The sequence below is a fragment of the Micromonospora fluostatini genome, from assembly GCF_050410825.1.
In the GTDB taxonomy this organism is placed as follows: Bacteria; Actinomycetota; Actinomycetes; order Mycobacteriales; family Micromonosporaceae; genus Micromonospora; species Micromonospora rosaria.
In genome coordinates, this window is sequence record NZ_CP191251.1 from 5244533 (window position 1) to 6167278 (window position 922746).

Here is a 922746-nt window from a genome sequence, read left to right on the forward strand (position 1 = left end):
GCGGGGGCAGCCACACCTGGTGGGCGGGCTGGCCCCGGCCCTTGATCCGGTCGATCAGCACGTCCAGCATGGCCACGGTACGGCCCTCGGCGGCCTGCTCCGGCTCCGGCGCGGTCTCCACCTCCAGCTCGGGCGCGGGGGCGGGCACGAAGTCCACCCCGTACGGCACGATCCGGCGTCGTACCATCGCCCGCGACACCGGGGCGCTCTCCCCCGGCGCCCGGTACGGCCCGGAGACGTACGCGGCCCGGAACCGCAGCATCGTGCTGGTGTCGGTCTTCAGGTACCCGTGGCCGGGGGCGTTGGGCAGCTCGTACGCGTCCGGCACGCCGAGCACGATCCGGCTCTCCACGGCGGAGAAGGTGCGCAGGCCGATCCGGTACGACAGGTGGGTGTCCAGGCCGCGCAGCTTCCCCTCCTCCAGCCGCTGCGAGGCGAGGAGCAGGTGCACGCCGAGCGACCGGCCGAGCCGGCCGATCATCACGAACAGGTCGATGAAGTCCGGCTTGGCGGCGAGCAGCTCGCTGAACTCGTCACAGATGATCAGCAGGCTGGGCATCGGCTCCAGCGGCTCCCCGGCCGCCCGCGCCTTCTCGTAGTCGAACCGGGAGACGTAGTTGCCGGCCGCCCGCAGCACCTCCTGGCGGCGGGTCATCTCGCCGGCCAGGGCGTCGCGCATCCGGTCGACCAGGGGCAGCTCGTCGGCCAGGTTGGTGATCACGGCGCTGGTGTGCGGGAGCGCCTCCAGCGAGGCGAAGGTCGCGCCGCCCTTGAAGTCGACCAGGACGAAGTTCAGCTCCGCCGAGGAGTGGGTCACGGCGAGCGCGCCGACGATGGTGCGCAGCAGCTCGCTCTTGCCGGACCCGGTCGCGCCGATGACCAGGCCGTGCGGGCCCATGCCCTCGTGCGCGGACTCCTTGAAGTCCAGTTCGACCACGTTGCCGTCGGGCCCGACGCCGAGCGGGATGCGCAGCCGGTCCCGGTGGCCGCGCGGCTGCCAGGTCTGCCGCACGTCCACCGTGGCGGCGTCGCCGACCCCGAGCAGGTCCGGCAGCTCCGTGCTGCGGGCCAGCGGCTCCTCCGCGGTCGCCTGCTGCTGGGAGAGCCGGTACGGGGCGAGCTGCCGGGCCAGCCCCTCGGCCGCCGCCGCCCCGAGCCGGTCCGGGCGGCCCAGCCGGGACGAGGAGGTACCCCGGACCAGTTCCAGGCTGCTGCCGTCGCCGGTGTCGAGGCAGAGCAGCCACCGGCCGGCGTCCCGGGGCACCGTCCCGGAGAGGTCGACGACGGTGGTGCCGAGCAGGCCGTGCCCGGTGAGCTGGCAGGTCGCCGCGATCTCGCCGCCGTCGACCACCACCACCAGGTGCGGCGCGGTGGTCAGCGGCTTGGCCTCGGGGGTGAACCGGGGCCGGCCGGCCAGCAGGTCGGCGAGGGCCTCCTCGGCCTCGGCGAGGCTGCCGAAGACCAGCCGGCGGGCACCGGCGGCGTCGGTCCGCGAGGTGTGCTGGGTGTGCGGCAGCCACTTCACCCACTCCCAGGCCGCCTGCCGGTCGGGGGCGGCCACCACGACCACGACCAGGTCGTCGGGGGCGTGGAAGGTGGCGAGCTGGGCCAGCGCGGCCCGGGTCAGGTCGAGCACCGGCTCCCGCTCGCCGCGCAGCACCACCCGGCTGAACGCCCGGACGGAGAGCGCGGTGGGCAGGTCGGGCACCGTCGAGTGGGCCCGGACGAACCGGCGCAGCGCGATGGCGCTCATCGGTTCGAGGTCCTCGACCGGCTTCGTCTCCGGCGGCACGATCTCCACCGCCAGCCGCTGCGGCCCGGTGGCGACCCGCGCCTCACCGAAGTCGTCCTCGGTGACCCGGCGCTCCCACATCCGCCGCGACGCGGCGATCGACCAGAGCGCGTCCGGCTCGGGGTGCCGCCAGGCCATCGCCGCCCGCTGCTGCTCGGCCGCCCGCCGGGTGCGCCGGCGCATCTGGGCGAGGTACCGCATGTAGTCCCGGCGCTCGGCGTTCAGCTCCGCCTTGTCGTTGTTGCCGGTGGCCAGCGAACCGATCGCCATGCCCAGCATGGACACGCCGAAGAGACCACCCGCGACGTACGTCATCATGCCGCCGCCCCGCCCGGCGTAGAGGAAGGCCATCGCGCCGACCCCGCAGATCATCGGCAGGATCATCAGGAGCTGGCCCATCCCCCGGGGGGTCGGCTCGGGCAGCTCCGGAGGGGACTCCAGCAGCACCTCGCCGCGCGGCAGGGCGGGGCCCGGTTGGCGTGGAAGCCGGCGGAACACCACCGTGCTCACGGCTGTCTCCTCCCCCAGAAGCGGCCCGCCCACGATGCGCGGCGGCCGGGGCCGCGACCGGGGTGGCGGCGGCCCCCGGGTGGCGCGTGACCGGCCGGAGTCGTCGGGTGGGCATCGTACGTGCCCGCCATCGTAGGTAATCTCCCGTGGGCGTCGTGGACCCACGGGGGCGATGCCGCCGGTCACGGTGGATCGCAGGAGCGCACGAGGAGGCCGCAGTGGCGACGAGGACGCCGACCGGCGGGCTGAGCCGGATCACCGTCGTGGCGCCCAGGACCCGGATGGATCTGGCCCTGCCCTCCGACGTCCCGCTCGCCGACCTGCTGCCCACCCTGCTGCGGTACGCCGGTGAGGACCTGGCCGACGAGGGCGCCCGGCACGGCGGCTGGAGCCTGGCCCGGCTGGGCGGCCCGCCGCTGGACGGCGGCCGGACCGCCGCGCAGCTCGGCGTCCGCGACGGCGAGGTGCTCTACTTCAACCCCCGGATCTCGGCGGCCCCCGAGATCGTCTTCGACGACGTGGTGGACGCCGTCGCCACCGCCACCAACCAGCGCGCCGGCGCGTGGCAGGTCGGCACCACCCGGTCCTTCGGGCTGCTGCTCGCGGCGGCGGCGCTGGGCGCCGGGGCCCTCGTCGCGCTGACCGCCGGGCCGCCGCACCTGCCCGGCGCGGTGACCGGGCTGCTGCTCGCGGTCGTCCTGGTGGTCGGCGCGGCCGTGCTGTCGCGGGCCGCCGGGGACAGCCGTACCGGCGTCGTGCTGGCCACGGTGGGCCTCGGGTACGCGGCGGTCGGTGGCCTGCTGCTGCTCGCCGGGGACCGGCCGCTGCACGAGCTGGCCGCCCCGGACGTGCTGTTCGCCGGCACCGCGGTGGTGGTCTTCGGCGCGGTGGCGGCGCTGGCCGTCGGCGACCGGTTGCCGCTGTTCTTCGGCGCGGTGGCGATCGGCGCGGCGGTCGTCGGCGGGGCGCTGCTCGCCCTGCTCTTCGACATCGGGGCGCCGGCCGCCTCGGCGGTGGTCGCGGCGGTCGCGTTCGGCACCGTGCCGATGCTGCCGATGACGGCGTACCGGCTGGCCCGGCTGCCCATCCCGTCCATCCCGACCGGACCGGACGACCTGAAGAGCGACACCGAGTCCGTCGACGGCCGGCAGGTGCTCCAGCTCAGCGAGCGTGCCGACGAGTTCCTCACCGGCCTGCTCTGGACGGTGTCGCTGCTGGTGCTCGGCACCGAGGTCGTCCTCGCCCTGGACGGGCGGCTGCCGGCGGTGCTGCTCGGCCTGGTGCTGGCCCTGCTGTCGCTGCTGCGGGCCCGCCCGTTCCTCGGCCGGGCGCAGCGGATCCCGGTGCTGGTCGCCGGGACCGCCGGGCTGGGCCTGACCGCGTACGCCCTCTTCGCCGGGGGATCGCTCGCGGTCCGGCTGGGCCTGGTCGTCGGCGGGCTGGTGCTGGTGGCGGTGATCAGCCTGGTCTACGGGCTCACCGTGGCCGGCAAGCGGATCTCCCCGGTGTGGGGCCGCACCCTGGACATCGTCGAGATCCTGCTGATCGTGGCGTTGGTCCCGCTGGCCTGCTGGGTCTGCGGCGTCTACGAGTGGATCGTCCACCTGCGCCCGTGACCCGCCGCCACCCGCCGCGCCCGGCACCGGTCCGCTGCCGGCCCGCCGCGCCGGCTCAGGACGCGGCCCGCTGGTGTCAGGTGCCGGGGGCGATGGTGCCGGCGGCCGTGCCCACCGGCGCGGTGGCGTAGACGCCCGGCCCGTGCTGGCCGTCCAGCGGGCGGGCCGGGGTGCCGTGCCGCCGGGCCAGCTCCCGGACCACCTTCACCAGCGCCTCGACGTGGTTGTCCATGGCGGCCACCCGCAGCAGCGGGGGCACCGGCCGGCCGCCCGGGACGACCACGGTCGCCAGCGTGTGCGAGGGGGCCGAGGTCCCGGTCACCACGTCCACCAGGCCGGCCAGCGGTGCGCCGGAGCGGACCCGCAGGGTCAGGCAGCGCTGGCTCCACCCGCCGCCGGCCAGCCCGGTCCAGGTCTCCGTCGGCGGCTCGGCGGTCAGGTCCAGCCCGGCGGCGGCGAGCACGGCGGCCCGCAGCCCGTCCCGATCCAGCACCTGGTGGTGCAGGCCGGCCGCGGTGAGCGCCTTGCCGAGCCGGCCGATCCCGGCGGCCACCGTCCGGTGCACGCCGGCCACGCCCCCGCCCCGGCTCACCGCCTCGTTGCGGGCGTGCGGCACGGAGATCCGCAGCGCCACCCAGACCGTCCGGTGCGCGGCCGGCGGCGCACCCGGGGTCGGGTACCAGACCAGGGTGTGCGAGACCACCTGGGCCAGGGTGACCGGGCCGACGAAGTCGCGCAGCACCGCCAGGGCCCGGTCCACCACGGCCGCCGGCACCGAGCCGGCCGCCGCCTGCGGACCGGCGGTGAGGGCCACCGCCGCGAACCAGCCCCGGCCGTCCCGCCCGATACCCATCCGGGTGCCCCGCTCGGTCAGCTCGACGACCGACAGCTCCGGGGCGAGGGCGGCCAGCCGGGGATCGGCGGTGCCGTCGGCGACGGCGGCACGGGCGCTGCGGCGGCGGTTGCGCAGCCGGCGGCGCAGCATCACGTCCTCGTACCACCACCGGCCGCCCCGGCGGCCGAAGAGCGCGGCGAGCAGGAGCACCGCCAGGGTCGTCGCCACGCCGAACAACCAGCCCGGCCCGGTCGAGGCCACCCAGACGCCGAGGAGGCACAGCTCCAGCGCGACGAGCTGACCGACCACCACCGGGCCCATCCGGCCCTGGCGACGCCGGTCGCTCGGCGACACCGGCCGGTCGGGCGTAGCCGAGGGGGGCCCGGCGCTACGACCGGGGGGCGCCTGCACCTGCGTCATCGGCGAACGTCCCTTCTGGGGCTCGGGGTCGACGGTCGGATCCGGTCGGCGTCGACCCCCGTGGGGCCCGGGGTCCTGCCGACGGCCCCTTATCGTAGGGAAGCCCACGGCGGCCGACGGACCTGCTCGCCGTGGCTCGACCCCCGTCGGAGGTGTGCATGCGGACCCGCCGCGACCAGGTGCAGGCGTACCGGTTCGTCACCCGCCGGATCGTCTCCGCCCTGCTGGCCGGCGACCCGGAGACCCCCAACCTGCCGATGCGGCGGCTCGGCCTGGCGGTCTTCGGCAGCGTGATCGCCGCCGCCGTGGTGCTCGGCGGGGTCGGCGCGTACGGGCAGCTCACCGGCAACGCCGCCCCGCTGGAGTCGAACACGCTGGTGATCGAACGGGAGACCGGCGCGACGTACGTCTTCCTCGACGGGCGGCTGCACCCCACGCTCAACTACGCCTCCGCCCGGCTGATCCTCGGCGACGCGCAGCCGACGGTCCGGACCATGTCCCAGGCGTCCATCGCGGACCGGCCCCGGGGCAGGGCGGTCGGCATCGTCGGGGCTCCCGACGCGCTCCCCGGCCCGAAGGCGCTGACCGGACTGCCCTGGTCGGTCTGCGACGTGCCCGACCCGGCCAACCCGCGCCGGTCGTACACCCGGGTGGTGATCGACCGGCCGCTGGCCGGCGGCACGCCGCTGGCGGAGCGGGGCATGCTGGTCTCCGTCGACGACGAGCGGTACCTGCTCACCCGCGACACCCGGCTGCGGGTCTCCGGCGGTGACCAGGCGCTCACCGCGCTGCGGATGGCCAGCGCGCCCACCGTCCGGCTGAGCGAGCAACTGCTCAACGCCATCCCGGCCGGCCCGGTGCTGCGCAAGCCGTCGATCAGCGGGCAGGGCGACACCACCGGCACCCTGGTCGGCGACGGGCCGGGGCGGATCGGTCAGGTGTACCGGGCCGCCGGCGAGCACTACGTGCTGACCCGGGACGGGCTCGTCTCGATCAGCGAGATCAGCGCCCTGCTGCTGCTCAGCGACGGTGGCCGGGTCACCGACATCACCCCCGACCAGGCCGGTCGGCTGCTGGTCCGGCAGCAGGTGGACGCCGAGGGGCTGCCGCCGACCCTGCCGGAGCTGCACCCGGCCCGCAGCGGCGAGACGGTCGTCTGCGCGACGTACCGGCAGGGCGTCGACGGCGCTCCGGCGGGCACCCGGATCGAGGTGTTCGACCGGCCACCGGCCGAACTCGCCCCGGACGCGGCCGACGTCACGCAGGTCCGGCAGGGGGCGCGGGACGCGGTACGCACCGCCGAGAGCGTGCTGCTGCCCGGTGGCAAGGGGGTGCTCGTCCAGGCCGGACAGGGGGCCGGCGAGGGGGCCGGCGCGGCTCCGGGCGCGACCGTCTACCTGATCAACGAGCAGGGGCTGCGGTACCCGCTCGGCGCGGACGCGCTCACCGCCCTCGGGTACGAGGGGGTGACCCCGACGGTGGTGCCCGCCTCGTTGCTGGCCCTCGTGCCGACCGGCCCCGTCCTGGACCGGGAGCGGGCGTTGAGCTTCTTCGAGCCGGCCGCCGCCGAGCCCGGCCCGAGCGCCGGACCGGCGACGACCACCACCGGCGGCTGACCGGCCCTGGTGGAGCCCGGCCCGGCCCCGGCGGGGCCGGCTGCGGCGGGTCGGCGGGGCTGGCCGGGGTGGACTAACCTGTGGCTGGTCAGAGGTTGGCGACGAACGACGGGGATGCTGCCATGACCGGTCGCACGACAGTCGACGTACTGTCCTTGGAGGACTTCCACCGGCGGTTGGCCGGTCGCCTCGCCGAGGCCGAGAGCGTGCTGCGCAAGCTCAGCACCGAGTTGCAGTGCCGGCCGCCCGCGCTCGGCACCTTCACGGACGCGACCAGCAACGCCCGGCACTACTCCGAGGTGCAGTCCTCCTACCAGGAGCGGGCCGAGCGGCTCCGGGACGCGGTGCGGGCCGCCCAGACCGCGACCCAGACCATCCTGGCGAACTACCAGACCACCGAGGCACGCAACCGGGCCAACTCCCGGGACATCGCCGCCGTCCTCGACGGCGTCGAGGACGCCCTGGAGGAGAAGCGCGATGTCTGAGTACACCCAACGCTACGAGCCGGTCAGCCACCAGCAACTGTACGACGGCGTCCGGGCCGGCGACCCCGAGCAGATCGAGGGCCTCGCCACCGGGTGGAGCACGATGCGGGACACCCTCAACGACCTGAGCCGGAGCCTCGACGGCGACCTGGAGGGGCTCGCCGGCACCTGGAGCGGCGCGGCCGGGCAGGAGTTCCAGCGGCGGCTGACGCTGATCGTCCGGTACGCCGAGACACTGGCCGAGGGGATGGCCGACGTCCGGCAGGGGCTGTCCACGATGTCCGGCCAGCTCCGCACGGCCAAGCAGGACGCGGAGAGCCCCGAGGAGACCGACGACCACGACAAGGCCATCTCCGGCGCGGCCAAGGGCGCGATCTTCGGGCTGCCCGGCGCGGCGATCGGCGGGTTCCTCGGCCACCAGCAGGACAAGGCCGAGCGGGAGAAGGCGCACCAGCGGATGGTGCAGCTCGTGGCGGGCCTGGCCGCCAGCTACGACCTCACCGCCGCCACCCAGCTCGTCACCCCGCCGGTCCCGCCCACCGACCTGCCCGGCGGGGTGGACGGCGACCGGCCCACGCCGCGCGGCGGGCCGGGGGTGCAGACGCCGACGGCCGCCCCCACCACGGGCCTCGCCGGCCCCGGCGCGACGGCGACGACCGGGCCGGGCACCACCGCGCACGGTTTCGAGTCGACGGGCACGACCGGCTCCGGCGGGGGCGGCGTCACCACCGGCGGGACCACTCCGGTGACCGCGTTCGACCCCACCGGGCCGGGCAGTTCGCTGGCCGGCGCGGGGGCGTCGCCCGACGGCACCGTCCTGGCCGGCACCACCCCGGGCACCGGCGCCCCGGGCGCGGGCTCCGGCTCGGGCCTGCTGCTCGGCGCGGGTGCGGTCGCCGCCGGCGGGGTCCTCGGCACCGGCGCGCTCGCCGGCTCCGGGCGGGCCCCGGTGACGCCGGCGGCCCGACCGGCCGGTGCCGTCGCCGGCCTGGACAACCGTTCGGCGATGGGCACCGGCCGCCTGGCGGGCGGCCGGGCGGGCGCGGAGGGCGGTGCCCACCGGCCCGGCGCGACCGGTAACTCCCCGGCGCACCGCTCCGGCATGGTGGGCGGCACCGCCAACCGGGCCGGCGTGCTCGGCGGCCGGGGCAGCGGCGACCAGGAGGACCCGGACGGCCGGCTGACCTGGCTGACCGAGGACGAGATGGTGTGGCAGGACGCCCGGTCCACCGCCCCGGCGGTGCTCGACGGGAACTGAACCGTCACGACCTCACCGGCGGCGCTCCCGTGACCGGGGGCGCCGCCGGTCGTCGTCCGGCCTCCTCCGATCGTCCATGTCGGACAGTGGTACCGGTCACGTGATCCACTCCGTGCGTCCGGCTGCGGCGGTGGCGCCCGGGAGATAGGTTGGTCGGGTGCCGCCCATGACGTCCGCCCGCCCCCGTGGCCGGGCGACGCTGCGCGCGTTGCGGGATCTGACCCGCCTGGCGGTCACCCTCCTGGTGCTCGCCATCGGTCTCAGCGGCGCGACCGCCGCGCTGGCCGGTGCGCCCTCCGCCGCCACGGCCGCTCCGGGCGTGTCGACCGGCCGCGTCGCCGAGCTGCGGCCGGACACCTCGACGGTGGTGCGGGAGGCCGAGCCGGCCCCGCAGCCGCCGGCCACCACGGACGACACCGTCTCCGCCCCGCCGGCCGCCGTCCGCGCGCCGTCCCCCGTGACGGTCGCGGCCCCGCCCCCGGGTGTTCCCGGCCGGCGCGGCCCACCCTCGGCCTGACCGGCCGCCACCGCGCACGGCGGTACGCACCGGTGCCGACGGCGGACCCGCCGGGCACCAGGCACCGTCGCGGTGACCGTCGTCGCCGCCCCCGCGCCGGCCAACCCTCCCGCCGTCGGACCGACGGCCCCCGGCCCGCCACCGGGCCACCCGACCGTCCTCCCCTCCTTCGAGTCCGAGGTGCTGGTGATGCAGACCGTCCGCTCCGCCGTACTGATCGACGTCCCGCAGGCCGCCGTGATCTGGCTGGTCCTCCTCGCCGTGGTCGGGGTGACCGTCGCCGCGCTGCTCGTCGTCCGCCCGGGTCGGCGTCGGCTCGACGTCGCCGGCCGGATCCGCGAGGCCGCCATGCCGGGCCGCCTGGAGGAGGCCGAGGAGGAGCGGGAGCGGCAACGGTACGCGCAGGAGGTGGCGGTGGCCGCCGAGCGGGCGGGCACCACCGCCCAGCGGCGGCGTACCGAGTGGCTGGCCGCCCAGGAGGCGGTGGAGGCCGCCTGGCAGGCGTACCAGGAGGCGGAGGAGGACGTCCGCCGGTTGACCGCCGCCGCCGCGATGCCCCTGCCCCGGACCGCCCGCACCCCCGCCGAGTACGCCGACCGTGAGCGGTTCCTGCACCGGACGGCGCAGGAGGCGTACCGGCGGCAGGAGCTGTCGGCGGAACAGCTCGGTGACGCCCTCGCGTACCGCAACGGGTGGGACCCGCGCCGGCACCCGGTGGAGCAGGAGCTGTTCCTGCGCCGGGCGGTACGGGACAACCTGCTCGCCCGGCACGAGGCCGCCCGTGCGCAGGAGCAGGCCGCCTGGCGGGCCGCCGAGTTGGCCGTCGCCGCCGCGGGGAGCCTGCGTGCCGAGGCCTTCGCCGCCACCGAGCCGGCCCCGGCCACGGAGTCCTCGCTGCTGCCCGGCTCCGACACGGCGGAGTTCCCGGTGACCGTCCGGGAGAGCACGCCGCCCGCCCGGGGCGCCGCCGTTCCCGTCTACTGACCGTCCCGACACCGGTTCGGACACTGGCCGGTATCGGACGGGTCCGATGGGCGCGGGGTGTCGTCCGGTTCCGCTAGCGTGGGGAGCATGTCCCAGGAGACGTGGCTGCTGGTCGTGCTCGGCGGCATCGTGGCGCTCGCCACCCTCGCCGGTGCGGTGGTGTTGGCGGTGCGGGTGGTCCGCACCCGGCGGATGCTCGGCAGCCTGGGGGCCAGCGGAAAGGTCGCCTTCTACGGCGCGCTGGCCTACACGGTCCTCCCGGTGGACCTGCTCCCCGACCCGATCTACCTGGACGACATCGGGGTGCTGGCCGCCGCGCTGATCTACCTGACCCGGCTGGCCCGGCGGCGCGGGGTCACCGACCGGCCGGTCTCCGGCGTGCCGGACGCGGGCCGGGTGCAGCGACCCGTGCCATGATCGGGTCATGCCACGACGGGTCGACCACCGCCTGGAACCACACGACGACCGGGTCACCCGGTTCTGCCAGGAACGGCACCTGGCCACCCTGACCACACCGCGCCCGGACGGCACCCCGCACGTCGTGCCGGTCGGGGTCACCTACGACGCCGACGCCGGCCTGGCCCGGGTGATCACCTCACGGAGTTCCCGCAAGGCCCGGCACGTGGCCGCGACGCCCGACGCCCCGGTGGCCGTCTGCCACGTCGACGGGCGACGCTGGCTGACCATCGAGGGCCGCGCGGTGGTCCGCGCCGAGCCGGACGCGGTGGCCGAGGCCGAGCGCCGGTACACCGAGCGGTACGGGACGCCACGGCCGAACCCGGAGCGGGTGGTCATCGAGATCACCGTCACCCGGCTCCTCGGCAACCTGTAGGTGTAAGGAAGGGCCCCCTGTTAACGCATTCGGTATAGCAGGGGCCCCTTCCACACCACTGTGCCCGAACGGCCGCTGGGCCTGACGGCGCGCCGGCTCAGGGCTCGGGTGCCACCTGGACCCCGGTGACCACGTCGAACACCGTGATCGCCTCCATCGGGCAGGAGTCGGCCGCGTCCCGTACCGCCTCGTCCGGCTGGATCCGTTCGGCCAGCGGCTGGGACAGGCCGTCATCCAGCGCGAAGTGGGACGGCGCGGTGCTCGCGCAGATCCCGGCACCGATGCACAGGCTCCCGTCGACCCGTACCCGCCACCCGTTCTCCCCCATTCGGTACACCCCTCCTACCAGGACACCGGCAACGCGGTCAGCCCGCGTACCAGTAGGCCGGACTTCCAGGTCAACTCCGACTCCGGGACCGCCAACCGCAGCCCCGGGGCCCGCTCCAGCAACGTCTCCAGCACCACCTGAAGCTCCATCCGGGCGAGCTGCGCGCCGACGCAGTGGTGCGCCCCGTGCCCGAACCCCAGGTGCGGGTTGACCGCCCGGGTCAGGTCGAGGGTGTCCGGGTCGGTGAAGACGGTCTCGTCCCGGTTGGCCGAGGCGATCGAGACGAGCACCGGCTCACCGGCCCGCACCAGCACCCCGCCCAGCTCCACGTCCTCCAGGGCGTACCGGGCGAAGCCGGCGGTCGCGCCCAGCGGCACGTACCGCATCAGCTCCTCCACCGCGCTCGGCACCAGGCCCGGCTCGGCACGCAGCCGCGCCCACCCCTGCTCGGCGGTGAGCAGCACGTACACGAAGTTGGGGATCTGGGTCACGGTGGTCTCGTGGCCGGCGGCGAGCAGCCCTCCGGCGAGCTGGACCATCTCGTCCTCGGTGAGCCGGTCGGCGTCGGCGTCCCGGGCCTGCGCCATCGCGGTGAGCAGGTCGTCGGCCGGCTCCCGCCGACGCTGCTCGATCAGGCCGGTCATGTACCCGAAGAGGTTGTCCAGGTACCGCTGGACCTGCTCGCCGCTGAGCGAGGTGGTCGAGACGATCGCCTCCGACCAGGTGTGGAACTTGTCCTGGTCGGTCACGGGGACGCCGAGCAGGTCGCAGATCACCCGGATCGGCAGCGGGGTGGCGACGTGCGCCACCAGGTCCGCCGGGGGGCCGGCGGCGAGCATCCCGTCGACGAGTTCGTGCGCGGTCGCCCGGGTGCGGGTGCGGAGCTGCTCGACCCGGCGGGCGGTGAACGCCTTGGCGACCAGTCGGCGCAGCCGGGTGTGCTCCGGCGGGTCCATGCCGAGGATGCCGTTGTCCTGTCGCCGTTCGGTGTTGCGCGGCTCGTCGCGGCCGGCGGCTGCGGCCCGGCTGAACCGGGCGTCGCCGAGCACCGTCCGCACGTCGGCGTGCCGGGTGGCCAGCCAGACCGGCTCGCCGTACGGCAGGCGGACCCGGACCAGCGGCTCCTCCCGGCGCAGCCGGGCGTAGCGGGGGTCGAGGTCGAGGCGCTCGGGGGGACTGAAGGGGTAGCTGGGCGGGGTCGCCACGTGGGATGCACCGGTCAACGAGGACTCCCTGTCGTCTCCGGCACCGCGCGACGGTGGCGCCGGTCCGTCGTCATGACTCGACGGCGAGTCATGCCCCGACTGCGCATGGTAGCGACCCGCGTCGATCCTGACCAGGCCCCCGCCCCGTTCCGCGACCGCACGGTCACCGAACGGAAACCTCCGACGGGTGCCCGCACCGGGCCGACCGGGTGTCGGACCGGCACGGGCCGGGTAACCACCCGCCCGGACATCGAGGAGGTTCGGCGTGACGCAGGACGACTCTCCCGGCCGTACGCCCGAGCCGGTGGCGCACGGGGCGGGGCCCCGGCAGACCTGGGCGGCCCTGCCCTGGCTGGTCCGTACGGCGGTGGTGTGGAGCGCGTGCCTGGTGGTCGTGGCGGCCGGGCTCTACCTGGTGGGGAAGATCGCGGTCCTGCTGGCCCCGCTGGCGATCGCGCTGGCCGCCACCGTCTTCCTCACCGCCCTGCTCGACCCGGTGCTGTTGCTGCTGCGCCGGCTGCTGCTGCCGGCCGCGCTGGCCGCCCTGCTCACGGTGCTGTTCCTGCTCGGCATCCTGGTCGGCGTCGGCGCGCTGGTCTGGAACCTGACCGCGAACCAGTTCGGCGAGCTGAGCCGGGAACTGGGGCAGGGCCTGCAACGGTCCCGGGACTTCGTGACCTCCACCCTGCCGGTCACCGACGAGCAACTGGACCGGCTGATCGAGCAGGGCAGCCAGGCGTTCGGCCAGGGCACGGTGGACCCGCTCGCCGGGGCGCGGACCGTCGGCGAGGTGCTCGGCGCCGCGCTGCTCGCCCTGGTGCTGCTCTTCTTCCTGCTCAAGGACGGGCGGTCGATGTGGCAGTGGGTGCTGCGCCGCACGACCGGCCCGAACCGGGAGGTCGCCGCCGAGGCGGGCCGGACGGGCTGGCGGACGCTGGGCGCGTACAGCCGGGGCACGATGATGATCGCCGCGATCGACGCCGTCGGCATCGGGCTGGCCCTGGTGCTGCTCGGGGTGCCGCTGGCCCTCCCGCTGGCGCTGATCACGTTCTTCGGCGCGTTCGTCCCGATCATCGGGGCCACCGTGGCCGGGGCCGTCGCGGTCCTCGTCGCCCTCGCCGCCAACGGACCGACCAGCGCACTGCTCGCCCTGGGCGCGGTCATCCTGGTCCAGCAGACCGAGGGGAACCTGCTGGAGCCGCTGATCATGAAGCGCCAGGTCCGGCTGCACCCGGCGGTGATCCTGGTGGTGGTCACCGGCGGCACCCTGCTCGGCGGGATCGCCGGGGCGTTCGTCTCGGTGCCGATCGCGGCGGTGACCTACCGGGTCGTCGACACCGTGCAGCGCCACCGGGCGGAGGCCGCCCGCGCCGGGTCGGGCCGGTCCGAGGAGAGCCGCCCCCAGCCGGGCGGGTCCGAGGGCAGCCGCCCCCAGCCGGGCGGGTCCGAGGGTGGCCGCGCTCAGCCGAGCTGACCGGCGAACCAGTCGGCCGCGTGGTCGGCGACCTGCTCCAGGGTGCCGGGCTCCTCGAACAGGTGGGTCGCGCCGGGGACCACCCGCAGCTCACCCACCCCCTCGGGGAGCAGCGCCAGCGCCTCCTCGTTGAGCGTCCGCACCTGCTCGTCCAAGCCCCCGACCAGCAGCAACGTCCGGGCCCGCACCTGGGACAGGGCGGGGCCGGCCAGGTCCGGCCGGCCACCCCGGGAGACCACGGCGGCCACCCGGTCGGACCGGTTCGCCGCGGCGACCAGCGCGGCGGCGGCACCGGTACTGGCTCCGAAGAGCCCCACCCGGAGCCGGGCGAGGGTCGGTTCGGTCCGCATCCAGTCCACGATCGCGGTCAACCGGTCGCCGAGCAGACCGATGTCGAACCGCAGCTCGGCGGTGCGCTCGTCCACCCGCTCCTCCTCGGGGGTGAGCAGGTCGACCAGGACGGTGCCGAGCGACCGCCCGTTGAGCACCCGGGCGACGGCCGTGTTGCGCGGGCTGTGCCGGGAGCTGCCGCTGCCGTGCGCGAACAACACCACGCCGGTGGCATCGGCGGGTACCACCAGGTCGGCCGGCAGGCCGGCACCAGCCACCGGGATCGTCACCGCGCTGCTGAGCGTGTCCATCCGCGTCCTCCCGACCGCCGGTCCCGAGCCCGGCTGTGGCTGGGGCTTACCCGCCCGGAGCGCCGGATTCACCCGTTGCCTTGACGCCGACGACAAGGTCTAGCGTGGCGAACAGGCACTGTTGAGGGGGATCGGATGCGGATCGGCGAACTGGCTGAACGCGCCGGTACGAGCACCCGCGCGCTGCGTTACTACGAGGCGCACGGGCTGGTCCGGGCGGAGCGGGGTGCCAACGGCTACCGCCGGTACGACGAGGCGGAGCTGCGGGTGGTCCGCGAGATCCGGGCCCTGCTGGCCGTGGGGTTCGGCCTCGACGACATCCGTCCGTTCGTGGCCTGCCTGCGCGCGGGCAACGCGTCCGGGGACGTCTGTCCCGATTCGGTGGCCGTGCTGCGGCGCAAGCTCGCCGAGGTGGACGCGTACCTCGACCGGCTCGGCACGGTCCGGCGGCAGTTGCAGACCCAGCTCACCGAGGCGATCGCACACCGGGAGGAACAATGTCCGCACCGCCGACCCCAGCCCTGCCCGCGGTAACCGACGACACCTTCGCCACAGCCGTGCTGGCTGGCGACCGACCGGTGGTGGTCGACTTCTGGGCGCAGTGGTGCCCGCCCTGCCACGCGATCTCCCGCAGCCTCGCCGAACTCGCCGAGGAGTTCGCCGGCCGGCTGCGGGTGGTCACCCTGAACACCGACGAGAACCCGGACAGCACCCGGGCCTACCGGGTGCTGTCCCTGCCGACCCTGCTGGTCTTCGACCGGGGCGAGGTGGTCGGTTCGATCGTCGGCTCCCGCCCGAAGCAGCACCTGCGGTCAGCGCTGAGCCGCCACCTCCCGCCCGTGGTCGGGTAGCCGGCGGGCGGGCCGGTTTGCCCGGCAGCCGGACGGGTAGCCGGCAGGCGTCCAGGGAGCGCAGCGAGCAGAGCGCGGGGGATCTTTCGATGGCGAAGCAGCAGGGTAAGTCCAGGAAGCAGGACGACCGCAACCAGCGCGAGCCGGCCGAGAAGCCCGACCGGGACTGGGCGGACGAGGCCGCGCAGGCGCGGACCGCCGACGATCCCCGGGCGGTGGCGCCCCACGACGCCGCCGGCCGCCCCTCCATCGGCAAACCCTGACCCAGCGGTTAAGAAGGGGCCCCTGCTCTACCGGATGCGTTAACAGGGGGCCCTTCCTTACACCTACATGGGCGTCGGGGGCGGGTGCAGCAGCGGCGCCCGGCCGGCGGGCTGCTCCGGGACCGGCGCGATCGGCTCGGCCGGCGGGTTGGGCAGGGTGGTCGGCTCATCGCAGGTGACCGTCACGGTCCGGCCGTGGTGCCGCAGCTCCAGCACGGAATCCGGGCTGCCGGCCCGCAGCGCGTACGAGGTCTGGTGCGGGCGGACGTCCACCCGCAGCCGCAGGTGCCGCCACTGGAGGGAGAACTCCAACCGGGTCAGCCGGCTGGGCAGCCGGGGCGCGAAGGAGAGCGTCCCGTCGTGGTCACGCAGCCCACCGAAGCCGGCGACCAGGGCGATCCAGGCGCCGGCCAGGGACGCCATGTGCACCCCGTCGCGGGTGTTCTCGTTGAGGTCGTGCAGGTCCATCAGGGCCGCCTCGCGCAGGTAGCTGTGGGCCAGCTCTGGGTGGCCCACCTCGGCGGCGAGGACCGCCTGGGTGCAGGCGGAAAGGGACGAGTCCCGCACGGTACGGCGCTCGTAGTAGGCGAAGTTGCGCATCTTCTCCGGCCCGGTGAACGCGTCCCCGCGCCAGTGCATCGCCAGCACCAGGTCCGCCTGCTTCACCACCTGCTTGCGGTACAGGTCGAAGTACGGGTAGTGCAGCAGCAGCGGGTACTTCTCCGCCGGGGTGTGCTCGAAGTCCCACTCCTGCAACCGGGTGAAGCCCTCGACCTGCTCGTGCACCGCCGTCTCGTCGTCGTACGGGATGGTCATGGCCTGCGCGGCGTCCCGCCAGGCGGCGGCCTCCTCCTCGGTCACCCCGAGGTCGAGCGCCTCGTCGCGCAGCCGCATCGCCACCTCGGCGGCGGTGAGCAGGTTCCGCTGCGCCATCAGGTTGGTGTAGACGTTGTCGTTCTTCACCGCCGTGTACTCGTCGGGGCCGGTGACCCCGTCGACGTGGAACCCGCCGTGCCGGTCGTGGTGGCCCAGCGACAGCCACAGCCGGGCGGTCTCCACCAGCAGCTCCAGCCCGATCTCCCGCTCCAGCTCGGTGTCCCCGGTGGCCAGCACGTACCGGCGCAGCGCGTCGGCGACGTCGGCGGCGATGTGGAAGGCCGCCGTCCCCGCCGGCCAGTACGCCGACGACTCGGGCCCCTCGATGGTGCGCCAGGGGAAGGCCGCCCCGTGCAGGTTCAGCGTCCGGGCCCGGTCCCGGGCCTGTTCCAGGGTGGAGTGCCGCCAGAACAGGGCGTCCCGGACCGCGTGCGGCTGGGTGTAGGTGAGCACCGGCAGCACGAACATCTCGGTGTCCCAGAAGGCGTGCCCGTCGTACCCGGGCCCGGTCAGGCCCTTGGCGGCGATCGGCCGGCGCTCGGCCCGCGCGCCGGCCTGGAGCACGTGGAACATGCCGAAGCGGACCGCCTGCTGCACCTCCGGGTCGCCCTCGACCACCACGTCGGCGGCGTCCCAGAACTCGTCGAGGTACTCCCGCTGGGCCTGGCGCAGGCCGTCCCAACCGTCGAGCCGGGCCGCCGCGAGGGCCGCGCCGACCTGGTCGCGCAGCGCCGGCAGCGACCGCCGGCTGGACCAGCCGTAGGTCAGGTACTTCACCACCCGCAGCTTCTGGCCGGGGGCGAGCACGCAGCCGACCGTGGTCCGGACCCAGTCCTCGTACCCCTCGCTGTCGACGGTGGTGCGCTCCGGGCCGTCCACCTCGTGGGCCATGGCCGCGGCCACCCGCAGGCCGGAGACCTTGGTGCGGTGGATCAGCAGGCCACCGTCGGCGGTGGTCAGCTCCTCCTCGGCCTGCAGGGGCGATTCGAGTACGGCCGCCACCCGGGGGTCGCGGCTCTGCGCCGGCAACGTCTCGTTGGCCACCAGTTCGGACTGGAGGATCAGCCGCAGCGGGCTGTCCACCGCCTCCACCTCGTAGCTGATCGCGGCGACCGAGCGCTGGGTGAACGAGACCAGCCGGGTGCTGCGCACCTTCACCTCCCGGCCGGCCGGGGAGCGCCAGTGCAGCCGCCGGTGCAGGGTGCCGGCGCGCAGGTCGAGGATCCGCTCGTGGTCGATGAGTTCGCCGTACCGCACGTCGAGCGGTTCATCGTCGACGAGCAGCCGGATCAGCTTGCCGTTGGTGACGTTGACGATGGTCTGCCCGGACTCGGGGAACCCGAACCCCGCCTCGGCGTACGGCAGCGGGCGCAGTTCGTAGAAGGAGTTGAGGTAGGTGCCGGGCAGGCCGTGCGGCTCCCCCTCGTCCAGGTTGCCGCGCAGCCCGACGTGCCCGTTGGAGAGCGCGAAGACCGACTCGGACTGGGCGAGCACGTCCATGTCCAGCCGGACCTCCCGGACGTGCCACGGCTCGACCGGATACGCCCGTTCGCGGATCACGCGCTGGTCCCCCCGTCCACCGGGGCCGCGACCTCGCCGCCCAGCAGGTCCGCGAGGTCGTCGACGACGACGTCCGCGCCGTGCGCCCGCAGTTCGTCGGCCTGGCCGGCCCGGTCCACCCCGATGACGTACCCGAACCCGCCGGCCCGCCCGGCGGCCACCCCGGCCTGCGCGTCCTCGAAGACGGCGGCGTGGGCCGGCGCCACCCCGAGCAGTTCGGCGGCGCGCAGGAAGGTGTCCGGGTGGGGTTTGCCGCGCAGCCCCTCGGCCCGCGCGACGAGGCCGTCCACCCGTACCTCCAGCAGCGGGGCCAGGCCGGCGGCGGTGACCACCTCCCGGCAGTTGGCGCTGGCCGAGACGACCGCCCGGCGCAGCCCGGCGGCGGCCACCTGCTCCAGGTACGTCACCGAGCCCGGGTAGACGTCGACCCCGTCGCTGCGCAGCCGGTCGAGCAGCACGACGTTCTTGTGGTTGCCGACGCCGTGCACGGTCGCCGCGTCCGGCGGGTCGTCCGGCTCCCCCTCGGGCAGCACGATCCCCCGGGAGGCGAGGAAGGCGCGCACCCCGTCGGCGCGCGGCCGGCCGTCGACGTACCGGTGGTAGTCCGGGCCGGGGTCGAACGGCCGGAACGGCTCGCCGGTGGCCTCCGCGCGGGCGCGCAGCACCCCGTCGAAGGTCTGCTTCCAGGCCGCGTTGTGCACCCGGGCGGTCTGCGTCAGCACACCGTCGAGATCGAAGAGACAGGCGGTCACGTGAGCGGGTAGACCCAGCACGTCTCGACACTATCCATCCGGATCACCCCCCAAACACCGATGGTGCAAGGAAGGGCCCCCTATTAACGCTTACGGTATAGAAGGGCACCCCTCTCACACCCCGCACGGCAGGACCTGCCGCGTGGGCTCCCGGAGGAGCCACCGGGGAGGGCTACCCGGGGGTCGGGTGCACGAGGTGGTGGTACTGCACCTCGTACATGTGTCCGGCCTTCACCATCACGGTCGCCTCGATCGGGCGGCGGCCGTCGGCGTAGACGACCCGGAACGTCCGCATGATCGAGATGTCCGGCGGTAGCTCCAGGGTGGTGAACTCCTCGGGGGTCGGCGGGCGCGTCGAGAGCTGGTCGACGAACTCGTGGGGCGTGATCCCCAGGTCGGTGAGGGCGCGCGGCGTGCCGCCCTTGATGCGCCGCGTCTCGGCGAGCGCGGTCCCGCGCGCGATGTCGGCCGGATAGTAGGAGTGCACCAGCTCGGCGGGTTCGTCGTCGAGTCGCATGAGCTGCTTGCGCAGCACCGCCACCTCGCCGTCGCCGAGGCCGAACGCGAGTCGGACCTGGGCGGGTGGGACCACCTCGGCGACGTGCAGCAGGTCGACCGATCCGGTGAGCCCGCGCCGTTCGGCCTCACTGAGCCAGGGGTACGGCTGCCCGGCCGGCGCAGGGGTGATGAAGGCGGCTGGTGTGACGACGTGCTGCGGTCGTTCCCGGACGAACACGCCCTTGCCCGGCGCGCTGTCGGCGTAGCCCTCACGCTTGAGGACGGCGACGGCGTTCTGCACGGTCTGGTTGGGGACGCCGTACTCCTGCTGTAACTGCGCGGTGCTCGGCAGCCTGCTGCCCGGCGGCAGGTCCTTGGAAAGGATCATCGCCCGCAGGTCGGCGGCGATCTGCTGGTGACGGGAACGCGGGTCCTTGCCGGGTCGGGGCATGGTCACGCCCCGGTCTGGTACCGGAGGTGCCGGCCGGCGGCGATCATGGTCATGACGCTGTACTCGAACGGGGTGCCGGCCGCGTCGAACGTGAGCCGGGTGAGCACGATCACCGGGTCCCGCTCGGAGATGCGGAGTTCATGTCCCCGCTCGACGACACCACCCGGGCCGTACCCGACCGTCGGCGGCGGCGGTGACGGTGGTCACCGCCAGCCGACGTCGATCCGGTCGCCGCGCTCGTCGAAGAAGTGCACCGCGTCCATCCGTACCGAGACGGCCAGCGGGTGCCCGCCGGCCACCGCCGGGTACGGGGCCAGCCGGACCGCCAGTTCGGCCGGGCGGCGGTGGTGCCGGCCGGGGTCGCTGAGCACGCTGCCCCGGGCCCCGTCACCGGCGGCGGGGACCGTCGCCGTACCGACCGACCGCCCCGCGAGCCGCTGCACGACCTGCCCGAACCGGCGCAGTCCCCGCTCGCCGGGCAGGCCGGTGGCGACCGGACCGGCCATCTCGTCCACCACGATCGCGGTGGCCCCGATGTCGAGGTACGCCAGCGACTCGTGCCCGTGGTGCTCCAGGTAGCGGATGCGGCCCCGGAGCACCTCGCCGGGGGCGTCCGGGGCGACCGGGGTCAGCGCCTCGGCGCGCATTCCGACCACGATCCGCTCCCCGTGGTAGTGCGCGACGGTCCGGCTGCGGATGTCCGACCAGGGCAGGTACAGCGACTGCTCACCGAGCTTGAGCTGGACGTACCGGTCCAGGTGCACGTAGACGGAGGCCTCCAGCAGGTTCATCCGGGGGCTGCCGAGGAAGGCCGCGACGTAGAGGGTGGCCGGTCGGCCGTACACCTGGGTGGGGGTGCCGACGTCCTGGAGGACGCCGCGCCGCATGATCGCCACCCGGTCGGCCATGGTCAGCGCCTCGGCCTGGTCGTGCGTGACGTAGATGGTGGTGACGCCCAACTGCCGGGTGAGCGCGGAGATCTCGGCGCGCAGTTCGGCGCGGAGCCCGCTGTCCAGATTGGACAACGGCTCGTCCATCAGGAACAGGCCGGGCCGGCGGACGATCGCCCGGCCCATCGCCACCCGCTGCCGCTGGCCGCCGGAGAGCTGGCTCGGCCTGCGGCCCAGCACGTCACCGATGCCCAGCGCGCTGGCCACGTCGGCGACCCGCTCGTCGCGGGGGTTCGGCTCGATCCCGGCCAGCCGCAACGGGAAGGCGATGTTCTCCGCCACGGTCATGTGCGGGTAGAGCGCGAAGTCCTGGAAGACCATGGCGACCCGCCGCTCACCGGGCGGCAGGTCGTTGGCCAGTTCCCCGTCGAGCAGGACCGCGCCCGAGGTCGGTTCCTCCAGGCCGGCGACCATCCGGAGCACGGTGGACTTCCCGCACCCCGACGGGCCGAGCAGCACCATGAACTCGCCGTCGGTCACGTCGAGATTGACGTTGTCGACCGCGCGTGCTCCGCCCGGGAACACCTTGGTGACGTCCTTCAGCGCGACGGTGGTCACCGTCTCCTCCCAAAGCTGCTCGCCCGATTCGGAAATGACTGTGACCAGGATCATCCGTTCCGCACATCGGGTAAACGTGCCATGTTGGGCTCGTGACAGCTTTATTACCTGTTACCGACCGGTACCAGGGTGCGGCCGCTCGCCGAGGAAGACCCGGCGCACCACCCGCTCGGCCGCGTGCCCGTCGTCGAGGGCGCAGAACCGGGCCCGGAACCGGCGTCGCGCCGCCTCCGCCGCCGGTGACCGCACCGCCCCCGACCGGAACAGGTCGAGCAGCCCGGCGAAGTCCGTCGCCACCGCCCCCGGCGGCTCGGCGGTGACGTCGACGTAGACCCCCCGGGTCAGGCGGTACGCCGCCCAGTCCGGCGCGTAGACCACGATCGGACGGTCCAGCACGGCGTAGTCGAACATCGCCGACGAGTAGTCGGTGACCAGCACGTCGGCGGCCAGGTACACCTCCTCCACCCGGTCGTGGTCGGTGACGTCGAGCACCCGGCCGGACCCCGTCTCCACCTCCGACGCCCGGTCACCCGGCTCCCGGTCGTGGAAGTAGTGGCTGCGCAGCAGCACCCGGGCCCCGGGCCCGAGCACGTCGAGCAGCGCCGCCGGGCGGAACGGCGGGCGGTACCCGGGCAGGTGCTCCCGGTGCGTCGGGGCGTAGAGCACCACCGGCTCGTCCCCGGTCACCCCGAACCGCGCCCGGAGCCGGCGTACCTCCTCGGCGGTCGCGGTGACCAGCCGGTCGTTGCGCGGGTACCCGTACTCCAGGGTGGTGTACCCGGCCGGGTACGCCCGCTCCCACTGCTGGGTGGAGAAGCTGTTCGCGGTGACGCTGTAGTCCCAGCGGTCCACCCGGCGCAGCAGGGCGGCGAAGTCCATCCCGGGCGCCCCGAGCGGGTACCGCTGCTGGTCCAGCCCCATCACCTTGACCGGGGTGCCGTGGTGGGTCTGCACGTGCACCGAGCCGGGGCGCTTGCGCACGGCGTCGGGGAAGTTGACGTTGTTGACCAGCCAGCGGGCCCGCGCCAGCACCCGGTGGTACGCACGGCTGCCCGCCACCACGTACTCGACCCCGGCGGGCAGGGTGTGCACCCGGTCCCGCCGGACGATCCACACCCCCCGGACCTGCGGCGCGAGCCGGCGGGCCGCCTCGTACACGGCCGCCGGGTTGCAGGCGTACCCCCGGTACCAGTAGGCGGCGTAGACGGCCAGCGCCGGGTCGAGCGGCCGGCGCAGTTCGGCCCGGTAGTAGGCGTACCCGGCGGCGTCCCGGGCGGTACGGGCCAGCGGGACGGCCCGCCGGCCCGCCGCGCGCACCCCCCGGCCGGCGGTGTCCCGGACCCGCCCGGCCACCCGCAGGGCGGTGAAGGTCCGCCAGTGGCCGCCGGCCACCAGCCGCTGCTTGAGCCCCGGCACCCCGGGCGGCACCGGGTAGCCGGCCGGTGGCCGCCAGCGCCGCATCGCGGCGGTGATCCGGGCGAAGAAGACCGGGCGCAGGTGCGGGTCGATCCGCTCCCCGTTGCCGAGCACGGTCAGGCAGTGCCAGACCATCCGCTCGTAGACCGCCGGCCACAGGTCGTCCAGGGCGGGTCGCCGCGCGACCAGCCACCGGAACACCCGGTCCCACTGGTCGAAGACCTCGACGTGCCGCTCGTCGCGGGTCCGGGTGATCGCCCCGGCCCGCCGCTGGCGGTAGTTGACGCAGACCCGGTCCAGCGCCGCGATCCGCCCGGCGGCCAGCAGGGTCGGGTACGTGAACGACACGTCCTCGTACCAGCCGGGGGCGAAGCGCAGCCCCTGGTCGAGCAGGAGGTCCCGGCGCAGCACCCGGTTCCAGGCGACGTGCAGCAGCCGCAGCACCTCCGGCCGGTCCCGCAGGGCGAAGGTGCCCGTCCCCACCCCGCCGGGCAGCACCCGGGCCCACGCGCTGGGGCTGGCGGAGTCGTCCCAGTGCCGCCGGACGTGGTCGACCAGCAGCACGTCCGGGGTGCCGGCGCGCAGCCGGGCCGCCACCGCCGGTAGGCACTCCGGTGCCAGCCAGTCGTCGGAGTCGAGGAACCAGACGTACTCCCCGCCGGCCCGGTCCAGCCCGGCGTTGCGGGCCGGGCCGAGACCGACGTTCTCGGGCAGCCGGAGCACCCGGACCCGGGGGTCGCGCTCGGCGTACCCGGCGAGGATCTCCCCACCGGCGTCGGGCGAGCAGTCGTCGACCCCGATCACCTCGAGGTCGGTGAACGGCTGGTCGAGGATCGAGTCCAGGCACTCGCGCAGGTACGCCTGCACCCGGTAGGCCGGCACGACGAAACTGATCAGGGTCATCGGCCGGCCCCCTCACCTCAGCCGGGCGGGCGGCTCCCCACGGCCAGCGGACCGGCCGCCGGCCGGGTGGCGTGGGCCGGCCGGACCACCCAGGCCAGGACCACACTCGCGAAGAAGCCCACCAGAAGGTACACACCGAGTGTAGCCAGGCCAATGCTGGCAATTCCGGCTATCGCCGCCACCGTCAGCAGCGCAGAGCGCCCCTCCCAGCCCAGCGTCCCCCCGTGCAGCGGGGGCGCGGCCTGCCGCTTCTCCAACCGGGCGACCAGGTCGTAGTGGTGCAGGGTCAGCACGAAGACGTACCCGAAGACCAGCCAGGCGGGCGCACCGGCGACCACCCCGACCGCGATCGCGAACAGGTACTCCCCGGCCCGCAACGCCGCCGGCACCAGCCAGTCCAGCGGGCCGTTGTGCGCCGCCCCCGCGCCCAGCCCGGCGAGCAGCAGCACCAGCAGCACGGCCGGCACCACCCAGCGCAACCCGGCCGACCCGGTGACCAGCGCGGCCACCAGCAGCCCGGCCGACCCGAGCGCCCCGAGCACCGCCAGGGTCAGCGGCCCCACCGGGCGCAGCACCGGCAGCCGGGCCGCCAGCGGACCGTCGTCGCGGTGCAGCGTCGCGTCGACGGTGTCCAGCACCGGCACCCACATCCAGCGGGCCCGCAGGGTCCGCAGCGCGCCCGTGTAGGCGAACGCCAGCGTCCCCCAGACCAGCACGGCCAGCAGCGCCACCCGGGGGCTGAACAGCGCGGTGGCGAGCGCGATCAACGCCCACCGCTCGCCGATCGGGAAGACCACCGTCCGCTTCAACCAGTACGACACCGAGCCCGTGTCCGCCTGCACCCGGGTCGACGCGGCGTTCAGCTTGTCGCCGATCCCGCCCCCACCGCCGCCGACCGTCTTGGGCCGGCGGGCCGCCTCGTCGTGCAGCACCCCGTACCAGGCGTCGGTCATGTGCCGGACGGTCTGCAGGGTCATCGCGGCGATGGCCAGCGCCCAGCCGTACTCGACGCCGGCCGCCGTGGCGCCGTACCCGAGCCCGGCGTAGACCAGGTACTCCTTGGCGCGGTCGGCCATGGTGTCCAGCCAGCCGCCCCAGGCGCTGAAGTGCCGGGTGTAGCGGGCCAACTGCCCGTCCACGCAGTCCAGCACGAACCCGAGGTAGAGCAGCACCCCGCCGAGGACCAGCGCGGGGCGGTCCCCGGTGGCGAAGAGCAGCGCGGCGGCCGCCGCGAAGGCCACCGAGATCATGGTGACCGTGGTCGGGCCCAGCCCGAGCCGGGCACACGCCTTCGTCACGTACGGCGACCAGGTGCTGACGAAGTACGTGGTGAAGAAGTCGTCCTTCTCCTTCACCGACAGCCGCAGCTCGGCCCGGTCCTCGTCGACCGCCGCCACGGCGGCGTTGGCGGCGGCCAGCCCGGCGGCGTCGTCGACCCGGTGCGCGACGAGCAGGCGTACCCGGTGGGCGAAGGTCAGGGTGCCGAGCGCGGTGAGGCCGGCGAAGAGCCGGTCCACCGCGGGCCCGGCCGCCGGGCCGACCCCGGCGAGCCCGGTCGCGGCGGCACGGGCGGCGGCGGCCAGCGTCGGCAGGTCCCCGGCACCCACCCGGACCGCGCCACCGAAGATCCCGGTGGCCGCGCCGTCGAGCTGCGTCGGCGGCCCGGCGTCGACCACCTGGCCGCGCTCCTCCCGCACCGCCGTCCGGCCGGAGCCGGGCGGGTCGGTGAGGACCAGCGCCACGGTCGGCCCGACCGGACTGGTGGCCAGGTGCCGCAGGACGGCGGTGTGCGCGACCAGGTCGGCGCCGCTGACGATCACCGGCCCCCTCGCGTCGTCCACCAGGGCGGCCAGTTCCCCCAGGTCGGCGGCGAAGCGCACGTCGCGCGCCCCGGCGGCACGCCACTGCGTCGCCAGCCGGTCGGCGAGCCGCTGACCCGAGTCCGTGGGCAGGCCCGCCGCGGGCGCACCGGCGGCGAGCACGATCGCGAGGGTCACCGGGCAACCGCGTCGTGGTACGCGGCCAGCGCCTCGGCCACCGTGCCGTCCACGGTGAGCCGGCCGGCGTCGAGGTAGAGCCCTCGACGGCAGAACCGGGTCAGGTCCTTTTCGTTGTGTGACACCAGCACCAGTGTGCGTCCCTCCCCGAGAAGTCGGTCGATCGTCGCATAGCACCGCTGGCGGAACTCCGCGTCCCCGACCGCGGTCACCTCGTCCATCAACAGGATCGGATGCGGCAGGTGGGAGATGATGGCGAACCCGAGGCGGACCTTCATCCCCGACGAGTAGTGCCGTACCGCCGTGTCGATGGCCCGTTCCACCTGCTCACCGGCGAACGACACGATCTCGTCGAAGTGCCGCCGCAGGTAGCCGGTGGAGAGCCCGTGCAGCCCGCCGACCAGGTACAGGTTCTCCCGGCCGGTCAGGTCGTTGGAGAAGCCGGCGGAGAGTTCCAGCAGCGGGGCGACGTCCGCGCGGACCCGGATCCGCCCCTCGTCGGGGATCAGCACCCCGGCGATCAGCCGCAGCAGGGTGCTCTTGCCGGTGCCGTTGCGCCCGATCACCCCGACCGTGTCCCCGGGCGCGACCTGGAACGACACGTCCCGCAGCGGCCAGAACCGGCCGGTGCCCGCGCCCGCGTTCCGGCGGATGAGCAGGTCGCGCAGCCGCAGTTGCCGGCGACGGTTGCGGACGAACTGGATGCCGAGGTGCTCCGCCTCGATGATCGGCCCGCTCATCACAGTTCCTTGAGCACCGCGGGTTCGAGCCGGCGGAACGCCCACCAGCCGGCGACCAGCACCAGCAGGCTCACCGCCACCGTGGTCGCCAGCAGCCGGGCCGGGGGGAACTCGTCGGGGTACCAGACCGCGTGGTGCAGTTGGAAGATCCCCACCAGCGGGTTCAGCTCGTACCCGGTCTTGAGCCAGCCGGGCAGGTCGGAGTCGCGGACCAGGGCCAGCGGGTAGATGATCGGGGTGGCGTAGAAGAGCACCCGGATCACCAGCCGCATGAACCGCTCGATGTCGCGCATCAGCACGTTGAACGCCGACAGCAGCAGCGCCAGCCCGATCAGCAGGGTGGCCTGGACCAGCACCGCCAGCGGCAGCGCGAGCAGCGACCAGCCCGGGTCGATCTTGCCCTGGGCGGCGTAGAAGGCGGCGATCGCGGCCAGGATCGGCAGGCCGGCGGCGTACTCGGCGAACCGGCCGGTGACCCGGCCGATCGGGAACGCCTGCCGGGGCACGTTCATCGTGGTGATCAACCGCGCCTGGCCGGTCAGCGCGTTGGTCGCCTCGCTCAGCGCCGAACTGGTCCACATCCAGGCGAAGATCCCGGTGATCAGGAACAACGGGTACGAGTCGGCCGCCTCGCCGAGGTGCCGGCCGGTGTCCCGGGAGTAGAGCACGCCGAAGACGAACCAGTAGATCGCGCCCATGCCGAGCGGCTCGATCAGCGACCAGAAGTAGCCGAGGAGGGACTGCTGGTACTTCACCGCGAGGTCCCGCTTGACCAGGATGCGCAGCGCGTTGCGGTGCGACCACAACGCCCCGACGCCAGACGTCACCGTCGCCTCCTCGTTGACCGCGACACAGGCTAGCAGCAGGCCCGGGGGCCGAGCCGGGGCTTCGCCGAGATGCGGCGCGGGCGGGAGCCGGCCCGATGCGGCCGGGAGTCGGCCGGGCACGGCCGGGGTAAGCACCTACGGGTACCGGGGTGACGGCTCCACCCTGCGGCCGAGGGCGCGGCGGTGGCCCGTTCCTACCGTGGAACCAGAGGCGGCGTGACGCCGCAGAGTGGGAGACGACGATGAGTCGCAAACTGGTCCGGCCCCGGGAGGGGCGCATGTTCGCCGGTGTCTGCGCCGGCCTGGCCCAGCGGTTCGGCATGTCGGCCGGGATGGTCCGGCTGCTGTTCCTGCTGTCCCTGCTCCTGCCCGGCACCCAGGTGATCATCTATCTGGTGCTCTGGGTGCTGATGCCGAACGAGGACCGCTACGCCATGCGCGCCGGGTACTGACCGCCGGGCCGCCCCGGCCTGAAACCACCCGGTGTGCCCCCGTGACCCGAGCGCCCGCCCCGTCGTCGGGGCGGGCGCCGCCTGTCGGGCCGTCGCCGGTCAGGGCGCGGTGTACGTGATGGTCACCGTCTGGTAGCCGAGCGAGCGGAGCAGCCCTTCCAGCATCTTGCGGGTGTTCTCCTCGGCGCGGGCGCCGAGACCGCTGTCCCGGGCGGCGGCGGTGATCCGCTCCTCGGCCATCCGGTACACCTGCTGCTGCCGGTTGGGGTCGCCCTCGATCAGGTCACCGATCCGGTTGAGCAGCCCCCGCTCCTGGGCGACGACGTAGCTCTTCTCCATGTCGAGGTTGGTCTTGCCGAGCTGCGGGGCGGGCAGCTTGATCTCCACCGACGTGTTGTCCGCCGAGGTGACCACCGCCCCCTCACCGATCCGCCCGAAGTCGACGTACGCCTCGACGCTGCCGCTGCCCACGAAGAGGGTGCGCTCGTTGAGCAGGAAGTCCGGCACGTTGCGCCGGTCGTTCTGCAGGTCGACGACGACCTGGAAGTTGCCCTCGGCGGCCACGTACCGGCTGAGGTCCTGGATCGACTTGAGCAGCGGCGGCTGGGTGCGGTCGGTCTGCTCCTGCGCGAACGGGTTGCGGAAGTTCGGCAGGATGCCCGTGGTCTGCACGCCGAGCAGCACCACCACCGCCACCGCGGCGGCACCGAGCACCGCGAGCAGGCCACGCACCGGCCCGCGCGAGCCACCGGACGGGGCCGGTGGCGGACCGTCGTACCGGGCACCGGAGCCGGGCTCCGGGAACGTGCTGGTGGGCTCGTCGACACTGTCTCGTGGCATGCCCCTCACCGTCCTCCTGGCGAGTAACGTCACCTGAGGAGACGGTACGTCCCCGGTACGACACTCGCGCGCCGAGCGCCCGAACCGGACAGTCGCCCCTGGTCAGGCGAACGCGGAGAGCCCGGTGAGGCGCTGGCCGACGACCAGTTGGTGGATCTCCGAGGTGCCCTCGTAGGTGAGCACGCTCTCCAGGTTGTTGGCGTGCCGCATCACCGGGTACTCGCCGGAGACGCCGTTCGCGCCGAGGATGGTCCGGCACTGCCGGGCGATGGCCAGCGCCTCCCGCACGTTGTTCAGCTTGCCCACGCTGACCTGGTCGGGTCGGACCCCGGCCCCGTCGGCGAGCCGCCCCAGGTGCAGCGCCAGCAACTGGCCCTTCTGCAACTCCACCACCATGTCGGCGAGCTTGGCCTGGGTGAGCTGGAAACCGGCCAGCGGCCGGCCGAACTGGGTGCGGGTGGTCGCGTACGTCAGGGTGGTGGCCAGGCAGTCGCGGGCCGCGCCGAGCGCACCCCAGACGATGCCGTACCGGGCCTCGGTGAGGCAGCTCAACGGGGCCTTCAACCCCTCCGCGCCGGGCAGCCGCGCGTCCGCCGGCAGCCGCACGTCGTCGAGGACGATCTCCCCGGTCGACGAGGCGCGCAGGGACATCTTGCGGCGGATCTCCCGCGCCGTCACCCCCGGCGTGTCCATCGGCACGACGAACCCGCGGACGCCCTCCTCGGCCCGCGCCCAGACCACCGCGACCTCGGCGACCGGCGCGTTCGTGATCCACATCTTGCCGCCGGTGAGCACCCAGTCGTCGCCGTCGCGGCGGGCCCGGGTGGCCATCGAGGCCGGGTCGGAGCCGTGGTCCGGCTCGGTCAGCCCGAAACAGCCGATCGCCTCGCCGGCCGTCATCGCGGGCAGCCACCGCTGCTTCTGCTCCTCGCTGCCGTACCGCCAGATCGCGTACATGGCCAGCGAGCCCTGCACCGAGACCAGCGACCGGACACCCGAGTCGCCCGCCTCCAGCTCCAGGCAGGCCAGCCCGTACGCGACAGCGGAGGCCCCGGCGCAGCCGTACCCGGTCAGGTGCATGCCGAGCAGCCCCAGCCGGCCGAACTCGCGGGCCAGGTCGCGCACCGGCACCTCGCCCCGCTCGTACCAGTCGGCGACGGACGGGCGTACCCGGTCGTCGACGACCTGGCGCACGACGGCGCGGATCTGCCGCTCCTCGGTGTCGAGGGCGGAGTCCAGGGCCAGCAGGTCGAGCGGGTCGGTCACTCCGGCGCCCCGGCGAGGACGAACACCCGCGCGTGGATCTGGTTGCGCTGCTGGAGGGCGGCGCGCAGGGCGCGGTGCAGCCCGTCCTCCAGGTAGAGCCCGCCGTTCCACTGCACCACGTGCGGGAAGAGGTCGCCGTAGAAGGTGGAGTCCTCGGCGAGGAGCTTGTCCAGCGCCAACTCCCGCTTGGTGGTGATGAGCTGGTCCAGCCGCAGCGGCCGGGGTGGGATCTCCGCCCACTGCTTCAGGGTGAGGTTGTGCTCCGGGTAGGGCCGCCCGTCCCGGACCGCTCTGAAGATCACGACGGCACGCACCCCTCCCCGTGACCGGACCGACCCGCGACTCCGGGCCGGGTCGCGGGCTGGCACCGCGCGACGCGGCACCGATGACCCTGCCAGCCTAACCGGCCCTGCCACACCCCGTTCCGCTCCCTCACGCCGGGCCCGCCGGCCTCGGGCGACCGGACGGGCCCGGCCCGGCGGGCGGCAGCCCCGGCCCGGTGGAGCGCCACCGGCGGACGCCACCGGGTCACCGCCACCGCCCCCGGTGGACCACCTCGTCGACCGGCCGCCGCCCCCGCCGCAGCGACGGTGACCGGTGGTCGGGCGCCCGGTAACCGACGGTGATCGCGCCGACCGGGTCGTACTCCGCCGGCACGCCGAACGCCGCCCGGTACGCCCCGGTCCGCTGCGGCGGGATGCCGAAGAAGCACGCCCCCAGCCCCTCGTCGACGGCGGTCAGCAGCATCAGCAGCGCCGCGAAGCCGGTGTCGACGTACCAGTACGGCACCGGCCAGCGGGCCGTCGCGCGGTCCGTCCAGCCCTTGTCCGGCTCGGCGTACCGCTCCAGGTAGGCCGCGCGGTGGGCGTGCGGCACGACGATCAGCGGGGCCCGCCGCATCCCGGCCAGCCAGCGTTCCCGGCCGCCGCCCTCCGGGGTGGCCACCGACCAGAACCGGTCCCGGTCCGCCGGGGTCTCCAGCACCAGGAACCCCCAGCCCTGGGCGAACCCGGCCGACGGGGCACGGGTCGCGTGGTCGAGCAGCCGGTCCACCACCTCGGGCGGGACGGGCCGGTCCGGGTCGTAGTTGCGCACCATCCGGCGACGCCGGACGACCTCGGCGAACTCCATGTCGCTGCCGCCCCGGCCCGGTCAGGCTCCGGGGCGGATGCCCCAGACCCCGCGCCAGGTCGCGCCGGGCGCCAACTCGATCACGTCCCGGCCGGACCGGAACGCGTCGGGCGGGCAGGTCATCGGCTCGACCGCCACCGAGCGGCGGTGCCGCTTGCCGGTCAGGGCGTCCCCGGTGAACACCTGCCACCAGCCGAACTCCCGGTCGGCCCAGATCCGGACGCCGGCCGAGCCCTCCGGGCCGGCCAGGGTCACCGACGACCCGCCGTCGTCGTCCCGGACCAGCTCGCCGAAGGTCGTGTCGAGCTGGGCCCCGCCGATCCGGCGCGGCGCGGTGTAGTCGTGCTCGGTGCCGGCCACCAGGCTCGCGCCCACCGGCAGCAGCCGGCCGTCCACCACCAGGCGGCGGTGCGCCGGCACCCGCATGGTCAGGTCGTCCACGGCCACCCCGGGCAGTTGCAGGTACGGGTGGACGGAGAAGCCGAACGGGGCCGCCGTGGTGGCGAGGTTCGTCGCCTCGTGCTCGACCCGCAGCCCGTCCGCCCCGACGCTCCACCGGCCCCGGACCCGCAGCGCCCACGGGTACGCCGGGTGGGGCGGGAGGTCGTACTCCACGGTGACCGCGTCGTCGGCCTGCTCGACCAGCCGCCACCGCACCCAGTTGACCAGGCCGTGCAGGGCCACGTGCCGGGCCGGCTCGGTCAGCGGCAACTGGTACGTCTCGTCACCCACCGTGTAGACGCCGTCCCGGATCCGGTTCGGCCACGGGGCGAGCACCTGGCCGGCGCTGCCGGGGCAGATCTCGTCCGGCTCGTACCCGTCGAGATAGTCGGCCCCGTCGTGGCGGTACGCCCGCAGACCACCGCCCACCTCGACGATGACGGCCTCGTGACCGGCGGCGGCAATGGTCCACTGTGCCCCGGACGCAGGGCGCGGCTCGACGTTGTTCATGTCGGGGACCTTAACCGGTCGGTGCCGCTGCGCGCTCGGCACGTCACCTTCCGTCCCGACCACCGGGTCACCGGCGGTAGCGACGCAGCGGGTCACCGGCGGTAGCGGCGCAGCGGGTCACCGGCGGTAGCGACGCAGCGCCGGGAAGGCGACCGCCAGCAGCACGGTCAGCACCAGCGCCAGCAGTCCACCGCCGACCCAGGCCACCCCGGCGCCCAGGAACCCGGCCGTCGCGCCGGCCCGCAGTTCGCCGAGGCGCGGCCCGCCCGCGACCACCGCGAGGTTGACCCCCTGGAGCCGGCCGCGCAGCCGGTCCGGCGCGTAGACCAGCAGCATGGACTGTCGCAGCACCGCGCTGACCAGGTCGGCGAGGCCGGCGACGGCGAGCAGGACGACCATCAGCCACAGGTTCCGGGCCAGTCCGGCCAGGGCGATGGCCGTGGCCCAGCCGACCACGGCCAGCACCAGGGCGAGGCCCTGCCGGTGCAGCCGGCCGATCCAGCCGGAGGTGAGCCCGCCGAGCATCGCCCCGATCGCCATCGCGCTGTAGAGCCAGCCGACGGCCGCGCCGTCGCCGAACCGCTCCTGGGCCACCTCGGGGAAGAGCGCCCGGGGCATGGCCAGGATCATCGCGATCAGGTCGATGGCGAAGGAGAGCAGCAGGACCGGGGTGGTGGTCAGGTAGCGCAGGCCGTCAACGACCCCGCCCAGCCCGCCCCGGTGCGCCTCCCCCTCGGCGACCGGCTCCGGCGGCATCGCCGGCAGCCGCAGAGTGGCCGTGATCAGCCCGAGGAAGAGCAGGGCGTCCAGCCCGTACGCGATCGGCAGGCCGGTGTCGGTGCCCCAGACGGCGAAGACCAGCCCGGCGCCGAGCGGCCCGATCACCGCCGCGGCGGTGAAGGTGGTGAAGTTCAGCGTCATCGCCGCCGGCAGCAGTTCCGCCGGGAGGATCCGGGGCAGCGCCGCGCTGCGCGCCGGTGAGCTGATCGCGAAGGCGGTGGAGTGCACGGTGACCAGCGCCAGCAGCAGCGCCGGGCTGCCCACCCCGAGCAGGGCCTGGGCCAGCAGCGCCAGCACCGACGCCCAGAGCAGCACCGAGCCGACCAGCAGCACCCGCCGCCGGTCGCGGGCGTCGGCCACCGCGCCGGCCCAGAGCCCGAAGACCAGCAGCGGTACGAACGACGCCACGCCCAGCAGGCCGACCCAGAACGAGTCCTGGGTGAGCGCGTACATCTCCACCGGGACGGCCACCGCGGTCATCTGGAAGCCGAACATGGCGATCGCGTTGCCGAGCCACAGCCGCCGGTACGTCGGCACCCGCAGCGGGCTCAGGTCGATGGCCCAGCGCCGGGCGGTGCTCGACCGGCCCGGCTTGACGGCGGTCACGGGGCGAGCCGCTCGGTGACCCACTCCCCGGGCGCGGCCAGCCGGTAGCGCAGCCGGTCGTGCATCCGGTCGGGCCGGCCCTGCCAGAACTCCACCGCGTCGGGCCGCACCCGCAGCCCGCCCCAGTGCGGCGGGGCGGGGACCGGCTCGACGTCGGCGAACCGCCGCTGGACCTCCTGGTAGCGCTCCTCCAGCACCGACCGGTCGGCGACCACGCTCGACTGGGTGCTGGCCCAGGCGCCGAGTTGCGAGCCGCGCGGCCGGCTGGCGAAGTACGCCTCGGTCTCGGCCCGGTCCAGCCGGTCCACCCGGCCGGTGACCACCACCTGCCGCTGCATCCCGAACCACGGGAAGACCAGACTGGCGTACGGGTTGGCCGCGAGGTCGCCGCCCTTGCGGGAGGCGTAGTTGGTGAAGAACACGAAGCCCGCCGGGTCGTACCCCTTGAGCAGCACGGTCCGGCCGCTGGGCCGGCCGTCGGCGTCGGCGGTGCCGACCACCATCGCGTTCGGCTCGGGGAGCGCGGCGGCGACCGCGTCGTGGAACCAGCGGTCGAACTGGGTGTGCCAGTCGGCCGCCAGATCGCCCCAGGAAAGCGTTTTCTCCTCGGCATACTCGTTGCGCATCCCGGCTGGCCTCACTGTGTCCCCCGTCACATCGCCGCCCGTCCACCGCACCCGGATCGCCCCCCATCACGCTGACCAGCGCTTTCCGCCGTGTGTTACCGGGGCGTTGCCGAGTGGCACGGGCCCGGGTGTCGTACGTAGCACACTCGCCGTGGGTCGCAAACCCGGTTGTCCAGCAGGCAAGATGTCACGAACACATCCATGAGCCGCACCGGCGCCCGAGGGCGGGCGCACCGACGAAGCCGCGGGAGAGAGCACATGGCCGACTTCAAACCCGGACTGGAGGGCGTCGTCGCCTTCGAGACCGTGATCGCCGAACCCGACCGCGAGGGCGGTGCCCTGCGCTACCGCGGGGTCGACATCGAGGACCTGATCGGCCAGGTCTCCTTCGGCAACGTCTGGGCGCTGCTGGTCGACGGCCGGTTCGGCCCCGGCCTGCCGCCGGCCGAGCCGTTCCCGGTGCCGGTGCACTCCGGCGACATCCGGGTCGACGTGCAGTCCGCCGTGGCGATGCTCGCCCCGTACTGGGGGCTCGACCAGTTCCTCGACATCTCGAACGAGCAGGCCCGCGCGGACCTGGCCCGGGTCTCGGTGACGGCGCTGTCCTTCGTCGCCCAGTCCGCCCGGGGCCTCGGCCTGCCGGCCGTGCCGCAGAAGGAGATCGACAAGGCGGAGACCATCGTCGAGCGGTTCATGAAGCGCTGGCGGGGCGAGCCCGACCCCCGGCACGTCAAGGCCGTCGACGCGTACTTCATCTCCGCCGCCGAGCACGGCCTGAACGCCTCCACCTTCACCGCCCGGATCGTCGCCTCCACCGGCGCGGACGCCGCCGCCTGCATCTCGTCGGGCATCGGCGCGCTCTCCGGGCCGCTGCACGGCGGCGCCCCGTCGCGGGTGCTCAGCATGCTGGAGGCGGTGGAGCGCAGCGGCGACGCCGAGGGGTACGTGAAGAGCGTGCTGGACCGGGGCGAGCGGCTGATGGGCTTCGGGCACCGGGTCTACCGGGCCGAGGACCCGCGCGCCCGGGTGCTCCGGCGCACCGCCCGGGAGCTGGGCGCGCCCCGCTTCGAGGTGGCCGAGGCGCTGGAGCGGGCCGCGCTGGCCGAGTTGCAGGCCCGCCGCCCGGACCGGGTGCTCGCCACCAACGTCGAGTTCTGGTCCGCCGTGGTGCTGGACTTCGCCGAGGTGCCGGCGCACATGTTCACCTCGATGTTCACCTGCGCCCGGATGGGCGGCTGGAGCGCGCACATCCTGGAGCAGAAGAAGCTCGGCCGGCTGGTCCGCCCCTCCGCCCGGTACGTCGGCCCCGGCCCGCGCAAGCCGCAGGAGGTCGACGGCTGGGACGCCGTCCCGCACGGCGTGTAAGGAAGGGCCCCCTCCTAACGCCTACGGTCGAGAAGGGCACCCTTCTCACACCCCCGCAGGAACCCCCGCCCCACCTGCGGGGACAGCGCCCTGTGGCGCAGGACTCAGGGTGTGTTGGACACCTCAGCACCGGGGACGGGACCAGCCGCCGGCCGGCCCGTCCCGGGTGCGAGGATGGGGACTCGGCAGTGCCGCCAGACCTGGCCCGGATCCGGCCCACCGTGCGCCGAGGCGTACGTGCCGCCGACGGTCCGCGCCGGCCAGCTCACCCGGGCCCCCGCCCATGCGGAAGGATCTTCGATAACCGTGGCTGACGTTTCGACCATCCGGATTCCTGACGACATCAAGCCCGCCGACGGGCGGTTCGGCTGCGGGCCGTCCAAGGTCCGTCCGGCGGCCGTCTCCGCCCTCGCCGACGTGGCGACCAGCGTCCTGGGCACCTCGCACCGGCAGAAGACCGTCCGTGACCAGGTGGCCCGGCTGCGGTCCGGCATCGCCGAGTTCTTCTCCCTCCCCGAGGGGTACGAGGTCGTCATCGGCAACGGTGGCACCACCGCCTTCTGGGAGGTCGCCACCTTCGGGCTGGTCCGGGACCGGGCCCAGTTCGCCAGCTTCGGCGAGTTCGGCGCGAAGTTCGCCAAGTCGGTCAAGGACGCGCCCTTCCTCGGTGAGCCGACCGTCCGCAAGGCCGACCCGGGCAGCGCCCCGGCGCTGGCCGCCGAGGCCGGGGTGGACGTCTACGCCACCCCGCAGAACGAGACCTCGACCGGCGTCGCGGTGCCGATCAGCCGGGTGGCCGGCGCGGACCCGGGCTCGCTGCTGCTGGTCGACGCCACCTCCGGCGCGGGCGGGCTGGACGTCAACGTCGGCGAGACCGACGTCTACTACTTCGCCCCGCAGAAGTGCTTCGGCTCCGACGGTGGCCTCTGGCTGGCCCTGATGTCGCCGGCCGCGCTGGAGCGGGCCGCCGAGATCAAGGGCTCGGGTCGGTACATCCCGGCCTTCCTCGACCTGGTCACCGCGATCGACAACTCGCGGCTGGAGCAGACGTACAACACGCCGGCGCTGGCCACCATCTTCCTGGCCGCCGAGCAGACCGACTGGATGAACTCCCAGGGCGGGCTGGCCTGGGCGGCGAAGCGCACGGCGGAGAGCGCCGGGATCGTCTACGGCTGGGCCGAGCGCTCCACCGTGGCGACGCCCTTCGTCACCGACCCCGCCCTGCGGTCGAACGTGGTCGCCACCATCGACTTCGCCGACGGGGTGGACGCCGCCGCGATCGCCAAGGCGCTGCGCGCCAACGGCATCGTGGACACCGAGCCGTACCGGAAGCTGGGCCGCAACCAGCTCCGGGTGGCGCTCTTCCCGGCCGTCGAGCCGACCGACGTGGAGGCGCTCACCGCGTCGATCGACTACGTCGTCGAGCGCCTGTAGCGCCGCGCGGTCTCGTCACCCGGCATCGACGAGGCGTACCGTCGAAGGGGCCGCCGCCGACCGCCGGACGGCGGCCCCGACTGACTGATCAGGCTGGTCATCCACGACATGCGGGCGTGGCGTCCCACAACCTGACCCGGATGGGCGTACCGTGGGGCGAGACGCCCGGGTGGCCGACTCGTGGCGTGCGGCCAGCGAAGCGGGACGGAGGCAACGCTATGCGCCCAGTACGCTTCGTCGCCCTCTCCGAGGACGGCCAGGCTCTGGTGCTCGCCGACGAGGTCGGGCGACTGCTCGCCCTGCCCATCGACGAACGGGTCGCCACGGCGATGCACGCCGAGCCCGGCAGCACCCCGCCGCTGACCGTGGCGTCGGCCGGGCCCGCCGCCGACCCGGTGCCGTCGCTCTCCCCCCGGGACATCCAGGCCAAGATCCGGGCCGGCGAGTCCGCCGAGGACGTCGCCCGGATCGCCGGCGTGCCGGTCGACCGGGTCCTGCGCTACGCCGGGCCGGTGCTCCAGGAGCGGGCCATGCTCGCCCAGCACGCCCGTCGCACCCGGCTCAAGGGCGCGGAGAAGCCCACCCCGCTCGCCGAGGTGGTCAACGGCCGGCTGGCCCAGCACGGCATCGACACGGAGAAGATCTCCTGGGACGCCTGGCGGCGCGACGACGGCACCTGGCGGATCGTCGCCACCTGGCCGTCCGGCAAGGCCACCGCCCAGGCCGTCTGGGACCTGGACAAGACCCGCCAGCAGGTCGCCCCGCACGACGACATGGCACAGTACCTCTGCGCCGAGCGGCCCACCCCGATCCTCGGGCAGGAGCCGGCACCGGAGCGGGGCGGACACGCCCTGCCCGGCCCGTCGCGCGGCGAGCCGAGCCGGGGCGGTGGGCACGGCCTGCCGACGCCCGCCGAGCCGGGCCGCCCCGGGCGGGACCCGATCCGGGCCGGCCGGGACGCCCTGCTCGCCTCGCTCGACCGGCCGCTCGGCTCGACCTCCGGCCGGGGCCTGGAGCCGCGTACCCCGGCCGCGCTGGCCGGGCCGGACCAGTCCCGGCAGCGGGCCGTCAGCGGTGGGGCCGCCGCCCTGCTCGGCGGCGGCCAGGGTTCCGCGTTCGACGACGACTCCGACGCGCCGAAGGAGGTCCCGGCCGTGCCGTCGCTGGCGGTGCTCCGGCCCCGGCGCACGGGCGCGGCGACGGCGGCGACCGAGTCGACCGAGGGTGCCGGCAAGCCGCGCAAGCGCCTGCCGAGCTGGGACGACGTCCTGTTCGGCAGCGGCCCGGCGGCCCGCGAGTCCTCCTGACCCCTCGCCGGGCCCACCGCCGGCCCGGCGCACCGGGTCCCGCGCGCCCTCGCCCTGTCCGGCGTGCTCAGAGGGGCCAGGTGGCGAGCCGCCGGTAGCCCGGCTCGACGCCGGGCCGGCTCTGCACCAGCACCAGTTCGGCGGCCGGCCAGGGTGGCCCGAGGTAGCTGTCCAGGGCCGCCCGGTCGGCCTCGACGTCGGCGTGCGGCATCCGGTCGGCGGGGCGGGCGATGGTCAGGTGCGGCCGGAACGGCTTGTCGTCGGCGGGCACGCCGATCGCGGCCAGTCCGGTGCGGACCGTGCCGGCCAGGGTCACCAGGCGGGGCAGGTCACCACGCACGTCCACCCAGAGCACGGTGGTACGCCCCCAGCCGAACCGGCCGCCACCGCCCAGCCGCAGCACCGGCGGCCCCTGCGCCCCGCCCCGGGTCCGCTCGGCGGCGAGGCCGAGCGCGTGCTCCACCCCGGGCAGCCGCTCCGACCCGACGTCGCCGAGGAAGGCCAGGGTCAGGTGCGCCCGGGTCGGGTCGGCCAGCCGGACGTTCGTGCCCGCGGCGGCGGCCACGCCCACCCGGAGCCGGGCCACCTCGGCGACGAGATGCTCAACCGCGCCAGGGGGTGGGAAGACCCCGACGAAGAGCCTCAACCGGAGCCGCCCGTCGCCAGGACCAGCGCCGCCGGCGGGGTCACCGGTGCCGCTCGCCCTGCTCGGCCCGGGCGGCGGGCAGCGCGATCCCGGCCCGGTGCAGCAGGCCCTCCACCCGGACCCGCTCGATCTCCAGGTCGACGCCGGTCAGCTCGGTCAGGTGCTCGTCGATGCCGAGCGCCCGGCAGGCGGCCCGCAGCCGGCTGTCGTACGCCTCGACCGTGCCGCCCTTCCAGACGGCGGCCCGGCCGACGGCCGTGGTCCGGTGGGTGCCGAGGGTGCGCAGTTCGGCGACGATCTGTTCGAGTGGGAGGCGGTCCTCCCGGTCGAGTTCACGCAGGTCGATGTCGCGGGTGAGCGCGTCCGCCCCGACCGCCCGGTCCAGCCGGGCGATGGTCCGTCGTTCCCGGCGGCGTTCCCGCCACTCGGAGACCGCGCAGACCAGCCGGTCGAGGATCTCGTCGGCGCAGAAGACCAGGGCGATCAACACCGGCAGGCAGGCCGCCGCGAAGAGAGCCAGGATCACCCAGAGTGTTCGATCGACTCCCACGCATCGACGCTACGGCCCGCACGCGGCGACCGCTACCGCTTTCTTGCCATCCGCGACCTCCAGTTCCGCCGCCACCGCCCCATGCGCCCCAGCAGCACCATCCGCCCCACCAGCCCCTCGGCCCCACCGCAGCGACCTCAGCCGCCGGACCGGCAGCGACCTCAGTGGCGGGCCAGCAGCCCAGCAGCCTCACCGGTCCGGGAGACGACGTAGAAGCGCGGGATGGGCAGCATCCGTATCCGCAGCCGGGCTCCGTCGCGGCGGAGCTGCCAGGCCAACGCCAGCAGGGTGGCGGCCAGTGAGAGCAGGCCACCGGTCCAGATGCTCGCCCCGGCGCCGAAGGTCTCCGCGACCCAGCCGATCAGCGGGGCGCCGACCGGGTTGGTGCCGAGGAAGACGAGCACCCAGAGCGCCATCACCCGCCCCCGGAAGGCGGCGTCGACCCCGAGCTGGACCCGCTGGTTGGCGGCCTGCGCGAAGTAGACCATGAAGAAGCCGGTCGGCAGCAGCAGGAGCACCACCATCCAGTACGCCGGGGCCAGCCCGACCATGGTGCCGAAGACCGCGACCCCGACGGCCGCGCCGAGCACCACCCACACCGAGGGGCGGCTGCGCCGCCCGGTGCCGGCGAGCGCTCCCGCCAGCGCGCCGACCGCCAGGGCGGTGCTGAACAGGCCGAAGGTGGCGGCCCCGGTGTTGAAGACCGTCTTGGCCAGCGCCGCGAGGGTGAGCTGGAAGTTGAACAGCGTCATCCCGACCACCGACATCACCGCCATCGGCAACAGCAGGTCGGGACGGCGCCAGACGTACCGGAGCCCGTCGACCACCTTCGCCGAGTCGCGCTCCTCCAGGGGCGGCAGGGCCGGACGGTGCAGTTCGGCCGAACGCATCCGGACCACGTTGACCAGCGGGGCGATCGAGCTGAGCGCGGTGACCAGGAAGACCGGCCCGACGTCGACGGCGGCGATGGCCAGGCCGGCCACGGCGGGGCCGATGATCCGGGCCGAGTTGAACACGGCCGCGCTCAGCGACAGCGCGTTGGGCAGCAGCGAGGTGCCGACGAGTTCGGAGACGAACGCCTGCCGGACCGGCGTCTCCACCGCGTTCGCCACGCCGAGCAGGGCGGCGAAGGCGAAGACGTGCCAGAGCTGGACCAGGTCGGTGATGACCAGCAGGGCCATGGCCAGCGCCAGCACGCTCCAGAACGCGTTGGCGACGAAGAGCAGCATCCGCTTGTCGTACCGGTCGGCGAGCCGCCCGGAGAGGAGCGTGAGCAGGAGTACCGGGGTGAACTGGAGGGCCACCACCACGCCGAGCGCGGTGGCGGAGTCGTCCGAGAGCTCGAGCACGAGCCAGTCCTGGGCGACGAACATCATCCAGACGCCGATCAGCTTGATCAACTGCCCGGCGGCGAAGAGTCGGTAGTTACGGACCTGTAGGGACTGGAACATCGTGCTCAACCTGGCCTGCACTCTTGGTGCGCCTCCTCGGCTCGTACGCGTCATCGACGGCGGACGGCGCGGCGCGGTGGCGCGGGCGCGCGAGGGCACGCGCGGGCTCGGCCCGTCGGTACGGGCACGGCCCGGTGGTCCGGGCGCGGTCGGGCGCGGTCAGGCGCGGGCCAGCCCCTGGAGGATCTCGGCGGCCCGCCGTAGCGTGTCCCGGTCCTCCTCGGCGAGTGCGGCCAGCCGGTCGGCCAGCCACTCGTCACGGGCCCGTTCGAACTGGTCGAGCACCGTCTGACCCCCGTCGGTCACGGCCAGGATGACCTGCCGTCCGTCGGTCGGGTGGGGGGTACGCCGCACGAGGCCGCGTTCCTCCAACTTCCCGACGATCCTGGACATCGTGGGTGGTTGCACCCGTTCGATGTCGGCCAGTTCCCGAGGGGTCAGCGCGCCCGCCAGCCGGATGCTGGTGAGCGCGGAGAGCTGGGTGACCGTCAGGTCACCGACCGGCCGGGCCTGGCGGACCCGTCGATTCAGCCTGGTGATCGCATCACGCAACTGGGGAGCCAGTTGCGCCGGTGGCACGCGTCTCGCCGTCACCGTCCGCTCCGTCACGATAGTTAGCCTAACTAACAAGCATGGCCGAGGAGCCATGATGAGACCATGCTCACCCAGCGCCCGAAACGGGAACGGGCCGGGGCACCCCGTACGGAGCCCCGGCCCGGTCGATCCCTTACCGCGGCACCTCTTACAGCAGCACGGACTCGATCGGCCCGCGCAGGAAGTACAGGACGAAGAGCGCGGCCACCGCGTACAGCAGCGGGTGCACCTCCCGCGCCTTGCCCCGGGCCAGCTTCATGACCACGTACACGATCAGGCCGGCGCCGATGCCGTTGGAGATCGAGTAGGTGAACGGCATCAGCACGATGGTGAGGAAGGCCGGGATGGCGATCTCGTAGTCCGACCAGTCGATGGTCCGCACCGCCGTCATCATCAGGAAGCCGACCACCACCAGGGCGGTCGAGGCCGCCTCGAACGGCACGATCACCACCAGCGGGGCGAAGAACATCGCCAGCAGGAACAGCGCCCCGGTGACCAGGTTCGCCGCCCCGGTCCGGGCCCCCTCCGCGACCCCGGCCGCGCTCTCCACGTACGCCGTGTTGCTGGAGACGCTCGCCGTGCCACCGGCCACCGCGCCGATCGAGTCGACCAGCAGGATCTCCTTCGCCCGGGGCGGGGTGCCCTGCTCGTCGAGCATGCTCCCCTCCTGACCGACCGCGACCATCGTGCCCATGGTGTCGAAGAAGTCCGTGATCAACAGCGTGAAGACGAACATCAGCACGACCAGCCAGCCGGCCCGGCTCCACGAGTCGAGCACGTTGAAGTTGCCGAGCAGGGACAGGTCCGGCACGTCCACGACCGTCGTCGGGATCTCCGGCACGTTCAGCGACCAGCCCTTGGGGTTGGACACCCCGTCCACCACCGACGGGCCGATGTTGAACAGCGCCTGCATGACGATCGCCAACGCGGTCGCGGAGAGGATGCCGATCAGGATCGCCCCCCGGACCCGGCGGACCACCAGCACCAGGGTCAGCAGCAGCCCCACCACGAAGACCAGCATCGGCCAGCTCACCAGCTTGCCGCCGATGCCCAGCCCGACCGGCACGGTGGTGTTCGCCGCGTCCGGGATGCGCCGGACGAAACCGGAGTCGACCAGACCGATGATGGTCAGGAACAGCCCGATGCCGACCCCGATCGCGGTCTTCATCTGGGTGGGCACCGACCGGAACACCGCCGTCCGCAGGCCGGTGAGCACCAGCACCGCGATGATCACACCCTCGATCACCACCAGGCCCATCGCGTCCGCCCAGGTCATCTCCGGGGCGATCTCGTACGCGACCAGCGCGTTGACGCCGAGGCCGGCGGCGACCGCCAGCGGGAACCGGCCCACCACGCCCATCAGGATGGTCATCAGGCCGGCGACCAGCGCGGTCGCCGCCGCCAGCGCCGGCATGGCCAGCCGCTGACCGTCGCCGTCCACGGCCGCGCCGAGGATCAACGGGTTGAGCACCACGATGTACGCCATCGTGAAGAACGTCGCCAGGCCGCCGCGGACCTCCCGACCCAGCGTCGAGCCACGCGCGGTGATCTCGAAGTACCGGTCGAAGCCGTTGCGGGGATGAGCGGGATCGGGCGCGACGCCCTTGTCGGGCGGTGCTACTGCCATCGGGTCCTCACACTGATCATCGATTGGTCGCGCGCATCGTCGCAGATCGACGGCGGGCGGGAAAGGTGGATCGCGTACCCTCGGTGCCGTGGCACAGGATCAGATGCCGCGGCCCGAGCCGCTCGACCCGCCGATGGTCCCGTTCGCGGTCGCCGGGCTCGTCGCCTGGGCGGCGGCCGGTCTGGTCCTGCTCCTCTTCCGGGACTGGCTGGCCGAGCACGGGCACGAGAACTGGCTGTGGACCTGCCTGGCCGGTTTTCTGTGGGGCTTCCCCGGTTTGGCGGTGATGATGCGGCACGACGCGAAACGGCGTCGCCGCCGGGCCGCCGCCGGCCTGGACTAGCTCAGCACCGGCCAGCCCGCCGGCTGCCGGTCAGGAGTGCCCGTACGGCTCCGCCGGCTCGGCGGACTCCACTGAGCCGGGCGCCCGGCTCACCGACACCGGCTCCACGGCGCTGTCGTCGTACACCGTGGGCAGCTCGTCCACCGGGGTCTCCCCCGTCTCGACCAGCGTCTCCGAGTGCGCGCCGCACCCGTGGTCGGCGCTGACCACCCGGCCGTCGTCGGGGGCGTAGAAGTTGCCGCACGCCCCGAAGGACTGCCGCAGCGCACCGGCCAGCGGCAGGTAGAAGCCGCAACTGCCGCAGCGGGCGGCGGTCGGCGCGGCGACCGAGATCGGGGCGGCGGGACCGTGGTCACCGTCGTACCACCGCTGGGCCGCCTCGGACCGGCCCTCCCGGGAGAGCACCCGGGGACGCCCCAGACCCAGCTCCCAGGCGACCTCCTCGACCGCCGGGTCGTCGGAGAGGACGTACCCGGGGGCGAGCCGGTCGTCGTCCGCCGGGGTGGGGAGCAGGTCGCCGGGGCCGAGGTCACCGGGCTTGAGCCGCTCCTGCCAGGGCAGCCAGCCGGGGGCCAGCAGCGCGTCCGGGCCGGGCAGCAGCACCGTCTCGCAGATCGTCACCTTGCGGCTGCGCGGCACCCGGGTGACGGTCACCCCCCACTGCCAGCCCCGGTACCCGGCGAGCCGGCACTCGAAGTAGTGCGTGACGAGCCGTTCACCCTCGGCGACGGCCTTCAGGTGATCGCCGACGTCGTCGGGCCCCACCTCGGTGATGCCGGCACGGGCCGCCTCCACGGCGGCGGCGCAGACCTGGTCGAGGCGGGCGGCGCGGGTGCTGGCGGGCCTGGTCACCCGTCCATTGTTCCCCATGGGCGGTACCGGCTGACAGGGACTCCCCGGCAACGTTCTTGCGACGGTGGTGCGCACTCGGGGGGCGGATGGGCGAGGATGGTGCACATGCCGCTGTTCTCCCGCTCCGAGCGGTCCGTACTCGGGCGGACCGTCGGCACCGGCATCCGCGCCACCCGGCTGCTGTTCCGGGGCTCGGTCAGCTCCGGACGCTGGGTCACCCGGCAGGCCGGGCAGGCCCGCACGCGGGGCGCCGGGGGCGAGACCGGGATGGTCCGCCTGTTCGACCTGCACGCCGTCTCCTGCGCCGGGGACACCCTGATCGCGATCGGCCTGGCCGGCACGATCTTCTTCAACGTCCCGCTGGGCGAGGCCCGCAGCAAGGTCGCGCTCTACCTGCTGGTGACGATGGTGCCGTTCGCCATGCTGGCGCCCGTGGTCGGCCCCCTGCTCGACCACTTCCGGCACGGCCGACGGTACGCGCTGGCCGTCACCATGCTGGGGCGGGCCTTCCTGGCCTGGTTGATCTCCGACTACATCCACGGGTTCGGTCTCTACCCGGCGGCGTTCGGGGTCCTCGCGCTCTCCCGCGCCTACGGGGTGGCCCGGTCGGCGGCGGTGCCCCGGCTGCTGCCCGAGGGGCTCGGGCTCTCCCAGGTCGGCGCCCGCGCCAGCGTCTACGGCACGATCGCCGGCGCGCTGGTGGCCCCGATCGGGCTGGCCGCGTTCTGGTTCGGCCCGCAGTGGCCGCTCCGGGTCGCCTCGGTGATCTTCCTGGTCGGCATGGTCATCGCGTTGCGGCTGCCCCCGAAGGCGGACTCCGAGCCACCGGAACGGGTCCCCCGCCCGCTGCGGGCGCTGCGCAGCGACCGGGACCGGCCGCTGGGCCGGGGACGGCCGGCGGGCCGGCTGGTGATCGCCACCCTCGCCGGAGCCGCGACGCTGCGCGCGCTCTACGGCTTCCTGCTGCTCTTCCTGGCGTTCGCGCTCAAAAAGGGTGACCTGGACACCAGCGTCCTCGGCCGGGACCTAAGTCCGGAGGTCGCGCTCGGCCTGGTCGGTGGGGCGCTCGCCACCGGCACCTTCCTCGCCACCGCGATCGGGACCCGGCTGCGCATCCACCGGCCCGCCGCGATCCAGTCCAGCGGCATCATCGTCGTGGCCGGGGTGGCGATCCTCGCCACGCTGAGCTTCTCGCTCGCCATGGTCGCCCTGCTCTGCCTGGTCACCGCCATGATGAGCGGCATCGCCAAGCTCGCCGTGGACGCGTCGATCCAGGAACGCATCCCGGAGCGGCTCCGGGCGAGTTCGTTCGCCCACTCGGAGACCGCGCTGATGCTCGCCTTCGTCGCCGGTGGCGGGCTCGGCCTCGTACCCTTCGACGGCCGGACCGGAATCGCGGTGGTCGCCGCCGTCGGCGTGCTCGCCGCCGCCCGGGGCGTGGTGGTGGCCCGCCGGCTCCGCGCCGAACGGCTGCTCGGCCGTCCCCTGGCCGACGACGAACTCACCGCCGCCACCGAGACCGGCGGGACCGCCGCCACCGACGACACCGCCGGCGAGGGCACCGCCAGCGAGGGCACCGGCAGCGGCGGGGACACCGACGATCCCACCCCCACGTCACCCGCTCCGGCCGGCAGCCGGAGCGAGCCGGTGGACGACGACGCCCCGCTCGCCCCACCCGGCTACCACATCTACCGCCCGTCCTCCGCCGTCGGCGGCTCCGGCGGCGCCGACGACGGCAACCGCCGCGAGGCCCCGGGCCCGCTGGCGTGAGAGGGCCATCCCCCGCGAAGGCGGGTGCCACCGTGGCGGGAGCCGGTGCCGCCCTGGCGGGAGCCGGTGCTCACGTGACGGCCGGACTGCTCGTGGTGACGGCGGTTCCGGTGGAGGCGGAGGCCGTCCGGGCGGGCCTGACCGACCCGACGGTGACGGTCGCGCCGGTCGGCGTCGGCCCGGCCGCCGCCGGCGCCGCCACCGCCCGGCTCCTCGCGCTCGCCGAGGCCGCCGGCCGCCCCTACCGGGCGGTGATCAGTGCGGGAGTGGCCGGCGGCTTCACCGGCCGGGTGGCCGTCGGTGCCACCGTCCTCGGTGACCGCAGCATCGCGGCCGACCTGGGCGCCGAGTCGCCGGAGGGGTTCCTCCCGGTCGACGAGCTGGGCATGCCACCGGAGGTGCTCGGCGGCGGCAGCGACCTCCCCGCCGACCCGGCGCTCCTGGCCGGCCTGCGGGCCCGGCTACCCCGGGCGGCCGTCGGCCCGGTGCTGACGGTCAGCACGGTGACCGGCACCGCCGCCAGCACCGCGACGCTGACCGCCCGGCACCCGACCGCCGTGGCCGAGGCCATGGAGGGGTACGGCGTCGCCGTCGCCGCCGCCCACGCCGGTCTCCCCTTCGCCGAACTCCGCACCATCTCCAACCCGATCGGCCCGCGCGACCGGTCGGCGTGGCGGATGCGGGAGGCGCTCACCGCGCTGACGGCTGCCGGGGCGGCGCTGGGGGCGTCCTGAGCCGCATCTCCGCCGGCCGGCCCGCCTCGATCCGGAACCCGCAGGCGAGCAGGAGATCGATCCCGTTCCCGACCGCCAGCGCGTACGCGCCGCCGACGCCCCGGCGGACCATCTCGTCGGCCAGCGCCGTGACCAGACGCCGCCCGATCCCGAGCCTCCGGTGCTCCGCCACGACCAGACATCCGTCGAGCACCAACTCCCGCTCCGCCTCGGCACCGGAGCCGACGTCGAGGTAGGGGCTCCGCTCGTGCGCCCGCAACTCGCCGAGCAGCGTGCCGTCCGGAAGCTCTGCGACGAAACGCCAGGACGTGTCGGGCAAACCACCCCCGGTGACCCGACGCACCACCACCTCGCGGCGGACCTGCTCCGCCCGACGGCGCGCGTCCCGGTAACCCCGGTTTCGCTCGTACGTCGCCGCGGGCAGCCTCAACGGCCACCGCTTCGGGGGCAGGTTGTACCAGTGCGCCCACCACGCGCCGGGCCAGTCCTTCGGCTCCCGCACCGGCCAGACGTCCAGGTGCGCCGGATACCGGCGACCGGCCTCGTCCCGCAGTTCCTCGTGCGGCACCCGAGGCAGCGCCGGCGGACCGCCGGCTTCCCCGCGCTCACCGGGCAGGTCGATGGTCAGTTCCCCACCGACGGCCCGTACCAACCGTTCCACGGTGCGCAACCGGGGATCGGCGCCCTGTCCCGCCTCCAGCCGGGCGATGGTGCTCTTCGGCACCCCCGACCGCGCCGCCAGTTCCCGCTGGCTCAGGTCGGCCCGCCGGCGCAACGCGCGCAGGGCGGCACCGACATCCAACGCGCTCGTCGCCCCTATCACCCGTCGATGGTGCTGCCCCGGCCACCCGCCACGCCACCCCACACCGACAGCCTGTGGAAAACCTGTGGATAACCCGCTCCACCGCACGACGATGTCCTTGTGGGCATCCTTTCGAGCTGCCCCGTCTAGAGGACCGCCGGACCAACCGACGCCACCGACCACCAGGCGCGCCCCCGCCCAACCGACGGCCACCCGACCAGCCGGCGTCCTGACCACCAGACGCCCCGACCAACGGACGTTCCGGCCATCAGAAGCCCCGACCACCAGACGCCCGACCACCAGAGGCCCCGGCCAACCGACGCCCCGACCACCGACGCCCCGACCCACCGGACGCCCCGACCCACGGACGTCCCGACCACCAGACGCCCGGCCACCAGAGGCCACGACCAACGCACGTCCCGACCACCAGGTGCCCCGACCCACCGACGGCCCCCGGCGAGCCAGGCCACCCGACAATCCGCGAGCCTGGCTGCCCCGTCGTTAGGGGCAGTTCGAAAGGATGTCGGAACTACATGCCCGCCTTCCCCTTCCCCCGGTCCGGCGTCGGGCAGCCGCCGACAGCGGGGGGCGGGGGGCCGGGGGGTGGAGAGCGGGGCGTGAGCCTGGCGGGAGTTACCGTGGGGGCGTGGCGCTCTCCCTGGCGATCTCGCCCTGCCCCAACGACACGTTCGTCTTCCACGCGCTGGTGCACGGGCGGGTGCCCGGGGCGCCGCCGGTCGAGGTGACCTACGCGGACGTGGACGTGACCAACACGGCTGCCGAGCGGGGGGCGTTCGACCTGGTCAAGGTGAGTTACGCCGCGCTGCCCTGGCTGCTCGACGACTACCATCTGCTGCCCTGCGGCGGGGCGCTCGGGCGGGGCTGCGGGCCGTTGGTGCTCACCCGGGGCGACCGCCCGAGCACCGACCTCAGCGGGGCGACCGTCGCGGTGCCGGGTGACCGGACCACGGCGTACCTGCTGTTCCGGCTCTGGTCGGCGGAGCGGCCACCGGCGCGGATCGAGGTGGTGCCGTTCCACGAGATCATGCCGGGGGTGGCCGCCGGCCGGTACGACGCCGGGCTGGTGATCCACGAGGCGCGGTTCACGTACCCCCGGCACGGCCTGACCGCCCTGGTGGACCTGGGCGAGTGGTGGGAGGCCGACACCGGCCTCCCGATCCCGCTCGGCGCGATCCTGGCCCGGCGCGGCCGGGTCGACCCGGAGGCCGCCGCCGGGTGGATCCGCGAATCCGTCCGGCAGGCGTGGGCCGACCCGGCCGCCAGCCGTGGGTACGTCCTGACGCACGCCCAGGAGATGGAGCCGGACGTGGTGGACCGGCACATCGGCCTGTACGTCAACGAGTTCACCGCGGACCTGGGCGAGGCCGGACACGCCGCCGTGGCGGCGCTGCTGGATCGCGCCGCCGACGCCGGGCTGGTGCCTCAGACCTCCAGTTCGCGGGCCACCGCGTGGACGAGCTGAGCGATCTTCTGCGCCGTCTTGCGATCCGGGAACCGGCCCCGGCGCAGGTCCGGCTGGACCTTCGCCTCCAGCACCTTGATCATGTCCTCGACCAGGCCGTGCAGCTCCTCGGCCGGGCGGCGACGCAGCTCGGCCACCGACGGCGGGGCGTCGAGCAGCTTGACCCCCATCGCCTGGACGCCCCGACGGCTGTCCACCACGCTGAAGTCGACCCGCTGCCCGCCCTTGAGGTCGGTGACGCCCGCCGGCAGCGCAACCTTGGGCAGGAAGACGTCGCCACCTTCGTCACTGGTGACAAACCCGTATCCCTTGGTCGCGTCGTACCACTTCACTCGACCCGTCGGCACCTTCAGATCCCCTGCTTCGCTCGAACGACTACTCCTGCAAGGCTAGCCGGAGCACGTCTGCCAGCGCCGCCGGGAATCCGGTGAGATCATCCAGCACCAGTTCCGCCCCGGCGGCCCGCAACTCCTCCGCCGAGCAGGGCCCGGTGGCGACCGCGAGCCCCGGCACCCCGGCCGTCCGGGCGGCCACCATGTCGGCGACGTGGTCGCCCACGTAGTGGGTCGCCCCGTGGGTGCGTAGCGCGGTCGCCTTCTGCTCGGCGAACAGGTCACCGTCCACCTCGTCGACGGCCAGGCCGAGGTGGTCCAGGTGCAGCCGGGCGAGGCTGCCCATCTTCGCGGTGACCACCAGCACCCGGCCACCCTGGGCGTGCACCGCCTCGATCGCCGCGACCGCGCCGGGCATCGGCACGGTCGGCGTGATCGCGTACGCCGGGTACAGCTCCCGGTAGGCCAGCGCGGCGGCCTCCACCTGCTCGGCCGGGAACCAGTGGGCCAGTTCGGTACGCAGCGGGGGACCCAGGCGGGACACCACGGCGTCGACGTCGACGTACACGCCGGTACGGGCGCTCAACGCCCGGAACGTGGCGGCGATGCCGGGGCGCGAGTCGACCAGGGTCATGTCGAGGTCGAAGCCGACCGTCAGAAGGGGCATGCCGCGACGGTACCTCCCGGCACCGGTCCTCCCCGGATGTCCGAGGGGCGCGGGGGCCCTCCGGCGGGCTAGCGTGGAACGACGATGACCACCTCACTCGCGGACCACCTGCGGTCGCTGCCCGACGACTCCCTCGCCGCGCTCCTCCAGCAGCGGCCGGACCTGGTCGTACCGGTCCCGGCCGACCTCGGCGCGCTCGCCACCCGGGCCCGGTCGCGGGTGTCGGTGGCGCGTGCCCTCGACGGGCTGGACCAGTTCACCCTCCAGATCCTCGACGCCGCCCGACTGACCCGGCACCCCGACGAGGGCACCACCACCGTCGAGGCGGTGCTCGCCACGGCCACCGCCGGGCCGAACCCGCCCGCCCCCGACGCCGTCCGCGCCACGCTGCGCCGGCTGCGCGACCTGTTCCTGCTGTACGGCCCGGAGGGCGGCCTGCGGGTGGTCGAGTCGGTCGACGAGGTGTCGCCGTACCCGGCGGGTCTCGGCCGACCCGCGTCGGAGCTGGACCCGGCGACGGCGGCGCTCTGCGCGGACCCGGCGAAGCTGCGCCGGACGGTGCTGGCCGCGCCGGCCTCGGCGCGGGCGATCCTGGACCGGCTGGCCGCCGGACCGCCGGTGGGCAGCGTCCCGCCGGGCGCGTTGCAGGCCCCGGCGACCGGCACGGAGGGCAGCGTCCCGCCGGACCCCACCAACGGCGGCGCGCCCACCGGCTCCCCGGTGCGCTGGCTGGTCGACAACCGGCTGCTGGTGCTGGTCTCCGGCGGTCGGGCCGGCGCGACCGGCACCGTGGAGCTGCCCCGGGAGGTGGGGCTGCTGCTGCGGCGGGACACCGGCCCGCTCGGCCCGCTGCGGACCGCCCCGCCGCCGGTCGCCACCGCGCCGCGCGAGCCGAAGGCCGTCGACTCCGCCGGAGCCGGGCAGGCCATGGAGGTGGTCCGGCACACCGAGGCGCTGCTGGAGCAGCTCTCCGTCGAGCCGGTACCGCTGCTGCGCTCGGGTGGCCTGGGCGTCCGCGAGCTGCGCCGGCTGGCCCGCGCCGTCGGGCTGGACGAGCCGACCACCGCCCTGCTGCTGGAGGTGGCGTACGCGGCGGCGCTCCTCGGCGAGCTGGACCTGCCCGGGGCCACCGCCGGCCGGTACGGGGCCGACCAGCAGGTGCTGCCCACCGCCGGGTACGAGGTGTGGCGCACCGGCTCCCTGGCCCAGCGCTGGGAGCAGCTCGCCCGGGGCTGGCTGGCGATGTCCCGGCAGGCCGGGCTGGTCGGCCAGCGCGACGACCGGGACCGCCCGATCACGGTGCTCTCCGCCGAGGCGGAACGGGCCGGCGCGCCGGCCGCCCGGCGGGCCGTCCTCGGGGTGCTCGCCGACCTGACGCCGGCGACCGCCCCCACCGTCGACGAGGTGCTGGCGCTGCTGGAGTGGCACGCGCCCCGGCGCAGCCGGGGCCGGGAGGCCGCGCACCGGCAGGTGCTCACCGAGGCGGCCACGCTGGGCGTGACCGGGCTGGGGGCGCTCACCTCGTACGGCCGGCTGCTGCTGGCCGAGGTCACCGCCGCCGACGAGCGGGGTCAGGAGGACCCGTTGGGGCTGCTCGCCGAGGGGGCGGGCGGGGAGCCGTCGACCGCCGTGCGGGCGCTGGACGCGCTGCTGCCCGCCCCGGTGGACCACTTCCTCGTCCAGGCCGACCTGACCGTGGTGGTCCCCGGGCCGCCCGAGCCGGCGCTCGCCGGGGAGTTGGAGGCGGTCGCCGAGCCCGAGTCGGCCGGCGGGGCCAGCGTGCACCGGGTCACCACGGCGAGCGTCCGGCGGGCGCTGGACGCCGGGTACTCCGGTGACGACCTGCACGCCCTCTTCGCCCGCCGGTCCCGGACCCCGGTGCCGCAGGGGTTGACGTACCTGATCGACGACGTGGCCCGCCGGCACGGCGGACTGCGGGCCGGCTCGGCCGGCGGGTACCTGCGCAGCGACGACGAGGCGCTGCTGGCCGAGGTGCTCGCCGACCGCCGCCTGGAGTCACTGGCGCTGCGCCGGCTCGCCCCGACCGTGCTGGTCACCCCGTACCAGAGCAAGCTGCTGCTGACCACGCTGCGCGACGCCGGGTACGCACCGGTGCCGGAGGACGCCAGCGGCGCGGCGGTGTTGGCCCGGCCGAAGACCCGGCGCGCGCCGACCCGGGTGCCGGCGTCCCGGGCGGTGGACCCGCTGGCCACCCCGCGCCTGGCCATGCCCCGCCTGCTCGGTGTGGTGGAGCAGATCCGGCGCGGGGAGGCGGCGGCGCGGGCGGCCCGGCGGGCCCCCGCCTCGGTCCGCACCGCCGTCGGGGCGCGGACCGGACCGGTGCCGGTGCACAGCCACGCCGACGCGATCGCCGTGCTGCAACAGGCGGTCCGGGACAAGGCGCGGGTCTGGGTGGGGTACGTCGACGCACACGGGGCGACCGCGTCCCGGCTGGTCCGGCCGGTGTCGATCGGCGCCGGCTACCTGCGGGCGGAGGACGAGCGCACGGAGATGCTGCACACCTTCGCCCTGCACCGGATCACCGCCGCCGTGCGGGAGAAGTAGCGGCCCACGCCCCGGGCGGGACGACCGGGTCAGCGGCGGCTGCGCCGGTAGCTGCCGATGATGGTCACCGCCACCAGCAGGGCGGAACCGGCGCCGGCGGCCTCCCCGACCGACGCGACGAAGCCCTGTTGGAGCACCAGCCACCCGAAGAGGAACCAGCCGAACAGGACGACCGCGGCGCAGCCGTACGCGACCACGGTGGCGGTGGACACCTCGTCGGTGACGCGCCGGTCCTTGCCGGGGATCGCCTCGCGGTCGACCGTCATCGTCCCTGCCCTCCCCCGTCCGTCCGGCATCGACCCTTCCAGAGTGTCACCGGTGGGGCCGAAGTGACAGGGCAGGACGCGCGACGTGTCGGGACCCGGTCCGTCGACAGGTCGACCGGGGCGTGCCGTTCGCCCCCGTTGCCGTCGCGTGGCACCGGCCGGACCGGCGACCCCTGTCCCCCGGCCGGGCCGGTGCCGCGCGCGCGAACGTGCACGCCCCGGCCCGACCTGCCGCCCCGGCCAGCGACGCCGGGCGTCCTGGACCGCGGCCTTCGTCTTTCTAGACGCCTGCGGGACCACGCAGGTTGCCCCGCACGCGCGGTTTTCCCGGCCTCCCCCGGATCCGTGCAACACTGGTGGGTCGGCCTGAAGACCTGGCGAAAGGACCCCGGGGTGAGCGGTGGACCACTGATCGTGCAGTCGGACAAGACCCTGCTGCTGGAGATCGACCACCCCGACGCCCAGGCCTGCCGGATGGCGATCGCCCCCTTCGCGGAGCTGGAGCGCTCCCCCGAGCACGTGCACACGTACCGGCTGACCCCGCTGGGGCTGTGGAACGCCCGCGCCGCCGGGCACGACGCCGAGGGCGTGGTCGACGCCCTGATCACGTACTCCCGCTACCCGGTGCCGCACGCGCTGCTGGTCGACGTGGCGGAGACCATGGACCGGTACGGCCGGCTCCAGGTCGCCAACGACCCGGTGCACGGCCTCGTCCTGCGCGGCCTGGACCGGCTGGTGCTGATCGAGGTCGCCAAGAGCAAGAAGCTCGCCGGGATGCTCGGCGCGAAGATCGACGACGACACCATCGCGGTGCACCCGTCCGAGCGGGGGCGGCTCAAGCAGGCGCTGCTCAAGCTCGGCTGGCCGGCGGAGGACCTGGCCGGGTACGTCGACGGCGAGGCGCACCCGATCGAGCTGGCCGAGGCCGGCAAGGACGGCGGGAAGCCGTGGACCCTGCGGTCGTACCAGCGGGAGGCGGTGGAGGCGTTCTGGGCCGGCGGGTCGGGCGTGGTGGTGCTGCCGTGCGGCGCGGGCAAGACGCTGGTCGGGGCGGCGGCGATGGCCGAGGCGAAGGCGACCACGCTGATCCTGGTCACCAACACGGTCGCCGGCCGGCAGTGGAAGCGGGAGCTGATCGCGCGCACCTCGCTGACCGAGGACGAGATCGGCGAGTACTCGGGCGAGCGTAAGGAGATCCGCCCGGTGACCATCGCCACGTACCAGGTGCTCACCTCGCGCCGCAAGGGCGCCTTCACCCACCTGGACCTCTTCGGGGCCCGTGACTGGGGGCTGGTCGTCTACGACGAGGTGCACCTGCTCCCCGCGCCGATCTTCCGGTTCACCGCGGACCTGCAGGCCCGCCGCCGGCTCGGCCTGACCGCCACCCTGGTCCGGGAGGACGGCCGGGAGGGCGACGTGTTCAGCCTGATCGGCCCGAAGCGGTACGACGCGCCGTGGAAGGACATCGAGGCGCAGGGCTGGATCGCCCCGGCCGAGTGCACCGAGGTCCGGGTCACCCTGACCGACGCGGAGCGGCTGGCGTACGCGACGGCGGAGGCCGAGGAGCGGTACCGGATGGCGGCGACCGCCCGCACCAAACTCCCGGTGGTCCGCGCCCTGGTGCGGCGGCACGCCGACGACCAGGTGCTGGTGATCGGCGGCTACATCGACCAGCTCCACCAGCTCGGCGAGTACCTGGACGCCCCGATCGTGCAGGGCTCCACCACCAACAAGGAACGGGAACGGCTCTTCGACGCGTTCCGGGCCGGCGAGATCCGTACCCTGGTCATCTCGAAGGTGGGCAACTTCTCCATCGACCTGCCGGAGGCGGCGGTGGCGATCCAGGTCTCGGGGACCTTCGGTTCCCGGCAGGAGGAGGCGCAGCGTCTCGGCCGGGTGCTGCGCCCGAAGGCGGACCGCCGGCAGGCGCACTTCTACACGGTGGTCTCCCGGGACACCATCGACACCGAGTACGCCGCCCACCGGCAGCGCTTCCTCGCCGAGCAGGGGTACGCGTACACGATCGTCGACGCCGACGACGTCCTCGGCCCCTCCCTACCCACCGTCGACTGAACCTCCCGGCGGGCATCGCCGGTGCCGGCCGGGCGTCTTCGCCAACTGTTCACCGCCGCGACAGCCGGTGCTCGACCGTGCGTGTCAGCCTCCGTCCGAATCCGAACAGACGGAGGATCAGTGACAGCGAAACGATCGTTCCCCGCGATGGCGGTGGCCGGCGCCACGGTCGCCGCCCTCGCCGTCACGGGCACGGCCCAGGCCGGCACCGGCTCCGTGCCCCCGGGGCCGGCGAAGTTCTTCGACCGCACCGCCACCTACCCGGTCTTCGAGAACCGCCCCGCCGGTGAGGACCCGGCCACCGAGACGGTGGCCGAGATCTCGGCGGTCAGCGGCGACGGCCGTACCCTGGTCTACACCGACGCGGCGGCCCGCCGGATCGGCTTCCTCGACATCTCCCGGGCCGAGCGACCGCGCGGGCTCGGCACCCTCTCCCTGGCCGGGCTCGGCGACGCCGAGGACGAGCCCACCTCGGTCGCCGTGGTCGGCCGGCACGTCCTGGTCGTGGTGAACACCAGCGCGAGCTACACCGAGCCGTCCGGCCGGGTCGACGTGATCGACCTCGACACCCGGGAGCGGGTCCGCAGCCTCGACCTGGGCGGCCAGCCCGACTCGATCGCGGTCAGCGCGAACAAGCGGTACGCGGCGATCGCCATTGAGAACGAGCGGGACGAGGAGGCCACCCCGCCCGGCGGCGAGGAGGGCGACCTGCCCCAGGCCCCGGCCGGGTTCGTGCAGATCCTGGACCTGCCGGCCGGTGACCCGGCCGGGTGGGGGCTGCGGACCGTACCGCTGACCGCCGCCGACGGCAGCGCCCTGCCCGTGCTGGCCGCCGCCGGGATCACCGAGCCCACCGACCCGGAGCCGGAGTACGTCTCGATCAACCGGGGCAACCAGCTCGCGGTGACCCTCCAGGAGAACAACGGCATCGTCCTGGTGGACCTGCCCAGTGGCCGGATCACCGGGGCGTTCTCCGCCGGCACCGCCTCGGTGGACCGGATCGACACGGTCGAGGACGGGATCATCGACCTGACCGGCAGCATCACCGACGTGCCCCGGGAGCCGGACGCGGTGGCCTGGCTGGACAACCGGTACCTGGCGACCGCGAACGAGGGCGACTGGCGGGGCGGCACCCGGGGCTGGACGATCTTCGACAGCCGGACCGGTGAGGTGACCTGGGACGCCGGCAACAGCTTCGAGTGGCTGGCGGTCCGGCACGGCCTGCACAACGAGGACCGCTCGGAGAACAAGGGCACCGAGCCGGAAGGGCTCTCCGTCGCCGAGTACGGCGCGACCCGGTACGCCTTCGTCGGCTCGGAGCGGAGCAACTTCGTCGCCGTCTACGACGTGACCCGGCCGACCCGCCCGGTGTTCCGGCAGGTGCTGCCCACCACGAACGGGCCGGAGGGGCTGCTGCCGATCCCGTCGCGGGGCCTGCTCGCCATCTCCAGCGAGACCGACGAGGCGGCGGTGGGCGTACGCGCCTCGGTGTCGCTGTTCCGGCTCGGCGAGGACACTCCCGCCTTCCCGAGCCTCGTCTCCGCCCCGGACGCCACCGGCGCGCCGATCGGCTGGGGTGCCCTCGGTGCCCTCTCCGCCGTCCCGAAGCGCCCCCACCTGCTGTACAGCGTGACCGACGCGGCGTACGCCACCACCAGCATCGTCACCATCAACACCCGGCAGAGCCCGGCGGTGGTCAACGACGTGCTGCCGGTCCGCGACGAGCGGGGCGAGCCGGTCGGGTACGACGCGGAGGGGATCTTCGCCCGCCCGCAGGGCGGCTTCTGGCTGGCCGTCGAGGGGGCCACCGGCCCGGAGAACAAGCTGGTCCGGCTGGACGCCGACGGGGTGACCCGGCAGGTCGTCCCGCTCCCCGCCGACGTGGCCGCCGGGCTGGGCCGGCAGGGCTTCGAGGGGGTCACCGCCACCATGGAGCGCGGCCGGGAGATCGTCTGGGCGGTGCTCCAGCGCGAGGTCGCCACCGACCCGGCCGGCGTGGTCCGGATCGGCCGGTACGACGTGACCGCCGGGACGTGGAGCTGGTTCGGCTACCGGCTCGCCCGCACCGACGTACCCGGTGACTGGATCGGGCTGTCCGAGGTGACCGTGGTCGGCGACCGGCTCGCCGTCATCGAGCGGGACAAGCTGAACGGTCCGGCCGCCCGGGTCAAGCGGATCTACACGGTGGAGCTGCCCACCGGCCCGGCCACCCCCGGCCGGCTGCGGGTCCTGCCGAAGCAGCTCGCCGTGAACGTGCTGCCGGCGCTGCGCGCCACCAACGGCTGGACGCAGGAGAAACTGGAGGGGCTGGCCGTGGCCGGCAACGGCCAGGTGTACGCGGTCACCGACAACGACGGCGTCCAGGATGCCACCGGCGAGACGGTGCTGCTCCGCCTCGGCCCCGCCGGCACGGTCTTCGGGCCGCGCTGACCCGACCGTTCGCTGAACGGCCCGTCGGGCCTGACCCGTCGACGATCCGGCCGGCCCGGTGCGCTCCGCACCGGGCCGGCCGTCCTCGTTCAACGGACCCGGCTGACCTTGCTCGGCGGCGACCAGCGGCCGGTCAGAGGACCCGGGTGACCTGCTCGGCGGCGACCAGCGCGTCCCGGCGGGCCGGGTCGATGTCCGCGCAGAGCACCACCGACGCCCCCGCGAACAGCGGGGTCAGCAGCCACTTCACCGGATGCTCGTGCTCGGCGGCGTCGACCAGCAACCGGTCACCGGCCCGCAGGTCGAACTGGTCGGCCAGGGCATGCGCGAGCCGCCCCCACTCGCCGTAGCTGGTGCCGTCCGGGCTGGCCGGGTCGTCCGGGTGGATGGCGTGGTGCGCGGGCGGGGCGTCGGTGTGCCGGCGCACCTCGGCGGACCAGTCGAGCCAGCCCACCGGCACCTCGGACAGCGGCTGCGGCCCGGTGCCGACCAGGTACCGGTGCACCCCGTCGGGGACGTCCTCCAGCCAGTCGTCGAGGCGTTCCGGCGTGACGAAGACCGCGTCGTACGGCCGGTCGCCGCCCGGCTCCAGCACCGACAGGCCGGCGGTGGCCCGGGGGTGGAACGACACCGCCATTCCCACCGACCAGGCCCCGAGCAGCACCGCGGCGGTACGCCAGTGCGGCGGCAACAGCACCGCCACCCGGCTGCCCGGGGTCAGCCCGCACCCGTCCCGCAGCAGCCCGGCCGTCCGGGCCGCCCAGCCGCCCAGGTCGGCGGCGGTCAGGTCGACCCGTTCCCCGGTCCGGTCGTCGAGGTAGGTCAGCAGCGGCCGGTCGAGCCCGTCGACCGGACCGGCGGCGGTGAGCATGGGCGGTGCGGCGTTCATCCGGTACGTCCTCCCGACGGGCACCCAGGGTGCGGCCACGGTCACGGCCGGATCAGCCTACGCCGGGGCGTCGAGCGGATCGCGTGCGCCGAGCGGATCGCGCGACCCGGTGTCCAGCGCCTCGGCGAGGTTGCCGATCCCGGCGCGGATCATCGTCCCGTACCCGTCGTCCGGCAGGGCGTCGACCGTCTCCCGGGCCAGGTCCAGGTGCCGGCGGGCCGGCCCGACCTCGCCGAGCCGGCGGTACCCGTCGGCGAGGTTCAGGTGCAGCGACGGCAGCAGGCCCCGGACCTGCCACGATCCGTGGAAGCGTCGGGCCCGCTCGTCGGTCAGGTCGGTGACGGCGGCGAGGGCCCTCCGGTCCCAGGCCAGTTCCGCCGCCACGCTCTCCTGAAGGTCGGCCAGGTAGTGCGCGATGGTGCAGCGGTGCAGGGCGTCGCCGTCCGGGCCGACCCGGGTCCAGAGCGCGTCGAGCGCGTCGCGGGCCGCCGCCCGGTGGCCGGAGGTGCCGAGTTCGACGGCTTGGCGGACCGCCGTCATCGTCTCGTCGGACTCGTCGTGGGTAGCTGCTTCGTCCTGACTGGCTGCGCTGGTCATGTGGTCAGGGTGGCCCCTCGACCAGGACGAGGGTCAAGCCACCGGCGGGCGGTGACCTGACCCTCGTCCCGAGTCGCGGAGCGGGGCGCTAGTTGCGGAACCTGAAGTACGCCCACGCGCTGTTGGTGGGCTCGCTCGCGGTGTTGCCGCCGAACTTGGCCAGGATCCGGTAGTTGACGCCGACCTTCCGCTTCCCGGTCCAGGTGTACGTGCCCTGGCTGGACGAGTTCAGCTTGTGGCAGCCACTGGTCGTCACCGTGCGCCACGCGCCGGACCGGTACTCCTGCACCGTGTGGTACATGCAGGCGCTCTTGGCCGACGGCGAGACCCAACTCTTCGCCACCGGGTTGCCCTTGTAGTGGAAGATCCGGTAGTTGCCCGACTTCGTGTAGGAGGGGGAGACCAGGGCGACGTCCACCTTCGCCGGGGTCTTCACCACGGTGGTCACCGTGACGGGCGCGTGCCGGTGGTCCCCGGTGAAGGTCGCGGTGTACGTGGTCCGCTTGTGGATCAGGTCGGTGGCCGTCAGGTTGCCCGACGAGTTCACCGTGCCGCACTTGAGAGTCCTCCGCCCCTCGCCGTGGGACTGGGCGTACAGGCAGACCTGCCGGTTGGTGTACGTCTTGCCCAGGTTCGCGGTCACGGTGACCGTCGGCGCCCAGTTCTTCGGGTCCGCCTTGGTGGTCAGCTTCAGCGTGGTCGGGTCGTGCGTGACCCGCACGCCGGCCGACTTGCTGCTTCCCGTGGTCAGGCTGTCCCCGGCGTACGTCGCGGTGTAGGTGACGGTGCCTCCGACCGGCGGGGCGTCGGTGAACGAGAACGCCCCGGTGCTGGTGGAGGCGGTGACCGCAGGCAGCGTCCGGGTACCGGACGCGTCCTTGCGCGTCACCTGGACCGTCCACGGCGGCGGTACGGGCGCACCGGTGATCGTCAGCTTCCCGCTGACGGTGAGCTTCGCGGCGCGCTTGACCGTGCTCGGGGCGGTGAGCGTGAGCGCCGACGTGGCACCGGTCACCCAGAGCCGGGCGGACGTGCTGGCCGGGGCGAGGGTCTCACTGCCCGGGTAGGTGACGGTGTAGACGTTCTCGCCGGGGCGGGTCGGCCAGTCGTTCACCGTGAACCGACCGTTGGCGTCGGCGAGGACGTCGGGCAGGCCCCAGGTGCCCACGGCGTCCTTCCGCTTGACCTGTAGCCGCTGCGGCGTGAGTGGGTCGAGGTACTGCCGCGACAGCGATCCGGTGAGCTGCACCGTTCGCCCCTCGACAGTGGACGGGGCGTGCAGGGAGAGCCAGGTCGCGCCCCGGGTGTACTCCGACAGCACGTGCAGCGTCGGGTTCCGTCCGTACTGATCGGTCAGGACGGCGTGCAGCGTGGTGGTGCCGCCGCCGGCCGCGACGCCGGCCCGGATCACCCGGGCGGTTCGCGGGAACTCGTAGGTGCGGATGCCCCTGCCGTCAGCCCGCACGACGTGGACCCTCGGGTCGGTCTCGAGGACACTGTTGGCCCCGAGGATCACGTAGGCGCCGTCCGGGGAGGTCGTCACGCTGACCGGAGTGTCGCCGCCGTAGTAGCGGCGCACCGGGGACAGGTCCGCCGTCGAGTACGCCGGATGGTAGTCGGCGGGGTTGAGCAGGCCGTCGTCGTTGCGGATCGCGGAGCAGGCCAGGACGAACTGTCCGCCGTCGGGCGACAGCGAGGCGTCCTCCAGGCCGAGGCACTCCCGCCACGACTCGTCGGACCCGAGCCGTCGCGGGGTCTCCCACGAGACGTCCAGCAGCGTCACCTGGGTGGGCGCGAGGCTGGACCGTGGGCCGGTCCGGTCCACCGCCAGCAGCAGATAATCGCTGGACGTGCTGCCGCGCAGCACCGGCGGCGCGGTGTACTCCCCGCCGAGGGGCAGGCCCAGGCTCACGGTTCCGCCCGAGGGGCCCACCGCGAGCGAGCCCAGCCCGAACCCGGGAGCGGCGCAGCCGTACCCGAAGTAGATCTTCCCGAGCGCCCAGGCGAGCCGGGTCGGGCAGGTGTTCGCGCCGGTCGGGTACCGCCGCGTCTCGGTCAACGTCTTGGTGTCGAAGACGGCGACGGCGTCGGCGTCGGCCAGCGCGACGTAGAGCGTGGCACCGTCCGGGCTCAGCAGCAGCCCGCTGGCCCCCGGCAGCCCGCCGATGGTCCGCTGGTAGCCACCGGACAGGTCACTGACCCGCACCCCGGAGCGGCCCCGCCCGAGACTGAAGTACAGCCGGCGGTTCGTCGAGTCGACGACCATCTCGTCGACGGTCTCGACCCCGAGCCCGACCTGGCCCGCCGGCACCGGTGGCACGACCACCGGCGGCACCGCCGCCGCGGAGCCCGGCGACACAACGAACAGTGCGGCACCGAGTACCGCGATCATGAGGCGTGCGATCGGCTTCCGCCGCACGTCCCACCTCCCCACCCGTGCGATGGACGACCGGCATGAGCGCCGATCCTGGGGAAGCCTAGGGCTACCGGTGACCCGCACGGGGACCGGAGTGGATCACCGTTACCCGCTCGTGTTGCGTCATCCTCCACGTGCGACCCGATGCCTGGGCCCGACCACGATCAGTGTGCGTCTTCCGACGCGACACGCCGGTGAAGGCGTCGGAGAACGCGCGACGCTCGGCGGCTGTCACTCCTCGATCGCGCCGCCGACCGCGCGCAGGTGCTCCCGGAAGGTCAACGCGGGCCGGTCCCGCCGCGCGGCGAGGTAGTCGGCGAACCGTACCTGCGCGCGCAGGGTGTCCCCCGCACGGATCCGGTCCGCCTGCCGGCGCTCGGTGTCCCGGATCGACTCAGCCACGCTTAGCACCTCGTCGGCCCGGTCCGACGGCAGGAACAGCACCCCGTCGTCGTCGCCGAGCACCAGGTCGGCCCGGCCCACCGGCCAACCGCCGACCGTGGCGGTGTCGAGGGCGTCCGCCGGGCGGGGGTCGAGCCGCTGCGGACCGGCCGGGGTCGCGCCGAGACTGAACAGCGGCAGCCCGATCGCCCGCACGTCGGCGGTGTCCCGGTGCAGCCCCCACACGACCAACCCGGCCAGCCCCGCCCCCTGCGCCTCCAGCACCACCAGGTCACCCACGCAGGCCTCGTCGAGTCGGCCACCGTTGTCGACCACCAGCACGTCGCCCGGCTCCGCCGACTGGTACGCCTCCAGGAAGATGTCCACGCTGCCGACGTGCCGGGCGGGCAGCACCCGGCCGGCCAGCCGGTCACCCGGTTCGACGGCCCGCAGCGCGGCGGGCGCGCAGCGCAGCGGCACCCCGGCCCGCAGGCAGCCGTCCGCCACGTGCGCGGTGGTCAGCCCGGAAAATCGGGTACGAAGCTCGTGATTGTCCATCGGTGGCGGGCCCCTTCCGTCAGGCGATCGTCTTGGCGAACCACAGTTGGGCGTACGGGTCCTCGTTGAACGGCGCGACCTCCTGGTAGCCGGCCGACCGGTACAGCCGCGCCGCCTCGGGCAGCGCCGTGTTGGAGTCCAGCCGCAGCAGGTTCGCCCCGTGCTCGACGGCGGTGCTCTCCAACTCGGCCACCAGCCGCCGTCCCAGGCCCAGCCCGCGCATCGACGCGGCGACCCACACCCGCTTGATCTCCGCCACCCCCTCCCCCCGGAACACGAGCCCACCGCAGCCGACCGGCTCGCCGTGCAGCCGCGCGACCAGCAGCAGACCGGCCGGCGGTGAGAGGTGCGCGGGGTGCGCGGTGCCCAGGTCGAAGCCGCCCGGGAACCGCCGGTCCAGCTCGGCCGCGTACGCCCGCAGGCAGTGCCGGGCGTCGGCGTGCGCCGGATCCGTGGCGGTCACCTCCACCAGGGAGGCAACGAAGAGCCGTTCCACCTCGGCCATCGCCACGACCAGCCGGTCCCGCTGCCCGTCGTCGAGCGGGCGCAGAATCGAGGCGGCCAGCTCGTCGGAGCGTACGTCCAGCTCGGCGCGCTCGACGGCCCCGGCCGGGGTGAGCCGGATCCGGCGTACCCGGGCGTCGGTCCCGTCGGCCTCGACCACGACGAGGCCGTCGGTCTCCAGGGCGCGCAGCAGTCGGCTGAGGTACCCGGAGTCCAGGTCGAGCCGGGCCCGCAGGGCGCGCACCTCGATCCCCTCCGGGCCGATCTCCCACAGCACCCGGCTCTGCCCCAGCGACCGCTCCCGCGCCAGGTAGGCGTCGTTGAGGACGCCGATGCGCTGGGTCACCGTCCGATTGAACCGTCGGACCCGCCCGACCAGACCTGAATCCATTCCCTGACCTTAGTCAGATAATACGAAGCACGGAAGCCCCGCAAGCTCCCCGCGCACCCGGAGAGGAGTACTAGCGTCAGGGACACCCGGACCAGACCCGACGCCTCATGTCTCCGAGAAGCCCAGCGACAACAGCCCTCCGCGCCTGTCGAGCTGACTCGTTGACGACATCAGTTTCGACAGACTCGGAGGCTTTGACCGCCGGGGTCGACGACGAGAGGGCGACGACGGGCTGATCGCGAATCCCGCCCTAGTGCTCGGCGACGAAGACGCCTCGGCCGGGGCGCCCCACCAGAACGCCTTGCTTGCGCAGGGTGGCCCAGGCGCGGTTGATGGTCGACGGGGAGACGTCGTACCTGGCCGCAAGCACGCGCGCCGACGGAAGCTGAGTGCCCGGTGGCCACTCGCCTGTCTCGATGCAGTCCATCAGTTCGGCGAGTAGCTCGTCCATGGTGGGTGGGATAGGCACGGCAGCAGGCCCCTTGCGAGTCGGTTGGCCCCGCCAGTATCAATCAGCACTGGAGACATAGGCAAAGGCCATGGCCATCCCGATAGAGATGACAAAGGTTGTTATGAAGCAACCTTGACAGAGGTGGTGAGCGCCCGTACGGTCGCTTTCAGTGATGGGGTGCCTGCGGTCGGTTGGCGCTTTCCGTGGTGGTGGCCCGTCACGTCGGCACTACTCCCCCGCCCGGGGCGGCCGGACCATCCCCCGGCCCGGCCGCCCCGGGGTCCCGAGACGCGCCCTGCCGCCGTACCGCCGATCGAGGCTGCGTCGGCAGGTCCACCCCCACCGACCATGGAAGGCGGCACCGAGATGCGACTCCTGCGCCGACTCCTACCCGTACCCGATCCGGAGGTGCCGGACCGGCGCGGACCCGCCGGCCGGCACCGGGCGGCGACCCACCGGGTGCCGCTGCGGCCGTGGCAGGTCCGGCACCGGTGGTTCACGGTACGGCGGCGTGGGCTCGACCCGGCCGAGGTGCACGAGTTCCTGGACCGGGTGGCCGACGAGTTGAGCGTGGCGCAGGTCGCGGTGGCGGCGCTGCGGGAGGAGAACGCCCGGATCAAGGCGACGCTGCGGCGCTGGCAGTCCGCCCAGGCCGCCGGCCACTACGAGTTGGCGGGCGGGCGGTGAGTGGCCGGAACGGCGGCCGGTGGGTCATCCACCTGCCGATCGGCGTACCCGATCTGCTCCGGGCCCGGGTCTTCGCGCGGACCGCCACCCGGCTGCTGCTCCAGCTCAGCCGCACCGTGGACGTCGGCGAGGTAACCGTGTCCCGCGAGGACGAGCAGGGCGTACACCATCGGGTGTTCTGCGACCGGCTGCTGGCCGGCGGCGGCCGGTGCGCCCTGCCCACCGAGCACCGCGCGCCCTGCACCGCCCGCCGCAACCAGCGCCCCTACCGCGACGGTCGCGCCTGGTAGATGCGCGGCAGGGATCGACCGAAGACATCGACCTTGGTACGCCTGCCGTCGACCTCCGGCCGTTACCCGGGCGGTGGTCGGGGCTGGACAGTGAGGCGGTGACGCCACCCGGGAACCCGCAGACCGACCTCGACAGTTTGGCGGACGCACCGGCGCGGGGGCGGTTCCGCCGGGTCGCGCCGGTGCTCGCCCTGCTCGTGCTCGCCCCGTTCGCCGCCGAGTGCTCCTGGGGCGGCTTCACCGTGGTCGACTTTCCGCTCGTCGTGGCCTTCCTCGGCCCGCTGTACGGCGGTGCGGCGGTGCTGATCCGGGAGACCGCCCGCCGCACCGGTCGGGGCTGGCCGACGATCGCGCTGCTCGCCGCCGCGTTCGGGGTGGTCCAGGCCGGCCTGGTCGACCAGTCGCTGTTCAACCCGGGGTTCCTGGACGACACCGAGTTCGCCGGGGACCGGGCCGTCGCCGACCGGACCCGGGTACCGGTGCTCGACGTCAGCGTGCAGCAGGCGTTCAGCTTCCTCGGCAACCACGTGGCGCTGAGCATCTGCGCGCCGATCGCGATCGTCGAGTCCTTCGTCTCCCCGGACCGTCGGCACCAGCCCTGGCTACGCTGGCCCGGCCTGCTCGTCGTCGGCGTGCTCTACCTGCTCGGCAGCCTGATGATCTTCGCCGACGACACGGACGGCCGGAAGGGCTTCCAGCTCGGCACGGTTCAGCTCGTCGTCGCGGTGCTGGTGACGCTGGCGCTCGTCGCCGCCGCGCTGCTGCCCCGCTGGCGGCGCGACCGCCGCCGGCCGGCACTGGCCGGTGGTCTGTCGGGTGGGTGGGCGGTGGCTGCGGGTCCGCTGTGGGTCGGGGTGCTCGGCTGCGCGCTGCATTTGACCGCCGACCTGGTGCCCGGCTGGGCGGGCGTGGCGCTGCGGACGGTTCTCACCGGCGTGGTCGTCGCGGTGGTGGTCCGCTGGTCGCGGCGGCCCGGCTGGGACCAGCGGCACGTGCTGGCCGGCTGGTCGGCGGGGGTGGTCGCCGCTGCCACGTTCGCGTACCTCGTGCCGCCGTACAAGGCCGCGTCGCCGGCCCTGGCGCTGCTCAGCGACGTCGCCGTCAGCGTGGTCCTGGCCGCCGTCCTGCTCGGCGCGTGCCTCCGCCTCCGCGCGCCCCGCCCCCACCGGGCGGCCGGCTCCCTACGCTGAGTAGTGTTTGGAAGGGGCCCTTCCTATACAGAAAACGTTAATAGGGGGCCCCTCCTTACACCTCAGGGCCGGGGGTGAGGAGGTCGGCCAGGAGGTCGCCGTGGTGGTCGGCGCGGTCGAGGACCTCGGCGGGGGTGTACGGCCTCGTCGCGGGGCGCTTGCCGGCGGCCCCGGCCTCGACCTCGTCCCAGGTGAGCGGGGCGGAGACGGCGGGCGTGGGCTGGGCGCGGAGCGAATATGGGGCCACGGTCGTCTTCGCCGCGTTGTTCTGGCTCCAGTCGATGAAGATTTTTCCGGGGCGGAGGTTCTTCGCCATCCTGGACACGATCAACTGTGGATGCGCCTGTTCCAGCTCCTGGGCGACCCGTCGGGCGTAGCCGGAGACGACGTCGGCGGACTGGGTGCCGGCGACCGGGCAGCAGAGCTGCATGCCCTTCTTGCCGGAGGTCTTCGGGTACGCCTGCACCCCGTCGCGCGCCAGCCGGTCACGCAGCAGCAGCGCCACCCGGCAGCACTGACGCAGCGTCGCCGGGGAGCCCGGGTCCAGGTCGACGACGAGCAGGTCGGGGTGCTCGCCGATCCGCCACTGCGGGGTGTGCAGTTCCAGGGCGGCGAGGTTGGCCAGCCAGACCAGGGTGGGCAGGTCGTCGGCGACGACGTAGTCGATGGTCTCCCGCCCCTTGCTGGAGCCGGGCGCGGGCAGGGTCGCCACCCGTACCCAGTCGGGGGTGGCCGCCGGGGCGTTTTTCTCGAAGAAGGAGCCGCCGTCGACCCCGTTCGGGTACCGGATCCGGGTGAGCGCCCGGTCGGCCAGGTGCGGCAGGAGCACCGGGGCGATCCGGGTGTAGTAGTCGATCACCTCACCCTTGGTGAACCCGGCCGCCGGGTAGAGCACCTTGTCGAGGTTGGACAGGTCCAGTGACCGGCCCTGCACCTCGACCCGCAACCGCTCACCCGGCATCCGGCACCTCCCCGGCCGGCTTGTCGGGCCGCAGGCGCAGGACGCGGGGGAAGCGCAGCCGCCCGTCCGGGGTCCGCTGGCCGTACTTGACCTCGACGACCACGGTGGGGGTCACCCAGATCGCGCCCCGGGCGTCCTCCCGGGGTACGTCACCGGCGAAGGGTGAGGTGGTGGCGCGCAGCGGCTCCAGTTCGCGCAGGAGTTGGCGTTCCAGGGCCGCGCCGATGCCCCCGCCGACCCGGCCCCGGTAGGTGAGCCGCCCGTCGGGGCCGGGCACGCCGACCAGCAGCCCGCCGATCTTCCGCGCCCCCGGCCGCCAGCCGCCCACCACGAAGTCCCCGGTGACCTCCAGTTTGACCTTGACCCAGTCCGGCGAACGGAGCCCCGGCCGGTAGGGCGAGTCGACCCGCTTGGCGAGCACCCCCTCCAGCCCGTGCTCGCCCGCCGCGTGGAAGGTGGCCGGGCCGTCCGGGAAGTCCGGCGGCACCGCCCAGCGGCTGCCGGCCAGCCCCAACGCTTCCAGGGCCGCCCGCCGCTCCCGGTAGGGCCGCCCGGTCAGGTCCGCGCCCCGCAACCGCAGCAGATCAAAGATCATGTACGTGACCGGGGCGACCGCCGCGAGCCGGGCCGCCCGGCCCCGGTCCCGCACGTGCATCCGTTCCGCCAGGGCGGTGAACGAGGGTGCCCCGGACTCGCCGAAGAGCACCACCTCCCCGTCGAGGAGGGCGTCGTCGACCGGCTCGGTGAGCGCCGCCAACTGCTCGGGCAGGGTCGCCAACTCCGGGTACGCGATGGTGATCTCCGCTCCGGAGCGGGCGTACAGGTGTTGCCGGCCGCCCGCGACGTCGGCCAGCGCGCGTACCCCGTCCCACTTGAACTCGTACGCCCAGCCGGCGCCGGCCGGCAGCGGACCGGTCATCGCGAGCATCGGCTTGAGCGGCGCGCCGGGCACCTCTCGGACTGTAGTTACCTGCGGAAGTCCGCGCGTCACCTTCGATCATTTGCCATCCTGAGCAGGGCGTTTGCCATCCCGAGCAGGGGCGGCGAGCAGGGCGGGAGTGAAGGGGCGCGGCATGCGGGCCATCTGGAAGGGCGCGGTCTCGTTCGGGCTGGTGTCGATCGCCGTCAAGCTCTACTCGGCCACCGAGGAGAAGGACATCCGCTTCCACCAGGTGCACCGCGAGGACGGCGGCCGGATCCGGTACAAGCGCACCTGCCAAATCTGCGGCGAGGAGGTCAGCTACGACGACATCGCCAAGGGGTACGACATCGGTGGCGGCGAGATGGTCATTCTCACCGACGAGGATTTCGCCGACCTGCCGTTGGCCAGCTCCCGCGCCATCGACGTGCTGGAGTTCGTCCCGGCCGAGCAGGTCGACCCGATCCTCTACAACAAGGCGTACTTCCTGGAGCCGGAGGGGACGGCGACCAAGCCGTACGTGCTGCTGCGGGACGCGCTGACCGACTCGGAGCGGGTGGCCATCGTGAAGGTGGCGCTGCGCCAGCGGGAACAGCTCGCCACCCTGCGGGTACGTGAGGGGGTGCTGCTGCTCAACACGATGCTCTGGCCGGACGAGGTGCGTACCCCCGATTTCGGTTTCCTCGGCGAGGACCTGAAGGTCCGGCCGCCGGAGCTGGCGATGGCCAGCTCGCTGATCGACTCGATGGCCGGCGAGTTCCAGCCGGAGGTCTTCACCGACGACTACCGGGCCGCCTTGCAGGAGGTCATCGACGCCAAGGTGGAGGGGCGCGAGGTCGTCGCGCCGGAGGAGGTGGAGGAGGCCCCGGCCGCCGCCGTGGACCTTATGGCCGCGCTGAAGGCGTCCGTCGAGCGGGCCCGCGCCGCCCGGGGCGAGGGCGAGCCCGCCGGCCGGGCGGCCGGTGGTGGGGGTGCGGGCGGTGGTGGTGCGGGCGAGCCGACCCCGATCACCTCGGCCCGCTCGGCGCAGAAGAGCGCGGGTACCGCCAGGAAGGCCCCGGCGAAGAAGGCCGCCGAGAAGGAGACCCCGGCGAAGGAGGCCGGAGCCGCCGCGAAGAAGGCCGGTGGGCGCAAGGCCGCCGACGGGCAGGCGGGCGCCCCGAGGGGCACCGCCAAGAAGGCCCAGCCGGCGAAGAAGGCCGCCGAGAAGAAGGCGGCGAAGACCCCGGCGAAGAAGGCCCCCCGCAAGACCGCCTGACGGCGCCCTGCTGCCCGCCGCCCGCACGGTGATCGTGGTTAGGAAGGGGCCCTTCCTCTACCGAAAGCGTTAACAGGGGGCCCTTCCTTGCACCTCAGCCGCGGCCGAGTTTGTGGGTGGGGGTGATCCGGACGATCACCCGCTCCTCGCCGGCCTGCCGGAACGGGTAGCTGTCCTGACCGAGGTACTTCTGCGCCAGCTTGTCGATGTGCGCGTCGGCGCCCTCGGTGACGAGCTCGGCGGTGCCCTTGACCCAGAGGGTGCGGAAGTCGTCCGCCTTGTCCACCACCGAGACCGCGACCACCGGGTTGCGCGCGATGTTGTTGTACTTCTGTCGCCCCTTGGCGGTGTTGAACACGATGTGCTCCCCGTCGGTGTCCACCCAGACCGGGGTCACGTGCGGGCTTCCGTCCGGCTCGACGGTGGCCACGTGCGCGAGTTGCGGCTCGGTCAGCAGGGCGATATCGGCATCGGTGAGGATCGTCATGCCGGAAACCTACCCCCGACCCACCAGGATCATCGGCAAAACGGGCCTCACGGTCACCACCGGCCACGATCGATCGTCGGCAGTACGCCGCCCACCAGGTACCGTGTGTCGGCGACGGCGTCCGGCGCCCGGACGCACCCACCTTCTCAGCAGGGAGTCGACGACGTGAGCGAGCGGACGGCGGGCGGGCAGGAGAGCAAGGCACGGCGGCGGCTGGCCGAACAGCTTGCCGCGCAGAAGGCGGCCGAGGCCAAACGCCGCCGGCAGGCATGGCTGGGCGCGGGTGCCGGCCTGGCCGTGGTGGCGATCCTGATCGGTGTCTTCGTCGCCGTCGGCCAGGGTGGCGACGACGACGCCAGCAACCAGGCGGCGGACTCCCCGTCGGCCTCCGCCGACCCGGCCAACCCGGCCGATCCGGGGGCCCCGAGCGCCCCGCCCGCGCCCCAGCTTCCCGAGGGCGCCGACCCGGCGCTGGGCACCAAGCCGACGGTGACGGCGGGCGAGGGTGAGCTGAAGGAACTCAAGGTCACCCCGCTGATCGAGGGCACCGGCGCGGAGGTCAAGTCCGGCCAGAGCATCACCACCAACTACGTGGGCGTCTTCTACGCCGACGGCAAGGAGTTCGACTCCTCGTGGGAGCGGGGCGAGCCGGCCACCTTCGCCATCGGCGTGGGGCAGGTCATCAAGGGCTGGGACCAGGGCCTGGTCGGGGTGAAGGTGGGCAGCCGGGTGCAGCTCGACCTCCCCGCCGACCTGGCGTACGGCAACGACGCGTCGGGCGGCCGGCCGACCGGTCCGCTGCGCTTCGTGGTGGACGTCCTCGCCGCCCAGTGAGTGCGCGCCCGGGCGGCCGGGCAGGGACAACGGGGACCGGGCGGGACCAGGGCTAGTGCCCCGGTTCCGCCCGGTTTCGTCATCGGGGGTCGATGCTGTGGCCCACAATCCGCTTCCGGCACGTCACCCGGCGGCAGTAGGTTCGGCATCGACCGGGCGGTCCACCGCCCGTACCGACCGGCAGGTGGAGGTGCACGTGGTGGCGCTGGAGGAGACGAGGCGTACCGCCCGGCTGATGTGGACACACGTCGAGCCGGCACACGCGGTGACCTACTTCCACCCCCGGTCCCGGGCCGCGTACGAGGCGGTCGGGCTGCGCGGCTACTGGCGGGGCTACTTCGCCGGCCGGGCCGCCCCGCTCGGCGAGGTCGGGGCCGCCCCGGTGACCGCCGCGTTCTTCGTCTTCGCCCCGCACATGGTGTCCCGGGCGCTGCCGGCGGTCTGGTCGCTGGCCACTCCGCAGGAGGCGTTGCGGGCCCGGCTGACCGGGGCCGTGCAGGCGCTGGCCGAGCTGACCTACGAGCTGCCCGAGGCGCACCTCGCCGAGACCGCCGAGTTGCTGGAGGCAGCCGCCTCGGCGGTGGACGACGCCGGCCGGGTGCTCGGCGCGGCCAACGCCGCCCTCCCGGCGGCCGAGTACCCGCTGGCCCGGCTCTGGCAGGCGGCCACCACGCTGCGCGAGCACCGGGGCGGGGGGCACGTCGCGGCGCTGGTCGCCGCCGGTCTGGACCCGGTCGAGGCGCTCGCCTGGCGGGTCGCCCTGGACATGTCGGCGCAGAACCTGCTCCTGCGGGGCTGGTCCGAGCAGGAGTGCCGGGCGGCGCGGGAGCGGCTCGTCGCGCGGGGCTGGCTCACCCCGGACGGGCAGCCGACCGAGGCGGGGCGGGCCGGGTTCCGGGCCGTCGAGGACGCCACCGACCTGGCCGCCGCCCGGCCCTGGCAGGCGCTGGGCGCGGCGCGGACCGACCGGCTGCGGGAACTGCTCGACCCGATCGCCCACCGCTGCCACACCGTCATCCCGTCCGACAGCCCGATCGGCCTGCCGCCCCGGGCGGCCTGAGCACCACAGCCGGCCCCGCCGACCCGGCCCCCGCACCGGGCTGGGCGGATCGGGCACGGGTCGGGCAGGATGGGGGCGTGGTGGATGCGGTGATCTTCGACCTGGACGGCGTGATCGTGGACTCCGAGCCGGTCTGGGAGGAGGTCCGCCGGGAGTACGTGGCGACGCACGGGGGCACCTGGCAGCCGGACACCCAGCGCCGGCTGATGGGGATGAGCACCGGCGAGTGGGCCGCGTACCTCAGTGGTGAACTGGGCGTGGACCGGACCGCCGAGCAGGTCGCCACGGAGGTCGTCGACGAGATGGCCCGGCGGTACGCGACCCGGGTGCCGGTGATCGACGGCGCCGACCAGGTGGTCCGCCGGATCGCCGCGCGGTGGCCGTTGGGGTTGGCCAGCTCCTCGCCCACCCGGCTGATCGCGGCGGCGCTGGCCGCCACGGAGCTGACCGGCAGCTTCCGCACCACCCTCTCCACCGAGCGGACCGAGCGGGGCAAGCCCGCCCCGGACGTGTACCTCGCCGTCGCCGAGCGGCTCGGCGTCGACCCGGCCCGCTGCGCCGCGATCGAGGACTCCTCCAACGGGGTACGGTCGGCGGCTGCCGCCGGGATGCGGGTGGTGGCGGTGCCGCACGGGGCGTACCCGTTGGACCCGGACGCCGAGCGGCTCGCGGCGGTGGTCCTGTCGACGGTGGCCGACCTGACCCCGGAGGTCGTCGACCGGCTCGGGTGAGCCCGCCCCCGACGCGGGCTTCGGCCGCCGGTCCCGCCTGCGTGGGGGAACGTCGGCCGAACCGGGTACGCGGAGCCGCCCGCCCGCCTACCGTCGAGGTCATGAGGGCTGTGGTGTACAACGGGCCGCACAACGTCTCCGTCGACGAGGTCGAGGATCCGCGGATCCAGGATCCGAACGACGTCATCGTCAAGATCACGACCACCGCGATCTGCGGCTCGGATCTGCACATGTACGAGGGCCGGACGGATGCCGAGCCGGGCATCGTCTTCGGCCACGAGAACATGGGCACGATCGTGGAGACCGGTCCCGGCGTGGCCAGCCTGCGCAAGGGTGACCGGGTCTCCATGCCGTTCAACGTGGCCTGCGGGTTCTGCCGCAACTGCCGGGCCGGCAAGACCGGCTTCTGCCTGACCGTGAACCCCGGTTTCCCCGGGGGCGCGTACGGCTACGTGTCGATGGGCCCGTACCGGGGCGGGCAGGCCGAGTACCTGCGGGTGCCGTTCGCCGACTTCAACTGCCTGAAGCTGCCCCCGGGCACCGAGAACGAGAACGACTTCGCGATGCTCGCCGACATCTTCCCGACCGGGTACCACGGGGTCGCGATGAGCGAACTGCGGCCGGGCGAGAACATCACCGTCATGGGCGGCGGGCCGGTCGGGCTGATGGCCGCGTACTCGGCCATGCTGATGGGCGCGGCCGAGGTGTTCGTGGTCGACAAGGTGCCGGACCGGCTCCGGCTGGCCGAGTCCATCGGGGCCACCCCGATCGACTTCTCGACCGGTGACGCGGTGCAGCAGATCCTGGACCGCACCGACGGGGTCGGCACCGACCGGGGCGTGGACGCGGTCGGCTACCAGGCACACGGGCAGGGCGGGGAGGAGCATCCGGCGGCGGTGCTGAACAGCCTCGTCGACGTGGTCCGGGCGACCGGCATGATCGGCGTGATCGGCCTCTACCTGGCGCACGACCCGGGTGCGCCGGACGAGCACTCCGGCCGGGGCGAGCTGCTGTTCAAGATGGGCAAGTTCTTCGAGAAGGGCCTGCGGATGGGGACCGGGCAGGCCAACGTCAAGGCGTACAACGAGTACCTGCGCAACATGATCATCGCGGGGCGGGCCACGCCGAGCTTCGTGGTCAGCAAGGAGTTGCCGCTGGAGGCGGCGCCGGACGCGTACGAGCGCTTCGACCGCCGCGAGGCGGGCTACTCGAAGGTGGTGCTGAAGCCGGCCGCCTGACCCGGACCCCGGTCCCCCCGGGGTCGCGCCGGGCGGACGTCAGGTGGGCCGCCGGGCGGTGACGGCGCAGAGCGGGACGGTGGCGGCGGGCGGGGCGGCCGTCTCGACGGCCCAGCCGGCGGCGGTCAGCCGGCCGGTCAGCCGCCCGACGATCAGCGGGATCCGGTCCGCGTGCGGGGGCTGGTGGACCAGGTGCACCACGCCGCCGGGGGCCAGCAGGCGGGGCAGCAGAGCGTACTCCGGCCCGGCGGGCCGGGCCCAGAAGAGGTTGACGTCCACCGCGAGGATCCGGTCGAACGGCCCGTCGGCCGGGCCGAGGTCGGCCAGCTCGGCCACCCGGAAGGTCGCCCGGCCGTCGGCCACCTCCGCCGCGTTGCGGCGCCCGGCCTCGCGGACCGCGACCGGAGAGCGGTCGACGGCGAGCAGCCGCCCGGCGGTGAGCCGTCGGCAGATCAGCCCGGCGGCGACGCCCCGCCCGCAGCCGACCTCCAGCACCCGGTCGGCGGGGCGCAGGCCCAGCCCGGCCACCGCCCAGCTCAGCCGCTGCGGCACCGGTGCGTCCGTCACCCGCCCGACCCTAGCCGCCACCCCCGACACCCCCACCCCGCCGACGTCCGGCATGACCGGGGACGTTCCGGGTACCGCGATGCCGACGGGAGGTACGCCGATGAGAGCGATCGTGTACGAGCGCGGCGGTGACGTCTCGGTGCTCCGGCTGGTCGACCGGCCGGTGCCCGAGCCCGGACCGGGTGAGGTGCTGGTGCGCCTCGCCGTCGCCGGGGTCAACCCGACCGACTGGAAGTCCCGCCAACAGGGGCCCTCGGCGGGCGGCTGGCAGATCCCCGGGCAGGACGGCGCCGGGGTGGTGGAGGCGGTCGGCGAGGGCGTCGACCGGGCGCTGACCGGCGAACGGATGTGGGTGTGGGAGGCCGCCTGGCAGCGGCCGTGGGGCACCGCCGCCGAGTACACGGTGGTCCCGGTCCGGCAGGCGGTACCCCTCGGGGACGCCTCCTTCGACCTGGGGGCCTGCCTCGGTATCCCGTTCCTGACCGCGCACCGCTGCCTGACCGCCGGGGAGTTCGTGCCGGACGCGCTGCACGCGGGGGCGTTGGCCGACCACACGGTGCTGGTCCAGGGCGGTGCGGGGGCGGTGGGCAACGCCGCGATCCAGCTCGCCCGCTGGGCGGACGCCACCGTCGTCGCCACCGTCAGCAGCCCGGAGAAGGCGCAGCTCGCGGCGGCGGCCGGCGCCGACCACGTGATCAACTACCGGGAACAGGACGTGGTGGCCGAGGTCCGGGCCATCGCCCCCGAGGGGGTGCACACGGTCGTCGAGGTCTCCGCCGCGCGCAACGCCGCGACCGACGTCCAGGTGCTCCGCGGCGGCGGTGCGGTCTGCGTGTACGCCGACGACGGCGGCGACGAGGTGACCCTGCCGATCCGCCCGCTGATGGTGCCGAACGCCCGCTGGCAGTTCGTCCTGGTCTACACCGAGCCGAAGGCGGCCAAGGCGCAGGCGGTGACCGACGTGGCCGCGGCCGTGGCCCAGGGGGCGATCCGGGTCGGCGAGGCGGCCGGGCTGCCGCTGCACCACCACCCCCTCGACGCGACGGCCGCCGCGCACCGGGCGGTGGAGAACTCGGTGGTCGGCCGGGTGCTGCTCACCACCACCAGCGAGTGACCGACCTGGGGCTACGGCGACCCGGGAACCCGGGCGGGGCCGATTTCCCGGTCGGCCCGGCGAAAGTGAATGAGTTTCGCAACAATGGGACTGCGGGCACATCCCGCAGAAAACGGGCGGCCCCGGCGCGGTGCGAACGCCGGGGCCGCCCTTTCCGGGGAGGGGTGTCAGGAGTGCGCCCCTACCCGTCAAGGCGACGTGTCGCCTGAGAACGTTACGGCGCGGACAGCTCCCGTACGTCCAGCCCGCCGTCGGCGTACCTCGATCGGACGACCTTCTTGTCGAACTTGCCCACGCTGGTCCTCGGCACCGCGTCGACGAACGCCCACCGCTCGGGCACCTGCCAGCGGGCCACCTGCCCGGCGAGGAAGTCCCGCAGCTCCTCGACCGTGACCGTGACCCCCTCGCGGACGACCACGGTGGCCAGCGGCCGTTCGTCCCAGCGGGGATCCGGGACACCCACCACGCACGCCTCCCGCACGGCCGGGTGGGCCATCAGCGCGTTCTCCAGCTCCACCGACGAGATCCACTCCCCACCGGACTTGATCACGTCCTTGGCCCGGTCGGTGAGGGTGATGAAGCCGTCGGGCGTAAGGGTGCCCACGTCACCGGTGCGCAGCCAGAGACCTGGAGCGGGGCGTCCATCATCGTGCTACGCATGGGTAACAAGCTAGTGTCGCCGGTCACATCTTGGGAACCCCGGAATTCGCACCGGCACCGGGAACCCTTCGTAGATTGTCCGGGTGAGCATCTCCTGGGCCGACTCGTACGTCGGGCAACTACGCGCGCTGGCCGGTGACCGGACCCTGATGTTCGTCGGCGCCCGCGCCGTGGTCCGCGACAACGCGGGCCGGGTGCTGCTGATCCGTCGGTCGGACAACGCGCAGTGGGCCCTGCCGGCCGGCGCGATGGAACTGGGCGAGTCGATCGGCGACTGCGCCGTCCGCGAGGTCCGCGAGGAGACCGGGCTGCGCGCCCTGCGGGTCAGCGCCTTCGCCCTCTACACCGGACCGGACCGGATCCAGACCAACATGTACGGTCACACGTACCAGGTCCTCACCACCGCCTTCCGGGTGGACGAGTGGGACGGGCAGTTGGCCCGGGTCACCGACGAGACCACCGACGCCGGCTTCTTCCGGCCGGGGCAGTTCCCCGAGCCGCTGTCCCGTTCGGTCCCGGAGACCCTCGCCGACCTGGACGTCTTCGAGCAGACCAACCGCCTCATCCTCAAGTAGCCCCCGCTGGCGGCGGCGCGGGTCAAATCATGGTCTGGCTCTTGGACTCCATGTCGGCGGCGGCCTCGCCCCGGGACTCCGTCGCCAGCGGCTTGCCCCCGGCCGGCGGGGCCTCGCCGCCGAGCGGGCCGGTGCCGCCGGTCGCCCCCTCCGGCCCCGCGCCCCGCAACTGGTCGTCGGGCAGGGTCACGGTCACCAGCACCGCCACCACGGCCAGGATGGCGGCGGTCAGGAAGACCAGGTGCAACGACTCGACGAAGGCCGCCTGGATCGCCCCGCGCACCGGGCCGGGCAGCGCCAGGATGGCCTCCGGCGCGTTGATCGAGATGCCGGTGCCGCCCCGGGCCGCGACCTCGGCGGCCTGGTCCGGCGGAAGCTGGGCGATCGCGCCGGGCAGCCGGTCGGCGAGTTCGGTGCCGAGACGGGCGGAGAGCACCGCGCCGAGGATCGCCACCCCGAACGAGCCGCCCAGGGAGCGGAAGAAGGTCGCCGACGAGGTACCCGCGCCCAGGTCACGCGGGTCCACCGAGTTCTGCACGCCGAGGATCAGCGACTGCATGCAGAGCCCCAGCCCGACACCGATCACCACCATGAACCCGAAGGCCACCCAGAGCGAACTCTCCACCCGCAGCCGGGTGAAGAGCAGCATCCCGACCAGCAGCACCACCGCGCCGGCCACCGGGAACCACTTGTACCGGCCGAGCCGGCTCATCGCCCGCCCGGTGAGGACCGAGGTCACGATGATGCCGGCCATCATCGGCAGCATCAGCAGACCGCTGCGGGTCGGCGAGGCGCCCTTGACGATCTGGAGGTACAACGGGATGAAGATGATCGACCCGAACATCACCAGCCCGAGGACGAACCCGGCCGCGTTCGCCAGGCAGAAGGTCCGCCCCCGGAACAGCCGCAGCGGCAGGATCGGCTCGGCGGTCCGCGCCTCCTGGAGGACGAAGAGCACCGCCAGCACCGCGCCGGCCACGAAGAGCCCGACGATCACCGCGCTCCCCCAGGGGTACGAGGTCCCGCCCCAGCTCAACGCGAGCAGCAGGCAGCTCACCCCGGCCACCAGCAACGCCGCGCCCACCCAGTCGACGCGGTGCTCCCGCCGGGTGAACGGGACCAGCCGGAGCACCCGGGCGCAGACCGCGATCGCCAGGATCGCCAGGGGCACGTTCAGATAGAAGATCCACCGCCAGTTGGTCTCGGCGAAGTACCCCCCGACCAGTGGGCCGGCCACCGACGACACGCCGAAGACCGCCCCGAACAGACCCTGGTAACGGCCCCGCTCCCGGGGCGACACCACGTCCGAGATGATGGTGAAGGCGAGCGTCATCAACCCGCCCGCGCCCACGCCCTGCACGCCCCGGGTGACGATCAACTGGGTCATGTCCTGTGACAGTCCGGCCAGCAGCGAGCCGAGCAGGAACGTGCCGATGGAGAAGAGGAAGACCGGCCGGCGGCCGTACAGGTCGGCCATCTTGCCGTACAACGGGGTGGAGGCGGTGGAGGCGAGCAGGTAGGCGGTCACCACCCACGAGTAGTGGTCGATCCCGCCCAGTTCGCCGACGATGGTGGGCAGCGCCGTCCCGACGATCGTCTGGTCCAGCGCGGCCAGCAGCATCCCGGTCATCAACCCCGCCATGAGCAGGCGGATCTGCCGGTCGTTCAACACCGGATGAGCCTGGGTCGTCACCCCGCCCGGTTTCCCGGCTCACCAGGAGTATGCGTACCGCTGGTCCTCGCGCCCGTGGCGCTCGTGCCGGTGGCAGACGTCGGGGCGGGGACCGGCTGGTCCCCGCCCCGACGACATGTCAGCCCGCTCAGCGCCGGCCGTTCGGCTCAGTGCCGGCCCTCGGCGAACTCCTCGACGATCTTGGCGCAGAACGCCGGCAGGTCGTCCGGCTTCCGGCTGCTGACCAGGCCGTTGTCCGTCACGACCGCCTCGTCCACCCAGTTCGCCCCGGCGTTGGTGAGGTCGGTGCGCAGGCTCGGCCAGGAGGTCATCCGCCGGCCGGACACCACGCCGGCCTCGATCATGGTCCACGGGCCGTGGCAGATCACCCCGACCGGCTTGCCGGCGTCGAAGAACGCCTTGACGAAGCCGACCGCGTCCGGGTCGGTACGCAGGAAGTCCGGGTTCGCCACCCCGCCGGGCAACACCAGCCCGTCGAACCGGGCCGGGTCCGCGTCCGCGGCGGTCACGTCCACGTCGTACGTGCTGGACTGGTCCAGGTGGTTGAAGGCCTGGATCGAACCGGGCTTCAGGGAGACCAGTTCGACCGTGGCGCCCGCCTCCTCGACCGCCTCCCGGGGCCGGACGTACTCGACCTCCTCGACGCCGTCGGCGGCCAGGAACGCGATCCGCTTGCCCTGGAGTGTCGTCGCTGCCATCTCGGGTCTCCTCTCGTCTCGTCGGGAAACCGTTCCCTCCGCTCTCGGGAGAACCGTTCCCTCCGTCGGATGGCGGAAACCCGGCGCCCACGGTGGTCCCCGCCACGAGGCACCCACCGCGCACCGCCCGGTGAGAAACCGGTGAGGAAGGGGCCCTTCCTCTACCAGAAGCGTTAACAGGGTGCCCTTCCTTTCAGGTTTGAGTGGGGTGGGGCGGGGGACCCGGGCGGCATGGCGCACGCAGCAGCGGAACAGCACCGGCTCGCCACCGTCGTGCAGAGCTGGCTGGGACGGCCGGTACTCGTCATCGGGGACGCCATGCTCGACGACTGGCGGTTCGCCGACTCGGAGCGCCTCTGCCGCGAGGCACCCGCCCCGGTGCTCACCCTGCGGCGGCGGATCTCGGCGGCCGGCGGCGCGGCGAACACCGCCGTGAACGTCGCCGCCCTCGGCGGGCGGGCGGTGCTCGTCGCCCCGGTCGGGGCGGACGCCGCCGGGGACGAAGTGCACGACTGCCTGGACCGGGCGGGCGTGTGGGACCGTACCGTCAACGAGCCGGGCCGGCCGACGCCGGTGAAGCGGCGGATGCTCGCCGGCAACCAGATCCTGCTCCGGGAGGACTCCGGCGACCCCGAGGACGCGCTCACCGCCGACGGGGTGGCCCGGCTGCTCACCGCGCTGGACTGCGCCACCGAGGAGTTGCGGGCCGCCTCGGGTGGGGTGCAGCCCACCCTGGTCGTCTGCGACTACGGGCTGGGCGCCCTGCCCGCCCCGGTACGGGCCTGGCTGATCGCCGCCCGGGACCGGTACGCGACCGTCGCGCTGGACGCCCACGACCTGGCCGACTGGCACGGGCTCGCCCCCACGGTGGTGACCCCGAGCTTCGCCGAGGCGACCCGGCTGCTGGCCCGCGCCGGCACCACCGGCGGACGTGGCCCCGGTGGACGTGGCCCCGGTGGACCGGGCGGACCCGGCGGCGACGCAGCGGGCACCGGCGCCCACGGGGCCGGAATCCCCAACGACCTGCACCTGGACCACCCCGACCACGACCCGGCCGACGGCCCGTCGGAGCTGACCGTCGGGGCCGCCCCCGGCGGTGCCGGCACCCGGGACAGCGCCGCTGCCGGGGCACCCACCGGCGACGCCGGTCCCCGGGACAGCACCCTCGCCGGTGACACCGGCATCCCGGACACGGTTGCCACCGGGGCCGCCGGCCGTCGGGCCGCAGCCGCCGCGACGGTGCCGGAGCCGGGTGCCCGGGTCGCCGGCGCACCCCGGGGGGAGCCGGTGCCGGGTGAGGACCGGGTGGCGATGACCGGTGACGGGCTGAGCGTGACCGGTACCGGGGTGACGGTGAGCACCGGGGCCGGCGAGGGGGTCGACCGGGCCGTGCTGGCCGAGTCGCGGCTGGCCGAACTGCGCGCGCACACCGGGGCCGACGTGGTGGCGGTGACCCTGGACACCGAGGGCGCGATCGTCGGCGGGCCGGAGGGGACGTCCCGGCGCAGCCACAGCACGCCCGTGCCGGCCAGCCACGCGGTGGGGGCCGGGGACGTGTACCTGGCCGCGATGACCCTGGCCCTGGCCGCCGAGGCGCCGCTGCCGATCGCCGCGCAACTGGCCCAGCTCGCCGCCACGATCACCGTCTCCGAGACCGGCACCTGCGTCTGCCGCCGGGAGGACCTGCTCGGCGCGCTCGGCGACCAACCGGCGACCGACGTCCGGCCGGGGCTGGTCGAGCCGCGCGAGTTGGCGGAGATCGTCGCCGGGCACCGGGAGGCGGGGCGCTCGGTGGTCTTCACCAACGGCTGCTTCGACGTGCTGCACCCCGGGCACGTCCGCTACCTGGAACAGGCGCGGGCCCTCGGTGACCTGCTGGTGGTGGCGGTCAACTCGGACGACAGCGTCCGGCGGCTCAAGGGCGCGGACCGGCCGGTGAACCCGGTCGAGGACCGGGTCACCCTGCTCGCCGCGCTGTCCTGCGTGGACCACGTGGTGGTCTTCGAGGAGGACTCACCGGCCGGGCTGATCGGCCTGATCCGCCCCGACGTGTACGTCAAGGGCGGCGACTACCCGCCCGAGCTGGTCCCCGAGGCCCCGCTGGTCCGCCGGCTCGGCGGTCAGGTCCGCACCCTCGGGTACGTGCCGGACCGGTCCACGTCGGCGATCATCGAGCGGATCCGGGCGCACCACCGCAGTGCCGCCGGCCCGCCGACGGGCGAGGGTACGCCGGCGGCGGGGACCGTACCGAGCACCCCGTCGTGACCCGGCCCCTCGACCTGGGCACCGTCGACGGGTTCCGCCGGGAGCGACGGCTCGACGTGCTCGTCCCCACCCGCAACCGCCCCGCCGAACTGGCGGTCACCCTGGCCGGGCTGGCCGGCCAGGAGGACGTACCCGGGTTCGGGGTGGTGGTCAGCGACCAGTCCGACGACGAACCGGCGTACGCCCACCCGGCGGCGGCCACCATGGTCCGGGCGCTGCGGCACCGGGGCCACCCGGTGCTGCTCACCCGGCGGCTGCCCCGCCGGGGACTGGCCGAGCACCGGGCGTACCTGCTGGCCGCGTCGGCGGCCCGGTACGTGCTCTGCCTCGACGACGACGTCTGGCTGGAACCGGGCGCCCTGCGCCGGCTGGTCACCGCGCTCGACGAGCTGGGCTGCGGCTTCGTCGGCAACGCCGTGCACGGGCTCTCCTACCTCGACGACGTCCGCCCGCAGGCGCACCGCCACTACGAGGAGTGGACCGGGCGGCCGGTCCCGGAGCGGGTCCGCCCCGGCACCCCCGCCTGGGACCGGGCCCAGATCCACTCGGCGGCGAACCTGCTGCACGTCACCGCCGGGCTCGACCTGCCGGCGGGCACCTGGCGGGCGTACAAGGTCTCCTGGATCGGCGGCTGCGTGCTGTACGACCGGGCGAAGCTGGTCGACTCCGGCGGCTTCGAGTTCTGGCGACGGGTGCCGGCGAACCACCAGGGCGAGGACGTCGCCGCGCAGCTCACGATGTTGGCGCGGCACGGTGGCGCGGGCGTCCTGCCCAGCGGCGCGTACCACCTGGAGTCGCCCACCACCGTCACCGACCGCGACGTCGAAGCCTGGCAGGCCGTCCTGTAAGGAAGGGCCCCCTGTTAACCCATACGGTAGAGAAGGGAACCCTTCTCACCACCCCGCCCAGCGGGCGGCGCGGCGGGCGGGCGGCGCGGCGGGCGGGCGGCGGGGTTACGGGAGGAGTTCCCGGGCGGCTTCCAGCACCTCGGCGACCGGTACGTCGGTGACGAACGAGTCCCGGTGCGGGCAGTCCCCGCTGCCCTCCCGGTGCGGGTAGACGCCCCGGGTGCAGTCGACGCCGCAGACCGGGCAGTGCACGGTCCAGGAGACGATGGGCCGGTGCCGGCCGCGCTGGAGCTGACCGCCGTTGATCAGGTTGCCCACCCAGTAGACGCCGACCGTCGGGGTGCCCACCGCCGCCGCCAGGTGCAGCGGGCCGGTGTCGTTGGAGACCACCAGGGCGCAGTCGGCGTAACAGGCGGCCAGCGCGCCCAGGCCCAGGGTGCCGACCAGCGGCCGGACGGGGGCCCGCGCGGCGGTTACCAGCCGCTCCACCGTGTCCCGCTCGGCCGGCGTACCGGTGACCAGCACCTCGTACCCCTCGGTGGCCAACTCCCGGGCGACCTCGGCGAACCGGTCGGCGGGCCAGCGGCGGCGGGTGTCGGAGGCCCCGGGGTGCAGCGCCACCCGGGGGCGGCCCGCCGCACCGAGCGCGGCGTGCGCCTCGGCCCGGTCGGCGTCGGTCACCGCCAGGGTCGGTACGACCGTGGTCGCCGGGGCCCCGACCAGCGCCGCCACCTCCAGGTAGCGGAGCACCTCGTGCTGGTAGTAGACGTACCGTACCCAGCGGTCCAGCGGCGGCGCGTCCTCGGCGCGCAGCCCGGCGGTCACCCGGGCACCCAGCCCGGTCACCACCGGGTTGGAGTTGGCCCCGCCCCCGTGCAACTGCAACGCCAGGTCGAAGCGTTCCGCGCGGGCCGCCGCCAGGAAGTCGGTCATCCCGCCCTCGGGTTCGCCGGGGTCCGGCACCCGGATGCCGGGAGCCGGCGGCACCACCAGCACCCGGTCGACCGGGCCGGGCCGGTCGCGACAGAGCTCCGCGTGCCACGGCGCGCCGAGCAGCACGATCTCCGCCGCCGGGTACGCGGCCCGCAGCGCGTCGAGCGCGGGCAGGACGAAAATGAAGTCACCGAGCGCGTTGGCCCGCAGGACGGCGATCCGCTCCACGTCCGGCACGACGTCGCCGGCCGGACCGAGCAGGGACGGGCTGGCCATGCCGTCCGGTCACCGCCGGTCCGGGCCGGCGGCGAGCGTACCCGGTTGGTGCAGTTCGCGGTCGGCGGCCGGGTCGGCGGGCACGACCGGCGCGGCACGACCGGCCGGGGGCTGGTCGGCACGGGCGCGCGGGGAGCCGCCGACGATGATGGTGCGGGGCGTCGGGCGGGCGGCCCGGGGCAGCCGGACCCGCAGCAGGCCGTGGTCCATCACCGCGTCGATGCCGTCCGGGTCGATCCGGGCCGGCAGGTCGACCCGGTACTCGAAGCCGCGCGTCTCGAAGCCGCCCGGGATGCCCTGGTCGGCGTTGACCTCGGCCTCGGACCGGGCCCGGACGCACAGTTCGCGGTCGTCCAGCTCGACGGCGACCTCCTCGGGCGCCACCCCGGGCAGCCGGACGATCACCTCCCAGCCCTCGGGGACCTCGATCAGCTCGACCTCCGGCGGGCCGGACCGCCCGCCGACCAGGCGACTCAGCTCGGAGCGCAGCGACTGGAGTTCGCCCACCGGGTCCCAGCCCTGCTGGCGACGCCAGCCCGCTGCGCTCACCGGGACTCGCCGATCCGGGTGCCGGCCACGCCGCCCGCCCGCAGCGAGCTGGGCGCGTCCAGGTGCGCGTCCCGGTCCACCCCGACGCCGAGCCGGTCGACCAGTTCGCCGCCGAGCCAGGCGCTGACGCCGAGGATGCCCAGGCCGACCACCTCGATGGCGATCAACGCGCCACCGGCGGCCCGGGAGTCGGCGTTGAGCCGTACCGCCCAGACGGCGGCGAAGAGCAGGATCACCGCGACGTTCGCGGCGGCGTGGGTCAGCGCCACCCGCTTGGCCCGGGTACCGGAGGGGATCGCCAGCAGGTCGAACAGCCCGGCGCTGGCGGCGAGCAGCCCACCGACCAGGCCGACGGTGAGGTTCCAGTACGCGACCTCACCGAGGAAGTCCGGCCCGCCCACCGTGTCGATGACGTCGAAGAGCACGGTGGTGACGAGCAGGGCGACCGGGAACATCACCAGCATCGGGTGGACGGGGTGGCCCAGCACCTTCAGTCGGCTCTCCATCGGGGCCTCCAACCGCCTCGGGCGTCGCCTTGCCGCCCGTACCCCCGATCGTCGGGGGTAAACGTCGGGCCGGCCGGCGACCTGGACTGGACGACGGTGCGCCGAGCCGGACCGGGCGCGGACACCGCCACCGAGATCAACGCGCGTGGACCGGCCCCGTGACGCCTGCGCCGCCGCCCGCCGGGGGCCACCCGCTCGGCATCACCCGACCGGGGTCGTGGGACGGGTTTTCCGATATCCGAAGAACCTTCCGGCCCTACCGTGAGCTTACGCCAGGAAAGGGCGTTTTATCCCTTGGCCGAAGGCTGGCGTGACCCGATCGAGAGGCTACGACCATGCACGACCTTTCCCGTCGAAAACTGCTCACCACGACGGCCGCCGTCGGTGCCGGGGCGCTCGTGCCGGCCATCGTCTCCGGGGGCGTCCCGGGTGCCGCCGCCGACAGCGGCCCGGTGTCACCCCCCGGCCGGGACCGCCCGACCCCCGGCTGGGACGGCCCGCCGGCCGAACTCACCGGCCGTGTCGTCCGCCCCGGCGACCCCGACTACCCGAGCGCCAGCCTCGGCTGGGACGAGTTGTTCGAGCACTATCCGCTGGTCATCGTCTTCGCCCAGGAGACCCGGGACGTCGTCAACGCCCTCGCCTGGTCGCGGCAGAACGACGTCGCGCTGCGGGTGCGCAGCGGCCGGCACAGCCTGGAAGGCTGGTCGAACGTCGACAACGGCATCGTGATCGACGTCAGCGAACTGAAGTCGACCGAGATCGACGCCGCCGCCCGTACCGCGAAGGTCGGCGCCGGGCTCAACCAGCTGGAGGCGGTGACCGCGCTCGGGCAGCAGAACCTCGCGGTGACGACGGGTACCGAGGGCAGCGTGGGCCTCTCCGGCGCGACCCTCGGCGGCGGCTTCGGCTTCCTCACCCGGTACCTCGGCATGGCCTGCGACAGCCTGATCGGGGCGGAGATCGTCGTCGCGTCCGGCACACACGGCGCGAAGGCGATCGAGGTGGACCTGGACGACCACGAGGACCTGCTCTGGGCGCTGCGCGGCGCGGGCAACGGCAACTTCGGGATCGTCACCTCCCTCACCTACCGGGTGACACCACTGCAGAGCGTCGCCTACCTCCAGGCCACCTGGACGGGCCTCGGCGACCTGCGGGGGGTCTTCGACACCTGGCAGCGCACGGCACCCTTCGCCGACCACCGCCTCGGCACCCAGGTGGAGATCCACAAATCCCAGATCCTGCTGTTCGCGGTTCTCGCCGAGGGGTCGGCGGTCGAGGTGAAGGAGTTGCTGAAGCCGGTGCTGTCGGTCGGCAGCCCACAGGTCACGGTGCAGACCGGCGGGTGGGGCGAGATCTACGCCGGATTCCAGATCCCGACCTCGGACGAGCCCGCGAACTGGAAGTTCTTCTCGCAGTTCACCAACAAGCCGTTCCCGAGGGAGGCGATCGAGGTGATCAGCGCGTTCATGGCGGACGCCCCCACGGAGGACAGCAACTTCTTCACCCAGGCGTTCGGCACCGGGGCGCAGGCACGCGCCCCGCGCGGTGGCTCGGCCTTCCCCCACCGCGACGCGCTCTTCTACTCCGAGCCGGGCGCCGGCTGGGGTACCCGGGGCGTGCCGAACAGCGGGGACGCCCTCACCCCGGTCGCCCAGGCGTGGATCGCCGAGTTCAGCCAGGCCCTGCGCCCGTACGTGCACGGCGCGTACGTCAACGTGCCGAACATCGGGATGCAGGACTGGGAGACCGCCTACTGGGGCCGCAACGTCGACCGGCTCCGCCGGATCAAGGCGAAGTACGACCCGCACAACATCTTCCAGTACGAGCAGAGCATCCCACCCGCGACCTGCTGACCTGCCTGTCGAGCCGTTCACCCTCGACAAGAAAACACCCCATACTGCTGCAATACACCCCTCACCTGCTGCCGTCGGAACCCGCGAAACAGATGTTGGAAGATTTCGGCCCCCAGAGGGGCCACGCGGCTCCAAGATCTCGCCGAGCCAGATCGGCGAGGGAGCAGTAGCGCACGGTTCGGGGCACTGTTGATCGTTGCGGGACCCGGAATGCCCTCTGACCACCGGTCGTTCGCCGGAGGCCAGGGGGCCTTCCCGCACCGGGCCGCCGGACGGAATCGACCGTGGAGAGAAGCCGGATCAGGCGAATCACCCGTCGCCACGGATGCGGGCGTGCAGGTGCATGTCGTGCCGGCCGTCGGAGTGGATGGCGTCGCTACGCTTGGTGCCCTCCAAGAGGAACCCGGCTTTGGCGGCGACCCGGCAGGACACCTGGTTGCGGGTCGAGTGCTCCAGGTAAAAACGATGGAAACCGGCCTCGCCGAGTGCCCAGGCGCTCAGGGCCGTCAGCGCCCGGGAGGCCACGCCGGCTCCGCGAGCGGCCGGCAGCACCCAGTACATGCACCCTGTGACACCGTCATCGAGGTTCATGCCGCCCATGGCGATGCGCCCCAGCACCTCACCGCCGCCGCGCGTCACCGCCCAACTCGCGCCCGTCTCCTGCTCCCAGGCCCGGCGATACCGTTCGAACCACTCACGCACCTGATCCTCGGATGCGGGTTGGCGAGTGTGCCAGTGCTGGATCTCGGGGTCCCGGTACGCGGCGAAGAAGACCGATGCATCGGAAGGCTCCCACGGTCGCAACAGCAGGCCGCCCTGGGCAGGAAGCACCGGTTGCGGACCTGCGGCGAGGGTGCCGGCGGGAATGGCAGGTGGCGTCGAAAGAGGGAAACGCACCCGCAGAGCATCCCACCTGCTACCTGCTGACCCGGTCCCCCTGATGCGCGGCGAAGACGTCGCCGTGGTGCGTCTGCTAGGCAGGGCGTTGCGGAGACGACCGGCGCGGGTCGCCACGTTCGGTGATGTGGGCGTACCGTTCGGTGTGGCGGTCCCGCCGGTTGTAGCGGTCGGCGGGCCGCCGCCCAGACCGTTACCTGGGAGATGACCATGACTCGACCGACCACCGGCGAGCACCTCGCCCGGCTCCGCCGCCAAGCCAGCCTCACTCAGGAGCAGCTCGCCGAGCGCTCCGGAATTGGCGTTGAGACCATCCGCAAGCTGGAGCAGGGTGTCCGCCAGTCATCGCGCCTGGACACCCTGCACGCACTCGCCCGCGCCCTCGCCGTACCCACCAGCACGCTGGTGGGCGACCAGGCCGAGGCCGCCGCACGTGCCGAGCCGGATCACCGTCCGCTGTCCCTCGCTGAGATCCGCCGCGCAGTCGCCCCGGTCCGAGGGCTCGGCGGCGCTGCGCTGGCCGCGCCCGTCGACGAGCCGCCCACGGTGGATGTGCTGCGGGCGCGGCTGCACCACGCCGACCGGGCGTACCAGGCCGACGACTACGCCACCGCGCTCAGCGCCCTACCGGGACTGCTGCTCGACGCCCGCGCCCGCGCCGGCCTGGCTGATGACACCGACAGGCCCGCCGCGTACGTGCTCCTCGCCCGCACCCAGCACCTCGCGGGGAACCTGCTCATCCAGTTGCGGGCCGGGGACCTGGCGCAGACCGCCCTCTCGGGTGCCCTGGACGCCGCCGAACGGGCTGGCGACAAGGTCGTGGCGGCCACCGTGATGCAGGGGCAGTGCTGGTTGCTGATGAGACAGGGTCGGCTGGGCGAGGCCGCCGAGCTGGCCGTCCTGACCGCCGACCAGATCGAACCAAAGTTCAGCCGGGCCACGCCGGCCGAGCTGGCCGCATGGGGCTGGCTGGTGATGTCCGCCGCCGCCGCGTACGCCCGCGACAACGAACCGGGCACCGCCACCGAGCTGGTCGACGCCGCAGCCGCAGCCGCGGCCCGGCTTGGTGACCGCACCCCGGCCAGCGAACACCTGATGATGGTCTCCGGGTTCACTGCCGGCAAGGTCCAGATGCAGCGGGCGGAGAACGCGGTCGTCGCCGGCGATCCGGTCCGGGCGCTGGAGCTGGCCGCTCTGGTGCCGCACGGACCGACGCCGGTCGGGTCGAGCTGGCAGCGTCACCGCCTGGACGTCGCGTGGTCCCACGCCCAGCGGCGGCAGTACGGCGAGGCGACCGCCGTGCTGTCGGAGCTGCGGGCGCTCGCTCCTGCCTGGCTACGGCACCAGCGGTACGCGCGGGACATCGTGCAGTCGATCTCGAATGGCCGGCGGCGGGCGATGTCGACGGAGCTGGCCGACCTGGCGTCGTTGGTGGGGTACACAGGCTGACCGGGTGACTAGTACGTCGCGTACCAGTTAGGGCGGGGCGGGCTGGTTCTGGTTGATACGCACCCTGGTCGCGGGCCAGCGGTGTTGACAGCCTGTGCATGGGCTGTTCACCGGCTGTACCACCTGTCAGCCGGGGCCCGGTGGCGGCGGGTCTCTGTGTCCCAGCGATGTGTGCGACCCGCCGCCACCCCCGATCCCTGGGGTGCGGGCCGTCTCGGAGCCGCCCCCGGCTATCAGTCACAGGGGATGGCGATGATCAGACGTACCCGCGAGAAAGCTGAACCGCCGGCTCCCGGGCCGGACGGTCAGGCCGAGACCGAACGCTCTCAAGCCGACGACCGGCCCCCGGCCGAGTCCGCACCCGCCGGACGCCGGATCGGCCGGAGGTCTCTTTGATGAGCATCGACGAAGAGGTCGACCCGTTCTCCGTGGCCATCGTCGCCCGCCGCGTGCTGTCCACACACGAGGCGGGACGGCCCTGCTGGCGGTGCACCGGGGACACCGTCGCCGACTGTACGGAGCTTGCCTGGTTCCGGGACCAGGTGGCAGCACGGTGAGCGAGGTCCCGATAGGCCGGCGGGTGGCGTACTGGCGGAGCCGGCGGAACATGTCACAGCAGCAGTTCGCCGACCGGCTCGGCAAGTCCAAGAGCTGGGTGGACAAGGTCGAACGCGGCGTGCGGTCCCTCGACCGGGTGTCGGTGATCCACGACGTCGCCCAGATACTCGCCCTCGACCCCGAGATCCTGCTCGCCGGTGACCACCGCCCCGAGCCAACGCAGTCTCCTGCCGAGGCGGCGGACGGCGTCCAGGCCGTCCGGGCGGCGCTGACCCGGCACCCCGCCCTGACGGCCCGCCCGACCGCACCGGCACCCGAACCCGACCGGTACCGGACACGCATCGCACACGCCGACGCGGTGTACGGACACGGCCGGTACGAGGTGCTGCTCGAACTCCTGCCCGGCCTGCTCCACGACAGCCACCGGATGGCGGTCGACCAACAGGTCCAGGCGTACCGGCTCACCACCCTGGCCCTGGTGAAACTCGGCGTGGTCGACCTGGCATGGCTGGCCGCCGACCGGGGCCTGGCCGTCGCCGCCAGCACGGATGATCCGCTACTGGCGGCCGTCGCCGCCGCGCCACTCGGCCAGGCCCTGCGCGCCGCCGGCCGCCACCGCCAGGCCTTCGAGACAGCGATCGTCAGCGCACACCAGATCGCACCACTCACTGACGAAGCCGGCACGCCCGCCGAACGGGCCGCGTGCGTGATGCTGCTGCTCCAGGCCGCGCTCGCCGCCGCCGAACACCGCGACCGGCCGACGGTGACCGAACTCCTGGACGACGCACACGGGATGACCGAGCCGTCCGGGGCAGAGCGCGCGGCCGTCGCGGCCGCCCGAATCGCCGCAGCGGCAGCGCTGGGCGAGGGTCGGAGCGCTGTCGACCTGCACGAAGACCTCACGGCCGGCCCCGGATGGCCGCTGCTGCCCCTCGAACACCGGGCCGCGCACCTCGTCGACGTCGCACCGGCTTACGTGCTGGCCGGTGACCTGGTCGCCGCCGGCCGGGCACTGCTGGACGCGGACCGGCTCGCGCCCGCAGAGGTTCGGGTCCGGCCGACTGGTCGCACGACCCTGGCCAGGATGCTGGCCCGCACCGACCGGCCGGATCCGCTCCTGCTGGCGCTCGCGGATGCCGCCGGCGTGGGCGCTGCCCGATGAGCGTGCTGAGGGTGCCGGCCGGCACCCGGCTGTCGCTCGCCGCCGGCGAGTGGGCGAGCCACCTGGGTCTGCCCGGAGCGACGCCGCTGGAGGTGCGGACCGTGGCGGTGCAGGGGGTGGCCGACCCACCGGCACCGGTCGGCATGCTGTGGGTGCGCGGGCATCTGCCGGAGTGCTCAGGGCCGGGCGCGTGTGCGCGGTCATGGTGCGTGCGGGTCGCCGTACGCCTGGACGTGCTCTACGACGCGGTGGCCGGTGGCCCAGATCAGGCGGTTGTCCACCCGCCGGTTCCCGACCGGTAGTGCACCGGTTCGTACACTGTTGATCTCTGCGAGACACGGAAAGACCCTCTGACCTTTGGGTGTTTACCCAGGTCAGAGGGTCTTCCCTCACCGAGCCGCCTGACGGAATCGAACCGTCGACCTACGCATTACGAGTGCGTCGCTCTAGCCGACTGAGCTAAGGCGGCAACGATCGTCAAGTGTACGGCACGGAGCGCCCCCGGGCCGAGCGGGATCCCCGTATCCACGGCGGGCCGGACAGCGGACCCGCCGGGCGTCGGTCGGCGGACAGCGGTTCCCAGGAAGCGGCACTACGCTGCGCCGGGTGAGCGACGATTCCACCCCCGTCGTCGACCCGGACGACCCGCACGCCAGCGAGGCGGCCGGTGGCCGGCCGGCGCACCGGCCGCGTACCACCGACCCGCGTGAGCTGGGGTTCACGCCCCGCAAGCCGGTGCCGTGGCTCGCGCCGCTGCTGCTGATCAGCACCGGGCTGCGGACCCTGCTGGCCATGCTGTTCGGGGCGTACCTGGACAAGCGGGAACTGCAACGGGCCTTCGGCGACGGGGTGTCCCGGCAGGTGGGGCCGGACGGCGGGCTCTGGCTCGACTACGTCGCCGACCTGGGCGACGGCTTCAACGCCACGTACTCGGTGGCCTACCTGCTCGCCCAGCGGGAGCTGACCGTCGACGGGCACCGGCTGCCCCGGGCGCAGACCCTGGTGATGGGCGGTGACCAGGTCTACCCGTCGGCCGGCTACGAGGCGTACGAGGACCGGTGCAAGGGGCCGTACCAGGCCGCCCTGCCGGCCACCCCGCCCGAGCGGCCCACCCTCTTCGCGGTCCCCGGCAACCACGACTGGTACGACGGGCTGACCGCGTTCCTGCGCCTGTTCGTGCGGACCCGGGACCGGCACTTCGGCGGCTGGGGCACCGGCCAGACCCGGTCGTACTTCGCCGTCCAGCTACCGGCCGACTGGTGGCTGCTGGGGCTGGACGACCAGTCCGGCTCCTACCTGGACGACCCGCAGCTCACCTACTTCCACCAGGTGGCCGGGCGGCTCGGCCCGCACTCCCGGGTGATCCTGGCCGTGCCCGCGCCGACCTGGGTCAAGGCCGTGCAGGACCGGACCGCGTACGACTCGATCGACTACTTCATCCGCACGGTGATCGCGCCGACCGGGGCCCGGGTCCGCCTGATCCTCACCGGCGACTCGCACCACTATGCCCGGTACTCCGGCCCGGACCGGCAGTTGATCACCTGCGGCGGCGGTGGGGCGTACCTCTCCCCCACCCACCGGCTGCCCGAGCGGATCGAGGTGCCGCCCCGGGACACCTTCTCCCGCCGGGCCAGCAAGACCCGTGAGTACGAGCTGGCCGGCCGGTACCCGGAGGCGGCCCGGTCCCGGCGGTACGGCTGGGGCGTCTTCGCCCGGCTGCCCCGCCGCAACCCGGGTTTCGCCACCCTGCTCGGCATCCTGCACACGCTGCTGATGCTCGCCATGGCCGGGGTCGCGGCCAACGACGTGGACAGCACCGACCAGCGGCTGTTCAGCGTCCCGCTGGTGATCATGCTGGTGGTGACCCTGCTCGGGGCGGCCCTCTTCGCCAAGCCGCCGACCGCCAGCGGCAACCGGCAGGCCCGGCACTGGATCCTCGGCACCGGCCACGGCCTGGCGCACATCGGGCTGGCCGCCGCCGGCACCTGGGCCTGGCTGAGCCTGCCCGTCCACGACTGGGTCTGGCCGCTGCCCGCGCTCGCCGCGGCGGTGCTGTACGGCCCGGTCGCCGGGCTGGTGGCCACCCAGGTCGTGGCCGGGTACCTGCTGCTCGCCGGGACGTTCGGGGTGAACCTGAACGAGCTCTTCGCCGGGCAGGGCATCGAGGACGCCAAGGCGTTCCTGCGGATCAGGATCGACCCGGACGGGACGCTGACCGTGTACCCGATCGCCGTCGACCGGGTGGCCCGGCGCTGGCGGGTCAACCCCGACCCCGACCCCGAGTCGTCCTGGCTGGTCCCCGCCGGCCCGCTGCGGCCCCGGCTGGCCGAACCGCCGGTCGTCGTCGCCCCGACGGCCACCCCGGCAGCGGCCCACCCGACGGGCGGGGGTCAGGACAGGTAGTTCCGTACGCCGGTCAGCGGGCCACGCTCTGCGGGCCCGACTGGTCCCGGCTGTCGTAGGCGCGACGGGAGCCGCAGACGTCGGCACGGGAGCACATGGAGCGCGAGCCGTCGGCGTCCAGACGCACGGTGACGGCGTCGCGGGGGACGCTGTGGCCGACCACCTTGCCCTCGCCCTCCGGAGTGGAGACCCGGGCACCGATCGCCGGGGCGGACTCCTGGAACTTCGCGTACAGCGGGTGCTCGTACTTGAGGCAGCACATCAGCCGGCCGCACGCCCCGGAGATCCGCAGCGGGTTCAGCGGGAGGTCCTGGTCCTTGGCCATCCGGATGGTCACCGGCTCGAAGTCGTTGAGGAAGGTCGCGCAGCACAGGTCCCGGCCGCAGGATCCGATCCCGCCCTGCACCCGGGCCGAGTCCCGGGCGGAGAGCTGGCGCAGCTCCACCCGGCAGTGCAGGGTGGCGCCCAGGTCCCGGACGAGGGAGCGGAAGTCCACCCGGTGCGGCGCGGTGAAGTAGATCGTGGTCCGGTCGCTGCCGCCCTCCCCGGTGGAGAGGACGTGGTCGACCGCCACCACCTTCATCGGCAGGCCGTGCTCCCGGATCAGCCGCTTCGCGGCGACCTTCGCCTCGGCCTTGCGCCGCCGCAGCGTCTCGTCCCGGCGCAGGTCCTCCTCGCGGGCCAGCCCGGCCAGCCGGGGGAAGCCGTCGGTGTCGTCGGTGACCCACTGGGCGGCCCAGACGCACTCGGCCACCTCGGGCCCGTCGTCGGTCGGCACCAGCACCTTGTCGCCGACCTGCGGGCGCAGCTCCCCCGGGTCGAGGTAGTACAGCCGCCCGTACCGGTTGAAGCTGACCGCGCAGAGCATGCCCATGCCCCCACCCTACGACGCGCCGACCCGACCCGTCCGGACAGGTGTGGCCGGACGGTCACCCCCCGCGACGATCCACGGTGATCGAATCGACCGACCCGAGTGTCGAGCCGCCGTCCGGCACCGGCCCGCTCGACCCGACGGCCGGTCCCGGCTCGCCCGGACGGCTGAATCATGGTGCGGCGGGGAGACAGCGGACCGTCGGCGGCGTTGAGTGGAGGCAGGCCTGCGGGGAATGCAGGAAAGGGCCGCGGCGTCGCGCCCCGTCCACCGGGAACCTCGGACGGGCTGCGCGACGCCGCGCCACTCCACCGTGGACGGGCCGGGTCACCAGCCCAGCCGGGTCGGGGTGTCGGGGCGCACCGGACGCTCGACCGGCGGACGCCAGGGCGCGGGGCCGAGGCTCGGCGACCACTCCCGCAGCAGCGTCTCCGCGCCGTCGTAGGCCACCGAGAGCACCGCGAGCACCCGGCGGGCGATCTCGGCCGCCTCGGCGGCACCGGCCCGACCCGACCCCGGCTCCCGTTCGGCCGCCCGGGGCGAGGTGGCCGCCACCACCGCCACCGCCTCGGTCGAGCCCAGCACCTCGGCGAGGGTCCGGGCCAGCGCGGCCCGGCTGCCGTCCACCCAGTCGGCGAGCGCGTCGGCGTACCCGGCGGTGGACTCCAGCCTGCCGACCAGGCTGTCCGGCCCCTCGTCGAGATGCCGCAGCAGGGCGGACCGGGACTGCCCGTACGCCGAGGCGGCCGGACCGGACCAGGCGACCGGGTCGGTGAGCGTGGCGCTGGCCTGGTCGTACCCCCGGACGAGCCGGCGCACCGCGTGGCCGGCGGTGGTCAGCGGCGCCGGGTGCAGGTCGAGGAAGCCACGGACCGCCTCCCCCGGCAGCACCTGGAGCCGGCGCAGCAGCGGCCAGACGGGGTGCCCCTCCGGCGCTCCGGCGGCGAGCAGTGTGTCGACCCGGCGCAGCAGGTCCAGCCCCGGCTCGGCGAGGCGGTCCAGGGCGTCCATCACCGCTCCCCGCGCCACCGGTGGCCGACGGCGTCGACGCCGGCCAGCCGGTGCCCCGGGACGTCCACGCCGGCCGGGCGGTGCGCCGGGCCGGTCGGGCGGAACCCGGTGACCTCCGCGCCGGGCGAGTGGCCCGGGCCGGTCAACCGGTCCCGGGCGGCGGCGTCGGTGTCGGCGTACCGCTCGGCGGCCTCCCGCACCGCGATGGCGGCGGCGGCCAGCCGGGCGGCGGCGGCCTCGGCCTCCCGGGCCCGCTCGTCGGTCGCGGCGGTCCACCGGCGGTGCAGGGCCCGGCCGATCTCGCCGGGGCGACCGGCGGCGTCCGCACCGAAGGCCGGGTGGGCCGGGTCGGTGGCGGTCACCCGGCGGGCCAGGTCGGTCAGGGTGACGCTCGCCTCGTCGAGGCGGGCCGCGAGGGCGCGCAGCGGCTCCATCTCAGGCCCCCGCGAGCGGCCGGTAGGCGGCGAAGGTCTCGTTGTGCAGCTTCTCCCGGGCCCACTGGGCGGCGTCGGCGGCGGCGGTGATGGCGGACCGCACGGAGGCGGCGACGGCACGCGGGTCCCGGGAGTGCAGCGGGCCGAGGAAGCGCACGTCGGTGATCCGGCCGTCGGCGGCCACCACCACCTCGACCAGCCCGTCCGGCGACCGGACGGTGACCTCGACCGTCGCCACCGCCTGGTCGAACTCGGCCTGGAGGGTCTCGATCCGGCGGTACCGCCGCACCGCCTCCTCGATCCAGGCCTCGTCGATCTCCCCCCGCGGCATCGGCGACCCCTCCCCGGCACTGCCTCACGCAGCGTGCCACCGCCGTCACGGCGACATCACCGGGGACCGTACCGCACACCAATTGCACCTGTCGATGCCTGTGGACAGCCGGGCGGCCGGCCCGGACCGAGGGGTCACCGCCGCCGGCCCGAGGAGTCATCCCTTCCTGACCGAGCAGTCAGCTTTCGGGGGCGGTGGGCGGCCGTCCGGGACGGCCCGCGCGGGACGTCAGCCCTTCCAGAGGGCGAGCATCATCGCCTCCACCGCGATCCGCGGCTTGACGTTCGCCGCGATCGCCGTCCGGCAGGTCAGGACCGCCTCCAGCCGGCGCAACGCGCCCTCGGCCGCCCACTTGCGCGCCCCCGCCCCGGCCAGCTCGGCGGTGTCGGCGTGCACCGGCGCGACGGGCGCGCCGACCGCGGCGGTCAGCGCGTCCCGGTAGAACCCGGCCAGGTCGACCAGGGCCCGGTCCAGGGCGTCCCGCTGGGCCCGGGTGGCCCGCGACTTCTGCCGCTTCTCCAGCTCCTTGATCTGCCCGGCGCTGCCGCGGGCCGCCCCGGCCGCGCCCCGCCCGGTGCCGCCCGCGCCGAGCGCGGTCTGCAACGCGGCCTTCTCGGCGGCGTCGACCTCGGCCACCGCCGCCTCGGCCTCCGCCTCGGCGGCCTCGATCAGCGCCGACGCCGCGTCGAGGGCCGCGCCGACCCCGGTCAGCCGGCGGGGCACCGCCAGCACCGCCGCCCGCCGCTGCTGGGCCTGCGGGTCCCGGGCCAGCAGCCGGGCCCGCTCGACGTCCCCCTGCGCGGCGGCAGCCGCCCACCCGGCCGCCTCCGGGTCGATGCCGTCCCGGGCGACCAGCACCTCGGCCACCGCGCCGGACGGCGGCTGCCGCAGCGGCACCAGCCGGCACCGCGACCGGATGGTCACCGAGACGTCCTCCGGGTGGGTGGACGGGGCGCAGAGCAGGAAGACCGTCCGGGGCGGCGGCTCCTCGATCGCCTTGAGCAGGGCGTTCCCGGCCGCCTCGGTGAGCCGGTCGGCGTCGGTCACCACGACCACCTGCCACCGCCCGCCGGACGGGGTGCTGGCCGCGCGCAGCACCAGGGCCCGCATCTCGGTGACCCCGATGGAGAGCCCCTCCGGCACCACCAGCCGGACGTCGGCGTGGGTGCCGGCCAGGGTGGTGTGGCAGCCGGGGCACTCGCCGCACCCGGTGCCGTGCACGCACTGGAGGGCGGCGGCGAAGGCGCGGGCGGCGACCGACCGGCCCGACCCCGGGGGCCCGGTGAAGATCCAGGCGTGGGTCATCCCGGCCCCGGGGGCGGCGGTGCCCTGGAGCACACCGGCGGCGGCCGTGGCGGCCCGACGCAGGGTGTCGACCGCCTCGTCCTGCCCGACCAGCTCGGCGAAGACGTCGGGCATCAGGTCCGGTGCCTCACGGTCACCAACTCCTCGTCGGATAACTCCGGCCGCCCGGGGGTCTCCGGCGGCTCGGTCGGGCGGGGCCTGACCAGGCCCTCCGGCTCGGCCAGCAGCTCGTCGACGCGGCGGGCGACCAGCTCGGCGATCTCCTCGGCCGGGCGGGACGCGTCCAGCACCAGGTACCGCTTCGGGTCGGCGGCGGCCAGGTCGAGGAAGGCGTACCGGACCCGCTCGTGGAAGGCGACCGACTCGGCCTCCAGCCGGTCGGCGTCCGCGCTGCGCGCGGCGACCCGGGACAGGCCGGTCCGCGGATCGACGTCGAGGAGCACCACCAGGTCGGGCTTGAGCCCGCCGGTGGCCCAGGAGGAGAGCCAGGAGACCTCGTCCACCGGCAGGGTCCGCCCGGCCCCCTGGTACGCCAGGGACGAGTCGACGTACCGGTCGCTGATCACCACCGCGCCCCGGACCAGGGCGGGCCGGACCACGGTCGCCACGTGGTGCGCCCGGTCGGCGGCGTAGAGCAGCGCCTCGGCGCGCGGTGACGGCGCGTCGGCCGAGGTGGTGCCCAGCAGCAGGGCGCGGATCCGCTCGCCGACCCCGGTGGCGCCCGGCTCCCGGGTCACCAGCACCTCCCGGCCCTGCCCGTCGAGCCGCCCGGCCAGCTGGCTGACCTGGGTCGACTTGCCGGCGCCCTCGCCGCCCTCGAAGACCACGAAGAGCCCGGCGGAGACGAACGGCTCGGCCGGCATCAGCGGGCGGCCCCGGATCGAGCCCCACAGGTCGGCGAGGACCGGCACCCCCTTCTTGTCGTCCATCTGGCCGAACGCGCTGATCCCGGCGAAGATCCCGGCCGCACCGGCGGCGAGCAGCAGCAGGCGGGTCGAGGAGACGGAGATGCCCAGGTCGACGATGTTCAGCTCGCGCGAGCCGCCGACCCCGGCGAGCAGGCTGCTCAGGCCGATCGCCAGGATCAGCACCATCCGGGTGCCGATCTGGACCACCGCGAAGACCCGGCCGCGCACCTCGTCGGCGATCTCCCCGCCGAGCAGGGTGGTGCCGGCGAGGAAGGCCATCCCCGCGCCCGCGCCGACCAGGACCGCCCCGACCATCGCCATCGACAGGTGGATGGCGAACGCCAGGGTCATCACGGACGCGCTGGCCAGCACGATGCTCATGCCGAACCACCGGCGGCGGGACATGTCCCGCACGATCATCGGGCCGAGCCCGATGCCGAGCGCCAGCCCGATGAAGATCGCCCCGAAGAGCAGGAAGAACGCGGCGTCACCGGCGCCCAGCGAGTTGGCGAAGAAGCGGGCGGTACCGATCACGATGCCGCCGCCGGCGAAGGCGCCGAAGATGCCCAGCACCAGACCCCGGACCAGCGGCGTCTGCCCGATGAACCGCCAGCCGTCGAGGAACTGGCGCACCATGGTCTGCTCGGTGCGTTCCTGCTCGCTGGCGCGGCTCTGGCTGATCTCCTTGATGCCGAAGGCGACCACCAGCGCGGTGGCCAGCCGGGAGAGGGCGTTGAACCAGAGCGCCAACTGCGCCGGCTCGGCCCAGTCGGGCAGGTCGCCGCCGCTCAGCCCCCGGACGCTGGCGTCGAGCACCGCGATCACCAGCGCGGCGAGCACCGGGGTGAGACCGTACGTGGTGATCAGGGTGAGCTGGTTCGCCGCCTCCAGCCGGGCCCGGGGGATCAGGTTGGGGACCGCGGCCTCCTTGGCCGGGATCCAGAGCAGGGTGACCGTCTCGATCAGGAAGGTCGCCACGGTGGCCCAGCCGACCACCACCGGCCCGCTGGCGCCGAGCAGGGCGACCAGCGGGATCGAGGCGAACAGCAGGAACCGCAGCACGTCGCAGATGACCATCGTCCAGCGCCGGTCGAACCGGTCGGCGAAGACGCCCGCGATCGGCCCGAGCACCAGCGCGGGGAGCAGCCGGATGGCGATGACGATGCCGAACGCCGCACCCTGGGCGGTGCTGCCCTGCACCTGGGCGGCGGCGAAGACCGAGGTGGCGAGCAGGCCCAGCCAGTCACCGAAGGAGGCCGCGCCGAGCACGATCCAGAGCCGGCGGAACGGCCGGATCCGCAGCACCGAGCGGATGCCCGCGTACCCGGAGAGGTCGGCCTTGCCGGCGGCCGGCGCACCGCCGGGCTGCCGGGTCGACTCGCCGGTGGGCTGGTCGGTGGCTCCGGCGTCGCTGGTCGGCGACACGCCGGACGGCTCGCCGTGCTGCTGGCTGTCGATGGCCGTACCTCCGCGTGCCGGCCCATCGCTGGGCGCCCCGGTGGAACACTCTAGTCCCGGTGGGGAGTCGCCCCGCCGCGACATTGCCTGCTCGCCGCAGCCTAGGTGGCCGCCGCCACCACCCGCAGCCCGGCAGAGGTGAGGGTATTTCGCATTACCGTCTCGACAGTTAGCGTGCACCAGTGACCACTGAACGTGACAAACTTCGCGAGCGACTCGAACGGGCGACGGCCCATCTCGACCCGCCGTACGCGGTGGTCGACCTCGCGGCCTTCGACGCGAACGCGGTCGCCCTGACCGACCGGGCGGCGGGCAAGCCGCTCCGGCTGGCCAGCAAGTCGATCCGCAGCCGGGCGCTGGTTGGCCGGGCCCTGGGGCGGCCCGGCTGGCGGGGCGTGATGGCGTTCACCCTGGCCGAGGCGATCTGGCTGGCCCGCAGCGGGGTGACCGACGACGTGCTGGTGGCGTACCCCACCGTCGACCGGGCGGCGCTGGCCGAGCTGACCGGCGACGCCACGCTCGCCCGGACCGTCACCCTGATGGTGGACGACCCCGGGCAGCTCGACCTGGTCGACGCCGTCCGCGCCCCGGCCGGTCGCCCCGAGGTACGGGTCTGCCTCGACCTGGACGCCTCCTGGCGGCCCCTCGGCGCACGGGTGCACATCGGGGTCCGCCGGTCCCCCGTGCACTCCGCGCGGGCGGCCGGCGCGTTCGCCGCCGCCGTCACCCGGCGGCCCGGGTTCACGCTGGTCGGGCTGATGGCGTACGAGGCGCAGATCGCCGGCCTCGGCGACGCGCCCCCCGGGCAGGCCGCGCTGGGCGCCGCGATCCGGGCCGTGCAGCGCCGGTCGTACCGGGAACTGCTGGCCCGCCGGGGCGCGGCGGTGCGCGCCGTCCGCGAACACGCCGACCTGGAGTTCGTCAACGGCGGCGGCACCGGCAGCGTGGCGGCCACCAGCGCCGATCCCGCGGTCACCGAGGTCACCGCGGGGTCCGGCCTGTACGGGCCGGCGCTGTTCGACGGGTACCGGGGCTGGCGTCCCACCCCGGCGGCCTACTTCGCCTGCGCGGTGGTCCGTCGCCCGACGCCCGGGATGGTCACCGTGCACGGCGGTGGGTGGGTCGCCTCCGGCCCGCCCGCCACCAGCCGGCTGCCCACCCCGTGGCTGCCGGCGGGGCTGCGGATGGTCGGATCCGAGGGCGCCGGGGAGGTGCAGACCCCGCTCACCGGCCCCGGGGCGGTGGGGCTACGGGTGGGCGACCGGGTCTGGTTCCGCCACGCCAAGGCCGGTGAGCTGTGCGAACGGGTCAACGAGCTGCACCTGGTCGTGGGCGACGAGGTGGTCGACACCGTGCCCACCTACCGGGGCGAGGGGCGGGCGTTCCTCTGACCGGCGGTGGAACACTCGGGACCGGCCTACCCGGTGCCGGCGGGTGGTCAGCCGGGCGGGGTGCGCTCGGCCGGGGCGTCGACCTGCCGGTGCAGGTACTCCCGGATCAGCGCCTTGGCCTCGGTCAGCACCCGCTCGTCCCCGTCCGGCGACCGGCGGAAGGCCAGCTTGATCAGGGCGTCCGCGGCCTCGACGGCGATCTCCAGGATGAAGCGCAGCCGGGGCTCGTCGGCGATGCCGAAGCGCTCGATCAGCACCCGGGCGAGCTGGTCGGCGATCACACCGTTGTTGTCCCGCTTCTCGTCGAGCAGGTGCAGGTCCACCACGTCGCCGAAGTGGAGGGTACGGAACCCCGGGACCGTCCGGTGCATCGTGATGTACTCGTCGATCCCCGCGTCGACCCCGTCCCACCAGTGGGTGAGGTCGTCGGAGGCGAAGCGCTCGTCGAGCCGCTGGAGGTAGGACTCGATGGTCCGCAGGGTCAGCGCCTGCACGATCGCCCGCTTGTCCGGGAAGAACTGGTAGACGGAACCGATCGCCACCTCGGCACGCTCGGCGAGCAGGGTCGTGGTCAGGCCCTCGTACCCCACCTCGTCGACCAGCTCGGCGCAGGCGTCCAGCATCCGCTGGACCCGAGCGACGCTTCGACCCTGCACCGGTACCCGGCGCAGCGGCCCGGTCGTGGCGGCTGGTGTGGACACTCGGCGCCACCCCCCTTCGACGGATGAACATATCTGCACGTCACGACTGTGTGACTACCGGTTCTAACGAGCCGACCTCGATTGCGGTATTTACCAGGCACAACGTTCCTGTTATGAAGACGGTTCATATTCACTTCGAGGAGTTCCGATGGCCGGTACCGCCGCACCGCGTGTCGACTGGTCGAACTGGGCGGGCAACCAGCGGGCCACCGCCGCCGCCGTGCTGCGCCCCGGCTCCGCCGAGGAGGTCGCCGAGGCCGTCCGGACCGCCGTCGCCCGGGGCCACCGGATCCGCCCGGTCGGCAGCGGCCACTCCTTCACCGCCCTCGCCACCACCGACGGGTACCGCCTGGAACCGTCCCGCCCCGGCGCTGGCGGCACCGGCGGCCCGGACGCCGACCCGCCCCGTGCCGGGATTGAGATCGACGCCGCACGGCGGCAGGTCACCGTACCGGCCGGGCTCACCCTACGGGAGTTGAACGGTCTGCTCGCCCGGCACGGCCTGGCCATGCCGAACCTGGGCGACATCGACGCGCAGACCGTCGCCGGGGCGATCTCCACGGGCACCCACGGCACCGGGGCGGCACTCGGCTGCCTGTCCACCACCGTCACGGCGCTGACCCTGGTCACCGGCACCGGCGAGGTGCTGCGCTGTTCCGCCGACGAGCACCCGGACGCCTTCGCCGCCGCCCGGGTCTCCCTCGGCGCGCTGGGCGTCCTGGTCGACGTGACCCTCCAGTGCGTCGACGCCTTCGTGCTGCACGCCCACGACCGCCCCGACCGGCTCACCACCGTCCTGGCCGACCTGCCGGCGCTGGTCGAGGCGCACGACCACGTCGAGTTCTTCTGGTTCCCCTACACCGACCGGGTGCAGGTCAAGACCAACGACCGGGTACCGGCCGACGACCGGCCGCTGCCCCGGTGGCGCGGCTGGCTGGACGACGACTTCCTCGCCAACACCGTCTTCGGCGGGGCCTGCCGGCTCGGCCGGGCGCTGCCGGCGCTGGCCCCGACGCTCAGCGCGGTCACCACCCGCGCGCTGGGCGAACGCCACTACACCGGCCGGTCCGACCGGGTCTTCTGCAGCCCGCGCCGGATCCGCTTCACCGAAATGGAGTACGCGCTCCCGCGCGCCGCCCTCCCCGAGGCGCTCGACGCGCTCCGGCGCATCGTCGACGGCCTGCCCTTCCGGGTGCTCTTCCCCGCCGAGGTACGGTTCACCGCCGCCGACGACATCTGGCTGTCGCACAGCCACGGCCGGGACTCGGCGTACGTCGCCGTGCACCAGTACGTCGGCATGCCGTACGAGCCGTACTTCCGCGCCTTCGAGCAGGTGGCGACCGGTCTCGGTGGCCGGCCGCACTGGGGCAAGCTGCACTGGCGCGACGCCGCCTCGCTCGCCGGGGCGTACCCCCGGTTCGCCGACTTCCAACGCCTCCGCGACCGCCTCGACCCGCACCGCGTCCTCGCCAACCCCCACCTGGAGCACATCCTCGGCCCCTGACAACCGGAGAGCGAGCCGGAGCCGGAGCCGGAGCCGGGAAGATCTTGGAGGAAAACGGCCCTTGCGGGGGCCGTTTCCAAGGTCCTCACACGGGAGGGGGTCAGGCGGACCAGCCGGCTTGGCGGAGGGCGGCGCGGAGTTGGGTGAGGACCTGGTCGGGGTGGGCTCGGAGCGCCCAGACCGGGAAGCGGAGCACCCGGTCGCCGTCGATCCAGAGGTCGTTCTGGCGACGCATGTCCGACCATGCCGTCTGCGGGTCGAGGTGCTGCCCACCGTCGATCTCCACGTGCACCCGCCACTGCTCGAAGTACGCGTCAAGGTAGCGGCGGCGGCCAGCCGAGTCCCGGCGTACCCATTGCCGGGTCGGCTCGGGCAGCCCGGCCCGCCGGACCAGGCCGAGGAAGTCCAACTCGGCCAGGGAGTGCGCGCCACCGGCCGCGTCGGTGGCGATCTCCAGGATCGGCCTCCGACGGTTGGCCCGGGGCAGACGGTCGAGCACCCGGTGCAGATCGTCCCCGCCCACCAGGCGTTGCTGGAAGCCGGCGGCGATCACGGCCCGCGCCCGGGCGTCGCTGTCGGCCCACTGTGCCGCGTCGATGAGCGACCGGGCCGGCCTGGTCCGACGGGGCGTACCGATGTCGAGCACATCCTCGGCCGGCAGCCGGGTCGTGCGGTGGAGCCGCACACCCGGCGGCAGCGGGCCGCGCCGACGGTCGGCGGGCAGCAGCAGGTGAACGACCTTAGTCGAGAAGCCGCGCAGGCCACCCGCCTCGGCGGCGGTCAGCCCGCCGAGCACCGCCTCCGGCCCGGCCGCCAGCACCGCGATCCAGCGGAGTTGGGCCGCACTGACCGGGCCGCTGTGCGTGACGAAGACCGCTCGGTGGACCTGCCGCCAGCGGCGGGTGGCCACCCGGTGCCGGATCGCCTTGCGGGACAGGTACCGACCGGCCTGGTCGAGAGCGATCACGTCCTCCTGCTGACAGAGCAGCCAGGTCAACTCGTCGGCGGTGTCACCGGGCAAGGCCCGCCCCCACCCCGCACCTGTCCAGCCAGCACCCGCACCGGTCGCCACCGGCCCACCCTGCCCAACCGCGCCCGTTCTCCGCTGCCCCTGTGGACAACGCACCGCCCAGCAAGAAGACCTTGGAAGAATGTGGCCCTTCGAGGGGCCGATTCCTTCCAAGGTCTTCCGCTGGGACAGGGTCAGTCGGTGGGGGTGGTGGCCTTCCTGGGGGCGGCCTTCTTGGCGGGGGTGGCCTTCTTGGCGGCCTTCGTCGGGGTGGCCTTGCCGGCGGTCGCCCCGGTCACCTTCGCGGTGGTCGTCTTCGTGGTGGTGGACTTGGCGGCCGTGGTCTTCTTGGCGACGGTGGTCTTCTTGGCCGCGGCCTTCTTGACGGCCTTCTTCTTCGGCGCCGGCCCCTTCGCCCGCTTCTCGGCGAGCATCTCGGCGGCCTCCTCGATGGTCAGCGCCTCCGGGGTCTGCCCGCGCCGCAGCGAGACGTTGGTCTCCCCGTCGGTGACGTACGGGCCGAACCGGCCGTCCTTGATGACCAGTGGCTTCTCGGTGGCCGGGTCGACGCCCATCTCCCGCAGCGGGGGCGCGGCGGCCCGACGCTGGCGGGTCTTCGGGGCGGCCAGCAGCGCCAGCGCCTCGTCCAGCGTGACGGTGAACATCTTGTCTTCCGAGTCCAGCGAGCGGAACTCGTCACCACGCTTGACGTACGGGCCGTAGCGACCGTTGTTGGCGAACACCTCCGCGCCGTCCGGCGCGACCCCGACCAGCCGGGGCAGGCTGAGCAACTGCAACGCCTGGTCGAAGGTGAGCGAGTCCGGCGACTGCGAGCGCAGCAGCGACGACTTCCGCTCGCCGCTGGAGACGTACGGGCCGTACCGGCCGGACTTGAGCACGATCGGCTCCCCGGTCGCCGGGTCGTCGCCGAGCTTGCGCTCGCCCCCACCGCCGAGGAACAGCTCGTGCACCTTCTCCGGGGTCAACTCGTCCGGGGCCAGCCCCTCGGGGATCGGGGCCCGGTCGCCCTGGGCGCCGCCCTCCTCGCCCTCCGCCGGGGCCGCCGGCTCCCCGCCGGGCAGCTCCCGCTGGAGGTACGGCCCGTACCGGCCGACCCGGACGACGACCTCGCGCCCCTCCTCGTCGGTGTGCAGCGGGATCGAGTTGACGCTGCGCGCGTCGATCTCGCTGAGGTTCTCGGTGACCAGCTTCTTCAGCCCGCCCGAGCGGGCGATGGTCTGGTCCCCGGCCCCGTTGGTGCTGCCGAAGTAGAACGAGGTCAGGAAGTCGACGGCGGCGTGGTCGCCCCCGGCGATCTCGTCCAGCTCGTTCTCCATGCTGGCGGTGAAGTCGTAGTCGATCAGGCGCGGGTAGTGCCGCTCCATCAGCCCGATCACCGCGAACGCGAGGAACGACGGGATCATCGCCTGGCCGCGCTTGACCACGTACCCCCGGTCCTGGATGGTCTGCATGATCGAGGCGTACGTGGACGGACGCCCGATGCCCAGCTCCTCCAGGGCCTTGACCAGCGACGCCTCGGTGTACCGCGACGGCGGCTGGGTGTGGTGCTCCTGCGCGGCCAGCTCGTCGGCGGTGAGCGGCTGGTCCTTGACCAGGTTCGGCAGCCGGCGCTCGGCGTCCTCCGCCTCGGCGTTCTCGTCGTCGCTGGACTCGACGTAGGCGCGCAGGAAGCCCGGGTCGGTGATGGTCTTGCCGGTGGCGCCGAAGTCGGCCTCCTCCTGGGCGGAGGAGACCGCGCGGATGCGCACCGAGACGCTGGAGCCGACCGCGTCGGTCATCTGCGAGGCGATGGTCCGCCGCCAGATCAGCTCGTAGAGCTTGAACTCCTCGGTGGAGAGTTCGTTGGCGACCTCGCCCGGGGTGCGGAAGTTGTCCCCGGCGGGGCGGATCGCCTCGTGCGCCTCCTGGGCGTTCTTCACCTTGCCGGTGTAGCGGCGCGGCTCCGGCGGCACGCTGCGCTCGCCGTACAGCTCGACAATCTGCCGGCGGGCCGCCGCGATGGCGGTCTCCGACAGGTTCACCGAGTCGGTCCGCATGTAGGTGATGTAGCCGTTCTCGTAGAGCCGCTGCGCGGTGCGCATCGTCTGCTGCGACGAGAACCGCAGCTTACGGGCCGCCTCCTGCTGCAAGGTGGAGGTGATGAACGGCGCGTACGGCCGGCGGCGGTACGGCTTCTCCTCGACCCGGGTGACGGTGAACGGCCGGCCCTCCAGCCGGGCGGCCAGCCCCCGGGCGCCCCCGGCGTCCAGGTGCACCACCCCGGCGCCCGGCCGGACCCGGCCCGTGGTCGGCTCGAAGTCCTTGCCGGCGGCGATCCGGTCGCCGTTCAGCGCGACCAGGGTCGCGTTGAAGGTACGCGGCCCGTCCCCGGGCTGGACCACCGCGAGGGTGGCCAGGATGTCCCAGTACTCGGCGGAGCGGAACGCCATCCGCTGCCGCTCCCGCTCGACCACGATCCGGGTCGCCACGGACTGCACCCGGCCCGCCGAGAGCTTCGGCATGACCTTCTTCCACAGCACCGGGGAGACCTCGTAGCCGTAGAGGCGGTCGAGGATGCGCCGGGCCTCCTGGGCGTCGACCAGGTCCCGGTCGATCTCCCGGGGGTTGGCGACGGCGGCCTGGATCGCCGGCTTGGTGATCTCGTGGAAGACCATCCGCTTGACCGGCACCTTGGGCTTGAGGGTCTCCACCAGGTGCCAGGCGATCGCCTCGCCCTCGCGGTCCTCGTCCGTGGCCAGGAGGATCTCGTCGACCTCCTTGGCGAGCTTGGTCAGCTTGCTGATCTGCTGCCGGCGGTCCGGGGAGACCACGTAGAGGGCGTGGAAACCGTTGTCGACGTCGACCCCGAGCCGGGCCCACGGCTCGCCCTTGTACTTGGCGGGCACGTCGGCGGCGTTGCGCGGCAGGTCGCGGACGTGACCGAAGCTGGCCTCCACGACGTACCCCGGGCCGAGGTAGCCCGAGATCGTCTTGGCCTTCGCCGGTGACTCGACGATGACCAGACGGGTGGTCCTGGCGTTGCTCGGCACGTTACTCCCCGACCTCACTCCTGCTCGTGGCCCATCGACTGATCATGATGATCAGGCGCGGACCGCCTCCGGGCCACCGGCGGTCCGGACGTCCAACGTAACGCGTTGTCCGCGTTTCGGGTTTCGCGGGCGGTGACCCGTCCCGCCACGGTGGTGGCGGCCGACGTCACCGGGGCCCGCCCGTCCCGAACGGCGCCACCGTACACCGTGAGTAGGGCACGCAGTGGGTGAGCGCGACGAAACCGGGCCCCCGGCTGAGCCACGACCTGCCCATCTTCTGTCGCAAACCAGCCTCCCGGCTGTCCCCCATCGGACACCCCCACCCTCGTTCGACCCGGTTGATCAGGATTTGTGCGACACCCGGTCCGGTCTGCCCGAGGCGAACTTCGTCATCACCGCTCCGGGGCGGGGACCGGGGTGGGTGGCGGGCCGGGCGGTGGCGTGGGCCAGTGCGTGGGCGGCACGGTGGGCGGGGGGTCGCCGACCAGTTCGGCCAGGCGGGCCACGCGACGACGACCGGTGATCCGGTACGCCGGGCCGCCGGCCGCCGCGTCGAGGAGCACCCCGGGCAGGCCGACGGCGGCCAGCGCGGCACCGACCGGCGCCCAGCCGCCCTCGTCGGCGCCGAGCCCGAGCCGGAACCCCGCCGGGTCGGCGCTGCCCGCCGCCGCCAGCCAGAGGCGCAGCCGCCGGCCGTTGAGGTGGAACCCGGCGGGCGGGCGCTGGACGCCGCCGCGCAGCCAGGCCACCGCGAGCGGAGCCAGGGTGCTGGCGTACGAGGTGCGGACGGCGTACTGCCCGCCGACCGGTTCCCAGGTGGCGGAGATCCCACGGCGGGCAAGCTCGGCCACCAGGACGTGCACCCGCCAGGCGTCGTCCAGCACGATCGCCAGTCGGGCCGTACCGCCCATCCGGACCACCTCACCCGGCCCGGCGAGCAGGCCGGCGAGATCGGCCACGGCGGGCTCGGCCGCCTCCGCGCCGAACAGCGAGAGCTGCCGCCCGCCGGCCTCGGTCCCGGCGGGCGGGCGGTGGGACCCGGGGGCCGACTGCCGGGGCGACGGAGGTGCGACGGGCCGGACGGGCTCAGCCGGGAGCGGCCCGGCCGGGTCTAGCGGAAGCTCCGGGGCCGGACCGGCTACGGGTTCGGGCTGCGTCAGCGACACTCCGGGACCTCGTCGAAGGCCTGCTTGAGCTCTGTCGAGTGCAACCGGCTGGTGTCCAGGGCACTCGCGTCGTACTCCTCGTTGAGCGTCGCCACGGCGGACCGGACCCCCTCGTAGAACGCCTCGGGTTCGCTGGTGCTCAGCCCGTCGATGGTGTCCCGGGCCCGACCGTACGCGTCCCGCACCTTGCCGAGCGAGGCGCGGAAGCCGGTGGAGACCTCCTCGCCCTGGTCGGCCCGGGGCACCCCGGCCTCCGCCACCTTGCGGCGGGCGGTCTCGCTCGCCTCGGCCGCGCCGGCGAAGAGTCGAACCAGATTCTCCTTCGCCTGCGCGGGGGTGGTCTGCGCGGTCATCTGCTGCTGGGTGCTGCTGGTCAACTTGCTGATCTCCGCCCGCCAGGGCGCGAGCGCCTCGCAGACCGAGGCGGCCCAGGCCCGGGGGGCGGGACCGCTGGCACAGCCGGCGAGCGCCAGGAGCGTGGCCAGGAGCACCGTCAGCTTTCCGGCGGCTGTCGCCCGGCAGGTACGCATGCGTTGCAGGGTACGGCCTCCGGCGGCACCCGCCACCCGTCAGGTTTGCCGGGGTACCCCGGCGACCCGTCCGTCCCGGGGCCCGGCCGGGGCCCGGTGGAGCCCGGTCGGGCCCCGGCCGGTGCTGGTCGGCCGGGGCCCGGCACGGGTGCCGTGCTCCGCGGGGTGCCGGAGTCAGGCGGTGACCGTCTCCGGCCGCTGGTCGGAGTGGCCGGCACCGGCGTCGTCGGCGTCGGACATCGCCACCCCCTTGCGCTTGCTGAAGACCACCGCCGCGACGACGATCAGCGTCGCCACCACGGCGATGCCGATCCGCAGCGCGGTGTTGCGGTCGTCGCCGACGCTCCAGGCCACCACGGCCGGGGCGATCAGCAGCGAGACCAGGTTCATCACCTTGATCAGCGGGTTGATCGCCGGCCCGGCGGTGTCCTTGAACGGGTCACCGACGGTGTCCCCGATGACCGTCGCGGAGTGCGCCTCGGAGCCCTTGCCGCCGTACGCGCCGTCCTCGACCATCTTCTTGGCGTTGTCCCAGGCCCCGCCCGAGTTGGCCAGGAAGACCGCCATCAGCGTGCCCGCGCCGATCGCGCCGGCCAGGTACGCGGCCAGCGCACCCGGGCCGAGGCCGAAGCCGACCGCGATCGGGGCGAGGATGGCGAGCAGGCCCGGGGTCATCAGCTCGCGCTGCGCGTCCCGGGTGCAGATGTCGACCACCTTGCCGTACTCGGGGCGCTGGCTGCGGTCCATGATCCCGGGCAGTTCGCGGAACTGCCGGCGGACCTCCATCACCACGGCCCCGGCCGAGCGGGACACCGCGTTGACGGCGAGCCCGGAGAAGAGGAACACCACCGCCGCGCCGATGATCAGGCCGACCAGGTTGCGTGGGTTCGCCACGTTCAGCGAGTTGAGGATCTCCGCGCCGACGTCCCCGACCCCCGCGTCGGCGTACGCGGTGCGCAGGGTGTCGGTGTACGACCCGAACAGCGCGGTCGCGGCGAGCACGGCGGTGGCGATGGCGATGCCCTTGGTGATCGCCTTGGTGGTGTTGCCGACCGCGTCGAGCTCGGTGAGCGTCCGGGCACCGTGCTCGTCGATGTCACCGGACATCTCGGCCACGCCCTGGGCGTTGTCGGAGATCGGGCCGAAGGTGTCCATCGCGACGATCACGCCGACGGTGGTGAGCAGCCCGGTGCCGGCCAGCGCGACGGCGAACAGGGACAGCGTGATCGACCCGCCGCCGAGCAGGAACGCGCCGAAGACCCCGGCGCCGATCAGCAGCGCGGAGTAGACCGCCGACTCCAGGCCGACGCTGATACCGGCGAGGATGACGGTGGCCGGGCCGGTCTGCGAGCTCTTGCCGATGTCCTGCACCGGCCGCCGGTTGGTCTCGGTGAAGTAGCCGGTCAGCGCCTGGATCGCGGCGGCCAGCACGATGCCGATGACCACGGCGGCGATGACGGTGCCGCGCGGGCCGAGCGGCGGGTCGCCGCCGTCGACGCCCAGCGTCGTGCGCCACTGCTCGCCGAGCTGGTCGGCCCAGGCCGGCTGGAGGTACACGAAGGAGGCGACGGCCACCAGCACGGCGGAGATCACGGCGGAGGAGTAGAAGGCCCGGTTGATCGCGGTCAGGCCGTTGCGGTCCGAGGCGCGCAGCCGGGTGATGAAGACGCCGACGATCGCGACCAGCACGCCGATGGTGGAGATGATCAGCGGGAGGACCAGGCCCTCGTTGCCGAACGCCGCACGGCCCAGGATCAGCGCGGCGACCAGGGTGACCGCGTACGACTCGAAGAGGTCGGCGGCCATGCCGGCGCAGTCGCCGACGTTGTCGCCCACGTTGTCGGCGATGGTGGCCGCGTTACGCGGGTCGTCCTCCGGGATGCCCTGCTCGACCTTGCCGACCAGGTCCGCGCCGACGTCGGCGGCCTTGGTGAAGATGCCGCCGCCGACCCGCATGAACATGGCGAGCAGGGCGGCGCCGAAGCCGAAGCCCTCCAGCACGGTGGGCGCGTCGCCCCGGTACAGCAGGACCACCACGGCCGCGCCGACCAGGCCGAGCCCGACGGTGAGGAAGCCCACCACCCCGCCGGTCCGGAACGCGATCTTCATGGCCGCCTCGCGGCCCCCTTCGCGTTCCCGGGCGGCGGCGGCGACCCGCAGGTTCGCCCGCGTGGCCAGCCACATCCCGGCGCCGCCGATGAACGCGCTGAACAGCGCGCCGACCACGAAGAACGCCGACCGTCCGATCTTGACGAGCGTCTCGCTGCCGGCGGTGTCGTGCACCGGCAGCAGGAAGAGCAACACCACGGCGATGACCACGAAGATCGCCAGCGTCCGGAACTGTCGCAGCAGGTACGCCGAGGCGCCCTCCTGGACGGCTCCGGAGATCTCCTGCATGTTGGTGGTGCCCGTGCCCGCTGCCAGGACGGTCCTGGTCAAAGTGGCGGCGAAGACGAGCGCCACCAACGCGACAACCGCGGCGATGACGACGTACGTCAGATTGGCACCGGTGAGGGAGAGCTCGCCACCTTGGGCGGCCAGAGTCCCGGACATCTATGTCCTCCTGTACCGTGCACTCGCGCCGACGGTGGAGACGCACCGACCGACGCCCGGATGCGAAAGTGCAAGCGCGCCGGCCTGCCCTGGCGGACCAGCGACCGGCACCGATACCCGCTGGTTGCGGGTCGGATCACTTGCTGACAACCCGGGTACTGTAGCCCCACATCGTGTTGGAGGTCACACCGAGGGGGCGCGCGGCGGCGATGATCTTCATCGCTGTGTTAGATGAGAAAATCTGATATAGCGGTGACCGCGACGACACGGACCGTGTTCGCCGGTCCGGCGGGTGGATCAGCGAGGCGCACCCCGACCGGCCAGGCGTGGGTCAGCGGCCGACCGGCCAGGCGTGGGTCAGCGGCCGACCGGCCAGGCGTGGGTCAGCGGCCGACCGGGCGAACGTGGGTCAGCGGCCGACCGGCCAGACCATCCGGACCTCGGTGCCGATGCCCTCGTCGACCGGGCGCACCTGAAGATCCTCGACGAAGCCGGCGAGCAGGGCGAACCCGACGCCGGTGGTGAGCGCCTCGTCGGTCAGCGACTCGTTGGCCAGTTCGTCCGGCGGGAGCGCGGTCAGGCCGATGCTCGCCTCGATCGGGGCCCGGTCCACCACCCGGACCGCGTACGCCGCGCCGTCGGACATCTCCACCAGCACCGGATCGGGCAGGCCGTACTGGCGGTGCAGGGCGACCGCCCGGGTGCACGCCTCACCGATCGCCAGGCGCACCTCGTCGAGCAGGTCCTCGCGGACCCCGGCCCGTCGCGCCACGGCGACCCCGACCAGGCGGGCGGTGCGGACGTGCACCGGTGCGGGCGAAAAGGAGAGCCGGACCGTCGCCATCACGCGCCGGTGCCGGTCGGGTCGGCGTCGACCGCCGCGTCGACCGTGGCATGCAACGGGAAGACCTGGTCCAGCGCGGTGATCCGGAAGATCTTGAGCAGCGGCTCCTTGTCGCAGACCAGGGCGAACGTACCGCCGATCGAGCGGAGCCGCTTGAGCGCGCCGACCAGGACCCCGAGGCCGGTCGAGTCGAGGAAGTCCACCCGGCCGAGGTCGACCACGATCCGGTGCGCCCCACCGTCGATCAGCTCCAGGAGCCGTTCCCGCAGGCGGGGCGCGGTGTAGACGTCCACCTCGCCGCCGACGGAGAGCACCGTGTGCTCCCCCACGGTGTGGGTCGCCAGCGACAGCTCCATCGGTCCTCCTCGCATGCGCCGTAAACTCTCCTGGGCATCTAACCATCCCGCGCCGCACCCGCCCCGGCGAGCGTCGGCCGCTCCTCCATACCCAGGGCCCCAGCTTTCAACTCCGAACGCCAGTGCGAGAGTGCAGGACGTGACCTCCGCAGCCACCCGAGCCGGCAGCGAGCGGGCGCCGGTGGCGCCGCCCGTCGACCTGCTGCGCCGACTCCGCGCCCGGGGCGCCGGCGACCCGGTCACCCACGTCGAGCGGGTGCCGGCCCGGCCCGGCGTACCCGTACCCTGGCCCGACTGGACGCCCGAGGAGCTGCGGGCGGCCTTCGCGGGGCGCGGCGTGGTCGAGCCGTGGCGGCACCAGGCCGAGGCGGCGGACCTGGCGTACGGCGGACGGCACGTGGTGGTCGCCACCGGCACCGCCTCCGGCAAGTCGCTGGCGTACCTGCTGCCCGCGCTGGCCACCCTGCTCACCGACCCCCGGGCCACGGTGCTCTACCTGGCCCCGACCAAGGCCCTCGCCGCCGACCAGTTGCGCGCCGTCGCCGCCCTGGACCTGCCCGGGGTACGCCCGGCCTGTTACGACGGCGACACCCCGCGCGCCGAGCGGGAGTGGATCCGCCGGCACTCCCGGTTCGTGCTGACCAACCCGGACATGCTGCACCACGGCATCCTGCCCGGGCACGCCCAGTGGTCCGGCTTCCTGCGCCGGCTGACGTACGTGATCGTCGACGAGTGCCACACCTACCGGGGCGTCTTCGGCTCGCACGTGGCGCACGTGCTGCGCCGGTTGCGCCGCCGGTGCGCCGCGCCGCCCCGCTCGGCGGCCCGACCGGTCGTGGCACCCCGGCCACCGGTGGTGGCCGACCGGTCGTCGCTGCCGACCGGCGTTCCCCGCCAGGGCGGCACCGCCGCCGTTGGCGTCGGGTCGGCCGGCGGGCCGGTCTTCGTGCTGGCGTCGGCCACCTCGGGCGATCCGGCGACCACGGCCGGGCGGCTCACCGGGCTGCCGGTGACCGCGGTGACCGAGGACGCCTCACCGCGCGGCGGGGTCACCTTCGCGCTCTGGGAGCCGCCCCTGCTGCCGCCGGACGCCGCCGTCGAGCCGGCCGGGGCGGACCTCACCCAGGTCCGCCGGTCGGCGCTGCGGGAGACCGCCGACCTGCTCGCCGACACGGTCGCCGAGGGGGTACGCACGCTCGCCTTCGTCCGGTCCCGGCGCGGCGCCGAGGTGGTCGCGGCCAACGCCCGCCGGGCACTCGACGAGGCGGTACCCGGGCTCGGCGGCCGGGTCGCCGCCTACCGCGCCGGGTACCTGCGCGAGGAGCGGCGCGAGTTGGAGCGGGCCCTGCTCGACGGGGAGCTGCTCGGGCTCGCCTCCACCAACGCGCTGGAGCTCGGCGTCGACCTGGTCGGGCTGGACGCGGTGCTGATCTGCGGCTGGCCGGGCACCCGGGCGTCGCTCTGGCAGCAGGCCGGGCGGGCCGGCCGCTCCGGTGGGGAGGCCCTGGCCGTGCTGGTGGCCCGGGACGACCCGCTCGACACGTACCTGGTGCACCACCCCGACGCGCTGTTCGGGCGGCCCGTCGAGGCGACCGTGCTCGACCCGGCCAACCCGTACGTGCTCGGCCCGCAGCTCGCCTGCGCGGCGGCCGAGGCTCCGCTGACCCCGGCCGACCTGGATCTCTTCGGCGCGGGCGCGAAGGAGGCGGTGGACGCGCTGGTCGAGACGGGGGCGCTGCGGGCCCGCCCGACCGGCTGGTACTGGCGGCACCGGGAACGTCCCGAGGTGGACCTGCGGGGCGAGGGCGGCGCGCCGGTAGACGTGGTGGAGGCGGCGACCGGCCGGCTGCTCGGCACCGTCGACAGCGGCTCGTCGCACTTCCTGCTCCACCCCGGCGCGGTCTACCTGCACCAGGGCGTCTCGTACGTGGTCGACGAGCTGGACCTCGCCGACGGGTGCGCGCTGGTGCACCCGGAGGAGCCGGACTGGTCCACCCACGCGCGGGACGTCACCTCGCTGTCGGTGGTCTCCGTCCGGTCGTACGTGGACGCCGGCCCGGTCGGGCTCTTCCTCGGCGAGGTGGACGTGACCAGCCAGGTGGTGTCGTACCAGCGTCGCCGGATCGCCTCCGGCGAGGTGATCGACACCCGCCCGCTGGACCTGCCCACCCGGGAACTGCGGACCGTCGCGGTCTGGTTCACCGTGTCGCCGCAGGCGCTGGCCGCCGCCGGGGTGGACCCGCCGGACGTCCCGGGTGCGCTGCACGCCGCCGAGCACGCCGCGATCGGGTTGCTGCCGCTGATGGCCACCTGCGACCGGTGGGACATCGGCGGGCTCTCCACGGCCGTGCACGCCGACACCGAGGCGCCGACGGTCTTCGTGTACGACGGGCACCCGGGCGGGGCGGGCTTCGCCGAGCGGGCGTACGGGACGGCCGGGGACTGGCTGCGGGCCACCCGGGACGCGATCGCGGAGTGCGGGTGCGAGTCGGGGTGCCCGTCCTGCGTCCAGTCGCCGAAGTGCGGCAACGGCAACAACCCGCTGGGCAAGGCGGAGGCCGTCCGGGTCCTGGACGTGGTCCTGGCGCACCTCGGGGCCGCCGCCCCGGCCGGGGCTGACCGGCCGGGCCGGGGGGCCGGGGCCGCAGGGCCGGCGGGAACGGACGGCGTGCCGCAGGCATAGATCGACCCCGGGATGGGCATTGGGGGCATGGGAGCGCTTCCATCGACGGTGGCGCACCCCTGACCACCGCCGAGCTCGCCGTGTTTCCCGGAGGAGGAGTCGTGGCCGACACCATCGCCGAGACCGTTGACCTGCTGTACACGATCGACCAGGAACACCTCACCCCCGACCAGCAGATCGCGCTCGGGGCCGCGTTGGCCGCCCTGGCCCAGGCGGAACGGCTGGACCAGATCAGCGAACGGCTGCGCAGCATCCACCAGGTGCTCAACACCTGGCTGATGCGGTCGGCGGTCGACGGCGGACGCTGACCACCGGTGTGACCCCACCAGCCGCCGCCCCGGCGGCCCACAGCCCCGCCGCCCTGCCGCCCGGCGGCCCATAGTTCCGCCGTCCTGCCGCCCACAGCAGTCCCGGCGGCCCGGCCCGGCCGTCGGCGACCACGGGGGCTGGCGGGCGGTGCGCCGGGACCTGTGCGAGACTCCGGCGCACCATTCCTGAGGAGACTTCGATGCAGCCAGACCCCCTGCAGAGCCTGCACCAGTTCCACATCCGGCAGCGCATCCGGATGATGGTCAACCAGTACGAGGTGCACGCCGTGGCCCCGGACGGCAGCGAGGGCGGGCTGCTGGCGTTCGCCCAGCAGAAGCGGCTCGCCTTCAAGGAGCAGGTGACCATCTACACCGACGACTCCAAGCAGCAGCCCCTGCTCGGGTTCAAGGCGCGGCAGCGGCTCGACCTCGCCGCCACGTACGACGTCACCGACGCCGCCGGCAACCCGATCGGCCTGTTCCGCAAGGACTTCGCCCAGTCGCTGCTGCGCTCGACCTGGCACCTGGAGCAGCCCGGCCTGCCGGCGGTCAGCGGCCAGGAGCGGAGCATGCCGGTGGCGGTGCTGCGGCGGTTCGTCGACTCGCTGTCCTGGCTGCCGTACCACTTCGACTTCGTCGCCGGGGGCCAGCCGGTCTTCTCGGTGGTCAAGAAGTGGGGGTTGCGCGACCGGTACGTGGTGGAGATCCAGCACCCGCAGGTCGACCGGCGGATGGTGATCGCCATGGCGATCGCGTTGGACGCCCTGCAGGGACGCTGACCAACCCGGCCCGGCCCGCCGCCGGACCGGCTCCGGCGGTGGCGGGTCACCGGGGGTGGCGGGTCACCGGGGGGTGGTTTGCCGCCAGCCGCGCGACCGGGCCGTCACCCGCTCCGCCTCGGCGCTGTCCCGGACGGCACCGAGCCAGCGCCACGAGGGGTCGTCGGGCACCGAACCGTCCTCGATCATCCGGGCGAGCGGGGGCAGGCCGGTGGGCTCCACGTGGGCCCGCAACCGGGCCCCGACCATCCCGCCCCGCCCCTTGGCGTCGGGAAAGACCCGCAGGTCGGCCACGTCCGACCAGGGCAACAGTCGGCCCGCCGGGCCGCCGTGGGGCAGCCCGACGCCGTGCGGACAGAGCCGGGCGGCCGACCCGGCCGCCGGGCCACCGGCGGACCGCAGTCCGCCCCGGGCCACGCCGCGCGACCCGCGCCGGGTCAGCGCCGGCAGCAGCAGCACCGCGACGATGACGACGGGCCAGAGCACGGCGACCACCTTGCCGGCCGTGCTCAGCTCCCGGAAGCCGCCCCACAGCGTGGGCGCCCACAGGGCGGCCACGCCGACCACGAAGGCCAGCAGCAACAGCAGCCACCACGGTTTCCTCGGGTCGCGGTACTCGCGCAGTCCGATCACTTCGTCACAGTCGTGCATGGGCCCGCCTCCGATCCGCAGCCGACGGTAACCGATGCCCGCCCACGATGGGGACCACCCACGGTTCCCTTCCATGGGAAACCCAGCATGGAGGGCCGGTGGTGACGACCCGGTACATTGGCGCGGACTCGAAGACGGGCGGTCCCGGACCGTCCACACGCGGCGGGGGATGTGACTTGTACCCGGACAGCTCTCACGAACTCGACCGAGCGTTGCGGATCTCGGCGGATCTCCAGCGCAAGGCGGAGGATTTCCAGTCCCGCCTGGCCGACGTGACCGGCCAGGGCGGCGACGACAGTGGCCTGGTCCAGTTGACCGTCGGCCTCGGCGGGTCGTTGACCGACGTCTACGTCGACCCCCGGGCGATGCGCTTCGCCTCGCAGGACCTGGCGGACGCGTTCCGGCAGGCCCACCAGGTGGCGACGCAGAACCTCCAGGAGCGGATGGCGCAGGCGCAGCGCGAGGCGTTCGGCGACGAGCTGCTCACCGGGCTGCTCGACGGCAGCCGTACGCCCGACTCGGTGTTCGGGGAGATGCGCCGGACCGCCGAGACCGGCATCGACGGCTCCCTGGACGAGATTGAGCGGCTGCGCCGCCGCCTCGGCTGATCCCCTCGACGGCTGCGCTGATCCTCGGCGGCGGCTGATCCTCGGCGGTCACTGAATGTCAACGGTCACTGACTGTCGACGGTCGCTGGTTGTCGGCGGCGGACGGTGGAGCCGGGCGGGTCGCCCGGCTCCACCGCACGTCAGTTGCCGGGCTGGTCGGGCGCGTTGGCATCGTCGTAGCTGACCGGCTCTTCCTTCTTCGGGGAGATGAACTGGTTGGGCGCGCTCCAGTTGATCTCCACCTGCTCCAGTTTCGCGCTCTTGTCGTCGATGTTGAGCACCATCGGGCCGCCCACCATGCCGAGCAGTGCGGCACCCGCGAAGGTGCCGAACGCCGCGTTCGCGGTGGCCAGCTTGGTCAGCCACGTCTGGAGCACGGTGGCCAGCCCGTTCACGATGCTCTCGGCAGAGATCCGGATGGCGGGACCGGCCGGCGTGAACTGCGCGGCGAGCACCATGACGGCGAGCGCCAGGGTGAGCGCGGCGACCACGGCGGCGTACGCCCAGAACAAGGCGTACGCGCCGGCCACCGCGACCATCCCCCCGCCGACCAGTCCGGCGCTGGCCTGCACGTTGGCCAACTCCTTGCCGATCTCCTTGAGCTTGTTCTCCAGGGCGTCGAAGTCGTCGGCCGTCCAGCCCTCCTTGGCCTTGTTCATCGCGTCGTCCAGCTTGGCCTGGATCTGCGACAACTCGGTGCCCACCTCGGTCGACCAGGTCACCCCGGCCCGGAACATCGCTGGTACGTCGGCGACCGCCACGCTGAGGATGAGCGCCAGGCGGATGCCGTTGACCAGGGTGAAGGAGGCGGCCCGCGCCTCGCCGACGGCCAGCGTCATGGCGGCGACGGCCGCCGGGTTCGGTGAAGTCATCTGTCGGTCCCCCGGTCCGTCACTTGTCGCCGTAGCGGACGGTGTTGTTGAGTTCGGCCTCCTGCCACGCGGGCGCGACCCGGGTCCGCAGGGTGACCGCCACGTCGGTCATGGTCTCGGAGTACGTGTCGAGGAAGCCCATGAAGTCGTCGATGATCCCGTTGTAGGCGATCTGGAGCGGGATCCCCGCCAGCCCGAAGCCGGGAAAACCGTCGACCCGGCACTCCTCGATCTTCCGCTTCGCCGTGGTGACCTGTTCTTTGACGTCCTTGTCGAGGTCACCGGCCAGCCCGGTGATCGCCTCGGATGTGACGTGTCGCTGGATACCCACGCGTTGTCGTCCTCCCCGCAGTTCGATGACGATGACCGAGGTGAGCGTAGCGACCGCCCGCCCCGCCGGCGGTCAGGAGCGCACCGGGCCGGCGCGGGCGGTCACCACGGCGATCCGGGTCAGGCCGGGCAACGGGGTGACGCTCACCTGCACGGTCACCTGGACGTCCAGCCCGTCGACCCGGCACGCGGTCAGCCGTCCGCCGTTCGCGGCGGCGACGGTCTCGGCCCACCGGCACGCGTCCGAGGGGCCCTGGGCCACGACACCGGCACCCGCCAGCGCACCGACGTCCGCCGCCACCCCGGCCCGCTGCCGGGCCACCCCGGCCGCACCGACGGCCGCACCGAACGTTCCGAACAGGACGAAGACCAGCCCCACCGCCAGCAGGCAGACGCTGGCGCCACCCCGCTCACCGCAGCGGGCCAGCGCGGTGACCGGCCCGGCGGGGGCGGGCCCCGGGCCCCCGGTCACGGGACCGCCCCCGGTACGCCCGGTTCCACCGCAGCGACCACGGTGGCCGTCACGGTGAGCCGGGGCAACCGGGCGCCGAGCGCCCGTACCGGCGCGCGTACCGTCGCGGTGACCTGGTCGCCCTCGACGCTGACGGCGATGTCGGCGCCGACGGGCGCCGTCCGTGCTCCGGCCTGCGGCCCGTCCGCGCCCCGGGAGGCGGCCAGCGCCGCCTCCCGGGCCGCGCCGAGGCTGGCCGCCTTCGTGGTCACCGCGTCGACGGCGGTCAGCCCGGCCAGGAGCAGCAGCAGGAGCGCCGGCAGGCCGGCCGCCAATTCGGCGGTGAACGAGCCCCGGTCGTCCCCGGCCCACCGGCGCCGAATCACTGCAGGGCCCGGTCGATCACCCCGGTCAGCGCGGTCTGCACGCTGTCGGAGGTGAGCACCTTGAGCAGGAGCCCGGCGAAGGCCACGGCGGCCAGCGTGCCCACCGCGTACTCGGCGGTGTTCATCCCGGCGTCGCCGCGCAGGCGGGCGAAGAGCTTGCGCACGTCTTTCCCCTCTCTCGAAACGGTTTCAGAGCACGTCGCCGAGGACGGCGACGATCACCGGCACCAGACCGGCGAGAATGAAGGCCGGCAGGAAGCACAGCCCCAGCGGCAGCACGATCAGGACTCCGGCCCGGCGCGCCGACTCCTCCATGGCGGTGGACCGGTCGGCGCGCAGGTCGTCGGCGAGCCGGGTCAACGCACCGGTCAGGGCCGCGCCGCTGCTCGACGACCGGAGGGCCGCCGACACCAACCGGTCCGCCCCGGACACCGGGGTCAGGTACGCCCAGGCCTCGTCGGGCTCGCCACCGAGGGTCAACGTCCGGCCGACCCGCCCGAGCCGGTCACCGAGCGGGCCGCCGAGCGCCTCGGCGACGGCCAGGACAGAGCGGTCCACCGGCGCGCCCGCCCGCATCGCCGCCGCCAGGAGATCCGCCGCGAGTGGCAGGTCGGCGACTTCCCGAAGCCGCCGTTCGCGGGCGGCCGGCGTCTCGATCCGGCGGAGCAGCCGGTCGAGCAGTACCGCCGTGGGCAGCGCGCCGACCGGCCCGAGCCAGCCGCCGACGAGCACCGCCACGGCCAGCCCGCCGAGGCCCGCCGCCAGACGGATCCGGTCCGGCGGCCAGCGGACGGCACGGGTACCGACGCCCGCTGCGATGTCGGGCGGCTCCGGCTGGCTCGGTGCGGGCACCGCGCTGCCGGCCGGCGGGTGCCGGAGACGACGCAGGCGGCGCAGCGGACGCCGCGAGACACCGACCGCCACCACGAGTCCGGCCAGCACGGCGAGACCGCCGACGAGCAGCGTCCCCCGGGACATCACGCGGCCCGGCCCGGCATCGCGGTGAGCTTGTCCGCCCAGATCAACCCGATGGCCTGGAGGGCGACGGTGAGGAGGGTGCAGGCGGCGCCGACCGGGGTGTGCAGCAGGATCGCGACCGGGTCGACGCCGATCCCGTACCCCAGTCCGATCCCGCCGAGGGGCAGCGCGGCGAGCAGCCACGCGGTGGCCCGGGCGCCGGCCGCCTGCGCCGCCGCAGCGGCCAACCCCCGGTCGCCGAGTCGGGTGTCCGCCTCGATGCGTTCCAGCAACTCGGCCAGGGGCGCACCGGTCCGTTCGGCGAGGTGCACGGCGGCGGTGGTCAACCGGTCCACCCGGTCGGCATCGCCGCCCGCCGCACCAGTGGGATCGGGCAGCGCGGCCACCGGTACCGGGAGACCGGCCCGCAGGTCCGCCGCGAGGCCGCAGAGCTGGTCCAGACGACGCCGTCGGGCCTGATCGGCCTGCCGGGCGGCCCGCCGTCGCAGCAGGGCACGCGCTCCCAGCAGGCCGTACCCGGCGAGGGCCACCGCCGCGACGGGACCGGCCAGCACCCCGCCGACCACCGCACCGGTGAGCCCGGTCAGCAGCAGCGCCCGTCTCGGTGCGCCGGCGAGCGTGGCACCCCACCGACCCGCCCACGCTGCCCAGCCGGTGCCGTTGGGTGCCTGCGGCGGGCCCGACCGGTTGTCCGCCCCCGCCCGCCTGGCACCGGCGGCCCACTGACGGGAACCCGCCGGGGGCGCTGCGATCCGCACGTCGTCGGCGGGCGGCCGGCTCCCGGCGACGTTGCCCGGCTCCGCCGCCGACGGACCGCCCCGGAGCAGACCGACCACCGGCGGTCGACCGTCGGTACGTGGACGACGCGGGTCGTGCCGACCGGGTGGCCGGACCGGCCCGGCACCGCCGGGCGGCCGAACGGCACCGGCGGCAGCGGTCGACCGGGCGGACGCGGGAGTACCGGTGACGGCAGCGTGGCCCGGCCGGGCGGACGCGGAGGTGCCGGTGACGACAGCGTGGTTGGACCGGGCGGACACGGGCACACCGGCAGCCCGGGAGGGCGTGGGCAGGTCGGCAGCCCGGGAGGGCGTGGGCAGGTCGGCAGCCTGGGACGGCGTGGCGGCACCGGCGGCGCGGGAGGGCGCGGGAATGCCGGCCGATTGGGCCGGGGCGGGAGGATCGAGGTGGGCGTCGGGGATCCGGCGCAGCTCGGCGACCCAGTGCACGAGCGGGTCGGTGGCGTTGTCCCGGCGGGCCCACCGGAGCAGGCGGCCCACCCGACGGGCCGCCGGACGACGGGCCGGGTCGACCGACGCCTGGCCGGCGCGGCGGCCGGACCAGGCCAGGCGTACGGGCCACGTCAGCAGGGCGGCCGCCAGGACGGCACCGGCGACGAGCCAGACCGTGTTGGTCATGCGGCACCCGACCGACCGGCCGGACCCAGCACCGGGGGCACCGGCACCTCGCGGGCCCGTAGCAACGCGGCCAGGGTGCCGGCGGCCGGACCGGGGCCCTGCCCTCGGGTCCAGGCCGGAACGGCGACGACCAGCCGGTCCGGCCCCTGCGGCAGCAGCAGGCAGACCGACTCCAGCAGCCGCCCTCGGGCGCCCCGACGGACCTGGAGCAGCACCTGCAACGCGGCGGCCACCTGGGCGTGCAGCGCCGCCCGGGGCAGCCCGCCCAACAGCCCGAGCGCCTCCAGCCGGGCCGGCACGTCGGCCGGCGCGTTGGCGTGCAGGGTTCCCGCGCCGCCGTCGTGGCCGGTGTTCAGGGCGGCGAGCAGGTCGACCACCTCGGCACCCCGGCACTCCCCCACCACGAGCCGGTCCGGTCGCATCCGCAGGGCCTGCCGGACCAGGTCGTTGAGCCCGACCGCGCCGGAACCCTCCACGTTGGAGGTGCGGGCCTGGAGCCCCACGACGTGCGGGTGCACCGGGTACAGCTCCGCCGCGTCCTCCACCAGCACGATCCGTTCGGTCGGCGGCACCAAACCGAGCAGGGTGTTGAGCAGAGTCGTCTTGCCCGAACCGGTGCCACCGGTGACCAGGTAGGCGAGCCGGGCGGCCACCACGGCGGCGAGCACCGGCCCCACCGGGGCGGGGACCGTCCCCTGCCGGACCAACTCGTCGAGGGTGAACGGCCGTTGCCGGAAGGTCCGCAGCGACAGGTACGGCCCGTCGGTCGCCACCGGCGGCAGGACCGCGTGCAGCCGGGTGCCGTCGGGCAGCCGGGCGTCCGCGTACGGGACGCCGTCGTCCAGGCGCCGACCCGCGCCGGCCGCGAGCCGCTGCGCCAGCCGGCGTACGTCGTCGACGGTGCCCATCGGCACGGCCACCTGGTGCAGGCCCCGACCCCGGTCGACCCACACCCGGGTTCCATTCACGAGTACGTCGGTGACCTCGGCGTCGTGGAGCAGCGGGGCGAGCGGGCCGGCGCCCACCAGGTCGTCGTGCACCCGGTCGGCCATCCGGAGCACCGCCGTGTCGCCGAGGACGGCGGCGGTGGGCTCGGCGCGTACCGCGGAGACGATCGCGGCGGCGGTGACCGGGGTGGCCTCGGCGGCGAACCGTTGCCGGACCCGCGCGGAGAGCGCCCGAGGGTCGGCCGGGCCGCTCATCAGGCCGCCCCCGTCGCCGACCGGCCGGTCACCTCGGCGACGAGACGCTGGCAGAGCACGGCGAGCGGGCCCCGCCCGGCGGCAGCCGGCGCCTCGCCCCGTTCCAGGCCACGACACAGGGCCGGCTCGGGGCGCAGCGTGCCGGCCAGCGGCAGGCCCAGTACCCGGGCGATCTCGGCGGCCTTGAGCCGCCCCGGCGCGGGCCCCCGCACGATCACCGACAGGTGCGCGCAGTGCGGGGCCGCGACGGCGACCACCCGGGCCGCCGCCGCGGTGGCCCGCAGCTCGGCCGGGACGACCAGGTACGCCTGGTCGGCGGCCTGGAGGGCGATCACGGCGGCGTCGTCGAACTGGCGGGGCAGGTCGACGACGACGAAGTCCCGCCCCCGGCGGGCGGCGTCCAGCGCGGCGGCCATCGCCGGCGCGGGCAGGTTGAGCAGCTCGCCCCGGTCCCAGGAGAGCACCACCAGGTCACCGCGACTGGGCAGGGCACCCACCAGCGCCGGTGGGTCGACCCGGCCGTCGGCGTCACTGAGCGCCGGCCAGCGCAGCCCTTCCAGTTGCTCCCAGCCGAGCACCAGGTCCAGCCCGCCGCCGAGCGGATCGGCGTCGACGAGGAGGGTGCGCTGCCGGGCGCGGGCGGCGGTGACCGCCAGGCCACCGGCGAGCACGCTGGCCCCGGCGCCGCCGCGTCCGCCGAGCACGGCGACCATCCGGGCGGCCCCGGTCGGCTGGCCCGGAGCGCACTCGGCGAGCCGGTCGACCAGCCACGGCTCGGCGGCGGGCAGGGTGGCGACGTGTTCGGCCCCGACGAGTTCGGCGACCTCCCAGCCCGGATCCGGCTCCCTGGTCCGGCCGACCAGGACCAGCCGGGGCCGGCGCGGCAGCCGGGCCCGCAGGCAGGACTGCGCCTGGTCGCTGCCGACCAGCACCAGGGGCGCCGGCAGCCAACGGGCCCGCGCGGCGGCCGGGTCCGCGGCCACGTCGACCTCGGTCCCCCCGGCGGCGGCGAGGCGGAGCAGGTCGTCGAGCAAATCCTCGTCGGCGGTCACCACCAACGGCCGTCGTGGGGTCGGTGTGACGGAGGTACGGGGCGGCATCGCGGCCTCCAGGGGTACGGCTGGCAGAGGGCCCACCCTCCCGCCGGACCCGGACACTCCGCCGCCCCGCGGCCCTCGCCTGTGGATAACTCAGTCGGCTGTGGATGAAGCCCGCAGCGGCAGTGGATCTGGTATGGCAGCGAGGGATTGCATAGGATCCCCGGGCCGGGTCCGCCGAAGCCCCTGCTTCCGGCCGGACGGTTCAGCGCTCCTTGCCGACCTGCCACGACAGGTCGCACCGCTCACTCGGGATCGGGGTTCATGGCGCACGCACCGGACGACGCACACGGCGTTCCGCATCCAGCACCCGACGCTCGACCTCCCCGGACCGACCCCGCCGTCCGACCGGCGACACTGCCCGGCAACGGTGCCGGCGAGGGCGACCGGTGGACGTCCGACGCGACGGTGGACCAACCGGCTCCGGCCACCGAACGGAGCGGCCTGGACCTGGTACCCGCCCTGGTGGCGGTCGGCCTGCTCGCGGCGCTGGCGATCGGGGTGCTGCCGTTCGTCACCGGCCCGAAGCAGTCGGACTTCCAGCCGCTGGCCGACCCGCCGATCGCCATCGTCGGCGCGGACGGCGTCGAGCCCACATCCGCACCGACGTACTCGCCGGGTCCGGCGTCCGCGTCCGGTCGGGCGACCCCGGCCCCGAGCCAGTCCGTGCCCCCGGCCGACCGGTCCGCGTCACCCGCGCCGTCCGGGTCGGCTCCCGCCCCCTCGACCCGGGCGACGTCCGCCGCACCGACCGCGTCACGGCAGCAGCCGCCCCTCGACCCGCCTCCGAGCGGGCCCGGCGCACAGACCTCGCCCACCCCGTCACGGCAGGCGACCACCCCGCCGACGACCCCGGAACTCGCCGCCCTGCCGCCGCACCGGGAGGTTCTGCTCCGGTCGGTCGACGGCGGAACGGAGACGTACGTCGAGTTCGTGAACGCCCGGTCGGAGCCGGTGGTGGTCCACTGGCTGGACCACCGGGGCCACCGCCAGCGGTACCGGACCCTGGATCCGGGGCAGCGGTACCGGCAGCGCACGTACGTCGGTCACCCGTGGCTGGTCACCACCGCCCGGGGCTGGGGGCTGGCCTGTTTCCAGCCGCAGGCCGGGACGGCCACCGCCGTCGTCCGGTGAGCCGGACACGACTGCGGTGGGCGCGTTCGGATCCGACCTGACACCTCGCTTACAAGCTCTGTGCAGCGTGTCCGCGCCCGTACGCGAGCGGTCGCACGCTCGGAGTCCCGTCCGTCTCCGCGTCGGGGGTCTGTCATGGCTGCTCGCTGGTTGATGACGTCTCACGGCGTCTCGTGCCCCGTGTGTGCCCCACACCGCAGGGAACGACCCGCCGTCCGACCTCTGGCAGACTGCCGCTATGCCTTCCGCCCCGGAGTCGTGGACCATCCAGCACTTCTCACAGGCCAACCCGGCAGGCTTCGGTCAAGACAGCGTCCCGGCGCTGCTGCGTCGCATCGCAGACAGCATTGAAGAACGGCCTGGCATCGAGGTCCAGGACGTCATCCTGCACAGCGAGGTGACGGCTGACGGCAACTGGTGGTCGGCCACCGTCTACTTCCATGAACCGTCGCTCTAGCGGAATCCGGCGTACAGGTCGACTCGTCCGTCGCCCACCAGGCCAGCCACTGCCACAAGGCGGCTGAAGTTGAAGCGGAACTAACAGGGGTCTTCCCATGACCTGCGAGGACGTGCCTGCGGCGCTGGCCAGGACCGTCCAGGGCTTCACATCGTTGGTCGCTCCCTGACGTCGTTTCACGCTGTCGTGTGCCCCCTGTGTGCCCCAGCCCCGTCGGCCGCCCAACTACCACCGGCTCCGCGACAATGGCCGCGTGCTCACGTACGTCCGTTGGTACCGGCCCGATGACGACCTTGGAACTACGACGAGCTGGATGCTGATCGGTGGGCGCTGCGCCACGTTGAGCTACGCGGATCGGACGGGATCTCCGGACGCACGTCCTGCCCAAATGGGGTGACTGGCCGCTCGGCAAGGTCGACTTCGATGATCCTCCGGACGGCGGTTCAGGCGCGGCTGATCGCCGAGAACCCCGCCGAAGGCGTCCGGCTGCCCCGCGACCGGTCTGCCGCCGGTGCCGGGCTCCGCTGGGGTGAGTGCGCCGGGCTGACCTGGTCGTCGGTGGATCTCGACCGGGCCTCGTTGCGGGTCGTCCAGGTCGCCGAGGAGACCCACGGCGGGATCGTGCTGCGCCCGTACCCGAAGAGTCGCGCCGGCGTGCGGACCGTGCCGCTGCCCGGCTTCCTCCTGGCCGCGCTCCGCGACCTGCTCGCCGCCGCCGACGACCCGGACCCGCGCACCCTGGTCTTCCGCGACCGGGTCGGGCGTCCCCTGCGGCGGTCGAACTTCCGGCGTCGGGTCTGGCGGCCCTCCCTCGTCCGCGCCGGCCTGCTCGGCCAGGTCGTCGACGCCGGTCCGTACCGGTACCGCGCCGTCTGGGCCGACGAGGACGGCGTCGAGTGGTCCGCCGAGTTCACCACCGAACAACCGGTACACCCACACGCCGGACGACTACGCGGCGCGCGTCCTGGAGGCGTTCGACGGCTCTGCTGCCTCCCTGCCGCCTCCGGCAGGCGGAAAGCCCCCTACGAGCCTTCTCGACGGGGCGAAGGACGACCTGTGAGCTGCGGTGGCGCGCTCCCAGCGCAAAGGGACGACCCCCGTCGGGGGGAGACGGGGGTCGTCGGGTGGTTCGGCTCCGGGGGGGTTGAGCCGAACCCACTCAGCGGTTACGGGGGGTGCAACCGCCGAGGGTCTGATTCCGAAGCGGAAAATCTAGAAACTTGCTTTGAGGACTAGCATGCCTGAGCACACAGGCGCACGTCGAGTGGTGTTACCTCCACTCCCTGCAAATTCCCGCTCGCAGAGTGTGACGACGATCACTGGTATGCGTGATATTGTGGGCCCTTCCCCGCAGATCGGCGTAACCATCGGGCCCCGGGCACCCGCCGACCATAGACCATCGGGCTAGACTTTCGCGCCGTGGGCCGAAGTGCCGCTTTTTTCGATCTGGACAAGACCGTCATCGCCAAGTCGAGCGCCCTGGCGTTCGGTCGGCCGTTCTACCGGGACGGGCTGATCACCCGGCGTGACGTGGTCAAGTCTGCGTACGCGCAGTTGATGTTCCGGCTGGGCGGGACGGACGAGCAGACCATGGCCCGCACCCGGGACTACCTGGCCACCCTCTGCAAGGGCTGGCAGGTGGAACAGGTCCGCCAGATCGTCGCGGAGACGCTGCACGAGCTGATCAACCCCTACGTGTACGCCGAGGCCGCGGTGCTGATCGAGGAGCACCGGGCGGCCGGGCGGGACGTGGTGCTGGTCTCCGCCTCCGGCGAGGAGATGGTCCGGCCGATCGGCGAACTGCTGGGCATCACCGACGTGATCGCCACCCGGATGGCGGTCGAGGACGGCCGGTACAGCGGCGAGGTCGAGTTCTACGCGGCCGGTCCGAGCAAGGTCGACGGGGTCCGTGAGCTGGCCACCGAGCGGGGGTACGACCTCGCCGACTCGTACGCCTACTCCGACTCGTACAGCGACCGGCCGCTGCTGGAGTGCGTCGGCCATCCGACCGTGGTCAACCCGGACCGGGCGCTGCGCAAGCTGGCCACCGAGAACGCCTGGCCGGTGCTGGAGTTCCGCAACCCGGTCCCGCTCGGCCGGCGGCTGCGGGAACGGCCCGCCGTGCCGGTCGCCGCCGCCGCGCTCGGCGTCGGGGTGGGCGTGGCCATCGGGATCGCCTGGTACGGCCGGCACCGGCGCACCCGGGTAGCGGCCGGCACCTGAGGCACCGACGGGGCGGACCGCAGCCAGGCGGGCCCGCGCGATCCTGCCGGCGGACGAAACGCGGGCCGGGACCGGTCGGCGGCAGAGGCGGTCGGGTGGCGCGGTCAGGTGGCGGCGAGGATCTCGTCGCCGATCGCGGTGAGCTGGTCGACCCCGATCTCGACGGCGGTCGCGTAGTGCCGCAGCCAGGAGCGCAGCCCGTCCGGGGTGCCGGTGGCGAAGGCACCGGCCGCGCCGACGTACTCCGGTTCCCGCTCGTGGTGGCCGACGTCGACGGCGAGCAGGCCGCGCGGGTCGAAGCCGGTGGACATCAGCACCAGCCGCGCGGCGCCCCGCGCCACCACCGGGGAGGGCCCGGCGAACGGCCGCAGCGCCAGCAGCTCGCCGTGCACCACGGCGGCCAGCACCAGCGGGGAGACCGTCGTGCCGCCCGCGACCAGGCCGGCCAGCGCGTCCAGGCGCGCGCCGACCACCGGATCGGCGACCGGCCGCCCCAGCTCCCCCTCGGGTACGACCTCGCGGGCGGCGAGCACGTGCAGCCGGGCCAGCACCTGTCGGGGCGCCTTCGACCAGCGTTCGGTCAGGCCGGGCAGCGCTCCGGCCACCCGCAGCGCCCCCTGGAGCACCGGGTCGGTGACCGTGCCGGCCCGGACCGTCTCCCGGTCGTGGGCGTACCCCTGCAGCGCGGTGCTGGCCACGGCGGACCGCAGGCTGACCTCGGCCGCGACCTGGCCACCGTGCCGGCGCAACGCGCGGTGCCGCAGCGCCTGGTCGAACCGTTCGCGGGCCCGGTCGACGGCGGGTGCGATGTCGGCGAGCGCGAGCAGCGGGGCGAGCGGGTCGGCGGTCACCCCGCCACGCTAGCGAACCCCCGGCGACCGCCCCCGCCTCCGGGGTGAGAAGGGGACCCTTCTCTACCGTATGCGTTAACAGGGGGCCCCTCCTTACAGCTCGGCGCGTGGTGTCGGCCGCTCGGCGCGGTCCGGGCCGCACCGGTCGCCTGGGCGGGGCCGCCCGGCTAACCTCAGCGTCAGTGAGACGCAGGTCACGTGAGCGGAGAAGGAGCATGGCATGAGTGGTGAGGCACTGGCCAACCTGCTGAACGAGACGAGGCAGTTTCCGCCGCCGGCCGAACTCGCCGCGAACGCCAACGTGACCGCCGAGGCGTACGAGGAGGCGGCGGCGGACCGGCTGGGTTTCTGGGCGCGGCAGGCCGAGCGGCTGACCTGGAACACGCCCTGGGAGCAGGTGCTGGACTGGTCGAACCCGCCGTTCGCGAAGTGGTTCGTCGGCGGTCGGTTGAACGTGGCGTACAACTGCCTGGACCGGCACGTCGAGGCAGGCCGGGGTGACAAGGTGGCGATCCACTGGGAGGGCGAGCCGGGGGACACCCGTACCGTCACCTACGCCGACCTGCACAAGCTCACCTGCCAGGCGGCCAACGCGCTGACCGACCTCGGGGTGCGCGCGGGCGACCGGGTGGCGATCTACCTGCCGATGGTGCCGGAGGCGGCGGTCGCGATGCTGGCCTGTGCCCGGATCGGCGCCACGCACAGCGTGGTCTTCGGCGGGTTCTCGGCCGACTCGCTGAGCAACCGGATCCAGGACGCCAGCGCCAAGGTGGTGATCACGGCGGACGGCGGCTACCGGCGGGGCAAGCCGTCGGCGCTGAAGCCGACCGTGGACGAGGCGGTGGCGAACTGCCCGTCGGTGGAGCACGTGCTGGTGCTGCGCCGCACCGGCGAGGAGGTGGCCTGGACGGCGAAGGACCACTGGTGGCACGAGACGGTGGAGACCGCGTCGGCCGAGCACACGGCGCAGCCGTTCGACGCCGAGCACCCGCTGTTCATCCTGTACACCAGCGGGACCACCGCCCGTCCCAAGGGCATCCTGCACACCACCGGGGGCTACCTGACCCAGGCGGCGTACACCACGCACGCGGTCTTCGACCTGAAGCCGGAGACCGACGTGTACTGGTGCACCGCCGACATCGGCTGGGTCACCGGGCACTCCTACATCGTGTACGGCCCGCTGGCCAACGGCGCGACCCAGGTGATGTACGAGGGCACCCCGGACACCCCGCACAAGGGCCGGTTCTGGGAGATCGTCGACCGGTACGGGGTGAGCATCCTGTACACCGCTCCGACGCTGATCCGGACCATGATGAAGTGGGGCGACGAGATCCCCGCCGGGTACGACCTCTCCTCGCTGCGCCTGCTCGGCAGCGTCGGCGAGCCGATCAACCCCGAGGCGTGGATGTGGTACCGGCAGCACGTCGGCCGGGGTGAACTGCCGATCGTGGACACCTGGTGGCAGACCGAGACCGGGGCGATGATGATCACCCCGTTGCCGGGGGTGACCGCCGCGAAGCCGGGCAGCGCGATGTCCCCGCTGCCCGGGGTGGTCGCCGACGTGGTGGACGACCAGGGCGCGTCGGTGCCCAACGGCGGTGGCGGCTACCTGGTGCTGCGTGACCCGTGGCCGTCGATGCTGCGCACCATCTGGGGCGACGACGACCGGTTCGTCGACACGTACTGGTCCCGGTTCGGGGCCGGGGCGGGCAGTGGCGACGAGTGGATCTACTTCGCCGGGGACGGCGCGAAGAAGGACGACGACGGGCACATCTGGCTGCTCGGCCGGGTGGACGACGTGATGCTGGTGTCCGGGCACAACATCTCCACCACCGAGGTGGAGTCGGCCCTGGTCAGCCACCCGTCGGTGGCGGAGGCGGCGGTGGTCGGCGCGACCGACCCGACGACCGGCCAGGCGATCGTCGCGTTCGCCATCCCGCGCGGCAACGCGGACGCCCAGGGCGAGGCGGGCGAGCGGCTCATCGCCGACCTGCGCACCCACGTGGCGAAGACGCTCGGCCCGATCGCCAAGCCCCGGCAGATCATGCTGGTGCCGGAGTTGCCGAAGACCCGGTCCGGAAAGATCATGCGCCGGCTGCTGCGGGACGTGGCGGAGAACCGGTCGCTCGGCGACGTCACCACGTTGCAGGACTCCTCGGTGATGGAGCTGATCTCCTCCGGGATGCAGGGCGGCAAGTCCGACGAGGACTGACGAACGGAAGAATCCCGGTCGTACCGGTAAATGAGTGGCGGTCCGCACGCGGGCCGCCACTCACCGTTTTTGGGTGAATACGCAAATCCCAGCAATGGGAAGCAGAGAGTCGTGAGAGCGACACAGAACGTCAATCCGGCCTGCTGCCTGGGGTGATGTGACGGACATCGACGAGGCTCACAAAATCTTGCAACAAATCGACGTGTCCTTCTTCCCACCCGTCCCACCAGTGTCTATGTTCACCATGTGTCCCACGAGTGGGATCAATTTCCGCCGGCTCGTACAACCCCCGTAGGGCCGGTTCCCTCACACCGGAGGTACCACGTGCGCAAAGTCGCAGTGGGTCTGCTCGGGCTCTCGCTGACAGCGACGGGACTGGTCGCGGCCTCGTCCGCCACCGCCGCGCCCCAGCCGGACTCGCCGGTGGCCGCCCCGTCGGCCGCTGAGTCCGCTCACGCCGAGCACGACCTGCCCAACCCGCTGGAGGACAAGCGGCGCGCGCTGCGCCAGAAGGGGCTCAGCGACGTCCTTTCCGGCCGGCTCGAGACCCAGCGGATCAACGGCAGCACCGTCGTGAAGGTCGGCGAGGCCGCCGGCAGCCCGACCGGGGCCGCGACCGCCCGGTCCGCCCGGGTGGGTGCCGGCAAGCAGAAGGACCAGTACGTCGAGCTGTCCCGCGAGCAGACCGACGAGATCTTCGTGATCCTGGCCGAGTTCGGCAACGAACGGCACCCGGACTACCCGGACAAGGACACCAACCCGAGCGTCCCGGGGCCGACCAAGTTCGACGGGCCGCTGCACAACGAGATCCCGGAGCCGAACCGCGCGGTGGACAACTCCACCGTCTGGCAGCCGGACTACAGCCGTGAGTACTTCGAGAAGCTCTACTTCGGCACCGGACGCGGCGACGAGTCGGTCAAGCAGTACTACGAGGCCCAGTCGTCGGGTCGCTACAGCGTCGACGGCACGGTCACCAACTGGGTCAAGGTCAAGTACAACGAGGCCCGCTACGGCCGGTCCAGCGACCCGAAGGGCGACGACGACCCGACAGGCGATCCCGCCGTCTGCTCCGACAACGTCTGCGACAACGTCTGGGACCTGGTCCGCGACGCGGCCAACCAGTGGGTCGTCGACCAGAAGGCCCAGGGCCGGACCGACGCCCAGATCGCCGCGGACGTCAAGGCGATGGACAAGTGGGACCGGTACGACCACGACGGCGACGGTGACTTCAACGAGCCGGACGGGTACATCGACCACTTCCAGATCGTGCACGCCGGTGGCGACATGGCCGACGGCGACCCGATCCAGGGCGAGGACGCCATCTGGAGCCACCGGTGGTACGCCTACAACACGCAGATCGGCCAGACCGGCCCGCCGAGCTTCCCGGCCGGTGGCACGCAGATCGGCAACACCGGCGTCTGGATCGGTGACTACACCATCCAGCCGGAGAACGGTGGCCGCAGCGTCTTCTACCACGAGTACGCGCACGACCTCGGCCTGCCGGACGACTACAACATCCTCAGCGGCGGGGACAACAACAACGAGCACTGGACCCTGATGGCCCAGAGCCGCCTCGGTGGCAAGAACGACGGCGGCATCGGTGAGCGCGGCGGCGACCTCGGCGCCTGGAACAAGCTCCAGCTCGGTTGGCTCGACTACGAGGTGGTCGTCGCCGGCCAGAAGAAGACCCTGAACCTCGGCCCGCAGGAGTACAACTCCGACAAGCCGCAGGCCGCGGTGGTCGTCCTGCCGCAGCGGGAGTACACCTTCGACAACGGCGCGCCGTTCGAGGGGACCAAGCAGTTCTTCTCGGGCAACGACGACGACCTCAACAACACGCTCACCAAGACGGTCGACCTGACCGGCAAGTCGTCGGCGGCGCTGACCCTCAAGGGCCGCTACGACATCGAGGAGAACTACGACTACCTGTTCTTCGAGGCGTCGGTGGACGGCGGCACGACCTGGACGTCCCTGGCCGGCACGGTGAACGGGGCGCCCATCCCGCCGATCTCCAACTCTGACCCGCGGCCGGCCCTGGACGGTAGCAGCGGCGGCGAGTGGGTCGACATCAACCTCCCGCTGGACTTCGCCGCCGGCCAGGTGACGCAGGTCCGGCTCCGGTACCAGACCGACGGCGGGGTCTCCAGCGGTGGCTTCTTCGGTGACGCCCTGACGGTGACCGCCGACGGGACGGCCGTCTCCGTCGACGGCGGCGAGAGCGGCCCGGGTGACTGGACCCTGCGCGGGTGGAGCATCGTCGAGGAGACCTACACCCGGCTCTTCGACAACTACTACATCGCGGGGCACCGGTCGTACGTCTCGTACGACAAGTACCTCAAGACCGGCCCGTACTTCTTCGGGTACGCGAACACCAAGCCCGACTACGTGGACCACTACGCGTACCAGGAGGGCCTGCTGATCTCGTACTGGAACACCCGCTGGGCGGACAACGACACCTTCGCCCACCCGGGTGAGGGCCGGAACCTGATCATCGACTCCCGGCCCCAGCCGATCTACAACCTGACCGGGCAGCCGTGGCGGTCCCGGATCCAGGTGTACGACGCCCCGTTCAGCCTGCGCAAGGCGGACTCGTTCACCCTGCACCTGAACAGCCAGCCGCAGTACATCCGTGGCCAGGCGGCCCAGCCGCTGTTCGACGACACCAAGAAGTACTGGTACGCGGAGCTGCCGAACCACGGCGTCAAGCTCCCCGCCACCGGTACCAAGATCCGGGTCGTCGAGGAGAACGGCACCTCCCTGAAGGTCCGCTTCTCCTGAGTCACTGATCGGTCGCACGACCAGCGCTGCCCGGGCGGGTTCAACCGCCCGGGCAGCGCCCGTTCAGGGCCGGTCAGCGGCCCTCCGGGGGGCGGTCCCGGCCACCACCGGGGTTGGCGCGTGGGCGGGGCTGCGCGGGGGTCCTAGGCTGTCAACCATGACCGAGCAGCGTCGCGGCCCCGTCGACGAGTCCTGCGTGCTGACCGACGGGCCGTGGACGCACCGGTTCGTCGGCGCGAACGGCAGTCGGTTCCACGTCGTCGAGGCGGGGACCGGCCCCCTGGTGCTCTTCCTGCACGGCTTCCCCGAGCACTGGTGGGCGTGGCACGAGATGCTGCCGGCGGTGGCCGACGCGGGTTTCCGGGCGGTCGCCGTCGACCTGCGGGGCTACGGCGCCAGCGACAAGCCACCCCGGGGGTACGACGGGTACACCCTCGCCGCCGACATCGCCGGCCTGATCCGGGCGATGGGCGAGCGCTCCGCGACCGTGGTCGGCACCGGGGCCGGCGGCATGGTGGCCTGGACGGTGGCGTCGTTCCACCCGTCCCTGGTCCGGCGGCTGGTGGTGCTCGGCGCGCCACACCCGCTGCGGCTGCGCGCGGCGATCTTCGCCGACCCGCGCGGGCAGTTCGCCGCCTCCACCCCGGCCCTGAAGTTCCAGATCCCCCGGTACGAACACGTGCTGACCCGCGACGACGCCGCCGCGGTGGAGGAGATGCTGCGCCGCTGGGGCGGCCCCCGCTGGGTGGCCGGGCCGGACTTCGCCGGGTACGCCCGGCACTACCGGGACGCGATGCAGATCCCGCAGGCCGCGTTCTGCGCGCTGGAGGGCTACCGCTGGGCGTTCCGCTCGGTGCTGCGACTGCACGGGTACCGCTTCGTCAAGCTGATGCAGCGGCCCCTGGTCACCCCGACGCTGCACCTGCACGGCGCGCTGGACCTCGCCTCGCTGCCGCGTACCGCCCAGGGCTCCGGCCGGTACGTCACCGCCCCGTACGAGTGGCGGCTCCTTGACGACGTGGGCCACTTCCCGCACCTGGAGGCCCGCGAGGTGGTGCTCGGCGAGGTCCTGCGCTGGACGAAGTCCTGACCCGGCCGGCCCCGGCCGGGCTGGCTCAGAGCCGTTGCTCGCGCAGGTCGGCGACGTCGCTGCGGGGCGCCCAGCCCTGGTAGACGCCGAAGTCGAAGACCTCCAGGCCCATCGCCCGGGCCACCGGCCACCGTCCACCGGTGTACTCGACCCGCAGCCAGCCGTCGTGCTCGGCCAGCACGATGAAGGGCTGTCCCTGCCAGGTGCACGTCGTCCGCACGTACGCCAGGTCCTCGACGTCGCGGGCGGGCAGCACCCGCACGTACCGGCCCGGCCGGACCTCCTCGAACCCGTCCCCGGGCTCGGGCTGGTACAGCCGGACGTCGTCGCCGTCCGGGCTGGCCTGGTACTCCCGCCCGCGCCACCGGGCGACGTAACCGTCGCGCATCAGCCGTCACCGCCCCTGATCACAGCACCGACCCGGGTCACGAGGCACCGGCCCGGCGCCAGAGCAGGGCGTCGGTGTCCAGGACGGCGACCACCCGTTCGGTGCCGTCCGCGCCGATCCGGCAGAGCTGGGCCCCGTGCGGGAGCCGCGCGCTGTCCACCTTGAACTCGGCGACCACGTCGCTGCTCTCCCCCGGCGCGAAGCCGTTGCCCCGGAACGGGGGCCGCTCGATCACCCAGCCCTCCATCGCCCGCATGGCGTCCTCGTTCTGCCCCCCGTACGGGATGCGGTAGAGGCTCGGCCGGTGCGCCGGCCACCGCAGCACGTAGATCTCGTCCGCGTCCCGGGCGAAGGGCGATTCGGGGTACGCCAGCCCGAGCGCGTCGTGCAGGTGCGCCGGGGTGGTCAGGTGGGCCAGTTCGCTGGCCCGGTGCACGAAGCCGGACACCCGGTCGTAGCCGCGCTCCAGGTAGTAGGCGAGCTGGCTCGGGGCCACCGCCTTCTGCATGACCACCGGCCGGTTGGGGTCGTCGGACGGGGCGGGACGCGGCCGGCTCACCGGCTCGTCGGCCCCGACCCGCTCCGGCTGCTCCGGCTCGGGTCCGGTGTCGTCGCCCAGCCCCACCTCGGCGGCCCAGTTGGCCAGCCCGACGATCTGCTCGCCGGGCAGCTTCGCGCCGATCGGCGTGCCGGGGTTGACCGCGAACGACCAGTCCTCGTCGGGCCAGCGCCGGATCAACTGGACGAACTTCACCAGCACCGTCTCGACCGTCACCGTGTGGTGGTCGGTGAGCCGCTCCGGCGAGGTGTGCACCACCACGTACGGTTCGCCGTCGAGCCGCTCGGTACGCCACACGAAGCCCGGCTCACCGGGCCGGCTGCCGGGCGCGGAGTCCGGCGCGACCGGCAGCAGCACCCGGGCCAGCAACAGGGTGGAGAGGAAGCTGTCGGTGCTGCCACTACCGGCGGCGGCCAGCAGCTCCTCCTCGACGTCGTTCGCCGGCTGGAACGCCGCCGCCTCCGCAGCCGCAGCCTCCGCAGCCGCCACCTCCGCAGCCGCAGCCTCCGCAGCCTCCGCCTCCGCGGCTGCCGTCTCTGCGGCTGCCGTCTCCGCGGCCCGCACGTCTGCTCCGGCCCCGTCCCCGCCGGTCACCGGGCCTGCCGCCGAAGCGGGCGCGACGGCCGGCTCGACCGGCTCGGGCGGGGCGGCCAGGTCGACGGCCCCCGCCAGCGGCTGGTCGGTCGCCTCGTCGGCCAGAGAGTCCGGGTGGGACGGTGACACCGGGTGGAACGGTGACACCGGGTGGAACGGTGACACCGGGTGGGACGGTGGCACCGGGTGGGACGGTGGCACCGGGGCGGCTGGGGCCGCCGGATCGGCCGGGGGCGCCGGCTCCGTCCCGAGGGCCGGATCGAGGTTCCCGACGCCGGGCCAGGCACCGGTCGCCGCTGCGGATCCGTCCGCCGGGACGTCCCGGGCCTCGACGATCGTGCCCTCGATCACGATGGGGGTGAAGGTCCGACCGGACGCGGGTGCCCCGGAGACCGGCGCGGCGGCCGACCCGCCCAGCTCCTGGGTCGGCTCCGCCGGTTGCCCCGGGGTCGGCTCCGGAGCAGCGCTCCGCTCCGGGCCCGCCGGGTCGATCGACTGCCGCCGCGCCGCCGCCGGTTCCCACAGGCTGCCCGCCCCGGCACCGGTGTCCGGTGCCCCGGCGGCGGCCCGCTCCGGGCCGGTGGCCGACGTGCCGACGCCGCCGGTGGTCACGCCCGGCACGGCCGACGGCGACGTGGCCACCGTGCCCGATGCCACCGTGCCCGATGCCGACGTGGCCGGTGGCGACGTGCCGAGTGCCGACGTGTCCGATGGCGAGGTGCCCGACGGCGAGGTGCCCGGTGCGGGCGTGACCGACGTGGACGGTGCCGACGCGGCCGGTGCCGACGCGGACGGTGCCGACGCGGACGGTGCCGACGCGGACGGTGCTGGTGGAGCCGCCGTGCCGAGCCAGGCCGTCCGTTCGCCGGCACTGCCCGGCCCGCCACCGGCCGTCCCGGCCCCGCCGACCGGGCTCGTCGGAGCGGCCGGGCTCGTCGGGCTGATGGGGGCGTCCGCCGCCGGTGCGCCGGACGAGGGTTGCCAGGCCGCGAAGGGGCGGGTGACCTCCGCCATCGGCGAGGACTCGGCCCGCGACACGGTCAGCGGGCGGGTGACCTCCTCCGGCGGGGTACCCGGCCGGAAAGCCCGGCCGGTCTCCTGCTCCGTCGGTCGACGGGCGGGCAGCGGCAGGGCCCGGGTCGCCTCCTCGGCCGCCACGTCGGGCCGCGACGCCCGGGTCGGCTCCGCCGGGGTACCGGGCCGCAACGCCCTCGTGGCCTCCTCGTCCGCCGGCCCGGACGGGACCGCGCGGGTGGGCTTTCCGACCGCCGGCCCGAACGGCATCGCCCGGGTCGGCTCCTCCGCCGTCGGTCCGGCGTGGAACGCGCGGGTCGGTTCGCCGGCCGACCCGGCCGCGAAGGGCCTGGTGGCCTCCTCGTCGGCCGGACCGAACTGGAAGGCCCGGGTCGGCTCGTCGCCACCGGCCGGCCCGGCGGGTCGACGTCGGGGGAACGGCTGGCCGCCGAGACCGCTGCGGGACGGTGGGTTGGCCCGCTGGGTGGGGCGGGGCGGCTCGACCGCCGGGGCACGTCGGGGCGACGGCTCGAACAGCGACGGTTCGCCGCCGGGACGCCGGGGGTCGGGGCGCGGCTCCGCCGGTGCGGGCCGGCTGCTCGCCGCCGAACTGCTCGGCCTGGTCAGCCAGCCGTTGACCGGCGGCGGGGCGGCGCGGCCGGGGTCGGTCGCCGGGGTGCCCGGGGCCGGCGCGGCGGCGGAGCCCCGCGACGGCCCGTCGGGGTACGGCACGGCCTCCGGCTCGCGACGCTCACCCCCGTGCGGAGCGGAGCTGCCGTACCGTGGCGGGCCGGCACCCCCGGCGGCCGTGGGCTGGCCGGGATTCCCGGTCAGGGGATGGGCGGGGCTCTCCATGGGTGGGCCGTAGCGCGACGGCGGGGGCGGCTCACCGGCCCCCCGCGTCGGCAGGTGCGGCCGGGCCGACGCCGTCGCGGGTCCGGCGTCCACCGGGACCGACGCGCTCGACGGGTACGGCCCGACGGTGGCCGCAGGTCGGGGCATCGCCGTCGTCGGCGGCTCCTCGGGCCGGTCGGTGGGGGCCGGCGGAACGGCCGGGTTACGCGCGGCCGGCGCGACCGGGGTGTCCCGGCCGGCGGGGTTGACGCCGGCCCGGGCGCGGGCCAGCGACTCCACCCGTTCCAGCCGGGCCCGGGCGCCCATGGTGCGGCCGGGCAACCGGACGTCGCCCCGGGAGAGCTGGGCCACGAACCAGGCGGGCAGGTACCCCTCGATGGGCAGGCCCGGGTTCACCGCGAGCCACCACTCGTGGTTGGGCCAGCCGGTGGCCAGTTCGGCGTAGCCGGAGCGACGGCTGGCGCCGGCGTTCTCCCCAAGGGACGCCCGCAGGGCGGCGGCGGAGGTGAACGCGAGCACGTGGGTCCGACCGCCGGTGGTCCAGGTGCCCCAGCCGGCCGCCGGGCCGGCGGTCGTCTGGGAGACGGGCAGCAGCAGGTCGGTCCGGGCGAGGATCTGGAAGTACAGCTCCTGGTCGCTGGCGCGCAACGCGTCGCGCATCGCCACCTCGGCCTCGGTGGCCGGCTCCCATCCGGTCACGGCCACCTCTCCTCCCGCGCGCGAGCCATAGGCATCGCCTAACAACCTACAAGGTAGTAACAAGATCACAATGGCAAGGCCGGCAGCGGTCCGTGCACCGACCACACAGGCGATAACATCCTGTTCCGGAGCCGACACGAGGCGGAGGCGATCGATGTTCCGGTGCGCCGTGCGGCCGGTTCTGACCGCCCTGGCCGCGCTGGCCACGGCCGTCCCGGGCACCGCACCACCGGCCCACGCCGACGCCCCGCCGGCCGCCGCTGCGAGCCCCGTCACCATCCTCGCCGACGGCCCGTCGGGCCTCGCGGGCGGGCCGGTGCCGGCGGGCCGCGCCGCGCCGGGGTGCGCCAGCCCGGTCGCCCCGGCCCGACCGGTCGCCGAGGCCCCGTGGCCCCAGCGACGGTACGCGCCGGACCGGTTGTCGCCACTGGCCACCGGGGACGGGGTGACCGTGGCCGTGGTGGATTCCGGAGTCGACCGGCGGCACCCCCAGTTGGCCGGGCGGGTCCTCGACGGCACCGACCTGCTCGACCCGGGCGGCGACGGCACCCGCGACTGCGCCGGGCACGGCACCGGCGTGGCGAGCATCATCGCCGCCGCCCCGCACCCCGGGGTGGCCTTCCGGGGGCTCGCGCCCCGCGCCCGGATCCTGCCGGTACGGGTCAGCGAGCAGCAGGTGGTCGAGGGCCGGGAGTCGGGGCGTACGGTCGGCGCGGCGGAGTTCGCCCGGGCGATCCGGTGGGCGGTGGACCGGGGCGCCGACGTGATCAACCTGTCCGTGGTGCTGTACGTCGACGACCCGGCGGTCCGCTCGGCGGTCGGGTACGCCGTCGACCGGAACGTGGTCGTGGTGGCCGCCGCCGGGAACCTGCACGACAGCGGCGACCCGGTGCCGTACCCGGCCGCGTACGACGGGGTGCTCGGGGTGGGCGCGATCGACCCCTCGGGGACCCGCGCCGACTTCTCGCAGACCGGGTCGTACGTGGACCTGGTCGCCCCGGGCAGCGACGTGCTGCTCGCCGCGCCCGGCCAGGGCCACCGGCGGGCCGAGGGGACCAGCTACGCGGCCCCCTTCGTGGCGGCCACCGCCGCGCTGGTGCGGCAGTACCGGCCCCGGCTGAGCGCCGCCGAGGTGGCGCGCCGCCTGCTCGCCACCGCCGATCCCGCCCCGGGCGGCGGAGCCGGGTACGGGGTGGGGGTGCTGAACCCGTACCGGGCCGTGGTGGAGACCGCCGGGGCGCCGGACGCCCGGCCCGCGCCGGCACTGGCCCTGGCCGACGACGAACCCGACCCGGCGCTGGTGGCCCGGCAGGCCCGCCGGGCGGCGGCCCGGGACCGGGCGGTGCTGGTCGCCACGGTCACGGCGGCGGGTGTGGCCGGCGTCGTGCTGCTCGCCGTGGTGCTGCCGCGCGGCCTGCGTCGCCGGTGGCGGCCCGCCGGGCCGACCTGAGCCGCCTCCGCCCGAGGTCCCCGGCCCGGCCCGCAGCCGGAGGGCCGCCGGACCGGCGGCCAGCCCACCGGGGCGACCCCGGCGGGCTCGTTCTGGTCATTCGGATGGGGGTGGGGTGGTGGCACCGGGCGGCACCACCACCGCCGTCACTGGAACAGGCCGACGTTGCGCTTCTCCGTGTTGAGGTAGTCCGCCGCGGAGTCGTCCACGGCGACCTTGATGTCGCGCAGCATGGCCTGGAGGTCCTGCGAGGCCGAGCGCCACCGCGACTGCCGGACCTGGTAGGCCTGCTGGGCCTCGCCGGCCCAACTGGCGACCAGCGGCGCGGCGTCCCGTTCCAACTGCCCGAGCTGCGAGTCGAGCGTGTTCAACGCCCGCTGGATGTCCGCGCTGGCCTGTTGCAGCGCGGCGAAGTTGACGACCAGCACACCATTGTCCATCGGGTGGTTCCCCTTTTCGGTCCGGGCGAGACTCCCGTGGCGGGAGGGCACCTCGCGGCGACTAGAGCGGAAGCTGGATGCCGCCCCGGTTGGTGCCGGCGACCCGGCCGGCGGCCTCGGAGTCGGAGACGTCGTACTGCTGGCCGGCGGTGCGGATCGCCTGCGCGGTCTCCCGCAGGGCCCGCTGCAACGCGGCCTGGTCCTGCGACCACTGCTGCTTGACCTGCGCGAAGGACCTGCCGCCGGCACCACGCCAGGCCTGCTGGAGCACCTCCAGCTCGGCCATCAGGCCGCTGAGCATGCTCTGCAACGACTGGTCCACCTGGTCGAACTTCGCGGCGGTCGTCTGCATCACCGCGGCTTCCGCCTGGGTCTGGGACACCCGGAGGTCACCTCTCCTTCTCGGTCCTGGTCGGCCGGGCGGCGCGTCCACGGGCGGACCCACCGGTCGCACCCGCGGCGGGTACGGGTCGGCACGAGTTCGTCGCTGACGGTAGCCGGCCGATCGCGGTTGTGCTACCCCGGGTGCTCTCCTGTGGACAACGGACCGGCCGTCCGGGCCCTACGATGGGCCGCATCGACAGACGCCACCGGACGATCGGCACAGGAGGCGCGGTGACGGCGACCACGACCGGCCCGCCGACCCAGGCGGTTCGGCAGCCCCTCCCCGCACAGTGGATGCCCGGCGGTCACCGGCCGGACGCGCGGATCCGCGCGGGTCAACTCGTCGCCGTCCAGGTGGCGCTGGCGGTGCCGGTCGCCGCGCTGGGACGGGGCACCGGGCCGGTGCTGGCCGCCCTGGCCGGGGCCGGCCTGCTGGTCGGCGGTGCCTGGATCCGGCTGCGGGGCCGGTGGCTCTTCGAGTGGCTGGTCGTCGGGCTCGGGTACGCCACCCGCCGGCGGGCGCTGCCCGCCACCTCCGGCCCGGCCGACCTGCTGGACCTGGTCTCCCCCGGCGCGCGGCTGCGCTCGGTGGAACTGGGTGGCGGCCCGGCCGCCGTGGTGGACGACGCGACCGGGCTGAGCGTCCTGCTGGACGTGGGCGACCCGGGCGACCTGCTCGGCGGCGGCCGGCAACGGCTGCCCGCCCCGGTGAGCCTGCTGCCCCCGGCCACCGTCGACAGCCCACCGGTCCGGATCCAACTGCTGCTCAGCGGCGTTGCGGCACCGACCGCGACCGCCGGGGGCGCGACGGCGGCGACGTCGTACCGGCAGCTCACCGACGGGCGGCTGCCCGCCCAGGGCCGGGCGGTGCTGGCGGTCCGGGTGTTGCGGGCCGACGGGTGGTCCGACGAGGACCTGCGCCGGGCGCTGGCCGGGGTGCTCCGGCGGATCGTCCGCCGGCTCGGCCCGGTGCCCGCCCGACCGCTCGGGGAGCACGCCGCGCTGCGCGTCCTCGCCGAGTGCGCCCACCTCGACGACGGCCAGCCGACGCAGGAGACCTGGCAGGCGGTCCGGACCGGCCCGCTGGTGCAGGCCACCTTCCGGCTGCGCCGCTGGCCGGACCTGCGGGCCGACGGCGGGCGTCGGCTGGTCTCCCGGATGCTCGCCCTGCCGGCGGCGGCGACCACCGTCACGCTCTCCGCCGGCCCCCGCGCGGCCACCACCCGCACCCAGCTCACCGTGCGGGTGGCCGGGTGGACGACGGCCGAGTTGGAGACGGCCGGGGCCGCGCTGCGACGGCTGGTGACGACGCTCGGGGGCGAGGTACGCCGGCTCGACGGGGAGCACCTGACCGGGCTGGCCGGGACGCTCCCGATCGCGGTCTCCGGGTTCGGCCCGCCGACCGGTGGGCCCGGCACCGGGGAGCCGGAGCAGGAGTTGGAGCTGACCCTGGACGACGCGGGTCTGATGATGGGCGCCAACCGGCACGGCGGCGCGTTGACCGTCCGGGTCTTCCGGCCCGAGCCCACCCGGATCGTGCTGGTCGGCGGGGTCCGCGCGGCCCAACTGATGGCCCTGCGGGCGATGGCGCTGGGCGCCCGGGTGGCGGTCCAGACCAGCCGGCCCCGGGCGTGGGAGTCGTTCGTCCGGGGCGTGGGCTCGCCCGGCGGCGCCATCCCGGTGCTGCCGCCGGGCCGGGCGCCGGGCGGGCCGCCGGGCTCGCCGCTGCGACCGCTGCTGCTGGTGGTCGACGCCGGCCCGGTGCCGGCCGACCCCGGGCCCGGTCCGGCCTGGCAGACCAGCCTCGTCGTCCGGGACGAGTTGACCGTCGCGGACGTCGACTCGCTGGGTCGCGCCGACCTGGCGGTGCTGCAACCGCTCGACGCCGGCGAGGCGGCGCTGGCCGGCACCGCGCTGGGGCTCGGCGGGTCGGCGGGGTGGCTGACCCGGATCCGGGAGGACATGGTCGCCGTGGTCAACCGGCGTGCGCTGCGCTGGGCGCTGCTCTCCCCGACCCCGATCGAGTCGCAGGTGGTCGGCCGGCCCGCCCGCCGCTGAGTTAGAGATCGTTCGCAGGTCCGTGGCACCATCCCGGCCATGGATTCGTTGAAAGGTCTTCTGATCAGGCTCGGTTCGACAGTCGTGGCCCTGTGGCTGGCCACCCTGGTGATCCCGGGCATCGACCTGCCGGCGGCGTCGACCACCGAGACGGTCGTCACGCTGGTCCTCGTGTCGGTCATCTTCGGGGTGGTCAACGCGGTGCTCCAGCCGATCATCAAGGTGGTGGGCTGCGGCTTCTACCTGCTGACGCTCGGCCTGATCGCGCTGGTGGTGAACGGTCTGCTCTTCCTGCTCACCGGGTGGATCGCCGGTCAGGTCGGGCTGCCGTTCGAGGTGGACGGCTTCTGGCCGGCGGCGGTGCTCGGCGCGCTCTTCGTCGGCGTGGTCACCTGGGTGCTGGGCGCCCTGCTGGACCGGGACTGATCCGCCGCCCCGCCCCGGCCACCTGACGGAAATTGACTGGTGGCCGGGGACGGGGCGCGGGCTAGCGTGACCGGGTGACCGACCTGACCCGCGACGACGGCTACCTGCTCAGCACCGACCCGCAGCGCCTCGACCTGGACCTGGTGCACCACTGGCTCAGCACCGACGCGTACTGGGCGTTGGGGCGGGACCGGGAGACGACGCGGCGGGCCTTCGCCGGCTCGATCCCCTTCGGCGTCTACCGCCCGGGGGACGGCCGGCAGGTGGCGGTGGGGCGGGTGATCAGCGACGGGGCCCTCTTCGCCTACCTCTGCGACGTGTACGTCGACCGCGCCGAGCGGGGTCGCGGCCTGGGCACCTGGCTGGCCGGTACGGTCCGGGACCACCTGGCCTGCCTCGGCGTACGGCGGATCCTGCTGGCCACCGTCGACGCGCACGGGTTGTACGCGAAGCTCGGCTTCGCCCCGGTGCACCCGGAGCACTGGATGGAGTACGACCAGCGGGTGAGCCCGGTCACCGGAAAGGAACAGGACCCCGGCTCACCCCTTACGGTGTCGACGTGACCGAGCTTCGCCTGGGCTACCTGTACGGGATCGCCGCCTACCTGTGCTGGGGTTTCTTCCCGCTGTACTGGCGGCTGCTGCGCCCGACCAGCCCGCTGGAGGTCCTCGCCCACCGGATCGTCTGGTCGGTGGTCTTCGTCGCGCTGCTGCTGGCCGCCCTGCGCAACCTCGGCTTCCTGCGGTCGCTGCTGCGCCGGCCCCGGACCCTCGCCGGGATCTTCCTGGCCGCCGTGCTGATCGCGGTCAACTGGGGCACCTACATCTACGGTGTCGACTCCGAGCGGGTGGTGGAGACCGCCCTCGGGTACTTCATCACCCCGCTGGTGGCGGTGCTGCTCGGCGTGACGGCGCTCGGGGAGCGGCTGCGGGTCGCCCAGTGGGTGGCGCTCGGCCTCGGCGGCGTGGCCGTGGTGGTGCTCACCGTGGACTACGGCCGGCTGCCGTACCTGGCCCTGCTGCTGGCCGCCAGCTTCGCCACGTACAGCCTGGTGAAGAAGCAGCTCAAGCTGCCGGCCGCCGAGGGGCTGCTGGTCGAGTCGGCCGCCCTGGCGCTGCCCGCGGCGGGGTACCTGGGCTGGCTGGCCTGGTCGTCGGAGCTGACCCTGGGGCAGGTCTCCACCGGGCACACCGTGCTGCTGATCCTGGCCGGCGCGGTCACCGCCATCCCGCTGCTGCTCTTCGCCGGGGCGGCGAACCGGCTGCCGCTGAGCACCCTCGGGCTGTTGCAGTACCTGGCCCCGATCCTCCAGCTCGCCTGCGGGGTACTGATCTTCCACGAGCCGATGCCGCCGGCCCGGATCGCCGGTTTCGTGCTGGTCTGGCTGGCGCTGATCGCCTTCACCCTGGACGCGCTGCGGCAGACCCGCCGCCGCGCCACCCGCCCGACGGCGTCGGCCGTCGTCGAGGTCCCCGCCCCCCGCTGACCAGGGTGCCCGCCGCACGCGTCGGCCGCGCGGCCGACCAGCACGGGGCCGCTCAGCGGACGTCGTAGCCGAGCACCGGGGTACCGTCGGCGCGGAGCAGTTCGAGCCGGACCAGTTCCGCCCCGGTGAACCGGGTCGTGCCGGTCAGCCGCAGGTCGTCCCCGGGGGCGGCCAGCCAGGAGCCGATCTGCTCCGTGGCGCCGTCCGGGCCGTGCGCCACCAGCCGGAAGGTGTACGCCTTGCCGTGACCGGCACCCGCGTCGTACCCGCAGCGCATGGTCACCTCGGTACCCCAGCCGGTGGCGGTCAGCCCGATCTCGGCGGAGACCGGTACCGCCCCGGCCACCGGCTGCATCGCCACCATCCGGATCTCCGGCGGCGGTGGGCCGGCCCCCCCGTCCGGCAGCAGGGTCGCCGCACCGAAGCCGACGACCAGGGCGACGGCGGCGGCGACCAGCCCCGTGCCGAGGTACCGGCGTCGGTGACGCCGCCGCTCGACCTGCCGGCGGTCCCGCGCGGCGTCCAGCAGCACGGGCACCCGGGAGGGCTCCACCGGTGGCGGCAGGAACTGGTCCAGGGCGTTCGGGTCGAGCCGGCTGAGCAGGCCGGGCAGCACGGCGATCTCCGCCACCGCCTCCCGGCAGGCCGCGCAGCCGGACAGGTGCCGCTCGTACGCGGCCCGCTCCCCCGGCGGCAGCGCCCCCAGCACGTACGCGCCGTCGTCGAACGCGAACTCGCACCCGGTCATCCCGTGACTCCCATCTCGGCCAGGACCAACCGTAGTGAGCGCAGCGCGTAGTGGGTGCGGGACTTCACGGTGCCCGGCGGCACGCCCAGCCGGGTGGCCGCCTCGGTCACCGAGCGGCCCTGGTAGAAGCACTCGACCAGCACCTCGCGGTGGGTCGGGCTGAGCCGGTTCAGAGCCTCGGCGACGGTCCAGGCTTCCACCGCACGCTCCGTCTCGTCGACCGCCGGGGGCGGTTCGGGCAGCTCGTCGGTGTAGACCTCACCGACCCGGCTGGACCGCCGCCGCCAGGCGTCGATGGCCAGGTTCCGGGCGGTGGTGAAGAGCCAGGCCCGGACCGAGCCGCGCCGGGGGTCCAGCGACGCCGGGTGTCGCCAGGCCCGCAGCAGGGTCTCCTGCACCAGGTCCTCGGCGCGTTGCCGGTCCCCGTTGACCAGACGCAGAGCGTGCGCGAAGAGCGCCTCCGCGTGCTCGTCGTGGAGCGCGCGGAGCAGGTGGGCGTCGTGGTCGCTGATGGCGGTCTCCTGACTCCGACGAGTCCTGCCGGTGCGTTCCCCGGGAGATACGTACCGCGACCCGCAACGGTTCAGCCCAGCTCAGCCCGGCTGCCCCGGAACAGGTGTTCACATCCGGTTCACGTCGAGGCTGACGACCGCTCACCGCGCCCTGGCAACGTCCGGCCGGTGCACGACGGATGTTGATCCGGCGCGTCTCGACCCCTTCTCCAGGAGGCTCTTCCATGAGCGACCGCCCTCGGCTGCTCCCCCTGCTGGGCACCCCCCGCCACGGCAGCCGCGATGCGATGACCTGCCTGTACCGATGCGGCAACGCCTGTGACCACCCGGTGCCCAACCAGTCCGACAACCCGTACTTCGGGGACCTGGTCCAGGCCGAGGTCTCCCGGCGCAACGTGGTCCGGGCCGGCGCGGTCGGCGCGCTGGTCCTCGGCTTCGGTGGCGCCGCCGCGGCGGGCGCGGCCCCGGCCGCCGCCGCGCCGGCCGCCCCGGCGACCCCGGTGCTGCCCGAGGTCAGCGACTTCGCCGCCCCCGCGCGGAACACCGGCAGCGGCGCGTTGACCTTCAAGTCGATCCCGCCGAACCGGCTCGACACCCTGGTCGTGCCGAACGGGTACGACCACTCGGTGGTCCTGCGCTGGGGTGACCCGGTGGTGCCCGACGCCCCGGCCTTCGACCTGCACCGGCAGACCGCCGCGCGGCAGTCGAAGCAGTTCGGCTACAACAACGACTACGTCGGGGTGCTCCCGCTGGACCGGCAGGGCCGGCGGGCGCTGCTCGTGGTCAACCACGAGTACACCAACGAGGACCTGATGTTCCCCGGCTTCACCACCTTCGACGCCATGACGGTGGAGCAGGTCCGGGTGGCGATGGCCGCGCACGGCATGTCCGTGGTGGAGATCGAGCGGGTCGACGGCACCGGCGAGTGGCAGGTGGTCACCAAGGGCCGCCGCCCGTACAACCGGCGGGTCACCGCGCACAACACCCGGTTCGACGTGACCGGCCCGGCGGCCGGCTCCCCGTGGCTGAAGACCGCCGCCGACCAGCGTGGCAAGGTGGTCATCGGCACGCTGAACAACTGCGCCGGCGGGATGACCCCGTGGGGCACGATCCTCTCCGGCGAGGAGAACTTCAACCAGTACTTCGTCGGCGGCGACGCGGTGGCCGACGACGTCAAGCCGAAGCTGGCCCGGTACGGCATCTCCACCACCGCCCGGTACCCGAGTGGCAGCCGCAAGTGGGAGCGCGCCGACGAGCGGTTCGACCTGGCGAAGCACCCGAACGAGGCGAACCGGTTCGGCTGGATCGTCGAGATCGACCCGTTCGACCCGGAGAGCCGGCCGCGCAAGCACACCGCGCTGGGCCGGTTCAAGCACGAGGGCGCGAACGTGATCGTCGCCGGCGACGGGCGCGTCGTGGCGTACATGGGTGACGACGAGCGCTTCGACTACCTGTACAAGTTCGTCTCCGACAAGAAGTACCGCCGGGGCGACTCCTGGGCCGCCCGGCAGCACAACCTGAGTCTGCTGGAGTCCGGCACCCTCTACGTGGCCAAGCTGGAGCAGACCAGCGCCGCCGAGATCGACGGTTCCGGCAGGCTCCCCGCCGACGGGGCGTTCGACGGCCGGGGCCGGTGGATCAAGCTGGTCAGCGGCACCCGCTCGTTCGTGCCCGGGATGACCGCCGCCGAGGTGCTGGTCTTCACCCGGCTCGCCGCCGACACGGTCGGGGCGACCAAGATGGACCGCCCGGAGGACGTCGAGCCGAGCCTGCGCACCGGCAAGGTGTACGTGGCGCTGACCAACAACAGCGAGCGCGGCGCGGCCGGGCGGCCCCCGGCGGACGAGGCCAACCCGCGCAACAGCAACCGGCACGGTCAGATCCTGGAGCTGGTCGAGGACGGCAACGACAACACCTCGGACACCTTCGCCTGGTCGCTGCCGATCGTCTGCGGTGACCCGGCCGACCCGTCGACCTACTTCGGCGGGTACGACAAGACGAAGGTCTCCCCGATCTCCTGCCCGGACAACGTCGCCTTCGACGCCGCCGGCAACCTCTGGATCTCCACCGACGGCAACGCGCTGGGCAGCAACGACGGCCTCTTCGCCACCGCCGTGGAGGGACCGGAGCGGGGTCACCTCAAGCAGTTCCTCACCGTGCCGATCGGCGCGGAGACCTGCGGCCCGTTCATCACCGGCGACAACCGTTCGGTCTTCGTGGCCGTGCAGCACCCGGGCGAGCTGACCGGGGCCTCCGTGGAGAACCCGGCCTCCAACTGGCCCGACGGCGACATCGCCAAGCCGGGCGTGGTGGTCGCCTGGCGGCTCGACGGCGGTCCGATCGGAAGCTGAACCCGCCCGCACGGTAAGGAGGGGCCCCTTCTTAACACCCAGGTGTTAACAAGGGGCCCCTCCTTACGTCCTCACTGGTCGGTGGCGAGGCCTTCGGCGATCGCGCGGGCCACGGTGAGCAGCTTGGCGCGGACCACCCGGGCCGAGGTCATCATCTCGCTGGCCGGCAGCGCGCAGGCCAGCACCGTCCGGCGTTCCATGTCCTTGTCCGGGGCGATCAGCACCGCCGCACAGGCCACCCCCTGCCGGAACTGCCCCAACTCCAACTGCATCCCGCGCCGGTCACCGGCGGCCACGTCCACCTCGAACGCCTCCGGGCTGGTCAGCGTCGCCGAGGTGAACGCCCGCATGCCGTACTCGCGCAGGTACCGCTGGCGCTGTTCGGTGGTGAGCGTGGCCAGCAACGCCTTGCCGAGCGCGGTGGCGTGCGCCCCCTCGTCGAACCCGGGGACCAGGTCCTCCAGGTACGGCGAGCGGGGGCCCTCGGCGACCGCGGTGACCGCCACCTGACCGCCGACGAACCGGCCCAGGTAGTGGCTGTAGCCGGTGTCGAGCGCCGCCCGGCGCAGGCACTCGCCCACCACGGGCGGGCCCCGGAACGCGGTCACCAACTCGCGGTACCGGTCGGCGACCTCCAACCCCACGATGTACGTACCGTCCTCGCGCCGGATCACGTAGCCCTCGTAGGCCAGGGTCCGAACCAGGTGGTACGTGGTCGCCACGGTCAACTCGCAGCGCCGGGCGATCTGCTTGACGGTCAGTCCGCGCGGGGCACGGCCGACCGCTTCGAGCACTCGTAGCGCGCGGGACACACTCCGGATGAGGTCCGAAGGCTCCGCCAGGGGGTCGCGCACAACCACCTCCGCCGCCGGGGGACTTACACCATATGAAAAACCGGCCCTCTGCGAAATGCCTGTTCGGGTCGAGGATGCCAGATCGATATCGACAGCGCGTACACCGGTGGCGACGATCCGTGGTCCGAACGTCGTTCACGTAGGTTGGCCTGCATCATGACCGCCACCGTGTCGCACCCCGCCCCCGTCCGGCCGGTCCGGGCCAGCCTCGGCGCCACCGCCGTCACGATCGCCTGTGTCCTGCCGGTCTTCCTGGTCGGCGGGCTCGCCGTGCAGATGGGCGCCGACCTCGGGTTCTCCCCCGCCGGGCTGGGGCTGGCCGTCTCGGCGTACTTCGGGATCAGCGCCCTGGCGTCGGTGCCCACCGGCGCGCTGGTCGAGCGGTACGGCCCGGCCGTGGTCTCCCGGTGCGGCATCCTGCTCTCCGCCGGTTCGCTGCTGGCGATCGCGGCCCTGGCCCTGTCGTACCCGGCGCTGGTGGTGCTGCTCGGGCTCAGCGCCACGGCGAACGCCCTCGGCCAACTGGCCAGCAACTCCGCGCTGGCCCGGCACGTGCCGCCCCGCCGGCAGGGGCTGTCGTTCGGGGTGAAGCAGGCCGCCATCCCGATCTCCACGCTGCTGGCCGGCGTGGCGGTGCCGACGGTCGCGCTGACCGCCGGCTGGCGGTGGGCGTTCGTGGTGGCCGCCGGGGCGGCGCTGGCCGCCCTGCCCGCCGTCACCACCGAACGGGCTCCCGCACGTCGGGCCGGCGTCACCCGCGCCGGTCCGGTCAGCACCGGCCTGGTGATGGTCGGGGTGGCGGCCACCCTCGCGGCGGGCGCCGCCAACGCCCTGGGCACGTTCGTGGTGGACGCCTCGGTCACCCGGGGGCTCGATCCGGGGCTCGCCGGGCTGACCCTCACCCTCGGCAGCGCGGTCTGCGTGGCCGCCCGGATCGGCGCCGGCTGGCTCGCCGACCGCCGCGCCAGCGGCCACCTCGTGCTGATCGCCGGCATGCTCGTGGTCGGCGCGGGCGGGCTGGGCCTGCTCGCCGTGACCGGCCCGGTCCCCCTGGTGGTCGGCGTGGTACTCGGCTTCGGGCTCGGCTGGGCCTGGCCGGGGCTGATGACCTTCGCGGTGGTCCGGCTCCATCCGCAGGCCCCGGCCGCCGCCACCTCGATCACCCAGACCGGGGTGTACGCCGGCGGCGGCCTCGGTCCGCTCGTCTTCGGCACGGTCGCCCACCAGTGGGGTTACCCGACCATGTGGAGCGGCGCGGCGGCGGCCATGCTCCTGGCCACCCTGCTCATGCTCGTCGCCCACCGCCTCCTGGCCGCCCGCAGCGGCGCAGCCGCCGATGCCGGGGTGGTCGGGTAGCCCTCCGCCCCCGCCCGGGCGCTCGCCGGCCGCTGGGGCCACCCGGGCGCACGTGTCTTCTTCGACACACATACCTGGCAGGAATATTTATACCGCTCAGGTATGTGGCTCAATCGGGCAGTCGCCCCGGCCGGGCAACGACGGCCCGGCGGGCGGGCAGCGCGGGTGGGGTCAGCTCGTCCGGTCGGCGACGAAGTCGCAGAGCGACTCCAGGGCCTGCCGGGCCGGTGTCTCCGGCAGCGGGGCCAGCCGGGTACGAGCCTCCTCGGCGTAGCTGCGGACGGTCTCCCGGGCCCGCTTGAGCGCCGGGCTCTCCCGCAGCAGGCCGAGCGCCTCGGCGTGCAGGGCGTCGTCGGTGACCGGGCCGGTGGCGAGGATCTCCCGGAGCCGGACCGAGGCCGCGTCGGAGTCGTCGGCGGCGAGCGCGTAGAGCACCGGCAACGTCGGGACGCCCTCCCGCAGGTCCGTCCCCGGTGTCTTGCCCGACTGGATCGACTCCGAGGCGATGTCCAGCAGGTCGTCGGAGAGCTGGAAGGCCACCCCGATGGTCTCGCCGTACCCGGCGAGGGCCTCGATGTGCTCCGGGGCCGCGCCGCCGAACATCCCGCCGAAGCGGGCCGAGGTGGCGATCAGGGAGCCGGTCTTGTCGCCGATCACCTGGAGGTAGTGCCCGACCGGGTCGTCGCCCTCGCGGGGGCCGACGGTCTCGGCGATCTGCCCGTGCACCAGGCGGGCGAAGGTGCGGGCCTGCAGGCGTACCGCCTCGGGGCCCAGGTCGGCCGCGATGTCGGCGGCGCGGGCGAAGAGGTAGTCGCCGACCAGGATGGCGACCGAGTTCGTCCACCGGGAGTTGGCGCTCGGCGCGCCCCGGCGGACGGCGGCCTCGTCCATCACGTCGTCGTGGTACAGCGTGGCCAGGTGGGTGAGCTCCATCACCACGGCGGCCGGCACGACCTCCGGGCCGGCCGGATCGCCGAACTGCGCGCCGAGCGCCACCAGCAGCGGCCGGAACCGCTTACCCCCGGCCTCCACCAGGTGCCGGGCCGCCTCCGTGACGAACGGGTCGGCGCTGGCCACGCTCGCCCGTAGGTCCGCCTCGACGGTGTCGAGCACACCCAGCACGGACGACTCGACGCGGGGATCGGCGATGCTGAGCCCGAGCGCGCCGAACTGACCCGTGCCCGACCGACTCCGACGACCGCCGGAGCCGGTGGCACCTGAACGCTCGCCAGCCGGATTCACCACGTCTCCCACCATGCCACATTGGCTCTACCTGCTCCGGTCCGGGGAGCCCGCTCGTGGCCCGCGCGACTCCCCCCGGGTACCGGCCCGGACCGCGTCCCGAGCGCCTCACCTGCACGGTGCGGCGACGGCGACGGCGACGGGGCCGGGCGCGCTGGCGCCCGGCCCCGTCGCCGTCGGTCGTCGCGTCAGCGGACGAACTCGGCCGCCCCGTTCGCCAGGTCGAGCAGCGGACCGGGCGCCACCCCGAGGACCAGGGTGGCGGCCACCCCGATCGTCAGGGCCGCCGCGGTCAGGCCGCCCGGCACGGTGACCGTCGGGGTGGCGTCACCCGGCTCGGAGAGCCACATCATCACCACGACCCGCAGGTACGGGAAGGCCAGCACCATGCTGGTCAGCACACCGGCGATCACCAGCCACGCCTGGTCGGCGTCGAGCGCCGGGGCGAAGACCGCGAACTTGCTGACGAAACCGCTGGTCAGCGGGATACCGGCGAAGGCCAGCAGGATGAAGGTGAAGATCCCGGCGTAGAACGGCGAGCGCTTGCCCAGCCCGGCCCAGCGGGACAGGTGGGTCGCCTCCCCGTCGGCGTCCCGGACCAGGGTCACCACGGCGAACGCCGCCAGCACCGAGAAGCCGTACGCGACGAGGTAGAACATCGTCCCCGACAGGCCGTCGCGGGTCGGGGCCAGCACGCCCACCAGCAGGTACCCGGCGTTGGCGATGGACGAGTACGCCAGCAGCCGCTTGATGTCGGTCTGGGTCACCGCCAGCACCGCGCCCACCAGCATGGTGAGCACCGCCACCGCACCGAGCACCGGGGTGAAGTCCCAGGCGGCGTCGGCGAAGGCGACGTGGAAGACCCGCAGCAGGGCGCCGAAGGCGGCGACCTTGGTGCAGGCGGCCATGAAGCCGGTGATCGGCGTCGGGGCGCCCTGGTACACGTCCGGGGTCCAGACGTGGAACGGGGCCGCCGCCGCCTTGAACAGCAGGCCGATCGCGATCAGCGCCATCCCGGCGAAGAGCAGCAGGTCGCTGGCGGGCGACTCGCTCACCGCGGCGTGGATGGTGGCGAAGTCGACGTTCGCCGGCCGGCCCGGGATGCCGGCGGTGAAGCCGTACACCAGGGCGACGCCGAACAGGAAGAACGCCGAGGCGTACGCGCCGAGCAGGAAGTACTTCATCGCCGCTTCCTGGCTCAGCAGCCGCCGGCGACGGGCCAGCGCGCAGAGCAGGTACAGCGGCAGGGAGAAGACCTCCAGCGCGATGAACATGGTCAGCAGGTCGTTCGCCGCCACGAAGATCAGCATGCCGCCGATGGCGAAGGTGGTCAGCGGGTACACCTCGGTCGCCCCGGCGCGCCCCTCGGCCTGCCGGCGGTCCTCCGGGGACTCGGCGGTGACGGCGGCCTGGGCGACGAACGCCCCGCCCCGCTCCACCGACCGCTCACCGATCAGCAGCAGCGCCATCGCCGCCAGGACCAGGATCGCGCCCTGGAGGAAGAGCGTCGGCCCGTCCACGGCGATCGTCCAGCCGGCGGTGATCACCCGCTCCTCGGACCCGTCGATGATCCGCAGGTTCGCGTTGCGGATCACCATCAGCAGCGCCAGCAGCACCGAGCCCAGGGCCAGCACGAGCTGGGTCACGTGCCGGTACACCCGGGGCACGAAGGCCTCGACCAGCACGCCGATGACGGCGGCCCCCATCAGGATCAGGATCGGAGCCAGCGCCGTGTAGTCGATCGACGGCAGCGTGAGCTCGTTCATCGGGCAGTCCTTTCATCCGCGACTGCGGAGCTCGCCAGCTCGGTCCGCACGCTCACCGGGAGGCCTCCTGGACGCCGCCGACCGTCGGAGCGGGGTCGGTCCTGCCGATGTCGGTCATGGTCGCCTGGACGGCGGGGTTGATCACGTCGGTGACCGGCTTCGGGTAGAAGCCGAGCACGATGATCAGGACGATCAGCGGAGCGACGACGACCTTCTCCCGCAGGTTCAGGTCCTTGCGCATCCCCTCGATCTCGGTCAGCGCCGGGTTGAGCGTGCCCTGCGTGGTGCGCTGCACCATCCACAGCACGTACGCCGCCGCCAGGATGATGCCCAGCGTGGCGATCACCGCGACCGGCTTGTTCACCGTGAAGGTGCCGATCAGCACCAGGAACTCGGAGACGAACGGCGCGGTGCCGGGCAGCGCCAGCGAGGCCAGACCGGCGAAGAAGAGCACCCCGGCCAGCACCGGGACCAGCTTGCCGGCCCCGCCGAAGTCGCTGATCAGCGCCGAGCCGCGCCGGGCCACCAGCATCCCCACCACCAGGAAGAGCAGACCGGTGGCGAGGCCGTGGTTGAGCATGTAGAGCACCGCGCCGGTGCCGGCCTGGGTGGTGAAGGCGAAGATGCCGACCCCGATGAAGCCGAAGTGGGCGATCGAGGTGTACGACACCAACCGCTTGAGATCGTTCTGCCCGACCGCCAGCAGCGCGGCGTAGATGATGCCGATCACGCCCAGCGCCAGCGCGTACGGGGCGAACCACTTCGCCGCCTCGGGGAACAGCGGCAGGCAGTACCGCAGGATGCCGAACGTGCCGACCTTGTCCAGCACGCCGACCAGCAGCGCGGCGGCCCCGGCCGGGGCGGCCCCACCGGCGTCCGGCAGCCAGGTGTGGAACGGGAAGAACGGCGCCTTGATCGCGAAGGCGACGAAGAAGCCCAGGAAGAGCCAGCGCTCGGTGCCGGTGGTGATGTCCACCTGGCTCAGCGCCACCCAGTCGAAGGTCTTGCCGCCGACCACCCAGAGGCCGATCACGGCGGCGAGCATGAACAGACCGCCGACCAGCGAGTACAGGAAGAACTTCACCGCCGCGTACTGCCGCTGGTGGCCGCCGTAGCTGCCGATCAGGAAGTACATCGGCACCAGCATGACCTCGAAGAACACGTAGAACAGGAAGATGTCGGCGGCGGCGAAGACGCCGATCATCGTGGTTTCGAGGACGAGCAGCAGCGCGAAGTAGACCGGCACGGAGCGCTTCGAGGTCTCCGCGTCGTGCCAGGAGGCCAGGATCACCAGCGGCACCAGGATCGCGATCAGCATCAGCATGACCAGCGCGATGCCGTCGGCGGCGAAGGTGAAGTTCACCCCCCAGTTCGGGATCCACGGGTACGACTCGCGGAACTGGAACCGGTCACCGTCGACCTGGAAGGTGACCCACATGGCCACCGAGAGCGCCAGCACGAGCAGCGACCAGCCCAGCGCGACCTGCTTGGCCAGGACCGGGCGGCTGCGTGGCAGGAGAACCACGACCAGGGCACCGACCAGCGGTGCCACGGTCAGCACCGAGAGGAACGGGAAGTTGGACATTATGCGGCCTTACCTCCGTCGTCACAGCGTGGTCCGCCGGCGGGGGCCGCCGGGAAGAGGTCGATCACGCCAGCCACCCCGCCTGTACGGCCAGGAACGCCGCCACCACCAGCAACGCGCCGGTGAGGATGGACGTCGCGTACGACCGGACGAAGCCGGTCTGGAGTCGCCGGAGCCGACCCGAGCCGCCCCCGATCCCGGCGGCGAGCCCGTTGACCAGACCGTCGATGCCCCGGTTGTCCAGGTACACCAGGGCCCGGGTGAGGAAGATGCCGGGCTTCTCGAAGACCGCCACGTTGAAGGCGTCGGTGTACAGGTTCTTCCGGGCCGCGGTGACCACGACCCCGGCGGGCTGCGGGCTGGTCGCGGTGCCGTTGCGGAACAGGTACCAGGCCAGCAGGACACCCAGTGCGGTGACCAGCAGCGAGATCACGGTGACCGCGGTGTGCGACAGGACGGCGTCGTGGTGCTCCTCCGCGCCGCCCAGCCCGGCGGTGGCGGTCAGCCAGTCCGGCACCGAGGTGGCGAGCAGGAAACCGGCCCCGAGCGACCCGATCCCGAGCAGGATCAGCGGCACCGTCATCAGCAGCGGGGACTCGTGCGGGTGGTCGATGTCCTCGGTCCACCGCTTCGGCCCGTGGAAGGTGAGCCAGTACAGCCGGGTCATGTAGAAGGCGGTCAGCCCGGCGCCGAGCACCGCCGCCCCGCCGAAGAGCCAGGACGTCCAGTCACCCCGGGCGAAGGCCGCCGCGATGATCGGCTCCTTCGAGAAGAAGCCGGAGAACGGGAACATGCCGATGATGGCCAGCCAGCCCGCCATGAAGGTCAACCAGGTGATCTTCATGTACTTGGAGAGCCCGCCGAAGCGGCGGATGTCCACCTGGTCCTTCATGCCGTGCATCACCGAGCCGGCACCGAGGAACATGTTGGCCTTGAAGAAGCCGTGCGCCAGCAGGTGCACGATGGCCAGCGCGTACGCCGCGCCGCCGAGGCCGACACCGAGGAACATGTAGCCGATCTGGCTGACCGTGGACCAGGCCAGCACCCGCTTGATGTCGTCCTTCGCCGCGCCGATGATGCAGCCGATCAGCAGGGTCAGCGCACCGACGCTGACCACCACGAGCTGGAGCGTCGAGTTCGCCGAGAAGACCGGGTTGGAGCGGGCGATCAGGTAGACGCCGGCGGTGACCATGGTGGCCGCGTGGATCAGGGCCGACACCGGGGTCGGGCCCTCCATCGCGTCGGGCAGCCAGGCCTGGAGCGGGAACTGACCGGACTTGCCGGCCGCGCCGAGCAGCAGGAGCAGCCCCATCACCAGCACGGTGGTCGCGGTCAGGCCGCCCACCGAGTTGAACACCTCGTCGTACTGGGTGGTGCCCAGGGTGGCGAACATGATGAAGATCGCGATGGCCAGGCCGGCGTCGCCGACCCGGTTCATCAGGAACGCCTTCTTGCCGGCCGTGGCGGCGGCGGGCCGCTCGGTCCAGAAGGAGATCAGCAGGTACGACGCCAGACCGACGCCCTCCCAGCCGAAGTAGAGCATCACGTAGTTGTTGCCGAGCACCAGCAGCAGCATGGCGGCGACGAAGAGGTTGAAGTACGCGAAGAACCGTCGCCGGCCCTCGTCGTGCGCCATGTACTCGACCGCGTACAGGTGGATCAGGAAGCCGACCCCGGTGATCAGCAGGACGAACACCGCGGCGAGCGGGTCGTAGAGCAGACCGAAGTCGACCCGGAAGTCACCGACCGCGATGAAGTCCCAGAGGCTCAGCTCGACGGACCTGTTCTCCAGCCCACGGAGCTGGAAGAAGAAGCTGAGGCCGAGCACGAAGGCGGCGCCGACGGCGGCCACCCCGAGCCAGTGCCCCCACCGGTCGGCGCGCTTCCCGAGCAGCAGCAGGATCGCCGCGCTGAGCAGCGGGATCGCCACCAGCAACCACACGTTGCCCAGCAGCCCGTCCGCCGGGGCGTAGGCGACGGTTCCGGCCGGCTCGGCGGCCTGGGCGTACGTCAGAATGTGCTCCACCGGTGGGCCCCTCAGTACTTCAGCAGGTTGGCGTCGTCGACGCTGGCCGAGCGACGGGTCCGGAAGATCGACATGATGATCGCGAGACCGACCACGACCTCGGCCGCCGCCACCACCATCACGAAGAACGCCATGATCTGGCCGTTCAGGTCACCGTTGATCCGGCTGAAGGTGACCAGCGCGAGGTTGGCCGCGTTCAGCATCAGCTCGACGCACATGAACAGCACGATCGCGTTGCGTCGGACCAGCACCCCGACCGCGCCGATGGTGAAGAGGATCGAGGCGAGGACCAGGTAGTAGTTCGGCTCGACCGAGAAGAAGCCTTCCATCAGCCGGCCGCCCTTCCGTTCGCGACTGCGGGGCTGCGCTCCGCTGCACTCCTCGCGCTCACCGTTCGGTCCCCTTCAACGTGGTCTCCTCGGCGGTCAGCTCACGCAGCGGCAGGATGTCGGGCGTGCTCTGGTCGCTCAGCTTGCCGTCCGGCAGCCGGGCCGGGGTGGCCACCGAGGAGGAGGTGGCGAAGACACCGGGGCCGGGCTTCGGGCCGGGGTAGTTGCCCGGTGCGAAGCGCGCCTTCATGGTGGCCACCTGGTCGCGCTTGTCCTCCTTGCGCCGCTCCAGGTGGGCCAGGAGCATCCCGCCGATGGTCGCGGTGATCAGCAGCGCGGCGGTCAGCTCGAAGGCGAAGACGTAGTCGGTGTAGAGCAGGCTGCCGATGGCGTGCACGTTGCCGATCTCGTTGGCCTCTTCCAGCCCGACCGGCACACCGCCCTCGGTGGCCCGGTAGACCCCGCTGCCGAGCAGCAGGGCGAACCCGATGCCCAGCCCGATCGCGGCGACCCGCTGGCCGCGCAGCACCTCGATCAGCGAGTCGGAGGCGTCCCGGCCGACCAGCATCAGCACGAACAGGAAGAGCATCATGATCGCGCCGGTGTAGACGATGATCTGCGTCATCCCGATGAACGGCCCCGCCTGGAGCACGTAGAACACGCCCAGGCTCAGCATCGTCAGCACCAGCCAGAGCGCCGAGTGCACGGCGTTGCGGGCCAGCACCATCCCGAACGCGCCGAGCAGCGCCAGCGGGGCGAGGATCCAGAAGGTCACCGCCTCGCCGCCGGAGACCGCGGCCGAGGCGGCGAGCGCCGTCTGCGTGGTCATGCCTTCTCTCCCTTGCCGGACGCGGCGCGGTCGGCAGCCTGCTCAGCACCGGGGAAGGTGACCCCGGGGTGCTCCTCGACGCGGTACCGGCCCGGCCCCATCGGGGAGGTCTCCGCACCGGCGGAGGTACCCGGGTTGGTCAGCGCCCCGACGTAGTAGTCCTTCTCGCTGTCACCCAGGTGCATCGGGTGCGGCGGCTGCTCCATCCCGGGCAGCAGCGGCGCGAGCAGCTGCTCCTTGGTGAAGATCAGGTCCTGCCGGTTGTCCCGGGCCAGCTCGTACTCGTTGCTCATGGTGAGCGACCGGGTCGGGCAGGCCTCGATGCAGAGTCCGCAGAAGATGCACCGGGCGTAGTTGATCTGGTAGACGCTGGCGTACCGCTCACCCGGCGAGAAGCGCTGCTCGTCGGTGTTGTCGCCACCCTCCACGAAGATCGCGTCGGCCGGGCAGGCCCAGGCGCACAACTCGCAGCCGATGCACTTCTCCAGCCCGTCCGGGTGCCGGTTGAGGATGTGCCGCCCGTGGTAGCGCGGCGCCGGGGTCGGCGGCTTGAAGGGGTAGTCGGTGGTGACGACCTTCCTGAACATGTGCGAGAAGGTGACCCCGAAGCCCTTGAACGTTCCGGTGATCGCGCCCACGTCACACCTCCCTGGAGTCCTGGCCGGCGGCGACGTTGGCCGGCTCCCGCTCGGCGACCACGCGCTTGGTGCGCGGGCTCGGTGGTACCTGCAGGTCCATCGGGGGCAGCGGGAAGCTGCCGTGCGGCCGGCTGTCGACCTGCTCCTGGACCGTCGGCTTCGGCTGCGGCCGGCGGCTCGGCCAGAACAGCGCCGCCAGCATCAGCACCCCGGCCACGAGGCCGTACGCGATCAGCCGGTCGGTGCGCTCCCAGCCCTGGGTCTTGAGGAAGCCGGCCAGGCCCACGATGTAGACCAGGTTGACCGGGATCAGGACCTTCCAGCCGAGGCGCATGAACTGGTCGTAGCGCATCCGGGGGAGCGTGCCGCGCAGCCAGACGAAGACGAAGACCAGCGCGATCACCTTGCCGAGGAACCAGAGCATCGGCCACCAGCCGGAGTTGGCGCCCTCCCAGATGGTGATCGGCCACGGGGCGTGCCAGCCGCCGAGGAAGAGCGTCACGGTGAAGGCCGACATGGTGACCATCGCGACGTACTCGCTGAGCATGAAGAGCGCGAACTTCAGCGAGCTGTACTCGGTCATGAAGCCCGCGACCAGCTCCGACTCCGCCTCGGGCAGGTCGAACGGCGCGCGGTTGGTCTCCCCGACGATCGAGATGAAGAAGATCACGAAGCTCGGGAAGAGCAGGATCGCGTACCAGCCGGGCATCGGCACCGCGAGACCGAAGAGTTCCACCTCCGGGCCGCTGCCCTGCGCGGAGACGATCTCGCTCGTCGACATCGTGCCGGAGAGCATGAACACGGCCACGATCGACAGGCCCAGCGCCACCTCGTACGAGATGAGCTGGGCGCTGGAGCGCAGGCCGCCCAGCACCGGGTACGTGGAGCCGGAGGCCCAGCCGCCGAGCACGATGCCGTACACGGCCAGCGAGGAGAAGGCCAGCACCACCAGCACCGCCACCGGGACGTCGGTCACCTGCAACGGCGTCTGGTGGCCGAAGATGCTCACCATCGGCCCGAACGGGATGACCGAGAGCGCGGTGACCGCGCAGACCACCGAGATGACCGGCGCGAAGAAGTAGACGACCTTGTCCGCCGACTTCGGGAGGATGTCCTCCTTGAAGGCCATCTTCAGGCCGTCGGCGAGGGTCTGCAGCAGACCGAACGGGCCGACCTGGTTGGGGCCGGGCCGTACCGCCATGCGGGCCACGACCCGGCGCTCGAACCAGACGCCGAGCAGGGTGGCGAGCACCGCGAAGACGAAGGCGAAGAGGATCTTGATGAGCACCAGCCACCAGGGGTCCTGGCCGAAGTCGGCCAGCGACGGATCCTGCGCCAGGACGATCGGACTCACTGCACGCCCCCTTCGGCGGCCGGTACGGAGATCCGCACCACGGTGCCGGACGTCGCGCCGAGGCTGCGCCGCACCGTCGAACCGGGTGAGTTGGTCGGCAGCCAGACGACCCCGTCCGGCATCTCGGTGATCGCCGCCGGCAGGGTGACCGCCCCGCGCTCGGTGCCCACCGTGACCGCGTCGCCGTCGGCGACCCCGAGCGACTCGGCGGTGCCCTTGCCCAGCCGGACCACCGGCGGGCGGGCGGTGCCACCCAGGTGCTCGTCACCGTCGGTGAGGCTGCCCAGGTCGAGGAGCTGGTGCCAGGTGGCCAGCACGGCCTCGCCAGCACCGGGCTCCGGCACCGTGGCGGGCTCCACCAGCGGCGAGCCGGGCCGGGCGATCCGGGTCTGCGGCAGCCCGCCGAGCTCCCGGCGGACGCTGGGCACGTCGGCGGTGCCGAGCCGGACGTCGAGCTGGGCGGCGAGCGCGTCCAGCACCCGACCGTCGGTCATCGCCGTGGTGCTCAGCACCGCGTCGAAGGGGCGCAGCCGGCCCTCCCAGTCCAGGAAGCTGCCGGCCTTCTCCACCACCGGGGCGACCGGGAAGACCACGTCCGCCCGCCGGGCCACCGCGCTGAGCCGCAGCTCCAGGCTGACCAGGAAGGGCACCGCGTCGAGGGCCTGCTCGGCCAGGCGCGGGTCGGCCAGGTCGGCCGGGTCGACCCCGGCCACCACCAGCGCGCCGAGCTGACCGTTGGCCGCCGCGGTGAGGATGCCGTCGGTGTCCCGCCCGGCCTGGCTGGGGATCACGCCGGCCGGGATGTCCCAGGCCTCGCCCAGTTCGGCGCGGGCGCCGGGCTCGGTGACCAGCCGGCCACCGGGGAGCAGGTTGGGCAGGCAGCCGGTGTCGACCGCGCCCCGGTCCCCGGCGCGGCGCGGCACCCAGGCCAGCTTCGCCCCGGTCCGCCGGGCGACGTCCGCCGCCGCCGACAGGCCGCCGGGCACCTGGCCCAGCCGCTCGCCGACGATCAGGATCGCGCCCGGGGTGCCGAGGGCCTCGGCGACCGTGGCGTGCTCGGCGAGCACGCTGGCCTCCTCGCCCGGCACCACCCGGGCCAGCTTGGCACCGAGCTTCTCCAGGCCCCGGGTGGCGAACGGCGCGATCGCGTAGAGCTTGATCTTCTTCTTCAGGTACGCCTTGCGCAGCCGCAGGAAGAGGATCGGGCACTCCTCCTCCGGCTCCAGGCCGACCAGGACCACCGCCGGGGCGTTCTCGACGTCGGCGTAGGTGACGTCGGTGATCCCGGCGACGTTGCTGGCCAGGAAGTCGGCCTCCTCGCGGGAGACCGGCCGGGCCCGGAAGTCGATGTCGTTGGTGTTCAGGGCGACCCGGGCGAACTTGGCGTACGCGTAGGCGTCCTCGACGGTGAGCCGGCCACCGGTCAGCACCGCCGTGCCCCGGGCGCCGTCCCGGGCGGCCCGCAGCCCCTCGGCGGCCACCGAGAAGGCCTCGCTCCAGGACGCCTCGCGCAGCTCACCGGTCTGCCGGTCGCGGACCAGCGGGGTGGTGAGCCGGTCGTTGGCGCGGGCGTACTGGAAGCCCCAGCGGCCCTTGTCGCAGTTCCACTCCTCGTTGACCTGCGCGTCGTCGCCGGCCAGCCGGCGCAGCACCTTGCCCCGCCGCCAGTCGGTGCGCTGGGCGCAGCCGGCCGAGCAGTGCTCGCAGACGCTCGGGCTGGAGACCAGGTCGAACGGCCGGGCCCGGAAGCGGTACTGCGCGCCGGTGAGGGCGCCCACCGGGCAGATCTGCACGGTGTTGCCGGAGAAGTACGAGTTGAACGGGACGTCCCCCTCGGTGCCCTCCTCGCCGTACGCCTCGTCCCGGTAGATGTTGATCTCCTCGGCGGACGACCGGCCCATCAGGTCGATGAACTTGTCGCCGGCGATCTCCTCGGAGAACCGGGTGCAGCGCTGGCAGAGCACGCACCGCTCGCGGTCGAGCAGCACCTGGGTGCTGATCGGCAGCGGCTTCGGGTACTCCCGCTTGTGCTCGTGGAACCGGGAGTCGGTCCGCCCGGTGGACATCGCCTGGTTCTGCAGGGGGCACTCGCCGCCCTTGTCGCACATCGGGCAGTCCAGCGGGTGGTTGAGCAGGAGCAGCTCCATCACCCCCTCCTGCGCCTTCTTGGCGACCGGGGAGGTGAGCTGGGTCTTCACCACCATGCCCTCGGCGACCGTCTGGGTGCAGGAGGCCACCGGCTTGCGCTGGCCCTCCACGTCGACCAGGCACTGCCGGCAGGCGCCGGCCGGGGCCAGCAGCGGGTGGTCGCAGAACCGGGGGATCGCGATCCCCATCTGCTCGGCGACCCGGATCAGCAGCGCCCCCTTCGGCGCGGTGACCTCGACCCCGTCGATCGTGAGCGTGACGGTCTCGACCTGCTTCGCTACGTCCGTCATTAGTGGGCTCCCACCAACTGCTTGTCGGACAGCCTCGGCGCGGTCCGGCCCTCGATGTAGTCGAGGTAGTCCTGCTTGAAGTACTTCAACGAGGACGTGACCGAGCTGGTCGCACCGTCGCCCAGACCGCAGAACGACCGGCCGAGGACGTTGTCGCAGGTGTCCAGCAGGGTGTCCAGGTCCTCGTGGGTGCCCTGGCCGGCGAGGATCCGCCGGTACACCCGGACCATCCAGTAGTTGCCCTCGCGGCACGGGGTGCACTTGCCGCACGACTCGTGGTGGTAGAACTCCAGCCACCGGTACGTCGCGTAGACCGGGCAGTCCTGGTCGGAGAAGATCTGGGTGGCCGTGGTGCCCAGGATCGAGCCGGCCGCCGCCACCCCCTCGAAGTCCATCGGCACGTCCAGGTGCTCGGCGGTGAGCAGCGGCGTGGACGAGCCACCCGGGGTCCAGAACTTCAGGTTGTGCCCCGGCTGCATCCCGCCGGCCAGCTCGATCAGCTCGCGCAGCGTGATGCCGAGCCCGCACTCGAACTGGCCGGGGTTGGCGATCCGGCCGGAGAGCGAGTAGATCATCGGGCCGGCGGACTTCTCCGTGCCCATCGACTTCCACCAGGCCGCGCCGCCCGCCACGATGTACGGCACGCTGGCGATGGTGCCGACGTTGTTCACCACCGTCGGGCTGGCGTACAGGCCGTGGGTCGCCGGGAACGGCGGGCGGAGCCGGGGCTGACCCCGGAAGCCCTCCAGCGAGTCCAGCAGCGCGGTCTCCTCACCGCAGATGTACGCCCCGGCGCCGGAGTGCACCACCAGGTCCAGGTCGAACCCGGAGCGGAGGATGTTCTTGCCGAGGTACCCCTTGGCGTACGCCTCCTGGACGGCGTTGCGCAGCCGCCGGGCGGCGTGCACCGCCTCGCCCCGGATGTAGATGTACGCCCGGTTGGCCCGGATCGCGTACGAGGCGATGATGACCCCCTCGACCAGCGAGTGCGGGTCGTGGGTCATCAGCGGCAGGTCCTTGCAGGTGCCCGGCTCCCCCTCGTCGGCGTTGACCACGAGGTAGTGCGGCTTGCCGTCGCCCTGCGGGATGAAGCCCCACTTGAGACCGGTCGGGAAGCCGGCGCCGCCCCGGCCCCGCAGGCCGGAGTCCTTGACGAGCTGGATCAGGTCGTCCGGGTGGGCCTTGAGCGCCTTGCGCAGCGCCGCGTAGCCGTCCAGCCGCTCGTAGGTGCCGATCCGCCAGGCGTCCGGCGAGAGCCAGCGCTTGGTCAGCACCGGAGTGAGCTTGGCCAGCGTCTCCGGTCGCGGAGAAGTCACTTCTGGGACCCCCTGTCGCTGCTGGCGGCGGCGCCGGTGGCCGACTCCGCCTCCCTGAGGTTGCGGTCCTGGGCCTCGGTGGAGTCACCGGCCGGCTTGCCGTCCCCGGCGGGGGCGTTCGACGCCGCACCGGCGGCCTCCGCCTCCCGTGCGTCCCGGGGCGCCGGGGGTGCCCCGTCCACCGGCACCTTCGTGCCGGGCGCGTCCGGCACCGCGGTCCGGGCGTCCGGCTGCCGGGTCTCGGCGGCGCGGACCTCCGGTGACTTGTCGTCCGGGGCCTTGACGTCGGGGGCGGTGCTGCCGGTCGCCTCGGCGGAGCGGGCCGGCTGCCCCGCACCCGTGGCCGGGGCGGGCTGCGCGGACGCCTTGGCCGGCTCGGCGGCCTTGGCCTTCGCCGCCGCCCGGTCGGCCTCCGCCTTGCTCGGGATCGGCGTGTTCGGGTCGAAGCCCGGCACCGAGATGCCGTGCTGCTGCGCCAGCCGCAGCCCACGCAGGGTCGGCTCCCCCGGTACGCCGTCGGCGACCGCGCCGTCGCGCTCGTCGGCGAAACCGGCGAGCTGGACCGCCATCTCCTTCAGCGTGCAGAGCCGGGCGCCCCGGCTCGGCTGGGGCCGGCCACCGGCGCGCAGCTCGTCGACCACGCCCAGCGCGGTCTGCGGGTCCACACCGTCGAAGAAGTCGTAGTTGACGGTCATCACCGGGCCGTAGTCGCAGGCCGCGAGACACTCGGCGTGCTCCAGGGTGATCTTCCCGTCGGCGGTGGTCTCGTCGTGCCCGACGCCGAGGTGCTCGGTGAGGGTGTCGTAGACCTCCTGCCCGCCGAGCACGTTGCACATGGTGTTGGTGCAGACGCTGACCAGGTAGTCACCGGTCGGCCGGCGCTTGTACATGGTGTAGAAGGTGGCGACCGCACCGACCTGGGCCTTGTTCAGGCCGAGCACCTCGGCGCAGAACTCCACGCCGGCCGGGGAGACGTACCCCTCCTCCGACTGCACCAGGTGCAGCAGCGGCAGCAGCGCGGACCGGGAACGGTCGGCCGGATAGCGCGCGATGATCTCCCGCGCCCGAGCCCGCGTCTCGTCAGTGAACGTCGTCGTCATCGGTGTCGCCTTCCGTTCGCGACTGCGCCATCCTCAGCCCGCGACTGCGGGGCTCGCTCCGCTCGCTCCTCGCGCGAGCGGATGGGGCTCGCAAGCTCACTCCTCGCGCTCACCGGTCACAACCACCCATCACGGGGTCCAGCGAGGCGCCGCCGGCGATCACGTCGGCGATCAGACCGCCCTCGGCCATCGCCGGCAGGGCCTGGAGATTGACGAAGCTCGGCTCCCGGTAGTGCACCCGGTACGGGCGGGTGCCGCCGTCGGAGACCGCGTGCACGCCCAGCTCGCCCCGGGGTGCCTCGATCCCGACGTACACCTGGCCCGGCGGGACCCGGAAGCCCTCGGTGACCAGCTTGAAGTGGTGGATCAGCGACTCCATCGACTGGCCCATGATCTTGGCGACGTGCTCCAGCGAGTTGCCCATGCCGTCGACACCGATGGCGAGCTGCGCCGGCCAGGCGATCTTCTTGTCGGCGACCATCACCGGGCCCGGCTTGAGCCGGTCCACGGCCTGTTCGATGAGCTTCAACGACTCCCGGATCTCGGCCAGCCGGACCAGGTACCGGCCCCAGACGTCGCCGTCGGAGTGGGTCGGCACGTCGAACTCGTACGTCTCGTAGCCGCAGTACGGCATGGTCTTGCGCAGGTCCCAGGCGAGGCCGGCGGAGCGCAGCACCGGACCGGTGACGCCCAGCGCCAGGCAACCGGTGACGTCCAGCACCGCGACGTTCTTCGTCCGCTCCAGCCAGATCGGCTGCCCGGAGAGCAGGTCCTCGTACTCCTTGAGCCGCTTGGGCATCATGGCGAGGAACTCGCGGATCTTGACGACCGCCTCGTCCGGCACGTCCTGCGCCACGCCGCCCGGCCGGACGTACGCGTGGTTCATCCGCAGGCCGGTGACCATCTCGAAGATGTCGAGGATGTACTCCCGCTCGCGGAAGCCGTACAGCATCATCGACAGCGCGCCGAGCTCCATGCCGGTGGTGGCCAGCCAGATCAGGTGCGAGGAGATCCGGTTGAGCTCCATCATCAGGACCCGGATCGTGGTGGCCCGCTCGGTGATCTGCTCCTCAATGCCGAGCAGCTTCTCCACCGCCAGGCTGTACGCCGTCTCGTTGAAGATCGGCGCGAGGTAGTCCATCCGGGTCACGAAGGTCGAGCCCTGGACCCAGTTGCGGTACTCCAGGTTCTTCTCGATGCCGGTGTGCAGGTAGCCGACGACGGTACGGGCCTCGCGGACCGTCTCACCCTCCAGCTCCAGGATGATCCGGAGCACGCCGTGCGTCGACGGGTGCTGCGGCCCCATGTTGACGACGATCCGGCCCTCGGTGATCGGGTCGACGGCCGAGACCAGCTCGTCCCAGTCCCCGCCGGTGACGGTGAAGACCCGCCCCTCGGTGGTCTCGCGCTCGGTGGCGTAACTCACTGGTAGGACCTCCTCTGGTCCGGCGGGGGGATCTCGGCGCCCTTGTACTCCACGGGCACGCCGCCCAGCGGGTAGTCCTTGCGCTGCGGGTGGCCCTCCCAGTCGTCCGGCATGAGGATGCGGGTCAGGGCGGGGTGACCGTCGAAGAGGACGCCGAACATGTCGTACGTCTCGCGCTCCTGCCAGTCGGCCGTCGGGTAGACGCCGGTCACGCTGGGCACGTGCGGGTCCTCGGCGCTCACCGCGACCTCCAGCCGCACCATCCGGCGGTAGGTCATCGAGGTGAGGTGGTAGACCACGTGCAGCCGGCGGGCGTCGGCACCGAGGTAGTCGACCCCGGAGACCGACGAGCACAGCTCGAAGCGCAGCGCCAGGTCGTCCCGCATCACCTGGCAGACCTCGGCGATCCGCTCGGCGCGCACGTGCAGGGTCAGCTCGCCCCGGTCGACCACGACCTTCTCGATCGCGTCGTTGAACTCCGGGTACGCCTCCTCCAGCGCGTCGCGGACCTCGTCGAAGTAGCCGCCGTACGGCCGGGGCGACTCCTCGATCGGGTTGCGCGGGCGGACCAGGCCGCCGAAGCCGGAGGTGTCCCCGGTGCCCTGGATGCCGAACATGCCCTGACCGGCCGGGCTGGCCGGCGGGTACTCGGCCGGCGCGGTGCCGCTCGCCCCGGCCGGGGTGACCGGCACGGGCACGTTGGCCGCACCGGGCTTCTTGTCCTCGGGCATCAAGCTCACTTCCCGTTCCCGTACCGGAGGTGGTTCTGCGCCTTCATCCAGTTCTCGATCCGCAACTGCTCCTCGCGGCCCTCCTGGACCGCCTTGGTCCACTCGGCACGGCGGGCCTTGTCGCTGCGGTACGACGAGGGCATCGAGCCGTACGGCACGACCGGGACGTCACCGCGCGCCCGGCGGGCCTCCAGCATCTTGCGGCCGTTCGGGCCCAGCGGCTCCTGGCCGATCTTCTCGCGCAGCTTGAGGATGGCGTCGATGAGCATCTCCGGCCGGGGCGGGCAGCCCGGCAGGTACATGTCGACCGGGACGACGTGGTCGACGCCCTGCACGATGGCGTAGTTGTTGAACATGCCGCCGCTGCTGGCGCAGACGCCCATCGAGAGCACCCACCGGGGCTCGGCCATCTGGTCGTAGATCTGGCGCAGCACCGGGGCCATCTTCTGGCTTACCCGGCCGGCGACGATCATCAGGTCGGCCTGGCGGGGCGAGGCGCGGAAGACCTCCATGCCCCAGCGGCCGAGGTCGTAGTGCGGCGCACCGGCGGCCATCATCTCGATGGCGCAGCAGGCCAGGCCGAACGTGGCGCCCCAGACCGACGACTTGCGCGACCAGTTGACCAGCTTCTCCACCGAGGTGAGCAGGACACCGGCGGGAAGTTTCTCCTCGATACCCATTGCCGTTCCTCCCTCAGTCCCAGTCCAGGCCGCCGCGCCGCCACTCGTAGGCGTACGCGACGAAGATCGCTCCGATGAAGACGGACATGACCATGAAGCCGAACATCGGCAGCATGTCGAAGGAGACCGCCCAGGGGTACAGGAAGATCATTTCGACGTCGAAGACGATGAAGAGCATCGCGGTCAGGTAGAACTTGATCGGGAAGCGGCTGCCCCCGACCGGCTGGGGGCTGGGCTCGATGCCGCACTCGTACGCCTCGAGTTTGGCCTTGTTGAGACGCCGGGGGCCGGCGAGACGGGCGCCGGCCACGGAGAACAGCGCGAACGCCGCGGCGAGGGCGAACAGCCCGATGATGGGTGCGTAAGGCGAGAGCGACATGATTTTCTCCTGCTCGTCCTTCCCTGCCCTCGGTGGTTGGCGAAATCACACTATTCACGTCCCGCGCGGCGTCCGTCGCCGGGGGTCGGCCCTGCGGCCCGTTGCGGGACTGACCCGCAGGTCAGGCGGTCACACGGCGGGTGCCGCGCGGGTCATCGCGTTGATGACCCGGTCCATCGCGTCCCCGCCGCGCGGGTCGGTCAGGTTGGCCAGCAGCTTCAGCACGAAGCGCATCAGCAGCGGGTGCGGCATCCCGTGCTTGGTCGCCAACCGCATGATCTCCGGCCGGCCGATCAGCTTCACGAAGATGCCACCGAGCCGGTAGTAGCCGCCGAACCGGTCCTTGAGCACCTGCGGGTACGCCAGCAGCGCCCGCTCCCGCTCGGCAGCGGCCGACCGGGCCAGCGCCTGCACCGCGACCTCCGCGGCCAGTTCGCCGGACTCCATCGCGTACGCGATGCCTTCGCCGTTGAAGGGGTTGACCATCCCGCCGGAGTCGCCGACCAGCAGCACCCCACGGGTGTAGTGCGGGACCCGGTTGAAGCCCATCGGCAGGGCCGCACCGAGGATCGGCCCCTCGGCGTTCGCCTCGTCGGCCAGCCCCCAGTCCGCCGGGGTGTTCGCCAGCCACTCGGTGAGCAGCCGGCGGTAGTTCGTCTTGCCGAAGGCCTTGGAGGAGTTGAGGATGCCGAGGCCGACGTTGACCCGGCCGTCCCCGAGGCCGAAGATCCAGCCGTACCCGGGCAGCAGCGCCTCGTTGCCCTTGGCCCGCAGCTCGAGCCAGGACTCCAGGTAGTCGTCGTCGTGCCGGGCCGGCGAGCGGTAGTAGCGGCGCACGGCCACGCCGATCGGGCGGTCCTCCCGCTTGGCCAGGCCGAGGGCGAGCGGGAACCGGCCGGAGACGCCGTCGGCGGCCACCACCAGGGGCGCGTGGAAGGTGGCGGGCTCCTTGTCCGGGCCCACCTCGGCCGTCACGCCGATCACCCGGTCGTTCGCGCCGAGCACCGGACCGACCACGTTGACGCCGGTGCGCAGCTTGGCGCCGGCCGCGACCGCCCGCTGGGCGAGCAGGTCGTCGAAGTCGAGCCGGGTCCGCACCAGGCCGTAGTTGGGGTAGCTGGCCAGGTCCGGCCAGTCGAGTTCGAGGCGTACGCCGCCGCCGATGACCCGCAGGCCCCGGTTCTGCAACCAGCCCGCCTCGGGCGAGGTGTCCACGCCCATCCGGATCAACTGCCGCACGGCCCGGGGCGTCAGCCCGTCCCCGCAGACCTTCTCCCGGGGGAACTCGGTCTTCTCCAGCAGCAGCACCCGGACGCCGTGGCGGGCCAGGTGGTACGCGGTCGCCGAGCCACCGGGGCCGGCGCCCACGACGATCACGTCGGCGTCGTTCTCCACCGCGGTCATCTCGCACCTCCTCCCGCACGCTCGTGAAATGCTTCACAAGCCCAGACGGGGGAAAGTCTATGACCGCCACGACACGCGGGACGGGTTAGGCATACCTAAGTAACCGAGGTGACGGCGGGTGACAAGGCCCGGCACCCCGATTTCTCCCCGATTTCCGCGCGGTTTCGGGTGGCAGCAGCGCGAGACAGCGACCTCCGCCGATACGGTCCGGGTCGCCGACGAGGGGTCAGTGGTGACCGCCGGTGACGATGTCGGCGTCCACGTCCCGCCGGATCGCCTCCGGCAGATGCTCGCGGAGCCCGCCCCCGGCAGCCCGGTCGAGGGCGGCCAGCACCTCGGAGACGACCTGACGGACCTCCACCGGGTCGGCCCCGGCCAACTCCCTGAGCTGAGCCACCAGCTCGGCGGCGTCGTCCTCGGTGGCCGGCTCACCGGCCGACGGGTCTACTCCGGTCATGTCACCCACTTTATCGAACAAAATGGACAATTTCCCCATATGTCGATAATCAGCAGCACACCGTCGGCGCGCGCCCCGGCTCGACCGGCTCGGCCACCGTGGTGCCCTGCGCGCGGTGACCGCGACAAGAGGGCGACGACGAGCTACCCGCCGACGACCGGAAGCGTCGGGCCGGCCAGGGCGCTCAGGGCCGGGTCGCGCGGTGCAGGGCGACGATCCCGCCGCTCAGGTTCCGCCACGCCACCCGCCGCCACCCGGCCCCACCGATCCGGTCGGCCAGACCGGCCTGGTCTGGCCAGGCCCGGATCGACTCGGCCAGGTAGACGTACGCCTCCGGGTTGCTGGCGACCGCGCGGGCCACCGCCGGCAGCGACCGCATCAGGTACGACAGGTACACCGTGCGGAACGCCGGGTTGACCGGGGTGCTGAACTCGCAGACCACCAGGCGGCCACCGGGCCGGGTCACCCGGGCCAGTTCCCGCAGCGCGGCGTCGGTGTCCGTGACGTTGCGCAACGCGAAGGAGATGGTCACCGCGTCGAAGCTGGCGTCGGCGAAGGGCAGCCGCAGGGCGTCCCCGGCCAGCAGCGGCACCTCCGGGCGGGCCTGCCGGCCGGCGGCCAGCATGCCGAGGGAGAGGTCGAGCCCGACGGCGTGCGCCCCGGACTGGGCCAGCTCCTGCGTGGAGACCCCGGTGCCGGCACCCACGTCGAGCACCCGCTCGCCGGGGAGCAACCCCAGGGCGGCCCGGGTGGCCCGCCGCCAGAAGCGGTCCTGACCGAAGGAGAGCACCGTGTTGGTCAGGTCGTAACGTGCCGCCACCCCGTCGAACATCGCGGCGACCTCGTGCGGCTGCTTGTCCAGGCTGGCGCGCTGGCCCTGCGGGGTACGGCTCACCCCTCCACTCTGCCAGCCCCGCCCCCACCCCGCCCACGGGGGGCGGTAAGGAAGGGCCCCCTGTTAACGCTTTCTGTATAGGAAGGGCCCCTTCCAAACACCTCGGCGGCGCGCAGACAGTCGGGGCGGGATGGTCACCCATCCCGCCCCGACTGCGGTGCGTTATGTGAACGGCCCGCGCGGGCCGATGGAGGACGAACCTCAGTTGCTGGACTTCTCGTCGGCGGGGGCCACCATGACCACCCGACGACGCCGGGCGACCAGGAACATCGCCCCACCGGCGAGCAGGACCGCCCCGCCGATGCCGCCGATCAGGCCGGCCTGCGGGCCGGTCACCGGCAGACCCGGCTCCTCACCGCCACCGCCACTGCCACCACGGGCAGCGACGATGACAGCGTAACCATCGGTGTTGTCGCTCGGGTCGACGTCCTCGGCGTTGATGCCGACGGCGTTCTTCGGCACCGCCTTCGCCGCGGTGCGCAGGGGCATCGGCTTGCCGGCGATCGGCTCGACGGTCACCGTGCCACCGGTCAGGCTGCCGGCCTTCACGTCCTCGCCGACGCTGAGCAGGTGGAAGAACTCGTACCCGGAGTAGACCTTGTCGTCCTCGTCCTCGTCCTGCTCCAGCGGGACCAGGGGGAGGTTGTCGTAGGTGCAGACGGCCGAGGCCCGGTCCGCACCGTACTCGCAGGCCTCCTCGGTCTCGGTGAAGGTCACGCCCTTGGGCAGCTTGACCGAGACGGTGATCCCACCGGCGGTGCGGTCACCCTGGTTGACGGTGACGTACTCCAGCCGGCCGGTCTCCCCGGCGTGCAGGTCGCCGACCACCCGGATCTCGCCGCCCTCGACCGTGACCGCCTGCTTGACGTCAGCGGCGAGCACGGTCAGGTCCGGCCCGTTCTGGTCGGTCAGCTCGACGGTGGCGGAGGCGCGGTTGTTCTCCTTGTTGGTGTCGTCCGGCGAGGAGACGGTCACCGAGATGGGCGCCGAGTAGGTCCCCTCCAGCTCCTCGAACTTGAACAGCGCGAGCGGGACCTCCAGGGTCTCCCCGGGGCCGGGCAGCTCGTCGCGCGGGACGTCACAGGTCCACAGGGTCGGCTTGTCGAGGTCACCCTCCAGCTCGCACTCCTCCAGGAACGGAAGCGCGAGGACCCGGTTGAAGTCCACCTTCGACACGTCGGTGGTCACCGAGGCCGAACCGGGGGTGTTCGTGCCCAGGTTGGTGATCTTGGCGAACGCGACCTTGCCCTGGGTGTTCGCGGCGACCCGGGTACCGACCAGCTCGATGGAGAGGTCCGTCTCGCTGCCGGAGGCGTAGGCCGGCGCGCCGAGCGCGGTGAACGTGCCGGAGGCGAGCAGGACGGCAGCGCCGAGCCGCGCCAACGGGCGGTTACGGAAGATCATGAAGGATTTCCCCCGGGGGGTGGGAAGATAAGGTATGCGCGGCACGCTAGCGGCCGGCGATCACCTTCGCCACCCCGCTCGGCCAGGGTTCACCACCTGCCCGCTTAAGGATCACTTAAGGATTGTCCGGTATTGACGGAGATGCTGCCGACCGCCGGGGTGACTGGTCCCCCGAACGGTCAGCAGGAAAGCTATCTTCGACCGGCCAACCCTACCGGTACGCATGATCATCCGGGTGGTCAGTTCACCGGGGTCAGCGGGAGCGACCGGCCGGCCCCACCGCCGGGCAGGGCGATCGAGGAGAAGTGCGACACCACCCGCTCGTCGACCGGGTCGTCGGCGGGGGTGTGGTGCACGGCCAGCCGACGGTAGAGGGTGTCACGCTGGGCCGGGATCCGGTCGGCGGTGCGGATCATGGAGATCAGCTCGTGCAGGTTCGACCGGTGCCGGGCACCGGCCGAGGAGATGACGTTCTCCTCCAGCATGATCGACCCGAGGTCGTCGACCCCCATGTGCAGGCTGAGCTGCCCGACGTCCTTGCCGGTGGTGAGCCAGGACGCCTGCAGGTGCGGCACGGTCTCGAAGAAGAGCCGGGCCACCGCGACCAGCCGCAGGTACTCCAGGGTCGTCGCCTGGGTACGGCCCTTCAGGTGGTTGTTCTCCGGCTGGTACGTCCACGGGATGAACGCCCGGAACCCGCCCGTCCGGTCCTGCACGTCGCGGATCATCCGCAGGTGCTCGATCCGCTCGGCGTTGGTCTCGCCGGTGCCCATCATCATCGTCGCGGTCGACTCCAGGCCCTGCCGGTGCGCCAACTCCATGACCTCCAGCCAGCGCTCACCGGACTCCTTGAGCGGCGCGATCGCCCTGCGGGGCCGCTCGGGGAGCATCTCCGCGCCGGCCCCGGCGATCGAGTCCAGCCCGGCCGTCCTGATCCGGGCGATCGCCTCGTCCAGGCTCACGCCGGAGACCTTGGCCATGTGCAGGATCTCGCTCGGCCCGATCGAGTGGATGGCGAGCTGCGGGTACGCCTGCTTGACCGAGGAGAAGAGCGCCTCGTAGTACTCCACGCCGTAGTCCGGGTGGTGCCCGCCCTGGAGCATCACCTGCGTGGCGCCCAGCTCGACCGCCTCGCCGCAGCGGCGCAGGATCTCCTCGGTGGAGTGGGTCCACCCGTCCTTGTGCTTCGGCGCCCGGTAGAAGGCACAGAACTTGCACGCCGTCACGCAGACGTTGGTGTAGTTGATGTTGCGATCGATCAGGTACGTGACAACGTTGTCCGGGTACCGCCGCCGCCGGACCGCGTCCGCCGCCTCCCCCAGGGCGTGGAAGGGCGCCTCGGTGTAGAGCAGCAGCGCCTCCTCGGGCGTGATCCGCCCACCGTCCGCGCCGCGCTGCAGGATGTCGTCGATCTCCCGGCTCCTCGTCACGCCTCCGAGCGTACGCCGACGGCCCGCCACCGCCGTAGCGGGCGCTGCCAGCTGTGACCCAGGTCGGGCGGTGCGGGTGGCCGGGCCCGTGGAACGGTCGCGGCGGCTCGCCGGACACCTGTTCGCGTCCTGTCGAGCTGCCCCATCCGTAGGACCGCCCCGGCGGTGGCACCCGCCCGCGTGCCCCGTCTGTGCGGGCAGTTCGACAGGGCGTACGACGCATCACCCAGCCCCGAAGCGCGAGCGCCGCAGGCCGGGATCAGGCGTCGTAGTCGACGGTGAGGGTGTCGGTGGTGGGGGTGGACTGGCAGGTCAGCACGTACCCGGCGGCCACCTCGTCGGGCTCCAGGGCGTAGTTGCGGGCCATCGTCACGGCCCCGTCGACGACCTTCGCCCGGCAGGTCGAGCAGACCCCGCCCTTGCAGGCGTAGGGCAGCTCGCCGCGGACCTTCAGCGCCGCGTCCAGCACCCGCTCGTCGCGGCCCATGGTGAACGTGGACGAGCGCCCGTCCAGCACGATCGTGACCTCGGCGCCGGTGCCCGGCTGGTCGGCGGGGCGGCGGACCGGCTCCGGCGGGGTGTCGACGAAGAACAGCTCGCTGTGCACCGCCGACTCGGGCACCCCGCGCGCGGCCAGCACCGCCTTGGCGTCCACCACCAGCCCGTACGGGCCGCAGAGGAACCACTCGGCGATCTCGTCGGCGGGGACGAGCGTGTCCAGCAGCCGGGTCAGCCGGTCGGCGTCGACCCGCCCGGACAGCAGCGGCGACTCGCCCGGCTCCCGGGACAGCACGTGCACCAGGTGCAGCCGGGTCGGGTACCGGTCCTTCAGGTCGGCCAGCTCCTCGGCGAACATCACGGTGTTCGCCGTGCGGTTGCCGTACACCAGGGTGAAGGTGCTGGCCGGCTCGACGGCCAGCGCGGTGGCGACCAGCGCGAGCACCGGCGTGATCCCGGAACCGGCGACCACCGCGCCGTAGCGGCGCACCCGGTCCGGGGCGAACGCCGTGGTGAAGTGCCCCAGCGGGGGCAGCACCTCGACGGTGTCGCCGCTGCGCAGCACGCCGCAGGCGTAGGCGGAGAAGGCGCCGCCGGGCACCTCCCGCACCCCGATCCGCAACCGGCCGTGCCGGGCCAGCTCCTCCGGCGTGGAGCAGATCGAGTACGACCGGCGCACGTCCCCGCCGGCCGCGTCGCCGGCCCCGGCGGGACGCCGCACGGTCAGGTGCTGACCGGCGGCGAAGGCGAAGACGGCCCGCAACTCCTCGGGTACGGCGAAGGTGACCGCCACGGCGTCGGCGGTGAGCCGGTCGACGGCGGCCACGGGCAGCGGGTGGAAGACCGGCCGGCGGCGGACCGGGCGGGTGATGGTGACAGTCACAGCGCCTTCACATGGTCGAAGGGTTCCCGGCAGGAGCGGCACCGCCACAACGCCTTGCAGGCGGTGGAGCCGAACCGGCTGACCTGCTCGGTCTCCGGCGCACCGCAGTGCGGGCAGCGGACCGCGAGGGTCAGCGGCACCACCGCGCGCCCGGTCCCGCCGGCCGGCGGGGGTGGGGCGATCCCGGCGGCGGCGAGCTTGGCCCGGCCGGCGTCGGAGATCCAGTCGGTGCTCCAGGCCGGGCTGTGCACCGTCCGCACCTCGACGTCCGGGTGCCCGGCGGCGGTGAGCGCGTGGCGGATGTCGGCCCGGATCACGTCCATCGCCGGGCAGCCGGTGTAGGTCGGCGTGATCGTCACGGTGACCCGGCCGGTGGCCGCGTCCTGCTCCACCGACCGCAGGATGCCGAGGTCGTCGATGGTGACCACCCGGATCTCGGGGTCCACCACCGCCGCCACGGCCGCCCGCACGTCTACCATCGGGCGCCCGGGTGGGCCCGGTGCAGCACCTGCATCTCGGCGAGCAGGTACGACAGGTGTTCGGTGTGCACCCCGTCGCGCCCGCCGCCCGGGGCCCAGCCGTCCGCCGGGCGGGTCAGCGTCGCCGTGGCGAGCACCGGCTCGACCGCGCCCAGCCACTCCTCCCGCAGCGTCGACGGGGCCGCCGCGATCCCCCGCTCGGCCACGCGGGCGGCCAGCTCGTCGGTGGCGAACAGCTCGTGGGTGTACGGCCAGACCTCGTCCACCGCCGCCTGCATCCGGCGGTGCGACTCCTCGGTGCCGTCGCCGAGCCGCCGCACCCAGAGGGCGGCGTGGTCGACGTGGTACGCCGACTCCTTGCGGGCCTTGGCCGCGATCGCGGCGAGCCGCTCGTCGGTGGAGGTGACCAGCCGGTCGTACCGGATGCGCTGGTACGCGGCGAGGCAGAACAGCTTCGCCATGGTGACGGCGAAGTCGCCGTTGGGCAGTTCGACCAGGAGACAGTTGCGGAACTCGCGGTCACCCCGCAGGTACGCCAGCGCGTCCTCGTCCCGGCCGGCACCCTCCAGCTCACCCGCGTACGACAGCAGCAGGCGGGCCGCGCCGAGCTGGTCCAGCGCGATGTTGGCCAGCGCGACGTCCTCCTCCATCTCCGGGGCGCGGGAGGTCCACTCGGCCAGCCGCTGCGCGGCGACCAGCGCGTCGTCACCGAGCCGCAGGACGAACTCGAACAGGTCGCTCACAGGTGGGCCACCCCGTCCGGCACCTCGTAGAAGGTCGGGTGCCGGTACACCTTGTCGGCCGCCGGGTCGAAGAAGGCGTCCTTCTCGTCCGGGCTGGAGGCGGTGATCGCCCCGGCCGGCACCACCCAGATCGACACCCCCTCCTGACGGCGGGTGTAGAGGTCCCGGGCGTTGCGCAGGGCCAGCTCGGCGTCGGGGGCGTGCAGGCTGCCGACGTGGTTGTGGGACAACCCGCGCCGGGCCCGGACGAATACCTCCCAGAGCGGCACCGCCCGCTCGCTGCGCTCGCTCATGCCGCCACCTCGCCGTGCTCGCTCATGCCGCCACCCTCTCCTGCTCCTCGGCGCGCTTGGCGGCGTACGCCGTGGCGGCCTCGCGGACCCAGGCGCCGTCGGCGTGGGCCCGCCGCCGGTGCTCGATCCGCTGCCGGTTGCACGGCCCGTTGCCCTTGATCACCCGCATCAGCTCGTCGTAGTCGGGCTGGGTGTAGTCGTACGCCTGGCGCTCGTCGTTCCAGCGCAGGTCGGGATCGGGGAGCCGGACCCCCAGGATCTCCGCCTGCTGCACGCACATGTCCACGAAGCGCTGCCGCAGCTCGTCGTTGGAGAACCGCTTGATCTTCCAGGCCATGGACTGCTCCGAGTGGGTGGAGTCGGAGTCCGGCGGGCCGAACATCGCCAGCGACGGGTACCACCAGCGGTCCACCGCGTCCTGGGCCATCGCCCGCTGGGCCTCGGTGCCGTGCGCCAGCGTGTGCAGGATCTCGTACCCCTGCCGCTGGTGGAACGACTCCTCCTTGCAGACCCGGATCATCGCCCGCGCGTACGGCCCGTAGGAGCAGCGGCACAGCGGCACCTGGTTGACGATCGCGGCCCCGTCCACCAGCCAGCCGATCGCGCCGACGTCGGCCCAGGTCAGGGTGGGGTAGTTGAAGATCGAGCTGTACTTCTGCCGGCCGGCGAGGAGCAGGTCGACCAGCTCCTCCCGGGTCACCCCGAGGGTCTCCGCCGCCGCGTACAGGTAGAGGCCGTGGCCGGCCTCGTCCTGGACCTTGGCGAGCAGGATCGCCTTGCGTTTGAGCGAGGGGGCGCGGCTGATCCAGTTCCCCTCCGGCTGCATCCCGATGATCTCGGAGTGGGCGTGCTGGGCGATCTGCCGGATCAGCGTCCGGCGGTACGCCTCCGGCATCCAGTCGCGTGGCTCGATCTTCTGGTCCGCCTCGATGACCCCGGCGAAGTACGTCGGGAGATCCTCGGCGGACTCCGCGACGACACCCCGCCGGTCGCGCGTGGCGGCCCGACGCAGGGCCTCCTCCGCCGCCTCGACCTCACCGAGCAGGCCACCGCCGGGCGCGTCCGCCGGACCGAAGTCGTTGCCATACATGCCGACAAGTGTTACAGCTCGCACCTCGGAGCACCAGAGGGTGTAACAGAATTCCGAAGAGCCTTTCCGTCTCAGGGCGACCGACGCAGCGCGCGACGACGGCGCAAACCTATGAAGTAGGTCACGGAACGAAGGTGAATCCGCGCAAGCGCCGCAAACCGGTCCGATCTCCCGAGCTCCGGGCGCGTCGCCGACCGCCGGGCACTGCCGCCGGACCGGTCCGGACGTAAGCTTTGCCGGTCACACCGAGCGGCTGACGACAACCGTCGGCACGACCCAGGCCATCCCCCGGCCAGGAGGCGCGACCTGCCGTTCGGCAAGCCCGTCCGGTCTCCCCCGGCCCTGACCACAGGGAGTTCACCCACTCATGCGATCTCGCGTGATCATGGTGCTCGCCGTCGTGTTCGCCCTGCTCGGCGGCGTCCTGGTGGTGCCGACCGCGTACGCCCGCCTCACCGGCGACACCGGCAGCCCCGGCGACGGTGGCGTGGCGTGGACTCCGCCGGAGCCGACCGCCCCACCCCCGCCGACCCTCGCGGCCGGGCCGGTGTCGGTGGACTTCAAGGGGGAGTTCTTCTCCTGGGCCCTGCTGGACCGGGCCACCGGTGAGATCGCCGGGGCGGAGAACATGGCGAAGACCAACTCGACCGAGTCCATGATCAAGGCATGGTTCGCCGCCGAATACCTGCGCGAACTCGGGGACGCCCCGGTCCCGGAGCGGGGCCGGCGGAACATCTCCGCGGCCATCCGGGACAGCGACGACGACGCCGCCAACCGGCTGTACGACGCAGCCGGGCGGCAGGCCACCATTCGCCGGATGGTCCAGACCTGCGACCTGACCGACACCCGCCCCGGCCGGGTTCCGGGCTACATCGGCTGGTGGAGCTTCACCGAGATGTCCGCCCGGGACGCCGTCCGGCTCGGGAACTGCCTCGCCGACGGACGGGCCGCCGGGCCGACGCACACCGGGTTCCTGCTCGACGAGATGAGCAAGGTCCGGGGCAGCACCGACCCGGCGGACCAGCAGGCCCGGCAGGGCGGCGGGCGCTGGGGGATCATCGACGGTCTGCCCGAGTCGATCGTTGAGCAGGGCAGGGTCAGCATCAAGAACGGCTGGACCCCGTTGAACTACGACGGCAACTGGCACGTGAACTGTCTTGCCGTCACCGAGAAGTGGAGCCTCGCCGTGCTGCTGCGCTACCCCCAGTCACGAGGGCTGGACTACGGCGCCGACGTCTGCGCCAGCGTCGCCACCCAACTGGTCACCCCGCAGCCCGGCGCCGCGCTCAAGATCCCGCAGCAGCCGGTGGGCAAGCTCTGATGGCCGGCGACCGGCGCTCCCGCCGCCGCGACGGCGGCACCTCGCCGCTGCAACTCTTCGCCATCGCCGCCGTGCTGCTGGGCCTGGTCCTGGTCTCGCTGCGGCTGTTGCCGGGCTCCCCGCTGGCCTCCACCGCCGTCGCCCGCTGGGGCGACAGCCCCGAGAGCGCCACCCGCGCCGACGAGGCCCCCACCACCCGCAGCACGCGCCCCACGCCGAAGCCCAGCCCCTCCCTGGAGCCGCTGCCGTTCGACCTCAGCACCACCGAGGTCGACCTCGACCTGGACGGCTGGTGGAGCTGGAGCGTCATGGACACCCGGACCGGCACGATCACCGGCTCCGAGAACATGTCCGAGACCAGCACCACCGCGTCGCTGATCAAGGCCTGGATCGTGGCCGACTACCTGCGGCGCACCGACGACGACGGCCGTACCCCCACCGACGCCAAGCTCGCCGACCTCACGCTGATCATCCGGGACAGCGACAACACCCGGACCGAGCGGCTCTACACCGAGGTCGGCCGCTCCGCCTCGATCAAGCGGATGGTCTCCATCTGCGACATGACCGACAGCAGCCCCGCCGCCGACAGGGGCTGGAGCCGGACCAACCTCTCCACCCGGGACACCACCCGGCTGGGCAAGTGCATCGCCGACGGTGACGCCGCCGGGCCGGAGTGGACCGACTGGCTGCTCAAGGAGATGCGCCTGGTCCGGGGGGTCGGCGACTTCGGCATCCGCAAGGCGTTCCCCACCAGCGAGCGCAAGCAGATCGCGATCAAGAACGGCTGGGTCGACCGTACCCAGGAGCAGGAGATCCACGTCAACTGCCTCGCCGTCGCCGACGACTGGACCATGGGCGTGATGGTCCGGTACCCGATCAACCGGGGCTACGAGTACGGCATGGACAACTGCCAGAAGATCACCGAAGCCCTGCTCCGCGTGTAAGGAAGGGCCCCTTGTTAACGCCTGCGGTAGAGAAGGGAACCCTTCTCACACCGTGAGGCGGCGGGCGCGGCGGCAGCGGGCACCGAAGGCAGTGGCGGGCGCGGCTCAGCCGGTGAAGAAGGCCGGGCCGCCGGAGGGCAGCGGCGGGGCGGCACCCAGCGCCGCCGCCCGGCCGGCGAACTCGCGCAACCCGGCCACCTGCCGGTCGCCGAGGGAGAAGTCCAGCACCCGGAAGTACGACGCCAGCGTCGCCGCGTCGAACGGCTCCCAGCGGGCGGCGGCCTCGGCGACCTGGTCCAGCTCGGCCAGGCAGAGGTCCCGGGAGCGCAGGAACGCCTCGTGCACCTCCTTGACCAGGCCCGGGTGGGCGGCGGCGAACTCCCGGCGGACCGCCCAGACGGCGAAGACCATCGGCAGGCCGGTCCACTCCCGCCAGGCCTGCCCCAGGTCGGTGACCTCCAGCCCGCGCCGGGGCGCCTCGTAGAGCGCCCGCAGCGCCACGTCACCGATCAGCACCCCGGCGTCGGCCTCCAGCAGCATCTGGGTCAGGTCCGGCGGGCAGCGGAAGTACTCCGGGCGCACCCCGTACCGCTCGCCGAGCAGCAACTGGGCCAGCAGGACCCCGGTGCGGGAGGTGGAGCCGAGCGCGACCTTGCCGTTGTCGAGGTCGGCCAGCGGCCGGGTGGAGACGACGTTCACCGAGAGCACCGGGCCGTCGCTGCCGACCGCGAGGTCCGGCAGGAGCAGCAGGTCGTCGGCGTGCCGCAGGTACTCGACGTGGGAGATCGGCCCGATGTCCAGGTCCCCGGCGACGAGCGCGGCACTGAGCCGGTCCGGGGAGTCCTTGTGCAGGTCGACGTCGATCAGCGCACCGGACCGCATGAGCCCCCAGTAGATCGGCAGGCAGTTGAGGAACTGGATGTGTCCGACCCGTGGGCGGGCGATGCGCTCAGCCATGCCCCGACCGTAACCCCGCCGGTCCCGGCGGGCCCGACCGGCGGGTACCGGAGTGGCCCACCCCGCACCCGACCCGCCAGCGGCCCGCGCTCCGGGGCGAGGCCGACGCGGCCGGCGCGGAGGCGCACCGCCGGCCGTCCGGGCGAGCACCACGGCGATCCGGGGCGGCACCGCGCCGCAGGGGTAGCGGTACCCGGGTGGGGCTCTTAACACCGACATCGACGACACCGGTCGGTCACCCGGTTACTGAGCAGCCACGACATATCTTCGTCATTTGTCGATAACAACTGTCACGACCACCCGAAATGGTGGACGAACAGGCCGGAAACCGGAGCCCGTCCGACACGCCGTGGAAATTGCGCGCAGGCAACTCGGGTGAGCTAACGCACAGCGCCCGCCACCACCCCGTCCATGCTGGTCAGAACGATATCGACGTTAATCGAGAAACGATCCGGCTTGACACCGCACCACCCCGCGAGCAGGCTTGCAAACGTCACCGGTGGGAGCGCTTCCACACATTTGTCACAAGCCCCGGTGACGCGCAGGTTAATTGCACCCCACGGCCACGAGCAGGGGCCCACCGACCGACCCGAAACGACGACCGACCCGGGCAATCCGGCCTGGACGATCCGACCAGCAGCCGTCGCCTACCCGACACCCACGCAGGTCAACTAGCAGACACAGCCTTCAGAACCGATGGACCACGGTGTGCGGCCCGCAGCCTCACCCGCCGCTCACCGCTGCCCAAAAACGGCGCGGAAAGGATCGTAGATTGACTTCCAGCGTGACCGAGGCCCCTTCGTCAGGATTAAGCGAGTACACCGGTCGGGGCATCTATCTGCACGCCCACGGAAAGCAGTACATCGACTGCGCCTCGGGGACCTTCAATCTCTCTCTCGGCTATTCCGCGAAAGAGGTCGTCGACGCGCTGCACGCCCAGCTCGACCGGTGCCTGCACCTCTCCTCGGACTTCACCAGGGAGAAGTCTCTGGAGATATTCGAGATGATGCGTGAGTTCCTGCCGCCGCACATCGGCGCGTTCTGGTTCCGCGACATCACCGGGTCCGGCGCCACCGAGGGCGCGATCCGGATCGCGCAGAAGGCCACCGGCAAGTCGGACATCTTCTCGCTGTTCCTGTCCCACCACGGGCAGACCGTCGGCGCGACCGGCGTCTCCGGCAACGCCTTCCGGCACCGCAGCTTCTCGTTGCCCTTCGCCAACTCCGTCAAGATCCCTGCCCCGGACTGCGCGAACTGCTTCTACTCGCAGCGCCCCGACCGGTGCGGGATGCTCTGCGCGACCCGCCTGGAGGACTTCGTCGAGTACGCCTCCAGCGGGCAGGTCGCCGCGCTGATCGTCGAGCCGGTGCTCGGCAACGGCGGCAACATCGTGCCCCCGCCCGGATACTTCCGGGTGCTCCGGGAGACCTGTGACAAGCTCGGTGTCCTGATCATCGCCGACGAGGTGCAGACCGGCTTCGGCCGTACCGGATCGTTCTTCGCCTCGACCGGGTTCGCCCAGGAGCTGCGGCCGGACATCATCACCTTCGCCAAGGGCGCCGGCGGGGTCGGCATTCCGGTCGCCGGGGTGCTGATGCGACCGGAACTCGACGTCCTCGAACCGTGGGAGCACTCGACCACCTCGGGGGCGAACCCGCTCGCCCTGGTGGCGTTGGAGGAGACCGTCCGGTACCTGCGCGACCACCGGGTCCTGGAGAACGTCGCCACGGTCGGCGGCCCGCTGCACCAGGGCCTGACCGACCTGGCCCGCCGGTTCCCGAACGTGTCGAACGTCCGGGGGGTCGGCCTCATGCAGGCCTTCGACCTGCCGACCAGCCTGGACGTCCAGTCCTTCATCCGGGTGGCCCGGGAGCACGGCCTCATCGTGCGCGGCAGCCGGTACGGCTTCGGCCGGACCGTCAAGATCCGGCCCCCACTGATCATCACCCCGGACGAGGTACGGGAACTCCTCGTCCGGCTCAGCGACGCGCTCCGCACCTACGAGAGGGAGGGTCGGCCGTGAAGGCGCTCACCTACCACGCCGCCTGGGACGTCGAACTGCGCGACGTACCCGATCTGCACGCCGTCGCCGACGACGACGTGGTGGTCGACATCCGGTACTGCGGGATCTGCGGCACCGACCTCGGCATCGTCTCCGGCAGCTACCCGGTGGCGGTGAGCGGGGTGACCCTCGGCCACGAGGCGAGCGGGATCGTGGCCGAGGTCGGCCCGGCGGTGACCGAGGTCGCCGTCGGCGACCGGGTGGTGATCAACCCGACGCCGTACTGCGGGCGGTGCCGGATGTGCCGGACCCAGCGCATCAACCACTGCGTCAACAAGCACGGCACGGAGAGCGGGGTCAGCTACGACGGGGCGTTCGCCGGCCGGTACCGGACCACCTCCGCCTTCGTGCACCGGCTGCCCGACCACGTCTCGCTGAAGGCGGCGGCGCTGACCGAGCCGCTGAGCTGCGTCCTGGCCGGGGTCCGGAAGATCCAGCCACCGTCGCTGGCCGCGAACACGTACGTCTTCGGGGCCGGGCCGCTCGGGCTGCTCTACGCCTGGGCGCTGTCGCTGCGGGGCCTGACCCCGGTGGTGGTCGAGCACTCCCCGGCCCGGCTCGCCTTCGCCCAGGACCGGCTCCCCGAGGGGGTACGGGCGTACGCCTCGCTCGACGCGGCCCGGACGGACTTCTTCGGTGACCCGTTGGCCCCGCTGGACGTGGTGGTCGACACCACCTCGGTCCTGCTGGAGCAGTTGTTCCCGGAGCTGGCCTGCGGCGGGACGTACATGTCGATCGGGTTGAAGCGGCAGCTCGCCTCGATCGACACCATGTTGCTGGCCGACCGGAGCCTGTCGGTGATCGGCTCGATCGACTCCCTGCACGGGTCCTTCGTGGAGGCGTTCCACCTGGTCACCTCCGGCCGGATCCCGACCGGGCGGCTGGTCAGCCACGTGGTGCCGCTGGCCGACTACCCGAAGGGCTTCGCCGCGCTGGGCTGCGACCTCGACGCCCGCCGCTTCGGCCCGACCGACGAGAGCAGTTGCAAGGTGCTGCTCGCCCCGGGAGACCTCGGTGAGTGACCCGCAGCGCGCCGCTCCCGGACCCGCCGGCCCGAAGGTCAGCGTGGTGGTGCCGTACCGGGACCGGCTGGACAACCTGCGGCTCGCCCTGGCCGCGCTCGCCGACCAGACCCTGCCCACCGACGAGTTCGAGGTTGTCCTCGGCGTCCTCGAACTCGACGACGCCTACCTGGCGCTGTGCCGGGAGTACACCGACCGGCTGCGGATCGTCTCGGTGCTCGCCGACCGCCCGTGGCAGGTCGGTTACGCCCGCAACCTCGCGCTGCGGGCGGCCACCGGCGAGGTGCTGGTGCTGATGGACGTGGACATGGCGCTGCCCGCGCACTGCCTGGCCGACCTGTACGACCGGCACTTCGCCGCCGGGCAGCGGATCTGCCTGGTCGGGCAGATGATCGACTACGACAACAACACCGGGGACGTGGTCGAGGTCGACGTCCGGCCGTACGAGCACTACCGGACGGTGCTCGACGACCTGGCCGCCGGTGGCCCGGTCGAGGCCGACCCCCGGCTCACCGCCCGGCACGTGATCCCCTGGTCGTTCGCCTGGACCGCGCTGATCGCGCTGCCCCGGGCCCTGGTCACCGCGCACGACCTCACCTTCGACCCGAACTTCCACGGGTACGGGGTGGAGGACCTGGAGTGGGCGTACCGGGTGGCCCGGACCGGGACGCCGATCACGGTGGGCCGGGACTTCTGGGGCGTGCACCTGCCGCACCTGCGCAGCGTCGCGGCGAACCGGCGCACCGAGGGCCCCAACTACCGGTACTTCCTCGGCAAGTGGCCGGCGCACGACGTCGAGCTCGCCTGCGCGCTGGGCGACTTCGAGGCCAACGAGGCGTACCCGGAGTTCCGCCGGGCAATCGAGGACGCCGCCGGCATCCCGGGCGGCTCCCTGGCGGTGGTGCGGGCCACCGCCGCCGGGGAGCACCACCTGGTCGTCGGGGTACCCGTCGACGCCGCCGGCCGGTGGGCCGAGGTCTCCGCTCTGGTCGGGCCGGACTCGGCGGTCGAGGTGCTGCCGATCGCCGGGGTGGCCCTGCCGTACGCCGACGACACCGTGCACCGCTGCACGGTGCTGCCGGCGGCGGCCCGCCTGCCCGGGGCGTACCGGAAACGGGTGTTCGCCGAGGCGGAGCGGGTCAGCGCCACGCCGGTCCGGCTGCTGGCGAGCCGGCCGTGACCGCCGCGACGACCGCGACCAGCACGACCACCGGAACCGGGTTGGCGCGGCACCTGCTCGCGGTCGCCGTCCGGGCCGCCGAGGCCGGTGGCGCGGAGTTGCGCCGCCGGGCCGGCCGGACCCGGCTGCTCGGGCACAAGTCCACCGGCACCGACCCGGTCACCGAGGCGGACCTGGCCAGCGAGGACGCCGTGATCCGGGTGCTCGGCGCGGAACGGCCGGCGGACGGCCTGCTCGGCGAGGAGGGCACCGTCCGGGCCGGCACCAGCGGCCTGCGCTGGGTGGTCGACCCGCTCGACGGCACCACCAACTACCTGTACGGCCTGCCGGACTTCGCGGTCAGCGTCGCCTGCGAACGGCGGACCGGCCGGCCGGACGGCCCCGGGCACTGGCTGGCGGTGGCCGGGGTGGTGCACGACCCGGTACGCGGCGAGACGTTCACCGCCGTGCGCGGCGAGGGTGCCCGGCTCGACGGGGCACCGATCGCCGTCACCGACCCGGTCGACCTGGCCGGGGCGCTGGTCGCCACCGGTTTCGGCTACGGCTCGGCGTCCCGGGCCCGACAGGCGGCCACCGCGCACCGGCTGCTCCCGGCGGTCCGGGACATCCGCAGCAACGGCAGCGCCGCGCTGACCCTCTGCTGGGTCGCCGCCGGCCGCTACGACGCGTACTACGAGGACGAGTTGGCCCGCTGGGACTGGGCCGCCGGGGCGCTCGTCGCCCGCGAGGCGGGGGCCCGGGTCACCGCCCTGGGCAGCGGGGTGCTGGTCGCCGCGCCCGCCCTGCACCACGACCTGTCCCGGCTCGTCGCCGCCCCGCCCGGCACCTCCAACGTCGACCAGGAAGCAGGTACCCGATGACCTCCTACCGGCTCCAACAGACCACCGACCGGGACCCCTGGTACCTCCCGGTGCTCTACGTCGCCTTCCTCACCCTGGCCGTGGTCTTCGCCGTCTGGCGGACCGTGGTGGCCAACTGGGGGGTCTGGTTCGGGCCGCTGGCCTGGGCGGCGGAGATGTTCGGCCTGTTCACCTCGATCCTCTTCGTGGTCAGCCTGCGCCGCGCCGTCCGGCCGGTGCCCCGGGTGGTGACCGGGACGACGAAGACGGTCGACATCCTCATCCCCACCCTCAACGAACCCCTCTCCGTGCTGGAGCCCACGGTCATCGGGGCGACCCGGGTCCGGGGCGTCCGCCGGGTCCTCGTCCTCGACGACGCGGCCCGCGACGAGGTACGCGAGCTGGCCGACCGGTACGGCGCGGGGTACCTGGCCCGCACCGAGCGCGGCGGGGCCAAGGCCGGCAACCTGAACGCCGGGCTCACCGCGACCGACGCCGAGTTCGTCGTCACCCTCGACGCGGACCACGTGCCGCTGCCGGAGCTGATCGAGCAGACCATCGGGTACTTCGACGACCCGCAGGTGGCGGTCGTGCAGTCCCCGCAGTCGTTCTACAACACCGAGTCGTTCACCTTCCGCCGCCGGCGCGGCGACGACGCCGGCTGGCACGAGCAGGCCATGTTCTACGGGGGCATCCAGCCCACCAAGAACCGCACCAACAGCGCGATCTACACCGGTACCTCGGCGATGCTGCGGCGCAGCGCGCTCGACACCACCGGCGGCTTCGCCCCGGACACCCCCACCGAAGACATCCACACCTCGCTGCGGCTGCACGCCCGGGGCTGGCGCTCGGTCTACCTGCGTACCCCGCTGGCGTACGGGCTGGAGGTGGAGAACCTGGAGGAGTACTACCGGACCCGCCGCCGGTGGGCCTCGGGGAGCCTGCGCCTGCTGTTCCGCAACCCGGACTCGCCCCTGTGGGTACGCGGTCTCACCCTCTCCCAGCGGCTGAACTACCTCAGCGCCCTGGTCACCCACCTCCAGGGGCTGAACCGGGTGGCGTACCTGGTCGCGCCGATCGCGGCGGTCCTGACCGGGGTGGCCCCGGTCTCCGGCCCGTACGCCGTGTACGGCTTCGCCTTCCTGACCTTCATGGTGCTGTCGATCGTCACCGTCGTGCTGTTCGGCCGGGGCAACTACCACCTGGTGCACAGCGAGGCGTTCGGCGTCGCCGACACCCTGCCCATGATCGACGCCCTGCGGGACCTGGCCGGTGGGGAACGCGGGTTCGGGGTGAGCCGCAAGCGCACCGGCCGCGCCAGCGGCACCGGGCTGACCTGGGCGTACCGCGCCTTCGCCGCGGTCAACCTGGGCGGACTCGGGCTCGCGGTGACCCGGCTGGCGCAGGGCGAGCACGTGGTCATCGCCGCCTGGTCGGCCGCGTTCCTCACGCTCAGCTCGGCGTACGCCCTGGCCTTCCTGGTGACCATGGAACGGTACGAGCGGCGGATCGGGGCACCGGCGTACCTCCGGCTCACCCCGGAGGAGCTGTACCAGCACGTGGTGGGCCTGTCCACCACCGCCGCCGGCGGCCCGGTCCGGTCGGCGCCGGCTCCCACGGCCCCCGCCCCGCAACCGCTGGCCGCCGCGTAACCGCCTGCCCGCCCGCCCACCCCGGTTTGGAAGGGCCCCCTCCTCTACCGAATGCGTTAACAGGGGGCCCTTCCTTGCACAGCATCCATGATGGAGAGAGGCTGCTGACATGACCACGCTCGGTGCCGTCTTCCTGCCCCAACTTCCGCCCGAACGGCTGCGTGCCGTGGTGCGCGCCGCCGACGAGGCGGGCCTCGACGAGTTGTGGCTCTGGGAGGACTGCTTCCTCGCCAGCGGCATCGCCAGCGCGGCGGCGGCGCTGGCCTGGTCGGACCGGCTCCGGGTGGGGGTGGGGCTGCTGCCCGTACCGCTGCGCAACGTGGCGCTGACCGCGATGGAGACGGCGACCCTGCACCGGCTCTTCCCCGACCGGGTGCACGTCGGGGTCGGGCACGGGGTACAGGAGTGGATGGGGCAGGTGGGGGCCCGGGTGGAGTCCCCGGTCACCCTGCTCCGGGAGTACGTGACGGCGCTGCGCGGCCTGCTCGCCGGCCGCCGGCTCACCCGCAACGGCCGGTACGTCCGCCTCGACGAGGTGGCCCTGGACTGGCCGCCGGCCGCACCCGTACCGATCCGGGTCGGCGCGGTGGGGCCGCGCACCCTGCGCCTGGCCGGGGAGATCGCCGACGGCACCATCCTCACCGGCGGTACCACCCCGGACCGGCTCCGTGCCGCCCGCGCCCTGGTCGAGGAGGGTCGCCGCGCCGTGGGGCGGACCGACCCGCACCCGGTCACCGTCTACCTGCACGCGGCGACCGGCCCGGACGCCGACGCGCGGATGGAGCGGGAACGGGCCCGCTGGGGGTACGACTCGACCACCCACCGGGCGGCCACCGGCGACGCGGCGACGATCGCGGCCGAGGTACGGCGCTGGGCGGCCGCCGGGGCCGACACGGTGGTGCTGCAACCCACCCCCGACGACCCCGACCCGGAGGGTTTCGTCCGGTTCGTCGCCCAGGAGGTCCGCCCCCTGGTCACCGCGACCCCCGACGGTTCCACTGGCCGGACTTGTCCCCGACCACCAGAAGAATCGCCGACCGCCACGGATTGAAGACGAACAGGATTCTGATCTCGGTCCGCCCGGCGGTGCGTCGACCGGTGGACCTGACAGCGGCGACAACAGCCCGGGACGGGCACCCCGGAGCCCGCCCCTTTCGAACTGCCCCATCTGTGCGACCACGTTTACGCCCGACAGCACACCGCACTACCGCCCGCCCCCCGCCACCGCCCCTCGCCCCTGCGGAGAAGGTCCGACCAGGGGCACCGAACGCCGGCAGGGCCGCCCCAGGACCGTCGCGGCGGCCACCAGCCACAGGTCGTGATCGTTTCAGCACCGCGGCCGGCAGTGGGTACCGGATCCGACGCCCACACCCGCGGACGTCGTACGCTCTCCGCTCTCACCGGGTTGCCGCGCCCTGCCCCGTCTGTGAGGGCAGCTCTACAGGAGGACGAGGGTCACCACACCGACAAGCCCGAGGCGAGGCGCCACCGCCGACCTTGACCACCGGTTAGTTCGAAGCAAGCAGGACGACCGGGGCGAGAGGGGAGCAAATCTCCGGTACCGGAAATCGGTCGCCGGGGGCGTGCGCTGCGCGTACCATCGACGGCCGCGCGGCAACGCCGCGTCCACCTGCACGGGCACAGCCGACACCACCTGAGATGGAGCGCCGGGCGGCCACCTCGATCGACGGACCCTCCGGCCGCAGGTCGGGGGGCGTCAGCGTCTGCGAAAGGTCCGCCCGATGGCCCAGTCAGTCGAACCGACCGCCCCGCCCCCGCACACCGCCGACCGCGCGGGGAGCCGGCACACCGCCGACCGCCCGGAGCGCGGGCTCGCCACGGCCCTCGCCGCCGAGCAGGCGCACCTGGCGACCTCCCGCGCCGCGCTGGCTCGGATGCGCGAGCGGGCCGAGGCGCTCTTCTCCACCGGCCAGCACGTCGCCGGTGACCCCTACGCGGCGGAGACGCTGGGCCGGACACTGTCCCGCCGGGTCGCCGAACTGGCCGACCAGCCCGACACCCCGCTCTTCTTCGGTCGGCTCACCTTCGCCGACGCGGAGCACCACGTGGGGCGGCGGCACGTCACCGACGACCTCGGTGAGCCGCTGGTGCTGGACTGGCGGGCGCCGCTGTCCCGGCTCTTCTACCGGGCCAGCGCCCGGGACCCGCAGGGGGTGACGGTCCGCCGCCGGTTCGGCTTCGACCGGGGCGAGCTGACCAGCTTCGAGGACGAGCACCTGGGCCGGGGCGAGGAGCTGGGCACGGCCAGCCGGATCCTCACCGGCGAGATCGAACGGCCCCGGGTCGGGCCGATGCGGGACATCGTCGCCACCATCCAGCCCGAGCAGGACGAGCTGGTCCGGGCCGACCTGGAGACCTCGCTCTGCGTGCAGGGCGCGCCGGGCACCGGGAAGACGGCGGTCGGGCTGCACCGGGCCGCGTACCTGCTCTACCTGCACCGGGAACGGCTGCGCCGGTCGGGGGTGCTGGTGGTCGGGCCGAACCGGGCCTTCCTGGCGTACATCGCCGCCGTGCTGCCCGCCCTCGGCGAGGTCGAGGTCGCCCAGACCACGGTGGAGGAGCTGGTCGCCCGGGTGCCGGTACGCGCGGTCGACGCCCCGGAGGTGGCCGCGCTCAAGCACGACGTCCGGCTGGCCGAGGTGCTCCGCCGGGCGGTCGAGGCGCGGGTCAGCGGGGCGACCGAGCCGATCGTGGTCTCCGACGGGTCGTTCCGCTGGCGGATCGGGGTGGACCCGCTGCGCCGGATCGTCGAGGAGACCCGTCGGGAGGGGCTGCCGTACGCCACCGGTCGGGAGCGGGTCCGGGCCCGGGTGGTGGCGCTGCTCCAGTTGCAGGCCGAGTCCCGGCGGGCGGAGTCACCCGGCGACGCCTGGCTGCGCCGAATGGGCCGGTGCCGACCGGTGACCGACTTCCTGGACGCGGCCTGGCCGGCGCTCACCCCGGAGGGGCTGCTGCACCTGCTCTACACCGACCCGCAGGTGCTGGCCACGGCGGCCGACGGGCTGCTCACCCCGGCCGAGCAGGAGCTGCTCCGCGCGGGCCGGCCAGGCCGGACGCCGAAGGCGACCCGCTGGACGGCCGCCGACGCGGTCCTCGTCGACGAGGCCGCCGGGCTGCTGGAACGGCCGGCCGGGTTCGGGCACGTGGTGGTCGACGAGGCACAGGATCTCTCCCCGATGCAGTGCCGGGCCATCGCCCGGCGCAGCGAGCACGGGTCGCTCACCCTCCTCGGCGACCTGGCCCAGGGCACCGCCCCGTGGTCCGCCACCGACTGGCGGGAGTCCCTGGCCCACCTGGGCAAGCCGGACGCGGCGGTGGTGCCGCTGACCGTCGGGTTCCGGGTACCCGCCGCCGTGGTCGCGCTGGCGAACCGGCTGCTCCCGGCGCTCGCCGTCGACGTACCGCCGGCCGAGTCGCTGCGCCGCGACGGCGCGCTCGACGTGCGTACCGTGCCGGACCTGGTGGCGGCGACGGTGGCCGAGGTGCGGGCGGCGCTGACGCACGACGGGTCGGTCGGGGTGGTCGCCGCCGACGACGCGGTGGACCGGCTCCGCGCGGCGCTCGCCGCCGCCGGGGTCGAGACCGCGACCGCCGACGACGTCGAGGCCGCCACGCGGGTCACCGTGGTCGGCGCGACCGCCGTCAAGGGCCTGGAGTACGACCAGGTGGTGGCCGTCGAACCGGCCGCGATCGTGGCGGCCGAGCCGCGCGGACTGCACCGGCTGTACGTGGTGCTGACCCGGGCGGTCTCCCGGCTGACCGTGCTGCACACCGCGCCGCTGCCCGGCCCGCTCGTCGACGCACCGACCGCCCCGACCCGCTGAGCCGCCCCGGACCGCTGTACGGCGGGACGACGTCGCAACGGGGGGTGGTCCGGCGTCCGCCGGTCGGGCCGGTCGCCCGCCGTACCCGAACGAACTGCGCGGTTCGCCTGCGGCGGACCACGCGGCGATGCCACGATGCCGGCAAGGGGCGGGGCCACCGGGCACCGCCCGCCGGGAGGGGGCAGCGTGCAGACCGTACCGCCGGGAACCCCCTGCTGGGCGGACCTGGCCACACCCGACCTGGCGGACGCGAAGCGGTTCTACGCCGCGCTGTTCGACTGGACCGGCCGGGTCGCGCCGCAACCGGAGGCGGGCGGGTACACCACCTTCCTCCGGGAGGGGCTGGCCGCCGCCGGGGCCGGGCCGCCGGCCACCCCGGACCAGGTGCCGATCTGGTCCACCTACGTGGCCACCGACGACGCCGACCTGGTCGCCACCCGGGTCACGGAGGCCGGCGGGCAGGTGGTGGTCCCCCCGCTGGAGATCTTCGACCAGGGGCGGATGGCGGTCTTCGCCGATCCGGCCGGCGCGGCGTTCAGCGTCTGGCAGCCGATGGCGATGCGCGGCGCCGAGGTGTTCAACGTCCCCGGCGCGCTGAGCTGGACCGAGCTGGTCACCCCCGACCCGGAGGGCGCGAAGACCTTCTACGAGCTGGTCTTCGGCTGGCAGCCGGAGGAGCACCCGACGGACCCGACCAACTACACCGGCTGGCGGCTCGGGGACCGGGTGGTCGCCGGGATGATGCCGCCGCTGGGCGACGGGTTCCCGGCCGACCTGCCGGCGTACTGGGCGGTCTACTTCGCCGTGGCCGACGCCGACGACGCCGCGAGGCGCGCCACCGAGCTGGGCGGTGACGTCCTGGTGCCGGCCCGGGACATCCAGACCGGCCGGATCGCCGCCCTCCGCGACCCGCAGGGCGCCCTCTTCTCGGTGGTCGCCCTCCGCGAGTGAAAGGAGGGGCCCCTTATTAACGCTTACGGTAGAGAAGGGAACCCCTCTCACCACCGGACTGTTAATAAGGGGCCCTTCCTTACCCTCGGCGGCGGACCGGGACCACCAGGGGGCCGTGCTCTCCCTGGACGACCCGGACGGTGGCCCGGTAGTGCGCGGCCAGCAACTCCTCGGTGAGCACCGCCCGGGGCGGCCCGACGGCGGCCACCCGGCCGGCGGAGAACAGCACCAACCGGTCGGCGTACTCCCCGGCGATGGAGAGGTCGTGCATGGTGGCCAGGACGGTCAGCCCGTGCTCCCGGCGGAGCTGGTCGACCAGCTCCAGCACCTCCTGCTGGTGACCGATGTCCAGGGCGCTGGTCGGCTCGTCGAGCAGCAGCAGGGTGGCGCCCTGGGCCAGCGCCCGGGCCAGGAAGACCCGCTGCCGTTCCCCGCCGGAGAGGGTGGCCAACTCCCGGTCGGCGAAGCCGCGCAGGTCCAGCCGGCCCAGCACGTCGTCCACCGCTGCCAGGTCGGCGGCGGTCTCCCGCCCCAGCGGCGGGATGTACGGGGTCCGGCCGAGCAGGACGTAGTCCAGCACCGCCATCCCGGGCGGGACGACCGGGGACTGCGGCACGGTCGCCACCACCCGGGCCCGCTCCCGGCGCCGCAGCGCCTCGCTGGGCGTACCGAAGAGGGAGATGGCGCCGGGCGCGGGCAGCAGGCCGCCGACGGCGCGCAGCAGGGTCGACTTGCCGGCGCCGTTCGGGCCGATCACGGTGACCCACTCGCCGGCCGCGACGGTCAGCTCCACCCCGGTCAGCACCGGCACCCCACCGAGGGCCACCTGCAACCCCCGCACCTCGACGGCCGGCGGCCCGCCGGGCGACGGGGGCGGCCCGCCGGGGGCGGTGGGGGCGGTGGGGTCGTCGGTCATGCCAGCATCCGGCGGGCGGTCCGCAGCACCAGGACGAAGAAGGGGCCGCCGAGCAACGCGGTGACCACTCCGATCGGGACCTCGCCCGGGGCGGCGGCGGTCCGGGCGACCACGTCGGTCAGCGCCAGGAAGGCCCCGCCGAAGAGCAACGAGAGCGGCAGGATCACCCGGTAGCTCGCGCCGGCGAGCAGCCGGACGGTGTGCGGGACGATGATCCCGACGAAGCCGATCAGGCCGGTGGCGGAGACCGCCGCGGCGGTGCCCAGCGAGGCGGCGGCGATGAGCAGGTACCGGGAGCGTTGCGGGTGCAGCCCGAGGCTGCCGGCCTCGTCGTCGCCGAGGGAGAGCACGTCCAACTCCCGCCGGTGCAGCAGCACCACCACCACGGTCACCACGAAGTACGGCAGGACCAGCCGCACGTCGCCCCAGCCTGCGGTGGCCAGCCGCCCGAGCAGCCAGGAGTACACCTGCTGGATGCTGTCGGCGTTGCGTTGCAGCAGGTACGTCTGACCGGCGGAGAGGAACGCGGAGACCGCCACCCCGGCGAGGATCAACGTCGCCGGGGACCGCCCACGCCCCCCGGCGGAGCCGAGCAGGTACGTCATCAGCACCGCACCGAGCGCGCCGACGAAGGCGGCCAGCGGGATGGTCATCGGCAGCCGGCCGGGCTCACCGCCGGCGCCCAGGGCGATCGCCGCGGTGACCGCCAGCCCGGCCCCGGCCGCCACCCCCAGCAGGTACGGGTCGGCCAGCGGGTTGCGGAACACGCCCTGGTAGCAGCCGCCGGCCAGGGCGAGCAGCCCGCCGACGAGCAGCCCGAGCACCACCCGGGGCAGCCGCAGCTCGGTGACGATGGCGATCTCGCGCTCGGTCAGCCCGCTCTCCAGGCGCACCCCGGGCAGGAGGTTGAGCAGTTCCAGGGCGACGCTCCCGGGCGGGAGGCTGACCGGGCCGAGGGCGACCCCGGCGACGAGTGTGACGCCGACCGCGACGAGGCCGGCGACCAGCCAGCGCGCCCGGAGTCCGGCGGGTGCGGCGGCCGGGCGCGCGGGGCGGTCCGCCGACGCGACCCGGCCGGGCCGGAGCCGGTTCAAGGTCGGTTCGGCCCGGCGTCCCACGACCACCTCGACGGCGACCGTCCGGCCCCGGCGGACGGTGCCCTCCTCCCGGCGGGACGGGGGGCCCCGCCGAGCCGGCCGGAGGCTGTCAGGATCACGCCGGGACCTTGGCGACCGCGCCGACGATCGCCCGCAGCAGCTCCACCACGCGCGGTCCCCAGCGGGAGGCGATGTCGTCGTCGAGCGCAACGACCTGGTTGTTCTTCACCGCCGAGAGGCTGGACCAGCCGCTGCGCGCCGCGACCGTCTGCGGCGACTGCTGGCAGCACCTGGTGTCGGCGAGGAAGATGAAGTCCGGGTCGGCCTTGACGATCATCTCCTGGGAGAGCTGCGGGTAGCCGCCCTTGTTGCCGTCCGGGTCCGCCGGGTCGGCGATGTTCTCCAGCCCGAGCTGCGTGTACAGCGAGCCGATGTAGGTCCTGCTGGTCACGCTGTACAGCTCCGGGCCCAGCTCGTGGTAGTAGGTGAGCTTTCCGGACCGCTGCGGCAGGTCCTTGAGCAGGGCGGCGATCTCGTCCTGCATCCGCTTGGTGACCTCGGCGGCGGCCTCGGTGTGGCCGGTGAGCCGGCCCAGGTCGGTGATCTGCTGGTACGTGTCGTCGAGGGTGGCCGCCGCCGGGGTCATGAAGACCGGGACCTTCAGCCGGGTGAGCTGGTCCACGATCTTGTTCATGTCGTTGGAGAGGACCACCAGGTCGGGGTTCTTCGCGACGATCGCCTCGGCGTTCGGCTGGAACCCGGACAGGTCGGTCCTCGGCGCCTCCGGCGGGTGGTTCGACTGCTCGTCGACGGCGGTGACCTGCGCGCCCGCGCCGATCGCGAAGAGCATCTCGGTGGCGGTGGCGGCGAGCGAGACGATCCGCTCGGGCCGCTGCTCCAGGGTGAGGTCGCCGATCGTGACCGGGTAGGCGGCGGCACCGCCGGGGCTCGCGCCGCCCGCCGGCTCCTCGGCGGTGTCCTGCGCGCAGGCACCGAGGGCGAGCGCGGCGACCGCGATCACCGCGGTGAACAACCGGGGGGTACGTCTGGACATCCGATGCCTCCTGTCGGTCGAGGAGTGGTGGTGCTTCGCCGACAGGGAGGGGGCCCGCCCGTCCGCGAGGCGCCCTTCCTCGAGAGCGCGGTTCGCGACCGCGCCGCAGGCGACCTGGCTCGTCCCCGGGGCGCGGGGCGGACGGGGGTGTCCGCGGGGCAGCGGGGCATCGCAGTTGCGGGACAGCGCCGGTTTCGCACCGGCTTCGCTGCGCACGATCGGTAGCACGGTAGCGCACCCGGTACCGAGATCGTCACCGCAGGTTCCGGCGGGTGACCTGAGCTGCCGCCGGGCGCGGGGCGGTGGGGGTCCCGCCGGCACGGGACCCCCACCGGTGTCGGGTCACGGCGTCCGGCCGGACGCCACCACGGTCAGCAGTACTGCGCCTGCTTGCCGATGACCCGGTACGCGCAGTCGGCGTACTCGCTGATCAGCAGCACCGCCTCCCGGTTGCGGGAGGTCTGCGCCGGGATCACCTCGTCGGGCGGGTAGAAGCCGCCGCCGGAGGCCGAGCCGGGGTACATCTCGAAGGTGTACGCCCAGATCCCGTGCTGCCCCCACATCCAGTCGATGCTGTCGCCGTCGGTGATGTAGAGGTCGCTGGACTGCTGCGGGGTGTAGCCGTTGGTGGCGGCCATCTGCCGGCCCAGCGTGGCGAAGGTGTTGTACTGGTCGGCCGTCATCCCGGTGGTGGTGTTGCTGTACGTGTAGCCGAACGGCCAGAGCACCAGCTGGGAGTAGGTGTGGAAGTCGATGTTCGCCTTGATCTGCTGCACCCCGCCGACGACGCGGCTGTTGACGAAGGTGCGCAGCGCGGCGGTCTCCGGCGCGGAGAAGGCGGCCGGGCCCCGGTACGTGTCCGAGGAGGGCGAGCCCGACGAGCCGCCGCAGCAGCCCCAGCGGTACGACCAGTTGCGGTTCAGGTCGGTGCCGACGAAGGACGAGCCGCTGTTCGGCTGCCGGTTCTTCCGCCAGGAGCGGTACGAGCCGGTGGCGATGTCGTACTCGCTGCCGTCCGGGTTGACCGTCGGCACGATCCAGAGCTCACGGGTGTTGACGATGTTGGTGACCCGGGAGTCGGTGCCGTACGAGTCGGTGAAGAGGTTCAGCAGGTAGATCGCCATCTCGACGGTGAGGTGCTCGCGGGCGTGCTGCTGGGAGTTGAACAGGACCTCCGGCTCGTTCTCGTCGGTGCCGACGTTGTCGGAGATCTTCACCGCCATCAGGTCCCGGCCCTCGTACGAGCGGCCGATGCTGATCTTGCGGGCGATGGTCGGGTGGTCCGCGACGACCTTGTTCACGACGGCGGTCAGCTCCGCGTAGTCGTGGTAGTTGCTGTCGGCCGGCGGGAAACCCATGATGCTGACGCCGTCCGTGCCGTGGTCGTGGCCGGGCGCGGCGGGAGCCTCCTCCAGCCGGAAGCCCAGCCGGGTGATCGCGGCGGCCTCGGCCCGGGTGGCGGAGACGTGCAGCACCCCGTGCTCGACGTAGTCGATCGCCGCGCCGGTGCCGGACACGGCGGTGCGGTCGGCGACCGTGCGCGGACCGAGCACCCGGTACTGGACCGGGGCCGAGCCGGCGTCCCGGTCCGGGGCGGGGCGGGCGGAGACCGGCGCGGTCAGGGTGGTCACCAGGGCCAGCCCGGTGACCACGGCCAGCGTCAGCCGGCGACGGAGGGGGATACGGATCATGCGAGCCTCCTCGGGCGCCGGGTGCCGCGGTGTGCGGCAACCTCCGGCATCCACTCACATGGTCATATCAACATCTGTCACTGGAGCAATCATCCCGACCGCATCCTCATTCCGGCAACAACCTTCGCCGCGAAGGGTCGGACGCGAAAATAAGTGACGAACCGGCTACCCTCGGTCAGCGGTCCCGTCTCCGCTGCCGGACTTGCCGGCCGCGTCGTCACCGGCACGCCCGTCAGCCGCGCCGCCACCGGCGCCGGGCTCGTCGTCGCCGGCCAGGGCGGAGCGGAGTCGCTCCTTCTCGCTCCGGCGGCGCTCCGCCGCGCCGGCCATCTCCTCGGCCATCTCGTCCCGCCAGCCCCGCAGCAGGAAGAAGGAGAGCGCGGCCGAGAAGAGCAACGCCAGCAGCAACCTCAGGAACAGGCTCATCTCGACGAACCAGAGCGCCGCGAGCACCACGACGAACAGCCCGATCCGGCCCAGCGTGTACTTCGCCGCCGCGCTCACGTTGCCACTCCTTCGTCACGCCGCCGGGCCCACGCCCGACGCCACCTCCACCGCCCGGCCCGCGCCCGGCGCAACCCCCACGCCGCCGGGCCCGCGCCCGGCGCGACGGTCAGCCGGTCCGGTTGGCCAACCAGCGCACGCCGGGGAACCAGACCAGGGCGAACACCACGGTCCAGGCCGCCGCCCCCAGCGCGCCGGAGGCCAGCGGCGGGAGCCCGGCGGAGAGCCCGGCCACCAGCAACCCGCTGACCACGGCGGTCGCCACGGCCACCAGCGCCGCGGTCACCCGGGCCGCGCCGAACTCCCAGGCCCGGAAGTCGTCCCAGAACAACCAGGCCGGCAGGATGACCGCCAGCCACCCGTTGGCCCGGCCGAACTCCGCCGCGCCGATGCTGGCGAAGACGGCGTCGAACAGGACCAACGCCAGCACACCGATCACCACGCCGGCGAGACTCACCCCGAGCAGGTCGCCCAGGGTGAGGATGCGCCCCTGGTCGTCCCGTCGGGGAAATCCGCTCCGCTCACTCATACCGAGGTTCAGGGTACGCGGCCGTCAGGCCCAGACCTGCTGCGGCTCGGCCCGCCGCTGCGCGAGCGAGGGCGCCGGGTCGTACTCCCGGACCACCTCGTAGCGGGTGTTGCGCTCCACCGGCTGGAAACCGGCGTCCCAGATCAGGTGCAGCAGGTCGTCCCGGTGCATCGTGTTCGGGGTGCCGTACGAGTCGGCGTCATGGGTGATCTTGTATTCCACCACCGAGCCGTCCAGGTCGTCGACGCCGAAGTTCAGCGACATCTGGGCCACCGACAGCCCGTGCATGACCCAGAAGCACTTCACGTGCGGAACGTTGTCGAAGAGCAGCCGGGAGACGGCGAAGGTCTTCAGCGACTCGGCCGGCGCGGCCATCGTGGTCCGGGCCTGGATCCGGTTACGGATCTTGCCGTCCGCAGAGTCGACGAAGTCGTGCTGGTAGCGCAGCGGGATGAAGACCACGAAACCACCGGTCTCGTCCTGGAGCTCACGCAGTCGCAGCACGTGGTCGACCCGGTGCCGGGGCTCCTCGATGTGGCCGTAGAGCATCGTCGACGGGGTCTTCATGCCCTTGGCGTGGGCCAGCCGGTGGATCCGCGACCAGTCCTCCCAGTGGCAGGCGTGGTCCACGATGTGCTGGCGGACCTCCCAGTCGAAGATCTCCGCGCCGCCACCGGTCAGCGACTCCAGGCCGGCGTCCATCAGCTCGTCGAGGATCTCGTCGGCGGTCAGCCCGCTGATCTTCTCGAACCACTGCACCTCGGTCGCGGTGAACGCCTTCAACTTCACCTTCGGCAGGGCGGCCTTCAGCTCGCGCAGCACCTTGGGGTAGTACCGCCAGGGCAGGGTGGGGTGCAGGCCGTTGACGATGTGCAGCTCGGTGAGCTGCTCGTCCTCCATCTCCTTGGCCTTGCGGACCGCCTCGTCGATGCGCATCGTGTACGCGTCCTTCTCGCCCGGCTTGCGCTGGAACGAGCAGTACGCGCAGGAGGCGGAGCAGACGTTGGTCAGGTTCAGGTGCCGGTTCACGTTGAACATGACCCGTTCGCCGTTGCGCTCGGTGCGCCGGTGCTGCGCCAGCCGCCCGAGCCAGGCGAGGTCGTCGCTGTCGTAGAGGGCGACACCGTCCTCCCGGCTCAGCCGCTCCCCGGCGTACACCTTCGCTTCCAGCTCACGCTTGAGTCCGGCGTCCATCGCAAGCCACGTCCTTCCACCTGGGTCCCGGTCGAGCCTACGTCGACCGGCCGAACACGTCTCGGCACGGTCGGGCACATCACCGGTTCTCAGGTTCCTGTAACCCGCTCGCATATCGACATCGCCGTTCCGGTGCGGTAGGACAGGTTGGGGGACGACACAACACCGGCGACGTCCCCAGCCGTCGCGTCACCATGCGCGACCAGCGGGACGAGGAGCAGGATGGTCGACAGCGGGCACGGGCGGCGACGGACACGACGGCGCCCGGTGGTCTCCCCGGTACTCCGACCGAGGCTCTGGGCCGCGCTCCTCGGCGCGGTCGCCACGGCGGTGCTGACCGCCCCGGCGTACGCGGACCCCTCACTGCCCAGCACCGTGCCCGACAGCGGGTCGCGGCCGGTCGTCACCGGTGGCCTGCACCTGCCGGGCGGATTGACCGCGCCGGGGGTGCCGACCCTGCCGGGGACGCCGACCACGGTCCAGCCCGCCAACCTGATCTCCGGCCCGCTGGCCGCCCAGATCACCGCCGCGCAGACCCAGCTCGGCCTGCTCGGTGACCAACTGCTCGGCCTGGAACAGCAGCGCACCGAGGCCGAGGCGCAGCTCGCCACCGCCAAGCAGAACCGGGAACTCGCCCAGCAGGCGCTCGCCCAGGCCCAGCAGAAGGCCGACCAGGCCGCGGCGGACACCCTCAAGGCCGCCGCCGCGCTGCCCGCCGGTGAGTTCGGCCAGGACCTGCACCACCTCAGCCAGCTCCAGCGGATCTCCCGGGGTGACAAGGCGCCCGGCGCCACCACCGCCACCGGCGGTGAGCTGACCCGGGCCCGCGCCGGTGACCAGGCGACCGCGCAGGCGCTGGTCGCGGCCGAGTCGCGGGCCCAGGGCATCCGCGAGCAGTACGCCGCCATCGACAAGGAGCGGCGCACCCAGGAGACGAAGCTCCTCCAGCTCCGCAGGGACAACTCCACGCAGCTCGTCGAGCTGGAACGGCAGCAGGACGCCGCCGAGCAGCAGCTCGGCTCGGAGTACGTCAACGGTGGCAGCGCCGCCGGGATGACCGCCCACCCGCGCGCCATGGCCGCAGTCCGGTACGCCCTGGCCCAGCGGGGCGACCCGTACGTCTGGGCGGCCGAGGGGCCGGACGCCTTCGACTGCTCCGGCCTGGTCTGGGCCGCGTACCGGTCGAAGGGCGCCGACTACCGCGACCTGCCCCGGGTCTCCCGGGACCAGTACTACGCCACCCGCTCCCGCACCGTGGCGCGCACCGCCCTGCTCCCCGGCGACCTGGTCTTCTTCGCCTCGGGCAGCAGTTGGCGGACGATCCACCACATGGGCATGTACATCGGTGACGGGAAGATGGTCCACGCGCCCACCACCGGCGACGTGGTGAAGATCTCCCCGGTGCGGTGGTCGCGGCTGTTCGCGGCGACCCGGGTCATCGGCGCGGTGCCGGCCGCCGACCGGCCGGACACCACCCCGCCGACGCCGAAGCCGACCCCCAAGCCGACGCCGAAGCCCACCCCGAAGCCGTCCACGTCGCCGAAGCCGATCCCCACCCCGAAGCCGACGAGCCCGAGCCCCACGCCGAAGCCCACCAGCCCGAGTCCGACCCCGAAGCCGACGAGCCCCAGCCCGACGCCGAAGCCCAGCGAGTCGAGCAGCCCGCCGCCGTCGCCGACGGTCACGCCGAGCACGTCGGTCGAGGCCTCGCCCTCGGACCCGGCCGACGAGGCGGCCACGCCGGAGCCGAGCACCAGCGGCGACTGAACGCCGGCCGAGCCGACCGGGCACCGGCCCGCGCCGACCGGGCCCGGCCCACCCCGACGGGGCACCGGCCGGGAGACTGGGCCGGCTGGTCGGACGCAACGGTCCACTCCGGCTGTGCTGTCGGGCGGGAGTATGGCACCGTGACACCCAGGCACTCCCGGCTCCGCTGTCCAGGAGCCGGGTGCGGGATCGGTGCGGAGGACGAGCATGGGCGAGCAGCAGGTTCCGGTGGAGACGGCCGACCCCGGATCCGCGCCCGAACCGGACGACCGGGCCGGCAAAGTGGCACCGACCGGGCGCGCGTCCGTGCCGGCGCCGGCCCTGGTGACCGGGGTCGCGTCCGACCGGCCCGCCGACCCGTCCGGTGAGCCGCCGGCCGCCGCCGGCACCGCTGCGGAGGCCGGGGCCGGCCCGGGTGGCGGCAGCTTCCCGGGTGCCGGCGTCGCCGCTAGTGGTGTGGCCCGCGCCCGGGTCAGTGTCGTGAATCGGACAGGCCCCTCACCGGATTCCCCCACCGCCCGCCCGGGTGGCGGAACCACGTACCGGGCGACGGCCTCCGCGCCGGACTCCCGTGCCACGGCCCCGGCGGGCGATGCCGCCACCCCCGACGGCACGGCCGAGGCCCCAGGACCGGCCGACCACCCCGCCGGGCCGACCCCGCCGGCCGGCACCGGACCGGCCCGCGCCACCGCGTCCGCCGCCGTACCGGGCCAGCGGACCGGGCGGCCCGAGGGCGGCGCGGCCCGCGCCAGTGCCTCGGTCCCCGGCGCGCAGCGGGTCTCGGCCACCGAGGCGGCGGCCGGCACCCCGGTCAGCGGGGCCAAGGTGTACCGGTCGGCCCCGGTCGACCCGGAGCCGGCCCCGCCGACCCCCGCACCCGCCCCGACTCCGAAACCCGAACCAGCCCCGGCACCGGAGCCGACACCGACTCCGGCACCCGGGCCGGTCCCGACCCCCGAGCCGGTGGAACCGCCGACGCCCGGCAGGCCGGCACCGGCCCCGACGCCCGTCCCGAGCCCCGTTCCGCCGGTCCCCACTCCACCGGTCCCCACTCCACCGGGGCCGACCCCACCGGGTCCGGTACCGCCGGTGCCCGGCCCGCCGGTCCCCCCACCCGGTCCGGCGATCCCACCGCCACCACCGCCGCCCGGTCCGATGCCGGCACCGCCCTTCCCACCCCCGCCCGCCACGGCGGCGGCCGTCGCCCGCGCCAGCGTCCCGACCGCCGGGCCGCCGGCCGCCCCGCCACCGGTCTCCGGAGCGCCCACCTCGACGCCACCCGCCGCCCCGGCGCTCCCGAGCACCCCGTGGGGAGACCCGCCCCCCACCACCCCGATCCCGGCCGCCCCGACCTCCGGCGCTCCGGCCTCCGCCGCTCCGGCCTCCGGAGCCGCGACCTCCGGCGCTCCGACCTCCGGCACTCCGGGCTTCGGTGCCCCGACTTCCGGTGCCGCGACCTTCGGCGGGCCGGGCTTCGGTGCCCCGACTTCCGGTGCTCCGGCCTTCGGCGCCCCGGTGCCCGGCGCTCCCGGCTTCGGGGCGTCGGTCCCCGGCGCTCCGGCCCCGACCGTCTCCTGGGGCGGGCACACGTCCACCGCACCGGCGGCTCCGGGTGGTGGGGTCACCGGCCCGGCCGGCGTGCCCCCGCCCACCCCGGTCACCGGCGCGGCCAGCATCCCCCCGCCCACCCCGGTCAGCGGCCCGGCGGCGAACCCCGCCTGGTCGGCGTCGCCCGGCGCCGGCGGCCGGTACGACGGCGGGCCGGACCTGGCCACCGCCGCGTACGGCAGCGTCACCGACGGGCCCGGGTTCAACACGGTCGCGTTCCCGGTGGGCAACCCGGTGGAGAACTCCGGCTCGCTGACCGGGCACATCCTCTCCCAGGGCTGGTCCGACCCGCCGAACCAGCGGTCCCGCAACACCCGGGTGGTGGTCGTGCTGACCGTCTCCCTCGCCCTGCTGGTCGGGGTCAGCGTGCTGGTGTTCCTGCTCGCCAGCGACCTGATGAGCGGACTCTTCGACGGCCTGCTGGGCTGACCGGGGGCGCGGTCGGGCGGTGAGTCCGCCCACTACCGCCCGACGGCCTCGTGGCGTATCTGCGACACCGCCGTACACTTGTCGTGATCACTGACCCGGCGCGCCCGTGCGCGCCCCTGGGCGATCTTGCTGGCGAACCGGCGGCGCTGTCAGCCGCAGCGGGCCATCGCGAAGATGCGCCCCGCTCGAAAGGCATTACTTGACCACCTTTGCTGATCCCAGCACGCTCCCGTCCGCCTTCGACCGCCCGGCGACCCCGGACGACAGCACCGACTTCGCCACCCTGGGGCTGCCGCAGCCGTTGGTCCGGGCCCTGGCCCGGCAGGACATCACCACCCCGTTCGAAATCCAGCGGGCCACCCTGCCGGACGCCCTCGCCGGCCGTGACGTCCTCGGCCGGGGGCAGACCGGCTCCGGCAAGACCCTCGCCTTCGGCCTGCCGGTGCTCGCCCGGGTCGCCGCCGGGGAGCGGGCCCGGCCGCTGCACCCCCGGGCCCTCGTGCTGGTCCCCACCCGGGAACTCGCCATGCAGGTCAACGACGCCCTGGTCCCGCTCGGCAAGGCGGTCGGGGTGTTCCTCAAGACCGCCGTCGGCGGGGTGCCGTACGACCGGCAGATCGACGCGCTGCGGCGCGGCGTGGAGGTCGTCGTGGCCACCCCGGGCCGGCTCGCCGACCTGATCGCCCGGCAGGTCTGCCGCCTGGACGACGTCGAGGTGACCGTCCTCGACGAGGCCGACCAGATGGCCGACATGGGCTTCCTGCCCGAGGTCACCGACCTGCTGGCGAAGACCCCGGCCACGGCCCAGCGACTGCTCTTCTCGGCCACCCTGGACGGCGACGTCGACGCCCTCGTCCAGCGGTTCATGACCGATCCGGTGACGCACTCCACCGCCCCGCCCACCGCGACCGTGTCCACCATGGACCACCACATGCTGCTGATCCCGCCGCACGACAAGTTCGCGGTGGCCGCGTCGATCGCCGCCCGGGACGGCCGGACCATGGTCTTCGCTCGTACCCAGCTCGGCGTCGACCGGCTGGTCGAGCAGCTCGCGGCGGTCGGCGTACGGGCCGGCGGGCTGCACGGCGGCAAGACCCAGCGGATGCGTACCCGTACCCTGGCCGAGTTCCGCGAGGGCCGGATGAACGTCCTGGTCGCCACCGACGTGGCCGCCCGGGGCATCCACGTGGACGGGGTCTCGCTGGTCCTGCACGTCGACCCGCCGAAGGACCCGAAGGACTACCTGCACCGGGCCGGGCGGACCGCCCGCGCCGGCGAGTCGGGCGCGGTGGCCACCCTGGTCCTGCCCAAGCAGCGCCGGACCACCCTCGCCATGCTGGAGAAGGCCGGGGTCGACCCGGAGCAGACCAAGGTACGGGCCGGTGACCCGGCGTTGGCCGAGCTGATCGGCGCCCGCGAGCCGAGCGGCGTACCGGTCCGCGACGAGCCCTCGCCCCGCCGGCCCGGCGGCCGGCGCTTCGGCGACCCGGCCGACGGCCGACGTCACGGCGAGTCGGGCGGTCGTCGCTACGGCGGCCCGGAGGCCCGGCCCGGACGGCAGTACGACGGCCCCGGCCAGCGCGGCCACCAGGGCCCCGGCCAGGACGGCCGGCACGAGTACCGCTCGGGGGACCGGCCGGGACGGCGGTTCGACGACCGGGGTGCCGGCGACCGGCCGTGGCGCGACCGTACCCCGGTGGACCGCCCCCGCGACGAGCGCCGCCACGGCGACGCGCCCCAGGGCGAACGGCGCTACGGCGACGCGCCCCAGCGTGAACGGCGCTACGGCGACGCGCCCCAGCGTGAACGGCGTTACGGCGACGCGCCCCAGGGTGAGCGCCGCTACGGCGATCGCGCCCACGGGGAGCGCCACTTCGGCGACCGGTCGCAGGGCGAGCGGCGTTACGGCGACCGGCCCCGGGATGAGCGCCGCTTCACCGACCGCCCGCAGGGCGAGCGGCGCTACGGCGACCGGGCCGAACGGGCGGGCGACCCCCGGGGTGAGCGGCGGAGCGGCTTCCGACCGGAGGGTCGTGGCCGGGACGACCGGCCCCGTGACGACCGGCGCGGCTTCGGCGGGCGACCGCCGGCGCGTACCCACTGACACCGGCCAGCGCACGACCGGCCGACTCCCGGGCCGCCCCAGGGTGGGCGCCCGGGGGCGGCCCGACGCCGTCGCGGAGACGCCTCCGCGACGGCGTTCGCGCATCACCTGCCGGCGGCGGCCAGGTGGCGTAACGTCCGGAACCATGGCGAAGTCGCTCTTCTGGCGCCGGACGGACACCGCCGGTGCCGAGCACGCCCTCGTCGGCGACGACCAGGGCCTGGCCGCGCGCGGCACCCAACTGGCCGTGGACCCGCTCCCCTACACCTGCCGGTACACGCTCACCACCGGTGCCGACTGGGGCACCGAACGGGTCGAGGTGGAGACGCAGGGCGCGGACTGGCTGCGCAGCCTGCGGCTGGACCGGTCCGCCGACGGGTGGCGGGTGACCACCCACGAGGAGGGCGACCTGGACCGGGTCCTCGCCGCCGCCGGTCACCCGACCGCCGGTCTGCCCGGCACCGACGACCCGGATCGGCTGGCCGACGCGGTCGACGTCGACCTGGGTGGCTCCGCACTCTTCAACATCCTGCCGGTACGCCGGCTCGGGCTGACCGAAGCCCCGGCCGGCACCGAGCACCGGATCACGGTCGCCTGGGTACTCGTGCCGGGCCTGCTGGTGATCCCCGCCGAGCAGGTCTACACCGCCGCCGGTCCGGGGCGGGTCCGGTTCGCCAGCGAGTCGTTCACCGCCGACCTGGACGTCGACCCGGCCGGCTACGTGCTGCGCTACCCCGGCCTGGCCGAACGCGTCACCACCGACTGAGCCGGCCGCCACCACGCGACACCACCGGCTGAGCCGGCCGCCCACCCACCGGCCGCCCGCCGGCCCGCCGCGCGGCACTCAACGGGGTGTGTGAGAAGGGTTCCCTTCTCGACCGTATGCGTTAAGAAGGGGCCCTTCCTTTCACCCCGGCCAGGTGCCGGTGTGCAGGAAGCGGTCGAGGGTGGCCAGGTGCGGGGCGAGGTCGAGGCCCTGGGCGGCGACCCAGTCGTCGGCGTAGTAGCTGTCCGCGTACCGGTCACCGGCGTCGCAGATCAGGGTCACCACCGAGCCGGTACGGCCGGCGGCCAGCATCTCGGCGATCAGCCCGAAGGCGCCCCAGAGGTTGGTACCGGTCGAGCCGCCCACCCGCCGGCCGAGGACGGTCGAGCCGGCGCGCATCGCCGCCAGCGAGGCCGCGTCGGGGACCTGGACCATCCGGTCCACCACGGCGGGGAGGAAGGACGCCTCCACGGTGGGCCGGCCGATGCCCTCGATGCGGGAGCCCCGGCCGGTGCGCAGCGACCAGTCCCCGGCCTGCCAGGCCGGGTAGAACGCGGAGTTCTCCGGGTCGACCACGCAGAGTTTGGTCGGCAGCCGCCGGAACCGGGCGTACCGGCCGATGGTGGCGCTGGTCCCTCCGGTGCCGGCCCCGACCACGATCCAGTCCGGTACGGGGTGCCGCTCCAGCGCCAACTGGGCGTAGATCGATTCGGCGATGTTGTTGTTGCCCCGCCAGTCGGTGGCCCGCTCGGCGTAGGTGAACTGGTCCATGAAGTGCCCGCCGGAGTCCTCGGCCAGCCAGCGGGCCTCCAGCACCACCCGCGCCGGGTCCTGCACCAGGTGGCACCGGCCGCCCTGGAACTCGATCTGGGCGATCTTCTCCGGCGAGGTGGAGGCCGGCATCACCGCGATGAACGGCAGCCCCAGCATCCGCGCGAAGTACGCCTCCGAGACGGCGGTCGACCCGGAGGAGGCCTCGACGATGGTGGTGCCGGAGCCGATCCAGCCGTTGCAGAGCCCGTACAGGAACAGGGAGCGGGCGAGCCGGTGCTTGAGCGAGCCGGTCGGGTGCACCGACTCGTCCTTGAGGTACAGGTCGATCCCCCAGGCCCGGGGGAGCGGGAAGGGCAGCAGGTGGGTGTCGGCGGACCGGTTGGCGTCGGCCTCGACGGCGGCGATGGCCTCGGTGACCCACGCTCGGCTGGCCTCGCCGCCCCGGTCCAGATGTGTCACCCGGAAAACGTAACAAGTATTTGAGTTCTACTCACCTTCGGCCACGGCCGGGGGCGGGTCAGGCGGGTGGCGCGGGCACCGGCTGGGGGCGGTTCTCCCACTTGGTGGAGAGGGCGACGGCGGTCCGGGTGGAGGCCACCCCGGGGGTCCGGTTCAGCCGGACGATGAGCTGCTCCAGCTCGGCGATGGTGCCCACCCGCGCCTTGAGCAGGAAGGACTCGACGCCGGCCATGAAGTAGCAGGACTCGATCTCGGGCATCGCCCGGAACGCCTCCAGCACGTCGTCGGTGTCACCGCCGGAGTCCTCGACGATCCCGATCAGGGCGGTCACACCCAGCCCGATCGCCTCCGGTGACACCTCGGCCCGGTACCCCCGGACCACGCCGCTGGCCTCCAGCTTGCCGACGCGCTCGTGCACCGCCGGGGCGGAGAGCCCGACCTGACGGGCCAGCTCGGCGTAGGAGAGCCGGGCGTTGCCGCGCAGCAGTTCGAGAAGGCTCTGGTCGATCGCGTCCACGGCCTACAGACCCTAACGGTACGGGCGGACCGGCCGGCACGCGGCTGCCGGCGCGGCTGACCGCGAGTCGCCGCCCGCCGACCTTCGGTGAGCAGGAGATGCGGTCGGTACCATTGACGAACTTCCCACTCCGTGCATTTTTCACGTTTGGCGGACAGGCCTGGTCGCCGGTGCTGTAATTGCCATACGTCCCTCATGACGGCTCTGGGCTCGCACCAGCCGGGGGCAGTGTGTTCAGCCGAGGGCTTCGTCGACGCGAGGAGGGGGCTGTGGACACTGGAGATCGCCTGCTGACACCGGGTGAGGTCGCCGCGCTGTTTCGGGTGGACCCGAAGACTGTGACGAGATGGGCGGCGGCCGGCCGGATAGGCAGCATCCGGACTCCAGGTGGGCATCGTCGGTTTCGGGAATCCGAGGTACGAGCCCTGCTGGAAGGCGAGGGCATGCTGGACGAGGCGGAGGACGTCGGCAAGCCACGCAACGTGGGCCCGGCGACCTCGACCGGGCCGGGGCCGGCCAACGCCGGCATGTACTGACACCGGCGCGGAGCCGGGTCCGTGGTCGGGCCGGTCGTGGGGCCGGGCCCGGCCCCGCTTCCGGCGGGACCGCTCTGCGGGCCGGGTCGTCCGTCGCGGGACGTTGGCCAGGTCCGCCTTCCCGACAGCCATCGTCGGGGCACCGGCCGCCGGGGGCAGCGCGCTCAGGCGCGGGCCGCGCCCAGCTCGCCGGACCAGCGCCGGAAGAGGGTGTGCGGCACCCCGAGCGCGTCCAGCACCTTGCCCGCCACGAAGTCGACCAGTTGCGCGGCCGACGCCGCCGCCCCGGCTCCGTAGAAGCCGGGGCTGGCCGGGAGCACCACCGCACCGGCGTCGTGCAGCGCGATCAGGTGCTCCAGGTGGCTGCGGGTCACCGGGGTCTCCCGGGGCACCACCACCACCGGGCGGCGCTCCTTGAGGTTGACCTCGGCGGCCCGCTGCAACAGGTCCTTGGAGAGCCCGATGGCGATGCCGGCGCAGGCGGCGGTGCTGGCCGGGACGACCGCCATGCCGCGTACCCGGTAGGAGCCGCTGCTCGGCCCGGCCGCCAGGTCACCGGCGGGCCAGTGCCGGACGTCGGCGTCGGCCAGGTCCCGGTCGAGCCAGGTGGCGAGGTCGGTGGCCCAGTGCCCGTCCCGGAACGGCCGACCGGTCTCGTCGAGAATGGTCAGTCGGGCCGCCCGGGAGACGATCAGGTCCACCGGCGCACCGGCGTCGAGCAGTCCGCGTACGACGGCCGCCGCGTACGGGGTGCCGGACGCACCGGAGACCCCGACCACCCATGGTTCGCGCATACCGTCAAGCCTGCCTGGTGCCGTCGGCCGCCCGGCGGCCACCCCCCGTCGACCCGTACCCGTATCCGCTGGTCATCGTGGGGCTCATGTGCCCGCATGTCCGGCTCCGCCGGGCGCCTGGCATGCTGCGGGGGCGATCGGGGCCGTACGGGGAGGACACCCATGGTCGACGAGATCCTCCGGAAGCTGGCGGCCGACTGCCCCCTGCCGTCCCGCTGCGCGACCCAGGTGGACGACGTGCAGCGGTGGTCGACCGGCCGGCTCGGCGAGCTGGGGTTGCCGCTGGACGCCACCGCCCTGCGCCGGCTGGACCGGGCCCGGTTCGCCGGGTACGCCTGCCGGCTCTACCCGGACGCCAGCGTCGCCGACCTCCGGGTGATCACCGTCCTCTTCACCTGGTTCTTCCTGGTGGACGACGCCTGCGACGGGCCGGCCGCGCTGCCGCCGGAGCGGATCCGCGCCCTGCGCGACGGGACGCTGTACCTGCTGCGCCACGGTCCCCGGCTGCCGCACCCGGGCGTCCCCGGCCCGCTGCGCCGGCTCCTGGTGCAGGCGTGGCGGGAGCCCCGACGCCGGATGCCGTACCACTGGCGGGTGCGGTTCGCCGACGCGGTCGCGCACCACCTCGACGGCGTCTGGCGGGAGGCGGTGAACCGGACCGAGGGGCACACCCCCGGTGTCGACGAGTACGTGCGCCTGCGTCGGGCCACCTCGGCGGCGTACGTGTCGTACCCGCTGGTCGAGTTCGTCGCCGGCCGGCCGCTACCGGAGCCGGTGTACCACCACCCGGCCCTGCGTCGGGTCGGCGACCTCGGCAACGACCTGCTCTCCTGGTACAACGACCTGGCCTCGCTGGAGCGGGACCGGCTCACCTCCGGCGGGCAGAACCTGGTCCTTGCGGTCGCCGCCGAGCGGCGGGTGCCGGTCGCCGCCGCCGTGGAGCTGGTCGCCGAGCGGTGGCGGGCGGCCATGGACCGGTTCCTCACCCTGCGCGCCGAGGTGCCGTCGTTCGGGCCGGCGCTGGACGCGGCGGTCACCGCCCACCTCGACGGGGTCGGGCACGCCGTCCGGGGCACCATCGACTGGACCCTCGAAAGCGCCCGCTACGGCAAGGAAGGGCCCCCTGTTAACGCTTCCGGTAGAGCAGGGGCCCCTTCCTAACACCGGCACCGGGCACACCGGCACGGGCCGGGGGCGACCGGGCATTCCGGCACCGGCCGGGGGCGACCGGGCCGGCGGACCGTCAGGGGCGCAGGCCGAGCCGGACCACCAGGTCCAGCAGGGCGAAGACGAACAGCGCGATGCCGACGAACCCGTTGGCGGTGAAGAACGCCCGGTTGACCCGGCTCAGGTCGGTCGGGGTGACCACCACGTGCTGGTACCCGAAGGCGACCGCGGTGAGCGCCAGGCCGACCCACCAGAGCCAGCCGAAGCCGACCAGGATCCCGAACCAGACGAAGAGCCCGAACGTCACCACGTGCGCCACGGTGGAGGCGTGCAGCGCGAACCGCTTGCCGTACCGGGCCGGCACGCTGTGCACGCCGATCTCCCGGTCCACCTCGGTGTCCTGGCAGGCGTAGATCAGGTCGAACCCGCCGATCCACAGGCCGACGGCCGCGCCGAGCAGCCAGGCCGGCCAGGAGCCGGCGAAGGTGCCGGTGACCGCGAGCCACGCGCCGACCGGGCCGACCGCCTGGGCGACCGCCAGGATCGCGTGCGGCCAGTTGGTGAACCGCTTGCCGTAGGGGTAGACGACCAGCGGGACCACGGCGAGCGGCGCGAGCACCAGGCAGAGCGGGTTGAGCAGGGCGGCGGCGGCGAGGAAGACCACCAGCGCGACCGCCGCGCCGGTCCAGGCCGTGCGCACGCTCACCGCCCCGGTGACCAGTTCCCGGTTCGCGGTACGCGGATTCCGGGCGTCGATCTGCCGGTCGAGGATCCGGTTGGCGGCCATCGCGAAGGTCCGCGCCCCGACCATCGCCACGGTGATCAGCAGCAGGTCCAGCCAGCGGACCCGCCCCCCGTCGACCTGCATCGCGGTCAGCGCCGACAGGTACGCGAAGGGCAGCGCGAAGACGGAGTGCTCGATCGCCACCAGGTTCAGGAAGGCCCGTACCCGCCCGGGTGCCTCGACGGTGGCGGCCATCAGAGGCCGTACTCCTGCCAGCGCTTGTCGACCAGGCTGACCACCTCGGGCGCCATGGTCATCTCCTCCGGCCAGCCCCGGTGGTACCCCTCCTCGGGCAGCTTGCGGGTGGCGTCGACGCCCGCCTTGCCACCCCAGAACTGCTGGTACGAGGCGTGGTCGAGGTGGTCCACCGGCCCCTCGGTGAGCAGCAGGTCGCGGGCGTAGTCGACGTTGCCGAAGGCGCGGAAGGCGACCTCGTTGTAGTCGTGCACGTCGCAGTCCTCGTCGACGATCACGATCAGCTTGGTCAGCGACATCATGTGCGCGCCCCAGATCGCGTTCATCACCTTCTGCGCGTGCTTGGGGTACCGCTTGCGGATGGAGACGATCGCGCAGTTGTGGAAGACCCCGGCGGCGGGGAGGTTGTAGTCGACGATGTCCGGGATCAGGAAGCGCAGCAGCGGGGCGAAGATCCGCTCGGTGGCCTTGCCGAGGCCGTGGTCCTCCTGCGGCGGCTGCGAGGTGACGATCGAGTGGTACACCGGGTCACGCTGCATGGTCATGGCCTCGATGTGCATCACCGGGAAGGGCTCGACCGGGGTGTAGAAGCCGGTGTGGTCGCCGAACGGGCCCTCCGGCAGCCGCTCGCCCGGCTCGATGTAGCCCTCCAGCACGATCTGGGCGTGCGCCGGCACCTGGAGCGGCACGGTCAGGCAGTCGACCATCTCGACCCGCTCCCCGCGCAGGAACCCGGCGAAGAGGTACTCGTCGATGTCGGCCGGCAGCGGCGCGCTGGCCGAGTAGGCGACCGCGGGGTCGGCGCCGATGGCGATCGCGATCGGCAGCCGCTGCCCGAGCCGCTCGGCGACCGCGTGGTGCGCGGTGGAGTTCTTGTGGATCTGCCAGTGCAGGCCGATCGTGTTCGCCGAGTGCTGCTGGAGCCGGTAGAGCCCGAGGTTGCGCTTGCCGCTCTCCGGGTGCTTCGTGTGGGTCAGGCCGAAGTTGTGGAAGATCCCGCCGTCGCCCGGCCACACCTTCAGCCCCGGGAGCCGGTTCAGGTCGACGTCGTCGCCCCGGTACACCACCTGCTGGCAGGGGGCGGTCCTGACCTTCTTCGGCGGCATCGACTTGAGCTGCATGACCTTGCCGAGACCGCCCATCATGCCCGAGAAGCCCTGCGGCAGCTCCGGCTTGAGCATCTCGCCGATCCGCGCGCCGATCTCGTCGAGGTTCTCCACCCCGAGCGCCATCGCCATCCGCTTCTCGGTGCCGAACAGGTTGATCGCCACCGGCATCTCGCCCCGGGTCGGCCGCTCGAAGAGCAGCGCCGGCCCGTCCGCCCGTACGGTCCGGGTGACGATCTCGCTGATCTCCAGCGTCGGGTCGACCGGGACGCTCACCCGGCGCAGCTCCCCCGCCTTCTCCAACGCCGCGAGGAAGTCCTTCAGATCGGTGTACGGGAACCCACGAGCCGCCATGCCCGCCAGTCTCCCCCACCACCCTGGACGTGCAAGGAAGGGCCCCCTGTTAACGCTTCCGGTAGAGCAGGGGCCCCCTGTTAACACGTGGCCACGAGGACGGAAGCCGAGCGGGTAGTCCGAGCACCCGGCGAGAAGGGTCGGGCACCCGGCGAGGCGGGAGCGCCCGGCGGGGCGGAGGGCGACGATGGGTGGCGGACGGGTCCCGGCGGGGTTCTCCGAACAGCGGACGCAGGTCGGCGAGGTCGCCGTCAACTACGTCCGGGGCGGCAGCGGCCCCCCGTTGGTCCTGCTGCACGGGTACCCGCAGTCCTGGTACATGTGGCGGCACGTGCTGCCGGAGCTGGCACGGTCGTTCGAGGTGATCGCGCCGGACCTGCGGGGCTTCGGCGGCAGCGACGCCCCGCCCGACGGCTACGCCAAGAAGACCCTCGCCAACGACCTGCACGGCCTGCTCACCAGCCTGGGCCTGGACCGCGACCTCCGGCTGGTCGGCCACGACGTCGGGACCATGGTCGCGTACGCGTACGCCGCGGCCCACCCGGACCGGGTGAGCCGACTGGTGCTCAGCGAGGCGCCGATCCCCGACGAGAGCATCTACACCTTCCCGGCGCTGACCGCCGCCGGCCCGGCGGTGTGGAACTTCGGCTTCTTCAGCCTGACCAACGGGCTGCCGGAGCAGCTCGTCGCCGGCCGCGAGGCACTCTGGGTCGACCGGTTCACCGACTCGCTGATGGTCCGCAAGGGCAGCCTGGACGCGGCGGACATCGAGGAGTACGCCCGGCACCTGCGCGACGACGCCCACCTGCGGGCGAGCTTCGAGTGCTTCCGCGCGTTCGGGCAGGACGTCACGGACAACGCCGGGTACCGGACGACGATGCTGCCCATGCCGGTGCTGGCCGTCGGCGCGCAGGCGAGCCTCGGCGGCCAGGTGGCCGACCAGGTCCGCCGGTACGCCAGCTCGGTGACCGGCGAGGTCGTCGCGGACAGCGGCCACTGGCTCTTCGAGGAGCAGCCGGCCGAGCTGACCGCCCTGCTGCTGCCCTTCCTCCGCGCCTGACGGACCGACGGGCGGCTCCCGGAGGGCCGAGGCGCTGCACCGGGGCCGACATGCCGATCTGGGTCCGGTCGGACCGACGGCAGCTATCAGCTACCTGGGCTTCCTGGGCGAGGAGGGTTGGCGTTGATTGGGTTGACGGCGCGGGCGGTTCGGGGTGGGCGGCGACGGTGGCGACATCCGGCGGAGACCGGCCCACTGGACGAAGACGCTGCGCCGGGCGGTCGCGTTGCCCTGCTCGTCCAACTCGTACCCGTTTAGCGGCCCGCCCGCCGAGCCGATACGCTGGAGTGATGTCCGACGCGTACGTCTGCGGGGAGCCGGACGGCCTCTCGCCGCTGCTGGTCAGGGTCCGCGACGCGGTGGCCCGGGAACTGCACGCCCAACTCGCGCTCCGGGCCGAGCGGATCGAGCTGGCCGACGTACCAGAAGTCGCCTACCAGGTCACCCGCCAGGTCGAGCAGGTCCTCACCACTCCCCGGCACTGACCCTGCGGGTCGACACCGCACCCCGGGCAGCCGCCTCCGAGGCGTCGGCCAGAGCGTAGGGCCGTCCTCGCTGACGGCTGGTCACACTTCCGGTGCCACCCTGGCCTGTTGCCAGTGCCGGCGCACGATCTTGTGGGCCTCATCGGCGGTAGTGATCGCAAGACCGACCTCTCCGGCCAGAAGCGCGTACCGCTCAGCCCAAGCGGGCGGTGGCGCCGGAAGGTCATCCGGTACGAGGTGGGTCTGTCGGATGGTGAAGACGTGACGAACCCGCCGAACGAGCAGGGCATCTGCCGGCACCCCATCCTCCACCAGCAGTACCAGGTCGACCAGGTCTCTGACCCGGGTCGACTCTCCCGTCTCATACAACCTGGTCAAGGCGTGCAGCTTCTCGGCGTACTGCTGACGCAGGTCGGCGACCCAGACGGAGCGGGTCGGGATCTGCGCGAAGGAGAGTTCGTCCGGCAACTCCCGCCGCTCTACGCCACCAATCTCTTCGGCACGCGCCACGACGTCGAGCTTGAGTTTGGCGAACAGCTGGCCAGCGAGCCGACACTCGACCGGAAATCGCCAGGCCGGTCGCCCGTACGCGTCGTCGCGCAGCCGGGCCGGTAGCTCGACCGAGTACCTGAAGCCGTCACCGTCCGGATCGGTAAGCAGGGAGTCGGCGAGGGCCTCGTGGAGCGCCACGCCGTCGGCTGGATCGACCACGAGCCCTGGCCGCAGCACCAGATCGAGGTCCCGCGTCGATCGGGCGAGCCCCGGCCGTCGCAGCTCGACCGCCATCCCGCCTTTGAGCACCCAGACATCGGCATTCTCGTTGACCAGCCGGACGAGGAGGCGGGTGAAGGCCAGTCGGCGACGGAGCCAGTTCGGGTCCCGGCCCAGCATCCGCGCACGTTCGAGGAGCCGGCGGTCCAGCGCAGCACGCAGCGCAGATGCGTTCGAGTATGTCCTGTTCATCGGCCCGAGGCTGCCAACGCCAGATGAACGCCGAACTCTGCTGTCGGGCCCAGCTCGGAAGCGGCGTCGCGCAGACGACGTGGCGTGGTCACCCCGCGGTCCAGCGCCTCGCTGACCGCACTGTTCAGCCAGTGCTGCTCGATCTTGGCCTCGGCGCACTCGGCGAGCGCTCTGCTTGGTGTCGTCACGCGGTAACCATCTCGATCGTCGATGTGCTCCTCGGGTGGAAGCGGTCGGTGCAGGACGACCCCGGGCGCCGAACGGCGGAAGCGCTCCGGTACGGACAGGTGCACCAACGCCGGATCAACCTCCCCAAGGTCCTGTGCCGCGAGCGAGCTGGCGTGGCTCACCACACCCGCCCCGCCGCTCCACAGTGTCCAACGGACCAGGTGGTCGAACTGATGCGCTGGCCACTCAGGAAAGCGAAAAACTCCTCGGTCGACCCGCAGCCAGTTGCCCGAGTCGACATGGTGCTTCTGCGCCTGGTGGGAGTATCCGATCTCCACAGCCTGCGCGGCGGTGAAGAACCCGTGCTGACGGTGAGCGAGACGGGAGAGCCTGCGCCGGAGCGCCTGTCGGTCCGAGAGCACAAGGCAGGCTAGCAAACTACGGTAAATCTTTAGTTTCAAGTACGGCGGTTCCCACAAACTAAAGATTTACTATAGTTAGGCGCACAAGAAGCTGTCGGACCATCTCCTCGGAGCTGGGCCCCAGCACGGCACTGAGGTAGCGCCGCTGCGGTAGAAGCCGCTCAGAGGCCGCCGTACGAGTGCAGGCCCTCGAAGAAGATGTTCACGCCGAACAGGTTCATCAGCACGGTGAGGAAGCCGAGCACGGCCAGCCAGGCGGCCACGTTGCGCTTGACGCTCGGCGTGGCGCGGGCGTGCAGGTACCCGGCGTAGACCACCCAGGAGATGAAGGACCAGACCTCCTTGGGGTCCCACCCCCACGGCCGGCCCCACGCCGCCTCGGCCCAGATCGCCCCGGCGATCACCGCGAAGGTGAAGACCGGGAAGGCGAAGGCGTGCAGGCCGAAGGTGAGCCGCTCCAGGCTGGCCGCCGCCGGCAGCCGCTTCGCCAGGGTGTACGGGAAACTGCGCCGGCCCTGCTCGTACCCGTTGCGCATGAGGAACGCGACCGCCGGGACCGCCCCGAGCAGGAACAGCCCGGAGGCGAAGACGACGGTGGAGACGTGCACGATGAACCAGTACGAGTTCAGCGCCGGGACCAGCGGCACGATCGGCACGTAGAGCACCAGCTCGGCGGTGGCCAGCAGCAGCACCATGACCAGGGTGAGGAAGAGCCCGAGTCCGCGCAGCGCGGGGAGCTTCCAGAGCACCGCCAGCCAGGCGGCGGCCCCGATGAACGAGACCGTCAGCACGAACTCGTACATGTTGCCCCAGGGCATCCGGTTCGCGGCGAGGCCGTGGGTGATCAGCGCGACCAGGTGCAGCACAGCGGCGAGCCCGGTGAGGGCGACCGCGATCCGGCCGGCCAGCCGCGCCCGCTGCCCCGGCGGCCTCTTCCGGCCGGCCCCGGCCGGCGCATCGCCGGTCGTCACGCCCGCGTCGCCGGTCGCCGGCTCCTTCCCGATGCCGGCCCCGGTCGCGGTGGTCGGGCCACCGGCCGCGACGCCCGCGCCGACCAGTTCCCGGGCGGGGGCCGCACGACGGGTGATGGCACGCCCGTTGCCGAGCGCGTACTCGACCGCGTGGGAGATCATCGCGGCCAGGTACAGCAGGATCGCGATCGACACCAGTTGGTCGGAGAGCGCAGCCATCACTCGGTCCCTTCTCGCGTCCGGGCCCGGTCCTGGTCGGCCCGGCCCGTGCCGGCCCCGGTGTCGCCGTCCACGCCGGTCGGCGTGCCCGCCCGACCGCCGTCGCCGATCGCGGCGACGAGAGCGGCGAACTCGTCGGCGAACCCGGGGTGGTCGGTGCGCGGAAGGCCACCGGCCTCGACCAAACTACTACTGCCCGTCGGAGATCCACTCGCGGGGGCGGCGCCGACCCGGAAGAACACCCGGCGGCGCCGGCCGAACAGCGAGCCCAGCAGCCCGACCAGCAGGAAGCCGCAGCTCACCAGCATCATCGTCGAGCCGGGATCGTGCCGGACGGAGAGCGTGACGTAGCGCCGGGTGCCGAGGAACTCCACCGACGTGCCGTCGTCCAGGGTCCACTTCTCGCCGGGGCGCAGCAGCTTCGCCTCACCGAGCTGGGTGAGCTTGCCGGTGGTCACCTGCCGCTGGTCGAGCCGGTAGATCGAGCCGGGGATGCCGGCGTCCAACCCCAGGTTGCCCCGGTACCCGATGAGGAACACGGCCGGGTTCCGCTCGGTCGGGTACTCGGAGCGGACGTACGGCGGCTCCTGCGGCGCGGTGGGCAGGTAGATCCCCTCGAAGGCCATCTGGAGTTCCGGGTTGCGCTCCCCGGTGGCCGGGTCGACGTTGACGTCCGGGAAGGCGGCCAGCCCCTCGCTGGTCAGCCCCATGTCCCCGGTGGTCAGGAAGGGCACGACGCTGGTCTGGGCCCGCCCGTTGCGGTCGGTGTACCTGATCTCCGGCGCGTACCCGTGGCCGAGCAGGTAGACGTTGGCCCCGTCCAGCCGCAGCGGCGAGTTCACCGAGAAGTCGGCGCTGCGCAGCTCCCGGCCCGGTTCCTCCACGCCCACCCGGGCGTTGAAGAACTCCGGCTGGCCGTCGGCGAGGAAGCGGGCCTCGAACTCATCCAGGGTCAGGCAGAACCCGGGCAGGTCGGCGTCGGCGACCCGGGGGCCGATGTCCGTCTCGGCGTACTGCTGCCGGGTGTTGCAGAACGCCTTGTCCTCGCCGGCCACCAGCAGCCGGTTGCCGCTCCAGCCGTACCACGACCCGAGCGCGAAGGCGATCAGCACCGCCACCAGGGACAGGTGGAAGAGCAGGTTGCCGGTCTCCTTCAGGTACCCCTTCTCGGCGGAGACCTCGTCGCCGCGCACCGCGACCCGCCAGCGGCGCTTGCGCAGGGTGGCGGCGATCGCCTCGGCGCCGCCGGCCGGGGCGGCGAGGACCGCGTGCTGGGGGAGCCGGTCCAGCCGCTTCGGCGCGGCCGGCGGGGTCATCCGCAGGGCGCGGACGTGGTCGCGCAGCCGGGGCAGGATGCAGCCGACCAGCGAGGTGAAGAGCAGCAGGTAGATCGCGGAGAACCAGACCGAGCCGAAGGCGTCGAACGCGCCGATCCGGTCCAGCACCGGGGCGAGATCCGGGTACGCGGCGTAGTAGTCGCGCACGTCCTCCGGGTTCACCCCGCGCTGCGGCAGCACCGAGCCGGGGATGGCCGCCACCGCGAGCAGGAAGAGCAACAACAACGCGGTACGCATGCTGGTGATCTGCCGCCACGAGTTGCGCAGCAGCGCCAGCACCGGGTTGGGCCGGCGCCGGGGTGCCGGTGCCGGGGTGCCGGTGCGGTCCTGCACGGCGGTCATCAGATGCTCACCTCGCCCACCCCGAAGGTGGTCTGCAACCAGATCACGAAGTCCTGCCAGCCGCCGGTGACCAGGGCCAGGCCGATCAGGATCAGCAGGGCGCCCCCGGCGCGGGTGACCCACCGGCTGTTACGCCGGATCGCCGCGAACAGCCCGAGCAGCCGCTCGAAGCCCAGCCCGAAGATGACGAAGGGCAGCCCCAGCCCCAGGCAGTACGCCACCGCGAGGACCACCGCGCGGTCGGTCTGCCCGCCGACCATGCCCATCCCGATCACCGCGCTCAGCGTCGGGCCGACGCAGGGCACCCAACTCAGCGCGAAGACCGCGCCGAAGACCGGGGCGCCGAGCAGCCCGGCGGAGGGGAGCCGGCTGATCCGGAACTGTCGTTGCAGGCTGGGCAGCACGCCGAGGTAGCCGAGGCCGAGCAGCACGATCAGCGAGCCGACGCTGATCTCCACGATCCGGTCGTACTCGAAGAGCAGCCGGCCGAACTGGGACACCACGACCGCGGTGGAGACGAAGACCACGGTGAACCCGGCGATGAAGAGCAGCGTCCCGGCGAGCACCCGGCCCTTGACCGCCATCCACCGCCCCCGCGTCGGGGGCTCCGCCCCTGACTCTGCGGCGTCCCCGGCCCGGTCGTCCCCGGCCCGTTCCCGCACGGCGACTCCGCCGCCCGCCGCTGCGGCGGGCGCACCGGGTGCACCGGGTGCCGGGGTGTTAGCAGGGGGCCCTTTTACTACCGAAGGCGTTAACAGGGGGCCCTTCCTTGCACCCCGGCGGCCCTCCAGGTCGGCGCCGGCCAGGCCGGTGACGTACGAGAGGTAGCCGGGCACGAGGGGCAGCACGCACGGGGAGAGGAAGCTGACCAGCCCGGCCAGCGCCGCCGCGCCGACGGCGAGCAGCAGCGGGCCGCTCTGGGCGAGCTCCCGGAACGTCTCGCCCATCAGCCCGGACCGGCCAGCGCCGCCTGCTCGGCGGCGACCTTCCGGACGGCGGGCAGGATCCGCTCCTCGGTGACCGCCATCCGGATCACCGTGGCGATCCGGCCCTGCCGGTCCAGGATGAAGGTGGCCGGGATGCTGTTCGGCGCGATGTCGAAGCGCAGCGCCAGCCGGCTCGCCGGGTCGAAGAGGCTCGGGTACGTGACCTTGAAGCTCTCCTCGAACGCGACGGCCTTGTCCCGGTCGTCCTGCACGTTGATGCCGAGGAAGGTGACCCCGGAGTCCTTGGTGGCCTGGTACGTGTTCTCCAGGTCGTCGGCCTCGGCCCGGCACGGGTTGCACCAGGAGCCCCAGAAGTTGACCACCACCACCTGACCCCGGGTGTCGGCCAGGTCGTACGAGGTGCCGTCGAGCAGCTCACCGGTCACCTCGGGGACCGTGGACCGGTCCTCGGGGGCGCACTCGATGATGCCGTCGGTGTTGGTGCACCGCTGCTCACCCTGCTCGGCGGAGCAGCCGACCAGGCCCGCCGTGACGGTCACGGCGGCGAGCAGCGCGGTGATCCACCTGCGGGCGCGCATCAGGCCCCCTTGGCCGTCCGCGCGGTCGGCGACATCGCGATCAGGTGGGCGGCCGGCTCGGTGTACCCGATGCCGACCACCTTGGCGCCGTCGAAGTGGAACGAGGTGAGGCTGGCCAGCCCGCACTGCCGCCGGCGTGGGTCGTGCCAGAGCCGCTTGCGCTCGACGTACCGGCGCAGGGTCCAGATCGGCAGTTGGTGCGAGACGAGCACCGCCTCCCGCCCCTCGGCGGCGACCCGGGCGGCGTGCAGGGCGGCGAACATGCGTTCCGCGATGACCACGTACGCCTCGCCCCAGGAGGGGGTGACCGGGTCGCGCAGCACCCACCAGTTGCGCGGGTCGCGGAACGAGCCGTCGCCCGGGGAGACCTTCTTGCCCTCGAACCAGTTCGCGCTCTCGATCAGCCGCTCGTCGACCCCGACCGGCAGCCCGAACTGCGCGGCGATCGGCTCGGCGGTCTGCTGGGCCCGTTCCAGCGGGCTGGCCACCACGTGCACCACGTCACGTTCGGCCAGGCCCTGAGCGGCGGCCTTGGCCATCTGCACGCCCAGTTCGGAGAGGCGGAAACCGGGTAGCCGGCCGTAGAGGATCTGGCCGGGGTTGTACACCTCACCGTGCCGGAGCACGTGGACGACCGTACTGCTCACGCTGTCTACCCCCCGGTGCCTGCCGCTGCCGCTGCCGTCGCTGCCGCCGGGAGGGCCCCGGCGATCTGTTCCAGGGCGGCGTCGTCGAGCGCCGCCGACACGAACCACGCCTCGAACGCGCTCGGCGGAAGGTACACCCCGGCGGCGAGCATGGCGTGGAAGAACGCCTTGAACGCCGGCACCTGCTGGGTGCGGGCGGTGTCGTAGTCCACGACGTCGGCGTCGGTGAAGAAGATCGAGAACATGTTGCCGGCGGTGGAGAGCCGGTGCGGCACCCCGGCGGCGGCGAGCGCCTCGGTGGCCAGCCCGCTCACCACGGCGGCGGTGTCGTCCAGCTTCCGGTAGAGCGCCGCGTCGGCGAGCCGGAGGGTGGCCAGGCCGGCGGCGCAGGCCAGCGGGTTACCGGAGAGGGTGCCGGCCTGGTAGACCGGACCGGCCGGGGCGAGCTTCGCCATGATCTCCGCCCGCCCGCCGAACGCCGCGGCGGGCAGCCCACCCCCCATGACCTTCCCGTACGTCCACAGGTCGGCGTCGCACGGGTCGACGCCGTGCCAGCCTGCGCGGGAGACCCGGAACCCGGTCATCACCTCGTCGACGATGAGCAGCGCGCCGTGCTCGTGGGCGATCCGGGCGAGCGCCTGGTTGAACCCGTCCCGGGGGGCGACGACGCCCATGTTCCCGGCGGCGGCCTCGGTGATGATCGCGGCGATCCGGGGCCCCTCGGCGGCGAACACCTCCGCCACGGCGGCGACGTCGTTGTACGGCAGCACGATGGTGTCCCCGGCCGCCGCCCCGGTGACGCCGGGCGAGTCGGGCAGGCCGAAGGTCGCCACGCCGGAGCCGGCGGCGGCGAGCAGCCCGTCGGAGTGCCCGTGGTAGCAGCCGGCGAACTTGACGATCTTGGAGCGCCCGGTGAAACCCCGGGCCAGGCGGATCGCCGACATGGTCGCCTCGGTGCCCGAGTTGACCAGCCGGACCTGCTCCAGCGGGGTCCGCTCGACGATCTCGGCGGCCAACTCCACCTCACCGGGGGTGGGCGCGCCGAAGCTGGTGCCCCGCGCGGCGGCGGCCTGCACGGCGGCCACCACCTCGGGGTGGGCGTGCCCGAGGATCAACGGCCCCCAGGAGCAGACCAGGTCGACGTAGCGCCGGTCGTCGGCGTCGTAGAGCCAGGGCCCCTCCCCCCGGACCATGAAGCGCGGGGTGCCGCCCACCGCGCGGAAGGCGCGCACGGGCGAGTTCACCCCGCCCGGCACCAGGGCGCGGGCGCGGTCGAACAGGGCCTCGGAGGCCGGCGCGTCGGCCGGGTAACGGCCGGATCCGGCGGGCAGGAATTCGGTCACGATGCCGCCATTGTGTCAGCGTCGAAAGGCGAATCCACAGCCACCCCGGATCGGGGTTACCGGGCTCACCCCGCCGACCGTTCCCGACCACCGCTGTGGCGGGCACCTGGTGAGGGGTGGGCCGGCCGGTCGGGGCAGGCCGCCACCGGCACCGGATCACCGGCGAACCCGGCTCGGCGTACACGCCTGAGCCGCCTCAGCGGGCCGGGGCTGACGGATCGCGCTAGGCTGACCGGGTGGATCGTGCCGAACTGTCCATCACGCTACACCGGACGGGAGACGAAGTCGTCCTTCGCCTCGCCGGTGAGATCGACATGCTCACGGCAGCCCAGTTGTCGACCGTCGTCAACGAGGCCCTCACCGAGCCGCCACCCCGGCTGGTGCTCGACCTCGGCGGGGTGACCTTCTGCGACTCGCAGGGTCTGGGCACCCTCGTCGTCCTCAGCCGCAAGGCCAGTCACGCCCAGAGCCTGCTGGTCCTCACCAACGTGGGCGACTTCCTGCTCCGCGTCCTGGACATCACCGGCCTCCGCTCCGCCCTGATGATCCGCAACAACCAGTCCACCCCCTGACCCACCCGCGCCGCCCCTCCTCCGCCCTGCGGGGTGATCAAGGGGTTCACGTCGCCCGGCGGCCGGATGCTGACGCAAACCCCTTGATCAACGCACGGGTCGGGGGTCAGGGGGTGGGACCCCAGCGGGCTTGTTCGAGGATCTCCACGGCCTGGGTACGGCTGTCGGGGGTGGCGGCGCGGAGCAGGGCGGTGGCCTCGTCGACGGCCTCGGTCAGGGTGCGCCACTGGGCCTCGCGCTCCCGGACCAGGTCCGACTGGGCGGCGAGCTGCCGGCTCTTGACCCACAGCTCCACGAAGACGGAGACCTTGGCCCGCAGCACCCAGGGGTCGAAGGGCTTGGTCAGGTAGTCCACCGCCCCGGCCGCGTAGCCGCGCAGGGCGAGCTGCGCGTCCCGGTCCGCGGCGGTGAGGAAGATGATCGGTACGTGCCGGGTGCGCTCGCGCCGCTTGATGTGGCCGGCGGTCTCGAAGCCGTCCATGTCCGGCATCTGGGCGTCCAGCAGGATCACCGCGAAGTCGTCGACCAGGAGCTGCTTCAGCGCCGCCTCCCCGCTCTCCACGGCCACCGACTGGACCGGCAGGCCCTGGAGGATCGCCTCCAGGGCCATCAGGTTCTCCCGGCGGTCGTCGACCAGCAGCGCCTTCGCCATCTGGGTCACGAACTCTCCTTGCCTCGACTGCTACCGATCCAGGTCGACATCAGCTCGATCAACTCGTCCAGGTCGACCGGCTTGGTGATGTAGTCGCTGCCGCCCGCCGCGAGCGCGGACTCGCGGTCGCCCGGCATCGCCTTGGCGGTCAGGAAGACCACCGGCAGGTCGGCGAAGCGGTGGTTGCGCCGGATCTGCCTGGTCGTCTCGTACCCGTCCTGGTCCGGCATCATGGCGTCCATCAGCACGATGTCCACCTCCGGATGTTCTGCCAGGACCCGTACGCCGTCGGCGCCGTTGTCCGAGTACAACACGGTCATCCCGTGCAGTTCCAACGCACTGGTCAGCGCGAAGACGTTTCGGACGTCGTCGTCGACGATCAGCACCGTGGCGCCCTCCAACTGCCGGGTCGCCGGGGTCTCCGGCGCCGGCGGCAACTCCAACGGCGGCATCAGCAGCGAGGACGGCAGTCCGGCCCGGGCCGGCGACGGCGGCAGCGGCGCCACCACCGCGTCCGGCGCCAGCACGTCCGGCACGAAGAGGGTGAACGTCGACCCCTGGCCGGGCGCCGAGGCCACGGTGATCGTGCCGCCGAGCAGGCGGGCCAGGTCCCGGCTGATCGACAGCCCGAGACCGGTGCCGCCGTAGCGGCGGCTGGTGGTCCCGTCGGCCTGCTGGAACGCCTCGAAGATCAGCGACAGCTTGTCGTCGGAGATGCCGATCCCGGTGTCGATCACGGTGAACGCGATCACCTGCCGGGCGTTGGTCAGCGCCGGCACGTCGAACACCGCGTTCTCCGCGGCCGGCCCGATCCGCAGCGTCACCGCCCCGTTGTCGGTGAACTTGACCGCGTTGGAGAGCAGGTTGCGCAGGATCTGCTGGAGTCGCTGCGCGTCGGTGACCAGCGCCGGCGGCAGTTCCTGGGCGACCCGTACCTGGAAGTCCAGGCCCTTCTCCTCGGCCTGCGGCGCGAACGCCTGCTCGACGTAGGTGCGGATCTCGGCGAACCGGATCTCGGTCGGCTCGACGTCCATCCGGCCCGCCTCGATCTTGGACAGGTCGAGGATGTCGTCGATCAGGCGCAGCAGGTCCGACCCGGAGCCGTGGATGGTCCGGGCGAACTCGATCTGCTTCGGGGTGAGGTTCTGCTCCGAGTTCTCCATCAGCAGCCGGGCCAGCAGCAGCAGCGAGTTCAGCGGCGTGCGCAGCTCGTGGCTCATGTTGGCCAGGAACTCCGACTTGTACGCCGAGGCCCGGGTGAGCTGCTGCGCCTTGTCCTCCAGGCCGAGCCGGGCCAACTCGATCTCCCGGTTCTGGGTCTCGATGTTGGCCTTCTGCTCGCTGAGCAGCTTCGCCTTGTCCTCCAGTTCGGCGTTGGTGCGCTGCAACTCCGCCGACTGCTCCTGGAGTTCGTGGGCGAGCCGCTGCGACTGGGCGAGCAGCTCCTCGGTACGCCGGTTGGCCTGGATGGTGTTGACCGCGATGCCGATGGTGAGCACCAGCCGCTCCAGGAACGACAGGTGCAGCTCGGAGAAGGGGGTCACGCTGGCGAACTCGATCACGCCGAGCAGTTCGCCCTCGAAGAGGACGGGGAGCACGACCAGGTCGGCCGGGGGCGTCTCGGCCAGGCCGGAGCGGAGCATGAGCCGCCCGTCCGGCACGGCGCCGACCCGGATGGTCCGGCGGGACAGCGCGGTCTGCCCGACCAGCCCCTCCCCCGGCCCGAAGGTGACGTCGTGGCCCCGGGAGACGTACCCGTACGAGGCGGTCAGCCGCAGCCGGACCACCCCCTCGGAGTTGTCGACCAGGAAGAACGCGCCGAGCTGCGCGTCCACCAGCGGGGTGACCTCCATCATGATCATCCGGCAGACCTCGCCGAGGTCCCGCTGGCCCTGGAGCAGACCGCCGATCCGGGCCAGGTTGGAGTCGAGCCAGCCCTGCTCGGCGTTCTTGTGGGTCGTCTCCCGCAGGGTGACGATCATCTGGTTGATGTTGTCCTTCAGCTCGGCGACCTCGCCCTGCGCCTTCACCGCGATCCGCTGGGTCAGGTCGCCCCGGGTCACCGACGTCGACACCCGCGCGATCGCCCGGAGCTGGGTGGTCAGCGTCGAGGCGAGCTGGTTGACGTTCTCGGTCAGGTCCCGCCAGGTGCCGGAGACCCCCTTGACCTGCGCCTGACCGCCGAGCTTGCCCTCGATGCCGACCTCGCGGGCCACCCGCGTGACCTCGTCGGCGAACGACGAGAGCTGGTCGACCATCGTGTTGACGGTGTTCTTCAGCTCCAGAATCTCGCCCTGCGCGTCGACGGTGATCTTCTGGCTCAGGTCACCCTTGGCGACCGCGGTGGTGACCGAGGCGATGTTGCGTACCTGGCTGGTCAGGTTCGACGCCATCGAGTTCACGTTGTCCGTCAGGTCCCGCCACGTACCCGAGACGCCCTTGACCTGGGCCTGACCACCCAGCTTGCCCTCGGTGCCCACCTCCCGGGCCACCCGCGTGACCTCGTCGGCGAACGACGAGAGCTGGTCGACCATCGTGTTGACCGTCGACTTCAGCTCCAGGATCTCGCCCCGGGCATCCACCGTGATCTTCTGCGACAGGTCACCCTTCGCCACGGCGGTGGAGACCTGGGCGATGTTGCGCACCTGGGCGGTCAGGTTGGAGGCCATCGAGTTGACGTTGTCGGTCAGGTCCCGCCAGGTGCCGGCGACGCCGCGCACCTGGGCCTGGCCGCCCAGCTTGCCCTCGGTGCCCACCTCGCGGGCCACCCGGGTCACCTCGTCGGCGAACGACGAGAGCTGGTCGACCATCGTGTTGACCGTCGACTTCAGCTCCAGGATCTCGCCCCGGGCATCCACCGTGATCTTCTGCGACAGGTCACCCTTCGCCACCGCCGTGGTGACCGAGGCGATGTTCCGCACCTGGCTGGTCAGGTTCGACGCCATCGAGTTCACGTTGTCCGTCAGGTCCCGCCACGTACCCGAGACGCCCTTGACCTGGGCCTGACCACCCAGCTTGCCCTCGGTGCCCACCTCCCGGGCCACCCGCGTCACCTCATCGGCGAACGACGACAACTGGTCCACCATCGTGTTGACGGTGTTCTTCAGCTCCAGGATCTCGCCCCGGGCGTCCACGGTGATCTTCTGCGACAGGTCACCCTTGGCGACCGCCGTGGAGACCTGCGAGATGTTCCGTACCTGGCTGGTCAGGTTGCCGGCGAGCTGGTTGACGTTCTCGGTCAGGTCCCGCCAGGTGCCGGAGACCCCGCGCACCTGGGCCTGACCACCCAGCTTGCCCTCGGTACCCACCTCGCGGGCCACCCGGGTCACCTCGTCGGCGAACGACGACAACTGGTCCACCATCGTGTTGACGGTGTCCTTGAGCTCCAGGATCTCGCCCTGCGCGGCGACCGTGATCTTCTGCGACAGGTCACCCCGGGCGACCGCCGTGGAGACCTGGGCGATGTTGCGCACCTGGGCGGTCAGGTTGGACGCCATCGAGTTGACGCTGTCGGTCAGGTCCTTCCAGGTGCCGGCGACGTTCGGCACCTCCGCCTGACCGCCGAGCTTGCCCTCGGTGCCCACCTCGCGGGCCACCCGGGTCACCTGCTCGGCGAAGAGCCGCAGGGTGTCGGTGAGCGAGTTGAAGGTGTGCGCCAACTCGGCGACCTCGCCCTTCGCCGACACGGTGATCTTCTGCGACAGGTCGCCCTTGGCCACCGCCGTGGCCACCTGTGAGATCGACCGCACCTGGTGGGTCAGGTTCGACGCCATGGTGTTGACCGAGTCGGTGAGGTCCTTCCAGGTGCCGGCCGCGCCCCGGACGTCGGCCTGCCCGCCCAGCTCACCCTCGGTACCCACCTCCCGGGCCACCCGGGTCACCTCGGAGGAGAAGGAGGAGAGCTGGTCGACCATGGTGTTGACGGTCCGCCCGATGCGCAGGTACTCACCGCGCAGCGGCCGACCGTCGATCTCCAGCGCCATGTGCTGGGACAGGTCACCGTCGGCCACCGCCACGATCACCCGGGCGATCTCCGTGGTGGGCCGGCCCAGGTCGTCGATGAGCGAGTTGACCGCCCGCTGCCCCTCGGCCCAGGCGCCCTCCAACCCCTCCTCGTCGAGCCGCTCGGTGAGCCGACCGTCCCGGCCGACGATCCGGCTGATCCGGCGCAGGTCCAGGTTCTGCCGCTCCTGGAGCGCCACCACCTCGTTGAACGCCTCGGCAACCTCACCGGCCGCGCCCGACCGGCGGGGCAGCCGGACCTTGAGGTCACCGTGCCGGATTCGCCGCAACGCCGTCACCAGCTCGTCGAGCACCGCGTCACGATCCTGCGCGGCCGGGTCCGTGGTGACGGACTGTTTCGCCGTGGTCATCATTCCTCGCAAAGCTCGGGGCTCCGGGCGCAGGCCGGCAGGCCGGCCATCCCATCATTGTGCCCGCGACCGCGTCGGTGCCATTCGACGTGCCAGGTCGCCACGCTGGGTACGCGCCATCCGACATGCCGGCCGCCGTGGGCGGGGGTGCGCCGGGCCGGTGCAGGTCGGGCGGCGGCCCGACGCGGTCGGATCGGCTTGGCACCCGGCTTCCGGCGGGGCAGGATACGAAGGGTGTCAGCGGAGGCGGGGGCCGCGATCGACGGTGGCCCGGACGAGCACGTCCGGCGGGTCCGGCTGCCCGCGGACCGGCGTACCCCGGCCGCCGCCCGCGCCGTGGTCCGCTCGGTGCTCGCCGAGGCCGACCTCAACGAGCTGGTCAACGAGGCACTGCTGCTGACCACCGAGCTGTCCACCAACGCGGTGGAGCACGCGGGCACCGAACTGGACATCGAGGTCGTCGCGGACGAGGTCGGGCTCACCGTCACCGTGTCGGACTTCGCCTCCGGGCCGGTGGACGACCTGATCGTCGGGGTCCGCAACGACGCCACCGAGATCACCGAGGTCGCGGAGCGCGGCCGGGGCCTGCTGCTGGTGGACCACTTCGCCAGCCGCTGGGGCACCACGTACCTGCCCACCGGCAAGGGTGTCTGGTTCCGGCTGGAACGCCCGGCCGGCGAGCCGGCGGGACCGGAGCCCCCGGATCGGCGGGAGTCCTCCGCCCGCTCCGCCACGGCCGGCAACCGGGCCGGCCCGGACGGCTCGACGCCGAGCGCCGCGGCGATGAGCGAACTGATGCAGACCTCCCCCGACCCGTACGCCGACGACCCGCTGCCCGAGTTCGCCACCGACCTGCTGACCCGGGTCGGGGAGATGATCGGCGCGGCCGGTGGCGTGTTCCGGCTGGACCGGGGGGACGGGCACGGCGCTCAGGTGCTCGCCCGGTACGGCCGGCACCCCCGGACCGGGCACGACCTGCTCCGGGTACCGCTGGCCGTGCACCGGCCGTACGTCGGGGAGCTGGAGCTGGACGCCGCGCCCTCCGGGTACGCCCGGCCGCTGGCCGTCCTCGCCGCCGAGCGTCTCTCGCTGCACCTGGAGAACGACCGGCTGCGCCGGGCGGACGTACGCCGGCAGGCCTGGCTGACCTTCCTGGCCGAGGCGAGCGAACTGCTCGCGCAGTCCCTCGACGTCGAGCTGACCATGGCGCTCATCCCGCAACTGGTGGTCCCCCGGCTCGGCCAGTGGTGCGCGGTGCACACCACCGACGAGTGGGGGCGGCTCAAGCTCGCGGCGGCCAGCCACGCCGACGAGTCGGTCCTGCCCCAACTGCACCAGGTGCTCCGCGAGACCGGGCCGGACTCGATCCAGGCGCGGCTGCGGGAGGCCTCCCGCAACGGCTCGCAGATCCCGCTCGGCGCCCCGACCGAGGGTTTCGCGGTCCCGCTGATCGCCCGGGGCCAGCGCCTCGGCACCCTGGCGGTGGGCCGGCACCAGCGGCACCGGCACGACCCGGACGAGGTCGCCGTCCTGGAGGACGTCGCCCGGCGGGCGGCCCTGGCGATCGAGAACGCGCGGATCCACGCCGAGCGGCGTCGGGTGGCGCAGGCCCTCCAGCAGTCCCTGCTGCCGCCGGTCCTGCCCGTGGTCGAGGGCATCGGCTTCGCCGCCGAGTACGTGCCCACCGGCGACGACGCCGACGTCGGGGGCGACTTCTACGACGTCCTGCCGCTGCCGGACGGGCGGTGGCTGGTGGTGATCGGCGACGTGTCGGGCAAGGGGGTGCAGGCGGCGACGGTCACCGGGCTGGTCCGGGACGTCATCCGGGTGCTGGTCGGCGACGGCAAGCCCCTCTCCGAGGCGCTGTCCCGGCTCAACGAGACGCTTGTCGAGCGGGGCGGCGGCCGGTACTGCACGCTCGCCATGGCGGCGGTCGGGCCGGGCGAGGGCGACCAGTTGGAGGTCTCCCTGCACCTGGCCGGGCACGACCGCCCGGTGCTGCTGCGCGCCGCCGGTGGCGCGAGCTTCGTCGGCACCACGGGCACCGCGCTGGGTCTGCTCGACTCGATCGCCTCCCCGGCGGCCGAGATCCTGCTCGACCCCGGCGACTCCCTGATCTTCTACACCGACGGGGTGACCGAACGCCGCCGGGGCCGGGAACTCTTCGGCACCGAGCGTCTCCGGGACGCCGCCGCCCCGCTGGGCGGATACTCGGCCGACGTGGTCGCCGCCCGACTGCGCTCCACCGCGATCAACTTCTCGGTGGAGACGCCCCGGGACGACATCGCCATCCTGGTCCTGCGCAACGACGCGCTCTGAGCCCCCGACCACGCCGGCACGACGGCCGGCCCCGGGGCGGCCGGCCCGGCCGCCGCGTCAGAGACCGCCGGGGAGGCGGCCGGGAGCGAGCCGGCGGTGCGGGTCCACGCGCTCCTTGGCCTCGGGCAGCCCGGCCGGGACCGGCACACCGGCCCGGAAGTCGACGGCGGCGCGGACCTGCGGCGGGGCGGCCACGACGACGCACCGGCCCCCGCGTGGTAGCAGCGTCTGTCGCAGGCTGTCGACGATCCGGGTCACCCGATCACCGGCGGCGAGCGGGCCGGCGAGCGCGGCGTACAGCACCCCGGCGGCGAGGGAGCCCCGGGCCGGGACCGGCACGCCGGACGCCTCCGGGTACACCGCGCGGGCGACGTCCTGGAGCACGTAGAGAGGCGAGTGCAGGTGGTCCGGTGGCGCCTCGATCCGCAGGGCCACGTCGCCGGGGCCGAACGGGTACCGCCCCCACCAGGGCGGCGGCTGGAAGGCTCCGCTCGCGGTCGGGCCGAGCAGGGCCGTGAGCTGCCGGGCCCGCTCGGCGACGTCGGCGGGGTCACCCTCCAGCAGCACCACCAGGCTGCCGGTCCAGACGCCCCGACCGGCGACCGAGGGGTGGGCGGGATGGACGAACGGGGAGAGCGCGGGGGCAGCGGGCAGGTCCGCCTCGATCGCCGCCGGGTCGAGGTCGGCGGTCGTCACCACCTGCACCAGGTCGCGGGCCTCCGCCGGGTGCCGCACCGGGCAGGTCACCCAGTACCGGCAGGCGGGGACGGCCTGCACCCGCAGCGTCGCGGCGACCAGCAGGCCGAGCCCGCCCTGTGATCCGCAGAGCAGCCGGACCGGGTCACCCCCGGCGGCTGCCGCCCCGTCAACCGGCACCGTGGCCAACTCGCCGTCGGCGTCCAGGTAGCTCAGCCGGACCAGGTGACTCGCCGGCCCGCCGTGCCGGTGCCGCAGCGGGCCGGGCTCGTTCGCCGCGATCACGCCGCCGAGGGTCGCGCCGGGTGAGGGCGGGTCCAGCGGCAACCACTGCCCGCCGCGCCCGAGCCGGGCCTGGACCGCCCGCATCGGGGTGCCCGCGCCGACCTCGACCTCGGGCGCGTCGTCCGGGCGGTGGCCGAAACCGGCGAGCCGCCCGGTGTCCAGCACGATGTCGACCCGGTCCGGGGCGGCCCCCCAGTCGATCTTCGTCCCCGCCCCGCGCGGCACCACGGCCAGTTCGTGGTCGGCGGCGAGGCGGAGCACGCGGCCCGCCGCCGGCGCGTCGCCGGGGACCGCCACCCACCGGGCCGGGCGGCCCGCCACCTCGTCGGCCGGACCGGCCAGCCGGGCGAAGGAGGAACCACAGATCTCCGCCAGCCGGCGGGTGATGTCGGAGGCTCCGGGTCGACCCATCGAGGAACTCCTTGCTCCCACCATGCCGGCTATCGTACAGGTGTTCGATAGATAGATGGCTGGGAGTATCGATCAACTGACGGAGAGTACCCCTCAACGGTCCCGCCGCACCATGCCCACTCGGGCAGGAGTCCACACTGGAGGCCGGTGGCGACCGCCGCCGTCGTACCCTCCCTCCCCGCGCCGGAAGCCGGACGCCGGGCCCCGTCCGGGCCCCGACGCCGCTCGCCGTGCCCGGTCCCGGCGCCGCTCGGCCGGTAACGTGGCGCCGTGACCACCGAGACCTCCGCGCCCGTCGCCAAGCGGGTCCCCAGCGAACGCACCCACCACGGCGACACCGTCGTCGACGAGTACGCCTGGCTCACCGACAAGGAAGACCCGGACACCGTCGCCTACCTGAAGGCCGAGAACGCCTTCACCGAGGCGCGCACGACCCACCTCGACGGGCTGCGGACGGAGCTGTTCGAGGAGACCCGGCGGCGCACCCAGGAAACCGACCTGTCGGTGCCGGCCCGCAAGGGCGACCACTGGTACTACACCCGCACGGTCGAGGGCCAGCAGTACGGCGTGCAGTGCCGCCGGGCGGTCCGCGACGGCGAGACCGACCCGCCGATCAGCGTGGCGGGTGCCCCGCTCGACGGCGAGGAGGTGCTGCTCGACGGGAACCTGCTCGCCGAGGGGCACGACTTCTTCTCGCTCGGCGCGTTCGACGTCAGCCCGGACGGCCGCTGGCTGGCGTACTCCACCGACTTCTCCGGCGACGAGCGGTTCACCCTGCGGGTGAAGGACCTGGTCACCGGCGAGGTGCTCGCCGACGAGATCCCCGGGACGTTCTACGGCACCGCCTGGTCGGCCGACGCCTCGGTGCTCTTCTACGTCACGGTGGACGAGGCGTGGCGGCCCAACCGGGTCTGGCGGCACGTGATCGGCACCCCGGCCGGCGACGACGTGGTGGTCCACGAGGAGCCCGACGAGCGGTTCTGGGTGGGGGTCGAGCTGACCCGGTCGGAGCGGTTCATCCTGATCGACATCCACAGCAAGATCACCAGCGAGGTACGGGTGATCCCGGCGAGCAACCCGACCGGCGAGCCGGCCGTCGTCGCCCCGCGTCGGCAGGGCGTCGAGTACGCCGTCGAGCACCACGGGCACCGCTTCCTGATCCTGCACAACGACGGGGCGGAGGACTTCGCCCTGGCGTACACCTCGGCGGACGCCCCCGGGGAGTGGGCTCCGCTGATCGAGCACTCCCCCGGCACCCGGCTGGAGGCGGTCGACGCCTTCGAGAACCACCTGGTCGTCTCGCTACGCAGCAACGGGCTGACCGGGCTGCGGGTGCTGCCCTCGGGCACCTCCGACTCGTACGACATCGACTTCCCGGAGCCGATCTACAGCGTCGGCCTGGACGCCAACCCGGAGTACCGCACCGGCGTCGTCCGGCTGCGCTACACCTCCCTGGTCACCCCCGACTCGGTCTACGACTACGACCTGGTCACCCGGGCACTGACGCTGCGTCGGCGCAAGCCGATCCGGCCCGGCCCGGACGGGCGCGAGTTCGACCCGGCCGACTACGAGCAGCACCGCGACTGGGCGGTCGCCGACGACGGCACCCGCATCCCGATCTCCCTGGTCAGCCGGGTCGGCACCCCGCGCGACGGCTCCGCGCCCTGCGTCATCTACGGGTACGGCTCGTACGAGGCGAGCATGGACCCGTGGTTCTCGATCACCCGGCTCTCCCTGCTGGACCGGGGCGTGATCTTCGCGGTGGCGCACATCCGGGGCGGCGGTGAGCTGGGCCGGCGCTGGTACGAAGAGGGCAAGCTGCTGGCCAAGAAGAACACCTTCACCGACTTCGTCGCCTGCGCCCGGCACCTGGTCAAGGCCAACTGGACCAGCACCGACCGGCTGGTGGCCCGGGGCGGCTCGGCCGGCGGCCTGCTGATGGGCGCGGTGGTGAACCTTGCCCCCGACGCGTTCGCCGGGATCGTCGCCCAGGTGCCGTTCGTGGACGCGCTGAACACCATCCTCGACCCGTCGCTGCCGCTGACCGTCACCGAGTGGGAGGAGTGGGGCAACCCGCTGGCCGACCCCGAGGTGTACGCGTACATGAAGTCGTACACCCCGTACGAGAACGTGGCCCCGGTCGCGTACCCGGCGATCCTCGCGGTGACCAGCCTGAACGACACCCGGGTCTTCTACCACGAGCCGGCGAAGTGGATCGCCCGGCTGCGCGCGGTGGCCCCGCAGGGCGACTACCTGCTCAAGACCGAGATGGGGGCCGGGCACGGCGGGCCCAGCGGTCGGTACGACGCCTGGAAGGAGGAGGCGTTCATCAACGCCTGGACCCTGGACCGCTTCCAGCGGTAACGGTGTAAGGAAGGGCCCCCTGTTAACGCATCCGGTAGAGGAAGGGCCCCTTCCTAACCGGTCGGCCGCTCCTCCTCGTCGGCCGAGGGATCGGCGGCGGTGAGCAGCGCCGGGTCGGCCGGGTCGTCGGCGGCGGTGAGCAGGCCGGCGAGCAGCGCCGGGTCGACGTTGCCGCCGGTCACCACGGCCACGGTACGGCCGGGCGGCAGTTCGTCGGAGTGGAAGAGCCGGGCGGCCAGCGCCACCGCGCCGCTCGGCTCGGCCACCAGCCGTACGTCCCGGGCCAGGCGTCCAGTGGCGGCGAGGATCTCCGCCTCGCTCACCGTGACCACCGTGTCGAGGCGTTCCCGCAGGTGGGCGAAGGTGAGCGCGGAGAGGTTGGTACGCAGGCCGTCGGCGACCGTGCGGTAGGTCAGCGCCGGCTCCCAGCTCGTCAGGGCACCGGTGGCCAGCGACTCGTGGGCGTCGGCGGCGAGCGCCGGCTCGACCCCGACGACGGTGGCCGCCGGCCGGAGCGCACGGATCGCGGTGGCCACCCCGGAGGCGAGGCCGCCACCGCCCACCGGCACCAGCACCACGTCGACGTCGGGCAGGTCCTGCGCGATCTCCAGGCCGACGGTGCCCTGGCCGGCGATGACACGCCGGTCGTCGAAGGGTGGCACCAGTGCCGCCCCGGTGTCGGCGACGACCCGCTCGGCCTCGGCCAGCCGCCGGGCCGGGGGTACCAGCAGGACGGTGGCACCGAGGGCCCGGATCCGGTCCACCTTCACCGTCGGCGCCCCCTCCGGCACCACCACCGTGCACGGGATGCCGGCGGTTCGTGCGGCGTACGCCAGCGCCTGCCCGTGGTTGCCGGACGAGTGGGTGACCACGCCCCGCCGTCGTGCCCCGGGGTCGAGCCGGGCGACCGCGTGCGTCGCGCCGCGCAGCTTGAACGAGCCGACCGGCTGGAGGCTCTCCGGCTTCACCCACAGCCGGTCGTGCCACGGCGTGGGGAGCAGCGGGGTACGCAGGACGGTCCGGGCGAGGTCGGCGGCGGCGGCCCGGACCTCCGCCAGCGAGACGAGCTCCATCGGACCATCCTCCCGCCCCGCCCCGGTTAGGAAGGGGCCCTTCCTATACCGAATGCGTTAACAGGGGGCCCTTCCTTACCCAGGGCGGCGGCCAGCGACCGCACCACCACCAGGCACATCAGGTACCGGTACGCGAGTTGCTGCGCCGGCAGGTGCCACAGTGGCCGGAGCCGTTCCCCGTCCAGCCACAGCGCGTACCCGGCGGTGAGGGTCTGGGCCAGCAGCAGGCCCACCCAGGCCAGCAGGTACCCGGCCCCGGGCCGGTGGAGCAGCGCGGACAGGGCGAGCACGTCGACCACCGGCGCGGCCAGTGGCAACAGGAACCGGCAGAGCAGCAGGGACGGCAGCGCCCGCCGGCCCAGCCTCCCGCCGGGGCCCGACTCGCGCACCGCGTACCGGTGCTTCCAGATCGCCCGCAGGGTGTCGTGGGAGTGCCGGTACCGCTGCCGCCAGAGCCCGCCCGGGGTGGCGGGCACCGGGGTCCAGGCGATCGCGTCCGGCTCGTACTCCACCCGCCAGCCGGCCCGGAGCACCGTCATGGTCAGGTCGGTCGCCTCAGCCGGGGTGTCCGCCGGTGCCCCAGCGACGGCGACGAGCACCTGCCGGCGGTAGGCGCCGAGCGCACCGGGGACGGTGGGCAGGCAGCCGAGCACGTCGTACATCCGCCGGTCGAGGTTGCGGCCCAGCGCGTACTCCAGGTGTTGCCACCGGCCGAGCAGCCGCCGCCGGTCGGCGACCCTGGTGTTGCCGCAGACCGCGCCGACGGTGGCGTCGGCGAAGCGTTGCACCAGCCGCAGGACGGTGTCCGCCTCGACCACCGTGTCCCCCTCGACCAGGACCAGCAGCTCCGTCCGGGCCGCCCGGACGCCGGTGTCCAGCGCGGCCGGCCGGCCCGCGTGGGCCTGCCGGACCACCCGCACCCCCCGCAGGCGCATCCGTGCCACCAGCTCGGCGGTACCGTCGGTGGAGCCGTCGTCACGACGATCACCTCCACCGCCGGGTACGCGCTGGCGACCAGGGACCGCACCGTCGCCCCGATGGTGGCCACCTCGTTGTACGCCGGCACGATCACCGACACCGGCGCGTCGATCACCGGGCGCGGCCCGCGCGGCTGCCAGCGCCGACGACCGTGGACGTGGGCGCCGATCGCCTGCGCCGCCAGCCGGCCGGTCCCGAGCAGCAGGACCAGGCCGAGCAGCAGCTCCAGCGCCGCCGCCGCACCGCCGGCGCCGACCCGGGCCCACCGGACCCCGGTACCGTCGGGCGCCGCCACCGCGCCGACGTGGTGGTCGGTGAGCCACGCCAGCAGCACGACCAGCCCGGACAGCGGCACGACCAGCCCGGACACCAACAGGGCCCAGCGGGCCGGCGGGGCGGCCGGTCGGCTCACCCGGGGCGGCCGGGACGGCGGGAACCAGCAGGGCGGTCGGCGATGGCCGGTGCCGTGCCGCGCGGCTGGTCCCGCATCCGCTGCTCTCCCCGCCGTCCGCTCCGCGCCCGTCCCGGGGCCCTACGCAACGATCAGCGTGACTGCGCCGCACGGTGTTACATCACCGCCGGCCGGCCGGTCGCCGAAGAGCTGTTAACAAGGGGCCCTTCCTCTACCGGAGGCGTTAAGAGGGGGCCCTTCCTTACGCCGAGCGGCGGACGGCGACCACGGCGACGTCGTCGTGGATCTCCGGCGGGGCCAGTTCGTCCAGCAGCCGCTGGCAGAACGCGTCCAGGTCGCTGTCGACCCTGGTCGCGGCGGCGGCCAGCGCGGCCAGGCCCTCGTCGATGGTGACGTCCCGCCGCTCGATCAGCCCGTCGGTGTAGAGCACCAGCGTCGCCCCGGGCGGCAGCTCGAACTCCAGGTCGTCCGGGCGCTGCGCCCGGACGCCGAGCAGCGGGGCGGGCCGCTCGACGAACTCGACCTTGCCGTCCAGGCTGATCAACGCCGGCAGGTGCCCGGCGCTGGCCAGCCGGATCCGGCCGCTCTGCGGGTGCAGCAGCAGGACGCAGAGGGTCGCCAACTCGGCCGGGAGCAGCGTCCGCATCATCTCGTTGACCCGGTACAGGATCTGGCTCGGCTGGTGCCCCTCGACGGCGTACGCCCGGACGGCGTGCCGCAGCTCGGCCATCACGGTGGCCGCGTGCAGCGAGTGGCCGGCCACGTCGCCGATCGCCATCAGCAGGTGCCCGTCGAGCATGACCAGCTCGTAGAAGTCCCCGCCGACCTCGGTCTGCGCGCTCGCCGGCTCGTACCGCACGGCGAGGTCGAGCCCGGCGATCTCCGGGATCCGGCGGGGCAGCAGGCTGCGTTGCAGGGTGACCGCGATCCGGTGCTCCTCGTCGAAGGAGCGCTGCGCCTCGACCGCCGCCGCCACCGCCTGGGAGAGCTGCACCAGCACCGGGGTCCGCCGGGTCTGGGTGGCGGTGGGCACCACCACGTACAGCGGGGGGCGGTCCTCCCGCAGCTTCGCCGCGGCGACCGTCACCGTGTCCCCGGCCGGCCAGTCGACCAGCCCCCAGTGCGCCGAGTCGTCCACCCGGACGGTGGAGCCGGTGGGGATGCCGGTGTCGTCGACCGCCCACGGCACCACGGTCGCCCCGGCTCCCGGCCCGGCCGAGACCCCGGCGACGCAGTCGCCGTCGAAGGTCTCCGCCACCACGATGGCGGGACACTTGAAGATCTGGGCCGCACCGGCCGCCGCTTCCTCCAGCAGCCGGGTGAAGTTCGGCGCGGCGTGCACCGCGACGGTGGTGTCGGCCAGCCCGGTGAGCCGCTCGGCGAGCAGTTCGGCGCGCTGCCGGGCCTGGTAGTAGCGGAGCACCGCGTGGGCGGTGGCGACCAGCTCCTCCGGCTCGATCGGCTCGGCCAGGTACGCGTCGGCGCCCCGGGTCAGCCCCTGCGCCCGGTCCACCACGTCGACCGCGTGCGCCGACACGTGGATCACCGGCAGCGCCGGATGGTCCGCCTTGATCCGTTCGCAGACCTCGAACCCGCTCAGGTCGGGCAACCGGACGTCGAGCACGACCAGGTCGACCGGCTCCACCGCGACCCGGCTCAGCGCCTCGGCCCCGGTCTCCGCCTCGACGACCGCGAAGCCGGCCCGGGTCAGCCAGCTCACCAGCAGGTACCGCTTGGTGCGGCTGTCGTCGACCACCAGCACGGTCGCCGGGGGGCCGTCCACGGTCACGCTCTGCCCGTGGGCAGCACGACGGTGAACCGGCTGCCCCGGCCGGGCTCGCTGACCAGCTCCAGCGTGCCGCCGAGCAGCGTGACCAACCGCCGGGCGTACGGCAGGCCGAGGCCGGTGCCGCCCACCCGGGTCCGCCCGGGTACCTGGTAGAACTCTTCGAAGATCCGCTCGTGCAGCTCCGGCGCGATGCCCATGCCGGTGTCGGTGACCGACAGCTCCCAGCGGTCCTCCCGTCGCTCCGCCCGCATCCGCACCTCACCCCGTTCGGTGAACTTGAGCGCGTTGTGCAACAGGTTACGCAGTACCTGGGCCAGCAGGACCTCGTCCGAGCGGATGACCGCCGGATGCGGCGGCTCCTCGACGACCAGTTCCACCTCCGAGGGGGTGGCGAGCGCCCGCAGGGTGCCCCGGAGCTGCCCGAAGACCGCCCGCAGGTCCACCTCCGCCCAGGCCGGCTCGATCCGCCCGGATTCCGCCTTGGCCAGGTCCAGCAGCTCGTTGACCAGGGTGAGCAGGTCGGCCGCCGAGGACCGGATCCACTCCACCTGGCGGGTCTGCTCGGCGGTGAGCGGGTCGGAGCCCTCGTCGGCCAGGAGCCGGCCCAGCCCGATGATCGCGGTGACCGGGGCCCGCAGCTCGTGGCTGACGTTGGCCAGGAAGCGGCTCTTGGACTCGCTGGCCGCCCGCAACTGGGCGGACTTCTCGTCCAGCTCGGCGTAGAGCGCCACCACGCCCCGGTTGGTCTCCTCCAGCTCCTCGGTGAGCTGGTTGTAGAGGGCCATCACCCCCCGGTTGGTCTCCTGGAGCTCCTCGTTGAGCACGGCCAGCTCGTCCCGCTGGCTGCGGACCTCGTTCAGGGCGGAGATCAACTGCTGGTTCTGGGTGGCCAGCTCGTCCAGGGCACTGCCCGGGACGGCACGCTCCAGCTCGGCGCGCAGCTCGGTCAGGCGCTGCGCGGTGGGCTGGGCGGCGTTGGAGGGTGCGCGTCGGGACATCCTCACGACCGTAACCCCGTCGACGCTCGTCACGCCCAGCGCGTCCACCAGTCGCGCCACCGCGCCGGACTGCGGCTGGTACGTCCCGGCCGGCAGCGGACCCACCGGGGCGAGGTCGATCTGCAGCCCGAACCGGCCCTCCGGGTACGCGACGACGGCGAAGGTGACGTCGGCTCCGTCGCAGGTGGCGAGCAGGTCCCGGGCCACCTCGCTGAGCGCGGTGGCGATCCGGACCTGGTCCTGGTGTTCCAGGCCGACGGCGACGGCCGCCTCCCGGCCCCGCTGCCTGACCAGGAAGATGTCCTGCTCCACCCGCAGCGCCAGGCGCAGCAGCGTGGTGTCCTCGCCGCCGGTCACGACCAGCCCTGGGCGACCAGGACGCACGCGTCGTCCCGCCGGATCCCGGCGTCGCGCAGCAGGGTGGCGGCCACCACGGTCGGGGTCCGCCCGGCCAGGCCGGGGTAGTCCTCCAGCGACCAGCGGTCGACCACGCCGTCGCTGTGCATGACCAGCAGGGCGCCCGGGTCGAACGGGTAGTCGTACTCCCGCACGACGGGACGCTGGTGTCCGGCGATCCCGGGCAGCGAGACGAGGCCCCGACGCCGTCCGCCCTCCACCACCACCACGGCGGAGATGTTGCCCAGTCCGGCGTACCGGAGCAAGCCGGCCGTCGAGTCCAGCTCGGCGACGGCCAGCGCGGCACCCCGGGTGTGCGACATCGCCCGGTGCAGGTGCTGCACCACCGAGCCCGGGGACGCGGCGGGCGCGGCGCGGAAGGCGGCCAGCGCGGCGTCGCTGGCCGCCGAGGCGAGCGGCCCGTGTCCGAGCCCGTCGCAGACCAGGACCTGGTGCCGCCCCTCGATCACCCGGACGGCGCACCCGTCGCCGCTGACCGACTCACCGGTGAGCGGCCGGGTGATGCCGTCCGCCCACCTCGTCGGCGGGGCGACCGACGGCCAGACCTGGACGGCGAAGACGGTGCCCCGACCCGGCCGGGAGTACCCGTCCGACCAGCTCGCCTGCCGGACGATGGCACCGAGCCCGATGCCCAGGGTGCCGGCGGTGGAGTGGCCGTCCCGGGAGGAGACGGTGAGGTCGGCCATGCCCGGCCCCGAGTCGACCGCGATCAGCTCCACCCCGGCCTGCCCGTCCTGACGGGCCGGACGCAGCAGCAGGAGGCCCTCGTCGGCGTGCTTGACGAGGTTGCTGGTCAGCTCGGCGGCGACGATGGCCAGGTCGGCGGTGCGGGCGGCCCCCAGGTCGAGCTGCGCGCCCAGCCGCTCGGCCGCCCGGCGGACCGCGCTGGCGGCGCTGCTGCTCTCCACCCGGAACCAGGTGCCCCGGTCGGGAACCCCGTCGGCGATCACCGGGACCACTTGGTGACGGTGATCCGGGTGCCCTGCCCCGCCGCGGTGTCGATCTCGAACTCGTCGACCAGCCGACGGGCCCCGCTCAGCCCGAGGCCGAGCCCCCCACCGGTGGTGTACCCGTCGGTCAGCGCCAGGTCCAGGTCGGCGATGCCCGGCCCGGTGTCGGCGAAGACGATCCGCACGCCCCGCCGCCGGCCGTTGTCGACGGTCATCACGTCGACGGTCCCGCCACCGCCGTAGACCAGGGTGTTACGGGCCAGTTCGCTGGCCGCCGTGACCAGCTTGGTCTGGTCGACCAGGGAGAGCTTGACGGCCACCGCGACGGCCCGGACGAGCTGACGGACCCGGACCACGTCCTCGTCGGCGCGGACCTCCTGGGTCTGCGGCTGCCCCAGGTCGACGCCGACGGTCATCTGGAGGCCGTCGTCTCGGCGGCGGGATCGCCGTCCGGCCCGGCGTCGTCCTCGTCCTCGTCGGGTTCCTGGTCGTCGTCGCGGGCGGCGGCGATGAGTTCCATGCCCCGTTCGACGTTGAGCGCGGTCCGGATGCCGTTGAGCGACAGGCCCAGCTCGACCAGGGTGATCGCGACGGCGGGACGCATCCCGACCACCACCGTCTCGGCGTCGAGCACCTTGGAGATCGAGGCGATGGTGGAGAGCATCCGGCCGACGAACGAGTCGACGATGTCGAGCGCGGTGATGTCGATCAGGACGCCGTGCGCGCCGGTGGCGACGATCCGCTCGGCGAGGTCCTCCTGGAGCTGCACGGCGGTCTGGTCGGACATGTCCACCTGGATGGAGACCAGCAGGATACTGCCGATCTTGAGGATCGGTACCCGGTCCATCACTGCCCCCGACGTGCCCGGCGGCCCATCTCGACGCCGGTGCTGCGCAGCACGTGCCGCAGCGCGTCGGCCAGGCTCGCCTTGGTGGCGATGTCGCCGAACTCGATGCCGAGGGCGACGATGGTCTGGGCGATCTGCGGGCGGATGCCGGAGATGATGCAGTCCGCACCCATCAGCCGGGCGGCCACCACGGTCTTCAGGATGTGCTGGGCGACCTGGGTGTCCACCGCCGGAACCCCGGTGATGTCGATGATCGCGTACGGCGAGCCGGTGTCCACCAGCGTCTGGAGCAGCCGCTCCATCACCACCTGGGCGCGGGCCGAGTCCAGGGTGCCGACCAGCGGCACCGCGACGACGCCCTCCCAGAGCTTGACCACCGGGGTGGAGAGTTCGAGCAACTGCTCGGCCTGGTCGGCGATCAGGCTCTCCCGGGTCCGGACGTAGCTCTCGAAGGTGAACAGCCCCATCTGGTCGATCAGCGCGGAGTAGGCCACGTAGTCGCGGAGCGCCTCCGCGCCGCCCTTGACCTCCAGCATCTCCAGCAGGACGTCCTTGAGCGCGAAGACGCTGATCGCCGTCTCGGTGGCCGAGAAGCCCTGCCGGGCCCTCCCCCGGGACAGCTCGGCGAGCTCGGCGCGGAGTTCGCCGGCGCCTTCGTCGGCCAGGTCGGCGACGCCCTGCTCACCGAAACCGACCATGATGCGGTGCAGGTCCTGCACCTGGCGGAGCAGCTCGGCGTGGCTCAGCCGGCCCCGCATCTGGGCCGCCACGGTCTCGGTCCACCGCAGCGTGATCCGCTCACCGTGCTCCCTGAGCAGACCTGCCAACCGGCCGCTCTGTTCGGCGGTCAATGCCATGGCTTCCCTCCTTGACCTGGACCGCCGGACTCTATCACCGGCACCTTGGCAACTAGTTGCCCCGTGGCAAAGAAATGACCTCGGGCACCCTGGCGGCTCCCGCTCTGCACACCCCCCGTCGGTGGGATACCGTTCCCCCGATAACAGGAGGTCTCCGAATGTCCCTGACGGTGCACACGGAACAGCGCGGCGACGTCGTCGTCGTGTCGGTCGCGGGCGAACTGGACATGGCGACGGCACCGCAGCTCCAGGACCAGATCACCGACCTGCTCGACAAGGGCCGCAACCGCCTCGTGTTCGACCTGGCGGAGGTGTCGTTCTGCGACTCGACCGGTCTGTCGGTCTTCGTCCGCGCCAAGAACAGCTGCGACGAGGCCGGCGGCGAGGTCCGGTTGGCCGCCCCGCAGCGTGGCGTGCTGCGCATCCTCGAGGTCAGTGGGCTGGTCGAGGTGCTGCACACCTATCCGACGGTGGAGCAGGCGGTGGCCGGCGACCCCACGCCGACCTCGTCCTCCTGACCACCGCCGCTCACCGCTCGTCCTCGACGAACCGGGGGCGAGCGATCACCATGCCCGCCGCCGTCTGCACCGCCAGCGCGGCCAGCAGGAACCCGATCGGCACGGTCCAGCCGCCGGTGGCCCCGTAGAGGACGCCGACCAGCAGCGGGCCGAGCGCCGCGATGAGGTACCCGACGCTCTGGGTGAACGCCGACAGCGCGACGGTCCCCTCCGCCGTCCGGGCCCGCAGCCCGATCACCGCGAGCACCAGCGGGAACGAACTCTGCCCGACGGCCAGCAGCGCCGCCCACAGCAGCGCCCCGTCGTGCGGGGCCACGGCGAGCCCGAGGTAGGCCAGCAGCATCGCCGTGGAGAGCGCCAGGATCAACGGACGCAGCGAGCGCAGCCGGCCGGCCAGGGTCGGCATCAGCATCGCGATCGGCACCCCCAGCGCGGTGACCGCCGCCAGCAGCAGGCCGGCGTCCCCGGCCCGGAAGCCGGCATCCCGGAAGAGCTGGGCCAGCCACCCCATGATCGCGTAGGCGCCGAGCGCCTGGGTGCCGAAGTAGAGCCCCATGGCCCAGCCGAGCCGGGTGCGACCGGGCCTGATCCGGGGCGGGTCGGGCGCGTCCGCCGCCGGGGCCGGGCGCGGCCCCGCCCTGCGGGCCCGCCGGGCCAGCGGCACCCACGGGAGTACGGCCGCCAGCGCCAGCCCGGCCCAGACGGCCAGCCCGGCCCGCCAGGAGCCGAAGGTGTGCGCGACCGGCACCGCCGCCGCGGCAGCCGCCGTCGCGCCGACGGTCATCGTCATCGAGTACGCGCCGGTGACCAGGCCGATCCGGTGCGGGAAGTGCTGTTTCACCAGCATCGGCAGCAGGATGTTGCCCACCGCGATCCCGCCCAGCGCCAGGGCGCTGTGGAGCAGGAAGACGACGCCCGAGCCGGTGGTGACCCGGAGCAGTTGCCCGACGGCGAGCGCCAGCATCGCCGCGACCAGCACCCGGGGCGCCGCGTACCGGCGGACCAGCCGGGGGGTCAGCGCCCCGAAGAGCGCGAACGCGAGGGCGGGCAGGGTGGTGACGAGGCCGGCCACCACCCCGGAGAGCGCCAGGCCGGTACGGACCTCGTCGAGCAGGGCGCCCAGGCCGGTGATCGCGGCACGCAGGTTCACCGCGACGAGCAGGATGCCGGCCAGCACCAGGAATCCGCCCGTGACCGGGGACCGGGGCGTCGGGTCGGGGCCCCGGGTGGGGGCGGCGGTACCGTGCGGGTCCGCGATCACGGTCGTCGACGGGGTCATGACCTCGAACCTACAATCATGGGATGAATTCTGGACGGGAGTTGTAACGGGTGACACCGTCGGTTGATTCCGCCCCGGTACCCCCGCGCGGGCGCCGGGTGCAGCAGACCATCGCCTCGCTCCGGGACCGGATCCTGCGCGGCGAGTGGCCGGTGGGCGGCCGGATCCCGACCGAGCCGCAACTGGTCACCGCGCTCGGGGTGGGCCGCAACACCGTCCGGGAGGCGGTCCGCGCCCTGGTGCACGCCGGGGTGCTGGAGTGCCGCCAGGGCTCCGGCACGTACGTGGTGTCCACCGACGAGCTGGCCCCGGTGGTGGCCCGCCGGATCACCGACGACCAGCGGGCCGAGCTGCGGATGGCCGAGGTGGTGGAGGTACGCCGGGCCTTCGAGGTGGAGGCGGCCCGGCTCGCCGCGCTGAGGCGAACCCCCGAGGACCTGGCGGCGCTCGACGGCGCGCTCGCCGCCCGGGAGGCCGCGTGGCACGGCGGTCGGGTCGCGGAGTTCGTGGAGGCCGACGCGGCCCTGCACACCGCGGTGGTGGCCGCCGCGCACAACGACATGCTCGCCGAGCTGTACGCCTCGGTCGGTACCGCCCTGCGCAGCACCATCGCCCGGACGATGGGGGACGAACTGGCCCCCGAGCGGTACGTGGACCACGGCCGACTGGTCGACGCGATCCGGGCCGGCGACCCGGCGCGGGCGGCCCGGGAGGCCGGTGCTTTCCTGGAGCCTCCCCCGGGGGGATAGGTTGCCCCCGATGGAAGACCGGACACCACGGGAGTAACCGATGCTCAAGGGCTTCAAAGACTTCATCATGCGCGGCAACGTCATCGACCTGGCGGTCGGTGTCGTCATCGGGGCCGCGTTCACCGGCGTGGTCACCCAACTGACCAAGTCGTTCCTGGAACCGTTGATCCGGGTGTTCGTGCTGCTGATCACGGGCAGCGAGAAGGGCATCGCCGGCACCGCCCCGGAGTTCCGGGGCATCCCCTTCGACTGGGTCGCCTTCGTCAACGCGCTGATCACGTTCCTGCTCACCGCGGCGGCGCTGTACTTCCTCGTCGTCTTCCCGATGAACAAGCTGGCCGAGCGGCGGCAGCGGGGCGAGGAGCCGCCGCCCACCGCGCCGAGCGAGGAGATCAAGCTGCTCACCGAGATCCGGGACGCCCTGGTCGCCGCCGGCCACGGCACGCCGGGACAGCAGCGCGGCGCGCTGGACGACGTCCTCGGCCGGCGTACCGACCCGCCCGTGCCGCCCGCCCAGCGCTGAGCCGGCCCCCGCACATCGGCCCCTGTGGGAATCCCGCAGGGGCCGACTCTTTTCGTACGCATGTTCGATAGAGTCCCGGCCATGGAGCAGCGGAAACACTGGTGGAACGGCAAGTGGGGCCGACTCGCCCGGCGGGACGTCTTCCTCCGGGTGGACGCCGACCGCTGGCACGTGGAGCAACGGGCCGGCGGCGCCGAGGGCGTCTCCCGGTTCTACGAGTACGGCAGCGCGGACGAGGCCGAGGAGACGGTCCGCGCCCTGCTCGACGGCCCGGACACCTGGCGGGAGCTGTCCCCGCGCCCACCCGACGGCTGGGCCCCGCCGGCAACGGGCGTTTAGCGGCGTACCGGACAGGGAACCGCGCCACCATGAGCCAGCAGGACACCGAGCAGCAGGCGACCATCTCCCGGGTCACCACCGGCATGCGGGTGGTCGACTCCACCGGCGCCGATGTCGGCACCGTCGACCTGGTCCAGCGGGGTGACCCGAACGCGGTGACCGTCCAGGGCACCCCGAACGCCGACCCCGGCAGCAGCCTGGACGAGCTGATCGAGTCGACAGCGGTCGAGGAGCCGGACGTCCCCGCCGACCTCGCCGCCCGGCTGCTGCACAGCGGCTACCTCAAGGTCTCCACCGAACTGGTCCCCACCGGCGCGGTGTACGTGCTGGCCGACCGGATCGCCGCCGTGGCCGACGGCGAACTCCGACTCACTGTCCCCGCCGCAGACCTCCCCTCGGAGGAGTAGCGCCCGCCGACGCTGCCCCCGGCGGTCGCGTGGCGCGCCGGTGGACACCTGCTGTTCGACGTCCTTTCGAGCTGCCCCCACGAACGGGGCAGGCCGCGCGGTCCGGATCAGGTCGGACCGAGGAAGAGATCAGGTCGGACCGAGGGGCGGATCAGGTCGGACCGAGGGGCGGATCAGGTGGGGCCAGGGCCGAAGCTGGGCTGGGCCGGCTCCCGGTGCCCCGCCTGCGGGGGCAGTTCGACAGGCTCCGCCCGGTCGGATGCCGGCCCCGCCGCCTGGCCGGATGCCGGCCCCGCCGCCCGGCCGGATGCCGGCCCCGCCGCCCGGTCGGATGCCGGCTCCGGTCCGCCGGAGCGGCGGCGGAAGAGGAGCAGCATCAGCCAGCCGGCGAGCAGGCCCCAGAACGCGCCGCCCACGCCCAGCAGGGTCACCCCGGAGGCGGTCACCACGAAGGTGACCACGGCGGCCTCGCGGGAGTCGGCCTCGGCGACCGCCGAGGAGACCGCGGTGGCCAGGGCGCCGAGCAGGGCCAGGCCGGCGACCGCCTCGATCAGCACCGGGGGCGAGAGCGCGACCAGGGCGGTGGCGACCCCGGCACCCAGGCCGAGCAGGGCCAGCCCGGTGCCGGCGGTGACCGAGGCGATCCACCGGCGGTCCGGGTCCGGGTGGGCGTCCGGGCCGGCGGCGAGGGCGGCGCTGATCGCGGCGAGGTTGACCGCGTGCCCACCGGCGGGGGCGGCGGCCAGGCTGGCCAACCCGGTCGCCCGCAGGCCGGCGCCGAAGGGTGGACGGTAGCCGTAGCCGACCAGGACCGCCATCCCCGGTACGTTCTGCGCGGCCATGGTGACCAGGAAGAGCGGCAGCGCCAGCCCGACCACCGCCGAGACCGTCCAGGCCGGCGCGGTCAGCTCGAACACCGGCCGGAAGCCGGGTCCACCGGCGGCACCCGTACCCGGGGTGGTGAGGGCGATCGCCACCACCGCCACGGCCAGCGCGGCGGGCACCGCCCAGCGGCGGGCGTACCGGTGCAGCAGCAGCCAGGTGAGGACGACGGGGGCGGCGAGCGCGGGTACCTCGACCAGGGCCCGCACCGGCGCCGTACACAACGGGAGCAGTACCCCGGCGAGCATCGCGCCGGCGATCGGCCTGGGGATCGCCGCGACGGCCCGGCTCAGCGCGGGGAAGAGCCCAGCGGCCACGATCAGCGCGCCGGAGACGAGGAACGCGCCGACCGCCGCCGGCCAGCCGCCGGGGATCGGGCCGGTCGCCACCAGCAGCGCCGCCCCGGGGGTGGACCAGGCGACGCTCATCGGGATCCGGTACCGCAGCCCGAGCCAGGCGGCGGCCAGCCCGGAGGTGACGCAGAGCGCGAGCAGGCCCGAGGCGGCCTGCGCGTCGGTCGCGCCGGCCGCGCGCAGCCCGGCGAGAACGACGGTGAACGAGCTGGCGAAGCCGACCAGGGCGGTCACCACCCCGGCCACCAGCGGTTGAGTCCGTCCCGCCATGACCACCCTCTCCATCCGCTGTTCCGTAAACGGAACGGCGATCGTGTAGCACCATAGCGGCATGGACCAGCCGCCACCACAGCGCCGTCGGACCTCCGATCCCGGAGCCGGGGAGGTCGGCGAGCGGGTCCGCGCGCTACGGACGGAACGGGGGTTCTCCCTGTCGCACCTGGCCCGGCTGGCCGGGGTGGGCAAGGCCACCCTCTCCGGGCTGGAGAACGGCACCCGCAACCCGACCCTGGAGACGCTCTACGCGATCACCGCGCAACTCGGCGTACCGCTCACCGCCGTGCTCTCCGGGCCGGCGCACGAGCCGGTGGTCCGGGGGGCGGCGGTCACCGCCACCCTGCTGGAGGTGTTCACCGAGGCCGAGGCGACGTTCGAGCTGTACCGGATGCGGGTCGCCCCCGGGCCGGGGCAGCTCTCCCCGGCGCACCAGCCCGGCGTCACCGAGCACGTCACCGTCTTCAGTGGGGTGTTGCGGGCGGGGCCGGCGGACGCCCCGTCGACCGCCACCCCCGGCGGGCACCTGCGCTGGGTCTCCGACGTGCCGCACAGTTACGCCGCGCTCGGCGACGAGGAGGTCCAGGCCACCCTCCTGCTGCGCTATCCGGGACGTACCCGGCTTTTTCCGAACCTCGACGGTAGTGCGTAGAGACGGCGGCGGGGTGTTCTTGGCAAGCTTGACCCATGACGCTGATCCTCCGCTCGGCCATCATCAATGACGTCGGCCTGGTCCGGACGAACAACGAGGACTCCGCCCTCGCCGGGGACCGCCTGGTGGCGGTGGCCGACGGCATGGGCGGGCTGCCCGCCGGCGAGCTGGCCAGCGAGATCGTCATCCGGATCCTGGACGAGCTGACCCCGCCGGTCGGGACCGCCGAGGCAGCCGACGCGCTCGCCGCCGTGGTGAGCACCGCCAACCAGCGCATCCGGGCCGCCATCACCGCCGACCCGGCGCGCGAGGGCATGGGTACGACGCTGACCGCCGGCCTGCTCGCCGGGGACACCCTGGTCCTGGCGCAGGTCGGCGACTCGCGGTGCTATTTGCTGCGGGACACCGAGCTGACCCAGCTGACCCGGGACGACACCTTCGTCCAGGCGCTGGTCGACCAGGGCACGCTCACCCGGGCGCAGGCCCGGCAGCACCCGCAGCGGTCCCTGGTGACCCGGGCGGTGCAGGGCGTCGACGCCCCACCGGCGATCGGCACGGTCACCGTGTACCCCGGGGACCGGCTGCTGCTGTGCAGCGACGGGCTCTCCGACTACGTCGACGACCAGGCGATCTCGGCCGCCCTCGGGACGTACTACGACCGCCAGCACTGCGGCGAGCAACTGGTGAAGCTGGCCCACCAGGCCGGCGCCCCGGACAACGTCACCGTCGTGGTCACCGACGTCGCCACCGGCTGACCGCCCCGCCACCCGCGCCCCGGCCGGGACGCAGGGCGGCGGTGCCCGGTCACACCTTGTACGGCCGCGCGGCCCGGCCCTCCGACAACGCCCGGGCCCACCAGACGAGCCGGTCCAGCAGCACGTGGGCGGCGGCGGTGCAGTCGTCCCGCTCGACCGGGAGCCCGTGCTCGTCGAACAGCCGCGACGCGCCGTGGAAGCTGACCGTGTCCCGGATGGTCGTCGCGTGCACCTCCGCGAAGACGGCGCGCAGGTGCTCGACCGCGCGCAGCCCACCGGAGACCCCGCCGTACGAGACGAAGGCGACGGGCTTCGTCTGCCACTCGTCGTAGAACCAGTCGACGGCGTTCTTCAGCGGGGCGGGGTAGCTGTGGTTGTACTCGGGCGTCACCACGACGAACGCCTCGGCCTCCGCCAACTGGGCCCGCATCCTGGCGAGGTCGGTGGCCGTCCGGGTGGCCGAGGCGTCCAGCGTGGCCGGCAGGTCGACGTCGGCCAGGTCGACGACCGTCACGGCGACGTCGTTCCGCGTGGCGGCCTCCCGGACGAACCACGTCGACACGGTCGGCGCGAAGCGGCCGACCCGGGTGCTGCCGACGATGACGGCGACCTTGACTGGCTGATCAGACATGAGCGATCCCTGAGGGTCGAGGACATTGGTGTGTGCCTGTGTGACCGTATGTACTCAACCCGGGTTGAGGGCAAGCCGCTCCCCCGTACCGGACGAGACGGCGGGGCGGCCCCACCGGGCCGCCCCGCCGTACGACAGGCCGCCGTCAGCTGGTGGGGAAGTTGTCCGGGGTACGGATCCGGTCCCGGATCCAGACGCCGGCCGGCTTGAGCACGCCGGTCCCCGCGTACGAGGTGCCGTTGCAGGTGCCGGTGGTGAAGACCGCGCCACTGCGGAAGTCGTCGGAGAAGTTCCAGTTGACCCAACTGATCTTCTTCGTCGCCATCAGGTCGAGGTACTGCTGGGCCCGGGTGAAGTCGTTCGCCCCGTCACCGGAGGCGGTCTGGGTGCCGAACTCGGTGACGAAGATCGGCAGCCGGTCGGCGGCCCGGGACAGCGCGTTCAGGTACGTAGTGCCGTGCGAGGCGGCGTAGAAGTGGAAGGTGTACATGATGTTCGTCGCGTTGACCGGGTTGTTGATGATCTCGGTCTCCGACGAGCCCTCGGAGAGGCCGAGCGACGACCAGGCGCGGGTGCCCACCAGCACCACCCCGTCCGGGTCCTGCGCCCGGATCACCGGGATGACCTGCTCGGCGTAGCTCTTGATCGACGACCAGCTCACGCCGTTCGGCTCGTTGGCGATCTCGTACAGGATGTTGGTCTTGTCCTTGTGCCGCTGGGCGATCTCGGTGAAGAAGGTCCGGGCCCGCGCCAGGTTGTGGTTCGGGTCGCCCGGGGTGAGCATGTGCCAGTCGACGATGGCGTACATGCCCCGGGCGGTGGCCCGCTCGATGTAGTCGTGCACCCGGTCGGTGAACAGGCGCGGGTTGGTCTCGTAGCCGTCCTCCTGGATGTACATCGAGATGCGCAGCACGTCGGCGTTCCAGTCGGTGGCGAGCGCGTCGAGCGAGGCGTTGTTGACACACTGGGCGTACCACTGGATGCCGTGGGTGCTCACGCCGCGCAACTGGATCGGCTGGCCGTACCGGTTGCAGAGCTGGACGCCGCAGACCCGGAGCTGGCCGTTGACCGCGGCGGGGGTGCCGACGACCCCGCTGCCCGGCGCGGTGGTGACGGTCAGCGCGCCGGTCTGGGCGGAGGTGTTGCCGGCCGCGTCACGGGCCCGCACGGAGAAGCTGTACCCGGTCGAGGGGCTCAGGCCGCCGACGGTGGCGGTGGTGCCGGTGACGGTGGCGGCGAGCGCGCCGCCCCGGTACACGTCGTAGCCGGTGACGCCGACGTTGTCGGTCGAGGCGTTCCAGGCCAACGACACGCTCGACGAGGTCGTACCGGTGGCCCGCAGGTTGCCCGGCACGCTGGGCGGCTGGGTGTCGCCGCCCCCGGCGCAGGGCCCACCGTTGACGGTGCAGTTCGTGGGCGTCCCGCTGCCGGTCACGACGAACCCGAAGGTGGTGGACGCGCCGGCGGCCAGCGTGCCGTTCCAGGAACGGTTGGTGAAGGTGTGCCGGTTGCCGCCGCTGGCGTGCAGGGCGTCCCAGGAGCTGCCCAGGGTCGACCCGGCCGGCAGGTCGAACTCGACCCGCCAACTGGTGATGGTCGCACCGGTGTCGTTACGGACGGTGAACCGTGCCTCGTAGCCGCCGCCCCAGTCCTGGACCTTGGCGAAGCTGGCGGTCGCGGCGCTCGCGCTGCCGGGCGTGACCAGCAGGCCACCGGCGATGGCGAGCGCGGCGGCGCAGATCCCGGCCACCGTCGTGCGCAGTCTGGACATTCCACTCCCTCTGTCGTCGCGGGGTAGGTGCAGACACGCGTCGAAACAGAAAGGTAAAGAACATTTACAGTACGGTCAACCCACCGGCCGCACGCCACCGCATCGACAGGCCTCTTCGCCAAGGGATGCCGGAGCTGGGATCGGGAGCGCCACCGGCAGCGTCGACGGACGGGATCGGTACGCTCGGTCGTCGGCGTCGACCTTGTCGCGGCCCACCCCCGCGCCCGCCTCCCGGGCCGGCTCAGGGCTGGCGTCAACCGGACAGCGGCGCGCCGCGCCGCCACGGTTCGGGTAGCCTAATGGATCAACGGGCCGTTAGCTCAATCGGCAGAGCTGGGGACTTTTAATCCCTAGGTTCAGGGTTCGAGTCCCTGGCGGCCCACTCTCCACCGCCTCTGAGCCGCCAGAACGCCGACCGAAGATCATCGGGCACAACCAGGGCACAACTCAGTCCCGATCTTGACCGGTAGAAGGCTCCCGCCCCGTACCGCTCGCCTGCCGCAGCAGGTCACCGACCAGGCCGCGCGGACGGTCCCTCTTCGGCAGCCAGTGCACGTAGGTCTCCAGCGTGATCCGCAGGTTGGCGTGCCGTAGCGCCTTCTGTACCTCTTGGGGCTCCACCCCGTTGCTCATCAGCGTGGTGGCGAAGAAGTGACGCAGGGAGTGGAACGTGCCCGCCTTGGGCCAACCTGCGGCCTCACGCCAGTCCGCCCACAACTCTGACCAGTAGGTATCGGTCAGCAGCCTTCCCCGCGACGAGGTGAACAGGACAGCCACCGAACGGGTCAGCCGCTCCCCCGTGGTGATGTCGGGAAGCTCGAACTCGACCGGGCCGACCTCACTCAGGTGGGCGGTCAGTTCCTCAGCCACCACCGCGTCCAGGTCCACGGTGCCGACAGACCCACTCTTCGGAGTCGAGAGGTAGAAGCCACCGAAGTGCTCCGGCGAGTGCCGCAACTGCTGGACGACGTGTAGGTCCCCCCGGTCGTAGTCGACACAGCGGGGCCCGGCCTCCATGCCCAGCACCTCACCGAGGCGAAGCCCTTCCCCGGCCCCCAGCCAGATGGCGGCCCGGTATCGGCGCGGCACCACCTCAACGAGCCTGAGCACCTGGTCGCTGGTCGGAACCCACTTCGGTGCCCGGGAAAGACCCCGCAGGATCTGCGCGAGCTTCACCCCGTTGCAGGGGTTGTCGGGAATCACCCTGTCGACAACAGCGGCGTTCATGACGGTCTTGAACAGCCCGAAGTACAGGCTTACCGACGATTTCGGCGTTCCGTCATCGAGGAGCCGACTCAGCCAGGCCAGCACGTCAGTGAGGTTGATGGAGCGGATGAGCCTCACACCGAAGACGGGCAGCAGGTGCTTCCGCAGGTTCTGCGGGATACGCCGTCGCGTCTCCGTGGCCCAACCCGACTCACGCGCTTCCCTCCACCGCTGCGCGTACTCAGCGAAGGTCAGCCGATCCGTCTCACGCTTGGCCCTCACCTCTACAGCGACGCCCGACCGGCATTCAAGGTCGAAGGCGTCAGCGTCGACCTTGCGCTCAAAGAGCTTTTCGCGGGATTCACCAGCGGCGTCGGTGTAGCGGACCCGCCAGCGTTTGCCCCGGCCGTGTCGCTTGGAGGGAAGGCGCTTCTTGTCCGGTCCGCGTTGGGTGAGGTACCACAGGTCATCGATGGGCATGTCAGGCCGCCTTCTGGTCGAGCCAGGCCCGCACGTCGGCGGGGTCGTATCGGAGATGCCGGCCGACGCGGGACGCGCGGGGACCGATCCGGCGGTGCCGCCACTGGTAGAGGGTGCCGACCGGGATGCCGAGGAACGCCGACACGTCGGTGACGCTCCACAGCCGGGGGACGGCGGTGGGGGTGGTCATTCGGGGTCCTTCCTGGTCTGGCGTGCGGACCGGATGCGGTCCCCGATCGCGGCGGCGAGTTCGAGTTGCTCGGGGGTGTCGTAGCCCATGCCGACGACCGTCCAGTCGTTGACGACCAGGACGTTGGTGTCATCCGGCAGGCCCGCGTCGGTGAGCGCGGTGCGGAGCTGGTGGGCCTGACGCTCCGCCCGCAGCTCCTTGAAGGTCGTGGAGTAGATCCGCGACTTGGTCAGGAAGTGGCCCCGGAAGCCGAGCATGTGCGCCCAGTGCCGCAGCCGCAGATCGGCGTACTGGCCGAGGCCGCCCAGGTCCCACGCGGCTTGGATCATGGCGCGGTGGTGGTCGGAGACGGTCAGCCGGTCGATGTGCATCTGTGAGCGGATGCGCCGGTCTCCGGTCTCGGTGGCCTCGGTGCCCTTGGTGGCGTACTTGGCGATGTAGCCGGCTAGCCGGGTGTCGGCCACCGCCTGGCCCTCGTCGTCATCCTGGTTGTCGGCTACGTCGATGTCGGTGGCGGTGATGTCCTTCACGTCGACCTGTGCGCCCCAGCCGAGGGGCAGAGGGGTGCCGTCCGGTCGGGTGGTGTCGACCCGCACCGAGGCAGCCGCCGACCGGACCGCGTCGGCCAGCACGTCGGGGGTGAGCCAGGCCGGGGGCGGGGAGTCCGGCCCGCTCGGTCCGTCGACCCGGATCACGGCGTGGAAGTGCACCAGGCCGCGCCGCTGGTACTCCGCGACCTTGGCGTAGGAGATGCGCAGGTGAGCACCGGCCGCCCGGACGGTGAGGCCACCAGCGGCGGCGGCAGCCCGACGAAGCGCGATGGTGAACCGGTGCCACAGCTTCCCGGAGTGCGCCTGCCACAGCACCGCCCCGGTGTAGTCGTACGAGTCCGGGGCGATCGGGCTACCCAGGAGCGGGTACCCGTCGGGGTGCCAGCGTCCGCAGGAGCAGGGCCGCCGCCCGGGGCGGTTGTGGACCGCGCCGAAGCCCGGAGCGGTCAGGGTGACGAACAGTCGAGTCGACTGGGCCACGGTGTTGGGGACGCCCTTGCCGCCGGACATGCCCGCGTGGATCAGGTGCCAGGCGTCGGCGGCGTACCGGTCGGCGCAGGTCGGGCAGACAGCGGCGCGGCGGGTGCCGCAGGAGGCCCACACCCGGCCCTGCCGAGACGCGATCAGGTCCCCGGACCCGAGGTGCCGAACCTCCCACTTGCCACTGAGGCGAACGGGCTGGAGACAGCCCTTGACACTCTCGACGCCGGCCCGCCATTCCCGGTAGGCCGGGGACCGCATCCACCGGGTCAGCACGGCCTCAGCGTCGTAGCCGACCGGCGCGGGGCGAGGAGAACGAGGAGGTGAAGACATGGAATCCCTCCAGGGACAGGGCCCGCCGCGCCCCGGAGAGAAGCACGGCGGGCCAGGACAAGTCAGAGAAGGTCAGCGCTCGGGGCCGGGATGGCGGGGCTGGTGACCGTGACGGGGGTGAGGTCGCGGACCCGGACGGCGGGCCGGGTGTCCGGGGCCGGGGTGGTGTGGTCATCACGACGGGGGTCGAACACCACCACGTCGACCCGGGTCGTCTTGGCCCGGTACATGGCCGCGTCGGCGTCCGCGAGAGCGGCGGGAAGGTCACCGGCGGACGGGGCCAGGCCGATGCTGGCCGTGACCGTGACCGTGGTGCCGGTGGGGAGCGGGATCGGGGCGGCGATGACCTGGGCGATCCGGTGAGCGACAGCGGTCGGGTCGGGACCGTCGATCAGGGCGGCGAACTCGTCTCCACCGAGGCGGGCCGCCGTGTCGCTGATGGTGCGGAGGCGGGCGGCGATGGTGGTCAGCACGATGTCCCCGGCGGCGTGGCCGTGGGTGTCGTTGACGGGCTTGAACCCGTCGAGGTCGATCACCGCCACCCAGGGCCGGGCGGGGGCGACCCGCGTCCACGCCTGGGTGAGTCCGGGCCGGTTCGCCAGGCCGGTCAACGGGTCCCGCAGCAGAGCCCGCCGCAGGGCGGTCAGCTCACTGTGCAGGGTGGTCACGCAAACCACCGACCGCCGGTAGCGGGTGAGGACCAGGACGAGCGCGACGACCAGGAGCAGGCCGACCGCGAGAGCGAGCGGCGAGAGGTAGGACACGGCATGTCTCCGATCAGGGGAGCCGGGGGCCCTGCCGCGCCCGCGAGAAGGCAGCGCGGCAGGACCAGGGGGAACCGGTGGGAGATGTGCTCAGTGCGCGTAGCCGTTGGCGGTGACCGGGGTGAGCCGGTCGACCACCCGTGCCGCGATCGGCAGCGGTAGGCGCGTGGCGCGTTGGATGTCGGCAGCGGTCACCGTCGTGGTTGAGTCCGCGATGAGCTGCCGGATCTGCGCCTGCATCGGCATGGGGATGCCCAGCCCGTCCAGCTCCACCGCCGGAGTCGGGGGCTCCACCGAGGCGACCGGGGTCGGGGTGGAGGTCTCCGAGGGCCGGGCCGCCGGAGCTTCGACCCGAGCAGCCGGGGTGACCGGTGGCGGGGACGTCGAGACAGCCAGCACCGAGGCGACCGGGGTCGACGCGGCAGGTTCGGGCGCGGTGGGCTCAGTCTTGGTCAGCGTGATGGCCCGGCGTGCCTGGGTGCAGCGTGCCTGCACGATCGGCATGACTTCGGCGAGGAAGAACACCAGGACCGGCACCATGATGTGCGCGGCGAGCATTCCCGCGTTGATCTCGCCCTCACGGGGCCACAACGCCGGCACCACGTTCATGATCAGGGTGCAGGTGAGGAGGAACCGCTTGAGCCAGTCGACGGCCTTGGAGTCGATGTCGATGCCCCGCGCGATCATCGCCGCTTCCCATCGGAGAACGGTGATGAGGATGCCGACCAGGCACGGTTCCACTCCCCAGGTGCCCCACCAGACCGGATCGGCCGGGGTGAGGTGACCGGCGAGGAAGTCCTGAACGCCGGTCGTGGTGAACACCGACCCGACGGCCAGGAAGACCCACAGCGACCGGGTCACGGACACCCGAAGCCGCTCGATGTCCACGATGTCGAGCGCGGCATCCTGCTCCAGGTCGTGAAGCTGCCGCGCCACATCGAGACGTTTCGTGAGCCGGCGAACCGGCCGAGGCACCCGAGGCTGCTTGGTGTCTGCGGTGTCGCTCATGCCTGCCCCGCCCGCGCCAGTTCGGACACCGGCCAGCCGGCGACCCGCACCAGGTCGGCAATGTCGGTGTCGTCGCAGTACGCGGCCCGGACCCGCACCGGGGTACGGGAGCGCTGCCGGACCACGAAGCCGATGCCGGCCGTTGACGGGTCGTTCGGGATCTCGTCGGCCAGAGCACCCCGACGGCGCATGTCCTCACCGAGGACCATGTCGACGTGCCCGGCCGACGTCGCCCGCAGGCACACCCGCAGGGAGAACAGGTCACGCTGCGGGATCACGTCCTTGGTGGGCTCCTGGAGCGCGCCGATCACGCTGCCGCCCAGCGCCCGAGCCTGCGACAGGATCAGCGGCAACACCGACTGGACGCCCTTGGTCAGGGACCGATCCCCGTACCCGGTCACCGCGCCCAGCTCGTCCACGACCAGGACGTCCAGCGGGGTTTCCCGCGACATGGCGAAGGTCCGCCGGCCCTGCTCCGCCAAGACCCGCTTACGGTCCTGCATCGTGGCCCAGAAGCCCTGGACGACCTCCACGATGTCGGCATCCTGCTCGGCGTACCGGTGGGAGACCGGCCGCAGTGCGTTGAGTTCGGTTCCCTTGGGGTTGACCACGTGCAGGCGCACCAGGCCGTCACGGATCAGCGGCGCGCACGCCCGCAACGCCATCCAGGTCACCGAGTTCTTCCCCGAGCCGGTGGCCCCGCCGACCAGCCAGTGTTGCCCGACCAGCGGCGCGTACCAGTCGGTCCCGTGCTCGGTCTCACCCAGGTACACCCGGCCCAGGTCCACCGCCTCAGAGTCGCCCAGCAGGTCCGGCGGGATGATCGCCTCAGTGAACGGCTCCGACCGCTGCACGATCAGCGCGATCACCTGCGGACGGACCCGCTCGACACCGACCCGCTCAGCCCGCAGCGCGACGGCCAGGGCGTCAGCGGCTTCCTCCCACATCGTCGGCGTCTGCCCGAGCAGGAGCCGCACGTACACCGTCTCCGTCGACGGAGAGTGCGACCGGACCCGGATGATCCGAGGCACGTTGACCACGCCGGTCGTCCGGTGAACCGTCACCAGGTTGCACGCCTCGGTCACCCGACCCCACCACGGCCCCAGGTACGCCCGCGACAGCCACCGACGGCGCACCGCCCGCAACTGCGGAGCCGCCCACCGCGACCAGGACTCCGGGTGACCCCGGTACCAGCCGACACCGGCCGCCACAGCACCCGCCATCACACTGCCCGCCGTCACCGGCCCGAACTGGACCACGCCGGTAGCGATAGCAGCCGGAGCCGCCACGAAACCCGGATGCCGCGCAGCCCAACCCGCCACCCGCCATTCCCACCCCTGAATACGCTGCTTCCCCATCGATTACACCCACTCTCAGCCATTCGAAGATTTCTGTAGACGACGAAAGGCCCGGATCGGAAAACCAACCCGGACCTTTCGGCAACGTGCGTTTGTCGTTAGCGTGCCGTAACCATCATTTTCTTGGCGAGCGCCGTTGCCCGCTTCGCCTTCTCCGTCTCCTCCATCCACGGGGCCGCCTCTTCGAGGAGGATCAGCAGGACCGCCACCGCCCGACGAAGCTCGTCGTAGTGCTTCATGTAGCGGTACCGCTCCGGCATCCCCTTCATCGACTTCCGCAGCAACCGCATTGCCTGGTCGACAGCGTCGTAGGTGTCACCGACCCGATACGACATCAGCTCACCTTCCACGGCTTGGCCACGAGATCGGCCTCATACGTCTTGACCCGCGTGTGGAACGCCCGAAGCGACTCCACCGCCTGCCGGTGCGCGTCCTCCAGGTCTTCGATCCGCGCGGCGAACTGGTACAGCGTCCCCGGCGGCGGCTCACACGAGTTGATCAGGCTCTTTACGCCATCGAGCAGCATTGCCAAGCTCTGCACGTTGCCCACCAACGCCTCGTACCGTGTCCTGCCGGTCCACGACTTCACCAACTCCGGCACCAAATCCATCCACTACCCCTCTCCGGTCGCCGACCCAGCCGAGTCGGTAGACACCACCCACCCCCGGCGACAACGTCCCCCAAGGGCGGATAGAGACCACCGCTCAGCGGGCTACTCCCGGCCGGTCAACCGCCACAAGCGCCGCCAGCGTCGACCCTCACGACGGATCAAGCCAACGTTGATCGACACCGACAGCAACAGCAATCCAGAAACGACCAAGTCAAAATCCGACACAACAACCTCCCTCCGCATCTGGAAAATGCACAATTGTCAGCAATAGGCAAGGTTCTAGCCACTGTGGAATTCTCAAGAAACAATCTGCCGAAGGATGCGAACTCACCGAGCCCGCATACCGTCGACATAAGCGCCCCGACCCGACTCGAACGGGTCACCCACCAGAAAGGGGCGGGGCGTGCTCGACGGCCTGGACCGTCAGTGCCCAACTCCGGCGGCGAGGATCGCGGCCACCCGGTCGCGGTCGGCGGCGGCGAGCCCCAGCGTGCCGTTCGTCTGCTCGCGCAAGGCCACCTGTCCGTCCGCCCACGTCCGCCACCGCTCGGCCACCTGGTCAACGGCGACCCCGGCGGCGGCGGCCACCTGGTCGACGGTCGCGCCGGCGGTCAACGCCTGGTGCATCGTGATGGGCATCCAACTGGTGAGCCAGTGCGCCAGCGCCGACATCACGGCCAGTTCCTCCAGGCCCCGGGAGGGCTGCTGTTCGCCCCACTTCCGGGCGAGCGCGTACGGGTTCTCCCCTCGTGCGGCGACGAAGGTCGTCAGTTGATCCCCCATCGGGGACTCCTTCCGTTTGGGCAAAAACCCCGAAGGTGCCTACCTCAGGCAGGCTTGAGGCTCTGCGCCTTCCACGTCAGACCCGAACGGCCGTCCCGCTCCCAGTGCGAGACCGTGGCCCCGATCAGCTCCACCAGGTCGCCCTCCTCGATCCCCTGCGGGTTCACCGACAGCGTCACCTTCAACTCCTCGCCCTTGCCCCGGTGCCCGTCCTCCGTCGCCACCGGCTTGGCGAACACCCCCACCACGTACAGGGGGTCATCCGACCCGTACGCCGTCAGCACCCGACCCTCCATGTCCGTCTTGATCGCAGGCTCCTCCACCACGCGCAGCTTGAAGCCAGTCAGGTTCACAGGGATGTTCCGCATCTCGCTCGCTCTCCTTCGGTCGTTTTTCTCCATACGCATGTAGCCCACCGGGCAAGTCTGGGGCGTACTGACCTGTCTGACCGGTTCGTAGGTACTGTACGTACAAAGACCGGACGGTGCAAGCGTTCTGTACGATCTGTACTGACAAACCTTGGAGGAGGCCCCGAGTGGCAAGAAGTCGAGCCCGGTGGGAGGTCGTCTATGACGATCTCCGAACCCAGATTGACCAGGGAAAACTCAACCCGGGTGACCGGGTGCCAACGGAAATTGACCTTGCATCCCAGTACGGGTTCAGTCGAGCAACGATCCGCTCAGCGCTGGCCCGACTGGAGCAAGACGGGTTGATCACGGCAGGGGCCGGAAGTCTGGGCAGGCAGGTTCGCCGCCGAGAGTTGGTGTCGTGGAACCTGACCCGGTTCGAGCTGGGTGCGTACTCCGACGATCCGACCAACCGCGTTGACCAGTGGGAGTCGGACGCCCAGGCAGAAGGGTGGTCAACCCGGCAGGTTGTTGCCGGAGTCACCGAGTTGGCCGCTCCGGACGAGGTGGCGCGCTACCTCGACTGTGCCCCAGGCACGCGACTCATCCGACGCAGGCGACTGCGGTACGTTTCGCGGCAAGGCATCCCCGAACAACTCGCAATGATTGCGGACACCTGGACGCCAGTAGACATCGCCAGAATGGAAATCGACGGCGTTGCGCCGCTTCTTCAGGAGACTAACGTCGTGTATCCGGGTGGGATTTATCGCGCCTTGGGTTTTCGGCAGGTGCACTACAAGGATGAGATTCAAGTCAGGATGCCGACACCGGACGAAGCTGCCTTGCTTGACGTGCAGCCGGGAACGCCGGTTGGCCAGCATGCCCGAGTCGGTATTGATTCAACCGGTCGGCGAGTGCGCGTACTCGTAAGCACTTTTGCAGGCGACAGGCAGTTGCTTCGGTATGAGCTGGACGTTCCTGAGCGGCGACCAACACAGGCCGAGGAGGAATAGTGCTTCTCCGCTTCGAGCAAGCAAGGACTAGCGACCTCTCGACCGTTCTAGACATTCTTGACGAAGCGGCAGCGTGGCTAGTGTCCAGGGCTATAAGCCAATGGCCCGCCCGCTTCAGCAGCTCTGAGGATTGGCGAATTGACCGAATAGCCAAGTATGTAGCTGAGGGCAATAGTTGGCTGGTCAAAGTCGATGACGAGGACGTTGCTACGTTCAGCTTGACAAGCAAGGCTGATCCGGATTACGCCGAAGGTTGGCCAGACGGACCAGACCATGCCTTGTATATCTTTCGCATGGCAGTACGTCGAGCGTGGTCCGGCCGGGACTTCGGGGCAAAGATTCTTGACTGGTCAAGCGTCCGGGCAGGGGTTGCCGGTGATTCCTGGCTACGCCTTGACTGCCATCGGCACAATTTGCAGCTTCAGCACTATTACGAGAATCGCGGCTTTGACCGTGTTAATACTCTGGTCAAGACTATTGACGACAGCGGGCGACCTTACACCCGTGGCTCTGGTGCCCTTTATCAGCGGCCAGCCGGAACCGTGTACGTCCCTGAAACTAGCCCGGCGCGGTAGAAGGAGTCCGGAGTGACCAGCCCGAGAGAGCGTGACGAGTTCGAGCGGATGAGGCTCGTTGCCCAGATTGAGCGTGCTCGCGACTTCATCAAGCAGTACGAGGAGCACCAAGAGTTTTACCGACAGCAGGTCGAGGACAGCCGGTACGAGCTTGGTAGGCTCGATGAGCGGCTAGGAGGTGCGGACCATGACCGTTGATCAGCACATGCAGGCTCTTCGCGATCTGCTGCGCGCCGACCATGAGGCATGGATCGCTGAGGTTCAGGGCTGGGCCGATGAGGCCGAAGCCGCTGGTGACATGGAGCGGCATCGACGCCATGCCGAGCACGTAGCAAGGCTCAAGGCAATGCCCTATCCGTGGGAGCAGTCGCGCGCCGCGTAGACGGGTCCGCTGTAGCCGAAGCGTAGTGTGTTCAGACTTTCTTTACTTGTTCAAGGGCGGGCCTGCGGCCCGCCGCCGTGCCACGCCGGGGCGCGCGTGCGGCCTGGCGGCCGGTCACGCCCCGGCGCGCACGGCGCAGCATGGAGCAGGAACAGGGACGGCCAGGGCGTCAGCCGCAGGCTCGGAGCCCCGAGGCGGGCCCTCAGCGCCAAGGACCGGCCACCGTCCAGGCAGGACCCCGAGAATGCCCCGCGAGGCGCGACCGGCAAGCCCCGAGCATGGGGGCGGTGTCCGCAGCGGCCGGGCAGACGACCCCCCGTGCCAGCCGTGACCCGAGGCCAGGTCAGATCAGAACCGGCACCTGGGAGGGGGAGGTGTCCGCTGGTGGCTGGGCCCGTCGACCGGGGGCCGGCTCCCTGGCCGGTCTGGGTCAGGTCAAGAGCGCCGCTGTGGCGGTGTCCGCCGGGGGCCGGGCCGTAACACGAAAGCCGAGTCCGACCCCTGGCACCCTCAGGTCAACCGGAAGGACTGTCGATCTATCGTGCCCGGATGACCTTGGGGGAGGCCGCACAGTCGATCCGTCCGCGCCGACGTTGGCCGATGGTGGCCGCCGCAGCGTGCGCCGTTCTGGCGACCCTGGCAGCCGTGGTGGTGTGTCGGGTCCAGGCGCACGCGGAACGAGGAGAGCCGGCCCCCGAGGCGGCAGCGACCGTGTGGATGCTCCAGCTCAGCGCCGGGGAACGCCTCGGGGTGTCACGGGTGCTGGCCCCTGATCGGCACGACGAGCTGCGCCAGCAGTGGCAGGAGTACCGAACTGCGATGGAGAGCACCGGACGGCCGCCCTTCAAGCTGGAAACGGTCGGCCGCCTGGTCGTCGACGACCGTGCCGAGGATCGCGCCCTGGTCGTGGCGCAGGTACGGGGAATCTGGTGGGACGGACCCACCGTCATGGCCGGCACGGCTCACCCATGGCGGTGGGAGACGCGACGAGACGCGGGCGGATGGCGTGTCTGGTCGACCGAGCTGCCGCCATGGTGCGGCACCCATGTCCGGGCCGAACTCTGCGAGGAGCGACCCCGGTAGTAGGGCCGGCCCACCAAGATCATCGGGCACAGATCCGGCACAACTGAGCCCGAAAACCCCTGTAAAACGCCGGAAGTCGATGAGGGTTCCCGACCTGGTCCGAGGCCGGATCTGCCCGAATGCGGATGATCTAGCGGCAGCGTTCTGCACTTAGGGTTCGAGTCCCTGGCGGCCCACTCTCTCCTCCAGGTCAACGGCCCTTCCTCCGGCCGTCCGTCCGAGCCCTGATCCCGGCTCGCACAGCAGTTAGGTACAGCAGCGCGGCAACCCCGCTGGCCTGCTTCGGAAGGCTCCGCCCCCGAAACCTGCTCATCCGTCCAGGGTTCGGCCGAGGCGCTTGAGTGCCTGGCGGGTGGCCGCCGAGGAAACCACCGTGTAGATCGATCTTCATGGTGATGGCGAACTGGGCGTGCCGGAGGATCTGCATCGCCACCCGGGGATACACGTCCGGGTGGGCCAGAAGCGAGGCCCAGGTTCGCCGGGCATCCGAGCTGATGCCGCCGACCGGTGCGGCGTCTAAAAGATCGAGCAGCAACAACCGAGGTGGCCTCCGCAGGCCCTGCTCGTAAGGAGGTGACACCCTACGACGCATCGGCCGACGATCGTGCCCAACTCGGCTTGGCTGGAACCGTGCTCGTGCCGGAACCAAGCCATGAACGCACCGACGCTCGGCCGCGGCGGTGCCAAGATCGGTGAACCTGGGCGACAAGGGGTAACGGAGCGAGGCCGGACAGCCACGGTCCTCGGATGGCCACAATTACGACCGGTCGCTAAAATGGTCGACATGGAGACCATTCCGATCACGGAAGCCAAGGCCCGGATCGCCGAGCTCGCCGACCGGGTCGCCCGGGAGCATGACCACTTCACGATCACCCGCAACGGCCGGGCCGACGTGATGCTGATCTCGGTGGCCGAGTACGAGTCGATGCGGGAAACGCTCGACCTGCTGTCCGACGACGAGACCCTCGCAGACCTGCGCCAGTCGCGGGAGGATTTCGCAGCCGGCGACACGTTCTCGGTGGACGAGGTTCGTGCCGAGTTGGAGCGGCGCCGAAGCAGAGCGGCGTGATGCCTCCAGGGGGCAAGCGGTTTGACGACCGCACCGAGGAACCGCTCAGCCCGTACACGGTGATGTTCTCCCGGCAGGCTCGCCGCAACCTGCACGAGGACCTGCCGCTGGAGGTGGCGATCGCTGCGACGGAAACCATCCAGCGTGCGATCGCGATCAACCCGTACCGGGTGGGCAAGCCTCTCGACGAACCCTTCGACGGCTTCCACTCCGCCCGGCGCGGCACCTACCGGATCGTCTACCGGATCAACGAGGCGAAACGAGTCGTGGAGATCCACTCGATCCGCCACCGACGCGACGCCTACCGCTGGTAGGTCACCTACCAGGTCGGGTCAGGTCCGGCATGCCGCAGCCGGGGCCACGACGGCATGACACCCCTTAGCTGTGCTACAGAGATTGAAAGGTTGATGTCTGTCGGCGTGGCGGCGTGATGTGGGTCGGTGGGTTCGGTAGGCCGGGGTGATGAGGTATCCGACTGGTGGTGGGTTGAACGCGGCGGCCAGGGCTCGGCGTGAGGCGGTCCGGGAGCGGGCCGCGGTCATGTTCAAGGAGTCCAAAACGACTACACAGATCGCTTCTGAGCTGCGGGTTTCGGAGAAGTCGGTGCGGCAGTGGCGGCGTCGGTGGGCTGCTGGTGGGACGGCGGCTCTGGCGTCGTCGGGGCCTGGCGGCTCGGACTGCAAACTCGACGGTGGGCAGCGTAAACAGTTGGCTGTCGTGCTGGATGAAGGCCCGGTCGCTCAGGGCTGGGCCGATGCCCGCTGGACCCTGGCTCGGGTTGCTGAGGTGATCGAGCGGCGGTTCGGCGTCGGGTACACGTTGCGCGGGGTGTCGTATCTGCTGCACCGGATGGGCTACAGCCTGCAGGTTCCCGCCCGGCGTGCGGTTGAGCGGGACCCGGAGGCGATCGCGGGTTGGCAGCGCAGGCGGTGGCCGGCGGTAAAAGGTTAGCGGCGGCGCGGGGCGCCTGGATCTGCTTCCAGGACGAGGCGGGTCAGACCCTGCGACCGCCGAAGAGCAGGACCTGGGCACGTCGAGGGCGCACGCCGGTGGTCACGGTGTCGGGCAAGGGCTCCGGCCGAGTCTCGATCGCCGGGCTGGTCTGCCTCAGGCCGGGTGAACGAGGGCGGCTGATGTGGCGCACCCGGCCGCACCGCGGTCGTGCCGGGGAACGGGGCAGTTTCAGCGAGGACGACCACATCGCGTTCCTGGACCAGGCCCACCACCGACTGGACGCGCCGATCGTGCTGGTCTGGGACAACCTCAACACCCACGTCAGCGTGCGGATGCGCACCCTGATCGCCGCCCGGGACTGGCTGACCGTGGTGCGGCTGCCGGCCTACGCACCCGATCTCAACCCGACCGAGGGCGTCTGGGCCTGGATGAAACGCGGCATCACCAACATCGCCGTCCACGGCGTCGACCACCTCGCCCACCTGGTCAGGCAACGGCTACGCGCCTGCCAGAACCAGACCGACCTCATCGCCGGCTTCCTCGCCCAGACCGGCATGACCCTCGACCCCGAACCACCCTGACAACACAGACCTCGAACTTTCAACCTCTGTAGCAGCGCTGCGAACCGCGCCAATTCAGTGGCAGGGGGTCGCCGTCGATGGTGGCGGTGTGGTTCATGGCGGTGCCTCCGGCCCACTCCTGACGCACATCTCCGCAGAAGCGCCCGCGCGGCGAGTCCGCAGGCCAGCGCGATACCACGACCCCGTTGCCGGACGGCGACGGTTTGCCGTCCGAAGGCCGCCGGCACTCCGATCAAGGCTTGCGGGGCGGGCGTTCCTCATCCCGCAGCACGGCAAGGGATGCGGCCACGTCCACATCCTCGGCACCGAGCTTCGGGGGAAGCGGGACAGGCCCGCCGCCGGTTGGGGCGACAGCCCGCCCGGTGGCTACCAGCCTGGCCAGCGTCGACTTGTCGTCACCTACCGGCACGAGTCGGGCGATTGGGTGCCCACGATCGGTGATCTCCAGGGTTTCCCCGCCACTCACCCGCGCCAGCACCTGGCTCGTGCTCTGGTTCAACTCCCGAACACCGATCTGTTCCATAACACGATTGTCGGACAGCATGTTCTCCGCATCCCACCACTCGCGTCGTCCGGGCTCTTGTCCAGCGGGTCCACGGACCTTGTCCACGGTTCGATGGCTGCTGAGCTACCGCCTCGAGCGACGATCCCGGCCGGTACGGGGCAGCGCGGCGGGGGCCCGAACCGTAGCGTCCTCGTCATGTCCGGAAGCGACGTCGGCACGCCGTCCCGCCCCGGTCGCCTGGACCGGCGTCGGGATCTCGCTGGTTGGCTGGTGACACCACTGGCCACGCTCGTGGCGGCGCCCGTGCTGGTCTGCGTCGCCGCGATGGTGTCGACGATGATGGGCAACTTCGACCGGCCACCACGGCTCTGCGACACCGGGCTGGAGAACCGCTGCGAGGAGATCACCCTCGGGATGCTGGCGGGGCACGTGGTGGCCTTCGCCGCAGGGTGGCTCCTGCTCTGGGCGGTGCCGTGGTGGCGTGGCCTGCGCACGGTACGGATCGTGCTGGCCGTGGTCGCCTGTGTCGTCCTGGCCGCCGCGCCGATGCGGATGGGCTGAGGCGCGCCGCTGCGGAGGGTGCGGTGTGCCGTCCGCCGGACCACGCGGACGGCACACCTGTTCAGGAGGCGATCTGGATCTTGCGGCCGACGCCCGCCCGGAACTGGGCCATCGCCTCGGCGTACCGGTCCAGGGGGAGGCGGTGGCTGATGAAGACAGCCGGGTCCAGGACGCCGGCCGCGAACAACTCGCCGGCCCGCTCGAAGCTGTGCAGCACCGCCATCGAGCCGGTCACGGTGATCTCCTGGTTGTAGACCCGGTACGGCTCGACGGTGGCCCGGGTCCTGTACTCCGCGACGCCGAACTGGAGGAACGTGCCGGCCGGAGCGACCCGGCGCAGACCGTCGTCGATGGCCGCCCGCACCCCCGTACAGTCGATCACCACGTCCCAGCCGCGCGGCCGGGTCAGCTCGTCGGCGCTGGCGGCGTGGGCCGAGCAGCCCAGTTTCACCGCCGTGGCCAGCCGGTCCGGGTTGGGGTCCAGCACGCTGACGCTCGCCGCGCCGCAGCGCTTGGCCAACTCCAGCATCATCAGGCCCATGGTGCCGGCACCGTAGATCAGGTAGTGGTCGGCGAGCCGTCGGGGCAGCACGTCGAAGCCGCGTACGGCGCAGGAGAGCGGCTCGATCAGCGCGGCGTCGGCCGGGGCGACCCCCTCGGGAAGGGTGACGCAGTTGCGGACCGGGGCGACCGCGTACTCGGCGGCCCCGCCGGGGACGGTGACCCCGATGGCGTTCCACCGTTCGCAGAGGTTGCCCCGACCGCGCCGGCACTGGTAGCACTCCTGGCAGTGCAGGGACGGGTCGACGGCGACCGGGTCGCCGACCCGGACCTCGGTGACGTCCTGCCCGACGGCGACGACCGTGCCGGCGAACTCGTGCCCCGGCACGATCGGGTACGCGGGCGCGAACTCGCCGTCCATGATGTGCAGGTCGGTGCCGCAGATCCCGCACCCGGCCACCTCGACGACCACGTCACGGGGGCCGGGGGTGGGGTCCGGCACGGACTCGACGCTGATCTGTCCCGGCGTGACGATGACTGCTGCCTTCACTTGACCGCCCCCATGGAGAGTCCTCGGACGAGTTGTTTCTGGGCGATCCAGCCGGCCAGCACGACCGGCAGCGACACGATGGTGGCCGCCGCGCAGAGCCGGGCGAGGAACAGCCCTTCGGAGGTGACGAAGCCGACCAGGAAGATCGGCGCGGTGCCGGCCCGGGTGGCGGTCAGATTGACCGCGAAGAAGAACTCGTTCCAACTGAAGATGAAGCAGATCAGCGCGGTGGCGGCCAGGCCGGGCGCGACGATCGGCAGCAGGATCCGCCGGATCGTGACCAGCAGGCTGGCGCCGTCCATCGCCGCCGCCTCGATCAGCGCCGTCGGCACCTCCAGCAGGAACGAGCGCATCATCCACACCGCGAGCGGCAGGTTCATGGCCGTGTAGAGCACGACCATGGTCCAGATGTTGTCCAGCATGCCGACCTGCTTGACCAGCAGGTAGATCGGCAGCAGCGCGGCGACCACCGGCAGCATCTTCGTGCTGATGAAGAAGAACAGCACGTCGCGCCAGCGTTCGACCGGCCGGATCGACAGCGCGTACGCCGCCGGGGTGGCCAGCACCAGCACCAGGAGGGTGGAGACCACGCTGGCGGTCATCGAGTTGAGCAGGTACGGCAGCAGGTCCCGGTCGAAGACCTGCCGGTAGCCGTCGAGGGCCGGGCTGAAGAACCAGGACGGCGGGTTGCTGGCGGCGTCCACCTCCCGCTTGAACCCGGTCAGCACCATCCACAGCACCGGCAGGAAGAACAGCAGCCCGGCGAGCCAGGCCAGCACGGTCCAGAGCGCCCCGGCCGCGTCCGTGCCGCGCCGCTTCGAGCCGACGGTACGAAGGCGTGAGGTGGTCATCGCGGGTCCTCCATCCGGAACAGGCTGGAGAGCACCCGCAGCGCGAGGGTGGCGACGACGATGGTGCCGATCACCGCCACGACGCCGGCTGCGGCGGCCTCGCCGTACTCGAACTTTCGGAAGGTGGTCAGGTAGATCTCGTACGGCAGGTTGGTGGTGGCCGAGCCGGGCCCGCCCTGGGTGATGGTGAAGACGGCGTCGAAGGTCTGCACCAGGTAGATCGAGCCGAGCAGGGCACCCAGTTCCAGGTACGGCCGCAGGTAGGGCAGGGTCACCCGGGTGAAGATCTGCCACGGGCCGGCCCCGTCGACCCGGGCCGCCTCCAGGGTCTCCAGGGACTGGCCCTGCAACCCGGCCAGGATGATCAGCATCATGAACGGGGTCCACTGCCAGACCAGCGCGGTGACCACCGAGGTCATCGGGTACGCCGAGACCCAGTCGGTGCTGCCGCCGAGGATCCCGTTGAGCAGGCCGTACGACGGGTTGTAGATGGCGTGTTTCCAGAGCAGCGCCGCCGCCATCGGCATCACCAGGAACGGGGTGATGAGCAGGGTACGGACGATGCCGCGCCCCGGGAACCGCCGGTCCAGCAGGACGGCCAGGCCGAGGCCGAGCAGCACGGAGAGGACCACCGACGAGGCGGTGAGCACCACCGTGTTGACCAGTGCGGCGCGCAGCCGGTCGTCGGTGAGCACCTGCCCGTAGTTGGCGAGCCCGGTGAACTCGCGGCTGCCGGGCCGCAGCGCGTTCCAGCTCTGCGTGGACAGGTAGAGGGTGAACAGGAACGGAAGCTGCGTCACCACGATGGCGAAGACCAGGGCGGGCAGCAGCGGGGCGCGGCGGGCCCAGCGTTGGGCCCGGTCGGGCCGGGTGGGACGGACGGTGGGGCGCGGTGCCGCGCCCGTACCGGTGGTGATGGTCGTGGTCATCGGTCCACCTCGGGGCAGGGCCGGGGCCGGCCGGTGGTGGCCGGCCCCGGCGCGCGGCTAGCGGTGTTTGCTGGCGACGTCCTCGGCCAGCCGCTGTCCGTTGGCCAGCGCCCGGTCGACGGTGACCTGACCGGCGATGGCGGCCGACACCTCCTGGGACACCTTCGTGCCGAGGTCGGCGAACTCCGGGATGCCGACGAACTGCACGCCGAGCGCGGGCCTCGGCTGCACCCCGGGGTTGACCGGGTCGGCCTCCTGGATGGACTTCAGGGTCAGGTCGGCGAAGGGCTGGGCGGACTGCCGGTACTCGGGCAGTTGGTAGGTGGACTGGCGCTTGCCGGCCGGCACCCGGGACCAGCCGAGCGAGGAGCCGATCAGCTTCTCGTACTCCTTGCCGGTCGCCCACGAGATGAACGTCCAGGCGGCGTCGGCGTTCTTGGTGGTCTTCGGCATGGCCAGCGCCCAGGTCCAGAGCCAGCCCGAGGAGTCCGTCCGGTGGATCGGCGCGTACGCGTAGCCGACCTTGCCGGCGACGGTGCTGGAGTTGGCATCCTCCAGGGTGCCGGCGGCGGAGGTGGCGTCGTACCACATGGCGGCCTTGCCCTGGCCGAACGTGTTGAGGCACTCGGTGAACCCGGCCTGCGGCGCGCCCGGCTGCCCGTGCTTACGGACCAGGTCGACGTAGAACGTCGTCGCCTCGGTGAACTCGGGCGCGTTCACCTTCGGCGTCCAGTCCTGCTCGAACCAGGTGCCGCCGAAGGTGTTGACCACGGTGGTCAACGGTGCGAACAGCTCACCCCAGCCGGGCAGGCCGCGCAGGCAGATGCCGGCGACGCCGGCCTGCTTGTCGTCGAGTTGGGCGGCGAACTGGGCCACCTGCGGCCAGGTCGGCCGCTCCGGCATGGTCAGCCCCTTGGCGGCGAAGAGGTCCTTGTTGTACATGAGGAACGACGACTCGCCGTAGAACGGCGCGGCGTAGAGCTTGTCGTCGGAGCCGGAGAGCGAGGCGACCACCGGCGCGATCAGGTCACCCTTGTCGTACCCGGTGTCCGCGTCGGCGTACGTGCTGAGTTCGTGCAGCCAGCCGTTCCCGGCCCAGATCGGGGCCTCGTACGCGCCGATCGTCGCCACGTCGTACTGCCCGCCCTGGGTGGCGACGTCCTGGGTGACCTTGTCGCGCAGTTCGTTCTCCGGCAGGATCGTGAACCGCACGGTGATGCCGGTGTCCTTGGTGAAGGTGTCGGCGGTGACCTTGGCCAGGTCCTCCATCTGCGGGTTGCCGACCATCAGGACGGTGATGGTCTTTCCCTCGCCGTCGCCGGACGAGCCGCCACCGGCTCCGGAGCAGGCGGTCGTGGCGAGTCCGACCGCGAGGGCGGCGGCGAGCGGGCCGCGCCATCGGCGGGGAGTTCGTGTTCTGGGCACAGCGAACCTCCATGGTGGTGGTGTGGTGGGTGAAGGAAGGTCGGCCGGGGCGCTCAGACGCGCAGCACCACCGGGCCGAGCAGGGAGTAGCGGTGCGCCTCGGAGGCCGGCAGCGCGGTGTCGGTGACGATGGTGTCGAGGTCCGCGACGTCGGCGAAGCGGCAGAAGCTGTTCCCGCCGAACTTGGTGTGCACCCCGGTGAAGACCACCCGCCGGGACACCGCCATCACCTGGGCCTTGACGGCCGCCACGGCGGGGTCGGGGGTGGTCAGCCCGTGCTTGCGGGAGATGCCGTTCGCCCCGACGTAGGCCAGGTCGATGACGAAGCCGGCGAGCATCCGGGTGGCCCAGTGGTCGACGGTGGCCAGCGTCCGCCCGCGGACCCGGCCGCCGAGCAGCAGCACGGTGATGCTCGGGTACGCGGCCAGCGCCGCCGCGGTGTGCAGCGAGGCGGTCACCACGGTCAGCGGACGGTGGGTGGGCAGCGCCTCGGCGATCAGTTGCGGGGTGTACCCCTCGTCGATGAAGACCGACTCGGCGTCGCCGAGGTGCTCCACGGCGGCGGTGGCGATCCGCCGCTTCTCCACGACCATCCGGGTGGCCCGGGTCTCCAGGGTCGTCTCGAAGCGGGCGGTCTCGGTCGGGTACGCGCCGCCGTGGGTCCGGCGGACGAGGCCCTGCTGCGCCAGCAGGCTCAGGTCACGGCGGATCGTCTCCGGCGCGACGCCCAGGTCGACGGCCAGCTTCCGCACGTCGACGTCACCCTGGCGGCGGGCCAGCGTCAGGATGTGGTGTCGACGCCGAACTGCGTCCACTGTGCACCTCCCGTCGGCCCGTGCGTCTTTTGTAACATCGACGACTGCGGGTGACCCCGGTCACATCCGGGGCAATCTGGTGGGTTTGGTGCCCGTCACCGGCCCCGAACGGGCAGCACAGAACGGGCAAAGGCCGCAACACTTACCAGCAGGAGCGCCCGTTCGCGGTGGATGCCTGCCCGATGTCCACCCGGCGTGCCCGGTCGGGCCTCCGGACCACGCGACGGACGGGGCAGCTCGACAGGACGCGCCACCACACCCCGCCGGTCGTCCGGACCGCCGCCCCGGCCCCGCTAGCATGAGCCGTCGCGACCTCGGCGGGCCTGCGGACCGTACGGGCTGAAACGTCGACCCCACCCGAGAGGACGACGTTTCGTGCATCCCGTGCTGCGCCGCCTGGACGACCTCGCCGCCCACCTCGCCACCCGGCCCGACGTGCTCGCCGTCCTCGGCCTCGGCTCCGCCGGGACCGCGCGCGACCGGCTCGACGAGCACTCCGACCTGGACTTCTTCGTCGTCGTCGAGGACGGTGCCGCAGCCCGGTACCGAAAGTCGACCGACTGGCTCCGGGCACCCTGCGCGGTGGCGTTCAGCTTCGCCAACGACCCCCACGGCCGCAAGGCGCTCTACGCCGACGGCATCTTCGTCGAGTACGCCGTCTTCACCGTCGCGGAGCTGGCCCGGCTGCCGCGCGTGGGAGCCCGGGTGGTCTGGCGGCGCGCCGACGTCCCCGCCGCCCTCGTCGAGCGGGGGCCGGAGCCGGGCGGGCCGCCGTACGACACGGTCGGGTTCCACCTCAACGAGGCGTTGACCAACCTCTACGTCGGCCTGCACCGGGAACTGCGCGGCGAGCGGCTGAGCGCCACCCGGTTCATCCAGTCGTACGCCGTGGACCGGGTGCTCGCGCTGCTCGACCTGACCGGTCCCGGCGGGGTACGGGCCGGCCGTGACCCGTTCGACCCGAGCCGGCGGGCGGAGCGGGCGTACCCCCCGGAGGTGGTGCCGCTGGCGGCGATGGTGCCCGGCTACCGGCACAACCGGGCGGCGGCCGGGACGGTGCTGGCCTGGCTGGCGGCCCGGTTCCCGGTGGACCCGGCCCTCGGGGCCGCGATCCGCCGGCTGCTCGACGACCCGTCGCCGGAATCCCCGGAGGGGACACCCGCCGACCTGCCCTGTCGTTGATCCGGTTGCGCCCGTGAGGCGGCGGGCCGACCGTGACGACGAGCAGAGGAGGTACGCCGTGACCGGTACCCGCAGGACGGTGGAGGTGGACCCGGTCCTCTTCCGCGCCGTGTACGACTCGCCCGCCAGCCTGCCCGGCCGGCACCGCTGGCAGACCTGCGAGTCCGACGTACGCCGGATCGAGAAGCAGCTCGGCATGCCGCCGCGCACCATCGGCGCCCCGCTCTGGGTCAGCGGCGACGAGCCGGACTGCCCGAAGTGCGGCCGGCGGGTCAACTGGCTCGACATCGTCTCGTCGGCGCTGGCCGGGGTGCACGACCGGATGATGATCGCCACGGTGATCCTCGGCGAGCGTCGGTACGTCAACACCGAGGTGCCGGACGCGATCCCGGGCGTGCACTGCGTCGACTGCCGTACCCCGATCCTCGGGCTGCGCAGCTTCAAGTGCCACAACTGGGCGTACGCCTTCGAGGCGCTGGACGAGGTACGCGCCCGGATGACCGGCCTGCCCGCCCCGGCCGTCCCCGCCGACTAGCCGGCATACGGAAGCCGGTGTTAAGAAGGGGCCCCTGCTCTACTGGAAGCGTTAACAGGGGGCCCTTCCTTACCGGCGGGCGGGGCGGCGGCCGGGTGGGGCGGTCGGCTCGGGGCCGGGGTCGGGCACGGCGGGCAGCGGACGGGCGACCGGCTCGGCGGGGGTGACCCGCAGGCGTTCCCCGCAGTGGTCGATCTCCACCACGGCGTCGGGGTCGGCGTCGGGCAGGTCGTAGCGGGCCCCGTCGGGGGTGAGGGTGACCCGGAGCCGGTGCCCGTACCAGCGCAGGCTGAAGGCGAGCCGGGTGATCCGGGCGGGCAGCCGGGGGGCGAAGGCGAGGACGCCCCGGTCGTCGCGCATCCCGCCGAAGCCCTGCACCACGGCCAGCCAGGCGCCCGCCAGCGAGGCCAGGTGCAGCCCGTCGCCGGTCTTGTCGCCCAGGTCGGCGAGGTCCTGCAGGACCGTCTCGGCGAAGTAGTCGTAGGCCAGGTCGAGGTGGCCCAGTTCGGCGGCGAGCACCGCCTGCGCGGAGGCGGAGAGGGAGGAGTCGCGGACGGTCCGCGCCTCGTAGTAGGCGAAGTTGCGGGCCTTCTCCTCGGCGGTGAAGTCGCCGGGGAAGCGTTGCATGGCCAGCACCAGGTCGGCCTGCTTCACCACCTGCCTGCGGTACAGCTCCAGGTACGGGAAGTGCAGCAGCAGCGGGTAGTCGTCCTCGCCGGTGCCGGCGAAGTCCCACTCCGGCAGCTCGGTGAAGCCGGCCGACTGCTGGTGCACCCCGCGCTCGCGGTCGTACGGGACGGCCATCGCGTCGGCGGCGGACCGCCAGCCGGCGATCTCCTCCGGCGTCACGCCGAGCCGGGCCGCCACGTCGGGGTAGCGCTGCGCCGCGTCGGCCGCGCCCCGCAGGTTCCGCCGGGCCATCAGGTTGGTGAAGACGTTGTCGTCGACCAGGGCGGTGTACTCGTCCGGGCCGGTCACCCCGGCCAGGTGGAAGGTGCCGTCGGCGCAGCGGTGCCCGAAGCCGTGCCAGAGCCGTGCGGTCTCGACCAGCATCTCCAGCCCCGCCCCGGCGAGGAACTCCTGGTCGTCGGTGGCGGCGACGTACCGCAGCACCGCGTCGGCGACGTCGGCGTTGACGTGCATCCCGGCGGTCCCGGCCGGCCAGTAGCCGGAGCACTCCCGGCCGCCGATGGTCCGCCACGGGAAGGTGGCCCCGGTGAGCCGCAGTTCGGCGGCGCGCTCCCGGGCCTCGGGCAGGTGCGTGTGCCGCCAGCGCAGCGCCGAGCGGACCATCGCCGGCGCCAGGTAGGTGAGCACCGGCAGCACGTACCCCTCGGTGTCCCAGAGCACGTGCCCGTCGTAGCCGTTGCCGGTCAGCCCCTTCGCGGGGATGGTCCGGTCGACGTCCGGGCGGCCGGCCTGGAGCAGGTGGAACACCGCGAACCGGACGGCCTGCTGGAGTTCCGGGTCGCCGTCGAGCAGCACGTCGGCGGTCTGCCAGGCGACGTCCAGCGCGGCCCGCTGGTCGGCGAGGAGTCCGTCGAACCCCTCCGCGCGGGCCGCCTGTGCCGCCTCGGCGACGAGGTCGGCCAGTTCCGGCGCGGGGGTGCCGTCCACCGACGTCCAGTCGTACGCGGCGAACCTGGTCACCCGGACCCGCTCGCCGGGGTGCAGCGTGCCGGTGACCGCGACCCGCAGCCGGTCGGGGGTGAGGTCGGTGTCGGTGGCGAACAGGTCCGGGGCGTCGACCTGGTGGGTCACCGCGACGGCGACCCGCTGCCGGCTGTGCTCGGTGCGGTGCACCAGCACCCCGTCGGTGCCGACGCCCCGCCGGTACTCGGCGGTCAGCGGGTCACTGATCACCGAGGCGGCCCGGGGGTCGTCGGAGCGTTCCGGCACCCGCTCGTTGGCCTGGAGGTCGGCGCAGATCCGCAGCTCGACCGGCCCGTCCAGGGGTTCCACCTCGTACCGGACGGCGGCGATCGGGTGCCGGGAGAGCGAGACGAGCCGGGTGCTGCGGATCCGCACCCCGTGACCGGCCGGTGAGACCCACTCGGTGTGCCGTTCGACCACGCCGCCCCGCAGGTCCAGCACCCGTTCGTGGTGGCGCAGCGTGCCGGTGCGGACGTCGAGCTGCTCGTCGCCGACCCAGAGCCGGACCAGGGCGGCGTTCGGCACGCTGATCACGGTGTCGCTGCGCTGCGGGAAGGCGTACCCGTCCTCGGGGTAGTCGAGTTTCCGCTGCTCGTGGAAGCCGCTGAGGTAGGTGCCCGGCATCCCGTACGGCTCGCCCTCGTCGAGGGTGCCGCGCCAGCCGATCCACCCGTTGCTCAGGGCGAAGATCGACTCGGTCTCGGCGAGCCGGTTCAGGTCCGCCTCGGTCCGCCGGATCCGCCAGGCCGGATCGTCCGCCGCCCCGGACCGGACCGGCTGCCCCTCGACGGTGGGGATGGTGTGCACGTCGCCTCCCAGGCCTCGAACCCTCACCGACCAGACAACCAGAGCCCGGCTGAGAGGGCACTGAGACGAAAGTCGTGGTTTGGGATTCACCAATGAACAGTGCGGTGAACGGTGCTGGTTTCCTACGGTGCTTACTGGTAAACGAAGGATGAACGATTGGTGAGGTGGGGCATGCTTCAGGCCGGCATGACGGATGTTCCGGAGATCAGCGACGAGTGGTACCGGCACGTCGTCGAGTTCGCGGACGCCAATCCCCCACCGGTGCAGTGGTTCATGGGTCACTTCACCGAGGCGTCGATCATCCTGCTCGGCCTGCTCTGGCTCCTCGCCGCCTGGCGCCGGCTGGGCGGCGGCCCCCGGGACCGGGCCCTCGTCCTGGTCACACCGGTCCTGGTGGTCCTCGCCTACGGGGGCAGCGAGGGGCTGAAGGTCCTGGCGGACCAGGACCGCCCCTGCCGGCTCCTCACCGACCTCGCCATCGTCGCCGACCACTGCCCACCGACGGGCGACTGGTCGTTCCCGAGCAACCACTCGACGATCGCCGGGGCGCTGGCCGCCGCCACCCTGCTGCTGCACCGCCGCCTCGGGTGGTACGCGGTGCCGCTGGCGGCGCTGGCCGCCTTCTCCCGGGTCTACGTCGGCGTGCACTACCCGCACGACGTCGTCGCCGGTGTCCTGCTCGGCGCGGTGGTCGTCACGGCGTTCACCCCGCTGCTCACCATCCCCGTCGCCGACGTCCTGCGCCGCCGTACCCGCCGCACCGAACAACCGGTCCCCACCCGCACCGACCCCGCCCGCCCCTCGGGGCGTTGATCAAGGGCCTTCCGTCACCGGCGTCCCGCGACCCCCTTGGTCGACACCGGTCCCCCGGCGGGGGTGCGGGCGGGGCAGGGGGTCAGGAGGCGAGCAGGAGGGCGGCGGGGGTGGCGAGGAGGAGGAAGGGGCCGAAGGGGAGGTGGCTGGTCCAGCGGACCCGGCGGGCCGCCAGCAGGGCGAGGCTGACCAGGGCGGAGAGACCGAACGCCAACAGCAGCCCGGTGACCAGGGTCGACCAGCCGGACCAGCCGAGCAGCAGGCCGACGCCGAGCGCCAGTTTGGCGTCCCCGAGACCGAACCCGCGCCGGCCGAGCAGCAGGGTGGTGGCCGCGAAGAACAGGCCCAGCCCGAGGCCGGCGGCGGTGGCCCGGAGCCAGGGCGTCGCCCCCGCGCCGGTCAGCGCGGCGAGCCCGAGCAGCGCCCAGGCGCCGGCCGCCGCCGGCCAGGTGAGCCGGTCGGGCAGCCGGTGCACGGCCAGGTCGACCAGGGCCGCCGGCAGCACCCACCCGAGCCACCAGAGCAGGGCCGCCACCACCGGCGGCGCGCCGCCGACCAGCACCGCCACGACGAGCGCCGCGACCAGGGCGACCTCCACCGTGCCGGGGGCCGCCCCGACCCGCGCCCCGCAGTCGCCGCAGCGCGCCGCCGGCCCCAGCGCCGGCCAGGGCCGGCCCAGGTCGATCGGGGCGCCGCAGGCGTCACAGCCGGTCCGCCAGCCCACGTCCGGCGGTACGGCGTGCCGCGCCACCGCCAGCCGGAGCAGGGGTACCACGGCGAGGCCGGCCAGCAGCCGTACGCCGAGGGGGCCGGTCGGGGTACGGGGCCGGGTCAGCGCCATGTGGACCGCGTCGATCGGGCGGCCGGAGCCGGACCTGCCGGCACGGACAGTAGTGGCACCCGGGCTGGATTGTCGCGCATGGCGCGAGAAGCGACCTCCCGCCGGCTGCCCCCGCCCGCCGATTTCCGGGCCGGCCGGGGCGCTTTTCGGCGTACCTGAGGCGGGCTCGGCATCATCGACGCCCATGCCGCCGTTCGCATCCGGAGCCACCGCCATTCATCACTGAGCGTATTCAGATGAATTGCCTCTGTTGTATCGGGGGGCGTCAGCTTATGCTCGCCACCTGGGTACGACGCAACCCCGCAGCACCTCGGCACCGAGGCCGAGCAGGACAAACACCCCGGCAATTCGCAAGATCCGTACAGGTAAATGCGGAAGCAGACGCATCGGAACCGAATGTCAGGATCCGGGCGCGTTTCCGACCGCCCGGAGGCCGCCGGCGACCCCGGCCACCCGGGTCGCATCGAGGAGGCACCCGCGTTGCGCGCACGGCAGTTCAGGCGACGGAGCGCCGGCCTGGTCGTGATCGTGGCGGTCGGCGCCACCGTCGGTTGCGGCGGCGCGGCCCCGGAGGTCGCCGACGCGCCGCCACCGGCGCGACCCTCCGCCACCGCCACCGTCTCCGCCGCGGACGAGGAGGCGGCCCGCGAGGCGGCGCTCGCCGCCTACGCCGGTTATCTCGACGCCACCCGCGCGGCGAGCCGGGAAAGTGATCCACGACATCCGGAGCTGACCAGATATCTGGGCGATCCGTTGCTGACCCGGGTCCGGGTGACAATTCGCCAAGCCAAGGAGAACGGCGCGATGCGTACCGGGAAACTGGTTTCCGATCCCACCGTCACCAGCGTCAGCCTGGAGACCGACCCACCCACCGTGGACATCCAGGACTGCCTGGACACCACCGGGTACCGGCTGGTCTACACGCACAACAAGAAGGTCGTCCCCGGCTCCCGTGGCAGCCGGCACCTGGCCACCGCCACCGCCACCCGCTACCCGGACGGGAAGTGGCGGATCAACGCCGGCGCCGCGCACCAGGACCAGCCGTGCTGACCCGCGCCGGCCGGGCCCGGCTGCTGGCCCGGACGCTGGGCGCGGCGGTCGCGCTGCTGCTCGCCGGCACCGTCGTGCCGGCCGCACCCGGCGAGCCGGCCGCGGCGGCCGGCCGGGCCGACCCGGGCGCGGAGTGCCCGCCCGGCCAGGACGACTGCAACGTCTGGGACGACGACCCGCCCACCCCCGGCAACCCCGGCAACGGCGGCAACCCGGGCAACGGCGGCGACCCCGGCAACGGCGGTGACGGCCCGGCGGCCAAGTGCCAGTGGGAGGGCCGGGAGGTGGCCTGCTACTCCGATGACCTGGGCTGGTTCGACAACGGCACCGGGTGCTACACCAAGCTCGCCGAGCCGCAGCCCAGCGTCGTCGAGGGCCACCTCTGGTACGCCGTCACCTGCGACGGCGGTCTCGCGTCGACCCGCAACGAGTTGTACGACAGTCCGCCGCCCGGCTTCGGCGCCCCGCCCGACCCGGAGGAGCTGGCCCGTCGGGCGCTCGCCTCGATCAGCCTCCGGGCGCCCCGGATCGCGATGGCGCCCCGCCGCAGCACCGGCCCCGGGCTGGTCGGGCTGCCGGTCTGGATGTGGGCCAGCCGGGGCCCCAACTACTTCGGCCCGCTGAGCGCCTCCGCCTCCGACCGGGGGCTGACCGTCACGATCACCGCCACCGTCGACCGGATCGTCTGGGACATGGGCAACGGCGACACGGTCGAGTGCACCGGCCCCGGCACCCGGTACGACCCCGACGGCCCGTACGCCGGCCAGCGCTCGCCCGACTGCGGCTACGACGGCGGGTACTCGAAGGCCGGCACCTACCGGGTCAGCGCCACCACCTTCTGGACCGTGAGCTGGACCGCCAGCAGCGGCGGGGCGGGCGACTCCTTCCCGCTCACCCGGACCAGCGGCACGAACACGATCGAGATCGACGAACTTCAGGTGGTGACCAGGTGAGTGTGGTGACGCGCAGCGGTACCGGCCCGGTGGACGCGCCGGTGGTACCCCCGAAGGTGGTCCGGCAGCGCCGGATGCGCCCGGGGCTGCTCGGCCTGGCGGTGCTGCTGATCGCCCTCGGCGGGCTGGGCTCGGCGTTCGCGGTCACCTCGGTCCGCGCCACCGGCAGCTACCTGGCGGTCGCGCGGGCGGTCGAGGTGGGCCGGGAGATCCGGGCCGACGACCTGGTCACCGTGCAAATGGCCGGTGGGCAGGGGCTGTCACCGGTGGCCGCGAGCCAACTCGACGAGGTGGTCGGCAAGCGGGCGGCGGTGGCGCTGACCCCCGGCACCCTGCTCACCATGGCCCAGCTCACCGACGACCCGCTGCTCGGCCCCGGGCAGCAGCAGATCTCGCTGGCCCTCACCCCCGGCGAGGTGCCGGCGCGCACCCTCAGCCCCGGCGACAAGGTCCTGCTGGTCACTACCCCGGACCGCAACTCCGACAGCCGGGGCCCCGGCACCCGGTTCGAGGCCACCGTGATCGAGACCGCCACCCCGGAGGCCACCAGCGTGGTGGTCTACCTGGCGCTGCCCAGCCGGGACGTGCCGGCGGTGGTGGTGCTGGCGGCGCAGAAGCGGATCGCGCTCGTGCTGACGAAAGCGGCCTGACATGGCGATCGTCGCGCTGGTCTCCGCGAAGGGCTCGCCGGGCGTCACCTCGTCCGCCCTGGCCTGCGCGTTGACCTGGCACCGACGGCTGGTCCTCGCCGAGTGCGACCCGGCGGGCGGCTCGATCATGGCCGGGTACCTGCGCGGGACCCTGGACGGCCCCCGGGGCATCGGCGAGCTGGCCGTCGGTGAACTGCGCGACGGCAACCTGGAGCAGGCGTTCTGGTCCCAGCTCGTCGACCTGGACGCGCCGAAACGGGAGCGGCTGCTGCTGCCCGGCGTGGTCGACCCCGCCCAGGCCGGCAGCGTCACCCCGCTCTGGCAGCGGTTCGCCGACTTCTTCACCGACCTGGAACGGGGCCAACCGCCGTACGACGTGCTGGTCGACTGTGGTCGGCTGAACGTCGCCGGCCCACCCTGGCCGATCCTGCGGGCGGCCACCGTGGTCCTCCTGGTCACCCGGGCCAACCTGCCCGACCTCTCGGTCACCCGGTCGACGGTCCGGGCCATCGAGCGGGACCTCGTCGAGCACCGGGTACCCCCCGGCACGTTGCGCCTGCTGCTGGTCGGCGACGGGCACGGCACCGGCGAGATCAGCAAGGCACTACGGGTACCGGTGATCGCCCGGTTGCCGCACGACCCGCGTACCGCCGAGGTGCTCACCCTGGGCGGCACCGTACGGGGCAACCGGCCGCTGATGCGCGCGGCCGGCGCGCTGGAGGCGCCGGTGCGCGCCCTGCTGGACCAGCGCCTGGCCCGACTGGCCTGGCCGGCCGGCGAGGAGGTGCCGGGTGCGGTTTGAGCCGGTCCAGCACGACCCGCGCGGCCCGCAGCCCGGGGCGGTCACCTCCACGGTCCCGCCCCTGGCCGTGGCGAACGGTCATCCGCCGCAGGGCGGGCAGCGCCCGCAGCCGGCCCCGGCTCCGGTCGTGACACCCCCGCCACCGGAGGCCCCGCCGCGCCGGGCCGACTTCGCCGTGGTCCGGGAACTGCGCCGGCAGCTCAGCGAACGGCTCACCCTGTGGCAGCGCGGCCGGGAGTTCACCGTCGAGGAGGAGGACGTCGAGCGGGCCCGGCTCGCGGTGACCGTGGTCGCCGAGTACGCCGACGCGGTCCGCCGGGCGGGCACCCCGATGCCGGCCGGCGAGGAGCGGCTGCTGCTCGACCAGGTGACCGCCGAGCTGGTCGGGCTGGGCCGGTTGCAGACCCTGCTCGTCGACACCTCCATCGAGGAGGTGCACATCCTCGGCTGCGACCGGGTGCGCATCACCCGGCACGGCGGCGGCGTCGACTGGGGCGAGCCGATCGCCGACAGCGACGCCGAACTGGTGGAGATCCTCCAGGCGGCGGCCCGCCGGGCGGGTGCCACCGAACGGTCCCTCTCCACCTCCAAGCCCACCCTGGACCTGCAACTCCCCGACGGCAGCCGGCTCGCCGCGGTGTTCCTGGTCAGCCAGCGCCCGTACGCGGTGATCCGCAAGCACAACACCCTCGACGTCAGCCTGGACGACCTGGCCGGGGCGCGGGCCGACCTGGACGAGATGATCGACCCGCTGCTGCGCGACTTCCTCCGCGCCTCCATGCGGGCCGGGCTGAACATCATGGTGGCCGGGCTCGCCGGGGCCGGGAAGACCACGGTGATCCGGGCGCTGATGGGCGAGATCCCGCCGGACGAGCCGTTCGTGCTGCTGGAGGAGAGCCGGGAACTGCTGCCCACCCAGCACGGCGGCCGGCACCGCGCGGTGATGAGCTTCGAGGCCCGGGAGGGCCACGGCGAACGCGGGCTCGACGGCCGCCCGGCGGGCGAGGTGAGCATCGCCGACCTGATCCCGGTGTCGCTGCGGATGGGCGTGCTGCGGATCATCGTCGGCGAGGTGCGGTCCCGGGAGATCGTGCCGATGCTCCAGGCGATGACCACCAGCCGGGGCTCGATGTGCACCATCCACGCCCGTACCCCGGCGGGGGTGGGCGAGCGGATCATCGAGCTGGCGCTCTCGCACGGCCGGGAGATGACGGTGGACCAGGCCCGCCGGATGGCCGGCAACGCCCTCGACCTGATCGTCTACGTCACCGTCGAGGACGAGACCGCGATCGGTGGGCGCAAGCACCGCTTCGTCTCGCACGTCGAGGAGGTGATCGGCGTGGGCGACGGCAACCGGATCACCACCACCGCCGTCTTCGGGCCCGGCCCGGACGGCCGCGCCGTCCCCCGGCACCTGCCCGAACGGATCCGCGACCAGTTGCTCCGGGTCGGCTACGACGCCCGCCTGCTGAGCCGCTGGGTCGAGGCCGGGGCCGGGGCCTGGCGTCGGCCCCGCAACAGCCGACTGGCCCGGCGGTGATCCCGGTGCCGGTCCCGCCCGCCCCCGAGGTGCCCCGATGACCGCGAACATCGAACTGATCGCCGTCGTCTCGGGGGCGGCCTGCGTCGCCGGGCTGATCCTCGCCGTCGTCGCCGTGGTCGGCACCCGCCGGCCCCGCTCCCGCCCCGGCTCCGGGCCCGGCCTGCGCCGGCTCTGGCTCGGCTCCGGCACCGGTCGCCGCGAGCAGCGCCGCTACCAGAGCCAGTTGCTCGGCGCGGTGCTCGGCGGCGCGTTGGTGTTCCTGCTGACCGGGTTGCCGGTGGCCGGCCTGCTGGTCGCCGTCGCGGTGCCGGGGGTGCCGTGGCTGTTCGCCGTCGGCCGGGCCGAGCAGCGGGCCATCGCCCGGATCGAGGCGGTCGGCGAGTGGACCCGCCGGCTGAAGGACGTCTCCGCCATCGGCCAGGGCCTCCAGCAGGCCATCGTCAGCACCGTCACCACCGCGCCCGAGGAGATCGAGGAGGAGGTGCGGGTGCTCGCCGCCCGGCTCCAGGCCGGCTGGGCGGCGCGGGCCGCCCTGCTCGCCTTCGCCGACGAGATCGGCGACCCGGTCTGCGACCAGGTGGTGGCCGCGCTGATCCTGCACCTGACCGACCGGGGCGAGCGTCTCGGCGACGTGCTCGGCGCGATCGCGACCGCCGCCTCGGCCGAGGTGGCCACCCGGCGGGAGATCGAGGCCAAGCGGACCCAGCCCCGGTTCGCGGTCCGGTTCCTCACCGGGATGACGCTGGCCAGCCTGGCGTACGGGCTGCTCAACGCGGAGTACATGCGCCCGTACGGCACCCCCACCGGGCAGTTGGTGATGATCGTCCTCGGGTCCGCCTTCATCGGCCTGCTGGTCTGGGTGCGCAACCTGAGTCAGCCGCCCCGGCCGGCCCGCTTCCTGCCCGCCCCCGATCCGGAGGAGGCGCTGCGGTGATCCTCAGTTGGCAGCTCACCCTCGCCGTGCTCGGTGGCGGCGCGATCGGGTTGGGCCTCTTCCTCCTCGTGCAGGAGGCACTGCCGGCCACCCCGGCGCTCGGCCCGGCGCTGCAACGGCTGCACCAGCCGCCGGGCGCCGCCCGGTCCACCACCGGCCGCCGGCTGGACTGGCTCGGCGGGTTCGCCCGGTGGGTCCGCCCACCGCACCAGGAACTGGCCCTGATCGACCGGACCCCGGAGCAGTACACCCTCTCCCTGCTGCTCTCCGCCCTGGTCGGGCTGGCCGCGCCGACGCTGCTCGGGGCGGTGCTCTTCCTGTCCGGCACCAGCCTGCCGCTGGTGGTACCGGTCTTCGGCGGGATCGGCGCGGCGGCGCTCTGCGCCCTGACCGCCCACCGGGACGTGCTCGCCAAAGCCGAGGCGGCCCGCGCCGAGTTCCGCCAGGCCGTCTGCGCCTACCTGGACCTGGTCGCGCTGCAACTCTCCGCCGCGCACGGGCCGGTGCAGTCCCTGGAGCGGGCCGCCCAGGTCTGCGACGGCTGGGTCTTCGACCGGATCCGGGAGTCGCTGCGGATGGCCCAGATGCAGATGCACTCCCCCTGGGACGAGTTGCGCGACCTCGCCGAGAAGCTGGGCACCCCGGAACTCGGCGACGTGGGCGCGATCATGCGCTCCTCCGGCAGCGAGGGCGCGCAGGTGCACGAGACCCTGCGCAACCGGGCCGACGCGCTGCGCGACCAGATCCGCACCGACAACCTGGCCCGCGCCGAGGGGGTGACCAGCCGGCTCGACATCCCCGGCGCGCTGCTGGTCTTCGTCCTGCTCGGCTTCGCCGTCTACCCCTTCGTCGCCCGCCTGTAATCCCTCCCCGTTTATAGGAGTACGTCATGCGTCTCGTCGCCTACCTGCACATCCTGGTGCTCGACCGGCTCGCCGAGCTGCGCCGCGCCGGTGACCGGGGCGACAGCCCGGTCCCCACCGCCGTGATCATCTTCGGCCTGGTGGCCGCCGCGATCGCGGTCACCGCCCTGGTCAGCACCAAGGCCCAGGAGTGGATGAACAAGATCCCGGGCCCGGGTGGGAGCTGACGACTCAGATGTGGTGCCCGACCCTGACAGCAGCCCACCGGGTGGCGACGGCCATCCGGTGGCCCCGGCCCGCCCGCCGCCCGGCGACGACCGGGGCCCTGCGGTCCCGGCTGCTCGCCCACGGCGCGGACCGGGGGGCCAACCCGGTCGAGCTGGCGGTGGTCATGCCGGTGGTCCTGCTGCTGTTGTTCGCCTCGATCCAGGCCGCGGTCTGGTTCGTCGCCCGGGCCACCGCGTTGAACGCCGCGCAGAGCGCGGTCACCGCCCAACGGGTCCACCAGGCCCCCGCCGGAGCCGGCGAGGCCCGCGCCGCCGCCTTCCTCACCGCCGCCGGGGACTGGCTGGTCGGCTGGAACCAGCCGGGGCCGGACTGCGTCGTCACCGCCACCGAGGTCACCTGCACGGTCACCGGCCGTTCCCTGTCGGTGATCCCCGGGGTCAGCTTCCCGGTCCGGCAGACCGCGCACGGCACCGTCGAGCGCTGGACCACCGCCGGAGGCCCCCCGTGACCCCGCCGGCACCGACCAGCCGGGCGGGCACACTCCACCGGCCGAACGCCCCCGACCAGCCGCACGCGGCGAGCCGAACGGGCACGGCGAGCCGAGCGGACGCGGCGGGTCGGGGGCGGGTCGAGCGCGGGTCGGTCTCCGTCGAGGTGGCGATCCTGACGCCCGCCTTCCTCGCGTTGCTCGTGCTGGCCGGGGTCGCGGGACGGACCGCGATCGCCGCCGAGGCGATCGAGTCCGCCGCCCACGACGCGGCCCGCGCCGCGTCGATCTCGCGGGACCCGGCGACCGCGCGGGCGGCGGCGACCGACGCGGCCCGGACCCAGTTGGACTGGCAGCGGCTCAACTGCGCCGGAGCGCCCGCGCTCACCTTCACCGGCTCGGTCGGTGGCCAGACGGTCAGCTTCGACACCGCCTTCGACACCACCGCCGGCCAGCCCAGCGCCGTATCGGTCCGGGTCACCTGCACCGTCTCCTTCGCCGACATCCGCCTGCCGGCGGTGCCCGGCATGCCGACCGAGCGGACCGTCACGGCCGTCTTCACCTCGCCGCTGGACCGCTACCGGAGCCGGCCGTGACCGGCCACCGGCACCCGTCCCCCGGTACGCCGGGCAGCCGGGCACGCCCGGCCGGGCCGGGGCGTCGTCGGGGCGACGACGGCCGGGTGAGCCTCTTCCTGGCGGTCGCCATGGCCGGCGTACTCGTGATCATCGGGCTGGCCTTCGACGGCGCCGGCCAACTCCGGTCGACGCAGCGGGCCGGGAACCTCGCCGCCGAGGCGGCGCGGGCCGGCGGCCAGTCCATCGACCGGGCCCGCGCCATCGCCGGGGGCAGCAAGGAGATCGACGAGGGCGACGCCCGGGTGGCCGTCAACAGCTACCTCGCCGCCGCCGGGGTCACCAGCCACACGGTCACCTTCCCGGTCATCGACGGGGAGAAGCACATCCGGGTCCGGGTCAGCGTCGCCTACGACCGGTTACTGCTCGGCCTCTTCGGCTTCGGGGACAGCGTCACCGTCTCCGGCGAGGCCACCGCCCGCACCCTCACCGAGGGTCCGTAGGAAGGAAGGCAGCCATGGCCGCACCGCGTGGCACCGCCGTACGGCGGACGGGACAGGTCCTCACCGGGCTCGGCGCGCTCGTCGTGCTCTGCGCGGTACTGGCCGGCGGGCCGGTGGCGCTCATCGCCCTGGCCGGGAACCCGCTCCCCGACCACGTACCCACCCTGGCCGAGATCGGCACCACCCTGACCAGCCGCGACGACGGTCGACTCTTCCTGCGGGCGCTGGCCGTGGTGGGCTGGTTCGGCTGGGCGACGTTCGCCTTCTCGGTCGTGGTGGAGCTCTCCGCGCAGATCTTCCGCCGCCGGGCTCCCCGGCTGCCGGGGATGCGCCACCAGCAGCGGGCCGCCGCCGCGCTGGTCGGGTCGATCGCGCTGATCATCGCGGCGAGCCCGGCGGCGACCGCCGCCACCACCCTGGCCGGCCCGTACCCGGTGGCAGCCGCCCCCGTCACCCAGCAGGTCACCCTCGCCCAGCAGGCCACGCTGGCGCAGCAGCCGACCGCCGCGCAGCAGGTCGGCCTGACCCGGCAGGCCGCCGAGACCGAGCCGGCCGTCAACCCGGTGTACCGGGTGGCGAAGGGCGACTACCTCGGCGCGGTCGCCGACCGGTACCTGGACGACTTCGGCGACTACCGCGAGGTGGCGAAGCTCAACCGGCTGAAGGACCCGGACCGGATCCGCCCCGGCCAGTTGCTGAAGCTGCCCACCGAGGCCGACGACGCGGGTGCCCGCGCGCACGCCAACGGGCGGCTGGTGGCCCGGCCGGCCGACCCGGCCCCGCCCGGCCACGACACCCCGGCCACGTCGCCCGTCCCGGATGCGGGCACCCCGGGCGGGCCGGGCGTCGCCCCGCCGCCCCCGCCGGCCGACATGCCGGTACCGGAGCCGCCGACGTCGCAGAAGTCGTCCGGTACGCCCCCGGTGATGGCGGTCGGCGCGTCCCGGGCCGGTGACGGCGACGGGGTGAACCGCCCGCTCGCGGTCTCCGCGGTGCTCACCGTGGCCAGCATCGTCGGCGCGCAGATCGGCGCCGTCCTGGGCCTGCGCCGCCGGCAGGCCGCTCCCCGGGCGGCGGCCCGGCCCGGCATCCTCCCCGGCGGCCGGCACCGCCGCGAATGAGCCCCCCCGGCACCGCCCGATGGTTCCCGGCTGGTACCCCCAGCCGGGAGCCGGGCGTGGTGAACGAGGTTCTCCGACCCCGAGATCCGGCCGGCCAAAAACCCTCTTTGTTCCCTATGCCCCGAATATTGTCGCCATCGAGACGAGCGCCGAGAGACCTTGGAGCCAAATGGCCCTCAGAGGGGCCGAAATCTTCCAAGGTCCGCTGCTGAGAGTTGGCGGTCCGCCACGTCGATGCCTGTCGCGACTTTCGAGCAGTCACCGCAGTACGTCGGAACGCTGTGCGGTTACCTGTAGCCACCAACGGGCGAGGTCTTGCTGTCGAGCATGGCAGCAGCGCGCTGGTCAAGACTCCTGGCGAAACGCGGCATTCGGGGGCCGAGGCTGCTCAGACACTTACGAATGTTCTGCACAGCGCCGTACGCTCTGCCGGACTTGACGTTGGACATCGAATCCATCGCCAGACCCCAGTTCTCGTTTGCCTGCCAGAGGCGCCCCTGCGCGTACTGCACGTCGGCAAGATTCGCCAGGGTGAGGGTGTGGATTCTTCGGTAGGCGTCCGCGTTCCGGGTCGAGACAGACCTCTTGAACTGCGCTTCTGCCCCCGACAGATCTCCCAGGTCGCGGAGGGCCTGTCCGGCCTGACTGGCCAGGGACGTCTCCGTGAAACCGCTCGTCCGGATCCAGGACGGCTCCCCGCCGGGTGCGGCCTTGACCAAGTGTTTCTCGGCTTCGACGATCGCGGAAGTCGCCCGGAACTTGTCGCGTGTCGCAGCGTGCCCGCGCGCCACGAGGATGGTGAAAAGTGCGGTGGCGGCAGGTGTCGCAAAGCCGTTCGACCATTCGAGCGCCGAACTCGCCAATTGGAGGGCCTGCCGACCGTGGCCGAGGTCGACAGCCTGATGAGCCATTGCTCGAAGGGTGAATCCGGCAAGCGCTCGGTCGTCTGCTTCGTTGGCCAACCTGAGGGCCTGGACATAGTAGCGTTGAGCCAGACCGTGCAGAGCCGAGTCGAAAGACTTCCAGCCGGCTAGATAGGCGAGCTCCGCAGCCACGCCGAACATTTCTCTGCGGCTTTCGTCGGACGCGAAGCGCCCACGAAGATATCCCTCTACATCTGACGTCAGGTACTGCACCACTGCGAGACGCGCGTGGCCGCCCCCGAATCTCTCGTCTGCCTTGCTGAACACCGAGAGCATGTCTCGTACGGCATCGATCTCACCACGCCCCACGGCGACAGCTCCAGCTTGCGCCCGCTGACCCCGCTCTGCGAACTCCTGCCAGGAGTCCAAGGGCACGGCGAGTGCGGCCAGCGAATACAAGGCGGAGAGCGCGAACGTTCGTCGTTCCAAGTCGGCCCTCCCGACCGTCACGAGGTCGGCGATTATGTCACGCGTCAACCAGTCCAGGCCACCTAGATCAGCATCCAGGCTACCTGTCGAGAGTAGACCTAGTGCCTCGTCTTGGAACGTCGAACGGGTAATCCGTCGGTTTCTGAGGATGGATCGGGCAGGCTGTCTCCCAGCACTCGTGGTGGGAGGTGATGGCCGGTGGGCAGACGGCCGGAGGTGTTCGTCCGACAGGTGTCGATGGCCGAGGGTCAGCGGTTGCAGAAGATCACCAGGACCGCAAGGGACCCGGTGAAGCTGCGGCGGGCGATCGTGGTGCTGATGTCCGCCCAGGGGTAGCCAGCCCCGGACATCGCCCACCTGCTGACGGTGACCGACGACTACGTGCGCGATGTGATCCACGCGTTCAACGAGCGGGGGTTCGACGCCCTGTCCCCAAAATGGAGCGGGGGCGCACCGAGACGGATCGATGAGCAGACCCGCGACTGGATCTGTGTCATCGCCCGGTGCGACCCCCGCTTCCTCGGCCAACCGTTCTCCTGCTGGTCGTTGGCCAAGCTGCGCGACTACCTCATCGCCGCCGGCTATGTCACGACGATCAGCGTCGAGACCGTGCGCCGTGTCCTGCACGAACGCGGGGTGACGTGGCAGGCCACCAAGACGTGGAAGGCCAGCACCGACCCCGACTTCACCTCGAAGATGCGCCGGATTCTGGACCTCTACGACCATCCACCCGCCGACGGCAGGGTGCTCTGCGTTGACGAGTTCGGGCCGTTGAATCTGCAACCCCGCCCCGGACGGGCCTGGCGACCCGTCGCACACCCGGTGCGACTACGGGCCACCTACACCCGCGACCAGGGCGTACGGCACATGATCGCCGCCCTGGACCTGGCTACCGGCAAGCTGCACTACCGCATCCGCGACCGCAAACGCTGGCGGGAGTTCCTGGCCTTCCTCAAGACCCTGCGCGCCCGCTGGCCCGACCAGAAGCTGTATCTCATCCTGGACAACTTCTCGCCGCACAAGCACCCCGAGGTCCGCGCCTGGTGCGCCGCCAACCGCGTCGACCTGGTGTTCCTACCCACGTATGCCTCGTGGCTGAACTGGATCGAGGCCGAGTTCGCCGCCGTGCGGTACTTCGCCCTCAACGGCACCGACCATCGCACCCACGCCGAGCAGGACGCCGCCCTCGGCGACTACATCCGCTGGCGCAACCAACGCGCCCGACCCAAGACCGGATTCGCCACCGGCTCCAAGATCCGCCACCCGGATTACCCGTTAAAGGCTGCATGACGAGGCACTAGATCCGTTGGATGCACCACATGGCCAAGTCGACGCGAGATCGCCTCGGCCAGGTAGTGCGGGGTTTGTCCGCTGGGCTGGACGCCGGCGATCCAGTGCGCGACGGTGGAGCGGTCACACGATGAAAGATCATCCTGATTTTCACGGGCGACAACTCGGATGGCCAAGGCGCAGGCCTCATAGGACCATCGGCACGCCTTGATCGCCGTCAACAGTCTGTCGTTACGCGGTCTGGGCGCTCGCGCCATTCCTGGCCTTCCCCACCGGCTCTGTGTTCAACGCGTTCAACATGTCCGTGAAGCCGTGAGGCTACCTAACACTACCGCGTTCTTGTTGACTGCATGTGATCCAAGCAGCACCGGAGGATGAGCGCGTCGTGGCAATAGATCACGGCCACGGCCAGCGACGGTGCCTTTGGCCCGCCGAAGTCAGCGCCACCGATGTTGCCGAGCGCAATCTCTTGGGAGGTCCCGTGGCCCCGCATACGAAGCACCGCCTCGGCCTGCGGAGGCTCTGGCCTTTCACGCGCCGCCGGGCGAGTCCACTCGACCGCCTCCGCACGGCGACGACCTGTCCCCAGCAAACGGGTGTCTACCGGGCCGTAGGGGTGGCGTGGGTGACCCTCCTGCCGGAACAGCCGTTGCCGCCCCTCGCCGGGAAGTATCGGAAGGAGTGCTCGTGAGAACGCGGCGGATGCCCCACCTCATCCAGCACGCCTGGTACGTCCTGGAGTACCACCGCCACCACCGCTGCCCGCACTGCACGGCCAACGACTGGTGTCCCGACGTCAGGGTCGCGCGCACCCGGATCACGGCATGGCGTCGCTACCGCCAGCAGTAGCCGGGCTCCGGGCCGGGGACCTGCTCCACCTCACCCGCGCCGCCAGCGTCCAGTTCGGCACCCCGATCATGTTCCGGCTGATCCGGGTCCTCGACCAGCCCACCTACCACGGGTGGCTATGGCTCGACGGCTACCAGGTCAACGACCACGGCGACGCGGTCGCCCGACGAGAACTCTTCGTCCGGCACGCCGGCATCCGACACCTCTCCACCCCGAACAGACCAGCACCGTCCACCACCGCATCCGCAAAGGAACCGGCGATGACCAGACGTACCCGCACCGACCCCGACCGGCCCACCGGCGCGGAGATCCAGGCCGCCGAACACGAGGCCGCGAAACAACGGATCCTCGCCCAGGCCGACGCCGAACGGACCCCACTGGACGACACCACCCGGGCCGTACCCGACCGCCCGCGACGGCAGCGGTGACAGAGGTGGGCGACGACCTGCCGGTCGGCCGGCGGGTGGCGTACTGGCGGGCACGGCGCAACATGTCCCAGCAGATGTTCGCCGACCGGCTCGGCAAGTCCAAGTCCTGGGTCGACAAGATCGAACGTGGCGTACGCCGCCTCGACAAGTGGTCCGTCCTGCAGGAGGTCGCCGACGCCCTCAACGTCAACCCCGACCATCTGCTGGGCGACGCTGCCGCAGCCCCACCCGATCGGCCGGCCGACGAGCGGGCCGCCGAGATCGGCACACTCCGGGCCGCGCTCACCCGCCATCCTGGACTGCTGCCGTCGGCAGTCGCACAGGTCGAACCATGCCGGTATCAGGCCCGACTCGACCACGCCGAGGCGGTCTACCAGCACGCTGAGTATCCCTCGCTGGTGCGGCTGCTGCCCGACCTGCTCGACGGAAGTCACACCCGTGAGATGCCCGCCGACCTGCGGGTCCGGGTGTACCGGCTCACCGCACGCATCGCGGTGAAACTGGCCGCGACGGAGTTGGCGTGGCTGGCGGCGGATCGAGGACTGGCCGTTGCCACGGCTGCTGACGATCCGCTGCTGGAAGCGGTCGCGGCCCTGCCCTTCGGTCAGGCGCTGCGGGCCGCCGGCCGGCCACGCTCCGCGTTCGAGACGACGGTCGTCGCCGCGCACCGGGTCACCCCGCTCACCGACGATCCGGGTACGCCGGACGAACGCTCAGCCTGCGCGGCGCTGCTCGTCCAGGCCGCCCTCGCCGCCGCCGAACACAGCGACCCGCAGACCGCGCGGGACCTCCTCGACGACGCCACGAGACTGACCGAGCCCGACGGGCCGGAGCGGGCCGCGGTCGACGCGGCGCGGGTCACCACCACCGCCGCCCTCGGCGATCATCGGGGCGCCGTCGACCTGCACGAAGCGCTGGCCGCCCGCTCGGTATGGCGGACGCTGTCGATCGAACACCGGGCCGCGTACCTGCTCGACGTCGCCGGGGCGTACCTGGCGGCCGGCGACGCCCCCGGCGCGTCGCGGATGCTGCGGGACGTCGACCGGATCGCAGCGCCGGAGGTGCGGGTACGTCCAGCCGGACGAACGATGCTGGCCCACGTGCTCGCCGGGTCGGCATTCCCGGACCCCTACCTGGTGGCGGTCGCCGAAGCCGCCGGGGTGCCCGGCGCATGGTGATGGAGCCACCGAGGCACCTCGCCCCTGACCGCGCCGGAGTCGACCAGGGCAGGCGGGGCCGGTCAGGGCAGGCGGGTCTGGAGGATGCCGTCGACCACCCGCGTCGGCAGGACCTGCTGGTCGTTGCCGGACGGGCCGTGCACCACCTCGCCGCCGTTGAGGCGGAACGCGCTGCCGTGCCAGGGGCAGACCACACAGGCGTGCCCGTCGATCTGCTGCACCTCGCCCTCGCCGAGCGGGCCGCTCTGGTGCGGGCAGCGCTCCAGCATCACGGTGACCTCGTCGCCGTGCCGGTAGAGGATCACCGAGACGTCGTCGATCGACCGGGTGATCAGCTTCCGCTGCGGCAGCGCGGCCAGGTCCGCCAGCGGATGCCAGCCGTCGCTGATCCGGTGCAGTTCGGAGATGCTCTGGTTGACCTGGGCACCCTGCTTGTACGCCAGGTGGCCACCGAGGTACGCCCCGGCGCTGGCGGCGCTCAGGCCGAGGTAGCTCAGGGCCCGGCCGAGGTTGTGCCGGCCGTTCAGCCGGGCGACCAGCGACCCGCCGTACAGCGCCAGCCCGACCAGGTTGGCGGTGGCGTGGACCAGGCCGACCCGGCGCTGGTCCGGGGCGAGGGCGGCCCAGTCGTTCAAGCCGGCCACGGCCGCCGGTACGGCCCCGGCGGTGCCGAGGGCGACCAGCGCGGTGGCGGACCGGCGCTGCCCCGGCAACAGGTCGACGGCGGCGGCGCTGAGCCAGGCGCCCACCGGAACCTGGACCAGCGCCGGATGCAGGGGATGGCCCAGCCAGACGCCGTGCAGGAAGTCCCGGACCCGCTGCGGGCGCAGGGTGGCCTGGACGGCGTGCTGCATCCGGTCGCCCACCCGGTCCAGCCCTCTGGCCTGTTCGATTCTCGTCAACAGTGCTCGCACGAGGGACGACTTCCCGGCAGCGGCGGCGGCAAACCGGTCACCGGCCACCAAAATGGCCGGGTCGCCGTTTCGGACCACGTGCCGCGCTCGCCGGAGGCCGAAAGCCCACCGGTGACCGGCCGGTCGGTCACCAGGTGCGCTTGCCGCCGCCGACCTGGACGACCTGCCCGGAGACCCAGCGGGCCTGCTCGGAGCAGAGGAAGACGACGACGTCGGCGATGTCGGCCGGCTCGCCCACCCGCCCGAGCGGGCTGAGCGCCGCCACCTGCCCCACCGCGTCGGCGTCCAGCCAGCCGGTCTGCACCGGCCCCGGCGCGACGACGTTGACCGTGACACCGGCCGGCCCGAACTCCCGGGCGGCCGTCCGGCTGAGGCTCTCCAGGGCGTGCTTGCTGGCCCCGTACGACACCTCGCCGGGGAACTCGGGGGCGGCGTCGGTGGAGATGTTGACCACCCGGCCCCAGGTGGCACCGCGGTCCACGTACCGGCGGTGGAAGTCGGCCATCAGCAGCGCCGGTGCGCGGGTGTTCACCGCCAGGTGGGCGTCCAGCCCGGCCGCGTCGAGGAGCGGGGCGGCCCGGTCCAGCGCGCGGGCGCCACCGGCCAGCAGGGTGTCCGGGCGGGCGTACGCGGCGTTGTTGACCAGGATCTGCACCGGACCGGCCGCCGCCTCGGCCCGGTCCAGGACCGTCCGGTACGCGGACGGGTCGGCCAGGTCGGCGGTGACCAGGGCGACCGTCGCCCCGGTGGCGCGCAGGTCGTCGAGCACCGCCGTGCCGTCGACGCCGGTCACGTCGGCGTACAGGTCGGCGCCGGGTGACCGGGTGAGGTCCGGCCGACCGGGGCGGCCGGGGGCGCAGACCAGGGTCACCGTCGCACCCTGCGCCGCCAGGGCACGCGCGGTGGCGGCGCCGATGCCAAGCGGACTGTTCGCCCCGGTGACCACCGCGTGCCGGCCGGCGAGCCCGGTATCGATCATGTCTGTCCCTCTGCCACTCGATGCTGCCGTCGGGCGGTCACCGCAGGGCGCGCAGGGCCTCCTCGACGGCCCGGTGGAAGGTGGGGTACGCGTAGATCATGTGCCGGAGCTGGCTGATCGGCACCGCCGCGTGCACCGCCACCGCCAGCCCGGAGAGCACCTCGCCGCCGGCCGGGCCGACCGAGGTGGCCCCGACCAGCACCCCCCGGTCGGCGTCGGCGACCAGCTTGATCAGCCCGTCGCCCCGGTGGATCCAGCCCCGGGTCGACGATTCGAGCGGGCTGACCCCGACCTGCACGTTGAGGCCGCGGTCGCGGGCCTGCCGCTCGGTGAGGCCGACCGCGCCGACCTCCGGGTCGGTGAAGGTGACCCGGGGCAGCGCCCGGTAGTCGGCCCGGGGCACACCGCCGGAGACTCCGGCCGGGCCGGTGCCGCCGGACGCCGCGCCGAGGGCGCCCACCGCGCCCCCCACCGCGCTGGCGGTACCGCTGGCGTCCGGCCCCGCCTCGGTGTGCCGGACGTGGTCGAGCAGGTCGGCGACGACGATCGCCGCCTGGTACATGGCGACGTGCGTGAAGGCGCCCTCACCGGTCAGGTCGCCGACCGCCCAGATCCCGGCGGCGGCGCGCAGCCGGTCGTCCACCGGCAGGTACCGCTGGTCGGCGGCCACGCCGACCGTGTCCAGGCCCAACTCGTCCAGGTGCGCCCGGCGGCCGGTCACCACCAGGAGCCGGTCACCGGTGAACTCCGCCCCGCCGGGGGCCCGGACGGTGAACCGCCCGCCGTCGTGGTCGACCCGCTCGGCGCGTACCCCGGTCCGGATCTCCACGCCGTCGGCGCGCAGCGCGGCGGCGGCCACCTCGGAGGCCTCCGGTTCCTCGACGGCGAGGACCCGGTCCGACGCCTCCAGCACGGTGACCGCGACCCCGAACCGGGCGAAGACCTGCGCCAGCTCCAGCCCGATCGCCCCTGCGCCCAGCACGAGCAGGCTGGCCGGCAACTCCTCGACCTCGATGGCCTGGCGGTTCGTCCAGTACGGGGTGTCGGCGAGGCCGTCGAGCGGCGGGATCGACGGCCGGGTACCGGTGCCGAGCACGATCCCGTGCCGGGCCTGGAACACCTGCTCGCCGACGCGGACCCGACCGGGCCCGTCGAGCCGGCCACTGCCCCGCACGAACCGCCCGCCCCGGCCCACGAAACGGTCCACCGCGGCGCGGTCGTCCCAGGTGTCGGTCGCCTCCTCGCGGATCCGCCGCGCCACCGGCGCCCAGTCCGGCCGGACCTGTGCCGTCCCGGCCAACCCGTCGACGCGGCGGGCCTCGGCGAGGGCGTTCGCCGCCCGGATCATCATCTTGCTGGGGATGCACCCCCAGTAGGGGCACTCCCCGCCGACCAGGTCACGCTCGATCCCGACCACGCTCAGCCCGGCCTCGGCGAGCTTGCCGGCGACCTCCTCGCCGCCCACACCCAACCCGACCACGACCACGTCGACAAGCTCCGGCTCCGCCACCCCGACAGCATCGCCGATCGCCCGACGCCCGGCCACCGCTGGACCGAATTCCTGGTTCGACCGGACAGCTCAGCCCGCCGGCGACCGGACAGCTCACGTCCCCCCGGCGACCGGGCGGCCGGGCGGGCCGCGCTCCGGCGGCGATGGGACCGACTCAGCGGAGCCAGGGCGGGGTGGGGCCGGCCGGCGGCAACGGCGGCGGGTAGTCGAGGGTACGGCGCAGCGGGTCGGGCAGTCGCCACGGCCGGTGCACGGCCGGCCCCCCGACCGCCGCCAGTTCCGGCACCCAGCGGCGCACGTACCGGCCGTCGGGGTCGTACCGCTCGGCCTGGCGGATCGGGTTGAAGCCCCGGTACGGCCGGGTGTCGTGGCCGGTGCCGGCCACCCACTGCCAGTTGCCGGCGTTGTTCGCCACGTCCCCGTCGAGCAGCCAGCGGCCGAAGACGGCCAGCCCGGCCCGCCAGTCCAGCCGGAGCTGCTTGGTCAGGTGGCCGGCGGTGATCAGCCGGGCCCGGTTGTGCATCCAGCCCTCGGCGCGCAGTTGCCGCATGCCGGCGTCCACGATCGGCACCCCGGTCCGCCCCTCGGTCCAGGCGTCCAGCGCCTCGGTGTCGTACCGCCAGTCCTCGGTGACCCCGGCGCGGTACGCGGTCCGGGCGAGCTGCGGGAAGGCGGCGGTGACCTGGTAGTAGAAGTCCCGCCAGCAGAGCTGCCGGACGAACGGGTGCGCCCGGTCGCCGGCCCGGTCGGCCACCTCCAGCGGGGAGAGACAGCCGAACCGCAGGTACGGGCTGAGCCGCGAGGTGCCGTCGCCGGCCAGGTCGTCGTGCAGGTCGGGGTACCGGTCGAGGACGGGCAGCCAGCCACGCAGCCGCTCCCGGCCGACGCTCTCGCCCCCGGCGACGGCGTCGGGCGACTCGCCGGCGGGGCGGGCCGGCAGCCGGCCCACCGGCACCCCGGCGGGCAGCTCGACCCGCTCCGGGGCGGCCAGCGCGGTCCGCCGGTCGGCGGCCTGCCAGGCCCGGAAGTACGGGCTGAACACCCGGTAGTGGTCCCCGCCGCCGGGGCGCAGCGCGCCCGGCTCGACCACGGTCAGCCCGGGAAAGGCGCGCAGGTGCAGCCGGTGCCGTTCGCACTCGGCGCGCAGCCGCCGCTCCCGCCGCCGGGCGTACCGGCTGACGTCGGCGGAGAGCGCCACCGCCTCGGCGCCCACCTGCCCGGCCAGCCGGATCGTCTCGGCCACCGGGTCGCCGTGCCGGAGCACCAGGTCACCGCCGCGTTCCCGCAGGCTGCCCCGCAGGTCGGCGAGACACTCGTGGAGGAAGCGGGTCCGGTTCGGCGACCGGTCGGCCAGCGCCGGGTCGAGCACGTGCAGCGGGACCACCCGGTCGAACGCCGCGCAGGTGGTGGCGAGCGCCGGGTGGTCGTGCACCCGCAGGTCGCGGGTGAACAGCACGATCGCGGTCCGCACGGGATCAGCCGAGCGCCGCCCGGTACGCCGCGCGGCTGTCGACGCCGTGGACCGGCGGCAGGTCGCCGGCGGGTGGTGGGCCGGGGACCACCACCGGGGTACCGGTCGGGGTGAGCAGGGCCCGTGCGGCCACCGCCATCCGACGACGCCGCGGCACGGTCGCCCGGCGGACGAAGACGTCGTACCCCTGGGCGGCGACCTCGTCGAGGATCCCGCCGTAGAGGGCGTACGCGGTCCGCATGCAGGACTGCGACGCGGGGTCGAGCAGGGTGATGCCGGGGGCGGCGGCCACGTAGTGCGCCTGGGCCCGGGTCACCTCGTACCGGACCAGGTCCCGGATCGGTTCGCTGGTCCGGCCCCGGCGGCGGGCGGCGAGCAGGTCCGCCCGGGTGACCCCGAAGGCGGCGAGGTCCTCGTCGGGCAGGTACGTCCGGCCCCGGTCCAGGTCCTCGGCGACGTCCCGGATGAAGTTGGTGAGCTGGAAGGCGAAGCCGAGGTGGCGGGCGGACTCCCGGGCCGCCGCCGGGTCGGCGCTGCCGAGGATCGGCAGCATCATCGTGCCGATCACCGCGGCCGAGCCCTCCATGTAGTCGAGCAGGGCGTCGTAGGTGCGGTACGAGGTGACGGTCAGGTCCATCGCCATGCTCTTGAGAAACGACGCGAAGTCGTCCCGGTCGAGGTCGAAGACGGCGATGGTGTGCAGCACGGCGGGGAGCAGCGGGTCGTGGACCGGCTGGCCGTGCAGGCCGGCGAGGAAACGGCCGGCCCAGTCGTCGAGGCGGGCGGCCCGCTCGGTCGGGGGCAGGTCCTCGGTGCGGTCGACGATCTCGTCGGCATACCGGGTGAAACCGTACAAGGCGTGCACATGCCGCCGTTTCCATGCGGGCAGCAGTCTGGTGGCGAGATAGTAGGTACGGCCGTGACGTCGGTGCAGCTCACGGCAGCGGTCATAGGCAGCGGTGAGGTCAGTGTCCACCGGCCCTCCTCAGATTCGACGCACCAATCGACGCAACTCGTAACCCTAGGGTACGCTCGCCCGCATGGCCAACGACGCAGTTGCGGGTAACGCGCTCCGCCTGGCGCCGGCCGGGCCGGCCGAGGGCGACGATCCGGTCCGCGCGGTCCTGGCCGCGTACACCCGGGACCTGGTCACGGCGGTGGACGAGACGCTGGCCGAGTTCCTCAGCACGGAAGTCGACGCACTGACCCGGATCGACGCGGCCATGGGCGGCTTCGCCGCCACCGCGCGGGACTGCGTCCTCGCCGGCGGCAAGCGGGTCCGGCCGACCTTCGCGTACTGGGGGTGGCGCGGCGCGGCCGGCGGCGACGAGCCGCTGTCCCCCGTCCTGCCGGCGCTGGCCGCGCTGGAGCTGCTGCACACCTTCGCCCTGGTCCACGACGACGTGATGGACGCCTCGGCGACCCGGCGCGGGCGGCCCACCGCCCACGTGGCGCTGGCCGCGCAGCACGCCGCCGCCGGGCACCGGGGCGACTCCGGCCGGTTCGGCGAGGCGGTCGCGGTGCTCGTCGGCGACCTCTGCATGGTCTGGGCCGACCGGCTCATGTCGTACGCCACCGTCGCCCCGGCCCGGCTCCTCGACGTGCGTCGCTGCTACGACCAGATGCGGGTGGAGACCGTCGCCGGGCAGTACCTCGACGTCCTCGGCGAGAGCGACGCGGGCAACTGGTCGGTGGACCGGGCGCTACGGGTGGCCCGCTACAAGACCGCCAGCTACACCGTCCAGCGTCCCCTGCTGTTCGGGGCCCGTCTGGCCGGCGTCCCCGCCGACGATCCGCTGGTCACCGCGTACACCCGCTACGGCCTGGCGGTGGGCGAGGCGTTCCAGCTCCGGGACGACCTGCTCGGCGTCTACGGCGATCCGGCGGCCACCGGCAAGCCGGCCGGCGACGACCTGCGCACCGGCAAGCCCACCGCGCTGCTGATGCTGGCCCGGCAGCTCGCCACCCCGGCGCAGCGCCGGGCGCTGGAGCGGGCCGTCGGCCCGGGTGCCGGGGCCGGGGCCGACGACCGGGAGATCGCCGGGCTGGCCGACCTGGTCGCCGCCACCGGGGCGGTCGACCGGATCGAGCAGATGATCACCGCCCGGGTGGCCGAGGCGCTGGCCGCGCTGGAGACGACGTCGATCGACCGGACCGCGCGGTTCGCGCTGATCGGCCTCGCCACGGCCGCCACCCGGCGGCAGGCATGATGAGCAGTCTTCCGAGGAGGTGGTCGGCGTGCGGACGGTGAGCGGACGGACGGACCGGGTGGTGGTCGTCGGCGCCGGTCTGGGTGGGCTGGCCGCCGCCCTGCACCTGGCCGGCAGCGGCCGGCAGGTGACCGTGCTGGAGCGGGAGCCGGTGCCGGGCGGCCGGGCCGGGCGGCTCGGCGTCGACGGGTACGAGTTCGACACCGGCCCGACCGTGCTCACCATGCCCGACCTGATCGCCGAGGCGCTCGGCGCGGTCGGCGAGGAGTTGGCCGACTGGCTCGACCTCACGCCCCTGGACCCGGCCTACCGGGCGTACTACCCGGACGGCTCCACGCTGGACGTGATCACCGACACCACCCGGATGGCCGCCGAGATCTCGAAGGTCTGCGGCCCCCGGGAGGCCGACGGGTACCTGCGCTTCGTCGACTACGCCCGGGAGCTGTGGCGGCTGGAACGGGCCGACTTCATCGAGCGCAACCTCGACGCCCCGACCGACCTGCTCACCGGCAACCTGCTGAAACTGCTCGCCAACGGGGCGTTCCGGCGACTCCAGACCAAGATCGGCCAGTTCTTCCGCGACCCGCGTACCCAACGGATCTTCTCCTTCCAGGCGATGTACGCCGGCCTCGCCCCGCACGACGCGCTGGCCATCTACGCGGTCATCGCGTACCTGGACTCGGTGGCCGGGGTGTACTTCCCGCGCGGCGGCATCCACGCGGTCTCCAAGGCGATGGCCGGCGCCGCCGAGAAGCACGGCGTGCAGGTGCGCTACGGCACCACGGTGACCCGGGTGCAGACCGCGCACGGCCGGGCGACCGGGGTGGTCACCGCCGACGGCGAACTGGTCCCGGCCGACGTGGTGGTGCTCAACCCGGACCTGCCGGTGGCCTACCGCGACCTGCTGCCGCCGTCGCGGCCCCGCCGGCTCGACCACTCCCCCTCCTGCGTGGTGCTGCACGTCGGCTCCCGACAGGAGTACCGCCGGATCGCCCACCACAACATCCACTTCGGTCGCGCCTGGAAGGGCACCTTCGACCAGGTGATCCGACGCGGCGAACTGATGACCGACCCGTCGTTGCTGGTCACCAACCCGAGCCGGACCGACCCCTCGGTCGCCCCCGCCGGCCGGCACACCTACTACGTGCTGGCCCCGGTGCCGAACCTGGACCGGGCCCCCTTCGAGTGGCGCGGCGACCTCACCCGCCGCTACTCCGACCAGCTCATCGGGACCCTGGAGGAACGCGGGTACGTCGGCTTCGGCGACGGCGTCGAGGTGCTGCGAGCGGTCACCCCGGCCGAGTGGGCCGAGCAGGGGATGGCCGCCGGCACCCCGTTCGCCGCAGCGCACAGCCTTTTCCAGACCGGGCCGTTCCGCCCGTCGAACCTGCACCGCACACTGTCCAACGTGGTTTTCGTAGGCTCGGGTACCCAACCGGGGGTCGGCGTACCGATGGTGCTCATCTCCGGCAAGCTCGCCGCCGCCCGCGTCACAGGAGGTACCGCATGACGTCCCGGGAGGGACATCTTGTGGAGTTGGTCGACCACACCGGCCGGGCGCTCGGCAAGACGACCGTGTCGGCCGCCCACCAGCCTCCCGGCCAGTTGCACCGGGCGTTCTCGGTGCTGCTGACCGACGCCGCCGGCCGGGTGCTGCTGCAACGGCGGGCCGAGGTGAAGACCCGGTTCCCGCTGCGCTGGGCGAACTCCTGCTGCGGCCACCCGGAGCCGGGCGAGGCACCGGCGACGGCCGCCAACCGCCGGCTCGGCGAGGAACTGGGCGTCGGTCCGGTCGAACTGACCGAGGTCGGGGTCTACGTCTACTACGCCGAGGACCCGGTCACCGGCCGGGTCGAGTACGAGTACGACCACGTCCTGCGCGGGGAACTGCCGGCCGACGCACCGGTACGCCCCGACCCGGCCGAGGTGGCCGAGCTGCGCTGGGCGGACCCGGCCGCCGTGGCGGCCGACCTGGCGGCCGACCCGCAGCCGTACGCGCCCTGGCTGGGCGGCGTGCTCGACCCGCTGCTCCGGCCGACGGCCGACCACGGTCCGACGGCCGACCACGGTCCGGCGCGGTCGGCGGGCGCGACGGACGACGGTGCGGAGCCGTCGGGTGGTCGATGAGGCGCTGAGCGCGGGGGCGGTCGCCCGCCGACTGGGGGTGGCCGTCACCACGCTGCGTACCTGGCACCAGCGGTACGGCCTCGGGCCGAGCCAGCACACCCCCGGACACCACCGGCGCTACACCCCCGCCGACCTGGCCCGCCTGGAGATCATGCGGCGGCTCACCGCCGAGGGGATCAGCCCGGCCGAGGCGGCCCGCTGGGCCCGCCAGGCCCCCGACCTGGCCCCGACCCCCGACCCGGGCCCGCCTCGGCTGGCCACCGGCACCCGGATCGACGGCCCCGGCCCTGGCACCGGCACCGGGGCCGGTGGCACCAGAACCGACGGCACCGGGCGGGACGGTGGCGGGGCCACCATCCCGGTCGGCCGGGCCGGGCCGGCCGCGCGCGGGCTGGCCCGCGCCGCCATGCGCCTCGACGCGGTGTCGATCGCCACCACCATCGCCCGTTCGCTGGCCGCCGACGGGGTGATCGCCACCTGGGACCGGCTGCTCCGGCCGGTGCTCGTCGGGATCGGCGAACGGCACGCGGCCACCTCCCGGCTGATCGAGGTGGAGCACCTCTTCTCCCGGTGCGTGTCGGAGGCGTTCGCCATGGTGACCCGGTCCGGCACGACCACCGGCCCGGCCCGGATCCTGCTCTCCTGCGCCGACGAGGAGCAGCACAGCCTGCCGCTGGAGGCGCTGGCCGCCGCGCTCACCGAGGCCGGCACCGCGTACCGGATGCTCGGTGCCCGGGTGCCCCCGGCCGCGCTGGTCGAAGCCGTGGACCGGACCGGCCCGGCGGGGGTGGTGATCTGGTCGCACACCCGGGCCACCGCCGACCCGCACCAGCTCACCACCCTGCTCGCCGTCCCCCGCCGGCCGCTGCTGGTGCTCGCCGCCGGGCCGGGCTGGCGGGCCGACACGCTGCCGGCCGGGGTGGTCCGCCCCGTCGACCTGGCCGAGGCGGTCTCGCTCGCCGTCGCCGTCCGTGACGCCCTGGAACAGTCGGCGTAACCGGCCCTGCCGCGATCAGGGGGCCTCCACTAGCGTCGGGGAGTCCGTGTACCCCCTCACCCGGAGCGAGAATGCCCTTTCGCGCCCCCCTCGCGCTCGTCCTCGGTCTGCTGCTGCTGGTCACCGGCTGTGGTCGGGCCGGTAGCCGACCCGGCTCCGGCACCGCCGCCCCCGCCTGGTCCACCGCCCCGTCGCCCACCCCGACACCGGTCGCCACGCCGAGCCCGAAGCGCACCGGCCCGCCCCCGCCGGTGCGCCCCCGCCCCACCGGGCTCCCCGCCGGGCTGCGCAAGACCACCGGGGTACGCGGGGTGGCGCTGACCTTCGACGACGGGCCCGACCCGGTCTACACCCCCCAGGTGCTCGACCAGCTCCGGGCGGCCCGGGTGAAGGCGACCTTCTGCGTGATCGGCAGCCGGGCCCGCCGTTACCCGGAGCTGGTCGCCCGGATCGCCCGGGAGGGACACCAGCTCTGCAACCACAGCTGGAACCACGACATCGAGCTGGGCCGGCGGCCCAAGGCCGCGATCCGGGCCGACCTGAGGCGGACCAGCGCGGCGATCCGGGACGCCGTGCCGGACGCCAGGATCCCGTTCTACCGCCAGCCGGGCGGCCGGTGGACCGCCGAGGTGGTGGCGGTCGCCAAGGAGCTGGGGATGCGCTCGCTGCACTGGACCGTCGACCCGCAGGACTGGGCGAAGCCCACCGGCCCCACCATCACCAAGCGGGTGACCACCGCCGCCCGCCCCGGCGCGGTGGTGCTGCTGCACGACGGGGGTGGTGACCGTCGCGCCACGATGAGTGCCTGCCGGCACGTGATCAAGGACCTCAAACGCCGGTACGGCATCGTCAAACTGCGTTGACCTGCGGTTTCATGGGCCGGGACCCCCTGCGCCATACCGGTTTGGTCGACCGGTCGGCCATCACGTATGCTTTGCAAGCCTCCGGCGGGGCCGGATGGGAGCAAGTCCGCTAGAAGTTGCGAGTGTGCAATGATGGCGGGGCCGCCCTCATCGTCTAGCGGCCCAGGACGCCGCCCTTTCAAGGCGGTAGCACGGGTTCGAATCCCGTTGGGGGCACGGTCCGGCTTCGGCCGGAGGCAACACGCAAGGTCCTGTGGAGCAGTTGGAGTGCTCGCCGCCCTGTCAAGGCGGAGGTCGCGGGTTCAAGTCCCGTCAGGACCGCAAACGCTGACGCCGCGTGCACATCGCGCGGCGTTCTGCGTATCGGCCCATGTGCCCCTCGGGCGGCGACCCCGTCCACCGGGTACGATGAGCCGAGACCCGGCCAGGTAGCTCAGTTGGTACGAGCGTCCGACTGAAAATCGGAAGGTCGGCGGTTCGACCCCGCCCCTGGCCACCTAGCCTTTCGCCGGGCTACCAAGATCCCCACCAGCGGAAACGCCGGTGGGGATCTTTGCGTACCCCCCCCGCCCGCCGTCCCCACCCCACCCCTCGCCCCCGCGATCTTGCAGTTGCCGCCCGGACATAAGCCGCATGAGGCGCGTCCGAGGGGCCCGAAGTGCACGATCGTGCAGGAAGGGGCGGGTGCGAGGGGGCCTACCAGCGGGTATGGTCCGGGCGTATGGGGCAGGGGAGCACGGACATCCGGCAGGAGACGGCGCGGTACTCGCTGCACAGCATGCTCCTCGTGGCGGCGTCGCCGGAGCGGGCGTTCGCCGTCTTCACCGGCGAGCTGGCGGACTGGTGGGTGCGGGAGTACACCTGGTCCGGGCCGGTCGCCCTGGTCGAACTGGGCGTCGAGCCGCGCGCCGGCGGGATGCTCTACGAGATCGGCCCGTACGGGTTCCGGTCCGACTGGGGCCGGGTGCTCACCTGGGACCCGCCCCGGCGGTTCGTCTTCACCTGGCAGATCGGCCCCGACCGGGTGCCGGTGCCCGATCCGGCGCTCGCCAGCGAGGTGGAGGTCCTCTTCCTGCCCGACGACGACTCCGGGGGCACCCGGGTGGAGGTCGAGCACCGGCACTTCGACCGGCACGGCACGGCGGCCGAGGGGTACCGGGAGGCGCTGACCGCCGGCTGGCAGGAGTTGCTGACCCGGTACCGGTCCTCCCTCACCGGCGGGCCCACCGCACCGGTCTAGCCCGACGGCGGCAGTCGGCGGGGTTCCTGGTGCCCGGGCATCCGGCGACCACCGAGGTCGGCCCGCCGCCCCGCCTCGGCGCCGGAGCCGAACCCGCGCCCGGCCAGCCGACGCCGGGGGGCGGTCCGCAGCCGGGGGTAGACCTCGGCGAGCCGACGCCGCACCCGGTCCGACCGGTCGGCCAGCACCAGGGCGTACGAGGGCCCGCTGCTGGCCGCCCCGCCGTGCGCGGCGGCGTCCGCCTCGGCCGTCCGCAGCCGCTCGGTCACCACCTGCGCGAACCCGGCCAGCCAGGAGCGGCGGAACGCGGCCGGGTGCTCGCCGGGCGGTACGGCCGCCGCCGCGAGCCCGTGCGCGGCCTGCACCAGCAGTGACGTGAAGAGCAGGTCGACCCGTTCCAGGTCGCTGGCGAAGCCGAACAGGTGCATCGCGAAGCCGCTGCCCTGCTGGCGGCGCACACTGCGACAGCGCATCGGCTCGGCGACTGCGGCGAGCAGCCCGGCCTTGTCCCGGGCGTACGGGGCGGGCACGTCGACCACCCGGTCGCCCACCGGGTCCACCGCCGGGTCACGGGCGGCGAGCAGAGCCTGGTCGACGCCGTACCGGGCGATCAACTCGGTCGCCTTGGCGGTGAACGCGGCGGACTCGGCCGGGGTGCAGGCCGGGTCCTCGGCCTTGGCGAGCAGCTTGCGCACCTTGCTCAGGATGGCCTCCGACATGCACCAGAGCTATCACACCGGCCGGGCCGAGCAGGGGGGCGACAGTCAACACATCGACGCGTACCATCATCGCGTTATGTCATCCGTCCAATACGGACGGTCTGCCACGGAGGTACGCATGTCAGTCAGGGTCGCCCGGGTGCTGGCCGGGGCAGTCGCGGTGACGGCAACCGCCGTCGGCGCCCCGGCCGGGGCCGCACCGAGCGGGACCCCGGTGGTGGCACCGGGCGCGGTCGGTGCCGTCGAGGGGCCGGCCACCGGGGCCGCCGTCGCCGGCAACGGCTTCAGCACCACCGCCACCTGCTACGGCGGGGCCGTCCGGTCGTACTTCGAGCGGGCCGGGTGGGGCGGTGACGCCGGCCCCTACCGCACCACCAGCCGGTGCCGCGACGTCAACGTGCGCAACGCGAGCCCGTTCCCGGTCGACGCGTGCGTGATCTTCGTGGACCGGACCAGCAAGTGCAACTACTGGACCTACCTGCCCGCCAAGAGCGGGTGGATCGTGGTCGCCACCAACGTCAAGGACGGCGTCAACTTCCGGGTCCGCTTCGAGACCCAGCGGTACGAGTACGAGTCGCTCACCGCCCACCACGCCTTCTGACCGCCCCGCGACGACGGTGGTCGCCCCGGGACGGCGGTGGTCATCAGGTGCGGGTGCGCAGGGTGGCCACCGTCGAGCCGGCCAGGGTGAGCAGGCAGTCCGGCAACTGGCCGTCGGCCACCGCCGCGCCGAACAGCGCCTCCCCGGTGTCCAGGTCCTGGTTGGCGTACGCGCTGACGAAGCGGGCGACCCAGCGGGTGTCGTACCCGGCCTGGTCGATGCCGGGGAATTCGAGCGCGCACCCCCCGGCGGGCAGTTCGTCGCCCACCATGGTGGCGGCCAGGCACCAGGCCACCCCGTACGCGCCGGCGAGTCCGGACCGGTCGACGACCGTGTCGATCGCCTTGGCAACGGCGGCGCCGTCCCCGTCGAGGGCCGAGTCGAGGATGGCGGTCGCGTCGTCCAACATCTGTTGTGATAGGTCCGTCACGCGCCGCACAGTAGGACGACTCGTCAAGTGATCACAAGATGACCCACAGTAAAACACGCTGAGTAACCGGGTTGCCGGCGTGTCCGATCGACCCGCCTCCACGCTCCCGCCTGCACCGCAGGCACGCTAGTGTGCGCAGCGGACCTTCGCCGGAGGAAGGACGACCATGCTCCCACCACGCGTCCCGCGCGCCGCCGCACTGGCGGTCGCCGCGGCGCTCCTGCTCGCCACCAGCGCCTGCGGGACGGACGAGCCCGAGGAGGCAACCACCCAACAGGTGCGCCTCTACGGCACCGACGGCAACATGCAGAACTCCTTCCCCGCGGAGTTGAAGGAGCGCTCGACGCTGGTCGACGGGATGAAGGGCACCACACCGCTCACCCCGCTTCCGGACAGGTTCACGAACCGTCTCCGGTCGATCGACCCGAAGATCTCCGACTACCTCTACGCCGCCGAGTCGTACGACGCGGTGGTGATCAGCGCGCTGGCCGCCCAGCTCGCCGGCACCACCCAGCCGAGAGCCGTCGCCCGGCAGATCGTCGGCGTCACCAACGGCGGCCAGCGCTGCGACGACGTCGCCGAGTGCCTGGAACTGGCGCGCGCCGGGGAGGACGTCGAGTACCGGGGGGTCTCCCTGAACCGGTCCGGCTTCACCGACGCCGGTGAGCCCGCCACCGCCAGCTACGCGACCCTGCACTTCGACCACCAGAAGATCGACGACGGCAAGACGGAGTTCGTCGGTGCGGGTGACGAGTCGGCGGCGAGCACCAAGGCGCCGCCGAAGGCGAAGCGGCAGACCTCGGCCACCGCCCGGGGCAGCGGCGCCCCGCTCGTCTTCGGCGGGTTGCTGCCGCGCACCGGCGACCTGGCCATCGCGTACCCGCCGATGGCCGCCGCCGTGGACCTGGCGATCAAGGAGATCAACGAGGCCGGCGGGGTGCTCGGTGAGCCGGTGCGGTGGATCGAGGGGGACGACGGCACCAACCCCTCCGTCGCCAAGACCACCGTGGCCTCGCACATCCGCGAGGGCGTACACGTGATCATCGGAGCCGGTGCGTCGGGCATCTCCCGCGAGGTGCTGCCGGACGTGGTCAAGGCCGGCCGGATCCTGTTCTCCCCGTCCAACACCGACGCCTCGCTGAGCAAGGTCGACGATCAGGGCCTCTACTTCCGTACCGCGCCGCCGGACAGCCTCCAGGGGCGGGCGCTGGCCGACGTGATCCTGCGCGACGGCCCGACCAGGATCGTGCTGCTGGCCCGCAAGGACTCGTACGGCGAGGGCCTGCAGGGCTACGTCCGGGCCGAGCTGGAGCGGGCCGGCATCGGCGACGACCGGGTGAAGCTGCTGACGTACCAGCCGCCGGCCGGGCCGGACAGCCCGATCGACTTCGCCGCCGGGGCCCGCGAGGTCAAGGAGTTCGGTGCCGAGGCGGTCCTGGTGATCGGCTACGCGGAGTCGGCCCAGGTGATCCGGGCGCTGGCCGACGCCGGGGTGCCCCTCGCCGCCGACTGACCACACGAGAGCCGCCAGGAGCGGCGGAGACCGTCCTCGGGCGGGCCGGCACCCCGCCGGCCCGCCCGAGCTGTCAGGAGGGGACCGAACCGCCCCCGCCGGCACCGCCGCCCGGCGACGGCCCCCCGTCCGGGGGCCCGCCAGCGGACGCCGCGCCCCCGGCCGCTGGGGTCGCGCGGCGGGACCGGCCGCGCTCCAGGAACTCGGTCATCCGCCGGCGCTTCTCCTCGTCCTCGAAGAGCACCGCCTGACTGACCAGGTCCAGGTGCGGGTGGGCGGCCGGCGGGGCGTCCACCGCCAGCTTGGTCAGCCGCAGCGCCAGCGCCGAGCCCTTCGCCATCTCGTCGAGCAGGCCGTGCGCGGTGGGCAGCAGCTCGGCCGGCTCGTCGACCACCCGGTTGACCAACCCGATCCGCAGCGCCTCGGCGGCGTCCACCCGGCGGCCCGTGAAGAGCAGTTCCTTGGCCCGTGCCTCGCCGACCAGCGCCGGCAGCCGGTGGGTCGCCCCGGCCCCGGCCAGGATGCCCAGCCGGACCTCCGGCTGGCCGAAGACCGCGCGGGCGGTGCAGACCCGAAGATCGCAGGCGTACGCCAACTCGGCGCCGCCGCCCAGCGCCGGCCCGTCCACGGCCGCCACGGTCGGCAACGGCAGGGCCCGTACCCGGGCGAAGGCGGCCGAGTTGATCGCGGCGAGCGCGTCGAGGCGACCCCGCTCGCGGAGCTGCCCGATGTCCGCCCCGCCGGCGAAGATGCCCTCGCTGCCGCCGGTGAGCAGCAGCAGGCGGGGCCGGGCCTCCAACTCGGCGCAGACCGCGTGCAGCGCGGCGATCAGGTCGGCGTCGATGGCGTTACGCTTCTCCGGCCGGTCCAGCGTCACCACCAGCCGGTCCGGGTGCTCCTCGACCCGCAGCCCGCCGCTCACCGGGCCACCGCCGCGTCCGGGCCCCCGGAGCCGTCGACGGCCGTCGGGTCGGCGGGAGCCTCCACCTTCGACCCGTCGACCCAACGGTAGAACCCGTGGCCGGACTTCTTGCCCAGCCGGCCGGCGGCCACCAGCTCCACCAGCAGCGGGGGCGGCGCGAACCGGTCGCCGTACGCGGCCTGGAGGGTCCGGGCGATGTCCAGCCGTACGTCCAGGCCGACCAGGTCGGTCAACTCCAGCGGGCCGACCGGGTGCCGGTACCCGAGCACCATCGCCTTGTCGATGTCCGCCGCGCTGGCCACCCCGTCGGCGAGCATCCGGATCGCCTCCAGCCCCAGGGTCACCCCGAGCCGCGAGGTGGCGAAGCCGGGCAGGTCGCGTACCACGACGGGGTCCTTGCCCAGCCGGCGTGCCAGCGCCACGGCCGCCGTGGTGGTCTCCCCGGCGGTGGCCGGGCCGACCACGATCTCCAGCAGCGCCATCGCCCAGACGGGGTTGAAGAAGTGCAGCCCGAGGAAGCGCTCCGGCCCCTCCAGGCCCTCGGCCAGTTCGGCGATGGGAATGCTGGACGTGTTGCTGCCCAGCAGCACCGGTCGCCGGGCGGCGGCCTCGCGCAGCACGGCCCGCTTGAGGTCCAGCCGTTCCGGCACCGCCTCGACGATGACGTCCGGCCCGTCGGCGACCTCGCCGAGCCCACCGACCACGGTCAGCCGGGCCCGGTTCGCCGCCGCCGCGTCGGCGGTCAGCCTGCCGCGCCCCACCGCCCGGTCCCAGAGGTCGACCAGCCGGCCCCGGGCCGCCCCGGCACGCGCCGGGTCCACCTCGACCAGTTCCACCGTGTACCCGGCACCGGCCGCCACGTACGCGATGCCGAGGCCCATCGTGCCGGCCCCGACGACGACACAACGATCGCCGGTGTCACCACGGGGATCGCCCGGGTCCGGCCGCTCGCTCCACTCGCTCATGCCGCGACCCTATGCAGCCGCGCCCGGCCCGGCATGCCCGGGGCGGCCCAGCAGGCACGATGGCCACCCGGGGGACGACCTGGCATGCTCGGGGGCCACCGCCCGCCGGGCCCGGGGGCCGGCGGCAGGCGTGCGGGTGGGCCGGACCGGGTACAGACGGCGGTCAACCAAGGGAAGGACGAGTCGACATGAGCCAGGCACCGGAGACGCTGCCGAACACGGACCCGGCGGAGCACACCGAGACCGTGGACACCCGGGGCGACGAGCGGATCGAACTGCTGCGGGCGGACACCAACAACGACGGGCGGACCGACGTCTGGGTGGTGGACACCGACGGCGACGGCAAGGCCGACCTGTTCCAGTTCGACACCGACGGCGACGGCAAGGTCGACGTCACCATGGTCGACCTCGACGAGGACGGCACCCCGGACGAGGTGGTCGACGGCGACGGCGGCCTCCCCCCACAGCAACTCCCGCCCACCGTCAACCTCTGATCCCCACCGGCCCCACCCCGATCCGCCCTGCCCCCGCGATCCGCGGGGGTCAGGGGGTGAGGTGGAGGGTGGCCAGGTAGTAGGGGGCGTCTCGGGTGTCGAGGTCCGTGAGGCGCCAGGGGGAGCCGTGGACCAGGGCGGCGAACTCCTCGGGTGAGCAGACCAGGTAGTCGAACCAGTGGGTGGCCAGTTCCCGGTACCGCAGGCGCAGGCGCAACTGGCCGCCGAGCCGGCCCCGCCGCCGGTTGCGCTCGTGGTAGCCGGTGTGCACCGGGTCGGTGGTGCCGTACGGGTCGGTGCCGTGCGCGATGATCTGCGCGCCCGGCCGGGCGAGGGCCGCCAGCGCGGCCAGCAGCGCGGGGGCCCGTTCCCGCCCCTCGAACAGCCCGAGGTTGTTGCCGAGCAGCAGGAACGTGTCGTACCGGCGGCCGTCGGCGACGTGGTCGTCCACGGTCGCGTGGACCAGGTCGCGGACGCCCCGACGCCGGGCGACCGCCAGCGCGCCGGGGGAGGTGTCCAGCCCGGTCACCGGTACGCCGCGGTCCTGGAGCAGCAGCGCGATCCGGCCGGCCCCCACCCCGACGTCCAGGGTGGCGCCCCGGACCCGGTCCACCGCCCGGTGGTCGTACGGCTGCCAGTCCGCCGGAGGGTCCAGGTAGTGCGCGGCGGGAGCGCCGTTGATCAGCCCGTCGTCGCGTTCGATGATCTCGATGACCGGGCGGGGCAGCCGTCCGCCGACCAGTGGCCGGGGGCCGATCCCGGTGGCCACCGCGAGGGCGTCGCGCAGCACCTCCCCGTACACGTCGCCGATGCGGGGTTCCGTCACGGCTTCACGCTATCCGGCCGGCCACCCGCCGCTCCGGCCCGTACCCTGGGCGGCATGACCACGTTGGACCGTTTGGCGGCAGAGAAGTACGTCCTGGTGACGACGTTCCGGAAGGACGGTCGGGCGGTGCCGACCCCGGTCTGGGCGGTACGGGACGGCGACGCGCTGGCGGTGTGGTCGGCGGCGGACGCGGGGAAGGTGAAACGGATCCGGCGCAGCGGCGACGTCACCGTGGCCCCCTGCGACGTGCGGGGTCGGCCGCACGGACCGGCCTCGCCGGGGCACGCGACCATCTGCGACGCCGACGCCAGCAGCCGGATCCGACAGTTGATCAAAGAGAAGTACCGGCTGCTCGGCCGGCTCACCCTGCTCGGCAGCCGGGTACGCCGGGGCACCGGTGGCACGGTGGGCATCCGGATCACGTTCCCGGAGTGAGGCCCACCGGGGGCGGACACGAATCAGGGGCGGCGGATCGCCCTCCGCTGCCCCTGAATGGCACCACTTGGTGGAACTTTTTCCGTCAGTCGCCCTGACGCTGCTGGGGGATCTGACCCTGTAGCAGGGCTCGAACCTCCGACTCGCGGTACCGGCGGTGGCCACCCAGCGTTCGGATGGCGCTGAGCTTGCCGGCCTTGGCCCACCGGGTCACGGTCTTCGGGTCGACACGGAACATCGACGCCACCTCGGCCGGTGTGAGCAGCGGCTCTGGTTCGTGCGTTCGCGATGCCATCGGTCACTCCTCCACATGTAGAGACATCGGCCGGGGTCCCGCCGGCCGACGCGTCTCCCATGGTCCGGCTAGTCCCCGATGTCCGACATGGGCCGAACGGCCGAAGGTCCCTAGACGGACGGATGAACCATGCCCGATTTATACGACTTTTACACGGCAGAAAGTATCTTATTCGGACTCATAATCACGGTTCGTGATGCGCCAGCTACGAACATGCCTCACTTTGGGAGCGCTCCACCCGATTTTTGGTGCTAATTGCACCTTTCCAGGAGCTGCACCGCGCGCCATCGGGCGACCAACCGGTCGTACGCCGCCGACGCCTCGTCGGCCTCCCCCTTGGCGAGTCCGGTGAGGCCCGTCGCGACCAGTTGGGGCGAGTCGTCGGCGGCCAGGGTCTCGTCCGAGAGGAGGTCCACCAGCCCGCCGTAGTCCAGTTCGACCATCGAGCGGGGGTGGAACTCCTCCAGCCACCGGGCCGCCTCCTCGACCGCCTCGGTGATCGGCACCTCCCCCACCGTCTTGCGCAACACCGACAGCGCCCGCGACGCCCGCCGCCGGGACTTGGAGATCTCGGTCCGGTACCGCAGCGCCCGGCGCCCGGGGACGGTGACGTGATCCCGCTCCTCGGCCTCGAAGAGCACGAACCACCGCAGCGGCACACCCCAGGTGGCGATCTGCTCGTGCACCCGGGGCACCCCGTGCTCCAGCACCCGGGCACCGCTGCGCCACTCGTCGACCACCGCCTTGGCCTGACCGGCCAGGATCGGGGGCACGAACGCGTCGGCGAGCACCGGCGGCACCCCCTCGCGGGCGCTGAGCGCCGCCTCGGCCACCCGGATCCGCAGGTTCCACGGGCAGACCAGCAGCGTGTCGTCGGTCTCCAGCACGTACGCCTCATCGGGCAGGTCGGGCAGCCGGGTCCAGCCGGCACCGAGCGCCTCGATCACCGCCGTCCGCTGCCGACCGGGCCCCTCCAGCGGGGCGACCGCCCGCCCCTCCGCGACGTACCGGCGCCAGAAGTCCTGACGATCCCGGTCGAAGGCGGTCAGCGGTTCGTACACGCGCAGGTATGAGGCGAAGAGCGACGGCACGGCGCCGATCCTCCCACGAGACCCGGATCGCGCCGACGTCAGCGCCCGGATACCCCGCGTCGACACCCGCAGGTCGGGCGGCCCGGCGCGACCCCGGCGCACGGTCGCGCCGTGCGGTGGGAGGCGGGAGCGGGCCCGCCGATACTAGGCTCGGCAGCACCGGCAGCACCCCGCCGGCGTCCGCCAGGCCCGCGTCCCACAAGGACGCACCGCGACACAGGAGCACGTCATGGGCGTATTCGCGAGTACCGACGACCCCGGTTCGACCGGGCATGAGCAGGTCGTGTTCTGCCAGGACAAACAGACCGGCCTCCGCGCGATCATCGGCATCCACTCCACCGCGCTGGGCCCCGCGCTCGGCGGGACCCGTTTCTACCCGTACGCCAGCGAGGAGGCCGCGCTGGCCGACGTGCTGGACCTGTCCCGGGGCATGGCGTACAAGAACGCCCTGGCCGGGCTGGACCACGGCGGCGGGAAGGCTGTCATCTGGGGCGACCCGGACAAGGTCAAGAGCGAGGCGCTGCTGCGCGCGTACGGGCGGTTCGTCGAGTCGCTGGGCGGGCGCTACTACACCGCCTGCGACGTCGGCACCTACGTCGCCGACATGGACGTGGTCGCCCGGGAGACCCGGTACGTCACCGGGCGCAGCGTGGAGCACGGCGGGGCCGGTGACTCGTCGGTCCTCACCGCCTGGGGGGTATTCCAGGGGATGCGGGCCGCAGCCGAGCACGTCTGGGGCGCCCCGACCCTGCGCGGCCGGCGGGTCGGCGTGGCCGGCCTGGGCAAGGTCGGCAAGCACCTCACCGGGCACCTGCTCGACGACGGCGCCGAGGTGGTGGCGACCGACGTGAGCCCCCGCGCCCTGGACTGGGCCCGCAGCACCTACCCGCAGGTGACGCTGGTCTCCGACGCCGCCGCGTTGGTCGCCGCCGACATCGACGTGTACGCCCCCTGCGCGCTCGGTGGCGCGCTGGACGACGACACCGTGCCGGCGCTGCGGGCGAAGGTGGTCGCGGGCGCGGCCAACAACCAGCTCGCCCACCCGGGGATCGACAAGCTCCTGGCCGAGCGGGGCATCCTGTACGCCCCGGACTACGTGGTCAACGCGGGCGGTGTGATCCAGGTCGCGGACGAGATCGAGGGCTTCAACTTCGACCGGGCGAAGCTGCGGGCCACCCGGATCTACGACACCACCCGGGAGATCCTCCAGCTCGCCGACGCCGAGGGCGTGCCGCCGGCGGTGGCCGCCGACCGGTTGGCCGAGCGCCGGATGGCCGAGGTCGGCCGGCTCCGGATGATCCACCTCCGCTGACCGGGGCGCGGGCCCGGTCTCGTCCCGGGCCCGGGTGGCCACCGTCACGTGTCGTCGGGACGTCACGTCCGGGCGCCCCGGACCCCGCGCCGGACGCCCGGCGTGGGGTTTTTGGCCCCGGTTGACCGGCGTCACGGCCGCCAACGAGTTGACTCCTTACCGGGTACGATGTGTAACGGCTGGGCAACTGCGACGCGCTGACCCGGCCGACGGTAACCCGAGGTGCCGAACGGTGGCATCCCCATGTACCGTAAGAGCCACGAGAGATGCCTGACGTCATCGGGGCCCGCCTTCGGGCTGCCCCGAATTCTGTGCGAGGGGGTCGAGCCATGGGGCGCGGCCGTGCTAAGGCCAAGCAGACAAAGGTGGCCCGGGAGTTGAAGTACAACACCCCGAACACCGACCTCGCCGCCTTGCAGCGAGAACTCGGCGGCAGCGGCAAGTCGGACCGAGACTTCGACGACGACTACAAAGAGTATGTCGACGACGATGACGAGGACCAAGCGGACGACGACCCGGACAACTGGGCCCGTCCGACCCGCTGACCTCCGGTCACATCTGAGCACGCGGGTGAGCCCCGCGTGCTCACGCATGTGCCGACCTGAAGCCGGCGAAGCAGACCGACGATTCGGGGACCTGCCACATCGAGCAGGTCCCCGACCCACGGCCGCCCTCAGCGGGGGCGGTTGTTCCAGTTGTAGAACGTCGGGATGTTCTCGAAGTGGTTCCAGGCGCACACCGCACTGGCTCCGTCGGTGCCCGCCACCTCCGCCCGCAGTCGGCGCGCGGCCTCGGCCTCGTGCAGCAGCGCGGTGAGGCCACCGGCTGCCTCCTGGACCCGCTCGGCGATCGGATCGGTCGGGTCCGCCTCAACGCGCTCAGGCTGCCGGTTCCTGGTGGTCTCGGGCATGCTCCAACACTCCCTCCAGTAGGCGGATCTTGCTGTTGCGGCAGTGCTCGGTCTCCGTACCGTCGAAACGCCCGTGCTCGAAGTAACGGTTGGCCGCGTGGCCACCGCCGCAGAACCCGAAGTACGCGCACGAGGAACGGCAGGCCTCCACGCCGGTGAGGAACTCGCCCACCCAGGACGTGTCGGACGCGGTGGCCAGGATCTCGGCGAGTGGGGTGCGCAACACGTTGCCGCTGCTGAAGTCGCCGTACCGGGGATCGGTGAAGCCGGCCAGCTCCGGCGAGAGGACGGTCACCGAGCCGTCGTACCCGACCGTCGGGATCGGGTCGAGCCGCCGGGGCAGCACCGCGTCGGCCTCCCCGCCCAGGGTCGCCGCCACGTACCGCAGCGACCACTCGACCTCCCGCAGGTGGATCCGGGGGTCCCGACGCCAGGCCGCCACCAGCTCCGCCCAGAAGGCGGTGACCACCGCCGGGTCGTGGGAGTTGTCCCGGAGGTTGACCCCCTCGGTCTCCTCGATGTTGATCCCGAGCACGTCGCAGCCGAGCGAGAGAAAGTACTCGTACAGCTCGGTCGCGAGGCCGGGAGCGGGGCGACTGACCACCGCCAGCGCCGAGAAGGGCAGGCCGTGCCGGCGCAGCGCCGCCACGCCGCGCAGGATCCGGTCGTACGCCGGCCGCCCGCCCCGGCTGGTCCGCTCCTGGTTGCGCTCCCGGGGCCCGTCCACGCTCACGCTGACCCGCACCTGGTGCGTGGCGAAGAACTCGCACCAGGCGTCGTCGATCAGCGTGGCGTTGGTCTGCACGTGGTGCTCGACGCCCGCGTCGAAGGGGGCGAGCAGGGCGGCGAAGTGCTCCCGCCCGGCGGCCAGCGGCTCCCCGCCGTGCCACACCACGGAGAAGCGGCCCTGGGCGGCCCAGGGGTTCACCGACCCGGCGACCGCCTCGGCCACCGGCACCGACATCCGTCGATCCGCCGCCCGCAACGGGAGGTAACAGTAGGTGCAGTCGAGATTGCAGAGGGTGGTCGGCTGCATCACCACGTACGACGGAACCGCGGCGATCCCGCGCATCCCGCTGAACGCTCGCCCCCGAGCAGCCATCATCCACCTCCGGGAACCCTGAGGATGCCCCCAGGCTAGGCGGCGACGGCTACTCGGGTGAACCCCCGACGAGGTGCCCGTACGGTCACCGACCGGAATCAGCCCCGGGTGTGCTGGCCGATCATCTGCACGTTGCCCGTACCCTCGATGATCTCGCCGGCCTGCCAGGCGTCGACGCCCCGGCCGGTCAGGGTGGCCAGCGCCCGGTCGGCGTCCTCGGCCGACACGATGGCGAACATGCCGACGCCCATGTTGAACGTCGCCTCCATCTCCGGGTCCTCGATCCGCCCCTTGGACTGGATCAGGTCGAAGATCGGCTGCGGCTTCCAGGTGGCCCGGTCGACGATCGCGTCGACGTGCTCGGGCAGGATCCGCACCAGGTTGCCCGGGATGCCGCCACCGGTGACGTGGGCGAGGGCCCGCACCTCCGCCTCGGCGATCAGCTTGAGGCAGTCCTGCGCGTAGATCTTGGTCGGGGTGAGCAGCTCCTCGCCGAGGGTCCGCTGCCGGCCGAAGTCCTCGATCACCACGTCCAGCCGCATCCGGCCGGCGCCGAGCAGCACGTGCCGCACCAGCGAGTAGCCGTTGGAGTGCAGGCCCGAGGAGCGCATGGCGATCACCACGTCGCCCACCTCGACCCGCTCCGAACTGAGGATGTCGCTCTCCTCCACCACACCGACGCCGGTGGCGGAGATGTCGTACTCGTCCGGCCGGAGCACCCCGGGGTGCTCGGCGGTCTCCCCACCGAGCAGCGCGCAGCCGGCGTACCGGCAGCCGTCGGCGATGCCGGCGCCGATCTCGGCGACCTTGTCCGGCACCACCTCGCCGGTGGCGATGTAGTCGAGCAGGAACAGCGGCTCGGCGCCGCAGGCCACCAGGTCGTCGACGACCATGGCGACCAGGTCGATGCCGACCGTGTCGTGGATGTCGAGCTGCTGGGCGATGACCAGCTTGGTGCCGACCCCGTCGGTGGAGGAGGCGAGGATCGGGTTCTTGTACTTCGCCGTGTCCAGTCGGAACAGGCCGGCGAAACCGCCCAGGTCGCCCATCACCTCCGGCCGACGGGTCTCGCGCACCTTGGACTTGAGCAGTTCGACCGCGCGGTCACCCGCCTCGATCGACACCCCGGCGTCCGCGTAGGAGACCGTACGTTTGCGGCCGGGGCGGCCGGTGCCGGCCGTCCAGGGCTGGCGGTCGCCGCCGGCGCCGGTCGGGCTGCTTCCTGCGCCGCTGCGCTCGGACACGTGCGTCACGGTTCTCCCCTTTGTGGTTCTCGCGGTGCCGGTCGGCGGCGGTCGGGCCGGTCGGCCCGAGGTCACCGTCGCCGTCGCGGTGTGTCGCGCCGGGTGATGCTATGGGCGATGTGCTGTCCCGCCGCCGGGGGTGGCGACGAGTTCTTCGGTGGGGTGGTGCGGGGCGTCGACGGTCGAGTTGGCGACCCGCCGCCCGATACCTTCGAGCATGTGCTTGCCGATCTGGTTCCCGGTTGGCAGCTCGATTGGATACTCACCATCGAAACACGCCCGGCAGAGCCGGGTCTTCGGCTGCTCGGTCGCCGCGATCAGACCGGGTAGCGAAACGTAACCCAGTGTGTCGGCCCCGATGGACCGCCGGATGCCGTCGGTGTCCAGCCCGTTGGCCAGCAACTCGGCGCGGGTGGCGAAGTCGATGCCGTAGAAGCAGGGCCAGGTGACCGGTGGGGAGGAGATCCGCACGTGCACCTCCAGCGCGCCGGCCTCGCGCAGCATCCGGACGATGGCCCGCTGGGTGTTGCCCCGCACGATCGAGTCGTCCACCACGACCAGCCGCTTGCCCCGCACGTTCTCCCGCAGCGGGTTGAGCTTGAGCCGGATGCCGAGCTGACGCAGCGTCTGGGAGGGCTGGATGAAGGTCCGACCCACGTACGGGTTCTTCATCAGGCCGGCGCCGTAGGTGATCCCGGAGGCCTCCGCGTACCCGATGGCGGCCGGGGTGCCGGACTCCGGCACCGGGATGACCAGGTCGGCCTCGACCGGGTGCTCCTTGGCGAGCTGCCGGCCGATCTGCACCCGGGCGGCGTGCACGTTGCGCCCGGCGATGGTGGCGTCCGGGCGGGCGATGTAGACGTACTCGAAAAGACAGCCCTTGGGCTCGGGCGCGGCGAACCGCGCGGAGCGCAGGCCGTCGGCGTCGATGGCGATCAGCTCGCCCGGCTCGACCTCGCGGACCACGCTCGCGCCCACGATGTCCAGCGCGGCGGTCTCGCTGGCCACCACCCAGCCCCGCTCCAGCCGGCCGAGGACCAGCGGGCGGACCCCGTGCGCGTCCCGGGCGGCGTAGAGGGTCGACTCGTCCATGAACACGAAGCTGAACGCCCCCCGGAGCTGGGGCAGCACCTCCAGCGCGGCGGCCTCCACGGAGAGGTCCGGGCGGCTGGCCAGCAGCATGGTGACCAGCGAGGTGTCGTTGGTGGCACCGTCGGAGTCGATGCCCCGTTCCAGCACCTCACGCTGCAACTCGGCGGTGTTGACCAGGTTGCCGTTGTGCGCCAGCGCGATGGTGGTGCCGGAATTGGTCGACCGGATGGTCGGCTGGGCGTTCTCCCAGTTCGAGGCGCCGGTGGTCGAGTAGCGGGCGTGCCCGATCGCCAGGTGGCCGCGCAGGCTGGCCAGGGTGGGCTCGTCGAAGACCTGGGCGACCAGGCCGAGGTCCTTGTAGACCACGACGCCGGAGCCGTCGCTGACCGCCATACCGGCGGCCTCCTGGCCGCGGTGCTGCAACGCGTACAGCCCGAAATAGGTGAGATTGGCAACCTCTTCCCCCGGCGCCCAGACGCCGAAGACGCCACACGCGTCCTGGGGTCCGGGTCGTTGGGGGTCAAGGTCGTGGCTCAGCCGGCCGTCGCCTCGGGGCACCTGCCGCTCCCTCATGCTGGTCTGGGACTGGCCTCGCGGGGCGGCTGCGCGCCATCCGCACTTCTAGGCCTGGACCACTGTCGTCGACTGACAGTGTACGCGAATCGGTGTCGATACAGAAAGTCACGATTCGGCTGCACGTAGTGACATTTGCGGTGTTCGTTGCTGCTCGGCGCGGCCCGCCGCCCTGCTCAGACCGGCAGGTACGCGGACAGGTCCGCGCGCGCTCCACTCACCCGTACCCGTCCGTCGGCCACCGCATGCGCCCAGTCGAGGCGTCCGGCGGCCACCCTGAGCCAGGTGTCCGGATCCATCTCCACCACGTTCGGTGGCGTACCCCGGGTGTGCCGGGGGCCCGGCACACACTGAACTGCACCGTAAGGTGGGACGCGCACCTCCACCGATCGGCCGGGGACACGGTCCGCAAGGGCAGCCAACAGGGCACGGACCGCCGCCCGGTAGACCGGACGCTCGGGCGTACGATCCGCGTCGAGCGCCGCGAGCGCCGCCGCTACCGCGGCGGACTTACTGTGCGGAGAGGACACGACGGGACGATACGGCTTCGGTGCCGCACGCCTGACGCTGGCCCTGGGTCGCGCCGATCCGGTCAGACAAGGCATAGTTGCCGACGGTGTATTCGTACCGTGATGATCCTCGGCCCGGTTACCGCAGGCCGGGGAGTTCGGACCGGAAGGCGGTGGACGTGTCAACACACCGACGTGCCTGGAAGCGGGCCGGTGTGGTCGTAGCGCTGGTTGCCGGCGCCCTGTTCGCCGTTCCCGCCACACCCGCGCTGGCCGCCGACGTCGTCGGCATCGATCCCGGCCAGGTCAGCCTCCGGGCCGGGAGCGAGGCCAGCTTCACCGTGCAGCTACGCGGCGAGGAGGGCGAGAACGCCACCATCTCGGTCAACGGGCTCCCCAACGGGGTGAGCTGCGCCAGCGGCTGCGGCCAGATCACCCTCGGCGGTGACGGCAACGGCAGCCAGCAGGTCGTGCTCCGGGCCGACGGCAACGCCCGCGACGGGAACGGCTCCGCCACGGTCTCCGCCGGCGGGCAGGGCCGCAACGTCCAGGTCCGGGTCCAGGGCCGGCAGGAGCCGGAGCCCGAGCCGACGCGGGAAGAGGTGCAGACCGTCCGGTCCGTCTCCGGCAAGGTCGTCGCCCAGGCCAACGGCGACGCGGTGGCGAACGCCATCGTCATCCTGCTCGACGGCAACGGCCGCCGGCACGAGACCAACAGCGACGGCAGCGGCAACTTCCGGTTCGGCGGCAGCTCCTCGAACCCGATCGTGCCCGGCCAGCTCCAGTTGGGCGCCAGCTTCGACACCGCCCGCGCCACCGCGACGATCAGCGGACGCGCCGGGCAGAGCGTGACCGGCCAGCGGATCCGGCTGCCCATCCGGGTCGAGACGACCCCGAGCCCCACCCCGTCGGCGACCGAGGAACCGGCACCGACCGTGGAGGCCACCGAGGAGGCCACCGAGCCGGAGGACGCCGAGGAGACCGACGCCGCGCCGGCCCCGCAGGCCGCCTCCAACGAGGAGTCCGGGGGCATGGGCTCCTGGCTGCTGATCCTGCTGGGCGGCCTGTTCGTGGCGATCGGCGTCGGCACCATCGTGCTGCTCTGGATGAAGCGCCGGGAGAACGCCGACGACGGCACCGACGACGACGAGCCGGCCGGAGCCGCCGCCGGGGCGACCCCGAACGCGCGGGGCTCCTTCCGGGGCGCCGACGACCAGACCCGGGTGGTCAACCGGATCGACGCCGGGCCCGACCCGACCATGGTCGGTGGTACCGCGCTCAGCGACGCGCCGACGATGATGCACCGCCCCGTGGTCGACGACGTGCCGCCGGACCCGTACGGCGCACCCCCGCAGCCGTACAACGCCGCCGGTCAGGGCGGTTGGTCCGGCAGCGGGTACGGCGACGAGCAGCCCGGCCAGGGCGCCGGGTACGGCGGCTACGGCACCGCGCCGGCCTCGGGTGGCGGCGGCTACGGCACCGCCCCGGCCTCCGGTGGCGGCGGCTACGGCACCCGGGACTACGGGGCGCAGGGCGGCGGTTCCGACTATCCGCCCACCCAGGCCGGAGCCGGTTCGGGTGGCTACGGCGAGCGGTACGACGAGCCGACCGGCCGGTACCAGGGTGAGGGGACGACCTCCTACCCGCCGCCGGCCGACCCGTACGCGACGGGCCTCTACCAGCCCGCCAGTGAACAGGGTCACAACTACGGGCAGTCGGACTCCCCGCAGTACGGCCGGGGTCCGGAGCCCACCGGCACCTACCCGGCGGGCGGCGGCTACGGCAACGCCCCGGCGGGCGGCGGCTACGGCGGTGACCAGGCCGGCGGCGGCTACGGCGGGTACGACCAGCGCGGCGGTGGCTACGACCAGCAGCGCGGCTCCGACGCGCAGGGCGGATACGACCAGCGCAGCGACGGCCCCGGCGGCGGCTACGGCCAGCGGGGTGACGCACCCGGCGGGTACGACCAGCGCGGCGACAACCCCGGCGGTGGCTACGGCCAGTCCGGCGGGTACGACCAGCGCGGTGGCTACGACCAGGGCGGGTACGGCCAGCAGGGTGGGCACGGCCAGCAGGGTGGCTACGGCCAGTCCGGCGGGTACGACAGTCCCTCCGGCGGGTACGACGGCCAGGGCGGCTACGGCGGCCAGCAGGGCGGGTACGACCAGCGCGGCTACGGGCAGGAGCAGCCGCCGCAGCAACGCGGCGGCGGGTACGACCAGCAGGGCTACGACCAGCAGGGCGGCTACTACGGCGAGCAGGGCCAGGGCACGCCCGGCCGGGACCGGTCCGACGGACCGCCCCCGGAGCGGGGTGGCCGCCGCCTCGACTGGCTGGACGACTGAGCCGCCCGGCCGGCCCGGTTCCGGGGACCGCACCCCGGAACCGGCTGAGCCCGGCCACACGGCACCGCGAAGGCCGCCCCGCACGCCGGGGCGGCCTTCGCGTTACGTGACCCCTGATCGGCGGGGACCGCCCTCGCCTGACAAGCCTCGCCTGACAAGGGCGCGAGACAACCCCGCGCGGCACAAACCGCGCGGGCGGGACAACCCGTCTACACGCACATACCTCACGGGAATAATTATACCTGTCAGGTATTTCCGTCCACGGGGTCATCTGCCCGGCCGCCCGCCGCGCCCGGCCGCCCCGCCCGGCCGGCAGGGAGCCGGAGGGGCCGGGCCGTGGCAGGTTCAGGGCCGTCGGAGACTCAGGCCGGGACGAAGACGCCCTGGCGGAGCACCGGTACGACCTCCGAGACGCCGACCGGCAGAGCCAGTTCCACGTCTCCGGCGAAGCCCAGTTCGACGAGTTCCCGCCCGGACACGCAGCCCCGGATCGCCGCCGCGACGTCGGGGGTGCTGGCCAGCGCGGCGAGCGCCATGGCCGCCTCCACGGAGAGTCCACCCGACACGCCGGAGACGGCGTCCAGCACGCTGGCCGCCCCGAGCTGATCCTCCACCGACGGCCGCAGCGACCCGTCCGGCCACCGCTCACCGGCGGCGATCACTCCGATCGGGGCGGTCGTCGAGCCGTACCCCTGGGTGTGGAGCCAGCGCCCGACGGCGGGCGCGTTGCGCAGGCAGGCCGCGACCACCGGTCGGCCGGTGGCGCTGGCGGCGGCGCTGATCGCCGACCCGTTCGGGGACGGCAGCACCAGGTCGGCCACGACGGGGGCGGTGCTCAGCGCCGCCGGGGAGAGCGACCACGGGTGGTCCGGCATGGTCGCGCTGCGACCCACGGCGGCGACCGCGCCGACCCGGCGGGCGTACTCGCCGGCCTGCGCGCCCCAGGGGAACGGATGCACCCGCATGCCCCGGCCGACCGCGACGTCCACCGCCGTGGTGAAGGAGAGCACGTCCACCACCACGAGGACGGCGCAGACGCGGCTGAGCTCGGCCGCCCCGGCCAGTCCCCAGTCGAACCGGGCACCGGATCCGGGCTGGACCTGGACGGCCGAGCTCACCGCCTAGCGCTCGTCGGTGGCCGGCGGCTGACCGCCACCGGCCGGGCCCGCCGGCCCGTCGACCGGCGGTGCCGGCTCGACCCGGGCCTCCGGCCCGGCCGCGGGGCCGCCTGGCACGTCGTCGCCCACCGGCCCGCCGGTCGGCGCGTCCGCCGCACCGGCCCCGGCCCCGACGCCCTCCCCGGCCTGTGCCGGGTGCTCCGGCAGAGCCGTGGCGGCGGTCGGGCCGGACGCGGCACCGGTGGAGGGGCCGTCCCCGGCCCCGTCCTGCCCCGCGTCGGCCGGCTCGACGGCCACGACCGCACCGACCGGGGCGGTCGCCAGCCCGGACGGCGTGGCGGCCTGGGCCGCCTCGACCGCGCCCGGACCGCCGAAGAGCCGGGGCAGCGTGCCGGTGTGGGCGGTACGCAGCTCGTCCAGGCCGATCTGGAACTGCTCGTGCACGTCGAGCGCGCCCAGCGCCGGATCGGTGACCCCGATCAGCTCCCACGGCACGTCCCGCTCGGCGCAGAGCGCGGTGAACGCCTTCTCGTGCCCGCGCGGAACCGAGACCAGCGCCCGACCGGCGGACTCGCTGAACAGGAAGACGAACGGCATCGAGGAGCCGGCGAAACGCTCCGGCACACCGATCCGGGCGCCGACCCCGTTACGCAGGCAGGACTCGACCAGCCCCTGGACCAGACCGCCGTCGGAGAGGTCGTGCGCGGAGCTGAGGTGACCGACCCGCGCGGCCTCCGCCAGCAGCTCGGCCAGCGCCCGCTCCCGGCCCAGGTCGACCTGCGGGGGCACGCCGCCCAGGTGCTGGTGGGTGACCCAGGCCCACTCGGAGCCGGAGAGCTCCACGTGGGTCTCGCCGAGCAGGTAGATCTGGTCGTGCTCGCCGGCGGCCCGGGGCAGGAAGCCCATCGGCACCCGGTCGGCCACGTTGTCGATCAGGCCGAGCACCCCGACCACCGGGGTCGGGTGGATCGCCGCCGCACCGGTCTGGTTGTAGAAGCTGACGTTGCCGCCGGTCACCGGGATACCCAGCTCGGCGCAGCCGTCCGCCAGGCCGCGTACCGCCTCGGCGAACTGCCACATCACGCCCGGGTCCTCGGGCGAACCGAAGTTGAGGCAGTTGGTGACGGCGATCGGCTTCGCGCCGGTCACGGCCACGTTCCGGTACGCCTCGGCGAGCGCGAGCCGGGTGCCGTGGTACGGGTCGAGCCGGGCGTACCGGCCGTTGCCGTCGACGGAGAGGGCGACCCCGAGGCCGGTCCGCTCGTCGATCCGGATCACCCCGCCGTCCTCCGGCTGGGCGAGCACGGTGTTGCCCAGCACGTACCGGTCGTACTGCTCGGTGACCCAGGTCTTGTCGGCCAGGTTCGGCGACGCGATCATGCGCAGCACGGTCTCCCGCAGCGCCTCCGGGGTCGACGGCCGGGGCAGCGTCTCGGCCCGGTCGGCCTGGAGCAGGATCAGGTCGGCCGGCTCCCGCATCGGCCGTGCGTAGACCGGCCCGTCGTCGACCAGCGAGCCCGGCGGCACGTCCACCACCAGGTGGTCCCGCCAGGTGACCAGCAGGCGGCCCGGCTGCCCGTCGGCCGAGGGCGGGGTGACCTCGCCGATCGCGGTGGCCCAGACGCCCCACTTCTCGGCGGTCTTGAGCACCGCCTCCAGCTTGTCCGGGGCGACGACCAGCAGCATCCGCTCCTGGGACTCGCTGGCCAGGATCTCGTGCGGCTCCATCGAGGGCTCGCGCAGCGGCACCCGCTCCAGCCAGACCCGCATGCCGGTGCCGGCCGCCGCGGCGGTCTCGGTGAGCGCGCAGGTCAGCCCCGCGCCGCCGAGGTCCTGGATGCCGACGACCAGCTCGGCGTCGTACAGCTCCAGGCACGCCTCGATCAGGAGCTTCTCCATGAACGGGTCGCCCACCTGCACCGAGGGACGGCGCTGCTCGCTGCCCTCGTCGAAGGTGGCGCTGGCCAGTACGGAGACGCCGCCGATGCCGTCCCGGCCGGTCCTGGCGCCCATCAGCACCACGACGTTGCCGGGGCCGGCGGCCTCCTTCTTCTGCAGCCGGTCGACCGGCAGCACGCCGAGGCAGAGCGCGTTGACCAGGGGGTTGCCCTGGTAGCAGGGGTCGAAGACGACCTCGCCGCCGATGTTCGGCAGGCCGAGGCAGTTGCCGTACCCGCCGACGCCGGCCACCACGCCGGGCAGCACCCGGGCGGTGTCGGGGTGGTCGGCCGCGCCGAAGCGCAGCGGGTCCATCACCGCGACCGGACGGGCGCCCATCGCGAGGATGTCCCGGACGATCCCGCCGACGCCGGTCGCCGCGCCCTGGTACGGCTCGACGAAGCTCGGGTGGTTGTGCGACTCGACCTTGAAGGTCACCGCCAGCTCGTCGGAGACCTGCACCACACCGGCGTTCTCGCCGATGCCGGCGAGCAGCCGGTCGCTCGGCGGGGCCTTCTCACCGAACTGGCGCAGGTGCACCTTGCTGGACTTGTAGGAGCAGTGCTCGCTCCACATGATCGAGTACATGGCCAGCTCGGCCTGGGTGGGCCGCCGGCCGAGGATGTGCCGGATCCGCTCGTACTCGTCGTCACGCAGCCCCAACTCGGCGTAGGGCTGGAGCTCCTCCGGGGTGCCGGTGGCGCGCGGCACGGTGTCCACGGCGTCCGCCCAGCTCCCGGCCGACCGGGCCACGCCCTGCGGGGCGGCCTGCGGGGCGCTCGGGTCCACCGACGCCTGGGGGGCCACCGGCCCCGGCGTCGCGGGCGCGGCGGGCCCCGGCGGCACGCCGTCACCCTCCGGCGCGACGGCCTGCGGCCCGGGGTACGGCGGCGGAGCGCCGGGGCCGACGGCCGGCGGGGTGCCGTTGGGCACAGCGGCCGGCGGCACGCCGGTCGACCCGGTGGGCGGCGGCGCGCCGTCCTGGTGCGCCGGCCCGGCGGCCGGCGCGTTCGCGGGCGCGGGTACCGGGGCGGTGCCCACGGTGGGCGGGCCCTGCGGCGGCGCGACGTCGGCGGGGCGCACCGGGCCACCGCCCTGGGACGCCACGGGGCCGGTCGGCGGCTCCGTGGGGGCCGCCGGGAATCCGCCCGGGGTCTGGCGTACCGCCGGGTCCGGATGGGTGGTCATGACTTCTCCTCGCTGCGCCCGCGGTCGCCCAGCGGGCGGTAGAGCCGACCGTTGATCCCGACGTGACCGGTCACGCCGGCGCCCCCACCAGGTGCTTGAGGACCGAGGTGAAGAAGCCGAGGCCGTCCAGGGAGGGGCCGGTGAGGGCCTCCACCGCGTGCTCGGGATGCGGCATGATGCCGACGACGTTGCCGGCCTGGTTGGTGATCGCGGCGATGTCCCGCTGCGAGCCGTTCGGGTTGCCGCCGACGTACCGGGCGACGACCCGCCCCTCCGCTTCGAGCTGGTCCAGCGTCGCGGGGTCGGCGACGTAGCAGCCCTCGCCGTTCTTGACCGGGATCAGGATCTCCTGGTCGGCCTGGAAGGCGTTCGTCCAGGCGGTGGCGGTCGTGGCGACCTGGAGCCGCTGGTCACGGTTGCGGAAGTGCAGGTGCTGGTTGCGGGTGAGCGCGCCGGGCAGCAGGTGCGCCTCGCAGAGGATCTGGAACCCGTTGCAGATGCCCAGGACCGGCAGGCCGCCCCGGGCGGCGTCCACGATCGTCCCCATCACCGGGGCGAACCGGGCGATGGCCCCGCAGCGCAGGTAGTCGCCGTAGGAGAAGCCGCCGGGCAGGACGACGGCGTCCACCCCGTGCAGGTCCGGGTCGCCGTGCCAGAGCCGGACCGGCTCGGCCCCGGCGATCCGGACGGCGCGCGCCGCGTCCCCGTCGTCGAGCGAACCGGGGAACGTCACCACACCGATCCGGGCGGTCACGGGCGCGCGTCCACGGGCTCGTCGGCCTCGACGGCGTGGATGGTGAAGTCCTCGATGACCGGGTTGGCGAGCAGCTTGTCGGCGATCTCGCGAGCCCGCTCCAGGTCCGGCTCACCGGCGAACTCGATCTCGATTCGCCTGCCGATCCGGACCGAGGCGACGTCGGTGACGCCGAGCCGGGGCAGCGCGTTTGCGACGGCCTGGCCCTGCGGATCGAGGATCTCGGGCTTGAGCATGACGTCGACGACGACGCGAGGCACTGGGCACTCCTGACTGTGTACGCAGTTGGGTGCCGGCCCACTACGGGCGAGCTCAGCCAGCCTACCTGGCAGATACGTCCCCGGACGCACCGGCCGGCAGCAGTCCGGACAGTGATCCACATAACCGGAGCCGGTCACCCGCGCGAACCGCCGAAACACCTACGACACGTACCCGGAGCAGGAGTTTTACCGGTCACCCGGGTCGCCGAATTGTTACATCGGCTAACCTCGATTGAGTCCTTGCCTTCACAGCCGCCGGAGCCTAGGGTACATCGATATACATCGATCAACACGGCAGGCGCACCCGCCCGCCGGCCCGCACGGCCACCCGGTGACCCCGGGTGCCCTCCCCTGGCAAGGAGTCCCCCAGATGCGTATCCGTACCCTGCTCGCAGTCGTCGGCACGGCGCTGGTCGGCGTCCTCGGCGCCGCCTCCGGTGCCGTCGCCGCGCCGGCCGGTCCGAACCCGATCATCGGTGGCGGCACCGTCTCGTCCGCCCCGTGGGCCGCCGCCGTGCTCAGCAACGGCTCGTTCACCTGCTCCGGGAGCGTCATCGCCCCGCAGTGGGTGCTCACCGCCCGGCACTGCGTCAGCGGCACCATGTCCGTCCGGATCGGCAGCGTCAACCGCACCTCGGGCGGCGTCACCCGCACGGTGAGCGCCACCTACGGCCGGTACGACCTGGCCCTGCTGCGCCTGTCGAGCTCGGTCACGAACACCCCGGTGACGCTCTCCAGCTCCTACCCGCCGGTCAACTCCACCAACACGATCTTCGGTTGGGGCATGACCTGCTACAGCGGCTGCTCGGCCTCCACCGTCCTGAAGACCGCCAGTGTCCGGGTGACCAGCACCAACGTCACCGACGCGTACGGCGGCCGGGCGATCCGCAGCACCGCCGTCAACGGCAACGCCTGGCGCGGTGACTCGGGCGGCCCGCAGTTCTACAACGGCGCGCAGGTCGGGGTCGCCTCCACCGCCGACGGCGTCAGCATCCAGAACTACGGCAGCGTCGCGTTCAACCGGGCCTGGATCACCTCGGTGGCCGGTGTCTGACGGTTAGCGCCGCGACGCACGGTTGACCCGTGGCGGCGCGGATGGCCGGCCGAACGCCGACCGTCCGCGCCGCGCGGTTTTGCAGCATCCGGCCAGCCGCACACGGCTCCCGAACACGCCTGTGCCCGCTCTGCCAGCATCGAACCGTGCTGGTCGTGACGACGGATCAACTCCCCGGCTACGAGATCCGCCAGATCCTCGGCGAGGTGGTCTCCTCGATGGCCCGGACCCGCAACCCGTACCGCGAGGGGGTGAAGAACCTCCGGGGCGGCGCGTACGACCCGATGGCGCCGGACAACCTCACCCGCTGGCGTACCGACTCGGTGGCCCGGCTCGCCGAGGAGGCCCGCCGGCTCGGCGCGAACGCCGTGGTGGGGATGCGCTTCGACAGCCGCGACTGCGGCGAACTCTGGATGGAGATCTGCGCGTACGGCACGGCGGTGATCGTCGCCGACCGGACCCCCGACGTGATGCCCCCCGACCAGCCGCTGATCGCGGCCGACACCGCCCAGGACGGCAGCATCGCCTCGGCGCCGGGCGCCATCGCGGAGCCGGCGAGCGCGCCGAACCTCACCTCCGCCCCGGACACCCCCACCCGGGGGTAAGGAAGGGCCCCCTGTTAACGCCTCCGGTAGAGAAGGGAACCCTTCTCACCCCCGCTGCCCGCCGCGGCTGCCCACGGGGCAGCGCGGCGGGCACCGGCTCAGAGGATGGGCGGCGGGGTGTAGGTGGCGGCCTGCGGGTGGGCGGCGACGATCGGGGCGATGCGGTCGGCGACCGCCTGGACCTGGGCGGGGGCCGCGCCGACGAAGGCCCGGCGGTCGGCGACCAGGCTGTCGATCTCGGCCCGGGACAGGCCCAGCCGGCTGTCCGCGCCGAGCCGGTCGAAGAGGTCGTTCTCGGCGGCGCCCTTCTCCCGCATGTCCAGCGCGACCGCCACCGCGTGCTCCTTGATCGCCTCGTGCGCGGCCTCCCGGCCGACGCCCCGGCGGACCGCCGCGACCAGGATCTTCGTGGTGGCCAGGAAGGGCAGGAAGCGCTCCAGCTCCCGGTTGACCACCGCCGGGTACGCGCCGAACTCGTCCAGCACGGTGAGGAAGGTCTGGAACAGCCCGTCGGCGGCGAAGAACGCGTCCGGCAGGGCCACCCGGCGGACCACCGAGCAGGAGACGTCCCCCTCGTTCCACTGGTCCCCGGCCAGCTCGCCGACCATCGACAGGTACCCCCGGATGATTACCGCGAAGCCGTTGACCCGCTCCGAGGACCGGGTGTTCATCTTGTGCGGCATCGCGCTGGAGCCGACCTGCCCCGGCTTGAACCCCTCGGTCGCCAGCTCCTGGCCGACCATCAGCCGGATCGTGGTGGCCAGCGACGACGGGGCGGCGGCCACCTGGGCGAGCGCGGCGAGCACCGCCAGGTCGATCGAGCGCGGGTACACCTGACCGACGCTGTCCAGCACCCGGCTGAACCCGAGGTGCTCGGCGACCCGCCGCTCCAGCTCGGCGACCTTGTCGGCGTCCCCGTCGAAGAGGTCGAGCTGGTCGGCGGCGGTGCCGACCGGGCCCTTGACGCCGCGCAGCGGGTACCACTCGATCAGGTCGACCAGCCGCTCGTACGCGATCAACAGCTCCTCCGCCGCCGAGGCGAAGCGCTTGCCCAGCGTGGTGGCCTGCGCGGCGACGTTGTGCGACCGGCCGGTGAGCACCAGGTCGGAGTGCTCGACGGCGAGCCGGGCGAGTCGGGCGAGGGTGGCCACCACCCGGTCCCGGACCAGCTCCAACGAGGCGCGGACCTGGAGCTGCTCCACGTTCTCGGTGAGGTCCCGGGAGGTCATCCCCTTGTGCACGTGCTCGTGCCCGGCGAGCGCGCTGAACTCCTCGATCCGTGCCTTCACGTCGTGCCGGGTGACCCGCTCCCGCTCGGCGATCGAGGCGAGGTCGACGTCGTCGAGGACCCGCTCGTACGCCTCGACCACGCCGTCCGGGACGGCCACCCCGAGGTCGCGCTGGGCCCGCAGGACGGCGAGCCAGAGCCGCCGCTCCATCCGTACCTTCTCCTCCGGGGACCAGAGGGCGACCAGTTCGGGCGAGGCGTACCGGTTGGCGAGCACGTTCGGGATCGTCGTCACGCCGTCATTGTCCGGCACCGCCGGCCCGGCCCCGACGGGTGCCCCGCCCGGCGAGCCGCACGTCACCCGCCGTGCCCGCCCCGGCCCGGCGGCGGGTCGCCGGTGAGGGCCCGGAACAGGAAGTCGCAGGCGTCCGCCTCGCTGCCGGTGCGCAGGCGTACGTCGTACTCGCCGCGTTCGTACGCGCCGACCTCCCACCCGCCGGCCGGGCCACGGCGCAGGAACCAGTAGTCCGGCGCGGCCGGTACGGGTGCGTGGACCCCCTCGATGTCGAAGGCGGCCGGGGGCAACCCGTGCGCCACCAGGGCGGCCCGTACCTCGTACCGGTCCACGCCGGCCTCCTTCCGACCCGGTGACCGCAGCCCGGCACCCCGTCCCGGTCGTCTCCCGATCTCAGCAGACCGGGGCGGTCGTCGCCGACCGGTTCTGCTGCTGCGGCACGGCGCGCGGCACGCAGGGCAGATCCGCCGCCGCCGTGAGATCCTCCTCGACCAGGAACCTGTGCTTGAGCAGCCAGGTGATGGTCAGCGTCCCGCCGGCCTCCGGCAGGTACGCCGGGTTGAGCTGGAACTGGGTGCCCATCCCGGGCTGGGCGAACCAGGGCGCGACCGGGCCGGTGTCGACGGCGAACGGCTTGAGCACGCAGTACACGTGGTAGTTGGCCAGCGGGGCGTTCTCCGGGGTGGTCAGGTTCAGCGGCGGCAGCGCCCGGGAGCTGTACGGGGTGCCGAGCGGGGACAGGAAGCCACCGCCGGGCGAGCCGAAGCGGTCGAGCCGGTACCCGGGCAGCAGGGTCTGCGTGGTCTTGACCGGCCGCCCGTCCGGGCCGAGGACGTACCCGCTCGACGGCGGGTACCGCAGCACCGTCCGGTCGTCGTTGAGGAAGTCCGCGGCCCAGGCGTCCCCGGTCAGGCCACCGAAGCGCTGGTACCCGGTGAGCAGCGGGCCGACCGGTGACGCGGTGGGCAGCACGGCCGGGCCGAGCCGGACGTTGCCGTCGTGGTACTCCGTGGTGGCCGGGGCGTTGGGCGGCGTCCCGGCCCGGCACAGGCCGGCACCCGGTACCGGCTCCGTCGTCGGTTGGGGCGCGGGGGCGTCCGGGGCGGCTCCGCCGGGAGCCGTGGGGACGGCCGGTGCGGGAGCCGCCGGGACGGTCGGGCCGGGATCGGCCGGGGCCACACCGGGCGCCGCCGGGACCGGAGCCGCCGGCCGGCCCGAGGCGTTCCCGTCCGGCTCGGCCACCGAGGGGGCGCTGGTGGAGAAGAGGACCAGCGCCGCGCCGGACAGGACGGTCAACGCCCATCGACTAACTTTCATCACAAACCTTCCGAAGACGGACAAGATGCCCTCATCGTCGGAAGATCTCCGGAAGAAACGTGAGGTTTGCACCTTCCGCTACCGGAAAGGGGGAGGTGTCGCGCACACCTGCGGGCCGGGTTCCGTTCCCGCGCCGGTCACTTTCCGGCTCCTGCCCGGTCACCCGGGGCCGCTAGCTTGACAACCTCTCTGACCCAACCTGCCCTCGTAACGCCCGGTTCCTCACCCGGCACGAAGAGACCCCGGGCACGACGACAAGCCCCCCGGCGAACGGAAAGGCGGCGCCAGCGTGTGGCTCAAGGCGCAACCCACGGAGCTGCAGTGGTTCCTCGATGCGGCGACGACCTACTGGGAGAAGCACCTGCCACCGCAGGACCACGCCGAGACGATCGTCGTCGAGGCGTTCCACCAGGACATCCGGGTCACCCTGCGCAACCTGGTCTTCGCCAACGCGATCCGTCGGATCCGGCCGGCGCACCTGGTGGTGCTCACCGGCGTCGAGGAGGACTGGCGACGCACGCTGTGGAGCGGGTTCGACGTCGCCCTGGTGGAACGGATCAGCCGGGCCTTCGGCGCCAGTGACGTCATCGACGTGTACGACCTGCTCGAACAGCGCCGCAAGGACCCGAACGCCGGGCCCACCGTCGCCGGCCGGCGACTGCCGGTGGCCGCGCCGCTCGACGAGCAGACCCTGACCGCGTACGCCGACGCGACGTACTGCCGGCTGGCGAAGGTGCCCCGGCTCCCCGCCGATCACGCCACCCGCCCCGACTACCGGCGACGGCGGGACCTCGGCGCCGGGCTCTCCGCGCTGTACGAGACCCTGTTCCGCACCGGTACGGTCGCCGCGCTGGTCACCAGCCACGTCGACTACGACCAGTGGGGGCTGTCGGTCGAGTCCGCCCGCCGTGCCCGGGTACCGGTCATCCACACCCAGCAGACCGGCTGCCTCAAGGCGTACGGTCTCTTCCCCGAGCACGACAGCGGCACCGGCACCTTCCGGGCCGAGCTGACCCGGCAGATCGGCCAGGTCTTCGAGGAGCGGCTCTGGCCCCGCCGCGACGACCTGCGCTCCGCCGCCGAGCTGATCGCCTGGCGGGCCAAGGTCAACCTGGGTCGCCCGAGCTGGTGGCGGGGCGGGGTCACCGCCGCCGTCGACCTGAGCAACCCGGCCGAGCGGGACCGGCTGCGCAGCCACGTCGCCGCCCGGTTCGGCTTCGACCCGGCCAAGCCGGTGATCGCGGTCTTCAACCACGCCGTCTCCGACGCGCTCGGCACCAACAAGGAACTCTTCCCGAGCCTCGCCGACTGGTTCGCCGACACCGCCGCGTACGCGGCCCGGCGCACCGACGCGCAGTGGCTCTTCCTGGACCATCCCAGCCAGGCGCTGTACGACTCGACCGGGTTCTTCGCCTCGGTCGCCCAGGAGCACAAGCGGCACCGGCACATCGCCTTCCACCCGAGCGCCAAGCTCAGCAAGAACGCCCTGTGGAGCCTCGTGGACCTCGGCGTCACCGTGCGCGGCAGCGTCAGCAACGAGCTGCCCGCGTACGGCATCCCGGTGATCCAGGCCGGGCACTCCGAGTGGAGTTCCTGCGGCGTCTCCACGGTCGTCGAGGACGCCGGTGACTACTGGCGGACCCTGGACGAGTCGATCGCGGCGGCGCACCGGGGCGAGTTGACCGTCACCGAGGAGCAGGTCCGCCGGGCCCGGCTCTGGCTCTGGCTGTACCGCAGCGGCAGCGACCTGGTCACCCCGCTGGTGCCGCAGTGGGACGTCTGGCCCGCCACCCACCTGCTCAAGTCGATGGGGGCCGCGTTCCGGCACATCGAGAGTGACGCCGACCCGCTCTACCCGGCGGTGGAGCGGATGTGGCACAACCGGGAGCCGATGCTGACCCGGACCGACCTGGCCGCGCCGCCGGCCGGCCCGTCGTTCGCCGCCGCGCCCCCGGGCCGGGCGACGGCCGTCGGCCCGACCGCGACCATCGGGTCCCCGCCGTCGGCGGCGGGCACCGACCCGGCCCTGCCGACGGGGGCGCGCTGATGCCGGTCGGCGCCTGGTTCACCACCGACTTCGACGTCCCGCACCCGGTCGGCGACCTGCCCGCCGTGGTCACCGGCGGGCAGGAGCCCACGGTCTGCGTGGTCGACCAGATGGTGCGCGGCCACGAGATCATCGGGCGCGCGGTGGGTGACCCGGCCACCGTCGGGCTCAAGGTACGGCCGGCCCACCGACCGCTGCGGGTGGCGGTGAGCCTGCAACTCGACGACGCCGGTACCCGGTGGTGGGGCAGCCGGGTCAAACCCGACCCGAACCAGCCGGAACGGCCCCGCCTGGTCGTGCTCAGCTCGCAGGGGCGGATCCGGGGGGCCGCCGTGCTGGCCCGCAAGCAGGGCTGGCTGCGGGCCGGCGGCAGCCGGGAGACGGTGGTGTTCCAGCTCGCCGCCGACGAACTCGGCGACGACGACCTGCTCCTGGTGGAGATGAGCGAACCCCGCGTCGACCTGCCCGAGTGGGCGGCCGACCGGTTCTCGGTGAGCAGCGCGATCGGGATGCGGATCGACCGCATCCAACTGGACCCGCTCCCCTCCACCGTGCCGGTGCCCTCCCCGGCGGCCAGCACCGGATGCCCGTTCCTCGTGCTGCCGGCGGACGGCCCGGACACCCTGCGGGTCGACGTCTCGACCGTGCCGCCGGCCCCGCCGGTACCCCGCAACCCGACCCGGTCGTACACCAGCCGCAAGCCGGCCCGCGCGGTCTTCAAGGTGCTCCGCACCGCCCGCCGGGCGGCCGGCCGGGCGAGCGCCGAGGCCACCGGCGACCGGGTACGCACCGACGACCTCACGGTCCACGGCGTCGACCTGGCCAGCGGGGCCGCCGTCCCGGTGCAGCTCGCCGGGCGCGGCACCCAGACCCTGGACCTGCGGCTGCCCGGCGACCGTACCGGCCCGGTGCTGCTCGGCGTGACGGAGCAGGGCGGACACCGTCGGGAACGTACCGCCCGGCAGTTGAGCTGCCGGATCGTGGCCGGGCCGGCATGACGGGGCCCGAGCACGTCCCGGTGCCGCTCGGCACGGACGCCGAGCTGAACCGGGCCCACCTGCAGAAACTGCTGGACTCGGCACCCGGGGGCACGCTGCTCCTGCCGGCCGGGACGTACCCGCTCGCCCACGGCCTGACCGTTCCGGCCGGCTGGACCGTACGCGGCGCCCCACCCGGCCCGATCCCGACCGGCACGATCCCGGCTGGGCCGGTGACCTGGCTGACCGTCGAGACGCCGGGCGACCGGCCCGTCCTGCACGTGGTCGGCAGCGGGGTGTCCATCCTGGACCTCGGACTACGCCCCGCGCCGAGCCGACCCGGCGAGCACGACGGCGACCGGGGCACCGGCCTCACCGTCGGCCGCTACCTCTACCCCGACGCGCCGGAGTGGATCGACGGCATCGAGGTCCGTCGGGTCCACGTGGACCACGGCACGAACCGGGCCGCCAACGCGGTGGCGGTCATGGGCGCCGTCCGGGACACGACGGTCGCGGACGTCACCGTCACCGGCGGCCACACCGGTGTCGCGGTGCACTGGGGCGCGATCGGGGCCGGCGTCGACACCATCGTCGGCCCGTCGTACCACCCGCACCGGCTGCGCCTGTCCGGCCTGCGGGTCCGGGACGCGGTCGAGGGGTTCTACCTCAGCGCGGTGCACGACGTCGAGGTGGCCGGGGCCTGCCTGCGCGGGGTCGACATGGGCTTCCGGCTGCTCGCCGGCGACAACACCGACCGGTTCCACCGGGACCCGCAGGCCCGGATCTGCGAACGGATCGAGATCCGCGACGCCTGCGTCACCTGGACCGGCCCGCTGTACGGGGTACGGGTCGCCGGCTGGGGCCGCAGCGAGGTCGACGGCCTGGTCAGCCGAGTGGAGTACGTCGACACCACGATCCGGGACACCGTCCTCCGGCGGCTGCCCGACAAGCCCGCCGCGACGACCGGTACCGCCCGGCGTGGCTGGTCCCCGGTGCTGATGGAGCACGCCGACACCGTCGTCCTCGACGACGTCCGCCTCACCTCCACCCCACCCGCCCCACCCTGCTGCCCCCTCTCCACCCCCTGACCCACCCCGCCCCCTCGCTCCCCGCCCCCTCCTCCCCCGCGATCTTGCACTTCGCGCCCCGACAAATGCCGCAGGTACCGCATCACACGGGCGGCAACCGCAAGATCGCGGAAGCGGGGGCGGGGGCGAGGGGGGCGAGGGAGAGGGGGCGGGGGTCAGGGGAGTTCGTGGATGGTGACGGGGCCGGCGGTGAAGCGGATCGGGGCCAGTCGGGACAGGTCCGGGGAGACCGTGCCGGCCCGGGTGTCGGCGAAGAGCCAGCGGACGCCGTACCCGTGGCGCAGCCGGGCCAGGTCCCCGGCGGCCGGGGCGGTGAAGACCCGCTGGTTCAGGGCGTACACCTCCGGGTCGGGGGCCGGTTGCAGCGGGTAGGAGCGCCCGTCGCGGCCGTGCTCGGCGACCACCGCGTCGCTGTACCCCCAGCTCTCCAGCAGGGCCCGCCGCCCACCGAGCCCGGTCACCCAGAACGCCCGCGCGTCACAGTTCTCGTAGGTGCGTACCGGCTGGCAGTGCACGTTCGTCGCGACCAGGTCGTCGGCACCGGCGTGCCCGTCCAGCCAGAGGGCCGCCCGCATCTCGTCGGCGGTGACCAGCCGCTCGGCGGCGGCCGGGGGGCGGGGCTCGTCGACGATCCACTGGACGGTCAGGTCCACGCCCTCGGCGACACTCGCCCCGAGCAGCGCCGCGGCCACCCCGGCGTTCGCCACCGCCGCCCACCGGCCCCGAACCCGCGCCGGCCGAACCGCCCCGGAACCAGCCGACCCAGGACCGGCCGGCGCGGAGCCGGCGGCCACCGGGTGGGCCGGTGCGGATCGGCGCTGGAGGCGGCGCAGGGGCCAGGTGAGCAGGACGGCGAGCAGGGCGGCGGCCCCGACGAGGGCGAGTACCCGCCAGGCGGTGTCGGCCATCGCCGACTGCCAGGCCGGTACCGTCTCGGCCGGTTCGGCGAGCGGGGGGACGAGCAGTTGCGCGGCGGCCCCACCGGCGGCGGCGGTGAGCAGCACCGGCCACGGTGGCCGGGCCACCGCCAGCAGCCAGCCGGTCAGCACCGCCCCGAAGGGCATCACCGCGGCGAAGAAGTAGAGCTGGCTGGCCGACGGGTGGAACAGGGTCCAGCAGGCGGTGGTACCGGCGACGACCGCCCCGCCGAGCAGCCAGGCCGCCGGGTCGCCCCGCCCGCCCCGGCTCACCGTGACGAGCAGCCCGGCCAGCCGGGGCAGTTGCAGCACCAGCCAGAACCCGAGGATGCCGAGGGCGACGTGCCAGCCGGTGGACCCGTCGGCGGCGGCCACCCCGGGCGGCAGCAGCCCGCCGATCTCGATCGGGTCGTCCACGCCGAGCGTCTCCCGGTACGGGTCCATGTGCCGGACCAGCCCGAAGAACTGGAGTACCAGCACCCCCGCGCCCCCACCGGCGAAGAGCCGGTACCCCGCCGCCATCGCCGCCATCAGCGTGACCAGGGCCAGCAGCACCCGCCACGGGAACCGGCGGGCCCGCCCCCAGGCCACCAGGCCGGCCAGGCCGAGGCCGGCGATCAACGGCGGCAGCGCGCTGGACTTCGCCCCCGTGCAGGCCAGCGCGAGCACGGGTGGCAGCACCCAGGCCGGCCCGAGGCCCCGGCCCCGCACGAGGTCCACGCAGAGCCCGGTGAGCAGCATGAGCAGCGGCAACATGTACGTCTGCGACGGGCTGGCGAACGACAGCGCCAGGCCGCCGCCGGCGCTCACCGGCGAGCCGAGGGTGAGCGGCACCCCCACGTACGCGGCTCCGGCGCCGACCGGCCCGACCCACCACCGTCCGGCGAGGTCCCGGGCCAGCCCGGCGGTCACCACGGCCGCCGTCGCCGCGACCGGTACCAGCCACAACCGCAGCAGGACGGTCGCCGGGTGGCTGCCGGTGACCAGGCTGGCGCTGGCCATGTGCGCGTCGGAGAGGTAGTGGTACCGCAGCGTCTCCCCGGCCACCTGGGGCAGCTCGAAGGGCATGCTGCGGGTCAACTCCTGCACCAGCCCCAGGTGGTACATCAGGTCCTGGTAGTACGCGAAGTCGGCCGGCGGGAGCGGGAGGTCCTCCCACTGCGCCGCCGCCCAGCAGATGATCAGGCCCAGCAGGACCGCCATCGCCAGGTGCCAGCGCAGCGGGAGCGGGCGCGGCTCCCGGACCCGCCAGTGCCGCCGGAGCCGGGGCACGACGAGGAAGAGCAGCACCACCGGTACCGACCACCAGCGCAGCGCCGACTGTGCCCCGGTGGCGGTGGCGAGCGCCCAGGCGGCCAACTCCAGCACGAGCCCGACCGCCGCGCCGTACCCGAGGTCCTCGGGCAGGTTGCCCCGGCTGCCGCGCAGCGCGCGGTGCACCAGCGTGCCCGGCAGCACCAGCCCCGCCAGCCAGTACACCAGGTACGCCCGGATGTCGTCGGTCGGCGTGTCGGTCCACCACCAGGCGTACACCAGACCGGCGAGGACGGCCGCCCACAGGCCCGCCGCCGCCACCCGGCGCAGGACCCCGACGACGCGACGGCCCACCCCGGGAACGCCCGGCGGCCGGTCGGTCGGCGGCCGGTCCGCCTGGGGTGCGGCGCCCTGGCCCGGCGGCGGGTCCGGTGCGAGGGCCTGGTCAACCATTGGCCGGTACGGCCGCACGCTGTCCGGGGGTGTCGGACCGGACGCGACCGTCGGGGGTCTGCACCGGGTCGATCGAGTCGGAGCCGACGAGGAAGGCCGGCCGGTCCTGCACGGTCCGGTAGATCCGGCCCACGTACTCGCCGAGCAGGCCGAGGCAGATCAGTTGGACGGCGCTGAACAGCAGCACCGCGACGAAGAGCGACGTCCAGCCGGGGATGGTGGCGCCACCGAGGTACGCGGCGACGCCGAACACCGTCAGCAGCAGGCTGCCGGCGAAGCTCAGCAGCCCCAGCCAGGTGGCGAGCCGCAACGGGGCGGCGGAGAAGTTCGCCGTGCTGTCCCAGGCCAGCCCGACCATCCGGCGCAGCGGGTACTTCGTCCGGCCGGCGGCGCGGACCTCGCGGGTGTAGTGGACCTCGGCGCTGGCGAAGCCGAGCGACGGGACCAGCAGCCGGTAGACCGGGGTACGTTCGGGCAGCCGGCGCAGCACCTCGATGACGTCCCGGCTGAGCAGCCGGAAGTCACCGGCCTGGGCGGGCAGGTCGACGCCGACGACCCGGCGCATCGTCCAGTAGTAGAGCCCGGCCGTCCGGCGCTTGAAGACGGTGTCGGTGCTGCGGTCGGCGCGGACGCCGTAGACGACGTCGACGCCGTCCTCGCGGGCCAGCCGCAGCATGTCGGCGATGACCTCGGGCGGGTCCTGGAGGTCCGCGTCGATGCTGACCACCCACCGCCCGCGCGCGCGGTGCAGCCCGGCGGTCAGCGCGGCCTGGTGGCCGCTGTTGCGGCGCAGCCGCACGATCCGCAGGTGTGACCAGGAGCGGGCCTCGTCGGCGAGGACCCGGGCGGTGCCGTCACCGCTGCCGTCGTCGACCGCGACGACCTCGTAGTCGACGGCCAGGGCGTCGAGGACCGGCCGGAGCCGGGCGACGAGCCCGGGTACCACGTCCTCCTCGTTGAACATGGGGATGACCACGGAGAGGGTCAGCGCCCCGGCTGAGCTGATCTCCATCGACCTGTCGGCCCCGTTCCGGCGATGAGGTTCCGGCGGACGGCGCACGGTTCACGCGCGCCACACCGTCAGCCTCCCGTCCGCAACCCAACAGCAGCCCGCCCTCACCTGAACCGCCGGTGAACGCGCCCCGACCCCTCCGGGCGGGCGGGTCAGCGTTCGAGGATGGCGGTGACGGCTTGGCCGCCGGCGGCGCAGATGGAGATCAGGCCGCGGCCGGTGCCCTTCTCGGCGAGGAGTGTGGCCAGGGTGGCGACGATGCGACCGCCGGTGGCGGCGAACGGGTGACCGGCGGCGAGGCTGGAGCCGGTGACGTTGAGCTTGTCCCGGTCGACCGGGCCGAGCGGGGCGGACAGGCCGAGCCGGTCGGCGCAGAACTCCGGGGACTCCCAGGCGGCGAGGGTGGCCAGCACCTGCGACGCGAACGCCTCGTGGATCTCGTAGAAGTCGAAGTCCTGGAGGGTCAGCCCGGCTCGCGCCAGCATCCGGGGCACCGCGTACGCCGGTGCCATCAACAGTCCCTCGTCGCCGTGCACGAAGTCGACGGCGGCCGTCTCCGAGAAGGAGAACCAGGCCAGGACCGGCAGGTTGCGCTCGGCCGCCCACTCCTCGCTGGCCAGCAGCACCGTCGACGCGCCGTCGGTGAGCGGGGACGAGTTGCCGGCGGTCATGGTGGCCCGCTCGGCGTCCGGGCCCCGGTGACCGAAGACCGGCTTGAGCGCGCCGAGCTTCTCCAGGCTGGTGTCCGGGCGCAGGTTCTGGTCCCGGGTCAGCCCCAGGTACGGGGTCATCAGGTCGTCGAAGAACCCCCGGTCGTACGCGGCGGCGAGCCGCTGGTGGGAGCGGAGCGCCAACTCGTCCTGGGCCGCCCGGTCGATGTTCCAGCGCAGCGCGGTCCGGGCGGCGTGCTCCCCCATGGAGAGCCCGGTACGCGGCTCGGCGTTGCGCGGCAGTTCCGGCCGGAACGGCTGGTGCGGACGCAGCCGCGCGGCGATCTTCAGCCGCTCGCCGAGGGTCCGGGCGGAGTTGAGCCGCAGCAGGGTGCGCCGCAGTTCCTCGTTGAGCGCGAGCGGGGCGTCCGAGGTGGTGTCGACGCCACCGGCGATGCCGACGTCGAGCTGCCCGAGGGCGATCTTGTTGGCGACCAGGACGGCCGCCTCCAGACCGGTGCCGCAGGCCTGCTGGATGTCGTAGGCGGGGGTGTGCGGGTCGAGGGTCGAGCCGAGCACCACCTCGCGGGCGAGGTTGAAGTCCCGGGAGTGCTTGAGCACCGCCCCGGCGACCACCTCGCCGACCCGCTGCCCGGCGAGCCCGAACCGGGCCACCAGACCGTCCAGCGCCGCGCCGAGCAGGTCGGCGTTGGACGCGCTGGCGTACCGCGAGCTGGACCGGGCGAAGGGGATCCTGTTGCCGCCGATTACCGCGACCCGCCGGACGCTCTGCACGATCCCGCCTCCTCGTAGGGCTTGCCCTGTACTTACTCGCCAGTAGGCTACGCCTATGACCGACAGGTACGCGAGTTTCGTCCGATCGGCGGCCGGTCGCACGCTGGTGAGGCGTCTCGGGCTGCCCGACCCGCCCCGGCTGCGCCGGCACACCCCCGGCGACCCGCTCCTGCCCGGCCCCGCCCTGCTCGGCGCGGCCACCGGGGGACGGCTCGCCGAGCCGGTCGGCGCGCTCCTGACCGCCGCCGGGGTCGAGGTCCGCGACCCGGCCGCCGGTTCCGCCGCCGGGGCCCGCGTGGGGGCCCTGGTGTACGACGCCACCGGCGTCACCGACTCCACCGCCCTGCGCCAGCTCTACGACTTCTTCCACCCGTACGCCCGCTCGGTGCTGCCCGGCGGCCGGGTGGTGGTGCTCGGCACCCCGCCCGAGGAGTGCGCCACGCCCCGGGAGGCGACCGCCCAGCGGGCGGTCGAGGGGCTGATCCGCAGCATCGGCAAGGAGTTCGGCCGGGGCGTCACCGCGCAACTGGTGTACGTCACCCCGGACGGCGACGACAGCACCCGCACCGGCCTGGAGTCCACCCTGCGGTTCCTGCTCTCCGGCCGCTCGGCGTACGTCTCCGGGCAGGTGCTCCGGGTCGGCACCGGGCGGGCGTCCGCCCCGACGGACTGGGACCGGCCGCTGGACGGGCAGGTCGCGCTGGTCACCGGGGCGGCCCGGGGCATCGGGGCGGCGCTGGCCCGGCTGCTGGCCCGCGACGGCGCCCGGGTGGTGGCCCTGGACGTGCCGGCCGCCGGGGACGCCCTCGCCGAGGTCGCCAACGAGATCGGCGGTACCGCCGTGCAGCTCGACCTGACCGCCCCGGACGCGCCGGACCGGCTGGCCCGGCACCTCGCCGACCGGCACGGCCGGGTCGACGTGGTGGTGCACAACGCCGGCATCACCCGGGACAAGACCCTCGGCCGGATGGACCCCGACCGGTGGGACCAGGTGATCGACGTGAACCTCTCCAGCCCGGAGCGGATCAACGACGTGCTGGTGGGGCGGGAGCTGATCGGCGACGGCGGGCGGATCGTCGCGGTCTCCTCGATCGCCGGGATCGCCGGCAACCGGGGCCAGACCAACTACGCCACCAGCAAGGCCGGCGTGATCGGCCTGGTCCGGTCGACCGCCCCGGTGCTGGGCGGGCGGGGGATCAGCCTGAACGCGGTCGCCCCGGGGTTCATCGAGACCCGGCTGACCGCCCGGATCCCGCTGGTGGTCCGCGAGGCGGGCCGCCGGATGAACAGCATGGCGCAGGGCGGGCTGCCGGTGGACGTGGCCGAGACGATCGGGTGGCTCGCCTGGCCGGCCTCCGGGGCGCTGCGCGGCAACGTCGTCCGGGTCTGCGGCCAGAGCCTGCTGGGGGCGTGATGGGCGACCGGCGTGACGGTGGGCGGAAGCGGGTGGAGCTGGGGCGGCTGCCGGCGGCCGGGCCGTTGTACCGGCGGGCCCTGCTCGGGACGCTGCCCGGTCGCGGTGGCCGGGGCGACGGCACGCTGCCGGCGGTGGAGTTGGCCGTCGGCGGGGTCACCGTCGACCGCGCCCACCTGGCCGGGTACGACCGGGTCTGCGGGTTCCGGCTGACCGACCGGCTGCCGGCGACGTACCCGCACGTGCTGGGCTTCCCGCTGGGGCTGCGGCTGATGACCGGGCCGGGGTTCCCGCTGCCCCTGGTCGGCCTGGTGCACGTGGCGAACCGGATCACCATGCACCGCCCCGTCGACGCCGGCGAGCCGCTGGACCTCGTCGGGTACGCCGAACACCTGCGCCCGCACGCGCGGGGCCGCCAGGTCGACGTGGTGCTGGTCGCCTCGGTCGGCGGCACGGAGGTGTGGCGCGGCGTCTCGACGTACCTGCGCCGGGAGCGGACCCCCGACGGCGGTGCCGGGCGCGACCCGGCCGAGCGGCCCGCGCCGCCGGCCGCCTCGGCGCGGTGGCGGGTGGACCGCCAGGTGGGTACGGACTACGCCCGGGTCTCCGGTGACCACAACCCGATCCACACCTCCCGGCTGGGGGCGCGGCTGTTCGGCTTCCCCCGCCCGATCGCGCACGGGATGTGGAGCCTGGCCCGCTGCCTGGCCGCCCTGGCGAACCGGGTGCCCGAGGCGTACACCGTGGAGGTGGCGTTCAAGCTGCCCGTGCCGTTGCCGTCGACCGTCGACTTCAGCGCCACGCCGGAGGGCGGCTTCGCCCTGCACGACGCCCGCACCGGCCGTCCCCATCTCACCGGCGCCCTGACGCAGGCCGCGCCGGCCTGACCGCCGTGCCCGGCCACGGCGGCGTCGCGGGCCGGCGGGGCACCCTTGCGGCGGCTCCTTTCGAGCTGCCCGCATGGACGGGGCACGGCACGCGGACCTGACGGGGTCGCCCCACGGACGCCGGGCCACCCGCGCGGGTACCGGGAAACCGGAGCCGCCCCGTTCGCGAGCCGCCCTGTCCGCAAGCCACCCTGCCTGTGAGCCGCCCCGTTCGTGAGGGCAGCTCGAAAGGGCGCGTCGTGCCGGGCCGCCCGCCCAGCGCGGGGCGCACGGGATGCCACGACCGCTCCGGACTTGCCGTTCACCCGATCGTGGGATAAGTTGTTCTCAGATTGAGTCGTTCTCAATCAGAGAAGATCGAGTGGAGAGAGTCGACGTGAACGAGCAGGAGTTCCTCGCCAGCTACGACCCCCGGGCGTACCCGGCGGTCGCCGTCACCGTGGACGTGGTCGCCCTGACCATCCGCGAGGGCGCGCTGCACCTGCTGCTCATCCGCCGGGGCGAGCCGCCGTTCGCGGGTCACTGGGCGCTGCCGGGCGGCTTCGTCCGCCCCGACGAGGACCTGATCACCGGGGCCCGCCGGGAGCTGGCCGAGGAGACCGGGCTCGGCGGTGAGCGGCTGCACCGGATCCACCTGGAGCAGCTCGGCAGCTACGGCGACCCCGACCGGGACCCCCGGATGCGGATCGTCTCGGTGGCGCACCTGGCCTTCGCCCCCGACCTGCCCGACGCCGCCGCCGGCAGCGACGCCGAGGAGGCCGGCTGGCTGCCGGTGACCGCGCTGCCCGGCCGGCAGCTCGCCTTCGACCACGCCCGGGTCATCGACGACGGGGTGGAGCGGGCCCGGTCCAAGCTGGAGTACACCCCGCTGGCCACCCGCTTCCTGGCCCCCGAGTTCACCATCACCGAGCTGCGCGCCGTCTACGAGACGGTCTGGGGGCAACCGCTGCACGCCGGCAACTTCCACCGCAAGGTGCTCTCCGTGCCGGGCTTCGTGGAGAGCACCGGCGTCAGCACCGAACGCGGCGGGGCGCGCGGCGGTCCCCGGGCCAAGCTCTACCGGGCCGGCGACGCCCGCCTGTTGCACCCGGCGCTGCTGCGCCCCGCCCGGGAGGAGGCGGTGCGGTGAGGACCGACGAGGCGATCCGGCTGGTCGCCACCGCGCGTACCGACGCCGACCTGTTCGGGGTGGACGCCCCGGCCCGCCGCTACCGGGAACTCTGCGCGGCCCTGCACCCGGACCGGCTGGGCACGGCCGACGAGCGGGTACGCGCCCAGGCCACCGAGGCGTTCGTCCGGGTCACCACCCGGTGGCGGGCCGGCCACCCCGGCGGTACGGGCTCCCCGGTCGTCCTCGGCGACCACCGGCTCGGCGCGCTGCGGTACGCCGGTGACCTGGCCGACCTGTACGAGGTCGGGGCGGACACGCTGCTCAAGCTGCCCCGCAACCCGAGCGACAACGACCTGATGGCCCGCGAGGTGCACGCCCTGCGCACCATCGAGGAACGGGGCGACCCCCGGTACCTGCCGTACGTGCCCCGGCTGGTGGACAGCTTCCGGCACCGGGAGCCCGGCACCGGGGCGGAACGGCGGATCAACGTGCTGGCCACCGTACCCGGGCTGCACAGCCTGGACGAGGTGCGCCGGGCGTACCCGGACGGGCTGGACGCCCGCGACGCGGCCTGGATGTGGCGACGGCTGCTGGTCGCCCTCGGCCTGGCCCACCGGGCCGGGGTGGTGCACGGCGCGGTGCTCCCCCGGCACGTGCTGATCGAGCCGGACGGGCACGGTGTGGTGCTGGTCGACTGGTGTTTCTCCACCCCGGTCGGCGGCACCGTCCCGGCGCTGGTCCCCGGCCACGAGGACTGGTACCCGCCGGAGGTCACCGGGAAGCGACCGGCCGGGCCGGGCACCGACCTCTGGCTCGCCACCGGCTGCCTGACCTGGCTCATGGGCGACCGGGCCCCGCGCGAGCTGCGCGCCTTCGCCCGGGGTTGCCGGCAGGCGGCGCTGCGGTCCCGCGCCGACGACGCCTGGCGGCTGCTCGGCGAACTCGACCAGGTGCTGGAGCGGCTCTACGGCCCCCGCACCTTCCGACCCTTCACCCTCAACCCCTAAGGAGGCTGCCATGGGCAGCGGAGTCTGGTCCACCGACGTCTACGACGCCGCGAAGCGGTACCGCCGGACCACCGGCAAGAGCGCCTTCTCGTACAGCGACAGCGGGGCGCGCACCGTGCACGCCGCCCTCGACCCCCGGGGGGCGACCCGGGAGAGCCGGGACTCGGCCGAGCACCCGCAGTCGACCCCGATCGCCGTGCTCTTCGACGTGACCGGCTCGATGGGGCACGTCCCGCGCACCCTCCAGGCCAAGCTGCCGCAACTGCTCGGGCTGCTGCAACGCCAGGGGTACGCCAGCGACCCGCAGATCATGTTCGGCGCGATCGGCGACGCCACCTGCGACCGGGTGCCGTTGCAGGTCGGGCAGTTCGAGTCGGACAACCGGATGGACGACGACCTCGGCCGGATCGTGCTGGAGGGCGGCGGGGGCGGCCAGATGCGGGAGTCGTACGAACTGGCCATGTACTTCATGGCCCGGCACACGACGACCGACAGCTGGGAGAAGCGGGGCCGGCGCGGCTACCTCTTCATCATCGGCGACGAGCTGGCGTACGCCGGGGTGAAGCGGTCGGAGGTCCGCAAGCTGATCGGCGCCGAGCTGGGTGAGGACGTGCCGCTGCGGCAGATGGTCGACGAGCTGACCCAGCGCTGGGACACGTACTACCTGCTCCCCGCCGGCAGCCACTACGCGGGCAACGGGAAGGTCCTCGCCTTCTGGCGTGACCTGCTCGGGCAGAACGCCGTCGAGCTGGACGACCTGGAGGCGACCTGCGAGACCATCGCGCTCACCGTCGGCCTCGGCGAGCAGGCCATCGACCTGGAGGAGGGGCTGCGGGACCTCCAGCGGGCCGGGTCGGCGGCGACCGGTACCGTCTCGAAGGCGCTGGCCCGGCTGGACCGGGGCACCCGGAACCAGGTCAGCGCCCTGCCGACGGCCACCGCACTGCCCGCGCCGCAGGGCCGGCCCGGCGGGGTGACCCGGCTGTGACCGGCGGCGCGGCCCACCTCGGCGGGGCCGACGCCCACGGCGTCGGCCCCGCCCGGGGCGGGATCGGGGCCGGGGGGCGGCACGTGGTGGTGGTCGACCTCGGGTACGGCGACGCCGGGAAGGGCACCGTCGTGGACTGGCTCTGCACCACCCGGCCGGTGCACACGGTGGTCCGGTTCAACGGGGGCGCGCAGGCGGCGCACAACGTCGTCCTGCGCGACGGTCGGCACCACACGTTCGCGCAGTTCGGGGCGGGCACGTTCCGCCCCGGGGTGCGGACCCACCTGTCCCGGCACGTGGTGGTGGACCCGCTGGCGCTGGCCGCCGAGGCCGACCACCTCGCCGAGGTGGGGGTGCCGGACGCGCTCGACCGGCTCACCGTCGACGGGGAGGCCCTGCTGGGCACGCCGTACCACCGGGCCGCCAACCGGGCCCGGGAGCTGGCCCGGGGCGCCGACCGGCACGGCTCCTGCGGGCTGGGGGTGGGTGAGGCCGTCGCGTACGGCCTCACCCACCCCGACGAGGCGCCCCGGGTGGCGGACTGCCGGAACCCGGTGCTGCTGCGCCGGCGGCTCACCGCGCTGCGGGACCGGCTCACCGCCGAACTGGGCCCGTTGGACGCCCCGCCGGTGGCGGACTGCCTGCCCGCGTTCACCGCCTTCGCCGACCGGGTGGCGATCGTCGACCGGTCGTACCTGAGCGGCGTGCTGCGCACCGGGACCTGCGTCTTCGAGGGGGCGCAGGGGGTGCTGCTGGACGAGTGGCACGGGTTCCACCCGTACACCACCTGGAGCACCACCACCGTCGCCAACGCCGAGACGCTGCTCGCCGAGGGGGGACTGGCCGGTCAGGCGGAACGGCTGGGCGTGCTGCGTACCGTCACCACCCGGCACGGGCCGGGCCCGCTGGTCACCGAGGACCCGACGCTGCCGCTGGCCGACCCGCGCAACCCGACCAACCCGTGGCAGGGACGGTTCCGCTTCGGTCACTTCGACGCGGTCGCCCACCGGTACGCCCTGGCGGTGGCCGGCGGGGTGGACGGGCTCGCGCTGACCCACCTCGACCTCGCCGACCGGGGCGTCGACCTGCGGATCTGCCAACGGTACGACACCATCGACGAACTGACCCCCGGCCCGCCCGGCGACCTGGACCGGCAGGCCGCCCTCACCGCGCGCCTGCTCGCCGCCCGACCGGTGTACGACGCCGGGCCCCCGGTCGACTGGCCGGACGCGGTGGCGGCGGCGCTCGGCGTACCCGTGGTGCTCACCTCCCACTCCCCCACGGCCGAGGGCAAGGTGGAGTGGGCGCGCACCCCGGCGAGCCCGGTCGTCTAGGACAGCCCTGGTCCGGGCGGGGCGTTTGCGCAGGAAGGGCCCCGGCCGGGCCGCCGGGCGGTCGAGCATGGGGACATGCAGTCGCTGCTCGACCTGCTCCGGGAGACGGTCGCCTCACCCTGGGTGTACCTGGTGATCTTCCTGATCACGGCGGTGGACGCGGTGTTCCCGGCGGTACCCGGGGAGACGGTGGTGGTCACCGCCGGGGTCTTCGCGGCCACCGGGCCACCCAGCCTGGCCGGGGTGATCGTGGTGGCTGCCGTCGGCGCGTTCACCGGCGACCACCTCTCGTACGCCCTCGGCCGCTCCGGCGGCAGCCACCGCCTGGCCCGGCTGCCGATGAACAGCCGCCGCCGGGCCGGCTCGCAGTGGGCCCGCCGGGCGGTGGACCGGCGCGGCGGCATGATCCTCGCCACCGCCCGGTACGTCCCCGGCGGGCGTACCGCGGTGACCCTGACCATGGGCGCGGTCCGCTACCCGCTGCGCTCCTTCCTCGGCTACGACGCGCTCGCCGTCACGACCTGGGCCGGGTACTGCGCGCTGCTCGGCTACTTCGGTGGGCTGGCCTTCGAACGCGACCCGATCCGGGGTGTGCTGGCCGGCATCGGGCTCTCGGTCGCGATCACCGGCCTGCTGGAGGCGGCCCGCTGGACCCGCCGACGGATCCGCCGCCGCGCCGCCGTCCGCGCCGGCCCCACCGGGGCCCGCCGCCGGTGACCGCGCAGCCCTACCGGTGCCCCTGTCGTCGGCGTCGGGGTGGCCCGGCCAGGTCTCCTTCCCGGTCGTGCGTCCTGCCGGGGACCGCCGTCGTCGGCCGGGCCGGTCGTCGGTCAGGTCGTCTGCCGCGCCGCCGGATGCGGTGACGGCGGCTGGTCGGACAGGTAGGCGAGCATCCCCTGCCGGGTGCCGGGCAACCCGTGGTCGGTCAGCAAACTGGCGACGTTGCCGAAGAGGTTGCCGCCGAACAGCCAGGCCTCGGGCGACCGGGCCAGCACCTCGACCAGCCGCCGCTGCCGGGGTGGCAGCTCCGCCGCGGGTGTCCCGGCCACCGGGCCGTCCGGAAACGCGAGCCGCAGCGCCTCGGTCGTCACCGTCAACGCCTCGATGCCGGTGACGGCGGACAACCGGACGAGCAACGCGTCGAACGCCCGGTCCTCGTGCCCGGGACCGAGCTGCCGGAGCGCGAGCCCGGCGTACCCACCCAGGTCACCGCTGAGGAACGGCATCTCCTCCTCGACCGTCGCCCGACCGCCAGCCCGGCCCGACGGCCCGTCCTCGTCCGGATCGTCGGACGTGTCGGACGGCCCCGGCGATCCGGTCGGTGATCCGGACGAGGACGGCACCGACGTTGCGGTCGTCCAGGTCAGCAGCTCGCCGACCGTGGCCGGGTCCGCCTGCGCGCCGAGCACCCGGGCCCGTGCGACCGCGGCGGCCCACCGCACCAACGGGCGCGGGTCGGCCAGCATCCCGACCTCCGGCGCGGCCCCGAGCAGTCCGGCCGCCACCACGGCGGTCGCCACCTCGACGGGCTCCCGGACCAGCCCGGCGGCACCGCCGTCGGGGGCCACCACGGCGGCCAGCACGGGCAGGCTGCCGGCCGCCTCCTCGGGGAACCAGGCGAGGGCGTACGCCGCGCCGACCCGTACCCCCGGGTCGGGGTGGTCGAGCAGGGTACGGAACAGCGGCACCCCGGCCCGGACCGCGTCGTACACGGCCAGCCCGAGGTACGTCCACAGCCGGCCCTGGTCCGCCTCGGTCAGCGACTCGACGTAGTGGTACTCGACGTACTCCTTCTCGTCCTCGTCGTCGCCGGTCCACGGCGGGGGCTTGGCGGCGAGCAGTTCCCGCCCGCCCTCGGCCGCGCGGCGGTACTCGGCGACCGGTACGCCGTCGGGCAGGAAGCTCTCGTCGTAGCCGACCGCCAGCGAGGTCAGCAGCGCGAGCACCCATTCCGGCTCCGGGGTGTCCGGGTGGGCGAGCAGTTCGAGCAGGAAGGGCACCGCGTACGCGCTCGCCTCGTACCGGATGCCCTGGTGGAAGATGTTGCTGTACAGCGCGCCGAGCGCCCGCTCCCGCACCTCGGGGTCGGGCGAGCGGAGGGCGCGGATCTGGTCGGGCACGTCGCCGGCCGACCCGTAGGCGTGTCCGAGCCGGGCCCAGTCGACCGTGTCAAGTCCGTCAAGCACGCGGGCATCCTCACCCACCCCCCTGACATCCCTCCGTGTGGCGGGGTGCCCGGGTGTTTGGAAGGGGCCCCTCCTCTACCGGAAGCGTTAACAGGGGGCCCTTCCTTACACCTCGGGTGGGGGCCAGGTGGTGCCGGCGAGGAGTTGGGCGGCGCCGAGCCAGGCGACGCTCATCATCCGGGTGGCGGTCTGCTCCGGGTCGGCCTCCGGGTGGTCGGCGAGCCAGTCGGCGAGCGACTCGCTCGCCCCGACCAGGGCGTACGCGACGACCTCCAGGTCGGTCTCGCCGACCTCGCGGCCGTCGGCGCGCAGGGCGTGGGCGAGCATCCCGGCGACCACCTCCACCATCCGGGTACGCATGGCGGCCAGTTCCCCGGCGAACGGCTGCGAGCCACGGGCCTGCCGGTAGAGCACGGCCCAGCCGTCCCGGTGCGCCCCGACGAAGCCGAAGAACGCCCGCAGCCCTCGCCAGAGCCGCTCGTCGGTGGGCAGGTCGGGGGCGGCGGCCCCGGCGATGGCCTCCAGCATCCGGGTGCCCTCGCGGTGCAGACAGGCGACGAAGAGCTCCTCCTTGGTGCCCAGGTACGCGTACACCATGGGCTTGGAGATGCCGGCCAGCTCGGCGATCTCGTCCATGCTGGCCGCGTGGTAGCCGCGCCGGGAGAAGACCCGGACGGCGGCGTCGAGCATCTGCTGCTCGCGTACGGCTCGGGGGAGGCGGCGGAACGTCGGCGAGCTGGACACCTTGCGAGCATACCTACTCGTGCGTAAGGTTACGCTAGAGTAACTAAAGTCGGCCCCATCGCGAGAGGTGCTTACCCTGATGACTGACTTCGACCCGGCCGCCTTCGCCAACTACGGCCCGAAGGAGTTCGCCACGCTGGTCAAGTCCACGCCGGACGCGAAGATCGCCGAGGTGATGTCCGGCGAGCTGCGCGGCAAGGTCCTGGACGAGGTCTTCGGCCGGATGCCGTCGCTGTTCCGCCCCGAGAAGGCCGGCACCACCAACGCCGTCATCCACTGGGGCATCACCGGCCGGCCCGACGGCGGCACGGACACCTACGAGGTGGTCATCGCCGACGGCGCCTGCACCGTCAACAACCCCCCGCAGCACGACCCGAAGCTCAGCCTGACCATGGGTCCGGTCGAGTTCATCAGGATCGTCTCGGGCGGCGCCAACCCGGTGATGATGTTCATGACCGGCAAGCTGAAGGCCAAGGGCGACCTGGGCCTGGCCGCCAACATCGCGAACCTGTTCGACATCCCCAAGGCCTGACGCCCCCGGCCTGACGGGCCGGCCCGTCTCGCACCCGGCCCTTCCCGTATCAGGTCCGGCCCGGGAGGCGACCGCTCGGGCGAAGGTCCCGGCCGGTCCGGGCGACCACGGAACCCGCCGGGCGTGCCACCTCGCGGTGCGGTGGCACGCCCGGCGCGGCCCGTCACGCACCACCGCCCCGGCGGCGTCCGGCGCGCCCGCCATCCTCGCCCGTCGGCGGTACCGGTGACCCGGCCGGCATCGGGACGCTAGGCGCGGGCCTTCTCGACGATCGGCTCGTCCCAGTCGACCCGGTAGCGGTAGACCGGCTCGTTGGCGCGCACGCCGAGCCGGAGGAAGAGGGGCAGCACCACGTCCCGCGCCGCCCGGCCGAGCGCGGTGGCCGGGACCTTCTGGTTGCCGGTCCGCTGGGCGGCCTTGACCAGCCGCTCCACCCGTCCCCGGCGCAGGCTCTCGAAGGCGGCGAAGGCGGCCCCGGTCTCCGGCACGTCCCGCAGGCACTTGGCCAGGACGACGGCGTCCTCCATGGCCAGCGAGGCGCCCTGCCCGACGTGCGGCGAGGTCGCATGGGCGGCGTCGCCGACCAGGCAGACCCGACCGTGGTGCCACCGGGGCAGGCTCGGCAGGTCGTGGATCGGCCAGCGGCCGATCGGTCCCGTGGTGGACCGGAGGATCTCGGCGATCGGCGCGTGGTCCCGGTCGTGCCGGGCGAGCAACTCGTCGCGCCACTGCCGGTCGGGGACGGCCGCCAGGCGGTCCCGGTCGGGCTCCTCCCGCTCGGCCTGGTTGGCGAACCAGTAGACCTCGCCCGAGTCGGCCACCTGGTACCCGAAGAAGCCCCGGCGGCCGAAGGTCATCCGCATCACCCCGTCGGGCGGGCCGGCGGCCGGGGTGCGGGTGAAGCCGCCGCAGTCGACGACGCCGGTGTACCGGGCCTCCGGCGCGCCGGCCTGCCCTCGTGGATCACGGGTACGTGGCCGGCCCGCTTGAGGAACATGGCCAGCACCGGGCCGGCGATGCCGCAGCCGATGATCAGGACGCGCTTGGGATCTGCCCGATGACGGTGGGTCATACCAATATTCTGACAAGAATACTCGAACTAGAGCAATCGTCGGTCGACGGCGGGCGCCGCAGGGCGGGGCCGGCGGCTTTGGTACGTGGCTGGCCGGGGTGGAACACTCAGCCGGGAGGTTCCTGATGCCACGACGCAAGGTGGGCAACCCGCTGGCCCTGGCCGTCCTGTCCTGCCTCTGCCAGCGCCCGATGCATCCGTACGAGATGTCGCTGACCATGCGGGAGCAGCACCACGACTCGGCCGTCAAACTCAACTTCGGCTCGCTCTACGCCGTCGTCGAGGCACTGGCCAAGGCCGGCTTCATCGTGCCCATCGGGGAGAGTCGCCAGGGCGGCCGACCGCAGCGGACGGTGTACGGGATCACCGACGCCGGCCGCGCCGAGCTGCACGACTGGCTCCGCGAACTGCTCAGCCAGCCGGCCAAGGAGTACCCGCTGCTCAGCGCCGGGCTGACCTTCATGACCGCGCTGCCACCCGGGGAGGTGCTGGCGCACCTGCGGCTGCGCATCGGGCACCTGGAGGAGTCCGTCGAGCAGGCCCGCGCGCAGCTACGGACCTTCCGGGAACAGCCCGGCACGGCGACGGTGGCCGAGGTGTTCCTGGTGGAGGACGAGTACCAGCTCGCGATCCAGGAGGCCGAGCTGACCTTCGTCCGCCGGCTCGCCGACCGGATCGCCGACGGCTCGTTGCCGGGTGTGGCCGAGTGGGCGGCCTTCCGCACCCGGTGAGTCACCTGAGTCACCCACCCGGCGGCAGCTCCGCCTCCCCGATCCCGCCGTCAGGCGGAAACGCGGATGGCGGTGCGTCGGGGTGCGGGGTTCGCCCCGGTGTCCCCTGCGGCGTTCGTCGACGCGCTGCCGCATCCGCGGACAGGCGCACACGGAGCGGGGGGTACACACGGAGGGGGGTGCACGCGGAGCGGGGGGCCGGGCACGACAGGCGGCTGCCCCGTCGGGGCTCAACCCGGGATCGTGATCCGCCCCTCGACCGCGCCGGTGGCGATGTCGCTCCGGTGGTGCGCCCCGGCCAGCGTCACCCCGTCGACCAGGGCGTACGCCGCGTCGCGGGCAGCGGCCAGATCCGCGCCGGTGGCCGTGGCGCAGAGGACCCGACCGCCGGAGGAGAGCAGTTCCCCGTCCGGCCCCCGCCGGGTGCCGGCGTGGATGATCCCCGGCTGGTCGGCACCGGTGATCACGTCACCGGTACGCGGCGTACCCGGGTAGTTCTGCGCGGCGAGGACGACGGTGACCGCTGCGCCGCCGCGCCAGCGCAGCGGCGGGTGGTCGGCGAGGGTGCCGGTGGCGGCGGCGTGCAGCAGCCCGCCCAGCGGGGTCTCCAGCAGCGCGAGCACCACCTGCGTCTCCGGGTCGCCGAACCGGGCGTTGAACTCGATCACCCGGGGGCCGGCGGCGGTGATCGCCAGCCCGACGTAGAGCAGCCCGGCGAACGGCGTACCCCGGCGGCGCATCTCGGCGAGCGTCGGGTGCACGGTGTTCGCCATCACCTCGTCCACCAGGCCGGTCGGCGCCCACGGCAACGGCGTGTACGCCCCCATGCCGCCGGTGTTCGGCCCGGTGTCGCCGTCACCGACCCGCTTGAAGTCCTGTGCCGGGAGCAGCGGTACCGCCGCCTCGCCGTCGGTCACCACGAAGAGCGACACCTCCGGGCCGGCGAGGTACTCCTCGACCACCACCCGGCCGCACTCCCGCGCGTGTGCCAGCGCGGCGGCCCGGTCCTCGGTGACCACCACCCCCTTGCCGGCGGCCAGCCCGTCGTTCTTCACCACGTACGGCGCGCCGAACTCGTCCAGCGCCCGCGCCGTGCTCTCCGCGTCCTCGCAGGTGTACGCGCGGGCGGTCGGCACACCGGCGGCTGCCATCACCTCCTTGGCGAACGCCTTGGAGCCCTCCAGCCGGGCCGCCTCGGCGCTCGGCCCGAAGGCCGGGATGCCCTTGGCGCGTACCGCGTCGGCGACCCCGGCGACCAGCGGCGCCTCCGGGCCGATCACGACCAGGTCCGCGCCGACCTCCACGGCCAGCGCGGCGACGGCCGCCGGATCGGTGGCGTCGACCTGCCGCAACTCGGCGACATCGGCGATCCCCGGGTTACCCGGCGCCGCGATCAGCCCCTCGACCCCCGGATCACCGGCAAGCCCCAGGGCGAGCGCATGCTCCCGCCCCCCACCACCAAGAAGAAGTACCCGCACGCCGACGCATCCTACCCACCCCCCAACCCCACCCCCCTCCCCCTCACCCTCCCCACCTCCCCTCCCTCCCCCCGCCCCGCGCGGCGCGCCCCGCGCGGCGATCATGGAGTTGGCGTGCATCCCGTGGCGGGAGAGCTCCGCCAACTCCATGATCAACGGAGTCGGGCGGCGGCGATGGCGGCCCGGACGGTGTGCGGGATGTAGTCGGGGGAGAGCGTGTCGGACCAGGTGAAGCGCAGGACGGTGTAGCCCGCGCCGACGAGGCGGTTCTGACGCTGCCGGTCCGCGAAGATCGCCCGTGGCGTGTCGTGCGGCCCTCTGCCGTCCGCTTCGGCGATCACCCTGGCCCGACGCCAACCCAGATCACCGATGCCGAGCAGGTAGCCGTCGACGTCGCGGACCGCCAGTTGCAGGACGTCCGGTGGGACCCGGCCGTCCACGCAGCGCAGCCGGGCACGGGTCTCCAGTGGCGACTGTGCCCGGCCGTCCGCCTGGGCCAGGTACCGCCGTGCCGCCACGGCGCCCCGCCGGCCCCTGAGCAGCGCGCCGACCGCCCCCAGGTCGTCATCGGTGATCAACCGCTGGTTCAGCGCCGAGTCGAGGACGCAGACCGCCGGGAAGCGGGGAACCCTCAGGATGACGTCGGCCACCGTACGCAGGGGTACCGTGGCCGGGATTCCGGCCACCGACAGCACCGAGCCCGGCGGGTGTTCGAGCTGGTGGAGGACGATGGCCGGGTCACTGACCCGGGCGATCCGGGCGTGCCGACCGGGCAGGCCGACGTGGATCTCGTCGCTGCGCGGCAGCCCCGCGATCCCGTGCAACTCGGCTGCCGTGTCGAACACCAGCCGCGCGTGCGGCCCCAGCGACAGCACGGCGGCCCGGACTCGGCACCGCCGCGACACCGCACCCCGGTCCCGTGCGTCGGTCAGGTAGACCGCCCGCGCCACGAGCCGCCACCTGCCGGACGAGACCAGATTGTCCACGTCGTGCCGACTGAGCCCCGCCCGCCGGGCCTGGGCCCGCGTGACGAGCCCGTCCTGCCGTCCCGCGAACCCCCTGATCCCATCCTCGACCCCCATGGCCCACCACGCTGACCCACCACCCCCACCCTCCGCACCCCCTGTGGATAACCCTGTGGACAACCAGCCGGGCACAGGTGTTGATCATGGAGTTGGCGGCACCTCCCGGGCCGGGAGGTGCCGCCAACTCCATGATCAACGGTGCGGGAGGGGGAGGGCGGGAGGGCGGGAGGGGGCGGGGGGGCGGGGGTGGGGGGGTGGGGGGGTGGGGGGGTGGGGGGTTAGGGGAGGAGGGGGTGGAGGGTGACGTTTTCCTGGCGGCCGGGGCCGACGCCGACGACGCTGATCCGGGTACGGCACAGTTCCTCGACGCGCTGGATGTAGCGCTGGGCGTTCTCCGGCAGGTCGTCCCAGGTACGCGCCTTGCTGATGTCCTCCCACCAGCCGTCCAGCTCCTCGTAGACCGGAGTGGCGTGGTGGAAGTCGGTCTGCGTCATCGGCATGTCGTCGAAGCGCTCGCCGTTGATCTCGTACCCGACGCAGATCGGCACCTTGGCCAGGCCGGTGAGCACGTCGAGCTTGGTGATCACCAGGTCCGTGACGCCGTTGAGCCGGCAGGCGTACCGGGCGACGACGGCGTCGAACCAGCCGCAGCGCCGCTCCCGGCCGGTGGTGGTGCCGTACTCGTGGCCGATCGTGCGCAGGTGCTGGCCGTTGTCGTCGAACAGCTCTGTGGGGAACGGGCCGGAGCCGACCCGGGTGGTGTACGCCTTGCTCACCGCGATCACCCGGTTGATCGCGGTCGGCGGGATGCCGGCGCCCACGCACGCCCCGCCCGCCGTCGGGTTCGACGAGGTGACGAAGGGGTACGTGCCGTGGTCCATGTCGAGCATGGTGGCCTGGGCACCCTCCAGCAGGACGATCTCGTCCCGGTCCAGGGCGTCCCAGAGCATCGCCCGGGTCTCCGCGATGTACGGCTTGAGCCGCTCGGCGTACTCCAGGTACTCCTCCAGCACCGCGTCGACGTCCAGCGCCTTGCGGTTGTACACCTTGAACAGGAGCTGGTTCTTCTCGCGCAGCGCCAGTTCCAGCTTCTTGCGCAGGATGCCCGGGTCGAGCAGGTCCTGGAGCCGGATGCCCATCCGGGCGACCTTGTCGCCGTAGGCCGGGCCGATGCCCCGGCCGGTGGTGCCGATCCGGGACGAGCCGAGGTACCGCTCGACCACCCGGTCCAGCGCCCGGTGGTGCGGCATGATCAGGTGCGCGTCGCCGGAGATCCGCAGCCGGGAGACGTCGACCCCCCGCTCGGCGAGCCCGTCGATCTCGGAGAGCAGGACCTTCGGGTCCACCACCACCCCGTTGCCGATGACGATCATCGCGCCGGGCGACAGCGCCCCGGAGGGCATGAGGTGCAGCGCGTACTTCTGCCCGTCAGGGGTGATCACGGTGTGGCCGGCGTTGTTGCCGCCGGAGTACCGCACGACGTAGTCGACCCGCTCACCCAGCAGGTCGGTAACCTTGCCCTTGCCCTCGTCGCCCCACTGAGCACCGATGAGCACGATCGCTGGCATCTTTTCCGCCTCCAGAAGGCTCGGGTGCCAGGTGGCGACCGGTTGGCGAGCCCGGGGGATCAGGTTAACAAGTAATAACGGCGTGGCCGGCAGGGGTCGCGACGGGAAGCGGGAGGCTCCTACCGTGTACGACGTGGTGTTGCTCACCCTCGACTCGGAGCGGAAGGCTCCGGGCGGGTGCGGCAGCGACGGAGCCTGCTGCGGTGGCCGCCCCGACGCCCCCGACCCGGACACCGGAACGACGCCCCCCGCCGACGCGGGGGCGGGCACCGGTGGGGTGGCCGGGGAGGAGCACTGCGCGACCCCCCGGGTGCCCGTGCTGGCCTGCACGGACGCGCTCACCGCCCGGGGCGCCCGGGTGGAGACGGTCACCGCCCGCTCGGACGCCGAGATCGACGCGGTCCTCGCCCGGTTCGACGGCCCGCCCCGCCCCGACGGGCTCACCTGGCCCGACCCGGACGGCAAGACCAGGCTCGTGGTCGCGGTCGCCAGTGACGCACAGTTGCGCGCCGTGCTGCGCCGGCTGGTCCGCCGGTACGCTCCGCCGCCGAGTCGCCGCCCCGACGACCTGGCCGGGAACCGTACCGTGCCGGACCTGCCGCCGGTGGGCGTACTCCCGCTCGACCCGGCCCGGAGCACCACGCACCGTGACCTGGCCGCGCAGCTCGGGCTGCCCCGCGACCCGGCGGCGGTGGCGGCGGCGGTGCTCGACGGCACCCCGCGCCGGCTCGACCTGCTACGCAACGACGGCGGCTCGGTGACCCTGGACGGCGCGCTGCTCGGCGCCGCCGACGACACGGGCCGCCCGCTGCCGTGGCGCGGCCGGGTCGAGGTGGACGACATCGTCCTCAGCACCGGGGACGAGCCGCTGACCGCCTGCGCGATCGGCAACAGCGGCGGGTACGCGCGGCTCGGCGACGTGGCACTGCTCAGCACGCCCGACCCGGCCGACGGGATGGTCGAGGTGGCCGTGGCCGTTCCCGTGGTCACCCGACGCGCGTTGGGCAGGAAGCGGGTCAGGCTGGAGGTACGCCGGGCACGGGGGCGGGCCGTGGCCGTGCACCCACGCGACGAACGCGTTCCCTACCTCGACGACGGCGTCGAGGCCGAACTGAGCCGGAAGCGGTCCTGGTGGGTCGAGCCCGGTGCCTGGGCGGTCTGGGTGAGCTGACCGGGGGCGTCCACGCCGGCTTCCGTCGGCGGGCCCGGTACCGCCCGGCAGCCTATCCTCGGGCAGGAGGAGTGGGGGAGGAACCGTGGCTGACGACAACGCCGACCGGATCCGTGGCTCGGCCCAGCATCCGGCGCCGGAACGGGACATCGAGCCGCTCTGGCCCCCGGAGCCCGACGGCCCGGTGCCGCCCGACGGACACTGGCCCGGCGGGGGTCCGGAGCTGCCGCCCACGGTCGACACGACCGCGTACCCGTCGCTCAGTTATCTGCCACCGCCGCCGGGGCCACCGGTCGTCCCCGGCCACGACACCGCCGGGGACGGCACGACGGCCGGCACGGCCGGCGGCGGTGCGCCGCCCGGGGGCACCGGTGGTCGGACCGACACGCAGGCCGCCGCCGTCGGGACGCCCGGGGAGTGGGCGATGACCGGGCCACCGAACGCGGGCTGGACGCCGATACCGCACAACGGTGGGGCGCACCCGTATCCCGCCACCCAGGCCGACCCGCCGGCACCGCCCCATGCCGCACAGGCTGACCCGGTGGTACCGGCTGACCCGGTGGTACCGGCGAGCGGCGCGGCGGCGGGGGCGGCCGGCGGGCACCCGGCAGGCGACGGGGCACCGGGGCCGCAGGCCACGCAGCGGGTGCCGGTCGACCTGAACGCTCCCTTCACGCTCGACGAGCCCAGCGCGGCGGCGCCGCCGGCCGGGGACGCGGTCGCCGCACAGGCGGCGGAGCAGGGCCCGGCGCGGGTGGCGGAGCAGAGCCCGGCGCGAGGTGGCGAGCAGGGCCCGATGCGGGCGGCCGAGCAGGGTCCGGCGCGAGGTGGCGAGCAGGGCACGGGGGGCGGCGGGCGGGCGCAGCCCGAGTCCCCCTGGGCGCAGCCGCCGCAGCGGGCGGGCACGGCGGCCGGCGACGGGCGCGGTGAGGCCGCTGCCGCCACCACCGAGCCGGTACGCGACGGCAGTGCCCCGCAGCCACCACACCCGCAGCCGCAGCCGCAGTTGCCGGGCCACCAGCAGGCGGCGTCGGGTCAGCAGGCGACGGCCGACCCGCAGCTGACGGTCGACGCGCCGGCGGTGCCAGCGGTGCCGCAGGAACCACGGGCTGGCCGGCACCGCCCGGTGATCCCGCAGCAGCCGGTCGCGCCGCAGCAGGGTGGAGCGGAGCCGGTCGCGGCGCACCCCGCACAACAGCACCCGGAGCAACAGCACGCCGCGCACCAGCACGCCGCGCACCAGCACCCAACACACCTGCACGCCGCGCACCAGCATCCGGGGCAGCACCCGCCCTACGGTTCCGGACCGGAGCAGCAGCCACCCGGACCGGTACCGCAGCAGCCGTCACCGGGGCCCTGGGCCGCGCAGGCTGCCGGCGGGTGGGCGGGTCCAGCACCGTCGTCGGCCAGCGGGTGGGCGGGGGCGGTGCCGCCGCAGCCGGCCGCCCCGGGGCCGGTGCCGCCGACTGCCGAGGCGGGAGCCACCGAGGCAGGAGCCGCCGAGGCGGGAGCCACCGAGGCAGGAGCCGCCGAGGCGGGAGGCCGGCGACCCGGTCCCCTGCCCCCGACGTTCAACCCGCCCGGCCCGGTGCCCACCGTGCCGCCGCCCGGCCCGGTGCCGCCGGTACCGGGCCCTGGGCCGGCGACCGCTGTCGCGCCACCCGGCCCGGTTCCCCCGGTGCCGCCCGGTCCGGTCCCGCAGCAGGGGGGCGGGTGGTACCCGCCGCCGTGGCAGCCGGGCGTCGGGCAGCCGGGTATGCCGGTGGGACAGCCGGGCATGCCACCGGTACCGGGGCAGCAGGCGTACCCGGAGCCCGCCTGGACGCCGGAGACGGGGGCCCCGCCGACGGCCGAGGACTTCGCCCGGCGGCGGCAGATCCGGCCGCCCGAGCCGGTGGCGACCGTCGGCTTCCGTGCGGTGATCAACAAGACCGGTCTGGTCAAGTTGCCGCCGGGCCGGCACGAGCAGGAACTGCGGCGGGACATCGAGATGGTGCGGCGCAACTTCGGTGGCCTGCGTCAGGTGACCGTGGTCAACCCGAAGGGGGGCGCGGGCAAGACGGTGGCCATCCTGCTGCTCGCCATGACCTTCGGGCAGAAGCGCGGCGGGTACGTGCTCGCCTGGGACAACAACGAGACCCAGGGCACCCTCGGGATGCGGGCCCAGCAGGACTTCCACTCCCGGACGGTGCGCGACATGCTGCGCGACCTCGGGCAGTTCCAGGGTGCCCACGGCCGGGTCGGCGACCTGTCGCAGTACGTCCGCTCCCAGGGTGAGGGCATGTTCGACGTGCTCGCCTCGGACGAGTCGGCCACCGGCGGCGAGATGCTGACCGCCTCGGCGTTCGCCGAACTCCGGGAGGTGGTCAGCCGGTTCTACAAGCTGATCTTCGTGGACACCGGCAACAACGTCCGGGCGCAGAACTGGCAGGCCGCCATGGACGCGACCGACCAGTTGGTGGTCACCATGTCGGCGCGCAACGACTCGGCGGAGACCGCCGCCCGGATGCTCGACCACCTGGAGCAGAGCGGCCGGCAGCGGCTGGTACGGCAGGCGGTGACGGTGGTGTCGATGCCGCCGTCCCGCAAGGAGATCGACCTTCCGGCGATCCAGCAGCACTTCGCGGCGCGGACCCGGGCGGTACTGCTCGCGCCGTACGAGCGGCTGATCGACTCGGGGGAACCGATCCGGTACAGCGGGCTCTCCTCGGCCACCCGGGACGCCTGGCTCAAGATCGCCGCTTCGGTCGCCGAAGGGCTGTGACCTGCCGGCCCGGACCGGTCCCGGGCCGGGTGGACCTGCCGGCCGGGCCGGTGCCGGGCGGTGACCTGCCGGCCCGGACCGGCCCCGGCCGAGTGGCACGGGCCGGTCCGAGGGGCACGGGCCGTCCGGTCCGGCGGGTCGGTCAGTTGCTGGCCAGGGCGTCCCCGGCGGCGGGGTCGCAGTCGCGGAGGAACTGCGCGCAGCGGGCCGCCTCGTCCGCCTCGCCGATCTCACCGGCGGCCCGGGAGAGCACGTACAGGCAGCGGAGGAAGCCCCGGTTCGGCTGGTGCGACCAGGGCACCGGGCCGTGCCCCTTCCAGCCGCTCCGGCGCAGTTGGTCGAGGCCCCGGTGGTACCCGGTCCGCGCGTACGCGTACGCGGTGACGGCCTGGCCGGCGTCGAGGGCCCGGCTGCCCAGCACCGCCCACGCCGCGCTGTGCGTCGGGAAGCGGGCCGCTACCTCCGCGTACGCCTCCTCGCTGGCCGCCTGCTCGGCGGCGGCCAGGGCGGCGTCGGCCTCGGCGTGGGCGGGGAGAAGAGTGGCCGGGGGCTCCGGCAACAGGTTCTGCATCGCCCCATTCAACCCGCTTCGCGGCCAGGGGCGCGAGGGGGGTTGGCCGGGTCGCCCCACCTGAACGGCTGATCGGCCCGCGACCGGTGACCAATGCCGCTGGTCGGCGCCGTCGACTACAAAAGGAGGTCCGGAGCCTCCCCAGGAACCGGAACACCCAGGAGCCCGGCGGTGGCCACCGCCGGGCTCCTGCCGGCCCGGGTCCGCCGGGCCCGTTCCGGGGGTGCCGGGGGCACGCGGTGGACCGGGCCGGGAGAGGCGCGGCGCGGGTACCGGCGGCGGGTTGACCCGTCCGGGCAGGATGGCCTGGTGCCGACCCCACCACCCGCGGACATCATCGAGCCGCACACCGCCCCCGCCGAGATCGAGACCCGGGCCGCCTTCGACGAACGGCTCACCACCGGCAGCCTGACCGGGCTGACCGTGCAGGGCCTGCGCCTGGACGTGGACCCGGTGCCCGACCTGACCCGGATCGAGGTCGCCGGGACGCTCTTCATCGGCTGCAAGTTCGCCTCCCGGGAGGTCGGGGCGGACCTGGTCCGGCGCGGGGCGAACGTGGTGCCGCCCTTCTCCGACCTGCCCTACCCGACCCAGCCCTCGCACCTCTACACCCCGGAGGAGTTGGCGGCCGGGTTCGCCGAGGGCGGCTTCGCCGGGATGTACGACACCCGGGTGTACGAGCACTTCCGGGCGCACGGGGGCGCGCTGCCGGAGGTGAAGGAGGCGCTGGCCCAGCGGCTGCACGACCACGGGGTGGACAACGCGCTGGCCGACGCGACCCGGTCCTGGCTGGCCACCCACGGGCCGCAGTCGGTGGTGGGGATCATGGGCGGGCACGCGGTGCCGCGCGGCAGCGTGCCGTACCGGATGGCGGCCACGCTCGGGTGGGAGTTGGCGCGGGCCGACCGGCTGGTGGTGACCGGCGGCGGCCCCGGGGTGATGGAGGCGGCGAACCTCGGCGCCTACCTGGCCCCGCACCCGGTGGAGGAGCTGACCACCGCGATCGACCTGCTCGCCGGGGCGCCCGACTTCACCGACCACGACCGGTACACGGCGGCGGCGCTGGCGGTCCGCGAGCGGTACGGCCACCGGGCCGGCGTCGGCGCGCAGCCGGCGGGCGGGGCGGTGGCCCCCCGGCAGCGGCCGGCCGGCCCGGACCTGGACTGGGCGCGCAGCGGGGGCCTGGCCATCCCCACCTGGCTGTACGGGCACGAGCCGGCGAACCTCTTCGCCGGGCGGATCGCCAAGTACTTCTCGAACGCGATCCGGGAGGACACCATCCTGCGGCTGTCCCGGGGCGGGATCGTCTTCGCCCCCGGTCGCGCCGGGACGGTGCAGGAGGTGTTCCAGGCGGCGACCAAGACGTTCTACGGCACCGACGGCGACAGCGGGGCGTACGTCTTCCTCGACCGCACCTACTGGACCCGGGAGCTGCCGGTGGAGGCGCTGCTGCGCCCGCTGCTGGCCGCCTCCCCGTTCGGGGACCTGGCGAAGACCATCCACCTCACCGACGACGTCCACGAGGCGGTCCGGGTACTCACCCGCTGAGGTGCAAGGAAGGGCCCCTTCTTAACGCCCCGGTGGTGAGAAGGGTGCCCTTCTCTACCGTAGGCGTTAATAGGGGGCCCTTCCTTACAGCCAGGTCACTTCAGCTTGGTGCCGGTGGAGCGCAGGTGCTCGCAGGCCTCGACGACCCGGGCCGCGAGACCCGCCTCGGCGAGCTTGCCCCAGGTGCGCGGGTCGTACTGCTTCTTGTTGCCGACCTCGCCGTCGACCTTCAGCACCCCGTCGTAGTTGCGGAACATGTGGTCCGCGACCGGGCGGGTGAAGGCGTACTGGGTGTCGGTGTCGATGTTCATCTTCACCACGCCGTAGTCCAGCGCCTCGCGGATCTCCTCCAGCAGCGAGCCGGAGCCGCCGTGGAAGACCAGGCTGAGCGGCTTCTCCTTGCCGTACTTGGCGCCGACCGCCTCCTGGATCTGGTTCAGGATCTCCGGGCGGAGCTTCACGTTGCCCGGCTTGTAGACGCCGTGCACGTTGCCGAAGGTCAGCGCCGCCATGTAGCGGCCCTTCTCACCGAGGCCGAGCGCCTCGACCATGGCCAGACCGTCCTCGACGGTGGTGTAGAGCTTGTCGTTGATGGCGTTCTCGACGCCGTCCTCCTCACCACCGACCACGCCGACCTCGATCTCCAGGACGATCTTGCCCTCGGCGGCCCGGTCGAGCAGCTCGGCGGCGATCTGGAGGTTCTCCGCGACCGGCACGGCGGAGCCGTCCCACATGTGCGACTGGTACAGCGGGTCCTCGCCCCGGGCGACCCGCTCCTTGGAGATGGCCATCAGCGGGCGGACGAACTTCTCCAGCTTGTCCTTGGGACAGTGGTCGGTGTGCAGGGCGATGTTGACCGGGTAGTGCTTCGCCACCTCGCGGGCGTACGCCGCGAAGGCCACCGCGCCGGTGACCATGTCCTTGACCGAGGGGCCGGAGAGGTACTCGGCGCCACCGGTGGAAACCTGGATGATGCCGTCGCTCTCGGCGTCGGCGAAGCCCTTCAGGGCGGCGTTCAGCGTCTGCGAGGAGGTGACGTTGATCGCGGGGTACGCGAACCGGCCGGCCTTGGCGCGGTCCAGCATCTCCGCGTAGACCTCGGGGGAAGCGATGGGCATGTCGAACGCTCCTTACTTACCGCTCTCGGCCGTCAGGCCGCTGTCTTCCATGGGTGCGCCGGACCGCACTGTCCACCGCCGGAAGTATCCCGCAGCAACCGCGGTCGGACACAACCGGCCCGTCACCGCCGACCCAGGCGGTCCGGTACCACGATGCTGATCAGCCAGCTCACCACCGCCACCACGATCGCGCCCCAGAACGCCGGCCAGAAGCCGTCCACCCGGAACGGCAGGTCCAGCACGCTGGCGATCCAGTCGGTGAGCAGGAACAGCAGCGCGTTCACCACCAGCGCGAACAGACCGAGGGTGAGCAGGTAGAACACGCAGCCGACCACCTTGATGACCGGCTTGAGGACGGCATTGACCACGCCGAAGATCAGCGCCACGACGACCAGGGTGAGCGCCGTGTTCGTCCCGGACCGGCCGCCCACCTCCACCCCGGGCACGACGAGGGTGGTGACCCACAACGCGATCGCGGTGGTCGCCAGCCGGATCAGGAAGCCCACGGCCTCATCCTGGCACCGGCACCCCTGGTCGGGGGCGGCAATCGGCCGACCGGTACCCCGCCCGGCGAGCGGAGACCCGGCCCACCCCGTACGGTGTGGGTAGGTTTCCGCCGTTATCAGGGAGGGACGATGGCTCAACCCGACGAGGACTTCGCCCCGAGCGACCACCTCACGCCGGACGAACGCGACCCCGAGGCCCCGGCCGCCGACGCCGTCGAGCAGGCCACCTCCACCGATCCGGCGGACGCCGACAGCGAGCCGCACCGGGGCCTGGAGGTCGGCGACTGGGACGCCGTGGAGCAGGCCCGGGTGGTCGCCGGCGACGAGGACGACTACCGCTGACGGCAGCGGGCCGGCGAGCCGTTGCGGCAGATGTGGTGGGCCGTTCGGTTCATTGACCGGTGTCGCGTCCCACGAGGGCAGCCGTCCCGGCCGCGAACGCCTACGATCCACGGGCCACCCACCGAGGAGCCCGTGATGCGCAAGCACTCGACCCGGCGGCTGCTGGCCGGGCTCGGCGTCGCCGCCGCCCTGGTCACCACCGCAGCCGCCCCCGTCGCCGCCGCGCCGGAGCCGGCCGACGTCCGCCCGGCCGTGGAGTTCGGCCTGTACGCCAACAGCGTGCTGCTCGCTCCCGGTGGCCCGGCGAAGCACGTCACGCTCACCGCGCTGGCCGACCGGCCGCTGCCCGAGTTCACGGTCACCGTGGACCGCAGCGGTGTCGACGGGTTCGCCGAGGTGACCGTCCCGACGGCCGACTGCACGGCGGACGGCGCCGTGCTGACCTGCACCGTCAACAACGAGGAGGAGCCGGTGATGAGCCTGCTCCACCTCGCCGTGACGCTGCGGCCGGACGCCGGGGCGGGTCAGCGGGGCGAGTTGGCCTTCACGGTCGCCGAGCGGGGCGGGGGCCGGGCCGGTTACCGGTCGACGGTCGCCGTCGGCGAGGGCGTCGACCTGGTCTCGCCCGCCCAGGTGGCGCTGAGCGGTCGGCCCGGCGCCACCGTGCCGGCCCCGCTGACCGTCACCAACCAGGGCGAGCAGGCCGTCGGGCAGCTCGTCCTCTACGTCGTCGGCAACTACGGTCTCGCCCCCGCCACGCGGTACCGCAACTGCGAGTACGCGACCGGGGGGCCGCACCACTCCACGCCGGTGATGTTCGCCTGCACCTTCGAGCGGACGCTGGCGCCGGGCGAGACCGTCCGGGTCGACACCGGGTTCGGCTTCGCCCTGCCCGGCGACTCCTGGGCGCCGAACACCCAGCACGGCTCCGCTCTCTGGCTCACCCCGGCCGACTGGGCGGCGCTCCGCTCGCAGCACGCGCCGGTCGACCGGATCGGCGAGAACGGCACCGACGGGGTGCTGGGGCTGGGGCCGGTGACCCGGTCGCAGCAGCGGGAGCGGGCGGCGGGTGACCCGCAGTCGGACGTCGACCCGGAGGACAACGCGACCGCGATCACGATCACCGTCCAGGGCGACCAGCGGGCCGACGCGGTCGCCGCCGGGGCCCGGGTCGACACCTCGGTCGGCCGGACCGTCCCGGTCACCGTCGGGTTCACCAACGCGGGGCCGGCGGCCCTGGCCACCTGGGGTACGCGCGGCTTCTACACGATGGTCGACGTGGCCGTACCCGAGGGCACCACGGCGGTCCGGGCCAGCGAGCACTGCCGTACCGACGACGACCAGGGCGAGGAGCCCGGCCGGCCCGGGGGACGGCGCTACACCTGTTACCTGCCCGGGGTGCTGCGCGTCGGCGAGCGGGCCGAGTTCCCGTTCTCGCTGCGTGTCGACACGGCGGGCCGGCACACCAGCACGGTCGAGCTGCTGCACCTCGGTGTGGCCGACGAGTTCGCCCGGGACCTGGACCCGAGCAACGACACCGCGACGATCGTGGTCGACACGACCGGCCCGGACGGCGGTGACGACGGTGACGGCGGTGACGGCGGCGGACTGCCGATCACCGGTGCCCCGGTCGCCACCATCGCCGGGGTCGGCCTCGCGCTCGTCGTCGTCGGGGCCGTCATCTTCCTGGTCACCCGACGTCGGGGCACCGGCGGCTGAGCGCCGGGCCGACGTGCGGTACCGGCGACCGGGCGCCGGCCGGGGCGCGGCGTCGGCGCGGAGACACCCGGGGCCGGGCGGCGGCGCGCCTAGACTACGGACGAGCCGCCGCCGGGGCAGCGGGACCGTCGACCCACCCGGCGGACGTCGCACTCCCACCTGGCCCGACTCGGAGGTCGCCTCGTGCCGACGCCCACCACTCTCGCCCTGGGCCCGGACTGGCTCGATCCGGAGTTCCTGATCTCGACCTTCGGGCTGCTCGGCATCCTCGCCATCGTCTTCGCCGAGTCCGGCCTGCTGATCGGCTTCTTCCTGCCCGGTGACTCGCTGCTGTTCACCGCCGGCCTGCTCACCGCCGACGGGCAGTACATCACCTATCCGCTGTGGCTGGTCTGCCTGCTGATCACCATCGCCGCGGTCGTCGGCGACCAGGTCGGGTACGCCTTCGGCCGCAAGGTCGGGCCGGCGTTGTTCCGGCGGCCGAACTCACGGTTCTTCAAGCAGGAGAACGTGGTCAAGGCACACGACTTCTTCGAGAAGTACGGTGCCCGCTCGATCGTGCTCGCCCGGTTCGTGCCGATCGTACGGACGTTCACGCCGATCGTGGCCGGGGTGAGCCGGATGAACTACCGCACCTTCGTCACCTACAACGTGGTCGGCGGCATCCTGTGGGGCACCGGGGTGACGGTGCTCGGGTACTTCCTCGGCCAGATCCCGTTCGTGAAGGCGAACATCGAGGCGATTCTGATCGCGATCGTGCTGATCTCGGTCCTGCCGATCGTGGTCGAGGTGCTCCGGGCCCGGACGGCCGCCCGCCGCGCCTGAGTAAAGACTCAGCGAATTCACCATCGTCGCAGCCCAGGGCCACCGAGGTTCCAGATCGATCACCGGTAGCCTGGTTGGCCACGTCACCGGGCCGCGTCCGGCGGTCCGGGCGTACGACGAACGGATGCTCCATGGCACTGGGTGAACGGATCGGTCATGTCTTCCGGGGGGCCGCCATCGGCGTGGCCGAGGCCGTACCCGGCATCAGCGGAGGCACGATCGCACTCGTCACCGGCGTGTACGAACGGCTCATCACCTCCGCCGGGCACGTGGTGAACGCCGTCCGCTACGCGGTGTCGGACGTACCCCGGGGCCGGGGCTGGCGGCGCGCGGGCCAGCAGATCGGCTACGTGCACTGGTCGGTGGTGCTGCCGGTCTTCTTCGGCATGGTGCCGGGCCTGCTGCTCGCCGCCAAGCTGCTCGAACCCGTGCTGACGGAGTACCCGGAACACACCCGGGGTCTCTTCCTCGGCCTGGTGCTCGCCTCGGTGGCGGTACCCGTCTCGATGGCGGGCCGACCGTGGCGGCTCGGGCACGTGGTGGCCCTGGCCCTCGCCGCGGTGGGCGCCTTCCTGCTGACCGGCCTGCCGCAGGCGGAACTCACGCCGCACCCGCTCGTGGTGCTGGTGGTGGCGGCGGTGGCGGTCTGCGCGCTGGTCCTGCCCGGGGTCTCCGGGTCGTTCCTGCTGCTCACCGTGGGCCTGTACGAGCCGACGATCACCGCGCTCAACGACCGGGACCTCGGCTACCTCGCGGTCTTCGCCACCGGCCTGGTGATCGGCCTGGCCTCGTTCGTGAAGCTGCTCCAGTGGCTGCTGGACCGGCACCGGCGCATGACGCTGGCGGTGATGGCCGGCGCACTGCTGGGCAGCCTCCGCGCCCTGTGGCCGTGGCAGACCGAGGAGCGGTCGCTGAGCGCGCCCGGCGACAACCTGCTGCCGATCCTCGGGCTCTTCCTGCTCGGCCTGGCCGTCGTCGGCACGATGTTCGTCGCCGAGCAGCGTCGGCTGCGCCGGGCCGCCCAGGAACTGACCACGCAGGAGTCCACCTACCAGCCGCCGGAGTCCTACCGGACGCCGGTCAACCGCTGACCCACCGGCGGACACCGCCCACCCCGGTGGCCGGTACGAGCCGGCCACCGGAGGTGACGGATACCGTCAGCGGGCCTTCTTGGTGGCCCGCTTGCGCGGCGGGGTGAGCAGATCGGCGATCGTGGCGATCGCCGACGGCACCAGCCGGTAGTAGGCCCACACGCCGCGCTTCTCCCGCTCCAGCAAGCCGGCCTCGGTGAGGATACGCAGGTGGTGGCTGACCGTCGGCTGGGAGAGGCCGAGCGGCGCGGTCAGATCGCAGACGCACGCCTCCCCCTCCGGTGCCGACTGGATCAGGCTGAGCAGCCGCAGCCGGGCGGGGTCGGCAAGGGCCTTGAGGACCCCGGCCAGCCGCTCGGCGTCGGCACGTTCGATCGGCTCGCCGGCAAGCGGCGAGATCTGAGGCATGGTCATTTCAGCCAACGCAGTTCCCACGTATTCCATCCTTCCACCAGCAGCATCGATCCGCCTGCATATCAGCAGATCCGAATCGGCAAACTTTTACGCCAGAAGGCCGAGGTCAGCCAACGTATAGGCGGCTCGATACGGCAGCCCGGCGGCTCGCACCGCGTCGCCAGCGCCTCGATCAACAATAACCGCCACACCCACCACCTCGGCCCCCGCCTCACGCAACGCCTCGACGGCGGTCAACACGCTGCCGCCCGTCGTCGAGGTGTCCTCCACCGCCAGGACCCGCCGCCCGGCCACGTCGGGTCCTTCGATCCGACGCTGAAGGCCGTGTGCCTTGCCCGCTTTGCGGACCACGAACGCGTCCAGCGACCGGTCGGTCGCCGAGGCGGCGTGCAGCATCGAGAGCGCGATCGGGTCCGCGCCCAGGGTGAGCCCGCCGACTGCGTCGTACTGCCAGTCAGCGGTCAGGTCGAGCAGCACCCGACCGACCAACGGCGCCGCCTGGTGATGGAGCGTGACGCGCCGCAGATCGACGTACCAGTCCGCCTCCCGGCCGGAGGAGAGCACGACCCGGCCGTGGACGACAGCCAGGTCAGTGATGAATTTACGCAGGTCGTCGTGGTCCCCCATGGGGGTAGAGGGTACTGCGCAAGTCTGGGAGCCGGGTGTGGGCCCCGCACGGGTCAGCCGAGCGGGCGACCGACGGTTGGCGATGCCTGGCTACTCTGTGCAACTGCAAACTGTCTCCAGTCGGACCGGGCCGGGCAGCCGGTGGCGACCGGCGGGCTCATCCGGGGTCGCGGGCGACCCGACCCCGGGCGTCCCGGGTGAGAGCGTGCAGCAGTCGCCGCGGGGCGTGCCGCAGCCCGGCCACGGCGAGCTTGTACCGCCACGCAGGGACAGAGACGATCTTCCCTTTATGCAGGTCACGGAGGGCTTCGGCGGCCACGTCGTCGGCCTTGAGCCACATCCAGCCGGGCAGCGCCGAGGTGTTGATACCGGCGCGTTCGTGGAATTCGGTACGGGTGTAGCCGGGACAGACGGCTAACACTCGGACGCCGAACGGACGGACCGACTGGCCGACCGATTCACTGAAACTGGTCACCCACGCCTTGCTCGCCGGGTACGTCGAACCCGGCATCACCGGACCGAATCCGGCAACCGAAGAGACATTTATCACTGCCCCATGGTGCCGCTCGGTCATCGGCCGCAGTGCCGCCTGGGTCAGCCGCAACACCGCGTGCACGTTGAGGCGTAACAGCCGCTCCTCGTCCGCCGGGGTGGAGTGGACGAACGACCGGTTGAGGCTGTACCCGGCGTTGTTGACCAGCAGGTCGACCGGGGGATCCGCGGCGATCCGCCGCTCGACGGCGGCACAACCGTCCCCGGTGGACAGATCGGCGGCCAGCGGCTCGACCCGTCGCCCGTGCCGCCCGGCCAACTCCGTGGCGACCGTGTCGAGCCGATCGGCGTCCCGGGCCACCAGGACCAGGTGCCACCCGTCGGCGGCGAGCCGGCGCGCGAAGGCGGCCCCGATCCCGGCGGTCGCTCCGGTGATCAGGGCCCACCGCTCGGTCGGGCTCGGGTCGGACGGCACGGAACGGACCTCACGGGACGGGCTGGTCGGGGGTCGCCGGGTGGACCAGGCGTTCGCCGCCGGCACACCGGCAGCGTGGTTACCACAAGGTAACCGAGGAGCCGCCCGACCGAAACCCCTGCGTCGACCGGAATCCATTCAGACCGGTTCCGCGTCCGGCACGGCGACGGCGTGCCGCACGGCACTGATCCCCCGGGCAGGCCTGACGGCTGATCCCCCGGGCAGTCCTACACGGCTGATCCCTCCGCCCAGGTCCCGGGTGCGACCTGTGCGGAGGGATCAGTCGAGGGTGCCGTGACGTGGGCGCGGCGGTCAGGAGGGACGGTCGGACGGCCCCTGGTCACCGGAGGCCGGCGGCTGGCCCGGCGGCGGCGTGGACTGGCCGGGGTACTGCGGGTAGCCCGGAGCACCGGGCGTCGGCGGGTAGCCCGGCGCGCCCGGGGCCTGCGGGTAACCCGGCTCGCCGGGGTGCTGCGGGTAGCCGGGGGTCGGCGGGTAGCCCGGCTGGCCCTGCGGGTACCCGCCGCCGGGGCCCGCCTGCGGCTTGCGGAAGAACTCGTTGGCCGCCGGCAGCGCCAGCAGGATCAGCGCCGCGAGCAGGGCGAGCAGCCCGATCACGTTGAGGGTCAGGGTGAGGCCGTTGTACCAGGACGGCAGTTCCGCCTCCAGGCGGCGCTGCAACTCCTCGGTGTCCAGGTCCGGGCTGCTGCCCTGGCTGCCGGTCACCCCGGCCGCGCCGCTGATCAGCCCGCCACCGGTACAGCAGACCAACAGGCCGCCGACCACCCAGGTGGTGATCCGGGACCAGTTCTTGCCCCGGTTGTTCAGCAGGGCCAGCACGAGCAGGCCGACTGCGAGCAGCACCGTGAAGACACTGGCGGCGATGGCGAACGCCACGCCCACCCCGGCGAGAGTGTCGGCGCCCTGGGGGTCCGCGCCCTGGTACGCGGACCGGAACGCCTCCCGGGTCGCGCTGATGGTGGTGAAGGACAGCAGCAGGTTGATCACCTGGGTGACGACGAACAGGATGATCAGATAGCTGGACACGGTGACGACGCTCGGGCGGGTACGCGCCGGCGGCGAGTTCTGCGGATCGACCACGGTTCTCCTCTCCTAGATCACTACACACCGTATCGAGTGGCAGCCAATCCGGCACGGCAAGCGGTTCGGCGACCCGCCGGAGCGGTCAGTAACCGCGCCACTCCGTACGGGCGTATTCCAGCACGTGCGGGTGGAGCAGGGTGGACGGTGGCACCTCGACCCGACCCCGGTCGGCCGGGAAGGTCGCCGCCGCGCGCAGCGTCGCCGCGTCGAGGAAGCGCAGGTCCGGCGCGTCGGAGGGCAGCCCCAGGGCCGGGGTACGGGTGCCGGGCACGGCGAGGTGGAAACCCCAGTCGCCGAAGGACGGCACGTCCACGTGGTACGGCACGGTGGTGAACCCGGCCTCCCGGATCGCCGCCTCGATCGACCAGTACGACCGGGGCGCGAAGTACGGCGAGCCGCTCTGCACCACGATCCGCCCGCCGTCGGCCAGCACCGCCCGGACCAGCGTGTAGAACTCGACGGTGTAGAGCTTGGCGGTGGCCGTCTCGTTCGGGTCGGGCAGGTCCACCACGATCGCGTCGAACCGGTCGGCGGCGTCGCGCAGCCAGGTGAAGGCGTCGGCGTGCAGCACCCGTACCCGGGGGTCGTCGAAGGCGTCCCCGTTGAGCCGGCGCAGTTGCGGGTCGCGGCGGGCCAGCGCCACCACCGCCGGGTCGAGGTCCACCACGGTCACCCGGTCCACGTCGGGGTAGCGCAGCACCTCCCGCACCGCGAGGCCGTCCCCGGCGCCGAGCACCAGCACCTCGCCCCGGCTGCCGGCCAGCGCCGGATGCACCAGCGCCTCGTGGTAGCGGTACTCGTCCAGGGAGCTGAACTGGAGGTCGCCGTTGAGGAAGAGCCGCAGGTCGGTGACGCCCCTGCCCGGCTCCGGCACCGACCGGGTCAGCACGATCTCCTGGTACCGGCTGCGTTCGGCGTGCACCACCGGGTCCCGGTAGAGCTGCTGCCGGGCGGTCACCTCGAAGTCCCTGGCGGTGACCCAGGCGTAGGAGAGGCAGAGGAAGACCACGACGGTGCCGGCGGTGAGCGCGCCCAGCGCCCGCCGGCTCAGGTCCCGCCGGAACACCGTGAAGACCAGCGCCACCCCGGCCACCGCGTTCACCGCGCCGACCACCAGCGCGCCCTTGAGCTGCCCGAACATCGGCAGCAGCAGGAACGGGAAGGCCAGCCCGCCGAGCAGCGCACCGACGTAGTCGGCGGCGAACAGGTCGGCGACCGCGCTGCCGGCCGCCTGTTCCCGGATCCGTTGCAGCAGCACCATCAGCAGCGGGATCTCGGCGCCGATCAGCAGGCCGAGCACGAACGCGGTGCCGACCAGCGCCGGGCCGTACAGGTCCAGCCAGGCGAAGGCGGCGTACAGGCCGAGCACGGAGAGCCCGCCGAGCAGCGCCAGCGCCAACTCGATCGCCGCGAAGGCGGCGGCGGCCCGGTGCTGGAACGGCTTGGCGGCCAGCGCCCCGACGCCCATGGCGAAGACCATCACGCCGAGCACGATCGACGCCTGCCCGACGCTGTCCCCGATCAGGTAGCTGCCGAGGGCGACCAGGGCCAACTCGTACACCAGGCCGCAGGCCGCACAGACGAAGACCGCGAGCAGCACGCTGGCGCGGGCCAGCCGCCAGTACGGCCGGGTCGGGGTCTCCGGCCCGGCCGCCAGCGGTGCGTCGGCGACGCTCATCGTCGCCTCCGCGGCGCGACGCGACCACGCGCGGGTGGCCGCCGACCCGGGCCGGGCGGGCGGTGCCCCGGCGCGGGCGGCCCCTGCCCCGGTGCGGTCCGGTCCGCCGGGCCGGCCGCCGCCCGCCGCTGCCGGCTGCGCTGCACCAGACCGACCACGACCAGCAGTACGGCCACCAGCAGCAGCCCGGCGACGGTGAGCAACTGCCCCCACCGGTCCCGCCACAGGTCGCTGCCGGCGGCGGCCAGCGGGGGCACCTGGTCGGCCGGTACGGGTGCGGTGGTCGCCAGCGGCTCCACCACGCCGGCCTCGGCGACCAGCAGGGGCAGCACGGTCGCCGCCCGGGTCACCGCCCAGCCCGGGTCGTCGACGAAGACCTCCCGGGTCAGCCCGAACCGCTCCAGCCGGGTCCGGAGCCCGACCAGCCGGGTGCGGTCCAGGTCCGGTGAAGTGGTCACCGTGACGAACGCCGAGTCGTCGAGTTCACTGCTGGCCGAGGTGTAGGTCACCCGCGCCTCGACCTGCACCCAGCGCGGGCACTGCGGGTTCTCCTCGACGCCGATCCCGACGCCGACGTTCGACCCGACGCTGACGACCTCGGTCGAGCTGTCGCTGAGCCGCCAGCCGTAGCAGAGGCCGTGCTGCTCGGCGGCGCGGGCCAGGATCGGCACCGTGTCGTCCCGCTCGGCGGCGGTGGGCGCCGGGACCCGGGTGGAGCCGTCGTCCCGGCGCACGATGCCGACCACGCAGGCACCGACGACCAGCACGGTCACCAGGGCCAGCCCCACCGTCGTCAGGCCGCTGTGCGCCGGTTTGGTCGCCGGCCGGCGGGCCTGGCCGGACCGCTTGCCGGCGGCCATCAGATGATCGCGGCTGCGATGATCGCGCCGGTGGCGAGGTGGACGGTGGCCGAGACCCAGACCGCCGGGTGCGGCTCCGGGTCGACCAGGATCTCGCCGAGCTTGCCGGGGGTCACCGCGTCCAGCAGCAGGAACGCCGCCGACATGATGACCAGGCCGAGGACGCCGTACGCGCCGGCCCCGATCAGGCCGATGGTGACGTCGTGCGAACTGGCCACGATCGCGGCGACCACGATGGTGCCGACCCCGAGCAGGTTCGAGGCGAGCAGCACGGCGGCGTTGCGGTTGCGGTGGGTCCAGATCAGCTCGTTGAGCCGGCCGGGGGTGGCCACGTCGACCAGGACGTAGCCGATGGCCATCAGCACGATGCCGACCGCACCGTAGGCGAGGCTGACCAGCAGGTCGTTCAGGAGGTTCTGCACAGGGGGCTCCAGGATGAGGGGGTCGTCTCGGTACTTGCCAGGCTCACTTGCCGCTGCCGGGGCCGCCGCCCCGGACGGTGCCGCCGCCGCCCCAGCCCCAGCCCCGGCCGACCGTGGAGTGGTAACGCGGGTAGGCGGTGGTCATCCGCTCCAGCAGGATCACCGAGCCGGCGGCGAGCGGCAGGATGACCACCGAGTCGTCGTCGTAGCGCAGGTAGACGCCGCTGCCGTCGACGTACTGGTCGGCCGGCTGCCAGGCGTCGGTGACCTCCTTCGCCACCTGGCTGGGCGGCCGGCTGGAGGTGTACGCGAGGGCTTGCCGGCCGATGTCCCGGCTGGCCGCCCGGGTGTAGCGGTCCTCGACGAAACCCCGGGGCGAGAAGTTGCCGTAGAACAGGGCGAAGGCCGCGATCACCGCGCCCACCAGCGCGACGGCCACGCCCACCACGAACCAGCGCCGGTACGTCATCGCAGGGTCACCACCGTCTCGGTCAGGACCAGCTCGCCGGTCTGGGGATACGCGTGCCAGGTACGCCAGCCGACCGCCCCGTCCGGCGGGTCGGTCCGGACGTGCAGCGCGGTCACCGCGTCGACGTCCCCGCCGAAGACCCCCACCAGGGCGTACCGGTCGTCGGCGAGTTCCGCCCGCAGCCCGGCCACCCGGTCGGTCAGCTCGGCCGGGGCGAGCCGCAGCACGGAGGCGGTGAACCGGTGCCCGGCCGCCTCGTCGTACGCCACCGGCGGCAGTTCCGGCGGACGGCCGGGCAGGCAGGCGACGGTCTCGGTCAGCTCGGTGCCGGGCGCGCGCAGGAGCACCTGGTGCGAGGCGCCGAGCAGGCGCAGCCGCAGCTCGACCGGGCCGGGCAGGGCGAGGTCGAGCACGTGCAGCGCGGGCCGTTCGGCGTCGCCGAGGACGAGACTGAGGTCGGCCGCGCGGGTGTCCACGTAGGGCGTGTCGAGCGTGACCAGCACCGGTCAGCCCACCTTCCCCGGGCCCTGCGGGTAGATCATGACCTCGCCCCGGTGCAGCAGCTCGCCCTGGGCGACCTCCCAGTTCGCCGAGCCGAACGCCTCGAAGGAGAGCCGCGCCCCGCCGGGGCCCCGGTAGTCGTGGTACCGCATGGTGCCGTTCGGGTCCAGCCCGGTGGTGCCGACGGCGGTGTACCGGGCCTGGCCGGTCTCCTCCCAGGAGTACCGGCGGCCGGCGAAGTCGATGGTCGGCGCGCCCGGGGTGACGGTGGCGCCCGGCTCGGCCGCCCAGAGCACCAGTTCCAGGTCGGGATCCTCCTCGACGGAGATCCACCGCTTCGTGCCCTGCGCGTCGTCGATCAGGTGCTCGGCCCAGCTCCACCCGCCCTCGACGAGCTGGATCGAGCCCCGGACGGCGTACGAGACGCCCCGGATCTCGACGATGTCACCGGGGGTCAGCCGGCGTGGATCGCCGCGCAGCGCGTCGGAGTCCCGGTCCCGGAACGGGTCACCGCCCGCCCGCTGCTGCGCCTTCGGCTTCTGCTTGGACCGTTGTACCGCGACGATCGCGATGACCACACCGGCCACGCCGATCAGACATCCTGCCGCCGTCAGCAGGTACGCCACGGAACCGTTCATTGCGACCACCTCCCCAGGTGCACCGGCGGTGACGGTAACAACCCCGGGCCACCAGGAGAAACAGCCCCCGTTGTCGAGTGACAGCTCAGGTGAGCGGCGTCGACTGCGGAGGCTCCCCGGCGGCCCCTCCCGCTGGCTCCGCCTCCGCAGCCGGCGGGGCGGTGGCCAGGGGCTCCGCCGCCGGGGTCGGCGGGGCGGGTGGCCGGGCGAGGTGCAACGCCGGGTCGGGACAGATCAGGTACCCCGGCGGCACCGGGTACCCGGGCGGCACGGTGGCGCCGGCCAGCGGCACGGCGCCGTACCCGGGCGGGCCGTAGCCGGCCACCGGCGCGGGGGCGGCCGGTGCGCCGTACCCGGACGGGAACGCGTACCCGCCGGGCGCGGTGGGCAGGCCGTGTCCGGCACCGGGGAAGGGGTGCCCGGGCAGCGGGTACGGCACCGGGGCGACGGCGGGCCGCGCGGTGCCGAAGTAGCGCCCCGCCGGGGGCAGGGTCAGCAGCAGCACGACCACGATGGTAAGGACCAGGAGCAGGCCGAAGCCCGCCGCACCGAGACCGAAGAACAGGTCGTCGGCCGGGTCCACCCGGCCGTACAACTCGTCGCTGAACCGCGAGGACGTCCACTCGGTCCCGTCGAACGGTGGCCCCTCCTCCTCCCCCTCCACGCCGAGCCCCACGAGGATGAACGGCAGGAAGAGCAGCCCGCTGCAGGGCATCCCGAGGCAGGCCACGAACTGGAGGCCGCCGGCCACGAGGACGGTGATCCGCGCGCCGTTGCGGCCCCGGCGGACCCGGGGCGCGGTGACCGCCAGGACGATGGCCACGAGCAGCGCGGGCAGGGCGAACGCGCTGGACGTCACGACGTTGTTGATCCGCTCCCCGGACACCTCGTCCGGGTCGGCGTCCGGAACCAGCCGCACCGCCCGGTCGATCTGCCCGTTCCAGTGCACCGCGTACCAGACGACCAGGCCGACCAGCAGCAGCAGGACGGCGACCTGCGCGAGCTGTACCCAGAACGCGGCGGTCACCGTGGCGGGCCGGGCCGGGCGAGCCGGCTCGGCCGGTTCCACCGGGGATTCGATCATGGCTGGCACGGTAACCAGGAGGCTTCGACAGCGGCAGATCCGTTCGGCCGGACCTCCGGACGGATCAGCCTTACCGGCGGACCGGCTCTTGCGGCGGATCAGCCTTCCGCGAGCCGGCGGGCGGCGTACTCGCCGAGCGTGACCTGCTCCAGCAGGCAGCCGGTGGCGCTGGTGAGCACGGCGTCGTCGGCCCGCAGCGCGGTCCAGGCGGCTCGGGCCGCCGCCGGGTCGACCTGCTCCAGCAGGGTCGCCGCGTACGCCCGGCCGGTCGGTGAGCCGTTCGCCAGCAGCCAGTCCAGCCTGGCCCGGACCTCGCCGGCCCGGCTGGGCAGGGCCTGCTCCAGCCGGCGGTACGCCTCGGTGTCGGGCAGCACCGCCCCGGCCAGGCCGACCCCGCCGAAGGCGAGCGTCCCCGCCTCGGCCAACACCCCGACCGCCGCGTCCAGACCGTTCGCCGCATCCGGATCGCTCGCCGCGTCCGGCGGTCCGTCCGCCACGTCCCCGGCCTCGGTGCTCGTGTCCCGGTGCTCGTCCCGCCCACGGTGCTGCGCCATGGACACATTGTTCCCCCGGCCGTCGACCACCAACCGGCCCGCCGGACGACGGGTGACGCCTCCGGGGGCCACCGGGCCGGCACGGTGACCGGGGCAGACACAGCAGCCGGTGACTGGCGGCGGCTCAGCCGGCGGCCGGGGCCTGCCGGTAGGAGGCGATCTCGATCAGGTTGTCGTCCGGGTCCCGGACGTAGAGGCTGGTCATCGGCCCCATCGCCCCGGTCCGGCGGACCGGCCCGAGTTCGACGGCGATCCCCGCGCCGCGCAGGTGCTCCTGTACCTGCGTCAGGGGCAGGTCGGTGACCAGGCAGAGGTCGCCGCTGCCCGGGGTGGGGCTGGCCGCCTTCGGCTCGGCCTCGTGCCCGGCCTGGTGCAGGTTGATCTTCTGACCACCGAACCGGAGCGCCCGGCGGTCCCCGTCGAAGGTCTCCGCCCGCATGCCCAGCCCACGGGTGTAGAAGTCGACCGTCCGGTCGAGGTCCGCCACGGTGAGCACGAGATGGTCGAGCCGCTGGATCCGCATAACGGTATGCGTACTCCATTTGTCCCGCTCACGGGCGGCAACCCGGGTTACCGGCGCTTTCGTCCATGCCGATCTTGTCCGGAGAACGCCGTCGCCCCTCACCCGTTCGGGTGAGGGGCAACGGTGGCGGTGGCGCGGGTCGCCACCGGCCGGACCGCAGTGGTCGAGGTCGTCGCCGGTCAGGCCGGGGCGACGGTCAGCCCGTCCTTGCTGTCGGCCAGGTCGACGGCGACCGTGTCGCCGTCCCGGATCTGGCCGGCGAGCAGGGCCTTCGCCAGCTTGTCGCCGATCGCGGACTGGACCAGCCGGCGCAGCGGCCGGGCGCCGTAGATCGGGTCGTACCCGTGCTCGGCGAGCCACGTCCGGGCGGCCTCGGTGACGTCCAGCGACAACCGACGGTCCGCGAGACGACCTCGCAGCCGCGCCAACTGGATGTCCACGATGTCGCGCAGATCGTCCCCGGCGAGCGCGGCGAAGACCACGATGTCGTCGAGACGGTTGAGGAACTCCGGCTTGAAGTGCGACCGGACCACCGCGAGGACCCCCTCCCGGCGCTGCTCCTCGGCCAGCGTCAGGTCACTGATCACCGCCGACCCGAGGTTCGAGGTGAGGATCAGGATCGCGTTGCGGAAGTCCACGGTACGGCCCTGACCGTCGGTGAGCCGGCCGTCGTCGAGCACCTGGAGCAGCACGTCGAAGACGTCCGGGTGGGCCTTCTCCACCTCGTCGAGCAGGATCACCGAGTACGGCCGGCGGCGGACCGCCTCGGTGAGCTGGCCGCCCTCCTCGTAGCCGACGTACCCGGGCGGGGCACCGACCAGGCGGGCCACGGAGTGCTTCTCGCCGTACTCGCTCATGTCGATGCGGACCATCGCCCGCTCGTCGTCGAAGAGGAACTCGGCGAGCGCCTTGGCCAGCTCGGTCTTGCCGACCCCGGTCGGGCCGAGGAAGAGGAAGCTGCCGGTCGGGCGGTCCGGGTCGGCGACCCCGGCACGGGCCCGGCGGACCGCGTCGGAGACGGCGCCGACCGCCTCGCCCTGGCCGACCACGCGGGCCCGCAGCGACTCCTCCATCCGCAGCAGCTTGGCGGTCTCGCCCTCCAGCAGCCGGCCGGCCGGGATGCCGGTCCAGGAGGCGACCACAGCGGCGATGTCGTCCGCGCCTACCTCCTCCTTCAGCATCGCCCCGTCGGCCTGGAGCCGGGCCAGTTCCTCCTCCGCCCGGGCCAGGTCGGCCTTGAGCGCCGGGATCCGGCCGTACCGCAGCTCGGCGGCGCGTTCCAGCTCGCCGTCGCGCTCGGCCCGCTCGGCCTCGCCGCCGAGCCGCTCCAGCTCCTCCTTGGCGGTGGAGAGCTTGGTGATGTGGTCCTTCTCCAGCTTCCAGCGGTCGGAGAGGGCGGTGAGCTGTTCCCGCTTGTCGGCCAGCTCCTTGCGCAGCCGCTCCAGCCGCTCGACGGAGGCGGCGTCCGGCTCCTTGGCCAACGCCATCTCCTCGATCTCCAGCCGGCGTACCGCCCGCTCGATCTCGTCCACCTCGACCGGCCGGGAGTCGATCTCCATCCGGAGCCGGGACGCGGACTCGTCGACCAGGTCGATCGCCTTGTCCGGCAGGAACCGGTCGGTGATGTACCGGTCCGAGAGACCGGCGGCGGCGACCAGCGCGGCGTCGGTGATCCGGACGCCGTGGTGCACCTCGTACCGCTCCTTGAGGCCGCGCAGGATGCCGATGGTGTCCTCGATGGTCGGCTCGCCGACCAGCACCGGCTGGAAGCGGCGCTCCAGCGCCGGGTCCTTCTCGATGTGCTCGCGGTACTCGTCCAGGGTGGTCGCGCCGACCATCCGCAGCTCGCCCCGGGCCAGCATCGGCTTGAGCATGTTGCCGGCGTCCATCGAGCCCTCGCCCTTGCCGGCGCCGACCACGGTGTGCAGCTCGTCGAGGAAGGTGATCACCTGCCCGTTGGAGCCCCTGATCTCCTCCAGCACGGACTTCAGCCGCTCCTCGAACTGCCCCCGGTACTGCGCGCCGGCCACCATCGCGCCGAGGTCGAGCGAGACCAGCTTCTTGTCCCGCAGCGACTCGGGGACGTCCCCGGCGACGATCCGCTGGGCCAGCCCCTCGACGATGGCGGTCTTGCCGACGCCCGGCTCACCGATCAGCACCGGGTTGTTCTTGGTACGCCGGGACAGCACCTGGATGACCCGGCGGATCTCGGAGTCCCGGCCGATCACCGGGTCGATCTTCCCGTCCCGGGCGCTGGCCGTCAGGTCGACGCCGTACTTCGCCAGGGCCTGGTACGTCTGCTCCGGGTCGGCGCTGGTCACCCGCCGGTCCCCGCCCCGTACCGTCGGGAAGGCCGCGACCAGGGTCTCCTCGGTGGCACCGGCCTTGCGCAGCGCGGTCGACACCGCGCCCCCGACCCGGGCCAGGCCGGCGAGCAGGTGCTCGGTGGAGGTGTACTCGTCGCCGAGCGGCCGGGCGATCTGCTCGGCGGCGCCGATGGCGTTGACGAACTCGCGGGCCAGGGTGGGCTCGGCGATGCTGGACCCGCGCGCGGCGGGCAGGGCGTCGACCGACCGCTGGGCGGCCCGGCGCAGCTCGGCCGGGTCGGCCCCGACGGCGCGCAGCAGGCCGGCGGCGGTCGACCCGTCGGTGTCCAGCAGGGACAGCAGCAGGTGCCAGGGTTCGACGGTGGCGTGCCCGCGCTGGTTGGCCTGGGCAACGGCACCGGTGATGCTCTCGCGGCTCTTGGTGGTGAGACGTTCCGTGTTCATGGGCTCCCCCGGATCGGCGTGTCCACTCACTAGTACGCAACCAGAGTTGAGCGTATTCCACTCAACTCTAGCCGGTGACCCACGTCACACCGAGGGAAGGAAGGGCCCCCTGTTAACGCATACGGTAGAGAAGGGTCCCCTTCTCACCGCCCGGACAGGGATCCAGCCCGGCGGCGAGGATTCAGTGGGGAACTCGGGGCGTGCCGGGTTCACGCGATCTTGCACTTGCGGCCCCTGCATTTGCCGCATAAGCCCCGTCTCGGGGGCTGGAAGTGCAAGATCGCGGGGGCGAGAGCGGGGCGGGGGAACGGCGGGGCAGGGCGGGGGGCGCGGGCGCGGGGCGGTCGGGCGGGGCGCGCGGGAGTAGCGTGGGTTGGTGCGAGTACGTGTCGAACAGACCGCCCTGCCGGGCATCGGCATGCGTCACGAACTGATGACGGAGTCCGGTCGCCGGCTCGGCGTGGTCTCCCACCGCAACGGCCGCCGCGACCTGGTGCTGTACGACCCCGAGGACCCCGACGCCTGCCAGGCGGACATCCCGCTCACCGACGACGAGGCCGAGGCGCTGGCCGACATCCTCGGCGCGTCGCTGATGCTCGGCCAACTGTCCGGCCTCCGGGACCAGGCCGCCGGGCTGCTCACCGAGCAGATCGCCATCCCGGCCGGCTCGACGTACGTCAACAGGCGGCTCGGCGACACCAAGGCGCGTACCCGGACCAGCGCCTCCATCGTCGCCGTCCTGCGCCACGGCGAGGTGATCGCCTCCCCGGACCCCTCCTTCCGCTTCGCCGCCGGTGACGTGGTGGTCGTGGTCGGTACCCGCAAGGGTCTCGACGGCGTGACCGCCATCTTCGCCGACGGTGGCCCGGACGGCTGAGGCGGATGCACGAGAGCACCCTGCTCCTCATCGAGGTCGGTGCGCTGCTGTTCGGTCTCGGCCTGCTCGGGCGGCTCAGCCGCCGGATCGGTCTCTCCCCGATCCCCCTGTACCTGCTCGCGGGCCTGGCCTTCGGTCACGGCGGCATCCTGTCGCTGAGCGCGAGCGAGGAGTTCATCGCCGTCGGCTCCGAGATCGGCGTGATCCTGCTGCTGGTCATGCTCGGGCTGGAGTACTCGGCCGGTGAGCTGGTCGGCAACCTGCGCTCGGCCGCCCCGGCCGGGCTGCTCGACGCGGTGCTCAACGCCCTGCCCGGGGCCGGCTTCGCCCTGCTGCTCGGCTGGGGCTGGCTGGCGGCGGCGGTCCTGGCCGGCGTCACCTGGGTCTCCTCCTCCGGTGTGGTCGCCAAGGTGCTCGCCGACCTGGGCCGGCTCGGCAACCGGGAGACCCCCGTGATCCTCTCGGTCCTCGTCATCGAGGACCTGGCGATGGCGCTGTACCTGCCGTTGGTCACCGCGCTGCTGGCCGGCGTCGGGCTGCTGCGGGGCGGGGTCGCCCTCGGGGTGGCCGTGCTGACCGTGGTCGTCGTCCTGGTGGTCGCGATCCGGTTCGGCAACCTGATCTCCTCCGCCCTCTCCGCCAACGACCCGGAGGCGCTGCTGCTCGGCGTACTCGGGCTGACCCTGCTGGTCGCCGGCGTGGCGGCGAAGCTGCAGGTGTCGGCGGCGGTCGGGGCGTTCCTGGTCGGCATCGCGCTCTCCGGGCCGGTGGCGCACCACGCGACCGAACTGCTCTCCCCGCTGCGGGACCTCTTCGCCGCCGTCTTCTTCGTCTTCTTCGGGCTGGTCACCGATCCCCGGGACATGCCGCCGGTGCTGCTGCCCGCGCTCGTGTTGGCCCTGGTCACCATGGGGACCAAACTGCTCACCGGGTACCTCGCCGCGCGGCGGGTCGGCATCGGCGAGCCGGGCCGGTGGCGGGCCGGTCTCGCGCTGATGCCCCGGGGGGAGTTCTCCATCGTCATCGCGGGGCTCGCCGTCGCCGCCGGCACCGTGGAGCCGAGGCTCACGGCGCTCGCCACCGCGTACGTGCTGATCACGGTGGTGACCGGGCCGATGCTGGCCCGCCTGCCCGATCTGCCCTGGTTCAAGCAGTGGCTGCGGCGGCGGGCGACGGCCCCGGTACCCGAACCGCTGCCCCTGCCCGACTGAGCACGCCGCCCGGGTCCGACTGAGCACAGCGCCCGGCTCCGACTGGTCACGGTGCCGGTGTCCGATTGATCACCGGCGCCGGGCCGGCCGGGTCGGCCGTACGGTCGGATCCGGCCGGCCCGACGGCCTCGGAATTCTTCCCACCCGGGGGCTTACGCAGGTCATCGGTACCGCGCTACCGTGTCGCCCCAGCAGCCAGGGTCCGCGGACGGCCGGTGCCGCCGTGGGCGACACGCGGGAGGTCGGGCCGGTTGAGCGTGCAGGAATCGACCTTTCCCGGCTTCGCCAACCCCGTCGACCCCTCCCCGGCGGAGCTGCGGGCGTGGGCGTACCAACCCGACTCGGTGCCGTTGACCTCGATGCCGCCGGACTGGGACCTGCTGGTCGCCGGGGACCGGCTGGTGATGACGCTCTTCGACCTGGCGATGGACCCGTCCTGCCCGGCGCGGCGGTTCGCCCTGCACTGCCTCTACATCTACGCCGCCGACGGCATCCGGACGAACTTCCGGGCGCACCCGCGACGACGCTTCCGCAAGCTGGTCGACCAGGCCGAACGCCGTGGCGACGAGTTGATGCGTACCTGGGTGCACAACGCCCGGGTGCTGCTGGCCCGGCCGGAGCTCTTCGTCTACCGGGACTGGTGCGAGGGTGGCCTCGTCCGGGAGAACCGCCGGCTCGACTGACCGGGAGAACCGCCGGCTCGACTGACCGGACACGGCGAGCGGGCCGGAACCCCCCGTGGTTCCCGGCCCGCTCGCGGTCCCTGGCCGGCGGTCAGCCGCCCGGCTGTCCCCGCCGTTCGGGCGCGACGTCCGCCCGGTTCCGGTCCCCGCCCCGGTCGGCCCGGGGCCGGTTGGCGGCCCTGTCGGCCCGCCGGTTGGCACCCGCGTCGGCCTGCGGTCGGGTGTTCGTCCGGGGCCGGTCAACGGGCTGCTGCGCCCGGGGCCGGGTGTCGGCCCGGCCCTGGTCGAGGCCCTTGTCGACCTGGTCGGTGAACCTGCCCTGGATGATCTCGGCGAACTTCCGCCGGACCGTCTCGGCGACCTTGTCGAAACGCTCCTCCGCCGCCTGCGCCACCTTCCGGGCCGGCTCCGACGGATGTTGGACCGGCCCGGACGCCGCCTTCCCGCCCGCTTCCGCCGACCTGACCGCCGGTTCCCCCGGCTTCGCCACCGGCGCCGCCGGCCTCGCCACCGATTCCGCCGGCACCGCCGGCTTCGCCGCCGGTTTGGTGCCTGGTCCGGTTGCCGTGCGGGTCGGTTCTGCTGCCGTGCCGGCCGGTTCAGCCATCGCTCCCCCTCGCCAGCTCGGCAGCCCGGATTGGGCGGATAACGTGTGATTCACAGCCTAGTCGGGCCGACCCGGGTCGCGCTGGAGAACCGACGGACCACGGCTCAGCGTTCGGGGTTGCGGCGGGGACGCCAGACCACCAGCGCGGTGGAGGGCCGGGTGGAGCGGACCAGGTCGCGGCCGGGGAAGGGGGTCAGCGACTCCAACTCGGCCACCCGGCGGTACGCGGCCTCCAACTCCGCCTCCAGCCGGGCCACCCGCTGCTGCGCCTGCTCCAGCAACTGCTCCAGGCCGATGATCCGCTTGATCCCGGCCAGGTTCACCCCGTCGTCCTGGCTGAGCCGCTGCACCTCGCGCAGCAGCACCACGTCCCGGACGCTGTACCGCCGCCCGCCGCCGGCGGCCCGGCCCGCCTGGACCAGGCCCAGCCGGTCGTACTGGCGCAGCGTCTGGGGGTGCATCCCCGCCATCCGCGCCGCGACCGAGATCATCAGTACCTTGGCCTCGTAGGCAGGGTCACCCGAACCGGCGAACTCGTCCGACATCACCGCTCACCTCCGCATGAACTCCACCGGTCACCCGAAGCGACGTACCCGGGCGTCGAGATGTTCCCGGCTGGCCGGCGGGGTCTGCTCGGCGAACGTCCGCAGCGCCTCGCGCGCGGTGTCCGAGAGCGTCGCCGGTACCACCACGTCCAGCGTGACCAACAGGTCGCCGACCTGCCCGTCCCGGCGGGCGACGCCCTTGCCCCGGGCCCGCAGCACCCGCCCGCTCGGGGTACCCGCCGGCACCCGCAGGGTCACCGCCCCGTCCAGGGTCGGCACCCGCAGGTCCGTCCCCAGCGCCGCCTCGGCGAAGGTGATCGGGACGCTCAGCGTCAGGTCGTCCCCGGTACGCCCGAACAGCTCGTCCGGGCGGACCTTCACCTGCACGAAGAGGTCGCCGGGCGGGCCACCCCGCTCGCCGGGTTCACCCCGCCCCGCCAGGCGGATCCGCTGCCCGTCGGCGACGCCGGCCGGGAAGCGGACGTTCAGCGTCCGGGTCTTCGTCACCCCGCCGGTACCCCGGCACTCCGGGCACTTCTCGTCGACCACCGTGCCCACGCCCTGACAGGTGCGGCACGGCTCGGAGAAGGCGAACGCCCCCTGGTTCCGGGTGGTCACCCCGGCGCCGTGGCACACCTGACAGGTCCGGGGCTGGGTGCCGGGCTTGGCCCCGTTGCCGCCGCAGGTGTCACAGACCCCGGGCGCGCGCAGCGTCAGCGGGATGGTCACCCCGCGTACCGCGTCGGCGAAGTCCAGGGCGACCTCGGCCTCGACGTCGCGGCCCCGGCCCGGACCGGCCGGTCGGGCCGCGCCTCCACCGCCACCGCCGGAGAAGATCGAACTGAACAGGTCGGAGAAGCCGGCCCCGCCGCCACCGCCGCCGAAGCGCCGGTCGCCGCCGCCCGCCCCACCGAACAGGTCGGAGACGTCGAACGGCATCCCGCCGCCCTGCCCGGCACGGGCCCCGCGCCGGAACGCGCCCGAGCCGAAGAGCGAGCGCATCTCGTCGTACTCCCGGCGCCGGGTGTCGTCGGAGAGCACGTTGTACGCCTCGGAGACGGCCTTGAACCGTTCCTCGGCCTTCGGGTCACCCGGGTTGTGGTCCGGGTGCGACTCCCGGGCCAGCTTCCGGTACGCCTTCTTGATCTCGTCGGAGGAGGCGGACTTGTCCACACCGAGCACGGCGTAGAAGTCCTTCTCGATCCAGTCCTTGGAACTCACCGGTCCACCCCCTGCCAGACGCGACCCGGTCGCCCCACCCGTCGGTCGACGACGGGCGGGGCGACCCGGCCACTGGTTCGCACTATTCCGGGTCCGCGACCGCGACGAGCGCGGGCCGCAGCAGCCGCTCACTGAGCAGATAGCCCCGGCGCATGACCTGGACGCAGGTCGGCTCGGTCACGTCGGCGGAGGTCTGGTGCGCCACCGCCTCGTGCCGGGTCGGGTCGAACGGGTCACCCTGCTCGCCGAACGGGGTGAGCCCGAACTTGCCGAGCGCCGTGGTGAGCTGCTCCGCCACCGAGCCGAACGGCCCGACCAGGTCACCGTGTTCCCGGGCCCGGTCCAGGTCGTCCAGGATCGGCAGCAGCGCGGCGAGCACCGAGCCGGTGGCCTGCTCCTGCACCACGCCCCGGTCCCGGTCCACCCGCTTGCGGTAGTTGGCGTACTCTGCCGTCACCCGTTGCAGGTCCCGGGTCCGCTCGTCGAGGTCGGCGCGCAGCGCCGACAACTCGGCGCCGAGCGGCGCGGCGGGCTCCGCCTTCCCGGCCGGCTCGACCGCCTCGGCGGCCGGCTCCGCCGGGGCGTCCACCACCGGCGGGCCGGCCGGGGCCGCCTCGACCTCGATCTCGTCGACGACGACCTCGGCCTCCTCGACGAGCCCCTCGGCCGGGGTGTCGGCGCCCGCGTCGGTCGCCGCCGGCTCACCGGGGTCGTTGACCCTGCCGTCGTCCTGGGTGGCGGTCGGCGGCCCGTCCTCGGCGGTGTGCCGGCCGGGCGCGGAGCCACCCGGCGTCGACCCGGTCTCCTCCGGGTCGACGGCTCGTGGCTTCTCCGTCATGCGGGGTACCTCGATCCCTCTGTGCTACGGACGTGTCGGGGACGGACCGTCACTTCTTGTCCTTGTCCTCGTCCACGATCTCCGCGTCGACGACGTCGTCCGGGCCACCGGCCGGCTTGGCGCCACCGGTCGCGCCGGTGTCGGCGCCACCCGCGCCACCCGCCGCGCCCGCCCCCGGCTGGGGCTGCTCGGCCTGCTGCGCGTAGAGCAGGGAGCCGGCCTGCTGGGAGACCTGCGCCAGCCGCTCGTGCGCCGACTTGATCTTCTCGATGTCGGTGCCGCCGAGCGCGCCACGCAGCTCGCCGAGCGCCTCGTTGAGCTGGTCGCGGTTCTCCGAGGGGAGCTTGTCGCCGCTCTCGGCGAGAAACTTCTCGGTCTGCCACTGGAGCGCCTCGGCCACGTTGCGGGTCTCGGCCTCCTCGCGGCGGCGCTTGTCCTCCTCCGCGTGCTCCTCGGCGTCCCGGCGCATCCGCTCGATGTCGTCCTTCGGCAGCGAGGAGCCGCCGGTGATCGTCATCTTCTGTTCCTTGCCGGTGCCCAGGTCCTTGGCGTGCACGTTGACGATGCCGTTGGCGTCGATGTCGAAGGTGACCTCGATCTGCGGCACGCCGCGCGGCGCCGGGGGGAGACCGGTCAGCTCGAAGGTGCCGAGCTTCTTGTTGTACGCCGCGATGTCCCGCTCGCCCTGGAAGACCTGGATCAGCACGGACGGCTGGTTGTCGTCGGCGGTGCTGAAGACCTCGGAGCGCTTGGTCGGGATGGTGGTGTTGCGCTCGATCAGCTTGGTGAAGATGCCGCCCTTGGTCTCGATGCCCAGGCTCAGCGGGGTCACGTCGAGCAGCAGGACGTCCTTGACCTCGCCCTTGAGCACACCGGCCTGGAGGGCGGCGCCGACGGCGACGACCTCGTCCGGGTTGACGCCCTTGTTGGGTTCCTTGCCGGTGAGCTGCTTGACCAGCTCGGTGACGGCCGGCATCCGGGTCGAGCCGCCGACCAGGATGACGTGGTCGACCGCGGCCAGCTTGATGCCGGCGTCCTTGATCGCCTGCTCGAACGGGCCCTTGCAGCGGTCCAGCAGGTCCTGCGTCATCCGCTGGAACTCGGCCCGGCTGAGGGTCACGTCCAGGTGCAGCGGACCGGCCGACCCGGCGGTGATGTACGGCAGGTTGATGTTGGTGGTGGTGGCGGCGGACAGCTCGATCTTGGCCTTCTCGGCGGCCTCCCGGAGCCGCTGGAGCGCCATCTTGTCCTGACCCAGGTCGATGCCGTGCTCGCCCCGGAAGGTCTTCACCAGGTGGTCGATGATCCGCTGGTCCCAGTCGTCGCCACCGAGGTTGTTGTCACCGCTGGTCGACTTGACCTCGATGACCCCCTCCGCCAGCTCCAGCAGGGAGACGTCGAAGGTGCCGCCGCCCAGGTCGAAGACCAGGACGGTCTGCTCCTTGGAGCCCTTGTCCAGCCCGTACGCCAGGGCGGCGGCGGTCGGCTCGTTGACGATCCGCAGCACGTTGAAGCCGGCGATCTCGCCGGCCTCCTTGGTGGCCTGACGCTGGCCGTCGTTGAAGTAGGCGGGGACGGTGATCACCGCGTCGGTGATCTGCTCGCCCAGGTACGCCTCGGCGTCCCGCTTGAGCTTCATCAGCGTCCGCGCCGAGATCTCCTGGGGGGTGTACTTCTTGCCGTCGATGTCGACGGTCCAGTTGGTGCCGATCTCCCGCTTGACCGACCGGATCGTCCGGTCCGGGTTGGTCACCGCCTGGCGCTTGGCGACCTCGCCGACGAGAACCTCACCGTTGCGGGCGAACGCGACGATCGACGGGGTCGTCCGCGAGCCCTCAGCGTTGGCGATGACGGTGGGCTCACCGCCCTCGAGAACGCTGACGCAGGAGTTCGTCGTGCCGAGGTCGATACCGACCGCACGTGCCATCTTCGCTTCCTCGCTTCTTACCGTTGGACCGGGTGACGGGCACCGCCCGGAGCGCACCCACCACAAGTTGAGTGACTGTGACTCAATAGTGCCACGCCACCGCCGATCGTCAAATCCAGGTTGAGCCGACCCGACGCAACCTGTTGGTGATCTGCTGCCGGTTGTCTTCTGTTGCGTCGGTCGGGCACGCTTTAGCGGTGATCCCGCACGGCGATTCCGCCACCCCGTCCGGCGTGCCCACCGTCGTGGCCCGCACGGGGCAACCGGACGGCGGGCCGGATCCGACCGCCCCTGGTGAGGACGCCGGGCCGCCCCTGCCGGCCGACGCCGTGCCGCCCCCGCCCGCCCCTCCCGCCCCGACGGAGGACGGCCTGCCGCCCGCGCTCGCCGGCCTGCGGGCCGTGCTCGGGGCCGCCCGTTTCCCCCTGGAGCTACCCACCGCGGAGCCGGCCCGGCGGACCACCGCCGCCCTCACCGACCAACTCGACGACTACCTGCTGCCCCGGCTCGCCCAGCTCGACGCCCCGCTGCTCGTGGTCGTCGGCGGCTCCACCGGAGCCGGCAAGTCGACCCTGGTCAACAGCCTCGTCCAGGCCCGGGTGAGCGCGGCCGGCGTGCTCCGCCCGACCACCCGCTCGCCGGTGCTGGTCTGCAACCCCGCCGACGCCGCCTGGTTCCGCCAGGGCGACCTGCTGCCCGGCCTGACCCGCACCACCGAGCCCAGCGAGGACCCGGGCACGCTGCAACTGGTCAACGCCCCGGCCCTGCCCCCCGGGCTGGCCTTCCTCGACGCCCCGGACATCGACTCGGTGGTCGACGCCAACCGGGCCCTGGCCGGTCAGCTCCTCTCCGCGGCCGACCTCTGGCTCTTCGTCACCACCGCCGCCCGGTACGCCGACGCGGTCCCCTGGGAGCTGCTGCGGACCGCCCGGGGGCGGGGCACGGTGATCGCCATGGTGCTCGACCGGGTGCCGCCGGAGGCCACCGACGAGGTCGCCGCCCACCTGGCGGAGATGCTCGCCGAGCAGGACCTCGGCGCCGCGCCGCTGTTCGTGCTGCCGGAGACCCAGGTCGACGGGCAGGGCCTGCTGCCGGACTGGGCCACCGCGCCCCTGGCCACCTGGTTCCACCAGCTCGCCGCCGACGCCGACGCCCGCTCGGCGGTGATCCGGCAGACCCTGGACGGGGCGCTGGCCGCGCTGCTGCCGACCGTCGAGGCGCTGGCCGCCGCCGCCGACGAGCAGAGCGCCGCCGCCGACGCGCTCGACGAGCGGGTCCGGGCGGCGTACCGGGGCGCCCACCGCACCGTCGAGCAGGGGCTGCGGGACGGCCGGCTGCTCCGGGGCGAGGTACTGGCCCGCTGGCAGGAGTTCGTCGGCACGGGGGAGTTCCTCCGCTCCCTGGAGGCCCGGATCGGCCGGCTGCGGGACCGGTTGGTGGCGATGGTCACCGGTCGGCCGGCGCCCGCCGCCGAGCTGCGGACCGCCATCGAGTCGCAGTTGGTCACGCTGCTGCGCGGGGTGGCCGCCGAGGCCGCCGAGAACGCGCACACCGGGTGGAAGGCGCACCCGGCCGGGGCCGAACTGCTCACGGACGGGCTCGCCCACCCCTCCGACGACCTGCCCGAACGCGCCGAACGGCTGGTCCGGGACTGGCAGCGGGCGGTGCTGGAGCTGGTCCGCACCGAGGGCGGCGACAAGCGGTTCGTGGCCCGGACGGCCGCGTACGCGGTGAACGCCACCGGGCTGGCGGTGATGATCGCGGTCTTCGCCTCGACCGCCTTCATCCCGACCGGGGCCGAGGTCGCCACCGGCGCCGGCACCACGGTCGCCGCCCAGGCGGTGCTCCAGGCGATCTTCGGCGACCAGGCGGTCCGTACCCTCGCCAACAAGGCGCGGGCCGACCTGCTCAAGCGGGTCCGTACCCTGCTCGACGAGGAGGCCGCCCGCTACCTCGCCCGGACCGGGCAGGCCCGACCCGACGCGGCCACCGCCGCGGAGCTTCGCGGGGCCGCCGCCTGGGTGGAGGTCAGCCGCCAGCACAGCGGGCTGACCGAGACGCCCGGGTCGGCCCTGACCCCGGCGACGAACGAAGGTGGAGGCCGTTGAGCACAGCCAGCAGGCCCGGGTGGCACGGGCCCGCCGACCGCGCGCCCGTGAGGCCGGCCCCGTGACGGGCCTGGTGGGTCGGGTACGCCAGGCGTTCCGGGGCGAGCAGCGGGTCGACGCCGACGACCTGGTCGCCCGGCTGGACGCGGTACGCCGCTTCCTCCAGGTGGTCGACGGCCACCTGCCGGACACCCAACTCGTCCCGGCGCACACCCTGGTCGAGCGGGCCGGTGCCCGGCTGGCGCTGTCCCGGGACCACACCGTGGTCGCCCTGGCCGGCGCCACCGGCAGCGGCAAGTCCAGCCTGTTCAACGCCCTCGCCCGGATGGACCTCTCCCCGGTCGGGGTCCGCCGGCCCACCACCGGCGTCGCGCACGCCTGCGTCTGGGGGCCGCTGGACGGCGCCAACCGGCTGCTCGACTGGGTGGGTGTGCTGCCCCGGCACCGGTTCGTCCGGGAGAGCGCGCTGGACGGTGACGACGAGTCCGCCCTGCGCGGCCTGGTCCTGCTCGACCTGCCCGACTTCGACTCGGTGCAGCGGTCGCACCAGTTGGAGGTGGACCGCCTCCTCGGCCTGGTCGACCTGGTGGTCTGGGTGGTCGACCCGCAGAAGTACGCCGACCGGCTGATCCACACCAACTACCTGCGCGAGTTCCACCGGCACAAGGACGTCACCCTGGTCGTGCTCAACCAGGCCGACCGGCTGGCCCCCGCCGAGCTGCCCCGGGTCCTCGACGACCTGCGCCGGCTCCTCGACGACGACGGGCTGGGCGGGGTGCCGCTGCTGGCCACCGCCGCGCTCGACCCGAGCGGGATGGGCGAGCTGCGCGAGGCGCTGGAGCGGACGGTCGCCGAACGGCAGGCCGTCCTGCGCCGGCTCGCCGGGGACGCCGACAGCGTGGTCGCCGGGCTGGCCGAGCTGGTCGGCCCGGACACCCCCCGGGCCGGCCCGGACGACGCCACGGTCCGGTCGCTGACCGGCGCGCTGGCGGAGACCGCCGGGGTGCCGGCGGCGGCCGACGCGGTCGGGCAGGCGTACCGGCACCGGGCGGGGGCGGCGACCGGCTGGCCGCTGGTCCGGGGCTGGCGACGGCTGCGCCCCGACCCGCTGCGCCGGCTGCACCTGGCCGGGCCGGACGGGGCGGGTGCCGACAGCGGGTCGGCCCTGCCGCCCCCCGACGCCGGCCGGAAGCCGGTCGCCGCCACCTCACTGCCGGACCCGACCGCCGCCCAGCGGTCGGCGCTGGGGCTGGCCGTCCGGGCGGTGGCCGACCGGTCCGCCGCGGACCTGCCGGCCGCCTGGCCGACCGCGGTCACCACGGCCGCCCGGTCACGGCTGGTGGACCTGCCGGACGCCCTGGACCGCGCGGTCGCCGGTACCGACCTGGGGGTGACCGGCCGCCCGCTCTGGTGGCGGCTGGTCGGTGCCCTCCAGTGGCTGGTCACCGTCGCGGCGGTGGCCGGGCTGGGCTGGCTGGTCCTCGGGTACGGCCTGCGGGCGCTCGGCCTGCCGCCCCTGGACGGGCCGCTGGTCGGCCAGGTGCCGCTGCCGACGGTGCTGCTGCTGGGCGGTCTGCTCGCCGGGCTGCTCCTGGCGGCGGTGACCCGGCCGGTGATCCGCTGGGCCGCCGGTCGGGCCCGACGGCAGGCCGAACGACGGCTGGCCGACGCGGTCGCCGGGGTCGGCGACGAGTACGTGGTCGCCCCGGTCCGCACCGTGCTGCGCGCGTACGTCGAGGCGGGCACGGCCCTGCGGGCCGCCACCCGGGACTGAGACCGCCACCCGGACGGCCCAGGCGGTCGCCACCGGGGCCCTGAGGTCGGGGCACGGCGGACGGGCCCGGTGGTGCCGGACGCAATCGTGGTGGATGTCACCGGGCGTGCGGCGGCGTAGGGTCGGACCATGGCCACGCCACACACCCCCTACGACGCGGTGCTGCACGCCGCCCGCGACGTGACCAGGCTGGACTGTGCCCTCGACGCCGAGATGCTCGGCACCGCCCTGCTGGGCAGCGTCTACGCGATCGCCGAGACAGACCGGAACACCGCCGTCCGGGAGTTCGTGACCGGTTTCCTGGCGGCCACCTCACGGCGGCGGACCGCCGCCGCCCTCACCATCCGTTCCGTCTTCGCCGCGCTGGTGCCCGACGCCACCGGGGCGGCCCGGATCCGCCCCGGCTCGACCGCGCCGGCCTGGGCCGGCCAGCTCGGGCGGGTCCACCTCACCGGCACCTGGGCCTACGGCGACGTGTACGGCGACCAGACCTCGTACCTGGCCACCTTCGCGTACGACGAGGCGGCCGGTGGGCCGGAGCACGCCCTGGTCGCGCTGGTCGACCACAACATCGGGATCACCAAGGACGTCTTCGTCGGCAGCCCCGCCGCGCCGATCCTGGAACAGGTCCGGCAGATGTGCGCCAGCGACGAGCTGACCTGGTTCCGGGCGGAGGACCCGGCCCGGATGCGCGACGAGGTGACCCGGCACCTCACGGTCACCGACGACCTGGGTGACCTGCCCGCCGAGGGTTCCCTCGCCACCGACCGGGCGCTGGTGGGCGCCCGGCTGGCCCTGCTGCCCGCCCGGCCCGCCGGGTCGGCGACGCCGGAGCCGCCGATCGACCCGCTGCCGGCCGGGATGCGTACCGAGCTGGTCCGGCGGTTCCTCGCCGGCCCGGACGCCGCCCGGTTCGGCCTGCACACCGTGGACGGCGACGAGCTGGCCTCGCTGCACTTCTGCCTGAGCCTGCTGCTGGACCACGCGGCGAGCTTCCCGGACGCCGACCCGATGCGGTGGAGCCCGGCCGTCGCCGGGCTGTTCCTGCTCGACTGGGTGCACCGCCGGGCGGTGCTGGACATGGACGACGCCGCCATGCTGCCCCGGGTGCTGCGCGCCTGGGCCGGTCACGCGGCCCGGCAGCGGGGGCTGCCGGAGCTGGCGACGACGCAGACCGACACGGCGATCGAGGAGATGGTGCCGGAGTTCGCCCGGCTCTACTCGACCGGTGAACGGCGCAGCCCGGCCACCGCCGCCGTCGCGCAACTGATGGCCGACGGGGTGGACCCGGACGACCCGGCCGCCCTGGACGCCTGGATCGAGGCGAACCGGCACCGCCTCGCCGACGAGGGCGCCTGACCGCCCGGGGCGGTCAGCCGAACGCGGCGTAGACCGCCCCGGCGACCAGCCCGCCGACCATGCCGCCGGCCACCACCTGGGGCACCGTGTGGTCGCGTAACCGGACCCGGGACCAGCCGACCAGCGCCGGCAGCGGCACGGTGGCCAGCAGCGGTACGCCGAAGGTGAGCACCAGCACCACGACCACGCCGGCGGCCACCGCCGTGTGGATCGACATCTTCCACCAGGGGCTCACCGTCACCGCCACCACCAGCCCCACCCCCCCGGCCGCCACCAGGGCGAGCAGCGGTCGGGGCGCGCCGAAGGCGGCCAGCAGCACCCAGCCCACCGCCGACGAGGCCAGCCCGAACAGCAGCGGCAGCCGGCGCTGCTCCGGTACGCCCACGTGGTGGTCGGTGAACCGGCCGCGCCGGACCCCGCCGACGATGTAGGCGAGCGGGAGGCCGGTGGCGAAGAGGGTGGCCAGCAGTCCCCAGGCGAGCCCGTGCACCCCGCCGCCGGTGCTGTGCCACCCGACGATCCCGGTCAGCAGGGTCACCAGGACGACGGGCGCGGTCACCTCGGTCACCAGGCGGGCGAGCCGGGCCGCGCTCACCTCGCCCGGCGCGGACGCCGACGGACCGGCGGCCGGCCGCCGCAGCCCCGCCCACCGGACCGGCCGCAGCCGGGGCGCCCTGCCCGGGGACACCCGGAGCCGCCCGACCGGCCGCACGAACCGGGGCGGTCGCTCGTCACCGGAGCGCGCCGGCGGGTTCGGGGCCGTCCGGCGGCGGGCCGGCGGTCGCGGTCGGCCCGTCGGCGGTCGCGATCGGCTCGACACCGGCGCCGTGGGTCGGCCCGGTGCCGGGCGCGACGGTGGGATCGACCTCGCGGGAGACGTCCGGGGTGGGCGTCGAGGCGGTCGGGGTCGGCTCCGTCGTGGGGGTCGGGCCGGGCGACGGGGTGGGGCTCGGAGCCGGGCTGGGACGCGGGGTCGGCGGGGTGGGGCGCGGGACCGGAGTGGGCCGGGGCGGGGCGGCCGGCGGGCTGGTGGAGGCGGACGGTACCGGCGCGTGGGGGGCGGGCCGGGTCGAGGCGGCGGCGTCCGCCTCCCCGTCGGGCCGGGCCGGCGGGTCGGCGGGGGCCGGTTCGGCCGGGTCGGGCACGAGCGGCGTGGGGGTGGCCGTCGGGCCGGACGGCCGGTACGCGGCCGGCTGGCTGCCCACCGGCATCGGGATCACCACCGGGCCGACCGACGGCGTCGGGATGAACGGCGTGCCGCTGTCCGGCACGGCGGTGCTGCCGATCGTGGCGGAACCGGTGCTGACGGCGGCGAGGATCGGCATCGTCGCGGTGCCGGCCAGCAGGGCGACGGTGAGCAGGTAGCCCCGGCTCGGGCCGCTCGGGCCGGCCGCCCGGTGGGCACCCACCACCCGGCGGTACCCGGCCGGACGGTGGCGGACGGACAGCGACGCACCGGATCTTCCCCCGCGTTCGGACACCGTTTCCCCCTCGTGGACCAGCGGTGCGGCGACGACAACCCGGCGACCGGTGAACCCGAACACCGCGAAACCGGAAAATTACTCGGATCAGTGTCATCCCGCATCAATCAGCGTGAACCAGTGACGCTCGGTTGACCAGCCCCGTACAGCGTGTCGACACGCCGAGGATGTCAAGCCCGTTCCGCAAGCCGGCAATGGGCGTTAAGGCACTGGTAAATGCCTCGTGGGACGGCCGTACTGTGGGCCCGCTCACCTCTCTGCGAATATGGACCTCGACGGCAACGCAGCCGTGGCCTCCGCGCACCCTCGCGACAGGCACGGCTGGGACGCCGGCTCCCGAGCCAGGCTCGTCACCCGAGCCTGGTTCACGCCGCGCGGCAACCCCACCCGGGCCAGGCGCGGCAGCCAGGACCCGGACCGGCGCCAGCCGGGCCGGCGCACGAGTTGCGTGGCCGGGTGACCCCCCGTTGCCGACGCAGACACGACAGGGGAGAGACGCATGGCAAAGGGCGATCCCGGGGTCACCACCCGCGGTACGCGGGCCGCACCGCGGTCCAGGAAGAGCACCGGCACCAGGAAGCACGCCGCCGGCACGACAGATCTCGTACAACTGCTCACCCCCACCGGGGAGCGGATCGACGCCGTGACCGGACCGGACGGCGTCGAGTACCGGGTCGACTTCACCGACGAGGAGTACCGCGGCCTGTACCGCGACCTCGTGCTGGTGCGCAAGCTCGACGCCGAGGCGACGGCCCTGCAACGGCAGGGCGAGCTGGGCCTGTGGGCGAGCCTGCTCGGTCAGGAGGCGGCGCAGGTCGGCTCCGGGCGGGCGCTGCGCACGCAGGACATGGCCTTCCCGACCTACCGCGAGCACGGGGTGCTCTACTGCCGGGGCATCGACCCGATCATGCCGCTCGGCCTGTTCCGCGGCGTCGACCAGGGCGGCTGGGACCCGAACGAGTTCAAGTTCAACATGTACACGATCGTGATCGGGGCGCAGACCCTGCACGCGACGGGCTACGCCATGGGCGTCACCATGGACGGCAAGACCGGGACCGAGGACGGCGAGGCGGTGATCGCCTACTTCGGTGACGGCGCCAGCAGCCAGGGCGACGTCAACGAGGCGTTCGTCTGGGCCAGCGTCTTCAACGCCCCGCTGGTCTTCTTCTGCCAGAACAACCAGTACGCCATCTCCGAGCCGCTGGAGCGGCAGACCCGGGTGCCGCTGTACCAGCGGGCCGCCGGGTTCGGCTTCCCCGGCATCCGGGTGGACGGCAACGACGTGCTGGCCACGTACGCGGTGACCCGGCACGCGCTGGACAACGCCCGGCTCGGCCAGGGCCCCAGCATGATCGAGGCGTACACGTACCGGATGGGAGCGCACACCACCTCCGACGACCCGACCCGGTACCGGATCGCCAGCGAGGTCGAGGCCTGGCAGGCCAAGGACCCGATCGCCCGGATGAAGGCGTTCCTGGAGCAGCAGCAGATCGCCGACGAGGGCTTCTTCGCCGAGATCGACGAGCAGGCCCGCACCGAGGCGGTGGACCTGCGGGAGCGGGTGCTCGCCATGCCCGACCCGGAACCGGTGACGATGTTCGACCACGTCTACCCCACCGGCTCGCCGGAACTCGACGCGCAGCGTGCCCAGTTCACCCGGTACCTGGACTCGTTCGAGGGGAGTGCCCACTGATGGCCACGGAGACGCTCACCCTCGGCAAGGCCCTCAACACCGGCCTGCGCCGGGCCCTGGAGAACGACCCGAAGGTCGTCATCATGGGCGAGGACGTCGGCAAGCTCGGCGGCGTCTTCCGGATCACCGACGGCCTCCAGAAGGACTTCGGCGACCAGCGGGTGATCGACACCCCGCTGGCCGAGTCCGGCATCATCGGCACCGCGGTCGGCCTGGCCGTCCGGGGGTACCGGCCGGTCTGCGAGATCCAGTTCGACGGCTTCGTCTACCCGGCGTACGACCAGATCGTGTCCCAGGTGGCGAAGATGCACTACCGCTCCCGGGGCAAGCTGAACATCCCCATGGTGATCCGGATCCCCTTCGGAGGCGGGATCGGGGCGGTGGAGCACCACTCCGAGTCGCCGGAGGCGTACTTCGCGCACACCGCCGGCCTGAAGGTGGTGAGCTGCGCCAACCCGCAGGACGCGTACGTGATGATCCAGCAGGCGATCGCCTCGGACGACCCGATCGTCTTCCTGGAGCCGAAGCGGCGCTACTGGGAGAAGGGCCCGGTCGACCTGGACGCCCCGCTGGCCGAGGCGTACCCGCTGCACTCCGCCCGGGTCGCGCGGGCCGGCACGCACGCCACCCTGCTGGCGTACGGGCCGATGGTGCGGACCTGCCTGGACGCGGCGACCGCCGCCGCCGAGGACGGCCGGGAGCTGGAGGTCGTCGACCTGCGTACCCTCTCCCCGCTGGACCTGACCGCCGCGTACGAGTCGGTGCGGCGCACCGGCCGCGCGGTGGTGGTGCACGAGGCGCCGGGCAACCTGGGCCTGGGCGCGGAGATCGCGGCCCGGATCACCGAGGAGTGCTTCTACTCGCTGGAGTCCCCGGTGCTGCGGGTGACCGGCTTCGACACCCCCTACCCGGCCGCCCGGGTGGAGGAGGAGTACCTGCCCGACCTCGACCGCGTCCTCGACGCCGTCGACCGCACCTTCGGCTGGTGAGCGGCGTGTCCCGGATCAAGGAGTTCAACCTGCCCGACCTGGGTGAGGGGCTGACCGAGGGAGAGATCCTCGCCTGGTTGGTCAAGGTCGGCGACGTCATCGAGCTGAACCAGCCGATCGTCGAGGTGGAGACGGCCAAGGCGGCCGTGGAGATCCCGGCGAAGTGGGCCGGGCGGGTGCAGTCGATCTTCCACGGCGAGGGCACCACGGTGGAGGTCGGTACCCCGATCATCGCGATCGACACCGACCCCGACGCCGGCCCCATCGAGGAGTCGACCACCGGCGCGCCCGACGCCGCGCTGCCCACCCCGTCGCCGGCCTCGCTGGCGGCGGTCGAGGTGGCCCCGAGCGAGGGCGCGGTCGAGCCGGGCATCATCGGCGGCCCCGCCCCGGGCGGGCGGACCGCCGTGCTGGTCGGCTACGGCCCGCGCACCACGGCGGCCAAGCGCCGCCCGCGCAAGCCCACCCCCGTCGGGGCCACCGGCACCGGAGCCACCCCGACGTCGACCGCACCCGCCCCGGCCCAGGCCACGCCGGTCCGGACCCCGGTCGCGCCGGCGGTGCCGGCACCGGTCGCCACCCCGGCGGCGGCCCCCGCGGCCCCGGCGGTCGCGGCGGCCCCGGCGGTTCCGGTGGTGACCGCGCCGGCCAACGGCAACGGCGGCCTGGTGCTGGCCAAGCCGCCGGTGCGCAAGCTCGCCCGCGACCTCGGCGTCGACCTGGCCACGCTGACCGGTTCGGGCCCGCTGGGCTCGATCACCCGGGCGGACGTACAGCAGGCGGCGACGGCCCCGGCGGTGGAGCCGGCGGTCGCGGCACCGCCGGTGGCGGGCCCCGGCGCGGAGCGCGAGCAGCGCATCCCGGTCAAGGGGGTACGCAGGCTCACCGCCGAGAACATGGTCCGCTCGGCGTTCACCGCCCCGCACGTCACGGAGTTCCTCACCGTCGACGTGACCCGGTCGATGAAGGCGCTGGACCGGCTGCGTACCCGGCGGGAGTGGCGTGACGTCCGGGTGTCGCCGCTGCTGCTGGTGGCGAAGGCGGTCCTGCTCGGGGTCCGGCGGTACCCGATGGTCAACTCGACGTGGGCCGGGGACGAGATCGTCGTCAAGGACTACGTCAACCTGGGCATCGCGGCGGCCACCGAGCGTGGGCTGATCGTGCCGAACGTCAAGGACGCCGGGCGGCTCACCCTGCGCGAGCTGGCCGACGCGCTGACCGACCTGGTGCAGACGGCGAAGGCCGGGAAGACCTCCCCGGCGGACATGGCCGGTGGCACGTTGACCATCACCAACGTCGGGGTCTTCGGCGTGGACACCGGTACGCCGATCCTGCCCCCGGGCGAGTCGGCCATCCTCGCCTTCGGCGCGGTCCGGGAGATGCCCTGGGTGCACAAGGGCAAGGTCCGGCCGCGTCAGGTGACCACCCTGGGGCTCTCCTTCGACCACCGGATCATCGATGGTGAACTGGGCTCGAAGTTCCTGCGGGACGTGGGTGAATTCCTCGCCGACCCGGAGGCGGCACTGCTCGCCTGGACCTGACGCTCGACCACCGCGACGGCCGGTGTGCCCGGGGCTCCACCCCGGCACACCGGCCGTCGCCGTTCACCGACTGAACGTCGGCTAAGCAACCAGCGAACCTTTGATTTTTCGGCAGGTGTCCCACCTCACCTAATAATCGATGGCAATGACCGGCGCTCTGCGCTTCAATGGAAGCAACGACGGGACGACAACCGAATAAGCCTGGAGGAGAGCCCCGATGAGCATGATCAAGCGAATCCGTGACCGCCGTGACGCCAACCGCCGCGCCCGCGCCATCGAGCACGCGCTGCGCAAGGCCAGTTCGCCCTCGGTGCGCAACGAGATCATCGCGATCGCCCAGCGGCACGTGAGCTGACGCCGAGACCTTCCGCTCCCTCCTCCCAGTCCGACGACCCGCCCGACCACCGGGCGGGTCGTCGGCGTTTCAACCGCTTGAGACCGGGATTCCACCCCGCCGCACCGCCCGGTACGGTGGGGCACGGTCGTCACCGCAGCCGGCGATCCGGATCGATCGGGCCGATAGAAGCTCCTCGAATCGGCCCGGCGACGCGGAGTGACGGCCGGATGCTCCCCGGCTGCCACGGGCGGCCACCGGTTAGGGTGCGAGAGAGTCCGCACGGCCGGACCGCTGGCGACGCCGGCAGCCACGCCGACGAGACCCGATCCGGCACCGGCGGCCGACATGATTGAGGAGGCGCACCGATGACGTCCGAGGGCTCACACCACCCCGGCCGGGAGCCGGACGAGGTGTCGCCGGGCGCCGGCGGACCGGCGCCGTACGGCGACCGGCCAGCGCAGCAGCAGAACAGCGGCTACGGGAACAACCCCGACCTGGGCTGGGCGCCCCCGCCACCGGCCAACCGGCCGGACCAGCCGGCACCGGCCTGGGCCGGGCAGCAGGGTGACCCGGCACCGACCACGAACTGGGCCGCCACCGCCGAGCCGACGCCCTGGGGCAACCAGGGCGGGCCGCCGCAGCCGGCCTGGGCCGCCAGTCAGCCCGAACCGGCCGCCCCCGGCTGGGCCGCCGCGCCGGCCCCGACCCCGCCGCACCCCGAGCCGGGGCAGCCGGCCTGGGCGCAGGCCGCGCCGCCCGCGCCCGACTGGGCGCAGCAGCAGCCCCAGCCACAGGCCCGGGGCGCCGCCTCGGTGCCTCAGCAGCCGGCACCGAGCCACGACACCTGGTCCCCACCGGAGAACCCCGCCCAGTCGGGCGGCTGGTCCGGTGGCGCACCGTCCCCGTCAAAGGATCCGGCCCGCTCCGGCGGCTGGGGTACGCCCGCACCGGAGCCCGGCCCGGCCGGCGGCGGCTGGCCCGGCGCCGAGCAGGCCCCCCGGCCCGGCTGGAACGGCCCGGCCCCGGAGAGCCAGTCCCCGCCGGCCTGGGGCCCGCCGCCGAACCAGTCTCCCGCCGGTTGGGACCAGCCGGCCCGCGACGACCAGCACCCGGCCGGTGGCTGGGCCCCGGCCGCCCCGCACCAGACCGACCGCCCGCAGCCCGACCAGCGGTCCACCCCGGACGAGTCGGCGCAGTCCGGCGGCTGGCCCCGCCCGTCCACCCCGGACGAGCGCCCGGAGGCCGCCGGCTGGGCCGCGAACGCCGCCGCCCCGAGCCGGGGTACGGCGTCCGTGCCGGGCAGCGACGGGCCGCACGCCTGGGGCGGCTCCCCGCAGGACGCCAACCCGGCACAGTGGACGGGACCCGAGCGCGCCGAGCGGCCGGCCATCCCGGCGGGTGAGCCGTGGGCCGCCGAGGAGGCGTGGGGCCGTAACGACCCGACGCCGGAGCGGTCCGCCCCCGCCGAGGAGTGGCCGGGCAACCGCCCCGGCGACGCCGCGATGTACCAGCCGGCCCCCGGGCCGGGCATCTCGCCCGCCAACGCGGTGCCGCTGCCCCCGCAGGAGCAGCGCATCCCGGGCGCGAGCCTGGCCGCCGCGCCGCCGGCCGACTACGCACCACCCGCCGACTACCCGGCGCCGGCCGCGTACGCCGCCTCCGGTCAGCCGGGCTTCCCCGAGCCGGCCGGCCGCGAGGGTGCCGCACCGCAGGCGTACGGGCAGGCAGGCGGGTGGGCGCCCGCCGACGCGCCGCACGAGCAGCCGCAGGCTCCGGGCAGCCCGGTGGTGCCGTCGCCGCGTACCTCGCCGGAGACCGGCGAGGCCGCCGGCCCCGTCTCGGCCAGCGCCGCCGTGCCGGCGGCCAGCAAGGTACCCCCCACCGACCAGTCCCTGCCGCCGGGTGGCCCGCCCGCCCCGCAGCCCCGGGTGTACGGCCGGCCCTCCCGACCCGAGCCGGTGGACGAGCCGGACGCCGCCGAGCCGGTCGGGTACCGGGCCGAGCCCACGCCGGAGCCCCGCTTCGACCAGGGTGGCGCTCGTCCCGACCAGTACGACCGGGGCTTTCCGCCCGCACCCGAGCGCCCCGACCAGGGCGGTGACCGGTTCGGCCCGGCACCGGACCAGTACGACCGGGGGCCCGACCAGTACGACCGGGGGCCGGAGCGGTTCGACCAGCGGCCCGCCTCGTTCGACCAGGGGCCCAACCCGTTCGACCAGGGGCCGAAGCCCTTCGAGCAGGGGGCGGACCGGTTCGGGCCGGGGCCGGAGCAGCGCTTCGACGACCACGACCGGACGACCGCCCACCCGGGTGGCTTCGGCGAGGCCCCGCCACGCTCGGCCACGCCGCCGGGCTTCCCGTCGACCATGCCCGCCTTCGGCGAGCCCAACAGCACCAACCGCCCGGTCAACGGCGTCCGGCCGCACGACGCCCCGCTCGACCGGGGTGACCCGTTCGGTGGGCCGCCCACCCCGGGCAGCGGGGGCGCCCAGAGCGCGGTGCCGGGCGGCGCCCCGGGCTTCGGCCCGATCGGCGAGCCGGGGCAGGGCGGCTTCCCGTCCGCCTTCCCGCCCGGCGGCCAGCAGTCCGGCCCGGGATGGCCGCAGAACGGTGCCGGCGAGTCGGACCAGGGCCGCTTCGACGCGTTCAAGCCGGAGGCCGAGGAGTCGAAGCCCGAGCAGCCCGCGCCGAAGGTCCGCAACGGGCGGGTCCTGGCGGCCGTGCTGGTGGCGGCGGTGCTGATCCTCGCCGTACCGCTCGGTCTGCTCCTCCTGCTCGGCAAGGTCGGCAACGACGACCCGGCGGCCTTCGACCCGGCGGTGAACTCCTGCGTCAAGCAGTCCGGCGAGGGCGCGGCGGAGGCCGACTGCGGCGACTCCGGTGCCTTCACCGTGGTCTCCAAGGTCGACAACAAGGACAAGTGCGACGATCCGGGCCAGCCGCACGTCGTGCTGCGCGGCGACGTCCCCAACCCGGTGCTCTGCCTCAAGCCGGCCCAGGAGTGACCCGGGGTGGCCTCCGCCACCCCACCCGACCGCCCCGGCGGGGCCACGGTTGTCCGTGGCCCCGCCGTCGTCGTCCCACCCGGCACCACCGTCCGGGCTGACCGGGCGTGCAGCCGGCGGGCACCGGGGAGACCCCGGTCGCGGTCGGGACCGACGTGAAAGGCTGGCCCCATGAGCGAGTTCAGCGAGCGGACCATCGTCGTCGAGAGCCGGGGCGGCACCGGACACGGCGAGGTGGCGGCATGAGCACCACGCCCCGCGTCCGGGCGCCCGAGCTTCGGGGGCGGGCCTGGCTCAACACCGGCGGGCGGGAGCTGTCCCTCGCCGACCTGCGTGGGCGGATCATCCTGCTGGACTTCTGGACCTTCTGCTGCATCAACTGCCTGCACGTCCTCGACGAGCTGCGCCCGTTGGAGGAGAAGTACGCCGACGTGCTGGTGGTCGTCGGGGTCCACTCGCCCAAGTTCGAGCACGAGAAGGACCCGGACGCCCTGGCGGCGGCGGTCGAGCGGTACGGGGTGCACCACCCGGTGCTCGACGACCCCGAGCTGGACATGTGGCAGCAGTACGCGGCCCGCGCCTGGCCGACCCTGGCGGTCGTCGACCCCGAGGGGTACGTGGTGGCGACGATGGCCGGGGAGGGGCACGCCGACGGGCTGGCCCGGCTGCTGGACCAGCTCGTCGCCGAGCACGAGGCGAAGGGCACCCTGCGCCGGGGCGACGGCCCGTACGTGCCGCCCGCCGAGCCGGAGACCACGCTGCGCTTCCCCGGCAAGGCGGTGGCGCTGCCCGGCGGGAACCTGCTGGTCTCCGACTCGGCGCGGCACTCACTGGTGGAGCTGGAGCCGGACGGGGAGACCGTGGTCCGCCGGATCGGCGCCGGGCACCGGGGGCGGGTCGACGGCCCGGCCGAGGCGGCCACCTTCTCCGAACCGCAGGGGCTCTGCCTGCTCCCCCCGCAGGTCGCCGAGATCGCCGGGTACGACCTGGTCGTCGCGGACACCGTCAACCACCTGCTGCGCGGGGTACGCCTGGCCACCGGCGAGGTGGTCACGGTCGCCGGTACGGGACGGCAGTGGCGTTCCACGGTGGACGACCACGCCCACGACGCGCTCTCCGTCGACCTCTCCTCCCCCTGGGACCTGGCCTGGTACGACGGCCGGGTGATCGTGGCGATGGCCGGCATCCACCAGCTCTGGTGGTTCGACCCGGTCAAGCGGACCGCCGGGGTGTACGCCGGCACGACGGTGGAGGCGCTGCGGGACGGGCCGCTGCCGGACGTGTGGATGGCGCAGCCCTCCGGGCTCTCCGTCTCCGCCGACGGCCGCCGGCTCTGGATCGCCGACAGCGAGACCAGCGCCGTCCGGTACGTCGAGGACGGCACCATGGGCACCGCCGTCGGGCAGGGGTTGTTCGACTTCGGGCACGTGGACGGGCCGGCCGGGCAGGCGCTGCTGCAACACCCGCTCGGGGTGTGCGCGCTGCCCGACGGCTCGGTGCTGGTCGCCGACACGTACAACGGGGCGGTCCGCCGGTACGACCCGGCGACCGGGCTGGTCGCCACGGTGGCCGACGGCCTCGCCGAGCCGAGCGACCTGGTGCTGACCGACGGCGGGGCGGTCCTCGTGGTCGAGTCGGCGGCGCACCGGCTGACCCAGGTGGCACCGGGGGCGCTCACCGCCACCGGCGCGACCACCGTGGCCGGCCCCCGGCACCGCACCGAACGCCGCCCGACCGACCTGGCCGCCGGCGAGGTCACCCTGGACATCGTCTTCACCCCGGCACCCGGGCAGAAACTCGACGAGACGTACGGCCCGTCGACCCGGCTGGTGGTCTCCGCCTCCCCGCCGGAGCTGCTGCTCGACGGCGCCGGTACCGGTACCGAGCTGTCCCGCCGGCTGGTGATCGACGGCACGGTACCCGGGGGTGTGCTCCAGGTGACCGCGCAGGCGGCCACCTGCGACGCGGACGCCGAGCACGCGGCCTGCCACCTGACCCGGCAGGACTGGGGCGTCCCGGTACGGGTGGTCGACGGCGCTCCCGCCCGGCTCCCACTGGTGCTGCGCGGCCTCGACACGTAGCCGACGCCCGCCGCCCTGGCCCGCCGGCCACCGCCGACCCCGGCCGTCCCGGCGAGCCGGGGTGTTAGGAGGGGCCCCCTCCTATACAGAAAGCGTTAACAGGGGGCCCTTCCTTTCACGCGAACGCAGTGAGCGTGACCCCCGCCGCCGTCAGCGCCTCCCGCACCCGCCCCGCCGAGGCGACCGCCCCGGGCGTGTCCCCGTGCAGGCAGATGGACTCGACCGGGCAGGAGACGACGGTGCCGTCCACGGCGACGACGGTCTGGTCGGTGGCCATCCGGACGGCCCGCGCGGCGATCTCGTCGGGGTCGGTGACCAGGGCGCCGGGGGCACCGCGCGGGGTGAGCCGGCCGTTGGGCAGGTACCCCCGGTCGGCGAAGCCCTCGGCGACCACGCGCAGTCCGGCGCCGACCGCGAGCTGGGCCAGCACCGAGCCGGGCGAGCAGAGCAGCGGCAGCTCGTGGTTGACGTCGTTGACGGCGGCGACCACGGCGGCGGCCTGCGTCTCGTCGGTCGCCGCCGCGTGGTACAGCGCCCCGTGCGGCTTGACGTACCGCACCCGGGTCCGGAACAGCCGGCAGAACGCGTCCAGCGCGCCGAGCTGGTACGTCACCTCGTCGCGCAGCTCGGCGTGGTCGTAGGCGATGTAGCGGCGGCCGAAGCCGGCGAGGTCGCGGTAGCCCACCTGCGCGCCGACGGTGACACCGCGTCGGGCCGCGGCGGCGCAGACCCGGCGCATGGTCGACGCGTCACCGGCGTGGAAGCCGCAGGCCACGTTGGCGGAGGTGATCACGTCCAGCAGCGCCTCGTCGTCGCCGAGCTGCCAGATGCCGAATCCCTCGCCGAGGTCAGCGTTGAGGTCCATAAAATCTCACCGTAGTCCCCGGCCGGGCCTGCGCGAGCGCGGTCACGTCGGTCACCACCCCGACGACCGGGTACCCGCCGGTGGTCGGATGGTCGGCGAGGAAGATCAACGGCTGCCCGTCCGCCGGCACCTGCACCGCGCCGAGCACGAGCCCCTCGCTGGGCAGTTCCCCGGCGACCGCGCGGGGCAGCGCCGCGCCGGTGAGCCGCGCGCCGATCCGGTTGCTGTCCGGGCTCACCGTGTACGGGGTGCTCAGCAGCAGCCGTACCGCCTCCGGGGTGAACCAGTCGTCGCGGGGGCCGAGCCGCACCGCGAGCCGCAGTTCGGTGGGGAACGGGCCGCCGACGGTGACGTCCACCCCGGCGGGTACCCCGGCCGGGGTGCCCAGGGGCAGCCGGTCGCCGTCGCGGACCGGGGGCGGGCCGAGGCCGGAGAGCAGGTCGGTGGCGCGGCTGCCGAGCACCGGCTCGACGGCGACGCCCCCGGCGACGGCCACGTAGCTGCGTACCCCGTGCAGGGCCGGGCCGATCCGGACCGGGGTGCCGGCCGGCACCGCGATGGGCCGGCCCACGTCCGCCGGCCGGTCCCCCACCCGGACCCGCGCCTGCGCCCCGGTGACGGCGACCGTGCCGGCCCGGTCGAGCCGGAGGTCGCAGCCGGCCAGCGTGGTCTCCAGGCCGGCGGCGGTCTCCGGGTTGCCGACCAGCCGGTTCGCCAGGCGCAGGGCCGCCGGGTCGAGCGCACCGGAGCGGGGTACGCCCAGGTGCGCCCAGCCGGGGCGGCCCAGGTCCTGCACGGTGGTGAGCGCCCCGGCCCGGAGCACCTCGACGGTTCCGGCCGGGCAGACGCCCGTCGCCCCGGTCACGCGGGTACCAGCCGTACCCGGGTGCCGGGGGTGAGCCGGGCCGGCGGGTCGGCGTGCACGTCGAACAGGGGCAGGCTGGTACGGCCGACCAGCCGCCACCCGCCCGGCGACTCGGTCGGGTAGATCCCGGCGTACCGCCCGGCGAGGGCCACCGACCCGGCCGGCACCCGGGTACGCGGGCTGGACAGCCGGGGGACCGCCCACCGCTCGGGCAGCCCGGTCAGGTACGCGAACCCGGGCGCGAAGCCGCAGAAGGCGACCCGGAACCGCAGGTCGGTGAGGCGGCGCAGCACCTCCCGCACGTCGGTGCCCCAGTGCTCGGCGACGGCGGCCAGGTCGGGCCCGTCGAACTCGGTGAGCACCCGCACCTCGCCGGCACCCCCGGCACCGGCGGACCCGCCGACGGCCCCGGCACCGGCAGCGGCCGTAGGTCCGGCAGTGGTTTCGGCACCGGCCGTGGGTTCGGCGGGGCTCACGGGGTCGGGGGTCCAGCGGGCGAGCAGGGTCGCGGTCCGCGCCGGATCGGGTACCCCGTCGAGCAGGACGGTCTCGGCTCCCGGCACGATCTCGACGGCGCTGAGTTCGCCGCGTTCCCGCCGCCGCCACAGCTCGGCGCGCCACGCCTCGACCTGGTCCGGGCCGGCGCAGTCGAGCAGCAGGGCGTGCTCACCGGCGGGTCGGATGCGCATCCCGACATCCTGCCGTATCAGCGGGCGTCGGCACCGTGACCAGTTGCACTACCTACAAGTAACCTACGGTGTCGTAACCTCTAGTCGTGACCACCTCGGCACCGCTTCGCCTGAAGCCGGTCGACATCGGCAAACCCCGGATGCGCGGCTGGCTGCACACCTACGCGTTCTTCGTCGCCCTCGTCTGCGGCATCGTGCTCTGCTCGATCGCGGCCAGCCGTCCCGGCTGGGCGCCCCTGGTCAGTTGCGCGATCTACAGCCTGACCGTCTGCGGGCTCTTCGGCACCAGCGCGCTGTACCACCGTCGGGTGTGGTCACCGCGCGGGTACCAGGTCATGCGCCGGATGGACCACTCGATGATCTTCCTGTTCATCGCCGGCACGTACACCCCGTTCTGCGCGCTGCTGCTGGAACCCCGGCCGGCGACCGGGATGCTCGTCCTGGTCTGGGGTGGGGCGCTCGGCGGCGTCGGGGTGAAACTGATCTGGCCGCACGCGCCCCGCTGGGTCTCTGCCCCGCTCTACCTGGCGCTCGGCTGGGTCTCGGTGGCGATGCTGCCGGAGATCCTGCACGTCGGCGGGGTCACCACGCTGGTCCTGCTCGCCGTCGGCGGGGCGATCTACAGCGTCGGTGCGGTCTTCTACGCGCTGCGCCGCCCCAACCCGTGGCCCACCGTCTTCGGCCACCACGAGTTCTTCCACGCCTGCACCCTGGTAGCCGCAATCTGCCACCACATCGCCATCTACTTCGCCCTCTTCGCCTAACCCCCCACTCCCACCCCCTCCCTCCCTCTCCCTCCCCCCTCCCCCTAGATCGGGTCGATCATGGGGTTGGCGGCACTTCTGATCTCTGCGAGTGCCGTCAACCCCATGATCGACGGAAGGGGTGGGGGGGAGGGGGAGGGGTTGGGGGGTTGGGGGGTTGGGGGGTTAGACGGTGCGGCCGGGGCCGCGGACCTCGCGGTACTCCTGGACCACGCGGTCGTCGCGGACCGGGACCGTCCGGTCGGCGACGACCCGCGCCTCACGGACCGGGGTGGCGACCACGGTCCGACGCCGGGAGTTCCAGAAGTAGAGGGTGGTGACCAGACCGGCGAGCCCGGCGAACATCAGCACCCAGCCGACGACGCTCACGTTGAGCCACCCGAGGTTGGCCTCCACGGCGAACGCGAAGATCGCGCCGACCGCGATGAGGAAGATACTGCCACCGATGCCCATCTTGTCGCCTCCTTGGCGTCCTGCTGGCGTTTCCTACCCGCTGCGGCCACGGATGAGGTTGCGGCATCCATCGACATACCCCGGCACTCGGAGCGCCAATCCGGCAAGCTGGCCCCATGACGGACGACAGGGGACGGGGCCGCACGCTGATCCTGCTGCGGCACGCCAAGGCCGAGCCACCCGGGGAGATCCCCGACGTCGACCGGCCACTGACCGCCCGGGGATACACCGACGCACAGGCGGCCGGAGCCTGGCTGGCCCGGCACGGGTACCTGCCCGACGTGGTGCTCTGCTCACCGGCGAGACGTACCCGGGAGACCTGGCACGGGGTGGCGGCCGGCATGACCGGAAGCCCGCCGGAGGGTGGGCCGGCGGGCTCCGCACCGGTCGTACGCTACGAACCGGGCATCTACGAGGCCCTTCCCGAGGGCCTGCTGGCGCTGGTCAGGACGGTGTCACCGGAGGCGCGCACGGTGCTCCTGGTGGCCCACAACCCGGGCGTGTCACTGCTGTCCAACCTGCTGGACCGGGCCCGACCGGTACCGGACGGCCTGCGCACCGCCGACCTGGTGGCGCACCGCGCCCCGGTACCGTGGCCGGACCTCACCCTTGGCCACGCCCTGCTGACCGACCAACGCCTGCGGTGAAGGAAGGGCCCCCTGTTAACGCATTCGGTAGAGGAGGGGCCCCCTCTCAACACCCCGCACCGCGCCGACGCGGGCACTGGGCGCGGGGCGGAGGTGGACCCGGCCGGCACCGGGCTGGGCGGGTACCGGGCCGGGCGGGGCGTCAGGACGGCGGTGCGGTGGGCGGGGGCGGGTCCGGCGGGGGCGGCATCATCGCGGTCGGATGCGACAGCCGGTTCTCCTCGACGATGAGGGTGCGGGCCCGCTTGCGCCGGTCCTGCCAGAACCAGAGCGTGGTGAGCAGCACGGCCAGCCCGGCCAGGATGAACACCCAGCCGACCGCCCGCAGGTCGACCCACCAGACGTTCGCCCGCACGGCGAACGTGAGGATCGCGCCGATGGCGATCAGGAAGATACCGCTACCAACACCCATGTGCGCTGCACTCCCCCGTGTGGTGACCTCCGGGCGTGCTCCGCCGACAGCCGCTGCCGGCCCTCCTCCTCAGCCGGCCCCGTCCCGCCGACGTCTCTCAGCGCCCCCGCTTACCCGCCAACCCCGCCCCCTACCCCGGACACTCCCCCCACCCCGGCCACCCCCGGCACGCTCCCCCCACCCGCCCAGTCCCAGGGACGATCAAGGGGTTTGCGTCACCAGCGGTGCTGGTCGGTGACACAAACCCCTTGATCAACGCGCCGGGCACGGGCGGACGGCGGTGCGAGGCCGCTGGGCCGGGCCGGGCGGTGGAAGCAGAGAGCGAGGACGGGTGGAGGGTCAGAAGGCTTCTTCGGGGAGGTCCATGAGGTCGAGGTCGGTGGACTCGATGATGCGGCGGTCGGCGCCGATGCGGGGCAGCACCTCGCGGGCGAAGAACCGGCTGGCGGCCACCTTGCCGGTGTAGAACGCCTGGTCGGTGGCGGAGACCTCGCCGGCCAGGGCCTTCAGGGCGACGTCGGCCTGCCGCTGGAGCAGCCAGCCGACGATCACGTCGCCGAGCGCGAGCAGGAAGCGACGGCTGCTCAGCCCGACCTTGTACAGGGCGCGGGCGTCGCCGGCCTGCGCCTCGCCGAGCCAGCCGGTGAGCACCCCGAGGATGCTCTGTACCTCGGTGAGGGCCTTGCCGAGCGCCAGCCGCTCCTGCTTGAGCTGGCCGTTGCCGCCCTCGGAGGCGATGAACTCCTGGATCTCGCCGGCCACGGTGAGCAGGGCCTTGCCCTTGTCCCGGACGATCTTCCGGAAGACCAGGTCGAGGCTCTGGATCGCGGTGGTGCCCTCGTACAGGGTGTCGATTTTGGCGTCCCGGACGTACTGCTCCAGGGGGTAGTCCTGGAGGAAGCCGGAGCCACCGAAGGTCTGCAACGACTCGTGCCCGAGGATCTCGTACGCCCGCTCCGAGCCGACGCCCTTGACCAGCGGCAGCAGCAGGTCGTTGACCCGCTTGGCGAGCGCGGTCGCCGGCTCGTCGCCGGCCGCCTCGGCGATGGCCACCTTGTCCTGCCAGGAGGCGGTGTAGCAGACCAGCGCCCGCAGCCCCTCGGCGTACGACTTCTGGAGCATCAGCGAGCGGCGGACGTCCGGGTGGTGGGTGATGGTGACCCGGGGCGCGGCCTTGTCGGTCTGCTGGAGCAGGTCGGCGCCCTGCACCCGGTTCTTCGCGTACTCCAGGGCGTTGAGGTAGCCGGTGGAGAGGGTGGCGATGGCCTTGGTGCCGACCATCATCCGGGCGTACTCGATGATCATGAACATCTGCCGGATGCCGTCGTGCTTGTCGCCGAGCAGCCAGCCCTTGGCCGGTACGCCGTGCTCGCCGAAGGTCACCTCGCAGGTGTTGGAGACCTTCAGGCCCATCTTGTGCTCGACGTTGGTGGCGTAGACGCCGTTGCGCTCGCCCAGCTCGCCGGACTCCTCGTCGAAGTGGAACTTCGGCACCACGAAGAGGGAGAGGCCCTTGGTGCCGGGGCCGCCGACGCCCTCGACGCCGACCGGGCGGGCCAGCACGTAGTGCACGATGTTGTCGCTGAGGTCGTGCTCACCGGAGGTGATGAAGCGCTTCACGCCCTCGATGTGCCACGAGCCGTCCGGCTGCGGGACGGCCCGGGTGCGACCCGCGCCGACGTCCGAGCCGGCGTCCGGCTCGGTGAGCACCATCGTGGAGCCCCACTGCTTGTCGATGAAGAGCTTGGCCCACTTCTGCTGCCGCTCGGTCCCCTCGACGTGCAGGACGTGGGCGAAGGACGGGCCGGAGGCGTACATCCAGACCGGGGCGTTCGAGCCGAGGACCATCTCGGCGAGCGACCACCAGAGGGTACGCGGGGCGGGGGTGCCGTCCAGCGCGGGCGGCAGGTCGAGGCGCCAGAACTCGGAGTCCATGAACGCCTGGTACGACTTCTTGAACGACTCCGGCAGCGGCGCGGTGTGCGTGGCCGGGTCGAAGACCGGGGGGTTGCGGTCGCCGTCCAGGTAGCTGGCCGCGAGGTCCTCGCGGGCGAGGCGGTCGACCTCGGCGAGGAAGCTCCGCGCGGTGTCGACGTCGAGATCCGTGTACGGCTCCTGGCCGAACGCCTGATCCGCCCCGAAGACCTCGAACAGGTTGAACTCAAGGTCCCGAAGGTTGCTCTTGTAGTGGGTCATGCTCGCTGGCCCCGCTTCCGGACAGGTGTTACCGATCAGTAACACCAATGTATTACTCACCGGTAGGCAACGACAACCCACAAGCAGGAGTGACCAGGATCACGCCCCGCGTCCGGCTCACGACTCGGTGGCGCCGACCTCCCAGCTCGGCACGGCCACGGCCGGGTCGGTACGCGGTCCGGCGTACTCCATCAGCACCAGCGCGATATCGTCGTCGAGCTGGCCGTGCACCCACTCGACCAGCGCGGTCTCCAGGGAGGCCAGGCCGTCGCCGACCGTCCCGTGGCCGAGCAGCCGCCAGGCCCGGTCGGCGGTCGGGAAGAACTCGCCGTCCCGGCGGGCCTCGCCGAGCCCGTCGGTGAAGAGCAGCAGCCGGTCCCCCGGTTCGAGGCGCTCCACCCGGGGCCGGACCTCCGGCATGAACCCCAGGGGCGGGGCGGGGGCGGGCGGCTCCAGCGGGATCACCGCGCCCCGGCGCAGCAGCAGCGGCGGCGGGTGGCCGCAGTTGACGATGGTGAGCGTGCCGCCCCGCTCCTCCACCAGAGCGGCCGTGACGAAGTCCTCGTCACCCACGTTGCGGGCCACCGCCCGGTCCAGGTCGGCCACGATCGCCCGCAGGTCGGCCCGCTCGTACGCGACGTGCCGGTACGAGCCGAGCACGATGCTGGCCAGCCGGACCGCGTCCAGCCCCTTGCCCCGGACGTCCCCGATCAGCATCCGCACCCCGTACGGGGTGTCGATCGCCTCGTACAGGTCGCCGCCGATCTCGGCGGTGGCGGTCGACGAGATGTACCGGCCGGCGACGGCGAGCGTCCCCACCTGCGGCCCGAGCGGTCGCAGCACCGCCTGCTGGGCGACCGTGGCGAGCTTCGACAACTCGACCAGCCGGTCGGCCTGCCGTTGCCGGACCGACGCCAGCGCCGCGGCGAGCCCCGTCACCACCGCGACCGTGCCCAGGCCGGTGGCGGTGGCCAGCGACGGGGTCGGCTCGGCGAAGGCGAAGCAGACGCCCAGCAAAGTCGCGGCGGCGCCCAGGCCGAGCACCAGTCGCCACGATCCGGCCAGCGCGACGAGCAGCGGGGCGGCGGAGAAGAGGGGCACGTAGTGCACGTCCCGCCCGTCGGCCACCTCCACCGCGCAGCCGATCGCGAGCAGAGCGAGGGCCGCGCCGAGACCGGCGCGGGATCCGGGGGTCAGCGGGCCACGGCCCGGCTGGGAGGGATGCGTGCGTACGAGGGACAGCATGCCTGATCCTCGGGAACGGGTGAATGAACCTGGCCCGTCGACCGACGAGGTTCTGGCCGCCCGGACCCCGGGGCCGATCCGATCGCCGTGCCCCTGATCAGGCACGGGACCACCGGGGGCCGGCCACCCGGCCGGCACGGCCGGGCGGCTCAGCCGAGCACGTCGTAGCGCACGGTGAGCGCGCCGATCTCCAGCGGAGCGATCACCGCGAAGGCGGCGCGGGAGAGGTCGAGGCAGCGACCGGCGATGAACGGGCCCCGGTCGTTGATCCGGACGGTGACCGACGCGCCGGTGTCCGGGTTGGTCACCCGGACCCGGGTGTCGAACGGCAGGGTCTTGTGCGCGGCGGTCAACTCGTTCGGGTCGAACGCCTCCCCGTTGGCGGTGACCTGCCCGGAGGCGTAGAAGGACGCCCCGCAGGAGCCGCTGTCGACCACGGTCGGGGCGGGCTTCTTCGCCGGGCTGGGCTTCGCGGTGGTCGGCGTGGCCGCCGGCTTCGCGGTGGTCGGTTTCGGCGCGGCGGTCCGGGGCCGGCTCCGGGAGGCCGCCTCGGTCCGGCTCGGGCTGGGCTGCGCGGTCGGCGACGCGGTCGGGCTCGGGGAGGTGGTCACGCTCGGCGACGCGGCCGGCGGACCGGGCACGGCGGTGGTGGGCAGCGGGTCGACCACGGCCGGCGGCGGCGTCGACCCGGTCGCGCCGGCGGTCAGGCGTACGGTGCCGACGGTCCCGCCGACGGCCAGGGCGACGCCGACCACGGCGGTGGCCGCGACGCCGGCCGGCGAGGAGAAGATGCGGGTACGCAGGGGGCTGTCGGTCACCGGCCGGTCCTTTCACCTTCACTACAAACCGGGTCGGACCGTAACGAGAGAAGCACTTCCGAAGTCAACGTGATCATGGCATTAAGTCCGCATTTGCAGTGATACGTGTAGCCGATCATCCGACCCGCGCTGGCCCGCTCGTACCCGTACCGCAGGATGGTGGCGTGCCCGCGCCCCGTGACGACGACGCGCCCCCCGGCTCAGCCACCGCCGCCCCCGCCGAGCTGGTCGCGCGGCTGGTCGAGCTGTTCCGCTGGGTCGACCCCGGCCCGGAGAGCGGCCACCTGGTCAGCGACGTCGCCGGCTGGTGGCGCGACCCGGAGGTGCTGGCCGGGTTGGGCCCGGCCCTGGTCGCCCCGTTCCGGGTCGAGCGGCCCACGGTCGTCGTCGCCCCCGCCGTGACCGGCCTGCTCCTCGGGCCGCTCGCCGCGACCGCGCTGGGCGTCGGCTTCGTGCCGGCGCTCAAACCGGGCGACGGCCGCCGGCCCCCCGGCGCGGTGACCTGGGCGCAGAGCCCACCGGACTTCCGGGGCCGGCGGGTCACCCTCGGCATCCGGGACCGCCACCTCGGCCCCGGCGACCGGGTGCTGGTGGTGGACGACTGGGTGGCGACCGGCGCCCAGGTCCGCGCGATCGACGAGGTCTGCGCCGCCCGGGGGGCCACCGTGGTCGGGGTCGCCGCAGTGGCCGCCGACTGCCCGCCCGAGGTGGCGCGCGAGCTGCGGATCCGCGCCCTGGTGGACGCGACCCGCCTCACCTGACCCGGCCGCCTCTCCTCACCCCGGCCGCGGTGACGCGACCCGCCTCGCTGGCTGGCTGGGCCGCCGGGTGGGCGTCAGGCGTTGCGCAGCTCCGGCAGCAGACCGGTCGCCACCTCGGCCAGCACCGCCTCGTCCCCGGCGTACCAGCTCTCGGCGCGCGGCCAGTGCGTGATCACGTCGGTGAAGCCGAGGTCGGCGGCGCGGCCCACCTGGTCGGCGAAGAAGTCGGGACTGCTGAGCGAGAAGAGCGGGGCCGAGTCCAGCGAGAGGTACCGGTCGACCGTCGCCGGGTCCCGGTCGTTCGCCGCCAGCGCCCGGTCGAACTGCGCGCTGAGGTCGGTCACGCTCTGCCACCAACTCGGCAGGTCGTCCCCGCCGAGCCCGGTGGTGACCCAGCCCTGGCCGTACGTCGCCGCCAGCCGCATCGAGCGCGGGCCGTTCGCGGCGACCACGAACGGCACCCGGGGCCGCTGCACGCAGCCCGGGTTGTTGCGCGCGTCCACCGCCGCGTACCACTCGCCGCGCCAGGTCGTACCGTCCTCGGTGAGCACCCGGTCGAGCAGTTCGGTGAACTCGGTGAACCGGTCCACCCGTACGCGCGGCGGCAGCGTCTCCCCACCCAGGACGGTGGCGTCGAACCCGATCCCGCCCGCGCCGATGCCGAGCAGCACCCGGCCGTCGGAGATGTCGTCGAGCGCGGTCACCTGTCGGGCGAAGGAGACCGGGTGCCGGAAGTTCGGCGAGGCCACCAGCGTGCCCAGCCGGATCCGCGAGGTCACCGTCGCGGCGGCGGTGAGGGTGGGCACCGAGTCGAACCACGGCCCGTCGACCAGGTCCCGCCAGCCCAGGTGGTCGTATGTCCAGGCGTGGTCGAAGCCCCACTCCTCGGCCTGCGTCCAGCGGTGCCGGGACTGCGCCCAGCGCTGGTCGCCAAGAATCACGATGCCGATCCGCATGGCCGCCACCCTACGCACTCCGGCGGTCTCGCGCTGAACGCCGCAGTAAGTTAGGTTACCCTTCCCTAACTCCTTCGCTCCGCACCGGGAGTGTTCGTGAAGCCACCTCGGCAGCGCGCCGAATCGGGCCGGCTCGGCACGCTGACCGCGCTCTACGTCACCCAGTACCTCGGCATCGGGTTCATCACCGTCGGGCTGACCGCCATCCTCCGCGACGGGGGCACCTCGCTGGACACCCTGGCCCTGCTCCAGGCCATCGGCCTGATCTGGCCGGTCAAGTTCCTCTGGGCCCCGCTCCTCGACCGGTACGGCTCCCGCCGGCACGGCCACTACCGCTCCTGGTTGCTGGTGCTCCAGAGCGGACTGGTGCTGGCCCTGCTCGCCCTGCTGCCCTTCCCCCGCCCGGCCGAGCAGTTGGGCCCGATCGTCGCCATCTGCGCCGTGTACGTGCTGCTCTCCGCGACCCAGGACGTCGCTGCGGACGCCGTCGCCGTCCGACTGCTGTCGACCCGGGCCCGGGGTACCGGAAACGGCATCCAGGTCGCCGCCAGCTACCTCGGCAACCTGCTCGGCGGCGGCGCCTGCGTGATCGTCTACGACCGGTACGGCTGGGCGGCGGCGATCCTGCTGCTGGCCGCGCTGACCGCCGTCGGGCTGGTCGTGGTGTGGCGGTTCCGGGAGCCGCCCCGCACCGACCGGGTACCCGGCGTCGGCAGCGCGTACCGGGCACTGTGGTCGGCGTTCGGCCAGCCGGGCTGCCGGTGGTGGACCTTCGTCGTGGTACCCCTGGTCTACGTCGGCTCCGGCGCGGCGTACGCCCTGGTCACCCCGGCCCTGGTCGACGCCGGCTGGTCGCTGGCGCGGATCGGCGTGGTGACCGGCGTCGTGATCAGCGTGCCGGCGATCGTGGCCGGTCTCGTCGCCGGGGCCGGGATCGGCCGGTCCAGCCGCAGCGCCGTCCTCGTTTTCGGCGGCGCGCTGTTGACGCTCTCCGTCGTCCTGCTGTTGCCGCTGCTGCGCGGCGATGCCCCGCTCACCGGCACCGTCGTCGCGCTGAGCTGCTTCATGGCCGCGTACACGGTCCTGAACGTGGTCGTCTACACGGTGAACATGGACTACTCCCGACCGGCGACCGGGGGCAGCGACTTCACCCTCTTCTCGTCGTTCGGGCTGATCTGCTCCTTCGTCGCCGCCTCGCTCGGCCTCGCCGCCGCCGGCCAGGTCGGGTACCCGGCGGTCGGCGTCGGCTCGGCCGTCCTGGTCGCCGCCGGGGTGCTCGCGGGCATCCGGCACCAGCGCCGGTACGGCCACCAGCGGCGGGGCGACGGCGCACCGGCGACCATCCCCGGAACCGGCCCGGTACCCCCGCCGGACGCGGCCCGGGAAGCCGCAGGCTCCCGCGCCTGAGCAGTCCCCGGTGTCGAGGCCGGTCGACGTCCGGCCGCGCCGCGCGGCCGGGTGGTAGCGCCGTGTTGCCGGTCGGTGGCATATTGGTGGGCAGCGACGTCGGGGCTGGTCCCGTTCGACCGGTGCCCCGCACGTCGACGCCGGCACACGTCACGCGCCGGTGGGCAGAGTCGGTCACGAGGTGGGGGAAGAAAGGACGGCCCCCGCGGCCTCGGCTGGCCGCTCCGCAGGTCGATCCGGCAGCAGCACGCCACGGACCTGCGTACCCATCGGCAGTGACGCTCCTCCGCCCCGAAGGACTCCGGCGCCGTGAACCCTGACCTCCTGCACGCCCTCGGCGTGTTCCTCCTGCTCCTCGCCGCCCTGGTCTACCTGGCCTTCGCCAGTTGGCTGATCTTCTGCTACGCGCTCGCCCGCCTCCCCGACGGGGCCCGCCTGGTCGAACGGGCTCCCGCGATGCTCGCCTCGTTCGACGTCCGGGGCTGGGGTGACGCGCTCCTGCCCTGGCGCACCATCGCCCGCGCCCTGCACCGGCTACCCCTGCCCGCCGCCGGGACTCCGACCCCCGACCTCGGTGCCGGTGTGCACCAGCCGCCCCCGGCGACCTCGCCGGAGGCCGACCGCACCGCCCTGCCGACCGGGTAGGCGGCGACCGGCCCCGGTCACCGCGCGCGACCGGGGCCGGGTGCGGCGGTACCGTCAGCGCCCGCCGTCCGCCGCCGCGACCGACGTCCGTGCTGGTCGGGGGCGGTTCGGGGCGAATAGCCATCCACCTGGCCCGGCTGTGGACGGGCGCTACTCCTCGTCGAAGGGTTCGTCGTGCCAGCGGAAGCTGGCCTCGTCACCCTCGATGCCGAGCATGAACTCGGCGACCGGACGACCGTCCGGGTACGTCATCGTGACGACGGCCCGGATCGCCTGGTACGCGTGCTCCATGCCCAGGTGGTCCTCCGCGTCGACGGCGGCGTTCCAGGCCGCGAAGAGCGACGCAACGGCTCGAACCCGGGCCGCGCGTGGAGGCGGCCGTGGATCCAGTGAACCTAAAACAAAGATCCACATAACGCAGGAGTTGTACGTGGGCTACAGTGAAGGTGCGGGCGAGTGGCGGATCGACTCCACCGATGAGGTCGACGAGTGGCTCATCCACCTCAGCAAGGAGGACCCGGAATCCGCCAACCAGGTAGCCGCTGCCATTGACATCCTCGCCAGGGAAGGGCCGACCTTGGGTCGTCCCCTCGTCGATCGGATCAAGGGTTCGGACTACAAGAACATGAAGGAGCTCAGACCCGGCTCCTCGGGTGACACCGAGATCCGCATCCTGTTCGCCTTCGACCCAACCCGGACAGCCATCCTGCTGGTAGCAGGAAACAAAGCCGGCAACTGGAAGGGCTGGTACGAGACCAACATCCTCATGGCCGACACACTCTTCGCCGAACACCTTCGGACGTTGAAGGGACAGCGCTGATGGCACGCAGTTGGCGGGACACCCGCTCCCGTATGAACCTTGATGAGGCCAAGGTCGCCGAGCACAAGGAGCGCATGCTCGCTGGGGTCCGAGCTAATCGACTGCGTGAGATGCGCGAGCGTCGCGGCCTGACCCAGCGGGAGGTCGCCGACCGGATGCAGGTCTCCCAACCACGGGTGGCCGCGATCGAGAAGGGCGAGGTGCCGACGACCGAGGTCGGCACCATCGAGCGGTACGTGTCCGCGCTCGGCGGCAGACTGGAAATCGTCGCTGACTTTGACGGCGATCGGCTCACACTGAGCTGACTCTTGACACGACAGAAGGATGCGGCAACCAGAGGCTCAGCCTCGATCCACCGATGCGGTTGCCGCTGATGGCCAATTGATCTTTTTGTGATTGGTGATTCGGCAGGGTGTGTGGGAGCCGCCGATTACGTGATCGGCTTGCTCCGGTTGGGTGGTTCGGGGCGGGTAGCGGGGGTTGTGGCCTGTGGTCGGGCCGCCTGGTTCCGGCTGGTGGGTCGTGGTCAGCCGGGTGCCGGCCCGACGGCGGTGTAGAGGTTGTCGAGCGCTGCTTGCCAGGGCCAGTGCTCGGGTAGGTGCACGATGATGGTGCGGGCCCGGTGGGCGAGGCGGGCGGCGACGTTGATGATCCGGGTGCGGATGGTGGCCGGGCGGGCGGTCGCCCAGGCGCCGGCGGCGAGGTGTCCGGCGGCGCGGGTGAGGTTGTGGGCGATGCCGGCGCAGGTCAGCCAGGTGTCGTTCGCGCTGAACCGGCCCGAGGGCAGGTGCGCGAGGGGTCCGGCGATCAGGTCGGCGTTGACCTGCTCGATGATCGCGTGTTGGCGGTGCTGGGCTTCGGCCTGCACGAGCGTGTAGGGGCTGTCGGTGAACACCGCGTGATACCGGTAGGTGGGCAGCAGTTCTTCCTGGCCCGGGGCCTGGGCGGGGTCGTCGCGGCGGACGCGGCGCACGATCAGCCGGGCGGTGATCTGGTGGCGGGTGCCGGCGAACGCGGTGTACTCGGTCTCGGCGATCTGCGCGTCGGAGATCCACCTTCCGGCGTCGTCGTCCCAGACGGCCTGCGGATACTTGATGTCGATCCACTGGGCGTCCGTGATGCTCTCGCAGGCGGTGCGGATCTTCGCGTCGATCCGGGTGGTGAGTGAGAACCGCACCTTGCGGCGGCGGCAGGCGGCGATGACGGTCTTGGCGTAGAACGCCGAGTCGGCGCGCACCACGATCTCCCCCGTTGCGCCGCACGAGCGGGCCGTGGTGATCGCCTCGGCGATCATGCTGGCCGCACCGCGGGCCGAGCCGGCGTTACCGGCGCGCAGTCGGGTGGCGGCGATCACCGGCACCGACAACGGCGTGGACAACGTCGCCACCACAGGGTTGTAGCCGCGCAGCCAGACGTTGTAGCCGCCGACCTTGGCGTGGCCGAACCCGATGCCCTGCTTGCGCTTGCCGAACACCCGCCGCAGCATCGAATCGATGTCCACAAAACACAGCGTGTCGGCGCCGGCCAGCAGTGGTGCCCGCCGAGCCAGGCCGATCAACGTGTCTCGGGCGGCGGCCTGCAACTGCCGCACATGCCCATGGGTGAACGTGCGCAGGAACGAGCCGAGTGTCGAGGGCGCGTACACGCTGGTGAACAGCGACCGCATGCCGCCGTGCCGGGTCACGTCGAGGTCGTCGATGCTGTCCGCACCGGCGAGCATCCCCGCGATGATCGTGGCGACCTTCCCGGCCGGGTTCGCGCCCTTGTCCGTCGGCAGGCTCAACCGGTCGGTGACCGCGTCATGCAGACCGGCCCGCTCGGCCAGCCGCATCACCGGCACCAGCCCGGCACACGACACCAGATTCGGATCATCAAACGTCGCGCGCACCACCGGCGCGTCATGGCGTAATCTCACCTGCGAGGTGCCCTTTCGAGCCGAACGATAGAAGCGTGAGAACTCCTATCCTTCCAGCTCAAGGGGCACCTTCTGTCTACGGGGTCTCGCCAACCCAGCCTTCATCGGTGGATCGAGGCTCAGGCGCCGCACCGGGCGGTACTCGCCGACCAGAAGCAGGCCACGAAGGCAACCGAAGGCAAGGACAAGGCGTAAGACGTGCCGGCCGACCGGAACGAGGCCAATGGTGTGCAGGGCCAACGGCACGTCACGTGATCTTTGAACTTGGGAAATCGAAGGCCCTGACCGGGGCTCGCGTCCCGGTCAGGGCCTTCGTGCGTGGAGCGGGTGACGGGAATCGAACCCGCACTGTCAGCTTGGGAAGCTGATGTTCTGCCATTGAACTACACCCGCAGGCGGCACCACTGTACCTGAGTCTGCGCCCACCCGCACCAGACCCCCCGCCCGACCCGCCGCACCGCCCGTCGCCGACCCCGCCCCTCACGGGGCCGGCGACGGGTGCCTGGTGGTCAGGCCGCCACGGTGCACTGCGGGTCGTGCTCGCGGTTCGGCGGCCACGGGTCGGACACGGCGGTGTCGTCGGCCCGGGTGCGCGAGCCGCCCTCGCCGCGCGGGTCCAGCCACACCTGCACGGTCGGCCGGCGGGGTGCCTCGCCGGGGACGTCCAGCCCGAAGTCGCGCCGGGTGAGCATGGCGACGTCGACGCTGAACTCGAAGAGCCGCCAGTCGACCGCCGGTGCCGCCCGCCCGATCTCGGCCAGCCGGGCGACCCGGGCCCGGTCGGTCACCGGCCGGGCGTGCCCGGCCACGTACGCCTCGTCGTCGCTGTCCTCCGGTGGGAAGGAGTGCAGCGCGTACCGCCCGTCGCGTTCGAGGTCGCGCCGCTTCGGCGAGTCGATGACGAAGCAGAACAGCCCCTCGTCGGTGATCACCGGGGAGACCGGGTGCACCCGGGGCCCACCGTCGGCGCGGACCGTGGCCAGGTAGCCGAAGCCCGGCCCGTACTGCTGCATGAGGAGGCGGATGCCGTCGGCGAGGCGGGGCTCGTCAGCGGCGAAATCGGACCAGGAAGCCATGCCCCGCATTCTATCGAACACGTGTACGACAAGCGACCCAACACGCTGGTCACCGGTACCGGATAACGGGCCCGCACCGCTCGCTCGATAGGGTGACCCGATGCTGCTCTCCGACCGTGACCTCCTGATCGAGATCAAGGCGGGCACGCTCGCGTTGGAGCCGTTCGAGCCCGCCCTGGTGCAGCCGTCCAGCATCGACGTACGCCTGGACCGGCTCTTCCGGGTCTTCAACAACCACCTGTACACGCACATCGACCCGTCGGTGCAGCAGGACGACCTGACCTCCCCGGTCGAGGTGCCGGAGGGCGAGCCGTACGTGCTGCACCCGGGCGAGTTCGTGCTCGCCTCGACGCTTGAGGTGATCTCCCTCGGCGAGCAGCTCGCCGGCCGGCTGGAGGGCAAGAGTTCGCTGGGCCGGCTCGGCCTGCTGACCCACTCGACCGCCGGCTTCATCGACCCGGGCTTCTCCGGCCACGTCACGCTGGAGCTGTCGAACGTGGCGAACCTGCCGATCACCCTCTGGCCGGGGATGAAGATCGGCCAGCTCTGCATCTTCCGGCTCTCCTCGCCCTCGGAGCACCCGTACGGCTCGGCCGTCTACGGCTCCCGGTACCAGGGTCAGCGCGGGCCGACGCCCAGCCGGTCCTGGCAGCAGTGGCGGACCTGGCCCACCCGCTGACGAGCAGCACAACGTCGTACCGCGGAAGGGCGGCCACCGGGGCGGAAACCCGGCGCCGCCCCCGCGGGACCGGCGGGGGCGGCGCTGACGGTCCCGTCGGAGAACGGGACCACGGGTCCGCCGGTGCGCGGGTGGACGGCGGCCCCCGACCGGACCGCCGAGCCCACCGCCGCCGGCGGCAGGAGGTCGCGTGCTAGCCGGGGCGACCGAAGCTGTGGATCGGGCTGTCGCCGAGGCGCTTCATCTTCACCGGCACCCCGGCGCGGGCGGCGTGCACCACCCAGCCGCCGCCCACGTACATGCCGACGTGGTGCAGGTCGCGGTAGTAGAAGACGAGGTCACCGGGGCGCAGCTCGGAACGGCTCACCGAGGGGGTCACCTTGCGCTGCCGGGCCGCGTTGTGCGGAAGCCGGACGCCGGCCGTCGCCCAGGCGGCGAGCATCAGCCCGGAGCAGTCGTACGCGTGCGGGCCCTCGGCGCCCCAGACGTACGGCTTGCCGATCTGGGCGCAGGCGAACCGGACCGCCTCGCCGGCCGCGCCACCGGGGTACGAGACCGGGCAGGGCGCCGGGCGCAGCGGACCGCCGGCACCCTTGCCGTACGCCCGCAGCCGCAGCTTCTGGAGCCGGTCGATCTCGGCGTCGATCTGCCGGCGGCTGGCGGCCAGGCCCTTCTCGGTCCGGTCGAGGAGGCCGACCAGCCGGTCCAGCGGGGCCTTGCGGGCGGCCAGTTCGTCGCGCAGTTCCCGGGCCGCCCGGACGTCCTCGTGCTGCCGGTGGGCGACCCGGTCGATCAGCTCGATCCGGCTGATCAGCTCCCCCGGGGTACGGCCGGCCAGCATGGCGTTGACCGCCGAGACGCTCTCGCCCTTGTAGGCCCGCACCGCGAGTCGGCTGACCCGCAGCATGGCCTCGTCGACCTGGCGCTGCAACGGCTCGATGCGGGCGGCCAGGGCGGCGACCTCGCGCCGCCGGGCGGCGAGGTCCTGCCGGACGGCGTTGTGCCGTTCGATGATCGGTTCGAGCCGGTTCCAGTCCTGGTCGATCCGGCGCTCGATCTCGGCGACCGACGGCTCGGCGTGGGCCGCACCGGGCAGGCCGACCAGGAGGCCGGCGGCCACGGCCAGCGCGACGAGACCGGCGGCCCCTCGCGAAGCGGTGCCGCCACGAGGCGCGGTGCGGCCGTGGGACGGAGCGACGTGCCGGAGTGCGGTGGTGCGGCGGGACGAGCGTGGGCGCGGCGCAGCCGGCACCGGGTCGGCGGGTGCCGACCGGGTGGACGGTGGCCGCGGGGCATGGTGTGCCACCGGGCTCGGTACTCCTTCTCCGGAACCGCCTACCGGGTTAGCTGACGGGTTCGGGCGGAAGGGGACGCCCTACCGCAGTGGACTGCGGATTCACCCCGGCGTACCTGGGTCCCCGGCTCGCCCTGGGTGGGCGACTCGGCGGCGTCGGCCGTTACCGCCCGGGTTGGGCGGACCTGCTGCCGGCCGACGGTTCATCAGCGTAGAGAGGCACCTGTCGATCCGCAACGGAGTGACCCGTGACACTCCGTCTCACGTTCGCTCACTCGCCTGAGATGAGGCGAGTCCTGTTCGGATTCCACCGGGGACCCGGGCGACACGACGACCGAGGCCCCCGGCGGTGCCGGGGGCCTCGGTGCGGGGGTACCGGAGGGGTCAGCCGGGTCGACGGAACCCGGCGACCGGCATGTGGTTGATGCTGGACACGTTGACCGGTTTTCCGGCCCGGGGCGCGTGCACCATCAGGTCGTTGCCGATGTACAGGCCGACATGGGACAGGTCGCTGAAGAAGAAGACCAGGTCACCGGGGCGGGCCTCGCTGCGCGGGATCGCCCGGCCCTGGTTCCACTGGGCACCGGTGAAGTGGGTCAGGCTGATCCCGGCGGCCCGGTACGCGTACTGGGTCAGGCCGGAGCAGTCGAAGGAGTTCGGCCCGGTGGCCCCGAACACGTACGGCTTGCCGACCTGGGCACAGGCCGTCCGGATGGCGATCCGGGCCGCCTCGGTGACCACCCCGTTGACGGTGGGGCAGTTCGTGGCCTTCACGACGGTCTTCGGCATGGCCGCCTGGAGCCGCTTGATCTCGGCCTCGATGCTCTTGCGCTTCTCGGCGAGTTCCTTCTGCTGCTTGCTCTGCGTGGTGACGAGCGTGTCGAACTTTTCCTTCTCGGTGTTGTACTTGGCCTGGACGGCCAGCACGCCCTCGATCTGGCGGCGCTGCTCGGAGGCGACCCGGTCGAGCATGGTGAGCTGCTCGCCGAGCTGGCCGGGGCGGCTGTTCACCAGCACCGCGCCCAGCTCGTAGGAGGGGCCGATGATGTAGTACCGGGAAGCCAGCTCACTGATCCGGTTGAGCGCCAGCTCACTCTCCAACTGCAGGGGCTGGATCTTCTTCTCCAGCTCCGCCGACTTGCGGCGGTTGACCCTCAGTTCGGAGCGGACCTTGTTGTACTGCTCGATGGTCGGTTCGAGCTTCCGCCACTCCTTGTCGATCTTGGCTTCGATCTCGTCGACCGTGGGCTCCGCGTGGGCCGGGACGGCGAACACCCCGACGCCGACGAGCACCGCCGCGCAGAGTGTGAGCAGACGGGTCAACGCCCGGCGCGCGCCACGGGTGCGGGCGGGCAGTTCCGGGACACGACGATGAGGGGGCAGGCTCGCCACCGGCACCGACTCCTTTGCCGACGACCGCCGGGCGCCTCGCGAGGAGGGGAGGGCGAGACAGAGGATCCACAAACGGCCGGTGCCCAACATTAGGGAAAGCAAGCGGCCTCGGCAAGGCGAGGTTTTTCACCATTACCGGTCCGCTGTCGCTTGCGTACCAACGGTATTCGAATTCTGTGGAGCGACGCACATCGATAGGGAGAATTCGGTCGAGCCGGCCGCCCCGCCGATCCGGTCCCGGACCCGCGACGGCGGTGGCGCCCCGCGCGGGGTGCCACCGCCGTCGTCCGTCCCGGCGGTTCTCCGGGTACGCGCTCAGCCCGCGACGGGCTCGTTCTCCCGGCCCGTGGCCGGCTGCTCGGGCTTGACCGAACGGAGCAGGACGCTGGCCACGTCGACCACCTCGACCTGCTCGCCGGCCCCCTTGCCGTTCACGCCGTCGGTGAGCATCGTCGAGCAGAACGGGCAGCCGACGGCGACCGTCTTCGCCCCGGTGGACATGGCCTCCTCGACCCGGTCCACGTTGATCCGCTTGCCGATCCGCTCCTCCATCCACATCCGGGCACCACCGGCGCCGCAGCAGAACGAGCGCTCGCTGTTGCGCGGCATCTCGATCAGCCCACCGTCGCCGGTGCCGGCCGCGCCGCCGCCGATGGCGCTGCCCAGCACCTCGCGGGGCGGGGCGAAGACCCGGTTGTGCCGGCCCAGGTAGCACGGGTCGTGGTACGTGACGCCGCCGTCGACCGGCTGGACCGGGGTCAGCTTGCCGGTGGCGACCAGGTGCGCCAGGAGCTGGGTGTGGTGCACCACCTCGAACTCACCACCGAGCTGGCCGTACTCGTTGCCCAGGGTGTTGAAGCAGTGCGGGCAGGTGGCGACGATCTTGCGCTTGGCCTTCTCCCGACCCTCGAACGCCTCGTTCAGGGTCTCCACGTTCTGCTGGGCCAGCATCTGGAAGACGAACTCGTTGCCGATCCGGCGGGCCGGGTCGCCCGAGCAGGTCTCCCCCTCGCCGAGGATGGCGAAGGAGACGCCGGCCTCGTTCAGCAGGGTGGCGACCGCCCGGGTGGTCTTCTTGGCCCGGTCCTCGAACGCGCCGGCACAACCGACCCAGAACAGGTACTCGAAGTCCTCGACCTCACCGACCCGGGGCACCTCGAAGTCCAGGCCCTTGGTCCAGTCCTCCCGGGTGTTCTGCGGGGCGCCCCACGGGTTGCCCTTGTTCTCCAGGTTGCGCAGCATCACGCCGGCCTCCGAGGGGAAGCTCGACTCGATCAGCACCTGGTATCGGCGCATGTCGACGATGTGGTCGACGTGCTCGATGTCGACCGGGCACTGCTCGACGCAGGCCCCGCAGGTGGTGCAGGACCAGAGCACGTCCGGGTCGATCACGCCACCGGCCTCGGCGTCACCGATCAGCGGCTTCTCCGCCTCGGCCAGCGCCAGCACGTCGACGTGCGCGAGCTGGGCGGCGGTGGCCTTCTCCTCGCCGGTCAGGTCCTTGCCACCGCCGGCCAGCAGGTACGGCGCCTTGGCGTACGCGTGGTCGCGCAGGCTCAGGATCAGCAGCTTCGGCGACAGCGGCTTGCCGGTGTTCCAGGCGGGGCACTGCGACTGGCAGCGACCGCACTCGGTGCAGGTGCTGAAGTCGAGCAGGCCCTTCCAGGTGAACTGCTCGACCTGGGCGACCCCGAACTGGTCCTTCTCGGGGTCCGCCTCCTCGAAGTCGAGCGGCTTGCCCTCGCTCGTCATCGGGCGCAGCGCGCCGAGGCCGGAGCCGGCGCCGACGGGGTCGCGCTTGAAGAAGATGTTGGGGAACGCCAGGAAGCGGTGCCAGGCGACGCCCATGGTGACGTTCAGGGAGATCACGATGACCCAGATCATCGAGATCGAGATCTTGACGAGGGCGGCGACGCTGACGCCGGTCTCCCAGCCGGGCAGGGCGGCGCCGACGGCGTGGCTGAGCGGGGTCGCCCAGGCCGGGTACTCGAAGTGGTCGGTGGCGACCTTGAAGCCCCGGATGACGAAGCCCATGATCAGGACGCCGAGGACGACCGCCTCGACGAAGTACCCCTGCCACATGGTCGATCCGGTGAACCGGGACCGCGCGCCGGGCCGGTTCGGCCGGTTCCGCAGCCGGATGCCGATCAGCACCACGATGCTGACCAGGCCGAAGATGCCGATCCACTCGGTGACCAGGCCGTAGACCGCCCAGCCGCCGATCAGCGGCAGGCCGCCGGTCGGGGAGACAACCTCGAAGTACGCCTCCAGCACCAGCAGCGACAGGACGATGAAGCCCAGCATCACGAACCAGTGCGCCGCGCCCACCACGCTCCAGCGGAGCATCCGGGTGTGGCCGGCGGTCTCCAGGAGCATCGCCCTGGTCCGGGCGCCCTTGTCGGTGGAGCGCGACGGGTCGGGCTGACCCAGCCGGATGACGGCCGTCATCTGCTTGACCGCGCGTACCGCAAGCCACACCGCGACGGCGGTGATGGCGGCCGCGAGGATCGTGGTGACGATCTGGACGCTGCCCATCGAGTTGGCCTCCCGGGTCTGCTGCCTGTCGAGCGGCTCGGCGACCGGTGGGACAGGTCAGCGGGGGACCAGCGGCGGCACGCCGCTCCCGCAGATCCGACCCGTTCGGCCGATGACCTCGCTCCGCTCGGTCATGCAGTGCAGCCTACGCGCAAGGTTACTCATCGGTAACGTGAGGCTCCTCGCACCTGACGGGCCGCGCCGCCCTGCACACACCTTAAGGCGCGTTCAGCCTTCGTCGCTGGGCAGGGGTTACGTGGCCGGGATGCACCCGGCGGGCCGGTGCCGCCGCCGTCCCCCGACGGCCGGCACCAGAGGTCCCGAGGGGCGTCAGCGCCAGCGGGAGAGCACGATCAACGACGCGACCATGGCGCCGAACCCGACCGCGAGGTTCCAGTACCCCCACGACATGACCGGGTACTCCTGCTCGGAGAGGTAGTACACGACCAGCCAGCCGATGCCGAAGACGATCAGCGAGACCGCCGTGACCGGCAGCCAGACCGGGCTAGGCTTGCTCCGCGCCGCAGCCGTCGCCGCCGTCGGACGGACGTCCGTCGGCGGGGTGTACACCTTCTTCTTGCGAACCTGAGACTTGGGCACGACGCTCTCCAGAGGGGGTGACGACCTCGTCCGGCCTGACAACCGGGCGCGAGGGCGACGGTCCATGGCCAATAATGTTTCGACAGCTAGCGTAGTGCCGAAGACCCGTCCAAGCCACGAATGGGGCCACTCCACTGCTAAGAGTGACCGAATTATGGGGGACTGTTCGGGTCGACAGGCCGACCAGCGGCCCGCGTCCCGGCGGGCACGACCGATCGATCACGGGGAAGGTGGGGCTCGGTGGAGTACACATCCGGCGCGGCCTCCTGGCAGAAGGTGCTCCGGCGCGCCGTCGTCGGGCTGCTGCCACGACGGCCACGGCAGCGACGGCCGGGCTGGTCCATCGGCGTACCCGTGATCGCCGCCGCGGCCGGGCTGCTCTTCACCACCACCGCCACCACGGCCGGCGGCACCGCGCTGCGGGAGGACCGCCGCCCCGAGCTGACGCAGGTCATCGAGGAGCGCCGCGAGCAGGTCGCGGCGAGCGAGCGGCGGGCCGCGGAGCTGCGCGCCGACGTGGAGAACACCACCGGTGCCCTGGCCGGGTCGGACACGCCGATCGCGGAGCAGCGTAACCGCGCCGAGGCCAGCCGGGAGACCGCCGGCTTCACCGCGCTCACCGGCCCCGGGATGACGGTCGAGCTGAACGACGCCCAGCGGCTGGGCGACCAGAGTCTGCCCGATGGGGTGAGCAACGACGAGCTGGTCGTCCACCAGCAGGACGTCCAGGCGGTGGTGAACGCGCTGTGGGCCGGGGGCGCCGAGGCCATGTCAATCATGAATGTCCGCGTGCTGGCTACCAGCGCGGTACGCTGCGTCGGTAACACCCTGCTGTTGCACGGCCGGGTGTACTCCCCACCGTTCAAGATCGTAGCAATCGGCGATCCGGCCGCACTCCAGCAGGCCCTCGCCGGCTCCAAGGGAGTCCGGTTGTTCAAGGAAGCGGTCGACGACTACCAGCTCGGCTACTCGGAGACCGTCTCCACGGTCACCGTGCCGGCCTTCGAGGACTCGACCGCGCTACGCTCGGCCCAGGTCGACCGGTGAGCCGCCTGCCGGACGACTGGCGGGACGAGCGCGACCCCCGCCAGCACGGGCCACGCGAGGACTCCACCGCGTTCCTGCCCCCGGTGAACCGTCCCGACCCGCAGCCGACGGCCCGCGTACCGTCCGGCCCCTGGCCCGCCCCGGTCCCGCAGGGCTCCGCCGGCCCGTGGCCGGCTCCGGTCCCCCCGTCCCGCCCGACCGGCCCCCAGCAGGGCCCCCGCCCGGCCGGCCCGCACCAGGACACCCGGTCGACCGGTCCTCAGCAGGGCAACCGCCCGGCCGGCCCCGGATCGGGCACACCCACGCCCGAGCTGCGGCCGGGCGCGCAGACCGCCGACCCCCGGCACGTCACCGCCGCCGGCCCCCGGAGCGTGACCGCCGCCGACCCTCGGCAGACGGCCGGCGACTCTCGGGGCGCGGCCGCCGATCCCCGGCCGGGGCCGGGCGTGGCCGACCCGCGCCAGGGTAACGGCCTCTGGGCTGGGCCGGCGGCCCCGCCGGAGCCCAGCCGCCCCGGCAGCCAGCACGGCCGCCCCGCCGACCAACTCCGTCCCCCGACTCCCCACCTGCCCGACGGGCGGCCCGCCGGTAACGGAGCCTGGCCGGGTGCCGCCCCGGGCGGGCCGGCTGGCGACGCTGGCGGCCACCCCGGCGCGCCGGCCGCTCCCGGCGCCGGAAGCCACGGCAACGATACTTACGGCAGCGGAACCCACGGCCGAGCCGAGGCCGCCGGCCGCCCCGAAGCCCCCGGCCGAAGCGATCTCCACGGTCGCCCTGAGGCCCGCAGCCACTCGGAGGCGCACAACCGGCCCGAGCCGCAAGCCCGGCCCGAGCCGCAAGGCTGGCCGCAGGGACCCGGCCAGGCCCCGCAGCACGGCCAGGCCCCGCAGCACGGCCAGGCCCCGCAGCACGGCCAGGCCCCGCAGCACGGCCAGCATGAGCCCCACCGGCAGCCCGAGCCGTCGAGCCGACGGGAGACCCAGGGCACGACCGCGGGCCCCGGCCGGGCCGGTGGGCCTGCCGGGGCGGGTGCCCCGCCCCCCTGGTCCGGTCAGCAACGCTCCGAGCAGCCGGCCGCGCCGCGTCACCCCGCCGCCCCGGCGACCGGCGGGCCCGGGTACGCCGCCGGCGGCTACCCGGACGGGGGCGGTCAGGGCGGAACCCCGCAGTCAGCGACCGGGGCGGGCCAGCGGCACGGTCCCGAGGGCCCCGGTCCGACCGGGCCGGGGAACATGGCGAACGGCGCGCAGGCCCACCAGTCCGACCGGGGCGCGCCGCCCTGGGGCGGCGACCCGCGTTCCGACCGTTCCGCCCCGAACGGCCAGCACACCGACCGCGCCGGCTGGCGTACCGCCCCCGGCACCGACCGGACCGCCCCGGGCACGGACCGGACCGGCTGGGCCGAGGGCCGGGAAGGCGACCAGCCCGCCTGGGCCGGCGGCACGGGCACCGACCGCCCGGTACGGCACGGGGGTCCGGAGACGGAGCAGCCCACCTGGGCCGGCGGGTCGAACGCGGACCGGGCCGGCTGGCCGGCTGGCCGGGACGGCGACCGGGCCGACCGGCGCGGCGGCCCGCACGAGGGCGGGTGGAGCCAGCGCGAGGACGGCCGGTCGACCGCGCCGGCCTGGCCGACCGCCCACCGGAACACCCCGGACGCGGGCCGGACCAGCCTGGAGGCGGGCCGGGCGGTAGACCCGGGGCGTACCGGTGGACCGGCCGGCCCCAGCGACGGGCCGACCGCCTTCATCACGCCTCTCGACAGCCGCGACCGGCAGCCGGGAGAGCGACCTGCGGCGACCGGCAACATTCCCGGCCACTCCGGCCCAGCCGGATTCGACGCACCCCAGGCCGCCCCCGGCGGCGGTGCGCGACCGACCGCCCCCGGCGGAGGTGACCGACCAGCCGGCCCCGGCCCCGGCGGCGGTGACCGGCCGGCCGACCCGGCGGCCACCGCGGTCATCCCGGCGGTCGCCAAGGCCGGGACGCACGGTTCCGGACGTACGCCGGGGCACGGCCCGCAGCGCGAGCCGGCCCTCGACGCGACCGCCCTGATGGGGGCGGTGCCCCGGGTGGAGCGCAGCGGTGACCCGGTCGGCTCCGACGCCGATGGCCCGGCCGAGGAGCCCCGCAGCCGCCGGGGCGAGCGGGTCGTCCAGCTCCGCCCCGAGCAGACCGGGGACAGCTACAAGAGCGTCTACTCCGAGCTGACCCGACCCACCTTCGGCTCCCGACTGCGGACCGGCATCCGCTTCTCCGGTGAAGTCCTGATCACCTTCGGCCTGGTGGTGCTCCTCTTCGCCGGGTACGAGATCTGGGGCAAGTCGGCGATCGTGGACGCCCACCAGAACGACCTCTCCGCGCAGCTCGCGCAGGAGTGGGGCCCCAGCGGGGACCCGACGGTCGCCCCGTCGGCCAGCCCGTCGAGCGGCCCGTCGGCCGCCGCCACCCCGAAGCCACCGGTGCAGGGCCGGCCCATCGCCGGCCTCTACATCCCGAAGCTGGACAAGAGCTGGATCGTGGTCGAGGGGGTGGGCCAGAAGGACATCCGGTACGCCCCGGGCCACTACCCGGACACCGCCCTGCCCGGCCAGGTGGGGAACTTCTCGGTCGCCGGGCACCGCAACCGGGCCACCTTCTGGCGGCTGGACGAGCTGAACAACGGTGACGTGATCGTGGCGGAGTCGAAGACCAACTGGTACGTCTACCGGGTCTCCCGCAACCACATCGTGAAGCCCTCGCAGGTCGAGGTGGTGGCCGCGGTTCCCGGCCGGCCGGACGCCAAGCCGACCAAGGCGATGCTCACCCTGACCACCTGCAACCCCAAGTTCGACAACTACGAGCGACTCATCGTCCACGCCGAACTCGACCGTACGATGGCCAAGTCGGAAGGGCGCCCGGCGGAGCTGGGAGGCTGACCGGTGTACGCGTGGATCTGGCGCAGGCTCCCGTTCGGGCTGCCGGGGAAGCTGATCGGCAGCCTGATGCTCGCCACGGCGACCGTCGCTCTGCTCTGGTACGTGGTGTTCCCCTGGGCCGAGCCGTTGCTGCCCTTCGACGACGTGCAGGTCGAGCAGCCCGCCGGGGAGCCCGGTGGTGGCCCGGCCGGCGGTGACCCGGACCTGCCCGGCGACGACGACGCGCCGGCCGGCGACGAGCACGACCTGCCGTACGACACCGATCGCAACAACACCCCGCCCCCCACTCCGGACCGGTGACGACGATGCGTGTACTGGTGATCGACAACTACGACTCGTTCGTCTTCAACCTCGTGCAGTACCTCGGCCAGCTCGGGGTGGAGTGCGAGGTGCGCCGCAACGACGAGATCGACGTCGCCGAGGTGGGGCGGCTCGGGGCGGGCGGGATCCTGCTCTCTCCCGGGCCGGGCAGCCCGGACCGGGCCGGCATCTGCCTGGACGTCATCCGCCGGTACGCGGGCGAGCTGCCGATCTTCGGGGTGTGCCTGGGGCACCAGGCGATCGGGGAGGCGTTCGGCGCCACCGTGGCCCGCGCACCGGAGCTGCTGCACGGCAAGACCTCGCAGGTCGAGCACCGCTCGGTCGGGGTGCTGGCCGGGCTGCCGGACCCCTTCACCGCGACCCGGTACCACTCGCTGGCCGTCCTGCCGGAGACCCTGCCGGAGGAGCTGGAGGTCACCGGCTGGACCGGATCCGGGGTGGTGATGGCGATGCGGCACCGGACGCTGCCGATCGAGGGCGTGCAGTTCCACCCCGAGTCGGTGCTCACCGAGGGCGGGCACCTGATGCTGGCCAACTGGCTGGCGAGCTGCGGTCACCGGGACGCCCTCGACCGGGCCCCGGAACTCGCCGCCGAGGTCGACGCCCGCCGACTGGCCGCCTTCGCCACCGTCTGAGCCCGACCCCTCACCCGACCGCCGGAACCGGCACCGCCGGCCCGGCGGTGCCGGGTCGCCGACACCGGCCGTCGCGCCGACCGCCGGTGTCGGCGACTGGCGGGCCCGACACCGGTCGGTCGGCTCAGTCGGTGAAGCGCACCGCCGGGGAGATCGGCGACGGCCGGCCGCCGCCCTCACCACCGCCCCCACCGTCGCCGTCACCGGGATCGTCCGGGCTGCCGGTCGGGTCCGGCGGCTCCGGGCTCTGCGAGGACGGCTCGGGTTCGGGCTCCTCCGGCACACTGATCTCGATGGTCACCCGGCTGCCCGTCTTCAGGTTCTGGCCGGCCGCCGGGCTCTGCCCGCTGACCCGGCCCGCCTGGTCCGCCGGGACCTCCTCGCCGTCGACGGCCCTGACCTCGTAGCCGGCGCGTTCCAGCTCCCGCTCGGCCTGTTCCCGGGTCAGCCCGTTGACGTTCGGCACCTGCCGGATGTTGCCCCGGGAGACCTCGACCACGACCTCGGTGCCCTCGGCGACCTTCGTCCCCTCGGTCGGGGTGACCTTGACGACCGTCCCCTCCCGCTCGCCGCTGTCGACCTTCTTCTCCTCGACCTCCAGGCCGCGCTCGTCGAGCTGCTGCTCGACGTTCTCGAAGGTCGAGCCGACCAGGCCGTTCGGGATGGTCACCTCGGGCTTGCCGCCGCAGACCCGGACGGTCACCGTCTGGTCCCGCTCCAGCCGGGTGCCCGGCGGGGGGGCCTGCTCGGCGACGGTGTTCTCGTTGCAGGTGCTGTTGAAGACCGGCTCGCCGACCACCGGGTTGAACCCGGCGTTGCGCAGCTCGGCGACCGCCTCGGCCTGCGCTTTCCCGGTCAGGGTCGGCACCGCGATCCGGGGGTCCTCCACCTCGCGGTTCTGCATGAGGGCGGCGACCAGGGCGATCACCGCCAGCACCCCGACCGCGGCGAAGACCGCGATCAACCAGGACGAGGTCCGCCGCCGCTGCGGGTCGCCGACCCGGGCGGCCGGCGCCTGCCGGGTCGCGGCGGGGCCGACGGCCGTCGGGTACCCGGCCGCGGCGCCGTGCGGCACGACGTGGGTGGCCTCCTCCTCCCGGAGCACGGGAGTGGCCAGCACCGGCCGGCCGGCCGCCGCGCGGAGCAGGTCCGCCCGCATCTCCCCGGCACTCTGGTACCGGTTGAGCGGGTTCTTCGACAGCGCCTTGAGCACGATCGCGTCGACCGCCGGGGTCACGTCCGGGTTGATGTCGCTCGGCGTCGGCGGCGTCTCCCGTACGTGCTGGTACGCGACGCTGACCGGGCTGTCCCCGACGAACGGCGGGTGCCCGCAGACCAGCTCGAAGAGCACGCAACCGGCCGCGTACACGTCGGAGCGGGCGTCGACGGCCTCGCCGCGCGCCTGCTCCGGGGAGAGGTACTGCGCGGTGCCGATGACCGCGCTGGTCTGCGTCATCGTGGTGGCACCGCTGGCCAGGGCGCGGGCGATGCCGAAGTCCATCACCTTGACCTGCCCGGTCAGGGTGAGCATCACGTTGCCCGGCTTGATGTCCCGGTGGATGATGCCGTGCCGGTGGCTGAACTCCAGCGCGGCGCACATGTCGGCGCAGATCTCCAGCGCCCGGCGCGGCTGGAGCCGGCCCTCGGCGCCGAGCACCTCCTTGAGGGTCCGCCCGTTGACGAACTCCATCACGATGAACGGCAGGGTCTCGCCGGTCGGGGCGGTCTCCTCCCCGGTGTCGTAGACCGCGACGATCGCCGGGTGGTTGAGCGACGCGGCGTTCTGCGCCTCCCGGCGGAACCGCATCTGGAACGTCGCGTCCCGGGCCAGATCGGTACGGAGCATCTTGATCGCGACATCCCGACCGAGCCGCAGGTCACGACCGCGGTGGACCTCAGCCATGCCGCCGTAGCCGAGCAGCTCGCCGACCTGGTACCGGCCACCGAGCAGGCGGGCCTGCGCTGTCATCGCGTCTGTCGTCCTTCGCTCGTCGTCGTCTCGCCGAAGCTGGCCGGCAGGAGCCCTTGCACCCGACGGTACGGCGTCGGGACCAGATCGTCGCGTTCCCCGACGACGGCCACACCGGATGTCACGCCCGGTGTCCCCGGCCCCACCGGCAACGCCTGGTTACGAATGTAGGAAACCATGCCGGAGCAGAGCAGGACCAGCGCGGCCAACAGGATGACGATCAGTACGCTCGCCGAGTGGGACCGGCGGGGCTCCGGCGGGGCCGGCGGCCGGGCGTACCCGAGCGGACGGCCGGGCGGCACGGCGGAGGCGCCGCGCGGACCCGGCTGGAGCACCTGCGGGTGGGGCGGGGGCAGGGCGACCGGCGGACGCGGCGCCGAGACCGGCGGCGGGGCGGAGATCGGCGGGCGGGGTGGCTGCGCGACCGCCGGTGGGTGCGCCGGCGGGGCCGGCGGCCGGGCCACGATCGGCGGCCGGGGCTGCGGCAGCGCGGCCGGTGGGCGGGGCGGCCGGGCGACGGGCGGCCGGGCGACGGCGGGCGGCCGGGCCACCGTCGGCGGACGGGGATGCTGGCGGGGCGGTGCGGGCACCTGGGCCCGCCCCGGGCCGGCCGGCGAGGCCGGCACCCCGGAGATCGGGCCGGCCGACCCACCGCCCCGGTTCTGCTGGGAGAGCGCCTGCTTGGCCTGCCGGGCCACCCCGGCGAGGGCGGCGGCGCTGGACCACCGGGCGGCCGGGTCCTTGGCCATGGCCCGTTCGACGATCGACCGGACCGGGGGCGGGATGTCGCCGGGCAGCGGCCGGGGGGTGTCCCGGACGTGCTTCATGGCGATCTCCAGCGGGTTGTCCCCCTCGAACGGCCGCCGCCCGGCCAGGCACTGGTACGCGACCACGCCGAGGGCGTACACGTCGGAGGCGGCCGTGGCGACCGCGCCGGTGGCCTGCTCCGGCGAGATGTACGAGGCGGTGCCGAGCACCGAGCCGGCGGCGGTGAGCTGCCCCACCAACTCGGAACGGGCGATGCCGAAATCGGTCAGCACCAGCGTGCCGTTCGGGCGGACCAGCAGGTTGCCCGGCTTCACGTCCCGGTGCACGATGCCCTTCTCGTGGGCGGCGTGCAGCGCGTCGGCGGCCTGCGCGACCAGGGCCATCGTCCGGGCCGGGGTGAGCCGGCCGACCCGGTTCAGGGTGGCGGAGAGCGCGTCGCCCTCGACGTACTCCATGACCAGGAAGGCGATCTGCTGGTCGCTGCCGAAGTCGTAGACGTCCACCACGCCGGGGTGGTTGATGGTCGCCATGGTGCGCGCCTCGCCCCGGAACCGCTCGGCGAAGCCCGGCTCGTCCAGCAGGGCGGGGAGCAGGCTCTTCACCGCGACCGTACGGCCGAGGACCTGGTCGATGCCGCGCCAGACGTCGCCCATGCCGCCGCTGGCGATCCGCTCGTCGAGACGGTAGCGGTTGCCGAGCTGGACGCCGGGGCTGAGCATGTCAGCGGCCCCCCGCGTCGGTCACCGCGGCGCGCATGATCTGGCCCGCGATCCGGGCCGCCTCGGCGCTGCCGCCGTCGCCGGCCTCCTCCAGCACCACGCAGACCGCAGAGACCGGGTTGCCGTCGCGGTCCAGGGCGAAGCCGATGAACCAGCCGTGGTCCTGCCGGTCCTCGGCGGACTGGGCGGTGCCGGTCTTCCCGCCGACGGTGTAGCCGTTGAAGGCGGCGTTGCGGCCGGTGCCCTCCCGGACCACGTTCACCATCATGTCCCGCAGGTCGCCGGCGACCTGGGAACTCACCGGCTGGCGCAGCTCGCGCGGCTTGGCGGTGTAGTAGGTGGTGGTGCGGTCCGGGGCGAGGAGCTGACGGACCAGGTACGGCCGCATCTGGGCGCCGCCGTTGGCGATCGCCCCCGCGATCAACGCGCCCTGCAACGGGGTCATCCGGACGTCCCGCTGCCCGATCGCGGACTGGCCGAGGGCGGCCTCGTCGGTGCTGCCGTCCGGGTTCTGGATGTCGCCGGTGCGGCTCGCCGCCACCCGGTGGCCGCCCTCGCCGAGCTGGCCGACGGTGAGGTCGTCCTGCTCGAAGCCGAACTGGCGGGCCTTCTCCTTGATGGTGTCCGCGCCGAGCCGGACCCCGAGCTGGGCGAAGCCGGTGTTGCACGACTCGGTGACCGCGTTGAGCAGGGTGACCTGCGGCTCGGGACAGATCGACGGCGCGGCGTTGGTGATCGTGTTGCCGCCGCTGGCGGCCCGCCAGCTCGACCCGGCCGGGATCCGGGTCTGCGGGGTCACCCCGTCCTCCAGTGCGGCGGCGGCCACCACCATCTTGAAGGTGGAGCCCGGCGGGAGGGTCTCGGAGAGCGCCCGGTTCTTCAACGGGCCCTCCGGGTCCTGCTCGTACTTGTTGTACGCCGCGCTGGCCTCCCGGCTGTCGTGGCTGGCCAGCGGGTTCGGGTCGAAGCTGGGCATGGAGACCAGCGCCTGGACCGCCCCGGTACGCGGGTCGAGGGCGATCGCCGCGCCCCGGCTCGCCCCGTTGCGGTTGTTGCGCAGCCCGTCGTACGCCGCCTTCTGCGCCTGCCGGGAGAGGCTGAGCAGCACGTTCCCGCCGCCGCTCTCGTCGCCGGTGAACATGTCCTTGACCCGGTTGGCGATCAACTGGTCGCTGGTCCCGGCCAGGAACTCGTTCTCCAGCCGCTCGATCCCGGTGTCGCCCAGGTTGACCGGCTTGTACCCGATGGCGTGGGCGTACTGGGCCCCGGCCGGGTAGGTGCGCAGGTACTTGAGGTTTCCCTCGGTGGCCTTGCTGGTCGCCAGGGCGGTGCCCCCGGCCTCGATGTTGCCCCGCCGCCGGTCGTACTCGGCGACCTGGACGCGGCCGTTGTAGTCGCTGGTCCGGTACTCGTCGGCCTTGTACGCCTGGACCCAATTCAGGTTGGCGAAGAGCAGGCCGAACAGGACCATGACCACCACACCGACGCGGCGCAGGGGTGCGTTCACGGGCGAATCACCTCCGTGGGGGCACCGTGCAACTGCTGCGGCGGGCCGCCGCCGGGGCGGGCCGCCGGGCCGCCGCCACTGGCGACCGGGCGGCGGGCCGCGTCGGAGACCCGGAGCAGCACCGCGATGATCAGCCAGTTCGCCATCAGGGACGACCCACCGGCGGAGAGGAACGGGGTGGTCTGACCGGTGAGCGGGATGAGCCCGCTGATCCCGCCGACGATCACGAAGACCTGGAGGCCGATGGTGAAGGAGAGGCCACCGGCGAGCAGCTTGCCGAAGGAGTCCCGGACCGCCAGCGCGGCCCGCAGCCCCCGCTCGACGATCAGCAGGTAGACGATGAGCAGCGCGGAGAGCCCGAACAGGCCGATCTCCTCGCCGATACCGGCGAAGATGAAGTCGTTCTGCACCTCGGGGAGGATGCCCGGCTCACCGCCACCCGGCCCCGCCCCGAACAGCCCGCCGGTGCCGAGCGCGAGCAGCCCTTGGACGAGTTGGTAACCCTTGTCGGTGGGGTCGGCGAACGGATCGAGCCAGATCTCCGCCCGGACGTAGAAGTTGGCGAACGGCCCCCCGACCGTGCTGCCGAGGACGTACGCCATGTAGGCCCCGACGAAGAACAGCATCAGGCCGATGAGCAGCCAACTGACCCGTTCGGTGGCGATGTAGAGGGTCACCACGAACATGCCGAAGTACAGCAGCGAGGTGCCCAGGTCCTTCTGGAAGATGAGGACCATGAGGCTGATCGCCCAGACCACGAGGACCGGGCCGAGGTCCCGGCCCCGGGGGAAGTCGATGCCGAGGAACCGGCGGCTGGCCAGGGAGAGCACCTCGCGCTTGCGCACGAGGTAGTAGGCGAAGAAGACCAGCAGGGCCAGCTTGGCGAACTCACCCGGCTGGATGGAGAAGCTGCCGACCCGGATCCACAGCTTCGCGCCGTTGATCTCGGAGAACCGCGCGGGCAGCACCGCCGGGATCATCACCAGCACGATGCCGGCCAGCCCCAGGGTGTACGCGTACCGGGAGACCGACCGGTGGTCGCGCATCAGCACCAGCAGCCCGGCGGCGAGCAGCACCGAGATCAGCGTCCAGAGCAACTGGCGGCCACCGATCCCGGCGAAGGTGGCCAGGTCGGCCCGGTCCGCCGGGGCGGCGTCGTCGAGGTCGAGGCGGCGCAGGAAGCCCACCCCGATCCCGTTGAGCAGGGCCACCGCCGGCAGCAGGGCCGGATCGGCGAACGGGGCGAGGAACCGGACCACCACGTGCACGCCGAGGAAGACGGCGGTCAGCGCGGCGGCCGGCACCCAGAAGTCCGAGGTGACCGTGTCGAGCAGGGTCGCCTCGATGGTCGCCTGGTACGCGGCGACCAGCACCATGGCCAGCAGCAGCAGCGACAGCTCGGAGTTGCGCCGGGACCGGGCCAGGCGCACGCCGGACTGCTCGCCCGTGGGGGGCGAGATAGCCGGGGTGGCCGCTGCGGTCACGCGTCGTCCCTCGGGTTCGAGCCGGCGCTCACTCGGCCGACCGGCAGCCCGCCGGGTCGAACACCGGCGGAACCGTGTCGGTGGGGAGCACGTCGGGCGTGGTGGTCGGGGTGGGCGTGGCGGACGCCTCCGGCCGGGGGCTGCGCCCCTCGGCGCTGGCCGCCGCGCTGGCCCGGGGGCTCGGCGGGGCCGACGCCTCCGGCGACTCCGGCGCGCTCGGCGACGGGCTCGGCGGGCAGAGCGGCTTCAGGTTCGGGTTGGTCGGGTCGTCGCTGGTCAGGTCGGCCAGCCGACGTGCCGCGTCGGTCTCGCTGCGCGCCTGGATGCCCTGCTTGACCTGCTCCTGGGCGGCCAGGGTGAGGTCGTCCAGCAGCACCGGGCTGGTGGAGTGCAGGGTGGAGAGGTCCATCCCGGCGACCTGGCCGGGCACCCCCCGGAAGACGGCGAGCTGCCCGGCGTCGGTGGCGCCGACGTAGTACTGCCGCTGGGTGTAGCTCCACCCGGCGAAGAGGCCACCGCCGATGATGACCAGCAGCCCCACCAGCATGGCGGCGGTCCGGACCGGACGACGCCTCGGCTGGTCCGGCTCGTCGTCGCGGCCGGCGGGCGGCTCCTCGGGAGCCGGCGGGCGGGGCGCGGAGAGGGCCGAGGCGCGGGCCGCCGGGGTGGAGACGTCGGCGGAGGTCGCCATGCCCCGGTCCCGGGCGGCGGCGCCCCCGACGATCGGGGACGACTCCACGATGTCCCGGTCGGTGGCGTCCGCGATGATCACGGTGATGTTGTCCGGGCCACCGCCGCGCAGGGCGAGCTGCACCAGACGCTCGACGCACTGCTGCGGGTCGGTGTACTCCCGCATGGTGTCCGCGATGGTCTCGGCACTGACCACCCCGGAGAGCCCGTCGCTGCAGATCAGGTACCGGTCGCCGGGGAGCACCTGGCGGACGCTGTACTCGGGGTCGATGTCGCGGCCGTCCAGCGCCCGGGTGAGCAACGACCGCTGCGGGTGGCTGCTCGCCTCCTCGGCGCTGATCCGGCCCTCGTCGACGAGCATCTGGACGTACGTGTCGTCCTTGGTGATCTGCGCGAACTCACCGTTGCGCAGCAGGTAGGCCCGGGAGTCCCCGATGTGGACCATACCGATCTTGCTGCCGGAGAAGAGTGTCGCGGTGAGGGTGGTGCCCATCCCCTCCAGTTGGGGGTTGGCGTCCACGGTGTCGCGGAGTTGTTGGTTGGCGGTGCCGACGGCTGAGCGCAACGCGTCGACGAGCGCGTCACCAGGGACGTCCTCGTCGAGCGGCGCCAGGGCACCGATCACGATGTTGCTGGCGACGTCACCGGCGGCCATGCCGCCCATACCGTCGGCAACGGCGAGAAGCCGCGGCCCGGCGTAGACGGAGTCTTGGTTGCCGTCTCGGATCAGACCGCGGTCGCTGTGGGCCGCATAGCGCAGGGTCAGAGTCATGGCCGTAATTCGAGGGAAGTGCGGCCGATCCGGATCGGCACGCCGAGGGGGACGGGGGTTGGTCCGGTGACCTTAGCGCGATCGAGGTACGTGCCGTTAGTCGAACCGAGGTCCTCGACGAACCACTGCCCGTCACGCGGCACCAACCGGGCGTGCCGTGCCGAGGCGTAGTCGTCGGTGATGACCAGGGTGGAGTCCTCGGCCCGCCCGATGGTGATCTGCGCTTCGCCGAGGGTGATCCGGGTGCCGGCGAGCTGACCGGCGGTGACCACCAGCTGGTGCGCGGCCCGCCCCCGCTTGACCTTCGCCGGTTTCGCCGGCTGCTGCCCGGCCGGGGCGCCCACCGCGCGTGGGGCGGCCACCAGCCGACCGGACCGGGCCCCCGCGAAGAGGTCCCGGCGGATCACGCCGACCACCGTGAAGACGAAGATCCACAACAGGATCAGGAACCCGAACCGGGCGACGGTGATGACGAGTTCCGGCAAGGCGGGTCAGCCGTCCACGCGGAAGGTCAGGGTGGTGGTGCCGAGCTGGATCATGTCACCGGGGTTGAGCGCGACGGCGGAGACCCGCTGGCCGTTGACCATGGTGCCGTTGGTCGACCCCAGGTCGGTCAGCACGACCTGACCACCGTCGAAGTCCAGCCGGGCGTGCCGGCGGGAGATGCCGACGTCGGGCAGGCGCAGGTTGGCCTGGTCGCCACGGCCGATCACGGTCGAACCCATCTGGAGGGGGTACGTCCGCCCGTCGCCGGAGACCAGCCGGACGTTGCGCCCACCGCCGTGGCCGGGCGGAGGGCCGTAGCCGCCGCCCTGGTCGTAGGAGGGGTACCCGGGCGGGCCCTGGTCGTAGCCGCCCTGGTCGTAGCCGGGCGCGGAGACCGGGGCGACGTCGCCACCGGTGTAGACCTCGGCGGTGACCCGGAACATGCCGGTGTCGAGGCCCTCACCACGCTCGATCTCGACGATCACGTCGCCGTAGACCGTCCAGGCCTGCTCGCCGATGAACTCCGCCTGCGACTGGGCCAGCTCCTGGGCCAGCGCGGCGGCGTACGGCGCCAGCCGACTGTGGTCGTACGGCGAGAGATCGATCACGTAGCGGTTGGGCACCAACGTGCGCCCACCGGCCAGGATCGCCTTGTGCGCCTCGGCCTCCCGCTGCATGGCGTTGAGGATCTCCACGGGGTGGACCACCCCTTTGAAGACCTTGGCGAAGGCCCCTTCAACCAGGCCTTCCAGTCGCTTCTCGAAGCGTTGCAGCACGCTCACCGGCTCCTCCTCGGGTCCCGAGGACATGATGGTATCCGGCCGGCGCGCGTGCAGCTCACACGCCGCTCGACCGCCTGTCGTCGGCCCGCTCGGACGGGCCGCTGCTGTCGTGCTACTCTTTCGTCCGCCACGAACGGTAACCGATCAACAGGCACGTTAACCGATCACTGGAACGGTGTCCGAGCCTGGGACGGTATCCGATCGCGGCAATGGTCAGGCTCAGCGTAGTATGTGCCGGGCCCGCTGGAGACAGCGGGATCGGGGCCGCTACAGTGATCCCGGCAAGCCACGGGGAAGTGGCGGAATGGCAGACGCGCACGGTTCAGGTCCGTGTACCCGAAAGGGTGTGGGGGTTCAACTCCCCCCTTCCCCACCACCAGACGAGGGCCTCGCACGATGCGGGGCCCTCGCTTCATGTCAGGGCGTGCCGGGCGTCACGCTATGCTCCGATGGTTTTTCTGCCTCCCATGGACCAGGAGTGGCGTGTGACTGTCGCGTTGGTGACCGGATCAGGCGGTCTGATCGGATCGGAGGCGGTACGGCACTTCGCCGGTCTCGGGCTCGACGTCGTCGGGATCGACAACGACATGCGGCAGGAGTTCTTCGGCGCCGAGGCGTCGACCGCGTGGAACGTCCGCCGGCTCGCCGACGACCTGGGCGACGCGTACGCGCACCACAGCATCGACATCCGGGACCGGGACGCGCTGGGCCGGCTCTTCGCCCGCTACGGCCGGGACATCGCCGTGGTGATCCACACCGCCGCGCAGCCCTCCCACGACTGGGCCGTCCGGGACCCGTTCACCGACTTCGACGTCAACGCCGCCGGCACCCTCAACGTGTTGCAGAACGTGCGCGAGCACTGCATCGAGGCACCGGTGATCCACTGCTCCACCAACAAGGTCTACGGCGACCGCCCCAACAGCCTGCCGTTGGTGGAGTTGGCGACCCGCTGGGAGATCGAGCCGGGGCACCCGTACGAGCAGGGCATCCGGGAGGACATGTCGATCGACGCCTGCCTCCACTCGATCTTCGGCGCCTCGAAGGTCGCCGCCGACGTGATGGTGCAGGAGTACGGCCGCTACTTCGACATGCGGACCGCCTGCTTCCGGGGCGGCACGCTGACCGGCCCGGCGCACTCGGCGACCGAGCTGCACGGCTTCCTCGGGTACGTGATGCGGGCGAACATGGAACGCCGGACGTACAAGATCTTCGGATACCAGGGCAAGCAGGTGCGCGACGCGATCCACAGCTCGGACGTGGTCTCGGCGTTCGAGGCGTTCTTCCGCAACCCCCGCTCGGCGGCGGTCTACAACCTCGGCGGCGGCCGGCACTCCAACGTCTCCAACCGGGAGGCGTTCGCGCTGGCCGAGCAGATCACCGGCCAGGAGATGGTGACCGAGTACGTCGAGGCCAACCGGATCGGCGACCACAAGTGGTGGATCGGCTCGAACGAGGCCTTCCAGGCCGACTACCCCGACTGGAAGCAGGTGTACGACGTACCCATGATCATGCGGGAGATCCACGAGGCCAACATCGACAAGTGGGTGTCGGCCGGATGAGCGGGCACACCGGCGACGACCGCCCGGCGACGGGCGTGCGGGAGGTGCGGCGGTGACGGCGCAGGGCAAAAGGAACGTCCTCGGCGTCCTGGTCGACGCCACCGACTACGCCTCGGCCACCGAGCAGGTGGTGGCCGCCGCGTGGGAGCGGCGACCGCTGGCGCTGACCGCGCTGGCCGTGCACGGGGTGATGACCGGGGTGCTCGACCCGGCGCACAACGCCCGGCTGAACTCCTTCGACGTGGTCACCCCGGACGGGCAGCCGGTGCGCTGGGCGCTCAACCTGCTGCACCGGGCCAACCTGTCGGACCGGGTCTACGGCCCGCTGCTCACCCTGCACGTGCTGCGCCGCTTCGCCGAGGAGGGGCTGCCGGTCTACCTCTACGGCTCCACGGAGGCGACGCTGTCCCGGCTGATCCCGGAGCTGGGCCGGAAGTTCCCGGCTCTCAAGATCGCCGGGGTGGAGCCGTCGAAGTTCCGCCAGGTGCAGCCGGGCGAGGACGTCGAGATCGCCAACCGGATCCGGGCCAGCGGGGCCCGGCTGGTGCTGGTCGGGCTCGGCTGCCCCCGCCAGGAGGTCTTCACGTACGCGATGCGTCCGCTGCTGGACATGCCGATGATGGCGGTCGGGGCGGCCTTCGACTACCACGCCGGACTGCTGAAGAACCCCCCGCCGTGGATGCAGAAGGTGGGGCTGGAGTGGTTCTGGCGGCTGGGGCTGGAGCCGAAGCGGCTCTGGCGTCGGTACGTGATCCTCAACCCGGCGTACCTGGGCCGGCTGGCGGCGCAGAAGACCGGGCTGTGGAAGGCCCCGGCCCCGGCCCCGGCCACCGAACGCCCCCGTACCTTCGCCGTCTGAGCCCGACCCGGGGGGCCGGCAGCGGCTGAGCCCGACCCGGGGGCCGACGCACGAGCGCGTCCCCTCCGGGTTGTCGTGGCCACCCTCTCGACCGGGCCACGACAACCGGGACGGAACGCGCTCGGCGGCCCGACCCGGCCCCGTGGACGGGGCCGGGCGGGACGCGGTCGATCAGAGGGTCAGGCTCCAGGTGTCGAGGTGGCCGGTGTCACCGGAGAAGACGTCGCGCACCCGAAGCTGCCAGGTGCCGTCCGCCGCCTCCGACGACAGGTTCACGGTGTACGTCGCGTTCACGTTGTCCGCACCGTCGAGGATGCTGCTGTTCTTCAGCCGGTACGCCGAGCCGTCCGGGGCGAGCAGGTCGATGACCAGGTCACCCCGGTAGGTGTGGACGATCTGCACGGCGACCGAGGCGGACGCCGACGCGGCCCGGCCACAGCCGGCGATCACGATCGGGCTGGTCGCCCCGGCCAGGGCGGCGTCCGGGATCGCCACGTCGGTGCCGTTGCTGCCGGAGCAGCCACCGCCGGGGCCGGTCACCGTCAGGCGGTACGTCGCCGTCCGGGTACCCGACGCGGCGGTGCCGGTCACGGTCACCGGGTACGTCCCGGCGGGGGTGCCGGCGGCGGTGGCCACGGTCAGCGTCGACGACCCGCCCGAGGTGACGCTCGCCGGGCTGAACGTGGCGGTCGCCCCGCTGGGCAGCCCGCTGGCCGAGAGGGCGACCGTCTGGGCGGAGCCGTTGGTGGTGGCGGTGGCCACCGTCGCGGTGACCGAGCCGCCCGGCGCGGTCGAGCCGCTGGTCGGCGACACCGCCACCGAGAAGTCGTCGGTCGGCGGCGGGGTGTCCCCGTTGACCACGTAGAGCAGCTTGTTGGGCGAGCCGGTGCCCGGGTTGGGGATCACCCCGTCGGTGGCGTTGTTCACCAGGTAGTCGCGGACCTGCTGCGGCGTCCAGGACGGGTTGACGCTGGCCACCAGGGCCGCCGCGCCGACCACGTGCGGGGTCGCCATCGAGGTGCCGTTGATGGTGTTGGTCGCCGTGTCGTTGGTGTGCCAGGCGGACGTGATCGCCGAGCCGGGCGCGAAGATGTCCACGCAGGTGCCGATGTTGGAGAACGACGACCGGCTGTCGGTGTTGGTGGTCGAGCCGACCGTGATCCCCTCGGTGGTGCGCGCCGGCGAGACGTTGCAGGCGTTGGCGCCGCTGTCGTTGCCGGCGGCCAGGCCGTACGTCACCCCGGAGTTGATCGAGTTCCGGACGGCGGTGTCGAGAGAGGCGTTCGCCCCACCGCCGAGGCTCATGTTCGCCACGGCCGGCTTGACCGCGTTCGCGGTGACCCAGTCCACCCCGCCGATCACCCCGGCGTTGGTGCCGCTGCCGGCGCAGTTCAGCACCCGGACGCCGACCAGGGTGACGCCCTTGGCCACGCCGTACGCGCCGCCGCCGACGGTGCCCGCCACGTGCGTACCGTGGCCGTTGCAGTCGTCCGCCGCGCCGCCGTCCACCGCGTCGAACCCGGAGACGGCCCGGCCACCGAAGTCGCTGTGGCTGAACCGGATCCCGGTGTCGATGATGTACGCGTGCACGTTCCCGGCGGTGTTCGGGTAGGTGTAGGAGCTGTCCAGCGGCAGTGCCCGCTGGTCGACGCGGTCCAGGCCCCAGGAGGGCGGGTTGGGTTGCGTCCCGGCGATGGAGACGGTGTGGTTCTGCTCGACGTACGCGACGGCCGGGTCCGCCGCGATCCGCGCGGCGGCCTTCGCGTCGACCGTGACCTCGAAGCCGCGCAGGGCGGCCGAGTAGGTGCGGGCCACCGCCCCGCCGTGCCGGCCGGCCAGCCGGCCGGCGGTGTCCCGGACCTTGCCGCGCTCGACGGCGGTGTCCTTGAACACGACGATGTAGCTGTCCGCCACGGCGGTGGCCCCGCCGGCGGCCCGGATCGGGCCGACCGGCTCGGCTGCCATGGCGGGGGTAGCGGCCGCGAGCATGGCGAGCGCGGCGACTCCGACGAGGACGGACCTGTGTGGGATACCCATTTCCCTACCTCCCTCCGACCGGCCACGGTCGAACCGAACCAGTGACTACGGAACGACGTCGGCCGATCACGCTGAGGCTAGGGGAGATCACAAGAGATTTAAACATGTCGAACCTTCCATCACGCCGGCACGATGACCCCTACGGGGTGCGGTACGGGAGAGGCGGGGTGGCGTCCCGGATTCGGTCGGCCCGCGAATGGGCAAGGGTAGAGACATGGACAGCCATCTCACCGTTCTGCTGACGGTCGCCGCCGTCTGGCTCGCCGCCGGGATCGTCGCGGAGGGGATGCCCCGGCTTCACCGGGCCCGTACCCTCCGGCGGCGGGTGCACTGGCTGTTCGGCCTCACCCTGACCGGCCTCGGGTTGACCGGGGCGGTGCTGATGGCCGGGTTGCAGAGCCCCGGGGCGGCCCCGGCCGACCGGGCCGCGGCGGGCCTCGCCCTCGCCACCGGGCCGGCGCTGCTGGTCGCGGTCTGCACCCTCCGTCGGCTGCGCCGGCTCTCCGCCGGTGCGGGGGCCTTCGCCTCGGCCCCGCGGACGCCCGCGCCGCACGGCCTCCGGGCCGCCGCCGCGCACCCGCTGATCGGGCTGCCGCTCCAGGTCACCGGCGTGGCCACGGTGGTGGGGGTGCTCTCGGCCAACGGTTTCGGCGTGCTCGACGGCCCGGGGATCACCGGCCCGGCGGTCACCGTCGCGGTGCTCGCCATGACCGCCGTCGCGGTCCGGCACGCGCTGCGGCACAACCGGCTCGCCGAGCGGGCGCTGTCGGAGCCGGCCGCCGCGCTGCGGGAGCCGACCGGCGACCTACCGCGTACGACCGCCGGAGCCCTGCACGTATAGCAGTTCCAGGATCGCCCGGGTCGCCTCGAACCAGCGGTCCAGCCAGCCCGGGGGCGGCACGCTGCCCTTGGGCGGCAACTCCAGCAGCAGACCGCGCAGGAGCGGGTGGTCCACCAGCGACTCGCTCGACTCCCCGGCCCACCGGGACGGCGGGAACGAGGGCTCGGTGAGCGGGTTCGGGTCCAGCGACGGCAGGGACAGTGGCGACGGCACCTGCTCCGGCGCGGACGGCATCCCGGTGCGCCCGTCGAGGTCGCCGTCGGTGGAGACCACCTCCGTCAGGACGGTGTCCCGGCGGGCGCCACGGTACTTGCCACCGAACCGTTCCGGCTTGCCCGGACCGTTGGTGTGGTTGTCTGACCCGATCGTCGTCATCCGTCTCGCCTGCCTCGCTCGGTTCCGGATTGCTGTGGCGGGCTGTCGACCAGCGCCGTAACGAGGGGTACAACGAGACGGACCGGAAGTGGCGACGGCCTCGGCCACGCCGTCGCCGCCGACGGCCGCCGAGCACGCCGAGGGACGCGGCCCCGGCCCGGCCACGCTGCCGGAACGGTTCCGCGCCCCTCGGTCTCCGCCGGTTCGTCAGTCCCGGCCGAACACACCCTTCCTGGCACCGGCGACGAAGGCGTGCCAGTCACCCGGAGCGAACATCAACGCCGGCCCGGACCGGTCCTTCGAGTCCCGGACCCCGACGGCGCTGCTCGCGTACGCCACCTCCACGCAGTTGTCACAGTTCGGCCCGCTCTTCGAGCTCTTGAACCAGAACGCCTGCGTCAGGTCCGCGGGGAACCCCTTCGCCACTTCCACAACGGCTCCTCTGCCAGTGTCGCGATGTGTGCAATGGACTCCTCCGGTCCGATGGCCGCTGCTCGAACGTGGTCGAAGATGAAGTTGTACTTCTGCAGTTCGTCGCTCTTCTCCAGGAAGAGCCCACCCGTGGCGTTCTCCGCGTACACGACATCCGGGTCACCGGGCTCGGGGAAACCGAGGATGGTGAACGTGCCGTCCATGCCGGCGTGCGCGCCCGCCGCGAACGGCAATAACTGGAGTGTCACGTTCGGCAATTGCGCCGCCTCCACCAGCCGCCTGAGCTGACCACGCATCACCGCGTCGCCGCCCACCGGCCGGCTCACCACCGCCTCATCGAGCACCGCCCACAGATTGACCGGGTCGTCCTGGGTCAACAACGACTGACGTCCCATTCGGACACGCACCCGTTGGCGTACCTCCTCGGCGGGCAGGTCCGGCCGGGCGAGCCGGATCATCGCGTCGGCGTACTCCTCGGTCTGCAACAGGCCCGAGACCACCTGCTGCTCGTACGTCTTGATCACCCGGGCGGCGTCCTCCAGCCCGACGTACGCGCCGGCCAGGACGTTGTTGTACGGATGCCACCAGCCCTTCTGCCGCGCCTCCCGCGCGAACTGCACCAACTCGTCGCTCTCCGCGCCGTCCACGCCGTAGATCCTGAGCATGTCCCGCACGTCCCGCGGGGTGGCGGTGGTGTGGCCGGTCTCGATCCGGGAGACCTTCGAGGCCGAGCACTCCAGTTGCTCGGCGACCACCTCTATGGTGATGCCCGCCTGCTCCCGCCGGCGGCGGAGTTCCGCGCCGAGCCGGCGGCGTCGGATCGTGGGGCTGCGCCGTTCACTCACGGCCCACCCCGGGGTCTACTGGTCCGAAACCCGGGACACTCGCGCTCACCCGCGCTACCTCCGGTAGATCGCGCCTACGTCGACGCCCGCCGCGGGCGCGCAGGGTCGAACGGCGGGCGATCGTTCGCGGCATGGGGGTGGTGCCGTTCGTCGGCCGGCCGCGACGGCGAAACGGGCGTCCAGTGTGCCGTCATGGATCGAGAGCTTCAAGCGGGCTCGTGTGGTGTGTTCACGTCCGCAAATTCGTTGGGCGTTCACGCATCGGCAAAAGTCGACGTGCAACTTGCATGAATCGCGTCACTCATGCAGTCTGTCCGTGTGGCTCGGGTTACTGACCGTCCCGGTCGACCACCGGACCGGTTCGCTCCGAACGCCCCGCACCAGGGCGATGTGAGCGGCCCTGAGCTGCGGCAACAGATGACGGACTCGCCCCGGGAATGACCCCGCGACCGTAGGCCTGAAGGCTACGGCGGCGGGAGCGGTAGCCGGGTGCGGTCGAGTGATGGTCGGGTGTCGGCACGCCACCAGCGAGCCCGCCCGACCACCACGATCTGCCCACACAGCCGGCCGAAGAGGCACGAGCCTTTGCCGTGCTGTGACCTTCCCTGTCCAGCTTCCCGCCGGCGTGCCCGTCGGCGGATCACTTCTCCAGGAGCCCATGTGCTTCCCCGCTCTGGTGACGTTCTGCACGTGACTCGCGCGGCGAGTGTCCAGTTCCTCCGCCGCCCCATCATGTTCCGGGTGATCCGGGTACACGACTGGCCGACGTACGACGGCTGGCTCTGGCTCGACGGGTACGAGCTGGACGCGACCGGGGACGCGGTCAGCCGCCGGCAGATCTACGTCCAGGCGGTGGGACTGCGCCAGCTCCGGGCCGCGCCGGAGCCGCGTCAGCACACCGTACGGGCCCGCCGGCCGATCGCGCGGACCCCCGTGCGAGTGGGCCTGACCTCGTAGTTCCCGCCCCCGGGGTGGGCCCACCGCCATAGACTCGGTACGCCCACCCCGGCACGCTCCACCCCGCGCGGCCTCAGACCCCGAACCTGGGATGGCCATGCTCAGTCTGCCCGCCACGCCACGACACCGGCTCCGGATCGGCTACGCCCTCGGGCTGCTGGCGGTCCTCGGCGCCGCGACCACCCTGGCGGTCGAGGCGCGGGACCCCGCTCTCTCGGCGACCCGCCTGGAGACCCCGGTACCCGCCCCGGAGATCCCCGTCGTCGAGGAGCCCGGGGCGACCGTCGACCGGTACCCCGATCCGTGGGCGACGAGCCCGGACGGTCCGGCCCGGGGCGGCGCCCCGCTCGGCCCGCCGGAGCAGCCGGTCGCCGGAGCACCCGCCGACCGGGCACCCGCCCCCGGGACCCGGTCCGGCACCGGCGGCGGTACCGCCGTCGGGGCGGCCCGCCCCGAGCCGGGCGGTCGGGCGGACGACGGGCGGTCCCTGTTCTGGTCCGGCGTCGGCGGTCTGGTGATCTCCCTGACCGGCATCGGGTTGCTCGGGGCCAGACGCCGGATGTGGTGAGAGCCGGTCAGGTCACGGTGTGACGGTGGCCGGCGGACCGCTGGTCGGCGCGGTCGTCGGCGCCGAGGCCGGCCCCTCGGAGATCACCAGGGTCACCTCCTGCCCCACCGGTACCGGGGTACCGGCCGCCGGGTCCGTCTCGATCACCGTGCCCGGCCGGGCCGGGGCGCTCCGGTACGTCAGCCGGTACCGCACCCCCAGCCGGTCCAGGATCGTCTCCGCCGTGCCCTGGGCGAGCCCCACCAGCGGCGGCACCGGCACCGTGGCCGAGCCGGTGGTGGGCGCGGTGGTGGCCGGGGTGGTCGTCGGCGGGGTGGTCGCGGGGGTGCTGCCGGGAGTCGCCGAGGTCCGCGTGCCCGTCGTCGGCGCGAGGCTGGGAGCGGCCGTCGGCGACGACTCCGGTTCGGTGTCCCCCGTCGGCTGACTGGCGAGCCACAACCCGGTGCCCACCAGCCCGAGCAGCGCCAACGCGACCAGGCCGAGCAGGATCGGGGTCCACCAGCGGCGGCCGGTGGGCTCGTCGCCGTACCACTCGGCCTCCGGCTCCGGGTAGCCCGGCGGTCGGGGCGGTGGCACGCCGGCCCGGCCCGACCAGGCCGCCGGGGTGCTGCGCTCAGGCGGAAACTGCCGGGTACGGTCGTCGTCTTCTCCGGTGGGTGGCTCCTGGCGGTCGTCGCTCATCGCACGTTCCCTCCGTGCGGGCACCCTGGCCCTCGTGGCCCCACGCTAACCGGCAGGACGGCCCCCGGCCCGGATCAGCGCACACCACCGCGCGTCACGACCCGAACCCGACCCGTGATCAGCGCTCCGCCACGACTCGCCGCGGTCGCCCGGGGCGGTTACGCTCCCCGGCATGGCCAGGGGCTGGGGAGGATCCATCGCCACCGCGACCGGCGTCGCCGCCGGGGCGGGCGCGGCTCAACTGGGCTTCGGCTACGGGCTGGGCATCATCACCTGGGCGCCGGCCGGCACCGCGCCGGAGGAGGCGGCCTGGGTGGCCAGCCTGGCCTGGGCCACCTGGATCGCCGCCACCTCGACCGTCGTCGGCGCGATCGGCGCCCAACGACTGCGGGAGCGACCCGCCGGGCCCGCCACCGACCGCCCGGAGCCGGCCACCGACCCGACCCCGCCGCCCGACGCCGACCGGACCAGCCCCACCGCCACCGGACGGGCCGTCCCCGCTGCTGGCGGGCAGGCCGTTCCCACCACCATCGAACGGGCCGTCCCCGCTGGCGGCGGGCAGGCCGTCCCCGCTGGCGGCGACGGGAGCCCGGTCGGGGCCACCGGGTCGGGCACGGCACCGGCCACCGGAGCGGCGCACACCGCCGACCCGGCCGCCGACGCGACGGGCACCGCCCCGGCCACCGAGCGGGCCGGCACCGCCCCGACCGGTCGGGACACGCCACCGGTCCTCGGCGAGCCCGGTCAGGACCCGGCCCGGGGCGGCACCCTGGGCCGCCTCACGCTGGCCGTCGCCGCCGCGATCGGCGCCCTGACCACCGTCCTGCTGGTGGCCGTACCGGCCCGGGTGGCGGAACTGCCGGGGACCAGCGCCCCGCAGGCCGTCGCCGCCGGGTACGCGGGCGCCGGGGTGCTGCTCGGGTTCCTGGTCGCACTCTGGGCGCTGCACTCTCCCGCCGCCCGGGCCAACCTGGTCGCCACCGTGGCCTGGCTGTGGCTGCTCGCCGTGGCGGCGGTGGTGGACGGGGTGCTCGCCGGGCGTGGACTGAGCACCGCCCAACTCGGCATCTGGCAGCTCAGTGCGGACAACGCCGGTTTCTGGCTGCGGGACTACTTCTACTGGCCCGGTGCCGCGCTGGCGCTGGGCTCCGCCCTGGTCATCGGGGTGTCCGCCGCTCGGCGGTACGCCCGCGACCCCCTGCGCCGGGTCGGCGCGGCGGTCTCCGGGGCGGCCGGGCCGCTGCTGGTCGCGGTGGCGTACTTCCTGGTCGTACCCCGGCTGGGAACGCTCGGCGCCGAGCAGGTGTCGGCCCACCTCGTCGCCCCGTACGCGGTCATCGTCGGGGCGGGCGCGTCGGCACTGGTGGCCGCCCTGGGCCAACGGTCCGCCACCCGCGCCGCCGGACGACGGGCCCGCGCACAGCGCACCGGGTCGGCACGCCCCTCCCCGGCCGCCTTCGCCCCCGATCCGCTGCCCGCCGCCGTACCCTCGACGGCACCCGCACCGCGCCTGACCGCCGGTCCCACCGACCCGCCGCGCCCCGACACCGCCCCGACCGCCCCGGCACCGGATGAACCCGCCCCGGCTGCGCACGGGACCGGCCCGGTGTCACGCGGGTCCGCCCTGGAGGGCCCCGATCCGGTCAGCCCGGCCGATCCGGTCAGCCCCGCCGAACCGGTCAGCCCCGCCGAACCGGTCAGCCCCGCCGAACCGGTCGGCCCCGCCGGCCGCCCGGCCACCCGCCCGGCCGCCCCGAGACCGCGCACCCGTACCGCGTCGACGCCGGGCCGGACCGCGAGCGACCCGGCGACGGGCGGCCGGGCCACCGGGGCCGGTGACGCCTCGGCGGCCGGGTCGGGCGGTCAGCCGGACGCCGCGCCACCGGACGGATCGACGGTCACCCCGGAGCCGACCGCCGAGGCACCCACCGGCCCCGCCGACGCAGCGGCGCCCAAGCCCCGCACACCCCGCGCCGGCCGCCGAACCCGCTGAGCCGACCCCCTGCTCGGCGGGCCGACCACCGGCCGGCCCCCAGCACCAGAGCGGGCCCGCCACCGGCCCCCTGGACCGGGCACCGGACCCCAGCGACCGGTGGTGGGGCCGCCCGCGCGGCGGCCCCACGGCGGGACGGTCAGTCCACCGGCCAGGTGTGCACGGGCTCGTTGCCGCCCTGCAGCTCCGCGTACCGCTGCACCATGTGGTGCAGGGCGGCGTCCCGGTCCAGGCCCCGGTTCCGCTCGGCGGACAGCACCGTCTCGGTCTGCCAGACCGCGCCGTTGCGTCCCGTCCGGCAGCGCTGCTCGATGATGCCGAGCAACCGGTCCCGCTCGGCCGGGGCGACGCCGAACCGGTCCAGCCCCGCGGCGGCCTGCGGCAGCAGCACGTCGAGCACGAGGGTGGTGACCGGCACCTCGCCGAGCCGGGGCCAGTGCAGGGTCGCCCCGATGCCGCGCCGGGCTGCGGCGTGGAAGTTCTCCTCGGCGGAGCTGAACGGGAGCTGGCTCCAGATCGGCCGGTCCGCCTCGGCCAGCCCCCGGGCCAGCCCGAAGTAGAAGGCGGCGTTGGCGAGCATGTCCACCACGGTCGGCCCGGCCGGCAGCACCCGGTTCTCCACCCGCAGGTGCGGGCGGCCGTCCATGATGTCGTAGACCGGCCGGTTCCAGCGGTAGACGGTGCCGTTGTGCAGCCGGAGTTCGGCCAGCTCGGGTACGCCACCGGCGTGCAGCACCTCGACCGGGTCCTCGTCCTCGACGATGGGCAGCAACGGCGGGAAGTACCGGACGTTCTCCTCGAAGAGGTCGAAGATCGAGGTGATCCACTGCTCGCCGAACCACACCCGGGGCCGTACCCCCTGGGCCTTCAGCTCGTCGGGCCGGGTGTCGGTGGCCTGCTGGAAGAGGGCGATCCGGGTCTCCGCCCAGAGCTGCCGGCCGTACAGGTAGGGCGAGTTGGCCCCGACCGCGACCTGGACGCCGGCGATGGCCTGGGAGGCGTTCCAGTAGTCGGGGAAGCTGTCCGGCGCGACCTGGAGGTGGACCTGGAGGCTGGTGCAGGCCGATTCCGGGGCGATCGAGTCGGTGTGCGTCTGGAGCCGTTCCACGCCCCGGATGTCCAGCTCGATGTCCTCGCCCCGGGCCCCCACGATCTGGTCGTTGAGCACCCGGTACCGCTCGGCGGTGGAGAGGTTGTCGGCCACCAGGTGCCGCTCGGTGAGGGTGGGCAGGATACCGACCAGGAGGATCCGCGCGTCCGACTTCGCCGCCCGCTCGTCGGCCCGGCTGAGGCTGCTGCGCAGGTCCTTCTCGTAGTCGGTGAAGCCGGTGCCCTCGATCAGCCGGGGCAGCGCGTTCAGCTCCAGGTTGAACTGGCCCAGCTCGGTCTGGAACAGCGGGTCGGCGATCTCGGCCAGGATCTCGTCGTTGCGCATCGCGGGCTCGGCGGCCGGGTCCGCCAGGTTGAGTTCGATCTCCAGGCCGGTCATCGGCCGGTCGGCGTCGAACCCGAAGTCGTCGAGCATCAACGCGAAGACGTCCAGGCACCGACGGACCTTCTGCCGGTAGCGGACCCGGTCCTCCCGGGAGTAGGCGCGTTGCGCGACATCCTTGCCCATCTGTTCCTCCCGGCGGGTGGCGCGACCGGAACGCACCGTCCCGAGAGCGCATTGTGAAGCATCCACCGTATGAGCGGCAGCGTGCCCCGGCCACCGGTGACGGGCGGCTCCGCCCCGCCTGACGTCGATCGGGAGAGAATCGTCACCCGCCCGCATGGCAGCGGCGCGAGCTGGGAAAACAACCGGGCCCGCGCGTCGTCGACGACGCGCGGGCCCGGTGCCGGTCGCGGGTCAGGCCTGCCGGATGGCCTCGCCCTCGATCTCGATCTTGACCTTCTTGCCGACCAGCACGCCGCCGCCCTCCAGGGCCACGTTCCAGGTCAGACCGAAGTCCTCCCGGTCGATCTCGGTGCTGGCGGTGAAGCCGAAGATGTCCTGTCCGAACGGGCTGCGGCCGACGCCCTCGAACTCGACGGCCAGGTCGACCGGGCGGGTGACGCCCCGGATGGTCAGCTCGCCGGAGAGCACGAACTCGTTGCCGTTCTGGGACTTCACGCCGGTGCTGCGGTACTCCAGCGTGGGGTGGGTCTCCACGTCGAGGAACTCGGGGCTGCACAGGTGCGCGTCCCGGTCGCCCTGGGCGGTGGTCAGGCTGGCCGCCTGGATGGTGGCGCTGACCGAGGAGGCCAGCGGGTCCTCGGCGACGGTGATCGTGGCGGTGGCCTCGGTGAACTCACCGCGCACCTTGCTGACCATCATGTGCCGGGCGACGAACCCGACGCGCTTGTGCGCCGCGTCCAGCAGGTAGGTGCCGGGGGTGGGGATGGTGAGGCCGTTCCAGTCGCGGGTGACCGCGTCGGTGTTGACGGTCATGGCACTGCCCTCCAAGAGAGGTGTACGAGCGAATCAACGTTTGCGTCAGCAACTATAGCTACAGCAATATTCCTCGTGTCAAGTACTGCTATGCTGGACCGGTGAACCAGAACGTCTTCGACGACCCCCGCATCACGGCCGTCGGCCTGCTCGTCGAGGCGCACGCCGGGCTGTCGGCCCGGTTCGCCGCCCAGTTGGAGGAGCACGGCCTCTCGTCGGTCGAGTTCGAGGTGCTGACCCGCCTCGCCCGCTCGCCGGGCAACCAACTGCGGATGACCGATCTTGCCGCGCAGACCTCCCTCTCCACCAGTGGCGTGACCCGGGTGGTCGACCGGATGGAGCGCGACGCCCTGCTCTGCCGGCGCGCCTGCCCCAACGACCGGCGCAGTTCGTACGCGGTGGTCACCCAGGCCGGGCTGGAGCGGCTGGACGACGTCCTCCCCGGCCACCTGCGGATCATCGAGCAGTGGTTCACCGGCCAGCTCGACCCGGCGGCCCTGGCGGCCCTGCTCGACGGCCTGCGTCAGGTACGGGACGCGGTGCACCCGGGGGCGACCGCCGGCAGCACCGAGCTGCCACCCCACCTCGCCCGACCACGGGACGAGGGCTCCGCCACCTGACCGACCCGACAGCGGGGCCGGGGCCGGGCACCGGCAGAAAGACCGGCAGAACTAACGGGGAGCGACGGAATAGGCCCACAAAAGGGGCGTAAAGGCTTTACAGCGGTGGCTAGTCTTCACCATGCGGGGGAGCACCGGGGGATGCCGGCGCGAGCGATGGGCGAGGACATATCAGGGGGCATATCGCTCGCGCCACCCTCCGGAGGAGGTTACCCGACTCCGGTGAGGACCAACGTACCGCGTCACCGTCAACGCGTACAGTAACCCCTCCTCGTGCGGCAGCAGTCGGATGCCACTCTCCTGACAGACCTGGTCGAGCCGGTCCAGCACCCCGACGTCCGTCGTGCTCGCGGCCAGCCCCACCAGCGCCTCCACCACGTCCCGACGGTCCTGGCCGTCACCACCTGCGTCGGCGGCCACGGCGAACCACTCCGCCGCCAGGTCCCGGTCACCCCGCAGCAGCGCGATGGTGCCCTCGACCAACGCGCCCACGCCGTCCTCCGGAGGGCCCGTTGACCCCACCGGGTCCGCCCGACCGGCCGACGGCGACCCGGACGGGCCGGCCCGGGTACGCAGTTCGCGGAGCACGTCGGTCGCCTCGGCCGCCCGGCCGTCCTGCGCCAGCGCCAGGCCGACCGTGCCGAGCACCCGCCGGTGGTACCCCGGGTCGCCCAGGTCGGCCAGCGCCGCCGCGACCTGCCGGCCCTGCTCCACCGCGTCGGCGTACCGGCCCTCCAGCCGGGCCACCTCGGCCAGGTTGGCCCGCGTCAGCAGGCGCAGCCGCTGGTCGGCGCACTGCGCGGCGAGCCGCCCCGCGGCGGCCAACCGGCGCCGGGCCCCGGACAGGTCACCGACCCGGATGTCGTGCCAGGTGAGGTTGTTCTGCGCCACCGCCATGTCCCGGATCCGCCCGGTCCGGGCGGCGAGGACCAGCACCTTCTCCGCCTGCTCCCGGGCCTCGTCGTGGGCGCCGGTGGCGATGAGCAGCGAACAGAGCACCGTCCGGGCCGCCAACTCCCCGCCGACGTCCCCGGCGACCCGGAAGGCGGCCAGGGCGGTACGGGCGTGGGCCACCTCCTCGACGCCGGCCCGGCGACCGGCGGTCAGTTCCGCCGCCCCGAGCAACGCCCAGGCACGCAGGACCGGATCGACGTCGGCGGTGCGGGGGTCGGCCAGCAACCGGCACAGCCACTGCCGCCCGGCCGCCTCCCGCCCCCGGAACCGCCACCACCCGGACAGGCCGGCCGCCAGCAGGAGCGCGGTCTCCGGCTCGTCGGCCGCCGCGTGTTCCAGCGCCGAGGCGATGTCGGCGGCGACCTCGTCCAGCCGGCGGGCCGCCCCCGGGAGGCCCGGCCCGACCAGATCGGGCGCGGTACGCCCGACGAGGCGGGCGACCACCTGGGCGTGCCGGCGGCGGATCGCCCGCGCCTCGCCGGCCTGGTCGGCCTGCTCGGCGGCGAACGCCCGGACCAGGCCGACCAGCCGGAACCGGAACGGGCCGCTGGCGGAGACGTCGAGCAGGCCCAGGTCGTGCAGCCGGTCCAGCACCGGGACCGGATCGACCGTCACGGTGCCGTCCGCGTCGGCCTCGTCGGCGAGCAGTTCCTCGGCCAGGTCCACGGACCACCGGTGGTGGAACGCGGCGAGCCGGCGCAGCGCCTCCCGCTCCGGCGGAGTGAGCAGCCGGTAGCTGTCCGCCAGCGCCTCCCGCAGGGTCACCACCGCCGGGCCGGTGGCGTCCCGCCCGGCGGCTGCCTGACCCGGCGGCGGCCATCCCGTCCGCTGCGCCGGCCCGGCCAGGTCGAGCACCCGGTCGCCGTACCGGGCGAGCAGTTCGGTGAGGTCGAGGATCCGGGTCCGGGCGGCCATCAGCTCGATGGCCAGTGGCAGGCCGCCGAGCCGCCGGGCGAGGGCGGCCAGGGCCGGCAGCTCCGCCGGGGTCGGCGGCTCCCGCCGGACCTGGGCCAGGCGGGTGGTGAAGAGCGCCACCGCCGGGTACGCCGCGAGCGCCACCGCCCCCTCCCCGTCGGCCTCCGGCGGCGGTACGCCGAGCGGGGCGACCGGCCGGACCCGTTCCCCCGGCACCCCGACCGGTTGCCGGCCGGTGACCAGCAGCCGGATCTGCGGAACGAGCGACGGGAGCCGGAACAGCGCCTCGGCCACCCCCTCCGGTGCCCCGTGCGCGCCGTCGAGCAGCAGCACCGCCGGGCGGCCCGCGAGCCGGGTGGCGAGGTCGTCGACGTGGTCCGCCCCGAACGCCGCCGCCACGGCCGCCAGGACGTCGTCGGCGTCCGCGCCCGCGCCGACCGGCACTCCGGCGGCCCCGGCCGGGTACCGCGTCGCCACCGCGTGCGCGACCGTCAGGGCCAGCGCGGTCTTCCCCACCCCGGCCAGCCCGACCAGGCCGACCAGCCGGGGGCCGTACGGGTCGATCAGGAGCTGGACCAGCTCGGCGACCTCCCGGTCCCGGCCGACCAGCACGGGCCCGGCGGGCAGCGCCGGAGGACCGTCGGAGCCGGCGGCCGGCGCGACGCGCTCGGGCCCGGCGGCGGCTCCCCGGGCGACGGCCATGAAGGCCGTCCGGGCCGGGCCGGTCAGCGCCAGCGCACCGACGAGCAGCTCGACGGTGGTGCGCTGCGGGCGCGACGAGTGCCCCCGCTCCAGGTCCCGTACCGTGCGGACGCCGACGCCGGCCCGGGTGGCCAGCTCGGCCTGGGTCAGACCGGCGGCCAGCCGGTGCCGCCGCAGCAGGTCCGGCAGGTGGACACCACCGGCCGCGCCCACCCCTTGATCATGGCCCGGAGTCATGGCCCCCGACCCTACGGGCCGCTGTCGACAGCGGGCAGGGCAGCGTCGGGCACCCGACCCTGACCTGCCGAAACCCGACAGCCGGCCGGCTCGTCGCATTGATCACGATCTGCCCGGTCGGATTGATCAGGATTTTCGGAGCAGGCAGGATGCCGGCATGGTGGACGACGACCTGCCCGGTGGCCTGGGTGTCTGGCGGGCCCGCTGGCTGGTGCTGCGCCACGGCGGGGCACTCGGGCCGGTGGTGTACGGCGCGGTCGCGGTGGCCCTCGCCCCGCTGTTCCTGCTCTGGCTCGCCGTGCTGGCCCTGGTCGACCAGGTGACCGTCCGGTGGGGCAACCGGGACGGGGTGCCGGTCACCCCGGAGACCCACCCCGAACTGTCCGCCCTGGTGGCGGAGGTCGCCCGGCACCTCGGCACCGAGCCGCCCGACCGGGTGCTGTTGTCCGCCGAGCCGGTGATCGAGGCCGAGGTGACACACGGGCAGCGGTGCCTGCGGATCGGTCTTCCGGTGCTGGCCTGTCTCAGCCGGACCGAACTGCGGGCCGTCCTGGGCCACCGGCTCGCCCTGCTGCGAAACCGGCGGGCGGGACTCGTCGTACCGCTGGTCACCGTCTGGACGGACGCGGTGCGCGACAGCACGGACGAGACCGGGCGGAAGCTGCGCCGGGCCACCCGGCTCCGCCGGGAACTGGACGCCTTCGCCGCGCAGGTGCAGCGGGACGCGGACGCGGCGGCGGCCACCGTGGCCGGTGGCGGCGAGCCGGCCGCCCGCGCGACCGCGCTGGCGCACGTGGTGGCGCAGACGTACCTCGACGACTTCCTGGACCTGCTCGGCGTGCCCGAACGGAACCTGTGGCGGCGGGGCGTGGGCGTCCGTGACCTGGACGACGGGTGGCGTCGGGTGGTGCACCGGGGCCTCGGCGAGTCCGACTGGGACGAGGAGACGGCCGACCTGCTGGCGACGATCCACCCCGGCCTGGCCGGGCCGGTACGGGCACTGGGCACCACGCCCCTGACGGTACGGCCGAGCCCGGACCCGGTGCCGGTCCCGCCGCTCACCCCACGCCAGCAGCGCCGGCTCGTCCGCCGGTTGCTCGGCATCCCGTTCCCGGAGTCCCTGCGGTGGACCACCTTCGCCGAGGCCCCGGACGCCTGGTGGCGGCGGCGGGCGACCCGGGACGCCGACTCGGTCCGCGCCGACGTGGCCACCGTCCTCGGTCGGGAGCCGGTCGACGACCTGGAGGTCTACCAGGTGGTCCGGACCCGGACCCGGGAGGTGCTGGCCGCCGCCTTCGACATCCCGGTGGCGGACCTGGCGGACGAGCAGCCGTACGACGACGATGACCCGCCCGGCGCCCTGGTGTTCCTGGTCGAGGACGCCCTGCTGCGGCGCGGGTGGCGGCTGGAGCACCCGGCCGTCCGGGGCGTCCTGGTCGACCCGGCCCGCGACCGGGTGGACGCCCGGCAGGTGCTCGTCGCCGCCGCCGGTGACCCCTCGGCCCTGCGCCACTGGCTGACCGCCAGCCCCTCCACCTGACCCGTCCCCGCCGGCTCCCCGCCCTGGCCGGGGTCCGCCACCGGCTGGCCGCCGGCCCCTCACCCTGGCCGGGGTCTGCGGCAGCCCTTCGGCCTGACCGGGGGCCGCGTCGGCCCTCAGGCTGACCGGGCCGCGTCGGCCCCTCAGCCTGACCCGGCCCGGCGGGCCCCGGCGGGCTCTCGCCCCTCAGGTCCCGCCGTGCCGATGCCCGGCGGCGTCCCTCGCTCCGGTCCTCGTCCAGCGCAGGGTGACGGTGAGAAGGGGCACCTTCTCTACCGAAGGCGTTAATAAGGGGCCCTTCCTTTCACAGCCCCAGGTCGCGGGCGATGATCATGCGCTGGACCTCGGAGGTGCCCTCGCCGATCTCCAGGATCTTGGAGTCCCGCCAGAACCGGGCCACCGGGTACTCGTTCATGAAGCCGTACCCGCCGTGGATCTGGGTGGCCTCCCGGGCGTTGTCCACCGCGATCGTGCTGGCGTGCAGCTTGGCGATGGCCGCCTGCCGCTTGAACGGCTCACCGGCGAGCATCCGGGCCGCCGCGTCGTAGTACGCCAGGCGGGCGGTGTGCGCCTTCGCCTCCATGTCGGCGATCTTGAACTGGATGGCCTGGTAGTTGCCGATCGGCTGGCCGAAGGCGTGGCGCTCCCGGGCGTACTTGATCGACTCGTCGACGCAGCCCTGGGCGAGTCCGACCGCGAGGGCGGCGATGGCGATCCGCCCCTCGTCGAGGATCCGCAGGAACTGGGCGAAGCCCCGCCCCCGCTCACCGAGCAGGTTCGCCGCCGGCACCCGGCAGTCGTCGAAGGTCAGCTCGTGGGTGTCCGAGGCGTTCCAGCCCACCTTGGAGTACCCGGGCGCGACGGTGAAGCCGGGGGTGCCGGAGGGGACGATGATGGTGGACAATTCCTTGGCCCCGTCCGGCCGGGTGCCGGTGACCGCGGTGACGGTGACCAGACTGGTGATGTCGGTACCCGAGTTGGTGATGAACGCCTTCGAGCCGTTGATCACCCACTCGCCGGTCCGCTCGTCCAGCACCGCGCGGGTCTGGGTGCCCCCGGCGTCCGAGCCGAACCCGGGCTCGGTGAGACCGAACGCGGCCAGCGCCTCGCCGCTGGTCAGCTTCGGCAGCCAGCGCGCCTTCTGCTCGTCGGTGCCGAAGCGGTAGATGGGCATCGCGCCGAGGGAGACCGCCGCCTCCAGGGTGATCGCCACACTGGAATCGACCCGGGCCAGTTCCTCCAGGGCGAGGCAGAGCGCGAAGTAGTCGCCGCCCATGCCGCCGTGCTCCTCGGGGAAGGGCAGCCCGAACAGCCCCATCTTCCCCATCTGCCGGACGACCTCGTACGGGAAGGTGTGCTGCTCGTAGTGCTCGGCGATCACCGGGGCGACCACCTCGCGGGCGAAGTCCCGGACGCTGTCCCGCAGCGCCTCCTGCTCCTCGGTGAGCCGGAAGTCCATCTGATCCTCCTGTGTGGCTGAGCCGCCGGGCGCTCGTGACGCCGGGACGGGTGGTCCGTGCCACTCGACCCCGACCATCGGTGGGATCGGGCCGAGCTGCTCGTTGGCGGGGCCGACCGGGTGCGGCCGACGGGGGGTGCGGGCGGCCGGGGTGCCGACCGTCGGGCCGGGTGGCGGGCCCTCCGATGCGGGCGACCGGGGTGCCGGCCCTCGGGAGGGGGCGGGCTGGGTGCCGGGTGCGGCCGGGCGGCGGGGTGGGCCCGGCCGGGGGTCAGACCGGGGTGACGCCGTGCCGGCGACGGGAGAAGGACCGGTCCTTGCCCCGGGCGGCGGCGAACCGCCGGACCAGCTCGGCGCGCAGGTCGTGCGGCTCGACGACCGTGTCGATGACCAGTTCACTGGCGAGCCGGACCAGGTCGATGTCCCGCTCGTACTCCTCGCGCTTCACGGCGACGAAGGCGGCCCGCTCGGCCTCGTCGCCGATCGCCGCGATCTTGTTGGCGTAGACCGCGTTCACTGCGGCCTCCGCCCCCATCACCGCGATCTTCGCGGTGGGCAGCGCGATCGTCGCGTCCGGTTCGAAGCCGGGGCCGGCCATCGCGTACAACCCCGCGCCGTACGCCTTGCGCACCACCACGCAGATCTTGGGTACCGTCGCCTCGGAGATCGCCGTGATCATCTTGGCGCCGTGCCGGATGATGCCCTGCTTCTCCACCGCGCTGCCCACCATGAACCCGGGCACGTCGGACAGGAACAGCAGCGGCACGTTGAACGCGTCGCAGAGCTGCACGAACCGGCTGGCCTTGTCGGCCGAGTCGACGAAGAGCACCCCGCCCTTGAACATCGAGTTGTTCCCGACCACGCCGACGACCTCGCCGTTCAGCCGGCCGAAGCCGATGGTCAGCTCCTTGGCCCAGAGCGCCTGGATCTCGAAGAAGCTGCCCTCGTCGAGCAGGCCCTTGACGTACCGCCGCATGTCGAAGGCCTGCCGCTCGCTCACCGGCACCAGCGCGGCCAGGTCGACCTTCGCGGGCGCCTCGGCGGCCGGCGCGACCGGCGGGGCCTGGGTCCAGTTCGCCGGCAGGTACGACAGGTAGCGCCGGACCACGTCGAGCGCCTCGGCCTCGGTCTTGCAGAGGAAGTGCCCGACGCCGGACTCGGCGCAGTGCACCTTCGCCCCGCCCATCGCCTCCAGCGTGGTCTTCTCGCCGGTGACCATCTCGACCATCCGGTCCGAGCCGAGGTACATGCTGGCGTTGCCGTCCACCATGGCCACCACGTCGCAGAACGCCGGAATGTACGCCCCACCGGCGGCGCTCGGCCCGAACAGCGCGCAGACCTGCGGGATCGAGCCGGAGGCGCGGACCTGGTTCCAGAAGATCTTGCCGGCACCGCGCCGACCGGGGAACAGGTCGACCTGGTCGGTGATCCGGGCCCCGGCCGAGTCGACCAGGTAGACCATCGGCACGCCGGTCGAGTACGCCCGCTCGATGACCCGGATGATCTTCTCGACGGTCCGCGCGCCCCAGCTTCCCGCCTTGACCGTCGAGTCGTTGGCCATCAGGCAGACCTGCCGACCGTCGATGGTGGCGGTGCCGGTGACCACACCGTCGGCGGGCAACCCGTCGGCCAGCGCGTTGGCGTAGAGGCCGTCCTCCACGAAGGAACCCTCGTCGACCAGGTACGCCACCCGCTCCCGGGCGAACAGTTTGCCCTTGGCCGCGTTCGCCGCATGGTACTTGTCCGCGCCGCCGGCCCGAGCCCGCTTGCGGAGCTGCTCCAGTGCCTCACCGTCGAGCGTCACGCCGACCCCCTACCCCGCCACACCGACCTGAACGATCGTTAGGCTATCCCATCCCCACCCCCTCCGGCGACCCCCGCCCCACCCCACCCCCACCCCACCCCGCCCCGCCCCCGGCGGTCGATCATGGAGTTGGCGGCGTTTTCCGGCCGGGAAGTGCCGCCAACTCCATGATCAACGGGGTGGGCGGGGGGTGGGGGCGGGACCGGGGTGGGTGGGGTGGGGGGCAGGGGCAGGGGTGGGGGTGGGGTTAGTGGGGGGTTAGGCGGGTGCGGGGGCCGGCTCGGAGGACGCCGGAGGGGAGGGGCTTGCCGACCAGGCGTTCGGCGAGTTCGGCGGCCTCGATCAGGGCGTCCAGGTCGATGCCGGTGTCGATGCCCAGGTCGTGCAGCATGTGCACGGCCTCCTCGGTGGCCAGGTTGCCGCTCGCCCCGGGGGCGTACGGGCAGCCGCCGAGCCCGCCGACGCTGGCGTCGAACTCGGTCACCCCGAACTCCAGCGCGGTCAACAGGTTCGCCAGGGCGGTACCCCGGGTGTTGTGGAAGTGCAGCAGCACCGGTACGTGCGCGTTGCGGTCGCGGACCGCGGTGAGCAGGTCACGGACCCGACGTGGGGTACCCATGCCGGTGGTGTCGCCGAACGCGACCCGGTCCGCGCCGTCGCGGACCACCCGGTCGACGATGCCGGCGACCCGCGCCGGGTCGACGTCCCCCTCGTATGGGCAGCCGAAGCTGGTCGCCACGATCACCTCGACGGTGGCGCTGGCGCCGTGCAGCAGGTCGATCAGCTCGGCGATGTCGTCCAGCGACTCGTCGGTGGAGCGGTTCACGTTGCGCCGGTTGTGCGTGTCGCTGGCCGAGACGACCACCTCGATCTCGGTGAAGCCGGCGGCCAGGGCGCGCTGCGCGCCCCGGGTGTTCGGCACCAGCGCCGAGTAGCGCACCCCGTCGACCCGGGTGGCCCGCTGCCACACCTCGTCGGCGTCGGCCATCTGCGGGATCGCCTTCGGGTGCACGAAGGAGACCGCCTCGATCCGCCGGACGCCGGTGCCGGAGAGGGTGTCCAGCAGCCGTACCTTGGCCTCGGTCGGGATCGGGTCCTCGTTCTGGAGCCCGTCGCGCGGCCCGACCTCACGGATCGACACGAAATCTGGCATCTCGGTCATGCGTCACCTCACTGTGACCCGGTGGCCACCCGCCGACGAGTGGCCGCGTAGCTGGTGGTGCTGCCTACAGGGAAGCAGAGCCGACCCGGCCGCCGCCACCGTCGGGCGTTCCCGGCTACCAGTGGCGGAACCCGACCAGCCGGACAGCCGGTGCGACCCACGCCGCGCCGGGGTCGTCCGTCCGGCCGACGCTCGTGGACCCTCCGCCGGATCGACCGGCCGGAAGGCCGGAAACGCCTCCGCCCACAGGTGCCCTGACGGCTCGGATCGATACCTTGGTGCCGGCGCGACGAGGGGGCAGGTGGACACCCACCCCCTCGGCGGCCCGCCTCCGGAGTCAGCGCTGGGACGGTCCTTCCAAGAGCTCCGCAGCGCACCGGAGTACGGCCGGGAGGACGCCGACGTACGCGGCGACGTCCTCCTGGCCTACGACAAGCGCCACCATCAGCGCGCCCTCGACGCACACGGCGAATGCGCGTAGCCTTTCGCCCCCGCGTCGGCCGTGGGGCGACCCACACGGCTCGATGTGGCTCATTTCGTAGTCACTCGCTATCCCCGTCTCACCGACGGCCGGGATCCGTGGAATTTCCACGAACCATTCGTGGGGTCGCCCGGAGTCCCGGTTCCGGCACCGGGTGACGGCCGCACACGTGACCCAACGAGGCGGTCGGCGTGGCGCGTCTTGGTTGTGGCCGGCTTGCGCGAGCCCGCCCGGCCAAAGTGGAGCATCGCGCGGTCGATCTGCCGCGACGGGAGGGCCGTACGGCCACCGCGAGTGCGCGCAGGGCCCGGGGACGGACCGTCCCGACCGGACAACCACCCGGCCAGAAATTGACTGACGACGCAGCCACGGGGTGTGCACCCTTGACCCGGGACGGTAAGAATGTTTCCGCGTCATGTGCTCTTGGAAGGACCGACATGACAGTGGAAAATTCTGTGCCGTCTCACCGAAAGGGTCGCCCGACTGGTACCGGCGGAAGCCATCAGCGGCACCGACTCGCCGACCGGGCCAGCCTGGCCGAGGCGTACACGAGTCGGCACGGGCTGGAGGTGGCGGCGTACGCCCTGGCGGCACGGGATCTCGTGGAGGGCTGCGGGGCGATTCGCCCGGTCGACACCTGGAGTCAGGTCGCCAACGAGATCTGTGCCGGGAGACCGAAGCGGGATCGGGAGCGCTTCCGCAAGCGGCTGTCCCGGCACTTCACGCCGGAGACGAAGGGTCCGCCGTGGCAGACCGTCGAGCTCGTGGCCGGGGTGACCGTACCGGACCGCTCGCAGCGGGAAGCCAAGCTGAAGCACCTGGCCCTGCTGCACAGGAAGGCCCGGGGTGACTGGCCGTCGGACTGGCGTCCCAGGCACGCGGACGGCTCACGGCCACCGCAGAACCAGCCACCGCAGAACCGGCCCCCACAGACGACCGGTCCGGCCCGGTCCGGTGCCGGTCCGGGCCAGGGATCCGAAGGCGACGAGCTGTCCTGGTGGAAACGCCGGTGCGCCGGGCTGGAGCAACAGCTCACGGAGAGCCGGGCGGCGCTGGCGACCAGCCAGGGGCAGGTGACGGCCCTCCGGGTGGAGGTCGAACGGTTACGGGGCAGGCAGGTCAACGCCGGGTCCGAGGAGCCACCACGACATCGGGGGGCGGCGGGCCGACGCGACGCCCGCAACGAGGGGCACTTCCCAGCCGGCCAACCCGCCGGCGGACCGCACACGGGACGGGATCCCGCGCGCCTGGACACCGCGACACCCCAGCCGCCGATCGCCGTCGAGGCCGACTACTGGACACGGACGGTCCCACCACCGGACCGGGCCCCGGCCCCGGTCCCGAGGCGCTCGGCCGACGCCCGACGGTTCGGGCCGGGCACCCCGCGACCGGGTCTTCCGTTGCCCCGCCCCTGACCGTCCCCGTCGGCCCGGCCGGACCGGCGGGGACGGTGGTGGCCACCCCGCCTGTCGACCTGTCAGGGGCGGAACCGGGTCAGCGCATCCGGCCGACGATGCCGGTGTCGTAGTCGCCGGAGCGGAACTCGTCGTTGTCGAGCAGTTCGGCGAAGAAAGGTAGGTTGCACTTCGGTCCGGCGACCTCGAACCCTGCCACGGCGGCGCGGGCCCGCGCGATCGCCTCGTCCCGGGTGTCGGCGTGCACGACCAGCTTGGCCAGCAGGCTGTCGTAGAACGGGGTCACGGTGTTGCCCGCGACGTACCCGGAGTCGACCCGGACCCCCTCGCCGGCCGGCTCGTTCCAGGTGGCGATCGTCCCGGGGCCGGGCAGGAAGCGCTTCGGGTCCTCGGCGTTGATCCGCAGCTCGATGGCGTGCCCGCGCGGGGTGAGCGTGGCCGGGTCGACGGTGGGGGCCAGGCCGGCGGCCACCCGCAACTGCTCCTCGACCAGGTCGACGCCGTACACCAGCTCGGTCACCGGGTGCTCGACCTGGAGCCGGGTGTTCATCTCCAGGAAGAAGAACTCGCCGGTGGCGGGGTCGAGCAGGCACTCGACGGTACCGGCGTTGCGGTAGCCGACCGCCTCCCCGGCCCGGACCGCCGCCGCCAGGAGGCGTTCGCGCAGCTCCGGGTCGACCGCCGGGGAGGGGGACTCCTCGACCAGCTTCTGGTTGCGCCGCTGCACCGAGCACTCCCGCTCGCCGAGGGCCACCACCCGGCCGTCGGCCAGGCCGAGGATCTGCACCTCGACGTGGCGTACCCGGGGGAAGTACCGCTCGATCAGCACCGAGCCGTCGCCGAACATCCGCTCGGCGAAGGCCCGCACCTTGTCGTACTCGGTGCGCAGCGCGGCCTCGTCGGTCGCCACGCCCATGCCCATGCCGCCGCCACCGGCGGCGGCCTTCACCATCACCGGGTAGCCGATCCCGGCGGCGGCCGCCACCGCCGCGTCCAGGTCGGCCGCCGGCTCGGTGGTGCCGGCCGCGACCGGGACCCCGGCCGCCGCCATCAGGTTCCGGGCGTTGATCTTGTCGCCCATCGCGGTGATCGCGTCCGCGCCGGGCCCGACCCAGATCAGGCCGTTCGCCTCGACGGTACGGGCGAAGTCGGCGTTCTCCGACAGGAAGCCGTACCCGGGGTGGATCGCCTGCGCGCCGGTGGACTTCGCGGCGGCGAGGATCGCGTCGGTGTTGCGGTAGCTCTGGGCCGGGTTCGCCGGCCCCACGCAGACCGCCTCGTCCGCCTCGGTGACGAACGGCAGCGCGGCGTCGGCCTCGGAGTGCACCGCGATGGTCCGGATCCCGAGCCGTCGTGCGGTCCGGATGATCCGACGAGCGATCTCGCCACGGTTGGCGACGAGCAACGACTCGATCATGTATTCCTCCAGCGTCCAGGGGTGGGGACGGGAGTCAGGGAACCACGACCCGGCGGTCGTCCACCAGCCGTCAGGACTGCGGGCTGGCGAGCAGGGCGGCGAGGGTGGCGGCGCGCAGCAGCTCGGCGCGGCGCCGACGGTCCACCTCACCGCCGAGGAACGGGGTCGAGTTCATCAGGCCGAAGGCGGCGTGTGCGAGCACCCGGGCCTCCTCGGCGGGGAGCCCGGCGTGCAGCGCGGTCAGCACCGTCACCCACTCCTCCACGTAGAGCCGCTGCAACCGGCGGATCTCCCGCCGGGGCTCCTCGGGCAGCCGGTCCAGCTCGTGCAGGTGCAGGGCGATCACGGCCGGGTTGGCCAGGGCGAATTCGACATGGAAGGTGATCAGGGACTCGACCGCCGCCCGGGGGTCCTCCGCGTGCCGCAGGGCCCGCTCCCGGCCACCGGCGAGCAGCCCCTCGCTGACCGGCACGAGGGCGGCGACCAGCATCGCCTCCTTGCCGGCGAAGTGGTGGTATAGGGCCGGGCCGGTCACCCCGGCGGCGGCACCGATGTCGTCCATCGACACGCCGTGGTAACCCCGCGAGGCGAAGAGCCCGACCGCGATCCCGAGGATCTCGTCGCGTCGCGAGCGTCGCCTACTCCGCCCCGGGGCCGCCCGGGTCTGCTGCTCGACCGTCACTCGATCAGCGTAGTCCCCGATCGACCCTTCGTGGTGGACCGGACGCGGGCCGAGACCGGACCGTACCCCGCGCGGATCGGACTGCTCGCCGGACATGTCGGATACAACCCTCCTAACCTGAGACGGTGACGCAGCGCAGCGACGGTCCGGTGGTGACCATCGGCACGCCGGGCCGACCGGGACGACCCCTGCCGCTGGCCGGCGCGTTGCTCTGCGGGGCGGCCGTCATCGACATCGTGGCGAGCCTCGGCGACCTCACCACGACCCAGTACGGCAGCCTCAGCCGGGAGGGGGTGGTGCTGCACGACATCTCCGGTTGGCTCCGGGCGCACCTGGTGGTCGGGGTGCTCCTCGGGTTGGCCGGGATGGTCGCCCCGCTCGGCCGGGTCTGGTCGACCTGGGCGGCCCTCGTCGCGGTGGCGCTCGGGGTGCTGACGGACCTGGTGACCGGGCCGTTCCACCCGGTGCAGGCGCTGATGACGACCGGGCTCACGCTGGCCGCCGGCCGACTGCTGGTCAAGCACGGCCGGCTCAGGTGTTAGGAGGGGTCCCTTTCAAGCGCGTACGCGCTTGAAAGGGACCCCTCCTAACCACTCGGCTCAGCCGGTGAGGCCGCCGGGCTGGTCGCCCTTGACGACGGGGGCCCGGACCAGGTTGCCCCACTCGGTCCACGAGCCGTCGTAGTTGCGCACCTGCGGGTACCCGAGCAGGTGCCGCAGGACGAACCAGGTGTGGCTGGACCGCTCACCGATCCGGCAGTACGCCACCACGTCGTCGGACGGGCTCAACCCGAGCTGGTCGGTGTAGATGGCGCGCAGCTCGTCGGCGGCCTTGAAGGTGCCGTCCTCGTTCGCCGCCGACTTCCACGGCTTGCTCACCGCGCCCGGGATGTGCCCGCCGCGCAGCGCGCCCTCCTGCGGGTAGTCCGGCATGTGCAGCATCTCGCCGGTGTACTCGCCCGGCGAGCGGACGTCGACCAGCGGCCGACCGGCGGCGATGTGCGCCATCACCTGCTCCCGGTACGCCCGGATCGGCGCGTCGTTGCGCGCCGGCACCGGGTACTCGGCGCGGGGCCGGGTGACCTTCTCCCGGGTCACCTCCCGCCCCTCGGCGATCCACTTCTGCCGGCCGCCGTCGAGCAGCCGGACGTCGGCGTGGCCGAAGAGCGAGAAGACCCAGAGGGCGTACGCGGCCCACCAGTTGAAGTTGTCGCCGTAGAAGACGACCGTGTCACCCCGGCCGATGCCCTTCGCGGCGCACAGTTCGGCGAAGTCGGCCGCGTCCAGGTAGTCCCGGGTCACCTGGTCGTTCAGCTCGGTGTGCCAGTCGACCTTGACGGCACCCGGGATGTGCCCGGTGTCGTAGAGCAGCACGTCCTCGTCGGACTCGACGACGACGAGCCCGTCGTCGCCCAGGTGCTCGGCCAGCCACTCCGTGCTGACCAGCCGCTGCGGGTCGGCGTACGACTGGAAACGGGGATTCGGATCACTCGGCACAGGCATGGGCCCCAACCTACGCCCGTCGCCCCGGGTCAGGTGGTGCGATGCAGGAGGCGGCCGGCGACGACGGTGGCCAGGCAGGTGCCGTCGGGGGTGAAGACGGCCAGGTCGGCGCGGACGCCGACGGCGAGGACCCGGGGAGCGGGGGTGGCCGGAACGGCCACGTGGCTGCGCAGCGCCGCCGCCCGCAGGTCGGGATCGGTGAGCCGGGCGGCGGGCACGGCGGCCACGCCCAGCCGGAACAGCGCGTGCACCCGCTCCCGTGGGGTCGGGGCCGCCGGCAGGGGCCCGTCGTGCACCAGCGCCGGCCCGAGGGTGCCGGCCCAGTGCCGCACCCGCACCTGCGGATACGCCTCGGTCAACTCGTCGAGCGGGCCGACGGCCTCGACCCGGTCACCGGAGACCAGCACCCCCTGACCGGGGCGCGGCTCGGCGTCCGGGGCGGTCCGCAGCAGCGTGCCGGCGTGGATCGTCCGCACGTCAGTCGGCGTCGACCGGGCCGAGCAGCGGGCGCTTGGCGGTCACCAGGTCGCCGGAGGAGCGGCCGGTGAGCCGACGCCGGATCCACGGGGCCAGGTGCTGCCCGGCCCAGCGCAGGTCGGCGGCGCGGGCGGCGAGCCACGGCGACGGCTCCGGGCGCGGCGGCACCAGCAGCCACTCCTCGTCGCAGCCGACGCCGAGCGCGGTGAGCACCTGGGCGGCCACCCGGCGGTGCCCGGCCGCGGAGAGGTGCAGCCGGTCGGTGCTCCAGAGCAGCGGGTTGAGGTACGTGTCGTCGGCGTACAGGTCGACCAGGATCGCCCCGTGCCGCTCTGCGGTCTCCCCGACGGCCTGGTTGAGCAGGGCCACCCGGGGCGCGACGAGCCGCTGGCCGGGCAGCCGGGCCATCAGGTCGGCGAACCGGAACAGCACCACGTCGGCCCCGCTCGCCCGCAGCTCACGGACCACGTCGTCGAAGCGGGAGACCAGCGTCTCCGGGTCGAAGCTGCGGCGCAGCACGTCGTTGCCGCCGGCCGCGAAGCTGATCAGGTCGGGCTTCATGGCCAGCGCGGCGGGCACCTGCTCGGCCACCACGTTCGGGAAGAGACGCCCCCGGATCGCCAGGTTGGCGTACCCGAAGTCCGGGCCGGCCTCGACGGCCAGCCGGGTGGCGACCAGGTCCGCCCAGCCCCGGTACGTCCCGTCCGGGTACGCGTCGTCCATGCCCTCGGTGAAGCTGTCCCCGACCGCCACGTAACTGCGCCAGCGCACTGAAACCCTCCGCTTCGCGGGTGTAAGGAGGGGCCCCCTGTTAACGCCTACGGTAGTAAAAGGGGCCCTTCCTAACGCCAGGGACAGTCTGGCACCCGCCGCGCCGGGGACGCCGGCACCGCCCCGGGAACGTGAGGGAGTTCATCGGCGGCGATCCCCGGCCGGACCCGACCGACGGTACGGGGCCCAGGAGACGAAACGTTCGAACAGGTCGCGTGGGGTCGGCCCGTCGTGCGGGTTGAGCCGGAACAGGTCGTGCGAGGCCTCGTGGTACAGCCCCGAGAGGTAGACCGCCAGGTTCACCGGCTGCTCCGCGTACTCGATGGTGAGCAGCAGCCGGGCCTCGGCGCACGGCCACGGCCCACCGCAGGCCCGGCACAGCCACAACGGCCGCAGCGGCAGGTGCGGCGGCCGGTCCGCCGGGCAGGCGCGGGGCCGGTCGGGGTAGGGCCCGAGCCGGGGTACCGGCCACCCGTCGCGCGTCACCACCCGCGTCCCCGGGCGGCCCGCCAACGACGGAACGGGTTGGGCATGTCGACCTCCTCGCATCGTGACCACTGTGTGACAGTCTGCTGACGGCGGCGCTACCGCCGGAAGCCGTCGAGGCCGGTCGGGGCGGGAGGCGGGACGCCGACAGGCACCCGGCGCGGCCCGCCGGGACGGACGCGGACCGATCGTGGAGGGACTGTGGAAGGTGAACCGACCTCGGAGCTGATCCGGGCGCAGCTTCGCCGGTACCGGCTGAACGCCGAGCTGAGTCAGGAGGAGTTCGGGAAACTGGTGCACTACTCGGGCTCCCAGGTCTCCGCCGTCGAGTTGGGACACCGCCCGCTCGACCGGCTGTTCCTCAAGCGCGCCGACGAGGTGCTCAAGACGGACGGGCTGCTGGTCTCCCTGCTCAAGATGGCCGAGCGTGACGGCCAACCGAGCTGGCTGCGCCCCTGGCTGGAGGCGGAGCAGAACGCCCGGCAGTTGCGCTGCTACCACCCCACGCTCGTCCCCGGCCTGCTGCAGACCGAGCACTACGCCCGCGCGGTCCTGCGCGCCGACGACATGCTCAGCGACGAGGAGGTGGAGAAACGCCTGGCCGTACGGATGGACCGGCAGGCGATCCTGACCGGGCCGACCCCGCCCAAGCTCGTCGTGGTGGTCGAGGAGATGGCGTTGCGCCGGGCCGACGAGGGGTTCCGGGGCATCATGACCCAGCAGATCACCCACCTGGTCGACGCCAGCGGACGCGCGACCATCAGCGTGCACGTCGTCCCGGCGGAGGTCAGCGGGCACGTCGGGCTCGCCGGCCCGTTCACCCTGGCCCGGGACGCCGAGGGCGGCTGGGTCGGGCACCTGGAGAACCAACTCGGCGGCACGACCATCGACAACGATGAGCAGGTCGCTATCCTGCTGGCGAGGTGGGAGAGCGTCCGCAGCGAGGCCCTGCCTCACGGGCAGTCGGTGCTGCTGATGAAGGAAGTGATGAGATCGTGGACGATCTGACCCACGCGCTGACCGGCGCGACCTGGCGCAAGTCCACCCGCAGTGGCAACGGCGAGTGCGTGGAGGTCGCCGTCGACCTGCCCGGCGTCGTCGCCGTCCGCGACAGCAAGGACCCGCACGGCCCGGTCCTCGCCTTCACCCGCGTTGCCTGGCGCTCCTTCGCCCACGCCACCCCCCGGAGCTGACCCCGGTCACGGATGGTGGGCCCCGGCGAGGTCATCCAGCATCCGACCAGCTCCGATCACGTCGACACAGGCCGGTTTTCGTAGATTCCTGACGGGATTGGACCTATCCTTGCGTCAGACGTGAGGGGACGGCTGTGCTAATCCGCTTCGAGGCAGCGAACTTCCGCTCGATCCTCGATCCTGTGGAGCTGACGATGGTCGCGGTCGACAAGGACCGCGCCGAGGCTCGGCCCGCCCCCAACATCAACGAGAGCCTGGTGGCGGTCGCCGCGATCTTCGGCCCGAACGCCTCCGGCAAGTCCAACGTCGTCGCCGCGATGACATGGCTCCGTGATGCGGTCCTGGAGTCGCTTCGCTTCTGGGACGACGGCATCCCGGTCGAGCCGTTCGCCTTCGCCGGAGGTCAGCACCGTGCCTCCGAATTCACCTTGGAGGCGGTCATCGGCGGCGTCCGCTTCGAGTACGTCGTCGAGGTCGACCAGGACACGGTGCACTACGAGGCGCTGTTCCACTACCCGGAGAAGAAGCGACGGCGGGTGTTCGAACGCGAGGGGACGGGCCTGACGCTCCAACGCGGCCTCGGGCGGCTCTCCGGCACCCGCGAGTTGCTGACCGAGCGCGCGTTGGTGCTGTCCATCGCCCGCCGGTTCGAGGAGCCCCTCGTCTCGGACTTCGCATCGTACGTCCTGTCGACCCAGACCTTCGGGCAGCGCGTCATGCGCGCTCGCCACCCGTCACCGAGCCTCGGAAGGCCGACCCGCCGGTGGTTCGAACGACCGGAAGCGACGAATCAGATGGTCCTGCCCGGATTCACCGACCCGCATGGGGAGTTCGAGAAGGATCGCGCCCAGGCCCTGGCGCTGCTACGGATGGCCGACCTCGGCATCGATGACGTGGTCATCGACGATCAGGAAGGCCCGCCCCCTCACACCGAAGTGGGTGGCGGGCGGTTGTTCAGACGGAAGCGGGTCCGGCTCGTGCACCGGACGGGCACCGAGCGGGTTCCCTTCGACTTCGCCAACGAGTCCGAGGGGACTCGTACCTGGTTCCAGCTCATCGGTCCGGTGCTGAGCGCGCTGAGGACGGGTTCCCTCCTGCTGTTCGACGAGTTGGACGCCAGCCTGCATCCGACCCTCTCCGCCGAGGTGCTTCGCCTGTTTTGCGATCCCGTCACCAATCCTTCGGGTGCCCAACTGGTCTTCACCTCGCATGACACGAGTCTGCTCGACCACCTGAACCGGGACGAGGTGTGGCTGACCGAGAAGCGCGAAGACGGTTCGACCCGCCTCGGTGCACTCGCCGAGTTCGCCGGTGAGCGGGTCCGCCGCTCCCAGAACCTGGAGAAGGCGTACCTGCACGGCAGGTTTGGTGCCCTTCCCGAGGTGGATCGCACCGAGATGCTCCGCGCACTCGGCCTGATCGGCTGACGGGATGTCACCGAGGCGGACCAAGGCCAAGGATCTGCGGCGATCGGTCGCCCGCCGCCCGGAGCGCAGGACGATCGTCATCTTCTGCGAGGGCGAGGCTTCGGAGCCCGACTACATCAACGCCCTCAAGCGCCTGCCGGAGGTACGTGACAACACCGCGATCAGGATCGAGGTCGACCCGGAGCAGGGGGCGCCGATCACGCTCGTCGAGCGCGCGGTGGCTCGCGGCGAGGACGACGAGGTGGACGAGTGCTGGTGCGTGTTCGACGTCGAGTGGCCGCAGAATCACCCACGCCTTGATGAGGCGATCCGGTTGGCAGAGCGCCATGGCGTCAAAGTTGCCGTCTCCAACCCTTGCTTCGAGCTGTGGCTCATCCTCCATTTCACGGAACAGACAGCCTTCCTGAACACCTCGGAGGCGGAACGGCGTAGCCGGAGGATCGACGGACGCCCCGGCAAGCGCATCGACGGACCGCGCTACGTGCAACTCCGCAGGGAGGCGGCACGTCGGGCGAGGGCCCTCGACAAGCGCCACGAGGGCAACCGAACCACATTTCCAGCCAACAACCCCTCATCGAGCTTCCCCGACCTACTCGCGGCCATCGAACCCGATTTCAGCGCCGACTGACAGCCGGGCGGGCTCGACCCGAGAGCCCGAGGTCTGCCGACCGCACAGCGGCGCGCCAACTGCCGGCCGGCCCAAAAGACCCCACGGTTGGCCCCTCCAGGTACGCCAGGAGTGTGAACGGACACCCGGGGAGCACCCGGACCGGGTGTAGCGATCGTATGACTGGGTATCGGTGCCCGATCGGGTTGTCTGTGCATCAGGAGGCTCTCATGGCCGGATATCGGGTCGGTGACGTGATGACCAGGCAGGTGGTCTACCTGCCGGCGGAGACCACCCTGGACGAGGCGGCCAGGGTGATGAAGGAGGCGGACATCGGCGACGTGGTGGTGACCGACGGCGCCACCCTCGCCGGCCTCGTCACCGACCGGGACATCGTGGTCCGGTCGGTGGCCGAGTGCAGCGACCCCAAGGTCACCACCATCGGCTCCATCACCACCCGCGAGGTGGTGATGATCGAGCAGAACGCCAGCGCCGGTGAGGCGGCGGCGCTGATGCGGGAACGGGGCATCCGCCGGATCCTGGTCTGCGACGCCGAGCGCAAGCTCGTCGGCATCGTCTCCCTCGGCGACCTGGCGATGCAGCTCGATCCCACCTCGGCCCTCAGCGAAATCGCCGAGCACGCCCCGAACTACTGAAAGGAAGGGCCCCCTCTTAACGCTTCCGGTAGAGAAAGGGCCCCTTCTCAACACCCGCGGAAGGGGCCCTGCCGGCGACGGTAACCTGACCTGATGCCCGAGATGCCGACCAAGCTGGCCGAGATCGTCGACGAGTTCGCCGCCGCGCCCCGGGACGTGGTGCTGGAGATGCTGCTGGAGTACGCCGACGTCATCCCACCCCTGCCGGCCGACCTCGCCGACCGGGAGGGCATGGAGCAGGTGCCGGAGTGTCAGACCGCCTTCTTCCTGCGCGCCGAGGTGACCCCGGACGGCACGGTGACCACCTGGTTCGACTGCCCGCCGGAGGCGCCGACCACCCGCGCCTTCGCCGGCATCCTGGCCGAGGGGCTGGCCGGGGCGAGCGCCGCCGAGGTCCTGGCCGTGCCGGACGACCTGTACCAGCGGATGGGGCTGGCCCAGGCGATCAGCCCGCTGCGGGTCCGGGGCGGCACCGCGATCCTGGCCCGCCTCAAGCGCCAGGTCCGGGAACAGACCGCCTGAAGCCCGCCACGACTGGAAACAGCAGGCCGGGGCCGGGAACAGAGCGTCCGGGTGGCGCGTTGTCCGGGGGCATGGAGATCGAGATCTACTCCGACGTGGTCTGCCCGTGGTGCTGGATCGGCAAGCGCCGGCTGGAGCAGGCGCTGTCGTCGTACGACGGTGCGGTGACCCTGCGGTACCGCCCGTTCCAGCTCGACCCGACGCCGGTCGCCCGGCCGGTACCGCTGATCGAGGCGCTGGCCGCGAAGTTCGGTGGCCGGGAGCGGGCCGAGCAGATGGCCACCCAGGTCACCCGGGTCGGGGCGGAGGTCGGCCTGAGCATGGACTTCGAGCGGGCGATCGCCGCGAACACGTTCGACGCACACCGACTGATCCGGTACGCCGACGAGCGGGGGCAGGGCGTCGAGGCGGTGGAGGCGCTGCACCGGGCGCACTTCGCCGACGGGGTGGACATCGGCTCGCGTGCGGCGCTGGCCACCGTCGCCGCCGGGCTCGGCCTGGACGCCGAGGCCGTCCGCGCCCACCTGGACTCCGACGCCGGTACCGCCGAGGTGACCGCCGACCTGACCACCGCGCGGCAGATCGGGGTGAGCAGCGTGCCGACCTTCGTGCTCGCCGGCAAGTACGCGGTGACCGGCGCCCAGGAGCCGGAGACCCTGCTCGCCGCCCTGGTCGAGGTGGAAGACCGGGAGTCGGCACCGCGCTGACCTGCGCCGGGTCGATGTTTCACGTGCAACGACATCAACGACGATGCATCGGGACGGGGTCGGCCGGCCGGTCAGGCGGCGGGCTTGGCCAGGCCCTCGACCACCTGCGCCCCGGGCAGCGCGCCGAGCGCCGGGCCGGGCAGCGCGATCTTGCTGTGCCGTACGCCGGAGCCGATGATCACGTGCGGCGTGGCGACGACCCGGGAGTCGACCAGGATCGGCCACTCCTCCGGGAGCCCGATCGGGGTGATCCCGCCGTACTCCATCCCGGTCGACTCGACCGCGTCGGCCATCGGGGCGAAGCTCGCCTTGCGGACCTCCAGCAGCCGGCGGACCACGCCGTTGACGTCGGCGCGGGTGGTGGCGAGCACGATGCAGGCCGCGTACCGGACCTGCCCCTCCCGCTTGCCGGCGACCACCACGCAGTTGGCCGACTCGTCCAGCCCCACCCCGTACGCCGCGCAGAAGGCCGCCGTGTCGGCCAGGTCGGCGTCGATCGGCGCGACCAGCACCTCGTCGACGTCGACCGGGGCGTCGGCCGGCCACTGGCCGATCGCGGCGGCGACCGGCGCGGCGAGCAGGTCGAGGCGGGTCCGGGCAGGCTCGGTCTTCAACGTCCCCATCACGGGTCCGATCCTCGCACCCGCAGGTCAGCCCCCGCGACCGGCACCCCGACGGGAGTCACCGGGCCGACGCCGGGACGCCACCACCGGGCCGGTGGTCAGCCGTTGGCGAGGAAGGCGTTCTGCTGCATGAAGTCCCGGTCCCGCTCGGCGGCCATCCGCTCCATCCGGAGCGCCTCCGCCCGCCGGACCTCCAGGTCCTCCATCGCGTGCCGGACCGACACCCGGATCACGGCATAGAGGAAGACGAAGCCGAAGACGTACAGGATCACCATCGCCGCAAGTGTGAACATGGCGTCACGTTAGGCGGAACGTGAGCCCGCCACGGCTGCGTCGCCGACCCCGTCCCCCGGACGGATGACCGCCGGCGGCACCACCCGACCGGCGAGCAGCGCGCCGAGCAGGGCGCAGCCGACCGCCACGGCCAGCATCGCCAGGTACGTCCCCGGACCGGGCGTGGCGCCGACGGCGAGCACCGAACCGGTCAGCGCCAGTACGACGGCGGTGCACAGGTTGTCGCCCAGTTGCAGCGACGAGCTGTTGCGGCCCTGCTCACCGGGGGCGGACAGGGCCAGGGTGAGCACCGACAGCGACGGGTACGTCAGGCCCATGCCGAGCCCGGCCACCGCCCAGCCGACCACCCCGACCGTCACCGGCACGGCGGGCAGGACGCCGAGCATCACCGTCGCCGTACCGACCGTCAGGCAGGTCAGCCCCACCCGGGGCAGGGTCGCCAGGGACCGGGGTGCGACCCGGCCCTGCACCCACGCGCCCAGCGACCAGGAGAGGGCACCGGTGGTGAGGACCAGCCCGGCGGCGGTCGGCGAGAAGCCCCGCTCCCGGGAGAGCATCAGCGGGATGACCACCTCGGCGCTGGCGAACGCGGCGGCGGCCAGCCCGCGCAGCCCGACCACCGTGGGCAGGCCCCGCGCCGCCCGCAGGAACCCCGCCGGCAGCAGCCGGGGCACCGAGCCGGCCAGGCCGACCAGGGCGGCACCGACGAGGACCACGGCGAGCACGCCGCGCTGCTGCCCGCCGTAGTGCAGCAGGGCGGCGCTCACCCCCGCCGCGCAGGCCCAGGCGATCCGTGTCCGGGCGCCCGGGGCGGGACGGCTCGCGGCCGGCGTCCCGATCCGCCGTACGCCGGAGTGCACCAGCAGCGCCGCCGGCACCGCGACCACCGGCACGGCGAGGAAGACCCACCGCCACCCGAGGTGCTCGACGACCAGCCCGGCCACCGCCGGGCCGACCAGCGAGGGTACGACCCAGGCCGCGGCGAAGGCGGCGAAGACCTTACGCCGCAGGTGCTCGGGGTACGCCTGCCCGACGACGACGTACAGCGCCACCGTGAGCAGGCCCGAGCCGAAGCCCTGCACCATCCGGCCGACGACGAGCAGCTCCATCACCGGGGCGCTCCCGGCGACGAGCAGCCCGACCACGAACCAGCCCACGCCGTGCCACATCGGTCGCCGTGGCCCCCGCGCGCCGGTCGCCGGCCGGCGGTTCGGTCACCATGACCCCGAGCCTGCTCCTTGAACCCGGCTTCAGGTCAAGCCGGATTCCAGGTCACGCCGGGTTCCAGGTCACGGCCGGTGACGGCGGGCGCGGCGTCAGGCGTTCTCCAGGGCCTCGCCGATCCCCTTGGCCAGACCGGAGAGGTGCTGGTCGGCGAGGAGGTGACCGGCGGTGATGACCAACGCCAACGGCCACTCGATCACCCCGACGGCGGCGAGCACGCCCAGCCCCGCGTAGTAGGCGACCTTGTCCGGCGGCGGCACGGCCACCTCGCCGACCATCGGGATCTCCACCCGACGGTCGTACGTGTGCACCATCTTCCGCGTGTCGCTGAGCTGACCCAGCACCCATCCCATCCTGGCCTCCCCGATGTCGGACGACCACCCCCGGATTCCACCGACGCCCCGGTCCATGCGCCCGGCCAGGGCCGAACCGCAGGCGGGCAGGTGGGCGGGCAGGCGAAAACCGTAGGCATAACGGACGCGACGGCGGGAAGGCAGGCCGCCGGAGCAAACGGCGCGGGAGGCGAGATGGGGCAGCTCACGGGCGTGGACGCCGGTACCGGTAGCGGCGGACGTACCCCTTCATGACCCCGCTGGGCCGCCTCGCCGGCCTGCTCCGCGCGCCGGTGGGGGTGCCACCACTGGCGGGCATGCCGTCGCTGCCCGCGGTACCCCGGGTGGTCGACGACGCGACCCGGACCGTCGGGACGGCCGCGACCAGGCTCGCCCGGATGGCCGGGCTCAGCCGGCGACGGGTCTGGTCCACCGACGGGCGGCACCACATCGAGGTGCACGGGGTCTGCCAGGACGGCGGGGACGTGCTGGCCCGGCAGGTCGAGACGGCGCTGGAGCGGCTGCCCGGGGTGACCTGGGCCCGGGTCAACGCCCCGTCCGGCCGGGTGGTGGTCGCCGTCGGGGAACCCGCGCCCCGGCTGAAGGACCTGATCTCCACGGTCGTCCGGGCCGAACGCCGGTGCGAGCACGAACCCGACCCGGACATCCCGCCGCCGCACCCACCGGAGGAGGGCCCCCGAACGGCCCGCACCCTGGGCGCGCTGGTCTCCGACGGCCTGGGCCTGACCATCTCCGCCGCCACCCGGATCCTGCCGCTCGCCCCGGTCCCCGGCGAGGTGGCCGGGCTGCTCACCGCCATCGACCTGCACCCCCGCCTGCACGCGCTGGCCAGCCGGGGCCTGCACGCCGACCCCCGTAGCGACGTGCTCTTCCCGCTCGCCGAGGCGGTGGTGCAGGGGTTGACCGGCGGGTGGGCCGGGATCGTCCTCGACGGGGCCCAGCGGGTGGTCCAGTGGGGCGAGGCCCGCGCCCAACTCCACACCTGGGAGAAGGCGGAGCCCCGGCTGACCGGCACGCCGGACCGGGCCAAGGCGCGGGCCCCGCAGGACGGCCGGCCCCGACCGAAGCCGGACGGCGTCGCCGAGCGGTACGTGATGCGGGCGCTCGCCGCCGGGGCCGCCGTCGGGGCCGCCGCGCTGCCGACGCTCGGCGGCAAGCGGGCCGCCGCCCTCGCCCTGTCCAGCCTCCCCAAGGCCCCCGGCAGCGGCCGGGAGGGGTACGCCGCCCAACTCGGCGCCCTGCTGGCCCGGCGCGGGGTGATCGCCATGGACCGCAGCGTGCTGCGGGAACTGGACCGGATCGACACGGTGCTGGTGGACGCCGCCGTGCTCGGGTCGGACCGCAGTGTCCTCGCCGACCTCGCCCCGCTGGCCGGGGCGGAGACCGGGCAGGTGGCGGCCCGTGCCTTCGAACTGTTCGACCCGAACGCCGCCGACCAGGTCCGGCACGCCGACGGGTGGCGGCTCGGCCCACTGGACCGGCTGACCGTCACCGACCCCGGCGACACCGAACGCAGCCGGGAACTGCGCGCCACCGGCGGCCACCTGCTCGGGCTGGCCCGCCACGACACGCTCACCGCCGTCCTGCGGGTCGAGGCGGAACCCGCGCCCGGCACGGACGCCCTGCCCACCGCCGCCCGGCAGGCCGGGCTGCGGCTGGTCGTCGCCGCGCCGGACGCCGACCGGTACGGCTTCGCCGACGCCGTCCTGCCCGCCGGGGAGCGGCTCGCCGAGTCGGTACGGCACCTGCAACGCGACGGGGCCGTGGTGCTGGTGGTCTCCGGGGACCGGGCGGCGCTGGCCGCCGCGGACTGCGGGCTCGGCGTGGCCGGGCCGGACGACCCGCCGCCCTGGGGGGCGCACCTGCTCGTCGGCACCGACCTGCGGGTGGCCGCGCTGATCGTGGAGGCGGTCGGGGTGGCCCGCCGGATGACCGGGCAGAACGTCCGCATCGCCATGGCCGGCAGCGGACTGGGCGCGCTGGGCGCGTTCACCGCCCCACCCGAGCACCTGCCGGGACGTACCCTGGCCTCGGTCAACGCGGCCGGCGCGCTGGCCTTCGTGCACGGGGTCTGGCGGGCCCACCAGCTCCCCGCTCCCGCCGACACCCCCACCGCGCCCACCACGGCGTGGCACCTGATGCCGACGGCGGCGGCGCTGCGCCTGCTCGACACCGGCCGGGACGGGCTGACCTCGGCGGAGGCCGCCCGGCGGCACGGTGCCGGGGCGGGGCCGCAGCCGGGGCCGGCCGGCCTGCTGCGGGCCTTCGTCGACGAGTTGAACAATCCGCTCACCCCGGTCCTCGCCGCCGGGGCGGTGCTCTCCGCCTCCTTCGGCTCGCTGGTCGACGCCGCCCTGGTCGGCGGGGTGGTCGGTGGATCGGCCCTGGTCGGCGCGGTGCACCGGCGTCGGACCGAACGGTCCCTGGCCGAGTTGCTGTCCCGTTCGGCGGTCACCGCCCGGGTCCGCCGCGACGGCGACGAGCAGGTGGTACCCGCCGACGACCTGGTCCCCGGGGACGTGGTCGTGCTGGCCCCCGGGGACGCGGTACCGGCCGACTGCCGGGTGCTGGACGCGGTCGGGCTGGAGGCCGACGAGTCGTCGCTGACCGGGGAGTCGCTGCCGGTGACGAAGACCTCCGAGCCGGTGGTCGCCGGGGCGATCGCCGAGCGTCGGTCCATGGTGTACGAGGGCACCACCGTCGCCACCGGCCACGGCGTCGCCCTGGTCGTCGCCGTCGGCGCCGACACCGAGGCGGGACGCAGCATGGCGCTGGCCCGGCAGGGCGCGCCCACCGGCGGGGTGGAGGCCCGACTGGAGCGGCTGACCAGCAAGTCCGTACCGCTCGCCATCGCCTCGGCGGTCGCGGTCGCCGGGGCCGGGCTGGTCCGGGGCGTACCGCTGGCCGAGACGGCCGCCACCGCCGCGAACCTCGCCGTCGCCTCGGTGCCGGAGGGGCTGCCCTTCATGGTCAGCGCCGCGCAGCTCGCGGCGGCCCGGCGGCTGGCCGAGCACGGGGCGCTGGTGCGCAACCCGCGCACCATCGAGGCGTTGGGCCGGGTCGACGTGCTCTGCTTCGACAAGACGGGCACCCTCACCGAGGGGCGGCTGGTGCTCTCCGGGGTCGGCGACGGCGACCGGTACGCCCCGACCGACCGGTTGGACGGGCACTTGCGGCGGGTGCTGGCGGTGGGCCTGCGCGCCACCCCCGCCGCCGACGACCCGGAGGAACTGCCCGAGCAGACCGACCGGGCGGTACGCCGGGGCGCCCGCACGGCGGAGGTGACCGAGCAGACCGGGGCGCGGGGGTGGCGGCCGGCGGGGAGCCTGCCGTTCGAGCCGTCCCGGGGGTACCACGCCACCGCCGGCACCTGCGACGGTGGCCTGCTGCTCAGCGTGAAGGGCGCCCCGGAGAGGGTGCTGCCCCGGTGCACCACCCGCCGGACCCGTGCCGGTGTGGAGCCGCTGGACGACGCGGGCCGGCAGCGGGTGCAGGAGGAGCTGGTCCGGCACGCCACCGCCGGCCAGCGGATCCTCGCCGTGGCCGAGCGCCCGGTCGACGCCGGGGACCTCGACGACGACCAGGTGCGGGAGCTGACCTTCGTCGGCCTGCTCGCCCTCGCCGACGGGGTACGCGCCAGCGCCGCCCCGGCGGTGGCCGACATCCGCCGCGCCGGGGTGCACACCATCATGATCACCGGGGACCATCCGGCCACCGCCGCGGCGATCGCCGGGCGGATCAGCCCCGGCGACGGGCAGCGGGTGGTGACCGCCACCGAACTCGACGACCTGGACGACGCGGCGGTCGCGCAGCGGCTGGCCGCCACCGACGTGGTCGCCCGGTGCACCCCCACCCACAAGGTACGGATCATCCAGGCGCTGCGGGCGGCGGGCCGGACGGTGGCGATGACCGGGGACGGCGCGAACGACGCCCCGGCGATCCGGCTGGCCGACGTCGGCATCGCGCTGGGCCAGCGCGGCACCCCGGCCGCCCGCGCCGCCGCCGACCTGGTGGTCACCGACGACCGGCTGGAGACGATCATCGCCACCCTGGCCGAGGGGCGGGCCATGTGGTCCTCGGTGCGGCACGGGCTGAGCATCCTGGTCGGCGGCAACCTCGGGGAGATCGCGTTCAGCATCGTCAGCGCCGCCGCGACCGGCCGGTCCGCCCTCAACGGCCGCCAACTGCTGCTGGTGAACCTGCTCACCGATCTGGCCCCGGCGCTGGCCATCGCGGTCCGGCCGCCTGATGCGGGGCACAGCGAGAGCCTGCTCCGGGAGGGCCCGGACACCTCGTTGGGCCGCACCCTGGACCGGGAGATCACGCTCCGCGCCACCTCCACCGCGCTGGGCGCGACGGTCGGCTGGACCCTGGCCCGGTGGACCGGCACCCAGCGCCGGGCCGGAACGGTCGCGCTGGCCGCCCTGGTCGGCACCCAGCTCGGGCAGACCGTCCTGGCCGGCGGTACCAGCCCCGGGGTGCTGCTCTCCACCGCCGCCTCGGTCGGCGTCCTGGTGGCGGTGGTGCAGACCCCCGGCCTGAGCCAGTTCTTCGGCTGCACCCCGCTGGGCCCGGTGGGGTGGGGCATCGCCGCCGGGTCGGCGGCCGGGGCGACCCTCGCCAACGGCGCGTTGACCCGCCTGGTCGAGCGCCTGCCGCAGCCCTCCGGCGACCTGGGCGACGCCGCCCTGTCCAGAATCGCCGAACAGCTACGCCGACCATCGGCCCACCCGTCGACGCCGTAGCCCGGACCGGGACGGCTGTCGGCGTGTCCCCGCCGGTCCAGGCGCCCTCGCCGCGGCCGGCTGGGCGACGAAGTGCGTGCGTTCCGTCCGGTCGCCGGGCGGCATGCGGTGTCCGCGTCCTTTCGAGCTGCCCTCATGGTCGGGGCAGCCGCCCCGCCCCGCGCGGCTGACCGGCCCCGGACGACCTCCTCGGACACGCAGGCTGGCCCATCCTCGGACACCCGGTTCGACGGGCAGCCTCGGACACGCCGGGTGGCGGGCATCCTCGGACGCACCGGGTGGCGGGCAGCCTCGGACACGCCGGGTGGCGGCCATCCTCGGACGCACCGGGCAGCCTCGGACACGCGGGGTGACGGGCCGAGGGTCGCCGGCGGCCGGCGGCCGCATGGACGGGGCAGTTCGAAAGGACGCGCGGCAACTGTCCGTTGAGGTGGCCCCGGGTCGGCGGACCGGGATCAGTCCAGGGGGTTTTCCCTGGTCCGGGAGAGGGTACCGAGGCCAGCAACCCAGGCGGCCCGGCTCATCCCAAGGCGCGGTCGCCGAGACGAAGACGGGATCGTCTCGACCGACTCACCTGGGAGGACCGGATGCAGGTGCTGGGAGGCCGCTACCAGCTCGTCGAGCCGGTGGGCGAGGGCGGGATGGCGGTCGTCTGGCGGGCCACCGACCGGGTGCTACGCCGGACCGTCGCGGTCAAGCTGCTCGCGTCGCGGCTGGCCACCGAGGAACGGTTCCGGGCCCGGGTACGCCAGGAGGCGTACGCGGCGGCCCAGCTCAACCACCCGCACATCGCCGGCGTGTACGACTACGGCGAGACCCGGCACGGCCGCCAGCGCAAGGTGCCGTACCTCGTCCTGGAGTTCGTCGACGGCGGGACGCTGGCCGAACGGCTGCGGGGTACGGGCGCGCTGGACTGGCCGGAGACCGTCCGGGTCGGTGCGGACGTCGCCGCCGCGCTGGCCGCCGCGCACGCCGCCGGGCTGGTCCACCGGGACGTGAAGCCCGCCAACGTCATGCTCTCCCCGGCCGGGGTGAAGGTGGTGGACCTCGGCATCGCCGAGTCGGTCGGCCAGCCCACCGACCTGGGCACCGGCGAGGTGCTGGGCACGCCCCGGTACATGGCACCGGAGCAGGCGCGCGGCGAGGCGGCGGTCCCCGCCAGCGACCTGTACGCGCTGGGCCTGCTGCTGATCGAGTGCCTCACCGGCCGGCCCCCGGCGCACGGCTCGACCCCGACCGAGCTGATCCGCCAGCGCCAGAAGGGCATCGGCCCGGCGGTACCGGACGTGCCGGGCCTGCCCGAGGCGGTCACCGAGTTGTGCCGGCGCTGCCTGGCACCGGATCCGGCCGACCGGCCCAGCGCCGTGGCGGCGGCCGAGATCCTGGCCCGGGTAGCCGGCCCCCGTCCCCTGACCACGCCCGGCACACCGCCCGACCTCGTCCCCGTCCCCGTCCCCGTCCCGACGAGCACACCCGGCCCCGCCGCCCTGACCGAAACCGGCCCACTGACCGGCACCGGCGCGCTGGCCGACACCGGCCCGGATCGACGGGGCACCCGGGCCGGGGAGGGTTCGAGCCGGCGGGGTGCTGACGAGCGGCGGCGTCGCCGCCCGCTGCTGCTCGCGGCGGCCCCGGCGGCGGTCCTGGTGGCCGTTCTCGGTACCCAACTGCCGGGGGTCGGTACGGCCGACGACTCGGGTGACGGCGTCCGGGCCGACGCCGCCCCGGTGGCGCCCGTCCCCGGCTGCGCGGCCCGGTACGTGGCCCGGCACGACCTCGACGGCACCTTCGTCGCCGAGGTGGTGGTCACCAACTCCGGCACCGCCGTGCTGCCCTCGTGGCAGCTCGGCTTCACCCTGCCCGCCGGGCAGCGGCTGGTCGGCAGCCCGGACGACGTCGAGGTCCGCCAGCAGGGCCAGGGCATCACGGTCCGGGCCGGGCAGGCCCTCACCCCGGGCGGCACCACCACGCTGTCGGTACGCGGCACGCACGACGTGACGGGAGCCGAGGCGCCCGGCGAGTTCACCCTCAACGGCACCCGCTGCGACCAGGCCTTCGCCACCGTCACCTCGGCCTCGGGGCCGACCTCGGTGCCGTCGACCGGGGGTACGGGTGGCATCGGTGCCGCCGACGGCGAGCCGTCGGCGGCACCGACCCCGACCCCGACCGGGGAGGAGCGCCCGGGGCGCCCGCTGCCGATACCCAGCGAGGTGCCGTCGCCGGGCACCGGCGGCGAGACGCCCGATCCGGAGCCGACCAGCCCCAGCCCGTCGCCCTCGATTGGTACGCCCTCGCCGGAGCCGAGCGGTACGCCCTCTCCGGAGCCGACCGGGCCGTCGGAACCCCCGAGCCCCGGCGAGGACGACGACACCGGCGCCTCCCCACCGGCCAGCACTCCCGCCCCCTCCGCCGACCGGTGACCGGCGCGGGGCACCGGCCGGGTCAGTCCCCGGCGGGTGGTGTGGTGGGCGGTGCGGTGAGCACGCCGTTCAGGTAGAGGGACTCCCGGCAGGTGGTGGCGCGGGGCGCGTTGGCCGGCTGGCCGGCGCGGCGGCAGACCACGGTGAGCGTCACCCGGGCCCGCTCGGGCACCCGGATCGGGGTGACCGAGTGGTAGTCCTGGTTGCGGAAGTTCTCCAGGGCGTAGGTGACCACCCGGACGCCGTTCGCGGTGACGGTGAGGGTGCCCTCGTCGCCCTGCACGTTGTCCACGAGGAAGTCGGTGAGCAGGAAGGTCCGGCCCTCGGGGACGGTGTAGCTGCGCTCCGCCGAGCCGTTCGGGCTGGTGCGGAAGGTGATGGCGACGGAGAACTGCTCCCCGCCGAGGCCACCGGCCGGGCCGCCGACGCCACCCGGCCCGACGCCCCCGTCCGTACCCTGGCCGTCGCCGGCGCCCGGGGCACCGCCCGGCGCCTCCGGTGAGGCCGCCGGGGGGACCGGCTCCGGGCTCGGCGGCTGCGGGCCGTCCTGCGCGACCCGCCGGGCGTTCTCCGCCTCGACCGCCTCCCGGGCGGCCGTCTCCACCTGCGGCCGGAGCAGGCCGAACCAGAGCGCGAGCAGCACCAGGAGCAGGGCCAGCAGCGCGGCGAGGAGCTTCAGCAGCCCCGCCGAGATCACCGGACGCTGGACGAAGATGGCGTCGAGGGTGCGGACCCGGCCGTCGCCGGGGGTCAGCTCGACGGTGAACGGGTACTGCTTCGGCTCGCCCCACCAGAGCAGCCGGCGGGCGCGGACCCGCAGCCGGGTCTCCGCGCGGGTGCCGTTGGGCACCGCCACCGGCGCGGCGGGCAGCGTGAAGGTCACCTGGTCGGTGCCCTCGGCGACGGCGAAGGAGACCTGCTCGGTGACGTTGCCGAGGTTGTCGGTGTCGATCCGGTACCGGGCCGTCCGCACCGCGCTCCGCGACGGCGGCTGCACCTGGGCGGCGACCTCGTAGAACGGCTCGACGGTGAGGACGCCCTCCTCCACCAGCGCCGAGTCCGGGTACTCGGCGGGCACGACCCGTACCCCGAAGGTCCGGTTCCCGGCGTCCACCCGGGACGACCGGGGTGGGCGGAAGGTCACCACGACGGTGTCGGAGCCGGCCGGGTAGAGCGTGAGCGTCGGCGGCTCCACGGTCACCCACTCGTCCGGCACGCCCAGGATCTCGATTTGGTACGCCTCGACCGTGTCGCCGGCGTTGCGCACCGTCACCGGAACCTCGGCCTCGCCGCCCGGGGCGACGCTCACCGCGGTGCTGCCCAGATTCGCCGATGCCCGCATCTGGTCGAGCGTAGGCACGCTTCCCGGTGCCGCCAGGGGCCATCGGGGTACGGCGGCGGGCAGACCGTGGTGCCCCTGTGGACGACGTTAAGTGAACGCGAAGACGCCCTGCGCATACTGCGCGGGCGGTCGGCCGCGCCGGGCGGCGGCACGGTGAGTGAGGAGACGAGAATGCACCGGGTACCGGTCTACGTGCACGCCACCGATCCGATCTCGTGGACGGGTGTGACGGGACAGCTCACGGCCCGACCCGAGGTCAGGGTGCTGACCGACGCGGAGGCCGCCCACGCGGCGGTGACCCTGGTCGTCGCGGACACCCTGACCGCGCAGACCGCCCAGACCCTGCGCCGGCTGCGCCGGGAGCAGAACCGGCTGGTCCTGGTCCCGGCCAGCATCGACGACGCGCAGCTCTCCACGGCCGTCGAGTGTGGCGTGGTCGGGGTGGTACGACGCGGCGAGGCGTCCGCCGGTCGTCTGGTCGAGGTGATCCTCGCGGCGGCCCGGGGCGAGGGCAGTGTCCCCGCCGACCTGCTCGGCCGGCTGCTCGGGCAGATGCGCCGGCTCCAGCGGGAGGTGCTCGACCCCCGGGGTCTGACCCTGGGCGGACTGAGCACCCGGGAGGTCGACGTGCTGCGGCTGGTCGCCGACGGTTTCGAGACCCGGGAGATCGCCACCAAGCTGTCGTACTCGGAGCGGACCGTGAAGAACGTCATGCACGGCATGACCACCCGGCTGCACCTGCGCAACCGCGCCCACGCCGTCGCGTACGCCCTCCGGCACGACCTGATCTGAAAGGAAGGGCCCCCTGTTAACGCCTCCGGTAGAGAGGGGAACCCTTCTCACCACCGCCCCGTCGGGGCGGAGGCGGGGGCGGGGTGCCCGTACCGGCGGTGGATCGTGCCCGCTTCCCTGCCCCGGGGGTCCTGTTCCGGCCGCCGGCCGGCGTCGATGATGGGCGCCACCTGATCCTGTCGAGGTGCCGATTGCGTCCCACCCGAAGGTCCCCGCTCGTCGTCGCCGTGGCCGGGCTGGTCGCGGCGCTGGCCGGCTGGGCGCTGGTCGTCCCGCCCAGCGGGGTGTCGTACGCCGAGCCGGCCGCGCTCGCCGACCCGGACCCGCCGGGCGAGCTGCGGGTGGCGTACCTGGGCACCGGGCACCGCAGCGTCGGGCTGGTCGAGGGCACCGGGGCCGAGGCTGTCTCCGTACCCTTCTTCGGGGCCGGGCCGGCGCACTTCGACGACGAGGTGTCGGCGACCGGTGCCGTGGTCGCCTGGGTGAGCCGGCGCGAGTCGGAGCTGGCCCAGCTCTGGATCAGCCTGGCCGGCGGTGAGCCGGCGCGGCTCACCGACGACCCGACGCAGGTGGCCGGCCGGCCCGCCGTCTCGCCCGACGGCACCCGGATCGCCTTCGAGCAGACCCGGGAGGGCGTGGGGAGCTGGCGGGACATCTTCGTGATCGGCACCGACGGCAGCGGGCTGCGTCAGGTCACCGACGGTACCGGTGACAACCGCCGGCCCACCTGGTCACCGGACGGCACGGCGCTGGCCTTCCAGCGCGGTGACGGCGGGGTGCCGCAGGTCTGGCGGGTGCCGGTCGACGGCGGCGGGCCGGCGGTCGCGCTCACCGCCCGCACGGACGGGGCCGGCGAGCCGGCCTGGGACCCGGACCCGGCGAACGACCGGATCGCGTACACGGCCGCGCCGGACAGCCCGACCGACCGCAAGGTCTGGCTGATGAACAGCGTCGGCGGGGACCAGCGGCTGCTGCTGGACCAGCTCTGGGAGAGCCACGCGCCGGCCTGGTCCCCGGACGGCACCACCCTGGTCTTCCTGAGTCGGACCACCGGCACCGACGGGGCGCGGGGCGAGATCGACCTGGTCTACACCGGGGTGCCGCGCGACGACTGGTGCCCGTGCGAGGCGGTGCTGCGCCTCGCCGAGGACCGGCTGGTCGGCCACCCCACCTGGTACCTCCCGCCGACCGGCGGCGAGCCCCGGCTGCTGGTCAGCCGCACCTCCGCGCCGGACCGGCTCACGGTGACGGTGCAGGACGTCCGCCCGGACGCCACCGACCCCCGGGACCTGGGGGTGACGGTGCTGCGCGAGGACCCGGGCGCGGCCACCGACCCGGACCTGCTCTGGCGACCGGTGAACGGCGACCCGTGGACCGCCCGCCCCGACTACTCGCCGGACGGCCAACGGATCGTGGTGAACCGGTTCGAGACGGTGGACGGCCAGCGGGTCTCCCGGCTCTATGTGACCGGGGCCGACGGCAGCGACCTGCAGCTCCTGCCGCTGGCTGGCCGGACCGGCACCGAGCGGGAGACCGACCCGGCGTGGTCGCCGGACGGGACCCGGGTGGCGTACACCCGGGCCGTCGACGGCCTGCCCAGCCGGGTCGTGGTGGCGGACGCGACGACCGGGGAGCATCTGCTGACCGTGCCCCCGGCGGCGGGCGGGGAGTTCGCCGACAGCCAGCCCGCCTGGTCGCCGGACGGCCTGACGCTGGCCTTCGTCCGGGGCCGACCGGACGGGGCGGGAGCGGACAGCCACGTCTGGACGGCCGACGCCCTCGACGGCAGCGCGCAACTGGACCTGACCGACGTGAGCTGCCCGGAGTGCGACACCGCCGACTACGGGCCGAGCTTCGCCCCGGACGGCACCCGGATCGCCTTCGGACGCGGGCCGGACGGGCTGCTGGTGACCGACCTCGCCGGGGAGGACTGCCAGGTGCTGGCGCCGCAGCTTCCGACGGCGACCTGCACCGAGCCGCTGACCGCCCCGGACGACGGGCCGCACCGCCCCCGCGACGTGGCCTGGTCGCCGGAGGGCGGCCGGCTCGCGTACAGCTCCCGCCGGTACACCGACCCGACCAGCACCGAGTACGTCAAGACGTACGACTTCGACACCGTCGTACACGACGGGTTGACCTGGGAGTTCCCGGGGCGGCACCGGAAGCCGACCTGGCAGCGCTTCGTGGACGTGGCCACGGCGGTGCTGGAGCCACCGGCCCCGGTGCGGGTGGGCGAGCGGACCTCGCTGACCCTGACCGTCACCGACCGGGGGCCGACCCCGGCCGTCGAGGTCCGGCTCGACCTGCGGGTACCCGACGGGGTGCGGGTCACCGCGCTGGAGCCGGAGGTGGGCTCCTGCCAGCTCGACCCGCCCGACTGCGAGCTGGGCTCGATCGGGCTGGGCAACACGGTGCGGGTCCGGGTCGAGCTGACCGGGGTGACCCCCGGGACGCACCCGTTGGAGTGGACGGTCGGCGGCTGGACGGTGGACGCCCGTCCCTCGGACAACACCGCGTCGGTGCCGGTGGTCGTCACCCCGGCTCCCCAACCGACCACCCCACCCCCGCCCACCACGCCACCACCGACCACCCCACCGCCGACCACCACGCCACCACCGACCACCCCGCCGCCGACCACGCCGCCACCGACGACCCCACCGACCCTCTCGCCGTCGCCCCCGCCGCCGGTCCCGACCGGCCTGCGCATCTCGGTGCGGGTCAACCCCACCCCCGGGTACGTGGGCGGCCGGGTCACCGTGACCTACACCGTCCGCAACGTCGGCCGGGTACGGATCACCGGCGTCCGGATCACCCCGAGCCTGCCGGCGGGGGTACCGGTGCGGACCCGTCCGGCCGGCTGCGCCGCGACCTCCTGCCCGGTGCCGGACCTGACCCCGGGGGCCAGCCGGACGCTGACCTTCCTGCTGGTGCCGAGGGCGGCGACGAGCACGACGGTACGCGGCACCGTGGTCGCCGACGGGAACCTCGACGACACCGACCGCGCCCCGTTCCGGGTGCTCCAGCCCCGGATCGAGGCGGTGCCGGAGATCGGGCCGCCGGGCTTCGTCACCTCGATCCGGGGCACCGACTTCCCGCCGGGCGTCCGGGTGCGGCTGGCCTGGGACGTCGGGATCACCGTCGCCGCCAACCCGGCCGTACCGTCGGCCGACGGCACCTTCGCCCACCAATTGCTGGTGGTGCCGCGCGACCAGCTCGGCCCCCGGGAGGTGCTGGCCACCGGCCCCGGGTTCGGCCCGGTCCGCACCGACTTCCGGGTGGTGCTGCCCGCCCAGCAGCCCCCCGGCCTGGTCCGGCGCGGCTGGTGAGGGGACGATCGACGTGATCCACGAGGTGGACGAGGTGCTGCACGCGCTGCTGACCGAGGAGGTCCTCGCCGGCACCGACGTGCAACTGGCCTTCGACGCGCCGACCAAGGAGTGGGAGGCCCGGCGCAACGCGCCGACGGTCAACCTGTTCCTCTACGACATCCGGGAGCAGATGGCCCGCCGCCGGGAGGGCCGGATCGAGGAGTACGACCCGGCGGGGCTGGTCGTCGCCGAACACCGCCCGCCCCGGTACTTCACCCTGTCGTACCTGGTCACCGCGTGGACGGCCCGGCCGCAGGACGAGCACCGGCTGCTCTCGGTGCTGCTCGCCGGCCTGGTCACGTACGACGTGCTGCCGGCGGAACGCCTGGTCGGCAGCCTCGCCGGGCTGGGGCTGACGGTGCCGCTGAGTGTGGCGGTGCCGCCGGCCCGGGACCGGGGACTGGCCGACATCTGGTCCGCCCTCGGCGGCTCGCTGAAACCGTCGCTGGACCTGGTGGTGACCGCGCCGATCGCGGCCTCCACGGTCTTCGCCGTCCAGCCGGTCACCGACGGCCTGCGGCTGCGTACCGGCCGGCGGCCGGTCGCCGGGACCGGTGCCGGTGGGGGGCGGGACGACCGGGGTGGCGAGCCGGAGACCCGGCGGTTGCGGTACCCCGACCCGGCGGCCGGGGAGACCGCCGGCCCGGTGGGGATCCGCCGGGCCCGGGGCACCGCCGCCGACCGCCAGCGCCGCCCGGGGACCGGTGGCCCGATCCGGGACGACCGCCGGTGAGCGCCCCGGCGCAGACCGGCCCCCGCCCGACCGACGCCGGGTCCGGTGCCGGGCCGGACGGGTCGGGTGCCGCCGAGACGCCGGGCACCACGTACCTGCGGGCCCGGCTCTTCCTGGTCGAGCAGCGGGTCCGGCGGGCGGTCGCCACCGCCCGCGCGGCGGACCCGACCCCGGACGACCCGCTGCGCGGGCTGCACGTCTCCGACGAGGACGCCTGGCGGCTGGTGGACACCCCGGAGCCGCCCGCCCCGGACGAGATCGCGGCGGACGCGGTCGAGACCGCCGACCGGTGGGCCGAGGCGTCCCGGGCGGCGGGTGCCCGGATCCCGCTGTGGGACCTGGCCGGGGCGTTCGCGCTGGCCCCGCTGGACGTGGAGGTGCTGCTCGTCGCGCTCCTGCCCGACCTCGACCAGCGGTACGAGAAGCTGTACGGGTACCTCAACGATGACGTGACCCGCCGCCGGCCGACCATCGGGCTGGCGCTACGGCTCTGCGGTCTCGCCCCGGTCGCCGGCCCCGCCCGCGCCCGGCTCACCCCCGCCGGCCCCCTGGTCGCCGGCGGGCTGCTCCTCGTCGAGGAGGACGACCGGCCGTTCCTGACCCGCACCCTGCGGGTGCCGGACCGGGTCGCCGGGCACCTGCTCGGCGACGACACCCCGGATCCCCGCCTCGCCGGCCTGACCCCGCCGCCGCCCGGCGGCCAGCCGCCCACCGCGGACCCGGCCGGCGTCGTCGCCGGGCTGGCGGCGGCGGTCCGGGCCGGTGACCGCCTGGTCTACCTGCGCGAGGCGACGGGCGCGTCCGCCGCCGAACTGGCCGCCGAGGCGCTCGTCGCGGCCGGACGCGCGGTCCTCGCCCTCGACCTGGACGCGGTGCGCGCCGACCCGGCGCCGGAGGAGGCTCTCGCCGTCGCCGTCCGGGAGGCCCGGCTGCGCCGGGCCGGCCTGGTGGTCGGCCCGGTCGAGGCGCCGGACCCGGCGGCCGGGCCGGGCCCCGCCCGGCTGCTGCGCCGGCTCACCACCCTGCCGGTGCCGGTGCTGCTCACCGGGCAACCCTGCTGGGATCCCCAGTGGAGTGACGTGGCCCCGCTGCTGGTGACCACCCCGCCGATCGGGCCGGCCGACCGGGTCCGGCTGTGGCGGGACACCCTGGCCGGACGGTCGGCGGTGCTGGCCGACGACGTCGACCCCGAGCGCGAACTGTCCGCGTACGTCCTCACGCCCGGCCAGGTACGGCGGGCGGCGGTGGGCGCGGCGCAGCAGGCGGTGCTGGCCGGGTCCGCCCGGGTCACCACCCGGCACGTCCGGGCCGGGGTATGCGCACAGAACGCGGCGGGGCTGGAGAAGCTGGCCCGCCGGGTGGAGCCCGCCGTCGGCTGGGACGACCTGGTGCTCCCCGCCCCCGCCCGGCAGCAGCTCGCCGAGTTGGCGCTGCGGGTCCGGCACCGGGAGCAGGTGCTGGGCGGCTGGCGGCTGCGCCCCGGCGGTGGGCGGGGTCGCGGGGTGACCGCCCTGTTCGCCGGGGACTCCGGCACCGGCAAGACGATGTCCGCCGAGGTGGTCGCCGCCGACCTGGGCCTCGACCTGTACGTGGTGGACCTCTCCACCGTCGTCGACAAGTACGTCGGGCAGACCGAGAAGAACCTGGAGCGGATCTTCACCGAGGCGGCCGGGGTGAACGGGGTGCTGCTCTTCGACGAGGCGGACGCCATCTTCGGCAAGCGGTCCGAGGTCAGCGACGCGCACGACCGGTACGCCAACCTGGAGAGCGCGTACCTGCTGCAACGGATGGAGTCGTTCGACGGCATCGCGGTGCTCACCACGAACCTGCGGGCGAACCTGGACGAGGCGTTCCTGCGCCGGCTCGACGTGATCGTGGACTTCCCGGTGCCCGACGTGACGCAGCGGCGGGCCCTCTGGGACCGCTGCCTCGGCACCGACCTGCCCCGCGCCGACGACCTGGACCTGGATCGCTGCGCCGAGACCTTCGAGCTGAGCGGGGGCGGCATCCGGGCCTGCGCGGTCAGCGCCGGGTACCTCGCCGCCGAGGCGGGTGGCCCGGTCACCATGGCGATGGTCGTCGCCGCCGCCCAGGCCGAGTACCGCAAACTCGGCCGGCTCGTGCTGCCCGGCGGTACGTCCATGGAGACCCGACGCCGGGCGTGACGGCGGCGGGCGTGCCGGCGCGCCTCGCCGACCGGAGATATGTGGGCACACCCGCTGTCGAGCTGCCCCGTAGGTGGGACCACACCGGGGTCGAGCACGGCCCCGCATCCGGTGCCCCGTCTGTGCGGGCAGTTCGACAGGACCTCGACCCCGGACACCGCCGGCTCGACCGGCAGCAGGAGCCGCGCCTAGGGAAGGGTCACGTCCCAGTTGCGGTTGCCGATCGGGGTGACCTGCACCGGCCCCGACTCCGCCGGGTCCCGCCGGTCGAAGGGGGAGGTGAAGGTGTGACTGACCTCGTCGCTCACCCAGGGAGCATCCCGTGATCCGGCGAGCTTGATCTCCCACCGGAAGCTGACCGTGTACGAGGCGAGCCAGGACCCCGGTGTCATCGCCACGTCCCGGGACCAGCCCGGATGGTCGCGGAACGCGATGGTGGTCGGCGTGGTGGCGATCTCGGTGTCGTCGTACGGCGGCAGGTAGGGCCGGTCCAGCCGCCAGGCGGTCGAGGTCCGCTGGGTCTTCTTGTACGACTCGTCCTCCTGCCGCTCCCAGTAGACGTACTGGTCGGCGGCGTACTGCCGGAAGTCGTAGATGTGCTCCGCGTTGCGGGGCAGGTTGTCCGGGGCGATCAGGGTGGCGACCTGCGCGTAGCCGATGTCCTGCTTGGTCTCCAACTCCTGGACGTCCGGGCCGTCGTACTGGGACCGGAACTGGAGCCGGAGCCGCTTGGGGTCGGCCGGCGGCAGCTTGGCGCGCTCCTCCTCCTTGACCTTGCCCCGGGTCCGGCGCGTCGAGGTCTCGGTCGGATACGGCTCCCGGCGGCTGCTGGTCGACTCCACGTCCGCCTTCGGCACCCGCTGCACGGCGGTCTGCACGTCCGCACCGGCGGCCGGCGGGGCGGCGACGGGCTGCTGCGTCGCCGACCGCGGGTCGGTGGCGAGGGCCCGCCGGGCGTTGGCCTCGGCCTCCCGCTCGAACCGGTCGCCCGGGTCGCTGATCCGCAGCCCGGCTCCGTTGTCGGTGCCGGCGACCGGGCCCAGCCGCTGCTGGATGACGTGGGTCAGCTCGTGCGCCAGGGTGTGCCGGTCGCCGCCGTCCGCGCCGAGCACGACGTGGTTGCCCGAGGTGTACGCCCGCGCCCCGATGCCGGCCGCCGACTCCCGGGCCGCCGCGTCGTCGTGGACCCGCACGTCGGAGAAGTCCGCCCCGAGCCGGGTCTCCATGTCGGTGCGGGTGGCGTCGTCCAGCGCGCGCCCGCCGCTGCCGAGCACCGAGGCGACCGACCGCTGCACCTGCTCGGCGGGCTGGTGGCCGCACCCGGCCCCGTGCTCGTGCCGCTCCTGCGTCTCCCGGTCCTGCTCGACCGCCCGCGCGACCGCCCGGTTTCCCACCGTGCGTTGCAGGGCGAGGAGCGCACCCGGGCTGCGGCCGGAGCCGACCCGCCCCGCACCGGTCGCCGGCCCGTGTCGGCCGGTGGCCGGGGCGGTCGTGGCCGGCTCACGGCCCTCCTGGGTGCTGGACGTCCGATCGGACCGCTGCAACCGCACCTGCGGGCACCTCCTCGGCATCGACGCCCATGGTATCGCCGTCCGGGGTGGCCGGCCGAGGTTCGTCCGGCCAGGATCCGGGACCGACCTGCCCCTGTGGTGCCGGACTCTGCCCGGGGGTAGGTCCGTACGGACCTTCCCGGTGACTGGCCGCAGTACCAGGCTGGCCAGCGTCCGCCGAGCTGGCAGAGGAGCTTGCATGCCGACGTACCTGTCCCCAGGCGTGTACGTGGAGGAGGTCCAGAGCGGTTCGCGTCCCATCGAGGGCGTCGGGACCGCCGTCACCGCCTTCGTCGGGTTCGCCGAGAAGGGGCCCTTCCACACGCCGACCCTGGTCACCAACTGGAGCCAGTACGTCCAGCTCTTCGGCGGCATGGTCGAGGGCGCCTACCTGGCGCACGCCGTCTACGGGTACTTCGCCAACGGCGGCGGCATCTGCTACATCGTCCGGATCGGCGACTCCTCGTCGAGCCGCAAGGGCGGCCGGGGCGCGCAGAAGGCGCTGCCCGCCGGGGAGCCGTCGACGCTGGGTACCTTCCGGGTGGCCGCCCTGCCCACGGCCGGCGGCGAGGTCACCGTGGAGGTCGCCGACGTCGAGGGCGAGGGGGTCGCCGAGGACCGGTTCCGGTTGGTCGTGCACGTCGACGGCAAGCCCACCGAGGAGTACGACGGCTCGTTCCGCAAGAGCAACAAGAGCTACGTGGTCAGCCAGGTCCGGGAGCGGTCCAAGCTGATAACGATGGAGGAGGCCACGGCGGCCAACGCGCTGGCCCGTCCGGCCAAGCAGACGGTCACCCTGGCACCGCCCACCGCCCCCGGCGACGTCGTGCCGGCCAGCCTCTCCGCCGACGAGTTCAGCGGGGACGTCGACGCCCGGACCGGCCTGGCCGGGCTGGAGGCGATCGACGAGATCACCATGGTCGCCGCCCCGGACCTGATGGGCGCCTACCAGGCCGGGGTCATCGACCGGGAGGCGGTGAAGGCCGCCCAGCTCGCGCTGATCTCGCACTGCGAGCAGATGGGTGACCGGATGGCTTTGCTCGACCCGCCGCCGGAGCTGACCGCGCAGCAGGTCCGCGCCTGGCGGCAGGACGAGGCCGGCTACGACTCCCGGTACGCGGCGCTCTACTACCCGTGGGTCAAGGTCTTCGACCCGAGCACCGGACGGGGCGTGTTCCTGCCGCCCAGCGGCCACCTGGCCGGGCTCTGGTCCCGCAACGACGCCGAGCGGGGCGTGCACAAGGCCCCCGCCAACGAGGTGCTCCGGGGCGTCGTCGAGCTCCAGAACAACGTCACCAAGGGCGAGCAGGATCTGCTCAACCCGATCGGGGTGAACTGCATCCGGGCCTTCCCCGGGCGCGGCATCCGGGTCTGGGGCGCGCGGACCCTCTCCTCCGACCCGGCCTGGCGCTACATCAACGTGCGGCGGCTGTTCAACTACGTCGAGGAGTCCATCCTGCTCGGTACCCAGTGGGTGGTCTTCGAGCCGAACGACCAGCGGCTGTGGGGCACGATCCGGCGCAACATCACCGCCTTCCTCACCGAGGAGTGGCGGCGGGGCGCCCTGTTCGGGGCGACCGCGGCGGAGGCGTTCTACGTCAAGTGCGACCGCGAGACCAACCCCCCGGAGGTGGTCGACCGGGGTCAGGTGGTGTGCGAGATCGGCATCTGCCCGGTCAAGCCGGCCGAGTTCGTCGTCTTCCGCCTGTCGCAGTTCTCCGACAGCACCAGCCTGGTCAGCGACTGACCCGCGCGGGCGGCGCCGACCCGACGAACGAACCGACGATGACGAAAGGCGGCCACGATGGCCACTGGTGACAGCTTTGTCGTGCACACCTTCCAGGTGGAGCTGGGCGGCATCCAGGTGGAGCTGGTGGAGGAGGTCAGCGGCCTGACCGTCGAGCTGGACTCGATCGAGGTCAAGCAGGTCACCCCCACCGGCGAGCTGATCATCCGCAAGATCCCCGGGGCCCGGAAGGCCGGCGAGGTGACCATCACCCGGGGGCTGGACCAGAGCAGCTCCTTCACCGAGTGGATCAAGGAGACCTTCCTCAAGGGCTCGGTCGACGCCGCCCGGCAGAACATCAGCATCATCATCACCAACGCCGACAAGTCGCAGACCCGGCGGTTCGACCTGACCAACGCGTGGGTGAGCAAGTGGGAGGGTCCGTCGCTGAAGGCCGGTGACACCAGCCCGGCGACCGAGAAGGTCACCGTCGTGTACGAGGAGATCAGCACGTCATGAGGCGGCGTGGAGTCTCGGCCGGGGCCCTCGACCACCTCGGCGAGCAGCCGGCCGGCCCGGCGGACGACGCGACCGGGCCGGCCGCCACGGTGGTCGCCCCGCCCGCGCCGGTCCGGCTCCAGACGGAGTTCACCTTCCACCTCCCCCGGGGGTACGTCGACGAGGACGGCACCGTGCACCGGGAGGGCGCGATGCGGCTGGCCACCGCCCGCGACGAACTGGCTCCGCTGGTCGACCTGCGGGTCAAGCAGAACCCGGCGTACCTGTCGATCGTCCTGCTCAGCCTGGTGGTGACCCGACTGGGCACGATCACCCAGGTCCGCGCCGAGGTGATCGAACGGCTCTTCGCCTCCGACCTGGCCTTCCTCCAGGACCTGTACCGGCGGATCAACGCCGAGGGGCACACCCTCGCCGAGGTCACCTGCCCCTCCTGCGAGACGGTCTTCGAGGTGGACCTGGCCGGTGGTCGCCCGGGGGAATCGTGACGTACGGGGCCGACCGGCTCCACGAGGAGGTCTCGTACGTCGCCTACCACTTCCACTGGCCGCGCGGGGAGATCCTCGACCTGACCCACGCCGAGCGGGCCCGGTACGTGACGGAGATCGCCCGCATCAACACCAGGATGAACGAAGGTCAGTGAGGCGCGATGGGGCTACGCGACAGGATGCGGCGGCTGGCGGCCGACACCCGCGCCCGGGTGGCCGGCCGGTCCGACGGCACCGCCCCGCCCCGTCCGGACGCGACGTCGACCGCCCCGGATCCGTCGGCGGGCGGCCCGGCGGTCGCCGCGCCCACCCGTCCCCCCGCCGAGCCCGGCTGGCGGTCGCTGCCGCCGATCCAGCGGGCCCTGGCCGACGGTTCGGTACTGGTCAGCGACCTGCCCCGGTTCACCGACCGGCTGTCCACCTTCCAGGACCCCACCCTGCGTACCCCGCTCGACCACCTGGTCAGTGACCGGGCCCCGCTCGGCGTGGTCCGGGACCTCGTCCGACCCCGACCGGCAGCCGCACCCGGTCGGCCGTCGACCGCACGGGAACCGGTGCCGCACCTGCCGACCGTCCAGCGCCGCACCGCCGTCGGCGGGCAGTCCGACGCCCCGGAGGCCGTCCCCGCGCCGGCCGACACCACCGGCACCGGGTCGTCGCAGGGCCGGGCACGACCGAGGGCGACGGTCCACAGCGGTACCCGGCCGCCGGCAGCCACCCCGACCGGGGTCCTGGTGACCGCCCGGCCCGCCGCACCGACCCGCCGGTTGACCGGCACCCCGGTCGCCGCTGCCCCGAGTGCGGCACCCGTCCAACGGTCCGTCCCCCCCGACGGTGGCCCGGTCGGGGATGCCGGTGGCCCGGTCGGCGGCGATCCGGTCAGCCGGACCACGCAGCCGCGCGCCGCCGGTGCCGGCAGGCCGCCGGTCGGCCCCGCCCCACGCCCCGCCCCGCGCCCCGCCGACGCGCGGTCCCGGCCCACCGTGCCGTCCGCAGCGGGCGACGACGGTAGCTCTCCGGGCCCGGCCCGCAGTCCGGCGTCCGCCGGCACCGACCCGCCCCCGGTACGCCGGACCGCCCGGCTCGGGTTGGGCGAGCCGCTGCCGGGCCTACCCGACACCGCGCGCGGCAGCGCCCCCGGCCGTCGCGGCGGTGGGCCGACGCCGAGCGGGACGCCGGGACGGCCCGGCCCGCCCGGCCCACCCCCGATCGTGCAGCGGGCCCCGACGTCAGCCGGACCGGACCGCGCCACGCCGCCGGGCCGCGCCACGCCGCCGGACCGGACCGGACCGCCGGACCGCGCCACGCCGCCCGACCCGGCACCCGGTCGGCCGGTCACCCCACCTGCGGGCGGTGGCGTCCACCCGCCCGCCGCGCCGCCGGCCCGACCCCGCGCGAGCAGCTCCACGCCCGGCCCGGACCGGCCCGTGGACCCGGTGCTGCGGACCGCGCCCGGTCGCCCCGCTGACGGCCCGGCGGCCGCCGGCCGGCCGCCCCGCGCCGGTCTCGGCGCGCCGTTCCCGGCCGACGCGCCCCCACCCCTGGCCCGGCCCACCCCACCGGCCCGACCCGGTACCCCGGCAGCCCGGCCGTCGACCGGCGGTTCCGCCGCCCCGCCGGTCCAGCGGCGCACCGCGCAGCCCTCGGCCGGGGCCCCCTCCACCGAGCCCGCCGGACCGGACAGCACCACCCCGCCGGTCGGCACCGCCCCGCCGGGCGGCACCGCCCCGCCGGGCGGCACCGCCCCGCTGGCCGGCACCACCCCGCTGGCCGGCACCACCCCGCTGGCCGGCACCAGCCGGCCGGGCGGCACCACGACACCGGGCAGCACCGCGACACCGGGCGGCACCGCGACACCGGGCGGCACCGGCCCGTCGGCCGGCCGGGCCACCGGGGCGGACGGCGACCCGGGCGGCCGGGCGCCGGCCCCACCGGTCGTTGCCCGGACCCCGGCAACCCCGGCGGCCCCCTCGGCCGGTGACCCGGCCGGATCCCCGACGGCTCCGCCGGCACCCGGCGCGGGCGGGAGGACCGGGCCACCCGGACCCGTACCGCTGCGCGCACCGGCCCGCCCGCCGACGGTCCACCGGGCAGTCGGCGGGCAGCAACGCGCCGGGCAGCCGGCCGGGCCGGTGGTCCAGCGGCTCCGCTGGCGACCGACCAGCCCGCCCACCGCCCCCGCCACCGGGCCGACGGCCGGGTACCGGCGCACCGGCCCCGCGCCAGCCTCGCCGGGCGGCCCCACGCCGGCCCCACCCGACGGTCCGGCACCGGCCGTGGCCGGCGCTCCGGCCGGCGGGGGCGGGGGTGCAGCGGAGGCGGTCGGTCGACCCGGCAACCGCCCGGTCCCGGCGGCGATCTCCAGCCCGCCGGAGCCCGCCGGTCCCCGGCACCCCTTGGTCCTCCCGGCGGCCCCGGTCACCCCGTCCGGTTCCGGTGCGGCGACGGCGGACCCGGCGACGGCCACCGGGGCGGGGCCGCTGGCCGACCCGTCCCGCCCCGCTCCGGTGCAACGCCGGGTACCGCTGCTGGCCGAGCGTGGGGTGCCCCGGCTGACGGGCGTACCGGTCGACGCCGCGCCGGCCGCCGCGAGCCGGTCCCCCGCCACGGTGCCGGTGACCTGGCGTACCCGGGGCAACGCCCCGGACTCGACCTCCGGTGGGCGGCGTACCAAGGCCGGCACGCCCCCCAGCCGTCCGGCCGCCGCCCACCGGAGCCCCGCCGGGGGTACGCCCCCCGTCCAGCGGGACGCGGCCCCCCGTCCGGGGTCGCCGCAGACCGGCCCGTCCCCGGCGAGCGCGGCCCAGCCCGGCGGCCGGTACCCGGCCGTGCAGCGTCGCGCCGACGGACCGGGCCGACCCCCGCCACCCTTCGCCGGCACCGGGCGGCCCGCTGGACCGGCCGGCGGAGCCGGCTCCCCGTACCGGTCGGTCGGCCCCGCCGTCGGGCCGGTGCCCCTGCTCCAGCGGGCCAGCCAGTCGGCCGGGGCGGCGGGCGTACCCCTGCCGACGCTGCGGCGGGCGGCGCCGACGGCGGCCGACGGAGCGGCCCCGACGGCGGGCACCGCGCCGTCACCACCGCCCACGGCGACCCGCCGGGCTGGCGCGACCACCCCACCGGGCGCGGCGGCGCAGCGGGCGGGGGTGGGCCGGTGGGGTGGCGGCGCGCAGGCCACGGCGACGGTTCAGCGCAGCCCGGCCGGTGGCGACGCCGGCCACCCGGCGACGACCGCCACGGCGACGACGACAACGCGGGCCGGGGCCAGCGTGCAGCGGGTCGCCGGGGCGAGCGGTGGGCCGGTGCAGCGCCGGGCGGTCGCCGGGGCCGGGGAGCCGGCGGTGGAGACGGACGTGGAGGCGCTGATCAAGAGCTTCGACCGGCGGCACCTGGACGCCCTGGCCCACCGGCTGGTCGAGCCGATCAGCCGGCTGGTCCGGGCCGACCTGCGGGCCGGCCGGGAACGCTCCGGCCGGTGGCGGGACGGTGCCCGGTGAGCCGCCCGGACCACCCGGCGGGGCCGGGGCGGGGGCCGGGCCGGGGCAGCCGGCACGAGGAGGGAGACGGTGATGGCCAGCGGTGATCCGGGGACGAGCGTCCACTTCCGGCTCCAGATCGACGGGATCGACCTGGGCGACTGGAACACCTGCGACGGGCTCGGCTGCGAGGTGGAGGTGGAGCAGTACGAGGAGGGGGGCAACAACGAGTTCGTCTGGCAGTTGCCGTCCCGGCTGAAGTACTCGAACGTCACGTTGAGCCGGCCGCTGACCCGGGACACCGCGAAGGTCTCCAGCTACCTGGCCCAGTTGCCGAGGGGCGTACGCCGGGGCACCGCACAGATCGCGGCGCTCCGCCCCGACCTGGCCCTGCTGGTCCAGTGGGGACTGGCCGACGTGGTGCTGGTCCGCTGGTCCGGCCCCTCCTTCGACCCGAACCGGTCCGAGGTGGCCAGCGAGAGCATCGAGTTGGCGTACCACGGTTTCCTGGAGGTGGGCTGATGCCCCGGGCGCAGAAGGTCGCCGCGCACCTCCAGCGGTACCAGCCGCCCACCTCGGGCGGGAGCCAGCCGGGCGGCGCGCTCGGCGGGCCGATCACGTTCATGTTCAACCCGCAGCAGCTCGCGCTGACCAAGTCGGCGAACTGGATCCCGCACGTGGTGCGGGGCGCGGCGGACGTCGGCGTCGCCGAGTTCAGCGGCTCCGGACCCCGGACGCTGAGCCTGGAGATCTTCCTCGACGCCACCGACACCCACTCGCGGACCGTACAGGAACGGGTCGACGCCCTGCTCACCTGCTGCGTCCCGACGAAGGCGAGCATCGCGGCGAAGGCACCCTCCCCGCCGTGGGTGAAGTTCGCCTGGGGGCAGTTCCAGACCGTGTCGTTCTACTCGTACGTCAGCCAGATCAACGCCACGTACAGCCTCTTCGACCCGGACGGCACCCCGCTGCGGGCGACATGCTCGCTGACCCTGAACGAGATCAGCGGCGCGACCCCGGGGCAGAACCCCACCTCGGGCAGCCGGACCGCCCGGCGGGTGCACCGGCTGGTCGCCGGGGACTCGCTGGAGCTGCTGGCCCACCGCGAGTACGGCGACGCCACCGCGTGGCGGGTGATCGCCGAGGCCAACGACATCGACGATCCCGTCCGGCTGACGGCGGGGCGGCAGGTGCTGCTGCCCGCCCCGGAGGAGCTGCGCACCGAGGAGGACCGGCATGTCCAGCGGTGACCACACCAACAACCTGGTCGTCGGCCTGCCCGGAGAGCTGCCCAAGCTCTGGGCCGACCGGCTGGTCTCGGCGGTGGTGGAGGACAGCACCAACCTGGCCGCCACCGCCACGCTGCGCTACCGGGACCAGCAGAGCCGACTCCTGAAGGACAACTCGGTCACCATCGGCACCGAGCTGACCGTCCGGGTCCGCACCGGATCGGACGCCGCCCCGCTGCCGCTCTTCACCGGCGAGGTGGTGACGCTGGAGTCCGAGTACGACGGGGTGGGCACCTTCACCACCGTCCGCGCCCTGGACCGGTCGCACCGGCTGATGCGCGGCCAGCGGGTCCGCAGCTTCGTCAACCGCAAGGCCTCGGACATCGCCCGCGAGGTCGCCGCCGCCGCCGGCATCCCGGTCGGCCGGATCGACCCCACCCCGACCGTGTACGAGATGGTCACCCAGCCGAACGTCACCGACTGGGAGTTCCTCAAGCTGCTGGCGGTCGACAACGACGCCGAGGTGGTGGTGGTCGACGGCAGGTTCGAGTTCCGCCGCTCGGTGCGGGCGGCCAGCGCCCCGGGCGCCGGGGTCACCGCCGAGCAGAGCCCGTACGTGGTGGAGATGAACGAGAACCTGCTCTCGGTCCGCTCCACCGTCACCTCGGTCGGTCAGGTCGCCGGGGTGACCGTCCGGGGCTGGGACGTCCGCGCCAAGCAGCCGGTGCGGACCGAGGTACGCACCGACGCCAGCGACGAGGTGCAGATCGGCACCAGCCCGGAGAAGGTGGCCGCGCCCTTCGCCGCCGCCCGGCTCTGCGTGGCCGACGTGCCGTACCGGACGGCGGCGGAGACCCGGGCGGTGGCCGGGGCGGTGGCCGCCGACGTGACCGCCGCCTTCGCCGAACTGGAGGTCGGCATCCGGGGCAACCCCCGGCTCCGGGCCGGCGTGCCGCTGTCGTTGCAGCAGGTGGGGAAGCCGTTCGAGGGGAAGTACACGACCACCGCCAGTCGGCACGTCATCGTCCCCGGCCAGCTCTACGAGACGTGGCTGACGGTCAGCGGCCGGCAGGACCGCTCGACGTGGGGGCTCGCCGCAGCCGCCGCCGCGCCGGCCCGCGCCGCCCGGATCCCGGGGCTGGCCGTCGGGATCGTCACCAACACCAAGGCCGACACCGACCGCCGGCACCCGGAACGGGTCGGCCAGGGCTGGGTGAAGCTGCGCTTCCCCTGGCTGACCGACCCCGCCGACTACGAGACGGACTGGGTCCGGACCGTGCAGCTCGGCGGCGTCGGCGGGGGCGGGGTGTTCTGCCCGGAGGTCAACGACGAGGTGCTGGTCGGCTTCGAGCAGGGGCTGCTGGACCGGCCGTACGTCCTGGGCGGGCTCTACAACGGGGTGGACAAGCCGTCGACGCACGAGGGCGCGCTGATCGACGCCGCGTCCGGGCGGGTGAACCGGCGCTCGTTCGCCTCGCGCAGCGGGGACCGGATCGAGTTCCTGGAGTCCCAGCTCCCCGCCGGCCCCCGGGGGATCCGGCTGACCACCGCCCGGGACCGGCTCACCGTGCACCTGGACGAGCGGAAGACCTCGGTGGTGATCCGCAGCGACGGCACCGTCGAGATCGAGGCCCAGAAGCAGGTCACCGTGAAGGGCCAGGGGATCACCCTCGACGCCGGCGCCGGCAGGCTGACCCTCAAGGGCCAGGCGGTCGAGGTCGCCGGCCAGAGCCTGGTCGACATCCACGCCACGCTGGTCAAGCTCAACTGACGGGAGACACGATCATGCCAGCGGCTGCCCGGATCGGGGACCAGCACAGTCACCTCGCCGCCCGCCTGCCCTCCGCTCCCCCCGTGCCCGCCCGCGGGGGTACCGGCCCGGCCACCCCGCCCGTCGCGCTCCCCTCGGGCCCGCCCACCGGGACCGTCGGGCCGCCCGCCGGCCGCGCCCTGCCCCCGGGTACGCCGACGGTGACCCCGATGCTCGGGGTCGCCAGCGTGCTCGTCGCCGGGCAGCCGGCCGCCGTGGTCGGCACCGTCTGCGTCTGCCCCCTGCACGTCGCCCTGCTGATGACCAACGTGATCGTGCCGGCCGTGCCGCCGCCGCTGCGCCGGGTGCTGATCGGCGGCTTCCCGGCGGCCCGCCAGGGCGACCAGCTCACCTGCCGGGCCACGGTCAGCAGCGGCGCGGCGTCCGTGCAGATCGGGGGCTGACCCCGGTGGCCGAGCAGTTCATCGGGCGGGGCTGGGCGTTCCCGCTGCGGACCGACGCGACCGGCGGAATCGCCCTGGTCGACCGGGAACGGGAGATCGTCGAGGCGATCCGGTTGATCCTCGGCACCGCGCCCGGAGAACGGCCGATGCGGCCGGAGTTCGGCTGCGGGGTGCACGACTACGTCTTCGCCCCGGCCGACGAGAACACCGCCGGGCGGATCGCCTTCGAGGTACGCCGGGCGCTGGACCGCTGGGAGCCGCGCATCGACGTGACCGACGTGGTGGTCAGCTTCGACGCCGAGGAGGCGGGGGTGCTCTACATCGACATCCGGTACTCGATCCGGGGCACCAACGACCCGCGCAACCTGGTCTTCCCGTTCTACGTCATCCCGTCCCACGAGGACGGTCCCGAGGAAAGCGTCGCCTGATGCCGCTGCCCGCACCGAACCTGGACGACCGCCGTTTCCAACAGCTCGTCGACGAGGCGAAACGGTTCATCCAGCAGCGCTGCCCCGAGTGGAGCGACCACAACGTCTCCGACCCCGGGGTGACCCTGGTGGAGACGTTCGCGCACATGGTCGACCAGTTGCTCTACCGGCTCAACCGGGTGCCGGAGAAGAACTACCTGGCCTTCCTCGACCTGATCGGGATCCGGCCGTTCCCGCCCACCGCCGCCCGGGGGGACGTCACGTTCTGGCTCTCCGGCCCGCAGACCCAGCCGGTGGTGCTGCGCGCCGGCACCGAGGTCGGCACCGAACGGACCCAGACCGACGAGGCGATCGTCTTCACCACCGGGGCCGACCTGACCGTGGTCCCCTGCGAGCTGAGCCGGCTGCGCAGCCACCCGGCGCAGGGGCCGCCGGTGGACCGGACCGAGGAGCTGCTCGACGGCCGGGACGTGCCCTGCTTCCCGGCCAGCCCGTCGGTCGGCGACGCCATGCTGCTCGGCCTCACCGCCGCCGTACCGTCCTGCGCGGTGCTGCTGGTGCTGGACAGCCGGGTGGAGGGCGTCGGCGTCGACCCGCGCCAGCCTCCGCTGGTCTGGGAGGCGTGGACCGGCGAGGGCTGGTCGCCCTGCGTCGTCGACCACGACGACACCGGCGGGCTGAACCGGCCGGGCGAGGTGGTGCTGCACGTGCCGGCCGGCCACGTCAGCTCCGTGGTGGGCGGGCAGCGGGCCGGCTGGCTGCGCTGCCGGCTGGTCGAGGCCCGCCCCGACCAGCCGTTCTACGCCGCCTCGCCGACGGTACGGGCGATCGAGGCGGCCACCATCGGCGGCACGGTCACCGCCGTGCACGCCGAGACGATCCTCGGTGAGCAGGTCGGGGAGGCCGAGGGGGTGCCCGGCCAGCGGTTCACGGTGGCCCGGCCGCCGATCGTCCCCGACGACCACCCGCTGGTGGTGGAGAGCGCCGACGGCGGCGGCTGGTTGGCGTGGACCGAGGTCGACACGTTCAGCGACTCCGGGCCGGACGACCGGCACGTGGTGCTGGACCGCACCGCCGGGGAGATCCTGTTCGGGCCGGCGGTCCGGCAACCCGACGGCACGCTGCGCCGCTACGGTGCCGTACCGGCGGCCGGGGCGCGGGTCCGGGTGCGCCGGTACCGGACCGGGGGCGGGCGCAGCGGCAACGTGGCCCGGGGCGCGCTGGCCGTGCTGCGCAGCTCGATGCCGTACGTGGCCCGGGTGGAGAACCGCGAACCCGCCACCGGCGGGGTGGACGGGGAGAGCGTGGCCGAGGCCCGGCTGCGCGGGCCGGTGCAGTTGCGCGCCCAGGACCGGGCCGTCACCGCCCGGGACTACGAACTGCTGGCCCGGCAGGCGTGCCCGGCCGCCGCCCGGGTCCGCTGCCTGCCCGCCGGGGACGGCAGCGCGGCCGGCGGGGTACGCCTGCTGGTGGTGCCGGAGGTGGTCGCCGACGCCGACGGCCGGCTGCACTTCGAGGACCTGGTCCCCCCGGACGCGATGCTCGCCACCATCGCCGAACACCTGGACGCCCGCCGCCCGGTGGGCACCCGGCTGGTCGTGGAACCGCCGTTCTACCAGGGGGTGACCGTGGTGGCGCGGCTGATCGCGCGCCCCGACGTCGCCGCCGCGCAGGTCCGCGCCGAGGCCACCGCCACCCTGTACCGCTTCCTCGACCCGGTGCACGGCGGGCCGGAGGGCACCGGCTGGCCGTTCGGTCGGCAGGTGCACTCCGGGGAGATCTTCGGGGTGCTGCAACGGCTGCCCGGCGTGGAGGTGGTGGAGGAGGTCCGGATGTTCCCCGCCGACCCGATCAGCGGCCGCCGGGGGGACCAGGTGAACCGGATCGACCTGGACCGGCACGCGCTGGTCTTCTCCCACCAGCACCAGGTCCGGGCCGAGCAGCGCCCGTCGGGCGTGTAGAGCGGAAGGGGTACGCCGATGCGCGCCGCCATCGAAGGACTGGCCTCCCCCGACCCACTGGGTCGACGGCTGCCCGGGGTGTACGCCACCGACGACCTGGCCCAGCGCCTCACCAGCGCGTACGACCAGGTCATCGCGCCGGTGCAGGCCACCCTGGACAACCTCTGGGCGTACTTCGACCCGGCGCTGGCCCCGCCCGACTTCGTCGACTGGCTGGGTACCTGGGTGGCCGCCGGTGGCAGCCGGGACCGACCGGAGGACGAACGCCGCCGGCTGGTCGGCGACGCGGTCTCCCGGCACCGGGTACGCGGCACCGCCGCCGGGATCGCCGAGGAGGTACGCCTCGCCACCGGTGTCACCCCGGAGATCCTGGAGAGCGGCGGGACCATCTGGTCGGCCACCCCCGGCGCCGACCTGCCCGGCTCCGCCGAGCCCGCCCTGACCGTCCGGGTCCGCGTACCGGAGCCCACCCCGGCCCTGACGGAGCGGATCCGGGCGGTGATCGAGGCGAACCGGCCGGCGCACGTGCCGTACACCGTGGAGGTGCTGGCGTCCGACGGCGGCGAGCCGGCGACGGGCGGGCCCCGATGAGGTTCTGCGACAACTGCGGCGCCGAGGTCGTACCGGGGGACGACTTCTGCGGCAACTGCGGCGCCTTCCTGGCCTGGGACGCCGCCGACGACACCACCCCGCAGGCCCGCCCGGCCCCGGCCGGGACCGGGCGACCCCCGACCGGCACGGACGACGCGCCCACCGGCACCCGGCACCCCGACCCGGCACCCGGCACGGACCCGGCACCCGCCCCCGACCCGGAACCACAGCCCGACCCCGGACCACAGCCCGACCCCGACCCGCAGCCCGACCCCGGACCACAGCCCGACCCCGACCCGCAGCCCGACCCCGGACCACAGCCGGTCCCCGGTCAACGGGCCGGGGCCGCTGCCGACCGGACCGGGTGGGCCGATGACGCGGACGATTCAGCTCCACCGGAAGCTCAGCCGGACCCGCCACCCCCACCGGCTCCCGACAGTCGGCGGGCGGCGGCGCTCGTGGTCCCGGTGCGCCCCGCCACGGCCGGGGACGACGCGCCCGCCGACCCGACCGCCACCGTGCCGACGCCGGTCGACCGGCCCGCCGCCGACCAGCCGCGTGCGGTGCAGCCCGGCCGGCCGGTGGCCCCCGCGCCGGTGGTACGGGACTTCGCCGGTGACCGGCCCGGCGGTCCCGACGACGTCGTCTGCCCGCACTGCGGCACCGGCAACGCCCGGGGCCGGTCGTTCTGCCGGCGCTGCGGCCGGCCGCTGGACGCGACGGCGCAACCGGCCGCGACCGTGCCCTGGTGGCGCCGGCTCCGGTGGCCACGTCGCCGCTCCGGTGGCGGCTGGCTGCGCCGGCTGCTGGCGGTCCTGCTCGTGCTGGCCCTGATCGCCGCGCTGGCCCTGGTGGCGGTCCGGTTCGGCCGGCCCGTCCTGGACACGATCCGGGACCGGACGGCGACGCCCGAGGCGATCCTGCCGACCGAGGTGACCGCCTCCAGCGAGGCGCGCGGGCATCCGGCCCGGTCCACCGTGGACGGCCTCAACAACCGGTACTGGGCACCCGCCACCGACCAGCCCGCCGCCGGCCAGTACGTGGAACTGACCTTCGACCCGCCGATCCGGCTGCTGGACCTGATCGTGCACACCGGTGCCTCGCCCCAACAGGACGACTTCGTCCGTCAGGCGCGGCCGGCCGAGCTGACCATGACCCTGTGGACCCGGGACGGTACCCGCACGACGACCCCGCTACGGCTGACCGACCGGCCGGGACCGCAGACCTTCCACCACGTGGCGGGGGACGTCACCCGGCTCCGCCTCACCATCGGCGCGGTCTACGGGCAGGAACGCGGCCGGCGGGTGGCGCTGGCCGAGGTCGAGGTGTTCAGGCGGCCGTGACGTGCACCGGGCGGGGCACGCCGGCCCGGCCGACGCCGAGCGAGCAGAGCACCCGCTCGTACGTCTGCTGGCTGCGCCGGGCCGCCGCCACGTCGCCGGCCCGGCGCTGCGCGGTGATCAGCAACCGCCACCCGTCGTCGTGGTACCCGTCCAGTTCCAGTGCCCGGCGGGCCGCCGTGATCGCGACCCGGGACCGGCCCCGGGCCAGTTCCAGGCCGGCGAGCAGCACCGCCGCCTCGGTGGCCCGGGACCGGTGCCGCTCCCGGTCGGCGAGCACCCACTCGGCGGAGCCGTCCTCGGGCAGCAGGTCGCCGGCGTACTCGTCGAGGGCGTTGCGCAGCGCCCGGACCGCCGCCGGGCCGTCCCCGGTCGACCGGGCCCGGCGGACGGCGGCCAGCGCCGCGTCGAACGCCGCCACGTCACTGCCCCCGCCGACCCCCACCTCCAGCCGGTACGACGAGCCGTCGCGGACGATGAACCGGGACGCCCCGCGTGCCACCCCGGGCTCCAGGAAGGTCCGCAGCGTCGAGACCCCGACGTGCAGGTTGTTGACCGCCGACCGCTCCGGTAGCTCCGGCCAGAGCGCGGCGGTGATCCGCTCCCGGTGCACCGGCTGCCCGGCGTGCGCCGCGAGGTAGCGCAGCAGCGTCCGGACCCGGGGACGGACACCCGACCAGTCGACCGGGCTGCCGTCCACCTCCACCCGGAAGCCGCCGAAGCACCACAGTCGGAGGTACCGGTGGCCCGCCGACGCCGACGCCGACACCGGACGATCGCTGGAAATCATGTGATCTGTCTCCCTTGTCGCCAAGACCACGCGGACCGGTCCGGTCCACGACCAAACGGCCCGCACTCGGGGCGCGCCGGCGGCATCGACGCCAGCCGGCGCAGGCGGGACGGCCTGTGCTGGGAGAGGTGGGCGACAGGGTCGTCGCGTCGCAGATTCTGCTCGCCTGATGGGGGACACCGACAGCCGTCATTTCGGGGACTCCGAGGGGAATTACTATTCGTTGGCGCTCGATGCACGAACCGGAGCGCCTTTTCCCCTCAGGAGCCAATGCGATGCCGTCCTCCGATCCGTCCGAAACCGGCGCGCCGGCGCCGGTGGTGGTGCGGTGGGACCGCCTGACCGGTGACCGCTGGCCGCACCTGGCCGAGCTCACCGCCGGGCGGCTGGTGCTGCTGGTGCTGCCCCGGCACGTGACGGTCGACCCGTTGGCGCTGCTGGTGGCCGGGGTACGGGCCGTGATGCGGGACGGCGACGGCGCCGAGGAACTGGAGCTGGCCCGCGCGGCGGTGCTCTCCGGCGGCTCGTACCTGTCACCGAGCGTGGCGGCGCTGGTCGGCGGCGTACCGGCCGGTCCCGGTCGGCGGGCCCCGGCCTCGCTGGGTCCGCGCGAGGTGGAGACGCTGCGCTGCATCGCGCAGGGCCTCACCCACCGGCAGGCCGCCCACCGGCTCGGCGTCACCGAACAGACCGTCAACACGTACGCGAAACGGCTGCGCCGCAAGCTCGGCGCGGCGAACAAGGCGGAGCTGACCCAACGCGCGGTGGAACTCGGCTACCTGTCGGTGTGACCGGTTACCGGCACATCGGTGTGACGCCGTTCTTGCCGGTCTTCTTGCCTCGCCTTTCCGCGCATGCGGTAGTTGACTACTCACCGAGAGGTGGGCGATGTTCGACGTGTGTGTGGTGGTGGCCGAGCCACTGGCCCGGCGCGGTGTGCACCAACTGATCGGAGGCAACGAACGGGTACGACGCCGCGTCACCGTCGACGCGGTGCACCAGGTGACCGAGAACGGGGTCGGGCCGGAGACGGTCGTGATCCTCGTCGATCCACTGCTGCACGCCGTGCGGTGGTCCTGTGCCCGGTACCCGACCCTGGTCCTGGTGCCGGAGACGGCGACCGCCGCGACGGTGGACGCGATCCGGGCCGGCGCCCGGTCGGTGGTGAGCACCGCCACCGAGCAGACCCAGTTGCGGATCGCGCTGGACGTCGCCGCCGCCGGCGGTTTCTACCTCTGCCCGATGCTCTCCGCCAGACTGCGCGGCGGAGCGACCGGTGCCGGGTCCGGCGTGGGCCGTGGTGGGGCCACGCGCGGACCCGGCCCGGGTGGCCCCGTCGACGCGCCCGGCGGTGGGTTGACGCCGTCCTGCGCGCCGGACCTCGGCCCGGGGCGGGACCGCGCGCGGGCGCGGGCGGCCCGCCGGCCGCCGCTGGCACCCCGCGAGGCGGAGACCCTGGGGTTGATCGCGCACGGCCTCACCCACGCCCAGGCGGCCCGTCGGCTGGGCATCTCCGAGGCCACGGTGAACACCTACCTGACCCGGATCAGGTCCAAACTGGACGTCGGGAACAAGGCCGAGCTGACCCGGCAGGCGATCACCCTCGGGCTGGTGCAGCGGCGGGGCACCGCCACCGATCCGGTCACCTGAGCTGAGCCTCCAACTGGGCCCGGAGCTGGTCGGCGTGGCGCAGCGACGGGACGTCGTTGACCGCTTCGAGCAGGCTCGTGGCCCGGTCGAGCAGGTCCCGCGCCCGGTCCGGCTCGCCGGCCCGCAGCAGCACCTCGGCGAGGCTCAGGTGGACCCGGCCGTTGCCGTTCGGATCGTCCCCGGCGACGAAGTCCTCGATCGCCGCGAGCAGGGTGGCCTCCGCGTCGGCGAACCGGTCGCAGTCCGCCTGGAGCAACCCCAGCCGCAGCCGCATCCAGCCGCGCAGCGGCCGGCTGGAGAGCCGGTCCGGCAGGGCGCTCGCCCAGGCGTCGTGGGCGTCCTGCACCATCCGCAACGCCTCGTCGAGCTGCCCCGTCGAACGGAGCAGGTCCGACAGCGAGTACGACGCGACGATCCAGCCGAGCTTGTCGTCCACCTCCAGCAGCAGCTCCCGGCCGGCACGGAAGTGCTCCACCGCCTGGGCGGTCGCCACCGGGTCGTCGCGCTTGCGCAGCAGCCCCGCCAGGTAGCACCGGGACCAGCCGACGGTGCGCCGGTCACCGGCCGCCTCGGCGAGCGCCAGCGCGGTGCTGTGCTGCGCGTACGCGGCGTCGAGTTCGTCGTTGACCAGGTGCAGCGCCCAGCCGAGGTTGTTGCGCTGGGCTGCCTCGGCGACCGGGTCGCCGATCGCCTGGGCGGCCCGTACCCCCAGGGCGAACAGCTCGTCCCAGGGCACCGCCAGGTGCCGCCGGTCCGAGTACCAGTACAGGTGCCGGGCGGCGGCGAGCACGTCGTGGTGGCGACCCCGCGCGGCCACGTACCGGACCGCCCACCACCAGGCCGGGCGTTCGGTGTCCAGCCAGCTCACCGCAGCCGTCGCGGTGGGGAAGCCGGGTCCCGGCCCCGGGCAGGCCGGGTCGAGCCAGCCCTCCGCCGCCGCCGTCCGGCCCAGCAGGTGCGCGGCGAGGCGTTCCCGGGCCGCCTCCCGGTCGGTGGCGGTCTCCTCCTCGTCGATCCGTTCGGCGGCGAAGATCGCCAGCAGGTCGTGCAGGGCGTACCGGCCGGGGGTGGCGGCGGCGGTGAGCAGGCCCGCGTCGACCAGGGCGTCGAGGCGGTCCTCGGTGACCGGCACCGGCTCGTCGGTCAGCGCCGCCACCACCGGGGCCGAGTACCCGGGCAGCCGCACCGCCCCCAGTAGCCGGAACGCGCGCCGCGCCGGGCCGTCGAGCAGCCGGTACGACAGCTCGAACGCGCTGCGGACCTCGATGTCCCCGGCGCGCAGCAGGTCCAGCCGCCGCTGTTCGTCGCGGAGCCGTTCCACCAGGGCCTGGACACTCCACTCGGGCCGGACGGCGAGCCGGTTGGCGGCCACCCGCAGGGCCAGTGGCAACCCGCCGCAGAGCCGGCCCAGCTCCACCGCCGCCGCGCTCTCCTCGGCGATCCGCCCCCCGCCCACCGCCTCGGTGAGCAGGGTGTGCGTCTCGGCGTCGGTGAGTTCGCGCAACGGCACCCGGTGCGCCCCGGCCAGCCCGGCCAGCGCGTTGCGGCTGGAGACCAGCACCAGCCAGCCCGGCCCGCTGGGCAGCAGCGGGCGTACCTGGGCCTCGTCGCGGGCGTTGTCCAGCACCAGCAGGCCACGCCGGTCGGCGCTGAGGGTGCGGTACAGCGTCAGCCGGGCGTCCGTCGACGGGGGGAGCTGCGCCACCCCGAGCGCGGTGAGCAGTTGGTCGAGGGCCTGCGCCAGGGTGGTCGGCTCGTCGTCCATGCCCCGGAGGTCGACGAAGAACGACCCGCGCGGGAACCGGCGGGCCTGCTCGTAGGCGGCGTGCACGACCAGACTGGTCTTGCCCACTCCGGGCGGGCCGCTGACCACGACGATCCGCACCGCCCCGGCCCGACCGGCGGACTCCGCCTCCTCGGCGAGCCGACCCAGCTCCTCGGCCCGGCCGGTGAAGTCGGCGAGGTCGCCGGGGAGCGAACCGGCCTGCTCGTCGTCGACGTCCTCGACGTCCTCGACGTCACCGCCGCGCGCGACGGCGACCAGCCGGGACCGGTCCGACTCCGACAGGCCGAGCCGGTCGGCCAGTTCCTCCACGGTCCGGCGCTGCGGCCGGGCCACCCGGCCCAGCTCCAGGTTGCGCACGGTACGCACCGCGACGCCCGCGAGGTCGGCCAGCTCCTCCTGGGTGAGCCCGGCGGCCGTCCGGTGCCGCCGCAGGAGCGTGCCGAGCCGCCCGGTCATTCCCGTACCTCCAGGCCGTCGTCTCGAATTGTCAACAGCACGACACGGATGGTTACAGACCCACGGCTCGATACCCAAACGCCGAGCCGAAGGCGATTTCGGTTCATCTCCCGCCGTCGACCGCCGCGCGGGTGACCCGCCCCGCCGGGCCTCACCACCGGCGGCCCCGCCACGGTGGTCGCCACCCGCGCCCGCTCCCTGACCTGACGGCGGCGGGCGCGTCGGTCGGCCGGCGCGCCCGCACGCTACTCCGCCAGGTACCCGGTGGCCGGGTCGATGTCGGCGAGGAAGTCACGGATGGCCTGCTCCATCTCGGCCCGGCTCATCCCCGCCCCGGAACTGCCGAACCCGTACTCGTGCGGCCCGCTGAGCCAGTCGAAGTCGTAGCCCCACGCGCCGGACGGCGTGCGGTACGCACGAACCCGGAAGTCCTCCCCGTCGACGGTGATCAGGACCGGGTCGCCGACCCAGTTCCGTTCCCACGTCTCGTCGGGCGCGACACCCGGCTCCGGCTCCGAGGACATGCCGGCTCCTCCTGCCTGCTCGCAAGGCGCGGAAGCCGTAGGTCCTTTCCCCGCCCGATCTTGCATTTACGGCCCCCACATATACCGCAGAAGCCCCATCGCGTGGGCCGCTACCGCACGATCGCCGGGTTCTCAGACCGGGCACAGGCTCAGACCGGGCAGCACCAGGCAGGACGGAGGCGGGCAGAGCAGCTCGTACCGCCACCCGCCCTCACCAACGCCTGAGCCACGTCCCTCATCGACGTCACGACCACATCCGCCCCTGCGGCCACGAACGCCTGAACCTTGGGCGGCTTGTTGGCGTACCCGACGACCTTCGTTCCGGCCGCGTGGGCCCCCTCGATGTCCGTCACTGAGTCACCCACCAGGACACACCGCGCGGGTTCGATGCCAAGGCGCTGGGCGGCGTCGAGGATCGGCGCGGGATTGGGCTTCATCCGGGCCGGATCGGCGTACGGCCGGCCTACCACCACGGCAACGCCGCCCGACAGACGGTGTGCCCGCAGGTATGCCGTAACCGCCTCGGCGGAGTTGTTGCTCACCACCGCGACCGGCCACCGAAGGTGCGTGGCAGCCACGATCGTCTCGCGCGCGTACGCGGTCGGCTCGGCGGTCCCAACCGCACGTACCTCCGCTGCGATGAGAGCGTCCTCGACCGCAGCCGTCACCGCCTGGCCCCGGTCCGCACCGACCTGGCGGAGGACTTCGAGCGGGTCCGGCTCGCCGCAGAGCCGTTCGGCAACTGCGGCTGCCCGCCCCCGGAGCAGGTCAAGGAGCTCGCCGGCCACCTGTGAAGCTGGATAGCCAGCGAAGATGCCACAGACCGGGCCGTCGAAGTCGAGCAGCAGCGCATCCACGTCGCCGCACAACTGCTCCAGGGCGATGCTCATCCGTCACACCGGAGGCGATGGTCGTCCACAGGAGGTTGAAACCCTGGTGGTAAGCCGCAAAGTCGCAGGTGAGGAGCTGGTTGGTGGAGCCCAGGGGACTCGAACCCCTAACCCCTGCCTTGCAAAGGCAGTGCTCTGCCAGTTGAGCTAGGGCCCCGAGCGGACGGCGGTCACGCCGCCATGGTCACCGCAGGTCGGGAGCGGTCGTCGCCTCGTGCCAGAGGGCGCGCTCGTCGCTGGCGTCCTTGACCTTCTTGGCCACCAGGGCCGCCACACCGACGATGCCGACCAGCAACAGAATCTTCTTCACCATGGGGCGACCCCTAGCGCTCGACTGATGTCGGACGACGTGCGGTGGGGCTAGCTGGAATCGAACCAGCGACCTCAGAGTTATCAGCTCTGCGCTCTAACCGACTGAGCTATAGCCCCGCAAGCGACGAGCAAGGTTAACCCATCCGCCCACCGCGCCCCAAACCGGGGTCGCCGTGCACCCGTCACCCCTGACGCTACCCGCACCCGGAACACCGGGGCGACCGCTTTTGGCACCGGCCGACGTCGCCGTGCGCGAGGTCAGCGGGCCGGCACCGGGCCTGCCACGCTCCGGGCCCGTGCCGAGACCGGGCCCGGAACGCGGAACGCCGGGGGCCGCAGGATGCGGCACCCCGGCGTCCGGAGGTCGGAAGCTCAGTCGCGCTCGGCGAGCGTCAGCTCCACCCCGCCGACCAGGTCGGCGCAGACGTTGTAGACGAACGCCCCGAGCGTGGCGAGCGCCGTGAACAGGACCACGTTGACCAGACCGACCAGCGCCGAGGTGAGGATCACACCCCGTGCGGTGATCTGGAAGCCACCGCTCTGCCCACCGCTGGCGCTGACCAGGTCGGTGAGGCTGTCGTTGACACTCTGGAACACGCCCATCGCGTCCAAGGCCAGGTAGAGCACCGAGGTGGCGACCACCACGACGATGAAGAGCACCACGGAGACCGCGAAGGCGAACTTCATCACCGACCACGGGTCGATCCGCTTCAGGTTCAGCCGGGCCCGGCGCGGCCCGCGCGAGGCGGCCGAGCTGACCGAGGTACGCGCGGAACGGACCGCCTCACCCACCCGCGCGGCACCGACGGCGGCGGCGCCGCCGACGCCCGGCGGGAGGCCCCCGCCGTTGGCCGGACGGCCGGCACCGGACAGGCGTGCCTCCCCGGGCTTCGCGCCGGCGCCGGGGGCCCCCACCCGGGGCAGCGTGCCGGTGGCCGCCGTCGAGGCGGGCCGGGCCGTCGTGCCGGTGGCACCCGTCTGACCCGTACCCGTCTTGATCGGCTGTGTGGTGTTCGGACGTGCCGACGCGACGGCCGGGGCGGCAGCGGTCGCCTCGGCCCCGGCTGTCTCCTTCTTGCCGGTCGCCCCGGCCTCGTCGGGCTTGTCCGGCGGCGGTGCCATGCCCGGGGCCCGGGTGAACTTCGGGGCAGGCGCGTCGGCGGGGACCGTTGCCCGGCCCACGGCCGCGCGGCCGGCCGCCGGTGCCCCGCTCTTCGCGGACTCCTCGTCGACCGGTTTGGCCGAGGTCCCCTTGTTCCCCGACTTCGCCTGTGTCTCCGTCATTCAACTAGTCCTGTTCGTCAGGCTCGTCGGCATTGCGAGCAATCGCCACGATAGTCACGCCGTCCGGAAGGTCCATCAGCTTGACCCCCATTGTGTTCCGGTCACGGGTACGGCGTACAGGCTTCACCGGAGTCCGGATGACGCCACCGTTACTGGTGATCGCGAACAGCTCGTCGTCCGGGTCGATCACCACAGCGCCGACCAGACCACCCCGACGCTCGGTGATCTTCGCGGTCAGCACCCCCTTACCTCCCCGGCCCTGGACCGGATATTCCTCGATCGGGGTGCGTTTCGCGTATCCACCGTTCGTCGCCACCAGAACGTCCAGGCCCTCCCGAACCACCTCGACGGCGAGCAGGGCGTCGTCGTCGGTGAAGCGCATGCCGATCACGCCGGAGGTGGCCCGGCCCATCGGACGCAGCGCCTCGTCGGTGGCGTTGAACCGGATCGCCTGGGCGTTGCGCGACACCAGCAGCAGGTCGTTCTCCGGCGCGCAGAGCACCGCACCGACCAGTTCGTCCTCGTCGCGCAGGTTGATCGCGATGATGCCGCCGGACCGGTTGGAGTCGAACTCCTCAAGCCGCGTCTTCTTCACCAGGCCGTTCTTCGTGGCCAGTACCAGATAGGGGGCCACCTGGTAGTTCGGGATCTCGATGATCTGTGCGATCTGCTCGTCGGGCTGGAACGCGAGCAGGTTGGCCACGTGCTGGCCCTTGGCCACCCTACTGGCCTCCGGAAGCTCGTACGCCTTGGCCCGGTACACCCGTCCCTTGTTGGTGAAGAACAGGATCCAGTCGTGCGTCGAGCAGACGAAGAAGTGGCTGACGATGTCGTCCTGCCGCAGTGTCGCCCCGCTGACGCCCTTGCCGCCCCGCCGCTGCGAGCGGTACAGGTCGACCTTGGTCCGCTTGGCGTACCCGGTGCGGGTGATGGTGACCACGACGTCCTCGCGGGCGATCAGGTCCTCCATCGAGACCTCGCCGTCGAAGGGCACGATCTTCGTCCGCCGGTCGTCGCCCCACTTGGCGACGATCTCGCCCAGCTCCTCGGAGACGATCCGGCGCTGCCGCTCCGGCTTGGCCAGGATGTCCTTGAGGTCGGCGATCTCCAGCTCCAGCTTGGCCAGATCGTCGAGGATCCGCTGCCGCTCCAGGGCGGCCAGCCGGCGTAGCTGCATGTCCAGGATCGCGGTGGCCTGGATCTCGTCGATCTCCAGCAGCCGGATCAGGCCCTGCCGGGCGTCCTCGACCGTGGGCGAGCGCCGGATCAGCGCGATCACCTCGTCGAGGGCGTCCAGCGCCTTCGACAGACCGCGCAGGATGTGCGCCCGCTCCTCGGCCTTGCGCAGCCGGAACGCGGTCCGCCGCCGGATCACCTCGATCTGGTGCTCGACGTAGTACCGGATGAACTGCGCCAGGTTCAGCGTGCGCGGCACCCCGTCGACCAGGGCCAGCATGTTGGCGCCGAAGGTCTCCTGGAGCTGGGTGTGCTTGTAGAGGTTGTTCAGCACCACCTTGGCGACCGCGTCGCGCTTGAGCACCAGCACGATCCGCATACCGGTACGCCCGGAGGACTCGTCCCGGATGTCGGCGATGCCGGCGAGCTTGCCCTCCTTGATCAGCTCGGCGATCCGCTCGGCGAGGTTGTCCGGGTTCACCTGGTACGGCAGTTCGCTGACCACCAGCGCCGGGCGGCCCCGCTTGTCCTCCTCGACCTCCACCACGGCGCGCATCCGGATCGAGCCGCGCCCGGTGCGGTACGCGTCCTGGATGGCGGCCTGGCCCACGATGAGGCCGTGGGTCGGGAAGTCCGGCCCCTTGACGATCTCCAGCAGCGCTTCGAGGGTGGTGGCCTCGTCGGCCTCCGGGTTCTCCAGGCACCACTGCACCGCCGCGCCGATCTCGCGCAGGTTGTGCGGCGGGATCTTGGTGGCCATGCCGACCGCGATGCCCTCGGAGCCGTTGATCAGCAGGTTCGGGATCCGCGACGGCAGGATGGTGGGCTCCTTGGCCCGGCCGTCGTAGTTGTCCTGGAGGTCGACGGTGTCCTCGTCGATGTCCCGCAGCATCTCCATCGCCAGCGGGTCGAGCTTGCACTCGGTGTAGCGCATGGCGGCGGCCGGGTCGTTGCCGGGCGAGCCGAAGTTGCCGTTGCCGTCGACCAGCGGGTAGCGCAGCGACCAGGGCTGGGCCATCCGGACCAGGGCGTCGTAGATGGCCGAGTCGCCGTGCGGGTGGAACTGCCCCATCACGTCGCCGACCACCCGGGAGCACTTCACGTACCCCCGGTCCGGCCGGTAGCCGGAGTCGAACATGGCGTACAGGATCTTGCGGTGGACCGGCTTGAGACCGTCCCGGACGTCCGGCAGCGCCCGCCCGACGATCACGCTCATCGCGTAGTCGAGGTAGGAGCGCTGCATCTCCACCTCGAGACCGACCGGCTCGATCCGGTCGTGCGCCACCACGGCCGCGGTGGTCTCCGGGGTCTCCGGCTCGCTCGGTGTGGACTCGGGAGTATCGGTCACTGTTAACCCTTATCAGACTCAGAGTCGTTTTCGTGCTGTGGATAACCGCTGTGGATACCGGCCCAGCTGTGGATAACTCTGTGGACCGGTGACCGGCCGGTGAACCCCGGCCGGTCCGGCGGGGGCGATCAGATGTCGAGGAACCGTACGTCCTTGGCGTTGCGCTGGATGAACGACCGGCGTGCCTCGACGTCCTCACCCATCAGCACGCTGAAGAGTTCGTCGGCGGTGGCGGCGTCGTCGAGGGTGACCTGGCGCAGGGTCCGGGTCGCCGGGTTCATGGTGGTCTCCCACAACTCGGGATAGTTCATCTCGCCGAGGCCCTTGAACCGCTGGATGTCGTCCGGCTTGGCGTTCGGCTTCTTCTGCTGGCGCAGCGCGATCAGGCCGTCCCGCTCCCGGTCGGAGTAGGCGTACTGGGCGTCGTCGCCCTTCTTGTTCCACTTGATCTTGTAGAGCGGCGGGGCGGCCAGGTAGACGTGCCCCAACTCGACCAGCGGACGCATGAAGCGGAACAGCAGGGTGAGCAGCAGGGTCTGGATGTGCTGACCGTCGACGTCGGCGTCGGCCATCAGCACGATCTTGTGGTACCGCAGCTTCTCGATGTCGAAGTCGTCGTGGATGCCGGTGCCCAGCGCGGTGATCAGCGCCTGGACCTCGTTGTTCTTCAGGACCCGGTCGATCCGGGCCTTCTCCACGTTGAGGATCTTGCCCCGGATCGGCAGGATCGCCTGGGTCCGCGGGTCCCGCCCCTGCTTGGCCGAGCCGCCGGCGGAGTCGCCCTCGACGATGAACACCTCGGACTCGCGCGGGTCGGTGGACTGGCAGTCGGCCAGCTTGCCCGGCATCGAGCCGGACTCCAGCAGCGACTTGCGTCGGGCCAGCTTGCGGGCCTGCTGGGCGGCGATCCGGGCGCGGGCGGCCTGGGACGCCTTGGTGATGATGATCTTCGCCTCGGCCGGGTTGCGGTCGAACCAGTCGACCAGCCACTCGTTGCAGACCCGCTGCACGAAGCTCTTCACCGGGGTGTTGCCCAGCTTGGTCTTGGTCTGCCCCTCGAACTGCGGGTTGGCCAGCTTGACCGAGATGATCGCGGCCAGCCCCTCGCGGATGTCCTCGCCGGAGAGCTTCTCGTCCCCCTTGAGCAGCTTCTTGTCCGCCCCGTACCGGTTGACGATGCCGGTCAGCGCGGCCCGGAAGCCCTCCTCGTGGGTACCGCCCTCGTGGGTGTTGATGGTGTTGGCGAAGGTGTAGACCGACTCGCCGTACGACTCGTTCCACTGCATGGCGATCTCGACCGACATGCCCTCCTCCTCGGCGCCGAACTCGACCACCGACTTGTGGATCGGGTTCTTCGAGGCGTTGAGGTGCCGGACGAAGTCGGCGATACCGCCCTTGTAGCAGAAGGTGACCTCGCGCTGCTTGCCGTCCTCGTCCTCGGCCACCCGCTCGTCGAGCAGGTGGATGGTGAGGCCCCGGTTGAGGAAGGCCATCTCCTGCAGGCGCCGGTAGATGGTCTGGAAGTCCAGGTCGACGGTCTCGAAGACGTCCGGGTCCGGCCAGAAGGAGACCGCCGAACCGGTCCGGTCGGTGGTCTCGCCCTTCTCCAGCGGGCTCGGCTTGGAGTTGGTGTACTGCTGCCGCCACACGAAGCCGGCCTTGTGGATCTCCACCGCCATCCGGGTGGAGAGCGCGTTCACCACCGAGACGCCCACGCCGTGCAGGCCGCCGGAGACCGCGTACGCCTTGCCGTCGAACTTGCCGCCCGCGTGCAGCACCGTCAGCGCCACCTCGACGCCCGGCTTCTTGAGCTTCGGGTGCAGGTCGACCGGGAAGCCCCGGCCGTTGTCGGTGACCCGGACGCCGCCGTCGGCCAGCAGCACCACGTCGATGGTGTCGCAGTGGCCGGCGAGCGCCTCGTCCACCGCGTTGTCCACGACCTCCCAGACGAGGTGGTGCAGACCACGCTCACCGGTCGACCCGATGTACATACCGGGGCGCTTCCGGACCGCCTCCAGCCCTTCGAGGACGGTGATCGACTCGGCGCCGTACTCCTGCTTGTCTGCCACCCTCGGCCACTTTCTCGCGCCGTCCGCGCCGCAGGGCGCGTCGGGCGCGGGTTCGGCGGGACAGGACGCGACGTCGACGCGCGGACCGGTGCCGGGATTCTCCGGGGTACGGGCCGAACGCGCCGGTCGCCGCGGTCGCCCGCGGATCGCGATCGGCTCGACTCGACGTGGACAATGACCACGGGCCGTCGGGGCCCGCATCCGTCGCACCGCATCGGGTCTTCGTCTCACTGTCAATCCTACTGTGCGCGGCCGACAGAACCACCACTCGGCACCCCTGCGCGGCGGCTGAGAACTCCGTAGCCGGCCGAACCCCGCTGCCCGCGACCCCCCTTACACGCCAAGGGGGGTCGCGGGCAGCCGCCGGCCATCGGGTCGGATTCGGCACCGAGCGGGGCGGGCACCGGACACCGGGCGTCGTACCGTACGTTTGCCACACCGGTGGACCGGTCTTGATCTTTCCAGGCCGAAAACGGACGATCGACACGATCGGCTCGACACGTGCGGTGAGGAGTGACGCCCGATGGGGCTGGACAACGTCGCGGTGCACTGGCCGCGGACCGGTCGCTTCTACGACCCGGTGGCACCTGCGGAGTTCGTCGATTTCGGCGAGATCGTGGACATGCCACGGGTCTCCGCGCCGACAGCGGCCCTCGCCGAACTGATCGCCAAGACCGGCACGGTGCGGGCGACCGCGTACACCGAACTGGTCGACCTGATCCTCGGCCTGGAAAATGTGCTCTACGCCACGGAGGCGGCGGCCGAGGACGAGGACCCGGTGATCGACCCGGACGGCTGCTCCTGGGTGGCCGGCGGCATCGAGCGGTTCGTCGCGGCGCACCGCCCGCACGGCGAGGCGGTGACCTTCGAGTCGGTGAGCGCCGTGCTGCGGTCCCTGCTCGCCGACGGCCGCCTGGCCGAGCAGCAGCTCCGCTGGCTGGACAGCCGCCTCGACGGGCTCCGGGACGAGGCGGGCGCCCCGCCGCAGTGGAGCTTCACCTGCCCGGAGCTGAGCGTGCTGGCCGCCTTCTACCGCCGCTGTGCCGACCGGGGCTACGCCGTCTACGCCGACGCCTGACCGCCCGCCTGACCGGTCGACCGTGCCGCCGAGCCCGTGCCGGCGGGGCAGGCGGGGACCCGTCCGCAACCGGTCAGCCGTAGGTGTCGCGGGGGCCCCGGCCCCGGACCCGGCGCGGGCCGCGCGACCACGAGGGCGCGGCCGGCCCATGGATGTGCAACTTGCGGACGACGTTGTGGCCGACCTCGCGGGCGATCTGCTGCAACAGCGACCCGGCGAGCAGCCGGAGCTGGGTGGCCCAGGCCGTGGAGCGGGCCTCCACGGTCAGTTCGCCGTTCTCCAGCTTCACCGGTCGGCTGTGCTGGGCGACGTCCGGCCCGACCACCCGTTCCCAGGCGCCGAAGACGGTCGCCTCGGCGGCCGGTTGGGCCCAGCCGCGCGCCTTGACCAGCCGGGCCAGCACCGCGCCGAGCGACTGGGGGTCGCGCGGGTCCGGCCCCGGACCGGAGTAGCCCCGCAGCCGCCGCTGACCGCCCTCGCCCTCCGGGCTGCCCGGGTTGCGCCGCCGGGTCCGGGCCGCCGCCTCCCGCTTGGCCCGCGCCGCGTCCAGCACCGCCCGGGCCAGTTCCGGGCCGCTGGGCCCGGCACCGCCCGACCCGCTCCCGACGGCGGCACCCTCGCCCGCACCGGCGGGGCTGCCCCCGCCGGACGCGCCACCGCCCGGCCCGGACCGGCCCGCGCCGCCGCTCGCCCCACCGGTGGCCGGTCCGCCCGCACCGGGGCCGGTCGCCGCCGCGCCGTCCGCGCGACCGCCGGGCGGGACGGGGGTACCGGATGCGGGGCGGCCCCGCCGCCCCCGGCCGCCGGGCGTACCGGTGGCGGGGGTGCCGGGCAGGTCATCCGACACGGCGCACCGTCCCCTCGCCGACCTCGTACCGGGCGCCGCGCAGGGCCGCCGGCACGTCCTCCGGTACCGCGCAGGTCACGATCAGTTGGCTGGCGCCGCCGACCAGTTCGGCCAGGCGTTCCCGGCGGCCGGCGTCGAGCTCGGCGAAGACGTCGTCCAGCGCCAGCACCGGCTCGATGCCGTCGGCGCGCAGCAGGTCGTACCCGGCCAGCCGCAGCGCCAGCGCGTACGACCAGGACTCGCCGTGGCTGGCGTACCCCTTGGCGGGCAGCGGGCCGAGGGTGAGCGACAGGTCGTCGCGGTGCGGGCCGACCAGGGTGGTGCCCCGCTCGACCTCGGCGCTGCGGGACTCGGCGAGCGCGGCGGTGAGCGCCTCGGCCAGGGCGGCACGGTCGACGGTGGGGTCGGCCAGCTCCACCGAGGGCCGGTACGTGATCCCCGCCGCCCCGCGACCGGCTGCCACCGCGTCGTACGCCTTGGTCACGTGCGGGGCGAGCGCGGCGACCAGTTCCAGCCGGCCGGCGAGCAGTTCCGCGCCGTGCCGGGCCAGGTGGGTGTCCCAGACGGCCAGGGTGGAGAGGTCCCCGCCCCGGGTGCCGCCGGTCTTGCGGGCCAGGTACGCGGTGCGCAGCAGGGCGTTGCGCTGCTTGACCACCCGGTCGTAGTCGGCCCGCACCCCGGCGTACCGGGGCTGGCGCAGCACCAGCAGGTCGTCGAGGTACCGGCGACGTTCGGCCGGGTCGCCCCGGACGAGTTCCAGGTCCTCCGGGGCGAAGAGCACCAGGCGCAGGGCGCCGAGCACGTCCCGCGCCCGGCGGGCCGGCGAGCGGCCCAGTCTCGCCCGGTTCGCCTTGCCGGGGACGATCTCCAACTCGACCAGGAGTTCCCGGCCGTCGTGCAGCACCGCGCAGCGGATCACCGCGGCGGTGGCACCCATCCGGACCAGCGGGGCGTCGGTGGCGACCCGGTGCGAGTCCAGGGTCGCCACGTAGCCGAGCGCCTCGACCAGGTTGGTCTTGCCGACGCCGTTCGCGCCGACCAGGACGTTCGGGCCGGGCTCCAGGTCCACGCCGACCCGCTCGTACGAGCGGAAGTCGACGAGTTCGAGCCGGCGCACGTGCACGGGTGGGCTACGCCGCTCAGGGCTTACGGACGGTGTGCCCGCCGAACTGCTGGCGCAGCGCGGAGACGGCCTTCATCGCCGGGGAGTCGTCCTGCCGGGAGGCGAACCGGGCGAAGAGGGACGCGGTGATGACGTTCAGCGGCACGCCGAGCCGGACCGCCTCGTCGACGGTCCACCGACCCTCGCCGGTGTCCTCGGTCCAGCCGCTCAGCTCGGCCAGCTCCGGATCCTCGTCGAGGGCCCGGTCCAGCAGGTCCAGCAGCCAGGACTGCACCACCGTGCCCTCGCGCCAGGACTTGATCACGCCGGGCACGTTGGTCACCAGTTCGGCGGCGGAGAGCAGCTCGAAGCCCTCGGCGTAGGCGTGCATCAGGCCGTACTCGATGCCGTTGTGCACCATCTTCGCGTAGTGCCCGGCGCCGACCGGGCCGGCGTGCACGAAGCCGTACTCGCCGGCCGGTTTGAGCGCCTCGAAGACCGGCATCAGCCGCTCGACGTGCTCGTCGGCACCGCCGACCATCAGGCCGTACCCGTTCTGCCGGCCCCAGACGCCGCCGGAGACCCCGACGTCGACGTAGCCGATGCCCTGCCCGGCGAGGCGCTCGGCCCGGGGGGCGTCGTCGCTGAACCGGGAGTTGCCGCCGTCGATCACGATGTCGCCCGCGTCGAGCACGGCGGCGAGGTCGTCGATGGTGGCGTCGGTGACCCCGGCGGGGACCATGACCCACACCGCACGCGGGGCCTGGAGCTTGCCAGCCAGGTCGGCCAGGCTCGCGACGTCGCTCAGCGCGGGATCGCGGTCGTAGCCGACGACCTCGTGCCCGGCGGCCCGCAGCCGCTCGCGCATGTTGCCGCCCATCCGGCCGAGTCCTACCAGGCCGAGCTGCATGGGTTCCTACCTCCGGTGGGTCGAGGTCGAGGGGTACGGCACGCGATCAGCGGGACACGCGGATCGGCATGATGAGGTAGCGGTACCCGGGAACGACCTCGCCATCCTCGCCGGCGGGGGAGATCACCGCCGGCTTGAAGGCGTCGACGAACTGGAAGACGGCGGTCTGGGCGCCCAGGTTGGACAGGCCGTCGATGAGGTACTGCGGGTTGAAGCCGATGGTGAGGTCGTCACCGGTGAAGGTGGCGTCCATCGCCTCGCTGGCCCGCGCCTCCTCGGTGCCGCCGGCCTCGACCACCAGCCCGTCGGCGCTGAAGCTGAGCAGCACCGGGGTGGTCCGCTCGGCGACCAGCGCGACGCGCTTGACGACCTCGATCAGCGTGCTGACCGAGAGCCGGGCCTCGGCGTTGTGGCTGGCCGGGAAGAGCGAACGCACCGGCGGGTAGTTCGCGCCGTCGAGCAGTCGGCTGGTGGTGCGCCGGGTGCCACCGGCGAATCCGATCATGCCCTCGCCGGCCGCGCCCTGGGAGAGCGCCATGGTCACCTGGCCACCGAGCGGGCCGAGGGCCTTCGCGGTGTCGTTCAGGGTCCGGGCCGGTACCAGGGCGTTGATGCTCACCTCGGGGTCGTCCGGGTTCCACTCCATCTCGCGCAGGGCGAGCCGGTACCGGTCGGTGGCGAGCATGGCCAGGGTGCTGCCGGAGAGCTCGATCCGGACGCCGGTCATCATCGGCAGGGTCTCGTCCCGGCCGGCGGCCACGGCGACCTGGGCGACGGCGGCGGCGAACGCGGCGGCGTCCACGGTGCCGGCGCTCTCCGGCATGTCCGGCAGGCTCGGGTAGTCCTCCACGGGCATGGTGGGCAGGGTGAACCGGGCGCTGCCGCAGACCAGTTCCAGGTGGGCGCCGACTGCGGCGATGTCCACCGGCTTGGCCGGCAGCGCCTTGGTGATCTCGGCGAGCAGCCGTCCGGAGACGAGCGCGGCGCCGTCGGAGTCACCCTGCACCTCGACGGTGACCTGGCTGGAGACCTCGTAGTCGAACCCGGAGACCTGCAGGTTGCCGTCGGTGACCCGCAGCAGCACACCGGCGAGCACGGGTACGGACGGCCGGTTGGGCAGGCTCTTCGCGGTCCACGCCACAGCCTCGGCGAGCGCGTCGCGCTCCACTCGGAACTTCATCAATGCCTCCGCGTCGACGTCGACGACAACTCTCTCATGCCGACCGCTGCCTACCGACCCGCCTGACCGTGCGGGTACCCATCGCACCTTAGGGCGCGGGGGCATCGGCTGTGCGCCCGACCCCGGGCTTCCTGCTGATGCGGTCCGACGGTCCACGGCCCGTTCGGGCTGCGATCCACAGGAAGCTCAACGGTGATGATTGGTTTTTGTTGTCTTAGAAGATCTAACTCATCGTCTTCATCGCACCTGTGCAAACTGGGGATAACCCGCGTTTGGGCAGCTCAGCACCGTTATCCACCGGTGGTTTTGCTGTGGAGAACCCGGGGTAAAACTCGCGTTCGTGTCCACAGGCCTCGCAGGATGCCTGGTTTTCCACCGTCGTCCACCGGTTATCCACCGGTAATCCACCGACTTTCTCCCCAGTGCTGTGGATGACGGCGGACGATCCACACCCTGTTTTCCCCAGAACCTTCAACAGCTCATGCACAGGCCGGTCCGTACCGGTGGACAACGGGAGCCGTCGTCCCCAGCCGTCCACAGCTCGTCCCCAGGGTTTCTCCACAGGCTGTGGGTAACCGAGGTGGGACGGAGCGTGGTTTTCCACCGACCGTGGACAACCGGCTGTGGACAACCTGTGGACGCTGTGGACAGACACTCCCCGATCGTGGGGCCTGAACCTGGTGGAGACACAACCCTGGGGACGACGGAAGTCGTCTCCGGAGCGGCCGAAGGGCCCCGCGGGAGGGCTCGGCGGAGCTACCGGACGGCGGGTACCGACCGGGACAGCCCGACGGGAGCCGGGCGGTGGACGACCCCGACGCGAGCCGCTGCGCGTTCCCGCGCGAGCCGGGAGCAGCCGACGTGGACCGGGGTAGACAGACACGGGCCGGGAAAACAGGCGCGAGGCTCGGGCTCAGACGCGCGACTGCGGATCAGCCGCGCGGCTGGGGATCAGACGACGTGAGCCCGGCCTCGGATGGCCGGGCGCGGACGTGTGACGACGACTCAGACGTGTCACGACGACCCGGTGGTCCCCTGGCGGGCCGCCGCCGGGAAGCTCAGCGGGCCGGAAGGCTCAGGGGACCGGGAGTCCGCCGGGGCCGAGGTCCAGCGTCTGAGGCTGGCGACGTGAGGCCGGGGTGCGGCTCAGGTGGTCTGCTTGATCCGGTTGGTCAGCTCGGCGATCTGGTTGTAGAGCGACCGGCGCTCGGCCATCTGCTGCCGGATCTTGCGGTCGGCGTGCATGACCGTGGTGTGGTCCCGGCCGCCGAACGCCTGCCCGATCCGGGGCAGCGACAGGTCGGTCAGCTCCCGGCACAGGTACATGGCCACCTGGCGGGCGTTGACCAGCACCCGCGAGCGGGAGTGGCCGCGCAGGTCCTCCAGGCTGACCCCGAAGTAGTCGGCGGTGGCGACCATGATCTGGTCGGCGGTGATCTCCGGGCCGGCACCGTCCGGGATGAAGTCCCGCAGCACCTCCTCGGCCAGCGCCAGCTCGACCGTGGAGCGGGTCAGGCTGGCGAACGCGGTGACCCGGATCAGCGCCCCCTCCAGTTCCCGGATCGAGTTCGACACCCGGGAGGCGATGAACTCCAGCACGTCCGGCGGGGCGTAGAGGCGTTCCTGCGCCGCCTTCTTCTGCAGGATCGCGATCCGGGTCTCCAGGTCCGGCGGCTGGATGTCGGCGAGCAGCCCCCACTCGAACCGGGTACGCAGCCGGTCCTCCAGGGTGGCGAGCTGCTTCGGCGACCGGTCGGAGGTGATCACGATCTGCTTGTTGGCGTTGTGCAGCGTGTTGAAGGTGTGGAAGAACTCCTCCTGGGTCCGCTCGCGGTTCTCCAGGAACTGGATGTCGTCGATCAGGAGGATGTCGACGTCGCGGTAGCGGCGCTGGAAGGCGCTGGTCTTGTCGTCCCGCAGCGAGTTGATGAAGTCGTTGGTGAACTCCTCGGTCGAGACGTACCGGACCGAGCGGGCGTTGCCCAGCGTGGTGGCGTAGTGCCCGATGGCGTGCAGCAGGTGGGTCTTGCCCAGCCCCGAACTGCCGTAGATGAACAGCGGGTTGTACGCCTTGGCCGGCGACTCGGCGACCGCGACGGACGCGGCGTGCGCGAACCGGTTGGACGAGCCGATGACGAACGTCTCGAACATGTACTTCGGGTTGAGCCGGTTCCCGCCGGTGTCGGCGCCGCCGGGGAGCCGCCGGTCGTCCCGTACGCCCGGCCGGTGATCTGCGCCACTACGCCCCGGTCCGTTGTCCGTGGCCCCGCCCAACCCCCGCAGGTGGTCGGCCCGGCCGGCGGTGGCGTCCTGCCGGTACCGGGGCTCGAAGCCCCGCATGTCGTCGGCCGGGCCGAGGCCGCCGCGCTCCCCGAACCCGGGCCGGTCCGGGCCGGCCCGGTCGAGGCGGAGCTGCTCGCCGAAGGCCGTACCGAACAGCGGCTCCTGACCGTCCCGGCTGGCCGGGATCGAGCCGGGCCGGTGACCGTCCGGGGCCGGGCCCGAACGGATGGCGTCCGGCGGCTGCCCGGTGTCGAAGCGGAGTCGGTGCTCGTCGGCACCCCGACGCTGGTCGGGGTCGTCGGGCTGGTCGGACCGGGTGCCGTGGTCAGGGTGGTCGTGGTGGTCCGGGCTCGGGAACAGCGGGGTCTCCGCCAGCGGTCGCCGGGCGTCGGAGCCGAACCGCCCGTCCGGTACGGCGTCGAAGTCCCCGGTGTCGGCGCTGCGGTAGACGGTGCCGGCCGGACGCGTGGCGGACTCCTCGGCGATCCGGACGGTGACCGCCACCTGGATCTGTCGGCCGAGCCGGCGGCTCAGCGCCTCGGTGATGGCCGGCCGGAGGCGGGACTCGATGACGTCCCGGGTGAAGGCGTCCGGGACGGAGAGCAGGACGGTGTCCTCGACGATCGCGCGGAGCCGGGTGAGCCGCAGGTAGGCGCGCTGCTGAGCGGAAATGATCTCGTCGGCGAGTTCGTCGGTCGTCGCCGTCCACACCGCGGCAAGGTCGGTCGTTCCGGCCACCGTCGTGCCACCCCCTCGCCTCTGCTCCCGACCACCGCCGCCACCCGGGTCGACCGCCGTCGGCTCGGGACCACCCTGAGCTGGCGGAACGTCAACCGACCGACCGTCGTCCACAAGTTATCCACACCCTGTGTACCGACTGATTGTGGCCGTCCGCCGGATGCGGGTCGAACCTGGCCCCCCACATCCGCCACGGCTGCTGAAGCGGACCCACCGTGCCGAACGATCCACTACCTTGTCCGGTCTTGCCCTCCGGCGACAAGCCGGACGTATCCTCTCCGCCGGCTCCTGTCGTCCGGCGCGGCACCGGACCCCGAAAGACACTGACCGCAAACGGGCACGCTAACAGCGTCATCCACAGGCCTACAACCGACCCGGCCCCGGCATCGTTGTCGGTATGAGTGAAAACCGCCGCATCGGTCGTGGTCAGCGCCGGGATCACGGAGTCGATCTTGTTTGACGGTCGTTGCCTGCCTGCGTAGGCTGGAGCGGCTGCTCTGTCGCCCTCTGCTAGGGTGATGGGTGCTTGCTGTCCGCGGTCGCAGCCTCGCGCCGTTGGGGGTCGTCGACCGCAGCCCTGCGCCGCCGGGTCGTCGGTCACGGCCCGCCCGGCCCGGGGTCCGTGATGTCGGACAGCATCGATCGGAGGCCACCCGCCGTGGTGGCCTGGACCACCACACGACCCCGTGGCCCTCGTGCCCCGGGGCGCACGGAAGACGGAGCCTGACGTGAGCAAGCGCACCTACCAGCCGAACAACCGCCGGCGCGCGAAGACCCACGGCTTCCGGCTGCGCATGCGCACCCGGGCCGGCCGCGCCATCCTCTCGACCCGCCGCGCCAAGGGCCGCACCCGCCTGTCGGCCTGAGGCTGACAGGTCCGGGGGACGTGGGCAGTCGTGCTGGCGGCCGCGCAACGACTGCGGCGCAGCACAGACTTCGCCGCAGCGGTCCGCGCTGGCCGTAGGGCCGGTCGGGGTGCTGTCGTCGTCCACCTGGCCACGCCGGTGATCACCTCGTCGAAGCCGGCGCGGGAGATCGGTACCGAGGACTCCTCGACACCGACCCGCGCCGGCTTCGTGGTGTCCAAGGCCGTCGGTCCGGCGGTGGTCCGCAACCGGGTCCGCCGCCGGCTGCGGCACCTGGTCCGCGAGCGCCTGGCCGGGCTGCCCTCCGGCAGCACCCTCGTCGTCCGTGCGCTGCCACCAGCGGCCGAGGCGTCGTACCACCGGCTCGGCGCGGACCTCGACGCCGCGATCGACGCCGCGCGTACGGCCCGGGGCCGGCGGTCGCGGTGACCGGCGGGTCGGCTACTCCCCGGTACCCCTCAGCGGGTGCCAGGGTGCTGAGCGGCCCGATCGTCGCGTACCGTCGGTGGATAAGCCCGGCGTTGCCGGCCCGCTGTCGGTTCTACCCGTCGTGCAGCGCGTACGCCCTCGAGGCGATCGCCCGGCACGGCGCGATCCGGGGAGCCTGGCTGACGGTCCGGCGACTCCTCCGCTGCCACCCATTTCACCCAGGTGGGCACGACCCGGTTCCGGAGCCGGGTGCCCGCCGCCGTGCCGATGTGACTGGAGCCTGAGAATTGAGTCTCGACTGGATCTACTACGCGATCTCGTGGATCCTGCTGGCCTGGCACTCGGCCTGGGACGCCATCGGGGTGCCGGTCGGCGAGGTCATCGGCACGAACTGGGCCTGGATCCTGGCCATCGTCTTCCTGGTGGTCACCGTCCGGGTGATCCTCTTCCCGGTCTTCGTCAAGCAGATCAAGTCGCAGCGTGCCATGCAGGCGCTTCAGCCGCAGGTCAAGGCGCTGCAGGAGAAGCACAAGGGTGACCGGGAGACGCTCCAGAAGGAGATGATGGAGCTCTACCGGAAGGAGAAGGCCAATCCGTTGATGGGCTGCCTTCCGATGTTCCTCCAGATCCCGGTGTTCCTCGGCCTGTTCCACGTGCTCCGCCGGCTCAACCCGGACAAGAGCGAGGCCGGCAAGACGCTCTACGGCTGGACGGTCGGGCAGTTCGACAGCGCCTCCCACGCGACGCTCTTCACCGCCCCGATCGCCGGCAAGTTCGGCTCGACCGCCGAGGAACTCGCGAACCTCAACGCGAACGGCACCACGGTCAAGGTCATCGCCGGTGTGCTGGTGCTGATCATGATGCTGACCACCTACCTGACCAGCCGTCAGATGATCCTCAAGACCGGCTGGGCCGAGGACCCGCAGCAGAAGATGATCCAGCGGCTGATGCTCTACGGCATCCCGGCCTCGCTGCTCATCTCCGGCGCGATCTTCCCGATCGGTGTGATCATCTACTGGGTCACGAACAACCTCGTCACGCTGGGCCAGCAGCAGTGGGTGCTGCGCAAGTTCCCGCCGCCGCCCACCGCTGGCGGCGCGACCAAGTCGACCTCGGCCGGCAAGCCGGCGCAGCCGGCCAAGACCGGTGGCCTGTTCAACCGGAGCAAGCCGGTCGAGGCGCCGGTCAAGCCGGCCGCGCCGAAGGTCGCCGGCCCGAAGCCGGGCGCCAAGCCGACCACCGCGAAGAAGAACCGCCCCGCCAAGCGGCGCGGTTGACCCCCACCGGCCGTCGCCCCCTCGGGCGGCGGCCGGTTCCGACCCGTGCAGCCGCCGTAAGGCCGGCGCCGGTCGGAACGCACCGCGCGGAGCGCGGCCACGGGCGGGACCGCCCGGAAGACGTGCCCGTGGGCATCGGCGACCTCCTGCCGAACCCCGGGAGATCAACGGACCCGACGGTCCGGCCGAGCGAGTACGGAGATGAGACCGTGACCGACACCAGCATCCCCCACGCCGAGCAGTCCTCGGAGACCGAGTCCGGGCCGATCGTGGCGAAGGGTGCCGACGGACCCGACGAGACCGAGGTCGAGGCGGGGCCGCGGGAGAAGAAGGCCCCGGCGGAGAGCGAGCTGTTCCGGCAGAGCGAGATCGCCGCCGACTACGTCGAGGGACTGCTCGACATCCTCGACTACGACGGCGACATCGACGAGCTGGTCTCGGGCGGCCGACCGGTGGTCGAGGTGGTCGGCGGCCGGTTGCAGAACCTGGTCGGGCAGCGCGGTGCCACCCTGGAGGCCCTGCAGGAGCTGACCCGCCTGGCGGTCTTCCGGCAGACGGGTACGCCCAGCCGGCTGCTGCTCGACGTCGGTGGCTACCGGGCGAACCGTCGCAAGGAACTCGCCGCGGTGGCGAAGAACGCCGTGGAGAAGGTCAAGGAGTACGGCGAGCCGATCCGGCTGGAGCCGATGTCCGCGTTCGAGCGCAAGTGCGTGCACGACGTGGTGAACGCGGCGGCCGGTGTGGAGAGCGAGTCCGAGGGCGTCGAGCCGAATCGGCGCATCGTCGTCCGGCCGGCGGACTGACCGGGTGGTCCGCGACGATCGGACGGTCGACACCGTCTTCGGCCCGGGTGGCACGCCGCCCGGGCCGTTCCGTGTCACCCCTGCCGTCCCACCCGGAGCCCCCGACGCCGCCGCACCCGGTGCCGCCGCACCCGGTGCCGCCGCACCCGGTGCCGGCGCCGAGCCGTCCGGCGCTGAGCTGTCTGGTGCCGAGCCGTCCGGCGCTGAGTCTTCTGGCCCTGAGTCGTCCGGTGGTGAGCCGGCGGGTGGCGCACCGGCCCAGCCGGCCGACGCGGCGCCGGGGCGGCACCCGCCGGCGGCGGACGCGGTGCTGCCGCCGTCGCTGGCCGGATCCGCCGCGACGCTCTTCGCTGACCGGCTCGACCTGGCCGCCGCGTACGCGGAACTGCTCGTCACCGACGGCGTGGTGCGGGGGCTGATCGGCCCCCGGGAGGCACCCCGGATCTGGGACCGGCACCTGCTCAACTGCGCCGTCGTGGCGGAGCGGATTCCGGCGGAGGCCGTCGTGTTCGACGTCGGCTCCGGAGCCGGGCTCCCCGGCCTGGTCCTGGCGATCGCCCGTCCCGACCTCACGGTGACCCTGATCGAGCCGCTGGCGCGTCGCACCGCCTTCCTCATCGAGGCCGTGCAGCACCTGGGGTTGACCCGGCAGGTACGGGTGTTCCGGGGACGGGCGGAGGAGGCGGCAGCAGGGGCCGCCGGTACCGAGCCGATGCGCGCCGACGTCGTCACCGCGCGGGCGGTGGCGCCCTTGGACCGGCTCTCCGCGTGGTGCCTGCCGCTGGTCGGTCAGGGCGGCCGGCTGGTCGCCATGAAGGGCGCCTCGGCGGCGGAGGAGATCGCCGAGCACGCCGAGGCGGTGCAACGGCTCGGCGGTGGCGTGCCCGAACTGCACCGGTGCGGCATCGGGCTGATCGATCCACCGACGACGGTGGTGGAGATCGTCCAGGAACGGGCCCGGGCGACGCGCCCCGCCCGACGGGCTCGGACCGGTCGGCGAGGCGGCCGGGCGGCGCGACGCTGACCCGGGCACCGCCCTTTCCGAGCGGGTCGGGCGGTCGTTGAACCAGTGCGGCGGGTCTGTCCAGCCAAACCGGCATGGACCCGCCGCGCCCGTCCGCCGTAGGCTGACCGCGCGTCGATAGTGTGGAGCGGACGGTGTCGGATGCCTCGGATCCCGGCCGCTCCCGCCGGGCCTGTGCTCCGTGGTGTGTACGCGCGAGGCCAATTGACGGGATGCGGACCGACCATCCGAAGCGGGTAGGGATGACAGGTGCATGACGACGGCAGGTACGACGATCCACAGGTGACCGGTTTCGGGGGGCGTCGCTCTGCGGGCGGCGACGTTTCACGTGAAACTGACCACTCAACCTGGTCCGGAGACAGTTCCCACCCGTCGCCCGTGGTCGGCCGGGCGCCTGCGGTGCGAGGTGAGGCGGCAGCGGCACCCGGCGTGGGGCCCCGTGGCGACGCGGGGCGCGCGGCTCCGCACGCCGACAGCGTGTCGCCGCCCCCGGGCAGCGGCGGGGGCGCAGGAACGACCGACCCGACAGCGACACCGGCCGGAGAGTACGGGGCGACGGAAGTCGCCGAGACCGCGTACGTTTCACGTGAAACCCCGACGCGCGAAGAGGATGATCCACCGTTGGCTATGGAGGCGATGCGCGCCGTGCAGATCCTGAATCCGAGTGGCGAGGTGACGATGCCCCGCCCGGAACGGACCCGGGTGATGTGCGTCGCGAACCAGAAGGGCGGCGTGGGCAAGACCACGACCACGGTGAACCTCGCGGTGGCCTTGGCCCTGCACGGTAACCGGGTACTGGTCATCGACCTCGATCCGCAGGGCAATGCGTCGACCGGGCTGAACGTCCCGCACCACACCGGGGTTCCGGACGTCTACGACTGCCTGATCGACAGCGTTCCCCTGGCCGAGGTGGCCCAGGGGGTGGAGGGCATCCCGAACCTGTGGTGCGTGCCGGCCACCATAGACCTGGCCGGTGCCGAGATCGAGTTGGTCTCGGTGGTCGCCCGGGAGTCCCGGCTGGCGCGGGCCATCGCCGCGTACCCCGGTCACTTCGACTACGTCTTCATCGACTGCCCGCCCTCGCTCGGACTGCTCACGGTGAACGCGCTCGTGGCAGCCCAGGAGGTGCTCATCCCGATCCAGTGCGAGTACTACGCGCTGGAGGGGCTGAACCAGCTCATCAACAACATCAACCTGGTGCGGCAGCACCTGAACCCCTCGCTCGACGTCTCCACGATCCTGCTCACCATGTACGACCGTCGTACCCGGCTCGCCGACGCGGTGGAGCAGGACGTCCGGAACCACTTCGGCGACAAGGTCCTCCAGGCGGTCATCCCCCGCAACGTGCGCGTCTCCGAGGCACCCAGCTACGGCCAGTCGGTGATGACCTACGATCCCGGATCACGAGGGGCGACGAGTTACTTCGAAGCCGCTCAGGAGATCGCCGAGCGAGGGGTCAAGGAGAGCCGGTGAGCCGGAATGTGTAGTGCGGACAGGTCGCTGGGAGGCGTCGTATGAAGAATCGTCCTCGTGGCGGGTTGGGCCGTGGGCTCGGGGCACTCATCCCCACCGGGCCGGCGCAGACCACTGCGGTCGTACCGCCGGAGGCGGACACTGCCCCGGCCACCGGCCCGGTCGACAGCACCGTCCCGGCCGAGCCGACCGTACCGGTCAACGGCGCCGCCGCGCCGGCGGAGGCCGTACCGCCGGCCGTCGTGGCGAGCCCGGTGCCGCCGGCCGAACCCGAGCTGGCGCTCAGCCCGGTGCCCGGCGCACGGTTCGCGGAGATCCCGGTCGACTCGATCCTGCCGAATCCCAAGCAGCCGCGGCAGGTCTTCGACGAGGAGGCCCTGGAGGAGCTGAAGACCTCGATCGAGGAGGTCGGCTTCCTCCAGCCCATCGTCGTCCGGCAGCTCGACGAGGAGAAGTTCGAACTCGTCATGGGCGAGCGGCGGTGGCGCGCAGCGCAGGCCGTGGGCCGGGAGAACATCCCCGCCATCGTCCGGGACACCCGGGACGACGCGATGCTCCGGGACGCGCTGCTGGAGAACATCCACCGGGCGAACCTGAACCCGCTGGAAGAGGCCGCCGCCTACCAGCAACTGCTGGAAGAGTTCGGTGCCACGCACGAGGAGTTGGCCCGGCGGATCGGCCGGAGCCGTCCGCAGATCTCCAACACCATCCGCCTGCTGAACCTGCCCGCCCAGGTCCAGCGCCGGGTGGCTGCCGGGGTGCTCTCGGCGGGACACGCCCGTGCCCTGCTGAGCCTCGACGAGCCGGAGGCACAGGAACAGTTGGCCCTGCGGATCGTGGCGGAGGGGCTCTCCGTCAGGGCGACCGAGGAGATCGTCGCCCTGGCGCTCAGCGACGGCACCGCGCAGAGTGCCACCCCGAAGCGCCGTCCCAAGGCACACGCGCCGGCGCTGACCGACCTGGCCGACCGCCTCTCGGACCGGTTCGACACCCGGGTGAAGGTCGACATCGGCCGGAGCAAGGGGAAGATCACCATCGAGTTCGCCACGGTGGACGACCTGGAACGGATCGTCGGCATCATCGGGGTCGAACCGGAGGAGAGCCAGGAGAACTGAACTACACGAGTCCCGTCGGGTGGGGCGTGCGATTCCAGACCGGATCGCACGCCCCACCCGCTTTTCGGGGTGGGGGGCCTTCGCCGCCGCCGGTGGGACTTCTCCCGTCAGGATCTCGCCGACGGTCTCCGTCTGCCGGCGGTCGTCCCCCACGCGGCGCGGACAGCACCAACCGTCCGCCGGACGACGCGCCGCAGTGCGGTGCCGGGCACCGGCCCAGGGCAGCGTGCGGCGGGCAAGAGTGCCGAAGGCACGTTCCGGCGCAGGCCGGCCGTGGCGAGCGGGGACGGCGAGCGGGGACGGCGAGCGGCGGATTGAGCCGTCGGGACGCGGGCCCAGCGGCGTCCTGGGCGCGGTTTCACGTGAAACGCCGGCCAAGGGATACCCCCGCCAGTTTTTCGTCCGTAGACCACGACAGCCCGCTCGCCGTCCCCACACCAGCGAGGGCAGGCACCAAGCCTGTACCGGGACGACCCCGAGCGTCGCCGACCTCGGAGTACCTGACGGACATCCCGCCCCTGGGCCGGGGCGTGACGGCTCAGCCTCGATCCACCGATGCGGTTGCCGCTGATGGCCAATTGATCTTTTTGTGATTGGTGATTCGGCAGGGTGTGTGGGAGCCGCCGATTACGTGATCGGCTTGCTCCGGTTGGGTGGTTCGGGGCGGGTAGCGGGGGTTGTGGCCTGTGGTCGGGCCGCCTGGTTCCGGCTGGTGGGTCGTGGTCAGCCGGGTGCCGGCCCGACGGCGGTGTAGAGGTTGTCGAGCGCTGCTTGCCAGGGCCAGTGCTCGGGTAGGTGCACGATGATGGTGCGGGCCCGGTGGGCGAGGCGGGCGGCGACGTTGATGATCCGGGTGCGGATGGTGGCCGGGCGGGCGGTCGCCCAGGCGCCGGCGGCGAGGTGTCCGGCGGCGCGGGTGAGGTTGTGGGCGATGCCGGCGCAGGTCAGCCAGGTGTCGTTCGCGCTGAACCGGCCCGAGGGCAGGTGCGCGAGGGGTCCGGCGATCAGGTCGGCGTTGACCTGCTCGATGATCGCGTGTTGGCGGTGCTGGGCTTCGGCCTGCACGAGCGTGTAGGGGCTGTCGGTGAACACCGCGTGATACCGGTAGGTGGGCAGCAGTTCTTCCTGGCCCGGGGCCTGGGCGGGGTCGTCGCGGCGGACGCGGCGCACGATCAGCCGGGCGGTGATCTGGTGGCGGGTGCCGGCGAACGCGGTGTACTCGGTCTCGGCGATCTGCGCGTCGGAGATCCACCTTCCGGCGTCGTCGTCCCAGACGGCCTGCGGATACTTGATGTCGATCCACTGGGCGTCCGTGATGCTCTCGCAGGCGGTGCGGATCTTCGCGTCGATCCGGGTGGTGAGTGAGAACCGCACCTTGCGGCGGCGGCAGGCGGCGATGACGGTCTTGGCGTAGAACGCCGAGTCGGCGCGCACCACGATCTCCCCCGTTGCGCCGCACGAGCGGGCCGTGGTGATCGCCTCGGCGATCATGCTGGCCGCACCGCGGGCCGAGCCGGCGTTACCGGCGCGCAGTCGGGTGGCGGCGATCACCGGCACCGACAACGGCGTGGACAACGTCGCCACCACAGGGTTGTAGCCGCGCAGCCAGACGTTGTAGCCGCCGACCTTGGCGTGGCCGAACCCGATGCCCTGCTTGCGCTTGCCGAACACCCGCCGCAGCATCGAATCGATGTCCACAAAACACAGCGTGTCGGCGCCGGCCAGCAGTGGTGCCCGCCGAGCCAGGCCGATCAACGTGTCTCGGGCGGCGGCCTGCAACTGCCGCACATGCCCATGGGTGAACGTGCGCAGGAACGAGCCGAGTGTCGAGGGCGCGTACACGCTGGTGAACAGCGACCGCATGCCGCCGTGCCGGGTCACGTCGAGGTCGTCGATGCTGTCCGCACCGGCGAGCATCCCCGCGATGATCGTGGCGACCTTCCCGGCCGGGTTCGCGCCCTTGTCCGTCGGCAGGCTCAACCGGTCGGTGACCGCGTCATGCAGACCGGCCCGCTCGGCCAGCCGCATCACCGGCACCAGCCCGGCACACGACACCAGATTCGGATCATCAAACGTCGCGCGCACCACCGGCGCGTCATGGCGTAATCTCACCTGCGAGGTGCCCTTTCGAGCCGAACGATAGAAGCGTGAGAACTCCTATCCTTCCAGCTCAAGGGGCACCTTCTGTCTACGGGGTCTCGCCAACCCAGCCTTCATCGGTGGATCGAGGCTCAGAGGGTGCGAGACGAGGAAGCAGAGAAGACTGCGGGCGGACAGGGACGAGCGACCTGCCGTCGGCGGAGCGGCCAGGGCCTGGCGGTCAGCCGCCGTACGCGAGCCGGCTCGGGAGAAGGCCTGTGGATAACCGGGGACGCCTCGTACGCGGCGGACGGGCGGATGCCGTGCCGTCGAGCATCTGTCGGGGCCCGGCTGCGCTCCTCACCGACCGCACCACTCGGACACCAGCCTCGCTTCACCGGCCAAGGGATACCGAGTCGGACCGCCTGGACCCCTCGGCAAGGACTGGCTCGCCGCAGACTCGGCGAGTCCGGGTCGAGCACCCGGAGTCCGCCCGGAGGCTCCCATGCCGTCCCTACCGGCCTCGCTCTCGGCCGGCTGTGCCGGGCACGAGCGGCATCCACAGGCCGGACCGCCCGCGAGGCCGAGGTATCCGAGGGTCATCAGGAGGGATGGCTCGAAGGGGCGCTGGCCGGGCGGTGGACACCGTCGTCCCTCGACAGGGAGCACAGCCGGGCCGGTAGGACCAGGGCCGGGGCGACGGACCCATCCGGGTGGTCCGCTGCGCGGCCATCCCCAAGATCAGCAAACGGGACGGCTGTCCACAGCCGGTGCTTCCTCCGCGAAGTTATCCACAGCGGTTTTCCACAGGCTCACTCGTTTCACGTGAAACAGCGCGTCAATCGGGGTGCGAGCCTGTGGATGACGGCGTGTGTTGAAGGATCACCATGCTGTGGACAACGCTCGGTCGGCCGCCCCCGGTGCCCGGATGAAGATCCGGTTGCCCGGGGTAGGGACAGCGCCCCCGGACTCGGTTAGGGTCAGCGTCGTGCACGAAACCCCTCCCGCAGTGCCGGATTTCACTCAGTGGCCGTCATTCCCCTTCGAGGGGGAGCTGCGGGTCAAGCAGCTCGAAGACCCCGTCCCGGTGGAACCTCCCCGCAAGGGTGAAGGGCAGCGGGAGTGCACCGCGTGCAGCGCGCCGGACGACGCGTACATCTGGGTGGGTGAGCGGTGGCGGGTACGGGCCATGGACCGGCCGACCGGCCTGCCGATGGTCCTCATCCTGGAGTCCCGGTCCCACCTCGACCTCGGGGACCTGCCGAACCTGCTCGCCGCCGAGTTGGGGGTGATGACGGTACGGCTGGAGCGGGCCATCCGGTCGCTGGACGGGGTGGCCCGGGTTCACGTGAACCGGTGGGGTGACGGCTCGTCCCACTTCCACATGTGGTTCCTCGCCCGCCCGTACGGGCGGCTCCAGCTTCGCGGGACCTTCCTCTCCCTCTGGGACTCGATCCTGCCCCCCATCTCCGAGGGGCAGTGGCGGGAGAACCTCGCCATGGTCGCCGCGTGGCTCGCCGAGTTCGAGGGACGGCCACTGGCCGAGCCGCCCCGGATCCAGTGGCAGGCGCCGTCGAGTCTGGGCACCGCAGCCGCCGCCGACACCGGCGCCAAGGAGGAAGACGAAGGCTCCTCGGTTATCGAGGCGGCCGACGAACTGCCCTGACCGGCACCCGACCGCACCGAACCCGCTCAGGAGACGAACGGGTACGGCGGACGGCAGCGCCAGCCGGGAACTGCGGCGGGGATCGGCCTCAGGGGCGGCGGGCGGCGGCCCGCGCGACCAGCGACCCGAGGACCCGACCGAAGTCCAGCCCGGCCGCCTGCACCGCCAGCGGCAGCAGCGAGGTTTCGGTCATCCCCGGTGAGACGCTGACCTCCAGCACGTTCGGCCGGCCGTCGGCGTCCACGATCAGGTCCACCCGGGAGAGGTCGCGCAGCCCGAGGGCGGTGTGGGCGGCCAGTGCCACCTCGGCGACCTCCCGGGTCACCGCCGGGTCGAGCCGGGCGGGCGCGTGCCAGGTGGTCCGGCCGGCGGTGTACCGGGCCGCGTAGTCGTACACCCCGTTGCGGGGGACGATCTCGACCGGCGGCAGCGCCTGCGGGCCGTCGCCCAGGTCGACCACGGACACCGCCACGTCCATTCCGGTGACGTACCGCTCGACCAGCGCCGTGGAGTCGTACGCGAAACAACCGACCATCGCGGCCGGCAGGGACGCGGAGTCGCGGACCACCGCGGCGCCGAGCCCGGAGCCGCCCTGCGCGGGCTTGACCATCAGCGGCAGGCCGAGCCGGTCCACGATCCGGTCGAGCACCGCCACCGCGCCCAGTTCGGAGAAGCGGTCGTGCGGCAGCGCCACCCAGTCCGGGGTGGGGATGCCGGCCTCGCGCAGCACCGCCTTCGCCGAGGGCTTGTCCCAGGCCAGTCGGGCGGCCCGGGCGTCGCACCCGACGTAGGGGATGCCGCAGAGGTCGAGGACGCCCCGCAGCGAGCCGTCCTCACCGGTGGCCCCGTGCAGCGCGATGACCACCGCGTCCGGCGGGTCGGCGGTCACCGCCGGCAGGAGCGCGACGTCGGCGTCCCGCAACTCCGCCTCCAGCCCGGCGGCGCGCAGCGCGTCCAGGACCCGGCGGCCGGAGCGCAGCGACACGTCCCGCTCGTAGGAGAGACCCCCGGCCAGGACCAGCACGTGCAGGTCGGTGGCGTCGGCACGGTCGTCCGAGCTGATGGTGGAACCGGTCACGACGGATCGTTCGGCAGCGGTGGCACCCATGCCGGAATCATGCCAAGTCAGGTCCGGGGGTGTCCGCACCGGTCTGCCTGCGGCGCGGGGCGGGGTCGCCGACCGCGCCGAAGACCCGGCGCATCGCGATGTCCTGCTCCATCACCGAGGCCAGCCGGCGGACCCCCTCCCGGATCCGCTCCGGCGACGGGAAGGAGAAGTTCAGCCGCATGTTCCCGGCGCCCGTGCCGTCGGCGAAGAAGCCGGTACCCGGGACGTACGCGACCCGGGCGGCGATCGCCCGGGGCATCATCGCCTTGGCGTCGAGGCCCTCGGGCAGGGTGGCCCAGACGAAGAGCCCGCCGGCCGGCCGGGTCCAGGTGGTACCGGCCGGCATCAGGTCCGTCAGCGCGCCCAGCAGCGCGTCCCGGCGTTCCCGGTAGACCTCCCGGTAGACCTTGAGCTGCTCCCGCCACGGCATGGTGCCCAGGTAGGTGGCGACGGCGCTCTGCGCGTACGCGCTGGGGCAGAGGATCTGCGCCTCGCTGGCGATGACCAGCTTGTCGCGGACCGCGTGCGGGGCGAGGATCCAGCCCACCCGCAGGCCCGGGGCGAAGGTCTTGGAGAAGGTGCTGAGGTAGAAGACGCCGTCCCGGCGGCGGGCCCGCAGCGGTCGCGGCGCGTCCCCCTCGAAGCCGAGCTGGCCGTACGGGTCGTCCTCGACCACCAGCAGGCCGGCCCGCTCGCAGATGTCGAGCACCCGCTCCCGGCGCTCCTCGCTCAGCGTCACGCCGGCCGGGTTCTGGTACGTCGGGATGGTGTAGAGGAACTTCGCCCGGCGGCCGGAGCGGGCCACGTCGGCGATGGCCACCTCCAGGGCCTCGGGGACCAGCCCCTGGTCGTCCATGGGGACGTGCACGACCTGGGCCTGGGCGGCCTGGAACACCCCGAGTGCGCCGACGTAGGTCGGCCCCTCGGCGAGCACCACGTCACCCGGGTCCAGGAAGAGCCGGGCCACCAGGTCGAGCGCCTGCTGACCGCCGACGGTCACCACCACGTCCTCCGGGGAGGCGCCGCAGGCGGCGTCGATGCCGGAGAGCGCCATCACCTCGCATATCCGTTCCCGCAGCTCCAGGGTGCCCTGGCCGATGCCGTACTGGAGGGTGGTGGTGCCGTGCTCCGCGCCGAGCTTGCCGAGCATCTCGCCGACCGCGTCCAGCGGCAGCGCGGCGATGTAGGGGGCGCCACCGGCGAGGGAGACCACCTCGGGGCGGCTGGCGACGGCGAAGAGTGCCCGGATCTCCGAGGCGGTCATGCCTCGGACCCGCCGGGCGTACCGGTCGGTGTAGTCGTCGAGCGTCGTGCCGGTCATGACATCACCTCGATCGCGTCTCGGGAGGCTCCCCGCCCCGGGTACCCGGGGGACCGGCGGCCATGGCGGCGCGGACACCGGTTGGTCGATCCTAGTCCCGTCCGACCAGGTCCGTCGGCACGGCGGACAGATCGTCCACATCCCGGACCTCCGGTGGGGCCGGCGCGTCCGGGCCGGCCCGGCGGGCGGGGCACCGGCGGCGGGTTTGCGCGTCGGCTCCCGTACGGGCCGTGGACGGCGTACCATCGCCTGTCGGAGGCAGACGAGTGCGGCGGCGTCCCGTCGTCGCCGGGCGGGGGTCCGTTGCCGCCGGGCGGGGCGATGTCGGCTTGGTCGTCCCGTGCCGGACCCACCTCCGAGCCTACTGTGGGGATGCGCCAATGTCGCGACGCCTGGTCAGCCTGACTCTCGACACCCTGGAGGACCTGCCCACCCGGTGCCGGCAGTGCGTCCACTGGGAGCTGGACCCGGTCTCCGCCGAGCGGGCCTGCGCGGCCGGTGACCCCGGGCTGGAGAAGGAGGCGTGGGTCTCGCAGACCCTCCTGGAGTGGGGCTCCTGCGGCAAGCTCGTCTACGTCGACGGGATGCCGGCCGGCTTCGTCATGTACGCCCCACCGGCGTACGTCCCCCGCTCGATGGCCTTCCCCACCTCCCCGGTCTCCGCCGACGCGGCGCTGCTGACCATGGCGCACGTGGTGCCCAACTTCGCCGGGGGCGGGTTGGGCCGGATGCTGGTGCAGGGCGTCGCCCGGGACCTGACCAAGCGGGGCATCAAGGCGATCGAGGCGTTCGGGGACGCCAAGTTCGGTGACTCCGACGACCGGACGGGCGGCTGCCTGGCCCCGGCGGACTTCTTCCTCTCCGTGGGTTTCAAGACGGTCCGGCCGCACCCGCGCTACCCCCGCCTGCGGCTGGAGCTGCGGACGGCGCTGAGCTGGAAGTCCGACGTCGAGTACGCGTTGGAGAAGCTGCTCGGGTCGATGAGCCCGGAGACGCTGCTGCGCCCGGTCCGCCCGGCGCCGGCCACCCGTTCCACCCCGGGCTGACCGGCCGTCCGGTGGCACCCTGGTCAGTTCGGCACCCGGCCGGCGGCCACCGCCGCCCGCAGTTCGCTGACGTCGATCGAGCCGGTCGGCACGTCCCGCTCGATGGGCAGGTACATCCGCTGGACCGCGGCGACGATCGCCTCGGCCACCCGGTCGCGGAACCGGGGGTCGACCAGCCGTCCCCGGTCCGCCGGCGAGGTGAGGTACCCGACCTCCACCCGTACCGCCGGCATCCGGGTCAGTCGCAGCAGGTCCCACGCCTTGGCGTGGGAACGGCAGTCCCGTAGCCCGGTGCGGGCGACGATCTCCCGCTGCACCAGGCCGGCGAGGCGTTCCCCGGTGGCCGAGGTGACCCCGTTGTCGGTGCCGTAGTGGTAGGTGGCGACCCCCTCGGCGGCCGGGTTGGCGTGCCGGTCGGCGTGCAGCGAGATGAACACGTCCGCGCCGAGGGAGTTGGCGAGCTGCGCCCGGTCGGTGTCCGGCAGGCAGGTACGCGGGGCGGGCCCCCGGGTGAGCTGGACCCTTACCCCGGCGGCGGCGAGCCGGCCCTCCAGCCGGCTGGCCAGGTCGTGCACCAGGTCCGCCTCGGTCCAGCGGAGCAGGCCGTCCGGTACCACCACGCCGGGGTCGGTGCCGCCGTGCCCGGGGTCGACGACCACGGTCCGGCCGACCAGGGTGGGACCGGACTGGCGGATGGCGTCGGACTCGCGCAGCCACTGGGGGCGTCCGCCGACCACCTTGCGGCCGAGCCGGCGCAGCGCGCCCATGGTGTGCGGCCCGCACGAGCCGTCCGGTTTCAGCCCCACCTCCCGCTGGAACTGGGCCACCGCGCGGGAGGTGCGGATGCCGTAGATGGCGTCCGCCCGGCCCACGTCGTACCCCATCTCCAGCAGCCGTTCCTGCAACGAGCGGACGTCCTCGCCGATCAGCGGCTCGGGTACGGCGTGGTAGAGGGTGCGGGCACCGAACCGCCAGCGCGCCGCGTCCAGCGCCCGCCAGGTCTCCTCCCCGACCCGGCCGTCCGCGCTGAGCCCCCGGGACTGCTGGAAGGCCCGGACCGCCCGTTCGGTGTCGGCGTCGAACTCGTCGCAGGAGGTGCGCCCGTCGGCGGGGGCGAGCAGGTCCAGGCCGGTCAGGACGGCGCGGATCTCCCGTACCGCGGTGCCCTGGTCGCCGGGTCGGATCGGACGCACGCACGACCCCCTCTTCGCGGATGCTGGCTGGCCGGACGTCGTGGCCGAACGGACCGGAGGCAGCCGAAATGCCCTGGTTTCGACTGCCTAGGGAGCGTATCCCGGCGGCTGGCGACGCGCGGTGCGTTGCCACGATGCGTCGGTCGCCGGAATCTTCCCGCCCGGCCGCCCCCGGAAACCTCGCCGCCCCGGCGGACTGCCCCGGCCGGGGCGCAAGCGGCGGAGGCGGGCGCCGGGGAAGACCAGAGACCCCCGTCACCCGGAGTGGGCGACGGGGGTCTCTGGGTGTGGCGGGTCAGAGCGCGGACTGGATCAGCTTGACCAGGTCGCCCTTGGGCTTGGCACCGGCGATCGACTGCACCGGCTCGCCGTCCTTGAACACGGTGAGGGTCGGCACCGACATCACCCGGTACGCCCGCGCCGTCTCCGGGTTCTCGTCGATGTTGAGCTTGACGATGGTGACCTGGTCCCCCATCTCGCCCGCGATCTCCTCCAGCAGTGGCGAGACCTTGCGGCACGGCGCGCACCACTCGGCCCAGAAGTCCACCAGCACCGGCTTGTCGGACTTCAGCACGTCACTGGCGAAACTGGCGTCGGTGACCGCTCTCGTTGCTCCCACTATGCCCCTCCTCCGGGTGTGTGTCGGTTTGGTCAGCCCAGGGTGGCGATGAACCGCTCGGCGTCGAGCGCGGCGGCGCAGCCGGTCCCGGCGGCGGTGATCGCCTGTCGGTAGGTGTGGTCGACCAGGTCACCGGCGGCGAAGACACCGGGCACGCTGGTCCGGGTGCTCGGCGAGTCGACCTTGACGTACCCCTCGTCGTCGAGGTCGACCTGACCCCGGAAGAGTTCGCTGCGCGGGTCGTGGCCGATGGCGACGAAGACGCCGGTGACGTCGAGAACCTTGCTCTCGCCGGTGTGCACGTTGCGCACCCGGGCACCGGTGACCTTGCCGTCGGCGCCGAGGATCTCCTCGACCACGGTGTTCCACTCGACCTTGATCTTCTCGTTGCCGAGCGCCCGCTCGGCCATGATCTTGCTGGCCCGGAACGAGTCCCGGCGGTGCACGATGGTCACCGACTCGGCGAACCGGGTCAGGAAGCTGGCCTCCTCCATCGCCGAGTCGCCCCCACCGACCACGATGATGTGCTGGTTGCGGAAGAAGAAGCCGTCGCAGGTGGCGCAGGACGACACGCCGTGTCCGAGGTACTCCTGCTCGCCCGGCACGCCCAGCGGACGCCAGGCGGAGCCGGTGGCCAGGATGACGGCGCGGGCCCGGTACGCGGTCTCGCCCACCCAGACGGTGCTGACGGCGTCGGAGCCGGTCGCGCCGGTGTCCACCAGCTCGACCCGGGTCACGTCGTCGGTGAGGAACTCCGCGCCGAAGCGCTCGGCCTGCTTGCGCATGTTGTCCATCAGCTCGGGGCCGAGGATGCCGTCGGCGAAGCCGGGGAAGTTCTCCACCTCGGTGGTCGTCATCAGCGCACCGCCGGACTGCACGCCCTCGATGACCAGGGGCTTCAGGTTGGCGCGGGCGGCGTAGACCGCCGCCGTGTAACCCGTCGGCCCGGAGCCGATGATGATGAGGTTACGGACGTCTTCCACTGCCGTCTCCCGATGTGTGTCGTCGCCACCGCCTCCGGCGGGGGGACGCCGGGTGAGGTGCCGATCCGTGTGCCGACGGTTCAGCGACGCCGGCGGCTGACTTGCAGAACGTCATGGTAAGAGCGGGGATTCCCGAACCGGTCAGCCGGTGGGTCACGTCACGTGGACGGTCACCGCCGGATGACCGCGACCTCACCCTACCCGCGTCCGGTAGCGGGTGTCCGCGTCGGAGCCGTCGAGGCCACACTGCGGACCGCTGGCCCAGGCCCACCGGGCGCCGGTGGCGTCCACGAACTCGACGACCAGCGCCGGCCGTCCCTCGAAGGTGGCGTAGTCGAGCACTTCGACGGTGACCGGGGCCCCGCCGTGCTCGGCGACGATCCCGGCGAGGCACCGCTCCAGCGCGGGCCGCCCGGTGAGCCGGTCCAGCGCGTCGGGCAGCGCCCTCGACGGCTCCCCGGTCGTGGTGTCGTCCGGCGTCGACGCGGACGCCGCCGACCCCTTCGGCGCGACGACGCCCTCGCCGGCCAGGACCGTCGGGGTGTAGTCGCGCCCGCTGCCCTGGCCCGGCACGGCGGTCAGGACGAACGGCAGGGCGGACATCGGGGCGGCGGCCTCCGGGGCACCGGGTGCCGCCTCGGTCATCGCCGTGTCGGCCACCTGGCTGTCCTGGCTCTGCGGCCACCACTGGTGCACGCCGAGCCCGACGGCCGCGAGCGACACCGCCGCGACCGCGACCGGACCGGCACCGCGCAGCCAGCGGCGTCGCCGCCGGCCCGGACCGGTCTGCCCGCCCGGACCCTCCGCCGGCCGCCGGGTGCCCGGCCGGGCGGCGGGGACCGTGGTGGTGGCCCCGGCCGCGGCCGGCTCGTCGGCCGGGGTGTGCCGGGCGCCGGCCACCACCGGATCGCTGCGGTGCTGCTCGACGGTGGGGGCGGACGGCTGCGCGGCGAGGGCGGCGGTGATCCGGTCGACCACGGCGGGCGGGGCCACGGGCGGGGGCGTACCCCAGTCGGCCAGGTCGGCCCGGACCGCCGCGAACGCGGGCACCAGCGCCGCGTGGGCGTCGGCCCAGGCGGGGTCGTCGGCGACCAGGCGCGCGACGACGGCCTCCTCCGGCGTGCCGTCCAGCGCTCCGCCCAGGTAGTCGGCGAGCAGGTCGAGATCGACCTCCCGGAACTCCCCGGCCGTCACGGTTCCTCCCCGATGGCGTCCTGCCGGGAAAGCCCCGACGCTGATCCGACGCCCTCCGCCGGCTGTGGGTTCCCACCGGTGACCGACGGCACGTCCGGCGCGGCGGGCCGGCCGGCGCCGGTGGTCGGCCGGAGGTGCCCGAGCATGATCGCCAGCCGGGCCCGTCCCCGGGCGCACCGGCTCTTGACCGTGCCCTCGGCGACGCCCAGGATCCGGGCCACCTCGGCGACGGGGTACCCCTGCACGTCGACCAGGACGAGGGCGGCCCGCTGCTCCACCGGCAGCTCCGCCAGGGCCTGCCGGACGACCAGGGCGGTGTCGTGGTCCCGGGCGGGGGCCACCGGCTCGACGCCGCCGGTCGCCCGGTCGCCGTCCCCGGCGCGCCCGCCGTCGGGCAGCGGCACCGTCGGGTGGGCCTGCCGACGCCTGATCCGGTCCAGGCAGGCGTTCACCACGATCCGGTGCAGCCAGGTCGTCACGGCCGCGTCACCCCGGAACCGGGCGGCGGCCCGGTGGGCCGACAGCATGGCGTCCTGGAGCGCGTCGGCGGCCTCCTCGCGGTCGCCGACGGTCCGCAGCGCCACCGCCCAGAGCCGGTCCCGGTGCCGGTGGAACAGCTCGGCGAAGGCGCCCCGGTCCCCGGCGGCGTGTGCGCGGAGCAGGTCGAGATCCGACGCCTCGGGCGTCAGGCCGGGCTGGGCCGGCACGGACGACCCGGTGCCGGCGTACGAGGTGGCGCCGGTCGGCGACCCGTTCGCCACCGGGCCGGGAGTACGGTCACCGCCGGTCATCACCATGCCCGGCCGGTGCCGCGACGAGCCCCACTCACGACCCCTGGACCGTGATCTCCTGGACGCCGACCTTGTACCCGCCGTCGCTCGGCGGCAGCTCGATCAGCCAGAACATCAGGTAGCGGTACTTCTTGTCGGCGTCGAAGCCGTTGAAGGTCATGGTGGTGCCGTCGTGCTCCTCGAACGGCTGGCCGATCGGGTTCTTCTCGTACGACGTCAGCAACTGGTCGTCGGCCTGGTTCGAGGAGCCGCTGACCGGCGCGGTGCCGGCGTAGAGCGCGGCGGAGGCACCGACGGCGGAGAGGTTCACCTGCACCGACTTGACGGTCCGCTCGGCGCCGAGATCGATCCAGACCCCCATGCCCCGCTTGTAGTTGCCGAACCGCCCGGAGCCCCGGTACGTCTGGGTGGCCCAGCCCTCGTCCTGGTCGCCGTCGTACACCTTCTCGGCGCCGTCGAGGCCGACCCGGTCCCGGCTGTCCGGGTCGATGATCTGGGCGCGGGCGATGTCGAGCTTGCGGACCTGCGGCGCGGGCGCGGTGGTGTCCTCGGCGGCCGGCGCGCTGGCCGACGGCGCGGCGGCGGGGAGGTTCTGCGTCGGCGTGTCCTCGTCCCCACCCAGCACGCTGATCCCGACGAGGAGCGCGACCAGGGCGACCGCGAGCACGCCGGCGATGCCGAAGGCGACCTTCCGGCCGCCGGCGGCGGCCAGCGGAGAGGGCTCGTCACCGGTGTCGGCGGTGAACCGCAGCGGCCCGGTCGGCTCCAGGAACTGCTCCTCGCCGGGGATGTCCAGGCGGGACAGTTCGGCCGTGAGCACGTCCGCCGAGGTCGGGGTGATCGCCGGGTCGAGCAGGTCCATGGTCAGGTCGTCGAGGTACGCCGGGATCCCGGCGCGGATCTGGCGGGGCGCGGCGAGGACGCCGCTGGTGTCGCGCAGCGCGTCCGGGATGGCGGCCCGGCCGTGCCCGGCGGTGGCTCCGCGCAGCGGCACCTCGGTGTGCGGCCAGTGCCCGGTCATGGCGAAGTAGAGGATGCCGCCGATCGCCCGGATGTCGTTCTCCTGGCTGTCCGCGCCGTCGGTCCGCGCGTCGGCCAGCACCACCCGGCCGTCGTCGCTGATCATGACGGTGCCCGGGTGCACGTTGCCGTGCACCATGCCGGTGGCGTGGACGGCGGCCAGGGCGCTGGCCACGGCGTTGCCGACCGCGGTGGCGCGGGCCGGGTCGAGCGGGCCGTCGGCGACCATCTCCCGCAGCGACAGCCCGTCCACCCACTCGCGGACCACGTACGCCCGGTCGGCCTCGTCGATCGCGTCGTAGACGCCGACCAGGTTGGGGTGGATGACCCGGCTCGCGGCGACGGCGGCCTGGAGCATCTCGGTGGCGGAGTCGCCACCCGGGTAGCGCAGCACGACCGCGACGGGGCGGCGCAGGATGACGTCGACCCCGCGCCAGACCTGCCGGCCCGCGCTGTCGTTGTTGATGTGCTCGACCAGCTCGTACCGTTCGGCGAGGATCTCACCGACTGTGGGAGCACCGAAGGTGGCGACCGGCGGCGCGCTCTCCGCCGTCTCCTGACCCTCGCCGACCTGGGTCACCCGTCCTCCCTTGGTGATCGTGTCGATCGATGGACCCGCGCTGCTGGGCATGTGGCTGTCCGCTCTGCCTTGCTGGAACCGGTCGCCCGGTCGACGCGGGGCGTCGGCGGTGCCGTATCCGTCGACAGCGACCTTACCCGGCTGGGTCGTCCCACCGACATGTCATCTTTCCGCCGTACCCGGCGGGGTGTCAGAACTCAGGCATTCTGTCCGGTTCCGACCGTTGTCAGCCGCGTTGCTGGCACATGTACTGGCCAATCTAGAGGTTCTCCGCACGTCGCCGGTGCGCGCCCCGCCCCGACCACGCCGACCGGATTCCCACCGCCGGACCCCCCAACCTCAGCCGTACGGCTGGTTATCCACAGGCCGAAATGGTGGCTCACCCGCGAAACGCTGGGTTATCCACAGGCTCATCCCCAGGCTGGTGATCGTCGCTCACGTTCCGTGCGCGGCCGGCGGCCACCCTTCGTGCGGCTTCCCGTCACCCTGCGTGTGGTCGCCGGTCACCCGCGCCGGCTCAGCGGCCGAGCTTGCGGCGGACCATGCCGACCACCTCGGTGATCTCGCCGATCCGCAGCACCATGGCCAGGCCCAGGTACGTCCCGCCGATCGCCGCGCCGCCGACCAGGAGCTGCACCGCCGCCGCCGCCCAGCCCAGGCTCTCCCGGTCGCCGGGGAGCAGGTTGACCACCAGCAGACCGACCAGCGCCGCGCCCAGGGCCGCGACGACCACCTTGCCCATCGTCCGGGTGATCGCACCGAGCCCGATCCGCCCCACCCGGGGCCGGAGCAGCATGGCCGAGAAGATCGCCGCGGCCACGTACGAGACCGCGTTGCCGACCATCATGCCGGCCGCCGCGAAGGTGGCCGAGAAGGCGATGTAGAGCCCGACCTGGAGCAGCACCCGCAGCGCCACCACCGGGATGTTCACCAGCGCCGGGGTGCGGGTGTCCGGCAGCGCGTAGAAGGCGAAGATGAAGAGCTGGCTGATCGCGAAGGGCACCAGACCGATCGCCGCCACCAGCAGCACGGTCGAGGTGGCGACCGCGTTCTCGCCGGTGAACGCGCCGTACCGGAAAACCACCACGGAGATCGGGGCGGCCAGCACCGCGTAGCAGACCGCGATCGGGGCGAGGACGGCGGTGACCATCCGGGTGCCCCGGGACAGGTCGGCGGTGAGGTCGTGGAACCGGCCGTCGGCGGCGGCGGCGCTCATCCGGGGCATCAGCGCGGTGATGATCGAGACGGCGATGATGCCGTGCGCCATCATCAGCAACAGGAAGACGTTGTTGTAGATCAGCAGACCGGCGCTGTCCTCGCCGGCCGCCCGGGTGAGCAGGTTGACCACCACGAAGAGGCCGAGCTGGTTGACCGCGACGTAGCAGAACATCCAGCCGCCGAGCCGGGCCAGCTCGGCGAGCCCCAGCTTGCCGAAGTCGAACCGGGGCTTCCACCGGAAGCCCACCTTGCGCAGCGCCGGCAGCAGGCCGATCGCCTGCACCGCGACCCCGGCCAGGGTGCCGCCACCGACCAGCAGGATCTGCCCCCAGCCCAGGTCGCCCGGGGTGAGCGCCTCCGCCCCGAAGATCACGATGTAGAGGCCGAAGACGCCGATGACCACCAGGTTGTTCAGGATCGGCGCCCACATCGGCGCGGCGAAGTGCCCCCGGGTGTTCAGCACCGCGGCGATCAGCGCGCTCAAACCGGTGAAGAACAGCATCGGCAGCATCAGCCAGGAGAGCTTGGTGACCAGGCCGGTGTAGTCGTCGTCGTTGCCGCCCGCGTAGAGGGTGGTCAGCACCGGTGCCGCGACCACCGCGATCAGCACGGCGGCGGCGAGCGCGAGCACCGCCAGGGTGAGCAGCCGCTGGGCGTACGCCTGGCCCCGGTCCGGGTCGGTCTTGCTGCGCCGGACCAGCACCGGGATCAGCACGCTGGTGAGCACCCCGCCGAGGAGGAACTCGTACACCTGGTTGGGCAGGAACTGCGCGGTGGTGTAGACGTTGCCGACGAGGTTGCCCAGCGCGGCGCCGATCATCAGGTTGCGGATGAAGCCGGTACCCCGGCTGACCAGGCTGCCCAGCGCCATGATCGCGCTGTTCGCCGCCGCGCTGGACTCGGCGACCTGCTCCTGGGGCGGCGCGGTGGCCTCGACGGCGGGCTGGTTGAGCGGCTCGGCGGAGATGAAGGTGGCCCCGTCGTCCGGCGGCGGCCAGCCACCCTGCGCGGCGTTCGCGCTGCGGTAGAGCCCGCCGCTCATCTGTCGCCTCCCGGAGGTAGGTCGGGCCGGGTCGCGGCCTGCACGCCACAGACCTTAGTCAACCCCCGCCGCTTACCCACGCCCGGCGGACATCAGCGCGGAACCGCCCGATAGGCTGGCGATCCGATGTCCGAAGCCTCCGTACCCCCTGTCGCCGACCGCCGCGAACTCACCGCCGCGCAGCGCAACGCCGTCGCCGAACTGCTCCGGGTCTCGCCGGTCGCCGACGAGCTGGGCCGCCGGTTCGCGCACGCCGGCCACGAGCTGCATCTGGTGGGGGGTTCCGTCCGGGACGCCCTGCTCGGTCGCCTCGGCGACGACCTCGACTTCTGCACCGACGCCCACCCCGACCAGACGCTGCGGATCATCCGGGGCTGGGCCGAGTCGGTCTGGGAGACCGGGCGGGAGTTCGGCACCATCGGCTGCCAGCGCGACGGGCTGCGGCTGGAGATCACCACCTTCCGGGCCGAGGCGTACGACCAGGTCAGCCGGAACCCGGTGGTGCGGTACGGCAGTAGCCTCGTGGAGGATCTCAAGCGGCGGGACTTCACCGTCAACGCGATGGCGGTGAGCCTGCCGGAGCACCGCTTCACCGACCCGTACGGTGGGCTGGACGACCTGGCCGCCAAGATCATTCGTACCCCGGGTACGCCGGCGGAGTCCTTCGGCGACGACCCGCTGCGGATGCTGCGCGCGGCCCGGTTCGCCGCGCAGCTCCGCTTCGCCGTCCACCCGGACGTCCGCTCGGCGATGACCCGGATGGCCGCCGACCTGGACCGGATCACCGCCGAGCGGATCCGGGACGAGTTCACCAAGCTGCTCTGCGGGGCCGACCCGGTGACCGGGCTGCGGCTGCTGGTCGACACCGGGCTCGCCGACCGGTTCCTGCCGGAGCTGACCGGGCTCAAGCTGGAGATCGACGAGCACGCCCAGCACAAGGACGTCTACGAGCACACCCTCACCGTGGTCGACAACGCGGTCGCCCTGGAGGAGGACGGCTGCGACGTCGTCCTGCGGCTGGCCGCGCTGCTGCACGACGTGGGCAAGCCGGCGACCAAGGCGGTCGGGTCGGACGGCCGGGTCAGCTTCCACCACCACGAGGTGGTCGGCGCCCGGCTGACCAAGGCCCGGATGAAGGCGCTGCGCTACCCGAAGGACGTCACCGCGCAGGTGGTCAAGCTGGTCGGCCTGCACCTGCGCTTCTACGGGTACGGCCGGGGCGAGTGGACCGACTCGGCGGTGCGCCGGTACGTCACCGACGCCGGGGACCTGCTGCCCCGGCTGCACAAGCTGACCCGCTCGGACTGCACCACCCGCAACCGGCGCAAGGCGGCCCAGCTCGCCAGCGACTACGACGCGCTGGAGGAGCGGATCGCCCGGATCGCGGCCGAGGAGGACCTCGCCCGGGTCCGCCCCGACCTCGACGGCAACGCCATCATGGAGCTGCTCGGCGTGCCGCCCGGGCCGATCGTCGGGCAGGCCTGGAAGCACCTCAAGGAACTGCGCCTGGAGCGGGGCCCGCTGGACCGCGACGCCGCCGAGGCGGAGCTGCTGCGCTGGGCCCGCGAGCAGGGCGTACGCGACTGATCCCCGGCGGCTGGCTCGGTCAGCCGACCCGCTCTCCCCACCCCGGACCGGGCCGCGGCCCGGCGGTGTGCGCAGGGTGTGCCGTCAGTCGGGAACCTGACGACGAAACGCCGGCGTATCGACCGATCGGATGAGGGAAATTCCGTCGACCACCATCCATGATGGTGCAGGATCTACTCGGCCCGCCGGAGTCGCCGCGCGGCCGGTGGACCCATCTCCCGCCGTCCAGTCAGGACGGCGATGACCAACGGGGAGTCACTGAGTGATAAATCGTGGCGTGCTGCGCCGCTCCGCGGTGGCCGGGCTGGCGCTCGTCTCCGCAACCTCCTTCGCCTGCGTCGCCACCGGCGGTGCCGCGCTGGCCGATCCGGCCGGCCCGAAGCGGGCACCGGTGCGCGGCGCGGAGAACCCGGGCGCCGTGCCCGACCGGTACATCGTCGTCCTCAAGGACAAGGCGAGTGCCAGCGCGACCCGCGCCACCGCGTCCGCGCTGACCAAGGCCCACGGCGGCAAGGTCCGCCAGGTCTACACCAAGGCCCTCAACGGCTACTCGGCCGCCATGACCCGGGCCCAGGCGCAGCGGCTGGCCGCCGACCCGTCGGTGGCCTACGTCGAGCAGGTCCAGAAGGCCACCGCCAGCGCCACCCAGACCAGCCCGCCCTGGGGGCTGGACCGGGTCGACCAGGTCACCCCGAAGACCAACAACACCTACACGTACCCGAACACCGCCAGCAACGTGACGGTGTACGTCCTGGACAGCGGCATCGACGTCAACCACAGCGACTTCGGTGGCCGGGCGGTCGACGGCTGGGACTTCATCGACAACGACCCGGTCGCCGAGGACTGCGACGGTCACGGCACCCACGTCGCCGGCACCGTCGGTGGCACCAAGTACGGCGTGGCCAAGGGTGTCAAGCTGGTCGGGGTCCGGGTGCTCGACTGCTACGGCGGGGGCACCAGCGAGCAGATCCTCGCCGGCATCGACTGGGTGACCGCGAACGCGGCCAAGTCGTCGGTGGCGAACATGAGCCTCGGCTTCGGCGGCATCAACCAGGCGGTCGACGACGCGGTCAAGCGCTCCATCGCGGCCGGCATCACCTACGTGCTGGCCGCCGGCAACAGCCTGCAGGACGCCTGCCAGATCTCCCCGGCGAACGTGCCGGCGGCGATCACCGTCGGGGCGACGGACAAGATCGACTTCCGGGCCTGGTTCTCCAACTACGGCCGCTGCCTCGACATCTTCGCCCCGGGCGTGAGCATCGTCTCGGCGAAGGCGGGCACCACCTCCGGGTCGGTGGCCTTCAACGGCACCTCGATGGCCGCCCCGCACGTGGCGGGCGCGGCGGCGCTGCTGCTGCAGAGCAACCCGGGCTGGACCCCGAAGCAGGTCCGTGACTCGATCGTCACCAACGGTTCCGCCGGTGCCGTGCACGACACCCTCGGCTCGGTCGACCGGATGCTGCGGGTCGGCAAGAACTCCGTGGCGCGGAGCTCCTTCGCGTTCAAGGCCCGCTCCAACGGCCTCTACGTCACCGCGCAGAACGCGGGCAAGGACGCGCTGCTCGCCAAGGGCGCCGCCATCGGTGGCTGGGAGAAGTTCGACATCGTCGACGCCGGCTCCGGCCTGGTGGCCCTGCGCGCCAAGGCCAACGGCAAGTACGTGTCCGCGCAGAGCTCGGGCACCAAGCCGCTGCTGGCCCGGGCGAGTGCGATCGGTGGCTGGGAGAGGTTCCAGCTCGTGCACAACATCGACGGTACGGTCAGCCTGAAGGCCCAGGTCAACGGCAAGTACGTGACCACCCCCAGCACCGGCAAGTCCGCGCTGATCGCCAGCAAGACCACCATCAGCACCTGGGAGAAGTTCGACCTGGACGCCCCGGCGCCGGTGGTCAGCATCAAGTCGAAGGCGAGCAACAAGTTCGTCACGACGCCCAGCACCGGCAAGTCCCCGCTGATCGCGACCAAGACGAGCGTCGGCAGCTGGGAGAAGTTCGAGGTGGTCAACCTCGACGGCGGCTTCTTCGCCCTCAAGGCCCTCTCCAACGGCAAGTACGTCACCGCGGAGAGCTCGGGCACCAAGCCGCTGATCGCCCGGAGCGCCTCGATCGGTAGCTGGCAGGTGTTCGACTTCCTGGAGTACAACCAGGACGGCACGATCTACCTGCGGGCCCTGGTCGACGACCAGGCCGTCACCGCCGGCAGCGCCGGCACCAGCCAGTTGATCTCCAGCAAGAACATCAACTGGGGCAGCGAGACCCTCGGCCTCGGCAACGGCGAGAAGTTCTTCGTCGCCGCCGTCTGAGCCACCCGTGACACCGGCGCCCGCCGGTACCGCCCCTCGACGGGGGTGGTACCGGCGGGCGCCGCCCGTTTCCGGGCCGGGGACGGGACCGGACCGCCGTCCCGGTCAGCGGGCCACGGTGCTGCCGTCCACCGTGGCCCGGCCGGTGTCGCCGTTCGCCGTCGTGGGGACGACGCTCTGCGACGCGCCGAGCTTGGCCAGCAGGCTCGTCAGGTCGATACCGGTCAGGTCGCTGCCGAGCTGGAGGCCCTGGGCGACGTTGCCGGCGACCGACTTGGTCAGCGAGGAGGCGCCGTCGGTGGAGATGACCGTCATCTTGTCGATCGCGCCGATCGGGGCGCTGGCCGCCTCGACCACCTGCGGCAGCACCTTGACCAGCAGGTCCAGCACGGCTGCCTCGCCGTACGCGCCGAACGCCTCGGCCTTGCGGGCCATCGCCTCGGCCTCGGCCTGGCCCTTGGCCAGGATCGCGGCGGCCTCGGCCTGACCCTCCCGCTCGATCGCCTCGGCGATCGCGGTCCGGCGCCGCTGCTCGGCCTCACCCTCCTTGGCACCCTCGATCGCGTTCGCCTCGGCCAGCGCCGCCCGGCGGGCCCGCTCACCCTCGCCGGTGAGCCGGGACTGCTCGGCGGAGGCCTGCGCGGCGGCGATGGTGGCCTGCCGCTGCGCGTCGGCGTTGAGCACCGCCGCGTTGCGGGCCGCCTCGGCCTCCTGCTCGACCTTGTACCGGGCCGCGTCGGCCGGCTTGCGGACCTCGGTGTCGAGCTGGCGCTCCTTCAGCTCGGCGTTGCGCTCGGCCACCTTCTGCTGCTCGGTGAGGATCGCCTGGTCCCGCTCGGCCTGGGCCAGCGGGCCGGCGGCGGCCGACTTGGCCTTCGCGGCGTCGATCTCGGACTGGATCGCGGCCTGCTTCAACGAGAGGTTCCGGTTCGCCTCGGCGATCGCCTCCTCGGCGAGCAGGCGCTCCTGCTCGGCGTGCTGGCGGGCGCGGGCCTCGGCGATCGCCGCGTCCTTGAGCACCCGGGCCGCCTCCGGCCGCCCCAGGTCCTGCAGGTACGACCCCTCGGCCAGGATGTCCTGGAGCTGGAAGGTGTCCAGCACCAGACCCTGGTTGGTCATCGAGTGCTCGGCCTCCTCGGCGACCGCGCTGGCGAACGCCGCCCGGTCCCGGATGACCTCCTCGACGGTGAGCCGGCCGACGATCGAGCGGAGCGCACCGGCCAGCACCTCGCGGGTGAAGTCCTCGATCTCGTCCTGCTGGTGCAGGAACCGCTGGGCGGCGGCGCGGATGGCGTCCTCGGTGCCGCCGACCTTGACGATCGCCACGCCCTGGAGGTCGGCCCGGATGCCCTGCTTGCTGACCGCGCCCTTGATGCTGACGTCGATCCGGCGGCTGGACAGGTCGAGCGTCTGGATCTTCTGCACCACGGGCAGGACGAAGACCGAGGCGCCGAGCACGACCTTCTGCCCGGAGTTGTCGGTGGACCGGCTACCGTCGGCACCCTGGGTGGTCCGCCCCTTGCGACCGGTGACGATGAACGCCTCGTTCGGGCCGGCGACCTTGATCCGGGAGAGGACGAACAGGACCAGGATGAGGACGAGGAGGACCGCGCCCCCGATGGCGATGAGTAGTGGCATGGGGCTCCCTAGCTAGGTTTTTCAGTAGGTCTCGACGTGCACACTGGTCTCGCTGAGCGTCTGCACCACGAAGATCTGCGTGCCGACCGGGATCGGTCGGTCGGCGCGGGCGTTGAGCTTGACCGGCTGGCCGGCGACCCGGACCCGCACCTCGCCGTACCCGTCGGCGGGAACCGGCGTGACCACCAGCCCGAGCGCGCCGACCAGGTGGTCGCGGGTGGGGGTGGGGTCGGTCCGCATGTTCCGCGCCGCCCGGCTGAGCCGGGACGCGAGCCAGGCGGTGGGGATGGCCGCGGCCGCCCCGCCGCCCGCCGCCGCGGCGATCAGCGCGGGACTGCCCGCGCCGAGCAACTCGTTGACGATCGCCCCACCGAAGCCGAAGGCGCCGGTGAAGCCGGCGACCACCTCGACGGAGACCGGGCCGTCGACGTCGCCGCCGAGCGCGTCGAACAACTCGGTGCCGAGCAGCGCGAGCGCCAGCACCACGACGCCGACCGCGCCGATGATGAGGAAGATCAGAGTCCCGTTCGCCACGCCCCGCAGGGTATCGACGCTGCGCAAACATGCGGCAGTGTGAGATGTGCCGCAGCCCCGTCGACGGGTGGTGCGACCGACCGGGCGGCGGGCCCACCGGAGGTCCGGGCGGGGCGGTGGCGGACAATGGCCGGATGCGCTGGACCGTGCTCGACTCCCCGATCGGCGAGTTCTCGGTGGCCACCGACGGGACCGCGGTGTGCGCGACGCACTTCGGCCGGATCGGTTCGGCCGTCGACGCGGCGGCGACTTCCCAGCCCGGTGCCGAGCCGGCGGACGAGGTGGACGCGCGGGTGGTCGCGGAGCTGCGGGCGTACTTCGCGGGTGAGCTGACCGAATTCACCGTACCGCTGGTGGTGCGCCAGGGGTCGGAGTTCGAGCGGGCGGTCTGGCGGGAGATGACCCGCATCCCGTACGGGGAGACGCTCACCTACGGCGAGGTGGCGCGGACGCTCGGCGACCCGGGGGCGGCCCGCGCGGTCGGCGTGGCGTGCAACCGGAACCCGATCCCGGTGATCGTGCCGTGCCACCGGATCGTGGGTGCGGGCGGGAAACTGGTCGGCTTCGGCGGCGGCCTGCCCCGCAAGGTCACCCTGCTGGAGCTGGAGGCCGGGGTGGCCCTGCGCCGGGCCTGGTCCTGACCTGTCGCGCGCCGAGCGGCTGGGCCGCCTGCCACCCGCCCCACCGCCCCCACCGCTCAGACGGCCGTGGGGCCGGATCCACCGGGACCCGGCCCCACGGCCGTACTGCTGGTGTCGCTGGTCAGCGGGTCAGCGCTCGACCTCACCGGCGATGAACGCCTCGACGGCGGCGTGCGCGTCGTGGTCGGCGTACTGCACGGGCGGGGACTTCATGAAGTACGACGAGGCCGACAGGATCGGGCCGCCGATCTTCCGGTCCAGGGCGATCTTCGCGGCGCGGACCGCGTCGATGATCACGCCGGCCGAGTTCGGCGAGTCCCACACCTCGAGCTTCAGCTCGGCGTTGAGCGGGGTGTCACCGAAGGAACGGCCCTCCAGGCGGATGTACGCCCACTTGCGGTCGTCCAGCCACGGCACGTGGTCCGACGGGCCGATGTGCACATCGCTCTTGGCCATCTCGTGCGGCACCTGGGAGGTCACCGACTGGGTCTTCGAGATCTTCTTCGAGACCAGGCGGTTGCGCTCCAGCATGTTCATGAAGTCCATGTTGCCGCCGAAGTTGAGCTGGTACGTGCGCAGCAGCTCGACACCCCGGTCCTCGAAGAGCTTCGCCAGGGCCCGGTGCACGATGGTCGCCCCGACCTGGCTCTTGATGTCGTCGCCGACGATCGGCAGCCCGGCGTCGGTGAACTTCTGCGCCCACTCGGGGTCGGAGGCGATGAAGACCGGCAGGGCGTTGACGAAGGCGCAGCCCGCGTCGATCGCCGCCTGGGCGTAGAACTTGTCGGCCTGCTCGGAACCGACCGGCAGGTAGGAGACGACCACGTCGACCTGGGCGTCGCGCAGCGCCTGCGCCACGTCGACCGGCTCGGCGCCGGACTCCTGGACGATCTCCCGGTAGTACTGGCCCAGACCGTCGAAGGTCGGGCCGCGCTGCACGGTGACGCCGGTCGGCGGTACGTCGCAGAGCTTGATGGTGTTGTTCTCGCTGGCGACGATCGCCTCCGCGAGGTCCATGCCCACCTTCTTGGCGTCCACGTCGAACGCCGCCACGAACTCCACGTCCGAGACGTGGTAGTCGCCGAAGGTGACGTGCATGAGACCCGGGACGCGGTCGTTCGGGTCGGCGTTCCGGTAGTACTCCACGCCCTGGACCAGGGACGAGGCGCAGTTACCCACACCGACGATGGCGACGCGGACGGAGCCCATAGCGTCTGCCTCCTTCTTCTTCATCACGGCCGCTCTGTCCTGGACTCTCCAGGCGGGGGCGGGCTGGTGTCATCTCGTGGGCCGCCGGCCGTCCCGGTGTGCGGGGCGGCCGGGGCGCGGCCGGAGCGCTCGTTGGCGATGAGCTCCTCCAGCCAGCGGACCTCGCGCTCACAGGCCTCCAGGCCGTGACGCTGCAGCTCCAGGGTGTACGCGTCGAGGCGTTCGGCCGCCCGGCCGAGCACGTCGCGAAGGCCCTCGCGGCGTTCCTCGACCTTGCGTCGCCGACCCTCCAGGATCCGGAGCCGGGTGGCCCGGTCGGTGCGGGCGAAGAACGCGAAGTGCACGCCGAATCCCGTGTCCTCGTACGTCTCGGGACCGGCCTGCCCGATGAGCTCGGCGAACCGTTCCTTGCCCTCCGCAGTGATCTTGTAGACCACCCGACCACGTCGGCTGGTCAGCGCGGGCACCTCCGGATCGGTCGCGGGTGTCTCGTCGGCCTCGGTGATCAGTCCCGCCGCCTGCAACCGCCGCAGCGTCGGGTAGAGCGACCCGTAGCTGATGGCCGCCCGGATGGCCCCCAGCTTGGCGGTCAGCTCCTTGCGCAGCTCGTAGCCGTGCATCGGGGCCTCCTGGAGGAGACCCAGGATGGCGAGTTCGAGCACTGACCACCCCTCACTCACCAAACGAACGTGTCGCGGTGGCGTCGCCCGGCGGCGTGGCACCACGATGTATCGGACCGATACATCGCACCGTAGCGGCTCCCCGGGGCGAGGGCAAACCCCCGATTTCGGCGCGCCGCCCTCACGGATCGTGACGGCGGTCGCCTCGCCGTCGGAGACCGCGTACCCTTTGCCGCATGCGTGGGTCTCGCCAGGTGGTCGACTACTCGCTCCAGAAGCGGGCGGTGCTGCGTGAGCTCCTCGCCGGCCGGGTCGGCACGTACGACGTCTGTGACGCCTCGCCGTATCTGAAGAACGCCGCGCGATTCCATGGTGAGCCCACCGAGGAGCGCTGCCCGATCTGCCGCAGCGAGAATCTGACCCACGTCCACTACATTTACGGTGACGAGCTCAAGCAGTCCGCCGGCCAGGCCCGGACCCGGGCCGAGTTGCCCGCCCTGGCGATGACGCTGCGTGAGTTCCAGGTCTTCGTGGTGGAGGTGTGCCTCGGTTGTGACTGGAACCATCTCGTCGAGCAGTACCTGCTCGGCCGGGACGGGCCGACCGACGGCGCGGAGGACGGGCCGGAGCAGGACACTGTGGGCGGCTCGGGGGTCCCCGGCGCGGGCACCGGCCCGGCCCCTCGGCGAAGGCGAGAGGCGCAACGGTGAAGCTGGCTGACTCGATCGGCTCCGGCGGCCTGACCGGCGGGCGGGGTGGTCGACAGCTCCTTGACGCAATTGGTCCCGTTATTTCGGAAACACCCCCCTCGCCCCGGCGACTGCCGGCCGTGGTGACAGGTGTTTCAACTCACGGCAAACCGGTGGCGGCGTTCCCACGCCCCACCGCGACCGGCAGGGTGTGAGGAATGAACTCGTACGGCGATCCCAGTTCCCCATACGGGCGGGCGCAGTTCCCCGACGCGGACGACGCGTACCGCCCGCAGGGGGGCGGCAGGTCACCTGTGCAGGACGGTACGGCGTCGGCCGGGCGGGCTTCGGTGGCGCCCCGGGCCGCCGCCGGCGGTCGTGCCTCGGTGGGCGGGTCCGCGCCGGCGCCGCGTGGCGCCGCCGCCCCGCCGTCCGGTAGCGCGTCGGTGGGCCGGGCCGGGCCGGGCCGGGCCTCCGTGCCGGTCTCGCCGGCCGGCGGTGTGCCGCCGGCCGGGCGCTCCGGCCGGGCCTCGGTGCCGGTCTCCCCGGCCCCCGGTGCCGGGCCGGCCGGCCGGGCCAGCGTCGGTGGCGGGCAGGCGGGTCGGGCGAGCGTCGGCTCCCCCGGCCGGGCCGGCGTCGGTGGCGGCACGGGGCGGGCGAGCGTCGGCTCGGCGGCGGTGGGCGGTGCCGCTGTCGGCTCCGCCGGCCGTGCCTCGGTGGCGCGGGCCGCGGTCTCCCCGGTCTCCGGTGGCCCGGGTGGGCCGGGTGGCCCCGGCGGGCCGAACGGCCCCGGCCGGGGTGGCCGGCGCGGCGCGGGTGACGGTGACCCGGCGGCGGCGCGCCGGGCGAAGAAGCGGAAACGGATCAACATCCTGATCGCCAGCTTCGCGGTCTTCATCATGCTGGCCGGGCTCGGCGTGGTGGGCTTCACCTACTACTCGACCACGGTGGTGCTCCCCAACGAGGTGCCGATTCCGCTCTCCACGACCGTCTACGCCAGCGACAACAAGACCATCGTGGCGAAGCTCGGCAACGAGAACCGCACCATCGTCAACATCAAGGACATCCCGGAGCACGTGCAGCACGCGGTGGCCGCCGCCGAGGACCGGAACTTCTACCGGCACTCCGGCGTGGACTACAAGGGCATCGCCCGCGCCGCGTGGAACAACCTCTCCGGCGGCAGCAAGCAGGGTGCCTCCACGATCACCCAGCAGTACGCCCGCAACGCGTTCGAGAACCTGCGGGACGACACGTACGCCCGGAAGGTGAAGGAGGCGATCCTCGCCTCCAAGCTGAACGACAGCATGACCAAGCCCGAGATCATGCAGCACTACCTGAACGTGATCTACTTCGGGCGCGGCGCGTACGGCATCGAGGCGGCGGCCGGCGCGTACTTCAAGAAGAAGGCCAAGGACCTCACCGTCGCCGAGGGCGCGGTGCTCGCCGCGGTGATCAAGCAGCCGGTGGCCAGCACGACCCACAAGGGGTTCGACCCGGCGGTCAACCTCCCCGAGGCCCAGGCCCGCTGGACCTACGTGCTGGACGGCATGCAGGCCGAGGGGTGGATCACCGCCGCCGAGCGTCCCGCCGAGTACCCGAAGGTGCAGAAGCCGGCCAAGGACAACGGGTTCGGCGTCAAGACCCCCCGGGGCAACGTGATCAACTACGTCCGGGCCGAGCTGGAGCAGTGGGGCATCTGCACCAACAGCGGCGCGGAGGGGAAGCCGAACTGCGTCGACGAGCTGCGCGACGGCGGGTACCGGATCCGCACCACCATCGACCCGAAGATGCAGACCGCCCTGGAGAAGGCCGCCCAGCCGGACCGCAAGGGCTCGGTGCTGGACGGCGAGCCGGACAACCTCCAGTCCGCGGTGGTCTCCATCGACCCGCGCAACGGCCGGGTGCTCGCCTACTACGGCGGTGACGACGGCACCGGCCACGACTACGCCGGCAAGAACACCAACCAGAACGGCGACATCATCGGCGGTCACCCGCCGGGCTCGTCGTTCAAGGTCTACACCCTGGCCGCCGCCGTGGACGCCGGCATCTCGGTCAAGTCCCGCTGGGACGCCACCCCGTTCAAGCCCGAGGGGTACGAGAACCAGATCCAGAACGCGAACCGGGGCGCCGGCATCTGTGGCAAGAACTGCACCCTGGAGGTCTCCACCGTCGAGTCGTACAACGTGCCGTTCTTCCACCTGACCGAGAAGATCGGCTCGGACAAGGTCGTCAACATGGCCCGCCAGGCCGGCGTCGGCACCATGTGGACCGTCGACCCTCCGAAGCCGTACGACCTGATGAAGAACAAGCCCGAGGATCTCGCCCCGAAGCGGTTCGACCGGGTCGTCGGGTACGGGCAGTTCCCCGTGACCGTGCTGGATCACGCCAACGGCCTGGCCACCCTGGCCAGCGGCGGCATCTACAACAAGGCGCACTTCGTGCTGTCGGTGGAGCGGCAGAACAAGGACACCGGCAAGTGGGAGAAGGTCACCGGCACCGGGGAGAAGCTCGACCCGGAGCGGCGGATCCGCAAGGACGTCGCCGACGAGGTGACCGCGGTGCTCAAGGAGATCCACCAGCGCAGCAGCAACGGCCGGCTGGACAACCGGCAGGCCGCCGCCAAGACCGGTACCTGGGAGTGGAACAGCACCAGCAAGAACGCGCACGCCTGGATGGTCGGTTACACGCCGCAACTGGCCACGGCGGTCTGGATCGGCAGCCGGGACCCGGAAAAGCCCACCATCGTCGACCGGAACCGCGACAACATCGGTGGTGGCAGCATCCCGGCCAAGCTGTTCAAGCGGTACATGGACGACGCGCTGAAGGGCAAGGACGCCGAGCCGCTGCCGAGCATCACCGGCATGGGTGACCAGGAGGCCGGCAACGGCGTGGCACCGCCTCCGCCGCCCCCGCCGACCAACCCCGAGACGCCCGACAACCCCAACTGCAACCCGCTCACCGACATCTTCTGCCGGGGTGGCGGGAACAACGGTGGCGGGAACAACGGCGGGGGCAACCCCGGCGACGGGGGGAACAACCCCGGCGGGGGTGGTCCCGGCCCCGGAGGGGACAACCCACCGAATCCCGGCCGGTTCCTCCCGGGCGGACCGACCAGAGGTAGCGACCAGGATTGATTTCACAGTCGGCGGCCGGAGAACTCCGGCCGCCGACGGCGTTCTCCGCCCGATGACCTTCTGTCGCGGTTGTCGATACGGCAGGATGACTGGTCATGAGCACCCAGCCCACGGCAGGCGTCGATGACGAGTCCGCGACGCGCGACCACCCGTCCCGCTCCGACGGTTTCGTCCACGGCCTCTCCCAGGTGATCGGCGGACCGCTCGGCGACCACGCGACGTCGCTCGACCGCCCGGCCCGGGCCGAGCAACGGTTCTGGACGGTGGCCCGGGTCGTGCTCGCCCTGGTCTGCCTGACCCTCGTCCTGCACTGGGTGCAGAAGTCGCCCTGTCACAGCGGCGCCTGGCAGAACAACGTGCAGTACACCCGGTTCTGCTACTCCGACGTGCTGGCGCTCTACTACGCCGAGGGCCTCAACGAGGGCAAGGTTCCCTACCGGGACCACCCGGTCGAGTACCCGGTGCTCACCGGCGCCTTCATGGGCGTGCTCGGCCTGCCGGTGTACTACCTCGGGCGGGACAACCCGGAGATCAACCAGGGGCAGTGGGCGTACAACGCGAACGCCCTGGTGCTCAGCGCGCTCGCGGTGGCCACCGTCGCGGTGATCCTCTCCCTGCGCCGCCGACGACCCTGGGACGCGGCGCTCTTCGCGCTCTCACCCGCCCTGCTGCTCACCGCCACCGTCAACTGGGACCTGCTCGCGATCGGGCTGGCCGCCTTCGGCGTGCTCGCCTGGGCCCGGCGGAAACCGGTGGTCGCCGGGGTCGTGCTGGGCCTGGCCGGCGCGGCCAAGATGTTCCCCATCTTCATCCTCGGCCCGATCCTGGTGCTCGGGCTGCGATCCGGGCGGGTCCGGGCCGCGCTGACCGCCCTCGGTACCGGCCTGGCCACGCTGGTCGCGGTGAACCTGCCGGTGGCGTTGCTCTACCCGGACGGCTGGGGCCGGTTCTTCGAGCTGAACAGCACCCGGCCGATCGACTGGGGCACCCTCTGGTACATCGGCCGGTACCTGGACGGCCGGGTCAACCTGGGCGGCCCGGGGTCGATGGGGCCGTTCGAGTGGCTCAGCGCCAACGTCCACACCCTCAACTACCTGTCGTACGCCCTGTTCGGCCTGGCCTGCCTCGGCGTGGCGGTGCTGGCCGTGCGGGCGCCCGTGCGGCCCCGGCTGGCCCCGCTCGCCTTCCTCGTCGTCGCCGCCTTCCTGCTCACCAGCAAGGTGTGGTCGCAGCAGTTCGTGCTCTGGCTGCTGCCGCTGCTGGTGCTGGCCCGGCCGAAGTGGGGTGCCTTCCTCGCCTGGCAACTCGCCGAGGTCGGCTACTTCGTCGCCTTCTACGGCGAGCTGCTCGGCACCTCCACCGGCACGCCCGTCTTCCCCGAGGGTGTCTTCGTGCTCGCCGCGTCGTTGCGCTGGGTCACGGTCCTGGTGCTCTGCATCATGATCATCCGAGAGGTCCTCAACCCCGAGCTGGACGCCGTCCGGAAGAACTACCCGGACGATCCGGACGGCGGCCCACTCGACGGGGCCGAGGACGCACCCTGGGTGGCCCGGTGGCGTCGGTCCGCGCCGCCCGTCGAGCGCCCACAGGAACCGGTGCCGGCCTGACCGGAGACGCCGGTGTGTGCCGCGGTGCCCACCGGGCACTGCGGCACACCGGCGCGACGCCGACGTCATTCGATTCCGGTGATGTGGGTGGTGGCTGTCACAGGCGGTAGACGACGGTGTCGCCGACCTCCTCCCGGGTGATCCCGAACTGTTCGACCGGCAGGTCGACGGTCGCCTCCCAGGGCGTACCGGCGAGCTGGTCGCGGACCAGCACGACGTTGTTGACGCCGAGGGTGCGCAGGTAGTCGACGCTGACCTGGTCCGGGAAGTTCAGCGTGACCCGCCGGACGTCCGCCAACTGGGCCGGGGTGAAGCCACTGCCCCCGTTGACCACGTCCTGGAACTTCGTGGTCGTCCAGATCATCACCGGCTGGTCGTGGTTCTGGCTGCTCGGCAGCACCAGCAACGGGCCGTCCACGGTCCGCAGCACGGCGGGTTGCGGCGGCACCACCGGGTGCGGGGTGGTGTTCAGGCCCTCCACGATCACCAGGAGTAGCGGCAGCAGGGTGGCCAGCCGCAGCCACGGCCCCGGCCAGGACGGGATGCGCTGCGCGGCGAGTTCGCGGACCCGCTGGCAGAAGGCGGTGACCGCGCCGGCGGCGAGCAGGCCGAGCAGCAGTGTCGTCCAGAGCATCAGCCGCCCCGGCGTGCGCAGCCCGTTCCAGCCCGGCAGGTGCTCGAAGAGCGGCGCGTAGGTGAACGTGCCGTCGAAGAACTGCGTGCCCATCGCCAGGATCACGGTCACCAGCACCCCGGCCAGCAGGTACAGCCGGTGCCGTAGCTTCCAGACCGAGAAGAAGAGGCCACCGGCGGCGAGCGCGTACAGCACGAAGCCCGGCAGCAGGGTCATCTCCGGCGGCCACGGCAGCGCCGCCCGCGCCCCCTCGTGCAGGGCACCCCAGATGCGGGACTCGCCGGGCGCGGTGAAGAAGCCCGACAGCGGCGGCGAGTAGATGTCGATGTCGCCGAGGGTCCGCTCCGCGTTCGGGTGCAGCTCGGCCACCTTGAAGTACGGGATGGCCAGCAGCACGCCGACCGCCGCGAAGAGCAGCCCGCCGACCACGTCGGCGACGAGGAGCCGGGTGCCGAACGGGCGCTTCACCGGCCGGATCAGGTACCGCCGCAGGAACCAGACGACCGCCGTGACCAGCACCGTGCCACCGAGGAAGTACGCGAACGGCAGCCCGATGCCGAAGCCGAGGCTGAGCTGCCACGCGGCGACCAGCCAACCGGCGTACACCCAGGCCTCGTGCCGCCGTCGGGGCCGGTACCCGTACCGCAACGACCAGCCGTGTCCCCGGGCCAGCATGGCCAGGGCCAGCGGGATGCCGCCGTTGGAGATCACGTGCAGGTGGCCGGCCTGGGCGAGCAGCCACGGCGCGTACGCGAAGCCGACCCCGGCCACCGCGCCGCCGATCCGGCCCGCACCGAGCTGCCGGGCCAGCGCGTACGCCCCCAGCGTGGCCAGCGCGTGGGCCAGCACGAACACGATGTTGTACCGGAGGATCGCCGCCTCCGGCCCGGTACCGATCATCCCGGCCGGCGCGTACCCGAGCAGGGTGTCCGAGAAGGCGAAGCTCCACGACTCGGGGAAGAACGTGTTGGCGTGCCACAACTGACCCGGGTTGGTCAGCAGGATGTGCCCCGACCAGGCCATCTGCCAGGCCTGGAGGCTCGGGTCCCAGTAGTCCTGGGGCAGCGTGTGCAGCGGGTAGCGCAGCGTCGGCCAGGTCATCGCCACCGCGAGCGCCAGCGCCCCGACCACGGCCAGCGTCCACTCGTGGACCAGCAGGCGACCCACGGCCCGGACCGCCCGGCCCACCCGGGTGGGTACCGGCGCCGGGGCCGGCCCGAACGCCTCCCACCGTTCCGGCTCCGGCTTCTTCTCCCCGGCCGCCTTGCCGTCCTTGGCGTCGCCCTTGCTGTCCTTGCCATCCTTCGGACCCGCCGCGCCGGCCTTGGCACCGGCCTTGCCGTCCTTCGGGTCCGCCGTGCTGTCCTTGGTGCCGGCCGTGCTGTCCTTCGGGCCTGCCGTGCCGTCCTTGGTGCCGGCCGTGCCGTCCCCGGCGGCCGCGCTGTCCTTGGTGCCTGCCTTGCCGCCCTCGGCCGTCGTGCCGGCCGCGCTCGCCGGGGCCCCGGTCAGGCCGTCCTTGGCCGTGCTGCCCCCGACGGGGGTCTCGCTTCCGTCGGCGGTGCTCGTGGCCCCCACCGCCTTGCCGGCACCACCGACGCTCTTGTCGGCCCCAGCGGCGCCCTTGTCGGTCGCTGCCTTGTCGGTCGCTGCCTTGTCCGGCGCTGCCTTGTCGGCTCCGGCGGCGGTGTCGGCTCCCGGGGCGGTGTCGGCTCCCGTGGTGGCCCTACTGTCCCCGGCTCCGGCTGTGTCACCCCTGGCAGTGGCCTTGTCGCCGGCGGCCGTGGCCTGGCCGGCTCCGGCCTTCTCGTCCGAGGCGGCCGGCTGATCTGCCGTTCCCGGCTTGCCCGCCGCGACAGGAGCGCTTGGCTCACCCGCCACGGCAGGAGTACCCGGCTTGCTCGGCGCGCCGGGATCAGCCGGCCTGCCGGGCCCGTCCGGCGTACCGGTGCTGTCGGCCCGGCTGCTGGGCGTCGCCGTCGGCTTTCCGGGCTCGGTGTCTGTGGCGGGGCGGCGGCCGCCCGTCGCGTCGGACTGCTCGGTGGTCATGCGGCCGGAGCCTCCGCGCCGAGCTGGTCCCGCAGGAAGGTGATGTCCTCGCCCTGCCGGACCGCGCCGCCGGGGGTCTCCACGATGACCGGCGCACCGGCCGCCCGGATCACCGCGACCACCAGGTCCGGGTCGATCGTGCCGCCGGCGAGGTTGTCGTGCCGGTCCCGGCCGGAACCGAAGGCGTCCTTCGAGTTGTTCGCGTGCACCAGGTCGATCCGCCCGGTGATCGCCTTGATCCGGTCCACCAGCCCGAGCAGTTCCTCGCCGCCGGCGTGCGCGTGACAGGTGTCCAGGCAGAAGCCCACCCCGTACTCGCCGATCGCGTCCCAGAGCCGGGCCAGCGCGTCGAGCCGCCGGGCGCAGGCGTTGTCCCCACCGGCGGTGTTCTCGATCAGGACGGGCACCTGGAACCCACCTGATTCGGCCGCGTACGCGAAGGTCTTGCGCCAGTTGTCGAAGCCGACCGCCAGGTCGTCACCGGCGTTGACGTGACCACCGTGCACGATCAGCCCCGTGGCGCCGATGGTCGCCGCCGCCGTGGCGTGCGCCAGCAGCAGCTTGCGGCTGGGGATGCGGATCCGGTTGTTGAGCGTGGCCACGTTGATCACGTACGGCGCGTGCACGTAGAGGTCGACCTCGGCGGCCCGCAACCGTTCCGCGTCCGGTCGCGGCACCGGCGCCTTCCAGCCCTGCGGGTCGGCGAGGAAGAACTGCACGGCCTCCGCGGCGCGGCTGGCCGCCTCCGCCAGTGGATCGGCCGGATCGACGTGGGCTCCGATGCGCATGCAGGCGAGCCTACGTCGCGTCACCCAGCCACGGGATGACGGCGGTGTCGGTTTCGGGTCGCGCGCCGGGCGGTTGTGCGGGGTGCGCGTCACCGGCGGAGCGTGCCGTCGTTGAACGACGAGAGAGATCGATGCCGGCTGCGCCGGCCGACTCGGGGGGCCGGCGCAGCCGCCCGGCCGTGGGCCGCGCCGCCGTGAGACGCGGGCCTCGAACCGACCAGAACGGGTCTACCAGAAAATTACCGCATTTACCCATCAAGGTGACGAGACCCGTTGTACCGTTGGATAACAACGCAATAAAGCTCCGCGGGGCGTCTTCGGTCCAACCTCATCGGTGTGGTCGTTCCTCCCCAGGTCCCACCCAAGGAATGCGGACGGGACGCCCCGCGGTCCCGTCGACAGGGGCCCGCCCGCACTTCGGTGCCGGAGGCGGGCCCCTGTCGCCGTCGGGCCGGCGACGCTCGGGCCGGGCCCCGACGGGCCGCCATGACCGGGCCTGCCGCCCCCGGCTGCCGGCGGCCATCGCGGTCGGGCCGCCGTCGCGGTCGAGGGTCGCTCGGGAGGGCTCGCCGGAGAGGCGTCGTGCGGGTCGGGCGGGCACCTCGGAGAGTGATCGTCCGCACCGGGTATCCTGGTCCGGTTGTCCGCGTCCGGTCAGGATCCCCTGGCCCCGGAGCGGGCCGCGACGCACGACCTCCTGCCACGGAAGGACCGTGGCCGCATAGCCCACAGGAGGTGAGCACGTCTTGCGTCATTACGAAGTCATGGTGATCCTCGACTCCAGCCTCGAGGAGCGCACCGTCGCCCCGTCGCTCGACACGTACCTGAACGTGATCCGGACCGCGGGTGGCTCGGTCGAGAAGACCGACGTCTGGGGCCGCCGGCGCCTCGCGTACGAGATCGACAAGAAGACCGAGGGCATCTACGCCGTCATCGACCTGCAGGCGACGCCGGCGGCGGTGGCCGAGCTGGACCGTCAGCTCCGGCTCAACGAGTCCGTGCTGCGCACCAAGGTCATCCGGCCGGAGATGCGCTAGCAGTCAATCCCGTAAACGCCCGGATCAGCCTCGTCGGCGCTGTCGTACGCCTCTGCGAGCCTGTACGACGAACTGACGAGTGCGCGAGGAGATGGTCATGGCAGGAGACACCACCATCACGGTCATCGGCAACCTGACCGATGACCCCGAGTTGCGGTTCACCCCCTCCGGGGCTGCGGTCGCCAAGTTCCGGGTCGCCTCGACGCCCCGGTTCATGGACCGCGCGTCGAACGAGTGGAAGGACGGCGAGCCGTTGTTCCTCTCGTGCACGGTCTGGCGGCAGGCCGCCGAGCACGTCGCCGAGTCGCTGCAGCGCGGCGCCCGGGTGATCGTGTCCGGCCGGCTCAAGCAGCGGTCGTACGAGACCCGCGAGGGTGAGAAGCGCACGGTCATCGAGCTGGAGGTCGACGAGATCGGCCCGTCGCTGCGCTACGCCACGGCGAAGGTGCAGAAGATGTCCCGCTCCGGCGGCGGTGGCGGCGGCTTCGGTGGTGGCGGTGGTGGCCAGGGTGGCGGCGGAGGCAACTTCGACGACCCCTGGGCCTCGGCTGCCCCGGCTCCCTCGCGCGGTGGTTCGGGCGGCGGCAACTTCGACGAGGAGCCCCCGTTCTAATGGCGCCGAGCGCCCGCGATCGCAAACCAGGAGCCCGAGCAATGGCCAAGGCCGCTGCACTTCGCAAACCGAAGAAGAAGGTGAACCCGCTCGACAAGGACGGGATCACGTACATCGACTACAAGGACACCGCGCTGCTGCGCAAGTTCATCTCCGACCGCGGCAAGATCCGCGCTCGGCGGGTGACCGGCGTGACCTCGCAGCAGCAGCGGCAGATCGCCCGTGCGGTCAAGAACGCCCGTGAGATGGCGCTCCTGCCGTACACGGCCACCACCCGCTGAGAGGAGGCACCGAAATGAAGATCATCCTGACCCAGGAGGTTTCCGGCCTCGGTGCCCCCGGCGATGTCGTCGAGGTCAAGAACGGCTACGGCCGTAACTACCTGCTTCCGCAGGGCTTCGCCATCGCCTGGACCAAGGGTGCGGAGAAGCAGGTCACGGTCATCAAGCGGGCCCGCGCGGCGCGCGAGATCCGCGACCTGGGCCACGCCACCGAGGTGAAGACCCAGCTCGAGGGTCTGAAGGTCACCCTGAAGGCCCGTGCCGGCGACGGCGGGCGGCTCTTCGGCTCGGTCACCCCGGCCGAGATCGTCGAGGCCGTCAAGGCCGCCGGTGGTCCGACCCTCGACCGGCGTCGGCTGGAGCTGGCCGGTCACATCAAGTCGACCGGCTCCTACCCGGTGCGGATCAAGCTGCACCCCGAGGTGACGGCCAAGTTCGACCTGAACGTCCAGCAGGGCTGACACCGAGCCGTACGACGACCGGGCCCGCACCCCACGGTGCGGGCCCGGTCGCGTCGGGGGTGGAACCGACGCCGGGACGGGCCGGGAGCCGGGATGGGCCGGGACGACCGAGCCCCGCCGGTCCGGGCTGGTCCCGCTCGAACCGGACCGGCCTCCGCCGGTCCTGTGGTCAACCGATCGGCTGCCCGGTCACCACGCTGATCATCACCGTGGACAGGCCACCGCCCATCACCGCGGCGGCCAGCGCGATCGTCGCCGGACGCCAGGTCGTGCCGACCCGACGCAGCAACTCCGCGACCACCAGGCTGCTGGCCAGCGCCAGACCGAAGCGCGGGGTGCCCGACACCAGCGAGCCGAACGCCTGCGACCGGGGCGAGGCGCAGCCGCCACCGGTGATGTCCGTGACGCAGCCGGCCGGCGCCTGCCCGTCGAGGGTCAACAGCCACAGGAAGACCAGGAGCGCCGGGACCAGGTAGCAGGCGACCGTGTAGACCAGCGGACGGAACGGCCCGGACTGGTCCGGGTCGAGCAGGTCCTCCTCGATCCGCCGCGACCACGACGGGGCCGCCGCCGCAGCGGCCTGCCGACCGGCCGCCGCCCGGGTCTCCCCCGCAGCGGCCCGCCGCCGGGGGGTCGTGGCCGGCCGGGACGCGGGGTAGCCGACCACCGGCGACTGCGGCGCGGACGGCGGCGGCTCCGCCCAGCGGGGGTCGTCCCCCGACAGCCGGGTACCCGACCAGAAACCGGTGCCCCGCTCCGCCGGCCCGACCCGGTTACGGTCGACCGACCGGGGCCGGACCGGATCCGCCCGGTCGGCACGGTCCTCGCGCGCACCGCGATCCGCACCGGACCAGCCGCCGTCGACACCGCCGGGGCGGAGCGGATCGTCCCAGCCACCACTGACCGGCGAACCGGTCCCGCTGGTGGGTGCCACGGTGAACTCGTCGGCCTCCGCCCAGCCGTCCGGGCCGGGCAGCCGTGCCCAGCGGTTCGCCGCCCGCCGCGCCAACTGGCCGGTGTCGTCGTCCAGGTCCCACCGGCCGGTGTCCGCCGCGTTCCACTGGCCGGTGTCGGTCAACCGGTCCCACTGGCCGGTGCTGTCGACACGGTCGTCGCCGGCCCCGGACCGCTGCCAGGTGTGCAGGCCGGACACGTCCCACGGGTCGACCGGTGGCTGGTCGGCCGGATCACCGGCCGCCCTCCGCCGGCCCGTCCCGTCCCGGCCCGACTCCGCCGACCGCGACCGGATCCCCGATCCCGGCCAGGTCCTCGACCCGGACCGGGGCACCGACCCCGATTCCGTCGTGGCCCGCCGGCTGCGCCGGCTCCGGCGTGGGGGCTCGGCCACGTCCTCGGTGGGGGTCGGGGGCTCGCCCCCACCGGACTCCGTCAGGCCGCTCCAGACCACCTCGGGCCGGCGGGACGTCGCCCGGCGCGGGCGGCTGCGCGGCGTCACCCCCGACACCGGGTCGTCCCCGGCGGACTCGGCCCGCCGGCTCCCGACGTACCCGTCCTGCTGGGGGCGGTCGAAGGTCCACTCCCGGGTGTGCTCGGAGCCCGTCGGGACCCCCGAGACCGGCTCGTCCCGCAGGGCCGGCTCGGCCGCCCGGCGTCGCCCGCCCACGGACCCGGTCGTCGGCCGCCGACCATCCGGCTCCTCCGCCGCCCGGCGTCGCCCGCCCCGGGGGCGTACCGGCTCGTCGTCGGGGGCCGCCGCGTGCCGGCCACCGCCGTCGGCGCGCTCGACGCCGGACTCCAGCGCCCACCGGGGCAGGTACGTGTCGACCGGCTCGTCCTGGCCCCGCTCGATCGCCCGGCGCCGGCTCGGCGTGCGGTACCGTTCCGAGGCGTCGGAGGCGGCCGGGCGCGGATCGTCGGAGTCGGCCCACCCAGCGATCGGCTCGCGGGGGCTGCCCTCCCCACGTCCCCAGTCCCGGTAGCTCACGGCCGGAGCGTGACCCTTCTCAACCGAAAGTGCAACCCGCTGTCCAGGTGTCGCCTTTGCAGGAATAGTACGGGACGATCCGGCCCCCGACCTGAGCGGAAAATCCTCGTCCACAGGGTGGGGATCGGGTCGCAACAGGTCACGGGCGTGCGGCGGCGAATTCCCCAACGGTTGTCCACAGGCTGTGCACACCCTGCGCACATCTAGGTCCCCGCTGTCCACAGGTTGTCCCGAGACTCGTCCACCGGCCATGTTGAGTCCCTGACCTCGGGTTCCGTATGGTTACCCCCCGGACCGGCCGTGCGATGGCCCCCGATCGAGCGGGCCGGTCGGTCGGGAGTTGCCACACCCCGGTGTCGAGCCGGGGACCGATCCGACGCTGCGGAGGGGGGACCCGTGTCGGTCACCGACGACATGCGGACGGAACCACGGGTCAACGGGCCGGCCCCGGCACAGCGCGAGGGCCAGTTCGAGAAGACGCCGCCCCAGGACATCGCCGCCGAGCAGTGCGTCCTCGGCGGCATGCTGCTGTCCAAGGACGCCGTCGCCGACGTGGTCGAGATCCTCAAGGCCACCGACTTCTACCGGCCGGTGCACGCCACCATCTTCGACACCATCCTGGAGATCTACGGCCGGGGCGAACCGGCGGACGCGATCACCGTCGCCGCCGCCCTGGCCGACTCCGGCGACCTGGGCCGGATCGGTGGAGCGCCCTACCTGCACACCTGCATGGCAGCCGTGCCGACCGCCGCGAACGCCGGCTACTACGCCCGCATCGTCAGCGAACGCGCCGTGCTGCGGCGGCTCGTCGAGGCCGGCACCCGCATCGTCCAGCTCGGCTACGGTACGGCCGCCGGGGGCAGCCGGGACGTCGACGACGTGGTGGACCTCGCCCAGCAGGCCGTCTACGACATCACCGAGAAGCGGGTCAGCGAGGACTTCGCCGTCCTCGCCGACATGCTCCAGCCGACCCTGGACGAGATCGAGGCGGTCGGTGCCCAGGGCGGGGTGATGACCGGCGTACCGACCGGCTTCACCGACCTGGACCGGCTCCTCAACGGCCTGCACCCCGGTCAGTTGATCATCGTGGCCGGGCGCCCCGGTCTGGGCAAGGCGCTCGCGCTCGACACGCCGCTGCCCACGCCCGACGGCTGGACCACGATGGGCGAGGTCGCCGTCGGGGACCGGCTGCTCGCCGCCGACGGGACCCCGACCACGGTCACCCACGCCTTCGCGGTCCGGCACGGCCGCCCCTGTTACGAGGTGGAGTTCTCCGACGGCAGCATCGTCGTGGCCGACGCCGAACACCTGTGGCTGACGAGCACCGTCCAGGACCGCCGCCCGGACCTGGTGCTCTCCGCCCCGGCCGGAAGCGGCAAGGCCGCCCTCGGCGCCGGGCTCCTGGTGGGCCCGGCGACTGCCCTGGTCGACGCCGGTGACCAGCACGGGTCGGTGGTCACCACCGCCGAGATCGCCGCGACCCTGCGGACCGCCGACGGCCGGCCCAACCACATGGTGCGTACCTGCGCTCCGCTCCAGCTTCCGGAGCGGAACCTCGTGGTGCCGCCGTACCTGCTGGGGGCCTGCCTCGGCGACGGCGCGGCCGGCGGGCGCATCCCCCCCGACTACCTGCGGGCCGCCGAGACGCAGCGGCGGGACCTGCTCGCCGGCCTGCTGGACACCGCCGGCGCGGTCGTCGCGACCGGGGAGGTGCGGTACGCCGGCACCACGCCCGACCTGGTCGAGGACGTCCGGGAACTGCTGGTCGGGCTCGGCTACCGGGCCACGCTCGACCTGCGGCCGGACGACCCGAAGCCGTACCGGCTGATCTTCGCCACCGGGGACGTCGTGTTCCGGGCGGACGGGAAGCGGGCGGCGCACGCCGCCACCGGCACCGCCCGGGGCCCCGCCGACGTCGACCCGGCGACCATCCGGCACGTCGTGGCCGTCCGGCCGGTGCCCAGCGTGCCGGTCCGCTGCGTCACCGTGGACAACCCGGACCACCTGTACCTGGCGGGCCGGGGCATGGTGCCGACGCACAACAGCACCGCCTCGATGGACTTCGCCCGTAACGCCGCCATCCGGGCCAACCAGGCCGCCGCGATCTTTTCGCTGGAGATGAGCAAGGTCGAGATCGTCATGCGGCTGCTCTCGGCCGAGGCGCGGGTGCCGCTGCACGTGCTGCGCAGCGGCCAGCTCTCCGACGACGACTGGACCAAGCTGGCCCGGTGCATGGGCGAGATCAGCGAGGCCCCGCTCTTCGTCGACGACACCCCGAGCATGAACCTCATGGAGATCCGGTCCAAGGCCCGGCGGCTCAAGCAGAAGCACGACCTCAAGATGATCGTGGTCGACTATCTCCAGCTCATGACCTCGCCGAAGCGGACGGAGAGCCGGCAGCAGGAGGTCGCGGACCTCTCCCGGGGGTTGAAGCTGCTGGCCAAGGAGGTCGAGTGCCCGGTCATCGCGGTCAGCCAGCTCAACCGTGGCCCCGAGCAGCGCACCGACAAGCGGCCGCAGTTGTCCGACCTGCGGGAGTCCGGCTGCCTGACGGCCGACACGCGGCTGATCCGGGCGGACAACAACGCCGAGGTCACCCTCGGTGAGCTGCTGACCGCCGGGGCGAAGGACATTCCCGTCTGGGCGCTCGACGAGTCGCTCCGCTACACGCCGCGCACCATGACCCACGTCTTCCCGAGCGGTCACCGTGAGGTTTTCCGGATGACCCTGGCCTCGGGCAAGCGGATCGACGCCACCGCCAACCACCCGTTCCTGACCTTCGCCGGCTGGCAGCCGCTGGGTGAGCTGGCGGCGGGCGCCCGGATCGCGGCGCCCCGCCACATCCCGCCGCCACTGGCGATCCGGCCGTGGCCCGAGGAGGAGGTCATCCTCCTGGCCCATCTGCTCGGCGACGGCTCGTTCGTACGCCGGCAGCCGATCAGGTACGCCAGCTGTGACGAGGAGAACCTGACGGCCGTCGCGGAGGCCGCGAAGCACTTCGGTATCTCGGCGATCAGGGACGACTACCCCGCCGCCCGGGTGACCACGCTGCGGCTGCCCGCGCCGTACCGGCTCGCCCGCGGTCGGCGCAATCCGATCGCCGAGTGGCTCGACGACCTCGGCTTGTTCGGCCTGCGGTCACACGAGAAGTTCCTGCCCCAGCGGATCTTCGCGCTGCCCAAGGAACAGGTCACCCTCTTCCTGCGGCACATCTGGGCAACGGACGGCTCGGTGGTCGTCAACAAGTCCGGGCGCGGTGGCCGGGTCTACTTCAGCTCGACCAGCCGTCGACTGCTGGAGGACCTCTCCCGGCTGCTGCTCAGGTACTGCATCACCGCCCGACTGCGGACCGTGCCCGTGACCCGGCACCGCCCGCAGTACACGCTCGACATCTCCGGGCGCGACGACCAGTTGCGTTTCCTCCGCGAGATCGGTGTCCACGGCGAGCGCTCGGCCAACTGCGCCGACCTGCTGGCGATCCTGGAGCAGTCGACCAGCAACACGAATGTCGACACGGTGCCGAAGGAAGTGTGGACGAGAGTTCGCGAGCTCCTGGTGGAGCGTGGGATGAGCCATCGGGAATTCGCGGCAGCCATCGACACGCAGTTCTGTGGCAGCGCCCTGTGGAAGCGTTCGCCGAGCCGGTCCAGGCTGGCGAAGATCGCCAAGGTGCTGGATGCCGTCGACCTCGATCTGCACGCCACCAACGACATCTTCTGGGACGAGATCACCTCGATCGAGTCGCTCGGCACCCAGGACGTCTACGACGCCACCGTGCTCGGCACGCACAACTTCATCGCCAACGGGATCGCCACCCACAACTCGATCGAGCAGGACGCGGACGTCGTCATTCTGCTGCACCGGGACGACTACTACGACAAGGAATCCCCCCGGGCCGGCGAGGCGGATTTTATCGTCGCAAAACACAGAAATGGTCCGACGGACTCCATCACCGTGGCGGCGCAGTTGCACCTGTCCCGTTTCGTGGACATGGCGATCGTCTGACCGGAGGCCGGTCGAGAGGGGCGAGGGCACGGCGATCGGGCCGGTGGGGTGCCGGCCCGATCGCGGCGAGGCTCAGCCGAACATCTCGTCGAGGAAGCCCTTGTGCTTCTTGCGCCGGTAGTGGCCGTGGTAGCCGTAGTGCTGCTGCCCGTGCCCGCCGTACGCGGGGGCCGGCGGGTACCCGTGGGCGGGTGCCGGCGGGTAGCCGTGCGCCGGGGGCGGCGGGGGTACGGCACCGTGGCCGGGCTGGTGGTGCTGCGGGTGGACGCCGTGGGCCGGCGGGGGTGGCGGCGGGGGCGGGTAGCCGCCCGGCGCGGTCGGCTGCTGCGGCGCGGCGGCACCCTGCTGCCGGTTCCAGTTCGCCTCCGCCTCGAACAGCTTCTCCAGTTCGCCGCGGTCGAGGAAGATCCCCCGGCATTCGCCGCACTGGTCGATGACGACTCCGCTGCGCTCGTACTGGCGCATTTCTCCGTGACACTTGGGACAGGTGAGCATGAACCGAAGGTACCCGCTCGGGTCACCTGTCCGCCGCCAGCGCGTCGGTCACCTCGCCGTCGGAGACCTCGTGGAAGTCCGTGTAGTAGGTGCTGACCGCGCCGAAGTCCGGTGGCCGCTGGGCGCAGACCAGCTCGTCGGACTCGGTCGCCAGCAGGTCGCACGCCTCCACCGAGCCGACCGGCACCGCGACCACGACCCGCCGCGCGCCCAGCCGACGGGCCACCGCGACGGCGGCGCGGGCGGTGGCGCCGGTGGCGAGGCCGTCGTCGACGACGACGGCGGTCCGGCCGGCCAGGTCCAGCGGCGGCCGGGCGGACCGGTACAGCCGTTCGCGGCGGTCCAGTTCGGCCTGTTCGCGCTGGCTGACCTCGGTGACGTCGGCCTGGTCGAGCCCCGCCGCCACCTGCTCGTTGAGCACCTGCACCCCGCCGGGGCCGAGCGCCCCGAAGGCCACCTCCGGGGCCCACGGCATACCGAGCTTGCGGACCACCAGGATGTCGAGCGGGGCGCCGAGCCGGTCGGCGACCACCCGGGCCACCGGCACCCCGCCCCGGACCAGCCCGAGCACGATGACGTCCGGTTGGCCGGCCAGCCCGGAGAGCTGTCCGGCGAGGGCGGCGCCCGCCTCGGCCCGGTTGCGGTAGGTCGTCATGTTCTCAGGTCTACGCCCTGCCGCCGTGCCGTGCGAGCCGGTTGCGGGAAAGAGCCCGCCGACCGGTACGTGGTCAGGGCGGGGGCCCAGGCCAGCAGGGCGAGCGGGTACAGCAGGTACCCGAAGCGGGTGGAGGGCATCAGGGCGATCGCGGCGAGCAGGCCGTACCCGCAGATCAGAGCGGTGGCGGCGGCGGTGCGGGGCGGGTGGCGGACGAGGTGGACGGCGATCGCCAAGCCGGCGGCGAGCAGGAGCGCGGCGGCGACCGCGCGCCCGGCGGGCAGCGCGGTGGCGATCAGGTACCCCGGAAAGGGCGACTGCGCGGGGCTGGTGACCAGGCCGTGGCCGAGGGGGAAGCGGAGCACGTTCTCCGCCAGGGCGGCCCGGTCGACCAGCAGCACGGGCAGCAGGGCGAGCGCCGGCAGGCCGAGCGCCCCGGCGGCGACCCGCAGGCCGGCGCGGCGGGTGGCGCCCCAGAAGATCAGGACGAGGGCGATCGGCCAGGCGAGCAGTTTCAGCGCGCCGGCCACGCCGACCGCGACGCCGGCCGCGCCGGGGCGGCCGGTGCCGGCGAGGGTCAGCGCGAGCAGGCAGAGCGCGAGTACGGGCAGGTCGTCGCCGCCGGTGGCGAGGGTGAGGGCGCAGATCGGCAGGACGGTCGCCATCTGGACCGCGCGCAGCAGAAGGCTGGCCGGGTGCCCGGTGGGGTCGGTGGGGCGGCCGGGTCGCCACAGGGCCCGGACGGCCAGCGCGAGGGCGGCGACGGTGGCCAGGGCGAACCAGACCCGGGCGTCGGTCCACCAGGTGTCGACGGCCGCCCGGGGCAGCCCGAACAGGGCCATTCCCGGCTGGTACGGGGTGTAGCCGAGCAGTCGTTCGTCGGCGGGGAGCGACGCGATGGCGTCCCGGGACAGGTACGGGGTGCCGTTCTCGGCGAGCCGGATGCCGGAGTCCTCGATGACCAGCACCTCCTCCTGTGCCCGGTCGGGGTCTCCGGCGGCCCGTTCGACGCTCTGCAGGACGAGCGGCAGCAGGGCGGCGCCGACCCAGGCGGCGGTGGTGACCGCCCAGCGGGCGGCGGTACCGGCGAGCGGGGTGGTGGGCCGGTGGTGGCGGGCGAGGAGTTGACCGGCGACGGCGAGCGTGGCGCAGAGGTACGCGACGACGGCGACCGCCCCCCAGGCCCGGTGCGGCGGCAGGGTGGAGGTGCCGGCGGTGACCGCCGCGAACACGGCCGAGCCGGTGTGGAGCAGGAGGTCGAGGTGGAGCCCGCCGCCGGAGCGGTCCAGTGTCCGCCAGCGACTGCGGGAGCCCTGCTCGGCGGCGACGGTCACACCGGCCAGTCTGGCAGACCCCCCGGTCACCCGCCCGTCGTGCCGGCTCGGCCTGCCCGCGTCCCGGTGGTCAGCCCTGGGCGGGCAGGTGGGGCTGGCGGTCGGCGCGGGCGCGGGCGGGGTGGCGGCGGCCGGGGGCGAGGCGGATGACCGCGCCGGCGTCGTGCAGGGGTGGGGCGAGGGTGCCGGGGCGCCCGCCGGAGCCGCGCCGGAACGCGGCGAGGAGCGCGCCCGCCGGCATCGGTCGGGCGAACAGGTGGCCCTGGCCGGCGGTGCAGCCCAGTTCCCAGAGGGCGCGGCGTTGCGGTTCGCTCTCCACCCCCTCGGCCACGACGGTGAGGTCGAGACTTCGGCCGAGGTCGAGGGTGGAGCGGATGACCGCCGCGGCCTCGGCCGAGGTCTCCATGGCGGTGACGAAACTGCGGTCGATCTTCAGCTCGTGGACCGGGATCCGGGAGAGCAGGGAGAGCGAGGAGTAGCCGGTGCCGAAGTCGTCGAGGGCCAGTTGGATGCCGGACTCGCGCAGCCGGCTGAGCACCTGGTCGACCACGTCGAGCTGGCTGAGCGTCAGGGTCTCGGTCAGTTCCAGGATCAGCCGGTCCGGTGGCAGGTCGTGGGCGCGCAGCCGGGCCAGGACCGAGGTGGGGAAGTGCGGGTCGAGCAGGCTGCGGGGGGAGACGTTCACCGCGACCGGCAGGTCGAAGCCGGCGCTGCGCCAGCCGGTGACGGCGAGCAGCGCCTGGTCGAGGATGGCGTCGGCGAAGGCCGGGAGCAGCCCGGAGCGTTCCACCGCCTCCAGGAAGCGCAGCGGGTCGATGAGGCCGTGCGTGGGGTGGTGCCAGCGGGCCAGCGCCTCCGCGCCGAGCACCTCGCCGGTGCCCAGGTCGACGATGGGCTGGAAGTTGACGGTGAACTCCTGGTCGGCCACGGCGCGGGGCAGTTCGCCGCCGAGGGTGAGCCGGCCGAGGTCGGCGGTGTCGCTGGTGGCCGCGTACGTGGAGATCCGTTGGCCGTTGCGTTTGGCCTGGTACATGGCGACGTCGGCGCGGCGCAGCAGTTCGGGCATCCCGCCGCTGGTGCCGGGTGCCGCGATGCCGCCGCTGGCCTCGACGCTGATCCGCATGCCGTCCAGTTCGAAGGGTTCGTTGAGTGTGGCCAGCAGCCCTTCGGCGCGGTGCGCGGCGACCGCCGGGGCGGGCAGGCCGCGCAGCAGGACCGCGAACTCGTCGCCGCCGAGCCGGGCCACCAGGTCGTCCGGGCGGGCGGCGGCCCGGAGCCGGTCGGCGACCTGGACGAGGACCCGGTCCCCGGCGGCGTGCCCGAGGGTGTCGTTGACCTCCTTGAAGTGGTTGAGGTCGATCAGCACCAGGGCGGTCACCCCGTCGGCGTGGCGGTTGCTGAGCTGTTCGGTGCCCTGGTCGAGCAGGTGCCGCCGGTTGGCCAGCCCGGTGAGCGCGTCGTGGCTGGCGGCGTAGGCGTGCTCTTCGGAGATCCGGGCCAGTTCGGCGTACGCCTGGGCGTTGCGGACCGCCGTGCAGAGCGCGGAGGCGAAGGTACGGAGGGTGTACTGCTCCCGTTCGGAGAGCCGTACCGGACCCCGGAACCGGAGTCGGAGCACGCCGATGTCGTCGGTGCGGTCGTGGCCCTCCAGGGTGATCGGCACCGTGGTGCCGGTGCCGGCGCTGGTCTCCTCGGGCGGGCCGTCGTGGCTGATTCCGCTGGTGCTGCCGCGCACGGTCCGGCCGCTGGGGTGCAGGTGGATCTCGACCTCGTCGGCGGAGAAGAGTTCGGCGGCCTGGGTGACGGCGGTGGTCAGGACCCGGTCCACCTCGACCACGTTGAGGGCGTCGGTGGCGCGGGCCAGGTGCTGCCAGGCCTGCTGCTCGGTCCGGGCCCGGACCCGGGCGGAGTAGGCCAGGTGCAGGCTCAGCACCAGCGGGGGGACGGCGAGCAGCAGCCGGGGGTCGGCCCAGAGGAGCATCAGGGTGCAGACCGCCACCACGAAGCGGGCGACGAATCCGGCGATGCGCAGGTCGAGGTCGGTGCGGAACTGGCGGGTGATCCGGTTGCCGGCGGCCAGGGCGATGACGGGGATCGCCAGGAGGTCGTCGAGCAGCGCCGCGACCAGGTAGGCCACCGAGAGGGGGGCCACCAGGTCGAGGGCGTGCTCGGGTGGCCAGCGCCAGTCCAGGGCGGTCAGCACGGCGGCGGCGCCGAACGCCACCAGGACGTTCTTGCCGACGCCGAAGGCCAGCTTGATCCGGGGCATTCGGTGGTAGGCGAGGGCGATGCCGACCGCCGTGCAGAGGATGACCCACGGCGCGGGGGCGATCGCCACCCCGATGATGATCGCCGTCTCGCTCCAGTTGATGAGCTGGTTGGTCGAGCGGATCCGGATCCGGATGGTGACCAGGGTCCCGACGACGATCAGGAAGGTCAGCATCACCAGGGTCGCCCCGTCGACGGTCGACGTCGGGAAGGGCGAGCCCAGGGCGAGCAGGACGGCGGCGGCGAGGACGACGAGGGCGAGACCGACGACGAGACCGACGAGCAGCCGTAGCCGCTTATCGGTCTCGTTGCCTCGTCGCTGGGAAAGTGTCACGCCACTCCCAGAGGTGCCACGTCGATGGGCACGCAAGTCTAACGGCTCGATCGGCCGCTTTTCCGGATCAGCCCCAGTCGGTGCCACGCATCGTGTCGCTCCCTTCACGCCCAGCGCCAATTCGGGATGTTCGAAGAAAGAGGGCGCCTCTGTCTTGGGAGCAGATTAGGGGAAGTTCTTCCCGGTTAGAAGAAATAAATGTCGTTATGGGCAACATTAGCCAAGATGGGCTTTATTTGTCACGTTCTGTCCATGTGTGCGGAACGGAGCGCGGTGGCAGATGTCGCTCCGCGGACCAGCCCGTGGCGGAATGTCCGACGTCGCCGCCGGAGGTCGACCCCGATCGCCATTCTTTCGGGTGGCCGGCCCATGTTCGCATCCTGCCCACCTGGTGATCACCTCCGCCACTCGGGGTGTTCGGGTGCTCTGCTCAGCGAGACATGGGATTGATCCCTGTTGAATTGCCGGGAAACGGTTGGCGGCCGAACAATGCGCCGGGGAGGCAGTCTTTACGTACTGGTGAAATGCCGTCGCGCCGGGTGGTGTGGGCCGGACGGTGCCGGGGTGCCCGCCGTACCGTTAGGCTTGCCGACCGTGACCGATCCCGCGCAGCTCACCCATGTGGACCAGGCGGGCGCGGCCCGCATGGTCGATGTCACCGCCAAGCCGGTCACCGGCCGGGAGGCGGTCGCCGCCGGCCGGCTGCGGACCACGCCCGAGGTGGTCGACCTGCTCCGTCGGGACGGGTTGCCCAAGGGGGACGCGCTCGCCGTCGGGCGGCTCGCCGGCATCATGGGTGCCAAGCGCACCCCCGACCTGATCCCGCTCTGTCACCCGATCGCCCTGCACGGCGTCACGGTCGACCTGCGGCTCACCACCGACAGCGTGGAGATCACCGCCACCGCCCGCACGGCGGACCGGACCGGGGTGGAGATGGAGGCGCTCACCGCCGTGGCCGTGGCCGGGCTCGCCCTGGTCGACATGGTCAAGGCGGTCGACCCGGCGGCCTCGGTCGACGCCGTCCGGGTGCTGAGCAAGAGCGGTGGCAAGACCGGCGCGTGGCGGCGGCCGGAGGGCCGGCCGTGATCCGCGCCCGGGTGGTCGTGGCCTCCAACCGGGCCGCCGCCGGGGTGTACCCGGACACCAGCGGCCCGCTGCTCGTCGCCGGGCTGCGGGACCTCGGCTGCACGGTGGACGACCCGATCGTGGTACCCGACGGCGAGCCGGTCGGCGCCGCGCTGCGCGCGGCCCGGGCCGACGGGGTGCAGGTGGTGCTGACCAGCGGAGGTACCGGCGTCACCCCGACCGACCGGACCCCGGAGGTCACCCGGGCGCTGCTCGACTACGAGATCCCCGGCATCGCCGAGGCGATCCGCGCGCACAGCCGGGCGCAGGTGCCGACCGCTGCGCTCTCCCGGGGGCTGGCCGGGGTGGTCGGCCGGATGCTCGTGGTGAACCTGCCGGGCTCGACCGGCGGCGCCCGGGACGGCCTGGCCGTGCTCGGCCCGATTCTCGCCCACACCGTGGACCAGCTCCGGGGCGGCGACCACTGACTCTCCCCGCGCGTGTCCCACCCCGCGCCGCAGCCGGGTAAGGTCGCGGCTCCGGTGTCAGCTCGCGGCTCCCGGTGTGAGGAAGGGGCCCCTGTACAACAGAATGCGTTAAGAAGGGGCCCTTCCTTACCTCGAAAGGTGTGCGTATGCAGTCCGCATCGGCGACCGACCCGCTCGTCGCCCCGCCGCCGGCCGGCTGGACGGAGGCCCGCTCCCGGGTGTACGCGGTCGGGCTGGCCGGCGCGCTCCCGGCGACCCTGCGGCCGTTGGCCGAGGTGGACGGGCACACCCTCGCCGAGCCGCTGACCACCCGGACGGACCTGCCCGCCTTCCCGACCTCCAGCGTGGACGGCTGGGCGGTGCGCGGCGAAGGTCCGTGGCGGGTGGTGGGCCGGGTCCTCGCCGGCAGCGCCCCGCCACCGCTGTCCGACGACGGCAGCACCGTCGAGATCGCGACCGGCGCGATGGTCCCGGCGGGGGCGACCGCGATCGTGCGTGTCGAGGAGTCGACCCGTACCCCGGAGGGGCTGGTCACCGGCACGCCCCGGCCGAATCCGGAGTGGCGGTTGCCCGGTGAGGAGGCCGGTGCCGGGGAGGAACTCGTGCCGGCCGGTACCCCGGTGGACCCGGCCCTGGTCGGGCTGGCGGCCTCCTGCGGCCAGGACAGCCTGCGGGTCCGCCGGCCACCCCGCGCGGCGCTGCTGGTCTTCGGCGACGAACTGCTCACCGCCGGCCCGCCGGGCGCCGGCCGGGTCCGCGACGCGCTGGGCCCGTCGGTGCCGGCCTGGCTGCGCCGGTACGGCTGCCAGGTACGCGCCGCCGACGTGGTGGGCCCGGTCGCCGACACGTTGCCGGCGCACGTGGCGGCGCTGCGTACCGCGTTGGGCACCGCCGACCTGGTCTGCACCACCGGCGGCACGATGAACGGGCCGGTCGACCACCTCCACCCGGCGCTGGCGGCGCTCGGCGCGGACTACGTGGTGAACACGGTCGCGGTCCGGCCCGGTTTCCCGATGCTGCTGGCCCGGGTGACCTCCGACGACGGTCGGGTCCGCTTCGTGGCCGGCCTGCCGGGCAACCCGCAGTCCGCCGTCGTCGCGCTGGTCTCGCTGGTCGCGCCGCTGCTCGCCGGCCTTCAGGGCCGTCCGTTGCCGGTGCTGCCGCACACCACGCTCGCCGAGCCGGTACCCGGCCGGGGGCGGTACACCCACCTGGCCCTGGCCCGGTTGGACCGGGTGGCCGGGACGGCGTACCCGGTGCGGCACGTCGGGTCGGCGATGCTGCGCGGGCTGGCCACGGCCGACGGGTTCGTGGTGATCGCGCCGGACACCTCGGGCGAGCCGGGCGACCGGGTACCGTTCGTGCCGTTGCCACTGCTGCCCGGGGAGCGTGCCACGTGACCGGCTCCATGACGTCGACCGTCTCCGTGGCGGTGACCACCGACCCGCTCGACCCGGCCGCCCACGAGGCGGCGGTCGCCGATCACCGGGCCGGCGCGGTCGTCTCCTTCCAGGGCGTGGTCCGCGACCACGACCACGGCCGGGCGGTGGTGAGCCTGGAGTACGAGGGCCACCCGAGCGCCGCCGAGGTGCTCCACGAGGTCGCCGCGGAGATCGGCGCGGACCCCGAGGTGTACGCGGTCGCCGTGTCGCACCGGATCGGGCAGCTCGCCATCGGGGACGTGGCGCTGGTCGCGGCGGTCAGCACCGCCCACCGGGCCGCCGCGTTCACCGCCTGTGCCCGGCTGGTCGACGAGGTCAAGGCGCGGCTGCCGATCTGGAAACGGCAGGTCTTCGCCGACGGCACCGAGGAGTGGGTGAACTGCCCCTGACCACCCGCCCGCCCGGTGGCCCGAGGTCGCCCCGGTCGGGGCGGCCCAGGCGCGGGACGCCCCGCGTCGGGGTGACCCGATGGGGTCAGCGGCGGATGGTGGTCCGCCGGGCGGTGGTCAGCGTCGGGCGGCCGGCCCGGTCGGTGTAGAACGTCGGCTCGGCCCCCGGCCGCCAGGGCAGCGCGGCGACCAGCACGATCAGGGCCAGCGCCAGCGAGTTCTCCATCAGCGCGCCGAACAGGCCGTCCTGGTAGTGCGACACCTCGGGGAGCTGGTGCTCGTACGGCCAGATCGGCGAGACCAGGAAGAGCAGGTACAACACGACCGCCGCGACGCCGTGGCGCAGCCCGGTCAGCGCCGGGTACCAGATCGGCGGGCGGAGCCCGTTCACCCCCGGCAGCCCGCCGTACGAGGACGGTGGGGTGGCCCGTTGGGCCAGCCCCCGGCTCGCCTCGCGGCGGCGGACCGCGGCGTCGGCCAGCACGATGATCGCCGGGATCACCCAGACCAGGTGGTGGGTCCAGGAGATCGGGCTGATCACGTTGGCGGTCAGCCCGACCAGGGTGAACGCGGTCAACTCGTCGCCGTCGGCCCGGGAGTTGGCGGCCCTCGACAGCCCCAGCGCCAGCATCAGCACCGAGAAGGCCAGCCAGAGCAGGCCGGGGGTCTCGATCGAGTCGTAGAGCCGGGCCAGCAGCCCGGCCAGGGACTGGTTCGGGGTCATGTCGGCGGCCCCGACCCGCTCGGTCTGCCAGAGCACCCCGCCGAAGTACGCGCGTGCCTCCGGGCCGACCAGGCCGAAGCTGCCGATGGTGACGCCGATCGTGGTGCCGATCGCGGTCGCCGCCACCCGCCACTGCCGGGTGATCACCAGGTAGACGATGAAGAGGGCGGGGGTCAGCTTGATCGCGGTGGCCAGCCCGATGCCGGCCCCGGCCCAGGCGCCGCTGTAGACGAACCGGTGCAGCGGGCCGGCGGCGGGATCGAGTCGGGTACCGCGCCGCGACCGCCAGCGCAGGCCGATCAGGTCGGCCATGATCAGTGCGAAGAGCAGCAGGTTGACCTGGCCGTACCCGAGGGTCTCGCGGCCCGGCTCGATGGCGACCGCGAGCGGGACGGCGACGCCGACGGTGAACCAGAGCGGCCAGCCCAGCCGGTCCACGATCGGGCGGAGCAGCCCGGCCAGCACCACGGTCAGCGCGGCGATGCTGGCCGCCGCGTTGAGCAGGCCGGCCACCCCGATCGGGATCCGGGCCATCGGCAGCATGAGCAGCCCGGCGAAGGGCGGGTAGGTGAACCCCAGGGTCGTCCCCGGGGAGATGAACTCGTACAGCTCACGGCCGCTGGCCCACCACACCACGGCGCCGTGGTAGATCTTCATGTCGAAGAAGTTGTACGGCCGGCCGAAGAGGCCGACGGCCACCCAGGCGGCGTACGCCACGAGGCCCACGATCCCGGCGCGCACGACCGTACGCCGGTCGATCCGTCGGGCCAGCCGCTGGACGTGGGCGAGGCGGTCCGCCCGTCTCCCGACGGTCGCCGGCATGCCGTCGCCACCCCCGTACCACGATCGATCCTGCCGTCCAGGTCCTGAGCGGAGCCTAGAACGGTGCCTCACGTCTCTGCCTCCCGCGTTATGCGACCGTGTCCGATCCCACACATGTTTGCGACATTTCCGCCGCGTTAACGCCTAAGGGTTGGTTCAGGTGTTTCGCGGCCTTGTGGGGGTGGTGGTCCGGGAGGGGTGGCGTATGGGCAGGTGAGAGGGGTGAGGGGTGGCCCCGGCGGTGCGCCGGGGCGCCGCGCGGGGTCAGCCCGGCAGTCGTCGGGCGGCGGCGGCCGAGCGTACGGCGATCCGGGCCTCCCGGCGCGCGGTGCGCACCGCGCGCTGCACCGACCGGCGTGAGTGGCCGATCCGGTGTCCGGTCCGCCAGCGCAGCCCCGGCTTGCCCTCGGTGTCGGCGGCGGCCAGCAGCAACCCGCCGAAGAGGCCGAGGTTCTTCAGGAAGTGGATCTGGTTCTGGGTGCGCTCGGCCGGGTCGTCGTTGCTCCAGAAGGGATGACCCGCAGCGGTCGTGGGCACCAGTGTGCCGGCGAGCAGGAGCGCGGCCGGCCGGGTGAACCGGCCGGTGGCCAGCATCAGGCCGGCACCGAGCTGCACCGCCGAGTTGACCCGGACCAGGGTCTCGGTGTCCGTCGGGACAGCCGACCAGGTCCGCTCGATCAGCGGGGCGACCCGGTCGGTGACCGGCTTCGCCGCCGGCACCAGCCGGCTCGGGTTCTGCAGGTTGCGGGCGCCGCTGACCACGAAGATTCCGCTCAACATGACGCGGGCGAGGGTGCGCACGGGCTTCATGGATCAGTCATACCCCGTCGCGGCGTCGGTCACCCCTCCAACCGCCGATCCGGCGGACGTGGCCACCCGGCCGGCGTCCAGGTGCGGGCTCGCCACGCCGAAAGAGGTCACCGTCGCGGTTGGACCGGCAGCAGAGAGTACCGTCAGGAGGTGACCAGCCTGCGGCTCCGACCGGAGGGCCCGGCCGACGCCGGCCCGGTCCGGCGGGTACTGGCCGCCGCGTTCGCCCGGCCCGACGTGGCCGTCCCGCCCGAGGTCCGGCTCGTCGACGAGCTGCGCGGCAGCGACGCCTGGGTGCCGGAAGCGGCCATGGTCGCCGAGCACGGCGGCGAAGTGGTCGGCTACGCGCTGCTCAGCCGGGTCCGGGTGCGTACCGGTGGCGGTTTCTTCCCGGCCCTCGCCCTCGGCCCGGTGGCCGTGGCCCCGCACCGGCAACGGACCGGGCACGGCACGGCGGTGGTGCAGGCCGCCCTGGACGCCGCCACCGAGCTGGGGGAACGGATCGTGGTGGTGCTCGGCGACCCGGCCTTCTACCGCCGCTTCGGCTTCGAGGCCGCCGACCGGCTGGGGCTGACCAGCCCGTGGTCCGGGCTCGGTGAGCCCTGGCAGGCCCTGGTGCTGCCGCCGACGACCAGCGGCGAGCCACCGCCACCCCGGGGCGAGGTGCTCTTCCCGCCGCCCTGGTCCAAGGTCTGACCCCGCGCTCGGCGACGTCGGCTCCCGTGCCCGGCGGTCTCGGCGCGGTGCCGGTGCCGCCGGGTCGGCCCGTCAGGCCGGCTGGGTGCGCAGGTACCGGCCGAAGTGCGGGACGGTGAAGGCGACCGTGCCGCGTTCGCCCGAGTAGATCAGTCCCTTCTTGATCAGCGTGTCCCGGGCCGGGGAGAGGCTGGCCGGCTTCCGGCCGAGGGAACGGGCGATCTCGGCGGTCGGCACCGCCGCGTCCATGTCGTCCCGGTGCCCCTCGCCGGTCTCCCCGGACGTCCCGGAGAGCGTGGCCATCGCCCGCATGTACTCCCGTTCGGCCGGGGTGGCCCGCTCGAAGCGGGAGCCGAAGAAGCCCACCGCCAACTCGGCCTCCGCCTCCGGAGCGGCGACCCGGACGTCGGCGGCGGTGATCGGCGAGCGCGGGGCGTGGTCCCAGGTCGCCTTGCCGTACGCCTGCACGAAGTACGGGTACCCGCCGGAGGACTCGTAGAGCAGGTCGAGCGCCTTCTGCTCGTACTCGACCTCCTCGCGCTCTGCCGGGGCGCAGAGCGCCTGGTCGGCGGCGATCCGGTCGAGCCGGTCGATGCGCTGGTACCGGAAGAGCCGCTCGGAGTACGACTTGGCGGCGCTGAGCACGGCCGGCAGGTGCGGCAGGCCGGCGCCGACGACGATCAGGGGCGCGCCGAGCTGGGAGAGCTCGTGGCACGCGGCGCAGAGCGCCGAGACGTCCTCCGCGCCGAGGTCCTGCATCTCGTCGATGAAGAGGGCGATGCCGGTGCCGACGTCGGTGGCCACCGCCGCCGCGTCGGTGAACAGTTCCACGAGGTCGATCTCGATGTCGCCGGAGTCGGCCCGCCCGCTGGCGGCCGGCACGTCGATCCCGGGCTGCCAGCGGTCCCGCAGCTTCGGCGGGGTGCCGCCGCGCCCGGTCGGGGCGCTGCGCTGGGCGAACGCCTTCAACACGCCGAGGAAGCCGTCGATGCGCTCCGGTGCCCGGTGACGCGGGGCGAGTTCACGGACCGCCATGTGCAGCGCGGCGGCGATCGGCCGGCGCAACGACTGGTCCGGCCGGGCCTCGATCTTGCCACTGCCCCAGAGCCGCCCGATCGCCTGGGAGCGGAGGGTGTTCAGCAGGACCGTCTTGCCGACGCCCCGCAGCCCGGTGAGCACCAGGCTCCGCTCCGGGCGGCCCCGGGCGACGCGTTCCAGCACCACCTCGAAGACGTCGAGTTCGCGCCCGCGCCCGGCGAGTTCGGGCGGACGCTGCCCGGCGCCGGGTGCGTACGGGTTGCGGACCGGATCCACGTCTCGCACCGTATCGAGCCGTCTAGCCGCGACGGTAGATGTGGCTAGAAGCTCCGATCGGCGTGTCGGCGGCTCGGCCCGGCGGGATGGTCGGCGACCGGTGGCCGGCCCGGCGTACTCGACCCGAAACTAGGGCTGTCTAGGCTTTTCGCTAGACATCCCTAGTTTCGGTTACCGGTGGCCTGAACGGCCTCTCCTGCTTGTCATCGCTGCCGGTCCCTCCTGCTGGCCGACCAGGCCCGGTCGCTGGCGGTGGTCATCGCTGGCGGTGGTCCTCGTCGGCGGAGGTCATCGTCGGCGGAGGCAGAGCACGTAGTCGAGGAAGTCCACCGGGTTGTCGTGGACGTAGTTCGCGGTCGACTCCGGCGCCGCCCGCCGGCACTGCTCGCCCTCCGTGGTGGCCGGGATCCGCAGCAGCACCTCGTAGGTGTTCGGCCCACAGGGCACCGTGCGCAGGTCGGCGTTGCGGTCCGTACCGTCGTTGACGACGCAGTCGCCCCGCTCGAACCGCTCGCCCGCGTCCGTGGTCGGGCGGGTCGTGGTCGCGCTCGGCTCTCCGGTCGGCTCCCCGGTCGGCGGGACGTCCGGGTCGGGGCTCGCCGGTGCGCCGGGGGCCGGCAGGCTGGCCGTCGGCACGGGAGCCGCCGCAGGCTCACCGTCGTCCAGTGCCTGCCGCACCCCCCAGGCGGCGAGCCCGAGGCAGGGACAGAGCACCAGCAGCACGATCAGGGCGACGACCAGAAACACCTGTCGACCGTTCCCCCGGGCCGGTGGTGCAGCCGACCCCGGCCCGTAGCCGCCGGGCGGCGCAGCCCCGTAGCCCCCGGGCGGCGGCGGTTCCCACGCCCCGGGTGGGCCACCAAACGGCCCCGGCACCCCGCCGGGCGGCGGGCCCCAGGTCCCCGCCGGGTCACCGGGCGGCGTCGGCACTCCGCCGGGTGGCACGGCTCCGACACCCGGCGGGTACGGGCCACCGGGCGGGTACGGCCCGGCCGGCTGCCCCGGCCCCGGCGGCGGGTACCCGGCCCCCGAGCCCGGCGGCGGATACGCCCCACCGGCTGCCGGCGGCGGGTGACCCGCTCCGGAGGCCGGCGGTGGGTGACCCGCTCCGGAGACGGGCGGCAGCGGCGGCGGACCGCCGGCCTGCGGCAGGTTCCACAGCGGCGCGGTGGGTGGCTCGCCGTCCCCCGTGGCGGGCCGGCCGTCCCCGGTGGGCGGTTGCCCCCACTGCGGCAGCGTGGGGTCCAGCGGTGGCTCCTGCCGGCCGGCCGACGGCTGCTGGTGCGGATCCTCTGGCTGGCCGGGGCCGGGTGGTCCGAAGGATGACATCGCGTCCTCAAGAGGTGTCGGAGGGGTGGGCAGCCGGTGGCCCCGGCGGAGCGGCCGGCTCAGCGGAGCTTCAGGCAGAGCACGAAGTCGAGGGTGTCCAACTCGCTGTCGAAGAAGTACCAGTTGGTGTAGCCCTCGACCCGGGCACACTTGGCCTCGGCGTCCTTCTCACCACTGGTCGCCCCGTCGAAACGGCGCAGCACCTCGTACGTCTTCGGGCCGCACTCGGTGATCGCCAACTTGGGTTGACCACCGAGCGGCCCGTCGTTGCGGACGCACTGGCCCACCTTGACGAACCGTGGGTCGGCCGACGATTCCGGCGCGGCACCGCCCGGCTCCGGTGTGCCGGTGGGCGGCGCGGGGGAGGGGGGTGCCTCGGTCGCGGTGGCGACCGACGCCTCCTCGGCCCGCTGACGCAGGAGGAAGAGCGTCGAGACGCCACCGACGACGAGAGCCGTGAAGATCACCGCGACCGCGATCAGCGGGCCCCGGCTCCGGTGCCGCCGGGGCGGCCCCGGCTCCGGCCCCGGGTCGCCGGACTGGTACGGGATCACCGGGTACGACGGGATGCCGGGCTGGCCCGCTCCGGTCGGGTACCCGCTGGTGGGGGCAGCCGCGTCCGGGTACGCGGCACCGGGGCGGCCCGGGTTCCGCTCGTCCCCGGGGTACGGGTACCCCGGCCACGGGCCGCCCGGTCCCGTCGCCTGCTCCGGCGGGCCGTACGCGTCGCCGGAGCGCCAGGCGTCGGGACCGCCGCCGGCCGGTGGCCCGTGGTTCGCCATGCGCGTCCTCCCGGGTGGGTAGGGGCCGGCATGCGGAAAGTGACGCCGACGCCGTGGTCACCGTAGCGTGACCCACTGATCAGCTCACGTCTCTCCGGCCACGACACCGCACTGGCGTGGCAATGCCGGCCCGACGAGTCGGTGGACGTGGACAGGTCGGCGGGGGCCGACGGGCGGACCGACGGGGCGGCGGGAACCGACGGGACGGTGGTGGCCGGGGGAGGCCGGTAGCATCCCGCCCATGTCGCTGGGCGTGCCGGTCGCCGCCCTGCCGCCCACCCTGTTGGACACCGGGTCACCCGCCGGGCGAGGCACGCCGCTCCCTGCCCTGCTGGGCAGCAGCGTCTCCCCAGCCCTGCTGGACAGCCTGTCCCCCGCCCTGCCAGCCGCGCTGTTGCCCGCCCTGCCAGGCGCGTTCCTGCCTGCCCTGGTGGGCGCGGTGGCCGGGGCGCTGGCCGGGGCCGTCGTACCCGGCCTCGCCCACCGGATGGCCACGCCCGTCGACGGGCCGCCCCGGTCGGCGTGCCGGGCCTGCGGGCAGCCCCCACCGTCCGGTGCCGCCGGCTGGGTGGCGACCCGGTGCACCCACTGCGAAATCCGGCGCGGCCCCCCGGTCGTGGTGACCGTCGTGATCGGGGCGATCGTGCTCGGCGGGCTCGCGGCGGCGCGGCACCATGATCCCGCGCTGCCCGCCCTGCTCGGGATGGCCGTCGTCGGGCTGGTGCTCGGCGCGGTGGACCTGGCCTGCCTGCGGCTGCCGGACCCGCTGGTGGCGACGGCCGGGCTGGTCGGCGCGGTCGGGCTGACCGCCGCCGCGCTGCTCACCGGTACGCCCGGTCGGCTGCTCACCGTCCTGGCCGGGGCGGCCGGCTCCGCGCTGCTGTACGTGGTGCTGGCCCTGCTGCCCGGCTCCCGGCTCGGCTTCGGCGACGTCAAGCTCGGCGCGGTGCTGGGCCTGCCGCTCGGGTGGCTGGGCTGGCCGTCGGTACTGCTCGGCCTGGCCCTGCCGCACCTGCTCAACGGCCTGGTCGTGCTCGTCCTGCTGGCCCTGCGGCGGGTCCGCCGGGACACCGTGCTGCCCCTCGGCCCGGCCCTGCTCGCCGGCGCCTGGCTGGCCGCCCTGCTCGCCTGAGCCACACCACCCGCCCACCGGTACCCACGCCCTCCGGCACGCCTCCACGCCCCGGCACCGGCACCCCGGCACCGGATGCGCCCGCCGCCGGGGGGTGAGAAGGGGACCCTTCTCGACCGTATGCGTTAAGAAGGGGCCCCTCCTTACACCTACATGAGGCGGAGTTGGCGGTCGCGGGGGCGGCGTACCTCGCTCTCGCCGAAGCGCTCGAACAGGCCCGGGTCGATCGCGTCGAGGAAGGGGGTGGGGGAGACGTCGCGTTCCGGGCCGTGCCGGGTCCGACGGGCGGCGTGGCTGACGTACAGGCGGTCCTGGGCGCGGGTCAGCCCGACGAAGAAGAGCCGGCGTTCCTCGGCGACCGCGTCCTCGTCCGGTGTCGAGCCGGGCCAGCGCAGCGGCAGCAGCCCGTCCTCGGCGCCGACCAGGAAGACCACCGGGAACTCCAAGCCCTTGGCGGCGTGCAGGGTCAGCAGGGTGACCGCCTCGGCGCGCGGGTCGAGGGCGTCCACCTCGGCGCCGGTGGCCAACTGGGACAGGAAGAGCGGCAGGTCGTCGCCGCAGCGCCGGGCCAGCGGGGTGAGCAGGTCGACCGCCGCGCGGACGTCCTCCGGGCGGACCCCGGCGGTGCCGTCCAGCGTCGGCACCGAGAAGCGGTCGGCGAGCACCTGGCCGGCCAGGCGTACCCGGGCGGTCAGCGCGCCGTCGACGCCGGTGGCGTGCCGCAGTTCCCGCGCGATCGCGGTCACCCCGGGCCGGTCCCGCAGCCGGTCGTGCGAGCGCTTCTGCACCGGGATGTTGCCCCGGGAGAGGGCGTCCACGATCGGCGCGGCCTGCGCGTCGGTGCGGTACAGCACGGCGATGTCGCTGAACGACAGGGTCGTGGCGCGGCCGTCGATCCGTCCCGAGTCCAGGGACCGGTGGGAGAGCCCGCCGACCAGGTCGTCGATGGTCCGGACCAGGAAGTCGGCCTCGTCGGCGACGGAGGACGCGGCGTACCGGCCGACCAGGGGGGCCTCCGGGTCGAGCCGGGCCGGGTCCAGCCGGCGGCCCCGGACCAGCGACGACGGCGCGATGGCCTGCACGGCGGCGGCGAGGATCGGGGCGGAGGACCGGTAGTTGCGGTTCAGCCGGACCAGCCGGGCGTCGGTGAAGTCCTCGGAGAAGCGCAGGAAGTACCCGACGTCGGCGCCCCGGAACGAGTAGATCGCCTGGTCCGGATCGCCGATCGCGCAGAGGTTGCCGTCGGCGGGGCTGAGCAGCCGCAGCAGTTCGTACTGCACCGGGTCGACGTCCTGGTACTCGTCGACGAAGATCCACTGCCACCGGTCCCGGTACCGCTGGGTGAGCTTCCGGTCGCCGCGCAGCAGCGCCACCGGCAGGGTGAGCAGCTCGTCCAGGTCGACCAGGTCCCGCTTGCGCAGCAGCGCGGTGTACGCGGCGTCGTCCTCGCCCGCCTCGGCCCGTGCCTCGGCGCGGTCGGCGTCGTCGGCGATCCGGAACTCGGCGGGCAGCCCGGCGGCGGTCGCGTTCTCCCGCAGGATGGTCAGGCCCAGCGAGTGGAACGTCCCGACGTAGATGTCCTCGGCGACCGGCCCGAGCAGGCCGTCGAGCCGGTGCCGCAGCTCCTCGGCGGCCCGCCGGGTGAAGGTGATCGCCAGGCAGGTCTCCGGGAACACGTTCAGCTCGGCGCAGAGGTACGCGATCCGGTGGGTCAGCGTCCGGGTCTTGCCGGTGCCGGGACCGGCCACGATCAGCAGCGGCCCGCCCGGTGCGGAGGCGGCCACCCGCTGCATGGCGTCCAGCCGGTCCAGCAGCCCGGTGCCGACCTCCTCCATGCCGGCCAGCATCGGCTCGAACGGCTCGTGCGGCGACGGGGGCGGCGCGAGCGGCGGGGGCGGGGGCGGCGGAACGGCCTTCCGCTTCGGCTCGGCGGCCTTTGCCGCCGGGCGCCGGGCCTTCGCCCTCGCCGCCTGCTCGGGGGCGGTCCGCTGGGCGGGCACCGGCACGTCGAAGAGGGTCTCCGCCTGCCCGCCGCTCGCCTTCGCCCCCAGCTCGGCCGGGTCGAAGAGGGTGATCACGCCGTACTCGCCGTCGTAGCCCGGCACCCGGCGCACCTCGCCCCGGCGCAGCCGGCCGATCCCCTCGGCGAGCAGTTCCCCGCCGACCCGGCCGATCTCGTCGAGCGGCGCGGTGGTGAGGATCTCCAGTTCCGGGCCGAGCGCGGCGACCAGCTCGTTGAGCTTCCCCTCGACCTTCTTCGACTTCGGCCCGACCGCGTTCAGCTCACCGAGGATCTCGGCCAGCGGGACCAGGTGGGTGACGTCGCGGGCGTGCGCGGGGCGGTAACCCTCGGGCCGGTCGGCCAGGTCCTCGACCCGGCTGAGCACCCCGACGGTGAGCGGCTTGCCGCACTCCGGGCAGCGCCCCCCGGCCGCCCGGGTCCGTTCCGGCTGCCAGTTGACCCCGCAGAGCCGGTGCCCGTCGGCGTGGTACTTACCCTCCTCCGGGAAGAACTCGATGGTCCCGGCGAGCCCGGTGCCGGTGCGCAGCGCGTCCCGGATCGAGAAGTAGTCCCGGCCGCAGGCCAGCACGGTCGCCTCCCGACCCAGCGCGGGCGGGGAGTGGGCGTCGGAGTTGGAGACGAGTTGGTACCCGTCGAGGCTGCCCACCCGCCAGTTCATCTCCGGGTCGGAGGAGAGGCCGGTCTCCACGGCGAAGATGTGCCCGGCGAGGTCGGCGTAGCAGTCGGCGATGGCGTCGAAGCCGGACTTCGAGCCGAGCGCGGAGAACCAGGGCGTCCAGATGTGCGCCGGCACCAGGAAGCCGTCCGGGCTGGCCTCCAGGGTGATCTCCAGCAGGTCGCGGGAGTCGAGCCCGAGGATCGGCCGGCCGTCGGAGGCGATGTTGCCGATCCGGCCCAGGGTGGTGTTGAACCGCTCCACCGCGTCCAGGTCGGGCAGGTAGATCAGGTGGTGCACCTTGCGGGTCCGGTCGTCCCGCTTGTAGATGGTGGAGATCTCCACGCTGAGCATGAACCGGACCGGGTCCGCCTCGGCCGCGTCGGCCAGCCGGGGCGGCAGCCGGCGGGCGATGTCCCGCTCCGCCTCGGGGCCCAGCCGGTACAGGCCGGGCTCGGCCGGGTGCAGGGTCTCACGCAGGTGGTCGTACCAGGCGGGGTGGGTGAAGTCGCCGGTGCCGAGCACGCCGATGCCCTTGCGTCGGGCCCACCAGCCGAGGTTCGGCAGGGTGAGGTCCCGGCTGCACGCGCGGGAGTACTTCGAGTGGATGTGCAGGTCCGCGACGAATGACGGGAAGCCACCGGGGGGTACGGAGCTGAACGGAGGCACGCCGCATCCTGTCACGCCCGCTCCGGTACCCGCCCGCCGCCACGCGTACCCGTGACCTCCGCAATCCCCGGCACCCTCGGCGGCCGGGGGATCGAACGGTCGAAACCGGCATTTACGCCGCTCAGGTGGCGCGCAGCTCCACCAGCGTGATCTGCGGTTTCGTGCCGACCCGCACCGGCGGGCCCCAGAAACCGGCGCCGTTGGTCACGTAGACCTTGGTGCCGTCCACTTCGCCCAGCCCGGAGACGACCGGCTGCTCCAGCCGGACCAGCAGGTTGAACGGGACGATCTGCCCGCCGTGGGTGTGCCCGGACAGTTGCAGGTCGACGCCGAACTTGGCGGCCTCCAGGGCGGCCACCGGCTGGTGCGCCAGGAGCACCACCGGACGGTCGGTGTCCCGGTCGCCGAGCGCGGCGGCGTAGTCGGGCGGGGCGGCCACGCCGGTGCCGGCGGCGCTCACGTCGTTCACCCCGGCCAGGTCGAGCACGCCACCCCGGGCGTGGATCTCCTGCCGCTGGTTCTGGAGGACCCGCAGGCCCAACCGGTCGACCTCCTGCACCCACTCCTCGACGCCGGAGTAGTACTCGTGGTTGCCGGTGACGAAGAAGTTGCCGTACCGCGAGCGGATGTCGCGCAGCGGGGCCGCCGCCTCGCCCAACTCGGCGACCGTGCCGTCGACCAGGTCGCCGACGACCGCCACCAGGTCGGCGTCGAGCCGGTTGATCGCGGCCACCATCCGTTCGGTGTGCACCCGGCCCCGCAGCGGACCGAGGTGGATGTCGGAGACGGTGGCGATCCGCAGGCCGTCCATGCTGCGGGGGAGCTTCGCCAGTGGGATCTGCACCCGGTCCAGCTCCAGCGGGCCGAGCGCGGTGCGGACGCCGTACCCGGTGACCCCGACGGCGGTGAGCCCGGCGAAGATGGCCGCGCCCCGGGCCAGCAGCAGCCGGCGTCCCGGGTCGTGGTCCGGCGTACCGGTGCCGCCGCCCGTCGGCTCGGGGCCGCTGGCGGCCACCGGTGGCTCGCTCCCGTCGGCCGCCGACGGGCCGCCGCCGGTGGTGGCGGTCGCGGCGTCCGGGGTGCCGGCGCCGACCAGGGCCGGCTCGGGGGTCGCGGCGGGCGGCTCGGGGCCGGTGGCCGGCCCGGCGCCGGCCCGGCGGCGCAGCACCAGCCGGGCGACCAGCAGCGGCACCTCCAGCAGGACCAGCAGGACCAGCAGGTAGAACATGACGGCGAGCCAGAGGTACCCCGGCCAGGCGAGCCAGTAGAAGCCGCCCCGGGTGCCGATCATGGTCGCCGGCACCAGCAGCGCCAGGACCAGGGCGACGACCGCGCCGATCCGTCGTACCCGGCCGGGGCGGGTGGTGTCGCGCACCAGCCGCCGCCACAGGTAGTAGTGGATCAGACCGGTGATCAGCGCGAGGGTGCCCACGAACCCCAGGACCGGTAACACGAACCCTCCCTCAGCCGCCCGCGAAGGGGGGCAGCACATCTATCGTGGCCCCGGCTGGCAGCGGTGCCTGACGATCATGACAGGCGACGCCGTCGACCAGGAAACTCGCCACCCGCAGGACGGCGGCGAGCGGTGCGCCGTGCCGCTGCTCCAGGTCCGCCGTGAGCTGGTCCAGCGAGTGCCCGGCGGGGGCGGTCTCCTCGCTGCAACCGGCGGCGGCGCGGGCCCCGGCGAAGTACCGGACGGTGAGCTGCACCGTCAACCTCCGATCGCCGACATCGGTCGGGCGGGTTGCAGGAAGGTCGGATCGTCGATGCCGTGTCCGGCGCGCTTGCCCCACATCGCGGCCTGCCAGCGCCGGGCCAGCTCCGCGTCGTCCGCCCCGGACCGCAGGGCGCCCCGCAGGTCCGTCTCCTCGGTGGCGAACAGGCAGGCCCGGACCTGGCCGTCGGCGGTGAGCCGGGTCCGGTCGCAGTCGCCGCAGAACGGCCGGGTGACGGTGCCGATCACCCCCACCCGGGCCGGCCCGCCGTCGACCAGCCAGGTCTCGGCCGGGGCGGCACCGCGTTCGGCCGGGTCGGGGCGCAGGTCGAACGCGGTACCCAGGGCGGCGAGGATCTCCTCGGCGGTCACCATCGCGCTGCGGTCCCAGCCGTGCTGGGCGTCCAGCGGCATCTGCTCGATGAACCGCAGTTCGTACCCGTGGGCCAGGGCGAACCGGAGCAGCGCGGGGGCCTCGTCCTCGTTGACCCCCCGCATCAGCACCGAGTTGACCTTGACCGGGGTGAGTCCGGCCGCCGCCGCGCCGGCCAGCCCGGCCAGGACGGCACCGAGCCGGTCCCGGCGGGTGAGCCGGTGGAACCGGTCGGCGTCGAGGGTGTCCAGGGACACGTTCACCCGGTCCAGCCCGGCGGCGCGCAGCGCCGGGGCCAGCCGGTCCAGCCCGATGCCGTTGGTGGTCAGCGACAGCCGGGGCCGGGGGCGCAGTGCGCTCGCCGCGCCGACGATGTCGACCAGCCCACGGCGGATCAGCGGCTCCCCGCCGGTGAACCGCACCTCGGTCACGCCGAGCCGCTCGACGGCGACCCGCAGCAGCCGGCCGACCTCGGCGTCGGTGAGCAGGTCGGGGCCGGCCAGCCAGGGCAGGCCCTCGGCGGGCATGCAGTACGTGCAGCGCAGGTTGCACTTGTCCGTCAGCGAGACCCGCAGGTCGCGGGCGATCCGGCCGTACCGGTCGACGAGAGCCCCGGCGAGTGGCTGGACGGCGGTCATGGGTCGACCGTAGCGCGTCCACCACCGCGCAGAGCGGCGCGGGCGGCGCTGTCCACCGCAGCCCGGTACGCGGCGCCGAACAGGGCGGTGTGCACCAGCAGCAGGTGCAGTTGGTGCAGCGGTACCCGCTCCCGCCACCCGTCGGCCAACGGCCACCGCGCCCGGTACGCGGCCAGGATCCGGTCGCCGTACGGCGCTCCGCCGAAGAGCGCGAGCTGGGCCAGGTCGGTCTCCCGGTGGCCGCCGTGCGCGGCCGGGTCCACCAGCCGGACCCGCCCGTCGGCGCCCCAGAGCACGTTCCCCGGCCACAGGTCGCCGTGGATCCGGGCGGGCGGCTCGTCGCCGCCGTACTCGTCGATCCGGTCGACCAGCCGCTCGACCAGCGCGGTCTCCGCCGGGGTGAGCGCGCCGTTGTCGACCGACCGGCGCAGGTACGGCAGGAGCCGGCGGTCGGCGAACCACCGTGGCCACGGCCCCCGCTCGGGGGTGTTGTCCTGGGGCAGCGCCCCGATGAAGCCGGGCCACGGCGCGCCGAAGGTCACCGCCCCGGCCCGGTGCAGGTCGGCCAGTTCCCGGCCGAACCGCTCGGCCGCCGCCGGGGTCGGCTCCCCGGTCTCCACCCAGTCGAGCGCCAGCAGCTCCGGCAGCGCCACGACCACCTCCGGTACGGCCACCGCGTCGGCCTCCCGCAGCCAGCGCAGCCCGGCCGCCTCGGTGGCGAAGAAGCCCTCGGGGACCGGCCGGCCGGCCCGTTCGGGCCAGGACTTCGTGAAGACCGAGTGGCCGTCGTCGAGGGTGAGCCGGGCCGCCGTGCAGATGTCCCCGCCGGAGACCGGGGTCTCCCGGATCCGCTGGTGGGCCAGGAACGTCGGCAACTGGGTCGGATGCGCCCGCAGGTAGGCCAGATCCATGAGCGCAAGGTAGCCGCTGCCGGCGGCCGACGGGGGGCGACCGGCCCACGACCCGGTTGCACAGCCTGCAACTTCGCGCCGACCAGCGACGATACGCTGGGTAACTGTGGATAAGCCGCGTGTCGTCCACAGGGGCCGTCCGGGGACGACGCCGCGACGCAGGCTGCCGGCATGACCCCGATCGACCGACCCCGGCTCGCCGTCCGCTGCCCCGCCGACCTCATCGCCGCCGTGCCGTACCTGCTCGGCTTCCACCCCACCGACAGCGTGGTGGTGGTCGCCCTCCGGGGCCGGCAGATCGTCTTCGCCGCTCGCGCGGACCTGCCCGACCGGGACGCCGACCCGCACCGGTCCGCCCGGCACCTCGTCGACGTGGTCGGCCGGCAGGGCGCGGAGGCGGCCACCGTGCTCGGGTACGGCCCACCCGCGCGGGTCACCGGCGCGGTGGACGCGGTCCGCGCGGCGCTCGACGGGCGGGGCCTGCTCCTGCTGGACGCCCTGCGGGTAACGGACGGGCGCTACTGGTCGTACCTGTGCACCCAGCCCGGCTGCTGTCCCCCCGACGGCACTCCGTACGACCCGCAGGCCAGCGAGGTCAGCGCGGCGGCGGTCTTCGCCGGCCAGGTCGCCCTCCCCGACCGGGCCGCCCTCACCGCCCGGGTGGCGGCGGTCGGCGACCCGGAGCGCGCGGCGATGCGGCGGGCCACCGACCGGGCCGAGGAACGGCTCGTCGCGCTGGTGGCGGCGGAGCCGGAGGCGGGCGGGCGCGGCGGCCGGTCGGTCCGGGTGGCCGGTCGGGCGGCGGTCCGCGCCGCGTTCCGCAGCCAGCGCCGGAGCGTGCGGCTGACCGACGACGAGGTGGCCTGGCTCAGCCTGCTCCTGACCCACCTCCCGGTCCGCGACCACGCCTGGGAACGGACCGACGGACGGGAGGCGGACATCGACCTCTGGACGGACGTGCTGCGCCGGGCCGAGCCGGAGTTGAGCGCCGCCCCCGCCAGCCTGCTCGCCTTCGCCGCCTGGCGGGCCGGGCAGGGCGCGCTGGCCGCGGTGACCCTGGAACGCGCCCTGGCCGAGCACCCCGACTACTCGCTCGCCCTCCTGCTGGACGACCTGCTCCGGCGCGGGGTTCCCCCGTCCGAGCTGGACGGCTGGCCGGCGGTGGACGCCCCCGTCACCCCGGGCGTGCTCCGCCAGCGCCGCCGCCGACCCCGCCGCCACTGACCCCGCTGTCGGCTAGACCCGCTAGGAATTCGACACGCGGACGTCCCGCCCGGCATGTTCCAGAGGCGGGGACATTTCGAGCGCTGATGCCCGCCGGATCGGCGTGACGTTCAGTCGCGCCCGGCGGTACCGCCGACGAACGCCCGCCACGCGCCGGGTGCGAACACCAGCGCCGGGCCGGTCGGGTCCTTCGAGTCGCGCACGGCGACCACGCCGGGAAGGTTGTCGGCGACCTCGACGCAGTTGCCGCCGCTGGTGCCGCTTCGAGTGCTCTTCCGCCATTGGGCGCTGGTCAGGTCCATTGGCTCGCCACTCCCTTGATCAGCTCTAGGGATTGCCGCCGCGACAGTGACTCGCTGCGGACACTTTCCCACCGCTCAAAAAGCGTATCCATGTCGTCCGGCTGGTCAACGACGTTCCCGCCCAGTTGAGTCTCGACATGCCCCACCCAACTGCCATCGGGCATCCGCGCGAGGGACAGCGGGCCGGACAGCCCCGCGTGAAGGCCGACCTCTGCCGGCACAACGTGAACGCTGACGTTCGGGCGCTCGGCGCAGGCGATGAGCTGCGCCAACTGCTCGACCATCGGCTTCTCATGGCCGTCGCCCGCGCGTCGTAGCGCGCCCTCGTCAACGACCGCGACGACCTGCGGCGGCGCGGGCCTGCCGAGAACCGCTTGTCGGTCGATCCGGGCGCTCACCCGGCGCTCAACCTCGTCATCGGTCAGGCGCGGGTCAAGGCGCAGCACGGCGCGGGCGTACGCCTCACACTGCAACAGCCCTGGGATCAGCGTCGGCTCGAAGTATCGAAGCTGGGTCGCCCCGCGCTCCGCGTCGAGCCACGGCAGGAACCACGACGGGGCGCCGAGCTGTGCGGCCATGCGCTCGAACAGGCCTCCGTTGTTGAGCGCCCGGTCCGCGCCACGAACGAAGTCGACAGTCAGGGCTCGTGTTCCCCCCTCGACCGCGCTCACGTGCGACGCGCTGAAACCGGCGCCCCGGCCGAACGCCTCCTGTGTCATGCCCGCTGCACCACGTGCTCGGCGCACCTCACCAACGATGAACGCCGCCAACGGACCTGGCAGATCGGCCATACACGACTCCCCAGAACGAAGATCGACTTTTCACGGCGTCCCGCCGGCCGGCCCCGCCGAGCCAGCGCCACCCACATCCCCGGCGCACCTTCCGAGGGTAGGGGTTGGTCACCCATTGTGGTTGCCAGGACACCGTGACGGGGTCCGGTGGGACGGTAGGGGATGGCCGTCCACAAGGCCGCCGGAGTCGATGCCCGTCGGGGTGTCCACGAGGGGTCGCCCCGGAACCTTCCGACTCGTTCCAGAGAGCGGGGGCGACCCCTCCCCACCACGAACCGCCCGGAGGGGACTCATGCGTATCCGTTTCTGGCGTCGTCGCCGCGCCTGCCCCGCTCGCGGGGTGGTCCCGGTGCCCGCCGCGAACCAGCGGACCACCCGCCACGACCGTCCCGGATCGGCCGGGCGACTCACGCCGGGCCAGGCCGCACGGCCCGAGCCGTCCGCCAGGGGTACCCGGTGATCGGGGACAGCGACCACGTCGCCGCCGGCCCGGCGTGGCGCTGCCCGACCGACGGCGACCCGTGGCCCTGCCCGCCGTTCCGGGCCCTGCCCGCCACCGAACAGGTGGCGCGGCTGTTGACCGTCTACGCCCACCAGGCTGTGCGGGACCTGCGCCACGCGGCCGATCCGGTCGAGCCGACCGACACCGTACGGCGGTTCCTCGGCGACCTGTCCGACGCGGACGCGAAGCGGGTCGCGTTGCGGCTGCTCCGCACCCGCCAGCCGATCGCCGACCCGCCGCCGACGTACCCGCACCGCCCTATGCGCCCGCTCTGGCGCTGCTCGGCGTGCCGCCTGCCGTGGCCGTGCGAACCCGCCCGACGTGGCCTGCTCGCGGCGTACCCCGGTCGCCGCGACGCGCTGCTCCGCCACCTCGTGTCGCTGAAGGTCGAAGCGCAGACCACCCTGACCCGGCTCGGCAGCCCACCGACCCCGGCGCAGCTCGACGAGCGCTTCGTCGCGTGGGCCCGCGCCCACGACCCCGCCGAAAGCTGACCCCGCCGTCGCCGGCCCCGCCGCCGGACGGGGGCCGAAGTCCTCGCCGGGCTGTGGGTCGAAGGATGTACGGGCAGATCGTCTCCCGCGACGACCTGATGCGTCGGGGCCGCGATGACACTGGACGTATGACCACCACCCCGGAGCGTGTCGGGTGAGCGTCGGACTGCTGTTGTCGCTCGCCGGGCTCGCGCTGATCGACAGCACCAGCATCGGGACCCTGTTCATCCCGATCTGGCTGCTGATGGCACCCGGCCGGATCAACGTCCGGCGGATCCTGGCGTACCTGGGCACCATCGCCGTCTTCTACTTCGTGGTGGGGGTGCTGCTCGCCGTCGGCGGCACCCGGATCGCCAGCGCCCTCGACGGAACGCTGGACAGCCGTCCGGTGCTCTGGGCGCAGTTGGCGCTCGGGGTGGGCCTGTTCGCGCTGAGCTTCCGGTACGACGGCAAGCGACGCAAGGCCGGCGGCGGCGGGGTGCTGCGCTGGCGGGACCGGGCCACCAGCGGGGACTCGTCGCTGCGCTGGCTGGTCGGGCTGGCGCTGCTGGCCGCGCTGGCCGAGGTGGCGACGATGCTGCCGTACCTGGCGGCCGTCGGCCTGATGACCACGGCGGAGCTGCCCGCCGCCACCACGGCGGCCCTGCTCGGCGGGTACTGCCTGGTGATGGTGCTGCCGGCGGTGGTGCTGCTCGGCGCGCGGCTCGCCGTGCCGAGGCTGATCGAGCCGCTGTTGGCCCGGCTGAACGAGTGGATCACGAAGCATGCCGGTGGCACGCTGGGCTGGATTCTCGGCATCGCGGGGTTCCTGCTCGCCCGCGACGCCGCCATCCGGCTCTGGCCCGGAGTGATCAGCGGCTGATACCGCGCCCGGCCACCGGGCCAGCACGGCCCATGACCCGGCCCGGCGGTCAGACGGTGACCCGGTGCGGGGCGGCGTAGACGTTCATGGTGCGGCCCCGGAGGAAGCCGACCAGGGTCAGGCCGGCCTCCTCGGCCAGGTCGACGGCGAGGCTGCTCGGCGCGGAGACCGCCGCGAGCAGCGGCAACCCGGCCATCCAGGCCTTCTGGGTCAGCTCGAAGCTGGCCCGCCCGGAGACCAGCAGCAGGTGCCCGGCCAGCGGCAGCCGGCCCGCGCGCACCGCCCAGCCGATCACCTTGTCCACGGCGTTGTGCCGGCCGACGTCCTCCCGCAGCACCACCTGCTCGCCCTCGGCGGTGAAGAGGCCGGCGGCGTGCAGGCCGCCGGTGCGGTCGAAGACCCGCTGGGCGGCCCGGAGCCGGTCCGGCAGGGCGGCCAGCACCTCCGCCGGCACGGTCAGCGGGTCGTCGGCCACGGCGAAGACGGACCGGGTGCGTACCGCGTCGATGCTCGCCTTCCCGCACACTCCGCAGGAACTGGTGGTGTAGAAGTTCCGCGCCGGGTCGGCGACCGGCTCGGGTACGCGGGGGGCGAGCACCACGTCCACCACGTTGTACGTGTTGGGGGTCTGGTCGCCGGCGCAGAGCTGGGCGGTCAGCACGTCGTCCGCCGACCGGATCAGCCCCTCGGTGAGCAGGAAACCGACCGCAAGGTCCAGGTCGTCACCGGGGGTCCGCATGGTCACCGCGAGCGGGCGGCGTCGACCCGGCCCCGCCGGCCCGACCCGGATCTCCAGTGGTTCCTCGACGGAGATGCTGTCGGGTCGCCGGACCGAGACGGGGCCGACCGTCGCGTCGAGGTCTATCCGGACCGTCCGGCGGCGGTCGGTGGCACGTCCCATCCCGCCATCCTGCCCGAACCGGGCGACGTCGCCCCCCGGACCGCTACCGTGGCCCGGGTGAGCGTGGCTACGGCGTCGTCGACGGCGCGTTCGGGGTACGCGGCGGTGGTGCTCGCCGGCGGCGCGGCCCGCCGGATGGGCGGCGTGGACAAGCCGGGCGTACCGGTGGGCGGGCAGCCCATGCGCGACCGGGTGCTGGCGGCGGTGGCCGACGCCGCCCCCCGCGTCCTCGTCGGCCCGCCCCCACCCGACACCGGGCCGTCCCCTTCCGATATCGGCCTGCCCCCACCCGGCACCGGGCCGCTCGCCGGGGTGTGGGTGACCCGGGAGGACCCGCCGGGCGGGGGCCCGGTCGCCGCCGCCTCGGCCGGGCTGGCGCTGCTCGGAGCCGACGTCCCCGTGGTCGCCCTGCTCGCCGCCGACCTGCCGTTCCTCACCCCGGACGCGGTGGCGGCGCTGCTGCGCGGGCTGGCCGACGGTACGGCCGACGGGGTCTGCTACCGCGACGCCGGTGGACGCCGGCAGTCGCTGTGCGGGGTGTGGCGGGTGCCGGCGCTTCGCGCCGCCCTGGCCCGGCTGGCCGGGGAGCGGGGCGGGAGCCTCGCCGGGGCGTCGGTCCGGAACCTGCTGGCCGGCCTGACCGTGGTGGACCTGCCCTGGGCCGGTACCGGGCCGCCGCCCTGGTTCGACTGCGACACTGACGACGACGTACGTCGGGCGGAGGAGTGGGCACGATGACGGTGATGGACGACTGGGTCACGGCGGCCTGCGCCGAACTGGGTCTCGACCCGGCCGAGGTGCCGGTTCCCGCCGTGCTGGACCTGGCCCGGGACGTGGCCCACCAGGTGCTGCGCCCGGGTGCCCCGGTCACCGCGTACCTGTTGGGGGTCGCGGTCGGGCGGGGGGCGGACCCCGCCGCGACCGCCGCCCGGCTCAGCGCCCTGGCCGGCACCTGGCCGGTGGAGCTGGGCGGCGACCGCCCGGCCTGACCCCGGCGCGGTCCGGCCCGCCTGACCCCAACGCGACCGGGCGGCCGTGGCGGGTGGTGTCCGATCCCGGTCGCGGCTGATCCGTCCGCGTGCGCCGTGGGTAGGGTGACCTTGACGGACGGAGGCGATCATGACGGCAGACCACCCCTCGGCGCCGGCTGGCCCATCCGGCGGCGCCCCGACGGAGAACGGCGGCACGCCGGAGCACCACGAGTCGGTCCTGCTCGACGAGCCCACCACGGCCGACCTGCGGGCCAAGGTGACCCAGGCCTGGCAGGAGTTCGCCCGCGCGTTCGCCGAACGGTTGCGGGACCTGCCCGCCGGCACGCACATCGAGCTCACCCTCGATCCGACCGCCTCCGGCACCGGCGACGCCGTGTACTCGATCAGCGTCGACCTCGACACCGACGGCCGGATCTCGGCGCGGGCGGTCGGCAACGCCACGCTCCCGACGGGGTACCGGCTGGACCGGGCGGCCGTGGCGGACATGGTCGCCCTCGGCTGGTCGCCGCCCGGCGTGGTGGAGGGCTCGGGCGAGGACTTCGGGCTGGCGGCCACCAGCGCGGAGGCGAGCAAGCTCGCCGCCCTGCTCTCCCGCACGCTGCGGGACGTCTACGGTGCCCCGCACCCGGCCTTCCTGGTCTACCTGGTGCACGACAGCGCGGGCAAGCCGGTCCCGGTGGAGCCGCTGGGCACGGCCCGCAGCGAGTTCGGCCCGGACCGCGACGTGGAGGCCGACCTCGACGAGGCGCTGGCCGCCGCCGCGGCCCCCGGCACGACCGTCGACAAGGACGTGCTCGCCCTCGACGAGCGGGTCCGCACCGTCGTCTCGACGATGCTGAAGTCCACCTCCGACCAGTTGCAGGTCGACCAGGACGGGGACATCAACATCCGGGCCGGGTCGGCGATGGTCTTCGTCCGGGTCCGGGACAACCCTCCCCTGGTGGACGTCTTCTCCCCGGTGCTCACCCAGGTCGAGCCGACCGAGCGGCTGTACGTCAAGCTCTCCGAGCTGACCAACCGGATGCCGATCGGCCGGCTCTACTGCGCCGACGACACGGTCTGGGCGTCCATCCCGGTCTTCGGCCGGGACTTCCAGCCCACCCACCTCATGCTGGCCGTGCAGGTGATGACGGGGCTCGCCGACGAACTCGACGACCGGCTGCACGGCGAGTTCGGCGGGAAGCGTTTCTTCGGCGAGGGCGACAAGCCCGGCAAGCGCGACGAGGGCGAGCCCCGCACCGGCATGTACCTCTGAGCCGTCCCGGTCACCGGCCGACCCCGCCCGCACCGCCGGCGCGGGTCAGCCGGTGACCGGTCCCACCCCCGGGGACTCGACCAGCCGGGACAGCACGATCGTGCTCCGCGTCGAGGTGACGAAGGGTTCCGCGCGCAGCCGTTCCAGCGCCGCCTCCAGGTGGGAGATGTCGGCGGCCCGCAGGTGCACCAGCGCGTCCGCCTCGCCCGAGACGGTGTACGCCCCGACCACCTCGGGGTGCCGGCGGGTGGCCGCGCTGAGCTGGCCCGGCGTGGTCCGGCCGGCGCAGAACAACTCGACGAACGCCTCCGTGGTCCAGCCGACCGCCGCCGGGTCGACCACCGCCGTGAACCCCCGGATCACCCCGGCCGAGCGGAGTCGGTCGACCCGGCGCTTCACCGCCGGTGCGGAGAGTGACACCCGGGTGCCGATGTCCGCGTACGACGCGCGCGCGTCGGCGACGAGCAACGCAATGATCTGCTGGTCAACCGCATCTATCTGCAACGTTCCGCCTTCGGCAAGCAATGTTCGTGGCTGTTCCTGAAGTTGTACGCTACCTACGCTTGGTGACCGTGGAGCAGCAGCGAGTCGCGCGAAAGCGGACATACCTCATGTGCTCGCCCGCGCACTTCGCGGTCGAGTACGCGATCAACCCGTGGATGGACCCGGCGACCCCGGTCGATCCGGAACTCGCCGTGAAGCAGTGGGACGGACTGCGCGAGACCCTGATCGGTCTCGGACACGAGGTGCACCTGCTCGATCCCGAGCCGGGCCTGCCGGACATGGTCTTCGCGGCCAACGGCGCGGTCACCGTGGACGGCACGGCGTACGGCGCCCGGTTCCGCCACGAGCAGCGCAGCGCCGAGGCCGCCGCACACCGGAGCTGGTACGAGGCGAGGGGCTGGCGGTTCGTCGCCCCGGTGCGGACCAACGAGGGGGAGGGCGACTTCGCGTACCTGCCGGACGCCCACGGCGGCCTGCTCCTCGCCGGGTACGGCTTCCGGACCGAACTGCCGGCGCACGCCGAGGCGCAGGAGGCGCTCGGCCGGCCGGTGGTGTCGCTGCACCTGGTCGACCCGCGCTTCTACCACCTGGACGTGGCGCTCGCCGCGCTCGACGACGCGAACGTCGTCTACTTCCCCGGCGCCTTCTCGGTGGCCAGCCAGCGGGTGCTCGCCCAGCTCTTCCCGGACGCGGTGGTCGCCGCCGACGAGGACGCCCTGGCGTTCGGGCTCAACCTGGTCGGCGACGGTCGTAACGTGGTGCTCGCCAGCGAGGCGACCCGGCTCGCCGGCACGCTCCGCGCCGCCGGGTACCAGCCGGTGCCGGTGGAGCTGGCCGAGCTGCGCAAGGGCGGCGGCAGCGTCAAGTGCTGCGTCGCCGAACTGCGCCCCTGACCGACCCGCCGCCGGTGGAGCACCGCACCGGCCGGGCGGCTCAGCCCAGCGTGGCCAGCTCGTTGATCAGGACGTTGGAGAGCACCTCGCCGTCGCGCTGGACCTTGCGCAGGTACCACCGTTGCTGCGGGGTACGCGACTGGTTGAACTGCCACGCCCCGCGCGGGCTGTCGATCTGGCCGATCCGGCCGAGCGCCAGGTTGACCTCCTGCGCGGTCGGCGCGTCACCGGCGAGCCGGATCGCGGCGTCGAGCACCTGCGCCGCGTCGTACGAGGCCATCGCGTAGGTGGTCGGCGAGGTGTTGTGCGTCTTGCGGTACACGGAGGCGAACTGCCGGTTGGCGGTGTTGTTCAGGTCGGCCGAGTAGTTCAGGGCGGTCATGATCCCCGTCGCCTCCGGCTCCCGGACCTCGCCGAGCACGGTGCCCTCGGTGAGGAACCCGGGACCGTACACGGGGCCCTGGTAGCCGGCCCGCCGCAACTGCTTGATGAACTGCACGGCAGCCTGGCCGTCGAAGAAGCAGAAGACGGCGTCCGGGTCGCGGTCCAGCGCCCGCTGGATGTCGGCGGTGTACGCGCTGTCGCCGGGGTTGGTGGCGGCGTCGGTCCAGACGACCGGGTCGGCGATGCGGGGGTCGTCCGCGCCGAAGCCGTTGCGGAAGCCCTCGACCACGTCCCGGCTGCCGACGCTCTCCGGCGCGATCACGGCGACCCGGCTGGCCGCCGGGAGCTGCTGGCGCAGGTACGACCCCATCGCCTCGCCCGGCTCGTTGAGCACGTACGAGGTCCGCCAGATGTAGACCACGCTCTGCAGGGTGGCGGGTGAGGCGTTGGAGCCGATCAGCGGCACCCGGGCCTGCTCGACGGCGTCCCGGATGGCGACCATGACCGCCGAGTTGACCACCCCGGTGAGCGCGAGCACGTTCTGCTTGAGCAGGCCGTCGACCGCCGCCTGACCGGTACGGGCGTTCTCGCCCTCGTCGGCGGTGATCAACTCGACCGGGTGCCCGCCGAGCCGTCCCCCGTTGAGGTCGAGGTAGAGCTGGAACCCGTTGACGATCTCGGTGCCGATGGGCTTGAGCGCCCCGGTCGTCGGCGCGACGAGACCGATCCGTACGGGTGTCCCGCTGTCTGTCGGGGCATCGTCGTCATCCGATCCGCACCCCGCGACCAGCCCGGCGGCACCGAGCCCGGCCAGCAGTTGCAGGGCCCGCCTACGGTTCATCTCCGACACCAGCGTCCTTCCCGTTGGGGGCTGGGCCGAACCGCCGCCCCTCGGCGTTCTACCTGCTCGGTCATGCTCCGTCAATCATTGTGCAGGGACCGTAACGCGCTGGTCACCTGGGGCCAGTGCGGTGACTCCGGATCGATGAGCCCGAAGTGCTCGCATCGAGGCAGCTCGACGAGGGTGACGGTCGATCCGGCGGCGGTCGCCGCGGCCACGTAGCCCCGGCTCAGCTCCACCGGTACCTGCTGGTCCAGGGTGCCGTGCAGCACCACCGTGCGGGTCCGCAGCGGCAGCCGGGCGAGCGGGTCGGCGACGGCGTACCGGTCGGGCACGTCCGCCGGGCCACCGCCGAGCAGCGCGGCCACCGCGCCGCCGTCCAGATCACGCCGGTACGCCTCGGCGAGGTCCGCCACCGGGGCCAGCGCCAGCACCCCGCCGACGGTGGCCGGGGCGTGCGCCGCCGCGTACAGGGCCAGGTGTCCGCCCGCCGAGTGGCCGACCAGGATCGGCGGGTCGGCGGTCACCCGGCCCGGCAACGCCCCGGCCGCCAGCGCGGGCAGCGCCGCGACCCCGGTGACGACGTCGGACAGGGTGCCCGGCCAGCCGCCCCCGGGCTGGCCGGTCCGCCGGTACTCCAGTTGGGCCACCGGATGACCCAGACCCGCCAGGGCCGCCGCGAGCGGCCCGGTGTGGGTGCGGTCGTACTCCGCCCGCCAGAAGCCCCCGTGCACCACCACGACCAGCCGGCGGGCCGGCCCGGAACCGCCCGGCCGGCGCAGGTCGGCGACCTGGTCCGGCTGCTCGCCGTAACGGACGGTGACGTCCGGCGGCGGGCTGGGCCGGCTGAGCACGCCCCGCGGGTCTGCGGTCATGGCCGCGACGGTAGCGCGCCCACCTGTGCGGCTACCGCCGGGTAGCCCCCGGTCCCGGCGAGCGGGCCCGGCGGGGCCTGGGTCAAGATGGGTGCCATGACGCAAGCGCGCTCCGCTGGACAGGATGACGAGCCGGGCCGCGACGGTGCCGGCGTGCCCGGCACGGTGGTGGTGGTCGGCCCGGACGGGCGGCCGGTCGGCACCGTGCAGACCGACGAGGCGCAGACGGGCGAGGACCCGGCGCGCCTGGTCGAGCAGCCGGCCAAGGTGATGCGGATCGGCAGCATGATCAAACAGCTACTGGAGGAGGTCAAGGCCGCGCCGCTGGACGACGCCAGCCGCAACCGGATGCGGGAGATCCACGAGCGGTCGATCGTCGAGCTGAAGGAGGGCCTCGCGCCGGAGCTGCGGGAGGAGCTGGAGCGGATCTCGCTGCCCTTCGCCGAGGAGCAGACCCCCAGCGAGGGTGAGCTGCGGATCGCCCACGCCCAGCTCGTCGGCTGGCTGGAGGGCCTGTTCCACGGCATCCAGGCCGCCCTGGTGGCCCAGCAGATGGCCGCCCGGGTGCAGTTGGAGCAGATGCGCTCCGGCCAGCGGGCGCTGCCCAGCGGCCCCGGCGGAATCGTGCCGGGGATGCCGGGCGTGGGCGGCCAGCCCGGCGGCGAGGGGCACAGCACCGGTCAGTACCTCTGACCACCGGCCGGCCCCGGCCGGGTCAGCCGGCCGGGTCGGCCCCGTCGAGCCCGAACACCCTCGCCAGGTACGTGGCCACGCCGTCCTCGGAGTTCGCCGAGGTCACCTCGTCGGCGATCGCGAGGACGGCGGGGTGCGCGTTCGCCACCGCCACCGCCCGGCCCGCCCAGGTCAGCATCGGTACGTCGTTGGGCATGTCCCCGAAGGCGAGCACGTCCCGGGCGGCGATGCCGTCCCGGTCGCAGTACCAGGCCAGCCCGGCGGCCTTGGTCACCCCGGCGGCGGAGATCTCCACCAGCCCGCCGTACGACGAGTGGGTCGCCTCGGCCAGCCCCTGCAACGCCCCGGCCACCACCTCGACGAAGACGTCCGGGTCCTGCTCACCGGCGCGGGCCAGCAGCTTCACCGCCGGTACGGAGTGCAGGTCCTCCGGCGACTCGACGGCCCGGATCGCGTCGAGATCGGCGTCCCAGCGCAGCGGGTAGTGCGTCTCGTGGCGCATCTGCCGGCTGTCGGCCACCTCCACCGCGAAGCTCACCCCGGGCACCGCGGCACGGAGCCGGCGGGCCACCTCGGCGAGCAGGTCCGGGGCGAGCGGGTCGGCCCGCAGCACCTCGTCGGTGGTCGGGTCGTACACCACCGCGCCGTTGGCGCAGATCGCCGGCAGCGGCTCGGGGAGCTGGTCGTACACCAGTTGCAGCCAGCGGATCGGGCGGCCGGTGACCAGCACCACCGGGGTGCCCTCCGCGCGGAGGCGGACCAGCAGGTCGGCGGTACGGCGGCTGATCGTCCGGTCGTCGGTGAGCAGGGTGCCGTCGAGGTCGGTGGCGACGAGGCGGGGTCGGTCTCCCATCACCCGCAGGGTAGTCGTCAGCGGGAGAGCAGCCGGTCGAGGTACACCGCCACCCCGTCGTCGTCGTTGCGCAGGGTCACCTCGTCGGCGGCGGCCCGGAGCATCGGGTGGGCGTTGGCGACCGCCACCCGTGCCCAGCCGGCCCACTCGAACATCGGCAGGTCGTTGGGCATGTCCCCGAAGACCAGCACGTCGGCCGGGTCGACGCCGAGCGTCTGCGCCACCACGGTCAGCCCGGTGGCCTTGTCGGTCGCCGGCGGGCAGATCTCGACGAAGCCGAGCCCGGCCTGGGTGAGGGTGGCCACCTGCGGCGGCACGATCCGCCGCGCGGTCGCCAGCAGTTCGTCGACGTGGTGGTCGGCGGTCCGGACGAACGCCTTGATCACGTCCCCGGCCAGGCACTCGGCCCGGGTCCGGGCCTCGAACCGGTCCTGGTACGGCCAGCTCGGGTGGTAGTCGCCCCAGAGCGGGGCGTCGTGGTGGTCCAGCGCCTCGACCATCACGGTCAGCGGGCCGACCTCGGCCTCCAGGTCGGCCAGCAACCGGGCCAGCACGTCGGCCGGGAGCCGGACGTCGCGCAGCACCACCGGACCGGCGGGGTCGCTCTGGTCGACCACCCGGCCGCCGCCCGCCAGCACCAGGAAGTCCGCCGCGCGGATGTCGTTGCGGGTCAACTCGGTCAGCCGGGGGCCCCGGCCGGTCGCGCCGACCACCGGAATACCGGCGGCCCGCACCCGGTCCAGCACCCCGTGCGTGTACGCGGAGACGGTGTCGTCGCTGCGGACCAGCGTCCCGTCGAGGTCGGTGGCGATCAGTTTGGGCAGTCCCGGGCGGGTCATCGTTCCTCCTTCGCCCGCCGCCGTCGTGCCGGCCGCCTGGTGGGGCCGGTTGCTGCTGGACCCACGACGGCGGGCAGCAACCGTACCTCGGAAAACCGGTCGCAACCACGGCTTCCGCGCTAATCGGGCACCAACCCGGGGCGGACACCAGGTGACGTCGTCGTGCCGGGCCCGCCGCCCGTGGGCGGGTGGGTCAGGCCGGTGGCTCCGGGCGGGCGAACGGCACGGTCGGCTGGACGGTGAGATCGGCCGGGGCGGGCAGGTCGTCCTCGTCGGCCGCCCGCCGGTTCCGGCGGCCCCGCCGCCAGCCGGCGAACCCGGCCGGCGGGTCGTCGCCGTGCTCCGGCCGATCGGCGGATCCGTCGTGGCCGTCGGTCGTCGGGTCGTCCCCTGCGTCGTCCGCCCGCCCGCCGGTGGCCGCCGGGCGCCGACCGGAGCCGCTGAGCTGGAGCGCCGCGGCGAGGAAGAGACACCCGACGAAGGCCATCACCAGCCCCCGGCCGTACTCGACCTCGAAGCCGTCCTCCGGGGAGTAGAACAGGGTGCGCTGGCCCGGGTCGTCGAGGGCGAACCCGGTGGCGACCAGCAGCGCCAGCAGCGCCGCCGCGAGGGCCAGGCCGGCTGTGCGGGCGTTACGCCGCACGGTCGGGGTGCCACCGAGCGCGAGCGCCACCACACCGCTCAACGCGAGGAGCCCGACCAGGTACCCGACCCCGAAGCCGCCGACCTCGGAGACGTTGCCCGGGATCCGCAGGGCGGTGTTGCCCTCGGGGCCGCTGTTCGGCACGGTCATCACCAGCCACTCGCCGACCAGCGACGCCACTGCGGCCACCGCCCCCAGCCCGGCCAGCACCGGTGGGAGCCGCCGGTCCCGACCCAGGTCGGACAGGGTACGGCCGATCCGGCCCGCCGGCCGTTCCGCCGCCGGCCCCCATTCCAGGACGGCCGCGCCGTCGGCGCGGTCCTCCTGCCGTGGGATGGCGATCTCCTGCTGTCGTGGGATGGGGAGATCCTGGGACATCGGCCATCCTTCCGCCTGCGGGCGCCGGAACCGTCGGGAGATCCCGGCCGTCGGTCGGTGCGGACCGCGCGTCGCCCCGGTCGTCGTCCGTCCGGACACCACGTCGGCCCGAGGCGAATCATGACACAGACACTGGTCGCCGACCGGATAGCGCGCGGCCGGTCGCCGGGCGGCCCGGCTTCGGTTAGCGTCAGGGCATGCCTATTCGTACCGCTTCCGCACGCTGGCAGGGCACCCTCACCGAGGGGTCCGGCACGGTCCGTACCGGTAAGGGCGGCTTCGCCGGGAACTACTCTTTCAAGTCCCGTTTCGAGGAGGGCGAGGGGACCAACCCCGAGGAGCTGATCGGCGCCGCGCACGCCGGCTGCTTCTCGATGGCCCTGTCCAAGCTGCTGGCCGACGCCGGCTCGCCGGCCACCTCCGTCGAGACCACCGCCAAGGTGCACCTGGACAAGACGGACGCCGGGATGACCGTGACCCGGATCGACCTGGAGACCGTCGGCGAGGTGCCGGGCATCGACGAGGCGCAGTTCACCAAGCTGGCCGAGGGCGCCAAGGAGAACTGCCCGATCTCGCGGCTGCTCTCGCCGGGCGCGCAGATCAGTCTCACCGCCCGCCTCGCCTCCTGACGACCCACCCGGACGTACGGCCCACCCGGCCGTGCCGTGCCCGCCGGCCCCGCACCGGGCCGGCGGGCGGTGCTCCCGTGCGCTGAAGTCGGCGCGCGCGTCGGGCAGAATGGTGGCGTGCCGGTCGAGATGAGCCGAGAGCGTTTCGAGGTACTGGTCGGCGAGGCGCTCGACGAGGTGCCCGAGGAACTGCTCGGCCTGATGAGCAACGTGGTGATCCTGGTCGAGGAGGACTCGCCCCCCGGTGAGCCGGAGCTGCTCGGGCTCTACGAGGGGCACGCGCTCACCAGCCGGGGCTGGGACTACTCCGGGGTGCTGCCGGACCGGATCTTCATCTACCGCCGGCCGATCCTGCGGATCTGCGACACCGAGGACGACGTCGTGGACGAGGTGGCGGTGACCGTGGTGCACGAGATCGCCCACCACTTCGGCATCGACGACGACCGGCTGCACGACCTGGGCTGGGCCTGACCAGCCTCCGCCCGCTTGCGGTGCTGCCCTACCGTCGCGGGCAGGTACGCGAATCAGGAGGCGCCCCCACCATGCGTAGCGAGCTGTTCTCCGCGGAGAACCTGGAGAAGGAGTCCGCCCAGCCCGGCATGCGGCTGCAGAACTCCAAGATGTTGAAGATCAGGCTCAACGGCGAGGCGATGGCCCGGGTCGGGTCGATGGTCGCCTACCAGGGGCACGTGCAGTTCCAGGCGCTCGGCTCGGGCGGGCTCGGCAAGTTCCTCAAGCAGAAGCTGACCGGTGAGGGCGTGCCGCTGATGAAGCTCACCGGCCAGGGGGACGTCTTCCTCGCCGACTTCGCCAAGGACGTGCACGTCATCGACCTGGAGCCGGGGGACGCGCTCTCCATCAACGGTTCCAGCGTGCTGGCCTTCGACCCCACCCTCCAGTACGACATCCGGATGGTCGGCGGCACCGGAATGGCCGCGTCCGGCCTGTTCAACTGCATCTTCACCGGCTACGGCCGGATCGCCATCACCACCAAGGGCGCCCCGGTCGTGCTCAGCGTGGACGCCCCCACCTACGTCGACCCGCAGGCGATCGTCTGCTGGTCGGCCAACCTCCAGACCGGGTACCACCGGGCCGAGCAGCTCGGCCTGGGCACGCTGCTCGGCCGGCGGACCGGCGAGGCGTTCACGATGAGCTTCGCCGGCCAGGGCTTCGTGGTGGTCCAGCCCTCCGAGGAGCCGCCGGTCGCCGGCAGCGGCCAGCAGGAGCAGAGCGGCGGCCTCGGCAGCCTGTTCAGCTAGCGGTGGTGTAAGGAGGGGCCCCTTCTTAACGCTTCCGGTAGAGCAGGGGCCCCTTCTTAACACCGCCGTCGGGCCGTCGCGCCGCCGTGTGCGTCAGGCTGGCACCGTGTGTCAGGCCGGCACCGTGGGCCGGGCCGCGTAAGGGATGGGGCGGTCACTCGCCGCGGCGTAGGCGGGCCAGCCAGGCCGCCGCGTCGGCGTAGTCGGAGTCGGAGAGCCCGGCCGGGGCGGGCACCGGTCGGTCGCCCGCCGTCGGGGTGGCCCAGCGGTGCCGGGGGTACGAGCCGAGGAAGCGGACGTCGGCGCAGACCCGGCGCAGCCCCTGGAGGGCCTCGCCGAGCCGGACGTCCGCCACGTGCCCGGTGCAGTCGAGGACGAAGACGTACCGGCCGAGGGCCTCGCCGGTGGGCCGGGACTCGATCCGGGTCAGGTTGACCCCGCGTACCGCCAGCTCCATCAGCACCGAGAGCAGGGCGCCCACCCGGTCGTGGGCGATGTAGACGGCCAGCGAGGTCACGTCGTCGCCGGTGGGTGGCGGGGGCGGACCGGGCCGGGAGACCAGGGCGAACCGGGTGACCGCGTCGGGGTGGTCGCCGAGCTTGTCGGCCAGCACGGCCAGCCGGTGCCGGGTCGCGCCGATCGGGGCGCAGATCGCCGCGTCGTACGCGCCGGTCGCCGCGCCGGTCGCCGCCGCGCCGTTGGAGAGCACGTCGACCACCACCGCGTCCGGCAGGTACGTGCGCAGCCACTGCCGGCACTGGGTGGACGCCTGCGGGTGGGCGGCGACCGACCGTACCGAGGCCAGCGTCGTACCCGGCCGGGCGCCGAGCACGAAGTCCACCGGCAGGATCACCTCCCGGGTGATCACCAACGGCTCCCCCTCGGCCAACTCGTCCAGGGTCACCCCGACCGCTCCGCCGATCGAGTTCTCCAGCGGAACCAGGGCGGCGTCGGCCTCCCCGCTCCGGACCGCGTCCAGCGCCTCCGGCACACTGCGGGCCGGCGTACGGGTGCCGTGCTCGGCGGCGGGAACGGTGCGGAGCGCCTGCTCGGAGAAGGTGCCTTCAGGGCCGAGGTAGACGAAACGGGTCGGCGGTGTTCCGGGCATGGCGACAGCCTACGCACCCGGGACGCCCCGGCAGGCCGGCGTCCGGGTCCGGTACCCGGCCCGGGGACGCCCGCCACCAGCCCACGTGCCCGAGGGGTTGCCGTGGGATTCCCGTGCTCGGGAGCGATCGGTCAGCCGGCCGGGACGCCGTCGCAGGCCAGCGTCCGGATGCCGGCCGGGGCGGTGGCCCGTACCTCGGCGGTGCAGACGTCGGTGCCGGCGGTGACCAGCTCGGGCGCGCCGGGCTTGCCCCGGGTGACCACCTGGAGACGTTCGTGCCCGGTGACGTCGAGCATGGTCCAGTGCCAGTCGTCGGCACAGAGCGGACCGGTCTGCGCCTTCGCCCGCGCCCCGGTGGGCAGCAGCCGGGGCCGGCCGCGCACCAGCGCGATCACGGTGCTGGCGCTGGGCCCGTTGCGGCAGGCGGTGGCGGTCGGTCCGGACCCGACCAGGGGTGGACCCGTGGTGACGCCGGGAACGCCGCCAGGCGGCACCACACCGGGCGCGCCGGGGGCCGGTGATCCCGGCCAGCCGCCCGGCAGTTCGGTCCCCGGTGCCCCGGGCAGCCCGCCCGGTGGGAGTGGCGACCCCGGCAGGCCGCCGGGCGGCAGCGGCGACCCCGGCAGGCCCCCCGGTGGCAGCGGTGACCCGGGCGCGGCGCCGGGCAGCGGCGTACCGCCCGGTGCCGACGGGCCGGCGGTCGGGGTGACCGGCCGGGGCGGCGGCAGCCGCCCGGAGTTCTGCAGCTCCGGCGGGGTGCCGCAGGCGGTCGCGGACAGCAGGACGAGCAGCGCGACCGGGGCGACCAGCCGACAAGGCGGGGTGTGACGGGGTGCGGTGGGCGGCACGAGCCGATCCTTGCATCGGAGAACATCACTGTCTGCGGGGGTTGAGCCCATCGTAGAAGGCGCTCCGCCGCAGGTGAAGGTGGCACCGCAGGATGAGGTGGCGCGCGTCGCCCCCGCTCGGGGTGATTGAGCGGGCGGACCCCGGTGGCCGTCACCGGTCCGGCCGCCGGGGATCAGCCATCAGAACATGCGAAATCGGGCACCAGGGCGGGTGGGCCCGGGTGTCAGATCGTGGGAAACCGGGCGCGCCCCGCGCCGGCCGCGCCGCCCGTCGGCCCCGGCGAAAAAGTGCGGGAGTCACCCGTCGGCGACGACGGTGCGGGAGCCGCCCGTCAGACCTCGGAGAAGAAGGTGAGGGAGCCGGCGACCGCGCCGCCGGCCAGCACCGGGGTGGAGATGGCGTCCACGGTCGCGTCCGGCGCGCCGGCCGTCGCCTGGACGCGCAGCAGCCCCCGGGCCAGCCGGCCCGAGTGCAGCGCCAGCAGCGGGGGGATCTTGTCGGTGTCCTGTTCGGTCAGTTCGCCCCGGTAGGCGGTGAAGTCGAGCAGGCGCAGGCCGCCGTCGAGCAGCGGGAGCCCGATCACCTCCTCCGGCGTGCCGAGGCAGAGCAGCCGGCAGCCGGACGACGAGACCGCGACGACCTTGGTCTCCGCGTCGATGAGCAGGCACGGCTCGGCGGCCCGGGAGACGGTCGCGGACCAGGTGCCGACGGTGTCGGACTCGGGCTCCGCGAGAGGCGGCACGGTCGGCACGAACGCTTCCGAGAGCGAGAGTTCGACGTGGGCCACCGCGCCTCCTAGGTACACCGCCGGTCCGTCCACGCTAGCCGGTCGTCGTGCTTCCCGCCCGGCCATGCCGGACCGCCGGATCGCCGGCACGGGGCCGGACGCCCGGGTGCGGGCGGCGTGGACGGAAGGGGTGAGGCAGCTCGGTGGAACAGGCCACGTGGCGTCGCCCGAGACGTTACCGTCGGTTGGCCGCCTTGTCAGCGGCCGTTCGGCCCTCGTCGTACCACCGGTAGTCGCCCGCCGGACGGTACGTGCCCTTCAGCCAGGTGCCGGGGTGCTGGGCGACCTGGGAGAGCTTCTCGGCGGTGGCCGGACTGATCCGGTTGCCACCGGCCACGAGGAGCCGGTCCAACTCCCGGTGGGTCGCCATCAGACAGTCCTTCGGCAGACCGTAGACGCTGATCACGCCGGAGCCGACGAAGATCAGCACCGGCGTCACCGGGATCGGCAGGCCCACCGCGTCGGTGAGCGCCTTGGCGGCGCGCTTGGCGTCGCGGCGGGTCTCCTGCACGTACGGCGGACGCTTACCGTTGATCTGCACCACGTCCCCGGCGACCAGCACGCGGGAGCGGCCGTGGTCGGCGATGGTGATCGCGAAGAGCCCGCTCGGACCGATGGCGAGGAAGCCCGCGCGGTCGTCCTGCCCGGGGTCGAGCAGGAGGTCGGTGGGGTCCGTGCGGGGCCACTCGACGACGTGCCAGGACGGCCCGAGGTGGTCGAGCTGCCCGAGGGCGCGGGCCCCGGCGGCCTCCAGCCGGCGGGCGCCCCGCTCGGCCCGGCGGCGCCGGGCCCACTCCATCGGTGTCGGACGGGCCGACCCGAGCAGGCCGGGGGCCTCGCCCCGGTCCTGGGAGACGTCGGCGGGCGGCAGTGCCCGACCGGTGGGTACGGCTCGTCGTGCGGGATAGACAGTCATCGCGACCTCCGGCAAAAGGTCCCTCGAAGTTATGTCCTCACTACCCTACGTTGCTGGACCCGGTGTTCGGCAAGGTGGAGCGCCGGAGTGAGTGCGGATGAATGCCATATTCACTCCCACGTCTTTTCTCGCATGCCGTCAATCCCTGCCTACGCTGCCAGGGTGACCCACCATGTGGACAGTGAAGTCGGCGCACTCGGCACGGTGCTGCTGCACCGCCCCGGCCCGGAACTCGCCCGACTCACCCCCCGGAACAACGACTCCTTGCTGTTCGACGCTATCCCATGGGTGGGAAGGGCGCAGGAGGAGCATGACGCCTTCGCCGCTGCGCTGCGGGAACGCGGCGTGGAGGTGCTCTACCTCGCCACCCTGCTCGCCGAGACGCTCGCCGTCGACGAGGCCCGCGCCGACCTGACCGACCAGGTGCTGCGCTCGCCCCGGCTCGGCGACACCCTCCGCCGCCGGGTCGCCGAGCACCTGGCCTACCTGGACCCGGTCGCCCTCGCCGGGGTCCTCGTCGCCGGGCTGGCCCACGAGGAACTGCGGCTCGGCCCGGACCGGCCCGGCGGCCTGGTCTACACCCTGATGGACCGGCACGACTTCGTCATCGACCCGCTGCCGAACCTGCTCTTCACCCGGGACTCAGCGATCTGGATCGGCGACCGGGTCGGGGTCACCAGCCTCGCCATGCCGGCCCGCCGCCGGGAGACCACGCTGACCGAGGCGATCTACCGGCACCACCCGCGCTTCGCCGGCACCGAACTCGTCTACCACCCCCGCCTGGAGCACCTGGAGGGCGGCGACGTGCTGCTGCTCGCCCCCGGCGTCCTCGCCGTCGGGGTGGGCGAGCGGACCACCCCGGCCGGCGCGGAACGCCTCGCCCGGCAGGTCTTCACCGCCGGACTGGCGCACACCATCCTGGTGGTCCCGATCGCCCAGGAGCGGGCCACCATGCACCTGGACACGGTCTGCACCATGGTCGACGTCGACGCCGTCCTGATGTACCCCAACGTGGCCGACACGCTGACCGCGTACCCGGTGGTGCCGGGCGAAGACGGCGTGCCGAGGGTCGGCGCGGCGGCACCGTTCCTGCGCGCGGCGGCCGACGCGATGGGGCTCGACCGGCTGCGGGTGATCGACACCGGCCTGGACCCGGTCACCGCCGAACGGGAACAGTGGGACGACGGCAACAACACCCTCGCCCTGGCACCCCGGCTCTGCGTCGGGTACGAGCGCAACGTCGAGACCAACGCCCAGCTCGAACGGGCCGGTATCGAGGTGATCCGGATCGCCGGCTCCGAGCTGGGCTCGGGCCGGGGCGGCCCGCGCTGCATGTCCTGCCCCCTGGTCCGCGACCCCCTACCCGGGTGAAAGGAAGGGCCCCCTGTTAACGCTTTCGGTAGAGGAGGGGCCCCTTCCTAACACCCGCCGACAGCGCGCCCGGCGAGAGTGCGACCAGCCGTCGCGAGCGCGCCCGCCCGGCGAGCGGGCCGGTGGCCGGGTCAGCGGAGGGTGAGTTGGCGACCGAGCAGCCCCTGCCGGGCCCGGCGGCCCGCCGCGTCCAGCGGGGTCGGGTCGGCCAGCGCCTCGGCGTACCGCTTGGCGAACTGGGTGACCGGGTCCTCCCACTCGCCGGCCGGGACGTCCTCGGGCAGGTCCCAGACCGGCACCAGCCGCCCGTGGGCGCGGAACATGCCGGCGAACCGGGTGTTGTCGCCGAGCGGCAGCGTGCCGGCGGCACCCAGCCGGGCCAGCGCGTCGAGCGCGGCGTCCTCGTCGTCGGGGAGGACCCACCGGACGTGCGCCTTCTCCGGCACCTGGCACCAGTACGCGGCCGGCGCGGCGGAGAGCCGTACGGTCGGGTAGACGGCGGCGTTCGCCCGTTCCAGGGACGCCTGCACGGTCGGGTCGGAGGCGGCCTCCGGCTCCAGCCAGAACTCGAAGCCGTCGTGCATGCTCACGTCGAGCGGGCCGTCGGCGAGCAGGTCCTGCAACCGGGGGCCGGGGCCGGGCAGCGGGGGCACCTCGACCGTCCGGCCCGGCTCGGTCCGCAGCGCGCAGAGCAGCGACTCGGCCAGGTCGCGGGAGACGTCCCCGGACTGCTGGTGCCGTTGCAACCCGACGAAGACCGTCCCGTCGGACCGGGCCATCGCCGGGGCGGCCATCGGCAGCACCGTGGCGAGCACGATCGGCCGGTCGGCGTGCTCGGCGGCGAGGTCGCCAGTGAGCCGCAGCGGCGCGGAGGCGGCCGGCACCAGTTCCCGCAGGGCGATCCACTCCGGCTCGTCGGCCAACCCCTCGAACGGTCGGGGTACGAAGACGTCGCGGACCTTCGCCCGCTTCGGAGTGGCTTCGGCGGCCCGCTGACTCTTTCGACGCTTGCTCACGCCGAGACAGCCTAGAGGCCGGACCCGACCGGGGTGGGACGGACCCGCCCCGACCGGCCGTTCGGCCGGCGTCGGCCCGCCCGCAGGAGCCGGCCGGCGCGCCCGGCCGCGCCGAGAGCCGCCCGTTTTCCCGGTGGCGGCCGGCCGGAGGTGCACCATCTCCCGGTGGCGGCCCGGCCGGAGGTACGCCGGTCGCGGCGGGTCAGCCGGCGACCGCCAGATCCGCGCGGCCGGCGAGGACCGGGTCGAACTCGGCCCAGACGCTCTGCCCCAGGCCGTCGCGGTCCACGCCCCACCGGGTCGACAGCCCGGCCACGATGTGCAGCCCCCGCCCGCCGATCGCCTCCGGGCCGGCCGGGCGCATCCGGGGCCCGGCGGCGGCCCCGCCGTCGGTGACCCGCAACTGGATGCGGACGCCCTGGGTGGCGGGACAGACCCGCCAGGCCACCCGGACCACCCCGCCGGGCAGCGCGTCGGCGTGCCGGACGGCGTTACCCACCAGTTCGGCGAGGACGGCGACCAGATCGGGCAACAGGGTCGGGGAGACCACGTCGGTCAACTCGTCGACCAGCCGACGCCGGGCCATCCGCGCACCGACGGCGTGGTGGGGCACCACCACGCACCAGGAACGCTCGGCCCGTCCCGTCCCCACGCCCGTTCCTTCCCGCCTGTCGCCGTGCCGGGTCATCCGCGCGGCAGCCGCACCTCTGCGACGGTACCGCCACCGGCTCTCGGTCGGAGTGATACCCAACCATTCTGCTGCTCAACGATCTGTCGGACCAGATAGAGACCGAGGCCGGCACCCGGGTACCGGCGCCGGTCACCGGACTCGCCCTGCCAGAACCGGTCGAAGGCCCGCTCCACGTGCTCGGGACGGATGCCGATGCCCCGGTCGCTGACCCGGAACGCGACGGTCTGCCCGTCGGCGTCGGCGGTGATCTCGATCGGGGTACCCGGGTCGGAGTACTTGCCGGCGTTGGTGCTCAGCTCGGTCAGGACCGTGGCGAGGCTCTGCCGGTGCCCGCGCGCGGGGGGCAGGTCGGCGGGGAGGTCGAGCCGGAGCCGGTGCCGTACCTCGCCGGGGATGTCGACCACCGCGGCCCGGAGCGCGTCGGCGAGATCGAAGCGGACGGGCGGCTGCACCCCCGGCCCGGCCTCGGCGGTGGAGGAGAGCAGCCGGTCGACGAGCCGGGCCAGTTCGTTGGCCCGCTGTCCGATGATCCGGACGGCCTGCCGGCGGTCGGTGTCGGTGAGCGACTCCCAGTGGTCGTTGAGGGTGTCCGCGTACCCCTTGATGACGGTGACCGGGGTGCGCAGCTCGTGGCTGGTCACCGCGACGAACAGCTCGCGGTCGTGGGCCCGGCGCTGCTGGTCGGTGATGTCGCGGAAGGTCACCACCCGCAGGTCGCCCGGGCCGGGCAGCTCCCCAGCGTTGATCTTGAGCCAGCGGCCGTCCGGCAGTCGGTGGTCGAGCGCCCGGCCGGCGGGGGGCAGCGGGAACGGCACCGGCTCGTTCAGGGCCTGGCGGGCGGGGCGGCCGGTGACCCGGGCCGCCGCCGGGTTCCACAGCCGGACCCGGCCCGCCCGGTCGACCACCGCCAGCCCGTCGGCGAGCGCCGCCACCACCGGACCGTCCCCGTGGACGGGCAGCCCGTTCCGGTCGCTGTACATGTGCGCGATGCAGGCGGCCAGGTACCCGATCGTGGCGTGCTGGGTGGTGCGGACGGGCTCGTCGCCGTCCCGGTACAGCACGTGCAGGCTGCCCACGGTGACCCCGCCCAACTCGGCCCGGGAGACGACCATCCAGGCCAGCCCCCGCTCGACCAGCTCGTCGGCGAGTTGCCCGGTGAGGTGGGACATCCGTACCTGCTGCACGCGGGGGCCGGTGAGCAGGCAGACGGTGGCCGGGTCGGTGGCCGACAGCGGCCGACCGAGGGTCCACTGGCTGGCCCCGGTCGCCGCGATCACCCGCCCGCCGGTCGAGGTGAACTCCACGAAGGCCATGCCGGCGGCACCGAGTGCGGGTTGGACCTCCTGGAGCAGCCGGGTGAGGACGGGCAGGCCGGCGTCGCCCGAGTTGATCATTTCCATCGCGGCGTTCTGCCCGGCGATGAGAGCGGCGAAGTCGGTGTGCTCGGGCATGCCCCGAGTCTGCCCGCTCGACGGGGCGCCGGGCACCCCCCGACCGGTCCGGCGTCGAGCCGCCACAGGCGTCGATCCAGGCCCGAGCATCACCCGGAAATGGGCAGCCGGCTGGACGCCGGCGGCCCGCTGGCGGCGGGCGCCGGGGCGGGGCAGCTCATCGGCCGAGTCGGGCCAGGGTCCGGGCCGGTCGGTCGGTGATGATCCCGTCCACCCCGGCCGTCAGCACCAGGTCGAGGTCGGCCGGCTCGTTGACGGTCCAGACGTACACCTGGTTGCCGGCCCGGCGCAGCGCCGGCACCAGCTCCGGTCGGGCCCGGAGCAGCTCGACGCCGGGGCCGGCGATCCGGGTGCCGAACGGCAGCCGGCCCAGCCGCAGCCAGCGCGGCAGCGACTCCACCAGCAGCACCGTGGGCAGGCGCGGGGCCAGCTCCCGGGTCCGGCGGACGGCCAGCGGGGAGAAGGACATCACGGTCACCCGGACCGGGTCGTCGGGGCCCGGATCGGCCAGCCCGTACCGGCGCAGCAGCGCGACCAGCCGCCGCTCGACGCTCCGGCCGTACCGGGTGGGGTGTTTCGTCTCGATCAGCAGCCGGACCGGCCGGCCGGCGGCGAGCACCGCGTCGAGCAGCCGCTGGAGGGTGAGCAGCCGGGTGCGCGACTCGTCCACCGGGTCGACACTCCCCGCCGGCCCGCAGCCCGGGTGCCAGGAGCCGAAGTCGAGCAGGTCCAACTCGGCGAGGGTACGGGCGCTGACCAGGCCGTGCCCGTTGCTGGTCCGGTCCAGCCGGCGGTCGTGCACGCAGACCAGGTGCCCGTCCCGGGTCAGCCGGACGTCGCACTCCAGTCCGTCGGCCCCCTCGTCGAGGGCCCGCAGGTACGCGGCGAGGGTGTGCTCCGGCAGGTCGGCCGAGGAGCCGCGGTGCGCGAAGACGAGTGGGTCGTCCATGGCGTCGACCGCTACAGCACCCGGCCCGGTTGCCCGTCGGTGCCGACCACGGGCCGGCCGGCGGCGGCCCAGTCGCCCATCCCACCGGCGACGTTGCGGGCCTGGTCCCAGCCGTGGCGCACCAGGTAGGCGACCACCTGGGCGGACCGGCCGCCGGACCGGCAGATCACCGCCACCTCGCGGTCGTCGGGCACCTCGGCCAGCCGGGCCGGCAACTCCATCATCGGCAGGTGGTGGGCCTGGGGCGCGTGCCCGGCAGCCCACTCGTCGTCCTCGCGGACGTCGAGCAGGTACGTCTCGTCGGTGATCTCGGTCACGGGCATGGTGGGCACCTGGGGTCCGAACACGGGTACCAAGCCTAGATCCTCCGCCCGGCCGACGCGGTGTCGACACCGGGCGCGACGGTCACAACGTGCTGATCCAGCGGGCGTTCGCGGCGGCCCACCCCGCCAGGCGCTCGTCCCGGAGCGCGGTGAAGAGTCCGTTGCCGCCGTTGTCCAGCACCACGTACGACACCTCGTCGATGGTCTGCGGGAAGGACGGCACCTGGACCCCGACCAGGCCGTCCGCCGGCAGGTCGCGCACCGCGAGGAGCAACTCCTCCAGCGGTACGCCGTTGGTGTCCACGGTCAGCGAGCCGCCGACCGCCCGGAGCACCTGGTCCAGCTTGACCGGGTTGCCGCGCAGGTTGGTCTGGCCGGCCCGGTCCAGCATCGCCCGGAGCAGTTGCTGCTGGTGGTGCTGCCGGTCGTAGTCGCCGCCGGGCAGGTCGTACCGCTGCCGGACGTAGTCGAGCGCCTGGCGGCCGTCCATCTGGTGGCAGCCGGGGGTGAAGACCGCCCCGGTGTGGATCGAGCGGACCTCGGTGTCGACGCACATCCGTACCCCGCCGAGCAGGTCGATGACCGTGCGGAAGCCGGCGAAGTCGACAAGTGCCGCGCCGTCGAAGCGCAGCCCGGTCAGCCGGCTCAGGGTGGCCGAGAGCAGCCGGGCGCCGCCCTGCCCGCCGCCGCCGTGCTCGTACGCCGCGTTGATCTTGTCCTGGCCGCCGCCGTAGCCGTTCCCGCCGGGTGGGATGTCGACCAGCAGGTCCCGGGGTACGGAGACCAGGTAGGCCCGGCGCAGGCCGGCCGGGACGTGCACGATCAGGATGCTGTCCGAGCGCTGGGCGGGGTTGGTGTCACCGGGGCGCCGGTCGGAGCCGACCAGCAGGTAGTTGAGTGGCCCGCCCAGGTCGGTGTCGTCCTGGCGGGCGGCCGGGTCGAGGAGTTGCTCCCGAGTGACCGTCCGGTCGTACCGGTCGGTCAGGAACCGGAGCCCGGCGACCGCCGCCACCGCCACCAGGACCAGCACGAGGCCGGTACGGAGCAGGACCCGGGGCCAGCGCGGTGCCCGCCGGCCGGCGGGCCGGGGGCGGCCGGGGGATGGCCCCCCGGCCGGTCGCCACCGGCCTCCGTGCCGTTCCGCCCTGGACGTGGTGCCCACCCCCGCAGCCCGACGTGAATCTCCTTCACATCAGGTTAGGAGCTGCCCTGCCTGCGCACGGCCGTTTCCGCAACTCCGCCGGGCCGCCCCCGACCTGCCCGTCACTTGCGGGTGGAGATCATGTCCGGGTTGGCGTAGACGAACTCGGCGAGCTTGTCGTCCTTGATCGCCTGGAACATCTCCAGGGTGAGCGGACTGAGCGTCTCCCGCCCGGCGGCGTTGCCGTGGAAGTCCCCGCCGTTGGTCCGCAACATGGTCAGCTCGTTGCCGGTCACCCCGCGCATGGTGAAGACCAGGTCGGGCAGGGCGGCATTGCCGGTGTCGAGGATGAACGCCTTGCCGGCCGCCTTGATCAGCTCCTGGAGCTTGCCGAGGTTGGTCAGCGTGCCGGTCTCGGTCGCCTTGCGGGCCATCGCCTTGATGAGCTGCTGCTGGTTCTGCTGGCGGTCGTAGTCGCCCTTGGCCAGGCCGTACCGCTGCCGGGAGTAGTCCAGGGCCGCCCAGCCCTCCATCTCCCGGCAGCCCTTCTTGTGCACCACCGGGGTCATCGCCTTGCCGGTCTTCTTCGCGTCCGCGTTCCACATCGGCTGGTCGTCGACGAACGACATGTGCCGGGACTTGACGTCCTGGCTGACGCAGATCCGCACCGAACCGAGGGTGTCGATGACGTTCTTGAAGCCGCCGAAGTTGATGATCGCCGCGCCGTCGAAGCTGACCCCGGTCATCTGCTTGATGGTCTGCGCCATGAGCTGGGCACCGCCCTCCCAGCCGCCGCCGTTGCGGGCACCGGCCTGGAAGGCCGCGTTGATCTTCTCGACGCCGCCGGTGTAGCCGCTCTTCGGGAAGGCCGGGATCTGCGCCTCGGTGTCCCGGGGGATGGAGATCAGGTACGCCTGGTCGTGGGTGGCCGGGATGTGCAGCACGATGATGCTGTCCGCCCGGACGTCGTCGGCGGCCCACCGCTCCCGGGCGTCCACCCCGAGCAGCAGCATGTCGATCGGCCCCTCCAGGCTCTCGCCGCCCTCGGCGTCGCTCTTGCCGGCCTCGCCGAGCAGGTTCCGCTGGTCGATGCTCCCGGTCGCCTCGTTGATCATCGCCTTGCTGCCGGCGAGCGCCGCGCCGCTGGTGACCATGAGCAACGCGCCCACCACGACGGTGATCCGGGCCCAGAGCGGATCGCGGCGCTTCTTCTTCGGCTTCGGGTCGGCGGCCGGGCGTCTCCCGTCGCCGGTGGGACGCTTTCCACCACCGGCGGGGCGCTTCCTGGCCGCGCCACGCTGCGCCGGAACGGCCGGCGAGCCCTTGACGGTCGCGCTGGCGGATGCCGAGGAGCGGGGTCGGCGGGAGGACTGAACCGGCATGCGTGCTCCAGTTCGTGTGTTCGAGGGGCGGGATCACTGTACGGATCCAGGGCCGTCATGGCGAGTTCTCCACCCGGCAACCCACCGTTGTTTTCCTCACCATCGCAATTGTCTGCCCGAACGGTCAGGTCGATGCGGTCGGGTCGGCGGCGACCGGGGTCGGCTGTGTTCCGTCAGCCACCGACGGTGATGACGCTCATCGAAACGTATCCGAAACAGGGTGGGAACCGGGCGGGGGTCGCCGCCCGGCGCTGACGGCCCTAGTTGGCGCCGTTCTCCTCGGTCTTCTCGTTGGCCTTCATCCAGTCGGCCATGGTGTCCGCCGAGATGGCGCGGTACATCGCCAACGCCTTCTCCCGGTCGGAGACGACCACCGACTCGCCGTTGATGGTCTGGCTGCCGACGTGCGGGCTGGTCACGAAGGTGAGGTTCTCGCCGCGCAGATTACGGAACTGGAGCGCCATGTCGCCCAGCGAGAAATTCTGGTCGACGGTGACGGCGTCGGTCACCGAGCGGAGGAACGCGTTCAGTTTCGGGGGGTTGGCCAGGGTGCCGGAACTGGCCGCCTTGTCCATCAGCGCCCGGAGAAATTCCTGCTGGTGCCGCATCCGGGCGAAGTCACCGTCCGGGAACTGCTTCCGCTGCCGGATCCAGTCCAGGGCCTCGGCACCGTTCATGTGATTGGTGCCCTTCTCGAACTTCCGGTACGGCTTGTGGATCGAGGTGATGGTCCGCTCGACCTTCAGCTCCACTCCGCCGAGGGCGTCGGTGACCTGCTTGAACCCGGCGAAGTCGATGGCCATCACGTGGTCGATGCGCACGTCGGTGAAGCACTCCACGGTCCGTACGGCCAGCGGTAGCCCGCCGAAGGCGAACGCTGCGTTGATCTTGGCGCGGCTGCCGGAACCGCAGTCCGCGTTGGCGCTCTCCGGGATCGGCACGTACAGGTCCCGGGGGATGGAGACCAGGTACGCCTGCTGGTGGTTGGACGGGATGTGCATCACGATGACCGTGTCCGCCCGCCACTTGCTCGACTGGTCGATCGGGGCGTCCGGGTCCCGCGAGTCGCTGCCGACCAGCAGGATGTTCAGCGCGCCGTCCACCTTCTTGGCCGGCCGGCCACCGGTGATCTCCGAGAACGGGTCGGTGCGGGCCAGGTCGTTGTTGAGGCTGCGGGTGTAGAGCCACGCGCCACCGCCACCGACCAGGGCGAGCACCAGCACGACCACCCCGGCCACCAGGGCGATCCGGCCCCAGCGGGGCCGCCGGCCCCGGTTGCCCGGCCCACCGGCCCCGTACGCCCGGCCCCGCCCACCGGGGCCGCCGGGCCCACCCGGACCGCCGCCCGGTCCACCGGGGGCCGGTCGGTCGTCGTGCTCCGGGTACCACTGGCTGGTCGGCCGGGACCGTCCGGCCTCGCCGGGGCCCGGGACCGACGCGCGCCCGGCGCCACGGTGCAGGTGCGGGAACGGTGCGCCGGCTGAGCTGGTCGCTGACATGTAACTCAGGGTACGTAGCCCGGGCCACCACCGCCCTCAGGCGAGACACAGGTTGGCGTCCGCCGGTGGCGGACCGGTCACCCCAGGCGCTGGCGGAAGTGCTCGATGGTGCGGCGCAGCCCCTCCTCCGGGCCCACGGTCGGCTCGTATCCGAGCAGTTCGCGGGCGCGGGTGAGATCGGGGCGACGCTTCTCCGGGTCGTCCGCGCTTCGAGTGACGTACGTCACTTCGGAGCTGCTGTCGGAGAGTGACACGATCAGCTCGGCCAGTTGCCGCATCGTCAACTCGTGCTCGGTGCCGCAGTTGACCGGCCCGGTCTCGGTGGAGTCGAGCAGCAGCAGGATGCCCCGGACCAGGTCGTCCACGTAGCAGATCGACCGGGTCTGGTTGCCGGTGCCGTGCACGGTCAGCGGCTCACCACGCAGCGCCTGCGAGATGAACGTCGGGATCGCCCGGCCGTCGTCCGGCCGCATCCGCGGCCCGTACGTGTTGAAGATCCGGACGATCGCCGCGTCCAGCCCCCGGTGCCGGGCGTACGCCATGGTGGCCGCCTCGGAGAAGCGCTTGGCCTCGTCGTAGACGCTCCGGATGCCGATCGGGTTGACGTTGCCCCAGTACGTCTCCCGCTGCGGGTGCTCCAGCGGGTCCCCGTACGCCTCGGAGGTGGAGGCCATCAGGAACCGGGCGCCGTCGGCGACCGCGCGGTCCAGCAGGTGCAGGGTCGCCACCGACCCGACCCGCAGGATCTCCACCGGCAGGCTGGCGAAGTCGGTGGGGCTGGCCGGGGAGGCCATGTGCAGGATCGCGTCGAAGCGCTCGGCCAGCGCCGGGTGGTGGCTGGGCAGCCCGTCGGAGACGTCCGCCTCGACCAGGGTGAAGGTCGGCCGGTCGGCCAGGTGGGCCACGTTCTCCTTGCTGCCTGTGACGAAGTTGTCCAGCACCACGACGGTGCAACCCCGCTCGACGAGGACATCCACCAGGTGCGACGGCACGAAGCCGGCGCCGCCGGTGACGAGAACGCGGTGACCGGACCCGAAGCGTGGCGCGACCTTCATGCCGGTCAGCCTACAGAGGTGAGGAAGGGCCCCTTGTTAACGCCTGGCGGATAGGAGGGGTCCCCTGCAAACACCCTGTGTCCTGGGAGCGCTCCGCACCGTGCGAGGTCGGGCCGTCCGCCTGCCGGCCCGCCCGCCGGCGTCGGCGGCCGACGGGTGGTGGCGGCAGGTACGCCGGGGCCGGCCGCACCGTCGGGTGGGCCGGCCCCGGTCGGGATGTCCGAGGGTCAGTGCGCGCCGGCGCCGGTCAGCGACCGGATCTCGAGTTCGGCGTACTTCTCCTCGTCGTGCTCCTTGGAGATCACCGTCCCGAGCCAGCCGCAGAAGAAGCCGAACGGGATGGAGAGGATGCCCGGGTTGGACAGCGGGAACCACTGCCAGTCGTGGTCCGGGAACATCGACGTCGCAGCGCCGGAGACCACCGGCGAGAAGAACACCAGGAGCACCGCCGACAGCAGGCCGCCGTAGATCGCCCAGACCGCGCCCGAGGTGTTGAACCGCTTCCAGAACAGGCTGTACAGGATCGCCGGCAGGTTGCCGGAGGCGGCCACCGCGAAGGCCAGCGCCACCAGGAAGGCCACGTTCAGGTTCTGCGCGTAGATCGACAGGACGATCGAGACCGCGCCGATGACGAAGGCCGAGATCCGCGCGACGTTCACCTCCTGCCGCTCGGAGGCCTGGCCCCGCTTGATCACGTTGGCGTAGAAGTCGTGCGCCAGGCTGGACGAGGAGGCGAGGGTGAGCCCGGCGACCACGGCCAGGATGGTGGCGAAGGCGACGGCCGCGATGATCGCCAGCATCGCCGCCCCGCCGATGTCCCCGCCGAAGAAGTCGATGCCCAACCGTTCGGCGAGTTGTGGTGCCGCCGTGTTGCCGGCCCGGTCCTGGGCGAGGATCGCCTCCCCGCCGACCAGCGCCGCCGCGCCGAAGCCGAGCGCGAGGGTGAACAGGTAGAACGTCCCGATGATGCCGATCGCCCAGAGCACGCTCTTGCGGGCGGCCTTCGCCGTGGGCACGGTGTAGAACCGGATCAGGATGTGCGGCAGGCCGGCCGTGCCGAGCACCAGCGCGATGCCGAGGGAGAGCAGGTCGACCTTGTTGTAGAAGGTCTGGGTCGCGTTGCCGGCGACCTCGACGCCGTACCGTAGCCCGGGTTCGAGGAAGGCGGAGCCCTTGCCGGAGGAGACCGCCGCGTCACCGAGCAGCGCCGAGAGGTTGAAGTTGTACTTGGCCAGCACCAGCAGCGTCATCAGCAGGGTGCCGCCCATCAGCAGCACCGCCTTGACGATCTGCACGTAGGTGGTGCCCTTCATGCCGCCCACCGTGACGTAGATGATCATCAGGGCGCCGACCAGGATGATCGTGGCGACCTTGGCGGTGTCGGCGTCCATGCCGAGGAAGGTGGTCCCGGGCCGGATGCCGAGCAGCAGCGCCACCAGCGCGCCCGCGCCGACCATCTGGGCCAGCAGGTAGAAGATCGACACGGTGATGGTGGAGACCGCCGCCGCCGTCCGCACCGGCCGCTGCCGCATCCGGAACGCCAGCACGTCCGCCATCGTGTACCGGCCGGAGTTGCGCAGCAGTTCGGCGACGAGCAGCAGCGCCACCAGCCAGGCGACCAGGAAGCCGATCGAGTACAGGAAGCCGTCGTACCCGTAGAGGGCGATGAGACCGGCGATGCCGAGGAACGAGGCGGCCGACATGTAGTCGCCGCCGATCGCCAGGCCGTTCTGGAACCCGGAGAACGAGCGGCCACCGGCGTAGAAGTCGGTCGCCGTCTTGGTCTGCCGGCTGGCCCAGATCGTGATCGCCAGGGTGCCGGCCACGAGCAGGACGAAGAGCGTGATGGTCAGGGTACGGGCGGTGCCGTTGCCGCTGGCCTCGGCGGCGAGGAGGAGGTCCCTCACTGCTCACCCCCGGTGATCTCGTCGCGGATCCGGTCGGCGAGCGGATCGACCTTCCGGTCCGCGTACCGGGAGTAGTACCAGGCGATCAGGAAGGTCGAGACGAACTGGAGCAGTCCGAAGACCAGGGCGACGTTGATGTTGCTGCCGAACAGCTTCGTGCCCATGAAGCCTCGCGCGTACGCGGAGAGGATCACGTAGAGCGCGTACCACAGGAAGAACGCGACGGTCATCGGGAAGACGAAGCCGCGCAGCGCGCGGCGCAGCCTGACGAACTCGTCCGACCGCTGTACGGCGAGGTACCGCTCCGCCTCGGTAGAGGTCGGCGCGGGTGTGTCCGTGGACATGTGGATCACCACCTTCACAGGCGTGGGGGTTTGGCGCACCGTAGAAAGCCCGCTACCCACGGGGAAAGGCTTCGATCGGCAGCGGTCGACGGCTGCGCCGAACGGCCGGTTGGGTGCGCCGAGTGACCCACGTCACTCCGGTGAGCGGTCGGTGTCGGGCGGGTGGAACGGGGGTGCCCGGCTACCCGTTCAGCTCCCGGTACCGGCCCCGGTAGTGCAGCAGCGGGGTGGTCTCCTCGGCCAGGTCGACCGTCTCGATGGTCGCCTCGACCAGGAGCGCCCAGCCGTACTCGCGGGCGGTGTCCAGCCGGCACCCCACCCAGCCGCCGCCGTCCGACGGCACCGGCCCGTACGGCGTCTCGGTCCACCGGCCGGTGGCGAAGAGGCCGCCCGGGGAGGGGAAGAGGCCGGCGAACCGGTCGGCGAGCTGCCGGTGCGGCGGTCCCAGCGGGGACACCGCGAACCGCCCCGCCTCCTCCACCTCCGCCCACAGGTCCGACTCCGGGTCGATCAGGCCGAGCAGCCGGTCCGGCTCCCCCTCGGCGACCAGGGTGGACGACACGGTCAGCCCGGCCGGTCCGGGCGCGGTCCAGAGCGTCACGGGGGCGGCCAGCCGCCCCCGCAGCCGGCGTACCGGCGACCGCTGCCCGGCGGGCACGGCGAACGGGTCGGTGTGGTGGATCTCGGCGCCCGGCTCTGGATTCACGTGAAACATTGTGCCGCCCCGCCCCCGCCGCCAACGCAGGAAGCGCCCGCGCCCCGGTAAGGAAGGGCCCCCTGTTAACGCATTCGGTAGAGGAAGGGCCCCTTCCTAACCGGTCAACCGGCAGGGGCGCTCGACAGCGGAGGCGTTCGACGACCGGGGCTTCCGCCGGTGCCGGGCGGCGGCGGTCAGGCCGGTCAGAGGTACCCGTCGAGGGCCCGGCGGGCGGCGGCGAGGACCTTCTCGTCGGCGCAGCCGTCGGCGTACCCGGCGATCCGGCGTCGGATGTCCCGGCCGAGCAGCCAGACGCCGATCCGGTCGGCGACCGGGCGCAGGAAGGCGGGCCGGCAGCGGAAGCTGTACCGCCAGGTGGCGACCGTGGTGCCCGGTTCCGGGCCGGGCGCGAACCGCCAGCCACCGGCGAACATCTCGAAGAACCACGGCCCCCGGATCATTTTCATGCCGACGTTCGTCGGTGGGGCGAACGAGACGTACTCGCTGACCATGCTCAGCCCGTGCCGGGACCGGGTGAAGGTGCGGACCCCCTTGCCGGGGCGGGTGGCGCCGTCGACGAAGTGCTGCTCACGGACGAACGGGTCCCAGCGGTACCGCACCGGCGCGACGGTCTGCGAGACGGCGAACGCCAGCGCGGGGGGTACCGGGACGGTGATCACCGACTCGACGACGGGCATCGGCCCATTGTGCGCCCACCCGCCAATCGGCACCCGCGTGCAGCCAACGGACAGGTGTTAGGAAGGGGCCCTTCCTCTACCGGAAGCGTTAACAGGGGGCCCCTCCTTGCACCCTCAGCGGCGGGGGGTGACCGTGGCGAGCAACTCCGGCATCCGGCGGTCGAGCACGTCACCGGCGAGGTACGCGCCGAGCAACGCCACCCCCACCCCGTACGCCGCGCCGACCGGCAGGGCCAGCCAGTGCCAGGCGTCGCCGAGCAGGACGGCGGCCACCAGCATCGGTACCGCCGTGACGGCCGAGACGACCATCGACACCAGGGTCAGGAAGCTCCTCGCCACCCCCGCGCCGGTGTTCATCGCGAACGGGTTGCTCGTCTCCGGCAGCGAGTACGCGCCCAGGATCGACAGGTAGCTGTTCACCGCCAGCCCGCCCCCGTACGTGGCCAGCAGGCTGCCCAGCGTCAACCCGATCCAGCCCGGCTCGCCGAGCACCAGCACCATGACGACCGCGATCGCGCCCAGCATCGGCACCACGTAGATCGAGAACGCGGCCATCCGGGCCTGCAACTCCAGGCGGCCGGAGATGCCGGCGACGACGTTCGCCGCGTACGCGCTGCCGTCGAAGCCGAACTGGTTGGCCAGGGTCACCGCGGCGAGCACCCCGACGAAGACCATCGACACGCTGACAATCACCGGCGAGGTGCTGCCCAGGCTGTCGAAGCCCTGCTCGCCGTCGAAGCTGAAGCCGGCGCCCCCGAGGTTGATCATCACCGGTACGAACACCCCGACCACCGCCAGGGTGATCAGGTTGGCCCGGCGGCGGGCGTCCCGCCACCAGTACCGGCACTCCCGCGCGGTCAGCGCGCCGAACCGGGTCCGCCCCAGCCAGCCGAGTGGCCGGGGGAAGAGCTGGGTGACCGCGCTGCCGGCCGGACCCCGCCGGGCGGGCGCCGGCCCGGCGGTGGCGGTACCGACCATCGCCGACTCCAGCGACCGGGACCACCACAGCAGCAGTCCCGCCACGGTCACGGCGGTGAGCAGCAGCTTCGCCAGCGCCGCCCAGGCCCGCCCCTCGGCCACCTCGATGCCGGCGCTCCACGGCGCGCCGAGCGGGGTCCAGCCCACCACCCGGGCCACCCCGGCCAGCCGGTCCCAGTCGGCGTCGCGCAGCGAGTTCGTGAGGGCGATCTGGACCGGACCGAGCAGGGCCGCGAGCACCGCGAGCAGGACGGCGGCCAGGTCCCGTACCCGGCGGGACCGGAGCATGGAGGCGAACGCGCTGGTCAGCGCGCGGCTGCCGACGACGCAGAGCAGCAGCCCGGAGAGCACCCCGACCACGGCGACCAGCCCGGCCGGCCAGCCGCCCAGCATCCCGGCGGTGACCACCAGCCCGGCGAGCGCGAGCAGCGCCGCCACCGTGGGCACGCTGACCAGGGCGGCGGCGGCCAGGCCGGTGACCAGGGTCCGGCGGGTCAGCGGCAGCAGCGCGAACCGGGCCGGGTCGAGGGTCTCGTCCACCCCGAAGAAGACCAGCGGCAGGATCAGCCAGCCCAGCGCCACCAGGCCGCCGCCGAGCGCCGCCACCATGATCGCGTACTGGTCGTTACCGGCGAGACCGGGCGCGGCGAAGAGGAAGAAGCCGCCGACCGCGAACCAGAGCCCGAAGAACGCGCCGAGCACGAACAGCGCGATCCGCCAGCCCTGGCCCCGGAAGTTGTTCGCGGTGACGCGCAGTTTCAGGCGTACGAAGTGTCGGGCGCGCACCGGTCGGGCCGGCCCGGGGCCGTCGACCGCCGGGCTCACCGGGACAGCCACGCCAGCTCCTCGCCGGTGGCGGTACGCCCGCCGACCACCTCGACGAAGACGTCCTCCAGGGCCCGGCCGCCGCGTACCTCGTCGAGGGCGCCGACCCGCTTGATCACCCCGTCGGCGAGGATCGCCACGTGCGAGCAGAGCCGCTCGACGACCTCCATCACGTGGCTGGAGAAGACCACCGTCCCGCCGCCGGTGACGTACCGGTGCAGGATGTCGCGGATCAGCGCGGCGGAGACCGGGTCGACCGCCTCGAACGGCTCGTCGAGCACCAGCAGCCGGGGCCCGTGCAGCAGCGCGCAGGCCAGGCCGATCTTCTTCTTCATGCCGGCGGAGTAGTCGACCACCAGGGTCCGGCCGGCGTCGCCGAGGGCGAGCACGTCCAGCAGTTCGGCGGCCCGCCGGTCCACCACCGCCGGGTCCATCCCGCGCAGCAGACCGTGGTACGCCAGCAGTTCGGCGCCGCTGAGCCGGTCGAAGAGGCGTACCCCGTCCGGCATCACGCCGAGGAGCTGCTTGGCGCGTACCGGGTCGGCCCAGACGTCGTACCCGAGCACCCGGGCCTGCCCGCCGTCGGGGCGGAGCAGGCCGACGGCCATCGACAGGGTGGTGGTCTTGCCCGCGCCGTTCGGGCCGAGCAGGCCGTAGAACGAGCCGGTCGGGACGTCGAGGTCGACCCCCGCGACCGCGACCTTGCTGTCGAACCGCTTGACCAGTCCGCGCAGCGCGAGCGCCGGGTGCTCCTCAGTCATGGTCCGACCGTATCCGCCCAGGCCAACGTCCGCCGACCCCGGTGTTAGGAGGGGGCCCTTTTACTACAGAAAGCGTTAACAGGGGGCCCTTCCTTACCGGCGGAGGGCTTCGGGGGCGTGCAGGCGGAGCATGATCGTGGCGACGTCGGTGGGGGCGCGGCGGCGGGTGGCCATCGACACGACGATCATCACCGAGAAGGCCAGCGGGACCGTCCAGGCGGCCGGCTGCGCGATCAGCGTCGCCGGCCAGCCGGTCAGCGGGGGGCCGAGCACGGTGAGCAGGACCGCGCCGACGGCCGCGCCGCCGCCGGCCAGCACCCCGGCGGTGGCGCCCAGGTCGGTCAGCCCGCGCCACCAGATGCCGAGCACCAGCAGCGGGCAGAAGCTGGACGCGGCGACCGCGAAGGCCAGCCCCACCACCTGGGAGACGTCCAGCCCGGAGACGTTCAGCGCGAGGACCGCCGGCACCCCGCCGGCGATCACCGTGGCCAGCCGGAAGCCGCGTACCGAGCCGCGCCCGAGCACGTCGGTGGAGATCACCCCGGCCACGCTGGTGAGCAGCCCGGACGAGGTGGAGAGGAAGGCCGCGAACGCCCCGGCGGCGACCAGCGCGGCGAGCAGCCGGCCGGTGGTGCCGGCGCCGAGCGCGGCCTCGGGCAGCAGCACCACCACCGCGTCGGTCTGCCCGGTGACCAGCAGGTGCGGGGTGTAGATCCGGCCGAGCACCCCGTACAGGGTGGGCAGCAGGTAGAACGCGCCGACCAGGGCCAGCACGACCAGGGTGGTGCGGCGGGCGGCGGCCCCGTCCGGGTTGGTGTAGAACCGCACCAGCACGTGCGGTAACCCCATGGTGCCGAGGAACGTCGCCAGGATCAGCGAGTACGTGGCGAACAGTCCCCGGTCGTCGTCCCCGGCCGCGCTGGGCAGCAGCCAGTCGGCGGCCCCGGTGGCCACTCCGGCGACCTCGGGCACCGGGTCGCCCGCGGCGAAGGTCAGCTCGTCGCCGGGGCGTACCTCCCGGGTCCGGCCGTCGGGGTAGGTGAGGGTGGCGGGGTGCTCGACCACGACGGTGGTCGCGGTCCGGAACGCCGGCCCGTCGGGCGGGGTCACCGCCGGCCGCGCGTCGGCCTGCCACTGCAACGCCAGGAAGATCGCCGGTACGGCGAGCGCGGTCAGCTTCAGCCAGTACTGGAACGCCTGGACGAAGGTGATCGCCCGCATCCCGCCGAGCGCCACGTTGGCGGTGACCACCATCGCCACCAGTAGCGCCCCCACCGGGTACGGCGAGCCGGCGACCGTGGCCAGGGTGAGTCCCGCCCCCTGCAACTGCGGCACCAGGTACAGCCAGCCGATGAAGATCACGAAGACCGTGGCGAGGGTACGCAGCCGGCGGGAGCGCAGCCGCAGTTCGCAGAAGTCCGGCAGGGTGAACGCCCCGGAGCGGCGCAGCGGGGCGGCGACGAAGAGCAGCAGCGCCAGGTACCCGGCGGCGAACCCGACCGGGTACCAGAGCACGTCCACGCCGTACTTGAGGACCAGCCCGGCGATGCCGAGGAAGCTCGCCGCCGACAGGTACTCCCCGCCGATCGCGGCGGCGTTCCAGGTGGGGCTGACCACCCGGGAGGCGACCAGGAAGTCGGAGGTGGTCCGGGCCAGCCGCAGCCCGTAGAAGCCGATGCCGACGGTGACCAGGGTGACCGCCACGATCGCCGGTACCACGAGGGCGTTGTCCATCTCAGCGCTCCGGCCGCTGCACCAGGTCGGTGAAGTCCTGCTCGTTGCGCTCGGCCAGCCGGACGTACCCCCAGCCGACGACGATCAGGAAGGGGAAGGACGCCACGCCGAGCAGCAGCCACGGCAGGTTGACCCCGAGCAGGGTGGTCCGTCCGATCGACGGGGCGATCGCGAACAGCAGCGGCAGCCCGCCCAGCCCGATCACCACCAGCAGGGACATCCGCAGGGCCAGCGCCAACTGCGCCCGGACCAGCCCCCGCACCAGCGCCTCGCCGACCCGGGTCTGCTGGGCGAGTTCGGTGCGGGTCAGGTCGGCGTCGGGGGCCCGGCGGGACACCTCGGCGAGCACGATCCGGGTCCGTCGGGGCGGCTCGGGTCGCCGGGGCGCGGGTACGGGGTCGGTGGGGGCGGCCACTGACGCAGTCTCACCGCCCCCACCCGAATGTCAAGGCCCGGCCGGACGGAGCCCTCACCGCTGTGCGGGCCCGCCCGGCGGGACCGGCTCAGTCGAGGGAGACCGTGAGGTCCGCGTTTCCGGCCGCTCAGCGGGTGGTCGTTCGCTCGTTCAGCAGCGGGCAGGAGAGGTCGCTGGTCCGCACCGGGTTCGTGTCGAAGACCTTCCGGGCCCGGTCCCGACCCAGGTTCGTCGTCCACAAGTTCTCCCCGGGGTACCGGTTGTCGACAAGGAACCGCAGGGTGCAGGAGCGGGCCGGCTCCGGCAGCCGGTCCAGGGCCGGTACGGCGTCGAGGGAGAGCCGGGACAGGTAGACCGTGTCGAGGACCCCGGTACGGGCGTACCGGTCGACGTTGCGTTCGGCGATGGCCCGGTCCGGGTCGACGAGGGCCAGCCCGAGCAGGGCGAGCACCGCCGTCCCCACCACGAACGGGGGCAGCCAACCGGCCCGCAGCCGGAGCACCGCCACCCCGACCAGCAGGAACACCACCCCGAGGGCGATCTCCACGGTCGCCACCAGCAGCCGGAGCCGGGTCGCCCCGTACGCGTCGGTGTAGACCTGCATCCGGTACAGGGCGGAGGCCACCACCACCAGGCTGAGCAGGGTCAGGGCCCCCAGCAGGACCCGGAACAGCACCCGGTCGGCACGGGTGGACCGGGGGGCCCACCGCCCGGCCCCGGCCAGCACCAGCAGGGTGAGCAGGGCGACGGCGAGGAGTTGCCAGAACCCGCCCCGGGCGTACTCGGCGTAGGTGAGCCCGGCGGTGGTCAGCACGTGCTCCGCCCCGCCGAACAGGACCGTGAGCTGTACCAGGACGAACCCGGTGAAGAGCAGGTCGAGCAGGACCAGGGGCAGGGCCCACTCCAGCCGACCGACCGTCCGGGCGCCCGGCGTCTGTAGCCCGGCCAGGTCCGGTGGCCCGGCCAGTAGGTGGGCGCCGGCGAGCAGGGCCCCGCCCACCAGCAGGAACCGGAGGAACCAGGTCACCACACCGGGTACCGACACCTCCGGCAACAGGCCACCGACCAGGTCGGCGAAGATCGCGTCCGCCGAGGCGAAGAGCAGCCCGAAGACCACGAGCAGCCCGACCGTCACCCCGACGCTGGTCAGGATCCGGCCGAGGTTCCCGCCGCCGGCCGTCCGCAGGGTGCGCAGACCACCCTGGGCCCAGGGCAGGGCCCGGAACAAGGCCACCGGCGGCAGCAGCCCGGCCACCAGCATGCCCAGCGGGCTGCGTCCCCCGGTCACCGCCAGGGTGGCGGTGACCAGGGCGGCGAGCAGGCAGAGCAGGAAGAGCCACTCGGCTGCCCGGAACACCCCCACCGAGACGAGGGCGATGGTGGCCAGGGCCCACCCGACCCGGACGACCGGTCCCGGCACCCCCGTGCCGTCGGGACGGTCGTCCGGGCGGGTGGAGTGCCCGCCCGTCGCACCCTCGCCCACCTCCGGGCCGGCGGGGTCCGTCCCTCCCGCAGGCGGGTCGGCGGCTGCCGGGTCCGGTGCGGCTCTGGTGGGGCGGGCGGTGACCGCCACGGTGACCAGGGCTCCGGTCGCCACCAGGGCGACCACCAGCCAGCCCAGGCCGGGACGGTCCAGGGGCAGGACGGAGGCGGCGACGGCGGCTGCGGCGACGAGCACCCCGAGGGCCACCGGACGGGCCGGATCGGCCGGGCCGGGCCAGCGCTCCTTCAACAGGGTGGTCCCCGGCAGGGGCGGCAGGGGCGGCGGGGGCGGATAGGGAGCCCACTGCGGGGGCACCCCCAGCACGGCGGGCCGCACCGGCCCGGTGAGCACCGCCGGCGCCGCGCTTCCGGCCGTCCCGGCCGGCCCGACGGGCTTGTCCGGCCCGGTCACGGCCGGCCCGGCGGGGCTCTCCGGTGCGACCGGCGTCGCCGTTCCGGCTGGCATCGCTGTTCCCGCCGGTGCAGCCGGCGTCGCTGCTGTGGCCGGCTTGGTCGCTTCGGCCGACTGCTCCGGTTCGCCCGGCCCGGCCGGTTCGGCGGGTTGCTTCGGTCCGGCCGGGGTACCCGGGCCGGCGGCGGGGGGCTGGTCGTCCGAGGTGGGGGTGGTCATACGGACTCCTCGTCGAGGGGAAGGGTCACCTGGATGCGGCACCCGCCGCCGGGGGGTACCGGGTCGAGGACGGCGATGGAGCCGCCGTGGAGCTGCACCACCCAGCGGGCGATGGCCAGACCGAGGCCGGTGCTCCCACCCCGGGAGGGGGCTCCCCGGGTGAAGCGTTCGAAGACCCGGGACCGCTCCGCCCCGGGGATGCCCTCCCCCTCGTCGCTGACCTCGAAGGCCACCAGGCCCTCCCGTCGCTCGGCCGTCACCAGCACGGTTCCCCCGTTGGGGCTGTGCCGGGCCGCGTTGTCGAGCAGGTTGGCGAAGACCTGGTGCAGCCGCCCCGGGTCGGCCCGTACGGTCAGCGGGGCCGGCAGGGGGGCGATCCGGAAGCGGACCTTCCGGCCGATCCCGACGGCGGTGGCCGCCGCGTGCTCCACCACCTCGTCGAGGAAGCCGGCCAGCTCGACCGGTTCCCGGCGCAGGGGCACCACCCCCGCGTCGAGTCGGGACAGGTCCAGCAGGTCGGCGACGAGGTGTCCGAGACGCTCGGTCTGGGCCAGGGTGGTGCGCAGGGTCGCCGGGTCCGGGGTGGCCACCCCGTCCACGAGGTTCTCCAGTACCCCCTGGAGGGAGGCGATGGGGGTACGCAGCTCGTGCGAGACATTGGCGATGAGTTCCCGGCGGCGCTGGTCGGCGGCGGCCAGGTCCTCGGCCATCTTGTTGAAGGCGGTCGCCAGCTCTCCGACCTCGTCCCGGGAGGTGGCCCGGACCCGCCGGCTGTAGTCTCCCCGGGCCATCGCCCCGGCCGCCGCCGTCATCTCCCGTAAAGGGGAGGTCATGCCGTGCGCCAACACCTGGGAGGTGAGCAGGGCCAGGCCGATCGCGGTGGCGGAGGTCATCGGGGGCAGCCAGCCGATGGCGTACCAGAAGTAGCCGAGCCCGGCCGCCCCCGAGGTGACCAGCAGCACCCCCAGCTTGACCTTGATGGAGCGGACCGGGTCCAAAGGACGGGGCAGCACCCGGTTCAGCCAGGTCACCGCGGCATCGGCGGTCATCCCGGCACCACCTCCAAGGCGTACCCGACCCCGTGCACCGTGCGGATCAGGTCGGCCCCGAGCTTGCGGCGCAGGGCCTTGACGTGGCTGTCCACCGTCCGGGTCCCGGCGCCGGCTGCCCAGCCCCAGACCTCGGCGAGCAGCCGTTCCCGGGCCAGCACGGTGCGGGGTCGCCCGGCAAGGTGGACCAGCAGGTCGAACTCGGTCGGGGTGAGGTGCACCTGCACCCCGCCCCGGTGCACCCGCCGCTCGTCGGGGCTGATCTCGACGTCACCGAGCCGGATGACCGGACCGGACCCGGGGCGGCCGGTGGGGTCCGTGACGGCGGCGGCCCGCTCCACCCGACGCAGCAGGACGTGCACCCGGGCGGCCAGCTCCCGCATGGAGAAGGGCTTGGTCAGGTAGTCGTCGGCCCCCACCGCCAGCCCGACCAGCAGGTCGGTCTCGTCGTCCCGGGCGGTCAGCATCAGCACCGGTACCGGGCGGTCGGCCTGGATGCGCCGGCACACCTCCAACCCGTCGAACCCGGGGAGCATCACGTCCAGGACGACCAGGTCGGGCTGCTCGGCCCGGAACCGTTCCACCGCGCGCGGGCCGTCCCCGGCCATCGTCACGAGGAAGCCCTCGGCCCGCAGCCGGGCGGCGACCGCATCGGCGATCGTCTGTTCGTCCTCGACCACCAGGACGCGCCGTTGCCTCATGTCCTGAAACTGTAGGCAGACGCCGTGGAGATCGGTGGCCGAGGTTGTGAACAACCTGTGGAGAACTCTCCACAGCTGTGGATAACCCGGTGGACAACTCGTCGTTATGGCTGGTGTCGCGCGGTGTCGACGATGGTGCGGTCAGCGGCTCCAGTCCTGCTTGGCGGCGCGGACCAGCCGGTCCTTCAGCTCGCGGGTGTGTCGCCGGCTCACCGGCAGCTCGGCGGCGTCGACCAGCACCACGTAGCCCGAGTTGACCAGCCGCAACTCGGTGATCAGCCGGAGCTGCACCAGGAACGACCGGTGGATCCGGACGAAACCGGCGTCGCCCCACCGTTCGGCGAGCGTGGCCAGGGAGACCCGGACCAGGTGGGAGCCGTCGGCGGTGTGCAGCCGGGCGTAGTCGCCCTGGGCCTCCACCCAGCGCACCGCCGAGCGGGGCAACATCCGGGTGCTGCCGGCCAGCTCGATCGGGATCGTCGGGTCCTCCTCGGCGCGGGCCAGCGCGGCCGGGTGGCTGGCCACCACCCGGGAGCCGATCACCCGGCGCAGCGACTCGGCCAGCCGTTCGGCGCGGACCGGCTTGCGGACGTAGTCGGTGGCGCCGACGTCGAAGGCGTCCACCGCCCCGTCGTCGTAGGCGGTGACGAAGACGATGGCGGGTGGCCGGGCGAACCGGCGCAGGACCCGGGCCAGCTCCATCCCGTCCAGCCCCGGCATCCGGATGTCCAGGAAGACCACGTCCACGTCGTCGTCGCGGAGCACCCGCAGCGCCTCGGTGGCGTCGGCGGCGGTGTGCAGCCGGGCCACCCGGGGGTCGGCGCGCAGGTGGTACGCCAACTCGTCAAGCGCCGGCGGCTCGTCGTCGACGGCCAGTACCCGCAGGAAGCCCGGTGCGCCGCCGGTCACGAGTCCGCCCGTACGTCGGGGTGGAACTTCGGCACCCGCAGGCTGATCTTCGTACCCGAGCCGACGCCGGTCTCCACGACCAGGCCGAACCGGTCCCCGAAGGCCGACCGGAGGCGCTCGTCGACGTTGGAGAGGCCGACGTGCTGGCCGGGGTCCTCGCCCGGGTCGCTGCCGCCCCGCGTCAGGTCGGCGATCCCCCTGGTCAGGGTCGTCGGGTCCATGCCCACTCCGTCGTCCTCCACCGTGATGTGGCACTCGGCACCCGCGTCCCGGGCCTCGATGCTCACCATGCCGGTACCCGGCTTGCGGGACAACCCGTGCTGGACGGCGTTCTCCACCAGCGGCTGGAGGCAGAGGAAGGGCAGGGTCACCGGCAGCACCTCCGGGGCGATCTGCAACCGCACCTGCAACCGGTCGCCGAACCGGGCCCGCTCGATGGTGAGGTACCGGTCGATCGAACGCAGCTCCTCGGCGAGCGTGGTGAACTCGCCGTGCGCCCGGAAGGAGTAGCGGGTGAACTCGGCGAACTCCAGGATCAGCTCCCGGGCCCGTTCCGGGTCGGTGCGGACGAACGAGCCGATCGCGGTCAGCGCGTTGTAGATGAAGTGCGGGCTGATCTGGGCCCGCAGCGCGCGGACCTCGGCGCGGGCCAGCCGCTGCCGGGAGGCGTCCAGCTCGGCTAGGGCGAGCTGGTTGCCGGCCCAGTACGCGGTCTCCAGGGTGGCCTGCACCAGCCCCGGGGCGGGCGGGCCGTCGGCCACCGCGACCAGCGCCCCCACCACCCGGCCGGCGGCCCGCAGCGGGGCGAGCACGGCTCCGCGTACCGGGCAGTCCACCCGGTCGCAGTGCAGCTCGGACTCGCCGAGCACGGTCGAGTGGTCGGCGGCCATGGTGCGTCGGGCCGCCGCGAGCAGTTGCGCCGCGTGGTGGGTGCCCCGGCCGTCGAGGGCGAGCAGTTCCTGCCGGTCGGTCAGGGCCAGCCCGGCCGCGCCCACCAGGGCCCGCAGGTGGCGGACGGCCTTCGCCGCGCCGGTCGCGGTCAGCCCGGCGCGCAGCGGCTCGGCGGCCAGCCCGGCGGTGTGCAGCACCTCGTACGTGGCGCGCTGGGTGGCGGTGGCGATGCCCCGGCGGGCGCGCAGCCGGACCAGCGCCCAGACCGCCGCGCCCAGCGCGCTGACCAGGACGACGACACCGAGTACGGCGGAGAGGTCGCCGGTCACCCCGAACCCCGCCCCCGGGTCAGTACGCGCCCTTGCGGGCGAGCACCACGCCGACCGTGCGCCACAGGATGCTCAGGTCGTACGTCAGGGACCAGTTGTCGACGTAGTACAGGTCCAGCCGGACCGCCTCGTCCCAGGACAGGTCGGAGCGGCCGGAGACCTGCCAGAGGCCGGTCATGCCGGGGCGGACCAGCAGCCGCCGCCGGACGTCGCCGAGGAAGTCGCCGTCGTCGGCGGGCAGCGGACGGGGCCCGACCAGCGACATCTCCCCCTTGAGCACGTTGATCAACTGGGGTAGCTCGTCCAGCGAGGAGGCGCGCAGGAACCGGCCCACCGGGAAGACCCGGGGGTCCTCCTTCATCTTGAACAGCATGCCGTCGGTCTCGTTCTGGTCGACCAGGCTGGCGAGCCGGTCCTCGGCGTCGACGTACATGGTGCGGAACTTCCAGACCCGGAAGGTCCGGCCCTCGTGCCCGACCCGGGGCTGCCGGAAGAAGACCGGCCCGCGGTCGGAGATCTTGATGGCGAGGCCGATGGCGAGGAAGACCGGGACGAGCAGGAGCAGGCCGAGGCCGGCGGCGGCCTTGTCCATGAGGTTCTTCGCCAGCAGCGCCGGCCCGGACAGGGTCGGCTCCTCCACGTACAGCAGCGGCAGGCCCTCGATCGGGCGGATGTGCACCCGGGGGCCGGCGATGTCGGTGAGCTGCGGGGCCACCACCAGGTCGACGCCGGAGCCCTCCAACTGCCAGGCCAGCCGGCGCAGCTCCCCCGGCTCGGCGCTGGCCGAGCCGCAGACCGCGATGGTGTCCCCGCCGACCTCCCGGACCAGGGCGAGGATGTCCCGGCCGGCGTACACCGGCACCGGCGTCTGCACCCCCCGGGAGGCGGCGTACCCGTCGGTGATGTGGATGGCCACCGGCACCAGCCCGGCGGCCGGGACCCGGGTGACGGCGGTGTAGACCTCCAGGCACTCCGGCAGGGTGCCGACCAGGACCATCCGGTGCCCGGCCTGGCGGACGTTGCGCCGGATCACGTGCAGCACGAACCGGCAGAGGATCCGGTTGAGCAGGATCAGCAGCAGCGCGCCGAGCAGGGCGGTGCCGACGGTGTACCGGGACAGGTCGGTCTTGGTGGCGAAGGCGAGGAAGGAGACGGCGGCGACCACCGCCACGCCGGCCCGGATGACCCGTTTGAACTCGTCCGGGCCGAGACCGAGGTACCGCCGGTCGTAGGCCCGGTTCGTCCAGAGGGTCACCATCCAGCCGAGCGGGAGCAGCACGAACGCCACGGTGTGGAACCACGTGGGGTCGACGTCGGCGTTGTAGAAACCGGCGCGGGACTGGTCGAACGCCTCGATCGCGATCAGGCTGGCGACCGCCGCCGCCCCGAAGTCCAACAGCAGCAGCAGCGCGATGTAGGGGCGGTGCCAGCGGGACACCCGCCGCCTGGCCCGGGCCCACGCGGACCGGGGTACGCCGTTGTGCGACGGCGGTGTGGGCGGCTGGATCTCGAAGCTGTCGACGTGCCGCACGAATCTGCTCCGGCCTGTGTCGGTTACCGGGCGCTGGAGGCCTGTCGTCACCTCACCCCTTGTCCTCCCGCATGACGCGCGCCGCTCACTCACCGTGAGGGCTCGGGTCTCCCACCGTTCCAGTTTCCCACGCGTACCCCGACCGGACGCGGAGCGTGCAGCATGTGTGTCCGGGTGAGGTCGAACGGGGAGCTGGCCGGCTCCGCAGTAACCAGAAGCCGGGGACCGGGCCACTATACCGGCGGACGTCGTCATCTCGGCAGCGGCGAGGGGGCGGTTCGGTACGCGATGGGCGTTTCGGCACGGTGCTCACCGAGTGTGGTTACTCACCGTACAAGTCGCGACAACCTGCGGTCAGCGAGCGGCTTGCCGCCGGTCTGGCAGCCGGGGCAGTACTGGAGGCTGGAGTCGCTGAACGAGACCTCCCGTACGGTGTCGCCACAGACCGGACAGGGCAGCCCGGCGCGGGCGTGCACCCGCAGCCCGGACCGCTTCTCCGCCTTCAGTTCGGCGGCCCGCTGGCCGAGCGAGCGTTCCACCGCGTCGCCGAGGACCCGTCGGGTGGCGGCGTGCAGCGTGGCCAACTGCTCGTCGGTGAGCCGGTCGGTGAGCGCGAACGGCGAGAGCTTCGCCGCGTGCAGGATCTCGTCGGAGTACGCGTTGCCCACGCCGGCCAGCACCTGCTGGTCGGTCAGCACCCCCTTGACCTGCCCCCGGCGGCTGCGCAGCCGCTCGGCGAAGCCGGCCTGGTCGACCGCGAGGGCGTCCGGGCCGAGCCGGGCCACCCCGGGCACCGTCGTCGGGTCGGCCACCAGGTACGCGGCGAGGCTCTTCTGGGTGCCCGCCTCGGTCAGGTCGAAGCCGGAGCCGTCGTCGAGGCGGACCCGCAGCGCGACCGGCCCCTTGCCGGGGCGCAGCGGGGCGGCGGACGGGAAACCCTCCCGGTAGTGCAGCCAGCCGGCGCGGGCCAGGTGCACCACCAGGTGCAGGTCGTCGTCGAGGAGCACGTCGAGGAACTTGCCGTGCCGGCGCGCGTCGCAGACCGTCTTCCCGGCGACCGCGCCCGGCGGCGGATCGTACGTCTTCAGCGCGCTGATCGCGGCGACCTCCAGCCGGTCGACGCGCCGCCCCACCGCGCGCTGTCGCAGGTACCCCGCGAGCGCCTCAACCTCCGGTAGTTCGGGCACGAAACTAACGGTAGCGTGTCTCCGCGTGAGAATCGTGGTGGCGCACAACCGGTACCGGGAAGCTCAGCCGTCCGGTGAGAACACCATCGTCGACGTGGAGATCGCCCAGCTCAGGGCGGCCGGGGTCGAGGTGCTGCCGTTCATCCGCAGCTCCGACGAGATCCCGGGCATGTCGAAGGGGGCCAAGGCGCTGCTGCCGATCTCCCCGATCTACGCCCCGAAGGCCCAGCAGGATCTCTCCCGGCTGCTCACCGAGCACCGCCCGGACGTGCTGCACCTGCACAACCCGTACCCGCTGCTCTCGCCCTGGGTGGTGCGGACCGCGCACAAGCACGGCGTGCCGGTGGTGCAGACGGTGCACAACTACCGGCAGGTCTGCTCCTCCGGGCTGTACTTCCGCGACGGCCGGATCTGCCAGGACTGCCGGGGCAAGGTCCTGGGGGTGCCGGCGATCACCAACAAGTGCTACCGGGGCTCCACGGTGCAGAGCGCGCTGATGGCCACCACGCTCGCCGTGCACCGGGGCACCTGGCACTCCGTCGACCGGTTCATCGCGCTCACCTCGGCCGTCGCCGACCACCTGCGCGACTACGGCGTCCCGGCCGAGCGGATCGTGGTCAAGCCGAACGCCATCCCGGACCCGGGCCCGCCCGCCCGGTCCGGCGAGGGCTTCCTCTTCCTCGGCCGGCTCTCCCCGGAGAAGGGCATCGACCTGCTGCTGGAGGCCTGGCGGCGACACCCCGACGGGGCCCTCGGCCCGCTGCGCATCGCCGGTGACGGCGAGCTGCGCCCGCTGGTCGAGGCGGCCGCCGCGCAGCGGTCGGACCTGACCTTCCTCGGCCCGCTGGACCGCGCCGGCGTCCGCGCCGCCCTGGACGCCAGCGCCGTGGTGCTGGCCACCTCCACCTGGCACGACGTGCTGCCCACGGTGATCATCGAGGCGCTGGCCAGCGGCCGTCCGGTGCTCGGCACCGCGCTCGGCGGCATCCCGTACCTGGTGGGCATGGACGACCCGGCCGGCCCGTCCGGCTGGGTGGTGCCGCCGGACCCGGCCGCCCTGGCCGCCGCGCTGCCGACCGCCGCCGCCGGCGCCGCCGCGCTGTCGGCCCCGGCCCGGTTGCGCTACGAGCGCACCTTCCACCCCGACGTGGTCACCAAGCGCCTGATCGACGTGTACGCCTCCCTCGCCCGAGCACCCCGCTAGGCGACCTCGCTGGCGGGGTACGGCGGTGGTTGTTCGTGAGCCTTTCGAGCTGCCCCATTCGTGAGACCGCGTCCCCGCGCGGTCCGGCCTCGCGCACTGCCGCTGTGGCAGAGTCTCCGGTCTCCGGTGGACGGGGGTTCTGGCCGGTAGGCAGGGCAAGTCGCGCCCTCCACCGGCGTCGTCCACCGGCGTCGAGCGCCTTTCGTCGAGCCGGATCGATCCTGCGCCCCGGGTCTGTCTGCCCCGTCTTCGAGGGCAGCTCGACAGGAGGCCGGAGGCACCATGCCGACCGGAAGTACCGCACCGTGAAGCCCGAGGCGAGGCCCACCTGGGGCGCTAGCGCAGCGAGGCGCGGGCGGAGAAGGCGATGCTGGCGAGCAGGAAGCCGCCGTTGACGACGGTGAACGCCACGATCACCCAGAACACCAGCGCCGGGGCGAAGGCCAGCACCAGGGCCGCCGCGAAGATCACCGCGCCGTAGTCGCGGACCAGCTTCACCAGGCGTACCGGCAGGGAGGTGGAGGTGACCATGCTGGCCGCGTTCGGGCCGGACTGCATCACCGAGGTGACCAGGTTGACCATCCAGGTGCCGGCGAAGACCGCCACCAGCCAGGTCGGGGTGTCGGGGCGCTGCGCCACGGCGGTCGCCCCCAGGGCGGCCACCAGGGCGATCTGGGCGGCCACGTCACAGAGCACGTCCACCCGGGCACCGGCCGGGCTGCCCTGCCCGGTGACCCGGGCGAGCTGACCGTCGGCGCAGTCCAGGGCGTACGCCACCTGCCAGCCGACCAGCGCGACCAGCCCGACCAGCCAGGCCGGCACCGTACCGTCGGCGACGGCCGGCGCGAGCGCGACCACGGTGACCGAGGTGGCCAGGCCGAGCACCAGGTTGGTGATGGTCAGCGCGGTGGGGCGCAGCCCGAGCCGCTGCGCGACCAGCGCGAAGACCGCCCCCAGCCACTGGCTGACCGACTCGCTGAACAGGCCGCCACCCCGGTTGACCCGGTGGAAGTCGGCGACGGATGGCCGGGACGGCTCAGCCAACGTGCTGGCGTAGTTCATCGGCGTACTCTCCAAGCCGCCTCCGGGTCTCCGCAGGCGTCAGCGTGAGGTGTTCGAGGATGGTGTAGCGGTCCGGCCGGGTCCGGGGGGCGTACTGCACGACCTCGACGAACTGCTCGTCGTCCAGGCCCAGGTCGGCCGGGCGGGTGGCCAGCCCGTGCCGGTGCAGGCAGCGGGCGAGCTGGCCGAAGCGTTCCAGGTCGCCCCGGAGGAAGGTGCAGAACAGCGCGCCGAGGCCGGCCTGCTCGCCGTGCGAGGACCGGCCGGGGTGCAGGTGCTCGATGGCGTGCGAGATCTCGTGGTCGCCGCCGCTGGCCGGGCGGCTCGACCCGCAGATCGACATCGAGATGCCGCCCAGGATCAGCGCCTCGGCGAGGGTGGTCAGGAAGCCGTCGTCGGTGATCGTGCCGGGGTGGTTGATCAGCGCCTCGGCGCCGGTGCGGGCCAGGGTGACGGCCAGCCCGTCGATCGGCTCGCCGCGTACCTCGTGGGCCAGTTCCCAGTCGGCGCAGGCGCTGAGGTTGCTCACCGCGTCCCCGATGCCGGCCTGGGTCTGCCGGTCCGGCCCGTTCTCCACGAAGTCCAGGTCGACCATGACCGCGATCGGGATGTGCACCCCGTACGAGCCCTTGCCGCCCTCGTGGGTCAGCGAGGCCACCGGGGAGGCGATGCCGTCGTTGGCCAGGCTGGTCGCCACGGTCACCATCGGGATGGCGTACCGCGTGGCGGCGTACTTGGCGGTGTCGATGGTCTTGCCGCCGCCGATGCCGACCACCGCGTCGTAGTTGCGCCGCCGCAGCCGGTCCCCCAGCTCGTTGGCGGAGTCGACGGTGCCACCGGTGACGGTGAAGACGTCGGCGGAGCCGAGCGTCGGCCGGCACAGCTCGGCGATCTTCTCGCCCTGTCCGGGGCCGACCACCACCGCCACGTCCCCGCCGGCCGAGATCCGCCGGTCGGCCAGGAGCGGGCCCAGGTCGGCCACCGCGCCCCGGCGTACCTCGATCGCCAGCGGCGTGTTGACCGTGCGGGCTAGTAGCGGCACGCGATCTCCCGCGCCCGGGCCAGGTCGTCGTGGTTGTCGACCTCCACCCAGGCCACGTCCCCGATCGGGGCCGCCCGCACCTCACCGCCCCGGTCGGCGAACTCCTGGTACCCGTCCTCGTAGTAGAGGTTCGGGTCCCGCCGCCAGGTCGCCTCCAGCGCGTCGGCGAGCGCGTCGGCCACCTGCGGCTCGATCAGCGTCGCGCCGATGTACTCCCCGTACGCCTCGCCCGGGTCCATCAGCTTGGTGATCCGGGTGAGCTGGCCGGCGGCGTCGAAGGTGGTCTTCATCTCCTCGTCGGCCAGCGTCTTGAGGGTGTCCACGGCGAGCAGGATCCCGGGGCCGCGCTCGGCCAGCAGGGTCTTCTCCACGCCCACCGGGTGCACGGTGTCCCCGTTGACCAGCAGCACGCCCCGGGCGAAGTGCTCCCGGGCCAGCCAGAGCGAGTACGCGTTGTTCCACTCCTCGGCCCGGTCGTTGTGCACCAGGGTGAGCGTCACGCCGTACCGCTGCTCCAGGTCGGCCTGGCGGTCCCGGACCGCGTCGGCGGCGTACCCCACCACGATCACGATCTCCCGGAGCCCGACCTCGGCGAGGTTGCGCAGCGCGATGTCCAGGATGGTGGTCTCCCCGTCCACCGGCACCAGCGCCTTGGGCAGCGTGTCGGTGTACGGCCGCAGCCGGCGTCCCGCACCGGCGGCGAGCACCATCCCGATCATGTCGACGTCCTCCCTCGTCCGACTGCGGTCACCGGTGGAGGATAGCGCTGCCGGCCGGCGGCCCCCTGCGCAACCGGTCAGCCGGGCCGGCCCGCGAGGTCAGCCGGGCAGGGCCGCCAGGTCGGCCAGCATCGCCAGGCGCTCGTCGGCGGTCAGGACGGCGTACGGCCCGGCCGCCCGGCGGTTCGTCTCCAGCTCGATCGCCAGCCGCTCCGGCCCGTCGGGGAGGGCGTCGACGGTCTGCGCGGTGTGTCCCGCCGCGGTCCAGGCCGCCGCGTGCGCGTCCGCACGGTGGTACCGCAGCGAGCCGAGCCGGTTGAGCAGCAGCACACCGGGCGGGGTGCCGTCCGGCTCGTACGGTGGCGCCACCGCGTGGAACGCCTCGCTGGGCTCGTCGGACTCCTCGGCCGTCACCAGGGCGTACGCCAGCAGCCGGCCGAGCGCCTCGACCAGCCGGGCCACCCGGTCGTCGTGCCCGGCCCAGAGTTCCTCGGTGACCTCGCCGTGCACCTGGTACATCTCGGCGAGGAAGGCGGTGCCCCGGTCGGTGGCCCAGATGGCCCCGTCGGCCCGGCGGTGCAGCATCCCGTGCGCCACGTGCTTGTCCAGGACGCGCTGGCAGACGGCGCTGTCCCGGTGCCGGGTCACCGCCGCGAAGCCGGCCGCGTCGACCGTTCCGCCGGGTGCGGCGAGTCGGGTGCGGAGCTCCACCAGGAAGCCGGTGGCCGTCGGGCCGCCGTACCGTTGGCCCAGCTCCGCGCCACCGCCGTCGCGACCGGCCAGCATGCCGGCGACGAACGCCCGGTCGACGGCCGGGGCGACCAGCCCCGCGAACCGGTGCGGCGGCAGCGCGACGGCGTCGTTCACCGACCGATCGCGCGGAGGGCGGCGAAGGCGTCCTCGGCGATCCGCCGGATCAGCCCGTCGTTGACGTGGCGGTGCTCGTCGAGGAGCCCGACCTCGTCCTCCGCCAGCCAGCGGAACTCGGTGTGCTTGCCCTCCTCCAGCCGGGGGTGGGCCAGGTCGCCGTCGACGCGGACCAGGAAGTCGCTCTCCACCCGGGTCAGCCCGTCGTCGCCGGTGTACCGGTACTCGCCGACCGGGCCGAGGACCTCGGCGACGGACCAGCCGGTCTCCTCGGTCACCTCGCGGCGCAGCGCGTCCTGGATCTCCTCGCCCGGCTCCAGGTGGCCGCCGACGATGTCCCAGCAGTCGGGGAAGAGGCGCCGCTGGGGGGAGCGTCGCTGGAAGAAGATGCGGCCGTCGTCGCCGACGATCAGCGCGCCGGCGCAGCGTAGGGGCTCGGTGGGCACGTCACGACAGTAGCGAGCGGGCGTGTGGTTCGGCGACGGCCGGTTCGGCGGCGTGCGGTCGGGCGGTGGGGGGAGGTGTGAACGGCGGATCGACGGGTAGGGATTCAGTCGTGGGCGCGGACGGGCCGTGACCCGTGCAGGAGGCCGTCATGAGCACCGCCGAGCGACTCGCCAGGCAGCAGTACGCGATGGTCCTGCGGCGGGACGTGGTCCGGCTGCCCGACCTGTACGCGCCCGACGCCCACTACGTCATGCCGGGTGTGACCCTCCGTCCGATCGAGGTGCCGGCGCTGATGCGGACCTGGACCGGCGCCTTCCCCGACCTGTCGGTCGAGCCGGTCGGGCGGGTGGAGACCGCCGCCGGGCTGGCGTTGGAGCAGCGGCTGACCGGCACCCACACCGGGGTGCTGCACACCCCGCTGGGCACGGTCGCGCCGACCGGGCGGACGGTGAGCTGGGACGTGGTGGACGTGGTCCGGGCCCGGCGGGGCCGGATCGTCGCCTGGCGGTCCTACTTCGACTGGGGGCAGCTCTACCTCGCCCTCGGTGTGCGGTTGGCCGGGCTCTCCCGGGAGTTGCGGCCGGCGGTCGACCGGCCCGCCGGGCCGCTCGCCGTGGCGGCCTGACCCGCGTCGGTCGGCAGGGGTGGAGTCACCCGTCCCGGTGGCTCATGATGCGGACATCGCCGTGCCGTCGCCGCCTGCCCGAGGGCCGCCCGTACGCTCTGAAGCCATGACCGCCGAGCAGCTGATCTCCTTCGCCCGTGGCGCTCCCTCGCTGGACATCGTCGACGTCGAGGGCCTCAAGGCCGCCGCCGTCCGCGCCTTCGACACCGACCCCGCCGGGGTGACCGCGTACGGCACCTCCGTCGGCTACCCGCCCCTGCGCAAGTGGATCGCCGACAAGCACGGTGTCGAGGCCGATCAGGTGCTGGTCACCAACGGCTCGTTGCAGGCCGACGCGTTCCTCTTCGACCACCTGGTCCGTTCCGGCGACGCGGTGGTGGTGGAGCGTCCGACGTACGACCGGACCCTGCTCAACCTGCGGCAGCTCGGCAGCGAGGTGCACGCGGTGACCATCCAGCCGGACGGGCTCGACACCGCCGAGCTGCGCAAGCTGCTGGAGTCGGGGGTCCGGCCCCGCCTCGCGCACGTCATCCCGAACTACCAGAACCCCGCCGGGGTGACCCTGTCCCTGGAGAAGCGGCGGGAACTGCTCGACCTGGCGGCGGAGTACGGCTTCACCATCTTCGAGGACGACCCGTACGCGGACATCCGGTTCCGGGGTGAGGCGCTGCCGTCGATGCTGTCGATGGACACCCGGGGGGTCGTGGTGCACGCCTCCAGCTTCACCAAGACGGTCTGCCCCGGGGTGCGGGTCGGGTACCTGGTCGGTCCGGCGGCGCTGATCGCGGAGATCGCGAAGAAGGCGACGAACCTCTACATCTCGCCGGGGATGGTCTCCGAGGCGATCGTGTACCAGTTCTGCGTCTCGGGCGACATCGACCGCTCGATCCGGACGGTGTCGACCGCGCTCGGTGAGCGGGCCGGGGTGCTGGCCGAGTCGCTGCGCCGGCACCTGCCGGACGCCCGGTTCGTGGAGCCGGACGGCGGCTACTTCCTCTGGGTGGAGCTGCCCGAGGACGTCGACGTGGAGCAGCTCGCCCCGGCGGCGGCGCAGCGTGGTGTCGCCGTGGTGAAGGGGAGCGACTTCGTCGCCGACGGTGGGCGGCACGCGCTCCGGCTGGCGTTCTCGGCGGTCACCGCCGACCGGATCGACGAGGGGGTCCGCCGGCTCGCCGAGGCGGTCGCCGAGGTCCGGGGCCGCTAGCCGGCGGAAGCGCCGTTAGCTGTCGTATTCCCGATAGTTATCGGATGGTGACCGGCCCGGGTCTCCCGCCGGGCCGGTCGGCGACCCGACAATGTCGCGAGCGCCGTTCACATTGTGGCCGTGGTCACCGCCCCTGCTCGGGGTGCTGATCCCCACCGTGCCCGGACGGCGCCGCGAGCATCATCCCCCGCCCCCACGGCGCCGGGCGGGTCGGGTCGCCCCTCACCCCCCTGAAACGGGCCGACCCGCCCGGCGCCACCCCCTGCGGCCCCGACCGACGCCGCCCCGGACGCGCTGGCGGGGCCGGGCCGCGTCGGCCGGGCGTAGCCTGTCAGCGGCTGTGCACGAGGGTGGTCACGCGGGGGAGGGGGTGTCATGGCGGGCAGGTCGCAGCGGCGGGCAGCCACCGCCGGCCACCGGCACCGGGCCCCGTCGCCCCGGCCGGGCCGTGCCGGACGCGGTGCCGAGGCCACCGGACGCGGTGCCGAGACGGACTGCGCGGTCTACGTCGACGGGCGGCGGTTGCCCGGGGAGCGGCACCACGCGGAGGCGCTGGCCGCCGCCCGCCGGGCCGGGGGTTTCGTCTGGCTCGGGCTGCACGAGCCCGACCTGACCGAGATGACCGAGGTCGCCGCGACCTTCGGCCTGCACGAGCTGGCCGTCGAGGACGCGGTCAAGGCCCGTCAGCGGCCCAAGCTGGAACGGTTCGGCGAGGTCAGCTTCCTGGCGCTGCGCACCGCGCGGTACTGCGAGCACGCCGAGCTGACCGAGACCTCCGAGGTCGTCGAGACGGGTCAGGTGATGCTCTTCGTCGGCCCGCACTTCGTGATCAGCGTCCGGCACGGCGACGTGTGCCGGCTCGACCCGGTCCGCGCCGAGGTGGAGGCCCGCCCCGAGCGGCTGCGGCACGGGCCCTGGGCGGTGGTGCACGCGGTCGCCGACCGGGTGGTCGACCTCTACCTGGAGGTGGCCGACCGGATGGCGGACGACCTGGAGGTGCTGGAGACCGACGTGCTGGCGCCGCCGTCCCGCCCGTCAGCCAGTGACCGGCGCGGGGCCGGGGGGATCCAGCGGATCTACCAGATGAAGCGGGAGCTGGTGGAGTTCAAGCGGGCGGTGTTGCCGCTGCAACGGCCGCTGCTGGCGCTCGTCGGGCACGCCGGCATCGAGCCCCGGGACGTCCGGGGGGCGGGGGACGGGGACGCGGTGCCGGCGGAGATCCGGCGGTACCTGCAGGACGTGCAGGACCACCTCAGCCGTACCGTCGAGCAGGTCAACACGTACGACGACCTGCTCAACTCGATCCTGCAGGCGCGGCTGGCACAGGTGACCGTCGACCAGAACAACGACATGCGCAAGATCGCGGCCTGGGCGGCCGTCATCGCCGTCTGGACCGCCATCGCCGGGGTGTACGGCATGAACTTCACGCACATGCCGGAGCTGGGGACGCGGTACGGGTACCCGGTGGTGCTGGCGGTGATGCTCGGCATCTCGCTCGCCCTGTACCGCTGGTTCCGCCGCAACGGCTGGCTCTGACCGGGGAGCACGGACGCCCGGCGCGGGACGCCTCCGGGGCGTCCCGCACCGGGCGGTCGGGTCGGCGCGTCAGCGGCGGCTGCCGGACTTCGCCTTCGTGGTGCCCTGCGGGTCGAGGGCCTTGGTGAGGTCGTCGGCCGGGCGGCCGGAGACGTCCCGGGCGCCTTCGGCGACCGAGGGGACCTCGGTGGTGGGGTGGATCACCGGCTGCTGTCCGGGTCGGGTGGTGGAGGCGCTGTCGCCCCCGGCCACCGGCGAGCTGCCCGCGCCGGTCGGCCCGCCGGCCACCGGGGAGCCGCTCGACATGGTCGACGCGTCGGTCACCGGGCTGCCGTTGGCCCGCGCACCGTGGGCCTTCGTGCCGTCGCCGGTCGGGTCGGAGCCGGCGGTGGGGCGACCCGCGACCGGGGTCTTGACGACCATGGTCTCCACCTCGTCGCGCATCGGCTCCAGCGTGCTGCCGGCGTCGTACTCGGTCCACTCCTGCTGTTCCCGGCGGCGGCGCACGGCCAGCGCGCCGGCCACCCCGGCGACCGCTCCGGCGGCCAGCAGCCCGGCGAGCATCCCCCGCGACCGCCGCTGCCGGCGGCGCGCGGCCTTCGGGCTCTTCGCCTTCACCCTCTTGCTCATCGCGGACGTCCGGGCGGCGGCGGCCTTCCGGCCGGCCCCGGCCTTCCCGGCCGCCTCGGCCTGCGCCTTGCGGACCGCGACCGCCAGCGGGGCGAGGGTCGCGGCCGTCGTGGCCAGGCCGCTGGCCGCCCGGTCGCGGACCACCGTGGCGGTGGGCCCGACGTACTCCTGCGCCGCCCGGACCCGGGGGCCGACCGTCGCGCCGGCACCCCTGGCGGCGTACGTGGCGGCCTGCCGCAGGTGGCCGACGCCCTGGTTCAGTTCGGCCCTGGCCAGCTGCCCTTGGGTCTTACGCCGCCCGATTCCAAACACGTTCCCACCTCCTGGGAGTTGTTCCTCCGTCATCCTCCACCTTCGGATGCCTCCGCACTGCCAGATCGGGCACATGGGAGGATCCGCATGGAACTGACCAACGACTGAGGAGTACCCGTGGCCGAGGCTGTCTACGCCACCTTGCACACCAACGCCGGGCCGATCCGCCTGGAGCTCTTCCCCAACCACGCGCCGAAGACCGTCCGCAACTTCGTGGACCTGGCCGAGGGGAACCGTGAGTACACCGACCCGCGCACCGGCCAGCCGGGCAACGGCCCGTTCTACGACGGCACCATCTCGCACCGGGTGATCGCCGGCTTCATGGTGCAGATGGGCGACCCGACCGGCACCGGTCGCGGTGGGCCGGGCTACAAGTTCGGCGACGAGTTCCACCCGGAGCTGCGCTTCGACCGGCCGTACCTGCTGGCCATGGCGAACGCCGGGCCGGGCACCAACGGCTCGCAGTTCTTCATCACCGTCGCCCCGACGCCGCACCTGAACAACCGGCACACCATCTTCGGCCAGGTCGCCGACGAGGACTCGGTCAAGGTCGTCGACGCCATCGCCAACACCCCGACGGGGCCGAGCGACCGGCCGTTGCAGGATGTGGTCATCGAGCGCGTCACCATCGAGCACACCAAGGCCTGACCGGTACCACGAGGTACCTTTGCCTGCATGACTGAGCGCTCCGCAGGACGGGCACGGTGAGCGAGTCCCCGCCGACCACCCCGGTCTGTTACCGGCACCCCGGTCGGGAGACGTACGTCCGGTGCACCCGGTGCGATCGTCCGATCTGCCCGGACTGCATGCGCGACGCCGCCGTCGGCCACCAGTGCCCGGAGTGCGTCGACGAGGGTCGCCGTAGCGTACGGCCGGCGCGTACCGCCTTCGGCGGTGGTGACGCCGGCCGTCACGGCTACGTGACCAAGACGTTGATCGCCCTGAACGTGCTGATGATGCTGCTCTCCATCGCCTCCGACCGGGGCGGGGACGCGCTCGCCGGCGGGTCCGGCTTCGGCGGCCTGATGGGCGGCAGCACCCCGCTGACCAACTGGGGCGCGGTGCTCGGGCAGGCGGTCTTCCCCGACGGCGTGGTCGGCGGCATCGCCCAGGGCGAGTGGTACCGGCTGCTCACCGCGATGTTCCTGCACTACGGCGTGCTGCACCTGCTGCTGAACATGTGGGCGCTCTGGGTGCTCGGCCGGTCGTTGGAGGCGGTGCTCGGGCCGGCCCGGTTCCTGGCGCTCTACCTGGTCGCCGGGCTCGGCGGCAACGTCGCGGCGTACCTGCTGAGCGCGCCGAACCAGGCCACCGCCGGCGCCTCCACCGCGATCTTCGGCCTCTTCGCCGCCATCTTCGTGATCATGCGACGGCTGGGTCGGGACACCTCGGCGATCCTGCCGATCCTGGTGATCAACCTGATCTTCACCTTCACCGTGCCGGGCATCTCGATCGCCGGGCACCTGGGCGGCCTGGTCACCGGCGCGGCGATGGCGCTGGTGATGGCGTACGCGCCGAGGTCGCACCGGCCCCTGGTCCAGTGGGTCGGCACCGGGGCGATCGTCTTCGTGCTGCTCGCCTTGGCGGTGGCCCGGACGGCGACCCTGCTCGCCTGAGCCCGGTGCGAGGGGCCGGGCCCAGGTCGACCGGCCCGGCTCAGGCCGGCGGTGGGGGGTCGTCGTGCCCCGGCGGCGGGTTGCCGTGGCGGGCCCAGGCGGCGCGTAACTCCTCGACCACCTCGTCGAGCGGGGCGTCCACGTCGTAGCGGCCGAACAGGTGCAGCGAGTCGCCCGCGTCGATCTCCACGAGTTCGGTGGCGAGACCCCGCCGGGAGCGTCGGTCCAGGTCGATCGTCTCGATCGCCGCCCACGGCAACCGGATCCAGCCGCCGAACCTGCGCTGGACGACGATCCCGTCCGGGTCGACCGCGAGCCGGACCGGGACGAGCAGGTCGGGTGCCGCCCAGCCGAGCAGCCCGGCCGCGATCAGCCCGGCCAGCGCGAGCCGGACCCGGTCGCCGTCGTCCAGGAGCAGCCCGAGCAGGAGCAGGCCGACCGCGCCGGCCGCCTTGACCACGGGCACCATGGGCGGAACCCGCCAGTGCCGGACGGGGGGCGTCGATGGCTGCATGGGTTCAGCATGCCAGCCGGAAACCGGCCGGATCCGGGGCGGGCGCGCGGGGCGCGGGCGACGTAGTATCGGGACCGGTCCAGGTTACCCGGGAGTAGTAACGGGCGGGGAGTAGGCATGAGTGACGCGGTCATCGTCGGCGCGGTACGCACCCCGGTCGGGCGGCGCAAGGGCGGTCTGGCCGCCGTCCACCCGGTGGACCTGTCGGCGCACGTGCTGCGGGCCCTCGCGCACCGGACCGGTCTCGACCCGGCCGACGTCGACGACGTGGTCTGGGGCTGTGTCTCCCAGGTCGGCGAGCAGTCCTGGAACGTCGCCCGCAACGCGGTGCTCGCCGCCGGCTGGCCGGAGTCCGTCCCCGGCACCACGCTGGACCGGCAGTGCGGCTCCAGCCAGCAGGCGCTGCACTTCGCCGCCGCCACGGTCGCCTCCGGCCAGGCCGACCTGGTCGTCGCCGGGGGCGTCGAGTCGATGACCCGGGTGCCGATGGGCTCCAGCGTGGCCGACGGCAGCCCCTTCAGCGACCAGGTCCGGGACCGGTACCGCGGGGCCGAGGGCTTCGCCGCCGACCAGCCGCTGCCGTTCAACCAGGGCGTCGGGGCGGAGCTGATCGCCGCCCGCTGGCGTCTCTCCCGTACCCAGCTCGACGAGTTCGCCCTGGCCAGCCACGCCCGCGCCGCCGCCGCCCAGGACGCCGGGGCGTTCGATGCGGAGCTGGCCCCGGTGCCGCTGCCCGACGGCGGCAAGCTCACCGCCGACGAGGGCGTCCGCCGGGACACCTCGCTGGCCAAGCTGGCCGAGCTGAAGACGCCGTTCCGCGCCGACGGGGTGGTCACCGCCGGGTCGGCGTCCCAGATCTCCGACGGCGCGGCGGCGCTCGCGGTCACCACCAGCGAGTGGGCCGGCCGGCACGGGCTGCGCCCGCTGGCCCGGATCCACACCGCCGTGGTCGCCGCCGACGACCCGGTCGCCATGCTCACCGCGCCGATCCCGGCCACCGCGAAGGCGCTGCGCCGCGCCGGGCTGGGCATCGAGGAGATCGGGGTGTACGAGGTCAACGAGGCGTTCGCCCCGGTGCCGCTGGCGTGGCTGGCCGAGACCGAGGCGGACCCGGGGCGGCTCAACCCGCGCGGCGGGGCGATCGCCCTCGGGCACCCGCTGGGCGCCTCCGGAGCCCGGATCATGACCACGATGCTGGCGCACATGCGGGACAACGGCATCCGGTACGGCCTGCAGACCATGTGCGAGGGCGGTGGCATGGCCAACGCCACCGTCGTCGAGCTGCTCTGACCCACGCCCGGCGGCGGGGCACGGAAATGCGGTCGCCGGGCGCGCGCCGGCCGCTCTAGGCTGCGCGGCGTGACCGTCTCGACGCCGTACCCCGTCTGGTCCGACGCGCAGTGGCAGCGACAGGCCCGGGACTGGATCGACGGGCACCTCGACCGCTGCGGGCTGCGGGTCGACGGTCCGGTCGAGCCCCGGCTGCGCCCCTGGTCCCTGGTCTGGCGGGTGCCGACCGACGGTGGGCCGGTGTGGTTCAAGGCCAACGTCCCGGCCACCGGGTACGAGGCTCCCCTGGTGGCGGCGCTGTCCCGGCTCGTCCCCGGCGCGGTCGTCGCGCCGGTCGCGGTGGACCCGGACCGGGGCTGGCTGCTGCTGCCCGACGGTGGCCCGACCCTGCGGGAGGCGACCGCGCCGCGGCGCGACGGCCCCGACCCCCAGCGGCCGGCCGACCCGGTGGACGCCCGCGCCGCGCTGGCCCGCTGGGAACGCGCGCTGACCGGGTACGCCGAACTCCAGCTCGCCGCCGTCGGGCACGTCGACGAGCTGCTGGCGCTCGGGGTGCCGGACCACCGGCCCGAGGCGCTGCCCGCGCTCCTCGCCGACCTGCTCGACGACCGGGCCGCGCTGCGGGGCGGGGCGGACGGCGGGCTGACCCCGGAGACGTACCAGCGGCTGCGCGCGTACCAGCCGGAGTTCGAGGCGCTCTGCGCGCGGCTGGCCGGGTCCGGGCTGCCGGTCACCGTGCAGCACGACGACCTGCACGACGGCAACGTCTTCGTCGACGGCGGGCGGGACCGGTTCTTCGACTGGGGGGACGCCTCGATCGGTCACCCCTTCGGGACCCTGCTGGTGACCCTCCGCTCGGCGGCGTACACCTTCGGGCTCGAGCCCGGTGACCCGGCGCTGGTCCGGCTGCGCGACGCGTACCTGGAGCCCTGGTCGGCCCGGTACGACCGGCGGACGCTGCTGGCGGCGGTCGGGCCGGCGGTGACCACGGCGAAGGTGGGCCGGTCGTTGGCCTGGCGGCGGGCGCTGACCACGGACGACCCGAGCCGGGCCGAGTACGCCGACGCGGTCCCCGGCTGGCTCGCCGAGGTCTTCGAGCCGGACCCGCTCTGACCGGACCCGTGCCGGCCGGTGCCACCCGGATGGGTGGCGTGGAAGTTCCGCAAAGTCCAGCGTGTCCCACGTCACACCCACCGGTACCGTCGTTGATACCGACATGGATGTGTTCTCCCGAACGTTCCTCCCGGCCGCCGCCGAGGCGGGGCTGGCGGTGCAGACCGTCAGTCGACACATGCCGATCTTCCGGCGCTGCGTCGGCTCCGGCGACGCCACCATCCTGGTCGCCCGGTGCAGCCGGCCGGACCGGCCGGTACCGGGCGAGTACCTGCTGCTGCTGACCCACCGGCGGCTGGTCGTCACCCAGCAGACCCGGGTGCTGCACCGGCTTCGCCTGCACCTCAACAGCGAACTGCGCGAGCTGAGCCACGTGACCTGGAACCCCGATCCGCGCCTGCCCGCCGTCGAACTGGCCGCCACCGCGATCGACGGGATCCGGGAACGGTTCGTCATCCGGGCCCACCACCCGAAGCAGGTCTGGCACCTGGACGCCCTGCTCGGCCAGGCGTTCCGGCTCCGGCCGCCCGGCACCCCGACCCGCCCGGCCGGACCGGGCGCGGAGCCGACGCGTCCGGCGAACGCCGGTGGGTCGGTGCCGGCCCGGGACCCCTTCGACGCCCCCGACCACCTGTTCCGACCGGAGGTCCCGGGCCGGGACCGGCGGCCCGGCCCGTTCGGCGAGCCGATGGTCACCGCCGAGCGGAACCCGTACGGCACCGCCGTGCTCGGCTGACCACCACCCCGGAGCCGGCCGTCGTCCTGGGCCCGGCCGCCGCCCCGGAGCAGCCGACCCGGCGGCTCCTTACCGAACTCGAACACGCGTCGACCGTCGCCGCCGGCCGCGGTCGGCCATCATGAGCCGGTGACCGTCGACCCGCAGCCGCGCGGCCTCGTCCTCGTCGTCGAGGACGAGCCGTCGATCGCCGACCTGGTCCGGCTCTACCTGGCCCGGGACGGGTTCGGCGTGCACCTGGAGCGGGACGGCACGGCCGGGCTGGCCGCCGCCCGCCGGCTGCGCCCGGTGGCCTGCGTCCTGGACATCGCGCTGCCCGGCCTGGACGGCACGGAGGTCTGCCGGCGGCTGCGGGAGAGCGGGGACTGGACCCCGGTCGTCTTCCTCACCGCCCGCGACGACGAGGTGGACCGGATCGTCGGGCTGGAACTGGGCGCCGACGACTACGTCACGAAACCGTTCAGCCCCCGGGAACTCGTCGCCCGGATCCGGGCGGTGCTGCGCCGCACCAGCGGGGTGCCCGAGGCGGCGCAGCGGCCCCGGACGGTCGGCCCGGTGACCCTCGACCCGGGCCGGCGGACGGTGACCGCCGCCGGGCACCCGGTGCAGCTCACCTCCACCGAGTTCGACCTGCTGGCCCACCTGATGGCCCGGCCCGGCCGGGTGTTCACCCGGGAGGAACTGCTCGCCGGGGTCTGGGGGTACGCCGCGCACGCCGGCACCCGGACCGTGGACGTGCACGTCGCCCAGGTCCGCGCCAAACTCGCCCCGGTCGCCGTGATCCGGACCCACCGGGGCGTCGGGTACGCCGCCGATGGCTGAACCGGCCGCCCCGCCCCGCCCCCGCCGGCCGCCACCGCCCGGCCCGGCACCGTCCCGGCCGGCCGGCGGGTACGCCCGGACGCTGACCGCCCGCGCGATCCTCGTCACCTGCGCGGTGGCCATGGTGTCGGTGCTGGTCACCGCCCTGCTCGCGGTCCCGCTGGCGGTGCGCGGCGCGGAACGGCGCGACCAGCAGGCGCTCGCCGCGCAGGCCCGGATCGCGGTGGAGGTGCTGCCGGTCGGACCCGGCCGGAGCGGGGACGCCGCCGGGGAGGGGCTGATCCGGCAGTTGGCCGAGCAGGACGTCACCGTCCACCTGGTCCGCGACGGACGCGTCGACCGGCCGGGGCTGCCCAAACAGGTCGTCAACCGGCTCGCCGCCGGGCGGGACGTCTCCGGCCGGCGGCTGGTCGACGGGCGGCGGTCCTTCGTGGAGGGGCGCGCGCTGCCGGGCGGGTACGCCGTCGTGCTGACCCGGCCGACCAGCCCCGGGGTGTGGCGGCGGGTGGTGGGTGGACTCTGGCTGCCGCTGCTGGCGGGGCTCGCCGCCGGGGTGGCCGCCGGCCTGCTGCTCGCCCGCCGGCTGGCCCGGCCGATCCGGGACGCGGCCACCGCCGCGAACCGGCTGCGGGCCGGGGACCGGGGCGTACGGCTGCCGGTCGAGCCGCCCGACGAGGTCGCCGACCTGGCGTACGCGCTCAACGGGCTGGCCGCCGCGCTGGCCACCAGCGAGGGCCGGCAGCGGGAGTTCCTGCTCTCCGTGTCGCACGAACTGCGGACCCCGCTGACCGCGATCCGGGGCTACGCCGAGGCCCTCGCCGACGGGGTGATCGACCCGGCCGGGGCCCCGGCGACCGGGCGGACCATCCGGGCCGAGGCCGAACACCTCGACCGGCTGGTCCGCGACCTGCTCGCCCTGGCCCGGCTGGAGGCGGTCGACTTCCCGCTGGACCCGGTGCCGGTCGACCTGGCCCGCCTCGTCGGTGACATCGGACGGAACTGGGCCGACCGGTACGCGGCGGTCGGGGTGCCGTTGCGGGTGGAGGTCCCGGCGCGGGAGGTGCCGGCGTACACCGACCCGGGACGGATCCGGCAGGTGGTCGACGGCCTGCTGGAGAACGCCCTGCGGGTGGTCCCGCCGGGAGCGCCGGTGGTGGTCGCGGTCCGCCCGGCCGGCCCCGACCCGGCCGGCGGCGGGATCGTCGAGGTCCGCGACGGTGGGCCCGGCCTCACCGACGACGACCTGACGGTGGCCTTCGAACGCGGCGCGCTGCACCAGCGGTACCGGGGGGTGCGGAAGGTGGGCAGCGGCCTCGGCCTGGCCCTCGCCGCCGGCCTGGTCCGCCGGCTCGGCGGCGACCTCACCGCCGGCCACGCCCCCGAAGGCGGCGCCGCCTTCACCGTTCACCTCCCCGCCGGGAGGTAAGGAAGGGCCCCCTGTTAACGCCTACGGTAGAGAGGGGAACCCTTCTCACTGCGCCGCGAACACTGGACTACGGTGCTCCGGTGCGGGCAGATGAAGCTCAGCGGGCTACCCGGGCAGCCATGTCGGGCGCCTCACGGCTGGGGCTGACCGCCCACGACGCCGCCGTCCTGCAGAACTCGAACACGCTCACCCTGCTTCTGCGGCCCTGCGACGTGCTCGCCCGGGTGTCGCCGGCCGCGCACCGGTGCGCCCAGCTCGAAGTGGATGTCGCCCGGCGGTTGGCCGAGGTCGGGAGCCCGGTGGCCGCGCTGGAATCCCCCCAGGTGTTCGTCCGGGGCGACCACGTGGTCACCTTCTGGACCTACTACGAACCGGTGACCACCCGACCGTTCTCGAACGCCGAGTACGTCGACGCGCTCGCACGTCTGCACGCCGGGATGCGTACGGTCGACCTGCCCACCCCGCATGTCACGGACCGGGTCTCCGAGGCGCAGGCGCTCGTGGCCGACCATGCCCGGACGCCGGATCTGGCTGACCCGGACCGGGCCTTCCTCGCCGGCACGTTGGACCGCCTGCGACGAGCGGTCAGCGGGAGCGGTCGTCCCGAGCAGCTCCTGCACGGTGAACCCCACCCGGGCAACCTGCTCCTGACCCGGACCGGCCCGCTCTTCATCGACTTCGAGACGTGCTGCCGGGGGCCGGTCGAGTTCGACCTGGCCCACGCGCCCGACGAGGTCGGAGAGCACTACCCGAACGTCGACCACCGACTGCTCCGGGACTGCCGGACCCTCATGCTGGCGATGATCACAGCGTGGCGCTGGGATCGTGACGACCAGTTCCCCGACGGCCACCGACTCGGCATCGAGTGGCTGGACCGGCTCCGGGGTCAGGAGGTGGGTGGCAGGGCGTAGCCGACGTAGTCCCGGAACTCCAGTCGCCAGCCCTCCGGCACCAGGCCGGTGCAGACCCGCCGGCTGCCCGTGCAGACGATCGCGTCCACCGAGGACGGGTCGGCCGGCGGCCGGTCCGGCAGCACCGACTGCAACGCCACCAGCTCGGGCGGGGTGCCGTCGGTGTCGCGCAGCAGCAGCCACCAGGGGTACTCCCAGTTGTCGTTCTGCTGCACCAGGCCGACCCGGCGGGCGTCGGTGGCCCGGACCGCCTCCGCCGCCCAACGGAACTCCTCGGTCCACTGCGGGCGGCGCAGGAACCGGGTGTCCCAGTCCGAGGTGGTGAAGACCGAGCCCGCGCCGACCAGCCGGCGGGGGAAGCCGTACGACACGGCGAGCACCCCGGCCAGGGCCGAGGTGGCCAGGACGGTGACCACCAGCCCGGCCGCCACCGGTCGCCGGCCGTCGCGCGGCCGGCGGCGCAGCACCGCGTCGACCCAGAGCGCGGCCAGCGGTACGGCGATCGTCAGGGCGTACACCAGCAGGCGGTTCCCCCACGGCTGCCACTTGATCATCGAGGTGTGCAGCAGGACGGTGACCGCCAGCGCCGCCGCGTACGCCCGTACCGGCGCGGGGGCGGTCGGCAGGATCCGGGCCGGGCGGGCCAGCGCGACCACCAGGGCGATCAGGATCAGGGTGCCGGCCAGCGGGAACGCCACCCGGTCCTCGTCCGGGTACCAGGACGGCTCGGGGAACATCTCCCGGCCGAAGGTGATGTCCCGGTCCTGCGGGTCGACGCCGATCGCCTCCGCCCCGGCGATGATCGCCGACGCGGCGGCCCTGCGCAGCGGCTCCAGCGGGGTGTCCAGCGCGGTGTGTCCGATCCGGAGCGCGTTGACCAGGATCGACGGCGGGTCGTGCCGTTCCATCGGGATGGACTCGCGCAGCCGGGGCGGGCCGAGCGGGTGCCCGAACTCGGCGGTGACCCGGACCAGGAACGGGCCGACCACCAGCGCGGCGACCAGCAGGATCGCCACCGACCCGAAGACGGTGCCCGCGACCTGCCGACCCCGGCCGGGCCCGCTCCGTCCCGTGCGCCGGGGGCCGGCGCCCCCACCGTCGGCGGTCCCGCCCCCGGCCCGGGTCGCGGTCCCCACCCCAGTTCCAGCGCCAGGGCCGGTGGCGGGGCCGGTGCCGACGAGGGTGGCGGTCGCGCCGGGTGCCCCGGCGGTGACGGCCTCGGCGGCCGGGCCGGTGGCGGCGGGTGCGGTGACAGGGGCGTACGCGAGGCGGAGTTGGGCCAGGCCCCAGAGCACCAGCAACGGGCCGGCACCGATCAGGCCGCTGGTCTTGGTGATCGCCGTCAGGCCGGTGGCCGCGCCCAGCGCCAGGATCGTGGCGGGGCCGCTGCGGCGGCGCAGCCCGTCCAGGGCGAGGGTGGCGACGCAGGCGACCCAGGCGGCGACCATCAGGTCGGTCTGGGTGCTGGTCGCCTGGAGGGTCACCATCGGCGTGGTGGCCAGCAGGAACGCGGCGAGCGCCTGGGCCCGCCGCCCGCCGCCCAACTGCGCGGCGATCCGGGCGACCACCAGGACGGCGAGCACCCCGGCCGCCCACTGGACGAGGTTGTGCAGCCCGTCGGAGCCGGTGAAGAGCCGCAGGTGCAGCAGCAGGTACTCGGCGCCGGGCGGGATGGTGACCTGCCGGTGGATCGCGGTGGGCCAGAACTCCAGGTCCTGCTGCTGCACCCAGTGTTCCACCTTGGGCAGGTGGTAGGTCTGCGAGTCGAAGTTGTTCGGCTCGGCGAGCAGGGCGACGACCAGTTCGACCAGGAGCAGCCCGCCGACCGTGCCGGTCAGCAGCCGCTCGCCCCGGCTCGCCGTACCCCAGTGGGTCCGCAGCCGGTGCCGCAGACCCGGCGGCGCGTCGCCGGGCGGGGCCCCGGCGGGGGTCGCGTGGTCCCGGCGGTGCCGCCACCAGGCCGCGCCGGCGGCGGCGGTGAGGGCGAGCAGCCAGGCCAGGGCGAACGCCGGTCGGGTGAGCCCGCCGACCGCTCCGAGCAGCTCCACCACGAGGACGGCGAACGCGCCCGTGGCCAGCGCCGCCCGGACCAGCGCGAGCCGGAGCGGGGCCACCACCGGCACGTCGAGGGAGCGGAAGGCGTAGGTCAGGGCGGCCACCGTGGCGACCGGCAGGACGACGAGCAGGGAGCCGGCGGACATGGCGGGAAGTAAACACCATCCGGCCCCGCGCGCCGCGCCGACCGTCGGCGACGGCCGCCACTTCCCGCCCATATACCACGCTAGGCTAGGTCCGATTTACTGTCGCCACCGTGGAGATTCCCGTGAAGCTCTCGATCCTCATGCCGGTCTACAACGAGGAGGACCGCATAGCCGACGCCCTCAAGCAGGCGTTGGCGGTGGACTACCCGTGTGAAATCGAGCTGCTCGTGGTCGACGACGGCAGCCGGGACGGCACCGGCGAGGTTCTCGGGCGGGCGGACGACGCCCGGCTCCGGGTGATCACGCACCCGCGTAACCGGGGCAAGGGGGCGGCGATCCGGACGGCGGTGGACAACGCCGACGGCGAGTACATGGTCATCCTCGACGCGGACCTGGAGTACGACCCGCAGGACATCCCGAAGCTGCTCGACCCGGTGCTCGACGGGCGGGCCACGGTGGTCTACGGCAACCGCACCTTCGGCAGCCACAGCGCCTACAGCTTCTGGTACGTGATGGGCAACAAGGGCGTCACGATGGCGGCGAACATCCTCTTCAACTCCTACATCGGCGACCTGGAGACCTGCTTCAAGCTGATGCCGGTCGCCCTGTACCGCTCGCTGGACATCCGCTCGCGTGGCTTCGGCATGGAGGCCGAGGTGACCGGCAAGCTGCTCCGCCAGCGGATCCGCCCGTACGAGGTGCCGATCAGCTACCGGGCCCGGGGCCGCGAGGAGGGCAAGAAGATCACCTGGAAGGACGGCGTCGAGGCGATCTGGATCCTCGGCCGGGAGCGGACCCGCCGCAAGCAGGCCCGCTGACCCGACGCTGTCCCCACTTACCTGCTCCGCGTCGCCCAGGGGGCCAGGAAGGCCGTCACCGACCGGCGCAGGCCGGCCGCGTCGAGGCCGTGCCACCGGCTGTGGTCCTCGGCCGTGCCGTACCGGCGTAGATCATCCCGGCCGACCCCGAGCGCGAGCAACCGGTGTGGCCGGTCGGCGAGCGCCGCCCCGACGACCCGGCTGGACGTGCCGGCCAGGTAGGGCTCGACCAGGATGACCTCGGTGCCCGCCAGGGCCCGTAGCCCGGCCACGTCGAACGGCCGGGGCCGGTGCGTCCAGGCCACCGTCACCGGCAACTGCTCCACCGCGGCCAGCGCCGCCACCAGCAGCGGCCCGACCGCCACCAGCAGCGGTGCGCCCGGCCCCGCGTCCCGGACCACCTGGAGCGACCCGTCGTTGCCGCGCGGCCGGTCGTTGGTCAGGATCGACAACCGCAGGTACGCCGGGGCGTCCCCGGCGACGGTGGCGCGCAGCAGGGCGGGTACCTCGTCGGGGTGGCCCGGCACGTGCACGGTCCAGCCGCCGAGGGTGTCGATCAGGGCGACGTCGGCCGGGGAGAGGTGGGTCCGGCCGGCCTCCGGCCGGTCGTACGAGGCGCCGATGCTGACCAGCACCGCGCCGACCCCCTGGTGGTCGAGGTCCAGCTTGATCTGCTCGTACGCCCGTTCCACGAGGAACGGCGCGTAGCTGTGCACCACCGGCCGGAGCCCGGTCAGGGCGAGCCCGCCGGCCACGCCGAGCATCAACTGTTCCCGGATCCCGACGTTGAGCACCCGGTCGGGGTGCCGCTGGGCGGCCGGGGCGAAGGAGTCCGCCGAGATGTCCGCCAGCACCAGGGCGGTACGGGGGTCCTCGGCGAGCAGGGCGGTCAGTTCCGCGACGAACGCGGCGCGCATGGGCCCGTCACCGGGCGACGCGGGCGTGGTCTGGGGCTGGCCGGCTTCCAGCGTCGACGGCATGGTCACCCCTCCTGGTCGACGACCGCGACGACGACGTGCGGTCGGTGCCCGGTCCGCTCGGTCAGGGCGGTGTGCAGGGCGTCGTGGTCGTGGCCGTCGACGGTGGCGGCGGTCCAGCCGTTGGCGGTGAACCGGGCCGCGATGCCGCCCGGCCAGCCGTGGGTGGCCGAGCCGTTGTCGATCACGACGGCGGTGAGGGTGTCCAGCCCGGTCGCCCCGGCGTACGCGATCGCCTCGTGGTTGGAGCCCTCGTCGAGTTCGGCGTCGCCGAGCAGCACGTACACCCGGGGGGTGAGCAGGCCCTGGGCGCGCAGGCCCAGCGCGGTGCCGACGCCCAGGCCGAGGCCGTGGCCGAGCGAGCCGGAGCCGATCTCGACGCCGGGGACCAGGGTCCGGTCGGGGTGGCCGCCGAGCCGGCTGGTCGCGCTCGTCGGGTCGTCCAGCCACTCGGCGGGGACGAGACCCGTGGCGGCGAGCACCGCGTAGTAGCCGGCGACGGCGTGTCCCTTGGAGAGCAGGAACCGGTCCCGGTCGGGGTCGTCCACGGTCGCCGGGGTGATCCGCAGGATCCGGTCGTAGAGCACCCAGAGGACGTCGATCGTGGAGTACGTGTTGGCGCCCAGGTCGCGGCCCGCGCGGATCCGCTCGAACAGTGGGGCGACCGGTTCCGGCAGTCGGGCGCGGGCCGGTGGGGCGTCGGCGGCTGGCGTGCCGGGGGACCCCACGGTGAGGGCTCCGGTACTGGCGGTCATCATGGTCATGCGACTAGTCTGCAAGTTGAAGTCCACTTCAACTCAAGGCGAGAGATGCACGAGTCACTGACGATCGGTCAGCTCGCCGCCCGCAGCGGGGTCGCGCCCTCGGCGCTGCGCTACTACGAGCGGCTTGGCCTCATCCGGGCCGACCGTACCGGCGGCAACCAGCGCCGGTACGCCCGCGCCGAGCTGCGGCGGGTGGCGTTCATCCGGATCTCCCAGCAGGTCGGGGTCTCGTTGGAGGAGATCCGGGAGGCGCTCGACTCCCTGCCCGCCTCGCGGACCCCGAGCCCGGCGGACTGGGCCGCCCTCTCCAGCAGGTGGCGGGACCGGCTCAATCAGAAGATCGACATGATGAGCCGGCTCCGTGACGACCTGACCGGCTGCATCGGCTGCGGCTGCCTGTCGCTGCAACGCTGCACGCTCTACAACCCCGACGACACCCTCGCCGCCGAGGGCCCCGGCGCCCAGCTCATGCGCGCCCGCCCCACCGACTGACCCGTGCCCGGCCGGGCGGAGGGCGTCCCATTAGCCGGGCGACTGGTCGACGGTCAGCAGGACCTTGCCGACGTGTTCGTTCGACTCGACCAGGCGGTGCGCGTCGGCCGCCCGGGTCATCGGCATCCGCCGGTCCACCACCGGCCGGACCGCGCCCGACTCGATCAGCGGCCAGACCTGCTCCCGGACGCCCCGGACGATGGCGGCCTTCTCGTCAACCGGCCGGGACCGCAGCGCCGTGGCGGCGATCGACGCCCGCTTCGCCAACAGGGCGGCGATGTCCAGCTCACCCCGACGCCCGCCCTGCATACCGATGATCACCAGCCGGCCGCCGGTGGCGAGCGCGTCGACGTTACGCCCCAGGTAGGACGCGCCCATGATGTCCAGGATCACGTCCGCGCCCCGGCCGTCGGTGACCCGGCGTACCTCCTCGACGAAGTCCTGCTCCCGGTAGTCGACCAGGTGCGCCGCGCCCAGCGCCCGCAGCCGGTCGTGCTTGGCCGGGCGGGCGGTCGCCACCACGGTCGCCCCGAGCGCCGTACCGAGCTGGACGGCGAAGGTGCCGATCCCGCTGCCGCCGCCGTGCACCAGCAACGTCTCGCCCCGCGTCAGTTTCGCCAGGTGCACCACGTTCGACCAGACGGTGCAGGCCACCTCGGGCAGGGCCGCCGCGTCGACCGGGTCCACCCCGGCCGGCACCGGCAGGAGCTGCCCGGCCGGCACGGCCACCCGCTGCGCGTACCCGCCGCCGGCCAGCAGCGCGCAGACCTCCTGGCCGACCCGCCAGTCGGACACCCGCGAGCCGGTCGCGGTGACGACCCCGGAGCACTCCAACCCGGGGTACGCCGGGGCGCCCTTCGGCGGAGGGTAGTGCCCCTGCCGTTGCAGCAGGTCGGCCCGGTTGACCGCGCTGGCGCGCACGGCCACGACCACCTCGTCCGGACCGGGCTCGGGGTCGGGCACCTCGGCCCAGACGAGTGCCTCCGGTCCACCGGGCTCCGGGATCGTGATCGCGTGCATGGCCCAGTCTTACCCGATTCGCCGCCTGTCCTCTCTTCCAACGCTGCCACCTCCGAGACCCCCACTGGGAGACCTTGGAATCGGGTGGCCCCTCTGGGGGCCAAAATCTTCCAAGGTCTACTGCTGGGACGGCTCTCCCGCGCCGCGCCCGGCCGCCGGTCAGCAGCGGAGATAGGTGTCGCACAGGGGCGGGGCGTCGATGCGGCAGACCTTCCAGCCGCCGCGCAGGCCCCGCTCCTCCCTGGTGTGGAACCGCCACTCGTGCGCCGTACCCGAGGTGGTGGTGACGGCGCCCGTCGTCGGGTCGATGCGGGTGAAGTGCAGGTCCACCATCGCGGCGACCGTGCCGTCCGAGCCGACCGTCCGCCAGCCGGAGGACTCGACCCGGACGCCGAAGACCGCATACGGCTCGATCTGCCGGCGCAGCTCCCGGGCTTCCCGGAACCGGGCGTCCAGGTCCTCGCTGCACAGGCAACGACTGATCGCGGAGCTGTCGCCGGACTCGAACACGGCTCGCAGGTACGCCTCGGCCGCAGCGGTCGACGTCGGTTCGCCGCGCATCTCGTCGAAGGCCCGTATCGCCGCCTGCCTGACCGGGAAGCCGACGCAACTGATCACGGCGGCGACGACGGCGGCGGTCGCTGCTCGGCGACGCCACGCCGAGACGGGTTCAGGCATCGTGAGCACTGGATGAGATTAGTGTGCTGCCCCGGCTCCGCGCCGGCCCGATCCGGTCCGCCGTCCACCCGTGATCCGGGCGGCGTCAGGTCGCTTCGAGGTCGGCGGCCAGCCGGATCAGGGCGGTCGACGCGCTGCCGGCGCGGACGAGATCGGTGACCAGGTCCCGGGCGACGGGCCGGGTGCGGATCTCGGTCGGGGCGGTCCGTTCCGCGTCGAGCAGGAGCCGGCCGGCGGCGAGCAGGTCGCCGGTGCGCAGGCACCCCCGGGCCACGTCGAGCAGGTACGCGGCCCGATGCTCGGCGGGCAGCCGCCGCCACCCGTCCCGGGCACTCGCCCGCTCGTACCGGTCGAGGGCGTCGTCGGTGTCGCCGAGGAGTGCGGCGGCCGTGGCTCGGGCGAGGTCGACGGCGGCCGGCCCGAAGCCGGTCCACCCGTGGTCGCGCCCGTCGCCGGTCACCTCGGCGGCCCCGGCGGCCCGGTGCAGCAGGTCGGCCGCGCCGGCCCGGTCGGGCCGGTCGGCGGCGGCGAGCGCCGCCTCGACCAGCAGCGTCCCGTACAACGATCGGGCCTGCGACGATCGGGCCGGCGACGGGGCGGGCACCTCGGGGGCGACGCAGCGGGCGGCGGCCAGCGCCGCCGCGTGGGCCAACCGGGGCCGGTCCAGGGCGCGCAGCGCCTGGGCGAGCGGTACCGTGCCGGCCGCCGCCAGCAGCGGATCACCGGCGGCGGTGGTGACCGCCCGGTCGGCGGCGAGCCAGCCCAACTCGGCCTCGCCGAGCTTGACCAGCACCTGCGCGGTGAGCCGGTACACCTGCACCAGCAGCCCTGTCCCGTCGTCCTGCCCGGGGTCGGTGGTGGTGAGCAGGCCCGGCAGGAGCCGCAGCAACTGTGGGTATCCGGCGTGCTGGTAGGTCAGCCAGGCGTGTTCGAGCTGCCGGGCCCGCGCCTGCGTCGAGACCACCGGCCGCCCGTTCCGGGCGAGGTCGGGGACGGCGAGCGCGGCGCGTACCCCTTCGATGCCGTCGACCGCCGCGACCCCGACCGCCGGCCGGGCAGCCGGGTCGAGCAACGCCGCCGGGGCGATCCGCAACACCTCGGCCAGCTCGTGCAACACCGAAACCCGATCGAGGGTACGCACGCCCCGCTCGACCTTGTCCACCCAGCTCTTCGACTTGCCGAGCCGGTCGGCCAGCATCTGCTGGGTCATGTGCCGCCGAACCCGCCACTGCGCCACCCGCCGCCCGATCGGCAACTCCCGCTGGTTGCGCCGGTCACCGTTGGCCACGCCGCCACCGCCGCTCCGGTGCCGCCCGGGTGATCTCCTCGACCGGGATGCGCTCGGCCTGCGCCTGCGCCAGGATCCGGGCCCGAGCAGCGTTGTGCTCGGCGGCCTGGATCTGCTCACCGAGGCTCTGGGGTCGCTGATTGCGGGGCGTCTGCTCCGGCTCGGGCCAGTGCCCCCGGTTGAGCGGAAGTTTGTGTCGTTGCCGGCAGGGCAGCTCGGCCCCGCAGCGGCAGACCCGCCGCCACCGTCGCCAGGACCAGACCGACCGATGCCGCTGCGCCAGCGTGAGCGCAACCCGAAGTACGTACTCGTCGTACGACACGCGACGCATAGGTCCTCCTCGCACTGTTGCGACCGGCTACCTGTGCACCTTCCCGATCAGCAGATGGTGGGCGGCGCAACAGGGAAGGACTTTCGTGTCCCTTGTTTAGGGGCTTATATGTCCTGTAGTTTGGGGACTCAAAAGTCCCCTGTCAAGGACTTCATTGCCCCTTCGAGGGGAGCGTGCCGTTGTGCGGACAGGGGTGTCCCCGGAAGATGGGAGGCGTGGAGATGTCCGAGATCATGCGCCAACGCCGAACCGCGTTGGGTCTGTCGCAAGCGGAGTTGGCCGCCCGGGTCGGCGTGGACAAGCGGCAGATCAGGCGGTACGAAGCTGGCGACACCCAGCCCACGCTTTCCGTGGCCCGGTCGATCGCACGCGCCTTGGAGATCACCGTTGACGAATTGGCCGGCGAGGACGTGCACCGGGTCGACCTGACTGGCGAGTGGTGGGCCTGCTGGCAGACCTGGAACAAGGGGCAGGAGATCCTGAACCCGCACAAAATCCGGATGCGGCAGAAGGGCGACGACCTCGACGTGGTCGCCGTGACGCGGGGTACCCAGAAGTTCGAAGAGGGCGGCTACCTGTGGCGTGGTGAGCTGCGGCTGTGGGACAACGAGGTGTTGATGGGCTGGTACGTGGCCGATGAGGCTGCCGTCCGGTCGAAGGGGACTCTCTACTTCGCACTCCACCAGCACGGTCAGCAGATGAGCGGGCGCTGGGTCGGCTTGAGCTACGACGGGCCGATCGTCAGCGGATGGGGTGCCATCGCCAAGACCGAAGACGAGGTGCTGAGCATCGTCAACAGGCTCAAGAGTGAGGGGAGCCGAGAGCATGGGCACTGAGATCTGCGAGGTCGTGATCACGGCCGACAGCGCAGAGTGGCTCGTGGAGTTCACCCGCCGGCTCGTCGACGACCGGCTCGCCGCCTGCGGGCAGAACATCGCCGCCATCCGGTCGGTCTACCGCTGGGACGGCGCTGTCCAAGACGACCAAGAGGCCCGTGTCGCCCTGCACACGCGGGTGAGTCTCGTTCCGCGCATCGTGCAGCGGGCCAACGACGAGCATCCGTACGACGTGCCCTGCGTGATCGCGCTTCCGGTGATCGCCGGCAACCCCGCGTACGTCGATTGGGTGCTTACTGAGACTGAGTCGGCCTGACCCGATCGGGGAATCGAAGCGGTGAATGACTCCGGACGACCTTGGACGCGCGGGCCGCGCCGGCCGCGCGGGAACCTGGTGAAGCGCAACCATGTCGCGCCGGGCTACTCCTTCCCCTCCGCCTCCAGCACGGAGGTCTGGAAGCACCACATCCCGCCGGTTGCCTCGGTCGAGTCACTGGACGATCCGCGGATCGCGCGTCTGCTCGGGGTACCGCCGGGCACGGCGGTCCTGCGCCGGTTCCGGGTGACCGGGCCCGAGTCGGAGCCGCCGTTCCAGATCAACGTCTCCTGGATCCACCCCCGCGTCGCCGACATCCCCGGCGTCTCCGAGCAGGCACCGGGGCCCGGCGACTGGCTGTACCGGCTGGAGAAGGCCGGCCACTGGCCGCTCAGTTGGATGGAGATCCACCGCGCTCGGATGCCCAGCAAGGAGGAAGCCGCTCTGCTGGAGATCCCGACCAACCTGCCGGTCCTGGAGATCGTCCGGGTCGGTACCTCGGGCGACGACGGCAAGCCGGTCGAGGTGACCGAGTACATCGTCGCCAGCGACCGGGTGGAGACGATCCACGTTCTGCACCGGCACGAGTCGGCCCGCGATCCCTGGCCCGACGACGTCGAAGACTCCTCCAACCAGGACGAGGCAGGTGGATCATGACCATGACGCTTCGCGTCGACGCTGCGGGCGGCTCCCACCTGGGACTCGTTCGGCGACGCAACGAGGACGCGTTCCACCTCGGACAAAACCTGCTGGCCGTTGCCGACGGGCTCGGTGGGCACGTGGCCGGAGATGTGGCCAGCACGACGGTGATCGAGACGGTGAAGCAGTATGACCGGCTGGTCGAGCCAGCGGCGCTGACAACCACGCTGGGCGCGGCGATCAGCGCGGCGAACACCGCGCTACGCCAGCGGGTCGAGGCCGAGCCGGACCTGGCCGGCATGGGCACCACCCTGGCCGCGCTTCTTCACGCTGGTACGTCGGCGGCGCTGGCGAATGTCGGGGACTCCCGCGCGTACCTGCTGCGAGGCCGCGCGGGCGACGGCGAGACCTCCCAGATCACCGAAGACCACGTCTATCGGCACCTGGTCGCCGACTCGGCCGACGTGCCCCACCTGCCCGAGAAGCTGGCCCGCTTCCTTGACGGACGGGTGGACGGCCGGTCGCCCGACATCACCCCACTGACGTTGCGCCCGGAGGATCGGCTCCTGCTCTGCTCCGATGGGCTGAGTTCCTACGTGCCGCACCGCCTCCTGCACGATGCGCTCAGCTCAGCGGGCACACCCCAGGACGCCGTCGACCAACTGGTCGCCCTGGCCCTCGAACACGGCGGCCCGGACAATGTCACAGTGGTCGTCATCGACGTCGACTGTCGCTGAGCGCCCCTCGGGCGGCCAGCGATCGGGAGGTCGATTGTTGGACGCGGCGGTGGACCGGCGGGTGGCCTTCGGGCGGAGTCGGAGGGGTGCAGAAGTGACCCACGATGGTCGAGGCACGTTCGCGCGGCAGTTCCGCCCGATCCGCCGTAGCTCACCAGGCCGGCTCGCCCGGGAGCAGTGGGGCCGGGGCGAGGCCATCCAACAAGCGGACACCGCCGACCGGCCGCGAGCGGTGGACGTGGTGACCGGCGAGACGGAGGCCGTCGAGTGGGTCGCCGGCCCTCTGGGGCTGAGCCCTGGCAGCCCGGTGGTCTATCGCTCTCGGCGCTTCCTGGTCGACGGTCGGGCCGTGCAACTCGCCACCTCCTACCTACCGGTGGACCTGGCCAGGGGTACGGCCATCATGCGTCCGGACGCCGGGCCGGGAGGGATCTACGCCCGGCTCGCCGAGAGCGGGCATGGTCCGGCGGCCTTCACGGAGTACCTCCGGGCCCGGATGCCGCTGCCAGACGAAACGGACCGGCTCGCGCTTCCCGAGGGCGCCCTGGTCGTCGAGGTCACGCGCCACGCTTTCGACGACTCGGCACGGTGCGTCGAGGTCAACCGCATGATCCTCGACGGCAGCGCCTACCTTCTCGACTACACGTTCACGGCCTGACGGGGTCCTGCGCGATCGACACGTTCCGGGTATCACGGCTCCACCGTCCCAGTGGTGGGTGCGGCGGCAGCCCCCTAGGACGACTTCTGGCAGACTGGACAGCGGCCGTGCCCGTAGGGGCGTGGCTCGGGAGGGTTCGCCTAGTGGCCGATGGCGCTGGTCTTGAAAACCGGTAAGGCAGCGATGTCTTCGTGGGTTCGAATCCCACACCCTCCGCTTCCAAATGGCAGGAATGCCCTGTGACCAGCGCGAACATCGGTCGGGGGGTTGTTTGCCGATGTGCGCTTTCCGCTGAACTCGCCCTGCTGGTCTCACCGGTATCCGTGTCGGCGTGACCCTGCTTCTCCGTGCTTCACGCCTCATGCTGAGGCTGACTGCACGTGCCCGACAGGTCGGGATGCACATCCAGCGGGTGTGCGTCGCAGAGCCTTTGCGGAAGCGGTGCGAACTGCACTACGGCCGGTGTGGTGGCCCCGATCAGGTCGCGAATAGCGTGCGGAAACCAGGGCTGACAGCGTCGTGGGATGGCGCGGAAGAGGGCCGGGAGTTCGTGTCCTGTGGCGCGTCCCCACCAGTCTTCGCGCTGCTTGAACCCGTGCTCGGTGCGGTTGCGGCACCGGTAGGCGGCTGGGGCGAACGTCATGGTCCGTGCGGGCCATCCACCCGCATACCTCAGGTACAATTTTCTGTACTTGCCCTGGAGGTGGTTGTGCGGACCGTGAACTTCACCCAGCTTCGACAGAACCTGGCCGCCGAGCTCGACAGCGTCATCAACGACGCAGAGGAGGTGGTGGTGACCCGGTCGGGGCACGAGCCGGTGGTGATCGTGTCGCTGGCCGAGTACGAGTCGATGAAGGAGACCGAGTACCTCCTGCGGAGCCCGAGCAACGCCGCCGCCCTCCGTCGATCGATCGCGGAGCTTGAGCAGGGCGACGCGGCCGAGCGCGAGCTGACCGATCCGGCTGCTGTGCGGGACGTCGCGTGAGGCTGGTCTTCACCGCGACGGCGTGGAGCCAGTACCTCAGTCACACGGACCGGAAGCTGGTCAAGCGCATCAACGATCTCATCGCGGACGTGATGCGCAACGGATACGAGGGCATCGGCAAGCCGGAGCCCCTGCGGGGAGAGCTGTCCGGCTTCTGGTCCCGCCGGATCGATCGGGAACACCGGCTGGTGTACCGGATCACCAAGGAGGACGTCGAGATCGTCGCCTGCCGGTACCACTACGGCGAACGGTAGGTCGTACGGTTGCCGGTGTGGGGCTGGTGATCGCGTCGCGTTCCTCGGAGTCGCCGTGGATCTCCTCGGTGTGGGCCAGCCGCAGCGCCGGGGTGTCCCAGATGACCTCGATCGCGAGCGAGACCTGGGGGCTCGTGTTCTGGGAGTGCGAGGGGAGACCGTACGCGACCGTCACGGGTCCGGAGGAGCGCGCGAGGGCGGCACCCGTACCCGGGGATGCTCGCTTCTTCGGCATCCAGTTCGCGGTCGGCACCGTGTTGCGGAAGGCGCCCACGTCGACGTTCCTGAACTCGGGGTTCGAGTTGCCCGACACGACGGCGGGGCGGTTCTGGCTCGACGGCGAGCGGTGGCAGACGCCACGGGTCGACGACGACGCCGAGGCGCTGGTGGCGCGGCTCGTCCGCGGTGGGGTCCTGGTGCAGGATCCGTTGGTGCGGGCGGCGCTGGACGGTCGGCTGCCGGCTGGCACGACCCGGACCGTGGAGCGGAGGTTCCGGCACGCCACCGGGCTGACCCGGGGTGCGGTCGCACAGATCGAGCGGGCCCGTGCCGCTGCGGACCTGCTCGCCGCCGGTGAGGAGTCGGGCGTCGTGGTGGGTCTGCTCGGGTACTACGACGAGCCGCACCTGGCGCGGGCGCTGCGGCGGTACGTGGGACGTACCGCCGGTCAGCTCCGGGGTGGCCTCGGCGGTGCGATCGCGTTGTCGCAGCTAGCGGACGATGTCGTAGACGGCCTTGAGGACGCCGTTGGGGTAGGCGGCGGACTCGCGCAGGGCTAGCCGCTGTTCGTCGCGCGCCCGTCCGGGGAAGACGCTCTTGCCGTCGCCGAGCAGCACCGGGAAGACCAGCAGGTTGTACCGGTCGATGAGGTCGGCGTCGGCCAGGCCGCGGGCGAGTTCGGCGCTGCCGTGGATGAAGATCGCGCCGCCGTCGGTCTCCTTGAGGGCGGCGACGTCCTTCACCGAGCGCAGGATCTGCTGTTCGCCCCACCCGCCGACGAGCGCGTCCGCGCCGAGGGTCGTGGAGACGACGTACTTGGGGAGGTCCCGGTAGTCGGCGTGGTCGTCGGACTGCGGCCACACCGAGGCGAAGGCCTCGTAGCTGCGGCGTCCGAACATCAGCGCGGTGGTCTCCTGAAGCTCCTCGCCCTTGAGGGAGTAGGAGTCGGGGTCGAACGGCGTGCGGAACACCCAGCCGCCGTTGGGGTGTCCTTCGGTCGTGCCGCCCGGGGAGTCCACGATCCCGTCGAGCGAGATGAACCCGGTCCACACCAGTTCGCGCGTCACCACAGTCTCCGTATCCGTCGTCGGGCACCGCGCGCCGGCCGGAGTTCCAGCCCCGTCGCGGCCACCTCCGGAAGGCTATCGACCAGGTGGTTCGGGGTCTTGGACGATAGCGACAGGCGGGTGTGTGCCGCGTCGGGCGTCCCGGCGGGGCGGGATCCGGATCGGTGGCGGTGGTCGGTTCGCCGGCTCCGGCGGGGTATGAAGGTGCGCAGACAATCTGCTCACCGGAAGGATCCGTCCCGATGACCCTGGAACGACCGATCGCCCCGGACCCGTACGAGTTGCTGCCGACCGTGGGGTCGTTCGCGTTGAGCAGCGACGACGTGCGCAACGGCGAGCCGATGGACGCGACGTACGCGCACGGCAGCGTCGGGGGTGGGAACGTCTCGCCGCACCTGTCCTGGTCCGGGTTCCCGGCCGAGACGAAGAGTTTCGTGGTCACCTGCTTCGACCCGGACGCGCCGACGGGCAGCGGGTTCTGGCACTGGGTGCTGGTCGACGTGCCGGTCTCGGTGACCGAGCTGGCGGGCGGGGTCGACGAGGCCGGCCTGGGTGGGGCGTTCAGCGTCCGTAACGACTACGGGGACACCGGGTACGGCGGTGCCGCCCCGCCGGCCGGGGACCGGCCGCACCGGTACGTCTTCGCGGTGCACGCGGTGGACGTGGAGCGGCTCGACGTGGGCCCCGGGGCGAGCCCGGCGTACGTGGGCTTCAACCTGGCCTTCCACACCCTGGCGCGGGCGGTCATCCGCCCCACGTACCAGGTGACCGCCTGACCCGACGCGGTCAGTGCCGCGTCGAGACGGTGACGTCCTGGTTGTCGTGGCCTCAACCTGTGGAGAAGGCCACTACAACCAGGACGTGGCGACCTGGGAGCAGTCGGGGTGGACCGGCGGGCGCTGCGGTGCGGGGTGGGTGGGCCGCAGGCGGCGGGGTCAGCCGGGGACGCGGGCGACGGCGAAGACGGACTGGCCGAACGGCGGCAGGACGAGCTGCTCGGCGGCCTTGGTCGCGGGCAGGACCAGGGTGTCGTACACCTTGACCATGGGGCCCTCCTTCGGCATCAGCCGGAAGACCTTGGTGGCCATGAAGTAGCCGATCAGGCCGAGCGCGTTCGCGTAGTGGATCTTCTCGACCCGCAGTCCGGCCTCGGTCATCGCGGCGGCCAGGGTCTTCTTGGTGTACCGGCGGACGTGGCCGGTGGCGATGTCGGCGGGGCTCATCGCGAACATGAACGCCGGCACGATGATGATCACGGCACCGCCGGGGCGGACGAGCTCCCGCATGCTGCTCAGCGCGCCGACGTGGTCGTCGATGTGCTCCAGGACGTTGTACGACACGGCCGCGCTGTAGTCGCCGTCCTCCGAGTGCGGCAGCAGCATCTGCCGTACCTCGATGGTGGGCTGGTCGGCGAGCCGTTCCTTGAGGGAGATCAGCCGGTCCGGGTCCGCCTCGGTGGCGGTGAAGCGGGGGACGTGGGGCGCCCACTCCAGGGCGTAGTCGCCCAGGCCGCTGCCGATCTCGATGGGATCGTTGCCGAGGTACGGCAGGGCCAGCTCCACGAACCACCTGCGGTGGTTGACCGCGGTGGCCAGGCCTTCGAGCACCTCGGACTGGATGCGCTGATCCCCAGTGATTTCTGCCATCGTCGTCGATTCCTCACGGTATGACTGGACCCGCGCCTGGACCGACAGAGTGAAACATCCGCCCCGACCGGTTCGGAAGCGGGGGACCGGGATGGCCGAATTGCGGGTCGGGGGCGGCGCGAGATCGGCGGTCAGCGAACCCGGCACATATTACGTCAGTACCCCGAAACCTGCACGGTGCCGCCTTCGCCTCACTACGATCCGAATTGCCATGACTACTCCTCATTCGGACCCATGTCCGTCCGTCGGCGCCGGTGATCAGGGTGCCGGCCAGGGAGTGCGGCGCCGGGCCGGGTGGTGGGTGGACGCCGCCGCCGGGCTCAGCTTCGTCCTGCTGGCCTTCTGGGTGACGCTGCGGCTCTGGCTGGACCCCCGGCAGGACATCCGGGACAACCTCTCCGACCAAGCGCTCTTCGAATGGATGATGGCGCACGGTGCGCGCGTCGTGACCGCTTTCGACTATCCGTTCGGCTCGGACCGGATGAATGTGCCGGACAGCGTCAATCTGGTGGCAAATACGTCTGTATTGTCGGTATCGATCCCATTGTCCCCGGTGACGCTGGTGGCCGGCCCGCGCGCCGCCTTTCTGGTCTTCCTCACCGGTGGCCTGATCCTCACCGCCACCGCCTGGTACCTCGTGCTCTCCCGGGCGCTGATCGGCAGCCGGGGCCCGGCCTGGCTGGGCGCGGCGTTCTGCGCGTACGCCCCGGCGATGGTGTCGCACGCCAACGCCCACCCGAACATCGTCGCCCAGTACGTCGTACCGCTGATCGTGTGGCGGACCCTGCGGCTGGCCGAGGCGGGCCGCTGGCTGCGCAACGGCGTCCTGCTCGGGCTGCTCATCGTCTGGCAGGCCTTCATCAACCTGGAGGTGCTGCTGGTGACCGCGATCGGTCTCGGGGTGGTGGTCGCCGCGCTGGCCCTCGGCCGCCCCGACCTGCGCCGGGGTACCCGTCCGTTCCTGGCCGGCCTCGCCGTCGCCGCCGTGCTCTCCGCGGTGCTCCTGGCGTACCCGCTCTACGTCCAGTTCTTCGGCCCCGGCGCGTACCAGGGGCTGTCCCGGCTGATCCGGGGCTACTCCACCGACCTGGCCTCGTTCGTCTCGTTCGCCGGGGAGTCGCTCGCCGGGGACCCCCGGGCCACCGCCCATCTGGCCCGCAACCCCACCGAGGAGAACGGCTTCTTCGGCTGGCCACTGGTCATCCTGGTGGCGGCCCTGGTGTGGTGGATGCGGCGCAGCCCGGTCGTGCTCGGCCTGGCCGTCCTCGGCGGGCTGCTGGCCGTGCTCTCGCTGGGCCGGGAGATCCGCTTCGCCGGCCGGGACACCGGCATCCCCGCGCCGTGGGCGGCCCTGGAGAACCTGCCGATCCTGCACTCCGTGGTGCCCACCCGCTGGTCGCTGGCGCTCGTCCCGGTGGTCGGGCTGCTGCTGGCGCTCGGCGCGGAGCGGGTCCGGCTGCTCGCCCGGGAGCATCCGGAGCAGCGGCGGCAGATCCGCGCGGTCACCGGCCTCGTCCTGGCGATGGCGCTGGTGCCGGTGCTGCCCACCCCGCTGCCGACCACCCGGTTCGAGCCGACGCCGGAGTTCGTCACCTCCGGGGCGTGGCGGCCGTACCTGGCCGGCGGGCGCAGCCTGGTCACCCTGCCGCTGCCGGACACCGAGTACGCCGAGCCGCTGCGCTGGTCGGCCCGGACGGGTCTGGACATGCCGCTGGCCCAGGGTTACTTCCTCGGGCCGGACACCCGCCCGGACGCGCCCGAGGGGCCGATCGCGCTGTACGGCGCGACGCCCCGACCGACCAGCGAGTTCTTCGACACGATCCGCAGCACCGGGGAGGTGCCGGCGGTCACCGGGCGGGACCGGGCCGCCGCCGTGACGGACCTGCGGTACTGGCGGGCGGGGGTGGTGGTGCTCGGTCCGCACCGGCAGGAGGAGGCGCTGCGCCGGGGGATGACCGAGCTGACCGGCATCGAGCCGACCCGTACCGGTGGGGTGTGGCTCTGGGACGTGCGCCCGCTGACCGGCTGACCGGCCGGCTGGTCAGGCAGGGTGCCGGCGGCGGGGGCGGCCGGGTGGGGTGGGTCGGTCAGGAGCGGATGCAGCAGCCCTGGCAGAGCTTCGGGCTGGGCAGGGTGAAGGCCAGGCAGCAGGTGCGCCGCTGCACGGTCGGCTCGCCGGTCGGGCCGGGCACCAGGTCGACGAGGTCGGCCAGGTCGAGGACGCCGAGCAGGGTCTGCACGGTCTGCGTCGAGGGGCCGGGCAGCGCGTCGGCGGCGCGCAGGATGCCGTGCGCGATGCCGGAGGCCACCGAGCCGAGCAGGGCGCGGGTGCCGATGCGGACCTCCCGCTGGATCGCCGTGACCAGCGGGGCGAGGTGGGCGTCGAGCAGCGTGGCGCGCAGCAGGCGGAGCAGGGCGGCCTCGTCGTCGACGATCCGGACCTGGGGCAGGCCGAGCAGGGCCAGTGGGTCGCCGGGCAGCACCGCGACGGTGGTCGACGGGCGCAGGCCGAGGGTGACCGGGCGCTGCGGGCCGAGGTCGACCAGCACGTCGGCCGGCACGGCCAGCGGCACCCGGCGGGCGGCGGCCCAGCCCAGCACCACCGGCAGCGCCGCCCAGTAGCTGTAGGCCTTCCACGCCACGGCGGCGCTGCCGTGCGGGGGGCCGCCCCAGCGGCGGGCGGCGTCGGCCAGCAGGTCGGGCAGCCGGCTGCCGTCGATCAGCGTGCTCGCCGGGCTCCAGCCGAGGTCGTCGGCGACGAGCAGGCCCGGGGCGAGGCCGGGCAGGTCGTCGGTGCCGAACATGGCGCGCAGGGTGGCGGTCACCGGCGCGAGCGGGGCGGCGGCGTGCTGCCTCGGCATCACCGCTGTCATCAGCACCCACCCCCGACCGGACCGTCGATCACCACGACTAAGGCTAGCCTAACCACACTTGCTCGGGGTGGGGAAGTCGTTCACCGGGCGCGATCGGGGCTGCCGTGGCGGCCGGTGGCGCCCACCCGGCGGGCGGCGTGGGAAACGTGGGGTGTTTCACCCGCAGATCATCTCGGTGCGCTTGTCAAGGGAAGTGTCGGCAACGGGGCAGTTCTGTGCGGGGTCCGGCACGGAACGTGAGACTTGTACTACCCGGCAACGAGGAAGCTGATGACGACCTCCCCACTCGACCGGGCCGCCGACTCCTTCGCGGCCGAGCTCGCCCGGCACCGCACGGGTCGGGGGCTGTCCAAGAAACAGCTCGCCACGATGATGGGATTCGACCCGTCGTACGTCAGCCACGTCGAGGGACGCCGGCACCGCCCCACCGAGGACTTCGCCCGCCGGGCGGAGGCCGTCCTGGAGGCCAGCGGCGCGATCTGGCAGCGCTACCGGGAGTACGACGAGCTGCGGCACGCCCGGACCATCCCGGCGCACCGCGAGCCGCCCCCACCCGGGCAGTGGCTGCCCCCCGGCACCGGCCTGATCGTGGAACGGGAGATCGCCTCCCTCACCCACACCGACGACGGGTACCGGTGCGTCATCCGCCGGGAGCTGTACAACGCCGGCACCGAGCCGGTCACCCGCTACCTCGCCCGGGTGGCCGTCGACCGGTACCCGACCGACCCCGGCCGCTCCAACCGGCACCACCGTGAGCACCCGCTGACCTTCGCCGAGCTGCAGTTGCACGCCGTCCGGGAGGACGGCGGCGAGCAGGAGCCGATGCACTGGCGGGCCAAGCACGACCGGGACGCGTTCAAGGAGATCTGGCTGCTCTTCGAGAACGGCGACCGGCGCTTCCCGCTCTACCCCGGGCACCGGGCCACCATCGAGTACGCCTACCAGGTCGGGCGGGACAAGTGGGGCCCCTGGTTCCAGCGGGCCGTCCGGCTGCCGACCCGGCACCTGGCCGTCCGGCTGGACCTGCCGGCCGAGCTGGACCCGCAGGTCTGGGGGGCGGAGACCTCGCTGTCGGCCGAGGAGGGGCCGCTGCGCACCCCCGTGCACCGGCGCGACGAGGGCGGCCGGGCGGTCTTCGAGTGGTCGACCGAGGAACCGCCGCTCAACGCCCGCTACCGGATGCAGTGGCGGTTCCGCAGCCAGCCCGGCGTCGACCCGGACGAGACGGAGACCGGCACCCCGGTCCGCGCCAGCGACCGGATGCGCGAGTTCGGCATCGTGCAGCGCGGCGCCGACCTGCTGCGGCAGCCGGCCCGCCAGTTCGACCTGCCCGGTCAGGAGCCGATCGCCCGGGACGTGGTCGACCGGCTGACCGCCGCGCTGGCCAAGCTGGACGAGCTACATCCCTTCTCCAAGGGCGTCGGCCTCGCCGCCCCGCAACTCGGTCTCGGCTGGGCGGCGGCGGTGGTCCGCCCGCCCGACCGCAGCGCCGAGCCGGTGGTCCTGCTCAACCCCCGCGTGGTGGACGCCGCCCCGGACACCGACGAGCAGTACGAGGGCTGCCTCTCCTTCTTCGACCACCGGGGTCTGGTGCCCCGGCCGCTCCGGCTCGACGTCGAGCACGCCCGCTGGGACGGCAGCCGGATGATCACGTCGTTCGAGTTCGGCATGGCCCGGCTGGTCGCCCACGAGGTCGACCACCTCGACGGACGCCTCTACGTCGACCGGATGGCACCGGGCGTGCCCCTGGTGCCGGTCGAGGAGTACCGGGAGACCGGCCACCCCTGGCGGTACTGACCCGCGACCGCCCCCGGGAACGGGGGCCGGGTCGCGTGCCCCAGGGGGCAGGGGCACGCGACCCGGCATTGGGGGGAGGAAAGTCGTCAGAGGTTGCCGAAGGTGTCGTACCGGATGTGCGACGGCGGGACCTCGTCCTCGGCGAGCGCCCGCAGGGTGGCCCGGACCATCCGCGCCGAGCCGGAGACGTAACAGTCGTGGTTGGTCCACGGGCCGTACCGGGTGACCACGTCGGAGATGGCACCCTGCTCGCCGTCGAAGTCGGGGTCCTCGCTGCACGCCGGGGTCACCGACAGCCACGGGTGCGCCTCGACCAGCTCGCGCAGCGCCGGCAGGGCGTACAGGTCCGCCGGGCGGCGCGCCCCGTAGAAGACGTGCACCCAGCGGGTCCGGTTGTACGTGGCCAGCTCCTCGACCAGCGCCTTGACCGGGGCCAGCCCCACCCCGCCCGCCACGGCCAGGATGTCCCGGGTGGAGGACCGGTCCAGCGTCATCGACCCCATCGGCGCGGCCAGCCGGAGCAGGTCACCGGGGCGGACCCGGCGGACCAGGGCACCGGAGAGCCAGCCCGCCCCGGTCGGCGTGCGGACGTGGAACTCCAGCACGTTGTCCTCGTTGGGGGCGTTCGCCACCGAGTACGTCCGCCACACCCGGGGCAGGTACCGGGGCACCTCGACGCTGACGTACTGGCCGGCCCGCCAGGGCAGCGGGTACTGCAACGCGCGGCAGGTCAGCACCGCCGTGTCGGGGCCGACCCGCTCGTGGGTCAGCACCTCGCCGTGCCAGAACGGCGGGTTCGGGTCGTCCTGCGCCCCGGCCATCATCTTCGCCGAGATCGCCGCGTACGCGTCCCGCCACGCCTGGTCGTACTCCAGGTTCCAGTCGTCACCGGCGGTGCTGCGCAGCGCGTCCATCAGGGCGACGCCCATGGTCGCGTAGTGCTCCGGGTCGACGTGGTACTTGCGGTGGTCCCGGCCCAGCGCGCGCAGGTACTCGTCGAAGCTCTCCGGGTCGTCGACGGTCTGCGTCGCGGTGACGATCGCCTCCAGCAGCCGGTCACCCTGCCCGGACATCTCCGCCGGGAACAGCTTGCGCAGCTCCGGGTCGAGGAGGAAGAGCCGCGCGTAGAAGTGTCCACTCAGCCGTTCCCGGTCGGACTCGACCAGGGTCCAGCTCTCCTTCAGCAGCCGCGCGAAGTGCTCCACTGGCACGCTCCCTCGGGTGACGGCGATCGGGCCATCACAGGATGGGTACGGAGCGTGCACAGCGGTCGCACAGAATGTGCGACCGGCTCACACTGGTGACCTTGCCCCTGCCGGCGGGCCGCCGCGTCGGGCACAGTGGTGCGGTGACGGTCGAGCTCACCCGCCAGGCGTCCCGACGGACCCTCGGCACCGAAACGTTGCTGGTCCTCGGGCTCTCGCTCGGTCAGTCGGCGGTGTACGCGATGGTCTCCATCATCGCCAAGCTGACCGCCGAGGGCGGACTGTCGAGACAGACCGCCGCCCTGAACACCTCCGCGTCACCCCGGCCGTACCTGGACCTGACGTACCAACTGCTCGGTCTCGCCTTCGCGATGCTGCCGGTGCTGCTCGCCGTACACCTGGTCAACCGCGACCCCGGCGACGCGATCCGCACCCTCGGCCTGGACGGCCGGCGGCCCGGGTCGGACCTGGCCCGGGGCGCCGGGCTGGCGGCGCTGATCGGCCTGCCCGGCCTGGCGCTGTTCTGGGTGGCGGCGCACCTCGGCCTCAACGCCAGCCTGGTGCCGGCGGCGCTACCGGACTACTGGTGGGCGGTGCCGGTGCTGATCCTCGCCGCCGTGAAGAACGCCGTGCTGGAAGAGGTGATCGTGGTCGGGTACCTGGTCACCCGGCTGCGGCAGCTCCAGTGGCGGGTCGGCGTGATCATCGCGACCAGCGCCGTCCTGCGCGGCACCTACCACCTGTACCAGGGTTTCGGGGCGTTCGTCGGCAACGTGGTGATGGGCATCGTCTTCACGTACTTCTTCCTGCGGACCCGGCGGGTGATGCCGCTGGTCGTGGCGCACACGCTGCTCGACATCGTGGCCTTCGTCGGCTACTCGCTGCTGCCCCGCGAATGGTTCGACTGGCTCTGACCCCTCCCGCCGCGCTGACCGGATCCGTCCCGCCGTCCCTGCCCTGCCCGCCGTCCCTGCCCTGCCCGCCGTCCCTGCCCTGCCCGCTGTTCCCGGTGGTGGGACCGCTGCCGAGCCGTGACGACCCGTGCGTCCGCCCGACGCGGGGCGCGCGGCCGGAAAGGTGCCGGCGGCCCCCGGCGGGTCGGACCGGGTCAGCCGGCCCGGTAGGCGGCGACCGCGCGGGCGGCGAGCCGTCGCGTCGCGGCATCGGCCCCGGCCGCCGCAGCCAGCACCGTAGCGCCCGGCAGCAGGCGCGCGGCGAGCCGGACCGGCAGCCAACCTCCGCCGGTCAGGGGCCCCGCCAACCGCCACGCCGCCCCCAGCGCCGCCGGCCACGGCCCCGCCGCCGGCCGAGGGTCACCGTCCGGGTCCCGGACCGCCTCGGTGGCCGCGTCCAGCGCCGCCCGCGCCCGGTCGCTGTCCGCGTGCACCCGGGTCAGCACCAGCAACTCGACCGCCCGGTCCGGGTGACCCGGGTCCCGGCCGTAGGCCGCCGCGAGGTGCAACACCAGGTCGGCCTGCGCCCAGAGCACCGCCGCCACCTCCACCGCCGGGGCGAGCAGCCCGGCCGTCGTGGCCGCCGCCCCACCCACGCCGGCCCGCCGCACGAAGCGCCGGGTGGCGAGCCGGGCCAGCCCGGCCGCGTCGGCCTGCGGGTACACCGCCCGCACCTCGTCGACCCAGGCCCGCGCGGCCGGCCCCCGCACCTCGACGGCCGCCAGGGCGAGCAACTCCGGCGCGAACTCCGGCCGGTCGCGCAGCCGCCCGGCCGTCCACCGCAGGCCACCTTCCCCGGTACGCCCGTTCGCCGGCCCGCTCTCAGGCCGGTGCACTTCCGTCGGCTCGCCGTCGGGGAGCTGCGCGTCTACTGGTCTGGGCCGCTGCGCGACGTCCGGCGGCTCGTCCTCGGGTCGCTGCGCGACGTCCGCCGGTCCGTTGTGGGGTCGCCGCGCGACAGCCGGCGGCCCGGTCTCGGGTCGCTGTCTGTGGGGAGGACGCTCCGCGACGTTCGGCGGTTCGCCTTCGGGACGCTGTTCGAGGTCCGGTGGGGTGGACGGGCCGACCGGTGCCGTACCGGCCGGCGGGGACCCGGTGACCGCCTCCGGCGGCGTGGCCGTCCGGCGGGCGGGCGCCTTCCGGGTGGTGGCGCCCGTCCGGGTGGTGGGTGTCTTCCGGGTGCGGGCGGTCGCCTTCTCGGCGGGCGGGGTCGCCTTCTCCGTGGGTGTGTTCCCCTCGGTGGCCCCGGTGGGCTGCTCGCCGGGGGGCGTGACCCGGCTCGCGGCGGTGCTCCTGCGGGCCGGGGTCCTTCGTCCGGTCGCCGTCGTGGACCCGGAGGTCGACCTGCCGCGCGCGGGGGCGCTGCGGGCCGGTACGGGATCATCGCCGGTCGGGCCGCCGCTGTGTTCCGACTCACTCTCCGCCCCGGCGGTCGGCTCCGGTCCCGTCACCGGACCGGCCGACTCACCGGCCGGCGTGGGCTCGACCTGCTTCCGGCTGGGTGTCGGCTCGACCTGCTCGCCGCCCGGCGAGGGCTCGGTCGGCGGCGGTGCGGTGGTGGTCGCGCGGCTCGACGAGGCCGCCCGGCGGCGCGGTACGGGAGCCGTACCGTCGGGCGGGGGATCCTGTGGAGGCTGGAAGAGCACGGTCGGGGCCGCCTTCGCCCGGCGCGTCGGCTTCCGCTGCGGCTCGGTCGGCTCCGGTTCCCCGGGCCGCGCCGGTGGCGGGGTGAAGCTCGCCTCCGGCGGGCGGCTTCCGGGCGTACCGGCTCGGGGTCTGCGGCTCGGTCGGCGGGGCTGGTCGCTGGGCGGCTGCTCCTCCATATCGATGGAGGGTAGCCCCGATCCGGGCGTCCCACCGGGAAAGATGCGGCCGGCGGTCGACGGCGGCAGGGCGCGGCACGGCGGGCGGGATAGTCGCTTTGCCCCGGGTGGGTGGGGGCCTGTATTCTCAGGCGCGGTGGTCTGCAGGCCACCAGGGAGACTTCGCCTAGTCTGGTCTATGGCGCCGCACTGCTAATGCGGTTGGGGTCTTAAAGCCCCTCCCGGGTTCGAATCCCGGAGTCTCCGCGCGAAAGCCGGTGTGTAGACTGGCCGAGCACCAGCGCCCGTAGCTCAACGGATAGAGCATCTGACTACGGATCAGAAGGTTAGGGGTTCGAGTCCCTTCGGGCGCACAAGATCACAAGGGGTCTGACCTGCCGGGATGGCAGTCAGGCCCCTTCACTTATCCGTCCCTTGTGGTCGGTTGGGTGCTCGGTGGGTGCTCGTGCGACGAGCATCCCTCATGTCCTGGCCCGTCCAGCGGTGGCCGTCGCGTCCGGGTGGTTCTTGATCATGACCCCGGCCGTGCCACCGCCGGCCACCTGAGCACCGGTCGGGGTTTCCACTACCGGCTATGTTGCCGGGATGACCTGGACGCTCGGTGCCGGCATCGCGGGCAGTGCCCTCTTCGTCCTCGTCTTCCTCGTCGGCGGCGCCACCCGCCCCGGCTACGACACCCGCCACCACCCGGTGAGCGCCCTGGCCCCTCGCCACACCGATGGGCCGCCGTCCTCGGCAACGGACAAACAATTCTCTACGCGTCCACGGCACCGGCACCCTCACCGGCAACACACCCATCTGCTTCCACACGGCAGCCCGACTCGTCCCGTACGTCGGGACACGGTGGTCCGACAAGCGGTGTAGGGCCCGTACGATGACGCGTGGTGCTGGTTCGCCCCACCTCGTTGGGTGGGGCGTCGTAAGAGGGAACCCGGTGCGAGACCGGGACTGCCCCGCAGCGGTGAGTGGGAACGACCGCCGTCATCAGAGCACTGGACCGGAAGGTCTGGGAAGCGACGGCCAGTAGGCGACCAGGTGTCACGCCCACGAGTCCGAAGACCTGCCAGCGCTGCGCACACCGCCGGTGTGCGCCGCCGGCGGTCCCTCGGGAGGGCCAGGGCGGAAGCCGGTGCCTCGCCGCACCCCGCCTTCCCCCTCCCGTGCCCGCCGGGCACCTCGAGGGAAGGACCACCTGTGAGCACCGCATTCGGTCAGAGCACCGTGCTCGGGTACCCGCGCATCGGCGCCAACCGCGAGCTGAAGAAGGCCGTCGAGGCCTACTGGGCCGGCACCATCGACGCCACCGCCCTGGAGCGCACCGGCGCCACCCTGCGCGCCGAGGTCTGGCGGACGCTGCGCAACGCCCGCCTCGACGCGATCCCGTCGAACACCTTCTCCTACTACGACCACATGCTCGACACCGCCGTCGCCGTCGGCGCGATCCCGCACCGCTTCGCCCGGCTCGGCCTCTCCGAGCTGGACACCTACTTCGCCATGGCCCGGGGTGTCGACGCCGAGCCGGCGTTGGAGCTGACGAAGTGGTTCGCCACCAACTACCACTACCTGGTACCGGAGATCGGCCCGGACACCGTCTTCGCCCCGAACCCGGCCAAGGCGCTGCGCGAGTACGGCGAGGCCCGGGACCTGGGCGTCACCACCCGGCCGGTGCTGGTCGGGCCGGCCACGTTCCTGCTGCTGGCCAAGGGCGACGACCCGTTCGCCCGCCTCGACGACCTGGTCGACACGTATGTCGGGATCCTCGCCTCGCTGGCCGAGGCGGGTGTGGCCTGGGTGCAGCTCGACGAACCCGGCTACGTCGCCGACCGCAGCCCGGCCGAGATCGACGCCCTGCGGCGGGCCTACACCCGGCTCGGTGAGGCCACGCACCGGCCCAGGATCTTCGTCGCGACCTACTTCGGTGACCTCGGGGACGCGCTGCCGACGCTGCTGGCCACCCCGGTCGAGGCGATCGGCCTGGACCTGGTCGCCGGGCCGGGCAACCTCGAGCGCCTCGCCGCCGCCGGTCCCCTGCGCGGCACGACCATCGTCGCCGGGCTGGTCGACGGGCACAACATCTGGCGGACCGACCTGCGCGCCGCCGTCACGGCCGGGGCGACGGTCGCCGGGCTGGCCGACCACTTCGCGGTGTCCACGTCCTGCTCGCTGCTGCACGTACCGGTCGACCTGTCCGTCGAGACCCGCCTCGACGCGCACCTGTACGAGCGGCTCGCGTTCGCCCGGCAGAAGGTGGACGAGGTCGTCCTGCTCGGTCGGGCGCTGCGCGACGGCACCGCGCACCTGCCCGCGCCGCTGCCTCCCGCCCCGGCGGCGTGGCGCAACGACGACGTCCGGGCCCGGCTCGCCGCGCTCGGCCCCGCCGACCGGCAGCGCGGCGGCTACGGTGAGCGGGCCGCCCGCCAGCAGGAACGGCTGCGGTTGCCGGAGCTGCCCACCACCACGATCGGCTCGTTCCCGCAGACCGGCGAGCTGCGCCGGACCCGGGCCGCGCACCGGGCCGGCACCCTCGACGACGCCGGCTACACGGCGCGGATGCGCGCCGAGGTCGAGCACGTCGTCCGGTTGCAGGAGCAACTCGGCCTGGACGTGCTCGTGCACGGCGAACCGGAACGCAACGACATGGTCCAGTACTTCGGCGAGCAGCTCGACGGGTTCGCCGCGACCGAGCACGGATGGGTGCAGTCCTACGGCTCCCGCTGCGTCCGCCCGCCGGTCATCTACGGGGACGTGGCCCGCCCGGCGCCCATGACGGTCGAGTGGTCCAGCTACGCCCAGTCGCTGACCGGCAAGCCGGTCAAGGGCATGCTCACCGGCCCGGTCACGATCCTCGCCTGGTCGTTCGTCCGCCACGACCAGCCTCTCGCGGACACCGCCGACCAGGTCGCGCTCGCCCTGCGCGACGAGTGCCGCGACCTGGAGGCCGCCGGGATCCGGGTCATCCAGGTCGACGAGCCGGCGCTGCGGGAGACCCTGCCGCTGCGGGCCGCCGACCACCCGGCGTACCTGGACTGGGCGGTGGGCGCGTTCCGCCTGGCCACCGCCGGCGTGGCCGACGACACCCAGATCCACACCCACCTGTGCTACTCCGAGTTCGGCGACGTGATCAACGCCATCGACGCCCTCGACGCCGACGTCACCAGCATCGAGGCGTCCCGCTCCAAGATGGAGGTCCTCGACGACCTCGCCGCGATCGGGTACCGGCGGGGCGTCGGCCCCGGCGTGTGGGACATCCACTCCCCCCGGGTGCCCTCCCTCGACGAGGTGGTCGAGGCGCTGCGCCGGGCCGTCGCGGCCGTGCCGGCCCGGCGGCTGTGGGTCAACCCGGACTGCGGCCTGAAGACCCGCGCCTACCCCGAGGTCGAGGCGTCCCTGCGGCGCCTGGTCGCTGCCGCCGCCGAGGTCCGCGGGCACTGATGCCGCCCCGCCGGGCGGATTCGTTCCAGGGGTCCGCCCGGCTCAATCCGGGAGCGACGGTGAGCTTGTTGACCTGAGCCCTCCCGGGGGTGTCCCTATGGGTTTCGTCAAGCGGTGACGAGCGTGTCGGGGCGGGGCCTGATGTCCAGGGAAGCCGCACCGACTCGCCCGGCCAAACACCGGCCAGATCCGCAACCGGATCCACCGCTGGTCCGATACGTCCCAATGAGGGTCGCCTGCTTCCGGGCGACGTTGATGTCATGGCCAGTAGGGCTTCGAAGGCCGGGGATGCTCGCAATGAGGGCGTCAGTTGTTTGGTGACGCGATGTTCGTGCTGCGACAACATGGTGGCCAGGTGGAGCCGACGTCTCGTCCACTAGCTGTGAGCCGTACGCCAGGGGCCCTGGTGGCCCATGTCAGTGTTCGGCTCAACCATGGGGACGGAGGGCGGAAGGCAGCTCATATCCGAATCTCAAGGAACCATGGCACTCGATCACCTTCCAGAGTACCGCCCGGCCGGTGAACCGGGCCGACGGCTGGCGGCGACGATCGCGATCGGCGTGAGGATTCCCTTGGACCTGCGCCCCTCGGCGGGCTGCCGAACGGCGGCGGCGGCAGTGAACACGCCCAGCGCGGGCCAGGCGGCCGGGTCGATGAGGATGTCGTTTCGGGAGTTTGTGTGGGGCCGCAGGTCGGGATGTTCGAGGAGGGTGGCGATGGCGTGAAGGTTAAGTGGCTGTCGCCAGAGCGGCCAGGACATCACGGGTTGGCGGTGGCCGGCTAGGTGGTGCCAGAGTGTGGCCTGTGGCAGTTTGCCGGTACCGGTAAGCCGGAGCAGAGGTAGAGACATGGTGGCGAGCCAGGTCGCTCCGGGTACGCCGGCGTCGGTGGAATGGCCGCTGGGGTGGTCTGCCGCGCTGGACAGCACCCGATGGTCGAGGTATTCGCCGGTGCAGCCGTTGACCCGCCGCCACCTGGTGAGTGCCTGCCGGATCAGGAGGGCAGGAGCCTTGCGCACTTCGTCGAGTGGTTTGTTGAAGAAGGATCGGAGACTCTGACGGCCGGCTGGGGCGGTGTACGGGGTGAGCGCCGCCCGGCCCTGGATGTCTGACGCCAGATCCGTGACCAGCACAGCCAGCCAGTTGTTCAGTGCCGGCGCGCGGTGTCTGTTGGTCATGGCGTGCACGCGTGAGGAGACCTGGTCACGGGGCATCCGCATCGGATCCGGCGTGGCGCCGACCCGGGGCAGGGGAAAGGTCGCCGGCACCCTGGGGAGGACGCCGTCCGCCGCGATCGCGTCCACGACTTCGACCAGGGCGTCCACGACGGCGTCCACGGTGGTGAGCGGCCCGTGAAGCAGTGCGCGTGCGCTGGTCTCGTCGTAGGAAAGCTCGACGTCGAGGTTGGCCTCGTCGTGCAGGAGGCGGGTCACGCCGAGGGAGGCGAGGAAGCCGAGCGGGTCACGGCCGTCGAGCGCGAGGAGTTCCACGGTGTGGGTCATGCCTGGGGCTCCCCGTCGTGTGTCGAGCACCAGATGTCGGCGAGCCGCACGATCGTCTCGAGCAGTGCGAGCCCCCACCGGCCATAGGTGTGGTTGAGGCGGTGGAACCGCGCTGGCGACCGCCAGTCGACGGTGACCTCGGTGGTGAGCGTCGGGTGGCCGGGCACCGTGACCTCGACCGGGTCTGGGTCGGTGACTGGTGGGAGCAGGCTTCGGCTGCGTCCGTGGTGGCTGGCGATCAGGTGCAGGACCAACTCGACGTCGATGTCCAGCTGCTGGTCGGCGAGGTGAAACTCGGCGATCCGGGCGGACAACGCCTCGTGCCGCATCATCAGCGGATAGGCGGCCGCTTCCCGCGCTCGGCGCGCTTGGGTGTGGTTGGCGGGGTTTATGCCGCATTTGGCGAACGGTGCAGGTGCCAGGTCGGCGACGGCTCTGTTGCCGCCGAGAAGCATGGCCTGGAAGCGGATGTCTCGCTTGCCCTCGTCGTGCCAGCGTCCGGCGGCCTCCACCGCGGCGACGAGTCGTCGGTCCAGTCCGACGGCGTGGGCTGTCCGCGCTGCCCGCGCGGCGACCGCGTGGTGGTGCGCGTCGAGCCCGACGTGGCTGTGCGGGTGTGCGGTGCTGGAGCTGCCGTACTCCGACGCGTCGTCGGCGTAGCGGGGGCGGGCCGCTGACAGCACGATCGGGAACTCCGGTGTCCATGTCGCACCGGTACGGGGGTGGATCTGGCGCGTGGGGGTCACCGTGAACGGCGGGCGCCGTCGGTTCAGCGGATTGCCGAGGAGGCTCTGCACCACCTGGCCGAGCGGGTTGCCGGTGGGTAGCGCGGCGAGGAGTGCGGGCAGCAGATCCGCGTACGCGTGGGGTTGTTCCGGCTTGGGGTGCTCGCGGGTGAGTCTCAGTAGTTCGTCGATGACGTCCTGCTGGCGGTCCGTGTGGTCGGTGGTGCCGTGCGGATCGCGGGTGCCCGGGAACGGAACGGCGAGGTGGGTGACAAGCTGCTGAAGGTGGGGGCCGATCCGGAGGATCGGTCCTCGTGTGCGTGCGGCGAGGTCGGCGACATCGACGACGGGGGTGGCGCTGTCGGGGTGCCACCCGAAGCGGTCGCAGCCGCCGTACTCGATGGGCACGATGATGGTGTCGCCGGGTTGGACGCGCAGCGCGTTGATGATCTCTGATCGGCCGTCACGTCGATGGCGTAGGACCTGCGGGCGGTGACGGCCGTCCCGGCAGCGGGGCGCGCGTCCACTTTCGTGTTGTCGGTTCAGGTCTGGTGGGGGCGGCTCGTCGTCGGGGGCGTCCGGGATGGTGATGTCGGCGACGGGTTGCGCGTCGTCGTGTTGGTGTAGCCAGCGTCGGACTTCGCGGGCCGGGACGTCGATGGTCTCCTCGCTGGTCACGGGGGCGAAGTCCACCACGGTGGCCCATCGGTCGGGTGCGTGCAGGGGCAGGCCGGCGCGCCAGGCGACAGCGACCGGTGGGGCTTCGTCAGGGAGACCGTGCAGGTAGGGGGTGACCGGCGGGTCCGGGTGTGGGGTGGGTGAGGTGCGGGTCCACGCGTCGAGTGTCGGCGCTGCCAGCACGGGCACGTAGGTGGGGCGTGCGTTGCGGGCTGCCGCTGGTGCCGTGGCGGCGAGTCGCCGTAGGGCGGCGGGTGAGGCGGAAAGTCCGTTGGCTGCCGCGTCGAGGTCTTGGAGCGTGCCGACCGGCGCCTGCGCGGTCAACCACTGCCATATGGCTGCACGGGCAGGCCCGTAGACGGGATCGCTGTCGTCGGCGCTGCTGTCGTGCACGAGGTACGCAGGGGCCGGGGCCTGGCGTCGTCCCAGCCGGTTGAGCCGTCCGAGCCGCTGGATGAGAGCCGGCAGCGGGGCCGACTCCGTGACCAGGGCGTCGACGTCGATGTTCGCGCCGACCTCGATGGTCTGTGTCGCCACGATGACCAACGGACGCGGGTCGTCGTAGTCTCGGCCGGTTCGGATGCGGTCGTAGCTGTCGGCGAGGAGTATTTCCTGGTCGACGCCCCGGCTTCGGCCGGTCAGCAGGATCGTGTCGACCGTAGGGGTGAGAAGCTCCGCGACAGCGCGGGCCCGGGAGATGGTATTGGCCACGACCGCCACGACCCCGTGCCCGGTCAGGTGCAGCGCCAGTTCGGCCAGTGCTTGTGGCATGCCGACGGCGGCTGTCGTGGCGGTCGTCGGCACCTCGACCAGCCGGAGCCGCTTGCGTGCCGTCAGCCGGCTGCCGGCCACGGGGTGCTCGCGGTCGAGGTCACCGATGCTGTGCATGGCGAGCTGTCGGCTGGCGCCGTCCGGTGGCATCGCGGACATGGTGACCAGGACCGGCTTCATGCCTAGTGGCCAGCGGTCGAGGCTGAGGGCGGTGTTGACGGTGGTGCGGAACGCCTCCGCGTGGTGAGCGTCGTCGACGACGATGAGGCTGTCGGCGCCGACGAGAGCGGCGTCGATGCTGCGTGCGTGCTCGGTGACGCCGTAGCCGCGGAAGAGCAGTCGGCTGCCGACCTGGTCCAGGGTGCCGGTGATGATCGCGAACCGGTGAGGGCTGTCCAGCCAGGTCCGGTCCCAGGTGGTTCCGCCGCGCATGCGGGTCACCGTGAGGACGTCGCTGTCGTCGGTCTTGCTGCGTAGCGCCGTGGCCACCGCGGCGCAGATCCGCGTCGTGGCGGCCTGCAGGGCCCGCCGTAACGTTGTGGCGTGCTCGTGGGCTTCGTCGATGACGAGCCGACGGTCGACCACGAAGAAGAGGCGGCGTTTGGCCAGGTCCGGTCGGAGCGCGGCGACGAAGACGGCCACGTCGAGCACGGAGGTCTTTCCCAGCCCGGTGGGGACGTCGATGATGTCGGGCCAGCGGTTGTCGGTGAGGATGCGGTCCAGCAGCCCCTGTTGCCACGGGAACGGCTCACGCGGTGGTCTGCCCGGGATGGTGTCCCCGTGGACCTCGTTGACAAATCCGGCGAAATCATGGCAAGTGAGTGGGTGCTCGTTCCGTGTCACGACGGCTCCGGGATAAACATGCCGCAACCGAGGTAGCGCAGGGCTCCCACGATCACCGGACCGCGCAGCGGGGTCGGGAACTCCACGCGGCAGTGCACGAACGGGCGGACGGGGCGGTTGGTGGGGATGGTGCCGCGGCGGGGCATCCGTACCGCGGCGTCGACGATCGGCGCCTTCAGCGCGAGCACTGTTGACGGGGGCGGATATCCGGCGCGGACGAACGCGTCGGTGAGCGCTGCTGACAGGTCCCGCCGCCCCGGGTATCGGTCGAGCATCACCGGTGACACCGACACCCATTGTCGCGTCCCCTCGGCCGGGCCGGTCCAGCGCTCCGGCAGGGTCCCCCAGTTCGGCGGCGGCTGCGTCGGGTCTCCGAGCCGTACGATGCCGTCGGCACCACGGCGGAGGACTCGGATCGGGTCCTCACCGTGGGGGCCGAGCAGGCCGCGCAGCACCGCGAGACGGTCCTGGCGGGCCATCTCGGGCAGCGCGATCGCCACACCCAGCAGGCGGCCATCCGCGTGCGGATGGCCGACGTCCAGCAACGGCAGGTAGGCCATGTGGGGTAGGTCGTCCGCGCCGTGTCCGCTGGCCTGCGGTGGCACCGGGTCGGCGATCCGGTCGATCACCGCTCGGCGAAGGACGTCGGTCACCGTCAGGAGCCGATCACCGTTGACCGGCACGCCGCCGGGCAGCGTCGGCCAGATCAGCAGTTCCCGGTAGGGGCCGGTCGCGGGGCGCACCGCCGGCTCTGCCGCGCCGATGCCGAGGGTGTACGGGACCGACCGGGACACCTCCCAGGCTCGCTGCCCCTCGGCGTAGGCGGTGCGGAGTTGATCGAGGTAGCCCGGGTACGGCACCCGCATCGACATCGCTGCGGCCGTGCCGAGGTGCGTGGGCCGGTAGGTGATCCATGGCTGCCGCAGGACGGCCTCCTCGTCGGCGACAACGACCTCGGCGTGCGAGGTCGACCGGCCGACGTAGGGCACCTTGCGGGCAAGCCGGGTCAGTCTCCACAGGACCGGGTCGTCGGCTTCAGCGTCCGGCCACACGTACGCGACGTGCTCATCGGCCGGCAGCACGGTGTGCCGGGTGCTCAGCCGGGCGGTCCGCCCGGGCCAGAAGGTGCTGGTCGGTCTCGCAGCGGTCGCGTGGGTCACCACGTACCCGCTTCGGGCTGATGTTTCGACCATTGCCGGCGGCACCGCCATCACCAGTGGCGGACCGGCCGCCTCCAGCCACCGCAGCGCCATCTCATCGGCTCGGCGCGTCCGCAGGTCCGCCTCGGCGTGCTCCGCCGAGGCGACCAGTGCGCAGAAGAGACGCGCCGGGTGGGGCGGCCACTCCGCTCCGGCCGCCTCGCTCTGCGCGTCATAGCGGCCTTCGCGCAGCCGCACCAGGATGCTCAGCGTCACCGGCCTGACGCCCCGTCCCCACTGGTCGACGTGAGGGCGGCGCGGATCGCCTCGGCGAGTTGCCGTGTGGGCGCGACGGGCACGGCATCGGTGTCCATGATCACGCCGCCCGCCCTGGCCCGATCGCGCAGCGCCACGAAGGCGTCGACTGCCTCGATGACGCTCACGTTCACCGGCTCCGGTACGCCCCCGTCGCGTTCGAAGTACACCGATTCGCTGATCCGGGTCAGATCACAGCCGGATCGCAGCCACAGCGACGGCCGGCCGAACGCCAAGCGGTCCCCCATCAGCGCCAACGCGGCCAGGGTCGCCCGCGCCGCTGTCGCCGCCTCGGCCGGTGCATCGCCGAACCGCAGTCTTTCCAGCCCCGCCAGCGAGATCCAGCCGGTGCGGCGGACCTCCTCGACGACCACCCCGGCGTGACGCACCGCGGGAGTCGTCGCTCCTGCACGGGGCGGGTGCGGGGCGATGTGCCCGTGTCCGATCTCGCTCAGCCGTCGGCCTTTGGCTCTCGTTCCCTCTGCCAGGAAACGCCAGTCGCCCTCGGCTTTGCCCTTGTCGTCGATCGCGCCGGTCAGGTTCAGCGGGTCGTGCCGTCCGGCCCGACGGTCACCTTCCAGGTACTCGATGCCGTACATCGACGACGTGTAGATCCGGGGGAACGTGGGCCACCTGCCCTGACGATGCGAGTCCCACGCTCCGAACACCAACGAGTACGGTTCGCGCCGGTACAGTGGCCGCACATCGTCGGCGGACACCCGCCGCAACGTCCTTCCGACCTGACTGTCGTCGAAGCGGACGCCATCGACCTCACTGTCGCGCAGGTACGCGTCGGCGTAGCGGTGGGGAAAGTCCAGCGATGTCAGCCGGACGCCCTCCTCCTTCATGGTCAGCTCGAACAGCGGCAGGTCGACCCGGCCCGCGTCCCGCGCGGCCAACAACGCCTCCTCCACCCGGTTCGCCTGCGACGGCACCTGATCGACGACCACGGTGTCGCGCTGGTGGCCGTCCACGAGCCGCCGCTCCACCAGATACGGCCGGGGAAGTCGTCCCTCCCGCTGCGCGGCGCGCACCTCGTGGTCTGGGACTGGGTAGGTGGGCGGCATGATCTTCCCACCCTGACCACCCACCGGCTGGTAGCTGCCGGAGAACGCAATCCCCGCGTCCTGCCGGTCCTCGGCCACCGCCGTGAGGAGGCGTTGCACCAGGTCGGTCATGGTCGCTCCTGTTCGCCGCACCACAGACGGCGCCCGCCGGGCGAGCGCCACACCGTTCGCCGTCTGGTGCTGTCACCGATGTGCACCGTTCCTCCAGTGGGATCAGGAAGACGTCGTTGCCGGTCTGCCGTCCGGGTCCGGGGTGCCGGGGGAAACGGTCGTCGCCGTGTCACCAGTCCGACCCCGGCCTGGTCGGTGCCGAGGTCGACGGCGGGACCGGTCCGCTGCCTTCCTGGCTCGCTCGCGTTCCGTGGCAGGCGGTGGGGGTGACGCGAAGGTGATCGGCGCGTGGAAGGCGGCTCGTCGAGCCCCGCGGCGCAGGGCGGCCAGGACGGCCGGTCCCACCAGGGCGATGGCGACGGCGGTGGTGATCGCCCGTCCGGTGTCCCAGCCGAAGGTGGAGGTCACGGCGGTGAACACGGCGAAGCGGTGCAGGTTCTCCAGCAGCGGCGCGTCGGCGACGTAGGAGAGTTGGGTGTCGGCGCCGGTGCTGAACGGCCAGAACCACAGGTTCATCAGCAGGCCGTAGGCGTAGGCGGCGATCATGCCGTAGCCGGCGAGGGCGGCGATCTCCGCGCGGCCCCGCAGCCGGGCCGGGAGCAGGCCGGCGCCCAGGCCGATCCAGGAGGCCGCCAGCATCTGGAAGGGCAGCCAGGGTCCGACACCGGCGGTGAGCAGTGCCGACGCGAACAGCGAGATCGACCCGAGCAGGAAACCGAAGCCGGGGCCGAAGACCCGGCCGGCGAGGACGAGCAGGAAGAACACCGTTTCGATGCCTGCGGTGCCGGCGCCGAGCGGCCGTAGCGCGGCGTTGACGGCGGCGAGCACGCCGAGCATGGCCAGGCCCTTGCTGTCGATGCCACCGGAGCTGAGTTCGGCCAGGATGAGGGCCAGCAGGAGCGGGAGCACGGCGGCGAACACCAGCGGCGCCTCGGTGGTGCGGGCCATGGACTCGGGTTGGGCGGATATGAAGAACGGCCACGTGAAGGTGGCCAGGGCCGCGACGGAGGCGAGGGTCAGGATGACGGTGGTGCGGGGTGCGACCCGCAGGACGGTCACGCGGGTGGTCCGGGGCGGGTGAGCGCGGCGGTGACCTGGTCCACGGTGAGCCAGGGCTGGGGGGCCAGCACCTTGGCGACCTGTGGTGCGAAGGCGGGCGAGGAGAGCATGACCTCCGTGGTGGTGCCGTCGGCGACGATCTCGCCCTGGGCCATGACGATGACCCGGTCGGCGAGAGCGGCGACGAGTTCGACATCGTGGGTGGCGACCACCACCGCGCGGCCGGCGGCGGCCAGACGCTGGACGATGGCGGCGAACTGTTGCTTGGCGTGGTAGTCCAGTCCTCGGGTCGGCTCGTCGAGCAAGATGACGGACGGGGCGGCGGTGAGCTGGATGGCGAGCACGAGGGCCAGCCGTTGTCCCTCCGACAGGTCGCGTGGGTGGTGATCGGCGGGAAGTCCAGGGACGAGGTGGTCCAACATCGCCCGGCAGGTGCCGGCGGGCGCTTCCGCTTCCCGGTCGGCCTGGCCGCATTCGGCGCTCACCGTCTCGAGATAGAGCAGGTCGGCCGGGGATTGCGGAACCAGCCCGACCAGGCGTCGCGCGCGGGTAGCCGACAGTGACGCCGGGTCGGCGGTGCCGTCCGGGCCGGTGACGGTGACCGTTCCACCCTGCCGGGGTCCGCTGCCCTGGAGCGCCCAGAGCAGGCTGGACTTGCCGGAGCCGTTACGTCCCATCACAGCGACGACGCGGCCCGGGTGGACATCGAGGTCGACGCCGGCCACCGCGACCGTTCCCGGGTAGCGGACCACGATCTTGCGGGCGGTCAGCACCGGGACGGCGTCGGGTGCAGGCCGCGGGGGAGGCGGGCCGGCACTGGTGAGCCGCTGCCGGAGGTCGGCCGCGCGGCGGCGGGCGTCGCGCACGGACAGCGGCACAGGCGTCCACCCCGCGACACGCCCCAGCTCGATGAGCGGTGGGACGAGGTCGATGTCGGTGAGGACGGCCGCCGGTTCGCCGTCGACGACGGTGCCGTCGCCGGGCAGGTAGAGCAGCCGGTCGGCGTACTGCACGACGCGTTCGAGTCGGTGCTCGGCCACGACGACGGTGACGCCGAGGTCGTGGACCAGGCGGGTGACTGCGGCCAGCACGTCCTCGGCGGCGGTGGGGTCCAGCGCGGAGGTCGGTTCGTCGAGGACGAGGACCTGGGGGTGGTTGGTGAGGACAGCGCCGATGGCGACCCGCTGCTGCTGTCCGCCGGACAGCGTCCGCAGCGGTCGGGCGCGCAGGTCGGCGATGCCGAGCAGGTCGAGGGTTTCCTCCACGCGTTTGCGCATGGTCGCCGGGGTGAGCGCGAGTTGTTCCATGCCGTAGGCGAGTTCCTCCTCGACGGTGTCGGTGACGAAACCGGCGAGCGGGTCCTGGCCGACGATTCCGACGACGTCGGCGAGGTCGCGGGGCGGGTGGCTGCGGGTGTCTCGGCCGTGCACGGTGACGGTGCCGTGCAGGGTTCCGCCGGTGAAGTGCGGTACCAGTCCGTTGATGGCCCGCAGCAGCGTCGATTTGCCGGTGCCGGTGCGGCCTGCGACGAGGCACAACTCCCCTTCGGGGATGTGCAGGGTCACGTCGCGGAGCGGTGGTTCGCCATGGTCGGCGTAGTGGACGGTGACGCGGTCGAAGTCGATCATGATCGGGTTTCCGGCTGCGGGTTCCTGGAGGGCATCCCGCCAGGGGTTGCCGTGTCCGCCGGCGGCGGTGCCGCCGGGGCGGGCGGGGTAGGGGGTGCCGCCCGTACCGGCGGCGGGGCCAGCCAGGCCGGTGCGACGGCGACCGCGACGGCAAGCACCATCATCGGGGTCACCTCGGGCCAGGTGAGCGGGCTGACCGGCGGGTAGAGCCGGTCAGGGTCCACCGATCCGGCCAGCATCATCACGGCGGCGGTGACCACACCGCAGCCAGAGACAGCGAGTTCGGTGAGCCGCCAGCGGTCTGGCCGGTAGCGGCTGCGCCGGACCCGGCGGCCGGCCAGCAGCATTCCGGCCACTGCGGTCGCCAGGCCCAGGAGCAGCATCGGCAGGCCGAGGTAGCCGGGCACGGTGGCGTCGAGCAGCCCGTAGACGCCGACGCACACGCCGACCAGCCCGGCGAGGACCAGCCCGCCGGTGAGGAGACGCTGACCGGCCGGTATCGCCGCGGTACGGCCGTAGCCGCGTGAGTCCATGGCGGCGGCCAGGGCGAGGGATCGGTCCAGTGCGTCGGCCAGCACCGGCAGGGCGATGCCCCGCAGGGCGCGGACGCCGTGGCCGGGGGCACCGCGCAGCCGCCGGGCCCGGCGTACCCGCAGCACGCTTTCGACCAGTTGCGGGGCGACCGACAGGGCGACGACCACGGCGGTGCTGACCGCGTACAGGGCACCGGGCACGGCTTTGAGTAGTCGCTTCGGGTTGGCCAGGGCGTTCGCGGCGCCCAGGCAGATGAGCATCGCTGCCAGCCGCAGCCCGTCGTAGAAGCCGCCGAGGAGTTGTTCGGCGGCGACCGGCCCGAACAGCCGGATACCGGCCGCCCAGGCGGGCAGCGGGATCTCCGGCAGGTGGACCAGGACGTGCTCGCCCTGGCCGCCCCCGAAGATGAGCCGGAACACGACGCGCATGACCACGATGACGGTGCCGAGGACGAGGTACATCCGGAACGCCAGCGCCCAGGGGGCGTCGCCGCGGCGGTACACGACCACCAGCGCGGCGACCGCGATGATCATCGCTAGCGGCAGCGGATTCGTGGTGTGGCTGGCTGCGGTGGCCAGGCCGAGCGCCCACAGCCACCAAGCGCCCGGATGCAGGACACGCGGCAGCCTCCCGGCCGCCGTGGCGGCGGGCCGGACGGCAGGCGCTGTCACCGGTGTCGGAGGGTGGGCGACGCTGGCGGGGCTGGCGGCGTCAGTCATCCGGATCGACGGTCCGTCGGCGCCGGGCGGCGACGATGCCACCGCCGGCGAGCGCGACCAGCAGGAGCAGCCCGGCCAGGGTGGCCAGCGGAAGCCCGTTGGGTGTGTCCGGAGCTGCGGTGACCTCGGTGGGCGTGATCGGGGCCGCAGGCTCCGCCGGTGGCGCAGCCGGTGGGACTCCGGTCGGCGTGGTGCCCGCTGCTGGCGGTGTCCCTGTCGCCTGGTCGGTCGGGCTCTGGGCCGTGCCGGCGGTGGTGGGGGGCGCCTCGGTCACGGGGGAGGGGCTGCCGGGCGCAGCGGGTGGGGTGGTCCCGGCGGCTGCCGGCGGTGGTGCGGCCTGCGGCGGAGGCGACGGCGGTCGTGGTGCGGGCGGCGTCGAGCGCGGCGGCGACGCCGGTGGGGTGGTCCGCGGCGGTGGGGCCGGTCGGCTGGGGGGGACAGCGGGGCGGGGCGCGTTGTCCGCCCTTCGGTTGAGGGAGAACGCCCAGCCCTCGAAGCTGCCGGTCGGTGGCGTGCGGTTGAGGACACCCTTGTCGCTGTAGGTCCAGGAGCCACCGTGGGGTGCGTGCCAGTACGACCAGTAGGCGCTGGCCGGCGGCGTGTCGACGCACTTCTCGGTACTGGTGGAGGGTTTGCCCTCGATCCGGCAGATGAACCCCTCACCCCAGCGCAGGGTGCCGGCGATCTGAAAGCCGGCGTTCTTCAACGCTGCCAGTCCGGTGGCCTGATCCCCGGGCGCGCAGCGAACGACCGTTCCGCCCCCGAGCTCCTTGAAGTCGACCACGACGGTGACCCCGTTGGCGTCCGGGCAGTAGCCGGCGCTGCCGGCAGCCGTGGCCGGCCCGGGTGCGACGACGCTGCTGGCGGCGGCCACGGCCAGGACGAGCACGGCGCGGGCGGGCCGGGCGCTCATCGCGTCCGCCGCCGTCCGAGCACCAGCACCACCGCCCCCGTGGCAACGAGCAGGACCGCGACGAGCAGGTAGGTGCCGACCGCTGCGCCGGTGGTCGGCAGCCGCCCTGGCCCGCCTGCTGTGGGGCTGCTGGTGGGGGCGGTGGGAGACGGAGGTGGGGTGGTGGACGTGGGCGGCGGCGTGCCGGATGGGGAGGCGCTCGGGGTCGGACTGGGGGTGAGCGACGCTGTCGGCGTGGGCGACCCGGTCGGGGTGGGTGCCGGGGAGGTGGTGGGTGGGGGTGACACGGTGGCCGACGGTGTGGGCTCACCCGAGGGAGGTAGGTCCAGACCGATGCGACCCAACGGTACCTGGGCCAACCCGAGCAGCGCCTGGGCGGTGGCCCGGCGCCACTGGTCCCGGACGTTCTCGGTGATTCCGGCGCGGGTGGCGTCGCTCAGCGCCGCAGTGTTGTAGGCGATGGCCCCGGCGTCGCCTGCGGCGGCACCCGCACCGGTGGTGGTGAGCTGGAGCGCCGTCAGGGCCTGCGCCGCCCGCGCGGCCTCGCTGTCACGGCCGGCGGCGGCGAGGGCCTGCCCGGCGAGACCGGTGCTGTTGGAGTTCGCGCCGCTGGTAGGCCCCGATCCGCCGAACGACCCGTCGGCGCGTTGCTGCGCGGCCAGCCAGTCCGCGCCGCGGCGGGCGGCGTCGGTGGCACCGGCGGTGTCCGGCGTGGCGAGGAGCGCCTGGACTGCCATGGCGGTCGAGTCGACGTCGAGTGCGGCGTTGCTCTGCGCGTCGCAGGACGGTGACGGTGCTCCGGCGTCGTCGGGGTAGAGGCGGAAACCACCAGCCGCGCACTGCTGCCGGATCAGGAAGTCGACGCTTGCCTGTGGCACGCCGCCGCTGCGGGCCAGGCCCAGCACCGTGAACGACTGGTCGAAGGTGTTACTCGGGTCCGGGCCGGTCGCCTCGGTGGTCCGGCTGGTGATCCGACCGTGCTGGTGCCCCGTCGCCGCCCCGGCGATCAGTGCCACGGTTTCGGCGCGCAGGTCCCAGCCGCCGAAGTCGGTGGGGTCGGCACCGGCGGCGGAGGCGGCGTAGAGCAGTTTCGCGGTGGCGCCGCCGTCGGTGAAGCCCTCGACGCCCCAGTCGTCGTAGCTGTTGTAGGACCGCACATGGGCGGCGATCTGCGTCGTCGCCGTCTGCCGGGTCGATGCGGTAACGCCGGTGGCGGTCAGGGCGAGCAGCCCGTCGATGGTCAGCCCCCAGTCCTGTCCGCCGAACGGTCCGGGCAGCGCGCCGTCGGTGTACTCGCCGGCCAGCCAGGTCGCGGCGTTGCGGGCGCTGGCGGTGTGGGCTGGGGATGGCGCGGCGACCCCGCCGAGGGGTGTGGCGAGGATGATGGCGAGCGCCGTGCCGGCGGCTACGCCAACACCGGCGCGGACGCGCTGGAGCGGGGACCTGGGCATGAGGGATGCCTTTCGCAGAGCGGTCGGTGGAAGCTCCGGAAACGCCCTGGTAAACGGCTGCGCTCGTGTGCTTCCACGACTGGTGCCGTTTCCCTTTGCCCGGACTTCACCCTGTAGACCTCGACAGTGGAAGCCGCTCGTCCTGCGTGGGGCATTCCGGCTCGCGAGACTCGCCTCGCTCACGGTTGCGGGTCAGCGTCGGCTTCTACCGACTTCCCCCCACACAGGACGTATTCAGTTAGACACCCGGCGCGCCGGGTGTCGACACGGTACCGCCCGGTCGCCTCGCGGCGCCAGCACGGCTGTCGACACCCGGCTCATCACCGCTTCGCGTCGGGTGAGCCCCGGTTCACGGGGCGGTGATGCTCGGCGGTGCTCCAGCCCCGAAGGACCATCCCTCGACCGTGCCCGGAGCCGGGTTGTAGCTGGTCGCGCCCAGGGTGCTGTAGGTCCAGGCGGCGCCGCTACCCGAGGCGTGCCAGTAGGACCAGTAGGCGCTGGCCGGTGGGGTGTTGATGCACGGTTCCGTCGCGGAGGTCGGCTTGCCGTTGATCCGGCAGATGAAGGCCAGCCCCCACCGTTGGGTCCCGGTCACCGTGAAGCCGCCGCCCTGCAGGGCGGCCAACCCGGTCGCCGGGTCACCGGGTGCGCAGGCGACCTGGACGCCGCCTCCCAACGCGCCGTAGTCGACGACCACGGTCACCCCGGCCGTGCCGGTGCACGGGGCGGCCTGAGCGGTGCGGGGAGTTGGTTCGGCAGCGATCAACCCGATCGACACGACGGCTGCGGCCACCATCCCGGCAAGCCACCTGCGGGGGGACGTCTGGATGCGGGACATGAGCCCTCCTCGGGGCGGACGTGACAGTCGGGTGGTCATCGGCAGCGAAGGACAGGATCACCGGGAGCGGCGGATGCCGCCGACAGTTGGGCGTATCCGGTGCCGGTCAGGCCGAGGACGGCCTGGGCGGTGGCGCGGGGGGCAGTGGCCGGGTCGAAGGCGCCGCCGTCAAGCCGGACAGCGCCCCGGTTGGCGGCCGCAGCGGCGCAGCCGACCTGGAGACCGGCCAGGAAGACGCGGGCCCGCAGCCAGGCCAGCGGCCGACCGCCGTCGCGCAGGGCCTGCGCGGCCAGTCCGGTGCTGTTCGCGTTGGGGGTTCCTCCTCCGTTGACGAAACTGCCGTCGGCACGCTGTACCGAGACCAGCCACCGCAGGCCCGCAGCGGCGTCAACGGAGCGGCCGGCGACTCGCAACGCCTGGACCGTCATGGCCGTGGCGTCGACATCGGAGACACAGGTCGGCTGCGCGGGCAGCAGCGGATAGCCGCCGTCCGGGCACCGGGTGCCCGCCAGCCACTGTCCGGCCGCCGAGGGCACGCCCTGCGCGGTCCGGCTCAGGGCGAGAATCGCGAAGGACTGGCTGAAAGCGTTGCTGTAGTCACCCCACGCAGACCGGTCGGAGAACCGGCCGGCGGGGGTCTGCAGTGACCGCAACCGGGCCACCAGGTCGACGCCACCGACGTCGGTCGGGTCGCCGCCGCGCACCGTGACGGCGAGGGCGAGTTTGGCGGTCGCGCCCGCGTACGCCTCGGTGGTGCCGTCACCGATGTACCCGTCGCGGATGTCCGGTCGGCTGACCCAGGCCATCGCCTGCGCCCCGAAGGTGTCGGCGACACCGGCGGACGCGAACGCGAAGACCGCGTCGAGAGTCAAACCCTGATCTGGGTACGCGACGCCGTCGAAGATCGACTCGAAGCGTTCTCCGTCGACGAGTTGCCGGGCCAGCCAGCCCGCGGCCGCGTCAGACCGAACGGTGCCGAGGGCGGAGGGCGTGGCGAGCGCCGGGGTGGTGAGGGTGAGGGCGGCAAGTACACCGCAGAGCAGGGCGAGCAGGCGGTACCGGCTCAGGCGGACGACCATCGAAGCGCCTTTCCGGCCCGGCGGTCGTCAGAAACCCGGCCCCGCCCGCAGGACGGGCGTAGTCGGCCGGCCTCCGACCCGTGGGCCACGACGGGTGAGGAGCAGGGAATCGCGGGTACGGCAGGTATTCGGGCTTGCCACCGGGTACCTCCCCGGCAGCCCACCGTTGCGGGCCAGCGCCGGACTTCGACCGGACTTCCCCCGCACGGACACGCGGCTGTTCAGTTGTCGCGCCAGTCTGGTCCGCCCCACGATCACTGTCAATCCGCGATCGTCCACACACGACAAGCGGCGGTGTCGGGTCGACGAGCCGGGCTCGACCGTGTCGTGCTCCTTGCCGAGGGGGCGCTACCCCTGCTCCTCCTGGATGCTACGTCGACCCGGACGGTCCGGGCGCAACGCTCGTGACCTTGATCGGTAGGGGCTACGCGCATCAGCGCAGGCACGGCAAGGTTCTCTGGCCATCGGTGGCCGTTGCAGGCGTCGCTCAGCCCTCCCCGCCTCCGTCGATACCGGCGAGCCAGGATCACCCGGGATTGCGGAGCCTGTGGCGGAACCCGCTCGCCGACGGTCATGCGCCGACACTGGATGCCGTGATGGTCCTTGACGCGTCAGTCGTGCGTACGGCGCTGCATGAGCAAAACATTGGGGTGCGCCGTGTCGCTTCCGTGTCTGGTGGAAGGGGTGGGTCGAACTTCCGTGTCGACACGTCGGCCGGTCCGCTGATGGTCAAGGTGCGCGAGGATAGGCGGCCGTTGTTGGTGGCCAAGACCGCTGCCAGCATCCTGGGTCTGCGTGGTGTTCCGCATCCGACGGTCGTGGTGACGCCGACTCCCGTCGCCGAGGGCTGGCTGATGGCACACCGATGGATCGACGGCACGTCTCTCGACGCCGTTGGCCTCGCCGACTGGGACGACGCTCGCGCGTCTCGCCTCGGGGTCGATCTCGGCGACTGGTTACGCCGCCTGCACGCTGTCCAGCATCGCCGTGGCTGTTGGCCCCTGACCGCGCGGCGACGCTACACGGACAAGCTGCGTCGCTGCCTGGAACGAGGCATCATCGACACCGACCTGGCGGAGACGGTACGGCGGCGGTGGACGGCGGACGGGGCGGTACTGGACGACGTGACGCCCACACTCATCCACCGCGACCTGCAGCCCGGCAACATCGTCGTGCGTGACGGACGTCTGGCCGCGGTGATCGACTTCGAACACGCGCGCATCGCCGATCCGCTGTACGACCTGGTCAAACTCTCCGAGTGGGTCTTCCCGCTGCATCCCGCGATCGCACCAGCGTTGAACGAGGCGTACGGGCTCGACCGCGCGAGCGTCGGGGTCCGCGCCCGGCTGAGGGTGGTGTCAATGCTGGAGCACCTGTCCGCGTTGGTGTATTTCGCCAAGCACAGGGACATGGCGATGGTCGACAGCCAGCGAGACCTGCTGGCCCGGGTGGCCGAAGAAGCCGGCGGATGACACCATCATGGCCGCCGCCGCGTATGGCGCCGATTCTGCGGAATCACTTCGTGGGGAAACGCCGGTGGTCGTCGGGCGGCTTCTGCGGCTTCAGGGCTGCGGGCCGGCGGACGAAAAGCGAATCCGTTCGCCGGCGCCGACCGGGGTCCGGAGGCCGTGCATGATCCGCCCCAGCACCTCATAGGCCCGTCCGGGGTCAGCGACCAGCATCTGGTCCGTGCCCGTCATGAGCTGATCAACGAGCGGACCGAGGCTCAGACTTGCCGTGGCTTCGGCTGATCCGGGCGGCGATCTTCGAGCCAGCGCATTCCCGTGACGCTCACCCTCGAGAGCTGGTCGTGGATGCCTGGTGGTGGTTGTCGGTTGGTCTGTCGACGACCGGGGCGGTGGGTGTCGTGGTGTCGGGGTTGTTGGTGGTGTGTGGGGTGGGGGTGATGCCGAGGGTGTGGGCTGCGAGGCGGGTGGTGAGGGTGTAGGTGGTGGCGGTGGCTGCGGTGATGATGGTGAGTGGCCAGGGGGCGTGGGTGGCGTTGGTGGTGGGGTCGGTGGCTCCGATGGTGACGGCGATGACGGCGATGGTGCTGTTGAGGGTGAGGTGGTAGGCGAGTGCGGCTTCGAGTCCGCCGGTGTGGGTGGTGAGCCAGCCGAGGGCGATGCCGGTGGTGAGGACGCCGAGGGTGCCCCATCCGCCAAAACCGTGGAGGGCGGTGAAGATGGTGGCCTGGGTGGTGATGGCGGGCCAGGGTGTGCGGGTGAGGCGGCCTACGGTTTGGAGGATGACGCCTCGGGTGACGTATTCCTCGGCGGCGACTTGGCCGACGATGAGGCTGAGCAGGATGGCGAGGGTGGTGAGGGAGGGGCCGAGGCCGATCCAGGTCCGCGACGGCGGTGGTGATGTCGTGCTGGTGTCGGGGTCGAGGACGGTGAGCAGGACGGTGAGGGATCCGGCGCAGAACACGAGGGCGACGCAGACTGCGGCGATGATCAGGCAGACGGCCAGCCACTGCCAGCGCAGCCGGCCGGTGACGCTGCTGAGGGTGCCTGTGCGGCGTTTCTCGCCCCAGTGGACGGCGAGGAGGGTGGTGGGCAGGATGCAGGCGATCTCGGCGAATGAGAGGACCAGTCCGGTGTAGGGGCCGAGGACGGGCAGCCCTTCCGGTGGGAGGTGTCGGGTGGTCAGGGTGACGGGGAGTTGGGCGGTCTGGGTGCCGATCAGGACTGCCGCCATGGTTAGTAGGGAGCGGCGTCGGGGGATGTGCTGGCTGAGTCGGTGGTAGGGGGTGCCGGTCGCCGACACGGACGAGGGCATGGGGGTGGGATCTCCAGGGCGTGGAAGGGGTGGGCACGGGCCGGCACCAGACCGGGCGCGGTGTGCTGGTGGGGTTCAGCGGCAGGTGTGGGGTGTCGGCGGCCAGGTGAGGGTGTCGAGGTGGCAGACGAGGCACCGCACGCAGGGCAGAACCTGGTCCAGCCGGGTGTCCCCCACGTGACGCATGACGGCGGCCGGGGACGGCAGCGTGACGGCCTGGCCCGTGACCTCCGAGAACAGCAGTGCCATACCGATGACCATGAACAAGAGAGACTGCCGCCTTTCCGTGGGACATGACGACTGGCGTCGGCGGCCGGTCAGTCGGCCGGTGGCGGTGGTCGGGGTGCCGGTTGTGTCTGGTCGCGGACTGGCGAACCCGCCGTTGGGATTCGACCGGGCCGTCTACCGGTGGCAGGTGTGTTGGAGGCGGCAGGCGGTTTCGTCGGCGATGCGGCGGTGTAGGTCGGCGAGTTGCTGGTCGGTCATGCGGGTGAGGTCTTTGTCGTTCGGGGCGGGTGACGGGGTGGGGCGGATCCCGCCTGGGCTGGGTGTGGTGTTGGGTGCGTAGTGGAGGCCGGGTCCGTTGCCGTGGGTGTTGGCGGTGCTGCCGCAGCGGATGGTGGTGCCGTTGGTGTGGTGGAGGCAGGTGGGTGTGTGGCCGGTGAGGGTGCCGGTGCCGGTGGCGCGGTAGAGGATGGTTTGTCCGGTGCCGAGGGTGGCGGTCCACCGGTCGCGGCCAGCAGGGATGACTTCGTAGACGGTGATGGTGTGCCAGTTGGGGAGGTCCTGGTAGTCGGCGCGGATCCGGTCGACGATGGCGGTGGGTGATACCCAGGTGGGGTCGAGGCGGTGCACGGTCAGCGGCGCGAGGCGGAGGCCGGGGTGTCGGGCGGGCAGGGTGGTGATGGCGGAGATGGCGGTGGCGGATCCGCGTGCGGTCATCGGGGCGACGTAGGTCGGCCGACCGCCGCCGGTGGTGAGGGTGTATTCGGCGGTGTTGGCGGAGTTGACGTCGTCGTCGGGGAGTTCCCATCCGGTGCGGCGGAACAGCCAGTCGGTGAAGGTTCCGGTGGCGGTGGTGGCGGCGCGTTGCTGGGCGGCGAGGCTCAGCGGGTACGACGGGCCGGGTACTGCGGTGGTGTCGGTGGTGATGGTCAGCTCGCCGGTGGTGCCGTCGTAGAGGGCGACTCCGGCGGGTTTCTCGGTGACGACGAGGATGCCGGTCTGCCGTTTCAACGGCACGACGACGAGGGGCCGGTTGTGGTCGCAGTAGGCGTAGATGTCGTCGGCGGCGAAGCGGACCCACCGCTGCTGGGTGGAGATCTGGCGGCCGAGGTTGTGGGCGAACAGGCCGCCGGCACGGGCGTCGGCCCGCTCGTGGTTGAACTCGCACCGCCCTGCCGAGCCCTGCCCACCCCCGTTGTCGGGGGTGATGAGGACGGTGGCGTAACCGGCGAGCATGCCCCGCCGGGTGACCAGGGTGGCGTGGCGGTTCTGGTCGGGTAGGTGGGCGTCGCTGACGATGTCACCGCCGTCCGGCAGGGCGGATCGGGCCTGTGCCTGGGCGACCTGGAACGGGATGCGGTCGTCGAGGTCCGGAACCGGGGTGGTGGTGACGGTCAGGGTACCGGCCAATGTCCGGTCCTGCTGGTATTGGGTGTGGGTGATCCAGCCGATCGCCACGATGGCGCCGATCAGGCAGCCGAGGAGGCCGAGGCCGATCATCGGCCGGTTGTCGTACTCGTCGAGGCGGGCGCCGAGGCTGCCGAGGCCGGCGGCGATGGCCAGGCCGACTACGGCGGCGAGCGCGACCGGGAGGATGGGGCGGAGTTCCCACACGGCGACGGTCGTGTAGTAGGGGGCCAGGCCGAAGCAGCCGGCGGCGAGCAGGACGGGGCCGCCGAGCAGGAGGGCGGGCTTGAGGAGACGGTTCACGACGAGGCCTCCGCGACCGGGATGGTGCTGGTGGTGTGGAAGGTGGGGTGGGGTGTGGGGGGTCTGCGCAGGAGGTAGCGGACAGTGGAGGCCGCGACCCGGGGCAACAGGCCGACGGTGTGCCAGCGTCCGTCGACGGGGTCGGCGTGGTAGCCGTGGCGGGTGAGTTCGGCGGCGATGCCGGGTAGGTGCGCGGCGCCCCACACCATCACCACGTTCCCGTGGGTGGTGGTGGCGGTGTTCACGGCGAGGGCGGTGCGGGCGTCGAGCAGCACCCGGTCCACCGCCTCCTGGCGGGGGTCGGGGTGAGGACGGGGTCTGCGGGGGTCGTGTCCGTGTGCGGCGGCTCGGGCGATGTGGCGCAGGCCGAGGGCGAGCAGGGCGTGGAAGCGGCAGTGCTGCCAGGGTTGGGTGTCGGGCCAGCCGAGGCGTTCCCGGGTGGTGGTGAGGTGGGCGCGCATGGCGTCGTGGCCGACGGCGCGGATGATGTCGAGGTCGGCCATGTCGACGGTGCGCCAGGTGGGCCGGTGCAGGACGGAATGTTGGGAGACCCAACCGAGCACGCTCATGCGCCGGGTGTCGAGGTCACGGCTGGCGTGAAGCTCGTTGAGGACGGTCTGCTCGTCGGCGGTCGGGGTGTCGGCGGGGGTGAGGTGCTGGGAGCCTTCGTGCTGCACCTGCCAGCCGTCCCGTTCGTGGGCGGTGATGTCGTCGGAGAGCACCTGGTGGTAGCCGGGCTCTCCGAAGTGGAAGGTGGATGCCACCACCATCCGGTGTCCGGTGTCCGGGTTCCTGAACGCGGTGACGGGGGTCTGGAGAGCGAGAGGGCGGCGGCGGCCGGTGGACCGCACGCGGATGTAAGGCAGGGTCATGGTCCTCAACTCGGTGAACAGTCGGGCTCGATGTCTCGAAGGGCCCACCCGGTCGGTGACGGCAGGGGTGAGGCGACCTGGTCGTTGCCGACGTTGGAGCGCGGTCAGCCGGCAGGCGCCGGGTGAGTGCGCAGCGGGCGGCCGGTGCGGCGCAGCGGCCACAGCGCGGGCCCGGCGGGTAGGTGCAGGGGCAGGTCGGGGTGGTAGCCGCACGCGGTGAGGTAGTCCCGCAGGCCGGTGGTGGTGACGACCGCGTCGACTGGGATCCCTTCCTCGTCGGCAATCTGGTGGCGGTGGTCGAGTAACTGCCGGCCGACACCCAGCCCACGTTGGGAGGGGTGGATCCACAGGTAGGTGAGCCAGTGGTGGGGCGCCGCAGACCGGTAGCTGTCGAGGGTCGTCTGGAGTTGCGCGTAGCGGACGGCTGCCCGTCCGGCGTCAGGGCCGAAGCGGTGCCGTGGGGGCAGGGCGGTGTTCGGGTGGGTGTGGTGGTGCCACACGGCGACGCCGGTGACGTCGGCGAGCACGTCAACGCCCCCGTGCTCGACGGCGTGGGTGATGTCGGCGGTGAGGAGGGGGTGGAGGTGGTGGTAGCGGTCGCGGGGTGTGACGTCGGTGGGGAGGAGCCATCGGGTGAGGGGGTCGTGGACGGCGGCGGCGGTGAGCATCGCCGCGATCACAGCCACATCGCCCGGCAGGGCTGTGCGGAAGTGGTGGACTACGGGCACGGTCATCGGAGGGGATCCTCACTGAAGCAGTCGACAGGTGGGGAGACGGTGCTCGGGAACGCGGCGGGCAGCCCGGCCGACCCGGGACGCCACAGACGCCAGACGGCGGGGCCGTCGGGCAGGGTCAGGGGCGGGCAGGTGTGGTAACCGAGCCGCTGGTAGAGGCCACGCCGGGGGCTGGTGGTCGCCACGTAGGCGGCCACACCCTGCGCGTCGAGACGCCGGTGGTGATGGTCCAGGAGGGCGGTGCCGAGGCCACGGCCCTGCCGGGCGGGACGGACGGCGAGGTGGGCGAGGTGGTGGTGCGGCTCGTCGGGGTGACCGACCTCGAACAGCGCCTCCATCAACGCGAACAACGGCCCGTACCGACCAGTGACCTCCGCGAGCGCCGCCTGATGCGTGGGAGCGGGTGGGGGTGGTGGGTGCAGGCGGGGGTACCACACCGCCACAGCACTGCGGTCGGCGACCGTGTCCACGTGCCCGTGCTCCAGGCCGTGGGCCAGGACGGCGGTGAAGTAGCGGTGGTAGATGGTGTGGCGGTCGGTCGGGTCGGGGATCAGCCACCCGGCGACCGCACTGTCGTGGAACGCCTCCGCGAGAACCTCGGCGAGGGCGTCGACATCGTCAGGCGTGGCACGGCGGACGGTCACCCGGGCAGTGGTGGTCATCGGAGGGCTCCCGGCACGGGTTCACCCAGCGGCGACACACTGGTGGAGACCAGGGCGGCGAGGGCAGCGAACAACTCGTGCACCGGCGGTTGCACATCCTCGGCGACCTCGCGCAGGTACACGCGGGCGCGCAGTGAGGCGCCGGCCAGGAGCGCGGTGTCCAGGTGGGTGTGCAGGACCAAACCGGCCAGGATCCGGTCACTGTCACCCAACGGAGCGCGGTCACGTAGCTGCTGGGACAACCTCGTCCACGGCCACGCCGCATCAAACCGGTCAGCGGGCCGGTAGCCGCCACGCTTGGCCCAAGGCCGCCACCGGCTGCCGGAGTGCGACGTCAGCAGTCCGGTCTGGCACATCCGGTGCGCGACCCAGTCATGCGCCGACCCGGCGACGAACGCCAGCCACACCCGCGTCGACTCCGGTTTCACGGCCGCGATGCGGTCCAGCAGCACACCCTGCACCACGTCCGCCGGCCGGTGGCGGTCGCGCACCTGGACCTGCCCCCGGTCGACCGTGATCCGCCCGCTGACGTGCAACTCGGCGAGCAGCGCGGCGGCCAACCCGTACGCCGCCACCGGCCGGGGCAGCCGCGGCTGACCGGTGTCGTCGTGAGCGAGGAGGTGGAACTCGTCGGCGAACCGGTGCCCGTCACCACCCCGCGCCTGGAGACACACGGGTGCGGTAGTGGGCGGGGCGTGGCGGGGCACGTGCGAGCGGGCGGCGGAGCGAGTGGTCACCGCAGCAGGCCTTCCTGAATCGAAACGGACTCGTCAGAGGGGATGCCGAGCTGGTGGAGCAGGAGACGGCCACCCGGGTGGTCGGCAAGTTGACGGACCGCCCAGGTCTGCTGCGGGCAGGGACCGTCGGCCGGGCAGGCGGGGCAGACGCCGCCGTCGGCGTGGGCGCGGACGGTGCGGGACGCGGCGGTGAACCGGTCGCTGGGGTGGCCGCTCTCCTCCAGGCGCGTCATGACCCACCCACCGCGGGAGGGGCCGGTAGTGCTGCCAGGTCGAGGTCCACGACCACCGGCAGGTGATCACTCGCCGCCCGGCTGACCGGGGTGTCGACCACCGCAACCCCCGACACCGCCCGCAACACCGGCTCGGTCGCGTGAACGGTGTCGATCCGACGGGCAATCCCCCGAACGCTGTACGGACACGACGGCCAATGCCCCGTCGTCGCCTGCCACGGACGACGGGCATGCGCGGCCACGTCGTACAGGCCACCGGCCTCCCACACCGCCGCCGGCCGCCGATCCGCACGGTGACTGGTGCCCGGGTGGGTGGGCTCGTGGCACTGGTGCACCAGATCCGGCCACCACAGGTGCCCGGTGTAGGGGTCAGGGTCGTAGAAGTCACCGTTCACCCGGGCCGCGCCGACGGCGTTGAAGTCGGATCCGACCAGCACCGGCCCTGCTGGTGCGGTCACGGCCGCGAGGGCGGTCTCGGCCTGGTCCAGACGACGATGCCGACCGAACGCCGGCGCGTGATACGACGCGAACGTCACCGCCCGACCAGCCACCACAAACCCGAGACGGACCAGCGAGCCGTAGCCGACACCCCGCCAACCACCATGGTGATGCACGGCGGGGCTGTAGGTACGGAACGTCTCCGGCAGCGGGGTGAGACCGGGACGCCACAGCAGCGCCACGTGCAGGGTGTGATCACCGACCGCGACCGCGTGGACCGCCCGGCCGCCGGACTCCTGCACCGTCGCGGTCAACCCGGTCCGCTCCCCCACCTCCGCCACCAACCGACCAGCGCGACCCGGCGGGCACTTCAACTCCTGCACCGCGATCACATCCGGCCGGATCGCACGAATGGTCTGAATCACCTGCCGCTGCCGCTCACCCTCCCGCGCACTCTCAGGAGCAAGGGTCAGATCGAGCAGGTTGTAGGTCGCAAAACGCAATCGCATGAGCGTGTCTTCCTGAAGTGAATGGTCAGCTGGACTGGTCGGTGCACCGTGGCTGGCATGGCGGCTGACCGTCTGCCGCCATACCAAACGCTCACCTACATGCGAGAGTCCATTCATTGATGATCTAAAAATCGGCGCTAGGCCACCGAGGGCGAGGCTAGGCCACGAACAAGGCCGGCAGATGCCAGCGCCGGTCTCACAGGCGCACCCGAATCGCTCGTCTCATCGCCACCCTCCTCATGATGGGCGCTCGCTATGAGCATTTCTGCCGGCCGTCATTCTTTGCTCACCGCAAGGCCGCCCTTGAATAGGTTCGCTCGGATCTGAGGTTTGGTCGACACAGCGGACGCGGACAGAGCAAGTTGTCCGTGTTCGAGCGCCGCCAGCCTTACTAGATGGGAGGCCGGACAGGTAGACCGGGTGCTTCGCTCCGGAGCGAAGGATGGGAGACGTAGAGTTGATGTTGTGCGCGTACCCCTGCCAACCCCCGAGGCATGCCGCCAGGATGGGAGGGGCGGTGTACCGAGGTGACCTCCGAACACTTCCCCGCTTTAACGTCCCGCCGGCCTGAGACACGGCTGCCCGAGGAGGCGCTATGCATTCGACGATTGGCACCGCCCCGATTCGTGCAGCGGATGCGGTGCGGGGTTCCATTAGTTTCGACCAGCTCCGCAGTTACGAAGGATCCCTCTACTGGCTGGAGACTCGTCCCGGTTCTGGCGGGGGAACCACCCTAGTACGGTGGCAATCCGCCGAAGGTATGCATGACGTCAGTCCCGCCTCCTTCAACATCACCAGCGGGATACACGCCTATGGCGGCGGCTCCTATGCCATCTTCAACAAAGAGCTGTGGTGCGTCGGCGAAGGCGGCTTGTACCGGCGGCCTCATAGAGGGGATGAGCTGGAGTTGATCGATACGGCGGCCGTTGGAGGTCTGGGTGTCGGTGCCGGCGAGTTGCTGGGCGTGCGAGAGTCCGAGCAGGGCGACGAACTGGTGGCGGTGGATCTTGCTGGCCCACCGGAGTTGAGGGTTCTTGCCTCGTCGTCGGGCTTCTTCGGTGCGCCACAGCCTGGGCCAAACTTCCTGGCCTGGTCCTGGTGGAGCGAGCGGGACATGCCCTGGGACGCCTGTGAGCTGTGGGTAGCGCCCTACGAGGCTGGTGGGCGCATCGAGGATCCGGTGCGGATCGCGGGTGGAGTGGATGAGTCTGTGGTGGAGCCACGGTGGGGACCTGACGGCGCGCTCTACTTCATGTCGGACCGTGACGGCTGGTGGAACCTGTTCCGCTGGGATGGTCAGGAGGTTCGGGCAATAGCGCCTATCACTGGCGAGTGCGCCGCGGAGCCGTGGGAGCTGGGTTACGCGTCGTACGACTTCCTCGACGACGGGCGTATCGCGGTGGCGGTGCAGCAGGGGCCGAGACATCGCCTGGTGCTTGTCGACCAGCGGGGCGCGGTGTCACCGGTCGACCTTCCGTACACGTCTATCAAGCCCTACGTGGCGGCTCACGGAAAGACGGTCGCGTTGATCGCGTCGTCGTCGACGGCGGCGCCGCAGGTCGTGCTGGTGCACCTGACAGAAGGCGAACCGCGACTGCAGGTGCTGGCCCGGTCGGAGCACGCACAGCTTGCCGGGACGGCGGTGTCCACGCCGACCGAGCTGCGGGTCCAGGTCGCGGAGGGCCGCGAGGTGGTGGCCCTGGTGTATGCGCCGACAGGCTCGGGACCGGCCTGGCGGGCTCCCGTGATCGTTCGTGCGCACCCCGGCCCCACGGCCTCCTGCCTGCTGCGTCTCGACTGGCAGGCGCAGTTCTTCACCAGCCGCGGGTTCGCCGTCGTGGATGTCGACTATCTCGGCAGCACCGGCTACGGGCGGGCGTTCCGTGAATCGCTGTACGGCCGGTGGGGTCTGGACGACGTCGCCGACTGCCGGGCGGTGGCCGAACACCTCCTCGCCGCCGGGCGCACGGTGCCGGGCCAGGTGTTCATCCGTGGTGCCAGCGCGGGCGGGTACACGGCGCTGCACGCGGTGGCACAGGACGGTCCGTTCACCGCCGCCACCGCCATCTCGGCGATCGTGGATCCCGACCGCTGGGCGACCACCGTTCCCCGGTTCCAGCGTGCACATGCCCTGCGCCTGCGTGGCGGCGCGGGCCGAATTCCCGCCGAAGCCATCCGACAACCGGTGCTCCTCGTGCACGGCACCGAGGACACTGTCGCCGTCGTCGACGACGTGCGGGACCTCGCGGCCCAGTTGACCCGCCGTGGCCTACCCCACGAGTTGCTGCTGCTGGACGGCGTCGGCCACTACGTCGCCACCTCCAGCGGCGCCGAGCTGGCCCTGGAAGCCGAGCTCCACCACTACCTCTCATCGCTGGGCAAGGCTGGAGTGAATCCTCGGGCTACACCGCTGCCAGCGGCAGCCGATGCCGCACGTAGTCGCTGAGCTCTCGGACCTCCGACTCACCCCGGTAAGGATCAAGGTCGACCTGCACATCGACAATCCGCTGGAGGCACCGGTGGGAGGCGGTCTTGGCGGCGTGATCGACCGCTTGGCGGGCAGTCGCACAGGCTTCATCGATACGGCCGGCGGCGGCCAGAGACGATGCCAGAAGCGCGGTGTCGATGGCGACTCGGCGAACATGTGACGGGCTCAGCGAGGTGAGAGCATCGCCCAGATGCCGCTGCGTCTGTGGCGGCTGGCCAAGGTCGTGGAAGCAGTGAGCCAGTTCGTCGGCGAGGTACGCCGAGGTGAAGTATCGGATCCACTCCGGCTCATCCTCTGGCCGGCTGCGACCGAGCTGCTTCTCCGCCACGCCGAGGTGGGCGACGGAGTCGGTCTCGTGCCCGAGCCGGGCATGCGCGCGGGCCACGACGGCGTGCAGGGCCGCCCGTATGGCAGGGGTGGCCTGGGCCTCGCACCCCGTCAGTGCGGTGGCGGCCATGCGCAGGCTTGCCTCGGGATGGTTGCAGTGCAGCGCCAGGTGGCCGATGTTGACGGCGAGAAGGTAACCGCCGTAACAGTGGTCATCGGCTTCTTGCGCCAACCGTAGGGCACGCAGGTAGCGGCGTTGGGCGAGGCCGTGTGCGCCCGTATCGACCGCCTGATAGCCGCACAGCTCGAAGAAGCCCGCCGCGAGTGTGAACAGACGCCTGCCGATCGGATCAGCAGCGGACGTGTGCGCGAGCAGCCGGTTGAGCTCACCCTCGATGTACCGCTGCACCTGCGCATGGACCCGCCCGGCGCCCTGGGCGTGATCCAGCTGCCGGAAGACCGCCAGAGCGGTTTCCGCTGCGGCGAATTCGTCCTCCGAAACCCGGCTGGTGGAGTTCGGTCTGCCTGACGTGGGGTTGTTCGGACTATGCAGAGCATTCAGCCAGTCCAGTGCGGCACGATCGAGTACGCCTGGCTGGAAGGGAACTCGCCTGACCAGGTGACCGTGCTCGACGTACCCAGACGCGGTGGCGGGCGGCGAGGCAACAGGGCCAACGTACCCGGCTGCAGGACGCAAGGCCCGGGCTTCCCGATCAACGCTCCGTTTCGCTTCGAGCAGCGGCAGCAGCCGCAACAAGGCGCCACCGGCGGCCAGCGCCGTGTCGCACGCTTCAACGAACTGACGGGACGGGAAACGATCCGCTGTCTCTACCCGCCGTATCAGGTCGGGGCTGAAGCGGATCATCGAACCCAACCGTGCCTGGGAGAGCTGCGCCTGTTCTCGTAGACGCCGCAACTCCGCGCCGAAGAAATGGCGCTCCGACACGGCTGGCTGGAGCGTTCGCGGGGTCTGGCCCATGACGCCGCCCTCCTCAGGGATCCCACCGAACGGTATCGAACAGCGTAGACCCACCCACCCGAGGTCACCCGTCGTATACAGATCTTGAATGGTCAGGTTGTGTCGGGTTCGAGGGTCAGGCCGGTGTGCGCGAGGAAGCTGTCGAGTAGGTCGGTGCGGTACTGGATGCTCTTGAGTCGGTTGCGGATGATCGCTTGGAGATGGTCGACGCCGGTGACGGCGAGGTTGCCGATGCTGCGTTTCAGGTGGGACCACACTGCCTCGGTCGGGTTCAGGTCCGGGGCGTAGGCCGGTAGCCGGATGACGGTCAGCCAGTCCCGGGCGTCGATCATCTGCCGCATGGCGGCGGAGACGTGGGTGTTCAGGTTGTCCCAGACGCACACGATCGGTCCGCCGAGCTGCTGGTGGGCGGCGTCGAGCAGGGCGATGTAGTCGCGTTCGCCGAAGCTGCGGCGCTCGTTCCTGCGGCCGCGGTGGGTGATCGTGCGGTAGATGAACCGGGATCGTTCGCCGGGCCGGTAACAGGTCAGCCCGGCGATCGAGACGCGGCCGGAGCCCTTGCCCGACACCGGGACCACGGGGGTGTGCCCGCGTCGTCCCCAGGTGCGTGCCTTCGGTGGGCGCAGCGTCTGACCGGCCTCGTCCTCGAAGACCAACCACGCCTGCCGCTGCGCCGCTACCGTTTTCCCGCCGGCCACGTCTCCCGCCGCCAGGTGGTGACCACGGCCTCGTCACGCTCGACCGCACGCTGCTGGGGGACCTGCACCGACCAGCCCAGCCGGTACATGATGTTCGCCGTGCCACGCAGCGTGTAGCGGGTGTGGAACATCCGGGCGATCAGGTCCGACACCCGCGCCAGAGTCCACCGCTGATCACTACCGAAACCGTGCGCCGCCGGACCCTCGTCCAGGGCGTCGGCCAACCGCCGCAACCGACCCTCATCCAGACGGCACCGAGACCCACCGGCCCCTTTCGAGGCCAGGGCCCGCTCACCACCGGCCCGCCACCGCTTGCGCCACCCGTACACCGCCGTCTGCGACACCCGCAACCGCGCCGCGATCTCCGGCACCGACACATCCTCGGCGAACCACCCGGCCGCCTGCCGCCGTACCGCCTCACGCTTCGCCCGCCCCCGCGCGGACAACCCACCTCCATCGGGATACCTCATCCCACCGATCTACCCCAACCCACATCCGTCACACCAGACCACATAGGACGAATCTGGCCATTCAAGCTCTGTAGCAACCGCAACCGCCGTGGTTCACGGAGCGACGTGTGCCGAATCCGTGTCACGTCCTGGATGCGGACAGGCGTTCCGTCCGCATGCCGTGCGTTCACCCGGCCGTCCGGCTGGGCGAGAGTGTCTACGAGCGGGGTAGCGGCTTCGGTGGCTCTGCGGGCGCCGCATCGTCCTCGGCTGACATCAGCGGGATCGGGTCGTTCGGATGGAGCGGCCATGACGGAATCGGGGGTTGACGGGTCTATGGGTGTCGGCACGGTGAGTAGTGCGGGCTTGCGTGGTGCGATGGTCGATGAGCTGGTCGCTGATCATGAGGCGAAGGGTCTGGTGATGCGGCCGGAGGTGGAGGCGGCGCTGCGGGTGGTGCCCCGGGAGGTGTTCACGCCGGGTGTGCCGCTGGCGGAGGCGTATGACGGCAGCAGTGCGGTGGTCACGAAGCGGCGGGGTGCCGAGACGGTCAGTTCGGTGTCGGCTCCGTGGTTGATCGCGGAGATGCTGGGTCAGGCGGCGGACGCCCTGGATGGTGGGTTGGCGGGTCGGCATGTGTTGGAGGTCGGGTCGGGCGGCTACAACGCGTCGTTGCTGCGGGAGCTGGTGGGCCCGTCGGGTTCGGTCACGACGGTGGACATTGATCCCGAGGTGACCGGGCGGGCGGTGGCGTGTCTGGCGGCGGCGGGGTACGGCGATGTGACCGTGGTATGCGCCGATGCCGAGCAGCCCGTCGAGCCCGCGCGTCGTTTCGACGTGATCGTGGTGACGGCGGGGGCGTGGGACATCCCGGCGGCGTGGACCGGGCAGCTCGCCGAGGGTGGTGTCCTGGTGGTGCCGTTGCGGACGTTCGGGATGACCCGGTCGTGGGCGCTGCGCCGTGACGGTGGGCGGCTGGTCAGCCGGAGCCAGCGGTTGTGCGGGTTCGTGGCGATGCAGGGCGCCGGGGCGCACGAGGTGCGGTACGTCGACGTCGCCGAGGGTGTCCACCTGCGGCTGGACGAGGGTCAGCAGGTCAGTGCGGGGGCGGTCGGCGGGCTGCTCGCGCAGCCGCGGGAGCAGGCGTGGGCGGGGGTGAGCCTGCCGCCCCGGACGGTGCTGGCGGACCTGGACCTGTGGCTGGCCGCCCACCTGACCGGGCAGGTGGAGCAGGTGGTGGTGCTCTCGGCCCAGCAGGAGGCCGTCGATAGCGGCATCGTGGCCCCGGCGTGGCGGTTCGGCACGCCCGCCGCCCTGCATGAGGGCAGTTTCGTGTACCGGTCGGCGCTGCGCTGGACCGACGACACGTTCGACCTGGGCGCGTGCGCCCACGGCCCGAACGCCGCTGCGGCGGCGGAGCGGATGGTGGCGCAGATGCGCGCCTGGGTGAACGCCGGCCAGCCGTCGGCGCGCCTGGCCGTGCTGCCCGTAGAGACTCCCGACGGCGACCTGCCGGCCGGGACGGTGCTGGACAAGCGGCATAGCCGCCTGATCCTCACCTTCACCCCCGCATAGGAAGGAACAACCGAGTGGAGAACACGGAGTTCGACGAGTTCGACCTGGACATCACCCTGGTGGACGCCGGCCCCGCCGCCGACGGGTACGCCACCAGCACCGACGACGGCTGCGGCTCGGGCAACACGGGCTCGAACGCCTGTTCCGGCGGCAGCAAGTAGCCCATCCCTCCACCCTCACCGGGGGCCCGGCGTCCGCCGACGCCGGGCCCTCCACTCTCTCGCGGTGGTGCATCATGTTCCCTACGCCTGGTGCGGCGCTGGTCAGAGTCGCCGCCTACCCGGACGGCCTGGTCCTGCCGGCCTGGCCCGACCTGACCGTCGATCGGCCCGAGCAGTGGCGGGACTGGCTGAGCACGGTGTGGGCGCTGCCGGGTTTCGCGGCGGCCGTCGCCGGCGCCACACCGCAGCTGGCCGCGCAGATTACCCGTGCCGTGACCGGCGTGTCGGTCCCGTTGGACCGGCTCCGGCGCCTCGTCGAGTCGGCGGTCCGGTACCTGCTGAGGTGGACCACCCGTGCGACACCGTTCGGCACCTTCGCCGGGGTCGCTCCGGTCGAGTTCGGTGACCGTGCGGCTGTCCGGTGGGGCGAGGCGCACCGCGCGGTCGTCCGTCCCGACGGGCAGCTCGTCGCCGAGCACACCGCGCGGGTCGAGCGGAACCTGACCGTCCTTCGCGGCGTCGCGGTGGTGACGAACGCCGTGGGGTATCAGCGCGGCGACGTGTGGGTGCTGCCCTGCGCCCGCGCCGATGACGACCGTCGGTGGGACACCGAGGTCCGCCTGACCCGCCCGGTGCGGGCAGCGATCCACGCGGCGAGTACGCCCGTCATGTTCAGCGAGGTCGCCGCTCGGGTCGCCGGACGGGTTTCCGCCAGCATGGAGGTGGCCGAGCGGATGCTGGCCTCGCTCGTTGACGCCGGTGTGCTGCTGTCGGCGGTGCGGCCGGCGATGACGGTCACCGACCCGGCCGCTCACCTGGCCCGCCATTCGCCGCTACCCGATTCCGGCAGCCGGGTCGCGGTGGACCTGCGGGTCGACGTGTCGGTGACGTTGCCGCCGGCGGTGCTCCAAGAGGCGAGCCGGGCCGCGTCGACGCTGGTGGCGGTCGCGCCGCCACCGGCGGGGTGGGCCGAGTACCATCGCGCGTTCATCGACCGGTGGGGTCCGGGCGCGGCGGTGCCGTTGCGCGAGGTGCTGCATGTTCTGGGGTTTCCCGCCGGATACCGGGGATCGGCCCGGCGCGTGCCCGGGGTGTTCACCCGTCGCGACCGGTTGCTCGCGCAGCTTGCACAGCGGGCGGCTCTCGACGGCTGCGCGGAGGTGGTCCTCGACGACGAGCTGATCGGCCTCCTCCGGGCCGGCGATGACCGGCCGCCGATCCCGCACACCGAGTTGCGGTTCACTCTCGCCGCCGCGACCCCGCAGGACCTGGACCGGGGTGACTTCACGTTGACAGTGGCCAGCGGGGCCCGCCACGCCGGGGTGTCCGCAGGCCGATTCGGGCACCTGCTCACCCCCGACGAACTGTCAGCGTTCCAGCGCGTCTACCAGAACCTGCCGACCGCCCTGCCCGACGCGGACCCGGTCCAGGTGTCCGGACCGCCGCTGGACGCCCGGCTGGCCTCGGTCGCCCGCACGCCCGAGGTGCTGCCCGTCCTTCCCGTCGGCGACTTCCACCCTGACCCGCCGTGCGAGGTCGCGGACCTAGCGGTTGCCGGTGACGGGCAGCGGCTGTGGCTGGTGTCGCGGTCCACCGGCCGGACGGTCGAGCCGCTGCTGCTCAACAGCGTGCTGCTACCCGCTCTCCAGCAACCGCTGATGCGGTTCCTGACGGAGATCTGGGCCGCGTGGTCGGCGCCATGCAGCAGATTCGACTGGGGACACGCCCACGACCTGCCGTTCCTGCCCCGCCTCCGACGCGGGCGCAGCGTGCTGCACCCTGCCCGCTGGACCGTTCCCCGGTCGGCCCTGCCCCGCGCGGCGCCGTGGCGGCAGTGGTACCACGCCTGGCAGCGCTACCGAGAACGCCAGCGGATCCCCGACGACGTCCTGATCGGCGACAACGACACACACCTCCGTCTCGACCAGAACGACACGACGCACCTGGCCGTGCTGCGCCGGCACCTCGACCGACACGACCGTACCGTCGTCACGGAGGCCCCCGGCCCCGCCGGCTGGATCGGCGGCAGACCCACCGAACTGCTCCTCACCCTCACCCACCGAGGCTCGACCACCCGGCCGCCACGCCCGGCCCGGACCGCGACCGCACGACAGCATCGACCCGGACAGTCATCGTGGCTGGAAGCCAGGCTGTTCGGGCGGATCGACGACATCCTCGCCGACCTCGCCCGCCGCGTCGACAGCCTCCTGGCGGAGGGCTGGTGGTTCCTGCGGTACCCCGACCCCGAACCCCACCTCCGGCTCCGTGTCCCACTCCACTCCGCCAGCCACTTCGGCGACACCGCCACACGCCTCGCTCACTGGGCGCAGCACCTGGAACACAAGCACCTCCTGCACGACTACGCCCTGCACCCCTACCGGCCCGAGACCCGTCACGGCAGCGGCACCACCCTCGCTGTCGCCGAGGCGGTGTTCGCGGCCGACTCTCGCGCCGTTCTCCACCGGCTGACCGGAGACCCCCAGGCCGCAACCGCCGCCGGCATGATCGCCATCGCCGACGGATTCACCGGCGACGGGCTGCGCTGGCTCGCCGACCACGTCCCCCATCACACCGGCGCCCGCCTCAGCCCTGCCCAGATCGCCCTCGCCCGCACCCCCTACCGCGACGATCATCTGGCTACCGCGCTGGACACCTACCAGGCGCTGGCCCACGCCGACAACCTCGACCTCGACCAAGTGCTGGCCGACCTGCTGCACCTGCACCACGCCCGCATGATCGGCGTCGACACCACCTCCGAACGGCACTGCCTCCGCCTGGCCCGCGCCGTCGCCCGCACCCGCCAGGCCACACCATGACCGCCGCACAGTCCCTCGCCGACGGCGCGACCGGCGTCGCCCTTCTGCACCTGGAAACCAGCAACTGGCCAGCCGCTCACGCGGCGCTACGCCATGCCACCGTCCACGGCGTCAGCATCGCCGCCGGAGCCAGCCTCTTCCACGGCGCCCCCGCGCTCGCCTTCGTCCTCGCCACCACCGACCGACCCAGCCTCGTCCGAGCGCGAACCATCGCCGCAGCCGGCACCGCCACCGTCACCCGCCAACGGCTGCACGCCGCTCACCGCCGCATCGACTCACGCCGACAGCCGCACTACGCCGAATACGACCTCATCCGCGGCCTGACCGGCCTCGGCGTCGCCCTCCGCCGCCTCGGCCACCACGACCTCCTCCGCGACGTCCTGGACTACCTGGTCCGACTCACCGAACCCGTCAACGACCTCCCGGGCTGGTGGTGCGCCAACGGGCCCGACCGCAACCAGCCACCCCCACCAGGCGGCCACGCCAACCACGGCATCGCCCACGGCATCACCGGCCCCCTCGCCCTGCTCGCCCACACCCTCCGCGACGGCATCACCGTCGACGGACACACCACAGCGATCACCCGCATCTGCCGCTGGCTGGACACCTGGCAGCAGCACACCGGCCATGCCATCTGGTGGCCGCAAACCCTCACCCTCGACGACCTCCACCACGGCACACCAGCGGCGCCACCGCTACGCCCCTCCTGGTGCTACGGCACCCCCGGCATCGCCCGCGCCCAACAACTGGCCGGCATCGCTCTCAACGACACCACCCGCCAACATCTCGCCGAGACCGCGTTCCTCACCTGCGTCAACGACCCCACACAGACCCGCCGTCTCACCGACCGCAGCCTCTGCCACGGCACCGCCGGGCTCCTCGCCACCGGCCGACGCATCGCCGCCGACGCCCTCACCCCAATACCCCTCGCCCCACTCGCACACCTTCACCAGCGCACCAGCCCCGCCGCAGACGAACCCACCGGCCTCCTCGACGGCACCACCGGCCGCGCGCTCGCCGAAGCTGCCACCAGCTCCACCTCGTGGGACGCCTGCCTCCTTCTCAGCTGACGAAAGGCCGCCATGGAGCAGACCCCTTGGAGACACGTGACCATCCACTACCCCGGCCTGAGCCGCCAGGACCGGGAACGCCACGCGATACCCCACCTGAGCCGTGTCCTCCCCGCCGCCGAGACCGCCGGGCTCATCACCTCGTGGTGGTTCATCCGCAAAGGGCCCTGGCGCGTCCGCTATCTACCCACCACACCGCACCGCAGCCCCGACCCGGTACACCGCATGCTCACGGACACGGTCACCTGGACCGACGACATCTACGAACCCGAAACCCACGCCTTCGGCGGCCCCGAGGCCATTACCACCGCTCACCAACTCTTCTACCACGACAGCTGCCACCTCCTCACCTACCTCCACCACCACCCCACCGACCGCCGAGAACACTCACTCATCCTGTGCACCACACTCATGCGCGCCGCCGGACTCGACCTCAACGAACAAGGCGACGTCTGGGCCCGAATAGCCCAACGCCGCGCCGCTCATCTGAACTCAACCCCGGCCCCCGACCTTCACACCTGGGAAACGTTCACCCACAAGATCCGTCACCTGCACCTCGGCACACCCCGCACCACCAGCGACTGGCACACCGCGTTCCACAACACCGGCACCGCCCTCCGTCACCTCCGCGAAACAGGCAAACTCACACGCGGACTCCGCGCCGTCATCACAGAACATTTGATCTTTCACTGGAACCGCATCGGCATCCCCGCCACAACCCAAGCCACCCTCGCCCACGCCGCCACCGAAGCCATCTTCGGCCGCACCCCACCCTTAGGACCGAGGCGCTGTCCCGGCTCGCCGCCCAGCACCACGAGATAACCCGCCTCCGAACCGCCACCCCGGCACCCCGGCAGCCAACGTGAGACGCCTACCGACGCGCAACACCCAGATCGGCCCGTGCTGAGCCCGACCCCGAGCACTATCGTGCTGACGGCCACGCATCGAAAGGATCAACCGCTAATGAGCCTCCGGTCCGAGGCCTACGACAACGGTGCCGGGTGACCTGCCGACGGTCTTCGTGTATCCATAGGCGTAGGCGTTGCTATCCAACAGCGCCGAGGCCAGGGGCTTCGGGCAGTGAGCTGTGCGGTGGGGAGGCGCGGCTTCGGTGGGTCGCCCACTCGGTGGTCCAGGCCGCGAGATCGTGTACCCATCCCTGGCCGTTCTCGCGGGACTTGGTCGACCACTTCGAGGCGCTTCGGTCGGCGAAATCGTCCAGGACCTCGCGGTCGGTTGCCGTCCAGGCGGGGAACTGGGCCAGCCACTCCTCGGCCTGGCCCGGGGTGTGGCCGCTGCCGATGAGCCACTGCACGAGCAGCGCCAGTTCGACCCAGGGGGCCGATCTGGTGGCCCAGGCCCAGTCGACGATGCGCAGCCCGCGTGTCGTCACGATCAGGTTGGCGGGGTTGAGGTCGGAGTGAACGAGCGTTCCGCCCTCCATCGCCGGATGGGCGAAGCCGAGCCGGTTGGCCGGCGTGAACCAGCGGCCGTCGGGGGCAGGCGTTTCCTGAAGGCCCTTCAGTGCGGAGGCCAGCAGGTCCAGATCGGCGCTGCCGGGCGACAGGTCGGGGTGGGAGCCGTCCAGGTGCTCGACTCCCACCACCAACCAGCCGCCGCACTCGAAGTGCCACAGCACGTCAGGCGGGTACCCGGTGATCGCGCTGGTTGCCGCCAGCTCGAAGCGAAGTGACCGGACGCCCAGGTCACCCGAAGCGGCCTTGACGAAGGCCCTGCCCGCCGAGCCGGTGACGGTCGACGCGATCTCCGCGTGGTTGCCGTTCGAAGCCGGGTCCACGTCGATGATGCCGCCGACTCGTTCGGCGATGCGCGCCGTCACAGCCTCGGGCAGGGTGGTCCAGTCACGTCGCACAGGTTTCCTCCGTCAGTTGCCCGGGTTGGGCGGGCAGCACGACTCGGCCTCGCCGGCCCAGAACTCCATGTCCACCCGGTAGCCGGTCTGGTGGAGCGCTGCCAGTGTGAACGTGACGGCGGTCCCGTCCATCATCCCCTCGGTGAGGATGGGGATGTGGTGCACGAAGCCGCCGGCGATCTGCTCGCACGCGGCGGCGTACGGCACGGTGTGCTGCAACACGGAGTGCCACACCGCGTCGACCGGGAGGGTCGGCACGACGCGGCCGATCGTCCCGTCCGGCAGCGGCATCCCGAACTCCGGGTTGTCGACGTTCTCGGCGTGCGCCTTCAGGAACACGCAGAACTGCTCGACGGCCCGCTCCGCGTAGGTCTGGGTGACGTGCTGGTCGGCGGCGAAGTAGTCGACCAGCTTGCCGAACGTCTCGGGGTCGACGAGGGTCCGGGGGTCGGCGGCGGTCCTGGTCGACTGGTCTACGGTGATAGTCACGACTTCTCCTTCAGCCTGTGCGGTCAGCGGCGCTGGTTAGCGCGGGTGCGGAGGTAAGGGGTCTCCGCGTCCGTGCCTGTCCTTCGGTGAAGCGATCATGAAGCTGATGTGCGGGATGATCTGGACGGCGGGCCCCTCACCCTCGGCATGCCCCCTCACCCTCGGTCCCTGGCCTGTGGCCGGCGCGCAGCTCACCGACCATGGCCACACTCGCTGCGGACATCCCCACTCAACGCCAGCCGGCATGATGTCGAACATCCTCGACACTGAATTTCGACACAGAACCGCCCCATCAAGCCCGCACCCGCCACTCGGACAGCTCCGGGGCGCCTCGCGTGGTCACTACCGCTGCACGTCGGCATTTCCGAACGTCTCGGCGTCCTGCAGTCCATGAGCCGCGTCGGCCGCGCCCTGAACAACGCCGCCGCCGAGGCGTTCAACTCGACCATGAAGGTCGAATGCGTCCACCGGCAACGGCTCCGCACCCGATCCGAGACACGACTCAAGACCGCCACCTGGATCATCGACTTCTACAACGTCCGTAGACACCACAGCGCCTGCGACGGCATGTCACCAGTCGACTACGAACGCTTCGTCGCTCAAGTCCGCCGGGCTCGGGCAGCTTCAACAACCCTCCGCGCTTCCGAGGAATTCCCAACATCATTTCGTCAAGAGCTTGAAGAATGGGAGACTGCTTGAATGCGGATCAAAAGCTCGGTCGTCATGTTGACGCTGTTTCTGAGTGCCTGCACGTCAGACACCGGCAGCGCGCCGGCCGGTGGAGAGATGCCCAGCGGGACAACGCCATCCGATAGTGGCCGGCCGACCGCGGCGCCGCCGTCCTCGTCGAGCCGGGCACACGTTGTCCCGTGCACCGAGTCGGTCGGTAGCGCGGAGGTACCTGATGCAGAGTTCGTCGTCGTTGCCGATGCAGTGGCGCTTCCTGGGACGCGGATGCTCCAGGCCCAGCCGAGCACAGAGGAGGAGATTGGCCCTGAAGTGCTCTTCGCCAAGGCCGGTCTGCTGGTCCGTCGCGGCCACGCCGTCGAGTTGCTGATCGATGAGTCGCAGGTCGGGAAGGCGTGGCTCGGTTGGGGCACGCCAGCGATGCCTAGCTCGCACGTACGGGTAGACGCCTGCGATCAGCCGGGTGAGTGGCTGGCGTTCGCCGGCGGCTATTGGGTGCGGTCGGCCGGTTGTGTGCGCGGCAAGGTGTCCGTGGACGGCGGTCCTTGGTGGGAGTTCATGGTGCCGATCGGTGCGTCGTGCTCGGGGAACAAGTAGATGCGTACCGCGACACGCTGGCTCGTCGCGTCTGCCGTGGCTACTGCGGTCGTCTTCCTGCTCCGCACGCGACCGGGGCTGTACCGGGTCGAAGGCCCGTCGATGGAACCGGCTTTGCCCGAGGGAACGCTGGCGCTGGGGGTCCGGGCTGGTCGAATCTCGCCCGGCGACGTCGTCGTCATACGTGACCCGTTCGGGCCAGGACTTGTCGTCAAGCGGGTCGATTCGGCCCAGCAACGCGGTCGTGTCCTCTGGCTGGTCGGTGACAATCCGGTGGGCACCGTCGATAGCCGCGCCTGGGGGTGGGTCGCGTCGTCGCGCGTCCGTGCGCGGGTGGTGCTCGCGGTTAAGCGATGACCGTGACAGCCAGCACGAGGGCCAGCGCTGCGGTCACGATGATGTAGAGCTTCTGCAACCCGTGCAATACCAGGATGTGGCGGGGCAGTGACTCCAGGACGGGGCTGTCGCCCTTGCGGAGGATGTACACCACGAGGATGACGGCCAGCCCGATCCCGTAGAAGAGGCTGACTAGAGCGGGAACGAGGCCGAGGAACACCGCCGCGAGGCCCAGCCACGTCGCCGAGGTCATCCGGAACGTCGATACCCCGGTGCCGATGTCCAGCCCCCAGACGAGAGCGGTGTTGTCCGCGCGCCTGAAGGTGTGGCCGAACCGCGCCGGAGTCTGGCGGGAAAAGCCCAGCCAGGAGGGTCCTCCCCGCCGGGCTGCAGCAACATCGAAGGCGAGGAACACCAGCAGCGCACCGAGCAGCGCGCTGGACCTGATCTCCATGGGTACGCCGGTGACGTCCAGCAACGAGGCCGCGAGGGCAACGAATAGGGCGGGAACCACGCTACCCGCGATCAACCCACCGGTAAGGAAGGCAAGCCATCGATGCCTCAGGAGCTTGCCTGCGCGATCGCCGCTGACCAGCGGCGACTGGGCCTGGCCCAGCATCGACAGGCCTCAAGGGCTGCCGAACTGCGCCGCCCCACCGACGGTGAGCGCGACTCCGATCAGCGTTGCGATCAGCATGTGTACTGCGTCGGGTAGTAGTCGGAGCAGGCAAACGTCCCGTTCCAGCAACTATCGCCCTTGGTGCACTCGATGCAGCCCCAGACCCGATGGCTTGACGTGTAGCAGCAGGCCCACTCCCTCATGACGTATCCCGACGGGCAGGTGACGTTCGGCGCGATACCGGGGCAGTTGGTGTCCGGCAGGGCGAGGTTGCAGCAGACCGGCTGTGCCTCGGCAACGTAGCCGCGGCCGGTAAGCCGGGCGATGATCTCGACGGTACGCACGCCGTACCGGCTCCATCCGCGAGTAGCTTCCAGAACCTTCATGAACTCGCCTCCGCCTTTGTCGTGCTGAATCGGATGGTGTCCGGGATGTGGCCGTACATCGGTCGGTCCTCTCCTCCGCCACGCAACCAGCGGAGTTCTTCCTCTAGGCGCCGTGGCGACGGCAGGGTGTGAGCCGCGACCACGCCGCCATCGCGAATGCGTACGACGGCGGGGCTGATCTGCATCTGGAGTGCCGCCGCGAGCCGACCGTCGGGGTCGATGAGCAGACGGGGATCCGATCCGAGCCCGTACTGGGAGAGCCATTTCTCTCCGGTCTGCACCGTCTTGGGCTCAAAGAGCAGCCACACGTCGTCAGGCAGGCCGCCGGCGATCCGTTCCGCGAGCTTGCGGCAGGTGACGCACATGTCCGACAGCACGAGCACGATGGCTCGTGGCCGGTCGGCCAGCAACGGTGTTAGGCCCGCCGCCGTCAGCGCCGCCGGCCCGGCTGGGACGTCGATTGGCGTCAGGGAGTCCAGGATGCCGGACTCGATCCGGAGCTGCTCCAGCGTGCGGAGCATCTCGACGAGGGCGCCGAAGACCAGGACGAAAGCGGCGGCGAACGCGACCAGCACGATCCAGACCAGCACTAGGAGCTCCTGAGGTTCACGAAGGTCAGCGCCTGGTCACCGTTCTCGAGCATGCCCGAGGTGGCACCACCGGTGGTGGCCAGGCGATCGGCGCGAGCACGCCGCAGCGACAGGACCAGAGGTGTGGCTTGAACAGCGAGGGCGATCAGGATGGCCGTGCCCAGTACGGCCGTGCGTTCATCCACCGAGGCCGGCTGCCAGCTGAGCACCCCGGCAGCAAGCCCCGTCCATAGCGGCAGAGCCAGCAGTTGCGGCCGGCCCAGCGGCCGACGGCCAATGTCGCCGAAGCAGGCACAAACAACCGGTCGGGGCAGCCGCATGGCCCGCACGCCTGCTGCGGCGAACACCGCAGCCAGGGTGAGCACGGCGGCTGCGGACAACCAGGACGGAGCCGGGCTGACCATCAGCGCTGCGGTCAGCAGTTCGGCACCCACGATCAGGAGCCACCACAGACGCACTCGCGCCAGCCCCAGATCCGCGAGTACGCCTTGAAATACCTCTGGGGCACGCAACTTTCCCAGCGCGCTGATAGCGAACACGACGACTGCAACGACCCGGAAGGCCGCGAGAAGGATGTCCATCGGGTGCTTCGCTGTCAGCGGCGCGCGCGGGTCGCGATCGCTGCGCGGCGTGCCCCTGTGTCGCGGTTGAAGACGAACACGTCGCGCCGGTCCGGTTGGTCGATCACCCGTAGGAAAGGCTTGGCTACCAAGATGTTCGTGCCGTCGTTGGCCGTGGTGACGCAGACGGTGTCACCGGTCTGGAAGGTCCAGCTCTCGGGAAAATCCACGGTCGGTACCGTCAGCACCCTGCCGGTGTCGCGCATTCGGACGCTCAGCCGCTCGATCGATCCGCCCGTCACATCGGCGAGCCCGCCCTTGGTTGTCGCGGCCTCGGCAGCGGCCGGCCTGACGGCGCTCGCGACGCCGACGGCGAGTCCAGCAAGCAGAACACCACGCCGCCCAAAGCCCGGAAGTTTCCTCGACATATCAACACCCCCGTCAATTTCCCGTCACGCTAGGTCAGTCAGCCCTTACAGGGCAACCACTCGCGTCGATCTATTCGTGATCTGAGGAGAATTCTTGCTCGTTGGTACTCCAGCCGCACCGGCTCCTCTGGGCCACCGTTGAAACGATCATGCTGGCCTGTCAACGGACAACGCCGTGCGTGGCCCCGATGCCGCAGGTAGCGTCCGGGAGAGCTGAGGTACTTTAGGCGGCACCGCCATACGGCGGCTGGTGCCCCACACAACACGTGCCCTGGCTGACGGTGAACGGCTACTCAATCCCCATGAGTCGACGCACCGCCTTGACCGGCGTGTCAGGCAGCAGGCAGACATCGTCGGCCACACGGCAGAGCAGGCCCGCAGTGACCGCAGCCCCCAGATGCTGCTGGGACAAACGGTGTCGTGCGAGTTCCTCGGCGACGGGGATGGCAAAAGTTCCTCGCGCCGGCCCGGCACCCGCCAGCATGTTCAACACGAGCCGCTGACGGCCGGGCACGTCGACGAACGGGGTCATACGCTCGTCGCCGAGGGTGGTCCATGCGAACCGAGGTCAATGGTCATGCCACTGCGGTGTTCCTCCGCCCAGCGGTCCGCTTCCATGCCGGTCAACACCCGCACCAGCGTCGACTTGCCGTGGTGCGATCACGAACATGCGCGTTCCACGGCCTCCGCCACAGCGTTGTCCTCGACTGGCGGGACGCAGCGCAGGTCCAGCAGGAAGTAGCCGTCGTGGATCCGGCCGACCACACATGGGACGCCGTGGCGCAGCGGCTCGGCGAGTCCGGGCGAGAGCCGGACAGCCCAGCCAGGCAGCCGCAGCCCCGGTGCCGAGCCGCCACCGACGACGCCGTCGCTGGGCGTCACCGTCGCCATAATGCCGCTCGCGACCAAGCGGGCTGCTAGCTTGCCGGCGCGCTCCCGCAGTCCCCGCTCGTCGGCATGCAGGGCTGAGGCTGTGGGGGTGACGGGCCGGCGAAGGGTCGCCTCCAGCGCGGCGAGGGTGAGTTTGTCGACGCGTAGCGCTCGGGCGAGAGGGTGGCGGCGCAGTGTCTCGATCACCGTGCGGCCACCGAACAGGAGCCCGGCCTGCGGGCCGCCGAGTAGCTTGTCACCGCTCGCGGTGACGACCGTCGCGCCCTCGCGTAGCCAGGTCGCGGCGTCCGGCTCATCGGGCAGTAGCGGTTCCGGGCGCAGCAGCCCGGACCCGATGTCGGCGACCACCGGGACCGGCAGTCCGGCCAGCTCGGTTACGCCGACCGTCGAGGTGAAGCCCTCGATCCGGAAATTCGAGGGGTGGACCTTGAGTATGAATCCGGTCTGCGCGCCAACGGCGTCGGCATAGTCGCGTAGGTGCACCCGGTTGGTGGCACCGACCTCGCGCAACCGGGCACCGGTGCTGGTCAGCAGCTCGTGCAGCCGGAAGCCGTCGCCGATCTCCACCATCTCGGACCGAGCGACGACGATCTCCCTTCGCGCCGCGAGCGCTGTGGCAACCAGCACGATCGCGGCTGCCCCGTTGTTGACCACGTGCACATCGCCAGCGTCGGGCACTGCGGCCCGTAAGGCGGCGAGGGCGGTGCGGCCGCGGCGAGCACGAGTACCGGTGGCCACGTCGTACTCGATGTCGACGTAGCCGGCGGCCGCAGTGACCGCCTCGACGGCCGCCGCTGACAATGGCGCGCGGCCGAGGTTGGTGTGCAGCACCACGCCGGTCGCGTTGATGACCCGGCGCAGCAGCGTGGGGGCCGCCGGCAGGGCGGCGAGCGCGGCGGGCAGGACGTCGTCGGGATTGAGCTGGCCGGCTCGTGCCCGTTGCTGGGCGTCTCGGACCGCCTGCTTCACGGCATCGGCGCCGAACATCCGGTGTGCCTCGGACAGCCGTGGATCGGCGAGCAGAATGTCGGTGCGGGGGATGCGCCGACGTGGGTCGTCGGTCACCCGACGGCTAGGGTGTGCTGGCCGTCAGCGGAAACCAGCTCGCCGATCACCGTGGCTCCGGGTATCTCCCCCGCAATCAGCAGGCCGCCGGAGGTCTGTGCGTCGGCGAGCAGCAGTTGCTCCAGTTCAGGGACACCCGCACCCCAACGTGTGTGCGGCCGTACCCAGTCGAGGTTGCGGCGACTGCCTCCGCTGACGAATCCGTCCCGGGCGGCCTCCCTGGCGCCGTCCAGGTACGGCACCGCAGCCGCTTCGACGACCGCCGTCACCCCGCTGGCGCGGGCGAGCTTGTGCAAATGCCCGAGCAGGCCGAAGCCGGTCACGTCGGTCGCGCAGGTCACCCCGGCGCGCAGAGCGGCGTGAGAGGCATCCCGGTTCAGGGTGGTCATCGCGGCGACCGCAGCCGGGAAGGCGTCGCCGGTTGCCTTGTGTCGCGAGTTCAAGACGCCAATGCCCAGCGGTTTGGTCAGGCTCAGCGGCATTCCCGCCCGTCCGGCGTCGTTGCGCAGCAACCGGCGGGCGTCGCCGATCCCCGTGACCGCCATCCCGTACTTGGGTTCGGCGTCGTCGATGCTGTGCCCGCCGGCGAGATGACAGCCGGCCTCTTGGGCGATGTCGTGGCCGCCGCGCAGCACCTCGCTCGCGATCGACGTCGGCAGAAGGTCACGCGGCCAGGCCAGCAGGTTGACGGCCAGGATCGGGTCGCCACCCATCGCGTAGACGTCGGACAGGGCGTTTGCGGCGGCGATCCGGCCCCAGTCGTACGGGTCGTCAACGACCGGTGTGAAGAAGTCGGTGGTCGCGATGATCGCAGTGTCGCCGGAGAGCCGGACCGCCGCCGCGTCGTCGCCGGTGTCCAGGCCAACGAGCAGCTCGTAACCCGGCGCAGTGAGCGGCCTGAAGACCCCGGACAGTGCGGACTCCAGCTCGCCCGGCGGGATCTTGCAGGCACAGCCACCGCCGCGGGCATACCGGGTCAGGCGTAGCGGCTCCTCGACCATATCCATTGACGTATCGCCCCCATAGGCCGTCTTCGGGTGGAGACCGAGAGGAATCGAACCTGCCGGCCAGACTAAGCCAGGCCCAGCCGCTTGAAGGCGGCGACCGCCAGGAACTCAAAAGCCTCCATATAGAAATAGATCTTAGCCCTAACGCGCCAGGGCTTACGCTTCGAGCGCGCGGTCAATCCCTGCTGGCAGGGGACGCGATGGCTCGCTCTGGCGCCTCAGGCTAAAGGATGTCTCGTAACTCGGTGATGGCGTTGCCTGGCAACGGTGTTGGTGTCATCCCGCGAGGATGATGTTGTGGAGGTGGGCGATGCCGGACGCGGTGTCGGTCAATGTGTGGGCGGCGCGGCGGTAGTCGCGGAGGATCTTGAAGCACTTCATGCGGGCCGGGGCGTGTTCGACCTGGGCTCGGATGGTGCGGTGGTGCTTGTTCAGGTCCGTTTTCCACTCGGGTAGCTCGCTGCCGTCGGCGGGTGTGCGGTAGGGGATGATCACGTCGGGGTTGGCGCGGTAGGCGCCGTCGGCCATGACCGGCCGTCCGGCCAGTTTCTGGTCGATGCCGCTGGTGCGGTAGACGATGGTGTCGTTGCGGTTGCCGGGTTGGGGGTCGCCGAGGGCGACGACGAGGTGGGTGTGGGCGTCGATGGCGACCTGCAGGTTCGTGCTGTAGCGGTAGTTCTTGCTCGGGGCGGCCAGGCGGTGGTCCCGGGTCGGGATGAGCGTGCCGTCGACGATGGTGATCTGCTCGACCCGACGCCGTCGCCCCGGCGTCAGGGCGAGCAGGGGGCCGACGGTGTCGATGACCCGGTGCGCGGCGGAGTGCGACACCCCGAACAGCGGGCCGATCTGGCGCATCGTCAGGTTCGTGCGCCAGTACGCGGCGACCAGGAGCACCCGGTCGGCGAGGTTGAGAGACCACGGCCGGCCGGGCCGGCCATCGGCGATCGCGTCACCACCACGCTCGGCGACCAACCTGACGAGGCGGCGGAACTGGGCGGGCTGCAGCCCGGTGAACGGGAAGATCCACTCCTGGCGGGCTGCCGAGATCACCTGCACCCCGACATGATCCACCATGGACCAGCCACCGAGTTGCGAGACGTCCCTTAGCTCTCGGAAATCCCAGCGGGATGTCGGTTACCGGCCATGTGAGGCAATCCTCTTTTCCGCAGCTGGCCCGCTCCCTGGGTGAGCGCGGCCAGCTCGGTGATCCTGGATCGCCGGTAGCGCTTGACTTACCTATTGCGGCTCGGCGGGGGGACTGTAAAAACAACGGTGTAACTCCGATCAAGGGAGTAGCACCTGATGACGATCACGACTGATGCGGTGGACACTGCCGCTGTGTCCGGTGATGAGACGGCCAAGCGGCCGCGTACGAAGACGACGCCGGGGGGTGTCGATCCGGCGTTGGTGTCGCAGTTGGTGACCCAGGCCCGTGAGCAGGGGCTGCAGCTGTCCGGCGAGGGTGGCCTGCTGCAGCAGTTGACGAAGATCGTGCTGGAGTCGGCGCTGGATGGTGAGATCACTGACCACCTCGGCTACGACAAGCACGACACGGCCGGGGCGAACTCCGGCAACTCCCGCAACGGCAGCCGGTCCAAGACCGTGCTCACCGATGTCGGGCCGGTGCAGATCGATGTGCCGCGGGATCGGGCGGGTTCGTTCGAGCCGGCCATCGTCCGTAAGCGTCAGCGCAGGTTGTCCGGGGTGGAGGACCTGGTGCTGTCGCTGTCGGCGAAGGGCTTGACCACCGGTGAGATCAGCGCCCATCTGGCCGAGGTCTACGGCGCGCAGGTCTCTCGCCAGACGATCTCCACGATCACTGACAAGGTGATGGACGGGATGGCCGAGTGGCAGAACCGGCCGCTGGATCCGGTCTACCCGGTGGTGTTCCTCGACGCCATCAACGTCAAGATCCGGGATGGGAAGGTCGCCAACCGGCCGATCTACGTCGCTCTCGCGGTCACCGCCGACGGCACCCGCGACATCCTCGGTCTGTGGGCCGGCGACGGCGGCGAGGGCGCCAAGTTCTGGCTGCAGATCTGCACCGAACTCAAGAACCGGGGCGTCGACGACGTGCTCATGGCCGTCTGCGACGGACTGACCGGGCTACCGGAGGCCATCGGGCAGGTCTGGCCCCGCACCGTGGTCCAAACCTGCGTGGTGCACCTGCTGCGCAACTCCTTCCGCTACGCCGCCCGCCAGCACTGGGACGCCATCGCCAAGGCCCTCAAACCGGTCTACACCGCACCCACCGAGGCCGCCGCCACCGAACGGTTCCTCGAGTTCGCCGAGGCATGGGGCGGCCGGTATCCGGCGATCGTGAAGCTGTGGGAGAACGCCTGGGCCGAGTTCGTGCCGTTCCTGGCCTTCGACGCCGAGATCCGCCGAATCATCCGCTCCACCAACGCCATCGAAAGCGTCAACGCCCGCATCCGCCGCGCCGTGCGCGCCCGCGGACACTTCCCCCACGAGCAAGCCGCCCTCAAGTGCGTCTACCTCGCCGTCATGAGCCTGGACCCGACCGGGCAAGGCCGCAAACGCTGGGCCACCCGCTGGAAAAGCGCACTCAACGCCTTCGACATCACCTTCGACGGACGCCTCTCCGCCGGCCGCAAGTAGACATCAACCAACCCCAGTTACACCGTTAACTTGACAGCCCCTCGGCGGCGGCGAGTCGTTGCTGGTAACGGGTGAGGAGCGCGTTGGCGTCGTGGTGCTTGCCGAGCACCGTGAGGGCGTCGGCGGCCAGGTGGTGGAGGTGCTGGTTGTAGGGGTCGATTCGGAGGGCATCTTGCAGCAGGAGAAGGCGACTGCTGGGCTCGGGTGTGGTGCCGGCGAGGGCGATGTGGGCGTCGAGTACGTGGCGGCGTGTGGCTTCCCGGAAGGGGGCCAGCCAGGGCCAGGTGTGACTGGTGGCGAGGTCGCCGGTGTAGTGGTTGATAACGCTTTGGACAGCAATGGGGCGGTCGGTGAGTGTGTTGGCGGCGTGGTCGACCGCCGTGCGTAGTCGCCATAGGTCGGTGTCGATGTGCTGGGGATTGAGGCGGTATCGGTCGCCGGTGTGTTCGATGGGGTCGAGGTTGGTGGTGGTGGTGATGGTGGTGCGGAGTTCGCTGAGGGTGGTGTAGAGGCGGCGGCTGGTGGTGGTGGGTGGGAGGCCGGGCCAGATGGCGGTGGCGAGGGTTCGGGTGGTGGCGCCGTCGGGGTGGACGGCGAGGGCGACGAGGGTTTGCAGGGCGGCGCTGCGGCGGATGGGCACGGGTGTGTCGTGGAAGTGGAGGGTGACCTCGCCGAGGACGTACAGGGTGAGCGGCTTGCGGCCGGGTGACGGGGGTTGCGGGGCGGGTGTGGGGGGCTGCTGTCGGGGCACGGCGACGGCGGGCGGGGTGGTGGGCGCGAGGACAGTGAGGAGGTCGAGGGCCGCGGTGGCGTTCAGGACGCATAGCCGCCCGCTGGTGCCGTCTTCTCGGTGCTGGGTGTGCCCGTCCGGGGTGATGTGCCAGGTGGGGTGGTGTGGCCAGGTGCCGATCAGCACGGCCTTCGCCTGAGCGAGGCCCGTCGTGAGTGGGGCTCGGGTGGTGGGGTGGGCGGGCAGGTGGGTGAGGAGCAGCGGTTGCGGGCCGTCGGGGTCGGTGGCCTGTCGGGCGATGGTGACGGCCTCGTCGAGGGTGTCGGTGACGGTGAGTCCCGGCAGGCCGTCCAGTGGTGGGAGGCCGGGGCCCAGGAGGGTGTGGAGGTCGGCGCGGCTGGTCACGACCGTGACGGATCGTCCGGCGCCACGGAGGGCCTGCAGGAGCGTGGTGATGAGGATGCCGCGTGCGGCGTCGGCGGCTCCGGGCCCGGTGAGGCCGACTCCTCCGTCCGGGAACTCCACCGCCGGCCCCATCAAGGACGGAGTGGGGGCGGTGGCGAGGGCGGTCTGGACGGTGGTGACGGTGGTGGGTAGTGGTGTGAGGTCGGTGTCGGTGCGGGTGCCGGGCGGTTGGGGTCGGTAGTCGCGTCGGCGGCGGAGCCAGACCAGGGCTGCGGCGGCGGCGATGAGTTGGGCGGTGTCGGCGGGTATCCACCCGCCGGGTACCTCGACGCCGGGGTGGGCCTGGTCCGGGGTGGTGTGGTGGTCGCCGGTGCTGCTGGTGGTGGCTGGGGGTGCGTCGGCGGGTGCTGCGGTGGCGGGGGTGGTGGGTGTCCAGATGGCGGCGGCGCCGGCCATGCCGGTGGCGGTGGCCTGCATCGGCGTCGGTAGCGGCATCCGTCGTACCCGCCGCAGGGCCGCCTGTGCTCGGGTGAGGGCGGCGCGGGTGGCGAGGCTGGCGAGGAACAGCCAGAACATCCAGGCGAGGACGGCGATGCCGGCGATGAGGGTGTCCTCGGTGAGGGGTTCGCGGATCCACGTGCGGGCCTGGTCGGCGGTGATACGGGTGGGCAGTGGCCAGCCGACGGTGCGGACGAGGACGAGGGGTGGGCCGGCTAGCACGGCGGTGAGCGCGGCTCCGGTCGCGACCCGTTGGGGCCATCTCACCGGTCACACCCCTGCCGGTGGGTGACGGAATGGCAGCTTCTGCTCGGCTGGTTAGGGGGCATGGGCTGGGGGTGTGCGGACGAGTCGGGTCCAGAGGCGGTAGATCCACCAGGCGGTGACGGCGGTGGCGTAGATGGCGGCGAGGATGCCGATGGTGCGGTAGGCGGCGATCGCGGTGGTGATCACGATCAGGGGTCCGCCCATGATCAGCCGCAGGATCCAGGGGCGTAGGAGGGCCATGACGGCGCCGAGGCCGAGGAGCAGGCCGCCGGCGCGGCCGGTCAGGTCGATCCACAGCAGCCGGTCGGGGAGCCGGTCGGCGGTGACGGAGTACTGCAGCAGGGCCATGCCGGTCCCGGCCACCGCGACCGAGCTGACGGGGAAGGCGAGTAGGGCGGACCAGCCGCCGGGTGGGGTGCGCCACTGCCGGGCGGCGACCACGGCCGTGATCAGGGCGAGGACCGCGATGGGGGCGATGGGCCACAGGGCCCAGCGCAGCAGCGGTCCGGTCTCCATGTGCAGGTACTGGGCGGCGACCACGGCGTAGAGGCTGGCCACGGCGGTGCCGAGGGACACGGCGGACAGGATGCCGATGCTCACCGTTCCCGCCCGCGACCCGACCAGGGTGTTGGTGCTGTGGGTGGCGGCGAGGGAGCCGAGGATGGTGCCGGCGGACAGGCAGGCGGTCATCGCGAACAGCGCCGCCATCGCGAGTTGTCCCCAGGAGGGTTGCGCCCAGTTGTTGGGGTAGACGCCGCCGTACTCGACGGTGACCAGCATCTGCGTGATCATCACCAGGGACGCGAGGCCGGGTACCCCGATGCCCAGGGTCCGCCCCGCCGGCGGCACCACAGACTCACCCCCCACCGCCCCGGCAGCGTCGGCGGTGGTGGCGGCAGTCTGCGCCCCGGCCGCCCCGCACGCCGCGGCGAGGACCGGGTCCTCGACAGTCTGGGGGGTGAGGCTGGTGCGGTCGGCGACGACGGCGGCGACCGCCGGCAGGCGGGCCGTGCCACCGACCAGGTACACGCCGGTCAGGTCGGTGGGGGTGAGTTCGGCGGCGGCGACCACGTCGACGGCGAGCTGCCCCACCCGGTCCAGGACCGGCCGTGCCACCTCCTCCAGCTGCGCGGTGGTGGCCACCACCGCCGTCCCGTCGGGCCGGGGAACGGTGATCGCGGAGTGCCGGGACAGGTTCTCCTTCGCCGTCCGGACACTCGCCGCCCACCCCCAACCGGCACCGTCAGCGTCACCGAGGACAGCGGCGAGGGCGTGGTCGATGGCGTCCCCACCGGCGGCGGGGTCGGCGAGGGTGGCGAGGACCTCGAACCCGGCCGGACCCCGACGCAGAACCGTCGCTTCCGCCCCACCGCCCACATCGACGACGAGAAGGTACGCGCCGACCGGCATCCGGGTACCGGTCGCGACCAGGTGTTCGGCCACCGCGACCGGTGCCTCCACCAGGCGGGGTTGTCCCAGGCCGGCGCGGTGCGCGGCGTGCCGCATCCAGGTGCGCCGCCGGGGACCCCACCCGGCCGGCACCACCAGCCGCACGTCCTGCACCGGTCCCCCGGCCACCCGGTGGGCCTCGTCGGCGGCGCGTCGTAGGGTCGCCGCGACGAGGTCGGTCGCCTCGATCTGGTGGCCGTCCACCGTTACCTGCTGCTCGGCCGACCGGCCGGGGGCGAGGACGAAGCGGTGCTGCTGGCTTGCGGCGGTCTGCCAGGCCTGCTCTCCGGTGACCAGGCCACCGTCGGCCGCCAACACGGCGCTCGACATCGCCGGCACGCCGTCGAAGGTCACCGGCGTCCACCGGCCGTCGGGCCACGTCACGACCGCCACGGTCATGGTCCCGCCGTAGTCGATCGCCAGCGTCGCCTGATCCGATCGCATAGAGATCAGTCAAACATGAGGAAGATCCTCACGTCACCTCTGATGTACTCTCCGCGACGCTCGCAGGATGTCCGCCGCCTCGGGGCGTCGGAGCCAGGTTCCGCTCGTCCGTCGCTCGTCTGGGCGGGCACGGGGAGGTGGCGGGCGTGCTGGTGGGTGGCCAGTAGCGGCGTACGGTGCGTTCCGATCGGCCGATCCGGTCAGCGATCTGCGCCGGGTGCAGCGCCGGATCCCGCTGGTGCCACCAGCGGACAGCCTCCGCAGTGGATCGCCTGTCGGCGGCGCCGCGCGCGTCCTCACCTGGGGGACTGGTGGTGTGCGGGTCGTTGTCCCGGCTGCTGTCCGGGGCCGTGTCGGTGTTCGCGGTGGTCGCTGGCGCGGGCGGGGCTGGGGGGTCCGGCTGGCGGACGGGGCGTACGGGCGGTGACGGCCTGGCCGGGGCCGGGGCCGGCCGGTGGGTGGGCGCCGACTCAGGTGGCGCGGCCGGTTCCGCGCCGCCCGTGGTGGGCGCAGCGGCGCGGACACGTGCGGTCAGGTCGACGAGGCTGATGCTGGCGACGATGACCAGCCCGTCGACGCTGATAGGCAGCAGGTACGCGGCGGCGGCCTGGGTTTCCCCGTACCGGGCAGCGACGCCGACCATGTGCCAGTAGGACACCCAGGCGGCGATGCCGGAGATGACGGCGGTGGCGGCGAGCCGCGTGTAGTGCAGGTACCGCCGGTGGGTAGGGACACGGGAGATGAGTTCCACGGTGAGCCAGAGGGCCAGCGGCGGCCACGCGGCGATGATCTGGCTGATGGGATTCGGTTGGGCGTGCAGGATGTTGGCGGCGATGGACGCGGTGATCCCGAGGGTGAGGGTGGCGCGGACGGCCCACCGCAGCCGTCGCAGCCGGCCGGCGGGGATGACCGGGCCGGTCGGGCGGCTCACGCGACACCTCCGCTCGAGATTCCCGCCCCCGGGTGGGTGGCGGTGAGCTGGTCGGCGAGGGCGAGCGTGGCGTCGGTGGGTTCGGTGTCGATGTCGGCGAGACGGCGGGTGAGATCGCGCCGGAGCGCGCGGACCGCGTCGGGCTGGCTGAGTGCGGCGTGGGCGCGCATCGCGGCCTGGTAGAGGGACTCGGTGTGGGGGTGCTGGGCGATGGCGGTGGTGAGGATGGTGACCTGCTCGGCTGGTCGGCCGTCGAGCGCGTTGGCGAGGGCGAGGGTGGCGTCGATGCTCTGGCGGCGGACGGCCTCGCGGTGCGGTTCGATCCAGTCGTAGTCGCAGCCGTCGGCCAGCGGCCTCCGGGAAGCCTCGACGGCGCGGCGGAGGTGGGTGACGCGGTCGTGGGCGGTGGTGGCGTGGTCGGCGGCGCGGATCGCGTTCCGCATGCGCCACAGGTCGATGTCGAGCAGGTCGGGGTTCAGGGTGTAACGGTGGGCGGGATGGGTGAGGTAGGTGCCGGGGCCGCCGTGGTGGCGTAGCGCCGTGCGTAGGGCGGAGACGTAGGTGTGGAGGCGGTGTCCGGCGGTGCGGGCGGGCGCGTCGGGCAGCAGGTCGTCGAGGATGGCTTCGGTGGTGGCGGTGCCGTCGTGGACGGCGAGGTAGACCAGGAGTTCCAGGGCCTTCGCGCGGAGCGGGCGAGGTGGCTGGTCACTGGTGATGGCGGGCTGCCCGAGGACGGTGATCGTCACGGGCCCACGGGTCGCGGGTCGCGGGCTGTCGTCGGCATCGGGTGGCGAGGTGAGCTCCGGTGGTGGGGTTCCGGCCTGGTCGGACCGCGGGGTGGGCTCTTCGGCGGGTGGGGGTGCTCCGTCGGTGGCGGGGTGAGGCGGCGGCGGTTCGACGCCGATGCCGTGGGATTCGGCGAGGGTGGTGATCAGGTCGACGGTGTCGGCCTGGTCGACAACAGTGAGCCGGTCCACGTCGAGCGGAAGCTCCCCGGTGAGGGTGCCGTCGTCGGCGACGGTGAGGGTGACGCCGGCGGGCCAGTCCCCGAGGACGACACCGTGAATGTCGAGGTGGTGGGCTTGGACGAGCAGCGCGGCGAGCTCAGCCTGCGCGCTGTCGGTGAGGAACAGGACCGGGGGTAGTGGTCCGGCCGTGGGGTCGGCGCGGCGCAGGTCGGGGACGGTGTCGACGTCGGCGTCGTGGCACGCCCTGGTCCGCGCCAGGATCGCCTGGTCGATGACCGCCAAGGCCTGCGCGGCGTCGTCGGCGACGACCAGACGGGCCGACTCGACGGTGGCGGCGCCGAGGAGCCGGGTCAGGACAGCGCGGGTGGTGACGACGGTGCCGCGGGCATGGGGGTCGTCGACACCGGCGGACAGGGCCGCGACGAGGAATCCACGGGCGGCGGAATCAGCGCCGGGACCGGTGAGCCCGATCCCGGCGGCCGGCCACCACCCGATGACCGGCTGGCCAGAAGCTGGCGCTGCCGGCAGTTTGGGCCCGGTCTCGTGCTCATGCGGCGGGGTCGTCGGATCGCCGTCGGCGGCGAGGGCGGGTGAGGCAGTGTCGGGGCGGAAGGCACGGCGGAGGCGGGCCACGACGGCGGGCATCGGGGTGAGGTTCGGGTCGTCGCGGCGGGAGGACGGGGACAAGACGCGGGAGCGGTGCCGGCGGTGAGCCCAGACGGCCGCGACGGCGGCCAGCACCGCTGCGGCCACAGCCTCGTCGATCCACTGGCCGCTGGTGGGGCGGGACGGGGTGTCGCAGGCTGGCGACGACAGGTCAGGGACAGGTGACAGCGGCGGCTCCGGCGTCGTGGTGGTGTCGGTCGCTGCCGGTCCGGCGGACGGACCGGCGCTGGCGTCGGGTGAGGGCGCCGGCCCGGAGCGAGGGCTGGACGAGTCGGGTGCGGGAACGGCGGGGCCAGGTGCCACCACGCGGGTCGACGACGCGGGCAAGCGCAGTTTCCAGCCGGGGTGGATGACATCGGGGTCGGTGAGGGCGCCGCCGGTGTGGAAGCGGGTGCCACGGTTGATGGTGTAGATGTCGCGCCACCGGTCCGGGTCGTCGAGACGCCGGGCGGCGATCCCGGACAGCGTGTCGCCCCGCCGGACCACCACGGTGCCCTGCTTCTCCGAACCATCCCGGTCAGGTCCGACGGATGGACCGGCGTCCCGCAGGGACTCGTCGCGCTGCGGGGACGGTGGGGTAGCGGTGTCGGCGGCGGCGCTGAGGGCGGCCGACGAGGTGCCGCCGGTGGCGGCGGTGACCACAGTCGCGCCGAGCAACGCCGCGGTCAGGCCCTGCAGCGGTCCGGGTACCCGAAACCGGGGAATCCGCCCCAACCTGCGGCGAGCCCAGCCCTGCAGGTGAGTAGCCATCTCGGCGGCCAGGAGCCCCCACAGCATCCACGCCACGGTGACCGCGAGCGCGGCGAGGAAGCCGGGTGTCAACGGTTCGCTGATCCACTCCCGCACCTGCGGGCCGGTGGGCAGCCGTGGGCCGGGAAGGCCGGTGGCGGGCCACAGTGTCACGGGCGCGCCGATCAGGATGAGAGTGGTCAGGTTCCTTCCGGTGCGGCCGGGCGTCGGGGTGCCCATCACGTTCTCCCTCACAGCCGGGGCGGGTGTGTGCGGGGAACGCTAGGTCCGCACCAGCGTGCGGAGACGACATCGGCGGTTCACAGAACCTCACAGCGCCTTACACGACCTCACACTCCCAGGTCACGCCGCCTGTAAGCGCTTTGCCGGTGAAATCGCTTTGATGACGGTGGATGAGGGTTCGGCGGCGGGCCCGTGTCAGGAGCAGGTGGTCGAAGGACGGGATGTCGCGCTCGACGTGCGTGCTCTGCTGCGCAAGGCTCGACCCCTAGGGTCGCGGGCTGGTCCGGGACCTCGCCGAGCGGCCCGGCCAGCCGGCGAGCCTGTGGGCAAGGCGGCCTCGCCCCTGGTGACGCGGGCGGTTGATGCCGAGGAATCCCTTTCAGCCGTCGATGGGTATGAAGGTGTCACGCGATGGCGGCCCCTGCTGAGGTGTTTCGACGCGCTGACCGATCCGCCTACCAGTGTCGATTACCTGACGTGCTCATTGCGCTACTGGGAGACGCGAGGAAGCTTCGCGATGAAGTCCGTCGCGATAGGGGAGGTTCGATGGGCATTCGAAGGAAGATCGTGGTGGTGTTCGCCGCGGCCTTGTTGGTTGCGGCAGTGGCCACACCGGGCGTGGCCAACGCTGGGCCGTCCGGAGTCGGGAAGTCCGACGGGGGCGCCGCAGCGCTCGCGCCATGCATCCGACTGGCCACGCAGCAGCGGGTGCCGCAGTGGGTGTGCACAGCGGAGGGGCTCACTGCGATCACTCGTTCGCCAGCAGGACAGGTGACCACCGTGTTCACGGCGGTCGCGCCACTGGCGGGCAAGGCGGAGGACTCGGGAGTCGGCCTCCTTGATGACTACGACACGTGGTGCGAGACCGGCTCGATCTGCCGCCGGACGATCAACAGCTACGCGGCGGAGACGAAAGGTAACGCCGCCTACGGCAACTCCAGCGGAGTGATCGGTACTTACGACGTGGTGCTGCGGACCAATCTCAACGGTCGGCAGGCGCAGTGGCGGGTGACACTGATCTGGGACAGCGGGCCCACGCTGGACTTCAGCGACACCTATGTCAACTGCTACGAGGAGCGCAACAACCTGCCGGACGCCAACTGTGGTGACCACTACGTCGGCGGACCGGTGGTCGGGCCGTCCGGCTGGCGGTGGGACAGCGGCACCGCCTACGGCAACCGTCTAGCCAACTCCAACGAGTACTACGCGGATGTCAACACGATCTTCACCCCGAGTGGATATCCCACCTACCTCGCCGCGCCGTTGCGGTCGCAGCAGTTCCACTGCTACGGGACCAGCAACTGCGTGTTTCCGTAGCAGCCTGCCCCCGCGTCGGGACAATGGGCTGGGGCCCGCCGCGCCTGGTGGACTCCAGCCCATCGCGGTGGAAGGCGACGTATGGACGGCTACGAAGAGGCGAGCGCCGCCGGGTGGGACGATGTCGCGTTGTCGCCGACCGCGCCAACCGGGCCAGCGGGTGAGTACCTCGAACTGCCCGAGAGCGGCTGGGGTGCCTTGGTCGGCTGGACCGTAGGGCCGGCCCGCCTCGTTCGCTGCCCCGACCGTCCGGAAGATCACACGACCGTCATCACGACGATTAGCCCGGCCGGCGACGACCACCAGGCCCGACCACGGACCGCAGCCGAGCAGACCGACCTCGACGCCGACATCAACACCTACCTGCACGACGCCGGCCTCCCGGCCCGCCCGCCCGGTTACCGCTGGTTCCTGCGCCTGCCGGCCGGCCACGACGAGGACCGGTTCTGGAACGCCGTGCACGAATCACTCAACCGCGAGCAGCCCACGGCCACTCATCCCGCCGACATCGCCCGCCAGGTCCGCACGATTTTGCAGGAGATCTACGGGGACACCAGGCGCTGAGGCGCGGACGGGAGCAATCCGGGCCGTTCCCGACCGCCTTGACTCCCGTGCGGTTCGCGCGTATGTCGTACGAGGGCCCCGAGTAGTGCTCCCGCTTGCCGGCGTCGGACTCGAAAACGTCCGGGGCAGCACCCCGATCGCGATCCGATCCGACAGACGCTCACCCGATGAATTCACCTGACCAGCACGCGGCACACCCTACAACGACCCGGTCAAAGTGGTTGATATTGGGCCTAGTACTCCAACGTCACTTGGCCTGTCTGCGCTGGTAGTGGGATCGGCGGGCTCGGGCTTGGGATGTGCGTCGCCAGATTGACCAGTGCAGTGTGTGTTCTGGCGGGAGCGATGCGGCGAGGATGAAGGCGTTGAGGAGGCGGCGGATCTCGGCGACGGTCAGCGCGATGATCTCCGGGTCGGTGTCGGGCTGCTGCGCGGCGAGGATGGTCAGGACGGCCAGGGCGAGCATGGCCAGGGTGATGAACCGGTGCCAGCCGGTCCAGCCGCGGACCTGGTAGTGGTCCAGGCCGACCTGGCCTTTGCCGGTCTGGAACAGCTCCTCGATGCTCCAGCGGGAGCCGGCGACGGTCACGAGGGTGTGCAGCGGCACCGGGCGGGGTGACCAGCACAGGTAGAAGGCCAGCTCGCCGGTGGTGCGGTTGCGGCGGATCAGCAGCCACCGGTGTTCACCGGGCTGGGTGGCGGTGGTGATCCAGGCCCACAGGTAGTCGCGTGGTCCTTTCGCTCCGGGTCCGCAGCTGTGCAGCTGCCACTCGGCGGTGGGGATCCGCTCGGCGAGGTCGTCGACGCGGATCAGGGTGCGGCCGTCGTTGACGTGCACGCGTCGGTCGCAGCCGACCGCGAGGACGTAGCCGATCCCGCGATGTTCCAGGTTGTCGCGGAGGGCGGGGTCGGCGCCGTAGACCTCGTCCCCGGTCACCCATGCGAACGGGACTCCGGCATCCAACGCGGCGGCGATCATCTGCCGGGCCAGAGCGGGCTTCGTGGCGAACTCGACGTCGTCCGGGACCCCGGCGGCGGCGAGGCGGTCGGGCTGGTCGCACCAGGTCGTCTCGGGTAGGTAGAGCCGGCGGTCGATCATCGCCCGGCCGGCAGGTGTCACGTAGGCCAGGAACACTGCGACCTGACTGTTCTCGATCCGGCCGGCGGTGCCGGTGTACTGCCGCTGCACCCCGACCGAGCACACGCCCTTCTTCAAGAACCCGGTCTCGTCGGTCACCAGCACCGCGTCGGGATGGCCGAGCTGCTCGATCAGCCACTCACGCAGGTCATCGCGGACGGCGTCGGCGTCCCACACCGCCGTGCGCAGCAGCCGCTGCATCGCCTGTGGATCCCCGTGACCCGCCCGCTCCGCAAGCGACCAGCAGGTCTTTCGTTCGGCCTCCGACAGCAGCCCTGCTACGAACTGCCCGGCCGTCGCCCGCGGCTCGGCCCGCACGAACCGGCCCGCGACACGCCTCATCGCCTCGTCCAGGATGACCCGCCACCCGGCGGGGTCTACGCTGTGGCCCGCGGCCACCGCACGATCTTCGATTGTCCTCACAAACCATCGATGATCAACGCGGTGGCCGTCCTCATGCCTACGCCACGCCCAACGCCGAAGCCAAGTGACGTTGGAGTACTAGGGCGTCCGCTGGGGTGCGGCCGTAGCAGCTGCGGCTACGACCGCACCCAGCGCAAAGGCGAATGTGGCTGGCGGTGTGGCCCAGTGGGAGTGGCGGTCAGGACTGTTCGAGGGCGGTGACGGCGGCGTCGGCGACCGCGGTGACGGCCTGGATCGGGTCGTCGACCAGCAGGGTGGTGGTGTGGGTGAAGGTGTGCCCTGGGAGGTTGGCGGGGCGGAGCCACAGCACGGGGCAGCCGCTGCGGTACAGGGTGGTGATGAGCCGCTGCGCGGGGTCGGGGTCGGGGAGGTCGCCGTCGGAGACGACGGCGAGCATCCGCAGCCGGCCGGGTTGGCGCAGGTGGAGCAGGGTGTCGGCGAGTTTCACCGCGTCGAGGAACCCGTGGGTGCCTCCTGCGGGGTTGATGTCGAGGACGTGGGTGGGGCGCTGGCGGGGTGGGACGAGCAGGGTGGCGGTGGCACCGAACGCGATGGTGGTGGTGACGGCGTCGCGGGAGCGGGCGGCGTGGGCGAGGATCCACCCGGTGGAGGACATGGCCTGCGCGTAGGGGCGCATGCTGCCGGAGGCGTCGGCGAGGACGGCCAGGTGCAGGGTCGGCTTGGGTGGGGGTTGGGTGGTGCGGCGTTGCCAGGGGGTGGCGGTGGGCATGCTGCCGGCGTCGGCTTGGGCGCGGGCGGTGATGGCGTGGCGGGTGCGGAGCCGTCCGGGTGGCACGGGGCTGGGCCGGGTGGCGGGTTCGGGGTGCCGGGTGCGGGCCTGACGGAGCCGGGTGGCGAGGGTGCGGGCGGCGGCGCGTTCGGCGTCGGTCGGGTCCCGGCGCTGCCAGAGAGCGGGTGCGCTGTGGCGGCGGGTGATCTGGGTGGTGGTGTAGTCGGTGGGGGTGAGTCCGGCGGTGTGGGCGAGGTAGTCGGTGAGGGCCTGGGCGAGCTGGCCGGCGAACACTCCGAGGTCGGGGGCCGGTGGGGTGGGTTGCTGGTTCGGGTCGATGTCGAGGATGCGGCACCACCGCCACGCGAGGTCGACCATGTTTTTGGCGTCGTGGTCGGCGGTGGTGTGGGCGTCGCGCCACACGTCGCGCAGCTGCCGGAGGCGGGTACGGCCGAGGACGCCGGTGACAGCGGCGCGGACGGGTCTGACGTCCTTGGCGGTGATGATGCGCGCGTCGACGCGGGCGAGGAGAAGCGCGGCGAGTTGCCCGGCGTGCCAGGGGTCGTCGACGGGGGCGCCGTCGGGGTTGATGAGGGTGGTGACGACGTGGCGTAGCCAGCGGCGGTCGCCGCGTCGTCGGGTGCGGTGCCGGTGCTCGGCGCGGGACTCCTCGAGCAGGTCGGCGACGGTGGCGACGATGGGTGGTGTGCCGTCGGGGGTTGTCCACAGGCTGTGGGTGGCGTGGGCGGCTTCGTGGACGAGCAGGCCGTAGCCGGTGGGGACGAGTTTCTTGTGGCCGGGCCGGCGGGGGTCGGTGACAGTGGGGGCGCCGATGTGGGTGGCGTCGATCTCGATGCGCCGTTGGTCGGGGTAGAAGCAGGCGGGTGCGCCTGCTGCGGCGCCGGGGGCGACGGTGACGGTGAGGTCGTGGCGGCCGGTGAGGACGGGGACGTGGCGGGTCCAGGCGTCGCTCCACGTCTGCCAGTCCGGGTCGCCGCTGGTGTGGGAGCGGCCGGGCCGCTGGTGGGTGGGGGACAGGGTCATCGCGGGGTTCCTTTCAGCGTTGGGTGCCGAGGGTGAGGGCGGTGACGTCGGTGCCGAAGTGGTGGCGCAGGACGGCGAGGACGTGGTCGCGGTCGTCGTCGGGGGCGCGGCCGGCGAGGTTCGCCACCGCCGCCGGTAGGCCGAGGGTTTTGCGGACGCGGGTGAACCCGAGCAGTTCGCGTAGCTGTGGCGCCCACGAGACCCGTCCGGTGGCGAGGTCGATGTTCAACGTGATCGCCGTGGCGATGGCGGGGGCGGGAACACCGAGGTGGCGGGCGAGGTCCCAGTCGGTGGTGACCTCGATGTGCACGTCGAAGCGGGAGGCGAGGGCTTCGGTGAGGACGGCGCCGTGCACGCCGGGGTTGTGGCCGGCGACGACGTAGAAGCCGTCGGTGGCGTCGACGCGTTCGTTGCGGTAGCCGGGGATGGTGATGGTGCGGCGGCCGTCCATCGCCGGATAGAGCACGGCGAGGACCTTCGGGGGGATGAGGGTGGCGTCGTCGACCAGCAACGCCCGGCCCTCCCGCATGGCCTGCACGAGGGGTCCGTGCACGAACTCGAAGCCGCCGTCGGGCAGGGGGATGAAGTTGCCGAGGAAGTCCTCCACCACGGTGTCGCCGGTTCCGGCGACGGTCAGCAGGTCGGGGAACGCGGCCTCGACGAGGGCGGTCTTGCCGGTGCCGGGCGGCCCGTAGAGCAGCACCGGGATCCGCTTGTCCCGGAGCCGGCGCAGCACGTCGACGTCGGTGGCGCCGGCGAGTTTGCGGGGGAAGTAGTGGTCGCCGTTGGGGCGGGTCACGGGCTGCCGCCGGGACGCCCGCCGGGCAGCAACGGGGGCGCGTGGGGCGGGTGGGGGCATCGTTCCGGCGGCGTCGATGCCGGCCTGGGTGATCTGGAACCGGTGCGGGTCGGTGTGGTGGGTGGCGTATCCGGCGGCGGCCATCCGCTTCAGCGCCTCGAACACGCCCCCAGAGGAGGGGGCGTTCAACGCGGTCGTGATCTCACCGACCTTGAGTACCTCCCCTGGCCGGCTGGCGAGGTACGCGGCGACCTGCGGGTACAGGTGCCCTGGTCGCGGACGACCGGGGTTCGCCGGCGTGCCGCTGGTGGGTTGTGGGTCCATGGGGGCCTCCATCAGGTAGGGGCCCGCGCGCCCGCCTGGCGGGCGCGCGGGCGGTGCGGGTGTCCGCGCGACGCAGACGAGCGACCGGCCACAGGGGGTGGCCGGCGCTGAGGGTCAGGTCCTGTTCCGGTACGGCCTAGGTGACGGGCCGCGCCGGGGATGACGCCGTCGCCGGGCGACGACAAGGAACGCACCACCCGCGGCATCGATCAAGTCGAACGCCCGGGGGCGGGTGAGAGGGCTATCGGCGGCTTCGGGTGACCTCGCCTCGTGGGCGGCGGTTGATGTGCACGGTCAGGCCGAAGGCGCTGCCGTCGGACAGTTCCAGCCACACGCCCCGGTCGAGGGTGAGGATCTCGGCGTCGTGGTAGGTGCGGGCGGTGGTGACGGTGACCGGTTCGCCGTCGTGCACGAGGTGGGGCAGGCCGGCGTCGTCGCAGAGGTCGTCGAGGTCGGCGGTGGTGAGCAGGTGCCGGATCAGGGCCTGCAGGGTGTCCTCGTGGGCGTACTCGTCGCCGTCGCTGTCGCGGTCACGCATAGGGGTTCTCCGTCGGGGTGTGGGTGGGTGGGGGGTCGGGGGTGTCGCCGACGATGCGGTCGCAGTCGTAGGGGTCGACGGCGGTCCAGGTCCAGGCGCGGCCCATGGGCGTGTACCGGCCTTCGTGGTCGGGTTGGTGGCGTTCGATGGCGTCGGGGTCGTGGTGGAGGCGGGTGGAGTCGGCGACGAGGGTGTCGCCGTCGAACCACAGTCGGGCCATCGCCTCGTCAACGAGGTGGTCCAGCTGACGGCCGGTGAAGCCCTGCTCGGCCAGGTCCTGGCGGTGGGTGTCGCGGGCGCGGGTGTGGTCGTCGACGATGGCCCGGGCGACGGTGGGGGTGCAGGTGAACACGGCCCAACCGTTCCAGGTGTCGACGAGGACGCCGACGTATCCGACGGGGATCCGCATGGTCCCGTCGGGGCCGGGTGTCCACGCCCAGTCCCCGGCGAACACTTCCGGCCTGCCGGGGTGTACCTGGTCGGGGTGGAGGTGGGACATGTCCCGGTCGTCGCCGTGCGGGTGGAGTGCCATCCGGCAGTGGCGGGCGGTCTCGGTGTCGACGGCGGCGGTGAAGCCGTCACCGAACGCCCACCGTGTCTGGTCCCGCTGCCGGCCGGTGAGGGTCTCCCAGCCGGGAGCGCCGGCTGGGGCGTGGTCGGTGTACCGGCCGGCGTCGTGGTCGCTGTGGTCGGGGTCGACGGTGGGCAGGCTGTCGCGGACGAGGGGGTCGATGTCGTCGACACCGGCCAGGACCTGCCGGGCGGTGCGGGTGACGTCGCCGGTGGACCGGCCGCCGAGGGCGTGCTGCGCCCACCAGCCGGCCGCGTCCCGCCCCGCCTGCGCGCCGGCCTCGCGCAGGGCGTCGAGGGTCTGTTCCCAGGCGGGCGGGAGGCGGTGGACCCGGTCACCGGCGTCGAGGAGCATCGACAGGGAGGATCCGCTGTCCCACCGCACCTCGATGACCCGCAGGTCGGGGTCGTAGCGGTGGACCGTTCCCTCGTCCCCGGGTCGCAGCAGCGTGTACGGGTCACCGGTGTGCTCGAGCGCGACCCGCTCACCTCGCCGGTAGGTCACCGCACACCCCCGCACTCGCCGCCAGTGGTGAGCAGTGCCTGGCAGTAGGCGGCGACGCCGTCGCGGACGGCGTCGGTGAACCCGTCGCGTGCCGCGTCGATCAGCACGGCGCGGTCGCGGTCGGACAGGTCGGTCCAGCGGGGCGTGTCGTGGGGTGCGTGGGTGTGGAAGCGGTCGGCGTCGTAGCCGGCGACGTCGAACCTCGGCAGCGTCGCCAGGACACGGTCGTCGCCGCTGTCGATACCAGCGAGGACCGTCGCGGCGATGCGGGCTTGCTCGGTCGGGGGGTGTCCGTCGAGGGCGTGCTGCCGCCACCAGCCGACAGCGAGGTGTCCCTCCCGCTCCCCGGCCGCTCGCACCGTCAGGGGTATCGCCGCCGCCGGTGACGGCGCCGACCTAGTCGAGGCGTCGGAGGTGTCCGTGTTGCGCTCGGTGGGGTAGAGGGCGGTGGGTGTGGTCGGGTCCAGCCAGTCGGCGGCCAGCAGCACACCTTCCCGCCGGTACCGCGACGGCACGGTCCGGTCGTTGGTCACCCGGCGCAGCCACCTGGCGAGCTCGGCGCGGACCGCCCGTGACGTGGCGACGTAGCGGGCTCGGGCCTCACGGGCCCGCCGGTTCGCCTCGTGCAGGTTGCGTCGGTCGGCACCGGTGCGCAGATCGAGGAGCCGTTCGTGTTCGGCCAGGCTGATCCAGCCGGAGTTCGGGGAGGTGAGCAGCCGGCGCAGCGCCTCGGCGTGGTGGCCGTCGTCGTACCGGTGCAACCCGCCCTCGTAGATCAGGTGGGCGCGGATGTCCTGCAGGCGGCGGCCCAGGGCCGCCCAGTCGGTGCCGTCCTCGGGCCGCGCGCCAGGTCGGCGCTGGCGGTCGTTGTTGTCGGTCACGGTTGTCTCCTGCTCTGGGATAGGGAGACGGGCGGCAGCCGTGCGGCTGCCGCCCGTCGACAGGGGGCTGGCTTATCGGAAACGGGTATGTCGGTGGTGGGTCCCGTCGCGTGGTTTCGTCCGGCTGGTCATCGCGCTCCGTGGCTGGTGACGGTCAGAGTGGGCGGATGCCGGCCGTTGGCCGGGTGGCACGGCTCGGGGGCGGAGCGCCGGGCGCGGCGTGCCGGGGCCGGTCGTAGCGCGCCGCGCGCCAGCCACGTGCGCGGCACCGGGGACGGGCCGGCGGGCACCTGTGGGCGACGGGGGTGTCCCGGCCCAGGTCGAGGCGGCAGCGGGTGATGCCGCCGTCGTCGCCGTGCACGGTCACGGTGTCGGTCGCCGGGTCGATGACGTAGACCCACCCGACGTCGAGGTCCGCGGCGTGGCGCGGAGCGAACACGGTGACCGGTTCCGAGCTGGTGCCGTGCAGGGGCACTCCGACGGCCGGGACGGTCCGACGCCCGTCGTCGCGCACGGTGGTGTCGAGGTACGCCCAGTCGTGTCGCAGGATCGCGGCCACGAGTGCGCCTGTGTCCCGGCCGGCGTGATCGGCCCAGATTCGGGCCAGGGTGGGCACGATCGCGGCGGGGTGGCCGTCGCGGAGCACGAACCGGGCGCGCACGAGGTGCGGCAGGTGGGGATCGGTGACGCCGATGTAGCAGCGGTGGCTCACGGGTGACTCCTTCACCACGGTTGACGGGGTATGGGACGTGGCGACGGCCCGCGACCCGGGTGCGGGTCGCGGGGCCGTGAACAGGGCGGACGCCGGTGGCGTCAGGTGGTGTCGGGCCAGCGGGTCACCCGGGCGACGCCCGCCGCTCGGGCGAGGGTGGCGCGGTAGGCCCGCCAGCCGGTGAGCCAGCGGCGCGGCAGGGTGGCGTCGAACTGACCGGCGGTGACGTCAACGATGCGGTCGCCGCCGGTGACGAGGACGGTGCGGTGGACGAACACGATGACCTGTTGGTCGGTCCAGCCGGCGACCTGGATGACCTGTGCGGGGTGGCCGAGGTCGGTGAGCAGGTCGGCGGTGGCGGGCGCCCAGGTGAGGCAGTCACCGTCGGCGGCCTGGTAGGGCACGGGCAGCCGACGTACCGCGTCGGCCAGGGTGCGGGCGGCGATGGTCGGGGTGAGCCGGTCGATGACCTGTCGTGCGCGCGGATCGGGATCGTCGATGTCGGTGAGACCGTGGGCGGCGGCCTCGGCGCCGGAGGCGAACAGCGGCACGGTGGTGGTGTAGTCGCGGGTGGCGGTGACCTCGTCGGGGTGCATGCCCTGCAAGCCGGCCAGGCGGAGGGCGAGGAGATGGCGGCCGTTGTGGCAGCCGGCCCAGCCGGCGCAGACCCGCCCGTCGGCCTGGTGGCAGAGGAACAGGCCGGCCGGCTGGAGAGCGGTGGGGTTGTCGTAGTCGGGCAGTTTCGCGTACTCCGAGGTGGCCCACACGCCGGAGGGGACGTCGCGGCGGTAGGGGCAGCTGCGGCAGGGCGCGGGCGCGGGTCGGCGGGTGCCGGTGTGGTGGTGGTTCACGGCGTGACCTCACCGTCGGCGTGGTCGCTAGGCCCCGGGGTGGGCCAGGGCGACCGGGTGGTGTGGAGGCCGAAGACGGGGTCGGTGGTCTCGGTGGAGCCGCAGCGCCCGCACCGCGTGTGGGTGTCGTGTCCGTAGCCGGCCATGGAGGGCATCTCGTCATGGGTGATGCCGTCGTGGGCGCCGCACACCCCGCAGACCATCACGCTGTTCTCGGGACCGCCCGCGATGAAGATCGGGGCGTGCGGGTCGTCGGGCCCCTGCGGCGTGGGCGGCGTGGGGCGGTGTCGGGCCTGGTGGGAGGCGTGTCGGGAGCTGGTGGTGAGGAGGGCGGCCAGGCCGTGGTGCACGGTGTCGGGGTCGGCGGGTTCGGGCAGGTCGGGGATGACGAACAGGACCGGTTGGCCTGCGTGGGGGTGGGTGATCTGGTAGAGGCGTCCGACGCGGCCGACGGCGGTGATCCGGCGGGCGTGTCGTGGCTGGCCGTTGATCCGGTACCGGTCGTGGTAGACGGCGGCCCAGGCGAGGAGCATCGCGGTGGGCTGGCGGGTGAGGATCCGGTCGAGGATGGCGGTGAGGGTGGCCTGGTAGGGGGTTCGTCCGGTCGGGTCGGTGAGGGCTGCGGTCAGCCGGCGCAGGGTCGGCGGCAGCCGGTCGGGGCGGGTGGGCTGGTCGTGCGGGTGGAGGGGGAACTCGACGTACGTGATCGGGGCGTCGCCGAGGTCGGTGTGCTGGGTGTGGATGAGCAGCAGCGTCACCGGGTCGCCCCAGCCGGCGACGTCGGCCTCTCGGTTGATGTCGAGCAGGAAGTCGGCCAGAGCGCGACTGGCGGTCAAGGACACGATGCCTCCCAGGGCAGCAAGAAGCCCAGGACCGGCCCCCGCTGATGGGGTACGAGGGCCGGCCCCGGGGCAGCGGGTGGGGTCAGTGGTGGTGGCGGTCCCGGCTACGCGGGCTCGGTGGGGTGAGCGGGTGGTGACCGGACACGCCGGTCCCGGCGCGTTTGGCCTGGTACATGGCGGCGTCCGCCTCGGAGAGCACCTGCCGGGCGGAGAGACCGAGACGGGTGTGGGTGTAGCCGACGGAGGCGCTGACGGTGACCTCGCCGTTGACGACGGGGATGGGTGCCGCGCTGATGGCCTGGTGGGCGGCGCGGGCGACGGCGGCGGTGTCGGCGCGGCTGCCGAGGACGAGGAGCGCGAACTCGTCACCGGAGAGCCGGGCGGCGACCCCCACCGGCGCGTCGAGGCCGGTGAGGATACGTCCGACCTGGTCGAGCAGCATGTTGCCGGTGTCGTGGCCGAAGGTGTCGTTGACCGCCTTGAACCGGTCGAGGTCGAGCAGCACCAGCCCGCACGGCGTGTTGTCGGCGAGGGCGGCGCGCAGGCGGGTGAGCAGGAGCCGCCGGTTGGGTAGGCCGGTCACCTCGTCGTGGGTGGCCTGGTAGCGGGCGGCGGTGAGGGCCCGCTGTTGGCGCCACAGCAGGGCACTGGCGAGGGCGAGGCCGGCGAGGATCCCGCCGACGGTGGTGACGATCAGGTGCCAGGTAGGGGACACTGGTGTGCTCCTTCTTGGTAGGTGGAGCACCGGGGGCGGGCGGGAGCGTCCAACTTCGACGCCCGCCCCCGGGCCGCCTGCCGGATAGGGGATTACGCGCCGCCGCTGGTGGGGGCGAGTTGGTAGGTGGCGGGCCGGTCCACGGTCTGGACCGCGTGGCCGGCGGCGACGAGTTTGGTGGCGGCGTTGGCGACCGCTCCGGCGCTGGCCTTGGCCGCGCCGGTGCCCTCGTTCGCGGCGTCGATGAGCTTGCACAGCTCACCGGTCCGGTACTGCCGGTCGGGGTGGGCTTCGAGGATGTCCAGGACCGCCGCGCGCAGCGACCCTCCGCTGCGGCGCGCCGGGACCGGACGATCCCCGTCAGGCGTTGCGTCGCTGTCGGGGCTGTCCGGCGTGACGGTCGTACCGGTGGACGTGTCGCTGTTGCCCTCAGCCGGCTCGGCAGGGGTCTGCGGGTCGGGCTGCCCCTGCGAGGTGGTGTCGCCGTCGGCCGGTGGCGCGGCGGCGGTGGAGGCGGGTGGGGAGTCGTCCCCGGCCGGGTCGTGCTCGCTGGCGGAGGGCGGGCCGGCCGGTGATTCGGGCTGCGGGTCGGGCCGGGGCGCGCCGGTGGTGGCACGTCCGGCGTCGGTGAGTCGCCACAGCGTGCGGGCGTCGCCGGTGCGGAACCGCTCCGCCTGCCCGGACTCCTCCCAGGCACGCAACTTCGGCGTGGTGGTGGAGTAGCCCAGCCCCGCGCGCTCGGCAACCGCCGCCGCAGTGGCCTCGCCGAGTTCGGCCAGCGCGGCCAGCACCTTGAACATGCTGTGCGCGGGAGCGCCCTCGTCAGGTGTGTCGGTCATACCAAATTCCCCTTTCGTCATGGGATCGATGCAAATCGAGGTGTGGACCCGGCGGCGACCGCGCGGCCTGTGGTCATGGGCGGCGCGGTCGCCTGAGCTGGGCTAGCGGGCGAGGACGGCGACTTTCTCGCCGGGGGTTGGGTGGCCGTAGGTTGTTGCGGCCTGTGGCGGGATCACGCGGCGGTGAGCGTCGCGCCGGGAACCCGGCGGGGCAGCCGCTGCGGGCTCCGTGACCGCAGGCGCGTGGCGGTGACGGCGAGTCCGGCGGTGAACCAGCCGACGAAACCGCCGGAGTCGCGCGGACGTCGCTGCGGTGCTCGTTCGCGGCTGCCGGCGGCTGGCTGCGGGAGGCCTGGTGGCTGCGGTGCTGCGGCGCGGGCGGTACGCACCGCCTGTTGCGCGTGCCTGGCGGCCACGCAGGGTCCGGCCCCCTGGTCGGCGCACTGCAGGTTGACGCACCGGCTGTCGGGTCCGGTCTGGTGGGCGGTGAGGACGTCGACGGCGAGCCGCCACAACAGCGGGTCGGTGACGTCGCGGGGCACGCGAGCACCACGGGACGCTCGGCTTCGGTCGGGCATGGCGAGGTGACCTTTCCTCCGAGGGTTCGGGCAGGGGTCACCGCCCGGCCGGTCGGCTGCGTTGTGCCTGATGGCCGGCTCGAACGACCCCCGTCAGATCCACGCTCACCTATCGATCAAGGTCAAGTCGAGCGCCGGTGGTGGGCACCCGGTGCCGGGGATGGCGGTCGACGGCTGACGGGGGGACGCCGGGCTCGTCGTGGACGTCTGGTCAGGGCGTGCGCGGTCGCTGCGGGCCGGGTCGGGTGGTGGCGTCAACGAGTGCCGCGAGCCTGGTCCGCGTCGGCTCGGCCATGTCGTCCGACTGTTCGTCGATGACGATCGCCGGGCGCTGTTCGCCTCGCGTCCGGGTAATCTGGTAACCGCGGCCGTCGGCGTCGACGGCGTCGACGGCGTCGGATCTCGTGGAGGTCGTCGGGCGCGACGAGCACGTCCTCATAGCAGATGGCCCAGGCCACCAGCCGGAGTCCGGGCAGGGGATCGGTGAGCAGGTCGGCGATGCGGCCGAGGTCGACGCAGGCCGCCAGGGTGGGGCGCCCGAGCGGGGGATTGGTGCGCAGCGCCGCAGCGAGATCCGCCAGGAAGTCGGGCAGGCCGGCGCGGTACCGGCCGACCCGCGCCGGTCGCAGCGGCAGGTGAAGCGCACGGATCTGACGTCTCGCGACCGTGGTGGTCGACGGGGCGGGCAGGTCCTGAACGAGCAGCAGCAGGGGTGGGCGGCTCCAACCGAGACTGTCGGCGTCGGCTTCGACGTCCACGAGGAATCCGGTCAGCGCCCGAACGGCGGCGAAGGACAACATCAGGGTGGGGCTCCTCAAAGGTCGGAGACCCGTAGGCCGGGCGGCCTACGGGGCTCCACGGGTGGGAGAGAGCGATAGGGGATGGGTCACCGCAGGTCGCTAGTTGTCGGTCTGCGCGGCAAGTCGGAAGTCAGCCCGCCTCACCGCCCCTCGGCGGGACGCGCGAGGTGGACGCCGCCGCCGAGGGACACCGGCCGGGCGATGGTCAGTACGTGACCGTCGAAGTCGACGGTGCGCCAGTCACCGCCCACGTAACTGGCCATCGCGGTGAAGGTCTGGACAAGGCGGTCACCGCCCCGCGGTCGAGGCCGAGTTCACACGCCCCGTTCCACCAGCCGATCACAGTGGCTCGGTAGCCCTCGTAGTAGCGGTGGAAGCCGGGGACCGGCTCGTAGCGAAGCCACCGGCCGGAGAACACAGCCGTGCTGCCCCGGGGCGGCTCGTAGTCACCGGTCGGCATCGGCCACCGCCACCGACCACCCGGCCGAATCGAACCGGCGGTGACCCATCAGTGGTTGCGCCGGGCCTGTCGGTCGCGGCAGCGCAGCGATAGCGCACATGTCTGTCGTCTCCCGAGCGGTGGCGGTCAGCGGGCGGAGCGGTAGGCGGCGCGGACCGTGCGCGGAATCGGGCCGTGGCTGCGGTGCGGCGGCAGCCCCAGCCGCCGCCCCTGTGCGGCCCAGAAGGCGCGGACCTCGGCGTCGGCGTTCCCACTTTCACGAGAGGCGCGGTGACCAGCGGCGCGCTTCGGAAGCCGGCGCCCGGCCGCGATGTACGGGGCGAGCGCCTCCCGCAGCCGCGCCAGGTTGTGCGGGGCGAGGTCGATCTCGTACTCGACACCGTCGAGGGCGAACCGGTAGGTGCCAACGGTGTCCGTGCTGTGGTCCATGTCGTCGGTGACGACGACGGTCATCCTGGTTGCCATCAGGGATTCCTTTCATCAGATAGGCGAAGGCTTGGGCACCGCAGCTCCGTGGCGGCCGGTGCTTCTGCTGAGGGCAGAGCTACTCGACGCGGAGGATCGCGACGGCCCGCTGGAAGAGCCGCTCGGCGAGGTCCGCCAGCGGCGTCGGGCTGGTGCTGCGGTACGGCGTGGTGGGATGCCAGGCTGAGGCGGGTTCGTCCGCGAGCGCGGTCCAGGTCAGCGTCGGGGTGAGGACCTCGACGACGCCGTGGCTCTGGTGCTCGTAGGGGTCGCGGTGAATCCGGACCCGCAGGCGGTGGCCGTCGCCGGTTCGGCGGATCTCGGTGAGGGCGTAACCACCCCCGCGCTTCCCGAAGCTCCGGTCCACCCGCGTCGTGCCCTCCGGGGTGGTGGCGTCGGCGTCGCTGGCGGGGGTGCTGCCGCTGGTCACCGCTGCTCCTCCTGCCGGTCGGGTTGGGCGGCGACCGCGCGGATGCGGGACCAGGCGGCGCCGGTCGCCTGCGCCGACTGGGCGGACCAGTCGGCGGCGTCGCGCAGCCAGGAGTGGACGTCGGCGGCGGCGTTGACCTCTCCCCAGACCTCGCTGTCGTCGTCGAGGCCGGGTGACCGCGTCTGCCGGGACTGGTCGAGGAGGTGAGAGCCGATCTGTGCGTGCACGCGGGCGAGCAGCCGCGTGGTGCGGTGCAGGTACCCGATCAGGCAGGCGACGTCGGAGGACGTGGGCAGGGTCAGCAGCGCACTGAACGGCCCGGTGGCCGTGTGCAGCCACCGGTTGAGGTGCTCGGCGGCGGTGATGGCGCTGCCCAGCCTGGCGGGGTCGTACGGGCCGTCGATGGCGAACAGGTCGGTCATCGCGTCGATCCAGGTGCTGGTCTCGTGGTCGATCGGTAGCGGGTCCTCGACAAACGTCGGGGAGAGGCTTCCGTCAGCGTCCGGGCAGATGGGGCTGTTGTCCGCGAGGTGCCACCACGGGGCGCTGCCGTCGCGGTAGGCGCTGGTCCAGTTCTCAGCGGGCTGGTCTACCACCGGCTCGCGGCAGACAGTGCAGATCGGGATTCGCATGATGATGTCGTCGTCCCTTCAGACACGGTGACGTCGGCGGCCAGGGTCTGGTCGCCGTTGGCTTCGGTGGGGTCGGACTCCGGGAGGTGGCCGGCGCTCGTTGGCGTCGATGAGGTGCTCGCCGCCGAAGGGAGAACGGCGGCTGTGCTGTCGGCCAGCACCCGGCCTGGGAAGGCCAGCTGGGTGCGGGCACGGGGCTGGCGCCTCGGGTCCCATGGATGGCCGACTCGCAGAAGAAACCTGTAGGGCGGATCCCGCACACATCGGGCGGGGCGCACGCGGCCGAGCCTGGCCCAGATGCGCCCCGCCCCCTGCGGCGGGCGGTCAGACAGTGACGGCGAGGAGCCGCTGGTTCGGTCCGAGGGCGGCAAGGTGGGCCAGAGCCTGGTCGAGATAGGTGATGCGGTGGGCGAGGATGTCACTGGCGGGAGCGAGTCTGCGGCCGTCGGCGGTGAGCATGGCGTCCGCGGCGACGGCGCTGGCGGCCCGGTAGTGCTGGTAGGCGATTTGCCCTGCCTGGATCATCTCCAGTTCCCCGACGCTGGGTTGACCGGGTCCGGTGGTGGCGGCGTGCAGGCGCATGGCGTGTACCCGAGGTTGAGCGTGGAAGTCCGCGCTCGCCTGGTCGAGGGTGTACCGGTGAGGGTCGGCGAGGTGGCGGGTTTCGAACGCCGGCCACGGCAGGGCCGGCCGGGTGCCGTGGACGACCCGATGCCAGACCTGGTAGCGGATGCCCGCGCCGACGGCGGCGGCGTGACGCATGCCGGCCAGGTCGAGCAACCGCACCGGTCCACCGGCGCAGGGCACGGGACGGCCCGCGCGCAGGCCGATCATCTGGTGGCGCTGCCACCGCCGCAGCCGTGGCGCCGCCCAGAACAGCGGCGTGAGGGTGCCGGTGACCCCGAAGTGGGCGTCGAGCCGGTCACCGGTGAGCAGGTCGTCGGGCAGTCCGGCGGGGAGGCAGACGACCATCGTGCGGATGGTCGGTGCCGGGGTGACGGTCGGCCGGACGGCGGGCGTGGGTCGGGTGACAGCCGGCCGGGGCGAAGGGGCAGGGGCGGCTGCGGTAGGGGCCGGACGCGGCGGGCTGGCGGGGACGCGGCTGCCGTGACGGGTCAGCGGCGTGCCGTTGGCACCGGACATAGGGATCTCCTCCTTCTGGTAGGCGCGGATAGGCGCGCGAGGGCGACCGGCCCACCGAATGCGTGGGTCGGGTCGCGTAGGCGAGATGGGGTGCGGTAACGCTGGTGGTTGGTGCGACCGTCAGGGGCCGCCGCGCGGGACGCGTGCCGACCGGCCGAAGCGGGTGGGCGTCGCGGACCGTGGAGTGCGGCGGAGATCCCTGGGTGGGACCGAACCGGGGTGAAGCGAGGTGTGGGTGTGGTGTGGGGAAAACCGTAAACCTCGCTGCTCACAACCCCGTGCGCGCTGCCGCAGCATCGGAAAGGGCGGCTGACCTGCTATGTGAGCACTCGCCGACGGCTGTCGGGACCACGCGACAGTGCTTCCTGTGAGCGGCGGAAACCTCACAGCCGGTGGTGGTTTCTGACAGCCGGCCCCGTCAAGCCCCGTGGTGAGGGCCTGACCTGCGGGTGTGAGTAGACGCCGTTGCCGCGCCGTTAGGGGCTGTCGGGGGGCGGTGGGGGTTGATGGCGGTGTGGGGGCCGTGGTCGGAGGGCAGTTCGTGGAGGTGGCGGCGGGTGTCGGGTGCAACGGTGAGTGTCCAGGTGGGGCCGGCGGGGTTGTCGTGGTGGAGGCCGGTGGCGACGGGCATGGCGGTGGGGACGCCGGCGAGGGCGTCGAGGAGGTGGGCTTCGCGGCGGGCGTTGGGTAGTCGGAGCAGGACGGGGTAGCGGGGCCCGAACTCGGTGAGGCGTTCGTAGGCGGCCAGTTTGCGCAGGACCGTGCGTAGGGGTTCGGTGCCGTTGTCGTGTTCGAGGAAGAAGCCGACGGTGTGTCCGGCGGCGGTCCAGATGCCGTGGCCGTCGGGGCGGATGCCGGCGAGGGCGTAGGCGGCGGTGGCGTGTTGTTCGGACCACCAGCGCACGAGGGTGGTGTCGGGGTGGGTGCGGGTGTGGGCGTGGAGGTCGATGAAGAGTTGGTTGGCGCCGAGGAGGTGGCGGAGGCGGGGGCTGCCGATGATGCGTTCGGTGCGTTCGATGCTGCTGCGGGGTGGTCGGGCGTCGGGTCGTTCGGGGTCGGTGTAGGTGGTGGGGTGTACGAGAGTGCCGAGGGGGCCGAGGGTGTAGAGGTGTTGGCCGTCGCCGGTGGTGACGTCGACGAAGCGGTGCACGGCGTCGATGTGGTGCAGGGTGGCCAGGCGCAGCCGCGCGGAGCGTGCTGAGGGGAACAGGGCGGTGGTGATCTGGGCGGTGGACAGCACGTAGTGCTCGGCCAGCCAGGCGAGGAGTTGCCGGTCGCGCAGGGTCAACCGGCGGAGGTAGGTGAGGCGGTCGGTTCTGCTGGAGGGCCGGCGGCCTGGCCGGGGAGCGGAGGCGGGCACGTCGAGGTGGCTCCTTGGGAGAAGGGGGAGAGGGACTCCCTCCTGCGGGAGGGAGTCGGGGTTTGTCACGGCGGGTGCCGGTGGCCGGTCAGCGGGGGTGTGCTGCGCTGACAGCCGGGTGCGGCGGCCGTGTCGGGTCGGGCTGTGTGGTGCGGTGGGGAAGGGGCGGTGAAGCCGCAGCGGAAGAACACCCGGAAGGGTCAGGAAACCGCCTGTCAGCCCACACCCACATCCGCCGGGTGACGGGTGTGGCGGGTGTCAGGTGCGGTCTTCGCGTCGCCCGTCGCGGGTGGGAGCGGTGGGGGCGCCTCGGTGGCGGCTGTCGGTGCGGGACATTTGCTCGACGAGGGCGTCGATGGCGCTGGCGTCCTGGGTGGTGGTGGCCGCGGCGGCGGCCTGCCGGATCGCGGTGGTCTCCCCGACGACCGGTTTCGGTGGGCGGGTGGTCATGGTGAAGGCGGCTGTCTGGCGGCCCTCGGCGATGAGGCGTGTGGCGGCGGTGTAGGCGTCGAGGTGGGTGAGGTCGTGTTCGTCGAGTTCGGGGAGGGTGTGCCGGGCGAGGACGCGGGCGTCTTCGGGGGCGCAGGAGAAGTAGATCTTGTTGCGGGCGTTTGCGGAGACGGCGGCGAGGAGGTCCTTGGGGAACTGGGCGAGGTCCTGGTGGGCGAGGACCATCGACAGCCGGTACTTGCGGGCTTCGGCGAGCATCGTGTCGAGGCTGTTGGCGAGGGTGAGGAAGTTCTGGGCCTCGTCGATGATGAGGGTGGCGTCGCGGCGCTGGTCGGGGGCGATACGGGCGCGGGCGGTGGCGGCCTGCCACACCTGGGCCAGGATGAGGGAGCCGAGGAGTTTGCTGGTGTCCTCCCCGAGCTGGCCTTTGGGGATGCGGACGAGGAGCGCGCCGCCGTCGAGGACCGTGCCGATGTCGAAGCTGGATCGCGGGTAGCGCAGGGTGCGTTTGACGAAGTCGCGCAGCAGGAAGGACCGGAGGCGGGCGAGGACAGGGCCGATGACCTGGGAGCGCAGGGCTGGGGTGAGGTCGTCGTACCACTGCCAGAAGCCGCGTAGTCCGGCCGGGTCGTCGAGGTTGACGGTCATCGCGGAGCGGAACTGCGCCGAGTTGAGCAGCGGGGGGATGTGCTGCAGGGTGACGTTGGCGTGGCGGAGCAGGGTGAGGCAGGCGACGCGCATGACGTCGTCCATGCGGGGTCCCCAGGCCTTGGCGAAGATGGTCCCGAAGATCGACACCAGGTTGTCGACGACGAGGTCGGGGTCGTCGCCGGACAGCGGGTTGATGGTGGGCGGGTTGGGTTGGTCGGGGTCGAACAGGACCACCCGGTCGGCGACGGTGGCGGGGAGCCGGTCGAGGATGTCGAGGACGAGGTCACCGTGGGGGTCGATGACGACGGTGCCCCGTCCGGCGGTGATGTCGTCGACGGCGAGGTTGACCAGCAGGGTGGTCTTCCCGGAGCCGGTGGAGCCGACCACGTGGGTGTGGTAGCGGGCGTCGGCCACGGACAGGGCGACGGCGTGGCCGCCGACCTGCGCGTCCCCGAGGACTTTCCGGCCGCGTCCGCCGGTGGGGACGGCGACGGGGGCGGGCACGGGTTTGGCGCGGGCCCGGTCCAGGCCGGGCACCGCCAGGTCGTGGGGGAGCGCGGCGAGGACGGCGAGTTCCGGGGTGGAGGCCAGGAATCCCGCGCCGAGGCGCCGGGCGGCGAGGACCGCGACCGGGTGGTGGAGGCGGGTGCGGCGGGCGAGGCGGTTCCGGCCGGCGTAGACGGCGAACGTGGACGCGATGGTGTCGGCGACACCGCGTACCCGGCCTGTGGGGTTGCCGCCGCGGCGGGTGTCCTTGGCCACGGCGTAGCGGATCCCGACCGTCCACAGGGGGTGGCTGGTCTTGTCGAGGATCGCGCGGACGTCGCGTTCGGTGGTGGGGTCCCGCCGGGCCGAGGTGTGGGTGCGGGCCGGGCTGGTGGGGCCGGGGAGGAACGCGTCGAGGAGCCACCGCAGCGGCGCGGCCGGGTCCAGCGTCGGCGTGGCCGGGTGTCCGTCGCGTAGCCGGCCGGCCGCCCTCCGTGCCCGTGCGGTCCGGCGGGCGGGGGCGGGTCGGGCGAGGACCTGCACGCAGGCGTGCTCGTCGGCGCGCAGGTGGGAGCCGGCGGACATCAGGGCCCGCAGCGGGTCGGTGTCGTGGTCGGTGGCGATGGGCAGCCATTCTCCGGCGGTGGGCAGCAGGTGCCCGCCGACGGCCAGGGGCGTGCCGGCGGGGATCGGTGGGGGCGCGGGAGTGGCCGTGGTGCAGGTGGCGCCGGGCCAGGCGGCGCGGACGGCGGCTTCGACGGCCCCGGGTGGGACGGTGCCGGGCACCCACAGGGTGATGAGGAGCCGCCGGCCGGTCCAGGTGTACTGCCACACCACGTGCGGGGCGCCGTGCAGGAGCCGGCGTCGGCGTGACGGGGTGAGGGTGCCGTGCAGGTTCGCCCACAGCGCCGCCGCGCTCGACGTCTCGACCTGCGGGGGTGGGGCGATCGTGACCAGGCGCGCCCCGGCCGTGTGGTGGCGGTGCCGCCACCCGGCCAGGAGGTGACGGCCGGCCGTCCCGCAGATGAGCAGGGCGGCGGCGACGGCGGCCAGCCACGGGCGTGCCGCCATCCAGCCGGCGGCCTCGGTCAGGGTGTGGCCGGGCCATGCGGGTGGAGGGATGCCGGGCGGTGGTGGCGGGGTCACGGCAGGGGTCCTTCCTGGTCGAGGTTGGCCACCTCGGTCGGGTCGGTGGTGCAGATCGTGTGTTCGGCGGGTGAGGCGACGGCCTCGAAGCTGGTGCGGTGGGTGCCGGAGATCAGCAGGCCGGTGCCGACGCGGGCGGCGAGCAGGAGGCGCCGTTCGCCGGCGGTGAGACCGAACGCGTCGCCGACGGTGTCGATGGCCTGGGGTGCCTGTTTGAGCAGGATCTGGGTGGCGGCGTTGGCGACGACGGCGTGGCCGAGGTCGGTGCCGAGGACGTCGGCGACGTCCTGGGTGATGACGGTCAGTCCGGCGTGGCGTTTCCGGGCGGCCTTGGCCATGCGGGCGAGGAAACGGGCGCCCTCGCCGTCGCGCATGAGCAGCCACGCCTCGTCGACCACGACGAGGCGACGCGCCGGCCTCCCACCGGTGGGGGCGTCGACCTGCCGCCAGATGGCGTCGAGGGCGAGCAGGGTGCCGGCGGTGCGCAGCTCGTCGGGCAGGTGCCGCAGGGACCAGACGACGAGGTGCCCGTCGGGGCGGGTGGTGGTGGGCCCGTCGAACAGGTGCGAGAACGACCCGTCGACCCAGGGGACGAGCCGGGCGGCCAGGGTCACCGCCGCCGGATCCCCGTCGGCGCGTAGGGCGGCGGTGAGGTCCCGCAGGAGCGGGGCGGCCCGGTGGTGGGTGGCCGGGTTCGCGGTGATGCCCGCCTGGCGGTAGACCGTCAGGATCGCCCGGTCCAGGGCGGCCCGTTCCGCCGGTGGCGGCTGCTGGCCGAGCAGCACGGCGATGAGGGTGTGGAGGAACAGGCCACGGCGGGTGAGCACGTCGGGGCGGCTGTCACCGGCCGGCAGGTCGAACGGGTTGAGTTTCACCCCGGCCATCCCGAGGCGGACGACCGTGCCGCCGGTGGCGTCGGCCAGACGCAGGTACTCGTCCTCGGGGTCGACGACGGCGACCCGCACGTCGCGGTACAGGTTGCGGAGGATCTCCAGCTTGACGAAGTAACTCTTGCCGGCGCCGGAGCGGGCCAGGACGACGGAGTTGTGGTTCTCCTGCGCCCACCGGTCCCACCACACCACCCCGTGCGAGTCCGGGTTGACGCCGTAGAGGATCCCCGCGTCGGCGGGCGGGTCGCCCGGCAGCGGCGCGGGCAGGTCGGCCGAGGCGAGGGGAAACGCGGCGGCCAGCGCGGCGGTGTCCATGGTGCGGCGCATCCGCAGGCTGTCGGTGGCCAGCGGCAGCGTGGTGGTCCACCCGCCCAGATGCCGCCAGGTGGCCGGTTGCACCTCGATCAGCGTGGACGCGGCGGCGGCCTTCACCTGCGCGCACGCGTCCAGAAGCTCGTCCTCGCTGCGGGCGTGGACGGTCAGGTACAGGCCGACGCGGAACAGTTTCGCCGCGCCCCGGGCGACCCGCGACGCGAGGTCGGCGGCGTCGTCCGCGGCGGCCTCCACGGCGGGGTCGGCGAGCCTGCCCCGGGCGGCGTCGGCGCGGCGGCTCGACTCGAACCGGGCCCGCTGGTCCCGCAGCCGGGCGGCGGCGGTGGACGCGGGCAGCGGCTCGATGTGCAGGGCGAGGTCCAGCCGGCCCGGCCAGGACAGCAGCGGCTCGAGCCAGGCCGGGCCGACCTCGGCCGGATACCCGGTCACCACGAGGGTGGCGGCGTACCCGTCGCCCAGCCGCAGGAACCGGGGCGATACCTCGACCGACGCGGGCGCGACGGTGGCCGCCAACCGGTCCGGCCGGTCGGGCGCGGTGTGGGAGCGGAAACCACGTCTCATCGGTGGGTCCTTTCGGTGGGATCCCGATCGGGGGAGGCGGTGATGACGGTGTCGGGGGCGGCCAGCCGACCCGGGCGGGCCGGCCGGTACGGGTCGGCGGCGGCGCACAGGGCGGCGGTGACCGCCGGCCCGTCCAGCACGCGGGTGGTCACACCGAGACCGGACAACGCGCGGACGGTGTCCTCCGCCCGCCGGTAGGCGGTGTGCTCGCCGCGCTCACCCGCGCCGCTGCGGCTGACGATGAGGACCTGCCGGCGCAGCGGATCCCGGCGTCGGGCGAGGTCGTCGAGGAACCGGGCATGGTCGGCCGCCGCGTCCACCAGGGCCGGGTGCGGCAGACCGGTCGCCGTACCGGCCAGGTGACGGGCGGCCGAGTGCAGGTCCACCGGCTGCGCCGACACGACGATCTGCGTCGGCGTGGACAAGCTGTTGAGCCACCGGCCGAACGTGTCGACCAGCGCCGCCTGCTCGTCCCCGGTGCGCAACGCCAGGTTGACGGTCGTCGCGGCGACCACCGCCGCCCTGGCCCCACCCAGCCGCAGCTGCCCACCGTCGTCGATCGCGTCCGCCGGCAACCGCAGCGGCGCGGGCCACGTCACCCGCGACGCGGGCACCCGCACCCAGTCCGGGACCTGCGACGTCGTGTCCGTCGTCGACAGCGCCGTGGGCGCCCGCCGGTGCGCGACGGCGGCCAGCAGCCACACATCCAGCGGCAGACCGTCGCGGCGACCCACCGCGATACCGAACACCACGGCAGCGGCCACCACTGCGGCGCCGACGAGCACCGGCACCGGCAGCAGGTGCCCCACCGCCCGCCACACACCGAACGCGGCCAGGGCGGCGACGGCGAGGATCGCCAACTGCCGGAACGTCAGCCCGTAGGCCACCTTGTCGGGGGCGTCGACGTCGGCGGGCATCCGTGCTCTATGAAGCTCGTCAGTCGAGGTGCTTTTCGCGCTCATTCGGGATCATTGATCCTTCCCATCCGTGCACGGTCATCGCGTGACCGTGCTGTTTCCGCAGCGCACGCGCACTGGGCGTTCCGTGTGTGTGACACCGGCGGACGACGTGTCACCGTGGCTCAGGAGTGGGCCGACCGCAGCGTGCCCGCCTCAGCTGATCGCCTCGCGGTGAACGGCTTGACCGGCGAGGGCCGCGCGTCGATGCGGTCGGCGCGCGGCTAGCGGAGGCAGCCGGCGCCGGGACGGCAGGGTGACCGTCGGGGCGGGATCGTCGCCAGGCGGTGATGGCGGTGGCGGTACCGACGGGGTGTATGACCTGGCCCCGTCAACGGCCGCATCCCGCTCGGCATCGAGGGGCAGATGTCCGAAATCGAACTCCAAGGGGACCGGGAGCGTTGGTGCGTCCCCCTCCGAACGACGCCGCACAGAAGATCTGCCAGCGGAAGGTCGCCTATTTCTCCCGACTCACACCGATCGCTCCTGCTCACAGACCCACTACCGCGGCAGGACTCTGCCTGCGCTTGACCTTGACCCTTGGGTAAGCCCCACCGTGGTCCGTGCCGGCCGCCAGGCCGGTACGAGGAGGATGACATCGTGCGGCTGCTGACGATCGGCGCGTTCGCCCGAGCGGCGCGGCTGACACCGAAGGCGTTGCGCCTGTACGACGAGGTGGGGCTGCTGCCGCCCGCTGCGGTCGATCCCGAGTCCGGCTACCGGTTCTACGACGAGGAGCAGCTGGCTCATGCCCGGCTGATCTCTCAACTGCGCCGCATCGGCATGCCGCTGGCCGACATCCGCAGCGTGTGCGAGCTGGAGCCCGACGCGGCGGCCAGAGCGGTCACCGCCTACTGGCAGCAGGTCACCGCCGACACCGCGACCCGCGCACATCACGTCGCCCGCCTCGTCGAGCACTTGTCCAGGGAAGGCGTCACAATGTCCGACACCAACTTCAGCCTGACCGTCCGCTACGCCGTGCGCTGCGACCCCGGCCTCGGGCGCGACAGCAACGAGGACGTCGTCTACGCCAGCGAGCGGCTGTTGGCCGTCGCCGACGGCACCCGCGGGGCCGGTGCCGCCGCCAGCACCGCTGCCATCGACGCCCTCAAGCCACTCGAGCTCGTCGACAAGCCGGCCGTGGATCTGCTCGCGATGCTGGCTGTGACCATCAACGACGCCGACCGTGCGGTTCGCTCCACCAGCACGGGCGACACCCAGCCGGCCACGACCGTGACGGCGATGCTGCGTCGTGGCTCGCAACTGGCCCTGGTGCACATCGGCGACACCAGGGTCTACCTGCTGCGCGGCGGCGAACTCTCGCAGCTCACACAGGACCACACCTGGGTCCAGAGCCAGGTCGACCACGCCAAGCTCAGCCCCGATCAGGCCGCCGCCCACCCGCAGCGGGCCTTGCTCACCCGCGCGCTCGGCGGCGGCAGCCAGCCCATCGAGGCCGACCTCGCGCTGCGCACCGCCCAGGCCGGTGACCGCTACCTGCTCTGCTCCGACGGCCTGTCCGCCGTCGTGAGCCGCAGCGACCTGCACACCGCCCTCGCCGGAACCGGCGAACCCGAACCCACCGTGCAACGGCTGATCGACCTCGCCTACGCCGCAGGCGCGCCGGACAACATCGCCTGCATCGTCGCTGACATCATCGCCGCCGCGTGAAGGCGTCCGGCACGTGATCCCGTGCCGTGAACTTAAGCGATATGTCACGCTTGTTCCGTCCGCCACACACCGAAACCGGCCAGGGCGGCGACGGCGAGGATCGCCAACTGCCGGAACGTCAGCCCGTAGGCCACCTTGTCGGGGGGCTCGACGTGGGCGGGGATACGAGCTCGACAGGGCTCGTCGTCAAAGTTCTTTATCGGATTCATTGTCGTTACGCACCCTTTCTACCCATTAGTGGGCCACGAGTTGCCAGTGCTGTTCACCGCCCGAAGGAAGGGCATGGTGGTGTTCGTGTGCGAGATCGACAGGGGTAAGTGGCGGATCTCCGATCGCGGTCCGCAGACCCGCCGAACCGGCCGCAGTTGACGGGCTTGCCGCAGCCCGAGAGGTGGTCGATGCCCTCGGAGCCCGACTGCGGGCCGCTACGGGAGATACGGAATGATCATCTCCGCTGCGCACCGTGTGGAACTACCCGGAGAACCGGCTGGTCGTCCGCACACTGGAGGGCAAGTGGGAGGCGAAGCTCTTTGCGCTCGCCGACGCCGAGGCCGTCCTGGTGACCGCCGAGGCAGCCCGGCCGCCGTTGCCGGAACGCGACGTGTTGCTCGCCCTGGCCGCGGACCTGCCGAAGCTGTGGCATCACCCGGATACCTAGGCCGGATCGTAGGCGGCTGCTGCGCACCTGATCACCGACGTCACGAAAGTCCGCATCGGAGGACGCTGGAGTACCGGCGCCACTGATGAGGTCGCCGTCGGGCGCATCGGTCCCGGTCGCACCCCGACCGCCGCGCTGGAGTTGATCCGACGCCACGGCGCTACCCGTACGAGCGAACAGATCGCCGAGATACTCAAGGCCGCCGACCTGCCACCGGCCGTGGCCACCATTGGACCGCCGTCGGCGTCGCCCGGGTCCGCGCCTCCTGCACATCCGAGGGCCCCGCACCGGCGCCGTCCAAGACGGCGAGGTCAGCGTCATGCAGGCCGCCACCGAACTCGGCATCTCCGCCGACGCCGTCTACAACTGGCTTCAGCACGGCCAGGTCCCCGTTCACCGGGGTCAAGAGGGCGCTGGTGCATCCCCTGGGAACCGGACACCCGAGCGATCTCCCAGGATGAGGTTGCTGCGTCGATCCGGCTCAAGTCGGGGTTCCGGCTCCCATGCGACGCTGGAACCGCCTCATTCACCACCCTGAGCGGCGCGGTGATCGGAAAGTCACGCGCGAGGGCGCCGATCCAGGTTCATAGCGACCGTGGCAGTCTTACCGGAGCGATTCCGACGATCGGAGACGAAGATTTGACCGGCTGGTCGGCGATGGCGGGCAGTCACCAGTTCGTCGTGCCCGACGACCCGCAGGCTTATCAGTTGGCCGAAGCCTTGGCGTCGTATGGGTTCGCCTATGTCACGGGCCGGCCGTCGTCCTGTGGCGGCTGGATGGTGACTGCCGTCGACGAGGGGCCGTATCCGGTCGACGCCACCGGCCACCGCATGATGGACGCGGTTGGACGCGCCGCAGCTATTGTCGCCCGCCAGCACGGTGGCTACCCGCAAGGCGGAAGTCGCTGCGACGTGAGCATGCTGCAGATCCTCCGCGGTCCCGACGCCTCCATCGTCTTCGCCAACCCCGGCGCGCGGCCTCCAATGCCCACCATCGTGGTCGTCAATCCACCACCGGCGGCACCGCTGACGCTGACACCCGACCACGTCGAAGACACGCCCATCGACATGTCTGGACTGGACCAGATTTCCTGGGCCGAGCTCGAACACGCTCACGGCTCTGCGGAGGATGTCCCCGACCTGCTTCGGCAACTGGCAGACCCGTTCGGCGACTGGAATCAGACCTTGGAAGAGCTGTTCGGCGACGACCTGCTGCACCAAGGAACCTGCTACTCGGCCACCGCGCCCGCACTGCCATTCCTCACGCACATGATTACCTCCGGCGCGCTGCCCGCCAAGCAGCGGCTCGACCTCTACATATGGCTTGTCATCGCCGCCGATCGATGGGCTGACGGTCTGCTCGTCGACGCCGACCGCGCCGCAGCCGAAGGTCGCTCGCCTGAACCCGAAGAATGGACCGTGGATGTTCACCTCACCGTCGGTGAGCAGCTTCCGGCGTTGTTCGCTCGCTGGGAGAGTGAACCCCCGGCGGTGAGGTTCGTGTTGGCGTGTTTGGCGTCCCTGTTTCCTCACCACGGCCGGCAGATCAGCGATCAGATCACCAGCATGGCCCTGGAGTTTGACGGCACTCAACCCGGTGCATACCTGCAGCTGGCCCGGGCACTCGTGCATCACCGAGACGATGAGGCATTCGCGGCCGCGACGGACATCGTCTCCTGGGAAGAGGACCACGACCCTGACTGGCTGGACGCAACCGGCCTGGCCGTCGCCGTCAGAGCGGGACACGTCCTCGCCGAAGGAGCACTGCGCGCGCTCAGCAACATCGTGTAACGAGATACACCTGCTTCGCAGCAGTCCGGGCCGATCCCACCAACAACCGCAGAGAGGGCACCCGGCGTCCCTCGGCATCCGCGCCCGCACCTCGGACTCACCGCTGTCGGCGGGGTTGTTCACCGGCCCACCGCCTGCACCGCCCGGCCGAGGCCGGGCACCGACCGGGCGGCCTGCCGCACGACGACCACCCGCACCGCCGCGCCGAGCATCTGCGCCCCACCGCCTGCGCCGGGGGCGGCGACCCAGCGGCGCATCAACGCCGGCACCCGCAGGGTGGTCCACAGCATCACCATCACCACGAACAGGTTGATGGTGCCGCTCGGATCCACCGGGAGACCCAGCGCCGGCACCGTCCGCGCGGTGTCGTGAAGGATCCACTGCCCGGCGTACAGGGTGAAACCCTGCACCACCGGCACGGCCAGCACCCCCAGGTAGGAGCGCCACCACAGGCGGGCCACCGGGTCGGTGTGCGGCAACGCGTGACAGGCGAGGGCGATCGGCGCGACCGCGGTGAGGACCAGCACGACCGCGAAACGGACGATCACACTCACCGCGGTGCCGGCCAGCAGGACGGCGATGATCGCCACGCACACCACGAACAGCAACCCCGACACCGTGGCCTGCCCGGCGTTGATGTGCGTCCGGACCGTGCGCAGCGCCCCGTCGACGTCGCCCTGCGGGGTGGTCAGGGCGCCCGTGACGGCGTTGGCCAGGTCGATGAGGGTGCCGCACCACACCTGGGAGAAGTGCGCGGTCACGAACCCGACGACCGCCCGGGGGATCAGGTCCTTGACCGTGTAGCGGGTGTTCTCACCACCCCCGGCGGTCATCGTGAGCACCCCGGCGGCGAGGAACACCAGGACGAAAGCGGTGTCGACCACCCACACCGACCGGCCGGTCAACGCCTGCACCTGCGGCAGAGCGGTCACGTCCGGGGTGACCAGCAGCGCACCGCTGATCACCTTGAACAACCCGTCCACGGCGGCCAGGAGCACCGTGGCCATCCAGGCCAGAATCTCGTCGAGCACGAAAGCGGTCAGCACGGCTCACCCCCCGACGATGCCGCGCACGACCTGCAGCAGCACCGGCGCGAGAACAGCGAGGGCGTAGCCGAGCAGCGCGTTACGCAACGCGCCCTTGGCCTTGTCGACCTGCGCCGGGTCACCCCCGGCCGTGGCCCAGTACACGCCGGCCAGGACAAGGAACAGGGTGGCCAGAGCGGACAGGATGCCCATCAGCCAGGCCTGCAGATTACCGATCACCACCGGCAGGCTGTTGGCCGCGACCACCGCGACACCAGCATCGGCGTGGACAGCCGACGGCACCCCCAACACCACGCCGGCAGCGGTCACGACCACCAGGCCACGGCCGGCGGCACACAGGAGACGAGGAAGAAGGCGGGCGCCGTGACGCGCCCGGACAGAGTGGGACATGGACGGTTCACCTCCCGCCCCACCCCCGCACCGCGGCGCAAGGGGTGGGGCGTCAACGAGACGGTCAGAAGGGGACCGCCGCCGGGACAGCGATGACCAGACAGGCGGCGAGCATGGGGCACCTCGGGAGGAGCTCGTCCTCCCTCAGTGGGTAGCGACCGTCGATGAGGTGTCAGCGCATCGGCGCGGCACCCGAGGCACCCCTGCTCGCGCCGGCCGGCAGCATCCCGGCCCCGGCGGCGGACGCCACCGTCCAGCACCAGGACGCGCCCGGACGGTTCCGCACCCTCAAAACGGCGCTTGTCAGATCCGCAGGACACCTACCGCTCTCACAAAGGTCTGACAACGGCACACGCCCCCTGGCCGACGTCGGTGACATCGGCTGCTGTCCGGCGCCGCCGCTGCGGCGGGGACCGTGTCCCACATCCATCCGCCGGGCACGGCAGCCCGTGAGGGGCGAGGGCCGGCCGCCGGGGGTGGCGGCACAGGGACCGGGGCGCGAGGACGAACAGCGCTCGGTGACCACGGCGCACGGGTGTCCCGAGCCGGCGGACGGGGTCGACGAGCGACCCGGTCATGGCAGCGGCGGCCACGGCGCCCGTCACCCCAGCACTGTCAGGGGGAGGGCGGTGTCTGACACGGCGCCGCTGACCGACGCTGTCAGAACCCGTGAGAGACATCGACAGCGCTGACAGAACTGTCACCCGCGAACGCACCCGCCACTGGCCACGACCACCCAGACGGCGGTCGGCGGACCCGTGACGGTGTCACACGCCCAGCTCACGACCGGTCTGTCAGACCCGGTCCACAACGACCACCGGCGGCGCGAACCGGTGACAGCGACCGACGAGAGACTGCCGGACATGACCACCGGCACCCCCGCCGAGGGCCGGTGACCGGGACTGTCAGACCGGTGTCAGACGACGGTGTCCTACTGGCCGCCTAGCACGCCGGGCACCCACACCCCGACGTGTCACCGACGCCCCTTCCGACCCACGGGAGCACGTGACATGACCACCAACGACTGGCCCGACTCACCCCTGGACGCCGTGGACACCGCCTTCGCCGCGCTGACCGACGGACCGCGACCGCTGTCACTGGACCTGACCCCCTTCGGCGGCGCCGACGGATTGCCCACCGGTGTCACCGACCTCCCCACGCTGCACCGATGGCTGCTGGCACACCCCCGCGCCTACACCGCGCGGGACCTGGTGTGGCGGGAGCTGATCCGCCGCGCCCGCACGAACAGGCCCGAATGGGTCATCGCCGCCACCGCCCTGGCGATGCCCGCCCTGCGCCACCACGCCGGACGGCTGCGCGCCGGCTGGCCGGGCGACGCCCGGGACGTGGACGCGGAGATCCTCACCGGTTTCCTCACCGCGCTACGCGACCGGGTGGACATCGACCGGCCGGCACCGTACGCGGCCCTCGCCGCGGCCGGCTGGCGGGCCGGGTTCGAGGCCCGCCGGCGGGACGGCGCCGAAGCCACCCCCGTCGACGACCTCGAACACGCCGTCGGCCCACGCACCCCCCGTCGACCCTACGGACACTCCGACCTGCTCATCCGCCGCGCGGTACAGCTGCGCATCATCGACGCCGTCGACGAGCAGCCCTACATCGACCTCCGGCTCGGCAACCGCGCCCCGGAACCCATCGCCGCCCGCCTCGGCATCAGCGTGGACACCCTGCGCCACCGCATCCGGCGCATCGACAGCCGCCTCGCCGCCGCCCTCGCCGACGGCCTCCTGTCCGGACCCACCGCGCCAGAACGCCGCCAGCAGCTCGCCACCGCCGCGGCCACCCGCGAGCGGATCCGCGCCCGCCGCGCGCCCCGCCCTGCCGCACGACCCGCGACACCCGCCGCCGCCTGACCCCCCGCCGTCTCACCGGGCGCGGGTCCGACCAGCCCTGGTCGGACCCGCGCCGCTTCCGTGCCGCCGGGCCACCGCGTCCACCCGGCCGCCCCGGCGCGCCGTCGGAGACCGCCACGGCGACAGCTGATGGACGGCCGCGACAAATGCCCTGCGAGCGCGTCCGCCGCCGGCCACGCCAGGCCGCACCAGGACGGTGGGAAGGCGGCTGACCTGGCCTGTCAGACACTGTCAGACCGGCAGGTGTCTCCCCGACATCACAAACCCCGGTTTGAGGGTGTCAGCGCATCACGGCGCGGCGCGGAGCCGACATCACATGAGCGAGCACCCGCCGCGGTACCAGAATCCTGTCCACCCCGTCGACCCGCACGGTGTCGACCCGACCCTGATCGACCAGGTCGCCGGCGACCCGCCGGTACCGGTCACCGTGTGGCGCACCGCCCACACCCCCACCGACACCGGCCGCACCGTCGGCACACGACTGGCCTACCGGGTCGTGGCCGCCTACAGCCGTCCCGGCGACCCGGTCGTCGACCTCACCGGCGATCACGCCCTGGCCGCCGTCTGCGCGGCCGGCGGACGCCGCCACCACCCGGCCTGGTTCACCGACGCGTCCAGCCTGATCATCGGCCCCGCCACCCCACCGGCCCGACCCGACCCCGTGCTGCCCGACGACGGCGACCTGCCCGACATCGGCGCCTGGTTCGGCGACGACCTTACCGACCCCGACCTGCCCCCCACCCCCGACCCGACCACCCCCACCCGCGGCACGTCCCTGCGGGCGTCCACCAGCCTGGTCGTGGCCTGCTGGCCCCTCGACTCCCACGACGCCACGAACCGGACCCGGCTGGGATGGCTGCTGACCGCGTGCGTGGGGCTGCTGCGCCCCGGCGGCTGCCTCGTCCTCGTCGTCACCGTCCCCCCGACGGCCGACGGGCCGGAGGACTTCACCCCGGTGACCACCGCCGCCGCATCGGTCGGGCTGGGCTACCTGCAGCACATCGTCGCCGTGGCCGCCGACACCGACGGCGACGCGTTCGTCTACCACGTCACCGACGAGGAACTGCTCACCCTCACCCACCAGAGCGACCAGAGGTGGACGGCGACGCACCTGAGGGTCCACGCGGACCTGCTCGTGTTCAGCCCCACCGCGCCACCACCCACGAAGCGACGCGGACGCCGAGGAGGTGACCGTCATGACTGACCACCACCCGAACCCCGACCACACCCGCCAACCGGCCGGCGACGGCCACCCCGACGACCACCGGGACGACGCCGACCGCTACCGGGCCCCGGACGGTCCGGACAACCTGTCGGTGTGGGCGACCGCCCAGCGGACCGGACCGGTGCAGCGCCGCGGCCGGTACGTCCCCGAGTCGGTCAAACACCCGGCCCGGATGCTCCCGGCCATCGCCGCCCACGCGGTCGCCGCCTACACCCAGCCCGGCGACCTCGTCCTCGACCCGATGTGCGGCATCGGCACCACCCTCGTCGAAGCCGTCCACGCCGGACGCGACGCCATCGGCGTGGAGTACGAGCCGCGCTGGTCGAACATCGCCGACGCCAACATCCGCCACGCCCACCACCACGGCGCCACCGGCCGCGCATCCGTGCTCCGCGGCGACTCCACCCGACTGCTCGCCCTCCTCCCGGCGGCCCTCACCGGACAGGTCGCTCTCGTGGTCACCTCACCCCCGTACGGACCAACCGTCCACGGCCTGGTCCGCCCCGGAGCCGACGGCGTCACCAAATCCGACAACACCTACAGCGACGACATCGACCGAGGTAACCTCGCCTACCGCGACCTCACCGGCCTCGCCGACGGCTTCGAGCAGATCCTCACCGGCTGCGCGACACTGCTGCGCCCCGGCGGCACGGTCGTCGTCACCGCCCGACCGTGGCGCAAGAACGGCCACCTCGTCGACCTGCCCTCGGCGGTCATCGCCGCCGGCGTCCGCGCCGGCCTGGTGCCCACCGAACGGTGCGTCGCCCTCCTCGCCGCGATCCGCGACAACGGGCTCGTCGCCCGGCCGTCGTTCTTCCAACTCCAAGCCGTCCGCAAGGCCCGCACCGCCGGCACCCCCCTCCACCTGATCACCCACGAAGACGTGCTGATCTTCCGCCGACCACTGATCTCCGGGAGTTCGGCCGAACCCAAGTGTTCGCCACACGAATCCGGGTGTCCGGAGGGGACATCGTGCCATGCGGGCACTGGGGTTCACGGAATCTCGGGGAGGCGGTCCGGGTGAGGGTCGCCGATGAGTTGTCGGGCGTTGGTCGCCCAGCGGATGGCGGTGCCTTCGCTGAGTCCGAAGACGGCGGCCAGGTGCAGCGGGTCGGCGCCGGTGGTGACGGCTTCCTCGAGTTGCCGGTCGATGCGCAGTCGTTCGAGGGTGCCGGGCAGGCCGCGCAGGTTCAGGATCCAGGTGGCGCTGACGGGTGCGTGTCCCATGGCGCTGGCGGAGCTGACGAGCAGGTGCGGGTTGGCGGTGTGGGGCCAGCGTCCGCGCCGGTAGGCCAGCCAGTCGAGCAGTGTCTGGGTGGTGAGGTCGTCCAGCGGTCGGCTGTTGCCGGCGATGGCGATCCGGTGGGCGGCGAGGTCGATGTCGTCGAGGTGCAGGGCGCGGATCTGTCCTGGTCTGGCGGCGTGGACGGCGGCCAGCACGACGCAGAGCCGCGCCTGGATGGTCGTGGCGGCGGTGACGCTGGCGCTGATGTCGTCGGGTTCCAGCAGTGGCCAGATCGGGTCGGGCACCTTCGGGCCGCGCAGACCATGGGTGGGGTTCCGGAAGACCAGTTTGTGGGTCTTGGCCCATCGGAACAGTGCGCGCAGGGCGGTCGTCGCCGTTTCACGGCGTCGGCCGTGCAGCGTGGCGAGGTGGGTGGTGACGTCGGCGCGGGTGACTTCACGCAGGTGATCGCGTTGTGGCCAGGTGGCGGCGGCGTCGATCGCCGCAGCTGTGTAGGCGCGGACCGTGCTGTAGGTGCGGGGCCGGCTTCGTGGGCTTCCGTCGCGCAGCGTGCGCGCCCAGCTGCTCAGGTCTCGACGCCATGGTCCGGGCAGGCCGGCGAGTCTCGTGGCCATCCAGCCCTCCAGGCTGGCGGGCCGGTCGTCGTCGACGATGTCCATGGTCGAGAGGACCTCGATGACGTAGTCGAGGTTGATGCACTGCCGCGCGGCGACGGCCGCGAAGTCGCTGACGCGGATGCGGTCGGGTTCACGGTGTTCGGCGAGCAGCGTGACGAGGACACGTTGCATCGCGCGTTGCGCGGTGGGTTCCCATCCGCGTGCCTCGGCCGTGGTGTGGGCCAGGTGCAGGCCCCATGCCAGCCACGGGTTGTCCGGTGGCGGTCCGGTGCGCAGATCAACAACAGCGCGGTAGTTGCGTGGTCCCGGTGGCAGCAGCGGCTCCTGCAGCCAGGTGCTGCGGGGGCGGCCGGCGTGTGGTGGTGGCTGCCTGTGTGGTCGCCCTTTGGTGCCGTAGCGGCGCGGCGTCGTGCGTGGTGGTGCCTGCCGACGGTCGCTGAGGCTCAGGAACAGTTGCTGCCAGCGGATGCCGGTCAGGTAGGGGGCGAGCAGCACTGCGGAGCGCGCGTCGTCGGCGAGTCTCGCCCGCTCGTCGCGGGCCTGGCACCAGCACAGGCGGCAGTAGCCCTGCTTGAGCCGCTGTGTCCGGTGGCAGGCCGCGCACTCGCCCCTGGGGTAGCCCTTGTGCGGGGCGGCGAAGTTGTAGCAGGGCTGGCAGATGCCCTGGGCGAAGGTCATGCCCCAGGCGAAGCAGTGCGCGCAGCTGGTGACGGTGCGCGGCACGACCGTGCCGTCATGGTCGCGGGCGCCCACCGGTCAGCGCGGCGGCAGGGACCGGCCGTCACGGCGGCGGGGCACCACCCGGGTGATCGGGACAGGTGCGGTGGCGTCGGCGGCGGGCTTCGCGGCGTCCGGGACGGCGCGGGACACGGTGTCGGGTTCGGCGATCAGCAGGTCTCCGACCTGGCAGTCCAGCGCCACGCAGATCACATCAAGGTCGGCCAGCTTGATTGTCACCGGCTGGCCGGACCACAGCCCGGACATCTTTCCGGCGGAGATGACCAGGCCGTGCTCGGCGAACACCTGCTGCAGCTCGGAGGCCTTCCAGATGCCGCGTTGAGCCGCGACCAGGCGCATGTTCCACCGCATTCAGGCGAGTCCTTCCAGTCGTCGGGCGGCGCGTCGCTGTCCGTCGAGCCACGCCTGTTCGATGCGGGTGCGGTGCACGTGGACGTACTTCATCGTGGTGGCGACCCAGGCGTGCCCGAGCATCTCCTGGATCGCGATCAGGTCGACTCCGTTGAGGTACATCTGCGACGCGCAGTAGTGCCGCAGCACGTGCGGGGTGAGTTTGTCTGTCCAGGCGGGCAGGTGCGTGGTGACCGCGGCGGCGAGTCCGGCGCGCATCGTGTCGTAGCCGACCCGGCCGCCGCCGGAGCGTTCCGTGCAGAACAGCGGTGCGCCGGGCGTCCGGTAGTCGCCGCCCAGGTGCGCCCACACGTCCTCGATGAACCAGGCGAGGGTGCGGCCGGCATGGTTGATCAACGGCACCATGCGTTCGCGCGGGCCGGAGCCGTTGGCGCCTTTGCCGCAGCGGACGTGGAGCTTGCCGAACGGGCCGAGGTCCCACTTGATGTCGTCCAGGTCGAGGCTGCGGGCCTCGTTGACCCGCAGTCCGACATCGGCCATCAACCGTGCTGCGGTGTAGTTGCGGGCCGTCGGCGCGAACTTGCGGCAGGTGGCCAGCTCCGCCGCCCACCCCGTGAACAAGGTGTCGATCTCCTCGACGCTGGGTGGGATCCGCAGCTTGGCGTCCTTACGCCCCCGCGGCCGGTTCATCTCGTCGATCGGACACGCCACGACCCGGCCGGTCAGCGCGTGCAGTTCCGCCTGGAACCGCAGCTCAAGGAACGCGAAGTAGATCCGCAGCGCCTGCGAACGGGCCAGCCTCGTGCCCGAGGGCGCATTCCGCAACACGCGCCCGAAGTAGGCGTCCGCGTCCGCCGGCTCCATCTCCCACAACGGCCGGCCGAACCAGTCCCGAATCTGCTCCAGCTGGCTGACATCCCCACGCACCGTGCCGTCGGTCAACCCGGCCGAAGCGCGCGCCAGCACGAACCCGGCCAGCACATCCACCTCGAACCGCTCGATCTCCTCGACGGATGCAGGCGCACGTCGATCACGCAGATCCCGGACGACCGCCAACCCCAACTCAAGAACCTCACGTTCACGGCATCCGAATCCGCTCCGGACGATCCGAAGCAGCTTCAAGATTCCCGAGGAAGGGTCAGAACACAACCCTTGATCCACATCCCGAGAACCACAAGCTCAAGGACCTTCACCACCAGACACACGCCGACGAACTCAAGCGATGTCGAACTGTCACCCGAGGCCGGAACCGGGGTGGTCGCGTGACCACACCCACCCACCGCTACCTGTCCCTGGGCGCGGGCGTGCGGGGCTCCACCCTCCTGCTCCTCGCCGCCCAGGGGGTCATCGCCCGGTGCGACGCGGCGATCTTCGCCGACACCGGCTGGGAACCGGCCGCGGGGCGTGGGGAGGTGGCGTGAACGTTGCACACGCCGCCGCACCACGAGTCGGCTCGGTCTGCACCGGCTACGGCGGCCTCGACGTGGCCGTCGAGCTGGTGCTCGGCGGCCGGCTCGCCTGGTACGCCGAGACCGACCGCCACGCCGCCGCCGTCTGCGCCTACCACTGGCCCGGCGTCCCGAACCTCGGGGACATCGGCGCCGTCGACTGGACCCGGGTCGAGCCCGTCGACATCCTCACGGCGGGGTTCCCTTGTCAGGACATCAGCAACGCCGGCAAGCGGGCCGGTATCACCGGCGAGCACTCCAGCGTCTGGCAGCACGTCGCCGCCGCCGTTCGCGTCCTACGACCGCGACTGCTGTTCGTGGAGAACGTCGCCGCCCTCCTGCGACGGGGCCTCGACGTCGTCCACGCCGACCTGGCCGAGATCGGGTACGACACGAGCTGGCTCTGCCTACGCGCATCCGACATCGGCGCCGCCCACCGACGGGACCGGCTGTTCCTGCTGGCCACCCCTGGCGAAGGACGGGCAGGGGGTGCGGACGTTGCCGACACCGTGCGCCCGTGACGGCAAGGGACCCGGCCACCAGTACGGGCTGCCGGACCTGGTCGAGCCGACCGGAACCCGCCACCACCTGCTGCCGACACCGACCGCGGTGACATACGGGTCGAACAAGTCCCCCTCGGCCGGGGCGACCCGCCGGCCCGGCCTCGCCGGTATCGCCGGGCAGGTGCTGCCCCCACCCACCGCGGGAGGCGGCACCGGCTCCATGAGCGGCACCAACCGTGACACCTGGCGACCGGCCCTGGGATCGGCGGTCCGCGGCTACCGGCCGCAGCGCGGCGGGAAGCCGAGGACTCCGCCGCTGCTGCCCACGCCGCGAGCAAGCGACACCGGTACGCCCGGTCGGCGGGCCGGCGTCGGGTGGCGGCCTCCGTTGTCGCAGGTGCTGCTGCCCACCCCGAGGGCAACCGACGGCACCAAGGGCTGTCCCGGCCAGCGCGGGTCGCACGGGGACCTCACCCTGCCGTCGGCAGCGGTGCGGGTGCCGGCCCGTACCCTGCCCACCCCGCGCGCCTCCGACGCGCGGGGCCCCGGCCGGCACGGCGAGGGTGGCGCGGACCTCCGCACCACCGTCGCCGGACTGGGCGAGCCCGACGCCGACCGGTGGGGCGTCTACGCCGAAGCGGTAGCACGGTGGGAACTACTCCTCGGCCGACCCGTGCCGGAGCCGACCCAACCCGGGCGGCACGGCAAACCGGTCCTGGCGCCGCCGTTCGTGGAATGGCTCATGGGCCTCGACCAGCAGTGGGTCACCGACCCGGCGCTCGGGCTGCCGCGCACCGGCGCGTTGCGGGTCCTCGGCAACGGCGTCGTCCCCCAGCAGGCCGCCGCCGCGCTGCGGCTGCTGCTCTGCCCGCACCGGTGGGCGGTGCCGACATGACCGACCCCACCGCGTTGGACGCCTACCGGTACCGGAGGGTCGGCCCGGTCGAGTTGTATCTCGGTGACGCCCGCGAGGTGCTCGCCGCGATGCCGGACGGCAGCGTCGACTCGATCGTGACCAGCCCGCCGTTCTGGTCGCTGCGGGACTACGGCACCGGCGCATGGCACAACGGCATCCCCGACTGCCCGCACCCACTGCCCCCCCGGCTCCGCCGTGACGGCGCGACGTGCGGCCGGTGCGGGGCGACGTGGGTCGACCTCCAGTACGGGCTGGAACCCACCGTGGACGCCTACGTCGAGCGCCTCGTGCGCGTGTTCGACGAGGCGAGACGGGTGCTCCACCCCGCCGGGACGTTGTGGCTGAACCTCGGCGACAGCTACACCGGCGGCACCCGCTACGCCTACGACACCGGCGGCATCACCGCTGGTGTCGGCGCACTGATGCCGGCGAAGAACCTGATCGGCGTGCCCTGGCGCACCGCGTTCGCGCTGCAGGCACGCGGCTGGTGGCTGCGCAACGCGGTCATCTGGTCGAAGACCAACCCGATGCCCGAGTCCGTGACCGACCGGCTGAGCACCAGCTACGAACTGCTGTTCCTGCTCACCAGGTCCCGTTCCTACTACTTCGACCTCGACCCGATCCGGACCCCGCTTCTCCGGCCGGAGGCCGCCGACGGGACCCGGATCATCGGCGGTGCGCGCAAGGGCCGCACCGGCGGTGTCGACGCGACCGCCCGCCGCCGCGGCGCCACCGCCTACGGCACCGGCAAGTACCGCGCTGAGGACGCCGGCGTCGAGCCTCGTGCCGGCGCGGGCAACCTCGTTCCGCTCGGCCACGCCCACACCGCCGCCCACGCGAAGGGACGGAACCCGGGGGATGTGTGGCGGATCGCGACCCGCCCCTACCGGGGGTCGCACGTGGCCCCCTTTCCGGTCGACCTGCCACTACGGGCGATCGCGGCCGGCTGTCCACCCGGCGGTGTGGTTCTGGACCCGTTCTCCGGGGCCGGGACGACCGGGCTCGCCGCGCTGCGTCTCGGCCGCCGCTTTGTGGGGGTCGACATCAGCGCCGCGTTTCACGACGAGGCGCTGAACCGGCTCGCCCCGCACCTGCCCGACGACCTGCCGAGCGGGGAGAGCGGGTGAGCCTGCGGACGGTGCCGGTCACGTTCGCCGAGGCATGCGGCTTCGTCGCGGACTGGCACCGCCATCATCGGCCGCCGCGGGGGCACAAGTTCAGCGTCGGCGTGGCCTGCGGCGACGTCCTGGTCGGCGTGGCCGTCGTCGGTCGTCCCGTCGCGCGCAGACTCGACGACGGGCTGACCCTCGAGGTCACCAGGGTGGCCACGGACGGCACCCGTAACGCCTGTTCCCTGCTCTACGGGGCGGCGTGGAAGGCTGCCCGGGCGTTGGGCTACCGGCGTCTGGTCACCTACACCCAGGACGGGGAGAGCGGGGCCAGCCTGCGAGCAGCCGGGTGGCGCAATGTCGCCTCCCGGCCACCGCAGCCGGGCTGGTCACGACCGAGCCGCCCCCGCGTCGACCACGGCACCGCCGACATCGGCCGGCTGCGGTGGGAGCCGACCGAGCCAATCGGCTGACCACCACACCAGCAAACACCACCATCCCGAGGGCCCGCCACCACTGCGGTGGCGGGCCCTCTCCCGCGTTCCAGGAAGAGGAACCAAGCCCATGGACAGCACAGCCAGCACACGCCCAGAAGGCCCGCCCGTGTGGACCGTCGAGCGTATTCGGGCTCTCGGGGCGGTCACCGACATCGCGACCGTCGGCGAGATCTTCGGCCTGTCCCGCAGCAGCGCCTACGAACTAGCACGCCGCGACCGGCTGCCGGCGCCGGTGTTGCGGGTCGGATCCCGCTACCGGGTCTCCGTCGCCGCGATCCTGGCGGCCCTCGGCGTACCGAACGAACCCCCGTCCCCGCCCACGACTTGATCAATGCGCCGTAACGAGCGTCGATCACCACCAACGGACACCCGACAATCCGACGCCACCCCACCGGCGGCGTCGGCGAGGAGAACTCGTCATGGCAGACGGATCGATCACCAAACGCTGTAGCTGCCGCGCCGACGGCAAGCGCGTCGGCGCCACCTGCCCCAAGCTCCGCCGCGGCAACGGATGGAACCCCCACCACGGCAGGTGGCGCTACCAACTCGAACTCCCCCTCGACGCTGCCCACAGGCGGCGACAACTACGCCGCACAGGCTTTACCACCCGCGAGGAAGCCGTCAGCGAGCGCGACCGCGCCCGCGCACTGCTCGACCTCGCCGGCCGCGACGAGATCCTGCGCCGGCACGTCGCCGACCTGCTGCAGGCGTGCAAGCCCCGCCAGCCGCTGCCCGACCGCGACCAGGTGGCCCGCCGTATCCACGCCGGCGTGCCCGCCGCCACCAACCTCACCCTCGGCGAGTACCTCGCCGAATGGCTCACCAACCGCACCAGAATCGCGCCCGCAACCCGGCGCAGCTACCAAGACCACATCACCAAGTATTGGACTCCCCACCTCGGCCAGATTGCCCTGCACGAACTCACCGCCGCGCACATCCAGTCGGTCTTCGCCACCATCGACGCCCACAACGCGAGAATCCTCGCCGCCAGGACCAGCCCAGACAGGAAGATCCGCGACACCGTCAGAGGAAAACGGACCGTCGGCGACGCCAGCCAACACAGGATCCTCGCCACCCTGCGCAAGGCACTCAACGACGCCCGCCGCCTCTACCACCACAAACTCATCGACCACAACCCGGCCGAATCCGTCGACCTGAAGTCCGGCGCCCCACCCAAACCCCGAATGTGGACGGACATCGCCGTCAACCGGTGGCGCCGCACTCGAACCCGCCCCAGCCCCGTCATGGTCTGGACACCCGCCCAGGTAGGCCAGTTCCTCGACTTCGCCGAAACCGAAGACCCCGAGCTGTACCCGCTGTACGACCTGGCCATCCACCGCGGCCCACGCCGCGGCGAACTATGCGGCCTGCACGACTACGACGTCGACCTCGAAACAGCCGGGATCACCATCACCACCCAACGCACCAGCGTCGGCTACCAAATCATCGAAAAGGCCGTGAAGTCAGCGGCCGGAGACCGGATCATCCCCCTCAGCGACGACACCGTCACCGGGTTGCGCCGCTACCTCACCCACAGAGCCGCATGGAAGCTCGCCGCCGGCGACGCCTGGGCCGACACAGACGTCTTCTTCGTCCGCCAACACGACGGCCAACCCTGGCACCCCGACACCGTCACGGCCCGCTTCGACCGGCTTGTTGCCCGCAGTGGCCTGCCACCCGTCCGGCTCCACGACCTTCGACACGTCGCCGCGACCCTGATGCTCGCGGCCGGAGCGACGATCAAGGAGATCCAGGACACCCTCGGCCACTCCTCCTACAAACTGACCGCCGACACCTACACCTCCGTCCTCGCCGAGGTGAAGAAGACCACCGCCGAGGCAACTATCAAACTCATCCCCCGCCGCAACCGTCCGACGACAGCGGTGGCTGCGTGAAGGCGCTCGGCTCGACCGCCGGCCACCCTCAACAGGTGCTCAACAGCGCGGCACAACCAACCAGCGCCCCACGATGACATCGAACACCTCGGCCCTGCCCGTACCATCAACCCACGCAGGCCAGTTGGTGATCTAGGAACCCCCGGTGAGCACGAAATCCCCGGGGGGTTCCTAACCACGAAACACGCACAGAAGGAGTAAAACGGTCTCAAGGTGGGGGATGAAGCCAGCGACACCCATGCATATCACCAGGCCACGAGCCGCTGCGCCCGGCCACCACGGCGGGCGAGGATCGCAACGACCCGGCGCCCGGTCAGCACGTTGCGCTAGTGGGGCCGCTGCGCCCGGCCACCACGGCGGGCGAGGATCGCAACGATCCAAGGCCCTGCCCGGATCACGAACCGGGTCGCTAGCTGCGCCCGGCCACCACGGCGGGCGAGGATCGCAACTCTCATGCGCCAGCCCGGTCGTCGTGCGGATGGTCAAGCTGCGCCCGGCCACCACGGCGGGCGAGGATCGCAACTGCTGTCCGAGGCGCTGATCGTCAACCGTGGCGCCGGGCTGCGCCCGGCCACCACGGCGGGCGAGGATCGCAACGCCCAGGGCATGGGCGAGGGTGCCCCGCAGTCGCGTAAGCTGCGCCCGGCCACCACGGCGGGCGAGGATCGCAACGACGTGCTGGCCGTACCACCGCCGGGCCGCCACCTCGCTGCGCCCGGCCACCACGGCGGGCGAGGATCGCAACCGTCAAGTGGTAGGTGAAATCGCCTGCGGTCAAGAACGCTGCGCCCGGCCACCACGGCGGGCGAGGATCGCAACCGCGCGAAGGCAGGCCGGATCGACTGCCCGGCGTGCGGGCTGCGCCCGGCCACCACGGCGGGCGAGGATCGCAACCCGATACCTACAGGTGGTGCGGGGGCTGCGGCGGGCTGCGCCCGGCCACCACGGCGGGCGAGGATCGCAACACCATCCCGAGCCACAGGCCGAAGGCCTTCTGCACCAGGCTGCGCCCGGCCACCACGGCGGGCGAGGATCGCAACGCGGCCGGCGCGCTGGCCTGCGCGCAGTGGATCGGCTGCGCCCGGCCACCACGGCGGGCGAGGATCGCAACAGAAGAGCGTGACCGTGTTGCACACGGCGTACTCCCGGCTGCGCCCGGCCACCACGGCGGGCGAGGATCGCAACGGAGGATCCGGCAACCCTACCCGGCCGGGCAGGGTGCTGCGCCCGGCCACCACGGCGGGCGAGGATCGCAACCTGCACTGCCCGTCGGACCCGGACTTCCCGGACCTGGCTGCGCCCGGCCACCACGGCGGGCGAGGATCGCAACACCGATGACGATTCGCGGCTCGGTAGGTAGCGCGTGCTGCGCCCGGCCACCACGGCGGGCGAGGATCGCAACTCCCTGACGCCACCCATCGGGGGCAGCGCGGTCAGGGGGCTGCGCCCGGCCACCACGGCGGGCGAGGATCGCAACATGAACGTCTCGGGGAACAGGCCGGACAGGGCATCCGCTGCGCCCGGCCACCACGGCGGGCGAGGATCGCAACATGAACGTCTCGGGGAACAGGCCGGACAGGGCATCCGCTGCGCCCGGCCACCACGGCGGGCGAGGATCGCAACTGGCTGAGGTTGAGGGACACGGCACCGGACGCGGCCGGGCGCTGCGCCCGGCCACCACGGCGGGCGAGGATCGCAACTGCTTTTGACCCGCAAACCGCTCGGGGCTTTCATGGGCTGCGCCCGGCCACCACGGCGGGCGAGGATCGCAACTCTTCTCTCGCCCGGATGCTGACGACCGTGAACCAGCGGCTGCGCCCGGCCACCACGGCGGGCGAGGATCGCAACCAGGTTGGCGGCGTCTACGAACCCGGATGGATCGTCGGGCTGCGCCCGGCCACCACGGCGGGCGAGGATCGCAACACCGGTAGACGCTGGCGACCTGGGCGGTGCCATCTCGGCGCTGCGCCCGGCCACCACGGCGGGCGAGGATCGCAACCGACGCTTGTCACCTGGCTCAACAAAGTCGTGCAGAAGGGCTGCGCCCGGCCACCACGGCGGGCGAGGATCGCAACTCGTGCCGACTTAGAGGTCCTAACAAAGTCGTGCGACGTGTCGGTACGTGATGATGCAGGTGGCGAGGGCGAGGAAGGCTTCGTGGATGTCGTCACGGCGTTCCCACCGGATGCGTAGGCGTTTCATGCCGTGGTACCAGGCGATGGTTCTCTCGACCACCCACCTGGATACGCCCAGACCGGAGCCGTGGGGTTGACCGCGGCGGGCGATCCGCGGCCGGATGCCCTTGGCGCGTACGGCCCGGCGGTACTTGTCGTGGTCGTACGCACGATCGGCGAAGAGCTGGTTGGGGTGCTGGCGGGGTCGGCCACGGCGGCCCCGGACCGGCGGGATCTTGTCGATCAGCGGGAGCAGTTGGGTGACGTCGTGGCGGTTGCCGCCGGTCAACGCGACGGCCAGGGGGATGCCGGCGCCCTCGGTCAGGACGTGATGCTTCGAGCCCGGGCGGGCGCGGTCGACCGGGCTCGGGCCGCTTTTGGGCCACGCCGGGCGGCCCGCACATGCGAGGAGTCGATCACGGCGCGAGACCAGTCGAGTTTCCCGGCCGCCTGCAGCTCGGCCAGCAGCAGCTCGTGCAGCCGCTGCCACACTCCGGCCCGGTTCCACTCCTCCAGGCGCCGCCAGCAGGTCATTCCCGAGCCGAATCCCAGTTCTTGGGGCAAGAACTCCCACTGGATGCCCGTGTGCAGCACGAACAAGATCCCGCACAGCACCTGCCGATCCGGGATCCGCCTGCGCCCCGGGTGCCGAGGATTGCGCTCAGGCTTGGGCAGCAACGGCTCGATGCGCTGCCACAGCCCGTCCGGCACGATCCACGGCGGCTGCTCACCACGCCTCACGGCCCGACATCGTAGATCGTCCTCTAGAGAGGACGAAAGACCCAGAGATCATTTTGTTAGGACCTCTTAGAGGTTCTAACAAAGTCGTGCGACGTGTCGGTACGTGATGATGCAGGTGGCGAGGGCGAGGAAGGCTTCGTGGATGTCGTCACGGCGTTCCCACCGGATGCGTAGGCGTTTCATGCCGTGGTACCAGGCGATGGTGTTGGGTCGGGTCCGGGCGCGGTGCCTGGATTGCTCCAGGTCCGTTTCCCGGACCCGCCCGCCGAACCCGGCGTGCGACTTTCACCGCACCGGGCTCTCCACGAGGTCATGCCGTTGGGGGTGGGCTTGTCGTGGGCTGCCAGGGGTTCGGGATCTTGGTGCCGCGATAGCGGTATCGGGTCACGGGGACCTTCGCCATCTTGAACAACTCGACCCCGTCGAAGGCGATGGGCTGCCACCCTTGCGGGGTGCGCAGCCATCGCCGGATGGCTCTCCAGGTCATGCGGTTGCGGCGCATCACCCAGTTGATCACTCGCCACCAGATGAAGTTCTGCAGGTGGGAGAAGGTGTGCTTGGCGACCGCGTGCTTGAAGTAGTTGGCCCATCCACGCTGGATGTAGTTGATCCTCACCAGCGTTTCCCGGTAGCTCAGATGCGACAACCGGCGGGTCAGTGACTTGATCTTCCGTTTCAGCGCCTGGACCGGCTTGTCTGCGATGAACGTGTAGACATGCCACTTGCTCGTTCCTCGTTTCCGCTGCCAGACGATGCGGAATCCGAGGAAGTCGACCCCGTCGGCAAGGTGGGTGATCCTGGTCTTGGACTCGGATAGGCGCAGGCCCATCGTCGCCAGGACGGTGCTCACCTGGTCTCGCAGGTCCTCGACGTGTTCCTGGTTGCCGTGGACCAGGACGAGGAAGTCGTCGGCGTAGCGGACCAACTGCCACGTCGCCAGCCCTTTGGCGCGTCGTTGCCTGCGCTGCTGGCCGGTGCCCGCTGCCGCCCATTGCTCGGCGAAGAACTCGTCGAGAACCGACAACGCGATGTTGGCCAGCAGTGGTGAGAGGATCCCTCCTTGGGGTGTGCCGGACGTGGTCTCGTTCCGCTCGCCGAGCTCAGTCATGATCCCGGCCTTGAGGAACGCCTTCACCAACGTGAGCACCCGCTTGTCCTTCACCCGCGCCCGCACCCGGTCCATCAGAGCCGGGTGGTCGATACGGTCGAAGCACGCCTCGATGTCCGCGTCCAGCACCCACCGGTAACCGGCGGTGGCCAGATGATGGATCTCGGCGATCGCGTCGTGCGCACGCCGGTTCGGCCGGAACCCATACGAACAAGGCTGAAAATCCGCCTCGAAGATGGGCTCCAGGACCAGCTTCAGCGCCGCCTGGACCACGCGGTCCGTGATGGTCGGTATCCCGAGCCGGCGTAGTTTCCCACCGGTCTTGGGGATCATCTTCTCCCGTACTGGTAGCGGCCGGAACGTGCCGGCCTTCAGCAGGGAACGGACATGGTCCAGGAACACCTCGGGCCCTGCCATGCTCACGTGCACGGCGGTGACGCCATCCACGCCAGCAGTGCGGGCTCCGGCATTCCCGGCGACCCGTTGCAACGCCACGACCAGCGTGGCCGGGTCGCTGACGAAGTTGTAGACATCGTCAAACCGGCGACCGTGGTCGGCCACCGCCCAACGGTGCAGTTTGATCTGCATTCCCCGTACCCGTGTCCATGCCTCTTCCGGGGTCGGCCACGCGACGGTGGCATCCACCACCGTGTCTTCGGGCATTGCAGTACCTCCCTTGCGATCTCGCTGCCGCCCTTCCCCATGTGACCGGCTCTCCCGGCCTCGGAGTACTACGACGGCTCCGCCCTCTCCCGACCCGATCGGCCGACGGTGGACCCAGCCCGACGTGTCGTCTCCGGATGAGACGCAGCCGGGCAGGACCGGGAGAGTTCCCGTGTTCACTGACTGATCGCTCGACGAAGGAGGCACCCGGCTATACCCCCGCGGCATCGCCACGGCTACCCCGCAGCACTTCACCGTGGCCTTCCTGACCGCTGAACAAAGACGCCCAGGAAGTTCCGGTCCCGAGAGAAGAGGACCAGGACGCACCGCACCCAGCCCATATCCGCCAGGTTCGAGCTGGTAGGGATCGTTAGGAGGCTTCAGACACCGGTTCCTCGCGTATACCTCTCCGTCTCGCTTGCCGGACCCGCGCCATCTGGCAGTACTGGTCACGTCCCGGCGTTGTCGGGGCCGCTTGCCACCCTCCCCGGCACCTCCCGGATCAGGCTGCCCCCAGCTTCACCGAACTGCTGCGACAGCCCGGCGGCGAAGGTCTCTCACCTCCACTCGATCAATCAGCGCCTCACGGCGCACTCTCTCGACCACCCACCTGGATACGCCCAGACCGGAGCCGTGGGGTTGACCGCGGCGGGCGATCCGCGGCCGGATGCCCTTGGCGCGTACGGCCCGGCGGTACTTGTCGTGGTCGTACGCACGATCGGCGAAGAGCTGGTTGGGGTGCTGGCGGGGTCGGCCACGGCGGCCCCGGACCGGCGGGATCTTGTCGACCAGCGGGAGCAGTTGGGTGACGTCGTGGCGGTTGCCGCCGGTCAACGCGACGGCCAGGGGGATGCCGGCGCCCTCGGTCAGGACGTGATGCTTCGAGCCCGGGCGGGCGCGGTCGACCGGGCTCGGGCCGCTTTTGGGCCACGCCGGGCGGCCCGCACATGCGAGGAGTCGATCACGGCGCGAGACCAGTCGAGTTTCCCGGCCGCCTGCAGCTCGGCCAGCAGCAGCTCGTGCAGCCGCTGCCACACTCCGGCCCGGTTCCACTCCTCCAGGCGCCGCCAGCAGGTCATTCCCGAGCCGAATCCCAGCTCTTGGGGCAAGAACTCCCACTGGATGCCCGTGTGCAGCACGAACAAGATCCCGCACAGCACCTGCCGATCCGGGATCCGCCTGCGCCCCGGGTACCGAGGATTGCGCTCAGGCTTGGGCAGCAACGGCTCGATGCGCTGCCACAGCCCGTCCGGCACGATCCACGGCGGCTGCTCACCACGCCTCACGGCCCGACATCGTAGATCGTTCTCTACAGAGGACGGAAGACCCAGAGATCATTTTGTTAGGACCTCTTACAACATCATCTGAGCAGGGCCGGTGCTGCGCCCGGCCACCACGGCGGGCGAGGATCGCAACCCTTTCCAGTGGCGCGCCCCGCGCGGCGGTGCCGAACGGTGGCTGCGCCCGGCCACCACGGCGGGCGAGGATCGCAACACGCGGCAGGTCTCGCAGCGGCTCGACGGGGGCTAGCTGCGCCCGGCCACCACGGCGGGCGAGGATCGCAACGCCGAGCAGCACGGCCCCGGCGATCCCGGTAGCGATGCTGCGCCCGGCCACCACGGCGGGCGAGGATCGCAACTGCGACCTGTCCGACGACGAGGTTGCCGCGCTGGAGGCGCTGCGCCCGGCCACCACGGCGGGCGAGGATCGCAACTTGGAACAGGGAGCGCCGCAGTATTTCTTTTGGCGACGCTGCGCCCGGCCACCACGGCGGGCGAGGATCGCAACGGGGTGTTGTGGCCGGCGGCGTGGGCACCGACCACGGGCTGCGCCCGGCCACCACGGCGGGCGAGGATCGCAACGCCTTTGGGGAGGGATAGTAGAGCATTGCCTAGGCGTCGACGCTGCGCCCGGCCACCACGGCGGGCGAGGATCGCAACGTGAGCGGGTCGTGGTCCCTGGTCCGCGACATCGGCACGCTGCGCCCGGCCACCACGGCGGGCGAGGATCGCAACCCGTGCTGCGGGTCGCACCCCTTGTGGGCGGCCTGGCGGCTGCGCCCGGCCACCACGGCGGGCGAGGATCGCAACCCGACGGCGGGAACGTCGATGGTGTCGCTCACAGGCCCGCTGCGCCCGGCCACCACGGCGGGCGAGGATCGCAACCAGCTCGGCCGGCTCGTACCAGCCGGCGAACCTCGGGAGCTGCGCCCGGCCACCACGGCGGGCGAGGATCGCAACCAGTCGGACAGGTCGGCGGGCACCCAGTCGGGCAAGCTGCGCCCGGCCACCACGGCGGGCGAGGATCGCAACCATTCGGTGGTGCCGGCGAGGAAGAGCACGTCGAAGGCTGCGCCCGGCCACCACGGCGGGCGAGGATCGCAACCATTCGGTGGTGCCGGCGAGGAAGAGCACGTCGAAGGCTGCGCCCGGCCACCACGGCGGGCGAGGATCGCAACCATTCGGTGGTGCCGGCGAGGAAGAGCACGTCGAAGGCTGCGCCCGGCCACCACGGCGGGCGAGGATCGCAACCATTCGGTGGTGCCGGCGAGGAAGAGCACGTCGAAGGCTGCGCCCGGCCACCACGGCGGGCGAGGATCGCAACCGGTGGGCCAGGCACCGGGAGGCTACGTCCAGCCCGGCAGCTGCGCCCGGCCACCACGGCGGGCGAGGATCGCAACCGGTGTTCCGGGACATGGGGCCGTTCAGCGAGAAGAAGCTGCGCCCGGCCACCACGGCGGGCGAGGATCGCAACATGCAGCAGACCGTGTTCGCGGCCCCGGTCGGGGCGCTGCGCCCGGCCACCACGGCGGGCGAGGATCGCAACCGGGGCCGATCGATCAGCACCGGTACGAGTCGACCCGCTGCGCCCGGCCACCACGGCGGGCGAGGATCGCAACCTTTTCCCGTAAGGGAGCGGTGACGGACATGCAGAGCTGCGCCCGGCCACCACGGCGGGCGAGGATCGCAACATTTCTGCGGACTCAGCATGAGTCCGGAATTTCTGCCGCTGCGCCCGGCCACCACGGCGGGCGAGGATCGCAACCACAGCAACCCGACCAGGCCACCGATCAGCGCCAACCGCTGCGCCCGGCCACCACGGCGGGCGAGGATCGCAACCACAGCAACCCGACCAGGCCACCGATCAGCGCCAACCGCTGCGCCCGGCCACCACGGCGGGCGAGGATCGCAACACCGCGCGGGCCCGGTGCACCTCCGGCACCCGCAGGCTGCGCCCGGCCACCACGGCGGGCGAGGATCGCAACACCGAGGCCGACTACGACGACCTGCCCGCGTAGCCCCGCGCTGCGCCCGGCCACCACGGCGGGCGAGGATCGCAACGTCAACCCGCTCGGGTCGTCCGTCGGGATGCCCCGCTAGCTGCGCCCGGCCACCACGGCGGGCGAGGATCGCAACGCCGGGTACGCCATGATGGCCGCCGCCGGGGCCGCCGCGCTGCGCCCGGCCACCACGGCGGGCGAGGATCGCAACTCGCCGGCGATGCTGACCCGCTGGAGCCCGCAGCACTGGCTGCGCCCGGCCACCACGGCGGGCGAGGATCGCAACTCGGGAGGCCAGTGCGATCCTACGGGATAACGCACCTGGCTGCGCCCGGCCACCACGGCGGGCGAGGATCGCAACGTCGCCGTTGTCGCTGGCGACCAGATCCACCCCCCAGGCTGCGCCCGGCCACCACGGCGGGCGAGGATCGCAACGTCACCCGCAGCGGGGACCGGCTCGACCGGCACGAGGCTGCGCCCGGCCACCACGGCGGGCGAGGATCGCAACCGGGCAGTGCAGGGCGGCCCGGTGCGGTACCGCGTGGCTGCGCCCGGCCACCACGGCGGGCGAGGATCGCAACGAGAGCTGAGCGACAAGGCATGGTGCGACAGGCTCGCTGCTGCACCCGGCCACCACGGCGGGCGAGGATCGCAACCCCCGGGCGAGTTCGGGGCCGGCGAGGTGCGGGTCATGCTGCGCCCGGCCACCACGGCGGGCGAGGATCGCAACCTGGGTGATGACCACCTACCGCGTACGCCGGGGTGGCTGCGCCCGGCCACCACGGCGGGCGAGGGTCGCAACACCGTCAACGTCGCGGTACGTGGCGAGCGCGCCGGGGCGCTGCGCCCGGCCACCGCGGCGGGCGAGGATCGCGATGGAACTGGGATGGTGCCCTCTTCCGGGTGCTCAGGCGCCCGCGCCCAGCTACCGTCCTGGCTCAGTGACGCCGGAAGGGGTTCAGCCGCAGAAGCCGGTCGAGGACCTTCCGAAAGTCGCTTCGCCGACTGGCGTCTGGATGCATCGAAGCGATCAGAGCGACCACCGCCATGAGCGCGAGGTATATGAGCAGGACGGCGAAGACAGCCCAGGGGCCCAGGGACAGCAGATTCATTTAGACCAGCTCTCGGGATGGATTTGCGGAGAGTGTTGCCAGGTACGGGGTCACGTCCGTTCGTTCGCGCGGTCTCGAGGTGTGGGCGTTGTCGCTTCTATTCAGCGCTAACGCTCGTGATTTCTAGCGGTTACGGCCTGAACGTGAGTCGTTCTGGTTGTCGCGGGGGGGTGCTGGCGGACTTTTTGTCCGTCGGTGAGGCCGAAGGCAGGCGACCCTGAAACCCTTCTACCTGTGCGCCGGTGCGCGTTGCGCGGCGGCGAGGATCGCAACTATTCGGCGCTGACGCCTGCCAACGGCCGGGCTGCTGACGGAGGGGCGCGGTTTGGCGGTGAGCAAGATTCACGACAGTAGGGTTTTGTGTCTTGACTCCGCCAAGCGCGACTGGCTGGATGGCCGGGTGGCATCGGTGCCATCTGATCTTGTTGGGAATGGCGTGTGACGGATGAGGAGACGCTCTGGGCGCACAGCCCACCGTCTGGCAGCGGTGTGTGGCACGGGCTGTCCGACCATCTGCGTTCCACTGCGGCTCTTGCCCGGGGCTTCGCGGCGCCGTTCGGTGGGGGTGAGCTGGCGTACTGGTTCGGGCTTCTGCATGACTGCGGTAAGGCGAGTTGTGGCTGGCAGCAGCGGCTGGCTGAGGTTGCGGGTACAGATGAGCAGGTCGGTATCGATCACAAGTCGCTGGGTACTCGGCTTGCTGAGGAGCGGGGGCTGGGCGCGTTCGCGGTGGGGATCTTCGGCCATCACGGTGGTCTGCTGGACCGGGGTGACTTCAAGAAGCGGCTGAAGGACAGGCTCCGTAAGGAAGCGGGCAACGTCGCCTCGGCGGAGGCGTTGTTGCCGCGTCTGCTGCCGGAGTTGCCGGCGGACCTGAGTAGCGCCGTGCCGCCGCGTTGGCAGTCGGATCCGCTGGTGAGCGAGATGGGCCTGCGGTTGTGTTACAGCGCGTTGGTGGACGCTGACGGGCTGGACACCGACTCGCACTACCGGCAGCGCGAGGCGCCGCGGGTCCGTCCGGATGTCGACTTCGGCCGTTTGTTGAAGGTGTTCGAGCAGCGGCGGCTGGAGGAGCTTCGCCGTCGGCCGTCTTCACCGATCGACGGGCTGCGGGAGCAGGTGTACGCCGAGTGTGTGGCGGCGGCTGAGCGTCCGCCGGGGATGTTCCGGCTGCATGCGCCGACGGGGGTGGGGAAGACCCTGGCGTCGGCGGGGTTCGCGTTGACGCACGCCGCCCGTCACGGGTTGCGGCGGGTGATCGTGGCGGTGCCGTTTCTGACGATCACGGAGCAGAACGCGGCGGTGTACCGGCGGATGCTCGACGAGGAGGGCGCGGAGCCTGTGGTGTTGGAGCACCACAGTCAGGTCGACTTCGACGCCGCGGGGTCGGGGCGGTGGGCGCGGCAGGCGGCGGAGAACTGGGACGCGCCGTTCGTGGTGACGACGTTCGTGCGGCTGTTCGAGTCGTTGTATGCGCGGAAGCCGTCGGTGATGCGTAGGGTGCACCGGCTGGCGGGTGCGGTGATCGTGTTGGACGAGATCCAGGCGTTGCCGCACGACATGTTGGTGCCGATCCTGGACGGTCTGCGGTTGTTGGTGGATCACTTCGGGACGACGGTGCTGTTGTCGTCGGCGACCCAGCCCGATTTCTGGGCGTTGCGGCCGTTCGCCGACCTGGCCCGCGTCGAGGTGGTCGGACAGGTGCCGGTGCTCACCGAGCAGATGCGCCGGGTGTCCTACGAGTGGCGGTGGGATCCGGGGCTGACCCTCGCGGATGTCGCCGACGGCGCGGCCGATGGTGAGGGGAGTGCTGGTTCGGCGATGGTGGTGGTCAACACCACCGCCGATGCCTGCACGGTGTTCGACCGGTGGCGTGAGTCCGGGTGGGATGGTGGTGTCGTCTGGCACCTGTCGACCCGGATGTGTCCGGCACATCGGCGGCGGGTGCTCACGGCAGTGACGCAGCGGTTGCAGGCGGGGCAGCGGGTGCTGCTGGCCGCGACCCAGCTTGTCGAGGCGGGGGTGGACCTGGACTTCCCGGTGGTGTTCCGGGCGATGGCTCCAGCGGACTCCCTGGTGCAGGCCGCGGGGCGCGCCAACCGGGAGGGGCTCCTGGAGCGGGGGCGGGTGGTGATCTTCGAGGCGGCCGACGCCGGTGGGCCGCCGGCGTACGAGCGGCTGGTGGCGGTGGCCCGGACCTGTTTCGGCCCTGACCGGGCGGACCCCGACGATCTCGAAGCGTTGGGTGACTACTACCGGCAGGTGTATGAGGCGTTGAACCTGAAGGACCCGGGGCACGTGGGGCAGCAGATCCAAGAGGCCCGCCGGAAGTGGTCCTTTCAGACCGTCACCGACGGGCCTCCGATCGATGGGGGAGGGCGCCGGAACCGCCAGCGGGCGTTCCGGATGATCCGGGACGAGGGCGTCTCCGTGGTCACCCCGCAGGGCGCGTCGACGCCCGAAGAGAAGGCCCGCATCGAGAAGATCGTCGACCGGATCCGTCACGCCCCGATGGCCGATGTGCGGGACCTGCGTGAGCTGCAGCCCTACACCACGACCTTGCACGGCGGCTTACTGAGGGATCCGGCGGTGCGGGCGTGGATGCGACCAATCCTCGGTAACGAGATTCACGTTGGCTCGTTGGTGGAGTGGATCGGATCGTACGACCCGGACACCGGGATTGCTGTTGACCCGAGGGTGGAGGAGTTCGTCTTGTGATTGAGGTGGTTGATGGGGTGCCGGTGCGCCGTAGCCAGGAGGGTGACCTGCCGGTGGTGGTGCAGGTGACCGCTGAGGGGGCGCTGTTCTCCCGGCCGGAGTTGAAGGTCGAGCGGGTCAGCTACCCGGTGATGACGCCGTCGGCGGCGGTGGGGGTGCTGGAGTCGATCTACTGGAAGCCGGAGATCCGGTACGAGGTCGTCGCGATCGAGGTCCTCAAACCGATCCGGCAGTTCACCATCCGCCGGAACGAGACCAGTGACGTCGCTCCGCTGGCCGAGGCCCTCAAGGGCACCCGGCGGGTGGACACCGCCGCCAACCGGGACCAGCGCAACGCCGTCTGCCTGCGGGACGTCGCCTACCGGATTCACGCGCACGTGGTACCCGCACCGCACGCCGACAAGCCGGCGGCGGCCTACCGCGACCAGTTGCGCCGCCGGGTCCGCAAGGGCGCCTGCTTCCAGCACCCCTACCTCGGCACCCGGGAGTTCAGCGCCGACTTCGGCCCTCCGGACGACACACCCCGGCAGGCCACGCTCACCGAAGACATCGGGATCATGCTGCACTCGATCCACCGCGACGGCGACGGCAAGCCCCGCATGGAGTGGTTCGCCGCCCGTGTCGAGGCCGGTGTCCTGCAGGTGCCGGCGCGGGGCATGGAACTGGCCCTGCCGGCCGGGGTCGGCTGATGCTGCTGCAACGCCTCGTCGAGTACGCCGCCGACAGCGACCAGGTCACCCCACCCTTCTACGGACGCAAGCCGGTGCGGTTCGTGATCGACCTGGCCGCCGACGGCACACCCCTGAAGACCGACCTGACCGACCTGGCCAATCCCGCCAATCGCGACGAACGGTTCGGGGTGCCCCGGCTGGTGCCGGCGGTGACCCGCACCGTCGGCGTCGCCCCGGCCCTGGCCGCCGACACCGTCGAGTACGTGCTCGGCTGGGTCGCCGAGGACGGCGGCAAACCCGACCGGGTGGCCAAACAGCACGAGGCGTTCCAGGAACAGATCCGCAGTTGGTCGAAGGCCGAGCCGCACGGCCCGGCCCCCGCCATCGCCGCCTTCTACGCCAACGGCCACGCCGCCCGCATGACCACCGACCGCACCTGGGGGCGCGGCGACCTGGTCGCGATCACCGTCGGCGGCCGGTTCGCCGTCGAGGACGACTCCGCGCGCCGCTACTGGGCGACCGTCGCCGCCGGCCGTAAGGGCCTCGGCCGGGCGGGGCTGTGTCTTGTCTGCGGTCAGGTCCGTGACCTGCTCAAGACGATTCCCCAGCAGATCCCGCAGCGGTGGCTGCCCGGCGCCACGCAGGGCGCCTCACTGGTCAGCGTCAACGAGGCCGTCCACGGCTACGAGCTGACGAAGTTCCTCACCCACACACCCATCTGCATCACCTGCGGGCTGACGTTCATGTCCTCCCTGACCGCCCTGTTGTCCGACGACACCCACAGCAGCGCCCTTCCCGGCCAGTACGGGCGGCTGGTGTGGTGGATCGTCGGCGGAAGCCGGTTCAACCCGATGGCCGCCCTGGACGACCCGGAACTCAGCGACGCCCGCGCCCTGCTCAACACCCCCCACGACGGCATCGACCCCGACATCGATGACCTGTCCACCTTCTGCTCGGTGACAGTCGGCGGGAACGTCGCCCGGGTGGTGGTCCGCGACTGGATCGAGATGCCCCTGCCCCAGGTCAAGACCAACATCCGCACCTGGATCGACGACCACGAGATCTCCGACCGGGCCGGCGCGGCCGGCCAGGTCAGGTTGACCCAACTCGTCCGCGCCGCCGGCCGGTGGCAGCCCGGACGAGGCGGCGCAGCCGGCAGTTGGGCCAAACTCGGCGCCCGCGGCGAGGACCGCCCCCACGCCCTGCACCACGCCCTGCTGCGCTCCGCGCTGCTGCGGGCACCGCTGCCACCGAAACTCCTGGCCCACGTGATCAACCGGATCCGCACCGACAGCCGGATCGACCCCGCCCGGATGGCGCTCGTCCGCCTCGGCCTGCGCCGCCACCCCGGACTACACCCACACGCTCGAGAAAGGCTGACGCCGACGTTGAACCCCGACAACAAGGACCCCGCCTACCTGTCCGGCCGGGCCTTCGCCGTCCTCGACGACCTCCAACAGGCCGTCTACCGCGCGGCCAACCAGCCGCTCAACACCACCTTCGCCGAGCGGTACATGGGCCGCGCCATCACCAACCCCCGCGCCGTCCTTGTCAACGGCCAGCGCACCTCCACCGCCTGGCTGCGCCGCCTGCGCGGACCGCTACGCCGACCCGCCTGGGCCGCCGCCTACGCCCACCGCCTCGACGGCATCTACGCCGACCTGACCGCCATCCCCGCCAGCGCGATCCTCGCGCAGAAGGCGGAGTTCGTCCTCGGCTTCCACCACCAGCGCGCCGCGATGCGCGCCGAGCGCGTCGAAGCCGCCGCCCGCAAACGCGACACCGACCTTCCCCCCGCCCCCGACCAGCCCGACCGTGACACCCAGGGAGACGACGAATGAGCGACGCCCACCTCGACCCGACCCGCCGCCACGACGCCGTCATCCTGTTCGACGTCACCGACGGCAACCCCAACGGCGACCCCGACGGCGGCAACCAGCCCCGCACCGACGACGAAACCGGCCAGGGCCTCGTCACCGACGTCGCCCTCAAGCGCAAGATCCGCGACACCGTGTCCCTGCTGCGCGGCGACGACCCCCGGTACGGCATCTTCGTCGAAGCCGGCCACGCCCTGAACACCCGCATCGAGGAAGGCCTCAAAGCCAACCCCGGCAAGGCCGACGACGCCCAGCGGTGGCTCTGCGAGCACTACTTCGACATCCGCCTCTTCGGCGCGGTCCTCAGCACCGGCACCAAGGGCGGCGCCGGCCAGGTCCGCGGACCGGTGCAGCTGACCTTCGCCCGCAGCGTCGACCCCGTGCTGCCCACCGACCACGCCATCACCCGCGTCACCCAGACCCGCCAGGACGACATCGACAAGGGTGAACGCACGGAGATGGGCTCCAAGTGGACCATCCCCTACGGCCTCTACCAGGCCCGCCTGTTCTACTCCGCGCCCCGCGCCACCAAGACCGGCGTCACCACCGACGACCTCACCGTCCTCTGGCGCGCCATCAGCCTCATGTTCGACCACGACCGCTCCGCCACCCGCGGCGAGATGAAACTCTGCGGCCTCTACGTCTTCAGCCACCCCGACGCCCTCGGCGTCGCACCCGCCGCCAGTCTCACCGAACGCGTCCGACTCACCCGCAAGAACCAGGAGAAGCCGGCCCGCCACCACAGCGACTACGACCTCACCCTCACCACCGCCGATCTGCCCGATGGCGTCGAGTTCACCCCCCTGGTCAACCTCTGGCCGTGACCACACCCGCCGGTGGCAGTGAGCCGACCGAGATCCCGCTGTCCGCGCTCGAGCACTACGCCTACTGCCACCGGCAAACCGCCCTCATCCACCTCGAAGGCGTCTGGACCGACAGCGCCGACACCGTCCGAGGCGACCTCAGCCACCGCCTCGTCGACCTCCCCGGCCTGAAACGCCGCGCCGGCGTCACCACCATCCGGTCCCTGCCCGTGGCCAGCACCACCCACGGCCTTCGAGGCATCTGCGACGTCGTCGAATTCACCGGCCAGACCGCCACCCCCGTGGAGTACAAGGTCGGCCGCTACCAACCCGGCGGCCCCGCCGACCTGCAACTCGCCGGCCAAGCCCTCTGCCTCATCGAAGCCGGCTTCGACGTGCCGCTCGGCCACATCTACTCCGTGGCCGAGCGGCGCCGTCACCCCGTCACGATCGACACCGACATCCTCACCCGCGTCACCACCGCCGCCCACGCCATCCGCGCGCTCCTGGCATCCGTACGCCTACCCACCGCCCGCAACGACAGCCGGTGCCGGCGCTGCTCCCTGCGCGACGACTGCCTACCCGACATCACCGACGGCCACCACCGCCGACCACCAACCGACCTGTTCACACCCAAGCTCCTGGGACCCTGGCGTGACTGAACTGCTCAACACCCTCTACATCCAAACTCCCGGCACCAGCCTGCACCTCGACGGCGACACCATCCGCGTCTACCACCCCGACCAGACCGGACGACACCTCATCCCCCTCGTCCGCCTCGACCACTTGGTCCTCTTCGGCGGGGTCAACATCACCGACGACCTGATCCTGCGCTGCGCCGACGACCGCCGATCCGTCACCTGGCTCACCGGCATGGGCCGCTTCCGCGCCCGCACCAACGGCCCCACCAGCGGAAACCCCCTCCTCCGGCAAGCCCAACACCGCGCCGCCGACACCCCCGACCATCGCCTGGCCATCGCCACCGCCATGATCGCCGGGAAGATCCACAACAGTCGGCAGAACCTCCTCCGCGCCGCCCGCGACACCTCCGGCCACCGCCAGACCGCCCTACGCGCGTCCGCGGAACTCCTCGCCCAACGCCTCGACCTCCTGCGCACCGCCGACACCATCGACACGGTCCTCGGCGTCGAGGGCATCGCCGCCCGCGACTACTTCACCGCCGCCCCCTACCTGGTCACCGACAAGACCCTCCACGACGGCGGACGCCACAAACGCCCACCCACCGACCCCCTGAACTGCCTGCTGTCCTTCCTCTACGGGATGCTCCGCGTCGCCGTGCACGGCGCCCTCGAACACGTCGGCCTCGACCCCTACATCGGCTACCTCCACGGCGTGCGCCCCGGCAAACCCGCCCTCGCCCTCGACCTCATGGAGGAGTTCCGGCCCCTCCTCGCCGACCGGCTCGCGTTCACCATGCTCAACCGCAAGGAACTCACCGCCGACGACTTCGAGAAACTCCCCACCGGCGCCTACCGGCTCACCGAAACCGGCCGCAAGACCGTCCTGACCGCCTGGCAGACCAGCCGACGCCGCCCCTGGCCCCACGCCCACCTCACCACCGACGTCGAAGCAGCCGTCCTCCCCCTCATCCAAGCCCGGCTCCTCGCCCGGCACCTGCGCGGCGACCTCGACACCTACCGGCCCTGGACCGTCAACTGACATGGACCTGCTCATCACCTACGACGTCGAGACCACCACCCCCGCCGGGGAACGGCGCCTGCGCCGCGTCGCGAAAGTCTGCGAAGCCTACGGACACCGCGTCCAGAAATCCGTCTTCGAAGTCGTCTGCCGCGACGCCGACAAAGTCAAACTCGTCGCCGAACTCCTCGACATCATCGACCCCACCCGCGACAGCGTCCGCATCTACCGGCTACCCGCCAACGCCCTCGACGACGTCGAACACCTCGGACGCGCTCGTACCATGGACCCACGCGGACCCTTCGTGATCTAGGAACCCCCAGTGGACACGAAAACCCCGGGAGGTTCCCAACCACGAAACATGCACAGAAGGAGTAAAACGGTCTCACGGCGAGGAGCATGCGCAGCGATCCCTGTGCATATCCGCAGCTCGCGAGCCGCTGCGCCCGGCCACCACGCCGGGCGAGGATCGCAACCTCACCTGCGCGGTCATACCATCACCATACGCCGAGTAGCTGCGCCCGGCCACCACGCCGGGCGAGGATCGCAACGACTGACGCCGACCCCGGCCGCGAGCCGGTCGGGGCGGCTGCGCCCGGCCACCACGCCGGGCGAGGATCGCAACTCGGTGCGGATCGCCTCCACCTCGGCCGCCTCAGCGAGCTGCGCCCGGCCACCACGCCGGGCGAGGATCGCAACCAGGTCCAGACTGCCGGCAGGATTTCGCTGCACCGGCCAGCTGCGCCCGGCCACCACGCCGGGCGAGGATCGCAACACCTGCATCCAGTCCGTGGCCGAGATCGACGACGAGGGCTGCGCCCGGCCACCACGCCGGGCGAGGATCGCAACGCCATCGGTGCTCGCTCCTCAGCAGCGGATCAGCTGCTGCGCCCGGCCACCACGCCGGGCGAGGATCGCAACGTCGCCGCGCTCATGCCCCTGCACCTGCGGGGCGACGAGCTGCGCCCGGCCACCACGCCGGGCGAGGATCGCAACTCCGGCACGATGCTGCGGCTGAAGAAGCAGACCGGCAGCTGCGCCCGGCCACCACGCCGGGCGAGGATCGCAACTGCACGCTGCCGCCCTTGTCGGCCACCTGGTCGCGGAGCTGCGCCCGGCCACCACGCCGGGCGAGGATCGCAACGTCCTCGGCGGGGCCGGCACGTCGGACGCTGGGGTGCCGCTGCGCCCGGCCACCACGCCGGGCGAGGATCGCAACTTCGACATCCTGGTGTGGCTGGCGGTGGCGAAGAGCTGCGCCCGGCCACCACGCCGGGCGAGGATCGCAACTCCCGTCCCTCGACGGGCACAACCATGCTGTTGCCGAGCTGCGCCCGGCCACCACGCCGGGCGAGGATCGCAACGAGTCCACCGTCACCCAGCCCGACGGCGTCCGCGTGCGCTGCGCCCGGCCACCACGCCGGGCGAGGATCGCAACCCTCAGCGACGTCACCGGCCGGGACATCGACACCCAGGCTGCGCCCGGCCACCACGCCGGGCGAGGATCGCAACCCTCAGCGACGTCACCGGCCGGGACATCGACACCCAGGCTGCGCCCGGCCACCACGCCGGGCGAGGATCGCAACCGGGTCCGCGGCTCCGATCTGGTGGTGGTCATCCGCGCTGCGCCCGGCCACCACGCCGGGCGAGGATCGCAACGTCGGCGACCCGCCACCGTTGATGACCTGGAGCAGCGGCTGCGCCCGGCCACCACGCCGGGCGAGGATCGCAACCGGCGTCTGCCAGTCGACCCGGAAGTACTCCTTGCCAGCTGCGCCCGGCCACCACGCCGGGCGAGGATCGCAACAACGGGGGGCTCGGCCGGGCGATCGTGATCGCGCGGACGCTGCGCCCGGCCACCACGCCGGGCGAGGATCGCAACCACAACCTGATCGTCGCCGTCAACGGCTTCCCCTAGCTGCGCCCGGCCACCACGCCGGGCGAGGATCGCAACGAGGGGCGGAGCCAGCCTCGGGTAGGGCACGGTGACGGCTGCGCCCGGCCACCACGCCGGGCGAGGATCGCAACCGGTCCGCCGCCCTCGCCCCATTGACCAGGGCGAGGGCTGCGCCCGGCCACCACGCCGGGCGAGGATCGCAACCATGCGGACGCCGGTCATCAGGGGCAGGGTTTCGTCCGCTGCGCCCGGCCACCACGCCGGGCGAGGATCGCAACCGGTGCAGGTTGAGGGCGTACCGGGCTGCCTCACCCCGCTGCGCCCGGCCACCACGCCGGGCGAGGATCGCAACCAGGCGGCGGCGGGCGAGCTGGGCACCACGCTCAAGGCTGCGCCCGGCCACCACGCCGGGCGAGGATCGCAACCACGTCCCGGTCGCGTCCAGCGCAGACCGGAAGTGGCTGCGCCCGGCCACCACGCCGGGCGAGGATCGCAACGCGGCGGCGGGGGTGCCGCAGGGCTGCGGGCCCGGCCGACGCTGCGCCCGGCCACCACGCCGGGCGAGGATCGCAACACGATCCGGATCCCCGGGTCGGGACGGGTCGGGACGGGCTGCGCCCGGCCACCACGCCGGGCGAGGATCGCAACCGGATCTCGCTTTCGCGGGTGTTTCTGCTGGTTGCCGGGCTGCGCCCGGCCACCACGCCGGGCGAGGATCGCAACAAGGCCGTCGCCCTCGTGTGGGCCTCCCACGCCAAGCTGCGCCCGGCCACCACGCCGGGCGAGGATCGCAACCACTCGGCGGTGCTCGACGCGGTCGGGAGGGTCATCGGCGCTGCGCCCGGCCACCACGCCGGGCGAGGATCGCAACGGTCGGATGTCCGGGCCGTGACCGTGGGCCAGGTGGTGGCTGCGCCCGGCCACCACGCCGGGCGAGGATCGCAACGCTGGCGACCTGGTGGTGGCCACCGAGCGGCTGGTGTAGCTGCGCCCGGCCACCACGCCGGGCGAGGATCGCAACCCCGCACCCGGGCACGCAGCACCGGTGCGGGTACGTGGCTGCGCCCGGCCACCACGCCGGGCGAGGATCGCAACTTCCACCCCGGGTCGGCCCCGGCCTCGATGGTCTCCGCTGCGCCCGGCCACCACGCCGGGCGAGGATCGCAACCCTCGTCGACCGGCGCGATCACGCAGGCGATGATCAGCTGCGCCCGGCCACCACGCCGGGCGAGGATCGCAACGAGGGGCGTGGATGGACCGTGGTCGGTGCCCACGCCGGCTGCGCCCGGCCACCACGCCGGGCGAGGATCGCAACTCGGTCGAAGCGGCGATGCGCAACAACCGGCCGAGGCTGCGCCCGGCCACCACGCCGGGCGAGGATCGCAACCCGGGGCGAGGTCACGCGCGCCCCCTCACGGTCCGGGGCTGCGCCCGGCCACCACGCCGGGCGAGGATCGCAACGTCGAGCTGCCGACCCTGGTCACCCCCGCCGGCGGGGGGCTGCGCCCGGCCACCACGCCGGGCGAGGATCGCAACGTGCCGCAGGCCGGCGAGCCGGCCGACCCGTGGACGGGCTGCGCCCGGCCACCACGCCGGGCGAGGATCGCAACTGTCCGCCCTGCCGGGCGGGCGCCTGCTGTGCGGTAGCTGCGCCCGGCCACCACGCCGGGCGAGGATCGCAACACCAGCTCGGCCCGGATGTGCGCGCTCAACGCGGCGGCTGCGCCTGGCCACCACGCCGGGCGAGGATCGCAACACCACCGACCAGGCGGTGCTGCTGCTGTGCCAGCTCAGCTGCGCCCGGCCACCACGCCGGGCGAGGATCGCAACACCAGGTCGGACGCGATGTCATCTCGGCTGGTCACGGGCTGCGCCCGGCCACCACGCCGGGCGAGGATCGCAACGATGGCGTCCAGCTCGGCCGGCTGCAACCCGATGGACGCTGCGCCCGGCCACCACGCCGGGCGAGGATCGCAACCTCACCGCCATCACCGACGCCACCACCAAGCACGGCGCTGCGCCCGGCCACCACGCCGGGCGAGGATCGCAACCAGCGTCGGCAGCTCCTCGATGATGGCGCCGGTGACGGGCTGCGCCCGGCCACCACGCCGGGCGAGGATCGCAACACGTCGGGCCTGCCCGACCTGGTGACCGAGAGCGTCGTGCTGCGCCCGGCCACCACGCCGGGCGAGGATCGCAACACCTTTTCCACAGGCTGGTAGATCAGGCTGTGGACGGCTGCGCCCGGCCAGCACGCCGGGCGAGGATCGCAACGTGCTGTCCATCGCCAACATCTACGCGCCGACCGCGGTGCTGCGCCCGGCCACCACGCCGGGCGAGGATCGCAACTCCAGGAACTCCTTGTATGCGCGAGCCCAGTTGACCGCGCTGCGCCCGGCCACCACGCCGGGCGAGGATCGCAACCTGGACAACATCCGGGAACACGGCGTCCTGCAGCCCGGCTGCGCCCGGCCACCACGCCGGGCGAGGATCGCAACTTGGTGATCTCGGCGGGGTAGCCGAGTCTGCGGGTGGCGTGCTGCGCCCGGCACCACGCCGGGCGAGGATCGCAACGGCATCGTCCACTCCGACGGCGACGCCGACCGCCTGGAGCTGCCCCCGGCCACCACGCCGGGCGAGGATCGCAACCTGATCGACAGCGTGACCAACGGCGCGGCGGTGGCGGTGCTGCGCCCGGCCACCACGCCGGGCGAGGATCGCAACCTCCACCACGCCCCGGCCGTCGCCGACCCCGACGAGCTGGCTGCGCCCGGCCACCACGCCGGGCGTGGATCGCAACCGCGACGAAATCCAGGCGCTGGCCCTGCCTCCCCGGCTGCGCCCGGCCACCACGGCGGGCGAGGATCGCAACACGTCCTACGCCAGGATCACCGCCCAGCACCATGCCACTGCGCCCGGCCACCACGGCGGGCGAGGATCGCAACGACGCGCGAAGTCCTCACGCGCCCCCGCGCCGGTGCTGCGCCCGATCACCACGGCGGGTGTCAACGGCCATCTGGATGTCCCCACGGGCGGCCAGTTTTTCTCCCCGCTGGCGGCCATGGTTTCTCCCCACCGGTGGCCACGAAATCTCCCCGGCGGGTGGGCTGAGTGATGTCAGGTCAGTGGCTTGACCCCTTGTCCGTTGGTGGCTTCGGAGAGCCGGAAGCTGTCACCCTGGGTGACGACGACGTGGGCGTGGTGCAGAAGCCGGTCGACCGTGGCGGTGGCCAGGGTCTTGGGCATCAGCTCGTCGAACCCGGAGGGGTGCAGGTTCGAGCTGACAGCGAGACTGCGCCGTTCGTAGGCGGCGTCCACGACGCGGTAGAACCCCTCGGCGGCCTCGCTACTGATAGGCAGCAGACCGATGTCGTCGACCACGATCAGGTCGGCGCGGATGATCCGGTCGATCGCGCGGTTCATGGAGTCGTCGGCGCGGTGGCGGCGGACCAGGCCACCGAGCTGCTCGATGGTGAACCAGGCGACCGTCATGCCGCGGTCGACGGCGAGCTGGCCCAGCGCTTCGCAGAAGTGGGACTTGCCGGTGCCCGACGGTCCGCAGATGCAGAGGTTCTCCCGCCGCTGGACCCATTCCAGGGTCCGCAGGGCCTGCTGGGTGGCCCGGCCGATGGAGGACTTGGCCTCGTCCCAGACGTCGAACGTCTTGCCGTTGGGGAACCCGGCGCGCTTGCGGCGGGTGCGCAGGTTCGTCGCGTCGCGGCCGGCGGCCTCCTCGGCGAGGAGCACGCGGACGATCTCGGCGGGATCCCAGCGTTGGGCCTTCGCGGTCGGGATGACCTCGGCCAGAGCCTTGCGCAGGTAGGGCAGCTTGAGCCGACGGGTCAGCTCCCCGATCTCGTTCATCGGGTCGCTGCTGGGACCGGTCACGACGGTCGGGCGGGTCGCGGTGGCGGTGGGCATCAGGCGTGGTCCTTGTCATCGTCGCTGGTGGGGGTGGGTTTGCCGAAGTTGGCCCAGGCGGAGGTGCCTGGCTGCAGGCTGTGGTTCTCGCTGCGGGTGATCGGCGGGGCAACCGGCCCGGCGGCCTGGTGGTCGAGGATGGAGCGCAGGTCGCCCTCGCAGAACCGGCCGGCGACCGCCGCCGTTCCGAGAGCCCGGTCGACCGCGGCCGAGCCGTGCAGCTTCGCGAGGACGACGGCCTCGGCCATCTGCGGGCGGATCCGGCGGGCGCCGGCGGCCGCGGCCTCGACCAGCCAGGCGTTGGCGCCCTCGCCGATGCCCAGGAACGCGGCCTCCTCCGGGCTGGTCGCCCTTGGGGTGCGTTCGGAGTCGTGGTGGCGGTGCGGGTAGTGCTCGTCGCGGATCTGCGGCGTCCCGGGCGTCCCGCGCCGGTGGCGGGCGACCTCGGCTGGCCCATCACCCTCGACCGCGGTGACAATGACCTCCTCACCGTGGTGACGCACCCAGACACGGGCGTCGACGAACTGGTGGGGCACCGAATAGCGGACGGCGTCGAAGGAGATGGTGCCGTCCCAGTTGACCCGCCGGGTCTCACCGAACGCCGAGGTGAAGGGCCGCTCGGGCAGCGGGTGCAGCCGCTGCCGTTCGTCGGCCAGCGCCTCGGCCGGGGTCCGGCGGGTCACCCGGTGGACCCGGTGGTTGACCTCCTCGCAGAACTCCCGACACGCGGTCTCGATCTGGGCGAAGGAGTGGTAGCTGTCGCGCAGGTTCGTCTCGGTCGGCACCAGGTCCGCCTTGGCGATCTTCACGGTGTTCTCCACCCCGCCCTTGGACTGCGGGTCCGCCGGCACGCAGGTGCGGATCGTCAGCCCGTAGTGCCGGCCGACCTCGACGATCTCCGGGTTGCGCACCGGGATCCGCGCGACGTGCTCGCTGGTCACGGTGCGCTCGTTGTCGGTCAGCGCATAGGTCGGCACCCCGCCCAGCCGGCGCAGCGTGGTGTCCAGACACGCGATCACCGTGGGCAGCGTCTTGTCCAGCGTCGGCAGCACCACCCGAAACCGCGACCAGGCCAGCCAGGCACACCACAGGTTCACCGGCCGGCCCTTCAGCTTCGGCCCGTGGCCCCAGTCCCACTGCAACCACAACCCCGGCTCCGGGATCCAGGGCCGGAACACCCGCCGGTTGCCGGCCCTGAACGCCGCCTTCACCTCGGCGACCACCCGGCGGGTGGTCCTGTCTCCCCCGGTGAACCCCATCGCCACCAGGCGCCGGTGGACCACATCAGCGCGGATGCGGCCACCGGACCGCTCCACCATCTCCTCGATCTTGGGCAGGAACTCGTCGATCACGCGTTCTCGCTTCGGCTTGTCGGTCGGGCTCATGCCCGCACTCCGCAGCTGCACATACCGGCGCACCGTGTGGTGGTCACAGCCGGCCAACTCGGCTGCGGCTCGGTAACTGCCTGTGAGGTCATACGCCTCAAGGATCTCCATGATCTCCCTACTGCTCTTCACGCCGGTCGATCTTCAGGACCGGCGATCGTGGCCGCCAGCGGGGAGATCCACTGGCCGTCAGTGGGGAGATCTGGTGGCCATCAGTGGGGATTTATCTGGCCGCCTACGGGGATTTTTCCGTGGCCGCCCACAGCGGGCGAGGATCGCAACAGCGGCACCTGTCCGCTGAGCCGGCGGGAGGCGTAATTGGCTGTGCCCGGCTACTACGGCGGGCGAGGATCGCAGCAGGTAGCGCACCAGGTACGCGACGGCATCGGCCGCTGCGGCTGCGCTTGGGCGCCACGGGGGAGATCGCTACTGGGTATCGGGAGGACGATAGGCGGTTCTTGGGCCTGGTGTTGTGGTTGGTGGGTGGGGATCCTGGGTGGGTGGGAGATGGGGAGCTTGCCGCCGAGTTGGTGGAGCGGATGGACCGTGACCAGCGGGTGCGGTCCGAGGTGACGGGTCGGAACCCTGGTGACGATGTCTGGGCCCGGGTGGAGGACGTCGACGCCGACAACACGGCGTGGTTTGCCGGGGTTCTTGACCAGGAGGGGTGGCCTCGGCTCAGTGAGGTGGGCCCGGATGCCTCGGCCGCGGCGTGGTTGATCGCGCAACACGCCGACCGTGACCCGGAGTTCCAGCGTCGTTGTCTGGGTTTGCTTGAGCAGGCGGTGCGAGATGGCGAGGCGCAGGCGTCTCACTGGGCCTACTTGACCGATCGGGTGCGGCGGGCCGAGGGTAGACCTCAGGTGTACGGGACGCAGCTTTGGTATGGGCTGGACGGCGGGGGGCCGCTCCAGCCGCAGCCGATCGAGGACCCTGATCGCCTGGACGAGCGACGCCGCAGTGTCGGGCTCGGGCCTTTCGCGGACTACGTGCACCTTGCGCGCCAGGGCGAGTCCCACGACGAGGATCGGACATGAGGCGCCAGGCCTGAGAAGCTTCAACTACGTCTGGGTTGCTGCCGAGGTGCGGCTGGTGTGACCCGCTCTACTCTGGTTGAGCCTGGCCTACGTGGTTGCTCCGTGGGTGCTCGGACGCCGGGGAACTGACTCGGACGGATTGAACTGTTTCGGATTTCTGGGTCTGTCCCTATGTGTTCTCGTGGAGATTAACCAGCTCGATAAGTGAACCTGTCGTAGGGTTTCTGGATTGGTTTGTATATGGCTGTACTGAGCTGCGTATCCTGCTTTTTGTATTTACATATATCACTACGGATCAGAAGGTTAGGGGTTCGAGTCCCTTCGGGCGCACAAGATCACAAGGGGTCTGACCTGCCAATACGGCAGTCAGGCCCCTTCGCTTGTTCGTCCCTTGTGGTCGGTGGGGTGCTCGGTGGGTGCTCGTGCGACGAGCATCCCTCATGTCCTGGCCCGTCCAGCGGTGGCCGTCGTGTCCGGGTGGTTCTTGATCATGGTTCCGGCGCTGGCTCGACAGTCAGATGGCGGGCCGGGGCTCTGTGAGTAGGCGCTGCGTCGGTCGCGTCGGCGAACCCGTTGCCGGGCAGGTGTGGACGCCTGTGCGCGGTTGGGCCGACCGGACCCGAGTCTACTGACACATCTCAATGCATGACAGGCGGCGGACAACTCACCCGTCACCCTCCGTCGCCCTTCCCCGCTGAGTCCGGGCGGGCACCGCCGACCTGGTCGACACATGGCGACCGGTAGAGATATTTCGCCAATTGCTCCTTTCTATACCTTTCACCGTAGATACTGATGCCGATGAACCGACGGTCGCGGACGGTAACCACGGCCGGCACAGCCAGGGGGAACGGGTGAGACATCGGGTCACGGAACGCGGTACGCGGCGCAGCCTCGCCGACCGCTACGACCCCCGGGCCAACGCGTTCGGCTGCCTGCGGCTGGCCCTGGCCACCGGGGTCCTGGTCGCGCACGCGTGGCCGATCGGGCTGGCCGAGCCGAGCTTCGGCGCCTCGCTCACCCTCGGGCAGAGCGACCTCGGCACCCTCTCGGTGCAGGGGTTCTTCGTCATCTCCGGCTTCCTCGTCGCCGGCAGCGCACTGCGGCTTTCCCCCGGCCGCTTCGCCTGGCACCGCGTCCTGCGCACCCTGCCCGGCCTCTGGGTCTGCCTGCTGGTCACCGCGCTGGTGATCGCGCCGCTGGTGTCCCTGTTCGAGCGGGGCACCCTCACCGGGTTCTGGACCCATTCCGAGGGGCCGCTGCGCTACCTCGCGGTCAACTGGCTCGGTGCGATGGAGCAGTACCCGATCTCCGGGCTGCTGGCCGACACGCCGTACGGCCGGGTGGTCGGCGGCCCCAGCGCCTTCGACGGGTCGCTGTGGAGCCTGCGGTACGAGTTCGCCTGCTACACGGTGGTGGCGCTGCTGGCGGCGACCGCGGTGCTGCACCGGGCGTTCCGCTTCGTGGTGGCCCTCACCGTCGGGGCGTACCTGCTCATCCTCAACGACCTGCTGTCGGTGGCGAACTGGACCGACCGGCCGCCGCAGCGCGGCGCGATCGGCCCACTGCCGCTGGTCGGCAGTTTCGCCGCCGACTGGGCCCTCTACCTCGGCTTCCTCTTCCTGCTTGGGGCGTGCGCCCGGCGCTACGCGCACCGTTTGCCGATGACCGCCGGCCTCGCCCTGCTCGCCGCGCTGGTGATGGTGACCTCGGCGCGGGTCGGCGGGTTCTTCGCCGTCGGCCTGCCCGCCTTCGCGTACCTGGTGCTCTACCTGGCGGTGGCCCTGCCCCGGACGCTGCACGGGATCGGCCGCCGACGGGACTACTCCTACGGCATCTACATCTACGCCTTCCCGGTGCAGCAGGTCGTCGCACTGCTCGGCGGCGCCGACCACGGCCTGCCCACCTACGTCCTGCTCTCCCTGCTGGGCACCCTGCTGCTGGCCGTGCCCTCCTGGCACCTGGTGGAGGAGCCGGCGTTGCGGCTACGCGGCTGGCTCGCCACGCCGTCGGCCGGGGTCACGCCGAGGCCGCCGGCGGCTCCGGGGTCGCTGCCCGTTCCGCTGCGGCAACCCGCGGCGGTCGGCTCGGCCCGGTGAGACGGCCCGGTGAACCGGCCGGTCCACCACCCGCGGCCCCACCGTCGATGCCCCACCGCTGCCGGCCATACCGCTGACGGCCCGGTCGGGGCCGACGCCCCGGCGCCGTGCCCGGTCGGCGGAGTGCGGGCCGACCGTCAACCCAGAGAGGTGCAGCTCGTATGTCGACCCGATCCCTGTCCCGCGCACCGTGGCGACGCCTGGCCCGGTGGCAGAAGGCCATGCTCGCCGTGGTCGTGCTCTTCGCGGTGCTGTGCACCGGACTCGTGACGATCGGCCTGGGCGCGCGGCACCGGTACGAGGGCCGGGTGCAGCGGGAGGACATCCTCGGCCGGGGCGTGCCGCCGCGCGACGAGCAACGCTGGGACCGGGGGCCGTTGAACCTCCTGCTGCTCGGCTCCGACTCCCGCGACGGCGAGCCGGACGAGGGGCGGTACCCGGGACAGCGCTCGGACGCCATCATGCTGGTGCACGTCAACGCCGCCCGGGACGTCGCCACCGTGGTGTCGATTCCCCGGGACAGCTACGTCGACGTGCCCGCGCGGCCGGGTAGCTGGGCCGGCGGCCCGAACAAGATCAACGCCGCGCTCGCCTTCGGCGGGGCCGCCCTCGCCGCCGAGACGGTGCACCGGCTCACCGGGGTACCGATCGACGGGGTCCTGGTGGCGAACTTCGCCGCCGTCCGCACGATCGTGGACGTGGTCGGCGGGATCACGGTCTGCCTGCCGCACGAGGTGGTCTCCACCGACACCGGCACCCGGTGGCCGGTCGGCTGTCACCAGTTGACCGGGCCGGCCGCCGACGACCTGGTCCGGCAGCGGCACAACGTACCCGGCGGCGACCTCGGCCGCATCCACGACCAGCAACTCGTGGTCCGGGCGATCGCCGAGAAGATCACCGCCGACGGCCTGCTGACGAACCCGGCCCGCCTCGACCGGCTGCTGACCACCGCCACCGAGTCGCTCACCGTGGACCGGGACCTCGACCTCACCGAGCTGGCGCTCGCCGTGCGCCGGATCCGGCCGGAGACCCTGCGGTTCGTCACCGTGCCGGTGGCCGACACCAACCTGAGCACCCCGGCCGGGTCGGCCGTACGGTTGGACGAGGCACGGGCCGACGCCCTGTTCGGGGCCGTCCGGGAGGACACTGTGGAGCAGTGGCTCGCGGCGAACCCACCGACGGTGGCGGACTGACCGGCCACCGTCCCCGCCCCACGGGCCGGGCGGGACAGCCGAAGGGGGGACTGGCCACGCCGGTCCCCCCTCGTCGCGGTCCCGCCAGCGGTCACCGGGAGCGCCGCCAGTACCGGCAGGTCCAGTCGACCTGGTGCAGCTCGTCGACGATGCCGTGTTCGGCCCGGAAGTCGTCCACGGCCTGCTTGCAGCCCCGCACCGCGTGGTAGTCGTCCGCGATGACGTAGCCGCCAACCGACAGCTTCGGGTACAGGCTGCGCAGCGCGACCATCGTCGAGTCGTACATGTCCCCGTCGAGCCGGATCACCGACAGCCGCTCGACCGGGGCGGTGGGCAGCGTGTCCTGGAACCAGCCGGGCAGGAACCGGACCCGCTCGTCGAGCAGCCCGTACCGCTGGAAGTTGGCCTTGACCTGGTCCAGCGAGACGGCGAGGAAGGGCTGCGCCCAGAGCGCGTCCTCGGCGTCCTCCACCCGGCCCGGCTCGGGCTTGGGCAGGCCCCGGAACGAGTCCGCCACCCACACCGAGCGGTCCCGGTCGCCGTAGGCGCGCAGCATGCCCCGCATGAAGATGACCGCCCCGCCGCGCCACACCCCGGTCTCGATCAGGTCGCCCGGCACGCCCCGTTCCAGCACGTCGGCGACGCACCGTTCCAGATTGTCGAGGCGGCGCAGGCCGATCATCGTGTCCGCCTCCGGCGGCCAGTCGCGGCCGGTCGCCCGCGCCTCGGCGTCGAACGGGAACCGCAGCACCAGTTCCAGGCCACGACGCTGCAGCAGGTGCTTGTACCGGGCGTACAGGCGGCCGTGCAGCGAGCCGCGACGCGGGTGGTACGGCATCCAGGTCTCCTGGAAGACGTACCGGGTCAACGCCTTCTTCAGCAGGTCGCAGTAGAGCGCACGCGAATCGTCCAGGACGGTCGACGTGGGCGTCAGGGTGTCACTCATCGGTGTCTCTCCTATCGGGTCGTTCGGGAAGGGCGGGCGGGCCGGCCGGCCGGGCCAGGGTTGGCCGTCTGCTCCGCCCGCCGGGGTCGGGTCGTCGGCTGTCGCCCGCCGGGTCGGGTCGTCGTCAGCGGGGCGCCCACCGACGCGGTTCGGGCTGCCGGTCCCAGGGGTCGGGGTCGGCCGACGCGTCAGGCGGGACGTACCGGGTGGCCCGGGGTGCCACCACGGGCCGCGTCGGTACGGACTCGATCGGCACCCGGCCGGTCGCCGCCCGGACGGTGCGGACACCGGACTCGGCCCGCGCCAACGGCCGGCCCAGGGCCGAGCCCGTCCGGGCCCGGCCGCTGGTGATGGTCGGCACCAGTTCGGTGGCCTCGTCGACCGGCGGGACCAGCGGTGGGGCGACCGCCGCCCGCCCGCCCGGCGGGGTCGGCGACGGTGCGGGCGTCGTCGCGGCGGCCGGGAACGCGGCCGGCTCGGGCCCCGTGGGGGCGCCCTGCCCGCACGCCGCGGTGCTGCGGGCCCGGGCCGCGCGGCGTCCGACCGGGACCGGTGTGGCCACGTCGCCTCCCCGCCCGGACGAGGACCCGGCGCGGCCGGTGGTCCGCTCCGCGACGTCTGCGGAGACGCCGTCGACGACGACCCCGGCGTCCGGACGCCGGTCGACCCGGTCGACGGCGCCGACCGCCACCACACCCACCAGCGGCAGGTCCAGCCGGCGCAGCAACCGGGCCGCCCGCACCGCCGCGGTCACCGCCGTCTGGCCGGCCACCACCACGAGCAGCACCCCGTCGACGTGCCGGGCCAGGGCTGCCGTGTCGCAGCCGGCCAGCACCGGCGGGGCGTGCACGACGACGGAGTCCGCGCTCTCCTCCAGCCGGTCCAGCAGGTCGCCGAGTTCCCGGGTGTGGGCCGCGCTCAGGCTCTCCTGCGGCTCGGTCGGCAGCACCGTCAAAGTCGGAGTGCCGGGCAGCCCGGCCGGTGCCCGGCCGTCGGCCAGCACCTGTTGCCAGGTGAACGGCGCGTCGGGGAAGTGCCCGGCGAGCAGCGGGTCCCGGACGGTGCCGTCGACCAGGGTGACCCGCCGGTGCTCGGCGGCCATCCCGAGGCCGAGCAGGGCGGTGACCAACGCCCCGTTGTCGTCGCCGACGACGCCGGTGACCAGCAGCCGCCGCCGCTTCAGCGGGGCCGTCAGCATGCTCAGCGCGGAGACGGTGACCCGGGTGGCGTCGGCGACCTCGCGCCGCGCGTACAGCGCGGCGGCGTGGTGCCGGGCGAAGCGCCGGGGCAACGGCGGCAGGACGCCGACGACCGGCAGGCCGAGCCGGGACTCCATCTGCACGACGTCACGCAGCCGGCTGTCGAAGCGCTCCCGCAGCACCGTCGCACCCCACCCCGCCAGCAGCCCGAGCAACGCCCCCAGGGCGCTGTTGAGCAGCGGCTTCGGGAACGCCGGCACCGACGGCGGGCTGGCCGTGTCGACCACCCGGGTGGTAACGGCGGTGTCCCCGCCGAGCTTCAACCGGGCCAGTTGGCCGCCGATCGCCCGGCTGGCGGCGTTGGCGATCGCAGCGGCCTGCTTCCCCGACCCGGCGCTGGCCCGCACGGTGATGATCTGGAGACCGGGTTCGAAGGAGCCCTTCACGTGGCCGGCGACGGCCTGCTCGGGCAGGGACAGCGCCCTCGCCGCGTCGACCGCCACCTCCCGCGAGCCGACGAGCTTGGCCACGGTGGGGGCGAGGTTCTGCGCCAGGGCCAGGCTCAGCTCCGCCGGCCGGTCCCCGTCCGGCGGGCTGGCGACAACCAGGACGGAGGCCTGCGCCTCGTACCGCGCCGGCAGGGCGGGCGTGGCCGCCTGGGCGGCGGCGAGCCCGGCGCAGAGGCCGAGCAGCGGCAGCAGGCCCCGCCGCCAGGAGACGGTGACGAGATCGTGGACGTCGACCGAACGGCCCATCAGGCTCCCGCCTCCTTCGGCGCCCCGGCGGCGACCCCGGCCCCGGCGACGCCGGCGGGCACGCCGGTCGCGGGGCGGGCCGCGCACAACCCGCGCCAGAGTTCGCACAGGCGCTCGGCGACCCGGTCCCAGGCGAACTCGGTCCGGGCCCGGTGCAGCCCCCGCGACGCCAGGTCCCGCGCCAGGTCGGGCCGGTCCCGCAGCCGGGCGAGCCGCTCGGCCAGGGCGGTCACATCGCCGGCCGGGAAGACCAGGCCGGCGTCGCCGACGACATACGGGATCTCGCCGACGTCGCTGCCCACCACCGGGACGCCGCAGGCCATCGCCTCGACGAGGACACGGCCGAACTGCTCGCGCAGCGGGATCCCGATCCAGGGCAGGACGTTGCGTTGCACGACCTCCACCGAGGGCAGCGCGAGCGCGGTCATCGCGGCGAGCAGGGCGGGCAGTTCGGCGTGCCCGACCCAGGAGTGCCGCCGGACCCGGCCGGGGCGACGCGCGGCGGCGCGCTCGACGTCCGGCGCGAGGCTGCCGTCACCGACCAGCAGCACGTCGCAGTCGACGAGTTCGGCGGCGCGGAGCAGGTCCAGCACCCCCTTGTGCGGTTCGAGGCGACCGACGAACCCGACGGTGAACGGGCCGGCGGCGCGGGGCGCGGCGGGCGGCTGGAAGGTACGGGTGTCCACACCGAGAGGAACGATGGTGGTGGCCCCCCGGTATCCCTTGGCCCGCAGGACGTCCCGGGCCGCCGGGGTGATCGGGAGGATCATGTCGACCCGGCGGTACGCGTCGCGTTCCAGCAGCGGGAACGGCATAGGGAAGCGGGTCACCACGTTCTGCGCGGCGTAGAGGGTGGTCGGCGCGGTGGGCCAGTACCGCCGGCACAGCCGCAGCACCTGCCAGGTCGACAGGTAGGCGGCCTCGCCGATGATGTGCACCACGTCCGGCGGCGACGCCGGCAGGTCGCTGCGGCGCACCGGGGGGCCGAACAGCACCGAGGCCATGTGCCCGCTGCGGCCCTCCCCGAGCCGGTGCGGCAGGATCCGCGCATGGAACGGCGGATGTTGGCGGGCCAGCCGGGCGAAGTCCCGGCGGGTGGTGGGTGAGACGTCGGCGGCGAGCACGGTGAGTCGCAGCCCGGGACGCTCGCACAGGACGTCGAACAGGTCGCTCCAGTGCTCGGTACGCGAGCCGACGACCGTGGTCAGGACATGCATCACAACTTTCCTCCACTGGGGAGCCGGGTGAGTGCGACCCGGCCCACCCGGGTCCAGGCCCGCAGCCGGGCGACGCCGGCCCGGGGGTGCAGCGCCAGCCGGACGCCGGCCAGGCCGATGCCGACCAGCGCCCGGAGCAGGACGGCGGCCCGGACGGCGTGCCGGGTCCGGGGCCGGTGGCGGCTGAAGAACAGCAGCATGCTGCGGTACAGGTGCGGCCAGATCCAGCCCGGGTCGCTGCTGCTCGCCCCGCCGGTGTGGCACGCGGTCACCGAGGGCAGGTAGAGCACCGTCGCGCCCCGGCGGTGGACCTGGAGGCAGAGTTCCTCGTCCTCGTAGTACAGGAAGTACGCCTCGTGCAGGCCGCCGACGGCGGTGAACAGGTCGGTCCGCACGGCGAGGCAGGCCCCGGAGACCCAGTCCACCGGGGTCGGCGGGCCGCCCCGCAGGCAGGCGTCGTAGGCCTGGCGGCGGCGTCGGCCGGCGAGCCGGCGGCGCACCGCCACCGGTACCAGGACCCCGCCGAACCGGCTCGCCAGCACCGTGGTCAGGGTCTCGAAGGGGTGGGCGCTGACCGCGACCCGGCCGTGCGCGTCGACCAGCCGGGGGCCGGCGACGCCGACGTCCGGGCGGTCGAGCACGGTACGGACGAGTTCCCGGGCCGTCTCCGGTGGCACCACGCAGTCGGGGTTGACCAGCAGCAGAGCCGGGCTGCGGACCCCGGCGGCGGCGCGGTTGACGGCGACCGCGAAGCCGACGTTCTCCGCGCCGGGCAGCACCGTCACCTCGGGGAAGTGCCGGCGGACCAGTTCCACCGTCCGGTCCGTCGAGGCGTTGTCGACCAGCCGGACCGGCAGGCCGGTCCGCCGCAGCGCGGTCAGGGTGGCGACGATCTGCCGCGCGGAGTTGTGGGTCACCACGATCGCGGTGGCGTCGGGTCCGGTCATCGCCATACCGCCGGGACGGGTCGCCGGGCCGGCGGCACGGCACCGGTCCCCGCCGCCGGGTGGGGCCGGGCCGGCAGGGTCAGCAGGGCCAGCGCGGGCAGCAGACCGAGCTCCCAGTGCCCGTCGGTCGGGGCGGCGAAGAGGGCTGCGGCGAGGAAGCCGCAGCAGAGCGCCGCGAACGGCACCGCCGGGCCGTCCCGGTGAGACAGGCCGGCCCGCACGGCGCGCAGGATCGGCCAGAGCACCAGGCCGAGCCCGACCAGGCCGACGTTGGCCAGCAGCGTCACGTAGAACGCGTGGTAGACCGGTCCGACGTCGGTGAAGGCGAAGTCGGCGAGGTAGATGTCGGTGGTGGACTGGCCGAGGCCGGCGCCGAGCACCGGCCGGCCGGCGAAGACGTCCAGCCCCACGGTGGACTCGGTACCCCGGTAGCCGGCCGACTGCTGCAGGCCGGTGCCGATCTCCTGGGCGCGTTCGCGGACCCCGGAGTTCACGGCGAGCAGCCCGGCCACCAGGATGCCGGCGGCGGCCGTGGCGGCCAGCCCGCTCCGTACCGTCCGCCCGCCGAAGACGAGCATGACCAGGACGGTGACCCCGGCGGCCAGCCAGATCCCCCGGTACGAGGCGAGCAGCACGTCGGCGGCGAGGAAGCCGGCGAGCAGCACCGCTGCGACCCGTCGCCAGCCCCGCACCCGGCCGGCGACCCAGATCAGCGGGGGTACCGCCAGCAGGGTGAGCAGCCCGCCGTGGCGGCCCGGCGCCGTCATCGACAGACCGGTCAGCACGGCGGTGACGACGAGGTAGAGCAGCCCCGCCGCGACGAGCCGGCGCCGGGTGGTCAGGGTGTGGGTGGCGAGGAAGAAGTACATCGGCAGGATGACGATCTGGTAGCCCGCGACCACGACCTCGGTGGGCAGGTTCCCGACCGCCAGGCCGTAGCCGGCGGCGACGACTGTCAGCCCGACGACGGCGAGCATCCCGGTGTCGGCGAGGGTGCGCCGGCCCTCCACGTCGAGCCCCAGCCAGCGCCGCAGGGCCAGGGCCACCACCCCGGCGGTCAGCAGCAGCAGGTGCGCGGCCACGTAGGTCCGCACGTCACCCCCGCTGACCAGGCCACCGGCCACGGCACCGCCGAGGATCCCGACCGGCAGCACCGTCCAGGGCCAGAGCAGGAAGACGACCAGGAAGAGCAGCGCGCCCGCGCCGGCCGGCGCGGCCAGCCCCGGCAGCATCAGCAGCACCGACATGGTGGCCCCGAGCAGGGCGCCGGTGAGCACCGTGCCGGCCGGCGCGACGGCCCGGCTCACCGGGGCAGTCCCCGGAGCAGGTCCCGCAGGGCGCGACCCCGGGCGGGCCAACTGTTGCCGACCGCCACGGCACGGCGTCGGGCGACGTCGGCGGGCCGGGCCGGCTGACGCAGCGCGGCGGCGACCTCCGCGGCGAAGGCGGCCGGGCCGGCGGCGAGCCGGACGACGTCGGTGAGGGTCCGCAGGGCCGGCAGCGGGGTCGCCACCACGGGTTTGCCCAGGGCGAGGTACTCGTAGCACTTTTTCGGGTGGACGTAGTCCACCAGCGCGCCGACCCGGTACGGGATGACCGCCACGTCGCAGGCCCGTAGCCACGCCGGGACGTCGGCGTACGGGGCGGGCCCGGCGAGGACCACGTTGCGCAGGCCGCGCAGGGGCGCCCGGCCGGCCCGGGTGCTCGGCCCGACCAGCAGGAAGGTCCAGTCCGGGTGGGCGCGGGCCACGGCGGCGACGAGGTCGCCGTCGAAGGCGCGGGTGTCGACGGCCCCGCAGTAGCCGATCAGCGGTCGGTCCAGGCCGGCCGTCTCCGGCGCGGTCGGCCCGTGCGGGGTGAAGTGCTCCGGGTCGCAGCCGTTGGGCAGCACCACCGGGGCGGGGCCGACCGGTGGCATCCGCGCCGGCAACGCGGCCGAGGAGACCAGCACCAGGTCGGCGGCGGCGACCGCCCGGGTGAGGCTGCCGCGCAGGTGCCGGCGGTTCCACCAGCGGGTGAAGGTCCAGTCCAGGTCGGTGGCGTCGTACACGACGGCGGCGGCGGGCAGCCGGGCGGCGCAGGACGCGGCCAAGTCCTCGTCCAGCCACAGCAGGCGTACGGCCCCGGCCCGGTCGCGCAGCCACCGGCGCAGCGCGGCGACGGCCACCCGGCGGTTGACGTCGTTGGCGGGCGGCAGGTGCCGGCCCAGCGGCGCGGCGGTGGGTGGTACGGCGTGCCAGAGCGCCCGCTCGACCTGCCGGACGGTGCCGCGCCAGCGGGGGCGCTGGCCGGGCGGGTCGACGAAAAGGACCTCGTGGTCGGCGGCGAGTTCCCGGGCCAGCGCGTGCTGCCGGTGCGCGCCACCGGCCCAGGGGGTGGCGCTGAAGATCACCACCCAGGGGACGGGACCACCCGGGGTGGCGTGGCTCCGCGCCGGCCGGTGCCGGGTGCTGGTCAGGTCAGTCATGGCCCGCCCGGTGTCCCACCGGCACCCCGACCGGTGACGGGACCACCTCGTCCTCGCCGAGGTGGCCGAGGACCGGGTGCGCCCGGTGGTCGTCGAGACGCAACAGCCGGGCGCCCGCCTGCCGGTCGAGAAAGCGGCGGACGGCGCCGGCGACGACACGCCGGTTGATCCGGTCGGCGACGGGCAGCCGGTCCCCGAAGGGCAGCGCGGTCGGCGGGGTCAGCCGCCAGCCCGCCGCGTCCAGGCGGCTGAGCCGGCTGTGCCAGCGGGCCCGACGGCCCGGCGGGTCGACCAGGAGCAGCCGGCGGTCGCGGGCGTTCTCGTCGTCGGCCGCCGCCCGGGCGACCGGGACGGCCCAGGGGGTGCCGGTGAAGACGATCAGCCAGTCCCGGATGTCGCCGTCGGGCAGGGGGCCGACGTTCCCGCGCAGGGCGGCCCGCAGGTCGGTGAGGGTGAGTTGCACGGCCCGTCCGCAGGCCCGTTTCAGCATGTGGTCGGCGAGGACCACCAGGCGGAACAGCAGCACCCGGTGTCGGGGCTGGGTCACCCGCAGGTAGCCGACCAGGCTGCCGAGCAGGTGCCGGTAGCGGATGGCGGGGCCGAGCAGCCGGCAGGAGGCGCCGCGCACGTGGCTGACCACCGCGTCGGGGATCATCCAGACCTGGTGGCCCGCCTCGTCGAGCCGCCGGGCGAGCAGGGCGTCGTTCCAGTAGACGGGGAACCGTTCGTCGAAGATGTCGTCCGGCTCCAGGACCTTGCGGCGCAGCATCATGCAACTGCCCGAGGCGAGACGTCGAGGCCGGCTGAAGTCCTGCCCGCGCATCTGGAACGTGTGCAGGGCCTGCCGGAAGCCGGGGACCCGCCGCAGGACGGTGACCAGCGCCAGGGTCGCCGGGAAGCTGGGCAGTTGCACGTAGTGCTGCTGGAAGGTGCCGTCCGGGTTGAGGTAGAGCGGGCTCACCCCGGCCGCGTCCGGGTTGTCGCGCAGGAACGCGAGCATGGTCGACAGCGCGCCGGGGTGGAACCGGATGTCGCTGTTGAGCACCAGCAGCAGGTCGCCCCGGGACAGCCGGTACGCCTGGTTGACGGCGGCGGCGAAGCCGACGTTGCGCTCGTTGCGGATCAGCCGTACCCGGGGCCAGCCGGCGAGCAGGTCGGCGGAGCCGTCGAGGGAGGCGTTGTCGACGGCGATCACCTCGTAGTCGAGGTCCGGGTCGACGGTCTCGGCCAGCGACTCCAGGCAGCGCCGGGTCTGCTCCCGGGTGTTCCAACTGGTGAGCAGGATGGACAGGGTCGGGCCGGGGGCGCCGGTCGGGGCGCTCATCGCGGCCCGGTCCCGTCGTCGCGGCGGGCGAAGACCCGCAGCAGGTCACCGAGGTGGTGGTGGCTCATCCGGGGTGACCGGCAGGCGGCCAGGTCGGCGACGAGCAGGTCCCGCGCCCGGCGCAGCCGGGCCAGTGGCCGCCAGTAGAAACGGGAGAAGACGGTGTCGTGGGAGACCACCTGGAAGCCGGTCTCCAGCAGCATCCGGGTCAGGGTGTCGGGGGTGAAGTGCCAGCGGTGGTACTCGGGGGCGACCGCGGGCCACTGGTGGCCGAGGCGGTTCGCGGCGGCCGAGGCGATGTTCGGTACCTCCAACGCCAACCACCCACCCGGCGTCAACACCTCCCGCGCCGCCCGCAGGAACACCCGCGGATCATCGACGTGCTCCAACACGTGGAACGCGCACACCACATCGGCCCGCAACGACGGCGCCACCCGCTCGAAGTACCCCTGCCGCACCGGCACACCCAGCCGCTCCACCGCGAACCCCGCCGCCACCCGCGATACCTCGACCCCGGTCACCGTGAACCCGGCACCCCGCGCCGCCTCCAGGAAGTACCCACCCGCACACCCCGCCTCCACCAACACCGACGGACCCACCACCGACGACAACCACCGCAACCGCCGACCCGCCTCGAACCGGCGTTGTCCCGCCGAGGCGAAGTAGTCCTGGTAGCCATCGGTCAGGTAGTAGGCCTCGTCGTAGAGTTCGTCGGGCGGGACGGCGGGCCCGGCGGTCCAGACGAAGCCGCAGTCCGGGCAGCGGCGCAAAACGCCGTCCAGGGTGGGTTCGTGACCACCGGTCCGGCCGCACAACGCGCAGGTGACCAGTTCCTCGTTCTTCAGCTTCATCAGCCGCTCCGTGTGTCTCGCGGTGTACGGGCGAGGATCCGTAGCAGGTCTCCACGCCGGGGGTGGGTCAGTCGGGGTGAGCGCAGGTCGAGCCAGTCTCGGGGCAGCAGCCGTCGGGCGTGCCGCAGGCGGTAGCGCGGGGGCATGTAGTACCGGAAGACGGCGGTGTCGCGCCGGACGACCGCGAAGCCCGTGGCGGTCAGCAGCCGGGTCAACGACTCCGGGGTGAAGTGCCAGGGGTGGTACTCGGGTTGCAGGCCGGGCCAGTCGTGGCCGAGGCGGTTCGCGGCGGCCGAGGCGATGTTCGGTACCTCCAACGCCAACCACCCACCCGGCGTCAACACCTCCCGCGCCGCCCGCAGGAACACCCGCGGATCATCGACGTGCTCCAACACGTGGAACGCGCACACCACATCGGCCCGCAACGACGGCGCCACCCGCTCGAAGTACCCCTGCCGCACCGGCACACCCAGCCGCTCCACCGCGAACCCCGCCGCCACCCGCGATACCTCGACCCCGGTCACCGTGAACCCGGCACCCCGCGCCGCCTCCAGGAAGTACCCACCCGCACACCCCGCCTCCACCAACACCGACGGACCCACCACCGACGACAACCACCGCAACCGCCGACCCGCCTCGAATCGGCGGGGGGCGGGCAGGAAGTAGTCGTCGTAGCCGCCGCCGGTGAAGTAGTCCTCCTCGTAGGCGGTGGCGGGGACGGTGGGGTCGGCCACGGTCCAGCCGAGTCCGCAGCCGAGGCAGCGGCGCAGGCGGCCGTCGAGGTGGGACCGGTGGGGCTGGTCGGGGCCGCAGGTGAGGCAGGCCCCGGAGCGCAGGTCGAGGCTCACCGGCGCCCCCCGACGGGGACGACGGCGGCACGGGCGGCCCCGGCCAGGGACCGCAGCCGGGTCCGCTCGTCGGCGCGCAGGTAGCCGCAGAGCGTCAGCGGGACGGCGGTGAGGGCCAGGGTGAGGGTGGCCCGGGCGGCCACCGCGAGCCCGGCCCCCAGCCGTCCCGGCCCGTCCGGCAGCAGGCCGGCCAGCGCGGCGGTGGCGAGCCCGGCGCCGGTGGCCGCAGCGACCGGGGGCCAGAGGGTCCGCAGCGTCGGCCGCAGTGGGCGGGCGGTGGCCCGGTGGAAGTGGACCACGAAGTAGCCGGTGGCCAGCACGATCCCGAGGGCGGTGGCCAGCGGCACGCCGAGCGGGCCGACCAGCACCAGCAGGGGCACGGTCAGGGCGAGGTTGAGCAGCACCGACAGCAGCACGTAGCGGGTCTCCAGCCCGGGGCGGCCCTCGACCCGGGCGACGATGGTGGCCGCGCCGGTGACCAGGTTGAGGGCGTACGCCGGGGCGAGGACGGCGATGGTCGCGGCGGCCCAGGGCACCGGGTGGCCGAGCCAGAGCCGGACCAGCGGGTCGGCGCTGACCATGAGGGCCGCCGCCGCCGGGGCGAGGAAGAGGGTCAGGTGCCGGACGGCGGTGAGATAGAAGGCGTCCAGCCAGGCCCGGCCACCGGTGACGGTCCGGCGGACCGCGGCCGGGAAGAGCACGAGCAGCGCGAATCCCGGGGGCAGGCGCAGCAGGTTGAGCAGCCGGACACCGAGGTCGACGGCGCCGGCCACGGTCGGGCCGAAGAACCCGCCGACGACCAGCCGGTCGAACTCGACGTTCATCGCCCCGGCCCCGCTGGACACCTGCACCCGCAGGCCGTACCCGGTGACCCGGCGCAGGTCCCGGCGGGACAGCCGGCCCGGCCGGGGGGCCAGGTGCCGGTGCCGGTGCTCGGCCGTGGCCGCGAGCAGGGCGGTCCGGAGCACGCCGGTGGTGGCGGTGCAGGCGGCCAGGGCCACCAGCCCGCCGCCGAGGCGGACCGCCGTGATCGCCAGGACGGCGCCGAGCACGGCCGTGGCGCCGGTGACCGCCGCGAGGGCGCTGTAGCGCTGGACCCCCTCCAGCACCGCCCGCCAGGGCACCTCGACCCCGCCGGCGACCACGCCGAGCACTAGCCAGAGGGTGGCGTGCCAGGCGTCCCGGGTGAGGTCGCCGAGCCGCAGCAGGTGGCTGATCCAGGGCCAGCCGGCGGCCAGGGCGCCGAGCACCAGCAGGCCGAGCAGGACGCCCCAGGCCAGGCCGAGGCCGAGCAGCCGGCGGACGGTGACCGGATCGGTGTCCTCGCCAGCCGCCGCCACCTCGCGCACCAGGGCCGAGCCGAAGCCGAGGTCGAGGACCGCGGCCATGGCGAGCAGCCCGGACAGCAGCACCCAGACACCGAACTCCCGGGGGCCGAGGTGCTGGTAGACGACGGGGAGCGACACCAGGCCGGCCAGCGCCATCAGGGTACGGGCGCCCAGCATGCTCAGGGTGTTGCGGGTGAGCCGGACGCCCGACCCGGCCGGTTCAGCCACGGGGAAACCCCCGCAGCAACTCCAGCGCGGTCAACGCGAGCAGGGTCAGGTCCACCCGCAGCGAGCGGCAGTTCAGGTAGAGCAGGTCGCAGCGGAGCTTGTCCTCCACGGTGGCCGCGTAGCCGCCGGTGAGCTGGGCGATGCCGGTCAGGCCGGGCCGGACCAGGTGGCGCAGGTCGTAGTGCGGCATCCGGCGGAACTCGGCGATGAACTCCGGCCGTTCCGGACGCGGGCCGACCAGGCTCATGTCGCCGCGCAGCACGTTCCACAGTTGCGGCAGCTCGTCGAGGCGGGACCGGCGCAGGAACCGGCCGATCCGGGTGACCCGGGTGTCACCGGGGCGGGCGAGCACCGGGCCGGTGTCCCGTTCGGCACCGGGGCGCATCGTCCGGAACTTGACCACGTGGAACAGCCGGCCGCCCGCCCCGACCCGCTGCTGCCGGTAGAACGGTGGGCCGGTCACCGCGACGGCCACCGTGATGGCGAGCATCAGCGGCAGCACGACGGCGGCGCTGACCAGGACGACCCCGAGATCGAAGCAGCGCTTGAGTCCTTCGCCGGCACCGGGCGGCGGGCCGGAGCGCAGCCGGATCCAGGGCAGCCCGCCGAAGCGGCGCAGGCTGGGCGGGTGCAGGAGCCCGTACACCGGGCGGGCCAGCACCAGGATCTCCACGCCGAACTCCCGGCAGAGCGCCACGGTGGGCTCGTCGATGCTCTCCAGGGTGTGCTTGAGCAGCAGGATCTGGGGCCGTACCCGCCCCAGGACCGGGGCCAGCCCTTCGGGGTGCGCCGGCACAGGCATCCGCAGCACGACGTCGAACTCCTCGTCCAACCGGTCAGGCGGCGCGGCGGCGTCCAGGGATTCCAGCACCAGGGCCCTGGTCCGGCGGTGTCCGGCCCGCGTCGGGCGTGGCACCCGGCTGCGGCGGTCGCCGCTGAGCAGGGCGCTGCCCAGGTGACGGCGCACCGGCGCGGGGGCCCTAGCGTCGGCCCCGTTCTGCGTCGGGGCGGGGGCCCGCAACTGTTCCACGTCGTGCACCTCCTGACCGTTGCCCCTACTAACGCCGAAAGCCGCCGAAGGGAACTATGGAGCATTTAAGGAGGTAAAACCACATTAGTGGCGAAACCAAAGGTTCCTCAGATCCGCAAATCGGCATACTTCGGGATTTTGTCTGCCAGAATGGCGGCAGGTCGAGAGCAGAGCCCGATCCCGGGTGACCCCCTGTGGCCTCCGGCAACACCGCGCCAAGGAGTCTCACGATGGAAGTGCCGCCGATGGCGACCACCGCCCCCGTAGCGGGCAGTTCGGTGCCGAGTCGAGTGCTGGTGACCGGTGGAGCCGGCTTCATCGGCAGCAGAATCGTCGCCCGGTTGATGCTGATGGGCAGCCACGTCCGGGTGCTCGACGACTTCTCCACCGGTCGGGTCGAGAACCTCGCCGACGCCGCGTACGGCGGGCTGGCGCAGTCCGACGTCCTCGAGTACGACATCCGCACCGCCGAGGCGGTGGAGGTCATCCACGAGTGGCAGCCCGAGGTGGTGGTGCACCTCGCGGCGCAGAGCAGCCTGCCGGCCGCCCAGGAGAGCCCGCTGTTCGACGCCGACGTGAACATCTTCGGCACCATCAACGTGCTCGACGCCTGCGCGCACAGCAGGGTACGCCTGTTCGTGTACGCGGCGAGCAGCGCCGTGTACGGCACCGTGCCGGCGGAGGCGCTGCCGCTGCGCGAGGACCGCGCGCTCGCCGCGACCAGCCCGTACGGCATCAGCAAGGCGGTCGGGATCTGCTACCTGGACTGGTACCGGCGTGAACACGGCCTGTCCTTCACCGCCCTGGCGCTCGGCAACGTGTACGGTCCCGGCCGCGACGGCGACAGCCCCGGCGTGGTGTCGCTGATGGCCGAGGCGCTGCTGGACGGTCGCGCGCCCACCATCTACGGCGACGGCGAACAGACCCGTGACTTCGTGCACATCACCGACGTCGTCGACGCGCTGGCCCGCGCCTGCCACCACCCGGGGGCCGGGCTGGTCAACGTCGCCACCGGCCGGCAGACCAGCGTCAACGAGCTCTTCGAGACGGTCCGCGCCACGGTCGGGGTGGACGTCGAGGCCCGGTACGAGCCACTGCCCCACCCGACCGAGGTCCGCCGGATGGCGCTGAACAGCGACAAGGCCCTGGAGCGGCTCGGCTGGCGGCCCACGATCGGGCTCGTCGAGGGGGTCCAGCTCACCGTCCGGGAGGCCCGGCGGCGGCGCACGGGGGCGCCCCGGACGTACCGGCCGCTGCACCCGCAGCCGGTCGGCGCGGGCCACTGAGCGACGCGGAGGCGTCCCGGGCCAAAGAGCCGGCGGCGCGGGACGGGCGCCCGGCGCGACGGACGCCGATCAGCCGTCGACGCTCCGGGTGACGCCGAGGCCCGGTTCCGCCTGCCGCGCGGCCCGGGCCAGCGCGGCGAAGCCCGGGGTGGCCAGCGCCGCCCGCACCTGGGCCCGCCAGTGCCCCTGCGGCGGTAGGCCGGCCGTGGCCCAGCCGGCGTGGCCGAGCACGGTCCGCACCGGACGGACCGCCGGCCGGGGGAACCGCGTGCGGGACACCGGGCGGACCCGGGCCGGGTCGAGTCCGGCGTGCGCGAACAGCGCCCGCGCCAGGCCGTACCAGGAGGTCTCGCCGGCGCTGGTGCCGTGGTACGTGCCCGGGGGAGCCTGCCCGGCACGGGCCGCCCGCCCCAGCGCCACGAGTTGCGCGGCGAGCGCCACGGACCAGGTCGGCTGGCCGAACAGGTCGTCGACCACGTCGAGGTGGGGCACCCGGGCGGCCCGGTCGAGCATCGTCGCGACGACGTTGGGGCCGTGTTCCCCGTACAGCCAGGCGGTCCGGACGACGTACCCGCGCTGCGGCAGCAGCCGGCGGACCGCCTCCTCCCCCACGAGTTTGCTGCGTCCGTAGGCGTTCACCGGCCCGGGGTGGCCGTCCTCCGGGTACCGGCCGGCGGTCGTCCCGGCGAAGACGTAGTCGGTGGAGACCTGCACGAGGACCGCGCCGGAGCCGGCACAGGCGCGGGCGAGGTGGGCCACCGCCGTGCCGTTGACCGCGGTCGCCGCGTCCTCCGCCCGTTCGGCCCCGTCGACGTCGGTCCACGCGGCGGCGTTGACCACCACGTCGTGGCCGCCCACCGCCTCGGTCACCGCCCGCCGGTCGGTGACGTCCAGCGCGGCGCGGTCGGCGGCGGTCACCGAGGCCCCGTCGAGCCGGCCCAGCGCCGCCACGAGGTCCCGCCCCAGCATCCCCGCCGCGCCGGTGACCAGCCAGCGGGTCACGGTCGGGCACCGGCGGCGGGCCCGTCGCCGACGAGTCCGGTCGGCGTCCGGCCGGCGCGCGGGGCCGGGGTGTCCCGGTCGGTGGTGGCCGTGGCCGGGACGCTGCCGGCCCCGCTCCACCACGGCCGGTGCTCCCGGTACCAGCGCACGGTGTCGGCGAGCCCCGTGTCGAACGGGGTGCCGGCGACGAAACCCAACTCGGCCAGGGAGGCGCTGGTGTCCAACGCGTACCGCCGGTCGTGTCCGGGCCGGTCCGGCACGGGCCGGACACTGTCCCAGGTCGCCCCGCAGGCCGCCAGCAGCCGAGCGGTCAACTCCCGGTTGGTCAGTTCGGTGCCGGCGCCGAGGTGGTAGACCTGGCCGGCCAGGCCCCGCAGCAGGGCCAGGACGAGACCGTGGGCGTGGTCGTCGACGTGCATCCAGTCGCGGACGTTGCCGCCGTCGCCGTAGAGCGGCACCGGCCGCCCGTCGAGCAGGTTGGTGACGAAGCGGGGGACGACCTTCTCCGGGTACTGGTACGGCCCGTAGGTGTTGGAGCCCCGGGTCACCACGACGGGCAGCCCGTGGGTGCGGTGGTAGGCGAGGGCGACCAGGTCGGCACCGGCCTTGCTGGCCGCGTACGGCGAGTTCGGCGCGAGCGGCGTCTCCGGCGTCCACGAGCCTTGGTCGATGCTGCCGTACACCTCGTCGGTGGAGACGTGCACGAAGCGGCCGACGCGGTGCCGCAGGGCGGCCTCCAGCAGCGTGGTGGTGCCGAGCACGTTGGTGCTGGCGAAGACGCCGGCGCCGGCGATCGAGCGGTCCACGTGGGTCTCGGCGGCGCAGTGCACGATCGCGTCGTGGCCGGGCACGATCCGGTCGAGCAGGGCCTCGTCGCGGATGTCGCCGTCGACCACCCGCAGCCGGCCGGTGTCGCGCACGGCCGCCAGGTTCGCCGGGTTGCCGCAGTAGGTGAAGAGGTCGAGCACCGTGACGATGGCGTCGGGCAGCTCGGGCCACGCGTCGCCCAGCAGGCCGCGCACGAGGTGTGAGCCGATGAAGCCGGCCCCGCCGGTGACCAGGAGTCTCACCCAAACCAGGCTAGGTCACCCCACCGCCGAATGGGCCCGGTTCACTGTCGACACGCGGCGTCGGCGGGCGGTCGAAAATGTTTCCCTCCCTACCATGGAGAAATGCGGGGAATACTTCTGGCAGGCGGAAACGGTTCACGTCTGTGGCCGTTGACCCGAGCATTGTCGAAACAACTCATGCCGGTCTTCGACAAGCCGATGATCTATTATCCACTGACGACACTGGTGATGGCGGGAATTCGGGAGATCCTCGTCATCACCACGCCGGACAACGCCGACCAGTTCCGCCGCCTCCTCGGCGACGGCACCCAGTGGGGCCTGTGCTTGCGCTACGCGACCCAGCCGCACCCCGGCGGCATCGCGCAGGCCCTGCTGATCGGCGAGGAGTTCCTCGCCGGCGAGTCCGTCGCCCTGGCCCTCGGTGACAACATCCTGCACGGGGCGGGTCTGGGGCGGCACCTGCGCACTCACGTGGCGGTCTCGGGGGCGCACGTCTTCGCCTATCCGGTGGCGAATCCCGCCGCCTACGGGGTGATCACCCTCGACGACGCGGGGCAGCCACTGGCCATCGAGGAGAAACCGGCGAACCCCCGGTCCCGGCATGCCGTCACCGGGCTCTACTTCTACGACTCGTCGGCGGTGAAGATCGCTCGGCACCTGCGGCCGAGCGCACGCGGGGAACTGGAGATAACAGCGGTCAACCAGGAGTACCTCCGCCGGGGTGAATTGCGGGTATCGGTGCTCGGTCGGGGCACGGCGTGGCTCGACACCGGGACGTTCACGGATCTCGTGCACGCCTCGGAGTACGTCCGGGTCGTGGAGGACCGGCAGGGGCAGAAGATCGGGTGCGTGGAGGAGGCGGCGTGGCGTGCCGGGCTCATCGACGACGCGCAGCTACGCGCCCTGGCCGACCCGTTGCGGGCCAGCGGGTACGGCGACTACCTGCTGCGCCTGCTGACCGAACCCCGGCCCGCGCCGGTCACCGTCGGCAACCGGGGGACGCCGTGAAGATCCGGCCCCTCGCCATCGACGGCGCCTGGGAGGTCTGTCCGCAGCAGCACCAGGACGCCCGGGGCAGCTTCCTGGAGTGGCTCCGCCTGGACCACCTCGGCGAGGCGGTCCGCCGGCCGGTGCAGTTCCGGCAGGGCAACCTGAGTACGTCCGCCGCCGGGGTGGTCCGGGGCGTGCACTTCGCGGACACCCCGCCCGGCCAGGCGAAGTACGTCTGCTGTGTCCGGGGGCGGATCTGGGACGTCGTGGTGGACCTGCGGGTGGGGTCGCCGACCTTCGGGCGTTGGGAGGGCGTGACGCTCGACGACACCGACCGGCGGGCCGTCTATCTCGCGGAGGGGCTCGGGCACGCCTTCTGCGCCCTGTCCGACGACGCCACGGTGATGTACCTCTGCTCGACCACGTACCACCCGGACCGGGAGCACGCCGTGCACCCGCTCGACCCCCGCCTCGCGATCGCCTGGCCGGTGGCGACGCCGGTGCTGTCGGCCCGGGACCGGGCGGCCCCCGGTCTCGACGAGGTGCTGGCCCGGGGCGGCCTGCCCGAGTACGTCACCTGCCGACGTCTCGGTGACCCTCTCGGTGGCGTCCCGGCCGGCCCGCCGCCGGGCTGACCGGCCCGCGCCGCCGGGAGCACCCTCGATCCGAGGGCGACCATTCCTCACCTTCGTGATCACGGCCACTGTGTCCATCTGAGTCCGGTATGTTCCGTTTCGTAAACCGACGGGGCAGTATCGACCAGGGGATGGCAACAGATGTACGGGGTTCCGACGAAGGGTCCGTCGATCGGCGGAGGACTCGCCACGACCGGCGCGGCGATACAGTCCTGGCTGCTGGTGGGGATCGGCTTGGTGCTCCTCGGCGCGTCGCTCTGGCTCGCCACCTACGTCGGCCGGAACCGGTGAGCCGTCCCACCGTCCTGGCCTGGGGCCAGGCCGTCGCTGGCGCGCTCTGCGGCGTCGCCGTGGGCGTCGCGCTGTTCCGGCGGTGGCACGACGTGGCCGTGGCCGAGGCGTGGTTGAACGCCCGGCTGGTGTCGTTCACCGGCCTCGCCGACACCTCGTCGGTCGGCGCGGCGGTGATCTTCCCGCTCGACGAGCGCTGGGTCGGCTTCCTGGTCTCCACCGGATGTTCGGTGGCCATGCTACTGATTCCCCCGTTCGTCCTGGCCGCACTGCTGGTCGGCTTCCGGCGGGTGACGTTTCCTCGCGCGGCGGTCGCGGTGGCGCTGGCGGTGGTCCTGCTCGTGGTCGTCAACCAGGTCCGGCTCGCCGCCGTCGTCGCGGCGATGCGGATGTGGGGCTTCGAGGTGGGCTACCAGCGCAGCCACGTCCTGATCGGATCGGCCATCAGCACCATCGGGCTCATCCTCGTCGCGATCCTCTTCCTGCTCCTGGTGGGACGCGCCGGCCGGCCGCGGAGGATCTCGGGTGCCCACTGAGATTCCCTCCCTGGCCGTGCTGAACACGGTGGCCTTCCTGCTCTGCGTCTACTTCTGCGCCTATGTGCTGAGTATTTTGGTGCTGCACCTGCGCGCCCGTCGGGCCCCCGGCGGGGACTACACCCGGTTCGACTGGCACATCGTCGTGCCGTGTCGCAACGAGGCCACCGTCATCGCCGGCACCCTGCGCCGGCTGCTGCACGACATGCCGGACGTGACCGTCTGGTGCGTCGACGACGCCTCGGAGGACGGCACCGCCGCCGTCCTGCGCTCGTTCGCCACCGATCCACGCGTCCGGGTCGTCACCCGCCGGCCCCCCGACGCCGCGCAGGGCAAGGGAGCGGCGCTGAACGCGGCCTGGCGGGCAATTGAGGCAGGGCTTCCAAAGGACGCCGACCCGGAGCGGGTCGTCATCGGCGTCCTCGACGCGGACAGCTACCTGGATCCCCGGTGCCGGGCCGCGCTCGCCGGGCCCCGGTACTTCGGGTCACCCGCCGTGGCGGCGGTGCAGATCGAGGTCCGCATGATCCAGTGCGCCCGGCCGGGCCTGCCCCTGGGCCGCTGGGCGCGGCTGCTCGTCCGGTTGCAGGACATGGAGTTCCGGGCGCCGATCGCGGCGATGCAGTCGCTGCGCCGGCACACCCGCAGCGTCGCCATGGGCGGCAACGGCCAGTTCACCCGGCTGTCCCTGCTGAACCAGGTCGCCGCCGAGCACGGCACCCCGTGGCACGGCGCGCTGCTGGAGGACTTCGAACTCGGCCTGCACATCCTGCTACAGGGCGGGGGCACGGAGTACTGCGCCGAGAGCTGGGTGGCGCAGGAGGCGCTGACCCGGGTCCGGCCGCTGATCCGTCAGCGGGCCCGGTGGGCCCAGGGGTCCATGCAGTGCGGCCGGTACCTCACGTCGGTGCTGCACTCCCGACGGATCTCCAACTCGGCCACCCTGGAGATCGCCCACTTCCTCGCCGCCCCGTGGTGCCAGCTCGTGGGCACCCCGGTCTACCTCGGCTGCCTCGGCGTCCTCGGCTGGTACGTCAGCCACACCGTGGGCGGCGTCGGCGCCTGGTGGTCGGCGGGCGGCTGGGGCCTGCCCCCGCTCGTGGTGCTCTTCGGCGTCGGCCCGTTCGCGGTCTGGGGTCTGGTGTACCGCAGCCGCTGCGAGCCGCACCTGTCCGTACCGGCGGCGCTGGGCCTCGGCATCGGGCACTGGCTCTACAGCTACGTCCAGTCGGTGGCCGTCTGGGTCGCCTTCGGCCGGCTGCTCGTCTCGCGGTCGGAGTGGCAAAAGACCGCCCGGGCCACCGACCCGACCCACCGGACGGCCCCTCGCGACCGCGACACCTTCGACCCGCTCCCACCGGGCCCGCCCACCGCCCCGGGCGCCACCGCCCTGGTCATCCGGGCGAGTGTGCCCGTCACGCAGCCCCCGATCCAGACCACCCCGACGAACCGCCCCCACCTCACCATCAGCGACAGCGACAGGAAGAGAGCTCTCACATGCGCAAGGTAGGACCGGGCATCGCCCGGGTGGCGACGGCCCTGGCCGGCGGACTGGCGATGGTCATGGTGGCCGCGTCACCGGCGATGGCCGACACCTCACAGTCGACCGCGTCCGCGCTCCAGATCAGCCTGGTCGGGGGTGGACTGGCGAGTTCCGGCTCGGCGAGCGCCACCAACGACGGGACGACCGAGTCCATCTCCGGCAACACGAACCCGCCACTGGCCGTCCTCGGCGGCCAGTCGGTCATCACCGCCGGGGTCCTGGGGCAGTACGTCCGGGCGTTCAACGACGGCACCTCGGCCGCGTGCGCCGGCGTCCTCGGCAGCGGCGGGAGCATCACGATCGGCTCCGGCGGCAACTGCACCGTGAGCCCGGGTGCCGAGGTCTCCCTGAACCTGGGTGCGAACGGCCTGGCCACGATCTCCCTGGTGGCCGACGCGCTCTACTCCTCGTGCACGGCGACCAGCAGCCCGTCGGCCACCGGCACCGCCAGCCTGGCCAACGCGCGCATCGTGTCGACCGTGGCGGGCGTGTCGACCACCCTGCTCACCCTGCCGGCGAACCCGGCACCCAACACCGGACTGAGCGTGGCGGGTCTGCTGAACCTGACCCTCAACGCGCAGTCCAGCTCCACCACCGGACAGCTCAGCGTGACCGCGCTGAACCTGTCGGCGATCGGTGGCGCCCTCGCCTCGGTCACCATCGGCCAGTCGAGTTGCGGACCCAACGCGGTCGCCCCGCCCATCCCGGTGATCCCGCTCGCCGGCGTCCCGATCGCCCTCGGGCTCAGCGCCCTCGCCGCCACCACCGGCGGCGGCATCCTCCTGCACCGGCGCCGGCGCGCCGCGAGCCGGAGCTGACCGGTGGGTCGTGGCAGGGTGGGCCGACCCGAGATCGTGTTCCTTGCGGGCACCCGTCCCGAGGGGATCAAAATCGCACCGCTGGTCCGCCTGCTCTGCCGCGACCCCCGGGTCACCACCACCGTGGTCGACACCGGTCAGCAACCCGGTCGGGTGGACGAGGCGCTGGCACCGTTCGGGCTCCGCGCGGACGTCAGCCTGACCCTGGAGCGCCGTACGGGCGTGCTCGCCGAACTCGCCGCCGGCCTGGCCACTGCCGTAGAAGGGGTGCTGGCCGGCCGCGGCGTCAGCGCGGTGGTGGTGCACGGGGACACCACCACCGCGCTGGTCGGGGCCCAGGTGGCATTCTGGAACCGGATCCCCGTGGTCCATCTCGAGGCGGGCCTGCGCAGTCACGACGTACGCCAGCCGTTCCCCGAGGAGGCCAACCGGGCCATGGTGGCCCGCTGCGCCGACCTGCACCTGGCACCGACCCCGACGGCTCGGTCGAACCTGCTGCGCGAGGGCGTGCCGGCGCACCGGATCGTGGTCACCGGCAACACCGTCGTCGACGCGCTCGACAACCTGACGCGGGCCGGGCTGGCTCGGCCACCGTCCTGGGTTGATGCCCGACGCCGCCTGGTGGTGGCCACCGTGCACCGCCGGGAGAACTGGGGCACCGGCATGGCGGATGTGCTCCGCGCGCTGGCCCGGGTCGCCCGCAGCGGGGACGACCTCGACCTGGCGCTGGTCACCCATCCCAACCCGCACCTCGCCGCGCAGGTACGGGCCGGCCTCGGCCAGGTGCCCAACGCCCGACTCGTGCCGCCCCTGCCGTACCCCGAGATGATCGGCCTGGTGCGCGCCGCCCGCCTGGTCGTCACCGACTCCGGCGGACTCCAGGAGGAGGCCGCCAGTCTCGGCGTGCCGGTGGTGGTGACCCGGGGCACGACCGAGCGGCCGGAGATCGTCCAGCACCGGCTCGGTGACCTGGTCGGCACCGAACCGGACCGGATCGTTGAGGCGGTCACCCGCCGCCTGGCGCAACCGGCTCCCCGCCCCGGCCGTTCCCCCTTCGGCGACGGCCGCGCCGGGCAGCGGTGCGTGCGGGCCATCGAGGCACTGCTCGGGCTCCGGGCGACCGCACGGGTGCTCTCCCCACGCCCCCAGCCGGCGCCGGCGGCCCACCGGTCGACCGCACCGACCCCGGCCGTGCCACCGCCGGCCACCGCGCCGGTCACCTGAGCACCCGGTCGGGGTTTCCACCACCGGCTATGTTGACGGGATGACCTAAACGCTCGGTGCCGGCATCGCGGGCAGTGCCCTCTTCGTCCTCGTCTTCCTCGTCGACGGCGCCACCCGCCCCGGCTACGACGCCCGCCAGCATCCGGTGAGTGCCACGGCGCTCGGCCGGCGGGGCTGGGTGCAGACCAGCAGCTTCGTGGTCAACGGCCTGCTCGTCACCGTGTCGGCGGCCGGCCTGCCCGCTTCGGTCTCGCCCTGGTCGCCTCCGGCGTGTGGCGGATGGACCCGATGCGGGGGTACCCGCTTGGGCACGCCCCCGGGCACCCCGGAGACCACGAGCTGGGCGCACCGGCTGCTCGACGCGGCCGGTGCCGTGGTCTTCGTCGCGGGGCACGCAGCACTGGCCGCGTGACTACTGAGGCAGGACCGCTGCATCTCGAACGGCCCATGGCCACGCTGTTGGTGATCTTCGCAGCCGTGGCAGGCCTGATCACCCCTTTCGAGGCTGCGGGCCGGTCGCTACCCCGACCGGCCCGCAGGGCAATCCTGTGCTGGTTTCCAGCGCAAGGACATGTCAACACCCGACCGAAGCCTAGCGCTCCTCCTGCCCGGAAATAACGTTATGTGCATAATCGGCCGGTAGGTTCGTGGCGGGTAAATTACGCGCTACCTCAAGCTTTGAGCAGCGGCGCCCCGAGGCGGCACCTGCCGCTGGGCCTACCTCAAGAGATTCCCGACGTCGAGCCGGAGACGGGGGCGAGGACTCGGGATGTCCTGGCAGCTCAGGGCATGAGGGCCGGCTGAGCTGCGCTTGACGGTGTACTGCGGCAGGACGGCGGGGTGACCGCGGTCGCTTATCGGTGGCAGGTGTGTTGGAGGCGGCAGGCGGTTTCTTCGGCGATGCGGCGGTGTAGGCCGGCGAGTTGCTGGTCGGTCATGCGGGTGAGGTCCTTATCGTTCGGGGCGGGTGACGGGGTAAGCCGTTCCTCGCCTGGGTGTGGGGTGCCGCCCGGCCCGTAGTGGAGGCCGGGGCCGTTGCCGTGGGTGTTGGCGGTGCTGCCGCAGCGCAGGATGCTGCCGTCGTTCCGGTGGAGGCAGGTGGGTGTGTCGCCGGTGAGGGTGCCGGTCCCGGTGGCGTGGTAGAGGATGGTTTGTCCGGTGCCGAGGGTGGCGGTCCACCGGTCGCGGCCGGTGGGGATGACTTCGTAGATGGTGATGGTGTGCCAGTTGGGGAGGTCCTGGTAGTCGGCGCGGATCCGGTCGGCGATGGCGGTGGGTGACACCCAGGCGGGGTCGAGGCGGTGCACGGTCAGCGGCGCGAGGCGGAGGCCGGGGTGTCGGGCGGGGATGGTGGTGATGGCGGAGATGGCGGTGGCGGATCCGCGTGCGGTCATCGGGGTGACGTAGGTCGGCCGACCGCTGCCGGTGGTGGTGAGGGTGTATTCGGCGGTGTTGGCGGAGTTGACGTCGTCGTCGGGGAGTTCCCATCCGGTGCGGCGGAACAGCCAGTCGGTGAAGGTTCCGGTGGCGGTGGTGGCGTCGCGTTGCTGTGCGGCAAGGCTTAGCGGGTACGACGGGCCGGGTACTCCGGTGGTGTCGGTGGTGATGGTCAGCTCCCCGGTGCTCCCGTCGTAGAGGGCGACCCCGGCGGGTTTCTCGGTGACGACGAGGATCCCGGTCTGCCGTTTCAGCGGCACGACGACGACGGGCCGGTTGTGGTCGCAGTAGGCGTAGATGTCGTCGGCGGTGAAGCGGACCCACCGTTGGTGGGTGGAGATTTGGCGGCCGAGGTTGTGGCCGAACAGTCCGCCGGCGCGGGCGTCGGCCCGGTCGGGGTCGAACTCGCACCGCTCGGCGGGGCCGTGTCCGTCGCCGGTGGTGGGGGTGGTGAGGACGGTGGCGTAGCCGGCGAGCATGCCCCGGCGGGTGATGAGGCTGGCGTGGCGGTCCTGGTCGGGTAGGTGGGCGTCGCTGACGATGTCACCCCCGTCCGGTAGGGCGGATCGGGCCTGTGCCTGGGCGACCTGGAACGGGGTCCGGTCGGCGAGATCCGGCACCGGGTCGGTGGTGACGGTCAGGGTCGTGGTGAGGGTCCGGTCCTGCTGGTACTGGGTGTGGGTGATCCAGCCGATCGCGACGGTGGCGCCGATCAGGCAGCCGGCGAGGCCGAGGCCGATCATCGGCCGGTTGTCGTACTCGTCGAGGCGGGCGCCGAGGCTGCCGAGACCGGCGGCGATGGCCACGCCGACGGTGACGGCGAGCGCGACCGGGAGGATGGAACGGAGTTCCCACACGGCGATGGTCGTGTAGTAGGGGGCCAGGCCGAAGCACCCGGCCACGAACAGAACCGGGCCGCCGAGCAGAAGCGCGGTCTTCGGGATGCGGTTCACGACGAGACCTCCGCCACCGCGACGGTGCTGGTGGTGTGGAAGGCCGGGTGGGGTGCGGGGGGTCTGCGCAGGAGGTAGCGGAGGGTCGAGGCCGTGACCGGGGGGAGGAGGCCGACGGTGTGCCAGCGGGTGTCGGCGGGGTCAGTGCGGTAGCCGTGGCCGACGAGTTCGGCGGCGATGCCGGGCAGGTGCGCGGCACCCCACACCATCACCACGTTCCCGTCGGTGGTGGTGGCGGTGTTCACGGCGAGCGCGGTGCGGGCGTCGAGCAACACCCGGTCCAGCGCCTCTTTCCGCGGGTCAGGATGGGGGCGGCGGCCGTGGGGGTCGTTCCCGTGGGCGGCGGCTCGGGCGATGTGGCGCAGGCCGAGGGCGAGGAGTGCGTGGAAGCGGCAGTGCTGCCAGGGTTGGGTGTCGGGCCAGTCGAGGCGTTTCCGGGTGGTGGTGAGGTGGGCGCGCATGGTGTCGTGGCCGACGGCGCGGATGATGTCGAGGTCGGCCATGTCGACGGTGCGCCAGGTGGGCCGGTGCAGGACGGAATGTTGGGAGACCCAGCCGAGCACGCTCATGCGCCGGGTGTCGAGGTCACGGCTGGCGTGAAGCTCGTTGAGGACGGTCTGGTCGTCGGCGGTCGGGGTGTCGGCGGGGGTGATGTGCTGGGAGCCTTCGTGCTGCACCCGCCAGCCGTCGCGTTCGTGGGCGGTGATGTCGTCCAGGAGCACCTGGTAGTAGCCGGGTTCTCCGAAGTGGAAGGTGGATGCCACCTGCAGCCGGTGTCCGGTGTCCGGGTTCCGGAACGCGGTGACGGGGGTCTGGAGAGCGAGAGGGCGGCGGCCGGTGGGCCGCACGCGGATGTAAGGCAGGGTCATGGTCCTCAACTCGGTGAACAGTCGGGCTCGATGTCTCGAAGGGCCCACCCGGTCGGTGACGGCAGGGGTGAGGCGACCTGGTCGTTGCCGACGTTGGAGCGCGGTCAGCCGGCAGGCGCCGGGTGGGCAGGCAGCGGGCGGCCGGTGCGGCGCAGCGGCCACAGCGCGGGCCCGGCGGGCAGGCGTAGGGGCAGGTCGGGGTGGTAGCCGCACGCGGTGAGGTGGTCCCGCAGGGCGGTGGTGGTGACGACCGTGTCGACCGGCAGCCCCTCGTCGTCGGCGACCTGGTGGCGGTGGTCGAGTAACTGCCGGCCGGCACCGAGCCCGCGCAGGCTGGGGTGGATCCACAGGTGGGTGAGCCAGTGGTGGGGTGCCGCGGACCGGTAGCTGTCGACGGTCGTCTGGAGTTGCGCGTAGCGGACGGCCGCGCGTCCGGTGTCGGGGCCGAAGCGGTGCCGTAGGGGTGGGGTGGTGTCGGGTTGGGCGTGGTGGTGCCAGACGGCGACGCCGGTCACGTCGTCGAGCACGTCCACGTCCCCGTACTCGACGGCGTGGGTGATGTCAGCGGTGAACAGTGGGTGGAGCTGGTCGTAGCGGTCGCGGGGTGTGGCGTCACCGGGGAGCAGCCACCGGGCGAGGGGGTCGTGGACGGCGGCGGCGGTGAGCATCGCCGCGACCGCTGCCACGTCACCGGGCAGGGCCCGTCGGATGTGGTGGGTTACGGGCACGGTCATCGGATGGGGTCCTCACTGAAGCAGTCGACAGGTGGGGAGACGGTGCTCGGGAACGCGGCGGGAAGCCCGGCCGGCCCGGGACGCCACATGCGCCAGACGGTGGGGCCGTCGGGCAGGGTCATGGGCGGGCAGGTGTGGTAGCCGAGCCGCTGGTAGAGGGTGGCGCGTGGGTTGGTGGTCGCCACGTAGGCGGCCACACCCTGCGCGTCGAGACGCCGGTGGTGGTGGTCCAGGAGGGCGGTGCCGAGGCCACGGCCCTGCCGGGCGGGACGGACGGCGAGGTGGGCGAGGTGGTGGTGCGGCGTGTCGGGGTGACCGACCTCGAACAGCGCCTCCATCAACGCGAACAACGGCCCGTACCGACCAGTGACCTCCGCGAGCGCCGCCTGATGCGTGGGAGCGGGTGGGGGTGGTGGGTGCAGGCGGGGGTACCAGACCGCCACGGCGGTGCGGTCGGCGACCGTGTCGACGTGCCCGTGCTCCAGGCCGTGGGCCAGGACGGTGGTGAAGTAGCGGTGGTAGATGGTGGGGCGGTCGGTCGGGTCGGGGATCAGCCACCCGGCGACCGCACTGTCGTGGAACGCCTCCGCGAGAACCTCGGCGAGGGCGTCGACATCGTCGGGCGTGGCCCGGCGGACGGTCACCCGAGCAGTGATGGTCATCGGAGGGCTCCCGGCACGGGTTCACCCAGCGGCGACACACTGGTGGTGACCAGGGCGGCGAGGGCCGCGAACAACTCGTGCACCGGCGGTTGCACATCCTCGACGACCTCCCGCAGGTACACGCGGGCGCGCAGTGAGGCGCCGGCCAGGAGCGCGGTGTCCAGGTGGGTGTGCAGGACCAAACCGGCCAGGATCCGGTCACTGTCACCCAACGGAGCGCGGTCACGTAGCTGCTGGGACAACCTCGTCCACGGCCACGCCGCATCAAACCGGTCAGCGGGCCGGTAGCCGCCACGCTTGGCCCAAGGCCGCCACCGGCTGCCGGAGTGCGACGTCAGCAGTCCGGTCTGGCACATCCGGTGCGCGACCCGGTCATGCGCCGACTCGCCGAAGAATGCCAGCCACACCCGCGTCGACTCCGGTTTCACGGCAGCGATGCGGTCCAGCAGCACACCCTGCACTGCGTCCGCCGGCCGGTGGCGGTCGCGCACCTGGACCTGCCCCCGGTCGACCGTGATCCGCCCGCTGACGTGCAACTCGGCGAGCAGCGCGGCGGCCAACCCGTACGCCGCCACCGGCCGGGGCAGCCGCGGCTGACCGGTGTCGTCGTGAGCGAGGAGGTGGAACTCGTCGGCGAACCGGTGCCCGTCACCACCCCGCGCCTGGAGACACACGGGTGCGGTAGTGGGCGGGGCGTGGCGGGGCACGTGCGAGCGGGCGGCGGAGCGAGTGGTCACCGCAGCGGACCTTCCTGGATCGAAACGGACTCGTCAGAGGGGATGCCGAGCTGGTGGAGCAGGAGACGGCCACCCGGGTGGTCGGCAAGTTGACGGACCGCCCAGGTCTGCTGCGGGCAGGGGCCGTCGGCCGGGCAGGTGGGACAGACGCCGCTGTCGGCGTGGGCGCGGACGGTGCGGGAGGCGGCGGTGAACCGGTCGGTGGGGTGGCCGCTCTCCTCCAGGCGCGTCATGACCCACCGACGGCGGTGGGGGCCGGTAGTGCTGCCGGGTCGAGGTCCACGACCACCGGCAGGTGATCACTCGCCGCCCGGCTGACCGGGGTGTCGACCACCGCAACCCCCGACACCGCCCGCAACACCGGTGCGGTCGCGTGCACCATGTCGATCCGACGGGCGATACCCCGAACGCTGTACGGACACGACGGCCAATGCCCGGTCGTCGCCTGCCACGGACGGCGGGTGTGGGCGGCCACGTCGTACAGGCCACCGGCCTCCCACACCGCCGCCGGCCGCCGATCCGCCCGATGATTGGTCCCCGGGTGGGTGGGCTCGTGGCACTGGTGCACCAGATCCGGCCACCACAGGTGCCCGGTGTACGGGTCAGGATCGTAGAAATCACCGTTCACCCGGGCCGCCCCGACCGCGTTGAAATCGGATCCGACCAGCACCGGCCCCGCCGACGCGGTCACGGCCGCCAGGGTGGTCTCGGCCTGGTCCAGACGACGATGCCGACCGAACGCCGGCGCGTGGTACGACGCGAACGTCATCGCCCGACCCGCCACCGCAAACCCGAGGCGGACCAGGGATCCGTAGCCGACGCCACGCCACCCACCATGGTGGTGCACGGCGGGGCTGTAAGTGCGGAACGTCTCCGGCAGCGGGGTGAGACCGGGACGCCAGAGCAGCGCCACGTGCAGGGTGTGATCACCGACCGCGACCGCGTGGACCGCCCGGCCGGCGGACTCCTGCACCGTCGCGGTCAGACCGGTCCGCTCCCCCACCTCCGCCACCAACCGACCAGCACGACCGGGCGGGCACTTCAACTCCTGCACCGCGATGACGTCGGGTTTGATCGCACGGATGGTCTGGATCACCTGCCGCTGCCGCTCACCCTCCTGGGCGCTCTCAGGAGCAAGGGACAGGTCGAGCAGGTTGTAGGTCGCGAAACGCAATCTCATGGCACATGGCCTCCTGACGCGGATGATCGGCCTGACTACATCTGGGTGATCGGGCCTCGGCAGCACCTCTTGCTCCTGCTTATGCACTGTTGAAGCCATTCGCTGGTGTCGTCGGCGTCTATTGGTTAGCCTTCTCCTTACCGGCTTTTTCCTCAGGCCATTAGACCCGCGCCGACGCATGTCGGAAACCTTCGACGCGAATCTCCGACGCGGACCCGCCCGCTGTTAACTAAGCAGGGCCGCGCGACCGGGTGCCGTCGTCTTTCGAGAACAGTGACCAGCGAACCCGGTCACGTCTCAAGTTATGTGGACGGGGTGAACGAAGAGGCCACCGCGTCCCGCAGATCAGCGGGACGGAATTCCGAGTGCGGGGGCGAAGCGGGCAGCAATCGATGCCGCCGGGCATCAGTTTTTGCTGGGGTGGCGGATGTCGAACAGCTTCGACGTGGAGATCCGACATATAATCCGCGTTTGGGAGGTGGTCGCCGAGTCGCGTTCCAGTCGACGTCAATGACTTGCAGACGATGCGGGCGATCACCGCCGCCACCGCGCCGCTGGCCGACGACGTCGAGCTGGTGCCGATCCGGTTTCCGAACGACGATCGGCCGCTGGCCGGCTGCGACGCCGGCACCCTCATCTACGTCTTCGCCAACGACGACACCGCCGTCTGCCCCTACCTGGTCTTCGCCGCCAGGACACCGCAGTCCCGACATGCCGACCGCGAGATCCTGGTCGGCAACATCCTCGACGCCGAGGTCACCGACGCCCTCGGCCGGTACCAACTCCACGACGTGCGGCTTGAACAGCTCGTGCGGCAAGGGCTGCCCGGCCGCCGTCGTCGCCGCCGGCGAGCGGATCGGCGCGCCGGACACCGCGCAGCCCACCCGAGGCCGCCCGGCTGCCGCTGATCCCGATCCAACAGGTCAAGGCCTGACCCGCCATGTTCGTCGTGATCGAGGGGCCCAACGGCGTCGGCAAGACCACCGTCGCGGGTCTGCTGGCCAAGCGGCTACGTCACCGCGCCGCTCAGCCCGTTCACCTGACGACCGAGCCGACCCGGACCAGCCTGGGTGAGCTGCTGCGCGAGGCCGAAGGGGTCGTCCACGGGCGAGCCCTCGCGCTCGCGATCGCCGCCGACCACTCCATGCACGTCGCGGACGAGATCATCCCCGCGCTCGACGCCGGCATGATCGTGGTAAGCGACCGATACGTGCAGTTGTCGCTGGTGCTGCAGCGGGTCGACGCGGTCGACCTGCGCGAAATCTGGAGCTACAACCGGCACGTCCTGCAACCCGGCATCTCGATCTACCTGGTCGACGACCCGCAGGTCATCGCCACCCGCCTCGCCGCGCGGCCCCGCCTGAGCCGGCTGGAGGCCACCGGCACCCCCGAGCGCGAGTTGCGGTTCTACGCGCAGGCGTTTGACTTTCTGAGGCACCAGTCGTGGCACCAGGCGCGGATCGACTGCCAGGGCCGGAACCCGGACGAGGTCGTCTCCGCCATCCTCGACACGCTGGACCCGGTGCGCGCCCAACGCCCAGTGAGAGTGAGCCCTCACCACCTCATCCGAACGCACGCCGCCCGGCGTGTCACCGACTCGGAAAACGTTCGTGGACAACGCACTAGACGTCGGGTTTGAGAGGGCGCATGAGGGCATGGAGTCGGGGTGCGTCAGGGGCTGGTTGCACGTCAGCAACCTGCTGCCAGCCCCACCGGCCGTAGATCTGACGGGCTGGTGCAGTGGGTTCGGCCAGCAGGATGGCATAGTGTTCGGGCCGCCGGTCCAGCAACGCGGCGAGAAGAGCACGACCAAGTCCCCGGCCCCGTCGGGCCGGGTGGACGACCAGTTCGATCACGGCGAACTTTGCTGAAGCGACCAGCTCGGCTGGCGGTTGCGGCGTGCTGGTGCCAGCCCACCAGCTTCCCTCCCTGAACGGCAGGCCAAAGGCGAAGCCCACCAGGACGCGATCGGCGTCCGCGGTGATGAGCGAGAACCCGGGGCTCTGCACTTGGCGGTTCGTGCGTTGCAGGAATCGTTGCCGCGTGAACAGTGGGCCGCCGTCGTAGGGAGGTTCCGCGTACACCATTTCGTACAGGTCGGCGATGGCAGTGATGGTCGAGCCGGCGTCATATCCTTCGTGACGGCGTAGATGGATGCCGTTGAAGCCGGTCATGCGACGTCCGGTGAGGCAGAAGCGGTCAGGATCTCGCGAAGCCCGGCGACCGATGACCGACGCCGTTGCTGTTCGGGAACCGCGTCGAGTACCACGTGTCCGAGGCGGACGACGAGCGCGGTCCGGCGTGACTGCGGCAAGGCAGTGATGGCCTGCTCCGCGTGGCTCGCGCCGTCGTCAAGGTGGCCGTCCCTGATCAGGCACATCGCCGTGTGCAGGTGAACCTGGGCGCGAGCAGCCGGGGCCCAGTCGGGCATGAGGGCCAAGGCTTGCTGTTGCGCCCGCAGCGCATCCTTGGTCTGTCCGAGGTGGCTGTGGACGTAGCTGAGGGCGTGCCACAGACGCCGCTGCGGCCACTGGTAGATGCTTCCGGTATCTGCGGTGACACCACCGGTCAGCTTGCCGAACACGTCGGTCAGCGTGCTCGTGTAGAACTGTGCACGGGTTGCGTCGCCCACCAAAGCACAGGCTTGCGCACTCGCGCAGAGCGCCTCAGCGGTGCCCGGATAGGCTCGCCCGCCACTGATGGCCAAGGCCTCATCTGCGCGCTTGACCGCCGTCGTGCGTGACGAGCTCCGGTCGTAGAGGGCATGGACGGCGGCCTGGCCACGCACCCACACCCGGGTCGCCGGATCCCCGGAGGTGTCAGCAGCCTTACGACAGGTACGCCACCACCTGCGCGCCGTCTGGAACTGGCCGGTCTTCGCCAATGACATGGCCATGACCGCCGCGAGCTGAGCCCCGACCCGGGACAAATCTGCCCGACGGCTGCCACGGCTACCCGCCAGCGTCTGCTGAAGATCTGCCAGGTCACCGGCCAGATGCAGCATGAGTGACGTCGGCGGCAACGTGTAGAAAGCGCGCCCGTACTCCTCGCCGACCTCCTCCCACTCCGCCACGTCGACATCTCCCGCCTCCTGTCCAGACATCGACGAGGCAAGCCCGGTCCGGATCACGTCCAGGGCCGACCCACTCACCCCCGCAGCAAGGGCGGTGATCGCCTGCTGAAGAAGAACACGACGCAGCATGTCGCCCTCCATCCCATCGCTGTCGCCGCCCGTTCCACCGAACGAACGTCTAGCGGTATCACCAGCCTGGGACGCCTTGTCGCCGCCGCGCAAGCCACCAACGAGCACCCCCTGGATCGCAGCCTCGACGACAGCCTCAGGCCGGACGGCCGGAAAACCCGCCGCATGCGGAGCCGGGACAGACACGGCCGACGGATCTGCGGAGGTCACAGAACCGACGTCGCCCATCGGCGGCAACCGCCCGCGGTCCCGGGACCACTCGGGCGACCCGACCGCAGCGATCATCTCGGAGTCGAGTACCGCCGCCCATCGGGCCCGACGCGCCGCCTCGGCCTGCTCCTGCCGATGCTGTGCCTCCAACGACCGGTAGTCGTCGTAGCCCGCGATCAACTCGCCGCCCGCGTGCAGAAGCGATTCACACTGTGCCCAGAAGACCCGGTCCACCACCTGCCGCCCGCACTCGACGTTCGCAACAGTGCTGCGTGTGCTGTACACCTGCCGGGCCACATCGTGCTGCGTCAACCCGCGCGCCCGGCGCCATCTGGCCAACGTCTGCCCCAGCGCCCGCTTCATATCCCTGAGCCGCTGCGGATCCACAAGCAACCCCTTCATCGCCGTCCATGCAAGCAGACCGATCGAACCTCGAACAGTGAAAACTATGCAGACCGTCACCGCAAGAATTGCTTTTCTCGGTTCAGTAGGTGTCACTGTGCCAAACTCCAACGGAGTGCCGCCGGCATCAGGTCAACAGAGCTCAGAGCGTGCATCCACGCCCAACTCGCCGGAGGCCATGTGGTGATCGGGATGCGGCTAGCCTCGATCATTCGCGGGGTTGACGTGTTAGTGCAGCCCCGCCAGATTAATCCGTGCAGGTCGATGTGGTCGTGGGCGGGTCTCCTGGTTCCTTCCGCGCTCGCGGCTCGGATCGCTACATCCAGATCCAGGGCGGGCCGGTTCGTATACCCGGTGGGGCCGGCGCGGTGACGTGCCGAACGGCTTCGTGTATACGTAGGCGTAGTCGTCGCTCTCCTCAGCGCCTCGATCCACCGATGCGGTTGCCGCTGATGGCCAATTGATCTTTTTGTGATTGGTGATTCGGCAGGGTGTGTGGGAGCCGCCGATTACGTGATCGGCTTGCTCCGGTTGGGTGGTTCGGGGCGGGTAGCGGGGGTTGTGGCCTGTGGTCGGGCCGCCTGGTTCCGGCTGGTGGGTCGTGGTCAGCCGGGTGCCGGCCCGACGGCGGTGTAGAGGTTGTCGAGCGCTGCTTGCCAGGGCCAGTGCTCGGGTAGGTGCACGATGATGGTGCGGGCCCGGTGGGCGAGGCGGGCGGCGACGTTGATGATCCGGGTGCGGATGGTGGCCGGGCGGGCGGTCGCCCAGGCGCCGGCGGCGAGGTGTCCGGCGGCGCGGGTGAGGTTGTGGGCGATGCCGGCGCAGGTCAGCCAGGTGTCGTTCGCGCTGAACCGGCCCGAGGGCAGGTGCGCGAGGGGTCCGGCGATCAGGTCGGCGTTGACCTGCTCGATGATCGCGTGTTGGCGGTGCTGGGCTTCGGCCTGCACGAGCGTGTAGGGGCTGTCGGTGAACACCGCGTGATACCGGTAGGTGGGCAGCAGTTCTTCCTGGCCCGGGGCCTGGGCGGGGTCGTCGCGGCGGACGCGGCGCACGATCAGCCGGGCGGTGATCTGGTGGCGGGTGCCGGCGAACGCGGTGTACTCGGTCTCGGCGATCTGCGCGTCGGAGATCCACCTTCCGGCGTCGTCGTCCCAGACGGCCTGCGGATACTTGATGTCGATCCACTGGGCGTCCGTGATGCTCTCGCAGGCGGTGCGGATCTTCGCGTCGATCCGGGTGGTGAGTGAGAACCGCACCTTGCGGCGGCGGCAGGCGGCGATGACGGTCTTGGCGTAGAACGCCGAGTCGGCGCGCACCACGATCTCCCCCGTTGCGCCGCACGAGCGGGCCGTGGTGATCGCCTCGGCGATCATGCTGGCCGCACCGCGGGCCGAGCCGGCGTTACCGGCGCGCAGTCGGGTGGCGGCGATCACCGGCACCGACAACGGCGTGGACAACGTCGCCACCACAGGGTTGTAGCCGCGCAGCCAGACGTTGTAGCCGCCGACCTTGGCGTGGCCGAACCCGATGCCCTGCTTGCGCTTGCCGAACACCCGCCGCAGCATCGAATCGATGTCCACAAAACACAGCGTGTCGGCGCCGGCCAGCAGTGGTGCCCGCCGAGCCAGGCCGATCAACGTGTCTCGGGCGGCGGCCTGCAACTGCCGCACATGCCCATGGGTGAACGTGCGCAGGAACGAGCCGAGTGTCGAGGGCGCGTACACGCTGGTGAACAGCGACCGCATGCCGCCGTGCCGGGTCACGTCGAGGTCGTCGATGCTGTCCGCACCGGCGAGCATCCCCGCGATGATCGTGGCGACCTTCCCGGCCGGGTTCGCGCCCTTGTCCGTCGGCAGGCTCAACCGGTCGGTGACCGCGTCATGCAGACCGGCCCGCTCGGCCAGCCGCATCACCGGCACCAGCCCGGCACACGACACCAGATTCGGATCATCAAACGTCGCGCGCACCACCGGCGCGTCATGGCGTAATCTCACCTGCGAGGTGCCCTTTCGAGCCGAACGATAGAAGCGTGAGAACTCCTATCCTTCCAGCTCAAGGGGCACCTTCTGTCTACGGGGTCTCGCCAACCCAGCCTTCATCGGTGGATCGAGGCTCAGGGCCGAGGCCGGGGATTTTCGGGCAGCGAGCAGTGCGGTGGGGAAGCGCGGCTTCGGTGGGTCGCCCACTCGGTGGTCCAGGCCGCGAGATCGTGTACCCATCCCTGGCCGTTCTCGCGGGACTTGGTCGACCACTTCGAGGCGCTTCGGTCGGCGAAATCGTCCAGGACCTCGCGGTCGGTTGCCGTCCAGGCGGGGAACTGGGCCAGCCACTCCTCGGCCTGGCCCGGGGTGTGGCCGCTGCCGATGAGCCACTGCACGAGCAGCGCCAGTTCGACCCACGGGGCCGATCTGGTGGCCCAGGCCCAGTCGACGATGCGCAGCCCGCGTGTCGTCACGATCAGGTTGGCGGGGTTGAGGTCGGAGTGAACGAGCATCCCGCCCTCCATCGCCGGATGGGCGAAACCGAGCCGGTTGGCCGGCGTGAACCAGCGGCCGTCGGGGGCAGGCGTTTCCTGAAGGCCCTTCAGTGCGGAGGCCAGCAGGTCCAGATCGGCGCTGCCGGGCGACAGGTCGGGGTGGGAGCCGTCCAGGTGCTCGACTCCCACCACCAACCAGCCGCCGCACTCGAAGTGCCACAGCACGTCAGGCGGGTACCCGGTGATCGCGCTGGTTGCCGCCAGCTCGAAGCGAAGCGACCGGACGCCCAGGTCACCCGAAGCCGCCTTGACGAAGACCCTGCCCGCCGAGCCGGTGACGGTCGACGCGATCTCCGCGTGGTTGCCGTTCGAAGCCGGGTCCACGTCGACGATGCCGCCGACTCGCTCGGCGATCCGCGCCGTCACAGCCTCGGGCAGGGTGGTCCAGTCACGTCGCACAAGTTTCCTCCGTCAGTTGCCCGGGTTGGGCGGGCAGCACGACTCCGCCTCGCCGGCCCAGAACTCCATGTCCACCCGGTAGCCGGTCTGGTGGAGCGCCGCCAGCGTGAACGTGACGGCGGTCCCGTCCATCATCCCCTCGGTGAGGACGGGGATGTGGTGCACGAAGCCCCCGGCGATCTGCTCGCACGCGGCGGCGTACGGCACGGTGTGCTGCAACACGGAGTGCCACACCGCGTCGACCGGGAGGGTCGGCACGACACGGCCGATCGTCCCGTCCGGCAGCGGCATCCCGAACTCCGGGTTGTCGACGTTCTCGGCGTGCGCCTTCAGGAACACGCAGAACTGCTCGACGGCCCGCTCCGCGTAGGTCTGGGTGACGTGCTGGTCGGCGGCGAAGTAGTCGACCAGCTTGCCGAACGTCTCGGGGTCGACGAGGGTCCGGGGGTCGGCGGCGGTCCTGGTCAACTGGTCTACGGTGATAGTCACGACTTCTCCTTCAGCCTGTGCGGTCAGCGGCGCTGGTTAGCGCCGGGTGCGGAGGTAAGGGGTCTCCGCGTCCGTGCCTGTCCTTCGGTGAAGCGATCATGAAAATGATTTGCGGGATGATCTGGACGGCGGGCCCCTCACCCTCGGCATGCCCCCTCACCCTCGGTCCCTGGCCCGTGGCCGGCACGCAGCTCACCGACCATGACCACACTCGCTGCGGACATCCCCACTCAACGCCAACCGGCATGATGTCGAACATCCTCGACACTGAATTTCGACACAGAACCGCCCCATCAAGCCCGCACCCGCCACTTCGGACAGCTCCGGGGCGCCTCGCGTTGTCACTACCGCTGTACGCCGCTTCTCCCGAGGGTTGTCGCGGCGGCAACGCCGTCGGGGACTGCGTGGGAGAGCGGACGCTGGAGAGCCAGCCGCGCGGCGAGAGTGCCGAGGAAGGTGTCGCCCGCTCCGCTGGTGTTGATCGCGTTGGCGTGTTGTGCGGGCATGAGTGCGGAGTCGTCAACGCGGATGCAGGCGGCACCGCGCGGGCCAGACCCTCCGACCAGCTGAGTGACAACGACCTGCTCCTACAAACTGACCGCCGACACCTACACTTCCGTCCTTGCCGAGGTGAAGAAGAGCACCGCCGAGGCAACCATCAAACTCGTTCCCCGCCGTAACCATCCAAAGGAAGCGGAGGCCGCGTAAAGGGTGATCGGCCGCCGGCCGTGATCAACAGGTGTTGAATACCTGGGCCCTGCCCGTACCATCGATCCACGCAGGCCAGTTGGTGATCTAGGAACCCCCGGTGAGCACGAAATCCCTGGGGGGTTCCTAACCGCGAAACATGCCCAGAAGGAGTAAAACGGTCTCAAGGCAGGGGATGGAGTCAGCGATAATCACGCATATCCCCAGGTCGCGAGCCGCTGCGCCCGGCCACTGCGCCGGGCGAGGATCGCAACCTGTACCTGCCGGCGCCGGTGGACCCGAACAGCCCGGACGCTGCGCCCGGCCACTGCGCCGGGCGAGGATCGCAACACGCCGGGCCAGGGCGACCAGGTCGGCGGTCCGGGCGCGCCCGGCCACTGCGCCGGGCGAGGATCGCAACACGCCGGGCCAGGGCGACCAGGTCGGCGGTCCGGGCGCGCCCGGCCACTGCGCCGGGCGAGGATCGCAACACGGGCGGGAGCGGCCTGTGGGTCGACCGCGTCCGCTAGCTGCGCCCGGCCACTGCGCCGGGCGAGGATCGCAACTGGGGCGGCGCCTTGGACCTGGGCCGGGACTTCCTGCTGCGCCCGGCCACCGCGCCGGGCGAGGATCGCAACGTACTGATGTGCGGGCTACAGTAGCCGGCACCGACAGGCTGCGCCCGGCCACAGCGCCGGGCGAGGATCGCAACGGGAGTAGCGCCATCTGCAGAAATGGACGACGGTGCATGCTGCGCCCGGCCACCGCGCCGGGCGAGGATCGCGGGTCGTCGGCGACGTCCAGGACGTGGTCGGCAGCGAGGCTGCGCCCGGCCCACCGCGCCGGGCGAGGATCGCAACCACCCGGGCGCAGCCGTCCACAGTGCCGTTGAGGCGTGCTGCGCCGCTGAGCTGCTGTCTTCGGCGCGCCCGGTCTTCCCCGGGCGCGCCGAGGTCGCTGCGGCCGGTATGAGTGACAACGCTCGCAAACGCAGTCATGCCGGCCGGCGCAGCGCCCGTCCCGCGCACGTCGCGGCGGCTTAGGGGAGCCGGACGGCCCTGAGGGTGGCGTGAAACCTGGCGTTGTCGGCTGAATATCCGCTTAGCGCGTCGAGATCAGCGTCTGCTCGATGTGTTCGAAGATGTCCGAGTCGGTCTCCTGCTGCCACGCCGGCAGGTCCGACCAGTCGGCCACGTAGGAGGCCTTCGGGTTCGGGAAGTGTTTGAAGATCTGCGCGATCCAGCACAGGGCGACGAAGCGCCCTTTCTGTTCACGGGTCAGCTTCGCGGTTGCACCATCGGCTACCTCGATGAACTGCTGGACCTGCTCATACACTGCGGCAGCGCTCAGCCGTTCCCATTCGGGCGTATCCTCCCAGGGCGTGACGTAGCCCGCTTTCGGTTCGCCGGGATAGTGTCTACGGACTCCCGCGATCCATGCCTCGCGGAACACGCGCCCCGGTTCTTCGACCTGCACCATGGCCCCCCCCTCTGGTCCGGTCAGTCCCCTGCCCTTGTCAGGGCATTGATCTGGCTGTTGAGATGCCGCACGTGAGTGTCAGCAAGGAACGGCTGCAAGTGGTGGTGTAGTCGGTTCAGTTTGACGCCGACCACGCCCGAGCCGCTCTGGCGGGCAGTATCGAGAGCGGCGCTACCGTAGAGCACGATCTGGTGTACGTCGCTACGGTGAGCTCCGACCAAGGCGAGGTCCGTCAGAACGGTTCCGCGTCGTCGCGTGGAGAGGCTCTGTGACAGGGCGCCGGTCAGCACCGGTTCGGCCAGGTCTGGGCGCCTCAACTCGACGTAGCAGGCTCCGCGTTCCTCGGGGAGCCGGGAGCCGTCGAAACGCAACCATCCGCCGTTGTGCACCCGGCCAGGCAGACGGTTGACCTCTTCGGCTTGGTCGAGCGCCCGCCGGCATCCGCCGAGGTCACCAAGGCCCGCGAGAGCCTGCGCCTGCACAGTTCGTGCCCAGTGCCGGGTCGACAGAGCGCTGTCCCCGTTCTGGGCCAGGCCGGCGGCAACGTCCAGCATCGGTGCGGCGTGCCGGAAGTCGCGCTCGTAGACGCTGATGAAGGCGTGACGGATCATCGCGCACGCCCAGAGGTCGTAGGCGGCGGCTTCTCGGGCAGCGGTCGCAGCCAGGGTGTAGCAGTGCGCGGCCTCGCTGTACGCGTTCGTGTCGAAGGCGACTTCGCCGGCGAGCTGGAGCAGGTCCGCGGTGACCCCGCAGAGCCTGCGGTGCACGGGTGTCGTGTGGGAGCGGCGCAGGTTGGCCGTGAGCGTCGTCAGCTGACGGTTGACCAGCGGTGATACTGCCGCCTTGGACTCGGCTACGCCGAAGGCCGCCCACAGCTGGGCGTTCAGCCGTTCGTACTCGTCGAGGGTTGCTGGGTCTAGGGCCTGTGTCGAAGTCCGTCACAGCCACTCGCTGATGGCGGCGATCTGCACCGTGGCCTGGTAGCGGACGGCCAGCTTGTCGAAGCGGGTGGCGACGGCCCGGTGGCGTTTGAGCCGGTTGATGCCGCACTCCACAGCATGGCGCTGCTGGTAGATCACCGGGTCGAAGGCCGGGGGTCGGCCACCTTTGGATCCCTTGGCCCGTCGGTGGGCGTCCTGGTCGGCCTTGCTCGGGATGGTCGCGGCGATTCCGCGTCGGCGCAGGTAGGCCCGATTGGCCTTCGACGTGTACGCCTTGTCGGCCAGGACCCGGTCCGGTCGGGTCCTCGGCCGGCCGACGCCGAGGCGAGGGACGCGGATGGCGGCCAGGACCGGGATGAACTGCGGGCTGTCCCCACGCTGCCCGGCGGTCACCACGATCGACAGCGGCTTCTGTCCCTGCTCACACGCCAGGTGCAGCTTCGTGGTCAACCCACCGCGGGAGCGGCCCAGGGCGTGGTCGTCCGGCTCGACGCTGACACCCCCGGGCGTTTCGACCTGCAGATCCCCCTTTTCCGGGCCCCGGCCGCATGCTGATGGGCCCGAGCGCTGGTGGAATCCACCGACACGTCCCAGGTGATCCTGCCGGCCTCGTCGGCGAGGGCCTGCAACACGGTGAGGACCTGCTGCCAGGACCCATTGCGCTGCCACCGCCGGAACAGGGCATACACCGCCGACCAGGAGCCGTAGTGCGGTGGCACGTCCCGCCACGGGGAACCCACCCGGATCCGCCACCGGATCCCGTCGATCAACTGCCGCCTGGTCCATGACGACGGACGACCCGGCCGCTTCGGCACCGGCAGCAACGGCTCCAGCACCGCCCACTGCACGTCGGTCAGGTCGAACCGCCTCGTCACCGCTAAGGTGTCCACGAGGTCTCCGGTTTCCGGTTCTGCTTGGTCGCTGAACCATCTACCGGAGACCTCGCCGCGTCTCGACCTCCGACACGCCGAACGGTCACACCAGTTCAGGCGCCACCACTGACTTCGACACAGGCCCTAGTCGCTTGTTCCCGTCACTGAAGGATTCGATGCGCGCCCAGTCGAGCTGACTGGCCGGGACGGGTGCGGCCAACAGCGCACCAGTCAGGCTCAGCAGGCGTAGCAACTCGCGGCGGTTCATGTCGCCAGTGTCCGTGATCTCCCTGCCGGTCAGCGACTCGCCAGCATGATCATCACCAGCGATGAGCATTTCGCCAGGGGGTATCCGGTGCGCGACGGGGTCAGTATGGCGTTGGCCACGGGTGATGTAGAAGCCCAGGTCAGCGTCCCGCGAGGCCTTCAGCGCCGCCCGGAATGCCTCCCGGGTTGTGGGCTTGGGCCAGCGGTGTTCTCCCCGCTCAAGCTTCCCGACGTGGTTGGCGTCCATGCTGGTTTTCGTACCGTAGGTGTCCCACAGGTAGCTGTTGACCGCCTCAGCGACCCTCTGCCGGGACATCCGTCGACCTGAACCACTCGGAGACAGAAGTCGACGGCGAGCATCGCTGAGCAGAGTGTTAGGGCCATCTGGCACACCCGACTTCGGTACCAACCCATCACCGCCCGTCGAAAACTCGCTGGTGGTCCTCTCGGGCGGCCCTGCAAGATCGCTGCCACCCTCATCCCCGGTCTGCTGGACCTCGGCCTCCGTCTTGCCGAACGAAGGCGGCCCGCCGGTCCGGTTTGCCGGAATGCCACGCCAGCATGCCAGCGTGGCTACCTGATCACAAGACGCATCGCCAACCGCGACTAGCCACATCGACCGAGCGTTGTGCGGCCTGATCGCCGCAAGGATCCCGATTCGCTGAGCCGGTCGCCGCGCTTCGGGTCTGCGCTGCGGCTACGCGGCGTTCAGCGTCGCTCCGGGGACGCGGCGGGGCAGCCGTTGCGGGAGCCGCGCCCGTAGGGCGTAACGGTGGCGGCGAACCGGCGGTGAACCAGCCGACGAAACCGCCGGATTCGCAGACCGGCCGCTGTGGTGCGGGTTCGCGGGTGGGGGCCGGCTGAGGCAGTTGTGGCGGGCGCGCGACGCGCATCGCCCGCTGTGCCTGCCGGCGGCCAGGAAATGCCCGGTGTGGTCGGCGCACTGCAGTTTGGCGTTCCTTACCCTCCAGGATCCCGCTGTCCAGCCGAACCCTGAACCGCCTCGCCGATTGCATCCGAGCGCGACGCGCACCCAACATCGATCCCGATGGCGGCGCCTCGCGCCCGAACGACAGGCGATGCTCGCCCTGACCCACCTGCTAACGGTGAAACGCCGACACCGTCTCGCCGCCGGCCTCATGGTGGTGCGCGGCCTGTGCCAGCTACCTCGGGCCAGGGCTGGTCATCGCCGCCAGCGTGAAGCTGCTTTGCGGAGCGCTCACGTCGTGGGGCTGCCGCGCTGTTGATCCTGGTTGTCGGCGGGGCGGGTCGGGGTGAGGCCGGCGTCGGTGAGGCGCTGGTGGTAGTGGGTGAGGAGTGTGTGGGCGCCGTGGTGGTCGCCGAGTTCGGGACTGTAAAACGAACGGTGTAACTCCTGATCAAGGAGCAGCACCTGATGACGGATGTCGTGATCGCCGAGGTCGATACTGGCCAGGTGGCGAAGCGTGGACCGGCGCGGCCGGTGGGAGACGGGGTCGACGATCAGCTCGTCGCGCAGGTGGTGGAACAGGCCCGCGCGGCGGGTCTGCAGCTCACCGGCGAGGGCGGGCTGCTGCAACAGCTGACCAAGCGGGTTCTGGAAGCCGCTCTCGACGGTGAGATCACCGACCACCTGGGCTATGACAAGGGCGATCCAGCAGGGAACAACGGTGGGAACTCCCGCAACGGGGTGCGGGGCAAGACCGTGCTGACCGAGGTCGGCCCGGTGCGGATCGAGGTGCCCCGCGACCGTGACGGCAGCTTCGAGCCGCAGATCGTGCGTAAGCGCCAGCGCCGCTTGTCCGGGGTGGAGGACATGGTGATCTCCTTGTCGGCCAAGGGGCTGACGACGGGGGAGATCCAGGCCCACCTCGCGCAGGTGTATGGCGCGGACGTGTCCCGGCAGACGATCTCCACGATCACCGACAAGGTCGTCGAGGGCATGACCGAGTGGCAGAACCGGCCCCTCGACCCGGTTTACCCGGTGATCTTCCTCGACGCGGTGCACGTGAAGATCCGCGACGGGAAGGTCGCCAACCGGCCCATCTACATGGCCCTGGCCGTCACGGTCGATGGCAACCGGGACATCCTCGGGCTGTGGGCCGGTGATGGTGGTGAGGGCGCCAAGTTCTGGCTCGGCGTGCTCACCGAGTTGAAGAACCGGGGTGTCGCAGACGCGTGCATGGTGGTCTGTGACGGGCTCAAGGGTCTGCCGGACGCGATCGGGCAGACCTGGCCCGAGGCGGTCGTGCAGACCTGCGTGATCCATCTGTTGCGGGCGTCGTTCCGCTACGCCGGACGGCAGCACTGGGACGCTATCGCGAAGGCGTAGAAGCCGGTCTACACGGCGGCGACCGAGGCCGCCGCCCGGGAGCGCTTCGCCGAGTTCGCACAGGCGTGGGGTGGCAGGTATCCGGCGATCATCAGGTTGTGGGAGCAGGCGTGGGCGGAGTTCGTGCCGTTCCTGGCCTTCGACGCCGAGATCCGTACCGTGATCTGTTCCACCAACGCCATCGAGTCCGTCAACGCCCGGATCCGCCGAGCGGTCCGGGCCCGCGGCCACTTCCCCCACGAGGCCGCCGCCCTCAAGTGCGTGTACCTCGCCGTGATGAGCCTCGACCCGACCGGGCAGGGCCGCCGGCGATGGACCATGCGCTGGAAACCCGCTCTGAACGCCTTCGAGATGACCTTCGAAGGACGCCTGACCGCAGGCCGCAAGTAGCCCTCAACAACCCGGGTTACACCGTTCGTTTGACAGACCCGCTCAGCGCCGCAGCGGTCCGGGTGACGGAGACGTCGCTGCGGTACGGGATTCAGGTGGACTACGAGTCACTGATCGACGCGCTCGTCCAGCAGGCCGAGGCGCTGTCGGAGCTGCCGATGTTGCGCGTGCACTGGCACGACTCTGCGAGAGACGGTGTACCCGACGGCTCGCAGCAGTTCATCGGTGATCTGCCCAACGTCAAGCTGCGGCTCGGCCGGTTCGGCGTGGAACGGCCAGCAGAAAGGTGTCGACCTGCGCATTGGGCTCGACCTGGTGACGCACGCACGCAACGCAGTTGCGGACGTCTTCGTCCTCGTTCCGGGCGACGATGATCTCACCGAGGCCGTGGAGGAGGCCCAGGTGCACGGGGTACAGGTCATCCTGCTCGCCGTCCCCAAACGGGCAGGACCGACCCCATGGCATCAGCCGGCATCTGATCCGGGCGGCCGACGGGCTCAAGATCATGTTCCCGGACGCCATCGACCATGCCGTGACGAAGATGGAGACACCCTCGGCGGTGCCGTCACCGATGGCGGTGTCCGCTGGGCGGGCACCCGCGTGCCATGGCCCCGTTGACGGGCTTCGCCGCGCAGGAAGGCTCACGAGCACCTTGCCTGTCGTCCGCGCCCGCGTCCAGCCGAGTCCCTGGCCCAGGCGGTGCCCCTCGGGCTTATATCGGACTCCCCGCAGCATAGATACACAGACCGGGTGTGACCCTTGCCTCATCATCGACCGTTCCCTATCGTTGTCGGAAAGCGCTTTCCACCACCACGTTGCTATGTCTGAAAGGTGACATCGGATGAAACGCAAAGTCGCCACACGGTTGCTGGCCGGCGGTGCCACTGTGGTCGCAGGTGCCGTCGTCGCACTGGCGCTGCAGGTTCCCAACGCCTCGGCCGCCACGAACCTGAGCCTCGGTGCCGGCGCCGACGGCTCCAGCAAGGCCAGTGGTACCAGCTACGGCAACGTCATAGACGGCAACGCCAGCACCTACTGGTCGCCGAGCGGCTCGACCGGCACGGTCTCGGTCAAGTGGGGCAGCGCCACCACGGTGTCCTCGGCCGTCATCGCGCAGGCCTCGGGCGGCGGTTCGATCACCGGCTGGCAGCTCAAGAACCACGACACGGGCTCCGTCCTGGCCAGCGGCAGTAGCGCCCCGAGCACCATCAACTTCTCCTCGACGTCGCTGAAGAAAATCTCCTTCGTCATCACCAGCGCGTCCGGCACTCCTCGGATCGCCGAGTTCGAGACGTACTCCAGCGGCGGGTCGACCCCGACCACCGGGCCGACCTCCAGCCCCACCAGCGGCCCGACGGCCAGCCCGACCGGCAACCCCGGCACGCCGACTGGCGCGTGGCCGTCGTCGGCCGGCTCGGTGAGCATCTCGGGCACGGTCAGCGTCTCCGGCACCTTCGACGGCGGGATGAAGACCTACTGCTGCATCGGTGACGGTGGGCAGGGCGAGTCGCAGGACCCGATGTTCAAGATCGCCAACGGTGGCACGCTGCAGAACGTCATCCTCGGTTCGCCCGCAGGTGACGGCGTGCACTGCGAGGGCACCTGCACGCTGCGCAACGTGTGGTGGAACGACATCGGTGAGGACGCCGCCACCTTCAAGCAGACCAACGGCGGTACCTCCTACGTCATCGGTGGCGGCGCGCGCAACGGCAGCGACAAGACCTTCCAGCACAACGGCAACGGCACGGTCAGCATCTCCGGCTTCTACCTCAAGGGGTCCGGCAAGCTGTACCGCGGCTGCGGCAACTGCTCCACCTCGCACACCCGCCACGTGCGTATCGACAACGTCCTCGTCGACGACATCGACATGCTCGCCGGAATCAACAGCAACTGGAACGACACCGCGACGATCACCCGCGTGGTCGTCATCGGCTCGGCCACCATCTGTGGCAAGTACAAGGGTGTGCCCAAGGGCAGCGAACCCAGCTACCTCGGTGAGGGCTGGAACGACGCCAACTGCAAGGTCAACAGGAGTGACGTCACCTTCCGGTAGTCACTAGACACGCTTGTTCGCGACGGGGCACCCGCCTGGCGGCGGGTGCCCCGGGTCTGCTGCACCGGTAGGTGACAGTTTCAGCCACGCGGCCTGACTGGCCGGTGGGGCCGTCATGATCGGCTCGTACTCGATGGGTCAACCGGACCGGGGGCGGTCCCGTCTGCTTCACATCGGCCGCGTAGGTTCGGCACCAGCACTGGCGGCTGCCACCTTCGCCCACGCAGTTTTTTCTCGTGCCGGCATCGCCGGAGGAGATGATGCCCACGGCGCGTACCTTGCCCCCGAGCCGGGGGAGAAGATCGGCCCGCCGGAGTCACCCTGGCCGAAGAACGCGGTGTTGTGGCTGCTGCTATCGATGCGGGTCAGCCTCGCCCTGCCGCCGACGGAGACGTTGACCTTCTTGATCTGGGCACCGCAGACCGCGCCCGAACGGCTATCGCTGGGGCAGACCCAGCGGCCGGTGGCGGACGCTAATCCTCGTTCTGCCTCGCCCGAGGCAAGTGCCGCAGCACGCGGGCACCGGTAAACTGACCCCATGCGCCAAGCGTTCGCGCACGAGGCGGTCCTCGTGCTGGAGCCGGATGCCGACATCCGGGCGCCGGGTGCGGCCATAACCGTCGCCCTCTGCGGTCACTGGGATCACCACCCGCCATGCCCGCTGGCGGCACACCACACCCAAACCGAGCGGGTCGGCGACCTGGTCCAACTCCGGACACTGTTCGCCGCCGAGCCGGACGCCGAGGGCCTGGTGCGCCAGCGCATCAACGAAACCCTGTCCGGCGGGGAGTTGCTAGGCCCGGACGGGACGGTCACCCGGTGGCGGCTTCGGTTCAGCGGACCCAGCGAGGTGACCGCCGAAGAGGCCGACCACGCCAAGCGCCTGACACGCACCTGACCGATATCCGTCTGCCTGAGAGGCGTCCCGGGCCAGCCTGATCCGACCGGGCAGCGGCATCTTCGTGCGCTTGATCGTGTAATAGTGACAGGACGAATGCTGTCCTGACCGTCGACAAGGGCAGTGCGTCAGACGACGGCCGACGGGCCGGTTCAGGTCTACTGCGAGGCGTACGAACCCGCGTGCACCACCTACGGCGGCGTGGACGGCAACCGTGGGTACGGCGCCGGTGCGCCGGTCTACGTCAACCGGGGCTGCGCACTCAGTTCAGCAGTGCCGTCAACCAGCGGTCCGTGTGGCGCTCGGTGTACTCGGCGTCCGAGCGCCACGCGTCGCCGTGCCCGGTCCGCCAGTGGGTCGCCCAGGGCTCCACGGCGAGCGCGGCCTGGTCCCGCAGGAAGTCGTGCATCGCCCGGGTCCGTACGGTCAGCAGTGGCACCAGGTCGCGGCGCTGCTGCTCGGTCAGCCCGTACGCGTCGGCGAAGGCCCGCAGCCGTGGCCCCGCGTCTGCGCGCTGCCAGTCGCGGTGGGCCGACATCGGGGTGAAGCCGTGGACGGCGTAGGAGAGATCCCAGAGCCGTGATCCCGGCCCCGCGTTGTCCCAGTCGATGAAGACCCAGCGGTCGCCGATCACCAGGTTCCACGGCGCGAGGTCGTGGTGGACGATCAGGTCGTTGCGGTCGGCCGGCATCAACACGTTCCACTGTGCGTCCAGCGGTGGGGTGAAGGTCGAGAGCGCGTCGTGCAGCTCCCGGATCAGCCGGCCCACCCTGGCGAGCTGGTCCTGCGGCTCCAGGAGGTCGAAGTGCAACGGCCACGGCACCTCACCGCGCGCGTAGGTGAGCACCTCCCGGCCCTTCCCGTCGATCCCGAGCGGTCGGGGCGCACCCCGGAATCCGACCGACCAGAGGTGTTCGAGCAGTGCATGGACCGCCGGGGTCCAGGGACCGACCCGTCGCCGCACGGTGTCTCCGACCCGCACCACGCCCGCCGTCACGTTTCCCCCGGTGAGCGGGATCTCCTCCCTCGTCATGCGCCTAACCTTCCACATCGGCCGATCCGCCGGGTCCCGATGCCGCTCGGGCGAGTGTGCCGGTTGGTCGATGCCGGCCGCAGGCCAACATGTCCACCTACCCCGGGGCTGGTGTGGCGCCCGTCACATGCAACCTTTTCCGTGGCTGCCACCGTTCCACCTCCGTCGAAGGGGGCAGGCGATCTTGAATGCCGAGGAAGAGGAAGGGTTCCGTCAGTTCGTCGCGGCCCACATGGGCCCGCTGCGCAAACTGGCGTACCTGACCTGCGGTAACTGGCACACGGCGGAGGACGCCGTGGCCACCGCCCTAGCCAAGCTGTACCCGCGCTGGCGCAAGCTCGACCGTCCCGACCTGTACGCCAAGACGATGGTGTACCGGGCCGCGGTCGACGAGGTCCGCCGGCCGTGGCGCCGGGAACGTTCTGCCGGTGACGAGATGCCGGAGGTCGCCCTGCGCGACCCGGCGGCCGCCACCGACGAGCGGATCCGGGTCCAGGCCGCCCTGCGTGCCGTGCCCCGCAAGCAGCGGGCCGCCCTGATCCTCCGCTACTACCTCGGGATGACCCTCGAGGAGAGCGCAGCGGTCCTGGGGGTCTCCGTCGGCACCGCCAAGAGCCAGACGTCGCGAGGGCTCTCCCGCCTTCGTGAGGTGCTGGCCACCGAGAGGATCGACCTGCGGGTCGCGGAAAACGAGGAGTTGTCCCGTGCGGTTGCATGAGGTGGTGGATCTGGCGACGTCGGACGCGCCGCCGGACCGGAACACGATCGACGAGATCGTCGGTAAGGGCCGCAGGGCGCAGCGTCGCCGGCGGGCCGGCTTCGCCGGTGCGGGCGCGGCGCTCGCCGTGGTCGCGGTGAGCGCGGCGGTCACCCTTCCGTCGGTCTTCGGGGGTACGGGTCAGGGCACGGTCGTCGAGGCGGCGGCGCCGTCGGCCCTCACCCAGCACGCCGGTACGGCCACGTGGGAGTACCCGGCCGACCCGTTCCAGTTCACGTTCGGTGCCTTCGAGGTCGGCCGCTGGAAGGTGGCGGCGCCGGTCGTGGCGTCGACGTCGTACCAGATCGCGTCGGTGTACCTGGACGGCCGGACCACGAACGACAGGTCGGTCACCGAGGAAGAGGCGGAGGAGCTGGCCCGGACCACCGACCGGCGGGGGAAGGGCGGGGTGGGCTACACGCCGGAGCCGACGATCTACGCCTACCTGGTGCTGTACCGGCCGGGCGCGTTCGACCCCGCCGGCCTGGCCGGGGCCACCACGCTGACGGTCGACGGCAAGGAGGCGTACCAGGTCAGCGGCGGGGCCCACGGCGGTAACCGCCGGACGCTCGCCTGGTCGTACGACTCGGACGCGTGGGCGGTCCTGTCGACGAACTCGAACTCCGAGGAGGACCCGTCCGACGCGGATCTCCAGGAGATCGTCGCGGGCCTCAAGCCGGCCACGGCGACCCCGGCCAAGCTGCCGTTCACGCTCGACTACGTGCCGGCCGGCTACCAGCCCGTCGAGATCGGCTCGCACGCCATGTCGGGGCTCAACGGCATCGCGGCGGCCCGCAACGGCGACTACGGTGGCGCGATCTTCGCGAACCCGGCGCCGGCCACCACCGGCCTGGTCGAGCCGTACGGCGGCGTCGAGGGCGAGGACGTCCCCGGCAGCTTCCAGATCTTCGTGGTGCCGTCGGCGAACTCGAACCAGACGACCGGCGACACGACGATCGAGTGCGGCAACGGCTTCTGCACCCACCGCAGCGCGGACGGCAGGACCAGCATCCAGGTGGCGAGTGGCGGACGTCTCTCCGACGCCGAGATGACCAGGATCCTGCAGGGCCTGAGGCTGAGGAACGTGAAGGACGACTCCACCTGGGCGGACGCGGCCACCGCGCTCGTCAGGTGACCGTCGTCTGACGCGGCGGCCGGGCCCTCGCGGCCCGGCCGCCGCTGCTCTTCCAGCTCCGGGGGAGGGCCGGTCGCCCCAGCGTCTCGGGGACAGTCAGGGGCAACGGCGGGGCGGGACGGGGTCGTAGACTCCCCGGGTCGCGCCGCCGGACGGCGCACCGAAGCGGGAGGAAGTCCGTGGCGAGTGACGCGCGCGAAGCCGGTGCGGTCTCGCCTGCCTCCGGTGCCAGGGTGCTACCGGAGGGCGAACGCAGGAGCCTGATCGTGGCGGCCGTGATCACCGTGGTGGCGATGGTGGCGGGCCTGACCGTGTGGTTCGTCGAGCGGGCAACGGAGACGGGGACCACCCCGGAAGGCCTACCCCGTTCGGCACCCCGCCGCTTCGACCCCGGCCAGCAACTGTTCCACCTCGAGTTTCTGCCCGGCTCCCTCCGGCACGCCGTCTACGAGACCGAGCCCGACATGCACATCATCCAGTTGAGCGGACCACGTGATGGCGCCCCGGCCACGAAGGAGGACAGCGCCTACTCCAGCGACCGCGACTGGCGGATCGAGATCCTGATGGCCGCGCGCCACGTCGACGTGCACCGTTACGACCGGGAGTACGACGAGGAGGCCGGCTTTAGGGTCCCGGGTGACGAGGTCGCGCCGGTGCGCGGTCGTCCCGCCTTCCAGAACGAGGGTGGGGTGCTGTCCTGGGAGTACGCGCCGAAGGCGTGGATGCGGATCACGGTGAACGGCGTCGACCAGCACGAGGAGACCCTTCGGCGGGTGACCGAGGGCATCCGCTGGGAGAAGACACCACTGGCTCTGCCGTTCGAGGCGGTGGGGCTGCCCGACGACGCGGAACTCAGCGGTGCCCGGCTGGAATGGGCCAAGAAGGGACCGATGAGGTCCTCCGCCCAGTATCTGCTGGGGTGGAACGAGCGCGGAAGGCCCGACATCGTGGTCGGTCTCAGCACCGAGAGCGTGGCCAGCGGCAGGAACAACGCCACCGACGACGTCACCGTGTCCGGCCGGGCCGCCACCGCGATCGACTGGCGGAGCAAGAGCGCCCCGGGGCTCTACCGGGTGGGGCAGCTCCCCGGCGGGTGCGCCACGTGCGTGGTGGAGGTGGGCATCGAAAGTCGCCGGGCCCACGAGGCGGTGGGAGGCAGGGACGACGTGCTGAAGCTGGCGGCCTCGGTCCGGCTGGTGGACGGGTACGAGGACCGCGCCCGGTGGCGCCCCCGGTAGTCGGCGCGCAGCTACCGGGAGACGCGGCCGGGAGTGGTCGGCTCGTCGTCGGCGGCCTTGTCCTCCCAGCGTTGGGCGTAGCGTGCGATGGGCTGGAGGGCGCGGAGGAGTTCGACGCCGCGTTCGGTGAGGCGGTAGCGGACGCTGACGGGCATCGTGGGTTCGACGATGCGGTCGACGAGGCCCGCGTTTTCGAGGTCCCGGAGCCGGACGGTGAGCATGCGCCCGGAGAGTCCCTGGACCCGGTGTTCGATCTCGGTGAAGCGTTCCGCGCCCAGGCCGAGGGCGAGGAGGATGCCGCTGGCCCAGCGTCTGCCGACGATCTCCATGACCCCGGCGAGACGTCGGCACTCGTCGTCGTCGATGTGGAGCGGGGGGCGGGTCGGGCCGGTTCCACGGGTACTCACTTACTAAAAGTAAGTAGGTTACGTGGTGTTTGTCAACGACGATGCGTGCCCAGGATGCTGAGTGCATGCCCGATCACCTGCACCCGTTCCGGGGCGACCCGATCCCCGAGGCCCTGACCCGGCGGGTGCTGTTCCCCGGCGACCGGGGCTACCCCCGCTACACCTCCGGGTACTTCCGGGGGGCGCGGCCCGGTGTGGTCGTGCGTCCCGAGTCGGTCGCGGAGGTGCAGGAGGCGGTGCGGTTCGCCGCCCGGCACCGGGGCGTTCCGCTGGGGCTGCTCAGCGGCGGGCACGGCCTCTCCGGCAGGTCCCTGAACGACGACGGGATCGTCATCGCGCTGGACGCGCTGAACGAGATCACCGTCAGCGACGGGAACCGGGTGCGGGTGGGACCCGGCGCCCGCTGGGGTGAGGTCGCCAAGGCCCTCGCTCCACACCACCTGGCGATCACCGCCGGTGACCACGGCGGGGTCGGGGTCGGCGGGCTGGCCACGACGGCGGGGATCGGCTGGTTCGCGCGCAAGCGGGGGCTCACCATCGACCACCTGCGGTCGGTGGACGTGGTCACCGCCGACGGTGAGCTGGTGCACGCGAGCGCCGAGGAGAACAGCGACCTCCTCTGGGCCGTACGCGGAGCCGGGGCGAACTTCGGCGTCGTCGTCTCCTTCGAGTTCGAGGCGCACCCCGTGTCCGAGCGGGTCGGCTTCGCGATGCTCGTGTACGTCCCCGACGACGTCGCCGCGTTCCTGCACGCCTGGGGGACGACGATCGAGAACGCGGACCCGACCGTGACCGGCACGCTGATGACCGGCCCGTCCCGCCCCGGGTCGCCGACCCTGGTGCAGGCGCTGATCGTGGTGGACGAGGACGACCCGGACACCGTCGTCGACCGCCTCCAACCCTTCGCGGCGCTGGCGCCGATGGCGAACCAGCCGGTGCGGATGGTGCCGTACGCGGCTCTCCTCGACCTCCCCGCCGGGGGCGAACAGCAGCACGGACGGGGCGAACCCCGGGGCCACGCCGGACTCGTCCGGCACCTGTCCCCGGACGTCGCGCGGGGCCTGGCGGACCTGCTCGCCTCCCGGTCGTCGTTCGTCCTGAGCATCCGGTCCGCCGGCGGGGCCGTCGCCGACCAGCCCGCCGACTCCGCCGCGTACGGATGGCGGGAGGCGAACTTCCTGATCGCGATGCTCGGCGGCGGCACCGCCGATGTCGAGCAGCGCTGGGCGGACCTGGTCCCCCGCTTCGAGGGCCTGTACCTCAGCTTCGAGACCGACACCGGCCCCGACGTCCTCGCCCGGGCGTTCCCGGCCGGGCACCTGCGACGCCTGCGTGCGCTCAAGGCGACCTGGGACCCGACCGGCCTGTTCCGCGACAACTTCTTCATCGCCCCCGACGGCGACCCGGCCGACCTCGTCGCGCAGCGCTGAGGGCCGGACCGCGGCGCTCCGCCGCTGGCCGCCGCACCCCTCACCACCACGATCGAAACAATCCTGGAGGCATCATGTCCCTGCTCCGTGTCGACGCGTCCATCCGCGCCGAGGGCTCCACGAGTCGCGCCCTCGCCGACATCGTCGAAGGTCAGTGGCTCGACACCGCCACGGACCCGACGACCGTCCGCCGCGAGATCGGCACCACCCCGCTGCCCAGCGAGGCCTGGGCGGCGGCGTTGGCCGCGTCGGCCACACCCGGCCCGGACCGTACGCCGGGCCAGCAGAGCGCGCTGGATCTCGCGGGCGCGTTGGTCGACGAGCTTGCCGTGGCCGACGCGTACCTGTTCGCGGTGCCGCTGTACAACTTCGGGGTCTCGCAGCACTTCAAGACGTACGTCGACCTGGTCGTCGCCGACGCGCGGATGTCGCCCGAGCGCACACCGGTGACCTCCGGCAAGCCGGGGGTGCTGGTGACCGTCCAGGGCGGCAACTACTCGCCCGGCACCCCGAAAGAAGGGTGGGACCACGCGACCGCGTGGATGCGGCGGATCCTCGAAGACGTGTGGCGGATCGATCTGGAGGTGGTGACCCGCGAGTTCACCCTCGTCGGCGTCAACCCTGCGCTGGACAACTTCACCGAGCTGGCCACAGAGATCAGGGCGAACGCGGAGCAGCACGCCCAACGGCACGGTCGCGCCCTCGCCTCCCGCCAGCTCACTGCCCGCGCGGAGGCCGCGATCCGCTAGCAGCGGTTCCCGACGTCGATATCAAAACATAGACGGCCGACAGTGAATCTGGGAAGATTTCAGGGCTACGAAGATGGGTGCACAGTGATCGAAAGGGATGCCGTGCTGCGTCGAATCATCACCGTTCTCGCTCTGAGTGCCGTATCACTGCTCATCGCCCCGGCGGCAACTCCCGCCCACGCTAATCCGGTCCCGCAGGAAACCGTTCTGAATGGGAATTCCGCGCGCGGGGTGCTCAGCCTCGACGGGACCTGGGCCTGCTCCGTGCCGAGCGGTTACACCTGGGACCAGGTGGAGCCCACCGGCACCTGCGGATCGCTCTCGTACCGCTACCGGCTGCGGACCCCGGTCAACGGTCTCTGGGCCTGCGCGATCCCGTTCGGCTGGACGTACGACTCGATCCGGGCGACAAGTGTCTGTGGCACGACCGGCCCGTACCAGTACCGCCTGCTGGGCTGACCGCCCCGGTCCGGGACGAAAAGTCTCCGCTTGTCGAAAGCACTGATTTCCCGTGTTGTGCCGTCGACGGAACCTGCGCTGATGCCGAAGCCTTCTGGTAGCGGGGGTATGCCCGCAGGCGTCAGTCACACGGCGCGGGCCGGGCCACCCCCTCGGGTAACCGCGTGCGGTCGTCGGTCGTGGCGCAGGTCAGGATCGCGTCGGTCAGGTCCGCGCCGTCAGATCCGCGCCGGTGAGGTTCGCGTCGGTCAGGATCGCGCGGGCCAGCTTCGTGTTGTGCAGAATCGCGCGGTGCAGGTTCGCGTCGCTCAGGCTCGTACCGGTCAGGCTCGCTTCGATCAGGGCCGCGCCGGCCAGCTCCGTGCCGGACAGGGTCGCGCCGTTCAGGTTCGCGTACGCCAAATTCGCGCGGGCCAGGTTGATGTCGGAGAGGTCGAGACGGCGGATAGGCAGGGTCTCGTTTCCGATGATGCCGTCGCGGGTGACGTCGCGGCGGCCCAGCACGGTCACGACGGCCTGGATGTCGACCGGTGGGCTGGGGATCGACGAGGTCGGAGCAGTGATCCGCTCGGGCGCGGGGGCGTGGACCCGGAGGAAGGCGGCGAGGATGTCGATCACGGCAGGCTGGTCCACGGCGGAGTCGCGCATGATGCGCTCCAAGGCGTAGATCGCACCCAGCCGTACGTCCACCTTCTCCGCGCCGGGCTGGCCGAGCTGCTCCACCGCCTTGGTGAACCGGTCGGTGATCTGCCCCTGAGCGGTGAGGCGGTGCTGCTCGCGGTTGGCCTCGCTGGTCTCACGGTTGGCCTCGTTGGTGATGTACAGGCCGACGGCCACGAACAACACCGACAGGATGCTGCCGATGGCCACCAGGCGCTGCCACGGGTCAGGCGTGACGTCGATCGGCCCCACCTCCAGCCGAGCCGCCGGTGGTCGCGCGGAACGCTGCACCCGCAGCCCGTCCGGGTGCTGGCCTGCAGCTCTCCACCGCCGTCTCGAAGCCGGCACACGTCGACGGTTCTCAGTACCCGGCTGGTCACGGAACGGCATGTGTCCATTACAGCCGACCACGACCAATGAGAAGAGCCCACGGTCACGTGCTCAGGCGCGACCGCGTACGAGCGGCAGGAAGACTTCGTCGACGATCTCGATCAGTACCTCGTCGGGAACCGAGGGGATGCCGCGCATCGCGTACTCGGCGCGGAGCAGCATCATCGGCATGCTCGCGACGCGCGGATGGACAGCCCTCGGCGGCGCCTCCCCGCGCGCCACGGCGCGTTCGAGCATGGTCAGCCAGGCGCGGTCCATGGTGTCCACGCCTGACCGTTCGCGCATGAGGTCGAGCAACGTCGGGTCGTCCGCCGCAGCCGCCAGCAGGCCGCGCAGGACCACTCCGTGCGGCGAGGACCACGTCTGGTTCGCCTGCCGCAGCATCTCGAGCGCGTCACCCCGCAGGGTGCCCGTGTCGGGGTTCGGCATCGTGGCGTCGGAGAGATGGCGGTACGCCGCGATGCCCAGTGCCGCCCGGTGCGGCCACCGGCGGTAGATGGCGTTCTTGTTGGTCCCGGCCCGGGCGGCGACCCGGTCCATGGTCATCCCCGCGTACCCGGACTCGCGTAGTTCCTCCGCCGCCGCGTGCAGGATCGCCCGCTCCAGTTCTTCGCCCCGCCGTCTCGTGGCCATGGCTTGCAGGGTACTGGGCGTACCTTATAAGGTACGTTGCGTACCTTATTGATGAGGGGAACTCGATGCGCCTCTTCGGCATGAACTACGACACCGGCTTCGTGAGCGCCGGGTCCACGACCCACGAGCCGTTCGACCGCGAGACCGTGCGGCGCGACCTGCGGGTCATCCGTGAGGAGTTGTACTGCGACGCGGTGCGCATCACCGGCGGCGTCCAGGACCGGCTGGAACTGACCGCAGGGTTCGCCGCCGAGGTCGGGCTCGAGGCGTGGTACTGCCCGTTCACCAACGGTCTCGACCGCGAGGCGCTCACGGCGTTCGTGCTCGACGGCGCCGAGCGGGCCGAGCGGCTTCGGCGCAGCGGAGCCTCGGTCGTGTACCTCACGGGCTCCGAGATCTCCCTGTTCACCGACGGTTTCCTGCCCGGCCGTGACCTGGTCGAGCGCATGGCCCTGTTCACCGATCCGCTGCGGATGCGGGAGGCGGTCCCGGTCGCACGCGCCGCGGTGCGCGACTTCCTCGCCGAGGTGGTGCCTGCGGTGCGGGAGCGGTTCGGCGGCCTCATCGGCTACGCCTCGATCCCGCTGGAGGACGTCGACTGGGCGACCTACGACATCATCGCCAGCGACGCCGGCTACCGTGACGCGACCAACGCCGGAGCGTTCCCGCAGAGCCTGGCGGCAGCGGTGGGGCAGGGCAAGCCGTACGCCGTGACCGAGTTCGGCTGCTGCACGTTCCGCGGTGCGGCCGACGTCGCGGGCGGGGCGGAGCCGGTGACCTACGACGAGCACGGCCGCGCCGCGACGCTCACCCCGGGGCTGGAACGTGACGAGGAGGGGCAGGCCCGCTACGTCCTGGACCTGCTGCGCGACTACGAGGCCGGCGGGGTGGAGGCGGCGTTCGTGTACACGTTCGCGAACCGGCACCTACCGACGACCGGCGACCCGGAACGCGACTACGACCTGGCCGCACGCGGGATCGTGCGGGTGTTGCCGGACGGCTCATGGACGCCGAAGGCCGCCTTCCACGCCCTCGCCGAGTACGGCCGCGCCCGCGCCCGGACCCGCGCGGCGTAGTCCGCTCACGTGTTGTCGAGCACGAACGCCCGCATGAGCTGGGCGCACTCGGCCGCGTGCGTCTCCAGCAGGAAGTGCCCGCCGTCGTAGAGGTGCGCGTCCATCCGGTCGAGGGCGCGGTGGTAGGCGAGGACCTCGTCCACGTCGAAGTACGCGTCCCGGCGTCCCCACAGCACGAGCGCCGGCGGCTGGTGCGCCCGGTGGTACCCGGCGATCTCCTCGAACCGGGCGACGTGACTGGCGTAGTCGCCGAACAGCGCGAACTGCGCGTCGACGTTGCCGGGTCGGCGCATGCGCTCCCAGTCGAGGTGCCACGACTCGGGCGGGTGCAGCGTGCGCAGGTGCTCGGGCAGCCCGGCGAGGTACTGGTCACGGGTGCCGGCGAAGGTCAACCAGTCCGGCAGCTCGGCGCGCCTGTCGTCGGTCGGGTCGGCCCAGTACGCCCTGGCGCTGTCCCACTGCCCGCCGAGGCCCTCCTCGTGCGCGTTGCCGCTCTGCACGACGAGACCACGGATGCGATCCGGGGCGCGGGTGGCCAGGTGGTACCCCACCGGAGCGCCGAAGTCGTGCAGGTAGACGAAGAAGCGCGCGACGCCGAGCTGGTCGAGGAAAGTGTCGACCGCCCGGGAGAGGTTCTCGAAGGTGTAGTCGTACGTGTCGACGGTCGGCGACGAGGACATGCCGAAGCCGGGAAGATCAGGCGCGAGCACGTACGCGACGTCGGCCAGGGTCGGCATGACCTCCCGGAACGTGTGCGACGAGCTCGGGAACCCGTGCAGCAGCAGGACCGCCGGCCGGTCGGGACGCCCGGCCTCGCGGTAGAACACCTCCAGGCCGTCGACGTCGGCCTGCCGATGGCGGACCTTCTGGATCGCCTGCACCGTGTCCTCCTTCCCCGTCCGGTGGCGCGGGTCGTCCGCCCGACGGCACCGAGGGCGCGGACCAGCTCACCCGACCCGTCCATCGTGCCGGACCCGGACCTCCGGTAGTCGCCGCCGTGGCCGATCCGTACCCGCAGGTGTGGCAGCTCGCCGGTGCCCCGGGAAACGGTGGCGGTGATCAGGTGCGGGCGTCGAGGGCGGCGGCGAGACGGTCGAGGTGGTGCGCGACGGGGCCGACGGTGAGCATGCCGCTGCCGGCCCCGGCCAGCTCGTGCGCGGCCGGCGCGAGTGCGGCCCGGGCGCGGCGGACCACCGGCCGGTCGTCCACCGCGATCGCGGCGTGGCCGGTGAGGCACCACAGCGCCTCGAACAGCAGGTCACGCGGCGGTTCCGGGGCCCGGCGCAACGCGGCGGCGGCGTCGGCGGGGCGCTCGCGGGCCAGCAGGACGAGCGGACGCGCCCAGGGCAGGTAGGGACCCCAGTCGGTGTCGTCGTCGAAACGGGCCGGCCGGCCGTGCCAGACGCGCAGGCACAACAGGGCCAGCGGAAGGAGCCCCCGCTCGACCCCGGGCATGCCGGCACCGGACAACCGCGCCGCCGCGTCACGGTAGGCGGCCTCCGCGGCCGGCGGTGACGCCCCGGTCGCGGCCAGCCGCAGCGCGCGGTACCACCCGGTGAAGACCCCCACGAGCGGCAGCTCGTGCCGCCCGGCGAGCTGGTCCGCGACGGCGGCGTGCGCGTCCGCGCCCGCGAAGTCGGCGAGCGCGCCGCGGGCCTGGACGCGGACCAGGCGGCCGAGGATCTCGTACGTCACCAGGCCGTGCCGGGCGGCGAGCGCGACGAGCTCGGCACCGACCCCGTCCCGCTCGACAGCGAGCCCGGCCCGCTGGAACGTCTGCATGAACACGCCGTTCAGGGCGAACGCCAGCAGGGCCGGGTCGCCGAGCCGCCGCGCGATCCGCTCCGCCTCCCGGGCCGCCTCCGGCCCCCGCGCCCCGCCCGTGCCACGTGACTCCGCCGCGACGGTGGCCAGCAGCCGGGCCCGGATGGCGTCCGGCGCGTCGGGACCCAGGGCGGCCAGGGCCCCCTCGGCCGCCGCCACGACCCGCGCCGCCTGCTCCGGATCGTCCGAGCGGGTCCAGATCGCGGGTACGTCGTAGCTGCCGATCACCCGCGCGGTGAGGTCGGGGTTGCCGAGCTGCTCGGCCGCGTCGATGGCGGCGACCCGCTGGTCCCGCGCCACCTCCAGCCCGCTCCCCCCGGTCACCGCGAGACTGCGCAGCAGCCCGACCGTCGACTCCAGCCGCGCCCGCGCGCCGGACACCACCGTCCGGTCGTACGCCGCCGCGGCCTGCGCCCAGACCCGGTCCGGGCCTGCGGGAGCGGGACCGCCCACCGGGTCGGCCTGCCGGAGGATGTCGGTCTCCAGATCACGCAGCCGTGGCCCCGGATCGACACCGAGCTGGTCGAGGAGCAGCCCACGGGCCCGACGCAGCACCGCCAGCGCGTCCCCCTGCCGTTGCGTCCGGTACAGCGCCAGCGCCAGCAGCCGCCACGCCTCCTCCCGCCACGGATGCTCGGCCACGTGGGCGTCGAGATCGGGCACCACCTCCGCCGCACGCCCGAGAGCCAGCCGGGCCCCGGCCCGGCTCTCGACCGCGTTCAGCCGTAGCTGTTCGAGTCGGGAGCGCTCGGCCCGCGCCCACCGCTCGTCGTCGAAGTCGGCGTACGCGGGCCCGCGCCACCAGCCCAACGCCCGGTCCAGGCGGTCGAGCGCCTCGTGAGGCGGCGCGGTGGACGCGGCGGCGACGGTGTCCTCGAACCGCCAGGCGTCGACGGCGTCCGACGCGGCCCGGAGCGCGTAGCCCGGCCCCTCGGTGACCAACAACCGCGCCGGCTCCCGGGGTGGGCGGTGCGGCTCCAGCGCACGCCGCAACGCCGCCACGAACGTGCGTACCGCGCTCGTCGCGCCCGGCGGCGGGTCCGCCCACAGATCGTCGACCAGGCGGCTGACCAGGACGACCCGGCCCCGCGCGACGAGCAGCCGGGCCAGTACCGCGCGGTGTCTCGGCCCCTTCACGTCGATCGGCGTGCCGTCGCCGTCCCAGGCGACGACCGGCCCGAGGACCCCGAACCCGACCCGCACCGCACCACCCTCCGTTCCTGGTGGTCAACGTATCGCGCTCATCAGTTGCCCATCCGCCAGCGGCACGCTGAACGAGCCGCCCCCCGGAGCCTGTCCGACGGGGCCACCTGGCGCACCGCACCACCTCCGCCGGGCACTTCATGGCCGAGGAGGCACCGGACGACATCAGCACGGTGCTGCGTTCCCTGCTCGCCCGGTAGCGCGCCGCCATGCCGTGACCAGCCGGAAAAGCTGATCAGGACCCGCAGAACTGTGCACCCTCTTCGGCCACCCGGGGCGAGCGCGCCCACCTGTCACCCACCTACCTGGGGCGGGCGTCACGCCTGCTCGAACCGGCGGCGTGCGGCCAGCACCTCGTCCAGGTGGCGGCGGCTCCACCCGCAGAAGCCGTTGATCGTGTCGTGCAACTCCCGACCGGCGGGGGTGAGCCGGTACTCGGTGCGCGGCGGCACGGTGGGATGGAGCGTCCGGTCGACCACCCCGTTCCGCTCCAACTCGCGCAGAGTCGCGGTGAGCAGCCGGTGGCTGATGCCGGCGACCTGCCGGTGCAGTTCGCCGAAGCGGCGGGTGTCGGTGCCGATGGCGTCGATGACCGGCACCGCCCACTTGGTACCGACCACGCCGAACACCTCGCGAGCCACCAGGTGCACCTGCGCCACCTCTGCCGCCGTCGGCGTGCCGGGCAACGGCTCGTCCACTCGCCGTGCCTCCCTCGCCTGCGCCTCTTACCAAAAGGTGCGTACTTACCCCAACCGTGGTCATCGCCGTACGGTCTGGTCGGCAATCTCAACGTACAGGAGTGGACATGACCGTCCTGAAGACGTACGCCCGGCTCTGGGTGGACGACCTCGACGCCTCGCTGCCGTCGCTGCGGACCCTGGTCGGCGCGGAGCCGGACCTGCGGTTCGCATTCGACGCGATCGAGTTGGCCGCGATCGGCGACTTCCTCGTGATCGCCGGCCCACCCGGGGAGAGGGCCCGCTACGGACACGCCTCCGCCACCGTGATCGTCGACGACCTGGACGCCGTCGTCGCCGGGCTGACCGCCGCGGGCGGCGAGATCACCACGCCGGAGGCGACCAGCCCGACCGGCCGCTACCTGTACGCCCGGCACGCCGGTGGGGCGGAGGTCGAGTACGTCGAGGGGGTGCCGGAGCGGGTGGAGCGGATCATCGGCCCCCGGGCTGTCCGGCGTTGAGGACGCTCCCCGCGTCGGCGGGCGCACCCGCCGTGCTGCGGCTGACCACAGGAAAGCCCAACTATCGTATCGATGACTGACATGCCCCTGTCCCTGCTGCGACAGTGGCCTCCCGCCTGTTGTCTCGGGGGAGGGGTAGGCCGTGCCTGGTGCCGGCCGGCAGCTCGCCGCCACGACGCTGCGTTTCGTCCTGCTGTTGACCCTGCTGCTGGTCGCCAGCGTGTGGATGGCGCGGTTCACGATGGCGAATCTCGGGTTGCTCCGGCCGGCCGGCGTCACCTGCGACGGCATGATCCCGACAGACAACCGGCGGCAGATCACCTACGACCCGACGAAGTGCGTCGAGTGGCAGGCCGTCACCCCGCCGTGGTGGGTGCTCCCGGCGGCCTCCCTGCTGCTGCTCGCTGCCGCCGCGGTGATGTTCGCGGTGCTGCCCCGATGGCAGGCCCGGCGCGGGCGGATGCTGCCGCTGGCCGTCGTCGACCGGGACGGGCAGGCCGGTCGGATGATCGCGGAGCTGGTGGCGCAGACCGGGCTGCGGCGGGTGCCGACGGTGCTGGTCGACCCCACCGCGATGTCGGCCAGCGCGGTGGTGTTCGGCCGGACCGGTCGCCCCCGGCTCTGTCTGCACGGTGGGCTCCTGGTCCGGCTGCGCACCGACCCGCATGCCGTCCGCGCGGTCCTCCTGCACGAGCTGGCGCACATCGACAACCGGGACGTGACGCTGACCTACGCGACGGTCACGCTGTGGCGGTCCTTCATCGTGGTGGCGCTCGCGCCGTTCGTGGCCACCCACCTGCACCTGGTCGTCAGTTCTCCCTTCCACCCCGGCGCGGTGCCGACGCACCGCAACCTGCTGGCAGCGGCCCTGTTGGTGACGCTGGTCTACCTGTCGCGTGCGGATCTGCTGCGGACCCGGGAGTTCCACGCCGACCTGGCGGCGGCACGGTGGGGTGCGGATCTGCGCGGTTGGCCGGCGCCGCCTCCGGTGCCGACCGGCCGGGGTCGGCGGCTGTGGGCCGGTCTCGGTGGGCTGTGGCGGACCCACCCCGACTGGGCGTCGCGCCGCCGGGTGCTGGCCGATCCGGACCTGCTGTCCCGGATCCCGGCGCTGGCGATGTTCCTCACCGGTGCCGTGCTGATCCTGGCCGACGCCCAACTGTTCTGGATCGACCCCGCGGCGCTCGCCTCGGCGGTCGAACCGACGCTCGCCGTGGCGGCCGAACCCACGCTCGCCGTGGCGGTCGCGGTGGCGTTGCTGGTCACCGGCGTGATCTCCAGCCTGGTCTGGCAGGCGGTGGAGTCGGCCCGGCGGACGGGTCACGGTGGTCCCGAGGGCCTGCGCGCCGGGTGGTGGCTGGGGCTGGGCATGCTGGTTGCCGAGTTCGTGTCCGGCCGGGTCGCGATCTGGGAGTGGCTGCCCCAGCAGCCCGTGCTGCTGGTCCTGCTGCTCCTCGCCGGCACCACGCTGACCTGGTGGATCACCCAGTGCTGCCACCTGTGGGCGTCGGCATGGCCGGGACGGTCCCTGCGCCCGGCGCGGTGGGTCGTGTTCGTCACGGGCTTCGTCGCGATCGTGGGCTGGATGACGTGGTGGCGCTTGCAGGGCATCGTGCTGGCGCACGGCGTACCCCTCCTGCGCGACCAGTTCGCGCTGGTCGTCGCGCCGGGCGGCCTCGACGCCGGGCAGTTGCTGCCGCACGAGACGGTGCTGCCGGCCTACCTCACGATGACGTGGCTGACGACGATGATGGTGCTGCATGCCGCGCCGCTCAGCCAGATCGCGGTCGCGGCCTCGTGGGCCTTCCCGCTCGCCGCCTGGCTGGTCCGACCCCGGCCGGCACCGAGCCCCGGTCCGGCTTCCGATCCTGGCGCGGGTACGGAGGCAGCCGGCCCGCCGGTACCCGTCGTGCCGCCACCGCCGCTGCCCCGACTCCGGCGGCTGGTGCTGCCCGCCCTCGTCGGCACCCTGCTGTGCTGGGCCGCGGTCGCGACGGTGATGGCGCTCATGCGACTCGCCCTCCCGGTGACCGAGATCCGGGCCCGCACCTTCGTCACCGCCTACCAGGGCTGGGTCACCTTCGCCCTGCTGGGCGCGGTGGCGCTGAGCGCCCTCGTCGCCAGTACGATCGCCGGCCGCCACCACCTCGTCGCGGCGGTCGTCGCGGGTCACCTGACCATGCTCGGCGGCACGGTGGGCGTGCTCGTGCTCGTCGCCATCGACGGCTGCGTGGGGTCACTGACCCTCTTCCACGCCTCCTGCGGCTGGCAGCCCGGGCAGGCGTGGACAGCGTGGCGTGCGCTGCTCGACGAGATCCTGGTGGCGGCGCTGGTCACGACGATCTCGACCGCAGGGCTCGTCGCCGGCACGCGGGCCGTCACCGCCCGGTGGCGACGGGGCCGCCCGGCCACCGTGGACGTGCCGGGGCGGGCGCGGATGGTGGCGCGGCGGGCGGTCGTCACGGTGGCCGTCTCGACGGCACTGGCGCTGACGATCGCGTACGAGGCGACCGCACCGGCCGTCGAGGGCACCACCGCCCGACCCGGACCGAGCAGCAGTCACCCGCCTGCCGGCGGTGCCCAACCCACCGACGGTGCCCCGCCCGCCGACGGTGTCGCGCCCACGGCCGAACCGACCGGTTCCCCGAGTTCGCCCCGGTTGAAGGCCGTCGAGGTGTCGGCCTGGATCGGCCGGGGCGGCGGCAGCGTGACAACCCGGTTCCACACCGTGTACGGCACGTTCGCCGTCGCCATCGGTGACCTGAAAGCGCAGAAGCCGAGCGCGAACGGCAAGGTCGAGGTGGACGAGGCACGGATCCGACCGCTGTGCGCGACCATCGAGGCGATCGCCCAGGACGCCGCCCGCCTCGCAGCCGTCCCCGACGAGCCGGCGCAGGCCCGCTGGGAGGCCTTCGTCGACCACGTCGCGCGGGCGGGCCGGGGCTGCTCGCGCGCCTTCGAGATCGGGGACAGCCAGCCGTTCATCGCCGCGATCAACGATCTGCAACTCGCGCACACACACCTGACAGCGGTCACCGAGCGGATCGCGGAGATCCACAAGGCCGGCGAGGGCTGACCGGCCGTGTGCCTCCGGCACCCGTCGCCGGACCGGCGGCCGCGAGCGGTGCCGCACAGCACCCGGTGGGCCCAGCGCGTACCGGTGCGCATCGCCTCGATCCGGCGGGCGGCTCGTCGTCGACGGCGCCCACCTCGACGCCGAGGAGACCTTCCACCACAACCTGACCACCATCCTGGACGGCATCACCAGCCGGCCCGGGTGAGCCGGCGGGCAGCGGCTGCGGCCACGGCCGCAGTAACCTGCCGTCATGGCGGGCGTCGAGCTGAATGAGTTGATCGTTGCGGACGCCGACGCGCTGCGCGGCTGGCTGTCGGCCCACCACGCCACGTCGCCCGGCGTGTGGCTCGCCCTGACCAGGAAGGGCGGCACGGTCACGACTCTGACCTGGCAGCAGGCGGTCGACGAGGCCCTCTGCTTCGGCTGGATCGACGGGCAGGCCCGTAAGGGGGATCAGGACATCTCCTGGATCCGGTTCACCCCTCGTCGGCCGCGCAGTTCCTGGTCACAACGCAACGTCGGCCACGTGGCCCGGCTGGAGGCGCAGGGGCGGATGCTGCCCCCGGGCCGCGCCGCCGTGGCGGCCGCCCAGGCGGACGGGCGGTGGGCAGCCGCCTACGCCCCGCCGTCGGAGGCCGAGGTGCCGGCCGACCTGCTCGCCGCCATCGCCGCCGTCCCCGCCGCCCAGGCCATGTTCGACGTGCTCACCAAGACCAACCGGTTCGCTCTCATCCACCGTCTCAACGCCGTCAAGCGGGCGCAGACCCGGGAGCGGAAGATCGGCGAGTTCGTCGCCATGCTGGCCCGCCACGAGACGATCTTCCCGCAGAAGGCCATGCCGGCGACCTCGCCCTCCGGCGAGCCCCGGTGACGACACCGCGTCGACCAGCCCGGATGCCGGCCGCCCGCGAGCGGGTGCCCGGCTCGCCGGCGGCGTCACGGAGGGTGACCAGTCGCCCGGCGTGATCCCGTCGGGTTGATATACCTGAGAGGCATAATTATACCCACTCGGTATGTCGCTCGTTCGCGTCATGTCGCCCATGGTGGTGTGCCGTCGTCGCCGCCCCCTCCGCCAGCCGGGGCGGTCGGCGGATGCGCGCCACCGGGGCCGCGCCACGTCCCCTTCCTCGCCAGGGTTGGGCCGGGCCTGCGCGATCCAGACCGGTGCCGAGGCGACGTGCGATCTCCGGCCGGCGACGCGGCTGCAACAAAACTGCACGTGTCCAGCACTTGTGGCGGGGCAAGCGCTTTCCTAGCCTGGGTATTACATCGATGTTTCGCTCCATGGACGGGCTGAAGACGGACACGTAGCCACACGGTGTCGGGCTGGAGAGGCAGTGCCCCCGCGCCGTACCCCCACCTGAGGAGTCCAACAGTGAGAACTGCAGTGCGACACAGGCTTCTTGCCGGCGGCACCGCCGTGGCCGCCGCAGCCGCGGTGGCTGCGGCGCTGCCGGTGGCCCACGCGTCGGGCGCGGCCGACGCCCCCGCCGCCGCGTCGGTCATCGCCAACGCGACCAACCTCAGTCTCGGGGCCGGCTCCGACGGCTCCAGCAAGGGTGGCGGCACCAGCTACGGCAACGTGCTCGACGGCAACATGAGCACCTACTGGTCACCGTCCGGCTCGACCGGCCGGATCTCGGTCAAGTGGGGTTCCGCCACCACGGTGGCCTCGGTCAACATCCGCGAGGCGGCCGGCGCGGTCGGGGTCGTGGGCTCCTGGCGACTGGTCAACAACGACACCGGGGCCACCCTGGCCAGCGGTACCGGGGCCGGGACCATCACCTTCGCCGCCACCTCGCTGCGCAAGATCAACTTCGAGATCGCCAGCGCGAGCGGCACGCCGAGGATCGCCGAGTTCGAGACGTACGCCTCGGGCACGACGACGCCGCCGACCACCCCGCCGCCGACGACCCCGCCGACCACGCCGCCACCGACCACGCCCCCGCCGACGACCCCGCCGCCGTCGGGCAACACCCTGTACGTGGCGCCGACCGGCACCGACGGCGCGGCCGGAACGCTGGCGAACCCGACGACGCTCACCTCGGCGATCACCCGGATCCCCGCCGGCGGGACGATCTTCCTGCGCGGCGGCACCTACCGCTACTCGCAGACCATCACCATCGCCCAGAACAACAACGGCACGTCGAGCGCCCGCAAGAACATCTTCGCGTACTCGGGTGAGACCCCGATCCTGAACTTCTCGGCGCAGAGCGAGGACCCGGCCAACCGCGGCCTCGCGATCGGCGGATCGTACTGGCACGTCCGGGGCATCACCGTCGAGCGGGCCGGGGACAACGGCATCCTGCTCGCCGGCAACAACAACATCATCGAGCGTGTGGTGACCCGCCACAACCGGGACTCGGGGCTCCAGCTCTCGCGGCTGATCGCCGACGCGCCCCGCGACCAGTGGCCCTCCAACAACCTCGTGGTCAGCACCGTGTCGCACGACAACGTCGACTCCGACGGTGAGGACGCCGACGGCTTCGCCCCGAAGCTCACCGTCGGCCCCGGCAACGTCTTCCGCTACACCGTGGCCCACAACAACATCGACGACGGCTACGACCTCTACACCAAGAGCGACACCGGGGCCATCGGCGCGGTGGTCGTCGAGCACTCCCTCGCCTACGGCAACGGCACCCTGAGCAACGGCGGTCAGGCCGGCAACGGTGACCGCAACGGCTTCAAGCTCGGTGGCGAGGACATCGCGGTGAACCACACCATCCGGGGCAACATCGCCTACGACAACGGCAAGCACGGGTTCACCTACAACCGGAACCCGGGCACGATGACGGTGTCGAACAACGCCAACATCGGCAACACCGAGCGCAACTTCAACTTCGACGGCGGCTCCTCGGTGTTCCGGAACAACACCTCCTGCGACAGCGGCTCCAACGACCGGATCGTCGGCAACGCCGACAGCTCGAACCAGTTCTGGTCCGGCACCAACGGCTCCCGGTGCTCCTCGTACTCCGGTGCCCTGGGCTGGTCCTTCGCCTCCGACGGTCGCCTCGTGGTGACCTTCGGCGGCCGGGTGGTCACCCCGTAACGCACACCGCCGATGCCGGCGTCACCCCGACGGTGACGCCGGCATCGCCGTACCGGCCGGCCGGCGCGACCTGACCGGGGCGGGCAGCCGCTCAGACCTCCCAGGAGAGGGCCGCACCGGGTCAGGGGCCGGGACGCGCGGCCGCCGCGCGCCACCTGGCTCGCTTGGCGCTGAAGATCGGCGTGTACGGGTGGTCCGGGCCGAGGACTCGCAGGGCGTCAGCAAGCAGCTCGTCGTAAGCCGAGGCGGCGCCCGCCGCGTCCCCGGCGAGACCACGCCAGTCGGCGAGCAGGGCACGAGCGACCAGGGTGTCCGGATGGTCCGGGCCGAACACCCGCAGCCGGTCGACGACCAGTTCCTCGTAGGCTGCCGCCGCTCCCGCCGCGTCGCCGACCCGGCCACGCCAGATGGCGAGCCGTTCCCGAACGGCCAGCGTGAGCCACTGGTCGGGGCCGAGCACCCGCAGGACGTCAGCGAGTAGCTCCTCGTGGGCCGACATCGCGCCCACGACGTCCCCGGCCTCACCGCGCCAGGCAGCGAGGTTGTTACGGGCGGAGAGCGTGTTCTGGTGGTCGGGGCCGAACACCCGGCGGACGTCGACGAGAAGCTCCCCGTAGGCTGCCGCCGCGCCTGCCGCGTCCCCGGCCCGCCCATGCCAGTTGGCGAGGCTGCCCCGAGTGGTCAGCGTGTTCGGATGGTCCGGGCCGAGCACTCGCAGGAGATCTCCGAGGAGTTCCTCGAAGGCTGACACGGCACCTGCCGCGTCCCCGGCCTCACCACGCCAGGTGGCGAGGGCTTGACGAGCGGCCAGGGTGTCCGGATGGTCCGGGCCGAGCACTCGCAGGAATTCTGTGCGGAGCTCCTCGAAGGTTGCCGCCGCGCCTGCCGCGTCCCCGGTCTCACCGATCCAGGCGGCCGTGTTGACGCGGATGGCCAGCATCAGCGGATCATCAGGGTCGAGCACGCGCAGGGCATCGGCGAGCAGTTCCTCGTGGGCCGAGAGGGCACCTGCCACATCCCCGGCCTCACCGCGTGAGCCGGCCAGGTTGAGGCGGATGGTCAGCGTGGTCGGATCGTCAGGGCCCCACACCCGCACGGCATCGGCGAGCAGCTCCTCGGACGTCGAGGCCACCCCCGCCGGATCCCCGGCGTAGGAGCGGAAGAAGGCGAGGTGGCCGCGGATCATCAGGGTGGTCGAATCATCCGGGCCCAGTACCCGCAGGGCGTCGGCGAGCAACTCGCCGAGGGCTGACACCGCACCCAGCTCGTCCCCGGCGCGACCGAGCCAGGCGGCGAGGTAGGCACGGGCGCTCAGGGTGTCCGGATGCTCAGCCCCGAGCTGCACGGTGGCGGTGTCGTACAGGGTCTGGAAGTAGCGGCCGGCGGCAAGGACCTGGCCCGTGCGGCCGAAACTGTGGCCGGCTTCGAACAGCACCGGGTGCCCGCCCCCAGCGGTGCTCCAGAGCAGTGACCCGGTGGTGGTGTGCAGAGCGATGGTGTTGTCGCGAAGGGCCTGTGCGTGTTCGCGATCGCGTTCGACCTCGGGCCAGACGGTGAGCAGTGCGGTGGCGACGGCGACAGCCCGTGCGGTGGCCTGCTCAAAGTCCACGGCCTCCTCGGATTCCCGGACGACGCGTTGGAGGAGCCGGTGCGCCCGGACAACGCCGGTGCCCTCGTCGAGGGTGGCGAGGCTGAGCCGGGCCAGGTTGTCCAGCGCGTCGGTGACGTCGTCGGCCTCGACCGGCTCACCGGTGCGGACAGCGAGGTGGTCCAGGACGGCGGGGGCGGTGAGCACCTCGGCGGGTATGCCGTTCGGGTCGAGCAGGGCAACGAGTTCCAGTACCGGACGGGTCAGTCCCGCAGGGGGAAGCGTGTCGACGCGTTCGATGGACAGTGACCAGGTCACCGCGACCGCGTGGGGATGGTCGTCGGGCAGGACGCCAGGAGCCAGCGCGCCCAACTGTCGACGCCGGTCGGCCAGGCGGCGGCGGTAGCCGGCGCAGGTCATGGCTCTGCGGTCGAGGATGTACGCGGCGGCCTGCGCCAGCGCCAACGGAAGGTGCCCGAGGTCGTCGGCGAGGTCGGCGGCCTGCTCCAGCCGGCCCGGCTCACCGCCGAGCTTCCCGGTGAGATAGTCCGTGGACTCCTCCGGCGTGAACACGTCGACGGTGATGTGCTGCCGGCCGGCGGTCAGGGCGCTGTCGACCCGGCGGGTGGTGACCACCGTCCGACCCGCCCCGCTTCGCGGCGGCCACAGGCCGCGCAGGTCGGTGGGGTCGTCGACGTCGTCGAGGACGACCAGCCACCGCCGGGTCGTGGTCGCCAGCCAGCCCAGGAACCGGGAGACCGCCTGCTCGGGGTCGGCGTCCTCCGCCCCGGTGACGTCGGTGGCCGCCTGGGCGTAGGCCGTCACCACCGCCGGTCGGGAGGTCGCCGACACCCACACCAGCAGGTCCACCTTCCCGGCGTGCCACAGCCGGTGCGCCAGCCCGGCGGCGAGCTGGGTCTTGCCGACTCCACCGAGACCGGTCACCACCTGACAGGCCCCACCACCGTCCCCGGCCGACGGGGCGTCGAGCATCCGATCGGCGGGGCGTTCCTGCCGGCGGTGCGCCTGCGGCGGCACCGCGCCGACCTGGTGCGGCCAGGACACCAGAGCACGGCCGTTGATCGTCACCGGCGCGTGGAAGACGCCGGCCGCACCCGAGTTGGCCGCCACCGCGACCGGCGGGTCGGTGGTACCGGAGACGGGCGACCCTACACCGTCCCCGGCGGGGCCGGGGGGACCGGCGGCCCCTGGTGGAACGTCACCGGCGCGTGGAACTGCCCCACCGCCCCGTAGTTGGTCGTCACCGTGTACGCCCCGGCCCGGGTCCCGGCCGGGTCCGCCTGCACGAGGACCGCCCGCGCCGCCGCCAGGATCTGCTCGTCGCTGTCCGCACCGGCAGCGCGCAGGTCAGCGCCGAGGCGGGCCTGCCACACCCCCGGCTCGGTCTCCCGCGCGTCCAGGGCCCGCACCGCCCGGTCCCGGCCGGACAGCCGCCTGGCCAGCAGCCCCTTCAACCCTCCGTAGGCGTCCTGCACCCCGCTGGTGACTCCCGCCGTCGCGGCGGCCGCCAACGCCGCCACGATCAACTCCACCCCGGTCATCACACCCGCCCTCCCACCACACGAACCACCATTGTGACAGCACGCAGCCATGCGATCACCTCGCGGCGCGGGCTGCCCGGCCTCCCGTCGCCGGGCGCGACCGGTCGACACGTCGTCGCCGTGCGTGCCCGTCACCGGTCCCGGCATCATGGACCGGCGACGTCCGCACCATCGAGGTGACGACCGCTGCCACGACGCCCCGACCCTCCTGTTCGAGGACCGGGACAGGGCGGGGGTCGTCCGGCGAAGGGCTACGGTTCCGGACGACCATGGCCGGATCCGTGGGCTGGCCGTCGTTGTCCGGGACCGGAGCATCCTTCGATACTCGCTGCATGAGAGCTTCACCGTCGCACGCTGACGGCGTTCGGGACGTGGTCATCGCGGCCGGCGACGGCGCGGTGCTGCTGGACGTCGCCGGGCCGTTGCAGGTCTTCGCCCTCGCGGCGAAGTGCGGTGGCGGCTACCGCGTCCGACTGGCCTCGCCCGACGGCCGGCCGGTCCACACCCGGGAAGGGGTACCGCTCGGCGTCGACACCGCCCTGGACGCGGTGACCGGCCCGGTGCACATCCTGCTGGTCGCCGGCTGCGACCCCACACCGGACAGTCCCGCGTTGGCATCGCTCGCCCAGGCGGTACGCCGACTGCGGGAGCGGTGCACGGTGCTGGCGTCGGTCTGCATCGGCGCGTTCGTGCTGGCCGAGGCCGGCCTGCTCGACGGCCGGCGGGCGACCACCCACTGGGCCTCCTGCCGGGAGTTGGCCGACCGGTACCCGCAGGTCACCGTCAAGTCCGACGGCATGTACGTGCGCGACGGCGACGTGTACACCGCCGCCGGGGTCACCGCCGGCATCGACCTCGCCCTGGCCCTGGTGGAACGCGACCGGGGCGGGACGCTCGCCCGTCAGGTCGCCCAGTGGCTGGTGGTCTTCCTGCAACGGCCGGCCGGCCAGTCGCAACTGTCGGTACGCGGCCAGGTCCGGTCGTCACGTCGAGGGGCGCTGCGGGCGGTGCTCGACGCGGTCGCCGCGCAGCCGCACGCGGACCACTCACTGGAGGCGATGGCCGGCCGTGCCGCGCTGAGCCCGCGCCACCTGTCCCGTCTGTTCATCGAGGTGCTGGGCACCACGCCCGGCCAGTACGTCCAGCGGATCCGTGTCGAGGCGGCCCAGCAGCTCCTCGAAGCCGGCGACGACCCCGTCGAGGTCGTGGCCAGGCAGTGCGGCTTCCGCAACGTCGAAACCATGCGGAAGGCCTTCCACCGGATCGTGGGGATGGCCCCGACCGCCTACCGCCACCAGTCGCAGAAAGGTGTTACCCATGCCTGACCACCCGAACCGGCGACAGTTGCTGACCATCGGGGCCGCGCTCGCCGCGACCGGCCTCACCGTGGGCGCCGCCGGCCCGGCAACGGCCCACCGCCGGTCACCGGCGGGCGCGGCCCACCGCAGGCCGGCGGTGGGCGCGGCCCACCGCAGGCCGGCGGTGGGCGGCGAGGAGCCGCTCGACATCGCCTTCCTGGTCTTCGACGGGCTCGTCCCCCTCGACCTGGTGGGCCCGCTGAGCGTCCTCGGCGCCACCGGCCGCGCGGGCGGGCCACCGGCCCGGCTGCACTTCGTCGGCCCGGACCTGACGCCGATCCCCGGTGGCGGCGGCAGCGGCATGCAGTGGGTGCCGACCGCCACCTACGACACCCTTCCCCGACCCGACGTGCTCGTCGTGCCCGGACCGGGCCAGCCGAGCATCCTCATGCAGGAGCCGCGCATCCTGGACTACATCCGCGCCGCGCACCAACACACCCGCATCACCTTCGGCATCTGCACCGGCGTGCTGCTCATGGCCGCCGCAGGGATCCTGCGTGGCCGCTCGGCGACCACCTACTGGGCGTTCGCCGACGAACTGCCCCTGTCCGGCGCGCGGTTCAAGCGGCACCGCTGGGTCGTCGACGGGCGGATCGTCACCAGCGCCGGCGTCAGCGCCGGCATGGACGCCGCCCTGGTGGTGGCCGCGCGCCTGTGGGGCGAGCGGGCCGCCGGCCGGGGGCAGGCCTTCCTGGAGTACGACCCCGAACCGCCGTTCGACTACGGCCGGGTCGAGAACCTGCCGGACGCGGACGAGGACCACCTCTGGAGCCTGTTCCAGTCGGAACGCGAGCGGGTCCGCGACGTCCTCTCCTGAGGACCGAACCAGCCCCACCGGGAACGTCAGCGTGCCCCCGCCCGGCTGCCGGCGGGACGACCGGGCTACGAGGTCGGGGCGTCGTCCCCGGCCTCGGGCCCGTCGTCGCCGGTGGGCCTGGGGCGCAGGCGTACGCGGGTGATGGCCTGCCCGGTCACCTCCGCGACCTCGGCGGTCAGGCCCGGCAACTCGACCACCCCGCCGGGTGCCTTCGGGATGTGCCCCAGGCGGTCCAACAGCAGACCCGCCACGGTCGTGTAGTCGCTGTCCTCGATGATGTCCTCGTCGAGGTCGACGCCGACGTCGGGCAGGTCGTGCAGGGGGAACCCGCCGGGCAGCAGGAGCGCTCCGTCCGGCTCCCGGACCACGGACTGCACGTCCCGGTCGGTCTCGTCGTAGATCTCGCCGACGATCTCCTCGACCAGGTCCTCCATGGTGACGATGCCGTCGATGGAGCCGCGCTCGTCCACCACCAGCGCGAACTGCTGCCGCTGCGCGCGCAGCTCCCGGATCGCCTCGGTCACCTTCAACGTCTCCGGCAGGTACACCGCCGGGCTGGCGTGCGTGGCGACCGGTCCGTCCCGGTCGAGCAGGTCGCGCAGGTGTACCACGCCGAGGGTGTCGTCCAGGCCGCTGCGACCCACCACCGGCGCGCGGGTCTGCCCCGACGCGCCCAACTCCCGCAGCGCCTGCGGCGCGGCCAGCGACGCCGACAGGGTCACCACGTCCCGGCGCGGCACCAGGATCTCCCGCAGGGTCCGCTCGGCGACCTCGAACGCCCCCGAGATGATCATCCGGTGTTCCTGGGTGAGGGTGCGCTGCGCGGCGACCATGTCCCGCAGTTCCTCGGTGGTGACCTCCTCCCGCCGGGCGCGCGGATCACCACCGGTCAGCCGTACCACGGCGTCGCTCGCCTTGCCCAGCAGCCACACCACCGGCCGGGAGACCGCCGACAGCGCGTCCAGCGGTCGGGCGACCAGCAGCGCCCAGCCCTCCGCACGCTGCATCGCGATGCGCTTGGGCGCCAGCTCACCGAAGACCAGGGTGACGAAGGTCAACAGGATCGTCACGAGCACGATCGCGGCCGGCTCGGCCGCCGACCCCAGGAACCCCAGCGGCCCCACGAGCGGTGCCGCGAGCGAGACCGCCGCAGCCGCCGAGGCCAGGAACCCGGCCAGCGTGATACCGATCTGGATCGTGGCCAGGAAGCGGTTCGGGTCGCGGGCCAACCTCGCCAGCACCCGTCCGGCCCGGGAGCGCCGTTCGAGGCGCTGCAACTGGCTCTCCCGCAGCGACACCAACGCCATCTCGCTGCCCGCGAACACCGCGTTCACCAGCACCAACACGAACACGAGCGTGACCTGCACGCCATAGCCGCCCACGGCTGGTTCGACGCCTCCTTCCGCCCGGACCATCCGGAACATCAACCGTAGCTTCCGCTGTTTCGCCCGGGGCGGGACCGGCGGGAACGCGGCACCGGCGGTTGACGTCCACCACCCTCGCGGTCGCGACCGGCGACATCCGCGCAACCTGTGCTTTTCTCGATAGGGCGGACCGAGGTGATCAACCGAGGACGACGGCGGAGGAGACGAATGCGGACGCGACGATGGGCGGGACCGGCACTGGCCCTCCTGCTGGCAGCCGGGGTCGCCGGGTGCGGCACCGGGAACGAGGACGAGGCGGGCCCGGGCACGGCACCGCTGGCGACGAGTACGGCGAGCAGTTCGCCCGCCGGGGCGCCCGACCTCGGCGCGGGGGAGGAAGTGGCACGCGGCCTCGACGTACCGTGGGGTCTGGCGTTCCTGCCCGACGGCGACGCCCTGGTCGCCGAGCGGGACTCCGGTCGGATCCTGCGGGTGGCCGCCGGCGGTGGCGCCCCGCAGCAGGTCGCCGAGGTGGCCGGGGTGGCCGCGGCCGGTGAGGGCGGGCTGCTCGGCCTCGCCGTCTCGCCGGAGTTCGCCACCGACGACCTGGTCTACGCCTACTTCACCGCGGCCGACGACAACCGGATCGTGCGGTTCCGGCTCGGCGGCGGTACGCCCGAGGTGGTCTTCTCGGGCATCGCCAAGGCGACCTACCACAACGGCGGGCGCATCGCGTTCGGCCCCGACGGCATGCTGTACGTCGGCACCGGTGACGCCGGTGACACCTCCAGCTCACAGGACCCGGCGAGCCCGGCCGGCAAGATCCTGCGGCTCACCCCGGACGGCGACCCGGCACCCGGCAACCCCACCGCCGGCTCCCCGGTCTACAGCCTGGGCCACCGCAACGTGCAGGGCCTGGCCTGGGACGCCGACGGCCGGCTCTTCGCCACGGAGTTCGGGCAGAACGACGTCGACGAGGTCAACCTGATCGAGCCGGGCCGCAACTACGGCTGGCCCGAGGTCGAGGGCGAGGGCGACACGGCGGGTGGCCGCTACACCAACCCGCTGGTCACCTGGCCCACCCGCGAGGCCTCCCCGTCCGGCCTGGCCATCACCGCCGGTACCGCCTACGTCGCCGCGCTGCGCGGTGAACGGCTGTGGGTCGTGCCGCTCGACGGTGACCGGCTCGGCGAGCCGTCCGCCCAGCTCACCGACGCGTACGGGCGGCTGCGCACGGTGCAGGTGGCCCCGGACGGCGCGCTCTGGGTGACCACCTCCAACACCGACGGCCGGGGCGACCTCCGCGACGGTGACGACCGCGTCCTGCGGTTCCCGGCCCGGTGACCCGGCCGTGACCGGTGGGTCCGGCGGCGGCTGCGCCCCCGTGAGGTGACAGGGACGGCGCCGGGCGGGCGCCGCTCAGGTCGCCGGGCGGCGGAGGCCAGCGAGGAGAAGGGTGACGACGCCGTCCGCGTCGTCCCGGTGGGTCGGATGGTCGTAGGCCGCGCAGATGCCGTGCAGGGCCATCATGACGGCGCCGGCCCCCACGTCGTCGCGGACGGTCCCGGTCCTGGCGTCGGCCAGGAGATCGGCGACGACCTGGTGCAGGGCCTGGCCACCCTCGGCCAGCGCGCCCGAGCGGGTGGCCATGAGCGTCGCGAGGGTACGGGCGAGGCCCTCGTGGGAGTGCAGGTGGTCGACGAAGCCACGGAGGAACGCCTCCAGCGCCTCGTCGGCGGGGAGGGTGGCGCGCAGTTCGCGGGCGCGGTCGCACATCGCGGTGATCTCTTCGCGGTAGACCGCCTCGGCCAGGGCCTCCCGGGTGGGGAAGTGACGGTAGAGGGTGCCGGTGCCCACGCCGGCCAGCTTGGCGAAGTCGTCGAAGCGCAGGTTGAAGCAGCCGTCGGCGAAGAGCTCGCGGGCCTTGGCGATCAGGGCGTCACGGTTGCGGCGGGCGTCGGCGCGCAGTGGCTTGGCATCGGTCACGGGGGGCCTCGCATTGACAAGTGGAGACTGTCTCCATATTTTCTAAGTGGAGGTCGTCTCCAATTATAGGGTACGAGGTGCGGCGTGAAGATCTTGATGTTCGGCCGGGGCGTGATTGGCGCGACGTACGGGTGGGCCCTGGAACGGGCCGGGCACCACGTCGAGTTCTACGTCCGGCCGGGCCGGGCGGCGGCCTACGGGGAGGCGATCGACCTCGAACTGCTCGACGCGCGGCGACGGCCGTGGGGCAAGCGCGTCACCGAGCGGTGGCCGGTGCGCTACCGCGAGTCCCTGGAGCCGGACCACGACTTCGATCTGATCGTGCTGAGCGTGCAGCACTACGCCTTCCCGGAGGCCGCGGCCTTCCTGGGGCCACGCGTGGGCGGGGCCACGGTGCTCGTCTTCAACAACCTGTGGGTCGAGCCGTCGACCGCGACAGAGCATCTCCCCGCCGACCAGGTGGCCTGGGGTTTCCCCGGGGCCGGCGGCGGCTTCGGCGACGACGGTGTGCTGCGGGTGGCCCTGCTGCCCGTGGTCTTCGCCGGCACTCTCGACCGGCCGCCGACCGAGCGCGAGCGGGCCGTACGCCAGGTGTTCCGCCAGGCGGGGTTCCGGATCCGGGAGAACGCCGACTTCCGTGGCTGGCTGTCGATCCACTTCGTTCAGAACGCGGGCCTGCACACCCAGAGCCTGAAGCGGCGCTCAATGTCCGGGTGGACGACCGGCGCCGTCCGCGAGGCGATCCTCGCCACCCGCGAACTGCTACCGCTCGTCGAGGCCCGGGGCGTCGACCTGCGGCGGCATCGCAGCGACCTGCTGCCCTACACGGCGCCCCTCTGGCTGGCGGCACCGGCACTCGCCTGGCTGTTCCGGCACTTTCCGCCGGCACGCCGGGTCATGGAGGCGCACGCGAACCCCGAGGAACTGCGCGCCATCTGCCGCGACACCCTGGCGGAAGCCCACAGGCTGGGCGTGGCGGCGCCCCGCCTGGCGGCGGCCGAGCCCTACTTCGCCCGGTCGCCCGACACCGAGCCGGGGCGGTGGCGGCCGGCCGTCGGGTGATCCTCCTCTGCGTCGCCGTACCCCGGGCCGGGGAGCACCCGGCCCGGCGGCGGCAGCGTCAGGTGAACACCGCCCCGGCGCCGGGCGTACTGCTCACCGTGAGATCCCCGGCGGGGGCTGCGCCAACTTCCGGGCGATCGCCGGTCCCAGCCCGCTGCCGCCGGTGGCCCCCCACGATCTGCCGCAGCCGGTCCGACCCGGCCTTCGCCGACCGGCTTCGCGACGCCGTCACCTGCCTGGAGGAGAAGGGCTACCGGGCGCGCGTCGGCCCGGCCGGCCCGCCAGTCAGGCGGTGGGGCCCAGGTGGGTGCTGGCCCACTCCTCGAAGCTGGTCAGCGGGATGTCGAGTGCCCGGGCGTACGCGGGGCGGGCGGGCTGGCCCACGACGTTCAGGTAATCGTGGGAGGCCCCCATGCTCGGCATCCCGGCGGCGAAGGCCTGCTGTTCGGTCATCTCCGGCGCCCGCAGCGGGGTGCCGAGGGCGCGGGAGAGGATCTCGGCGATCTCGGTCATCGACAGGTAGTCGCCGGCCAGTTCCAGTTCCACCCGGTGGAACCGGCTCGGGTCGAGGAAGGCTGCGGCGGCGGCCCGGCCGACGTCCTGCGCGGCGACCAGGGAGAGCCGGGTGTCGGGTCGCAGGACGCTGACCAGGCCTCCCTCGACGCCACGGGGAAAGAGGAAGGCCATCGAGGGGGTGAAGTTCTCCATGAAGAAGCCAGGCTTCAGGTGGGTCCAGTGCGGGAAGTCGGCCGCACGGAGCCGGTCGGCGATGGCGGCCTTGGCCCCGAGGGGCCCCTCCAGGGCGGGCCAGCGACCCTCGGCCCAGCCGGGGATGTCGGTGTGCTGACCCGCTCCGGAGACGGAGCTGTACACGAACTGCGGCACACCGGCGGCCTTCGCGCCCTCGATGAGGTTCACCCCCTGGGTCACCTCCCCGGCGAAGTCGAAGCCCGTCTTCTCCGTCCAGGCCGGCATCTGGACGGAGAAGACGGCCCGGACCCCCTCGGCGGCCCGGACCAGGGATTCGCGGTCGTCGAGGTCGCCGGTGACCAGGTCGGCGCCGAGGGCGCGAACCCGCTGGGCCCGGTCGGTGCCCGGGTCGCGGACCAGGGCCCGGACGGGGACGCCCGCCGCGAGCAGTGCCCGGGTGGTGGCCCCGCCCTGCCGGCCGGTGGCACCGGTGACCAGGACGGGTGCGGATGCTGCTGGGGACATGGGCATGCTCCTCGGCACTCGACACGAAACGGCGGGGCCCGCCGTTTTGCGTGAGAGTACGATACGGCGGGCCCCGCCGTTTAGGCAAGCTCGGAGAGGACGCCATGCCTGACCACCAGCGCGCCGACGCCCGGCGCAACTACGCGCGGATCCTCGCCGTGGCGGAGCGGGAGGTCGCCGCCCATGGCGCCGGTGCCTCCCTCGAACAGATCGCCCGTACCGCCGGGGTCGGCTCGGCGACCGTGCGCCGGCACTTCCCCACCCGGCGGGCACTGCTGGAGGCGGTCTCCCACGCCCGGATCGAGGCGCTGTGCGAACGGGCCCGTGACCTGACCGGCCGGGCCGACACCCGGGCGGCGCTGCTGGCGTGGCTGGACGAGCTCGTCGCGTACTCCGTGTCGGTCCGGGGGCTGGCGGAGGCGCTGTCCTACGACGACGGGGCCGGTGCCGGCCCGGTGCGCCAGAGTTCGTGCGCGGCGGTGCTGGAGGAGGCGGCGGGCCCGTTGCTGCGGGAAGCCGAGCAGGCCGGAGCGGTGGTGGCGGGGGTCACCATCGCCGACCTGATCGACCTGATCGTCGGCATCACCCTGGCCACCGAGCACCACCCGGACCCGGCGACCCGGGCCGACCGGCTGTTCCGGCTGGCCGTCTCGGGGGTGATCCCTGAGCCGACCCACCCGTCCCCCGGCCGGTGAGGGGCGAGCCCTTCCGGCATCGTCTCGGGCGGACCCCGCCCATTGATTGGCGGCGGATTGGCCATCCGGTCCCGTTGCCTTTGTGGTCGTCGCCGGGTGGAGGTCGCCACGGCGCTCCGGTCGTCCGTCGAACGGAGTAAGCGTCCGACGTCGTTCTTGCCGCCGTGCGTCGAAATGATCGATCAATCACGGAAGAAGGCGTCAGCAGTTCGCCGTGTCGTCGCCTCGGTGGGTGTCGAACGGGGTGAACGGGCCGGGCCCGCGCCCCCGTCCCTCGGTCCAAAGAGCACACCCACGTCCGAGAACAGCCAAGGTTATTCATCGTTAATAATCGATATATTGGCGATCGGTGGCGTAGTGTAGACCGGTAGATCACCCACAGCCAGCGGGGGAGAGACTGGATGGGTCTGCGACTACTTGGGCCGGTGGAACTGATCAATGGTGACCGGTCTCTGAACCTGGGCGGAGCCCGCCAGCGGATCGTCCTGGCGGTGTTGGGTCTGAACATCAACCGGGTCGTACCCGTGGGTCAACTCATCGACGCGGTATGGGGTAACGACCCACCCACCACCGCCCGCAGCCAGATCCAGATCTGCATCTCCGCGCTGCGCCGCCTCTTCGAGGACGCCGGCCGGCCACAGGCGATCAGCACCCGCCCGCCGGGATACCTCCTTCAACTGGACACCACCGACGTGGACAGCCTCCACTTCGCCGCGCTGGTCGCCGAGGCCCGCCGGCAGGTGGACGCGGGCACCAGGGCCGACGCCGCCCGGACCCTGCGGACCGCCCTCGCCCTGTGGCGGGGCGACCCCCTCTCCGGGGTGGCCAGCGACCAGGTCCAGCGGGCCGCCACCGTACTGGCGGAACAGCGACTCGCCGCCGTCGAGGAACGCATCCAGCTCGACCTCGAACTCGGCGCCCACCAGGAGACGGTCAGCGAGTTGCAGGGCCTCGTCGGGGAGCACCCCCTCCGCGAGCGGCTGCACACCTTCCTCATGCTCGCGCTCTACCGGTGCGGACGCCAGGCCGACGCGCTCAAGGCCGCCCGCCACGCCCGCACGGTCTTCGCCGACGAACTCGGGCTGGACCCGAGCGAGGAACTGCAACGCCTGGAACGGGCCATCCTGCAACGCGACCCGGCGCTCGGGGCCACCGACGAACGACCGCCGGCCGCCGCGCCCGCACCGACCCCGAAGTGGACACCCCCGCAACCGCGCGGCGGCCCGATGGTGGTGCTGCCCCGCCAGCTTCCCGCCAGCATCACCGACTTCGTCGGCCGGGAACGGCAGCTCGACCGGATCTGCCGGCTGCTCGCCCGGGATCCCGACGGCGACCAGACGACGGGCCACGGCATGCCCATCGTGGTCATCTCCGGCATGGCCGGGGTCGGCAAGTCCAGCCTCGCCATCCGCGCCGCCCACGAACTCAGCGACCAGTACCCCGACGGCCAGCTCTACGCCGACCTGCGCTCCTGGGACCGGCAGGACCACACCGCGAAGCTGCTCGCCCGGTTCCTGCGCGCCCTCGGCGTCACCGGCTCGGCCATCCCCGACGGCATGGAGGAACGCGGCGAGCTGTACCGCAGCATGCTCTCCGGCAAACGGCTGCTCCTGGTCCTCGACGACGTCCCGCCCGACATCCAGCTCCTGCCGCTGCTGCCCGGCAGTTCCTCCTGCGCGGTGGTCATCACCAGCCGGGTACGCCTCACCGGCCTGCCCGGCGCACGCCAGGTCGACCTCGAACTCTTCGACCTGACCCAGTCGCTGGAGATGCTGACCGCGATGGTCGGCCCGGACCGCGTCGCCGCCAGCCGCGACGACGCCGCCGAGCTGGCCACCCTCTGCGGCGGACTGCCGCTGGCCCTGCGCATCACCGGCGCCCGGCTGGCCTCCCGCCCGCACTGGCGACTGGGCGGGCTGGTGCACCGCCTCCGGGACGAGGCGAAGCGGCTGGACGAGTTCGTCCACCACGGCCTGGAGCTGCGCTCCAACATGGAACTCGCCTACCGGGGCCTCGACGGCGCCGCGCAACGGCTGTTCCGGCTCTGCTCGGTGATGCGGGCCCCCGACTTCCCGAGCTGGACCGCCGCCGCCCTGCTGGACAGCAGCACCTTCGAGGCCGAGGACATCCTGGAGGGCCTCGTCGACGCCCAGCTCGTCGACACCGTGCAGTACCCGGACGCCGCCCCGCGCTACCGACTGCACGACCTGATCCGGGTGTACGCGGCCGAGAAGCTGGCCGAGACGGAGACCGACGAGGAGCCTACGGCGGCGCTGAGCCGGGTGCTCAGCGGCTGGCTGGCCCTGGCGGAGGAGGCGCACCGCAGCACCTACGGCGGCAACTACACCACCCTGCACGGCACCGCCCCCCGCTGGATCATGGAGCATGCCGACGCCGTCGCGTACCTCGGCGACCCGGCGCACTGGTGGGAGACGGAACGGCGGGCCCTGATCGTCGCCGTCCGGCAGTCCGCCGACGCCGGCCTGGCGGAGCTCTGCTGGGACCTGGCCCTGACCTCGGTCAGCCTCTTCGAGGCCAAGGGGTACTTCGACGACTGGCGGGAGTGCACCACCACCGCGTACGGCGCCGCCGAGCGGGCCGGCAACCGGGTCGGGATGGCGGCGATGCGGTACTCCCTCGGGACCCTGTACATGTTCCAGACCCGGCTCGCCGACGCGGACGCCTGCTTCACCACCGCGCTGGAGATCTTCACGGCCGAGGGCGTGGAGTACGGCGGCGCGCTGGTGCTGCGCAACGCCGCGCACATCGACCGACTGCGCGGCGACACCGCGTCGATGCTGGCCAAGTACGCGCGCTCCCTGGAGATCATGCGCCGGGTCGGCGACCGGATCGGCGAGGCGCACATCATGCGCAGCCTCGCCCAGCACCGGATGGACGACGGCGACCACCGGGGGGCGATCGAACTGCTCGACCAGGCCCTGACCATCTGCCGGGAGACCGGATGCCTGCGCGTCGAGGCGCAGGTGACGCACCGGTTCGCCGAGGTCTACCTGGCCACCGACCAGATCGAGCTGGCCCGGCAGGCCCTGCACCGGGTGCTGCGCATCGTGCGGGACACCGGGGACCGGATCGGCGAGACCCACGCCCTGTACGGCCTGGGTCTGCTCCGGCACCGGGAGGGTCGGCCGGACAACGCGACGATGATCCTCACGCACACCCTGGAGCGGGCCCGCCAACTCGGCGAGCGGCTGGTCGAGGCCCGTGCCCGGTACTCCCTCGGCGAGATCGCCCTCGCCACCGGCCGGCTGACCGCCGGGGTGGCGCACCTGCGCTCGGCCCGTGAGCTGTTCGAGCAGCTCGGCTCCACGGTCTGGCACGAGCGGGCCTGCTCGCTGCTGGCCGAGGCGGCCCTGCTCTCCGACGACCCTCCCGACGACGGCGCCGCACCCGGCCTGACCCGGCAGATCCCCCTTCCGGCGTAGCCGCCCCGGCCTCCGAGGCCACCGCGCTCCGGTGGCCGGCCCACCGACGTGGTCGAGGGGCAGCCCGCCCGGGCTGCCCCTCGACCACGTCGGGTCAGATCACCAGTGGGTGTCCGCCACGCACACCCCCAGCTCCGCGCTCCAGTGCGTGTCCTTGGGGCAGACCTCGGTCGCCAGCGAGCTGTCCGCCCCCGAGCCGCCGACGGCGGCGCCGATGCCGAGGATCGCGGCGAACGCGGCGGTGGCGAGGACGGACGTGACGGTGGTGACGAACGTGCGGGTGACGGACATCTTCGTTCCCTTCGGGGTGTGGTCTCCGCCGTGGCGGTGTGCCATCACCAGACCGTCGGCCGCTATCGAGCCGGCCTCCGATCGTTGTTCGAGATCCGGTCGACGTCGATAGCTCTTCGAAGGCGGCCCGATAGGAACCGCGCCCACCGTGTGGATCGCAGCAGCCGACACGACCACCGGAGGGACCGTCCGATGGACAGCCTCATTCCCCGCTCATGTGCCGATCCGCTCCCGGACGGCGACCCGGTGGACCCGGTCGACCTGCTGGCCGAACGGCTGATGACCGGCGGGACGTCCCCCCTGTCGGTGGACATCTGGGACCGGCTCGGGTGCCCCCCGCCGGCCGGCCCGCACCGGGCGGACCAGGCGGTCCGCCACGCCGCGATCCTGGCCGCCCTGGCCGCCCGCCACCTGCTCGGCCCGGAGGTGGTCACGGCCTCGGTCATCGGCCCCCGCCGCGCCGTCCAACTGCACACCCTGATCTTCGCCCGGTACGTCTCCTGGGTGAGCCTCGTGTCGGTCTTCCTCACCGACGGCGCGGCGACCCCGGCGACGGCGGCTGCCGAGCCGACCGCCCCGGCCGGGCCGGTCCTCGACCCGGGGACGGTCGACGAGCTCGACCTCGCCGGCATCACCCTGACCCGGGCCGCCACGCCGGCGGAGTCCGCCTTCGGGGCGAACCTCGTGGTCGTCATCGGGCCGACCGAGCCGACCGGCGGGGAGCAGCGCCCGGGACCGCCACTGCACCTGGCCAGGGGCGCGCTCCTGGTCAACGCCTCCGGCCGCGACCTGCCACCGGCCCTGGCCGCCCAGGTCAACACGGTGTTCGTCGACGACCTCTCCCTGGTCGAGCCGGCCGCCGCGCACGGCCTGGCCCGACCGGCGTACGCCCGGATCCACCCCCGACCGCGCTACCGCCTCGTCGGCGACCTGCGTCAGGTGGTGCTCGGCGAGCGGGTCGGGCGCACCGACCCGGAGCAGGTGCTCCTCGTCGAGCTGTTGAGCAGCGCCATACCCGCGCAGTGCTGACCAGCGCCACACCCGTACCGCGCTGACCAGCGGTGCCCCGCAGACCGCCCCGCCACCGCGCAGGGCAGCAGCACCCGTCACCCACCCCGGTGATCCCCCTCGACACCGCCGCCCGGCACCCGCCGGCGGCCCGGCGACAAGGAGCCCCGATGTCCCACGAAGCCGAGATCCGGCAGTTCGTCGTCACCGCGTTCGCCCCCGACATCCCCGTCGACCAGCTCCCGGCAGACCTGGACCTGCTGGACACCGGGATCGTCGACAGCCTCGGGCTGCTGCGCCTGATCGCCTGGGTCGGCGACCGCTACCACATCCCGATCGAGGACCAGGACATCTCGCCCCTGCAGTTCAGCTCGGTGACCTCGATCGCCGCCTTCGTCGAGGGCGCCCGCAGCCTCGTCTGACGCCGCCCACCCCGCACGCCCACCACCGGTACGTCCCCGTCCCCGTGCGCGGCAGCGCACACCTCCGTCACCAGCCGTCAGCGACAGAAGGGCAACCATCATGATCGTCAAGACCAGGTCCGAGGTTCCGGCCGTCGACTGGGGCAACGGCACCAGCTTCCGGCTCCTCGTCGAGCAGGACAACATGGGCTTCGCCGTCGCCCACACCGTCGTCGCGGCCGGCTCCAAGTCCCCCCTGCAGTACCGCAACCACCTCGAGGCCTGCTACTGCATCTCCGGCCGGGGCCGGGTGATCGCCGACGGCGTCACCCACGAGATCGAGCCCGGCATCCTCTACGCCCTCGACCAGCACGACGAGCACTTCCTGATCGCCGATCCGGAGCAGGACATGGAGCTGATCAGCGTGTTCAACCCGCCGCTGCGCGGCGACGAGCGGCACAACTTCGACGCCAACGGGTTCTCCGAGTACTGACGCGGCCACGGCGCGGGCGGAGTCCGCCCGCGCCGGCCCGGCCCCACCCACCCCCTGACGAAGGAGCACCGATGAACGAGTACTTCTCGCTCTCCGAGGAGGTCGCCGACGCGCTGGCCGACCGGCGGCCCGTGGTGGCCCTGGAATCCTCGGGCGTGGTCCACGGCCTGAGCTACCCGCTCAACCTGGACACCGCGCTGGACATCGACAAGACCATCCGGGCCGGCGGCGCGGTACCCGCCCGGACCGGCATCGTCGACGGCCGGTTCGTCGTCGGCATGTCCGAGGAGCAGGTGGCGCTCTTCGCCACCACCCCGGACGTGCCGAAGGTCAGCACCCGCGACATCGGCCCGACGCTGGCCGGCGGCGGCCACGGCGGCACCACCGTCTCGGCCGCCCTGGTCGCCGCCGCGCAGGTCGGCATCGACGTCTTCGCGGTGGCCGGCATCGGCGGCGTGCACTTCGGCGCGGAGCGCAGCTTCGACATCTCGGCGGACCTGGTGGAGTTCACCCGGCACCGGATCGCCGTCGTCTGCGCCGGCGCGAAGTCGCTGCTGAACCCGGCGCTGACCATGGAGTACCTGGAGACCCTCGGGGTGCCGGTCGTCGGCTACCGGTGCGACGACTTCCCGGCGTACTACAGCGTCTCCAGCGGCGTCCGCAATCCGCGCCGCATCGACGACCTGACCGAACTGGTCGACGCGATCCGACTGCACTGGGCGGTCGGCAACGACGGCGGGTTCCTCGTCACCCACCCGATCGACGACCTGGACGCGCTGCCCGCCGACGAGGTGTACGCGCTGGTCCGCGAGGTCCAGGCCGAGGCGGAGGCGAGCGGGGTGCAGGGGCCGGCGATGACCCCGTACATCCTGAGCCGGGTCTCGGCGGCGACCCAGGGCCGCACCGCCGCCGCGAACCGGTCCGTGCTGCTGTCCACCAGCGCCGTCGCCGCCGAGGTCGCCGTCGCGCTGCGGGAGCGGTCGTGACCACCGCGATCCTCTTCGACGTCGACGGCACCCTGGTCGACACCCCGGGCGGAATGACCACCGTCCTGCGCGCGGTGGTCACCGAGCACGGCCGCACCGCCACCGACGAGCAGCTCCGCCGTACCGTCGGCCGGCCCCTGGCCGCCTCGTTCGCCACCCTCCTCGCGGTGCCCGCCGACCACCCCGAGGTGGCGCGGGCCGCGAACCGGGCCCGGGAACTGTTCACCGAGACGGTCATCCCGACCGCCGCCCGGCTGGTCTTCCCCGGCGTCCCCGAACTGCTCGCCACCCTGCGGGACCGTGGCCACCCGCTCGGGGTGGTCACCAGCAAGGTTCGACCCAGCGCCGTCGAACTGTTGGCCGCCACCGGGCTGCTCGACGCCTTCGACACCCTCGCCTGCCACGGCATGACCGAACGCGGCAAGCCGCACGCCGACCTGGCGCTGCTGGCCGCCGACGCGCTCGGGGTGCCACCCGCGCGCTGCATCGTCGTCGGCGACGCGGTGGACGACGTCCGGATGGCCAACGCCGCCGGGATGACCGCATTCGGCGTCACCACCGGGGTGGCCAGCCGGATCGAACTCCTGCTGGCCGGTGCCGGCGCGGTCTTCACCGGCCCGGCCACCCTCGGCCCGGCGCTCCTGCTCAGCCCCGCTCCCCGTTCCGTGACCCTCGACCTCAGCCAGAGGTGATCCGACCATGTCCCGCACCACCCGCTCCGCGCCCCTGCCCGGCACGTCGGCGTCCCCCGCCGCCACGCTGGCCATCCTGGCGATCGCCCAGTTCCTGATCGCCCTCGACTACTCCATCGTCTACATCGCCCTGCCCCGCATCGGCGACGAGTTCAGCCTGACCGAGAGCACCATTCAGTGGGTGGTGAGCGGGTACGCCGTCTTCTTCGCCGGCTTCCTGATCGCCGGTGGACGGGCCTCCGACCGGTTCGGCCCCCGCAACCTCTTCATCGTGGCGATGGCGGCCTTCGGGATCGCCGCGCTCGCCGGCGGCCTCGCCACCGCCCCGGCGCTGTTGCTGGTCGCCCGCGCGGTGCAGGGCATCGCCGCCGCCGCCCTCCAACCGGCGGTCATCGCCCTGATCAACACGTCGTTCGCCGCCGGGCCGGCCCGCAACCGGGCCCTGGGTGTCTGGGGTACGGTCGGCGCCTCCGGCCTGGCCGCCGGGGTGGTGATCGGCGGTCTGCTGAGCACCGTCTCCTGGCGCTGGGTCTTCCTGATCAACCTGCCGCTCGCGCTGATCTGCGCGATGGGCGCGCCCCGGCTGCTGCCCCGGCTGCGGGCCTCGGTCACCGGACACGGTCAGCTCAACCTGCCCAGCGCGGTCCTGTGCACCGGCACCGTCCTCGCCACCGCGCTCGCCCTGACCTGGGCGTCCAGCCACGGCTGGACGTACGCCGGCACGCTCGGCGCGTTCGCCGTCGCCGCCGTCGGGCTGGTCGGCTTCGTCCTGCGGGAGCGGCACAGCGCCCAGCCGCTGGTCGACCCGCTGCTGCGGCGGACCCGGTCGCTGCTGGTCGGCTGCGGGGCCACCGCGCTCTACATGGCCAGCGTCGGCAACCAGTTCTTCGTCCTCACCCTGCTGTTGCAGCAGTTGCGCGGGTACGGCCCGATCGCGGCCGGCATGGCGTTCCTGCCGATGGCGGTGGCGATCGCGGTGGCGAACTCGGTGGCCCCTCGGATCGTGGCCCGGATCGGCGTCCGGGCGGCGCTGACCCTGGCCTTCGTCGGCAACGCCGCCGGCCTGCTGCTGCTGGCCGCCCAGGTGCACGGCGACAGCTACCTGATCCACCTGCTGCCCGGCCTGCTGATCACCGGCTTCGCGCACGGCGTCACGTACGTGTCGATGTTCATCGCCGGCACCGCCGACGTGGACGACCGCAACCAGGGCACCGGCAGCGCCCTGATGACCACCGCGCAGTACATGGCCGGTGCCCTCGGCATCGCCGTCCTGGTGCTGGTGCTCGGCACCGACCCGGGACCGGGCAGCTTCGGCGCGGCCTTCGTCACCACCGCCCTGGCGGCCGGTGCCGGCGCGGTCCTGGCCTGGTTCGGCCTGCCCCGACGCGGGAGGACCGGCACCCCCGCACCGGCCACCGCCGACTCGCCGGCCACCGCCACGGCGTCGGTGGCCGACGCCACCCCGGGCGTCGGCGTCGACCCGGCGGCGGTCGGGTACCGGCCGGACCCGGCCGACGGCGACCGGGCCGACCGGATGCCGCCCGCGATGGCCGCCCCGGTCGAGGGGAGCCGGCCGTGAGGGCCGCGGCCTGGGTCGCCCAGCTCGGCGTGCTGGTGGTGCACAACGACCCGGTGGTGGAGGCGGAACTGTGGGGCCGGGCCCCCGCCGGGGTCACCGTGCACGCCGCCCGGTTCGAGAGCCCGACCAGCACCGGCGCCGAGTACACCGAGGAGACCTGGCAGCGCCTGATCGCCCAGCCGGACGTCCGGCGGGGACTGGTGCAGCTCGGTCAGATGGACCTGACCGCGATCTGCCTCTGCTTCGCCTCGGCGAGCTTCTTCGGTGGCCCCGAGTTCGACGCCGGCTTCGCCGCCGCCGCGACCGACCTGGCCGGTGGCACCCCGGTCTACACCGCCGGGGAGGCGATCCGGGCCGGACTGGCCGAGCTGGCGGTCCGCCGCCCGCTGGTGCTGGTACCGCCGTGGTTCACCGAGCCGACCTTCGCCGCCACCCGGCGGTACCTGGCGGCGGGCGGGTTCGAGGTGGCCGGGCTGCTGCACTACCGGCTCGACGACGACTGGGACGGGGTGGCCCGGCACCGGATCTTCGACCGGGGTGGCCGCTGGACGGTCGACCCGGACGAGGTCTGCCGGCAGGTCGGTGCGCACTTCCCGGCGGAGGCCGACGGGGTGCTGATCCCCGGCAGCGGATTCCGCTCCTGGGACGCGGTGGCCCGGCTGGAGGAGACCCTCGGCGTCCCGGTGGTCACCTCCAACCAGGCCTGCCTGCGCCGACTGTTCACCATCGCCGGTCTCGAACCGGCCGTGCCGGGCGGCGGTCGCCTGGTCGACGCCCACGCCTGACCCGGTCCACCCGCCGTCGCCCGCCCTCCCCGACCCCACCCCACCGATGCGACGAGGAACGACAGGAGACATACCGTGCCTACCAGATCGTTCTGCACCGCCTTCACCGAACAGGTCCGCCGCGCACCGGACGCCCCCGCGCTGTCCTGGGCCGGCCGCGAGATCAGCTACCGGGACCTGGCCCACCGGGTCCAGGACGCGCGGGAGGCGCTGGCCGGCCTCGCGTTCGCCCCGGAGCAGCCGCTCTGCGTCCCGGCGGAGAAGTCCCCGGAGACCGTCGCGCTGCTGATCGCCGCGTTCGCGGCGGACCGTCGGGTGCTGCTGCCCTCGGCGTCCCTGGGGCCGCAGGCGCTCACCCGGCTCTGCGCCCAGGTCGGCGCCCCGCACATCCTGCGGGCCACCGCCACCGGCCTGACCGTCCGCACCAGCGGGGCCCGGGGCCGCCCGCTGCCCGGCCCCGGCCTGCTGCTCACCACCTCCGGCTCGACCGGTACGCCGAAGGTCGTCGACCTGGCCGCCGAGGGGGTGGACGCGTTCCTCACCTGGGCGGCCGGCGCCTTCGGCATCGGGGCCGACGCCCGGGTGCTCAACTACGCGCCGCTCAACTTCGACCTGTGCCTGCTGGACGTCTGGGCCGGGCTGGCCAGCGGAGCCCGCGTCGACCTGGTCGACCCGGAACGGGCCGCCGAGGGGCCCTGGCTGGCGGCGTTCTGCCAGGACCGGCAACCGACCGTGGTGCAGGCGGTGCCGCTGTTCTTCCGGCTGGTCACCGAGGCCGGCGGCCGGTTCCCCGGGGTCCGGGAGGTGCTGCTCACCGGGGACGTGGTGCCACCGCCCCTGCTGAACCGGATCGTCGAGGCGTTCCCCAACGCCCGGCTGTGGAACGTCTACGGCTGCACCGAGACCAACGACAGCTTCCTTCACCGGGTCGACCCGACCGACGCGTCGACCCGCAACGGCCTGCCGATCGGCCGCCCCATCGCCGGTGTCGAGGTCCGCGTGGTGGACGCCGACGACGCGGAGCTGACCGGCGCGGGCAGCGGGGAGCTGGTGGTCCGGACGCCGTTCCGGGCCCGGGGCTACCTGGACGCCCGGCTCGACGGCCAGCGCTGGCGGGACGGCTGGTTCCGCACCGGCGACCTGGTCCGGCGCGACGCCGACGGGCTGTTCCACCTCACCGGCCGCAACGACCACCAGGTCAAGGTGCGCGGCGTCCGGACGAACCTCCAGGAGGTGGAGCAGGTGCTGCTCGCCCACCCGGAGGTCCGCGAGGTCGCCGTGCTCGCCGTCCCCGACCCGGCGGCCGGCACCGTCCTGCACGCGGTGGTCCGCCGGACGGCGGCCTCCGAACTCAACGGGCTGCACCTGCGGCTGCACTGTGCCGCCGCGCTGCCCCGTACCGCGATTCCCAGCGCGTTCGAGGTGCTCGACGAGGCGTTGCCCCGGACGTCCACCGGCAAGGTCGACCGCACCGTCCTGCGCGAGCGCCGGCACCCGGCGCTGGCCGGATCCACCGGAGGAGGACCGACATCATGATCAACTGGACCGAGGAGCAGCGCGAGCTGCGCGCCCTGGCCGAGGAGCTGGGCGCGGCGGCCGGAGAGGGGCACCTCACCCGCGACGCCGACCGCGAGTTCGGCCACGCGGGATGGAAACTGATCCGCGAGACCGGCCTGCTGGGCCTGCCGTTCGACGAGCGGTGGGGCGGGCTCGGCCAGGACCTGCCCACCACCATGTACGTGCTGGAGGGCCTCGGGTACGCCTGCCGCGACGGCGGGTTCAGCTTCTCCGTCTCCACCCACGTGGTGAGCACCGGCGTACCCCTGCAACGCTTCGGCTCGGCGTACCTCAAGGAGCGCTACCTGACCCGGGTCAGCGACGGGTCGGTCATCGGGGCGCACGCGATCACCGAGCCGTCCGGCGGCTCCGACGTGATGGCGATGCGCACCACCGCCGTCCGCGACGGCGACGACTACGTCCTCAACGGCAGCAAGGCCTTCGTCACCAACGGCCCGATCGCCGACGTGATCGTGGTCTACGCGCTGACCGGCAAGCGGGGCAGCCCGGCCGCCCTGACCGCGTTCCTGGTCGACCGGGACACGCCGGGCCTGGTGGTGGGGCCACCGGTGGCGAAGATGGGGCTGAGCACCTCGCCCTTCTCGGAGCTGTTCCTCGACGACTGCCGGGTCCCGGCGGCCAACGTGGTCGGCTCGCCCGGCGCCGGCTTCCTGGTCATGGACCACGTCATGAAGTGGGAGATCCTCTGCTCCTTCGTGATCAACGTCGGGGAGATGCAGCACCGGCTCGAACGCTCCGTCGAGTACGCCCGCTCCCGCACCCAGTTCGGCCAGCCGATCGGCGCGTTCCAGTCGGTGTCGAACCGGCTCGCCGACATGCACATCGCCGTGGAGACCTCCCGCAAGTGGCTCTACGACACCGCGCAACGGCACGCCAACGGCGAGAACGTCACCTTCGACGTCGCCGCCAGCAAGCTGGTCACCAGCGAGAACAACGTCGCGTCCGCGCTCGCCGCCGTCCAGATCTTCGGCGGCTACGGCTACACCAGCGAGTACGGCCTGGAGAAGGACCTGCGCAACGCCGTCGCCGGAACGATCTACTCCGGCACCTCGGACGTCCAGCGTCAGCGCATCGCCCGCATGCTCGGCCTCTGACCCCCCGCGTATCCCACCCCTTCCTGGAGGACCCGCACGATGTCCACGCCACTCGTCGACGCCACCCTGCTCGACCCCACCGAGTTCCTCGACCACGACTCCGCCGTCGTCCGCGACTTCGTCGCCCGGGCGCTGCCCGACGGCGGTGCGGAGCTGACCCCGACCGAACGGGCCGTCGCCCTCTACTACGCCGTCCGCGACGGCATCCACTACGAGGTGTACGGGGCCGACCTGTCCCGCCACGGCCTCAAGGCCAGCTCGACGATCACCCGGGGCATGGGCTTCTGCGTGCACAAGTCCATCGTGTACGCCGCCGCGGTGCGCGCGGTGGGCGTACCGAGCCGGATCTACTACGGCGACGTCCGCAACCACCTCGCCTCGCCCCGGCTGGAGGAGCTGATGGGCGGCAACCTGTTCACCTTCCACAGCCTGACCACGGTTCTCCTGGACGGCCGCTGGGTCCGGGCCACCCCGGTGTTCAACAAGATGCTCTGCCGGCTCTACCGGATCAAGCCGCTGGAGTTCGACGGCCGGACCGACTCGATGTACCACCCGTACGACGACGAGGGCCGCCGGCACATGGAGTTCCTCCACGAGCACGGCGAGTTCGACGACGTCCCGTACGACCTGGTGGTGGGCGGTATCCGCACCAACCACCCCAAGCTCTTCGCCAGCCAGCACACCACGGCCCGGGGCTCCCTGGTGGCCGACGCGACGACCCCGGGAGGTGTCTGATGAGCCCGCTGCCCCGGGGCCGGCACGACCCGGCCCCCCGCGACCAGGTCGACCTGGAACTGGTCGTCCCGGCGTTCAACGAGGCGGCCCGGCTGCCCGCCACCCTCGCCGAGGTCACCGGCTTCCTGACCGACCAGCCCTGGCGGTCCCGGGTGGTGGTGGTCGACAACGGCAGCACCGACGACACCGCCACCATCGTGGCCGCCCGGGACTGGGCCGCCGAGGTGGTCGTGGTCGGCTGCTCCCGGCCCGGCAAGGGCGCGGCGGTCCGGCGGGGCATCGCCGGCAGCACCGCCCGGTACGTCGGATTCATCGACGCCGACCTGTCCACCCCGGTACCGACCCTGAGCCGCGCGGTGGCCGAGCTGGAGGCGGGGGCGGTGGCGGCCATCGCGTCCCGGCACGCCCCCGGCGCCGCGCTGGCCCGCCCCCAGCCGGTCACCCGCCGGCTCGGCGGCGCGGTGTTCCGGGCCGTCGCCCGCCGGCTCGTCCCCGGCGTGCACGACACCCAGTGCGGGTTCAAGATCTTCGAACGGTCGGCCGTGCAGTGGGCGCTGCGCCGCTGCCAGGTCAGCGGCTTCGCGTTCGACGTGGAACTGCTGCGCCGGATCCACCGGGCCGGCGGCCGGATCGCCGAGGTCCCGGTCACCTGGACCGACGACGAGCGGTCCACGTTCCGCCCGGTGCGGGACGGCCAGGCCGCCTTCGCCGACCTGTTCCGCCTCTACCGGGCCGACCTGTTCGACACCGCTCGGGCGGGTGCCCGGTGAGCCCGCGCCGACCGGCCCCGACCGGCCGCCAGGTGCTGGTGATGAGCCGGTACGACATCCGCCACCCGCACGCCGGCGACGCGGAACGCTACCTGCACGAGATCACCCGCCACTGGGTGGCGGCCGGCACCGAGGTCACCTGGGTGACCCCCGGAGCGCCGGACGCCCCCACCGCGCAGACCCTCGACGGGATCCGGCTGTACCGCGCCGGCCCGCTCGGCACCGTCGCCCGGCTGGCCCGCGACGGTGGCCGGTTCGACGTCGTGCTGGACGCCACCGGCGGATCGACCGACGGGCTGCCGCGCGGCGCCGGCCGGTCGGTACCGGTGATCGAGGTGCTGCACCGGGTCCCCCGGCAGCCCGCCGGCCGGCTGGGGCGGTTCCTGGCCGGCCGGCGGAGCCGGACCGAACGCGCCCGGGTGGCGCTCTCCCCCTCGGCCCGGCACGACCTGCGCCGCCGGCACCGCCTCCAGGGCCCGATCTTCGTCGTGCCACCCGGCACACCGGCCCCGGCCTGGGCCGGCGGGGAACGGGCCGCCGTCCCGACCATCGTGGTCGACGTCGACCTGGTCGCCGAGGAACGGGTCGACCTGCTGCTCGGGGCGCTGCCCGCCGTCGCCGCCGCGCTGCCCGGCCTCCGCGTCGAGATCCTCGGTAGCGGCCCCGACCGGGACCGGCTGCGCCGGCTCACCGGGGACGCGCGGCTGGCCGGCACGGTGACCCTGCACGGCCGGGTCACCGACGACGACCGGGACCGGTGGTGGCGCCGCGCCTGGCTGACCGTCTCCACCGCCGACGGCGGGGGGTGCGGCTCCCGGCTGCTCACCGCCGCCGCGTACGGGGTGCCGGGCGTCGTGCTGACGACATCGGCTGCCCGCGACTTCGTCCGGGCCGGTCGCACCGGGCACGTCGTCGAGTCCTGCGACCAGCTTCCGGCCACGCTGACCGGGTACCTGACCGAACTGCGCGACGAGGAGACCGCCGGCCGGGCCGCCGAGACGTGCCGATCCTGGGCCGGCCGCTTCACCTGGGACCGCAGCGCCGCGCTCCTCGCCGGCGTGGTCGAGCACGAGATCCGGGTCGCCGGGTCGGACCTGGCCCGACGCCGGTCGGCGCGCTCCGACATCGCCACCCTGGTGCGGTTGCCCGAGGGCCAGTCGGTGCCGGCCGGCTCGCTGCGCCCCACCGACGAGGTCGTGGCAGCGGACGGGCAGGTCAGCGTCCTGCTCAACGGCTGCGACGAGGTCGACGCGGTCGGCGTGCTGGCCCGCCTCGGCATCACCGGGGCCCGACTCCGCCTGGCCGGGCACGACGACCTGCTGGCCGGCCCACACCCGCTCCCGCCGGCGCTCGCCGGCCCGTCCCACCGCCGACCACTCGCCTACGACAGGGGTTGACCATGCAGACGACAGACCTCCGGACCATCCGCCCGAGCCGTGCCCTCGGCGTCGGCACGGCGGCGGCGGTGGTGGTGACCGCCCTCGCGTTGGCCGTGCTCGCCGAGGCGATCTTCACCCGGGATCCGTACTGGGCGCTGCGCTGGACCGTGGACCTCAAGGTCTACCTGGCCAGCGGCGAGGCCGTCCGGGACGGCACCTCGCTCTACGACGTGGCGATCCAGAACCCGATGTACGGGCCGATGCCGTACCTCTACCCACCGTTGACCGCGATCCTGTTCTTCGTCCCGCTCTCCCTGCTGCCCATCGGCGCGGCGAGCCTGGTGTGGAACACCGCGTCGCTGATCGCCCTGGGCGCGGTCGCCTGGCTCGCGCTCGGTGTCGCCGGGGTCCGCACCCCGCGCACCCGGGCCGCGCTGACCCTGGTCGTGCTGCTGGCGGCCACCTGGCTGCTCCCGGTCCGGATCCAGCTCATCGCCGGTCAGATCAACATGTTCCTGCTGCTGCTGGTCCTGCTCGACTTCCGTGGGTACGCCGGCCGGTGGCGCGGGGTGGGCATCGGGATCGCCGCCGGCCTCAAGGTCACCCCGCTGATCTTCATCGGCTACCTGGTGGTGACCCGGCAGTGGCGCGCCGCCGGCACCGCGCTCGCGGCCTTCCTCGGTACGGTGCTCGCCGGCTTCGTGCTGATGCCGGCGGACGCGGCCCGGTACTGGGGCGGCCTGGTGCTGCACTCGTCCCGGGCCGGTGGGGTCTGGGACACCCCGAACCAGTCGGTCGCCGGAGCGCTGTCCCGGGCGGTCGACGGCACCCAGTTCGCGTCCTGGTGGCTGGCGGTCCTGGCGGTGCTGGCGGTGTTCGGCCTCGGGGTGGCCTGGTACGTGCACCGGCACGGCTCGGACTTCCTCGGCTTCTCGGCCGCCGCCGTCACCGGCCTGCTGGTCTCGCCCGTGAGCTGGGAACACCACTGGGTGTACGTGATCCCCCTGCTGGTCTGGCTGGCCGTGCGGGCGTACCGGACCCGCTCCGCCGGTCTGGCCGTGGCGACGGCGGTGCTGGTGACGGTCTTCTCGGTCCGGGTCTTCTCGCTGCTGGGCATCGAGGAGTCACCGCCGGCCCCGATGGCCCTGGCCGGCTGGGAACAGGTGATCGCGGCGCTGTTCCCGCTGACCGGTCTGCTGCTGCTCCTGGCCGGGCCGATCTGGGTCCGGCGGACCAGTCCGGTGCCGGCCGCCCAGCGGGTCAGCCGACGCCCGGTCGCCGAGCCGGCCCGGGCCCCGGCCCTGACGGCCTGAGCCCGGTCGGACGATGCTGCGGGGGACGAACCGTCGTCCCCCGCACCGTCGTGTCCCGGTCGGTCCGGCGAAGGTGCGGCGGTGCCGTTCCGGGCGACCGACCACGTCGTCCTCCGCGCCTGGTCCCGTCCCGGTCAGGCCGGCGGGGGCGCGGCGGTGCTGTCCCGGACGACCAACTCAGCGGGGAGCAGCACGTGGTCCGCGGTGACCGGCCGGTCACCGCGGGTGTCCCCGATCGCCCGGGCGAGGGCCGCCGCCGCCACCCGGCCCTTGGCCTGGACGTCCTGCCGGACGGTGGTCAGCGCGGGGCGGAGCTGCGCGGCCAGCGGATTGTCGTCGAAGCCGACCACCGACAGCTCGTCGGGGACGCGGATGCCGAGATCCTCGGCGGCTTGCAGGACACCGTGGGCGACCGCGTCGGAGAAGCAGAGGATCGCGGTGGGCCGGTCGGGCCGGTCCAGCAGCAGCCGGGCCCCGGCCTTCGCCTGCTCCAGGTTGGCGCCACCCTGACGGGCCATCAGCGGGGTGATGCCGGCCGCGTCGAGCGCGTCGCGCCACCCGAGCAGGCGCTGCTTCGAGGCGTGCCCGTCGACGGTGAGCTCCTCCGGCGTGACCAGACCGTGGGTGCCGTGCAGCCCGGACAGCAGCAGCCCGACCCGGCGGTGCCCGAGGTCGATGAGGTGCTGGGCGGCGGCCCGCGCGCCGGAACGGTCGTCCACGTTGACCGCCGGGATGCCCTCCACCGGGTCCTGGTCGATGTAGACCAGGGGCAATCTGCGGCGGGAAAGGTACTGCACGGCGGTCGACGTCGGGTCGCAGGAGTAGACCAGCGCGCCGTCGATCGCGACGTCCCGCGCGGGGATGACCGCGCCGTCGTCGGACGAGGTCAACAGGGTGAGCGCCAGCCCGGTCGGGCCGAGTTCCTCGGCGATCGCGCCGAGGAAACTGGTGGCGACCAGGTCGGTGAAGGCGAAGCGGAGCGACGAGGTCAGCACGATCCCGACGGCGCCGGTGGTGCCCTTGGCCAGGGCGCGGGCGGCGGGATCGGGACCGACGTAGCCGACTTCCTGGGCGGCGGCGAGAATCCGCTCGCGGAGCGCCGCGGAGAGTTGATCCGGCTTGGAGAACGCGTTCGACACGGTCATCCGACTCACGCCGACGCGATCGGCGATCGTCTGCAGGGTCACTCGTGGCGCCACGTCACCACCGGTCGCTGGATCTGCGTCCGCCGCCGACGACCAGGAATCGGTCGCCGGCGGCGGAATGGTCTGCTGTTGTACGGCGTGGGCCGCGCGAGGGTGCGTTCGGTGTCGTCCCGCTGTTCCCGCGCTGCCTTCCCGCGCTGCCGGTCGATCATTGCTGCTCGCAGCTTATCAAACGGCGGGCCTGGTCCGCCGGACCGCGTCGGCCGCGCGGGAGAGGCCCCGGGCGAGCGCCTCGCGGGCGATCCGGGTGCGCTGCGGCTTCTCCACGTGCGGGACGACCGGGGCGTTGGGCCGGGCGCTGTTGAACTCGTAGTTGACGTCGTTGATGGCGGTGGTGAAGGCGGCGGGCATTTCCATGACGATCATCTCCTGACGTCCTCGGCGTTTTCTTCTGTACCGATACAGTAGCCCGACCCTCTATACCGGTCAAGAGATTTCCCTTGACCGGTATAGAGGAATCTTTCGGGACCGCCGTTCTGCCAGGTCGGAAGCGCGTCAGGGGCGGTGGTGCCGGCCGCCGGGGGCATCGTCGAGGCCCAGACGGCTCTCGCTCCGGCCGAGAGTTCGCTCGGCGGGAGCAGTCTTCGCCCGTCGCCAGCCGTGCGACTGATCGTTCCGGATCCGCGTGCTACGCCCAGGTCGCGGTGTCGGGGTCGATGCCGTGGGCGCGGGCGCTGGCGTCGATGACGCGACGGAGCCACCGGGCGAGGCCGGGTCGGATGCCGTCGTAGTGGGCGGCGAAGGCCGGGTCGGCGTCGTACCTGCGGCCGAGACAGACCTGCATCTGCCTGCTGAGCGGAAAGTACGCCGAGGCGAAGACGTCGCGGTGCCGCTCGACGAGGTGGTTCGCCTCCGGGCTACCGGGTGCGACGCCGGCGTCCATCGCGTCGGCGAGGGCGCGGTCGAGGCTGGCGACGGCGTCGGAGATGGCCTGCCACTCCTGCGGGCCACGAGTGGCGGAGCGTTCGGCGTACTGCGACCACTGCGCCGTGTCCCCGTAGCGCTGACGGGCCTGGGCGGGCCAGTCCGGGTTCCACCCGGGGCCGAAGATCGCGGCCTGCTGCTCGACGGTCAGCAGCAGGCCGCGCTCGTGGGCGTCGATCATCCGGTCCAGCCCGGCATCGAGCTGCTGGAGGCGGTCGATCCGTGCGGCGACCTGGGCACGCTGCGCCCGCAGTGCGCCGGGCACGTCCGCGGTCGGATCGTCCAGGATGGCCCGGATCCTGTCCAGGCCGAGACCGAGTTCCCGGTAGACGACGATGCGGTGCAGGCGTTCCAGGTCCGCAGCGGTGTAGACCCGGTACCCGGCGGTCGTGCGCAGCGACGGTCGCGCCAGGCCGATCTCGTCCCAGTGGTGCAGCGCGCGGACCGTCACGCCCAGATGCGTCGAGACCTGACCGACGGTCAGGCCGTCGGCGTCGGCGGCATCAGGCATGCCCCTCATTGTCGTCGCGCCCGCCGGCAGGTGGGGTGATCCCGATGGCCGCGAGGTTCCGCGCCTCCTGGCTGGCCGGGTCGAAGGGCTTCGCCGCGGTGAAGACGATCCGTGCGTTCTCGGGGGTGATCACCTCCACGTCGCGGGTGTTCCAGGGTGTGTCCCGGGGGCCGTCGACCGAGTCCGGGCGGACCGCACGACAGGCCTCGACGAGCGGGTCGACCTGGCTGAGCACGCACGCGAAGCTGACGCTCATCGCCGGTGGCTGCTCCGCGCCGGTCGCCGCCGAGACGAGGAGCACGTCCTGGAACGCCCACCGGCGCAGGTGCACGAGCGTGCCGGGGATGCTGAACAGTTCGAAGAACCCGAGCCCCCGGGTCCAGAAGTCCACCGACGTCGCCAGGTCGCCGGTGGGGATCGTCACGAAGGCGGGCATGCCGTAGATGCCCCGGAACGGCTCCGGGGCGACCGCGTCGGGGCCGGGCGCGGGCACGGGGCTCATCTCGAACGCGTCGTAGTGGTCGTTCATGCACCCACCCTCCAGCCTCACGCGGCGTGAGGGTCAAGCCGGAGCGGACGGGGCGGAGTGGACGGGGCGGAGTGGACGGGGCGGAGTGGACGGGGCGGAGTGGACGGGGCGGGGCCGCAACAGGGCGGGCAGAAAGAAAGGCAAGGAGACGAACTCCTTGCCACTCTTAACGTATAGCGCACCCGGGGGCTTGCGGCAAGGCCCGGGTCGTGCCGCAGAATCCTCCGCCGACGAATGGTCGGGGGCACCGGCCGAATCATCGGCGGAAAGGCAACCAGCAATGAGGACGTGTTCGACACGAGGCGCGAAAGCGCTCAGGACGTCGACAATTCGACCGGCCGGTACCGGACAGGCGAACGTGGCGGTGCCGCGATGACCGGGCCGTACGTCGTGGATCTGACCGAGGTCGACGGGACGCAGGTCGCGGTCGTCGGCGGCAAGGGGGCGGGCCTGGGCGTGCTGTCGCGGATCGACGGCATCCGCGTGCCGGCCGGCTTCTGCGTGACGACCGACGCCTACCGGCGGATCATGGCGGACGCGCCGTCGCTCGACGACCAGCTCGACCAGCTCTCGCGTCTGGGCCCGGACGACCGGGAGGCGGTCCGCACACTCAGCGCGGACATCCGCCGGAGCATCGAAGGGGTCGCCGTCCCCGACGAGCTCGCGGCGGCGGTCACCCGCGCACACGCGCAGCTCGGTGAGGGAGCCGCCTACGCGGTCCGCTCCAGCGCGACGGCGGAGGACTCGCCGACGGCCTCCTTCGCGGGCCAGCAGGACAGCTACCTGAACGTCGTGGGCCGGGCCGCGCTCCTCGCGCACCTCAGCCGGTGCTGGGCGTCGCTGTTCACCGAGCGGGCCGTGACCTACCGCCAGCGCCACGGCATCGACCACCGGTCGGTCCAGATGGCCGTGGTCGTCCAGCGGATGGTCCTCCCGGCGGCGGCCGGCATCCTGTTCACGGCCGACCCGGTCACCGGCGACCGCAGGGTCGCCACCGTGGAAGCCAGCTTCGGCCTCGGTGAGGCCCTGGTCGCCGGCCTGGTGAACCCGGACGTGTTCACGGTGCGCGACGGCGGGATCGTCACCAGGACGATCGCCACCAAGCAGCGGGCCGTCACCGCCCTGCCGGCCGGCGGTACCCGGGAAGAGGCCATCGAGCCGGCGCGACAGCGGCAGCCGGCCCTGACGGACCCGCAGGTCGTACGGCTCGCGCAGCTCGGCCGGCGGATCGAGGCCCACGTCGGAGCACCCCAGGACATCGAATGGTGCCTGGTCGACGACGACTTCCAGATCGTCCAGAGCCGGCCGGTCACGACCCTCTTCCCCGTCCCGGCGGTCGACGACGGGGAGAACCACGTCTACCTCTCCGTCGGCCACCAGCAGATGATGACCGACCCGATGAAGCCCCTGGGGCTCTCGGTGTGGCGGCTGACGGCCCTGGCACCGATGCACGAGGCCGGCGGGCGGCTCTTCGTGGACGTCACCCCGCGCCTGGCCTCGCCGGCGGGCCGGGCCGGCCTCCTGGAGCTGATGGGCAGGTCCGATCCGCTGAGCAGGGACGCCCTGGAGACCATCCTCGACCGGGGCGACGTCGTCGCGCCGACCCCCGACGAGGGACCCGCCGGGCCGCCCGGCCGTGCACCGGGTGGACCGCCCGCCCCGATCGAGACCGACCCGGGCATCGTCACGGAGCTGATCGGGCGTACGCGGGCCTCCGTCGCCGCCCTGCGGCGCGAGATCCGGACCAAGCACGGGCCGGCCCTGTTCGACTTCCTGCTGGAGGCCTTCGAGGAGCACCGGCGGGCCCTGGCCGATCCGCTCAGCATGCAGGCGATCATGGCGGGGATGGAGGCCACCTGGTGGCTCAACGACAACCTGTGGGAGTGGCTCGGCGAGAGGAACGCCGCCGACACCCTCACCCTCTCCGCCCCGGGCAACGTCACCTCGGAGATGGGGTTGGCGCTCCTCGACGTCGCCGACGTGATCCGCCCGTACCCGGAGGTGGTGGCGTTCCTGCACGGCGTCGAGGACGAGACCTTCCTGGACGCACTGCCCGACGTTCCCGGCGGGACCGAGGCACGCGCCGCCATCGGGGCCTACCTCGACCGGTACGGCATGCGCTGTGTCGGCGAGATCGACATCACCCGGCCCCGGTGGAGCGAGCGCCCCAGCACGCTCGTACCCGCGATCCTCGACAACGTCCGGAACTTCCCGCCGGGTGCCGCCGCGCGCCGCTTCGAGCAGGGCCGGCACGCGGCGGAGAAGAAGGCGCAGGAGGTGCTCGCCCGCCTGCGGGCCCTGCCCGACGGCGAGCAGAAGGCCCAGGAGACCGCCCGGATGATCGACCGGGTCCGGACCTTCATCGGGTACCGGGAGTACCCGAAGTACGGCATCGTCAGCCGCTACCTCGTCTACAAGGAGGCGCTGCTGGCGGAGGCCGAGCGGCTCGTGCGGGGCGGGGTGCTCCGGGAGAGGGAGGACGTCTTCTTCCTCACCGTCGAGGAGTTCCACGAGGTGGTGCGCACGTACCGGGTGGACGACCGGCTCATCGACCAGCGCAGGGAGGCGTTCCGGTCGTACCGGGCGCTCACCCCGCCCCGGGTGCTCACCTCCGACGGCGAGGCCGTCAACGGGTCCTACCGTCGCGACGACGTACCGGCCGGTGCCCTGGTCGGCCTCGCGGTCTCCGCCGGGACCGTCGAGGGACGGGCCCGGGTCTTCCTGGACCTGGCCGAGGCCGACCTCGAACCGGGCGACATCCTGGTCACCGCCTACACCGACCCCAGTTGGACGCCCCTGTTCGTCGCCGTCGCCGGCCTGGTGACGGAGGTGGGCGGCCTGATGACCCACGGCGCGGTGATCGCCCGGGAGTACGGCCTGCCGGCCGTCGTGGGCGTGGCGCAGGCCACCCGGCTGATCCGGGACGGGCAGCGGATCCGCCTGCACGGCACCGACGGGTACGTCGAGATCCTGCCGTGACCCACTCCCACGGCACCCGTGGTCAGGCGGAAGCGGGTTGGCGCGGTGGCGGTGCGGTGGACGTGGCCGGGCTGACGTCGTAGCCGGCGGCCTGGAGGGCGAACAGTTCGGCGTACCGGCCGCCGGTGGCGACGAGGTCGTCGTGGGTGCCGGCCTCCACGAGGCGACCCT

At 73.0% G+C, this 922746-nt stretch carries 831 protein-coding genes, 12 tRNA genes, 19 pseudogenes, 3 CRISPR repeat arrays and 2 riboswitches (2 of these 867 only partly in view); of the genes and pseudogenes, 374 read left to right on the plus strand and 488 right to left on the minus strand.

Annotation, left to right across the window (positions count from 1 at the left end):
* Positions 1–2302 carry the 5' portion of a type VII secretion protein EccCa gene (eccCa, locus tag ACQUFX_RS23120; protein ID WP_428962405.1) on the minus strand. The gene continues 1661 nt to the left of window position 1, outside the view, so 2302 of the gene's 3963 nt are visible here — the first part of the coding sequence; it begins with the start codon at positions 2300–2302; its stop codon lies beyond the left edge, outside the window.
* A gap of 218 nt (positions 2303–2520) precedes the next feature.
* On the opposite strand from eccCa, the gene eccD reads away from it, so the two are divergent.
* The gene (eccD, locus tag ACQUFX_RS23125; RefSeq protein WP_428962406.1) at positions 2521–3918 is read left to right on the plus strand and encodes a type VII secretion integral membrane protein EccD; all 1398 of its coding nucleotides are present in this window, start codon (positions 2521–2523) and stop codon (positions 3916–3918) included.
* Between the two features lie 76 nt (positions 3919–3994).
* Here eccD and ACQUFX_RS23130 read toward each other — a convergent pair whose 3' ends face one another.
* Positions 3995–5173 (minus strand): type VII secretion protein EccE, encoded by a 1179-nt coding sequence (locus ACQUFX_RS23130; protein WP_428962407.1) that lies wholly within the window; start codon positions 5171–5173, stop codon positions 3995–3997.
* 158 nt (positions 5174–5331) lie between these two features.
* Here ACQUFX_RS23130 and eccB point away from each other — a divergent pair, with 158 nt between their 5' ends.
* The 7 genes from eccB to ACQUFX_RS23165 all read left to right on the plus strand — a co-directional run bounded on the left by eccB (position 5332) and on the right by ACQUFX_RS23165 (position 10865).
* Positions 5332–6789, plus strand: coding sequence for a type VII secretion protein EccB (eccB, locus tag ACQUFX_RS23135; protein ID WP_428962408.1), 1458 nt, complete (start codon positions 5332–5334; stop codon positions 6787–6789).
* Positions 6790–6911: 122 nt separating this feature from the next.
* On the plus strand, positions 6912–7274 hold the full coding sequence (locus ACQUFX_RS23140; protein WP_428962409.1) for a hypothetical protein: 363 nt from the start codon (positions 6912–6914) through the stop codon (positions 7272–7274).
* Positions 7267–8532, plus strand: coding sequence for a WXG100 family type VII secretion target (locus ACQUFX_RS23145; protein WP_428962410.1), 1266 nt, complete (start codon positions 7267–7269; stop codon positions 8530–8532). The genes ACQUFX_RS23140 and ACQUFX_RS23145 overlap by 8 nt, the downstream gene beginning before the upstream one ends.
* Before the next feature lie 166 nt (positions 8533–8698).
* Positions 8699–9049, plus strand: a complete 351-nt coding sequence (locus tag ACQUFX_RS23150; RefSeq protein WP_428962411.1) for a hypothetical protein — start codon at positions 8699–8701, stop codon at positions 9047–9049.
* A 189-nt stretch (positions 9050–9238) separates the two neighbouring features.
* The gene (locus tag ACQUFX_RS23155) at positions 9239–10033 is read left to right on the plus strand and encodes a hypothetical protein (protein WP_428967044.1); all 795 of its coding nucleotides are present in this window, start codon (positions 9239–9241) and stop codon (positions 10031–10033) included.
* 87 nt (positions 10034–10120) lie between these two features.
* Positions 10121–10450 carry a DUF1232 domain-containing protein gene (locus ACQUFX_RS23160; protein ID WP_428962412.1) on the plus strand — a complete coding sequence of 110 codons (330 nt, stop codon included), beginning with the start codon at positions 10121–10123 and terminating at the stop codon, positions 10448–10450.
* A gap of 7 nt (positions 10451–10457) precedes the next feature.
* A complete protein-coding gene (locus ACQUFX_RS23165; RefSeq protein WP_428962413.1) occupies positions 10458–10865 on the plus strand; it encodes a pyridoxamine 5'-phosphate oxidase family protein in 408 nt (135 codons plus the stop codon).
* A gap of 97 nt (positions 10866–10962) precedes the next feature.
* On the opposite strand, the gene ACQUFX_RS23170 is transcribed toward ACQUFX_RS23165, so the two are convergent.
* Both ACQUFX_RS23170 and ACQUFX_RS23175 read right to left on the minus strand, forming a co-directional pair.
* Positions 10963–11193, minus strand: a complete 231-nt coding sequence (locus ACQUFX_RS23170) for a ferredoxin (RefSeq protein WP_067364395.1) — start codon at positions 11191–11193, stop codon at positions 10963–10965.
* Positions 11194–11207: 14 nt separating this feature from the next.
* Positions 11208–12416: a cytochrome P450 gene (locus ACQUFX_RS23175; protein ID WP_428962414.1), complete on the minus strand. Its 1209-nt coding sequence runs from the start codon at positions 12414–12416 to the stop codon at positions 11208–11210.
* 247 nt (positions 12417–12663) lie between these two features.
* On the opposite strand from ACQUFX_RS23175, the gene ACQUFX_RS23180 reads away from it, so the two are divergent.
* Positions 12664–13872 (plus strand): AI-2E family transporter, encoded by a 1209-nt coding sequence (locus tag ACQUFX_RS23180; protein ID WP_428962415.1) that lies wholly within the window; start codon positions 12664–12666, stop codon positions 13870–13872.
* Here ACQUFX_RS23180 and ACQUFX_RS23185 read toward each other — a convergent pair.
* On the minus strand, positions 13860–14513 hold the full coding sequence (locus ACQUFX_RS23185; RefSeq protein ID WP_428962416.1) for a dienelactone hydrolase family protein: 654 nt from the start codon (positions 14511–14513) through the stop codon (positions 13860–13862). The two genes, ACQUFX_RS23180 and ACQUFX_RS23185, sit on opposite strands and share 13 nt — an antisense overlap.
* A 135-nt stretch (positions 14514–14648) precedes the next feature.
* Between ACQUFX_RS23185 and ACQUFX_RS23190 the strand changes: the two genes are divergently transcribed.
* The 3 genes from ACQUFX_RS23190 to ACQUFX_RS23200 all read left to right on the plus strand — a co-directional run bounded on the left by ACQUFX_RS23190 (position 14649) and on the right by ACQUFX_RS23200 (position 15627).
* The gene (locus ACQUFX_RS23190; RefSeq protein WP_428962417.1) at positions 14649–15047 is read left to right on the plus strand and encodes a MerR family transcriptional regulator; all 399 of its coding nucleotides are present in this window, start codon (positions 14649–14651) and stop codon (positions 15045–15047) included.
* A complete protein-coding gene (trxA, locus tag ACQUFX_RS23195) occupies positions 15011–15364 on the plus strand; it encodes a thioredoxin (protein ID WP_428962418.1) in 354 nt (117 codons plus the stop codon). The genes ACQUFX_RS23190 and trxA (ACQUFX_RS23195) overlap by 37 nt, the downstream gene beginning before the upstream one ends.
* An 89-nt stretch (positions 15365–15453) precedes the next feature.
* Positions 15454–15627 (plus strand): hypothetical protein, encoded by a 174-nt coding sequence (locus ACQUFX_RS23200; RefSeq protein ID WP_428962419.1) that lies wholly within the window; start codon positions 15454–15456, stop codon positions 15625–15627.
* Between the two features lie 63 nt (positions 15628–15690).
* Here the strand turns inward: ACQUFX_RS23200 and ACQUFX_RS23205 are convergent, their stop codons facing one another.
* The 9 genes from ACQUFX_RS23205 to ACQUFX_RS23245 all read right to left on the minus strand — a co-directional run bounded on the left by ACQUFX_RS23205 (position 15691) and on the right by ACQUFX_RS23245 (position 27155).
* The gene (locus ACQUFX_RS23205; RefSeq protein ID WP_428962420.1) at positions 15691–18063 is read right to left on the minus strand and encodes a glycoside hydrolase family 65 protein; all 2373 of its coding nucleotides are present in this window, start codon (positions 18061–18063) and stop codon (positions 15691–15693) included.
* A complete protein-coding gene (locus tag ACQUFX_RS23210; protein ID WP_428962421.1) occupies positions 18060–18836 on the minus strand; it encodes a beta-phosphoglucomutase family hydrolase in 777 nt (258 codons plus the stop codon). The genes ACQUFX_RS23205 and ACQUFX_RS23210 overlap by 4 nt, the downstream gene beginning before the upstream one ends.
* 151 nt (positions 18837–18987) lie before the next feature.
* A complete protein-coding gene (locus tag ACQUFX_RS23215; RefSeq protein ID WP_428967045.1) occupies positions 18988–19764 on the minus strand; it encodes a GntR family transcriptional regulator in 777 nt (258 codons plus the stop codon).
* 2 nt (positions 19765–19766) lie between these two features.
* Positions 19767–19895, minus strand: a complete 129-nt coding sequence (locus ACQUFX_RS23220; protein WP_428967046.1) for a hypothetical protein — start codon at positions 19893–19895, stop codon at positions 19767–19769.
* Between the two features lie 72 nt (positions 19896–19967).
* Entirely contained in the window at positions 19968–21326 is a 1359-nt protein-coding gene (locus tag ACQUFX_RS23225) for an ABC transporter ATP-binding protein (RefSeq protein ID WP_428962422.1), read from the minus strand.
* 57 nt (positions 21327–21383) lie between these two features.
* The gene (locus ACQUFX_RS23230) at positions 21384–23591 is read right to left on the minus strand and encodes a bifunctional glycosyltransferase/CDP-glycerol:glycerophosphate glycerophosphotransferase (RefSeq protein WP_428962423.1); all 2208 of its coding nucleotides are present in this window, start codon (positions 23589–23591) and stop codon (positions 21384–21386) included.
* A gap of 17 nt (positions 23592–23608) precedes the next feature.
* A complete protein-coding gene (locus ACQUFX_RS23235) occupies positions 23609–25588 on the minus strand; it encodes a DUF5941 domain-containing protein (protein WP_428962424.1) in 1980 nt (659 codons plus the stop codon).
* Positions 25585–26328, minus strand: a complete 744-nt coding sequence (locus tag ACQUFX_RS23240; RefSeq protein ID WP_428962425.1) for an ABC transporter ATP-binding protein — start codon at positions 26326–26328, stop codon at positions 25585–25587. Before ACQUFX_RS23240 ends, ACQUFX_RS23235 begins: the two co-directional genes overlap by 4 nt.
* Positions 26328–27155, minus strand: coding sequence for an ABC transporter permease (locus ACQUFX_RS23245; protein WP_428962426.1), 828 nt, complete (start codon positions 27153–27155; stop codon positions 26328–26330). The genes ACQUFX_RS23240 and ACQUFX_RS23245 overlap by 1 nt, the downstream gene beginning before the upstream one ends.
* Positions 27156–27397: 242 nt before the next feature.
* On the opposite strand from ACQUFX_RS23245, the gene ACQUFX_RS23250 reads away from it, so the two are divergent.
* The gene (locus ACQUFX_RS23250; protein WP_067364365.1) at positions 27398–27607 is read left to right on the plus strand and encodes a PspC domain-containing protein; all 210 of its coding nucleotides are present in this window, start codon (positions 27398–27400) and stop codon (positions 27605–27607) included.
* A gap of 99 nt (positions 27608–27706) precedes the next feature.
* On the opposite strand, the gene ACQUFX_RS23255 is transcribed toward ACQUFX_RS23250, so the two are convergent.
* From ACQUFX_RS23255 to pdxH, 7 genes are all read right to left on the minus strand, one after another.
* Positions 27707–28447 (minus strand): DUF4230 domain-containing protein, encoded by a 741-nt coding sequence (locus ACQUFX_RS23255; RefSeq protein WP_428962427.1) that lies wholly within the window; start codon positions 28445–28447, stop codon positions 27707–27709.
* A gap of 102 nt (positions 28448–28549) precedes the next feature.
* Positions 28550–29713, minus strand: coding sequence for an acyl-CoA dehydrogenase family protein (locus ACQUFX_RS23260; RefSeq protein ID WP_428962428.1), 1164 nt, complete (start codon positions 29711–29713; stop codon positions 28550–28552).
* Positions 29710–30015, minus strand: coding sequence for a type II toxin-antitoxin system VapB family antitoxin (locus ACQUFX_RS23265; protein ID WP_067364413.1), 306 nt, complete (start codon positions 30013–30015; stop codon positions 29710–29712). The genes ACQUFX_RS23260 and ACQUFX_RS23265 overlap by 4 nt, the downstream gene beginning before the upstream one ends.
* Before the next feature lie 226 nt (positions 30016–30241).
* Positions 30242–30844, minus strand: a complete 603-nt coding sequence (locus ACQUFX_RS23270) for a nitroreductase family protein (protein ID WP_428962429.1) — start codon at positions 30842–30844, stop codon at positions 30242–30244.
* A gap of 21 nt (positions 30845–30865) precedes the next feature.
* Positions 30866–31795, minus strand: coding sequence for an aldose 1-epimerase family protein (locus ACQUFX_RS23275; protein ID WP_428962430.1), 930 nt, complete (start codon positions 31793–31795; stop codon positions 30866–30868).
* A 117-nt stretch (positions 31796–31912) separates the two neighbouring features.
* The gene (locus ACQUFX_RS23280; RefSeq protein ID WP_428962431.1) at positions 31913–33181 is read right to left on the minus strand and encodes an MFS transporter; all 1269 of its coding nucleotides are present in this window, start codon (positions 33179–33181) and stop codon (positions 31913–31915) included.
* Positions 33178–33807, minus strand: a complete 630-nt coding sequence (gene pdxH, locus ACQUFX_RS23285; protein ID WP_428962432.1) for a pyridoxamine 5'-phosphate oxidase — start codon at positions 33805–33807, stop codon at positions 33178–33180. The genes ACQUFX_RS23280 and pdxH overlap by 4 nt, the downstream gene beginning before the upstream one ends.
* A 258-nt stretch (positions 33808–34065) precedes the next feature.
* Between pdxH and ACQUFX_RS23290 the strand changes: the two genes are divergently transcribed.
* The 3 genes from ACQUFX_RS23290 to sepH all read left to right on the plus strand — a co-directional run bounded on the left by ACQUFX_RS23290 (position 34066) and on the right by sepH (position 37913).
* On the plus strand, positions 34066–35172 hold the full coding sequence (locus ACQUFX_RS23290) for a citrate synthase 2 (RefSeq protein WP_428962433.1): 1107 nt from the start codon (positions 34066–34068) through the stop codon (positions 35170–35172).
* Between the two features lie 306 nt (positions 35173–35478).
* Complete coding sequence (gene serC, locus ACQUFX_RS23295) at positions 35479–36606, plus strand: phosphoserine transaminase (RefSeq protein ID WP_067364340.1); 1128 nt, start codon at positions 35479–35481, stop codon at positions 36604–36606.
* 218 nt (positions 36607–36824) lie between these two features.
* Positions 36825–37913: a septation protein SepH gene (gene sepH, locus ACQUFX_RS23300; protein ID WP_428962434.1), complete on the plus strand. Its 1089-nt coding sequence runs from the start codon at positions 36825–36827 to the stop codon at positions 37911–37913.
* Between the two features lie 67 nt (positions 37914–37980).
* Here the strand turns inward: sepH and thpR are convergent, their stop codons facing one another.
* From thpR to ACQUFX_RS23325, 5 genes are all read right to left on the minus strand, one after another.
* The gene (thpR, locus tag ACQUFX_RS23305; protein ID WP_428962435.1) at positions 37981–38559 is read right to left on the minus strand and encodes an RNA 2',3'-cyclic phosphodiesterase; all 579 of its coding nucleotides are present in this window, start codon (positions 38557–38559) and stop codon (positions 37981–37983) included.
* A gap of 40 nt (positions 38560–38599) precedes the next feature.
* The gene (locus ACQUFX_RS23310) at positions 38600–39109 is read right to left on the minus strand and encodes a hypothetical protein (RefSeq protein WP_428962436.1); all 510 of its coding nucleotides are present in this window, start codon (positions 39107–39109) and stop codon (positions 38600–38602) included.
* A 161-nt stretch (positions 39110–39270) separates the two neighbouring features.
* On the minus strand, positions 39271–40581 hold the full coding sequence (locus tag ACQUFX_RS23315) for an MFS transporter (RefSeq protein WP_428962437.1): 1311 nt from the start codon (positions 40579–40581) through the stop codon (positions 39271–39273).
* Between the two features lie 138 nt (positions 40582–40719).
* Positions 40720–41169, minus strand: a complete 450-nt coding sequence (locus ACQUFX_RS23320; protein WP_211271921.1) for a MarR family winged helix-turn-helix transcriptional regulator — start codon at positions 41167–41169, stop codon at positions 40720–40722.
* A gap of 133 nt (positions 41170–41302) precedes the next feature.
* Positions 41303–42781, minus strand: a complete 1479-nt coding sequence (locus ACQUFX_RS23325; protein WP_428962438.1) for an NCS2 family permease — start codon at positions 42779–42781, stop codon at positions 41303–41305.
* Positions 42782–42884: 103 nt separating this feature from the next.
* On the opposite strand from ACQUFX_RS23325, the gene ACQUFX_RS23330 reads away from it, so the two are divergent.
* On the plus strand, positions 42885–43124 hold the full coding sequence (locus ACQUFX_RS23330; protein ID WP_428967047.1) for a DUF2530 domain-containing protein: 240 nt from the start codon (positions 42885–42887) through the stop codon (positions 43122–43124).
* A gap of 30 nt (positions 43125–43154) precedes the next feature.
* Here the strand turns inward: ACQUFX_RS23330 and ACQUFX_RS23335 are convergent, their stop codons facing one another.
* Positions 43155–43994 (minus strand): DUF3027 domain-containing protein, encoded by an 840-nt coding sequence (locus ACQUFX_RS23335; RefSeq protein ID WP_067364316.1) that lies wholly within the window; start codon positions 43992–43994, stop codon positions 43155–43157.
* 87 nt (positions 43995–44081) lie between these two features.
* Between ACQUFX_RS23335 and ACQUFX_RS23340 the strand changes: the two genes are divergently transcribed.
* Complete coding sequence (locus ACQUFX_RS23340) at positions 44082–45746, plus strand: MFS transporter (protein WP_428962439.1); 1665 nt, start codon at positions 44082–44084, stop codon at positions 45744–45746.
* 74 nt (positions 45747–45820) lie between these two features.
* Positions 45821–46480 carry a futalosine hydrolase gene (locus ACQUFX_RS23345; RefSeq protein WP_428962440.1) on the plus strand — a complete coding sequence of 220 codons (660 nt, stop codon included), beginning with the start codon at positions 45821–45823 and terminating at the stop codon, positions 46478–46480.
* Here the strand turns inward: ACQUFX_RS23345 and ACQUFX_RS23350 are convergent.
* Entirely contained in the window at positions 46437–47303 is an 867-nt protein-coding gene (locus ACQUFX_RS23350; protein ID WP_428962441.1) for a GNAT family N-acetyltransferase, read from the minus strand. The genes ACQUFX_RS23345 and ACQUFX_RS23350 overlap by 44 nt on opposite strands.
* A 625-nt stretch (positions 47304–47928) precedes the next feature.
* Between ACQUFX_RS23350 and ACQUFX_RS23355 the strand changes: the two genes are divergently transcribed.
* Positions 47929–48765, plus strand: a complete 837-nt coding sequence (locus ACQUFX_RS23355) for a 1,4-dihydroxy-6-naphthoate synthase (protein WP_428962442.1) — start codon at positions 47929–47931, stop codon at positions 48763–48765.
* Here ACQUFX_RS23355 and ACQUFX_RS23360 read toward each other — a convergent pair.
* The gene (locus tag ACQUFX_RS23360; RefSeq protein ID WP_067364303.1) at positions 48726–49112 is read right to left on the minus strand and encodes a cold-shock protein; all 387 of its coding nucleotides are present in this window, start codon (positions 49110–49112) and stop codon (positions 48726–48728) included. The two genes, ACQUFX_RS23355 and ACQUFX_RS23360, sit on opposite strands and share 40 nt — an antisense overlap.
* 28 nt (positions 49113–49140) lie before the next feature.
* Positions 49141–49764, minus strand: coding sequence for an HAD family hydrolase (locus ACQUFX_RS23365; protein ID WP_428962443.1), 624 nt, complete (start codon positions 49762–49764; stop codon positions 49141–49143).
* Positions 49765–49848: 84 nt separating this feature from the next.
* On the opposite strand from ACQUFX_RS23365, the gene ACQUFX_RS23370 reads away from it, so the two are divergent.
* Positions 49849–52329: a helicase-associated domain-containing protein gene (locus ACQUFX_RS23370; RefSeq protein WP_428962444.1), complete on the plus strand. Its 2481-nt coding sequence runs from the start codon at positions 49849–49851 to the stop codon at positions 52327–52329.
* Between the two features lie 29 nt (positions 52330–52358).
* On the opposite strand, the gene ACQUFX_RS23375 is transcribed toward ACQUFX_RS23370, so the two are convergent.
* Positions 52359–52595, minus strand: a complete 237-nt coding sequence (locus ACQUFX_RS23375) for a hypothetical protein (RefSeq protein ID WP_428962445.1) — start codon at positions 52593–52595, stop codon at positions 52359–52361.
* 393 nt (positions 52596–52988) lie between these two features.
* Here ACQUFX_RS23375 and ACQUFX_RS23380 point away from each other — a divergent pair, with 393 nt between their 5' ends.
* Positions 52989–54668, plus strand: coding sequence for a DNA repair helicase XPB (locus ACQUFX_RS23380; protein WP_428962446.1), 1680 nt, complete (start codon positions 52989–52991; stop codon positions 54666–54668).
* 120 nt (positions 54669–54788) lie between these two features.
* Entirely contained in the window at positions 54789–57098 is a 2310-nt protein-coding gene (locus ACQUFX_RS23385; protein ID WP_428962447.1) for an esterase-like activity of phytase family protein, read from the plus strand.
* Between the two features lie 133 nt (positions 57099–57231).
* Here the strand turns inward: ACQUFX_RS23385 and ACQUFX_RS23390 are convergent, their stop codons facing one another.
* The 6 genes from ACQUFX_RS23390 to ACQUFX_RS23415 form a co-directional block, all read right to left on the minus strand.
* Positions 57232–57987, minus strand: a complete 756-nt coding sequence (locus ACQUFX_RS23390; protein ID WP_428962448.1) for a TIGR03089 family protein — start codon at positions 57985–57987, stop codon at positions 57232–57234.
* Positions 57988–58044: 57 nt separating this feature from the next.
* Positions 58045–58584: a hypothetical protein gene (locus tag ACQUFX_RS23395; protein WP_428962449.1), complete on the minus strand. Its 540-nt coding sequence runs from the start codon at positions 58582–58584 to the stop codon at positions 58045–58047.
* 88 nt (positions 58585–58672) lie between these two features.
* Positions 58673–60910: a hypothetical protein gene (locus ACQUFX_RS23400; protein WP_428962450.1), complete on the minus strand. Its 2238-nt coding sequence runs from the start codon at positions 60908–60910 to the stop codon at positions 58673–58675.
* A gap of 321 nt (positions 60911–61231) precedes the next feature.
* Positions 61232–61939: an RraA family protein gene (locus ACQUFX_RS23405; RefSeq protein WP_428962451.1), complete on the minus strand. Its 708-nt coding sequence runs from the start codon at positions 61937–61939 to the stop codon at positions 61232–61234.
* A gap of 19 nt (positions 61940–61958) precedes the next feature.
* Complete coding sequence (locus ACQUFX_RS23410) at positions 61959–62789, minus strand: bifunctional helix-turn-helix transcriptional regulator/GNAT family N-acetyltransferase (protein WP_428962452.1); 831 nt, start codon at positions 62787–62789, stop codon at positions 61959–61961.
* A 295-nt stretch (positions 62790–63084) separates the two neighbouring features.
* The gene (locus ACQUFX_RS23415) at positions 63085–63285 is read right to left on the minus strand and encodes a GntR family transcriptional regulator (protein ID WP_428962453.1); all 201 of its coding nucleotides are present in this window, start codon (positions 63283–63285) and stop codon (positions 63085–63087) included.
* Between the two features lie 366 nt (positions 63286–63651).
* On the opposite strand from ACQUFX_RS23415, the gene ACQUFX_RS23420 reads away from it, so the two are divergent.
* The 3 genes from ACQUFX_RS23420 (at position 63652) to ACQUFX_RS23430 (ending at position 65452) form a co-directional block, all read left to right on the plus strand.
* On the plus strand, positions 63652–63972 hold the full coding sequence (locus tag ACQUFX_RS23420) for a DivIVA domain-containing protein (protein ID WP_428962454.1): 321 nt from the start codon (positions 63652–63654) through the stop codon (positions 63970–63972).
* Positions 63969–64262: a hypothetical protein gene (locus ACQUFX_RS23425; RefSeq protein ID WP_428962455.1), complete on the plus strand. Its 294-nt coding sequence runs from the start codon at positions 63969–63971 to the stop codon at positions 64260–64262. The genes ACQUFX_RS23420 and ACQUFX_RS23425 overlap by 4 nt, the downstream gene beginning before the upstream one ends.
* 98 nt (positions 64263–64360) lie before the next feature.
* Positions 64361–65452, plus strand: coding sequence for a hypothetical protein (locus tag ACQUFX_RS23430; RefSeq protein WP_428962456.1), 1092 nt, complete (start codon positions 64361–64363; stop codon positions 65450–65452).
* A 55-nt stretch (positions 65453–65507) separates the two neighbouring features.
* On the opposite strand, the gene ligD (ACQUFX_RS23435) is transcribed toward ACQUFX_RS23430, so the two are convergent.
* Positions 65508–66413, minus strand: coding sequence for a non-homologous end-joining DNA ligase (gene ligD, locus ACQUFX_RS23435; RefSeq protein WP_428962457.1), 906 nt, complete (start codon positions 66411–66413; stop codon positions 65508–65510).
* Positions 66403–67365: a non-homologous end-joining DNA ligase gene (gene ligD / locus ACQUFX_RS23440; RefSeq protein WP_428962458.1), complete on the minus strand. Its 963-nt coding sequence runs from the start codon at positions 67363–67365 to the stop codon at positions 66403–66405. Before ligD (ACQUFX_RS23440) ends, ligD (ACQUFX_RS23435) begins: the two co-directional genes overlap by 11 nt.
* Positions 67366–67486: 121 nt before the next feature.
* On the opposite strand from ligD (ACQUFX_RS23440), the gene ACQUFX_RS23445 reads away from it, so the two are divergent.
* Positions 67487–68590 (plus strand): non-homologous end joining protein Ku, encoded by a 1104-nt coding sequence (locus tag ACQUFX_RS23445; RefSeq protein WP_428962459.1) that lies wholly within the window; start codon positions 67487–67489, stop codon positions 68588–68590.
* A 94-nt stretch (positions 68591–68684) separates the two neighbouring features.
* Here ACQUFX_RS23445 and ACQUFX_RS23450 read toward each other — a convergent pair whose 3' ends face one another.
* The gene (locus ACQUFX_RS23450) at positions 68685–69077 is read right to left on the minus strand and encodes a PPOX class F420-dependent oxidoreductase (RefSeq protein WP_428962460.1); all 393 of its coding nucleotides are present in this window, start codon (positions 69075–69077) and stop codon (positions 68685–68687) included.
* Between the two features lie 165 nt (positions 69078–69242).
* Between ACQUFX_RS23450 and ACQUFX_RS23455 the strand changes: the two genes are divergently transcribed.
* The 4 genes from ACQUFX_RS23455 (at position 69243) to ACQUFX_RS23470 (ending at position 72940) form a co-directional block, all read left to right on the plus strand.
* The gene (locus ACQUFX_RS23455) at positions 69243–69911 is read left to right on the plus strand and encodes an FKBP-type peptidyl-prolyl cis-trans isomerase (protein WP_428962461.1); all 669 of its coding nucleotides are present in this window, start codon (positions 69243–69245) and stop codon (positions 69909–69911) included.
* 235 nt (positions 69912–70146) lie between these two features.
* The gene (locus ACQUFX_RS23460; protein ID WP_428967048.1) at positions 70147–70971 is read left to right on the plus strand and encodes an SCO6745 family protein; all 825 of its coding nucleotides are present in this window, start codon (positions 70147–70149) and stop codon (positions 70969–70971) included.
* A gap of 77 nt (positions 70972–71048) precedes the next feature.
* Entirely contained in the window at positions 71049–71702 is a 654-nt protein-coding gene (locus ACQUFX_RS23465; protein WP_428962462.1) for an HAD family hydrolase, read from the plus strand.
* A gap of 101 nt (positions 71703–71803) precedes the next feature.
* Positions 71804–72940 (plus strand): glutathione-independent formaldehyde dehydrogenase, encoded by a 1137-nt coding sequence (locus ACQUFX_RS23470; protein ID WP_428962463.1) that lies wholly within the window; start codon positions 71804–71806, stop codon positions 72938–72940.
* A 39-nt stretch (positions 72941–72979) separates the two neighbouring features.
* Here the strand turns inward: ACQUFX_RS23470 and ACQUFX_RS23475 are convergent, their stop codons facing one another.
* A complete protein-coding gene (locus ACQUFX_RS23475) occupies positions 72980–73507 on the minus strand; it encodes an SAM-dependent methyltransferase (RefSeq protein WP_428962464.1) in 528 nt (175 codons plus the stop codon).
* Between the two features lie 100 nt (positions 73508–73607).
* On the opposite strand from ACQUFX_RS23475, the gene ACQUFX_RS23480 reads away from it, so the two are divergent.
* Positions 73608–74621 (plus strand): NADPH:quinone reductase, encoded by a 1014-nt coding sequence (locus ACQUFX_RS23480; protein ID WP_428962465.1) that lies wholly within the window; start codon positions 73608–73610, stop codon positions 74619–74621.
* Positions 74622–74835: 214 nt separating this feature from the next.
* Here ACQUFX_RS23480 and ACQUFX_RS23485 read toward each other — a convergent pair.
* Positions 74836–75243 (minus strand): annotated as a pseudogene (locus tag ACQUFX_RS23485) (AMP-binding enzyme); the annotation flags it as partial.
* A gap of 121 nt (positions 75244–75364) precedes the next feature.
* Here ACQUFX_RS23485 and ACQUFX_RS23490 point away from each other — a divergent pair.
* Positions 75365–75856, plus strand: a complete 492-nt coding sequence (locus tag ACQUFX_RS23490; RefSeq protein WP_428962466.1) for an NUDIX domain-containing protein — start codon at positions 75365–75367, stop codon at positions 75854–75856.
* 22 nt (positions 75857–75878) lie between these two features.
* Here the strand turns inward: ACQUFX_RS23490 and ACQUFX_RS23495 are convergent, their stop codons facing one another.
* Both ACQUFX_RS23495 and ACQUFX_RS23500 read right to left on the minus strand, forming a co-directional pair.
* A complete protein-coding gene (locus tag ACQUFX_RS23495; RefSeq protein WP_428962467.1) occupies positions 75879–77528 on the minus strand; it encodes an MDR family MFS transporter in 1650 nt (549 codons plus the stop codon).
* A gap of 167 nt (positions 77529–77695) precedes the next feature.
* Entirely contained in the window at positions 77696–78247 is a 552-nt protein-coding gene (locus tag ACQUFX_RS23500; RefSeq protein ID WP_428962468.1) for a type 1 glutamine amidotransferase domain-containing protein, read from the minus strand.
* Between the two features lie 231 nt (positions 78248–78478).
* On the opposite strand from ACQUFX_RS23500, the gene rfaE2 reads away from it, so the two are divergent.
* Positions 78479–80512 carry a D-glycero-beta-D-manno-heptose 1-phosphate adenylyltransferase gene (gene rfaE2 / locus ACQUFX_RS23505; RefSeq protein ID WP_428962469.1) on the plus strand — a complete coding sequence of 678 codons (2034 nt, stop codon included), beginning with the start codon at positions 78479–78481 and terminating at the stop codon, positions 80510–80512.
* Positions 80509–81360 (plus strand): glycosyltransferase family 2 protein, encoded by an 852-nt coding sequence (locus ACQUFX_RS23510; RefSeq protein WP_428962470.1) that lies wholly within the window; start codon positions 80509–80511, stop codon positions 81358–81360. Before rfaE2 ends, ACQUFX_RS23510 begins: the two co-directional genes overlap by 4 nt.
* A gap of 105 nt (positions 81361–81465) precedes the next feature.
* Here ACQUFX_RS23510 and ACQUFX_RS23515 read toward each other — a convergent pair whose 3' ends face one another.
* The 3 genes from ACQUFX_RS23515 to ACQUFX_RS23525 are packed head-to-tail and all read right to left on the minus strand — an operon-like array spanning position 81466 to position 83624.
* Positions 81466–82569 (minus strand): glycosyltransferase family 9 protein, encoded by a 1104-nt coding sequence (locus tag ACQUFX_RS23515; RefSeq protein WP_428962471.1) that lies wholly within the window; start codon positions 82567–82569, stop codon positions 81466–81468.
* Between the two features lie 9 nt (positions 82570–82578).
* A complete protein-coding gene (locus ACQUFX_RS23520) occupies positions 82579–83118 on the minus strand; it encodes an Hsp20/alpha crystallin family protein (protein WP_428962472.1) in 540 nt (179 codons plus the stop codon).
* Positions 83115–83624, minus strand: a complete 510-nt coding sequence (locus tag ACQUFX_RS23525) for a DUF2231 domain-containing protein (protein ID WP_428962473.1) — start codon at positions 83622–83624, stop codon at positions 83115–83117. Before ACQUFX_RS23525 ends, ACQUFX_RS23520 begins: the two co-directional genes overlap by 4 nt.
* A gap of 335 nt (positions 83625–83959) precedes the next feature.
* Here ACQUFX_RS23525 and ACQUFX_RS23530 point away from each other — a divergent pair, with 335 nt between their 5' ends.
* Complete coding sequence (locus ACQUFX_RS23530) at positions 83960–85480, plus strand: FAD-binding oxidoreductase (protein WP_428962474.1); 1521 nt, start codon at positions 83960–83962, stop codon at positions 85478–85480.
* A 309-nt stretch (positions 85481–85789) separates the two neighbouring features.
* On the opposite strand, the gene ACQUFX_RS23535 is transcribed toward ACQUFX_RS23530, so the two are convergent.
* Positions 85790–86377, minus strand: coding sequence for a GNAT family N-acetyltransferase (locus ACQUFX_RS23535; protein ID WP_428962475.1), 588 nt, complete (start codon positions 86375–86377; stop codon positions 85790–85792).
* Between the two features lie 210 nt (positions 86378–86587).
* Between ACQUFX_RS23535 and ACQUFX_RS23540 the strand changes: the two genes are divergently transcribed.
* The 4 genes from ACQUFX_RS23540 (at position 86588) to ACQUFX_RS23555 (ending at position 89848) form a co-directional block, all read left to right on the plus strand.
* Positions 86588–87826 carry a helix-turn-helix domain-containing protein gene (locus tag ACQUFX_RS23540; protein WP_428962476.1) on the plus strand — a complete coding sequence of 413 codons (1239 nt, stop codon included), beginning with the start codon at positions 86588–86590 and terminating at the stop codon, positions 87824–87826.
* Between the two features lie 395 nt (positions 87827–88221).
* Positions 88222–88383, plus strand: a complete 162-nt coding sequence (locus ACQUFX_RS23545) for a hypothetical protein (RefSeq protein WP_428962477.1) — start codon at positions 88222–88224, stop codon at positions 88381–88383.
* Between the two features lie 23 nt (positions 88384–88406).
* A complete protein-coding gene (locus ACQUFX_RS23550) occupies positions 88407–89546 on the plus strand; it encodes a helix-turn-helix domain-containing protein (protein WP_428967049.1) in 1140 nt (379 codons plus the stop codon).
* Positions 89543–89848 (plus strand): hypothetical protein, encoded by a 306-nt coding sequence (locus tag ACQUFX_RS23555; RefSeq protein WP_428962478.1) that lies wholly within the window; start codon positions 89543–89545, stop codon positions 89846–89848. Before ACQUFX_RS23550 ends, ACQUFX_RS23555 begins: the two co-directional genes overlap by 4 nt.
* Positions 89849–89941: 93 nt before the next feature.
* On the opposite strand, the gene ACQUFX_RS23560 is transcribed toward ACQUFX_RS23555, so the two are convergent.
* Positions 89942–90015: transfer RNA gene (locus tag ACQUFX_RS23560), tRNA-Thr, on the minus strand.
* Positions 90016–90143: 128 nt separating this feature from the next.
* Here ACQUFX_RS23560 and ACQUFX_RS23565 point away from each other — a divergent pair.
* Complete coding sequence (locus ACQUFX_RS23565; RefSeq protein WP_428967050.1) at positions 90144–91949, plus strand: metallophosphoesterase family protein; 1806 nt, start codon at positions 90144–90146, stop codon at positions 91947–91949.
* Positions 91950–91962: 13 nt separating this feature from the next.
* Here ACQUFX_RS23565 and ACQUFX_RS23570 read toward each other — a convergent pair whose 3' ends face one another.
* The 6 genes and pseudogenes from ACQUFX_RS23570 to tmk (ACQUFX_RS23595) form a co-directional block, all read right to left on the minus strand.
* Entirely contained in the window at positions 91963–92823 is an 861-nt protein-coding gene (locus ACQUFX_RS23570) for a PSP1 domain-containing protein (RefSeq protein WP_428962479.1), read from the minus strand.
* 324 nt (positions 92824–93147) lie between these two features.
* The gene (locus ACQUFX_RS23575) at positions 93148–93831 is read right to left on the minus strand and encodes a hypothetical protein (RefSeq protein WP_428962480.1); all 684 of its coding nucleotides are present in this window, start codon (positions 93829–93831) and stop codon (positions 93148–93150) included.
* 137 nt (positions 93832–93968) lie between these two features.
* A pseudogene (locus ACQUFX_RS23580) lies at positions 93969–94265 on the minus strand (hypothetical protein); the annotation flags it as partial.
* A gap of 1 nt (position 94266) precedes the next feature.
* Positions 94267–94596: a YbaB/EbfC family nucleoid-associated protein gene (locus ACQUFX_RS23585; protein WP_067370469.1), complete on the minus strand. Its 330-nt coding sequence runs from the start codon at positions 94594–94596 to the stop codon at positions 94267–94269.
* A 228-nt stretch (positions 94597–94824) separates the two neighbouring features.
* Positions 94825–96015: a DNA polymerase III subunit delta' gene (locus tag ACQUFX_RS23590; RefSeq protein ID WP_428962481.1), complete on the minus strand. Its 1191-nt coding sequence runs from the start codon at positions 96013–96015 to the stop codon at positions 94825–94827.
* Entirely contained in the window at positions 96015–98351 is a 2337-nt protein-coding gene (tmk, locus tag ACQUFX_RS23595) for a dTMP kinase (RefSeq protein ID WP_428962482.1), read from the minus strand. Before tmk (ACQUFX_RS23595) ends, ACQUFX_RS23590 begins: the two co-directional genes overlap by 1 nt.
* 98 nt (positions 98352–98449) lie before the next feature.
* Between tmk (ACQUFX_RS23595) and ACQUFX_RS23600 the strand changes: the two genes are divergently transcribed.
* Positions 98450–99658, plus strand: coding sequence for an amino acid deaminase/aldolase (locus ACQUFX_RS23600; protein WP_428962483.1), 1209 nt, complete (start codon positions 98450–98452; stop codon positions 99656–99658).
* 47 nt (positions 99659–99705) lie between these two features.
* Here ACQUFX_RS23600 and ACQUFX_RS23605 read toward each other — a convergent pair whose 3' ends face one another.
* Entirely contained in the window at positions 99706–100281 is a 576-nt protein-coding gene (locus ACQUFX_RS23605; protein WP_067370477.1) for a TetR/AcrR family transcriptional regulator, read from the minus strand.
* Between the two features lie 226 nt (positions 100282–100507).
* Between ACQUFX_RS23605 and ACQUFX_RS23610 the strand changes: the two genes are divergently transcribed.
* Positions 100508–101863 carry a D-arabinono-1,4-lactone oxidase gene (locus tag ACQUFX_RS23610; RefSeq protein WP_428962484.1) on the plus strand — a complete coding sequence of 452 codons (1356 nt, stop codon included), beginning with the start codon at positions 100508–100510 and terminating at the stop codon, positions 101861–101863.
* A gap of 100 nt (positions 101864–101963) precedes the next feature.
* Here ACQUFX_RS23610 and ACQUFX_RS23615 read toward each other — a convergent pair whose 3' ends face one another.
* The 7 genes from ACQUFX_RS23615 to ACQUFX_RS23645 form a co-directional block, all read right to left on the minus strand.
* Positions 101964–102884 carry a DUF559 domain-containing protein gene (locus tag ACQUFX_RS23615; protein WP_428962485.1) on the minus strand — a complete coding sequence of 307 codons (921 nt, stop codon included), beginning with the start codon at positions 102882–102884 and terminating at the stop codon, positions 101964–101966.
* A gap of 182 nt (positions 102885–103066) precedes the next feature.
* The gene (gene topA / locus ACQUFX_RS23620) at positions 103067–105922 is read right to left on the minus strand and encodes a type I DNA topoisomerase (RefSeq protein ID WP_428962486.1); all 2856 of its coding nucleotides are present in this window, start codon (positions 105920–105922) and stop codon (positions 103067–103069) included.
* Between the two features lie 392 nt (positions 105923–106314).
* Positions 106315–107088, minus strand: coding sequence for a hypothetical protein (locus ACQUFX_RS23625; protein ID WP_428962487.1), 774 nt, complete (start codon positions 107086–107088; stop codon positions 106315–106317).
* A complete protein-coding gene (locus tag ACQUFX_RS23630) occupies positions 107079–107618 on the minus strand; it encodes a hypothetical protein (protein ID WP_067370488.1) in 540 nt (179 codons plus the stop codon). Before ACQUFX_RS23630 ends, ACQUFX_RS23625 begins: the two co-directional genes overlap by 10 nt.
* A 174-nt stretch (positions 107619–107792) precedes the next feature.
* Positions 107793–110171, minus strand: coding sequence for a sodium-translocating pyrophosphatase (locus ACQUFX_RS23635; RefSeq protein WP_428962488.1), 2379 nt, complete (start codon positions 110169–110171; stop codon positions 107793–107795).
* A gap of 409 nt (positions 110172–110580) precedes the next feature.
* Positions 110581–111018 (minus strand): ATP-binding protein, encoded by a 438-nt coding sequence (locus tag ACQUFX_RS23640; RefSeq protein WP_067373953.1) that lies wholly within the window; start codon positions 111016–111018, stop codon positions 110581–110583.
* Positions 111015–111371 carry an STAS domain-containing protein gene (locus ACQUFX_RS23645; protein WP_428962489.1) on the minus strand — a complete coding sequence of 119 codons (357 nt, stop codon included), beginning with the start codon at positions 111369–111371 and terminating at the stop codon, positions 111015–111017. Before ACQUFX_RS23645 ends, ACQUFX_RS23640 begins: the two co-directional genes overlap by 4 nt.
* 13 nt (positions 111372–111384) lie before the next feature.
* Between ACQUFX_RS23645 and ACQUFX_RS23650 the strand changes: the two genes are divergently transcribed.
* The 3 genes from ACQUFX_RS23650 (at position 111385) to ACQUFX_RS23660 (ending at position 115141) form a co-directional block, all read left to right on the plus strand.
* Positions 111385–114054, plus strand: coding sequence for a DEAD/DEAH box helicase (locus tag ACQUFX_RS23650; RefSeq protein WP_428962490.1), 2670 nt, complete (start codon positions 111385–111387; stop codon positions 114052–114054).
* Between the two features lie 101 nt (positions 114055–114155).
* Positions 114156–114362 (plus strand): hypothetical protein, encoded by a 207-nt coding sequence (locus ACQUFX_RS23655; protein ID WP_428962491.1) that lies wholly within the window; start codon positions 114156–114158, stop codon positions 114360–114362.
* 200 nt (positions 114363–114562) lie between these two features.
* Entirely contained in the window at positions 114563–115141 is a 579-nt protein-coding gene (locus ACQUFX_RS23660) for an LURP-one-related/scramblase family protein (protein WP_067361583.1), read from the plus strand.
* A 63-nt stretch (positions 115142–115204) separates the two neighbouring features.
* On the opposite strand, the gene ACQUFX_RS23665 is transcribed toward ACQUFX_RS23660, so the two are convergent.
* A complete protein-coding gene (locus ACQUFX_RS23665; protein ID WP_428962492.1) occupies positions 115205–115792 on the minus strand; it encodes a hypothetical protein in 588 nt (195 codons plus the stop codon).
* A gap of 176 nt (positions 115793–115968) precedes the next feature.
* Between ACQUFX_RS23665 and ACQUFX_RS23670 the strand changes: the two genes are divergently transcribed.
* Positions 115969–116400 carry a YbaB/EbfC family nucleoid-associated protein gene (locus tag ACQUFX_RS23670; protein WP_428962493.1) on the plus strand — a complete coding sequence of 144 codons (432 nt, stop codon included), beginning with the start codon at positions 115969–115971 and terminating at the stop codon, positions 116398–116400.
* A gap of 140 nt (positions 116401–116540) precedes the next feature.
* On the opposite strand, the gene ACQUFX_RS23675 is transcribed toward ACQUFX_RS23670, so the two are convergent.
* The 9 genes from ACQUFX_RS23675 to ssd form a co-directional block, all read right to left on the minus strand.
* Entirely contained in the window at positions 116541–117272 is a 732-nt protein-coding gene (locus tag ACQUFX_RS23675; protein WP_428962494.1) for a hypothetical protein, read from the minus strand.
* Between the two features lie 19 nt (positions 117273–117291).
* The gene (locus ACQUFX_RS23680) at positions 117292–117603 is read right to left on the minus strand and encodes a hypothetical protein (protein ID WP_428962495.1); all 312 of its coding nucleotides are present in this window, start codon (positions 117601–117603) and stop codon (positions 117292–117294) included.
* A 72-nt stretch (positions 117604–117675) separates the two neighbouring features.
* Complete coding sequence (locus ACQUFX_RS23685) at positions 117676–118074, minus strand: Rv3654c family TadE-like protein (protein ID WP_428962496.1); 399 nt, start codon at positions 118072–118074, stop codon at positions 117676–117678.
* Positions 118071–118439: a TadE family type IV pilus minor pilin gene (locus ACQUFX_RS23690; protein WP_428962497.1), complete on the minus strand. Its 369-nt coding sequence runs from the start codon at positions 118437–118439 to the stop codon at positions 118071–118073. The genes ACQUFX_RS23685 and ACQUFX_RS23690 overlap by 4 nt, the downstream gene beginning before the upstream one ends.
* Positions 118436–118564 (minus strand): DUF4244 domain-containing protein, encoded by a 129-nt coding sequence (locus tag ACQUFX_RS23695; protein ID WP_245647993.1) that lies wholly within the window; start codon positions 118562–118564, stop codon positions 118436–118438. The genes ACQUFX_RS23690 and ACQUFX_RS23695 overlap by 4 nt, the downstream gene beginning before the upstream one ends.
* A gap of 64 nt (positions 118565–118628) precedes the next feature.
* Entirely contained in the window at positions 118629–119258 is a 630-nt protein-coding gene (locus ACQUFX_RS23700; RefSeq protein WP_428967051.1) for a type II secretion system F family protein, read from the minus strand.
* Between the two features lie 158 nt (positions 119259–119416).
* Positions 119417–120832 carry a hypothetical protein gene (locus ACQUFX_RS23705; protein ID WP_428962498.1) on the minus strand — a complete coding sequence of 472 codons (1416 nt, stop codon included), beginning with the start codon at positions 120830–120832 and terminating at the stop codon, positions 119417–119419.
* Complete coding sequence (locus tag ACQUFX_RS23710) at positions 120829–122034, minus strand: TadA family conjugal transfer-associated ATPase (RefSeq protein ID WP_428962499.1); 1206 nt, start codon at positions 122032–122034, stop codon at positions 120829–120831. Before ACQUFX_RS23710 ends, ACQUFX_RS23705 begins: the two co-directional genes overlap by 4 nt.
* A complete protein-coding gene (gene ssd, locus ACQUFX_RS23715) occupies positions 122034–123086 on the minus strand; it encodes a septum site-determining protein Ssd (protein ID WP_428967052.1) in 1053 nt (350 codons plus the stop codon). Before ssd ends, ACQUFX_RS23710 begins: the two co-directional genes overlap by 1 nt.
* 453 nt (positions 123087–123539) lie before the next feature.
* On the opposite strand from ssd, the gene ACQUFX_RS23720 reads away from it, so the two are divergent.
* The 4 genes from ACQUFX_RS23720 to ACQUFX_RS23735 all read left to right on the plus strand — a co-directional run bounded on the left by ACQUFX_RS23720 (position 123540) and on the right by ACQUFX_RS23735 (position 126945).
* The gene (locus ACQUFX_RS23720) at positions 123540–124265 is read left to right on the plus strand and encodes a VHL beta domain-containing protein (RefSeq protein ID WP_428962500.1); all 726 of its coding nucleotides are present in this window, start codon (positions 123540–123542) and stop codon (positions 124263–124265) included.
* Between the two features lie 238 nt (positions 124266–124503).
* The gene (locus ACQUFX_RS23725) at positions 124504–124722 is read left to right on the plus strand and encodes a tautomerase family protein (RefSeq protein ID WP_428962501.1); all 219 of its coding nucleotides are present in this window, start codon (positions 124504–124506) and stop codon (positions 124720–124722) included.
* Positions 124723–125145: 423 nt separating this feature from the next.
* On the plus strand, positions 125146–125958 hold the full coding sequence (locus tag ACQUFX_RS23730) for a tyrosine-type recombinase/integrase (protein WP_428962502.1): 813 nt from the start codon (positions 125146–125148) through the stop codon (positions 125956–125958).
* Positions 125959–126141: 183 nt separating this feature from the next.
* Entirely contained in the window at positions 126142–126945 is an 804-nt protein-coding gene (locus ACQUFX_RS23735) for an HAD family hydrolase (protein ID WP_067361604.1), read from the plus strand.
* Between the two features lie 104 nt (positions 126946–127049).
* Here the strand turns inward: ACQUFX_RS23735 and ACQUFX_RS23740 are convergent, their stop codons facing one another.
* Entirely contained in the window at positions 127050–127796 is a 747-nt protein-coding gene (locus ACQUFX_RS23740) for a Fic family protein (RefSeq protein ID WP_428962503.1), read from the minus strand.
* A 220-nt stretch (positions 127797–128016) separates the two neighbouring features.
* Here ACQUFX_RS23740 and acs point away from each other — a divergent pair, with 220 nt between their 5' ends.
* The 3 genes from acs (at position 128017) to ACQUFX_RS23755 (ending at position 133876) form a co-directional block, all read left to right on the plus strand.
* Entirely contained in the window at positions 128017–130008 is a 1992-nt protein-coding gene (gene acs / locus ACQUFX_RS23745) for an acetate--CoA ligase (RefSeq protein WP_428962504.1), read from the plus strand.
* A gap of 339 nt (positions 130009–130347) precedes the next feature.
* Positions 130348–132786 carry an immune inhibitor A domain-containing protein gene (locus ACQUFX_RS23750; RefSeq protein ID WP_428967053.1) on the plus strand — a complete coding sequence of 813 codons (2439 nt, stop codon included), beginning with the start codon at positions 130348–130350 and terminating at the stop codon, positions 132784–132786.
* Positions 132787–132943: 157 nt separating this feature from the next.
* A complete protein-coding gene (locus tag ACQUFX_RS23755) occupies positions 132944–133876 on the plus strand; it encodes an alpha/beta fold hydrolase (protein ID WP_428962505.1) in 933 nt (310 codons plus the stop codon).
* A 25-nt stretch (positions 133877–133901) separates the two neighbouring features.
* Here the strand turns inward: ACQUFX_RS23755 and ACQUFX_RS23760 are convergent, their stop codons facing one another.
* On the minus strand, positions 133902–134267 hold the full coding sequence (locus ACQUFX_RS23760) for a hypothetical protein (RefSeq protein ID WP_067361620.1): 366 nt from the start codon (positions 134265–134267) through the stop codon (positions 133902–133904).
* Positions 134268–134301: 34 nt separating this feature from the next.
* Complete coding sequence (locus ACQUFX_RS23765) at positions 134302–137985, minus strand: SseB family protein (protein WP_428962506.1); 3684 nt, start codon at positions 137983–137985, stop codon at positions 134302–134304.
* Between the two features lie 169 nt (positions 137986–138154).
* On the opposite strand from ACQUFX_RS23765, the gene mycP reads away from it, so the two are divergent.
* Positions 138155–139435: a type VII secretion-associated serine protease mycosin gene (mycP, locus tag ACQUFX_RS23770; protein ID WP_428962507.1), complete on the plus strand. Its 1281-nt coding sequence runs from the start codon at positions 138155–138157 to the stop codon at positions 139433–139435.
* Positions 139436–139581: 146 nt separating this feature from the next.
* Here the strand turns inward: mycP and ACQUFX_RS23775 are convergent, their stop codons facing one another.
* The gene (locus ACQUFX_RS23775; RefSeq protein ID WP_428962508.1) at positions 139582–139875 is read right to left on the minus strand and encodes a WXG100 family type VII secretion target; all 294 of its coding nucleotides are present in this window, start codon (positions 139873–139875) and stop codon (positions 139582–139584) included.
* Between the two features lie 61 nt (positions 139876–139936).
* On the minus strand, positions 139937–140257 hold the full coding sequence (locus ACQUFX_RS23780; protein WP_067361629.1) for a WXG100 family type VII secretion target: 321 nt from the start codon (positions 140255–140257) through the stop codon (positions 139937–139939).
* A 233-nt stretch (positions 140258–140490) separates the two neighbouring features.
* On the opposite strand from ACQUFX_RS23780, the gene eccE reads away from it, so the two are divergent.
* From eccE to rarD, 4 genes are all read left to right on the plus strand, one after another.
* The gene (gene eccE, locus ACQUFX_RS23785) at positions 140491–142317 is read left to right on the plus strand and encodes a type VII secretion protein EccE (RefSeq protein ID WP_428962509.1); all 1827 of its coding nucleotides are present in this window, start codon (positions 140491–140493) and stop codon (positions 142315–142317) included.
* Between the two features lie 39 nt (positions 142318–142356).
* A complete protein-coding gene (locus ACQUFX_RS23790) occupies positions 142357–142743 on the plus strand; it encodes a phage holin family protein (protein WP_067361635.1) in 387 nt (128 codons plus the stop codon).
* Between the two features lie 74 nt (positions 142744–142817).
* The gene (locus tag ACQUFX_RS23795) at positions 142818–143306 is read left to right on the plus strand and encodes a GNAT family N-acetyltransferase (RefSeq protein WP_428962510.1); all 489 of its coding nucleotides are present in this window, start codon (positions 142818–142820) and stop codon (positions 143304–143306) included.
* Positions 143303–144229, plus strand: coding sequence for an EamA family transporter RarD (rarD, locus tag ACQUFX_RS23800; protein WP_428962511.1), 927 nt, complete (start codon positions 143303–143305; stop codon positions 144227–144229). Before ACQUFX_RS23795 ends, rarD begins: the two co-directional genes overlap by 4 nt.
* Positions 144230–144281: 52 nt before the next feature.
* Here rarD and ACQUFX_RS23805 read toward each other — a convergent pair whose 3' ends face one another.
* Positions 144282–144977, minus strand: a complete 696-nt coding sequence (locus ACQUFX_RS23805; RefSeq protein WP_428962512.1) for an anti-sigma factor family protein — start codon at positions 144975–144977, stop codon at positions 144282–144284.
* Entirely contained in the window at positions 144974–145468 is a 495-nt protein-coding gene (locus ACQUFX_RS23810) for a sigma-70 family RNA polymerase sigma factor (RefSeq protein ID WP_428967054.1), read from the minus strand. Before ACQUFX_RS23810 ends, ACQUFX_RS23805 begins: the two co-directional genes overlap by 4 nt.
* Before the next feature lie 245 nt (positions 145469–145713).
* Here ACQUFX_RS23810 and ACQUFX_RS23815 point away from each other — a divergent pair, with 245 nt between their 5' ends.
* Complete coding sequence (locus ACQUFX_RS23815; RefSeq protein WP_428962513.1) at positions 145714–147840, plus strand: PhoX family protein; 2127 nt, start codon at positions 145714–145716, stop codon at positions 147838–147840.
* 71 nt (positions 147841–147911) lie between these two features.
* On the opposite strand, the gene ACQUFX_RS23820 is transcribed toward ACQUFX_RS23815, so the two are convergent.
* Complete coding sequence (locus ACQUFX_RS23820; protein ID WP_428962514.1) at positions 147912–148694, minus strand: IclR family transcriptional regulator; 783 nt, start codon at positions 148692–148694, stop codon at positions 147912–147914.
* Between the two features lie 156 nt (positions 148695–148850).
* On the opposite strand from ACQUFX_RS23820, the gene ACQUFX_RS23825 reads away from it, so the two are divergent.
* Positions 148851–150050: an MFS transporter gene (locus tag ACQUFX_RS23825; RefSeq protein WP_428962515.1), complete on the plus strand. Its 1200-nt coding sequence runs from the start codon at positions 148851–148853 to the stop codon at positions 150048–150050.
* Positions 150051–150221: 171 nt separating this feature from the next.
* On the opposite strand, the gene ACQUFX_RS23830 is transcribed toward ACQUFX_RS23825, so the two are convergent.
* The 25 genes and pseudogenes from ACQUFX_RS23830 to paaA form a co-directional block, all read right to left on the minus strand.
* On the minus strand, positions 150222–151307 hold the full coding sequence (locus ACQUFX_RS23830; protein WP_428962516.1) for a polyprenyl synthetase family protein: 1086 nt from the start codon (positions 151305–151307) through the stop codon (positions 150222–150224).
* Positions 151308–151480: 173 nt separating this feature from the next.
* The gene (nuoN, locus tag ACQUFX_RS23835) at positions 151481–153058 is read right to left on the minus strand and encodes an NADH-quinone oxidoreductase subunit NuoN (RefSeq protein WP_428962517.1); all 1578 of its coding nucleotides are present in this window, start codon (positions 153056–153058) and stop codon (positions 151481–151483) included.
* 52 nt (positions 153059–153110) lie between these two features.
* Entirely contained in the window at positions 153111–154643 is a 1533-nt protein-coding gene (locus tag ACQUFX_RS23840) for an NADH-quinone oxidoreductase subunit M (protein WP_428962518.1), read from the minus strand.
* A gap of 64 nt (positions 154644–154707) precedes the next feature.
* Entirely contained in the window at positions 154708–156660 is a 1953-nt protein-coding gene (gene nuoL, locus ACQUFX_RS23845; RefSeq protein WP_428967055.1) for an NADH-quinone oxidoreductase subunit L, read from the minus strand.
* A 20-nt stretch (positions 156661–156680) separates the two neighbouring features.
* Positions 156681–156998 carry an NADH-quinone oxidoreductase subunit NuoK gene (gene nuoK / locus ACQUFX_RS23850; RefSeq protein WP_350894341.1) on the minus strand — a complete coding sequence of 106 codons (318 nt, stop codon included), beginning with the start codon at positions 156996–156998 and terminating at the stop codon, positions 156681–156683.
* A gap of 58 nt (positions 156999–157056) precedes the next feature.
* Positions 157057–157827, minus strand: a complete 771-nt coding sequence (locus ACQUFX_RS23855) for an NADH-quinone oxidoreductase subunit J (protein ID WP_428962519.1) — start codon at positions 157825–157827, stop codon at positions 157057–157059.
* The gene (gene nuoI / locus ACQUFX_RS23860) at positions 157824–158465 is read right to left on the minus strand and encodes an NADH-quinone oxidoreductase subunit NuoI (RefSeq protein ID WP_428962520.1); all 642 of its coding nucleotides are present in this window, start codon (positions 158463–158465) and stop codon (positions 157824–157826) included. Before nuoI ends, ACQUFX_RS23855 begins: the two co-directional genes overlap by 4 nt.
* Position 158466: 1 nt before the next feature.
* On the minus strand, positions 158467–159819 hold the full coding sequence (gene nuoH, locus ACQUFX_RS23865) for an NADH-quinone oxidoreductase subunit NuoH (RefSeq protein ID WP_428962521.1): 1353 nt from the start codon (positions 159817–159819) through the stop codon (positions 158467–158469).
* Positions 159758–162257 (minus strand): annotated as a pseudogene (locus tag ACQUFX_RS23870) (NADH-quinone oxidoreductase subunit G); the annotation flags it as partial. The pseudogene ACQUFX_RS23870 and the gene nuoH, both read right to left, overlap by 62 nt.
* The gene (nuoF, locus tag ACQUFX_RS23875; RefSeq protein ID WP_428962522.1) at positions 162257–163573 is read right to left on the minus strand and encodes an NADH-quinone oxidoreductase subunit NuoF; all 1317 of its coding nucleotides are present in this window, start codon (positions 163571–163573) and stop codon (positions 162257–162259) included. The gene nuoF and the pseudogene ACQUFX_RS23870, both read right to left, overlap by 1 nt.
* On the minus strand, positions 163570–164673 hold the full coding sequence (nuoE, locus tag ACQUFX_RS23880; RefSeq protein ID WP_428962523.1) for an NADH-quinone oxidoreductase subunit NuoE: 1104 nt from the start codon (positions 164671–164673) through the stop codon (positions 163570–163572). Before nuoE ends, nuoF begins: the two co-directional genes overlap by 4 nt.
* A gap of 109 nt (positions 164674–164782) precedes the next feature.
* Complete coding sequence (locus ACQUFX_RS23885; protein ID WP_428962524.1) at positions 164783–166099, minus strand: NADH-quinone oxidoreductase subunit D; 1317 nt, start codon at positions 166097–166099, stop codon at positions 164783–164785.
* The gene (locus ACQUFX_RS23890; protein WP_428967056.1) at positions 166096–166830 is read right to left on the minus strand and encodes an NADH-quinone oxidoreductase subunit C; all 735 of its coding nucleotides are present in this window, start codon (positions 166828–166830) and stop codon (positions 166096–166098) included. Before ACQUFX_RS23890 ends, ACQUFX_RS23885 begins: the two co-directional genes overlap by 4 nt.
* A gap of 5 nt (positions 166831–166835) precedes the next feature.
* On the minus strand, positions 166836–167510 hold the full coding sequence (locus ACQUFX_RS23895; protein WP_428962525.1) for a NuoB/complex I 20 kDa subunit family protein: 675 nt from the start codon (positions 167508–167510) through the stop codon (positions 166836–166838).
* 13 nt (positions 167511–167523) lie between these two features.
* Complete coding sequence (locus ACQUFX_RS23900; protein WP_428962526.1) at positions 167524–167889, minus strand: NADH-quinone oxidoreductase subunit A; 366 nt, start codon at positions 167887–167889, stop codon at positions 167524–167526.
* Between the two features lie 129 nt (positions 167890–168018).
* Complete coding sequence (locus ACQUFX_RS23905) at positions 168019–169293, minus strand: geranylgeranyl reductase family protein (RefSeq protein WP_428962527.1); 1275 nt, start codon at positions 169291–169293, stop codon at positions 168019–168021.
* Between the two features lie 226 nt (positions 169294–169519).
* Positions 169520–169750, minus strand: coding sequence for a DUF2267 domain-containing protein (locus ACQUFX_RS23910; protein ID WP_067361707.1), 231 nt, complete (start codon positions 169748–169750; stop codon positions 169520–169522).
* A 184-nt stretch (positions 169751–169934) separates the two neighbouring features.
* Positions 169935–170645 carry a demethylmenaquinone methyltransferase gene (locus tag ACQUFX_RS23915; protein WP_428962528.1) on the minus strand — a complete coding sequence of 237 codons (711 nt, stop codon included), beginning with the start codon at positions 170643–170645 and terminating at the stop codon, positions 169935–169937.
* A gap of 201 nt (positions 170646–170846) precedes the next feature.
* A complete protein-coding gene (locus tag ACQUFX_RS23920) occupies positions 170847–172049 on the minus strand; it encodes an LPXTG cell wall anchor domain-containing protein (RefSeq protein WP_428962529.1) in 1203 nt (400 codons plus the stop codon).
* 239 nt (positions 172050–172288) lie between these two features.
* Positions 172289–173479 carry a cyclic dehypoxanthinyl futalosine synthase gene (mqnC, locus tag ACQUFX_RS23925; protein WP_428962530.1) on the minus strand — a complete coding sequence of 397 codons (1191 nt, stop codon included), beginning with the start codon at positions 173477–173479 and terminating at the stop codon, positions 172289–172291.
* Between the two features lie 259 nt (positions 173480–173738).
* Positions 173739–174860 (minus strand): 1,2-phenylacetyl-CoA epoxidase subunit PaaE, encoded by a 1122-nt coding sequence (gene paaE / locus ACQUFX_RS23930; RefSeq protein ID WP_428962531.1) that lies wholly within the window; start codon positions 174858–174860, stop codon positions 173739–173741.
* Positions 174857–175339: a 1,2-phenylacetyl-CoA epoxidase subunit PaaD gene (paaD, locus tag ACQUFX_RS23935; RefSeq protein ID WP_428962532.1), complete on the minus strand. Its 483-nt coding sequence runs from the start codon at positions 175337–175339 to the stop codon at positions 174857–174859. Before paaD ends, paaE begins: the two co-directional genes overlap by 4 nt.
* Positions 175333–176082, minus strand: a complete 750-nt coding sequence (paaC, locus tag ACQUFX_RS23940; RefSeq protein WP_428962533.1) for a 1,2-phenylacetyl-CoA epoxidase subunit PaaC — start codon at positions 176080–176082, stop codon at positions 175333–175335. The genes paaD and paaC overlap by 7 nt, the downstream gene beginning before the upstream one ends.
* Positions 176079–176375, minus strand: coding sequence for a 1,2-phenylacetyl-CoA epoxidase subunit PaaB (paaB, locus tag ACQUFX_RS23945; protein ID WP_428962534.1), 297 nt, complete (start codon positions 176373–176375; stop codon positions 176079–176081). Before paaB ends, paaC begins: the two co-directional genes overlap by 4 nt.
* A gap of 22 nt (positions 176376–176397) precedes the next feature.
* Positions 176398–177465, minus strand: a complete 1068-nt coding sequence (paaA, locus tag ACQUFX_RS23950; RefSeq protein ID WP_428962535.1) for a 1,2-phenylacetyl-CoA epoxidase subunit PaaA — start codon at positions 177463–177465, stop codon at positions 176398–176400.
* 367 nt (positions 177466–177832) lie between these two features.
* Between paaA and ACQUFX_RS23955 the strand changes: the two genes are divergently transcribed.
* On the plus strand, positions 177833–178786 hold the full coding sequence (locus ACQUFX_RS23955) for a hypothetical protein (protein WP_428962536.1): 954 nt from the start codon (positions 177833–177835) through the stop codon (positions 178784–178786).
* Positions 178786–179730: a serine hydrolase gene (locus tag ACQUFX_RS23960; RefSeq protein WP_428962537.1), complete on the plus strand. Its 945-nt coding sequence runs from the start codon at positions 178786–178788 to the stop codon at positions 179728–179730. Before ACQUFX_RS23955 ends, ACQUFX_RS23960 begins: the two co-directional genes overlap by 1 nt.
* A 105-nt stretch (positions 179731–179835) precedes the next feature.
* Here the strand turns inward: ACQUFX_RS23960 and ACQUFX_RS23965 are convergent, their stop codons facing one another.
* A complete protein-coding gene (locus tag ACQUFX_RS23965; RefSeq protein WP_428962538.1) occupies positions 179836–180687 on the minus strand; it encodes a menaquinone biosynthetic enzyme MqnA/MqnD family protein in 852 nt (283 codons plus the stop codon).
* A 784-nt stretch (positions 180688–181471) separates the two neighbouring features.
* On the opposite strand from ACQUFX_RS23965, the gene ACQUFX_RS23970 reads away from it, so the two are divergent.
* The 8 genes from ACQUFX_RS23970 (at position 181472) to ACQUFX_RS24005 (ending at position 192238) form a co-directional block, all read left to right on the plus strand.
* A complete protein-coding gene (locus ACQUFX_RS23970) occupies positions 181472–182710 on the plus strand; it encodes an aspartate aminotransferase family protein (protein ID WP_428962539.1) in 1239 nt (412 codons plus the stop codon).
* Positions 182707–183771 (plus strand): zinc-dependent alcohol dehydrogenase, encoded by a 1065-nt coding sequence (locus tag ACQUFX_RS23975; protein WP_428962540.1) that lies wholly within the window; start codon positions 182707–182709, stop codon positions 183769–183771. Before ACQUFX_RS23970 ends, ACQUFX_RS23975 begins: the two co-directional genes overlap by 4 nt.
* On the plus strand, positions 183764–184951 hold the full coding sequence (locus ACQUFX_RS23980; protein ID WP_428962541.1) for a glycosyltransferase: 1188 nt from the start codon (positions 183764–183766) through the stop codon (positions 184949–184951). Before ACQUFX_RS23975 ends, ACQUFX_RS23980 begins: the two co-directional genes overlap by 8 nt.
* A complete protein-coding gene (locus ACQUFX_RS23985; protein ID WP_428962542.1) occupies positions 184948–185811 on the plus strand; it encodes an inositol monophosphatase family protein in 864 nt (287 codons plus the stop codon). The genes ACQUFX_RS23980 and ACQUFX_RS23985 overlap by 4 nt, the downstream gene beginning before the upstream one ends.
* A complete protein-coding gene (locus tag ACQUFX_RS23990) occupies positions 185808–187442 on the plus strand; it encodes a glycosyltransferase family 2 protein (protein WP_428962543.1) in 1635 nt (544 codons plus the stop codon). The genes ACQUFX_RS23985 and ACQUFX_RS23990 overlap by 4 nt, the downstream gene beginning before the upstream one ends.
* Before the next feature lie 109 nt (positions 187443–187551).
* Positions 187552–188493, plus strand: a complete 942-nt coding sequence (locus tag ACQUFX_RS23995) for an LLM class flavin-dependent oxidoreductase (RefSeq protein ID WP_428962544.1) — start codon at positions 187552–187554, stop codon at positions 188491–188493.
* A 691-nt stretch (positions 188494–189184) separates the two neighbouring features.
* A complete protein-coding gene (locus ACQUFX_RS24000; protein WP_428962545.1) occupies positions 189185–191287 on the plus strand; it encodes a HelD family protein in 2103 nt (700 codons plus the stop codon).
* A gap of 186 nt (positions 191288–191473) precedes the next feature.
* The gene (locus ACQUFX_RS24005; protein WP_428962546.1) at positions 191474–192238 is read left to right on the plus strand and encodes a VOC family protein; all 765 of its coding nucleotides are present in this window, start codon (positions 191474–191476) and stop codon (positions 192236–192238) included.
* 79 nt (positions 192239–192317) lie between these two features.
* On the opposite strand, the gene ACQUFX_RS24010 is transcribed toward ACQUFX_RS24005, so the two are convergent.
* The 7 genes and pseudogenes from ACQUFX_RS24010 to mqnE all read right to left on the minus strand — a co-directional run bounded on the left by ACQUFX_RS24010 (position 192318) and on the right by mqnE (position 199223).
* On the minus strand, positions 192318–193154 hold the full coding sequence (locus ACQUFX_RS24010; protein WP_428962547.1) for an ABC transporter ATP-binding protein: 837 nt from the start codon (positions 193152–193154) through the stop codon (positions 192318–192320).
* A complete protein-coding gene (locus ACQUFX_RS24015) occupies positions 193151–194248 on the minus strand; it encodes a FecCD family ABC transporter permease (protein ID WP_428967057.1) in 1098 nt (365 codons plus the stop codon). The genes ACQUFX_RS24010 and ACQUFX_RS24015 overlap by 4 nt, the downstream gene beginning before the upstream one ends.
* Positions 194249–194366: 118 nt before the next feature.
* On the minus strand, positions 194367–195305 hold the full coding sequence (locus ACQUFX_RS24020; RefSeq protein ID WP_428962548.1) for an ABC transporter substrate-binding protein: 939 nt from the start codon (positions 195303–195305) through the stop codon (positions 194367–194369).
* 374 nt (positions 195306–195679) lie between these two features.
* Positions 195680–196996, minus strand: a pseudogene (locus ACQUFX_RS24025) (M14 family metallopeptidase); the annotation flags it as partial.
* A gap of 165 nt (positions 196997–197161) precedes the next feature.
* Positions 197162–197500 carry a DUF4229 domain-containing protein gene (locus tag ACQUFX_RS24030; RefSeq protein ID WP_428962549.1) on the minus strand — a complete coding sequence of 113 codons (339 nt, stop codon included), beginning with the start codon at positions 197498–197500 and terminating at the stop codon, positions 197162–197164.
* 109 nt (positions 197501–197609) lie between these two features.
* On the minus strand, positions 197610–198029 hold the full coding sequence (locus ACQUFX_RS24035) for a hypothetical protein (RefSeq protein ID WP_067372436.1): 420 nt from the start codon (positions 198027–198029) through the stop codon (positions 197610–197612).
* Positions 198030–198053: 24 nt separating this feature from the next.
* On the minus strand, positions 198054–199223 hold the full coding sequence (mqnE, locus tag ACQUFX_RS24040) for an aminofutalosine synthase MqnE (protein ID WP_428962550.1): 1170 nt from the start codon (positions 199221–199223) through the stop codon (positions 198054–198056).
* A gap of 222 nt (positions 199224–199445) precedes the next feature.
* Here mqnE and ACQUFX_RS24045 point away from each other — a divergent pair, with 222 nt between their 5' ends.
* The 4 genes from ACQUFX_RS24045 to ACQUFX_RS24060 all read left to right on the plus strand — a co-directional run bounded on the left by ACQUFX_RS24045 (position 199446) and on the right by ACQUFX_RS24060 (position 205897).
* A complete protein-coding gene (locus ACQUFX_RS24045) occupies positions 199446–200990 on the plus strand; it encodes a C40 family peptidase (protein ID WP_428962551.1) in 1545 nt (514 codons plus the stop codon).
* Positions 200991–202145: 1155 nt separating this feature from the next.
* Positions 202146–203027: a hypothetical protein gene (locus ACQUFX_RS24050; protein ID WP_428962552.1), complete on the plus strand. Its 882-nt coding sequence runs from the start codon at positions 202146–202148 to the stop codon at positions 203025–203027.
* 199 nt (positions 203028–203226) lie between these two features.
* Complete coding sequence (locus tag ACQUFX_RS24055; RefSeq protein WP_428962553.1) at positions 203227–205131, plus strand: DEAD/DEAH box helicase; 1905 nt, start codon at positions 203227–203229, stop codon at positions 205129–205131.
* Between the two features lie 145 nt (positions 205132–205276).
* Positions 205277–205897: a putative glycolipid-binding domain-containing protein gene (locus ACQUFX_RS24060; protein ID WP_428962554.1), complete on the plus strand. Its 621-nt coding sequence runs from the start codon at positions 205277–205279 to the stop codon at positions 205895–205897.
* Between the two features lie 141 nt (positions 205898–206038).
* Here the strand turns inward: ACQUFX_RS24060 and ACQUFX_RS24065 are convergent, their stop codons facing one another.
* The gene (locus ACQUFX_RS24065; protein WP_428962555.1) at positions 206039–207130 is read right to left on the minus strand and encodes an L-cysteine desulfhydrase Cds1; all 1092 of its coding nucleotides are present in this window, start codon (positions 207128–207130) and stop codon (positions 206039–206041) included.
* 58 nt (positions 207131–207188) lie between these two features.
* Entirely contained in the window at positions 207189–207647 is a 459-nt protein-coding gene (locus tag ACQUFX_RS24070; RefSeq protein WP_067360813.1) for an Lrp/AsnC family transcriptional regulator, read from the minus strand.
* A 269-nt stretch (positions 207648–207916) separates the two neighbouring features.
* Here ACQUFX_RS24070 and ACQUFX_RS24075 point away from each other — a divergent pair, with 269 nt between their 5' ends.
* Complete coding sequence (locus ACQUFX_RS24075; RefSeq protein ID WP_067360817.1) at positions 207917–208183, plus strand: BldC family transcriptional regulator; 267 nt, start codon at positions 207917–207919, stop codon at positions 208181–208183.
* Between the two features lie 164 nt (positions 208184–208347).
* Here ACQUFX_RS24075 and ACQUFX_RS24080 read toward each other — a convergent pair whose 3' ends face one another.
* Positions 208348–208977 carry a UbiX family flavin prenyltransferase gene (locus ACQUFX_RS24080; RefSeq protein WP_428962556.1) on the minus strand — a complete coding sequence of 210 codons (630 nt, stop codon included), beginning with the start codon at positions 208975–208977 and terminating at the stop codon, positions 208348–208350.
* A 162-nt stretch (positions 208978–209139) separates the two neighbouring features.
* Between ACQUFX_RS24080 and ACQUFX_RS24085 the strand changes: the two genes are divergently transcribed.
* Positions 209140–210138 carry a terpene synthase family protein gene (locus ACQUFX_RS24085; RefSeq protein ID WP_428962557.1) on the plus strand — a complete coding sequence of 333 codons (999 nt, stop codon included), beginning with the start codon at positions 209140–209142 and terminating at the stop codon, positions 210136–210138.
* An 82-nt stretch (positions 210139–210220) separates the two neighbouring features.
* Here ACQUFX_RS24085 and mqnP read toward each other — a convergent pair whose 3' ends face one another.
* Both mqnP and ACQUFX_RS24095 read right to left on the minus strand, forming a co-directional pair.
* Positions 210221–211123, minus strand: coding sequence for a menaquinone biosynthesis prenyltransferase MqnP (gene mqnP, locus ACQUFX_RS24090; protein WP_428962558.1), 903 nt, complete (start codon positions 211121–211123; stop codon positions 210221–210223).
* On the minus strand, positions 211123–212583 hold the full coding sequence (locus ACQUFX_RS24095) for a menaquinone biosynthesis decarboxylase (protein WP_428962559.1): 1461 nt from the start codon (positions 212581–212583) through the stop codon (positions 211123–211125). The genes mqnP and ACQUFX_RS24095 overlap by 1 nt, the downstream gene beginning before the upstream one ends.
* 187 nt (positions 212584–212770) lie before the next feature.
* Here ACQUFX_RS24095 and ACQUFX_RS24100 point away from each other — a divergent pair, with 187 nt between their 5' ends.
* Both ACQUFX_RS24100 and ACQUFX_RS24105 read left to right on the plus strand, forming a co-directional pair.
* Positions 212771–213643, plus strand: a complete 873-nt coding sequence (locus ACQUFX_RS24100) for an alpha/beta fold hydrolase (protein ID WP_428962560.1) — start codon at positions 212771–212773, stop codon at positions 213641–213643.
* Between the two features lie 290 nt (positions 213644–213933).
* Positions 213934–214128, plus strand: a complete 195-nt coding sequence (locus ACQUFX_RS24105) for a hypothetical protein (RefSeq protein WP_428962561.1) — start codon at positions 213934–213936, stop codon at positions 214126–214128.
* An 81-nt stretch (positions 214129–214209) separates the two neighbouring features.
* Here the strand turns inward: ACQUFX_RS24105 and ACQUFX_RS24110 are convergent, their stop codons facing one another.
* The 8 genes from ACQUFX_RS24110 to hemL form a co-directional block, all read right to left on the minus strand.
* Positions 214210–215091 carry a nucleotidyl transferase AbiEii/AbiGii toxin family protein gene (locus ACQUFX_RS24110; protein WP_428962562.1) on the minus strand — a complete coding sequence of 294 codons (882 nt, stop codon included), beginning with the start codon at positions 215089–215091 and terminating at the stop codon, positions 214210–214212.
* A complete protein-coding gene (locus tag ACQUFX_RS24115; RefSeq protein ID WP_428962563.1) occupies positions 215088–215681 on the minus strand; it encodes a type IV toxin-antitoxin system AbiEi family antitoxin domain-containing protein in 594 nt (197 codons plus the stop codon). Before ACQUFX_RS24115 ends, ACQUFX_RS24110 begins: the two co-directional genes overlap by 4 nt.
* 161 nt (positions 215682–215842) lie before the next feature.
* On the minus strand, positions 215843–216871 hold the full coding sequence (gene ccsB / locus ACQUFX_RS24120) for a c-type cytochrome biogenesis protein CcsB (RefSeq protein WP_428962564.1): 1029 nt from the start codon (positions 216869–216871) through the stop codon (positions 215843–215845).
* Positions 216871–218550, minus strand: a complete 1680-nt coding sequence (gene resB / locus ACQUFX_RS24125; protein ID WP_428962565.1) for a cytochrome c biogenesis protein ResB — start codon at positions 218548–218550, stop codon at positions 216871–216873. Before resB ends, ccsB begins: the two co-directional genes overlap by 1 nt.
* Positions 218550–219497, minus strand: coding sequence for a cytochrome c biogenesis CcdA family protein (locus ACQUFX_RS24130; RefSeq protein WP_428962566.1), 948 nt, complete (start codon positions 219495–219497; stop codon positions 218550–218552). Before ACQUFX_RS24130 ends, resB begins: the two co-directional genes overlap by 1 nt.
* The gene (locus ACQUFX_RS24135) at positions 219497–220075 is read right to left on the minus strand and encodes a TlpA family protein disulfide reductase (protein WP_428962567.1); all 579 of its coding nucleotides are present in this window, start codon (positions 220073–220075) and stop codon (positions 219497–219499) included. The genes ACQUFX_RS24130 and ACQUFX_RS24135 overlap by 1 nt, the downstream gene beginning before the upstream one ends.
* A complete protein-coding gene (locus ACQUFX_RS24140) occupies positions 220075–220722 on the minus strand; it encodes a histidine phosphatase family protein (RefSeq protein ID WP_067360853.1) in 648 nt (215 codons plus the stop codon). Before ACQUFX_RS24140 ends, ACQUFX_RS24135 begins: the two co-directional genes overlap by 1 nt.
* Before the next feature lie 5 nt (positions 220723–220727).
* Entirely contained in the window at positions 220728–222065 is a 1338-nt protein-coding gene (hemL, locus tag ACQUFX_RS24145) for a glutamate-1-semialdehyde 2,1-aminomutase (RefSeq protein WP_428962568.1), read from the minus strand.
* A gap of 236 nt (positions 222066–222301) precedes the next feature.
* On the opposite strand from hemL, the gene ACQUFX_RS24150 reads away from it, so the two are divergent.
* Positions 222302–222637: an STAS domain-containing protein gene (locus ACQUFX_RS24150; RefSeq protein WP_067360858.1), complete on the plus strand. Its 336-nt coding sequence runs from the start codon at positions 222302–222304 to the stop codon at positions 222635–222637.
* A gap of 106 nt (positions 222638–222743) precedes the next feature.
* Here ACQUFX_RS24150 and ACQUFX_RS24155 read toward each other — a convergent pair whose 3' ends face one another.
* Together ACQUFX_RS24155 and ACQUFX_RS24160 are read right to left on the minus strand one after the other, a co-directional pair.
* The gene (locus tag ACQUFX_RS24155) at positions 222744–223298 is read right to left on the minus strand and encodes a response regulator (RefSeq protein ID WP_428962569.1); all 555 of its coding nucleotides are present in this window, start codon (positions 223296–223298) and stop codon (positions 222744–222746) included.
* On the minus strand, positions 223295–227665 hold the full coding sequence (locus ACQUFX_RS24160) for a hybrid sensor histidine kinase/response regulator (RefSeq protein WP_428962570.1): 4371 nt from the start codon (positions 227663–227665) through the stop codon (positions 223295–223297). The genes ACQUFX_RS24155 and ACQUFX_RS24160 overlap by 4 nt, the downstream gene beginning before the upstream one ends.
* Positions 227666–227896: 231 nt before the next feature.
* On the opposite strand from ACQUFX_RS24160, the gene ACQUFX_RS24165 reads away from it, so the two are divergent.
* On the plus strand, positions 227897–229981 hold the full coding sequence (locus ACQUFX_RS24165) for a SpoIIE family protein phosphatase (RefSeq protein WP_428962571.1): 2085 nt from the start codon (positions 227897–227899) through the stop codon (positions 229979–229981).
* Between the two features lie 57 nt (positions 229982–230038).
* On the opposite strand, the gene ACQUFX_RS24170 is transcribed toward ACQUFX_RS24165, so the two are convergent.
* Positions 230039–231373 (minus strand): FAD-binding oxidoreductase, encoded by a 1335-nt coding sequence (locus ACQUFX_RS24170; protein ID WP_428962572.1) that lies wholly within the window; start codon positions 231371–231373, stop codon positions 230039–230041.
* Positions 231374–231643: 270 nt separating this feature from the next.
* Here ACQUFX_RS24170 and ACQUFX_RS24175 point away from each other — a divergent pair, with 270 nt between their 5' ends.
* The gene (locus ACQUFX_RS24175) at positions 231644–233737 is read left to right on the plus strand and encodes a S9 family peptidase (RefSeq protein ID WP_428962573.1); all 2094 of its coding nucleotides are present in this window, start codon (positions 231644–231646) and stop codon (positions 233735–233737) included.
* 53 nt (positions 233738–233790) lie between these two features.
* Here ACQUFX_RS24175 and ACQUFX_RS24180 read toward each other — a convergent pair whose 3' ends face one another.
* The 8 genes and pseudogenes from ACQUFX_RS24180 to ACQUFX_RS24215 all read right to left on the minus strand — a co-directional run bounded on the left by ACQUFX_RS24180 (position 233791) and on the right by ACQUFX_RS24215 (position 242058).
* The gene (locus ACQUFX_RS24180; protein ID WP_428962574.1) at positions 233791–234810 is read right to left on the minus strand and encodes a threonine ammonia-lyase; all 1020 of its coding nucleotides are present in this window, start codon (positions 234808–234810) and stop codon (positions 233791–233793) included.
* Between the two features lie 26 nt (positions 234811–234836).
* Positions 234837–236200: pseudogene (locus tag ACQUFX_RS24185) on the minus strand (glycosyltransferase family 2 protein).
* Between the two features lie 241 nt (positions 236201–236441).
* Positions 236442–237983: a SpoIIE family protein phosphatase gene (locus ACQUFX_RS24190; protein WP_428967058.1), complete on the minus strand. Its 1542-nt coding sequence runs from the start codon at positions 237981–237983 to the stop codon at positions 236442–236444.
* Between the two features lie 2 nt (positions 237984–237985).
* Positions 237986–239371, minus strand: coding sequence for an ATP-binding protein (locus tag ACQUFX_RS24195; protein WP_428962575.1), 1386 nt, complete (start codon positions 239369–239371; stop codon positions 237986–237988).
* The gene (locus ACQUFX_RS24200; protein ID WP_428967059.1) at positions 239341–240354 is read right to left on the minus strand and encodes a SpoIIE family protein phosphatase; all 1014 of its coding nucleotides are present in this window, start codon (positions 240352–240354) and stop codon (positions 239341–239343) included. The genes ACQUFX_RS24195 and ACQUFX_RS24200 overlap by 31 nt, the downstream gene beginning before the upstream one ends.
* Positions 240351–240770 carry an ATP-binding protein gene (locus tag ACQUFX_RS24205; protein ID WP_428962576.1) on the minus strand — a complete coding sequence of 140 codons (420 nt, stop codon included), beginning with the start codon at positions 240768–240770 and terminating at the stop codon, positions 240351–240353. Before ACQUFX_RS24205 ends, ACQUFX_RS24200 begins: the two co-directional genes overlap by 4 nt.
* The gene (locus ACQUFX_RS24210; protein ID WP_428962577.1) at positions 240767–241201 is read right to left on the minus strand and encodes an STAS domain-containing protein; all 435 of its coding nucleotides are present in this window, start codon (positions 241199–241201) and stop codon (positions 240767–240769) included. The genes ACQUFX_RS24205 and ACQUFX_RS24210 overlap by 4 nt, the downstream gene beginning before the upstream one ends.
* Positions 241201–242058 carry an STAS domain-containing protein gene (locus ACQUFX_RS24215; RefSeq protein WP_428962578.1) on the minus strand — a complete coding sequence of 286 codons (858 nt, stop codon included), beginning with the start codon at positions 242056–242058 and terminating at the stop codon, positions 241201–241203. The genes ACQUFX_RS24210 and ACQUFX_RS24215 overlap by 1 nt, the downstream gene beginning before the upstream one ends.
* Before the next feature lie 158 nt (positions 242059–242216).
* On the opposite strand from ACQUFX_RS24215, the gene ACQUFX_RS24220 reads away from it, so the two are divergent.
* Positions 242217–242576 carry an STAS domain-containing protein gene (locus ACQUFX_RS24220; RefSeq protein ID WP_428962579.1) on the plus strand — a complete coding sequence of 120 codons (360 nt, stop codon included), beginning with the start codon at positions 242217–242219 and terminating at the stop codon, positions 242574–242576.
* A 10-nt stretch (positions 242577–242586) separates the two neighbouring features.
* Here the strand turns inward: ACQUFX_RS24220 and ACQUFX_RS24225 are convergent, their stop codons facing one another.
* Positions 242587–243855 carry an MFS transporter gene (locus ACQUFX_RS24225; RefSeq protein ID WP_428962580.1) on the minus strand — a complete coding sequence of 423 codons (1269 nt, stop codon included), beginning with the start codon at positions 243853–243855 and terminating at the stop codon, positions 242587–242589.
* A gap of 50 nt (positions 243856–243905) precedes the next feature.
* Here ACQUFX_RS24225 and ACQUFX_RS24230 point away from each other — a divergent pair, with 50 nt between their 5' ends.
* The 4 genes from ACQUFX_RS24230 to ACQUFX_RS24245 all read left to right on the plus strand — a co-directional run bounded on the left by ACQUFX_RS24230 (position 243906) and on the right by ACQUFX_RS24245 (position 245873).
* Complete coding sequence (locus ACQUFX_RS24230; protein WP_428962581.1) at positions 243906–244604, plus strand: FadR/GntR family transcriptional regulator; 699 nt, start codon at positions 243906–243908, stop codon at positions 244602–244604.
* Positions 244605–244644: 40 nt separating this feature from the next.
* Positions 244645–245127 carry a large conductance mechanosensitive channel protein MscL gene (mscL, locus tag ACQUFX_RS24235; RefSeq protein ID WP_428962582.1) on the plus strand — a complete coding sequence of 161 codons (483 nt, stop codon included), beginning with the start codon at positions 244645–244647 and terminating at the stop codon, positions 245125–245127.
* Positions 245128–245208: 81 nt separating this feature from the next.
* Entirely contained in the window at positions 245209–245466 is a 258-nt protein-coding gene (locus ACQUFX_RS24240; RefSeq protein WP_428962583.1) for a hypothetical protein, read from the plus strand.
* A gap of 29 nt (positions 245467–245495) precedes the next feature.
* Complete coding sequence (locus ACQUFX_RS24245) at positions 245496–245873, plus strand: hypothetical protein (protein WP_428962584.1); 378 nt, start codon at positions 245496–245498, stop codon at positions 245871–245873.
* Between the two features lie 173 nt (positions 245874–246046).
* On the opposite strand, the gene ACQUFX_RS24250 is transcribed toward ACQUFX_RS24245, so the two are convergent.
* Positions 246047–247378 carry a benzoate/H(+) symporter BenE family transporter gene (locus ACQUFX_RS24250; protein ID WP_428962585.1) on the minus strand — a complete coding sequence of 444 codons (1332 nt, stop codon included), beginning with the start codon at positions 247376–247378 and terminating at the stop codon, positions 246047–246049.
* A gap of 61 nt (positions 247379–247439) precedes the next feature.
* Between ACQUFX_RS24250 and ACQUFX_RS24255 the strand changes: the two genes are divergently transcribed.
* Positions 247440–248033 carry a helix-turn-helix domain-containing protein gene (locus ACQUFX_RS24255; protein WP_428962586.1) on the plus strand — a complete coding sequence of 198 codons (594 nt, stop codon included), beginning with the start codon at positions 247440–247442 and terminating at the stop codon, positions 248031–248033.
* Between the two features lie 35 nt (positions 248034–248068).
* Complete coding sequence (locus tag ACQUFX_RS24260) at positions 248069–248788, plus strand: PP2C family protein-serine/threonine phosphatase (RefSeq protein WP_428962587.1); 720 nt, start codon at positions 248069–248071, stop codon at positions 248786–248788.
* Between the two features lie 49 nt (positions 248789–248837).
* On the opposite strand, the gene ACQUFX_RS24265 is transcribed toward ACQUFX_RS24260, so the two are convergent.
* Together ACQUFX_RS24265 and ACQUFX_RS24270 are read right to left on the minus strand one after the other, a co-directional pair.
* Positions 248838–249419: an NADPH-dependent FMN reductase gene (locus tag ACQUFX_RS24265; protein ID WP_428962588.1), complete on the minus strand. Its 582-nt coding sequence runs from the start codon at positions 249417–249419 to the stop codon at positions 248838–248840.
* Between the two features lie 145 nt (positions 249420–249564).
* Complete coding sequence (locus tag ACQUFX_RS24270) at positions 249565–251190, minus strand: cellulase family glycosylhydrolase (RefSeq protein ID WP_428962589.1); 1626 nt, start codon at positions 251188–251190, stop codon at positions 249565–249567.
* A gap of 309 nt (positions 251191–251499) precedes the next feature.
* On the opposite strand from ACQUFX_RS24270, the gene ACQUFX_RS24275 reads away from it, so the two are divergent.
* Positions 251500–251572, plus strand: a tRNA-Lys gene (locus ACQUFX_RS24275).
* Positions 251573–251637: 65 nt separating this feature from the next.
* Here the strand turns inward: ACQUFX_RS24275 and ACQUFX_RS24280 are convergent.
* The 10 genes from ACQUFX_RS24280 to ACQUFX_RS24325 form a co-directional block, all read right to left on the minus strand.
* A complete protein-coding gene (locus tag ACQUFX_RS24280; protein WP_428962590.1) occupies positions 251638–252876 on the minus strand; it encodes a tyrosine-type recombinase/integrase in 1239 nt (412 codons plus the stop codon).
* A gap of 1 nt (position 252877) precedes the next feature.
* Positions 252878–253066: a helix-turn-helix transcriptional regulator gene (locus tag ACQUFX_RS24285; protein ID WP_428962591.1), complete on the minus strand. Its 189-nt coding sequence runs from the start codon at positions 253064–253066 to the stop codon at positions 252878–252880.
* Positions 253063–254358, minus strand: a complete 1296-nt coding sequence (locus ACQUFX_RS24290) for a replication initiator (RefSeq protein ID WP_428967060.1) — start codon at positions 254356–254358, stop codon at positions 253063–253065. Before ACQUFX_RS24290 ends, ACQUFX_RS24285 begins: the two co-directional genes overlap by 4 nt.
* Positions 254359–254492: 134 nt before the next feature.
* Complete coding sequence (locus ACQUFX_RS24295) at positions 254493–255194, minus strand: GGDEF domain-containing protein (RefSeq protein ID WP_428962592.1); 702 nt, start codon at positions 255192–255194, stop codon at positions 254493–254495.
* Between the two features lie 90 nt (positions 255195–255284).
* Positions 255285–256202, minus strand: coding sequence for a hypothetical protein (locus tag ACQUFX_RS24300; protein ID WP_428962593.1), 918 nt, complete (start codon positions 256200–256202; stop codon positions 255285–255287).
* On the minus strand, positions 256199–257287 hold the full coding sequence (locus ACQUFX_RS24305) for an FtsK/SpoIIIE domain-containing protein (RefSeq protein WP_428967061.1): 1089 nt from the start codon (positions 257285–257287) through the stop codon (positions 256199–256201). The genes ACQUFX_RS24300 and ACQUFX_RS24305 overlap by 4 nt, the downstream gene beginning before the upstream one ends.
* 371 nt (positions 257288–257658) lie before the next feature.
* Positions 257659–257895, minus strand: coding sequence for a hypothetical protein (locus ACQUFX_RS24310; protein WP_428962594.1), 237 nt, complete (start codon positions 257893–257895; stop codon positions 257659–257661).
* Positions 257895–258170 carry a hypothetical protein gene (locus ACQUFX_RS24315; protein ID WP_428962595.1) on the minus strand — a complete coding sequence of 92 codons (276 nt, stop codon included), beginning with the start codon at positions 258168–258170 and terminating at the stop codon, positions 257895–257897. The genes ACQUFX_RS24310 and ACQUFX_RS24315 overlap by 1 nt, the downstream gene beginning before the upstream one ends.
* Positions 258171–258593: 423 nt before the next feature.
* Positions 258594–258953, minus strand: coding sequence for a hypothetical protein (locus tag ACQUFX_RS24320; RefSeq protein ID WP_428962596.1), 360 nt, complete (start codon positions 258951–258953; stop codon positions 258594–258596).
* 44 nt (positions 258954–258997) lie between these two features.
* Entirely contained in the window at positions 258998–259321 is a 324-nt protein-coding gene (locus ACQUFX_RS24325; protein ID WP_428962597.1) for a hypothetical protein, read from the minus strand.
* 167 nt (positions 259322–259488) lie between these two features.
* On the opposite strand from ACQUFX_RS24325, the gene ACQUFX_RS24330 reads away from it, so the two are divergent.
* From ACQUFX_RS24330 to ACQUFX_RS24350, 5 genes are all read left to right on the plus strand, one after another.
* Positions 259489–260313, plus strand: a complete 825-nt coding sequence (locus tag ACQUFX_RS24330) for a GntR family transcriptional regulator (RefSeq protein WP_428962598.1) — start codon at positions 259489–259491, stop codon at positions 260311–260313.
* Between the two features lie 80 nt (positions 260314–260393).
* The gene (locus tag ACQUFX_RS24335; RefSeq protein WP_428967062.1) at positions 260394–260888 is read left to right on the plus strand and encodes a GNAT family N-acetyltransferase; all 495 of its coding nucleotides are present in this window, start codon (positions 260394–260396) and stop codon (positions 260886–260888) included.
* A gap of 12 nt (positions 260889–260900) precedes the next feature.
* The gene (locus ACQUFX_RS24340) at positions 260901–261086 is read left to right on the plus strand and encodes a hypothetical protein (protein ID WP_428962599.1); all 186 of its coding nucleotides are present in this window, start codon (positions 260901–260903) and stop codon (positions 261084–261086) included.
* Positions 261076–261270 carry a hypothetical protein gene (locus ACQUFX_RS24345; protein WP_428962600.1) on the plus strand — a complete coding sequence of 65 codons (195 nt, stop codon included), beginning with the start codon at positions 261076–261078 and terminating at the stop codon, positions 261268–261270. The genes ACQUFX_RS24340 and ACQUFX_RS24345 overlap by 11 nt, the downstream gene beginning before the upstream one ends.
* 549 nt (positions 261271–261819) lie before the next feature.
* Positions 261820–262353, plus strand: a complete 534-nt coding sequence (locus ACQUFX_RS24350) for a hypothetical protein (RefSeq protein ID WP_428962601.1) — start codon at positions 261820–261822, stop codon at positions 262351–262353.
* Positions 262354–262662: 309 nt separating this feature from the next.
* Here ACQUFX_RS24350 and ACQUFX_RS24355 read toward each other — a convergent pair.
* A pseudogene (locus tag ACQUFX_RS24355) lies at positions 262663–262840 on the minus strand (site-specific integrase); the annotation flags it as partial.
* 297 nt (positions 262841–263137) lie between these two features.
* On the opposite strand from ACQUFX_RS24355, the gene ACQUFX_RS24360 reads away from it, so the two are divergent.
* The 4 genes from ACQUFX_RS24360 to ACQUFX_RS24375 all read left to right on the plus strand — a co-directional run bounded on the left by ACQUFX_RS24360 (position 263138) and on the right by ACQUFX_RS24375 (position 264957).
* Positions 263138–263422 carry a type II toxin-antitoxin system Phd/YefM family antitoxin gene (locus ACQUFX_RS24360; protein ID WP_077938803.1) on the plus strand — a complete coding sequence of 95 codons (285 nt, stop codon included), beginning with the start codon at positions 263138–263140 and terminating at the stop codon, positions 263420–263422.
* Entirely contained in the window at positions 263422–263736 is a 315-nt protein-coding gene (locus ACQUFX_RS24365) for a type II toxin-antitoxin system RelE family toxin (RefSeq protein ID WP_428967063.1), read from the plus strand. The genes ACQUFX_RS24360 and ACQUFX_RS24365 overlap by 1 nt, the downstream gene beginning before the upstream one ends.
* 148 nt (positions 263737–263884) lie before the next feature.
* On the plus strand, positions 263885–264373 hold the full coding sequence (locus tag ACQUFX_RS24370) for a winged helix-turn-helix domain-containing protein (protein ID WP_428962602.1): 489 nt from the start codon (positions 263885–263887) through the stop codon (positions 264371–264373).
* On the plus strand, positions 264352–264957 hold the full coding sequence (locus ACQUFX_RS24375) for an IS630 family transposase (RefSeq protein WP_428967064.1): 606 nt from the start codon (positions 264352–264354) through the stop codon (positions 264955–264957). The genes ACQUFX_RS24370 and ACQUFX_RS24375 overlap by 22 nt, the downstream gene beginning before the upstream one ends.
* 232 nt (positions 264958–265189) lie before the next feature.
* Here the strand turns inward: ACQUFX_RS24375 and ACQUFX_RS24380 are convergent, their stop codons facing one another.
* Positions 265190–265480, minus strand: a complete 291-nt coding sequence (locus tag ACQUFX_RS24380; RefSeq protein WP_428962603.1) for a type II toxin-antitoxin system Phd/YefM family antitoxin — start codon at positions 265478–265480, stop codon at positions 265190–265192.
* A gap of 177 nt (positions 265481–265657) precedes the next feature.
* Here ACQUFX_RS24380 and ACQUFX_RS24385 point away from each other — a divergent pair, with 177 nt between their 5' ends.
* Positions 265658–266023: a hypothetical protein gene (locus tag ACQUFX_RS24385; RefSeq protein WP_428962604.1), complete on the plus strand. Its 366-nt coding sequence runs from the start codon at positions 265658–265660 to the stop codon at positions 266021–266023.
* A gap of 61 nt (positions 266024–266084) precedes the next feature.
* On the opposite strand, the gene ACQUFX_RS24390 is transcribed toward ACQUFX_RS24385, so the two are convergent.
* The 5 genes from ACQUFX_RS24390 to ACQUFX_RS24410 are packed head-to-tail and all read right to left on the minus strand — an operon-like array spanning position 266085 to position 271094.
* The gene (locus ACQUFX_RS24390) at positions 266085–267074 is read right to left on the minus strand and encodes a zinc-dependent alcohol dehydrogenase family protein (RefSeq protein WP_428962605.1); all 990 of its coding nucleotides are present in this window, start codon (positions 267072–267074) and stop codon (positions 266085–266087) included.
* Entirely contained in the window at positions 267071–267925 is an 855-nt protein-coding gene (locus tag ACQUFX_RS24395) for a carbohydrate ABC transporter permease (RefSeq protein WP_428962606.1), read from the minus strand. The genes ACQUFX_RS24390 and ACQUFX_RS24395 overlap by 4 nt, the downstream gene beginning before the upstream one ends.
* Positions 267922–268854 (minus strand): carbohydrate ABC transporter permease, encoded by a 933-nt coding sequence (locus tag ACQUFX_RS24400; protein ID WP_428962607.1) that lies wholly within the window; start codon positions 268852–268854, stop codon positions 267922–267924. Before ACQUFX_RS24400 ends, ACQUFX_RS24395 begins: the two co-directional genes overlap by 4 nt.
* 57 nt (positions 268855–268911) lie before the next feature.
* A complete protein-coding gene (locus ACQUFX_RS24405; protein WP_428962608.1) occupies positions 268912–270279 on the minus strand; it encodes an ABC transporter substrate-binding protein in 1368 nt (455 codons plus the stop codon).
* A gap of 53 nt (positions 270280–270332) precedes the next feature.
* Positions 270333–271094, minus strand: a complete 762-nt coding sequence (locus ACQUFX_RS24410) for a DeoR/GlpR family DNA-binding transcription regulator (RefSeq protein WP_428962609.1) — start codon at positions 271092–271094, stop codon at positions 270333–270335.
* A 375-nt stretch (positions 271095–271469) separates the two neighbouring features.
* Here ACQUFX_RS24410 and ACQUFX_RS24415 point away from each other — a divergent pair, with 375 nt between their 5' ends.
* Together ACQUFX_RS24415 and ACQUFX_RS24420 are read left to right on the plus strand one after the other, a co-directional pair.
* Positions 271470–272276: a hypothetical protein gene (locus ACQUFX_RS24415; RefSeq protein WP_428962610.1), complete on the plus strand. Its 807-nt coding sequence runs from the start codon at positions 271470–271472 to the stop codon at positions 272274–272276.
* 58 nt (positions 272277–272334) lie between these two features.
* On the plus strand, positions 272335–272811 hold the full coding sequence (locus ACQUFX_RS24420) for a hypothetical protein (RefSeq protein ID WP_428962611.1): 477 nt from the start codon (positions 272335–272337) through the stop codon (positions 272809–272811).
* A gap of 69 nt (positions 272812–272880) precedes the next feature.
* Here the strand turns inward: ACQUFX_RS24420 and ACQUFX_RS24425 are convergent, their stop codons facing one another.
* The gene (locus ACQUFX_RS24425) at positions 272881–275271 is read right to left on the minus strand and encodes a glycoside hydrolase family 65 protein (protein WP_428962612.1); all 2391 of its coding nucleotides are present in this window, start codon (positions 275269–275271) and stop codon (positions 272881–272883) included.
* 186 nt (positions 275272–275457) lie between these two features.
* On the opposite strand from ACQUFX_RS24425, the gene ACQUFX_RS24430 reads away from it, so the two are divergent.
* Positions 275458–276084, plus strand: a complete 627-nt coding sequence (locus ACQUFX_RS24430; protein ID WP_428962613.1) for a phosphatase PAP2 family protein — start codon at positions 275458–275460, stop codon at positions 276082–276084.
* Between the two features lie 82 nt (positions 276085–276166).
* Here the strand turns inward: ACQUFX_RS24430 and ACQUFX_RS24435 are convergent, their stop codons facing one another.
* A complete protein-coding gene (locus ACQUFX_RS24435; protein ID WP_428962614.1) occupies positions 276167–276925 on the minus strand; it encodes a prepilin peptidase in 759 nt (252 codons plus the stop codon).
* Between the two features lie 480 nt (positions 276926–277405).
* Here ACQUFX_RS24435 and ACQUFX_RS24440 point away from each other — a divergent pair, with 480 nt between their 5' ends.
* From ACQUFX_RS24440 to ACQUFX_RS24495, 12 genes are all read left to right on the plus strand, one after another.
* Complete coding sequence (locus ACQUFX_RS24440) at positions 277406–277975, plus strand: hypothetical protein (protein WP_428962615.1); 570 nt, start codon at positions 277406–277408, stop codon at positions 277973–277975.
* The gene (locus ACQUFX_RS24445) at positions 277969–278928 is read left to right on the plus strand and encodes a hypothetical protein (RefSeq protein WP_428962616.1); all 960 of its coding nucleotides are present in this window, start codon (positions 277969–277971) and stop codon (positions 278926–278928) included. Before ACQUFX_RS24440 ends, ACQUFX_RS24445 begins: the two co-directional genes overlap by 7 nt.
* Positions 278929–279002: 74 nt before the next feature.
* Positions 279003–279578 carry an SAF domain-containing protein gene (locus ACQUFX_RS24450; RefSeq protein WP_428967065.1) on the plus strand — a complete coding sequence of 192 codons (576 nt, stop codon included), beginning with the start codon at positions 279003–279005 and terminating at the stop codon, positions 279576–279578.
* A 1-nt stretch (position 279579) separates the two neighbouring features.
* A complete protein-coding gene (locus tag ACQUFX_RS24455; RefSeq protein ID WP_428962617.1) occupies positions 279580–280380 on the plus strand; it encodes a P-loop NTPase family protein in 801 nt (266 codons plus the stop codon).
* Complete coding sequence (locus ACQUFX_RS24460) at positions 280370–281920, plus strand: CpaF family protein (protein WP_428962618.1); 1551 nt, start codon at positions 280370–280372, stop codon at positions 281918–281920. Before ACQUFX_RS24455 ends, ACQUFX_RS24460 begins: the two co-directional genes overlap by 11 nt.
* A gap of 37 nt (positions 281921–281957) precedes the next feature.
* Entirely contained in the window at positions 281958–282857 is a 900-nt protein-coding gene (locus tag ACQUFX_RS24465; RefSeq protein WP_428962619.1) for a type II secretion system F family protein, read from the plus strand.
* On the plus strand, positions 282857–283720 hold the full coding sequence (locus ACQUFX_RS24470) for a type II secretion system F family protein (protein WP_428967066.1): 864 nt from the start codon (positions 282857–282859) through the stop codon (positions 283718–283720). The genes ACQUFX_RS24465 and ACQUFX_RS24470 overlap by 1 nt, the downstream gene beginning before the upstream one ends.
* Positions 283721–283746: 26 nt before the next feature.
* A complete protein-coding gene (locus tag ACQUFX_RS24475) occupies positions 283747–283947 on the plus strand; it encodes a hypothetical protein (RefSeq protein ID WP_428962620.1) in 201 nt (66 codons plus the stop codon).
* Between the two features lie 8 nt (positions 283948–283955).
* Complete coding sequence (locus tag ACQUFX_RS24480; RefSeq protein ID WP_428962621.1) at positions 283956–284456, plus strand: TadE/TadG family type IV pilus assembly protein; 501 nt, start codon at positions 283956–283958, stop codon at positions 284454–284456.
* A complete protein-coding gene (locus ACQUFX_RS24485; RefSeq protein WP_428962622.1) occupies positions 284453–285031 on the plus strand; it encodes a TadE/TadG family type IV pilus assembly protein in 579 nt (192 codons plus the stop codon). Before ACQUFX_RS24480 ends, ACQUFX_RS24485 begins: the two co-directional genes overlap by 4 nt.
* A gap of 86 nt (positions 285032–285117) precedes the next feature.
* On the plus strand, positions 285118–285513 hold the full coding sequence (locus ACQUFX_RS24490; protein ID WP_428967067.1) for a pilus assembly protein TadG-related protein: 396 nt from the start codon (positions 285118–285120) through the stop codon (positions 285511–285513).
* 14 nt (positions 285514–285527) lie between these two features.
* Positions 285528–286634: a LysM peptidoglycan-binding domain-containing protein gene (locus tag ACQUFX_RS24495; protein ID WP_428962623.1), complete on the plus strand. Its 1107-nt coding sequence runs from the start codon at positions 285528–285530 to the stop codon at positions 286632–286634.
* A gap of 287 nt (positions 286635–286921) precedes the next feature.
* Here the strand turns inward: ACQUFX_RS24495 and ACQUFX_RS24500 are convergent, their stop codons facing one another.
* Positions 286922–287866 (minus strand): hypothetical protein, encoded by a 945-nt coding sequence (locus ACQUFX_RS24500; protein WP_428962624.1) that lies wholly within the window; start codon positions 287864–287866, stop codon positions 286922–286924.
* Between the two features lie 318 nt (positions 287867–288184).
* On the opposite strand from ACQUFX_RS24500, the gene ACQUFX_RS24505 reads away from it, so the two are divergent.
* The 5 genes and pseudogenes from ACQUFX_RS24505 to ACQUFX_RS24525 all read left to right on the plus strand — a co-directional run bounded on the left by ACQUFX_RS24505 (position 288185) and on the right by ACQUFX_RS24525 (position 291731).
* A complete protein-coding gene (locus ACQUFX_RS24505) occupies positions 288185–288322 on the plus strand; it encodes a hypothetical protein (protein ID WP_428962625.1) in 138 nt (45 codons plus the stop codon).
* Between the two features lie 30 nt (positions 288323–288352).
* Positions 288353–289276 carry an IS630 family transposase gene (locus ACQUFX_RS24510; RefSeq protein WP_428962626.1) on the plus strand — a complete coding sequence of 308 codons (924 nt, stop codon included), beginning with the start codon at positions 288353–288355 and terminating at the stop codon, positions 289274–289276.
* A gap of 687 nt (positions 289277–289963) precedes the next feature.
* On the plus strand, positions 289964–290125 hold the full coding sequence (locus tag ACQUFX_RS24515) for a hypothetical protein (protein ID WP_428962627.1): 162 nt from the start codon (positions 289964–289966) through the stop codon (positions 290123–290125).
* Positions 290101–290308, plus strand: a pseudogene (locus tag ACQUFX_RS24520) (hypothetical protein); the annotation flags it as partial. The gene ACQUFX_RS24515 and the pseudogene ACQUFX_RS24520, both read left to right, overlap by 25 nt.
* Positions 290309–290558: 250 nt before the next feature.
* Complete coding sequence (locus ACQUFX_RS24525; protein WP_428962628.1) at positions 290559–291731, plus strand: helix-turn-helix domain-containing protein; 1173 nt, start codon at positions 290559–290561, stop codon at positions 291729–291731.
* A gap of 62 nt (positions 291732–291793) precedes the next feature.
* Here ACQUFX_RS24525 and ACQUFX_RS24530 read toward each other — a convergent pair whose 3' ends face one another.
* The 5 genes from ACQUFX_RS24530 to ACQUFX_RS24550 form a co-directional block, all read right to left on the minus strand.
* A complete protein-coding gene (locus tag ACQUFX_RS24530; RefSeq protein WP_428962629.1) occupies positions 291794–292645 on the minus strand; it encodes a Rieske (2Fe-2S) protein in 852 nt (283 codons plus the stop codon).
* 127 nt (positions 292646–292772) lie between these two features.
* Complete coding sequence (locus tag ACQUFX_RS24535; protein ID WP_428962630.1) at positions 292773–293624, minus strand: SDR family NAD(P)-dependent oxidoreductase; 852 nt, start codon at positions 293622–293624, stop codon at positions 292773–292775.
* Between the two features lie 37 nt (positions 293625–293661).
* Positions 293662–295134 (minus strand): dihydrolipoyl dehydrogenase family protein, encoded by a 1473-nt coding sequence (locus ACQUFX_RS24540; protein WP_428967068.1) that lies wholly within the window; start codon positions 295132–295134, stop codon positions 293662–293664.
* A gap of 154 nt (positions 295135–295288) precedes the next feature.
* A complete protein-coding gene (locus ACQUFX_RS24545) occupies positions 295289–296605 on the minus strand; it encodes a cryptochrome/photolyase family protein (protein ID WP_428962631.1) in 1317 nt (438 codons plus the stop codon).
* Between the two features lie 4 nt (positions 296606–296609).
* Positions 296610–297581 carry a phytoene/squalene synthase family protein gene (locus ACQUFX_RS24550; protein ID WP_428962632.1) on the minus strand — a complete coding sequence of 324 codons (972 nt, stop codon included), beginning with the start codon at positions 297579–297581 and terminating at the stop codon, positions 296610–296612.
* 64 nt (positions 297582–297645) lie between these two features.
* Between ACQUFX_RS24550 and ACQUFX_RS24555 the strand changes: the two genes are divergently transcribed.
* From ACQUFX_RS24555 to ACQUFX_RS24595, 9 genes are all read left to right on the plus strand, one after another.
* Positions 297646–298815: a polyprenyl synthetase family protein gene (locus ACQUFX_RS24555; RefSeq protein ID WP_428962633.1), complete on the plus strand. Its 1170-nt coding sequence runs from the start codon at positions 297646–297648 to the stop codon at positions 298813–298815.
* Between the two features lie 28 nt (positions 298816–298843).
* The gene (gene crtI / locus ACQUFX_RS24560) at positions 298844–300325 is read left to right on the plus strand and encodes a phytoene desaturase family protein (protein WP_428962634.1); all 1482 of its coding nucleotides are present in this window, start codon (positions 298844–298846) and stop codon (positions 300323–300325) included.
* Entirely contained in the window at positions 300322–300942 is a 621-nt protein-coding gene (gene idi, locus ACQUFX_RS24565; protein WP_428962635.1) for an isopentenyl-diphosphate Delta-isomerase, read from the plus strand. The genes crtI and idi overlap by 4 nt, the downstream gene beginning before the upstream one ends.
* Complete coding sequence (locus ACQUFX_RS24570) at positions 300932–301939, plus strand: MerR family transcriptional regulator (protein WP_428962636.1); 1008 nt, start codon at positions 300932–300934, stop codon at positions 301937–301939. Before idi ends, ACQUFX_RS24570 begins: the two co-directional genes overlap by 11 nt.
* Before the next feature lie 71 nt (positions 301940–302010).
* Positions 302011–302802: a polysaccharide deacetylase family protein gene (locus tag ACQUFX_RS24575; protein ID WP_428962637.1), complete on the plus strand. Its 792-nt coding sequence runs from the start codon at positions 302011–302013 to the stop codon at positions 302800–302802.
* A 143-nt stretch (positions 302803–302945) separates the two neighbouring features.
* A tRNA-Glu gene (locus tag ACQUFX_RS24580) sits at positions 302946–303018 on the plus strand.
* Between the two features lie 31 nt (positions 303019–303049).
* Positions 303050–303123: transfer RNA gene (locus ACQUFX_RS24585), tRNA-Asp, on the plus strand.
* Positions 303124–303224: 101 nt separating this feature from the next.
* Positions 303225–303298 (plus strand) — tRNA-Phe (locus ACQUFX_RS24590).
* Between the two features lie 225 nt (positions 303299–303523).
* Positions 303524–304042 carry an SRPBCC family protein gene (locus ACQUFX_RS24595; RefSeq protein ID WP_428962638.1) on the plus strand — a complete coding sequence of 173 codons (519 nt, stop codon included), beginning with the start codon at positions 303524–303526 and terminating at the stop codon, positions 304040–304042.
* On the opposite strand, the gene ACQUFX_RS24600 is transcribed toward ACQUFX_RS24595, so the two are convergent.
* Positions 304039–304761 carry a DUF2786 domain-containing protein gene (locus ACQUFX_RS24600; protein ID WP_428962639.1) on the minus strand — a complete coding sequence of 241 codons (723 nt, stop codon included), beginning with the start codon at positions 304759–304761 and terminating at the stop codon, positions 304039–304041. The genes ACQUFX_RS24595 and ACQUFX_RS24600 overlap by 4 nt on opposite strands.
* A gap of 118 nt (positions 304762–304879) precedes the next feature.
* Between ACQUFX_RS24600 and ACQUFX_RS24605 the strand changes: the two genes are divergently transcribed.
* Positions 304880–305362, plus strand: coding sequence for a hypothetical protein (locus ACQUFX_RS24605; protein ID WP_428962640.1), 483 nt, complete (start codon positions 304880–304882; stop codon positions 305360–305362).
* Positions 305363–305405: 43 nt separating this feature from the next.
* On the opposite strand, the gene ACQUFX_RS24610 is transcribed toward ACQUFX_RS24605, so the two are convergent.
* A complete protein-coding gene (locus ACQUFX_RS24610; protein ID WP_067374326.1) occupies positions 305406–305792 on the minus strand; it encodes a hypothetical protein in 387 nt (128 codons plus the stop codon).
* Between the two features lie 166 nt (positions 305793–305958).
* Between ACQUFX_RS24610 and ACQUFX_RS24615 the strand changes: the two genes are divergently transcribed.
* On the plus strand, positions 305959–307305 hold the full coding sequence (locus ACQUFX_RS24615; protein ID WP_428962641.1) for an ABC transporter substrate-binding protein: 1347 nt from the start codon (positions 305959–305961) through the stop codon (positions 307303–307305).
* A 73-nt stretch (positions 307306–307378) separates the two neighbouring features.
* Here the strand turns inward: ACQUFX_RS24615 and ACQUFX_RS24620 are convergent, their stop codons facing one another.
* Positions 307379–308227, minus strand: a complete 849-nt coding sequence (locus ACQUFX_RS24620) for an enoyl-CoA hydratase/isomerase family protein (RefSeq protein WP_428962642.1) — start codon at positions 308225–308227, stop codon at positions 307379–307381.
* Positions 308224–309192: a 3-hydroxyacyl-CoA dehydrogenase family protein gene (locus ACQUFX_RS24625; RefSeq protein ID WP_428962643.1), complete on the minus strand. Its 969-nt coding sequence runs from the start codon at positions 309190–309192 to the stop codon at positions 308224–308226. The genes ACQUFX_RS24620 and ACQUFX_RS24625 overlap by 4 nt, the downstream gene beginning before the upstream one ends.
* A 188-nt stretch (positions 309193–309380) precedes the next feature.
* Between ACQUFX_RS24625 and ACQUFX_RS24630 the strand changes: the two genes are divergently transcribed.
* Positions 309381–309686, plus strand: a complete 306-nt coding sequence (locus ACQUFX_RS24630; RefSeq protein WP_428962644.1) for a hypothetical protein — start codon at positions 309381–309383, stop codon at positions 309684–309686.
* A gap of 49 nt (positions 309687–309735) precedes the next feature.
* Here the strand turns inward: ACQUFX_RS24630 and ACQUFX_RS24635 are convergent, their stop codons facing one another.
* The gene (locus ACQUFX_RS24635) at positions 309736–310512 is read right to left on the minus strand and encodes a class I SAM-dependent methyltransferase (RefSeq protein WP_428962645.1); all 777 of its coding nucleotides are present in this window, start codon (positions 310510–310512) and stop codon (positions 309736–309738) included.
* A 54-nt stretch (positions 310513–310566) separates the two neighbouring features.
* On the opposite strand from ACQUFX_RS24635, the gene ACQUFX_RS24640 reads away from it, so the two are divergent.
* On the plus strand, positions 310567–310947 hold the full coding sequence (locus tag ACQUFX_RS24640; RefSeq protein WP_067371806.1) for a PPOX class F420-dependent oxidoreductase: 381 nt from the start codon (positions 310567–310569) through the stop codon (positions 310945–310947).
* Positions 310948–311032: 85 nt separating this feature from the next.
* On the opposite strand, the gene ACQUFX_RS24645 is transcribed toward ACQUFX_RS24640, so the two are convergent.
* Both ACQUFX_RS24645 and ACQUFX_RS24650 read right to left on the minus strand, forming a co-directional pair.
* On the minus strand, positions 311033–311242 hold the full coding sequence (locus tag ACQUFX_RS24645; protein ID WP_007073996.1) for a BldC family transcriptional regulator: 210 nt from the start codon (positions 311240–311242) through the stop codon (positions 311033–311035).
* Between the two features lie 251 nt (positions 311243–311493).
* The gene (locus ACQUFX_RS24650; RefSeq protein ID WP_428962646.1) at positions 311494–312333 is read right to left on the minus strand and encodes a hypothetical protein; all 840 of its coding nucleotides are present in this window, start codon (positions 312331–312333) and stop codon (positions 311494–311496) included.
* A gap of 229 nt (positions 312334–312562) precedes the next feature.
* Between ACQUFX_RS24650 and ACQUFX_RS24655 the strand changes: the two genes are divergently transcribed.
* Together ACQUFX_RS24655 and ACQUFX_RS24660 are read left to right on the plus strand one after the other, a co-directional pair.
* Entirely contained in the window at positions 312563–313645 is a 1083-nt protein-coding gene (locus ACQUFX_RS24655) for a Glu/Leu/Phe/Val family dehydrogenase (RefSeq protein ID WP_428962647.1), read from the plus strand.
* Positions 313646–313974: 329 nt separating this feature from the next.
* Complete coding sequence (locus ACQUFX_RS24660; protein ID WP_067371816.1) at positions 313975–314190, plus strand: DUF3073 domain-containing protein; 216 nt, start codon at positions 313975–313977, stop codon at positions 314188–314190.
* Between the two features lie 128 nt (positions 314191–314318).
* Here the strand turns inward: ACQUFX_RS24660 and amcA are convergent, their stop codons facing one another.
* The 5 genes from amcA to ACQUFX_RS24685 all read right to left on the minus strand — a co-directional run bounded on the left by amcA (position 314319) and on the right by ACQUFX_RS24685 (position 319096).
* On the minus strand, positions 314319–314555 hold the full coding sequence (gene amcA / locus ACQUFX_RS24665) for a multiple cyclophane-containing RiPP AmcA (protein ID WP_428962648.1): 237 nt from the start codon (positions 314553–314555) through the stop codon (positions 314319–314321).
* Positions 314524–315627 carry a cyclophane-forming radical SAM peptide maturase AmcB gene (amcB, locus tag ACQUFX_RS24670; RefSeq protein ID WP_428962649.1) on the minus strand — a complete coding sequence of 368 codons (1104 nt, stop codon included), beginning with the start codon at positions 315625–315627 and terminating at the stop codon, positions 314524–314526. The genes amcA and amcB overlap by 32 nt, the downstream gene beginning before the upstream one ends.
* 128 nt (positions 315628–315755) lie before the next feature.
* Complete coding sequence (gene purM, locus ACQUFX_RS24675; protein ID WP_428962650.1) at positions 315756–316910, minus strand: phosphoribosylformylglycinamidine cyclo-ligase; 1155 nt, start codon at positions 316908–316910, stop codon at positions 315756–315758.
* 99 nt (positions 316911–317009) lie between these two features.
* Positions 317010–318551 (minus strand): amidophosphoribosyltransferase, encoded by a 1542-nt coding sequence (purF, locus tag ACQUFX_RS24680; protein ID WP_428962651.1) that lies wholly within the window; start codon positions 318549–318551, stop codon positions 317010–317012.
* A 191-nt stretch (positions 318552–318742) separates the two neighbouring features.
* Entirely contained in the window at positions 318743–319096 is a 354-nt protein-coding gene (locus tag ACQUFX_RS24685; RefSeq protein ID WP_428962652.1) for a sterol carrier family protein, read from the minus strand.
* A gap of 158 nt (positions 319097–319254) precedes the next feature.
* Between ACQUFX_RS24685 and ACQUFX_RS24690 the strand changes: the two genes are divergently transcribed.
* Complete coding sequence (locus ACQUFX_RS24690; protein WP_428962653.1) at positions 319255–321420, plus strand: carboxypeptidase-like regulatory domain-containing protein; 2166 nt, start codon at positions 319255–319257, stop codon at positions 321418–321420.
* A gap of 362 nt (positions 321421–321782) precedes the next feature.
* Here the strand turns inward: ACQUFX_RS24690 and ACQUFX_RS24695 are convergent, their stop codons facing one another.
* From ACQUFX_RS24695 to purS, 4 genes are all read right to left on the minus strand, one after another.
* Positions 321783–322538, minus strand: coding sequence for a 2-phosphosulfolactate phosphatase (locus ACQUFX_RS24695; RefSeq protein ID WP_428962654.1), 756 nt, complete (start codon positions 322536–322538; stop codon positions 321783–321785).
* 3 nt (positions 322539–322541) lie between these two features.
* A complete protein-coding gene (gene purL, locus ACQUFX_RS24700; RefSeq protein WP_428962655.1) occupies positions 322542–325664 on the minus strand; it encodes a phosphoribosylformylglycinamidine synthase subunit PurL in 3123 nt (1040 codons plus the stop codon).
* 70 nt (positions 325665–325734) lie between these two features.
* On the minus strand, positions 325735–326418 hold the full coding sequence (gene purQ, locus ACQUFX_RS24705; RefSeq protein ID WP_428962656.1) for a phosphoribosylformylglycinamidine synthase subunit PurQ: 684 nt from the start codon (positions 326416–326418) through the stop codon (positions 325735–325737).
* Positions 326415–326678 (minus strand): phosphoribosylformylglycinamidine synthase subunit PurS, encoded by a 264-nt coding sequence (gene purS, locus ACQUFX_RS24710; RefSeq protein WP_067373395.1) that lies wholly within the window; start codon positions 326676–326678, stop codon positions 326415–326417. Before purS ends, purQ begins: the two co-directional genes overlap by 4 nt.
* A 370-nt stretch (positions 326679–327048) precedes the next feature.
* Between purS and ACQUFX_RS24715 the strand changes: the two genes are divergently transcribed.
* Positions 327049–327732: a S1 family peptidase gene (locus ACQUFX_RS24715; protein WP_428962657.1), complete on the plus strand. Its 684-nt coding sequence runs from the start codon at positions 327049–327051 to the stop codon at positions 327730–327732.
* A 41-nt stretch (positions 327733–327773) separates the two neighbouring features.
* A complete protein-coding gene (locus ACQUFX_RS24720) occupies positions 327774–328337 on the plus strand; it encodes a YbjQ family protein (RefSeq protein ID WP_428967069.1) in 564 nt (187 codons plus the stop codon).
* A 98-nt stretch (positions 328338–328435) separates the two neighbouring features.
* Here ACQUFX_RS24720 and purB read toward each other — a convergent pair whose 3' ends face one another.
* The 3 genes from purB to ACQUFX_RS24735 form a co-directional block, all read right to left on the minus strand.
* Positions 328436–329860 (minus strand): adenylosuccinate lyase, encoded by a 1425-nt coding sequence (gene purB / locus ACQUFX_RS24725; RefSeq protein ID WP_428962658.1) that lies wholly within the window; start codon positions 329858–329860, stop codon positions 328436–328438.
* A gap of 62 nt (positions 329861–329922) precedes the next feature.
* Positions 329923–330192, minus strand: a complete 270-nt coding sequence (locus ACQUFX_RS24730; RefSeq protein WP_428962659.1) for a hypothetical protein — start codon at positions 330190–330192, stop codon at positions 329923–329925.
* A gap of 61 nt (positions 330193–330253) precedes the next feature.
* The gene (locus ACQUFX_RS24735) at positions 330254–331177 is read right to left on the minus strand and encodes a TNT domain-containing protein (protein ID WP_428962660.1); all 924 of its coding nucleotides are present in this window, start codon (positions 331175–331177) and stop codon (positions 330254–330256) included.
* 289 nt (positions 331178–331466) lie between these two features.
* On the opposite strand from ACQUFX_RS24735, the gene ACQUFX_RS24740 reads away from it, so the two are divergent.
* Genes ACQUFX_RS24740 through ACQUFX_RS24750 form a run of 3 tightly spaced genes read left to right on the plus strand, consistent with a single transcriptional unit; the run spans position 331467 to position 335289 of the window.
* Positions 331467–333224, plus strand: coding sequence for a hypothetical protein (locus tag ACQUFX_RS24740; protein ID WP_428962661.1), 1758 nt, complete (start codon positions 331467–331469; stop codon positions 333222–333224).
* The gene (locus ACQUFX_RS24745) at positions 333224–334222 is read left to right on the plus strand and encodes a hypothetical protein (RefSeq protein WP_428962662.1); all 999 of its coding nucleotides are present in this window, start codon (positions 333224–333226) and stop codon (positions 334220–334222) included. Before ACQUFX_RS24740 ends, ACQUFX_RS24745 begins: the two co-directional genes overlap by 1 nt.
* Entirely contained in the window at positions 334219–335289 is a 1071-nt protein-coding gene (locus ACQUFX_RS24750) for a right-handed parallel beta-helix repeat-containing protein (protein ID WP_428962663.1), read from the plus strand. Before ACQUFX_RS24745 ends, ACQUFX_RS24750 begins: the two co-directional genes overlap by 4 nt.
* Positions 335290–335444: 155 nt before the next feature.
* Here the strand turns inward: ACQUFX_RS24750 and ACQUFX_RS24755 are convergent, their stop codons facing one another.
* The 3 genes from ACQUFX_RS24755 to ACQUFX_RS24765 form a co-directional block, all read right to left on the minus strand.
* Positions 335445–337913 (minus strand): hypothetical protein, encoded by a 2469-nt coding sequence (locus ACQUFX_RS24755; protein WP_428962664.1) that lies wholly within the window; start codon positions 337911–337913, stop codon positions 335445–335447.
* Positions 337906–338925, minus strand: a complete 1020-nt coding sequence (locus ACQUFX_RS24760) for a glycosyltransferase family 2 protein (protein ID WP_428962665.1) — start codon at positions 338923–338925, stop codon at positions 337906–337908. Before ACQUFX_RS24760 ends, ACQUFX_RS24755 begins: the two co-directional genes overlap by 8 nt.
* A 152-nt stretch (positions 338926–339077) precedes the next feature.
* A complete protein-coding gene (locus ACQUFX_RS24765; RefSeq protein WP_428962666.1) occupies positions 339078–340370 on the minus strand; it encodes an acetyl-CoA C-acetyltransferase in 1293 nt (430 codons plus the stop codon).
* A gap of 55 nt (positions 340371–340425) precedes the next feature.
* Here ACQUFX_RS24765 and ACQUFX_RS24770 point away from each other — a divergent pair, with 55 nt between their 5' ends.
* From ACQUFX_RS24770 to ACQUFX_RS24800, 7 genes are all read left to right on the plus strand, one after another.
* Complete coding sequence (locus ACQUFX_RS24770; protein WP_428962667.1) at positions 340426–341784, plus strand: 3-oxoacyl-ACP reductase; 1359 nt, start codon at positions 340426–340428, stop codon at positions 341782–341784.
* Positions 341784–342671, plus strand: coding sequence for a MaoC family dehydratase (locus ACQUFX_RS24775; RefSeq protein WP_428962668.1), 888 nt, complete (start codon positions 341784–341786; stop codon positions 342669–342671). Before ACQUFX_RS24770 ends, ACQUFX_RS24775 begins: the two co-directional genes overlap by 1 nt.
* Positions 342672–343047: 376 nt before the next feature.
* On the plus strand, positions 343048–343800 hold the full coding sequence (locus ACQUFX_RS24780; RefSeq protein ID WP_428967070.1) for an NUDIX hydrolase: 753 nt from the start codon (positions 343048–343050) through the stop codon (positions 343798–343800).
* A complete protein-coding gene (locus ACQUFX_RS24785) occupies positions 343797–344789 on the plus strand; it encodes a serine/threonine protein kinase (protein ID WP_428962669.1) in 993 nt (330 codons plus the stop codon). Before ACQUFX_RS24780 ends, ACQUFX_RS24785 begins: the two co-directional genes overlap by 4 nt.
* Before the next feature lie 10 nt (positions 344790–344799).
* Positions 344800–345777, plus strand: coding sequence for a hypothetical protein (locus ACQUFX_RS24790; protein WP_428962670.1), 978 nt, complete (start codon positions 344800–344802; stop codon positions 345775–345777).
* 86 nt (positions 345778–345863) lie between these two features.
* Positions 345864–347111 carry an adenylosuccinate synthetase gene (locus ACQUFX_RS24795; RefSeq protein ID WP_428967071.1) on the plus strand — a complete coding sequence of 416 codons (1248 nt, stop codon included), beginning with the start codon at positions 345864–345866 and terminating at the stop codon, positions 347109–347111.
* A 75-nt stretch (positions 347112–347186) separates the two neighbouring features.
* Positions 347187–347828: a DedA family protein gene (locus tag ACQUFX_RS24800; protein ID WP_428962671.1), complete on the plus strand. Its 642-nt coding sequence runs from the start codon at positions 347187–347189 to the stop codon at positions 347826–347828.
* 113 nt (positions 347829–347941) lie between these two features.
* On the opposite strand, the gene ACQUFX_RS24805 is transcribed toward ACQUFX_RS24800, so the two are convergent.
* Both ACQUFX_RS24805 and ACQUFX_RS24810 read right to left on the minus strand, forming a co-directional pair.
* Positions 347942–349297, minus strand: a complete 1356-nt coding sequence (locus ACQUFX_RS24805; protein WP_428962672.1) for a hypothetical protein — start codon at positions 349295–349297, stop codon at positions 347942–347944.
* Between the two features lie 105 nt (positions 349298–349402).
* Positions 349403–350041 carry a TetR/AcrR family transcriptional regulator gene (locus ACQUFX_RS24810; RefSeq protein ID WP_428962673.1) on the minus strand — a complete coding sequence of 213 codons (639 nt, stop codon included), beginning with the start codon at positions 350039–350041 and terminating at the stop codon, positions 349403–349405.
* A gap of 79 nt (positions 350042–350120) precedes the next feature.
* On the opposite strand from ACQUFX_RS24810, the gene ACQUFX_RS24815 reads away from it, so the two are divergent.
* Positions 350121–350573 carry an SCP2 sterol-binding domain-containing protein gene (locus tag ACQUFX_RS24815; RefSeq protein WP_428962674.1) on the plus strand — a complete coding sequence of 151 codons (453 nt, stop codon included), beginning with the start codon at positions 350121–350123 and terminating at the stop codon, positions 350571–350573.
* Between the two features lie 248 nt (positions 350574–350821).
* On the opposite strand, the gene ACQUFX_RS24820 is transcribed toward ACQUFX_RS24815, so the two are convergent.
* Positions 350822–351430 carry an FAD-dependent monooxygenase gene (locus tag ACQUFX_RS24820; RefSeq protein ID WP_428962675.1) on the minus strand — a complete coding sequence of 203 codons (609 nt, stop codon included), beginning with the start codon at positions 351428–351430 and terminating at the stop codon, positions 350822–350824.
* 340 nt (positions 351431–351770) lie between these two features.
* Here ACQUFX_RS24820 and ACQUFX_RS24825 point away from each other — a divergent pair, with 340 nt between their 5' ends.
* Positions 351771–352376, plus strand: coding sequence for a PadR family transcriptional regulator (locus tag ACQUFX_RS24825; RefSeq protein ID WP_428962676.1), 606 nt, complete (start codon positions 351771–351773; stop codon positions 352374–352376).
* 230 nt (positions 352377–352606) lie between these two features.
* On the opposite strand, the gene purD is transcribed toward ACQUFX_RS24825, so the two are convergent.
* From purD to ACQUFX_RS24840, 3 genes are all read right to left on the minus strand, one after another.
* Positions 352607–353854 carry a phosphoribosylamine--glycine ligase gene (gene purD, locus ACQUFX_RS24830; RefSeq protein WP_428962677.1) on the minus strand — a complete coding sequence of 416 codons (1248 nt, stop codon included), beginning with the start codon at positions 353852–353854 and terminating at the stop codon, positions 352607–352609.
* Positions 353855–354006: 152 nt separating this feature from the next.
* Positions 354007–354936 carry a type IV toxin-antitoxin system AbiEi family antitoxin domain-containing protein gene (locus ACQUFX_RS24835; protein WP_428962678.1) on the minus strand — a complete coding sequence of 310 codons (930 nt, stop codon included), beginning with the start codon at positions 354934–354936 and terminating at the stop codon, positions 354007–354009.
* Positions 354937–355157: 221 nt separating this feature from the next.
* Positions 355158–356447, minus strand: a complete 1290-nt coding sequence (locus tag ACQUFX_RS24840; RefSeq protein ID WP_428962679.1) for an adenylosuccinate synthase — start codon at positions 356445–356447, stop codon at positions 355158–355160.
* Between the two features lie 124 nt (positions 356448–356571).
* On the opposite strand from ACQUFX_RS24840, the gene ACQUFX_RS24845 reads away from it, so the two are divergent.
* Both ACQUFX_RS24845 and ACQUFX_RS24850 read left to right on the plus strand, forming a co-directional pair.
* Positions 356572–357618, plus strand: a complete 1047-nt coding sequence (locus ACQUFX_RS24845; RefSeq protein WP_428962680.1) for a diacylglycerol kinase family protein — start codon at positions 356572–356574, stop codon at positions 357616–357618.
* A 1354-nt stretch (positions 357619–358972) separates the two neighbouring features.
* A pseudogene (locus ACQUFX_RS24850) lies at positions 358973–360382 on the plus strand (MinD/ParA family ATP-binding protein); the annotation flags it as partial.
* A 142-nt stretch (positions 360383–360524) separates the two neighbouring features.
* Here the strand turns inward: ACQUFX_RS24850 and ACQUFX_RS24855 are convergent.
* Positions 360525–360953: a DUF3151 domain-containing protein gene (locus ACQUFX_RS24855; protein ID WP_428962681.1), complete on the minus strand. Its 429-nt coding sequence runs from the start codon at positions 360951–360953 to the stop codon at positions 360525–360527.
* Positions 360954–361262: 309 nt separating this feature from the next.
* Here ACQUFX_RS24855 and ACQUFX_RS24860 point away from each other — a divergent pair, with 309 nt between their 5' ends.
* Positions 361263–362501: an LOG family protein gene (locus ACQUFX_RS24860; protein WP_428962682.1), complete on the plus strand. Its 1239-nt coding sequence runs from the start codon at positions 361263–361265 to the stop codon at positions 362499–362501.
* A 95-nt stretch (positions 362502–362596) separates the two neighbouring features.
* Here the strand turns inward: ACQUFX_RS24860 and fbaA are convergent, their stop codons facing one another.
* Entirely contained in the window at positions 362597–363619 is a 1023-nt protein-coding gene (fbaA, locus tag ACQUFX_RS24865) for a class II fructose-bisphosphate aldolase (RefSeq protein WP_428962683.1), read from the minus strand.
* Positions 363620–363741: 122 nt separating this feature from the next.
* Positions 363742–364125 carry a phage holin family protein gene (locus tag ACQUFX_RS24870; RefSeq protein WP_428962684.1) on the minus strand — a complete coding sequence of 128 codons (384 nt, stop codon included), beginning with the start codon at positions 364123–364125 and terminating at the stop codon, positions 363742–363744.
* 129 nt (positions 364126–364254) lie between these two features.
* Here ACQUFX_RS24870 and ACQUFX_RS24875 point away from each other — a divergent pair, with 129 nt between their 5' ends.
* The 4 genes from ACQUFX_RS24875 to ACQUFX_RS24890 all read left to right on the plus strand — a co-directional run bounded on the left by ACQUFX_RS24875 (position 364255) and on the right by ACQUFX_RS24890 (position 368102).
* A complete protein-coding gene (locus ACQUFX_RS24875) occupies positions 364255–364467 on the plus strand; it encodes a hypothetical protein (RefSeq protein WP_428962685.1) in 213 nt (70 codons plus the stop codon).
* Positions 364468–364602: 135 nt separating this feature from the next.
* A complete protein-coding gene (locus ACQUFX_RS24880) occupies positions 364603–366186 on the plus strand; it encodes a cell wall anchor protein (protein ID WP_428962686.1) in 1584 nt (527 codons plus the stop codon).
* A gap of 183 nt (positions 366187–366369) precedes the next feature.
* Positions 366370–367011 carry a DedA family protein gene (locus ACQUFX_RS24885; protein WP_428962687.1) on the plus strand — a complete coding sequence of 214 codons (642 nt, stop codon included), beginning with the start codon at positions 366370–366372 and terminating at the stop codon, positions 367009–367011.
* 131 nt (positions 367012–367142) lie between these two features.
* Positions 367143–368102, plus strand: coding sequence for a DUF368 domain-containing protein (locus ACQUFX_RS24890; protein ID WP_428962688.1), 960 nt, complete (start codon positions 367143–367145; stop codon positions 368100–368102).
* A 66-nt stretch (positions 368103–368168) separates the two neighbouring features.
* On the opposite strand, the gene ACQUFX_RS24895 is transcribed toward ACQUFX_RS24890, so the two are convergent.
* The 14 genes from ACQUFX_RS24895 to clpB all read right to left on the minus strand — a co-directional run bounded on the left by ACQUFX_RS24895 (position 368169) and on the right by clpB (position 380714).
* Complete coding sequence (locus tag ACQUFX_RS24895; protein WP_007454255.1) at positions 368169–368546, minus strand: ArsR/SmtB family transcription factor; 378 nt, start codon at positions 368544–368546, stop codon at positions 368169–368171.
* A gap of 57 nt (positions 368547–368603) precedes the next feature.
* Entirely contained in the window at positions 368604–369143 is a 540-nt protein-coding gene (gene pyrE / locus ACQUFX_RS24900; RefSeq protein ID WP_067366958.1) for an orotate phosphoribosyltransferase, read from the minus strand.
* 157 nt (positions 369144–369300) lie between these two features.
* On the minus strand, positions 369301–370110 hold the full coding sequence (locus tag ACQUFX_RS24905; RefSeq protein ID WP_428962689.1) for an SDR family NAD(P)-dependent oxidoreductase: 810 nt from the start codon (positions 370108–370110) through the stop codon (positions 369301–369303).
* A 312-nt stretch (positions 370111–370422) separates the two neighbouring features.
* Complete coding sequence (locus ACQUFX_RS24910; protein WP_428962690.1) at positions 370423–371211, minus strand: hypothetical protein; 789 nt, start codon at positions 371209–371211, stop codon at positions 370423–370425.
* A gap of 85 nt (positions 371212–371296) precedes the next feature.
* A complete protein-coding gene (locus tag ACQUFX_RS24915) occupies positions 371297–372892 on the minus strand; it encodes a polyamine aminopropyltransferase (RefSeq protein WP_428962691.1) in 1596 nt (531 codons plus the stop codon).
* Entirely contained in the window at positions 372889–373752 is an 864-nt protein-coding gene (locus tag ACQUFX_RS24920; protein WP_428962692.1) for a hypothetical protein, read from the minus strand. The genes ACQUFX_RS24915 and ACQUFX_RS24920 overlap by 4 nt, the downstream gene beginning before the upstream one ends.
* Positions 373752–374174 (minus strand): DUF350 domain-containing protein, encoded by a 423-nt coding sequence (locus ACQUFX_RS24925; RefSeq protein WP_428962693.1) that lies wholly within the window; start codon positions 374172–374174, stop codon positions 373752–373754. The genes ACQUFX_RS24920 and ACQUFX_RS24925 overlap by 1 nt, the downstream gene beginning before the upstream one ends.
* 43 nt (positions 374175–374217) lie before the next feature.
* Positions 374218–374643 carry a DUF4247 domain-containing protein gene (locus ACQUFX_RS24930; RefSeq protein ID WP_428962694.1) on the minus strand — a complete coding sequence of 142 codons (426 nt, stop codon included), beginning with the start codon at positions 374641–374643 and terminating at the stop codon, positions 374218–374220.
* Positions 374640–375146: a DUF2617 family protein gene (locus ACQUFX_RS24935; RefSeq protein WP_428962695.1), complete on the minus strand. Its 507-nt coding sequence runs from the start codon at positions 375144–375146 to the stop codon at positions 374640–374642. The genes ACQUFX_RS24930 and ACQUFX_RS24935 overlap by 4 nt, the downstream gene beginning before the upstream one ends.
* A 3-nt stretch (positions 375147–375149) precedes the next feature.
* Complete coding sequence (locus ACQUFX_RS24940; RefSeq protein WP_067371230.1) at positions 375150–375782, minus strand: DUF4178 domain-containing protein; 633 nt, start codon at positions 375780–375782, stop codon at positions 375150–375152.
* Positions 375783–375867: 85 nt separating this feature from the next.
* Entirely contained in the window at positions 375868–376866 is a 999-nt protein-coding gene (locus tag ACQUFX_RS24945; RefSeq protein WP_428962696.1) for a hypothetical protein, read from the minus strand.
* Positions 376867–376964: 98 nt separating this feature from the next.
* Complete coding sequence (locus ACQUFX_RS24950; protein WP_428962697.1) at positions 376965–377420, minus strand: hypothetical protein; 456 nt, start codon at positions 377418–377420, stop codon at positions 376965–376967.
* A 124-nt stretch (positions 377421–377544) separates the two neighbouring features.
* Positions 377545–377943 carry a VOC family protein gene (locus ACQUFX_RS24955; RefSeq protein ID WP_428962698.1) on the minus strand — a complete coding sequence of 133 codons (399 nt, stop codon included), beginning with the start codon at positions 377941–377943 and terminating at the stop codon, positions 377545–377547.
* 179 nt (positions 377944–378122) lie between these two features.
* Positions 378123–380714 (minus strand): ATP-dependent chaperone ClpB, encoded by a 2592-nt coding sequence (gene clpB, locus ACQUFX_RS24960; protein ID WP_428962699.1) that lies wholly within the window; start codon positions 380712–380714, stop codon positions 378123–378125.
* 376 nt (positions 380715–381090) lie between these two features.
* Between clpB and ACQUFX_RS24965 the strand changes: the two genes are divergently transcribed.
* From ACQUFX_RS24965 to ACQUFX_RS24975, 3 genes are all read left to right on the plus strand, one after another.
* Positions 381091–381591, plus strand: coding sequence for a cation:proton antiporter regulatory subunit (locus ACQUFX_RS24965; protein WP_428962700.1), 501 nt, complete (start codon positions 381091–381093; stop codon positions 381589–381591).
* A 5-nt stretch (positions 381592–381596) separates the two neighbouring features.
* On the plus strand, positions 381597–382802 hold the full coding sequence (locus ACQUFX_RS24970) for a cation:proton antiporter (protein WP_428962701.1): 1206 nt from the start codon (positions 381597–381599) through the stop codon (positions 382800–382802).
* A 251-nt stretch (positions 382803–383053) separates the two neighbouring features.
* Positions 383054–383485 (plus strand): hypothetical protein, encoded by a 432-nt coding sequence (locus ACQUFX_RS24975; RefSeq protein ID WP_428962702.1) that lies wholly within the window; start codon positions 383054–383056, stop codon positions 383483–383485.
* Positions 383486–383576: 91 nt separating this feature from the next.
* Here the strand turns inward: ACQUFX_RS24975 and ACQUFX_RS24980 are convergent, their stop codons facing one another.
* From ACQUFX_RS24980 to dnaK, 5 genes are all read right to left on the minus strand, one after another.
* Positions 383577–383879: a hypothetical protein gene (locus ACQUFX_RS24980; RefSeq protein ID WP_428962703.1), complete on the minus strand. Its 303-nt coding sequence runs from the start codon at positions 383877–383879 to the stop codon at positions 383577–383579.
* Positions 383880–384196: 317 nt separating this feature from the next.
* Positions 384197–384637 (minus strand): heat shock protein transcriptional repressor HspR, encoded by a 441-nt coding sequence (locus ACQUFX_RS24985; protein ID WP_428962704.1) that lies wholly within the window; start codon positions 384635–384637, stop codon positions 384197–384199.
* A 30-nt stretch (positions 384638–384667) separates the two neighbouring features.
* The gene (gene dnaJ, locus ACQUFX_RS24990) at positions 384668–385858 is read right to left on the minus strand and encodes a molecular chaperone DnaJ (RefSeq protein ID WP_428962705.1); all 1191 of its coding nucleotides are present in this window, start codon (positions 385856–385858) and stop codon (positions 384668–384670) included.
* A gap of 82 nt (positions 385859–385940) precedes the next feature.
* Positions 385941–386696: a nucleotide exchange factor GrpE gene (grpE, locus tag ACQUFX_RS24995; RefSeq protein WP_428962706.1), complete on the minus strand. Its 756-nt coding sequence runs from the start codon at positions 386694–386696 to the stop codon at positions 385941–385943.
* Positions 386697–386745: 49 nt separating this feature from the next.
* A complete protein-coding gene (dnaK, locus tag ACQUFX_RS25000) occupies positions 386746–388623 on the minus strand; it encodes a molecular chaperone DnaK (protein ID WP_428962707.1) in 1878 nt (625 codons plus the stop codon).
* Between the two features lie 197 nt (positions 388624–388820).
* Here dnaK and ACQUFX_RS25005 point away from each other — a divergent pair, with 197 nt between their 5' ends.
* The 3 genes from ACQUFX_RS25005 to ACQUFX_RS25015 all read left to right on the plus strand — a co-directional run bounded on the left by ACQUFX_RS25005 (position 388821) and on the right by ACQUFX_RS25015 (position 393864).
* Complete coding sequence (locus ACQUFX_RS25005; protein ID WP_428962708.1) at positions 388821–390731, plus strand: ABC transporter; 1911 nt, start codon at positions 388821–388823, stop codon at positions 390729–390731.
* Positions 390732–390792: 61 nt separating this feature from the next.
* On the plus strand, positions 390793–392505 hold the full coding sequence (locus ACQUFX_RS25010; protein WP_428967072.1) for a GTPase: 1713 nt from the start codon (positions 390793–390795) through the stop codon (positions 392503–392505).
* A 129-nt stretch (positions 392506–392634) separates the two neighbouring features.
* Entirely contained in the window at positions 392635–393864 is a 1230-nt protein-coding gene (locus ACQUFX_RS25015) for a hypothetical protein (RefSeq protein WP_428962709.1), read from the plus strand.
* A 13-nt stretch (positions 393865–393877) separates the two neighbouring features.
* Here the strand turns inward: ACQUFX_RS25015 and ACQUFX_RS25020 are convergent, their stop codons facing one another.
* The gene (locus ACQUFX_RS25020; protein WP_428962710.1) at positions 393878–394552 is read right to left on the minus strand and encodes a phosphatase PAP2 family protein; all 675 of its coding nucleotides are present in this window, start codon (positions 394550–394552) and stop codon (positions 393878–393880) included.
* A gap of 43 nt (positions 394553–394595) precedes the next feature.
* A complete protein-coding gene (locus ACQUFX_RS25025; RefSeq protein ID WP_428962711.1) occupies positions 394596–395273 on the minus strand; it encodes a hypothetical protein in 678 nt (225 codons plus the stop codon).
* A gap of 571 nt (positions 395274–395844) precedes the next feature.
* Here ACQUFX_RS25025 and pdhA point away from each other — a divergent pair.
* From pdhA to ACQUFX_RS25055, 6 genes are all read left to right on the plus strand, one after another.
* Entirely contained in the window at positions 395845–397038 is a 1194-nt protein-coding gene (pdhA, locus tag ACQUFX_RS25030) for a pyruvate dehydrogenase (acetyl-transferring) E1 component subunit alpha (protein WP_428962712.1), read from the plus strand.
* Positions 397038–398027, plus strand: a complete 990-nt coding sequence (locus ACQUFX_RS25035; protein WP_067374402.1) for an alpha-ketoacid dehydrogenase subunit beta — start codon at positions 397038–397040, stop codon at positions 398025–398027. The genes pdhA and ACQUFX_RS25035 overlap by 1 nt, the downstream gene beginning before the upstream one ends.
* Positions 398024–399568, plus strand: coding sequence for a dihydrolipoamide acetyltransferase family protein (locus ACQUFX_RS25040; RefSeq protein WP_428962713.1), 1545 nt, complete (start codon positions 398024–398026; stop codon positions 399566–399568). The genes ACQUFX_RS25035 and ACQUFX_RS25040 overlap by 4 nt, the downstream gene beginning before the upstream one ends.
* 217 nt (positions 399569–399785) lie before the next feature.
* Positions 399786–399923, plus strand: a complete 138-nt coding sequence (locus ACQUFX_RS25045) for a hypothetical protein (RefSeq protein ID WP_428962714.1) — start codon at positions 399786–399788, stop codon at positions 399921–399923.
* 347 nt (positions 399924–400270) lie between these two features.
* Positions 400271–402910, plus strand: coding sequence for an LppU/SCO3897 family protein (locus ACQUFX_RS25050; protein WP_428962715.1), 2640 nt, complete (start codon positions 400271–400273; stop codon positions 402908–402910).
* 242 nt (positions 402911–403152) lie between these two features.
* The gene (locus ACQUFX_RS25055; protein ID WP_428962716.1) at positions 403153–404991 is read left to right on the plus strand and encodes an NHL domain-containing thioredoxin family protein; all 1839 of its coding nucleotides are present in this window, start codon (positions 403153–403155) and stop codon (positions 404989–404991) included.
* A 115-nt stretch (positions 404992–405106) separates the two neighbouring features.
* Here the strand turns inward: ACQUFX_RS25055 and ACQUFX_RS25060 are convergent, their stop codons facing one another.
* The 3 genes from ACQUFX_RS25060 to ACQUFX_RS25070 are packed head-to-tail and all read right to left on the minus strand — an operon-like array spanning position 405107 to position 407410.
* Positions 405107–405856 (minus strand): LamB/YcsF family protein, encoded by a 750-nt coding sequence (locus tag ACQUFX_RS25060; protein WP_428962717.1) that lies wholly within the window; start codon positions 405854–405856, stop codon positions 405107–405109.
* Complete coding sequence (locus ACQUFX_RS25065) at positions 405840–406721, minus strand: 5-oxoprolinase subunit C family protein (RefSeq protein ID WP_428962718.1); 882 nt, start codon at positions 406719–406721, stop codon at positions 405840–405842. The genes ACQUFX_RS25060 and ACQUFX_RS25065 overlap by 17 nt, the downstream gene beginning before the upstream one ends.
* Entirely contained in the window at positions 406718–407410 is a 693-nt protein-coding gene (locus ACQUFX_RS25070) for a 5-oxoprolinase subunit B family protein (RefSeq protein ID WP_428962719.1), read from the minus strand. Before ACQUFX_RS25070 ends, ACQUFX_RS25065 begins: the two co-directional genes overlap by 4 nt.
* Before the next feature lie 86 nt (positions 407411–407496).
* Between ACQUFX_RS25070 and trhA the strand changes: the two genes are divergently transcribed.
* A complete protein-coding gene (gene trhA / locus ACQUFX_RS25075; protein WP_428962720.1) occupies positions 407497–408174 on the plus strand; it encodes a PAQR family membrane homeostasis protein TrhA in 678 nt (225 codons plus the stop codon).
* A 165-nt stretch (positions 408175–408339) separates the two neighbouring features.
* Here trhA and ACQUFX_RS25080 read toward each other — a convergent pair whose 3' ends face one another.
* On the minus strand, positions 408340–408627 hold the full coding sequence (locus ACQUFX_RS25080) for a DUF6458 family protein (RefSeq protein WP_428962721.1): 288 nt from the start codon (positions 408625–408627) through the stop codon (positions 408340–408342).
* Positions 408628–408743: 116 nt separating this feature from the next.
* On the opposite strand from ACQUFX_RS25080, the gene ACQUFX_RS25085 reads away from it, so the two are divergent.
* Positions 408744–409274, plus strand: a complete 531-nt coding sequence (locus ACQUFX_RS25085) for a SixA phosphatase family protein (RefSeq protein WP_428962722.1) — start codon at positions 408744–408746, stop codon at positions 409272–409274.
* A 142-nt stretch (positions 409275–409416) separates the two neighbouring features.
* Here ACQUFX_RS25085 and ACQUFX_RS25090 read toward each other — a convergent pair whose 3' ends face one another.
* The 4 genes from ACQUFX_RS25090 to ACQUFX_RS25105 form a co-directional block, all read right to left on the minus strand.
* Positions 409417–409686, minus strand: a complete 270-nt coding sequence (locus tag ACQUFX_RS25090) for a DUF6458 family protein (RefSeq protein WP_067370866.1) — start codon at positions 409684–409686, stop codon at positions 409417–409419.
* A 339-nt stretch (positions 409687–410025) separates the two neighbouring features.
* Complete coding sequence (locus ACQUFX_RS25095; protein ID WP_428962723.1) at positions 410026–411882, minus strand: acyl-CoA dehydrogenase; 1857 nt, start codon at positions 411880–411882, stop codon at positions 410026–410028.
* Between the two features lie 117 nt (positions 411883–411999).
* Entirely contained in the window at positions 412000–413127 is a 1128-nt protein-coding gene (locus tag ACQUFX_RS25100; protein ID WP_428962724.1) for a PP2C family protein-serine/threonine phosphatase, read from the minus strand.
* Between the two features lie 149 nt (positions 413128–413276).
* Positions 413277–413945 carry a septal ring lytic transglycosylase RlpA family protein gene (locus ACQUFX_RS25105; protein WP_428962725.1) on the minus strand — a complete coding sequence of 223 codons (669 nt, stop codon included), beginning with the start codon at positions 413943–413945 and terminating at the stop codon, positions 413277–413279.
* A gap of 164 nt (positions 413946–414109) precedes the next feature.
* Between ACQUFX_RS25105 and ACQUFX_RS25110 the strand changes: the two genes are divergently transcribed.
* On the plus strand, positions 414110–414706 hold the full coding sequence (locus ACQUFX_RS25110; protein ID WP_428962726.1) for a phosphoribosyltransferase family protein: 597 nt from the start codon (positions 414110–414112) through the stop codon (positions 414704–414706).
* 74 nt (positions 414707–414780) lie between these two features.
* Here ACQUFX_RS25110 and ACQUFX_RS25115 read toward each other — a convergent pair whose 3' ends face one another.
* Complete coding sequence (locus tag ACQUFX_RS25115; RefSeq protein WP_428962727.1) at positions 414781–415662, minus strand: LLM class flavin-dependent oxidoreductase; 882 nt, start codon at positions 415660–415662, stop codon at positions 414781–414783.
* A gap of 96 nt (positions 415663–415758) precedes the next feature.
* On the opposite strand from ACQUFX_RS25115, the gene ACQUFX_RS25120 reads away from it, so the two are divergent.
* Both ACQUFX_RS25120 and ACQUFX_RS25125 read left to right on the plus strand, forming a co-directional pair.
* On the plus strand, positions 415759–417069 hold the full coding sequence (locus ACQUFX_RS25120; RefSeq protein WP_428962728.1) for an MFS transporter: 1311 nt from the start codon (positions 415759–415761) through the stop codon (positions 417067–417069).
* A gap of 309 nt (positions 417070–417378) precedes the next feature.
* Positions 417379–417714 carry a hypothetical protein gene (locus tag ACQUFX_RS25125; protein ID WP_428962729.1) on the plus strand — a complete coding sequence of 112 codons (336 nt, stop codon included), beginning with the start codon at positions 417379–417381 and terminating at the stop codon, positions 417712–417714.
* Positions 417715–417864: 150 nt separating this feature from the next.
* On the opposite strand, the gene ACQUFX_RS25130 is transcribed toward ACQUFX_RS25125, so the two are convergent.
* Positions 417865–418005, minus strand: a complete 141-nt coding sequence (locus ACQUFX_RS25130) for a hypothetical protein (protein ID WP_428962730.1) — start codon at positions 418003–418005, stop codon at positions 417865–417867.
* Between the two features lie 139 nt (positions 418006–418144).
* Here ACQUFX_RS25130 and ACQUFX_RS25135 point away from each other — a divergent pair, with 139 nt between their 5' ends.
* The gene (locus tag ACQUFX_RS25135; RefSeq protein ID WP_428962731.1) at positions 418145–418534 is read left to right on the plus strand and encodes a type II toxin-antitoxin system RelE/ParE family toxin; all 390 of its coding nucleotides are present in this window, start codon (positions 418145–418147) and stop codon (positions 418532–418534) included.
* Between the two features lie 32 nt (positions 418535–418566).
* On the plus strand, positions 418567–418839 hold the full coding sequence (locus tag ACQUFX_RS25140) for a helix-turn-helix domain-containing protein (protein WP_428962732.1): 273 nt from the start codon (positions 418567–418569) through the stop codon (positions 418837–418839).
* Positions 418840–419060: 221 nt separating this feature from the next.
* Here the strand turns inward: ACQUFX_RS25140 and ACQUFX_RS25145 are convergent, their stop codons facing one another.
* From ACQUFX_RS25145 to ACQUFX_RS25155, 3 genes are all read right to left on the minus strand, one after another.
* Positions 419061–420449, minus strand: coding sequence for an IS1380 family transposase (locus ACQUFX_RS25145; RefSeq protein WP_428962273.1), 1389 nt, complete (start codon positions 420447–420449; stop codon positions 419061–419063).
* A gap of 319 nt (positions 420450–420768) precedes the next feature.
* Positions 420769–420842 (minus strand) — tRNA-Gly (locus ACQUFX_RS25150).
* A 116-nt stretch (positions 420843–420958) separates the two neighbouring features.
* Entirely contained in the window at positions 420959–421525 is a 567-nt protein-coding gene (locus tag ACQUFX_RS25155) for a pyridoxamine 5'-phosphate oxidase family protein (protein WP_428962733.1), read from the minus strand.
* 100 nt (positions 421526–421625) lie between these two features.
* Between ACQUFX_RS25155 and dcd the strand changes: the two genes are divergently transcribed.
* Positions 421626–422204 (plus strand): dCTP deaminase, encoded by a 579-nt coding sequence (gene dcd, locus ACQUFX_RS25160; RefSeq protein ID WP_067372329.1) that lies wholly within the window; start codon positions 421626–421628, stop codon positions 422202–422204.
* A 193-nt stretch (positions 422205–422397) separates the two neighbouring features.
* Here the strand turns inward: dcd and ACQUFX_RS25165 are convergent, their stop codons facing one another.
* From ACQUFX_RS25165 to ACQUFX_RS25180, 4 genes are all read right to left on the minus strand, one after another.
* A complete protein-coding gene (locus ACQUFX_RS25165) occupies positions 422398–423510 on the minus strand; it encodes a C40 family peptidase (RefSeq protein ID WP_428962734.1) in 1113 nt (370 codons plus the stop codon).
* Positions 423511–423520: 10 nt separating this feature from the next.
* Positions 423521–423661, minus strand: a riboswitch (cyclic di-AMP (ydaO/yuaA leader).
* A gap of 221 nt (positions 423662–423882) precedes the next feature.
* On the minus strand, positions 423883–424896 hold the full coding sequence (locus tag ACQUFX_RS25170; RefSeq protein ID WP_428962735.1) for a C40 family peptidase: 1014 nt from the start codon (positions 424894–424896) through the stop codon (positions 423883–423885).
* A gap of 309 nt (positions 424897–425205) precedes the next feature.
* Positions 425206–427425 (minus strand): (Fe-S)-binding protein, encoded by a 2220-nt coding sequence (locus tag ACQUFX_RS25175; RefSeq protein WP_428962736.1) that lies wholly within the window; start codon positions 427423–427425, stop codon positions 425206–425208.
* A 330-nt stretch (positions 427426–427755) separates the two neighbouring features.
* Positions 427756–428025, minus strand: a complete 270-nt coding sequence (locus tag ACQUFX_RS25180) for a cell division protein CrgA (RefSeq protein ID WP_428962737.1) — start codon at positions 428023–428025, stop codon at positions 427756–427758.
* A gap of 240 nt (positions 428026–428265) precedes the next feature.
* On the opposite strand from ACQUFX_RS25180, the gene ACQUFX_RS25185 reads away from it, so the two are divergent.
* The 4 genes from ACQUFX_RS25185 to ACQUFX_RS25200 all read left to right on the plus strand — a co-directional run bounded on the left by ACQUFX_RS25185 (position 428266) and on the right by ACQUFX_RS25200 (position 432946).
* Positions 428266–429072, plus strand: a complete 807-nt coding sequence (locus ACQUFX_RS25185; protein WP_428962738.1) for a DUF881 domain-containing protein — start codon at positions 428266–428268, stop codon at positions 429070–429072.
* Between the two features lie 1232 nt (positions 429073–430304).
* Positions 430305–431990: a class E sortase gene (locus ACQUFX_RS25190; RefSeq protein ID WP_428962739.1), complete on the plus strand. Its 1686-nt coding sequence runs from the start codon at positions 430305–430307 to the stop codon at positions 431988–431990.
* A gap of 3 nt (positions 431991–431993) precedes the next feature.
* Positions 431994–432290, plus strand: coding sequence for a hypothetical protein (locus tag ACQUFX_RS25195; protein ID WP_428962740.1), 297 nt, complete (start codon positions 431994–431996; stop codon positions 432288–432290).
* Positions 432291–432295: 5 nt separating this feature from the next.
* Positions 432296–432946: an aminodeoxychorismate/anthranilate synthase component II gene (locus ACQUFX_RS25200; RefSeq protein ID WP_067372331.1), complete on the plus strand. Its 651-nt coding sequence runs from the start codon at positions 432296–432298 to the stop codon at positions 432944–432946.
* Positions 432947–433070: 124 nt separating this feature from the next.
* Here the strand turns inward: ACQUFX_RS25200 and pknB are convergent, their stop codons facing one another.
* The 7 genes from pknB to ACQUFX_RS25235 are packed head-to-tail and all read right to left on the minus strand — an operon-like array spanning position 433071 to position 442150.
* Positions 433071–434915 (minus strand): Stk1 family PASTA domain-containing Ser/Thr kinase, encoded by a 1845-nt coding sequence (gene pknB / locus ACQUFX_RS25205; RefSeq protein WP_428962741.1) that lies wholly within the window; start codon positions 434913–434915, stop codon positions 433071–433073.
* Entirely contained in the window at positions 434912–436402 is a 1491-nt protein-coding gene (locus tag ACQUFX_RS25210) for a serine/threonine-protein kinase (RefSeq protein ID WP_428962742.1), read from the minus strand. The genes pknB and ACQUFX_RS25210 overlap by 4 nt, the downstream gene beginning before the upstream one ends.
* Position 436403: 1 nt before the next feature.
* Complete coding sequence (locus ACQUFX_RS25215) at positions 436404–437909, minus strand: peptidoglycan D,D-transpeptidase FtsI family protein (protein WP_428962743.1); 1506 nt, start codon at positions 437907–437909, stop codon at positions 436404–436406.
* On the minus strand, positions 437906–439393 hold the full coding sequence (locus tag ACQUFX_RS25220) for an FtsW/RodA/SpoVE family cell cycle protein (protein ID WP_428962744.1): 1488 nt from the start codon (positions 439391–439393) through the stop codon (positions 437906–437908). The genes ACQUFX_RS25215 and ACQUFX_RS25220 overlap by 4 nt, the downstream gene beginning before the upstream one ends.
* 28 nt (positions 439394–439421) lie before the next feature.
* Positions 439422–440855: a PP2C family protein-serine/threonine phosphatase gene (locus ACQUFX_RS25225; protein WP_428962745.1), complete on the minus strand. Its 1434-nt coding sequence runs from the start codon at positions 440853–440855 to the stop codon at positions 439422–439424.
* Entirely contained in the window at positions 440852–441340 is a 489-nt protein-coding gene (locus ACQUFX_RS25230; protein ID WP_067364025.1) for an FHA domain-containing protein FhaB/FipA, read from the minus strand. Before ACQUFX_RS25230 ends, ACQUFX_RS25225 begins: the two co-directional genes overlap by 4 nt.
* 6 nt (positions 441341–441346) lie before the next feature.
* Complete coding sequence (locus ACQUFX_RS25235) at positions 441347–442150, minus strand: FhaA domain-containing protein (protein ID WP_067364028.1); 804 nt, start codon at positions 442148–442150, stop codon at positions 441347–441349.
* A 263-nt stretch (positions 442151–442413) separates the two neighbouring features.
* Between ACQUFX_RS25235 and ACQUFX_RS25240 the strand changes: the two genes are divergently transcribed.
* From ACQUFX_RS25240 to ACQUFX_RS25250, 3 genes are all read left to right on the plus strand, one after another.
* Positions 442414–442499, plus strand: a tRNA-Leu gene (locus tag ACQUFX_RS25240).
* A 109-nt stretch (positions 442500–442608) separates the two neighbouring features.
* Positions 442609–443682, plus strand: coding sequence for an NAD-dependent epimerase/dehydratase family protein (locus ACQUFX_RS25245; protein WP_428962746.1), 1074 nt, complete (start codon positions 442609–442611; stop codon positions 443680–443682).
* 52 nt (positions 443683–443734) lie between these two features.
* Positions 443735–444541, plus strand: coding sequence for a WecB/TagA/CpsF family glycosyltransferase (locus ACQUFX_RS25250; protein ID WP_428962747.1), 807 nt, complete (start codon positions 443735–443737; stop codon positions 444539–444541).
* A 171-nt stretch (positions 444542–444712) separates the two neighbouring features.
* Here the strand turns inward: ACQUFX_RS25250 and ACQUFX_RS25255 are convergent, their stop codons facing one another.
* Positions 444713–446578, minus strand: coding sequence for a S8 family peptidase (locus ACQUFX_RS25255; protein ID WP_428962748.1), 1866 nt, complete (start codon positions 446576–446578; stop codon positions 444713–444715).
* 214 nt (positions 446579–446792) lie between these two features.
* Here ACQUFX_RS25255 and ACQUFX_RS25260 point away from each other — a divergent pair, with 214 nt between their 5' ends.
* The gene (locus ACQUFX_RS25260) at positions 446793–447419 is read left to right on the plus strand and encodes a hypothetical protein (protein ID WP_428962749.1); all 627 of its coding nucleotides are present in this window, start codon (positions 446793–446795) and stop codon (positions 447417–447419) included.
* On the opposite strand, the gene ACQUFX_RS25265 is transcribed toward ACQUFX_RS25260, so the two are convergent.
* The 3 genes from ACQUFX_RS25265 to ACQUFX_RS25275 all read right to left on the minus strand — a co-directional run bounded on the left by ACQUFX_RS25265 (position 447384) and on the right by ACQUFX_RS25275 (position 449071).
* Complete coding sequence (locus tag ACQUFX_RS25265) at positions 447384–447794, minus strand: hypothetical protein (RefSeq protein WP_428962750.1); 411 nt, start codon at positions 447792–447794, stop codon at positions 447384–447386. The genes ACQUFX_RS25260 and ACQUFX_RS25265 overlap by 36 nt on opposite strands.
* A gap of 207 nt (positions 447795–448001) precedes the next feature.
* A complete protein-coding gene (locus ACQUFX_RS25270) occupies positions 448002–448226 on the minus strand; it encodes a DUF397 domain-containing protein (protein WP_083978404.1) in 225 nt (74 codons plus the stop codon).
* Positions 448193–449071, minus strand: a complete 879-nt coding sequence (locus ACQUFX_RS25275) for a helix-turn-helix domain-containing protein (RefSeq protein ID WP_067364049.1) — start codon at positions 449069–449071, stop codon at positions 448193–448195. Before ACQUFX_RS25275 ends, ACQUFX_RS25270 begins: the two co-directional genes overlap by 34 nt.
* A gap of 660 nt (positions 449072–449731) precedes the next feature.
* Here ACQUFX_RS25275 and ACQUFX_RS25280 point away from each other — a divergent pair.
* Together ACQUFX_RS25280 and ACQUFX_RS25285 are read left to right on the plus strand one after the other, a co-directional pair.
* Positions 449732–450028: a hypothetical protein gene (locus ACQUFX_RS25280; RefSeq protein WP_428962751.1), complete on the plus strand. Its 297-nt coding sequence runs from the start codon at positions 449732–449734 to the stop codon at positions 450026–450028.
* A gap of 91 nt (positions 450029–450119) precedes the next feature.
* On the plus strand, positions 450120–450596 hold the full coding sequence (locus ACQUFX_RS25285; protein WP_428962752.1) for a hypothetical protein: 477 nt from the start codon (positions 450120–450122) through the stop codon (positions 450594–450596).
* 12 nt (positions 450597–450608) lie between these two features.
* Here ACQUFX_RS25285 and ACQUFX_RS25290 read toward each other — a convergent pair whose 3' ends face one another.
* Positions 450609–451277 (minus strand): PASTA domain-containing protein, encoded by a 669-nt coding sequence (locus ACQUFX_RS25290; RefSeq protein WP_428962753.1) that lies wholly within the window; start codon positions 451275–451277, stop codon positions 450609–450611.
* A gap of 172 nt (positions 451278–451449) precedes the next feature.
* On the opposite strand from ACQUFX_RS25290, the gene ACQUFX_RS25295 reads away from it, so the two are divergent.
* Complete coding sequence (locus ACQUFX_RS25295; protein ID WP_428962754.1) at positions 451450–453270, plus strand: hypothetical protein; 1821 nt, start codon at positions 451450–451452, stop codon at positions 453268–453270.
* 139 nt (positions 453271–453409) lie between these two features.
* Here the strand turns inward: ACQUFX_RS25295 and ACQUFX_RS25300 are convergent, their stop codons facing one another.
* Positions 453410–454888 (minus strand): glutamate--cysteine ligase, encoded by a 1479-nt coding sequence (locus tag ACQUFX_RS25300; protein ID WP_428962755.1) that lies wholly within the window; start codon positions 454886–454888, stop codon positions 453410–453412.
* Positions 454889–455119: 231 nt separating this feature from the next.
* Entirely contained in the window at positions 455120–455701 is a 582-nt protein-coding gene (locus ACQUFX_RS25305; protein WP_428962756.1) for a YceI family protein, read from the minus strand.
* A 101-nt stretch (positions 455702–455802) separates the two neighbouring features.
* Between ACQUFX_RS25305 and ACQUFX_RS25310 the strand changes: the two genes are divergently transcribed.
* On the plus strand, positions 455803–456321 hold the full coding sequence (locus tag ACQUFX_RS25310) for a MarR family winged helix-turn-helix transcriptional regulator (protein WP_428962757.1): 519 nt from the start codon (positions 455803–455805) through the stop codon (positions 456319–456321).
* Positions 456322–456492: 171 nt separating this feature from the next.
* Here ACQUFX_RS25310 and ACQUFX_RS25315 read toward each other — a convergent pair whose 3' ends face one another.
* Positions 456493–459129 carry an ATP-binding protein gene (locus tag ACQUFX_RS25315; protein WP_428962758.1) on the minus strand — a complete coding sequence of 879 codons (2637 nt, stop codon included), beginning with the start codon at positions 459127–459129 and terminating at the stop codon, positions 456493–456495.
* 157 nt (positions 459130–459286) lie between these two features.
* On the opposite strand from ACQUFX_RS25315, the gene ACQUFX_RS25320 reads away from it, so the two are divergent.
* Positions 459287–460669 carry a M48 family metallopeptidase gene (locus ACQUFX_RS25320; RefSeq protein WP_428962759.1) on the plus strand — a complete coding sequence of 461 codons (1383 nt, stop codon included), beginning with the start codon at positions 459287–459289 and terminating at the stop codon, positions 460667–460669.
* 304 nt (positions 460670–460973) lie between these two features.
* Here ACQUFX_RS25320 and ACQUFX_RS25325 read toward each other — a convergent pair whose 3' ends face one another.
* The 3 genes from ACQUFX_RS25325 to ACQUFX_RS25335 all read right to left on the minus strand — a co-directional run bounded on the left by ACQUFX_RS25325 (position 460974) and on the right by ACQUFX_RS25335 (position 465094).
* Entirely contained in the window at positions 460974–462128 is a 1155-nt protein-coding gene (locus tag ACQUFX_RS25325; protein WP_428962760.1) for an acyl-CoA dehydrogenase family protein, read from the minus strand.
* A gap of 271 nt (positions 462129–462399) precedes the next feature.
* On the minus strand, positions 462400–463932 hold the full coding sequence (locus ACQUFX_RS25330; protein ID WP_428962761.1) for an acyl-CoA carboxylase subunit beta: 1533 nt from the start codon (positions 463930–463932) through the stop codon (positions 462400–462402).
* A gap of 247 nt (positions 463933–464179) precedes the next feature.
* Complete coding sequence (locus ACQUFX_RS25335; protein ID WP_428962762.1) at positions 464180–465094, minus strand: hydroxymethylglutaryl-CoA lyase; 915 nt, start codon at positions 465092–465094, stop codon at positions 464180–464182.
* 936 nt (positions 465095–466030) lie between these two features.
* Here ACQUFX_RS25335 and ACQUFX_RS25340 point away from each other — a divergent pair.
* The gene (locus ACQUFX_RS25340; protein ID WP_428962763.1) at positions 466031–466990 is read left to right on the plus strand and encodes a hypothetical protein; all 960 of its coding nucleotides are present in this window, start codon (positions 466031–466033) and stop codon (positions 466988–466990) included.
* A gap of 79 nt (positions 466991–467069) precedes the next feature.
* On the opposite strand, the gene ACQUFX_RS25345 is transcribed toward ACQUFX_RS25340, so the two are convergent.
* Together ACQUFX_RS25345 and ACQUFX_RS25350 are read right to left on the minus strand one after the other, a co-directional pair.
* Positions 467070–468407 carry an acetyl-CoA carboxylase biotin carboxylase subunit gene (locus ACQUFX_RS25345; protein ID WP_428962764.1) on the minus strand — a complete coding sequence of 446 codons (1338 nt, stop codon included), beginning with the start codon at positions 468405–468407 and terminating at the stop codon, positions 467070–467072.
* Between the two features lie 70 nt (positions 468408–468477).
* Entirely contained in the window at positions 468478–469089 is a 612-nt protein-coding gene (locus tag ACQUFX_RS25350) for a TetR/AcrR family transcriptional regulator (protein WP_428962765.1), read from the minus strand.
* 125 nt (positions 469090–469214) lie between these two features.
* On the opposite strand from ACQUFX_RS25350, the gene ACQUFX_RS25355 reads away from it, so the two are divergent.
* Positions 469215–469631: a DUF7144 family membrane protein gene (locus ACQUFX_RS25355; protein WP_428962766.1), complete on the plus strand. Its 417-nt coding sequence runs from the start codon at positions 469215–469217 to the stop codon at positions 469629–469631.
* Between the two features lie 57 nt (positions 469632–469688).
* On the opposite strand, the gene ACQUFX_RS25360 is transcribed toward ACQUFX_RS25355, so the two are convergent.
* The 4 genes from ACQUFX_RS25360 to ACQUFX_RS25375 all read right to left on the minus strand — a co-directional run bounded on the left by ACQUFX_RS25360 (position 469689) and on the right by ACQUFX_RS25375 (position 472325).
* Positions 469689–470591 (minus strand): sulfurtransferase, encoded by a 903-nt coding sequence (locus ACQUFX_RS25360; protein WP_428962767.1) that lies wholly within the window; start codon positions 470589–470591, stop codon positions 469689–469691.
* A gap of 29 nt (positions 470592–470620) precedes the next feature.
* Positions 470621–471067, minus strand: coding sequence for an imidazolonepropionase-like domain-containing protein (locus ACQUFX_RS25365; RefSeq protein WP_428962768.1), 447 nt, complete (start codon positions 471065–471067; stop codon positions 470621–470623).
* 1 nt (position 471068) lies between these two features.
* Positions 471069–471839, minus strand: a complete 771-nt coding sequence (locus ACQUFX_RS25370; protein WP_428962769.1) for an SGNH/GDSL hydrolase family protein — start codon at positions 471837–471839, stop codon at positions 471069–471071.
* A gap of 141 nt (positions 471840–471980) precedes the next feature.
* On the minus strand, positions 471981–472325 hold the full coding sequence (locus ACQUFX_RS25375) for a hypothetical protein (RefSeq protein WP_428962770.1): 345 nt from the start codon (positions 472323–472325) through the stop codon (positions 471981–471983).
* Positions 472326–472526: 201 nt separating this feature from the next.
* On the opposite strand from ACQUFX_RS25375, the gene ACQUFX_RS25380 reads away from it, so the two are divergent.
* The 7 genes from ACQUFX_RS25380 to ACQUFX_RS25410 all read left to right on the plus strand — a co-directional run bounded on the left by ACQUFX_RS25380 (position 472527) and on the right by ACQUFX_RS25410 (position 477437).
* Positions 472527–473333, plus strand: a complete 807-nt coding sequence (locus tag ACQUFX_RS25380; protein ID WP_428962771.1) for a helix-turn-helix domain-containing protein — start codon at positions 472527–472529, stop codon at positions 473331–473333.
* Entirely contained in the window at positions 473321–473518 is a 198-nt protein-coding gene (locus tag ACQUFX_RS25385) for a DUF397 domain-containing protein (RefSeq protein ID WP_428962772.1), read from the plus strand. Before ACQUFX_RS25380 ends, ACQUFX_RS25385 begins: the two co-directional genes overlap by 13 nt.
* Before the next feature lie 134 nt (positions 473519–473652).
* On the plus strand, positions 473653–474945 hold the full coding sequence (locus tag ACQUFX_RS25390) for an AAA family ATPase (protein ID WP_428962773.1): 1293 nt from the start codon (positions 473653–473655) through the stop codon (positions 474943–474945).
* Positions 474946–474949: 4 nt separating this feature from the next.
* Positions 474950–475573: an RloB family protein gene (locus ACQUFX_RS25395; RefSeq protein ID WP_428962774.1), complete on the plus strand. Its 624-nt coding sequence runs from the start codon at positions 474950–474952 to the stop codon at positions 475571–475573.
* Positions 475574–475782: 209 nt separating this feature from the next.
* Positions 475783–476208 carry a CBS domain-containing protein gene (locus ACQUFX_RS25400; RefSeq protein ID WP_428962775.1) on the plus strand — a complete coding sequence of 142 codons (426 nt, stop codon included), beginning with the start codon at positions 475783–475785 and terminating at the stop codon, positions 476206–476208.
* Positions 476209–476301: 93 nt separating this feature from the next.
* Entirely contained in the window at positions 476302–476730 is a 429-nt protein-coding gene (locus tag ACQUFX_RS25405) for a SufE family protein (RefSeq protein ID WP_428962776.1), read from the plus strand.
* Between the two features lie 71 nt (positions 476731–476801).
* On the plus strand, positions 476802–477437 hold the full coding sequence (locus tag ACQUFX_RS25410; protein ID WP_428967073.1) for a DsbA family oxidoreductase: 636 nt from the start codon (positions 476802–476804) through the stop codon (positions 477435–477437).
* 71 nt (positions 477438–477508) lie between these two features.
* Here the strand turns inward: ACQUFX_RS25410 and ACQUFX_RS25415 are convergent, their stop codons facing one another.
* The 4 genes and pseudogenes from ACQUFX_RS25415 to ACQUFX_RS25430 form a co-directional block, all read right to left on the minus strand.
* Positions 477509–478060 (minus strand): YbaK/EbsC family protein, encoded by a 552-nt coding sequence (locus ACQUFX_RS25415; protein WP_428962777.1) that lies wholly within the window; start codon positions 478058–478060, stop codon positions 477509–477511.
* Positions 478061–478158: 98 nt separating this feature from the next.
* Positions 478159–478353 (minus strand): hypothetical protein, encoded by a 195-nt coding sequence (locus ACQUFX_RS25420; RefSeq protein WP_067364131.1) that lies wholly within the window; start codon positions 478351–478353, stop codon positions 478159–478161.
* Between the two features lie 9 nt (positions 478354–478362).
* A pseudogene (locus ACQUFX_RS25425) lies at positions 478363–479526 on the minus strand (MFS transporter); the annotation flags it as partial.
* 144 nt (positions 479527–479670) lie between these two features.
* A complete protein-coding gene (locus tag ACQUFX_RS25430; protein WP_428962778.1) occupies positions 479671–479931 on the minus strand; it encodes a hypothetical protein in 261 nt (86 codons plus the stop codon).
* 230 nt (positions 479932–480161) lie between these two features.
* Here ACQUFX_RS25430 and ACQUFX_RS25435 point away from each other — a divergent pair, with 230 nt between their 5' ends.
* Entirely contained in the window at positions 480162–484676 is a 4515-nt protein-coding gene (locus tag ACQUFX_RS25435) for a cation-translocating P-type ATPase (protein WP_428962779.1), read from the plus strand.
* Positions 484677–485263: 587 nt separating this feature from the next.
* Complete coding sequence (locus tag ACQUFX_RS25440) at positions 485264–487096, plus strand: protein kinase domain-containing protein (protein ID WP_428962780.1); 1833 nt, start codon at positions 485264–485266, stop codon at positions 487094–487096.
* A gap of 22 nt (positions 487097–487118) precedes the next feature.
* On the opposite strand, the gene ACQUFX_RS25445 is transcribed toward ACQUFX_RS25440, so the two are convergent.
* The gene (locus ACQUFX_RS25445; protein WP_428962781.1) at positions 487119–488438 is read right to left on the minus strand and encodes a COG1470 family protein; all 1320 of its coding nucleotides are present in this window, start codon (positions 488436–488438) and stop codon (positions 487119–487121) included.
* A 171-nt stretch (positions 488439–488609) separates the two neighbouring features.
* Here ACQUFX_RS25445 and ACQUFX_RS25450 point away from each other — a divergent pair, with 171 nt between their 5' ends.
* The 4 genes from ACQUFX_RS25450 (at position 488610) to ACQUFX_RS25465 (ending at position 495496) form a co-directional block, all read left to right on the plus strand.
* A complete protein-coding gene (locus ACQUFX_RS25450; RefSeq protein ID WP_067364150.1) occupies positions 488610–489230 on the plus strand; it encodes a response regulator transcription factor in 621 nt (206 codons plus the stop codon).
* A gap of 191 nt (positions 489231–489421) precedes the next feature.
* A complete protein-coding gene (locus tag ACQUFX_RS25455) occupies positions 489422–492556 on the plus strand; it encodes a hypothetical protein (protein WP_428962782.1) in 3135 nt (1044 codons plus the stop codon).
* A gap of 13 nt (positions 492557–492569) precedes the next feature.
* Entirely contained in the window at positions 492570–493331 is a 762-nt protein-coding gene (locus ACQUFX_RS25460) for a DUF4255 domain-containing protein (protein ID WP_428962783.1), read from the plus strand.
* Complete coding sequence (locus tag ACQUFX_RS25465; protein ID WP_428962784.1) at positions 493328–495496, plus strand: ATP-binding protein; 2169 nt, start codon at positions 493328–493330, stop codon at positions 495494–495496. Before ACQUFX_RS25460 ends, ACQUFX_RS25465 begins: the two co-directional genes overlap by 4 nt.
* Positions 495497–495684: 188 nt before the next feature.
* Here the strand turns inward: ACQUFX_RS25465 and ACQUFX_RS25470 are convergent, their stop codons facing one another.
* Positions 495685–497067 (minus strand): eCIS core domain-containing protein, encoded by a 1383-nt coding sequence (locus ACQUFX_RS25470; protein WP_428962785.1) that lies wholly within the window; start codon positions 497065–497067, stop codon positions 495685–495687.
* Between the two features lie 178 nt (positions 497068–497245).
* Here ACQUFX_RS25470 and ACQUFX_RS25475 point away from each other — a divergent pair, with 178 nt between their 5' ends.
* From ACQUFX_RS25475 to ACQUFX_RS25535, 13 genes are all read left to right on the plus strand, one after another.
* Positions 497246–498793 (plus strand): phage tail sheath family protein, encoded by a 1548-nt coding sequence (locus tag ACQUFX_RS25475; RefSeq protein WP_428962786.1) that lies wholly within the window; start codon positions 497246–497248, stop codon positions 498791–498793.
* Between the two features lie 57 nt (positions 498794–498850).
* A complete protein-coding gene (locus tag ACQUFX_RS25480) occupies positions 498851–499291 on the plus strand; it encodes a phage tail protein (protein ID WP_396890455.1) in 441 nt (146 codons plus the stop codon).
* Positions 499288–499776 carry a hypothetical protein gene (locus tag ACQUFX_RS25485; protein WP_067373581.1) on the plus strand — a complete coding sequence of 163 codons (489 nt, stop codon included), beginning with the start codon at positions 499288–499290 and terminating at the stop codon, positions 499774–499776. The genes ACQUFX_RS25480 and ACQUFX_RS25485 overlap by 4 nt, the downstream gene beginning before the upstream one ends.
* Positions 499773–499931: a DUF6760 family protein gene (locus ACQUFX_RS25490; protein ID WP_169807197.1), complete on the plus strand. Its 159-nt coding sequence runs from the start codon at positions 499773–499775 to the stop codon at positions 499929–499931. The genes ACQUFX_RS25485 and ACQUFX_RS25490 overlap by 4 nt, the downstream gene beginning before the upstream one ends.
* A gap of 6 nt (positions 499932–499937) precedes the next feature.
* A complete protein-coding gene (locus tag ACQUFX_RS25495) occupies positions 499938–503270 on the plus strand; it encodes a hypothetical protein (RefSeq protein WP_428962787.1) in 3333 nt (1110 codons plus the stop codon).
* A gap of 72 nt (positions 503271–503342) precedes the next feature.
* On the plus strand, positions 503343–503771 hold the full coding sequence (locus tag ACQUFX_RS25500) for a phage tail protein (protein WP_428962788.1): 429 nt from the start codon (positions 503343–503345) through the stop codon (positions 503769–503771).
* Positions 503771–504499, plus strand: a complete 729-nt coding sequence (locus ACQUFX_RS25505) for a CIS tube protein (RefSeq protein ID WP_428962789.1) — start codon at positions 503771–503773, stop codon at positions 504497–504499. Before ACQUFX_RS25500 ends, ACQUFX_RS25505 begins: the two co-directional genes overlap by 1 nt.
* The gene (locus ACQUFX_RS25510) at positions 504486–506249 is read left to right on the plus strand and encodes a VgrG-related protein (RefSeq protein ID WP_428962790.1); all 1764 of its coding nucleotides are present in this window, start codon (positions 504486–504488) and stop codon (positions 506247–506249) included. Before ACQUFX_RS25505 ends, ACQUFX_RS25510 begins: the two co-directional genes overlap by 14 nt.
* Before the next feature lie 14 nt (positions 506250–506263).
* Positions 506264–506692, plus strand: a complete 429-nt coding sequence (locus ACQUFX_RS25515) for a PAAR domain-containing protein (RefSeq protein WP_211272036.1) — start codon at positions 506264–506266, stop codon at positions 506690–506692.
* 5 nt (positions 506693–506697) lie between these two features.
* Positions 506698–507120: a GPW/gp25 family protein gene (locus tag ACQUFX_RS25520; RefSeq protein WP_067368839.1), complete on the plus strand. Its 423-nt coding sequence runs from the start codon at positions 506698–506700 to the stop codon at positions 507118–507120.
* Positions 507120–509081 (plus strand): putative baseplate assembly protein, encoded by a 1962-nt coding sequence (locus ACQUFX_RS25525; protein WP_428962791.1) that lies wholly within the window; start codon positions 507120–507122, stop codon positions 509079–509081. The genes ACQUFX_RS25520 and ACQUFX_RS25525 overlap by 1 nt, the downstream gene beginning before the upstream one ends.
* Before the next feature lie 18 nt (positions 509082–509099).
* The gene (locus tag ACQUFX_RS25530; protein ID WP_428962792.1) at positions 509100–509672 is read left to right on the plus strand and encodes a phage tail protein; all 573 of its coding nucleotides are present in this window, start codon (positions 509100–509102) and stop codon (positions 509670–509672) included.
* A complete protein-coding gene (locus tag ACQUFX_RS25535) occupies positions 509669–511015 on the plus strand; it encodes a zinc ribbon domain-containing protein (RefSeq protein WP_428962793.1) in 1347 nt (448 codons plus the stop codon). The genes ACQUFX_RS25530 and ACQUFX_RS25535 overlap by 4 nt, the downstream gene beginning before the upstream one ends.
* Here the strand turns inward: ACQUFX_RS25535 and ACQUFX_RS25540 are convergent.
* Positions 511002–511802, minus strand: a complete 801-nt coding sequence (locus ACQUFX_RS25540; protein ID WP_428962794.1) for an AfsR/SARP family transcriptional regulator — start codon at positions 511800–511802, stop codon at positions 511002–511004. The genes ACQUFX_RS25535 and ACQUFX_RS25540 overlap by 14 nt on opposite strands.
* 275 nt (positions 511803–512077) lie before the next feature.
* On the opposite strand from ACQUFX_RS25540, the gene ACQUFX_RS25545 reads away from it, so the two are divergent.
* Both ACQUFX_RS25545 and ACQUFX_RS25550 read left to right on the plus strand, forming a co-directional pair.
* Positions 512078–512593, plus strand: coding sequence for a response regulator transcription factor (locus ACQUFX_RS25545; RefSeq protein WP_428962795.1), 516 nt, complete (start codon positions 512078–512080; stop codon positions 512591–512593).
* A 97-nt stretch (positions 512594–512690) separates the two neighbouring features.
* Entirely contained in the window at positions 512691–513452 is a 762-nt protein-coding gene (locus ACQUFX_RS25550) for a response regulator transcription factor (protein ID WP_428962796.1), read from the plus strand.
* On the opposite strand, the gene ACQUFX_RS25555 is transcribed toward ACQUFX_RS25550, so the two are convergent.
* From ACQUFX_RS25555 to gyrB, 9 genes are all read right to left on the minus strand, one after another.
* The gene (locus tag ACQUFX_RS25555) at positions 513445–515694 is read right to left on the minus strand and encodes an ATP-binding protein (protein WP_428962797.1); all 2250 of its coding nucleotides are present in this window, start codon (positions 515692–515694) and stop codon (positions 513445–513447) included. The genes ACQUFX_RS25550 and ACQUFX_RS25555 overlap by 8 nt on opposite strands.
* A gap of 245 nt (positions 515695–515939) precedes the next feature.
* Positions 515940–516218 carry a hypothetical protein gene (locus ACQUFX_RS25560; protein ID WP_428962798.1) on the minus strand — a complete coding sequence of 93 codons (279 nt, stop codon included), beginning with the start codon at positions 516216–516218 and terminating at the stop codon, positions 515940–515942.
* Positions 516219–516367: 149 nt separating this feature from the next.
* Positions 516368–517108 (minus strand): HAD family hydrolase, encoded by a 741-nt coding sequence (locus tag ACQUFX_RS25565; protein ID WP_428962799.1) that lies wholly within the window; start codon positions 517106–517108, stop codon positions 516368–516370.
* A gap of 81 nt (positions 517109–517189) precedes the next feature.
* Positions 517190–517265 (minus strand) — tRNA-Ala (locus ACQUFX_RS25570).
* A 27-nt stretch (positions 517266–517292) separates the two neighbouring features.
* A complete protein-coding gene (locus ACQUFX_RS25575; RefSeq protein WP_211272031.1) occupies positions 517293–517421 on the minus strand; it encodes a DLW-39 family protein in 129 nt (42 codons plus the stop codon).
* Positions 517422–517463: 42 nt separating this feature from the next.
* Positions 517464–517537, minus strand: a tRNA-Ile gene (locus ACQUFX_RS25580).
* Between the two features lie 255 nt (positions 517538–517792).
* The gene (locus ACQUFX_RS25585; protein WP_428962800.1) at positions 517793–518704 is read right to left on the minus strand and encodes a DUF3566 domain-containing protein; all 912 of its coding nucleotides are present in this window, start codon (positions 518702–518704) and stop codon (positions 517793–517795) included.
* A gap of 4 nt (positions 518705–518708) precedes the next feature.
* Positions 518709–521228 carry a DNA gyrase subunit A gene (gene gyrA, locus ACQUFX_RS25590; RefSeq protein WP_428962801.1) on the minus strand — a complete coding sequence of 840 codons (2520 nt, stop codon included), beginning with the start codon at positions 521226–521228 and terminating at the stop codon, positions 518709–518711.
* A gap of 128 nt (positions 521229–521356) precedes the next feature.
* Entirely contained in the window at positions 521357–523297 is a 1941-nt protein-coding gene (gene gyrB, locus ACQUFX_RS25595; RefSeq protein WP_428962802.1) for a DNA topoisomerase (ATP-hydrolyzing) subunit B, read from the minus strand.
* 523 nt (positions 523298–523820) lie between these two features.
* Between gyrB and ACQUFX_RS25600 the strand changes: the two genes are divergently transcribed.
* Positions 523821–524375 carry a hypothetical protein gene (locus ACQUFX_RS25600; protein WP_067368798.1) on the plus strand — a complete coding sequence of 185 codons (555 nt, stop codon included), beginning with the start codon at positions 523821–523823 and terminating at the stop codon, positions 524373–524375.
* 73 nt (positions 524376–524448) lie between these two features.
* Here ACQUFX_RS25600 and ACQUFX_RS25605 read toward each other — a convergent pair.
* The 5 genes and pseudogenes from ACQUFX_RS25605 to dnaA form a co-directional block, all read right to left on the minus strand.
* Positions 524449–525003 (minus strand): annotated as a pseudogene (locus ACQUFX_RS25605) (DUF721 domain-containing protein); the annotation flags it as partial.
* A gap of 208 nt (positions 525004–525211) precedes the next feature.
* The gene (gene recF / locus ACQUFX_RS25610; protein ID WP_428962803.1) at positions 525212–526345 is read right to left on the minus strand and encodes a DNA replication/repair protein RecF; all 1134 of its coding nucleotides are present in this window, start codon (positions 526343–526345) and stop codon (positions 525212–525214) included.
* Positions 526346–526361: 16 nt separating this feature from the next.
* The gene (gnd, locus tag ACQUFX_RS25615) at positions 526362–527234 is read right to left on the minus strand and encodes a phosphogluconate dehydrogenase (NAD(+)-dependent, decarboxylating) (protein WP_428962804.1); all 873 of its coding nucleotides are present in this window, start codon (positions 527232–527234) and stop codon (positions 526362–526364) included.
* A 46-nt stretch (positions 527235–527280) separates the two neighbouring features.
* Positions 527281–528414: a DNA polymerase III subunit beta gene (dnaN, locus tag ACQUFX_RS25620; protein WP_428962805.1), complete on the minus strand. Its 1134-nt coding sequence runs from the start codon at positions 528412–528414 to the stop codon at positions 527281–527283.
* Positions 528415–529560: 1146 nt separating this feature from the next.
* A complete protein-coding gene (gene dnaA, locus ACQUFX_RS25625; RefSeq protein WP_428962806.1) occupies positions 529561–531435 on the minus strand; it encodes a chromosomal replication initiator protein DnaA in 1875 nt (624 codons plus the stop codon).
* A gap of 728 nt (positions 531436–532163) precedes the next feature.
* Between dnaA and rpmH the strand changes: the two genes are divergently transcribed.
* The 8 genes from rpmH (at position 532164) to ACQUFX_RS25665 (ending at position 538422) form a co-directional block, all read left to right on the plus strand.
* Positions 532164–532301: a 50S ribosomal protein L34 gene (gene rpmH, locus ACQUFX_RS25630; protein WP_067300964.1), complete on the plus strand. Its 138-nt coding sequence runs from the start codon at positions 532164–532166 to the stop codon at positions 532299–532301.
* Positions 532302–532331: 30 nt separating this feature from the next.
* On the plus strand, positions 532332–532730 hold the full coding sequence (gene rnpA, locus ACQUFX_RS25635) for a ribonuclease P protein component (RefSeq protein ID WP_428962807.1): 399 nt from the start codon (positions 532332–532334) through the stop codon (positions 532728–532730).
* Between the two features lie 44 nt (positions 532731–532774).
* Positions 532775–533014 carry a membrane protein insertion efficiency factor YidD gene (gene yidD / locus ACQUFX_RS25640; RefSeq protein ID WP_083978535.1) on the plus strand — a complete coding sequence of 80 codons (240 nt, stop codon included), beginning with the start codon at positions 532775–532777 and terminating at the stop codon, positions 533012–533014.
* Between the two features lie 3 nt (positions 533015–533017).
* Positions 533018–534007: a membrane protein insertase YidC gene (gene yidC, locus ACQUFX_RS25645; protein WP_428962808.1), complete on the plus strand. Its 990-nt coding sequence runs from the start codon at positions 533018–533020 to the stop codon at positions 534005–534007.
* A 209-nt stretch (positions 534008–534216) separates the two neighbouring features.
* Positions 534217–534810, plus strand: coding sequence for a Jag family protein (locus tag ACQUFX_RS25650; RefSeq protein ID WP_428962809.1), 594 nt, complete (start codon positions 534217–534219; stop codon positions 534808–534810).
* 307 nt (positions 534811–535117) lie between these two features.
* Positions 535118–535834 (plus strand): 16S rRNA (guanine(527)-N(7))-methyltransferase RsmG, encoded by a 717-nt coding sequence (gene rsmG / locus ACQUFX_RS25655; protein ID WP_428962810.1) that lies wholly within the window; start codon positions 535118–535120, stop codon positions 535832–535834.
* A 477-nt stretch (positions 535835–536311) separates the two neighbouring features.
* Positions 536312–537307 (plus strand): ParA family protein, encoded by a 996-nt coding sequence (locus tag ACQUFX_RS25660; protein ID WP_428967074.1) that lies wholly within the window; start codon positions 536312–536314, stop codon positions 537305–537307.
* A 41-nt stretch (positions 537308–537348) separates the two neighbouring features.
* Positions 537349–538422, plus strand: a complete 1074-nt coding sequence (locus ACQUFX_RS25665) for a ParB/RepB/Spo0J family partition protein (RefSeq protein WP_428962811.1) — start codon at positions 537349–537351, stop codon at positions 538420–538422.
* A 723-nt stretch (positions 538423–539145) separates the two neighbouring features.
* Here ACQUFX_RS25665 and ACQUFX_RS25670 read toward each other — a convergent pair.
* Positions 539146–540534 (minus strand): IS1380 family transposase, encoded by a 1389-nt coding sequence (locus ACQUFX_RS25670; RefSeq protein WP_428962273.1) that lies wholly within the window; start codon positions 540532–540534, stop codon positions 539146–539148.
* A gap of 1054 nt (positions 540535–541588) precedes the next feature.
* Here ACQUFX_RS25670 and ACQUFX_RS25675 point away from each other — a divergent pair.
* Positions 541589–542167, plus strand: coding sequence for a hypothetical protein (locus ACQUFX_RS25675; RefSeq protein WP_428962812.1), 579 nt, complete (start codon positions 541589–541591; stop codon positions 542165–542167).
* 88 nt (positions 542168–542255) lie between these two features.
* On the opposite strand, the gene ACQUFX_RS25680 is transcribed toward ACQUFX_RS25675, so the two are convergent.
* The gene (locus tag ACQUFX_RS25680; protein WP_428962813.1) at positions 542256–543275 is read right to left on the minus strand and encodes a D-alanine--D-alanine ligase family protein; all 1020 of its coding nucleotides are present in this window, start codon (positions 543273–543275) and stop codon (positions 542256–542258) included.
* A 7-nt stretch (positions 543276–543282) separates the two neighbouring features.
* Positions 543283–544596 (minus strand): aminotransferase-like domain-containing protein, encoded by a 1314-nt coding sequence (locus tag ACQUFX_RS25685; RefSeq protein WP_428962814.1) that lies wholly within the window; start codon positions 544594–544596, stop codon positions 543283–543285.
* A gap of 380 nt (positions 544597–544976) precedes the next feature.
* On the opposite strand from ACQUFX_RS25685, the gene ACQUFX_RS25690 reads away from it, so the two are divergent.
* A complete protein-coding gene (locus ACQUFX_RS25690; protein WP_428962815.1) occupies positions 544977–545642 on the plus strand; it encodes a GNAT family N-acetyltransferase in 666 nt (221 codons plus the stop codon).
* Positions 545643–545665: 23 nt separating this feature from the next.
* Here the strand turns inward: ACQUFX_RS25690 and ACQUFX_RS25695 are convergent, their stop codons facing one another.
* From ACQUFX_RS25695 to murJ, 7 genes are all read right to left on the minus strand, one after another.
* On the minus strand, positions 545666–546835 hold the full coding sequence (locus tag ACQUFX_RS25695) for an N-acetylmuramoyl-L-alanine amidase (protein ID WP_428962816.1): 1170 nt from the start codon (positions 546833–546835) through the stop codon (positions 545666–545668).
* A gap of 295 nt (positions 546836–547130) precedes the next feature.
* Positions 547131–547454 carry a thioredoxin gene (gene trxA, locus ACQUFX_RS25700; RefSeq protein ID WP_067366564.1) on the minus strand — a complete coding sequence of 108 codons (324 nt, stop codon included), beginning with the start codon at positions 547452–547454 and terminating at the stop codon, positions 547131–547133.
* Positions 547455–547486: 32 nt separating this feature from the next.
* Positions 547487–548437, minus strand: a complete 951-nt coding sequence (trxB, locus tag ACQUFX_RS25705; RefSeq protein WP_067366561.1) for a thioredoxin-disulfide reductase — start codon at positions 548435–548437, stop codon at positions 547487–547489.
* A 192-nt stretch (positions 548438–548629) separates the two neighbouring features.
* Complete coding sequence (locus tag ACQUFX_RS25710; protein ID WP_428962817.1) at positions 548630–549631, minus strand: hypothetical protein; 1002 nt, start codon at positions 549629–549631, stop codon at positions 548630–548632.
* On the minus strand, positions 549628–550428 hold the full coding sequence (sigM, locus tag ACQUFX_RS25715) for an RNA polymerase sigma factor SigM (RefSeq protein ID WP_428962818.1): 801 nt from the start codon (positions 550426–550428) through the stop codon (positions 549628–549630). The genes ACQUFX_RS25710 and sigM overlap by 4 nt, the downstream gene beginning before the upstream one ends.
* A gap of 28 nt (positions 550429–550456) precedes the next feature.
* Positions 550457–552073: a protein kinase family protein gene (locus ACQUFX_RS25720; RefSeq protein ID WP_428962819.1), complete on the minus strand. Its 1617-nt coding sequence runs from the start codon at positions 552071–552073 to the stop codon at positions 550457–550459.
* Between the two features lie 466 nt (positions 552074–552539).
* Positions 552540–554282 carry a murein biosynthesis integral membrane protein MurJ gene (murJ, locus tag ACQUFX_RS25725; RefSeq protein WP_428962820.1) on the minus strand — a complete coding sequence of 581 codons (1743 nt, stop codon included), beginning with the start codon at positions 554280–554282 and terminating at the stop codon, positions 552540–552542.
* Positions 554283–554408: 126 nt separating this feature from the next.
* Here murJ and ACQUFX_RS25730 point away from each other — a divergent pair, with 126 nt between their 5' ends.
* Positions 554409–555869 (plus strand): CCA tRNA nucleotidyltransferase, encoded by a 1461-nt coding sequence (locus ACQUFX_RS25730; RefSeq protein WP_428962821.1) that lies wholly within the window; start codon positions 554409–554411, stop codon positions 555867–555869.
* A 262-nt stretch (positions 555870–556131) separates the two neighbouring features.
* Entirely contained in the window at positions 556132–558171 is a 2040-nt protein-coding gene (locus tag ACQUFX_RS25735) for a S8 family serine peptidase (RefSeq protein ID WP_428962822.1), read from the plus strand.
* 105 nt (positions 558172–558276) lie between these two features.
* On the opposite strand, the gene ACQUFX_RS25740 is transcribed toward ACQUFX_RS25735, so the two are convergent.
* A complete protein-coding gene (locus ACQUFX_RS25740; protein WP_428962823.1) occupies positions 558277–559809 on the minus strand; it encodes a flotillin family protein in 1533 nt (510 codons plus the stop codon).
* A gap of 21 nt (positions 559810–559830) precedes the next feature.
* Positions 559831–560352 (minus strand): hypothetical protein, encoded by a 522-nt coding sequence (locus tag ACQUFX_RS25745; protein ID WP_428967075.1) that lies wholly within the window; start codon positions 560350–560352, stop codon positions 559831–559833.
* Between the two features lie 125 nt (positions 560353–560477).
* Here ACQUFX_RS25745 and ACQUFX_RS25750 point away from each other — a divergent pair, with 125 nt between their 5' ends.
* The gene (locus ACQUFX_RS25750) at positions 560478–560984 is read left to right on the plus strand and encodes a methylated-DNA--[protein]-cysteine S-methyltransferase (RefSeq protein ID WP_428962824.1); all 507 of its coding nucleotides are present in this window, start codon (positions 560478–560480) and stop codon (positions 560982–560984) included.
* Positions 560985–561113: 129 nt separating this feature from the next.
* Here ACQUFX_RS25750 and ACQUFX_RS25755 read toward each other — a convergent pair whose 3' ends face one another.
* Positions 561114–562193: an inositol-3-phosphate synthase gene (locus ACQUFX_RS25755; RefSeq protein ID WP_067367849.1), complete on the minus strand. Its 1080-nt coding sequence runs from the start codon at positions 562191–562193 to the stop codon at positions 561114–561116.
* Positions 562194–562216: 23 nt separating this feature from the next.
* On the minus strand, positions 562217–562855 hold the full coding sequence (locus tag ACQUFX_RS25760) for a PadR family transcriptional regulator (protein ID WP_428967076.1): 639 nt from the start codon (positions 562853–562855) through the stop codon (positions 562217–562219).
* 194 nt (positions 562856–563049) lie between these two features.
* On the opposite strand from ACQUFX_RS25760, the gene ACQUFX_RS25765 reads away from it, so the two are divergent.
* From ACQUFX_RS25765 to ACQUFX_RS25775, 3 genes are all read left to right on the plus strand, one after another.
* A complete protein-coding gene (locus ACQUFX_RS25765; RefSeq protein ID WP_428962825.1) occupies positions 563050–563523 on the plus strand; it encodes a DUF5318 domain-containing protein in 474 nt (157 codons plus the stop codon).
* A 197-nt stretch (positions 563524–563720) separates the two neighbouring features.
* Positions 563721–566636 carry a transglycosylase domain-containing protein gene (locus ACQUFX_RS25770; RefSeq protein ID WP_428962826.1) on the plus strand — a complete coding sequence of 972 codons (2916 nt, stop codon included), beginning with the start codon at positions 563721–563723 and terminating at the stop codon, positions 566634–566636.
* A gap of 95 nt (positions 566637–566731) precedes the next feature.
* On the plus strand, positions 566732–568243 hold the full coding sequence (locus ACQUFX_RS25775; RefSeq protein ID WP_428962827.1) for a glycosyltransferase family 87 protein: 1512 nt from the start codon (positions 566732–566734) through the stop codon (positions 568241–568243).
* A 97-nt stretch (positions 568244–568340) separates the two neighbouring features.
* Here ACQUFX_RS25775 and ACQUFX_RS25780 read toward each other — a convergent pair whose 3' ends face one another.
* Together ACQUFX_RS25780 and ACQUFX_RS25785 are read right to left on the minus strand one after the other, a co-directional pair.
* Entirely contained in the window at positions 568341–570452 is a 2112-nt protein-coding gene (locus ACQUFX_RS25780) for a hypothetical protein (protein ID WP_428962828.1), read from the minus strand.
* 467 nt (positions 570453–570919) lie between these two features.
* The gene (locus tag ACQUFX_RS25785) at positions 570920–571711 is read right to left on the minus strand and encodes a deoxyribonuclease IV (protein ID WP_428962829.1); all 792 of its coding nucleotides are present in this window, start codon (positions 571709–571711) and stop codon (positions 570920–570922) included.
* 746 nt (positions 571712–572457) lie between these two features.
* On the opposite strand from ACQUFX_RS25785, the gene rpsF reads away from it, so the two are divergent.
* From rpsF to rplI, 4 genes are all read left to right on the plus strand, one after another.
* Complete coding sequence (rpsF, locus tag ACQUFX_RS25790) at positions 572458–572748, plus strand: 30S ribosomal protein S6 (protein ID WP_067367833.1); 291 nt, start codon at positions 572458–572460, stop codon at positions 572746–572748.
* Positions 572749–572827: 79 nt separating this feature from the next.
* Entirely contained in the window at positions 572828–573361 is a 534-nt protein-coding gene (locus ACQUFX_RS25795; RefSeq protein ID WP_211271992.1) for a single-stranded DNA-binding protein, read from the plus strand.
* Positions 573362–573402: 41 nt separating this feature from the next.
* Positions 573403–573642 carry a 30S ribosomal protein S18 gene (gene rpsR / locus ACQUFX_RS25800; RefSeq protein WP_013289355.1) on the plus strand — a complete coding sequence of 80 codons (240 nt, stop codon included), beginning with the start codon at positions 573403–573405 and terminating at the stop codon, positions 573640–573642.
* Between the two features lie 14 nt (positions 573643–573656).
* Entirely contained in the window at positions 573657–574103 is a 447-nt protein-coding gene (gene rplI, locus ACQUFX_RS25805) for a 50S ribosomal protein L9 (protein ID WP_067367832.1), read from the plus strand.
* 169 nt (positions 574104–574272) lie between these two features.
* On the opposite strand, the gene ACQUFX_RS25810 is transcribed toward rplI, so the two are convergent.
* Positions 574273–576048 carry a hypothetical protein gene (locus tag ACQUFX_RS25810; protein WP_428962830.1) on the minus strand — a complete coding sequence of 592 codons (1776 nt, stop codon included), beginning with the start codon at positions 576046–576048 and terminating at the stop codon, positions 574273–574275.
* A gap of 414 nt (positions 576049–576462) precedes the next feature.
* On the opposite strand from ACQUFX_RS25810, the gene ACQUFX_RS25815 reads away from it, so the two are divergent.
* The gene (locus tag ACQUFX_RS25815) at positions 576463–580053 is read left to right on the plus strand and encodes a replicative DNA helicase (RefSeq protein WP_428967077.1); all 3591 of its coding nucleotides are present in this window, start codon (positions 576463–576465) and stop codon (positions 580051–580053) included.
* A gap of 72 nt (positions 580054–580125) precedes the next feature.
* Here ACQUFX_RS25815 and ACQUFX_RS25820 read toward each other — a convergent pair whose 3' ends face one another.
* The 4 genes from ACQUFX_RS25820 to ACQUFX_RS25835 all read right to left on the minus strand — a co-directional run bounded on the left by ACQUFX_RS25820 (position 580126) and on the right by ACQUFX_RS25835 (position 585139).
* The gene (locus tag ACQUFX_RS25820; RefSeq protein ID WP_067367823.1) at positions 580126–580548 is read right to left on the minus strand and encodes a TFIIB-type zinc ribbon-containing protein; all 423 of its coding nucleotides are present in this window, start codon (positions 580546–580548) and stop codon (positions 580126–580128) included.
* Between the two features lie 22 nt (positions 580549–580570).
* Positions 580571–581203 (minus strand): phosphoribosyltransferase, encoded by a 633-nt coding sequence (locus ACQUFX_RS25825; protein WP_428962831.1) that lies wholly within the window; start codon positions 581201–581203, stop codon positions 580571–580573.
* Positions 581200–582537: a glycosyltransferase 87 family protein gene (locus ACQUFX_RS25830; RefSeq protein ID WP_428962832.1), complete on the minus strand. Its 1338-nt coding sequence runs from the start codon at positions 582535–582537 to the stop codon at positions 581200–581202. The genes ACQUFX_RS25825 and ACQUFX_RS25830 overlap by 4 nt, the downstream gene beginning before the upstream one ends.
* A 70-nt stretch (positions 582538–582607) precedes the next feature.
* Positions 582608–585139: a putative bifunctional diguanylate cyclase/phosphodiesterase gene (locus ACQUFX_RS25835; protein WP_428962833.1), complete on the minus strand. Its 2532-nt coding sequence runs from the start codon at positions 585137–585139 to the stop codon at positions 582608–582610.
* Positions 585140–585733: 594 nt separating this feature from the next.
* On the opposite strand from ACQUFX_RS25835, the gene moaC reads away from it, so the two are divergent.
* The 4 genes from moaC (at position 585734) to ACQUFX_RS25855 (ending at position 588523) form a co-directional block, all read left to right on the plus strand.
* A complete protein-coding gene (gene moaC, locus ACQUFX_RS25840) occupies positions 585734–586225 on the plus strand; it encodes a cyclic pyranopterin monophosphate synthase MoaC (RefSeq protein WP_428962834.1) in 492 nt (163 codons plus the stop codon).
* Complete coding sequence (locus tag ACQUFX_RS25845; RefSeq protein WP_428962835.1) at positions 586222–586692, plus strand: MogA/MoaB family molybdenum cofactor biosynthesis protein; 471 nt, start codon at positions 586222–586224, stop codon at positions 586690–586692. Before moaC ends, ACQUFX_RS25845 begins: the two co-directional genes overlap by 4 nt.
* A 146-nt stretch (positions 586693–586838) precedes the next feature.
* Positions 586839–588092, plus strand: coding sequence for a molybdopterin molybdotransferase MoeA (locus ACQUFX_RS25850; protein ID WP_428962836.1), 1254 nt, complete (start codon positions 586839–586841; stop codon positions 588090–588092).
* An 8-nt stretch (positions 588093–588100) separates the two neighbouring features.
* The gene (locus tag ACQUFX_RS25855; RefSeq protein ID WP_428967078.1) at positions 588101–588523 is read left to right on the plus strand and encodes a molybdenum cofactor biosynthesis protein MoaE; all 423 of its coding nucleotides are present in this window, start codon (positions 588101–588103) and stop codon (positions 588521–588523) included.
* 85 nt (positions 588524–588608) lie between these two features.
* Here ACQUFX_RS25855 and ACQUFX_RS25860 read toward each other — a convergent pair whose 3' ends face one another.
* Complete coding sequence (locus tag ACQUFX_RS25860; protein WP_428962837.1) at positions 588609–590069, minus strand: glycosyltransferase 87 family protein; 1461 nt, start codon at positions 590067–590069, stop codon at positions 588609–588611.
* 264 nt (positions 590070–590333) lie between these two features.
* Complete coding sequence (locus ACQUFX_RS25865; protein ID WP_428962838.1) at positions 590334–590879, minus strand: DoxX family protein; 546 nt, start codon at positions 590877–590879, stop codon at positions 590334–590336.
* 150 nt (positions 590880–591029) lie between these two features.
* Between ACQUFX_RS25865 and ACQUFX_RS25870 the strand changes: the two genes are divergently transcribed.
* Positions 591030–591575, plus strand: a complete 546-nt coding sequence (locus tag ACQUFX_RS25870; protein WP_428962839.1) for a GNAT family N-acetyltransferase — start codon at positions 591030–591032, stop codon at positions 591573–591575.
* A 72-nt stretch (positions 591576–591647) separates the two neighbouring features.
* On the opposite strand, the gene ACQUFX_RS25875 is transcribed toward ACQUFX_RS25870, so the two are convergent.
* From ACQUFX_RS25875 to ACQUFX_RS25885, 3 genes are all read right to left on the minus strand, one after another.
* Positions 591648–592889, minus strand: a complete 1242-nt coding sequence (locus ACQUFX_RS25875; protein WP_428962840.1) for an ATP-binding protein — start codon at positions 592887–592889, stop codon at positions 591648–591650.
* A gap of 288 nt (positions 592890–593177) precedes the next feature.
* On the minus strand, positions 593178–593630 hold the full coding sequence (locus tag ACQUFX_RS25880) for an LppU/SCO3897 family protein (RefSeq protein WP_428967079.1): 453 nt from the start codon (positions 593628–593630) through the stop codon (positions 593178–593180).
* A gap of 647 nt (positions 593631–594277) precedes the next feature.
* The gene (locus tag ACQUFX_RS25885) at positions 594278–594769 is read right to left on the minus strand and encodes an LppU/SCO3897 family protein (protein ID WP_428967080.1); all 492 of its coding nucleotides are present in this window, start codon (positions 594767–594769) and stop codon (positions 594278–594280) included.
* Positions 594770–595241: 472 nt separating this feature from the next.
* Here ACQUFX_RS25885 and ACQUFX_RS25890 point away from each other — a divergent pair, with 472 nt between their 5' ends.
* A complete protein-coding gene (locus ACQUFX_RS25890) occupies positions 595242–596132 on the plus strand; it encodes an A24 family peptidase (protein WP_428962841.1) in 891 nt (296 codons plus the stop codon).
* 149 nt (positions 596133–596281) lie between these two features.
* On the opposite strand, the gene ACQUFX_RS25895 is transcribed toward ACQUFX_RS25890, so the two are convergent.
* The 5 genes from ACQUFX_RS25895 to ACQUFX_RS25915 all read right to left on the minus strand — a co-directional run bounded on the left by ACQUFX_RS25895 (position 596282) and on the right by ACQUFX_RS25915 (position 603115).
* A complete protein-coding gene (locus ACQUFX_RS25895) occupies positions 596282–599479 on the minus strand; it encodes a UvrD-helicase domain-containing protein (protein WP_428962842.1) in 3198 nt (1065 codons plus the stop codon).
* A 121-nt stretch (positions 599480–599600) separates the two neighbouring features.
* Positions 599601–600971: a metallophosphoesterase gene (locus tag ACQUFX_RS25900; protein ID WP_428962843.1), complete on the minus strand. Its 1371-nt coding sequence runs from the start codon at positions 600969–600971 to the stop codon at positions 599601–599603.
* Entirely contained in the window at positions 600943–601188 is a 246-nt protein-coding gene (locus tag ACQUFX_RS25905; RefSeq protein ID WP_428962844.1) for a MoaD/ThiS family protein, read from the minus strand. Before ACQUFX_RS25905 ends, ACQUFX_RS25900 begins: the two co-directional genes overlap by 29 nt.
* A 2-nt stretch (positions 601189–601190) precedes the next feature.
* Positions 601191–602204, minus strand: coding sequence for a GTP 3',8-cyclase MoaA (gene moaA, locus ACQUFX_RS25910; RefSeq protein ID WP_428962845.1), 1014 nt, complete (start codon positions 602202–602204; stop codon positions 601191–601193).
* A complete protein-coding gene (locus tag ACQUFX_RS25915) occupies positions 602201–603115 on the minus strand; it encodes a fructosamine kinase family protein (RefSeq protein ID WP_428962846.1) in 915 nt (304 codons plus the stop codon). Before ACQUFX_RS25915 ends, moaA begins: the two co-directional genes overlap by 4 nt.
* Positions 603116–603286: 171 nt before the next feature.
* Between ACQUFX_RS25915 and ACQUFX_RS25920 the strand changes: the two genes are divergently transcribed.
* On the plus strand, positions 603287–604339 hold the full coding sequence (locus ACQUFX_RS25920; protein WP_428962847.1) for a DUF4192 domain-containing protein: 1053 nt from the start codon (positions 603287–603289) through the stop codon (positions 604337–604339).
* A 110-nt stretch (positions 604340–604449) separates the two neighbouring features.
* On the opposite strand, the gene ACQUFX_RS25925 is transcribed toward ACQUFX_RS25920, so the two are convergent.
* Together ACQUFX_RS25925 and ACQUFX_RS25930 are read right to left on the minus strand one after the other, a co-directional pair.
* On the minus strand, positions 604450–604641 hold the full coding sequence (locus tag ACQUFX_RS25925) for a DUF397 domain-containing protein (protein ID WP_428962848.1): 192 nt from the start codon (positions 604639–604641) through the stop codon (positions 604450–604452).
* Positions 604632–605432: a helix-turn-helix domain-containing protein gene (locus ACQUFX_RS25930; protein WP_428962849.1), complete on the minus strand. Its 801-nt coding sequence runs from the start codon at positions 605430–605432 to the stop codon at positions 604632–604634. The genes ACQUFX_RS25925 and ACQUFX_RS25930 overlap by 10 nt, the downstream gene beginning before the upstream one ends.
* Before the next feature lie 456 nt (positions 605433–605888).
* Here ACQUFX_RS25930 and ACQUFX_RS25935 point away from each other — a divergent pair, with 456 nt between their 5' ends.
* Entirely contained in the window at positions 605889–606428 is a 540-nt protein-coding gene (locus tag ACQUFX_RS25935) for a hypothetical protein (RefSeq protein WP_428962850.1), read from the plus strand.
* Between the two features lie 154 nt (positions 606429–606582).
* On the plus strand, positions 606583–607290 hold the full coding sequence (locus tag ACQUFX_RS25940; RefSeq protein ID WP_428962851.1) for a GAP family protein: 708 nt from the start codon (positions 606583–606585) through the stop codon (positions 607288–607290).
* A gap of 49 nt (positions 607291–607339) precedes the next feature.
* On the opposite strand, the gene fdhD is transcribed toward ACQUFX_RS25940, so the two are convergent.
* Positions 607340–608191 carry a formate dehydrogenase accessory sulfurtransferase FdhD gene (fdhD, locus tag ACQUFX_RS25945; RefSeq protein WP_428962852.1) on the minus strand — a complete coding sequence of 284 codons (852 nt, stop codon included), beginning with the start codon at positions 608189–608191 and terminating at the stop codon, positions 607340–607342.
* A 135-nt stretch (positions 608192–608326) separates the two neighbouring features.
* Here fdhD and mobA point away from each other — a divergent pair, with 135 nt between their 5' ends.
* The 3 genes from mobA to ACQUFX_RS25960 all read left to right on the plus strand — a co-directional run bounded on the left by mobA (position 608327) and on the right by ACQUFX_RS25960 (position 610438).
* Positions 608327–608929, plus strand: a complete 603-nt coding sequence (mobA, locus tag ACQUFX_RS25950; protein ID WP_428967081.1) for a molybdenum cofactor guanylyltransferase — start codon at positions 608327–608329, stop codon at positions 608927–608929.
* Positions 608926–609180: a DUF6457 domain-containing protein gene (locus tag ACQUFX_RS25955; protein WP_067361914.1), complete on the plus strand. Its 255-nt coding sequence runs from the start codon at positions 608926–608928 to the stop codon at positions 609178–609180. Before mobA ends, ACQUFX_RS25955 begins: the two co-directional genes overlap by 4 nt.
* Before the next feature lie 130 nt (positions 609181–609310).
* Complete coding sequence (locus ACQUFX_RS25960) at positions 609311–610438, plus strand: T3SS (YopN, CesT) and YbjN peptide-binding chaperone 1 (protein ID WP_428962853.1); 1128 nt, start codon at positions 609311–609313, stop codon at positions 610436–610438.
* 45 nt (positions 610439–610483) lie between these two features.
* On the opposite strand, the gene ACQUFX_RS25965 is transcribed toward ACQUFX_RS25960, so the two are convergent.
* A complete protein-coding gene (locus tag ACQUFX_RS25965) occupies positions 610484–610942 on the minus strand; it encodes an Lrp/AsnC family transcriptional regulator (RefSeq protein WP_428962854.1) in 459 nt (152 codons plus the stop codon).
* Positions 610943–611001: 59 nt separating this feature from the next.
* Here ACQUFX_RS25965 and ddaH point away from each other — a divergent pair, with 59 nt between their 5' ends.
* The gene (gene ddaH / locus ACQUFX_RS25970) at positions 611002–611835 is read left to right on the plus strand and encodes a dimethylargininase (protein ID WP_428962855.1); all 834 of its coding nucleotides are present in this window, start codon (positions 611002–611004) and stop codon (positions 611833–611835) included.
* 40 nt (positions 611836–611875) lie between these two features.
* Here the strand turns inward: ddaH and ACQUFX_RS25975 are convergent, their stop codons facing one another.
* Entirely contained in the window at positions 611876–613069 is a 1194-nt protein-coding gene (locus ACQUFX_RS25975; protein ID WP_428962856.1) for an ABC transporter substrate-binding protein, read from the minus strand.
* 71 nt (positions 613070–613140) lie between these two features.
* Entirely contained in the window at positions 613141–613935 is a 795-nt protein-coding gene (locus ACQUFX_RS25980; protein ID WP_428962857.1) for an alpha/beta hydrolase family protein, read from the minus strand.
* An 87-nt stretch (positions 613936–614022) separates the two neighbouring features.
* Between ACQUFX_RS25980 and ACQUFX_RS25985 the strand changes: the two genes are divergently transcribed.
* The gene (locus tag ACQUFX_RS25985) at positions 614023–614628 is read left to right on the plus strand and encodes a bacterial proteasome activator family protein (protein WP_428962858.1); all 606 of its coding nucleotides are present in this window, start codon (positions 614023–614025) and stop codon (positions 614626–614628) included.
* Positions 614629–614650: 22 nt separating this feature from the next.
* Here the strand turns inward: ACQUFX_RS25985 and ACQUFX_RS25990 are convergent, their stop codons facing one another.
* The 3 genes from ACQUFX_RS25990 to ACQUFX_RS26000 form a co-directional block, all read right to left on the minus strand.
* Positions 614651–615481: an HAD family hydrolase gene (locus ACQUFX_RS25990; protein WP_428962859.1), complete on the minus strand. Its 831-nt coding sequence runs from the start codon at positions 615479–615481 to the stop codon at positions 614651–614653.
* A 17-nt stretch (positions 615482–615498) separates the two neighbouring features.
* Positions 615499–616320, minus strand: a complete 822-nt coding sequence (locus tag ACQUFX_RS25995; protein WP_428962860.1) for an HAD family hydrolase — start codon at positions 616318–616320, stop codon at positions 615499–615501.
* A 193-nt stretch (positions 616321–616513) separates the two neighbouring features.
* Positions 616514–617341 carry a hypothetical protein gene (locus tag ACQUFX_RS26000; RefSeq protein WP_428962861.1) on the minus strand — a complete coding sequence of 276 codons (828 nt, stop codon included), beginning with the start codon at positions 617339–617341 and terminating at the stop codon, positions 616514–616516.
* 197 nt (positions 617342–617538) lie between these two features.
* Here ACQUFX_RS26000 and ACQUFX_RS26005 point away from each other — a divergent pair, with 197 nt between their 5' ends.
* The 3 genes from ACQUFX_RS26005 (at position 617539) to ACQUFX_RS26015 (ending at position 619229) form a co-directional block, all read left to right on the plus strand.
* A complete protein-coding gene (locus ACQUFX_RS26005) occupies positions 617539–617970 on the plus strand; it encodes an OsmC family protein (RefSeq protein ID WP_067361886.1) in 432 nt (143 codons plus the stop codon).
* Positions 617971–618099: 129 nt separating this feature from the next.
* Positions 618100–618441 (plus strand): metallopeptidase family protein, encoded by a 342-nt coding sequence (locus ACQUFX_RS26010; protein WP_067361959.1) that lies wholly within the window; start codon positions 618100–618102, stop codon positions 618439–618441.
* A gap of 71 nt (positions 618442–618512) precedes the next feature.
* Entirely contained in the window at positions 618513–619229 is a 717-nt protein-coding gene (locus ACQUFX_RS26015; RefSeq protein WP_428962862.1) for an AIM24 family protein, read from the plus strand.
* A gap of 154 nt (positions 619230–619383) precedes the next feature.
* Here the strand turns inward: ACQUFX_RS26015 and pheA are convergent, their stop codons facing one another.
* The 4 genes from pheA to ACQUFX_RS26035 all read right to left on the minus strand — a co-directional run bounded on the left by pheA (position 619384) and on the right by ACQUFX_RS26035 (position 622889).
* Entirely contained in the window at positions 619384–620337 is a 954-nt protein-coding gene (gene pheA / locus ACQUFX_RS26020) for a prephenate dehydratase (protein ID WP_428962863.1), read from the minus strand.
* 131 nt (positions 620338–620468) lie between these two features.
* A complete protein-coding gene (locus ACQUFX_RS26025) occupies positions 620469–621185 on the minus strand; it encodes a hypothetical protein (RefSeq protein WP_428962864.1) in 717 nt (238 codons plus the stop codon).
* Between the two features lie 332 nt (positions 621186–621517).
* Positions 621518–621973 (minus strand): hypothetical protein, encoded by a 456-nt coding sequence (locus ACQUFX_RS26030; protein ID WP_428962865.1) that lies wholly within the window; start codon positions 621971–621973, stop codon positions 621518–621520.
* A 175-nt stretch (positions 621974–622148) separates the two neighbouring features.
* Positions 622149–622889 carry a hypothetical protein gene (locus ACQUFX_RS26035; RefSeq protein WP_067361878.1) on the minus strand — a complete coding sequence of 247 codons (741 nt, stop codon included), beginning with the start codon at positions 622887–622889 and terminating at the stop codon, positions 622149–622151.
* 132 nt (positions 622890–623021) lie between these two features.
* Between ACQUFX_RS26035 and ACQUFX_RS26040 the strand changes: the two genes are divergently transcribed.
* Entirely contained in the window at positions 623022–624260 is a 1239-nt protein-coding gene (locus ACQUFX_RS26040) for an arginine deiminase (RefSeq protein WP_428962866.1), read from the plus strand.
* Between the two features lie 131 nt (positions 624261–624391).
* Here ACQUFX_RS26040 and ACQUFX_RS26045 read toward each other — a convergent pair whose 3' ends face one another.
* From ACQUFX_RS26045 to ACQUFX_RS26160, 24 genes and pseudogenes are all read right to left on the minus strand, one after another.
* Positions 624392–625276 carry a DUF5926 family protein gene (locus ACQUFX_RS26045; RefSeq protein WP_428962867.1) on the minus strand — a complete coding sequence of 295 codons (885 nt, stop codon included), beginning with the start codon at positions 625274–625276 and terminating at the stop codon, positions 624392–624394.
* 202 nt (positions 625277–625478) lie between these two features.
* Positions 625479–625964: an ATP-binding protein gene (locus ACQUFX_RS26050; RefSeq protein ID WP_428962868.1), complete on the minus strand. Its 486-nt coding sequence runs from the start codon at positions 625962–625964 to the stop codon at positions 625479–625481.
* Complete coding sequence (locus tag ACQUFX_RS26055) at positions 625961–627418, minus strand: sensor histidine kinase (RefSeq protein ID WP_428962869.1); 1458 nt, start codon at positions 627416–627418, stop codon at positions 625961–625963. Before ACQUFX_RS26055 ends, ACQUFX_RS26050 begins: the two co-directional genes overlap by 4 nt.
* Before the next feature lie 157 nt (positions 627419–627575).
* Complete coding sequence (locus ACQUFX_RS26060) at positions 627576–628367, minus strand: glycerophosphodiester phosphodiesterase (protein WP_428962870.1); 792 nt, start codon at positions 628365–628367, stop codon at positions 627576–627578.
* Positions 628368–628378: 11 nt separating this feature from the next.
* Positions 628379–628714 (minus strand): rhodanese-like domain-containing protein, encoded by a 336-nt coding sequence (locus ACQUFX_RS26065; RefSeq protein ID WP_067361866.1) that lies wholly within the window; start codon positions 628712–628714, stop codon positions 628379–628381.
* A gap of 58 nt (positions 628715–628772) precedes the next feature.
* Positions 628773–629717, minus strand: a complete 945-nt coding sequence (locus tag ACQUFX_RS26070; RefSeq protein ID WP_428967082.1) for an LCP family protein — start codon at positions 629715–629717, stop codon at positions 628773–628775.
* A gap of 236 nt (positions 629718–629953) precedes the next feature.
* Positions 629954–631213 carry an LCP family protein gene (locus ACQUFX_RS26075; protein ID WP_428962871.1) on the minus strand — a complete coding sequence of 420 codons (1260 nt, stop codon included), beginning with the start codon at positions 631211–631213 and terminating at the stop codon, positions 629954–629956.
* A 260-nt stretch (positions 631214–631473) separates the two neighbouring features.
* Entirely contained in the window at positions 631474–632712 is a 1239-nt protein-coding gene (locus tag ACQUFX_RS26080) for an LCP family protein (protein ID WP_428962872.1), read from the minus strand.
* Between the two features lie 77 nt (positions 632713–632789).
* Positions 632790–633767, minus strand: coding sequence for an NAD-dependent epimerase/dehydratase family protein (locus tag ACQUFX_RS26085; protein WP_428962873.1), 978 nt, complete (start codon positions 633765–633767; stop codon positions 632790–632792).
* Between the two features lie 227 nt (positions 633768–633994).
* Positions 633995–635674, minus strand: coding sequence for a solute symporter family protein (locus ACQUFX_RS26090; protein WP_428962874.1), 1680 nt, complete (start codon positions 635672–635674; stop codon positions 633995–633997).
* Positions 635671–636018, minus strand: coding sequence for a DUF485 domain-containing protein (locus ACQUFX_RS26095; RefSeq protein WP_428962875.1), 348 nt, complete (start codon positions 636016–636018; stop codon positions 635671–635673). Before ACQUFX_RS26095 ends, ACQUFX_RS26090 begins: the two co-directional genes overlap by 4 nt.
* 181 nt (positions 636019–636199) lie before the next feature.
* Positions 636200–636775 (minus strand): annotated as a pseudogene (locus tag ACQUFX_RS26100) (flavin reductase family protein); the annotation flags it as partial.
* Between the two features lie 143 nt (positions 636776–636918).
* Positions 636919–637413 carry an SRPBCC family protein gene (locus tag ACQUFX_RS26105; RefSeq protein ID WP_428962876.1) on the minus strand — a complete coding sequence of 165 codons (495 nt, stop codon included), beginning with the start codon at positions 637411–637413 and terminating at the stop codon, positions 636919–636921.
* Between the two features lie 114 nt (positions 637414–637527).
* Positions 637528–639228 carry an ABC transporter permease gene (locus tag ACQUFX_RS26110; protein ID WP_428962877.1) on the minus strand — a complete coding sequence of 567 codons (1701 nt, stop codon included), beginning with the start codon at positions 639226–639228 and terminating at the stop codon, positions 637528–637530.
* Entirely contained in the window at positions 639213–639977 is a 765-nt protein-coding gene (locus tag ACQUFX_RS26115; protein ID WP_428962878.1) for an ABC transporter ATP-binding protein, read from the minus strand. The genes ACQUFX_RS26110 and ACQUFX_RS26115 overlap by 16 nt, the downstream gene beginning before the upstream one ends.
* A 93-nt stretch (positions 639978–640070) precedes the next feature.
* On the minus strand, positions 640071–641711 hold the full coding sequence (locus tag ACQUFX_RS26120) for a sodium/solute symporter (RefSeq protein WP_428962879.1): 1641 nt from the start codon (positions 641709–641711) through the stop codon (positions 640071–640073).
* A 1-nt stretch (position 641712) separates the two neighbouring features.
* Positions 641713–642126: a DUF485 domain-containing protein gene (locus ACQUFX_RS26125; protein ID WP_428962880.1), complete on the minus strand. Its 414-nt coding sequence runs from the start codon at positions 642124–642126 to the stop codon at positions 641713–641715.
* Positions 642127–642253: 127 nt separating this feature from the next.
* Entirely contained in the window at positions 642254–644074 is a 1821-nt protein-coding gene (locus ACQUFX_RS26130) for a DUF4153 domain-containing protein (RefSeq protein WP_428962881.1), read from the minus strand.
* A gap of 161 nt (positions 644075–644235) precedes the next feature.
* On the minus strand, positions 644236–645288 hold the full coding sequence (locus tag ACQUFX_RS26135; RefSeq protein WP_428962882.1) for a HAMP domain-containing sensor histidine kinase: 1053 nt from the start codon (positions 645286–645288) through the stop codon (positions 644236–644238).
* Positions 645285–645989, minus strand: coding sequence for a response regulator transcription factor (locus ACQUFX_RS26140; protein WP_428962883.1), 705 nt, complete (start codon positions 645987–645989; stop codon positions 645285–645287). Before ACQUFX_RS26140 ends, ACQUFX_RS26135 begins: the two co-directional genes overlap by 4 nt.
* 141 nt (positions 645990–646130) lie before the next feature.
* On the minus strand, positions 646131–646898 hold the full coding sequence (locus tag ACQUFX_RS26145) for a LytR/AlgR family response regulator transcription factor (RefSeq protein ID WP_428962884.1): 768 nt from the start codon (positions 646896–646898) through the stop codon (positions 646131–646133).
* Positions 646895–648118: a sensor histidine kinase gene (locus tag ACQUFX_RS26150; protein ID WP_428962885.1), complete on the minus strand. Its 1224-nt coding sequence runs from the start codon at positions 648116–648118 to the stop codon at positions 646895–646897. Before ACQUFX_RS26150 ends, ACQUFX_RS26145 begins: the two co-directional genes overlap by 4 nt.
* Positions 648119–648137: 19 nt before the next feature.
* A complete protein-coding gene (locus ACQUFX_RS26155) occupies positions 648138–649649 on the minus strand; it encodes a sugar transferase (protein WP_067361820.1) in 1512 nt (503 codons plus the stop codon).
* A gap of 326 nt (positions 649650–649975) precedes the next feature.
* Positions 649976–650836: a DNA-formamidopyrimidine glycosylase family protein gene (locus ACQUFX_RS26160; RefSeq protein WP_428962886.1), complete on the minus strand. Its 861-nt coding sequence runs from the start codon at positions 650834–650836 to the stop codon at positions 649976–649978.
* Between the two features lie 25 nt (positions 650837–650861).
* On the opposite strand from ACQUFX_RS26160, the gene ACQUFX_RS26165 reads away from it, so the two are divergent.
* Complete coding sequence (locus tag ACQUFX_RS26165; protein ID WP_428962887.1) at positions 650862–652040, plus strand: glycosyltransferase family 4 protein; 1179 nt, start codon at positions 650862–650864, stop codon at positions 652038–652040.
* Positions 652041–652376: 336 nt separating this feature from the next.
* Here ACQUFX_RS26165 and ACQUFX_RS26170 read toward each other — a convergent pair whose 3' ends face one another.
* The 5 genes from ACQUFX_RS26170 to ACQUFX_RS26190 form a co-directional block, all read right to left on the minus strand.
* Positions 652377–653102: a CDP-alcohol phosphatidyltransferase family protein gene (locus tag ACQUFX_RS26170; RefSeq protein ID WP_428962888.1), complete on the minus strand. Its 726-nt coding sequence runs from the start codon at positions 653100–653102 to the stop codon at positions 652377–652379.
* The gene (locus ACQUFX_RS26175) at positions 653077–654144 is read right to left on the minus strand and encodes an iron-containing alcohol dehydrogenase family protein (RefSeq protein ID WP_428962889.1); all 1068 of its coding nucleotides are present in this window, start codon (positions 654142–654144) and stop codon (positions 653077–653079) included. The genes ACQUFX_RS26170 and ACQUFX_RS26175 overlap by 26 nt, the downstream gene beginning before the upstream one ends.
* A complete protein-coding gene (locus tag ACQUFX_RS26180) occupies positions 654132–654863 on the minus strand; it encodes a phosphocholine cytidylyltransferase family protein (protein WP_428962890.1) in 732 nt (243 codons plus the stop codon). The genes ACQUFX_RS26175 and ACQUFX_RS26180 overlap by 13 nt, the downstream gene beginning before the upstream one ends.
* A gap of 99 nt (positions 654864–654962) precedes the next feature.
* A complete protein-coding gene (locus ACQUFX_RS26185; RefSeq protein WP_428962891.1) occupies positions 654963–655730 on the minus strand; it encodes a hypothetical protein in 768 nt (255 codons plus the stop codon).
* On the minus strand, positions 655727–656176 hold the full coding sequence (locus ACQUFX_RS26190; protein ID WP_428962892.1) for an NUDIX hydrolase: 450 nt from the start codon (positions 656174–656176) through the stop codon (positions 655727–655729). The genes ACQUFX_RS26185 and ACQUFX_RS26190 overlap by 4 nt, the downstream gene beginning before the upstream one ends.
* Before the next feature lie 149 nt (positions 656177–656325).
* Here ACQUFX_RS26190 and ACQUFX_RS26195 point away from each other — a divergent pair, with 149 nt between their 5' ends.
* The 3 genes from ACQUFX_RS26195 (at position 656326) to ACQUFX_RS26205 (ending at position 659542) form a co-directional block, all read left to right on the plus strand.
* The gene (locus tag ACQUFX_RS26195; RefSeq protein ID WP_428962893.1) at positions 656326–656802 is read left to right on the plus strand and encodes an ester cyclase; all 477 of its coding nucleotides are present in this window, start codon (positions 656326–656328) and stop codon (positions 656800–656802) included.
* Between the two features lie 106 nt (positions 656803–656908).
* Entirely contained in the window at positions 656909–658006 is a 1098-nt protein-coding gene (locus ACQUFX_RS26200; protein ID WP_428962894.1) for an aminotransferase-like domain-containing protein, read from the plus strand.
* A gap of 375 nt (positions 658007–658381) precedes the next feature.
* Positions 658382–659542, plus strand: a complete 1161-nt coding sequence (locus tag ACQUFX_RS26205; RefSeq protein WP_428962895.1) for a magnesium and cobalt transport protein CorA — start codon at positions 658382–658384, stop codon at positions 659540–659542.
* Positions 659543–659611: 69 nt separating this feature from the next.
* Here ACQUFX_RS26205 and ACQUFX_RS26210 read toward each other — a convergent pair whose 3' ends face one another.
* Positions 659612–660517 carry a hypothetical protein gene (locus ACQUFX_RS26210; protein WP_428962896.1) on the minus strand — a complete coding sequence of 302 codons (906 nt, stop codon included), beginning with the start codon at positions 660515–660517 and terminating at the stop codon, positions 659612–659614.
* Positions 660518–660601: 84 nt separating this feature from the next.
* Here ACQUFX_RS26210 and ACQUFX_RS26215 point away from each other — a divergent pair, with 84 nt between their 5' ends.
* Both ACQUFX_RS26215 and ACQUFX_RS26220 read left to right on the plus strand, forming a co-directional pair.
* Positions 660602–661132 carry a peptidylprolyl isomerase gene (locus tag ACQUFX_RS26215; RefSeq protein ID WP_428962897.1) on the plus strand — a complete coding sequence of 177 codons (531 nt, stop codon included), beginning with the start codon at positions 660602–660604 and terminating at the stop codon, positions 661130–661132.
* A gap of 56 nt (positions 661133–661188) precedes the next feature.
* Positions 661189–662100, plus strand: a complete 912-nt coding sequence (locus tag ACQUFX_RS26220) for a rhomboid family intramembrane serine protease (RefSeq protein ID WP_428962898.1) — start codon at positions 661189–661191, stop codon at positions 662098–662100.
* Between the two features lie 40 nt (positions 662101–662140).
* On the opposite strand, the gene ACQUFX_RS26225 is transcribed toward ACQUFX_RS26220, so the two are convergent.
* Positions 662141–662614, minus strand: a complete 474-nt coding sequence (locus ACQUFX_RS26225; RefSeq protein WP_428962899.1) for a PH domain-containing protein — start codon at positions 662612–662614, stop codon at positions 662141–662143.
* 117 nt (positions 662615–662731) lie between these two features.
* On the opposite strand from ACQUFX_RS26225, the gene ACQUFX_RS26230 reads away from it, so the two are divergent.
* The 6 genes and pseudogenes from ACQUFX_RS26230 (at position 662732) to ACQUFX_RS26255 (ending at position 668912) form a co-directional block, all read left to right on the plus strand.
* Positions 662732–663904 (plus strand): acetyl-CoA C-acyltransferase, encoded by a 1173-nt coding sequence (locus tag ACQUFX_RS26230; RefSeq protein ID WP_428962900.1) that lies wholly within the window; start codon positions 662732–662734, stop codon positions 663902–663904.
* 69 nt (positions 663905–663973) lie between these two features.
* Complete coding sequence (locus ACQUFX_RS26235) at positions 663974–665017, plus strand: phosphotransferase (RefSeq protein ID WP_428962901.1); 1044 nt, start codon at positions 663974–663976, stop codon at positions 665015–665017.
* 103 nt (positions 665018–665120) lie between these two features.
* Positions 665121–665541: pseudogene (locus tag ACQUFX_RS26240) on the plus strand (hypothetical protein); the annotation flags it as partial.
* 341 nt (positions 665542–665882) lie between these two features.
* Positions 665883–666575: a response regulator transcription factor gene (locus ACQUFX_RS26245; RefSeq protein WP_428962902.1), complete on the plus strand. Its 693-nt coding sequence runs from the start codon at positions 665883–665885 to the stop codon at positions 666573–666575.
* Positions 666568–668001, plus strand: coding sequence for a HAMP domain-containing sensor histidine kinase (locus ACQUFX_RS26250; protein WP_428962903.1), 1434 nt, complete (start codon positions 666568–666570; stop codon positions 667999–668001). Before ACQUFX_RS26245 ends, ACQUFX_RS26250 begins: the two co-directional genes overlap by 8 nt.
* A 119-nt stretch (positions 668002–668120) precedes the next feature.
* On the plus strand, positions 668121–668912 hold the full coding sequence (locus tag ACQUFX_RS26255) for a phosphotransferase family protein (protein ID WP_428962904.1): 792 nt from the start codon (positions 668121–668123) through the stop codon (positions 668910–668912).
* Here the strand turns inward: ACQUFX_RS26255 and ACQUFX_RS26260 are convergent.
* On the minus strand, positions 668888–671113 hold the full coding sequence (locus tag ACQUFX_RS26260) for a DUF2142 domain-containing protein (RefSeq protein ID WP_428962905.1): 2226 nt from the start codon (positions 671111–671113) through the stop codon (positions 668888–668890). The two genes, ACQUFX_RS26255 and ACQUFX_RS26260, sit on opposite strands and share 25 nt — an antisense overlap.
* 122 nt (positions 671114–671235) lie before the next feature.
* Here ACQUFX_RS26260 and ACQUFX_RS26265 point away from each other — a divergent pair, with 122 nt between their 5' ends.
* Positions 671236–671931, plus strand: a complete 696-nt coding sequence (locus tag ACQUFX_RS26265) for a glycosyltransferase family 2 protein (protein ID WP_428967083.1) — start codon at positions 671236–671238, stop codon at positions 671929–671931.
* A gap of 17 nt (positions 671932–671948) precedes the next feature.
* Here ACQUFX_RS26265 and ACQUFX_RS26270 read toward each other — a convergent pair whose 3' ends face one another.
* Positions 671949–672848, minus strand: a complete 900-nt coding sequence (locus ACQUFX_RS26270) for a transketolase family protein (protein ID WP_428967084.1) — start codon at positions 672846–672848, stop codon at positions 671949–671951.
* Positions 672849–672913: 65 nt separating this feature from the next.
* Positions 672914–673663 (minus strand): thiamine pyrophosphate-dependent enzyme, encoded by a 750-nt coding sequence (locus ACQUFX_RS26275; protein ID WP_428967085.1) that lies wholly within the window; start codon positions 673661–673663, stop codon positions 672914–672916.
* Between the two features lie 54 nt (positions 673664–673717).
* Between ACQUFX_RS26275 and soxR the strand changes: the two genes are divergently transcribed.
* Positions 673718–674164: a redox-sensitive transcriptional activator SoxR gene (gene soxR, locus ACQUFX_RS26280; protein ID WP_428962906.1), complete on the plus strand. Its 447-nt coding sequence runs from the start codon at positions 673718–673720 to the stop codon at positions 674162–674164.
* Between the two features lie 30 nt (positions 674165–674194).
* Here soxR and ACQUFX_RS26285 read toward each other — a convergent pair whose 3' ends face one another.
* From ACQUFX_RS26285 to ACQUFX_RS26300, 4 genes are all read right to left on the minus strand, one after another.
* A complete protein-coding gene (locus ACQUFX_RS26285; RefSeq protein ID WP_428962907.1) occupies positions 674195–675184 on the minus strand; it encodes an NAD(P)H-quinone oxidoreductase in 990 nt (329 codons plus the stop codon).
* Positions 675185–675343: 159 nt separating this feature from the next.
* Complete coding sequence (locus ACQUFX_RS26290; protein ID WP_428962908.1) at positions 675344–675862, minus strand: hypothetical protein; 519 nt, start codon at positions 675860–675862, stop codon at positions 675344–675346.
* 85 nt (positions 675863–675947) lie between these two features.
* Positions 675948–677150, minus strand: a complete 1203-nt coding sequence (locus ACQUFX_RS26295) for a helix-turn-helix domain-containing protein (protein WP_428962909.1) — start codon at positions 677148–677150, stop codon at positions 675948–675950.
* Positions 677137–677481 (minus strand): hypothetical protein, encoded by a 345-nt coding sequence (locus tag ACQUFX_RS26300; RefSeq protein WP_428962910.1) that lies wholly within the window; start codon positions 677479–677481, stop codon positions 677137–677139. The genes ACQUFX_RS26295 and ACQUFX_RS26300 overlap by 14 nt, the downstream gene beginning before the upstream one ends.
* A 221-nt stretch (positions 677482–677702) precedes the next feature.
* Between ACQUFX_RS26300 and ACQUFX_RS26305 the strand changes: the two genes are divergently transcribed.
* The 9 genes from ACQUFX_RS26305 to ACQUFX_RS26345 all read left to right on the plus strand — a co-directional run bounded on the left by ACQUFX_RS26305 (position 677703) and on the right by ACQUFX_RS26345 (position 682685).
* Positions 677703–678317 carry a helix-turn-helix transcriptional regulator gene (locus tag ACQUFX_RS26305; RefSeq protein ID WP_428967086.1) on the plus strand — a complete coding sequence of 205 codons (615 nt, stop codon included), beginning with the start codon at positions 677703–677705 and terminating at the stop codon, positions 678315–678317.
* Entirely contained in the window at positions 678307–678633 is a 327-nt protein-coding gene (cutA, locus tag ACQUFX_RS26310) for a divalent-cation tolerance protein CutA (RefSeq protein ID WP_428962912.1), read from the plus strand. Before ACQUFX_RS26305 ends, cutA begins: the two co-directional genes overlap by 11 nt.
* Positions 678634–678711: 78 nt before the next feature.
* On the plus strand, positions 678712–679290 hold the full coding sequence (locus ACQUFX_RS26315) for a UTRA domain-containing protein (protein ID WP_428962913.1): 579 nt from the start codon (positions 678712–678714) through the stop codon (positions 679288–679290).
* A 2-nt stretch (positions 679291–679292) separates the two neighbouring features.
* Positions 679293–680009 (plus strand): PP2C family protein-serine/threonine phosphatase, encoded by a 717-nt coding sequence (locus ACQUFX_RS26320; RefSeq protein ID WP_428967087.1) that lies wholly within the window; start codon positions 679293–679295, stop codon positions 680007–680009.
* 37 nt (positions 680010–680046) lie between these two features.
* The gene (locus ACQUFX_RS26325) at positions 680047–680667 is read left to right on the plus strand and encodes a UTRA domain-containing protein (protein ID WP_428962914.1); all 621 of its coding nucleotides are present in this window, start codon (positions 680047–680049) and stop codon (positions 680665–680667) included.
* 129 nt (positions 680668–680796) lie between these two features.
* Positions 680797–680883 (plus strand) — tRNA-Ser (locus tag ACQUFX_RS26330).
* A 493-nt stretch (positions 680884–681376) separates the two neighbouring features.
* Complete coding sequence (locus ACQUFX_RS26335) at positions 681377–681652, plus strand: type II toxin-antitoxin system Phd/YefM family antitoxin (protein WP_428962915.1); 276 nt, start codon at positions 681377–681379, stop codon at positions 681650–681652.
* Positions 681649–681906 carry a Txe/YoeB family addiction module toxin gene (locus ACQUFX_RS26340; protein ID WP_428962916.1) on the plus strand — a complete coding sequence of 86 codons (258 nt, stop codon included), beginning with the start codon at positions 681649–681651 and terminating at the stop codon, positions 681904–681906. The genes ACQUFX_RS26335 and ACQUFX_RS26340 overlap by 4 nt, the downstream gene beginning before the upstream one ends.
* A 17-nt stretch (positions 681907–681923) precedes the next feature.
* Positions 681924–682685 (plus strand): AraC family transcriptional regulator, encoded by a 762-nt coding sequence (locus ACQUFX_RS26345; RefSeq protein WP_428962918.1) that lies wholly within the window; start codon positions 681924–681926, stop codon positions 682683–682685.
* On the opposite strand, the gene ACQUFX_RS26350 is transcribed toward ACQUFX_RS26345, so the two are convergent.
* A complete protein-coding gene (locus ACQUFX_RS26350; RefSeq protein WP_428962919.1) occupies positions 682617–683192 on the minus strand; it encodes a dihydrofolate reductase family protein in 576 nt (191 codons plus the stop codon). The genes ACQUFX_RS26345 and ACQUFX_RS26350 overlap by 69 nt on opposite strands.
* Before the next feature lie 242 nt (positions 683193–683434).
* On the opposite strand from ACQUFX_RS26350, the gene ACQUFX_RS26355 reads away from it, so the two are divergent.
* Positions 683435–683968 carry a YbhB/YbcL family Raf kinase inhibitor-like protein gene (locus ACQUFX_RS26355; RefSeq protein WP_428962920.1) on the plus strand — a complete coding sequence of 178 codons (534 nt, stop codon included), beginning with the start codon at positions 683435–683437 and terminating at the stop codon, positions 683966–683968.
* A gap of 159 nt (positions 683969–684127) precedes the next feature.
* On the opposite strand, the gene ACQUFX_RS26360 is transcribed toward ACQUFX_RS26355, so the two are convergent.
* The gene (locus tag ACQUFX_RS26360; RefSeq protein WP_428962921.1) at positions 684128–684838 is read right to left on the minus strand and encodes a class I SAM-dependent methyltransferase; all 711 of its coding nucleotides are present in this window, start codon (positions 684836–684838) and stop codon (positions 684128–684130) included.
* A gap of 211 nt (positions 684839–685049) precedes the next feature.
* Between ACQUFX_RS26360 and ACQUFX_RS26365 the strand changes: the two genes are divergently transcribed.
* On the plus strand, positions 685050–686867 hold the full coding sequence (locus ACQUFX_RS26365; RefSeq protein ID WP_428962922.1) for a hypothetical protein: 1818 nt from the start codon (positions 685050–685052) through the stop codon (positions 686865–686867).
* Positions 686868–686925: 58 nt separating this feature from the next.
* Here the strand turns inward: ACQUFX_RS26365 and ACQUFX_RS26370 are convergent, their stop codons facing one another.
* Complete coding sequence (locus tag ACQUFX_RS26370; protein ID WP_428967088.1) at positions 686926–687699, minus strand: IucA/IucC family C-terminal-domain containing protein; 774 nt, start codon at positions 687697–687699, stop codon at positions 686926–686928.
* A 282-nt stretch (positions 687700–687981) separates the two neighbouring features.
* Between ACQUFX_RS26370 and ACQUFX_RS26375 the strand changes: the two genes are divergently transcribed.
* Positions 687982–689508, plus strand: a complete 1527-nt coding sequence (locus tag ACQUFX_RS26375; protein ID WP_428962923.1) for a peptide deformylase — start codon at positions 687982–687984, stop codon at positions 689506–689508.
* An 86-nt stretch (positions 689509–689594) separates the two neighbouring features.
* Here ACQUFX_RS26375 and ACQUFX_RS26380 read toward each other — a convergent pair whose 3' ends face one another.
* Positions 689595–690713 (minus strand): globin domain-containing protein, encoded by a 1119-nt coding sequence (locus tag ACQUFX_RS26380; protein WP_428962924.1) that lies wholly within the window; start codon positions 690711–690713, stop codon positions 689595–689597.
* A gap of 143 nt (positions 690714–690856) precedes the next feature.
* Between ACQUFX_RS26380 and ACQUFX_RS26385 the strand changes: the two genes are divergently transcribed.
* Positions 690857–691627: a CPBP family intramembrane glutamic endopeptidase gene (locus ACQUFX_RS26385; RefSeq protein ID WP_428962925.1), complete on the plus strand. Its 771-nt coding sequence runs from the start codon at positions 690857–690859 to the stop codon at positions 691625–691627.
* 194 nt (positions 691628–691821) lie between these two features.
* On the opposite strand, the gene ACQUFX_RS26390 is transcribed toward ACQUFX_RS26385, so the two are convergent.
* Positions 691822–692502 (minus strand): hypothetical protein, encoded by a 681-nt coding sequence (locus ACQUFX_RS26390; RefSeq protein WP_428962926.1) that lies wholly within the window; start codon positions 692500–692502, stop codon positions 691822–691824.
* Between the two features lie 1142 nt (positions 692503–693644).
* Here ACQUFX_RS26390 and ACQUFX_RS26395 point away from each other — a divergent pair.
* The 3 genes from ACQUFX_RS26395 (at position 693645) to metE (ending at position 696921) form a co-directional block, all read left to right on the plus strand.
* Positions 693645–693735: transfer RNA gene (locus ACQUFX_RS26395), tRNA-Ser, on the plus strand.
* Positions 693736–693769: 34 nt separating this feature from the next.
* A tRNA-Arg gene (locus tag ACQUFX_RS26400) sits at positions 693770–693842 on the plus strand.
* A gap of 518 nt (positions 693843–694360) precedes the next feature.
* Positions 694361–694571, plus strand: a riboswitch (cobalamin riboswitch).
* Positions 694572–694683: 112 nt separating this feature from the next.
* Positions 694684–696921: a 5-methyltetrahydropteroyltriglutamate--homocysteine S-methyltransferase gene (gene metE, locus ACQUFX_RS26405; protein ID WP_428962927.1), complete on the plus strand. Its 2238-nt coding sequence runs from the start codon at positions 694684–694686 to the stop codon at positions 696919–696921.
* Positions 696922–697414: 493 nt separating this feature from the next.
* Here metE and ACQUFX_RS26410 read toward each other — a convergent pair whose 3' ends face one another.
* The 11 genes from ACQUFX_RS26410 to ACQUFX_RS26460 all read right to left on the minus strand — a co-directional run bounded on the left by ACQUFX_RS26410 (position 697415) and on the right by ACQUFX_RS26460 (position 712292).
* Entirely contained in the window at positions 697415–698422 is a 1008-nt protein-coding gene (locus tag ACQUFX_RS26410) for a type I-G CRISPR-associated protein, Cas3-extension family (RefSeq protein ID WP_428962928.1), read from the minus strand.
* Entirely contained in the window at positions 698419–701439 is a 3021-nt protein-coding gene (gene cas3g, locus ACQUFX_RS26415; protein ID WP_428962929.1) for a type I-G CRISPR-associated helicase/endonuclease Cas3g, read from the minus strand. The genes ACQUFX_RS26410 and cas3g overlap by 4 nt, the downstream gene beginning before the upstream one ends.
* Complete coding sequence (gene csb2, locus ACQUFX_RS26420; RefSeq protein WP_428962930.1) at positions 701436–702854, minus strand: type I-G CRISPR-associated protein Csb2; 1419 nt, start codon at positions 702852–702854, stop codon at positions 701436–701438. Before csb2 ends, cas3g begins: the two co-directional genes overlap by 4 nt.
* Positions 702851–704071 (minus strand): type I-G CRISPR-associated RAMP protein Csb1/Cas7g, encoded by a 1221-nt coding sequence (gene cas7g, locus ACQUFX_RS26425; RefSeq protein WP_428962931.1) that lies wholly within the window; start codon positions 704069–704071, stop codon positions 702851–702853. Before cas7g ends, csb2 begins: the two co-directional genes overlap by 4 nt.
* Before the next feature lie 102 nt (positions 704072–704173).
* Entirely contained in the window at positions 704174–705130 is a 957-nt protein-coding gene (locus ACQUFX_RS26430) for an ECF transporter S component (RefSeq protein WP_428962932.1), read from the minus strand.
* The gene (locus ACQUFX_RS26435) at positions 705127–706758 is read right to left on the minus strand and encodes an ABC transporter ATP-binding protein (protein WP_428962933.1); all 1632 of its coding nucleotides are present in this window, start codon (positions 706756–706758) and stop codon (positions 705127–705129) included. Before ACQUFX_RS26435 ends, ACQUFX_RS26430 begins: the two co-directional genes overlap by 4 nt.
* Positions 706755–708011 carry an energy-coupling factor transporter transmembrane component T gene (locus tag ACQUFX_RS26440; RefSeq protein WP_428962934.1) on the minus strand — a complete coding sequence of 419 codons (1257 nt, stop codon included), beginning with the start codon at positions 708009–708011 and terminating at the stop codon, positions 706755–706757. The genes ACQUFX_RS26435 and ACQUFX_RS26440 overlap by 4 nt, the downstream gene beginning before the upstream one ends.
* Positions 708004–708924 carry a hypothetical protein gene (locus ACQUFX_RS26445; RefSeq protein ID WP_428962935.1) on the minus strand — a complete coding sequence of 307 codons (921 nt, stop codon included), beginning with the start codon at positions 708922–708924 and terminating at the stop codon, positions 708004–708006. The genes ACQUFX_RS26440 and ACQUFX_RS26445 overlap by 8 nt, the downstream gene beginning before the upstream one ends.
* A complete protein-coding gene (locus tag ACQUFX_RS26450; protein ID WP_428962936.1) occupies positions 708921–710375 on the minus strand; it encodes an LPXTG cell wall anchor domain-containing protein in 1455 nt (484 codons plus the stop codon). Before ACQUFX_RS26450 ends, ACQUFX_RS26445 begins: the two co-directional genes overlap by 4 nt.
* 349 nt (positions 710376–710724) lie before the next feature.
* A complete protein-coding gene (locus ACQUFX_RS26455; protein WP_428962937.1) occupies positions 710725–711213 on the minus strand; it encodes a hypothetical protein in 489 nt (162 codons plus the stop codon).
* Between the two features lie 35 nt (positions 711214–711248).
* Positions 711249–712292: a prenyltransferase/squalene oxidase repeat-containing protein gene (locus tag ACQUFX_RS26460; RefSeq protein ID WP_428962938.1), complete on the minus strand. Its 1044-nt coding sequence runs from the start codon at positions 712290–712292 to the stop codon at positions 711249–711251.
* Positions 712293–712888: 596 nt separating this feature from the next.
* Here ACQUFX_RS26460 and ACQUFX_RS26465 point away from each other — a divergent pair.
* Positions 712889–713764, plus strand: coding sequence for a phosphotransferase family protein (locus ACQUFX_RS26465; protein ID WP_428967089.1), 876 nt, complete (start codon positions 712889–712891; stop codon positions 713762–713764).
* Positions 713765–714083: 319 nt separating this feature from the next.
* Here the strand turns inward: ACQUFX_RS26465 and ACQUFX_RS26470 are convergent, their stop codons facing one another.
* The 9 genes from ACQUFX_RS26470 to ACQUFX_RS26510 all read right to left on the minus strand — a co-directional run bounded on the left by ACQUFX_RS26470 (position 714084) and on the right by ACQUFX_RS26510 (position 721310).
* Entirely contained in the window at positions 714084–714992 is a 909-nt protein-coding gene (locus ACQUFX_RS26470) for a CPBP family intramembrane glutamic endopeptidase (protein ID WP_428962939.1), read from the minus strand.
* 156 nt (positions 714993–715148) lie between these two features.
* Positions 715149–715322, minus strand: a complete 174-nt coding sequence (locus ACQUFX_RS26475) for a hypothetical protein (protein ID WP_428962940.1) — start codon at positions 715320–715322, stop codon at positions 715149–715151.
* Between the two features lie 153 nt (positions 715323–715475).
* The gene (locus ACQUFX_RS26480; RefSeq protein WP_428962941.1) at positions 715476–717008 is read right to left on the minus strand and encodes a hypothetical protein; all 1533 of its coding nucleotides are present in this window, start codon (positions 717006–717008) and stop codon (positions 715476–715478) included.
* Complete coding sequence (locus ACQUFX_RS26485) at positions 717005–717880, minus strand: hypothetical protein (protein ID WP_428962942.1); 876 nt, start codon at positions 717878–717880, stop codon at positions 717005–717007. The genes ACQUFX_RS26480 and ACQUFX_RS26485 overlap by 4 nt, the downstream gene beginning before the upstream one ends.
* A 104-nt stretch (positions 717881–717984) precedes the next feature.
* On the minus strand, positions 717985–718614 hold the full coding sequence (locus ACQUFX_RS26490; RefSeq protein WP_428962943.1) for a GNAT family N-acetyltransferase: 630 nt from the start codon (positions 718612–718614) through the stop codon (positions 717985–717987).
* Entirely contained in the window at positions 718611–719276 is a 666-nt protein-coding gene (locus tag ACQUFX_RS26495; RefSeq protein ID WP_428962944.1) for a GNAT family N-acetyltransferase, read from the minus strand. The genes ACQUFX_RS26490 and ACQUFX_RS26495 overlap by 4 nt, the downstream gene beginning before the upstream one ends.
* A complete protein-coding gene (locus ACQUFX_RS26500) occupies positions 719273–720013 on the minus strand; it encodes a GOLPH3/VPS74 family protein (RefSeq protein WP_428962945.1) in 741 nt (246 codons plus the stop codon). The genes ACQUFX_RS26495 and ACQUFX_RS26500 overlap by 4 nt, the downstream gene beginning before the upstream one ends.
* Positions 720010–720246, minus strand: coding sequence for a hypothetical protein (locus ACQUFX_RS26505; protein WP_428962947.1), 237 nt, complete (start codon positions 720244–720246; stop codon positions 720010–720012). Before ACQUFX_RS26505 ends, ACQUFX_RS26500 begins: the two co-directional genes overlap by 4 nt.
* Complete coding sequence (locus ACQUFX_RS26510) at positions 720243–721310, minus strand: endonuclease/exonuclease/phosphatase family protein (RefSeq protein WP_428962948.1); 1068 nt, start codon at positions 721308–721310, stop codon at positions 720243–720245. The genes ACQUFX_RS26505 and ACQUFX_RS26510 overlap by 4 nt, the downstream gene beginning before the upstream one ends.
* A 478-nt stretch (positions 721311–721788) precedes the next feature.
* On the opposite strand from ACQUFX_RS26510, the gene ACQUFX_RS26515 reads away from it, so the two are divergent.
* Complete coding sequence (locus ACQUFX_RS26515; RefSeq protein WP_428962949.1) at positions 721789–723639, plus strand: S9 family peptidase; 1851 nt, start codon at positions 721789–721791, stop codon at positions 723637–723639.
* Here the strand turns inward: ACQUFX_RS26515 and ACQUFX_RS26520 are convergent.
* The 3 genes from ACQUFX_RS26520 to ACQUFX_RS26530 form a co-directional block, all read right to left on the minus strand.
* Positions 723596–724987 carry a helix-turn-helix domain-containing protein gene (locus ACQUFX_RS26520; protein WP_428962950.1) on the minus strand — a complete coding sequence of 464 codons (1392 nt, stop codon included), beginning with the start codon at positions 724985–724987 and terminating at the stop codon, positions 723596–723598. The genes ACQUFX_RS26515 and ACQUFX_RS26520 overlap by 44 nt on opposite strands.
* 92 nt (positions 724988–725079) lie before the next feature.
* Positions 725080–725685: a transposase gene (locus ACQUFX_RS26525; protein ID WP_428962951.1), complete on the minus strand. Its 606-nt coding sequence runs from the start codon at positions 725683–725685 to the stop codon at positions 725080–725082.
* Positions 725664–726155 (minus strand): winged helix-turn-helix domain-containing protein, encoded by a 492-nt coding sequence (locus ACQUFX_RS26530; RefSeq protein ID WP_428962952.1) that lies wholly within the window; start codon positions 726153–726155, stop codon positions 725664–725666. Before ACQUFX_RS26530 ends, ACQUFX_RS26525 begins: the two co-directional genes overlap by 22 nt.
* Before the next feature lie 315 nt (positions 726156–726470).
* On the opposite strand from ACQUFX_RS26530, the gene fxlM reads away from it, so the two are divergent.
* From fxlM to ACQUFX_RS26555, 5 genes are all read left to right on the plus strand, one after another.
* Positions 726471–727709, plus strand: a complete 1239-nt coding sequence (gene fxlM, locus ACQUFX_RS26535; RefSeq protein WP_428967090.1) for a methyltransferase, FxLD system — start codon at positions 726471–726473, stop codon at positions 727707–727709.
* A 14-nt stretch (positions 727710–727723) separates the two neighbouring features.
* Positions 727724–727870: an FxLD family lanthipeptide gene (locus ACQUFX_RS26540; RefSeq protein ID WP_428962953.1), complete on the plus strand. Its 147-nt coding sequence runs from the start codon at positions 727724–727726 to the stop codon at positions 727868–727870.
* Between the two features lie 74 nt (positions 727871–727944).
* The gene (locus ACQUFX_RS26545) at positions 727945–730686 is read left to right on the plus strand and encodes a lantibiotic dehydratase (RefSeq protein ID WP_428962954.1); all 2742 of its coding nucleotides are present in this window, start codon (positions 727945–727947) and stop codon (positions 730684–730686) included.
* Complete coding sequence (locus ACQUFX_RS26550) at positions 730683–731756, plus strand: lanthionine synthetase C family protein (RefSeq protein ID WP_428962955.1); 1074 nt, start codon at positions 730683–730685, stop codon at positions 731754–731756. Before ACQUFX_RS26545 ends, ACQUFX_RS26550 begins: the two co-directional genes overlap by 4 nt.
* Positions 731757–731768: 12 nt before the next feature.
* The gene (locus tag ACQUFX_RS26555; RefSeq protein ID WP_428962956.1) at positions 731769–732578 is read left to right on the plus strand and encodes a thiopeptide-type bacteriocin biosynthesis protein; all 810 of its coding nucleotides are present in this window, start codon (positions 731769–731771) and stop codon (positions 732576–732578) included.
* 223 nt (positions 732579–732801) lie between these two features.
* On the opposite strand, the gene ACQUFX_RS26560 is transcribed toward ACQUFX_RS26555, so the two are convergent.
* Complete coding sequence (locus ACQUFX_RS26560) at positions 732802–733629, minus strand: phosphotransferase (RefSeq protein WP_428962957.1); 828 nt, start codon at positions 733627–733629, stop codon at positions 732802–732804.
* A 12-nt stretch (positions 733630–733641) separates the two neighbouring features.
* Entirely contained in the window at positions 733642–734118 is a 477-nt protein-coding gene (locus tag ACQUFX_RS26565) for a glycine-rich domain-containing protein (protein WP_428962958.1), read from the minus strand.
* A 381-nt stretch (positions 734119–734499) separates the two neighbouring features.
* Between ACQUFX_RS26565 and ACQUFX_RS26570 the strand changes: the two genes are divergently transcribed.
* Genes ACQUFX_RS26570 through ACQUFX_RS26580 form a run of 3 tightly spaced genes read left to right on the plus strand, consistent with a single transcriptional unit; the run spans position 734500 to position 735759 of the window.
* On the plus strand, positions 734500–734817 hold the full coding sequence (locus ACQUFX_RS26570) for an integrase core domain-containing protein (protein ID WP_428967091.1): 318 nt from the start codon (positions 734500–734502) through the stop codon (positions 734815–734817).
* Positions 734818–735402 carry a hypothetical protein gene (locus ACQUFX_RS26575; protein ID WP_428962959.1) on the plus strand — a complete coding sequence of 195 codons (585 nt, stop codon included), beginning with the start codon at positions 734818–734820 and terminating at the stop codon, positions 735400–735402.
* Entirely contained in the window at positions 735403–735759 is a 357-nt protein-coding gene (locus ACQUFX_RS26580) for a S26 family signal peptidase (RefSeq protein WP_428962960.1), read from the plus strand.
* On the opposite strand, the gene ACQUFX_RS26585 is transcribed toward ACQUFX_RS26580, so the two are convergent.
* The 9 genes from ACQUFX_RS26585 to ACQUFX_RS26625 all read right to left on the minus strand — a co-directional run bounded on the left by ACQUFX_RS26585 (position 735749) and on the right by ACQUFX_RS26625 (position 742340).
* On the minus strand, positions 735749–736357 hold the full coding sequence (locus ACQUFX_RS26585; protein WP_428962961.1) for a hypothetical protein: 609 nt from the start codon (positions 736355–736357) through the stop codon (positions 735749–735751). The two genes, ACQUFX_RS26580 and ACQUFX_RS26585, sit on opposite strands and share 11 nt — an antisense overlap.
* A gap of 71 nt (positions 736358–736428) precedes the next feature.
* Entirely contained in the window at positions 736429–736701 is a 273-nt protein-coding gene (locus tag ACQUFX_RS26590; protein WP_428962962.1) for a hypothetical protein, read from the minus strand.
* A gap of 38 nt (positions 736702–736739) precedes the next feature.
* On the minus strand, positions 736740–737333 hold the full coding sequence (locus tag ACQUFX_RS26595) for a hypothetical protein (protein ID WP_428962963.1): 594 nt from the start codon (positions 737331–737333) through the stop codon (positions 736740–736742).
* On the minus strand, positions 737333–737914 hold the full coding sequence (locus ACQUFX_RS26600) for a MauE/DoxX family redox-associated membrane protein (protein ID WP_428962964.1): 582 nt from the start codon (positions 737912–737914) through the stop codon (positions 737333–737335). Before ACQUFX_RS26600 ends, ACQUFX_RS26595 begins: the two co-directional genes overlap by 1 nt.
* 14 nt (positions 737915–737928) lie before the next feature.
* Positions 737929–738321 (minus strand): hypothetical protein, encoded by a 393-nt coding sequence (locus ACQUFX_RS26605; RefSeq protein ID WP_428962965.1) that lies wholly within the window; start codon positions 738319–738321, stop codon positions 737929–737931.
* 289 nt (positions 738322–738610) lie between these two features.
* On the minus strand, positions 738611–738853 hold the full coding sequence (locus tag ACQUFX_RS26610; protein ID WP_428962966.1) for a hypothetical protein: 243 nt from the start codon (positions 738851–738853) through the stop codon (positions 738611–738613).
* A gap of 128 nt (positions 738854–738981) precedes the next feature.
* Positions 738982–740277: an L-seryl-tRNA(Sec) selenium transferase gene (gene selA / locus ACQUFX_RS26615; RefSeq protein WP_428962967.1), complete on the minus strand. Its 1296-nt coding sequence runs from the start codon at positions 740275–740277 to the stop codon at positions 738982–738984.
* Positions 740274–741278, minus strand: a complete 1005-nt coding sequence (gene selD / locus ACQUFX_RS26620) for a selenide, water dikinase SelD (RefSeq protein WP_428967092.1) — start codon at positions 741276–741278, stop codon at positions 740274–740276. Before selD ends, selA begins: the two co-directional genes overlap by 4 nt.
* A 282-nt stretch (positions 741279–741560) precedes the next feature.
* On the minus strand, positions 741561–742340 hold the full coding sequence (locus ACQUFX_RS26625; protein WP_428967093.1) for a transposase family protein: 780 nt from the start codon (positions 742338–742340) through the stop codon (positions 741561–741563).
* Between the two features lie 246 nt (positions 742341–742586).
* Between ACQUFX_RS26625 and ACQUFX_RS26630 the strand changes: the two genes are divergently transcribed.
* Positions 742587–743903 carry an IS256 family transposase gene (locus ACQUFX_RS26630; protein WP_428962968.1) on the plus strand — a complete coding sequence of 439 codons (1317 nt, stop codon included), beginning with the start codon at positions 742587–742589 and terminating at the stop codon, positions 743901–743903.
* Between the two features lie 25 nt (positions 743904–743928).
* Here ACQUFX_RS26630 and ACQUFX_RS26635 read toward each other — a convergent pair whose 3' ends face one another.
* The 4 genes from ACQUFX_RS26635 to ACQUFX_RS26650 are packed head-to-tail and all read right to left on the minus strand — an operon-like array spanning position 743929 to position 751230.
* The gene (locus tag ACQUFX_RS26635; RefSeq protein WP_428962969.1) at positions 743929–745803 is read right to left on the minus strand and encodes an AfsR/SARP family transcriptional regulator; all 1875 of its coding nucleotides are present in this window, start codon (positions 745801–745803) and stop codon (positions 743929–743931) included.
* Between the two features lie 51 nt (positions 745804–745854).
* The gene (locus tag ACQUFX_RS26640) at positions 745855–747696 is read right to left on the minus strand and encodes an Hsp70 family protein (RefSeq protein WP_428962970.1); all 1842 of its coding nucleotides are present in this window, start codon (positions 747694–747696) and stop codon (positions 745855–745857) included.
* A gap of 28 nt (positions 747697–747724) precedes the next feature.
* On the minus strand, positions 747725–748627 hold the full coding sequence (locus tag ACQUFX_RS26645) for a DUF2637 domain-containing protein (RefSeq protein WP_428962971.1): 903 nt from the start codon (positions 748625–748627) through the stop codon (positions 747725–747727).
* Entirely contained in the window at positions 748624–751230 is a 2607-nt protein-coding gene (locus ACQUFX_RS26650) for a BTAD domain-containing putative transcriptional regulator (protein ID WP_428962972.1), read from the minus strand. The genes ACQUFX_RS26645 and ACQUFX_RS26650 overlap by 4 nt, the downstream gene beginning before the upstream one ends.
* A gap of 774 nt (positions 751231–752004) precedes the next feature.
* Here ACQUFX_RS26650 and ACQUFX_RS26655 point away from each other — a divergent pair.
* Both ACQUFX_RS26655 and ACQUFX_RS26660 read left to right on the plus strand, forming a co-directional pair.
* The gene (locus ACQUFX_RS26655; protein ID WP_428962973.1) at positions 752005–752550 is read left to right on the plus strand and encodes a hypothetical protein; all 546 of its coding nucleotides are present in this window, start codon (positions 752005–752007) and stop codon (positions 752548–752550) included.
* 81 nt (positions 752551–752631) lie between these two features.
* Entirely contained in the window at positions 752632–753114 is a 483-nt protein-coding gene (locus ACQUFX_RS26660; protein ID WP_428962974.1) for a DUF5956 family protein, read from the plus strand.
* 247 nt (positions 753115–753361) lie between these two features.
* On the opposite strand, the gene ACQUFX_RS26665 is transcribed toward ACQUFX_RS26660, so the two are convergent.
* The 22 genes from ACQUFX_RS26665 to ACQUFX_RS26770 form a co-directional block, all read right to left on the minus strand.
* The gene (locus ACQUFX_RS26665) at positions 753362–754594 is read right to left on the minus strand and encodes an IS701 family transposase (protein WP_428962373.1); all 1233 of its coding nucleotides are present in this window, start codon (positions 754592–754594) and stop codon (positions 753362–753364) included.
* A 259-nt stretch (positions 754595–754853) separates the two neighbouring features.
* Positions 754854–756449 (minus strand): VWA domain-containing protein, encoded by a 1596-nt coding sequence (locus ACQUFX_RS26670; RefSeq protein ID WP_428962975.1) that lies wholly within the window; start codon positions 756447–756449, stop codon positions 754854–754856.
* Between the two features lie 13 nt (positions 756450–756462).
* A complete protein-coding gene (locus tag ACQUFX_RS26675) occupies positions 756463–757572 on the minus strand; it encodes an AAA family ATPase (protein ID WP_428962976.1) in 1110 nt (369 codons plus the stop codon).
* Positions 757573–757813: 241 nt separating this feature from the next.
* Positions 757814–758110 carry a hypothetical protein gene (locus ACQUFX_RS26680; protein ID WP_428962977.1) on the minus strand — a complete coding sequence of 99 codons (297 nt, stop codon included), beginning with the start codon at positions 758108–758110 and terminating at the stop codon, positions 757814–757816.
* The gene (locus tag ACQUFX_RS26685) at positions 758103–759185 is read right to left on the minus strand and encodes a DUF4314 domain-containing protein (RefSeq protein ID WP_428962978.1); all 1083 of its coding nucleotides are present in this window, start codon (positions 759183–759185) and stop codon (positions 758103–758105) included. Before ACQUFX_RS26685 ends, ACQUFX_RS26680 begins: the two co-directional genes overlap by 8 nt.
* On the minus strand, positions 759182–760066 hold the full coding sequence (locus tag ACQUFX_RS26690; RefSeq protein ID WP_428962979.1) for a hypothetical protein: 885 nt from the start codon (positions 760064–760066) through the stop codon (positions 759182–759184). The genes ACQUFX_RS26685 and ACQUFX_RS26690 overlap by 4 nt, the downstream gene beginning before the upstream one ends.
* A 154-nt stretch (positions 760067–760220) precedes the next feature.
* A complete protein-coding gene (locus ACQUFX_RS26695; RefSeq protein ID WP_428962980.1) occupies positions 760221–760778 on the minus strand; it encodes a hypothetical protein in 558 nt (185 codons plus the stop codon).
* A gap of 101 nt (positions 760779–760879) precedes the next feature.
* Positions 760880–761629 carry a DUF6283 family protein gene (locus ACQUFX_RS26700; protein WP_428962981.1) on the minus strand — a complete coding sequence of 250 codons (750 nt, stop codon included), beginning with the start codon at positions 761627–761629 and terminating at the stop codon, positions 760880–760882.
* Positions 761626–762471, minus strand: a complete 846-nt coding sequence (locus ACQUFX_RS26705; protein WP_428962982.1) for a hypothetical protein — start codon at positions 762469–762471, stop codon at positions 761626–761628. The genes ACQUFX_RS26700 and ACQUFX_RS26705 overlap by 4 nt, the downstream gene beginning before the upstream one ends.
* A gap of 82 nt (positions 762472–762553) precedes the next feature.
* On the minus strand, positions 762554–763186 hold the full coding sequence (locus ACQUFX_RS26710) for a GGDEF domain-containing protein (protein ID WP_428962983.1): 633 nt from the start codon (positions 763184–763186) through the stop codon (positions 762554–762556).
* Positions 763187–763278: 92 nt separating this feature from the next.
* Positions 763279–764025 (minus strand): single stranded DNA-binding domain-containing protein, encoded by a 747-nt coding sequence (locus ACQUFX_RS26715; RefSeq protein ID WP_428962984.1) that lies wholly within the window; start codon positions 764023–764025, stop codon positions 763279–763281.
* A 173-nt stretch (positions 764026–764198) separates the two neighbouring features.
* On the minus strand, positions 764199–764567 hold the full coding sequence (locus ACQUFX_RS26720; RefSeq protein WP_428962985.1) for a hypothetical protein: 369 nt from the start codon (positions 764565–764567) through the stop codon (positions 764199–764201).
* A gap of 290 nt (positions 764568–764857) precedes the next feature.
* Positions 764858–765403, minus strand: a complete 546-nt coding sequence (locus ACQUFX_RS26725; protein WP_428962986.1) for a hypothetical protein — start codon at positions 765401–765403, stop codon at positions 764858–764860.
* Between the two features lie 140 nt (positions 765404–765543).
* Positions 765544–765666 carry a hypothetical protein gene (locus ACQUFX_RS26730; protein ID WP_428962987.1) on the minus strand — a complete coding sequence of 41 codons (123 nt, stop codon included), beginning with the start codon at positions 765664–765666 and terminating at the stop codon, positions 765544–765546.
* A 323-nt stretch (positions 765667–765989) separates the two neighbouring features.
* Positions 765990–766328, minus strand: a complete 339-nt coding sequence (locus ACQUFX_RS26735) for a histone-like nucleoid-structuring protein Lsr2 (RefSeq protein ID WP_428962988.1) — start codon at positions 766326–766328, stop codon at positions 765990–765992.
* 79 nt (positions 766329–766407) lie between these two features.
* Positions 766408–766758: a hypothetical protein gene (locus ACQUFX_RS26740; protein WP_428962989.1), complete on the minus strand. Its 351-nt coding sequence runs from the start codon at positions 766756–766758 to the stop codon at positions 766408–766410.
* Positions 766755–767390 carry a hypothetical protein gene (locus tag ACQUFX_RS26745; RefSeq protein ID WP_428962990.1) on the minus strand — a complete coding sequence of 212 codons (636 nt, stop codon included), beginning with the start codon at positions 767388–767390 and terminating at the stop codon, positions 766755–766757. The genes ACQUFX_RS26740 and ACQUFX_RS26745 overlap by 4 nt, the downstream gene beginning before the upstream one ends.
* Positions 767391–767714: 324 nt before the next feature.
* Positions 767715–768362 carry a hypothetical protein gene (locus ACQUFX_RS26750; protein WP_428962991.1) on the minus strand — a complete coding sequence of 216 codons (648 nt, stop codon included), beginning with the start codon at positions 768360–768362 and terminating at the stop codon, positions 767715–767717.
* Positions 768363–768951: 589 nt separating this feature from the next.
* Entirely contained in the window at positions 768952–769821 is an 870-nt protein-coding gene (locus ACQUFX_RS26755) for a replication-relaxation family protein (RefSeq protein WP_428962992.1), read from the minus strand.
* Positions 769822–770151: 330 nt separating this feature from the next.
* Positions 770152–772551 carry a type IV secretory system conjugative DNA transfer family protein gene (locus ACQUFX_RS26760; RefSeq protein ID WP_428967094.1) on the minus strand — a complete coding sequence of 800 codons (2400 nt, stop codon included), beginning with the start codon at positions 772549–772551 and terminating at the stop codon, positions 770152–770154.
* A 71-nt stretch (positions 772552–772622) separates the two neighbouring features.
* Positions 772623–774410, minus strand: coding sequence for a VirB4 family type IV secretion system protein (locus tag ACQUFX_RS26765; protein WP_428962993.1), 1788 nt, complete (start codon positions 774408–774410; stop codon positions 772623–772625).
* Positions 774407–775327 (minus strand): PrgI family protein, encoded by a 921-nt coding sequence (locus ACQUFX_RS26770; protein ID WP_428967095.1) that lies wholly within the window; start codon positions 775325–775327, stop codon positions 774407–774409. The genes ACQUFX_RS26765 and ACQUFX_RS26770 overlap by 4 nt, the downstream gene beginning before the upstream one ends.
* A 639-nt stretch (positions 775328–775966) precedes the next feature.
* Between ACQUFX_RS26770 and ACQUFX_RS26775 the strand changes: the two genes are divergently transcribed.
* Positions 775967–777037, plus strand: a complete 1071-nt coding sequence (locus ACQUFX_RS26775; protein WP_428962994.1) for a MerR family transcriptional regulator — start codon at positions 775967–775969, stop codon at positions 777035–777037.
* Between the two features lie 59 nt (positions 777038–777096).
* On the opposite strand, the pseudogene ACQUFX_RS26780 reads toward ACQUFX_RS26775, so the two are convergent.
* Positions 777097–777246 (minus strand): annotated as a pseudogene (locus tag ACQUFX_RS26780) (PrgI family mobile element protein); the annotation flags it as partial.
* Between the two features lie 254 nt (positions 777247–777500).
* Here ACQUFX_RS26780 and ACQUFX_RS26785 point away from each other — a divergent pair.
* Together ACQUFX_RS26785 and ACQUFX_RS26790 are read left to right on the plus strand one after the other, a co-directional pair.
* Positions 777501–777695 carry a hypothetical protein gene (locus ACQUFX_RS26785; protein WP_428962995.1) on the plus strand — a complete coding sequence of 65 codons (195 nt, stop codon included), beginning with the start codon at positions 777501–777503 and terminating at the stop codon, positions 777693–777695.
* Positions 777696–778241: 546 nt separating this feature from the next.
* Complete coding sequence (locus ACQUFX_RS26790) at positions 778242–779486, plus strand: hypothetical protein (protein ID WP_428962996.1); 1245 nt, start codon at positions 778242–778244, stop codon at positions 779484–779486.
* Positions 779487–779605: 119 nt separating this feature from the next.
* Here ACQUFX_RS26790 and ACQUFX_RS26795 read toward each other — a convergent pair whose 3' ends face one another.
* Positions 779606–780493 carry a conjugal transfer protein TrbL family protein gene (locus ACQUFX_RS26795; protein ID WP_428967096.1) on the minus strand — a complete coding sequence of 296 codons (888 nt, stop codon included), beginning with the start codon at positions 780491–780493 and terminating at the stop codon, positions 779606–779608.
* A 42-nt stretch (positions 780494–780535) separates the two neighbouring features.
* On the minus strand, positions 780536–780922 hold the full coding sequence (locus ACQUFX_RS26800) for a pilin (RefSeq protein ID WP_428962997.1): 387 nt from the start codon (positions 780920–780922) through the stop codon (positions 780536–780538).
* Between the two features lie 1010 nt (positions 780923–781932).
* On the opposite strand from ACQUFX_RS26800, the gene ACQUFX_RS26805 reads away from it, so the two are divergent.
* The 3 genes from ACQUFX_RS26805 (at position 781933) to ACQUFX_RS26815 (ending at position 785042) form a co-directional block, all read left to right on the plus strand.
* Positions 781933–782793, plus strand: a complete 861-nt coding sequence (locus tag ACQUFX_RS26805) for a hypothetical protein (protein ID WP_428962998.1) — start codon at positions 781933–781935, stop codon at positions 782791–782793.
* Positions 782794–783109: 316 nt separating this feature from the next.
* A complete protein-coding gene (locus ACQUFX_RS26810; protein ID WP_428962999.1) occupies positions 783110–783997 on the plus strand; it encodes a hypothetical protein in 888 nt (295 codons plus the stop codon).
* Complete coding sequence (locus ACQUFX_RS26815) at positions 783990–785042, plus strand: DNA methyltransferase (RefSeq protein ID WP_428963000.1); 1053 nt, start codon at positions 783990–783992, stop codon at positions 785040–785042. The genes ACQUFX_RS26810 and ACQUFX_RS26815 overlap by 8 nt, the downstream gene beginning before the upstream one ends.
* On the opposite strand, the gene ACQUFX_RS26820 is transcribed toward ACQUFX_RS26815, so the two are convergent.
* The 3 genes from ACQUFX_RS26820 to ACQUFX_RS26830 are packed head-to-tail and all read right to left on the minus strand — an operon-like array spanning position 785012 to position 788092.
* Positions 785012–786604 carry a site-specific integrase gene (locus ACQUFX_RS26820; protein WP_428962211.1) on the minus strand — a complete coding sequence of 531 codons (1593 nt, stop codon included), beginning with the start codon at positions 786602–786604 and terminating at the stop codon, positions 785012–785014. The genes ACQUFX_RS26815 and ACQUFX_RS26820 overlap by 31 nt on opposite strands.
* Before the next feature lie 33 nt (positions 786605–786637).
* Positions 786638–786970, minus strand: a complete 333-nt coding sequence (locus ACQUFX_RS26825; RefSeq protein WP_428962210.1) for a helix-turn-helix domain-containing protein — start codon at positions 786968–786970, stop codon at positions 786638–786640.
* Positions 786971–788092 (minus strand): tyrosine-type recombinase/integrase, encoded by a 1122-nt coding sequence (locus tag ACQUFX_RS26830; RefSeq protein WP_428962209.1) that lies wholly within the window; start codon positions 788090–788092, stop codon positions 786971–786973.
* A 140-nt stretch (positions 788093–788232) separates the two neighbouring features.
* Between ACQUFX_RS26830 and ACQUFX_RS26835 the strand changes: the two genes are divergently transcribed.
* The 7 genes from ACQUFX_RS26835 (at position 788233) to ACQUFX_RS26865 (ending at position 793338) form a co-directional block, all read left to right on the plus strand.
* Positions 788233–788391: a hypothetical protein gene (locus ACQUFX_RS26835; RefSeq protein WP_428963001.1), complete on the plus strand. Its 159-nt coding sequence runs from the start codon at positions 788233–788235 to the stop codon at positions 788389–788391.
* Complete coding sequence (locus tag ACQUFX_RS26840) at positions 788388–788939, plus strand: DNA cytosine methyltransferase (protein WP_428963002.1); 552 nt, start codon at positions 788388–788390, stop codon at positions 788937–788939. The genes ACQUFX_RS26835 and ACQUFX_RS26840 overlap by 4 nt, the downstream gene beginning before the upstream one ends.
* Positions 788908–789816: a hypothetical protein gene (locus ACQUFX_RS26845; RefSeq protein ID WP_428963003.1), complete on the plus strand. Its 909-nt coding sequence runs from the start codon at positions 788908–788910 to the stop codon at positions 789814–789816. Before ACQUFX_RS26840 ends, ACQUFX_RS26845 begins: the two co-directional genes overlap by 32 nt.
* Complete coding sequence (locus tag ACQUFX_RS26850; protein WP_428963004.1) at positions 789813–790964, plus strand: DNA-methyltransferase; 1152 nt, start codon at positions 789813–789815, stop codon at positions 790962–790964. Before ACQUFX_RS26845 ends, ACQUFX_RS26850 begins: the two co-directional genes overlap by 4 nt.
* The gene (locus tag ACQUFX_RS26855) at positions 790961–791419 is read left to right on the plus strand and encodes an XF1762 family protein (RefSeq protein WP_428963005.1); all 459 of its coding nucleotides are present in this window, start codon (positions 790961–790963) and stop codon (positions 791417–791419) included. Before ACQUFX_RS26850 ends, ACQUFX_RS26855 begins: the two co-directional genes overlap by 4 nt.
* Positions 791420–791510: 91 nt before the next feature.
* Positions 791511–791771, plus strand: coding sequence for a helix-turn-helix domain-containing protein (locus ACQUFX_RS26860; RefSeq protein WP_428963006.1), 261 nt, complete (start codon positions 791511–791513; stop codon positions 791769–791771).
* 91 nt (positions 791772–791862) lie between these two features.
* Positions 791863–793338: a tyrosine-type recombinase/integrase gene (locus ACQUFX_RS26865; RefSeq protein ID WP_428963007.1), complete on the plus strand. Its 1476-nt coding sequence runs from the start codon at positions 791863–791865 to the stop codon at positions 793336–793338.
* 262 nt (positions 793339–793600) lie between these two features.
* Positions 793601–795413: a CRISPR direct-repeat array (repeat unit 37 nt; unit sequence GCTGCGCCCGGCCACCACGGCGGGCGAGGATCGCAAC).
* Positions 795414–795432: 19 nt separating this feature from the next.
* Here the strand turns inward: ACQUFX_RS26865 and ACQUFX_RS26870 are convergent.
* The 3 genes and pseudogenes from ACQUFX_RS26870 to ACQUFX_RS26880 all read right to left on the minus strand — a co-directional run.
* Positions 795433–796253: pseudogene (locus ACQUFX_RS26870) on the minus strand (IS5 family transposase).
* Positions 796254–796563: 310 nt separating this feature from the next.
* On the minus strand, positions 796564–798024 hold the full coding sequence (gene ltrA, locus ACQUFX_RS26875) for a group II intron reverse transcriptase/maturase (protein ID WP_428961622.1): 1461 nt from the start codon (positions 798022–798024) through the stop codon (positions 796564–796566).
* A 594-nt stretch (positions 798025–798618) separates the two neighbouring features.
* Positions 798619–799283 (minus strand): annotated as a pseudogene (locus tag ACQUFX_RS26880) (IS5 family transposase); the annotation flags it as partial.
* A gap of 120 nt (positions 799284–799403) precedes the next feature.
* Positions 799404–802181: direct repeats of the CRISPR family, unit length 37 nt; unit sequence GCTGCGCCCGGCCACCACGGCGGGCGAGGATCGCAAC.
* Positions 802182–802854: 673 nt separating this feature from the next.
* Between ACQUFX_RS26880 and cas3 the strand changes: the two are divergent.
* From cas3 to ACQUFX_RS26920, 8 genes are all read left to right on the plus strand, one after another.
* Positions 802855–805134, plus strand: a complete 2280-nt coding sequence (cas3, locus tag ACQUFX_RS26885) for a CRISPR-associated helicase Cas3' (RefSeq protein WP_428963008.1) — start codon at positions 802855–802857, stop codon at positions 805132–805134.
* 17 nt (positions 805135–805151) lie between these two features.
* Positions 805152–805823 (plus strand): type I-C CRISPR-associated protein Cas5c, encoded by a 672-nt coding sequence (gene cas5c, locus ACQUFX_RS26890; protein WP_428963009.1) that lies wholly within the window; start codon positions 805152–805154, stop codon positions 805821–805823.
* Complete coding sequence (gene cas8c, locus ACQUFX_RS26895; protein WP_428963010.1) at positions 805823–807646, plus strand: type I-C CRISPR-associated protein Cas8c/Csd1; 1824 nt, start codon at positions 805823–805825, stop codon at positions 807644–807646. Before cas5c ends, cas8c begins: the two co-directional genes overlap by 1 nt.
* Positions 807643–808506 carry a type I-C CRISPR-associated protein Cas7/Csd2 gene (gene cas7c / locus ACQUFX_RS26900; protein WP_428963011.1) on the plus strand — a complete coding sequence of 288 codons (864 nt, stop codon included), beginning with the start codon at positions 807643–807645 and terminating at the stop codon, positions 808504–808506. The genes cas8c and cas7c overlap by 4 nt, the downstream gene beginning before the upstream one ends.
* Positions 808503–809147, plus strand: coding sequence for a CRISPR-associated protein Cas4 (cas4, locus tag ACQUFX_RS26905; protein ID WP_428963012.1), 645 nt, complete (start codon positions 808503–808505; stop codon positions 809145–809147). The genes cas7c and cas4 overlap by 4 nt, the downstream gene beginning before the upstream one ends.
* Positions 809140–810165 carry a type I-C CRISPR-associated endonuclease Cas1c gene (cas1c, locus tag ACQUFX_RS26910; RefSeq protein ID WP_428963013.1) on the plus strand — a complete coding sequence of 342 codons (1026 nt, stop codon included), beginning with the start codon at positions 809140–809142 and terminating at the stop codon, positions 810163–810165. Before cas4 ends, cas1c begins: the two co-directional genes overlap by 8 nt.
* 1 nt (position 810166) lies before the next feature.
* Entirely contained in the window at positions 810167–810457 is a 291-nt protein-coding gene (gene cas2, locus ACQUFX_RS26915; protein WP_428963014.1) for a CRISPR-associated endonuclease Cas2, read from the plus strand.
* A 126-nt stretch (positions 810458–810583) separates the two neighbouring features.
* Positions 810584–814540: direct repeats of the CRISPR family, unit length 37 nt; unit sequence GCTGCGCCCGGCCACCACGCCGGGCGAGGATCGCAAC.
* A 289-nt stretch (positions 814541–814829) separates the two neighbouring features.
* Complete coding sequence (locus tag ACQUFX_RS26920; RefSeq protein WP_428963015.1) at positions 814830–815156, plus strand: hypothetical protein; 327 nt, start codon at positions 814830–814832, stop codon at positions 815154–815156.
* 2 nt (positions 815157–815158) lie between these two features.
* Here ACQUFX_RS26920 and istB read toward each other — a convergent pair whose 3' ends face one another.
* Together istB and istA are read right to left on the minus strand one after the other, a co-directional pair.
* Entirely contained in the window at positions 815159–815962 is an 804-nt protein-coding gene (gene istB / locus ACQUFX_RS26925; RefSeq protein ID WP_428963016.1) for an IS21-like element helper ATPase IstB, read from the minus strand.
* A complete protein-coding gene (gene istA / locus ACQUFX_RS26930; protein ID WP_428963017.1) occupies positions 815962–817479 on the minus strand; it encodes an IS21 family transposase in 1518 nt (505 codons plus the stop codon). The genes istB and istA overlap by 1 nt, the downstream gene beginning before the upstream one ends.
* A gap of 368 nt (positions 817480–817847) precedes the next feature.
* On the opposite strand from istA, the gene ACQUFX_RS26935 reads away from it, so the two are divergent.
* The 3 genes from ACQUFX_RS26935 (at position 817848) to ACQUFX_RS26945 (ending at position 821673) form a co-directional block, all read left to right on the plus strand.
* Positions 817848–818384 carry a DUF6624 domain-containing protein gene (locus ACQUFX_RS26935; RefSeq protein ID WP_428963018.1) on the plus strand — a complete coding sequence of 179 codons (537 nt, stop codon included), beginning with the start codon at positions 817848–817850 and terminating at the stop codon, positions 818382–818384.
* Positions 818385–819235: 851 nt separating this feature from the next.
* Positions 819236–820480: an acyltransferase family protein gene (locus ACQUFX_RS26940; RefSeq protein ID WP_428963019.1), complete on the plus strand. Its 1245-nt coding sequence runs from the start codon at positions 819236–819238 to the stop codon at positions 820478–820480.
* Positions 820481–820641: 161 nt separating this feature from the next.
* A complete protein-coding gene (locus tag ACQUFX_RS26945; RefSeq protein ID WP_428963020.1) occupies positions 820642–821673 on the plus strand; it encodes an LCP family protein in 1032 nt (343 codons plus the stop codon).
* Positions 821674–821764: 91 nt separating this feature from the next.
* On the opposite strand, the gene ACQUFX_RS26950 is transcribed toward ACQUFX_RS26945, so the two are convergent.
* The 11 genes from ACQUFX_RS26950 to ACQUFX_RS27000 all read right to left on the minus strand — a co-directional run bounded on the left by ACQUFX_RS26950 (position 821765) and on the right by ACQUFX_RS27000 (position 834822).
* Positions 821765–822619, minus strand: coding sequence for a TylF/MycF family methyltransferase (locus tag ACQUFX_RS26950; RefSeq protein ID WP_428963021.1), 855 nt, complete (start codon positions 822617–822619; stop codon positions 821765–821767).
* Positions 822620–822743: 124 nt separating this feature from the next.
* Positions 822744–824573, minus strand: coding sequence for a hypothetical protein (locus tag ACQUFX_RS26955; RefSeq protein ID WP_428963022.1), 1830 nt, complete (start codon positions 824571–824573; stop codon positions 822744–822746).
* Entirely contained in the window at positions 824573–825790 is a 1218-nt protein-coding gene (locus ACQUFX_RS26960) for a glycosyltransferase family 4 protein (protein WP_428963023.1), read from the minus strand. The genes ACQUFX_RS26955 and ACQUFX_RS26960 overlap by 1 nt, the downstream gene beginning before the upstream one ends.
* Positions 825790–826737 carry a glycosyltransferase family 2 protein gene (locus ACQUFX_RS26965; RefSeq protein WP_428963024.1) on the minus strand — a complete coding sequence of 316 codons (948 nt, stop codon included), beginning with the start codon at positions 826735–826737 and terminating at the stop codon, positions 825790–825792. The genes ACQUFX_RS26960 and ACQUFX_RS26965 overlap by 1 nt, the downstream gene beginning before the upstream one ends.
* The gene (locus tag ACQUFX_RS26970) at positions 826734–828044 is read right to left on the minus strand and encodes an O-antigen ligase family protein (RefSeq protein ID WP_428963025.1); all 1311 of its coding nucleotides are present in this window, start codon (positions 828042–828044) and stop codon (positions 826734–826736) included. Before ACQUFX_RS26970 ends, ACQUFX_RS26965 begins: the two co-directional genes overlap by 4 nt.
* Positions 828041–829204, minus strand: a complete 1164-nt coding sequence (locus ACQUFX_RS26975) for a glycosyltransferase (protein ID WP_428963026.1) — start codon at positions 829202–829204, stop codon at positions 828041–828043. Before ACQUFX_RS26975 ends, ACQUFX_RS26970 begins: the two co-directional genes overlap by 4 nt.
* Positions 829197–830528 carry a glycosyltransferase family 2 protein gene (locus tag ACQUFX_RS26980; RefSeq protein ID WP_428963027.1) on the minus strand — a complete coding sequence of 444 codons (1332 nt, stop codon included), beginning with the start codon at positions 830526–830528 and terminating at the stop codon, positions 829197–829199. Before ACQUFX_RS26980 ends, ACQUFX_RS26975 begins: the two co-directional genes overlap by 8 nt.
* A complete protein-coding gene (locus tag ACQUFX_RS26985; protein ID WP_428963028.1) occupies positions 830525–831379 on the minus strand; it encodes a class I SAM-dependent methyltransferase in 855 nt (284 codons plus the stop codon). Before ACQUFX_RS26985 ends, ACQUFX_RS26980 begins: the two co-directional genes overlap by 4 nt.
* Positions 831379–832227: a class I SAM-dependent methyltransferase gene (locus ACQUFX_RS26990; protein WP_428963029.1), complete on the minus strand. Its 849-nt coding sequence runs from the start codon at positions 832225–832227 to the stop codon at positions 831379–831381. The genes ACQUFX_RS26985 and ACQUFX_RS26990 overlap by 1 nt, the downstream gene beginning before the upstream one ends.
* Positions 832224–833783 (minus strand): lipopolysaccharide biosynthesis protein, encoded by a 1560-nt coding sequence (locus ACQUFX_RS26995; protein WP_428963030.1) that lies wholly within the window; start codon positions 833781–833783, stop codon positions 832224–832226. The genes ACQUFX_RS26990 and ACQUFX_RS26995 overlap by 4 nt, the downstream gene beginning before the upstream one ends.
* Positions 833776–834822, minus strand: coding sequence for a sugar transferase (locus tag ACQUFX_RS27000; RefSeq protein ID WP_428963031.1), 1047 nt, complete (start codon positions 834820–834822; stop codon positions 833776–833778). The genes ACQUFX_RS26995 and ACQUFX_RS27000 overlap by 8 nt, the downstream gene beginning before the upstream one ends.
* Positions 834823–835043: 221 nt before the next feature.
* Here ACQUFX_RS27000 and ACQUFX_RS27005 point away from each other — a divergent pair, with 221 nt between their 5' ends.
* Entirely contained in the window at positions 835044–836099 is a 1056-nt protein-coding gene (locus ACQUFX_RS27005; protein ID WP_428963032.1) for a GDP-mannose 4,6-dehydratase, read from the plus strand.
* Between the two features lie 69 nt (positions 836100–836168).
* Here ACQUFX_RS27005 and rfbD read toward each other — a convergent pair whose 3' ends face one another.
* Positions 836169–837101: a dTDP-4-dehydrorhamnose reductase gene (gene rfbD / locus ACQUFX_RS27010; protein ID WP_428963033.1), complete on the minus strand. Its 933-nt coding sequence runs from the start codon at positions 837099–837101 to the stop codon at positions 836169–836171.
* Positions 837098–838171 carry a dTDP-glucose 4,6-dehydratase gene (rfbB, locus tag ACQUFX_RS27015; RefSeq protein WP_428963034.1) on the minus strand — a complete coding sequence of 358 codons (1074 nt, stop codon included), beginning with the start codon at positions 838169–838171 and terminating at the stop codon, positions 837098–837100. Before rfbB ends, rfbD begins: the two co-directional genes overlap by 4 nt.
* A gap of 102 nt (positions 838172–838273) precedes the next feature.
* Here rfbB and rfbA point away from each other — a divergent pair, with 102 nt between their 5' ends.
* From rfbA to ACQUFX_RS27055, 8 genes are all read left to right on the plus strand, one after another.
* Positions 838274–839179, plus strand: a complete 906-nt coding sequence (rfbA, locus tag ACQUFX_RS27020; protein WP_428963035.1) for a glucose-1-phosphate thymidylyltransferase RfbA — start codon at positions 838274–838276, stop codon at positions 839177–839179.
* The gene (locus ACQUFX_RS27025) at positions 839176–839796 is read left to right on the plus strand and encodes a dTDP-4-dehydrorhamnose 3,5-epimerase family protein (protein WP_428963036.1); all 621 of its coding nucleotides are present in this window, start codon (positions 839176–839178) and stop codon (positions 839794–839796) included. The genes rfbA and ACQUFX_RS27025 overlap by 4 nt, the downstream gene beginning before the upstream one ends.
* Positions 839797–839937: 141 nt before the next feature.
* Positions 839938–840087, plus strand: a complete 150-nt coding sequence (locus ACQUFX_RS27030; protein ID WP_428963037.1) for a hypothetical protein — start codon at positions 839938–839940, stop codon at positions 840085–840087.
* Positions 840084–840623, plus strand: coding sequence for a hypothetical protein (locus tag ACQUFX_RS27035; protein ID WP_428963038.1), 540 nt, complete (start codon positions 840084–840086; stop codon positions 840621–840623). Before ACQUFX_RS27030 ends, ACQUFX_RS27035 begins: the two co-directional genes overlap by 4 nt.
* Entirely contained in the window at positions 840613–842133 is a 1521-nt protein-coding gene (locus ACQUFX_RS27040; protein ID WP_428963039.1) for a glycosyltransferase, read from the plus strand. Before ACQUFX_RS27035 ends, ACQUFX_RS27040 begins: the two co-directional genes overlap by 11 nt.
* Complete coding sequence (locus tag ACQUFX_RS27045; protein ID WP_428963040.1) at positions 842121–842984, plus strand: choice-of-anchor P family protein; 864 nt, start codon at positions 842121–842123, stop codon at positions 842982–842984. The genes ACQUFX_RS27040 and ACQUFX_RS27045 overlap by 13 nt, the downstream gene beginning before the upstream one ends.
* Before the next feature lie 3 nt (positions 842985–842987).
* The gene (gene wecB, locus ACQUFX_RS27050; RefSeq protein WP_428963041.1) at positions 842988–844208 is read left to right on the plus strand and encodes a non-hydrolyzing UDP-N-acetylglucosamine 2-epimerase; all 1221 of its coding nucleotides are present in this window, start codon (positions 842988–842990) and stop codon (positions 844206–844208) included.
* Positions 844209–844272: 64 nt separating this feature from the next.
* Positions 844273–844620, plus strand: coding sequence for a DUF998 domain-containing protein (locus ACQUFX_RS27055; RefSeq protein ID WP_428967097.1), 348 nt, complete (start codon positions 844273–844275; stop codon positions 844618–844620).
* A gap of 442 nt (positions 844621–845062) precedes the next feature.
* Here the strand turns inward: ACQUFX_RS27055 and ACQUFX_RS27060 are convergent, their stop codons facing one another.
* The 7 genes from ACQUFX_RS27060 to ACQUFX_RS27090 form a co-directional block, all read right to left on the minus strand.
* Positions 845063–846598, minus strand: coding sequence for a hypothetical protein (locus tag ACQUFX_RS27060; RefSeq protein WP_428963042.1), 1536 nt, complete (start codon positions 846596–846598; stop codon positions 845063–845065).
* Positions 846595–847467 carry a hypothetical protein gene (locus ACQUFX_RS27065; RefSeq protein WP_428963043.1) on the minus strand — a complete coding sequence of 291 codons (873 nt, stop codon included), beginning with the start codon at positions 847465–847467 and terminating at the stop codon, positions 846595–846597. The genes ACQUFX_RS27060 and ACQUFX_RS27065 overlap by 4 nt, the downstream gene beginning before the upstream one ends.
* Positions 847468–847571: 104 nt before the next feature.
* Positions 847572–848201 (minus strand): GNAT family N-acetyltransferase, encoded by a 630-nt coding sequence (locus tag ACQUFX_RS27070; protein ID WP_428963044.1) that lies wholly within the window; start codon positions 848199–848201, stop codon positions 847572–847574.
* Positions 848198–848863 (minus strand): GNAT family N-acetyltransferase, encoded by a 666-nt coding sequence (locus ACQUFX_RS27075; RefSeq protein ID WP_428963045.1) that lies wholly within the window; start codon positions 848861–848863, stop codon positions 848198–848200. The genes ACQUFX_RS27070 and ACQUFX_RS27075 overlap by 4 nt, the downstream gene beginning before the upstream one ends.
* Positions 848860–849600, minus strand: a complete 741-nt coding sequence (locus ACQUFX_RS27080; protein WP_428963046.1) for a GOLPH3/VPS74 family protein — start codon at positions 849598–849600, stop codon at positions 848860–848862. The genes ACQUFX_RS27075 and ACQUFX_RS27080 overlap by 4 nt, the downstream gene beginning before the upstream one ends.
* Positions 849597–849833, minus strand: a complete 237-nt coding sequence (locus ACQUFX_RS27085) for a hypothetical protein (protein WP_428963047.1) — start codon at positions 849831–849833, stop codon at positions 849597–849599. Before ACQUFX_RS27085 ends, ACQUFX_RS27080 begins: the two co-directional genes overlap by 4 nt.
* On the minus strand, positions 849830–850846 hold the full coding sequence (locus tag ACQUFX_RS27090; protein ID WP_428963048.1) for an endonuclease/exonuclease/phosphatase family protein: 1017 nt from the start codon (positions 850844–850846) through the stop codon (positions 849830–849832). Before ACQUFX_RS27090 ends, ACQUFX_RS27085 begins: the two co-directional genes overlap by 4 nt.
* Positions 850847–851304: 458 nt before the next feature.
* On the opposite strand from ACQUFX_RS27090, the gene ACQUFX_RS27095 reads away from it, so the two are divergent.
* Both ACQUFX_RS27095 and tmk (ACQUFX_RS27100) read left to right on the plus strand, forming a co-directional pair.
* Positions 851305–851688, plus strand: coding sequence for a hypothetical protein (locus ACQUFX_RS27095; RefSeq protein WP_428963049.1), 384 nt, complete (start codon positions 851305–851307; stop codon positions 851686–851688).
* A 32-nt stretch (positions 851689–851720) separates the two neighbouring features.
* Positions 851721–852419 carry a dTMP kinase gene (gene tmk, locus ACQUFX_RS27100; protein ID WP_428963050.1) on the plus strand — a complete coding sequence of 233 codons (699 nt, stop codon included), beginning with the start codon at positions 851721–851723 and terminating at the stop codon, positions 852417–852419.
* Here the strand turns inward: tmk (ACQUFX_RS27100) and ACQUFX_RS27105 are convergent.
* From ACQUFX_RS27105 to ACQUFX_RS27155, 11 genes and pseudogenes are all read right to left on the minus strand, one after another.
* Positions 852403–852954 (minus strand): GNAT family N-acetyltransferase, encoded by a 552-nt coding sequence (locus ACQUFX_RS27105; RefSeq protein WP_428963051.1) that lies wholly within the window; start codon positions 852952–852954, stop codon positions 852403–852405. The genes tmk (ACQUFX_RS27100) and ACQUFX_RS27105 overlap by 17 nt on opposite strands.
* Positions 852951–854594 (minus strand): helix-turn-helix domain-containing protein, encoded by a 1644-nt coding sequence (locus tag ACQUFX_RS27110; protein WP_428963052.1) that lies wholly within the window; start codon positions 854592–854594, stop codon positions 852951–852953. Before ACQUFX_RS27110 ends, ACQUFX_RS27105 begins: the two co-directional genes overlap by 4 nt.
* A gap of 605 nt (positions 854595–855199) precedes the next feature.
* Positions 855200–856588 carry an IS1380 family transposase gene (locus tag ACQUFX_RS27115; protein ID WP_428962273.1) on the minus strand — a complete coding sequence of 463 codons (1389 nt, stop codon included), beginning with the start codon at positions 856586–856588 and terminating at the stop codon, positions 855200–855202.
* A 119-nt stretch (positions 856589–856707) separates the two neighbouring features.
* Positions 856708–857529, minus strand: a complete 822-nt coding sequence (locus tag ACQUFX_RS27120; protein ID WP_428963053.1) for a phosphotransferase — start codon at positions 857527–857529, stop codon at positions 856708–856710.
* 12 nt (positions 857530–857541) lie between these two features.
* Positions 857542–858018, minus strand: coding sequence for a glycine-rich domain-containing protein (locus tag ACQUFX_RS27125; RefSeq protein ID WP_428963054.1), 477 nt, complete (start codon positions 858016–858018; stop codon positions 857542–857544).
* A 344-nt stretch (positions 858019–858362) separates the two neighbouring features.
* A complete protein-coding gene (locus ACQUFX_RS27130) occupies positions 858363–858584 on the minus strand; it encodes a PfkB family carbohydrate kinase (protein ID WP_428967098.1) in 222 nt (73 codons plus the stop codon).
* Positions 858585–859806: 1222 nt separating this feature from the next.
* Positions 859807–860184 (minus strand): hypothetical protein, encoded by a 378-nt coding sequence (locus tag ACQUFX_RS27135; protein WP_428963055.1) that lies wholly within the window; start codon positions 860182–860184, stop codon positions 859807–859809.
* 20 nt (positions 860185–860204) lie between these two features.
* Positions 860205–861104: pseudogene (locus tag ACQUFX_RS27140) on the minus strand (transcriptional regulator); the annotation flags it as partial.
* Positions 861105–861122: 18 nt separating this feature from the next.
* Positions 861123–862000 (minus strand): IS5 family transposase gene (locus tag ACQUFX_RS27145; RefSeq protein WP_428963056.1). Its coding sequence is split into 2 segments (ribosomal slippage): positions 861123–861607 and positions 861607–862000, totalling 879 coding nucleotides; the frame shifts between segments, so codons are not numbered across the junction.
* A gap of 130 nt (positions 862001–862130) precedes the next feature.
* Positions 862131–862580, minus strand: a pseudogene (locus ACQUFX_RS27150) (transcriptional regulator); the annotation flags it as partial.
* Between the two features lie 903 nt (positions 862581–863483).
* Positions 863484–863657: a hypothetical protein gene (locus ACQUFX_RS27155; RefSeq protein WP_428963057.1), complete on the minus strand. Its 174-nt coding sequence runs from the start codon at positions 863655–863657 to the stop codon at positions 863484–863486.
* A 3-nt stretch (positions 863658–863660) separates the two neighbouring features.
* Here ACQUFX_RS27155 and ACQUFX_RS27160 point away from each other — a divergent pair.
* From ACQUFX_RS27160 to ACQUFX_RS27180, 5 genes and pseudogenes are all read left to right on the plus strand, one after another.
* Positions 863661–864965 (plus strand): annotated as a pseudogene (locus ACQUFX_RS27160) (IS256 family transposase).
* Positions 864966–865060: 95 nt separating this feature from the next.
* Positions 865061–865339, plus strand: a complete 279-nt coding sequence (locus ACQUFX_RS27165; protein ID WP_428967156.1) for a hypothetical protein — start codon at positions 865061–865063, stop codon at positions 865337–865339.
* Positions 865281–865583, plus strand: coding sequence for an NYN domain-containing protein (locus tag ACQUFX_RS27170; RefSeq protein WP_428967099.1), 303 nt, complete (start codon positions 865281–865283; stop codon positions 865581–865583). Before ACQUFX_RS27165 ends, ACQUFX_RS27170 begins: the two co-directional genes overlap by 59 nt.
* A 223-nt stretch (positions 865584–865806) precedes the next feature.
* Complete coding sequence (locus ACQUFX_RS27175; RefSeq protein WP_428963058.1) at positions 865807–867018, plus strand: pectate lyase; 1212 nt, start codon at positions 865807–865809, stop codon at positions 867016–867018.
* Positions 867019–867556: 538 nt separating this feature from the next.
* A complete protein-coding gene (locus tag ACQUFX_RS27180) occupies positions 867557–867916 on the plus strand; it encodes a hypothetical protein (protein WP_428963059.1) in 360 nt (119 codons plus the stop codon).
* 262 nt (positions 867917–868178) lie between these two features.
* On the opposite strand, the gene ACQUFX_RS27185 is transcribed toward ACQUFX_RS27180, so the two are convergent.
* Entirely contained in the window at positions 868179–868949 is a 771-nt protein-coding gene (locus ACQUFX_RS27185; RefSeq protein WP_428963060.1) for a phosphotransferase, read from the minus strand.
* A 184-nt stretch (positions 868950–869133) separates the two neighbouring features.
* Here ACQUFX_RS27185 and ACQUFX_RS27190 point away from each other — a divergent pair, with 184 nt between their 5' ends.
* The 3 genes from ACQUFX_RS27190 (at position 869134) to ACQUFX_RS27200 (ending at position 872079) form a co-directional block, all read left to right on the plus strand.
* Positions 869134–869667 (plus strand): SigE family RNA polymerase sigma factor, encoded by a 534-nt coding sequence (locus tag ACQUFX_RS27190; RefSeq protein WP_428963061.1) that lies wholly within the window; start codon positions 869134–869136, stop codon positions 869665–869667.
* Positions 869654–870841 carry a hypothetical protein gene (locus ACQUFX_RS27195; protein WP_428963062.1) on the plus strand — a complete coding sequence of 396 codons (1188 nt, stop codon included), beginning with the start codon at positions 869654–869656 and terminating at the stop codon, positions 870839–870841. Before ACQUFX_RS27190 ends, ACQUFX_RS27195 begins: the two co-directional genes overlap by 14 nt.
* Positions 870842–871107: 266 nt before the next feature.
* Positions 871108–872079, plus strand: coding sequence for a hypothetical protein (locus ACQUFX_RS27200; RefSeq protein WP_428963063.1), 972 nt, complete (start codon positions 871108–871110; stop codon positions 872077–872079).
* 11 nt (positions 872080–872090) lie between these two features.
* Here ACQUFX_RS27200 and ACQUFX_RS27205 read toward each other — a convergent pair whose 3' ends face one another.
* Complete coding sequence (locus ACQUFX_RS27205; RefSeq protein ID WP_428963064.1) at positions 872091–872486, minus strand: winged helix-turn-helix transcriptional regulator; 396 nt, start codon at positions 872484–872486, stop codon at positions 872091–872093.
* Positions 872487–872551: 65 nt separating this feature from the next.
* On the opposite strand from ACQUFX_RS27205, the gene ACQUFX_RS27210 reads away from it, so the two are divergent.
* The 3 genes from ACQUFX_RS27210 to ACQUFX_RS27220 all read left to right on the plus strand — a co-directional run bounded on the left by ACQUFX_RS27210 (position 872552) and on the right by ACQUFX_RS27220 (position 875124).
* Positions 872552–873916 carry an FAD-binding oxidoreductase gene (locus ACQUFX_RS27210; protein ID WP_428963065.1) on the plus strand — a complete coding sequence of 455 codons (1365 nt, stop codon included), beginning with the start codon at positions 872552–872554 and terminating at the stop codon, positions 873914–873916.
* A 74-nt stretch (positions 873917–873990) separates the two neighbouring features.
* Positions 873991–874665, plus strand: a complete 675-nt coding sequence (locus ACQUFX_RS27215) for an FMN-dependent NADH-azoreductase (RefSeq protein WP_428963066.1) — start codon at positions 873991–873993, stop codon at positions 874663–874665.
* Between the two features lie 231 nt (positions 874666–874896).
* Positions 874897–875124 carry a hypothetical protein gene (locus ACQUFX_RS27220; protein ID WP_428963067.1) on the plus strand — a complete coding sequence of 76 codons (228 nt, stop codon included), beginning with the start codon at positions 874897–874899 and terminating at the stop codon, positions 875122–875124.
* A 204-nt stretch (positions 875125–875328) separates the two neighbouring features.
* On the opposite strand, the gene ACQUFX_RS27225 is transcribed toward ACQUFX_RS27220, so the two are convergent.
* Together ACQUFX_RS27225 and ACQUFX_RS27230 are read right to left on the minus strand one after the other, a co-directional pair.
* Complete coding sequence (locus ACQUFX_RS27225; protein WP_428963068.1) at positions 875329–876075, minus strand: pentapeptide repeat-containing protein; 747 nt, start codon at positions 876073–876075, stop codon at positions 875329–875331.
* Between the two features lie 150 nt (positions 876076–876225).
* A complete protein-coding gene (locus ACQUFX_RS27230) occupies positions 876226–876807 on the minus strand; it encodes a TetR/AcrR family transcriptional regulator (protein ID WP_428963069.1) in 582 nt (193 codons plus the stop codon).
* Positions 876808–876872: 65 nt separating this feature from the next.
* On the opposite strand from ACQUFX_RS27230, the gene ACQUFX_RS27235 reads away from it, so the two are divergent.
* Positions 876873–877883 carry a hypothetical protein gene (locus ACQUFX_RS27235; RefSeq protein WP_428963070.1) on the plus strand — a complete coding sequence of 337 codons (1011 nt, stop codon included), beginning with the start codon at positions 876873–876875 and terminating at the stop codon, positions 877881–877883.
* Positions 877884–877888: 5 nt separating this feature from the next.
* Here the strand turns inward: ACQUFX_RS27235 and ACQUFX_RS27240 are convergent, their stop codons facing one another.
* From ACQUFX_RS27240 to ACQUFX_RS27250, 3 genes are all read right to left on the minus strand, one after another.
* Complete coding sequence (locus ACQUFX_RS27240; protein ID WP_428963071.1) at positions 877889–878764, minus strand: alpha/beta fold hydrolase; 876 nt, start codon at positions 878762–878764, stop codon at positions 877889–877891.
* Positions 878765–878942: 178 nt separating this feature from the next.
* Positions 878943–880910: an AfsR/SARP family transcriptional regulator gene (locus ACQUFX_RS27245; protein ID WP_428963072.1), complete on the minus strand. Its 1968-nt coding sequence runs from the start codon at positions 880908–880910 to the stop codon at positions 878943–878945.
* A 317-nt stretch (positions 880911–881227) separates the two neighbouring features.
* Complete coding sequence (locus tag ACQUFX_RS27250; RefSeq protein WP_428963073.1) at positions 881228–881608, minus strand: winged helix-turn-helix transcriptional regulator; 381 nt, start codon at positions 881606–881608, stop codon at positions 881228–881230.
* 107 nt (positions 881609–881715) lie between these two features.
* Between ACQUFX_RS27250 and ACQUFX_RS27255 the strand changes: the two genes are divergently transcribed.
* The 4 genes and pseudogenes from ACQUFX_RS27255 to ACQUFX_RS27270 form a co-directional block, all read left to right on the plus strand.
* Complete coding sequence (locus tag ACQUFX_RS27255; protein ID WP_428963074.1) at positions 881716–882108, plus strand: VOC family protein; 393 nt, start codon at positions 881716–881718, stop codon at positions 882106–882108.
* Between the two features lie 142 nt (positions 882109–882250).
* A complete protein-coding gene (locus ACQUFX_RS27260; protein ID WP_428963075.1) occupies positions 882251–885184 on the plus strand; it encodes a M48 family metalloprotease in 2934 nt (977 codons plus the stop codon).
* A 250-nt stretch (positions 885185–885434) separates the two neighbouring features.
* Complete coding sequence (locus ACQUFX_RS27265) at positions 885435–886055, plus strand: YdeI/OmpD-associated family protein (RefSeq protein ID WP_428963076.1); 621 nt, start codon at positions 885435–885437, stop codon at positions 886053–886055.
* A gap of 858 nt (positions 886056–886913) precedes the next feature.
* Positions 886914–888233, plus strand: a pseudogene (locus ACQUFX_RS27270) (cellulose-binding protein); the annotation flags it as partial.
* Between the two features lie 121 nt (positions 888234–888354).
* Here ACQUFX_RS27270 and ACQUFX_RS27275 read toward each other — a convergent pair.
* Together ACQUFX_RS27275 and ACQUFX_RS27280 are read right to left on the minus strand one after the other, a co-directional pair.
* Entirely contained in the window at positions 888355–890952 is a 2598-nt protein-coding gene (locus tag ACQUFX_RS27275; protein WP_428963077.1) for a tetratricopeptide repeat protein, read from the minus strand.
* Positions 890953–890990: 38 nt separating this feature from the next.
* Positions 890991–891383 carry a hypothetical protein gene (locus ACQUFX_RS27280; protein WP_428963078.1) on the minus strand — a complete coding sequence of 131 codons (393 nt, stop codon included), beginning with the start codon at positions 891381–891383 and terminating at the stop codon, positions 890991–890993.
* A gap of 332 nt (positions 891384–891715) precedes the next feature.
* On the opposite strand from ACQUFX_RS27280, the gene ACQUFX_RS27285 reads away from it, so the two are divergent.
* Both ACQUFX_RS27285 and ACQUFX_RS27290 read left to right on the plus strand, forming a co-directional pair.
* Complete coding sequence (locus ACQUFX_RS27285; protein WP_428963080.1) at positions 891716–892708, plus strand: GlxA family transcriptional regulator; 993 nt, start codon at positions 891716–891718, stop codon at positions 892706–892708.
* Entirely contained in the window at positions 892701–893558 is an 858-nt protein-coding gene (locus ACQUFX_RS27290; RefSeq protein ID WP_428963081.1) for a DJ-1/PfpI family protein, read from the plus strand. The genes ACQUFX_RS27285 and ACQUFX_RS27290 overlap by 8 nt, the downstream gene beginning before the upstream one ends.
* Positions 893559–893623: 65 nt before the next feature.
* Here the strand turns inward: ACQUFX_RS27290 and ACQUFX_RS27295 are convergent, their stop codons facing one another.
* Positions 893624–894940: a hemolysin family protein gene (locus tag ACQUFX_RS27295; protein ID WP_428963082.1), complete on the minus strand. Its 1317-nt coding sequence runs from the start codon at positions 894938–894940 to the stop codon at positions 893624–893626.
* Positions 894941–895150: 210 nt separating this feature from the next.
* Between ACQUFX_RS27295 and ACQUFX_RS27300 the strand changes: the two genes are divergently transcribed.
* Positions 895151–896266, plus strand: a complete 1116-nt coding sequence (locus tag ACQUFX_RS27300) for a PQQ-dependent sugar dehydrogenase (RefSeq protein ID WP_428963083.1) — start codon at positions 895151–895153, stop codon at positions 896264–896266.
* A 75-nt stretch (positions 896267–896341) separates the two neighbouring features.
* Here ACQUFX_RS27300 and ACQUFX_RS27305 read toward each other — a convergent pair whose 3' ends face one another.
* On the minus strand, positions 896342–896908 hold the full coding sequence (locus ACQUFX_RS27305; protein ID WP_428963084.1) for a TetR/AcrR family transcriptional regulator: 567 nt from the start codon (positions 896906–896908) through the stop codon (positions 896342–896344).
* A gap of 84 nt (positions 896909–896992) precedes the next feature.
* Between ACQUFX_RS27305 and ACQUFX_RS27310 the strand changes: the two genes are divergently transcribed.
* Positions 896993–897970, plus strand: a complete 978-nt coding sequence (locus ACQUFX_RS27310; RefSeq protein WP_428963085.1) for a ketopantoate reductase family protein — start codon at positions 896993–896995, stop codon at positions 897968–897970.
* Between the two features lie 285 nt (positions 897971–898255).
* On the opposite strand, the gene ACQUFX_RS27315 is transcribed toward ACQUFX_RS27310, so the two are convergent.
* Complete coding sequence (locus ACQUFX_RS27315; protein WP_428963086.1) at positions 898256–899185, minus strand: NmrA/HSCARG family protein; 930 nt, start codon at positions 899183–899185, stop codon at positions 898256–898258.
* 104 nt (positions 899186–899289) lie between these two features.
* Here ACQUFX_RS27315 and ACQUFX_RS27320 point away from each other — a divergent pair, with 104 nt between their 5' ends.
* Positions 899290–899880, plus strand: a complete 591-nt coding sequence (locus ACQUFX_RS27320; protein ID WP_428963087.1) for a TetR/AcrR family transcriptional regulator — start codon at positions 899290–899292, stop codon at positions 899878–899880.
* 401 nt (positions 899881–900281) lie between these two features.
* Positions 900282–903323: an AfsR/SARP family transcriptional regulator gene (locus ACQUFX_RS27325; RefSeq protein WP_428963088.1), complete on the plus strand. Its 3042-nt coding sequence runs from the start codon at positions 900282–900284 to the stop codon at positions 903321–903323.
* A 99-nt stretch (positions 903324–903422) separates the two neighbouring features.
* Here ACQUFX_RS27325 and ACQUFX_RS27330 read toward each other — a convergent pair whose 3' ends face one another.
* On the minus strand, positions 903423–903614 hold the full coding sequence (locus ACQUFX_RS27330) for a hypothetical protein (protein WP_428963089.1): 192 nt from the start codon (positions 903612–903614) through the stop codon (positions 903423–903425).
* A gap of 192 nt (positions 903615–903806) precedes the next feature.
* On the opposite strand from ACQUFX_RS27330, the gene ACQUFX_RS27335 reads away from it, so the two are divergent.
* The 13 genes from ACQUFX_RS27335 (at position 903807) to ACQUFX_RS27395 (ending at position 916427) form a co-directional block, all read left to right on the plus strand.
* Positions 903807–904643, plus strand: coding sequence for a hypothetical protein (locus ACQUFX_RS27335; RefSeq protein WP_428963090.1), 837 nt, complete (start codon positions 903807–903809; stop codon positions 904641–904643).
* A 149-nt stretch (positions 904644–904792) separates the two neighbouring features.
* Positions 904793–905044 (plus strand): acyl carrier protein, encoded by a 252-nt coding sequence (locus tag ACQUFX_RS27340; protein ID WP_428963091.1) that lies wholly within the window; start codon positions 904793–904795, stop codon positions 905042–905044.
* A gap of 100 nt (positions 905045–905144) precedes the next feature.
* On the plus strand, positions 905145–905516 hold the full coding sequence (locus ACQUFX_RS27345; RefSeq protein WP_428963092.1) for an ectoine synthase: 372 nt from the start codon (positions 905145–905147) through the stop codon (positions 905514–905516).
* A 71-nt stretch (positions 905517–905587) separates the two neighbouring features.
* Entirely contained in the window at positions 905588–906502 is a 915-nt protein-coding gene (locus ACQUFX_RS27350) for a pseudouridine-5'-phosphate glycosidase (RefSeq protein ID WP_428963093.1), read from the plus strand.
* Complete coding sequence (locus ACQUFX_RS27355; protein WP_428963094.1) at positions 906499–907194, plus strand: HAD family hydrolase; 696 nt, start codon at positions 906499–906501, stop codon at positions 907192–907194. The genes ACQUFX_RS27350 and ACQUFX_RS27355 overlap by 4 nt, the downstream gene beginning before the upstream one ends.
* A gap of 7 nt (positions 907195–907201) precedes the next feature.
* Positions 907202–908773 carry an MFS transporter gene (locus ACQUFX_RS27360; RefSeq protein WP_428963095.1) on the plus strand — a complete coding sequence of 524 codons (1572 nt, stop codon included), beginning with the start codon at positions 907202–907204 and terminating at the stop codon, positions 908771–908773.
* Complete coding sequence (locus tag ACQUFX_RS27365; protein ID WP_428963096.1) at positions 908770–909558, plus strand: maleate cis-trans isomerase family protein; 789 nt, start codon at positions 908770–908772, stop codon at positions 909556–909558. The genes ACQUFX_RS27360 and ACQUFX_RS27365 overlap by 4 nt, the downstream gene beginning before the upstream one ends.
* 75 nt (positions 909559–909633) lie before the next feature.
* Positions 909634–911094 (plus strand): class I adenylate-forming enzyme family protein, encoded by a 1461-nt coding sequence (locus ACQUFX_RS27370; RefSeq protein ID WP_428963097.1) that lies wholly within the window; start codon positions 909634–909636, stop codon positions 911092–911094.
* Positions 911091–912230, plus strand: coding sequence for an acyl-CoA dehydrogenase family protein (locus ACQUFX_RS27375; RefSeq protein WP_428963098.1), 1140 nt, complete (start codon positions 911091–911093; stop codon positions 912228–912230). The genes ACQUFX_RS27370 and ACQUFX_RS27375 overlap by 4 nt, the downstream gene beginning before the upstream one ends.
* 39 nt (positions 912231–912269) lie before the next feature.
* Positions 912270–912965 carry a transglutaminase-like domain-containing protein gene (locus ACQUFX_RS27380; protein ID WP_428963099.1) on the plus strand — a complete coding sequence of 232 codons (696 nt, stop codon included), beginning with the start codon at positions 912270–912272 and terminating at the stop codon, positions 912963–912965.
* Positions 912965–913735, plus strand: a complete 771-nt coding sequence (locus tag ACQUFX_RS27385; protein WP_428963100.1) for a glycosyltransferase — start codon at positions 912965–912967, stop codon at positions 913733–913735. Before ACQUFX_RS27380 ends, ACQUFX_RS27385 begins: the two co-directional genes overlap by 1 nt.
* 41 nt (positions 913736–913776) lie before the next feature.
* Positions 913777–915132 carry a glycosyltransferase gene (locus ACQUFX_RS27390; protein WP_428963101.1) on the plus strand — a complete coding sequence of 452 codons (1356 nt, stop codon included), beginning with the start codon at positions 913777–913779 and terminating at the stop codon, positions 915130–915132.
* 2 nt (positions 915133–915134) lie between these two features.
* Positions 915135–916427, plus strand: coding sequence for a glycosyltransferase 87 family protein (locus ACQUFX_RS27395; protein WP_428963102.1), 1293 nt, complete (start codon positions 915135–915137; stop codon positions 916425–916427).
* A gap of 134 nt (positions 916428–916561) precedes the next feature.
* Here the strand turns inward: ACQUFX_RS27395 and ACQUFX_RS27400 are convergent, their stop codons facing one another.
* The 4 genes from ACQUFX_RS27400 to ACQUFX_RS27415 form a co-directional block, all read right to left on the minus strand.
* The gene (locus tag ACQUFX_RS27400) at positions 916562–917626 is read right to left on the minus strand and encodes a LacI family DNA-binding transcriptional regulator (RefSeq protein WP_428963103.1); all 1065 of its coding nucleotides are present in this window, start codon (positions 917624–917626) and stop codon (positions 916562–916564) included.
* Positions 917627–917800: 174 nt separating this feature from the next.
* Positions 917801–917998, minus strand: a complete 198-nt coding sequence (locus tag ACQUFX_RS27405; protein WP_428963104.1) for a hypothetical protein — start codon at positions 917996–917998, stop codon at positions 917801–917803.
* Positions 917999–918260: 262 nt separating this feature from the next.
* A complete protein-coding gene (locus ACQUFX_RS27410; protein WP_428963105.1) occupies positions 918261–919067 on the minus strand; it encodes a MerR family transcriptional regulator in 807 nt (268 codons plus the stop codon).
* Positions 919060–919596 (minus strand): VOC family protein, encoded by a 537-nt coding sequence (locus tag ACQUFX_RS27415; protein WP_428963106.1) that lies wholly within the window; start codon positions 919594–919596, stop codon positions 919060–919062. Before ACQUFX_RS27415 ends, ACQUFX_RS27410 begins: the two co-directional genes overlap by 8 nt.
* 372 nt (positions 919597–919968) lie before the next feature.
* On the opposite strand from ACQUFX_RS27415, the gene rph reads away from it, so the two are divergent.
* Complete coding sequence (rph, locus tag ACQUFX_RS27420) at positions 919969–922575, plus strand: rifamycin-inactivating phosphotransferase (RefSeq protein ID WP_428963107.1); 2607 nt, start codon at positions 919969–919971, stop codon at positions 922573–922575.
* 22 nt (positions 922576–922597) lie between these two features.
* Here rph and ACQUFX_RS27425 read toward each other — a convergent pair whose 3' ends face one another.
* Positions 922598–922746 carry the 3' portion of an ABC transporter ATP-binding protein gene (locus ACQUFX_RS27425; RefSeq protein WP_428963108.1) on the minus strand. Its footprint extends 1828 nt past the window's final position, so only the last 149 of its 1977 coding nucleotides appear in the window; its start codon lies beyond the right edge, outside the window; it ends in the stop codon at positions 922598–922600.

Coding starts and splice junctions, on each gene's coding strand:
- ACQUFX_RS23275 (WP_428962430.1), bottom strand. CDS start 31,795: ATGAACAACGTCGAGCCGCGCCCTGCGTCCGGGGCACAGTGGACCATT.
- ACQUFX_RS25265 (WP_428962750.1), bottom strand. CDS start 447,794: ATGACGACGATCGGGTCAGACAACCACACCAACGGTCCGGGCAAGCCG.
- pheA (WP_428962863.1), bottom strand. CDS start 620,337: ATGCCCGGAACACCGCCGACCCGTTTCGTCTACCTCGGCCCTGAAGGC.
- ACQUFX_RS27415 (WP_428963106.1), bottom strand. CDS start 919,596: ATGAACGACCACTACGACGCGTTCGAGATGAGCCCCGTGCCCGCGCCC.
- ACQUFX_RS26300 (WP_428962910.1), bottom strand. CDS start 677,481: ATGCGTCGCGTGTCGTACGACGAGTACGTACTTCGGGTTGCGCTCACG.
- ACQUFX_RS27110 (WP_428963052.1), bottom strand. CDS start 854,594: ATGAAGGGGTTGCTTGTGGATCCGCAGCGGCTCAGGGATATGAAGCGG.
- ACQUFX_RS24350 (WP_428962601.1), top strand. CDS start 261,820: ATGACCTTGGGGGAGGCCGCACAGTCGATCCGTCCGCGCCGACGTTGG.
- ACQUFX_RS24180 (WP_428962574.1), bottom strand. CDS start 234,810: ATGGAGCTCGTCTCGCTGGCGGAGGTCCGGGCCGCCGCCGCCGACCTC.
- ACQUFX_RS23920 (WP_428962529.1), bottom strand. CDS start 172,049: ATGATCTTCCGTAACCGCCCGTTGGCGCGGCTCGGCGCTGCCGTCCTG.
- nuoN (WP_428962517.1), bottom strand. CDS start 153,058: ATGAACGAGCTCACGCTGCCGTCGATCGACTACACGGCGCTGGCTCCG.
- tmk (WP_428963050.1), top strand. CDS start 851,721: ATGTTCGTCGTGATCGAGGGGCCCAACGGCGTCGGCAAGACCACCGTC.
- ACQUFX_RS26260 (WP_428962905.1), bottom strand. CDS start 671,113: ATGTCCGCCGGCTCCCTGCTCGTCGTCCTGCCGGTCGCCACGGTGGCC.
- rfbA (WP_428963035.1), top strand. CDS start 838,274: ATGCGGGGAATACTTCTGGCAGGCGGAAACGGTTCACGTCTGTGGCCG.
- ACQUFX_RS26360 (WP_428962921.1), bottom strand. CDS start 684,838: ATGGCAGAAATCACTGGGGATCAGCGCATCCAGTCCGAGGTGCTCGAA.
- ACQUFX_RS25740 (WP_428962823.1), bottom strand. CDS start 559,809: ATGCCACTACTCATCGCCATCGGGGGCGCGGTCCTCCTCGTCCTCATC.
- ACQUFX_RS26865 (WP_428963007.1), top strand. CDS start 791,863: ATGGCAGACGGATCGATCACCAAACGCTGTAGCTGCCGCGCCGACGGC.
- ACQUFX_RS23545 (WP_428962477.1), top strand. CDS start 88,222: ATGAGCATCGACGAAGAGGTCGACCCGTTCTCCGTGGCCATCGTCGCC.
- ACQUFX_RS23370 (WP_428962444.1), top strand. CDS start 49,849: ATGACCACCTCACTCGCGGACCACCTGCGGTCGCTGCCCGACGACTCC.
- ACQUFX_RS26580 (WP_428962960.1), top strand. CDS start 735,403: ATGCGTACCGCGACACGCTGGCTCGTCGCGTCTGCCGTGGCTACTGCG.
- ACQUFX_RS23250 (WP_067364365.1), top strand. CDS start 27,398: ATGAGTCGCAAACTGGTCCGGCCCCGGGAGGGGCGCATGTTCGCCGGT.
- ACQUFX_RS24985 (WP_428962704.1), bottom strand. CDS start 384,637: ATGTCGGACGAGTTCGCCGGTTCGGGTGACCCTGCCTACGAGGCCAAG.
- ACQUFX_RS26515 (WP_428962949.1), top strand. CDS start 721,789: ATGCATTCGACGATTGGCACCGCCCCGATTCGTGCAGCGGATGCGGTG.
- cas7g (WP_428962931.1), bottom strand. CDS start 704,071: ATGACCGACCTGGTGCAACGCCTCCTCACGGCGGTGGCCGAGGACCGG.
- ACQUFX_RS27380 (WP_428963099.1), top strand. CDS start 912,270: ATGTCCACGCCACTCGTCGACGCCACCCTGCTCGACCCCACCGAGTTC.
- tmk (WP_428962482.1), bottom strand. CDS start 98,351: ATGTCGCGGCGGGGCGACTCCCCACCGGGACTAGAGTGTTCCACCGGG.
- ACQUFX_RS27375 (WP_428963098.1), top strand. CDS start 911,091: ATGATCAACTGGACCGAGGAGCAGCGCGAGCTGCGCGCCCTGGCCGAG.
- ACQUFX_RS26250 (WP_428962903.1), top strand. CDS start 666,568: ATGGCTGAACCGGCCGCCCCGCCCCGCCCCCGCCGGCCGCCACCGCCC.
- ACQUFX_RS23390 (WP_428962448.1), bottom strand. CDS start 57,987: ATGAACGCCGCACCGCCCATGCTCACCGCCGCCGGTCCGGTCGACGGG.
- ACQUFX_RS24270 (WP_428962589.1), bottom strand. CDS start 251,190: ATGTCCAGACTGCGCACGACGGTGGCCGGGATCTGCGCCGCCGCGCTC.
- ACQUFX_RS26715 (WP_428962984.1), bottom strand. CDS start 764,025: ATGACCGACACACCTGACGAGGGCGCTCCCGCGCACAGCATGTTCAAG.
- ACQUFX_RS26305 (WP_428967086.1), top strand. CDS start 677,703: ATGTCCGAGATCATGCGCCAACGCCGAACCGCGTTGGGTCTGTCGCAA.
- ACQUFX_RS24225 (WP_428962580.1), bottom strand. CDS start 243,855: ATGACCCCGTCGACGACCGTGATCGCGGACCCGCACGGTACCGCCGCC.
- ACQUFX_RS24315 (WP_428962595.1), bottom strand. CDS start 258,170: ATGGATTTGGTGCCGGAGTTGGTGAAGTCGTGGACCGGCAGGACACGG.
- ACQUFX_RS26285 (WP_428962907.1), bottom strand. CDS start 675,184: ATGCACGCGATCACGATCCCGGAGCCCGGTGGACCGGAGGCACTCGTC.
- ACQUFX_RS25345 (WP_428962764.1), bottom strand. CDS start 468,407: ATGATCGAGTCGTTGCTCGTCGCCAACCGTGGCGAGATCGCTCGTCGG.
- ACQUFX_RS23460 (WP_428967048.1), top strand. CDS start 70,147: ATGTGGACACACGTCGAGCCGGCACACGCGGTGACCTACTTCCACCCC.
- ACQUFX_RS26520 (WP_428962950.1), bottom strand. CDS start 724,987: ATGGGCCAGACCCCGCGAACGCTCCAGCCAGCCGTGTCGGAGCGCCAT.
- ACQUFX_RS24160 (WP_428962570.1), bottom strand. CDS start 227,665: ATGATGACCACGGCGAAACAGTCCGTCACCACGGACCCGGCCGCGCAG.
- ACQUFX_RS26510 (WP_428962948.1), bottom strand. CDS start 721,310: ATGAATGGACTCTCGCATGTAGGTGAGCGTTTGGTATGGCGGCAGACG.
- ACQUFX_RS26545 (WP_428962954.1), top strand. CDS start 727,945: ATGTTCCCTACGCCTGGTGCGGCGCTGGTCAGAGTCGCCGCCTACCCG.
- ACQUFX_RS23890 (WP_428967056.1), bottom strand. CDS start 166,830: ATGCCCGAGGACAAGAAGCCCGGTGCGGCCAACGTGCCCGTGCCGGTC.
- ACQUFX_RS26290 (WP_428962908.1), bottom strand. CDS start 675,862: ATGCCTGAACCCGTCTCGGCGTGGCGTCGCCGAGCAGCGACCGCCGCC.
- ACQUFX_RS23155 (WP_428967044.1), top strand. CDS start 9,239: ATGCAGACCGTCCGCTCCGCCGTACTGATCGACGTCCCGCAGGCCGCC.
- ACQUFX_RS23470 (WP_428962463.1), top strand. CDS start 71,804: ATGAGGGCTGTGGTGTACAACGGGCCGCACAACGTCTCCGTCGACGAG.
- ACQUFX_RS23405 (WP_428962451.1), bottom strand. CDS start 61,939: ATGGACAATCACGAGCTTCGTACCCGATTTTCCGGGCTGACCACCGCG.
- ACQUFX_RS24450 (WP_428967065.1), top strand. CDS start 279,003: ATGCGCCCGGGGCTGCTCGGCCTGGCGGTGCTGCTGATCGCCCTCGGC.
- ACQUFX_RS24600 (WP_428962639.1), bottom strand. CDS start 304,761: ATGTCGGAGGCCATCCTGAGCAAGGTGCGCAAGCTGCTCGCCAAGGCC.
- ACQUFX_RS25155 (WP_428962733.1), bottom strand. CDS start 421,525: ATGGCTTCCTGGTCCGATTTCGCCGCTGACGAGCCCCGCCTCGCCGAC.
- ACQUFX_RS25175 (WP_428962736.1), bottom strand. CDS start 427,425: ATGGGCAGCGTCCAGATCGTCACCACGATCCTCGCGGCCGCCATCACC.
- ACQUFX_RS24105 (WP_428962561.1), top strand. CDS start 213,934: ATGTCCGACGCGTACGTCTGCGGGGAGCCGGACGGCCTCTCGCCGCTG.
- ACQUFX_RS23230 (WP_428962423.1), bottom strand. CDS start 23,591: ATGACCCTGATCAGTTTCGTCGTGCCGGCCTACCGGGTGCAGGCGTAC.
- ACQUFX_RS24970 (WP_428962701.1), top strand. CDS start 381,597: ATGCACGAGAGCACCCTGCTCCTCATCGAGGTCGGTGCGCTGCTGTTC.
- ACQUFX_RS26665 (WP_428962373.1), bottom strand. CDS start 754,594: ATGAGGCGTGTCGCGGGCCGGTTCGTGCGGGCCGAGCCGCGGGCGACG.
- ACQUFX_RS26230 (WP_428962900.1), top strand. CDS start 662,732: ATGAGTGACGCGGTCATCGTCGGCGCGGTACGCACCCCGGTCGGGCGG.
- ACQUFX_RS24820 (WP_428962675.1), bottom strand. CDS start 351,430: ATGACCTTCGGCCGCCGGGGCTTCTTCGGGTACCAGGTGGCCGACTCG.
- ACQUFX_RS26495 (WP_428962944.1), bottom strand. CDS start 719,276: ATGACCACCACTGCCCGGGTGACCGTCCGCCGTGCCACGCCTGACGAT.
- ACQUFX_RS26000 (WP_428962861.1), bottom strand. CDS start 617,341: ATGTCCCAGGATCTCCCCATCCCACGACAGCAGGAGATCGCCATCCCA.
- ACQUFX_RS25685 (WP_428962814.1), bottom strand. CDS start 544,596: ATGACCGGCACGACGCTCGACGACTACACCGACCGGTACGCCCGGCGG.
- ACQUFX_RS26745 (WP_428962990.1), bottom strand. CDS start 767,390: ATGCGAATCCCGATCTGCACTGTCTGCCGCGAGCCGGTGGTAGACCAG.
- ACQUFX_RS24790 (WP_428962670.1), top strand. CDS start 344,800: ATGGGCAGCGGAGTCTGGTCCACCGACGTCTACGACGCCGCGAAGCGG.
- ACQUFX_RS26505 (WP_428962947.1), bottom strand. CDS start 720,246: ATGACGCGCCTGGAGGAGAGCGGCCACCCCAGCGACCGGTTCACCGCC.
- ACQUFX_RS23790 (WP_067361635.1), top strand. CDS start 142,357: ATGGATTCGTTGAAAGGTCTTCTGATCAGGCTCGGTTCGACAGTCGTG.
- ACQUFX_RS26200 (WP_428962894.1), top strand. CDS start 656,909: ATGACCGCCGAGCAGCTGATCTCCTTCGCCCGTGGCGCTCCCTCGCTG.
- ACQUFX_RS24265 (WP_428962588.1), bottom strand. CDS start 249,419: ATGTCTGATCAGCCAGTCAAGGTCGCCGTCATCGTCGGCAGCACCCGG.
- ACQUFX_RS26825 (WP_428962210.1), bottom strand. CDS start 786,970: ATGCGGTGGAACATGCGCCTGGTCGCGGCTCAACGCGGCATCTGGAAG.
- ACQUFX_RS27330 (WP_428963089.1), bottom strand. CDS start 903,614: ATGTCCGTCACCCGCACGTTCGTCACCACCGTCACGTCCGTCCTCGCC.
- ACQUFX_RS26445 (WP_428962935.1), bottom strand. CDS start 708,924: ATGAGCGCCCGGCCCGCCCGCGCCGTGCTCGTCCTGGCCGTGGCCGCC.
- ACQUFX_RS24735 (WP_428962660.1), bottom strand. CDS start 331,177: ATGAAAGTTAGTCGATGGGCGTTGACCGTCCTGTCCGGCGCGGCGCTG.
- mqnP (WP_428962558.1), bottom strand. CDS start 211,123: ATGGCCGCCACCGTCGAGGCACCCGGGCGGGTACGGGCCTTCCTGAAC.
- ACQUFX_RS24615 (WP_428962641.1), top strand. CDS start 305,959: ATGCTCCCACCACGCGTCCCGCGCGCCGCCGCACTGGCGGTCGCCGCG.
- ACQUFX_RS27315 (WP_428963086.1), bottom strand. CDS start 899,185: ATGTCCCCAGCAGCATCCGCACCCGTCCTGGTCACCGGTGCCACCGGC.
- ACQUFX_RS27095 (WP_428963049.1), top strand. CDS start 851,305: ATGCGGGCGATCACCGCCGCCACCGCGCCGCTGGCCGACGACGTCGAG.
- rplI (WP_067367832.1), top strand. CDS start 573,657: ATGAAGATCATCCTGACCCAGGAGGTTTCCGGCCTCGGTGCCCCCGGC.
- ACQUFX_RS25770 (WP_428962826.1), top strand. CDS start 563,721: ATGAACTCGTACGGCGATCCCAGTTCCCCATACGGGCGGGCGCAGTTC.
- ACQUFX_RS26450 (WP_428962936.1), bottom strand. CDS start 710,375: ATGCCCAGGTCCCCGCTCCAGCGCGTCCGCGCCGGTGTTGGCGTAGCC.
- ACQUFX_RS27410 (WP_428963105.1), bottom strand. CDS start 919,067: ATGCCTGATGCCGCCGACGCCGACGGCCTGACCGTCGGTCAGGTCTCG.
- eccB (WP_428962408.1), top strand. CDS start 5,332: ATGCGGACCCGCCGCGACCAGGTGCAGGCGTACCGGTTCGTCACCCGC.
- ACQUFX_RS24770 (WP_428962667.1), top strand. CDS start 340,426: ATGACCGACAGGTACGCGAGTTTCGTCCGATCGGCGGCCGGTCGCACG.
- ACQUFX_RS25525 (WP_428962791.1), top strand. CDS start 507,120: ATGCCGCTGCCCGCACCGAACCTGGACGACCGCCGTTTCCAACAGCTC.
- ACQUFX_RS27320 (WP_428963087.1), top strand. CDS start 899,290: ATGCCTGACCACCAGCGCGCCGACGCCCGGCGCAACTACGCGCGGATC.
- ACQUFX_RS25565 (WP_428962799.1), bottom strand. CDS start 517,108: ATGAGCATCGCCCTGGAGCAGTTGTGCGGCGACGTGGATGCGCTGCTG.
- ACQUFX_RS25980 (WP_428962857.1), bottom strand. CDS start 613,935: ATGACCGCAGACCCGCGGGGCGTGCTCAGCCGGCCCAGCCCGCCGCCG.
- ACQUFX_RS23395 (WP_428962449.1), bottom strand. CDS start 58,584: ATGACCAGCGCAGCCAGTCAGGACGAAGCAGCTACCCACGACGAGTCC.
- ACQUFX_RS26205 (WP_428962895.1), top strand. CDS start 658,382: ATGGCGGGCAGGTCGCAGCGGCGGGCAGCCACCGCCGGCCACCGGCAC.
- ACQUFX_RS25585 (WP_428962800.1), bottom strand. CDS start 518,704: ATGACGGAGACACAGGCGAAGTCGGGGAACAAGGGGACCTCGGCCAAA.
- ACQUFX_RS25395 (WP_428962774.1), top strand. CDS start 474,950: ATGTCACCGAGGCGGACCAAGGCCAAGGATCTGCGGCGATCGGTCGCC.
- ACQUFX_RS23635 (WP_428962488.1), bottom strand. CDS start 110,171: ATGTCCGGGACTCTGGCCGCCCAAGGTGGCGAGCTCTCCCTCACCGGT.
- ACQUFX_RS24455 (WP_428962617.1), top strand. CDS start 279,580: ATGGCGATCGTCGCGCTGGTCTCCGCGAAGGGCTCGCCGGGCGTCACC.
- ACQUFX_RS26640 (WP_428962970.1), bottom strand. CDS start 747,696: ATGCGATCGGATCAGGCGACGCTGGCGATCGACTACGGCGGGACCATG.
- ACQUFX_RS27135 (WP_428963055.1), bottom strand. CDS start 860,184: ATGGTGCAGGTCGAAGAACCGGGGCGCGTGTTCCGCGAGGCATGGATC.
- ACQUFX_RS25825 (WP_428962831.1), bottom strand. CDS start 581,203: ATGACGACCTACCGCAACCGGGCCGAGGCGGGCGCCGCCCTCGCCGGA.
- ACQUFX_RS25755 (WP_067367849.1), bottom strand. CDS start 562,193: ATGGGCTCCGTCCGCGTCGCCATCGTCGGTGTGGGTAACTGCGCCTCG.
- ACQUFX_RS24825 (WP_428962676.1), top strand. CDS start 351,771: ATGCCACGACGCAAGGTGGGCAACCCGCTGGCCCTGGCCGTCCTGTCC.
- ACQUFX_RS27335 (WP_428963090.1), top strand. CDS start 903,807: ATGGACAGCCTCATTCCCCGCTCATGTGCCGATCCGCTCCCGGACGGC.
- ACQUFX_RS25555 (WP_428962797.1), bottom strand. CDS start 515,694: ATGACCGGGCGGCTCGGCACGCTCCTGCGGCGGCACCGGACGGCCGCC.
- ACQUFX_RS24855 (WP_428962681.1), bottom strand. CDS start 360,953: ATGCAGAACCTGTTGCCGGAGCCCCCGGCCACTCTTCTCCCCGCCCAC.
- ACQUFX_RS24555 (WP_428962633.1), top strand. CDS start 297,646: ATGGCCAACGACGCAGTTGCGGGTAACGCGCTCCGCCTGGCGCCGGCC.
- ACQUFX_RS24950 (WP_428962697.1), bottom strand. CDS start 377,420: ATGGCGCAGCACCGTGGGCGGGACGAGCACCGGGACACGAGCACCGAG.
- ACQUFX_RS26370 (WP_428967088.1), bottom strand. CDS start 687,699: ATGCCGAGGCAGCACGCCGCCGCCCCGCTCGCGCCGGTGACCGCCACC.
- ACQUFX_RS26805 (WP_428962998.1), top strand. CDS start 781,933: ATGACCACCAACGACTGGCCCGACTCACCCCTGGACGCCGTGGACACC.
- ACQUFX_RS25235 (WP_067364028.1), bottom strand. CDS start 442,150: ATGTCCTCGGGACCCGAGGAGGAGCCGGTGAGCGTGCTGCAACGCTTC.
- ACQUFX_RS25900 (WP_428962843.1), bottom strand. CDS start 600,971: ATGTGCTGCCCCCCTTCGCGGGCGGCTGAGGGAGGGTTCGTGTTACCG.
- ACQUFX_RS26795 (WP_428967096.1), bottom strand. CDS start 780,493: ATGGCCACGGTGCTCCTGGCCGCCGTGGACGGGTTGTTCAAGGTGATC.
- ACQUFX_RS23660 (WP_067361583.1), top strand. CDS start 114,563: ATGCAGCCAGACCCCCTGCAGAGCCTGCACCAGTTCCACATCCGGCAG.
- ACQUFX_RS25400 (WP_428962775.1), top strand. CDS start 475,783: ATGGCCGGATATCGGGTCGGTGACGTGATGACCAGGCAGGTGGTCTAC.
- ACQUFX_RS23585 (WP_067370469.1), bottom strand. CDS start 94,596: ATGCCGCGGGGGGAGATCGACGAGGCCTGGATCGAGGAGGCGGTGCGG.
- ACQUFX_RS24380 (WP_428962603.1), bottom strand. CDS start 265,480: ATGGAACAGATCGGTGTTCGGGAGTTGAACCAGAGCACGAGCCAGGTG.
- ACQUFX_RS23450 (WP_428962460.1), bottom strand. CDS start 69,077: ATGACGATCCTCACCGATGCCGATATCGCCCTGCTGACCGAGCCGCAA.
- purL (WP_428962655.1), bottom strand. CDS start 325,664: ATGACCACCCATCCGGACCCGGCGGTACGCCAGACCCCGGGCGGATTC.
- ltrA (WP_428961622.1), bottom strand. CDS start 798,024: ATGCCCGAAGACACGGTGGTGGATGCCACCGTCGCGTGGCCGACCCCG.
- ACQUFX_RS24750 (WP_428962663.1), top strand. CDS start 334,219: ATGACGGGGCCCGAGCACGTCCCGGTGCCGCTCGGCACGGACGCCGAG.
- ACQUFX_RS25690 (WP_428962815.1), top strand. CDS start 544,977: ATGTCGCGACGCCTGGTCAGCCTGACTCTCGACACCCTGGAGGACCTG.
- ACQUFX_RS23340 (WP_428962439.1), top strand. CDS start 44,082: ATGCCGCTGTTCTCCCGCTCCGAGCGGTCCGTACTCGGGCGGACCGTC.
- ACQUFX_RS24575 (WP_428962637.1), top strand. CDS start 302,011: ATGCCCTTTCGCGCCCCCCTCGCGCTCGTCCTCGGTCTGCTGCTGCTG.
- ACQUFX_RS23645 (WP_428962489.1), bottom strand. CDS start 111,371: ATGGAGCTGTCGCTGGCGACCCACACCGTGGGGGAGCACACGGTGCTC.
- ACQUFX_RS25085 (WP_428962722.1), top strand. CDS start 408,744: ATGACGGACGACAGGGGACGGGGCCGCACGCTGATCCTGCTGCGGCAC.
- ACQUFX_RS23145 (WP_428962410.1), top strand. CDS start 7,267: ATGTCTGAGTACACCCAACGCTACGAGCCGGTCAGCCACCAGCAACTG.
- ACQUFX_RS25535 (WP_428962793.1), top strand. CDS start 509,669: ATGAGGTTCTGCGACAACTGCGGCGCCGAGGTCGTACCGGGGGACGAC.
- ACQUFX_RS24760 (WP_428962665.1), bottom strand. CDS start 338,925: ATGGAGATCAGCTCAGCCGGGGCGCTGACCCTCTCCGTGGTCATCCCC.
- ACQUFX_RS27185 (WP_428963060.1), bottom strand. CDS start 868,949: ATGACGAGGGAGGAGATCCCGCTCACCGGGGGAAACGTGACGGCGGGC.
- ACQUFX_RS27045 (WP_428963040.1), top strand. CDS start 842,121: ATGCGCAAGGTAGGACCGGGCATCGCCCGGGTGGCGACGGCCCTGGCC.
- ACQUFX_RS26455 (WP_428962937.1), bottom strand. CDS start 711,213: ATGTCCCGCATCCAGACGTCCCCCCGCAGGTGGCTTGCCGGGATGGTG.
- ACQUFX_RS27350 (WP_428963093.1), top strand. CDS start 905,588: ATGAACGAGTACTTCTCGCTCTCCGAGGAGGTCGCCGACGCGCTGGCC.
- ACQUFX_RS26605 (WP_428962965.1), bottom strand. CDS start 738,321: ATGTCGAGGAAACTTCCGGGCTTTGGGCGGCGTGGTGTTCTGCTTGCT.
- moaA (WP_428962845.1), bottom strand. CDS start 602,204: ATGACCGCCGTCCAGCCACTCGCCGGGGCTCTCGTCGACCGGTACGGC.
- ACQUFX_RS23730 (WP_428962502.1), top strand. CDS start 125,146: ATGATCCTCCGGACGGCGGTTCAGGCGCGGCTGATCGCCGAGAACCCC.
- ACQUFX_RS26075 (WP_428962871.1), bottom strand. CDS start 631,213: ATGCCGGTTCAGTCCTCCCGCCGACCCCGCTCCTCGGCATCCGCCAGC.
- ACQUFX_RS23710 (WP_428962499.1), bottom strand. CDS start 122,034: ATGAGCGGCCCGGCCGACCCTCGGGCGCTCTCCGCGCGGGTCCGGCAA.
- ACQUFX_RS26980 (WP_428963027.1), bottom strand. CDS start 830,528: ATGAGCGCCCCGACCGGCGCCCCCGGCCCGACCCTGTCCATCCTGCTC.
- ACQUFX_RS25080 (WP_428962721.1), bottom strand. CDS start 408,627: ATGGGCATCGGTGGCAGTATCTTCCTCATCGCGGTCGGCGCGATCTTC.
- ACQUFX_RS25475 (WP_428962786.1), top strand. CDS start 497,246: ATGCCGACGTACCTGTCCCCAGGCGTGTACGTGGAGGAGGTCCAGAGC.
- ACQUFX_RS25290 (WP_428962753.1), bottom strand. CDS start 451,277: ATGAGCGACGACCGCCAGGAGCCACCCACCGGAGAAGACGACGACCGT.
- ACQUFX_RS23725 (WP_428962501.1), top strand. CDS start 124,504: ATGCCTTCCGCCCCGGAGTCGTGGACCATCCAGCACTTCTCACAGGCC.
- ACQUFX_RS26585 (WP_428962961.1), bottom strand. CDS start 736,357: ATGCTGGGCCAGGCCCAGTCGCCGCTGGTCAGCGGCGATCGCGCAGGC.
- ACQUFX_RS23905 (WP_428962527.1), bottom strand. CDS start 169,293: ATGACCGCGGTGGAGAACGACGCCGACGTGATCGTCGTGGGCGCCGGC.
- ACQUFX_RS27235 (WP_428963070.1), top strand. CDS start 876,873: ATGCGCCTCTTCGGCATGAACTACGACACCGGCTTCGTGAGCGCCGGG.
- ACQUFX_RS25775 (WP_428962827.1), top strand. CDS start 566,732: ATGAGCACCCAGCCCACGGCAGGCGTCGATGACGAGTCCGCGACGCGC.
- cutA (WP_428962912.1), top strand. CDS start 678,307: ATGGGCACTGAGATCTGCGAGGTCGTGATCACGGCCGACAGCGCAGAG.
- ACQUFX_RS27385 (WP_428963100.1), top strand. CDS start 912,965: ATGAGCCCGCTGCCCCGGGGCCGGCACGACCCGGCCCCCCGCGACCAG.
- ACQUFX_RS26765 (WP_428962993.1), bottom strand. CDS start 774,410: ATGAGACGTGGTTTCCGCTCCCACACCGCGCCCGACCGGCCGGACCGG.
- ACQUFX_RS24920 (WP_428962692.1), bottom strand. CDS start 373,752: ATGGCCGCCGGCAAGCGGTCCGGCCAGGCCCGCCGGCCGGCGACCAAA.
- ACQUFX_RS24310 (WP_428962594.1), bottom strand. CDS start 257,895: ATGTCGTATCGGGTCGGTGACACCTACGACGCTGTCGACCAGGCAATG.
- ACQUFX_RS27070 (WP_428963044.1), bottom strand. CDS start 848,201: ATGACCGTGCCCGTAACCCACCACATCCGACGGGCCCTGCCCGGTGAC.
- fdhD (WP_428962852.1), bottom strand. CDS start 608,191: ATGGGACGTGCCACCGACCGCCGCCGGACGGTCCGGATAGACCTCGAC.
- ACQUFX_RS23955 (WP_428962536.1), top strand. CDS start 177,833: ATGCGATCTCGCGTGATCATGGTGCTCGCCGTCGTGTTCGCCCTGCTC.
- ACQUFX_RS26140 (WP_428962883.1), bottom strand. CDS start 645,989: ATGAGGCAACGGCGCGTCCTGGTGGTCGAGGACGAACAGACGATCGCC.
- ACQUFX_RS26120 (WP_428962879.1), bottom strand. CDS start 641,711: ATGGACAACGCCCTCGTGGTACCGGCGATCGTGGCGGTCACCCTGGTC.
- ACQUFX_RS23140 (WP_428962409.1), top strand. CDS start 6,912: ATGACCGGTCGCACGACAGTCGACGTACTGTCCTTGGAGGACTTCCAC.
- ACQUFX_RS24895 (WP_007454255.1), bottom strand. CDS start 368,546: ATGGAATACGTGGGAACTGCGTTGGCTGAAATGACCATGCCTCAGATC.
- ACQUFX_RS26550 (WP_428962955.1), top strand. CDS start 730,683: ATGACCGCCGCACAGTCCCTCGCCGACGGCGCGACCGGCGTCGCCCTT.
- ACQUFX_RS24655 (WP_428962647.1), top strand. CDS start 312,563: ATGGGCGTATTCGCGAGTACCGACGACCCCGGTTCGACCGGGCATGAG.
- ACQUFX_RS25405 (WP_428962776.1), top strand. CDS start 476,302: ATGCCCGAGATGCCGACCAAGCTGGCCGAGATCGTCGACGAGTTCGCC.
- ACQUFX_RS26195 (WP_428962893.1), top strand. CDS start 656,326: ATGAGCACCGCCGAGCGACTCGCCAGGCAGCAGTACGCGATGGTCCTG.
- ACQUFX_RS23675 (WP_428962494.1), bottom strand. CDS start 117,272: ATGACTTCACCGAACCCGGCGGCCGTCGCCGCCATGACGCTGGCCGTC.
- ACQUFX_RS24210 (WP_428962577.1), bottom strand. CDS start 241,201: ATGGACCGGGTACCGATCCTCAAGATCGGCAGTATCCTGCTGGTCTCC.
- ACQUFX_RS26860 (WP_428963006.1), top strand. CDS start 791,511: ATGGACAGCACAGCCAGCACACGCCCAGAAGGCCCGCCCGTGTGGACC.
- ACQUFX_RS24325 (WP_428962597.1), bottom strand. CDS start 259,321: ATGCGGAACATCCCTGTGAACCTGACTGGCTTCAAGCTGCGCGTGGTG.
- ACQUFX_RS23130 (WP_428962407.1), bottom strand. CDS start 5,173: ATGACGCAGGTGCAGGCGCCCCCCGGTCGTAGCGCCGGGCCCCCCTCG.
- ACQUFX_RS25785 (WP_428962829.1), bottom strand. CDS start 571,711: ATGCGCATCGGAGCCCACGTCGATCCGGCCGATCCACTGGCGGAGGCG.
- ACQUFX_RS25305 (WP_428962756.1), bottom strand. CDS start 455,701: ATGACCGTCAACACCGACGCGGTCACCCGCGACTGGAACGGCCTCACC.
- ACQUFX_RS25995 (WP_428962860.1), bottom strand. CDS start 616,320: ATGACCCGCCCGGGACTGCCCAAACTGATCGCCACCGACCTCGACGGG.
- idi (WP_428962635.1), top strand. CDS start 300,322: ATGACGTCCCGGGAGGGACATCTTGTGGAGTTGGTCGACCACACCGGC.
- ACQUFX_RS25540 (WP_428962794.1), bottom strand. CDS start 511,802: ATGATTTCCAGCGATCGTCCGGTGTCGGCGTCGGCGTCGGCGGGCCAC.
- ACQUFX_RS27345 (WP_428963092.1), top strand. CDS start 905,145: ATGATCGTCAAGACCAGGTCCGAGGTTCCGGCCGTCGACTGGGGCAAC.
- ACQUFX_RS26945 (WP_428963020.1), top strand. CDS start 820,642: ATGTCGACCCGATCCCTGTCCCGCGCACCGTGGCGACGCCTGGCCCGG.
- ACQUFX_RS24625 (WP_428962643.1), bottom strand. CDS start 309,192: ATGAGCGAGTGGAGCGAGCGGCCGGACCCGGGCGATCCCCGTGGTGAC.
- ACQUFX_RS25200 (WP_067372331.1), top strand. CDS start 432,296: ATGCGTGTACTGGTGATCGACAACTACGACTCGTTCGTCTTCAACCTC.
- ACQUFX_RS23895 (WP_428962525.1), bottom strand. CDS start 167,510: ATGGGTATCGAGGAGAAACTTCCCGCCGGTGTCCTGCTCACCTCGGTG.
- ACQUFX_RS27285 (WP_428963080.1), top strand. CDS start 891,716: ATGAGAGCTTCACCGTCGCACGCTGACGGCGTTCGGGACGTGGTCATC.
- ACQUFX_RS26015 (WP_428962862.1), top strand. CDS start 618,513: ATGCGTAGCGAGCTGTTCTCCGCGGAGAACCTGGAGAAGGAGTCCGCC.
- ACQUFX_RS25210 (WP_428962742.1), bottom strand. CDS start 436,402: ATGCTCAGCCCCGGCGTCCAGCTCGGCAACCGCTACCGTCTCGACGAG.
- ACQUFX_RS25765 (WP_428962825.1), top strand. CDS start 563,050: ATGCGTGGGTCTCGCCAGGTGGTCGACTACTCGCTCCAGAAGCGGGCG.
- ACQUFX_RS26135 (WP_428962882.1), bottom strand. CDS start 645,288: ATGACCGCCGATGCCGCGGTGACCTGGCTGAACCGGGTGCTGCCCCGT.
- ACQUFX_RS24815 (WP_428962674.1), top strand. CDS start 350,121: ATGACTGACTTCGACCCGGCCGCCTTCGCCAACTACGGCCCGAAGGAG.
- ACQUFX_RS23330 (WP_428967047.1), top strand. CDS start 42,885: ATGCCGCGGCCCGAGCCGCTCGACCCGCCGATGGTCCCGTTCGCGGTC.
- ACQUFX_RS25500 (WP_428962788.1), top strand. CDS start 503,343: ATGGCCAGCGGTGATCCGGGGACGAGCGTCCACTTCCGGCTCCAGATC.
- ACQUFX_RS26575 (WP_428962959.1), top strand. CDS start 734,818: ATGCGGATCAAAAGCTCGGTCGTCATGTTGACGCTGTTTCTGAGTGCC.
- ACQUFX_RS26055 (WP_428962869.1), bottom strand. CDS start 627,418: ATGCCCGAGCACACCGACTTCGCCGCTCTCATCGCCGGGCAGAACGCC.
- ccsB (WP_428962564.1), bottom strand. CDS start 216,871: ATGGCTGCGCTCTCCGACCAACTGGTGTCGATCGCGATCCTGCTGTAC.
- ACQUFX_RS23755 (WP_428962505.1), top strand. CDS start 132,944: ATGACCGAGCAGCGTCGCGGCCCCGTCGACGAGTCCTGCGTGCTGACC.
- ACQUFX_RS26630 (WP_428962968.1), top strand. CDS start 742,587: ATGACGATCACGACTGATGCGGTGGACACTGCCGCTGTGTCCGGTGAT.
- ACQUFX_RS26680 (WP_428962977.1), bottom strand. CDS start 758,110: ATGCGTGACCGCGACAGCGACGGCGACGAGTACGCCCACGAGGACACC.
- gnd (WP_428962804.1), bottom strand. CDS start 527,234: ATGCAGCTCGGCCTGGTAGGACTCGGCCGGATGGGCGGCAACATGCGC.
- ACQUFX_RS26815 (WP_428963000.1), top strand. CDS start 783,990: ATGACTGACCACCACCCGAACCCCGACCACACCCGCCAACCGGCCGGC.
- ACQUFX_RS25300 (WP_428962755.1), bottom strand. CDS start 454,888: ATGGGCAAGGATGTCGCGCAACGCGCCTACTCCCGGGAGGACCGGGTC.
- ACQUFX_RS24110 (WP_428962562.1), bottom strand. CDS start 215,091: ATGAACAGGACATACTCGAACGCATCTGCGCTGCGTGCTGCGCTGGAC.
- ACQUFX_RS24255 (WP_428962586.1), top strand. CDS start 247,440: ATGGACCAGCCGCCACCACAGCGCCGTCGGACCTCCGATCCCGGAGCC.
- cas8c (WP_428963010.1), top strand. CDS start 805,823: ATGCTGCTGCAACGCCTCGTCGAGTACGCCGCCGACAGCGACCAGGTC.
- ACQUFX_RS26760 (WP_428967094.1), bottom strand. CDS start 772,551: ATGGCGGCACGCCCGTGGCTGGCCGCCGTCGCCGCCGCCCTGCTCATC.
- ACQUFX_RS25720 (WP_428962819.1), bottom strand. CDS start 552,073: ATGCCCAGCAGCGCGGGTCCATCGATCGACACGATCACCAAGGGAGGA.
- paaB (WP_428962534.1), bottom strand. CDS start 176,375: ATGAGCGAGCGCAGCGAGCGGGCGGTGCCGCTCTGGGAGGTATTCGTC.
- ACQUFX_RS24045 (WP_428962551.1), top strand. CDS start 199,446: ATGGTCGACAGCGGGCACGGGCGGCGACGGACACGACGGCGCCCGGTG.
- ACQUFX_RS24535 (WP_428962630.1), bottom strand. CDS start 293,624: ATGATCGATACCGGGCTCGCCGGCCGGCACGCGGTGGTCACCGGGGCG.
- ACQUFX_RS24365 (WP_428967063.1), top strand. CDS start 263,422: ATGCCTCCAGGGGGCAAGCGGTTTGACGACCGCACCGAGGAACCGCTC.
- rph (WP_428963107.1), top strand. CDS start 919,969: ATGACCGGGCCGTACGTCGTGGATCTGACCGAGGTCGACGGGACGCAG.
- ACQUFX_RS23530 (WP_428962474.1), top strand. CDS start 83,960: ATGCACGACCTTTCCCGTCGAAAACTGCTCACCACGACGGCCGCCGTC.
- ACQUFX_RS26365 (WP_428962922.1), top strand. CDS start 685,050: ATGACTACTCCTCATTCGGACCCATGTCCGTCCGTCGGCGCCGGTGAT.
- ACQUFX_RS26465 (WP_428967089.1), top strand. CDS start 712,889: ATGGTCCTTGACGCGTCAGTCGTGCGTACGGCGCTGCATGAGCAAAAC.
- pdxH (WP_428962432.1), bottom strand. CDS start 33,807: ATGCGCAACGAGTATGCCGAGGAGAAAACGCTTTCCTGGGGCGATCTG.
- ACQUFX_RS26210 (WP_428962896.1), bottom strand. CDS start 660,517: ATGACGGAGGAACAACTCCCAGGAGGTGGGAACGTGTTTGGAATCGGG.
- ACQUFX_RS24250 (WP_428962585.1), bottom strand. CDS start 247,378: ATGGCGGGACGGACTCAACCGCTGGTGGCCGGGGTGGTGACCGCCCTG.
- ACQUFX_RS25865 (WP_428962838.1), bottom strand. CDS start 590,879: ATGAAGCCCGTGCGCACCCTCGCCCGCGTCATGTTGAGCGGAATCTTC.
- ACQUFX_RS25440 (WP_428962780.1), top strand. CDS start 485,264: ATGCAGGTGCTGGGAGGCCGCTACCAGCTCGTCGAGCCGGTGGGCGAG.
- ACQUFX_RS25315 (WP_428962758.1), bottom strand. CDS start 459,129: ATGACTCCGGGCCATGATCAAGGGGTGGGCGCGGCCGGTGGTGTCCAC.
- ACQUFX_RS23570 (WP_428962479.1), bottom strand. CDS start 92,823: ATGGGCATGCTCTGCGCGGTCAGCTTCAACCGGTACGGGCGGCTGTAC.
- ACQUFX_RS23965 (WP_428962538.1), bottom strand. CDS start 180,687: ATGGCTGAGCGCATCGCCCGCCCACGGGTCGGACACATCCAGTTCCTC.
- ACQUFX_RS26735 (WP_428962988.1), bottom strand. CDS start 766,328: ATGGCAACCAGGATGACCGTCGTCGTCACCGACGACATGGACCACAGC.
- ACQUFX_RS23995 (WP_428962544.1), top strand. CDS start 187,552: ATGACCACGCTCGGTGCCGTCTTCCTGCCCCAACTTCCGCCCGAACGG.
- ACQUFX_RS25890 (WP_428962841.1), top strand. CDS start 595,242: ATGTCGCTGGGCGTGCCGGTCGCCGCCCTGCCGCCCACCCTGTTGGAC.
- ACQUFX_RS26610 (WP_428962966.1), bottom strand. CDS start 738,853: ATGACCCCGTTCGTCGACGTGCCCGGCCGTCAGCGGCTCGTGTTGAAC.
- ACQUFX_RS24000 (WP_428962545.1), top strand. CDS start 189,185: ATGGCCCAGTCAGTCGAACCGACCGCCCCGCCCCCGCACACCGCCGAC.
- ACQUFX_RS24465 (WP_428962619.1), top strand. CDS start 281,958: ATGACCGCGAACATCGAACTGATCGCCGTCGTCTCGGGGGCGGCCTGC.
- ACQUFX_RS27085 (WP_428963047.1), bottom strand. CDS start 849,833: ATGACGCGCCTGGAGGAGAGCGGCCACCCCACCGACCGGTTCACCGCC.
- ACQUFX_RS23540 (WP_428962476.1), top strand. CDS start 86,588: ATGACTCGACCGACCACCGGCGAGCACCTCGCCCGGCTCCGCCGCCAA.
- cas7c (WP_428963011.1), top strand. CDS start 807,643: ATGAGCGACGCCCACCTCGACCCGACCCGCCGCCACGACGCCGTCATC.
- ACQUFX_RS24130 (WP_428962566.1), bottom strand. CDS start 219,497: ATGGGCGAGACGTTCCGGGAGCTCGCCCAGAGCGGCCCGCTGCTGCTC.
- ACQUFX_RS26650 (WP_428962972.1), bottom strand. CDS start 751,230: ATGGGCACCCCGACGCCCGGCCGCACCGGAAGGAACCTGACCACTCTC.
- ACQUFX_RS23910 (WP_067361707.1), bottom strand. CDS start 169,750: ATGACCGGAGTAGACCCGTCGGCCGGTGAGCCGGCCACCGAGGACGAC.
- ACQUFX_RS24050 (WP_428962552.1), top strand. CDS start 202,146: ATGCCGGCACCGCCCTTCCCACCCCCGCCCGCCACGGCGGCGGCCGTC.
- ACQUFX_RS26965 (WP_428963024.1), bottom strand. CDS start 826,737: ATGACCGGACCCGACGCCACCGCGATCGTGGTGACCCACAACTCCGCG.
- ACQUFX_RS26675 (WP_428962976.1), bottom strand. CDS start 757,572: ATGGACCCACAACCCACCAGCGGCACGCCGGCGAACCCCGGTCGTCCG.
- ACQUFX_RS26490 (WP_428962943.1), bottom strand. CDS start 718,614: ATGACCGTGCCCGTAGTCCACCACTTCCGCACAGCCCTGCCGGGCGAT.
- ACQUFX_RS24370 (WP_428962602.1), top strand. CDS start 263,885: ATGAGGTATCCGACTGGTGGTGGGTTGAACGCGGCGGCCAGGGCTCGG.
- nuoE (WP_428962523.1), bottom strand. CDS start 164,673: ATGACGACGACGTTCACTGACGAGACGCGGGCTCGGGCGCGGGAGATC.
- ACQUFX_RS25050 (WP_428962715.1), top strand. CDS start 400,271: ATGACGTCCGAGGGCTCACACCACCCCGGCCGGGAGCCGGACGAGGTG.
- ACQUFX_RS25420 (WP_067364131.1), bottom strand. CDS start 478,353: ATGTTCACACTTGCGGCGATGGTGATCCTGTACGTCTTCGGCTTCGTC.
- ACQUFX_RS23270 (WP_428962429.1), bottom strand. CDS start 30,844: ATGGAGTTCGCCGAGGTCGTCCGGCGTCGCCGGATGGTGCGCAACTAC.
- ACQUFX_RS23605 (WP_067370477.1), bottom strand. CDS start 100,281: ATGCTGGACGCCTGCGCCGAGCTGGTCGACGAGGTGGGGTACGAGGGC.
- ACQUFX_RS25320 (WP_428962759.1), top strand. CDS start 459,287: ATGGTGGACGACGACCTGCCCGGTGGCCTGGGTGTCTGGCGGGCCCGC.
- ACQUFX_RS25860 (WP_428962837.1), bottom strand. CDS start 590,069: ATGCCGGCGACCGTCGGGAGACGGGCGGACCGCCTCGCCCACGTCCAG.
- ACQUFX_RS24595 (WP_428962638.1), top strand. CDS start 303,524: ATGGGGCAGGGGAGCACGGACATCCGGCAGGAGACGGCGCGGTACTCG.
- dnaN (WP_428962805.1), bottom strand. CDS start 528,414: ATGAAGTTCCGAGTGGAGCGCGACGCGCTCGCCGAGGCTGTGGCGTGG.
- ACQUFX_RS24290 (WP_428967060.1), bottom strand. CDS start 254,358: ATGCGGTCCCCGGCCTACCGGGAATGGCGGGCCGGCGTCGAGAGTGTC.
- ACQUFX_RS26660 (WP_428962974.1), top strand. CDS start 752,632: ATGGACGGCTACGAAGAGGCGAGCGCCGCCGGGTGGGACGATGTCGCG.
- ACQUFX_RS25575 (WP_211272031.1), bottom strand. CDS start 517,421: ATGGTGAAGAAGATTCTGTTGCTGGTCGGCATCGTCGGTGTGGCGGCC.
- ACQUFX_RS27300 (WP_428963083.1), top strand. CDS start 895,151: ATGCGGACGCGACGATGGGCGGGACCGGCACTGGCCCTCCTGCTGGCA.
- ACQUFX_RS24955 (WP_428962698.1), bottom strand. CDS start 377,943: ATGCGGATCCAGCGGCTCGACCATCTCGTGCTCACCGTGGCGGACCTC.
- ACQUFX_RS26410 (WP_428962928.1), bottom strand. CDS start 698,422: ATGACCCACACCGTGGAACTCCTCGCGCTCGACGGCCGTGACCCGCTC.
- dnaK (WP_428962707.1), bottom strand. CDS start 388,623: ATGGCACGTGCGGTCGGTATCGACCTCGGCACGACGAACTCCTGCGTC.
- ACQUFX_RS25955 (WP_067361914.1), top strand. CDS start 608,926: ATGACGGTGATGGACGACTGGGTCACGGCGGCCTGCGCCGAACTGGGT.
- ACQUFX_RS25090 (WP_067370866.1), bottom strand. CDS start 409,686: ATGGGTGTTGGTAGCGGTATCTTCCTGATCGCCATCGGCGCGATCCTC.
- rpsR (WP_013289355.1), top strand. CDS start 573,403: ATGGCCAAGGCCGCTGCACTTCGCAAACCGAAGAAGAAGGTGAACCCG.
- ACQUFX_RS26670 (WP_428962975.1), bottom strand. CDS start 756,449: ATGACCCTGTCCCCCACCCACCAGCGGCCCGGCCGCTCCCACACCAGC.
- ACQUFX_RS26975 (WP_428963026.1), bottom strand. CDS start 829,204: ATGACTGACCTGACCAGCACCCGGCACCGGCCGGCGCGGAGCCACGCC.
- ACQUFX_RS24430 (WP_428962613.1), top strand. CDS start 275,458: ATGACGGATGTTCCGGAGATCAGCGACGAGTGGTACCGGCACGTCGTC.
- ACQUFX_RS26355 (WP_428962920.1), top strand. CDS start 683,435: ATGACCCTGGAACGACCGATCGCCCCGGACCCGTACGAGTTGCTGCCG.
- ACQUFX_RS26600 (WP_428962964.1), bottom strand. CDS start 737,914: ATGGACATCCTTCTCGCGGCCTTCCGGGTCGTTGCAGTCGTCGTGTTC.
- ACQUFX_RS24035 (WP_067372436.1), bottom strand. CDS start 198,029: ATGAGTGAGCGGAGCGGATTTCCCCGACGGGACGACCAGGGGCGCATC.
- ACQUFX_RS24720 (WP_428967069.1), top strand. CDS start 327,774: ATGGCCGGCCGAACGCCGACCGTCCGCGCCGCGCGGTTTTGCAGCATC.
- ACQUFX_RS25415 (WP_428962777.1), bottom strand. CDS start 478,060: ATGGGGACGTTGAAGACCGAGCCTGCCCGGACCCGCCTCGACCTGCTC.
- ACQUFX_RS23325 (WP_428962438.1), bottom strand. CDS start 42,781: ATGGCAGTAGCACCGCCCGACAAGGGCGTCGCGCCCGATCCCGCTCAT.
- ACQUFX_RS25680 (WP_428962813.1), bottom strand. CDS start 543,275: ATGGGTGCCACCGCTGCCGAACGATCCGTCGTGACCGGTTCCACCATC.
- ACQUFX_RS23650 (WP_428962490.1), top strand. CDS start 111,385: ATGCGCCGTAAACTCTCCTGGGCATCTAACCATCCCGCGCCGCACCCG.
- ACQUFX_RS26005 (WP_067361886.1), top strand. CDS start 617,539: ATGCCTATTCGTACCGCTTCCGCACGCTGGCAGGGCACCCTCACCGAG.
- ACQUFX_RS24285 (WP_428962591.1), bottom strand. CDS start 253,066: ATGACCACCCCCACCGCCGTCCCCCGGCTGTGGAGCGTCACCGACGTG.
- ACQUFX_RS23165 (WP_428962413.1), top strand. CDS start 10,458: ATGCCACGACGGGTCGACCACCGCCTGGAACCACACGACGACCGGGTC.
- ACQUFX_RS25285 (WP_428962752.1), top strand. CDS start 450,120: ATGGCCATGCTCAGTCTGCCCGCCACGCCACGACACCGGCTCCGGATC.
- ACQUFX_RS25100 (WP_428962724.1), bottom strand. CDS start 413,127: ATGCTGTCCCTCGTACGCACGCATCCCTCCCAGCCGGGCCGTGGCCCG.
- ACQUFX_RS27175 (WP_428963058.1), top strand. CDS start 865,807: ATGAAACGCAAAGTCGCCACACGGTTGCTGGCCGGCGGTGCCACTGTG.
- ACQUFX_RS23480 (WP_428962465.1), top strand. CDS start 73,608: ATGAGAGCGATCGTGTACGAGCGCGGCGGTGACGTCTCGGTGCTCCGG.
- ACQUFX_RS24475 (WP_428962620.1), top strand. CDS start 283,747: ATGCGTCTCGTCGCCTACCTGCACATCCTGGTGCTCGACCGGCTCGCC.
- ACQUFX_RS26485 (WP_428962942.1), bottom strand. CDS start 717,880: ATGACCCTGCCTTACATCCGCGTGCGGTCCACCGGCCGCCGCCGCCCT.
- ACQUFX_RS25430 (WP_428962778.1), bottom strand. CDS start 479,931: ATGGGATGGGTGCTGGGTCAGCTCAGCGACACGCGGAAGATGGTGCAC.
- ACQUFX_RS26730 (WP_428962987.1), bottom strand. CDS start 765,666: ATGGCCAGTTACGTGGGCGGTGACTGGCGCACCGTCGACTTCGACGGT.
- ACQUFX_RS25665 (WP_428962811.1), top strand. CDS start 537,349: ATGAAGAATCGTCCTCGTGGCGGGTTGGGCCGTGGGCTCGGGGCACTC.
- ACQUFX_RS24940 (WP_067371230.1), bottom strand. CDS start 375,782: ATGAACGGTTCCGTGGCGTACCTGCTGACGGCGGCAGGATGTCTGATC.
- ACQUFX_RS25985 (WP_428962858.1), top strand. CDS start 614,023: ATGGGTGCCATGACGCAAGCGCGCTCCGCTGGACAGGATGACGAGCCG.
- ACQUFX_RS25815 (WP_428967077.1), top strand. CDS start 576,463: ATGCGGACGGAACCACGGGTCAACGGGCCGGCCCCGGCACAGCGCGAG.
- soxR (WP_428962906.1), top strand. CDS start 673,718: ATGCACGAGTCACTGACGATCGGTCAGCTCGCCGCCCGCAGCGGGGTC.
- ACQUFX_RS23200 (WP_428962419.1), top strand. CDS start 15,454: ATGGCGAAGCAGCAGGGTAAGTCCAGGAAGCAGGACGACCGCAACCAG.
- ACQUFX_RS23705 (WP_428962498.1), bottom strand. CDS start 120,832: ATGACCAACACGGTCTGGCTCGTCGCCGGTGCCGTCCTGGCGGCCGCC.
- ACQUFX_RS23420 (WP_428962454.1), top strand. CDS start 63,652: ATGCGACTCCTGCGCCGACTCCTACCCGTACCCGATCCGGAGGTGCCG.
- sigM (WP_428962818.1), bottom strand. CDS start 550,428: ATGGTGATGACCGGCGGTGACCGTACTCCCGGCCCGGTGGCGAACGGG.
- ACQUFX_RS23445 (WP_428962459.1), top strand. CDS start 67,487: ATGCGGGCCATCTGGAAGGGCGCGGTCTCGTTCGGGCTGGTGTCGATC.
- ACQUFX_RS25505 (WP_428962789.1), top strand. CDS start 503,771: ATGCCCCGGGCGCAGAAGGTCGCCGCGCACCTCCAGCGGTACCAGCCG.
- ACQUFX_RS26225 (WP_428962899.1), bottom strand. CDS start 662,614: ATGCAGCCATCGACGCCCCCCGTCCGGCACTGGCGGGTTCCGCCCATG.
- ACQUFX_RS23290 (WP_428962433.1), top strand. CDS start 34,066: ATGGCCGACTTCAAACCCGGACTGGAGGGCGTCGTCGCCTTCGAGACC.
- ACQUFX_RS24060 (WP_428962554.1), top strand. CDS start 205,277: ATGGCGAAGTCGCTCTTCTGGCGCCGGACGGACACCGCCGGTGCCGAG.
- ACQUFX_RS25920 (WP_428962847.1), top strand. CDS start 603,287: ATGACCCCGATCGACCGACCCCGGCTCGCCGTCCGCTGCCCCGCCGAC.
- fbaA (WP_428962683.1), bottom strand. CDS start 363,619: ATGCCCATCGCTTCCCCCGAGGTCTACGCGGAGATGCTGGACCGCGCC.
- ACQUFX_RS26435 (WP_428962933.1), bottom strand. CDS start 706,758: ATGATCGACTTCGACCGCGTCACCGTCCACTACGCCGACCATGGCGAA.
- ACQUFX_RS25225 (WP_428962745.1), bottom strand. CDS start 440,855: ATGACTCTGACCCTGCGCTATGCGGCCCACAGCGACCGCGGTCTGATC.
- ACQUFX_RS23665 (WP_428962492.1), bottom strand. CDS start 115,792: ATGCACGACTGTGACGAAGTGATCGGACTGCGCGAGTACCGCGACCCG.
- acs (WP_428962504.1), top strand. CDS start 128,017: ATGAGTGGTGAGGCACTGGCCAACCTGCTGAACGAGACGAGGCAGTTT.
- ACQUFX_RS25545 (WP_428962795.1), top strand. CDS start 512,078: ATGCCGTCCTCCGATCCGTCCGAAACCGGCGCGCCGGCGCCGGTGGTG.
- ACQUFX_RS25115 (WP_428962727.1), bottom strand. CDS start 415,662: ATGCGGATCGGCATCGTGATTCTTGGCGACCAGCGCTGGGCGCAGTCC.
- paaD (WP_428962532.1), bottom strand. CDS start 175,339: ATGGTAGACGTGCGGGCGGCCGTGGCGGCGGTGGTGGACCCCGAGATC.
- nuoK (WP_350894341.1), bottom strand. CDS start 156,998: ATGGAAGGCTTCTTCTCGGTCGAGCCGAACTACTACCTGGTCCTCGCC.
- ACQUFX_RS23555 (WP_428962478.1), top strand. CDS start 89,543: ATGAGCGTGCTGAGGGTGCCGGCCGGCACCCGGCTGTCGCTCGCCGCC.
- ACQUFX_RS26850 (WP_428963004.1), top strand. CDS start 789,813: ATGACCGACCCCACCGCGTTGGACGCCTACCGGTACCGGAGGGTCGGC.
- ACQUFX_RS23225 (WP_428962422.1), bottom strand. CDS start 21,326: ATGATCCTGGTCACAGTCATTTCCGAATCGGGCGAGCAGCTTTGGGAG.
- ACQUFX_RS25600 (WP_067368798.1), top strand. CDS start 523,821: ATGGGGCTGGACAACGTCGCGGTGCACTGGCCGCGGACCGGTCGCTTC.
- grpE (WP_428962706.1), bottom strand. CDS start 386,696: ATGACGGAGAAGCCACGAGCCGTCGACCCGGAGGAGACCGGGTCGACG.
- ACQUFX_RS25925 (WP_428962848.1), bottom strand. CDS start 604,641: ATGGACCTGACCAGCGCCCAATGGCGGAAGAGCACTCGAAGCGGCACC.
- ACQUFX_RS24835 (WP_428962678.1), bottom strand. CDS start 354,936: ATGGGGGTCGAGGATGGGATCAGGGGGTTCGCGGGACGGCAGGACGGG.
- ACQUFX_RS24205 (WP_428962576.1), bottom strand. CDS start 240,770: ATGACCGTCGGCGTCGACCTGGGGCAGCCGCAGACCCAGGAGGTCCGC.
- murJ (WP_428962820.1), bottom strand. CDS start 554,282: ATGAGCGGCGGGCTCTACCGCAGCGCGAACGCCGCGCAGGGTGGCTGG.
- fxlM (WP_428967090.1), top strand. CDS start 726,471: ATGGGTGTCGGCACGGTGAGTAGTGCGGGCTTGCGTGGTGCGATGGTC.
- amcA (WP_428962648.1), bottom strand. CDS start 314,555: ATGCCCGAGACCACCAGGAACCGGCAGCCTGAGCGCGTTGAGGCGGAC.
- ACQUFX_RS26555 (WP_428962956.1), top strand. CDS start 731,769: ATGGAGCAGACCCCTTGGAGACACGTGACCATCCACTACCCCGGCCTG.
- ACQUFX_RS26725 (WP_428962986.1), bottom strand. CDS start 765,403: ATGTTGTCCTTCGCCGCCGTTCGGGCGCTGACCGGATTCCTCGTGGAC.
- ACQUFX_RS25140 (WP_428962732.1), top strand. CDS start 418,567: ATGAACCTTGATGAGGCCAAGGTCGCCGAGCACAAGGAGCGCATGCTC.
- ACQUFX_RS26470 (WP_428962939.1), bottom strand. CDS start 714,992: ATGGCGGCAGTCCTGATCGGCACCCAGACCGCCCAACTCCCCGTCACC.
- ACQUFX_RS27005 (WP_428963032.1), top strand. CDS start 835,044: ATGGAAGTGCCGCCGATGGCGACCACCGCCCCCGTAGCGGGCAGTTCG.
- ACQUFX_RS23255 (WP_428962427.1), bottom strand. CDS start 28,447: ATGCCACGAGACAGTGTCGACGAGCCCACCAGCACGTTCCCGGAGCCC.
- ACQUFX_RS25015 (WP_428962709.1), top strand. CDS start 392,635: ATGGCCACGCCACACACCCCCTACGACGCGGTGCTGCACGCCGCCCGC.
- ACQUFX_RS26095 (WP_428962875.1), bottom strand. CDS start 636,018: ATGTCCACGGACACACCCGCGCCGACCTCTACCGAGGCGGAGCGGTAC.
- ACQUFX_RS24630 (WP_428962644.1), top strand. CDS start 309,381: ATGAGCCAGGCACCGGAGACGCTGCCGAACACGGACCCGGCGGAGCAC.
- ACQUFX_RS25515 (WP_211272036.1), top strand. CDS start 506,264: ATGCCAGCGGCTGCCCGGATCGGGGACCAGCACAGTCACCTCGCCGCC.
- ACQUFX_RS27030 (WP_428963037.1), top strand. CDS start 839,938: ATGTACGGGGTTCCGACGAAGGGTCCGTCGATCGGCGGAGGACTCGCC.
- ACQUFX_RS24320 (WP_428962596.1), bottom strand. CDS start 258,953: ATGGGGGATCAACTGACGACCTTCGTCGCCGCACGAGGGGAGAACCCG.
- ACQUFX_RS23150 (WP_428962411.1), top strand. CDS start 8,699: ATGACGTCCGCCCGCCCCCGTGGCCGGGCGACGCTGCGCGCGTTGCGG.
- ACQUFX_RS23775 (WP_428962508.1), bottom strand. CDS start 139,875: ATGGACAATGGTGTGCTGGTCGTCAACTTCGCCGCGCTGCAACAGGCC.
- ACQUFX_RS26060 (WP_428962870.1), bottom strand. CDS start 628,367: ATGGACGACCCACTCGTCTTCGCGCACCGCGGCTCCTCGGCCGACCTG.
- ACQUFX_RS23190 (WP_428962417.1), top strand. CDS start 14,649: ATGCGGATCGGCGAACTGGCTGAACGCGCCGGTACGAGCACCCGCGCG.
- ACQUFX_RS24395 (WP_428962606.1), bottom strand. CDS start 267,925: ATGACCACCTCACGCCTTCGTACCGTCGGCTCGAAGCGGCGCGGCACG.
- trxA (WP_428962418.1), top strand. CDS start 15,011: ATGTCCGCACCGCCGACCCCAGCCCTGCCCGCGGTAACCGACGACACC.
- ACQUFX_RS27230 (WP_428963069.1), bottom strand. CDS start 876,807: ATGGCCACGAGACGGCGGGGCGAAGAACTGGAGCGGGCGATCCTGCAC.
- ACQUFX_RS23500 (WP_428962468.1), bottom strand. CDS start 78,247: ATGGCAGCGACGACACTCCAGGGCAAGCGGATCGCGTTCCTGGCCGCC.
- amcB (WP_428962649.1), bottom strand. CDS start 315,627: ATGCGCGGGATCGCCGCGGTTCCGTCGTACGTGGTGATGCAGCCGACC.
- ACQUFX_RS25930 (WP_428962849.1), bottom strand. CDS start 605,432: ATGGCCGATCTGCCAGGTCCGTTGGCGGCGTTCATCGTTGGTGAGGTG.
- ACQUFX_RS26130 (WP_428962881.1), bottom strand. CDS start 644,074: ATGCCAGCCGGAACGGCGACGCCGGTCGCACCGGAGAGCCCCGCCGGG.
- ACQUFX_RS24640 (WP_067371806.1), top strand. CDS start 310,567: ATGACCACGTTGGACCGTTTGGCGGCAGAGAAGTACGTCCTGGTGACG.
- ACQUFX_RS23900 (WP_428962526.1), bottom strand. CDS start 167,889: ATGTCGCTCTCGCCTTACGCACCCATCATCGGGCTGTTCGCCCTCGCC.
- ACQUFX_RS24715 (WP_428962657.1), top strand. CDS start 327,049: ATGCGTATCCGTACCCTGCTCGCAGTCGTCGGCACGGCGCTGGTCGGC.
- ACQUFX_RS23855 (WP_428962519.1), bottom strand. CDS start 157,827: ATGACCACGCAGACGGCGCTCGCCGCCTCGGCCGCGGTCTCCGGCGGC.
- ACQUFX_RS25295 (WP_428962754.1), top strand. CDS start 451,450: ATGGCCAGGGGCTGGGGAGGATCCATCGCCACCGCGACCGGCGTCGCC.
- ACQUFX_RS26955 (WP_428963022.1), bottom strand. CDS start 824,573: ATGGGCCGTTCGGTCGACGTCCACGATCTCGTCACCGTCTCCTGGCGG.
- ACQUFX_RS26270 (WP_428967084.1), bottom strand. CDS start 672,848: ATGCGCGCCGCGTTCGTCGCGGAACTGACCGCCCTGCTCGCCGAGGAC.
- ACQUFX_RS25070 (WP_428962719.1), bottom strand. CDS start 407,410: ATGCGCATCCGACCCGCCGGTGAGCACGCCCTGCTGCTCGACTGCGCC.
- ACQUFX_RS23990 (WP_428962543.1), top strand. CDS start 185,808: ATGACCTCCTACCGGCTCCAACAGACCACCGACCGGGACCCCTGGTAC.
- ACQUFX_RS26275 (WP_428967085.1), bottom strand. CDS start 673,663: ATGACCGCCAGTACCGGAGCCCTCACCGTGGGGTCCCCCGGCACGCCA.
- ACQUFX_RS24240 (WP_428962583.1), top strand. CDS start 245,209: ATGGAGCAGCGGAAACACTGGTGGAACGGCAAGTGGGGCCGACTCGCC.
- ACQUFX_RS26375 (WP_428962923.1), top strand. CDS start 687,982: ATGACGACCTCCCCACTCGACCGGGCCGCCGACTCCTTCGCGGCCGAG.
- ACQUFX_RS26770 (WP_428967095.1), bottom strand. CDS start 775,327: ATGCCCGCCGACGTCGACGCCCCCGACAAGGTGGCCTACGGGCTGACG.
- ACQUFX_RS26105 (WP_428962876.1), bottom strand. CDS start 637,413: ATGCCCGTCGTCGAGTCGGTGATCACCGTCCCGGTACCCCCCGCGCTG.
- ACQUFX_RS27395 (WP_428963102.1), top strand. CDS start 915,135: ATGCAGACGACAGACCTCCGGACCATCCGCCCGAGCCGTGCCCTCGGC.
- ACQUFX_RS25915 (WP_428962846.1), bottom strand. CDS start 603,115: ATGGATCTGGCCTACCTGCGGGCGCATCCGACCCAGTTGCCGACGTTC.
- ACQUFX_RS25045 (WP_428962714.1), top strand. CDS start 399,786: ATGAGCATGATCAAGCGAATCCGTGACCGCCGTGACGCCAACCGCCGC.
- ACQUFX_RS24360 (WP_077938803.1), top strand. CDS start 263,138: ATGGAGACCATTCCGATCACGGAAGCCAAGGCCCGGATCGCCGAGCTC.
- mobA (WP_428967081.1), top strand. CDS start 608,327: ATGGGCGGCGTGGACAAGCCGGGCGTACCGGTGGGCGGGCAGCCCATG.
- ACQUFX_RS26180 (WP_428962890.1), bottom strand. CDS start 654,863: ATGATCGGGATGGTGCTCGCCGCCGGTGCGGGACGCCGGCTGCGGCCG.
- ACQUFX_RS24220 (WP_428962579.1), top strand. CDS start 242,217: ATGTCCCTGACGGTGCACACGGAACAGCGCGGCGACGTCGTCGTCGTG.
- ACQUFX_RS23815 (WP_428962513.1), top strand. CDS start 145,714: ATGAGCGACCGCCCTCGGCTGCTCCCCCTGCTGGGCACCCCCCGCCAC.
- ligD (WP_428962457.1), bottom strand. CDS start 66,413: ATGCCGGGTGAGCGGTTGCGGGTCGAGGTGCAGGGCCGGTCACTGGAC.
- ACQUFX_RS24100 (WP_428962560.1), top strand. CDS start 212,771: ATGGGTGGCGGACGGGTCCCGGCGGGGTTCTCCGAACAGCGGACGCAG.
- ACQUFX_RS23185 (WP_428962416.1), bottom strand. CDS start 14,513: ATGGACACGCTCAGCAGCGCGGTGACGATCCCGGTGGCTGGTGCCGGC.
- ACQUFX_RS24660 (WP_067371816.1), top strand. CDS start 313,975: ATGGGGCGCGGCCGTGCTAAGGCCAAGCAGACAAAGGTGGCCCGGGAG.
- ACQUFX_RS25360 (WP_428962767.1), bottom strand. CDS start 470,591: ATGCCTGTGCCGAGTGATCCGAATCCCCGTTTCCAGTCGTACGCCGAC.
- ACQUFX_RS27180 (WP_428963059.1), top strand. CDS start 867,557: ATGCGCCAAGCGTTCGCGCACGAGGCGGTCCTCGTGCTGGAGCCGGAT.
- ACQUFX_RS25130 (WP_428962730.1), bottom strand. CDS start 418,005: ATGGAGCACGCGTACCAGGCGATCCGGGCCGTCGTCACGATGACGTAC.
- ACQUFX_RS23240 (WP_428962425.1), bottom strand. CDS start 26,328: ATGAGCGGGCCGATCATCGAGGCGGAGCACCTCGGCATCCAGTTCGTC.
- ACQUFX_RS23515 (WP_428962471.1), bottom strand. CDS start 82,569: ATGGCCAGCCCGTCCCTGCTCGGTCCGGCCGGCGACGTCGTGCCGGAC.
- ACQUFX_RS24840 (WP_428962679.1), bottom strand. CDS start 356,447: ATGCCAGCGATCGTGCTCATCGGTGCTCAGTGGGGCGACGAGGGCAAG.
- ACQUFX_RS26750 (WP_428962991.1), bottom strand. CDS start 768,362: ATGGTCGTCTGCCTCCCCGCCGGACTGCCCGACGACCTGCTCACCGGT.
- ACQUFX_RS27280 (WP_428963078.1), bottom strand. CDS start 891,383: ATGACCGGGGTGGAGTTGATCGTGGCGGCGTTGGCGGCCGCCGCGACG.
- ACQUFX_RS25510 (WP_428962790.1), top strand. CDS start 504,486: ATGTCCAGCGGTGACCACACCAACAACCTGGTCGTCGGCCTGCCCGGA.
- resB (WP_428962565.1), bottom strand. CDS start 218,550: ATGACCGCCGTGCAGGACCGCACCGGCACCCCGGCACCGGCACCCCGG.
- ACQUFX_RS24260 (WP_428962587.1), top strand. CDS start 248,069: ATGACGCTGATCCTCCGCTCGGCCATCATCAATGACGTCGGCCTGGTC.
- ACQUFX_RS24385 (WP_428962604.1), top strand. CDS start 265,658: ATGTCCGGAAGCGACGTCGGCACGCCGTCCCGCCCCGGTCGCCTGGAC.
- ACQUFX_RS24300 (WP_428962593.1), bottom strand. CDS start 256,202: ATGAGCGACACCGCAGACACCAAGCAGCCTCGGGTGCCTCGGCCGGTT.
- ACQUFX_RS26530 (WP_428962952.1), bottom strand. CDS start 726,155: ATGAGGTATCCCGATGGAGGTGGGTTGTCCGCGCGGGGGCGGGCGAAG.
- ACQUFX_RS24800 (WP_428962671.1), top strand. CDS start 347,187: ATGCAGTCGCTGCTCGACCTGCTCCGGGAGACGGTCGCCTCACCCTGG.
- ACQUFX_RS23525 (WP_428962473.1), bottom strand. CDS start 83,624: ATGGAGAGCCGACTGAAGGTGCTGGGCCACCCCGTCCACCCGATGCTG.
- ACQUFX_RS27405 (WP_428963104.1), bottom strand. CDS start 917,998: ATGATCGTCATGGAAATGCCCGCCGCCTTCACCACCGCCATCAACGAC.
- ACQUFX_RS25750 (WP_428962824.1), top strand. CDS start 560,478: ATGCGCTGGACCGTGCTCGACTCCCCGATCGGCGAGTTCTCGGTGGCC.
- ACQUFX_RS24495 (WP_428962623.1), top strand. CDS start 285,528: ATGGCCGCACCGCGTGGCACCGCCGTACGGCGGACGGGACAGGTCCTC.
- ACQUFX_RS26050 (WP_428962868.1), bottom strand. CDS start 625,964: ATGACCCGGCACGGCGACAGGCGGGAAGGAACGGGCGTGGGGACGGGA.
- ACQUFX_RS25410 (WP_428967073.1), top strand. CDS start 476,802: ATGGAGATCGAGATCTACTCCGACGTGGTCTGCCCGTGGTGCTGGATC.
- ACQUFX_RS24605 (WP_428962640.1), top strand. CDS start 304,880: ATGTCAGTCAGGGTCGCCCGGGTGCTGGCCGGGGCAGTCGCGGTGACG.
- ACQUFX_RS25480 (WP_396890455.1), top strand. CDS start 498,851: ATGGCCACTGGTGACAGCTTTGTCGTGCACACCTTCCAGGTGGAGCTG.
- ACQUFX_RS23630 (WP_067370488.1), bottom strand. CDS start 107,618: ATGCGTACCTGCCGGGCGACAGCCGCCGGAAAGCTGACGGTGCTCCTG.
- ACQUFX_RS25255 (WP_428962748.1), bottom strand. CDS start 446,578: ATGGGTATCCCACACAGGTCCGTCCTCGTCGGAGTCGCCGCGCTCGCC.
- ACQUFX_RS24880 (WP_428962686.1), top strand. CDS start 364,603: ATGCGCAAGCACTCGACCCGGCGGCTGCTGGCCGGGCTCGGCGTCGCC.
- ACQUFX_RS27360 (WP_428963095.1), top strand. CDS start 907,202: ATGTCCCGCACCACCCGCTCCGCGCCCCTGCCCGGCACGTCGGCGTCC.
- ACQUFX_RS23215 (WP_428967045.1), bottom strand. CDS start 19,764: ATGCCCCGACCCGGCAAGGACCCGCGTTCCCGTCACCAGCAGATCGCC.
- ACQUFX_RS24945 (WP_428962696.1), bottom strand. CDS start 376,866: ATGATCGAATCCCCGGTGGAACCGGCCGAGCCGGCTCGCCCGGCCCGG.
- cas2 (WP_428963014.1), top strand. CDS start 810,167: ATGGACCTGCTCATCACCTACGACGTCGAGACCACCACCCCCGCCGGG.
- mscL (WP_428962582.1), top strand. CDS start 244,645: ATGCTCAAGGGCTTCAAAGACTTCATCATGCGCGGCAACGTCATCGAC.
- ACQUFX_RS23805 (WP_428962512.1), bottom strand. CDS start 144,977: ATGACCGGGTGCGAGTTCGCGTTCGACGACGGCGCGTACGTGCTGGGG.
- ACQUFX_RS23830 (WP_428962516.1), bottom strand. CDS start 151,307: ATGGTGGGAGACGTGGTGAATCCGGCTGGCGAGCGTTCAGGTGCCACC.
- pdhA (WP_428962712.1), top strand. CDS start 395,845: ATGGCAAAGGGCGATCCCGGGGTCACCACCCGCGGTACGCGGGCCGCA.
- ACQUFX_RS24915 (WP_428962691.1), bottom strand. CDS start 372,892: ATGAGCGTCGCCGACGCACCGCTGGCGGCCGGGCCGGAGACCCCGACC.
- ACQUFX_RS27290 (WP_428963081.1), top strand. CDS start 892,701: ATGCCTGACCACCCGAACCGGCGACAGTTGCTGACCATCGGGGCCGCG.
- ACQUFX_RS23960 (WP_428962537.1), top strand. CDS start 178,786: ATGGCCGGCGACCGGCGCTCCCGCCGCCGCGACGGCGGCACCTCGCCG.
- rfaE2 (WP_428962469.1), top strand. CDS start 78,479: ATGGCGCACGCAGCAGCGGAACAGCACCGGCTCGCCACCGTCGTGCAG.
- ACQUFX_RS25530 (WP_428962792.1), top strand. CDS start 509,100: ATGCGCGCCGCCATCGAAGGACTGGCCTCCCCCGACCCACTGGGTCGA.
- ACQUFX_RS25960 (WP_428962853.1), top strand. CDS start 609,311: ATGACGGCAGACCACCCCTCGGCGCCGGCTGGCCCATCCGGCGGCGCC.
- dcd (WP_067372329.1), top strand. CDS start 421,626: ATGCTGCTCTCCGACCGTGACCTCCTGATCGAGATCAAGGCGGGCACG.
- ACQUFX_RS24170 (WP_428962572.1), bottom strand. CDS start 231,373: ATGGGTCGACCCGGAGCCTCCGACATCACCCGCCGGCTGGCGGAGATC.
- ACQUFX_RS27105 (WP_428963051.1), bottom strand. CDS start 852,954: ATGACCGGCTTCAACGGCATCCATCTACGCCGTCACGAAGGATATGAC.
- ACQUFX_RS27215 (WP_428963066.1), top strand. CDS start 873,991: ATGTCCCTGCTCCGTGTCGACGCGTCCATCCGCGCCGAGGGCTCCACG.
- ACQUFX_RS25470 (WP_428962785.1), bottom strand. CDS start 497,067: ATGCCGAGGAGGTGCCCGCAGGTGCGGTTGCAGCGGTCCGATCGGACG.
- ACQUFX_RS23365 (WP_428962443.1), bottom strand. CDS start 49,764: ATGCCCCTTCTGACGGTCGGCTTCGACCTCGACATGACCCTGGTCGAC.
- ACQUFX_RS27075 (WP_428963045.1), bottom strand. CDS start 848,863: ATGACCATCACTGCTCGGGTGACCGTCCGCCGGGCCACGCCCGACGAT.
- ACQUFX_RS23575 (WP_428962480.1), bottom strand. CDS start 93,831: ATGGACGCCCTGGACCGCCTCGCCGAGCCGGGGCTGGACCTGCTGCGC.
- ACQUFX_RS24095 (WP_428962559.1), bottom strand. CDS start 212,583: ATGGCGGCTCGTGGGTTCCCGTACACCGATCTGAAGGACTTCCTCGCG.
- ACQUFX_RS25855 (WP_428967078.1), top strand. CDS start 588,101: ATGACGTCGACCGTCTCCGTGGCGGTGACCACCGACCCGCTCGACCCG.
- ACQUFX_RS25435 (WP_428962779.1), top strand. CDS start 480,162: ATGACCCCGCTGGGCCGCCTCGCCGGCCTGCTCCGCGCGCCGGTGGGG.
- ACQUFX_RS26010 (WP_067361959.1), top strand. CDS start 618,100: ATGAGCCGAGAGCGTTTCGAGGTACTGGTCGGCGAGGCGCTCGACGAG.
- paaA (WP_428962535.1), bottom strand. CDS start 177,465: ATGTATGGCAACGACTTCGGTCCGGCGGACGCGCCCGGCGGTGGCCTG.
- ACQUFX_RS27265 (WP_428963076.1), top strand. CDS start 885,435: ATGGCGGGCGTCGAGCTGAATGAGTTGATCGTTGCGGACGCCGACGCG.
- ACQUFX_RS27065 (WP_428963043.1), bottom strand. CDS start 847,467: ATGACCCTGCCTTACATCCGCGTGCGGCCCACCGGCCGCCGCCCTCTC.
- ACQUFX_RS23375 (WP_428962445.1), bottom strand. CDS start 52,595: ATGACGGTCGACCGCGAGGCGATCCCCGGCAAGGACCGGCGCGTCACC.
- ACQUFX_RS24645 (WP_007073996.1), bottom strand. CDS start 311,242: ATGGCATCGCGAACGCACGAACCAGAGCCGCTGCTCACACCGGCCGAG.
- ACQUFX_RS26085 (WP_428962873.1), bottom strand. CDS start 633,767: ATGAAGGTCGCGCCACGCTTCGGGTCCGGTCACCGCGTTCTCGTCACC.
- clpB (WP_428962699.1), bottom strand. CDS start 380,714: ATGAACACGGAACGTCTCACCACCAAGAGCCGCGAGAGCATCACCGGT.
- ACQUFX_RS25560 (WP_428962798.1), bottom strand. CDS start 516,218: ATGTCCTCGGAGCCGGAGCCGGGTGTCGCGCCCGACGAGACGTGGGAA.
- ACQUFX_RS23695 (WP_245647993.1), bottom strand. CDS start 118,564: ATGAACACCGCCGAGTACGCGGTGGGCACGCTGGCCGCCGTGGCCTTC.
- ACQUFX_RS24930 (WP_428962694.1), bottom strand. CDS start 374,643: ATGACGTACCGGCGCTGGTTCGTGGTGGGCGTGGCCGTCGCGCTGGTG.
- ACQUFX_RS27340 (WP_428963091.1), top strand. CDS start 904,793: ATGTCCCACGAAGCCGAGATCCGGCAGTTCGTCGTCACCGCGTTCGCC.
- ACQUFX_RS25485 (WP_067373581.1), top strand. CDS start 499,288: ATGAGGCGGCGTGGAGTCTCGGCCGGGGCCCTCGACCACCTCGGCGAG.
- ACQUFX_RS23590 (WP_428962481.1), bottom strand. CDS start 96,015: ATGCCCGACGTCTTCGCCGAGCTGGTCGGGCAGGACGAGGCGGTCGAC.
- ACQUFX_RS24085 (WP_428962557.1), top strand. CDS start 209,140: ATGGTCGACGAGATCCTCCGGAAGCTGGCGGCCGACTGCCCCCTGCCG.
- mqnE (WP_428962550.1), bottom strand. CDS start 199,223: ATGGACGCCGGACTCAAGCGTGAGCTGGAAGCGAAGGTGTACGCCGGG.
- ACQUFX_RS24480 (WP_428962621.1), top strand. CDS start 283,956: ATGTGGTGCCCGACCCTGACAGCAGCCCACCGGGTGGCGACGGCCATC.
- ACQUFX_RS25325 (WP_428962760.1), bottom strand. CDS start 462,128: ATGGACTTCCGGCTCACCGAGGAGCAGGAGGCGCTGCGGGACAGCGTC.
- ACQUFX_RS24400 (WP_428962607.1), bottom strand. CDS start 268,854: ATGACCACGACCATCACCACCGGTACGGGCGCGGCACCGCGCCCCACC.
- ACQUFX_RS24345 (WP_428962600.1), top strand. CDS start 261,076: ATGACCGTTGATCAGCACATGCAGGCTCTTCGCGATCTGCTGCGCGCC.
- sepH (WP_428962434.1), top strand. CDS start 36,825: ATGCGCCCAGTACGCTTCGTCGCCCTCTCCGAGGACGGCCAGGCTCTG.
- ACQUFX_RS26255 (WP_428962904.1), top strand. CDS start 668,121: ATGTCGGGCGCCTCACGGCTGGGGCTGACCGCCCACGACGCCGCCGTC.
- ACQUFX_RS24245 (WP_428962584.1), top strand. CDS start 245,496: ATGAGCCAGCAGGACACCGAGCAGCAGGCGACCATCTCCCGGGTCACC.
- ACQUFX_RS23170 (WP_067364395.1), bottom strand. CDS start 11,193: ATGGGGGAGAACGGGTGGCGGGTACGGGTCGACGGGAGCCTGTGCATC.
- ACQUFX_RS25055 (WP_428962716.1), top strand. CDS start 403,153: ATGAGCACCACGCCCCGCGTCCGGGCGCCCGAGCTTCGGGGGCGGGCC.
- ACQUFX_RS25190 (WP_428962739.1), top strand. CDS start 430,305: ATGGCGAACGGCGCGCAGGCCCACCAGTCCGACCGGGGCGCGCCGCCC.
- ACQUFX_RS25850 (WP_428962836.1), top strand. CDS start 586,839: ATGCAGTCCGCATCGGCGACCGACCCGCTCGTCGCCCCGCCGCCGGCC.
- ACQUFX_RS26170 (WP_428962888.1), bottom strand. CDS start 653,102: ATGAACTACGCCAGCACGTTGGCTGAGCCGTCCCGGCCATCCGTCGCC.
- istB (WP_428963016.1), bottom strand. CDS start 815,962: ATGCCCACCGCCACCGCGACCCGCCCGACCGTCGTGACCGGTCCCAGC.
- ACQUFX_RS23160 (WP_428962412.1), top strand. CDS start 10,121: ATGTCCCAGGAGACGTGGCTGCTGGTCGTGCTCGGCGGCATCGTGGCG.
- ACQUFX_RS23840 (WP_428962518.1), bottom strand. CDS start 154,643: ATGTCCAACTTCCCGTTCCTCTCGGTGCTGACCGTGGCACCGCTGGTC.
- ACQUFX_RS24435 (WP_428962614.1), bottom strand. CDS start 276,925: ATGGCGCTGACCCGGCCCCGTACCCCGACCGGCCCCCTCGGCGTACGG.
- ACQUFX_RS25820 (WP_067367823.1), bottom strand. CDS start 580,548: ATGCTCACCTGTCCCAAGTGTCACGGAGAAATGCGCCAGTACGAGCGC.
- ACQUFX_RS24080 (WP_428962556.1), bottom strand. CDS start 208,977: ATGCGCGAACCATGGGTGGTCGGGGTCTCCGGTGCGTCCGGCACCCCG.
- ACQUFX_RS25450 (WP_067364150.1), top strand. CDS start 488,610: ATGCACCGGGTACCGGTCTACGTGCACGCCACCGATCCGATCTCGTGG.
- ACQUFX_RS25990 (WP_428962859.1), bottom strand. CDS start 615,481: ATGGGAGACCGACCCCGCCTCGTCGCCACCGACCTCGACGGCACCCTG.
- ACQUFX_RS24280 (WP_428962590.1), bottom strand. CDS start 252,876: ATGCCCATCGATGACCTGTGGTACCTCACCCAACGCGGACCGGACAAG.
- ACQUFX_RS24215 (WP_428962578.1), bottom strand. CDS start 242,058: ATGGCATTGACCGCCGAACAGAGCGGCCGGTTGGCAGGTCTGCTCAGG.
- ACQUFX_RS25495 (WP_428962787.1), top strand. CDS start 499,938: ATGGGGCTACGCGACAGGATGCGGCGGCTGGCGGCCGACACCCGCGCC.
- ACQUFX_RS25445 (WP_428962781.1), bottom strand. CDS start 488,438: ATGCGGGCATCGGCGAATCTGGGCAGCACCGCGGTGAGCGTCGCCCCG.
- ACQUFX_RS24020 (WP_428962548.1), bottom strand. CDS start 195,305: ATGTCCAGACGTACCCCCCGGTTGTTCACCGCGGTGATCGCGGTCGCC.
- ACQUFX_RS27390 (WP_428963101.1), top strand. CDS start 913,777: ATGAGCCGGTACGACATCCGCCACCCGCACGCCGGCGACGCGGAACGC.
- selD (WP_428967092.1), bottom strand. CDS start 741,278: ATGGTCGAGGAGCCGCTACGCCTGACCCGGTATGCCCGCGGCGGTGGC.
- ACQUFX_RS23610 (WP_428962484.1), top strand. CDS start 100,508: ATGGCCGGTACCGCCGCACCGCGTGTCGACTGGTCGAACTGGGCGGGC.
- ACQUFX_RS27210 (WP_428963065.1), top strand. CDS start 872,552: ATGCCCGATCACCTGCACCCGTTCCGGGGCGACCCGATCCCCGAGGCC.
- ACQUFX_RS26960 (WP_428963023.1), bottom strand. CDS start 825,790: ATGCATGTCCTGACCACGGTCGTCGGCTCGCGTACCGAGCACTGGAGC.
- ACQUFX_RS26320 (WP_428967087.1), top strand. CDS start 679,293: ATGACGCTTCGCGTCGACGCTGCGGGCGGCTCCCACCTGGGACTCGTT.
- ACQUFX_RS26810 (WP_428962999.1), top strand. CDS start 783,110: ATGAGCGAGCACCCGCCGCGGTACCAGAATCCTGTCCACCCCGTCGAC.
- ACQUFX_RS25550 (WP_428962796.1), top strand. CDS start 512,691: ATGTTCGACGTGTGTGTGGTGGTGGCCGAGCCACTGGCCCGGCGCGGT.
- ACQUFX_RS23415 (WP_428962453.1), bottom strand. CDS start 63,285: ATGGACGAGCTACTCGCCGAACTGATGGACTGCATCGAGACAGGCGAG.
- ACQUFX_RS27325 (WP_428963088.1), top strand. CDS start 900,282: ATGGGTCTGCGACTACTTGGGCCGGTGGAACTGATCAATGGTGACCGG.
- ACQUFX_RS26475 (WP_428962940.1), bottom strand. CDS start 715,322: ATGGCACTGCTGTTCTCGGAGGTCACGGGCCAGGCCGTCACGCTGCCG.
- ACQUFX_RS25095 (WP_428962723.1), bottom strand. CDS start 411,882: ATGACCCACTACAAGAGCAACCTTCGGGACCTTGAGTTCAACCTGTTC.
- ACQUFX_RS26035 (WP_067361878.1), bottom strand. CDS start 622,889: ATGACTGTCTATCCCGCACGACGAGCCGTACCCACCGGTCGGGCACTG.
- ACQUFX_RS24775 (WP_428962668.1), top strand. CDS start 341,784: ATGGGCGACCGGCGTGACGGTGGGCGGAAGCGGGTGGAGCTGGGGCGG.
- ACQUFX_RS26985 (WP_428963028.1), bottom strand. CDS start 831,379: ATGAAGCTGAAGAACGAGGAACTGGTCACCTGCGCGTTGTGCGGCCGG.
- ACQUFX_RS23335 (WP_067364316.1), bottom strand. CDS start 43,994: ATGGGGAACAATGGACGGGTGACCAGGCCCGCCAGCACCCGCGCCGCC.
- ACQUFX_RS24745 (WP_428962662.1), top strand. CDS start 333,224: ATGCCGGTCGGCGCCTGGTTCACCACCGACTTCGACGTCCCGCACCCG.
- ACQUFX_RS25260 (WP_428962749.1), top strand. CDS start 446,793: ATGGACAGCCATCTCACCGTTCTGCTGACGGTCGCCGCCGTCTGGCTC.
- ACQUFX_RS23825 (WP_428962515.1), top strand. CDS start 148,851: ATGACCGCCACCGTGTCGCACCCCGCCCCCGTCCGGCCGGTCCGGGCC.
- ACQUFX_RS25730 (WP_428962821.1), top strand. CDS start 554,409: ATGTCCGAAGCCTCCGTACCCCCTGTCGCCGACCGCCGCGAACTCACC.
- ACQUFX_RS26040 (WP_428962866.1), top strand. CDS start 623,022: ATGCCGTCAATCCCTGCCTACGCTGCCAGGGTGACCCACCATGTGGAC.
- ACQUFX_RS24755 (WP_428962664.1), bottom strand. CDS start 337,913: ATGGTTGACCAGGCCCTCGCACCGGACCCGCCGCCGGGCCAGGGCGCC.
- ACQUFX_RS26440 (WP_428962934.1), bottom strand. CDS start 708,011: ATGACTGACGCCGCCAGCCCCGCCAGCGTCGCCCACCCTCCGACACCG.
- ACQUFX_RS25035 (WP_067374402.1), top strand. CDS start 397,038: ATGGCCACGGAGACGCTCACCCTCGGCAAGGCCCTCAACACCGGCCTG.
- ACQUFX_RS26460 (WP_428962938.1), bottom strand. CDS start 712,292: ATGGTCGTCCGCCTGAGCCGGTACCGCCTGCTCGCCCTGCTCTGCGGT.
- ACQUFX_RS24010 (WP_428962547.1), bottom strand. CDS start 193,154: ATGACCGACGACCCCACCGCCCCCACCGCCCCCGGCGGGCCGCCCCCG.
- pknB (WP_428962741.1), bottom strand. CDS start 434,915: ATGACAGCGCAGGCCCGCCTGCTCGGTGGCCGGTACCAGGTCGGCGAG.
- ACQUFX_RS27255 (WP_428963074.1), top strand. CDS start 881,716: ATGACCGTCCTGAAGACGTACGCCCGGCTCTGGGTGGACGACCTCGAC.
- ACQUFX_RS24875 (WP_428962685.1), top strand. CDS start 364,255: ATGGCTCAACCCGACGAGGACTTCGCCCCGAGCGACCACCTCACGCCG.
- ACQUFX_RS26115 (WP_428962878.1), bottom strand. CDS start 639,977: ATGACTGAGGAGCACCCGGCGCTCGCGCTGCGCGGACTGGTCAAGCGG.
- ACQUFX_RS26950 (WP_428963021.1), bottom strand. CDS start 822,619: ATGAGTGACACCCTGACGCCCACGTCGACCGTCCTGGACGATTCGCGT.
- ACQUFX_RS26080 (WP_428962872.1), bottom strand. CDS start 632,712: ATGTCAGCGACCAGCTCAGCCGGCGCACCGTTCCCGCACCTGCACCGT.
- ACQUFX_RS26800 (WP_428962997.1), bottom strand. CDS start 780,922: ATGTCCCACTCTGTCCGGGCGCGTCACGGCGCCCGCCTTCTTCCTCGT.
- ACQUFX_RS24890 (WP_428962688.1), top strand. CDS start 367,143: ATGGCACTGGGTGAACGGATCGGTCATGTCTTCCGGGGGGCCGCCATC.
- pyrE (WP_067366958.1), bottom strand. CDS start 369,143: ATGGGGGACCACGACGACCTGCGTAAATTCATCACTGACCTGGCTGTC.
- ACQUFX_RS25335 (WP_428962762.1), bottom strand. CDS start 465,094: ATGACCGAGATGCCAGATTTCGTGTCGATCCGTGAGGTCGGGCCGCGC.
- ACQUFX_RS24135 (WP_428962567.1), bottom strand. CDS start 220,075: ATGCGCGCCCGCAGGTGGATCACCGCGCTGCTCGCCGCCGTGACCGTC.
- ACQUFX_RS25060 (WP_428962717.1), bottom strand. CDS start 405,856: ATGGACCTCAACGCTGACCTCGGCGAGGGATTCGGCATCTGGCAGCTC.